The following is a 920632-nucleotide window of genomic DNA, read 5'->3' as shown; positions in this document are numbered from 1 at the left end:
ATCGAGCGCGGTGACAGCGGTTTCTCCTTGACGATCCCCCACCACGACCCGGCGGTCACCACAGCCGAGTTGGCCACAGCCGAGTTGGAGCGCTGGTACGCGCACATGACAGTGCACGCACTCGTCCTGGTCAACCTGGGCTTCGCGCTGGCCCTGATGGAAGCCGACATGTTCAGCTTCCTCAACAGCATCCTCGGCTTCTGCTCGAACTGCGCGATCGCCTGGGTCGTCACCGTCGCCACCGACATCGGCATCGGCATCGGCATCGGCATCGGCATCGGCATCGGCATCGGCATCGGCATCGGCATCAACAAGTACCTGCTGAAGCTCTCCCCGCTCCAGCCCGAGTTCCGCCGGGGCATGCTCCACGCCGTCAACCCGGTCGGAGTCGTGGCCTTCGTCGCCGCCTCCGGTCTGTCGATCGCCATGTACTTCCACGCACTGGGCGACACGCTCCAGCCTTACTCCCCCGTGGCCGCCGCCGTCATCGCGTTCGTCCTCACTCCGCTGATGGCCGTCGTCACCAAGGGCAGGTACTACCTGCGCCGCACCGACGACGGCATCGACGAGCCGCTGCTCGACTCGGCGGGCAACCCCAGCGCGACGACGTACGACTGCCATGTCTGCCACCAGCCCTACGAGCGCCCCGACCTGGCCGCCTGCCGGACCCACGACGCGATGGTCTGCTCGCTGTGCCTGAGCACGGACAAGGTCGGCGACCACGTGCTGCCCGCGCAGCCGTCGGCCGTCTGAGCCCCGGGGTCGGGCGGTGCGCAGAAGCCCCGCCGCCCGGCCCCACCTCTCCATGCCTCCTTGAGCACGGGAGCACGGCGGTCGGCCTACTCCTGTGCCGCGCGGGGCCGTTGGGGCGTGCGCCGGGGTTCGAGCCGTCCGGCGCCGTCCGCGCGCCCCTCGTTGCCGCTTGTCAGAGGCCTTGTGCGGGCACTACTGTCGCCACGCCTTGGTGAACGGGAAATCCGGTGTGATGCCGGTGCGGCCCTCGCCACTGTGATCGGGAAGTCCGGCTCCAGTCCTCACGGACAGCCACTGGGTCCTCGGACCCGGGAAGGCGGAGCATGGGCGGTGGTACCCGTCAGCCAGGAGACCGGCCAAGGCACGTCAACCATCCACGAGGTGCTGGAGAGGGTCTGCTGAGCCATGCACATAGCCGAGGGGTTTCTGCCGCCGGCGCACGCGATCGCCTGGAGTGTCGCATCCGCGCCGTTCGTCGTCCACGGAGTCCGTTCACTCACCCGTGAGGTCAGGGAGCACCCCGAGAGCACCCTGCTCCTCGGCGCGTCCGGTGCCTTCACGTTCGTCCTGTCCGCGCTGAAACTGCCGTCCGTGACCGGGAGCTGCTCGCACCCCACCGGCACGGGGCTCGGCGCCATCCTGTTCCGGCCACCCATCATGGCGGTCCTCGGCACCATCACCCTGCTCTTCCAGGCGCTGCTCCTCGCGCACGGCGGTCTGACCACGCTCGGCGCCAACGTCTTCTCGATGGCGATCGTCGGCCCCTGGGCCGGTTACGCGATCTACCGGCTGCTGCGGCGGTACGACGTGCCGCTGATGGTGGCGGTGTTCTTCGGCGCGTTCCTCGCCGACCTGGTCACCTACTGCGTCACCAGCGTGCAGTTGGCGCTCGCGTTCCCCGACCCGAGCAGCGGCTTCGTGGGCGCGCTCGGCAAGTTCGGCTCCATCTTCGCCGTCACCCAGCTCCCGCTCGCGGTGAGCGAGGGGCTCCTCACGGTGCTGGTGATGCGTCTGCTGGTGCAGTCGAGCAAGGGTGAACTGACCCGGCTCGGCGTGCTGCTGACCGGCAAGCAGAACCCGACAGGTAGCGAGGCGGTGGCCCGATGAGCCGGAACACGAAGATCAACGCCCTGCTGCTGCTCGTCGTGGCCGCGCTCGCCGTGCTGCCGCTGGCCCTCGGACTCGGCGACCACAAGAAGGAGCCGTTCACGGGCGCCGACGGCGAGGCCGAGACGGCGATCACCGAGATGGAGCCGGACTACAAGCCGTGGTTCTCGCCGTTGTACGAGCCGCCGTCGGGCGAGATCGAGTCGGCGCTGTTCTCCCTCCAGGCGGCACTGGGCGCGGGCGTCCTCGCCTACTACTTCGGTCTGCACCGGGGGCGGCGCCAGGGCGAGCAGCGGGCACTGGCACAGCGGGACGCCCAGGACCCGGCAGGCTCCGAGGCCGCCTCCGAGGAGTCCACGGCCGGGCGGGCCTGAGTCCTCGTGCTGCCGATCGACGCGGCGGCGCACAGCAGTCGCTGGCGCCGCCGCCATCCCGTGGACAAGGCCGTGCTCGGACTCGGCCTCACCCTGCTCGCGATCTCGCTCCCGCCCTGGCCCGGCGCGGCGCTCGTCCTGGCGACGGCGCTCGCCGTGCTCCTCGGCCCGGCGGGCGTACCCGGCCGTCGGCTGTGGCGCGCCTACCGGGTGCCGCTGGGCTTCTGTGTGACCGGAGCCCTGCCCCTGCTCGTCCAGGTCGGCGGGCCGGACGGGTTCGTCACCCTGGCGGAAGGCGGGCCGGTGCGCGCCGGGGAGCTGCTGCTGCGCACCTCGGCGGCCTCCCTCGGCGTGCTTCTCTTCGCCTTCACCACCCCCATGTCGGACCTGCTGCCGCGGCTGGTGAAGGCCGGGGTGCCCGCCCCGGTCGTGGACGTCGCCCTGGTGACGTACCGGATGAGCTTCCTGCTCCTGGACTCGGTGCGCCGTATCCGGGAGGCCCAGGCCGCCCGGCTCGGGCACACCACCCGGTCCGCCACCTGGCGTTCCCTGGCCGGGCTCGGGGCCATCGCGTTCGTACGGGCCTTCGACCGCGCCGCGCGGCTCCAGGACGGGCTCGCCGGGCGAGGCTACGACGGCACCCTGCGCGTTCTGGTGCCCGAGGCCCGGGTCTCCGTCCGCTTCACGGCGGCGAGCGTCGCGCTCCTCGCGACCGTGGCCGTCCTCACCTTCGTACTGGAAAGGCCGCTGACATGAGCGAGCCCGTGCTGGTCGCCCTGCGGGGCGCGTCCTTCGCCTACGAGGACGGCCCGGCCGTGCTCAGCGACCTCGACTTCGAGGTGCGCGAGGGGCGGGCGCTCGCCCTGCTGGGCCGCAACGGCAGCGGCAAGACCACGCTGATGCGGCTGCTCAGCGGTGGACTGCGGCCGGGCAGCGGCGGGTTGGCGGTCGAGGGGCAGCCGGTCACGTACGACCGCAAGGGCCTGACCCGGCTGCGGACGACCGTCCAGCTGGTCGTGCAGGACCCGGACGACCAGTTGTTCGCCGCGTCCGTCGCCCAGGACGTGTCGTTCGGGCCACTGAACCTCGGTCTGCCCGACGGCGAGGTCCGGGCGCGGGTGGACGAGGCGCTCGCCGCGCTCGACATCACCGCGCTGGCCGACCGGCCCACCCATCTGCTCTCCTACGGCCAGCGCAAGCGGACCGCGATCGCCGGCGCGGTCGCGATGCGGCCCCGCGTGCTGATCCTCGACGAGCCGACCGCGGGTCTCGACCCCGACGGCCAGGAGCGGCTGCTCGACACCCTGGGCTCGCTCCGCCGCTCCGGCACGACCGTGGTGATGGCCACGCACGACGTGGACCTCGCCCTGCGCTGGGCCGACGACGCGGCCCTGCTGACCCCGTCCGGTCCCCGTACCGGTCCCGTCGCCGCGATGCTGTCCCGCACGGACCTCCTCAGGCAGGCCGGGCTGCGGCTTCCCTGGGGCATCGCGGCCACTCAACTCCTCCGCGCCCAGGGCCTGTTGGAGGACACCGCCCCCGGCCCGCGCAGCCCGGAGGACCTGGCGGCACTCATGGCGGCGCCCGCCACGCGCCCGATACCGGCGGACGGCTGACGGGCCGGAAGCACGTTCCGGTGGTGGTCGACGGGCAGCAACTGGTCGTCGTCTCCGGCGAGGACCTTATGGTTCGACACCAACTACCACTATCTGGTCCCGGGTTTGGGCCGCAGACCGTCTTCCCGCCGATTCCACCAAGCAGGTCGCGGAGCTGAAGGAGGCCCTGGCGCTCGGGCTTGAGGCCCGGCCCGTCCTCGTCGGCGCCTGGTCGCCGGGGTGGTCGACGGCCGCAACATCTGGATCAACGACCTGTCGAAGTCCCTCGCCGCACTCGGCACCCTGTTGGGGCTCGCCGCCCGCGTCGACGTGGCCGCCGCCTGCTCCCTCCTCCATGTCCCCCTCGACAGGACGGCCGATGCCGTCCCAGGGTTTGTGCAGACAGGCCCTAGTGCGGGGCGACTGCCGCCGTGCCCGCCGACGCCGGGGCGGGCTTCGGGTGCAGCAGTCGTTCGGCCAGTTCACCGAAGACGAGACCGAAGCCTCCCCACAGCGTGATCTGCGTGGCCAGGGCGGAGAGGCGGAACCGCCACAGCAGGGTGGCCGGGAAGTCTCCGGGGACCTCGTTGACGGCGGGCAGGAACGCGTAAGCCAGGCCGACCGCCGCGGCGAAGCCGAGCACGGCGGCGACGGTGGCGTACCAGGTGCCCAGCTTCGGTGCGAGGCGCTTGCCGACGATCACCGCGGCGACCGCGAGAAGCACGCCGAGCACCATCATCAGGAAGTACAGGGTGGTGCGCCTGCCGATGGTGTCGGGGTCGCCGACGGCGGGCGGGTTGGCCGGGTACTTCAGGAACGGCACGACGTAGACGGCGAGCAGCGCGGCCCCCGACAGCAGCAGTGCCGTGGCCCGGGGGGTGAAGCGGCCGACGCGGCCGAGCGCGAAGCAGAAGGCGAGGGCGGCGATGCCGCCGAACGCCACCCCGTAGATCAGGACGCCGGTGGCGAGGCCGGCGGTGGACTGCAGGCCGCGGGAGACGAGTTCGACCTCGTGCTCGTGAGCGGAGGCGTGGGACTCCTCGAAGCCGATGGCGCTGTCGACGTTCGGCTCACCGAGGAAGTAGGCGACGATCAGGGCGAGCACGCCGGCGCCGAGGCCGGCGAGCATGCCCCGCACGAGCAGGTTGCGCACTGTCGCGGAGTTCATGGGTGTGCGGCGCCCCTCGTCAGTGGCAGGGGAAGCCGAGCAAGTGGCGGGCGTCGTGCACCCACTCGTGGACGTCCTCGCCGGAGACGACGGAGGTGGCGCCCTGCTCGGCGCCGACGAAGTACAGCAGGACCAGCATCAGGACGCCGAAGAAGACCGCCCAGGGCGCGATGTCCTTCAGCGGCAGCTTGGCGGGTACGGCGGGCGTGGTGACGCTCGGCGGTGCGACGTGCTGGGCCATGGCATGGCCTCCTTGCGGGAGTTCGCGTCCCATCTCGGTGGTGCACAGGACGACGGCCCCGGGTCTGACTCACGAGGCGTGCTGATGCGGTGCCTCGTTCACAGTGGCGCGACCGTGCCGGGTTTCCACCGGCTTCCGGGCTGACGTCGTCGATATCGGAGCGAGAGTACCCCTTGTCCGGAACATGGCCAATATTGCGCGTGTCCGCTCTCACCGAACGCTTACCCGCGAACGGAACCCGGTCGGCCGACCCGGACGGCCGGCCCGGACGGTCGGCCCGGACGGTCGGCCCGGACGGTCGGCCGGGCTCAGAACGCCGTCCAGGTGAACGCCACCTTGTCACCGGCGTTCAGCTTGAACTGGCAGCCGCCGACGGGCGTGGACGCGCCGTTGACGGAGATGTTCCAGTAGGCGGCGCTTCCGCCACTGACGTTCTTGATGCGTTCGACCAGGAAGTCGTCGAACGACGCGTACCAGGTGCCGTCCCAGGTGAAGTGCCGCTTGCGGGCGGCGTCGTCGAGGGCGGCCGTCGGTGTGGGGACGGCGGTGGGGTGGGCACCGCCGTTGGTGCCGTCGCACTTGTGCGTGCCGCCGCCGGCGGTGGTGACCTCGTGGCCACGGGTCCTGATCTTCCCCTTGAAGAGGAGCCCGTCCGGGCCCTGGACGGTGAGGCTGACCTTGACGGGGGTGTTCGTGTTCTCGGTGCCGTGGGCCTGGGCGACGGCCGGGGCGGAGGCGAGGGCGAGGCCGAGGGCGGTCGCGGCGATGACGGTGCGTCGTGCGGGAGTGCGGTGCAAGGCTTGAGCCTTCCTGGTGCGGGTGGCCCACCGCACGTGAGCCGAAGGGCGACCCGAGGAGGGTGCTCGGCTTCGCGCTGCGGACCGTGACAGTGGGAAGCGGTTCTCCGCACGTGCCGGGTTGCCCGACTCGCGGCCGGAAGGGCCGCTAACGGTTGCAGGTCAGCGCCGGACTTCCACCGGCTTCCCCCGGTCACGCGCGTGATTGCGGTGTGGTGCGGTGCGCTGTGACGTCCTTCCGCACCCATGGCAGCCGCTGGCGGCCGCCCCCTGGGCGCCGAAGTCCTGCAGATCCTAAGGGCGTTGAGAAACGGCCACCAGGGCACCGCCGCGTGGTCCGCAGAGATCCGGCCGAAAGGTCGCCCTTACGGAGATGCCTCGTGGAACGGTCGGAGACGTGCTCCCGTAACTCCTCCGGCGCCGGTCGCGGACGCAGGCTCCTCCTCGCCCGACACGCTGCACGGATCGGCACGCCAACGACCGTGACTCCCGTCTCTGTTGGTGATCCGCCTCTCGCGCACGGGTCTCTCCGGCACCATGATGAGCCCGGGGAGAATTTCAGGGGGGAAGATCGCTATGGGTGAGAACCACAGACCCGACCCGGACCAGGGTCAAGGTCAGCGCAGTTCATCAACTCACCACGCCGACAGCCGGTTCGGCCCGCCGCCGACACAACTGCCCGGTATCCACCGGGAGTAGCGCGCGGCGTGTCCGACGTGCGGCTGGCGATGCCTCGCCATGCCGCCGTATCGGCCACGGCCGACTCGTCGACATCCCCGGCAGGTCCGCTCGCCGGACCCCGGGACGCGCCGGTCGTCGAGGCGGCCCGGCCATGTTCCGTCGCGCCCGTTCGGGAGTCGGGCGCCGGAACACGGCTGTCGGTCGCGCACCACGCGATCACCTGAATTCGCCCCGAGGGCACGAGGGCCCTACGACCAACCGACGCGGCGTGCCGACGATCCGCCGCGTCACTCACGGAGGCTGATATGTCACTCGGAGAACGTGGTTCCGTCAACAGACGCCAGTTCCTGTCCCGGTTCGGGGCCGGGACCGTCGCGCTCGTGGCGGGCTTCGACCTGATCACCCGACAGTGGGTGGCCGAGGCCGCGGACAGTACGTCGTTCGCGTCGGTGCCGTCTCTCGACGGCACGCTCGTGTTCGACGCGGATTCCCTCGCGGCGAACGCTCACGACCAGGGCAACATCGTGTTCAGGACACCCTGCGCGGTGCTCCGGCCGGGGTCGGTCAAGGACATCCGGAAGATGATCGACTACTGCAACCGGCACGGCATCAAGGTCGCACCGGTCGGCGCGCACCACACGATGTTCGGTCAACCACTGGTGAGCGGTGGTCTGAGCATCGAGATGCGGTCGCTGAACACGATCCACTCGATCGGCACGGCGGGCGCCGACGTCGACGCCGGTGTGCTGTGGAAGGACGTGATCGAGGCCGCGTACGCGCAGGGTCTGACGCCGGCGTCGATCACCAGCTACATCAAGACGACCGTCGGCGGGACCCTCTCCATGGGCGGCATCGGGATGATGTCGGCCTATCGGGTCGGCGCACAGGTCGACCACGCCCGGAAACTCGAGGTGGTCACGGGCGACGGCAGGCTGAAGTCGTGCTCCAGCTCGCAGAACAGCGACCTGTTCGAGGCGGCGCTCGCCGGACTCGGCCAGTGCGGTGTGATCACGCGAGCGACCATCGACCTGGTGCCGGCCAAGCAGCTGGCCCGGACGTACCGGATCGGCTACCCGGACATCACGACCTTCTTCCAGGACATCCGCGTCCTGGCGAACCGGGGCGAGTTCAACTCGCTCGGCAGCATTCCCCAGCCGGGCACGGCACAGCCCCTGACACTGTGGGCCACCGTCTTCTACAACCCGGGCGACGTGCCCGACGCGACCCACCTGCTGCGCGGGCTCAGCCCGGCCGCGGGCGCCGCGGCCTTCGAGGACTACGACTACCTCGACTACATCTCCCTGGTCACCAACCTGTACGACTCCTTCGCGGCGAACCTGGACTGGAACGCGAAGGTCAAGCCCTGGTCGGACCTGTTCCTGCCGGACGCCGCCGTCGAGGAGTACGTCGAGTCGGTGTTTCCGTCGCTGACCGCCGAGGACCTGGGCCCGACCGGCTTCGGCCTGATCTTCCCGATGCTGCGTTCGAGCTACGGCCGGCCCCTGCTGCGGCTCCCGAGCGGGGCGAGCGGGCCCTTGGTCTGGCTGGTCAGCGTACTCACCGATTCGGCCGAGTCCGGCCCCGATCCCGACTTCGCGTCACGGATGATGGACCGCAACTACCGCTTCTACCAGGATGCGGCCGCCGTCGGCGGTGTGCGCTACCCGCATGGCGCGTGCGCGTTCACGGACGCCGACTGGCAGGCGCACTACGGCTCGATGTGGACACAGTTCGTCGCGTGGAAGGACTCCTTCGACCCGAACGGCATCCTCACCCCCGGCCCGGGCATCTTCTGACCTTCGGGACGACTCAGGACACGGGGGGGGACAGCAACCGCAAGGCCCCCGTGTCCTCACTCCGACACCGTCATCGTCTTGTACGCCCCATGGCGCACGTCGGCGTGCGGATGGGCGCGCAGCCGGCGCAGCAGCGACCGCCACTCCTCGGGCCAGTCGAGGACGGCGCCCGTCCGCGCCACCAGCTCGGCCGCCACCAGGCCCGCGGCGAGACCGCCGTCACGAATCAGCTCGTCGGCGGCGGTCAGCAGGGCCCCGGCGTGTTCCGGCCGTGTGCGCAGCGCCCATGTCAAGTTCAGCCGACCGGCGGTGCGCGCCGCGATGATCGCTCCGGCATCCTCGAGCACGTCCGCCAGGCCGCGCAGCCGTCCGGGGAGCGCGGCCGGGTCACCTGTGGGGTCGATCAACCGGACCAGCAGCTCCGCGCGTTCGGCCACGAGGAGCGGTTCCGCTGCCAACTGCGCGGCGACCGCTTCGAGCACCTCGGGTCGCCGCCACTCCTCGAAGGAGAGTGACACCAGGGTTCTCAGTCGCTGGAACGCCGGCAGGTCCCGGTCGGCCAGGGCCGCGCGGTCGCCCTCCGGCCCGTGCAGGGCGGCCAGCAGTTCGTCGAGCGCACCCCTGAACGCACTGCCCGGTGCCGCACCGCCCACGGGATGCGGCAGTTCGGATTCGGCCAGGTCGCGCAGTACCCACGCCGCGTACTGCCAGTGCTTGCGGCTGCCGAGGTCGCAGACGGTACGGGAGAGCCGGGCCGCCAGTTCGGGGCCGTAGCCGGACCACACGCCCACGGCTCGCAGGAGGGCGTAGGCCGTGTAACCGTCGACCGAGGCCAGAGACGTGTCGTACGCGACGCCCACGACGGCGGCGTATGCGCGGCGGTGCTCTTCGGCCAGCTCCCAGGGGGTGACGGACACGAGGGCCTCGAACACGGCCGGGGTGGCGTCGCGTGCGGCGTCCGCGAGGAGTTGCCGGGCCTGCGGCTCGCCGAGCAACGGGGGCAGTGCGCGGACGACGGCGGAGCGTACGTCCGGGTGGTGGTCGGGCGCGTGGAAGGCGCGCGCCAGCAGGGCCGACGCCTGACGCTGCGGCAGGAAGCGGGCCGCGAGCCGTACGGCCTCCTTGCGGGAGGTCACCTTCGCGGGCCGCTCACCGGTCAGCAACGCGCCGAGCGCGAGGGCGAGTTCGGAGGGGGCGCTGAAGCGCGCGGAGCGTGCCGCCGCGTACACCGCGACCCTGGCCCGGTCGCTGCCCGCCTGCTCCAGCAGTACGTGCAGGGTGTCCTGGGGCCGGTCGGTCCAGGGCAGCGCGCCGAGCGCCGCCTCGGCGACGACGACCTCCGTGTCGTCCGTGTGTTTCAGCACCAGGGCCCGCCCGAGTCCGGGGACCGGGGCCGCGGCCCGGATCAGGGCGGCCCGCTCGTCGAGCGGAAGCGATTCGTCCGCGGCCGCCTTCGCGGCCAGCCGGACCGCCGCCCGATGCTGGCGGGGCAGCCAACGGTCGCCGTCGCCCAGGTCCGGCAGCGGGCGCCGCGCGCCGCGTACCAGGAAGCGACCGTACATCGGGGCCTCGTCGAGCAGTGTGTCCAGCAGATCCGTGCGCCGCCGGGTCAGCACGCGCCGTACGGCGGGGAGGACGACCGCCGAGGGTTCGAGCGCGACGATCCGGGCGACCCGTTCGTCGCGGGTGGCCGGTGCGGCCAGCCACAGTTCGGCCGCCGCCTCGAACGTCGCGTCGTCTCCGCGCTCCAGGGCCGTGGCCAGCAGGTCCTGCAACTCGGGAAGGTGCCGGGCGCGCGGGCCCAGGGCGGTGGCCAGGCCGAGGAGCAGCCGGAAGTCGGCCCGCCCGGCCCCGGCGTCGAGCCAGGGGCGCAGGGCCTCGAACACCTGGCGTTCCTGGCCCCGGCGCAGGACGCGGTGCAGCGGGCCGAAGTCGGGTACGCCGACCCGGCTGGTGATCCGCTCCAGCGTGCGCAGGGCCCAGGGCAGCAGGGCGCTTTCGTCGTCCGTGGCGTGTTCCACGAGCACGCGTACGGCGAGGGTGCGCAGCGCCGCCAGGGTCTCGGCCGAGGTGTCCCGTGCCTCCAGGGCGTCGGCGGCGATCCCGTCCAGCAGTGGAGCGTCGTCGGAGCCGAGCAGCCGCGGGTGTACGTCGGCGAGGGCGCCGAGGGCCGCGGCGCGTACCGGGTCCCGCTCGTTGCGCAGACGTCTCGCCGTGGTCAGCAGCTCAGTGATCGCCTCGCGGCCGCCGTCCCGGGCGGCACAGGCCACGAGCAACGGCCAGGCGTTGGCCCGGTCGTCGGCGTCGGGCCGTCCGATCGCGGCGAGCAGGTCGGAACGTGCCTCGCCGAACGGGCCATGGGCCAGGGTGTCCAGATCGTCCCACCAGTCACTGGCTTCGCCGGTGAACTCGGCTGCCGCCCGCCGCACTTCCGCCCAGCGGCGCTCGCGGGGCAGCAGATCGAGCACGGCCAGCGCCGGGCTTCCCCAGGCGCTGCTGCTGATGACCGCGTCGACGAAGGCGGGGCGCCGGCCGGGGGCCATGGCCTTCACCAGCGAGTCGAAGCGGCCGCCGCGGCGCAGCCAGTGAGTGCCCAGCGTGGGCAGCGACGCGGGCGACGCCTGCACCAGCCTGCGCAGCACTCCCGGTGGCGGTACCGGCTCGTTGCGCTGTTCCCGCCGGTCGGGAGAGATGATCCAGCGGACCAGGCGCTCGGCGTCGGCGGTGACCAGTGGGCCGAGTCCGTTGATCAGCGCGGGCGGCAGGCTGTCGGGGCCGTGCCGCTCCAGCAGGGTCAGCACCCGGTCGGGGCGCAGCGGGGCGAGCGCCGCGACCGTGGTGGCGTGCACGCGCCACCAGTCGTCCCGCTGTCTGCTGCCGGCCCGGTCGGCCAGGGTGTTCTCGGCGTGGTCCAGCACCGGGTCGGGGTGGCGGCAGGCGAGCTTCGTCCAGCCGTCGACGGCGTGCGCGAGCGTGGGCAACTCCCGTGCCACGAAGGGGCTGGAGCAGGCCGGCAGCAGCCGCGCGGCCTCGGCGTCACCCCACTCCGCGCGCAGCCGCGCCACCAGCCGCTCCGCGAGCGCCGTACGGCCTCCCGAGGCGAGCAGTCGCGCCAGCCGCTGCCGCAGCACGGCCGGTGCGTCGTCGTACGCCGCCTCCACGGCCCGGTCCGGCACGGGCAGGACGCGTACGGCGCGCGCGGCGTACCCGGCGACGACCGGGTCCGGGTCGGCCAGCCGCTCCGCGAGGAACCCCGTGTGCCGTCCGGCGAGGGCCGCCAGCGCCGCGATCCGCCGCTCGTACGGTTCGCGCGCGTCCAGGTCGAGGAGGAGCGGGGTGAGTTCGCCGTTGTCCGCCAGTTCGTGGGCGGTCTTCGCGGTCAGGGCGAGGCGTGCGGGGAACGGCAGTGGTTCAAGGGCGGAGAGCAGTTGCTCCGCGGGGGTCGGCATGCGGCGATTGTGCCCGGCGTGATCCGTCCACGCGATGGATTATCAATCCCTCGAACCGGTGACGCTTCATCGCCCGGGCGCTCGAACGCAACATCACGGGCATGTCACCCAGTCCCCCCAACGCCCCCATCGATCGTTTCGGACTTTCTGGCGAGGACTCGCCCGCCGCGACCCGTTACCGCTCCTTGATCAGCCCGGTTATGGAGACGCACACCCCGCCGGCCGACCACAGGAGGAAGCCATACCTACCGTCCCCACTCTCACCCCCGCACCTCTCCTCCTCGAACAACCCGACCCGCTCCCCTCCCCCACTCGGACGCACGCGATGCGCCGTGTTGACGCGGCCCGGTGGGGAGCATGACCGGAACCGCGACGCCCCGTCGACTGCCGCCTCCGCCGCCCGCCGAACTGCGCTACGGCGGCCGTTACGCCAAGAACCCGCTGGCGGAGGCCACGTTCTGGGCGATGTGCCGGCGGCTTCCCTCGGTGCTGCGGCAGACCGCGCGGATGGCGTGGGCCGTCGACCGCCGAGCCGTACTGCTGCTGCTCGTCTGCCAGTTGGCCATCGGGGGCGCCGCCGCCCTCCAGCTGACCTCCACCGCCGAAGCGATGCGGTCGATCCTGGCCGGCGGGGAAGTCGCCGACCGCGTCCGTGAGGCGCTGCCCGCGCTTGTCGTGATCGCGCTCGCGGCGGCGGCCGGACGGGTCGCGAGCGCGCTGTCCTCCTACGCGGACGGCCGGATCACACCGCCGCTGACGACCGAGGCGGACAGCGGCCTCGTGGAGGCGGTGTGCCGGATGGAGGCCGCCGCCCGCGACGAGGACGGCTGCGCGGACCGGGAAGAGGCCGCGGAGATGGGCGTGGTCCGCAGCCATCTGATGGTGCAGGACGCCACCCGCCTCACGGCCGCCGGGATCCGTATGGCCACCGCGAGTGGAGTCCTGACGGTGCTGCACCCGCTGATGCTGCCACTGCTGCTGCTCGCCGTCGTCCCCGCCGGGGTGGGCGCCCTCCTGCACGCGAAGGTCACGTACGAGACCCACTACGCCAACGTGGCCGACCGCAACGTACGGCAGAAGATGCGGAGTTGGGCGACCTCGCGGAAGTTCGCCGACGAGATCCGCGCCAACGGCATGACCGGCTACCTGGTGTTCTGGTACCGGACGGTCTCCGAGCGGATCGACGAACGCACCCTCGCCGCCGCGCCCAGGATGCTGCGGATCACGCTGGTCAGCGCGGCGATCGGTGGTGTCTTCCTCCTGCTGACCTGGACCGCGCTGGCGGGGCTGGCGATCACCGGCCGGATCGAGGCGGCGATCGCCGCGACCGCGGTCGTCGCCGTGCAGACCACGCTGGCCGCCCTCAACCAGCTCGTCGTCTACGGCGCCGCCATGTTCCACAGCGCCCTCTACCTCGCCGACATGGACGGTTTCCTCGCCCACGCCGCCGCGCGGGCCCCCGACCGGGGGACGTCGGGCCTCACCGGCCCGCTGGAGGAGGTCGTGCTGGAGGAGGCGGTCTACCACTATCCGGGCAAGGAGTTCCCGGCCGTGGCCGGGGTGTCGCTGACCGTGCGCCGGGGTGAGATCCTCGCCGTCGTCGGTGAGAACGGCTCCGGGAAGTCGACCCTCACCCGGCTGCTCACCGCGATCTTCCTCACCGAGAAGGGCAGGGTCAACTGGAACGGCCAGGACGTCGCCGGCCTCGATCCGCACAAGCTGTGGGACATGTCCGGGCTGGTGCCGCAGAACTTCGCGCAGTGGCCGCTGTCGGTCAGGGACAACGTCACTCTCGGGCAGCCCCGGGAGGAGACGGACGACCTGGTGTGGCGGGCCCTCGAAGCCGTCGGTCTGCGTGACGCCATCGACGAGCTGCCGGACGGCCTGGACACCCTGTTGGCCCGCGAGCACTGGGGCGGGACGGAACTGTCCGGCGGGCAGTGGCAGCGCCTGGCCTGCGCACGCGCCCTGTACCGGGGGGCGGGCCTGCTGATCCTGGACGAACCGACCAGCCAACTGGACGCGCGGGGCGAGCACATCATCCTCGAACGCATCAAGGAGATCGGCGGCGGCTGCATCACGGTCGTCGTCACCCACCGCCTGGAGAACACGAAGGTCGCCGACCGGATCGTCGTGATGGAACAGGGCCGAATCTCCGAGCACGGAACGTACGACGAACTCGCTGCGGGCGGCGGCCTGTTCGCCGAACTCCTGGCCCTGTCGCACGACCGCTGACAACCTCGGCCGCCGTGCCCCGGGTTCGAAGCCGGGGCACGGCGGTCCGCGCCCCTCACCCCGCAGGACGCGCTGCCGGAACCGACGGTCGCGTACTGCGGGGCCGGGCTCGACGCCCACCGCGCCGGCCCCTCGTTCGCGGTGCACTACTTTTTTGATCTCCTTTCGGCCTGCCGGCCCTCCCGACACAACCGACCTGGCAAGGAGCCCCGAACAGTGCCCTACACCACGCCCGAGCAGTGGGACGCGTACTACCGCAGCGGCCAGACCTTCCGACGCCTCGGTGACACCGAGCGCCGGCTGCTCGCCGAGCACGCCCCGGCTCCCGAGAGCGGGCTCGCCCTCGACGTCGGCTGCGGCCTGGGGGAACTCGCCCGGCATCTCGCCGGGAGCGGCTACCGGGTGGACGCCGTCGACTACGCGCCCGCCGCCGTCGACCTCGCCCAGAGGGCCGGCGACGGCGACGAGGACATCACCTACCGGGTGTTCGACATCGAGCAGGACAGTCTGGACGACCTGCCCCACCCCACCTACGACCTGATCACCTTCCGGCTCGGCTGGGCCTTCGTCAGGGATCGCACACGCGTGATGAACCGACTGCGGGAGCGGCTGCGCCCCGGCGCCGCTCTGTGCGTGATCACCCCCGTGGCCCCCGCTCCGCCGGAGAAGCCGGGGATCATCCTCGACGACGAGGAGATCGGCCTGCTGTGCGCGGGCTGGGCGGTCGCCGAGCGCCATGACGCGGACGGGCTCGCGTTCGTCGTCCTGCGCGGCCCGGTCCCCGCCTCGGTCGAGTGCGGCGGCAAGGGACGCCGCCCCTCGCCGCACGCCCTGACCGGAGCCGGGGTCGTGGTCACCGACCTCGCGGGGCGCATCCTGCTGGGCTGGTCGGCGCGGCGCGCGGTCTGGGAGCTGCCGGGCGGGAAGAACGACGCCGACGAGGACTTCGTCGACGCGGCCGTGCGGGAGCTTCAGGAGGAGACCGGGCTGAAGGCCGACCCCGCGGACGCGCGGCTGCTGGCCCTGCTGATGGACTCCGTCCACGGCATCCCGCGTATGACGGCCGCCGTCCGCGTCACCGGCCACACCGGCGAACCGAGCGTCACCGAACCGGAGTTGGTACGCCGCTGGGAGTGGCACGAGATCACCGACCTGCCGACCCTCGCCCAGCCGCTGTTCACACCGAGCGCCCACGTCATCAACACCGTCTGGCCCGGCCTGCTGCCCGGCCTGCCTCCCGTACACCGGTATCCGGTCGCGTCCGCACCGATGCGCGGTTAGGTCCTGTCGTTTGGATCACGCCTGGGCCGTGGGGCGTGCCACGCGCGGCGGCCCGGCCGTCGAACAGGATCGCTCTCAACTCCCAGGCCCGTTCAGCCGGATCAGGGTCTGCTGCCCGTTGGCGACGAGTTTCCTGCGGCCGTCCTGGACTCCGAACACCTCCAACTGGCACACCGTCAGGGTGCGTCCGGCCTTCAGGACGATTCCGACGGCCTCGATGTGGTCGCCGACGGCGGGCGCGAGGAGGTTGATCTTGTATTCGACGGTGAGTACGTCGGTGCCGTCGGGGAACAGCGTGAAGGCCGCGTAGCCGCCGGCGCTGTCCGCTATGGCGCTGGTGGCGCCCGCGTGGAAGTAGCCGTGCTGCTGGGTCACTTCGGGGCGGCTCGGCAGCACGATGTGCACGCGGCCGGGTGCGATGTGGGACAGCCGTGCCCCCAGATGACTCATCAGCCCCTGCCGCTCGAAACTGGCCCGGACGCGGGCCCGCACCTCGGGGCTCGCCTGTTCCTGCGGCGTCCGGTCTTCCACGTGCGCTCCTTCTCCGGACCTCATGGCCGGTGCTATGACCGGCTCCTTGGCCGGTTCCATGGCCGGTTCCATGGCCGGTTCCATGGCCGGTTCCATGGCCGGTTCCATGGCCGGTTCCATGGCCGGTGAACGGGATGGGGCGGTTCGTCAGCCGGCCAGGCGTTCCACGAGCGGGAATCCGCCGATGACGATCATCATGGCACCGGAGACGCGAGTGACCGCCCGGGCCGCCGAGGGCCGGGTCCGCAGTACGGTGCGGGCGAGCACGCCGACGGTGAGGTAGACCGCCGTGCAGGCCGCCATGTGGAGCGCGCCGAACAGTCCCGTCTGCGCGGCCACGGGCCAGCCGCCCGCGGGGTCGATGAACTGCGGGAACAGCGAGAAGTACAGCAGCAGCGCCTTGGGGTTCAGACCGCTGATCCCGGCGCCCTTGAGCATGATCCGCCCACGCGAGGAGGCCATGGGCTCCGCGGACGCGCCCAGAATCGCGGGCCGCGACAGCACGCCCCGGCCCAGCCACATCAGACAGGCGGCCCCGCAGCCCCGCCGCGACGGCGTAGGCCCAGTCCGCGCCCGGGGTGAACACCAGCAGCAGATCCACTGCCAGGAAGGCCGCCACTGTCGCCATGTCCATCGATCGATCCCTCTCATGTCGCTTCGCGAGGGAAGGTCAGGTCGGATATGCCCGAAAGTGTTTGCGTTTTTACCGCGAGAGGCCGTATCCAGGGGGAGAAATTTCTCCATTGGCGGCCCAGCTCTGAAGATTCTTGCGGGTCCGCGCCCGTCCCTGTCTGAGCCGTCGGGGTGGGGTCAGCTGGTCGGTTCGAAGGTCGGTCGAGGGCCTGCTGGAGGGCGGGCAGGCTCGCGGCGACGGTGGTCACCGGCAGATGGCGGTGACCACTGGACGGCGCCAGGACCGAGCCGTCGCAACCCGAATGCACCTCTCTCGTTGCGCCGCGCCTCCCGCTGCCTGCCTTCTGGAAGCAGGGGGCTCGACGGAACAGGACGGTGGGATCACCATGACGGTGACAGGCAGCGCCCGCTCGCAGCAGCTCTCGGAGCAGCGGGAGCAGGCCGATGCGGCGGCCGAGCGGTATCGCAGGACGACCGCCGAACGAGAGCGCGTGGAGCAGGAGCAGTCCGAGGGCGTACGGTTCCCCGACTCGCCGGAGGCGATCGCCGCCCGGGCGACCCGGCTGCTCGACCGGCAGGGCGTGCCCGCCGCGGCGGCCGTGGAGAGCATCCGCGAGGACCGCCTGGACCAGCCCGCCGCCTACGAACGCATCCTCGGCGTCTCCAAGGACCTCCAGGCCTGGAGCTTCCTGCCCCGGGGCACCCGAGCGGCCCGCACCGTGGGGCGGATCTCGACCCGGGAGAACGGCCGTGAGCTGCCGCTCGGCACCGGCTTCCTGGTCTCCCCCCGGCTGCTGATGACCAACCACCATGTGCTGCCCGACGCGGCGACCGCCGAGCAGTGCTTCGTCGAGTTCGACGCCCAGATGAGCGTCGACAACACCCCGGAGGCACCGACCCGGCTCGAACTCGACCCCGGCGCGCTCTTCCTCGCGGACAAGCGGCTCGACTTCGCCCTGGTGGCGGTCCGTCCCACCGCCGACGGCCGGGCGCCGGGCGACGTGTTCGGGTGGAACCGGCTCAGCGCGCAGTTCGGCAAGCTGGTCGTCGGCGAGCCCGTGAACGTCATCGGCCACCCCATGGGCCGCCTCAAGGAGATCGCCGTCCGCGACAACGCCCTCCAGGTCCGGCTGGACGACTTCCTGCACTACAAGACCGACACCGAGCCGGGAAACTCGGGCTCGCCCGTCTACAACGACCAGTGGGAAGTGGTGGCGCTGCACCACATGGGCGTGCCCGAGAAGGACGCGCAGGGCCGTACGCTGCGCAAGGACGGCAAGGTGTGGCGGCCCGGCGACGGGGACGACGCCATCAACTGGGTGTCGAACGAGGGCGTGCGCATCAGCTCCATCCTCAGGCACCTCGCCTCCCTGCCGCCCCACCCCGCCGTCCAGCCGCTGCTGAGCGAGATGGGCCCGGACGCCGGTCTCCAGACGACCACGGCGACGGCGACGGGGACGGCGACGGGGACGGCGACGGCGCCGCCGTCGAACGCCGCGATGCGACCGTCCGGTCCCGGCCTCTCCCGCCCCGGTCCCGAGTCCGCTCTCCCCCGCATGGGCCTCAACGCCAGGCCGACGGCCTTCGGCGGCACCCGCCACCTCGTCTTCCTGCACGGCAGGAACCAGCAGGAGAAGTCCGGGAGACTCCAAGAACTCCGCCGTGACTGGACCGCCGGGCTCAACCACGGGCTCACCCGCGCCGAGAGCACCCCGATCGACCCGGCCGACGTGTGGTTCCCGTACTACGGCGACGAACTCATCCGGGCCCTGAAGGAGCACGAGTCCGTGGCCCGCTCCTACAACTCGTACGAGGAGGCGGCCGGGCATGTGGCGGAAGCCCTCGCGCCCGCCGGTCCGGCCAGGAACACCTACGAGGAACTCATCGCCTCCGCCGCCGCGAAGGCCGGGATGCCGCGAGAGGACGGCCTGGCCACCGAGGGTGCCTTCGGCGGGGCGCTGGTCGGAGCACTGCAACGGCAGCTGAGCTGGCTGGCCGCCAAGACCGACGTGGACGAGTGGGTCATCGCCACGACCCTGCGCGACGTCGCCGCGTACCTCTCGAATCCGGGTGTGCGGGAGGCGGTCCTGGACACCGTGCTGAACACCATGCCGACCTCCGGCGAGCTGGTGCTGGTGACGCACAGCCTCGGCACCGTCGTCGGCATGGATCTCATCAGCCGCCTCACGCCCGACCTGGACATCACCCTGCTCGTCACCGCCGGCAGCCCGCTCGGGCTGGACACCGTCTACCAGCGGCTTCTCGTGGCCGGACCCAAGCGTCCCGAACGGGTCGCGCACTGGCTGAACGCCTGGTGCCCCACCGACGGCGTCGCCATCGGCTGCCCGCTCGGCGACGACTGGCAGGGCGAACTGACCGAGGTGGCCGTCGACAACGCCCGCGACCGGGCGCACAACATCGACGAGTACCTCGCCCATCCGGAGGTCGCCGCCGCGATCGGGCGCGGTGTCGGCATGGGGTGACGCGCTGCGCGGCACGAGCGGAAGGGCACCCGCCCGGAAACAGTCGGGTGCCCTCCTTTCGCCTACTTGCGCCTACACCGCGCAGGCCCGTACGAACGCGTCGGCCAGTTCGGCGGGGCGGGTGAAGAGGGCCTCGTGGCTGCCGGGGGTCTCGATCATCAGCGGGTTCTTCAGTCGCTGGGGGAAGCGCTCGGCCCAGTGCCACTCGCCCGGGAGGGAGAGGTCCTCCTCGGACAGGACGTACGCGGTGGGGATGTCCAGCGCGTAGAACGCGCTCGTGTCCGGCTTCTCCGTGAACGTGCCGAGCGGCTGAGGCACGAGAAGGGAGTGGACGATCCGCTGTGTCTCCTCGTCGGCGTCCTGCATGAACGCCTGCTGGAACACCTCGAACGGGAACGTCACCCCGTTGTTGCCGGAAGCGGCCGCCACGGCGTGGAACATCTCGCCGTAGTGCGGCGGGCACGCGTCGATCAGCGACTCGCCGTCGTTCGGCACGAACGCGCTCCAGAAGACCAGTCTGCGCAGCCGGGAGGCCAGCCGGGGCGCCGCGCCCACCAGCACGTAGCCGCCCCAGCTGTGGCCGAGCAGCGTGATGTCCGTCAGACCGACGCGTTCGACGTACTCCACGAGGCTGTTCACACAGTCCGTCAGGGTCACGTCGCGCGGGTCGTCGTCCTCGCCCAGTCCGGCGAGCGTGGGGGTGTGCACCTCGTGTCCGGCGGCCCGCAGCTCGTTCGCGACGGGACGCCAGGCCCATCCTCCGTGGCAGGCACCGGTCACCAGGACGAAGGTCTCGCTCATGCCGATCTCCTTTGATCGTCGACAACCATTCGGTCATATCCAGCGAGGGAGCTTCGGCAGCTCGCCGCGCAGTTCTTCGGTGCCGCCCCGGCCGGTGAGCCAGACGGCGAGGGCGTACGGAGGTCCGGAGACCTGGGCGCCGCTCGGGGAGGGCGTGCCGAGTACGACGGTGCCGTGGCCGACCGCCACCAACTCGGCACCGGCACCGGCGTCGATCCGTGGTGTCATCCAGTCCGACGCGCGCTGGTCGGGCGTGGTGTACATGGGTGTACGGACACCGGTCCGGGCCCAGGTCAGCAGGTTGACCAGGGCGTCCGCGTTGCGGGCGAGGTGGGTGAGGAGATGGCCGCGGGTCCAGCCGGGGAGGGCGGACGGTTCGGCGACGGCGTGCGGCGGCAGCGCGTCGACCGCCTCCTGCAACCGGGCCTGCCCGTCCCCCACCCACTCCAGGACCCTCACGGCTTGTCCTCGACGCCGGTGTTCACGCACTCCCCGATGCCCTCGACCACCGTCCGCACGACCTGGCCGGGCTTCAGGAACACCTTCGGGTCGCGGGCCGCGCCCACCCCGCCCGGCGTTCCGGTGAGGACGAGCAGCACGTCGGCGAACTTGCCGAAGAGCATGGTCATCGGCGGGTTCCTTCGGCGTCGAGGCGGCGCGCGATGTCGGCGCGCAGGGCCTTCTTGTCGATCTTTCCGACCTTGGTGGCGGCGAGCTCCGGGACGGCCACCAGCCGGTCGGGAAACTTGAAGCGGGCGATGCCCGCGCGCTCCATGACGTGGTGGATGTCGTCGAGGGTGACCGTGTGCCCGGGTGCCGTGACGACGTACAGGCAGACGCGCTCGCCGAGTTGCTCGTCGGGCATCGCGACGGCGGCGGCGCGGGCCACGCCCGGCGCCTGGTACGCGAAGTTCTCGATCTCCTCGGCGGAGATGTTCTCCCCGCCACGGATGATCATGTCCTTGTCGCGGCCCTCGACGACGAGGTTGCCGTCGGGCCGCAGCCGCACGATGTCACCGGTGCGGTACCAGCCGTCCTCGGTGAACGCGCGGGCGTTCTGCTCCTCGGCCCGGTAGTAGCCGCGCGGGGTGTACGGGCCCCGGGTGAGCAGCACGCCCGGGGTCCCGTCCGGCACCGGGTCGCCCAGCTCGTCCACGACGAGAAGCTCGTCGTCCGCGCACATGGGGCGCCCCTGTGTCGTACAGATGACGTCCTCGGGGTCGTCCGGGCGGGTGTAGTTGAGCAGCCCTTCCGCCATGCCGAACACCTGCTGGAGTGTGCAGCCCAGTTCGGGGCGTACGCGGCGGGCGACATGGTCGGCGAGGCGGGAGCCGCCGACCTGGAGGAGGCGCAGGGAGCCGAGGTCGCTCCCGGGGTGTTCCCGGTGGTGGTCCAGCCAGCGCTGGGCGATGGCCGGCACCAGGGCGGTCGCGGTGACGCCCTCGCGCTCGACGAGCGGGAACGCCTTCTCCGGGTTGGGGGAACCGAGCACCACCCGGCCGCCGTTCAGCAGGGTGCCCAGCAGGCCCGGGCAGGCGAGGGGGAAGTTGTGGCCGAGGGGCAGGGCGGCGAAGTAGACCGTGTCGGGGCCGAGTTCACAGACCTCGGCGCTGCGGACGGCGTTGTAGAGGTAGTCGTCGTGCGTCCGGGCGATGAGCTTGGGCAGTCCGGTCGTGCCGCCGGAGAGAAGGAAGACGGCGATCGAACGACTGTCGGGCCGGTACGCGTCCACGGCGGCCCGGTTGTCCCGCGCGGTGTCCGGAGCGGCGCACAACTCCCGCAGATTCACGGCGCCGTCGCCCACCTTGTCACCAAGGACCATGACATGACGGAGAGTTGACGAGCCGTCGGCGATCTCGAACGCCATCGCCTGATGATCGTGGTCCTTGAGGGTGTCCGGTACCGCTATGGCCGTCGCCTCGCTGTACTCCACGAGATGGGCGATCTCGTGTCTGCGATGGCCGGGCAGTGCCATCACCGGGATGACCCCGAGCCGCAGACACGCGTACGTGAGGATCACGAACTCGGCGGTGTTGGGCAGCTGCACCACGAGCCGGTCGTCCGGGCGCAGTCCGAGGGCGGCCAGGCGCAGGGCGGCGGTGTCGGCACGCTCGGCGAGTCGGCGGTACGTCAGCCGCAGGTCGCCGTCGACGACCGCGATCGCGTCGGGGTTCGCGTCGGCGACGGCGTGGAGCCGGTCGCCCAGGGCTACACCCTCCCAGTACCCCTTCGCGGTGTAGCGCTCGGCGTACTCCGCGGGCCAGGGCACGGCGCCTTCGCTGCTCGGCCTAGGCATGGTCGTTCTCCTCGGTCATGGGCACGATCACGGCGTCCAGTGCGGTCAGGCCGTCGGCGGTGAGCCGGAGCGGGTTTATCTCGATCTCGGCGGTGTGCGGGTTCGCGGCCAGGGCGGCGGCGAGCGCGGCGACGACGCGTCCGAACTCGGCGCGGTCGAGCACCGGTCCGCCGCGCCAGCCGTCGAGGAGGGCGCGGGCCGCCAGGTCGTCGGGCATCCCGGCGGCCTCGGCCACGGACAGCGGGGCGAGTCGGATCGCCACGTCGGCGAGCGCCTCGGCGGCCGTACCGCCCAGCCCCGCCAGCACGACCGGCCCGAACACGGGGTCCCGCCGTACGCCGAGGACGAGGTCGACACCGGCGGGGGCCATCGCCTCGACCAGGTAGCGGCGTCCGGTGCCTACGGCGTCCAGTGCCGCGTCGAGTTCCTCGGGCGTCCGCACGCCCAGATGGACCCCGCCGATCTCCGTCTTGTGCAGGATCGCGGCGTCGAGCACCTTCACGGCGACGGGTCCGCCCAACTGCCGGAGGGCGGCATGCGCGTCGGCGCGGGAATCGCAGGCGACGCGGGGTGGGGTGCGGATGCCGAGTTCGGTGAGGTACGCCTTGGCCGCGTCCTCGTCGAGAGGGCCGGGCGGCACGGGCACGGCAGGGGCCGAGGACTCCGGCGGGTGTCCGTCGGAGGCGGACACAGCTCCGCCGGTCGCGGAAGCCCACCCCGGGAAAGGCCCGTCCTCCGCTTCCCCCAAGGCCCGCTGCCGGGCATCCGTCACCAGGGCCCGTACGGCGTTGGCGGCGGAAGCCGGGCCGGTGAGCGCCGGGATCCCCGCCTTGTGCAGCCGGGCACGTTGGTCGGTGACGTCCTCGGGGAGGCCGCCGACGACCACCACCGCCGGGGAGTCGGCGCCGAGGCCGGCGTCCTGGGCGGCGGAGGCGAGGTCGACGCTGTCGGGCTCGGTCAGGGCGTAGACGGCGAGCAGGTCCACCTGCGGATCGGCGGCCGTGGTGCCGAGTACGCGGGCGAAGGTCTCGGCGGGCCGGCCGGTGTCGACCGGGTTGCTCTGGTAGGTGAGCGGGGGCAACAGCCCGGCGAGGGTCCCTCGCGTCGCGCCCGTCAGCTCCGGCATCCGGATGCCGTCCGTTCCCGCCCGGTCGGCGAGCAGGAGCCCCGGCCCGGCCTGGGCGGTGACGATGCCGAGCCCTGGGTCCGGCTGGGGGCGCAGCCGGACCCGGGAGAGCGCGGTGAGGGCGTCCACCAACTCCCGTTCGTCGTCGACGACCACCGCACCGGCCTGGCTCAGCGCGGCCCGTGTCGTACGCCAGGAGGTGGCGAGCGCGCCGGTGTGCGAGCGGGCGAAGTCCCCGACGTCGCTTCGGCCCACGACCAGTGCCACGACCGGCTTCGCCTCGGCCACCCTCCGCACGGCCGCCACCAGCCGCCGCCCGTCCGGAACCGTCTCCAGATGCAGGGCGACCGCTGTCGTACGGCCGTCGTGCGCGAGGTGTTCCAGGACGTCCGCGGCGCTGACGTCGAGGCCCGCGCCGATGCCGACGCCGATGCTGATGCCGTTGCCGGCGGCGACGAGGTCGAAGGAGAGGGCGTGGTTGACGCCGCCGCTGGCCGCGACGACGGCGATGTCGCCGGCCGGGAGCTGCCCGGCCGCGGGCACGAAGCTGGCCGTCAGGCCGAGGTGGGGCGCGAAGAAACCGGAGGTGTTGGGGCCGAGCAGCCGTACCCCGGTCTCCCGGGCGACCCGGCACAGCGCGTCCGCGTGTTCCTCGCCCTCGGGGCCCGCCTCGCCGAAGCCGCCGGCGCAGACCAGCGCGGCCCGGCACCCGGCGGCGGCCGCCTCGGCGAGGGCGTCGGCGCAGCCCGGCGCGGGCACGCACAGGACGGCCAGGTCGAGCCGCCCGTCGGTGTGCGCGGCGGCATCGGCGACGGTGGCGTACACGCCCTGCTCGGGGTCGGGGCGGCGCGCGTTGACGAGGGCGCGGGCGCCGGGGAAGGCCGCCAGTGAACGGGCCATGGCGGCACCGAGCTTCCCGGCCTGCCGCGAGGCGCCGATCACCACGACGCCCTCGGGCGCGAGAAGCGGAGTCAGATCCGGAGTCGGGTCCGTAGTCGGATTCGGAGTCGGGTCCGTAGTCAGGTCCCTGGTCATGCGCGCTCTCCTGCCACCAGGTCGGCGCGGCCGGACAGCAGCAGTGTCTCGGCGCGGTCGTCGTCCATCGCGTCCTCCACGATCAGTGCGGGCACGCCGTACACCAGCCGGGCCTGTTCGGCGAGGAGCGACCGGGTGAGCGGGGTGCCGTGCTGGACGGCGACCAGGTCCGGCGGCGTGTCCCCCCGCAGGGCTTCGGCCAACTGCTCGTACGACTCGGGTAGTTGCGTCTCGCCGTCCGGCGCGGTGAGCCACAGGCACCGGGATTGCTCGGCGCGCAGCGCCGCGAGGTCGGTCGTGGTGAGGCGCCGTCCGGCGAACTCCCGGAACGGTGTGTCCAGGGGGTCGCGCCCCTCATGGGCGAGCCGCCAGTCCCGTACGACCGTGTCGCCGAAGTCCGGATCGCGGCGGGCGATCCGCTCCTTGCCGATGCTGCGGGAGATGAAGTGGAAGGCGAACTGGGTGGGCCGGAACGCGTCGTGGTAGCGCCCGAACTGCTCCCACCAGGACAGACTCGGCCGGGCGGCGCCCTGGATCTTCTCCACCGAGGGGCGCCGGGCCGCCTCGTACGCCTCCAGGGCGCTCGGCAGGTCGTCGGGGTGGGCGAGAAGGCTCGCGGAGAGGGCGACGGCGTCCTCCATGGCCATCTTCGTGCCGGAGCCGACGGAGAAGTGCGCGGTGTGGGCGGCGTCGCCGAGGAGGACGACGTTGCCGCTGTGCCAGCGGCGGGCGCGGCGCGTTCGGAAGTTGCCCCAGCGGGAGTTGTTGACGAGGAGTTCGTGGCCGTCGATCTGCTCGGCGAAGAGCTTCTCCAGGTAGTGCCGGGTCTTCTCGTCGCTGGGGCCCGGCGGCTGCGCGGTGTCGAACTCGTCGAGGCCCGCCCGCCGCCAGGACTCCTCGTCGGTCTCCACGATGAACGTGCTGACGTCGTCGCTGATCGGGTAGCCGTGCACGGCGAAGGTGCCGTGCGGGCCGTGCTCGTGGACGAAGGTCAGTCCGTCGAAGAGGTAGTTGGTGCCGAACCAGATGAACTTGGCGGTCGCGACCTCCACCTCCGGTACGAGCACGTCGGCGAGGTGGTCACGGAGGCGGGAGTTCGCTCCGTCGGCGGCCACGATCAGGTCGTAGTCGGCGAGCCCGGACGGGTCGGCGGGGATCTCGTGGCTGAAGCGGAGGTCGACGCCGACCTCGACGGCCCGCTCGTGCAGCAGTTGGAGGAGGGTCCGGCGGGTGATGGCGGCCATGCCGTTGCCGCCGCACCTGATCCGCTGCCCCTTCAGCCGTACCTCGATGTCGTCCCAGTGCCGGCCGTGGTCCGCGAGCGCGGTGCGCAGCACGGGGTCCGCGTCATGGATGGCGGCCAGGGTCGCGTCGGAGAACACCACGCCGAAGCCGAAGGTGTCCTCCGGGCGGTTCCGCTCGAAGACCGTCACCTCGACCGACGGATCGGCCTGCTTGAGGAGCGTCGCGAAGAACAGCCCGCCGGGGCCGCCTCCCACGCACGCGATCCGAGAAACCATGGTTCCGCCTCCACTTCGAGTACAGCCCCAGACTCAGGCCCGCGAGCATCCTGTGTCAACAGATACACGGCCGTCAATAATTTGTTGCGCATCTTCGAGGTCGATCGAGCAGCGGAGAGAACGGCTTTCCCAACCGGATGGCTCATCCTCGCGACGGTCGTCCGTGTGACATAGTCCTTTCCGTGAAGCCTCGATCGATCGTCTTCGACCTGTTCGGCGACTACGTCCGCTACCGCGGGGGCGCCGCCAGACTGCGCACCCTCAGCACGCTGATGGGCTGCTTCGGTGTCGGTGAGAGCAGCGTGCGGGTGGTGCTCGCACGGCTGCGCAAGGAGGGCTGGTTCGACGTCCGGCGCGAGGGCAGGGAGACGCTCTACGCGCTCAACAAGCGCAGCCTCCAGCTGCTGGACGAGGGCCGCTCACGCATCTTCGACCGGGCACCGTCCGACTGGGACCGCCACTGGTACATGGTCATCTACTCGGTCCCCGAGACCGAGCGCGGCGTCCGCGACCGCATCCGCAAGGACCTGGCCTGGCTGGGCTTCGGCCCACTCGCCCCGTCCACGTACGTCTCCCCGCACGACCGGCTCCAGCAGGTCAGGGAGAAGTTCGCGGACGAGCCGGCCATCCGCCTGGACACCCTGCGCTGCCAGTCCGGCGGGCTGCCCGTGGACCGCGAGATGGCGGCGCGCGGCTGGGACCTGGCCACGCTGAACGACGACTACCGAGAGCTGCTGCGCACCTACCGCAGCCGGATGCCGTCGTACCGCGCCGGGCATCTCAGCCCCGAGGATGCGCTGGTGGAGCGGATGCGGCTCACGTACGACTACCGCAAGTTCCCCTTCCGCGACCCGGACCTGCCGACCGAGCTGCTCCCGGCGGGCTGGGTGGGCCACGAGGCGCACGCGATGTTCCTGGAGGCCCATGACGTCCTCGGCCCGTCGGCCGAGGCGTACTACGACGAGGTGGCCGGGCCCCGGTAGGGGCACCCACCCCGTGGCTACGACAGGTGCCCCAGCTCGTGCGACGCCGCCGTCACCGTGTCGCTCAGTTCGCGGGTGACCTCGGCGAGGTGGTCCGGGGTGCCGAGGCTCTCGGGCAGGACGACGGAGACGGCGAGCGGGAGCGGGTCACCGGCCGCGAAGACCGGGGCGGCGACGGAGATGATGCCCGGGATGACGCCGCCGTGCGTCACGACATGGCCCTGTTCTCGGACCTGGGCCCGCACGGCCGCGAGGCGCTCGCCCGGCCACTCCGTCTCCCTGCCGCGCAGCTCGTCGGCCAGTACGTCGTCGGTGAGGCTCTCGGGCAGATGGGCCAGGAAGACCTGGCCGACCGACGAGGTGAGCAGGGGCAGGGTGGCGCCGACGCGCACGGTCAGGGGCAGCGGGCGGGTGCCGTAGGCCCAGCTGACCACGATCGGGCCGCGGTCGCCCCAGACCGCGAGGTTCACCGAGTGGCCCGTGCGGTCACGCAGCCGCACGGCGTGGCCGCTCGCCACCGCCACCTCGTTGGTGCGGCGCAGCGACTCGGCGCCCAGCCGGCGCATGGCGGCCCCGAAGTCGTACAGGCCGGACGCGGGGTCCTGCGAGGTCAGGCCTATCCGGCCGAGGCTGACGAGGTAGCGGTGCACCTTGCTCGGCTGCATGCCGCTCGCCTGCGCGATCGCCGACAGGCTCAGCGCGCCGCCACCGCTCTCCAGGGCCAGCAGGACCCGCATGGCCGTCTCGACGGACTGGATCCCCTGACGGTCCCCGTTGTTCTCCTTGGGGTCCCTGGGGTCGGTCGTGGTCACGGTGCGGCTCTCTCCCCTGCCGGCGGATGAACGCGATCAGCCTATCGGCGCCTTCGGCACGACGGGCCGGCCGCCGTCGGCAAACCGATCTTACATTCACTATTGCGGAACGCGTTACGTTCTGGTGAACTGCGGTCCGGTGGCACTCACCGCCGCCACCCGGTTGCCCCGCCGCATCGGCGTCCCCCTCGCAGCCGACCGAGCCGCTCGTCGGACGGCGCGCACACCCGCCGCCTCCCCACCCGCTCCGGCCCCTCACGCCGAGCCGGTGCCCTCCCCAGAACCGCAGGTCGAGACCTCCTTCGCACCCGAGGCCTCGCCGGCGTCCGCGATCCCCGAGGAGAACTCCGCAATGAAGCTGATCGGCCTCGAAGAGCATTTCGTGACCCCGGAGTTGGTGGGCCACGGCGCGTCCACCGCCTCCATCGCCCAGCCCCAGGCGTGGGCCGAGGCCTCCCGCCGACTCCTCGACCTCACCGAGGAACGCCTCGCCGACATGGACGCGGCGGGCCTGGACATGCAGGTGCTGTCGCTCAACTCCCCCGGCCTCCAGGCGGAAGGAGACCCGGCCGCCGCCGTACGCCAGGCGATCACGGTCAACGACTTCCTGACCGGTGTCATCTCCGAGCACCCCGACCGCTTCTCCGGCTTCGCCGCCCTGCCGTTGCAGGACCCGAAGGCCGCCGCCGACGAGCTGGAGCGCGCGGTGACCCAGCTCGGTCTGCGCGGCGCCCTCGTCAACGCGCACACCCACGGCCGGTACCTCGACGACCCCGAACTGCGCGTGGTCTGGGAGCGCGCCGAGCACCTCGACGTACCGCTCTATCTGCACCCGGCCAACGGCGTCGACACCGCGCACGTGCTCTCCGGGCACCCCGAACTCGTCGGACCGATGTGGAGCTGGGGCATCGACACCGCCACCCACGTCCTGCGCCTCGTCTTCGGCGGCGTCTTCGACGACTTCCCGAACGCCAAGCTGCTGCTCGGCCACATGGGAGAGGGCCTGCCGTTCGTGATGTGGCGCATGGACTCCCGCTGGGACTTCCACGCCCACCACGGCATCGAGCTCAAGCGCGGCCGCCCCTCGGAGTACCTCCGGCACAACCTGTACATCACCACCAGCGGCGTCTGCTCCTCCGCCCCGCTGCTGACCGCCCTTCTCTCGATGGGCGCCGACCACATCCTGTTCGGCACCGACTACCCCTTCGAGGACATGGGGACGGCCACGGAGTTCCTGCGGAACGCGCCGATCAGCGACGCCGACCGGCTGAAGATCGGCCACCAGAACGCCGAGAGGCTGCTCGGCCTCGCCCCCGACGGCGGGTACGCCGGTGTCTGAGCGGAGAGGAACGCACGTGTACGACGTCGCCGTCATCGGGTACGGGCCCGTGGGCATGGTCACGGCGGCACTGCTCGGTCGGGCGGGCCACGACGTGATCGTGCTGGAGCGCTACCCCACCCTCTACAACCTGCCGCGCGCCGCCATCTTCGACGACGAGACGATGCGGACGTTCGACCGCCTGGGCATCTCCGAGGCCCTGCTGCCCACCCTGCACGTCCAGCGGACCTACGAGTGGCGCAACGGCGCGGGCGAGCTGCTCATCGAGCACGACTTCGCCGCCGTCGGCGGCCAGGGCTGGGCGGAGTGGTACATGATGTACCAGCCGTACCTGGAGGACGCCCTCGACGGCCTGGTCCGCGGCCTCGGGAACGTCGAGATCCGGATGGACTCCAAGGTCACGGGGCTGCACGGCACCGCACACGGTGTGGACATCCAGGTCGAGGGGGACGACTCGGTCGTCCATGCCCGGTACGTCGTCGCCTGCGACGGCGGCAACAGCTTCACCCGCTCGTGGCTGGGCATCGGGCAGGAGGACTACGGGTTCTCCGAGCCGTGGATGGTCTGCGACTTCCGGCTCACCGGTGAAGCGGACATCCCCAAGGCCCGCCAGGTGTGCGATCCGAAGCAGCCGGTCTCGATCATCTCGCTCGGCCCCGAGCACCACCGGTTCAGCTTCATGCTCGACTCGGCGGAGTCCTTCCCCGTGGAGCGGGAGCCCGACCGGGTGTGGGCGCGGGTCGCCGACCACGTCGACCGGAACCGGGCCCATCTGGTCCGCGTCGCCACGTACACGTTCCGCTCGCTCGTCGCGGAGCACTGGCGCGCTGGCCGGATCCTGCTGGCCGGGGACGCGGCCCATCAGATGCCGCCGTTCCTCGGGCAGGGCATGTGCTCGGGCATCCGGGACGCGCAGAACATCGCGTTCAAGCTCGACGCCGTGCTGCGCGGCGCCGACGACGCGCTGCTCGACACCTACCAGAGCGAACGCGAGCCGCATGTGCGGGCCATCATCGCCAAGGGCATCGAGCTGGGCCGCGTGCAGACGATGCGCGACCCGGTGGCCGCCGCCGAGCGCGACGCCCGGCTGATCGCCCAGCGCGAGGCGAACGGGCGCCCCGAGAAGATGCGCTTCCCCGGTCTCGGCCCGGGCCTGCACGACGCGTCGCCGCAGGCAGGGCATCTGATGCCGCAGGGCCGGGTCGAGTCGCACGGCGCCGAGGGGCTCTTCGACGCCGTGCTCGACCGCGGGTTCGTCCTCCTCGTCGACGGCCGCGAGGGCGCCTCGCTCGACCCCGCGACCGCCGAACTCGCCGCGCGGCTCGGCGTCGCCGTCCACCACCTCACCGACCGCCGCCTCACCACCGAGGGGTTCACCGACGTCGGCGGCGTCTACGGACGCTGGTTCGACGAGCACGACCGTGCCGCCGTCCTGTGGCGGCCCGACTTCTACATCCTCGGCACCACGGACGCGCTCTCCGGCGTCCCGGCGCTCCTGTCCACACTTGCCAAGGCAGTCGGGCCGGTACAGGCTCCTGCCACTGTCGGAGAAGGGATCCGGCCATGACCGCACCGTCCGCCGTACGCACGACCGTCCGCAGAGTGCCCGCGACCACGTTCATGCTGGTCGCCGCCTGGGTCGTCGCCTCGCTCGAAGGCTACGACCTCGCCGTGTACGGCGTCACCGTCCCCGCGATCCTGGGCGACCCCTCGCTCGGCATCGACAAGGCCGAGGCCGGCACGATCGGCTCGCTCGTCGGCATCGGCATGCTGATCGGCGCCGCCTTCGCGGGGGCCCTCGTCCACCGCACCGGCCCACGCAGGCTCCTGCTCGCCGGCACCACCGTGTTCTCCGTCGGCATGGCGATCTGCACGGTCGCGGGCGGTGTCCCGTCCTTCGGCGCCGGGCGCCTGGTCGTCGGCCTGGGCCTGGGTGTCGTACTGCCGACGATCAACGCGTTCGTCGCCGACCTCAGCGAGCCGAACCGCCGCAGCCGCAACGTCGCCCTGATCATGAGCGGTTACGCCGCCGGCGCCCTGCTCTCCCCGCTGCTGGGCACCGCCCTGCTCCCGGACGTGTCGTACCGCTGGCTGTACGTCTTCGGTGTGCTGCCGGTGTTCATCGCCCTGCCGCTGATCCTCCGACTGCCGGAGAGCCCGTTCCACCTCAGCCGTACGGGCCGCGTGACCGAGGCGCGCGAGGTGGAGGAGCGGCTCGGTCTCGCCCCGTCGGAAGCCTCGCCGACCGCGGACCCCGGTCGCTGGCTCGGCATCGGCTCGCTCCTCACCGGCGGCCTCGCGGTGTCGACCGTCCTCTTCTGGGCCATGTCCTTCTGCGGACTCCTGCTGGTCTTCGGCATCAGCACCTGGCTGCCCAGCATCATGCAGGCCGCGGGCTTCTCGCTCGGCTCGGCGCTGCTGCAGACGGCGGCGATGTGGCTGGGCGTCGGGGTCGGCGCGATCGTCGGCGGCCGGATCGCGGACGCGCTCGGCGCCAAGCGGGTCGTGGTCGCCGCGTTCCTGGTCGGCACACTGAGCCTGATCGCGATGAGCACGCGGCCCCCGACGCCGGTGATGTTCGTGCTGATGTTCGTCAGCGGCTTCGGATTCATCGGTTCGCAGATCCTCGGCAACGCGTTCATCGTGACGAGGTACCCGGACGCCGTACGCGGCAACGGCCTCGCGTGGGCCCTGTCGATCGGCCGGTTCGGCGCGATCGTCGGCCCGTCGCTGGGCGCGTACGTCCTCGGCTCGGGGGCGGCCGTCGAGTGGGCCTTCTACGCCTTCGCCGTCCCCGCGCTCGTCGGGGCGTTCGCCGCGGGTGCCGTGCCCCGGGTGCGGGCCGCGGTGACGGCGTGAGCCACCCCGGGTCCGCCATCGTCTACGAGTCCTGGGGCCAGCGGGTCGTCTTCGGCTCCGGCACCGCACGAAAGGACGTGGCGGCCGAGGTCACCGGACTCGGCGCACGCCGGGTCCTGGTGATCGCGGCCGACGGGGAACGGGCCCTGGCCGAGGACATCTGCGAGGACCTCCCCGTCGTCTCCGTCTTCGGCGGGGTCCGGCCCCACGTACCCGCCGAGGTCGCCGAGGCCGTACGCGCCGCCGCCCGCGAGCACGCGGCCGACCTGCTGCTGAGCGTCGGCGGCGGCTCGACCACCGGCACCGCCAAGGCGGCGGCGCTCACCACGGGCCTGCCCGTCCTCGCCGTCCCCACCACCTACGCCGGCTCCGAGGCGACCCCCGTCTGGGGCCTCACCGAGGGCGGCCACAAACGCACCGGCGTCGACGCGAAGGTGCTCCCCCGGGTCGTCGTCTACGACGCCACGCTGATGCTGTCGCTGCCGACCCGCCTCTCGGTGACCTCGGGACTCAACGCCCTCGCCCACTGCGTCGACGCGTGGTGGGCGCCCCGGCACAACCCGATCAGCTCGGCTCTCGCCGTCGAGGGCGTCCGCTCGCTGGCCTCGTCGCTGCCGCGCATCGTCGCCGACGGCCAGGACGTCGCGGCCCGCCGGGACGTCCTCTTCGGCACCTATCTCGGGGCGGTCGCCTTCGCCGGGGCCGGCTCCGGGCTGCATCACAAGGTGTGCCACGTCCTGGGCGGCGCGTACGACCTCGAACACGCGGCCCTGCACTCCGTGGTCCTCCCGCACGTCGTCGGCCTCAACCTGCCCGCGGCACCGGAGGCGGCACGGCAACTGGCCGCGGCACTCGGCGTCCCCGACGACCCGTTCGGCGCGCTGCTCGACCTCTACGAGAGCCTCCAACCCCCACACTCACTAAGCGAGTTGGGGCTCGCGGAGGCCGAACTCGACAGGGCCACGGACCTCGTCATGGCCCAGGTCCCCGACTCCAACCCGCGCCGGGTGACCCGCGACGAGATGCACGCCCTGCTGGGGCGGGCCTGCCGTGGGGACACCCCGACACCGGTACCCCTCCTTCCTGGGAAAGAGCACCCCGATGACTGAACAGGAGCTGACCGACAAAGTCGTCGCGAGCTTCGAGACCGCGCGGGACGACCGGTTCCGCGAGCTGACGCGGGCGCTCGTCCGGCACGCCCACGCGTTCGTGCGCGAGACGCGGCTCACCGAGGACGAATGGTCGGCGGCGATCGGCTTCCTGACGGCGGCGGGGCACATCACCACGGACACGCGCCAGGAGTTCGTCCTCCTCTCTGACGTCCTCGGCATCTCGATGCTCACGGTCGCGGTGAACGAGGCGGGCCCAGGGAGTGTTGCGGAAGCCCCGCAGGGCCCGCCCTCCGGGCGGACGACGGGACTTTCGCAACACTCCCTGGCCGAGGCGACGGAGTCCACGGTTCTCGGCCCGTTCTTCGTCCAGGACTCGCCGGAGATCGAACTCGGCGGGGACATCGCGGGCGGCGCGAGCGGCGAACCGTCGTGGATCACCGGCACGGTCACGGACACCTACGGCGACCCGGTCGCCGGGGCACGTGTCGAGGTGTGGGAGGCCGACGACGACGGAATGTACGACGTCCAGTACGACGGCGGCGGACTCGCCGGGCGCGCCCATCTGTTCACCGACGCCGAGGGACGTTACCGCTTCTGGGGGCTCACCCCGACGCCGTACCCGATCCCGGACGACGGGCCGGTCGGCCGGCTCCTGGAGCGGGCCGGGCGCTCCCCGATGCGGGCCCCGCACCTCCACTTCAAGGTGACGGCACCCGGCTTCCACCCGCTCATCACGCACATCTTCGTCGCGGGCGACCCCTACCTGGACAGTGACTCGGTGTTCGGCGTGAAGGAGTCGCTCGTCCGCCCCTTCGAGCGGCATGAGGCCGGCACGCCGACGCCGGACGGCCGCGGTCTCGACGGCCCGTGGACGTCGGCGGGCTTCGACATCGTCCTGAGGAAGGAGTAGCGGCGCACGGCGACCACACCCCCGGCTCGGTGGCCACCTCACGGCCCGGTGGCCACCGAGCGGCCACCGGGCCCGGGACGGATGTCGTCGCGAGGGGTTGACGGCGCCGCGTGTGGCGGTCACCTTCGATAGCGCATGCCATGTGGGAGCGCTCCCACATTTGCATTCGCTGTCGAAGGGATGGCCAACACATGCACACGCCTCCGTTACCCGGGATGTCCCGAAGGGCGTTGGTCACGGCCGCCGCCGCGGGCGCCGTCACCGCTGTCGCCTCCCCCGCGCGGGCGGCCGGCGGCGCACGGGCCCGCTTCCACACGGTGGGCCGGGTCAAGAGGGCCGCCGACGGGTTCGTCCAGTACACCTGGCCCGGCGTCTGCTTCGAGGGACGGTTCCGCGGGACCGGGGTCGGGATCGTCCTCGACGACGCCGACAACGACTACGACGTCCAGATCGACGGAACGACCGTCGCCACCCTGGTGACGCCGGGGCGGACCGTCTCGTGGGTCGACGGCCTCGCCGACACCGGGCACGGTGTGCGGGTCGTCAAACGGACGGAGAGCCCGTGGGCGGCGGGCCGCTTCGGTGGATTCGTCGCGGCTCCCGGCGGAGCGATTCTCCCGAGACCCCGGGCGCGGAGCCGGCAGATCGAGTTCATCGGCGACTCGTTCACCGCCGGATACGGCAATGTGTCCGACACCCGTGACTGTTCGGCCAATGGCGGGGTGAACCGGAACAGCAACGCCGATCTGACCTTCGGCGCCCTCACCGCCCGAAAGCTCGACGCCGACCTCCAGATCAACGCCTTTTCCGGCCGTGGAATGGTCCGCAATTACAACGGCGGCGATCCCGGCACCGACTTCCGCACGTACTACGACCGTGCCCTGCTGAATGTCGAGGGCGATGTCTGGCGGAGACCGGACAGCTGGCGGCCACAGGTCGTCGTGGTCGGGCTGGGCATCAACGACTTCTCGACGCCGCTCAATCCCGGCGAACGCTGGACCACGCCGGACGAGCTGGTCACCGCCTACGAGAGCGCGTACCACGGCTTCCTCGACAAGCTGCGCGCCCGCTACGGCCCCCGGCCGTTCGTCGTGGTCGGCGCCACCTATCTGTGGAACACCACCGCGTTCACGGACGCCACCCTGCGGATCGTCCAGGAGCGGCGGCGACGGGGCGACGACCGGGTCAGCCACTGGTACTACGACGACCCGGGCCTGGACCACCTGGGCTGCGACTGGCATCCCTCGCTCAACGATCACCGGATCGTCTCCGGGCTGCTCGACCGCCACCTCGCGGGCCTGCCGCTGCGCTGGTAGCGGTACTTTCGCGGTGCGCCGCGAGGCTCAGCCCGTCAGCGACTGCCCCGGCTCCAGCTCGGCGAGCAGGCCGGCGTGATGCACCTGCGCGACGGGGGCGAGAAGGTCGGGATGGCGCAGCAGCGCGGCCGCGCGCCGGTCGCGCTCGTCCGGTGCGAGGAGGCGCCGGAAGTCGACCGGCGAACCGGCCGTGTGGACGGAGTCGGTGAGTGCGGCCACGGCCGCGCGGGCCAGCGCGGGGTCGGTGAGCAGGCAGGCCGCCCAGCTGGCGACGACCTCGTCCACCCAGGTCCGCCACGCGTGGTCGTCCGGTGTCGGTGCCTCGTCGGAGCCGGTGATCCAGTCGAGCCGGTCGGATCCGCCCGGCCCCACCATGTCCACGAGGCCGGCGTCCAGCGGCGTCGGATAGCGCAGCCAGGCGGCCACGGTGACGGCTTGGCGGGCCTGCGCCTCGCAGAGCGCGCCGTCCAGCGCGCCGCCGCCCGCCGGATAGGCGCGCGTCAGCCACTGGGTGGTCGCCGCTATGAGCGGGGAGAGATCTGCGAGCACTGGGCCGTCCGTGGGTAGTGGGGGGTGCGGCCGATAAACGTAGCCGGGCGCCATCGGCCCGGAAATGACGCAGGCCACGGAATGGACGTGTCCTCGGCCACATCACCCTCTCGCTCTGTCGCGCTGACTCACCGGGACGTCAATACGACGTATTCGACTCCGAAAGGGTTTCACTGACCTCCGCAAGGTCCGGACCGGAACGCACGGCCGGGACACTCAGGAAAGGGGCGACCGAATGGGACACGGCGGAGACGTCATCGAGGAATTGAAGGCCGACCACCGGGAAGTGGAAGAACTCTTCGGCAAGATCGAGCAATTGCCGTCCGGCGACCCGCAGCGCAAGGAATACACCGACCTGGTCACCATCGAACTGGTACGGCATTCCGTCGCGGAGGAGGAATACCTCTATCCGGCGGTCCGCGAGCATGTGGACAACGGTGACGCGCTCACCGACCGGGAGCTGGAGGACCATGCCGAGGCCGAGCGCACCATGAAGGATCTGGAGCGGTGCGACGCCGACGACCCCGAGTTCGACCAGCTGATCGCCCAGCTCATGGCCGAGATCAGGCGCCACGTGCGGGACGAGGAGAGCAACCTCTTCCCGCGGTTGGACAAGTCCTGTTCCACCGAGATGCTGGACGACCTCGGCGAGAAGGTCCGCCGGGCCAAGAAGACGGCACCCACCCGCCCTCACCCGGCGGCCCCCGCCAAGCCCCCGGCCAACAGGATCCTGGCGCCCGGCCTCGGCCTCGTCGACCGTATGCGCGACGCGGTGAGCGGACGCGGCAAGGACTCCTGAGGCCGACACCGAACTGGGCGAAGTACCGAAGTGGGCCGGCATCCCCCTGTCCGGCTGCGAGGGCGGCAAGGGCTGCCGGGCGCTTCACGCGGGCGGAGATCGCGAGCGCCCCGGCCGTGCAGGTGACGGACCTGCGCCGCTGACCCGACGGCGCGAGCGGGCGCCCCGTACCGTGTCACGCCATGAAAATTCTGATCATCGGCGGAAGCGGGTTCCTGGGCACCGAGTTGGCGCGCCGGGCCACGGCGGCGGGACACGACACGGCGGCGACGTACGTCACCCGTCCGGGTACGGCCGCCGACGTGGCCTGGCATGCCCTCGACGTCCGGGACCCCGCCCGGGTGACCGGGGTACTGGCCGATGTGGCCCCCTCGGTCGTTGTCAACGCGTCGAGCGGCGGGGCCGACTGGGCGGTCACCGCCGAGGGCGCGGTGCGGGTGGCGATGGCCGTCGCGGAGCGGAGCTGCCGCCTGGTCCATGTGTCCAGCGACGCCGTGTTCTCGGGCGACCGGAGTCCCTACGACGAGACCTGCCTGCCCGATCCCGTCACGCCCTACGGCGCCGCGAAGGCCGCGGCCGAGACCGGCGTGCGGCTGCTGGCACCGCACGCGGTGGTGGCCCGTACCTCGCTGATCATCGGCGCCGGCCGAGACCTGTCCGTCCATGAACGCCACGTGCACGACCTCGCCGCCGGCACGCGCGCCGGAGTGCTGTTCACCGACGTCGTACGCTGCCCGGTGCACGTCTCCGACCTGGCCGCCGCGCTGCTGGAACTGGCCGTGTCCGAGGAGTCCGGGGTTCGGCACCTCGGGGGCGCGGACGCCCTGAGCCGCCATGAACTCGGCGTCCTCATCGCCCGTCGCGACGGACTCGACCCCTCCCTCCTGCCCACCGGACGTCTGACCGACAGCCCTCTCCGGTCGGCACTTGACGTCCGCATGGACAGCCGCACCACCCAGCGCCACCTGCGCACCGCGCTGCGCGGCGCCCGGGAGTTCCTCGCGGGCCGGGCCTGAGCGCATGGCGTCCGGCCGTCGCCGTGTCAGCCGTCGGATGTGTCCTGCCCCGGTGGCGGCAGGTTGCGGCGGTAGAAGCGGCGGTACGCGCGGACGGTGGAGCCGTCGGCCGCCGACCACAGGTCCTTGGCCACCGGGCGCATCCAGCGCAGGATGTCGAAGTCCGCACGGTGGTTGCGTCGTACCAGGCGCCACAGGAAGGCCGCCCAGAGCCGGTTGACCGGCCACAGCAGCCAGTCGGGGCCGAGCTTGCGGACGATCAGGCCCCACGTCGCGATCGTGACTCCGGGCCGTACGGGGCTCACGGCCGCGAGGAAGGCCATGGGAGGTGGTGTGGCGTCGGGTTCCGGGCCCCGTAGCGGGGTGACCAGGGCGGTGGTGGGGTTCACCATCGAAGCCAGGGCGTAAGGGCGGAAGTGGTTCACCCGGGTGCCGTCCGGGTCGGCGGGCTGGATCCGGAACGAGAAGTGCCGGCCCTCGTCGCGGAGGATGACGGAGGCCATCCGGCGCCCGGGACTGTGTGTGTACGGCCAGTGCGCGACGTCGGTGACGTGCTCGCTGACGGGGAGCAGATTGGTGTGGCAGACGAGCACATGGCCCGCCAGGTACAGGTGGCGGCTCCGGTCCTCGGCGAATTCCAGGCCGGTCAGGGGCTGTTCGGGGCCCGGCCCGTGCCAGAACCAGATGATCCCGGCCCGTTCGGTCACCGGAACGGTCCGCTGCGCGGCCCGCGATGGGATGCGGTCCGCTCCGGGAATCTTCCGGCAGACGCCTGCCGTGTCGAACTCCCAGGCGTGGAAGCCGCAGACGAGGTGCTCCCCGCCGACCTGCCCGCACCGGCTGAGGTCCGCTCCCATGTGGCAGCACTGGCTGTCGAGCATGCCGAGCCGCCCGTCGTCGGTCCGGAACAGCGCGTACTGCCTGCTCATGTACGTCACCGGGACCACTTCGCCGCGCTGCAGGTGGCTGCTGAAGCGGGCGAAGTACCAGCCGGCCGGCACGGGTTCCTGAGCGTCGCCGGCGGCGGGGCGGAGGCGGTCGTGAAGTTCGCGGTCGTAGGAGCGCGTGCGACCGCGCCGACGTCTCATGCGGTGATCTCCTCCTCGTTCACCGGGCGGACCGGCGCCGAGGCGGTCGGGGGTGGTGTCCAGTCGTAGGCGTTCGGGTCGAAGTTGTTCAGGCGGCGGACGAGGCGTCCCGTGGACCAGGGCCAGCAGAACGTGTTGCGTCCGCTGGGGCTGAGGTAATAGCTGGAGCAGCCACCGGAGTTGTAGACGGTGGTGTGCAGCGCGTCCTGGACGGCGGCGTTGAAGCGGGTCTGTACGGCGGGCCGTACGTCCAGGGCGGCACGGCCCGTGGTGCGCAGGTGGGACAGGGCCGCCGTGAGGTAGGCCAGTTGGCCCTCGACGACGGTGAGGGTGGAGGTGGAGCCGGTCAGCACGTTCGGGCCGAGGAGGAGGAAGAGGTTCGGGAAGCCGCTGACGCTGGTGCCGAGGTATGCCTGGGGGCCGTCGCCGTCCCAGGTCTGCTGGAGCGTACGGCCGTGCGGGCCGTGCACGCTTTCGGCCAGCGGCACTTCGCCGATGTGGAAGCCCGTCGCCAGGACGAGCACATCGGCCTCGGCCTCGCTGCCGTCGGCGCCGATGACCCGGTTTCCGTCCACCTCGGCCAGGGCGGTCGGGTGGAGCCGGACATGGGGACGGGACAGCGCGGGGTAGTACGTGCTGGAGGTCAGCAGCCGTTTGCAGCCCGGGCGGTAGTCCGGGGTGAGCGCCCGGCGCAGCCCCGGGTCCCGGACGGCCGTACGCAGATGGAGCCGGGCGGCGGCCTCCACCGGTCGTAGGAGCCGGGGATGGCGGAGGGCGTGGCCGAGGCCTTCCTGGACTCGGTACTGGGCGGCCCGCAGGCCCTGCTGCGCGCCCGGTGTCCGGAGCCACCCGGGGATGCCGTGATCCGGCTTGGGCAGCAGCCAGTGGGCGGTGCGCTGGAAGACGTGCACGTCGGCGGCCCGTTCCTGGATCGCGGGGACGAGCTGCACCGCGGAGGCCCCGCCGCCCACCACGGCGATCCGCCGTCCGGTCAGCCGGACCGAGGGATCCCATCGGGCGGTGTGCATCACCGGCCCGTCGAACTCCGTCAGCCCCGGCACCTCGGGGCGACGCGGCCGTCGCCAGGGGCCGGTCGCCAGCACGAGTACGGCCGCGCTGTACGGGCCGTCGTTCGTCTCCAGGTACCAGCGCCGCTCCCCCTCGTCCCACCGGGCCTGCCGCACCTCGACGCCGAAGCGCAGCGACGGGCCGACGCCGTGCCGCCGCGCGGTCGTGCGCAGATAGTCGTGGATCTCCCGCTGACCCGCGAAGAGCCGGCTCCATCCGGGGTTCGGGGCGAAGGAGAAGCTGTACAGCGAGGACGGGACGTCGCACGCGCACCCCGGGTAGGTGTTCTCCCGCCAGGTGCCGCCCAGGTCCGGTGCTCTCTCCAGCACCAGGACGTCCTCGAAGCCCTCCTGCCGCAGCCTGACGGCGGCACCGATCCCGGACATCCCCGCACCCACCACAATGACCTCTGTGTTCGCCACGACCTCAGTGTGAAAGGCGGCGGAACCTCGCCGTCAGGGCGTGAACCGGCACGCGCGGGGAGCGCGCGGAGCACACGGGGGCAGCCTGCGCCCTCGTGGCCAAGGCCCCTTCAGTGCTTGGCGAACTGGGCTCGCCCCGGCTGGTCGACATTCGGGGTGATCATGACGCCGGTGTCGATGAGGGCCTGGCCGTGGATGTCGGTGACGCGTATGTCGGAGCCACAGCCGGTACCGTCCGACGAGACGAAGTAGTTGTATTCCTGGCGCGGCAGCGGACGCCAGGTCGAGCCGATACGGACCTCCAGGCCGGCGACGGGATTGCGGTGGTTGCGGACCTGGATGCCGCACCACCACCGCGAGGAGCCCTCCTTGTAGCGGTAGGCGACGGGGCCGGCGATGTCCGGGCTCACCAGAGTCCAGGTGATCGGCACCCGGCCCGCCACGGGGTCGGCGATGCGCGCGAAGGCCTGTTCGCCGAGGTCGATGTCTCCGGGGCGGCACTCCGGGCAGCGGTCGACGATCTTCACCGTGATCTCGCCCCGGGGCCCTTTGACGCGCAGATGGGCCCCGCACATACGGGAGTTCTCGTAGTCGGTGTGGTTGAGGGCCGCGATGGCGATGACGCTCGTGGCGTCGTACAGACAGTTTCCGACGCCGGTCGCGCCGTAGAACGTGCCCTCGCCGGAGTAGGTGACACCGGGCTGGACGGTGGCGTGCGCCGGGGCGGCTGTCGCCCACAGGAGAGCGGAGACGCCGACGAGAAGCGCGAGGGGCCTGCTGCGCATGCGGATGCCTTTCGAGGACGGTGGGGCGTGCTCGGGCGACGCGCGTCCTGGCAGCGTCGAAAGGATCGACGCTCCGCGAAGACACCGGACGACCGGCGCGGGCAGCACCCCCGCGCCGGTCGTCCGGGACGTGCACCGGCAGATCAACTCGTCGCGCACGTACTTCCGTTGAGTGTGAACGCGGTCGGCGCCGCGTTCGTCGTGCCCTTGGCTCCCGTGAAGCCGACGGTCACCGAGCCGCTCGCGGGGATGTTGGCCGTGTACGACGCGGCGGCCACACTCACGTCAGCGCCGGTCTGGGTCGGCGTCCCGCCCCACATGTTGCTGACGGTCTGCCCGTTGGCGAAGGCGAACGCCAGCTTCCAGCCGTTGATGGCGCTGGTGCCGGTGTTGCGGATGACGATCTCGCCCTGGAAGCCGCCGGGCCACTCGTTGACGACGCGATAGCCGACCGAGCAGGTGCCGGCGGGGGTGTCGTCGGTGGTGACGTTCACCGTGGCCGAGCGGGTTGAACGGTTGCCGGCCGCGTCACGGGCGTAGACCGCGAAGGTGTACGCCGTGTCGGCGGTCAGGCCGGTCACCGACGTGGAGTTGGTGGTGGAGGCGGCCACCTTCGTCTCCGAGCCGCCGCTGATACGGACCACGTCGTAGCCCGCGACGCCGACGTTGTCCGTGGCGGCGGGCCATGTGAGCGTCGCGGTGGTGGCCGTCACGGCGGAGGCCGTCGGGGTGCCGGGCGCGGTCGGCGCCTGGGTGTCGCCGGGCGTGCCGCCGCCGAAGACCGTCGCTTCCTTGGACGTCTGGGCGATGCCGTTGACGCCGTTGAAGATGCGCTGGCCCCAGGCGCTCAGCCGGGTGGGGTCGAAGCCGATCGACAGATCGAGGACCGGGTCGGTGTTGCCGCTCCAGGACCAGGCCAGATAGCCGAGCTTGAGCTGCTGGGCCGTGGCCATCATGGTGTCCTCGTCGGGGTCGCCCCACTGGTCCGCGGGTCCGCCGAACTCGCCGATGAGAAGAGGCAGTTTCGCGTTGACGAAGGCGTTCAGATAGTCGGTGATCTCGGCTGCCGTGTCGAACACGCTGTACATGTGGATCGAGAAGATCAGGTTGCCGGTCGTGTCGGCGTCGTAGACGGACTGGGCGTTGGCGCGCATGACGCCCTGCCAGTCCTGGCCCCAGTTGGGCGCGTCCACCATGATCGTGTGCTCGAAGCCGGCGTTGCGCAGCTTCTTGATCGCCGCGATGGTCGGGGCGGTCCAGCCGGCCGGGTCGGTGTTGCCCCAGGGCTCGTTGCCGATGTTGACGATGACGTAGTTCTCCTGGCCGGCGAGTACGTCCTTCAGACCGATCCAGTAGTCGGCCGCGTGATCCAGGGTCCCGGCCGCGGCCTCCTCGCCGTAGCCGGTGGTGTCGTGCACCTCCAGGACGCAGATCAGGCGGTTGGCCTTGCACTGGGCGATCACGGCGGCGACGTCCGAGGCGCTGTTCTTCGTCCAGCGGTGGCCGTCGGCGAGGACGACGCGGACGGTGTTGGCACCCAGTGCCTTCACATCGGCCAGCGACTTCGTCTGGTTCGGATACCACGTGTGGGCGTGGTTGACGCCCCGCATCACGAAGTCGTTGCCGTTGCCCTCGAGCAGTCGGCCGTTGCTGATGTGGAGGCCGGTGGCGAGGGCGTCGCGCGACTCGGCCCGCGCGGCGGCCGGGGCCAGGGCACCGAGGAGAACCAGCCCGAGAAACGCGGCCAGCAGGGCCGGCAGACGGAGTTCCGGCAGGTGGAGTAAGGAGGTCTTGCTCGTCGTGCTTCTTATAGGTCTCACTGCGGCTCCAGGGAGTGAGCGCCAAGAAACTCAGGCGTCGGGGGTGGGGGCGTGGAACCCGTGGGGGGTGTGTGGAACCCGTGGGCATGGGAGCGCTCCCATCAAGCCATCGTGACTCGCACACGTCAAGACGTCTCGCACGCATCGCTCCGTCGAGGCCCTTGTCGAGGGTCCCTGGACCGCCGGTGGGGCTGTCCACGGCCGGCCCGACCCCGGGGCCCGATACCCGTGCACGCGGCCGGGGGCTCCAACGCGGCGGCCATGACCTGCCGACCGTGCCGGCGCCTCGGCGCCCGGAGGGTCGACGGACCCGCCGCCCCTCGGCGGTGAGCACGGCGGGCAGGGCCGCCCGGTACGACGAGGGCACCGCGACGGCGAAACGGCATTCCCGGCGCTGAGCGCGCCCAGCCGATCACAAGAACGTCACCACGCGTTCGGTGGCGATCCACCGCCACCCCACCGGTCGCCCTGCCGACCTCGGCACTGCGGCACTGCGGCACTGCGGCACTGCGGCGGCCGTCAGCGAAGGCCCGCTTCCCCTCGCGCAGTAAACGTTCGCTTAGCTCTTGGAACCTCCCTCACCTGCCCAGCAGAGCCATCGCCCTGCCACCTCAGGGCCCGCCCTTCCCGCCAACGCCCCGAACACCCCCGACCAGAAGCGAGAAAACGGTTACCCGACCAATTCCCTGCTCAGCCCTCTCAATCCGGCTCCCATGCAGTAACGTCGAGCTGTGACGGTCAAAGGAAGCGGTCGCCCCGCGAGTCCCGAACCCCAGCGGGCCAGGCGCAGGCGGAACAGCAGTGACGGCGGCGATCGGCCGAGCACGATCCGTGATGTCGCGGCGAAGGCCGGCGTCTCCGTAGCAACCGTTTCCCGAACTCTCGCCGGCAACTACCCGGTCTCCACGGAGACCAGAGCCAGGGTCATGGCGGCGGTCGAGTCGCTGCACTACGTGGTGAACGTACACGCCAAGGCGCTCTCCGGCCGGGTCGCCGGCCCCATCGCGCTGGTCATCAAGGACATCACCGGCCCCTCGCTCGCCCATGTCGCCGCCGGGGTCGAGCAGGAGGCCGCCGACCGGGGCCGACTGAGCCTGGTCTGCGCCACGCACGACGACTCGGCCCGCGAGGACGACCTGGTGCAGCTCATGCGCGAGCAGCACGCGGCCGCGGTCGTGCTGGTCGGCGGAGCGGTCGAGGACGAGGCGTACCAGCGGCGCATGGCGGAATACGCGACGGCGCTGGACGCGGCGGGCTCCCGCCTCGTGCTGGTGGGCCGACCGCCGCTGCCCGGCGACCTGCCGGTCACGGTGGTGGGGTACGACAACCGCGGCGGGGCCTTCCAGGCCGCCGACCATCTGCTGACCGCCGGGCACCGGCGCGTGCTGTTCCTGGGCGGCACCCCCGAGCTGAGCACGAGCGTCCAGCGCCGGGACGGCTTCCTGCACGCCCTGCGCGCCCATGGTGTGCCGTACGCGGATGAGTTGGAGCTCCGCGGTCCGTTCACCCGTGTCTCCGGTTACCAGCGCACCCGTGAGGCGCTGGAGTCCGGGCTGGAGTTCACTGCGATCTTCGCGGGCACGGACATGGTGGCCACGGGGGCGCTGGCCGCGCTGCGCGAGGCCGGGCTCGACGTCCCCGGTGACGTCTCCCTCGTCGGCTTCGACGACGTACCGTTCGCCGCCGACCTCTCCCCCGCACTCACGACGGTGCGGGTGCCGTACGAGGATCTGGGGCGTACCGCGGTCCGGTTGGCGCTGGAGCGCTCGGAGCGGCTCGCGGGCGACGACCATGTGGTCCTGAGCACCCAACTCGTGATCCGTCAGTCGGTACGCCGCATTCATTGAATCCTCCCCTTCCCTGAAGGGAAGGGGATTCCTGGCTCAGGCCGCCTCCTGGAGCAGCGCTCCAGGAGGTCTTCCGCCATGCGTGAACGCCGGGGCGTCCTCGCAAGAAACAGGTGAAGAGATTGATCACGGCCGATCAGCGCAGCCCCGGGGCGTGGCGTGAGGTTTCCCTGGAAGCCCGGTGGGCTCGGACGACGGGTGGCTGCCGTCCGCCGGGTGCCGGTGGAATTTCTGACAGATGAGCGGGCGGCGGCGTACGGACGGTTCGTTGAGGAGCCGACGCGACCGGAGCTGGAGCGGTTCTTCTTCCTGGACGACGTGGGCCGGGACTTGATCGCACTGCGCCGTACGACGGCGCACCAACTACACCCGGCAGCAGCACCCGGTGGCGCCGGCAGGTCCGGGCATACGACCCGCTGCGGATGTCCGGCCGCGAGGGATGCCCCACCCCGCTGGGCACCGCGTTCGCCGAATACGGGCGGATCGCCAAGAGCCTGCGCCTGCTGCGCGTGGTCGACCCGGTCGACGACACCTACCGGCGGCAGACGAACCGGCAGCTCACCGTGGCAGCTCACCGTGCAAGGACGTCGCCCGAGTCTCCCCGCTCAGGCACGCGGACCTCAACGTGCTCAGCGGATACGGCTTCCGCGCCTTCGCCCCGATCGATGGCGGCCCGCGCGCCTTGCGCGACCCGCGTGCGGGCGGTCCCGACGAGGACGAGACCGACGCCGAATGAGCCGAGACGACCGGCAAGAGCTGAGCGAGAACCCGGGATCGCCGCCATGACTCCAGGGGCGGTCCAGGACCATGTGATCCGGTACGTGAGGTGCGTGACCCGGGTGGGAGCACGTGTCGGCCGCCCGCCCGGACGGTGCGTCAGACCATGGCGAGCCGGTCCACCAGCAGCTCCACCCTCCGCTCGGTGTCTTCCGGTGGCAGCCGTCCTGCCCGGGTCAGGGTGGCCAGCCCATGCAGGGCGGCCCAGAACGTCTCGGTGAACAGTCCCGGGTGGACGCCGTCCCCGGCGACCTCGCCCAGGCTCTCCAGCAGGGCGGCGAAGGCGTCCTTCAGCGGCTCCGGGGTGTCCTCCTGCGCGAACGCCAGGCCGCCGTCGAGCTGGAACATGGCGTCGTAGACCGCCTGGTTGCGCTGGGCGAAGTCGAGGTAGGTGCGGGCGAGGGCGGCGACCCGCTCGCGGGGGCCGTCCGCGCCGGAGGCCGCGTCACGCACGGCCGCGGCCATCTCGGTGGCGCCTTGGAGGGCGACGGCTCCGATGATCTCGCGCTTGCCGCGGAAGTGGCTGTAGAGGACGGGCTGACTGTATTCGATGCGCTCGGCGAGCCGGCGGGTGGTGACCGCGTCCCAGCCCTGCTGCTCGGCGAGTTCGCGGGCTGTCGCCACGATGAGGCGCTCGCGTTCCGCCCGTTCGCGCTGCTTGCGTTCCTGTACCGACATGATTCGATCCTAGCATCGCTAGACAAGTGAGCGGCAGCAGCGCTAGCGTTGCCTCATCGGCTAGCAACACTAGATCCGGAAGAGGTCGTCATGCTCAACGCACTCGAGGTCTTCACCACCGTGGTCGTCGGCCTGATGGTGGGGGTGGAGTTCTCCGTCGCCTTCGTCATGAACCCGATCTTCAACGCACTCCCCGAGGACAGCGGCCAGCTCGGCCATGCCCACGGGGGCCGGATGCTCGGCGCCGTGATGCCGGTCTGGTACATCGGCTCGCTCGTCCTCGTCGCGGTCTGGGCCGTCGCCGGATGGCACCACCACGGCACCGGCCTCGTCATCGCCGCCGCCGCACTGCTGATCCTCAGCGTGATCATGTCGCTCCTGCTGCTCGTCCCGATCAACAACCAGGGCAAGACATGGACCCCCGAGAACCGGCCCGCCGACTGGAAGGACCAGATGAACCGCTGGACCCGCTTCCACTACGTCCGCGTCGCCGTCATCATCGCCGCCTTCGCCCTGCTGGTCGCCGCCCTCGCCTGAGCCCGCGGGCCGACACCGCGCACGTGGTGCCATTGCGCGTCGCCGCTCGACACTCACCGCCCCGGGGAAGTGCCCAGCACGACGCCAGCCGCGGGGCCATCCGTACGGCCGTCGCCGCTCTCCTGCCCGAGCACGTCGCAGCCGACGAAGGGACCGGGCTCGGGAGCTGCCGGTCGTCCTCCTGGGAGGGCTCCGGCCCATCCGCTCGGACCTCGGCCACCAGTCGTACGCCGCCCCCACCACCGCGAAGCCGGCCCGGTGACACCCGACCGCCAAGCGCCCCGGCGACAACCACTCCCCCAACTTGCCCGATTCGCCTGGTCTTTATGGCCATTTGAGGCCTTGGAGCACCCCCGTACAGACCATCAGGTCATCTGTCCCGGACTATTGACTCGTGTCCCCCGGAAAGCGATTCTCGTCACATTGCTTGTGCCAGCCATGACAACGGTCAACGGGTTGAGGCGTCGTGGTTGGTCGCGCCCCCCGAGGGTCTGGCCCATGCACCACGCCATCCCCCGACCGAGGACGTGAGTGATGACCAGGACTCGACGCGCGTCGCGCAGACGCAGACCACTGATGGTTCTGACGCTGTTCCTCACCGCGCTGGGCATGATGCTGACCCCGGCGTCGAGTTCGGCCGCCTCCACCGACTGGTGGAACCCGATCTCGCGGCCCTCCCCCGACTCGCAGATCAACGTCACGGGCGAGCCGTTCAAGGGCACCGACTCGGCGGGCGACGTGCGCGGGTTCGTCGACGCGCACAACCACCTGTTCTCCAACGAGGCCTTCGGCGGCCGGCTCATCTGCGGCAAGGTGTTCTCCACCTCGGGGATCGCCGACGCGCTGAAGGACTGTCCGGAGCACTACCCGGACGGCAGCCTCGCGCTGTTCGACTACATCACCCACGGCGGCGACGGCAAGCACGACCCGGTCGGCTACCCGACGTTCAAGGACTGGCCGGCGTACGACTCGATGACCCACCAGGCCAACTACTACGCCTGGATCGAGCGCGCCTGGCGCGGCGGTCAGCGTGTGCTGGTCAACGACCTGGTCACCAACGGCATGATCTGCTCGATCTACCCGTTCAAGGACCGCAGCTGCGACGAGATGACCTCGATCCGGCTGCAGGCGAAGCTGACGTACCAGCTCCAGGACTACATCGACGCGCAGTACGGCGGCACCGGCAAGGGCTGGTTCCGGATCGTCACCGACAGCGCGCAGGCCCGTGACGTCATCCAGCAGGGCAAGCTCGCCGTCGTCCTGGGGGTCGAGACCTCCGAGCCGTTCGGCTGCAAGCAGATCCTCGACATCGCGCAGTGCAGCAAGAGCGACATCGACAAGGGCCTCGACGAGCTGTACGACCTGGGTGTGCGCAGCATGTTCCTGTGCCACAAGTTCGACAACGCGCTGTGCGGCGTCCGCTTCGACGAGCACGGCCTCGGTACGGCGATCAACGTCGGCCAGTTCCTGTCGACGGGCACGTTCTGGCAGACGGAGAAGTGCAAGGGCCCGCAGAAGGACAACCCCATCGGTGAGGCGTCGTCCGAGGCCGAGGCGGACCTGCCGTCGGGCACCGAGGTCCCCGAGTACGACGACGACGCGCAGTGCAACGTCCGCGGGCTCACCGATCTCGGCGAGTACGCCGTGCAGGGCATGATGAAGCGCAAGATGATGCTCGAGATCGACCACATGAGCGTCAAGGCCACCGGCCAGGTCCTCGACATGTTCGAGGCCGCGTCGTACCCGGGCGTGCTGTCCTCGCACAGCTGGATGGACCTGAACTGGACCGAGCGGGTCTACTCCCTCGGCGGTTTCGTCGCCCAGTACATGCACGGCTCCGAGGAGTTCGGCAAGGAGGCCGCGCGCACGAACGCGCTGCGCGACAAGTACGACGTGGGCTACGGCTACGGCACCGACTTCAACGGCATCGGCGACCACCCCGCCCCGCGCGGCGCCAGCACCTCGAACCCGGTGACCTACCCCTTCAAGAGCGTGGACGGCGGCTCCACCATCAGCAAGCAGACGACCGGTCAGCGCACCTGGAACTACAACACCGACGGTGCCGCCCATGTCGGCATGATCCCGGACTGGATCGAGGACGTCCGACTCGTCAACGGCCAGGACGTGGTGAACGACCTGTTCAAGGGCGCCGAGTCCTACCTCGGCACCTGGGGTGCCTCCGAGGCCCACAAGGCGGGCGTGAACCTCGCCAAGGGCGTGACGGCGACGGCCAGTTCGTCCGAGTCGAACCCCTTCACCAGCTACCAGCCCGGCCGTGCCGTGGACGGCGACTCCGGCACCCGCTGGGCGAGCGACTGGAGCGACGACCAGTGGCTGAAGCTGGACCTCGGCTCCTCGCAGTTGGTCAAGAAGGTCACGCTGGACTGGGAGAAGGCGTACGGCAAGGCGTACCGGATCGACCTGTCCACCGACGGCACGACCTGGAAGACGGTGTGGTCCACGACGAGCGGTGACGGCGGCCTGGACACGGCCAAGTTCACCGGGACGACGGCCAGATACGTCCGCGTCCAGGGTGTGGACCGTGGCACCGATTGGGGGTACTCCCTCTACGAGGTCGGCGTGTACAGCGGCTGACCACTCGCAACGGGGAGGGGAACACAGATGCCACGGATGCCGTCGGCCGTGAGACGCCGGCAGCTGACCGAGGCGGCGATCCGCGCGATGACCCGGGACGGCGTCCCCAGGACGACGACCCGGTCCATCGCCGCGGAGGCGGGTGTGTCGCTGAGCGTCTTCCACTACTGCTTCGACTCGAAGCAGGAACTGATCGAGTCCGTGATCACGACGATCAACGAGGACTACGTCGCCCTGGTGCGGGAGGCGATCAGGCCGCGGGGGACGCTCAGGGAGACCGTCCGGGCCGGTTTCCAGGCGTACTGGGACCATGTGAACGCCCACCCGGGCGAGCACATGCTCACCTACGAGCTGACCCAGTACGCCCTGCGCGAGCCCGGGTTCGAGCACCTGGCGCGACGGCAGTACGAGATGTACTGCGACACCTACGCCGACCTGATCGAGCAGCTAGGGCGGACGATGGAGTTCGAACTACGGGTACCCGTCCCAGTGCTGGCGCGCTATCTGGCGGCCATGACGGACGGGCTCACCCTGAACTTCCTGGTCCTCGGCGACGACGCGGCCTGGGCGGACATCCTCGACACGATCACCGACCATGTGGCCGGGCTCGTGCGGGAGGAGATCCGTCGCTGAAGCGCACGCGACTTCGGCCCCGCAGGTGCCGTCAGCGGGCCGAGGTCGCGATCAGCTGGTCGATCAGCGCGATCAGCACATCCCGGCTGGAGGTGCGCTCCCGGGCGTCGAAAAGCAGCACGGGGGTGCCCTCGGGCAGGGTCAGGGAGTCGCGGATCTCGTCCGGGTCGTACGGGTGTTCGCCATAGAAGCCGTTGACGCCGATGACGAACGGGATGCCGCGGCGCTCGAAGAAGTCGATGGCGGCGAAGCTGGACTCGGGTCTGCGTACATCGATGAGGACGACCGCGCCGAGCGCGCCGATGGCCAGGTCGTTCCACATGAACCAGAACCGCTGCTGCCCGGGTGTGCCGAACAGGTACAGCACGAGGTCCTGGCCTATGGAGATCCTGCCGAAGTCGAGGGCCACTGTGGTGGCGTGCTTCTCGGGGATGCCGTCGAGGTCGTCGACGCCGAGTCCGGCCGTGGTCAGCGGTTCCTCGGTGCGCAGCGGGACGATCTCGCTGACCGACCCGACCATGGTCGTCTTGCCGACGCCGAATCCGCCGGCGATCAGGATCTTCACCGCGTCCGGGGCCGAGATCCCCCGGGCGGTGGGGTCAGAGCCGACCAAGGCCGTCCCTCACTTTCTGCAGCAGGTCCAGGTCCGGGGTGCGGGACATCAGCCGGGGCTGGCGGACGGTGATCCGGCCCACCTCCAGCAGATCGCAGAGCATGATGGCGACCACGCTCACCGGGAGGTCGAGCCCGCTGGCGAGTTCCGCCACCACGGTCGGCTCGGCGCACAGCCGCAGGATCCGCAGGTGCTCGGGCTGCGGGCGTGCGCCCCCGGCGGGCTGCGGATCCACCGCGGTCACCGTGGTGATCAGGGTGAAGTCGCTGCGGCTCGGCCGGGTGCGGCCGCCGGTCAGGGTGAACGGGCGAACCAGCCGGCCCGCCGCGTCGCCTCCGTTCACCTCACTCGCCGCTGTCGGCCGCGACGACACCCGCGCGTGGTGCCGCGCTGAGGTGCTCGCCGATCTTCTTCACGAGCATGTTCATCTGGTACGCGACCACGCCGACGTCGGCGCCCTGCCGGGTGAGCACGGCGAGGTTGGCGCCGGGTCCGGCGTTGGTGAGGATGAGGAAGGCGTTGCCCATCTCGATGAGCAGCTGGCGGACGGGGCCGCCGCGGAAGTCCATGCTGACCCCCTTGCTGAGGCTCATCAGGCCGGAGGCGGTCGCCGCGAGCCGCTCGGCGTCGTCGCGCAGGAACGCCGTGGACTTGCTGACGACCAGTCCGTCCTCGGAGAGCACGACGGCGTGGTCGACCTCGGCGACCCGGTCCACGAGTCCGGTGAGCAGCTGGTCGAGCTGGCTGTGCGTGGCGGGGATGGGGCGTGTCATCTGTGTGTCCTTCATGGAGCGGTCTGCGGGGAGGAGGTCTGTGGGACGTCAGGTGCCGGGGGCGGGGATCCGGTCTCCTGGGTCGACGGATGCGGATTCCTCCCCTAGTGCGTACTCGGGTTCCGCGTCGTCGTCACGTGCCTGGAGGGTTCCGCGCTGGAATCCGGCGAGTGAGGAGGCGGCCCGCTCGGCCGTGAAGTCGCCGCTGTCGTCGTCCGGGCAGGTCCCCTGGTCCTCCTCGCGCAGCTCGGCGGCCAGGCTGGTCTGCGGCACCCGGCGCGGCAGCGGGATGCGGCCCCCGCCCGGGGACTTGCGGACGGGCCGGGCCACGGGCTCGGCCGCGTCGGTGCTCCGCGTCTGCGCGGCGGCGGGCCGCTCCTCGGGCGTACGCTCCCGGGACGGCTGTACGGTGTCGTCCCGTTCGCCGTCGGCGCGGTCGGCGTCGGCGCGGTCGGCGTCGGTACGCCCCGCCTCGGCACGGCCGTTGTCCGCGACGGAGACCCTGGCGGCCACGAGCGAGGCCCGTACGGGGAGTTCCGGGGGCTCGGTGCCGCTGTCGTCCGGGGCGGGGGCCTCGCGGACGACGATGTCGTGCGGGACCAGCACGATGGCGGTGGTGCCGCCGTACGGCGAGGCGCGCAGGGTGACGGCGATGCCGTGCCGGGTGGCGAGGCGGGCGATCACGAACATGCCGAGCCGGAGGTCGTCGGCGAGGGCGACCACGTCGAACTGCGGGGGCACCGCCAGCTGGGCGTTGAACGAGGTGTAGTCCTCCTCGGACATGCCGAGACCGCGGTCCTCGATCTCGATCGCGAGGCCCTTGGCGACGATCGCCGCGCGCACGCTCACCGGGCTCGGGGCGGGCGAGTAGGAGGTCGCGTTGTCGATCAGCTCGGCGAGCAGGTGGATGACGTCGGCGACGGCGGGCGGCGCGATCCACACGTCCTCGTCGGTGTGCACCTCGACCCGCTGGTACTGGGCGACCTCGCCGACGGCGCTGCGCAGGATGTCGATCAGCGCGACCGGTTCGGTCCAGGTGCGGCCGGGCCGCTCGCCGCTGATGATGACGAGGTTCTCCTCGTAGCGGCGCAGCTGGCTGGCGGTGGAGTCCAGCTCGTACAGGCCCTTGAGGATCTCCGGGTCCTGGTGCTGGCGCTCCAGCTTGTCGAGCTTGGTGAGCTGGAGGTTGACCAGGTTCTGGCTCTGCCGGGCGATGCCGAGGATGACGCGCTGGAAGCCGCGCCGGGTGTCGGCGAGTTCGACGGCGATGTGCACGGCGGTGCGCTGGGCGGCGTTGAACGCCTTGGCGACCTGGCCGAGTTCGTCGGTGCCGTAGTCCAGGGTGACGGTGGCGGAGTCGACGTCGACCTTCTCACCGCGTTCGAGGCGGGCGACGACGTCGGGCAGCCGGTCCTCGGCGAGGCCGAGGGTGGCGTTCCTGAGGCCCCGCAGACGGCGGGAGAGAGAGCGGGTGATGCGCCAGGACATCACGATGCACACGGCCATCGCGACGAGTCCGCCGGCGCTCAGGGAGGCGGCCTTGATGAGCAGTCCGCGCGCCTCGTCACCACTGCGTTCGAGCAGGCCGCGGGTCTGTTCCCGGATCAGGTCCTCGTACTGGAGGGAGAGCCGGTCCAGTGAGGTGCTCCAGCGGGCCTGTGCGTTGGGCAGGTCGGTCTTGCGGGCGGCGCCGTTGCCCGTCGTCCGGGAGGCGAGGACCTGGTCCTCCACGGTGAGCAGGGCCTTCCAGTCCTTGCCCTGGACGATCCGCTCGACCTGGTTCTTCACATCGCCCTCCAGGGAGGGGACGAGTTGGTTGTCGACGAGCCAGCGCCGGGCGTTGACGACCTGGGCGAAGCGGTTGCGGGAGGCCTCGTCGAGCTTTCCCGAGGGCCAGTTCAGGGTGAGGAGTGCGTCCTCCTGGGAGACCAGCTCGGCGGCCTGTTCGAGGGTGACGAGCGGGCCGGCCTGCGAGGTGAGGTCGCCGTCGTCGACCTGGGACAGCTCCTGGAAGGCGTGGATCTGGCCGTCGATGATCTCGCTGTACTGGTCCAGGGCCTGCTCGGGCGTGATGTCGGTGGGGTTGTCCACCTGGTCGCGGTAGTACTCCAGGCTGCCGGAGGCGGCCATGACCGAGTAGAGGCGCTCGCCGATGCGGTCGGGGGCGTCCGCGATCTCGTCGGCGCGCTTGGAGAGTTTGGCGACCGCCACGTCCGTCTGGCGGCGCTGTTCCTCCAGGGCCTCCATGGAGCTGCCGGGGGCGGCCATGTAGGCGGCCGAGAGCGCGCGTTCGCGCTGGAGGGCGAGGGTCGCCTCGGTTCCCATGGCGCCGGTGGACCTGCTCAGCCCGGTCTGCGACCGCAGTCGCAGTCCCTCCGAGAACATCTGCGTCGTGGTCACACCCCAGCTCGCGGCCAGCGTGACGCTGGGGATCAGAGCCAGGAGGATCAGCGAGAGACGTATGGAGCCGAGACGGCGCCGGGCGCCTGTCCGTGAAGGCATCGTCGTCCTTGGGCGGTGAACGGGGAGCGGAAGGGGTCAGGGAGCGGGCGAGTACGGCGCACAGGGGGTGCGCAGGATGTTATCCGTACAAGTGACCGCACGTGTCGGGGGAGGTCGAAAGCTTGGTGTCGCCGTTACACGACCGCCCCGAATGGTTGGATTCCTTGGTGCGACCATGACCGAATGGAAGGTTCCGTTTGCCTGTTCGCACCGGTGGGCGAAGGACCGTTCAGCCATCGTGTCAACGAGTGCCGTTGGCCGCGAACTTCGCGATGCCGGCGACGTTCTTCCGGGTGACGAACGCGGGACCGGTGAGCACGGGCTCGACCCCGCCGCCGCTGATGTTGCCGTTGGTCCTGTAGAGCCACAGGCCGTCGACCGCGAGATAGCCCTGGAGGTAGGGCTGCTGGTCCACCGCGAACTGCACGGTCCCGCTCTTCACGGCCTTGACCAGGTCCTTGTTGAGGTCGAAGGTGGCGATCTGGGCCTTGCTGCCCGCCCCCTTGACCGACTTCACGGCGGCGAGGGCGTACTGCGCGCCCATCGTGACCACCTCGTCGATGGTCGGGTCCTGCCGCAGTTTGGCGGCGACGGCGTCGGTCACGGCGTCCATGTCGGTGCCGTCCACGTAGAGGTTCTCGGTCTGACCGCCGAAGGTCTTGCGCACTCCGGCGCAGCGGGCCTCCAGGGCGACGTTGCCGCGCTCGTGGATGACGCACAGGGCGTGCTTGGCACTGAAACCGTCGAGTTGGTTGCCGAGCGCCCGGCCCGCGACGCTCTCGTCCTGGCCGAAGTACTCGAGCAGCCCCTGGGCCTGCCAGGCGTCGATGCCGGAGTTGAGGGCGACCACGGGGATGCCGGCCGCGCGGGCCTCGGCGACCGCGTCCTTCATGGCCTGCGGCTTGGCGAGGGTGACGGCGATGCCGTCGACCTTGTCCTCGACGGCGTCCCGTACGAGGTCCGCCTGCCCGGTGGCGTCGGGGTCGCTGACGTACGTCAGGGATATGCCGTCTTTGGCCGCGGCTGCCTCCGCCCCCTTGCGCACCAGGTCCCAGAAGGCGTCACCCTTGGCGCCGTGGGTGATCAGAGCCACCTTCATCCGGCCATTTCCAGACGTGCCCGAAGTGCCATTGTCCGACTCGGAGTCCGACCCGCCGAACACGGAGCAGCCGACGAGGGTCAGGCAGAGGGCGGCAGCGAGGGCCACGGCACGGATCGCTCCACGGCGGGTGCCGGCGGGACCGGGGGACGCGGGGGGTGGGTTCATGAGGGTGAGGCACCTCGCTGTGCGACCGGGGCGGGACGGAGGGTGGGGCGAAGCCGTCGCGATCATGGGGATGACGTGCAGCGACTGGCCGACTTTCGCTCTGCGGAGCCAATCGCGTGTGACACCCGGTAGTCAAGTGAACAACGGAATCGATGTATTGCTGTGACAGCGTGGGGCCCTTCGCAGGACACGTGTCAACAGGGTGGACCGAATAGGTGGTCGATTCCCGGCCACTGATCCGCCGGGAATCGAAGTCCCTCTCGCGTGGCCGAAATTCACGCATGCCGACGGCAACCTCTTCACACCCGGCGGCGACTGAGCGACGGACACACCCCCCATCCCCACGGACGGAAACGGAAGCGACGCGTGAGTGAGAACCGCAACAAGGCCCGCCACCGCAAGAGGAAGACGGCGCTCGTCGTCGGCCTCCCCCTGGCCCTGACCGCCGCAGGGACCATGGCCTACGGCGCGGTCTTCGGGCTCTTCGGCGAGGACGCCCAGCCGAAGGCCTCCGCGGCGGTCCCCGCCTGGGCCACCCAGGCCGCCGACGGCTTCGCCTCGGTCGACGCGCTCGGCCAGAAGGGCACCTACGGCGGCCGGGACGGCAAGACGGTCACCGTGAAGACCCTCGCCGACCTGGAGAAGTACGCGACCGCCACCGAGCCGTACGTCATCGTCGTGGCCGCGACGATCAACATGGACCCGGTCGGCAAGGAGATCAAGGTCAAGTCCGACAAGACCATCGTCGGCTCCGGCACCTCCGGGCAGATCGTCGGCGGTGGTTTCTTCCTTGGCTCCGGCGTCCACAACGTCATCATCAGGAACCTGACGATCCGGGACTCCTACCAGGGCACCTGGAACGACAAGGAGCACGACTTCGACGCGATCCAGATGGACAACGCCCACCACGTCTGGATCGACCACAACGACCTGCGGCACATGGCCGACGGCCTCATCGACGTCCGCAAGGACTCCACGAACGTGACCGTCTCCTGGAACAAGCTCAGCCAGGACAACAAGGCCTTCGGCATCGGCTGGACCGAGAACGTCGTCACCGACATCACGATCCACCACAACTGGATCCGTGAGACCGAGCAGCGCAACCCGTCCACCGACAACGCCGCCCACGCGCACCTCTACAACAACTTCCTGGAGGACGTGGCGGGCACCGACATCAAGTCGTCGTACGGCAACTACTCGCGCGGCAGGACGAAGATGGTCCTGGAGAACTCCTACTTCCAGGGCGTCAACAACCCCGTCATGAAGGACAGCACGGCGACCGTCGTCCAGAAGGGCAACACCTTCGTCGGCACCACCGGGCGCAACGACAGCGGCGGCACCGCCTTCGACCCGAAGTCGTACTACAGCTACACGCTCGACAAGACGGCGGACGTGCCCGCGCTCCTGAAGTCCGGCACGGGACCGCGGAGTTCCATCGGCACGACATCCACCACCAAGGCCGCCGCGGCGACCACGCTGGTGGTCGCCAAGGACGGCTCCGGCCAGTACAAGACGGTGCAGGCGGCCGTGGACGCCGTCCCCGCGAACAACTCCTCGCGGATCGTGATCTCCGTGAAGCCCGGCACGTACCGCGAGGTCGTCAAGGTCCCCGCCAACAAGCCGCACGTCACCATCCAGGGCGCGGGCAGCAGCCGCAAGGACACCACGATCGTCTACGGCAACGCGGCCGGCATGCAGAAGCCGGACGGCTCGGGCACCTACGGCACCCCCGGCAGCGCCACGCTGTCCGTCCAGTCGGACGACTCCCAGGTCCGCAACCTGACCGTCACCAACGACTTCGACGAGGCCAAGCACCAGGACATCGCCAACCAGGCGGTGGCACTGCTGACCAGCGCCGACAAGATCGTCCTCGACGGTGTGATCGTCAACGGCGACCAGGACACCCTGGAGCTGGAGACCGCCGCCAAGGACAAGCCGGGCCGGGTCTACATCGCCAACTCGTACATCACGGGCAACGTCGACTTCATCTTCGGCCGGGCCACGGTCGTCGTCGACAAGTCGGTCATCACCCTGAAGAAGCGCTGGAACGGCACCTCCGCCGGGTACGTCACCGCACCCAGCACGCCGGCCAACCGCAAGGGCATCCTGATCAACAAGTCCGCGATCAACGGTGACGTGTCCGCCGGGAGCTTCTTCCTCGGCCGTAACTGGCACCCCGGCGGCGACACCACCGTCGACCCGCAGACCACGATCCGTGAGACGACCCTCAGCGCCGCGATCAAGTCCACGCCCTGGTCCGACATGGGCGGCTTCTCCTGGAAGGACGACCGCTTCGCCGAGTACAAGAACACCGGCGCGGGCTCGGGCGGCGCGAGCGGCAACCGCCCGCAGCTGACGGACGCGCAGGCCGCGGACCAGGAGGTCGCGGACTGGCTGGGCGGGTGGACGCCGGGCGCCTGACACCGCCGTACGGCTCCCCCCACGACACGAGACGCACCGCCCCACTTTTTGTTATCTCCCCCGGGGCCGGTGCGTCTCCTGTTCGCGGCGGTCGTACGCGACCCCACGCGCGCGAGCCGCGACCCGTACCCGAGACCCGAGGACCCCCACGTGACAGCACAGATCAGCCGCCGGAGCATGCTGAAGATCGCCGGAACCGCCGCGGGAGCGACAGGGATCGGCATCGGCGCGGGCGCGGCGGCGACGCCGGCCTCGGCGGCGGGCGGCGCCCTCGCGCACCCCGGTCTGCTCCACACCAAGGCGGACCTGGCCCGGATGGCGGCCAAGGTGAAGGCGGGCGCCCAGCCGTACACGGCGGGTTACGCGAAGCTGACCGCCAACCGGCACGCGCAGAGCGGCTGGCGGGCCAACCCGCAGGCCATCGTCTCGCGGGGATCGGGCGGCCCGCAGAACTACCGCATCCTCTACAACGACGTCCACGCCGCCTACCAGAACGCCCTGCGCCACCACGTCAGCGGCGAGGACGTGTACGCCGACACCGCCGTCGCGATCCTCAACGCCTGGTCCGCCGAGCTGACCGCGATCCACGGCAGCGCCGACCGGTTCCTCGCGGCGGGCCTGTACGGCTACCAGATCGCCAACGCCGCCGAACTAGTCCGGGACCACCCCGACTTCGAGCTCGACCGCTTCAAGGAGCTGCTGACCGGCGTCTTCGCCCCGCTCAGCGACGACTTCCTGGTCAAGCACAACAACGCGGTCGTCAGCAACTACTGGACCAACTGGGACCTCACCGCCATGGCCTGTGTCCTGGCCACCGGCATCTTCTGCGACGACAAGGCCCAGGTAGCCCGAGCCGTCGACTACTTCAAGCACGGCGAGGGCCTCGGCTCCGTCAAGAAGGCCATCCCGGTCGTGCACGACGACGGCCTCGCCGAGTGGCTGGAGGCGGGGCGCGACCAGGGCCACGCCCTCCTCGGCGTCGGCCTCATGGGCATCTTCTGCGAGATGGCCTGGAACCAGGGCGTCGACCTGTACGGCTATGACGACAGCCGCTTCCTCAAGGGCGCCCAGTACGTGGCCAAGTGGAGCCTCGGCGGCCCGGTGGCCTACACCGAGAACACCCGCGCGAAGGGCGCGATCAACGGCTGGTCCGGCAGGGAGACCGCGTCGCGGGCGGCCGGTGTCGACCCGAACATGACGCGCCCGATCTGGGCCATGATCGCCAACCACTACACCAAGCGCCGGGGCCTCGACGCCACCTACCTCACCCGGATCGCGGCGAAGTCGGCCCCCGAGGGCGGCGGCGGTGACTACGGCCCCAACAGCGGCGGCTACGACCAGCTGGGCTTCGGCACGCTGGCCTTCACCCGGGACAAGGCGACGAAGGCGGAGGCGAGCGCGTCGCCGTCGCCTGCCACGGACGCGGCGGACTCGGGTTCGGGCAACGGGTCGGCGTCGGGCCGCGGCTCGGGGTCGAAGAAGGCCGGCTCGTCCGCCTCCGCGAGCGCCCAGGGCGGCCGGGGCGAGGACCTGGCCGCGACCGGTACCTCCGACTTCCCGGCCTGGACCGCCGCCGGCGGCGTCGCGGCCCTCGCGGGCGGCCTGCTCCTGCTCCGCCGCCGCAACAACCGCTCGGGCGGCGGCACCCACGGCTGACCGGCAGGTGAAGGCGCGCAACGTCCTCGCAACCTGACGACGCGTTCACTGGGGCCATGGACGCACCCCCGCGTGTAGAGCTGACTCCCGCGGCCGCCGACCTCGTACGGCGGCTGCGGGAGGCCCACGGACCGCTGATGTTCCACCAGTCGGGCGGCTGCTGCGACGGCAGCGCCCCCATGTGCTACCCGGACGGCGAGTTCCGCACCGGCGCCTCGGACGTCCTGCTGGCCGAGCTGCGCGTCGACGGGGTCGACGAACCGGTGGGGTTCTGGATGTCCCGGAACCAGTACGAGGTGTGGAGTCACACCCGGCTGATCGTCGACGTCGTACCGGGCCGGGGCAGCGGTTTCTCCCTGGAGGCACCCGAAGGAGTGCGTTTTCTGATCCGATCCCGCGTCGTCGGCGCCGAGCCGCCCTCCGGCCGGTAGCGGTCTGGTCCACTTCCCCTGAGTCCTGGGACAGTCGACGAGACATCAGGGGGCGCCGTGACACGTCGTGTCGGTCGGTCCAGAACGGTACTGACGGTTCTCGCGGCATGGAGTGTGCTGGCCGGTGCCGGCCTCGTGGGGGCGGCACCGGCCAGTGGCGCGCCGGGGGCGGTCGAGATCGCGCCGGGCGTCGAGTACACCGAGTTCGACATCCGGGCGGCCAACGGCACGGCGCACGCGCATGTGCTGAGCGTCGATCTGAGCAGTGGACAGGTGGGCGTCGGGCTGCTGTACCCGGGGAAGGTGGCCGCGCGGGCGACCGTGTCCCGGCTGGCCGACTCCGCGGCTGCCGTGGCGGGCGTCAACGGCGACTTCTTCAACATCACCGAGACCCAGCATCCGGGGGTCGCGGCCACGGGAGCGCCGGTCGGCCCGGCCATCGCGAACGGGCAGGCGCTCAAGGCCGCCGTGCCGAACGGGCAGCGCTTCGGCCCGGCCCTGCCGCGCGGCACGAGCACCAGGGACGTCCTCGGTGTCACGGCCGACGGCACGGCCCGCCTCGACAGCATCGCCCTCGACGGTTCCGTCACCACCGCCGAGGGCGTCCTCGCGCTCGGGGGGCTCAACCAGTACGCGCTGCCGGTCGGTTCCGTCGGGGCGTTCACCTCGGACTGGGGCAGTGTCTCCCGGATGCGGGCCGTCTGCGGCACGGACACCGACCGGGCGGCGCCGTGCAGCACCGACGTCCACGAGGTGCTGGTCGCCGACGGCCAGGTGGTCGACACGGCGGACTCCCCCGGCAGCGGTGCCATCGAGTCAGGCGTCACCGTCCTCGTCGGCCGGGAGGCGGGCGCCCAGGAGCTGCGCGAGCTCTCCCCCGGCGACCCGGTCGATGTACGGCACCGCCTGGTGGCCGCAGCGACCGGGTCGCCGTACACCTTCGTGCTCGGCGGCCACCCGGTCCTGCGGGGCGGGCAGCCGCTGGCCGGCCTCGACGACACGACCGCGGCGGTCCGCACGGCGGCGGGCATCGCGGCGGACGGCCACCGGCTGCTGCTGCTCGCCCTCGACGGCGCCGCCGAGTACCGCACCGGGCTCACCATCGCCGAAGTGGCCGACACCATGCGGGAGTTGGGCTCCACGGACGCGTTCAACCTGGACGGCGGCGGCTCGACCACACTGGTCGCCCGCGCACCGGGCGCGAGCACCGTCACCGTACGGAACCATCCGAGCGGCGGCACGGAGCGCGCGGTGCCGAACGGCATCGGGGTGTTCGCGAAGCCATGAGACCTACGACAGGCCCTAGGGCTTGAGGCTGCCGACGATGTCCGCCGTCGCCGTGAGCCCGTTGTGGATGGTCGGCGCGAGGCTGGAGCTGGCCAGATAGAAGCCGAGCAGCACGCACACGGCGGCGTGCGGAAGCTTGAGCGCGCCGTTGCGCATGAAGACCACCATCAGGACCACCAGCAGCACCACCAAAGAGATGGAAATGGCCATCGTCAACCTCCTCCGCCACGCCCACTTCGCGGCATTCGGCCGTAAGTGTGGCGTAGCGGAGGGTTCGTCCGTGCGGCTGACGTGTCCGCCGAACGTGTGGTGTCGGTGGGTTCCCGCGTTGTCGTGGAAGCGATCGATCATGTCGCCGCGGGTGTTCACGAACAGCTCTGCGTACGACAGCCGGTCCGGCCAGGTCGGGCGATCCCGGAACCGCACCATCTGCCCGCGCCCCCGCGCCCCCGCGCCGTCGCGACGATCGTGCGCGGCTCGGCCCGCTCGGCGTCGGCGAGCCGGCCGTCGTGGAAGGCGCGCCGCACGGTCTGCGCCTCCATGGGGGCACGGGCGGCCCGGTGGTGGGCCCGCCACGGCGGCCCGTTCTCCTCGTCGACGGCCGGCGCGCTCGTCGCGGGGAGCGCGCGCCCGAGCCCGCGAAGGCGGCGCCGAGCGTGGTGAGGGCTGCGCGACGGGGGATGGCCCGCCCCAGGTGGGGCGGGCCATCCCGGCTTCCCTCCGCTTCCTTCGGGTCTACGTCAGGGGGCGCGCAGGTCGACCAGTTCGGCCAGGGCCTCCCGGTGTACGCCCGCCGTGCCGTATCCGATCGAGTCGGCCTTGGCGCGCTTGAGGTACAGATGGACCGGGTGCTCCCAGGTCATGCCGATCCCGCCGTGCAGTTGCAGCGCCTCCTCGGCGGTGTGGACGGCGACAGGCGCCGCGTACGCCTGTGCCACGGCGACCGCCAGGTCGGTGTCGTCGCTTCCGCCGGCCAGCGCGTCGGCGGCGTTCCGGGCGGCCGCCCGCAGGTTGACGACCTCCAGCCACAGCTGTGCGAGCCGGTGCTTGAGCGCCTGGAAGCCGCCGACGGGCCGGTTGAACTGCTTGCGCTCCTTGAGGTAGCGGACCGTCTCCGTCAACGTCCACTCGGCGAGCCCGAGTTGCTCGGAGGCGAGCAGTCCGGCCCCGGCGCGCAGGGCACGGCGTACGGCGGGTTCGGCGTCGCCGAGGAGGCGGCCGGGCGCCCCGTCGAGGACGACCTTCGCCAGCGGCCGGGTCAGGTCCAGGGACACCTGGGGGGTGATGGTCGCGGCGGAGGCGTCCACCGCGTACAGGCCTCCGTCGTCGGCGGGCACCAGCAGCACATCGGCGACGGCCGCGTCCGCGATGCCGGTCAGCTCCCCGTGCAGGGCGCCGTCCTCGAACCGTACGACCTTGTAGGCGCGCCCGGCGGCCAGGTTGAAGGCGACCGCGAGGGCGCCGATCCGTCGGCCGGAGGCCAGCTCGGCGAGCAGGTCGGCGGTCATGGGGGTCCCCCCGCTCGAGCGAAGCCGAGAGTGGGGGAAGGCGAGCAGGGCCTCGGTGGCGACGACGGCGCTCGTGAGGTACGGCACCGGGGCGACCGCGCGCCCCAGCTCCTCCAGGACGACGGCGGCTTCGCGGTGCGTGGCCCCCTGGCCGCCCTGCTCCTCGGGGACCAGCAGCCCGGCGAGGCCCATGCCGTCGGCGAGCAGCTTCCACAGTTCACGGTCGTGCGGGGCGTCGGACTCGGTGCGTGCGATCACGCCCGCCGCCTCGCAGTGGTCGCTCAGCAGGTCTCGGACGGCGGCGCGGAGGGCCTCTTCCTCCTCCGAGTACAGCAAATCGGGTGCGCTCATCGGGCGAGGTCCTTCCATGCGACGTCCTTGTCGGTGCGCGGCTCGGTGGGCAGGCCCAGGACGCGCTCGGCGACGATGTTCAGCAGGACCTCGGTGGTCCCGCCCTCGATGCTGTTGCCCTTGGAGCGGAGGTAGCGGTAGCCGGCCTCGCGGCCGGTGAAGTCGACCAGCTCCGGGCGCCGCATGGTCCAGTCGTCGTACAGCAGGCCCTCCTCGCCTAGGAGTTCGACCTCCAGGCCGCTGATCTCCTGGTTGAGGCGGGCGAAGGCGAGCTTCATGCCGGCGCCCTCGGGGCCGGGCTGTCCGGCGACGAGCTGCTGGCGCAGCCGCTCCGCCGTGAGCCGGGCGGCCTCGGCCTCGACCCACAGCTTGAGGAGCCGCTGGTGCAGGTCGTGGGTGCGCAGCTCGGGGCGTTCGCGCCAGGTCTTGGAGACCGGGCCGATCATGCCGCCCTCGCGGGGCAGTCGCATGCCGCCGATGGCGACGCGTTCGTTGTTCAGCGTGGTCTGCGCGACCTTCCAGCCGTCGCCGACCGCGCCGAGGCGACGCGAGTCCGGGATCCGTACGCCGGTGATGAACACCTCGTTGAACTCGGCCTCGCCGGTGACCTGGCGGAGCGGCCGGACCTCGACGCCCGGGTCGGTCATGTCGCAGATGAAGTACGTGATGCCCGCGTGCTTGGGTACGTCCGCGTCGGTACGGGCGATGAGGATGGCCCAGCGGGCGATGTGCGCGCTGGACGTCCACACCTTCTGCCCGTTCACCACCCAGTCGTCGCCCTCACGTACGGCCCGGGTGCCGAGCGCGGCCAGGTCGGACCCGGCGCCGGGCTCACTGAAGAGCTGGCACCAGACCTCTTCGCCGGTCCACAGCGGCCGCAGGTACTGCCGCTTCTGCTCCTCCGTGCCGTAGGCGAGGATCGTCGGCGCGGCCATGCCGAGGCCGATGCCGATGCGGCGCGGGTCGTTGTCGGGGGCGCCCGCGGCCTCCAGTTCCGCGTCCACGACGACCTGGAGGGAGCGGGGCGCGCCGAGGCCGCCGAGGCCCTCGGGGTAGTGCACCCAGGCGAGCCCGCCGTCGAAGCGGGCGCGCAGGAAGTCCAGGCGGTCGGTGGTGGCGGGCGGGTGTGCGGCCAGCAACTCGGCCGTACGGCGCTTGAGTTCGCTTGCGTCGGTCATGCGGCGGCTCCGTTCTCCAGCGACGGCACGATGGTGACCCGGCCCGTGGTCACGCCGTCGGCGACCCGCTGCACGGCGGCGGCGGCCCCGCCCAGTGGCACCCGTTCGCTCACCAGCGGCTTGACGACGCCCCGGGCCGCCAGTTCGGTGAGCTGCTCGTGGCAGTGCTGGACCAGCTTCGGGTTCTTGGTGTTGTACAGGCCCCAGTGGAGGCCGAGGATCGAGTAGTTCTTGACGAGGGCGTGGTTGAGGCCGGGGCTGGGGATGCTCCCGCTGGCGAAGCCGACGACCACGATCCGTCCCTCGAAGGCGACGACCTTGGTCGACTGCGTGTAGGCCTCGCCGCCCACGGGGTCGTAGATCACATCGGCGCCCCGGCCCCCGGTGGCCTCCTTCACAGCGGCGACGACGTCCTCGCTCCGCCGGTCGATCACGACGTCACACCCCAGCTCCCGGGCCACGGCGGCCTTGTCGGCGCCGCCGACGACCCCGATGACCGTCGCCCCGGCCGCCTTGCCGAGCTGCACGGCCGCGCTGCCGACGCCCCCGGCGGCGGCGTGGACGAGCAGCGTCTCCCCGGCCTCCAGGCGAGCCCGCCGGTGCAGACCGAACCAGCCCGTCTGGTACCCGATGTGCAGGGCGGCTGCCTCGGCGTCGTCGAGCGACTCGGGCGCGGGCAGCAGAGCGGCGGCGTCGGCGACCGCGTACTCGGCGAAACCGCCGTACGGCAGCGCCGGGTTGGCGATGACCCGGCGCCCGTCCTCGGTCTCGCCGCAGATCTCCACGCCGGGCGTGAACGGCAGCGGCGGCCTGACCTGGTAGTGGCCCCGGCACATCAGCACATCGGGGAAGTTGATGTTCGCGGCGCGCACCTTCAGCAGGACCTGGCCGTCGCCGGGCGTGGGCTGCTCCACGTCCTGGAGCCGCATCACCTCGCTCGGCTCGCCGTTCTCGTGCACTTGCCATGCCTGCATGCGGTGCCTCCACGGGACTGCTTCGTCTGGCCGGGGCCATGACCGGGGTCGTCCGCATACTAAGCGGTCGCTTGCCGATCGGGGAACAGTCCGCCGGAGAACAGTCACCCACTTCACGCCTTCGATGGGCGTGCTTTCACATGCATACGCTCCCCCTGCGGCCCGAACAGACTGAGGAACTCGACGGGCCCCTCCCCCGTCGACCCGAACCAGTGCGGCACCCTGGTGTCGAACTCGGCCGCCTCCCCCGACCCCAGCACCACGTCGTGCTGTCCGAGCACGAGCCGCAGCCTCCCCGACAGCACGTACAGCCACTCGTAGCCCTCGTGCGTCCGCAGGTCCGGCTCCTTGCTCCGCCGCGGTTCCAGCACCTTGAAGGCCTGGAGCCCACCGGGCTGCCGGGTGAGCGGCCAGAAGGTACGCCCGTCGCGCACGAGCGGCTTGGCGCGCACCCGGGGATCACCGACCGGAGGGGCCCCGACCAACTCGTCCAACGGCACCTGATGGGCCCGCGCGATGGGCAGCAGCAGCTCCAGGCTCGGCTTGCGCAGCCCGGACTCCAGCCGCGAGAGGGTACTCACGGAGATGCCGGTCGTCTCGGACAGAACGGCGAGCGTCGCGCCCCGCGCTTTCCGGATCCGCCGCAGCCGGGGGCCCACTTCCGCGAGGACGTCATCGGTAGTCATGGCAGGCATTGCAGATTCGGCAAACACATTTGTCAATCCGGCAGACTTTTCCGGGTTGTCCCACGGGTGCGGGTGCGAGTGCGGGTGCGTTGTGGTTGCTTGCGCAGGGCCTGTGCTCTTGAGGGGCGCGGGGAACTCCGCGACCAGCCACGACGCACCCGCGCCCGCCCAACCACCCGCACCCCCAACCCGATAGGCGCCCGGCCGAACTCCGTAGGACCATGGCTGCATGCTGTTCGCCCGGCTCGCCCGTGTGTCGCGGGAGGTCGCCGCCACCTCGGCGCGGTCCCGGAAGACGTCGCTGCTCGCCGAGCTGTTCCGGGACGCCGACGCGGACGACGTGCCGATCGTCATCCCGTATCTGGCGGGCCGGCTGCCGCAGGGACGGCTCGGCATCGGCTGGAAGGCGCTGAACCAGGACATCCCGCCCGCCGCCGAGCCCACCCTCACCGTGCGTGACGTGGACGCCCGGCTGACGGAGATCGGCGGGGTCACCGGCACCGGCTCGCAGGCCGGACGCCGCCGCCTGGTCGGCGAGTTGCTCGCGGCGGCCACCGAGGACGAGCAGCGGTATCTGTTCGGGCTGCTCACCGGCGAGGTGCGGCAGGGCGCCCTGGACGCGGTGGCCGTCGAGGGGCTGGCCGGGGCCACCGGGGCGCCCGCCGCCGACGTACGCCGTGCCGTGATGCTCGCCGGCTCGCTGCAGACCGTGGCGCAGGCCCTGCTGGCGGACGGGCCGCCGGCCCTGGAACGGTTCCGGCTCACCGTCGGCCGCCCGGTCCTGCCGATGCTGGCGCACACCGCCTCCTCGGTCGCGGAGGCCGTCGGGAAGCTGAGCACGTGCGCGGTGGAGGAGAAACTGGACGGCATCCGGGTCCAGGTCCACCGCGACGGCGACACCGTACGCGTCCACACCCGCACCCTGGACGACATCACCGACCGGCTGCCCGAACTGGCCGCCGCCGCACTGGAGCTGCGGGTCGAGCGGTTCGTCCTGGACGGCGAGGTGATCACGCTCGACGCGGACGGCCGGCCGCGCTCCTTCCAGGAGACCGCCGGGCGGGTCGGCTCACGCCTGGATGTGGCGACGGCGGCCGAGCAGCTGCCCGTCTCCCCGGTCTTCTTCGACGCCCTGTACGTCGACGGCCACGACCTCCTCGACCTCCCCCTCACCGAGCGCCACGCCGAGCTGGCCCGTCTCGTGCCCGAGCCGATGCGGGTCCGGCGCACCCTCGTCCACGGCCCCGACGACCTCCTCCAGGCCGAGCGGTTCCTCGCGGACACGCTCGCCCGCGGCCACGAAGGTGTCGTGGTCAAGGCCCTGGACGCCCCGTACAGCGCGGGCCGGCGCGGCGCCTCCTGGCTGAAGGTCAAGCCCGTGCACACCCTCGACCTGGTGGTCCTGGCCGCCGAGTGGGGCCACGGCCGCCGCACGGGCAAGCTCTCCAACCTCCACCTCGGCGCCCGCACGGCCGACGGCTCCTTCGCCATGCTCGGCAAGACCTTCAAGGGCATGACCGACGCCATGCTGACCTGGCAGACCGAGCGTTTGCGGGCGCTGGCGGTCGAGGACAACGGCTGGGGGGTGACCGTACGCCCCGAACTCGTCGTCGAGATCGCCTACGACGGCCTGCAGAAGTCCACCCGCTACCCGGCCGGCGTCACCCTGCGCTTCGCCCGCGTGGTCCGCTACCGGGAGGACAAGTCCCCGGCGGAAGCCGATACGGTCGAGACCCTGCTCGCCGCCCACCCGGAGGTCACCCGGTGACGACCGCCCCCAAGCGCAGCGCCGGTCTGCTGCTCCACCGCCGCACGTCCGACGGCGTCGAGGTCCTGCTCGGCCATATGGGCGGCCCGTTCTTCGCGCGCAAGGACGCGGGGGCGTGGACGGTGCCGAAGGGTGAGTACGAACCCGACGAGCCCGCCTGGGAGGCGGCCCGCCGGGAGTTCCAGGAGGAGCTGGGGCTGGCGCCGCCCGACGGCGAGGCCGTACCGCTGGGTGAGGTGACGCAGGCCAACGGCAAGATCGTCACCGTGTGGGCGATCGAGGCGGACCTCGACCCGGCGACCGTCGTGCCGGGCACGTTCCGGATGGAGTGGCCGCCGAAATCCGGGCAGATCCAGGAGTTCCCGGAGCTGGACCGGGTGGCGTGGATGGACGTGGACCGGGCTCGGGTCCTGATCGTCAAGGCGCAGGCGGAGTTTCTCGACCGGCTTGTGGAGCACTCGGGCGGCCGATAGCCGACTCCGCGTTGCGGCGGGCGCCGCCGCGCGGGAAGGTCGGAAGACAGTCCGCACGCAGGAGGCCGACCATGCCCATCGCGACGGTGAACCCGGCGAACGGCGAGACCCTCAAGACGTACGACGCGCTCGGCGCCGAGGAGATCGAGCACAGGCTCGCGACCGCCGACGCCACGTTCCGCACCTACCGGACCACCTCCTTCGCCGAGCGCGCCCGGCTGATGCGCCGGGCGGCCGAACTGCTCGACGAGGACGCGGACGACATCGCCCGGGTGATGACGACGGAGATGGGCAAGCCGGTCAAGCAGGCCCGCGCCGAGGCCGCCAAGTGCGCGAAGGCCATGCGCTGGTACGCCGACCACGCCGAGGTGCTGCTCACCGACGTGGAGCCCTCCGACGCGGATGTGAAGGACTCGGGCGCCTCACGCGTCCTGGTCCGCTGCCGGCCCCTCGGCCCGGTGCTCGCCGTGATGCCGTGGAACTTCCCGCTCTGGCAGGTGATCCGCTTCGCCGCGCCCGCGCTGATGGCGGGCAACGTGGGCCTGCTCAAGCACGCCTCGAACGTCCCCCGGACGGCCGTCTATCTGGAGGAGCTCTTCCGCCGGGCGGGCTTCCCCGAGGGCTGCTTCCAGACACTGCTCATCGGCTCCGGCGCGGTCGAGGGCCTCCTGCGCGACCCGCGCGTCAAGGCCGCCACCCTGACCGGCAGCGAGCCCGCAGGCCGGGCCGTCGCCTCGGTCGCCGGGGACGAGGTCAAGAAGACGGTGCTGGAGCTGGGCGGCAGCGACCCGTACGTCGTGATGCCGTCCGCCGACGTCGAGAGGGCGGCCGAGGTCGCCGTGACGGCGCGGGCGCAGAACAACGGGCAGTCGTGCATCGCCGCCAAGCGGTTCATCGTGCACGCGGACGTGTACGACGCCTTCGCCGAACGGTTCGTGGCGGGCATGCGGGCGCTGAAGGTCGGCGACCCGCTGGACGAGGAGACGGAGGTCGGCCCGCTCTCCAGCGAGCAGGGCCGCGCAGACCTGGAGGAGCTGGTCGACGAGGCCGTGGAGAGCGGCGCCACGGTCCTGTGCGGCGGCGAGCGGCCGGACGGACCCGGCTGGTACTACCCGCCGACCGTCCTCGCCGACATCACCCCCCAGATGCGCATCCACCACGAGGAGGCGTTCGGTCCGGTCGCCACGCTGTACCGCGTCGCCGACCTGGACGAGGCGATCGCAATCGCCAACGACTCGCCCTTCGGACTGAGTTCGAACGTGTGGACGCGGGAGACGGCCGAGGCCGACCGTTTCGTACGGGATCTGGAGGCCGGCGCGGTGTACGTCAATGGGATGACCGCCTCCCACCCGGCGTTTCCGTTCGGCGGGGCCAAGCGGTCCGGTTACGGGCGTGAGCTCTCCGGGCACGGAATCCGCGAGTTCTGCAACATCACCACCGTATGGCACGGGGCGTGAGCCTTCCGCGGTTACCATCCCCGTTGTGAACCGCGAAGTGACTCTCCCTCTGATCGTCGACGACCGCGGGACCTTGCAGGTGACCGCGGCCGATGTGAGCAAACTGCTGCGAACCGTGGGCGGGCGGTGGCTGCACCTGGTCGAGGCCGGGACGGACGGGCTGGACGAGGACACGGTGGCGGCGCTGACGATCGAACTGGCGAAGCTGGCCGACCGGATCGACGTGGCGTGCATCGCGCACAGCAGCGGAGGCGCGCCGTAAGGGCCGCGGTGCGGGTCGTGTGTGGTCGCGACGCCCACGCGGTGGAGCGGCTGTACGAGTCGCACAACCGCTCCCGCAAGGTGCTGGTGCCGCAACAGGCAACGTTCGTCCCGTCGCGACGCCCGGCACGCACTCTCGCCGCGGCACTAGGGCCTGTTCCAGGTTTCCCGCCTGCCCTGCGACGCCCGGCACGGCACCTCGCCGCACGGCCGGATCATCCAAGTACGTCCAGTACGAGGACGATCCGGCCGCACGCCGAGGCACCGCACCGGACGCCGCAGGGCCCGCCCTACGGGCGGACGACGGGAAACCTGGAACAGGCCCTAGCGAATCGGCATCCCCGACAGGGTGCGAGCGATCACCAGCCGCTGGATCTCGCTCGTTCCCTCGAAGATCGTGTAGATCGCGGCGTCCCGGTGCATCCGCTCCACCGGATACTCCCTCGTGTATCCGTTGCCGCCCAGGATCTGGATCGCCTGGGCGGTGACCTTCTTCGCCGTCTCGCTCGCGAACAGCTTCGACTGCGAGCCCTCGGCCGCGGTGAACGGCCTGCCGTTGATCGCCATCCAGGAGGCCCGCCACACCAGCAGCCGCGCCGCGTCGACGGACGTCCGCATGTCGGCCAGCTGGAAGGCTACGCCCTGGTTGTCGATGATCGGCCGCCCGAACTGTTCACGGGTCTTGGCGTAGTCGAGGGCGACCTCGTACGCGGCCCGGGCGGTGCCGACCGCCATGGCGCCCACGGCCGGGCGGGACGCCTCGAACGTGGCCATCGCCGCGTTCTTCACCCGCTCGCCCCCGGCCTTGGCCCGCTCACGGGCCCGGGCGAGGCGCTCGTCCAGCTTCTCCTTGCCGCCCAGCAGGCAGGAGCCGGGGATCCGCACGTTCTCCAGGACGACCTCGGCGGTGTGGGAGGCGCGGATGCCGTGCTTCTTGAACTTCTGGCCCTGGGAGAGGCCGGGCGTGTTCGGCGGGACGATGAAGGAGGCGTGGCCCTTGGAGCCCAGCTCGGCGTCGACGACGGCCACGACGACGTGGACGTTGGCGATGCCGCCGTTGGTGGCCCAGGTCTTCGTGCCGTTGAGGACCCACTCGTCCTTGGCCTCGTCGTACACGGCGCGGGTGCGCATGGAGGCGACGTCGGAACCGGCGTCGGGCTCGGAGGAGCAGAACGCGGCGACCTTGACGTCATTGGCGTCGCCGTACATCTGCGGGATCCAGGTGCCGATCTGCTCCTCGGTGCCGTTGGCGAGGACGCCCACCGCGGCGAGGCCGGTGCCGACGATGGACAGGGCTATGCCGGCGTCACCCCAGAACAGCTCCTCCATGGCCATGGGGATACCGAGGCCTGTGGGGTCGAAGTACTGCTGGGCGTAGAAGTCGAGGGAGTAGATGCCGACCTTCGCGGCCTCCTGGATGACCGGCCAGGGGGTCTCCTCGCGCTCGTCCCACTCGGCGGCGGCGGGGCGGATCACATCGGCGGCGAACCCGTGGAGCCAGTCGCGGACCTCCCTCTGCTCGTCGTTCAGCTCCATGGTGAACTCAGCCATGACCCCTCCAGCACTTCCTGCATTGCATTAAGATGTTACCTGCGGTAACTGGAGTCTGTTACCCGTCGGTAGGAAAAGTCAACTCCCGGATCGGGCTCGGTAGCCCGTTCGATCGCAACGTGCCAATCAGTGCTAGTTTGCGCAGGCGTCACCGAAATCAGTACGGGTGGGGAGAGGCTCATGGACACCACGCAGCGGACCGATCAGGAACGGTCCGCCGACCGCCGCCGGCGCGAGCTGCTGGAAGCCGCCGACAGAGTGGTGCTCCGCGACGGTCCCGGAGCGTCGATGAACGCCATCGCCGCGGAGGCCGGAATCACCAAGCCGATCCTCTACCGGCACTTCGGCGACAAGAGCGGTCTTTACGCGGCCCTCGCAAAACGTCACACGGATGCTCTCCTCGACGCCCTCCGGGCCGCCCTCGACGCCCCGGCCGAGCGCCGCGAGCGCGTCGAGGCCACGCTCGACACCTACTTGACGGCGATCGAGGCACGCCCGCAGGTGTACCGGTTCCTGATGCATCCGGCGGAGGGCGGCCAGCCGGGCGGCGACCAGGGCTTCGACGTCGGCAAGCACTCCGCCCCCCTGCTGCGCCGTATGGGCGAGGAACTCGGCAAGGTCGTCGAGGAGCGCCTGGACCTCGGCCCCGACGGCCACCGCCTCGCCCGTGTCTGGGGCCACGGCATCGTCGGCATGATGCACGCGGCGGGCGACTGGTGGCTGGGCGAACGTCCTTGCACACGACAGGAGTTGGTACGCAGCCTGGCCGACCTGTTGTGGGGCAGGCTGGCAGCGGCGGGCGACAAGGTGGGCGGCCCCGGGTTCTGAGGGTTTCGTACTCTCGGGGGCGCGGGGCTGTGTCGGTTTGCGGCTCCGCCGCGTGGGCGAGCAACTCACCACGAACCAGCCCCACACCCGCCGACGACTCATCGCCCCCACGGCGCCCTCGCGGCTTGCCGCAACACCCTCCGCCGACGCCACCCGGAGAGCCGGTCCGCATAAACCCGCCCCTCGAGGTGATCACACTCATGCTGAAGACACCGGGCGAAGAACCCCGTCCCCCGCACCTGGACCGGCTCACCCTCGACCGTGAACCCCTCGACCACCGCCTCGTCGTACCGCTCGGTCCCCGCCTCCAGCCCCGGCAACGACAGACACCCCTCCGGCCCCCGCAGCACAAGCCCGTCCGCCGAGACCAGCCGAGGGTTCACGACATGCCCGACATGACGCACATCCTCGTCGTCCGGGCAGTCGTATACGAAGACCTTCAGGCCCCGGCCCACCTGATTCGCGGCGAGACCCACCCCCCGCGCCTCGTACATCGTCGCGAACATGTCCTCCACAAGCCGCACCAGGTCGGGCCCGAACCCCGTCACCTCCTCACAAGGGGCGTGCAACACGGGGTCACCGAGCAGTGTCAGGGGAAGAACACGCCCTCGGGCGCCAGGAATAGAGCCGCTTCGCATGGCCGCAAGAGTACGTTCCACCCCGATATCGCCGCTCCAGCCGGTGTAACGCCGTGGTCGAGATTCGGGCGCGTGAGTGGATCTCGATAGGCTTTGGTCCACACGTTGCCGGGACTGGGCGCGGCGCTGTACGCAAGGAGGATCGAGAACTGATGGCAGGCAACTCGGACCCGCTGACGCCGCGGGCCAAGCTGGCCGTGACGGCGGGCAAGGCGGTCGCGGCGGCATCACGTGCCGCGGGACGCGGTAGCGGATCGGTGATCGGCGGCCGGGTGGCGCTCAAACTCGACCCCGACCTACTCGCCCGGCTCGCACAGAGCCTGGACGTCGTCCTGGTCTCCGCCACCAACGGCAAGACCACGACCACGCGACTGATCGCGGAGGCGCTGCGGGCCGCGGGCGAGGTCGTGTCGAACGCGCTCGGCGCCAACATGCCCGCGGGCATCACCTCGGCGCTGGCCGGGAACTCGGACGCCAAGTTCGGTGTGATCGAGGTCGACGAGAAGTACCTCGCGGGTGTGGCCCGCGACACGGACCCGAAGTGCATCGCGCTGCTCAACCTCTCGCGCGACCAGCTCGACCGCGCCGCCGAGACCCGCATGATGGCGGAGGCCTGGCGCGAGGGCCTGGCCGGCACGAAGGCCGTCATCGTGGCCAACTGCGACGACCCGCTGGTGGTGTGGGCCGCGTCGTCCTCGCCGAACGTGATCTGGGTCGCGGTCGGCCAGATGTGGAAGGACGACGCCTGGTCGTGCCCGTCCTGCGGCGGCGTCATGCAGCGCCCGGGCGACGACTGGTTCTGCGGCGACTGCGGTTTCCGCCGCCCCACCCCGAGCTGGGCACTGTCGGGCGACCACGTCCTCGACCCGCACGGCTCGGCCTGGCCGATCCACCTCCAGCTGCCGGGCCGCGCCAACAAGGCCAACGCCGCCTCCTCGGCCGCCGTCGCCGCCGTGTTCGGGGTGCCGCCGCAGGTCGCCCTGGAGCGGATGTACCAGGTGCAGGCGGTCGCCGGACGCTATGACGTGGTGCAGTTCATGCAGCGCGATCTGCGGCTGCTGCTCGCCAAGAACCCGGCGGGCTGGCTGGAGACGTTCTCGCTGATCGACCCGCCGCCGACCCCGGTGATCCTGTCGGTGAACGCGCGCGGCGCCGACGGCACCGACACCTCCTGGCTGTGGGACGTCGACTACACCCGCCTCACCGGCCACCCGATCTTCGTGCTCGGTGACCGCAAGCTGGACCTCGCGGTGCGGCTGGAGGTCGCGAACCAGCACTTCCAGGTCTGCGACACCCTCGACCAGGCGGTGCAGATGTGCCCGCCGGGCCGGATCGAGGTCATCGCGAACTACACCGCGTTCCAGGACCTGCGCCGCCGCGTGGGCAACTGAGCGCCGGCCGGACACGACTCCCACGGAAGACTCTGAGGGGCACTGACTTCATGAGCGACAACCAACTGCGGGTCGTCTGGGTCTACCCGGACCTGCTCAGCACCTACGGCGACCAGGGCAACGTCCTGGTCGTGGAACGCCGCGCCCGCCAGCGCGGCCTCGACGTGGCCCGGCTGGACGTGCGCAGCGACCAGCCGATCCCGACCTCCGGCGACATCTATCTGATCGGCGGCGGCGAGGACCGTCCCCAGCGGCTCGCCGCCGAGCGGCTGCGCCGCGACGCGCATCTGTACCAGGCGGTGAACAACGGCGCGATCGTCTTCGCGGTGTGCGCGGGCTATCAGATCCTCGGCCACGAGTTCGTCAACGACCTCGGGCAGCGCGAGCCGGGCCTCGGTCTGCTCGACGTGACGACCGTGCGTGGCGAGGGCGAGCGGTGCGTCGGCGACGTCCTCGCGGACATCGACCCGCGCCTCGGACTCCCCCAGCTGACCGGGTTCGAGAACCACCAGGGCGTCACCCACCTCGGCCCCACCGCCCGCCCCTTCGCGAACGTGCGGCTCGGCAAGGGCAACGGCACGGGCGACGGCACGGAGGGCGCGTACAACGACACGGTGTTCGGCACGTACATGCACGGTCCCGTGCTCGCGCGGAACCCGCAGATCGCCGACCTGCTGCTGAAGCTGGCGCTCGATGTGAACGCGCTGCCGCCGAGCGACGACCGCTGGTACGAGGCGCTGCGCAACGAGCGCATCGCGGCGGCCCAGCAGCAGCCCGCGTAAGGCGGTCCGCGAGGCAGGGCGAGGGGCCTGAGAAACGGTTCCTCAGCGTCCGTACGAAGGGCGGTGCGCACGCCCTTCTGAAGGCGCCTCCGCTCACGTGAAAGCCCGTCTGACCAGGCCTCCGCTCACGTGTGCGGGGGCGTCCAGCAGGCGGACAGCGGCTACGGCCCCGCCCCCTGCCGCCGGTAGGGTGGCGGGGATTCCTGCCGGACAGCGCGGTCCGGACCCGGCCCACGTCGAGAAGGTATTCGGGTTATGCGCATTGGTGTCCTCACGTCCGGCGGCGACTGCCCCGGCCTGAACGCCGTCATCCGGTCCGTCGTGCACCGCGCCGTCGTCGACCACGGCGACGAGGTCATCGGCTTCCGGGACGGCTGGAAGGGTCTCCTGGACTGCGACTACCTCAAGCTCGACCTGGACGCGGTGGCCGGCATCCTGGCCCGCGGCGGCACGATCCTCGGCTCCTCCCGGGTCCAGCCCTCGCATCTGCGGGACGGTGTGGAGCGGGCCAAGGGCCACGTCGAGGAGCTGGGCCTGGACGCGATCATCCCGATCGGCGGTGAGGGCACCCTCAAGGCGGCCCGGCTGATGTCGGACAGCGGCCTGCCCGTGGTGGGCGTGCCGAAGACCATCGACAACGACATCGCGGTCACGGACGTCACCTTCGGCTTCGACACGGCCGTGGGTGTGGCCACCGAGGCGCTCGACCGGCTGAAGACCACCGCCGAGTCCCATCAGCGGGTCCTGGTCGTGGAGGTCATGGGCCGCCACACCGGCTGGATCGCGCTGCACTCCGGCATGGCGGCCGGCGCCCACGCCATCGTCGTACCGGAACGGCCCTTCGACATCGAGGAGTTGGCGCGGCGGGTCGGTGAGCGTTTCGAGGCGGGGAAGCGCTTCGCGATCGTCGTCGCCGCGGAGGGGGCCAAGCCCGCGGCGGGGACCATGGAGTTCGACGAGGGCGGCAAGGACATCTACGGGCACGAGCGGTTCGCCGGGATCGCGCGCCAGCTGTCGATCGAGCTGGAGCAGCGGCTGGGCAAGGAGGCGCGGCCGGTGATCCTCGGGCATGTGCAGCGGGGCGGTACGCCGACGGCGTACGACCGGGTGCTGGCGACCCGGTTCGGGTGGCACGCGGTGGAGGCCGTGCACCGGGGTGAGTTCGGGAAGATGACGGCGCTCCGGGGGACGGACATCGTGATGGTGCCGTTGGCGGAGGCGGTGGAGACGCTGAAGACGGTGCCGGAGGAGCGGTACGACGAGGCGGAGTGCGTTCTCTAGAGCGCCGGTGAGAGCTCGGTCCGTGCCGGTTGTTCGCGGGCTGCCGGTCCGTCGTGGTTGTTCGCCCTGTTCCCCGCGCCCCTGAACGCTGAGGCTCGGCCCCGGTCACAGGTGCGGCCGGGGGCGGTTCTAGTCTTGGGGCGGACAGACGGCGCTCAACCCCCACGAAACAGGAGCCGGCGAGATGGATCACAGCGGGCACGGTACGGGTCTTCTGCCCTTCACCCTGGGGCGGGGACTCGGGTGGTCGGCGGATCCGTTCTTCCTCGTCGCCTGCCTGGTGGGACTGGCTCTGTACGGCTGGGGTGCGGTCCGGCTCGCGCGGCGGGGGGACAAGTGGCCGGTGGGGCGCACGGTCTCGTTCGCCGGCGGTGTGCTGCTCGTCCTGTTGGTGATGTGCACCAAGCTGAACGACTACGGCATGGTCATGTTCAGCGTGCACATGGTGCAGCACATGGTGATCAGCATGCTCGCGCCGATCCTGCTGCTGCTCGGGGCGCCGATCACATTGGCGCTGCGGGCGCTGCCGGTGGCGGGCAAGGGACGCAAGGGGCCGCGTGAGCTGCTGCTGATGCTGCTGCACAGCTGGTACATGAAGATCGTCACGCACCCGGCGTTCACGATCCCGATGTTCATCGCGAGCCTGTACGCGCTGTACTTCACCCCGATGTTCGACTTCCTGATGGGCTCCAAGCCGGGGCACATCGTGATGATGGTGCACTTCCTCGCGGTGGGTCTGTTCTTCTTCTGGCCGATCATGGGCGTGGACCCGGGCCCGCACCGGCCCGGCTATCTGATCCGGATGCTGGAGCTGTTCGCGGGCATGCCGTTCCACGCGTTCTTCGGCATCGCCCTGATGATGGCGTCCGAGCCGATGGTGAAGACGTACGAGAATCCGCCGGCCTCGCTCGGGATCGACGCGCTCGCCGACCAGAACGCGGCCGGCGGCATCGCCTGGGCGTTCAGTGAGATCCCCTCCGTGCTGGTGCTGATCGCGCTGCTCTTCCAGTGGTACGGCTCCGAGCAGCGGCAGGCCAAGCGCGCGGACCGGGCCGCCGACCGGGACGGCGACAAGGAACTCGAGGCGTACAACGCCTATCTCGCCTCACTCAACGCACGCGGTCGCTGAGCCTCATTCAATTCACCGCGCCCCTTTCTCTTTCTTTCACCACACTACGGGACTCTTCTTTTTTTCTTGACTGAAAGGCATTTCCATTCAGTAGCATGATGCGTGAGCCCCGCTACCGCTCTGCGGGGTGACGGGGGAAACCGCCGGGGGGGAGCGGTCATGACAATTCACGCATGCTTGCGGAAGGCCGGGAAATCGGCGGCCCGAAGGGTTGCCGTTCTGGTGGTGGGGGTGATTGTCCTCAGCGGGTGCGGCGACTCGAAGCCGCCGCTGCTCCTGGTGAAGGCCGTCGCCGCAGGGATGCCGTCCGTCGCGCCCTTCTTCGAGGAGGACGGCAGTCTGGGCGAGGACGTCGTCCTGGCCTCGGAGCCACCACGGAGCGGGTTGCAGCAGGGCAACGCGCCGGGACTGTACGGGGGCACGGCAAAGAAGCCGGGCAAGGACGGCGGCGGTGGCGGCTCCGGACAGCAGGCCGTCTGCGACATCGACCGTCTGAAGGAATACCTCACCGACGACAAGAACCAGAAAAAGACTCAAGTATGGGCGGGGATTGTCGGGATCGATCCCGTTACCGACAAGGAGATCGATAAGTACCTCGACACTCTCACACCTGTCCTGCTGCGCCACGACACCCTCGTCCTGAACCACGACTACAAGGACGGCAAGAAGGACTCCTATTACTCCTTGCTGGAGGCGGGAATCGCCGTTTTGGTCGACGACAAGGGAATGCCCGCGGTGAAGTGCTCCTGCGGAAATCCGCTGAAGCCCTTCAACAAGGATCCCCAGCGCATCGATGTCGACTTCAAGGACGACAAGGCGTGGGACGGCTACAAGAAGTCCGACGTGGTCGCCGTCGAGGCCGCGCCCGAGCCGCTCGAGGAGATCAAGCTCGTCGATGTGCGGAACCCCCACCGCGGCATCGAGCGTCCCGTCGGCACCGAGGGCGAGAGCGACACCCAGTTCGACGCGACCGAGGAGTACAAGGTGCCGAACGTCGTGGGGATGACGTTCGGAGCAGCCAGTCAGAAGCTGTCCGGGCTGGGTCTTGCGGCGACGTTCATCGGGGACGAGTGGCCGGCGGACGACGCCACGGTGGTCTCCTCCGACCCGGGGGCGGGAACCGTGTTGCGCTTCGGGGAGGCCGTGACGTTGAGCGTGGCGGGCGACACGGACTCCTCCTCCGGGGGAGACATGAGCACTTCCCCGCCGAGCACGACCGGTCCGCCGCCCCCCACCGAGCCGACCGACCCACCCACACCGACGGACTCCACCGATCCGCCGACACCCACAGAGCCGACCGACCCACCGACCCCGACGGACTCCACCGATCCACCGACACCAACACCCACACCCACACCCACACCCACACCCACACCCACAGAGCCAACCGACCGGCCGACCCCCACAGCCGCCACCGATCCGCCCACACTCACAGACCCACCGACTCCGACAGGGAACACCGACCCGCCCACGCCGTCACCCTCCACCGTGGACCCCGTGGATCCGCCCCCGAGCGAAACCACCTCCGAGAACCCCCTGCCCAGTGACCCGGACCCCGGCGACCCCGCCGAGAGTCCCGCTCAGGCGGCCGCGCACCCTGGAGAGTGACCGGATGGCATCAGGAGCACCCCAGTCGGAGCCGGGCCGGGTCGTCGCCGGCCGGTATCTGCTGCTGAACAAGCTGGGCAGTGGGGGCATGGGCCATGTGTGGCTCGCCCACGACCAGGAACTGTCCTGCGAAGTGGCACTCAAGGAGGTCGTGTTCCGGACCCCGGGCGAGGAGGCACGGGACCGCTCGGACCGGATCGCCCGGGCCTACAAGGAGGCCCGGTACGCGGCCTGGCTGCGCAGCCATCCGCATGTGGTGACCGTGCTCGACGTACTGGAGTACGACGGCCTGCCCTGGATCGTGATGGAGTACGTACCGGGCGCTGTCGACCTGCGTGCCCTGGTCGCCCGGCGCGGCGCCCTGGCCCCGGCCGAGTGCGCCCGGATCGGACTCGCCATGCTGGACGCGCTGAACGCCGGGCACGCGCGGGGCGTCATGCACCGGGACGTGAAACCGGCGAACATCCTGCTGGCGCCGGACCACACCGGTTCGCCGTACGCCCGTGTCATGCTCACCGACTACGGCATCTCCGTACAGCCCGACGGTGAGGAGACCCGGCTCACCGGGACCTCCATGCTGGTGGGCACCGCCGCCTATCTGGCGCCCGAGCGGGTGAAGGGCAAGGATCCCACGCCCGCGACCGATCTGTTCTCCCTGGGCTGCACGCTCTATCACGGCGTGGAGGGGTACGGTCCGTTCGACCGTCCCTCGGAGTACGAGGTGCTCACCGCGATCCTGGAGGACCCGCCTCGTCCGATGCTGCGCGCGGGTGCGCTGGAATCCGTGCTGAAAGGCATGCTAGAGAAGGACCCCGTGCGTCGGCTCTCCACCGTGGAGGCCCAGGCCGCGCTGTCCGCGGTCCTCACACCCCAGTCCTACCCCCGGACCCAGCTCGACCAGGGTTCGCAGCCGCAGTGGGCGAGCGGGCCCACGCAGACGGTGGCTCCCGAGAGTGGCGGCGGGCTGCGGTCGATCGTCCAGGAGCCGACCGCGCCGCCCTTCGGCCAGGACGTTCCGCTCGCTAGCCCGCTCCCGGTCCAGGAACCCCCGCTGTTCCGGCCGCCCGAGCGGGGGCCTGTCCCGCCCGCGACCGGGACCGGCGGCTTCGATGCCCCTTCGGTCGTCCAGAGGCCGGGCTCCGACAAGCGCTCCCGGGTCGGGCGGGTCGTCCTGGCCGGGCTGCTGGGGCTCCTCTTGGCGGGTGTCGGCGTGCTGTACGCCGTCGGGTATCTGCCGCTCACCGGGGGCATCGGAGGAGACAAGGACAGGCCGTACGGAGATCTGGTCGGCCTCAACCAACCGCTCCATGAAGGCGACTGTGTCAGCGCGACCTGGCCCGACACCCCGTTCACCGGCGTGCCCGCACTGCAGCGTGTCCAGTGCGTCGGCAGTCTCACCGAGGGCCAGGTCATGGCGGTGTACAAGCCCGGCTCCGCCGAGGAGGCGGCCTCGGACGGATTCACCCAGTGCGAGGAGCGCACCAAGGAGATCCGGGACCGGCTGGCGGACGTACGGAGCTACGCGATCCTGCCGACCGAAAAGGGGTTCGAAACGGCCGGAGAGCGGGTGGCCTGTCTTGTCATGGGTGCCCATCGTCCGCTGTACGGGCCGCTCGGGGAGTATCGCAAGCCGGGCCTGCGGTTCACCGAGACGGCCAACATGCAGAAGCAGGACTGTCTGCAGACGATCTCCGACAACACCGCCAAGCTGGTCTCCTGTGAGGGGCCCTACAACGAAAAGGTGCTCGGCTTCACCCGATTGGACCCTCAGCTGACCTACGGCAAGGCGGAGAAGAAGGCAGAGGACGCCTGTGTGAAGAATGTGCGGCCCGAGGACTACGGCTACGACCCCAGCCGGGTCACCACCGGCTACTGGATCAGTGGCAGTGCCTGGAAACGGTCGTCACATTTCGTCGTCTGCACTGTCGCGGCCCAGAACGGGGACACTATGGAGGGGGACGAAGTCTGAGGAGGGTGTTGCGATGCCCAGTTCGACGAAGGCCATGGGGGTGCTCACCGTAGGTGGGCTGGTCGTGGTGACCGCCTACACGGTGGCGCTCGGCAGCAGTGGGTGGCTGTGGTTCGGGTGGGTCGTTCTCGGCCTGATCACGCTGGGCATGGTGGCGGCTCGGACCTGATCCTCAGTTGCGGGGCATTACCCCGTCCGGGTGTACGCCCGGCTGGTACTTGGGCAGCCGGGCGGTGATCTTCATGCCCGCGCCCACGGCCGTCTCGATGACGAGGCCGTGGTCGTCGCCGTACACCTGGCGGAGCCGGTCGTCGACGTTGCTGAGGCCGATGCCGCCTGAGGGGCTCGCCTCGCCGGCCAGGATGCGGCGCAGGACGTCGGGGTCCATGCCGACGCCGTCGTCCTCGATGACGACGAGAGCCTCGGCGCCGGCGTCCTGTGCGGTGATGCTGATGTGGCTCTTGCCCCCGGCGGTCACAGTCCTGCCCTCCAGGCCGTGTTTCACCGCGTTCTCCACCAGGGGCTGGAGGCACAGGAAGGGCAGGGTGACCGGCAGGACCTCGGGGGCGATCTGGAGGGTGACCGAGAGACGGTCGCCGAAGCGGGCCCGCACCAGCGCCAAGTAGTGGTCGATGGCGTGGAGTTCGTCGGCGAGGGTGGTGAAGTCGCCGTGCCTGCGGAACGAGTAGCGGGTGAAGTCGGCGAATTCCAGGAGGAGTTCGCGGGCGCGCTCGGGGTCGGTGCGGACGAACGAGGCGATCACCGCGAGCGAGTTGAAGATGAAGTGGGGCGAGATCTGGGCACGTAGCGCTTTGATCTCCGCCTCTATCAGGCGGGTGCGGGACTGGTCCAGGTCGGCCAGTTCCAGTTGTACGGAGACCCAGCGGGCCACCTCTCCGGCGGCCCGGACCAGGACGGCCGACTCGCGGGGCGCGCAGGCGACGAGCGCGCCGTGGACGCGGTCGTCGACGGTGAGGGGGGCGACGACGGCCCAGCGCACGGGGCAGTCGAGTTCGTCGCAGGTGAGGCGGAAGGCCTCCCCCCGGCCGGTGTCCAGGGGGCCCGCGAGCCGTTCCATGATCTCGGCGCGGTGGTGCTCCCCCACCCCCTCCCAGGCGAGGACCGTGTGGTGGTCGGTGAGGCAGAGCGCGTCCGTGCCGAGCAGGGTGCGCAGCCGTTTCGCGGACTTGCGGGCCGTCTCCTCGGTGAGACCGGCGCGCAGCGGGGGCGCGGCGAGCGTCGCGGTGTGCAGGGTCTGGAAGGTGGCGTGTTCCACGGGCGTGCCGAGCCCGCCGAGGCTGCTGCGCGGGCGTGCGGTACGGCGGCCGAGCCAGAAGCCGGCCGCGAGCACGGGTAGTACGGCCACGCACAGCCCGGCGAGGAAGCCGACCGTCTCACCGCTCATCGCTCACCCACCACTTGTGTGTGCTCACCGCCGCCACACCTCGATCTCCTTCGTCGCGGCCGAGGTCTGGCCGCCGAGCAGTTCCTCCGGCAGATGGAAGCGGGCCAGGATCGCCGGGGTCTCGGCCGGCACCCTGCCGGGGGTGGCCAGCGACACCAGGACCATCGTGAGGAAGCCGAGCGGTACGGACCAGAGGGCGGGCCAGGCGAGCAGGGCGTGGAAGGTGCCGGTGCCGGGGTATCCGGCCATGGTCGCCGCGACCGCGAGGAGCGCCGAGCCGCCGCCGACGAGCATGCCCGCGGCGGCGCCCGGCGGGGTCAGGCGCCGCCACCAGATGCCGAGGACGAGCAGCGGGCAGAAGGAGGAGGCCGACACGGCGAAGGCGAGCCCGACCGCGTCGGCGACCGGCAGCCCGCCCACGAGGACGCTGGCCCCGAGCGGTACGGCGAGGGCGAGCAGCACGGCGATCCGGAAGTGGCGTACGCCGCGTGCGGGCAGGACGTCCTGGGTGAGGACGCCGGCCACCGCCATGGTCAGACCGGACGTGGTGGACAGGAACGCGGCGAAGGCGCCGCCCGCGACGAGCGCGCCGAGCAGGTCGCCGCCGAGGCCGCCGATCATGCGGTCGGGCAGGAGGAGTACGGCCGCGTCGGCGTCGCCGGTGAGGGTGAGGTCGGGGGCGTAGAGCCTGCCGAGTGCGCCGTAGAGGGGTGGGAGGAGGTAGAAGACGCCGATCAGGGCGAGGACGACGACGGTGGTGCGGCGGGCGGCGACGCCGTGCGGGCTGGTGTAGAAGCGGACGACGACGTGGGGCAGGCCCATGGTGCCGAGGAAGGTGGCGAGGATCAGTCCGTACGTGGCGTAGAGCGGGCGTTCCTCGCGGCCCGCGGCGAGCGAGGTGGACATGCCGCCGTTGGTGCCGCGGTCGGCGACGGGGACCGGGTCGCCCTTGGCGAAGGTCAGGCGGGTGCCCCGGTCGATGCGGTGGGTGCCGGTGGACAGGTCGACGCGGCGGCCGTCGTAGCTACGGCCGTCGATCGTGCCGGTGGCGGTGACGGTCAGGGGGCTCGCGAGCTTCAGGTCGAGGCTCGCGTCGACGCGGACCACGCGCTGTTCGCGGAAGGCCGCCGGTTCGTCGAAGGCGTGGCGTGGGGCGCCGTCGCCCTGCCAGGCGAGGACGAGGAAGAGAGCGGGCACGAGCAGGGCGGTGAGCTTGAGCCAGTACTGGAAGGCCTGGACGAAGGTGATGCTACGCATGCCGCCCGCGGCGACCGTGGCGGAGACGACGACGGAGACGATGACGCCGCCGAGCCACTGGGGCGCGTCGGTGAGGACCGCCAACGTCAGCCCGGCACCCTGGAGTTGGGGCAGCAGGTACAGCCAGCCGACGCCCACGACGAAGGCGCCCGCGAGGCGTCGTACGGCCTGGGAAGCGAGGCGGGCCTCGGCGAAGTCCGGCAGGGTGTACGCCCCCGAGCGGCGCAGCGGGGCGGCGACGAACAGGACGAGGACGAGATAGCCGGCGGTGTAGCCGACCGGGTACCAGAGCATGTCGGGGCCCTGGACCAGGACGAGCCCGGCGATGCCGAGGAAGGAGGCGGCGGAGAGGTACTCGCCGCTGATCGCGGCCGCGTTGAGGCGGGGGCCGACGGTGCGGGAAGCGACGTAGAAGTCGGAGGTGGTGCGGGAGATGCGCAGGCCGAAGGCGCCGACGAGAACGGTCGCGACGACGACGAGGGCCACGGCGGGCACCGCGTAGTTGTCGTTCACCAAGTCCACCAAGTCCACCAAGTCCACCCTGAGCGTCGCCTAGCGGTCCTCGACGAGCCGTACGAGGTCCTGTTCGTTGCGTTCGGCCCGCCGTACGTACCAGCGGGCGAGCAGGACCAGCGGCGGGTAGACGGCGAAGCCGAGGACGGCCCACTCCCAGCCCGCGCCGTCGGGCATCGCGGCGAAGACCAGCGGCAGTGGGCCGACGAGCAGGGCGAGGACCGCGAACACGGCGAGGGCGGCGCGGAGTTGGCTGCGCATGAGGGAGCGGACATAGGTGTGGCCCAGGGTGGTCTGTTCGTCGATCTCGGTGCGGGGGCGGTGGTGGCCGGGGGTGCGGCGGGTCCGGCGGGTGCGCCGGGGCACGCCGGTGACGACGACGCGGCGTTCGGTGGGGTCGTGGGGCATGGCCGTCTCCTCAGCTCGTGGTCCCGCTCAGCCCGTGGTCCGGCGCATGAACAGATCGCGTAGTTCGCGGGCGTGCCGACGGCTGACCTGGAGTTCGACCGTGCCGACGAGAACGCTGACCGTGCCCGCGTCGAGGCGGAGTTCGCCGACGTGGCGCAGGGCGACGAGATGACGGCGGTGGATGCGGACGAAGCCGCGTGCGCGCCAGCGTTCTTCGAGGGTGGAGAGGGGGATGCGGACGAGGTGGCTGCCCTGCGGGGTGTGCAGGCGGGCGTAGTCGCCCTGGGCCTCTACGTGGGTGATGTCGTCGACGGCGACGAAGCGGGTCACGCCGCCGAGTTCGACGGGTATGTGGTCGGGGTCGGGTTCGTGCACGGGTATCGGCGGGGCGGCGTCCCGGAGTTGGGCGGCCCGGCGTATCGCCTCGGCGAGACGTTCGCGGCGGACGGGTTTGAGGACGTAGTCGACGGCCTTGAGGTCGAAGGCCTGTACGGCGAAGCCCTCGTGGGCGGTGACGAAGACGACGAGCGGGGGCCGGGCGAAGCCGGTGAGGAGCCGGGCGAGGTCGAGGCCGTCGAGGCCGGGCATGTGGATGTCGAGGAAGACGACGTCGATCGCGTCGGGTCCGTCGGGGCCGGAGGCCAGGGCGCGGTTGATCCTGCGCAGTGCCTCGGTGGCGTCGCTCGCGCCCTCGGCGCTGCCGACGCGCGGATCCGCGTTCAGCAGGTAGAGCAGTTCCTCGAGGGAGGGTTTCTCGTCATCGACGGCGAGCGCGCGCAGCATGAACGTGGAGTGTAGGAGTAATTCGTACGCGTGCACACGCCCGCGCGCCGGACGCCGCCCCAGGAGGGTCTCCGCTGGATACAGTGCCCGCATGAACAGCAAGTCGGCCGCGTTCGACGAGCTCGATCGCAAGATCATCACGGCGTTGATGGCGAACGCGAGGACCAGCTTCGCAGAGATCGGCTCGGCCATCGGGCTGTCGGCCACCGCGGTCAAGCGGCGGGTGGACCGGCTGCGCGAGACCGAGGTGATCACCGGCTTCACGGCCACGGTGAAGCCCGCGGCGCTCGGCTGGCGCACGGAGGCGTACGTCGAGGTGTACTGCGAGGGCGCGGCCCCGCCCCGACGCCTCGCGGAGGTCGTGCGCAACCATCCGGAGATCACTGCCGCGATGACGGTGACCGGCGGCGCGGACGCGCTGCTGCATGTGCGGGCGGTCGATGTGGAGCACTTCGAGGAGATCCTGGAGCGGATCCGCACCGAGCCGTTCATCCGCAAGACGATCAGTTACATGGTGCTGTCCCATCTGCTGCCCGAGGCGCCGGAGGCCGGCGCGACCCAGGACGCGTCTTCCGTGCGCTGACCAGGACACATCGTCGATGCGCCGACGAGGGCGCATCAATCGTGCGCCGTGGGAGATCGATACGCAGCATTACTGCGCGAACACGCAACGTTCGTTTCTTGTCGTGCGCCGTCTCCGATTCCTACCGTTGTGTCATCCCCAGCCGACACCGCAGGAAGCGGAGAGACCCTCTGTGCCTGAGAACCGTGTGCCGCGCCTTCGGCGCTTTCTCGTCTGCGAACCCAGACACTTCGCCGTGCAGTACGCCATCAATCCCTGGATGCACCCGGACACCCCCGTGGACGTCGACCTCGCCCAGGATCAGTGGCAGGAGCTGATCCGCGCCTACCGGACCCACGGCCACAGCGTGGAGACCGTGGAACCGGTGGCCGAGCTGCCCGACATGGTGTTCGCCGCCAACTGCGCGCTCGTCCTCGGCGGCCGTGTCTTCGGCTCGCTGTTCCACGCGCCCGAGCGGCGCCCCGAGTCCACCGCGTACGAGAAGTGGTTCGCGACCGCCGGATACGACGTGTTCCGGTCCGAGTCGGTGTGCGAGGGGGAGGGCGACCTGGTGCCCACCAGGCGTTACGTCCTCGCCGGCACCGGCTTCCGCACCACCCGGGAGGCGCATCGCCAGGTGCAGGAGTTCTTCGGCGTCCCGGTCATCAGCCTCCAGCTGGTCGACCCGCTCTTCTACCACCTGGACACCGCGCTGTTCGTCCTCGACGACGGCCCCGAGGGCAATATCGCGTACTACCCGGAGGCCTTCTCGCCCGGCAGCCGTCAGGTCCTCGCCCGTCTCTACCCGGACGCGGTGATCGCGACCCGCGAGGACGCGATGACCTTCGGCCTGAACTCCGTCTCCGACGGCCGCCATGTCTTCATCGCACCGCGCGCCAAGGAGCTGGCCGACCAGCTCGCCCGGCAGGGCTACGAACCCGTTCCCGTCGACCTGTCGGAGTTCCAGAAGGCCGGTGGCGGCATCAAGTGCTGCACGCAGGAGATCCGGCCATGAGCACGGGACACTCGACCGTGACCGCCGGACACCCGACTGTGACCGCTGGAGACCCGACCGTGACCGCCGGAGATCCGGCCATGAGCACCGGGCCCTTGACCGTGACCGCAGGAGATCCGCCCGTGACCCAGGAGACCAGCCTCATGACCGCTCCCGTCCACACGCACTCCTCGGCCGACCTGACCGCGCACTCCTCGGCCGACCTGACCGCGCACTCCTCGGCCGACCTGATCCGCGCCGAGGAGCCCGTCCTCGCGCACAACTACCACCCGCTGCCCGTGGTCGTCGCCCGGGCCGAGGGCAGCTGGGTCGAGGACGTGGAGGGCAGCCGCTACCTGGACATGCTGGCCGGCTACTCCGCCCTCAACTTCGGCCACCGCCACCCGGCGCTGATCGAGGCCGCGCACCGCCAGCTCGACACGCTCACCCTGACCTCGCGGGCCTTCCACAACGACCGGCTGGCCGGGTTCGCCGCGTCCCTCGCCGAGCTGACCGGCCTGGACATGGTGCTGCCGATGAACACGGGCGCCGAAGCCGTGGAGAGCGCGGTCAAGGTGGCCCGCAAGTGGGCGTACGAGGTGAAGGGCGTGCCCGCCGACCGGGCGACGATCGTGGTGGCCGCCGACAACTTCCACGGCCGTACGACGACGATCGTCAGCTTCTCCACCGACCCGGTCGCCCGCGACGGCTTCGGTCCGTTCACGCCCGGGTTCCGGGTGGTCCCCTACAACGACCTCGCCGCGCTGGAGGCGGCGATCGACGAGACGACGGCCGCGGTGCTCATCGAGCCGATCCAGGGCGAGGCCGGGGTGATCATCCCGGACGACGGTTATCTGCGCGGGGTCCGGGAGCTGACCCGGCGCACGGGCTGTCTGTTCATCGCGGACGAGATCCAGTCGGGCCTCGGCCGCACGGGCCGTACGCTCGCCGTCGAGCACGAGGACGTCCTCCCCGACGCCGTACTGCTCGGCAAGGCCCTCGGCGGCGGCATCGTGCCGGTGTCGGCGGTGGTGGCCCGCCGGGAGGTGCTGTCGGTACTGCGGCCTGGTGAGCACGGGTCGACGTTCGGCGGGAATCCGCTCGCCGCGGCGGTCGGCTCGGCGGTGGTCGAGCTGCTGCGCACGGGTGAGTTCCAGCGCCGGGCGGCCGAGCTGGGCACGGTCCTGCGGGACGGGCTGACCGCGCTGGTCGGCAAGGGCGTGGTGGGCTTCCGGGCGCGCGGGCTGTGGGCCGGGGTCGACATCGACCCGGCTCTCGGCACCGGCCGCGAGATCAGCGAACGGCTCATGCGCGAGGGCGTCCTGGTCAAGGACACCCATGGCTCGACCATCCGGCTGGCCCCGCCGCTCACCATCACGGACGTCGAACTCCGGTCGGCGCTGGGGGTGTTGGAGGGAGTGCTGGCGCAGGACCGCTGAGTCCGCGACGCGTGCGGGGGCGCCGGGCCGTAGGCGCGGCGGCCCGGCACGGCCGTAGGCGCGGCGGCACCGTGCGGAAGGCGTGTCGCGAAAGCCCGAGTACGTCCAGTAGGTGGGCCTGCGCATCCAGGCTTGGGACACGACGGGCTCGGGGCTCCTGCCCGGTTACCGACCCGGGGCGCCGCCGACCAAGATTTCGGCTTGGTGCCGTACTGTTCCACGGACCGGAGTCGGCACATACACTGGCACCCCACCGCACACCCGTTGACCTGCTGGAACGCGGCGGTTGGGCCGATCCGACGGCGCCAGGAGCGACCCCATGTTCTATTACGTGCTCAAATACGTACTTCTAGGACCGCTGCTGAGAGTGGTCTTCCGCCCTCGAATCGAAGGCCTGGAACACGTACCGTCATCGGGTCCCGCCATTGTCGCCGGCAATCACCTGTCGTTCTCCGACCACTTCCTGATGCCCGCCGTACTGAAACGGCGCATCACCTTCCTCGCGAAGGCCGAGTACTTCACGGGCCCCGGCATCAAGGGCCGGCTGACGGCCCACTTCTTCCGCAGCGCCGGGCAGATCCCGGTCGACCGCTCCGGCAAGGAGGCCGGCCAGGCCGCGATCCGCGAGGGACTCGGGGTGCTCGGCAAGGACGAACTGCTCGGCATCTACCCGGAGGGCACACGCTCCCACGACGGCCGCCTCTACAAGGGCAAGGTCGGCGTGGCGGTCATGGCCCTCAAGGCCCGGGTGCCGGTCATCCCCTGCGCGATGATCGGCACGTTCGAGGCACAGCCGCCGGGCAAGGTCATCCCCAACATCCACCCCGTCGTCATCCGCTTCGGCGAGCCGCTGGACTTCTCCCGCTACGAGGGCATGGAGAACGAGAAGGCCGTCCTGCGCGCCGTCACCGACGAGATCATGTACGCGATCCTGTCGCTGTCGGAGCAGGAGTACGTCGACAAGTACGCGGCCGTGGCCAAGGCGGAGGAGACCGCGGCGAAGGCCGCCGAGAAGGCGGACAAGGCGGCGAAGGAGCGCAAGTTCCCCCGGATGCCGATGAGTTGAGCCCTGAATCGGTCATGGGCGATCACGGGGGTCGAGCCGCTCTGCCCTGAGCAGATCACCGCGCCGGGCCGGGTCCGGGGTCGTACGGTCGGGTCATGACACGACGTGCTGTGGTGATCGGAGCGACGGGACAGATCGGCCGGGTGGCCGTGGGCGCGCTGGCGCGTGACGGATGGGAGGTGACGGCCCTCTCGACGCGCGGCGGGCGGGACGAGAGCTGGCCGGAGGAGGTGCGGGTCGCGCGGGCCGACCGCGCCGACGACGCGGCGCTCGCGGAAGCGATCGGCGACGGCTGCGACGTACTGGTGGACATGGTCGCCTACGGGCCGGAGCACGCACGGCAGTTGACCGGGCTCGCCGACCGGGTCGGCTCGGCCGTGGTGATCTCCAGCGTGTCGGTCTACGAGGACGACAAGGGCCGCAACTTCGACACCCAGGCCGAACCGGGCGGCTTCCCCGAGTATCCGGTGCCGCTCGGCGAGGAGCAGCGGACGGTCCGGCCCGGTGAGTCGTCGTACAGCACCCGCAAAGCGGGCCTGGAGCGTGAACTCATCGCGGCCGGCGACCGGTTGCCCACGACGCTGCTGCGCGCGGGCGCCATCCACGGGCCGCACTGCCGTACGCCCCGCGAGCTGTACTTCGTCAAGCGCAACCTGGACGGGCGCCGGCGCAGGGTCCTCGCGTACGGCGGCGCGAGCCGCTTCCATCCGGCGGGTGTGCGCAACATCGCCGAGCTGATCAGGCTGGCCGCCGCGCGGCCGGGGGCGCGGGTGCTGAACGCCGTCGACCCCGACACTCCGACGGTGGCGGAGATCGCCGCCGCGATCGACGCGGTGATGGGCGTCGAGGCCGAGGACGTCCTGGTCGACGGGCCCGCCCCGGCGCCCACGGTGGGCGACACCCCGTGGTCCGTGCCGGTGCCCGTGATCTGTGACATGACGGCGGCGGAACGGGAGTTGGGCTACCGCCCGGTGGCCCGGTACGCGGAGACGCTGCCGGAGACGATCGCGTGGATCGAGCGGCGGTTGGCGGACGGCCGGGACTGGCGGGAGGCGTACCCGAAGATGTTCCAGGCGTACGGGGACCTCTTCGACTACGCGGCGGAGGACGCCTGGTTCGGGGCGTGAGCACGGGTGAGGGGCGGCCGGAAAACCGACCGCCCCTCACTGCCGTACCGACGACGGCTGGGACTACGACTACAACTACGAATACGACTACGGCTTCGGCGTGGCGTGCGGCTCGCACTTCACGTCGGCCTTGTCCACCTTGCCGGTGAGCAGGTAGGTGTCCACGCGCGTGTTGATGCACGAGTTGACCAGGCTGGTCACGCCGTGCGAGCCCGCGTTCTTCTCAGTGATGAGACGGGAGCCCTTGAAGCGCTTGTGCAGCTCGACGGCGCCCTCGTACGGGGTGGCCGCGTCGCGCTCCGACTGGACGATCAGGACGGGCGGCAGGCCCTTCTTGGTCTTCACGTCCAGCGGGGTGTGCTGCTTGGAATGCCAGGTGGCGCAGGGCAGGTTCATCCAGGCGTTGGCCCAGGTCATGAACGGGTAGTTCTTGTGCAGCCGCGTGTTGTCGCGGTCCCACTTCTTCCAGCTCGTGGGCCACTTGGCGTCGGCGCACTCGACCGCGGTGTAGACGGCGTTGCCGTTCTCCGAGGCCGCGTTGCCCGCGGTGTCGGTGAGGTCCGGGGCGGCCGCGTCGACCAGCGCCTGGGTGTCACCGGCGGCGTAGGCGCTCCACACCTGGGCGGTGGGCGCCCACGCGGAGTCGTAGTACGGGGCGCTCTGGAAGAAGGAGATCAGCTCGGCCGGGCCGACGAGCCCGCCGATCGGGTTCTTCTTCGCGGTGGCGCGCAGCTCCAGCCACTTCGCCTGGACCTTGGCCCGGGTGTCGCCGAGGTGGTACGTCGCGTCGTTCTGCGCGACCCACGACGTCCAGTCCTTCCAGCGACCCTCGAAGGCGACGTCCTGGTCCAGGTTGGCCTGGTACCAGATCTTCTCCCGCGAGGGGTTGACCACGCTGTCCACGATCATGCGGCGGACGTGGGTCGGGAAGAGCGTGCCGTAGACGCCGCCGATGTAGGTGCCGTACGAGACGCCGAGGAAGTTGAGCTTCTTCTCCCCCAGGGCGGCCCGGATGACGTCCAGGTCGCGCGCGGTGTTCGGCGTCGTCATGTGCGGCAGCATCGCGCCGCTGTTCTTCTTGCAGCCGGCCGCATAGTTGGCGGCCAGCTCGCGCTGGACGAGCTTGTCGTGCTTGGTGTCCGGGACCGGGTCCTTCTTGGGCGCCTTCACGAACTCCGTCGGGTCGACGCAGGAGATGGGCGCCGAGTGGCCGACACCGCGCGGGTCGAAGCCCACGAAGTCGTACGCCTTGGAGACGTTGGCCCACAGGGGGTTCTTGGTCGTGACCCGGCGCGGGAAACGCAGGCCCGAGCCGCCGGGGCCGCCCGGGTTGTAGACGAGGGCGCCCTGGCGCTCCTCCTTCGTACCGGTGTTGCCGATACGGTCGACGGCGAGCTTGATCTGCTTGCCGTTCGGCTTCGCGTAGTCGAGTGGCACGGTGACCCAGCCGCACTGGATCGGCTTCTCCAGCCCCCAGCCCTCGGGGCAGTCCGCCCAGCTGATGCCCTTCTTCGCCGCCTTGGCAGCCGCGACGGCGACGCCCTTGGCCTCGCGGTCCTTGGCGCCGCCGGTCTCCGTGGCGCTCGCCACCGGAGCGGTCACGGCACCGGCTATCAGCGTCGCCGTGACGAGCAGCCCGGCGGAGCCGAACGCTGCTGACCGTCTCGTCGGCCTCATACCTCTCAAGAGGGCACTCCCCGTACATAGTTGCGAATGGTCACGGGGGATCCTCGCGGCTGTGAGGCACCTGAGAACAGGGGGGAGCAGCGTTCTTTACTAATCCGATAACCGGTGCGGAAAGTTCCGTTCAGCGGAGGGGCGATGGGGCGGAGGGGTCAACCGGTGTGTGTCTGCCGAAGTCTCAGGCAGCGTCCTCGACCGCGGCGAGCGCCTCGTCGAGCACGCGTCGCAGCCGCAGCGCGTCGGGCGCGAGCGCGGTGACGAGTACGGCGGGCCCGGCGAGCGGGGTGAGCGCGGCGCACTCCCCCAGCACCTGCGGCTCTGGGGTCCGCTCCACGAACTCCGGCCGCACGACGACGAGTTGCCCCAGGGCGCGATGTCCCCCCAGCACCGCCGGGCCGTCCCAGCCGCCCGGCGCCCCCGGCCCGCAGGTCACCTCCTGGTCGAGCAGCGGACGTCCGCCCAGCCGTACGGTGAGCCGGCTGCGCAGCCGCCCCGGCTCCTCGCCGAACCGCCCGAGCACCTGCTCCTCCCGGAACACCAGCCGGGCGCCGGGGGCCAGGTCCACGGACGTCGACACGACGAGATCACTGCCCTTGGCGGAGATCAACTGCTCGGGCAGCCAGCGCAGTTCACCGCCGGCGGCGATGTCGAGGCGGACGTCGTAGCGTGCCTCGCTCCCCTTGGCCTGCCCCGGCAGGGCGATGGTCGCGGCGGCCGAGCCGAGGTGCAGCCGGGCACCCTCGCCCACCTGCGCCTCCACGGCGAAACGGTCCCCGCCGAGGGGTCCGCTCATGGCGCCGACGAGCATGACGCGCGCCTCGTCGCCGCTGGCCCGGGTGCGGCGCAGCGCGAGCGGGCCCGCGCTCTCCAGGGTCGGGAGGACGGTTCCGCCCCGCCCGTTCTCGCGTGCGGAGATCCGTGCCGTGGCCGTGACTCCGGTTCCGGTGCCGGTCGTCGTCATGCCGTCCACGCCGTGAGCTGCTGCCGTACCCAGGCGGCGACGTCCGTGACGCCGGCCTCGCTCCTCAGCGACTGGAACACCACCGGCAGTTCGGCGCGCTGCGCCTTCGCGTCCGCGGCCATACGGGCGAGGTCGGAGCCGACGTACGGGGCGAGGTCGGTCTTGTTGACCACGAGGAGGTCGGCGGTGGTGACGCCCGGGCCGCCCTTGCGGGGGATGTCGTCCCCGCCCGCCACGTCGATGACGAAGATCTGCGCGTCGACGAGTCCCCTGGAGAAGGTGGCGGTGAGGTTGTCGCCGCCGGACTCGACGAGGATGAGGTCGAGGGGGCCGACCTCGTCCTCCAGGTCCTCGACCGCCTCCAGGTTGGCGGAGATGTCGTCCCGGATCGCGGTGTGCGGGCAGGCTCCCGTCTCCACGGCGGTGATCCGCTCAGGCGGTAGCACGGCCTCCCTGAGCAGGAACTCCGCGTCCTCCCGGGTGTAGATGTCGTTCGTGACGACGGCCAGGGACAGTTCGTCGCGCAGGGCCTGGCAGAGGGCGGCGACCGTGGCGGTCTTGCCGGAGCCGACCGGGCCGCCGAGCCCGATCCGCAGGGCGCGGCGGGTGCCGTCCGGACGCTGCGCGTCCGCGCCGACGGCGGAGGGGCCGTCGTGGGAGTGGTCGTGGCCGAGGTGCATGTGGGGGCTCCTTCGGGGTGCCGGGTCGTGTTGATCAGGGGGTTGGTTGTGCGATCGAGTGCGTGTGCTTCTGCGGGCCGTGGGCTTTCTCGCCCCCGCCGCCCCTACCCGTCCCATCCCCCAGGGGCTCCGCCCCTTCAACCCCGACGGGCTTCCGGGGTGGGTGGGGGTTGGGTGGGGGATAAGTGATGGATGGGTGGGGGGGCGAGTGATGGACGGGTGGTGGACGGGTGGATGGGGGGCTGGCTGGGGGTGGACGGGGCTTGGGGTGGCTCGGGCCTGGGGTGGATGGGGCTTGGGGTGGCTCGGGCCTGGGGTGGATGGGGCTTGGGAGGCTCGGGCCTGGGGTGGATGGGGCTTGGGAGGCTCGGGCCTGGGGTGGATGGGGCTTGGGAGGCTCGGGCTTGGGGTGGATGGGGCGGTTTGTTTGGCTGCGGGACGGTGGGGGCTGGTCGCGCAGTTCCCCGCGCCCCTGAGAACAACGGCCCGTGCGGGCCTGGAAGCAGCAGCCCTACGGCCTGGAAGGCGGCCTTACGGGCCTGGAAACAACGGTCCTGCGGGCCTGGAAGCAACGGCCTTACGGCCTGGAAGCAATGGTCCTGCGGCCTGGAAGCAACAGCCTTACGGGCCTGGAAGCAACGGTCCTGCGGGCCTGGGAGCAATGGTGCTGCGGGCCCGGAAAGGCCAGGGCGCAGCCCGGTCTTTTCAGGGGCGCGGGGAACTGCGCGAGCAACCACGACGTTCCCGCACCCGCCACACAACCCCACCCACCCGAGCTCTGTCGCGCAGCAGCCGGGGTCGAAGGGGCAGCGCCCCTGGAGGATGGGACGGGTAGGGGCGGCGGGGGCGAAACCACTCACGACGCGAACAACCGCACAGGCCAAGCCGCATGCCCCTCCGCCCCGATCTCCAACAGCGGAGCGGAAGCCGCGGGCAACACCCCCACCCCGTCCACCACCACCCCCCGAGCCGCCGCAACCGCCCGCTCCACAACCCGGTCCAACTCCGGTGCCAACCCCGCCACCACCCGCGTCGCATCGAACGGATCCAGGCTCAGCAACCGCACCACCGCACTCGCCGGCCCACTCACACTCTCGTACGCGGAGCAGTACGCCGCGTCGTCCGGCCCGAGCCCGGCCCCCCGCGCCGCCACCCCCAGCACCACCGGCTGATGCGCCCCCTTGGGAAACTCGCGCGCCACGGCGTCCAGTTCCCCGGAGGGCCACGTCGCCCGCGCAGCCCGCATCAACTGCCGCCCCAGCTTCCGCGAGGCGACCCGCAGCGCGAGCGACGGCGTGCGGGCGTCAGCAGCCGTGTCCAGCTCGACCGGATCGACGCCCAGCGCGGCGGCGGCGGCGAGGGACGCCGACACCAGCCCGGAGGTGTGCAGTCGGCCCCGGCAGAACGCCTCCAGCCCCTCGGCCCCGGTGATCAGCCCGGCCTTGACGGCCGCTTCGGCGCCGCCGGAGTGCGCGTGCCCCCCGGCGGGAAAGCGGCCGTCGGCCAGAACGAGCAGAGCAGCCCGCGACATCAGAACCACACCAAGAGAGCCACCGAAGCCTTCGGAGTCATCGCGGTCGTCGCAGTCATCGCAGTCGTCGCGGTTGTCGCGGTTGTCACGGTCATCGGAGTCATCGGAGTCATCAGAAGAGGAAGTAGCGCTGGGCCATGGGCAGTTCGGCGGCCGGTGTGGCCTCCACCAGCTCCCCGTCGATGCGCACGGCGAAGCTGTCGGGGTCGACCTCGACCCGCGGCCGTGCGTCGTTCTCCCGCATGTCCGCCTTGGTGACCCCACGCGTCGAGTCGATGGCCACGAACTTCTTGCCCAGCGACAGCCGCTCCGGCAGCCCGTCCTCGATCGCCAGCGGCGCCACGAAGTTGAACGAGTTGGCCGCGGGCGCCCGCCCGATCGCCCCGTACATCGGGCGCGGCAGGATCGGCTGCGGTGTGGGGATGGACGCGTTGGCGTCGCCCATCTGCGCGTACGCGATCTGGCCGCCCTTGATGACGAGGTGCGGCTTGACCCCGAAGAACGCGGGCTCCCACAGCACCAGGTCGGCGAGCTTGCCGCTCTCGACGGAGCCGACCTCTCGGGCCAGGCCCTGGGCGAGCGCGGGGTTGATCGTGTACTTGGCGACATAGCGACGTACCCGGTGGTTGTCCGCGCGGCCGTCGCCCGGCAGCGCACCCCGCCGCCGCTTCATGACGTGCGCGGTCTGCCAGGTCCGCAGGACGACCTCGCCCACCCGGCCCATGGCCTGCGCGTCGGACGAGATGATCGAGATGGCGCCCAGGTCGTGCAGTATGTCCTCGGCCCCGATGGTCGACGGACGGATGCGGGACTCGGCGAACGCCAGGTCCTCCGGCACCGCCGCGTTGAGGTGGTGGCAGACCATCAGCATGTCGAGGTGTTCCTCGGCGGTGTTGACGGTGTACGGGCGGGTCGGATTCGTGGAACTCGGCAGCACATGCGGCTCGGAGACCACCGTCATGATGTCCGGCGCGTGCCCGCCGCCCGCGCCCTCGGTGTGGTACGCGTGGATGCCGCGTCCGGCGATCGCGGCGAGCGTGTCGCCGACGAACCCGGCTTCGTTCAGCGTGTCCGTGTGGATGGCGACCTGGATGCCGGTCCGCTCGGCGACCGTCAGGGACGCGTCGATGACGGCCGGGGTCGAGCCCCAGTCCTCGTGCAGCTTCAGGCCGAGGGCGCCGCCACGGATCTGGGACAGCATCGCCTCGTGCGAGACCGTGTTGCCCTTGCCGAGGAAGCCGATGTTGAGCGGGTACTGCTCCATCGCCTCCAGCATCCGGGCGAGATGCCAGGGGCCGGGCGTGACGGTGGTGGCCTTGGAGCCCTCCGCCGGGCCCGTGCCCCCACCGACCAGTGTCGTCACCCCCGCCGACAGCGCCTCGTCGGCGATCTGCGGGCAGATGAAGTGGACATGGGCGTCGATGGCGCCGGCGGTCACGATCCGCCCGTTGCCCGCGATGATCTCCGTCTCGGGGCCGATCACCAGGTCCGGGTGGACGCCGTCCATGGTGTCGGGGTTGCCCGCCTTGCCGATGCCGGTGATCCGGCCGTCGCGGATGCCGATGTCGGCCTTGACGATGCCCCAGTGGTCGATGATCACCGCGCCGGTGATGACCGTGTCCGGGGTGCCTTCTGCGCGCGTAGCACGCGCCTGGCCCATGGATTCGCGGATGACCTTGCCACCGCCGAACACGGCCTCGTCACCGGCGAGTCCGGGGCCGCCGGAGCGGTCCTCCTCGATCTCGACCAGCAGATCGGTGTCGGCGAGCCGGATACGGTCACCGGTGGTCGGGCCGAACAGGTCGGCGTACGCGGCACGCGAGATCTCAGGCATCGAGGGCACCTCCGGTCTCCCCGCGCAGACCGGGCACGACACGGGCACCGGTGAGCGGGACGAGTTCTACGTCGACGGGGATCCCGGGCTCGAAACGCACGGCGGTACCGGCGGCGACGTTCAGTCGCTTGCCGCGCGCGGCGGCGCGGTCGAACTCCAGGCCGGGGTTGGCCTCGGCGAAGTGGTAGTGGGAGCCGACCTGGACGGGCCGGTCGGCGGCGTTGAGGACGGTGAGCCGGGTGACCTCACGGCCCTCGTTGTAGACGATTGAGTCCTCGGCAAAGAGGATCTCTCCGGGAATCATCGAGGCCCCTCAGACGATCGGGTCGTGGACGGTGACGAGCTTGGTGCCGTCCGGGAAGGTCGCCTCGACCTGGACGTCGTGGATCATCTCGGGGATGCCCTCCATGACGTCGTCCCGGGTGAGCAGCTTCCGGCCGGACGCCATCAGTTCGGCCACCGTACGGCCGTCCCGCGCGCCTTCGAGGATGTGCGCGGTGATCAACGCGACGGCCTCGGGGTGGTTCAGCTTCAGCCCACGGGCACGGCGCTTCTCGGCGACGTCGGCCGCCACATGGATCAGCAGCCTCTCCTGCTCGTGCGGGGTCAGTTGCACGGCGTCCCACCTCATATCCTCGCTCCGGACCGTGCGGGGTCCGGTTGCCTCGCCACCGGGCAAATTCGCTGGTGACGTGGGCGCAGGCTAATTGGGCAGCGTTTCAGCGACGTTAACCGGGCCGCGACCGGGCTCGTGTCGATCCGCTGCGGACCGGCTCGCTCCGCTCACTTGCGGACGTCCGGGCCCTCCATGCTCATCAGCGCTTTCACTCCCAGCTCGACAACCTGCACCGGTACGTCGCCGAAGAGCGCGTACTGGGCCGCGAAGCCCTGGGCGAGCGCGACCATCGTCCGCGCGACACTGAGAGCGGGGATGTCCGCACGCATCATGCCCGCGTCCTGATACCCCTCGACGATCTTGATCCACGGCTTGCGGACCTTGGCGAACCCGTCGTCGAGGATGGCGTGCAGCTCGGGATTGCGCAGGGTCTCGGCCCACACCTGGACCATCAGCCGCGGATACAGCGACTCCCCGACCTCCCCGAGTGACGGCTCCCTGTGCAGGATCCGGCGCAGCACCGCCCCGATCAGGACGTCCGGCGGCGGAGGCGGGCTCTGCAGGGCGGCTTCCTCGAACGCCTCACGAACCTCGTCGAGCACCGCGCCGACGATCGCCGCGATCAGCTCCTCCTTGCCGCTGAAGTACCGGTAGACCGCACCGGCGGAAAGATCCGCCTCCTTCAGTACGTCCTGCATGGACGTGGCATGGAAGCCGTTGCGGGCGAAGCAGCGGGCGGCGGCGTCGAGGATCTGGCGGCGGCGGGCGTCGAGACGCTCCTGGGATACGCGGGGCATGGCCCCCAACGTAAAACGAACGTTCCTTCTTGACAAGGAGGCACGTCGGGAGCATGGTGAGGGCGCAAGTAAAACGAACCTTCATTCTTTTTGCGCTCGCTCAGGCCACCCCGACACCCGACACCCGACACCCGACACCCGACACCGAGGAAGCCATGTCCGCCTTGTCCGCCACCTCCGTCGAGCCCAACCGGGCCGGAGCCCCCTCGTCGCCGTCGTCGCCGTCATCCCCGCCACACGGCCGTCGCATGATCGCGGTCATCGTCCTGGTCCCCGTCCTCGCGGCGCTCGCGCTCTGGGCCTTCGCCTGGCCCGCCGCCCGCACCGCCCCCCGCGACCTGCCGCTCGGCGTGGCGGGACCCACGGCCGCCACCGCCCAGGTCGAGCAGCGGCTGGAGCAGCGGAAGGGCGCGTTCGAGCTCCACCACTACGCCGACGAGGCCGCCGCCCGGGACGCCATCGAGGACCGGACCGTATACGGCGCGGTGGTCGTCACCGAGACGGGACCGAAGCTGCTGACCGCCTCGGCCGCGAGCCCGCTCGTCGCCCAGTTGCTGCAGCAGGCGGTGGCGCACCAGGCCGCCGCGGAAGGCACCGAGGTGACGACCGTCGACGTCGTGGCCACCCCGGCGAACGACCCGCGCGGCTCGGGCTTCGGTTCGAGTGTGCTGCCGCTGGCGCTGGCCGGTACGGCCGCCGGCGCCACGGTCACCCTGCTCGGGCTGCGCGGGTCGCGCGCGCTCGGCGCACTGGTCGGGGCCGCCGCGCTTGTCGGCCTGGTCGCCACCGGGATCGCACACAGCTGGTTGGGCGTGCTCGACGGCCACTGGTGGGCCGAGGCCGGCGTACTGAGCCTGTCGACGCTGGCCGTGGGCGCCACCGTAGCCGGACTCGCCGCCCTGCTCGGGCAGCCCGGTATCGGACTGGGCGGGCTCCTCGTCGTACTGCTCGGCAACCCCTTCTCGGCCGCGTCCTCGGCACCGCAGATGCTGCCGGAGCCGGCGGGCACGCTCGGCCAGTGGCTGCCGCCGGGGGCGGGCGCGTCACTGCTGCGCTCGGTGTCCTTCTTCGACGGCGCCGCCGGGCTCGGCCCCGCGCTCACCCTGACCGGGTGGACCGCGCTCGGCCTGGGAGCGGTCCTGCTGGGCAACCTGCTCAAGCAGCGCGCCACCACGAGCGAACCGACAACAGAACCGGCCCCGCTCCCTGCCCCTGCCCCTGCCCCTGCCCCTGCCCCTGCGAGCTGAGCGCGCGCCCGACGCCGCCCCGGCAGCTGACGCGACGGCCGTGTGTCCCCGTACCGAAGTACGGGGACACACGGCCGTCGCGACGTCTTCGGCCCCCTTGCCGCGCCTACGAAGCGCCGCTCCCCCGATGCTCCGCCGTGATCCCGAACCGGTGCTGCTCGCGCGGGGCCGACGCGACCTCGCGGACGCCGGAGACCCGCGTGGACACCGCGCTGACGACCGGCTCCTCCGCGGGCTCCCCCAGCTCTTCGAGCCGCTCCAGGTCGGCGGCGGAGACCAGAGCGACCAAGGGCTTGCCGTGCCGCGTCACGACGACGCGCTCACCGCCGTAGACCACGCGGTTGATCAGGTCGGCGAGTTCAGCCCTGGCTTGCGTCACCGGAATCTCGTAGGCCATGGAGTCCAGCTTAGACCGGGCGCCCGCAGAGCCCCCTTTGCGCTGTCAGCCGAGCCGCATGCCCACCGGAGCGTACGTCCTGTACATTTTTTACAGAGACACAGAGGCCGATCAGAGGAGGCGCGCCCCCATGGGTGGAATGGACCGACCGTCAGCCCGTTACGTCCTGCCCGAGTTCACCGAGCGCACGAGTGCGGGGCACCGGACGCTGGATCCGTACTCGAAGCTGCTGGAGGAACGGATCGTGTTCCTCGGGACGCCGATCGACAACACCTCGGCCAACGACGTGATGGCGCAGTTCATGCACCTCGAGTACCAGTCACCGGACCGCGACATCTCGCTCTACATCAACTCCCCCGGCGGCTCGCTCCGCGCGATGACGGCGATCTACGACACCATCAGCTTCGTCACCTGCGATGTGGAGACGATCTGCCTGGGGCAGGCGGGGTCGTCCGCCGCGGTGCTGCTCGCGGCCGGCACACCGGGCAAGCGGTACGTCCTGCCCGGCGCGAGGGTGGTGATCCGCCAGCCGGCGCTCACCGAGCCGATCGAGGGGCAGACGAGCGACCTGGCCATACGCGCCGAGGAGTTGGCGCGCGACCGCCGGATGCTGGAGGAGCTGCTCGCGCGGCACACGGGACGCGACCCCGAGCAGGTCCGCGCCGACATCGAGCGGGACAAGTTCCTCGACGCGCAAGGAGCGGTGGAGTACGGGCTCGCCGACGGAATCGTCCCGAGCCGCAAGACCTCGCGCACCCTCCCGGGCGGCACGTCCCCCGGCGCGAGGTGAGCCGCCGATGGTCCCCGAACTGCCGCCGCTGCCCGCCCTCACCCGCGCCGAGGCGGAGCTGATCGACCGCTACCTCGACGTCGTCGACCTCCTCGGCCGGATCAATCCCGCACGCCCCGGCGACACCTATCGCGGGCTGCGGGCGGCGCAGGCTCTGGTCGCAAAGGCGCACGCGCTGCGCGACGCACTTGAGTTGATGCACAGCCGGGGCGAACATGAAGTGCATGCCGCAACCATGGCGCGGGCCCTGCGCGTCCTCGACGGAGAACGACGCGCGGCCCGGGTCACCCTGCCGCCCGATTCCGACAGTTGATCCGGCCGCCCCGAAGCCGCGTGAAAGCCACACCGAAGCGCTCCGTCCACACCCGCACGAAGCCGCGCCGACCAAGCCGAACTCACCCGAATTCGAACCGGTCTGAACCGATCCGGGGTCGCCGGCCGTACTGATGGGCCGAGGAGACGTCCGGACCAGTTGGCATACGGACCGGATGTCGTCACTCGAAAGGCCTAGCGGGGCATCCTCCCCGAAGGCCCTTCGCAGTTGCGCAACGCGCCTACGTCAGGGCCGGAATGATTTGTTCCGGTGCAGGTGCGGGGCTCCTCGACCGGGTGGACAACAGCACCGAAAACACCCTGTCCACCCGATCGGGCGAGTGGTGAGTAAGGCCACAAATCCCCGATTCCGTTGGGATTTTCCGGCTTCGGTGCGTCAAGATCCCTTCCTGACGACAAGCCCCCGCCACAGCGGCGGGGCGATCCGGGTGGACGCCGAGTCCTGCCGCCGCCCGGATGACCGGTCGACAGGAGTGCATCGGCAGGAGTGGAGGACCCAAGCACGACGGGTCGCCGGAACGGTCACGCCATGACCGGGCCGAGCAGCCCTTGGGGTGAAGCCGCGTCACGCGGCCGGGCAACTTCGCCAGCCCGAATCCGACAGGTCATCCTTCACAGGCGGCTGACGAAGGGTTGCGCATGACTGCGCTGAATCGTGTCCCGTCGCTGTTGACCCGGGCCGGCACGGCCTCGGCTCTCACCATCGCCGCCGTGGGCGGCAGCATCCTGGCCCCGGGCGTCGTATCCGACGCCGAGGCGGCCACACCGGCGTCGAAGGCACTACAGGTCGCGGCTTCGAAGAAGGGTTCCCCGTACAAGTACGGCGCCACGGGCCCGGGCAGGTTCGACTGCTCAGGGCTGACCCTCTACTCGTTCAAGAAGGCGGGCAAGAAGCTGCCCCGTACTGCTCAGCAGCAGTACAACAAGACGAAGCACATCTCATCGAGCAAACGCACGCTCGGAGATCTCGTCTTCTTCCACTCGGGCTCGAACGTCTACCACGTCGGTATCTACGCCGGGAAGGGAAAGATCTGGCACTCGCCGAAGACGGGTGACGTCGTGAAGCTCGAAAAGATATGGACGAAGAGCGTCTGGTACGGCCGGGTCGTCTGATCCGCCGCTGACGGGCGGTGGCGGCGCGTCCTGCCGCCGCCCGCTCCACACCGGACACCGGCCCTCGCGCGACAGCACCGAGGGCCGCTGTCGTCCCACGGCCCCTTCAGGGCTCCTGCTGTCCGCCGGCCCTGACCGGCTGTACCGGCGCCGCCCACGGCAGCTCGATCGCCACCGTCTTGCCGCCCTCCCGCGTGGGTCTGACGCTCAGCCTGCCGCCGCACTCGGCGGTCAGCCAGCGGATGATGACCATGCCCCGGCCGTTGTCCTGCTGGACGGCGGCGGGCAGACGTTTCGGAAAGCGCGGATGGCTGTCGGTGACACCGATGTGCAGCCGCTCGTCGCGGTCGAGCGCGAGGTCGACGGTGAAGGTGGGCGATTGACCGAACGTGTGCTGGACGGCGTTGGTGGCGAGTTCGGACACGATCAGGCGCACGGTGTCGGCGGTGTCCGTGTCGCTCGGCAGGCCCCATTCGGCCAGCACGTTGGCGACGTATCTACGGGCAGCGGACACCGAGGCGGGATCGCTCGGCAGAGTGACGGATGCTTCCTGGTGGTCTGCCATGGCGAGGTCGTCCCTTTCCCACGGGACCGGTGTCCGACACGGAGCGGTTGGTTCGAGTACGGTCCCGGAACTGGTGCTTCGCGCCAGAGTGCCATCACCTGGGCCACAACGAGTGGCGATCCACCAAGATATGCATATATCTGTCGCTCGAAGCGGTGAACTCTCCGACGGCCGACCGTATTCGGGTGGACTCTCGGTCCATCCTCTGCGTCACCCGACCAGCACGCGCCGGGCGGAAGGAGAAACCCATGCAATACGGTCCGGCGGTACGTCGCCGCAAGCTCGGCGCCGAGCTACGTGATCTGCGCACCGGGGCCGGCCTCACCAGCACCCAGGCCGCCCGGCTCGTGGACTGGCACCAGTCCAAGGTGAGCCGGATCGAGACCGGCGCCAGCGGGGTGAAGCCGGCGGACGTGCGGGTCCTGCTGGACGCATACGGGATCGACGACTCCGAGCTACGGGAGTTGCTCCTGGCGCTCGCCGGCTCGGAGGACGGCGGCGGGCGGCACAACTGGTGGCACGCGTACCGCGGGGTACTGCCGCCGACGTACCGCGATTTCATCAGTCTGGAGTCCCAGGCCAGCGGGATGCGGACACTGGAGACCTCGGTGGTGCCCGGGCTTCTGCAGATCCCGGAGTACGCCCGGGCGGTCACCCGGGCCGCGGTGGAGGGGCTGGAAGACGACAAACTCGACGCCCTCGTGGAGGTACGGCTCGCGCGGCAGGACGTCCTGCGGGCGGATCCGCCGATGGAGCTGAGCGCCGTGCTCGACGAGGCGGTTCTCCGGCGTGAGGTGGGCGGACCCGAGGTCATGGCCCGTCAGTTGCGCCGACTGGCCGAGGCCGCGGCGCTTCCCCAAGTGCGGCTGCAGGTGCTGCCGTTCACTGCCGGGGCGCATATCGGCATCACCGGGCCTTACGTAATCTTCTCATTTCGGAGCACATCCGATCTGGACGTCGTTGTTCTCGACCACTTGACGAGTAGCCTCTACCTCGAGCGGAAAGAAGACCTCAAGGCTTATGTGGAGGCCTTCGACACCCTTCAGATCCACGCCCTTTCGCCCGAGGAATCGTTGGATTACATCGCCGGACTGGCCGAGTCGGCCGACGGCGCGTAAGGAGGCACCAATGTCCGCACTGCCTCGGAACGTACCCACCAGTACCGCGCTGCGCGGTGTGCGATGGGTGCGCAGCAGCCGCAGCACCGGAATGAACAACTGCGTCGAGACCGCCCGGCCGTGCCCCGGCCCCTGGGCCGGACTGGTCGCCGTACGCGACTCCAAGAACACGGCGGGGCCCGCCCTGCTGTTCGCCCCCGGAGCCTGGGAGGGGTTCCTCACCGCGCTTCGGTAAGCGAGAGCGCCCAGCACCATCGCCCTTGGCGAGCACGGCCGGGACGCCGACTCACGGTCGCGTATCGCCGATGATCCCCACGGCTCGGTCGATCTGCCCCTCGGTGAGATCCGCGCGGGCGGTCAGCCGCAGCCTCGAGATGCCGTCGGGCACGGACGGTGGGCGGAAGCAGCCGACGGCGAGCCCCGCCGTACGGCAGTCCGCCGCCCATCGCACCGCCTGATCCGCAGACGGCGCGCGCACGGACACCACGGCGGCGTCGGGCCGCACCGCTTCATGGCCCGACGCCGTCAGCCGTGTGTGCAGTTCCCTCGCCACCTCACGGGCCCGCGCGGCCCGCTCCGGCTCACGGCGCAGCAGCCTGAGCGCGGCCAGGGCGGCGCCGGTGGCGGCCGGGGCGAGGCCCGTGTCGAAGATGAACGTACGGGCCGCGTTGACCAGGTGGTCGATGACGTGCGCCGGGCCGAGGACGGCGCCGCCCTGGCTGCCCAGGGACTTCGACAGCGTGACCGTCACGACGACGTCGGGGGCGCCCGCGAGCCCCGCCGCGTACGGGGCACCCCGGCCACCGTCGCCCAGTACGCCCAGGCCGTGGGCGTCGTCCACGACGAGCCCGGCGCCGTACTCACGGCACGCGGCAGCCAGTTCGGCCAGCGGGGCGGCGTCCCCGTCCACCGAGAAGACGGTGTCGGAGACCGCGACGGCGGGCCCGGCATGGGTGCCGAGCGCCTTGCGGACGGCCTCCGGGTCGGCGTGGGCCACGACCTGGGTGGTGCCCCGGGCCAGTCGGCAGCCGTCGATGAGCGAGGCGTGGTTGCCCGCGTCCGAGACGACGAGGGAGCCGTGGGGGGCGAGGGCGGTCACGGCGGCGAGGTTGGCCGCGTAGCCGGAGGAGAAGACCAGGGCCGCCTCGAAGCCGGTGAAGTCGGCCAGCTCCCGCTCCAACTCGCCGTGCAGTTCGGTGGTGCCGGTGACGAGCCGGGAGCCGGTGGCACCGCCGCCCCACCTGCGGGCGGCCTCGGCGGCGCCCTCGGTGATCTCGGGGTGCCGGGCCAGGCCCAGATAGTCGTTGCTCGCGAGGTCCAGCAGCGGCGACTCGGCCGGACGGGGCCGCAGCGTCCGTACGAGCCCGGCGCGGCGGCGCACGGCCGCCTGCTCGTCGATCCAGCCGAACGCCATGGGTCCCTCCGGGGTGGTGTGGGCCGCCCACGGAGCGGGTGCTTTTGTAGGCAGTTCACAGACCCTAGCCGCACGATCAACCACCCACGATGTGGCAATACCCACACGTCTTACGGACTCTCTTGTACGAACCATCCTTGGCCCGGGGCCACCGCGTAGGACAGGATCGGCTCTCATGGACCTGCTGAACACGCTGGTGGACAAGGGGCTTCGGCGCGAGTCGCCGAGCCGTGCCGAGGCGCTCGCCGTGCTTGCCACCTCCGACGACGACCTGCTCGACGTGGTGACCGCGGCCGGCAAGGTGCGCCGGCACTGGTTCGGACGCCGGGTGAAGCTGAACTACCTGGTCAACCTGAAGTCCGGCCTGTGCCCCGAGGACTGTTCCTACTGTTCTCAGCGGCTCGGCTCCACCACCGGCATCCTCAAGTACACCTGGCTCAAGCCGGACCAGGCCTCCGAGGCCGCCGCCGCCGGTTTGGCGGGTGGCGCCAAGCGAGTCTGTCTGGTGGCCAGTGGCCGGGGCCCGACCGACCGGGACGTGGACCGGGTCTCCGACACCATCAAGGCGATCAAGGAAGCGAACGAGGGCGTCGAGGTGTGCGCCTGCCTCGGTCTGCTCTCCGAGGGCCAGGCCGAGCGACTGCGCGAGGCCGGGGCGGATGCGTACAACCACAACCTCAACACGTCCGAGGCGACGTACGGCGACATCACGAGCACGCATACGTACGCCGACCGTGTCGACACCGTACAGAAGGCGCACTCGGCCGGTCTTTCGGCCTGTTCCGGGCTGATCGCGGGCATGGGCGAGAGCGACGAGGACCTGGTCGACGTGGTCTTCTCGCTGCGCGAACTGGACCCGGACTCGGTCCCGGTGAACTTCCTGATCCCGGTCGAGGGCACCCCGCTGGCCAAGGAGTGGAACCTCACCCCGCAGCGCTGTCTACGGATTCTGGCCATGGTGCGCTTCGTCTGCCCGGACGTCGAGGTGCGTATCGCGGGCGGCCGCGAGGTCCATCTCCGCACGATGCAGCCGCTCGCCCTGCACCTGGCCAACTCGATCTTCCTCGGCGACTACCTCACCACCGAGGGCCAGGCCGGCAAGGCCGACCTGGAGATGATCGCCGACGCCGGGTTCGAGGTGGAGGGCGCGGACCAGGTGACCCTGCCGGAACACCGGGCGAGTGCGGTGGTCAGCGGGTGCGGGTCGGCGGAAAACGCCGGATGCGGGTCGCACGAGGGCACGGGGGGCGGCTGCGGGTCCCACGAGGGCGGCGGAGTCTGCGGATCCGTTCCCGCCGCCGCGTCCGCTGCGAAGGCGAACGAGGCGCGTACGGACCTGGTCGCCGTACGCCGCCGGGGTGCCGGAACGGATCTCGCGCCCAATGCCTGATCTGCCGGTCTCCGAGCTGCTGGATCTCGACCGGCGGCACGTCTGGCATCCGTACGGGCCCATGCCCGGCCGGGTCGAACCGCTCGTCGTGGAGTCGGCGAGCGGGGTCCGGCTGCGGCTCGCGGACGGTTCGGGCGAGCTGGTCGACGGCATGTCGTCCTGGTGGTCGGCCATCCACGGCTACAACCACCCGGTGCTCAACGAGGCCGCGCACGGGCAGCTCGCCCGGATGAGCCATGTGATGTTCGGCGGGCTCACGCACGAGCCCGCCGTACGGCTCGCGAAGCGCCTGGTCGACATCTCCCCCGAGGGTCTGGAGCATGTCTTCCTGGCCGACTCGGGCTCGGTGTCGGTCGAGGTCGCGGTCAAGATGTGCCTCCAGTACTGGCGTTCGCTGGGCCGCCCCGGCAAGCAGCGCCTGCTGACCTGGCGCGGCGGCTACCACGGCGACACCTGGCAGCCGATGTCGGTGTGCGACCCCGAGGGCGGGATGCACGAGCTGTGGACCGGGGTGCTGCCCCGGCAGGTGTTCGTCGGCCCGCCACCGGTCGCGTACGAGGAGTCGTACGCCGATCAGTTGCGTGCGGCGATCGAGCGGCACGCGGACGAACTGGCGGCCGTGATCGTCGAGCCGGTCGTGCAGGGCGCGGGCGGGATGCGCTTCCACTCCCCCGCGTATCTGCGGGTGCTGCGCGAGGCGTGCGACGCGCACGGCGTGCTGCTGGTGTTCGACGAGATCGCGACCGGGTTCGGGCGCACGGGCGCGCTGTTCGCGGCGGAGCACGCGGCGGTCACGCCGGATGTGATGTGCGTGGGCAAGGCGCTCACCGGCGGTTATCTGACGCTGGCGGCGACCCTGTGCACGGCAGCAGTGGCCGACGGGATCTCGCGGGGCGAGGTGCCGGTACTGGCCCACGGGCCCACCTTCATGGGCAACCCGCTCGCGGCGGCCGTCGCCGGCGCGTCGATCGATCTGCTGCTGGGCCAGGACTGGCTTTCGGAGGTCAAGCGGATCGAGGCGGGCCTGCGGGAGGAGCTGGCACCGGCTTCGGACCTCCCTGGTGTGAAGGACGTACGGGTGCTCGGCGCGATCGGTGTCGTGCAGCTCGACCACGAGGTGGACATGAGGGCGGCCACGGCGGCCGCGGTGCGCGAGGGCGTGTGGCTGCGGCCGTTCCGGGATCTCGTCTACACGATGCCGCCGTACGTCACGGGCGACGAGGACGTGGCGCGGATCGCGCGCGCGGTGTGCGCGGCGGCGCGGGAGGGGTGACATGGCGGTCCTGGTGATCACGGGGACGGGCACGGAGGTCGGCAAGACGGTGACCACGGCGGCCGTCGCCGCGGTGGCCGCGGCGGCCGGCCGGTCCGTCGCCGTGCTCAAGCCGGCGCAGACGGGGGTACGGCCGGACGAGCGCGGTGACGCGGACGAGGTGGCCCGGCTCGCGGGTGCCGTCACGACCCGCGAACTCGGCCGCTATCCCGAGCCGTTGGCTCCCGCGACGGCAGCCCGGCGCGCCGGGCTGCCTCCGGTGCGGCCCGCGGACGTGGCCGAGGCGGCGGCCAAGCTGGCAGTCGAGCACGATCTGGTGCTGGTCGAGGGCGCGGGCGGGCTGCTCGTACGGTTCGACGAGGCGGGCGGGACGCTGGCGGATGCCGCCCGGTTGCTGGGCGCGCCCGTGCTGTTGGTCGCCTCCGCGGGGCTCGGCACACTGAACACGACCGAGCTGACCGCGCGCGAGCTGCGGGTGCGGGGGCTGGACTTGACGGGTGTCGTGATCGGCAGCTGGCCCGACGCGCCCGATCTGGCGTCTCGTTGCAACCTGGCGGATCTGCCGGTGGTGGCGGGGGCGCCGTTGGTGGGTGCGGTGCCCTCCGGGGCGGGGGCGTGGGAGCCGGCGCACTTCCGTGCGGGGGCGGGGGGCTGGCTGGCCCCGGTGTTGGGTGGGGTGTGGGACGCGGGGGTGTTTTCGGCGCGGGAGGCTTCGTAGCCGCGGGCAGTCGCGCCGCTGGACCTGCCGAGAAGGCACCCGGGGCTGTCGGCTGCCCACCCGTTCGCCCTGCGGATCGACAGCCCACGGTGGTAACTGCGTCAGCCGCCGTCCTCCCCAAGCAACCGCACCAGCTCGATCCGTGATCTGATCCCCAGCCTCGCGAACACCCCCCGCAGATGGTGGTCGATCGTGCGTGGGCTCAGCAGCAGCCTCGCGGCGATTTCGCGGTTCGTGGCGCCGTCGGCCGCCATGCGGGCGACCATCAGTTGTTGGGCCGTGAGGCGGGTGGCCAGGGCGTCGGCCGTGTGGGTGGGCTCGGCGCGTTCGCCGAGGGCGCGGAGTTCGGCGCGGGCCTGGGTCGCGCAGTGCGGGGAGCCGAAGTGTTCGAAGGCTTCCAGGGCGCTGTGCAGCCGGTCGCGGGCCTCGGTGCGCTTGCGGAGTCTGCGCAGCGCACTGCCGAACAGCAGTTCCGTACGGGCGCGTTCGAAGTCGCGGGTGCCGGACGCGTGCAGGTCCAGGGCCGTGCGGTAGTGGTCGAAGGCCTCCTCCCCGGTGGCCAGCAGGGCGTGGCAGCGGGCGCTGAGGGCGAGGTCGTCGGGGCTGCGGACGGTACGGGCCCAGCGGTCGTAGTCGGCGTGCGCGGCCCGGGCCACGCGGGTGTCGCCGGTGCGGACGGCGGCCTCGACGTAGTGCGGGGTGGCGATGTGCCGGATCGCCCGGTGTCCGTGTCCGGGGCCGAATCCGGCGAGCGCGCGGAGTCGGGCAGCCGACGCGCCGTACCGGCCGGTGCTGAGGTCGAGGAAGGCGAGGGCGAACATGGCGAGCGCGGCCGGGAGTCCGAGTCCGCGTTCGAGGGCGTGGGCGCGGACGCCCTCGGCACGTTCCCGGCACACCTGCTCGTCGCCGGTGATGGCCGCGAACATGGCGAGGGCGGCCTGGAGATGGCAGGCCCCGTTGTCCTGCCCGGTCGCGTACGCCTGGTGCAGGGCCTCCAGGGCGGAGGCCTCGGCGGCCTTCGGGCGTCCGGTCCAGAACTCGGCGTAGGCCCGGAACTCCATGGCCTGCGGCACGGTGACCCGTTCGCCCCGGGAGCGGGCGGAGGCGGCGGCCCGGGCGGTGGCGGTGGCGGCGCCGGTGTGGTCGCCGAGGAGGAGGGAGGCGATGCCGGCATGGATGAGCAGGGTGGGGTCGCCGCCGGGGCCGCAGCGGCCGGCGGCGGCTTGGAGGACGCCCCGGGCGTCGTCGTAGCGGCCTTCGAAGGCGGCGGTGAGCGCGCCCAGGGTGGCCGGGGGCAGGATGCCGAGCCGGTCGGCGACGGCGGCGGCCTCGCGACATCGGCGCAGGTCGCCGGTGTAGATGGCGGCTTCGGTGGCTCGTGCCAACAAATGGGTGGCCGTGTCGGCCGCGCCATTGTCGGCGCCGTGCCGGACGGCGGCCGTGAGCAGGGCGTCGAAGGCCTCGGAGGCGTTGCCCGCGCGCAGTGCGAGCAGTCCGCCGAGAGCGTCGTGGTCGGTGGCGGCGACCAGGCGGCGGGCGCGGTCGCCGTCGCCCGCGTGCCAGGCCTCGGCGGCGGCGAGGGCGAGCAGGGGGGTGCGTTCGGCCGGTTCGGGGGTGAGCGTTGCGGCGCGTTCGGCGAGGGCTGAGGCCAGCGCGGGTTCGCCGATGGCACGTGCCACCCGTGTCGCGAGCCGGAGTTCGGCGGCGAGGCGGCGGCTGGGGCCGAGGGCGGCCGCGGCCCGGTGCCAGGAGCGGCCGGGTCGCTCGCCCTCGCCGCTCAGCACGGCGGCGAGGAGGCGGTGGGCTTCGCGCCGGTCGGTCGTGGACGCGGACTCGTAGACGGCGACGCGTGTCCAGGGGTCGCGGAAGACGATGCCGTGCGCGGTGTCATGCGCGAGACCGGCCGCCTCCGCCACATCCAGCGGGCGGGTGTCGAGCCGGGCCGCGGTGACGGCCCGGGCGTAGGCGTGCGTCGGGACCGGGTACTGGTCGGCGGCGGCGAGGAGCAGCAGGAACCGGGTGTCGTCGGGCAGGGCCCGTACTTCCCGTCGATGGGTCCGCAGCAGTGCGGGGGCGAGGGCGACGGGCTCGGCGGGCAGCGGATCGAGGCCCGCCGCCTGGCGTTCGGTCAGGGCGGCGGCGAGTTCCAGCGCGGCGCGCGGATCGCCGTGCGCGGCGTGCAGCAGGCGTACGCGTACGCCTGCGGACAGCGCGGGCGGGGTGGCCGGCGCCGCGCTCGGGCTCGGGCTCGGCCACGCGTTCATGGGGGGCGGTGGCGAGCGATGCGGAAGTTGTGGGGGGTTCACCGGAGTCACCACACTCATCACGTTACTGGCGAGTTAACCGGACCGTAAAGACCGGCGATTTCACCGATGCGGCGCGCGTAGACCCCACCTGACACTCCAGGCAACCCCACCCGTTTCAGGAGGCCCCATGCAGCGCCGCATGCGACGTGTCGTCACGGCTCTCTCCGCCGTGGCCACGACGCTCCTTCTGTCTCTCTCCTTCTCCGCGTCCCCCGCTCAGGCCGCGACCCACAACCCCGTCGTCTTCGTGCACGGACTGAGCAGTTCGTCCAGCAGCTGGGACGAATGGGTCTCCTACTTCGAGGAGGACGGCTACTCGTCGTCGGAGCTGTATGCCTGGTCGTACGACTGGTCCCAGTCCAATGTGACGACGGCCGCGCAGCTCAAGACCAAGATCCAGAGCGTGCTCTCGGCGACCGGCGCCTCCAAGGTCGACCTGGTCGTCCACTCGATGGGCGCGCTCAACTCCCGCTACTACCTCAAGAACCTCGGCGGGACGGCGTACGTCGACGACTTCGTCTCCACGGCGGGCGTCAACCACGGCACGACCGTGGCCGGCTGGTGCCGGTGGCTGTACACATCCTGCTCGGAGATGTACACCGGCAGCTCGTTCCTGACCTCGCTCAACTCCGGGGACGAGACCCCGGGCAGCGTCTCGTACGCCAGCTACTGGTCGAACTGTGACGAAGCGCTCACCCCTGACACCACGGCGATCCTCAGCGGCGCCACGAACGTCGAGGTCGGCTGTGTCTCGCACACCGACATGAACAACGACCACGGCATCTACGAGAAGGTCCGCAATTTCATCGCCTGACCTCTTCCGGCCCTTGGACCCGTCGCGCGGCCCCTCCCCCGGGCCGCGCGACGGGTGAGTCGTGCTTTCCCGGGGGACAATCGCGGTATGGAGCCGTCCTTCTCGGGAGGTCCGCAATGAACCGTGCCACCAAGGACGCCGTTCACCACCCTCTGTTCGCCCGGTTCTACGCCAGACTGAGCGTGGCGGCCGAACCGAAGGTGGGCCCCCTCCGCGACGAACTCCTCGCCGGGCTCTCGGGCCGGGTCATCGAGATCGGCGCCGGCAACGGCATGAACTTCGCGCACTTCCCGAGCACCGTCTCGGAGGTTGTCGCGATCGAACCGGAGCGTTCCCTGCGGCAGTTGGCCCTGGAGAACGCCCTGCGCGCCGAGGTCCCCGTCGATGTCGTACCGGGTGCGGCGGAGGCGCTGCCGGTGAAGAGCGAGGCGTTCGACGCCGCGATCGTGTCGCTGGTGCTGTGCAGTGTGCGCGAGGTGCGCCGTTCGCTCGCGGAGATTCGGCGGGTGCTGCGCCCCGGCGGTGAGCTGCGGTTCTTCGAGCACGGCCGGGGCGGCGGGCGGGCGATGCGGGCGGCCCAGCGCGGGCTGGACCGCACGGTGTGGCCGCTGCTGTTCGGCGGCTGCCATGTGGCCCGTGACCCGGTCGGCGAGATCCGTGCCGCCGGGTTCGAGCTCGGTCCGTACCGGGAGCTGCTCGTGCCCGGGACGGGGCTGCGGGCGCCCAGTTCCTACTGCGTGGTGGGTACGGCTCGGCGGCCCGAGCGCGACGCTCCGGAAGGCTAGGGCCCTAGGGCGTGTTTCGAAAGTGGCGTCGTCCGCCCGGAGGGCGGGGCCCGCGGCGTCTGGTGCGGTGCATCGCAAGGCGGAGGGTCGTCCGCGTACTGGGCGTACGCGGACGATCCCGACAACGCGGCGAGGTGCCGTGCCAGGCGTCGCGGGGCAGACGGGACTTTCGAAACACGCCCTAGTCCGCACTTGACCGGTGGTTCACAGGCTCCACCGCCGCAGCTCCTGCGCGATGTCCTGGACCGAGGCCTCTCCGCTCTTGACGAGTCTGGCCAGTTCACGGACGTGTTCGGCGGTGGTGACGACCTTCACGCCGCTGGCGACGAGGTAGCCGTAGGCGACCGCGGAGGCGAACAGCGCGTTGGAGCGCTCCAGCGCCGGGACGTGCAGCAGGAGTTGGAGGAGGGAGGCGGCGCGGACGTGCGGGTTGTCGTAGACGGGGATGTCGAAGATCTGGGCCTCGTGCCGGGCGACGGCCGCGACAAGGGCGCCCCAGTCGGTGACCTGGGGGTCTCCGGGCGTCTTCTGTTCGGCGACCATCAAAAGCCAGGCGAGGTCGATGCGGAGCTGGCTCAAGGGTTCAGTGACGTCCCTCGCGGCGGCCTTCTCGGTCTGTACCGAATTCCTCGGCGAACACCGACTCGTACTGCTTCATGAAGTCGGCGGCGGACTCCACGAAGGTGTGCCCCGCCTCGCCGGCGTCCTGTTTGACCAGTTCTTCGATGTACCGGTTCACACTCATCCCGCGCTCCAGGGCTCGTTCCCGGGCGGCTCGGGCCGTGTCCTCGTCCACCCGTACGTTCAGCTGGGTCTTGGCCATGACTCGACGCTAGCGTCGGAGTGCTAGCGGGGGCAAGGGCGCGTTCGCGTGAGTGCGCCCCCGCGCAGGGATCGCGCGGAGCCAATAGGTGCCCCTTACATCGACATCGGCAGCCCGACCTGCGACGGAGGGCGTCTCGAACCTCGGGGGGATACCGATTGTGCGGTGGATCACATTAGGCTCGGTCGAGATGCCCGGAGTCCGACACAGTTCGACCCAGGAGGTCGTTTTGTCCACTGCTGCCGCTGAGCACGGCCTCGGCCGCGCGGAAGCCGACGGTGTCGCCGCCCGCGCCCGCGGTCTCACCAAGGCGTACGGCTCGGGCGAGACGACGGTGCTCGCCCTCGATTCGGTCGACGTGGACATCGCGCGCGGCCGTTTCACCGCGGTCATGGGGCCCTCGGGCTCGGGGAAGTCCACGTTGATGCACTGTCTGGCGGGGCTGGACTCCGTCTCGGCCGGTCAGGTGTGGCTCGGGAACACCGAGATCACCGGGCTCAAGGACCGTGAGCTGACGAGGCTGCGCCGGGACCGGATCGGCTTCATGTTCCAGTCGTTCAACCTGATCCCCACGCTGAACGCGGCGGAGAACATCACCCTGCCCATGGACATCGCGGGCAAGAAACCCGACGAGAAGTGGCTGGACCAGGTCATCGACACGCTCGGGCTGCGGAACCGGCTGAACCACCGGCCGGCCCAGCTGTCCGGCGGCCAGCAGCAGCGCGTCGCCTGTGCCCGGGCGCTCGCCTCCCGCCCCGAGCTGATCTTCGCCGACGAGCCGACCGGCAATCTCGACTCCCGGGCCGGGCTCGAAGTCCTGGGGTTCCTGCGCGAGGCGGTCGACGACCTGGGCCAGACCGTCGTCATGGTCACCCACGACCCGGGCGCCGCCGCCCACTCCGACCTGGTGCTCTTCCTCGCCGACGGGCGGATCGTGGACCGGATGGAACGGCCGACGTCCGAAGCCGTGCTGGAGCGGATGCGCCTCTTCACCGGGGGCGGCGCCGGCGGCACCGAACCCACCGACCTCGACAAGGACTGACACCGTGCTCAAGGCGACCCTCCGGAGTTTCCTGGCGCACAAGGGACGGCTGATGCTGTCCGCGCTGGCCGTCGTCCTGTCCGTGGCGTTCGTCGCCGGCAGCCTGATCTTCTCCGACACGGTCACCCGTACGTTCGACCGGTTGTTCGCCTCCACCTCGGCCGATGTGACTGTGGGCCCGAAGGACGACGACCTGGACGGGCAGATCCCCTCGGGCGCGGTCGAGACCGTGCCCGCGTCGCTCGCACAGCGGGTCGAGCGGATCGACGGGGTCGCGGACGCCCATGTCGACGCGGCCGTGGAGGGCATCACGGTCGTCGACCGGAAGAACGAGTCGGTGGGACCGACGACGGGCGCCCCCACCATCGCCACCAACTGGTACCTCACCGACCGCAGCCCCGTGAAGCTGACCAGCGGTCACGCGCCGGAAGGCCCGGACCAGGCACTTCTCGACGCGGACACCGCCAAGAAGAAGGACGTCGAGATCGGCGACACGCTCACCGTGCTCGCCCAGCCCGGCTCCTTCAAAGTGAAGATCGTCGGTATCGCCACCTTCACCACCACCAACCCCGGCGCCGCGCTGCTCTTCCTCGACACCCGGGCCGCACAGTCCGAGCTGCTCGGCGACCCCGAGGCGGCCACGAGCATCTCGGTGACGGCGGCGCCGGGCGTCAGCGACGACCAGCTCAAACAGCGGATCGCCGACGCGCTCGGACGTGGTGCGTACGAGTACCAGACCGCCGACGAAGAGGCCGAGTCGGCGGCGGCCTCGCTCGGCGGCTTCCTCGACGTCATCAAGTACGTGATGCTCGGCTTCGCCGGGATCGCGACCCTCGTCGGGGTCTTCCTCATCGTCAACACCTTCTCGATGCTGATCGCCCAGCGCACCCGCGAACTGGGCCTGCTGCGCGCGCTCGGCGCCGACCGGCGGCAGGTGCGCCGGTCCGTGCTCACCGAGGCGGCCCTGCTCGGCCTGGTCGGCTCGACACTCGGCCTCGCCGCCGGCATCGGGCTCGCCGCCGGGCTGATCGAACTCATGGGCGTCTTCGGGATGAACCTGAAGTCCACCGAGATGGTGATCGGCGTGGGCACCCCGATCGCGGCGTACGTCGTCGGCGTCGGTGTCACCTTCGTCGCGGCCTATCTCCCGGCGCGCCGCGCGGCGACCGTGTCCCCCATGGCCGCGCTCGCGGACGCCGAGATCGCCGGGGTGGGCAAGCCGCTGAAGGTGCGCGCGGTGGTCGGCGCTGTCGTCGGCGCGGCCGGGGCCGCCGCGCTCGTGGGCTGCGCGGCCTCGACGGACACCGGCTCGGCGGCCTCGCTGCTCGGCCTAGGCGTCGTACTGACGCTCATCGCGACCGTCATCGCGGGCCCGCTCCTCGTACGCCCCGTCATCCGGGTCCTGGGCGGCGCCTTCCCGGCCCTCTTCGGTTCCGTCGGCCGGATGAGCCAGCGCAACGCCCTGCGCAATCCGCGCCGCACGGGAGCCACCGCTGCCGCGCTGATGGTGGGGCTCGCGCTCGTCGGCGGGATGTCCGTGGCGAGCGCGTCGATGACCCAGTCCTTCGACGACGAGATCGACCGCTCGCTGGGCGCCGACTTCGTCGTCCAGAACCAGAACTTCCTGCCGTTCCCGCAGGAGATCACCGACAAGGTCCGCGCCACGGACGGCGCCGGCCTCGTCGTACGGCAGCGGTTCAGCCCCGTCGCCGTACGGCTGCCCGACGGCGACCGGGTCGAGACGACCGCGGCGGCCTACGATCCACAGCTCGACAAGATCGCGAACGTCGTCTACGCCGAGGGGAACAGCGCCGCCGCGCTGGCGGACGGGGCCATCGCGATGGACGTGGACTTCGCGCGCGAGCACGACGTGCGGATCGGCAGCACGATCCCCGTACGGTTCCCGGCCGGGCGGAGCACCGAGCTGAGGGTGGCCGCGCTCACCGACCAGGACACCGCCGACGGCTTCGGGACGCGGGGCGGGCTGTACTTCGGCATGGCGACGATGGAGAAGTACGTACCCGACGGCCAGGACTCCGCGCTGTATGTGAACGCGGCCTCCGGTGTCGGCGCCGACGAGCTGCGGGCGAACCTGGAGCGGACGCTGGAGCCGTATCCGCAGGTGCAGGTGCGCGACCAGGCCGACTACAAGGAACTGATCCGCAACCAGATCGCCGTGCTGCTCTACCTGGTCTACGCGCTGCTCGGGCTCGCCATCGTCATCGCCGTGCTCGGTGTGGTCAACACGCTCGCCCTGTCGGTGGTCGAGCGCACCCGCGAGATCGGGCTGCTGCGGGCCATCGGGCTCGCCCGGCGGCAGCTGCGGCGGATGATCCGGCTGGAGTCGGTGGTGATCGCCGTGTTCGGCGCGGTCCTCGGGCTGGCGCTGGGCCTGGTCTGGGGTGTGTGCGTGCAGCAGGTGCTGGCCCTGCAGGGCATGAAGGCGCTGGCGATCCCGTGGGGCACGGTCGTCGCGGTGGTGGTGGGTTCGGCGGTCGTCGGCATCGTGGCGGCGCTGCTGCCGGCGTTGCGTGCATCGCGCATGAATGTGCTGGCAGCCATCGCGCACGAGTGATGTACTCGCCGGAACGTCAGCTCGAGTCCCTTGTCGGTGAGGAGAGTTCATGCCGCGCCCGTTCCGCTTCGGGGTCAATCTGCTCAGTTCCGTGAACGCCGAGGAGTGGCGCGCGAAGTGCCGCCGCGCCGAGGAACTCGGATACGACGTGATCCTCGTCCCCGACCACCTCGGTATGCCGGCGCCGTTCCCGGCCCTGGTCGCGGCGGCGGAGGCGACCGAGCGGCCCCGGCTCGGCACCTTCGTACTCAACGCGGGCTTCTGGAACCCTGCGCTGCTGGCCCGCGAGGTGGCCACCACGGACGCGCTGACCGGCGGGCGCCTCGAACTGGGGCTCGGCACCGGGTATGTGCCGGCCGAGCACGAGACCGCCGGGCTGCCGTGGGGCTCGCCGCGCGAACGGGTCGACCATCTCCTGCGCACGATCGAGGAGTTGGGGAGGATCCTCGGCTCCGACGAGCACCAGCCGCGGCCCTTCCAGCAACCCCGGGTGCCGCTGCTCGTCGGTGCGAACGGCGACCGGATGCTGCGGATCACCGCCGAGCACGCGGACATCGCGGCGTTCACGGGCGCGCGGACGGAGGAGGGCGGCAAACTCGTCCCGATCTCGGCCGGGGAGCTGGACGAACGGGTCGCCCGCTACCGGGGGTTCGCGAACGGGCGCAAGGAGTCGGCCGAGCTGAACCTGCTGATCCAACTCGTCTCGGTCACCGAGGACCCGGCCGCCGCCGTCCGGCCGTGGCTGGACCGTGTCCCCCAGACCACCGAGGAGGAGATCCTGGACCTGCCGCTCGTCCTCGTCGGGCCCCTGAACGAGATCGTCGAGAAGGCGCTGGCGCAGCGGGAGCGGTACGGCTTCTCGTATCTGACGGTGCTGGAGCCCAACATGGAGGCGTTCGCCCCGGTTGTCGAGGCGCTGCGCGGCAGGTGACCACGAGCAACTGTGGGCCGCTGTCCGGATGGTGAAATCCCGCTCGCCCGCTCGCACCACCTGATGGGATCTCCCCATGACCGACCTGCGTATACGGGCCGCGACGCCCGACGATCTCGATGCCGTGCTCGCCTTCTGGAAGGTGTCCGCCGAGGGAACGAGCATCAGCGACGACCGGGACGGCGTGGAGCGGCTGGTGGGCCGGGACCCCGAGTCGCTGCTGCTGGCCGAACTCGACGGCGTACTGGTGGGCACGGTGATCGCGGGCTTCGACGGCTGGCGGTGCCATCTGTACCGGCTCGCGGTGCATCCGGAGCGACGGCGCCGCGGCATCGGCTCGGCGCTGCTCACGGCCGCCGAGGAACGGTTCGTACGGCTCGGGGGGCGGCGCGCCGACGCGATGGTGCTCGTACGGAACGAGACGGGCCGGCATGCGTGGCGGGCGGCCGGGTACGCGCCGGAGGAGAAGTGGCGGAGGTGGGTCAAGCCGCTCGGGGAGTGAGCCCACGGCCTCTCCGGAGCGGACGCCTCGGCTCCCGGAGGACCGAAACCCACATCACTTTGCCGATCCTTTACCATGGGTGGACCCTGACGACTTCTACGGAAAGGTTGTGAGCGTCCGCCCATGGGCGAGCCTCCCGGTGCCCGAAGCGGTACCCGCATCGCGCGTTCCTCCTCCCCCTGTTCGACGATGGGACGGAGGTGACCCGATGACCGAAGTGCTCCTACTGCTGGCCGCTGTACTGCTCTCGCTGATCTGTGGCGCCTTCGTCGCGGCCGAGTTCTCGCTGACCACGGTCGAGCGCGGCCAACTGGAGCGGGCCGCGGAGCGCGGCGAGCGGGGTGCCGCCGGCGCCCTCAAGGCCGTACGGAATCTGACCTTCCAGCTCTCCGGCGCCCAGCTCGGCATCACCGTCACCAACCTGGTGGTCGGCATGCTCGCCGAGCCGTCCATCGCCAAGCTGATCGCGGGCCCGCTGGAGGCGCTCGGCGTCCCCGAGTCCGCGTCCAGCTCGGTCGCCCTGGTCATCGGCACGGCCCTGTCCACGCTCGTCCTGATGGTCGTCGGCGAGCTGGTGCCCAAGAACTGGGCGATCTCCGCGCCGCTCGCCGTGGCGAAGAAGGTGGCCACTCCGCAGCGCTGGTTCAGCTCCGCGTTCCGGCCCTTCATCACCCACCTGAACAACACCGCCAACCGTCTCGTCCGCCTCTTCGGCGTCGAACCCGCCGAGGAGCTGGCCTCCGCGCGCGGCCCCCAGGAGCTGGCGGCCCTGGCCCGGCACTCCGCCAAGGAGGGCGCCCTGGAGGCGGACACGGCCGAGCTGTTCGTACGGACACTGAACCTCGCCGATCTGACCGCGGAGAACGTGATGACCCCGCGTGTCCAGGTCATCGCCCTGGAGACCATGGCGACCTGCGAGGACGTGGCGAACGCGACGCGGGCCACCGGCCTGTCCCGATTCCCCGTGTACCGCGACAGCCTCGACTCGGTGATCGGGACCGTCCACATCAAGGACGTCCTCGCGATCCCCGCCGAGCGCCGCACCCGCGTCGCCGTCTCGGAGCTGCTGCGCGAGCCGCTGCTCGTCCCGGCATCCCTGACCGTCGAGCGGGTCCTGGACCGGCTCTCGGGCAAACGCACGATGGCCGTCGTCATCGACGAGTACGGCGGTACGGCCGGTGTCGTGACGCTGGAGGACATCGTCGAGGAGGTCGTCGGCGAGGTGCGCGACGAGCACGACCCGCTGGAGACACCCGACCTGGCCCCGGCCGGCACGGACGAGGGCGGCCGCGCGCTGTACTCGGCCGACGGCGCGGCCCGCACCGACCAGCTCGCACGCGTGGGCCTGAGGGCTCCGGAGGGACCGTACGAGACGCTCGCGGGGCTCGTCGCCACCGAGCTGGGCCGGATACCGGAGGTCGGTGACACCGTCGAGGTGGCCGGCTGGCAGCTCGACGTGGTGGACGCCTCCGGACACCGGGCCGCGCGGGTGCTGCTGCACGAGCCGAACGACACGGAAGGGGACGAGGAGCGATGACCGCCGTCCAGCTGCTGATCGGTTTCGCGACGCTGGTCGTCAACGCCTTCTTCGTGGGCGCCGAGTTCGCGCTGATCTCCGTACGGCGCAGCCAGATCGAGCCGTACGCCGAACAGGGCGACCGGCGGGCGCGCAGCGTGCTGTGGGGTCTGCAGCACGTGTCGGCGCTGATGGCGGCCGCGCAGCTCGGCATCACACTGTGCACGCTGGTGCTCGGTGTGGTCGCGGAGCCCGCCATCGAGCATCTGCTGGAGCCGGTGTTCCATGCCGTCGGTGTGCCGGAGGGCGCGGGGCACGTGGTGTCGTTCGTGATCGCGCTGGCACTCGCCACGTATCTGCACATGCTGCTGGGCGAGATGGTGCCGAAGAACATCGCGCTCGCCGAGCCGGTGCGCAGCGCGCTGCTGCTCGGCCCGCCGCTGGTGACGCTGTCGCGGGCGCTGCGCCCGGTGATCTTCACGGTCAACGCCTTCGCCAACACCCTGCTGAAGCTGATGCGGATCGAGACGAAGGACGAGGTCACCGCGACCTTCTCGGACTCCGAGCTGGCCCGGCTCGTGCAGGACTCCGGCGAGGCGGGGCTGATCGACGACCGCGCCCAGGAGCGGCTGCACGACGCGCTGGAGCTGGGCCGCCGGCCCGTACGCGATGTCGTGCTCCCGCTGGAACGCGTCGTCTACGCGCGCGTGGGGGTCACCGCCGAGGAGCTGGAGGGGCTGTCGGCCGAGTCCGGGTTCTCGCGCTTCCCGGTCGTCGACGAGAGCCGCCGGATCGTGGCCTACCTGCATGTGAAGGACGCGCTGGACGCGGCGCCGCGCGACGTGCCGTTCCCGGTGCGGGACATGCGGGCGATCGCCCGGGTCCGGGAGACCACGCCGATGGACGACGTGCTCACCGCGATGCGCCGCGGCCGTACGCATCTGGCGGCCGTGCAGGGCGCGGACGGGCGGCTCGCGGGCATCGTGACCATGGAGGACGTGCTGCGGGAGCTGTTCGGGCAGCGGACCGTGTGAGGCGCCGGGCACAGGAGGCCGACCGACCGGCGGGTATGTGCACGGGATAACATCTCTGTCGCCATGCAGACGAATCCCACACACGACGACCCCACGCACGCCGACTCCACGTCCGCCGTTCCCTCGTACGGCAGCCTCGTCGCAGTCGGCGACTCCTTCACCGAGGGCATGTCGGACCGCCTACCGGACGGTTCATATCGAGGCTGGGCGGATCTCCTCGCCGGCCGGATGGCCGCGCGGACGCCCGGCTTCCGGTATGCCAATCTCGCCGTGCGCGGCAAGCTGATCGGACAGATCGTCGACGAGCAGGTGGACGTGGCGGCCGCGATGCGCCCGGACGTGATCACGCTGGTCGGCGGCCTGAACGACACCCTGCGCCCGAAGTGCGACATGGGCCGGGTCCGCGGACTCCTGGAGGAGGCCGTGGAGCGCCTCGCCCCCGCCTGCGAGCAGCTCGTCCTGATGCTCAGCCCGGGCCGCCAGGGTCCCGTCCTGGAGCGTTTCCGGCCGCGTATGGAGGAGCTGTTCGTCTGCGTCGAGGAGCTGGCGGCCAAGCACGGCGCCCTCGTCGTCGACCTGTACGGCGCGCCCTCGCTGGCCGACCCCCGGCTGTGGGACGTGGACCGGCTGCACCTCACCGACGAGGGGCACCGGCGGGTCGCGGAGGCCGTGTGGCAGACGCTCGGCCACGAGGCCGAGGACCCGCAGTGGCGTACGCCGATGCCCTCGACGCCCCCGCCCGCGTGGGCCGCCCGCCGGGTCGCCGACGCGCGCTTCGCCAAGCAGTACCTGCTGCCGTGGATCGTCCGCCGCCTCACCGGCCGCTCCTCCGGCGACGGGCTGCCGGCCAAGCGGCCGGAGTTGCTGCCGTACGAGGGTCCGGCAGTCTAGGGGGTGTTCTGGGGTGCTGTGCGGGACTTTCCAGACACCCCCTGGGAACCAGGAGTCGGAGGGAGTCACGTGGCCACCACCGTGATCAATCTCAAGGGCCATATCCGCGAGTTCGGGCCCCGTCTGGAGTACGCCCCGAGCGACCTGGTGTACATCGGCCGCCGCTGGACGATGGGCCACTGGGACCTGCCCCAGCACCCGCTCTACAACCCGTTCCAGTACGACACCGCCACGAAGAAACGCGACGGGACGCGAGCCGAGGTGATGGCCAAGTACCGGGAGTACCTGATGGCCGACCCCGAACTGCTGGCCCTCGTGCCGGAGCTGCGTGGCAGGACGCTTGCCTGCTGGTGTGCGCCCGAGCTGTGCCACGGGGACATCCTGGCGGAGCTCGCGGACGGGGCCGACGCGCCGTAGCGGGGTCTCCGGGGCAGAGCTGTGACCGGGATCTCGTAGGTTCCTCCGAAGAGCCCCGCTGCGCTTACCTGCACTAATCGCCAGTAGAATCCGTCTACGTGACTTCTGCGCCAGCCAAGCCCCGCATCCCGAACGTCCTCGCCGGACGGTACGCCTCCGCCGAGCTCGCCACGCTCTGGTCGCCCGAGCAGAAGGTGAGGCTCGAGCGCCAGCTCTGGCTGGCCGTGCTGCGGGCCCAGAAGGACCTCGGCATCGAGGTGCCGGACGAGGCGCTCGCCGACTACGAGCGGGTCCTCGACACGGTCGACCTGGCCTCCATCGCCGAGCGCGAGAAGGTCACGCGGCACGACGTGAAGGCGCGGATCGAGGAGTTCAACGACCTCGCCGGGCACGAGCACGTACACAAGGGCATGACGTCCCGCGACCTGACGGAGAACGTCGAGCAGTTGCAGATCCGGCTCTCGCTTGAGCTGGTCCGCGACCGTACGGTGGCCGTCCTCGCCCGCCTCGGCAAGCTGGCCGGTGAGTACGGCGAGCTGGTCATGGCCGGCCGCTCGCACAACGTGGCCGCGCAGGCCACCACCCTCGGCAAGCGGTTCGCGACCGCCGCCGACGAGCTGCTCGTGGCGTACGGCCGGGTCGAGGAACTCCTCGGCCGCTACCCGCTGCGCGGCATCAAGGGCCCGGTCGGCACGGCCCAGGACATGCTGGACCTGCTCGGCGGGGACGCGGGCAAGCTGGCGGAGCTGGAGCAGCGGATCGCCGGGCACCTCGGCTTCTCGCAGGCCTTCACCTCGGTCGGCCAGGTCTACCCGCGCTCGCTGGACTACGAGGTCGTCACGGCCCTCGTCCAGCTGGCGGCGGCGCCCTCGTCGATCGCGAAGACGATCCGGCTGATGGCCGGGCACGAGCTGGTCACCGAGGGCTTCAAGCCCGGCCAGGTCGGCTCCTCCGCCATGCCGCACAAGATGAACACCCGCTCCTGCGAGCGTGTGAACGGCCTCATGGTCATCCTGCGCGGCTACGCCTCGATGACCGGCGAGCTGGCCGGTGACCAGTGGAACGAGGGCGACGTCTCCTGCTCGGTGGTCCGCCGGGTGGCCCTCCCCGACGCGTTCTTCGCGCTCGACGGTCTGCTGGAGACCTTCCTCACCGTGCTCGACGAGTTCGGCGCGTTCCCGGCCGTCGTCGCGCGCGAGCTGGACCGCTACCTGCCGTTCCTCGCCACCACCAAGGTCCTGATGGGCGCGGTGCGCGCGGGCGTCGGCCGTGAGGTCGCGCACGAGGCGATCAAGGAGAACGCCGTCGCCTCCGCGCTCGCGATGCGCGAGCAGGGCGCCGAGCGCAACGAACTGCTCGACAAGCTGGCCGCCGACGAGCGCATCCCGCTCGACCGGGCCCAGCTGGACGCGCTGATGGCCGACAAGCTGTCCTTCACCGGTGCCGCGGCCGACCAGGTGGGTGTCGTCGTCGGCCGGATCGAGGAGATCCTGAAGCAGCGTCCGGAGGCCGCGGGCTACACCCCGGGAGCGATCCTCTGACGCGCTTCACCGCAGCGGAGTTGGAGGCCGCCCGCGACCGGCTCGTGCCGGATGTCGTCGCGGACGGCCTCCGCGTCCTTTTCTGTGGCATCAACCCGGGTCTGATGACAGCCGCGACGGGCCACCACTTCGCCCGCCCCGGCAACCGCTTCTGGCCCGTGCTCCACCTGTCCGGCTTCACGCCCCGGCTGTTCAAGCCCTCGGAACAGGGCGAGCTGCCCTCGTACGGCCTCGGCATCACCAATGTGGTGGCCCGGGCGACCGCGCGCGCCGACGAGCTGTCCGCCGAGGAGTACGTCGAGGGCGGGCGGCTGCTCACCGCCAAGGTGGAGCTACTGCGACCGGGCTGGCTCGCGGTGGTCGGTGTGACCGCGTACCGGGCTGCTTTCGGTGATCGCAAGGCCGTGATCGGCCCGCAGGAGCGGACGATCGGCGACACGCGCGTGTGGGTACTGCCCAACCCGAGCGGGCTGAACGCGCACTGGACGGCGGCGACGATGGCGGAGGAGTTCGGGCGGCTGCGGGTGGCGGCCGGGGCATAGCGCCTGTCGCGCTTGACCCTCGTCAGGGCCTGTATCGCCTCACCGTCACACGTTTGGGGCGCCCCAGCCCGGTGGGGCGTCGGGCGGGGTCACGCGTCCCGGCGCCGTACGCTCCACGCTCCCGCCGCCAGTGCGCCCGCCGCCCACAGCGCGGTCACCGCGAGGCCGCTCCAGGGGCCGAGGGCGCCGTCGGAGGTCTCGTGGAGGATCACCTGGCCCGCCTTGTCCGGCAGGAAGTCGGCGGCCGAACCCGAGACGCCGCCGACGACGAACGACACGATGAGCAGGAACGGGACCAGGATGCTCAGGGTGGCGACCCCGCTGCGCAGCAGGGCGGTGAGACCGGCGGCGAACAGGGCCATCAGGGCGAGGTAGACGCCGGTTCCGACGGCGCCGCGCAGGCCTTCGGCCAGGGAGACACCGCTCGCCCTGTCGCCGAGGACGGCCTTTCCGACGACCAGGCTCACCAGGCCGGTGACCAGGCCGACGGTCAGGGCCGGTACGCCGATCGCGACCGCCTTGGCGGTGAACCACCGGCCCCGGTGGGGGACGGCGGCCAGCGAGAGTCTCAGGGCACCGCCATGGAACTCGGTGGAGAAGGCCGTCGCACCGAAGGCGATCGCCGCGATCTGGCCGAAGTTGACGCCGAAGAACACCGAGAAGAGCGGGTCGAAGTCGTCGCCGTCGGAGTCGAGCCCGGCGAGTGCGGAGAAGGCCGCGGTGGCGAGGACTACGGCGCCGAGGGCCCACGTCATCGACCGCAGGGTACGGACCTTGAGCCACTCGGAGTGGAGTACGGGGGCGAACGCCATGGTCAGGCCTCCTGGGAGTGGGTGGGGGACGCGGGTGTGGGTGGAGTCTCGGTCGTGGTTGCGGTGAACTCGGCCTCCGAGGCCGTCAGGTCCAGATAGGCCTGTTCCAACGTGCCCTCCTCCGCTGTCAGTTCGAGGATCGGCAGGCCCGCACCGGAGACGAGGCGGCCGATGTCCTCCACGCGCGCGTGGTGCACGGTCCAGCGGCCGTCCTCGCTCTCGGCGGCCTCGTGGCCGTGGCGCTTCAGCAGACCGGCGAGCGCCTGGCCGTCCGTGGTGCGGATCCGTACGCGGGGCTGCACGCGCGCGTCGATGAAGTCCCGCATGGGGGTGTCGGCGAGGAGGCGGCCCCGGCCGAGGACGACCAGGTGGTCGGCGAAGGAGGCGGTCTCGTTCATGAGGTGGCTGGAGACCAGGACCGTGCGGCCCTCCCGGGCGAGGCCGCGCAGCAGCTCCCGTATCCAGATGATCCCTTCGGGATCCAGGCCGTTGGACGGCTCGTCGAGGAGGATGACGGGCGGGTCGCCGAGGAGCGCCGCCGCGATGCCGAGGCGCTGGCGCATACCGAGGGAGTAGGTCTTCACGCGGCGTCGTGCGACCGAGCCCAGGCCGGTCCGCTCCAGGACCTCGTCGACACGGCCGGACCCGATGCGGTTGCTCGCCGCGAGGGCGCGCAGATGGTCGCGGGCGGTCCGGGAGCCGTGCGCGGCCTGCGCGTCGAGCAGGGCGCCCACGTGACGCAGGGGTTCGTCGAGTGTGGCGTACGGGCGGCCGCCGACGGTGGCGGTGCCGGAGGTCGGCCGGTCCAGGCCGAGGACGAGCCGCATGGTGGTGGACTTTCCGGCGCCGTTGGGGCCGAGGAAGCCGGTGACGCGGCCGGGTTCCACGCGGAAGGTGAGGTGGTCCACGGCTCTGGTGCTGCCGTACTCCTTGGTGAGGTCCTTGACGTCGATGCTGGTCATGGCCTCAGCCTGGCCGTCGGCGAGGGTCGGTGGCTTCCCCCGAGGGTGGAGATGGTCTCCCTCGCCCGGGGGAGGCCCGTTGTCAGTGGCGGCTGGCACGATGACCGAATGGCCCGCTTCCTGCGCCCGTTGATCCGGGGGACGACGTACACACGGCTGGTGCACCTGTGGGTGCCGATGCTGATCGTGAGCGTGTGGATGTACATCATGCCCACGCGGCCTTGGGTGCCCGCGCTGTTCCTGGTCCCGATCGGCCTGATCCCCGCCGTGCGGCTGGGCGAGGGAGTGCAGGCCCGGCTGCTTCTGACGCCGGGTGAGGACGAGGGCTCGGGGATCTCCGTCGAGCCGTCGGCGACCTGGCGGGACCGGTTCCGTACGGTGCTGTGGCTGGAAGTGCGGATGCTGCTCGGGACGTTGGCCTCTGCCGCCACTGCCTGGATGCCGATCCTCACCTACGACCTGACCGCGACGGCGCTCGGGCACGAGCCGACGGGCAACATCGTGTGGAAAGGTGCGGAGCCGCATTGGGCGTACGGCCTCCTGGCTCCGGTCCCCCTCGTCGTGATGTGCGTCGGCGTCGTCGGCCTCGGCGAGCTGATCACCCTGTGCGCCCGTCGGCTGCTCGGCCCTTCGGCCGCCGAGCGGCTCGCCGCGCTGGAGGAGCGGACCGAGCAGCTGCTGGAACGCAACCGCATCGCCCGGGAGTTGCACGACTCCATAGGGCACGCGCTGACGGTGGCGGTGATACAGGCAGGGGCCGCCCGGGCGGCGGGGGACCCTGAGTTCACCGACCGCGCCCTGACGGCCATCGAGGACACAGGCCGGGCCGCGCTGGAGGACCTGGAGCGGGTGCTCGGTGTGCTGCGTGAGGCCGACCGCCCCGCGAGCAGCCGGCCGACACTCACCGAGGCCGACCGGCTGCTGGAGTCCGCCCGCTCGTCCGGCACCAGGGTCGACGCCGAGTTGTCCGGCCCGTTGGAGACGCTCCCGGGCCCGGTGTCCCGCGAGGGGTACCGCATTCTCCAGGAGTCCCTCACCAACGTGCTGCGCCACGCGGGCGGCGTCCCCGTCCGGGTCCGGATCGCGGTGGCGGAGGACACGCTGGGCCTGGAGGTCCGCAACCCCCTGACGGCCGAGATACCCGGGCCCGGCCGGGGCAGCGGCCTGCGGGGCATACGCGAGCGGGCGGCCCTTCTGGGCGGTCGCGCGCGAACCGGCCCGGACGGGGGCGACTGGCAGGTGCATGTGGAGCTGCCGCTCGGTTGAGGGGTCTGCGGCGGCTGCTGAGGGATACGCGGCGGCAGGTAGTGGGGAGCTACTTCGGACGGGGTGGATCGGCGAGGTCGGCAGGGATCTGTGGGCGCGTGCTGAAGGGGTTCGGGTGCGGCTGCTGATGTGCTCAGTCAGCCCGGGATCGGCTGAGACAGCGGGTGGCTCACTCAACGGGTGGCTCACTCAACGGGTGGCTCACTCAAGAGGCCCTGGGCCGGCGCGGGCCGGATGCCGGCCGGCGCAGTCGGCCCGAAGTCGGCCAAGGCCCGCCGGGGTCGGCCGGAACCGGCCTCCGGTCGGTCGAAGCAGCCGGGGGCCGCGAGCCGGGCCGTGCCCCGCTGAGCCGCCCTCCCTTCTCCCCTGATCTACGCTGACCGGATGCCCCCGATCACCGTTCTCCTCGTCGATGACGAACCCCTCGTGCGTGCCGGTCTGCGGGTCGTGTTGGAGGCTCAGGGCGACATCGAGGTCGTCGGGGAGGCGGCCGATGGGGCCGCGGTGATTCCGCTGGTGCGGCAGTTGCGGCCGGACGTCGTGGCCATGGACGTACGAATGCCGCTCATGGACGGGCTCGAGGCGACGCGCGCGGTGCTGCGGACCGTGCCCGAGCCGCCCAAGATCCTCGTTGTCACGACCTTCGAGAACGACGAGTACGTGTACGAGGCGCTGCGCGCGGGCGCCGACGGGTTTCTGCTGAAGCGGGCCCGGCCGGCCGAGATCGTGCACGCCGTGCGGCTCGTCGCGGAGGGCGAGTCGCTGCTGTTTCCGGCTTCGGTACGCCAGTTGGCTGCCGAGTACGGCGAGGGCGGCGGGAACCGGGCGGCGCGGGCCGCCATGGAGCGGGCCGCGCTGACCGAGCGCGAGGCGGAGGTGCTGCGCCTGATGGCCCGGGGGCTGTCGAACGCGGAGATCGCCGCGCGGCTGGTCGTCGGCACCGAGACGGTGAAGTCACACGTCAGCGCCGTACTGGCGAAGCTCGGGGCACGCGACCGTACACAGGCGGTGATCGCGGCGTACGAGTCGGGGTTCGTGGCGCCCGGCTGACGCCCCCTCCGGCGGCCGGGCTCGGCTGCGCAGCAGGTCGGCGGGGCCGGACACTCGCCCGGATCCGCCCTTACGAGTACGATCCGGCCCATACGCCAGCGAGCTGGGAGGACGGACGTTGGGGCAGCTGACCGGCGGGGACCCCTCTCTGCTGCGCAGGATCAACTCGGCGGTGGTGCTGCACGCCCTGCGGGCCACCGACTGCGCGACGCTCACCGAGATCACGACCGTGACCGGGCTGTCCCGGCCCACCGTCGAGGGTGTGGTCGAGGGGCTGATCGAGGCCGGGCTCGTGGTGGAGAAGGCCGCCGAGGAGGGTGCCGCCCGGAAGCAGGGGCGGCCCGCGCGGAGGTTCCGTTTCCGGGCCGAGGCGGGCCATCTGCTGGGCCTGGACGTCGGCTCGCACCGGGTGACCGCGCTGCTCGCGGACCTGGACGGGCGGGTGCTCGGCTCGCTGTCGAAGGACGTCTCCGAGAAGGCACCGGCGGACGAGCGGCTGGACCGGCTGCGCTCCACGGTCGCCGAGCTGCTGCGGCGGGCCGGGGTCGCCCGCGATTCGCTGCGCGCGGTCGGGGTGGGCAGCCCCGGCATCGTCGAGGCCGACGGCACCGTCCGGCTGGGCACGGCCCTGCCGGAGTGGACGGGCCTGAACCTGGGCGAGCGGCTGAGCCGCTCCTTCAAGTGTCCGGTCCTGGTCGAGAACGACGCCAACGCGGCCGCGGTCGCCGAACACTGGAAGGGCGCGGCCAGCGAGTCCGACGACATGGTGTTCGTGCTGGCCGGGTTGAGCCCGGGCGCCGGTGCGCTGATCGGCGGGCGGCTGCACCGGGGCTACGGCGGCGCGGCCGGGGAGATCGGCGCGCTGCATCTGCTGGGCCGGGAGGCCACCCCGGAGGCACTGCTGTCGACCACGGGCGAGCCCCTGCATCCGCTGGACGAGCAGGCGGTCGCCGAGGTCTTCCGGCATGCGCGCGACGGCGAGGGGCGGGCCCGGGAGGCCGTGGAGCGGTTCATCCAGCGCCTCGTGCACGACGTGGCGGCGCTCGTGCTGGCCCTCGACCCCGAGCTCGTGGTCGTGGGCGGCTGGGCCACCGGCATCGACGACGTCCTCGACCCGCTCCGGCACGAGCTGGCGCGCTACTGTCTGCGCCCGCCCCGGGTCGCCCTGTCCCAGCTGGGCGAGGCTGCCGTCGCGACCGGCGCGCTTCGGCTCGCGCTCGACCACGTCGAGGAGCAGCTGTTCGCGGTGGAAAGCACGGTCACGGCCCGCCGCTGAGGCTGCACGCGCCGACACCACGCTCGGCTCGGCGAAGAGGCCGACGCCGCACGCGTAGGAGGACGTGCAGTCGCGCCCGTACGAGCGAGGCACGCGGTTGCCGTACGAGAACGCGTCGCCGCGCCCGTGCGGACAGGCGTGGGTGCGCCCCGTACACGCATCACACTCGTACGACAGACGCCGCGCCCCGGCGGACCGGGACGCGGCGGGTGCGGCATACGACATGCCCGGCTCGGCTCAGGAGGCGGGTACGCCGGGCGGCGGCTCAGGACGCGCGGCGCTCCGGGCCGTGGTGGATCTCGACGCCGCCCGAGTCGCCGAACGTCAGGCGGCACGTGTCAGCGCGGTACGTGGCCGTCGAGACAGCGGCCGTGCGGCCCCCCGCGAAGAAGCGGGTGGTGACGACGAGGACGGGCGCGCCGGGCAGCCGGTCGAGTTCCCTGGCGTCCTCCGCGCGGGCCGAGCCCAGCTCCACCGAGCGGTCCTGGCCCTCCAGCTCCAGCCGCTGCAGCTCGCGGAGCACGGCACGCGCGCGTGCGGCACCGGAGGGCGCGTCTATGGCGGAGAGGGCGGGCACCGAGGCCGCCGGGACATAGAGCAGCTCGGCGGCGACGGGCTGGCCGTGGGACATGCGGGAGCGGCGCACCACGTGCACCTGCTCGCCGTGCACGCTCTCCAGGATGTCGGCGACCGCCACGGGCGGAGCCGCGAGGGCGGAGTCCACCGCCTGCCAGGCGTCGCCGACCGTGCCCGGCCAGGCGTGCTGTTCGGTGCCGACGGCGACGCCCACGCGCGGCGGGGCGACGGTCGTGCCGACGCCTCGGCGGCGCTGGAGCCGGCCTTCCAGTTCGAGCTGTTCCAGAGCCTGGCGGAGCGTGGCGCGGGCGACACCGAAACGGGCCGCCAGATCACGCTCGTTGGGCAGGATCTCCCCCACCGAGAACTCGGAGTCCAATGCCTCTGTGAGTACGGTCCTCAGGTGCCAGTACTTTGGTTCCGGCACCGTTTCGAGCTGCTGGGTCCCCACCCTGTCCTCCGCTGCTTCGCCGTGGCCCGGCGGCGTTTTTAGCGCCTTTGTTTATTAAAGGTTGTTGCACTTCTCTGCGACCATAGGGCGGCCCCCACCCTTGGTCAAGACCAATCCTGCATCCCTGAGGGAAGCGACGGGCGAGTGCGGGAAGGCGTTCACACGCTGTTCGCGGTGTGCTACGTCCCGGACAAGCTGGGCTACATATCGGACAAGGTGAGCAGCTTCTCCGGGTTGCGCTGGACGTAGACGCACCGGACGAGGCCGTCGGCGATGTCGAGCTGGAGCACGCTGTCGACCGTGTCGCCGGACAGGACAACCAGCGCCGGGGCGCCGTTGACCTCCAGGAAGCGGAACGACGCGGCCGTGATGCCCTTGCCCGCGACCCCGTGCAGGAACCGGCCCACCTTGTCGGCGGTCTCCAGGACGCGCGCCGGGGCTTTTGCCAGCCCGCCGCTGTCGCCGACGAGGCGGACGTCGGGGGCCAGCAGCGACATGAGTTCTTCGAGGTCGCCGCCGGCCGCCGCGGCGAGGAACCGCTCGGTCAGGTCGCGTCGTCGGGCCGGGTCGACGTCGTAGCGGGGCCGTCGCTCCTCCACGTGCTTGCGGGCCCGGCCGGCGAGTTGGCGGACCGCGGGCTCGGTGCGGTCGAGCATGGCCGCGATGTCGGCGTGCGCGTAACCGAAGGCCTCCCGGAGCACGAACACCGCGCGTTCCAGGGGCGAGAGGGACTCCAGGACGACGAGGACGGCGAGCGAGACGCTGTCGGCGAGCACGGCACGCTCGGCGGTGTCCGGGACGGTGGCCGTGTAGTCGGTGACGTACGGCTCGGGCAGCCACGGGCCGACGTACGCCTCCTTGCGGGACTGGACGTGACGCAGCCGGTCGATGGCGAGGCGGGTGGTGACCCGGACCAGATAGGCGCGCGGTTCGCGCACGGCTTCGCGGTCGGCGCCGGTCCAGCGCAGCCAGGCGTCCTGGACCACGTCCTCCGCGTCCGCGACCCGGCCGAGCATGCGGTAGGCCACTCCCATGAGGACGGAGCGGTGCTCTTCGAAGACGTCGGTCGCGGTGTCGGTGGTCACCACGTCATCCCATCCCGGCGGGTCCGGCCGTGTCCAGCCGCCTTTTCCGAAAGACTGCCTGCCCGTCTTTCCCGGAGGGCCGCCCGTCTTCCCCGAAAGGGCTACCCGCCGGTAGCAGTTGCTGACAAACTGTCTACGAAGCTCGCGTACCTCTGCACACCCCACCCGCACAGACGAGGAGCAGCACCATGCCCGCCACGGTCTCCTTCGAGGTCCCCTCCCCGCTCGGCCCGCAGACCGTGACGGTCTCCTACGAGCGCACGGGCGTCGGCGAACCGCTGCTCCTGCTGCACGGCATCGGCCACCACCGGCAGGCCTGGGACCCGGTCGTGCACATCCTGGCCGCCGAGCGCGACGTCGTCGCCGTGGACCTCCCCGGCTTCGGGGCGTCCCCGGCGCTGCCGGGCGGGCTCACCTACGACCTGTCGACGACGTCCGCGGTGTTCGCCGCGTTCTGCGAGACCATCGGGCTCGATCGGCCGCATGTCGCGGGCAACTCCCTCGGCGGTCTGCTCGCCCTGGAGCTGGGCCGCGAGAAACTCGTACGGTCCGTCACGGCCCTGTCCCCGGCCGGGTTCTGGAACGAGACCGAGCGGCGCTACGCCTTCGGCATCCTGCACACCATGCGGGGCATCTCGAAGCGGATGCCGCTGCCGCTGGTGGAGGGGCTGTCCCGGTCGGCGGCCGGCCGTGCGGCCCTGACGAGCACCATCTACGCCCGCCCGGGCCGCCGTTCACCGGAGGCGGTCGTCGCGGAGACGCTCGCGCTGGCGGGGGCCACGGGCTTCGACGACACCCTCCGGGCCGGGGGCGACGTCCTGTTCACCGACGACATCCCGGAGATCCCGGTCACCGTGGCCTGGGGCACCCGTGACTGGCTGCTGGTGCGCCGCCAGGGCATCCGCGCCAAGCGGGTCATCCCCGGGGCCCGGCTGATCCGCCTGCCCGGCTGCGGCCACTGCCCGATGAACGACGACCCGGCGCTCGTCTCCCGGGTCATCCTCGACGGCAGCCGCTGAGCGCCGCCTGGCCAGGGCCCCCGAGCCCAGGGCGACTCCGGCGCCGACCAGGGCGCTGCCGACGGCCTGGGCGGGGCCGTATTCGCCGGTGCCGACGAGGGGCGCGGTGCAGGCGGCGGCCACCGGGATGAGGCCGGAGAAGAGGGTGGCGCGCTCGGCTCCGATGCGCTGCATGCCCATGTACCAGCAGACGAAGCCGACGACCGTGACGACCGCCGCCTGCCACAGCAGCGCGGCGGTCTCGGTGGCGTCGGGGCGGCGCAACCAGGCGCCCCCGTCGACGGCGAGGCCGACGGCGGCCGACTCGACGGCCGCGAGACCGCACACGGTCGCCGAGAGCAGCCGCGGGCCCAGCGGCCGCAGTACGGGCACGGCCAGCACCGCGAAGCCGACCTCGCCCGCCAGCGCGCACACCGAGAAGGCGATACCGACGCCGTCCGTACGGCCCCATCCCTGTACGGCGAACGCGCCCACCGCGACGAGTGACGCCCCGTGGAGCACGGTCCGTTGGGGGTGCCTGCCGTCCAGCAGCGGTACGAGGACGGCGACGACCACCGGGGCGCAGCCCACGAACACGCCCGGCACCGCCGGTTCCGCGGTGCGTTCGGCGGCGAGGACGGCGAGGTTGAAGCCGACCATGCCGACGGCCGCGACGAGGGCGAGCCGGGTCCACTGCCGTGCGGTCAGACGCCGCAGCGGTGCCGTGCCGCCGCGGCCGACGAGCGGGAGCAGCAGGACGCAGGCCAGGGCGTAGCGGAGGAACTGGCCGCCCGCGTACGGGTAGTCGCCGAGGACGCTGTTGGCGGTGAAGGAGGCGCCGACGAGGACGCAGGCGAGCGCGGCGAGGAGGGAGCCGCGGGCGGTGGTGGCGTTCATGACGGTGACGCTAGGAAGGCGGGCGGTCCGGTTTAAGGTCCACTTCCATGACGTTTTCGGGGACCAGTTCCGCCGCCGGGCCGGAGGACGGCCGGGGCTCCGTTCCCTGGGCCGCCGCCTGGGAGTTGCTGTTGCCGGTCGGCTCGGCGCCGGCACGCGCGCGTGGGCGGACGTTGCAGGCCGCGCTGCGGGAGGCGATCCGTACAGGGCGGCTGGCGGCCGAAACCCGGCTGCCGTCGAGCCGGGAACTGGCGGCCGATCTCGGGGTGTCGCGCGGGCTGGTGACGGAGGCGTACGAGCAGCTGACGGCCGAGGGCTATCTGCGCAGCGGTCGCGGTGCCGGGACCTGGGTGGGGGCCGCCGTGCGGAGCGCAGCCCCCCGGGCGCGTGATCTCGCGCCGCGTCCCCCCGGCACCGTCCGTGCCGACTTCGTGCCCGGGACGCCGGACCTGTCGCTGTTCCCGCGTGCCGCGTGGGCGGCGGCGCAGCGCTCGGTGCTCGCGGAACTCCCGCACCACGCGCTCGGCTACCCCGATCCGCGCGGGCTGCCCCGGCTGCGTACCGCCCTCGCGGAGCTGCTCGCGCGCCGCCGGGGTGTGGTCGCCGACCCCGAGCGGGTCGTGATCGTCTCCGGGGTGGCCCAGGCGACGACACTCCTCGGGCAGGTGCTGCACGCGCGCGGGGTGCGCGAGATCGGGGTCGAGGACCCGGGCAGCCCCGAGCACGGCACCCTGTACAGGGCGGCCGGGCTCTCCGTCGTGCCGCTGCCGCTGGACGAGGAGGGGCTGGCGATACGGCCGCTAGGGGATTCGGGGGTACGGGCGGTGGTGGCCACGCCGGCCCACCAGTTCCCGTCCGGGATCGCGTACTCGGCGCGGCGGCGGGCCTCGCTGCTCGACTGGGCGCGGGCGGTGGACGGGCTTGTCGTGGAGGACGACTACGACGGGGACTTCCGCTACGACCGTGCCCCCGTGGGCGCGCTGCAGGGGCTCGACCCCGAGCGGGTCGCGTACACCGGGTCGGTGAGCAAGTCGCTCGCGCCGGGGCTGCGGCTGGGGTGGCTGTTGGTGCCGGGGGCGTTGGCGGAGGAGGTCGTGGAGCGCAAGCGGGCGATGGATCTCGGGTATCCGGTCCTCGATCAGGCGGTGTTCGCGCGGTTCGTGGAGCGGGGGGACTACGACCGGCAGTTGCGGCGGTGCGGGCGGGTGTATCGCGAGCGGCGGGATGCGCTGGTGGCGGTGTTGGGGGACCGCTTTCCCGGCGTCGAGGTGACCGGGATCGCGGCGGGGCTGCATGTCATCGCCTCGTTGCCGGAGCGGTACGGACCGGCGGGGCGGTTCGTGGAGCGGGTGGGGGTGGGCGGGGTGGTGGTGCGGGTGCTTGAGCGGTATGGGCGGGTTTCGGGTGAGGACGGGCGGGTGCGGCTGGTTCTGGGGTATGCCCATCTTTCGCCGGCGCGGATTCGGGAGGGGGTGGGGGTGATGGCGGAGGCGATCGGGTGAGCCCGAGGGGTTTTCGCCCCCGCCGCCCCTGCCCGGCCCATCCCTGAGGGCTGCGCCCCCGGCTCCCCGGGGCCGGTTTGTCGGCTGCGGGTCGGGGGGGCTTGTCGCGCAGTTTTCCCCGCGCCCCTTAGGAGCACAGGCCCTGCGGACCTGAAAAGCGCGGGCGCGGGCCCGGCTTTTCAGGGGCACGGGGAACTGCGCGAGCAACCACACACGACCCGCACCCGCCAACGCGCCCCGCCACCCGAGCTCTCAGGCGCGGCGGGGGCGGAAAACAGCCGTTCCCCTCCCCCATCGGGCAGTTGTTCACTTGGGGTTTCCGTGTGCGCTTCTGCGCACCAGTAGTTGTGGCACTGCACACTGGCCGGACCCGTCCCTGGAGGCGCCTTCATGTCACACCGTCCGCCGAGTCCCCTCCCCGGCCGTCGCAGCGTGCTGCGTGGCTCCCTCGCCGCGTCGGCGGCCCTCGCCCTGCCCGGCGCGCTCGGCGCGGCCCCGGCGCTCGCCCTGTCGGGGCGGCCCACGGCCGGGTGGGGTGTGCAGAGCGGGGATGTGACCGCCGACTCCGGCCTGGTGTGGGTGCGTTCGGACCGGCCGGCCCGGATGATCGTCGAGACCTCCGCCACCGAGTCGTTCCGGGGCGCCCGCAGATGGCACGGGCCGCTGCTCGGCCCCGGCACGGACTTCACCGGTACGACACGGCTGCGCGGCCTGCCGCCGGGGCAGCAGATCCACTACCGGGTGACCCTCGCCGACCCGGACGACCCGCGCCGCACGGGCGAACCCGTCACCGGCACGTTCCGTACGACGTCGGTTTCGCGCCACCGCGGCGTCCGCTTCGTCTGGTCGGGTGACCTGGCCGGTCAGGGCTGGGGCATCAACCCCGACTTCGGCGGCTACCGCATCTTCGACGCGATGGGCGCCCTCGACCCGGACTTCTTCCTCTTCAGCGGCGACACCATCTACGCCGACGGCCCCGTAGCCGCGACGGCCACCCTGCCCGACGGCAGCACCTGGCGGAACATCACCACCGAGGAGAAGGCCAAGGTCGCCGAGACCCTCGCCGAGTTCCGCGGCAACTTCCGCTACAACCTGCTCGACCAGAACCTCAAGGACTTCAACGCCCGCGTACCGGCGATCGTCCAGTGGGACGACCACGAGGTGCGCAACAACTGGTACCCGGGGCAGGTGATCGCCGCCACGGACACCCGCTACACGGAGAAGAGCGTCGACGTGCTCGCCGGGCGGGCCAAGCAGGCGTTCGGCGAGTACCTCCCGATCTCCACGCTGCGGACGGGCGCCCACGAGGGCCGGGTGTACCGGGTGCTGCGGCAGGGGCCGCTCCTCGACGTCTTCGTGCTGGACATGCGTACGTACCGCAACGCCAACTCGCCCGGCACCGACACCGTCGACCCGCAGGGCATCCTCGGCGCCGAGCAGCTGGAGTGGCTGAAGCGGGAGCTGGCCCGGTCGCGGGCGGTGTGGAAGGTGATCGCCGCCGACATGCCGCTCGGCCTGGTGGTCCCGGACAACACCGAGGGCAGGAAGAACATCGAGGCCGTGGCACAGGGCGACCCGGGCGCGCCGCTCGGGCGCGAGCTGCAGATCGCCGAGCTGCTGCGGTTCATCAAGCACCGCAAGGTCACCGGCACGGTGTGGCTGACGGCGGACGTGCACCACACCTCGGCGCAGCACTACCAGCCGTCGCGGGCCGCGTTCACCGACTTCGAGCCGTTCTGGGAGTTCGTGTCCGGGCCGCTCAACGCGGGCGCGTTCCCGGCGGGCGCGCTGGACAAGACCTTCGGCCCCGAGCGGGTCTTCGTGAAGGCGCCGACCGTCGCGAACGTGTCGCCCGCCGGCGGCTACCAGTTCTTCGGCGAGGTCGACATCGACGGCCACAGCGGCGAGCTGACCGTCCGGCTGCGCGAGCAGGACGGGACCGTACTGTTCACCCAGGTGTTGCAGCCTGGGCGCGTGGGACAGTGACCGAACCGTTAAAAGCTCAATAAACCCGGACAGAACAATGCTTTACCCGTCGGTCACAGGACGTTCGTGATCACGCAACACCGTTCCTCCACAGTGGCTGCATGACACACGAGAACAATGAGAACAACGAGAACACGGAAGTGACCCGAGCGGGGAACGGACAGCCGGTACGCGGCCGGCGGCGCCTCACACTGTGGAGCCTCACACGGTGGACACGCCGCCACGGTCACGCGCCCCCGTCCGGCGATACCGGCGCCCGGTCTCCCGCCGAGGGGCGGCAGGCCGGGGCCGAGCCGCTCACGGGTGCGACCACGCTGTGGCGGATGCGTACGACCGTGCAGGACACCCCGGGCTCGCTGGCCGCGCTGTGCACGGCGCTCGCGGGGCACCGGGTCGACATCCTGAGCCTGCAGACGCATCCGCTGGCCGAGGGCACGGTCGACGAGTTCCTGCTGCGCGCGCCCGCGGCCCTGACCGCCGCCGAGATCACCGCCGCGGTGACCCTGGCGGGCGGTGCCAGTACCTGGATCGAGCGCGGTGACACCCACGACCTGGTGGACGCGCCGACCCGCGTCCTCGGCCTGGCCACGCGCACGGCGCTGGACGCGGCCGAACTCCCGCTCGCCCTGCGCCAGTTGCTGGGCCGCTGCACCATCCGCTCGCTGCCCGCCACCGATCCCGGCTCCGGCCGCGCCCGGGAGGGCGCCCCGGTGGAAGGCGCCCTGGAGGACACGGTGATGCGGCTGCGGGCGCCGGAGGGCGGGGTGATCACGGTGGAGCGGCCGTATCTGCCGTTCACGCCGACGGAGTTCGCGCGGGCGCGGGCCCTGGTGGAACTGGACGCGCGGCTCGGCCCCCGCGTCCCGCGCGGCCAGGACGTGCTGACGCTGCCCGAGGGCGACGACATCACCGTGCGCCGCGCCCACAACGGCGACCTCCGCGCCGCGAAGGAGATGCACGACCGCTGCTCGCCGCGCACGCTGAGCCTGCGCTACCACGGGCCCGTCGGCGACGCCGACCGCTACCTCAAGCATCTGCTGAGCCCCCGCTTCGGCCGCACCCTCGCCGCGCAGACCGCCTCCGGGCGCCTCGTCGGGCTCGGTCACCTCCTCTGGGACGGCGACGAGACGGAGATCGCGCTGCTCGTCGAGGACGAGTGGCAGCGGCGGGGGGTCGGTGGGGAGTTGCTCCGCAGGTTGGTGGGGATGGCTGTCGAGGCCGGCTGCCAGAACGTGTACGTCGTGACGCAGTCGGCGAACACGGGGATGGTCGCGGCGATGCGGGGGCTCGGGTTGCCGCTTGATTATCAGATCGAGGAGGGGACTCTGGTGATCACAGCTCGGCTGGAAGGGGTTCCTGTTCGGTCGGTCGAGGCTGCGGAGGGGCGTCGCAGGGGCTGATGGCTGTTTGCCGACCGGGGGTGCGTGGGGGCTGGTGGCGCAGTTCCCCGCGCTCCTGGAAGCCTGCTGCACTCACCGGCGCCGATGATCGCTGACCGGTGATGCCCACCCCCAACGCCCCGTCCAGGTCCGCCCAGAGGTCCTCCACGTCCTCCAGGCCCACCGACAGCCTCAGCAACCGGTCGCTCACCCCTGCCCCCCGCCGATCCGACTCCTCCACGATCCGGTGGCTGATCGACGCCGGGTGCTGGATGAGGGTGTCCACACTGCCGAGGCTGACCGCCGGGGTGATCAGGCGGACCCCGGCGATCACCTCGTGGGGGTCTCCCCGGACCTCGAAGGCGATCATGGCGCCGCCTATGCGCGGGTAGTGGACGCGGGTCACGCGCGGGTCGGCGGTGAGGCGGCGGGCGAGTTCGGCGGCGGTCTCGGAGGCCGCCCGGACGCGTACGGGGAGGGTCGCGAGGCCTCGTAGCAGGAGGTATCCGGCGAGGGGGTGGAGCACGCCGCCGGTGGCGAAGCGGATCTGGCGCAGGCGCCCGGCGAAATCCTCGTCGCAGGCCACGACCCCGGCCATCACGTCCCCGTGGCCGCCGAGGTACTTGGTGGCGCTGTGCAGGACGAGCCGCGCGCCCTGTTCGACCGGGCGTTGCAGAACGGGGGTGGCGAAGGTGTTGTCCGCGAGCAGCGGGACCGAGCCGCAGTCGTGGGCGAGGGCCCGCAGGTCGAGTTCGGCGAGGGTCGGGTTGGCCGGGGTCTCCACCAGCACCAGGCCGGTGTCGGGGCGCAGCGCCTCCATGACGCCGGCCGGGTCGACCCAGGTGACCTCGGAGCCGAGCAGCCCGGCGGTGAGGAGATGGTCGCTGCAGCCGTACAGGGGGCGTACGGCGACGACGTGGCGCAGGCCCATGGAGGCACGGGCGAGGAGTACGGCGCTCAGCGCGGCCATGCCGCTGGCGAAGGCGACCGCGCTCTCGGTGCCTTCGAGGCGGGCGAGGGCGGTCTCGAAGCGGGCGACGGTCGGGTTGCCGAGCCGCCCGTAGATCGGCAGGCCCTCCGGCTGGGCGCCGTCGGTGGCGAAGGCGTCGATACGGGCGGCCTCGCCCCGGCTGTCGTACGAGGGGTAGGTGGTCGACAGGTCGATCGGCGGGGCGTGCAGGCCCTGGCGCGCGAGGTCGTCGCGGCCGGCGTGCACGGCCTCGGTGGCCAGTGCTCTCGGCGTGGTGCGTGCGTGGTCGTACGCGTGCGTGCTCGCTGAGTTCATGGACGCAAGGGTGAACATCGACCGGGCCGAGGCGTTCGAATCCCGTGCTACGTTCGAACGATGGCCGAATCTGTCGTACTCGATCCGGTGGATCTCCACCTTCTGCGGCTGTTGCAGAACGACGCCCGGACGACCTACCGCGATCTGGCGGCGCAGGTCGGGGTGGCGCCGTCGACCTGTCTGGACCGGGTGACGCGGCTGCGCCGCGCGGGCGTGATCCTCGGCCATCAACTGCGCCTCGATCCGGCCAAGCTGGGGCGCGGGCTGGAGGCGCTGCTGTCGGTGCAGGTCAGGCCGCATCGCCGGGAGCTGGTGGGGCCGTTCGTGGAGCGGATCCGGGCGCTGGCCGAGTCCCGGACCGTCTACCACCTCACCGGCCCGGACGACTATCTGGTGCATGTCGCCGTCGCGGACATGGCGGATCTGCAGCGGCTGGTCCTCGACGAGTTCACCTCACGGCGTGAGGTGGCGCGGGTGGAGACCCGGTTGATCTTCCAGCAGTGGGACTGCGGGCCGCTGCTGCCGCCGGACGCCGACCGGGCCCTGTCCTGATCACGCCCTCAGCGGAATCAGGCCACCGTAAGGCTCAAGACGCCGTTAAGCAGCTGACTCGACCCTTGTGGCCGTACCAAGATTGGCCGCATGTCTGACATCAAGAGCCCCCTGCCCCGCGAGGTCGCCGACGCCTACGTCGACGATCTCATCGCCCTCGACCCGGTGACCGGTACGTACCTCGGTGTGAAGGAGAGTTCGAGCAGGCTGCCGGACACCTCGCCGGCGGGCCAGGAGGCCCGTGCGGAGCTGATCCGGACGACCCTCGCCCGGCTCGACGAGGCGGAGCGGCAGCCCGGCGCGGACAGTGACGCCGAGCGCCGGTGCGCGCGCCTGCTGCGCGAGCGGCTGACGGCGGAACTGGCCGTGCACGAGGCCGAGGAGGGCCTGCGCGCGGTCGGCAACATGGTCACGCCGCCGCACGAGGTGCGCGAGGTGTTCACCATCACCCCGGCCGAGACGGACGAGGACTGGGCGGCGATCGCGGAACGGCTGCGCGCGGTGCCGACGGCGTACGCCGGTTATCGCGAGTCCCTCGCGCTCGGCCTGGAGCGCAAGCTGTACGCGGGCCCCCGCCCGACCGCGACCTTCATCGACCAGCTCACCGAGTGGGCGGACACGGACGGTTCGGGCCGCGGCTGGTTCGAGGACTTCGCCTCGGCGGGCCCCGAGTCGCTGCGCGCGGAGCTGGACGAGGCCGCCCGTGGGGCGACGCGGGCCGTGGTCGAGCTGCGCGACTGGATGCGTGACGTGTACGCCCCGGCGGTCCAGGGCGCGCCGGACACGGTCGGCCGGGAGCGCTACGGCAAGCTGGTCCGCTACTTCACGGGTTCGGACCTGGACCTCGACGAGGCGTACGCGTACGGCTGGGCCGAGTTCCACCGGCTGCTCGGCGAGATGAAGAAGGAGGCCGCGAAGATCCTGCCCGGCGCCGAGACGCCGTGGGTGGCGCTCGCGCACCTGGACGAGCACGGGCGGCACATCGAGGGTGTCGACGAGGTCCGCGAGTGGCTGCAGTCCTTGATGGACGAGGCGATCGAGGCCCTGGACGGCACGCACTTCGACCTCGCCGAGCCGGTGCGCAGGGTCGAGTCGTGCATCGCCCCGCCCGGCGGTGCGGCGGCCCCGTACTACTCGGCCCCGACCGAGGACTTCTCCCGCCCGGGCCGCACCTGGCTGCCGACGATGGGGGCGACCCGCTTCCCGGTGTACGACCTGGTCTCCACCTGGTACCACGAGGGCGTCCCCGGCCACCACCTCCAGCTCGCGCAGTGGGTGTACGTCAAGGACGACCTCTCCCGCTACCAGGCCACGATCGGCGGGGTGAGCGCCAACGCCGAGGGCTGGGCGCTGTACGCGGAGCGGCTCATGGACGAGCTGGGCTTCCTCAAGGACGCGGAGGAGCGGCTCGGCTACCTGGACGCGCAGATGATGCGAGCGGCCCGGGTCATCGTCGACATCGGCATGCACCTGGAGCTGGAGATCCCCGCGGACTCCCCCTTCCACCCGGGCGAGCGCTGGACCGTCGATCTGGCGCAGGAGTTCTTCGGCGCCCACAGCAGCCGCCCGGCGGACTTCGTGGAGAGCGAGCTGACCCGCTATCTGACCATGCCGGGCCAGGCCATCGGCTACAAGCTCGGTGAGCGCGCCTGGCTGCTCGGCCGGGAGAACGCGCGCAAGCGCCACGGCGACGCCTTCGACGCCAAGGCCTGGCACATGGCCGCGCTGTCCCAGGGCTCGCTGGGCCTCGACGACCTGGTGGACGAGCTGTCACAGCTGTGAGACCGGTGGCCGGGCCCGCCACCGTCCGAGGACGGGCCCGGCCACCGCACGCCACCCGGCCTCCGCTGTCCACCCGGGCCCTGCCCCCGCACACCACCCCGGCGGTGGCGGCCCGGCCACCGCACGGCACCTCCGGCCCGGCCCGGCCACGGACGACATCCCTGCCCAGACCGGCTCGACCCAGCCACCGCACGCCACCACCGGACGCCCGACGGCTCAGTCCGTACGCGCCCGCACCTGCACCAGCCCCAGCCACGTCTCCGGCCCAGCGGACACATACGCCGCCCGGACACCGTACCGCCCCGGCTCCAGGTCGACGCGTACGTGCTCGGTGCGCGGGGACGCCTCCCCGGGCCAGGCCGCGTCGAAGAGGACGACCGGGCCCGGCACCCGCCACTCGACCTCCGGTTCCCACGCGGCGGAGTCGAGCGCGGCGGGGACCCCGTCGAGGAGTTCGGTCTCGGAGTCGGCCGCGTACCAGCGGACGAACGTGCGGTGTTCGGGGAGATAGGCGGTCGAGGCGGGCTCGTCGCCGAGGACCAGGGCCAGGGTGTCCCCGACCGGGAGGAGACCGGCGTAGCCGTCGACGGCACAGGCCCGGTCGTAGTCGGACGATATCTCGTCGCCGTCGGCGCCCGCCCAGAACGGCAGCACCGCTTCCGGTACGGCGATGAGCGGTCCGCCGCCCGACTCCACCCACTGGGCCACACCTGGAACCGCCGGATCCGCATATCGAGCCATGCCCAGAAGCTACACGCTCGCGTCTCGACCCAACTCGGCGGCCCCAGACATTTCTTGACTGTACGTCAGCAGCCGCAGTCCTCGGTGTCCACGGGCACGGTCAGCGGGTCCGCCTCGCGCCGCGCCTCGCCCTCCCACGTCTCGTACGCGAAGCCCTCGCGTGCCCAGTACTCGAAGCCGCCGAGCATCTCCTTGACCTGGTAGCCGAGTTCGGCGAGGGCGAGGGCGGCACGGGTCGCGCCGTTGCAGCCGGGGCCCCAGCAGTACGTGACGACCGGCACCGACTTGTCGAGGAGCTGCTCGGCCTGCTCGGGGATGAGCGCGGTGGGCAGGTGGAGCGCGCCCGGGATGTGGCCCTGGTCCCAGGAATCGGTGGAGCGTGAGTCGAGGACGACGAAGCCGGGGTCGCCGTCGGCGGCGAGGGCGGCGGCCACATCGGAGACGTCGGCGTGGAAGACCAGGCTGGCCCGGAAGTACGCGGCGGCCTCGGCCGGGGCGGCCGGGGCGACGCGCAGGACGGGGTTCACGCTGGTCACGGTGGTCGTGGCGGTCATCTCAGGGCCTCTCTGTGCTGATTCCCGATGACCAGAAATCTACGGCCGGTGATCGACTTCTTGAAGGGGCGTTCCACGGCCTGGGCCTTGCTGTGCCGGGGATTCCCCTGCAATCTCTCCGGTATGACCGTGAATTCCCCGCCCACCGCCGCCACGCCCGCCCATACGCCCTCTCATACTCCCGATGCCACCGACTGGCGCATCCTCGAGGTCCTCCAGCGCGAGGGCCGAGCCAGCTTCGCCGAGTTGGCCCGGGCCGTGTCGATGTCGGCGAGCGCCGTGACCGAGCGGGTGCGGCGGCTGGAGGAGGCCGGCGTCATCCAGGGGTACGCGGCCGTCGTGGACCCCGAGCGGCTGGGGCTGCCGATCCTGGCGTTCGTGCGGCTGAGGTACCCGAACGGCAACTACAGACCGTTCCACGACCTGGTGGCGGTCACGCCCGAGATCCTGGAGGCGCACCATGTGACGGGCGACGACTGTTTCGTGATCAAGGTCGCCGCCCGTTCGATGCGGCATCTGGAGGAGGTGTCGGGCAAGATCGGCGCGCTCGGGTCGGTCACCACGAGCGTCGTCTACTCCTCGCCGCTCCCCCGGCGACCGCTCGGCAGATAGGCCCCCTGCCGTACGGTCGACCCCGACCTCCCCTTCACCACCTCCAGCTGCGCGTGGATGCGCCGCCGCAGGTCGCCGACGTGGCTGACGATGCCGACACTGCGGTCGCGTTCACGGAGCGCGTCGAGGACGTCGAGGACCTCGTCGAGGGTCTGGTCGTCGAGGCTGCCGAAGCCCTCGTCGATGAACAGGGTGTCCAGCCGGACCCCGCCCGCCTCGTCGGTGACGACGTCGGCGAGGCCGAGGGCGAGCGCGAGGGAGGCGAAGAACGTCTCGCCGCCGGAGAGCGTCGCCGTGTCCCGCTCCCGGCCCGTCCACGCGTCGACGACATGCAGCCCGAGCCCGCTGCGACCGCGCCCGGCCCGGTCGTCGGAGTGGACGAGGGTGTAGCGGCCGGAGGACATGCGCTGGAGCCGTACGGTGGCGGCGGCGGCGACCTGTTCCAGGCGGGCTGCGAGGACGTACGCCTCCAGGCGCATCCTGCGTTCGTTGTCCGCGGAGGTGCCGGCCGCGAGTCCGGCCATGCGGGCCACCCGGTCGTACTCCTCGCGCAGCGGCGCCAGCCGTCGCACGGAGGCGGTCGCGCGCACGGAGTGCCGGTCGAGCGCGGCGCTGCGCCGCTCGGCCGCGTCCCACGCGGAGACGGCGTCCTGGAGCCGCCGGGCGGCGGCCGAGGCGGCCCGCTCGGCGGCCGTGAGGTCGGCGGGCGGCTGTTCCGCGGCGGCTGCGGTCTCGGCCTCGGCGAGTACGGCCCGCACCTGGGCGTCCTCCGTCTGCCAGGCGTCGAGGCGGCGTTGGAGTTCGCGGTGGGCCGTGTCGTCGAGGAGCGCGGCCGACGCGGCCTGCGGGGTGTCGAACCCGGCGCGGAAAGCCGCGTCGGCGAGACGCGCGTCGGCGTCCTTGAGCCGCTGCGCGCTGTCGTCCCCGGCCCGCGCCGCGTCAGCCGCCCCGGACAGCCGCTCCGCGTGCCGCTCCAGCTGCGCGGCCCGCGCGGCCACGCTCTCGGCGGCGCCCCGCGCCTGCGCCAACTCGGCCTCCAGCTCGGCCCGTTCCCGCTCCAGCGCGTCCCGCCGGGTGTTGCGGGACGCGGCCCGGACCGCCGCCTCCTGCTGGGCGGCGATCCGTCGCTCCCGCTCCTGCTCGGCGCCGCGCAGCTGCTCCTGGGCGAGGTGCAGACCGGAGGCGCCCCGCCGCGCCTGCGCGTACGCGCTCTCCAACTCGGCCACCTGCTGGGCAAGCCGATCGGCCGGCGTGTCGCCGGCTTCGGCGCTCGCGGCGGCCAGCGCCTGGCGTACGTCACCGAGCCGCCGCTCGGCCTCGGCGCGCTCCTCGTCGGCCCGCTGGTACACGGCGAGGGCCTGCTCCTCCGCCTCGCGGTCGACGTGCCCGGCGATCTTGCGGGCGGGCTCGGGGTGCTCCACGGCGCCGCAGACCGCGCAGGGCTCACCGTCGAGGAGTCCGGCGGCCAGCTCCGCCGCGATGCTCTTGAGGCGCTGTTCCCTGAGGTCGAGCCAGTGGGCGCGCGCGTCGTTCGCCCGCTCGCCCGCCCGGAGAGCCTGCGCCTGGGCGTCATCCGTGTCACGGCCGAGCCGGTCACGTTCGTGAGCGGCCCTGAGCCGCTTATCGGCGGGCTCGCGCTGCACGGCGAGCTGTTCGGCGCGGGTGGCGTCCGCCTGGGCGGACTCGATGCGGGTGTGCAGCTCGGCGCGGGTCGCCTCCCACCGGGCGAGCCAGCCCTCGGCGTCCTGGAACGCCTCCTCGTCGGCCCGCTCCTGGCGGTCCAGGTCCGCGCGTTCGGTGTCGAGCTCGGCCAGCCTCGGTTCCGCGCGCCGGGCCGAGTCCAGGCCGCCCAGCTCCTCGGCGGCCCTGCGCGCGGCGGTCGCGAGCCCGGCGGCCCCGGCGTCGGCGTACGACTCGGGCAGCAGGGCACGCGCGCGTGCCTCTTCCTCGGCGGCCTTTCGGTGCTCGGCCTCGGCCGCGTCCCGCAGGTCCAGCGCGGGCGCCACGGCCTCCGCCTTGCGGGCCCGCTCCATCCGGACCCGCGCCTCCCGGTAAGCGTCGGCCCGCTCCTCCAGCCGCACGGCCCGCTCCCGCGCCTCCGCGAACCGCCGCTGCAGCCGCGCCACTTCGCGTACGTCGTCCAGGACGCGCTCGGCGGCGGACCGCGCCGACTCGGCGGCCGTACGCGCGCAGTGGGCGATGGTGAGCCGCTCACGGGCGGTGCTGCGGGCGACGGCGGCCCAGCTCAGCACGGCCTCGGCGAGCCCCGGGTCGCCCGGGGCCAGTTCGGGCAGGTCCAGTGCGTCCCCGGCCGCCTCCTGCATACGGTGGGCGACGGCGAGCAGTTCCGTGTCGCCCTCGCGGACCCGGGCCTCGGTCGTCCGCCGCCGCTCGGCGAGGCGCTTCTCGACCTCGGCGAAGCGGTGGGTGTCGAAGAGCCGGCCGAGCAGCCTGCCGCGCGCCTCGGCGTCGGCGCGCAGAAAACGGGCGAAGTCGCCCTGGGGCAACAGCACGACCTGGCAGAACTGCTCGCGGCTCATCCCGAGAAGCTGGGTGACCTCCTCGCCGATCTCCTGGTGGGAGCGGCTGAGGTCCTTCCAGGCGCCGGTGACCGCGTCGTACTCGCGCAGCCAGCTCTGCGCCTTGTCGAGGGTGGTTCCCGCTCCGCGCTTCTTGGGGCGTTCCCACGGCGGCTGCCGGGTGATCTCCAACCGGCGCCCGGCGACGGTGAGTTCGAGTCGCACCTCGGTGCGCGTCGCGGGCACCGCGTGGTCGCTGCGCAGGCCCAGCCCCTGACCGCTCTGCCGGGCGCCCGGCACCGAGCCGTAGAGCGCGTAGCAGACGGCGTCCAGGACGGATGTCTTGCCCGCGCCGGTCGGGCCGTGCAGCAGGAAGAGCCCGGCGGCGGACAACTCGTCGAAGTCGACGCTCTGGGCCGCGCCGAAGGGCCCGAAGGCCGTGATGTCGAGCCGGTGCAGCCTCATCGGGCGCCCCCCGTGCGGAAGTGACGTGACCTCACCGGGCGACCTCGCGCACGGCCTCGTCGGCTCGTAGGGCGTCGAAGGCGTCCCTCAGCACGGTCTGTTCGTGCTCGTCGGGTCCGGTGCCGCGCACATGGGCCACGAAGTCCTCCGCGATCTGCTGGTCGTCGCGCCCGGCGAGGCGTGTGGCGTAGGAGACGTCCGGGTCGTCCGGGGCGCGCTCGGGGTCGAAGACCAGACTGAGCGTGTGCGGGAAGCGCGCGCAGAGCCGGGCCATGGGTTCGGCGGGGCGCACCGGGTCGGTGAGCGTGGCCTCCAGCCACGCCTCCTCGTGGCGGGCCAGCTCCGGGTCGGCCAGCAGATCCTCCAACCGCCCCCGGACACGGGCGAGTCGACGTGGCACCGGGCAGTCGATCCGCTCGGCGTCGATCGCCCCGTCGGCTCCGAGGTCCACCAGCCACATGCTCTTGTGGTGGTCCGTCTCCGAGAAGGAGTACGGCAGCGGGGAGCCCGAGTAGCGGACGCGTTCGGTGAGGGTCTGGCTGCCGTGCAGATGGCCGAGGGCCACGTAGTCGACGCCGTCGAAGACCCCGGCCGGCACGGAGGAGACCCCGCCGACGGAGATGTCCCGCTCGCTGTCGCTGGGGGCGCCGCCGGTGACGAAGGCATGGGCGAGGACGACGGAACGGGTGCCGGGTTCTCGGGTGGCGAGGTCGGCGCGGACCCGGTCCATGGCGGCGGCCAGCACGGTCTCGTGGCCGGGTTTCTCCACCGCGAACTCGTCCTTGACCAGGGCGGGCTCCAGATACGGCAGGCCGTAGAAGGCGACGTCGCCGTGGGTGTCGGTGAGCACGACGGGGGTTCCGCACGCGGCGGCGGCCGTGCGCAGATGGATGCCCGCCCGTTCGATGAGGCCCGCGCCGACGCCCAGCCGGCGCGCCGAGTCGTGGTTCCCGGAGATCATCACCGTGGGCACACCCAGCTCGGCCAGGCGGTGCAGGGCGTCGTCGAAGAGCTCGACCGCCGCGAGCGGCGGCACCGCGCGGTCGTACACGTCTCCCGAGACGACCACCGCGTCGACGTCGCGCTCCCGCACGGTCAGCACGAGATGGCGGATGAAGTCGGCCTGGGCCCCGAGCATGCTCACCCGGTGGAAGGACCGCCCCAGATGCCAGTCGGAGGTGTGCAGCACTCTCAAGAAAAAGCTCCGACCTGCATGTTTCCCCCACCTACGCCCTTGGACGAGCCTCGACCGACACGGCCTCGCCGCCATCGCCACGGACCACGCTAACGCCTGCGGGCCCGTGGCGGGTCACGCCCCACAGTCTGCCACCGTGGGGCCGGACGGGTCCTGGGGCCTGTCGTCCTGGGCCCCTAGGGCGTGTTTCGAAAGGACGGGACTTTCGAACACGCCCTAGCTCCAGTCGATGTCCGACTGAAGCTCCAGCGGGGTCCGGGCTTCCAGGGCCTCCAGCGCCCCCCGAGCAGACATGGTGTCCGCTTCGTTCATCTCGGTCGGGAAACCGAGGTGGGTGCGTTCCTGGAGTTCGCCCAGTGTGACCTGGAATACCCGGAATTCATCGAGATCGAGCGCTTCGGGCAGTACCAGGCTCTGGGTCAGCAGGAACGCCTTGCACTTGAGTGTGCCGCCCTCGGTGAAGACGAGCACCTTCCAGAACTCGCGCGGTATTCCGACGCCCCGGAAGACACGATCGTCCTCGTTGAAGACCGGTCCGCCGAACACACTGACCCTGAGGTCGTCGACTTCGACGTCCTCGTAGACCGCGTCTTCCAGCCGCCCCCAGAGGCCGTGGCGCGCGCTCTGGTTGAAGTCGTCCATCTGCGGGGTGATGTTGGTGTAGAAGAACGAGTCCTTGTTGGCCCTCTTCGCCTCGTCCAGCGGGCCCCAGAGCAGATCGGCGCGGCGGGCGACATGGCCTCGGTCGAGCCGGTTCGTCTTGTTGCCCACGTCCTTGTACAGCTCGTTGCCGACCTGGGCGGTGGCCGGCAGACGCGGATCCTTGATGAAGCCGATCCCCTTCCGGGCGGGTTTCTTGATCGTGCCGCCGTCTATGTTCCAGGCCACCCAGCGGGCGAATCGCCGCGACGTGCTCAGGGCCAGCGAGAAGTGCGTGTAGGGGATCACCTCGGACCCGTCGAGGCGGACGGCGTCCTCCTCGATCGACGGATCGAGACGCGGGACGCCGACGGTTTCCGCGAGGAAGTCCGGGTCGTAGCCGGTGACCGCCGCCGACGCTTCGGCGTCCGTTGCCGCGAGCTCGAGGCACTCGATCTCGCGCACTCCGCCCGGGGGGCCGTAGTCGATGGCGGCCTTGACGAACGGCCGCAGCACCTCGCCGTGCGCGTCGCCGGGTTCGCCCTCGCCGCCCTCCTCCTCGTCCACCACGAGGAAGTACGGCCGGTAACTGCGCTGGACGACATCGGTCGGCACCCTGACCCCGTCGCCGATGTCGATCGTCTCAGGGATCTCGACGGTCCTCAGACTCTCCAGCCCCTCCGGCCGGACCTTTCTGTCCACCGTGAACTGAAGGGCCAGTTCCGTGCCGCGCTTCCCGTCCTTCTCCTTGTACCCGATCCCTATCGAGGAGACATTCGGGTCCTGGAGATAGCCGGACCCCCGGGTGCGAATGAACTGCTTGAGTTCGCCGACCAGTTCGTCCGACGCACGCTTCGTGACAGCCATTGAGGACTCCCTTCACGCGTGGAGTTCAGGCGTGGGAAGTCGTGCCGAAGTGAAGTGAAGTGAACCGAACGGTGGTTGAAACCGAATTGAACGACCCGGCTTTCCCGCTCCTTCGTGCATTTCCAGCGTACGGCGGTATTCCCGCACCGGCATCGGAGAGCACTGTCGGCCCTGGGGCGTCAGGCGTCCCCGTACGCCTCCCCGCCCAGCTCGAAGCCCGCCGTACCGGCCGTCACATCCGCGAGCCAGGCCCGGAAGCTGGCCACGTCGGTGTCGGGCAGACCGATCTCGATGGTGACCGCCTCCGCGTAGCGCACGTCCCGCACCTCGCGCCCGGTGGCCCGCAGGTCGTTCTGAACCTTGCCGGCGCGCTGGTGGTCGACGGTCACCGTGGCCAGGCGGAAGCGTCGGCGCGTGATGCTGCCGAGCTCGTCCAGGGCCTCGCCCACGGCACCCCCGTACGCCCTGATGAGTCCGCCCGCGCCCAGCTTGACGCCGCCGTAGTAGCGGGTGACGACGGCGACGACGTACCGCATGTCCCGGCGCATCAGCATCTGTAGCATGGGGACGCCGGCGGTGCCGCCGGGCTCCCCGTCGTCGCTCGCCTTCTGGATCGCGGCGTCGGCGCCGATGACGTACGCGTAGCAGTTGTGCGTGGCGTCGGCGTGCTCCTTGCGGATCGCCGCGACGAAGTCCTGGGCCTCCTGCTCGGTGGCGGCCGGTGCGAGCGCGCACAGGAACCGGGATCGGTTGACCTCGGTCTCGTGCACACCCGCGCGGGCGACGGTGCGGTACTCGTCCTGCATCCGGCCAGCCTATGCGCAGCCGACGGCACCACCGGCCGGGTGTCTCAGTCCTGTCTCCCGCCCCTCGGCACGAACATGCCCGTGAGCAGTGCCGTGCCGGGTGCGAGGGACGCCCAGGTGCTGCCGTGCCAGGCGAGGATCGCGATAGCCGAGGTGGGGAACTTGGTGCGTACGGCCTCCAGCGCATCGTCGAGGCCGTCCCCGGCCACGTCGAGCACCAGCTCCTCCAGGCCGGGGTTGTGCCCGACCAGCAGCAGCGTCCGCGCCTGATCGGGGGCCTCCCGCACCACGTCGAGCAGCTCCGGTACGTCGGCCCCGTACAGCCGTGCGTCATACCGTACGGGCGGTGGGGTCCCCCACTGCGCGGAGGCCAGCTCCCAGGTCTCGCGGGCCCGCACGGCGGTGGAGCACAGGGCCAGGTCCGGCAGGCAGTCCAGCTCGGCGAGGGCGCGCCCGGCGGCGGGGGCGTCGCGGCGGCCGCGCGGCCCGAGGGGCCGCTCGTGGTCGGGGACACCCGCCGGCCAGGCGGACTTGGCATGCCGCAGCACGACGAGCCTGCGCAGCGGGCCCGCGCCCGCTCCCGCCGTCATACCGGCGCTCCGATGTCCCGCGTCAGTTCGAGCCCGAGCAGCCGGTCCGCATAGGCGTACGTCTCGAAGCGGGCTCCGTCCGGCAGGTCGTCCGCCACTTCCACCTCCCGTAGGACGTCCAGCACGGCGGGCACGTCCAGATCGTTCTCCCAGGCCGCACGCAGGGCCTGCCGTACGTGCTCGGGGACGGGCCTGGAGGGTCGGGTCGCCCAGGCGGCGACGGTCCCGCGCCACCGGTCGAGCGTCCGCCCGGCCCCGGCCAGGTCGGTGTCGTCCAGGTCGGCGGGTGTGTGCCGGGCGCGGGAGAGGAGGGCGAGGCGGAGGGCCGAGGCGCTGGATGCAGAGGATGCGCCGGGGCTGCCCGGCCCGCCCGGCTCCGCCTCCACCTCCGTGGGGCCGCTCGCGCGGGCCACCTCGACCCGGATGCCGTCGGCCGTCGCGCCCTCCGCGCCGGGCGGTGGCTCGTCCGGGCCGACCACGTGCAGCACCTGCCCTCCGCCCGCCACGGCGGCCTCGGTCGGCCGGATGCCGAGGGCGTTCGCGCGGTCGCGGAGCCCGGCGGGCGGGTCGGCGACCGGGAGGACGGGGATGCCGCCCAGTTCCAGGACGCGGGCGAGCACGTCGGCGACCAGCAGCACACGCAGGGCGGAGGTGTCGCTCCGCCGCACGTGCGCGTGGACTCGGGTCAGGGCCCTGCGGAGCTCGGCGGGTTCGCCCGTCCGGGCGTCGGTGATACGCAGCACGGGCCGAGCGTAGGCGGGCGGACGCCCGAGCGCAGTACGGAGAGCGGTATTCCGGACCTGCGGCGCGTCGTCGGCACCCAGAGCGGCATTCCGGACCTGCGGCGCGTCGTCGGCACCCAGAGCGGCATTCCGGACCTGCGGCGCGTCGTCGGCACCCAGAGCGGCATTCCGGACCTGCGGCACGTGGTCGGTGCCGAGAACGCCGTTCCGGACCCGGGCGCATCGTTCGTACGCGAACCGGGCGCATCGTCCGTAAGCGAACCGGTCCCGGGAATGGCAGGCCGCTCGTCACTGTTGCCGCAGGCAGCCTCGTCACGCGAGTCGGCGCGGCGGCGCGACCACTCGGCTCACCCGGCGGCCCCACAGAGGAGACGGCACATGTACGGCGACCAGGCCACGGTCCGGAAGATCCTGACGGAGCTCGGCGACACCTGGGCCGTCGTCGGGCTGTCCACCAACCGACAGCGCGCGGCGTACGGCGTCGCGGAGGTCCTCCAGCGCTACGGCAAGCGTGTCGTCCCGGTGCACCCCAAGGCCGAGACCGTCCACGGCGAACAGGGCTACGCCTCTCTGTCCGACATTCCTTTCCCGGTGGACGTGGTCGACGTCTTCGTCAACAGCGACCTCGCGGGCCGGGTCGCCGACGAGGCCGCCCGGATCGGCGCCGAGGCGGTCTGGTTCCAGCTGGGAGTGATCGACGAGGAGGCGTACGAGCGGACCCGCGCGGCCGGCCTCGACATGGTCATGGACCGCTGCCCGGCGATCGAGATACCGCGCCTGGGCTGACCGGTCCGCCCTGTCCACAGCCTCGTCGGGAGAGCTGTGAGCGGGCTACGATCGACAGCGGAAGCATGCGTGGCACGGGGTGCACGGGGGGAACGCGATGCCCAAGAAGCTGAAAGTTTTCGTGAGTTGGTCCGGTGAGCCGTCCCGGCGATGCGCACTGCTCCTGCGGGAGAAACTGCCGATCTTCAACCACCTCATCGAGCCGTTCGTCTCGTCCGAGGACATCGCCAAGGGCGTCCGGGGGCTCGACACGATCGCCGCCCATCTCGCGGGTTCGCAGTTCGGCATCGTGTGCGTCACCCCGGCCAACCGGCACGCGCCGTGGATCAACTACGAGTCCGGTGCCCTGTCCCGCGAGGTCGGCAAGGACCGGCTCGCCCCGTTCCTGCTGCTCGGCGCGACGGTCGGGGACCTGGTGGGGACACCGCTCATGCAGTTCCAGGCCACCCGGGCGGACCATCGGGACGATGTCCTGAAGATGGTCAAGTCCATCAACGAACTGTGCGACCCGCCGGCCGACGGCAGTCGCCTGGCCAGCCTGTTCGACATGTTCTGGCCCGAGTTGGAGGAGGGCCTGAAACAGATCCCCCTCGATGTGCAGGAGGAGGAGCGGAGTTCGGCGCCGCCCCGGCCGTCCGCCGAGGAGATCCAGAGCCGGATGCTGTCGCAGCTGCAACAGCAGGGGGACCGCCTCGACACCCTGGTGGAGGCCGTGTCCGCGCTGCGCTCCGAGCGGGCGAGCGATCTCCGCAAGGGCCGGGTCCTGTTCGACGGGATGTTCGCCGACCTCGCGGACCCCGGGCACACCGGCCCGGCCCCCGACCCGGCGCCACCGCCGCCGGGGTATCGACGTACCCGGCTCGACGCGGAAGCGGAGACGCCCGAGGAAGGGAGCTGACCCAGGTGGCCGGCCCCGTCCGCCGCCTACGGATGCTGATCGGCACCAGGCACGGCCTCGCCCTGCTGGGGCGCAACTGCGCCGTGCAGTTCGGTCTGCTGGCCGGCGCGGCCCAGCTGTTCCTCACGTTCTTCCCGGACACCGACATCCCCCGCTGGCCCGCCTTCGTCGGCATCGCCGGGTCGGCCGTGCTCATCGCGACGCTGGTCTCGCTGCCCCGCAACCGGATCAGTCGCGACTTCACCCACCCCGACGTCACGGTCACCGTCGAGGTGGGCGACCTGTTCACCTACCCGTGCCACCTCGTCGTCGGGTTCAGCGACACGTTCGACACGGACACCCGCCACGAGGCCCTCGTCAACCGCCGTAGCGTCCAAGGGCAGTTCCTGCGTCACATGTACGCCGGTGACGTCGCCGTCCTCGACGCCCGGCTGAGCGAGGCGCTCGCGGACGTGTCCCCGGTCGGCACGGAGACACGTACGGCGAAACGGGTCGGGAAGCTGGACCGGTACCCGATCGGCACGGTCGCCGTCATCGACGACTCGGGGCGGAAGTACTTCTGCACGGCCTACGGGCGCATGAACAACGACCTCGTGGTCAGCTGTGGCACGGAACAGCTCTGGAACAGCCTCGCCGACCTCTGGGACGCGATCCGCCGTCACGGCCACCGGGACGAGGTCGCCATGCCCATCACCGGCTCGGATCTGGCCCGCATCAACAACATGGACCACGCGAGTCTGCTGAAGATGATCCTGCTGTCGTTCGTGGCGCACTCCCGTGCGCAGGGGGTATGCGGATCGTTGACCGTAGTGGTGCATCCTCGGGATTACCACCGTATCGACATGGTCGAACTCGGGGTCTTCTTGCGGTCGTTGTGAGCGGAGGAAGCGAAAGCGGATGGAAAAGACACGATCGGGCCGTCCGGGTCCGTACTTCTTTCTGAGCTATGCGCACACCCCGAAGAACAGCGCGCAGGACCTCGACCCCAATCTGTGGGTGAAGAAGCTGTACGACGGCCTGTGCGAGCACATCATGCAGCTGACCGATCTGCCGCCGGGGGTCAAGGCGGGATTTCTGGACCAGGGCATGACGGTCGGTGCCAGCTGGACCGCCGAGCTGTCGGAGAACCTCGCCCGCTGCCGGGTGTTCGTGCCGCTGTACTCGCCGCGCTACTTCATCAGCCAGCAGTGCGGCCGGGAGTGGTGGGTCTTCTCCCAGCGGCAGGCCGACAGCCGGACGCGGGCCGGCTCCTCGTGGGAGACCTCGATCGTGCCCGCCCTGTGGGTGCCCGTGGAACCGGCCCAGATGCCACCGGTGGCGAGGGACCTGCAGTTCAACCACGCCACGTTCGGCCAGAACTACGCGGACGAGGGCTTCTACGGGCTGACCAAGCTGCGTTATCTACGGGACGAGTACGAGCGTGCCGTGTACCGGCTGGCCAAGCAGATCGTGAAGGTGGCCAAGGAGACCGAGCTGGCGGACGGGGACTTCTACGAGGAGTACGAGTCACTGCCCAGCGCGTTCGGCTCATGGGACGACGCACCGACCCTCAAGATCGTCACGGTGGCACCCCGGCTCGAACAACTGCAACAGGGGCAACGTCGTTCCGCCCCCTACGGGCCGCTGGCGGTCGACTGGAACCCCTACCACCCCGACATCACCCGTCCCTTGACCGCGATCGCCGCCGACCTCGCCCGGCTGCAGGGCTTCAAGGCCGACGTGGGCGACTTCGACGACGCGGCGGAGGCCATGCTCGAAGTGGGCCACTACGGCGACGGCCCGGTGCTGCTGCTCATCGACCCCTGGGCGCTGCGCGACCCGCAACGCCGCGAGCGGCTCTCGCAGGTGGACGCGGTGGCGCCGCCCTGGACCACCGTGATGGTGCCCTGGAACCGCCACGACCCCGACAACGGCAAGGAAGGGGCACCCGACCCCGCCGACCTGGAGGAGGTCACGCCACGGCTCCTCCGGCTCGGCCGGTCCGCGTCCCGGATGTCGGTGAGCGGCGTCGGCACACCGGAGGCCTTCCGTGAGGTCTTCTCACTGGTGGTGCACCAGGCCTCCGCCGAGTTCGCCCGGCTCGGCTCCGGCCCCCCGCCGTCAAGGCCCCGGCTGTACGGCCCGTTCAGCTCCCCGGAGGCGCATGGTGACCGGTCGGCGTGAGGGGAGGATCATCACCTTCTACTCGTACAAGGGCGGCGTCGGCCGGACCATGGCCCTGGCCAACGTCGCCTGGATCCTGGCCGCGAACGGCTACCGGGTACTCGCCTCGGACTGGGACCTGGAGACCCCGGGCGGACTGCCCCGCTACTACAAGCCGTTTCTGCAGCAGAGCGCCCTCGGTTCCACGGCGGGGCTGATCGACCACTTCGCGGACTTCGCGGACGCGGCCCGCAGGCGCGGCCGGCCCGACGAGGAGGTCTACCGGCGGCACGCCGGCATCGAGTACGCCATGTCCGTCGAATGGGCGTTCCCGAGCCCCGGCCGGCTGAACTGTCTCACCGCCGGACGGCAGGACCGCGACTACCACACCACTCTGAAGTCGTTCCGCTGGGACGACCTCGACGCGCGGTTCCTCGGCGCCCTGCGGGAGCGCTGGCGGCGCGAGTACGACTACGTACTGATCGACAGCCGTTCCGGCATGGGGGACGCGGTCGACATCTGCATTCTCGAACTGCCGGACGTCCTGGTGAGCTGCTTCACCCTGAACGACCAGAGCATCGACGGCGCCGCCCGGACGGCCCAGTACGTGGCGGGCAACGCGCCCGCCCGGGGCATCCGCATCCTGCCCGTGCCGATGCGGGTCAACGCGCAGGAGGTCACGGCGTTCGCGGCGGGCAACGCGCTCGCCAGGGCCCGGTTCGCGGACATACCGCACGACATGTCGGCCGAAGCCGTTCACGCGTACTGGGAGGCCAACCGCATCCCGCACCGCACGGGGTACGAGCACGAGGAGGTGCTGGCCACCTTCAAGGACGCGCCCGGGGATCCGGACAGCCTGCTGGCGGCGTACGAACGGCTGACCTCCGCGATCACCGAGGGCCGGGTGACGCGCCTTCCCGCGCTGGACGAGAGCCTGCGCGAGTACCACCTGGGGGCGTTCGTGCGCCCGCTGTCCTCGCAGGCGACACCGATCGCGCTGTCCTCGATCCCGCAGGACCGGATGTGGGCCGACTGGGTGCGCTGGGTGCTGACGGGGGCCGGTTTCCAGGTCGTGCCGTCGCTGTCCGGGCCGGCTCAGCACGGCGGCGCTCCGGCTCGTACGGTGATGCTGCTGTCGTCGGGGTATCTGCGGTCGCCGAGGGCCCGCGCGGACTGGCCGTCGGGGGACACCGAGCAGCCGCCGGTGCTGCTGCGGATCGACGACGAGGCCGTGCTGACCCCGCCGTTCGCCGACCACACCCCGGTCGACCTGGCCGCGCTCGACGCGGAGCGGGCGCGGCAGGCCGTGCTGGACGCGGTCGGCGGACGCGGCCCGGTCCGTCCGGCCGGTCAGGGGCCGAGCTTCCCGAACGGCTTCCCGGCCGTGTTCCAGGCTCCGCCGCGCAACCCCGGGTTCGTCGGCCGTGACCGCCAGCTCGACGCGGTGCACGACGCCCTGGGGGTCAGTCGCTGGGTGGCGGTGCGGTCGACGCGGATGGGCATGGGCCGAAGGCAGCTGGCCGTGGAGTATGTGCACCGGTTCCGCGCCGACTACGACCTGGTGTGGTGGGTGCCGGCCGCGACGCGGTATCTGGCCGCCCGCTCGCTGGCCCTGCTCGGGCGTTGCCTCGGCCTTCCCCCGGAGGACTCCCTGGAGGGGACGGCCCATCAGGCGCTCGCCGCCCTGGACGCGGGCTCGCCGTACAGCAGGTGGCTTCTGGTGTACGACGACGCCACCGAGGCGGACCGACTCGCCGGGCTTCTGCCGTCCGGGGCGGGCCGGGTGCTGATCACCACGCGCGACCCGGCCTGGGAGGAGCACGCGCACGCGCTGCTGCTCAAGGAGCTGGGTGAGCTGGAGAGCGCGGATCTCCTGCTCAGACGGGTACCGAAGCTGGGCCCGGTCGCGGCGGGCGACCTCGCCACCGCGCTCGGCGAACTGCCCCCGCTCGCTCTCGACCAGGCCGGCGCCTGGCTCGCCGAGACGGACCGGGCGACGGACGCGTTGCCGGCGGAGCTGGGGCTGAACGGCCAGGGCGCGGACGTCGGCGGCCCCGGCACCGGCGCGGCCGAGACGCTGACGCGGCTGGTGGAGGCGGCCCTGCGGAAGAGATCACCGGCCGCGCACCGCCTCCTCAGGCTGTGCTGCTGCTTCTGGCCCTCGCGGCTGTCGCTGAACGTCCTGCGCAGCGACGTGCTGCTGACGGCCCTGCGCGCCTACGACCCGACGCTTCGGGACCGGTCGCAGCTGGACGCGCTCGTCGCGGACCTGGAGCGCTTCCGCCTGGCGGAGACCGACCGGCTGGAGAACACCCTCCGCGTCCACCACCTGGTCCAGCGCACGGTCCTGGGCGACCTCGCCCCGGACGAGCGCCAGTCCGCGCTCCGGGATCTGCACGGCATCCTCGACGCGGCGGCCGCCTGGTGACCCGGGCACGGCGCGGGTCGTGACGTGTCGTCATTCGTGGGCGACGACGGCGACGGGCGCGGCGGCGTGGTGCAGTACGGCGTGGGTGACGGGGCCGATGTGGGTGCCGAGCCGGGAACGGCGGACCCGGCGGCCGACGACGACCAGGGAGGCCTCGTGGGAGGCGTCCACGAGGTGGTCGGCGGCCTTGCCTGGCCGGGAGTCCTGGACGATCTCGACGGACGGCGACCGCTGTCTCCAGGGGCGCAGCGCGTGGGTCAGCGCGGCGCCGTCCTGGTGGGCGACTTCGGTGGCGAGGTCGGGGTCGTCCGGAAGGTCGTACGCGAAGTAGGGCGGCGGGGCCCAGTCGTGCACGACCCGCAGGGATGTCGCGCGCAGGGCGGCGGCCTCGAAGGCGAACCCGATCAGTGTGTCGTCGGGGTGCTCGATGTCGAGGCCGAGGACGACGGGTCGGAACGCGCTCGCGCCGGGCGAGGTCCCGGACGGGTCGGCCACATGCTCCTCGGCGGTCCGTTCCCCGGCCCGTACGAGGACGACGGGCCGCTCGGCGTGTGCGACGACGGCCTGGCCGACGGAACCGACGAGGAAACCGGCGATCCCGCTCAGGCCGCGTGAGCCCAGGGCCAGCAGTTCGGCGTCCCGGGCCAGCTTCGCGAGTTCCTCGCTCGCCCGGCCCGTCAGCTGCTGCATGGTCACGTCGAGGCCCGGGTGGCGCAGCCGAATGCCGTCGGCCGCCTCCCGCAGCGTCTTCCCGGGGGCCGTCCCGCCGGGTTCCGGCCCGTCCGGCGGGGTCTCGGTGGCCGGCGTCGGGGCCCCTCCCATGGGCTCGGGGACCGGTTCCCAGACGTTGACCAGACGCAGGGGCAGTCGGCGCAGCCGCGCCTCCCGGGCGGCCCACTCGGCGGCGGCCAGGCTCTCGCGCGACGCGTCGACGCCCACGGTGACGGTGCGGGGCATGGGGCGCACCTCCTGAGGTCGGGGTACGGTCACGCCCTCACGGGTCACCCGGATCGGCGCGGCCACGCATGGGCGGGCATGGTGAGGAGGGTCGGCGGCGCCGACCAGCTTGTCGGCGGGCAGCGCGTCGGGCCTCCCACCGGAGGGTGGCCCAGTCGGTGCCGAGGCCCGTGCGGCGCGGGTCGGCGGCGCGGCAGCGGATGGCGGGCGGCGGGCGGCGGGCCGGTACGGGGTCCCCACCAGCGGTGCGGGGTCTCCACCAGCAGTGCGGGGTCTCCACCAGCAGTGCGGGGCCGGAACCGGCTCTCCCGGCTCCGATCGGCGGTCACACCGGCAGCAGCCTGGTCACCAGCTCGCCGAGGCGCCGGGCGTTGCGGCAGGCGTGCATGTCGACGACCTCGGCATAGACCTGGGCCGCGGAGTCGCCCGTGCCCCATTGGGCGGGCGCCTCGGGGTTGAGCCAGTGGACGCGGCGGGCGCGGGCCGCGATGCGCCGCAGGGCAGGCACGTTGGGGTCGAAGCCGTTGGTGCGGGCGTCCCCGAGGACGATGACGGAGGTACGGGGGCCCACCGCGTCGAGGTGGCGCTCGGCGAACTCGCCCAGCGCGGTGCCGTAGTCGCTGCTGCCGTGCCAGCCGCTGAGCCTGGCCTCCTCGGCGATCCGGCGCCCGAGTCCGGCGGGGTCGGCCTCGCCGGTGGTGACGAGGTGGGTGACCTCGTCCACGCGGTTGACGAAGGCGTAGACCCGCACCTTGCTGAACTGGTCGCGCAGCGCCTGCACCAGCAGCATCGTGAAGTTCGCGAACCCGGCGACCGACCCGGACACGTCGCACAGCAGCACGAGCTCCGGCCGGGCCGGGCGGTGACGCCGATAGGCGGGGCGCAGCGGCACGCCTCCGGTGGACAGCGAGCGCCGCAGGGTGCGCCGGATGTCGATCTGCCCGCGCGCGGCCTTGCGGCGCCGGGTGCCCAGGCGGGTGGCGAGCTTGCGGGCCAACGGCTGGACGGTACGGCGTAGTTCGACGAGCTGCTCACGGTTCGCGACGAGGAAGTCGACCTGGTCGGCGCTCGGGGCGACACCTCTCCGGGCGATGAAGTCCGCGCCACGGCGCTCGGCGACGCGCCGCCGGGCCTCCGTACGCACCCTGTCGCGGAAGTCCTCGATACGGCGCCGGATCTCATCGGCGTCGAGACGGTCGGTGAAGCCTCCGGAGCCCGAGTCCGAGCCCGAGCCGAAGCCGGAGCCGTACGACGGCCCCGAGCGGAACACCGAGGCCGAGCCGGGCCCCATACCCGCCCCCGCCCCAGCCCCCGCCCCCTGACCTGCGCCGAAAGCACCCCCGGCCCGCTGCTCGGCCAGGATCCGGGCCAGCAGGGTCTGGGGGCGGAGCCGGTCCAGGGTCTGGTGGGCGGACCAGCCGTCCGAGCCGGGCGAGCCGTAGCCGCCCAGCAGGTCCACGGCCTCGCCGGCGAGCCGGGTGAGGGCGGCCAGGTCGTTGGCGGCCAGCGCCTCGGCGAGACGGTCGCGCAGCTCGTCCCGGTCGCGGGCCCGGCCGGCGCGCGTGCCCGCCAACTCGCCCACGCCGAGCGGGAAGTACAGCTCGAAGGTCGCGTCGAACACCGCGCGCTGGCCGTCGGCACGCAGCAGCGCCGCGGCCAGACCCTCACGGATCCGCTCGCGGTCGGTGAGGCCGAGTACTTCCAGGACGGCCGCCGCGTCCACGGTCTCGCCGGGGCCGATCCGGATCCCGTGACCGCGCAGCGCCCGTACGAGCCCGGTGAGCCGCTCGGCCAACGGCGAACCCGACGCGGTGCTCGCGCCCGCGCCCGCACCGGTGTCCGCACCCCCGCTCATACCAGCGTCAGCTTCTGCGCGGCCTTCGCTATGTCGTCCTGGTGCTTGAGGACGACGCCCAGGCTGTCGCGGACGACGGTCTCGTCCAGCGTGTCGGCACCGAGGGCCAGCAGGGTGCGGGCCCAGTCGATGGTCTCGGCCACCGAGGGCGCCTTGCGCAGCTCCATCGCACGCAGCGCGCCGACCACGCGGACCAGGGAGTCGGCGAGCACGGTGTCCAGACCGGGCACCTTCAGCCGGACGATCCGCTGCTCCAACTCGGCGTCGGGGAAGTCGAGATGGAGGAAGAGGCAGCGGCGGCGCAGGGCCTCGGACAGCTCCCGGGTGGCGTTGGAGGTGAGGAGGGTGAAGGGGCGCTGCGTGGCGGTGATCGTGCCGAGTTCGGGAACCGTGACCTGGAAGTCGCTCAGTACCTCCAGAAGGAGCCCCTCGACCTCGACGTCCGCCTTGTCGGTCTCGTCGATGAGGAGCACGGTCGGTTCGTCGCCCCGGATCGCGGTGAGCAGCGGCCGGGTGAGCAGGAACTCCTCGCCGAAGATGTCATTGCGCGTCTCGTCCCAGGCCTCGTCCCGGCCGGCGGTGATGCGCAGCAACTGCTTGGCGTGGTTCCACTCGTAGAGGGCGCGGGACTCGTCGATGCCCTCGTAGCACTGGAGTCTGACGAGGCGTGCGGCGCCGACCCGGGCGACGGCCTTGGCCAGCTCGGTCTTGCCGACGCCCGCCGGGCCCTCCACCAGCAGGGGCTTGCCGAGCCGGTCGGCGAGGAAGACGGTGGTGGCCACGGCCGTCGACGCCAGGTAGCCCACCTCGGCGAGCCGCGCCGAGACGTCGTCCACTGAGGCGAAGAAACCGCTTCGGGCGCCTCCCGCCCGACCGCCGTCCGGCCGGTCACTGCCCTGCCCACGTTTGTCGGCCATGCGATCGCCTCTCGCCCGGTACGGTGAATTTCACCCAAGTTACCAAGCGGTCGCTTTCCCTGCCTCTCCCTTTGGCGCGCGCTTCCTCACACGCCCCCCTCTCCCGTCGGCGCGAGCCGCGCCACGAGCTCGCACCAACCCGCCTCCAGCCGCTCGACCGGCATACCGCGCCGGGTCCGCAGATGATGCACGAGGTTGGTGTCGAGGTAGCCCAGGAGGGTCTGGGCCACGAGCTCGATGTCACCGGGGGCCTTCGCTCGACGCAGGAGCATGCAGACATGACTCAGGCGCAGCAGAGTCGCCCCGGAAGTGAGGCGGCGATCGGTGTCGGCGTGCGCGGCCAGGTAGAGGTCGCCGTTGGCCATCTCGTGGCGGATGACGGCCGGCCCGAAGGCACGCAGCCGCTCCACCGCGGACACGTCCGGGCCTAGCGGGGGCGGCCCCGACAGGAACGCGGCCTGGAGCTGCTGCTCGCGGTGGTCGAGCAGCGCCATCAGCAGGCCGGTGCGGTCGCCGAAGCGCCGGAACACCGTACCCTTGCCGACGCCCGCGGCCGCCGCGACCTCCTCCATCGTGACGTTCGCCGCCCCGCGCTCGTCGGCCAGGCGGGCGGTGACCTCCAGCAGACGTATGCGGTTGCGGGCCGCGTCCGCGCGCAGCCTGGGCTGCTCCACGGCCACGGTCAGCGCGATGTCGGTCGGCCCGACCAGGGGATCGCGAGGCGGCTCATTCATGAAAAGAGCGTAACGCCACGGAGAGGCAAGTGGACCACGGTCCGGATAAGTGCTACAAATTTCAACGGACCTCGGTCCGCTTAGCTACTTGCTCGACCAGCCGCTACGGCTGCCGTCTTTTGGCTACTCGCTTCCGCTCGTACATTCGCTAGGAGTCAGCTCATGTCCGTACGCATCCTCGCGCTCGTCGGCAGCCTTCGCGCCGGTTCGCACAACCGTCAGCTCGCCGAGGCGGCCGTGAAGCACGCCCCCGAGGGCGTCGAGATCGAGCTGTACGAGGGCCTCGCCGATGTCCCGTTCTACAACGAGGACCTCGACAACGAGGCCGCCCTGCCGGCCACCGCCGCGCGCCTGCGTGAGGCCGCCGGTCAGGCCGACGGCTTCCTGCTCTTCTCCCCCGAGTACAACGGCACCATCCCGGCCGTCCTGAAGAACGCCATCGACTGGCTGTCCCGCCCGTACGGCGCCGGCTCCTTCACCGGCAAGCCGACCGCCGTGGTCGGCACCGCGTTCGGCCAGTTCGGCGGTGTGTGGGCGCAGGACGAGACCCGCAAGGCCGTCGGCATCGCCGGTGGCACGGTCCTGGAGGACGCCAAGCTCTCCATCCCGGGCTCCGTCGTCCGCTTCGCCGAGACCCACCCGGCCGACGACGCCGAGGTCGTCACCGGTCTGACCCAGGTCCTCGAGCAGCTGACCGCCCAGGCGGGCACCGCGGCCGCGTAAGGCGCGCATCGACGCCGCCGGGCCTCGGGTGATTCCACTCACCCCGGGGCCCGGCGGTTCTTTCTGTCCACTCAGCCGTCCCGGCGGCCCTTTCGCGTGCTCAGTCGTGCGGCGGCCGGTCCGTGAGCCGGTGGTCCGCCAGGCTCAGCGCCTCGTCGACGACCCGGCGCAGATGGCCGTCACCCAGGGAGTAGATCACCCGGCGCCCGTCCTTGCGCGTGTTCACCAGTCCCGCGAGCCGCAGCCGAGCGAGGTGCTGGCTGACCGCGGGACGCGCCGCGCCGCACACCTCCGTGAGCGTGGTGACATCCGCGTCCCCGCCGGCCAGCGCGTGCAGCAGGACCAGCCGGGTGCGGTCGCCGAGCACCGCCAGCAGCTCGGCGGCGAGCTCGAACTGCTCCTCGTCAGGGGTGCGCGGATGGGGGTCGACCTCGGTTCGCGCCTGCGCATCATGCGCAGGTGATAGGTGCATGCGTGCGCTCATACGCACATAATGGCGTCGTGGACTCCCGTACGTCCACTCCCGCGCACCGGAAGGGGACCGCCGTGAGCGACCGGCACCACGGGCACGAGCACGCACACTCCGACGGCCACGGCCACGACCACGGCCACCACCCCGAGCACCACCACGGCGGTGGCCATGGCCACGGTCACCCGCACGGCCACGACCACCCTCGTCCCCGCACTCTCCTCGCCCGTCTCCGCCACCTCCTCACCCCGCACTCCCATGAGACCGCCGACAAGCTGGACTCCGCTCTGGAGTCCTCGGCGCGCGGTTTGCGGGCGCTGTGGGTCTCTCTGGCCGTGCTCGGGGTGACGGCCGTGGCGCAGGCGATGGTCGTCGTGCTCTCGGGGTCGGTCGCCCTGCTCGGCGACACCGTCCACAACGCGGCCGACGCGCTCACGGCCGTACCGCTGGGCATCGCCTTCGTACTGGGGCGCCGGGCGGCGACGCGCACCTTCACCTACGGCTACGGGCGGGCGGAGGATCTGGCCGGGATCGCGATCGTGCTGACCATCGCCGCGTCGGCGGCCTTCGCGGGCTGGACGGCGGTCGACCGGCTGATCGACCCCCGCCCCATGGACCACGTCCCCGTCGTCGCCGTAGCCGCCGTCGTCGGTTTCGTCGGCAACGAGTGGGTCGCCCGCTACCGCATCCGCGTGGGCCGCGCGATCGGCTCCGCCGCGCTGGTGGCGGACGGGCTCCACGCGCGTACGGACGGGTACACCTCACTCGCCGTGCTGGTGAGCGCGGGTGGCGCGGCCCTCGGCTGGCAGCTCGCCGACCCGCTGGTCGGGCTTGCGATCACGGCGGCCATCGCGCTGGTGCTGCGCGACGCCGCGCGCGAGGTGTTCCGGCGGGTGATGGACGCGGTGGACCCGGCGCTCGTGGACGGGGCGGAGCGGGCGTTGCGCGAGGTGCCGGGCGTACGGGACGTGGGCGAGCTGCGGCTGCGCTGGATCGGGCACCGGCTGCGGGCCGAGGTGGCGGTGGTCGTCGACGGCGAGGCGAGCGTGCGCGAGGCCCACGCCGTCGCCGTCGCCGCCGAACACGCCCTGCTGCACGCCGTCCCGAGGCTCACCGCGGCCCTGGTCCACGCGGACCCGGCCCCGCTCCCCGGCGAGAGCGACCCGCATCTGGCCCTCGCCCATCACACGGCGGTCTGAGTGGTCGCCCGGTTCGGTAACCGCTCAAAGCGGTTACCGAACCGGGCGACCGGCGGCGTCTGAGGCCACCCCGAGCCCTTCAAGGACCACGGCCCCCGGCAGCTCCGCGAACGCCTTGCCGGGCACCAGAAGCTTGCCGCGCCGACGGCCACTGCCGACCAGGACGTACGGCAGGTCGACGACGGCGGAGTCCACCAGCACCGGCCACCGCCCCGGCAGCCCGATCGGGGTGATGCCGCCGTACTCCATACCGGTCTCCCCGGTGGCGACGTCCATCGGGGCGAACGAGGCCTTGCGGGCGCCGAGTTGACGGCGGACCGCGCCGTTCACGTCGACCCGGGTCGTGGACAGCACGACACACGCGGCCAGGGTCGTCTCGCCGCCGCGCTTGCCCGCGACGACCACGCAGTTCGCGGACCGATCGAGCAACTCCTGCCCGTAATGCTGCACGAAGACGGCAGTGTCGGCCCACTCCGGGTCCGTGTCGACATACACGATCCGGTCGGCCGGGACGCTGCCGCTCCAGTTCCGTACGGCGGCGGCGACCGGGGCGGTGAGGTCGCCCAGGCTGTCGGGGGCGGGGGCGGCATGGTCGAAGTGTCCGATGGGTGCGCGCATGGCGGCACGCTAACAGGGCCCCGAACAGGCCCGCGCCGACGTCCGGTTCACGCGCGGGCGGCCCGGTTCACTGCACGGCCGGAACCGAGACGGCCATCACCATCTCCACCGGTACGTCGCCGTCATTGCCGTAGACATGCGGGGTGTTGGCCTCGAAGGTGACGCTCGAACCCGCCGGGACGCGGTGTTCCACGCCGTCGACGGTGAGCGTCAGCTCGCCCGCCGTGACGTGCACGATCTCGACCGTGCCGGCCGGGTGCGGGTCTGCGGGGCTGTTGTCGCCCGGCATGAGCCGCCAGTCCCACATCTCCAGCGGACCGGGGGCCTCGGCACCCGCGAGCAGCCGGTTGTAGCTGCCGGCGGCCGTGTGCCACAGCCGTACCGCCTGCTCGGCGGAGACGATGCGGACCTTCGGGCCCTGCTCGTAGTCGAGCAGGGTGGTGATGCTGATGCCGAGCGCGTCACCGATCTTGACGACCGTGCCGAGACTGGGGTTGGTGCGGGCCTGCTCGATCTGGATGAGCATGCCGCGACTGACTCCGGCGCGGGCCGCGAGCGCGTCCAGGGTGAAGCCGCGCTCGGTGCGCCAACGCTTGACGTTACGCGCCAGGGACTGGGTCAGCAGGTCGAGGTCCGACACATTCCGTCCAATATTCTGAATGACATAGTGCAATGCAATGAACTACGGTGTGGTGCACCCTTCGTTCACCGAACTGTACTGCGAGGCCCCGCGATGACCGCACTGTTCGCCCTGGCCACCAGCCTGCTGTGGGGCCTGGCCGACTTCGGCGGCGGGCTGCTGACGCGGCGGACGCCCGCGCTCACGGTGGTGGCCGTCTCGCAGTCCGTCGCGGCCGTCGTCCTCGGCGCGATCGTCGTCGCGACCGGCGGCTGGAACGAGGCAGGGCCGCAGCTGTGGTTCGCCGTGGCCGCCGGCCTGGTCGGCCCGGTCGCGATGCTCGCCTTCTACAAGGCCCTCGCCCTGGGCCCGATGGGCGTCGTCTCACCGCTCGGCTCACTCGGAGTGGCGGTCCCCGTCGGGGTGGGGCTGATGCTCGGCGAGCGTCCCGGACTGCTGCAGCTCGTCGGTGTCCTGGTGGCCGTCGTCGGCGTCGTACTGGCCGGCGGCCCGCAGTTCGGGGGCGCACCGGTGCAGCGCCAGGCGGTGCTGCTCACGCTGCTCGCCGCATTCGGCTTCGGTGCGGTGATGGCGCTGATCGCGGAGGCATCGACCACGCTGACCGGCCTGTTCCTCGCCCTGTTCGTACAGCGCGTGACGAACGTCGTCGCAGGCGGCACCGCCCTGTACGTGTCCGTGCGGCGCGGCGCCCCGGCGCTCCCGGCGGACGGCTTCCCGTACCGCTCCCTCCCCGCCTTCGCCTTCGTCGGCCTCGCGGACGTGGCGGCCAACGGCACCTACTCGCTGGCCGCCCAGCACGGCCCGGTCACCGTAGCCGCCGTCCTCGCCTCGCTCTACCCGGTGATCACGGCACTCGCCGCGCGCGGCATGCTCGGCGAACGCCTCCGCACGGTCCAGGCGGCGGGAGCAGGCCTGGCCCTGGCGGGAACCCTGCTGCTGGCAACGGGCTGAGGGGACGATTTCGGTCCCGGCACCCAAGGCCGCGCCCCAAGGGGGCGCGGGGAACTGCGCTAGCAAACCACGACGAACCCGCAGCCGCCGACGCATCACATCCACCCGAGCTCTCAGGCGGACTCCCCCGACGACTCCGCATCCCACTCGGCCAACGCCAGCAACTGCTCCGGCGTCACCCCGGAGGGAATCGGCACCGGCGCAGGTGTCCGGATCGGCGGCTGCCACCCCTCGACCGGATCCCACTGCCGCACGACCCGCGCGGGTGCCCCGGCCACCACGGAGTGGTCGGGCACAGCCCCCCGTACGACCGCTCCGGCCGCCACCACCACGTTCCGCCCGACCCGCGCCCCCGGCAGGATCACCGCACCCGTGCCGATCCAGCAGCCGGGTCCGATCGACACCGGCTCCATCCGCGGCCACTGCTTGCCGATGGGCTCGTGGGGGTCGTCGTACGAGTGGTTGGTGGACGTCACATACACATACGGCCCGAAGTAGCAGTCGCTGCCGATGGTGACCGTCGTGTCGGCGATGACATGGCTGCCGCGACCGAGGACGACACCGTCGCCTATCCGCAGGATCGGCTCGGGGCCGAGGTCGAGGTCGGGCATCAGCCCGGCGGTGAGAGTGACCTGTTCGCCGATGATGCAGTGGGAGCCCAGATGGATCCAGGGCTCCCCGAAGACCGTGCCGAGAGGAAAGGCAAGTCTGGTACCTGTTCCCATCGCGCCGAAGCGGAAGCGTCCGGGGCTCTCGGCGGTCACCGATCCCGTGCGCTGCACCCAGGCCCAGCTCGTATGAACGGCCCGCTGCACTAGGCGACGCCGCCAGGACGAGAACGTGTTCTTGCTCTTGGGCACCCGCTCACCGTACTCACCGGGCGGCACCCGCACCCCGTCGTACGACTGTGATCTTCACCCCACGCAAGGTCGTGCCCATGGCTTACGGTGCGGGTGAGAACTGATCCGGCACGGTCACCACCAGGAGGCGGCAATGAGGCGGCGGCAGACGGGGCGGCAGGCCCTGATCACGGCGTTCGGCGACAAGGAGCCGGACGTGGAGGAGGCGGCCTTCGTCTCCCCCACATCCACGGTGATCGGCGACGTGACGCTGCACGCCGGGGCGAGCGTCTGGTACGGGGCGGTACTGCGGGCCGAGTTCGAGCCGATCGTCGTGGGGGCCGGGAGCAATGTGCAGGACAACTGCACGCTCCACGTCGACCCCGGCTTCCCGATCTCCATCGGAGAGCGGGTCTCGATCGGCCACAACGCGGTCGTGCACGGGGCGACCGTCGAGGACGACTGTCTGATCGGGATGGGGGCGACGGTGCTGAACGGGGCGGTGATCGGAGCGGGTTCTCTTGTGGCGGCGCAGGCCTTGGTGCCGCAGGGGATGCGCGTGCCGCCCGGTTCGCTTGTCGCCGGGGTGCCGGCGAAGGTGAAGAGGCCCTTGACCGACGAGGAGCGCGCGGGGGTCACCTTGAACGGGACGCACTACACCGAGTTGGCCAAGGCTCATCAGGAGGAGCACGGCTTCTAGGACGACTACGGACCGGAGGCGGCCGGTCGCGCCCACGCCGCGGAGCCGCACATCGACACAGCCCCGCGCCCCTTCAGGGGGCGCGCTCCTACTCGGCCGCCGTGACCAGTTCCCCCTCGGCTTCCTCCGCCTTCTCCGCCGCCTTCTTCGCCTTGCGCTTGATCACCAGCATCGACGTGAGGCCGATGAGCACCGCGAGCACCAGGCCCAGCCACGAGAACCGCTTCAGCCAGGCCTCGGCGACCACTCCGACGTAGTAGATGACGGCGGTGGTGCCGCCCGCCCAGAGGATGCCGCCGAGGACGTTGGCGACGAGGAAGCGCCAGTACGGCATCTGCAGGACGCCTGCGAGGGGGCCCGCGAAGATGCGCAGCAGGGCGATGAAGCGGCCGAAGAACACGGCCCACATGCCCCAGCGGTCGAAGGAGCGCTCGGCGACCGCGATATTGCTCTCACCGAAGTGCTTGGGGAATCTGCGGCCGAGTTTGGCCAGCAGCGGGCGTCCGCCCTTGCGGCCGATGGCGTAGCCGATCGAGTCGCCGATGATCGCGCCGGCGGTGGCGCAGGCGCCGAGGATGAACGGGTTGATCTCACCGTGCTGGGAGGCGAGCAGAGCTGAGGAGACCAGAATGATCTCGCCCGGCAGCGGGATGCCCAGGCTCTCCAGGCCGATGACCAAGCCCACCAGCAGATAGACGCTGAGCGGGGGCACTGTTTCGAGCCACTCCTGGACGTGCAACGCCGATTCCTCCCTTGTCGCCGAACCGTGAGCCCCCGGCGTGCGCTCGCGCGGCGCATGTGCGGCGCCCGCCGGGGAAGCCTACCCGTTCAGTTCGACGGCGGCGGAGTCCCAGAGGTTGCATCGGTGCTCATCGCGAACGGTCGTGCTCAGGCTGTTGCCGCCCTCCGAGATCGTCCGCAGAGAGAGCACTTTCGCCGCCCCGGCCGGGATCGCGGGCTGTCCCGCGGCCCGCGGTACGCCGTCGCGGACGAAGGAGCCCCAGTAGTCGATCATCTGCCGGGACAGCGCCCGCTGCTCGGCGTCGAGCGGGGCCTCCAGCCCGAAGTGCTTGAAGAGGTACTGCACCTCGTTGACGTGGGTCGCGCCGAAGTCGAAGTCGGTGTTCAGGTTCCGGAGGGAGGCGAAGGGCGGCGCGGTGCGGTCGGCGAACTCGTACGCGTAGACCTGACCGCGCCGCGCGAGGACCTGGTCCAGGCGCAGCGCGGGGCACGCGAAGAGCTGGTCGCCCTGGGCGGTGCCGTACGCGATGGTCGGGGACGAGTGGGTCGACAGGGGGTACTGCGCCAGCGCGCGCTCGCCGAAGTCCGTCCGTACGACCTCCGGGTACTGCTCGGCGGTGAGCGGGGTCCCGCTCGCGTCGAAGCGGGCGAACGCGAAGAGCCGTCCCTCGTCCTGGTTGGCGCCGTTGAGGACGGGGACGCGGGCCGCAGCGCCCTTCGCGAACGCCTCGAAGGGCTGTACGGGCAGGTAGGCGCCGCCGGTCACGGGTCCCCAGCTCAGGCCGGCCTGGGCGGCGAGGATCTCGGCGGCGGGCTTGGCGCGCAGGCACGCCGTGTCCGCGCAGCCGAGCTTCTCCATGAAGGCCCTGCCCTGCGCCACGGCCGTCCCGTGGGTACGGGCCGCGCAGTCGCCGTACGCCCCGCTCTGCACGATCCCGGCGCGGAACAGGCCCTTCGACGTCGGTGAGGCCAGCTGTGTACAGACCGAGCGGCCGCCCGCGGACTCGCCGGCGATGGTGACCCGGGCCGGGTCGCCGCCGAAGCGGCCGATGTTGGCCCGTACCCAGCGCAGCGCGGCCTGCTGGTCGAGCATCCCGAAGTTACCGGAGACGCCGTCGCGGAGCTCGTCGTCGAGTCCGGCCGTGGCGAGGAAGCCCATGGCGCCCAAGCGGTAGTTGACGGTCACGACGACCGCCCCGATGCGGCGGGCGAAGGTGTCCGGCACCACGTCCTCGCCGGCGCCCGCGGTGAGCCCGCCGCCGTGCAGCCAGACCATGACCGGGCGGCGGCCCGCCCCGTCGGGAACGTACACATTGAGGTCGAGGCAGTCCTCGGTGAGGCTCGGCTGCTCGTATCCGGGGTCCCAACTCGCCGTCTGCACACAGCGGTTGCCGAAGTCGCCTGCCTCACGGACGCCCTGCCAGGGGCGGACGGGCCGGGGCTCGGTCCAGCGGAGGTCTCCGACGGGCGGCTGGGCATAGGGGACGCCGAGGAACTGGCGTCCCTCGGTGGTGGTTTGGCCGCGGATCCAGCCCGCGTCCGTGCGGACGAGGGCCGCGTCCCGGGTCGCCGCAAGGGCCGGCAGGGGCGCGGCCAGAACGGCCGCGAGGGCGGTGAGTGTGGTGAGTGTGGTGAGTCCGGTGATGAGCCGATTGGCGGAACGCCGTAACACGGTTTCTGACATGAGCCGTCACTCCTTCGTGCGGGCACGTCGCAACACGGGTACGGCGCGAAACTATGAGCAGTGTTGACTCGTGTCAATGAAGTGAACAGGACAGGTCGGCGTTGCCGGCGGAAACCGAAGGGGCGGGGGTGGCGCACGGCACGGTCGCCGCGGAGGCCCGGCGTCACTCCGCCCGACCGCTCACTCGCCCTGGTCGACCGGCCTGAGGGTCCAGCGGATCGTCATCTCGCCCGTCACCGCACCGTCGGCCCGCCGGATGGCGACGGAGACGGGGAACTCGGGGCGTCGGCCGGCGTCGAGTTCGGCGACGACCTCGGCTGCGGGGCGGCCGAGGGTGGCGGTGGCCGTGACGGCGCCCATCGCGAGCTTCTTGTACGCGATCTCGGCGCCGACCGCGAGCGGCACGGCACGGGAGAACTGGTCGCCGAAGGCGGCCAGCACGATGGCCCCGCTCGCCGACTCGCCCAGCGTGAACATCGCTCCGGCGTGCGGCCCGCCCACGTGGTTGTGGTACTGGGCCTGGTCCGGCAGCGACACCACGGCACGCTCGGCCGAGGTCTCCAGGAACTCCAGCTTCAGGGTCCTGGCCATCGGCACCGTGGCGGCGAGCATCTCGCCGATCGACATCCGGTCTGCGCTCATGACCGGGATGTTACCCGCGAGTAGACATCCCTGACCAGGGGCGCACGTGTGATCGTCGCATTGCTGCGGCCCATGCGGTCCGCCAGCAGCCGGCGCAGCCGTGGAACGCGCCGACCGTCACCACGGGCGACCCGACGCCGGAGCCGGGACCGAGTCCGGTTCGCCGCAGACGAAAGGTGGCCGGGAACCCCCTACATCGGCGTCGCGTTCGACACACCGGTCAACTCGGGTCAATGGTCGCCACCTTGGGGCCATTTGGTGATGTTCGTCCCGAGTGCCACAAACCTTCACGGACTCCCGTGGCACCCGGGCCCCCGGCGCATCTATGGTTACGAGCCATGTGGCCAGGACAGCAGCAGCCGCCCGGGGGCGAGCACAATCCGCAGCAGAACGCGCAGCAGAACCCGTACCAGCAACCGGGGTACGACACGTCGGGGTACCAGCAGGCAGGGCAACAGCAGGCCGGGCAGCAGCCCGGTCACCAGCAGCCGAACCCCTATCAGCAGCCGGGGTACCAGTCGACGGGCTTCCCGGCCCCGTACGCGCAGCAGCAGCCACAGTGGGGCGCGCCCGCTCCCGTAGGTACGCCGGAGCCGCCGGTCAAGGGTGGCGGCAACCGGACGAAGGTGGTCGCGATCGTGGCGGCCCTGGCCGTCGTCGTGACCGCCGGTGTGACCGGTTTCCTGGTGCTCGGCGGGGGTGACGACGAGAAGAAGAACGTGAGCAACAAGCCCGCGCCTTCGGTGTCCGAGTCGCCGTCCGAGTCCGCGACCGAGGAGAGCCGCAGCGACGAGGACGAGGGCGCGAAGCCGACCGTCGAGGGCTGGAAGGTCGTCATCAACCCCAAGTGGGGCACCGCGTTCGACGTCCCGGCCGACTGGGAGGTCCTGTCCGCCGACACCTTCGTCGGTTTCGAGGACGCCTCGAAGGACGACGCCTCGGCCATCATCGGCATGTCGGCGCCCGCCATCCTCAAGGAGAAGTGGTGCTCCGTCGACAGCGACAAGGACGGTCGCGACGAGACGAAGGCCCTCGCGCGGGTCGGCACCAAGGGTCAGCAGGGCGCCAAGGACACCGATCTCATCGCCCGTAACGACTCGGCGTGGTGGGTCTTCGGCGGCTACACCGACCAGAAGGAAGCCTCGAAGAAGCTGATGACCGTCGGCAAGCCCAAGCCGTACACGACCGCGTCGGGCATCGAGGGCAGCGTCGCGACCAGCTACACGAGCGGGGTCAAGAAGAAGGACAAGTGCGACTCCGACGGCAAGGCCACCACGTTCGCCTTCAAGAACTCCAAGGACGACTACGTCTCGTGGACCCTCCACAGCGCCAAGGGCGTCGAGGAGGAGGTCCCGGACGAGACGGTGGACAAGATCCTCAGCACGGTACGGCTCTACGGCACCCCGACGGGCGGCTGAGCGACGCCCGTCGCGGCCGGGGGGCGACGGCGCCCTGACCGTGCCGCAGCGGGCGTCCTGATCTGGCCGTATATCGAAGAGGTAAGCGAACAAACGATTTGGCAGGAGGTCACGGGGCGGCGATAGTCGGCCCGTGACCTCACCCGCCGCCTCCCGACGCCGCCCTGCCTGGGCGGGCCGCAACTACACCCTGCTGACGGCGGCCGCGGTCGTCACCGGCATGGGCAGCCACGGCGCCCTGATCGCCTCGGCGTTCGCGGTCCTGGAGGCGGGCGGCGACGGCGGTGACGTCGGTCTGGTGGCGGCGGCCCGGACGCTGCCGCTGGTGCTGTTCCTGCTGATCGGCGGCGCCCTCGCGGACCGGCTCCCCCGGCACCGTGTGATGGTCGCGGCGAACACGCTGAACCGCGCGTCCCAGGCGGTCTTCGCGGTACTCGTCCTCGCCGGTGAGGCGCAGCTGTGGCAGATGATGCTGTTGTCCGCGCTCGGCGGCACCGGACAGGCGTTCTTCAACCCGGCGGCCGAGGGCATGCTGTTGTCCTCGGTCACCGCCGAACAGGCGGGCCGCGCCTTCGCCCTGTTCCGCTTCGCCTCGCAGGGCGCGACCCTGAGCGGCGCGGCCCTCGGCGGTGTGCTGGTCGCGGCGGTCGGTCCCGGCTGGGTGCTGGCGGTGGACGCGGCGGCCTTCGCGGTCGCGGGCTCGCTGCGCGCCTTCCTCGACGTCAGCCATGTCCCCGAGCGCGAGCCGGGCGGCGGGATACTCGCCGATCTCCGCGACGGCTGGCGGGAGTTCACCGGCCGTACCTGGCTGTGGGCGATCGTCGTCCAGTTCTCCCTGGTCAACGGCGTCATCGTCGCAGCCGACGCGGTCTACGGCCCCCAGGTCGCCCGGGACAGCCTCGGCGGGGCGGGCCCATGGGGCCTGGCGCTGGGCCTCTACGGGGCCGGCAACGCCGTGGGCGCGCTGCTGATGACCCGTTGGAAGCCGCGCCGCCTGCTGCTCGCGGGCAGCTTGTGCATCTTCCCGCTGGCCCTGCCGTCCGCGGCGCTGGCGGTACCGGTGCCGGTCGCCGTGCTGTGTGCGGCGATGTTCGTGTGCGGGGTGTCGGTCGAGGTGTTCGGCGTCTCCTGGATGACCGCGCTGCACCAGGAGATCCCGGAGGAGAAACTGTCCCGGGTCTCGGCGTACGACTGGTTCGGCTCGGTGTCGCTGGTGCCGCTGTGCACCGCGCTGGCGGGCCCGGCGGAGAGCGCGTTCGGGCGCACGGAGGCCCTGTGGGGCTGTGCGGCGCTGGTCGCGCTGGCCACGGCGGCGGTGCTGTGCGTACGTGACGTACGCACCCTGAGGCGGCGGACCGCGCCGGTGGCCAAAGGCACCCCGGACACCTCGGCCGGCCGCGACTCAGCCGATACCGAAGGCCCCGTCGGGCGGCTCGGGTGAGGGCACCGCGTCCGCCTCGCGCACGGGGGCCGCGCCCGCGATGAAGTCCCGCAGCGCCGGGCCGTGCTCGACCCGTGCCGGGAAGGCGTCGGCGGCGGTGCGCCGGGCGAGGGTCGCGATGTCGAACGGTTGGTGCGCTGCGACGAGCACGGCGTTGCCGAAACGGCGGCCGCGCACGACCCCCGGTTCGGCGATCAGCAGCAGCTCCTCGAACACCGTGGCGAAGGTGGCGAGTTGGGAGCGCAGGAACGCGAAGGGCGCGGCGTCGGCGAGGTTCGCGAGATAGACCCCGTCCGCGCGCAGCACCCGCCGGGCGGCGCGGGCGTAGGCCACGGTCGTCAGATGCGCCGGGACGCGCGAGCCGCCGAAGACGTCCGCGACGAGTACGTCGGCCGAGTCGGCGGGGGCGGCTTCGAGCCATTCCCGGGCGTCGGCGCCGTGCAGCGCGACCCCGGCGTCGGCGGGCAGCGGCAACTGCTCGACGACCAGTTCCAGCAGCCCCCGGTCGAACTCGACGACGTCCTGCCGTGACCCGGGTCGGGTGGCGGCCACATACCGGGGCAGGGTGAGCGCGCCCCCGCCCAGATGCAGCACGTCCAGGGCCCGTCCCGGCTCCGCGACGGTGTCCAGCACATGTCCGAGCCGTCGCGCGTACTCGAACTCCAGGTGCGTCGGCTCGTCGAGGTCCACATACGACTGCGGCGCCCCGTCGACGGTCAGCAGCCAGGCCCGCTCCCGGTCGACGTCGGGCATGAGCTTGGCGGTTCCGTGGTCGGTGGTACGCAGGACGGGTATGGGCTCGTCGTTCACAGACTCATTCTCCCGTGCCACGAAGGGGCGCGGGGAACCGCGCGACCGGCCGCACCGGCCCCGCAGTCCCCCACACACCTCGGCCCACCTACTGAACGGCCGTCACGGTGCCGGCACCGACAGTCCGACCACCCTCACGGATGGCGAAGCCGAGCCCTGGCTCCAGCGGAACCTCACGCCCCAGCTCGACGTTCATCGTGACCCGGTCCCCCGGCCGAGCGACGGCGATCTCGCCGAGGTCGACATCCCCGACGACATCCGCCGTACGGATGTAGAACTGCGGCCGGTACCCGGTGGACACCGGAGTCGTACGCCCGCCCTCGCGCGCCGACAGCACGTACACCTGCGCGGTGAAGTGCCGCCTGGGCACGACGCTGCCGGGCGCCGTCACGACGTGGCCGCGCCGGACGGAGTCCCTGGGCACCCCGCGCAGCAGCAGGGCCACGTTGTCCCCCGCCTGCGCCTCCGACATGGGCTTGCCGAAGGTCTCCAGGCCGGTGACCACGGTCTCGACCTCCGCGCCGAGCACGTCGACACGGTCGCCCACGTGGATCGTGCCGCGCTCCACGGCGCCCGTGACGACGGTCCCCCGCCCGGTGATCGTGAGCACGTTCTCGACGGACAACAGGAACGGCGCGTCGATATACCGCTCGGGCATCGGGACGTACGTGTCCACCGCGTCCAGCAGCGCGTCGATCGCCGCCGTCCAGCGCGGGTCCCCTTCGAGGGCCTTCAGCCCGGAGACCCGTACGACGGGTACGGAGTCGCCCCCGTAGCCGTGCGCGGTGAGCAGTTCGCGGACCTCCAGCTCGACGAGGTCCGTCAACTCCTCGTCGCCCGCGTCGGCCTTGTTGAGGGCGACGACGATGTGGTCGACGCCCACCTGCCGGGCGAGCAGCACGTGCTCGGCGGTCTGCGGCATGATCCCGTCCAGCGCGGAGACGACGAGGATCGCCCCGTCGAGCTGCGCGGCGCCGGTGACCATGTTCTTGACGTAGTCGGCGTGGCCGGGCATGTCGACGTGCGCGTAGTGCCGGGTGTCGGTCTCGTACTCGACGTGCGCGATGTTGATGGTGATGCCGCGCGCGGCCTCCTCCGGGGCGCGGTCGATGCGGTCGAACGGGACGAACGTGCCGGTCCCGCGCTCGGCGAGGACCTTGGTGATGGCGGCGGTCAGGGTGGTCTTGCCGTGGTCGACATGGCCCATCGTGCCGATGTTGAGATGCGGTTTCGTGCGGATGTAAGCCGTCTTGGACATGGCGATACCTCGAAGCCTCTTCGTTGGTTGGCGGGGACCCCAAGGACTCGCCGACCCTCCCCCTGCGGGGTCCGCCGGACAATCCGGAGAGGGTCAGCTTCGGGCGCCGTCGACAGCGGCCAGGAAGATCTCAACGGCAGCCTTCGGGGCATCCGCGGTCAGCGCGGATGCTGCGAGAGGGAAGGCGTGCCGGAACATGAGGTCGATCATCGTCGACGGATTCGTCCGCGTCGAATAGTTTTCGGTACGGGCGAGTGCCGCGGTGGAGCCGAAGAGAGATGGTTCACAAGAGGGCGCGAGGGATGAACGCCGACGTGTCGGCGCCCGTGCTTCGGAAGGCGCAGGCGGCACCGGGTGGGGTTTGCGGCCGGGCCCGGTGGCGTCGAGATCCACGACCCGCAGTTCCGCATGCTGTGACGCCGGTGAGACGTTCCCGTAGGGCGTACACACACATCGGTCGGTTACTGTCGCCGAATGCTCGATGCCACCACCCGCTCTGGAGGCACCGCCACGGTCCTTCCCCGGGTCACCGCCACGGAGCTCGCCGTCGCCACACCCGTCGTCGTCCCAGCTGTCCCGCTGGGGCGTACCGCCCGCCTGGGCAGAGCGCTGCTCTCCCCGTGGGCCCGGTTCTCGATGCTCGTGGCGGTGCTCACGGGCGCCGTGACGACCGTTCTGCTGTTCGAGCCGCAGCGGCTGCTGGCCGACGGCTGGCCGCCCCAGCTGAACGGCGCGACCGCGGCCGTGGTGTTCGCGGTGGCGTACGGACTGTGCACGGTCGCGTTCGTCCCTCGGCCGCTCCTCAACCTCGCCGCGGGCGCGCTCTTCGGCTCGGAGCTGGGTCTGACCTCGGCTCTCGCGGGCACGGTCCTCGGGGCCGGGGTCGCGTTCGGGCTCGGCCGGATCCTAGGCCAGGACGCGCTGCGGCCGCTGCTGCGCCACCGCTGGCTGAAGGCGGCGGACGGACAGCTCAGCAGCCACGGCTTCCGCTCGATGCTTGCGGCCCGGCTCTTCCCCGGGGTGCCGTTCTGGGCCGCGAACTACTGCGCGTCCGTCTCCCGAATGGGCTGGCTGCCGTTCCTCCTCGCGACCGCGCTCGGCTCCATCCCGAACACGGCCGCGTACGCCGTCGCCGGCGCCCGCGCCTCGACACCCACCTCGCCCGCGTTCCTGATCGCCATGGCGTGCATCGCGCTCCCGGCGCTGATCGGCGCGGTGCTGGCCTGGCGGAAGCGGCATCAGCTGCGCGGGCGCTGACCCGCTCCAGGGCCCTTCCTGATGGATCTCCGTCGCGCTGCCGGGCCCTACGCACTCGCCCCAGCTCCGCGAGTCGGAAAAGCAAACCCTCGCCCTAGACTGTGGGCATGCCCGCCTCCGGAGATCCGCGCCCCTGTTCCATCGCCGACGCCCTGGCGATCGTCGGCGAGAAGTACTCCCTGCTCGTCCTGCGCGAGGCGTGCCTCGGCAACGGACGGTTCGACCAACTGGTCCGCAACATCGGTGCCCCGCGCGACGTGCTGGCGACCCGCCTCCGGCGACTGGTCGACGCGGGGATTCTGAACAAGCACGTCTACAGCGAGCGCCCGCAGCGCTTCGAGTACCGGCCCACACAGGCGGGTCTCGAACTGGAGCCGGTCCTGATGACGCTGATGGCCTGGGGCGACCGCCATCTCCGCAAGGACGACCGCCCCATGGTGGTCGAGCACATCTGCGGCAACGAACTGGTCCCGACGGTCACCTGCGCGGCCTGCGGCGGCGAGGTGCGCCACGGGGACCTCAAGGCACACCCGCAGTCCCCCGGATGGTCGGTGACGGGCCCGACGGCCGCCGCAACCGCCTGAAGCGGTTACACGGTCCCCTTGTAGACGTCCAGCCGCCCGCACATCCCGAACTTCCCGTACGCGGCCGGCTGCTCGGCCCGCACGACGGCGTCGGAGAGGTGGGACAGGTCCCCCCGCTCCAGCCGGTCGAGCTGGTCCCCGGTGGAAGCGGCGGCGGCCCGCGCACCCCGCTGCCACCGCTCGCGCCACTCGGCGAGCCGGGGTCGTACGAGCGCCGCGGCGGCCCGGTGGAAGGCGGCGAGCGGCTCCGGTCCGTCGGCGTCACGCAGCGCGCGGTAACCCGCCACGGCCAGGTCGCGCCGGGCCCGGGCCACCCGCTCCTGCTCCTCCTGCGGCGCGTCCGGCGGGATCCGGGTCGCGGCGGAGTACGTCTCCGGGTCGGTCAGATACTCGGGCGGCAGCGTCAGTACCGCGTCGCCCGCCTCCGGCAGTCCGCTGTTCTGCATCAGCACGGTGATCCGCAGGTCGTCCTCGTCGACCAGCCGATGGATGGTGCCCGGCGTGAACCACGCCACCGTGCCCGGCGCCAGCGGCGTCACCTCGTACCCGGAGGCCGTCAGCGTCTGCACCGCGCCCCGCCCGCCGGTGACGACGTACGCCTCCGAACAGGTCAGATGCATATGGGGGGTTCCGCCGCAGACCCCGTCCGCCGCGGGCCAGTCGTAGACGGACAGATGCGAGAGCGCGACCCCGCCGGGCAGCCCCGCGAAGCCGCTCACCACGGATGCGCCTCCAGGTACTTGGCGATCTCCTCCCGCTCCCAGGCCCCGTCCGCGACGACGACCCGGTAACGGCGGGTGAGCGTGTCGCCGGGGGCCAGTTCCAGCTCATCGAAGAAGGCCCAGGAGGGGGCGACGGCGGCGAAGGGCTCGTTGCGGACGAACCAGTGGGCCGGGTGGGCGCCCCCGGCCCCCGTGTGGTCGTTCTCGGGCGCGTGGGCGAAGACGAGCGTGGCGTGCCCGTCGGTGCCGTCGTGCTCGCCGGAGTACGCGAGCCAGGGCGCCTGCTCGCCCATCAGCTCCGGGCCCTCGGCGTCGGGCCCGATGATCCGCCCGTCCCGGAAGGCCCGAGGCCCGCGCCAGAACAGGCCCGTGTAGCCGGCCATCTCGCGCCCGGCGGTGGTCGGACTGCCGAACAGCAGCGGCTCGTCACGGCGGTTGGTGATCGCGCTCGTCCAGGTCAGCGCCCAGGAACCCGCCTCCGGGTCGACGTCGTGCACCTCGATCCGACGCTCCTCGTCCGCCCACAGCTCCCCGGTGTGCGGGTGCCAGGTCAGCCGCTCGGCGATCACGACCCGGCCGCCGTCCGAGACGACCTCGTCGAAGCCGACGTGCGCCATCGAGCCGACGCGCTCCGCGATCGGCAGATAGCCCTCGCCGTGGATGTACGAGTTGCCGCCCCACAGGTTCTGCCCCGACAGATGCGAGGCGGTCAGCTGCAGGCCCTTGTGCCAGCGGTGGTCGTTGGGCCGGAAGTCCGTGACGACGTCCCCGGCCAGCGTCCGGACCGGGTGCAGATACGGCTTGGGGGCCTCCCAGTCCGCCTCCGGCCGGTAGACGTACGAGAACAGCTCGACGCCGGTGGTGGGTTCGGTGACCGTGATCCGGTCGCCGTGGGCGTGGACGACGCGCAGCCCGTCGTGGAACGTCTCGCGGGTCATGCGGGGATCTCCTCACTGGCCGCGGCGGACGCCTGGGCGGGTACGGGCGCCCAGCCGGGGGCGCCCCCGTGCAGAGCGGTGTAGTACGGGTCGCCGGGCCCGATCTCCCCGGCGCGTACGGTCGTGTCCGTGAACGCCGACTTGTACAGCGCGGTGATCAGCTCCAGGCTCGTCCGCCCATCGGGGCCGCTGCTGCGCGGACGCTCGCCCGCGCGCATGCTGGCCACCAGTTCGCGCAGCTGGGCGAGGTGCGAGCTGGGCACGTCCGCGCCGAAGTCCCGCCAGGCCGCGAGGTCCGCGTCCGGGGTGCCCGGGGCCGGGGTGATCGTCCAGTTGTCGTTGCTGTGGCCGTACAGATGGGTCAGCTCGACGGTGGCGCGCTCGCAGTCGATGCGGATGCGGCTGACCTCGTCGGGGCTGAGGACGCTGTTGACGATCGTCGCCATCGCGCCGCTCTCGAAGCGGACGAGGGCGGTCGAGACGTCCTCGGTCTCCACGTCGTGGACCAGGCGCCCGGCCATGGCCCGCACCTCGCTCCACGGACCGAGCAGATCGAGCAGCAGGTCCATCTGATGGATGCCGTGGCCCATGGCGGGCCCGCCGCCCTCGGTCTGCCAGCGGCCGCGCCAGGGCACGGCGTAGTAGGCGGTGTCGCGGTACCAGGTGGTCTGGCAGTGCGCCACGAGCGGGCGGCCGAGGGCCTGCTCGGCGATCAGCCGCCGCACATGGTTGGAGCCCGAGCCGAAGCGGTGCTGGAAGACGATCGAGGCGTACGGCCCCCCGGTCTCCGCGCCCTCCTCCGCCTCGACCGCGTCGAAGTCGGCGAGCGTCGGCACCGGCGGCTTCTCGCACCACACCCATGCGCCGGCCCGCAGCGCGGCGACCGTCTGGTCGCGGTGCAGGGTCGGCGGAGTGCAGATGCTGACCAGGTCGGGGCGCTGTTCCGCCAGCATCCGGTCCAGGTCCGTGTAGGCGTGCGGGATGCCGTTCTCAGCGCAGAAGGCCTTCACCGCGTCGCCGTCGAGGTCGACCGCCGCGACGACCTCGGTCTCGCCCTCCTCGGCGAGCCGCGCGAGCGCGGGCAGATGGGAGCCGGCGCCGATGGCACCGATGCCGATGATCGCGGCGCGGACACGGCGACCGGCCAGGGGGGCGTTCCCGCTTGCGTTGCTGGGTGTGGGCATGAACGTGATCAGCACTCCATCGGACGGACGTCGGACGTTGGCCAACGCCTGGTGGCTCGGGGTTTCCGGCGAAACGGCGACCCTCGCAACGGCAAGCGCTTTCCCTCACCCTGCAAAGTATGTGCGGACATAGTGGCCGGTCAACACCACGAATTCCGCTGTTCGACCCCTCGGCGCGCCGCCCCTCATGTCCCCCACACAGCCCTACCAAACCCCTGTGGCAGGCCTGTCATCAAGGGACGCTAGGCTGCCCCCAGCACCTGTGATCACCCGCCCCGCACGGCCGCCCGGCGGCCGGTCCGCGGCGCGGTCCGTCATCCGCCGGCCTTCCACGATCAGCGCTTGGACCACGTAACTTCATGTCTTGGTTTGAATCCCTCATCCTCGGACTCGTCCAGGGGCTGACCGAATTCCTCCCCATCTCCTCCAGCGCGCATCTGCGTCTGACGGCGGCCTTCTCCGGCTGGGAGGACCCGGGCGCGGCCTTCACCGCGATCACGCAGATCGGCACCGAGGCCGCGGTGCTGATCTACTTCCGCAAGGACATCGCCAACATCATCTCGGCGTGGTCCCGCTCCCTGTTCAACAAGGAGCTGCGCGGCGACCACGACGCGCAGATGGGCTGGCTGGTGATCGTCGGCTCGATCCCGATCGGTGTGCTCGGCGTGACGCTGAAGGACCAGATCGAGGGCCCGTTCCGCGACCTGCGCATCACGGCCACCATGCTGATCGTCATGGGCATCGTGCTCGGCGTCGCGGACCGTCTGGCCGCCCGTGACGAGACGGGCGGCAAGCACCGCGCGATCAAGGAGCGCAAGACGCTGGAGGAGCTCAGCGTCAAGGACGGCCTGATCTTCGGCCTCTGCCAGGCGATGGCCCTGATCCCCGGTGTGTCCCGCTCCGGCGCGACCATCAGCGGCGGCCTCCTCATGGGCTACAAGCGCGAGTCCGCGGCCCGCTACTCCTTCCTCCTCGCCATCCCGGCCGTGCTCGCCTCCGGCGGCTACGAACTGAAGGACGCGCTGGAGGGCGACCACGTCACCTGGGGCCCGACGATCTTCGCCACGATCATCGCCTTCGTCGTCGGCTACGTGGTCATCGCCTGGTTCATGAAGTTCATCTCCACCAAGAGCTTCATGCCGTTCGTCTGGTACCGCATCGCCCTCGGGATCCTCCTCATCATCCTGGTGTCGATGGGCGTCCTGAGCCCGCACGCAGGCGAGTCGGCGGGCTGAGGTTCCTCGTGGCCGCTTCGCGCCCCTGACAGAGGCGCGGAGTTGTGTCGACCGGCGGCTCCGCCGCGTGGGCGCGACCAGCCCCCGCCAGCCCCCAACTCCCTTCAGTGACCAACCACATACGGCATCCGTAGCCGACCCGTAGCGCACTGTCAGTTCTTGCGCCTACGCTAATCGGCATGTCCCCCGATTCCCTTATCCCTGGTTCCGTGCGGACTGCCGCGGACGTCAACGAGCAGATCCGGTCGCTGTGGCGGCGCGCGGGCGGGTCGCTGTCGGCCCAGGAGCGGACAGAGTACGAGCTGCTGGTGGTGGAGTGGGCCGCGGCGATACGCGTCGAGGTCATCGAGGCGGCGTGAACGACGACGGACCCGGCGCGAAGCTCTGACCCGCGCCCCCGGCAGTCGACGCGGCCCTTGGCTCAGCGTCCGCCGGACACCCGCAGCACCGCGCCCGTCGTGTACGAGGCCTCCGGGGAGATGAGCCAGGCCACGGCCGCCGCGATCTCCTCCGCCCGGCCGGGGCGGCGCAGTGGAATCGAGGGCGCCAGCCGCTCGGGGCGTTCCGGATCGCCCATCGTCGCGTGGATCTCGGTCTCGATGACACCGGGCGCGACCGCGTTGACACGGATGCCGTCCGGGCCCAGTTCCTTCGCGAGCCCCACGGTCAGCGTGTCGACCGCGGCCTTGGTCGCCGCGTAGTGGACGTACTCCCCTGGGCTGCCCAGCGTGGCCGCCGCCGAGGACACGTTGACGATCGTCCCGCTCCCCCAGGCCGCCATCACCTTGGCCGCCCGGCGCGAACACAGCAGTACGCCCAGGAGGTTGACCTCCACCACCCGGCGCAGATCCTCGGTGCCGATGTCGGCCAGCCTGCCGAACGGCCCCGTCGTTCCTGCGTTGTTGACCAGCCCCGTCACGGGCCCCAGCCGATCGGCCGCCGTCTCGAAGAGCCGGTCCACGTCCGCCTCGACCGAGGTGTCCATCTGGACGGTGACGCACCGGCCCCCGGCCGCCCGCACCCCCGTCGCGACCTGCTCGGCGGCCGCCCCGTCGCCGAGGTACCCCACCGCCACGTCGTGCCCGTCGGCCGCGAGCCGTAGGCAGATCGCGGCGCCGATGCCCCGGCCACCGCCCGTGACCACCGTGACCGGACGTGTCATCCCGACCTCCCAGCAATAGCGTGCCCCACCATGGGCGATCGTCCTACGCTCTCAGATGTGCCAGCACCTCGTCGTCCACGGGATACGGCCGCTCCTCGGGCAACAGCTTCTCGGCTCGCTCCGTGTCACCCTCCCGTACGAGTCCGTGGATCTGCCCGGCGAGCGGGGTCACGTCCTCGATCCCGACGATCCACTCGTCCGCGTACCGTGCCGCCGCCTCCCCCGCGAGCCCCATCTGCAGCGAGCGGTACGGCAGCGGGTTCAGTCGCAGATCGCGCTCGGGGTCCCACTGCACCCGTGCCGGGGACCGCCTCAGCTCCCGCTTCCAGGCGGCCTGGCTCTCGTGCAGCCCCGGGACGTGGTGCGAGAGGCAGGAGTGGCGCAGTGCCCACTCGAAGCCCTCGCGGCCGATCTCCACGGCCAGCACCGTCTCCTGGCCTTCCTTCAGACCCCAGCCGCAGCGGTACATCATCCACAGGAAGGAGGGCTTGATCCAGGTCAAGCCTCGCTCGCAGACCTGTTGCGCTGCTGCTGTCCTGGGCCTCGAGAAGTTCGTCACCGTGCTCGATCGCCCAGCGGCCGAGCGCTTCCATCGGGCCCTCCACCAGGCTCTGCCCCAAGCCGGTCAGGTCGTAGTCGACCCGCGGCGGCGCCTCGGCATGCGTGTGGCGCTCGATCAGTCCGCATGCCAGCAGACGGCGCAAGGAGTCGGTCAGAACCTTGTCGCTGATGCCACCGATCGCGGCGCGCAGCTCGCGACGTCGGCGCGGTCCCACACGAAGGGCCGCCAGCACTACGGGATCCCAGGTATGGGCGAAGAGATCGGTGGCCGCGCGTAACCGGCAATCGGCGACGAATTCGAGGCGGCGGGAGTCGTGATCAGTCATCTCGTCGCCCATCATCGCGGGTCGGTCATGCACTGATCGGTGCGTAACGCCTTCCCTACCGTAGCCACCCGACCGACCACTGTGGGAGAGGAACGGACAGATGCGTATCGGGATTCTGGGCACGGGAGCGCTGGCGGCGGCCCTGGGCGAGAGCTGGGCAGGGGCAGGGCACGATGTGGCGATCGGCGGGCGGTCGCGGGGCAGGACGGAGAAGCTCGCTGAGCGGCTGGGCGACAACGTGCTCGCCGTCGCGCCGCGTGAGGCGGTCATTGGGCGCGACGCGGTGCTTCTCGCCGTGTCCTGGGACGGTGTCGAGGACATGCTGGGATCAGTGGGCGCGTCCGAGGGTGTGCTCGAAGGGATGCCGTTGATCGATCCCACGAACGCCGTGACTCATGGCATCGGCACTCTGCTCACCGAACCCGGGGAGTCGATGGCAGGGCGGATCGCCGGGCTTGCTCCGGGAGCTCGGGTCGTCAAGGCGTTCCACCTCTTTCCCGCCGGCCAGTGGGCGAGCCCGCCCGGTGGTGGTCGGTCCCGTGTGGCGGTGGCGATGTGCGGCGACGATGCGAGGGCACTGCGCATCGTCGGCGAACTGGTCCGTGACGTCGGCGGGATCCCGGCGACTCTGGGGACGCTGGATCGCGTCCGCCAACTGGAGGAGGTGGCGGGTTTCGTCATCGGCCTGGCATTCGCAGGTTTCGACCCCAGTTCCGCCGTCCCTCACATCCCCTCGACCGACAGACCTGCCGACTCACAGAGGCAGTAGTACCTTTGGCCCGCCCGGTGGCATGCCACGGTCAGAGCTTGTGAGCGGGGTTTGATGACGTGACCACGAGAACCGGCAGACTGACACTATGACGCCCGATGAACTGCCTGATCATCAGTCGTTGTTGGACGGCACGGCTTGGGCCTCACTCGGCACCGCGAGAGGGAACGGTGGATTTCTGTCGGCCACGCCGGCTCGCCTCCTCGACGCCGACCCGACGATTCAGATCAGGGCCATCGGCGAACTGGAGCCGGTATGCCATCAGAACAGCTTCTACGAAGCCACGCTCCCCGTAGCGCTGTATGTGGCTGCGATCCTCGCCCACCCCGCAACGGCGACCGTCGGGCCTGGCCGTCGGGCTGACTCGGAACGAGGCTGTCCGGTGAGGGCGGCTCTGCTGGACTGGCTTGGATCACTCGCCTACGACGCCGACGACGAGCGCATTGCCGTCGCCCAGCGTCACTTCAACAGTGCCAACCTCGACGGTGGTCCAGAAACACGCGTCTTCCTGGACCACCGCCCCGCGTTCTACCGTGCCGTTTCAGCTTTCCTGTGCCACGAGAACACTGCTGTTCGTGAGGCCGCGGTCGTCGCCGCCATCCCCTTGACCGAGCATCCCGCCCTCATTTGTCACAGAGACGAACTCGGACGCCACGTCCACCGCCTCCTGGCCACCAGTACCCATCGCTACAACCGCAACCGCTGTCTGGACGCACTCAAGAACTGGGGCTACGACATCGCTGCCCTGGAGAGCCCCGCCGACATTGCAGCACGCCCTCGATACATCCGTGATGTCTGGACCGGCGGCTGCACGGAGGAACCTCCGTTCTGACTCCGGACGCCACTTGGCCCGCACGGCCGACTGTCTGCCGCCCGCGGCCGACGTGCTCCCTCGCGTCGCGCGACGGTCGAAAAATCGGTGGTCACCTCAGCTGACCGAGCCCACGCTGTACGCCATGGAAGAACCGCACCGCAGGATCCGCGCGCTTCACACGGCATCGACGATCACCGTCTACCAGGCGTACTCCCCTGAAATCGGACTGCCCGCCATCCGCGACGGCCGCTTTCCCGCCGCGTGGAAGCCTGACCGCATGACGTGGATCAAACCCAGTTTCATGTGGATGATGTACCGCTCCGGCTGGGGCATGAAGGAGGGTCAGGAGACCGTCCTGGCCTTCGAGATCACTCGCGAGGGCTTCGACTGGGCGCTGCGCCATGCCTGCCTGTCACATTACGTCCGCGGACTGCATCCCGATCGCGACACCTGGCAGCGTGACCTCAAGCGCGCACCGGCCCGTGTCCAGTGGGATCCCGAACGCGATCTGCACCTGCATCCCCTGCCGTACCGCTCGCTGCAACTGGGGCTCTCGGGTGAGGCGTCGTCGCGTTACGCGGACGAGTGGATCGTGTCCATCGGCGACGTCACCCCGCTCGCCCACGAGATCCACGCACTCGTCAGGGACGGCGAACTGGACTCAGCTGCCCGACTGCTCCCCCAGGAACAGGAGTACCCCGCCAGTGCAGAACTCCTGGCCCACCTGTGTCCCTGACCGGCACTCCGGGCACAGCCGCCGGCATCACCCACGGGTCACATGGCGGCAAGGGTCTGTGAACGCTGCTTGATGATCCAGGTCAAGCCGTGTCCACAGACCTTGTCACCTGCACGGAGGCATCGGTCGCCTCACTTGCGCGGACCGGAGACCCGCACTGAGCGCCGGCACCGGTCTCAGAGGCGACTGTACTTCTCGATGTCCTCGGTGAACTCCTTGATCGCCAGTGCGGTGAGCGTCGGCCGGGTGTCGGCGATGGCGGTCATGAAGTCATCGGTGGTGGCCGGTCGGCCCTTTCGCTGTGCGACCTCGCGCTCGAACGCCGCCTGCGCGCCCTTGCGGGCTGCGAATTCGATGTCGGCCGGGGTGAACAACTCGCTGGCCTCGACCAGTTGCATGAGGTCCACCGAGTCACCGGCGGCCCTGAGATAGCGGGCCCAGATCGCCGCGCGGGCGGTCGGGTCGGGTGGGCCGATGGGAATGACGTAGTCGAACCGGCCCGGCCGCAAGAAGGCCGGGTCCAGAGAGCGCACGGAGTTGGTGGCACAGGCCAGCAGCCGTGCGTCGTGTTCACGGAAGACAGGGATCAGTTTGAGCAACTCGTTGGTCACCCCATGTCCCGGATCGACCGCTTTCCCGGACCGCACGCCGGCGATCTCTTCGACCTCGTCGATGAAGAGCAGCACCGAGTCGAGTTCCGCCAGGTCCGCGAAGGCCTCCCGCAGCGCCGTGGCCAGCCCCTCGCTCGTGTCGGCCGCGAGCCGGGAGGGGAAGAGCTCCACGAACGGCCAGCCGAGCCGGGAGGCGACCGCCTTGGCGAAGCTGGTCTTCCCGGTGCCGGGAGGGCCGAACAGGATGATTGCCTTCGGAGGGACGACCCCGTAACGGTCGGCCAGCCCAGGCTCCGTCAGTGGGAGCACGACCCGGCGCTCGACGACCTGTTTCTCCCGCTCCATGCCGGCCATGGCGTCCCACAGTTCCCCGAGCAGCATCCGGCCGCCCAGTGACGCGAGGACATCAGCGTTGGGGGCTCCGGGTGGTTCGAGCTTCTCGTAGTAGGTCAGGCCGTCGCGGGACTGGTAGCCGGAGTGCTCCAGAGCCTTCGTGCCGGCGGCGTGGGCGGGCAGCAGCGCGCTGATGTGGCGCACGCCCAAGGCCCGCAGGCGCCGTTCGAGCTCGGCGAGGAGAGCACTGCCGATCCCGCGCTCACGCCAGCGGGAGGCGAGTGCCACCAGGAGGATCCACCCCCGCTGGCCGTAGGCCTGCGCCACGGCCATGCCCACCAGTTCATCGCCGACCACCGCGACCACCGCCGTCTGTCCTGCCTTGGCCGCGGCCATCACCTCGGAGACTGGAAACACCCGGTCCTCGTCGGCCTGACGGCTCTGGTCCCAGATCTCGATGGCCTGGTCAAGATCGTCATCGTGATAGTCGCGCAGATGCCATGGAGGCACCGCCATCACCTCACCTACCGCGGCGAACCCTCATTATCTCCTGCGGGGGTGGTGAGTGCCGAGCGCGGCAAACTCCTCGCACCTCATCACCCAAGTGTCCCAGTGAGGTGAATGCCTCCCGTCTGCCATGTCCGCCGAGCCGTCGGCCACGGGCCGGGGCGACCGTGATCGGGCCTGACGGCCGTCGGCGGCATCAGCGGCACGGCCGAGCACACCTGCTTCCCGGGGGTGGGACGGCGATGGTTCGTTCTTCGACGCTGGACCGCGCTCGAACGGGTCACTCGGCTTGCCCCGTCCCGGCGCGCCCCTGCAGGCTGTGAACGCGGCTTGATGACCCAGGTCATCCGGTCCCGCTTCCAGGCCGCCGGGAACCGGCCCTCCCGCGCGGCCGGGCCGCCGATCTCGGGGCGGTACGCCTGATACACGGTGACCGTGGACTCCGTATACCGGGCGCGGACACGGAACTTGGGCTCCGCCACCGGTTCGTTGTCGTCGGCCATCCCGCTGTCGTGCTTGTTGTCGTTGTCGACTTCTCTTTCACTCACGGGGGACAGATTCGATCACCGGAGCGCTCGCGAGCCACCCAATATCCCTGATCCCCCTGCACACCCCTTGGCGTGGCCCCTCCCCTGCCCCAACACTGAGCCGATGACGCAGCGTGTGGAGCTCGCGACCGTGATGGACCGGCTCGCCGTCGACGGCCTGATCACCGAGTACGCCGTGGCCGTGGACGACGGCGACTGGCAGGCGTACCGAGGACTGTTCGCCCCGGAGGGGCGTGCGGACTACCGCTCGGCCGGCGGTATCGAGGGGGAGGCCAGCCAGGTCGCCGGATGGCTGGCCCGGAGCATGGAGATGTTCCCGATGCGGCAGCATCTGATCGTCAACCGACGGGTGCGGTTCGGGCTCCTGGAGCAGGACACCGGCGACACCGCCCAGGTCCAGGCGGACTACATCAACCCCATGCGGTTCACGGAGAACGACGACGGTCCCATGGGCCCCGACCTCGTGTCCGGCGGCCGTTACGCCTTCGCCCTCGTCCGGACCCACGACGGCTGGCGGCTGCGCGAGGTCGTGGTCGAGGAGAAATGGCGTCGCTCCCCGAAGCGTCGCGTTCCTCGAACGCCACAACCCTGACCAGCGGCCTGACACCGGCCCGGGTTCCACCCCTAGGTCCCGACGACCACCCCGCTCGACACCCCGCCTGACGCCCCCTGTCGGAGATCGTCCCCGGCGCGCACACTGGAGGCACGCACCACCGGGGAGGGAGGCGCTGTATGGAAACGCCGGACTGGCTCGCCTCCCCATGGCGGCGCCGTGTCGCCGCCGCCGTGGCCGGTGCGCTGCCCGTGCTCGCGTTCCCGGCGCCGTCGCTGTGGTGGTTCGCGTACGTGGCCCTGGTGCCCTGGATCCTGCTGATCCGCACGGCCCCGACCGGCCGCCGGGCGGCCTACGACGGCTGGCTCGGCGGCTTCGGGTTCATGCTGGCCATGCACCACTGGCTGCTGCCGAACCTGCATGTCTTCATCTTCGTCATCGCCGGCCTGCTCGGCGCGCTCTGGGCGCCCTGGGCCTGCCTGGTGCGCCGGTTCCTGGCCGGTTCGCCCTCGCTCCGGCGGGTCGCCGCCGCGCTGCTGGTCCTTCCGTCGGGCTGGCTCGCGATCGAGCTGATCCGCTCCTGGCAGGGGCTCGGCGGCCCCTGGGGGCTGCTGGGGTCGAGCCAGTGGGAGGTGGAGCCCGCGCTGCGGCTGGCCTCGGTCGGCGGGGTCTGGCTGGTCAGCCTCCTGGTCGTCGCCGTCAATGTCGCGGTCGCCGTGCTCGTCGCCGTACGGCGGGCCCGGGTCCCCGCGATCGCCGGACTGGTCGCGACGGCGACCGCGACCTCGGCCGCCTGGGTGTGGTCGCCGCGCCCGGAGGTGGACGGCGAGGCCCGGATCGCCGTCGTTCAGCCCGGTGTCACCCAGGGCCCCGACAACCGGTTCGCCCGCGAGGAGGCGCTCACCCACGGGCTCGTCGGAAAGAACCTGGACTTGATCGTGTGGGGCGAGAGCAGCGTCGGCTACGACCTGGCCGACCGCCCCGATCTCGCCGACCGCATCGCCGCGCTGTCCCGCGAGACGGGCGCGAACATCCTCGTCAACGTCGACGCCCGCCGCTCCGACCGCCCCGGCATCTACAAGAGTTCGGTGCTCGTCGGCCCCGACGGCCCGACCGGCGACCGGTACGACAAGATGCGGCTGGTTCCCTTCGGCGAGTACATCCCGGCGCGGTCGCTGCTCGGCTGGGCGACCTCGGTCGGCAAGGCGGCCGGCGAGGACCGCAGGCGGGGCACCGAGCAGGTGGTCATGGACGGCGGCGGCGGACTGCGCGTCGGCCCCATGGTCTGCTTCGAGACCGCGTTCCCCGACATGAGCCGCCATCTCGTCCGGGACGGCGCCGAGTTGCTGCTCGCCCAGTCGTCGACCTCGACGTTCCAGCAGAGCTGGGCGCCGGAGCAGCACGCCTCGCTGGCCGCGCTGCGGGCCGCCGAGACCGGCCGCCCGATGGTCCACGCCACGCTCACCGGCGTCTCCGCGGTCTACGGCCCGAGCGGCGAGCGCGTCGGCTCCTGGCTGGGCACGGACGCGAGCACGACAGCGGTGTACGAGGTACCGCTGGCGAGCGGGACGACGCCGTACGTCCGCTTCGGCGACTGGCCGGTGCACGCGGCGCTGCTGGTGCTGCTCGCGCTGGGCGCCGTAGAGGGCGGACGGGCCGTCCGCGTCAGGCGCGACCTGCCCGGCCCTCCACCGCGTGTACCACCCGCTCGCACAACTCGTGAGTCGCCAGCGCGTCCCGTGCGCTGAGCGTCCTGCCCGCGCGGACGGCGTCGAGGAAGACGAGCACCGCCTGCTCGATGCCGCGCTGCCGGGCCACCGGCACCCAGTCGCCGCGCCGCCTCGTGGAGGGCTGGCCCTTGTGGTCGATGACCTCGGCGAGGTTGACGACCTGCCGTTTGGTGTCCTGCCCGGAGACCTCCAGGATCTCCTCCGCCGAGCCGCTCAGCCGGTTCATGATGCCGAGCGCGGTGAAACCGGCCCCGGACAGCTGAAGGACGACGTGGTGCAGCAGCCCGCTCTCGACGCGGGCCCGCACGGTCACGTCGTCGACCGGCCCCGGCACCAGGAACCGCAGGGTGTCCACGACATGGATGAAGTCGTCGAGGATCATCGTGCGCGGTCGCTCGGGCAGGCCGATGCGGTTCTTCTGCATCACGATCAGCTCGCGCGGATGGTCCGCGCACTGCGCGTACCCGGGCGCGTACCGTCGGTTGAAGCCCACGGCCAGCCCGACACCGCGCTGCTCGGCGAGCCGCACGAGCCGTTCCGAGTCGGCGAGTTCGTACGCGAGCGGCTTGTCGACGTACGTCGCCACGCCCGCCGCCAACAGCCGCTCGACGATCTCCGGATGGGCGTTGGTGGAGGCGTGCACGAAGGCCGCGTCGAGGTCCTGGGCGACCAGCGCGTCGAGATCGGCGTGCCGCTGCCCTTCCGGGAGGTGGAGGCTGTCGGCGACCCGGGTGAGCGTCGCGGGCGTCCGCGTCTGCACATGCAGTTCGACCCCCGGCTGGGTACCGAGCACCGGCAGATACGCCTTCGTCGCGATGTCTCCGAGCCCGATGCAGCCGACCTTCACAGGGGTTCTCCCGTCTACGACGTGCTGACGTGTACCTCGTCGGCAGCATACGGCCGCGCCGCAAAATGACATGACGCCGCCATCGGAGTACGTGAGACTGCACTCCATGACGATCAAGCGCACCGAGCCCTCCACCACCGCCGACGAACGCGCCACTCTGGAGGGGTTCCTCGACTACCACCGCCAGACCCTGCACATGAAGTGCGAGGGCCTGACCGACGCCCAGCTCCGGACCGCCGCGGTGCCGCCCTCCGGGCTCACCCTGCTCGGCCTCGTACGGCACATGGCGGAGGTGGAGCGATGGTGGTTCCGCCACATGCTGGTGGACAACAGCCCCGGCAACCTGTTCTGGACCGACGAGGACCCGGACGGGGACTTCCACCCGACCGAGCAGGACACCTGGGAGAGCACCTACACGGCCTGGCAGGCCGAGATCGACGCCGCCCGGAGCAACGCGGCGCCCCTCGCCCTGGACGACCTCAGCGCGAACAAGAGGAAGTCCAGCGGCGAATCCTTCACCCTGCGCTGGATCTACACCCACATGATCGAGGAGTACGCCCGCCACAACGGCCACGCCGATCTGCTGCGGGAACTCATAGACGGCACGACCGGCGAATGAGCCCCGGCCCGGCTCCGCGCCGACCGGAGCCGCGGAACTGAGCGGCCGGACGTCGCAGGCGAAGCCGTGCGTCACCCGTGTGGGCGCATCCTTCGCCTGCCCCCTCCCCAAAGCGGCCCGGACACAGCAGAGTTGAGCGGGTGCATCGAACGACCACCACCGCAACGCTCCTGGTCACCGTGGCCGTATCGGCCCTCACCGGCTGTGTGACCACGGAGCACCCGACCACTCCGGGCCCGCCGCCCGCTCCGTCCGTGCCGTCCGCACCCGAACCCCACCCGGACGGCAGCTCCGAGACGCAGATCGTGCAGGCCCCGGCGCGCGAGGCTCTGGAGCTGATCGGGCCTCCGCGTCGGCCCACCCCGTCCGTGTCCGCGGCCGCCACGCCCGCCGCGTCGACTCCCGCCGTCTCCCCCACGCCGGCCGTGCCCCGCCGGCGCACCGAGCGCCCCGGCCCTCCTGGCAGCCCGGACCGCCCCGATCGCCCCCGGCCGCACCACCCACCCGTGTCCCCGCCCGAGGTGGAGGTCCCGCCCGTCTCCGAGGCACTGCCGCAGAACCCGCCGCAGGCCCCCGCGAAGAAGGGGAACGTGTGCGCCCTCGGCCACAAGTACGGGGGCTGGGGCAAGGACACCCCGCAGGCGGTCATCTGCAAGGACGTCTACGGCCACTGACCCGCGAAGGGCGCGCCCCGGCGAAAGACCACCGCGAAGGCCTCCAGGACCACCGCTAGGGCCGCTGCCTCGGCGGCCCCGGCATCTCCCCTCCGGAGGGACCCGGCTCAGCCCGGTCCTCGAAGCCGCCAAAACCCTCGGATCTCTCGAATCCCTCAAGACCGTCGGCGTCGTCGAGCCCGTCCAGCTGGAGCTCCAGGCGGCCGAGGGCCGAGCGGATGCCGTCGCCGTAGGTGTCCTCGCCCAGGGCGTCGAGCGCGCCTCGGGCCAGGTCCAGGTGGCTGCGTGCGGCGCCGCGGCGGTCGAGCTTCACATAGTCGGCGGCGAGGTTCAGATGCAGCGACGGGTAGAAGGCACGGACCGCGAGCCCCTGATGGTGGTCCGCCACCCGCCCGTCGGTCAGCTCCTCCGCCGCCGACAAGGCCCTGAGGTCCCAGGCGAGTTCGTCACCGGCGTCGTCCTGCGTGTCCGCCATGTAGTGCGCCAATGTGCAGCGGTGGAGCGCGTCGCCGTCCTCGCCGATCTCCGCCCACAGTCTCAGGAAGCGGTCCCGGGCCTCCTCGCGGTCACCGCCGTGGTGCAGCATGACCGCCTGTCCGATCCGGGTCATCATGGCGTCCGGCGCCGCCTGTACCTGTCGCTCCGTCACCGCGTCCTCCGCTCTCGTCACCCCTGTCCCCCATGACGCTAAGGGCAGGCGCTGACAATCGCGGTCAGGCGGCTCCGTACGGCTGTGGGGGCGCCCCCACAGCCGTACGGCAAGGACCGGCTCAGCCCAGGTTCGGGATGGCCCAGTCGATCGGGGCGTGGCCCTGGCCGGCCACCGCCTCGTTGATCTGCGTGAAGGGGCTGGAGCCGAAGAACTTCTTCGCGGACAGCGGTGAGGGGTGGGCGCCCTTCACCACCACATGGCGCTCCTCGTCGATCAGCGGGAGCTTCTTCTGCGCGTAGTTGCCCCACAGGACGAACACCGCCGGGTCGGGGCGGTCCGCCACCGCGCGGATCACCGCGTCCGTGAATTTCTCCCAGCCCTTGCCCTTGTGCGAGTTGGCTTCGCCGGAGCGGACGGTCAGGACCGCGTTGAGCAGCAGCACGCCCTGCTCGGCCCAAGGCAGCAGATAGCCGTTGTCCGGGATCGGTGTGCCCAGCTCGGCCTGCATCTCCTTGTAGATGTTCCGCAGCGAGGGCGGGGTCTTCACACCTGGCTGAACGGAGAAGCACAGACCGTGCCCCTGGCCCTCGCCGTGGTAGGGGTCCTGCCCGAGGATCAGCACCTTCACCCGGTCGTACGGCGTGGCCTCCAGGGCGGCGAAGACCTGCTCACGCGGAGGGTAGACGGGACCTTTGGCTCGCTCCTCCTCGACGAACTCGGTGAGTTCCTTGAAGTAGGGCTGCTGAAGCTCGTCCCCCAGGACCCCGCGCCAGGACTCGGGCAGCATGGCGATGTCGGTCACGTCAACTTCCTCCGGTGTGCGCTCACTTCACGGCCGCGCAGCGTGCGGCCATGGGCGGCCGCGCGAGGCGCGGCCGCCGTCAGAGCACAGAACCTACAGGCGCCCACTGACAATCGGGGCCGGTACCCCGATCCACCAGCGGGATCGGCCGTCCGGTGGGTCGTCGGACGGCCGGTCCGGGGCTACCAGCTGGTCTTCCGGGACAGCTCCCACATCACCATCATCGTCGCCGGGTCGATGACCTTCTCGAGGCCGGCGATCTCCTCGCTGGCCGCCACGTACTGCTTGCCCTGCCACAGCGGGATCAGCCGCGCGTCGTCCAGCAGGATCTGCTGGGCCTTCTCGAACTCCTTGGCCACGGCTCCGCGGTCGCTCTGCTCGCGCGACTCCGGGATCAGCTCGTCGGTGATCTCGGGGGTGTCGTACGGGGTGCCGAGCGCGTTCTGCTGGCCCACGAAGGGCGCGATGAAGTTGTCGGCGTCGTTGAAGTCGGGGAACCAGCCGCGCCCGAACACGGGGTACTCGCCCTTCTGGTAGCCCTCCACGTAGTCCTTCCAGGGGCGGCTCTTCAGGGTGACCTTGAACAGGCCGGACTTCTCCAGCTGCCGCTTCAGCTCCTCGAAGGCGGGCTTGGTCTGGGAGCCGTAGCGGTCCGAGGTGTACCAGAGCGTGAGGGGAACCGTTTCGGCGATGCCCGCGTCGGTGAGGAGCTTCTTGGCCTTGGAGACGCTGGGGGCGCCGTAGTCGTCGAAGAAGCCCGTGGTGTGGCCCACCAGACCCCGGGGGATCATGGAGTACAGCGGCTCGACGGTGTCCTTGTAGATGTTGTGGGCGAGGGCCGGGCGGTCGACGATCTGGGCGATCGCCTTGCGGACCGCGGGCTTACGCGCCCACTCGTCGCTGGGGTTGAACACCAGGTAGCTGATCTCGGTGGTGGCGTTCTCGACGAGCTGGAGCTCCTCCTCGCTGCTGTTGGCCTGGAGGTCCACGATGTCCGAGGCGGAGAGACCGCGGTAGATCACGTCGATCTGCTTGTTCCTGAGGGCGTCGGCCATCTCGGACGACTGGCCGAAGTAGCGGATCGTGATGCCGCCGTTCTTGCGGTCCGCGATGCCCTTGTAGTTGCCGTTGGGGACGAGCTCGGCTTCCTTGCCCTCGTCGTAGGAGGCGAGGTTGTACGGGCCCGAGCCGTCGGTTCCCCCGTCCTTGCGGAGCGCGTCCGCGGGGTACTCCTCGGGGTCCACGATCGACATGGCGGGCGTGGTGAGCACGAGCGGGAAGGTGGCGTCGGGCTGGCTGAGGTGGAAGACCACCTCGCGGTCGCCCTTGGTCTGCACCCGGGCGAGGGTGCCCAGCAGACCCGCGGGGCCGCCGTTGACGTTGATCTTCTTGATCCGGTCGAAGGAGTGCTTGACGGCCTTGGCGTCCAGCGCGTGCCCGTCGGAGAACTTCAGGCCCTCACGCAGCGTGCAGCTGTACACCGTGCTCGTGCTGTCGGTGAACTCGCAGCTCTCGGCGGCGTCGGGCTCGGGCTCGGTCGCGCCCGGCGCGTAGTTCAGGAGGGTTTGGTACACATTGCGGAACAGCTCCCAGGAGCTGTCCCAGGACGCCGCCGGATCCAGTGTGCTGGGCGTGCTGGTGGTGCCCACGACGATGGGGTCCTCGTCCTCGGCGGCATCGGAGGAGAACACACCGCACCCGGCCACCATGCATATGGATGCGAGCACCGCCAGCTGCGGCAGGTATCGGTTCCGCTTGAACACTCGCTTGCTCCTCGAAATGCCGTACCAAGAGTGGCCGAACGATACCGCAGGCCCCGCGGGGTCGCTCAGGCCTGTCCGGCAACCAATTCGCACACGCCCTTGTGGCGGCCTTGTCAAGCCTCCGTGAGGGTCGCGGGCGGACGCCGGTGCGATGTCGTGAAACGGGCACCGGCGACCGCCGCGCCATGTATCAGCCGACCCCGGCGTTCAGGAAGATACCGCCGTCCACGACGAGCGTCTGGCCGGTGACCCAGGCGGACTGCTCGGAGGTGAGGAACGCTGCGGCGCCGCCGATGTCGGAGGGGACGCCGAGCCGGCCGAGCGGGTAGGCCGCAGCCGCCTCCGCCTCCCGGCCCTCGTACAGCGCCTGGGCGAACTTGGTCTTGACCACGGCGGGCGCGATCGTGTTGACCCGGACCCCGGGCGAGAACTCGTGCGCCAGCTGCAGGGTCAGGTTGATCATGGCGGCCTTGCTGATGCCGTACGCGCCGATGAACGGCGAGGCGGAGACACCGGCCACGGAGGCGATGTTGACGATCGTGCCGCCGTTGTCCTTCTGCCAGGCGTGCCAGGTCCTCTGCGCGAAGCCCAGGGCGGAGATCACGTTGGTCTCGAAGACCTTGCGGGCGATGTTCAGGTCGAGGTCGGCGATCGGGCCGAACACCGGGTTCGTGCCGGCGTTGTTGACCAGGTGGTCGACGCGGCCGAAGGCCTCCATGGTGCGTTCGACGGCGATGGCCTGGTGGGCCTCGTCGTGGGCCTTGCCCGCGACGCCGATGACCCGGTCGGCGCCGAGCCGCTCGACGGCCTCCTTCAGGGCGTCCTCGTTGCGCCCGGTGATGCACACGCGGTCGCCGCGCGCGACGAGGGCCTCGGCGATGCCGTAGCCGATGCCGCGGCTGGCGCCCGTGATGAGGGCGACCTTGCCGGAGAGTTCCACCGAAGTCATGTTCACGTTCCTCTAGTTGAGCGGTCCGCCGGCGACGTACAGCACCTGGCCGGAGACGAATCCGGCGGCCTCGCCGGTGAAGAAGGCGATCGCGTTGGCGATGTCGTCGGGCTCGCCGACGCGCTGCACGGGGATCTGGGTGGCGGCCGCGGCCTTGAACTCCTCGAAGCCCATGCCGACCCGGGCGGCGGTCGCGGCGGTCATGTCCGTGGCGATGAAGCCGGGGGCGACGGCGTTGGCGGTGATGCCGAACTTGCCGAGCTCGATGGCAAGGGTCTTGGTGAAGCCCTGCAACCCGGCCTTGGCGGCGGAGTAGTTGGCCTGGCCGCGGTTGCCGAGGGCGGAGGACGAGGAGAGGTTGACGACGCGTCCGAAGTTCGCCTCCACCATGTGCTTCTGGACGGCCTTGGTCATCAGGAACGAGCCGCGCAGATGTACGTTCAGGACCGTGTCCCAGTCGGAGACGCTCATCTTGAACAGCAGGTTGTCGCGGAGCACGCCCGCGTTGTTGACCAGGATGGTCGGCGCGCCGAGCTCCTCGACGACACGGGCGACGGCCGCCTCGACCTGGGCCTCGTCCGAGACGTCGGCGCCGACCGCGATGGCCCGGCCGCCCGCCGCGGTGATCTTCTCCACGGTGTCCTTGCACGCGGCCTCGTCGAGGTCGATCACCGCGACGGCACGGCCCTCGGCGGCCAGGCGTACGGCGGTGGCGGCACCGATGCCGCGCGCGGCGCCCGTGACCACGGCGACGCGCTGCTCTGTGGTGGACATGGCTGGTTCTCCTCGCCCTTGGGGTGCGGCTCCCACGGTGCGCCCATCGGGTGAGCGACCGCTTAGTACCTTCAGCACACGTGACGCTAGAAGTCCTGGCACCCGGTGTCAACGCCATGCCTCATGTGATCCCTCACCCCCGGCCCACAGATCACCCCGGCGGCAGATCACAGCACCGGCCGTCGGCTCTCTTCACCACCGGTTCTCGGCTCACTTCACCGACAGTTCTCGGCTCATTTCACCAACAGCTCGAGGAGCCGCTCGGCCTCCCCCACCGGGTCGGTGGTGAGCCCGGTGTGTACGGGCCCCGGCTGGACGACCGTCGAACGGGGCGCGACCAGCCAGCGGAAGCGCCGCCCGGCGTCGTCGCGCGCCGCCTGGCCCGCCGCCTCGCCCCCGGCGCACACACCCTCGACGGCGCGCAGCGCGGCGCGTACGCCCGCCACGTCCGCCCCCGGGTCGAGGGCGAGCAGCTTGGCCTCGTCGAGATGGGTGCGGGCGGCCACGAGGGCCCGGGAGCGGCTGTAGACCAGCACGCCCGCGTTGAAGCACTCCCCGCGCTCGATACGAGGCACGACCCGCAGCAGCGCGTACTCGTAGACGTCCTGTCCGGTGGCCCCGGTGCCCAGGAATCGGCCGTTCACTTGATCCCCTCGATGCGCTTGTGAATGGTGACGGCCCGTTCCAGCAGCGGCCGCGCGTACGCCTGTCGCAGCGCGTCCGGCGTCTCGAAGCCGGGCTCGTCCGCCAGCCAGACGTCCGGGACCTCGGCGGTCACCTCGGCGAGCAGTTCCTCGGTGACCAGCGGCGCCAGCTCGGCGGCGGCCGCGGCGACATCGGGGGCGAAGGACGCGAGGACGTGGTCGGAGGCGTCGTACGGCTTGGCGGCGGAGGTGTGGGCGCCGGGCCAGTTGTGGTGCCAGATCATGGTGGCGCCGTGGTCGATGAGCCACAGCTCGCCGTGCCACATCAGCAGGTTGGGATTGCGCCAGGAACGGTCGACGTTGTTGATCAGCGCGTCGAACCAGACGACCCGCCCGGCCTCCTCGGCGCTCACCTCGAAGGCGAGCGGGTCGAAGCCGATGGCCCTGGTCAGGAAGTCCATGCCGAGGTTGGTGCCGCCGCTGGACTTCAGCAGTTCCTGCACCTGCTCCTCGGGTTCGCCGAGTCCGAGCACGGGGTCGAGGCCGACGGTGACGAGACCGGGGACACGCAGCCCGAGCCGCCGGGCCAGCTCCCCGCAGACGACCTCCGCGACCAGCGTCTTACGACCCTGTCCGGCGCCGGTGAACTTGATGACATACGTTCCGCGGTCGTCGGCCTCGACGAGCCCCGGGAGCGAGCCGCCCTCACGCAGGGGCGCGATGTACCGGGTCGCGGTGACCTCTTTCAGCATTTTCCCAGGCCACCCGTTTCTTCAACCTTGCAATCCACGACTACCATCGGAGGGGCGCAACAACGGGAATCGCCCGGCAACGGCCCTGGGGAGAATCTGGGGAGTTCGACTGGCGTGCAGTCATCCCTGGTCCCGAGCAGTCCGTCGACGGCGGTTCGGCGCTTGCTTCCAGCCTCCGGCATGAAGTGAGCATAGTAACCGAGGGTGATCGCGGGCGAGGAGTGCCCGAGCCACCGCGCCAAGGTCACAACGGACTCCCCGGCCTCCAGCATGATCGAGGCATAGGTGTGTCGTGTGGCACGTGGAAGCCGTCTTTCGGGTGGGAACCGTTGTTGAGGTGCTGCCGCGGTCGGCCACCGGCCGGCGTCCGGCGAAGTCCCGTACGGGAGCCTTGCCGTCCCGTTTGCGCGGGCCGAAGGCGTACTCGGGGACGCCGTCGACGGCGGTGTGCCACTTCCGCTCCGAGCCGGGTCCAGCGGATGAGGTCCGCGCGGGCCCCGGGGTCCATGGCGTCGCGGCTCTCCGCATCGCGGACCAGGTCGAGCACGGTCTCGGCGTGCCAGGGGCCGGGGAAGAGCAGGACGGCCGACTCGCGCGCCGCCGCATCCCGCAAGGCGGCTTGGACGTCCTCGGGGATGTCCTTCTCGGCGAAGGGACGGCGGCTGGTGTGCCGCTGCCGGATCGCCTCGTGCAGCCGCGCCAGGTCGTCCTGCCGCAAGCGTCGCTCGCCCGGGTCGGCCAGGTGGACGGCCGCGAGCAGCAGTTCATCCTGTGGGTCGGGCAGCACTCGGATGTCTGGGGCGAGGTCCGGGTGCGCGGCGGCGACGCGCAGGTTGCACAGCGCCGCCCCGCAGCCGATGTGCAGCGCCCGGTTGCCGGGATCGGACCGGGGCATGGCCCGCGCGAGGTCGGCTCGCAGCATCAGGAGACGCTCGTCGGCGACGTAGTGGAGGCTCAGCGTCCCTCGTGCCGCAGCCGGTCCTGGGCCTGCGTGGCGATGACCGCGGCCTGGATGCGGCGTTCCACGCCGAGCTTGGCGAGCAGGCGGGAGATGTGGTTCTTGACGGTCTTCTCGGCGAGGTAGAGCCGCTGGCCGATCTGGCGGTTGGTCAGGCCCTCCCCGATCAGGGCCAGGATCTCCCGCTCCCGGGCGGTGAGCCCCGGCAGGGCGTCCGGCTCCTCCTCCGGCTGCTGGTCCTGGCGCAACCGGGCCATCACCTTGGCGGTGGCGCTCGGGTCGAGGAGGGACTGGCCGGCGGCCACCGTGCGTACGGCCGAGACCAGGTCGGAGCCCTGGATCTGCTTCAGCACGTATCCGGAAGCGCCGGCCATGATCGAGTCGAGCAGGGCCTCCTCGTCGTCGAAGGAGGTGAGCATCAGGCAGGCCAGCTCCGGCATCTGCGAGCGCAGCTCACGGCAGACGGTCACGCCGTCGCCGTCGGGCAGGCGCACGTCGAGCACGGCCACCTGCGGGCGCAGCGCCGGAACCCGCACGAGGGCCTGCTCCACCGTGCCCGCCTCGCCGACCACGGTGATGTCCGGCTCGTCGTCCAGCAGGTCGCGCACCCCGCGCCGTACCACCTCGTGGTCGTCCAGCAGGAAGACCCGGATCGGGTTATCGGGTCCGGGGCGCTCGCTGTCCGCCATCGACGGCTCCTGTCCTGTGTCGTCTTCCTCCGGAACCGAACACCGCAGGATGGGCGGGACCGGTTCTCCCCTGTCGCAGATCTTGCGCGATTCCGGGCCCAACGGCCAGGGCCGACCGGCCCTTCTCGCTCTGACATTTCCGCATTCCCACGCTATCGGTCTTGGTCGCCCATCAGGATCGGTCTCGGTCGCCCATCCGGCGTCGGCCGGTGCCGAACGCCGAGGAGACGGGGCGGGCCTCCACCGTGAGGACCATGTCGTCCGAGTGGGGACCATCGGCCCTGGAACCCCGGCCGCCCGGTCGTGAGGCTCGGGACGAGTGCCGGCGCAAGCGTCCGCGGCCCTCTGGTCCCGTATCCGGAGGTCTCTTCCCATGAATCGCCCCATCACCGTCGGCCTGGACGGCTCCCCCGAGAGCCTGCCGCCGCCGACTGGGCCGCCCATGAGGCACAGCGCGGTGGCGCGCCGCTGCATCTGGTGCATGCCTGGATCCGGCAGCCATGACGTCGGGGAGGTCGTGGTCGGGATCGAGGATCTGGGCGTCCCGGCCGCGCCGCTGCTGGAATTCGCCTTCGCCGCGGCCGCCACTCGCAGGTCCGCACCGCGCGCCGTGCACGCGCCGAACCTGCCGCCGCTGTACGGATACGGCCCGGTTGTGGGGCAGCCGGCCAGCCCGAAAAGCGGAATCACGGGTCAGTCGGAGAAGGCACTGTCCGACACTCTCACGCCGTGGCGCAAGGAGTACCCCGGGAGCACGAGCAACCGGGGCACCTCCGCCGACGAGCGGAGGTGCCCCGGTCCGAGGAGCATCCGGCCCTCAGAGGAGCCACCGGTTACGGCTGACGAAGGGCAGCCGGGCCCATGCCTTGCCCAGACCCCAGGTGGCACCGGCACCCACGGCCGCCAGTGCGATGAGGACGACGGCGTAGACGAGGTGGTAGTCGGCGAACGGGTTGGGGGACATGCTCGCCGAGCCGTCGGAGAGGTGCTGGGCGGGCGGCCACTCCGCGATCCACATCAGTGCCATCATCGCCGTCCCGGCGACGGCGGCGAGCCGCAGGCCGATGCCCGCGATCAGGGCGAGGCCGACGCCGAGCAGGCCGAGCATGAACAGCCAGTCGGCCCAGGTGGCGCCCGCCCACCCGTGGAAGGTGGACTCCATCGGTCCGACGGCCACACCGCTGAGGAAGCCCCTGGTGGGCGAGCCGCCGTCGATCCAGCCCTTGCCCGACTGGGTCGCGTAGCCGAAGCCGAAAGTCTTGTCCAGGAACGCCCACAGGAAGACGAACCCCGTCAGGAGACGGAGCCCGGCGAACACGTACGCACGGGTCCCCGTCGCGGCGGCGGTCGTCGCCTCGGCGGAGGCGGGAGCCGTCCCGGCCTTGCGCCGGGACGGGAAGCGGAATCCGTGGTACCGGTGGGGGTGACCGTGCACTGCCATGATGCTCATCCCTTTCGAGGGCTGTGACGCGCAGAATGTGGTGGACGACTCTCGTTGCGCCTTCAATGTCCCGCGTCGACAACGCCCGTCGGAGGGGCCGCAGGGCCCGGACAGCGGGCCGAACGGCCCCCGATCCGGGCCCCGTTGGCGTCGGTCAGCCGTCCCAGGACCAGTCGGCGACCTCCGGCAGGTCGGTTCCGTGAATGCGGATCCAGTCGTGGTGACGCAGTCGCGCGTCCTCCATCCGCTGGCGTACGGCCGCGCCGGGCACCGCCAGGCCCGGGACGCGGTCGATGACGTCCATGACCAGGCGGTAGCGGTCGAGGTCGTTGCGGACCACCATGTCGAACGGCGTCGTCGTGGTCCCGATCTCCTTGTAGCCGCGCACATGCAGGTTCTTGTGGCCGGTGCGCCGGTAGGCGAGGCGGTGGATCAGCCACGGGTAGCCGTGGTAGGCGAAAATCACGGGCTTGTCCTGGGTGAACAGGCCGTCGTACTCGAAGTCGGTCATGCCGTGCGGGTGTTCCTCGCCCGGCATCAGGCGGGCGATGTCGACGACGTTGACGACCCGGACCGCGAGTCGCGGCAGGTGGAGGCGGAGCAACTGGGCGGCGGCCAGCACCTCCTGGGTAGGGACGTCACCCGCGCAGGCGAGGACCACGTCCGGTTCGCGCGTGCCGTTCCCGGTGCCGGCCCAGTCCCAGATGCCGGCGCCGCGCGCACAGTGGGCCTTGGCCTGGTCCATGGACAGCCAGTCGAAGCAGGGCTGTTTGCCGGCGACGACGACGTTGACGTAGTCGCGGCTGCGCAGCGCGTGGTCGGCCACGGAGAGAAGGGTGTTGGCGTCCGGCGGCAGGTAGACCCGTACCGCCTCGGGGCTCTTGTTGAGGATGTGGTCGATGAAGCCGGGGTCCTGGTGGGAGAAGCCGTTGTGGTCCTGCCGCCACACATGCGAGGTCAGCAGGTAGTTGAGGGAGGCGATGGGCGCGCGCCAAGGCAGGCGGCGCGTGGTGCGCAGCCATTTGATGTGCTGGTTGACCATGGAGTCGACGATGTGCACGAACGCCTCGTAGCAGGAGAACAGGCCGTGCCGACCGGTGAGGAGGTAGCCCTCCAGCCAGCCCTGACAGGTGTGTTCAGAGAGGATCTCCATCACCCGGCCGTGCCGGTCGAGGTGTTCGTCCACATCGAGGGTGCCGGCCTGCCACGCCTTGCCGCTGGCCGCATAGACGGCCTGCAGGCGGTTGGAGGCGGTCTCGTCGGGACCGACGAGGCGGAAGTCGCGCCGGTCGGCGGTGTTCCGCATGACGTCTTCCAGCAAGTCGCCGAGGACGCGGGTGGGTTCGTGCAAGGTGGCGCCGGGTTTGTCTACGGGGACGGCGTACTTCTCCAACGGCGGCAGGGGCAGTTCGCGCAGCAGCAGTCCCCCGTTGGCGTGCGGGGTGGCGCCGAGCCGACGGGCACCGTCCGGGATGCAGTCCAGCACCTGAGAGCGGGGGCGGCCGTGCTCGTCGAACAGCTCTTCGGGACGGTAGGAGCGCAGCCACGCCTCCAGCTGCCGCAGGTGATCGGGGTTGTCGCGGACAGCGGCCAGCGGCACCTGGTGGGCGCGCCAGGTGCCCTCCACTGGCAGGCCGTCGACCTCCGCCGGGCCGGTCCAGCCCTTCGGGGTGCGCAGCACGATCACCGGCCAGCGGGGGCGCTCGGTCGCGCCGTCCTCGCGTGCGGCGCGCTGGAGGGCGGCGACGCGGTCCAGCGCGGTGTCCATGGCCTCGGCCATCGCCCGGTGGACGGCCGCCGGGTCGTCGCCTGTGACATGGAGCGGGTCGTGGCCGTAGCCCCGGAGCAGTTCGTCGAGTTCGGGCTCGGGGAGCCGGGCGAGCAGCGCCGGGTTGGCAATCTTGTAGCCGTTGAGGTGGAGGATGGGGAGCACCGCGCCGTCGTGGACGGGGTCGAGGAACTTGTTGGAGTGCCAGGACGCGGCCAGCGGACCGGTCTCCGCCTCGCCGTCGCCGATCACGCAGGCGACGACCAGGCTGGGGTTGTCGAGGGCGGCGCCGTAGGCGTGCGAGAGCGCGTAGCCGAGTTCACCGCCCTCGTGGATGGAGCCCGGTGTCTCCGGGGCGACGTGGCTGGGCACGCCGCCGGGGAAGGAGAACTGCTTGAACAGCCGGGCCATGCCGTCGGCGTCGCGGGTGATGTCCCGGTAGGTCTCGGTGTACGAGCCCTCCAACCAGGAATTGGCGAGGACGGCAGGCCCGCCGTGGCCGGGGCCCCAGATGCACAGGGCGTCAAGGCTGCGGGCCTTGATGACGCGGTTGAGGTGGGTGTGGACCAGGTTCAGGCCAGGGGAGGTGCCCCAGTGGCCGAGGATGCGCGGCTTGACGTGCTCGGGGCGCAGCGGTTCGGTCAGCAGGGGGTTGGCCATGAGGTAGATCTGGCCGACGGCCAGATAGTTCGCGGCGCGCCAGTGGGCGTCCAGGGCGTTGAGCTCCTCGTCCGTGAGTACGCCGGGCGCCTGCTGCGTGTCGGCGGGCATGTGGGATTCCCTTCCGGGTCGGTGCGTCGGTCAAAAGGTGCGCAACGGTCAGCGCCTCCCCACTCTCCGCCCACCGAAGCGGGGCCCGACAGGGCCGACCGGGCCATCCTCCGACACCGTGCTCGCCATCAGGTCGCCGTCGGCACCAGCACCACCGGGCAGTGGGAGTGGTGCAACAGGACGTGCGCGACCGGACCGAGCTGCGGACCTACCCGGCCCGTGCGGCGGTGCGCGCCGATGATCACGACGCCGGCCTCGCGGGTTGCCGCCAGCAGGGCGTGGGCCGGGCCGGTGCGGACTGTGCGGCTGTCGACGTCGACCTCGGGGTACTCCTCCTTCAGTCGGGCGATGCTGAACCGCGCAACGGCTTCCTCCGCCCGGTCGTTGCGCGCCTGGCGCTGCCGGCCGGGGCTCGTCGCGGCTACCAGCGAGGGCAGTTCGCGTGTGGTGTGCCGGTGCGTGGAGGAGTCCAGGACACGCAGCCGGGTCCTGCGCCGCTCCGCCTCCTGGAAGGCGTAGGCGGCTGCGTCCGCGTCGGCGTCGCTCTTCAGGCCGAGCAACACCTCGCGCCCGTTGTCGCAGGGGTGGTCCCCGCGGACGACGAGCAGCGGACCGTGCGTGTGCGCGGCCAGGCGCCGGCTCACCGAGCCCGCCAGCAGACCGGTGACCTCGCCGAACGCCCTGGTGCCCACGACGGTGAGGACTGCGCTCTCGCTCTCCCGCGCCAGCGCCCGCACGGCGCCGTCCTCCACGGCCCGAGTCTCCACCGGCAGACCCGGATGACGCTCGTGGACCCGTGCGGTGGCCGACGCCAGAACCGGCCCCGCCTCGTCGCGGTCGGCCACGGCGTACACGATGCGCAACGCGGTGCCGAGGCGCACCGCTTCCTCGGTGGCCCGGTCCAGTGCCCGTACGGCGACCAGTGAACCGTCCACACCGACGGCCACATGACGGAGAGTCATCGTCTTGTTCCCTTCTCTTCTCGTGCGGGGTATGCGGCCTGCGGCCTGCGGCCCTCGTGGGACCGAGGAGCGTGGGCAAGCTCGCCGTCGGCCGACCGGGCGTCGATCCCGCGGCGGCTCCATGGCGATGGTCGTCGTCCGCGGCCCCTCCGTGGCAGGGGCCGACAGGGCCCGTCGATACGCCGTACGGCCCATGTGTTGTCGGGCCGAGCGGTCCCGGACCCGGACGGAGGAGAAGGAACGGGAAGGAGGAACAGGGACGTTCAAGCGGTGAGGGTTCACCCCGACGTTCAAGCGGTGAGGTTCACCCCATGGAGGGTGCGTCCGCCGACGAGCTCACGCCCGGTGATCAGTTCGGGCTCGATGCGGACGAAGACCTCTCGCGGTGAGGGCACCCAGGAGACCGGGCCGGTGCGGACCAGGCGTTCGTGCTCGGTGGGGTCGGTCACCACCGTGGCCGCGCCGGTGACGACGACGCTCCAGCCGGAGGGCCGGACCGCGTCGACCTCGTCCGCCTCGAAGGCGACCACCGCGCCGTCGATCGCGCGGACCAGTTCCGAGGCCGCGGAAGTGCGCAGCACAACCGCGCCGTCGCCGTCCACGCTGAAGTTCACCGGCAGCACGGCGGGCAGGGCCTGGCGCGTGTAGACGATGCGGCCGACGGGCACCTTGGCCAGCCGCCGCAGGCACTCCTGCCGTCCGAGTTCGTGGAAACCGTCGTTGGGGTACATCAGCCGGCCCGCCCTTCGCCGAGTACAGCGGTTCTGCGTCTTTCCATCCTGAGCCGGATGAGGCCCGGGATGAGGGGCCGTCGGTCCCGGCCATGCCGGAGAACGACCCGTGTCACACCGTGATCGATGGGCCCGCCCGGCCGCTCCGGGGCGTGTGGGTGCCACTCGGGTCGGTCGACCGATCACACTGCCAGACGGACCGGCAAATACAACAAAACCGGACAGTAGGGTCTATCCGCCCTACCCGCGCCTCGCCCTTCCCTGTTGTCTCGAACCATGTCCGACATCGACCCCAGATCCGCGCCTCACCACACGGAACGCACCGTCGGTGACACAACCGTCGTGGAGCTGCGCGGCGAGTTCGACATCTTCACCGCGCCGCCCCTCGCGGCCCGGCTGGACGCCCTGACCGCCGGCCCGCACCCCGATCTGGTGCTGAACCTGCGCTCGATGACCTTCGTCGACTGCACCGGTCTGGGTGTGCTGTGCCGGGCTCGGAACCGAGCCCTGGCCCGGCACGGCCGGTTGCGGCTGGTCACCGACAGTCGCGGCTTCCGGCTCGTCCTTCGCGTCGTGGGCCTTGCGGGCGTCTTCGAGCTGCACCCCAGTCTGAGTACGGCCCTGGCCCGTACACCGGAGGCCGTCGCCGCGCCTGCCGCCACAGACGGCAAGGACGCCCAAACGACCGTTCCCGCCGTACTGCTGCGTTCGGACGGCGAGGTGGACGCGGAGACCCTGGCGTACGCCCGCACGAAGATCGACACCGTCGTCGGCCGGCCGGGACTTCCTGACGTCACCGGCGAGGTGCGCATCACGCGAGCGGCCACCCACCACGCGGACCGTCCTTGGTCGGCCAGGGCAGCCCTGCACGTCGGCAGGTGCGAGGTGGTCGTCCTCGCCGAGGAAGCCACCGGCAGAGAGCTCGTCGACCAGCTCCAGGACCGGCTGCGCCGCCAGACCGACAAGGCCGCCCACCCCGGGCATCACGGCCACCGCAAACCGGCACCGCCATGGCGCGGCGGCAGCCCGATCCCACGTCCTGCCGACGGCAGCGGCAGGACGGCGGACTCCCACCCGGCCTGAGCCCGCGGCAGGCCCGGTCGGTGACGGTCCACCGACCGGGCCCCTGCCCTGCGCCTGGCGCGGTGTACCGGGTCGCGGTGACTTCCTTGAGCATCGCCCCAGACGACCGACAGCGGAACGACAGCTGCTTTTGACGCCGACGTGATCTCGTACAGGTCAAGATGTGCACCCTGTCTGAACGTTCAAGCACAGCCCTGTCGTATTCATGGGCGAAAGTGCAAAGCAAAGATCGGAAGGAATCGTCGGCATGACCAGCGAAACGATCAAACCCGCGTTGGACCCGGCCCGTCGTACCGTGATGGCGGCGGCCGGGGTGGCGGGACTCGCCGCCGCACTGACCGCGTGCGGGTCGGACGACGAGGCGTCGAGCACCTCCGACTCTTCGAGCTCCGCCGCCCAGGACGCGGGCAGCGGCAGCGCGGGCGGCGACGACAGTGCCGACTCGGGCGACGACAGCTCCGGCTCGGGTGGTACGGCGATCGCCAAGACGTCCGACATCCCCGAGGGCGGCGGCAAGATCTTCGAGAGCGAGGGTGTGGTGATCACCCAGCCGACGGCGGGCAAGTACAAGGCGTTCTCCTCCACCTGTACCCACCGTGGCTGTGCCGTGAAGAGCATCGCGGACGGTCTGATCAACTGCCCGTGTCACAACACCAACTTCTCGATCGAGGACGGCAGCGTGAAGAGCGGTCCGGCGACCACCGCGCTGCCCGAGAAGAAGGTCAACGTCAGCGGCACGTCGATCACGCTGGCCTGACGGCCCGTATGAGTGCTCCGGTCGGCCCGGCAGGTCGGCAAGCGCTCAAGAAGTCCGCCGTCCGGGCCGCTTGAAGCAGGCCAGCACCTCGTCCGTGGTCGCGACCGTGGCGACCAACGCGAGGGTGTTGCTGATCATCGCGGGGGTGTACTCGGCAGGCACCCCCGCGATGGCGTCCCGGGGCACGACGGCGGTGTAGCCGAGGTTCACCGCGTCGAACACCGCGTTGGGAACGGCCACGTTGGCAGAGACACCGGTGACGATCAGGGTGCGACAGCCGAGGTTGCGCAGCAGAGCGTCGACGTCGGTGCCCGCCAGCGGGGAGAGCCCGTGCAGCCGCCGCACGATCAGGTCCTGCTCGGCGACGTCGATGGGCGGTGCGACGCGTACGGCCGCGGTGCCCGTCAACTGCCGTACGGGCAGCCGTTCGACCGCGCGGAACACACGGGCGTTGCGGCTCGCGCCCCGGCCGTCCGGGCGCCGCTCGGCGACGGCGTGCACAACCTGGACCCCGGCCTCGTGGGCCGCGCCGACCAGCCGGGCCACATTGGTGAGCGCCCCCGACGAGCGGGCCTCCTCGGCGAGTTCGGGCAGCGCGCTCTCCGGCCCCACCACGCCCTGCTGGCACTCGACGGTGAGCAGCACACTGGTCGCCGGATCGAGAAGTTCACTCAGACGTTCGTACGACGCCATGGCTTCCCCTTGTCGCCGACGGCCGGGGCGGGCGAGCGTAACGTCCCTTGCGTATGGACGGAAGACAACGGATGCTCTTCTGACGTCACGTCAGCGGAGGGGATTCCATGACCGTCACGCAGCGCCGCGGCCGGAAGATCATGATGACGTCCGAGGAACTGGACGAGTTTCTGACCGCCCAGCGAACGTGCCGGGTCGCGACCGTCTCGTCGGACGGCGCACCGCACGTCAGCCCCTTGTGGTTCGTCTGGGACGGCACCTCGCTCTGGCTGTACTCGATCACCCGCAGCAGGCGCTGGGCCGCGCTGCGCAAGGATCCGCGCGTCGCCGTCGTGGTCGACGCGGGCGAGGAGTACGGCGAGCTGCGCGGTGTCGAGCTGTCGGGCACCGTGGAGGCCGTCGGGGAGGCTCCGCGCACGGGCGAGCCGCACCCCGAACTGGCCGAGGTGGAGCGGCTGTTCGCCCGGAAGAACTTCGGCCTGGACGAGATGCCGCACGACGGCAGGCACGCCTGGCTGCGCCTGACCCCGGAGGCGGTGGCCTCCTGGGACTTCCGCAAACTGGGGTCGCCGTGACCTCCCCGGTCGCTCTCTACGCCCCGCACGCGCTCCCGGCCGCGCCGAGCGCCTCCACGGCCGCCCTGATCGAGGGCCGCCGGTCGGCGTCGGCGCGCCACACCGCGTAGACGGTCCGCTGGACCCGGTGCCGCACCGGTACGGTCCGCACCCCGGCCGGCATCGGGTCGCGCCCGAGCCTGGGCGCGATGCAGACGCCCAACCCGGCGGCGACCAGCGCGAGTTGGGTGTGGTGCTCGCCGGCGCGGTGGGCGATGTGCGGTTCGATGCCCTTGGCGCGCAGGGTGTAGATCAGCCACTCGTGACAGAACTCGCCCTCGGGCCAGGCGACCCATGGCTCGTCCGCCAGCTCCTCCAGGTCGATCTCGTCCCGGCCGACGAGCGGATGGTCCTCGGGCAGTGCCACGTCCACCGGGTCGTCGAGGATGACGGCCCGGGCGAGCCCTTCGGGTACGGGCAGCGGCTTGTTGTACCAGTCGAGGACGACGGCCAGGTCCATATCGCCGCGGATCACCGCGTTGATCCCGAACTCGGGCTCCAGTTCGCGTGTGCGTACCCGGAGCGCCGGATGCTCGGCCCGCAGCGCCCTGAGCACCACGGGGAACAGCCCGCGCACGGCCGTCGGGAACGCGGCGAGCCGCAGTTCGCCCACCACCTGGCCGCGCTGGGCCTCCAGATCCGCCTGGGCCAGCTCGACCTGGGACAGGATGCGGGCCGCGTGGTCGGCGAGGAGCAGTCCCGCGTCGGTGAGGCGCACACCCCGCCCGTTCTTGGCGAGGAGCTGCTGTCCGACCTCCCGCTCCAGCTTGGCCATCTGCTGCGAGACGGCCGACGTGGTCACATGCAGCCCCTCGGCCGCTCCGCTGACCGAGCCGTGCCGGGAGAGGGCGTCGAGCGTGCGCAGGCGTTCCAGGTTCAACATATAAGCGATACTACGAGATTAACCTCAATAAATCTCGCTTGTCCTACGAGGTGGACGGCGGCATCGTTGCGGACATGACCACCGCCACCGTCTCCCGCACCTCCACCCCCGCCCCCGAAGCCCGCCGCAGGACCGTCGGCTGGCGACCGCGCTTCGCCTTCCTCTCGCTGATCTGGGGCTTCAGCTTCCTCCTCATCAAGGTCGGCACGGAGGCGTACGCGCCCTTCCAGGTCACCTTCGGCCGGCTGCTGTTCGGCACGCTGGTCCTCGCGGCGGCGATAGCGGTCAAGCGGGAGCGGCTGCCGCGCGGCGCCCGCACCTGGGGACACCTCACGGTGGCGGCCCTCCTCCTCAACGCCCTGCCGTTCTCGCTGTTCGCGTACGCGGAGCTGACGATCCCGTCCACCCTGGCCGGCATCTGCAACGCGACCTCGCCCCTGTGGGGCATGGCCCTCTCGCTGGTGGCGCTCTCCGAGGACCGCCCGACCCGGGTCCGTGTCGCCGGCCTCGGCCTCGGCTTCCTCGGCGTCCTGACCGTGCTCGGCGCCTGGCAGGGCTTCGCCGGCCTGGACGCCAAGGGGACCGCGATGGCTCTGCTGGCCTCGCTCAGCTACCCGATCGGCTGGATCTACGTCCGCCGCACCCTGGCCGGCACCAGCGACTCGAACCTCTCCCTCACCGGCGCCCAGCTCCTCCTGGCCACGGCCCAACTCGCCTTCGTGACACCACTGTTCACCACCCTGCCGACCAGCTTCCCGGTCCTGCCGCTGCTGGCCGTCGTCGCCTTGGGCGCCCTCGGCACGGGCGTGGCCATGCTCGTCCAGTACGGGATCGTCGCCGAGGTGGGCCCGACCACCGCCCAGATGGTCACCTACTTCATCCCGGTGATCGCCACGGCGGCAGGCGTCGCTCTTCTCGGCGAGTCGCTGGCCTGGTCGACCCCGGTCGGCGCGGCGATCGTGCTGGCGGGCGCGGCGCTGTCCCAGGTCAAGCCCCGCACCTGACCTCGCGTCACACGTAACCGCCTTCGGACACCGGGACGATGGCGGAGGCCACGGCGTCCGCCAGCCGCCCGATCTCCTCGTCGGTGAGTGTGGAGACGGTGATCCGGATGCCCTGCGGTGCGTTCATCCGGAAGCGGGCCCCGGGCGCCACGGCCCACCCGGCGTGCAACAGCCGCGCGACGGCGCCGGTCTCGTCCGGCACCGGGATCCAGACGTTCATCCCGCTGGGCCCGTGCGCCTCGATCCCCCGCTCTGCGAGCGCGCCGATCAGCGCGTCCCGCCGCCGCCCGTACGCCGCCGCCACGGCCGCCACGTCCACCGCGCCGCCCGACCACAGCCGTACGACGGCCCGCTGCACCAGCCGGCTCACCCACCCGGGCCCGAGCCGCTGCCGTCCCCGTACCCGGTCGACGGTGTCGGCGTCCCCGGTGAGCACGGCGAGCCGCAGATCGGGGCCGTACGCCTTGGCGCCCGACCGTACGAACGCCCAGCTGTGGGTGACTCCGGCCAGCGGATGCAGCGGCTGGTCGACGATCCGGCAGCCGTGGTCGTCCTCGATGAGCAGCGTCCGCGGATGCTTCCTCAGGACCGGCCGCAGGGCACGCGCGCGCGTGGCGCTCACCACGGCCCCGGTCGGGTTCTGCGCCCGGTCGGTGACGATCAGGGCGCGCGCCCCGCCTTCCAGGGCCCGTCGTACGTCGTCGGGGAGCGGCCCCTCGTCGTCGACGCCGACCGGGACGATGCGCAGCCCGAGCGCCGGGACGAGGTCGAGCACACTGCCCCAGCCCGGGTCCTCGACGGCGACGGCGTCCCCCGGCTTGAGGTGGACGGCGAGCACGCGCTCGATGGCGTCGAGCGACCCGGAGGTGACGGCGACGGGCCCGTCCGGCACACCGTCGGCGTCCAGGTCGGCCCGAGCGATCCGCGCCAGCTCCGGCTCCAACGAGCCGGATCCGTACAGCACGGGCGCCCGGTCGCCCTCCTCGGCGGCGGCCGCGAAGACCCCCGCGAGCGGCGGCAGCAGCGCCGGGTCCGGATTGCCGTCGGCGAGGTCGCGCACCCCCTCCGGCACCGACACCCTGATGTCCTCGCGCCCGGTCGTCGCCGGCCGCGCCCGCACCCGGCTCCCCCGGCGCCCGGCGGTCTCGATGACCCCGCGCTCACGCAACGTGCGATAGGCGGCGGCGACCGTATTGGGATTCACCCCGAGCCGAACCGCCAACTCCCGCATGGGAGGGAGCAGTTGCCCCGGCTCCAGCTCACCCGCGGCCACCGAGCGCTCGACGCTGGCGGAAATGTCCGCCGCGCCCCGCCCTTGGATCGGATATTCTCCTAGCACAAAGCAGATTATGCACTAGTGCAATGGAGAACGCAATGCCGGGGACCCAGCAGTCGACGACACCGACACCCGCCGCCGCCTACACCCCCACCGACCGCACGGTCCCCACCCGAGCCGCGCACAAGGCCTCGTACGACAAGGAACTGGTGCACTCGATACTCGACGAGGGGTACGTCTGCCATCTGGGCTTCGTCCGCGACGGCGCCCCCGTGGTGCTGCCCACGCTCTACGGACGGGTCGGCGAGACGCTCTATGTGCACGGCTCCACGGGCTCGCGGCCACTGCGGATGGCGGACCAGGCCGACCCGGGCCTCCCGGTCTGCCTGACGGTCACGCACGTGGACGCGCTGATCCTGGCCCGCTCGGGCTTCCACCACTCGATCAACTACCGCTCGGTGGTGGTGCACGGCACGGCGTACCAGGTCACCGACCCGGAGGAGAAGCGCCTGGCCCTGGACGCCCTCGTGGACCATGTCGTCCCGGGCCGCTCACAGGACTCCCGGCCCGCCAACAACAAGGAGTTCGCCGCCACCGCCGTACTCCGCCTCGACCTGACCGAGGTCTCCGCCAAGACCCGCACCGGCGGCGTCAACGACGAACCCGAGGACCTCACTCTGCCTCACTGGGCGGGGGTCCTGCCGCTGCGGAAGGGCTACGAGGCGCCGATCCCGGACGGGGACTTGGCGGAGGGGGTGGAGGTGCCGGCGTACATCAGGGCGATGTGAGCGCCGAGCGGTGCCGCGCCCCGAAAGGGGCGCGGGTCTGTATCGATATGCGGCTCCGCCGCGTGGGTCCGAGCAACCGCACCCCACCCGCGGTCAGCCGACGACCGAGGTCCCCCGGACACCCCCGTCGCCGACCGCAACCGGACCGTCGGACCCCTTGACCGGTGTCGAGGACTGAGCGATGAACGCCCCGGCCAACACGACCACGCCCCCGATGATCTGCGGCAGCGACAGATGCTCCCCCAGCAACACCCAGGCCAACACCGTCGCGATCACCGCCTCCAGACAAGCCACAACCCCGGCCACCTGCGGCGACAACCTCCGCACGGCCACCACCCCCGTGACGTACGCCAGCACCGTCGCGACCAGCACGAGCCACCCGAGCAGCAGCCACGCGGCCACGACCGTGCCGTCCATCCGCGCCGTACCCGAGAGCACCGCCCAGTCCATGCTCCAGGGCCGGGCCACCACCGTGAGCGCTGCCGCACCGACAAGCAGCCCGTACGCGATGACGCCTAGCGGGTTCGGCGCCTCGGCACCGGCGTCGCCGCCCTGGTCGGAGAGGACGAAGTAGCCGACCTGACAGCAGGCGGCAGCCAGGGCGAACACGAGGCCCAGCGGGTCGACACTCAACCCCGACCAGACCTCCACGACACAGGCGAGTCCGCCGACCGCGAGAACGACCCCGACACCGGCGGCCCGGGTGACCTGTCGCCGCTGCACGAACCGCACCCAGCCGAGGACCAACGCGGGCGCGAGGTACTCGAGGAGCAGCGCGACCCCGACGGGCATCCGGGAGATCGAGGCGAAGTAGAAGGCCTGCACCCCGGCCACGGCCAGCAGACCGAACCCGGCGAGCAACGCGGGCCGCCGGCGCACCAGATCCTGGTGGCGCACGGCCAGCGGGAGCATCACCAACGCGGCCCCGGCGACGCGCAGCCACACCACGTGGAGCGGGTCCAGCCCCGCCTCGATCAGCGGTTTGGCCGTGACCCCCGATCCGCCGAACGCGACCGCCGACCCGAGGGCGAGCCCGAGGCCGACGCCCTTGCCACCGTTGCCATGACTGCGCTGAGACGTGTGCACCGGCACATGATGCCAGCCACCGACAGGAGCGTCACTCTCTTTGACACCTGTCTCACCGTCCGGACGCAGGACCGACCCCGGCCGCCCGCCACTCCCCCAGCCCCTCTCAGTGCCTCACCTCACGCCCCACCACGTACTCCTCGGCCGCGGCCCCGAACCCGCCACGACCTTCCACAGCCCCCAGCCCGCCACCCTCCTCCGTCACCCCGAACCCGACTCCCGCCCCGGCCCCGGCCTCGATCCGCCGCGCCAGCGCCTTCGCGTCGATCCCCGCGCTCCCCAGCACCTCCACGGCCCGCGACGCGGGGGACGACACGATCGAGGCGAGCAGATCGACACCATGCACCCGCTCCTCGCCCCGCCACCGGGCGCGCTCGTACGCCTGCTCCAGGGCGCGGGCTGCCGCGGGCGACCAGCCCGCCACACCGGCCACCGTCACCGGCAGCGCACCCGAGTCCTCGACGTTGCCCTGCCAGCGCAGCCCGTAGCCGATGCTGCGCTGTACGAGATAGCCGAGCAGCCGGGCGATCCGCGGGTCGTCCCCGAAGGCCGCCCGCACGGCGGGGTCGGACTCCAGGAGGGTGTGCAACAGATGGGCGGTGTCGATCTGCCGGTCCTCGTCCCTGAGCGCCCGTCTGCGCGCAGCGGTCAGCACAGAGGCCAGTTCGTCGGTGAGCCTGGGCTCGACTTCCGCGTGGTTCGGTCCATGGTCCACGGTGTGACGCACGGCCGACTGCCGGGGAATACGGGGTCGCACCCCCTTACCCCATCAGCCCCACCGTGCCGAGTCATCCACGAAAGGAAGCATTTCCGCGTCCGACACAGGTTGTGGACGGACGCTCCCCTTCTCCTCCCTACGGATGACTTACCGCCGTTCGGCGCGGCACTGACACGCCAGGCCGGCTGACCGCCCCCGCGTCCCTCCGATCCATGCCCTCCACACTTTCTGACGGTTCATCAGTATTGAACCTTGGCGGTCCTGCGGCTACGTTCCGCTGCACCGAAGCCCGAGACGAAGGGGTGGTCGCATGGCCGAAGTCAGCGCGGAGGCACGCATCGAGGCACCCGCCGAGAAGGTCTGGGCCCGGCTCGTCGACTGGTCCGCGTACGGCCAGTGGAACACGACCCACACCGGCTTCCCCAAGGGCGGCCCGGAGACGCTCGAAGTGGGCGGCACCTTCCAGGAGAACATGAAGCTCATGGGCTTCCCGGCGGAGGTCGAGTGGACTGTCGCGGAGCTCGAACCCGCCCGGGTCCTGGCCATCCGCGGCAAGGGCCCGATGGCCGTGGACCTCGCCACGCGCTACACCCTCACCCCCGACGGCGCGGCCACCACGGTCCGTATCGACGGCCAGTTCAACGGCGCCGCCGTCTCCCTGATGGCAGGCAAGCTCAGGGACTCGGCCACCGCCGCGCTCAACGAGTCGCTGCGCAAACTGGGCGGCCTGGTGACGTGACCCGCCCGCACGCCTGACCCGGCGACGCGAAAGCGCCCCGCGGATCCACTCCGCGGGGCGCTTTCGCGTCGCTACGAGCCCTCCGGGGCCACCAGCCTTTCGGGGCCCTCGGCCCCAACTTGTCGACCCTCGACCGTCAGCCCTCGGCTTTCGGCCCTCGGCCCTCGGCCCTCGCCTCAGTCCTCGTCGGCAAGAATCAGATACAGCTTCTTGCGCGCTTCGTTGATGACCGCCAGCGCCTTGTCGCGCTGGTCCTTGCTCCCGGTCTTCCAGACCTGGCCGAACGCCTCCATCAGGCCGAAGCCGGCCGTCCGGATCTCGCTCAGCGCCTCCCAGTCGACGCCTCGCGAGGCCTCTTCCCAGGGGGCTTCGGGCCCCTCCTCGGCCGCGGTGCGGCCCGCCTCGGTGAGCGAGAACAGCTTCTTGCCACCCTCGGTCTCACTGGTGATCAGGCCCTCGTCCTCCAGCAACTGAAGGGTGGGGTACACCGAGCCGGGGCTGGGCTTCCACGCCCCGCCGCTGCGCTCGGCGATCTCCTGGATCATCTCGTAGCCGTGCATGGGCCGGTCCTTGAGAAGGGCCAGGATCGACGCGCGTACGTCACCTCGCCGCGCCCTTCCCCTGGGCCCTCCCCTGCCTCGACCACCCCATGGGCCCGGCCCGAAAGGCCCGAAGGGGCCCGGTCCGCCATGCCCCGGCCCGAAGGGACCGAAGGCGCCACGCAGCGTCTCGCCGTCACCTCGGCCGTGCGGGCGACCCCCGCCGTGGCCGCCATGGCCACGCTCGAATCCGAAGTCCTGTCCGTTGCCCTGTCCACGGAAACGCATCGCAATCACTCCATTCCATCGTTGATCTGTCGCGATGCTTCAACGATATATCGGAACCTGTCGTACGACAAGGCCCCGACGAAAGTCCCCACCCCCGAAACCGGTCCAGCGCCCCGCAATTGGCCTTGGCCTGCGACTTTGCGGGTGGCCTACCGTCGTCGTCCATGCGGATCCGAATCGTCGACGCCTTCACCGACCGCCCGTTCGCCGGCAACCCGGCAGGGGTCCTCCTCCTCGACGCCTTCCCTGACGACGCCTGGATGCAGGACGTGGCCCGGGAGGTCAATCACGCCGAGACGGCGTTCACCCATCGCCTCCCCGAGGGCGGCGAGGCCGACTGGGCGCTGCGCTGGTTCACCCCGGTCACCGAGGTCACGATGTGCGGCCACGCCACCCTGGCCACCGCGCATGTGCTGGCCACCACGGGCGCCCACGAGGGCCCGGTCCGGTTCGACACGCTCAGCGGCGTCCTCACCGCCACGCCCCAGCCCGACGGCTCCCTCACCCTGGACTTCCCGACCGCGCCCCTCCTCCCGGTCGAGGTCCCGGAGGGGGTCGCCGAGGCCCTGGGCGCCGAACCGCTCGGCGCCTTCGACACCGGCCCGAACATCGGCGACCTGCTGATCGAACTGGCCGACGAGAAGACGGTCCGCGGCCTCACCCCGGACCATCGGGCGCTCGGCCGCTACTCCGCGCGCGGCATCATCGCCACCGCGCGCGCCGCCGACCCCGTCGCCGAGTACGACTACATCTCGCGCTGCTTCTTCCCGAACGTCGGCATCGACGAGGACCCGGTGACGGGCAGCGCCCACACCGCCCTCGCCCCGTTCTGGTCCGACCGCCTCGGCAGCCCCGCCCTCACCGGCCTCCAGGCCTCCGCCCGCTCGGGCCTGGTGCGCACCACCCTCCAGGGCGACCGCACCCTCCTGTCCGGCCGCGCGGTCACGGTCATCGACGGCGAACTGCTCGCGTGAGCGCACGACAGGGGCGTACGACCTCGCCGTACGCCCCTGTCAGCACCCGCCGCGCTCACGGCAACGGCAGCCAGTCCACCTTCCCCTTGAGCAGGGCGTAGCCCACGAACGCGCCGATGTCGAGCAGCGAGTGCGCCACGACCAGCGGGCCGACACGGCCCCAGCGGCGGTAGAGGTGGACGAACACCACGCCCATCACCATGTTGCCGACGAACCCGCCGATGCCCTGGTAGAGGTGGTACGACCCGCGCAGCAGCGCGCTACCGGCCATAGCCTTCCCCGGTGACCAGCCCAGCTGGTCGAGCCGGCGCAGCAGATACCCGACCACGATCACCTCTTCGAGGACCGCGTTCTGGATCGCGGAGAGGATCAGTACGGGGTACTTCCACCACACGCCGGGCAGCGCCTCCGGCACCACGGTGAGGTTGAAGCCGAGCGCGACAGCCGCCAGGTAGAAGGCGATGCCCGTACTGCCGATCACCGCTGCGATCGCCGCCCCGCGCCCGAGGTCGGGCCAAGGCTTCGTACGGTCGAAGCCGAGCGTGCGCAGACTCCCGCCTTCCCTCAGCAGGAAGTGCGCGACCAGGGCGACGGGCACCAGCGCGGTCGTGATCCCGAAGAGCTGCCACGCGAGGTCGAGCCAGGGCCGGTCCGGCGCGGCCGAGGCGTTCATGGTGGCCGCCTGGTCCTTCAGCCCGCCCGGCTTGGTCACCGAGCCCATGAAGCTGATCAGCGCGGCCACCCCGCTCGCACCGAGCGAGAGGCCCAGTACGAGCAGTGTCTCGTCCCGCAGAATCCGTCGAGTCGGCCGTTCCTCCGGCCTCGAACCGGCCCCCGACCCCGCCTCCAGCTGCACCCACGCCTCCAGTCGTCCTGTCCCACCGCAGGACCATCATGACCCGCGGACCCACAGAACCGACCGGCGGCCCGCCCCCAGGGCCGAGGCACGGGGCGCGGCCACGGCTTTCACGGGCGCGGGGAACTGCGCGAGCAACCACGGCGTACCCGCACCCGCTGAGGACTCAACGCCCCCGCACCCCACTCTCGACCGCCTCCCCGAAGCCCCACGGCCCCACGGCCCGACGGCCCCACCCCCGTCACCCCAACAACGGCACCGGCTCCGGCAGCCCCACCGGCCAGGTGTGCACCGGATCCCCGGAATGCATCAGCTCGCAGTAGCGGCGGGTGGTGGCCGCAAGCGCCGCCTCCCGTCCGATCCCCTTCCGCAGCGCCCGATGGAACGTTTCGACCTGCCACGACGCCCCGTTGACCCGACGCCGGCAACGCTCCTCGATCACCCCGAGGTACAGGTCCCGGTCGGCCGGCTCCACACCCCACGCGTCCAGTCCCGCCTCGGCGAGCGGCAGGAGCTCGTCCCGGACGAGGTTCACCGCGTCCACCGGCCCCACGCCGCCGTACCGGCCGCGCCTCGGCCACTGGAACTGTGCGTCGATGCCGTACCGGCAGGCCGCGTCGAAGTTGGCGGCGGCGGCCTCGAAGGGCAGCCGCGTCCACACCGGCCGCGACTCCTCGGCGAGCGCCCGGACGAGCCCGTAGTAGAACGCCGCGTTGGCGATCACGTCCGTCACGGTCGGCCCGGCGGGCAGCACCCGGTTCTCGACCCTGAGGTGCGGGACTCCGTCGGCGATGCCGTACACGGGCCGGTTCCAGCGGTACACCGTGCCGTTGTGCAGGCTCAGCTCGGCGAGCTTGGGGATGCCGCCCTCGTCGAGGACCCGCAGCGGATCCTCGTCGTCGCAGATGGGCAGCAGCGCCGGGAAGTAGCGCAGGTTCTCCTCGAACAGTTCGTACGCCGAGGAGATCCACCGCTCCCCGAACCAGGTACGCGGCCGTACCCCCTGCGCCTGGAGCTCGGGCGGCCGGGTGTCCGTGGACTGCAGGAACAGCGGCGGCCTGGACTCCCGCCACAGCTCGCGTCCGAACAGGAACGGAGAGTTGGCGCCCACGGCGATCTGCGCGGCGGTGACCGCCTGCGCCGCGTTCCACACATCGGCGAAGCGACCCGGGGTGACCTGAAGGTGCAGCTGCACGGAGGTGCAGGCGGCCTCGGGCACGATCGACTTCGAGGTGCACAGAAGCCGCTCGACGCCCTCGATGTCGAGCGTGAAATCCTCGCCTCGGGCGGCGACGATCTGATCGTTGAGCAAGGCGTAGCGGTCGCCGTCGGAGAGGTTGGAGGAGACAAGGTCGTCGCGGTCCAGCGTGGGCAGAATGCCGATCATCGCGATTCCCGCGTCCAGCTCGCCCGCCTTCCGGTTGGCGTAGTTGAGCGAGGTGCGCAGCTCCTCGGAAAGCCGGTCGAATACCCGGCCACCCAGCCGATGTGGAGCTATGTTGACTTCCAGATTGAACATGGCGAGTTCTGTTTGGAAATCTCGGCTCGCTATCCGTTCCAGCACTTGCGAATTCAACATTCTGGGCAGACCGTCGGCTCCCACGAGGTTCAGCTCGATCTCCACACCCATCATGTTCTTGGGGCGGTCGAACCGCTTCTCCTCCAGCAGCCGCGCCAGTCCCGCCAGACACTGCCGCAGCTTGTCGCGGTAGTGCTGGCGGTCGGACAGGCCGAACGGCCCCGCCACGACCTTCTCCCCCATCGAAGCGTCCCTCCTCGGATGGGCAGGCCGACGATCCGGCCGCTGCTGTCCCGGGTCACGGTTGATGATGCCCAGGCACAGCCGCCGATAACGTCCCTCGCGGGACATACGCACGCTAGGCTGAGCCCGGCTTCCTCCAGCCGCATTCTTCCGGCATGCTTTTGGCACATTCACTGGGCAACCAGAGTACGCGCTTTCGGTCCGCCAGGGCGGCGTCAGGCTTTCGTAAAAAGTGCCGACGAGAACCGGCCGTCCGCCGCGCGACGGCAATCCGAGGTCGTCACCGCGGGCCGCACGGGAAACCGGGAGGAATCCCGCGTTTCAACGACCGGTTTCTGCCTTGCTGTTCATATCCGGTGCGGATAGACGAAACATCGTCTGAACACGTGTCGTATAAACTCGGTTATCGAGGCGGAGAGTTGGTACTCGCGGTCCTCGGTCCCGCCGTCCTGGTCACGCACGGCGGGCCTCACCCACGCACCGGACCCAGGGCACCCGTCTCTCCGAGCCCGAGAGCTGACAGCGTCGTCCGCCCCCGCCCTCGCGCCGTCGTGCCTGTCGAATGAGAGGCGACCCACCATGCCGCTGCATGTCCCCCCGGCTCCCGCACCCGCACTGCGCACCGTCCTCACCGCGCTCGCTTCCCCGACCGCCGTCCGCGAGGCGCGAACTCCCTCCTTGCAGACCGCCCAAGGACCGGTCACCCCCGAACTCCCGCTGCCCGTACACGTACTGGACCGGATCACCCCGGAGGGCACGGGCAGCACACGACTGGCCGGCTGGCGTTTCCTGATCCACTGCGCCGACCGCGCGGTGGCCGCCGCCGAGACCCGACTGACACCCGACGGCTGGGTGTTCTCGCACTTCTTCGAAGGCCCGTACATCGCCTCCACCGAGCGCGCCCTGCGCCAGGCCGAGACCTTGCAACAGCCTTACCAGCCCCGCCTGCTGTCGGTGCCCGAGCTGTACATGCTCACGCTCTGGCTGCACGGGGACACCGCCGCCGACGGCGCCACCGGCCACCCGGCCGCGACCGACCTGCTGGTCCCGCTGGCACCTGCTCCACCGGGCATCGCCGCCCATCGCCCGCACCGGGTCGCCGAACTGCTCGCGGTCCTGACCCATCGCCTCACCCCGGCCACCGCGCCACCGCTGCTCGGCTCGCCCGCCTGACCCTCACCACCCGTCTCCTCTCGCGCACTCCGCGTACCCCGCCGCCGAATTACCGGTGACGGGGTACGCGTTATGCGTCACCGGTGACGGGGTAGAGGATTCTCATCGCCGCGATTTCCCGCTCTTTCGCGCGCCATTACGCTCGTACGAGCAATTCACAATGCCTCTCCCCTGGGACTAGCCCTTTCTGACCATGGCGAACCACCCGAAGGGACAGTGCGGTTGAGGTGAACCGTCCGCCAGAGTGATGCGTCATCAACCTGTGAAGAAGCGGTGATGCGAAATCCCTGCGGATTGGCGTCCGTGGGGCAACACTGGGACAGGACGACTAATCACAACGGGGGCGGCCATGAACGAGGCTTCAAGCCGCGGGTCAGACACCAAAGCCATCTCACACCACACGACAGAGCGAAAGATCCCACCAACCATGTGCCAGCACCAGCCACTGTGCCCGACCGCCGAATCCGCCGACCGGGAAGGCGCCCGTCTCATGGCGCACCACCCGGAGCAGGGATGGAGCCTGCTCTGCAACGGCGTTCTGCACTTCGAGGACACCGGTGAGCTCCTGCCGGACGGCCAGATCATCGCCCCGCACCGCCCGTCGGGCACCGACCACGTGATGACGGCCGCCTGAGCCGCGCCACACGGTCGGGCACGAAGGGCGACCGCCCCCGCGCGGGGCGTGCGCCCGGACAGAACGAGGGGCCGGTTCGAAGAGCACACTCTCCGAACCGGCCCCGACGCGTATCCGCGGTCGATCACTCTTCGTAGGCGTCCAGCGGCGGGCAGGAGCAGACCAGGTTCCGGTCGCCGAAGGCCTGGTCGATCCGGCGCACCGGCGGCCAGTACTTGTCGGCGGGCGTCACACCGGCCGGGAAGACGGCCTCCTCACGCGTGTACGCGTGCTCCCACTCCCCGCCGAGCGCGGCCGCCGTGTGCGGCGCGTTCCGCAGGGGGTTGTCGTCCGCCGGCCACTCACCCGCGGCGACCTTCTCGATCTCCGCGCGGATGGCGATCATCGCGTCGCAGAACCGGTCCAGCTCGACGAGGTCCTCCGACTCGGTCGGCTCGATCATCAGCGTCCCCGCCACCGGGAACGACATCGTCGGCGCGTGGAAGCCGTAGTCGATCAGCCGCTTGGCGATGTCGTCGACGCTGACACCGGTCGACTTGGCCAGCGGCCGCAGATCGACGATGCACTCGTGCGCGACGAGCCCGCCCGGGCCGGTGTAGAGCACCGGGTAGTGCGGCTCCAGCCGCTTGGCGATGTAGTTCGCGCTCAGCACCGCCACCTGCGTGGCCCGCTTGAGCCCCTCGCCGCCCATCAGCCGGACGTACGCCCACGAGATGGGCAGGATGCCCGCAGAGCCCCAGGGAGCCGCCGAGATCGGCCCCACGCCCGTCTCGGGGCCGGCCTCGGGCTGCAGCGGGTGGTTCGGCAGGTAGGGCGCCAGATGCGATCGCACGGCCACCGGCCCGACGCCCGGACCGCCGCCGCCGTGCGGGATGCAGAACGTCTTGTGCAGATTCAGATGCGAGACGTCACCGCCGAAGTGCCCCGGCTTGGCGAGCCCCACGAGAGCGTTGAGGTTGGCACCGTCCACGTACACCTGACCGCCCGCCTCGTGCACCTGGGCGCAGATGTCGGCGACGTGCTCCTCGAACACACCGTGCGTCGAGGGGTACGTGATCATGAGTACGGCCAGCTCGTCGCGGTACTGCTCGATCTTGGCCCGCAGATCCTCGACGTCGATCTCACCGTCGTCGGCGGTCTTCACGACGACGACCTTCATGCCCGCCATCACGGCGCTCGCGGCGTTGGTCCCGTGCGCGGAGGACGGAATCAGACACACCGTCCGCTGCTCGTCGCCGTTGCCCCGGTGGTACCCCCGTACGGCGAGCAGCCCGGCCAGCTCACCCTGCGAACCGGCGTTGGGCTGGAGCGACACCTTGTCGTACCCGGTGGCCTCCGCGAGTCGCTCCTCCAGCTCACGGATGAGCGTGAGATAGCCCTGCGCCTGCTCGATGGGCGCGAAGGGGTGCAACTGCCCGAACTCGGGCCAGGTCACCGGCTCCATCTCGGTGGTCGCGTTGAGCTTCATCGTGCAGGAGCCCAGCGGGATCATGCCCCGGTCCAGCGCGTAGTCCCGGTCGGCGAGCTTGCGCAGATAGCGCAGCATCGCGGTCTCGGAGCGGTACTGGTGGAAGACGGGGTGCGTGAGGTACTCGTCGGAGCGCAGCAGCGAGCCCGGCAGCGCCTCCTCGGCGGCGACATCGAGGGCCTCGACATCGCCCTCGACCCCGAACGCGCCCCATACGGCCGTGAGCTGGGCCCGCGTGGTGGTCTCGTCGCAGGAGACGGAGACCCGGTCGGCGTCGACGAGGCGCAGGTTCACGCCGTTCTCCCGCGCGGCGGCGACGACCTCGGCCGCCCGGCCCGGCACCCGCACGGTGAGCGTGTCGAAGTAGGCGCCGTGCACGACCTCGACTCCGCCGGTGGCGAGCCCCGCAGCGAGGATCGTGGCGTACCGGTGCGTACGCCGAGCGATGCTTCGCAGCCCCTCCGGCCCGTGGTAGACGGCGTACATGCCGGCCATCACGGCGAGCAGCACCTGAGCCGTACAGATGTTGCTGGTGGCCTTCTCCCGGCGGATGTGCTGTTCACGCGTCTGCAGGGCGAGCCGGTACGCCTTGTGCCCGTCGGCGTCCACGGACACACCCACGAGCCGCCCGGGCAGGCTGCGCGCGAACTTCTCGTGCACGGCCATGTAACCGGCGTGCGGCCCGCCGAAGCCCATCGGCACCCCGAACCGCTGGGTCGTGCCCACCGCGATGTCGGCGCCCAGCTCACCGGGGGAGGTGAGCAGCGTGAGCGCGAGCAGATCGGCGGCGACCGTGACGAGCGCGCCGAGTTCGTGGGCCTGGTCGACGACGGGCTTGAGGTCGCGTACGGCACCGGAGGCGCCCGGGTACTGCAGCAGCACACCGTTGATCTCACGAGCGGCGATGTCGGCCGGGATGCCCTCGCTCAGATCGGCGACGACGACCTCGACCCCGGTCGGCTCGGCACGGGTCTCGATCACGGCGATGGTCTGCGGCAGCGCGTCGGCGTCGACGAGGAAGAGCCCCTTCTTGTTCTTCCCCATGCGCCGGGACAGCGCCATGGCCTCGGCTGCGGCGGTGCCCTCGTCGAGCAGGGAGGCCCCGGAGGTGGGCAGTCCGGTGAGATCGGCGACCACGGTCTGGAAATTGAGCAGCGCTTCGAGCCGCCCCTGGGAGATCTCGGGCTGATAAGGCGTGTAAGCGGTGTACCAGGCCGGATTCTCCATCACATTCCGCAGAATCACCGGCGGTGTGAACGTCCCGTAGTACCCGAGCCCGATCATCGAGCCGAGCACCTGGTTACGGTCCGCGAGCGTACGCAGCTCCGCGAGAACCTCGGCCTCCGTACGCGCGCCCGGCAACCGCAACGCTTCGGCGTTCTTGATCACATCCGGGACGGCGGCGGCCGTCAGCTCGTCGAGCGAGCCGTAGCCGACGTTGGCGAGCATCTTGGCCCGGGCCTCTTGATCGGGGCCGATGTGCCGCCGCTCGAAGGGGATTCCCTGTTCGAGCTCGGCAAGCGGAATGCGATGGGCGGTCATTGCGGAGGCCTCCTGGTCTGACGCGACCTTCGAGGGACACCACGGCACGGGTGCCCCGACGGCCTCCCCCTCTGTCATCTCGACCTGAGAGCTTCACCGGTCCATGAACGAACCGGCTTTCACCGTCGGTGAGAGCGGAAGCCGTCGACACCCGCTCTGCTTTCCAGAGTGACCTCGTCCGTGCGGTACGTGGGCCTGAGAGATTCCGGGGAGGATTTGCTCCTTCGGCGCCTCCGATGATGTCTGGAGGACTCTCCCGCACAGGGTCAGCAGCCGCCGTCAGCCTATCAGCGCGGTCGACGCACAGGTCTTCGAGTGGCCGCCTCCCCTGATGTGCCTTTTCGTAGGGTAAGAGACGATTCGTGGCGACAGCCCCTTTGCGACCACTTGGAGGGACCGTGCAGACCGATATCGATCCGCGCAACCTGATCGGCCGCAAGGCGTTCGACCGCAAGGGCACCAAGATCGGCACGGTGGACGAGGTCTACCTCGACGACGCCACCGGGACCCCGGAGTGGGCGGCGATACGCATGGGCCTCTTCGGCCGCGACGCCTTCATCCCCCTGGAGCCCAGCGAACTGATGGAGGGCACCCTCCGCGTCCCCTTCGACCGCGCCCTGATCAAGGACGCTCCCGACTTCGGCGTAGGCCGCCACCTCTCCCCCGAACAGGAACTCCAGCTCTACCACCACTACGGCCTGGACGTGGCACCCCCGCCCCCACTGGACCGAGACTTCGGCCAGATAGCGGGCCAGGAAGACGTCTGACCTACAGCCCAACCCCCAACCGCCCTCACCCACACCAGCCCGAACCCCTCGCCCCTCCCGGCTCCCGGCTCCCGGCTCCCGGCTCCCGGCTCCCGGCTCCCGGCTCCCGGCTCCCGGCTCCCGGCTCCCGGCTCCCGGCTCCCGGCTCCCGGCTCCCGGCTCCCGGCTCCCGGCTCCCGGCTCCCGGCTCCCGGCCAGTCTCGCCCGCCACCGTCCTTGGTCCTGGTCCCACCTGGCCTCAGCAAGCTTCCGTCCCTGCCTGGCGCGCGGCTTCCGCCCCGCCTCGCCTGCCGGGTCGGTCGACTTCAGCACGTGGGCCTCAACCAGGCAGCTGCCTCGCCCCCGCCGCCGACGCCTCCTCAACCACACCCACCGCGCACATTCCGGCCGGTTTCGCCTCTTCGTCCCCCGGCTCAATGTCTTCCCACTCGCCACCCCTGCAGATCCTCCAGCCCCCTGATCCCCGCCCTACCCCTCCAGCTCCAACCCCAGGCCGCGCTCCGCTTTCGCCCCCGACGCCTGCTCCGACTCACGCCCCGGCCTCGTCGGCCCCCCAGAAACCAACGGCAACGGATCCACCGGCTCCAAATCCGGATCGCCCGTCCGAAACGTCCGCACCCGCCCCGGCCCCGAGTCAGGCGTCTCGAACCGCACGGTCACGCGCCCGAGCCCACTGCCCTGCACCCACCCGTGCCCGTACTCGGCATGCCGCACATCGTGCCCCGGACGCCACTGCCGCTCGGCACCCCTGCCCTCCTCCACCACAGGCGCCTCGGCCACCGCCTCCTCCTCCGCCGCCTCCGGCTCGCCCGCGGCCTGGGCGAACAGATCCTCCTGCGTGTAGTCGGCAAGCCCGCTCACCCCGACCCCGAGCAGCCGCACACCCCCTGTCGTGTCCACGGCCTCCAACAACCGCGCTGCGGCCTCCCGCACCACGGCCACGTCGTCCGTCGGCCCCCGCAACGTCTCCGACCTGGTCAGCGTCGAGAAGTCGTACCGCCGCACCTTCAGCACGATGGTCCGCCCCGACAGCCCGGCCTCCCGCAGCCTCCGCACACACCGATCGGCCAGCCGCTGCACCTCGAGCCGCACCCTCACCCGGTCATGGATGTCCACGTCGTACGTGTCCTCCACCGAGACGGACTTCGTGTCCCGCTCGGCGACCACCGGCCGCTCGTCACGCGCCAGCGCCATCGCGTACAGCCCGTGCCCATGGGCCTTCCCCAGCAGCCGTACGACCTCGTCCTCACCCGCCTCCACGATCTCCTCGACCGTGGTGATCCCGGCCCGCCGCAGATGGTCCCCGGTCGCCGGCCCCACACCCGGCAGGATCCGCACCGACATCGGCCCGAGCAGCGCCCGCTCGGTCCCGGGCTCGATCAGCACCAGCCCGTCGGGTTTCGCCTGCTCGGAGGCGATCTTCGCGAGCATCTTGGTGGCCGCGAGCCCCACGGACCCCGTCAGCCCTGTCACGGCCCGTATGTCGGCCCGCAGCTTCGCCCCCGCCAACCGCGCCGACTCCTCGTCCCAGGCCGCTCCCCCGGCCTCCAGATCCACGAACGCCTCGTCCAGACTCAACGGCTCAACCAACGGCGACAAGGCGCGCAGCAGCCCCATGACCTGTTCGCTGATCGCCCGATAGAACATGAAGCGTGGCGTGAGATACGCGGCGTTCGGCGCGAGACGGCGTGCCTGCCCCATGGGCATCGCCGAGTGCACCCCGAAGACCCGTGCCTCGTACGAGGCGGTCGCGACCACTCCACGCGGTCCGAGCCCACCCACGACAACCGCTTTCCCTCGCAGGCTCGGCTTCGACGCCTGCTCCGCGGAGGCGAAGAAGGCATCCATGTCGAGATGCAGGATCGTAGGCGCGGTTCTCACATCTCCGATGCTGCCCTACGCCACTGACAATGCTGCGGCCAACCGGCACGGCCAGGCTCCGGCGGCAGTCCGCCCACACGACGAACGGCTTCGGCGTCAGCCTCAGACCGCCCGGTTGCGCCTCCGCGCCAACTCGTCCGCCGGGTTGTGCCCGACGAGGGTGTCCCCCGTGTCGACGCGCTCTCCGTGCAGCTGCGAGAGAGCGCTTTCTACGTCACGCCAGACGACCCCCACAGCGATCCCGAAGACCCCCTGGCCGCCCTGGAGCAGGGCGTGGACCTCGTCGGGGGACGTGCACTCGTAGACCGTCGCACCATCGCTCATCAGAGTCATCCGCTCCAGATCACTGAAGCCCCGGTCCCTGAGATGCTGCACGGCGGTGCGAATGTTCTGCAGCGACACGCCCGTGTCGAGGAACCGCTTGACGATCTTCAGGACGACGACGTCCCGGAAGCTGTAGAGCCGCTGCGTCCCCGACCCGTGCGCCGACCGCACACTCGGCTCGACGAGGCCGGTACGGGCCCAGTAGTCGAGCTGCCGATAAGTGATGCCCGCGGCAGCGCACGCCGTGGGACCGCGGAACCCGACCGTCTCCTGCCCCTCGGCCTCCACCTCGCCCCCCGGCACAGCCGTCGGCCGCTGCGGGACGTGACCGGCCGCGCTGCTGTAAAGCGGGTACGGACCGTTCTCCCCCAGGCTGCGTCCGGGGGCACCCCCAGCCGTACCGTCGCCGCTGCTTCTCACGCCGACCTCCGTCCTTGACCTGCCTTCTCGACGGTAGGCAGCCACCAGGGGCGCGTCAACGACCGCCACACTCGGCACGCCGAGTGATAATCACCCTGAGAGTGGTTTCCCGTGCCCTTCCGCGGGGAAAGGCTAGCCGAATGCCTTGAGATCAACTCCTTCGACACCAACACTGGCCACTGGCATGTGCCAGAGGCGCGAGAGTGACGACCCCCATCACATTCGAGTTCCGGGCCGATCAGCAGCGAGACAGCAAGGCCACCCACGCCCCTGCGCACGCCTCACCGAAGCCAGGCATCCTCGCAGGCCACGGCGCCACACCAGCACTCAATCCGGCAGCCGCAACCCCGGGGCTCACTGACTGTTGGTGCCGAAGTCCTCTGGCGAGATCTGGTCGAGGAACTCGCGGAACTTCTCCACCTCGTCCTCCTGCTCGTCCGGGATCGCGATGCCCGCGTCGTCGAGCACCCCATCGCTGCCGAAGATCGGCGTCCCGGTGCGCAGCGCCAGCGCTATGGCGTCGGACGGCCGGGCGCTCACCTCTACCCCGCTGGCGAACACCAGCTCCGCGTAGAAGACGCCTTCACGCAGATCCGTGATGCGTACTTCCGTGAGCTCCTGGCCGACGGCTTCCAGCACGTCCTTGAACAGGTCGTGGGTCAGCGGTCGCGCGGGGGCCATGCCCTGCTGGGCGAAGGCGATGGCCGTGGCCTCCCCCGGCCCGATCCAGATGGGGAGGTAGCGGTCGCCTCCCACTTCACGCAGGAGCACGATCGGTTGGTTGGAGGGCATCTCGACCCGGACACCTACGACATCGAGCTCGTTCACACAGCAACCCTAGGCCGTGCCGTGGATGTTTGGGTAGTCGGGAACAGATCGGCCGACCGATCCGCCTTGGGCGAACACCCCGCCTCAGCGGAGCCGTACACCCAGCTCCATCTGCACGAGCGCCGCGTGCAGCTTGACCGTGAGCCCCGCCAGCTCACGCGTACGATCCTCCGCGTGCGCCCTGGTCTGCGGATTGCGATGCCGGCGCAGCGGGGCGACGACCTGGTCGACCAACCCCGCCTCCCGGTCGGCAGCGGCCTTCATCGCCCTCAGATGCCTCGGCTCGATCCCGAACCGCCCCAGTTCCACCATCAGCGCGGCCACGGTGACGGCCTCGGCGTCGTACGTCCCGTCCTGCAACGCCGCGAGAAGCCCGTACGACTCCCACTCGGCGAGCTGGTCCTCCTCGACGGCGGCGGCCGCGAGCAGCTCGGTACGGCCGATCCGGGCGGCGGTGGTCTCCTCGGGCTCCCCGAAGAGCTCGCTCAGGCGTTCCCCATCACCGACGTCACGCTGGCGGCCCAGAGACGGCAGACGTACGTCCTCGCCGCGCTCCAGGGCCTCCAGGTGCTCCCGGATCACCTTGAGCGGCAGATAGTGGTCCCGCTGCATCCTCAGGACGTGACCGAGGCGCTCGACGTCCTCGGCGCTGAACTTGCGATACCCCGATGGGGTCCGCTGCGGTTCGATGAGCCCCTCCGTCTCCAGGAAGCGGATCTTGGAGATGGTGACTTCGGGGAACTCCTCGCGCAGCACGTTCAGCACCGCGCCGATGCTCATCAGGCCACTGTCCGCGGCGGTGGTGCCGTTCCCGGCACCACCGCTCGGTGTTCGAAGCATGGACCTTCCCTGACGGGTCAGTAGCCTCGCTGGCTCGCGTAGAAGACCAGCCGGTACTTGCCGATCTGCACCTCGTCACCGTTCGACAGCGCGACCTCGTCGATCCGCTCCCGGTTGACGTACGTACCGTTCAGGCTGCCGACGTCGGCGACCTTGAACGAGCCGTCCTGACCCCGGCGGAACTCCACGTGCCGGCGCGAGACGGTCACGTCGTCGAGGAAGATGTCGCTCTGCGGGTGGCGACCCGCCGTAGTCAGATCGCTGTCCAGGAGGAAGCGGCTGCCGGAGTTCGGCCCACGGCGGACGACCAGGAGCGCCGAGCCGAGCGGCAGCGCCTCGACGGCCGCCTGCGCCTCGGGCGAGAGCGACGGAAGCTGCGTCTGCCCCGTGGTCTCGGCGTCGTAGGCCTCGAGGCCGGAGATCGAGATCGTCGAGGTCGTCTCGGACGCGCGCTCGGCGGCGACTCCCGGCCGCAGCGGTGCACCGCAGTTGGAGCAGAAGCGGCTGTTCTCCGCGTTGCGGTTACCGCACCTCGTACACACCAGCGCCGACATCGACGGATCCTCCTGCCGCGGCTGCCCCGACGGGGCATTGGACGCGTACGGGTCAAACCCTCCACCCGTACTTGAGGTTGACGGTTCCCCGAAACCTATGCGGCCGGACTGGGCAGGGTCAACAGACGGCGCGCCCTGACCTCCGGAAATGTCACCACCCGGACCAGCGACCTGGTCCCGGAACAGCGGCCGCTCGCCGCCCTGGCCCTCCACGTCCGAAGGCTGCACGCGATGGCGGGAGGTCGCATTGTCGCTGCCCTCTCGCGCGCTCTTGCCGAACAACTTCGCAAACAACTTCACGGGCGATTCCCCTTGACCGAAACAGACCCGCCCGTGGGGCAGGACGAACCCTGACTGAACACACCGGCCGAGCCGGACAACCTCACAACGTCCGTATCCACCAGACAGTTTCCACCACGCACCACCCATTCGGTGCGCCGACCCCCCGCAACCTCATGCCCCTGCCGGAAGGCCCCCATGCACCTGCGGTTCACTGGGAGGACGACCGAGCGTAGTCAGGCCGCTCCGCAGCTCGCAAGGCATCCACGACGATCTTGTCCGCCCGCTCGACGGTCACGGTGGCCCGCTCCTTCTCCAGTGTCTGCACGACGCCTCCGGGGATGTTCAGTGCGGGCTCGAGGTCCTGCGGGTTGCCGATGACCTTGAAACGAAAGGGCTGGGTGATCTTGTTCCCATCGACGCTGACTCCGTTCCCGGAATCGGTCAGATAGGTACTGGCGACGACCCTCACGCCGTTCACCTGGATCGCCTCGGCGCCTGCCGCGCGCAGCTCCTGGATGGCGTCGAGCAGCATGTCGGCCTCGACCGTCCCCTTCGTGTCGTCGATCGTCAGTGTGATGCCGGGTCCCTGAGCCGCCACCGTGCCCGCCAGAATGCCGAGTTGCCTTTCCTTCTCGACCGTCTGCTTGCGGGCTTCCTCGGCCTGGTCCGAGCTGTTCTCCAGCTCGGTGCGCTGGCCTTCGAGACCCTGCTTCTCCTCCTCCAGACGCTGAGTACGGTCATCCAGTTCATCGAGAATGCGAACGAGATCTTCTTGGCGTGCTCCGCGCAGCGCGCTGTCGTCGTTGTTGGAGGCCACCTGGATGGCCAGACCGAAGCCGAGCCCGAACAGCAGGAGGGCGACGATGAGTTGGGCACGCGTGAAGCGCGGCGGCCACAGCCCCTTGGCGAGCCTGTCGCGCCCGGTCAGCGTCGGCTGCCGCTCCTGCGCGACCTCACTCGGCTCCTCGGCGGGCGCGGAGGGCACCTCTTGGGGCAGCTCCCGGCGCAGCCGGGTCGTGGGCGAGTCGTCCTCGTGACCGTCGCCCCGGTTCGGGGTCGGCCTTCCGTCCTGATCGCGCATCGGCCTCACGCCCGGAAGACGTGCCGACGGATCGCCGCGGCGTTGGAGAAGATGCGAATGCCGAGCACGACCACGACGCCCGTGGACAGCTGGGCGCCGACGCCCAGCTTGTCACCCAGGAAAACGATCAGGGCGGCCACGACGACGTTGGACAGGAACGACACGACGAAGACCTTGTCGTCGAAGATGCCGTCCAGCATCGCGCGCAAACCACCGAACACGGCGTCGAGCGCCGCGACGACGGCGATGGGGAGATACGGCTCGACCACCGCCGGCACCTCGGGCCGGACCAACAGTCCGGCCACCACTCCCAGGACGAGGCCCAGTACGGCGATCACGATGTGCCCTTCTCTGTGCTCGGTTCAGCTGTACGTACGATCACACTCGGCGCGGCCGGCACCTTGACGTCGTCCTCGACGGAGATGCCCGTCCGGATGTCGAAGTTCTCATGCAACGCGTGCAGGTACAGCCCGTCGGGGCTGTTCTGGAACCTGGTGCTCAGCCGCTTCCCGTCCCCCACCGCAAGCACCGTGTACGGCGGCGCCAGCGGCTTGTTGTCGACCAGTATCGCGTCACCGGCGGCCCTGATCGCGGACAGTGCGGTCAGCCGCTGCCCGTTGATCGAGATGGCCTCGGCACCCGACTCCCACAGTCCGTTGACGACCCGCTGCATGTCCCGGTCACGCACGCGCCCGGTGTCGGAGAACCCGGAGGTCTCGCGCGGATCACCGTCACCGCCCTGGCTGGCTTCCTTGGCGTCGTTGACGACGAGTTTGATTCCCGGACCGTGCACCTCGACAGCGCCCGAAAGGATGCCGACCAGGTCTCCCTGATCGTCCCCGCCGCCCGTCTTGAGCGCCTCGCGCTGCCGATCTCCCACCTCGTCACGGAGGGAGTCGACGGTGTCCTCGAGCTCGTCCGCGACCGCGGTCTCCTGCTCGATGCGGTCGATGAGTTCCTCACGCTCCTTGGCCACCACCGGAGCGCTGATACGCGCCTCGGCGGCGCCCACGGTCACCACCAGGGCCGCGAGCACCAGACCGGCCGCGAGCCCCAGCTTGGCCCGTACGGTCTTGGGCATGCCGCTGGTGCCCTCGGCCTGCTTCCGAGCGGCCGCCTCGGCGTACCCGTCGTCGAGGCTGTGGTCCATGACGTTGTTGAGCAGCGACATGGAGGCGTCCGGACGCGTGGGGCGCGTGGCTGTGCTCCGAACGGGGGGCTGCTGCGGCATGCCGCACATCGTCGCACGTCGCGACCACTACCTCCGAATGGCCCTACCGGCGTGCCGGACAGGCCCCGTTGGGGGCACTTGTCCGGCACGCGCGCGTACTGGCTGTTTCAGCGCCCGGCGCTGTCCACAATCGTCGACCACTCGTCGAGCAGGGCCTGCGCGGAAGCGTCGTCCGGTCCCTCCGCCCACAGATGGGTGACGGCCTCGGCGGGGTCGGGCAGCACCATCACCCACCGCCCGTCGGTCTCCACGACCCGCACCCCGTCGGTGGTGTCGACGAAGCGATCTCCGGCCGCCTCGACGACGCGGCGCATCACCAGGCCCTTGACGGCCCACGGCGTCGCGAGATCCCTCTTCAGGACATGCGCCCGGGGAATCCGCGCGTCGATCTGGCTGAGCGTGAGCTGCGTGCGCGCCACCAGTCCGATGAGCCGTACGAAGGCCGCCGTCCCGTCGAAGACGCTGCTGAACTCCGGCACGATGAACGCGCCGCGCCCGTCGCCGCCGAAGATGGTCGTCTCGTCGCCGCCGACCCGTGTCAGATCGTCCGGCGAGGTCGTCGTCCACTCCACCTGCGTGCCGTGGTACGCCGCGACCTGCTCGGCGATTCTGGTCGTGGTCACGGGCAGCGCCACCCGCCCGCTGCGCCGCTCGGCGGCGACCAGGTCGAGCATGACCAGCAGAGCCCGGTCGTCCTCGACGATCCGCCCCTTCTCGTCGACGAGCGACAGCCGCTCACCGACCGGGTCGAACCGCACACCGAACGCGGCCCTCGACGACGCCACTATCTCGCCCAGCCGCACCAGCCCCGACCGCCGCATGTCGGCCGTCTCCGTGGGCCTGGACTCGTCGAGACCGGGGTTGATCGTCAACGAGTCGACACCGAGCTTGCCGAGCAGACTCGGCAGTACGAGGCCGGCACTTCCGTTGGACGCGTCCACGACGACCTTCAGCCCGGACTCGGCGATCCCGGTCGTGTCGACATTCCGCAACAACGACCCGGTGTACGAGTCGAACACGCTGGCCGGGAAGTGCAGATCCCCGATCTCACCCGGGAACGCCCGCCGGTACTCCTGCCGCGCGAACACCCTGTCCAGCTTCCGCTGACTCCCCTGCGAGAGGTCGGCCCCCTGCCCGTCGAAGAACATGATGTCGACGGAGTCGGGCACCCCGGGCGTGGTCCGGATCATGATCCCGCCGGCACTGCCCCGCGCGGTCTGCTGCCGGGCCACGGGCAGCGGTACGTTCTCCAGATCCCGTACGTCGATGGCGCTGGCCTGGAGCGCCGAGATGACCGCCCGTTTCAGCGCGCGAGCACCTCGGGAGTGGTCGCGGGCCGTGGTGACGGTGGAGCCCTTCTTGAGCGTCGTGGCGTACGCCCCTGCCAGCCGCACGGCCAGCTCCGGGGTGATCTCCACATTCAGGATCCCGGACACACCCCGGGCGCCGAACAGATGAGCCTGTCCTCTCGACTCCCAGATCACCGAGGTGTTGACGAACGCACCGGCTTCGATCGTCTTGAAGGGGTAGACCCGTACGTTCCCCTGCACGATCGATTCTTCACCGACGAGGCACTCGTCACCGATCACGGCGCCGTCCTCGATGCGTGCGGCCCGCATGATGTCGGTGTTCTTCCCGACCACGCAGCCACGCAGATTGCTGTGCTGCCCGATGTACACGTTGTCGTGGACAACGGCCTTGTGCAGAAAGGCTCCGCTCTTCACGACGACGTTCGAGCCGACGACGGTGTGCTCACGGATTTCCACGCCGGCTTCGACCTTGGCGTAGTCCCCGATATACAGGGGCCCTCGCAGAACAGCGTCAGGATGCACTTCGGCACCTTCGGCGATCCACACTCCGGGGGAGAGCTCGAACCCGTCGATCTCGACGTCGACCTTGCCCTCCAGGACATCGGCCTGCGCCTTCACATAGCTCTCGTGGGTCCCCACGTCCTCCCAGTAGCCCTCGGCGACATAGCCGTAGACGGGCTTGCCTTCCTTCATCAGTTGCGGGAAGACATCGCCGGACCAGTCGACGGGAACATCCGCCTCGACGTAGTCGAAGACTTCGGGTTCCATCACATAGATGCCCGTGTTCACCGTGTCGGAGAAGACCTGGCCCCAGGTCGGCTTCTCGAGGAAGCGCTCGACCTTTCCCTCCTCATCCACGATGGTGATGCCGAATTCCAATGGGTTCGGTACGCGCGTCAGACAGACAGTGACCAGCGCGCCCTTTTCCTTGTGGAAATTGATGAGTTCGGTGAGGTCGAAGTCTGTCAAGGCATCACCGGAGATGACGAGGAAAGCGTCGTCCTTCAGCGCTTCCTCGGCGTTCTTGACGCTCCCGGCGGTACCGAGTGGCTTCTCCTCATTGGCATAGGTGAGCTCCATCCCAAGCTCTTCGCCGTCACCGAAGTAGTTCTTGACGAGCGACGCCAGGAACTGGACGGTGACGACAGTCTCGTTGAGCCCATGCCTTTTGAGCAGCCGTAGCACATGCTCCATGATCGGGCGGTTGACCACAGGCAGGAGCGGCTTGGGCATGCTCGAGGTCATGGGGCGAAGGCGTGTGCCTTCGCCTCCAGCCATCACGACGGCCTTCATGTCGGAAGCGTCCTCCTTGAAGAGACGGTCTAGCCGACTTCACCCGTCCAGATTGTCCCGCACTTTTCCGACGCGGGCCATCGAGCCACTACGGCCGCACAATCAGGCGAGCTCAATCGGCCATGGCGTCCGCCCTGACAAGTCGGCGGACTTGTACTACGTAGAGGATCCCTGCCCACCAGTACAGCGTCGTACCCCATCCGGCGAACGCCCATCCGAAAATAGCAGCGAGTGACGAGATCCAACCACTTCCGTCACTGAGCAGCAGCAACGGGAAGGCGTACATCAAGTTGAAGGTAGCTGCCTTCCCGAGGAAGTTCACCTGGGGCGGCGGATAGCCGTGGCGCCTGAGGATGCCCACCATCACCAGCAGAACCAGCTCTCGCAGGAGCAGTGCAGCGGTCAACCAAAATGGCAGAATCTCGCGCCAGGTGAGACCAACCAAAGTCGACAGAATGTAGAGCCGGTCGGCCGCGGGATCGAGGAGCCGGCCGAGGCTGCTGATCTGGTTCCAGCGGCGGGCGAGCTTGCCGTCCAGATAGTCGCTGATGCCGCTCAGGGCCAGTACCAGAAGCGCCCAGCCGTCGCTCTTGGGTCCCCCGAACTCCGGCCAGAGGATCAACCACAGGAAGACGGGCACGCCGACGAGGCGGGCCATGCTGAGGATGTTCGGGATGGTGAGGACCCGATCCGTCTGGACTCGGGTCTCCTGAACCTCCACCCGGGGGCCTCCTGTGCAAAACGAGCCGATGATGCCCCCTGACCTTACCTCAACGCAAAAAAGCTCTGGCTCCGGGGCGGTATGCCCAAGAGCCAGAGCTGTAAAAGGAGTTCGGCGGCGTCCTACTCTCCCACAGGGTCCCCCCTGCAGTACCATCGGCGCTGTAAGGCTTAGCTTCCGGGTTCGGAATGTAACCGGGCGTTTCCCTCACGCTATGACCACCGAAACACTATGAAACACTCAACCGCACCACACCGTGACCATGGCATGGGGTTGTTCGTGGTTTCAGAACCAACACAGTGGACGCGAGCAACTGAGGACAAGCCCTCGGCCTATTAGTACCAGTCAACTCCACCCATTACTGGGCTTCCATATCTGGCCTATCAACCCAGTCGTCTACTGGGAGCCTTACCCCATCAAGTGGGTGGGAATACTCATCTCGAAGCAGGCTTCCCGCTTAGATGCTTTCAGCGGTTATCCCTCCCGAACGTAGCCAACCAGCCATGCCCTTGGCAGAACAACTGGCACACCAGAGGTTCGTCCGTCCCGGTCCTCTCGTACTAGGGACAGCCCTTCTCAATATTCCTGCGCGCGCAGCGGATAGGGACCGAACTGTCTCACGACGTTCTAAACCCAGCTCGCGTACCGCTTTAATGGGCGAACAGCCCAACCCTTGGGACCGACTCCAGCCCCAGGATGCGACGAGCCGACATCGAGGTGCCAAACCATCCCGTCGATATGGACTCTTGGGGAAGATCAGCCTGTTATCCCCGGGGTACCTTTTATCCGTTGAGCGACGGCGCTTCCACAAGCCACCGCCGGATCACTAGTCCCGACTTTCGTCCCTGCTCGACCCGTCGGTCTCACAGTCAAGCTCCCTTGTGCACTTACACTCACCACCTGATTGCCAACCAGGCTGAGGGAACCTTTGGGCGCCTCCGTTACCCTTTGGGAGGCAACCGCCCCAGTTAAACTACCCATCAGACACTGTCCCCGATCCGGATCACGGACCCGGGTTAGACATCCAGCACGACCAGACTGGTATTTCAACGACGACTCCACCTGAACTGGCGTCCAAGCTTCACAGTCTCCCAGCTATCCTACACAAGCCGAACCGAACACCAATATCAAACTGTAGTAAAGGTCCCGGGGTCTTTCCGTCCTGCTGCGCGAAACGAGCATCTTTACTCGTAGTGCAATTTCACCGGGCCTATGGTTGAGACAGTCGAGAAGTCGTTACGCCATTCGTGCAGGTCGGAACTTACCCGACAAGGAATTTCGCTACCTTAGGATGGTTATAGTTACCACCGCCGTTTACTGGCGCTTAAGTTCTCAGCTTCGCCACACCGAAATGTGACTAACCGGTCCCCTTAACGTTCCAGCACCGGGCAGGCGTCAGTCCGTATACATCGCCTTACGGCTTCGCACGGACCTGTGTTTTTAGTAAACAGTCGCTTCTCGCTGGTCTCTGCGGCCACCCCCAGCTCGAGGAGCAAGTCCTCTCACCAGTGATGGCCCCCCTTCTCCCGAAGTTACGGGGGCATTTTGCCGAGTTCCTTAACCATAGTTCACCCGAACGCCTCGGTATTCTCTACCAGACCACCTGAGTCGGTTTAGGGTACGGGCCGCCATGAAACTCGCTAGAGGCTTTTCTCGACAGCATAGGATCATCCACTTCACCACAATCGGCTCGGCATCAGGTCTCAGCCTTGATGAGCGGCGGATTTGCCTACCACTCGGCCTACACCCTTACCCCGGGACAACCACCGCCCGGGATGGACTACCTTCCTGCGTCACCCCATCACTCACCTACTGCAAGTCTGGTCCGTCGGCTCCACCACTCCCCTTTGCCCGAAGGCTCCAGGGCGGCTTCACGGACTTAGCATCGCCTGGTTCAATGTTTGACGCTTCACAGCGGGTACCGGAATATCAACCGGTTATCCATCGACTACGCCTGTCGGCCTCGCCTTAGGTCCCGACTTACCCTGGGCAGATCAGCTTGACCCAGGAACCCTTGGTCAATCGGCGCAAACGTTTCTCACGTTTGTATCGCTACTCATGCCTGCATTCTCACTCGTGAACCGTCCACAACTCGCTTCCGCGGCTGCTTCACCCGGCACACGACGCTCCCCTACCCATCCCAGCGGGCGTTGGCCCTCATGCTGGAATGACACGACTTCGGCGGTACGCTTGAGCCCCGCTACATTGTCGGCGCGGAATCACTAGACCAGTGAGCTATTACGCACTCTTTCAAGGGTGGCTGCTTCTAAGCCAACCTCCTGGTTGTCTCTGCGACTCCACATCCTTTCCCACTTAGCGTACGCTTAGGGGCCTTAGTCGATGCTCTGGGCTGTTTCCCTCTCGACCATGGAGCTTATCCCCCACAGTCTCACTGCCGTGCTCTCACTTACCGGCATTCGGAGTTTGGCTAAGGTCAGTAACCCGGTAGGGCCCATCGCCTATCCAGTGCTCTACCTCCGGCAAGAAACACACGACGCTGCACCTAAATGCATTTCGGGGAGAACCAGCTATCACGGAGTTTGATTGGCCTTTCACCCCTAACCACAGGTCATCCCCCAGGTTTTCAACCCTGGTGGGTTCGGTCCTCCACGAAGTCTTACCTCCGCTTCAACCTGCCCATGGCTAGATCACTCCGCTTCGGGTCTTGAGCGTGCTACTGAAACGCCCTGTTCGGACTCGCTTTCGCTACGGCTACCCCACCCGGGTTAACCTCGCAACACACCGCAAACTCGCAGGCTCATTCTTCAAAAGGCACGCAGTCACGAGAATGAAGACAAGTCTTCATTCCGACGCTCCCACGGCTTGTAGGCACACGGTTTCAGGTACTATTTCACTCCGCTCCCGCGGTACTTTTCACCATTCCCTCACGGTACTATCCGCTATCGGTCACCAGGGAATATTTAGGCTTAGCGGGTGGTCCCGCCAGATTCACACGGGATTTCTCGGGCCCCGTGCTACTTGGGTGTTTCTCAAACGAGCCGCTGATGTTTCGACTACGGGGGTCTTACCCTCTACGCCGGACCTTTCGCATGTCCTTCGCCTACATCAACGGTTTCTGACTCGTCTCACAGCCGGCAGACTGTGACAGAGAAATCCCACAACCCCGCATACGCAACCCCTGCCGGGTCTCACACGTATACGGTTTGGCCTCATCCAGTTTCGCTCGCCACTACTCCCGGAATCACGGTTGTTTTCTCTTCCTGCGGGTACTGAGATGTTTCACTTCCCCGCGTTCCCTCCACTTGCCCTATGTGTTCAGGCAAGGGTGACAGCCCATGACGACTGCCGGGTTTCCCCATTCGGACACCCCCGGATCAAAGCCTGGTTGACGACTCCCCGGGGCCTATCGTGGCCTCCCACGTCCTTCATCGGTTCCTGGTGCCAAGGCATCCACCGTGCGCCCTTAAAAACTTGGCCACAGATGCTCGCGTCCACTGTGCAGTTCTCAAACAACGACCAACCACCCGCCACCCCACTGGAGATCCAGTGAGTTCACCGGGGTCGGCACTGAAGGCAGCCGTAACCGGCCGTGCCCTCAGACACCCAACAGCGTGCCCGACCGGACCCCGTCCGAAGATCATGCTTTCCACGCTCTGACGAGCAGTACTCACAGCCTCCGACCCGGAAACCCAGCCGAATAATCAACGTTCCACCCATGAGCAACCAGCACCGGACGTTCGCCGATGTACTGGCCTCTGACCGTGTCCCGAAGAACCCGGTAAGAAATGCTCCTTAGAAAGGAGGTGATCCAGCCGCACCTTCCGGTACGGCTACCTTGTTACGACTTCGTCCCAATCGCCAGTCCCACCTTCGACAGCTCCCTCCCACAAGGGGTTGGGCCACCGGCTTCGGGTGTTACCGACTTTCGTGACGTGACGGGCGGTGTGTACAAGGCCCGGGAACGTATTCACCGCAGCAATGCTGATCTGCGATTACTAGCAACTCCGACTTCATGGGGTCGAGTTGCAGACCCCAATCCGAACTGAGACAGGCTTTTTGAGATTCGCTCAGCCTCACGGCATCGCAGCTCATTGTACCTGCCATTGTAGCACGTGTGCAGCCCAAGACATAAGGGGCATGATGACTTGACGTCGTCCCCACCTTCCTCCGAGTTGACCCCGGCAGTCTCCTGTGAGTCCCCATCACCCCGAAAGGCATGCTGGCAACACAGAACAAGGGTTGCGCTCGTTGCGGGACTTAACCCAACATCTCACGACACGAGCTGACGACAGCCATGCACCACCTGTACACCGACCACAAGGGGGCGACCATCTCTGGCCGTTTCCGGTGTATGTCAAGCCTTGGTAAGGTTCTTCGCGTTGCGTCGAATTAAGCCACATGCTCCGCTGCTTGTGCGGGCCCCCGTCAATTCCTTTGAGTTTTAGCCTTGCGGCCGTACTCCCCAGGCGGGGAACTTAATGCGTTAGCTGCGGCACCGACGACGTGGAATGTCGCCAACACCTAGTTCCCACCGTTTACGGCGTGGACTACCAGGGTATCTAATCCTGTTCGCTCCCCACGCTTTCGCTCCTCAGCGTCAGTAATGGCCCAGAGATCCGCCTTCGCCACCGGTGTTCCTCCTGATATCTGCGCATTTCACCGCTACACCAGGAATTCCGATCTCCCCTACCACACTCTAGTCTGCCCGTATCGAATGCAGACCCGGGGTTAAGCCCCGGGCTTTCACATCCGACGCGACAGACCGCCTACGAGCTCTTTACGCCCAATAATTCCGGACAACGCTCGCGCCCTACGTATTACCGCGGCTGCTGGCACGTAGTTAGCCGGCGCTTCTTCTGCAGGTACCGTCACTCTCGCTTCTTCCCTGCTGAAAGAGGTTTACAACCCGAAGGCCGTCATCCCTCACGCGGCGTCGCTGCATCAGGCTTTCGCCCATTGTGCAATATTCCCCACTGCTGCCTCCCGTAGGAGTCTGGGCCGTGTCTCAGTCCCAGTGTGGCCGGTCGCCCTCTCAGGCCGGCTACCCGTCGTCGCCTTGGTGAGCCACTACCTCACCAACAAGCTGATAGGCCGCGGGCTCATCCTTCACCGCCGGAGCTTTCCACCACCAGACCATGCGGCCGGTGGTTGTATCCGGTATTAGACCCCGTTTCCAGGGCTTGTCCCAGAGTGAAGGGCAGATTGCCCACGTGTTACTCACCCGTTCGCCACTAATCCACCCCGAAGGGCTTCATCGTTCGACTTGCATGTGTTAAGCACGCCGCCAGCGTTCGTCCTGAGCCAGGATCAAACTCTCCGTGAATGTGTACCCGTAATCGGGTCGACACCACGAGAGCGGTGCAAGAGGAGGAATGATCCTCTCGCACACAGCGTCCTCGCTGTGTTTACTTCAAAGGAACCTCGCCCCAACCAGACGAACTGGCCGGAGACGGGGTATCAACATATCTGGCGTTGATTTTTGGCACGCTGTTGAGTTCTCAAGGAACGGACGCTTCCTTTGTACTCACCCGAATTATCTTCTCGGGCTTTCCTCCGGGCGCTTCCCTTCGGTGTTTCCAACACTATCAGTGTTTCTCCGTCTCTCTGACCACCGTCCCGCAGACATGCGGAAGCTGACCCCGAGATAGGATCTGACAAGTTGAATGCTGCTCGACCAGGACACTTGACTGTGCCGCTCGGCCCCGAGCAGGAGTACGACTGTACAGGCGGGCTCGGAGCAGGCGCAAATCGATTACGTCGTGCACGGCGGTCGCCAACCCGTACGTCTCATGCGGAACCGTCAGTTCATATGACATACGCTGCTGCCCAGTGCGCCGTCCGGGACAGGCACTGACGGCCCATCTGAATCTCCACTCCTGGGAGGCTTCCCATGACCACAGTGACGTCCCCTCTTGCAGGACGCGCCATCGGACTGGCCGCCGTGCCGGACCCCGTCTTCTCGGGAGCCATGGTGGGCCCCGGCACAGCGATCGATCCCGTGCGCGAGGCCTCGGAGGCCGTCGCCCCTGTGGACGGAGTCATCGTGTCGCTGCATCCACACGCGTTCGTCGTGGTCGACAGTGACGGCCACGGTGTGCTGACGCACCTCGGAATCGACACAGTGCAGCTGAACGGCGAGGGCTTCGAACTGCTCGTCAACAAGGGCGACACCGTGACGCGTGGTCAGGCCGTCGTGCGCTGGGACCCCGCTGCCGTCGAGGCCGCAGGCAGGTCCCCGATCTGCCCCGTCGTGGCCCTCGAAGCCACGGCCGGGTCCCTCTCCGAACTCCGCGAGGACGGCGATGTGAAGGCCGGCGACACTCTCTTCGGCTGGGCGTGACGTCAAAGCCGTACTCGACGGCACATACGAAGAACCATCACGGCGGCGGGACCCGCCGCACTATCGGAGACGGGTGAGATGGAGACAACGCTGCGAGGCGTCGGCGTGAGCCACGGTGTGGCCATCGGCGAGGTTCGGCACATGGGAACGGCGGTGCTGGAGCCGCCTGCCAAGCAGATCCCGGCGGAGGACGCGGAGCGCGAACAGGGGCGTGCCCGCAAGGCCGTGGATGCTGTGGCGGCCGATCTGATGGCGCGCGGCAACCTGGCCGGTGGTGAGGCCCAGGCCGTGCTGGAGGCACAGGCCATGATGGCCCAGGACCCCGAGCTGATGGCTGATGTGGAGCGACGTATCGCCGTGGGGAGCACGGCGGAGCGTGCGGTCTACGACGCGCTCGCCGCGTACCGCGCTCTTCTGGCGGGGGCCGGTGAGTACCTCGCGGGTCGTGTCGCCGACCTCGACGACGTGCGGAACCGTATCGTCGCCCGACTGCTCGGGGTACCCATGCCGGGCGTCCCGGACAGCGACGAGCCGTATGTCCTCATCGCTCGTGATCTGGCGCCTGCGGACACGGCTCTGCTCGACCCCACGCTGGTTCTCGGATTCGTGACCGAGGAAGGTGGCCCGACCAGCCACAGCGCGATCCTGGCGCGGGCACTCGGTGTGCCGGCCGTGGTGGCGCTGCCGGGCGCCGGGGAACTGGCCGAGGGCACGGTCATCGCTGTCGACGGCAGCACCGGCGAGATCTTCGTGAACCCGAGCGCGGAGAAGAAGGCGGAGCTGGAGGCTGCCGCGGCCGAGCGGAAGGCGGCGCTCGCTTCGTCGACCGGACCGGGTGTCACGTCGGACGGCCACAAGGTGCCGCTGCTGGCCAACATCGGTGGCCCCTCTGACGTACCGGCGGCCCTGGAGGCCGGGGCCGAGGGTGTCGGGCTGTTCCGTACCGAGTTCCTCTTCTTGGACGACAGCAAGGCGGCGCCGTCGGAGGAGAAGCAGGTCGAGGCTTACCGCCAGGTCCTGGAAGCCTTCCCCGAGGGACGCGTGGTCGTGCGGGTGCTGGACGCCGGCGCGGACAAGCCTCTGGACTTCCTGACCCCGGTCGATGAGCCCAACCCGGCACTGGGTGTGCGCGGGCTGCGGACCCTCCTCGACCATCCCGAGGTGATGCGTACGCAGCTGACGGCGCTCGCCAAGGCCGCGGAAGGGCTGCCCGTCTACCTCGAGGTCATGGCGCCCATGGTCGCGGACCGTACGGACGCCAAGGCGTTCGCGGACGCCTGCCGCGAAGCCGGGCTTCAGGCGAAGTTCGGCGCGATGGTGGAGATCCCCTCGGCAGCACTGCGGGCGCGGTCGATTCTTCAGGAGGTCGAGTTCCTTTCGCTGGGGACCAATGACCTCGCGCAGTACACGTTCGCCGCTGACCGGCAGGTGGGCGCGGTGTCCCGGTTGCAGGATCCGTGGCAGCCCGCGCTGCTCGACCTGGTCGCGCTGTCCGCCGAGGCGGCGAAGGCCGAGGGCAAGAGCTGTGGTGTCTGCGGTGAGGCAGCGTCTGACCCGCTGCTCGCGTGTGTGCTGACCGGTCTGGGTGTCACCTCTCTTTCCATGGGTTCGGCTTCGATTCCTTACGTCCGGGCGACGCTGGCGAAGTACACGCTGGCGCAGTGTGAGCGGGCCGCGGCTGCCGCGCGTGCGACGGACACCGCGGAGGAGGCGCGCAGCGCGGCTCAGGCCGTGTTGTCCGGCGAGTGACGTCGAAGCCCGATCGGCTGTCGTAGAGGGGCGCTCCACCTGAGGGTGGGGCGCCCCTCGCCCATTCAGTGGGTGTGCCCGCCCGGAGCAGTGCCTCCCTCCCCGAGGTCGGGTGGGGCGCAGTAGTCGACGCCGGATTCCGGTGAGACGAGGTCTCCGGATTCCACGTCCGTGCAGTAGGCGTCGAAAACCTCTCCTGCGGTGAGCGGTTCCAGGCCTTCTCCGCGCAGGCGCCAGCCGTAGACCCGGTCGGTGGCGTCCGAGGCGCTGGTGCGCATGACCAGTCCGCCGGGGCTCCTGGTGGCGATGCCGACGGCCAGGACCGTCACGAACTCCAGGGCTTCGGCCTCGTCCAGATGCGTACTGCCGTCGACGTCCTCATCCACGTGGAGCGCGGACATGAGCGGTTGGGGTGAGGACGAGACGCTGCACACGAGGTGGCGTCGGCCCGGACTCGCGGTGTCGAGGATGCGGGTGAGCAGTTCGGAGGCGTGGGCGAAGGCCGAGCGTCCGATGTCGTGGCCGCAGGAGGCGCAGTCGCCGATTCGGGACAGGAGATTGGTGGCGTACTCCCAGGTGGCCTGGCGGACGGCTTCGTCGATCAGGTCGGTGACGAGTTCGGACAGGGGCTGGCCGTCGTACGGGATGCTCGGGCCCGTCGTGGCCAGCTCTCCGGTGAAGCGGGTGCGGCTGGACGGGGCGTCCGGTTCCAGGCCTGCGTCGGCGCAGAACTCCGCGTACTCCTCCGGGTCGAAGAGGGCGACCGTGGTGTGGTTGCCCTGCGCGGCGAGTGTCCTGAGCAGGGCTTCCACTTGTCGGAGGTAGGTGGCGTGGTCGTCGAAGGTGAAGGTGCGGTAGCGCCGCATCGCGGTGAAGTCGTGCTCGTCGGCCAGCAGGCCGATGGTGCCTGCGATTTCGCGGCGCAGCACCCGTCGCATGCTCTGGTGTCCGGTGTGCGTCATGTTTCCCCCCGTGTGCGAGCAGTCGATCAATGCTCACTCACAGTAACTGTCACCACTGACAACGGGCTGCGGGCTGCGGGCTGCGGGCTGCGGGCTGCGGGCTGCGGGCCGAGCGCATCAGCCGCGCTTGCGGGCCAGGTCCTCATAGAAGCGGAGGAGGTCGAGGTTGTCGATCGAGCCGGGGTTGACCGCTCTTTCCATCGGGGTGCCCTGGAGGAGGCGTTTGACGGGGACCTCGATGCGTTTGCCTGTGAGGGTGTGCGGGACACCGGGTACTTCGATGACCTCGTCGGGGACGTGGCGCGGGGAGAGTTGCTCGCGAATGGTCTTTTTGATGCGGTTCAGGAGGGTTTCATCGAGGACCGCTCCCGGGGCGAGGTGCACGAAGAGGGGCATCCAGTAACCGCCGTCGGGCTGTTCGACGCCGATGACGAGAGACTCCTTGATCTCCGGGAGTCGCTCGACCGCTTCGTAGATGTCGGCGGAGCCCATGCGGACGCCCTGGCGGTTGAGCGTGGAGTCGGAGCGGCCGTGGATGACGACGGAGCCTCGGGAGGTGAGGGTCGTCCAGTCTCCGTGGCGCCAGACTCCGGGGTAGGTGTCGAAGTAGCTGTCGTGGTAACGGGTGCCGTCGGGGTCGTTCCAGAAGTGGATCGGCATGGAGGGCATGGGGTTCGTGACCACGAGTTCGCCGACCTCGTCGACGAGGGGTTTGCCACTGGGGTCCCAGGACTGCAGATCGGTGCCGAGGCTGGGGGCCTGGAGTTCGCCGATGTACACGGGAAGGGTCGGGACGGCTCCTGCGAAGCAGGAGCACACGTCGGTGCCGCCGCTGACGGAGGCGATCCACAGATCGTCGCGGACCTCGTCGTGCAGCCAGCGGAAGCCGTCGGGCGGGAGTGGTGAGCCCGTGGTGCCGACGCACTGGACGCGTGAGAGGTCGTAGTCGCGGCCGGGGTGGACGTCTGCCTTGCGGCAGGCCATGACGTAGGCGGCGGAGGTGCCGAAGAGGGTCGCGCCGGTGCGTTCGGCCACGTGCCACTGGGCGCCTGTGTCGGGGTAGCCGGGGCTGCCGTCGTAGAGGACGACCGTGGTGCCCGCGAGGAGGCCGGAGACGAGGAAGTTCCACATCATCCAGCCGGTGGAGGTGTACCAGAAGAAGCGGTCCTCGGGGCCCAGGTCGCAGTGGAGGCCGAGCTGTTTGAGGTGTTCGACGAGGATGCCGCCCTGGGACTGGACGATGGCCTTCGGGAGTCCGGTCGTGCCGGAGGAGTAGAGCACCCACAGAGGGTGGTCGAACGGCACCTGTTCGAAGACGGGTTCCACGTCGGCGGAGGTCAGGGTGGACCACTCGAGGGCGCCTTCCGGTGCCTCGGTGCCCAGCAGCGGGATGTGGACGACAGCGCGGAGGGTGGGCAGTTCGCGGCGGAGTTCGGCGACGGTGTCGCGGCGGTCGTGTTCCTTGCCGCCGTAGCGGTAGCCGTCGACGGCGAACAGCACGACCGGTTCGACCTGTTGGAAGCGGTCGAGGACGCTGCGGGCGCCGAAGTCGGGGGCGCAGGACGTCCATACGGCGCCCACCGCCGCCGTGGCGAGGAGGGCGACGACGGCCTCGGGAACGTTCGGGAGGTAGCCGCTGACTCGGTCCCCCGGACGTACGCCGAGGGCGCGCAGTTCGGCGGCGAGGGAGCCGACCTGGCGGCGCAGTTCGGTCCAGCTGACGGGGCGTGGCTCGTGGGTCTCGTCGACGTGCAGGAGGGCCGGTTCGTCGGCGCGGGTCGCGGTCGCGCGCAGGGCATGTTCGGCGTAGTTGAGGGTGGCTCCGGGGAACCACTCGGCGCCGGGCATGGAGCGATCGCCGAGCACGCGCGCGTAGGGCGTGGAAAACCGTACGCCGAACCATTCGGTGACGGCTTTCCAGAACGTCTCCAGTTCGTCGACGGACCAGCGGTGGAGGGCCGCGTAGCCACCCTTGGCCGGGGCTCCGTGGTGCTCAGCCGCCCAGGCCTGGAACTTTGTGATCTGTGCCTGGGCGATGCGTTCTGGATCGGGCTGCCAGAGCGGCGAGGTGTTCGCTGAGGTCATGGGGCGGCTCCCGGACTGTGCGCGTCGTGTGCGTCGGGCGCGCACGGGCAGGGGTGTGCGCGTGACGCGGCTGACACGGACGATGCCATGTGATCGACTCCGACACCAGGGCGCGCCGCAGATGGTCGGCCAGGTGAAGATGTGCTCCCACCATGGGTGAACGGAAGTTGAACGACTCACACATCCGGGCCGGTCGATGGCAGGGTGAGCGGCATGGACGGTCGTGACCTGGTGCGTTCGGTGAAGGCGATCGGTTCGGCGGGGGTGGCTCAGGGGCTGCGGACCGTGCGGGCCGCGTGGCGCAGAAGTCGTGTGGACGCCGCCGGGTTGCCTCAGCGGGGCGCCGAGCGCGCGCGGGTGCCCGGACCGGTGCTGGACGTGGAGCCGGGGCCCGGCGGCGGCACGGTCCGGTTCAGCCGATCCGATCTACGGATCACCGTCGATGTGAACGGAGCCGTCTTCTGGGGCTGGGACGGGGCTGAGCCGGAGCCGTCGTACGCGTTGGCGGTCGGGTACCCGGAGCCGGATCCGCGGGCCGTTCTGGAGCCGGACAAGGACGGCGGTTGGCGGGTCGTGGCCGAGCGGGTCACGGTCGTCGTGTCGCGGCACGGTGCTGTAGAGGTGCGTACGCCCGGTGGAGTGACCCTGCGGCGGGATCTGCCGCCCCGGTGGTGGGAGCCGGTGGGTGGGGGCCCGGGGCGGTGGATGCAGCGTTCCGAAGTGGCCGCCGACGCGCGGTTCTTCGGTCTGGGCGGGCGTACGGCCGGGCCCCGGCTGCGCGACGGAACGTATCGACTGTGGAACACCGATCCCGGTCATACGTTCGCGCCCGGCGATGATCCGCTGTACATCACCATGCCGGTGCAGACGGTGGTGGCCGACGCGGCCACCCATCTCGTCTTCCACGACACCACGTGGGACGGCACGGTGACGCTGCGCGAGGGCGAGGAGGGCGCGGGGTCGGGGCACGACCGGGCCGGGACGTCCGAGCTGCGGATGGACGGCGGTCCCCTGCGCTGCTGGGTGATCGTGGGCACCCCGGCGCGCGTGCTGCACGCCTGGGCGGCGCTCACGGGGGCTCCCGCGCTGCCGCCGGCGTGGGCTCTGGGGCACCATCACGCGCGGTGGGGCTTCGGAAGCGAGCAGGAGGTGCGGCGGATCGTCGCCGGTTATCGGGAGCACGAGCTGCCGCTCGACGCGCTTCACCTGGACATCGACCACTACGACGACCATCAGGTGTTCACGGTCGACCCCGAGCAGTTCCCGAAGGTGCCGGGCCTCGCCGAGGAGCTGGGCCGTGACGGGATTCGGCTGGTGTCGATCGTCGACGCCGCGGTCAAGGCACAGCCGGGGAACGCGGTGTACGACAGTGGGATGGCCGAGGACGCGTTCGTGCGGGACACGGGCGGGCGTCTCGTGAAGGGCCTCGTCTGGCCCGGGGAGTCGGTTTTCCCGGACTTCACGCGCGCGCGTACGCGCGCGTGGTGGGGCGGTCTCTACGAGGAGCGGCGCGCGCAGGGGTTCGCCGGGTTCTGGCACGACATGAACGAGCCGACGTCGTTCACCGCCTTCGGGGAGAACACGTTGCCCAGGTCGGCGCGGCACGATCTGGAGGGCCGCGGTGGTGATCACCGTGAGGCGCACAACGTGTACGCCCTGTGCATGGCCCGGGCCGGCTTCGAGGGGCTGCGTGACCTGGCGCCGCAGGAGCGGCCGTTCGTCTTCTCACGGTCCGGGTGGGCCGGTATGCAGCGCTACGGGGGCACGTGGTCCGGGGACGTGGCGACGGGCTGGCCGGGGCTTCGCGCGTCGTTGTCCCTGGTGATGGGGCTCGGGCTGTGCGGGGTGCCGTACTCGGGTCCCGATGTGGGCGGATTCGACGGGAGTCCCTCTCCGGAGCTGTATCTGCGGTGGTTCCAGCTCGGTGCGTATCTGCCGCTGTTCCGTACCCATGCGAGTCTGCGGGCGGGCCGCAGGGAGCCGTGGGAGTTCGGGCAGGAAATCGTCGACCACGCGCGCGTTCTGCTCGAGGAGCGGCGGAGGCTTTTGCCGTATTTCATGACGCTGGCCCACTTGGCGCGGCGTACGGGGGCGCCCTATGTGCGGCCGTTGTGGTGGAACGCGCCCGAGGACCGTGCGCTGCGTGACTGCGAGGACGCCTTCCTGCTCGGTGACTGTCTGCTGGTGGCTCCGGTGCTGAAGCCGGGGGCGGAGCGGCGTGCGGTGCAGCTGCCGCAGGGGCGTTGGTACGACACGGTGACCGAGCAGCAGTACGAGGGGCCGGGGCAGGTGCTGATAGAGGCTCCTCTGTCGCGGATCCCCGTTCTCGCGCGCGCGGGTGCCGTTCTCCCGGTCCGGGGCGCCGACGGCGGCCTGGCGCTGGAGGTGTGGGCACCCGCGCGGGGGCGGACCGGGGGCGGGCTCGTGGTGCCGGACGCGGGCGACGGCTGGGACGAGCCGGAGGTCGAGCGGTACACGGCGCGCTGGGAGGGGCGCCGTGTGGTGGTGGAGCGGGACGGGGACGAGGGTCCGGGCGAGCCCCCGTATCCCGTGCGGGTACGCGGGCTCGCCCAGGAATGAGCCTGGCGGCGGCTCAGATGTAGCGGCCGTCGAAGAACGCCTGGACGGCGAGGGTGTGCAGGGGGAAGGCGAGTTCGGTGGGCCTGCGCAGCAGGTGCCAGCCCTCCGTCTCGTCCGTCGCGGTGGGCGGCGGCAGGTTGGCGGCTGGACGCTCAGGGAGCAGCCCGAACAGGAGCAGGTGGCCGTCGGGCGAGCTCATGGCGTCGGCGAGGCGGACGTCGCGGTCTGCCGCGGCGATGCCCGTCTCCTCCTTGAGTTCACGGGCGACGGCGTGGCGCCAGTCCTCTCGGTGGTCGATGAATCCTCCGGGCAGGGCGACGCCGCCGCGCGCAGGGGCGATGGTCCGTGTGATGACGACGAGGGCCGTGCCCTTGGTGTCGTACACGGGCTGGAGGGCCACCGCTACGGGGAGCGGATTGCGGTAGGCCACGGTGTTGCAGGCCTCGCAGGTGCGGGGCCAGCCGGAAACGCCCTCTCCGTAGGGCGATCCGCAGCGCGAACAGTGGGAGTCCGGCGCTGAGTTGGCGGTTGGGTGTTGGGTTGCGGACACGCGGCGGACTGTATCCGATCATCTGCTGGTCGTCTTGCCGGGGCGGCTCAATGCGCCAACGGCCTTTGTGACGGGTGTGCGGCAAGAGGCGGCCGGAACCACCCCCGTGGACCCCGGCCGCCCCTCCCGATACTCCGACGCCGGGAGGGCCCTGTTGGTTCTCCCCGGAGGCTCTGCCCAATTGTCGCGCCTCGTGGCACACTCCTGACGTCCCGTCAGACTCTGGTGCCGGGGAGGGTTCTTGTCTCGTACGCGCACACCTGTGGTCACCGGTTGGTTCGACGGGGAGGGTGACGACTTCCGTCTGCTCGGCACACGCTGTTCGGCGTGTGCCTCGGTGTTCTTTCCCCGCGAGGACGTCTTCTGCCGCAATCCGGCCTGTGCGGGCGGCGTCCTGGAGGAGCTGCGGCTGTCCCGGCGCGGCCGCGTGTGGTCGTACACGGACAGCCGTTACAGGCCTCCGTCACCCTATGTGACCGATCGGGAACTTCCGTGGCAGCCGTACGCGTTGATCGCTGTGGAACTGGCCGCAGAGCGGATTGTGGTACTCGGGCAGGCGGTGCCCGGGGTCGCCGTCGCCGATCTGGCGGTGGGCATGGAGGTGGAGGTCGTCCCCGGCGTGCTGAACGAGGACGCGGAGACGACCTGGACGACGTGGCACTGGCGGCCTACGGGGGTGACGGCATGACGCGGGACGTGGCGGTGCTCGGCGCGGGCATGCACCCGTGGGGCAAGTGGGGAAGAAGTTTCGTCGAGTACGGGACGGCGGCCGCGCGGGCTGCGCTGGCCGACGCGCGGGTCGACTGGCGGGACGTCAGCTCGATCGTCGGCGCGGACACGGTCCGTGGCGGTTATCCGGGGTATGTGGCGGGGGCGACCTTCGCGAAGGCTCTGGGTTGGCAGGGGGCCCGGGTCACGAGTGTGTACGCGGCCTGTGCGTCCGGGGCGCAGGCGGTGGGCGCGGCGCGGGCCCAGATCCTGGCGGGTCTCGCGGATGTCGTGCTCGTCGTGGGCGCGGACGCGGCGCCCAAGGGGTTCTTCCGGCCCGCCGGCGGGAACCGGGCCGACGATCCGGACTGGCTGCGGTTCAGAGTCCTCGGGGCGACCAATCCGACGTACTTCGGGCTTTACGCTCGCAGGCGGATCGCCGTGCACGGGGACACCCTGGAGGACTTCGCCCAGGTCAAGGTGAAGAACGCGGCCTCCGGCGCGCTGAATCCTTACGCGCGCTACCGCAAGCGGGTCACCGCCGAAGAGGTCGCCGCGTCGGCGGTCGTCGCCGATCCGTTGCGGCTGCTGGACATCTGTGCGACCTCGGACGGCGGTGCTGCCCTGGTGCTGTCGAGCATGGACTTCGCCCGTCGGCACGGAGTCGCCGAGCCTGTGCGGATACGGGCGGTGTCCACGGTGACGCCGCGCTACCCCACCACCGTGCTGGATCTGCCGGACATCGCGACGGACTCCGCGGTCGCGGTGGAGCCCGCGGCGGAGGCGTTCCGAGCGTCGATCGCGCGGGCCGCGTACGAGGAGGCCGGCATCGGGCCCGAGGACCTGTCGCTCGCCGAGGTCTACGACCTGTCCACGGCGCTGGAGTTGCAGTGGTACGAGGATCTCGGGCTGTGCGCCGAGGGAGAGGCGGCGAAGTTGCTGCGGGAGGGCGTGACGGCACCGGGCGGGCGAATACCGGTCAACGCCAGCGGGGGGCTGGCCTCTTTCGGGGAAGCGGTTCCGGCGCAGGCGATCGCCCAGGTGTGCGAGCTGACGTGGCAGTTGCGAGGCGAAGCGGGTGACCGGCAGGTCGCCGGGGCACGCGTGGGAATCAGTGCCAACCAGGGGCTGTTCGGCCATGGGTCGGCGGTGGTCGCGGTGCGCTGACCGGCCGGAGCGAACGTGGGCGCGGCGGAGGTCCATGACCGCGAGCTGGTGGTGTTCTGGAGGTGGTGTTCGGACTGACGACTCGCCCGCCCGGGGCCGGTGACGTGCGGCCGAGGCCCGTCGGGATCCTGAGCGCGACGGCAGGCCGACCGCTTCGGCGATCCGGGCGGCCGCCCGCAGAGACGTTGCTGCCGCTGCACGTGAACGCCTCGCCGCACCCCTGGCAGGCCTCGGCGGCCTGGCCGCGCTGCGCGACGCCGTACAAGCGGCGCGGCGGCTGCGGTGGGGGGAGGCGACAGTCGACGCCGCCGTACACGCACGTGCCGCCGCACTGCCCCGCTTCGCATGCCGTCTCCGGTCCGCCGGTACTGCAGTTCCTTCGGCCTGCCGCGCTGCTGTCCGCCTCGGCGTCCGCCGGTGAGGTGCGGGAATTGCTCACTGGGGCTCCGGAGGTGTCCAGGGTGCTGTCGTTTGGCGACGGTGGTGTGTCGGCCCTGGACCCTCACGGACCACCGGCAGGCCGGGGCATGTCTCGCACCCCTTAGGTGCCGGGGCTGCCGGGAAGCCGAACCGGTGCGGACGGGGCGCGAGGTGGAGGGGCCCGGAGACCGCTGAGGACGGTCGCTGCCCGGTGCGCTCGGCCGGACCGGCATCGGCACGCGTCGCCGGTGGGGAGCCTCGGTCGAGCCGCGCACACCGCCCCGCACGGCCGCCCGCCCGGTACGCGCCCCCGTAGCCGCTCCCAACCATTGCCGTCCGCGTCCTTGACGCCCCCTGAGCGCCGGTGAACACTTCCGGATGTCAGTCGGCATCGCCGCATTCGAGCGTCTTTGTGCACTGCGCCGCTCGGGTTCCCTGCCTGCGTAACGGGCCGTTTCCCACAGGCGATTCGGCTGCGACGGCACGCTCGTCACGGACGCCGGGCGGGGCGCGGGATCCTTCCTGCCTTCGGCTGACGTAGCCATGGGAACGCACCCTGCACGCAAGGTCCGGGGTCGATCACCCCGGCCGGGGCCTAGGAGCCGCCATGAGCAACGGAGACATTTTCGTCGGCGAAGTCATCGGCACGGCCATCCTGATTCTCTTCGGCGCCGGTGTGTGCGCCGCCGTCACTCTCAGGTTCTCGAAGTCGAGGGCGTCGGGCTGGATCGTCATCGCGTTCGGCTGGGGCTTCGCCGTGCTGGCGGGGGCCTACACCGCCGCGCCCCTGTCGGGCGGGCACCTCAACCCGGCCGTGACCATCGGGATCGCGGTCGACTCGGGGACGTGGGACAAGGTCTGGGTGTATCTGCTGGGCCAGATGGTCGGTGCGATGCTCGGTGCGGGACTCGCCTATCTGACCTACTTCGCACAGTTCCAGGCAAACGTCCGCAAGGAGGGCACCACCGAGGGCACGGCGGACGAGCCGACGCCGACCCTGGGCATCTTCTCCACCATCCCGGAGATCCGGAACCCGGTCGCCAACCTGATCACCGAGGTCATCGCGACGATCGCCCTGGTCCTGCCGATCCTCGCCTTCGGGCGGAACACGGGCATCGGCATCGGGCAGATCCCGGGCGAGGAGGCCGGAATCTACGGCTCCGGCATCTCGGTCCTGCTGGTGTCCTTCCTGGTCGTCGGCATCGGTCTCTCCCTCGGCGGGCCCACCGGCTACGCGATCAACCCGGCGCGCGACCTCGGCCCGCGCATCGTGCACACCTTCCTGCCGATCCCGAACAAGGGCACCTCGGACTGGGGTTACGCCTGGATCCCGGTCGTCGGCCCCCTGATCGGGGGAGCCCTCGCGGGCATCGTCTACAACCTGGCCTTCTGACGCCCTCGAAAGCCCGATCCAGGCGAACGCCCGATCCACGCGGACTGCCGACCCACGCAGCCTTTCGACGCACGAAGTTTTCTGACGTAAGGGGACGTCATGCCGGACACCACCCAGAAGTACGTCGCCGCCATCGACCAGGGCACGACCTCGAGCCGCTGCATCATCTTCGACCGGAACGGCGCGATCGTCGCCGTCGACCAGCGCGAACACCGCCAGATCTTCCCCAAGCCGGGCTGGGTGGAGCACGACGCCACCGAGATCTGGTCGAAGGTGCAGGCGGTCGTCGCGGGAGCGATCGCCAAGGCGGGCCTGCGCGCCGACCAGCTCAGCGCGCTCGGTATCACCAACCAGCGCGAGACGACGGTCCTGTGGGACCGGGCGACGGGAAAGCCGGTGCACAACGCGATCGTCTGGCAGGACACGCGTACCTCCGCGCTCTGCAACGAACTCGGCGGCCCGGACGGGCAGGACCGTTTCCGCGAACAGACCGGACTGCCGCTGGCCAGCTACTTCTCCGGTCCGAAGGCCGCCTGGCTGCTCGACAACGTGCCGGGGCTCAGGGCCCGCGCCGAGCGCGGCGAGATCGCCTTCGGCACGATCGACTCCTGGCTGATCTGGAACCTGACGGGCGGCACGGACGGCGGACGGCACGTCACCGACGTCACCAACGCCGGACGCACCATGCTGATGAACCTGGAGACCCTGCAGTGGGACTCCTCGATCCTCTCGGCGATGGACGTCCCGGAGGCGGTCCTGCCGGAGATCAGGTCCTCCGCCGAGGTGTACGGCACCGCCGTGGGTCAACTCGCGGGCGTGCCCGTCGCGTCGGCGCTCGGAGACCAGCAGGCGGCGGTGTTCGGGCAGGCCTGCTACGACGTGGGCACGGCGAAGAACACGTACGGCACCGGCAGTTTCCTGCTGCTCAACACCGGGCACCGGCCCGTGCCGTCGAAGAGCGGGCTGCTGACCACCATGGGGTACAAGATCGGCGGCGAGGCGCCCGTGTACTGCCTGGAGGGGTCGATCGCGATCACGGGCGCCCTGGTGCAGTGGTTCCGCGACCAGCTCGGCATCATCCGTACCGCCGACGAGATCGAGCCCCTGGCGGCGAGTGTGAGCGACAACGGCGGGGCGTACATCGTGCCGGCCTTCTCGGGTCTGTTCGCGCCGTACTGGCGGTCCGACGCACGCGGTGTCATCACCGGGTTGACGCGGTACGTCACCAAGGCGCATCTCGCGCGTGCGGTGCTGGAAGCGACGAGCTGGCAGACGCGTGAGGTCGTGGACGCCATGTTCCAGGACTCCGGGGTACGGATCACGACCCTGAAGGTCGACGGCGGCATGACGAAGAACAACCTTCTGATGCAGCACCAGGCGGACGTCCTGGACGTGCCGGTGATCCGGCCGAAGGTCTCCGAGACGACCTGTCTGGGCGCCGCGTACGCGGCCGGCCTCGCCACCGGGGTGTGGAACGACCTCGACGAACTGAAGTCGCACTGGCAGAAGGACGTCGAGTGGACGCCGGCCATGGAGGCGTCCGTCCGTGACCGCGAATATCACAACTGGCGCAAGGCGGTGGAGAAGAGCTTCGGCTGGCACGAAGACGGCGTGGGCTGAAATCGAGCTCCACGCACGCGTGCCGATCGTTTTCCGAGAAGGGGCTCCACGTGCGCGCACGCGGGGCCACGGCTCGTACCCCTGTCGGTGGGGGTACGAGCCGAACCTCAGGTGGCCACGGGGTCGCGGTGCCCTGCCGCGTACGCCATGGCGTGCCGGACGACGGAGACGAGGACGTCCTTGACCGACTCCCGGTTGCGCGCGTCGCACAGTACGACCGGCACCGCGGAGTCGAGGTCGAGGGCCTGGCGGACGGTGTCGGCCGGGTAGTGGGCGGCCGCGTCGAAGCAGTTGACGCCGATCACGAACGGGATGGAGCGCCGTTCGAAGTAGTCGACGGCGGCGAAGCAGTCCTCCAGACGGCGGGTGTCGGCGAGCACCACCGCGCCGAGGGCACCGGAGGCGAGCTCGTCCCACAGGAACCAGAAGCGGTCCTGTCCGGGGGTCCCGAACAGGTACAGCACGAGGTCCTCGCGGAGGGTGATGCGCCCGAAGTCCATGGCGACGGTGGTGGTGTGCTTGCCCTCCACACCGGTGATGTCGTCGACGGGACGGCCCGCCTCGGTGAGCACCTCCTCGGTGCGCAACGGCTTGATCTCGCTGACCGCGCCGACGAGGGTCGTCTTGCCCACGCCGAAACCGCCGGCCACGAGGATCTTGAGCGTGACGGGCTCGACCGGAGGTATGCCGCGCTCAGTGCGCCCGAGGATCATCGGTCTCTTCTCCTGCTGGATGGTTGTCGCGCGGCGGTGGCCCGTAGCCTCCGCCGCCGGGGGTTTCGATGACTAGTACGTCGCCGGGCGCGACTTCTGTCGAATCACTTCCGCGGAGATGTACGACGCTGCCGTCGGCGCGCTCCACGCGGTTGGCGCCGAGTGTTCCCGGGCCGCCGCCGGCCATCCCGTAGGGCGGGACCCTGCGGTGCTGCGACAGTGTGGACACGGTCATGGTCTCGTGGAACCGGATCCGGCGGACGGAGCCGTCGCCGCCCCTCCAGTGTCCCCTACCGCCGCTGCCCCTCCGAACCCGGAACTCCTCGAGACGGACGGGCAGTCGCCACTCCAGCACCTCGGGATCGGTGAGCCGTGAGTTCGTCATATGGGTCTGCACCACGGGTGCGCCGTGGAAGCCGTCACCCGCGCCGGAGCCGGAGGCCACGGTCTCGTAGTACTGGTGGCGTTCGTTGCCGAAGGTGACGTTGTTCATGGTGCCGGAGCCCTCGGCCTGGACGCCCAGGGCCGCGTACAGGGCGCCGGTGATGGCCTGTGAGGTCTCGACGTTGCCTGCGACGACGGCGGCAGGTGGTTCGGGAGCGAGCATGGAGCCGGGCGGGACGACGATGTCGAGGGGGCGCAGGCAGCCGTCGTTGAGCGGGATGTCGTCGGCGACCAGGGTACGGAAGACGTACAGGACGGCCGCGTTGACGACGGCGAAGGGGGCGTTGAAGTTGCTGGTGAGCTGCGGGGACGTACCGGTGAAGTCGACGGTCGCGCGGCGGTTATCACGGTCCACGCGCACGCGCACGCGTACGCGGATGACGGCGCCGGAGTCGGTCTCGTAGGCGTACTCGCCGTCGTCCAGGGCGTCGATGACACGACGGACGGCTTCCTCCGCGTTGTCCTGGACGTGCCTCATGTAGGCCTGGACGACGTCGAGCCCGAAGTCGTCGATCATTCGGGCGACTTCGTCGGCGCCCTTCTGGTTGGCGGCGATCTGGGCCCGTAGGTCGGCGAGGTTGGTCCTCGGGTTGCGGGAGGGGTACCGGGCCTCGGTGAGCAGGCGGAGGGTCTCCTGTTCGCGGAAGCGGCCGTTCTCGGCGAGGAGCCAGTTGTCGAAGAGGATGCCCTCCTCCTCGATGGTGCGGCTGTTCGCCGGCATGGAGCCCGGCTGGATGCCGCCGATCTCGGCGTGGTGGCCGCGGGAGGCCACGTAGAAGAGGATCCGGTCGCTCTCCGTGTCGAAGACCGGGGTGATCACGGTGACGTCGGGCAGGTGGGTGCCGCCGTGGTACGGGTCGTTGACGGCGTAGGTGTCGCCCGGGCGCATCGAGGTGCCGCGGCGCCGGATGACCTCCTTGACGCTGGTGCCCATGGAGCCCAGGTGCACGGGGATGTGCGGGGCGTTGGCGACGAGGTTGCCCTCGGGGTCGAAGAGGGCGCAGGAGAAGTCGAGGCGTTCCTTGATGTTGACCGACTGGGCCGTGGACTCCAGGCGGGCGCCCATCTGTTCGGCGATCGACATGAAGAGGTTGTTGAAGACCTCCAGGAGCACGGGATCACTTTTCGTGCCGAGACCGGAACTCTCCGTGATCGCGGCGCGTTCCATGACCAGATGCCCGTCGTCGGTCGTCGCGGCCTGCCAGCCCTCGTCGACGACGGTCGTCGCACTGGCCTCGGTGACGACGGCCGGACCGGTGACGGTTTCGCCGGGGGGCAGTTCCTCGCGGCGGTGCAGGGGGACGTCGCGCCAGGCACCGCCCGTGTGGAGGCTGACCGTCTCCGGGGTGGCGGTGTGGCCTTCGTAAGGGGCGAGGGCAAGGAGATCGGGGGGTGTGGTGAGTCCGGTGGCTTCCACGGAGAGGGCTTCGACGACGATCGGTCGGTCGAGCGTGAAGGAGTACGTGGCGCGATGACGTTCTTCGAAGACGTGCCGCATGGTGCCGGGCTCGGTGAGCTCGACGGTGAGGGTCGTGTCCGTGCCGTCGTAGCGGAGCTGGGCACGGCGGGTGATCCGGATGTGTTCCTCGGGGACGTCCTCGGCGAGGAGTTCGGCGCGGGCGGTGTTCTCCAGGTCGTCGGCGGTGCTGCGGACCTGGGGCATCGAGGCGGACTCCAGGGGTACCTCGACGGACTGTTCACGCATGGCCGTGGTGTGGGCGAGGCCGATGCCGAGGGCGGAGAGCACACCGGCCATGGGTGGCACGAGGACGGTCCGGATGCCGAGCGAGTCCGCGACCCTGCACGCGTGCTGGCCGCCCGCGCCACCGAAGGTGGTGAGTGCGTAGCGGGTGACGTCGTGGCCCTTCTGGACGGAGATCCGCTTGACGGCGTTGGCGATGTTGGCGACGGCGATCTGCAGGTATCCCTCGGCGACCTGCTCCGGGGTGCGGTCGTCGCCGGTGCTGTCACGGATCTCGCCCGCGAGGGCGGCGAAGCGGTCGCGGACCAGGGCGTCGTCGAGCGGCTCGTCGCCGTCGGGGCCGAACACCCGGGGGAAGTGGGTGGGTTGGATGCGGCCCAGCATGACGTTGGCGTCGGTGACGGTGAGCGGGCCGCCGCCCCGGTAGCAGGCGGGCCCCGGGTCCGCGCCCGCCGAGTCCGGCCCTACGCGGTAGCGGGAGCCGTCGAAGCGGAGGACCGAGCCGCCGCCCGCGGCCACGGTGTGGATGTCCAGCATGGGGGCGCGCAGCCGGACGCCGGCGATCTGTGTGGTGAAGACCCGCTCGTACTCGCCCGCGAAGTGCGAGACGTCGGTCGAGGTGCCGCCCATGTCGAAGCCGATGACCCGGTCGAAGCCGGCGAGCTGCGACATACGGGCCATGCCGACGATGCCGCCGGCGGGCCCGGAGAGGATGGCGTCCTTCCCGCGGAACTGCCCGGCCTCGGTGAGCCCGCCGTTGGACTGCATGAACATCAGTCGTACGCCCTGGAACTCGTCGGCGACGTGCTGGACGTAGCGGCGCAGCACGGGCGACAGGTAGGCGTCGACGACGGCCGTGTCGCCGCGCGGGACGAGCTTCATCAGGGGGCTGACCTCGCTGGAGAGCGAGATCTGCGGGAAGCCGATCTGGGCGGCCAACTCTCCGATGGCCTGTTCGTGGGCCGGGTGGAGATGGCTGTGCATGCAGACCACCGCGACGGCACGGATCCCGTCGTCGTGGGCCTTGCGGAGCGGCTCGGTGAGTGCGTCCAGGTCGGGGGCGCGCAGCACGGTGCCGTCGGCGGCGATGCGTTCGTCGGCCTCGATCACTCGTTCGTACAGCAGCTCGGGGAGTTCGATTCGGCGGGCGAAGATGCGGGGGCGGTTCTGGTAGCCGATGCGCAGGGCGTCGCGGAAGCCGCGGGTGATGACGAGGAGGGTGCGTTCACCTTTGCGTTCCAGCAGGGCGTTGGTGGCGACGGTGGTGCCCATGCGGACGGCCTCGACGGGGGCGTCGGAGCCGTCCAGAAGCTCTCGGACGCCTGCGACGGCCGCGTCCGCGTACTGGGCGGGGCTGTCGGAGAGAAGCTTGTGCGTGAGCAGACGGCCGTCCGGGCGTCGCGCGACAATGTCGGTGAACGTACCGCCCCGGTCGACCCAGAACTGCCAGCCTGTCACGTCTCCACTCCGCTTCCGCGCTGCTCAGAGCGCCCGGAGGCCGTTGATCACGTCGCGCAGAATACTCTCGTCGACCAGTTCGGCAGGCGGTACGGGGCGTGTCACATGGACCATTTCCTCGTCCACGAGGTCCCCGACGAGGACGCGCACCACCCCGACGGGAACATCGAGTTCGGCGCCGAGCTCCGCCACCGACTGCGGGGTGTCACGGCAGAGCTCGACGATGCGTACGTGTTCCGGGGAGAGCGAGTGGTCCTCTTCCGGGTCGTCGACGTGCGGTTCCGTGACGACCACGGCGATCAGATCGAGGCGGTGCTGGACCGCGTGGCTGGTCCGGCCCCGCGTCATGGCGTAAGGACGGACCACTGGTCCGGCGTCGTCGTCGAACCAGTGGCTGCTTCCCTGACCGTCTCGGCTCATGCCATCCCACTACCCGCCCTGGGGCATGTCGTTGCGCGGAGCGGAACCCAGATGTACGCCGACCCGCTTGACCAGGAGCGTCATCTCGTACGCGACCTGCCCGATGTCGGTGTCGGCGTCGGCGAGGACGGCGAGGCAGCTGCCGTCGCCGGCGGCCGTGACGAACAGGAAGGCCTCGTCGAGTTCGACGACGGTCTGCCGGACGTTGCCCGCCTCGAAGTGGCGGCCGACGCCCTTGGCGAGGCTGTGGAAGCCGGAGGAGACGGCGGCCAGGTGTTCGCTGTCCTCGCGGGTGAGGTCCTTGGAGAGCCCTGTGGGCAGTCCGTCGCTGGAGAGCACAAGCGCCTTGCGGATGCTGGCGACGCGCTCCACCAGTTCGTCCAGGAGCCAGTTCAGCTCGCCGGACGTGCCGGTCGCGGTGGACCCTTCGGCCTTCGGTGCGGTCATCGACCGTCCCCCTTAGTCGTTCCTCGTGGTGCTGAGACGTCCCGGGCCCCGTCGCCCTCGGCGTTCTCCTCGCGGCCGCGCTGCCATCCTCGTTGCAGCGAGGCCATACGGCTGCGAACTTCGTCGGCGTCGCGATCCGCGAGCTCCGGCCGCGTCGCGGTGCGGGAGCTGTCGCGCTCGGCCCTGCGTGCGGGCCCGTCCTTCAACTGCGGGGCCAGATTGGCCTGGCGGACGCGGCGGGGCAGCGGGCCCGGGGCTGGTTCTGCCTGGTCGGCCACGGCGTCCGTGCGTCGGGTGGGCTCGCCGGTGCCGCCGTGCGAAGCCGTCCCGCCCGGGCCGCCGGACGGGGTCGTGCGACGGCGTTGCGGCAGGACGGGGGGCTCGTGGCCACCGGGAAGCAGGACTCCGGCCCGGCCCGCGCCGGGGCCGATGGCGAGTCCGGTGTGGTCGGTGCCGAGGTGGGGCGGCTCCGGGTGGCTCCCGGGCAGGGCGGTGATGGGCCTGGAGTCGGGGAGGCCGGGCGTCTGCGGTGCACGGCTCTGCGGGCGCTCCTCGTCCGCGCGGCGGGGCCTCGCACCTGTCACCGGGCGGCCGTGCGAGCTGACGAGATGCGGTGTCCGGCGCTGGGGCAGTGCCATGGGGCCCACGGTGGGGTCGGGATCGGCGAAGGGTGCCTGTTGTCCTTCGGCGTCGTGCGGGGCCTGGTGCTGGTCACCGGAGGCTCCGGCGAGAGGGCCGCGCGAGCGGAACAGTCCACGTTCGCTGTCCTCGTCGCCGAGGGCGCCAGGGAAGCCGCCGAGGGAGTCCAGGTCGACCGGCGCCTCCAGCTCGACCGGGCCGTCCAGCAGGGAGGCGGACAGCCCGGGAAGACGGATCGGCACCTGGGCGAGCGCGGCCTGGCGCTCCTCCTCGAGCTCGGCCTCCCGGCTGGGGTGGACGCGGTCGAGACGGAAGCCGATGCCGTTGGTGTCCGGGACCTCGTCCGTGAGCAGGGCGTCGGGGATGAAGACCACGGCCGTGGTTCCGCCGTACGGCGACGGCTGGAGCGAGACGCGGACCTTCTGCCGCTGGGCGAGACGGCTGACCACGAACAGGCCGAGCCGGTCGGTGTCGGAGAGTTCGAAGTCGGGGGTCTCGGCGAGCTTCAGGTTGGCGTCGAGCAGCGCCTCGGCGGCCATACCGAGGCCCCGGTCGTGGATCTCAAGGGTGAAGCCGTTGGCGACGCGCTCGCCCAGCACCTGTACGGCGGTGTGCGGGGGCGAGAACACCGTGGCGTTCTCCAGGAGTTCGGCCACCAGATGGGTGAGGTCGGCGACGGCCGGGCCGGTGACGGCCACGCGGGGCAGTCGGCGGACCTCGACGCGCTCGTAGTCCTCGACCTCCGCGACGGCCGCGCGCACGACGTCCATGAGCTGGATGGGCTTGCGCCACTGCCGGGACGGGGCGGCGCCGGAGAGGATGACCAGGCCCTCGGCGTGTCGGCGCATACGGGTCGTCAGGTGGTCGAGGCGGAACAGGTCGGCGAGTTCGTCGGTGTCGTCGGTCCGGCGCTCCATGGTGTCGAGCAGGGTGAGCTGCTTGTGGAGCAGGACCTGGCTGCGCCGGGCGAGGTTGACGAAGACCTCGGAGATGCCGCTGCGGAGTTCGGACTGCTTGACGGCGGCCTCGACGGCGGCGCGCTGCAGGGTGTTGAGGGCCTGGCTGACCTCACCGATCTCATTCTTGTCGTACTGCAGGCGTGGTACCTCGGTCTCCACGTCGACCTGCTCGCCCGCCGCGAGTCGGCGCATCACGCTGGGCAGCCGTACGCCGGCGGTCTCGTTGGCCTCGTGGCGGAGGCTGCGCAGGTCCTTGATGAGGGCCCGGCCGATGCGTACGGACATGAAGAGCGAGAAGAGGAGGGCGGCGAGGCCGAGGACGCCGGCGATGACGACCTTGAGGATGACGTTGGTGGCCAGGGGCCGGACGCGGTCCTGATAACGCTCACCCGCCTCGATGTTGAGGTCAGCGAGGTCCTTGAGGACGGGCGCCGCCACGCTGTCCCAGCTCTTGGCGGTGACACCGTGGGGCTCACCCGGATCGGCGCCGATGACGGCCTGCTCGACCGACCGCAGGGGTGCGGTGCTCGCGTTGTTCCAGTAGTCCGCGAAGCGTTCGCGCTCCGTGGAAGGCAGCATCGGCAGGCTGATCTCGTACATCAGGGTGCGCTGCGCCACGAGGTCGGAGACATCGCGGATCTCGTCCTGGGTGATCCGGTCCCCGACGAGCACGGAGCTGAGCAGGGCGTCCTCGCGTGAGAGGAGTTCGCGGGCACGGGCGGCGTTGATCAGCGCCCGGCCCTCCTTGTCCATCTCCACGCTGTCGAGGGCGGGGAGGTTGGACAGCAGGGTGAAGCAGGGGTCCACCAACTGGTTGTAGGAGGTGAGGGCCTGGGTGACGTCGACCGTGCCCTGCTCGACGGTCTCCCGCAGCGGCGGCAGAGTGTCGAGGGCGTCCAGGATGGCCGTGAGGCGCGTCGCGGTGCCCTCTCCCATGTCGTCCCGCAGTTCCGAGTCCCTGGTGTGCTCGCGGAACCTCTCGACAGCCTCGTCCGTGGCGGCCTGGCTGCGCTCGAGTGCCTTGAGCGCGCCGGAGGCGCCCGGGTCGGCCAGATAGACGAGGGTCTGGCGGCGTTCCTGCTGGAGGACCCGGATGGCGTCCTCGGTCGGGAAGCCGATCTCCTCGACGATGTCGGCCACCCTGAAGAGATCGCTTGCCTCCCGGCCGGTGATGACCGTGGCGAACGTCCAGATACCGGTCAGCGCCACAAGGGGCACGAGCAGCAGCGCCACGATCTTCCGGCGGATCGATTTCCCGCGAAAGCGCATGGCCTCCCCCAGCTCGCCCCCGTCGGCCCGGGGGTACACACGTGCGTCAACAAACGGCGTGAGCCTACTACCGACACACACGTATCTCGAAGGCCCACCCACCCGCACTCTGCTCGGGAGGGGAACAGGACATGGGGAGTTGTCAGTTCATTACGGGAGATTGCCTCCCTCTGTCCGGCACTTGAACCCATCGCAACCCGTCGGGGAAGTTGGCCGGTTGGCCGGATTTCTTCGCTCGTTGGGAATCTTCGGCGTTCGTCGATCGTCTTTCTGTACGGGAATTGGGGGCGGAATGGGCTTCAGGCGCCGCAGGCTGCACCCAGGTGGCGTGAGTCGACGCAAGCCGGGCACCAGAGAAGAGCCGGGATCTCGTGATCCCGGCGCCATCGGTCCACCGGCGGTGGGGAGTGACAAGTTGATGGGCACGGCGGAGCGGCGCGTAGCGCACGAGAACGGTGTGGCGACGCGCGAGGCGGTGCTGCGGGGCGCTCAGGCACCGGATCGTGGCCTCGCGGCGAGCGGGGGTGAGGCGGGGAGCGGACGGCGGTCCTCAGGCGACAGCGGCGGCCGGGAGCGGGCGCATTACCGGCCGTTGTGGATCGAGGAGCCCGCGCGGAAACGGCGGTTGCCCGACCCGGTGCGAACGTCGGCCGTGCGCGCCGTCCTCATCATCGCGGTGACGCTGATTCAGGCGATGGTGGCCTTCCTGAGCACGCTGGCCGGTTCCTGGCTGGCGTTCCCCATGGTGCTCAGCACCGTGGCCAGCACGGTCATGTCGACCTGGGGCGTGCTGGACGTCTGGGTGACCCGCCAGATGTGGAACCAGCGCAACGGAGTGGTCTCGGCCCCGAGCAGCACCGCCCGCACCCTGCGGCGCGAGCGTCGCCGGGCCCGCCGCGAGGCGCGGGCCGCGGAGCGCGCCCAGGAGCGGATACGTCGGCGGGGTGGCGCCGGGCAGCTGTCGCACCCGTAGGGCAACTGGGCCTCCGGCTTGGGGCGAGCGGCCTTCGTATCGCCTCGCCCCGGGTCGGTCCCCTGCTTCAGCCCGCCGTTTCGGCGCCACCCCGCTTGTCATGTGGACCAGTTGACGCCGAGTCTGTTTGCGCGGGCGTTCATGGCGAGCGAGCACGGGCGGTCGTCATGTCGCAGCGGTCCAGGACGCGAGGAATCGGTCTTGGCCGGAGCGCAGTCCGCGGTCCCGCCCTCGGGGACGCGGACGGGGGCACCGCCGCTGTGCCGTCCGGCGCACTGGATGCGGGCGTCGTACCAGTGCGGCGCCGACGCTGATGCCAGCCGCGACGACACGACCGTCGAAGTGCCGTCTCTGGTGACGGGTTCGTGGGGCCTGGGCCAGTGCGCCCCTGAAGGCCCGGGCATGGTCGAGGGTGGTTTGCGAGGTATGCGCTCCGGCAAGCCGGTCGCCCTGGAGACGTCGGCCGAGGCACCGGTGGCGATGACGACGCCGTCCGAGGAGACCGTGCGGCCGTGGTCGAGGGGTACCGTGCGGCCCCGGGCTCCGAGACCCCGGCCCGCACGCCCAGCAGCCGCGCGGCGTTGAGTTCAGTGGCCTCGTTCAGTGGCCTCCTCAGCGTCGATGAGGGCGAGGCGGGCCTCGGTAGCCGGCCCGCGACCGAAGCCACCTGGCCAGGGTCGGGCGGTCGTACGGCTGGTGGACACGTCACGACATTGACGAGTCGGCCGTCGAAACCCTGGGTCCACAGCGCGCGGGCCGCGTAGGTCCCGGTGCGCGAGGCCCCAAGGCGGGATCCGCCGCAGCAGTCTCCGCAATCTCCAGCACGGCCTGAAAAGGGTCCCGTCGCGCGAGTTGCTCGGCTACGCCTGGGCGGCCTGGCCGACGAGCCGGCCTCCACCACGGCACCGCCGCCCCGTGAATGTGGGCCACGGCGCCGAGTGCGGCAAGGATGTCCGGCTTCGCGCTCGAGGGCAGCCAGGGCTTGGCTGATCTTCATCAACCTCGTACCGGGCCATGTGATGCTGCACCGCATGTCGCATGTCCCCGCCTGCCGAGAACCGCCCGATCACGGGGCGCGACTGGCTCTACGCGTCGAAGGTCGTGGAGTCCGGAGCGGATGCGCAGAAGTCCGTGGAGCCGTTCCACCTGGATGAACGACCAGGGCTTCGAGGCCTCTGGACAGACGCGGCCCGCGACGGCATCCCGCGCGCAGCCGGAAGGGTGGTGTGCTGGTGCCGACCAAGCACCGCCCAGGAACCGCATAGGGATCTTCCATGAGTGGCTGATCCAGAAGCCGGCGGTCGCCCCCTCGGCAGGCACCGGTCAGCCCCGGCAGACAGCCGAGCCGACCAGGCGTGTCGGCCGTCACATTCGGCATGAACCACGGGTGTCCGGTTAGACGCCCAGCCGCGAGAGCGCCCGCCGTAGGGCGCTGACCAGGAGGAACGAGAACATGCCTGAACTCTTCATCGGCGGAGCGTGGCGATCCGCGCTCGACGGGCGGACCCGCGAGATCCGCTGCCCCGCCGACGGCAGCCTGGTCGCGGTCGTCGACGAGGGTGGCGGCAAGGACACCGTGGAGGCGATCGCGGCCGCCCGCCGCGCCTTCGACGAGGGCCCGTGGCCGTCCACCCCGGCCGTCGAACGCGGTGACCTGCTGCTCCGGGTCGCCGATCTGCTCGTACGCGACAAGGACGCGCTGGCCCGCGCCGAGTCCCTCGACACCGGCAAGCGGCTGGTGGAGAGCGAGTACGACATCGACGACATCGTGAACTGCTTCCGCTACTTCGCGCGCGCGGCCGCGGCCGAGACGGGCCGGGTCGTCGACACCGGCCAGGCAGGCGTCGACAGCCGCGTCGTGTACGAGCCGGTCGGGGTGTGCGCACTGATCACTCCGTGGAACTACCCCCTGCTCCAGACGGCCTGGAAGGTCGCCCCGGCACTGGCCGCCGGAAACACCTTCGTGCTCAAGCCGAGCGAGCTGACCCCGCACACCGCGATCCATCTGATGCGGCTGCTGGAGGAAGCCGGGCTGCCGGCCGGAGTCGCCAACCTGGTCCTGGGCGCCGGCCCCGAAGCGGGCGCCCCGCTCGCCGACCACCCGGACGTGGACCTGGTCTCCTTCACTGGCGGTCTGCAGACCGGGCGCCGGCTGATGGCCACGGCCGCCGGGACGGTGAAGAAGGTCGCGCTCGAACTCGGCGGCAAGAACCCGAACATCGTCTTCGCCGACGCCGACTTCGAGGCGGCCGTCGACATGGCGATGACCGCCGTTTTCCTGCACTCGGGGCAGGTGTGCTCGGCGGGGGCGCGCCTGCTGGTGGAGGACTCGCTGCACGACCGGTTCGTCGACGAGGTCGTACGCCGGGCGCGTGAGATCCGACTCGGCGGACCGTTCGACGAGCGGGCGCAGACCGGGCCGCTGATCTCGGCGGCGCATCGCGCGAAGGTCGAGGAGTACGTCGCGAATGGCCTCGCGGAGGGCGCGGTACTGCGTTGCGGGGGCGAGCGGCCGTCCGGGGACGCGTACGAGCAGGGCTTCTACTATGTGCCGACCGTGCTGGACGAGTGCACGAGCAGCATGTCCGTGGTCCGGGACGAGTCGTTCGGGCCGGTGCTGACCGTGGAGCGGTTCAGCGATGGCGGTGAGGACGAGGCCGTACGGCTGGCCAACGACACGATCTACGGTCTGGCCGGTGCCGTGTGGACGACCGATGAGGCCAAGGCGCAGCGGGTCGCGGCCCGGCTGCGGATCGGCACGGTGTGGATCAACGACTACCACCCGTATGTGCCGCAGGCCGAGTGGGGAGGTTTCAAGCAGTCGGGCTTCGGCCGCGAACTCGGGCCCTCGGGGCTCGCCGAGTACCGCGAGGCGAAGCACATCTGGCGCAACACCGATCCGAAACCACAGGGTTGGTTCGCCTGACTCCCTTGTAACCAGGGGTAGTTGACGCGTAGGTAGTAACTTCCCTCTCACTCGAACGCACCACCGACCACTCCCCCCTCACTGTTTTCGGCACCCGCACGAGCCACCCTCCTCCCTGCTCCCCGAAGCCCATCAGGAGTCCCGCTCATGGCAACAACCGAGCAACCACCGTCCGGCGCCCAGCACCCGAGAGACGACGCCGAACTCGCCGAGTTCGGCTACAAACCCGAGCTGAAGCGCACCCTCGGCAACTTCCACACCTTCGCCGCGGGCATCAGCTACATCTCGATCCTGACCGGCACGTTCCAGCTGTTCTACTTCGGCTACGGCAGCGGCGGCCCCGCCTACTGGTGGTCGTGGCCGATGGTGTTCGTCGGCCAGTTCATGGTCGCGCTCTGTTTCGCCGAGCTGGCCGCCCGCTATCCGGTCGCGGGCTCCGTCTACAACTGGTCGAAGAAGATAGGCAATCCGCATCTGGGCTGGCTGGCCGGCTGGATGATGCTGATCGCCTCGATCGTGTCGATCGCGGCGGTGGCCCTCGCCTATCAGCTGACGCTGCCGCAGATCTCCGACGTGTTCCAGATCGTGGGGGACGGCACCGGCACGTACGACGTGGCGACGAACGCGGTGATCCTGGCCGCGGTGCTCATCCTCTTCACCACCCTGGTGAACGCTTTCGGCGTGAAGCTGATGGCCACCATCAACACCGCGGGCGTCTTCATCGAACTCGTCGCCACCGTCGTGCTGATCGTGCTGTTCGCCGTGCACATCACTCGCGGCCCGCAGGTGGTCATGGAGACGAACGGCACCGGGGAGGGCTACGGCGGTGCCGGCTACCTGGGCGCGTTCCTCGTGGCCTCTCTGGCGTCGGCGTACGTCATGTACGGCTTCGACACGGCGGCCTCGCTCGGTGAGGAGTCCCTGGACCCGACGCGGAACGCGCCGCGCGCGATCATCCGGGCGATCATCGCCTCCTTCGTCCTCGGTGGCCTGATCCTGCTGTTGGCGCTGATGAGCGTCTCCAGCCTGAAGGGCGAGAAGCTGTCCACGGACGGTCTGCAGTACGTGGTGCTCGACGTGCTCGGGCCGACGGCCGGCAAGGCGATGCTGTGGTGCGTGCTGATCGCGGTCACGGTCTGCGCGCTGGCCGTGCACACGGCGGCGATCCGCCTGGCCTTCGCGATGGCCCGCGACAACAACCTGCCCGCGTCCACGCTGCTGGCCAAGGTCAGCCCGCGCTTCCAGACCCCGGTTCTCCCGGCCGTGATCATCGGCATCCTGGCGCTCGCGATCCTGGTGGTGAACATCCGCCAGCCGCAGATCTTCACCGTGGTGACCAGCATCGGCATCATCATGATCTACCTCGCCTACCTGGGCGTCACCGGGCCGATGCTGTGGGCGCGGCTGCGCGGCACGTGGCAGCCCGCCGGGGACGGCAGGTTCTCGCTGGGCCGCTGGGGCCTCCTCGTCAACATCGTGGCCGTGGTGTGGGGCGCGGGCATGACCCTCAACCTGATCTGGCCGCGTGCCTCGGTGTACAACGCGGCCGAGCCGTTCCACTGGTACCTGAGGTGGGGCGCCGTCCTCTTCGTGGGGGTCATCGCCGGCGGCGGCTTCGCCTACTACTGGTTCGTCCAGCGGCACCGCACGGGCGTTCTCGCCGAGCACCGGCTGGAGGTCGCCGAGACCGAGTCCGAGACCGGAACCACACCGCCCGCGCCACCGACGCCGCCCGCCCCGCCCGTCGCCTCCCCGGCGGCCGACTGAGAGCCGACCCCGCAACACCCGGCGCCCCAGCAATACAGGAGGTCAACTCCCCATGAACGTCTCCGTGAACACCCCGATGAACACCCCGATGGAAGCCTCGACGAACGCCCCGACGAACGCAGAAGAGTTCGACTACGTCGTGGTCGGCGGCGGCACCGCCGGCAATGTGGTCGCGGCCCGTCTCTCCGAGGATCCATCGGTCACGGTCTGCGTACTGGAGGCGGGACCCAGCGACGTCGGTGACGACGACGTGCTGAAACTGGAGCGCTGGATGGGTCTGCTGGAGTCCGGCTACGACTGGGACTACCCGGTCGAGCCGCAGTCCGGCGGCAACAGCTTCATGCGGCACGCGAGGGCGAAGGTCCTGGGCGGCTGTTCGTCCCACAACTCCTGCATCGCCTTCTGGGCACCGGCGGAGGACCTGGACGACTGGGCGGCGGCCGGCTGCGCGGGCTGGAGCGCGGCCGACCTGTTCCCGCTGTACCGGAGGCTGGAGAACAACGACGCCCCGGGCGACCACCACGGCCGTTCCGGCCCGGTGAGGCTGCGCACGCTGAAGGGCGAGGACCCGTGCGGGACCGCGCTGCTGGAGGCGTGCGCGCAGGCGGGTATTCCGACCGCCGACTTCAACACCGGTACGACCGTGGTCCGGGGTGCGAACTGGTTCCAGATCAACTCCGACGAGAACAACATCCGGCAGTCGTCCTCGGTGGCGTACCTCCACCCGGTCATGGACAAGCGGCCGAACCTGGTCGTACGCACGGGCGTACGGGCGAAGAAGCTGGTGCTGGAGGGGCGGCGGTGCGTCGGCGCCGAGTATCTGGACCCGGACCTCATCCACACCCGTACGGTCCGGGCGCGGCGCGAGGTCGTCGTGTCCTGCGGCGCGATCGACTCACCGAAACTGCTGATGCTGTCGGGCATCGGGCCGGGCGAACACCTGCGCGAGGTCGGGGTCGAGGTCGTCGTCGACTCGGCGGGCGTCGGCGAGAACCTCCAGGACCACCCCGAGGGCGTCGTCATGTGGGAGGCCGCGCAGCCGATGACCACCACGTCCAGCCAGTGGTGGGAGGCGGGCATCTTCTACGACACCGAGCCGGGTCTGGACCGGCCCGACCTGATGTTCCACTACGGGTCGGTGCCGTTCGACATGAACACGGCCCGGCACGGTTATCCCACGTCCGAGAACGCGTTCTGCCTCACGCCGAACGTGACGCGGGCGAAGTCGCGGGGGACGGTGCGGTTGCGTACCCGCGACTACCGGGACAAGCCTAGGGTCGACCCGCGCTACTTCACGCACGAGCACGATGTGCGGGTGATGACGTACGGCTTGAAGCTGGCCCGTCGTATTGCCGCGCAGCCCGCGCTGAGCGGCTGGGCGGGCGCCGAGCTGGCCCCCGGGCCGGACGTCCGGTCGGACGACGAACTGCTCGACTACATCCGCAAGACGCACAACACCGTCTACCACCCGGCCTGCACCGTGAAGATGGGCGCGGACGACGACCCCTCGGCCCCGCTCGACGCACGGCTGCGGGTCAAGGGGGTCGAGGGTCTGAGGGTCGCGGACGGGTCGGTCATGCCGGACCTCGTCACCGTCAATCCGTGCATCACGACGATGATGATCGGCGAGAAGTGCGCGGACCTGTTGAAGGACGGCAGCTGATCAACTGCTCGCCGAAGCGGGCCGTTTGAACATCCGTGTCGCCGTGATCTCGCTGTGCACCGCCTCCCCCGCCTGGGGCTGCTGCGGCAGTCCCGGGCGGAGGTGTTCCTCCACGCTGATGTACTTCAGGCCCGCTCTGAGGTCGGCGTCGTTGCGCAGGCGGATGACCAGCGGGAACTCCGCCAGCGCCGTCGTGTCGAACAGGCCGGTGGTGTAGAGGAGCTGGACGCCCAGCGCGTCCGACACGGCCCGCTGGAGCTCCAGCAGGTAGGTCGCGTTGGCGCGGCCGATGGGGTTGTCGAGGAACAGTGTGCCGGCGTGCCTGTGCTTGTCCCGGCCCCGGTCGTTGCTGCGCAGCGCGGCCATCGTGCAGTAGAGGGCGATGGCGGCGGTGAGCAGCTGGCCGCCCGAGAAGACGTCGCCCATCTGGCCGACGGGCACGCGCTCGGCGCGCAGTACGGCGTCGGGCTTGAGGATCTCGACGGCCACGCCCTTCGGCTCGAGCGCCGCGCTCACGCCCCTCAGCAGCAGGGACATGCCGTCGCGGCGCATGTCGGAGTTCTTCTTCACGGCCGCGCGGGTCGCCTCGTCGACCACCTCGCCGAGCCGTTCGCCGAGTGTGGCCTGGTCGGGCTCCTCGAAGCGGATGCGCAGGAACTCCTGCCCGGACCACTCGCCGAGCCCTTCGGGCAGCCGGGACAGCCGCTGGGCGGACCGCAGGGTGGCGAGGGACGACTCCACGAGGCCCCGCAGCCGGTCCACGATCGAGTCGCGGTTGCGCTCCAGCTGAGCCAGCTCGTCGGTCAGGACCCGGAGCCTGGGCGCGAAGGCCTCCGCCCACTTCTGCGCGTGCTCGGGCAGCGAGGACGCGGGCAGCTCCCGGATCTGCTGCCGGGCGGGCGTGCGCACCTGCTCGTAGCGCGTGGAGTTGGCGTGCCGTACGAGGACGTCACTGGCCTCGCGTACGGCGCCGTCGGCGGCGGACAGGTCGGCGGCGCAGCCGCGCAGGGAGCGGCGGGCCTCGGCTGCGGCCTTGCGGGCCTCTTCGAGGCCGCCGGGGTAGGGCTCGGGCTCTTCCTGCTCGTCGTCCGCGGTGTGGTCGCGGAGGAGGTCCCGGAGCAGGGCGGCGGTCTCGTCGAAGCCGCCGGCCGCGTCCTCGGCGGCGCGGTGGGCGTCCAGCAGTTCGGCGTGGGCCTCGCGGGCCTGGGTCAACGCCTCGGTGCGGGAGGCCAGTTCGGCGGTGGCGGTGCGCAGCAGTGCCTGGGCGTGCTCGGCGTCGCGCGGGAGCAGTTCCTCGGGCAGCTCGGTGTGTGCCTCGCCGTCCTCGGGGGCGTGCCGCTCGGCCTCGCCGCGCAGCCGCCCGAGCTGCTCGCTCGCGGTGGACACCCGGGTTTCGAGGAGCTGGACCAGCTCCTCGGCACGGGCGGCCGCGGCCTGCCGGGACGGCCCGTCGGAGCCGTCGGGTGACTGCAGCAGCTGCTCGGCGCGGTTGCGGACCTTGTTGGTCAGCCGGTCCAGCTCGGCGATGGCGGCGCTCTCGTCGCTCTCGGCCCGGGCCTGCTCGGCGCGCAGGTCGGCGTCGACGCCGACCTTCTCGTACACCTGGGAAGCGGCCCGGTAGGCCTCGCGGAGTGCGGCGAGGGGGTGCCTGGGCGTGTCGGCGGCGTCCTCCGGTACGTCGTCGGGGGCACCCGCGATCTCCGCGCGCTCGGCGCGCAGCGCACGCGCCGTGCGGCGGGCGTCGTCGGCGCCGCGCTGGGCGGCCCGCCGGTCCTCGTCGGCGGCGCGGGCGCGCTCCAGACAGGCCTGGGCGCGGGCCTCGGACTCCGTGGCCTCGTCGGCGAGTTCACGGACCTTGACCTGCCAGCCGGCCCGCTCGCGCAGCCGGAAGGCGAGTCCGGCGAGCGCGTCGGCGGCGCGGCGGGCCTTCTGCGCGGCCTCCTGCCGCTCGTCGCGCACCTGGGCCGCCTCGGCCGACGTCTCCTCGGTTTCGGTGCGCACGGTCCGTGCCTCCGCCAGCTCCGCCTCGGCCTCCTCGGCGAAGGCGCGCGCCTCCTGGGCTGCGGTCGCCAGCTCGATGAGCCGCCCCGCCGGACAGCCCGTGCGCCACGCGGCGAGCCGGGCCGCCAGCTCCCGGTCCTTGCCGAGCCGGGCGGCGAGCGCCCGGATCTCCTCGTCCCGCTCGGTGGCCCGCGCGCGCAGCGCCTGCCGCTCCTCGTCGGCGGCGTGTTCGTCGTGCATGGCCGGGTTCGGCGGTACGAGGAAGACGTCACTGTTGCTCGCGTCGGCCGCCGGAGGCGGGGCGAGCAGCGCGGCGGCCGTGCCGACAGCCACGGCGGACCGCGGGAGCAGGGCAGCGTCGCCGAGCGCCTCGCGGGCCCGGAGGTACGAGTCCGGGTCGGTGATGATCACGCCGTCGACCAGCTCGGGGCGGGCGGCCAGTACACGCGCGTGGTCGGCGGGATCCACGGCCTGGGCGAGATACCGCCAGCCGGGCAGGGCCGGGATGCCGTGCTCGCCGAGGTACTCGACGGTGGCCAGCACATCGGGGCCGGGCGGCAGCAGCCCGCCGTCGCCGAGGGCGCCGAGGATGCGGGAGTCGTCGGCCGCGGCGGTGCGCAGCTCGAAGAGATGCCGCTCGGCGGAGGCCACGTTCTCGTCGAGCAGCTCGCGCAACTCGTCGGCGAAACGGTCCAGCTCCTCGGGAGTGAGCGGGCCTCCTTCGTCGCCCTGTGCACCGCTCTCCGCCGTGGCGCCGCCGTCACGCCGAGGCTGCGGAACCACCTTGTGTGCTCCGCCCTTGGCGCCGAGGCCCAGCAGCTCGACGAGCCGCTCCTCCCCGGCCAGGGCCTCGGCCGTGCGCCGCTCCCCGTCGTACGCTCGCTCGGCGGCGATGGCCGCGTCCGCCGCGCGGGCGGCCGTCAGTTCCGCGCGGGACTCGGCGGAGGCCGCCTCCCGGGCGTGTTCGGAGGCCCGGCGGGAGGCCTCGCGCGCGGTGTCCCACGCGGCGACAGCGGTCTTCTCGGCGTCGCTGGCGGCGAGGGCGGCCCGCGCCGGGTCGGCGTCGGGCGCGCTGTCGTCGAGCCAGCCCGCGCGCACGGCTTCCGCGGTCTCCTGCTCGACCTCGCTGAGTCGCTGCCGCAGATGCCCGACCTCACTACGGGCCCGCTGCGCCTGCGTGGCGGCGGCCGTCGCGTCCCGGTGTGCGGCCTCACCGACCGCCTGCAGCTCGGCGGAGCGCTCTTCCCCTTCGTTCGCCAGGTCCTCGGCGCTCTGGGCCGCGCTCTGCAGCGCCCGTACGAGGTCGACGGCGGCCTTGGCGCGGGCGGCGAGCGCCGGGGCCGCGTCCCGCTCGGCCTCCTGGATCGCGGCGGCCACGCGGGCGACCCGGTCGGCGGCGGCCCGGTGCCTGAGCACGGCCTCGGCGGCCTGCCAGGCGGAGTGCAGCGTGCGCGCGTCGGCCAGCTCCCGCTTCTGCGCGGCGGCCGACTTCTCGGCGGCGGCCAGCGCCAACGAGGCGTGCCGGTAGGCGAGTTCGGCCGCGATCAGCGAGCCGCGGTCGCGGGCGGACTCGGTGTGCGTGACCGCGTACGCGGCGGCGGTGACCCGTTGGGCGAGGTCGGTGCCCCGCAGCCGCTCCCGCGCGGCCCGCGCCGACAGCCGCCGCGCCAGCGTGCGGGTCCGCCGCTCGGCGCTCGCGTGCACGTCCCGTGCGCGAGAGCGCCCCTCGGCGGCCTCGACGATCCGCCCGAGCAGATCCACGGACCCGGCGGTGAAGTCCCGTTCGGCGATCAGCTCGGCCCGTCGCCCCAGCTTGTTGCCGAAGCCGCCGACCAGGTCGGCGAGCCCGTCGGTGTCGCGTGTATCGGTCACGGCGCGCAGCAACAGGTCGGTGAAGTCGGAGTCCTTCTTCACCGCGAAGAGACCGGCCGCCTCACCCTCGTCGGCGTTCATCTCCCGCTGGTAGCGGAAGAGTTCCGGGTCGAGGCCGAGATCCGTCAGATGTTCGTTCCAGCGGTCGTGGCCCTCCTCCCAGTGCACGTCGAGGTGCGGATACGCCTTGCCTGCCTCGGTGATGGCGTCCCGGAAGCCCTTCATGGTCCGCCGCCGCCCCTGCGCGCCGGAGGCGCCCTCGACGGGCGGCCGTACGGCGGTGGACTCGGCGACGGGGAGGTTGTCGAGACTCAGGCCCGGCCCGGGCCGGAACGAGTACCAGGCCTCGGCGAACTTCCTGGGGTCGTTGGAGACCTGCCTCCCCCGCCACTCGCTCGCCTTGCCCACGACCACGCACTCGCCGGTGAGCGTGTGCTGCCACTCAAGCGCCACATGCCCGCAGTCGTCGGCGAGCAGGAACTTCCGCAGCACACCGGAGCTGGCACCGCCCAGCGTGTTCCGGTGGCCGGGGAGCATCACCGAGAAGATCAGCTTGAGCAGGACCGACTTGCCGCCGCCGTTCTCCAGGAAGAGCACACCGGCGGGCGCCGGCCGGCGCGGCGGCCCGGTGGGCTCCTCCTCGAAGAACTCCGCCTGCTGGGGCGCGGGGTCGGGCACGATGTCGCCCACACCCCGCAGGTCCAGCACGGTGTCGGCGTAGCGCGCACCGGCCGGCCCGATGGAGTAGAGGCGGACCCGGGACAGCTCGTACATGGCGGCGGACTTTCGCGGTCGTGACGGTGGTGCGGTCGGTGGTCGGGGTGGTCGGGTTCGGGGATCCGGGAGGGGCGATCAGGAGTGGAACGGCAGCCCGGCGTCGGACACCAGCTCCAGATCGTCGGTGTCCTCTGCGGGCAGCAGTGTGGCGGTGCCGTCGGTCACCGGGACGATCCCCAGCTCCAGCAGCTCGGCCATCGCGGCACTGCCCGCCATGTCACGCACCTGGAGCTGATAGCGGGCGGTCGTGCGATACGTACCGCCGTTGTCGTCACCCGTGCGCTGCAGGAAACCCGAGTCGGTGAGGAAGGCCACCGCCTTGCCGACGATGCCGGTGGTGGACCCGGCCAGCCGGCGCGCGTCCTTGGTGGCCCCGGTCGAACTGCGTCTCGCCCAGATCCGCCAGGCAGCCTCCAGTCCGGGCGCGTCGCTCGCCGGGTCGGTGTTCTCTCCCTGTTCCTCGGCCCGCTCCTCCAGCCGTCGGCAGGCCTGCCGTACGAAGGCGTCGACGCCGTTGACCGAGACCCGCCCGATGTACCCGTCGTCCGCGAGGTCCTCGGGCCGGGGGAACGCCATGGCGGCGACCGCGAGATGGGCGAGCCCGTGCAGGAACCGGTCGACCGAATCGGCCGAGGTCCGCCGCGCGTAGTCCCCCATGCGTACGGCGAACACCGAGTCCTCGGCGGCCGTCACCGCCATGCCGGCGCGCGGGGACACCTCCATCACGACCAGCCCGAGACCGGCGGCCACGGCATCGGCGAGCCGGGCGAACGCCGAGTCCTCCCGGTACCGTCGCAGCAACTCGCCGTACTCCTGATCACGGGCGGGCTGCAACTTGGGCTGAAGCCCGAACGCGACGAGCCGAGCGGCATCGGCGGCGTCGGCGGGCGTGAGGGGGGCGGCAGCCGCCGGCGCGGCGACGGCCTCCGGCTCACTCCACTCGACGTGCTCGCTCACGGCGAAAACTCCTTGATCTCGTGACAGGGGTCAAGTGCAGCCGCCCCTTCAGGGGCGCGGGGCCATGGCATGTGCGGCTCCGCCGCGTGTGCGCGATCAGCCACAGACGGTCCGCACACGAACGACGGCCTAAGGTCGACCGGCGCTCTCATGCCGCTTCCCTGTCCGCAGCCATTCCCACCGCGTCCAGCAGAGCCGTCCCCACGATCAAATCGGCGCCACCGAACTCCGGATCGTCCAACACCGTCCCGTCGTCCACGGAGAACAACAGCTTCTCCTCCCCCTGCCGATAAGCCGTACCGACCGGCGGACTGGCCGCATGAACAGCCAACAGGGCGACCAGATAAGGCAATTCGGGATCCGAGCGGCGCGCCTCCGCCAACAACCCCGACAACCGCCGCGGCGCGTCCGCGGGCAGATCGAGCAGTTCCTTCGCGGCGGCCAACTGCTCCTCGCTGAACCGGCTGTCGTCCGGCGTGGCGATCAGGTCCGGCTCCGGCATCTCCGCCCCCAGGTGCTCCCGCTCCACCGGCGGCGTGAACAGCAGGTCGACAAGGTCCCCCACCCGCACGGACACCGGCGTACGCAGCCCGGTCCCCCGGGCGAAGAACGCGTCGGTCACCCGCCTCGCCTGCTCCATGGGCAGCGGCAGCAGCGGCGCGACCAGGTGTCCGTAGAGGTCGATCCCCGAGGTCGTCATGGGGGTGGCGAAGGCCTGCCGGTCCTGCTCGGCGCGGAACAGCGGTCCGGCCTCGAGCAGTCGGGACTGGAGCTGGGTGTGTCGCCGGATGCAGTCCTTGACGATGTCGACCAGCTCCGCGGCGCGCCGCTTCTGCTCGGGGTCCTCGGACTCGTCGCGGGCCTTGCGGATGTTGGTGAGGATCGCGTTCTCGTGGCGGTACCGGTCGGCTACGTGGTCGAGGGCCTCGGCGATCATGTCGGGCACGGCCTGGAGCCAGTCGACCGCGCGGACATTGCGCCGCGTGGCGTCCAGGGCCTTCCTGAGCGTCTCCGAGTACTGCACCGTGCGGTATCGCGCCTGCTCGGCGGCGAGCTGGGCGTCGGCGAGGCGGCCTCGGTTGATCAGCACCTCCAGCTTGACCTCGGCGGCGATCTGGGCGCTGGTGACATCGGTGTCGAGGGCGCCCACGAGGACGTTGACGGCCTCGTCGGTCGTACGGAGGTAGACCCCGCCGCCGTACCCGGGGACCTCTTCGAGCAGCTTGAAGTCGTAGTCACGGCGCACATACGTGCCGTCGGGTGCGAACGTGCCGTACACGGCCCGGAAGCCACGGTCGACGCTGCCGACGTTGATCAGGTTCTCCAGGACCCAGCGGGCCACCCGCTCGTGCTCGGCGACGGGCCGCTGCGGGGCCTGGGCGGCGATGCGCGGGATGAGCCGGGCGACGATCTGGTCGTGGTCCGCGCCCGTGTCGAAGTCCATGTTCAGTGTGACCAGGTCGATGGCGGCGAGAGCGACCTCGGCCATGCCGTAGACCGTGTACTCACCCGCGAGGTTCGCCTTGCGCGCGTCCAGGTCGTGCAGCGGCGCGGTGCAGGCGAGCGCGCGCAGCCGCCGCGCCAGTCCCTCGTCGGCGGCCGGGCCCGGAGCGGGGCGCGGCCCCGCGCTGAGCTGGGGCGGAACACTGTCCGTCGATGCGGGTGAAGTCACGGTGCACAGACTAGGTCCTGGGTCTGACAACGACCCAAATCGTTCCACCGGCAAAGGCCCGGCGGGCCACCCGGCCGAGGCCGGGAACGACCGCTCGCACCGTGAACCACGCGCGAGCACCGTGAACGGCCTGCTCGCACCATGAACGCCCACTCTCAGCAGGAGCGACCGGTCACGTCACAGCGCCTCGGCCACCCTTCGCCCGTACACCTCGACCAACCCCCGCAGCGAGTCGTCGAGGTACGCCGCCAGCATCCGCTCGGCCTCCTCGTGCTCACCCGCCCGAAGGGTCTCGAGGATCAGTACGTTTCGCGCCAGATACGGCTCGTACAGCTTGCGCGGATTGTCCACGACGTGGAACGCGAGCCGCAGCTCGGCGAAGACGCTGCGCATCAGTTCGTCGGTGCGGGCGCTGCCGGCGAGGGCGACCAGTTCGCGGTGGAAGTGGATGTTGGCGGTGGACACCCCTTTCCAGTCACCCTGCCGCGCCGCCCGCTGCCCTTCGGCGACGGCGTCGGCGAGCCCGTCGACGTCGTAGGGCGGCGCGCCGAGCCCGCGTACGACGGCGCACTCGACGAGCCGGCGGGTGCGGTAGATGTCCTCGACGTCCTCGACGGTCAGCACCCGGACGAAGACCCCGCGGTTCAGCTCGTGCACGAGCAGCCGTTCGTGGGTGAGCAGGCGGAACGCCTCGCGGAGGGTGTTGCGGGAGACACCGAGGGCGCCGCCGATGCTGTCCTCGGACAGCCGTGTCCCCGGTGGGAAGAAGCCCTCGGCGATCCGGCTCCGGAGGATGTCCGAAACCCGTTCGGCGGTGCTGGTGCGCCCCAGGAGGGCCCGGTCGTCTGCAAGTCCCGTCAGTTCGGCGGCCATGCCCGGAATTCAACCGCAGAGACAAGAACGAAACAACACGGGTATTGAGGGATCGTTCAACGATCCTCTACCTTGCTGGGCAGGCGCCGCGCGTTCGACCCCTTCTCCGGCGCCCGTACTTCCGCACGGCTCAGCACGGATCAGTCCCTCACGCACCCTCCGTCCCTCATTGCGAGGTGCCCATGAGCACGACCCCTTCGTCCCAGGTGCCGACGACCACCCCTCTCCCCGGCCCCGACGAACCGACCGCAGACGGCGGCGCGTTCGGCTGGCTGCGCGCGCTCGGCCCGCGGGGCCGCCGCGCCTTCGCCGGCGCGTTCGGCGGCTACGCCCTCGACTCCTACGACTACTTCACGCTGCCGCTGAGCATGGTCGCGCTCACGGCCTACTTCGGCCTGGACAACGGCCAGACCGGCCTGTTCACCACGGTCACCCTGGTCGTCTCCGCGATCGGCGGCGCTGTCGCGGGCGTGCTCGCGGACCGGATCGGGCGCGTGAAGGCGCTGATGATCACCGTGATCACATACGCGGTCTTCACCGTGGCCTGCGGCTTCGCGCCCAACTACGAGACCCTGCTGGTCTTCCGGGCCCTCCAGGGGCTGGGCTTCGGCGGTGAGTGGGCGGTCGGCGCGATCCTGGTCGCCGAGTACGCGAGCGCCAAGCACCGGGGGCGTACGCTCGGCGCGATCCAGAGCTCCTGGGCCGTCGGCTGGGGACTGGCCGTGATCGTCTACACCACGGTCTTCTCCCTGCTGGACGACGACCTCGCCTGGCGCGTGATGTTCTGGACCGGCGCGCTGCCCGCGCTGCTCGTCATCTGGGTGCGCCGCTCGGTCGAGGACGCACCCGAGGCCGCGGCCGCGCGGGAGAAGAGTGCCGAGAAGGGCTCGTTCGCCGCGATCTTCCGGCGGGGCACGCCCACCGCTCCCGGTCTGCTGCGCACGACACTGTTCGCGGTGCTGCTCTCGACCGGCGTCCAGGGCGGCTACTACACACTGGCCACCTGGGTGCCCACCTACCTCAAGACCGAACGCGGACTGTCGGTCGTCGGCACCGGCGGCTACCTCACGTTCCTGATCTCCGGCGCCTTCGGCGGCTACCTCACCGGCGGCTATCTCACCGACCGGCTGGGCCGCAGGCGGAACATCTGGCTCTTCGCGGTCCTTTCGGCGGTGTGCATCCTGGCGTACGCGAACATCCCGAGCGGCGCCGACACCCTCCTCCTCGTGCTCGGCTTCCCGCTCGGTTTCTGTATGTCGGCGATCTTCAGCGGCTTCGGTTCCTATCTGAGCGAGTTGTACCCCTCGGCCGTGCGCGGCACCGGGCAGGGCTTCACGTACAACACCGGGCGTGCCGTGGGCGCCGCCTTCCCCACCACGGTCGGTTTCCTGGCCGACAGCTGGGGCGTGGGCGGCGCGCTGGTCTTCGGCGCGATCGGCTACGCCCTGGCGGCGGTGGCGCTGCTCGGACTCCCCGAGACCCGTGGAAAGGAACTGGTGTGAACCGGAGCACCGCTGAGGACCGCGCACTGACCCTCGTCGAGCCGCACGCGCACGCGTGGACCCCCGAAAAGGCCCGCGCCGAGTTCCGTTCGGGCGTCTCGGGCCCCACCGCCGGGGTCGCCGCCGGGCACACCCAGGCGAACCTGATCGCGGTCCCGGCCGACTGGGCGTACGACATGCTGCTGTTCTGCCAGCGCAATCCGAAGCCCTGCCCGGTGCTGGACGTCACGGACGCCGGCTCCTGGACGACCCCGCTCGCGGGGGGCGCGGACCTGCGCACCGATCTGCCGCGCTACCGGGTGTGGGAGCACGGTGAGCTGGTGGCCGAGCCCACGGACGTGGTCGACGTCTGGCGCGAGGACCTGGTGTCGTTCCTCATCGGGTGCAGCTTCACCTTCGAGTCTGCGCTCACCCGGGCGGGCGTCCCGATGCGTCACATCGAGCAGGGCCGCAACGTCTCCATGTACGTCACCAACCGGCAGTGCCGCCCCGCCGGGCGGGTGCGCGGGCCGATGGTGGTGTCGATGCGGCCGGTGCCACCCGAGCATCTGGAGGCCGCGATCCGGGAGAGCAGTCTGCTCCCGGCGGTGCACGGCGGCCCGGTGCACTGCGGCGAGGGGACGGGCCTCGGCATCGCGGACCTGTCCCGCCCGGACTTCGGCGACCCCGTGGCCGCCGAGCCGGACGACATCCCGGTGTTCTGGGCCTGCGGGGTCACGCCCCAGGCCGCGGTGATGGCCTCGCGCCCGCCGTTCGCGATCACCCACGCACCGGGCCAGATGTTCCTCACCGACGTCCGCGACGACCAGTACCGCGTGCTCTGAGCGGCGAGACCAGCAGGAACCGACCAGGAGAATGGGAGCCATGATCTCCATCGATCTCAACGCCGACCTCGGCGAGGGTTTCGGCCGCTGGCGGCTGACCGACGACGAGCGGCTGCTGTCCGTCGTCACCAGCGCCAACGTGGCCTGCGGCTTCCACGCCGGGGACGCGGTCACCATGCGGCGGGTGTGCGAGCTGGCGGCCGAGCGCGGCGTGCGGATCGGTGCCCAGGTCTCGTACCGGGATCTGGCGGGGTTCGGGCGGCGCGCGATGGACGTGCCGCCCGCCGAACTGGCGGCCGAGGTGGCGTACCAGATCGGTGCCCTGGAGGTCTTCGCGCGTGCGGCCGGCACGCGCGTGTCGTACGTGAAGCCGCACGGCGCGCTCTACAACCGTGTCGTGCACGACGAGGAGCAGGCGGCGGCCGTGGTGGACGGCGTCGTCCTCGCCGACGCCACGCTGCCCGTGCTCGGCCTGCCCGGCTCGCGCTTGCTGAAGGTGGCCGAACGGGCCGGGCTGCCGGCCGTCACGGAGGCGTTCGCGGACCGTGCGTACACCGAGCAGGGCACGCTGGTGCCGCGCGGTCAGGACGGTGCCGTGATCACCGACGCGGACGCCGTGGTCGAGCGGTCGGTGGACCTCGCCCGCTCCGGCACGGTCGCCTCCCACTCCGGGGAGCGCATTCCCGTCCGCGCCCGCTCCCTGTGCCTGCACGGCGACACACCGGGCGCCGTGGAACTGGCCAGGCGGGTGCGCGGCGGGCTGGAGTCCTCGGGGGTGCGCGTGGAGGCCTTCGTATGAGGGCGCTGCCGGTCGGGGACCGCGCGCTGCTGATCGAGGTCGGATCGGGCGAGGAGGCCGAGGCCCTGCACGCCGAGCTGCTGCGCCGCCGCGCGGCGGGTGACCTCGTCGTGGCCGAGATCGTCCCCGCGGCCCGTACGGTCCTCCTGGACGGCCTCGACGCCCCGTCCCGCCTCGCCGCCCGGCTCGCCTCCTGGGAGGTTCCGCCGGTTCCCGCGCGCGCGAAAGCGGTCGTCGAGATCCCCGTACGGTACGACGGCCCGGATCTGGCGGACGTCGCCGCGCACTGGGGTGTCGACGCGGCGGAGGTGGCCGCCATCCACGCGGCGGCCGAGTTCCGGGTGGCCTTCTGCGGCTTCGCGCCGGGCTTCGGTTACCTCACCGGCCTGCCGCGCGAGGTGCCGCGCCGCTCGACGCCACGCACGGCCGTCCCGGCGGGTTCGGTCGCCCTGGCGGGGCCGTACACGGGTGTGTACCCGCGTTCGTCGCCGGGCGGCTGGCAGCTGATCGGTACGACGGACACGGTGCTGTGGGACCACGCGCGCGTGCCCGCGGCTCTGCTGGCGCCGGGCACCAGAGTCCGCTTCACCCCGGTGGGCGCGGCATGACCGACCGTGCCCTCGTCGTCGTCCGCGCCGGCGCCCTGACCACCGTGCAGGATCTCGGCCGCCCCGGATACGCCCATCTCGGCGTGCCGCGCTCGGGCGCGCTGGACGCACCGACCGCCGCGCTGGTCAACCGCCTGGTGGGCAACCCGCCGGACGCGGCCGTCCTGGAGACCACCCTCAACGGCTGCTCCGTACGGCCCCGTTCGACGGTCGTCGTGGCCGTCGGCGGCGCCCCCTGCCCGGTCACCGTGGACGGCCGCCCGGCCCCCTGGGGAGCACCCGTACGCGTCCCCGAAGGGGCTCTGCTGGACATCGGGGCCGCCCGCGCGGGAGTACGCGGCTATCTGGCCGTCTCGGGCGGGGTGGCCGTCGAGCCGGTGCTGGGCAGCCGCTCCACCGACCTGCTGTCGGGGCTCGGTCCGCCCCCGCTGACGAACGGCACCGTGCTGCCCCTGGGACGGCCTGCGCGGGCACACGCGCGCGTGGACGTCGTTCCGCACCCGGCGCCACCCTCTGAGCTGGTTCTGCGCATGACATTCGGCCCCCGTGACGACTGGTTCACGGCGGCGGCCCGCCGCACGCTCGTCACGCACCCGTACGCGGTCTCCTCCGCGAGCAACCGCATCGGCCTGCGCACGGACGGCCCCGCTCTGGAGCGCGCCCGGCCCGGCGAGCTCCCCAGCGAGGGCATGGTGCTGGGTGCCGTCCAGGTGCCGCCGGACGGCCGGCCGGTCGTCTTCCTGGCCGACCATCCGACCACCGGGGGCTATCCGGTGATCGCCGTCGTCCACCCGGCGGACCTGGCGGGCGCGGCCCAGGCCGCGCCTGGGACTCCGGTGCGGTTCGTGGCGGTACGGCGCCGCTGAACCGCCGTAGGCAACCGGCCCCATCCGCGTCGGCCACTCTCTGCTCCCCCGGTTCACGCCACCTCCGGCCGCTGCTCCGGTCCGGACAGCGCGGCCAGCGCCGCCGCCACCGCGTGGGAGGCCGACAGGTCCAGCCGGGCACTGGAGCCGCGCGCCTTGTGGCGCACCTCGGCGGCGGCGAGGGTCAGGAGCTGCGGAAGGAGGTCGGTGCAGCGGCGGGCGACCCAGCCGGTACCTGCGGTGGCCAGCCACCACAGGCCGGCAGAGCGGGTGGGTGCGGGGAACTCGGGCTCGGGGCAAGGACCGGCCCCCGTCGCGAGCCCCGCCTCCGCGAGCAGGGTGTGGAAGCGGACGGCGAGCTGCCGGTGCCCGCGTTCGCCGGGGTGCAGCCGATCGGCGCTCCACATCGCGCGGTCCGTCAGCCAAGCCCCCTCGGACGCGTGCAGATGAACCGCCTCGTACCGTTCGGACAGGGCGTGGACGACGGTGTTGACGGCCCGTTGGCGCCGGGCGAGGGGGCCGGCGAGCGCGCCGGGCAGCCCGAGCATCGCGCCCGGGTCGGGCAGGCACGCGGTGAGCAGGGCCACGTCCCGGGCGCGCAGGGCCGCGTAGACCTCGTCGAGGCGGGCGGCGACGGCGTGGATGTCGAAGGTGCGGCGCAGGGTGTCGTTGACGCCGATGACGACGGACACGAGGTCCGGGCGGAGCGCGAGCGCGGCCGGGAGCTGTCGTTCGAGGACGTCACGCGTCTGGGAGCCGCTGACGGCGAGGTTGGTGAACTCCACATCCGGGCCGAGCCCGTCGGCGAGCAGGGCGGCCCAGCCACGCCAGTTCTCGCCCACGGGGTCGCCCACGCCCTCGGTGAGGGAGTCACCGAGGGCCACGAAACGCAGGGGTCTCATCCGACACCCTCCCGAACCGAAGGCGCGGAGGGCCCGGAGTGCGCCGAGGGCACCGAGGGCACCGACCGCCCGACACTCGTGTCGTGCGCGGCGAGGAACGCGTCCACCGCGGCCTGCCAGCCGAAACGCTCGGCACGCGCGCGTGCGGCCTCCCGGCGCTCGCCCTCGGGGCGGGCCAGCAGCAGTTCGACCGCGTCCGCGAAGGAGTCCCCGTCGTCGGCCGCGGTGGCTCCGGCCGACCCGACGACCTCCGGCAGCGCGGACGAGGAGCTGGCCACCACGGGCGTCCCGCAGGCCATCGCCTCCAGCGCGGCGAGCCCAAACGTCTCGGCGGGCCCGGGCGCCAGGCACACATCGGCGGAGGCCTGCAGCGCGCCCAGCATCCCGCGGTCGGCCACATGCCCCAGGAAGGTCACCGGAAGCCCCCGCGCCCGCTGTACGAGGCGGGCCCGCAGCGGCCCGTCCCCGGCGACCACCAGCACCGCCCGCCGTCCGCGCCGCAGCAGCGCCTCCAGGGCGTCCAGCGCCGTACCGGGCCGCTTCTCGACCGATAGCCGGGAGCACATCACCAGCAGAACGTCGTCCACGCGCGCGTGCCGCTCCCGCAGCCCCGGGTCGCGCAGTGCGGGGTGCCGGGCCACGAGGTCGACGCCCAGCGGTGCCCGTACGACGTTCCGGGCGCCGATCCGTACGAACTCGCGCTCCGCGAACTCGGTCGTGCACACCACCCGTGAGTAGGTGTGGGCCGTCCGGACGTTGAGGGCGTCGGAGGCCCGCCGGGCCATGCCCTCCGACAGGCCCCAGGTCCGCAGCACCCCGTCCGCGGTCTCGTGCGAGACCATCACCGCCGGCACCCTGGCCCGCCGGGCCCAGGCCCCGGTCCAGCGCAGGGTGGTCCGGTCGGAGACCTCCAGCCGGTCGGGCCGGAGCGACGCCAGGAGGGCGGCCACCCGGCGCTTGTCGGTGAGGACCCGGTAGCCGCCGGTGCCGGGCAGCAGCGGCCCGGGGAGCGTGATGACCCGCCCCTGCTCGGTCTCCCTGTCGGTGTGCCGCTCACCGGGCACGACGAGGACGCTCTCGTGCCCGGCCGCCTCGTAGCCCTTGCCCAGCTCGCGGAGCGCGGTGCGCAGCCCACCGGAGGTGGGCGCCACGAAGTTGGCGAGCCGCACGATCCGCAGGCTTCCGGTGGTCTCGTTCATGCCGCCGCCACCGTCCGCGCCGCCAGCACACCGGCGTAGTGCCCGATGAGTTGATCGCCGACGGCCGCCCAGGTGCGCCCCTCGACCGTGGCCCGCCCGGCGGCCCCGTACGCGGCCCGCAGCGCGGGGTCTGCGGCCAGCGCCCGTACGGCGTCCCCTACGGCAGCCGCGTCGCGCGGCGGCACCAGGAGCCCCGTACGGCCATGGGCCACGAGGTCCAGCGGGCCCCCGGCGGCGGGCGCCACGACCGGCACCCCGCTCGCCATGGCCTCCTGCACGGTCTGGCAGAAGGTCTCGAACGGGCCGGTGTGGGCGAAGACGTCCAGCGAGGCGAAGATCCGGGCGAGGTCGTCGCCGGTGCGGCGGCCCAGGAAGACGGCGCCGGGCAGTGCTTCGCGCAGCCCCGGCTCGCTCGGGCCGTCGCCCACGACGACGACGCGTACGCCGTCCAGGCCGCACACCCCGGCCAGCAGCTCCACCTGCTTCTCGGGGGCGAGCCGGCCGACGTAGCCGACGATCAGTTCGCCGTTCGGGGCCAGCTCCCGTCGTAGCGCCTCGTCGCGCAGGTCGGGGCGGAAGCGGACGGTGTCCACACCGCGCGCCCACAGCCGTACCCGGGGCACACCGTGTGCCTCCAGGTCGTGCAGGGCGGCGCTGGACGGGGCGAGGGTGAGGTCGGCGGCGGCGTGGACGGAGCGGATCCGGCGCCAGGCGGCCGCCTCACCGGCGTGCATGTAGGTGCGGGCGTATCCGGCGAGGTCGGTCTGGTAGATGGCGACGGCCGGTATGCCGAGGCGGGCGGCGGCGGCCATGCCGCGCACGCCGAGGACGAAGGGGCTGGCCAGATGGACGATGTCGGCCCGGTGTTCGACGATCGCCGCGGCGACTCTGCGGCTGGGCAGGGCGACCCGGACCTGTGGGTAGCCCGGGAGCGGAAGGGACGGGACGCGGACGACGGGACAGGGCGCCTGGAGGTCGGCGCCCGTTCCGGTGCCGGGGGCGTTGGCCGGGGCCACGACGAGCGGGAAGTGGCCGCGCGCGGCGAGGTGCCGCGCGGTCTGCAGGGCGCAGTGGGCCACGCCGTTCACATCGGGGGGAAAGGACTCGGTCACGATGACGACGCGCATAACGGTGTTGTCGTCGCACTGGACGTGGCCGCGTCAACGTGGATCTTTCCGGGCGGGGAACGTCCCATGAGCGTTGCGCTGCGCACTTTTCCAGCCGGGCCGTGTCCATGCCCACCTGATGTCCGGGTCACCCCGCGTTCACATGGCGGGCCTTTCGGGGCCGATCCGGCTGCGTACGGCTGTCTGGACCTCGGCCTCCTCGGCCGGGTCGGCGGCGAGGCGGCGGAGCTGGTCGACGACGCGCGCGTCTCCGGTCTCGGCGTGTCTGGCGGCGATCTCGCGGGTGGTCTCCTCGCAGTCCCAGAGGCATTCGACGGCGAAGCCGGCGGCGAAGGAGGGGTCGGTGGCGGCGAGCGCGTGGGCGGCCCTGCCACGTAGGTGGGACGAGGCGGTCTCGCGGTAGACATGGCGCAGCACAGGTGCGGCGCAGGCGATGCCGAGGCGTCCGGCGCCGTCGACGAGCGTCCACAGGGTCGGCGCGTCGGGTCCTTCGCCCCGTACGGCCTCGCGCAGCGCACCGAGCACCAGGTCGCTGTCCTGGGCGCCGCCCCTGCAGGCGAGCATGCGCCCGGCGGCCGCGCCCAGCGCGTCGGGCCGGTGGACCCAGCCGCGGGCCCGGTCCACGGCGGCCATGCTGCGCATCCGTTCGAACGCGTCCACGGCGGCGTCCACGGCCAGAGTCGATCCGTCGGCCACCGCGCCCTCGATGAGATCGAGGGCGTCGGGATCATTGCCGTCGGCGAGGTAGCGCAGGGCGGTGCAACGGGCGCCGTCGTCGCCCGTGCGGGCGGCCTGGAGGATCTCCGGCCGGTCCTCGGGGCCGGCGACGGCCATGAGGCAGCGGGCGGCGGGGACATGGAGGGCCGCGCCGCGTTCGATGCCCTGCTGGGCCCACTCGAAGACGGCCCGAACGCTCCAGCCAGGGCGGGGTCCGGAGCTGCTCATCTGCCGCTGCCAGCGGTCGAAGCAGCCCGTTTCCTGGGCGGCACGCACGCGCGTGGCGATCGATTCGCGGGAGTCGTCGGCCCACAATCGCCAGGGCCGGGGCTCGAAGGAGTCACGGACGGCGGCGGCGAGTTCGGCCTCGCCCTCGGCGTCGGTGGTGAAGCGGGCCAGCACGGGCTCGGCGAGGGCACGCAGGCCTTCGTCGTCGTCCCTGAGGGCCAGCTCGTCCAGGGCCCAGGCCCAGTTGGAGCCGGAGGCCGCGTACCTGCGCAGGAGGGCGAGGGCGTCGCGCCTGCCGTAGGAGGCGAGGTGCCCGAGGACCGCGAGGGCGAGCCCGGTGCGTGACTCGCAGCTGTCGAGGAGGTCCTCGGCGTCGAAGAGGTGCCGCTCGATCTCGTCGAGCTCTCCGCTCAGGTCGAGGTAGAGACGGGCGTAGTACAGGGAGCGGTTCTCCACCTGCCAGTCGTGGCGGGGGTCGCTCAGCACACAGTGGTTCAGCGCCGCGAGCGCTTCGGCCCGCGGTGCGGTGAGCGCGTGCAGCGTACCGTCGCCGCGGCCCCGCTGAAGCAGGCCGAGCAGCGTACCGCTGGGCGCTATGACCGGTTCGAACATGGGAAACAGCCTCACATCAAGCGTCGACGCAACCGGGAATCCGCATTACCTGGCCGCGTGACAACACGTCGGGGCGCCCGCCGTCTCTTGCTTGCTGTAGACCATCTTCCTCTGCCTCTCGTCGGTGGCCCATGCGGACCGCATCACGGCCCACGCGGTGCGGCAACACCTGCCCAGCCATCATGTCCGTGAATCACGACGTCATGATGACCCGGTGGTTCTTCCTGCCGCGACCGAAATATCCGGCGGCCCCGTACCGCCTCCCCCGTTTATCTTGTTTTGCCTGGTCAGGACATGTTGATCAGTGTGCTGCGAACAGTTCGAGCAGGCCCGTCCTGCCGAACATCCGGGCCGTGTCCACCGCGTTCGGCGTCCCCAGGAGCGGGTCGGCGCCGCCCTCCAGAAGTGCCCGGATGACCGCCTCCTCGCCCTTGAAAACCGCCCCTGCGAGGGGAGTCTGGCCCCGGTCGTTGACACGGTCGGCCTCACCGCCGCGCACGAGCAGCGCCCGTACGGCTTCGGCGTGGCCGTGATAAGCGGCGAGCATCACGAGGGAGTCGCCTCGGTCATTGGTGAGGTTGGCCGGAACACCCGCGTCGACATACGCCACGAGTTCCTCGGTCTCGCCCCGCCGGGCCAGATCGAAGATCTTGGTCGCCAGCTCCACGACCGCGGGGTCGGGGGCTTCGCTCATCGCGGGACCGCCTCTCGTTCACTACGAAACATCAGCAGCGTACGTCGGCGAGGTGCGCCGCCGTACGAGTGAATCGCCAGGGTACTGGCTCCTCACGCACATGAGCGGACACAAGCGAGGCAAAGATCACATCAGGCCTCACCGGGCGCAACAGCCGCAACAGCCCAGCTCGGACGGTCCAACAACACGTCCACCATCCAGGTGAAATGATGAGAATTTTCCTCATTTGCACCTTTAATCGTATGGATACATGCTGTGACCCTGGAAGAACTCATGGTGACTGTCCCCTTCAACCAGGAGAACCCAAATGATCCTGTCCATCTCCGGCGTGGTCCTGCTCGGCATCATCGTCTTCCTCTTCTTCCGGAAGGACGGCCTCAAGGCCTCGCACGCCATCGTCGTCACGCTGTTCGGCTTCTACCTCGCGAGCACCGCCATCGCCCCGAGCATCAAGGCGGGCGGCGAAAGCCTCGCGGGCCTCCTGGGCGGGATCAAGTTCTGACCCGCCCCCCTTCCGTACGCACCCCCAGGAGACCGCAGTGACCCGGCTCCCTCTCCCCCGCATTCTGAGCACCGGCGGCGCGCATCTCGCGAGGAGCCGGGAGCTGGCCCGCACGGCGGCAGACAATGCCACCGATGTCCTCCATCCGCTGATCACCATCAGCCGTGGACTGCGCCACCTGGCGACGACCGGGCGGCGCAGGTGGGCCGACACCCCGAAGGACCGCCGCGGGTCGCTGTTCTTCCTGGTCGCCTCGGTCGTCCTGGTCGTGGCTCTGGTGCCGTACGGACCGCTGCTCGCCGTCATCGCGGTGATGGCGGCGGCAGCCTGGGCGGGCCGCGAACGCGCCGGCTCGCAGCCCCCGGGCCCCACCGAGCCCCAGAGCCAGCGCCTGCAGTCCCTCTACGAGGCGCTGGTCCCGTACTTCTCCACGTCCGACGACCCGGAACCCCTGTACGCCCACGGCGGCGCCTGGGACAAGGCGTTCCCCTCCTTCGACTTCGACCAGACGGGCCGCGTGCGCCGTCTCCTGATCCGCTACCCGGCGTACTTCACGGACGGCGAGGCGGCCTCGCGGGCCCGTATCGAGCAGCTGCTGCACGCCAAGGCGGGCCGCGGCCGCGAATACCGCTTCGACTGGGACGAGGAGGGCAACGAACTGACGGTCACGGTCCTCGCGCCCCTCCCCACCGACATCACGGCCCAGCGCTTCGTGACAGCCCCCGGCGAGCTGGTCCTCGGCTTCACCGACCCGGCCCACGTCCAGCGCACCCTGCCGCTCGCCCACGGCGACGAACAGCGCGACGTCCCCCCGGTCGTCTGGCGCACGGGCGTCCGCTCCACCGAGCCGCACCTCCTGGTCGTCGGCGAACCGGGCAGCGGCACCACGACACTGCTGCGCTCGCTGGCGATCCAGGCCCTCCAGTACGGCGATGTCGTCATCGTCGAGGGCGGCGGCAGCGGCGAGTACGCCTGTCTGACGGGCCGCGCCGGCGTCCTGGCCGTCGAGTGCGGTCTGACCGGGTCCCTGGCGAGCCTGGAGTGGGCGGCCCAGGAGACGGAACGCCGCCTGATCGCGACGAACCACGCCCGCCAGGCCAACCGTCCCACCCCGGACGACATCAGGCGCCCCCTCTGGCTGCTCCTCGACCGCCCGAGCGCGCTGACCCACCTGGCCTCGGCCGACGGCCGCGCGGACCCCCAGTCCCTGCTCGAGGTCCCCCTCCGGCACGGCCGCGCAGCGAACGTCACAGTGGTCGTGGCCGAGAACTTCGACCATCTGGACACCCTCACGGACGCCGTGAAACAGCACACACGCGCGCGCGTGGTGCTGGGCCCCGCGTCGGAGGAGCAGCTGACCTCGATCCTGGGCACCCCGCCGCCCACGACCCCCACCCCGGACACCCCACCGGGCCGCGGGTACGCCCGTCTCGGCGCACCCCCCGTCCTCCGCCTCCAGGTCCCGGCCACCCCGGACCCGTACGACGAGGAATCACCGGCCCCCCACCGCGAGGCGGTCCTGAAGCTGCTACCGATCCGCACGACGCCGGCGGACGAGACAGCGGCGGAGGTGACCGCCCCGTCCTAGCCGCGGGCAATCGTGCCGCCAGGGGCGGCACGGGTGGGCGCAGCGGCACCCCGCAAGCGCCGGTGAGCGAAGCCGCCCCCGCCCAGCCACAGCACCGGGCGCCCTACGACCAGTGCCCCAGCCGAGGCGCCGGGCGCCTGAACGCCAAGCCCCCGGAGAACGGGGTCACGCCACGAACGTCCGCGGCGCGTCGTTCCCCCCGGTCGCCCCCGTCCGAACCAACTCCGCCGCCGCGCCCAACCGCACGGCCGCCTCCTCCGCCACCGCACCGCCCACGGTGAACGGCAGTCGCACATACCCCTCGAACGCCCCGTCCACCCCGAACCGAGGCCCCGACGGCACCCGCACCCCCACCCGCTCCCCCGCCTCCGCGAGCCGCGACCCGGACAGCCCACCCGTACGGACCCACAGCGTCAGCCCACCCGCCGGCACCGAGAACTCCCAGTCCGGCAGCTCTCTGCGCACGGCGGCCACCAGCGCGTCGCGGTTCTCCCGGGCCTGGGCCCGCCGCACATCCACGGCCCGCTCCCAACCACCGGTGCTCATCAGCCAGTTCACGGCCAACTGCTCCAGCACCGGCGTCCCCAGATCGGCGTACGCCCGCGCCGCGACCAGGCTGCGGATCACCTCGGGCGCGGCCCGCACCCACCCGATCCGCATCCCCGCCCAGAACGCCTTGCTGGCCGACCCGACCGTGATGACGGTGGACCCCGCCGGGTCGAAGCCGCACACGGGCCGGGGCATCTCCACGCCCTCGTCCAGAGATAGCTCGCTCATGGTCTCGTCGACGACGAGCACCGTCCCGGCGGCCCGGGCCGCGTCGACCAGCCGCCGCCGCTGGTCCTCGTCGGCGAGCGCGCCGGTCGGATTGTGGAAGTCGGCGACGACGTACGCGAGCCTGGGCGCCGCGTCCCGCAACACCTGCCGCCACCGGTCCAGGTCCCACCCCGAGAGCCCGTCGGCCATCGCGATCGGCACCAGCCGTGCCCCCGCCTCCCGCATCAGCTGCAGGATATTGGCGTACGACGGCGACTCCACGGCGATCCGCTCACCACGCCCGGCGAAAAGGTGGCAGATGGCGTCGATCGCCCCCATCGCTCCTGTCGTCACCATGATCTGCTCGGGCATGGTCGGAATCCCGCGCGCGGTGTAGCGCTCGGCGAGCGTGGAGCGCAGCGCGGGCAGTCCGGCCGGGTAGTCACCGTGCGTGTGGGCGTACGGCGGCAGTTCCTCCAGGGCGCCCTGCACAGCCCGGGTGAGCCACGGCTCGGGCGCGGGCAGGGCCGCGCAGCCCAGGTCGATGATGGAGCCGAGCGCCTCGGGCGGCAGGGGCTCGAGGCCGCGCGCGGGGAGCGGCTTCCCGGCCGGTACGGCGGTCCAGCTGCCCGCTCCCCGCCGGGACTCCAGGAACCCCTCGGCGCGCAGGGCCTCGTAGGCCGCCGCGACGGTCGTACGGCTGACGGAGAGGGACAGGGCCAGCTCGCGCTCGGCGGGCAGCCGGGCCGCGACCGGCACCCGGCCCTCCAGCACCAGCAGCCGGATGCCGTCGGCGAGCGCCCGGTAGGCGGGCGGGCGGCGTGTGCCGGGCCCCGCCGGGCGTTCCTGCTGGGAGGTGAGCAGTCGGGCGAGCTGTGCGGCACCGATTGCCGAGGTCCACTGTGCCATGATTCCAGTCCACCTTCCCAGAATTGGCCATGGATGGCTTCTTCTTCCAAGCCACAGAGTGTCATGCGTAAGGCCACCAGCACCAACAGGGGGGTACGTTTTGTCCGCCAAGCGCCATCTGGGCCGCCGGTTGCTCCAGCTCTACACCGGTCTCGCGCTGTACGGCGCCAGCTCCGCGCTCCTCGTGGAGGCGGGCCTCGGCCTGGAACCCTGGAACGTGCTGCACCAAGGCCTCGCGGAACTCACCGGCCTGACGATCGGCGTGGTGTCGATCATCGTCGGCGCCGCGGTGCTCCTCCTCTGGATCCCGCTCCGCCAGCGCCCCGGCCTCGGCACGGTGTCCAACGTCTTCGTCGTCGGCATCGCGATGGACGCCACGCTCGCACTGGTGCCCGAGGCGCACTCCATGGCCGTACGGATTCCGCTCCTCGCCGCGGGGATCGTCCTCAACGGCGTGGCCACCGGTCTCTACATCGCCGCCCGCTTCGGCCCGGGCCCGCGCGACGGCCTCATGACGGGGCTGCACCGGCGCACCGGCCGCTCGATCCGGCTGATGCGGACGGCCGTCGAGGTGGCCGTGGTCGCCACCGGCTTCGCGCTCGGCGGCACCATCGGCATCGGCACGGTCCTGTACGCCGTCTCCATCGGACCGCTCGCCCAACTGTTCCTGCGCGCGTTCGCCGTCCCCACGGCATCGGGCGGCAGCACGGTCGTTGCCGCCGGGCCGTCGGAGCGGGCCATACTGCCCGGGTGACGACCTCCATTCGCCATCCGTACCTGGACCATCCGGGCCCGATCGCCGTCGCCCACCGGGGCGGGGCCGCAGACGGTCTGGAGAACACCGTGGCCCAGTTCCGGCGCGCGGTGGAGTCGGGCTACCGCTATATCGAGACCGATGTACACGCCACGCGCGACGGAAAGCTCGTCGCCTTCCACGACTCGACCCTGGACCGCCTGACCGACGGCGCGGGCCGGATAGCGGACCTGCCATGGCAGGACGTCCGGCACGCGCGCGTGGCGGGCGCCGAACCGGTCCCCCTCTTCGGGGAACTCCTCGAGACCTTCCCCGAGGTGCGCTGGAACGTCGACGTCAAGGCGGAACCGGCCCTCCACCCCCTGCTCAACCTGATCGCCCGCACCAACGCCTGGGACCGGGTCTGCGTCGGCTCCTTCTCCGAGTCCCGGGTCGCCCGCGCCCAGCGCCTGGCCGGTCCCCGTCTGGCCACCTCGTACGGCAGGAGCGGCATCCTGGGGCTGCGGCTGCGCTCGTGGGGTGTGCCGGCCAGGCTGCGCGGCTCGGCGGTCGCCGCGCAGGTGCCCGAGGCGCAGTCGGGTGTGCCCGTGCTCGACCGCCGGCTGGTCCGCGCAGCCCACGCGCGCGGGCTGCAGGTCCACGCCTGGACCGTGAACGAACCGCAACGTATGCACCGGCTCCTCGACCTGGGAGTCGATGGCATCATGACCGATCACATCGACACGCTGCGCAAGGTGCTTGAGGACCGGGGGACCTGGGTCTGACGCGCTCTCGCGCGGCCCGCTCCACGGGGAAGCGAGGGCACGGGTGGGCACCGACACCGTGCGGACGGACTCAGCCGACGAGGCCGCCGGGCGCCGGCGCGAACAGCGCGGCTGGTACTTCTACGACTGGGCCTGCTCGGTCTACTCGACGAGCGTCCTGACCGTCTTCCTCGGCCCCTATCTCACCTCGGTCGCCAAGTCCGCGGCGGACGCCGACGGCTATGTGCATCCGCTGGGCATCCCTGTCCGCGCGGGCTCCTTCTTCGCGTACTCGGTGTCCCTGTCGGTGATCCTCGCCGTCGTGATCATGCCCTTGGTGGGCGCGGCCGCCGACCGCACGGGCCGCAAGAAGCCCCTCCTGGGCGCGGCAGCGTACGTCGGCGCCGGGGCGACGGCGGGCATGTTCTTCCTCGCCGGAGACCGCTACTTCCTCGGCGGCGTCCTCCTGATCATCGCCAACGCCTCCCAGTCCGTGGCGATGATGCTCTACAACTCCTATCTGCCGCAGATCGCCCCGCCCGAGGAACGCGACGCGGTCTCCTCCCGGGGCTGGGCCTTCGGCTACGCGGCGGGCGCCCTGGTCCTGGTCGTGAACCTGATCCTGTACACGGCCCACGACTCCTTCGGCCTCTCGGAGGGCATGGCCGTCCGCGTCTGCCTGGCCTCGGCGGGCCTGTGGTGGGGCGCCTTCACCCTCATCCCGCTCCGCCGACTGCGCGACCGCGGAAACCCGACGGGCGAGGCAGGTGAGGCGAAGGAGGCGACGTCCCCGGGCCTGCGCCAGCTGGCGGCAACGGTCCGCGACATGCGCCGCCATCCCCTGACCCTCGCCTTCCTCCTGGCGTACCTCATCTACAACGACGGCATCCAGACGGTGATCTCCCAGGCCTCGGTGTACGGCTCCGAGGAACTGGACCTCGACCAGTCCACGCTCATCGCGGCGGTACTCCTGGTCCAGATCCTGGCGGTGTGCGGCGCCCTCGGCATGGGGCGGCTGGCACGGCGGTACGGGGCGAAGCGCACGATCCTCGGCTCACTGGTCGCCTGGACGCTGGTCCTGGGCGCCGGCTACTTCCTGCCCGCGGGAGCCCCCGTCTGGTTCTTCGTCCTGGCCTCCGGAATCGGCCTGGTACTGGGCGGCAGCCAGGCCCTCTCCCGCTCCCTCTTCTCCCACCTGGTGCCGCCCGGCAAGGAGGCCGAGTACTTCTCGGCGTACGAGATGAGCGACCGGGGCATGAGCTGGCTCGGCCCTCTTCTCTTCGGTCTGACCTACCAGCTCACCGGAAGTTATCGGGACGCGATCATCTCCCTGGTGGCCTTCTTCGTCCTGGGATTCGCCCTGCTCGCACGGGTCCCCGTACGGCGGGCGATCGGCGACGCGGGCAATCCCGTACCCGACAGGATTTAGCACCGGGAGCGAAAGGGCTGTAGTGTACGCGTTTGGCCTGCCAGGCGTACCGTTACTGCGCGTCAAAGATGCCGAAACGCTGGGTGACATCTACTGTCAGATGTGACAAACCGGGCGCGGGTGGGTACAACAAGGGCGGCTACGACGGCGACGCATGACCCGGAACGGGACACGGAACGGGAATCTTTACCGCCGACCGGACGTTGACCGGATGACGACGACAGCGACACCTGTCCTGTGGGCGACAAGCCCGGGAGGCACGATTCATGAGTGAGCGAGCTCTTCGCGGCACGCGCCTCGTGGTGACCAGCTACGAGACGGACCGCGGCATCGACTTGGCTCCGCGCCAGGCCGTGGAGTACGCATGCGAGAAAGGGCACCGCTTCGAGATGCCCTTCTCGGTCGAGGCGGAGATTCCGCCGGAGTGGGAGTGCAAGGTCTGCGGGGCCCAGGCACTCCTCGTGGACGGCGACGGCCCTGAGGAAAAGAAGGCCAAGCCCGCGCGTACACATTGGGACATGCTGATGGAGCGGCGCACCCGCGAGGAACTCGAAGAGGTCCTCGAGGAGCGCCTGGCGGTTCTCCGCTCCGGCGCGATGAACATCGCGGTACATCCGCGAGACAGCCGCAAGTCCGCGTAGCCCCTCCGGGGGTTGAGCGGCATACAGCGCGACAAAGACCGCAGGCGCCGTACGTTTTCGTACGGCGCCTGCGGTCGTGTTTTCGCTGCGGCCCGGTGAGGCTTGGTGCTGCGGCTGAGGCTTTGTGCTGCGGCCCGGTGAGGCTTGGTGCTGCGGCTGAGGCTTTGTGCTGCGGCCCGGTGAGGCTTTGTCGCGCAGTCCCCCGTGCCCCGTGCCCCTTCAGCGGCGCGGGTGCCTTCAGCGGCGCGGGTGCCTTCAGCGGCGCGGGAAACTGCGCGCGCAACCACCACGAACCCCACCCACCCGAACTCCGAGGCGCAGCGGGGTCGCTCTCAGCGGGCCAACGGCGGACGAGGATCCTGCCCACCCGCACCGGCCCCCGGCTCATCCCGGATGACCTCGCCCTGCACGACCTTCCCGTCCGGCCGATGAATCCGCGCCTGCTGAAACGCGTCCCCCAAACCCCCGGCCCCAGCCGCCCGCAGCTTCCGCTCGAAGGCCCGCTCCGCATACCCCCCGAGCGCCTTCTGCACCGGCGGTATCAGCAGAACCAGACCCACCACGTCCGAGACCAGCCCGGGCAGCATCAGCAGCAGACCACCGAGCATCAGGAAGCCGTTGCCCTCGCTCTTGCCGGGGCCGGACGCCGTACCCGCCTGCTGCTGTTGCAGCGTCTCGGAAAGCGCTCGGAAGGCCCGCCGCCCGGCTCGCTTGACCACCGCGGAACCGATCAGGAAACCGGCGACCAGCAGCAGAAAGACCGAGAACCCACCGGCCGCGCCCGCGACCACGGTGAGCAGCCAGATCTCCAGCACCAGCCAAGCGGCGACACCCAGCGGCAGAAACGTGCGCAGCCGGGAACGCGGGGGCCGGACGGGATACGTGGGGGTCGAAGCGCCAGTCGTCATGGTCCCAGTGTGCCTGGGCCCTGCTCAGTGCGGGATAAGGGAACGGTCAGCCGTTCCTGTGGGAACACAGGCCCGCGTCTGTGAGGCGCACCCGTTTGCGCCCCCGCCAGGCCCGCGGCCGGCTCCCTACTCGCCGGGCTGCTTGTCCCGCCCCACGACCTTCCCGACGCGTTCCCCCACACCCCACGCCGTGACCCGCCACAGCGCCTCGACGAGGATGTCCCGGCTCATCTTGGAGTCACCGTGCTCCCGCTCGACGAAGGTGATGGGCACCTCGACGACGTGGTAGCCCGCCTTGATCGCACGGCGGGCGAGGTCGACCTGGAAGCAGTAGCCCTGGGAGGCGACCTCGTCGAGGCCGAGCCCTTGCAGGGTCTCGGTGCGGAAGGCACGGTATCCGCCGGTGACGTCACGGATCGGGACGTCGAGCAGGACGCGCGAGTACAGGCTGCCGCCGCGGGAGATGAACTCGCGGGACTTGGGCCAGTTCACGACCCGGCCGCCGGGCACCCAGCGGGAGCCGAGGACCAGGTCGGCGCTCTTCAGCGCGGTCAGCAGACGGGGCAGTTCCTCGGGCTGGTGGGAGCCGTCGGCGTCCATCTCGATCAGTACGCCGTAGCCGTGCTCCATGCCCCAGCGGAAGCCCGCGAGATAGGCGGCGCCGAGCCCTTCCTTGCCCTTGCGGTGCAGCACCTGGACATGGTCGTCCTCGGCGGCCAGCTCGTCGGCGAGCTTGCCGGTGCCGTCGGGGCTGTTGTCGTCGGCCACCAGGACGTGCGCCTCGGGGACAGCCGCCCGCACCCGGCCGACGATCGACTTGACGTTCTCCGCCTCGTTGTAGGTCGGAATGATCACCAAGGCCGTGCCGAGCGGGCCGAACCGCCTCTCCTGGCCGGCTGCCGCGGGGGTCCCGTCGCCGTCGTTCACTACTGCCCCTTCAAGTCCGTACGCAGGGGTCCACCATAGTGGGCGCTGCCTGCTATGAAGCGTCGGCGCCTGTCCAGTGGGGTGTCGATTCGACAAGGGTTGCGTGGGAGCACGCTCTCAGCCGCCTGTGCGCCGTCACAGAACGGGGCGGAGCAAGTGCGGAACCGGGCGGAGGGTGCCGTCCCTGGGCCCTGTCGGAGCTGGTTGCGGGTCGGGGCCCGGCGCCCTTCGGGCCGGCCTGGGCCCCGCTGGCTGCGGGTCGACCTCAAGCCGTTGTCTACTGGACGTCCGGGCCCCTCCCGGAGTCGCACCATCCGACCGAGCCGCGACGTTCCCTCGCCGCAGCGCGGACACTGGGCCTGGCTCCCAGTGGTGGTGCGCCGGTGCGGCACACCACCCCTGACCCAGCGGCGCTTCGGCGACCGCGCGGAAGTTCCCCGGTCGGACGTCCGGTGGTGGACCCGGCCGAACCTACCTGCCCCCTGCCGTCGGCTGTCAACTGCCCCTCGACCTGCGGAATTTCCCTTACATCCCTGGTCGGCGGGGGAGGATACGCAGGTCGTGCGGCGGGGCGGCGGCCCCTTGTGGGAGACCTCGGCGCCGGGAGATCACTCGCCCGGCCGTACGAAGACCGTTCGCCCGCCAACCACCGTGCGCAGGCAGACGGGCAGGTCGGTGCCGGGGCTCAGGTCGGGCAGGCCGGGGGTGCCGGAGCGGGGGTCGGTGGACCAGCGGGCGACCCGGTCGTCGGGGGCCTGGACGACGAGTTCGCCGGTGCGCCACACGGCGTAGTCGGCGGGCGCGCCCGGCACCAGGATGCCCGCGTCGTCCCGTCCGATCGCCCGCCAGCCGCCCCGCGTGTGCGCCGTGAACGCGGCGCGTACGGAGACCCGGTGCTCCGGCGTGCGATGGAAGGCGGCAGCGCGGACCGTGCCCCACGGGTCGAGGGGGGTGACGGGGCTGTCCGAGCCGAAGGCGAGGGGCACCCCGGCGCGCAGCAGGGCCGCGAACGGGTTGAGGGCGCGGGCCCGCTCGGCGCCCAGCCGTCCGGCGTACATGCCGTCCTCGCCGCCCCACAGCGCGTCGAAGGCGGGCTGGACCGAGGCGGTGAGCCCGAGTTCGGCGAAGGCGGCGACCGCCTCGGGGGTGAGCATCTCGGCGTGCTCGACGCGGTGCCGGGCGGCCCTGACACGGGCGAGGCCGACCTTCTCGGCCGCCGCCCGCACCCCCTCGACCACGGCGGTCACGGCGGCGTCGCCGATGGCGTGGAAGCCCGCCTGGAGTCCCGCCTCCGTGCAGGCGGTCACATGAGCGGCGACGGCGGCCGCGTCCAGGTAGGCGGTGCCGGTGTGCTCGGCGTCGGCGTACGGCTCGTGCAGGCACGCCGTGTGCGAGCCGAGGGCGCCGTCGACGAAGAGGTCGCCCGCAGCGCCGACGGCACCCAGGGCGCGCGCCTTCTCCACATCGCGCTCGGCCCAGTAGCCCACGACCCGCGGTCCAGGCTCTTCGGCGGCGAGCCGCAGCAGCCCCGTGAAGTCCTCCTCGGAGGAGATCTCGGGGCCTCCGCACTCATGGACCGAGCCGATCCCGAGCGAGGCCGCGTGCGCGAGGGCGGCGCGCTGCGCCTCGGTGCGCTGGGCGGGGGTGACCACGCCGAGCGCGGTGGCCCGTACGGCATGGTGGGCGTCGCGGGTGAGCGGGCCGTCCGCGAAGCCGTCGGCGCCCGGGACGAGGTCGAGCAGTGCCGTGGTGACGACCGCCGAGTGGACGTCGATCCGGCTCAGGTAGAGCGGGCGGCCGCCGGTGGCCTCGTCGAGTTCGGCGCGGGTCGGCGGGCGGTGGCCGGGCCAGCGGGCGGCGTCCCAGCCATGGCCGAGGAGGACACGGTCGGCCGGGCGAGCCACCGCGAATTCCCGTACGAGAACGAGGGCCGCCTCCAGTGAGGGGGCGGTGGAGAGGTCGAGGCCGGTGAGCGCGAGGCCGGTGGCCGTGGTGTGCACGTGGGCGTCGGTGAACGCCGGGGTGACCAGCGCACCTTCGAGGTCGATCACCTCGTCGACGCCGTCCGCGAACGCGTCCGCCGCGCCCTCGGAGCCGACCCAGGCGATCTGCCCGTGCTCCACGACCATCGCGGTGGCGAACGGGTCGGCGGGGCTGTGGACTTCCCCACCGCGCAGCAACACGGTGCGATGGTCTTTTCGACTGGCGGTGCTCTCACTCATGGGGACAGTTTCGCGCCTGCCGCCCGCCCCGCTGCACCTGGGCCACGCTTTCAAGGCACCCGGCGCAGCCGACCGTGCAGCGGTCAGATCCTCGGCGGCCTGGCCTCGTACGGCGTCGACAGCACCACCGTGGTTCGCGTCGAGACCCCCGCGAGGGACCGCAGCCGCGCCAGTAGCTCCTCCAGCTCGTGCGGTGTCGCCACGCGGACCTTGAGGATGTAGTTCTCGTCGCCGGCGACGCTGTGGCAGGCCTCGATCTCCGGGACGCCGGCGAGGCGTTCGGCGATGTCGTCGGGGGCGCTGGGGTCGAAGGGTTTCACCGAGATGAACGCCGTCATCGGCAGCCCGACGGCCTCCGGGTCGACGACCGCCGCATAGCCCCGGATGACGCCGCGCTGCTCCAGTCGGCGCACACGCTGATGCACTGCCGATGTGGACAGGCCCGTGGCCTTGCCCAGGTCGGTGTAACTCATCCGCCCGTCCGCGACGAGCAGCTGCACGATCTGTCGGTCCAGCTCCTCCATGACGCAAGAACCTACAGGCAGCGTGATCTCCACGGATACTCAGTGGCGCAGGTCATGGCCGGTTCGTGATGTGGCTGAGAGGCCGCTGTGCGCCGCCCGGGTGGTATGCCCCCCGCAGCGGGCATCTGCGAGCGGCATGTGACGAAGACCACATCACCCGAACAGGCTTCGTGATGCCCTCGTGATTACCGCCGAGACCGGGCGGGAAGTGCTTGCTGTGGTCGAGGCCGCAGTGCCTTCACGGCCCAGCCCGAGGGGGAGAATCCCATGCAGAGTCTTAAGCGCCCTGGTCGTACCGCGCCCAAGCGCCTCCAGCCGGTCATCGAGCCCGAGCCGGAGAGTGTCGAACCGGACGACGAGTTCGACGCGTACGACACCTTCGAGTTGTTCCGGGTCATCTGCCCGGACTGCGCGCAGCCAATCGCCCTGCTGTCCGACGAGGACGACCTGCCCGAGCACGCGCAGGTGGTGTCGCCGTGGAACCCGTTCGGGCTCACGGTCTGTGCCGGTACGGGCCGTCCGGCCTCCGAGGCCCGGTCCGCGGACGAGGACGTCGAGCCTGAGGAGCAGGACACCGCCGTCGTGTTGACGCTTCCGCAGGGCCTCGACTGGCGGACACAGCCGTTCTCGCACGTCGGCGGCCCGGGCTCGCGCCCGATGCGCGTACCGGTGATGCGGCGTCAGGCCGCCTGACTCCAGGGCCTGCACCAGGGCCGCGGCTTCCGCGGCCGATCGGCTCCGGAACATCCGCTCCACACGCTTCGCGTACTCCACGCAGCAGTCACTCCCGCGCCCTGGCGTGCAGACCGCCACGGCGCGGGATCAGTGCGTCCCGATCCGGCGTAGGCTCCCGCACGGCCGACACGCCTGCGGCCCCCGTTGCCCCGTTCGGGACCGGCGCGAACTCAGGCGCGATTCACGCAAGCGGTGACCGCCGTGACCGTGGCGCGTTTGCCCGGTATGACCCCTACTTACTCGGTAACCGGGCGTCGACGCCACCTCATCGTCTCCGGCCCGGCAGAATCGGTTCCGCAGGGGCCGGTCCAGTCGCAGGACCCGCCGATCTACCGTGCCCTGATGCGGACTTGGGCCGACCGGGGCCGCACCCTGCCGGGGCGCCACGACCCGGAGTGGGTCCGGCTGGTGGCGCCCCCGGGCGGTCTCGACCAGTTCGGCACCGCCTTCGTTCCGTTCGCGGCGCGCGGCCCCTTCGGTACGAGTGACCGATACACCACGAACGGCACCTACGGCAGCTCCTTCAGCGGCTGGTTCCGCGTGACTCGGGACCAGCGAGGTGACGGGCGATGACCATCCGCTGAATCTGGTTGGTGCCCTCGACGATCTGCAGCACCTTGGCCTCACGCATGTACCGCTCGGCGGGGAAGTCCGCGGTGTAGCCGTATCCGCCGAGGACCTGGACGGCGTCCGTGGTGACCTTCATCGCGGCATCGGTGCACAGCAGCTTCGCCATGGCCGCCTGCTTGGAGAAGGGCCGGCCCGCGTCGCGCAGCCGGGCGGCGGCCAGATACAGCGCCCGGCCCGCCTCGATCTGCGTCGCCATGTCCGCGAGCATGAAGCGCAGCCCCTGGAAGTCGGAGATGGGCCGCCCGAACTGCTGCCGTCCGGTGGCGTACGCGACCGCCTCGTCCAGGGCCGCCTGGGCCACGCCGATCGCACAGGCCGCGATGCCGAGCCGCCCGGAGTCGAGCGCGGAGAGGGCGATCGCGAAGCCCTGGCCCTCGTCTCCTATGCGCCGGGCGTCCGAGACGCGCACCCCGTCGAAATGGAGCTGCGCGGTGGGCGAGCCCTTCATGCCCATCTTCTTCTCGGGCGCCGCGGCGCTCAGCCCCTCGGCGTCACCGGGAACCAGGAAGGCCGTGATGCCCCGGGAGCCCTCGCCGCCCGTACGGGCCATGACCGTGTAGAAGTCGGCGATGCCGCCGTGGGTGATCCAGGCCTTGGTGCCGGTGATCACCCAGTCGTCGCCCTCCCGCACCGCCTTCGTACGCAGCGACGCGGCGTCCGAACCGGACGAGGGCTCGGAGAGGCAGTACGCGCCGAGCAGGCCGCCGCCGAGCATCGCGGGCAGACGCTCGGCCTGCTGTTCCTTGGTGCCGTAGTTGGCGAGCGCGTGGCAGGCGAGGGTGTGGACGCTGACACCCAGGCCGACGGTCAGCCGGGCGGTCGCCAGCTCCTCCAGGACCTGGAGATAGACCTCGTACGGCTGGTCGCCGCCGCCATGCTCCGAGTCGTACGGCAGGGCGAGCAGCCCCGACTCCGAGAGCAGGCCGAAGAGTTCGCGCGGGAAGCGGCCGGCGTCCTCCTCCTCGGCCGCCCGGGGAGCGACCTCCCGCTGGGCGATCTCACGGACGAGCGAGATCAGATCCCGGGCCTCCTCCGTGGGCAGTTGACGGTCCACCGGCTGCGCTGCGCGGTCGGCCATGGCGACGCTCTCCTCCCTGTCGGGCACTGCGGCGGACGCGCACAGGGGTTGGAGCGGCGCCACCGAGACTTACGTGCCACAGACGAGAATGCGCCTCCCGGGTCACGGAAGCCGCTGATCAGAGGCTGTGGCGCTTGGAGTATGCCCGATCCGGAGCAGCGAGTCACCAGTTAACGACCGTTCATTACGACACATTCGGCGGCGCGCGCCGACCCACCCGAATTGGTCCGAACCATTGACCCGAATGGTCTAGTCCACTACGGTCTCCCCCAACGCGCTACCGCGTTCATGCCAATCGGCACAGCAGGTCCAGGCACCACCCCTCTCGCCACGCTCCCCTCCCCCGGAGTCACGATGCTCAGACCACGCCCTTCCCGTGTCCGCGTCCGGACACTGATCTCCGCCGCGTCCTGCGCCGCCCTCGGCGCCGGGCTCCTCGCCGGAGCGGGCACCGCGACGGCCTCGCCCGCACAGCCCGGCACCACGACCCACGCGCCCGGCGCGCCCGGCTCCAAGGTTGTCGGCTACTTCATCGACTGGGGCATCTACGGCCGCCAGTACTACGTGAAGAACATCGAGACGTCCGGCTCGGCGGACCGCCTCACCCACATCAACTACGCCTTCGGCAACGTCGTCGACGGCAAGTGCGCGCTCGGCGACTCCTGGGCGGACACCGACAAGCCGTTCAGCGCCGAGGAGTCCGTCGACGGCGTCGCCGACACCGCGGACCAGCCACTGAGCGGCAGCTTCAACCAGCTGCGCAAGCTGAAGAAACTGCACCCGAACCTCAAGATCATCTGGTCGTTCGGCGGCTGGAGCTGGTCCGGTGGATTCGGTGAGGCCGCGAAGGACCCGGAGGCCTTCGCGAAGTCCTGCCACGACCTCGTCGAGAACCCCAAGTGGGCGGACGTCTTCGACGGCATCGACATCGACTGGGAGTACCCGAACGCCTGCGGGCTCACCTGCGACACCAGCGGCAGGGACGCATTCAAGGACGTGATGGCGGCGCTGCGCGGCCAGTTCGGCAGAAAGTCGCTGGTCACCGCGGCCATCACGGCCGACGCGTCGAGCGGCGGCAAGATCGACGCGGCGAACTACGCGGGCGCCGCCAAGTTCGTCGACTGGTACAACCCGATGACGTACGACTACTTCGGCGCCTGGGACTCGACCACGGCCCCGCACTCGCCGCTGACCCCGTACCCCGGCATCGCCAACCCGGCGTTCAACACCGCCGCCACCATCGCGAAGCTGCGGAGCCTCGGCATACCGTCCTCGAAACTGCTGCTCGGCCTCGGCTTCTACGGCCGCGGCTGGACCGGTGTCACGCAGTCGGCGCCCGGCGGCACGGCGACCGGCCCGGCGGCGGGGACGTACGAGGCGGGCTACGAGGACTACAAGGTGCTCAAGACCACGTGCCCGGCCAACGGGACGGTCGGCGGCACCGCGTACGCCAAGTGCGGTGACGACTGGTGGAGTTACGACACCCCGCGGACCATCAAGGGGAAGATGGCCTACAAGAACGCGATGGGCCTGGGCGGCACCTTCTTCTGGGAGCTGAGCGGCGACACCGCGAACGGTGAGCTGATCAAGGCGATCAAGTAGCCACGGGGGAAAGACACTTGGGGTGGGGGTCGGTCGGCGGACCCTCACCCCGGGTCCACCTCGGGCGCTCAGCCGTCCCGGCGAGCGGGCTCAGGCGCGAAGTAGGCCGGTTCGATCTCCTCGATGGCCCGCATCGTGCCGCCCAGCGTCTTCACCAGCAGCTCGCGCATGGTCTCGCGCGACAGCTCCGGGCGGTCGATCCAGTCGAGGGTGGCACCCTCGACGCTGCACACCCAGCCGAACAGGCCCATGCGGACCACCGGCGCTATGTCGCTGCGGCCGTAAGCGCCTTCGGCGATGGTGGCGACGATCGCCGCGCGCACCCCGTCCCGGATGGCGTGCACCTGGGTGTCGAAGCCGACCCCGCCGCTCACGATGGTGCGGTACGCCGCCTGGTTGTCCTCGGCGTAGCGCAGATAGCAGTCGATGGTGCGGTGCACCCGCTGCATCGGCGGCAGTTGCAGGCCGCTCGCGGCGAACGTGATCAGGTCGGCGACCGAGTCCTCGACGATCGCGAGGTAGTAGCCACGCTTGGACTTGAAGTAGTAGTAGATCAGGCCCTTGGCCACATGCGCCTGGCGCGCGATGTCGTCCATGGACAGCGCGTCGTACGACGTGTCGGCGAACAACTTCCGCCCGATGGAGATGAGTTCGGCGCGGCGTGCCAGCGACCGGTCGGTACCACGCGCCCGCGGCGGCTCGACCGCACGCTGTTGACTACTATTCAATTTCGGTCCTGGTCTCCGACTGCCCAGCGGGACAACCGCAGTATGGCAGACCTGCACCACCAGCTTGTTCGACTCCAGATCGACAGAATCGGACAGCTTCGGACACGTTCGGATCAGAGCAGACCGAGTTGGGTGACCAACATCGCGAGAACCACGACCAGGATCCAGCCCATGAGGTGCTCGACGGTCTTCGGGCCGTCGTCCTCGGGGCCCCCGGTGCGGGGACGGACGCGGGCGGCGGTGGCTGAGGTGGCGGTCATGGCATCTCGCTGAGTGGTGTGGTCGTGCTGCGGACTCCCCCCGCGATTCCGTCCACCTTGCCACCGGATGGACCGTTTCCGATCGAGAGCTTGGTCACACACGCACGCCGGACGCCGTCCCGGGGACGGGCTCACGCAGCCCCACCGCCGCCAGCGCCGCGCGCTGCCTGACCGTCGGCCGTGCCGGGAAGTAGAGGTAGCAGACGCCGCCCGCGCCGGAGACGACCTTGGCGGAGGCGTTGTACCGCTTGGTGCGCAGCCAGATGTTCTCCCACTCGCGCCGGTCGTAGACCCGCCGCACGGCCTCGTTGCTCGGCGAGTTCGGGTCGTTCGCGATCACGTCGCCGTCGGCGGTGAAACCGATCACGGTCATCAGATGGCCCGCCGTGCCGTACCCCGCCCCCGTCAACTCGGTGGCGAGGAAGGACTGGGAGGTGATGACCGGGATGCCGGCCTCGATCAGCGTCTCCAGGTCGATGAGCGAACCCAGCCGGGTCACCACACCCTGGAGGTCGCGATAGGTGGCGGCGTACGCGGCGTTGAAGGGCCAGTTGCCGCAGCCGGCGTACTGGTGGTCGTAGGTGAACCGGGCCGCGTGGCACACCTGTGGGTCCGCGTACTCGGGGTTCACCCAGGCCAGGTCCTTGGCGATGGGCCGCCGCCCCCAGTACTCGATGATCATCTGAGAGGAGGTGGGGCTGCACCAGGCCTCGCCTCCGTTGTCGTACTCCGGGTACTGGCCCTTGTGGATCTCCTGCGAGTAGCGCGGAACGTCGAGTTCGCCGGCGTACCCGGGCGTCGAGGCCGGGACGGTGAAGCGGTCGGGGACGTCGGAGCCCATCGCGCCGAGCCGCCACACCGTGGGCGTGAGCCGCGTGCCCGGCGTGCGGTAGAGGGTCAGGCGGAGCCGGTACGAGGTGAGCCGCAGGCCGGAGGCCGGGGCGTCGACGGCGAGGGTGTCGGTGCCCACGCTGCTCCTGCCGTCGCTCTGGCCGTCGACCGAGGTCCGCCGGATGTCCCGGTCACCGGCGGCCCACCGGCCCAGGACGTACCACGGGGTGTCCGTGCCGTCGGAGTACGTGCCCTTCACCTCGACCTGGAGCCAGGTACCGGCCGGGGTGCGCGCGTTCCAGGAGGCGATGACCTCGGTGGCGGGCACGGCGAGCCGGTGCACGGGGGAGGTCCAGGTCGCGTACTCCCAGGTCGCGGTCCGCCCGGTGTGCGGATCGGTGTACGCGCTGGTCCCGGCCGGGGCGTCGATCACGACCCCCGGCCGCTCCCCCGCCACCACGTGGGTGCCCTGCCCATCGCCGCCACGCCAGTCGGCGTAAGAGGTCCAGGCGCGGTTGTCCACGAAGTCCTGAGCCGCCTTCGCGGGGGCCTCCGGGGCTGCGGCAGCCGCCGGGCCCGTGGCCGCAGACCCGGTGGCCACGAAGCCCACGGTCGCCACGGCGGCTGCCAGGAGTGTTCTGCGGGACGGCTCCGGCTCTGTCCTGGGGGACGACTCCGGCACGGTTCCGGGCGACGGCTCCGATGCTCTCGCCTCTGACGCGCTCGTCATGTGCGGATGACCCCCAAGATCCGGAAGGCTCGGTTCGAAACGCGGCTGTTCGCCCACTATGGACGGCCTGGGCGGCCTTCTGCCAGCACCTCGCCCCGCGCCACGCCAGCCAAGTGTTCAATCCCCGTATGCACGCCACTCCCACCGCCCCGGAACCGTCCGTCCACGACCTCGCCGCCCGGTTGCGCACCCTGCCGCCCTCCTGCGGGCCGGTCCGGCTGATCGGCGTCGACGGCCACGCGGGCTCCGGAAAGTCCACCTTCGCCGGGCTGCTGGCCACGGCTCTGGGGGACTCCCCGGTGCTGCACCTCGACGACATCGCCACGCACGAGGAGCTGTTCGCCTGGACGGACCGGCTGCTGAGCCAGGTGATCGAACCGCTGAGCCGCGGGGAGACGGCCCACTACCCGCCCTACGACTGGCGTGCGCGCGCCTTCGGCCCGGCCCGTGCCCTGCCACCCGCGCCCGTGGTGCTCGTCGAGGGGGTCGGCGTGGGCCGTCGCGCGCTGCGGCCGTATCTGGCGCGGCTGCTGTGGATGGAGTTGCCGCACGAGGAGGCCTGGGCGCGCGGGCAGTCACGGGACGGGGCGGAACAGAGTGACTTCTGGGTCGGCTGGGTCCGGGAAGAGCGCAAACACTTCGCCGAAGACCCTTCCCGACCGTTCGCCGATCTTCTGGTACGCCGGGGACGCGAGGGATACGAGGTGCTCCCGGGACCTGCTGAAACCGACGAATAAGGGCCACCCGTCACGCACGGTGACGAACCATCGGCAATGTGCTGAACACGTGAAGAGCGCCGGGAGGGAACTTCCTGGACTGCTTCAACTCGGCTTGACCGACCGGCCGTACAGGACTTACGTTCTCAATGTGCGGCTATTCGAGCCGCCCCCTGTACGCGAAGCCCCCGGTTGTTCCCCCGTGATCGGGGGCTTCGTTCTGCCCCCTCCCCGTTTTTCGGACGCCCTGGGACACGATTCCTTCACCCTCGGTCACCGTGCGCAGTGCGCCCCATCTGCCCCCACCTCGCAAGACGAGCCCTGCGGCACCCTTCGAAGGGCGAGCGACCCGCAGGTACGATGCCGAAGGTGCGACTTCGGACGGCTTCAGCAACGCACCGGCGCAACTCCCGTCCGCGGCACAGCGGTTCGACGAAGGCTGCCGACGGGCACCGGCCCGTACGGTTACCAACGGGGGCACGGTTTGTGGGGGACGTGATGGACTTCGGCTCGCGGGGCCCCGAGGCCCCGGCCGACCTCGCCTGGCTGCGAGGCGTGGACGCCTACACGATGGGCGCCTATCCGCAGGCGGAGGAAGAGTTCCGCGCGGCGGTGCGCATGGATCCCGGGATGGCCGACGGCTGGCTCGGGCTGCACGCGCTGCGGGCGGACACGACAACCGCGCTGCTACGGATGTTCCGGCACCGGGAGCGCTTCGGGGAGCAGCGCACCCGCCACGGGCGCACCCTCAACTCCTGGTACTGGCTGGGCTGGTGGGTGCAGCCGGTCCTGGAGAGCCCGCGCGATCTGCTCCTCGCGCACGCCTCGCACTGGCTGGACGGACGCCATGTACCTGAGCTGGACCGGGCGCTCGCGGGGCTGCCGCCGGTCGACACGGATCATCAGGTGCGCTTTCTGCACGCCTGCCGTGCCTACCTCGTCAAGGACTGGGAGCAGCTGGTCCGGCACACCGATCCGCTGATCGACGATCCGATGCTGGGCATCGAGGCGGGCCTGTTCGGCGGTATGGCCCGGGTCCGCCTGGAGACGTTCGGCCAGGCCGGGCCCCTGCTCTCCGCCGCGCTGATGCGCTGTCGCAGCGAACAGCCGCAGCGCAAGGAACTGCGGTACTGGCTGGCCCGGGCCCACGAGGGCACGGGACGCAGCGCCGCGGCCCTTCCTCTCTACCGGGCCGTGCACCGGGTGGACCCCGCCTTCATGGACACCTCGGCGCGGCTCGCCGCGATCGCCGAGGGAGACGGGTACGACGACGCGGTCGACCTCGCGGCTATCGCGCTCGGCGGGGCCGGGCAGGACATGTTCGACGGGCCCGACGGCCTTGACCCGCTCTTCGGCACGGAGGGGCGGGACGTGAAGCTCTCCGGCCCCGATCCCGACCTCCCGCCACCGGGCGGTCTGCCGCCCGAGGTCGGCGACACGGTCGTACGGGAGAAGTCCGTGGTGCCCGTGCAGCCGCTGCCGGCCGGGCCGACCGATCCGGATCTGCTGGAGGAGGCGCTCGCGGAGCTGGAGCGGATGGTCGGGCTGGAGCCGGTGAAACGGCAGGTCAAGGCGCTTTCGGCACAGCTGAACATGGCTCGGCTGCGGGCGGGCCAGGGACTTCCGGTCCAACCTCCCAAGCGGCACTTCGTCTTCTCCGGGCCCTCGGGGACGGGCAAGACGACCGTGGCGCGCATCCTCGGGCGGGTCTTCTACGCGCTGGGGCTGCTGGGCGGCGACCACCTGGTGGAGGCCCAGCGGGCCGACCTCGTGGGCGAGTACCTCGGCCAGACCGCCGTGAAGGCCAACGAGTTGATCGACTCGGCGATCGGCGGCGTGCTGTTCGTGGACGAGGCGTACTCGCTGTCGAACTCCGGATACGGCAAGGGGGACGCGTACGGTGACGAGGCCCTGCAGGTGCTGCTGAAGCGGGCCGAGGACAACCGGGACCATCTGGTGGTGATACTCGCCGGGTATCCGGAGGGGATGGACCGCCTGCTGGCCGCGAATCCCGGGCTTTCGTCGCGCTTCACGACGCGGGTGGACTTTCCGTCGTACCGGCCTCTTGAACTCACCTCCATCGGCGAGGTGCTCGCCGCGGAGAACGGGGACGTGTGGGACGAGGAGTCGTTGGACGAGCTGCGCTCGATCGCCGGGCATGTCGTCGATCAGGGGTGGATCGACGAGCTCGGGAACGGGCGGTTTCTGCGGACGCTGTACGAGAAGAGCTGTGCGTACCGGGATCTGCGGCTGTCGGGGTATCCGAGCATTCCCACTCGGGACGACCTGTCGACGCTCCGCCTGCCGGATCTGATGCAGGCGTATGGGGAGGTGCTGTCCGGGCGGGGGCCGCAGGATCCTTCGGGGATGTGAGGGGCAGGGTGGGCGTGGGGGTTTCTCGCCCCCGCTGCCCCTGCCCGCCCCATCACCAGGGGCAGTCCCATCCCCAGGACCGGCACCGCCCCTTCGACCCCGCTCACGCCGGAGACTCGGGGCTCCGCCCCGGACCCCGTTCGCACGGTTTCCCGCGCCCCTTCCAGATTTCAGGGGCGCGGGGAACGTCAGCCCGTCAGGACCCCCTCCGGTGTCCCGCTCGCCCTCGGTTCCGTCACCCGGGCCGGAGGCCGCGGGTCGCGGTGTGCCGGGTCGCGGACCTCGCCGACCAGGAGTTCGAGGACGTCCTCCAGGGCGACCAGGCCGAGGACCTTGCCGGAGGCGTCGGCCACCTGGGCGAGGTGCGTGGCGGCACGGCGCATGACCGTGAGCGCGTCGTCCAGGGGAAGCTCGGAGCGGAGGGTCGTCATGGGGCGCCAGACCTGCTGGGGGACGGCCCGTTCCGAATCCTCCAGGTCCAGGACGTCCTTGACGTGGAGGTAGCGGCCCATGAAGGCGCCGGTCTCCGCGACCACGGGGAAACGGGAGTAACCCGTGCGGGCCGTCAGCGCCACGACCTGGGCCGCGGTCACCGAGGGCCCCACGGTCACCAGGGAGTCGCGCTTCAGCAGGACGTCCGTGACCGGGCGGGAGCCCAGCTCGAGAGCGTCCTCCAGACGTTCCTGCTCCTCGGGGTCGAGCAGCCCGGCCTGACCGGAGTCCTCGACCAGCCGGCCCAGCTGGACGCTGGTGAAGACGGCCTCCACCTCGTCCTTGGGCTCGACCCGGAAGAGCTTCAGCACCACCCGGGCGCAGGAACCGAGACCGACCGTCACCGGCCTGCAGAGCCGCGCGAAGGCCACCAGCGCCGGGCTCAGCCACAGCGCCGTCTTCTCCGGCGCCGCCATCGCCAGGTTCTTCGGCAGCATCTCGCCGATCACCAGGTGCAGGAAGACGACCACGGCCAGCGCGATCACATACCCGAGCGGGTGGATCATGCCGTGCGGCATATGGATCGCCTCGAACACCGGTTCCAGCAGCTTCGCCACCGTCGGCTCCGCGACCGCGCCGAGCGTCAGCGAGCAGACCGTGATGCCGAACTGGGCCGCCGCCATCATCTGCGGCAGGTTCTCCAGGCCGTAGAGGACCTGGCGGGCCCGTGCGGTGCCCAGTGGCTCGATCTGGCTGCGGCGGACCGAGACCAGCGCGAACTCGGCCCCGACGAAGAAGCCGTTGGCGAGCACCAGAAGCAGGGCGAACAGAAGTTGCAGCAGGCTCATCGGGCCGCCTCCAACGCGGCTGCGGTCTCCGCGACGGGGACGCGGACGAGTCGTACCCGTTCGGCCCGGTAGTGGCCGACCTGTCGTACCGCCAGGCGCCAGCCGGGCAGTTCCGCCTTGTCGCCGGGCGCCGGGATACGGCCGAGCAGATCGGCGACGAGGCCCGCGACCGTCTCGTACGGGCCCTCGGGGACGTCGAGGCCTATGCGCTGGAGCACGTCGACGCGGCAGCTGCCGTCGACGTCCCAGGCGGGGCGGCCGTCCTCGGGCGGGGCCGCGGCGAGTTCGGGCAGGTCGTGCCCGTCGTGCTCGTCACGGACCTCGCCGACCAGTTCCTCGACGATGTCCTCCAGGGTCACGACCCCGGCCGTGCCGCCGTACTCGTCGACGACGACGGCGATGGGCTGCTCGCTGCGCAGCCGGGCCAGCAGCGGCTGCACGGGCAGCGACTCGGGGACGAGCAGCGGGGCCTTGGCGATCCGGCCGACCGGCGTGTGCAGCCGCTCGTGAACCGGGATCGCGAGGGCGTCCTTGAGGTGGGCCATGCCGACGATCTCGTCGATCCGCTCCCGGTAGACGGGGAAGCGGGACAGACCGGTGGCCCGGGTCAGGTTGACCACGTCCTCGGCGGTGGCCGAGGACTGCAGGGCGCTGACCTTCACCCGGGGCGTCATCACGTTCTCCGCCGTGAGGTCGCCGAGGGACAGCGTCCGGACGAAGAGGTCGGCCGTGTCCTGCTCCAGCGCGCCGGCCTGGGCCGAGTGCCGGGCCAGGGAAACCAGCTCGCCGGGGGTGCGGGCGGAGGCCAGCTCGTCGGTGGGCTCGACGCCGAAGGCGCGGACCAGCCGGTTGGCGACCGCGTTGAGCCCGGCGATCACCGGGCGGAAGAGACGGGAGAAGACGTGCTGGGGTCCCGCGACGAAGCGCGCGACCTGCATCGGCTTGGACACCGCCCAGTTCTTGGGGACCAGTTCGCCGATCACCATCTGCACGGCGGACACCAGCAGCATGCCGACGACCACGGCGACACCGGAGACCGCGCCTTCGGGTATGCCGATGGCCGTGAACGGGCCGTGCAGCAGTTCCGCGAGGGCCGGTTCGGCGAGCATGCCGACGACGAGGGAGGTGATGGTGATGCCGAGCTGGGTGCCGGAGAGCTGGAACGACAGCTCCCTGAGCGCGCCCACGACCTTGTGGGCCCGTCGGTCGCCCTCGGCGGCGGCCTTCTCCGCCTCGGGTCGCTCGACCGTCACGAGGCCGAACTCGGCCGCCACGAAGAAGCCGTTGGCGAGAATCAGGAGGAACGCCGCCGCGAGGAGCAGCAGGGGGATGGTCATGCCGCCGCCTCGGTATGTCGGGAGGGGGCGGCGCAGGTACTACAGGACGATCCGTCCATCGCTGGAGGGAATCACTCCTCGGGTAGCAGGGGGCCACTGGAGCACCGGGTGGTACAGCAGCGGCGGAGGCGCAACGAAAACGCCTCCGCCAACAGATTAATCAAGACATGGGCTCGTGCGGCAGGGGCGACTTCCCCGAGTCAGCCCTGATCTTGCTCACGTTTCGCCCCTGATCATGTTCGGGGGGCGCCCCTTGTGCCGCTGGGGGTCAGCTCTGACGCTGCTCCGGCTCGGTGATCGAGCGGGCCTGGACCAGGGCCCGCAGGGCACGTGCGTCCTCGATCGCGCGCTGCTTGGCGATGCCCGGCTGGATGCCGAGCGCGGGCAGGCTGGTCCCGTCGGTGAGGTTCAGGAAGACCCACGGGTCGCCGACGCGCAGGTTCACCTCGACGATCTCCGCCCAGGCCAGCTGGCGCTTCCCGGCGATGTTGACGACGGTGACCCCGGACTCCTCGGCGACCACCTTGGGCCTGGACAGCAGGGCCAGCACCCCGGCGAGCATGGCCGCGGTGAAGACGAAGCTGAGCCGCTCCCCCGGGCCGAGCCTCGGCAGCAGGAGCGCGATCGCCGTGATCACCACGAAGATCGCGGCCCCCGCGGACAGCAGCACGGCCCGGGTACGGCCCGGCCGGAAGGTGATGGGCAGGGCGGGAAGGTCGGACATGGTGTACGGCTCCCTGGGCCTCAGAGGCGGCAGGCGTGGATGGCCGTGGTCAGGATGGCCCGGGCACCGATGTCGTACAGGTCGTCCATGATCCGCTGGGCCTCCTTGGCGGGGACCATGGCGCGGACGGCGACCCAGCCCTCGTTGTGCAGGGGGGAGACGGTGGGGGACTCCAGACCCGGCGTGAGCGCGACGGCCTTCTCCAGCTGCTCGACGCGGCAGTCGTAGTCCATCATCACGTACGTACGGGCCACCAGGACGCCCTGGAGGCGGCGCAGGAACTGCTGGATCTTGGGCTCGGCCTCGTCGGAGGTGTCGGCGCCGGTGCGGCGGATGACGACGGCCTCGGACTTCATGATCGGGTCGCCGAAGACCTCCAGGCCCGCGTTGCGCAGCGAGGTGCCGGTCTCGACCACGTCCGCGATGACCTCGGCGACGCCCAGCTCGATGGCGGTCTCGACGGCGCCGTCGAGGTGGACGACGGAGGCGTCGATGCCGTTGTCGGCGAGGTGCTTCTCCACGATGCCCTCGTAGGACGTGGCGACCGTCATGCCGCCGAGGTCCTCGATGCCCTTGGCCGTGCCCGGCTTGGCGGCGAAGCGGAACGTGGAGCGGGCGAAGCCGAGGGGCAGGATCTCCTCGGCGTTGGCGCCCGAGTCGATCAGCAGGTCGCGGCCGGTGATGCCGATGTCGAGGCGGCCGGAGGAGACGTAGATCGCGATGTCGCGGGGGCGGAGGTAGAAGAACTCGACCTCGTTCTCCGGGTCGACGATCCGCAGCTCCTTGGACTCCCGGCGCTGTTGGTAGCCGGCCTCATGCAGCATCTCCGCCGCAGGGCCTGACAGGGAACCCTTGTTGGGGACGGCGATGCGCAGCATGAGGCGAGCTTCCTTCTCTTCGTTCGGGTCGGGTGTGCGGGTGGGGCTCAGAGGTGGGCGTACACGTCGTCCAGGGAGATGCCGCGGGCGACCATCATCACCTGGACGTGGTAGAGCAGCTGCGAGATCTCCTCGGCGGCCGCTTCCTTGCCCTCGTACTCGGCGGCCATCCAGACCTCGGCGGCCTCTTCGACGACCTTCTTGCCGATGGCATGGACGCCCTTCCCGACGAGTTCGGCGGTGCGGGAAGTGGCGGGATCGCCGTTGGCAGCCTTGTGTTGGAGCTCGGTGAAGAGCTCCTCGAACGTCTTCTTGGACATGGTGACGCCCACCCTACGCGTTATCCGCCCGGCCTCAGCGCCAGGGTTCGGATACTGAGCGGAGGGTGGCCGCCGTCGCCACGGCCGCCGTCACCGCCTCGTGTCCCTTGTCCTCGTTGGAGCCCTCGATGCCCGCGCGGTCCAGGGCCTGTTCCTCGGTGTCGCAGGTCAGTACGCCGAAGCCGATGGGGACTCCGGTGTCGACGGAGACCTGGGTGAGGCCCTGGGTGACGCCTTGGCACACGTACTCGAAGTGGGGTGTGCCGCCGCGGATGACGACACCGAGGGCGATGATCGCATCGTAGCCACGGCCGGCGAGGACCTTGGCGACGACCGGGAGTTCCCAGCTGCCGGGAACCCTGAGCAGGGTCGGCTCGTCGATGCCGAGGTCGTGCAGGGCGCGCAGGGCGCCGTCGACGAGGCCGTCCATCACCTTCTCGTGCCACTGGGCCGCGATGACCGCGACGCGCAGGTCGCCGCAGTTGCGTACGGACAGTTCGGGTGCGCCCTTGCCGCTCAACGTTGCTCCTTGTTTCCTGAATCTCGTACGAGCTGGTCTTGCCGTCTGTCTTATTGGTTGCCGCAGGTGGACGCGGTGGTCGTGTCCAGCCAGGGCAGGTCGTGGCCCATCCGGTCCCGCTTGGTGCGCAGGTAGCGGAGGTTGTGCTCGCCCGCGGTGACGGGCATCGACTCGCGGTCGTTGACCTTCAGGCCGTGGCGGACGAGCGCGTCGGTCTTCTCGGGGTTGTTCGTCATCAGGCGCAGGCTGCGGACGCCGAGGTCCTCGAGGATCTGCGCGCCCGCGCCGTAGTCCCGTGCGTCGGCGGGCAGGCCCAGCTCCAGGTTGGCGTCGAGGGTGTCCCGGCCGCGCTCCTGGAGTTCGTACGCGCGCAGCTTGGACAGCAGGCCGATGCCGCGTCCTTCATGGCCGCGGAGGTAGACGACCACGCCGCGGCCCTCGGCCTGGATGCGTTCCATGGAGGTCTGGAGCTGGGGGCCGCAGTCGCAGCGCAGGGAGTGGAAGATGTCGCCGGTGAGGCATTCGGAGTGGACACGGACGAGGACGTCCTCGCCGTCGCCGAGCTCGCCGTGGACGAGGGCGATGTGCTCCACGCCGTCGACGGTGGAGCGGTAGCCGTACGCCGTGAAGTCGCCGAAGGCGGTGGGCAGCCGGGTCTGGGCCTCGCGCCTGACGGTGGGTTCGGCGGAGCGGCGGTAGGCGATCAGGTCCTCGATGGAGATGATCGTCAGGCCGTGCTTGCGGGCGAACGGGATCAGTTCGGGCAGGCGCAGCATGCGGCCGTCCTCACCGGCGATCTCGACGATCGCCCCGGCGGGGCGCAGGCCCGCGAGGCGGGCGAGGTCGACGGCGGCCTCGGTGTGGCCGTTGCGGGTGAGGACACCGCCGGGCTTGGCCCGCAGGGGGAAGATGTGGCCCGGGCGGACGAAGTCCGTGGCGTCCGCGTCTCCGCTCGCCAGCAGCTGGAGCGTGGTGGCGCGGTCGGCGGCGGAGATGCCGGTGGTGACGCCGTGGGCGGCGGAGGCGTCGACGGAGACCGTGAAAGCGGTCTCCATCGACTCGGTGTTGTCCTCGACCATCTGCGGGAGCTTCAGCCGCTCCAGTTCGTCGCCCTCCATGGGCGCGCAGATCAGGCCCCGGCACTCGCTCATCATGAAGGCGATGATCTCGGGGGTGGCCTTCTCGGCGGCGATGACGAGGTCGCCCTCGTTCTCGCGGTCCTCGTCGTCGACGACCACGATGGGACGCCCGGCGGCGATGTCGGCGATGGCCTGTTCGACGGGGTCGAGCGCGAAGTTCTCGATGTCGTCGTTGGTGTAGAGGATCGGCGCCGTGGTCATGCCGGGGCTCCTTCCAGGGCGGGCTTGCGGGTGCGCAGCCACCAGTCGCGCATGCCCCACAGGACGAGCGCGCCGTAGATGACGTAGACGAAACCGGAGAAGGCGTAGCCGTTGGCGAAGTTGAGCGGGACGCCCACGAGGTCGACCAGCAGCCAGGCGAACCAGAACTCGACCATGCCGCGCGCCTGGGCGTACATGGCGACGATCGTGCCGGTGAAGATGTACGCGTCCGGCCAGGGGTCCCAGGACAGGGTGGGGTACGCGGTGAAGAGGCCGCCCACGGCGAGGGTGCCGAGCGCGGCGCCGCCGATGAGGAAGGCCCGCTCGCGCCAGGTGGCGAACCGGACCTTGATGTGGCCGTCTCCGGTCTGGCCCTTGTTGCGGTTCCACTGCCACCAGCCGTACGCGGCGACGGCCATGACGATGACCTGCTTGCCGGCGCTGCCGGTCAGATGGCCGACGAAGGCGCCGAAGAGGACGAGGCCGGAGAGGAACTGGACGGGCCAGTTCCAGATGGAGCGCAGGGCACCCAGGGCGAGGGCGATCAGGCCGAGAATGTTTCCGATCATGTCCGACCAGAGGATCTGCTGGCCGAAGGCGGTGAACGCGACGGAGTTGAGGGAGTTCACTTCGCCGCTCCCTGTGGTCCCAGCAGCCGCTCGACGTACTTGGCGATGACGTCGACCTCGAGGTTGACCGGGTCGCCGGGCTGCTTGCGGCCGAGCGTGGTCAGGTCGAGGGTGGTCGGGATGAGGCTGACGGTGAAGTAGTCGGGGCCGGCCTCGACGACGGTGAGGCTGATGCCGTCGACGGTGATGGAGCCCTTCTCGACCACGTACCGGGTGAGGTCGGCCGGGAGCGAGATCTTGACGATCTCCCAGTTCTCGGACGGCTTGCGCTCGATGACCTCGCCCGTGCCGTCGACGTGGCCCTGCACGATGTGCCCGCCGAGGCGCTCGCCCACGGCCATGGGGCGCTCGAGGTTGACGCGGGAGCCGACGGTCAGGGCGCCGAGGCTGGAACGGTCGAGGGTCTCCGCCATGACGTCGGCGGTGAACCAGTCGTCCTCGTGCTCCACGACCGTGAGACAGACGCCGTTGACGGCGATGGAGTCGCCGTGCCGCGCACCCTGCGTGACGACCGCGCCACGCAGACGGAAGCGTGAGGAGTCGCCGAGCTTCTCGACGGCGGTGACCTCACCCAGCTCTTCGACGATTCCGGTGAACACTTCCCGGGTCCTCCTGCCTCGTAGGGCACGGACTCCGGGGCTGTCGAAGACGACAGACATGAGCGGACAGCGGCACAGGGAGCGACGCCGTGTGAAGACCCACCCCTGCCTGAGGTAGGCCAAAAACAGACGGCGGCGCGCACGAATGCCCGCCCGCCGCGCACTGCCTCCCATCCGGACTTTAACCGTCGGTCCAGGAATTTCACCTGGTCAACCGATCACTGGAAGCGATCGGGTCGCGGACTATAACCGCCGGTTCGGACTTTCACCGACCCCGGAGTGCGCTGCTTCTGGTACAGGGCCAGTGTGCCACGCCTGATCGGCACCCATGCGGGTGAAGTCTGTGGGGTGGCTCACAGGCGGCACCTCTGGACTTCGCTCGAGACTTCCCTCGCCCGATGGACCACTCACAGTCCGCGACCCCTTGACCACTTTGGTCTAGTCCTTTTAGATTCTGCCGTCGCGGGGTACCCGGACCTGGAACCGGACTTACCCGGACCTGGAACCGGACTGGTGACACCACGGGTACGCCCGCCCGATGACGGCCCGGCGGCGGTGATGACGGCCCTTGCCCCGCCGCCGGGTCCCCTTACGCCGGTGGCAGGGTGGGAGGGTGACGACGACCGCCGACGAATTCGAGACACACCGGCCGCGCCTGTTCGGCCTGGCCTATCGCCTGCTGGGCTCCGCCGCGGATGCCGAGGACGCCGTGCAGGACGCGTATCTGCGCTTCAGCGGCGCCGACCGTACGGTCATCGATCAGCCCGCCGCCTGGCTCGCCAAGGTCGTCACCAACCTCTGCCTCAACCGGCTGACCTCCGCGCGGGCGCGCCGCGAGCGGTACACCGGGTCCTGGCTGCCGGAGCCGGTGCTGACCTCCGACGGCACGCTCGGCCCCCTGGAGTCGGCCGAGCGGCGCGACGAGGTGTCGCTCGCGCTGCTGGTCCTGCTGGAGCGGCTCACGCCGACCGAACGTGCCGTGTACGTGCTGCGGGAGGCCTTCGCGTACGGGTACCGCGAGATCTCGGGCGTACTGGATCTGACCGAGACCCACTGCCGTCAGCTGCATCGGCGGGCGGCCCGGCGGGTGGCCGTGTCCGAGGCCCGGTTCGAGTCGGCGCCGGAGCAGCGGGCGGGGCTCGTGGAGTCCTTTCTCGCGGCGGCCCGGGACGGCGATCTGGCCGGGCTGGAGAAACTCTTCGCCGCGGACGTGACCTGGTGGTCCGACGGCGGCGGCAAGGTCAGCGCGGCCCTGCGGCCGATCGAGGGGCGCGAGAAGGTGCTGCGGCTGGTGCTGCGCGGCTGGCCACGCTTCGCCGAGGGCCTGGACTTCGCCCCGGCCGAGGTCAACGGCTCGCCCGCGCTGCTCGCGCTGAGCGGGGAGACCCTGGTCGGCACGGTCTCCTTCGACTTCCGGGGCGAGGCCGTGACGGGCGTGCGGGTCGTGATGAATCCGGAGAAGCTGGAGTTCGCGGGGCGGCAACTGGTCGACCGGTGAGATCGGCCGAAGATTTTCCGCCCGGCTGTCACATTTCGCGGGGCTGTCCGGTCGTACCTGCCGGAGGACGTTCCAGCAGGGAGCGTCCGCTGTCCGAAAGGGCTGAAAAGCATGACGACGATCCTGGTGACAGGCGGCACCGGAACCCTCGGCCGGCCCGTCGCCGACCGGCTGCGGGCGGACGGGCACGAGGTGCGGGTGCTCAGCCGGCACGCACAGCCGTACGCCGTCGACCTGATCGCGGGTGGTGGCGGGCTGGACGCGGCGCTTGCGGGCGTGGACACGGTCGTGCACTGCGCGAGTACGCCCCGCGGAGGTGACGAGAAGGCGGCGGCGAACCTGATCGGGGCGGCGCGCCGGGCCGGTGTGGGCCATCTGGTCTACATCTCGATCGTCGGGGTGGACCGGGTGCCGTTCGGCTATTACAAGGCCAAGCTGGCCGTGGAGCGGTTGGTCGAGGAGTCGGGGCTGGGCTGGACGACGCTCCGGGCGACCCAGTTCCACGACCTGGTGGTCCAGCTCTTCCAGGCGCTGTCGAAGCCGCCGGTCATGCTGCTGCCGGCCGGTCTGAGTGACCAGCCCGTGGCCGTCGCCGAGGTCGCAGACCGCCTCGCCGAGCTGGCCGCGGGCGCCCCCGCCGGGCGCGTCGACGACATGGGCGGCCCCGAGATCCGCACGTTCCCGGACCTGGCCCGCGCCTACCTCGCGGCCACGGGGCGCCGCCGCCCGATCCTGAGCGTCCCCCTGTTCGGGGCGGCGTACCGGGCTTTCCGGTCAGGGGATCATCTGACGCCGGACAAGGCGGTGGGGAAGGGGACGTTCGAGGAGTACCTGGCGGGGCGGTTCAGGGGTGGGCGGAAGTGAAGTAGGGGGTGAGTGGGGCGAGCGGCCAAGGAGGGGAGGCCTTGGTTGCGCGGCGGGAGCAGCCGGGGAGCGCTGTGCGCCATCGGGCCGGCAGGGTTTCGGCCGGCGTCGGGCGTCATCGGGTCGGTGGGGCGAAGAGTTCGTCCTGCGCCGCGTCCCGGGCCATGAGCAGCGCACCGCGCAGTACGCCGGCACCACCGAGCGCGCTCGGCCGGACCTCGGTCGGCAGCGGAGACATGGCGGACAGCCGGGCCTCGACACGGGCGGCGAGGACGGCCCCGCCGGCCTCACCCACCTCGCCGCCGAGCAGTACGCGACCGGGGTCCAGGACGGCGACGACAGAGGCCGCGCCGAGGGCCAGCCGGCCGGCGAGGGCGTCGAGGAAGCGGGCGCCGGGCTCCGCCGAGGGGTGGGGGTCGTCTGGCGGAGCCGTATCCGTCGCGTAACTCGCGCCCTTGGCCGACTGCACCGGAGGGCCGGGCGCGTCCAGCCGAGCCGTGCCTGTCGCATGCCCCGCGCCCTCCACCCGATGGCCGGGCGCGCCTGGCGAAACACCACCCGCCGCACCACCCGCACCCTCCGCCGAAAGGCCGGGCACGCCTGGCGAAACACCACCCGCCCTCTCCGCCGAAGGGCCAGGCGCGTCTGCCGGAACCGTCCCCGTCGCCGTACCCGCCCTCCGCACCGAAAGGCCGGGCGCGCCTGCCGAAACACCACCCGCCGCACCACCCGCACCCTCCGCCGAAGGGCCGGGCACGTGAGTCGAACCAGGCTCGGCGTCCGCCGACAAGCCCGCGACCTCGGCCACAGCCGCGCGGACCACCCCCGCCGCCGCGTGCAGCCCCTGTCCGGCCGTCGCCTCGGCCACGACCCCGTACTCCCTCGCCAGTTCCGCGATCGCCGCGGCCCCGGCCAGCGAGTGGAACCCGCCCGCGCAGTCGGTCGCCGAGGGGAGTCCGGACGTGCCCGGGACCGGGAGGAAGCCGATCTCGCCCGTGCCGCCGGAGGCGCCGCGGCGGAGGGCGCCGTCGAGGACGACCGCGGCGCCGGTGCCGAGGCCGAGCCAGAGGAGCACGAAGGTGTCGCGGTCTCGGGCGGCGCCCTCGCGCTGTTCGGCGAGGGCGGCGAGGTTGGTCTCGTTCTCGACCAGGACCCGGGCCTCAGGGAGCCGTTCCTGCAGGGCGGCGACGAGGCGGCGATGCCATTCCGGGAGGCCGGAGGAGTCGCGGAGTTCACCCGTCGCGGGGTCGATCAGGCCGGGGGCGCCGATGCCCACCGTGTGCAGCCGGTCGGCGCCCGCCTCCTTCACCGCCCGCTCGACCAGCCCGACCGCCTGCTCCACCGCGGGCCCGGTGCCGGTGTCGTCGCCGATCGGCACGGACGCCTCGGCGAGGACCGACCCGAGCAGGTCGCAGACCACGACCGAGACGCCCTCCGTACGGACGTCCAGCGCCGCCAGGTGGGCCCGGTCGGCGACGATGCCGTAGAGCTTGGCGTTCGGGCCGCGTCGCTGCTCGCCCGACTCCCCGACCACCTCTATCAGACCGGACACGGACAGACGTTCGACGAGGTCGGCGACGGTCGGCCGGGACAGGCCGGTGAGCTGCTTCAGCTGTCCGGCCGTCAATGGGCCTTCCTGCTGCAGCAGTCGCAGGGCGAGCCGGTCGTTGATGGCCCGAGCGGTGCTCGGTGATGCGGGCATGCCGGGATCCTTCCAGATCGACGGGCCCTCCACCCAGCCTGTCGCGCTCTATCCATCAGGAAGGGTCCCTGATAGTTTACGGCGGCGCGAGCGGGCATCCGAGCGCGGTCCGACACCGGCGCCAGGAGGGCCGAGAATGAGTGAAGTGGTCCAGCAGCAGCGCGACGTGAGGCGCGCCCGGTACGCCGTGGCGGCCGTGTTCGCCGTGCACGGCGGCGTCACCGGCTCGTTCGCGACCCGCGTCCCCTGGATCCAGGACCACGCCTCCGTCAGCGCGGGCCAGCTCGGCCTCGCGCTCGCCTTCCCGGCGATCGGCGCGTCCCTGGCGATGCCGCTCGCGAGCCGGATCACCCACACCTTCGGCGCCCGTACCGCGATGCGCGGGCTGATCTCGCTGTGGACACTCGCCCTGGCCCTGCCGTCGCTGGCGCCGAACCTGTACACGCTGTGCCTCGCCCTCTTCGTGTACGGCGCGACGGCCGGCATGGCGGACGTGGCGATGAACGCGCTCGGCGTCGAGGTCGAGAACCGCCTCGGCAAGTCGATCATGTCGGGCCTGCACGGCATGTGGAGCGCGGGCGCCCTCGTCGGCTCGGCGGCCGGCACGCTCGCCGCGCATCTGGGCTCGGACGCCCGGCTGCACCACGCGCTGGCGGCGGCCGTCCTCACCGCGCTCGGGCTCATCGCCTGTCAGTGGGTGCTGGACCTCAGGCCCACCGAGGACGAGGAGCCGCCGCCCCGCTTCGCGCTGCCGCCGAGGTCGGCACTGCTCATCGGCGCGGTCGGGTTCTGCGCGGTGTTCGCGGAGGGGGCCGCGCTGGACTGGTCGGCGGTCTATCTCCGCGACCGGCTCGACAGCTCAGCTGGGCTCGCGGCGGCGTCCACCACCGGTTTCATGCTCACCATGGCCATCGCCCGGATCGCGGGCGACGCCGTCGTGAACCGCTTCGGCTCCGTGCGTACCGTACGGGCGGGCGGAGTGCTCGCCGCGCTCGGCGGTCTGCTCGTCGTCGTCGCGAACCACCCGGTGGTGGCGATGACCGGCTTCGCGCTGATGGGCCTCGGTATCGCCGTGGTCGTCCCGCTCTGCTTCGCCGCGGCGGGCCGCAGCGGCCCGAACCCCAGCCAGGCCATCGCGGGCGTCGCCACCATCACCTACACCTCGGGACTGGTCGCGCCGAGTGCGATCGGCGGGCTCGCTCAAGCCACCAGTCTCGTCGTGTCGTTCGGTCTGGTGACGGTGCTGGCATGCGGGCTCGCGGTGTTCGCCGGCGTGCTGCGCACCGGCGACCGGGACCGCCCGAAGGTCAGTCGGCCGGACGCAGCAGTTCCCGGCCCACGGTCCTGAACCGCTCGCTCCACGGCGCCGGCCGCAGGGTGCCCGCGTCCAGCCGGACCAGGACGCGGGTGCCGTGGGCGTACGTCACCGAGCCGTCGGCCGAGCAGAAGCGGAAGCCGTACGTCAGGCCGGTGGTGCCGAGCCGTTCCAGCCACAGGTGCGTGGCGTACGCGCCCGGGCTGGTCACCGGCGCCTCGTAGCTGATCCGCAGTTCCTTGACCGCGTTGCAGAAGTCGCCGGCCGCCGTCCAGTCACCGTCGAAGCCCCAGCCCCGCTCCCGCCAGTGCTGGGTCCAGGCGCGCTCGACCATCAGCGGATAGCGGGCGTTGTGCAGCATGCCCAGCGCGTCCAGGTCGTCGAAGTGCACGGCGACGGGAACGAGCCGGCCGTAGGCGACGGCAGGGGCTGCGGGGGCTTCGGCGGTCACGGGTGGTGCTCCTGAGGGCGGCTGGAAAGCGACTGTCGGACGCGATCATCCTAAGCAAACGCTCACCTGCGATGGATGTGCCGTTGGACACTGACGCGACCTGCCCGAGCCGACCGACCACCGGCACCGGCACCGGCACCGGCACCGGGCTCAGCGCAGCGCCAGCTCGTACGCGTACTGCGGCGAGAACGCCCCCGCGTCCCCCCGGCAGCCGTCCGACTCCCCCGGGAGCTTCACCCACAGATACGCGTCGACCCGATCCTCCCCGGTGTTCAGTGTCGGCGCCCGGCCGAGTGCGCGGCCGACGGGGTCGCACCACTCGCCGTCGACGGGGGCGCCGTTGCCGTTGCGGCTGGTGTCGATGACGGCGCCGAGATCGGCGGGGCCGCCCAGGTCGTCCAGGACCCGGCGGACATAGGCGACCTCGGCGTCGGTCCGGTTGAAGTTCGACACATTGCTGAAGACGCCGTCGGAGGAGGCCGCCGAGGCGGCGCCCGCCTCGCGGAGCAGCGCGGCCTGCTTGTCCGCGGTGTTCCACCCGGAGTGCCCGGCGTCGTGGTAGACGCGGGCCTCGGGGTTCGCCGACTTCAGGACGCGGCCCGCGCGGGCCAGCGAGGCGAAGCGGTCGGCCCGGGCGCCGGCGGAGAGACAGTCGGACTGGGCGATCGCGTCGGGCTCCAGGATGACGATGACCTCGTCCGAGCCCAGCCCGGCGGCGAACGCGTCGATCCAGTCGTCGTACGCGTCCAGGCTCGCCGCCCCGCCCTGCGAGGCCCCGCCGCAGTCGCGGTCCGGGATCGCGTACGCCACGACGACCGGCACCCGGCCCTGCTCGGCGCCGCCGGAGGCGACGGCCCGGACCTGCGCGGTGACGGTGGCCGGGGTGGGGTCGGTGAACCAGACGGCCGCCGGGTGGTCGGCGATCCGGGACTCGATGACGGCGCTGCGCGGGTCGTCCGGGTTGGCCCGGACCCAGTCGAGGACCTGTGAGCCGGAGTGGCGGTAGAGCCGCGTCGCCGGGTCGTCCACGGGCCCCTCTCCGTCCTCGGGTTCGTCCGGGGTCGGTGGCGCACTGGGCTCCTGCGAAGACTCCGTCGGCGTCGGCGATGCCGATGTCCGGGACGGGGACGGAAGCACCGGGGTCGGCGGGACCGGGTGGAGCCGGAGCGTGGGCGAGCGGGTCGCCTGGGGCCGCGCCTCGTCGGATCCTCTGTCACCGTCCAGGGCGGTCACCATGCCGGTGACCGTTCCGACTGCGGCGACCACCGACGCGGCGGCGACCATGGCGTGACGCCGGGCGGCGCGCCTGCGCTCGGCCCTGCGTGCGGCCAGGCGCTGGGCCCGTAAGCCTGACACGTGGAACTCCCCCCACTCCCCCGACACTTCCCGACGTCCCCGGGCGACTCCCTGACGCTCCCCCTCGGACGCCCCGAACACTCCCCCGGACACCGCTCCCTCGAAGCCTTGGCCCGAATACCGCCCGTGCATGGCCCGTACGCGGCCGGTCCGCGCCTCCCGCCACAGCTGTTCCCCCGTTCTGGGGAAGCGCCGGGCCCGGCGGCACCCGGATCAGCCTAGGCCTGGGACCCTGCCCCTATGGCGCAGTTGGAACATTTCACCAATTCCATCGACTCCGTGGACGCAGTCGTCTCCCGTATGCGCGCCCTCGACGCGACCCTGCCCGAGAGGGACGGGCTCGCGGTCTTCAACCGCGTCTACCTCTCCGTCACGGAGTCGATCGGCCGATGCGTCGACGCCGGTGTGTTCCCGGACGCCGAGGCCGCGATCGCACTGGACACGCGGTTCGCCGAGCGGTATCTGACGGTGGCCGAGGGAGGCCCCGCGCCCGCGTGCTGGCGGCCGGTGCTGCAGTTGCGTCGCCATCCCGGCGTACGGCCGCTGCAGTTCGCGTTGGCGGGCATCAACGCGCACATCGGGCACGATCTGGCGCTCGCCGTGGTGGACGCGAGTCGTACGCTCGGCTGCGAACCCGTCGATCTGGAGGACGAGTTCGACCACGTGGGCGATCTCCTCGTCTCGTTGGAGGAGCGCATCCGCGAAGAGCTGATGCCGGGTCCCGATCTGCTCCAGATCGCCGATCCGCTCACGCATCTGCTCGGTTCATGGAGTCTGGAGCGGGCCCGGGAGGCCACCTGGTCGGCCGCGCGCGCCCTGTGGGCGTTGCGCGAACTGCCCGATCTCGCCGATGAGTTCACGCTCCGGCTGGACGCGGCGGTGGGACTGGCAGGACGAATGTTGCTCACACCACTACCGCGGTGAGCACGCACACCCCGGCTCCACTGCGAACTACCGTGTGAATATCCCACGTTCGACTTGAGTAGATCTCTCGAGCGATCACGCGAGCAGATCCGCAGAATCTTCGCAGAGGAGCACATGGCATGGCGTTACGGCTCGGGCTCGGCCTTCCGCAGATGCGGCAGTACGACATCGGAAGGGACGTGCCCGACGTGGCGCACACGGCCGAGCGCATCGGCTACGACAGTCTGTGGGCCTTCGAACGGGCCCTGTTCCCCGAGCCGCCGTCGCAGGGCCTGTACGGCCTGGAGGGTCTGCCCTGGCCGGACCAGTACCGGCATGTGGCCGAGCCGCTGGTCACCCTCACCCTCGCCGCCGCGGCCACCGAGCGGATCCGGCTGGGCACCAGCCTGATCGCACCGCTGCACGTGCCGTTCCAGCTGGCCAAGTCCCTCGCCTCGCTGGACGCGGCGAGCGGCGGCCGGGTCGTGGCGGGCCTCGGCACCGGCTGGTCTCTCGACGAGTACGCGGCGGCCGCCGTCCGGCCCTTCGTGGAGCGCGGCCAGGTGCTGGACGAGCTGATCGAGGTGTGCCGGGCCGTGTGGGGCCCGGACCCGGTGTCGTACGACGGCCGGCTCACGAAGATCGAGTCGGCCTCGGTCGGTCCCAAGCCCGCCCGGCCGATCCCCATCCTGCTCTCCGCGAACACCGGCCGGGCCCGGCGCCGACTCGTCGACCACGCCGACGGCTGGCTTCCGGTGGGCCTCGGCGCCGAGGAACTGACCGCACAGTGGCGCCAGTTGCAGGACCTGGCCGCCCTGCGCCGCCGCATCAGACCGCTGCGGTCGGTGCTGCGGGTGAACGCCGAGTACCAGGCGAAGGTGTACGACGGTGCCGACCGCCATCCCTTCCAGGGCAACGCCGACCAGCTCGCCGAGGACCTCGCCGCGCACGCCGAGATCGGCCTCGACGAGATCTTCCTCGACCTCCAGGGCGGCCTGCGGGACGCCGAGGAGCTCAAGGACGCGGCCGCCGAGGTGTACGAGACCGCACGCGCGGCCGGCCTCTGAGCCCGCTCAGTCCTCCGGGAGTTCCACGGGCGAGATCTCGTCGTAGACGTCTCCCGGCCCGGGGTTGGTCGGGTCGGTCGCCCCGCCGAAGTGGTGCATGACTCCCCAGACCGCGTTGAGCGCCGTCTGGATCGCGCCCTCGGCCCAGCCCGCCGTCCAGGAGATGTCGTCCCCGGCGAGGAAGATGCCCCGCTTGTCCTCGGCCAGCCGGTCCTGCATGAAGTGCGTGAACAGGCGCCGCTGGTAGCGGTAGTGACCGGGCAGGTTGGCCTTGAACGCGCCCATGAAGTACGGCTCGTTCTCCCAGGAGACGGTCACCGGGTTGCCGATGACGTGCTTTCTGATGTCGACCTTGGGATAGATCTCGCCGAGCGACTTCAGCATGACGTCCATCCGCTCGTTCGCCGACAGCGGCAGCCACTTCAGGCTGTCGTCGCACCAGGTGTAGGAGAGGCAGATGACGGCGGGCCTGTCCGGACCGTCGTCCAGCAGATAGGTCCCGCGGGTCATACGGTCGGTGAGGGTCATCGACATGACGTCCCGCCCGGTGTCCTCGTCCTTGTCCAGCCAGAACGGCCGGTCGACGGGCACGAAGAGCTTGCTGGACTCCATGTAGTGAGTCCGCTCGATCGCGGTCCAGTGGTCGATCGGGAAGAGCGAGTCGTCGCAGGCGATCTTCGACAGCAGCATCCAGGACTGGGCGGTGAAGATCGCCGCCTGGTAGGTGCGGATGTCGCCGTTCGCGTCGGTGACCGTGATCCGGTTGCCGGCGGTGCGGTGCAGCCGGGTCACGGCCGGGCGGGGTTCGCCGCCCTCGTGCAGGCTCGCCAGCGAGGTGCCGTACGCCCAGTGGACGATCTTCTCCGGCTCGCGCTCCCACAGGCGCTGCGGCAGCTGCTGCGAGCCGCCGACGATGCCGCGGTGGTGGTCGTCGGCCTCGGTGTAGACGACGCGGAGGATTTCGAGGATGGAGTTGGGGAAGTCGGTGTCCCAGCCGCCGGTGCCGAAGCCGACCTGCCCGAAGATCTCGCGGTGCCGGAAGGACTTGAACGCCTCGGAATCGCAGAGGAAGCCGTAGAAGGTCTGGTTGTCGAGTTTCTCGACGAGCTTCGCCCAGATCTCCCGGATGCGCGGGACATCGCGCTCGCGCATGGCCTGGTTCATGTCGGAGAAGTCGGCGCCCTCTTCGAGGCACTTGTTCCAGGCCGCCGCCACGTCCCGGTAGACCTGCGGCAGGTCGTCGATCGTCTCGGCGTAGTGCGACTCGCCCTTGAGATCGACGACGGTCGACGGGGTCGCCTCGGCCAGGGGGTTGGGGAACGGCCGGGTCTCCAGGCCCACGAGGTCGATGTAGTGCTGGAGGGCCGTGGAGGAGGGCGGGAAGCGCATCGCGCCCATCTCCGCGGTGAGTCCCTCGGTGTTGGGGCCGTCGAAGCCGACGGTCCGCAGTCGCCCGCCGATCCGGTCGGCCTCGTACACGACCGGCTTGAGCCCCATCTTCATCAGCTCGTACGCGGCCACGATGCCGGACAGCCCGCCGCCGATGACCGCGACCTCGGTGCCGTGCCCGGTCGCCGGTATCTGGCCCAGCCCCGCCGGGTGCGCGAGGAAGTCGTCGTACGCGTACGGAAAGTCCGGCCCGAACATGGTGATCGGCGGCTGCTGCTCGTCTGCGTGCTCGATGGCGTTGGGCACGGTGGACGTCATGGGGTACGGGCTCCTTGCACAGGTGGAACGGGGTGGGGAGGTCAGACGAGGGACCCGTAGAGGCCGGGGCGGCGGTCGTTCAGATACGGGTTCGCCTCGCGGGAGGCGGCGAGGAGGGCCGGGTCGGCCTCGGCGAGGACGAGCTCCTCACCGCGTCCGGCGCGGGCCCGGGCGACCCCGTCAGGGCCGGCGAGGGTGGACAGTCCGACGAACTCGAACTCGTCCTCCGCGCCGACCCGGTTGACGTAAGCGACGTACAGCTGGTTCTCGAAGGCCCGCACCGGGATCATCGATTCGGCGACGAACTGGAACGGGTGCATCTGGGCCGTGGGCACGAGGAGCAGGTCGGTGCCGGCGAGGGCGTGGGCGCGGACGTTCTCCGGGAACTCCACGTCGTAGCAGATCATGAGGCCGACGGTCAGTCCGCCCAGCTCGGCCTGGACGACGGCCTGTTGGCCCGGTGTGAAGTGGTCGCGCTCGAAGCAGCCGAAGAGGTGGGTCTTGCGGTAGTTCGCGAGACGGGTGCCGTCGGCGGAGATCAGCTGGGCCGAGTTGTACACCGCCTCCGCGTCGCGCTCGGGGTAGCCGTACGCGACGGCGAGACCATGCCTTGAAGAGATCTCCGCAACCGCGTCCGCACTGTCCCCGTCGGCGGGCTCGGCGAGACGGGCGATGCCGTCGCCGATCGCGTACCCGGTCAGGAACATCTCCGGCGCCACCAGCAGCCCCGCCCCGGCAGCGGCGGCCCGGCCCGCGGCCTCGTCGAGGACCTTCAGGTTCTCGACAGTCGAGCCGGGGCGGCCGGAGCTCTGGAGCAGGGCGGTGCGCATGCGTGATCCTCACCGGGCGGAAGGGGTTGGGGGGCAACTAGACGGTACGGGCGGCCGACCAGCAGGGACAAGAAGGAGCCGTTGCGCGCCGGTGAGCGGTTCGTTGCGTCCTCGGGCGGGGTGACGGCGATTCGTTGCGCACCTTTCGGCGTACGTCGGCGCCCCGGTCGGGACCAGGGCCTGTCGTCAAATTCCCGTCTGCTCGCGACGGCAGGCCCTAGGGCCCTTCAGCCGGAAGCCGTGGAGATGCGTCAGAAGGGCGCGAGGTATCCGAACTCCAGTCCCTCGCCACGAGCACCAGCGCCGTCACCAGATAGGGAACCGAGAACACGGCGAAGGCGGTGCTGTGGGCGTGGGAGGCGGCGATCAGGGCGTATGTGCCGAAGACGGCGACCGTGGCGAGTTCGGTGCCCAGGCTCGCGACCGAGGTCAGGGTGGCGCGGCGGGGGCCCTCGATGCGGTCCTGGAGTCGGGCGTCGGCCAGGACGTTCACGAACTGGAAGCCGCCGAAGGCGACGCCGACGAGAGTGGTGCCCACCGCGTTCCCGGCCAGCGCGCCGGCGGCCATGGCCAGCGCCGATCCGGCGAGCACCACTCCGAGCCCGCCCGTACCGAGGCGTTCGCCCGCGCCGGTCAGCAGGCTCCCGATCGTGGGTCCCACGTAGATCAGCAGAAGCAGCAGCGGAACCGTCCGATCGGCCACGCCGATGTCCCGGACCAGCAGGGGCGCGTACTCGTCGAGGGCGCCCCACACCGCGCCGACGGCCGGGACGAGCAGCAGGGCCCCGCGTACGGAACGGTCACGGCGGATCTCGACGAGTCCGGTCCGCAGAGTGGTGAGCGTGGTGGCTGCCCGGCCGCCGTCCTCGTCCCGGACGGGCTTCTCCCGGTGCTCCGGAAACCGGGTGGCCAGGGCCGCGGTCAGCACGCAGACCAGCACGCTCGCCGCGCCGACGGCCGGGTAACCGCCGACCGCGAGCACCGGTCCGGCCAGACCCATCGCCGCCATCACGGCGATCATCCCGGCCGCCTGGGCCCGGCCGATCACCCGGGCGTACCGGTCGGCCGCGCCGAGCCGGGCCAACTCGTCGTAGACCAGCGCCTCCAGCGCGCCGGAGCTGAGCGCCCCGCGTACGCCCCAGAGCACGAAGCCGAGCGCGAAGGCCCAGTACGACGGGACGAGCACCCACAGGGCGAAGCCCACGGCGGTGAGCAGCGGCCCCAGCCACAGCAGCAGCCGGCGGGAGACGGCGTCCGCCCAGGCGCCGGAGGGGACCTCCAGCACGATCCCGGTGACCGACCACAGGGCGAACAGGGAGGACACCTGCCAGATCGACAGGCCGGTGTCGCTGAACAGCAGCGCGTACACCGGGTAGAGCAGCACGAAGTCGTCGAGGAACGCGTAGCCGTACAGCGTGGCCGTCAGCCGCCGGACACCATCGGTTTCGTCGGCGCGGGGCACACGCGCAGGTGAGAGAGTCATGAGGCCTTCCCGTGGGGGCGATTCGGACGTCGTGGACACGACGTCCGAGGCGGCCCTCGGGAGGCACGGCTGGTGGATCAATGTCGCCAGGTCATGGAACCGATGGTAGGCGGGCGGGGGCGTTCGGCCCAGTGGATTCCGATTCCGAGATTCCGAGCTACTTGGCCCCGGGGGTCCCCGAAGAGAACCTCCGCAGCAGCGGCGACAACACAAGCACGGACTTCGTCCGCTCCACGAACGGCTCCCCCGCGATCCGCTCGAGCACCCGCTCGAAGTGCCGCATGTCGGAGGCGAAGACCTGCACCACCGCGTCGGCCTCCCCGGTGACGGTCGACGCGGCGACGACCTCCTGGTAGCGCTCCAGCCCTCGCTGAATCGTCTCCGGCGAGGTGTTGCGCCGGCAGTAGATCTCGACGAACCCCTCGGTCTCCCAGCCGAGCGCGGCGGGGTCCACCCGCACGGTGAAACCCGTGATGGCCCCGGTCGCCCGCAGCCGGTCCACCCGCCGTTTGACGGCAGGCGCCGACAGGCCGACGAGTTGGCCGATGTCGGAGTAGGAACGGCGGGCGTCCTCGGCGAGGGCGTGCACGATGCGTTCGTCGAGATCGTTCAGCACTGCGGGTGGATCACTTCTCTGGAGTCGATGGAGACGATGGAGACGTCGGAGTCGATGGGGTCGACGGAGTCGCGAGACGGGAGCGGCGATAGCCGTAACTGAAGTAGAACACGAGCCCGACGGCCATCCAGACCCCGAAGACGACCCAGGTGACGCTGTCGAGGCTGCCCATCATCCAGACGCAGAACGCGAGGCCGAGCGCGGGCAGCACCGGCGACAGCGGCACCCGGAAGGTGCGCGGCATCTCCGGCCGGGTCCGCCGCAGCACCACGACCGCGACGTTGACCAGCGCGAACGCGAACAACGTACCGATGCTCGTGGCGTCGGCGAGCTGCCCGAGCGGAATCGCGGCGGCGAGCACGCCGCAGAACAGCGACACGATGACGGTGTTGACGCGAGGCGTCCCCGTCCTCGGGTGGACGCGCGAGAACGCCTTGGGCACGAGCCCGTCCCGGGACATCGCGAAGAGGATCCGCGTCTGGCCGTACAGCACGGTCAGCACGACACTCGCGATGGCGATGACGGCCCCCGCCGCGAGCAGCGTCCCCCAGAACGCGTCGCCGGTGACGTCCTTCATGATCCCGGCGAGCGCGGCCTCGGACTCGCCGAACCCCTTCCAGGGGCGCGCCCCGACGGCGACGGCGGCGACCAGGACGTACAGCGCGGTCACGATGACCAGCGAGAGCATGATCGCCCGTGGCAGGTCGCGCTGCGCGTTCTTCGCCTCCTCACCGGCGGTGGAGGCCGCGTCGAAGCCGATGTACGAGAAGAACAGCGTGGCCCCGGCGGCGCTGACGCCCGCCATGCCGAGCGGCATGAAGTTCTCGTAGTTGCCGGAGCGGAAGCCCTGGACGCCGATCAGACAGAACAGCAGCAGGGCGGCGATCTTCACCACGACCATGATGGTGTTGGCGCGCGCGGATTCACGGGCCCCGCCCAGCAGAAACGCCATCGCGAGCAACACCACGATGAGCGCTGGCAGGTTGAAGACGCCCCCGTCACCGGGCGGCGCCGACAGCGCGTCCGGGATGGTCACACCGACCGTCCCGTCCAGCAGCTCGTTCAGGTACTCGCCCCAGCCGACCGCGACCGCGGCCACCGACACGCCGTACTCCAGGACCAGACACCAGCCGCAGACCCACGCGACCAGCTCGCCCATCGTTGCGTACGCGTACGAGTACGAGGAACCCGAGACCGGGATGGTGCCTGCCAACTCGGCGTAGGAGAGGGCCGAGAACAGCGCGGTGAGACCGGCGATCACAAAGGAGAGGGTGACGGCGGGGCCGGCCTTGGGGACGGCTTCGCCGAGGACGACGAAGATGCCGGTGCCGAGGGTGGCGCCGATGCTGATCATGGTCAGCTGCCACAGCCCGAGGGAGCGCCGCAGCGAACCGCCCTCGCCCTGGCCGCCCTCCGCGACCAGGCGTTCCACGGGCTTGCGGCGCATCAGCCGCGCGCCGACGCCTCCCGGCGGCGGGGCCGACTGACTTGGGTGGTGCGGGGGTGCGCCTTGGTCGAGCACGCGCCGGCTCCTTCGTCGCTGAGGATCAGGGCGGGTGGGGACCGACGGCGCCGAGAAGCAGGGGCCACCGAGCAGGAGGTCCCCGCCACGCCACGTACAGCGCTTGACCCTATGAGCCAGAGCTTTACGAGCGTAATGCGGCAGCCTTGCGCAGCGACGCAAGATCGTTGCGTTCCTCGCAGACGAGCGTAGGTTCGTTGCGCGGCGCCCTGTGGCCGTGGTGCGTGGCAGCGCTCTGGAAAGGGGCACGGGGAACTGCGCGACCAGCCACGACCAACCCGCAGCCGCCGAACCGCAGTTCCCCCGAGCTCCGAGGCGCCCTCAGCTCCAGCTGGCGTGCAGCGGCTTGCCCTCCGCATACCCCGCCGCGCTCTGAATCCCCACAACGGCCTTCTCCGCGAACTCCTCCAAGGACCCGGCACCCGCATATGTGCAGGACGACCGGACCCCCGCGATCACCGAGTCGATCAGGTCCTCGACGCCCGGCCGGGCCGGATCCAGGAACATCCGCGACGTGGAGATGCCCTCCTCGAACAGCGCCTTGCGAGCACGGTCGTACGCCGACTCCTCGCTCGTACGGTTGCGGACGGCCCGCGCGGAGGCCATGCCGAACGACTCCTTGTAGAGCCGCCCGCCGGCGTCCTGCTGAAGGTCGCCCGGCGACTCGTACGTCCCCGCGAACCACGATCCGACCATCACGTTGGACGCACCGGCCGCCAGCGCCATGGCGACGTCACGCGGGTGCCGGACGCCCCCGTCGGCCCACACGTGCTTGCCGTACTTCTTCGCCTCGGCCGCGCACTCCAGGACGGCCGAGAACTGCGGCCGTCCGACACCGGTCATCATGCGGGTCGTGCACATCGCGCCGGGGCCGACGCCGACCTTGATGATGTCGGCGCCCGCCTCGATCAGATCCCGGACGCCGTCGGCGGCGACGATGTTGCCGGCCACGATCGGCACCTGGGGATCGAGGTCGCGCACCAGCTTGATGGCGCTGATCATCGACTCCTGATGGCCGTGCGCGGTGTCGATGACGAGCGTGTCGACGCCCGCGCCGAGCAGTTCCTCGGCCTTGCCCGCGACATCGCCGTTGATCCCGACGGCGGCGGCGATGCGCAGCCTGCCGTTGGCGTCGACGGCCGGGGTGTAGAGCGTGGCGCGCAGGGCGCCCTTGCGGGTGAGGATGCCCGCGAGCCTGCCGTCCTTGTCGACGGCGGGGGCGTACCGGCGGTTGGCCGCGTCGAGGCGGTTGAAGGCCTCGCGCGGGTCGATGTCGGCGTCCAGGAGCAGCAGGTCGCGGGACATGACGACCTCGAGCTGCGTGAAGCGGTCGACTCCGGTCAGGTCCTGGTCGGTGACGACACCGACGGGGCGGTGGTTCTCGTCGACGACGACGCCCGCGTTGTGCGCCCGCTTGGGCAGCAGGGCCAGCGCGTCGGCGACGGTCTGGTGGGGGGTCAGCACGATCGGGGTGTCGAGGACGAGGTGACGGCCCTTCACCCAGGAGACGACCTCGGTGACGACCTCGTTCGGGATGTCCTGCGGGATGACGACGAGGCCGCCCCGGCGGGCGACCGTCTCGGCCATGCGGCGGCCCGCGATGGCGGTCATGTTGGCGACGACCAGCGGGATCGTGGTCCCCGTGCCGTCCGGGGAGGCCAGGTCGACGGCCTGCCGGGAGCCCACGGCGCTACGGCTCGGGACCATGAAGACGTCGTCGTACGTCAGGTCGTACGCGGGCTGGATGTCATTGAGGAAACGCACGTGCCGCACATCCCGGTCGTTCAGAGGTGACCCCCTGACCGGACCGCCAGGGGGAAGAGCACGTACTTCATTCTCCCATGTCGGCGGGTACGAGCGGCCCCGACGAAACATCCAGAGGGGCCGCCGCGGCTCTAGGAGGATCCTCCGAGAGCCAGCACGATCCGCAGCTCGGTCCCGGTGCCGCTCCAGTGGTCGGCGGCTTCGGTGAAGACCTCCTGCGCGATGCTCCAGTCGTTCGGCGTGGCCCCGGCGAACTCCTGCCAGTCGGTGACCACGACCAGCCGTCCCCGTGCGGGCGGGGCCCACGACAGATCGGTGAGGCAGTCGGCCAGGGCGTCCCAGTTGCGGCCGAAATAGTCCGGAAGGGCGAGGGCCCGGGCGCAGCGGTCCATGAAGGCCGGTTTGTCGGTGACACCGCCGAGGTCCAGCTCGAGGTGGACCCAGCCGCCGGCGCCCAGCACCTCGGCGAGTGTGCCGTCGCTCATCTCAACACCGCCCTGCGCGATTCGTAGTGATCACCGGTGTAGTACATCCCGCCGCACGCGCCCGCGCCAACGCGAGAGGCGGACCGTGGCGGCACCTTGTTCGATGCCATCACGATCCGCCCGCACACCGCACACCCGCACAGGGCTCGCCGTCAGCGCCCTTCAGAACACGTCGGGCCCCGCAGCGCCCGCCCGGGACTCATCAAGGACGTCGTGGTCGCCCAGGATCCGCCGGGACGTCGGTGTCCGTCCAGGACCCGCCAGGACGTCAGTGCCCGTCCGGGTCCGCCCGGTTGAGCGCCTGCCGTGGCGTCCGCCCCGCCGTCAGCAGAGAGTCCGCCGCCGCGGTGTCGGTGACGAGGCTGGTCACCAGCCCGGAGCGCAGCACCGCGTCGATCGCGGCGGCCTTGCGCTGCCCACCCGCGATGGCGACGACCTCGGGGATACGGCGGAGCTGGTCGGCCTTGACGGTGATGCACCGCTCACCGAGGTCCCGGCCGACCCGGCGCCCCTCGGCGTCGAAGAGGTGCGCGGACATCTCGGCGGCGACCCCGAGGGAGGCGTAGTGCGCGCGCTCCTCGTCGCTGAGCATGTCGTGCACCGTGGAGATGCCCGCCTCCCACGAGCCGATGGAGACACAGGCGACCGTGACCTTGTCGAAGTACTCGAAGGCCCGGGCGATCCCGGTCTGATGGCGCAGCGCGGCCGCGGTGGCCGCGTCCGGCAGCAGCATGGGCGCGTAGATGGGGTGGGCGTCGCCGCCCGACACCTGCGCCGCCCGGCGTACCGCCTCGACGGAGCCGCGCTCGGCGGTCCCGGCGTCGTACACCCCCGTCAACTGCACCACCGTGCAGGGCGGCAGCCGGTCGAGGGCGGCCGCCATGTGGATGGTGGAGCGTCCCCAGGCCAGGCCGAGGACATCGCCCTCGGTGACCAGCTCGCCGAGGAGGTCCGCGGCGACCTCGCCGAGGTTCTCCGGGTCGGGCGACTCCTCGGCCTCGGCCGGGGACTCGACGACCACGGCGTGCCTGAGGCCGTAGCGGGCGCGCAGAGCGTCGGAGCGCTCGGCGTCCAGCTCGGCGGGAACTCGGATCTCGATGCGTACGAGATCTCTCTCAAGGGCGGTCTCCAGGACACGGGCCACCTTGAAGCGGCTCACGCCGAACTCCTCGGCGATCTGGATCTTGGACTTGCCCTCGAGGTAGAAGCGGCGCGCCATGGCTGCCGCCTGAACCAGCTCAGCGGGTCCCATCCGCATGGCTGACCGGCCCGCCGACATACCCGACACGGCCTTCTCCTCACTGCTCTTCACACATGGATACGCCGTTCATCCTTGCAGATCCGGCGTATTCGATCAGCCCGGAGGAACGCCGTTCACGTTCCCTTGGCCCGGTGGTCGCATGTCCGCCCCACCCCTAGCTCTACGGTCGCACGACCCGACGCGCTCACGAGGGCGCTCGGCCGGACAGCGACCGGATACCTTTCGGTCCCGCGGCTCGGCGGCGGGTCAGTGGGAGCAGGCCCAGGCCGCCCCCGCCGTCACCGTCTCCGCCTGGGCGCGCAGCGCGCGGACCGCTTCCGCCGGGTTCTCGGCCCCGTACACCGCGGATCCGGCGACGAAGACGTCGGCGCCCGCCTCGGCACAGCGCTCGATGGTGGCGGCCGAGACCCCGCCGTCGACCTGCAGCCACATCTGGAGGCCGTGCTTGCTGATCAACTCGCGGGTCCGGCGGATCTTGGGGAGCATGATGTCGAGAAAGGCCTGGCCTCCGAAGCCCGGTTCGACCGTCATGATCAGCACCATGTCGAGCTCGGGCAGCAGGTCCTCGTACGGCTCGATGGGAGTCGCGGGCTTGAGCGCCATGGAGGCCCGGGCACCCTTGGCCCGGATCTCGCGGGCGAGCCGCACCGGCGCGGCGGCCGCCTCGGCATGGAAGGTGACGGAACCGGCGCCTGCCTCGACGTACTGGGGCGCCCACCGATCGGCGTCCTCGATCATCAGATGCAGGTCCAGCGGCGTGTCCGTAGCACGGGCCAGGGACTCCACGACCGGCACACCGAGCGTGAGGTTCGGGACGAAATGGTTGTCCATCACGTCTACATGGAGCCAGTCGGCCCCTTCGACCGCCTTCGCCTCTTCGGCGAGACGAGCGAAGTCGGCGGACAGGATACTGGGGTTGATCTGCACGGCCATGGCCCAAGCCTCCCATGTCCGCGGCCGATCACTCGCCCCGGTCCTCGCGTACGGCAGCGGGGGCGATCATGACAGAGGTTCGGAAACGGCCTGAACGAGGCGTCGGGCACCTGGTCTGCGGACGGCGTGCCAAGTGGGTCGTGCTGGGGCTGTGGCTGGTGCTGCTCCTCCTGACGGCGCCGTTCGCGGCGAAGCTGACCGACGCCCAGGACAACGACGCGGCGTCCTGGCTGCCCGGCTCCGCAGAGTCCACCCAGGTCCTGGAGATCTCCGAGGACTTCAGGCCCGAGCAGATCCCCGCGGTGGTCGTCTACGCCCGCGAGAGCGGCCTCACGGCTGCGGACAGGACGCAGATCGAGCAGGACGTACGCGAACTCAGACAGCTGCGCGACCACGGCATCATCGGCGACCAGACCCGGGGCCCCGTCTACGACCGCGCGAGCGACCCCAGGGCCGCCCAGATCTATGTACCGATCACGATGGACGAGAAGGGCTGGGAGCGGATCGCACCCGCGGTCGACTCGATCCGTGACGACGTCGGCGAGGGCGGCGCCGGGCTCTCCGTGCACATCACCGGCCCGGGCGGTACGTCCGCCGACTTCTCCGAGGCCTTCGAGGGCATCGACTCCACGCTGCTGCTCTCGGCGATGGGCGTCGTCATCGTGATGCTGCTGTTGACGTATCGCAGCCCGACCCTGCTCGTGGTGCCACTGCTGGCGGTGATCGCCGCGCTGTTCACCGCGCAGGCCCTGATCTACTTCCTGGCGGAGCACGCGGGTCTGACGGTCAACGGCCAGAGCGCGGGCATCCTGACGGTCCTGGTCTTCGGCGCGGGCACGGACTACGCCCTCCTGCTGGTCGCCCGCTACCGCGAGGAACTGCACCGCCACGAGGACCGCCACGAGGCGATGGCCCTGGCCCTACACAGGGCCGGCCCCGCCGTGCTGGCCTCCGGCGCCACGGTCGTGGTGAGCATGCTGGTGCTGCTGGCCGCCGAGATGAACTCGACCCGCGGCCTCGGCCCGGTCGCCGCCATCGGCGTCGCGGTGGCCCTGCTGGCGATGATGACCCTTTTCCCCGCCCTGCTGGTGATCTGCGGCCGCTGGATCTTCTGGCCGGTGATCCCCCGCTTCGGCACGGACGACCCCACCGAGCACGGCCTGTGGGCCCGTATGGGCCGACGGATCGTGCCCCGCCCCCGGATGATCTGGATCGCCACGGCGGCCGCCCTCGCCATCTGCTCGCTCGGCCTGATCCAGATGCGGGCCGAGGGCATCACCAACGCGGACGCCTTCACCGGCGAACCGGACTCGATCGTCGGCCAGAAGGTCTCCGCGCGCTACTTCCCGGCGGGCAGCGGCGACCCCCTCGTGATCATCAGCAACCAGCCGCAGGCCCAGGATGTGGGCCACGCGGTCGCCGAGACACGCGGAGTGGTCCCCACCTCTCTCGGCCTCCCGCCCGGCACGAAACCCGCGCACGACGGCAAGGTCCTCTTCGAGGCCACGATGACCGCCCCCGCCGACAGCGAGGCCGCGAAACAGACCGTGGAGCGGGTCCGGGACGCCGTGCACGCGGTGCCGGACGCGGACGCCCAGGTGGGCGGGGGCACGGCGGCCCTGCTGGACATGGACGAGGCGACCACGCACGACAACATCCTGATCATCCCGCTGGTCCTGGTCGTGGTGACGCTGATCCTGTGCGCGCTGCTGCGCGCCCTGGTCGCCCCACTGCTGCTGGTCGGCACGGTGATTCTGTCGTTCGCCGCCGCACTGGGCCTGAGCGCGCTCGCGTTCCGCCACCTTTTCGACTACGCGGGCGAGACGACGGACTTCCCGCTCTTCGTCTTCGTGTTCCTGGTCGCCCTCGGCATCGACTACAACATCTTCCTGACCACCCGCATCCGCGAGGAGGCCGCCCGCCAGGGCACCCGCCCCGGCGTGGTCACGGGTCTGGCGACCACGGGCGCCGTCATCACTTCGGCGGGCCTGGTCCTCGCGGGCACGTTCGCCGCACTCGGCACCCTCCCCATGGTCGCCTTCGCCGAGATCGGCTTCGCGGTGGCCCTGGGCGTCCTCCTTGACACCTTCATCGTGCGGTCCGTCCTGGTCCCGGCCCTGTTCCTGGACATAGGCCCCAGGATCTGGTGGCCGCACCGCCTGTCCCACGAGGACGGTGGGGGCACCCCACCGAAACCCACCGAGAGCGTCACCCCGTCCGGCGGATGAGCGCCAGATACATGGCGTCGGTCCCGTGCACATGCGGCCACAGCTGTACGTCCGGCCCCTCACCCAGCGCCGATACGCCCTCCAGCAGCGGCCGGGCGTCGATGAGGTCGGCCGTGTCGCCGTACTGCTTGAGCACGTCCTCGACGACCGCGCGGGTCTCGGCGAGGTGCGGCGAGCAGGTCGCGTAGCCGACGACACCGCCGACCCGCACCGACTCGAGCGCCGTCCGCAGCAGCGCCCGCTGCAGCGGAGCGAAGCCGTCCAGGTCCTCGGGCCTGCGCCGCCAACGGGCCTCGGGCCGCCGCCGCAGCGCCCCCAGCCCCGTACAGGGCACATCCATCAGCACCCGGTCGAAGGAGCCGGGCCGCCAGGGCGGACGCGTCCCGTCCGCCGCGATCACCTGATACGGCCCCGGATTGCCGTTCAGCGCCTTCGCGACCAGCCCTGCCCGGTGCGGCTGCTTCTCGGAGGCGAGCAGCACCGCCCCGCGCTCGGCGGCGAGGGCGGCGAGCAGGGCGGCCTTGCCACCGGGCCCGGCACACCCGTCGAGCCACGCCTTGTCGGGCCCGTCGAGCGGAGCGTTGGCGAGGGCGAGCGCCACCAGCTGGCTGCCCTCGTCCTGTACGCCCGCACGGCCCTCCCGTACGGCGTCGACGGCACCGGGCTCCCCGCCCTCGGCGAGCCGCACGGCGTACGGCGACCAGCGCCCCGGCACCGCGGACTCCTCCCGGAGCAACTCCTCGGTGGTGGCCCGCCCCGGCCGGGCGACCAGGGTCACCTCGGGCCGCTCGTTGTCGGCCTCCAGCAGATCCTCGATCCCGGCGCGCCCGCCGCCGAGCGAGTCCCACAGTGCGGAGACGACCCAGCGGGGGTGCGAGTGCACGACGGCGAGGTGGTCCTCCGGATCGTCGTCGTAGGGCGGGGCGACCCGCTCCAGCCACCCGTCCAGATCATGCTGCGCGATCTTGCGCAGCACGGCGTTGACGAACTTGGCGCGGCCGTCGCCGAGCACGACCCGCGCGAGATCGACGGAGGCGGACACGGCCGCGTGCGTCGGGATCCGCGTCCCCAGCAGCTGATGCGCACCGAGGCTGAGCACATCTAGCACCGGCGGATCGACCTCACGCAACGGCCGGTCGACACACTCCGCGATGACGGCGTCGTACGTCCCCTGCCACCGCAGCGTCCCGTACACCAGCTCGGTCGCGAGCGCCGCGTCCCGCCCGTCGAACTTGTCGGGTCCCTCTTTCTCCCGCGCTTTGCGCAACAGCGGCGGCAGGACGAGGTTCGCGTACGCGTCCCGCTCGTCCACGGCCCTGAGCGCCTCGAAGGCGAGCATGCGGACGGGGTCCTTCGTAGGACGACGGTAGGGCTTGCCCGGCTTACGGGGACCGCGGGACTGCTCGCTCACGAAAAAGGTGCTCCGGATACGGGATGAGATGGCACGACCAGCGTACGCCGCAGGGCAGACGGGGCCGGGGGCCGGATGACGGACGTGGACGGGGACCGGCGGCGACGACTGAGGCTTCCAGCCGCCGAGGGGCTGACGGCCCTAGGGCGTGTTTCGAAAGTAGCGTCGTCCGCCCGGAGGGCGGGGCCCGCGGCGTCTGGTGCGGTGCATCGCAAGGCGGAGGGTCGTCCGCGTACTGGGTGTACGCGGACGACCCCGACAACGCGGCGAGGTGCCGTGCCAGACGCCGCGGGGCAGACGGGACTTTCGAAACACGCCCTAGCCGCCAAGGGACTCCCCGTCCGTGATGCGCACGCCGCGTGCCCAGTCGGCGGCCCGCATGGGCTTCTTGCCCTGCGCCTGCACCCAGAGCAGCTCGACGGCGTACGAGCCGGTCCCGACGTACACGTTGTTCTTGCCGACGTCGAGCGCGCCGGGGGCGAGGTCGGTGCGTTCGGGTACGGGCGCGGCCTGGACGAGCTTGAGCCGCTCGCCGCGGAACGTCGTCCACGCGCCGGGCGCGGGTGTGCAGCCGCGTACCACGCGATCGACGCGCAGGGCGGGCGTGGTCCAGTCGACGTGCGCGTCCTCGACAGTGATCTTCGGCGCGAGGGTGATCCCGTCTGCGGGCTGCGCGACCGCCTTGAGCGTCCCGTCCTCGATCCCGTCCATGGTGGCGGCGAGCAGCCCGGCGCCCGCGAAGGCGAGCCGGGTCAGCAGATCACCGCTGGTGTCGGCGGGCCGGACCGCCTCGGTGACGGTCCCGTACACGGGCCCGGAGTCGAGCCCCTCCTCGATGAGGAAGGTGGACGCCCCGGTGATCTCGTCCCCCGCCATGATCGAGTGCTGCACGGGGGCGGCGCCGCGCCAGGCCGGCAGCAGCGAGAAGTGCAGGTTGACCCACCCGTGGGCGGGGACGTCGAGGGCGACGCGCGGCAGCAGGGCCCCGTACGCGACGACGGGACAGCAGTCCGGCGCGATCTCCCGCAGCCGCGCGAGGAAGTCCTCGTCCCGCGGCCTGCCCGGCTTCAGCACCTCGATACCCGCTTCCTCGGCCCGCTGGGCGACAGGGCTCGAGACCAGCCGCCGCCCGCGCCCCGCCGGCGCGTCCGGCCGCGTGACGACTGCGGCCACCTCATGCCGCTCCGACGTGATCAGAGCGTCCAGTGCGGGGACGGCGACCTCGGGGGTACCAGCGAAGACAAGCTTCATGGGTGAGTGTGGGCCTCTCGGGCGGGAGTTCGGACACGCCCGCGCGTGCGGGGCGGGGCAGCGCACCAGTCTATGGGGGCACCGGTCCGCTCGCTCCACGCCCTGGCCCGCAGGCGCCGACGGCGGGCAACCCACACGGCGGACCGCGAACCTGTCAGCCGACTCGCACGGCGGTGCCCGGGTGGTCGCCCCCCTCAAACCCCAGTACCCCGGGGGCGCACCCCACGCCGCGCGCCTCCCGAATATGCCCCCACGCCCCCACACCGTGACCAGCGGAGCGAATTCGCGTTGGTCAAGAAAGAGTTGACCACTACGGGCCGCAAACGCGGCACATCCTTATTCCAACGCCGGTTCGAGAGGCTTGTTCATGGCCGACCACGCAACCCACGACGCCCAGGCTCGGGCCAGCCTGCACTTGCTGGTGCGGGACATCGAGCGGGTCCGCCGGCAGGTGGACGCACTACGCACACTGACCGCCCAACTGGGCAACGTCTACCGCCCGCGCCGCTCCGGCCCCTCCACGGGCTTCGTCGTCTACGGACGCGCCCCCGCCCCGACCGTCCGCCTCGCCCAGGAGCTGCGGGACAGTGTCGAGACCCTTGTCACGGCCGCCGTGGACTTCGACCGCTCACTCGGTTTCTCGTGGGACGCGGTGGGCTCGGCGCTCGGGGTGACCAAGCAGGCCGTGCACCGCCGCTACGGCGCCCGCCGCGCCGCCGCCCAGGCCGCCGCGGAGGCCGAGCGCACCGCGGAACCACAGGGCACCCGCACAGTGAACGTCGGCGCGGGCCTGCCCACGGTCCCGGCGGCCCGCTCGATGCCGGGCCAGATGCCGACGCAAATGCCGGCCCAGCTGCCGGCCCAGCTGCCGGCCCAGCTGCCGGCCCAGCTGCCGGCTCAAATGCCCACGCAGATGCCGACCCAGCCGACAGCGGGCAGCCCCACGCTCCGCGACGAGGCAAGACCCACGGCCTTCCCCGGACCGCGCAACGGCTGATCCGCCCCCTGTCTGCCTCCCGGTAGCCAACCGGGAGGCAGTCGCGTACTCCGACATATCACCGCCGGGCCGACCCCCTCGTTGCCCCACCTCAGAGCGCGGGCAGATCACCACCGCGGGCACCGTCGGCCATCCGTACCCTCACCCGATATCCAACGGGTCCACCCGAATCCGCACCTCGTCACTCCCCCCACGCGCCATCCGCGCCGCCTGCGCGCTCTTGAGCGCAGCGGCCAACGCCGCCCCACTCCCCGGCGGCACCCGGACAAGCGCACGCTCCCACCGCTCCCCCGCCGGTGGCGCCCCCACCCTCCGCTGCCGCCCCGCATCGATGACGGCCAGGGGCACCGGCCCCAACACTTCCGCGTCCGGCGGCAGTTCGACGCCGGCCAGGAAGTCGGCCACGCCCCCGACCACCGCGGACACGGCGGCCATCCGCGACACCGGCGGAAAGCCCAACTCGGCCCGCTCGGCCAGCTCCCGCACGGCGTGCCCCACCGGGTCCCACCGCACCAGCGCCTGCACGGGCCGCAGCGTCGGCTCGGCGACCACGACGACCGTGCCGCCCGCCTCCTGGTCCCGGACGAGCGCGGCGGCCCCGATCCACCGCCGCAGCGCCTCCTCACCGGCCCGCAGATCGGGCCGCCCGAGCATGGCCCACCCGTCCAGCAGCAGCGCGGCGGCATACCCGCCCTCGGCGACCGGCTCGGCGCCCGGCGTGCTCACGACCAGCGCGGGCGTCCCCGGCACGGTGTCCAGCACATGCTCCCGCCCGGAGGTCCGCACCGGTACGGCGGGAAAGGCCCGCCCCAGCTCCTCGGCGGTCCGCCGGGCCCCCACGACCCGCGCCCGCAGCCGGAAGCCCCCGCACTCCGGGCAGTGCCAGCTGTCCTCCTCGCGCCCGCACCACCCGCACAGCAGAGCGGAAGTCCCCTCCCGCGCCTCGAACGGCCCGGCACAGTGCCGACACCGCGCGGGCTCCCGGCACCGAGCACAGGCCAATCGCGGCACATACCCCCGCCGAGGCACTTGCACCAGCACAGGCCCGCTGCGCAGCCCGTCCCTGGCGACCTGCCAGGCCAGACTCGGCAGCCGAGCCGCCCGCGCGGCCTCGTCCCGAGCGAGCTCCCCGTCCCCCACGGTCCGTACGAGCGGCGCGGTGGCCCGTACCTGCTCCCGCCCGGCGACGATCGGCGCGGCCCACCCGCTCTCGACCAGTTGCGCGGCCTCGACCGTGCAGCTCCAACTGCCCAGCAGGAAACCGCACTTGTCCCGGGCGGCCCGCAGCTCCAGCACCTCCCGCACATGCGGAAAGGGAGCGTTGTCATCACTGTGGCCCGCATCGCCGTCGTCCCACACGACCACCAGCCCGAGATTTTGCACCGGCGCGAACATCGCGGCCCGTGTCCCCACCACGGCCCGCACGGCTCCCCGCCGCACGGCCAGCCACTCCCGATACCGCCGCTCCGGACCGGCCTCAGCGGTCAGCAGGGCATGCTGCCCCTCCCCCAACAACCTCCGCAGCGCCTCGTCGACCCGCGCGGCGGGCCGCCCGGCCGGTACGACGACGAGCGCCCCCCGCCCCGACGACAGCGTCGCCTGCACCGCCCGCCCGATCTCCTCGGCCCAGTCCGGCCCGGGCAACGCGGTCCACACGGCCCGGGGCGCACCGCCACCGGCCAGCGCCCGCAGGAACCCCTCCCCGCGCGCATACCTCCGCCAGGACCCCGGCTCGGGCGCGTCCGGCGCCGGAAGCGGCTCGGCCATCTCCACCGCCTCGGCCCGCGCATGCCGCGGCGGCACGGCCAGCTGCAGCACATCCGCGAGGCTCCCGGCATAACGATCCGCCACCGCCCGCGCGAGCCCCAGCAGTTCGGGATCCAGCACCGGCTCGGGCGAGACCACCTGCGCCAGCGCGGCCAGCGGCCCGGCATAGTCGGACTCGGCCAGCCTCTCGACGATGAACCCGTCCCTCAGGCCACCGCCCTCGCGACGCCCCTCCCGGACATTGTGGGCGCCCGCCCCGAACCGCACCCGGACCCGGACCCCGGGCTGGGCATCGGCGTCCAGCTCCTCCGGCACCGCGTAGTCGAAGTACCGATCGAGATGCAGCACACCCTTGTCGACCAGCACCCGGGCAACCGGCAGCTCCTTGGCCAGCGCGGCCCCCCGCCACGTCCGCGGCTTGGCCTTCGGCACCTTGGCCTTCCGCACGGCCTCCCGGATGAACGCGAGCTGCTCGGGCACCGCGTCCCCCGCGCCGCCGCCCCTCTTCCCGTCCTCGCTGCTCACGCCTGCATTCCTACCAAACCCCACTGACAACCGACGCCCTCGAACTCCCCGCCCGCCCGGCCTCGGGCCCACCCGTCGCCCCGCACACGGCAACGAGGCCCGGTGCCCCCAGGGGACAACGGGCCTCGCGAAGAACCGAAGACCTACGAACGCGTGGGGCCTACAGCCCCGCCGCCTTGCGCAGCGCCTCCACACGGTCCGTGCGCTCCCACGTGAAGTCGGGCAGCTCGCGGCCGAAGTGACCGTACGCGGCGGTCTTGCCGTAGATCGGGCGGAGCAGGTCGAGGTCGCGGATGATCGCGGCCGGGCGGAGGTCGAAGACCTCGTCGATGGCCTTCTCGATCTTGTCGACGTCGATCTTGGCGGTGCCGAAGGTCTCGACGAAGAGGCCCACGGGCTCGGCCTTGCCGATCGCGTACGCCACCTGGACCTCGCAGCGCGCGGCCAGACCGGCCGCGACGACGTTCTTGGCGACCCAGCGCATCGCGTATGCGGCGGAGCGGTCGACCTTGGACGGGTCCTTGCCGGAGAAGGCGCCGCCGCCGTGGCGGGCCATGCCGCCATAGGTGTCGATGATGATCTTGCGGCCGGTGAGGCCGGCGTCGCCCATCGGGCCGCCGATCTCGAAGCGGCCGGTCGGGTTCACCAGCAGGCGGTAGCCGTCGGTGTCCAGCTTGATGCCCTCGTCGAGGAGCGCCTTCAGCTCCGGCTCCACCACGAACTCGCGGATGTCGGGGGCCAGCAACGACTCCAGGTCGATGTCGCTCGCGTGCTGCGAGGAGACCACGACCGTGTCCAGCCGGACCGCCTTGTCGCCGTCGTACTCGATGGTGACCTGGGTCTTGCCGTCGGGACGCAGGTAGGGGATCGTGCCGTTCTTGCGGACCTCGGACAGGCGCTTCGACAGGCGGTGGGCCAGGAAGATCGGCAGCGGCATCAGCGTCGGCGTCTCGTCCGTCGCGTAGCCGAACATCAGGCCCTGGTCACCGGCACCCTGACGGTCCAGCTCGTCGTCATCACCCTCGACCCGGGTCTCGTACGCCGTGTCGACGCCCTGTGCGATGTCAGGGGACTGCGAGCCGATCGACACCGACACACCACAGGACGCGCCGTCGAAGCCCTTCTTCGACGAGTCGTAGCCGATCTCCAGGATCGTGTCGCGGACCAGCTGGGCGATCGGCGCGTAGGCCTTGGTCGTGACCTCACCGGCCACGTGCACCAGGCCGGTGGTGATGAGCGTCTCCACGGCGACGCGGGACGAGGGGTCCTCGCGCAGGAGCGCATCGAGAATGGCATCGCTGATCTGGTCAGCGATCTTGTCGGGGTGACCCTCGGTCACGGACTCCGAGGTGAACAGACGACGGGACACAACGCTCCCTGTGGTTGCAGCGGCTGCTGGCTGATCATTGGCGGACGAGCTGGGGGCTGCGCCCGGCGTCGTCCGAGAACAGTTTATCGGTCGGGCTCGGCCACCGGCCCACCTGTCTCGCCTCTCGGGAGCTCTGTGACCTGCGGCACCTGCATTCTGCCCCGTGGCCGACGGTGTCCGCCAGGGTCGCCACACCCCTAATGTGAGGGGTTCGAGTGAGCCCTGGCGCGAATAGAACGGTCAGCGCAACCGATGCGCCACCAGGTCCCACACCGTTTCGGCCAAGGCTTCCTTCGGGCCGTACGGCACCGGGGTCTCACTGCCGTCGGCGCCCAGCACCACGGCCTCGTTCTCCTCGGAGCCGAAGGTCTTGCGCTCCCCCACCTCGTTCACCACGAGGAGGTCGCACCCCTTCCGCGCCAGCTTCGTACGGCCGTTGGCGAGGACGTCGTCGGTCTCGGCGGCGAAGCCGACGACCACCTGTTCGGGGCGCGGCCGGTCGGCCGATATCTCCGCGAGGATGTCCGGATTACGGACCAGGACGATGGGCTCCGGCTCCTGCCCGTCCTTCTTCTTGATCTTGCCGGCGGCGTACGTCTCCGGGCGGAAGTCCGCCACCGCCGCCGCCATCACGACCACATCGGCGTCCGAGGCCGCCTTGAGCACCGCCTCGCGCAACTGGACCGCCGTACCGACCCTTACGACGTCCACGCCCGCGGGGTCGGGCAGTCCGGTGTTCGCCTCGATCAGGGTGACCCGGGCGCCCCGGGCGGCAGCCGTGCGGGCCAGGGCGTACCCCTGCTTGCCGGAGGAGCGGTTGCCGAGGAAGCGGACGGGGTCGAGGGGTTCGCGGGTGCCGCCGGCGCTCACGACGACATGACGGCCGGCGAGGTCCGGTTCGGTGACGCCCCTGGCGAGCACCCGGCGGCAGACCTCGAAGATCTCGGCGGGGTCGGGCAGCCGCCCCTTGCCCGTGTCGACGCCGGTCAGCCGGCCCACTGCGGGCTCGATGACCACGGCGCCGCGGCGGCGCAGCGTCGCCACGTTCTCCTGGGTGGCCGGGTGTTCCCACATCTCGGTGTGCATGGCGGGGGCGAAGACGACCGGACAGCGGGCGGTGAGCAGGGTGTTGGTGAGGAGGTCGTCGGCCAGGCCGTGGGCGGCCTTGGCCAGCGTGTCGGCCGTGGCGGGGGCTACGACGACCAGGTCGGCCTGCTGGCCGATGCGGACGTGCGGCACCTCGTGGACGTCGTCCCACACCTCGGTCGAGACGGGGTTGCCGGAGAGCGCGGACCAGGTGGCGGCACCGACGAAATGCAGGGCGGAGGCCGTGGGCACCACCCGTACGTCATGCCCGGACTCGCTCAGCCTGCGCAGCAACTCGCACGCCTTGTACGCGGCGATGCCACCGCTGACCCCAAGAACGACCTTCGGCTTGCCCACCGGGCCTCCCGCATTCGACACCAGCACGCCGCGGCTCGTCGGCGTACGAGTCCATCACACACCACAGGCCCGGCAGTCGCGCTGCCGGGCCTGTGGAAAAACCAACTGCAAGCGGAAAATACTACTGACGCCTACGCGGGGCCCTCGACGGCCTCGGACGTCAGCAGACCCGCGTTGATCTCGCGGAGGGCGATCGAGAGCGGCTTCTCGTGGACGTGGGTGTCCACGAGGGGACCGACGTACTCGAGGAGGCCCTCGCCGAGCTGCGAGTAGTACGCGTTGATCTGGCGGGCACGCTTGGCCGCGTAGATCACGAGGCTGTACTTCGAGTCGGTGGCCTCGAGGAGCTCGTCGATCGGCGGGTTGATGATGCCCTCGGGCGCGGAGATGGAAGAGGACACGCTCTACCTTCCGATGGATGGGAAAAGATCGGTCGTGATCACAGAAACCGGACAGAACCCGTGATCACACAACATCCATCAAGGCTAGCAGCTCGCGAGCCACGTCCTCGACGGAGGTGTTGACCAAGGTCACGTCGAACTCCGGCTCGGCCGCCAGCTCGATCTTGGCGGCCTGCAGGCGGCGCTCGATCACCTCGGGCGGTTCGGTGCCCCGCCCGGTGAGCCGGCGCACCAGCTCGTCCCAGGAGGGAGGAGCCAGGAACACCAGCTGAGCGTCGGGCATGGTCTCGCGGACCTGCCGGGCGCCCTGGAGGTCGATCTCCAGCAGGACGGGCTCGCCCCGCTCCAGGCGTTCCAGCACGGCGGCCCGTGGAGTGCCGTAGCGGTTGCCGGCGAACTCGGCCCACTCCAGCAGCTCGCTGTTGGCGATCAGCTTGTCCATCTCCTCGTCGGTGACGAAGAAGTAGTGGACTCCGTGCTTCTCGCCGGGGCGCGGCTTTCGGGTCGTCGCCGACACCGAGAGCCAGACCTCGGGGTGGGCCTTGCGCATATGAGCGACGACCGTGCTCTTGCCGACCCCTGAGGGGCCGGAGAGCACGGTCAGTCGCGGACGTACGTCCGGGGGCTCGGGGGTCGCGCCCCGGGATGTTGCAGCCATGCAGCGATTATTCCAGCAATCCCGGAGTGCCCGGGACTCCCTCCCGACAGGGCCCGGGATCAGGAACCGGTACTGCCGAACTCACGCTCCAGGGAAGCGATCTGGTTGGAGCCGAGGCCGCGGACACGACGGCTCTCGGAGATGCCGAGTCGCTCCATGATCTGCTTGGCGCGGACCTTGCCCACGCCCGGCAGGGACTCGAGCAGGGCGGAGACCTTCATCTTGCCGATGACGTCGTTCTCCTGGCCCTGCTTGATGACCTCATGCAGGGAGGCGCCGGAGTGCTTGAGTCGATTCTTGACCTCGGCCCGCTCCCGGCGAGCCGCGGCGGCCTTTTCGAGCGCGGCTGCGCGCTGTTCAGGGGTAAGGGGCGGAAGAGCCACGCCTACGTCACCTCGGATGTCGAACTGTCGGATACGGACCGGTGAGGAACCTAGTCGCCCCACACCTAGGGAGCCACGAGCAACACGCTCGCCCGTTGACTCTGCTCGGAGACTAGCGGCCATCTCCGCTGGAGTCAGCGAGAACAGCGGAAAAGTCCTGGTCAGCCTCCCTGGAGTCGGACATAACCGGCATACTGCCCTGGATTTGAGGATGTATTCAGACTCAGGCCGTCCATGAAGCGCCCCTCGGGCACTCATCGGAGGTCTCAGGCCGCCGCCACCGCGGTGCGGATCTCCTCCGCGAAACGAGCCGAGGCGTCACGCAGCGCGACGACGTCGGGACCGTGACGGAGGACGCCACGGCTGACGTTCGGCACCACATTGCGCACGGCCGCCCCGAAGACCGCCGGGAGATCGGCCGGAGTGGCCCCTTGTGCGCCGATCCCGGGCGCGAGGAGAGGTCCGTTGATGTCCAGGTCGTACGAGGAGAGGTCGCCCAGCGTGGCGCCCACGACGGCGCCGAAGGAGCCCATGGGCTTTTCTCCCGCGTTCTCGGCCGCCAGGTGCGCCAGCATCGTCGCTCCGACGTTCCGCCCGTCACCACGCACCGCGTGCTGCACCTCGCCGCCCTCCGGGTTGGAGGTCAGCGCCAGTACGAACAGCCCGGCGCCGCTCTCGCGCGCCAGTTCCACGGCCGGCTTCAGCGAGCCGTAGCCGAGGTACGGCGAGACCGTCAGCGCGTCGGAGAACAGCGGGGCGTCCTTGCGCAGGAAGGTCTCGGCGTACGCGGCCATGGTGGAGCCGATGTCACCGCGCTTGGCGTCCATGACGACCAGCGCCCCGGCCGCCCGCGCTTCCTCGACCGTCTTCTCCAGTACGGCGATGCCGCGCGACCCGAAGCGCTCGAAGAAGGCGCTCTGCGGCTTGAAGACGGCCACCTGGTCGGCCAGCGCCTCGACGACCGTGCGGCTGAACCGCTCCAGGCCCGCGATGTCGTCGTCCAGGCCCCAGTCGGCGAGCAGGGAGGCGTGCGGGTCGATGCCGACGCACAGGGGGCCGCGCTCGTCCATGGCGCGGCGCAGCCGCGTACCGAAGGTCTCGGTCATGCCGTCCTCTTCCTCACGTCGGCGCCGACCGCTTCGGCGAGCGTGGCGTACGGGCTCGTGCGCAGGCGTGCCGCGAGGCCCTTGTGGATGGCGCGCGCCCAGAAGGGGCCCTCGTAGACGAAGGCGCTGTAGCCCTGGACCAGCGTGGCTCCGGCCAGGATGCGCTGCCAGGCGTCCTCGGCGTTCTCGATGCCGCCGACGCCCACCAGGGTGATCCGGTCGCCCACGCGCGCGTAGAGGCGGCGCAGGACCTCCAGGGAGCGTGCCTTGAGCGGGGCGCCGGAGAGGCCACCCGTCTCCTTGAAGAGAGTGGGTTGGGACTTCAGACCGAGTCCCTCGCGCGCGATGGTGGTGTTCGTGGCGATGATCCCGTCCAGGCCCAGTTCCACGGCGAGGTCGGCGACGGCGTCGATGTCCTCGTCGGCGAGGTCCGGCGCGATCTTGACGAGCAGCGGCACCCGGCGCGTACGGACCGTGCGGTCGGCGGCCTCGCGCACGGCGGTGAGCAGGGGCCGCAGTGCCTCCGTGGCCTGGAGGTTGCGCAGGCCGGGCGTGTTGGGCGAGGAGACGTTGACGACCAGGTAGTCGGCGTGGGGCGCGAGACGCTCGGTGGACTTCACGTAGTCCCCGGCGGCCTCGTCCTCCGGGACGACCTTCGTCTTGCCGATGTTGACGCCCACGACGGTCCTGAAAACCGGGGTGCGCGAGGCCAGGCGGGCGGCCACGGCGAGCGAGCCCTCGTTGTTGAAGCCCATGCGGTTGATCAGCGCCCGGTCGGCGACCAGGCGGAACAGCCGCTTCTTGGGGTTCCCGGGCTGCGCCTCCCCCGTCACCGTGCCGATCTCGACGTGGTCGAAGCCCAGCATCGACATCCCGTCGATCGCGACGGCGTTCTTGTCGAAGCCGGCGGCCAGCCCGAACGGACCGTGCATGCGCAGCCCGAAGGCCTCGGTGCGCAGCTCTTCGTAGCGGGGCGCGAGGGCGGCCGCGACGAAGGTGCGCAGAACGGGGATGCGGACGGCGAGGCGGATCCAGCGGAAGGCCAGGTAATGGGCCTCCTCGGGGTCCATCCGTGTGAAAACCAGACGGAAGAAAAGCTTGTACATCGAGAGTCCTCAGGGGTCCTCATGAAGAGGGGGACACCGTTTCCGGTGTCCCCCTCAGGGCTGCTAGTCGCGGGCCGCGGTCAGGTGTTCGGCGTGTTCCTGGAGTGAGCGCACCCCGATGCCGCCGTGATTGAGCGCGTCGATGCCCTGGACGGCCGCGGCGAGCGCCTGGACCGTCGTCAGGCACGGCACGGACCGGGCCACGGCCGCCGTACGGATGTCGTAGCCGTCGAGGCGGCCGCCGGTGCCGAACGGGGTGTTGACGATGAGGTCGACCTCGCCGTCGTGGATGAGCTGGACGATGGTCCGCTCGCCGTTCGGGCCGGTGCCCTCGCTCTGCTTGCGTACGACGGTGGCGTTGATGCCGTTGCGCTTGAGCACCTCGGCCGTACCGGACGTGGCGAGCAGTTCGAAGCCGTGGGCGACCAGCTCACGCGCCGGGAAGATCATCGAACGCTTGTCGCGGTTGGCGACCGAGATGAACGCGCGCCCCTTGGTGGGCAGCGGACCGTAGGCGCCGGCCTGCGACTTGGCGTACGCGGTGCCGAAGACCGAGTCGATGCCCATGACCTCGCCGGTGGAACGCATCTCCGGGCCGAGGATCGTGTCGACGCCGCGCCCGTGGATGTCGCGGAAGCGGGACCACGGCATGACGGCCTCCTTGACGGAGATCGGCGCGTCGAGCGGCAGCTCACCGCCGTCGCCGTTGGCCGGAAGCAGCCCCTCCGCGCGCAGCTCGGCGATGGTCGCGCCCAGCGAGATCCGGGCGGCGGCCTTGGCCAGCGGCACCGCGGTCGCCTTCGACGTGAAGGGGACGGTGCGGGAGGCGCGCGGGTTGGCTTCGAGGACGTAGAGGATGTCGCCGGCCATCGCGAACTGGATGTTGATCAGGCCGCGGACCCCGACACCGCGAGCGATGGCCTCCGTGGAGGAACGCAGGCGCTTGATGTCGAAGCCGCCGAGGGTGATCGGGGGCAGGGCGCACGCCGAGTCGCCGGAGTGGATGCCGGCCTCCTCGATGTGCTCCATCACTCCGCCGAGGTAGAGCTCGTGACCGTCGTACAGGGCGTCGACGTCGATCTCGATCGCGTCGTCGAGGAAGCGGTCGACGAGGACCGGCCGGGAGGGGCTGATCTCGGTCGACTCGGCGATGTACGACTCCAGACGGGCCTCGTCGTACACGATCTCCATGCCGCGCCCGCCGAGCACGTACGACGGGCGGACGAGGACCGGGTAGCCGATCTCGTCGGCGATGGCCTTGGCGCCGGCGAAGGTGGTCGCCGTGCCGTGCTTCGGCGCCGGAAGCCCGGCCTCCGCCAGTACGCGTCCGAAGGCACCGCGGTCCTCGGCGGCGTGGATGGCCTCCGGGGAGGTGCCCACGACCGGTACGCCGTTGTCCTTGAGCGCCTGCGACAGGCCCAGCGGGGTCTGGCCGCCGAGCTGGACGACGACGCCCGCGATCGGGCCGGCCAGCGACTCGGCGTGGACGATCTCCAGCACGTCTTCCAGCGTGAGCGGCTCGAAGTACAGGCGGTCGGAGGTGTCGTAGTCCGTGGAGACGGTCTCCGGGTTGCAGTTGACCATCACGGTCTCGTAGCCCGCGTCGCTCAGCGCGAAGGAGGCGTGAACGCAGGAGTAGTCGAACTCGATGCCCTGGCCGATGCGGTTCGGGCCGGAGCCGAGGATGATGACGGCCGGCTTCTCGCGCGGGGCGACCTCGGTCTCCTCATCGTACGAGGAGTAGAAGTACGGCGTCTTCGCCGCGAACTCGGCGGCGCAGGTGTCGACCGTCTTGTACACCGGGCGCACGCCCAGCGCGTGGCGCACCTCGCGCACGACGTCCTCGCGCAGCCCCCGGATCTCGGCGATCTGCTGGTCGGAGAAGCCGTGCCGCTTGGCCTCGGCCAGGAGTTCGGGGTCCAACCGCTCCGCCGCGGCCAGCTCGTCCGCGATCTCCTTGATCAGGAAGAGCTGGTCGACGAACCACGGGTCGATCTTCGTGGACTCGAAGACCTCCTCGGGCGTGGCACCCGCGCGGATGGCCTGCATGACGGTGTTGATCCGGCCGTCGGTGGGCCGTACGGCCTCCGACAGAAGGAGATCCTTTTCACCGGGCTCGCCGACGAACGTGAACTGGCTGCCCTTCTTCTCCAGCGACCGCAGAGCCTTCTGCAGGGCCTCGGTGAAGTTGCGGCCGATGGCCATGGCCTCGCCGACCGACTTCATGGTGGTGGTCAGTGTCGAGTCGGCCGACGGGAACTTCTCGAAGGCGAAGCGCGGCGCCTTCACCACCACATAGTCGAGCGTCGGTTCGAACGACGCCGGGGTCTGCTCGGTGATGTCGTTCGGGATCTCGTCCAGCGTGTAGCCGACGGCCAGCTTGGCGGCGATCTTGGCGATCGGGAAGCCGGTCGCCTTGGAGGCGAGGGCGGACGAGCGCGACACGCGCGGGTTCATCTCGATGACGATCACACGACCGTCCTCGGGGTTCACCGCGAACTGGATGTTGCAGCCGCCCGTGTCGACGCCGACCTCGCGGATCACGGCGATGCCGATGTCCCGGAGGATCTGGTACTCGCGGTCGGTGAGGGTCATCGCGGGCGCGACCGTGATCGAGTCACCGGTGTGCACGCCCATGGGGTCGAAGTTCTCGATGGAGCAGACGACCACGACGTTGTCGTGCTTGTCGCGCATCAGCTCCAGCTCGTACTCCTTCCAGCCGAGGATGGACTCCTCCAGGAGCACCTCGGTGGTGGGCGAGAGGGTGAGGCCCTGGCCGGCGATGCGGCGCAGCTCCTCCTCGTCGTGGGCGAAGCCGGAACCGGCGCCGCCCATGGTGAAGGAGGGGCGGACGACGACGGGGTAGCCGCCGAGCGTCTCCACACCCTGGATCACGTCGTCCATGGAGTGACAGATCACGGACCGGGCGGACTCGCCGTGGCCGATCTTGGCGCGAACGGCCTCGACGACGTCCTTGAAGAGGTCGCGATCCTCGCCCTTGTTGATGGCCTCGACGTTGGCGCCGATCAGCTCGACGCCGTACTTCTCCAGCGTCCCGGCTTCGTGCAGCGAGATGGCCGTGTTGAGGGCCGTCTGACCGCCGAGGGTGGGCAGGAGGGCGTCCGGGCGCTCCTTGGCGATGATCTTCTCGACGAACTCCGGGGTGATCGGCTCGACGTACGTGGCGTCGGCGATCTCCGGGTCGGTCATGATCGTCGCCGGGTTGGAGTTGACGAGGACGACCCGGAGGCCCTCGGCGCGAAGGATGCGGCACGCCTGGGTGCCGGAGTAGTCGAACTCGGCGGCCTGGCCGATGACGATCGGGCCGGAGCCGATGACCAGGACGGACTGGATATCGGTGCGCTTAGGCACGCTGGCCCTCCATCAGGGATACGAAGCGGTCGAACAGGTAGGCGGCGTCGTGCGGGCCCGCTGCCGCTTCGGGGTGGTACTGGACGCTGAAGGCCGGCCGGTCGAGGAGCTGGAGCCCCTCCACCACGTTGTCGTTGAGGCACACGTGGGAGACCTCGGCGCGGCCGTAGGGGGTCTCGGAGACCTTGTCGAGCGGGGCGTCGACGGCGAAGCCGTGGTTGTGCGCGGTGACCTCGACCTTGCCGGTCGTACGGTCCTGCACCGGCTGGTTGATGCCGCGGTGGCCGTACTTCAGCTTGTAGGTGCCGAAGCCGAGGGCGCGCCCCAGGATCTGGTTGCCGAAGCAGATGCCGAACAGCGGGGTGCCGCGCTCCAGGACCGACCGCATCACGGAGACCGGGTGGTCGGCGGTGGCCGGGTCGCCGGGGCCGTTGGAGAAGAACACACCGTCGGGGTTCACGGCGTACACGTCGTCGACGCTCGCCGTGGCCGGCAGCACGTGCACCTCGATGCCGCGCTCGGCCATGCGGTGCGGGGTCATGCCCTTGATGCCGAGGTCGACGGCGGCGACGGTGAACTTCTTCTCGCCGATCGCCGGGACGACGTACGTCTCCTTGGTGGCGACCTCGGCGGAGAGGTCGGCGCCCTTCATCTCGGGGGCCTGTCGGACCTCGGTGAGCATGGTGCCCTCGTCGGGCAGCGCGTTGCCGGAGAAGATGCCGACGCGCATGGCGCCGCGCTCGCGCAGATGGCGGGTGAGGGCCCGGGTGTCGATGCCGGAGATCCCGACGACACCCTGCTTGCGCAGCTCGTCGTCCAGCGAGCGACGGGAGCGCCAGTTCGAGGGGACGCGCGCGGGGTCCCGTACGACATAGCCCGCGACCCAGATCCGCTGGGACTCGGGGTCCTCGTCGTTGACGCCGGTGTTGCCGACGTGCGGGGCGGTCATCACGACGACCTGGCGGTGGTACGACGGGTCGGTCAGGGTCTCCTGGTAGCCGGTCATCCCGGTGGAGAACACGGCCTCGCCGAAGGTCACCCCCACGGCCCCGTAGGCGCGGCCGCGGAAGATCCGGCCGTCCTCCAGGACGAGTACGGCGGGAACCCTGGTGGCTCCCCGGGTGGAGGTCGTCATCGTGCGCCTTCCGTTTCCGTCTTGTTGATCATGTTGTTCAGTGCCTCGACCCACTCGTTGTGCTCGGCCGCGCGGTCGGAGCGGAACCCGGAGTCGATCAGCCTGTCGCCGTGCTCCCAGGTGACGACCAGCAGCCCGCCCTCGGTGAGGACCTTGCCGGCGATGCCCTTGTCGAGCCGGGCCTCGCGCAGGGCCGCGACCGGGACGAAGAAGTCCGTCGCTCCCGGGCGTACGACGTCCAGACCCGCGTCCGTCAGCGTGAGCTCGACGCGGCTGCGGGTGCCCAGGCCGTGCGCCACGATGCGGTCGAGCCACTGCCCGGCGGTGGTGGAGCCGTGGTAGCGGCCGCTCATGCTCAGTCTCGCCTCACCGGGCTCGTCCGGCGCGGTGGAGAGGGCGGGCAGGTCGCTCTGGAGCGTGCCGCGCCACTTCCAGCCCTCGCGCATCAGCCAGTAGACGAGCGCGATGAACAGGGCGAGTCCGACGAGCCAGCCGATACGGGCGGCCCAGTCGGTGACCTCGGCCGATTCCTTCCCGGCTGCCAGCAGAAGTACAGGTGTCACGTGAGCTTCCCGTCGACGAGCGTGGCCTTGCCCCGCAGCCACGTGTGCGTGACACGGCCCGGCAGCTCGCGGCCCTCGTACGGGGTGTTGCGGCTGCGCGAGGCGAAGCCCGCGGGATCCACCGACCCACGGTATGCCGTGTCGACGAGCGTGAGGTTGGCGGGCTCACCTGCCGAGACGGGACGTCCGTGACCGGCCGCCTGCCCGATCTTGGCGGGCTTGACCGACATCCGGTCCGCGACGCCCGCCCAGTCGAGCAGTCCGGTCTCGACCATCGTCTCCTGGACCACCGACAGGGCCGTCTCCAGGCCGACCATGCCCATGGCGGCGGCGGCCCACTCGCAGTCCTTGTCCTCGTGCGGGTGCGGGGCGTGGTCGGTGGCGACGATGTCGATCGTGCCGTCGGCGAGCGCCTCGCGCAGGGCGAGCACATCACGCTCGGTGCGCAGCGGCGGGTTCACCTTGTAGACCGGGTTGTACGAGCGGACCAGCTCGTCGGTGAGGAGGAGGTGGTGCGGGGTGACCTCGGCGGTGACGTCGATACCGCGGGACTTGGCCCAGCGGACGATCTCGACCGAGCCGGCGGTCGACAGGTGGCAGATGTGGACGCGGGAGCCCACGTGCTCGGCGAGCAGGACATCCCGGGCGATGATCGATTCTTCGGCCACCGCGGGCCATCCCCCGAGCCCCAGCTCGGCGGAGACGACGCCCTCGTTCATCTGGGCGCCCTCAGTCAGCCGCGGCTCCTGCGCGTGCTGGGCGACGACACCGCCGAAGGCCTTCACGTACTCCAGCGCCCGGCGCATGATCACGGCGTCGTCGACGCACTTGCCGTCGTCGGAGAAGACGGTGACCCCGGCGGCCGACTCGTGCATGGCGCCCAGCTCTGCGAGCTTCCTGCCCTCCAGGCCGACGGTGACGGCGCCGATCGGCTGCACGTCGCAGTAGCCGTGCTCCTGGCCGAGTCGGTAGACCTGCTCGACCACACCGGCGGTGTCGGCGACCGGGAAGGTGTTGGCCATGGCGAAGACGGCCGTGTAGCCGCCGGAGGCCGCCGCGCGCGTGCCGGTCAGCACGGTCTCGGAGTCCTCGCGGCCGGGCTCCCGCAGATGCGTGTGCAGGTCGACGAGGCCCGGCAGGAGCACCTTGCCGTCGGCCTCGACGACCTCGGCGCCGTCGGCCGGGAGACCGACTCCCACCTCAGCGATGACCGACCCGTCGATCAGCACGTCCTGCGGCTCGCCGCCGAGCACCTTCGCACCACGAATAAGGATCTTGCTCATCGGTCTTACTTCTCCTCGATGGTGCGGGTGTGGGTGACGGCTGGTTCGTTTCCGCCGAGCAGCAGGTACAGCACGGCCATCCGGATGGAGACGCCGTTCGCGACCTGCTCGACGACGGTGCAGCGGTCGGAGTCGGCGACCTCGGCGGTGATCTCCATGCCGCGGACCATCGGGCCGGGGTGCATCACTATGGCGTGCTCGGGCATCCGCGCCATGCGGTCGCCGTCGAGGCCGTAGCGCCGCGAGTACTCGCGCTCGGTCGGGAAGAACGCGGCGTTCATCCGCTCCCGCTGCACGCGCAGCATCATCACCGCGTCGGACTTGGCGAGCGTGCTGTCGAGGTCGTACGAGATCCCGCACGGCCAGGCGTCGACGCCGACCGGGACCAGGGTGGGCGGGGCGACGAGGGTGACCTCCGCGCCGAGGGTGTGCAACAGGTCGACGTTGGAGCGGGCGACCCGGCTGTGCAGGACGTCGCCGACGATCGTGATGCGCTTGCCGGACAGGTCCTGGCCGAGCCCGGCGTCCCGGCCGACGAGGCGGCGGCGCATGGTGAAGGCGTCGAGCAGGGCCTGGGTGGGGTGCTGGTGGGTGCCGTCGCCGGCGTTGATCACGGCGGCGTCGATCCAGCCGGAGGTCGCCAGGCGGTACGGGGCCCCGGAGGCGCCGTGCCGGATGACGACGGCGTCGACGCCCATGGCTTCGAGGGTCTGGGCGGTGTCCTTGAGGGACTCGCCCTTCGACACGCTCGACCCCTTGGCGGTGAAGTTGATGACGTCCGCGGACAGTCGCTTCTCGGCGGCTTCGAAGGAGATACGCGTGCGCGTGGAGTCCTCGAAGAAGAGGTTGACGATCGTGCGGCCGCGCAGGGTCGGCAGTTTCTTGATCGGCCGGTCGGCGACCCGGGCCATCTCCTCGGCGGTGTCGAGGATCAGGACGGCGTCGTCGCGGGTGAGGTCGGCGGCCGAGATGAGATGACGCTGCATCTTTCAGGCTCCGTAAGACAGTTCAGTTTCGGGAGAATCCGGGCAGGCAGAGGCGCCGGGAGGGGGGCGTACGTCATCGCCGTACGCCTTCGTCCTAGTGCTTCGCGCCCGTGGCGGTCCCCTTCGCACCGAGCAGGACGGTGTCCCGGCCGTCCTCCTCGGCGAGCTGGACCTTGACCGTCTCCCGCAGCGACGTGGGGAGGTTCTTGCCGACGTAGTCGGCGCGGATGGGCAGTTCGCGGTGACCCCGGTCGACGAGGACGGCGAGCTGTACGGCGCGCGGACGACCGATGTCGTTCAGCGCGTCCAGCGCGGCGCGGATCGTGCGGCCGGAGAAGAGCACGTCGTCGACGAGGACGACGAGGCGGCCGTCGATGCCGTCACCGGGGATCTCGGTGCGGGCCAGCGCACGCGGCGGGTGCATGCGCAGGTCGTCGCGGTACATGGTGATGTCGAGCGAACCGACCGGGATCCTGCGGTCGGTGATCTCCTCCAGCTTGGCGGCGAGCCGCCGGGCGAGGAAGACGCCTCGGGTCGGGATACCGAGCAGCACCACGTCGTCGGCGCCCTTGGCGCGCTCGACGATCTCGTGGGCGATGCGGGTCAGTACGCGTGCGATGTCGGGACCCTCGAGAACGGGCCTCGCATCGGACGACTGCGGATCCTGTTGCGGATTCTGCTGCGTGTCCATACGAAACGGACCTCCTTCTCCGCCTCACGGGACGGACCTTAAAGGACGTCGAAATTGCGCCATCAACATTAGCAGGCCCGGGCAACGTCCCTGATCACCCCCCTGGCGCAATAGAGATCGGTTACCACGGAAGAGTCGGTCCGGACCATTCGGCTTGACGGGAAAGAGTCACGCTGCGTAACCTCACAGTGAGTCACCAGCCTTCGTCCGGGGAGCTATATGTCCAGCGAATACGCCAAACAGCTCGGGGCCAAGCTCCGGGCCATCCGCACCCAGCAGGGCCTTTCCCTCCACGGTGTCGAGGAGAAGTCCCAGGGACGCTGGAAGGCGGTCGTGGTCGGGTCGTACGAGCGCGGCGACCGCGCCGTCACCGTGCAGCGCCTTGCCGAACTGGCGGATTTCTATGGGGTTCCTGTGCAGGAGCTCCTGCCTGGCACCACGCCGGGCGGCGCCGCCGAGCCCCCGCCGAAGCTGGTCCTCGACCTTGAGCGTCTGGCCCATGTCCCAGCCGAGAAGGCGGGCCCGCTGCAGCGTTACGCGGCGACGATCCAGTCCCAGCGAGGTGACTACAACGGCAAGGTGCTGTCGATCCGCCAGGACGACCTGCGCACACTCGCCGTCATCTACGACCAGTCCCCGTCGGTCCTCACCGAGCAGCTGATCAGCTGGGGTGTCCTGGACGCCGACGCCCGCCGCGCGGTCTCCCACGAGGAGAACTGAGGGCCGCCAGGGCCTCAGCAGAAACGTGCCGCCGGGGTGACCTGAACCATTCGGTTCGGGCCACCCCGGCGGTTTCTTGCTTTGAAGGGGCGCGGGGAACTGCGCGAACGACCACGGACTACCCGCGGTCGGCAACACACAGCACCCCCAGCGGCGCTTCCTTACTCGCCTTCCCGGCGAAGCGAAGGCTTCAGGTCCTTCAGACGGCCGAGCAGACCGTTCACGAACGACGGCGAGTCATCCGTGGAGAACTCCTTCGCCAGCTGCACCATCTCGTCCAGCACAACGGCGTCCGGAGTCTCGTCGACCCAGATCAGCTCGTACGCACCGAGGCGCAGGATGTTCCGGTCGACCACCGGCATCCGGTCGAGCGTCCAGCCCACCGAGTACTGCGCGATCAATTCGTCGATCCGCTTCTCGTAGGCCGCGTACCCCTCGACCAGCTGCATCGTGTACTCGCTCACCGGCGGCTGCCGGGTGTCGGACCGGGAGTGCCGGATCCAGTCGGCGAGCACGGTCAGGACGTCGACTCCGCGCTGGTCGCCCTCGAAGAGGATCTGGAAGGCACGCTTGCGGGCCGTGTTACGGGCAGCCACGGTTAGCTGTTCACCCGGCCGAGGTAGTCACTCGTGCGGGTGTCGACCTTGATCTTCTCGCCGGTGGTGATGAAGAGCGGCACCTGGATCTGGTGGCCGGTCTGGAGGGTGGCGGGCTTGGTGCCGCCGGTGGAGCGGTCGCCCTGGACGCCCGGCTCGGTCTCCTCGATCACGAGCTCGACGGCGGCGGGCAGCTCGACGAAGAGCACCTCGCCCTCGTGCTGCGCGACGGTGGCGGTGAAGCCCTCGATGAGGAAGTTGGCGGCGTCGCCGACGGCCTTGCGGTCGACCATGAGCTGGTCGTAGGTCTCCATGTCCATGAAGACGAAGTACTCGCCGTCCATGTAGGAGAACTGCATGTCGCGCTTGTCGACAGTGGCCGTCTCGACCTTGACGCCGGCGTTGAACGTCTTGTCGACGACCTTGCCGGACAGCACGTTCTTGAGCTTGGTGCGCACGAAGGCAGGGCCCTTACCGGGCTTGACGTGCTGGAACTCGACGACGGACCAGAGCTGGCCGCCTTCGAGCTTGAGCACCAGGCCGTTCTTGAGGTCGTTCGTGGAAGCCACGGTTGCTTCAATCTCCTGGACTGACGTGGACGACCCCGGGGCACGCACCTGTCTAGAGGGCGAGCAGCTCCTTGGTCGTGATGGTGAGTAGCTCGGGTCCGCCGTCCGCCTCGGGGCGGACGACGAGCGTGTCATCGATCCGGACGCCGCCCCGGCCCGGGAGGTGGACCCCGGGTTCGACGGTGACCGGCACGCAAGCGTCCAGTTTACCCATGGCCGCGGGGGCCAACTGCGGGTCCTCGTCGATTTCGAGTCCGACACCATGTCCCATCAGGGCGGGGAGGCCGTCCGTGTACCCCGCGGAGTCCAGTACCTGGCGGGCCGCGCGGTCGACGTCGCGGTACTCGGCGCCCGGTGCCAGGCTCTCGCGTCCGGCGCGCTGGGCTGCGAAGACCAGGTCGTACAGCTCGATCTGCCAGTCGGCGGGCGAGGTGCCGATGACGAACGTACGGCCGATCTCACAGCGGTAGCCGCGGTAGATCGCGCCGAGGCACACGGAGAGGAAGTCGCCCTCCTCGACCCGACGGTCGGTGGGGCGGTGGGCTCGGCGGCCGGAGTGGGGGCCGGTGGCGACGGAGGTCGCGAAGGCCGGGCCGTCGGCGCCGTGGTCGACGAGCCGCCGCTCCAGTTCGAGGGCGAGGTGGCGTTCGGTTCGGCCGACGAGGATCGACTCGAGGAGTTCACCGAGGGCCTGGTCGGCGATCTCCGCGCCGATCCTCAGACAGGAGATCTCCTCCTCGTCCTTGACTACCCTCAGCTGTTCGACCGCGCCACCGAGGTCGGTGAGCCGCAGCCGGGGCGCCACCGAGCGGATCGCCCGGTGCCGGGCGACGGTGAGGTGGTGTTCCTCGACGGCGAGGGACTCCGTGCCCTCGGCCGTGGCGAGATCGGCGGCGGCGACCGCCGGGTCTCCGCCCGGGGCCGGCAGCACCTGGACGCGTACCGCCTCGTCGAGCCGCCCCTCGGCGGCGTCGCCGGTCGGGGGCTCCGCACAGAGGAGCAGGCCCTCTCCTCCTCTGCCCAGCAGCAGCGCGGCACCGCGCGGGGCCGCGCCCGCGAGGTAGCGCACATTCGAAGCACGGGTCACGAGCGCCGTCGCGCTGCCGCCCGCGTGGCAGCGTTCCCGTAGCCGGTCCCTGCGGGCCGCGTAGACCTCTGACATGACCCGAGCGTATGAGCTCCGCTCGTTCCCCGCCGGTTCAGTGCGGCCGAGTGGGGGTGCCGTGCGGGTCAGGGGCGGGGTGGAGCGGTTGTGGGCCGTCCGCGGGCCGTGGGGGTTGATCGCGCCCACGCGGCGGAGCCGCACATTGATACAGCCCCACGCCCCTTCAGAGGCTCCCCATGGTCACCACTTCGGGGGGCTGGCGATCGACCTCGCCAACACCTCGTCCAGGACCCTCGCGGTACCCGGCACATCCAACTGTGAGTTGTCGATGATCGGGAGGCCCGAGCCGTACCAGCCCGCCATGCGGCCGTGGATGCGGGCGACTTCCTCGTCCGTGAGACGGCGGTTGCCGGAGCGTTCGGCGTTGCGCTCCAGGACGATCTCCAGGCCGGGGAGGAGGACGACGGGCAGCAGGCCTGGGCCCACGTGGCGCTTCCAGCCGCCGAGGCCGACGACCGGACGGTCCGGGAAGACCGCGTCGTCGAGGATGCAGGAGATGCCGTTGGCCAGGAAGTTCCGCGCCGCGAAGCCACAGGTGCGGCGGGCGAGACGATACTGCGCCTCCGAGTGGTCGTTCCACCCCGTCTGGGGGTCGGCGAAGCCCGAGCGCACCCATTCGCGTACGTCGTCCAGGCTGATGTGCGCGGTGGGCACCCGGCGGTGGTCCGCCCAGAACTTGGCGACGCTGGTCTTGCCGGCACCGGCGGGCCCGATGAGCAGCACCGCGAGCGTGGTGGTCGTCGGGTCGGGCGCGCCCGGCGCGGGCGGCGGGCTCGGCATGCTGACGGGACCGCCCGGCGGCAGCTGCACATGCCCGGTCGTGTCCCTCGGCACCGAGGCGTGGTGCGGGACCTGCGCGGGTGGGTGCGCGGGGGCACCGGTGAAGCCCGGCGCGGGCGGCGGCACATGAGCGGGCGGGGCCACAGGCACGGGACGGGGGTGGCTCGCGGCCGGGGGGCCTTGGGGCGGCGGCCCAGGGTGCCCCTGCGGGTTCGCGGGCGGAGGAGCCTGGGGTGGGCCGGGGTGTCCGTGCGGGCTTGTGGCCGGAGGACCTTGCGGCGGGCCAGGGTGGCCCTGCGGATTCACGGCCGGAGGAGCCTGAGGCGGGCCAGGGTGTCCGGAGTGGCTCGTGGGCGGAGGCCCCTGAGGCGGACCCGGCTGTCCCTGCGGATTCGTGGCGGGCGGGTCCGGGTGTCCGGGACGGCCCGCGGCCGGCGAGCCCTGGACAGCAGCCGAAGGGGTCGTAGCCAACGGACCCTGGGCCGCAGCCGGAGGGTTCACAGCGAACGGGCCTTGCTGCAAACCAGACTGCCCCTGCGGGTTCACAGCCGGAGGCCCTTGAGGCGGACCCGCCTGTCCCTGCAGATTCGTGGCGGGCGGGTCCGGGTGTCCGGGACGGCCCGCGGCCGGCGAGCCCTGGACAGCAGCCGAAGGGGTCGTAGCCAACGGACCCTGGGCCGCAGCCGGAGGGTTCACAGCGAACGGGCCTTGCGGCGAACCAGACTGCTCCTGCGGGTTCACAGCCAACGGGCCCTGCTGCAAACCAGACTGCCCCTGCGGGTTCGCAGCCGGAGGCCCCTGAGGCGGACCCGGCTGTCCGGGATGGCTCTCGGCCGGCGGGCCCTGAGGGGCGGCCGGGGCGTTCGTGGCCGGAGGAGCCTGATGATCCGCCGGGTGGTTCGCGGGCGGCGTCCACGCGGTCGTCGGTCCCTGCCCCGGCCGGTGGGGCGGCGGCAGCGGAGCTCCCACTGCGTGCTGCATCCGGTGCCACTCCGTCTCGTACGTCACATCGACACTGGCAGGCGGGGCTCTGAGGCCCCGCCTTCACCGAACGGTACCGCCCCCGGCCACCGTTTGGTGAACGGCCGGGGGCGGCCCGAAGTGCCAAGTGGCCATCGACACAAGGCGAATCGGGCAAGCGCTGCCCGAGCGGGCGTTACCGCCCCACTTCGCCGGAGGCTCCGGAGGCTACTGACCCACCTCGCCGTACGCCGCGAGAAGCACGGCCGGGTCGGGGCCCTCCAGGACGGTCGGCTTGGCCAGGCCGTCGAGGACGATGAAGCGGAGCAGGTCGCCGCGGGACTTCTTGTCGACCTTCATCGCCTCCAGCAGCTTGGGCCACTGGTCGTAGCGGTAGTGCAGCGGCAGTCCGACGGACTCCAGGACCGTGCGATGCCGGTCGGCGGTCGCGTCGTCGAGGCGGCCCGCCAGCCGGCCCAGCTCCGCGGCGAAGTGCATGCCCACCGACACCGCCGCGCCGTGGCGCCACTTGTAGCGCTCGTTCTTCTCGATGGCGTGGGCGAGGGTGTGGCCGTAGTTGAGGATCTCCCGGCGGCCGGATTCCTTGAGGTCCCCGGAGACGACCTCGGCCTTGACCCGGATGGAGCGCTCGATCAGCTCGGCCGTGTGCGGTCCCTCGGGCGTCCGCGCGGCCTGCGGGTCGGCCTCGACCAGGTCGAGGATCACCGGGTCGGCGATGAACCCGGCCTTGATGATCTCGGCGAGCCCGGACACGTAGTCGTTGACCGGGAGGGAGTCCAGCGCCGCCAGGTCGCACAGCACACCGGCCGGAGGGTGGAAGGCACCCACCAGGTTCTTGCCCTCAGCCGTGTTGATGCCGGTCTTCCCGCCGACCGCCGCGTCGACCATGGCGAGCACAGTCGTCGGGATGGCGATCCAGCGCACCCCGCGCAGCCAGCTCGCGGCGACGAAGCCGGCGAGGTCGGTGGTGGCGCCGCCGCCCACGCCGACGATGACATCGGTGCGGGTGAAGCCGGTCTGGCCGAGGGCCTTCCAGCAGTAGGCGGCGACCTCGGCGGTCTTGGCCTCCTCCGCGTTCGGCACCTGGATCGCGACGGCCTCGTAACCCTGCTCGGCAAGGTCGGCGCGCAGTGCTTCGGCGGTGCCTTCCAGCGCCTCGGGGTGGATCACCGCCACCCGCTTGGCCCTGGGGCCGATCAGTCCGCCGAGTTCGCCGAGGAGCTGACGTCCGACCAGGACCTCGTAGGGCTCGGTGCCCGCCGTGCCGCCGACCTGGATACGGGTCACTGTCTCGCTCATGCTTCCTTCAACTCCAGTGCGTCCAGGGCGGCTTGGGCAACCTCTTCCGGCGTGCGGCCATCCGTCGCCACGACGGCCGAGGCGACCGACTCGTACAGATGCCGGCGCGCCTCCATCAGCTCCCGCCACTGCTTGCGCGGGTTGACGGCGAGCAGCGGCCGGGCGGCGTTCAGGCCGGTGCGCTTGACGGCCTCCTCGACGTCCATCGAGAGGTAGACGACACGCAGACCGGCCAGCAGTCCGCGCGTGTCCTCGTCGAGGATCGCGCCCCCGCCGAGCGCGAGGACGCCCTCGTGGCCTGCGAGCGCGCTGCGCACCGCCTGCTTCTCGATGGCGCGGAAGGCGGGCTCGCCCTCGTCGACGAAGATCTCCGCGATCTCGCGGCCCTGCTCGGCCACGATGTCGTCGTCGGTGTCGCGGTAGCCGACGCCGAGCCGCTCGGCGAGCATCCGTCCGACGGTGGACTTGCCGACGCCCATGGGGCCGACGAGCACGACCAGAGGCACCGGGCTCATCGGATCGCGAGGTGGTCGAGGTAGGACCGGACGTTGCGACGGGTCTCGGTGACGCTGTCGCCGCCGAACTTCTCCGCCACCGCGTCCGCCAGGACGAGCGCGACCATGGCCTCGGCGACGATACCGGCGGCGGGCACCGCGGAGACGTCGGAACGCTGGTGGTGGGCCTGCGCGGCCTCGCCGGTGGTCACGTCCACGGTCTGCAGCGCGCGCGGCACGGTCGCGATCGGCTTCATCGCCGCACGGACCCGCAGCAGCTCACCCGTCGTCAGACCGCCCTCGGTGCCACCGGAGCGGCCGGAGACACGCCTGATGCCTTCGGGGGTGTTGACGATCTCGTCATGGGCCTTGGAGCCCGGGACCCGCGCCAGCTCGAAGCCGTCACCGATCTCCACACCCTTGATCGCCTGGATGCCCATCAGGGCACCGGCGAGGCGGGCGTCGAGCTTGCGGTCCCAGTGCACATGCGAGCCGAGGCCCACCGGCACGCCGTACGCCAGGATCTCGACGACTCCGCCGAGGGTGTCGCCGTCCTTGTGGGCCTGGTCGATCTCGGCGACCATCGCCTTCGACGCGTCGGCGTCCAGGCAGCGCACCGGGTCGGCGTCCAGCTTGTCCACGTCGGCGGGCGTCGGGTACACGCCCTGCGGGGCCTTCGCGGTCGCCAGCTCCACCACGTGCGAGACGATCTCGATCCCGGCCGTCTCCTTCAAGTACGACCGGGCGACGGCGCCGAGGGCGACACGGGCCGCGGTCTCCCGGGCGGAGGCGCGCTCCAGGATCGGCCGGGCCTCGTCGAAGCCGTACTTCTGCATGCCCGCCAGGTCGGCGTGACCGGGGCGCGGGCGGGTCAGCGGGGCGTTACGGGCGAGCCCGGCGAGGATCTCCTGATCCACCGGGTCGGCCGACATGACCTGGTCCCACTTCGGCCACTCGGTGTTCCCGACCATGATCGCCACCGGTGAGCCCATGGTCAGACCGTGCCGCACACCGCCGAGGAAGGTGACCTCGTCGCGCTCGAACTTCATCCGCGCACCGCGGCCATAGCCCAGGCGCCGCCGGGCCAGGTGGTCCGCCACCATCTCCGTGGTGATCGGCACGCCGGCGGGAAGGCCCTCCAGCGTCGCGACAAGTGCGGGACCGTGGGACTCCCCCGCGGTCAGCCAGCGCAACCTGCTCAACGGTGCTCCTCAGTGCTCGCGCCCTGGTACTGCGTCCTGCCTTGGTGTACGCGCGTCCTCGCGTACGGCGACGGCTACCGGGTGCGCGGCCCCGGCCCGCCACCTCTGATCCTCCCACGTCCGGGGCCGGGATCCGGTCACAGGTCCATCAGGCGGACGGGCCGTACACGGAGCACCGCGGCGCGTCACCCCATCTTCGCCGCCGCGCTCTTGATCGCCTCGCGGATACGGAAGTACGTGCCGCAACGGCAGACGTTCGCGATCTCGTCGATGTCGGCGTCGGTGGGGTTCCTGGTGCGCTTGAGCAGGGCGACGGCGGCCATGATCTGGCCGGGCTGGCAGTAGCCGCACTGGGCGACGTCCTGTTCCAGCCAGGCCTCCTGTACGGGGTGCAGCTCGTCGCCGTCGGCGAGCCCCTCGATGGTGGTGACCTCGCGGCCCGCGGCCTCGGCGACCGGGACCACACAGGGCCGGACGGCCTCGCCGTCGAGGTGGCTGGTGCAGGCCTTGCAGACGTCGATGCCGCAGCCGTACTTGGGGCCGCGGATGCCGAGCAGGTCGCGTAGCGCCCACAGCAGGGGCAGGTCGTCGGGGGCGTCGACGGTGACGGTCTCGCCGTTGACGGTGAAGGTGTGGGAGGGCATGGATGTGCTCCTGGAACCTGGCGTGGATCAGTGGCTCAACGGGGGAAGGGCGTGAAGTCCACGTCGAAGTTGACGGGGAAGCTGCGGGGGTTGGTGCCGGTGGCCCGCGCGTAGGCGTTGGCGACGGCTCCGACGGCCGCCGGGACGCCGAGTTCGCCCGCGCCACCCGGCTCGTCCGCGCCCTCGATGACGTAGATCTTCACGTCCTTCGGGGAGTCCTTCTGGCGGGCGTAGTGGAACTGCGAGTAACTGCCCTCCAGCGGGAGCCCCTTGTCGATGTGGAGCCCGGCCCGCAGGGTGGTGGAGATGGCGTCGGTGAGTCCGCCGAGCAGTTGTGCCTCCAGGCCGCGTGGGTTGATCACCCGGCCCACGTCGGCCGCGATGACCGCCTTCGTCACCCGGGGCTTCTTCGGATCGGTGGCGTCGATCTCGACCAGGCAGGCCGTGCAGGACTTGTACTCGTCGTGGAAGCCGACGCCCTGGGCCCATCCGTCGGGCAGATCCCTTCCCCAGTCCCCTTCTTCCGCGACCTTGGCGAGAACGGCCCGCTGCCGGGCCGTCTTGAGGAACTCGCGCCGGAACGCCACCGGGTCCTTGCCGAGCTTCGCCGCCAGTTCGTCGACGATGATCTCCTCGGCCCCGCGGGTGTTGGCCGAGTACACCGAACGCCACGACCCGGTGTGCATCTTGATCGGCACCTCGGTGAGCGTCTGCGTGGTGATACCGAAGTTGTACGGGGACTTCACCGTGGTCAGGAACAGGGTCTGGGCGAAGGTCGCGTTGCCGATGCCGGACGGCAGGCTCGCCGCGGCGGCGGTGAGCGCGTCGCCGAGCCCGTGCCGGAAGTCGGTCTCCACGGCCGCCACCTGGTGGGTGAAGGTGAGCACCTGCCCGGCCGCGTAGGTGGCCCGTACACGGTGGTGGGTCGCGGGCCGCATCCGCCCGTGCCGCATGTCGTCGATCCGGGACCACATCAGCCGGACGGGACGGCCGCTCTTCTTGGAGACGACGGCGGCCTCCAGCGCCGCGTCGTGGAACAGCCGCCGTCCGAAGGACCCGCCCGACTGCACGACATGCACCTTCACCTTGGACACCGGCAACCCGACGGCCTTGGCGATGGCGGCCTGGGCGACGATCGGGGACTTCAGCCCGGACCAGACCTCGGCACGGTCCTCCCGCACGTCGGCCACGGCGGAGTTGGTCTCCAGCGGGGCATGGCTGGCGAACGCGAAGTCGAACTCGCCCTCGACCTTCTTCACCAGCAACCCGAGCACGTCCAGCGAGGGCGTCGCCGCCTTCAGCCTCGACTTGATCCCGTCGTCCGACAGCGTGTCGATGGTCCCGCCGCCCCAGGTGACCTCCAGGGCCTCCTTGCCGTCGCGGGCCTGCCCGAACGTCTCGGCGACCACGGCGACACCGCTGTCGATGGTGACCACGTCCAGCACACCCGGCATGGCCCGTACGGCGGCCTCGTTGGCCACCGACTTCACGGTTCCGTTGATGGTCGGCGGCCGACGCACCATGCACGGCTTGGCGCCGGGCACATCGAGGTCGAGGGTGTAGGTCTGCTTGCCGGTGACCAGGGCACGGGCGTCGATGCGTGAAGTGGGGGTGCCGACCAGGGTGTGCTCCGACTCGTTCTTCGGCGAGACCGTCAGCGAGCCGAGATCCAGGGAGGCGGCGGCCGCCGAGAGCGAGCCGTAGGAGGCGGTACGGCCGTCGGGCGCGACCACGACCCCCTTGCGCACGGTCAGGTCCTTCGCGCTCAGCCCCCACTGCTTCGCCGCGGCCCGCACCAGCCGGGCACGCGCGGCGGCCGCCGTGTGACGTACGGGGTCGTAGAGCGAACGGACGGAGTTGGAGCTGCCGGTCAGCTGGTTGAAGAGCAACTCGGGCCGGGCGTCGTCCAGTTGGACACGGACGCGGTCGAGCGGAGTGTCCAGCTCCTCCGCGACCAGCATGGCCACCGCCGTGGTGAGCCCCTGGCCGACCTCCTCCCGGGGCAGCCGGAAGTGGGCGATGCCCTCCTCGTCGACGCTCAGCACGAGCATGTTCGCGGTGGGTGTCCCGGCCAGGATCAGCAGGTCACCGAGGTCGACCAGATCGGCAGGCGCCGGCAGTGTGGGGATCGCTCCCTCGGCGCTGCCGGGGGCGTAGGCGTCCAGACCGATCTTGGTCGCGACGGCGAGGGAGGGCGCGGCCACCAGATAGGTGAGAAACCTGCGCCGCGAGTGACGTGACATGGGAGCTCCGTTCGACGACCCGCCTGCGTCGCCGGGCCGCCCCGTGATGATCGCCGCTGGTTACTCCCAGGTACAGGCGGCTTCACATAATCATCACAGTCCGGTGCACGCCACTTCGCTCCCCGGCGTACGCCCCGTTCAGCGGGCGGCCAGTGCCTGCTCCCCGGCCTTCCGCATGGCCGCCACCGGCGCCGGCTTCCGCCCCGTCATCAGCTCCACCTGCAACACCGCCTGGTGGACCAGCAGATCGAGCCCGCTGACCACGGCACCGCCGTACGCGGACCAGCGCGCCGCCAGCTCCGTCGGCCACGGGTCGTAGAGCACGTCGAACAGCGTCGCGGGCTTCTCAGGTACGGCACCCGACAGCGCGTCCGTCGCCCCGGCCGGGGTCGTGGCGACGACCAGCGGGGCCCGCAGCGCCTGCCCGGCGTCCGCCCAGTCCGCCGTACGCACCTCGATGTCCAGCCGCTCGCCCCACTGCCGCATCTCGGCGGCCCGCGCCTCACCGCGTACGTACGTCACGACCTCGCCGGTGCAGATCCGTGCGAGCGCGGCCAGCGCGGACGAGGCCGTCGCCCCCGCGCCGAGGATCGCGGCGGACTCCACCTGCTCGATGCCCCGCTCGCGCAGCGCGGCGACCATCCCGGGGATGTCGGTGTTGTCGCCGACGCGCCGTCCGTCCTCCGTGAACAGCAGCGTGTTGACGGTCTCCACCGAGGTCGCCGTCTCGCTGATCTCGTCCAGCAGCGGAATGACAGCCCTCTTGAGCGGCATCGTCAGCGACAGCCCCGCCCATTCCGGCCCGAGCTTCTCGACGAACCCGGGCAGCGCCTCCTCGTCGACCTCGAACCGGTCGTACGACCAGTCGACGAGTCCCAGCGCCTCGTACGCGGCCCGGTGCAGTACCGGGGAGAGCGAGTGGGCGATGGGGGAACCGAGCACTGCGGCCCGGCGGTTGCTGTCGGTGCGGCTCATTGTCCGTTCTGTTCCTTCAGGTACAGCTCGCGATTGCGGTTGTGCTCGGCGTTGGTCTCGGCGAACAGCGTCTTACCGCTCTTGAGCGAGACGAAGTAGTACCAGTCACCCTTGGCCGGCTTCAGAGCAGCCTTGATCGCCAGCTCACCCGGGTTGCCGATCGGCCCGGGCGGCAGACCCTTTTCCTTGTACGTGTTGTACGGGTCGTCGATCTGCCGCAACGAGTTGACCGATCCCGTGGCCAGCTCAGACTTACCGCGCAGGTAGTTCACGGTCGAGTCGAAGTCGAGCAGACCGTACGTCTCGGTGTTGTTCTCCTTGAGCCGGTTGTAGACGACCCGGGCGACCTTCTCGAAGTCCTTCTTGTTGTCTCCCTCGGCCTGGACGAGGCTCGCCACGGTCAGTATCTGCAGCGGATTGTCGAGGTTCAGATCCTCGGCCTTGTCCTCCAGGTCGAGTTCCTCGTACTTCGCCTTGGCGAGGGAGACCATTTCCTTCAGGACCTCCTTGGGCTTCATGCCCTTGGAGACCGGATACGTCGACGGATAGAGGAACCCTTCCAGCGGATCCTTGATGTCCTCGTTGTCGTTCGCCCAGTCAGGAAGGCCGAGCGTCGGCCATTCCTTCTTGGCCACGTCCTTGGTCGTGCCCTTCTTGAGACCGAGTTCCTTGTCGATCTTGGCGTAGACCTGAGCGTTTCGATCACCTTCGATGACGGTGAAGTTGTTCTGGCTCTTCGGGTCGAGCATCAGGGCGACGGCGCTCGCCGCAGACATCTCCTTCTTCATCAGGTAGACGCCCGCTTGAATTTTCGCCCCGTCGGGATTATTCGCCTGCGCGGTCACAAACGCGTCGACGCTTTTCACGACACCCGCCGCTTTCAGCTTCTGCCCGATCACCGAACCGAAAGTGTCCTTAGGGATGACGACGGTCACCGTCTCGCTCGTACCGTCCCCCACGTAATCGGGGTCCGCGCCGAAACGATCCCGATAGAACTGGTAGCCGAAATAGCCGACTCCGCCGATACCGCCACCGAGAACAAGAACAACCACCAGGCAAGCCAAGCCACTGCGCCGCTTCTTGCCGGTCTTCCCCGACTTCCCGGACTTGCCACCCCGGCTCTTGCGGCCACCGCGACCGGCGCGCTCCTCGGCTTCGTCCTCGTCGTCGTCATCGCCGCTACGCGCGAAGAACGCGTGCTCGCCCTGGTCCGGCCCCGGATCCCAGTCCTGCCGCTCCTCGGCCTGCTGCTGCTCCGGGACGGGTGCGGGCTCCGGCTCGGCACGACGGCGTGATGGCGGCTCCGGCGGCGGATACGCGTCGGGTGTGCTGTAGAGGTCGGGCTGCTCCGCGCCGCCGTAAGCCATGCCCTGGCCCCCGTAGGGGTCGACCGGGTCGGCTGCATATGCGGCCTGCGGGTGCATATGTGGCCCCGACTGCGCCCCGTTGTCCCAGCCGCCGTTGCCGTACTGCTGCTGATGATGCGGGTGTTGCTGCTGATACTGGCCCGGGTACTGCTGCTGACCGGGGTCGCCGTATTCCTGCTGGTACTGCTGCTGCGCGTAGGCGTCCTGGGTGCCGTTGCCCCAGCCGCCGTTGACCTGGTCGTACTGCTGCTGGTGCTGCTGCTCCGGGTAGTGCTGCTGTGGCTGGCCGCCGTAGGAGGACTGCTGGCCCAGGTGGGCCTGCTGTCCGTCCCATCCGCCGTCCCCGTACAACGGGTCGTCCGGATGCCACGGTTCGGAGCCTGGGCCCCGGCCATACTCAGTCATCGATCCCCTAGAGCCGCGAGGCGGCAATCACGCGGGGGTTGTGGCTCGGCTTCCGTCCCCGCCTCTTTTTGTGCGGTGGCTGTTCGAACACCACCGCATCGCGCGGAACGTTACCGTATCGCGATCAGATGACCACTTCGACGCCCTCGCCCGGAGCTTTACCTGACACCCTTTCGGATTCCAGGGCCTGTTGAAGAATGATCACGGCTGCTGCCTGGTCAATCACCGATCGGCCCTTCTTGGATTTCACGCCCGAGGCGCGCAATCCCTGGCCGGCCGTCACTGTGGTCATCCTCTCGTCGAGAAGTCTCACTGGAACGGGGGCGATCATGCGGGCCAGTTGCTGAGCAAAGCCTCGGACCTTCACCGCCGCCGGGCCCTCGCCCCCCTTGAGGGAGCGAGGGAGTCCGACGACGACCTCGATCGGTTCGTACTCCTCGACGAGTTGTCCCAATCGCCGCTGGGCTGCGGGGACGTCACGTCCGGGGACCGTCTCGACCGGGGTGGCGAGGATCCCGTCGGGGTCGCACGAGGCGACCCCGATCCGGGCGTCCCCGACGTCGATCGCGAGCCGACGGCCGCGGCGCATGACCGGGCCGTCTTCGCTGTTGTGATGTGTTGTGCTCACTTGGCCGTCTCGGCGACCAGGCGCTCGACCGCGTCCACGGCCTCGCCGATGGCGGCCGGGTTCTGGCCACCGCCCTGGGCGACGTCGGGCTTGCCGCCACCGCCGCCGCCGAGGGTCTTGGCGGCCACGCGGACCAGGTCGCCGGCCTTGAGACCGCGCTCGCGGGCGGCCTCGTTGGTGGCGATGACCGTCAGCGGCTTGCCATTGGCCGTGGTGAACAGGGCGACCACGGCGGCCCGCCCGCCCTGGATGCGGCCACGCACGTCGAGGACGAGCTTGCGCAGGTCGTCGGCGTTCGTGCCGTCCGGGACCTGGCCGGTCACCAGAGCGATACCGCGTACGTCCTTGGCGGACTCGGCGAGACCGCCGGCGGCCTGCAGCACCTTCTCCGCGCGGAACTTCTCGATCTCCTTCTCGGCGTCCTTCAGCTTGCCGAGCATGGCGGAGACCTTCTCCGGAAGCTCCTCCGGGCGGCCCTTGATCAGCTCCTGGAGCTGGGCGACGACCGTGTGCTCACGGGCGAGGAAGTTGTAGGCGTCGACGCCGACCAAGGCCTCGATACGGCGTACCCCGGAGCCGATGGACGACTCACCGAGCAGCTTGACCAGGCCGAGCTGCGAGGTGTTGTGCACGTGCGTGCCGCCGCACAGCTCCTTGGAGAAGTCGCCGATGGTGACGACGCGGACGCGCTCGCCGTACTTCTCGCCGAACTCGGCGATGGCGCCCTGCTTCTTGGCCTCGTCGAGGCTCAGGATCTCCGCGTGCACGTCCAGGTCGCGGGCGAGCACCTCGTTGATCTTCTGCTCGACATCGGTCATCACGGCCGTCGGAACGGCGGACGGGGAACCGAAGTCGAAGCGGAAACGGCCGGGCTGGTTCTCGGAACCGGCCTGGGCGGCCGTCGGGCCGAGGGCGTCACGCAGGGCCTGGTGGGTGAGGTGCGTGGCGGAGTGGGCGCGGGCGATGGCCGTGCGGCGACGGCCGTCGATCGAGGCCTGGGCCTTGGCGCCGACGGTCACCTCGCCGACCTGGACGACGCCCTTGTGGACGTACACGCCCGGGACCGGCTTCTGGCAGTCACGGATCTCGATGACGGCACCGGAGTCGACCTTGATCCGGCCGGTGTCACCGATCTGACCGCCGCCCTCAGCGTAGAAGGGGGTGCGGTCGAGGACGATCTCGACCTCGTCGCCCTCGGTGGCGGCGGGCGAGGACAGCCCGTCTACGAGGATGCCGACGACCGTCGACTCGCCCTCGGTGTCCGAGTAGCCGATGAACTCGGTCTCCCCGGCGGCGTCGGCGATCTCGCGGTAGGCGCCGAGGTCGGCGTGGCCGGTCTTCTTGGCGCGGGCGTCGGCCTTGGCGCGGTCCCGCTGCTCCTTCATCAGGCGGCGGAAGCCGTCCTCGTCCACGGAGAGGCCCTGCTCGGCGGCCATCTCCAGGGTGAGGTCGATCGGGAAACCCCAGGTGTCGTGGAGCAGAAACGCCTTGTCGCCGGCGAGGACCTGGCCACCGGAGGCCTTGGTCTCCGTCACAGCGGTGTCGAGGATGTTGGTGCCGGCCTTCAGAGTCTTGAGGAAGGCGTTCTCCTCGGCGAGGGCGACCTTCTCGATGCGCTCGCGGTCGGTGATCAGCTCGGGGTACTGCTGGCCCATCATGGCGATGACGACGTCGATGAGGTCCTGGACGACCGGGCCCGTGGCACCGAGCAGCCGCATGTTGCGGATGGCGCGGCGCATGATGCGGCGCAGGACATAGCCCCGGCCCTCGTTGCCGGGGGTGACGCCGTCACCGATGAGCATCACGGCGGTGCGGATGTGGTCGGTGACCACGCGCAGGGAGACGTCCGACTCGTGGGCGTCGCCGTATCGGACACCGGTGAGTTCGGTGGCCTTGTCGATGACGGCCATGGAGGTGTCGATCTCGTACATGTTCTGCACGCCCTGCAGAATCATGGCGAGGCGCTCCAGGCCGAGGCCGGTGTCGATGTTCTTGCTGGGCAGCTCGCCGAGGATCTCGAAGTCCTCCTTCGAGGTGCCCTCGCCGCGCTCGTACTGCATGAAGACCAGGTTCCAGATCTCCACGTACCGCTCGTCGTTGACGGCCGGGCCGCCCTCGACGCCGAACTCCGGACCGCGGTCGTAGTTGATCTCGGAACACGGGCCGCACGGGCCGGGGACGCCCATGGACCAGTAGTTGTCCTTCTTGCCGAGGCGCTGGATGCGCTCCTTGGGCACGCCGATCTGCTCGTGCCAGATGCGCTCGGCCTCGTCGTCGTCCTTGTAGACGGTGATCCAGAGCTTCTCCGGCTCCAGGCCGTAACCACCCTTGTCCTGGGGGCTGGTGAGCAGCTCCCAGGCGTGCTTGATGGCGCCTTCCTTGAAGTAGTCGCCGAAGGAGAAGTTGCCGCACATCTGGAAGAACGTGCCGTGCCGGGTGGTCTTGCCGACCTCTTCGATGTCCGGCGTACGGACGCACTTCTGCACGCTGGTGGCGCGGGCGAAGGAGGGCTTGACCTCACCGAGGAAGTACGGCTTGAAGGGGACCATGCCCGCGTTGACCAGGAGCAGAGTCGGGTCGTCCGCGATGAGCGACGCCGAAGGGACGACGGTGTGACCGCGCTCCTCGAAGAAGCTCAACCAGCGGCGGCGGATTTCAGCCGACTCCATCAGTGGTCCTCATTCCGGTTGTACGGGTACGGCGTGCTGTCGACGTACCTCGGATTCCTGCTGTACTTCGGGGTGTTGCTGTTCTCGATGGCGGCGATGCGCCGGGGGACGGGAAGCTCGGGGAGCTGATCGGGGTCGGCGTCGATCCCGAGCGCCTCGCCCAGTTCGGCTTCCCGCTGGGCCATGTTGTCGCGGACGTCGTGTGCGAACCCGACCGCCCGGTCCTTGAGCCTGTTCCCCGCCTCGATCGCCTTGTTGGTGGCCTGGGCGGCGAGGTGTTCGGGGGTGAGCTGCTTGAGCTTGCGGTTGACCTTGGTGGTCGCCCACACTCCGGCGGCCACCCCAGTGGTGAACCAGAACGTACGGCGGAACATCGCTCGCTCAGCCCTTCTTCCGCTTGTCGCGTCGCGCGCCCGCGACGGTGCGGCCCACAATGACGGTACGCCGGGGTTCCTTGGCGGGTGCGCCTTCCTTGCGGCCGCCGATGGCCCGGCGGACGCCGTAGCCGAAGGCCGCGACCTTGACCAGGGGGCCGCCGAACGTGGACGCGACGGTCGTGGAGAGCGCCGAGGCGTTCGACGTGACTTCCTGGACGTCGGAGGCGATGGCGTCGACCCGCTCGATCTGGGTCTGCGCGGAGCGGACGGCCGTGGAGGCGTCGGCGAGGAGGGGGACTGCCTGGTCGGTCACGTCCGCGACGAGCTTGGTGGTCGCCTTGAGCGTCTGGGCCAGCCTCGCCAGCGCGACGGCGAGGAAGGACACCAGGATCGCCCAGAAGACGGCCACCAGGATCCCGGCCACCTCTCCACCGGACACTGTGTGCACCCGCTCCCTGGAACATGCCTGAACATCGAAAAGTCGTGTCCCGAGCCTATCGCGCCGGGGGTACCGGTCCGTACCGCATTAATACGTACCGCGTGAACGGCGGAAGCCCGCCGTCCCGCTCGCCGCGAAGGGCTGAGGGACGACGGGCCGACGCTCGGTACGTACGTACTACGTCCGTCGAAGGATCAACGGGCGTAGTACTCGACGACCAGCTGCTCGTCGCAGATGACCGGAACTTCCTTGCGGTTCGGCTCGCGGTCCAGGCGGAACGCCAGGGCCTTGAGGTTCACCTGGAGGTAACGGGGGGTCTCGCCGTCGGCGGCGAAGCCACCCTCGCGGGCGACCTGGAAGAGCGACTTCTCACGGCTGCGCTCGCGGACCATGACGACGTCGTCCGGCTTGACGCGGAAGGACGGCTTGTCGACCTTGTGGCCGTTGACCTCGATGTGGCCGTGGACGACCATCTGGCGGGCCTGGTAGATCGTGCGGGCGATGCCCGAACGCAGGACCAGAGCGTCGAGACGGCGCTCGAGCTCGATGATCAGGGCCTCACCGGTCTTGCCCTGAACCTTGGAGGCACGCTCGTAGGCGCGGACGAGCTGGCGCTCGGACACGTCGTACTGGGCGCGGAGGCGCTGCTTCTCGAGCAGACGGACCTTGTAGTCCGAGTTCTGCTTGCGGCCGCGGCCGTGCTCGCCCGGCGGGTAGGGGCGGGCCTCGAAGTACTTGACGGCCTTCGGGGTCAGCGCGATGCCGAGGGCACGCGACTTCTTGACCTTGGGGCGGGACTGGTTCGCCACTTCTTTTCCTTTTCCTCTGTTCGGCTGCCTCAGGGTTACGGGAGGTCGCATCCGCAGCCGGGGAATCCCGCCAGGTCCACAAGGGACTTGTCGGGTAGCCGCTCCCCTGGTCTGGGCACATACATGCAGCACACGAACGGCCCACCGACCGGTCCCGGAACTCCGAGTGGTGGTGGGCTGCCCGCGACACCTACGACGGTGCGCGACGCTCCTGGATCCGAGGATCCGGCTGGATGTCCCGCCTGAGGCGCCGACCGGAGCCGGACACGGGACACAGCACTGAGCAGAAGTCTACAGGGGGTTCAGGACTGCTTTCGCCCGAGGCGCTTCCGGGTCCATTCGACCGCGTCGGCATAGCGGGCCTCGGCTCCGTGCCTGGTCGGCGTGTAGTACTCCCGGTCCTTGAGGGCGTCCGGGGCGTACTGCTGGGTGGCGATGCCCTCGGGCAGGTCGTGCGGGTACACATACCCCTGGGCGTGGCCGAGCTTGGCGGCGCCCTTGTAGTGCCCGTCCCTCAGGTGCGGCGGCACTGATCCGGCCAGCCCTTTTCGTACGTCCTCCATGGCGGCGCCGATGGCCGACGTCGCGGCGTTGGACTTGGGGGCGAGGGCCAGGGCGATGGTGGCGTGGCTGAGGGTGAGGGCGGCCTCGGGGAAGCCGATCATGGCGACGGCCTGGGCGGCGGCGACGGCTATCGGCAGTGCGTTGGGGTCGGCGAGGCCGATGTCCTCGCTGGCGGAGATCATCAGACGGCGGGCGATGAAGCGCGGGTCCTCGCCGGCCTCGATCATGCGGGCCAGGTAGTGCAGGGCCGCGTCGACGTCGGAACCGCGGATGGACTTGATGAGGGCGCTGGCCACGTCGTAGTGCTGGTCGCCGTCGCGGTCGTACTTCACTGCGGCGCGGTCGACGGTCTCCTCGAGGGTCTGGAGCCCGATCTCCTGCTCCCCCTTGTCGAGGGCGGCGCCGGCCGCGGCCTCCAGGGCGGTCAGGGCGCGGCGGGCGTCGCCGCCGGCGATCCGCAGGAGGTGGTCCTCGGTGTCCTCGGGGAGGGTGACGGCGCTCTTGAGGCCGCGCTCGTCGTGCAGCGCGCGCCGCAGGAGACCGCGCAGGTCGTCGTCGGTGAGGGGTTCGAGGGTGAGGAGGAGGGAGCGGGACAGGAGGGGGGAGATCACCGAGAAGTACGGGTTCTCCGTCGTCGCCGCGATCAGGGTCACCCAGCGGTTCTCGACGGCCGGGAGCAGGGAGTCCTGCTGGGCCTTGCTGAAGCGGTGGATCTCGTCGAGGAAGAGGACGGTCTCCTTGCCGTAGCCCCCGGTGGCGCGGCGGGCGCCTTCGATGACCGCGCGGACCTCCTTGACGCCGGCGGTGATCGCGGAGAGCTCGACGAACCGCTTGTTCGTCGCCTTCGACACGACGTACGCCAGGGTGGTCTTGCCGGTGCCGGGCGGCCCCCAGAGGATCACGGACGACGGACCGGCCGGGCCGCCGCCGGACTCGCCGACCAGTCTGCGCAGGGGCGACCCGGGCTTGAGCAGATGCTGCTGGCCCACGACCTCGTCGAGGGTGCGCGGGCGCATCCGCACCGCCAGGGGACTGCTGGACGGGTCCTTCTCCTGGCGTTCTTCGGCGGCGGCGGTGAACAGATCGGGCTCCACACTCCGGAGCCTACGTCAGGGGTCTGACAGTCCCGTTCACGGCCGGGGTCAGGCCCAGAGGTCGGCGCCCCAGCGGGTCAGGATCAGCATGGCGATGATGCCGACGTGCGTGACCGGCAGGACCCAGGTGAACTCGCCGAGGAACCGCTTCAGCCAGCCCGGGGCGGGCAGGAAGTCGTTGCGGATGTTGAACGAGGTCACGTACCAGAACATGGTGATCGTCGCGACCCAGGCCAGTGAGCACCACAGGCACAGCGCGTTGATCCGGTACAGGGACTGGAACTGCAGCCAGGTGCAGAAGGCCACGCCGAAGAGCGTGCCGGCGTTGAAGGTCAGCCAGTACCAGCGGGGGAAGCGGGCGCGGGCGAGCAGGCTCATGCCGACGCAGATGACGATGCCGTAGGCGACGAGGCCGAGCATCGGGTTGGGGAACCCGAAGACGGCGGCCTGCTTGCTCTCCATGATGCTGCCGCAGGAGATGACCGGGTTGAGGCTGCAGCCGGGGGTGAAGGTCTTGCCCTCGACCTTGGCCTCGAGGATCTTGAACTTGTCGATCGTGATGACCCAGGCGGCGAGCAGTCCGGCCGCGCCCGTGATCAACAGCATGATCGCGAAGGCGCGGCCGCCGCCCACCGTGCGTGGCGCTTCGGCCTGTTCCCGGTCGGTGGAGACGTCCCTGTCCTTGACTGTCGTCTTGCTCATCACGTCGTATCCGTAGCTTCCGTAGCTTCGAGGGGCCTTCAGGGCACGGTCATTCTGCCGTACACCCTCGCTCGTCCACGGTTCGACGGGCATAAGGAAATAGGACGCTTACGACTGAGTAGGAAGGATCAGGACGTCCTCAGCCGAGCCGGGACTCCAGTTCCGCCACGAGTTCGTTCACGCCGACGGCCGTCTGCTCGCCCGACTCCATGTCCTTCAGCTGGACGACGCCTTCGGCGAGGTCCCGCTCTCCGGCCACGATCGCGTAGCGGGCCCCGCTGCGGTTGGCGTTCTTCATCGCGCCCTTGAGGCCCTTGGCGCCGTACGAGAAGTCGGCCGCGATCCCGACCTTGCGCAGTTCGGTGACCTTGGCGAACAGGACCCGACGGGCCTCTTCCCCGAGCGGCACCGCGAACACGCTGGTGGACGCGGGGAGTTCGAGTTCGACGCCCTCCGCCTCCAGGGCGAGGACCGTGCGGTCGACGCCGAGGGCCCAGCCCACCGAAGGCAGCGCGGGGCCGCCGATCATCTCGGAGAGGCCGTCGTACCGGCCGCCGCCGCCCACCGCGGACTGGGAGCCCAGGCCGTCGTGGACGAACTCGAAGGTCGTACGGGTGTAGTAGTCGAGGCCGCGCACCAGCTTCGGGTCGTCCTCGAAGGCGACGCCCGCGGCCGTGATCAGCTCGCGCACCTCTTCGTGGTACGCCTTGCACGCGTCGCACAGGTAGTCCCGCAGGAGGGGCGCACCCGACAGCTGCTTCTGGACCGACTCGCGCTTGTCGTCGAGGACCCGAAGGGGGTTGATCTCGGCGCGGCGCAGCGTGTCCTCGTCGAGGTCCAGGCCCCGCAGGAAGTCCTGCAGCGCGGCCCGGTACACCGGACGGCACTCCTGGTCGCCCAGGCTGTTGAGGAGGATGCGGAAGTTCCGCAGGCCCAGCGAGCGGTACGCCTGGTCGGCCAGGATGATCAGCTCGGCGTCCAGCGCGGGGTCCTCGGCGCCGATCGCCTCGGCGCCGACCTGGGAGAAGTGGCGGTAACGGCCCTTCTGGGGGCGCTCGTAGCGGTAGTACGAGCCCGAGTACCAGAGCTTGACCGGGAGGTTGCCGACCTTGTGCAGGTTGGCTTCCAGGGCCGCGCGCAGCACGGAGGCGGTGCCCTCGGGGCGCAGGGCGAGCTTGGTGCCGCCCTTGGTCTCGAAGGCGTACATCTCCTTGGTCACGATGTCGGTGGACTCACCGACACCGCGCGCGAACAGTTCGACAGTCTCGAAGCCGGGCGTCTCGATGTAGCCGTAGCCGGAGTTGCGCAGCGGCGTCGCGATCGCCTCGCGGACGGCGAGGTACTTGGCGGAGTCGGGCGGCAGCAGGTCGTACGTGCCCTTGGGGGCCTGAAAGGTGCTCACGGAAGGTCTCTCGTCACAATCCTCGTCGGGGAGGGGTCGTCGGACCCGCTCCGCGTTCTTGGCGGCCTGTGGCCACCAACTGCCGCAGATACGGGTTGGTAGCGCGCTCCTGGCCGATGGTCGTCTGGGGGCCGTGGCCGGACAGCACCACGGTCGAGTCGTCGAGCGGCAGGCACACGCGGGCCAGCGAGTCGAGCATCTCGGCCATGTCGCCGCCGGGCAGGTCGGTGCGTCCGATGGAGCCGGCGAACAGCAGGTCGCCCGAGAAGAAGATCGGCGGGATGTCCGCCGTCTCGGGCAGGCCGAAGGTCACCGACCCCTTCGTATGGCCCGGCGCGTGCGCGACCGTCAGCTCGACTCCCGCCAGCTGCAACTTCGCGCCGTCGGTCAGCTCCTTGACGTCGTCCGGCTCCCCCACGGTCAGCTCGCCCATGAGCGGCATGCCGATGGAACGGCCGAGCGCCTTCTCGGGGTCGGCCATCATGTACCGGTCCTCGGGGTGGATCCAGGCCGGTACGTCGTGCGCGCCGCACACCGGGACGACCGAGGCCACGTGGTCGATGTGGCCGTGGGTGAGGACGACGGCGACGGGCTTGAGCCGATGCTTCTTCAGCGTCTCCTCGACTCCCTGGGTGGCCTGGTGGCCCGGGTCGATGATCACGCACTCCTCACCGGCGGCGGGGGCGACCAGATAACAGTTGGTCCCCCAGGCCCCGGCGGGGAACCCGGCAATGAGCACGATCGTCCTTCTTGTGTCGTACGAGGGTGGGTTGCTGCGGATCAGAGCCTACCGGCGCTGCCGTTTCCTCAGCGAACCCATATACGGTACGGGTCACACGCAAGCAGTCCGCTCACGAGACGTTGCGTACCCGTCGACGTACGAGACGCATGAGGAGAAACCCCCGTGGTCAGCCAGGAGCAGCGGCGGCGTCAGCTCGCCCGGGAGAAGTTCTTGCGGCAGCAGCAGCGGCGCACGTCCGCGCGACGCCAGGCACGAGTCCGCAACGCCGTGATCGCCTCGGTTCTCGGTGTGATCCTGGTGGGCAGCGTGGCGCTGTACACGACCGACGTCCTCAAGGGCGACGACAAGAAGGACAACGCGAGCGCGGAGGTCACGCCCAGCGCCTCGCCGAGCAAGGCGCCGGACCCGTGCAAGAAGGCGGCCAAGGGCAAGGTGAAGGAACTCACCTTCAAGAAGGAACCCGCCCTCACGATCGACAAGAGCGCCCAGTACACGATGGATCTGCAGACGACCTGCGGTGTCATCGACATAGCGCTGGACGCGGCGAAGGCCCCGCACACCGTGAACTCGTTCGACTTCCTGCTCAACAAGGGGTACTTGGACCACACCAAGTGCCACCGCCTCACCACGCAGGGCATCTACGTCCTCCAGTGCGGCGACCCGCAGGGCACCGGCATGGGTGGTCCGGGCTACACGATCCCGGACGAGAACCTGAAGGACTCGCGTCTGAAGGGCGACACGTACCCGGCGGGCACGGTGGCCATGGCCAACCAGTACAACGCCCAGACGAAGGAGGGCCGCGACTCCGGCGGCAGCCAGTTCTTCCTCGTCTTCCAGGACAGTCCGCTTCCGGCCAACTACACACCGTTCGGAACAGTTTCCGAATCGGGCATGAAGGTCCTGAAGAAGATCGCCGACGCGGGTGAGAACACGGGCATGGGCGACGGAGCGCCCAACGCGACCGTCGTGATCGACAAGGCGACTGTCAAGAAGTCCTGAACACGGGCAGTGAAATTTCGGTCGCGCGGGATGCGGACAGGCAACCCGCCGGTCGCCTATGTTGGCCGTGACGAAACTGTGGACGATGCCCAGGGGCGCTGAAGCCCCTCGGAGGCATCATGTGGAGGAGGCGCTGTGAGCAGCGACCCGTGGGGCCGCGTCGACGAGACGGGGACCGTGTACGTGCGTACGGCCGAGGGCGAGCAGGTCGTCGGCTCCTGGCAGGCCGGCACCCCTGAAGAGGCGCTGGCCTATTTCGAGCGCAAGTACGAGGGCCTGGTTGTCGAGATCGGCCTCCTCGAGAAGCGGGTACAGACCACCGATCTGTCGGCGAAGGACGCGCAGGTCGCGATCGACCACATCCGTGAGCAGGTCGACGCACACCACGCGGTCGGTGACCTGGACGCGCTCAAGAAGCGGCTGGACAAGCTCGTCGAGACGGTCGAGGCGCGCCGTGAGGAGCGCAAGCAGCAGCGCGCCAAGCAGTCCGACGAGGCCCGCCACTCCAAGGAGGCCCTGGTCACCGAGGCGGAGGAGCTGGCTCAGTCCGACCAGTGGCGGGCCGCCGGTGAGCGGCTGCGCGCCCTGGTGGACACCTGGAAGGGTCTGCCGCGGCTCGACCGCAAGTCCGACGACGAGTTGTGGCACCGCTTCTCGCACGCCCGCTCGGCGTTCTCCAAGCGTCGCAAGGCCCACTTCGCGCAGCTCGACGCGCAGCGCGAGGACGCCCGCAAGGTCAAGGAGAAGCTGGTCGCGGAGGCCGAGTCGCTGTCGAACTCGACGGACTGGGGTCCCACGGCCGCGCGCTACCGCGAGCTGATGGCCGACTGGAAGGCCGCGGGCCGCGCCCAGCGCGAGCACGAGGACGACCTGTGGAACCGTTTCCGCGGTGCCCAGGACGTGTTCTTCGCCGCCCGTAGCTCGGTGTTCGCCGAGCGCGACGCGGAGCAGTCGGAGAACCTCAAGCTCAAGGAGGAGCTGGCCGAGGAGGCGGAGAAGATCCTGCCGGTCTCGGACCTCAAGGCGGCCCGTGCGGCCTTCCGCTCGGTCAACGAGCGCTGGGAGGGCATCGGCCATGTGCCGCGTGACGCCCGGCCGAAGGTCGAGGGCCGGATGCACGCGGTCGAGCGGGCCATCCAGGAGGCCGAGGAGGCCGAGTGGCGCCGGACGAACCCGGAGGCCCGTGCCCGCGCGGCCGGTCTCACGGGCCAGCTCCAGGCGGCCGTGGACAAGCTCGAGGGCCAGATCGAGACGGCGCGCGCCCAGGGCAACAACGCCAGGGCCGACAAGCTCCAGAGGGAGCTCGAGGGCCGTCAGGCCCTGCTGGACCAGGCGCTGAAGGGTCTGCAGGAGTTCGGCGGCTGACGGCTTCCTGAGCATGTGAGAGGGGCTCCCGTACGAACCGTACGGGAGCCCCTCTCACATGTGCGGGCACCTGCGCCCGCAGGGCCTTACGACCCTGCGAGCCTTACGGCCAGTGGCCCTTACGGCCTGCGGGCCGAGGTCACGCGGTACACGTCGTAGACGCCCTCCACGCCCCGTACGGCCTTCAGGACGTGGCCCAGGTGCTTCGGGTCGCCCATCTCGAAGGTGAAGCGGGAGGTGGCGACGCGGTCGCGGGAGGTCTGGACGGCGGCCGACAGGATGTTGACGTGCTGGTCGGACAGGACGCGGGTGACGTCCGACAGCAGGCGGGAGCGGTCCAGGGCCTCGACCTGTATGGCGACCAGGAAGACCGAGGACTGCGTGGGTGCCCACTCGACCTCGAGGATGCGCTCGGGCTCGCGGGACAGCGACTCCACGTTGACGCAGTCGTTGCGGTGAACCGATACGCCACTGCCGCGGGTGACGAAGCCGATGATGGGGTCGCCGGGGACGGGTGTACAGCAGCGGGCGAGCTTGACCCAGACGTCGTCGACGCCCTTGACCACGACACCGGGGTCGTTGCTGCCGCGCCGCTTGCGGCTGCGGGTGGGCGGTACGACCTCGTCGATCTCCTCGGTGGCCGCCTCCTCGCCGCCCAGAGCCTGGACGAGCTTCTGCACCACGCTCTGCGCGGAGACATGCCCCTCGCCGATGGCCGCGTAGAGCGCGGAGATGTCGGGGTAGCGCATCTCGTGCGCGAGCGTGACGAGCGAGTCGCCGGTGAGGATGCGCTGGATCGGCAGGTTCTGCTTGCGCATCGCGCGGACGATGGCGTCCTTGCCGTGTTCGATCGCCTCGTCGCGCCGCTCCTTGGAGAACCAGGCGCGGATCTTGTTACGCGCGCGTGGCGACTTCACGAAGCCGAGCCAGTCGCGGGAGGGGCCCGCGCCGACCGCCTTGGAGGTGAAGACCTCCACCAGGTCGCCGTTGTCCAGGGTGGATTCGAGGGGGACCAGACGGCCGTTGACCCGGGCGCCTATGGTGCGGTGGCCGACCTCGGTGTGGACCGCGTACGCGAAGTCGACGGGGGTCGCGCTGGCCGGCAGCGCTATCACGTCGCCCTTCGGTGTGAAGACGAAGACCTCGTTGCGGGACAGGTCGAAGCGCAGCGACTCCAGGAACTCGCCGGGGTCCTCGGTCTCCTTCTGCCAGTCAAGGAGCTGCCGCAGCCAGGCCATGTCGTTGAGGTGGTCGTCCTTGCCGGTGGTCCTCGGCTGGTCCGAGCGCACCTTGGAGGCGCCGGCGACGGCCTCCTGCTTGTACTTCCAGTGCGCGGCGATGCCGTACTCGGCTCGGCGGTGCATGTCGAACGTACGGATCTGGAGTTCGACCGGCTTGCCGTTGGGTCCGATGACCGTCGTGTGCAGCGACTGGTACATGTTGAACTTGGGCATCGCGATGTAGTCCTTGAACCGGCCGGGGACCGGGTTCCATCGCGCGTGCACGGTGCCGAGGGCGGCGTAGCAGTCGCGGACCGTGTCGACGAGGACGCGGATGCCGACCAGGTCGTAGATCTCCGCGAAGTCACGACCGCGGACGATCATCTTCTGGTAGACGCTGTAGTAGTGCTTCGGACGTCCGGTGACGGTCGCCTTGATGCGGGCGGCCCGCAGGTCCTGCTGGACCTCGTCGGTCACTATGGCCAGGTACTCGTCACGCTTCGGAGCCCGCTCGGCCACCAGCCGGACGATCTCGTCGTACATCTTGGGGTAGAGGATCGCGAAGGCGAGGTCCTCCAGCTCCCACTTGATGGTGTTCATGCCCAGGCGGTGGGCGAGCGGCGCGTAGATCTCGAGGGTCTCGCGCGCCTTCTTCTCCTGCTTCTCGCGCTTGAGGTAGCGCATCGTGCGCATGTTGTGCAGGCGGTCGGCGAGCTTGATGACCAGGACGCGGGGGTCCTTGGCCATGGCGACGACCATCTTGCGCACGGTCTCGGCCTGGGCGGCCTCGCCGAACTTGACCTTGTCGAGCTTGGTGACACCGTCGACGAGGAGGGCGACCGAATCGCCGAAGTCGCGGCGGAGCTGGTCGAGGCCGTACTCGGTGTCCTCGACCGTGTCGTGCAGCAGGCCGGCCATCAGCGTCGCCGGGTCCATGCCCAGCTCGGCGAGGATGGTGGTGACGGCGAGGGGGTGCGTGATGTACGGGTCGCCGCTCTTGCGCTTCTGGCCGCGGTGCCAGCGCTCGGCGACCTGGTAGGCCTTCTCGATCTGGCGGAGCGTCGACGTCTCGATCTTCGCGTCATTGCTGCGCACGATCCGCAGCAGCGGCTCGAGAACCGGGTTGTACGGGTTGGACCGCTGGACTCCGAGCCGGGCGAGGCGGGCGCGGACGCGGTTGGAGGAGCCGGAGCGGGCCGGGGGCGCGGGGGTGGGGGTGGGGGCCGGTGCCGGGCTCTCGGGCGGGGTCGGCTTGGGGCGCGACGGCTCGGTGGCACGGTCGGCGGGCGCGGACTGGGCGTGCTCGACCGAGCCCTTCGCGGAGGTCGCGGCGCTCGTGGGGTTCGTCGCGTTCTGCGCGGGCTCCACCGCGGGGCCCGAGGCGGAATCGGGCTTGGCGGCGGTCAGGTGCTGGGCCTCGTCTGCCAAGAGGGCTCCTCGTGCGACATCCGGGTCCCCCGGTCAGGCTCCGGAGACCCCATGGTAGCGATCCCGCGCCCGGGGATCGCCTTCAGGCCAGTGTGAGGGCCGTCTACCTGTGAAACGCGAGAGGCGGGCGCCGGATTCCTCCGGGCCCGCCTCGGGGTGCGCGATGGGGGTGCGTGCGGTGGTCGGCTACCGCACGGGAAGCCTTAGCGCCACTTGAGCAGCGAGGCACCCTTGATCTGGATCTCGCGGTCGGCCGCGACGTTGCCCCACGGAACGTTCTTGATGAAGCCGGTCTTGCCGCATCCGGCGTTGTACCACTTGGTCTTGAAGCCCTTCGGGCCGCCCTTGACGAAGCCCTTCACCTTGATGCAGGGCGCTCCGCGCTCGGCGGCCCAGCGGTAGGTGACCTTCAGGCCCGGCTTGCCGAAGATGGCACAGCCGTACTTCGACTTGCTCCACTTGCCGGGGATGCCGACGGCGTTCTTCCAGCTGTTGCAGGCGCCCTTGGCCGTCACGCCCTCCGACTTCACAGACACCGTCGTCGTGCCCTTGGCGTCATGGGACGCGGCGCTCACCGGGGTGGCGGCGGTGTACAGGGCTGCGACCGAGGCGACGGCCACGGCTCCGGTGACGAGCTTGTGCTTGGTGGTCATGCTCTTGATTCCTCCCGTTTTTCCCCTTGCGGGGTGCTTCGGGATAGATCTTGGCAGTGGTGATCAAGCAAAGCGAGCTCGTTGAGCTAGATCTGAGCTGGATAGAGCACGAGTGGCATAGTTAGAACACGCAAGACATATTGCGATGGCCAACTTTCTTCGGAGGGGCCTCCGTTCGGGCGCCGAGACGGCCCGTACGACGGGAACGGGCGCCCCGGGAAGAATCCCGGAGCGCCCGTCACAGGGTCGTGCGAGTCGTCTCAGACGGTGATCAGCGCCTCCAACGGCGCCCCGCCGAGCACGGCCTCCAACCGCTGCCGCCCCGGCAGGAACGACAGCTCCATCAGCACCGCGACACCCGCCACCTCGGCGCCCGCACGGCGGATCAGCTGCAGCGACGCCTCGGCCGTACCGCCGGTCGCGAGGACGTCGTCGATGACCATGACACGGTCGCCCGCGGCCAGGTCCTCGGCGTGCACCTCGATCTCGGCGGAGCCGTACTCCAGGTCGTACGCCTGGCTGAGCGTGGCACCGGGGAGCTTGCCCGCCTTGCGGACGGGGATGAAGCCGACGCCGGCCCGGACGGCGGCCGGCGCCCCCAGTATGAAGCCGCGGGCCTCCAGGCCGACGATCTTCGTGGCGCCGTTCCGCACGGCCAGCTCCGCGAGCGCGTCCGTCAGCGCGGTGAACGCCGCCGGGTCGGCCAGCAGCGGGGTGATGTCCTTGAACATCACGCCCGGCTGCGGATAGTCCGCGACATCACGGATACGGCTGAGCAGCAGCTCCTTGACGTCGGTCATCGGCGCCTTCCGCTCCGGCCACGGCTGCGGGGCCCGGCCTGGGCACGCGGGCCCACGACGGCCGGGGTGGCTTCCTCGGAGTCGTCGTCGTACGAGCCGTCGGCGGCGTGGTCCTGGTCTTGGTCGGCCTGGGCCCGCTTGGCGAGTACGCGCTTCTTGAGGGCCTTCAGCTGCGGCTCGCGCTCCTTGAGGTCGGCGACGAGCGGCGTGGCGATGAAGATCGAGGAGTACGCACCGGCCGCGAGACCGACGAACAGCGACAGCGAGATGTCGTTCAGCATGCCGGCGCCGAGGACACCGCCACCGATGAACAGCAGACCGGCGACCGGCAGCAGCGCGACCACCGTGGTGTTGATGGAACGCACCAGCGTGCTGTTGATCGAGCGGTTGGCGACATCGCTGTACGTCCAGCGGGTCTGCTTGGTGATGTCCTTCGTCTGCTCCTTGAGGCTGTCGAAGACGACGACCGTGTCGTAGAGCGAGTAACCGAGGATCGTCAGCAGACCGATCACCGTGCCCGGCGTCACCTCGAAGCCGACGAGGGCGTAGATGCCGATCGTGATCGTGATGTCGTGGATCAGGGCGATGAACGCGGCGACCGCCATGCGCCACTCGAACGCGATCGCCAGATAGATCACGACGAGGACCAGGAAGATGACCAGGCCCTGCCATGCCTTGTTGGCGACCTGGTCACCCCAGTTGGGGCCGACCAGCTCACCGGCGACGTCCGACTGCTTCATGTCCATGTCTTCGGCCAGCTTCGCCGAGACCTTGTCGGCCGCGGGAGTGTCGATGCCCGCGATCTGGATGCGCAGGCTGGCCTCGTCGCCGCTGCCGAGCTTCTGGACGATCGCGTCGTGGCCGGAGGCCTCTTCCGCGTACTCCTCGGCCTGGGCGACCGAGATGCTCGTCTTCGGGGTGGTGAAGACGGCACCGCCCTGGAATTCGATGCCCATGGTCAGGCCGCGCACCGCCAGGCCGAGGATGGCCGTGATGGTGATCAGGATGGAGACGCCGTACCAGATCTTGCGGTTGCCGACGAAGTCGTAACCGACCTCGCCGCGGTGGAGTCGGGCTCCGAGGTCGCCGAGCTTCGACATCTCAGGCCTCCTTCGGGTCGGCGGGGACGGCGGGACGGCGCGTGCGGCGCAGCGGCGGCCGGGCGCCCAGTCGCTTCGGGTCGAGACCGGACCACTTGTGGCCGTTCCCGAAGAACTTCGTACGGGCGAGCAGCGTCAGCAGCGGCTTGGTGAAGAAGAACACCACCACGACGTCGAGCACGGTGGTCAGACCGAGCGTGAACGCGAAGCCCTGGACCTTGCCGACGGTGACGATGAAGAGCACCGCGGCGGAGAGGAACGACACGAAGTCGGAGACCAGGATCGTGCGCCGGGCACGCGGCCAGGCCCGCTCGACGGCGGGGCGCAGCGTGCGGCCCTCGCGGATCTCGTCACGCACGCGTTCGAAGTACACGATGAACGAGTCCGCCGTGATACCGATCGCGACGATCGCACCACACACGGCCGGCAGGTTCAGCGCGAAGTTGATGGCCGGACCGAGCAGGGTCATGATCACGTAGGTCATGATCGCGGAGACCAGCAGCGACGCGATGGCGATCAGCGACAGGCCGCGGTAGTAGACGACCAGGTAGATCACGACGAGGGCCAGACCGATCGCACCGGCGATCAGACCGGCGTGCAGCTGCTCACCGCCGAGTGCGGGGCTGACGGTGGTGACGCTCGCCGTCTTGAAGGTGAGCGGGAGGGCGCCGTACGACAGCATGTTGGAGAGGCTCTGAGCCTCTTCCTGAGTGAAGCTGCCGGAGATCTCGGCCTTGCCGCCGGTGATCGCGCTGGTCACCTGGGGGTGCGAGACGACCTCGTCGTCGAGGACGATCGCGAACTGGTTCATCGGGGGCGTCTGGGCCGCCAGCGTCTTGGTGACCTCGGTGAACTTGTCGCCGCCGGCATCGGTGAAGTCCATGACGACCTTCCACCCGGCCGCGGTCTGAGTGTCGAGGATCGCCTGGGCCTTCTTGACCTCCGTGCCGTCGACGCCGACCGGGCCGAGCACGAACTTGCTCCAGCCGCCGTTCTCCTGACCACAGGCGATGATCGTGTCCGTGGTCTTGCCCTTGCCGAGCTTGGCGCGCTGCTTGGGGTCGGCACAGTTGAGGGCGTTGTAATCGTCCAGGAGAGCCTGGGTCTCCTTGTCGACCGTGGGCGTCGCGGACGGCGATGCGCTGTCGGTCGTCTTGGGGGACTCCGAGGCCTTGGTGGACTCCGAGGCGCTGGAGGACGGCGTGGAGTCGGCCTTCAGCGCGTCGGTCACCGCGCGGCCCTGCGAGGTGGCGGTCGCCGTCGGGGAGGAGGACTCGGGGGAGGTCACCTTGTCGGCGCCCTTGTCCGCGTCCTTGTCGCCGCTCGACTTGCTGGGCGAGGCGCTGCCGCTTGAGGTCTCGCTCGGCGTGGTGCTCGGCGTCGTCGTGCCGCTGTCGGTCTGCAGCAGCGGACGGAAGTACAGCTTGGCGGTGGTGCCGACCTGTTCCCGGGCCTCCTCGGAGTTCGTGCCCTTGGGAATGTTGACGATGATGTTGCGATCGCCCTGGGTCTGGACCTCGGCCTCGGAGACGCCCAGACCGTTGACACGGCGGTTCATGATCTCGACCGCGGTGTCCATGTTGGTCTTGTTGATCGCCGATTCCTGGCCGCTCCGCGCCTCGAGCGTGATGCTCGTACCACCGGCGAGGTCGATGCCGAGACGCGGAGTGGTTTCTCCGGAGGCAAACATTCCCCCGGTGAGCGCCACGATGGCGATCAGGATGAGGGCCAGCGTGCGCCCGGGCCTGCTCTGGGCGTTCGCGCTCCGGCCCTTCTTAGGTGCTGCCACCTTCTCGTACTCCCTCTCGGGCCGCCGCGCGCGGGGTCAGCGCGGTGACGGCCATGACATGGTCAGGAATCCGTGCGAGAAACGCACGTGCCCGGGACGCGGACAGGTTTCGCCGCGCTCCCGGGACATGACTACTTCGCGTCGGACTCGCCGTCGGTCTTCTTCGGCTCCGCTTCGCCCTCGTCGGCCTTCGCCTCGGCGGGCTCGTCGGTCGCGTCGTCCGCCGCGTCCTTCTTGCCGAGGTCGATGGGCTTGTCGTCGGAAGCGGAAGAAGCGTCGTCGGAGGGCTCGTCGGTCTCGGTGAGGGAGGAGGCGTCGTCCGGGACGACGTCGGACTTCAGGTCGTGCTCGATGCCGTGGACGATGCGGTTGTACTCGTCGTCGGTCAGGACGGCACCGATGGCGTTCTTGGCGAAGAGCAGATCGACGCCCGGCCCGGCGTCGAGGAGGACCGTGTCCTCGTTGACCTCCTTCACCGTGGCGTACATGCCCCCGATGGTGCGGACGCCGGAACCGGGCTGCAACTGGTTCCGCATGTCTACGGCCTGCTGTTGCTTCTTCTTGGCCGATCGGGTCATCAGGACCATGGCCCCGATGAGCACGACGAACGGGAGGAGGGTCATGAGACTCACGGGTCGGAACTTCCTTCACATGACCGCGATGACGAGCGGCCTGATGGATGATGGGGGAATGTGTGTTGCCGACAGGAGCGGCATCGGCGGAGTCTAAGCGAGTCCACCGTGATGGAACAACGCACAGCATCGCACCGTGGTTCCTGGTCAGGCGAGTACCGCACTGTCACGAGAGGGTCACGCCCCGAACAGGTCCTGTTGTCCGTTTCCGCCGGTCGTGCCGCGTGGCGGGGTGAGGCCGAGGTGCGCCCAGGCGGCGGGGGTCCCCACCCGGCCGCGAGGAGTACGCGCCAGTAGGCCCTCACGGACGAGGAAGGGCTCGGCGACCTCCTCGACGGTCTCACGCTCCTCCCCCACCGCGACGGCGAGCGTCGACAGACCGACAGGACCGCCGCCGAACAGCTTGAGCAGGGCCTCCAGGACCGCGCGGTCGAGGCGGTCGAGGCCGCGGGCGTCGACCTCGTAGACCTTCAGCGCGGCCCCCGCGATCTCGCGCGTGATGACTCCGTCGGCCTTGACCTGCGCATAGTCCCGCACCCGGCGCAGCAGGCGGTTGGCGATTCGGGGGGTTCCCCGGGAGCGGCCGGCGATCTCGGCGGCGCCGTCCGTGTCGATCTCGACGTCGAGGAGGTTCGCGGAGCGGTGGATCACGCGCTGCAGTTCGGCGGGTTCGTAGAACTCCATGTGCGCGGTGAAGCCGAAGCGGTCGCGTAGCGGGGGCGGCAGCAGCCCCGCGCGTGTGGTGGCGCCGACCAGGGTGAACGGAGGCAGTTCGAGCGGGATGGCGGTGGCGCCCGGGCCCTTGCCGACGATGACGTCGACCCGGAAGTCCTCCATGGCCATGTAGAGCATCTCCTCGGCGGGCCGGGACATGCGGTGGATCTCGTCGAGGAAGAGGACCTCGCCCTCCTGGAGGGAGGAGAGGATCGCGGCGAGATCGCCGGCATGCTGGATGGCGGGGCCGCTGGTGATGCGGATCGGGGCGCCCATCTCGGCGGCGATGATCATCGAGAGGGTGGTCTTGCCGAGGCCCGGGGCGCCGGAGAGGAGCACGTGGTCGGCGGTGGCGCCACGCGCGCGTGCGGCCCGCAGGACGAGGTCGAGCTGCTCGCGGACCTTCTCCTGGCCGATGAACTCGTCCAGGTCCTTGGGGCGCAGGGCCGCCTCGACTGCCTGGTCCTCACGGTCGGCGGACGTGCCGACGAGCCGCTCGGGGGCGGCGGAGGTGTCGGTCGTGTCGTCCCAGTTCATGTGACGTGCCTCGGGGTGTAGTGGTCGGGCCGGTGGTTCAGCGGGCGCGGTTCAGGGTCTGCAGGGCCGCCCTGAGCAGGTGGCCCACCTGGGGCGTGCCCTCGGCCGCCTCGGCCTGCGGTGTCACGGCGGTCACGGCCTCGTCGGCTTCGCGGGTGGCGTACCCGAGGCCGATCAGGGCGGCGTGCAGCTGGTCGCGCCAGCCGGTGGTGATCGGCGTACCGATCGCGGGGGTGCCGACCGGCTCGCCCAGACGGTCCTTCAGCTCGAGCAGCAGCTTCTGTGCGCCCTTCTTGCCGATGCCGGGGACGGCGATCAGCGCTTTCTCGTCACCGGTGGCGACCGCTCGGCGCAGGGCGTCCGGGCTGTGCACCGCCAACATCGCCTGGGCCAGGCGCGGGCCGACGCCGCTCGCGGTCTGGAGCAGCTCGAAGACCTGGCGCTCGTCGTCGTCCACGAAGCCGTAGAGCGTCAGGGAGTCCTCGCGGACGACGAGGGAGGTGGCGAGCTTGGCCGGCTGGCCGAGCCGCAGCGTGGACAGCGTGTTCGGTGCGCACTGCACGGCCATACCGACCCCGCCCACCTCGACCACCGCTGTGTTGGGAGCGAGTGCGGCGACCGTGCCGCTGACGAAGGCGATCATGCCGTACGGCCTTTCGTTGCGTTGGCTGTGTGCAGGGCGACGGCCTGCTGGAGGCGGTTCTGCGCGGGGGCGCGCCAGATGTGGCAGATGGCGAGGGCGAGGGCGTCGGCGGCGTCGGCCGGCTTCGGGGGCGCGTCGAGCCGCAGCAGACGGGTGACCATGGCACCGACCTGGGCCTTGTCGGCGCGGCCGCTGCCCGTGACTGCGGCCTTGACCTCGCTCGGGGTGTGCAGGGCGACGGGGATGCCGCGGCGGGCGGCGCAGAGCATGGCGACGGCGCTGGCCTGGGCGGTGCCCATGACCGTCCGCACGTTGTGCTGGCTGAACACCCGCTCCACGGCGACGCATTCTGGGCGGTACTCGTCGAGCCACTGCTCGATGCCCCGCTCGATCGCGACGAGGCGGTGGCCCAACTCGGCGTCCGCGGGCGTACGGACGACTCCGACGCCGAGCATCGTGAGCGGTCGTCCGGCGACGCCCTCCACGACACCGACACCGCAACGGGTCAGCCCCGGGTCCACCCCCAGTACGCGCACGCGCCCCTCCCATCGATCACCTGTTTGTGCAGGCTATCGGGTGCCACTGACAACGGCCGACAACGCGACGGGCCGACGGGGGTGTCCCGTCGGCCCGTTGAAGCCCATCGGCCAAGGAGCCCGCTCGGCTCCCGGCGGTGCTACGCGTCGACCTTCTCCATGACCTCGTCGCTCACGTCGAAGTTGGCGAAGACGTTCTGCACGTCGTCGCTGTCCTCGAGAGCGTCGATCAGCTTGAAGATCTTCTTGGCGCCCTCCTCGTCCAGCTCGACCTGCATGGTCGGGACGAAGTTGGCCTCGGCGGAGTCGTAGTCGATGCCGGCCTCCTGGAGGGAGGTACGGACCGCGACCATGTCGGTGGCCTCGCTGAGCACCTCGAAGGACTCGCCCAGGTCGTTGACCTCCTCGGCGCCCGCGTCCAGCACGACCTCGAGGACGTCGTCCTCGGACAGCTCACCCTTGGGGACGATGACGACGCCCTTGCGGTTGAAGAGGTACGACACGGAACCCGGGTCGGCCATCGAACCGCCGTTGCGGGTCATGGCGACGCGGACGTCGGAGGCGGCGCGGTTGCGGTTGTCGGTGAGGCACTCGATGAGCACCGCGACACCGTTGGGACCGTAGCCCTCGTACATGATCGTCTCGTAGTCGGCGCCACCGGCCTCGAGACCGCCACCGCGCTTGACCGCGGAGTCGATGTTCTTGTTCGGGACCGACTGCTTCTTAGCCTTCTGGATGGCGTCGTACAGAGTCGGGTTGCCCTCGATGTCGACGCCGCCCATCCGGGCCGCGACCTCGATGTTCTTGATCAGCTTCGCGAAGAGCTTGCCGCGCTTGGCGTCGATCACGGCCTTCTTGTGCTTCGTCGTAGCCCATTTAGAGTGGCCGGACATCTGCCTGTCTCCTTCGCGTAAACCCATCTCTGCAACGAACCCCAGAGATCCTACAAGGACTCCGCCGCCCGGTTCGCGCGCACCATGTCGACGAAGAGCGCGTGCAGCCGGTGGTCGCCGGTCAGCTCCGGGTGGAACGACGTGGCGAGGGCGTTGCCCTGGCGTACGGCGACGATGTGACCGCCGTGCTCGGCGAGCACCTCGGTACGCGCGCCCACCGACTCCACCCAGGGGGCACGGATGAAGACGCCTTCTACAGGATCGCCCTCGACGCCCTTGACGTCGACCGCCGCCTCGAAGGACTCGTTCTGGCGGCCGAAGGCGTTGCGGCGCACGATCATGTCGATGCCGCCGATGGTCTCCTGGCCCGAGCGAGGGTCGAGGATCTTGTCGGCGAGCATGATCAGGCCGGCGCAGGTGCCGTACACGGGCATGGCGTCGCGCACGCGCGCGCGTAGCGGTTCCATGACGCCGAAGAGGACGGCCAGCTTGGAGATGGTGGTGGACTCGCCGCCGGGGATGACCAGGCCGTCCACCTCGGCGAGTTCCTCGGGGCGCCGCACCGGCCTGGCCACGGCATCAGCCGCGGCCAGGGCGATGAGGTGCTCCCGTACGTCGCCCTGGAGGGCCAGGACGCCTATGACGGGGGTGTTGCTCATGGGTGCTTACCAGCCCCGGTTCGCGTAGCGCTCGGCCTCGGGGAGGGTGTCGCAGTTGATGCCGACCATGGCCTCGCCCAGGTTGCGGGAGGCGTCCGCGATGATCTTCGGGTCGTCGTAGAAGGTGGTGGCCTTCACGATGGCGGCGGCGCGCTTGGCCGGGTCGCCGGACTTGAAGATGCCGGAGCCGACGAAGACGCCCTCGGCGCCGAGCTGGCGCATCAGCGCGGCGTCGGCCGGGGTGGCCACGCCACCGGCGGAGAAGAGGACCACGGGGAGCTTGCCCAGCTCGGCAACCTCCTTGACCAGCTCGTACGGGGCGCGCAGGTCCTTGGCGGCGGCGTACAGCTCGTTGTTGTCGAAGCCGCGGAGCTTGGCGATCTCGTTCTTGATCTGGCGCAGGTGGCGGACGGCCTCGACGACGTTGCCGGTGCCGGCCTCGCCCTTGGAGCGGATCATGGCGGCGCCCTCGGCGATGCGGCGCAGGGCCTCGCCGAGGTTGGTGGCGCCGCAGACGAAGGGGGTCGTGAAGGCCCACTTGTCGGAGTGGTTGACCTCGTCGGCCGGGGTCAGGACCTCGGACTCGTCGATGTAGTCGACGCCGAGGGACTGCAGGACCTGGGCCTCGACGAAGTGGCCGATGCGGGACTTGGCCATGACGGGGATCGAGACGGCCTCGATGATGCCCTCGATCATGTCCGGGTCGGACATACGGGCCACTCCGCCGTCCTTGCGGATGTCGGCCGGGACCCGCTCCAGGGCCATGACGGCGACGGCGCCCGCGTCTTCGGCGATCTTCGCCTGCTCCGGCGTGACAACGTCCATGATCACGCCGCCCTTGAGCTGCTCGGCCATGCCGCGCTTCACGCGGGCGGTGCCGGTCTCGGGGGTCTGGGGGGCGGCGTTGGAGAGCGTGCTGGACACGGGTTCGACCTCACTCGGGGAAAGAGGGTTTCTGCAGCCTTGAGGAAACGTGAGGGGAGCAGGCCACTGCAAGGGCCAATGGGGAGGCGGTGGCTCGTTTTCGGAGTGGGTGGAGGGTGCGCTGGGTCTCTGCGTTGTTCGTGTGCGGGGCGGTGGGGGATGGTCGCGCAGTTCCCCGCGCCCCTCGCGGGAGCGCCTCGGCTCTCTTGCCCCGGGCTCACGCGCCGCCGCGGTCCGCCAATGCGGTCGGTGGCTCGTCGTCCATTTCGAAGGCCAAGGGGAACGGGGCATGGCCGGCCAGACGGAACCAGCGGACCTTGCGGTGGCGGCGGAGGGCACGCGCCGCGCGTACGGCGTCGTTGTGGAAGCGCCGCGCCATCGGCACCCGGCGCACGGCCTCGGCCAGTTCGTTGGCGGCGTCGTCACCGCCCGGCGCCTCCCGCACCGCCTCCACCTGCTGGGCCTCCTCGAACACCGCCCGCAGCGCCTGGCTCAGCTCGCTCTCGGCGACCTCGCGCTGCTCCTCCTCGGCCTGCCGCGCCGCGTGCGCCGCCTCGTACAGCACGATCGAGGCGGCCGGGTCCAACACCCCCGACGTGGCCAGCTCCTGGGCCACCGAGGCGCGGCGCAGCAACTGGGCGTCGAGCGCGGCCCGGGCGGCGTCGAGGCGCGAGTGCAGCCGGTCGAGGCGCCCCGCGGTCCAGCTCAGGTAGAGGCCGATCACGAGGAGGGCGACCGCGATCCAGATGAGTGTGGAAGTCACGGGCCGCAAGGCTACCCGTGCAGTTCCCCGACACACGTCGGCGAGGGGGACAGGTCATGGCCGGACGTACAACTCCCGCCCCCGGGGCGCCGACCGGCATCGCGGCTACAACTCGAAGCCCCCCTTCCCCGAGTCAGTCCCGCGCGAACCCCAACCGCGCCCGCAACCCGGCCCGTTCGTCCGCCGCCACGGAGGCCGCGCCCTCCGTGACCGTCTCGTAGACCCCGAGAATGTCCGCACCGACCGTCGACCAGTCGAAACGACGGACGTGCTTGCTCCCGCGTTCGCGCAGTTCGGCACGGCGCTCGGGATCACCCAGGAGACGCAGGGCGGCCTCCGCCAGCGCGTCGGCGTCCTCATTGGCGAACAACTCCCCCGCCGTGCCCTGGTCGAGAACCTGGGCGAAGGCGTCGAGGTCGGAGGCGAGGACCGGGGCGCCCGCCGACATGGCCTCGACGAGGATGATGCCGAAGCTCTCGCCGCCGGTGTTGGGGGCGACGTACACATCGACGCTGCGCAGGAAGCGGGCCTTGTCCTCGTCGCTGACCATGCCGAGGAACTCCACGCGCGAGCGCAGCTCCTTGGGCAGCGACTCGACTGCCTCCACCTCGTCACCGCGCCCGGCGACCAACAGCCGGGTCCGCGGGCGCTCGGCGAGGATCTTCGGGAGGGCCCGCATCAGGACGGGCAGGCCCTTGCGGGGCTCGTCGATCCGGCCGATGAAGCCGAGGGTGTCGCCCTGCCAGTCGGGGTTGGGCTTGGCGCGGGCGAAGAAGTCCACGTCGACACCGTTCGGGATGACGACCGCGTCGCCGCCCAGGTGTTCGACGAGCGTGCGGCGCGCGTACTCGCTCACGGCGATGCGCGCGCTGATCTTCTCCAGCGCGGGCTGGAGGATCGGGTACGCGGCGATCATCGCCCGGGAGCGCGGGTTCGACGTGTGGAACGTGGCGACGATCGGGCCCTGTGCGGCCCAGCAGGCCAGCAGGCCCAGCGAGGGCGAGGCCGGCTCGTGGATGTGGATCACGTCGAACGTGCCGTCGTGCAGCCAGCGCCGTACGCGCGCGGCCGACAGGAAACCGAAGTTCAGCCGGGCCACCGAGCCGTTGTACGGCACCGGGACCGCGCGGCCCGCGGAGACGACGAAGGGCGGCAGAGGCGTGTCGTCGTCGGCGGGGGCGAGCACGGACACCTCGTGGCCGAGGCGGATCAGATGGTCGGCCAGGTCGCGGATGTGGAACTGGACTCCCCCGGGCACGTCCCAGGAGTACGGGCAGACGATGCCGATCCTCACGGGCGGGCCTTCCCGGGATCCTGTTCGGAAGAACCCGCGGAAGACTTCTCGGTCGCGTTCCCCGAGGCCTTCTCGGGATCTTTCGCGGGATCGAGATCCACGAGCCACAAGCGCTGGAGCATGTGCCAGTCCTCCGGGTGGTCGGCGATGCCGGTGGCGAAGGCGTCTGCCAGCGCCTGTGTCATGACAGACGTCTTCTCGGCGCGGGTACCTGTCCCGGGTACCTCGATCGGGGGATGCACACGTCCTTGCATGACGGGCGAGTCGTCGTACCAGAGCGTCACCGGCAGCAGCAGCGCGCCGGTCTGCTGGGCGAGGAGGGCGGGGCCCGCGGGCATGCGGGTCTTCTCGCCGAAGAAGTCGACCTCGACGCCGGACGCGGACAGATCGCGGTCGGCGACCAGGCAGACCAGGCCGCCGTCGCGCAGCCGCCGGGCGAGCGTGCCGAAGGCGGTGCCGCCGTTGTGCGGCAGGACCTCCATGCCGAGGCCCTCGCGGTAGGCGACGAAACGGTCGTAGAGCGTCTCGGGCTTGAGGCGTTCGGCGACCGTCGTGAACGAGGTCTCCAGCTTGGTGGTGACCCAGGCGCCGGCGAGGTCCCAGTTGGCCAGATGCGGCAGCGCGAGGATGACGCCCTGGTCGGAGGCGAGGCCGCCGGTGAGGTAGTGCACGTCCTGCACGTCGAAGCCGTGCCTGATGCGCTCCTTGCTCCAGGCGGGGAGCCGGAAGGATTCCATCCAGTAGCGCAGGTACGAACGCATGCCCGCGCGTGAGAGCTCGGCGAGGCGCTCGGGGGACGCCTCGGGCACCACGCGCGCGTAGTTGGCCTCCAGCCGGCGTACGAGGGGGCCGCGGCGCTTCCAGGTGGCATCCGCGATCGTCTGCCCGAGGCGTACGGCGACGGGCTCCGGGAGCTTCTTCACCGTGCTCCAGCCGAGGCCGTAGAGCCCGTCGGTCAGGCGTTCCTGGAGTCCGCTCACGAGGTGGCCTCGGTGGGGCGCTGCGGAGCGTCGTCCGCGGCCGCCTTCGCCGCCTCTGCCTCGGCCTCCGCGGACTCGCGGCGCACGGTGACGACCCGCTGGATCAGGGTGACGAGGCTGCCGACGGCGACGATCCACAGGGCGACGGGCAGGAGCACCTCGATACCGGGCACGCCGAACTTGTGCAGTCCCGAGAGGCCGGCCGCGACCAGCGAGATCACCAGCCGCTCGGCACGCTCCACCAGGCCGTTGACCGCCACCGGCAGGCCGATCGATTCTCCACGTGCCTTGGTGTACGACACGACCTGGCCGCTCGCCAGGCAGAAGATCGAGACGGCGCACAGGACGTTGTCGTTGCCGCCGCCCGCGTACCACAGGGCGAAGCCGCCGAAGATCGCGCCGTCGGCGACCCGGTCGAGTGTGGAGTCCAGGAAGGCGCCCCACGGGCTGGAGCGGCCCATCTGGCGGGCCATGTTGCCGTCGACGAGGTCGGAGAACACGAACAGGGTGATGACGATCGTGCCCCAGAAGAACTCACCGCGGGGGTAGAAGACCAACGCGCCCGCGATCACTCCGGCGGTGCCGAGGAGCGTGACCGTGTCGGGGCTGACCCCACGACGGATGAGAAACGCGGCGAACGGTGTGAGGACACGCGTGAAAAATGCACGCGCGTACTTGTTCAGCATGGCCTTCCCGAGGGTCGGTGTCGCCGCGCGGCCCTGCTGGCCACCGGCTGGCCCATCGTAGCCACGCGCCCACGCGGGCGACCGTCGGGCACCAGCACGCCGTGTCACGTCCTGGTGGCGACCGGATCACGGCGAGATCGCGGGGCCGCCGCACCGGCGCTCACCTGGGCCGACGGGAGGGATCACGTCCGCCGTATGGACGCGCCGTGACGGGAGTGGAAAGCTCGAAGGACCGCGGGCGTCGCCGGAGCCGCCACCGCACGCGGACTCCGCGTGTCCGCGCCCACAGTGACCTCACCGTGCACGGGAGGCAGGACCATGGGCGACAAGGCGAACGCACACCCCGGAGCCGCCGGCAGGGCTACGGCGGCCGACCACCCCGCGTCCGTACGGAATGTGGTGCTGGTCGGCCACTCCGGTTCGGGCAAGACGACATTGGTGGAGGCTCTCGCGCTGACGGCGGGAGCCGTGAACCGGGCGGGCCGTGTGGAGGACGGCGGCACCGTCTCCGACTACGACGAGATCGAGCACCGGCAGCAACGCTCGGTGCAGCTCTCCCTGGTGCCCGTCGAATGGGGCGGGTACAAGATCAACCTTCTGGACACTCCCGGATACGCCGACTTCGTCGGGGAACTCAGGGCCGGTCTGCGAGCGGCGGACGCGGCCCTTTTCGTCGTCTCGGCGTCCGACGGGGTCGACGGCTCGACCCGCATGGTGTGGGACGAGTGCGCGGCGGTCGGCATGCCCCGGGCCATCGTGGTCACGCATCTGGAGGCCGCGCGGGCGGACTTCGAGGAGATGACCCGGGTCTGCGCGCAGACGTTCGGCGGGGACGACCCCGACGCCGTGCTGCCGCTGTATCTGCCGCTGCGAGGCCCGCAGGGCCCGGACGGGCACGCGCCGGTGACCGGGCTGACCGGGCTGCTGACCCAGAAACTGTTCGACTACTCCTCCGGCGAACGCAAGGAGTCCGAGCCGGGCTCCGACCAGCTGCCGGCGATCGAGGAGGCCCGCAACCGGCTGATCGAGGGGATCATCGCCGAGAGCGAGGACGAGACCCTCATGGACCGCTATCTCGGCGGCGAGGACATCGACGTCAAGACGCTCGTCGACGACCTTGAGCGGGCCGTCGCGCGCGGCGCCTTCCACCCCGTGCTGGCCGCCGCCCCGGCGGCCGAGGGTTCGAAGCAGGGCCTCGGCACCGTCGAACTGCTGGAGCTGGTCACCGGCGGCTTCCCGACCCCACTGGAGCGCGAGGCGCCCTCGGTCACCACCCCGGACGGCCGGCCGCGCGAGATCGAGGCGTCCTGCGACCCGGACGGCCCGCTGGTCGCCGAGGTGGTGAAGACGGCCAGCGACCCCTACGTGGGCCGTATCTCGCTCGTACGGGTGTTCTCCGGGACCCTGCGGCCCGACGAGACGGTGCATGTCTCCGGGCACGGCCTCGCCGATCGCGGTCACGAGGACCACGACGTGGACGAGCGGATCGGCGCCCTGTCCGCGCCGTTCGGCAAGCAGCAGCGGGTGCTCAGCCACTGCATCGCGGGCGACCTGGCCTGTGTGGCGAAGCTGAACCGAGCCGAGACCGGGGACACGCTTTCGGCCAAGGACGATCCGCTGCTCATGGAGCCCTGGGAGATGCCCGACCCACTGCTGCCGCTCGCCATCCAGGCACACAGCAAGGCCGACGAGGACAAGCTCTCCCAAGGGCTCGCCCGGCTCGTCGCGGAGGACCCGACCATGCGCCTGGAGCAGAACCAGGACACCCACCAAGTGGTCCTGTGGTGCCTCGGAGAAGCCCACGCGGACGTGGCCCTGGAGCGGCTGCGCAGCCGCTACGGCGTCCAGGTCGACGTCGTACCGCACAAGGTCTCCCTACGGGAGACGTTCGCCGACAGGTCGGCCGGGCGCGGCCGTCATGTGAAGCAGTCCGGCGGGCACGGGCAGTACGCGATCTGCGAGATCGAGGTGGAGCCGTTGCCCGGCGGTTCGGGCATCGAGTTCGTGGACAAGGTCGTCGGCGGTGCCGTGCCGCGGCAGTTCATCCCGTCCGTGGAGAAGGGCGTACGGGCGCAGGCAGCCAAGGGAGTCGCGGCCGGTTATCCGCTCATCGACGTCCGGATCACGCTGTTGGACGGCAAGGCGCACTCCGTGGACTCCTCCGACGCCGCGTTCCAGACGGCGGGCGCGCTGGCGCTGCGCGAGGCGGCGGCCGACGCGAAGATCCACCTGCTGGAGCCGGTCGCCGAGGTGTCGGTCCTGGTGGGGGACGCGTATGTGGGCCCGGTGATGAGCGACCTGTCCGGCCGGCGCGGCCGGGTCGTCGGCACCGAGCAGGCCGGCGGCGGGCGCACGCTCGTACGGGCCGAGGTCCCCGAGATCGAGATCGGTCGGTACGCCGTCGATCTGCGGTCTCTGTCCCACGGCACCGCGCGCTTCGGCCGCAGTTACGCGCGGCACGAGCCGATGCCGGCCCAGGTGGCGGAGAGGGTCCGCGAACAGGCCGGGGAGAACTGAGAGTTCGGCTGCGCAGGCCCTGCGCCGGGCGGTTTCGGCCGTCCGCCGCAGGGCCTGCGGTGCGGGTCGACGGCTCGGTATCGGCGGCTTCCGTGAATGTCCGATCTTTCCGGCGCCGGATGTCCGTGGCTGCGGATACGCTGATCACCTGATCGACAAGTCTGGCTTGATCAGGGCCGGATCGGGTTATGACCTGATCAACAGGTGTGCGGAGCACGGAAGTCGGGAAGGCCGCAGGAGCGGAAAATGCGGCGATGGGGGCGGCGGTGGCGGACGAATTCGATTTCACTCCCGGGGCACAGGTGCCGCTGACGGGCACCGCGGGACAGACCGCGGCGACGTACGCCCTGGCGTCGGCGGCCTACCGGGACAACGACGTCGAGGAGATCCTCAAGGCCGACAACGAGTGGCACAAGTCCACGGTCAAGGCCGGTCGCAAGTGGGCGACGATCTTCAAGCCGAACCTCGGCGAGGCGTTCTCCCTGGCGGTGCGCGACCGCATGGTGGGCGCCGGGCGCAAGCCGCTCATCCAGTCCTTCGGCATGGAGCCGCAGGTCGTGGTCGAGCACGCCCTGGCGTCGATCAACATCCGCAGGGAGCGCGACAACTGGCTCTCGGCGATCATGGTGGTGTGCGGGCTGCTCTTCCTGCCCGGGCTGCTGATGTGGCTGTTGATCTTCCAGCTTCGGACGCAGGTCGCGAAGCGCGACGACAAACGCGCCGGAGCCCTCGCCACCACACTCCTGCTCGCCGCGGGCGCCTTCGCGGTGATCTTCCTGCTGAAGATGCCGTTCACCGGCTTCTGGGCCTGGTACGCGCGTGCGTGCGTGGTGATGCCCGTCGTGGGCTGGTTCTGGGCCAAGCACATCTGCGAGCGCACCGCCAAGGACCTGCGTGAGCGCTGGACCAGTCTGCTGTCCGGCGGCGGCATCGGCGCCAAGATCCCCGAGGCCGTGCCCGGCAACCCCGGCGACAAGGCCGAGCAGCTGCGCAAGGAGCTGGCCCGCCTCAGCGCGGAGCAGCGGTCCAACCTGGTCTTCTACGCCGGCCCCAAGGGCATCCTCGGCATGGGCACGCGCTGGGGCAGCTGGCAGCTCGCCGAGGACCTCGTGCAGGCCGACCCCGGCAAGGAGATCCACCCGTTCCGCAGCTGGGACGTGATACGTGCCATCCACGACCAGCTGCGCATGCTGGAGCGCGGCCCGCTCAACACAGGCGGCTTCCCGGCCCCGTCGATCAAGCACTGGATCGTCAGCCCGATCGCCGAGGGCGCCGGCGAGGTCTCGCGGCCCGAGGGCACTGACGTCGAGGCGTTCCAGTTCAAGAACCACGCCATACAGGACATCTGCAACAAGCAGCAGTTCGGCAGCGGGAACCGGCACTACCTGGGCGTCCAGTGGACGCTCTGGGACGGCCAGTTGATCATCACGATGATGATCACCGTGACGGTGCTCCACCAGACCCTGCGCATCGAGGTGACCGGGCACGCGCTGGGCCCGGTGCACGGCCTGTTCAACAACAAGCCCGCCGCGAAGGAGAAGTCGGTCCAGAAGCCGATCCGCTTCTGGGAGACCCGGAAGGTGAAGCTCCCGCTGGTCGAAACCGACGAGGTCGTCCGGCTGGCCGCGCGGGCCCCACTGACCTGGTATCCGCCGCTGCTGAACTGGCTGGGCGGGTCGATGGCGCTGCCCGAGCCGTTCGGCATGCGGCACGCCTGGGCGGACCAGCCGTGGCGACACCGCTTCATGGCGGACGACGCGCTGCGCGCCGCCACGCCCGTACTGCGCGTGGTCCACACCGCCGCCCTCAAGGTGCTGGCGGAGAACGGCGTGGACACCGAGAAGTTCGGCGCGCGGGCGGGGTTCCTCAGCGGGGCGGTGCAGGACCCGACACCGCGAAAGGCGGACCTCTACGACGCGTGAGCGCGCGTCGGCTTGGGCGAGGGGGTGCTTGGGGCTGCGTGTCGGGCGCAGCCCCGGGACGGGACCGCCCGGCGATCAGGCCGTCGGCCAGGCCTCTGCCAGCATCTTTCGCGTGTCGGCGAGCAGCTGCGGCAGCACCTTCGTGTGGCCGACCACCGGCATGAAGTTGGTGTCGCCGCCCCAGCGGGGCACGATGTGCTGATGGAGGTGCGCGGCGATACCCGCCCCGGCCACCGTCCCCTGGTTCATGCCGATGTTGAAGCCGTGCGCGCCGGAGGCGGTTCGCAGCGCCGTCATCGACTGCTTGGTCAGCTCTGCCAGCTCCGCCGTCTCCGGCCCGGTCAGGTCCGTGTAGTCGGCGACGTGGCGGTAGGGCACGACCATCAGATGACCGCCGTTGTACGGGTAGAGGTTGAGCACCGCGTACACATGCTCGCCACGCCTGATGATCAGGCCGTCCTCGTCCGACTTGGCCGGGATCGAGCAGAACGGGCAGCCGTCGTCGGCTCCGGGGCCGGTCGGTTTGTTCTCGCCCTGGATGTACGCCATCCGGTGGGGCGTCCACAGGCGCTGAAACGCGTCCTGCGTTCCCACTCCGATCTGCTGCTCCGGCTCACTCGTCATGAAGTGCAGCATATGGCTTCGTCCGTTCGCGGCGTGTCGCCGGGTGCCGGGGAGAACCGGACGCGGCCAAGCTATCCCGATGGACCACGGCAGCCGCGTACACCGCTGGGGAACGGCGGATCCACGGCTCGGTCACGGGGTCGTTCTCGTCCTGACTGCTGCATGTGTTCGCCCGCGACGACGAGCGAAGGCCCCCGGGGAGCTGAACTCCCCGGGGGCCCTCACCTGTCCATGCGTACGCGCGCCTCAGATCTGGACGCGGTCCTCCACGACCTTCGCGATCTTCGCGATGGCCTCGTCGACCGGGATGCCGTTCTCCTGGGATCCGTCGCGGTAGCGGAAGGAGACGGCGCCGGCCGCCATGTCCTCGTCGCCCGCGATGACCATGAAGGGCACCTTCGCCTTCTGGGCGTTGCGGATCTTCTTCTGCATGCGGTCGGAGGAGGCGTCGACGTCGACACGCAGCCCCTTCTTCTTCGCCTCGGCGGCGAACTTCTGCAGATACTCCACATGCGCGTCGCCGATCGGGATGCCGACCGCCTGGACAGGCGCCAGCCAGGCCGGGAAGGCGCCCGCGTAGTGCTCGAGGAGTACCGCGAAGAAGCGCTCGATAGAGCCGAACAGAGCGCGGTGGATCATGACCGGGCGCTGCTTGGAGCCGTCCGGGCCGGTGTACTCGAGGTCGAAGCGCTCCGGCAGGTTGAAGTCGAGCTGCACGGTCGACATCTGCCAGGTGCGGCCGATGGCGTCCTTGCACTGCACGGAGATCTTCGGCCCGTAGAACGCGGCGCCGCCCGGGTCCGGGACCAGCGGGAGGCCCTGCTTCTCGGCCACCTGCTGCAGCGTCTCGGTGGCCTCCTCCCAGGCTTCGTCCGAGCCGACGAACTTCTCCGGGTCCTTGGTGGACAGCTCCAGGTAGAAGTCCGTGAGGCCGTAGTCGCGCAGCAGGTTCAGGACGAAGGTGAGCGTCTTGTCGAGCTCGTCCGCCATCTGCTCACGGGTGCAGTAGATGTGCGCGTCGTCCTGCGTGAAGCCGCGTGAACGGGTCAGACCGTGCACGACGCCGGACTTCTCGTACCGGTACACGGTCCCGAACTCGAAGAGACGCAGCGGGAGTTCACGGTACGAACGACCACGCGCGTCGAAGATCAGGTTGTGCATCGGGCAGTTCATGGGCTTGAGGTAGTAGTCCACGCCCTCGTCGAGCTGCATGGGCGGGTACATGCCGTCGGCGTACCAGTCCAGGTGGCCCGAGGTCTCGAAGAGCTTGCCCTTGGTCGCGTGCGGCGAGTAGACGAACTCGTAGCCCTCCTCCTCGTGCCGCTTGCGCGAGTAGTCCTCCATGACCCGGCGGATGATGCCGCCCCTGGGGTGGAAGACGGCAAGACCGGGGCCGACCTCCTCCGGGAAGGAGAACAGGTCCAGCTCGTTGCCGAGCTTGCGGTGGTCGCGCTTCTCGGCCTCGGCGAGGAAGTCGAGGTGGGCCTTCAGCTCGTCCCTGGACGGCCAGGCGGTGCCGTAGATGCGCTGGAGCATCGGGTTCTTCTCGCTGCCGCGCCAGTACGCGGCGGCGTTGCGCATCAGCTTGAACGCCGGGATGTTGCGGGTGGTGGGCAGGTGGGGACCGCGGCAGAGGTCCTTCCAGCACAGGTCACCGGTCTTGGCGTCCAGGTTGTCGTAGATCGTCAGCTCGCCGGCGCCGACTTCGACGTCCGCGCCGTCGTCGGCGGAGGCCGAGCCCTTGATGCCGATCAGCTCCAGCTTGTACGGCTCGTCCGCCAGCTCTTCGCGGGCGGCCTCGTCGGTGACGACGCGCCGCGAGAAGCGCTGGCCGCGCTTCTGGATCTCCTGCATCTTCTTCTCGATGGCCTTGAGGTCCTCGGGCGTGAACGGCTTCTCGACATCGAAGTCGTAGTAGAAACCGTCCCGGACCGGCGGGCCGATGCCCAGCTTGGCCTCCGGGAAGAGCTCCTGCACGGCCTGGGCCATCACATGCGCGGTGGAGTGGCGCAGGATGTTCAGACCGTCCTCGGAGGAGATCTCCACACCCTCGACGGTCTCGCCGTCCTTCAGCTCGTACGCGAGGTCCTTGAGCTCACCACCCACGCGGGCCGCGACGATGCTGCGGTCCTCGAACAGGTCGGCGGCCGTAGTGCCCGTCGTCACCACGCGTTCTTCCCGCTCGGAATCGCGTTGGATGATCACACGGACGTCGGACACCGGTCTCTCCTGACTGAAGGTGAATGCGTGCGCCACTGCGTACGCAGACAGGAATCGTACCGAGCCGGGGGTGCGCTCCGCGAAACGGTTAAGTCCAGGGGCCGTCAGTCCCCGCCGCACGCCTCCTCGAAGAAGGCCGTGATCTCCGCGGTCTCCTGGAGGGACTTCATCAACCGGTCCCGCTCCGCCTCGTCGACCTGCACCGGCGCGACCCCGCCGGCGTCCGTGAGCCGCCGGAACCCGCCCCGGCTCTCCAGCCGTCCGTGCACCCGCACCGGCAGCCCGACGAGATGGGCGTGCCCCGCGATCCGGTACGACTCCTCGTCCAGCGTCATCCGGACGTGCGACACCTCGGCGCCGGCGAGCACGCGCAGCCGTACCGTCCCCTCCCCGCGCGGCCCCGACCTTCGCATCCGTACGACGGCTCCGGTGATCCGCACCGGCATCGAGGGTTCCTCGCGCAGATAGCGGGCCCCCGCCTCGCGCAGCACGGGCAGGTCGCCGGGCGAGAACTCGACGGGTTCGGCGGGGGTGGCGCAGCCCTCGGGGACCCCGGCGGCGGGCGCCCAGTCGACGGCGATCCGGGCGCCCTCGGTGCCGCGGACCAGGGCGACGAGGGCCTCGGTCAGCTCATGGCTCACCCCGGCCTCGACGGCACCGTCGAAGGCGTCCATGCCACCGGTGGCCCGCCGGTAGTCGATGGCCTCACGGGCGGCGTACAGGGCCTGGTGCAGGCGTACGACGAGGGGGCGGCCGGTGGCGACGGGGACGAAGGCGGTGAGCCGGCGGCCTCCGGAGGCAGCTCCGACGAGGACGCCGTCGAGGGAGGCCGCGGCGGGGCGGCGGTGCCGGGCGCCGTAGTAACCGGCACGCGCGCGTGTGGCCAGCGCCGCGGCGAGGAGTGTCTGGCGGGCGGCCGAGCGCAGTTGGTCCTCCACGACCCAGGCGGCGGTGCCCACGACGCCGGTCGGGACGTCCCGGGACCAGTGGATCTCGTCGCTGGGCACGGCGAGGCCGACCAGCACGTCACGGGCGGCGGGCGAGCCGCTGCGGGAGAGGGCGATCAGGGCCTCGCCGAGCAGGTCGTCGCTGTCGGGGAAGGCACGGTTCTCCGGCACCAGCAGGCTCGTGCCGGTGCCGCCAGGCCCGGGCGGGGTCCAGCGGCCGTACCTCCCGGCGGCTCCGCCGCGCCGCTGCCAGCCGTGCCTGCGCAGCAGCGCGCCGAGGACGGCGGGGTCGACCTGGTCGGGGGCGGGCGGCGGGGTCCAGTGGGGCTCGACGGGATGGGGCCGGGCGAAGCGCAGGGGTTCGTCTATGGGCCGTCGTACGGACAGGTCCCCGTCGCTTCGGCCGACGGGCCGTCGTGCGGGCAGGCCATCGTCGGTGGGTCGGTATGTCAAGGTGTGCCTCCCGTTCCGACCCGCGTCATGATCTCGCAGAGCGCTCGGTCGTCGAAGATGCGCGAGGTCGGTATGCGCACGGTGGTGCGGCGGCGGCCGGTGATCGGCTGTCCGGCGAGGTTGATCCAGTAGCAGCAGTGCCGCAGGTCGAGGCGGTCGTGGCCGGCCCGCAGCCACTGGTCCTGCGACCTCGGCACGATCATCACGACCAGGATCTTGTGCACCGAGACGGGGGTGCGGGCGAGCTTCGCCAGGTGGTCGTTGTCGAGTGTGAAGGAGAAGAAGCGGCCCGGGGGGTTCGGCGCGACCTGGTAGGTGGCCTTGAGCTGCACCTTGATGGTGACCTCGTCATCGACGGTGTGGCCGGGGGCGCTGTGGCTGACGTGCCAGTCGATGCCGTTGTCCGGAAAGGGCTGGGACAGGGAGCAGCCGGCGGCGGCGGCCACGGCGTGCAGATAGCCCACCTGCAGGGTCTCCATGCAGGCGGTGGTGGCGAGGGTGCCGCGATGAGGTGCCGCGCTCTCGGGCAGCAGCCCGCCCCTCTCGGGCTGCGCTATGGCCATGACGAACTGCCCCTCCCCAGCGGATGAATCCTCGTGTCGAGCCCCTGAACTGCGCAGACCCGTACTTCTGTTGTCTCCGTCCGGCGTACGGCGCAAACAGCCCGGGTATCACCAAAAGGGCAGAAGACGGTGCGTCAGCTGCCGTGGGTGAATGAGGAGTTGTGTAGGTATGACGTGCTGGTACGAGGGCCCTTTGGCCGCGTTCGACACGGAGACCACCGGTGTGGACGTCGAGACCGACCGCATAGTGTCGGCCGCCGTCGTCGTCCAGGACGCGCCCGGTGCCCGTCCCCGGGTGACGCGGTGGCTGGTGAATCCGGGTGTGCCGATGCCCGCCGCGGCGACGGCGGTGCACGGGCTGACGGACGAGCGGTTGCAGCGCGACGGCCGCTGGCCGGCGCCGGTGATGGAGGAGATGGTCAGGGAGCTGGCGGAGCAGGCCGCGCACGGCCGTCCGCTGGTGGTGATGAACGCGCCGTTCGATCTGACGTTGCTGGACCGCGAGTTGCGCCGCCATCGCGCTTCCTCGCTGGACCGCTGGTTCGAGACGACACCGCTGCAGGTCCTCGACCCGCGGGTCCTGGACAAGCATCTGGACCGCTACCGCAAGGGCCGCCGCACGCTCACCGACCTCTGCGCGCACTACGAGGTCACTCTGGAGGGCGCGCACGACGCGGGGGCGGACGCACTGGCCGCGCTGGAGGTCGTACGGGCGGTGGGGCGTCGTTTCGCGGCCCGGCTCGCCCGTCTCTCCCCCGCCGAGCTGCACACACTGCAGGCGGTGTGGCACGCGGCGCAGGCGCGCGGTCTGCAGGCGTGGTTCGCACGCAGCGGTTCGGAGGAGGCGGTGGACCCGGCGTGGCCGCTGCGTCCGGACCTGCCGGCGGCGGCGTGACCGAACCGAGAGCCGACATGTACGGACAACAGAAAACCGGTCCGTCATCGACGGACCGGTTTCTTCCGGGTGGGCGATACTGGGTTCGAACCAGTGACCTCTTCGGTGTGAACGAAGCGCTCTCCCACTGAGCTAATCGCCCGGGAACGCACTGAACAATACAGGTCCCGACGGCTCGGGTTCAAACCGCTTGCCCGTACGCCGCCAGGTGGGCGACGAACCCCCGCCGCCCCGCCCGCATCATCAGCGCGTGATTGGCGCGGAACAGCGGCCGCCCGGGTACGGCGAGCAGTCTCATCAGGGGTTTGCCGACGGTGACCTCCTGGTCGTAGCGGGCGAGGGTGCCGGGCCCGTCGGCGGTGAGTGTCCAGCGCGCCCAGCCGTCCAGGTCGCCGGTCATCTCGATCTCGAGGACACCGGCCGCCGGGTCGCGGCGCGTCTCGCGCGCGGTGAAGGAGAGGCCGTACGGCAGGAACGAGCGGATCCGCAGGACGCCGGTGGTGTCGTCGATCCGGACCACCTCACGCACCTGTGGCCACCAGCGCGGATAGTCCTCCGGCCGCTGGAGCACGTCGTACACGGCGGCGGGTGGCGCGGGCAGGGTCCAGAGCGTGCGGAAGCGGTAGTGACACCAGTCCATGGTCGGATTGTGCCTTTACACAGCCGGTTCGCCCGGGATCTGAGTACGTCCTGAGTACGCGCACTCATGCCCTGCGAAGTGACGCGGACCACACTCCGAAGCATGCCGCATTTTCCGCCACCGGCCGAGGAGTTGCGGCTCCTCGACTTCGAGCTACGGCAACTCGACGCCCGCCGCTCCGTGTTGCTGACCCGGCGCGCCTGGCTGGTCAACGCGCTGCACACGCCTGTCCCGGCGCCCGCCGCGCCGCCGGTGCGACGGGCGGAGGCGACGGCGCCCAGTGTCCAGAACGTGCTGCTGATCCTCGGCGGCGTCCTGCTGACGATCGCGGCGATCGCGTTCACGCTGGTCAGCTGGGGGGACTTGGGGATCGCCGGGCGGGCACTGGTTCTCGGCGCGGTCACCCTGGCCGCGCTCGGCGTGCCCGTCCCGCTGCTGCGGCACGGGCTGCGTTCGACGGCGGAGGCGGTGGCGGGCCTCGGCCTGGCACTGACGGTCCTGGACGCGTACGCCCTGCACGAGGTGACGTTCGCCGGGGCGGACGGCGAGGGGTACACGGCGGCCGCGTCCGCGGTGCTGGCGACGGTGTGGACGGCGTACGGCCTGGCCGTGGGCAGGTCGGTGCCCCCGTCCCCCGACGGCGCCCACCGGCGCACTCCTCTGCGTCTGCCGCTCCCCCTCGCGACGGGAGCCGCCCAACTCCCGCTCCTGCTCTGGGCGTTCGCGGCCGACGCCGGTCCGCACACGGTCACGGCCGTGCTGCTGGTGACCGCGGCGGCCGACACCGCGATCGCGCTCCGGGTGCCGCTGAAGCCGGTACGGATCGTCGCCGCCGTCGGCGCGTTCGGCTGGGGTGCCTGGGGTGTACTGGCGGCCGGGTGGCTCTCGTGGGCCGCCTCCGGCACGGGCGCCGCCGCCCGTGCGGCGGCGCTCCTCGCCCTCGCCGCCGCGATCGCCCTGTCGGCGGCATGGCTCGCTCCGAGGCCGGGCCCGGCCCTGGGTATCGCCCTGACCGGCGGCTTCCTCACGGTCGCGGCCCTCGGCGGAGTCCCCCGCACGGCACTGCCCGACGCGTGGACGGTTCCGGTCCATCTGCTGTTCGGGATCGCGCTGTTGGCAGTCGTCCGCGTGCGGGTGCCCGAGCCCGTACGCCAGGGTCTCGTCCACGCTTCCGTCACCGTGCAGGCCCTCGCGCTGCTCTCCGCCCTGCCCACCGTCCTCCTCGCGCTGGCAGGTCCCCTCGGCTGGGCCGAGCGCGTCTGGTCGGGCGCGCCCGCCGACGCCCGCGCGGCCTTGACACCGGACGCGCCCTGGCCCCCGAACGCCCAGAGCGTGCCTGTCGTGCTCGCCGTCGTCGCCGGTGTGCTGCTCCTTGCCGGGCGGACCGCGTCATGGCGGACCCGGGGCGTGGTGGGCGCGTTGACGCTCGGGTGGGCGACAGCGCTCGTGCTCCCGGCGGTGCTGGAACTGCCGTACGTGGCGGGGTTGGTGGTGCAGGGAGCCGCGGTAGTGGCCTCGCTGGGCTTCGCGGGGTACGTACGACCGGCTGCGCAGCCCGAGGACGCACGGGCGTCCTACGCACCGCTCCCCCTGACCGCCGTCCTCCTGGCCCTGGCCGGGTCCCTGAATCTCGTGCTCGTCTCGCTGGCCTCCGAGCCCGCGACGCCGGCCGTGCTCGGCGCGTCGACCGTGGTGTTCGCGGTGGCAGCCTGGCGCACGGTTGCGGCCCCCTTCACCGCTCCCGCCTCCCTCGTGCATGCCACCGCACTGACCTGCGCCATCGGCGCGTCCGTCGGCTGGGAGCGGCAGCACACGGCCCTGCTCGTCCTGGCCGTTCCGGTCGTCGCCGCGCTGCTCGCGGCGCGCCTCGGGGGCTCCCCCACGACGATCCCGGTCGAGGCGACCGGCGCCGTCGCGGGAGTCCTGGCCATCGGCCTCAGCGCGTTCGACCCGCCCATGCTGGCCCTGACGCTCGCGCTCTGCGGAGTCGTCGCCGCGGGCACGGCCGTCCGGGCCGACCGGCGGAACGTCGGCTACGCGGCAGCCGCGCTCTTCGTGCTGGCCTCCTGGGTGCGCCTGGCGGCGTGGGAGGTCGGGTCCCCGGAGGCGTACACCCTGCCGGTGACCGTCCCCGCCCTGGTCGTCGGTTTCGTACGGCGCCGACGCGACCCGCAGGCCTCGTCCTGGACGGTGTACGGCCCCGGCCTGGCCGCCACGCTGGTGCCGAGCCTCGTCGCGGCCTGGGGTGACGAGCACTGGCTCCGCCCGCTGCTGCTGGGCCTCGCGGCGCTGGCCGTCACCCTCGTGGGTGCCCGGCACCGGCTCCAGGCCCCGCTCCTGCTCGGCGGCGCCGCGCTCGCGCTGGTCACGCTGCACGAACTCGCCCCGTACATCGCCCAGGCCGTGGGCGCGCTCCCCCGCTGGACGCCTCCCGCGCTCGCCGGTCTGGTGCTGCTCGCGGTGGGGGCCACGTACGAGCAGAGGTTGCGTGACGCACGGCGAGTGCGGGACGTGTTCGGCAAGATGACGTGACAGCGCATCTGCAACGCCCTGGCGAGGAGCGCCCGTAAGGGGCGTGGGGCACTGCGACCCGCCACAACGAACCCGCAGTTCCCCACGACGCTCCCCCGCTCCCTCAGCGGAGCGTCACGGCATCTTGTCGCCCACAAGAGCCAGGTTCTGGATGGCCGCGAGGCCGTACAAAGCCGTCGCGTTGGTCGACACCCAGGCCGCCTCGCTGCCCGGTACCAAGCCGGTCGGCCCCTCCACCTTCTTCGTGGACCAGTCCGTGGACTCCTTGTAGTCCCAGGTGTCGGCGCTGTTGTAGAACTGCCGCCACGCCCGAGCCGCCAGCTTGTCGTCGCCCAGTTGGACGGCCGCGTACGCGTCCTGCCGCGAGTGGCCCTGGAAGAGCAGCAGCGAGCCGAAGTTGGAGCCGTAGCGCGCGGCCTGCTCGGCCTTGGTCGCGTTGAAGTAGCGGCAGTAGTCGAGCCACGCCTCCTTGAACTTCGGCATGTCGATCTGGTCGATCAGCTCGGCGCACAGCTCGACCAGGCCGAACATCGCCGACAGGTGCGAGACCCCGACCTTGGCCTCGGTCGCGACGGCGAACTTGCCCGTGTCGAGGTCGTACAGCGCGTTGCCCTGGACGAAGCCGTTGGGCTGGGCGGCGATGGTCTCCATGGTCGACAGGACGCGTGCCTTGGCCTTCTCCCACTTGGGGCCGCGCCGCTCCCACTCGGTGAGCCACGCCGAGACCAGGCCGGACCAGTCGGTGCCGAAGCCGATCGACAGGGCGTTGCGGTCCGGCTCGTACGGCTCGGTGCGGATCTTGCGGATGGGGTCCAGGACGAGGAACGTCTCGTCGGAGTCGACGTTGGCGTGCATGAGGTCGCCGACGCGTTCGTCGGCGGTGAGGAAGTAGTAGTAACGGCGGTACGTGGTGTTGGCGATGCGCTGCTGCTTGGCGCTGTCGGCGTAGTGCTGGACGCCGTGGCGGGTGCCGAGGCCCGCCCATTTGCCGAGGTGATAGACGTCGACCTCACCGGTGTGGCGGGTCATGGCCTCGGCGAAGCGGAAGATGTCGGCGCGGCCCGAGCGCATGTACGCGAACCACAGCCACAGGTCGGGCGAGAGCTCGGAGTTGTCCCAGGCGTAGCCGCCGACGTCGTAGCACCACTGGTGGCGGCTGGGGTCGTAGCTGTGCATGATGTCGCCGTAGTCCCAGAAGCCGTACCAACGGCGCATCTCCACCTGGTCCTTGTAGTAGGTGAAGAGGAAGTCGAGGTGGTCCTCGATCTTCGCCTTGGCGGCGGTGGAACGGTCCGGCTCGGAGAACAGCTTGCCGAAGACGCCGGCCTTGATGAGGTGCTTGGGCGGGGCGGCGAGCTGCGCGGGCGTGCGGACGGCCTCGACCTGCTTGGCCATGTCCTCGGCACTGGGGGTGGACTCGTGGGCCCAGAAGAGGAGTTCGCTGGTGCGGGCGATCCCGTAGGGGGTGCCGAACTCGGGCTCGTAGTCCTCATAGGTGATGTTGAGGCCTTCGAGCTGCTCGGGGTAGGTGTCCTGGCCCATTCCGTCGTGGTAGAAACGCAGGTCCATGGGCTGCGCCTCGGGCGACCAGAGCCAGAGGGTGACCTCTGCGTTGTCGGTGTGGGCGTCGCGGATGTCGAGCTGGGCGGGGAACTTCTCCCAGAAGTCGCGCAGGCCGAAGGCGAAGCCGCCGCTCGCGCCGCCGACGTATCCGAAGCCGCTGGCGCGTCGGCCGCCGCCGGCCGGGATCCAGCCGTGGCCCTTCTTGGTGCGCTTGCGGACGCCGAAGCCGTCTGCGGAGAGCTGGGAGAGCGTGTAGTCGCCCCACTCGGGGATGTACTGGAGGCGGGTCGTCACCCGCTGGTCCCACGTCGACGGGTCGGGCAGCTTCTTGCCCTCGAACTGGGCCGTGCGGACCGCCGTGCCCGGGTCGCGGCGCAGCCCCGTGATGCCCTTGACGGCCTCACGCAGCAGACCGGTGCCCTCGCCGCCGATGCGGATGTGGCGGTCGTACGCGGCGTCGCGCATCGGGACCTTGAAGCGGACGCCGATGCCCCGGATGAAGTCGCCGCCGGCCTTTCCGGGCTCCTGGGTGCCGTCGAAGGTGATGGTGTGCACCATGCGGAACGATTCGGCGCCCGCGTAGAAGTAGAGGCGGATCGAGAAGGGCAGCCAGCTGCGGTCGCCCTTGCGGTGCTTGCCGTCGATGCGGACCACGGCACGCACCGGGCCCTCCTGTTCGACCTCGACCTCGCCGATCACGCTCTCGAAGCGCTCGTACTTGACCGAGCCCTGGTCGCCGTCCTCGATCTCCGGCTGCCGCAGCAGGACGAGGCGGCCGGTGTGGGCGACCTCGGTGGAGCCGCGCAGAACCGACTTCACGAGGGTCGAGCCGCTCTTGCCGATCTTGGCGGTGATGACTCCGGTCGACACGGTGATGGTGCCGCCGCTCTTGTCGACGGTGACCTTCTTCGCGGGCGCGGCGGGGCTGCCCGCGGCGAGGGTGAGCTTGCCGGAGCCGACGCCCGCGCCGACCGCGTGCGCGGTCCACTTCAGGGAGCCGTCGGGCCAGTAGGCGACGGGCCAGGACTGGACGGGGATGTCCTTGCCGCCGGCGTCCGTCAAAGAGAACGACTGTTCCTTCTCATAAGCGCCCTTCGGCCACGGCACGCCCACGGTGGACCCCGGAGCGGCGCCGAGTCCGCCGTCCTCCAGCCAGTCCAGGGTCACCGGGTCCGCGTCCGCCGCCTCGGATCTGGGCGCGGCCTGAGCGGTCGAACTCCCTAGCGCCCAACTGAACTGCGCGGCGGCTCCGGCGACGGCGGCCGCCTTGAGAAGGGACCTGCGGTCGATGGGGGACATGGCCTTTCCTTTCCGTACGGGAAGTCTTGCGTGCGGGATGGTCAGGGGCATGACAGAGAGCTGTGACGCCCGGGAGGCCGGCCTTGCGCGAGGCGTGGCCATAGGTCAGGGGCGGCGCCGGTACCGCTCTTCCACCGCGACGGCGGCCGCCGCGACGGCCCCGAGGACCGGGACCGCCAGCGGCGCGACGAACCAGGCGGAGCAGGCCACGACGACCAGCCCGCCGACGACGAGGAAGGACCCGGCGGGGTCGAGCACGGTCCGCCGCCCGGCCCCGCCGAGCAGCGCCGGCCAGCCGACGCCGGGCTCCCAGACCGCAGCCGCGCGCAGTGCGGCCACGGCGGCGCCGATCAGCGCCAGGATCCCGACGACGCCGACCAACGGACCGCCCGGAACGCCGGCGCGCACTGCTTGGACGTCCACCCATACCGCCGCGAACGCCGCCCAGCCGGCGAGCCCGACGAGCCACCCGCCGCGCACCGCCGCCCGGAAGTCGGCCACGAACTCCCGCCAGCCGCCGCCCTGATGGGTCGCGCGACGGCGCAGATGCCGGGAGCCGGCGGCGAACGCGGCGGGGTACGTCACCAGCGGCAGCGAGGCCACCGCGATCCACACGCCGGTGAGCAGACACTCGGCAAACAGCGCGAACCGCTCGGCGAGCAGTGACTCCCCACGGGGTTCGGCGGCCTTCACCTGGGCCCGGGCCATGATCAGCTCACCTCAGCCCTTCAGGCCCGACGTGGCCATACCGTCGATCAGGTACCGCTGGAAGGCCAGGAAGAAGGCCAGCACCGGCAGCAGGGCGACCAGCGACATGGCGATCATTCCGCCGTAGTTGGCCACGGCGTCCTGGTCCACGAACATCTTCAGGCCGAGCGAGACCGTGTACTTGTCGGGCGTATTCACATAGATCAGCGGGCCCATGAAGTCGTTCCAGGCGTTGATGAAGGTGAAGATCGCGCTGGTGATGAGCGCGGGCCGGCACAGCGGCAGCACGATCGACCAGTAGATCCGGAAGTGGCCGCAGCCGTCGAGCCGGGCCGCCTCGTCGAGTTCCTTGGGCAGGTTCCGCATGAACTGCACCATCAGGAAGACGAAGAACGCCTCCGTGGCCAGGTATTTCGGGAGCAGGAGTGGGGTGTAGGTGTCGATCGCGCCCATGTTGCGGAACAGCACGTACTGCGGGATGAGAAGCACGTGGTACGGCAGCAGGAGCGTGCCGATCATCAGCGTGAACAGCAGGTTCCGGCCCGCGAACCTGATCTTCGCGAAGGCGTACGCCGTCAGTGAGCAGGAGACCAGGATGCCGATCACGGAGCCGACGGCGAGTGTCAGCGAGTTGACGAAGAACGTGGAGATCGGGATGTCGGCGATGCCGTCGCTGAGCCGGGTGTAGTTCGCGACGATCGGGTCGGTCGGGAACAGGTCCAGACTGCCGACGATGTCCTCGCTCTTCTTGAACGAGCCGCCGACGACCCAGATCACCGGATAGAGGATCACCGCCAGGACCGCGAGGGACCCGAGGTGCCAGGCGACGGCACCGGGCAGTCCGCGCCGGAGGGCACCGGCCTTCGTGGACGGGGCCGGGCTGATCTCGGTGGCCTGTGCGCTCATCAGGCACCCTCCTCGTAGTGCACCCAGCGCTTCTGGGACCAGAACAGCACCGCCGTCACCAGGGCGACCGCGACGAGCAGCATCCAGGCCATCGCGGAGGCCAGACCCATCCGGCTGTTCTCGAAGCCCTGAACGTAGAGATAACAGGTGTAGACCATCGAACCGTCGGCAGGACCACAGGAGTTGCCTCCGGCACCGCCGCCGACGATGTACGCCGAGCTGAAGATCTGGAAGGAGTGGATGGTCTCAAGCAGGACGTTGAAGAAGAGGACCGGCGAGATCATCGGCAGGGTGATGTTCCAGAACCGCCGCAGCTTGCCCGCCCCGTCGACCTCGGCCGCCTCGTACAGCTCGCGCGGCACCTGCTTCAGCCCGGCCAGGAAGATGACCATGGGTGCGCCGAACTGCCAGACGGTGAGCGCCACCAGGCTGTAGATGATCAGGTCCGGGTCGCCGGACCAGCCGCCGACATCCACCCCGAACAGTTTCTGCGTACGGTCGACGACCGCGTCGTCCGAGAAGATCGCCTTCCATACGATCGCGATGGAGACGCTCGCCCCGATCAGCGACGGCGCGTAGAAGGCGGCCCGGTAGAAGGCCTGGCCGCGCCGCTTCTGGGCCAGCAGCAGCGCCACACCGAGCGCCGCGAGCAGCTTCAGCGGCGTACCGACGACGACGTACCAGAGCGTGACCTGCACCGAATGGCGCCAGCGCGGGTCGGCGAACATCTCGGAGAAGTTGTCGAGCCCGATCCACTTGGGTGGGTCGAACAGGTTGTAGTCGGTGAAGGCGAAGTAGAGCGAGGCGATCATCGGGCCCGCTGTCAGCAGCAGGAAACCGGCGATCCACGGAGACATGAAGAGATAACCGGCCAGGGTCTCCCGCCGGCCCCGCCGCTTGAGGGCGGCGGGGCGCGGGGAGTCGACCGGACCGTGCCGCGGCTCGGAGCGCTCGTCCTTGGACAGGCTCTCCGTCGCAGGGGCGTGTGTCACGGTGGTTCCCATCAGCTGCCGAGAGCCGTCTTCGACTCGGTGAAGAACTGCTTGACGGCGTCGTCCACCGAGCGCTTGCCCATGGCCAGTTCCTCACCGATGCGCAGGAACGCGGCCTCGCAGATGTCGGCGCCGTTCGGGTGCGGGGTGATGGGCTCCAGCACGCCCGCCTCGACGAGGGACTCCTCGTACGCGGCGATCGCCTTGTTGACCTCGTCGGTCGGCGTGAACGCGTCGTACTGGGCCTGGGTCGCGGGTACGCCGCGGTCGTAGCCCATGATCTTGGCGACCTCGGGCTCGTGCACCATGAAGTCGATGAACTGCGCGACCTCCTTGGGGTGCTGGGTCCGCTTGGAGGCGCTCAGCATGAGCGAGCCGAGGTACTGGCCGGTCTTCTTCCCGTCCGTGGTCGGGATGGGCGCCAGGCGGTACTCGCTCTTGCCCTCGGAGGAGTAGCGGAGGGTGAAGTTGTCCCAGGTGAACTCACCACCGGCGAGCTCAGCGGAGACCGCCGACTTGGGCTTGATCTGGGCGACCTTCTTGGGGTCGGCGTAGAGACCCTCCTCCAGGCCCTTCTCCGCCTTCGACCACCACTGCTTCAGATCCGCCTCGGTGAAGCCGAGCGAGTCCTCGGTGAAGAACGCCTTGCCGTTCTGGCGGAGGTAGAGGTCGTAGAGGTACATGACCCCGTACATGCCGCTGTCGCCGGCCCGGCCCGTCTTGTCGCGGATCTTCTTCATCGCCGCGTCGAAGTCGTCCCAGGTCCAGCCCTGTTCCGGCTTGACGCCGGCCTTGGTGTAGACGGGCTGGTCGATCACCAGGGACATGGAGTTGGAACCGACCGGAACCCCGAGGAGCTTGCCGTCGATCTCACCGAACTTGTCGAGTCCGGCCCGGAATCCCTCCATCGAGAGATTGCCCGCCTTCACCTGCTCACTGAGATCGAGCAGAACATTCTTCGCGTCGTATTTCCGAAGGAATCCAATGGCATTCTGGAAGACGTCCGGCGGATTGCCGCCCGAGGCCTGGGTGTTGAACTTCTTCCAGAAGTCGGTGTACGGCTGGAAGTCGGTCTTCACCTTGATCTTCGGGTACTTCTTCTCGAAAAGGGCGATGGTCTTCTTGATTTTCTCCGCACGGTCCTCGGCACCCCACCACGCGTAACGGATCGTCACCGTGCCGTCCGCGGAATCACTCCCGCCGCCGCAGGCCGTGGCCGTGGCCCCCAGACCCGCGACGGCCAGGGACGCCCCGGCCGCCTTGAGGATCGTTCGCCTCTCAACGTTCCTGTTTTGCTGCATGGTTGAGCCTCCCCGCGACGCTGCGTCCCGCGCCATGAATCGTTTCAAGTAAGCGCTTGCTGGCACAAGCTACGGAGCCCCGCAGGAGACGTCAATGATTCGGACAGGATTTACTCGCACGCGAAGAGGCAGCCGGGCGGGCCGCGAGGGCCGTGTCGTGACGGATGGTCAAGTAAACGCCCAGGTAGAAGAGTTGCCGCCGACGGAACGGCCGCGACGACGACCTGGAGACTCGGTCGGGGCGGGGCCGAAAGCGCCACGGGGCGGACAGGCCCCCGCCATGCGCCGCGATCAGGTCGCGGACGGCGCCAACCGTGGCGGGTGAGGTGCGCGCTCCGACCTGGCGCTCGTCCACCTTCGCGCCGACCTCACGCGAGGCGTGGACGGCGGTTCGGGAGGACGCCGGGACGAAGACGACGCCCTCGCCACCGTCGAAGCGTGGAGAACTCCATGATCCACGGAGGCCGTGTCCGTCCGGTTCCGGGAGAACGCCACCAGCGACCGACTCAGGATCAGGTGATCGGCCGATACCCCAAAGGGCACTGCCCTTTGGGCCACTATCCGCCTGATCCGACCTCTGAAACGATCCGGCTCGGGCTCGACTCGACGAGCTTCGCATCGCTTCGATTCCCGAATGGGCCGAAAGGAAACCTCATGCGTAGGACATTAGGCCTGACCCTGGCCACCGTCGCTGCCGTCGGCAGCCTTGCCGTCACCACTCCCGCGTCCGCCGCGCCCGTCGCGCCGGTCACCGCCGTGACGGCGCCGGTTGCGCCCGCCGCTCCCGCCACCGACGTCTCGGCGGCGGGGTCTCGTCTGCTCTACAAGTACAACTTCCAGATCGTGAAGCGAAAGACGAAGGCAGGCGCCGAGAAGAAGGCGTACAACGCCCTGAAGAACTGCTTCGGCGGCTGCACCTTCCCGGTCAAGGGCGCCGCGAAGAAGCTGCCCACACGCGACGGCACGACCATGAACCTGACGGCGTGCTTCGCGGATCCCTTTGGCTGCAAGAAGGCCCCGGTCAAGGTCTACCGCGGCGGCGTCAAGTACGGCTGGCACTTCATCGCGAAGAAGGGCCACTTCGACGGCACGGGCTCCCGGATCTACTTCACCATCTACCGCAAGCACGGGTATCTGTACCTCGGTGTCCGCGCCTACGTCACCAAGCCGACCATACCGGACGGGCTGAACAAGAACACCGCCAACAGGACGTGGGGGACGTTCGCCGCCAACATCGGCCACAAGATGGGCAGCAGCTGAGAGGCCTTGCCTGATGTGTGCCCATGCACCCGGGCACACTCCTGATGAACTTCGTAGCTGGGTCCTGCAGTAAGCAGTCCCATCACTTCAAGCAGTTCAAGCAGTTCGAGCAGTTCGAGCTGTGAATGGCCAGCGCGACATGAGCAGGCGGCAGACGGCCGGGTTCAAGCGGGGGGTGCGCCCGGAAAGCGACCCACCATGACGAAAACGACCCGGCCCACGGTTTCCGTGGGCCGGGTCACCATCGGGTGGTGGGCGATACTGGGTTCGAACCAGTGACCTCTTCGGTGTGAACGAAGCGCTCTCCCACTGAGCTAATCGCCCGGATGCAGGAAGAACATTACCCCATGTCAGAGGGTGCCTCCGACCACGCCCCGGATGCCCCGTGCGACCCGGCGGGATTCACTGGTCCTTGATGTTCCAGGGCATCTCGAAGCCGAACTTCCAGACGTAGAAACCGACGAGGGCGGCCACGATCACCAGGCCGATCGTCGTCAGAATGATGTTGCGACGCCGGACTCTGGGGTCGAGCGCGCGCTGCGTGGCCTCGGTGACCTTCCGCTTGGTCCAGCGCAGCACCAGCTGCGCCCAGACGAATTCCGTCGCCCAGATCGCCATACCGCCGAAGATCACGACCCAGCCGGGGCCGGGCAGCGGCAGCATGATCACGCCCGCCACGACCACCGCGAGCCCGACGATGAAGATGACCACCTGCCAGCTCAGGTGCAGCATCCGCCGCGCCTTGATGAATTCCGGCGCACGGGATCCGAGCGGTGCTTCGTCTTTGGCCACATCGGCCTCGCTGTTCGCTACGTTTGTCTCACACTTCGTTCCATCGGCCGCCAAGGCGACCTCCCCCGTTCCGTTACTCCCCGTATCCATACGGCCAAACCCTACCGGAGAGAAACCGGTCACCGGAATGGTCGTACCCGGCGAAGGCGGTCTCGGCCGGATGAGCTACCAAAAGCGACGCAAAACACTCAGAGGGGTTTACAACGGCACCGTAGGTGGCATGTCGATTTCGCCGACGTGCGAATCCCCGAGCGCACACTGAGCGAAAGGCCTTGGCGCTTATGAACACCACGGTCAGCTGCGAGCTGCACCTGCGCCTCGTTGTGTCGAGCGAGTCCTCACTGCCTGTTCCCGCAGGACTGCGGTATGACACGGCCGATCCCTACGCCGTGCACGCAACCTTCCACACCGGAGCCGAGGAAACCGTCGAGTGGGTGTTCGCCCGCGACCTCCTCGCCGAGGGCCTGCATCGGCCCACCGGCACCGGCGACGTCCGCGTCTGGCCGTCGCGCAGTCACGGTCAGGGCGTCGTCTGCATCGCCCTGAGCTCACCGGAAGGCGAAGCCCTGCTGGAGGCCCCGGCGCGGGCCCTGGAGTCGTTCCTGAAGCGGACGGACGCAGCCGTGCCGCCCGGCACGGAACACCGGCACTTCGATCTCGATCAGGAACTCTCACACATCCTGGCGGAGAGCTAGGGACACCCCACAGAGCCGCCCGGCGCCGTCCACTCGGGGAGACGGCTCGGGCCAAGACAACTGCATACGGCATACACCGGCGCCGTCGCCGCGGACTCCCGCGCGACGGCGCCGGTGCGTCATGCCCGAGTTACGGGCGTGGTCGCGCGTCGGGCCGAAGAGCGCGCACATCGGTGTCGGTACGTCGCGCCGGTGCGCGCTGCCAAGCCACTCTCCCCTGCGGCCCGGCAGCGCGGCACAGCCAAGGGTCCCTGGCCCCCACCCCACCCTCCCCCCTCCGCTCCCCGCTCCCCGCTCCCCGCCTCATCCCGCACTCCCGCCCGGCACCCCCGCCCCTTCGCCCCCCTTCGCCCCTCCCCGCCGCACCCGGTGGCGAATTCCGACCTTGACAGCCCTCCGGGCACGTCTCCCACCGGTCCGCGACGGCCGGTCACCCCGCCGAACCACTACCATCGGCCAGCATCGGCGGGCGCCCGCCCGACCCCCGCAGGCCAGGGAGCGAAACGTGCTGATCACCCACGACACCCGGTGTGCTCTCGACACCGTGGTGGATCTGGTGAACACCGCGCCGGAGAACGACACGGTGGCGGACGGGCTCGCGGATGTCGCGGCGCTCGCCGAATTCGTAGGAAAGAACAAGGTCAGTGACGTCGGTGCGCTGTCCGAACTCGATCTCGCGGCCGTCCGCAGGGTTCGCGGCCGGTTCGCCGAGGTCTTCACCGCACCCGACCCGGCCTCGGCCGCCATGGTCATCAACGACCTGATCGCCGCGGCCGGCACCACGCCCCGGCTCACCAACCACGACGGCTACGACTGGCATGTGCACTACTTCGCCCCCGGCGCGTCCGTCGCCGACCATCTCGCGGCCGACTGCGGCATGGCCCTCTCCTTCTTCGTGGTCGCCGGGGAGCAGGAACGACTGCGCCGCTGCGAGGCCCCCGACTGCCGCCGCGCCTTCGTCGACCTCTCCCGCAACCGCTCCCGCCGCTACTGCGACAGCCGCACCTGCGGCAACCGCTTGCATGTCGCCGCCTACCGGGCGCGCCGCAAGGAAGCAGCAGGCTGACCCCGAGGGACCGAGATCCCGCACTCGGACGCCAGCGGCAACAGTGCGCGCACGCCGGGACTGACGGAGCCCTCGGCGGGTGGCGCCAGGGGCTCCGTCTACGGCTCAGAGCATCAGCAGATCGTGCAGTGACGCCATGAGCAGCAGGCAGCCGATTACCGCAAGGAAGATCATCAGCGGTGGCTGGGAGAGCGCGAAGAGACAACCTCGTCGCTCCTCGGGCGGGGCGACGGGGTCGCTCTGTGTTGTTTCCAGCATCTCGCGGCGATGATGACGCAGGAGGCACCCTCGGCGCGATCAACAGACCCGGAATGACGGGGTGTTCGCCAATATCCATAACGTCCGGAGCGAACGTGATCACTTCCGCGTCGTCGCCCGACCCACTGTGTCGTTTCAGTCGGACGGGGCAGCCGGTCGCGTCCGTCGCTCGGGTCAGCCTGTCGCACGCCCGGAGGTCATTTCCCGGGCGGTCATATCCCGTGCTTCTTCAGGATCGCCTCGATGTCGCTGAAGTCGTCCGCGGCCGAGGCACCGGAGGCCTTGCCCGCACCGGTCGCTCCGGGCGCGGCCGAGGAGCGAGGCGCCGGGCGGGACGCCTGGCCCCGGGAGGGCGCCGAGGCCGCGGGGGCTATCGCCTCGGGCAGGCCGGACTTGGCCGCCTTGCGGTCCTTGCCGGTCCCCACACTGCGCCGCTCCACCGCTCGCGTGGTCATGAACAGGAACCAGGCGGCGCCGAGCACACCGAAGCCGGCCCAGGCCACCGGGCTGAAGGCGGTCTCCGCCACCCATTCGACGATCCCGGTCATGACCAGACCGAGGGGCACGAGCGCATAGGCGGCGATGCGCGTCGCCTTGAGGAAGCGCTTGCGGTAGGCCGTGATCGCGGCGATGCCGAGGCCGGCCGCGGCGACGGCGGAACAGACGGTCTCGGCAATCATCCGGTCCTCCAGGAATTGCTCAGAGCTGGCTCGGTCGGTGCGATCGGTACGATCGGTGTGGTCGGCACGGTCGTTCGTCACTTCCATCCTGCACCGCCGCCCGTCCGATATGCCATGGTCGAGGGAGACCTCAGGGAGATCTCCGGGGCGTCTCGGGGTCGTGGCCCGGGTTGGGCCGTCGCGGACCCCGGCTGGAAGACTGATCCCCATGAGCGACTCCTCCCCCGCACAGCCCTCCGCGACTCTGCCCGCCACCGTCGTCCTGGACGTCTGGTGCGAACTCCAGTGCCCCGACTGCCGCAGCGCCCTCGTCGACATCCGCGCATTGCGCGAGCGCTACGGCGACCGGCTCGACGTACGACTTCGGCACTTCCCGCTGGAGAAGCACAAGCACGCGTTCGCCGCAGCGCAGGCCGCCGAGGAGGCCGCGGAGCAGGGCAGGTCGTGGCCCTATGTCGATGCCGTGCTGGGCCGGGTCGAGGAGCTGGACCGCAAGGGGGAGGCGTTTCTGGTGGAGGTGGCCGGTGAACTCGGGCTGGACGCAGAGGAGTTCGACACCGCGCTGATCGACGGCCGGCACATCCTGATCGTCGACGCCGACCAGGCCGAGGGCAAGGCGATCGGCGTGACCGGCACCCCCACGTACGTCATCGGCGGCGAGCGCCTCGACGGCGGCAAAAGCCAGGCGGGGCTGCGCGAGCGCATCGAGGAGATCGCCGACCGGCTGCTCGCCGAGACGGCGTGACACCCGAGGGCCACCAGCCGTTCCGGGCACCTCGTCGGCCCTCGGACCGGCTCCCACGGACCGGCTCCCACGGACCGGCTCCCACGGAGCGGCTCCCTCCGACCGGCTCCCTCCGACCGAGCATCGACCTTCTTCGCCCTCGAATCGGGGCCCCGCCATCCTTCAGATCAACTGCTTGTACAGGTGATGGTTGACCGTCTCGTACCCGAGTGACTCGTAGAGCCGCTCGGCCGGGGTGTTCCCCGCGAAGACGTTGAGGACGATGTCGGGTTTTCCGGCGGCCAGCGCCTGGGCTTCGGCCAGCAGCATGAGTGTGCGGCCGTGGCCGCGGCCCCGGTGTGCGGCCTCCGTCTCCACGTCGCACACGAAGGCGCTCTCGCCGGCCAGCCCGAGCCACAGGGCGCCGACTCGCGTTCCCTCGTGTTCCAGCACGCTGAGCACCATGTGCTCGGTGGCCGGGCCGTCGGGCAGCTGCCCCTCGTAGTCGCGCAGGGCCTTCGCGCGCGCATCCGCCTCGGGCACCCCGCGGGTGACCCAGTCCTGCACGTAGCCCTCACGGCCGTTCTCGGCCCACGGACCGAACTCGGCCTGCGTAAGGGGCCGGGCCCTGCTGCCCTCGGGCAGCGCGGGCGGGGTGGGGCCGAGGGACTTGCGCATGCCCCGGTTGCGCAGGACGTAGCCGAGCGTGTGGGTCAGCCTCAGGGCGGCCTCGGCGTCGCGCGGGACGCTGGTCTCGATCCGCCGGCAGCCCCAGCCTCGGGCGACCTCCTCCGCGGCGAGCGCGGCGATCGTGGCCCGGCCTCGCCGCCGGTCCGGTTCCTCGATGCGCAGGTCCAGGATCCGGGCCACCGACTCCCCGAAGGCCGGATAGGTACCGAGCCTTATCGAGCCCACAGGGCGGCTGTTCACGCACACCTGGTAGCGGCGCGAACGCGCCCCGTCCTCGTCCTGCTGAAGCGGCTCGCTGGGCCGCAGGGTCGTGGTCATCAGGGGTGTTGTACCCGCCTGAGCCGCGCCAGTCAGCCGAATATCGGCAACAGTTGCGGACAGCGGCCCTCGCGGGCGAGGCTCGTCACGGGTCCAGGTCGTCCCCGGCCCGCTCGTCGAAGGCCCGCATCGCCTTCGCCGTCACCGGGCCCGGCGTGCCGGACAGTTCGCGGGTGTCGACGCGGTGGACGGCCTGTACGTCGCGCAGGGTGGAGGTCAGAAAGAGCTCGTCGGCGCTCTCCAGGACGTCGAGCGGCAGGTCGGTCTCCCGGGCGCCCGTCCACTCGACGACGAGCGCGCGCGTGATGCCCGCGAGGCAGCCGGAGGCGACCGGCGGGGTGTGGATCTCCCCGTCGAGGACGACGAAGACGTTGGAGCCCGTCCCCTCGCACAACTGCCCCACGGTGTTGGCGAACAGCGCCTCGCTCGCGCCCTGTTCGTGGGCCCGGGCGAGGGCGACGACGTTCTCGGCGTACGAGGTGGTCTTCAGACCGGTGAGGGCGCCGCGCTCGTTGCGGGTCCACGGGACGGTGATCACGGCGGTGGAGTCGGCGCGCCGGGTGGTCTCACCGAGGGCGACGACGAGGGTCGGGCCGTGATCGCCACGGTCGGAGCCGAGCGGGGAGACTCCGCCGGTGTAGGTGATGCGCAGGCGCCCGAGGGCCATCGGGTTGGCGTCCAGGACTGCGGCGCAGGCGTGGCGCACCTCGTCGAGGTCCGGCTCGGGCAGACCGAGGCCGCGGGCCGAGCGGGCCAGCCGGTCGAGGTGGCGGGTCAGCGCGAACAGCCGCCCGTGGACGGCCTTGACGGTCTCGAAGATGCCGTCGCCCACGGTCAGCCCGTGGTCCAGGACGGAGACACGGGCAAATTCGATGTCCTGCAGGCCGCCGTCGAGCCAGATCTTCACGGAAGGGTCCTCCCATTCGCCTCGTACGTTCCCGACGCTACCGCGAGCAGTCGCGCGGCCTTCAGCTCGGTCTCCCGCCACTCCGCCTCGGGGTCCGATCCCCAGGTGATGCCCGCTCCCGTGCCGAAGCGGAGCTCGCCCGCCGGCCGGTCGATCCAGAAGGTACGGATACCGACGGCCAGCTCTCCGGTGCCTCGGTCGGCGTCGACCCAGCCGATGCCTCCGCAGTACGGGCCGCGCGGTGCCGTCTCCAGGGCGTCGATGATCCGCATCGCGCTGGACTTCGGGGCGCCGGTGACGGAGCCGGGTGGGAAACCGGCGGCGAGCAGCTCCGGCCAGCCGGCGTCCTCGCGCAGTTCGCCACGCACGGTGGAGACCAGGTGGACAAGGCCCGGGTGCTTCTCGACGACGCACAGATCGGGCACGGTCACGGTGCCGGTGGCGCAGACCCGCCCGATGTCGTTGCGGACCAGGTCCACGATCATCACGTTCTCGGCGTAGTCCTTCTCCAGGAGGTCCGCCTCGGTGCGCCCGGTGCCCTTGATCGGTCCGGACTCGACGACACGGCCGTTGAGCCGCAGGAAGAGCTCGGGGGACGCGGTGGCGATCTCCACCCCGTGCCCCGGCAGGCGAATCGTTCCGGCAAACGGTGCCGGGTTGCCCCGGGCGAGCAGCGCGGTCAGCGCGTCCACGTCGGCGTCGGGCGCCACGGGCGCGGACAGCACCCGGCAGAGGTTGGCCTGGTAGACCTCGCCCGCGGCGATGAGCTCGCGGATACGGCGTACGCCCTCGGTGTACGCGGCACGGTCGAGGGAAGACGTCCAGTCGTCGGCGGCCGGGCCGTGCCACCTCCCCGGCACCGGCGCGGGCACCCGTTCCTGACGTACGTCGCTGAAGCGCGCGCAGACCACGCCGCCCTCGAAGTCGGCGCGGACGGCCCAGAAACCGGACGAGTCCAGGGCGGCGGGATCGCTGGTCACGTCGGTGAGACCGGTGGCCACGAGGCTGCCGAAGCGGGCGAGCGGAGAGAGGTCGAGCACGTCGTCGAGTCTAGGACGGGCACCCCGCACTCGGCTCTGACCAGGTCCTGGAGCGGACGCACCGCAGCACGCTGCGCAAACGCGTTTTTGTGCTGGCCCCGGAATCCGCTAGAGTTCAACACGTCGCCGGGACGCGGAAGCGAAACCGAAACGACAAGCGGACGTAGCTCAGTTGGTAGAGCGCAACCTTGCCAAGGTTGAGGTCGCGAGTTCGAGCCTCGTCGTCCGCTCGAAGAAGCAAGGGGATCTTCCCGAACCCCTACACTCCTGGTGGAGTGGCCGAGAGGCGAGGCAACGGCCTGCAAAGCCGTCTACACGGGTTCAAATCCCGTCTCCACCTCCAAGGACGATTAGCTCAGCGGGAGAGCGCTTCCCTGACACGGAAGAGGTCACTGGTTCAATCCCAGTATCGTCCACTGAGGCCTTCGGGCCTCTGGAGCCGCAAGGTTTCGACTCGCGCGATTAGCTCAGCGGGAGAGCGCTTCCCTGACACGGAAGAGGTCACTGGTTCAATCCCAGTATCGCGCACGCAAGATCCACAGCCCGCAGGTTGTGATCCCGAGGACGATTAGCTCAGCGGGAGAGCGCTTCCCTGACACGGAAGAGGTCACTGGTTCAATCCCAGTATCGTCCACACACACCGGAGCCCCCGGCCGTCTCGTACGGCCGGGGGCTTCCGCTTGGGTCAGCTGGAGAACAGCATGTGGCCGAAGCTCCGGTTGTGGTGGCCTCCGTGGTGGCCGTGTCCCCCGTGGTGACCGCCGTGCGGGGCACCCCAGGCGGGAGCGGCGTGGCCTCCGCCCGACGGGTACTGCGGAGCGGCCGGCGGCGGCGGAACGGCCGGGCCGCCACCCCACTGGGACTCCAGACGCGTCAGCGCCTCCAGCTCGCCGTAGTCGAGGAAGATCCCGCGGCAGCCACTGCACTGCTCGATCTGGACGCCATTGCGGTTGTAGGTGTGCATCGGCGCATGGCACTTCGGACACTGCATGTGCATGGTTCGGCTCAACTCCTCGCCGTTCGGTACTGCTTCGCGTTACGCCAGGACAGACACTGTCCGGGAGCGGTCGGTTGCACCCTACTTCGGGAAAACGTTCACCAACTCCGGCGGGATGCCTCCCATTCGGTCACATGCGTCGATAACGGCCTGCTGCACGTCGTCGAGGGGGCGCCCGGCCGCCGTGGACTTGGCGATCGCCAACGCCGCCGTCTGCACGGTGAGTGCGCGGGCGGGTACGTCCAGTACCGGCCAGGGGTCGTCGTGTGCGGGAACGGCCGGGCCGTTGGCCTGTCGGTAGGCGGTCAGGAAGCGGATCCACTGGTCGGGCGGAAGGAGGCCGCAGGCGTACCAGGCGGCCGGGCGGGCCAGGTCCCACGCCGGGACACCCACGCCGAGGTCGTCGACGTCTATGAGCCGCCAGGGGCCGGTGGTCGCGGGGTGGCGCACGAGTTGGCCGAGGTGCAGGTCGCCGTGGCAGAGGGTGGCCGTGTCGGGCATCGGGGCCTCGGCCCGGGCCCAGGCGGGGAGGGTGTGCCAGGCGCGGAGGACGGGTGCCGTGGCGGCATGGGTGGGCGCGGCCGTGAGGAGGCGGGCGATCGCCTGGGCCGCCTTGGCCGGGCCGCGCATGGCGGGGAGGCCCGGGGGCGGGGGTGCGTTGTGCAGGTGCGCGAGGAGGGTGGCCGCGGCTTCCCAAGGCGCGTTCTCGGGGGTTTCGGGATCTACGGGGGTGCCGTACGGCCAGAACGTGACCAGTCGGCCGTGGAGGGGGGCCGGGGTGGGGTGGAGCGGGGCCAGGAGGGTGTCGGGGTTGGTGGTGGCGACGGCGAGGCGGAGGGCCAGGGCGGTGGCGTCGGTGTCGGGGGCGTGCGCCTTGGCCACGGTGTCGGCGTGGCGGACGACGGTGCCGTCTGCGCGTTCGGCGAGGACTGTGTCGGGGTGGGTGCAGGGGGTGGCTTCGGAGTGGGCCGCGGTCCGGAGTTTGGCGGTGAGGGCGGGTAGGACGTCGGCGGCTGTCATGGGTCCCCCTGGAGGTGTACGGCGCTGGCTGTGAGCCTACGCACGGGGGTGGCGTCGGCTCGGGCTGGGCCGTGGAGAGATTGCGCGGCTCGGCGGTTACGAGGTGCCGCTGCGCCCACCCGTGCCGCCCCGGCGGCACGAATGCCCGCAGCCAGGTGGAGGGCTGCACGCATGCCCGCTGGCCGAGTAAGTCCGGCGCTGCGCCTGCGCCATGGCTGCCCGTGGTTACGGCAGAGGCGGTTTCAGCACCGCCGGCGGGTGGGCGGCGCTCTGCGGGCAGCTCTGGAGGGCAGCCACGCCGGCATCCGGTTCGCCTGCCGCAACACAGAGCAACGCCCGCGCAGCTCCCCAGCTGCGCGGGCGTCTATTGCCGTCCGCCGCACCCCCGTCCCCACGGGGTTTCATGGGTGGATGTCCCCGCCCGGACCGCTCTTCCGGGCCTGGGGTCGCCGCTCAGCGCCCCAGCATCACACCCACGGACGACGCTTGTGTGACCACTGCTTCCCAGCCGCCGAAGGCGTACACGAGCAGGGCCGCCAGGGGGAGGACCATCGCGGTCGCCACCAAGGGGTGGCGACGGCCCGCGCGGCGGTCGGCGGTGAACACCCTGCGCTCTCGCGTGCGGATCGCCGTCCGCGGTGCCGTGTGGGCCATGGTCCCTCCTCCGACCGTTCTCGTCAGTTCTTGTCCGTCTTGCTTGTTCGTTGGCAGCGGCGGGTGTCTGACCTCGGGGGACGAGTGCTGCACCCGCCGCTTGACCTCAAATCTAGGCGTGCGGCGGGTAGGGGTCGTCATGCCCTCGTACCGATTGGCGGGCCTCCCGGAGGATGAGCGATGACCTGCGGCGTACTCCCCTGGGTGGAGATGAGGTCCTAGGTCTCGGGGTCTTCCCGGAGGGGACGCCCGGAGTGTTCTTTTTGCGCGGGAGGGTGACTTCGCTCACTTCCACGCCGCCTCGTCGTACCACCGCCTCCACCCGGCGGCCCGCCCCGCTCGCGATCACCTCGTAGGTACGGGTCGTGTCCCCCGTGCCCACCACCTTCTCCGCACGGTCGCCCTTCGCGGGTTCAATCCCCCTTCTGTGGCGCGTGGTTGGGATCACACGCAGCCCAACACAGTCCCGAACTCCTGTTCCCTGACAACCTTTCAAGTTTGCGATCCACCCCTGACAATCGATCGGATCGTGAGGGCGCGGCCTCTGCGCACGCCCGGCCGTGGAAACGTAAGCTGTGGCTCGTCAGACGGAACGGGCAGCGGGGATGAACATGGCGATGATGCGCCTGAGGCGCGAGGACCCGCGCGTCGTCGGCTCGTTCAGGATCCACAGACGGCTCGGCGCGGGCGGGATGGGCGTTGTCTATCTGGGCTCCGACCGGCGCGGGCAACGGGTCGCGCTGAAGGTGATCCGGCCCGATCTGGCCGAGGATCAGGAGTTCCGTTCGCGGTTCGCGCGCGAGGTCTCGGCCGCGCGGCGGATCAGGGGCGGGTGCACGGCTCGGCTGGTCGCCGCCGATCTGGAAGCGGATCGCCCGTGGTTCGCCACCCAGTACGTGCCCGGGCCCTCCCTGCACGACAAGGTCGCCGAGGAAGGGCCACTGTCCGCCGCCGAGGTGGCGTCCGTCGGTGCCGCCCTCTCCGAGGGGCTGGTCGCGGTGCACGAGGCGGGGGTGGTCCACCGTGATCTGAAGCCGTCGAACATCCTGCTTTCCCCGAAGGGGCCGCGGATCATCGACTTCGGTATCGCCTGGGCCACGGGCGCCTCGACCCTGACACATGTGGGTACGGCCGTCGGGTCGCCCGGGTTCCTCGCGCCCGAGCAGGTGCGTGGGGCCGCCGTCACGCCGGCCACGGACGTCTTCTCCCTCGGGGCCACGCTCGCCTACGCGGCTACCTCCGACTCGCCCTTCGGGCAGGGCAGTTCCGAAGTGATGCTGTATCGGGTGGTGCACGAGGAGCCGCAGTTGCGGGGTGTGCCGGACGCGTTGGCTCCGCTCGTCCGGGCGTGCCTGGCGAAGGATCCGGAGGAGCGGCCCACCACGTTGCAGTTGTCGCTGCGGCTGAAGGAGATCGCGGCCCGTGAGGCGCAGGGGTTGTCGGACGTCCGCCCGCCCGCGCCGCGCACCGACCCGGACCGGCCGTCGGGCCGGCTCGCGGAGCAGTACGTCGAGCAGCGCACGCTGCGGCAGCCGCCGGACACCCGGCCTTCGCAGTCAGGTGTGAAGGGGGCGCCCGGTACGCCGCCGCCCCGGACCGGCGGTGGTTCACGGACCGGCGGTGGTTCCCGGTCCGGGGCGCGACCTCCGCAGCCCCGGAACAACACACGCTCCGGCAGCCGCCCCGCACCCCGCAGCGGTACGGGGCGTCCGGCGCCCCGCACCAACGGGAGTGCGCGGCGGCCCGCCAACCCCCGGCTGCTGCGTCAGCGGCTGTTCGTGTTCGTCGTCGTGACACTGTTCGTGGCGCTCGGTATCGCGGCGGCGCAGGGATGTCAGGGGCCGCCGCGGGGGCTCGACGACGGGGGCGTGCGGAAGGGTGTGCAGGAGCAGGCCGACGTACGGCAGCAGGGTGATGCGCCGCTGGGGCAGCAGCGTCGGTCGGTGAAGGACGCCGGGACCTCGGAGTGACACACCGGCCGTCCCGGCTCCGGTCGGGTCAGGCCTGCGGGCGGCCCGTCGCCACCGCGTAGAACGCGACGGCGGCCGCCGCGCCCACGTTGAGCGAGTCGACGCCGTGGGCCATCGGGATGCGGACCCACTCGTCGGCCGCCATCAGGGCCTTCGTGGAGAGGCCGTCGCCCTCCGCGCCCAGCATCAGGGCGACGCGGTCCATCTTGTGCGGGGCCGCCTCGTCGAGGGACCTCGCCTTCTCGTCCGGGGTGAGGGCGAGCAGCGTGAAGCCCGCGTCGCGAACGGCGTCCAGGCCCTTGGGCCAGGTGTCGAGGCGGGCGTAGGGGACCGAGAAGACCGCGCCCATGGAGACCTTGACGCTACGTCGGTAGAGGGGGTCCGCGCAGTCGGGTGAGAGCAGGACGGCGTCCATGCCGAGGGCCGCGGCCGAGCGAAATATTGCACCGATGTTCGTATGGTCGTTCACCGATTCCATGATCACGACGCGGCGGGCGGTCCGAAGCAGCTCGTCCGCCGTCGGCAGCGGCTTGCGCTGCATGGAGGCGAGGGCGCCGCGGTGGACGTGGTAACCGGTGACCTGCTCGGCGAGTTCCGGGCTGACCGCGTACACCGGGGCCGGGAGCTCGTCGATGACATCGCGCATGACGTCGACCCACTTGGCGGAGAGCAGCATCGAGCGCATCTCGTAGCCGGCGCTCTTGGCCCGTCTGATCACCTTCTCGCCCTCCGCGATGAACAGGCCCTCGGCCGGTTCGCGCTTGCGGCGCAGTTCGACGTCGGTCAGGCCCGTGTAGTCGCGCAGACGGGGATCGTCAGGGTTCTCAACAGTGATGAGATCGGCCACAGGGTGATACTGCCTTGTCCTGGGTGTGGTGCCAACGGCTTGGTACGAGTTGGGTTACCCGCGGTTACTCGATGGGGGGCGCGCCCACGTTCACGACCTCGCCGATGACGATGACCGCCGGGGGCTTGACCTCCTGCGTACGTACCGTCTCGGCGACCGTGGCGAGCGTCGCGTCGACCCGGCGCTGGGCCGCGGTCGTGCCCTCCTGGATCAGGGCGACCGGGGTGTCCGGGGACTTGCCGTTCGCCACGAGGGTCTCCGCGATCCTGCCGATCTTGTCGACGCCCATCAGGATCACGAGTGTGCCGGTGAGCTTGGCGAGGGAGGCCCAGTCGACCAGGGAACGCTCGTCGTCGGGGGCCACATGGCCGCTGACCACCGTGAACTCGTGGGCGACGCCCCGGTGGGTGACCGGGATGCCGGCCGCGCCCGGGACCGAGATCGAGCTGGAGATGCCGGGGACGACGGTGCAGGTGATGCCCGCCTCGGCGAGCGCGTGGAGTTCCTCCATGCCCCGGCCGAAGACGTACGGGTCGCCGCCCTTGAGACGCACGACCGACTTGCCCTGCTTCGCGTGCTCGATCAGCGCGTTGTTGATGGCCTCCTGGGCCATGAAACGGCCGTACGGGATCTTCGCCGCGTCGATCACCTCGACGTGCGGCGGGAGTTCGGCGAGGAGGTCGCGCGGGCCGAGGCGGTCGGCGATGACGACGTCGGCCTCGGCGAGGAGGCGACGGCCGCGGACCGTGATGAGGTCCGGGTCGCCGGGGCCGCCGCCGACCAGGGCGACGCCGGGGGTGCGGGTGCGGTGGTGCGGGGCGACGAGCGTGCCGTCGCGGAGGCCCTCGACGACCGCGTCGCGGATGGCGGCGGTGTGGCGGGGGTCCCGGCCGCGCGCCTCCGTCGTGAGGACCGCGACAGTGACACCCTCGCTGGTCCCTGTGGCCGGGGTCCACGCCGTTGCCGCGTCGGCGTCGTCCGAGCGGACGCACCACACCCGGTGTGCCTCCGCCTCGGCGGAGGCCCGGGTGTTCGCCTCGGTGTCTCCGGTGGCGATGAGGGCGTACCAGGCGTCGGTGAGGTCGCCTTCGGCGTACGGGCGCTTCTGCCACGTGATTTCGCCCGCGTCCGCCATCGCCTCGACGGAGGGCGTCGCCTCGGGGGATACGAGGAGGATGTCGGCGCCCGCTGCGATGAGGGCGGGGAGGCGGCGCTGGGCCACCTGGCCGCCGCCGAGGACGACGACTTTCCGGCCGGTGAGGCGGAGGCCTACGGGGTAGGCGGGGCTTTCGGCCATGGAGGTGCGGCTCCCTCGGGCTGGCGGGTGGTGCGAGTTGGGGCACTGCAGCTTTGGAGTGGCCCTGACGTGCGGATTCTAAGGGGCGGTTGGGGTCGGCGGCTCAGCAGGTCCCGTGGCTGAGCGTGGTGGCCGGGTGCGCGCCGGTGGGTGGTTGTGCCCACCCGTTCCGTCCCAACGGAACGACTGCCCACAACCGCAGCCCGGCTTACAAGGGCACCCGGCGCCCACTCCCCTACTTCTCGGTCACCCCCGCCGAGTCGAACGTCGCCACCTCGTGCATCGCTCTGGCCGCGCTCTGGACCACCGGGAGGGCCAGTAGGGCTCCGGTGCCCTCGCCGAGGCGAAGGTCGAGGTCGACCAGGGGGCGGAGGCCGAGCTTCTGGAGGGCGGCCACGTGGCCGGGTTCGGCGCTGCGGTGGCCGGCGATGCAGGCGGCGAGGACCTCGGGGGCGATGGCCCGGGCCACCAGGGCGGCGGCGCCGGCGCTGACGCCGTCCAGGATCACCGGCGTACGCAGGGAGGCGCCGCCCAGAAGGAGGCCGACCATGGCCGCGTGTTCGAAGCCGCCGATCGCGGCGAGGACGCCGATGGGGTCGGCCGGGTCCGGCTCGTGGAGATCGATGGCGCGGCGGACGACCTCGGTCTTGCGGGCCAGGGTCTCGTCGTTGATGCCCGTGCCGCGACCGGTGACCTCGGCGGGGTCCGAGTCGGTGAAGACGGAGATCAGGGCCGCCGACGCCGTGGTGTTGGCGATGCCCATCTCGCCCGTGAGCAGGGCCTTGTTGCCGGCCGCCACGAGGTCGCGGGCCGTCTCGATGCCCACCTCGATGGCCTTCTTGGCCTCCTCGCGGGTCATCGCGGGCCCGGTGGTCATGTCCGACGTACCGGCGCGGATCTTGCGCGGCAGCAGGCCCGGCGTGGCCGGGAGGTCGCTCGCCACGCCCACGTCCACGACGCAGACCTCGGCGCCCACCTGGGTGGCGAAGGCGTTGCAGACCGCTCCTCCGCCGAGGAAGTTGGCGACCATCTGGGCCGTCACCTCCTGGGGCCACGGGGTGACGCCCTGGGCGTGGACGCCGTGGTCGCCCGCGAAGATCGCGACGGCGGCGGGCTCCGGGATCGGCGGCGGGCACTGGCGGGACAGGCCGGACAGCTGCGCGGAGATGATCTCCAGCATGCCGAGGGCTCCGGCCGGCTTGGTCATGCGCTTCTGCCGCTCCCATGCCTCACCGAGCGCCTTGGCGTCCAGCGGGCGGATGTTGGCGACGGTCTCGGCGAGCAGGTCGTGCGGGTCCTCTCCGGGCAGGGCACGACGGCCGTACGTCTCCTCGTGGACGACCCAGGACAGCGGGCGGCGCTTGGCCCAGCCGGCCTGCATCAGCTCGGGCTCGTCCGGGAACTCGTCGACGTATCCGACGCAGAGGTAGGCGACGACCTCCAGGTGCTCGGGGAGGCCGAGGGCGCGGACCATCTCGCGCTCGTCGAAGAAGCTGACCCAGCCGACGCCGAGGCCCTCGGCGCGGGCGGCGAGCCAGAGGTTCTCGACCGCGAGCGCGGAGGAGTACGGGGCCATCTGCGGCTGCGTGTGGCGGCCCAGGGTGTGGCGGCCGCCGCGCGTCGGGTCTGCGGTGACGACGATGTTCACCGGGGTGTCGAGGATGGCCTCGATCTTCAGTTCCTTGAACTGCTTGGCACGGCCCTTGGGCAGCGACTTGGCGTACGCCTCGCGCTGACGCTGGGCCAGCTCGTGCATCGTGCGGCGTGTCTCGGCGGAGCGGATGACGACGAAGTCCCAGGGCTGGGAGTGGCCGACGGAGGGGGCCGTGTGGGCGGCCTCCAGGACGCGGAGCAGCACGTCGTGCGGGATCGGGTCGCCGCGGAAGCCGTTGCGGATGTCACGGCGCTCACGCATGACCTTGAGGACGGCCTCGCGCTCGGCGTCGTCGTAGGGGGGCGCGGCCGGGCCCGTGGACTGGCGTACCTCTTCCCGCGCGTCCTCCCCCGTCTCCGCCTGGGCTTCTTCGGGTGTCTCGTCCACTGCGGCCGTGCTCTCTTCGTTCTCCGCGCCGGCTTCGCCGTCTTCCTGGTCGGCCGCCCTGGTCTCCAGGTCGTCCGCGTGCTGGACGAGGCCGGGCTCCGCGTCGGCGGCGAGCGGCTCGGGCTGTGCCTCGGCCTCCGCCTCACGGGGGGCCGGAACGGTGGCCTCGGCGGGAGGCACGGATTCCTCGGCCGACTCCTCCTGCGTGGGTACCGACGGGACCGGCACGCCACGGGGCGGCGTCGGGGCCAGGTGCGGGGTCGTGGGCACCGAGCCCTCCACGGGCACGAACTGGCCCAGCGGCTGGTCCACCGGGGCCTGCGCTGCCTCCAGCGGTGCCGCCGCGGCGAGCGGGGCGCCGACGGGCTCGGGCTCGCCGGGGGGCTGGACGACCGCGCCTTGGGGGGCCGGCGGCTGAGGGGCCGCCTCCGTCAGGACAGGCTGCGGGGCCTCGGCGACGGCGGGCGCGATGGGCTCCGCCACGGCCACGTCGACCGGCTGCTCGGCGGGCACGGCCTCCTGGACCGGAATCTCCTGCGGCTCCTCCGACGCGGGCACGGCCTCGGCCGCGAGGGGCTGAGATACCGAGGAGTCCGTGGTGTCGGCGCTCTGGTCGCTCTGAGCGGCCTGGTCGGCGGTGTCCGGGGTCTGGGCCGCCACGTCCACGATGTGGGCAGCGGGGTCCGTGGCCTGCGGGCCTTGCACGGGGGCCTGCGGCTGGGGGATCTCCGCTGCCTGCGCCTCGTCCGCGGCGGGCTGCGGGGGCACCTCCTCCACGAACTCCGGCACCTCCACGGCTTCCACCGCTTCCACCGGCTGAGGCTCGTGGACCGGGGGCTCCTGGGCCACCGGCGCTTCGGGCGCCTGCTGCGGGTCCTGCGTGAGGACGGGCTCCTGCGCGGGCTGCTGGTCCTCCACGACGACGGCCGCGACCGGCGTCGGTTCGGCCTCCTCCGCCGCAGAGACCTGGACGACCTCCACGGGCTCGTCGCCGACGCCGTCGGCCGCCTCGTGCGGGGGCTGCGGGACGTCCGGGGACGGAGGCTGGGGCTCGCTCAGGACCTGAGCGGGCGTCTCTCTCCGCTCCTCGGCCGCCGCCGGGAACGGTGTGGTCTCCGGCAGACCGGGCTCGACCGGGCTCTGCTCGATGGGGCTCTGCTCGACGGGGCTCTGCTCGACGGGAGAGCCGTCCGGGACCGGGAGAGCCTCGGGGGCCTGTGCGGCCTCAGGGGTCGGTGCGGCTTCAGGGGTCTGTACGACATCCAGGGTCTGTGCGGCATCCGCGGCCTGCTGAGCCTCGGGGGCCTGCGGCTCGGCGACGGCCTCGACCGGGGCGGGAGCCTGTGCCACGTCGGCGACGGGCTCGGCCTGCGGGGTCTCGGCAGCGGCCTCGACCTGGGCCTCGGCCTGGATCTGGGCCGCCTCGGCCTGGGCCTGGGCGACCTCGTCGACCGGTGGTGCCGCCACGACCGCCTCCGGGGGCGAAACAGTGGCCTCCGGCACCTGAACGGCGACCTCCGCCTCCACCGGCGCCTCGGCAACCGCCACGAGAGACGGCACAGGCTCCGGCACGACCGTTTCTGCAGCCGCGCCCTCGGTCGGCACGGCCTGCGCGGGCGTCGCCTCGGAGGCGACCGGCGCCGGCGCCGGGGCCGCCGCCCAGGGCGACACGCTCTGCGGGGGCACGTCCAGATACTCGGGGCCACTGGTGGGCGGCCCGGACTGACGTACGGCGGGCGGGACGGGGGCGCCCGCCGGGCCGCGGTCGGCGAGGGAGCGGACCGGGCTGGCGGAGGCGTCCGGAGTGAGCGGGCCGAGGTGGAGCGGGCGGCGGGCCACCGGCGGCTGCGGAACGGGCGTGGCGACGGTCATACGGACGGCACCGAGGTCGAGCGAGCCGCTGTCCCGGCCCGACGTCTCGTGCGGGCCGGGCTCATGGACGACGGGCTCGTGGACGACCTGGACGACCGGCTCGGGGGCGGGTGGCGGCACCTCGTTGCCCCAGGCGCTCTGGGCGCCCGGCAGCAGGAGGTCTTCGTCCTCGGCGGCGGTCTCGGAGAGGTAGGCGTACGCACCCGGCGCGGAGACGCCCGGCTGCTCCACCATGCCTGCGCTCTCCGGCAGTCCCTCGCCCGGGATCTGGCCGGTGTCGGTCATGCGTACCCCTCGCCCATCGGTTAGTGCCTGTGCCAGCTGGCCCGGAACGGCGCACCGACCGCCCCACTGTGGAGAACGAGCGTGCGCGTCCAGCGGCACGAGCCGACCCGCCTGCAAGTCGACAAAGCCATTGAGTGGCCATTGTCGCGGTCGCTCAGCCGTCGCAACAGGTCGATCTGCGTCGGTCCGCTGTGGACTGCGCCACGTTGCGCGCCCTCCGGTTCCGCCGTACCACACACGCCCTCAAAACGGGCGCGCTTTCCGGACATTGACCGACGAAGTGTCGGGTGCTGGAGTGCGGTACAACGGCCTGCCAGCCTACCGCGCCGGTACGACAACCGGATCACGGGCAAGGCTCGGCGAGGGCCGCTCAGCGATGAGTCTCGCGGCGCGCGAGTTCGCCCGTGAGCAGGAACGCAACGCTCCGCTCCTTCTCGGTCCAGACCCTGGTGTCGAGTTCGACGGACTGGACGAGGGCGCACTGGACCGCGTAGCCGTGTTCGGTGAGGTTGCGGCCGATGAGTTCGGCGGCGTCGCGGGTGGCGGCGTGAGTGACGATGCGCTGCGGACGGCGGTCGGCGACGGCCGAGATCACCGCCGCTCCCCCGCCGCCGACGCGTACGACGTCGGGTTCGGGGAGGTTCTCCAGGACGTGCGGGGCGGTGCCGTGCACGACCTGGAGCTGCACGCCGAAGCGGCGTGCCGCCATCGTCGTACGGCCGCAGGCCTCGGGTGAGTGGTCGACGGCGATGACGGCGGCGCCGCAGCGCGCCGCCTCGGTGGCGAAGGCGCCGCTGCCGGAGCCGATGTCCCACACCAGGTCGCCCATCCGCGGGCCCAGGCGGGCGAGTTGGGCCGCGCGGAGCATGTCCGACTCGCCCTCGCCGACGGCGCCGCCGTAGACGAGGGAGGGCAGGGCCCAGCCGCGCGATCCGGTGGCGGGGTCGCGGCCGGCGATCCAGCCGCCTTCCTCGCCGACGGCCATGTGGCCGCCGATGACGATGACGACGTTGGGGTCGCGCCACGCGCGGTCGACGGCCTTGTCGGAGGTGAGGACGGTGACGCGTTCGCGTGCGGTGCCGAGTTCCTCGCAGATGACGAAGGTGCGGTGGACCCCGTCGAGGAGCAGACCGAGTTCGGCGGGTCCGGCACCGGGTGAGGTGAGGACGGCCACCTTGGTGTGGGCACGGCAGACGTTGACCGCGCGGCGCAGCGTACGACGGTGTGCGACGACCACCTCGGCGTCGTCCCAGGGCATGGCCGCGCGGGCGAAGGCGGCGGCCACGGCGGAGACGGCGGGGACGACCTCGACCTCCAGGCCGTACTCGGGGGCCCTGAGGGTGCGGACGACTCCGAAGAAGCCGGGGTCCCCGTCGGCGAGGACGACAGCGGTGCCGCGGTGGCCGGCGATGCGGCGGGCCGCGAGGGCGACACTGCCGAGCCTGATGCGTTCGGCGCCCCGGGGTACCTCGGGCAGCGTCAGGTGGTGGGCCGCGCCGGCGACCAGGGTGGCTGCGCCGAGGGCGGAGCGCGCCGCCGAGGTCAGGGGGGAGCCGTCCCAGCCGATCACCGTGACGCGGTCGGCCATCGTCGTCAGTCTCCAGAGGGTTTTCGCACGTCGTCAGGGGCAGTCCGCACGGGCACGGGGCTCCGTGAGCGTACCCGGTGGCGCGGGAGAGCTCGGCAGGGGCCGAACAGTCGGAGGAGGCGGTGGGGCGTGCCCCTGGGGTTCAGTTCCAGTCGGAGTAGGAGCTGAAACCGCCGGCGTCGGCCAGTTGTTCGTCGGCGCCGGTGAGGTCCTCCGGCAGCAGGCTCCAGACGATGACGTCGGTGCGGACCTCGATCCAGTGGCCGCTGTCCGTTCTGCTGCGCGCTATCCAGGCGTTGCGCAGCACGCCCTCGCTGATGCAGCCGATCTTCTGGGCGACCTGCTGGGAGGCCGCGTTGTCGGCGGCGGTGCGCAGCTCCAGCCGTTCGAACTTCTGGTCGTGGAAGAGCCAGCGGGCGGTGACGAAGGCCGCCTCGGACGCGTAGCCCTCGCCGCGGGCCCAGGGGGCGACGATGTACGCGATCTCGCTGGAGCGGACCCGCCAGTCCGTGTTCCGCAGGTGCACGATGCCGACGAGGCGCTGGGTGAGGAACTCGGTGACGGCGAAGACGATGCCGCGGCCCTCGGTGCGTTCGGCGGGGGCCTGCTCGGTGATCCAGCGCCGGGCGTCATCCCGGGTGTAGGGGTGGGGGACGGAGGTCCAGGCGGTGACCATCTCGTCGTTCATCATCTCGGCGAACGCCTCGATGTCCAGCTCCTCGAACGGGCGCAGAACCAACCGCTCCGTGCTGATGGAGATGTCGGGAAAGGTGCTCATCATGCGCCGCTCCGTAACCTTCGAAACCTTCAGGGCCTGCTGAACTGCCCAGCATGCAGCATGAAAGCACTGAACCGCACCACGGGGTCCACCCGCGGTGAGCGAGTGGACCCCGTGCGTGGCGATACGCCGTATACGCCCCGTCAGCCGGAAGTGATCCGCAGGACGGACCCCTTGTACGTGGCCTGTACGTGCGCGATCAGAACGACGGGATGACGGAGCCGTTGCTCCACTTGTCCTCGATGAACTTCTTGACCTCGTCGGAGGTGAGGAGCTTGACGAGCTTCTTCACGCGTGGGTCGTCCTCGTTGCCCTCCTTGACCGCGAGGAAGTTGCCGTTCGGGTTGTCCTTGGCGGGCTCCACGGCCAGGGCGTCCTCGGCGGGCGAGAGGTCGGCCTCCAGGGCGTAGTTGCCGTTGATCACCGCGGCGTCGACGTCCTCCAGGGAGCGCGGGGTCTGGGCCGCCTCCAGTTCCTTGAACGTGAGCTTCTTGGGGTTCTCGGCGATGTCCGCGGGGGTCGCCTCGTTGCCGACGCCGTCCTTGAGCGTGATGATGCCGGCGGAGTCGAGGAGCTTGAGGGCGCGTGCCTCGTTGACCGTGTCGTTCGGGATGGCGACGGTCGCGCCGCTCTTCAGGTCGTCCTTGCTCTTGACCTTGTTGGAGTAGAGGCCGAGCGGCTCAAGGTGCACGGTGACGACGGGCACGATGTGGGTGCCCTGCTTCTTGTTGAAGTCGTCGAGGTAGGGCTGGTTCTGGAAGTAGTTGGCGTCCACGGAGCCGTCCTCGGTGGCCGTGTTCGGCAGGACGTAGTCGGTGAACTCCTTGACCTCCAGCTCCAGGCCGGCCTTCTTCGCCAGGTTGTCCTTCACGTAGTCGAGGATCTCGGCGTGCGGGGTCGGGCTGGCGGCGACGACCAGAGGACCGCTCGTGTCGGACGTGCCGGACGCGGTGTCGGCCTTGTCCGAGCCGCATGCGGTGAGCCCGAGGGTGAGGGCTCCGGCGGCGAGCACGGCGGTGGTGAGCTTGGCGGTGTTACGCACGAAAAGTGCCTTTCCTTTTGGGTGGAGCATCCCCGGCTTGGGTGTGCGGGGAGATCAAGGGGAGATCAGGGGTGTGTCAGACGGTCTTGCTCGTCGCCGTGGACGCCTTGAGCAGCCGCAGCTTCGGGGCCGGGCCCGCCTTACCGCCACGGCGGTGCAGGGAGCGGGCCGCGTAGTCGCCGGCGAACTGGATGACCGAGATGACGACGGCGAGGATCGCGACGGTGATCCACATGAGGTCGGTCTCGAAGCGCTGGTACCCGTAGCGGATGGCGATGTCGCCGAGGCCGCCGGCGCCGACCGTGCCCGCCATGGCCGAGTAGCCGATGAGCGCGACGACCGTGGTCGTGGTGCTGGCGATCAGCGAGGGCAGGGCCTCGGGGACGAGGACCTTGCGGACGATCGTCCAGGTGTTGCCGCCCATCGACTGCACGGCCTCGACGAGTCCGCCGTCCACTTCGCGGACAGCCGTCTCGACCAGGCGTGCGAAGAAGGGGATCGCGCCGATGGCTAGCGGCACGATCGCGGCCTCGCGGCCGATGGTCGTCCCGGTGATCGTGCGCGTGAAGTCCATCAGCGCGACCATCAGGATGATGAACGGCATCGAGCGGGCGATGTTCACGATCTGCCCGATGACCTTGTTGGCGCCGAGGCTCTGCAGCAGGCCGCCCTTGTCGGTGAGGACGAGGAGGATGCCGAGCGGGAGTCCGCCGACGACCGCGATGAGTGTGGACCAGCCGACCATGTGGAGGGTGTCCCAACACGCCTGCTCCAGCAGGGGCCGCATCTCGGACCAGGTCACTTGGCACCGTCCTTCACCAGCTGAGACTCACCGACGACGTCGATCCGCAGGCCCTTTTCACGCAGGAAGCCGATCGGTACGACGTTGTCCTCGTAGCGGCCGGGCAGTTCGATGCGCATCCGGCCCACCTGGAGGCCGCCGACGGTGTCGATGGCGGCGCCGAGGATGGAGATGTCGACGTTGTAGGTGCGCGACAGCTGGGAGATGACGGGCTGGGTGGCGGCCTCTCCGTGGAAGGTGACGTCGACGACCGTGCGGTCCTCGCCGATGGCCTCGCCGCCGACCGGGAAGAGAGCGGCGGCCAGTTCGGAGCCGGGGGTCCCGAGCAACTCGCCGACCGTGCCGGACTCGACGACGCGCCCCTGCTCCATGAGGGCGGCCGAGTCGCAGATGTACTTGACGACGTCCATCTCGTGCGTGATGAGCAGGACGGTCAGGCCCAGCTGCCGGTTGAGATCGCGCAGCAGCGTCAGGATCGAGCGGGTGGTCTCCGGGTCGAGGGCGCTGGTGGCCTCGTCGGAGAGCAGCACCTTCGGGTCGCCGGCGAGGGCGCGGGCGATGCCGACGCGCTGCTTCTGGCCGCCGGAGAGCTGGGCCGGGTAGGCCTTGGCCTTGTCGGCGAGGCCTACGAGGTCGAGCAGTTCCAGAGCCTTGCGGGAGCGCTCGGCGCCCGACTTGCCGAGGATCTCCAGCGGCAGTTCGACGTTGTCCTGGACGGTTCGCGTGGACAGCAGGTTGAAGTGCTGGAAGACCATGCCGATACGGCTGCGGGCCCGGCGGAGTTCCTTGCCCGCACGGGGGCCCCGTCCGGCGAGCGCGGTGAGGTCCTGTCCGTCGACGGTGACCGTGCCGGCGGTGGGTCGCTCGAGCAGATTGACGCAGCGGATGAGGGAGGACTTGCCGGCGCCGGACTGGCCGATGACGCCGTACACCTCGCCTTCGCGGACGTGCAGGTCGACGCCGTCGAGGGCGGTGACCTCACGGCCGCGTGAGCGGTAGACCTTGGTGAGGCCCGTGGTGGTGATCACGTGAGTTTCCGTCACTGTCGAGTGCGCGGGCGTGGGTGTGCCCGGGCGCACGGGTGCGAGTGGTCAGGGACGCGACACGGTTCTCGCGGTGGCGATGGAACCGGGGGAGAACTTGTGCGCGGGGCGGCTCGGTCCGCGTCGCGCGATGGCGTACGGACATGCCGGGGCGTCTCGCTTCGGGGCGCGAGGCTCAGGGGGTGGTGCGGGGGCCCTCTAGAAGGCGCACATTCGACACATACAACGAGCACCGGGCGTCAGGGTCGCCTCGGTCGCAAGGGTGCGGCAGCTCGTCGTGGTCATGAGATCAGTAAAGCAGAGGTATGGCCGGGGCCCAGAAGGCCTGTCCGCATGACGGACAGCTCGGCGAGACAAACACGCAGGTGGGATGGGCTGCTGTCCACTATCTGGGCATCCGGTTGTGTGGCCAAGGCCACGCTTCGCGGCCTGGGGGTTTGATGGCCCGGGGCCGGGCGCGGCGGAGTTTTGGGCCGTAATAGGGTCGCGGCATGCTTGTTGCCCTGACGGCGGCGACCGCCGTCGCCGCCCTCCTGCTCGCCGCGTGGTGCGGCTGGGCCGCGTACCGCGATCAGCCGACCAAGGACTGGCACTTCATCGGCATGGCCGTGGTGTCGGTGCTGGCCCTCGTCCAGTTGGTGGTCGGGATCGTGCAGCTGGCGCGCGGGGAGGAAGCCGAGCAGGGCACGACGATCTTCGTGTCGTATCTGCTCGGGGCGCTCGTGTGCATCCCGGTGGCGGGGTTCATGTCGCTGGCGGAACGTACGCGCTGGGGCAGTGTGACCGTCGCGGCCGGCGGTGTGGTGCTGGCCGTGCTCCAGGTACGGCTCTACGACATCTGGGGAGGCTGACATGGCCGTTGCCGAGGAGAAGCCGACGCGACTGATCAGCGGGCCGGGGATGCTGCTGGTGTGGCTGTACGGCGTGATGGTCGTGGGGGCCGTGTCACGGTCGATCGTGCAGATCTCGACCGAGTTCGACCACGCGCCGCTCGCCTACTCGCTCTCCGCGCTGGCCGGCCTCGTGTACGGGTTCATCACGTACTCACTGGTGCGGGGCGGGGAGACGGCCCGCAGGGCGGCGCGGCTCTGCTGCGCAGCAGAGCTGGCGGGTGTACTGGTCGTCGGGACCTGGACGCTGGTCGAGCCGTCCGCCTTCCCGGACGCGACGGTCTGGTCCGACTACGGGATGGGATACCTGTTCATTCCCGTACTGCTGCCGATCACCGCGATGTACTGGCTGCGGAAGGGTGTGCGGCAAGGGGATGCCGCCTGAGTTCGTCAGGCGGCCGCGGGTTCGTCGTGGCTGGTCGCGCCCACGCGGCGGAGCCGAACATCGACACAGCCCCGCACATCGGAAGGGGCGCTCCCCTGACCCCCGTTACGCAGTTGCCGCGTACGCCTCCGCCGGCTTCTCCAGGACGATCATCGGTACGCCGTCCTCGCCCTGGCTGGTGCCCACCGCCTCGTACCCCACTCGGCGGTACAACCGGAGGTTGCCCTCGCTGCGGTGACCGGCGCTGAGGCGGAACTTCGTGGCGCCGCGCTCCTCCGCCAGGGCCGACTCGGCCGCGCGGAGCAGCCTCGCGCCGATGCCGTGGCCCTGGAGGCGCGGGTGGACGCAGAGTTTGCCGATGGCGGCGGTGCCGTCGTCGGCAAGGGCGCCGCGGACCGAGCCGACCACTTCGTCGCCCAGCCGGGCCACGAACACACAGTCCGCGGCGACCTCCGCGCGGACGGAGTCGAGGCTCTGGACGAGCGGATCGATGCGGTAGTTGCCGTACAGTGCCGCCTCGCTCTGGAAACACAGGTACTGCAGCCTGAAAATCTGCTCGGCGTCCTGCTCGGTCGCCACCGAGATGGTCACGCTCATGCCCATGTGTGCACGCCTCCCGCTCACCTGCTCACCTGCTGGTCCTTCACTCCTATCCCCGCGGTTCGCGTGCCGCAACCTCCGTGCCCAGCAATCGCCGCAGACATCCCAGGCATCTGGAACGTTCCGGACCCAGGCTTCCCTGTGAGATACCCAACTCGCCTGCGATCTCGCGGTAGGTGAGGTCCTGGGGCGAGAGCAGCGCCGCGAGCAGGCGCGGGCATCGGCCGGGCAGTCTGCGGACGGCGGTGTGCAGGGCACGGCGGTGGGCCGCGGTGAGCGCCTGCTGTTCGGGACCGGAGGCGGGGTCGGTGGCGGGCTCGGCGCCATACGGCTGTTCGACCCTGGCCTTGCGGCGGCTGAGGCGGGCCTCGAAGCGGACGGCACTGCGCAGCCAGCCCTCGGGGTCGACGGGTGGACCGTCCGTGTCGAGCCGCTCCAGCAGACGCAGCCAGACCGCCTGTTCCAGGTCGCCCGCCTCCGCGCCGGCCGCGTACGCCTCCGCCGAGACCTCCGCGACGAGCAGCGGGCGGAGGGTGGCGAGCATCTCGTGTGTCATATGCCCCGTGACGCCGCCGCCCCGGCAGGGGTTGCCGGGGCGGACGGGAGACACCCCGAACGGGGTGCGGAGGACTCAGGTGTTGACGTGGCTCAGCGGTTCACGAAGTCCGCGTGGGCGAGCAGGCCCGTGTCCGCGTTGTCGGTGAAGATGCCGTCGATGCCGGTCTCGAAGTACACCTTGAACGCGCCGAAGGCGTCGCCGTAGGCATTGGCGTCGGTGCCCTTGCGGAAGTTCGCGGGCAGGAAGCTGTTCTCGTTGCGCATCGTGTAGGGGTGCAGGATCAGGTCCTCGGCGTGCGCGTCGGCGACGAGCGTGGTCGGCGTGGTGAGGTTGCCGCTCGCGTCGCGCGGAATGATCAGGTCCAGCGTGGGGCCGATGCCCTGTGCGAACGAGGCGATCCAGGCCAGGCCCTCGGGCTTGATCAGGTCGGCGACCGTGCGCGGGTCGCCCGCCTCCACGAAGTCGTAGGGGCGGGTGGCGGCCCCGGAGAGCAGGACGACGCCGGGGCTGTCCACCAGGCGGTCCAGGCGCTGGATGCTGCTCGGCTCGAAGGACTGCAGGAAGACGGGCGAGTTCTTCTTGTGTCGGCCGTACTTGCGCAGCAGCTTGGCGAGCGGCTCCTCAAGGCCCAGGCCGAGCTTGCGGAAGTAGGTAGGGTGCTTGGTCTCGATGTGCAGCCAGACCTGCTTGCCGCGCTTCCTGCCCTCCTTGTCGGCCCAGCGGAGCACCTCCTCGAAGGTGGGGATCTCCCAGCGGCCGTCGTAGAGGGTGTTCCTCTGACGGGTGCCGGGGATGCGCTCCTTGGCGCGCAGGGTCTTCAGCTCGGCGAGCGTGAAGTCCTCGGTGAACCAGCCGGTGATCGACACGCCGTCGACGACCTTCGTGACCTTGCGGTCGGCGAACTCCGCGTGCGCGGAGACATCGGTCGTGCCGCCGATCTCGTTCTCGTGACGGCAGACGAGGTGGCCGTCCTTGGTGGGCACGAGGTCCTGCTCTATGACGTGCGCGCCCAGGTCCAGGGCGAGCTGGTACGAGCCGAGCGTGTGCTCCGGGCGGTAGCCGCTGGCCCCGCGGTGGCCGATGATCGTCGGCACCGGCAGGCTCCGGTAGCCGCCGCCCGAGTGGCGCGCGGCCGTCCGCTCGTCCGCTCTCGCCGCGCCCGGCAGCCCGAGGACCGCTCCGCCCGCCCCGAGCACCGCGGCCCCGAGCAGCGCCCGGCGGCCCGCCCCGCGCCCCTGCTCGTCGTCGTACGCCTCCTGCGCCTCCCGCGTTCCCTGCATGTCCCGCGCCTCCTGCGTCCCCATGACGGCTCCTCACCAGCGGGCACCGACCGTGCCCTGCACCTGTCAAGCGGGACGATCGTAGGTGGCGCGAGATGACCTACGGGAGACCTGCGACCGAACACGCGGATGACGCTGGATGTCGCACCGGAGGCGTGAATTGACGGAGTGTCGGGAGAACGACGTGCGCGTGCCGGGTGAGATCGGATATGAAGGACGCGATCTACATCACATTGTTCCGTTTGTTCCGGGCGGATGACGGGCGGCCATCCCGGCGCCACCGCAGGTAAACGCGGGTCAACAACGCGTATCGAGTCCGTGAACCCGATGTGCGCGACCCACTTTGCCGGGAGTATCGTCCTCACCTGCACAGACTCAATACCGGAACCCTTGACATGGGAGGGCCCGTTGTCCCGCTTCGCGCTCATCAAGGCAGTGCTCGGACCGATCATGCGCCTGATGTTCCGCCCCCGGGTGGAGGGTGCGGAGCACATCCCGGGGGACGGACCGGTGATCCTCGCCGGCAACCACCTGACCTTCATCGACTCGATGGTCCTGCCGCTGGTCTGCGACCGTCAGGTCCTCTTCATCGGCAAGGACGAGTACGTCACCGGCAAGGGGTTGAAGGGCCGTCTGATGGCCTGGTTCTTCACCGGCGTCGGCATGATCCCCGTCGACCGCGACGGCGGGCGGGGCGGAGTCGCCGCGCTGATGACCGGGCGGCGCATCCTCGACGAGGGCAAGGTGTTCGGCATCTACCCGGAGGGGACACGGTCGCCCGACGGCCGTCTGTACCGGGGGCGTACGGGTATCGCCCGGCTGACGCTGATGACCGGGGCGCCCGTCGTGCCGTTCGCGATGATCGGCACGGACAAGCTTCAGCCGGGAGGCGCGGGGTTGCCCCGGCCCGGGCGGGTCACGGTGCGGTTCGGTGAGGCGATGGAGTTCTCCCGGTACGAGGGGATGGACCGGGACCGGTATGTGCTGCGGGCGGTGACCGACTCGGTGATGGCCGAGGTGATGCGGTTGTCGGGGCAGGAGTATGTGGACATGTACGCGTCGAAGGCCAAGGAAGCGGCCTAGCTCCGCTGGTTTTGCCGGGTGCCTGCGGGTGGTTTGCCGGGGGCGGGCCTCCGTCCTCCTACATCCACTGGAAGTAGCGGTCGGCCCACGCCAGAGGTAGTCGGCGCTCGTCCGTCTCGTCCTCCTCGCTGACGTCCACGAACTGTGCCACCAGTGCGGCGAAGGCCTCGTCGTCCTCCAGGGCTGACGGGCCGTCGTACGGTTCCAGGAGCAGCTCGAGGGGGACGAACGTGCATCCTGCCGCTGTGCAGACGCCGTCGAGCCAGGTCACGAACTCCTCCGTCAGGCCCGCCGTGGGGTCCGGCCCCGCCCAGTCGGCTGTTCCTGCCGTGACGAAGCCGCCGAAGTTGCTCAGGTCGATCCACAAGGGGTGGCCGAGGCCCGTGGCGGCCGCGGGGATCGTGATCTCGCCGTAGTCGCTGGCGTCCTGGCGCAGGCCGCTTGTGCAGGTCGGGCCGAAGCGGTCCCGTGATGCCCGGGTGAGGTGGGCGAAGCGGTGGGCCGCGATGTGCAGGTCGAAGTTCTGGGGGCGTTCCAGGTGGTGGGGGTCGTCGGACTCTCTCAGAAGAGTCCGGATGCGGTCTGCGGGGAGCACGAGGTGCCCTTCTCTGGATGTGTCTAGGTACCCTCGATGATCTCCCGTGCCGCGGTCACCGCGTCCTTCACGGGGATCGCGAAGCCTATGCCGATCGAGCCGCCCCGCTCCTGGTCCATCGTGGCTATGGCCGTGTTGATGCCGATGACTCGGCCCTCCGCGTCCACCAGCGGGCCGCCGGAGTTGCCCGGGTTGATCGAGGCATCCGTCTGCAGGGCGCGTTTGTCGGTGCCGTCGTCGCCGAGGGTGACCGAGCGGTCGAGTGCGCTGACGATGCCCGCGGTGACCGTGCCCGTCAGGCCCAGCGGCGAGCCGATCGCGAGGACCGTGTCCCCGACCTCGGGGGCGGCGCCGGTGGCCAGTTCGGCCGGTTCGAGGCCGCGGCCCGTCTGGGGTTCGAGTACGGCGACGTCGTGGGCCGGGTCCGCGCCCAGCACCTCCGCGCGCATCTCACGGCCGTCCTGCAGCTCTATCGTGACCCGTGAACTGCCCGACACCACGTGGGCGTTGGTGAGGATGCGGCCCTGCTCGTCGAAGACGAACCCCGAGCCCTGACCGGTCGCCGTCTCCACGGACACCACGCTGGGCAGCACGCGTGCGGCGACTTCCTCCAGGCCCGTGACATTCGGCCCGGCGGCCGTGGCGGGTGTGGATGCCGTGGCGTCGCCCAGTCGTCCGGCCGCGAAGCCCGCCCCGCCGCCCGCGAGCACTGCGGCCAGTACGGCGGCGACGATCGGGCTCGGTCGGCGGGCCGGCGGGCGGGGCGGCTGGGGCTGCGGGTTGGGCTGGGGCTGGAAAAACGGCTGCGGTTGTGGCTGGGAGGGGGTGGCGTACGGATGGCCGTAGCCGTACGGCTGGGGCGGGCCGAAGGACGGTGGGGGCGGGGCGCCCGTGACGAACGTCCGGTCCTGGGGTTCGACGGGGCCGGGGTGGACCCGGTGGGGGTCCGGGCCGCCGTATCCGGAGTAGTGGCCGTCGGACATGGTGGCCTCCTTCGTGCTGCCGATGTCCTCCGTGCTGCCGTTGTCCTTCTAGACCTCCTGGAGTTCTTCCCCGGTTGCGGAGCCGAGTCCCTCAGACGCGGCTCTCCAGGCGTTGGCCTCGCAACATGAACCACGCCGCCACCGCCGTGGCCAACAGCACCACGGCTCCCGCGCCCGCCGCGACGGTGATGCCGTCGACGAAGGACTCCCGGGCCGACGACAGCAGTTGCTCCGCCTCGGCGGTCGGCAGGCCTGCCGCCGCCTCCACCGCGCCGCCCAGCGACTCGTGCGCCCCCTCGGGGGTCCCCGCCGGGGCCGCGAAGCCCCGGTAGACACCGGTCACGATGGAGCCGAGGATCGCGATGCCGAGGGCCGCGCCCAGTTCGTACGCCGTCTCGGACACGGCCGAGGCCGCGCCCGCCTGGTCCCTGGGCACGCTGGAGAGGATCACATCGGCGGTGACGGTGAACGAGAAGCCCGCGCCGACGCCGACGACCAGCAGGGCGGCGCCGATCAGCGGATAGGCCGTGGATCCGTCGAGCAGGGTGAGCGCGCCGAGCGCCAGGCCGATGGCTGCCAGGCCGCCCGCGACGACCGACCGTACGGAGAACCGGCGGGCGGCGGCTCCGGCGACCAGACCGGCGACCACCGCGCCGATGGCGGCGGGCAGTTCGGCGAGACCCGCCTCCAACGGCTGCCTGCCCTGTACGAGCTGCAGAAACTGCGAGAGGAAGAAGATCAGGCCGGCCAGTCCGAGGATGGTCAGCAGGTCGGCGAGCACCGCCCCCGAGAAGCCGCGGTTGCGGAACAGCCGCATGTCCAACAGCGGGTGGGGCAGGGAGAGCTGGCGGCGGACGAAGCAGACGAGTGCCGCGACACCGAGCAGGCCCGCGGCGAGCGCGTTGCCGTCCAGGCCGTGGGAGGCCGTCTCCTTCACCGCGTAGACCACGCCGATCATGCCGACGAGGGACAGGCCGACGCTGGGCACGTCCCAGGGGCCGGGGGCCGGGTGGCGCGACTCGGGCAGCAGCCTGATGCCGACGACGACGAGGACGATCATCACCGGCAGGTTGATCAGGAAGACCGACCCCCACCAGAAGTGCTCCAGAAGGAAGCCACCGACGACCGGGCCGACCGCCGTACCGGCGGAGGCCGTGGCGCCCCAGATGCCGATGGCGAGGCTGCGCTCGCGCGGGTCGAGGAAGAGGTTGCGGATCAGTGCGAGCGTGGCGGGCATCAGGGTCGCGCCCGCGACACCGAGCAGCGCCCGGGCGACGATCAACAGCTCCGGTGTCGTCGCGTAGGCGTTGAGCACGGATATCGCGCCGAACGCGGTGGCGCCGATCAGCAGCAGCTTCTTTCGGCCGACGCGGTCGCCGAGGCTGCCGGCCGAGACGAGCAGGCCCGCGATGACGAACGAGTACACGTCGCCGATCCACAGGAGCTGGGTGCCCGAGGGGTTCAGGTCCTCGCTGATGTAGGGCGTCGCGAGACCGAGGACGGTCGCGTCGACGGCCACCAGCAGCACGGCGAGCACGAGGACGGAGAGCGCGAGCCAACGGCCCGGGCGCTTGGTCACCGCCTCGGTCGTGGTCTCCGGCTGCAGGGTGCTGGTCATGCTTCCTCTCTCCGTAGTGCGCCGCCGAGCAACAGCTCGACGATCATGAACTGGAAGTCCTTGGCCGCCACCCGGCCGTCGAGCACGGCCCAGGCGGCGGAGGCGATGAGGCCGTACACCGCCTCGGTGAGCCAGGCGGGGGTGAGGTCGATGCGGAACTCGCCGCTCTCCTGGCCGCGTCGGAACAGCGCCGCGATGCGCGCGTCGATGCGGGACCAGCCCTCGTTCTGGCTCTCGCCCTCGAAGAGCTGGTACTCGCCGTAGAGGAACGCGAGCAGTCCGGCCGCGGGTTCGAGCTCCCGGACGAGCCGCCGTACGGCGTCGCTCGCCGGTCCCTCCTCCAGACGCGCCGCGTCGAGGGCGGACTCGCACTCCTCGATACCGAGCGCCTCCAGCGCCCGGACGAGCGCGTCACGCCCGGCGAAGTGGCGGTGCAGCGTGGCCCGGCTGATCCCGGCCGCCTTGGCGACCTCGTCCATGGTGGACGTGGATTTGCGGGTCAGGAGGGCTGCGGCGCTGCGCAGTACGTGGTCACGGTCGACGGCCATGAGACAACCATAGACCATCTGAGACACTGATGTCTCATCACGGGCATGAACGTCTCATGCGGGGACTTCCTCAGGGTTCTGCTCAGTGCCAGGGGAGCTGACCGCGCTTCTCCCAGTACGTCCGCGGTTCCTCGACGAGCCCCGAGAGCCTTGTCAGCTGGTCCTCGTCGAGGTCGACGACCGCCGCGTGCAGGTTGGAGGCGAGGTGGTTGGTGGTGGCGGCGCCGGAGAGGACGACACCGGCCCACGGCTGGCGCAGCACGAGCGCGAGGGCGACCGCGTCGCAACCGAGGCCCGTCTCCGCGGCGACCGTCTTCAGCGCGGCCGGGGCGTACGGGTCCGCGAGGCGGCCGTTCGCCATGCCCTCCTTGACGATCACCGTGAGCCCGGCGTCGTGCGCCTCGGCGAGGGCGGGCGCGGCGGAGGTCTCCAGCGCGTTGTACGTCGACTGGACGGTACGGAAGAGGGGCTCGCCGTCGACGGTCACGGCGAGGGCGGCGCGGACGGCCTCCGCCTGGGCCGGGCCGCTGGTCGAGAAGCCGATGGTGGTGCCCTGGGCGGCGGCCTCCGCCAGCTTGGCGTGGAGTTCCTTGTCGGTGAGGGCCGGGCTGTCCGGGGTCACCGAGTGGATCTGGTAGAGGTCGAGGCGGGCGCCGAGCAATTCGGTGCTTTCGGCGCGCTGCCGTTCGTACGTCTGGACGCTGTGGTCCTTGACCTCGTGCTTCTCGGCGTCGGTGGTCCAGTCGGCGGTGTAGATGTAGCCCCATTTGCTGCCGACGACGATGTCGTCGATGTCGGGGCGGGCCTTCAGCCAATCGGCCAGGAACTCCTCCGAGCGGCCGTATGAGCGGGCCGCGTCGAAGTAGCGGACGCCTTGGGCGTAGGCGGCGTCAAGGAGTTCGTGGGTGCGGGTGTGCAGCGCCTCGACACTGCGGTCCTCTCCGAGGTCGTGGTCTCGGCCGAGGTTGATGTAGCCGGGGCGGCCGACTGCGGCGAGGCCCAGTCCGATGTGGCAGGTGGGGGTTGTCGCTGTGGCCAGTCGGGTGAAGGGCATCGCGGGCTCCGTTTGGTCGGGTCCGGTACGGCTTCGACCAAACCTAACCCGCGATGACCTTTGGGGGGTGGCTTGCTGCGTGGGTGGGCTCGGGGTGTTTTTCGCCCCCGCCGCCCCTACCCGTCCCATCCTCCAGGGGCTGTGCCCCCTTCGACCCCCCTTCGCCCCCTGCGCCTCCGAGCTCGGGGGGCGGCTGGGGTGGCGGGTGCGGTTGGGGTGGCGGGTGCGCGTGCGATGTGGCTTGTCGCGCAGTTCCCCGCGCCCCTTAGGGCGCGCAGCCCCCTTGCCTACTTCTGCTTCGCCGTCGCCCACTCGTGCTGGGCCGCCACGTTCGTCTTGATCTCCGCCAGTTGGATCGCCACCGCGCTGGGGGCCGTGCCTCCGCGGCCGTTGCGGGAGGCAAGGGCGCCCGGGACGTTGAGGACCGTGCGGACCTCGGGGGTGAGGTGGGTGGAGATCTTGGCGAACTGGTCGTCCGTCAGGTCGTTCAGTTCCTTGTTCTCGGCCTCGGCGGCCTTGACGCACTCGCCGGCGACCTCGTGCGCCACGCGGAACGGGACGCCCTGCTTGACCAGCCACTCGGCGATGTCGGTGGCGAGGGAGAAGCCGGCGGGGGCCAGTTCCTCCATGCGCTCGCGGTGGACCGTGAGGGTCGCCATCATGCCGGTGAAGGCGGGGAGCAGGATCTCCAACTGGTCGATGGAGTCGAAGACCGGCTCCTTGTCCTCCTGGAGGTCACGGTTGTAGGCGAGGGGCAGGGCCTTCAGCGTGGCCATCAGGCCCGTCAGGTTGCCGATCAGACGGCCGGACTTTCCACGCGCCAGCTCCGCGATGTCCGGGTTCTTCTTCTGCGGCATGATCGACGAGCCCGTGGAGAACGCGTCGTGCAGGGTCACGAAGGAGAACTCCTTCGTGTTCCAGATGATGACCTCCTCGGCGATCCGGGAGAGGTTCACGCCGATCATCGCGGTGATGAAGGCGAACTCCGCCACGAAGTCACGGGAGGCCGTGCCGTCGATGGAGTTCGCCGAGCTGCCGTGTTCGAAGCCGAGGTCCTTGGCCACCGACTCCGGGTCCAGGCCGAGGCTGCTGCCCGCCAGGGCACCCGAGCCGTACGGCGAGACCGCCGTGCGCTCGTCCCACTGGCGCAGGCGCTCCGCGTCCCGGGACAGGGACTGCACATGCGCGAGGACGTGGTGGGCGAAGAGGACCGGCTGGGCGTGCTGGAGGTGGGTGCGGCCGGGCATCGCCACGTCCGGGTGGGCCTCCGCCAGGCCGATCAGCGCGTCCTGGAGCTCGGCGATCAGACCGCCGACCGTCCGGGCGTGGTCGCGCAGGTACATGCGGAAGAGCGTCGCCACCTGGTCGTTGCGGGAGCGGCCGGCCCGCAGCTTGCCGCCGAGGTCCGGGCCGAGGCGCTCCAGGAGGCCGCGCTCGAGGGCGGTGTGCACGTCCTCGTCGGCGATGGTGCCCGCGAAGGAGCCGTCGGCGACGTCCGCCTCGAGCTGGTCGAGGCCGGCGATCATCCGCGTCAGCTCGTCGTCCGTGAGCAGGCCCGCCTTGTGCAGCACGCGCGCGTGGGCGCGGGAGCCCGCGATGTCGTAGGGCGCCAGCCGCCAGTCGAAGTGGACGGACGCGGACAGCTTCGCCAGGGCCTCGGCGGGACCGTCGGCGAAACGGGCGCCCCAGAGCCGTACGTCACCGCTGTTGCTGCTCACTTGCGTTGCTCCTAGAGAGATACGGATGTGCCGCCGCCTCCCCACCCCGAGAGCGAGGAGGCGGTACTCACGCTACTGCTTACGCGAGGTCCCGCTTGGCCGCGATCTTCGACGACAGGCTGTAGATGTCGATGAAGCCCTTGGCCGCGGTCTGGTCGAACGTGTCGCCCGTGTCGTACGTGGCGAGGTCGAAGTCGTACAGCGACGACTGCGAGCGGCGGCCGGTGACGACCGCGCGGCCGCCGTGCAGCGTCATGCGGATGTCGCCGGAGACGTGTTCGTTGGCCTCGTCGATGAAGCCGTCGAGGGCGCGCTTGAGCGGGGAGAACCACTGGCCGTCGTAGACCAGTTCGCCCCAGCGCTGTTCGACCTGGCGCTTGTAGCGGGCGAGTTCACGCTCGACCGTGACGTTCTCCAGCTCCTGGTGGGCCGTGATCAGCGCGATCGCGCCCGGGGCCTCGTACACCTCGCGGGACTTGATGCCGACGAGGCGGTCCTCGACCATGTCGATCCGGCCGACGCCCTGGGCGCCGGCGCGCTCGTTCAGCTCCTGGATCGCCTGGAGGACGGTGACGGGCCTGCCGTCGATCGCGACCGGGACGCCCCGCGCGAAGGTGATGATCACCTCGTCGGGGTCACGCTGAACGGCCGGGTTCCGGGTGTACTCGTAGACGTCCTCGATCGGGCCGTTCCAGATGTCCTCCAGGAAGCCCGTCTCGACGGCGCGTCCGAAGACGTTCTGGTCGATGGAGTACGGGGACTTCCTGGTGGTCGCGATCGGGAGGCGCTTCGCCTCGCAGAAGGCGATGGCCCTGTCGCGGGTCATCGCGTAGTCGCGGACCGGGGCGATGCAGGTGAGGCCGGGGGCGAGGGCGGCGATGCCGGCCTCGAAGCGGACCTGGTCATTGCCCTTGCCCGTGCAGCCGTGGGCGACCGTCGTGGCGCCGTGCTTCCGGGCGGCGGCGACGAGGTGCTTGACGATCGTCGGGCGGGAGAGCGCGGAGACCAGCGGGTAGCGGTCCATGTAGAGGGCGTTGGCCTTGATCGCCGGGAGGCAGTACTCGTCGGCGAACTCGTCCCTGGCGTCGGCGACCTCGGCCTCGACCGCGCCGCACGCGAGGGCACGCTTGCGGATGACGTCCAGATCCTCGCCGCCCTGGCCGACGTCGACCGCCACGGCGATGACCTCGGCGCCGGTTTCCTCGGCGATCCAGCCGATGGCCACGGAGGTGTCCAGACCGCCCGAGTAGGCGAGTACCACGCGCTCAGCCACGGGTTCCTCCTCGACGCCGCCCCTTCACTGTCATGCATGAGTATGCAGCACTCTGCATGAATCGTCAATTTGAGAGAGCGCGAGAAAGCTTTGGAAGAGGCTTGAACAAACGAAACCGCTTGCTCGTACCTCTCCCCGAACGCAGGCGCCGCGTTTTGTAAACGACGAACTCCCCGACCCGAGTGAGGCATCCGCATGTCCAGGGCTCTTCCGAAGTACAACAAGCGTCGCGTAGGCATCATCGGCGGCGCCGCCGCGGTCGTGCTGTCCGGAGCGGTCATCGCTGGTTCCGCCCTCGCCGGAGAGAGCAACAACAACAACGGTCAGAACGCCGGTGCCGCGGCCTCTCCCGGCACGATCACCTGCCCCGCCGTCGAGGGCAGCCTCCCGGAGATCCCCGCCTCCGCCCAGGCCGAGGTCACCCGCAACCTGCAGCTGCTCGACACGCAGATCCAGGAAGCCAACCAGCGCCTGATCGACACCGTCGGCCAGGGCGGCCCCAACTTCGTCCAGAACGCCATCCTCGGCCCGCTGGAGGACAAGCGCATCGCGGTGCTGAACCGCATCGAGACCGCGATCGGCCGTACCGCCGCCAAGCCCGAGGGCCTGGAGCAGCTCGCCCCCTGCCAGCTGAACCAGAACGGTGACGCGGGCGCGGGCGAAGAGGCCGGTGCCGGTCAGGAAGCGGGCGCGGGCGAGGAGGCGGGCGCCGGTCAGGAAGCGGGCGCCGGTGAAGAGGCGGGCGCGGGCGAGGAAGCCGGTGCCGGCGAGGAGGCCGGGAACGCGGGCGAGGGCGCCGAGGACGCCGACAACGCCGGGGCCGCGGGCACCATCACCTGCCCCGAGGTCGAGGGCAGCCTGCCGGAGATCCCCGCCTCCGCCCAGGCCGAGGTCACCCGCAACCTGCAGCTGCTCGACACGCAGATCCAGGAAGCCAACCAGCGCCTGATCGACACCGTCGGCCAGGGCGGCCCCAACTTCGTCCAGAACGCCATCCTCGGCCCGCTGGAGGACAAGCGCATCGCGACGCTGAACCGCATCGAGACCGCGATCGGTCGCGCCGCCGCCAAGCCCGAGGGCCTGGAGCAGCTCGCCCCCTGCCAGCTGAACCAGTAATCACCGGCCAGGCGTGACCTCCTGCGCTCCTCCTGAGCGACAGGGGTCCCGGCCGCCCCGCGCGCCGGCCGGGGCGGCCATGGAAGACCTGATTCCGGGTGGATCCCAGCGATGGTGATCCACCCGGAATTCCCCATTGGTGAACACGGACCTGACAATTCCTTAGACAGGCAAAGCACTTCCGTCGATAATCGTTAGACATGGGAAAGACTTACGAGCGCATCGACGGTCGCCTGCGTACGTTCATCGAGGCGCAGCCGATCTTCTTCACCGCCTCCGCGCCCCTCGCCGCCGACGGCACGGTCAACCTCTCCCCCAAGGGCCTCAAGGGCTCCTTCGCGATTCTCGACGAACGGACCGTCGCCTACCTGGACTTCGCCGGTTCCACCGCGGAGACCGTCGCGCATCTGCGGGAGAACGGCAGGATCACCCTCATGTGGTGTGCCTTCCAGGGACCGCCCAACATCGTGCGTGTGCACGGCCGGGGCGAGGCGATATTCCGCGACGACACGCGCTTCGGCGAACTCCTCACCCGCTTCCCGGACATCGACCCGTCCCTGCACGGCCTGCGCGCGATCATCGTCGTCCACGCCGACACCGTCCGGGACAGCTGCGGCTACTCGGTGCCGTACATGACGTACGACGAGGACCGGGACCTGCACGCCCGGCGCTTCGCGCGGGAGGACGACGAGTCGCTCGGCGCGTACTTCGCCAAGAAGGAACACATCGCGACGAGCCTGGACGGACTCCCCGGGCTGCCGCTGCCGTTGCCGCCCTCCGCTGTCTGACATCCTCCGCCGGAAGTCGTCCCGCATCCTCCGCCGGAAGCGGAACAGCACTTTCGCGAAACGGTTCTTTACCCCCGTTGAACATACGGCACTCGCTGCACGTACGTGTGGGCCAAGGGTCCAGCCCACCACGGAGGAACCGTGTCCACGATCGCCGGAGGTCGCGCCGCGCGGCGCCAGACGATGCGCCGCATCCGACCTCGCCGCTCCCCCGCCGTCCCGCTGCTGCTCGCCTTCTGGGCGGGCGCGGCCGGTGTGGTGTGGCTGTGGTGGGACAGCACTCCGTCCATCGCGGACACCAACAGCAAGATCCTCAACGCCGGACGGATCACCGGCCTGCTCGGCGGGTACCTGATGGCGCTGGTGGTGCTCCAGATGGCCCGGGTGCCCGCTCTGGAGCGCCGCGTCGGCTCCGACCGGGTGGCCCGCTGGCACGCGATGACCGGCCGCTACACGATCTGCCTGGTCGTCGCGCACGTCGTCCTCACGATGTACGGCTACGCCCTCCAGGCCGGCAAGACCTTCGGCGACATCGTCCAGCAGACCATCGACTCCATCAACCAGCTGCCGGACATGGGCAAGGCCGCCATCGGCACCGGCTTCCTCGTACTCATCGGGCTCATCTCGATCGGCCCCGTGCGCAAGCGGATCCCGTACGACCTCTGGTACCACACGCACCTGCTGACGTACGCGGCGACGTTCCTGACCTTCTGGCACCAGCTCTCCACCGGCAACGAGTTCGCGGTCACCCCGGTCGCGAAGACCGTCTGGTACGCGCTGTACGGGTCGGTGACGGCGCTGGTGGTCTGGTACCGGATCCTCACCCCGATCCGGCTCAACATGCGGCACCGGCTGCGTGTCGAGGCGGTCATCGAGGAGTCGCCCGGCATCGTCTCGGTGCTGATGAGCGGGCGGAAGCTGCACCGGATGGGCGCGGAGGCCGGACAGTTCTTCCGCTGGCGGTTCCTCGCCCCCGGTATGCGGTTCAGCTCGCACCCGTACTCGCTGTCGGCGGCGCCCCGCCCCAACATGCTGCGCATCACGGTCAAGGCGATCGGCGACCACAGTTCGGCGCTGCGCGACCTGGAGCCCGGCACCCGGGTGTGGGCCGAGGGCCCGTACGGGGCGCTGACGGCCGACAAGCGCAGCCGGGGCAAGGTGCTGCTGGTGGCCGGCGGCGTGGGCATCACCCCGATGCGGGCCCTGTTCGAGACGCTGCCCGGCGCGGCCGGTGACCTGACCCTGCTCTACCGGGCCAACAGCACCCAGGACCTGGCCCTGTGGGACGAGCTGGCGCAGATCGCCGAGGAGCGCGGGGCGCGGCTGATGTACGCGGTCAACAGCCCCGAGGGCGAACGCCCGGACATCTCCCCGGACTCGCTGCGCCGCAAGATCCCGGACATCGAGCGCCACGACGTCTTCCTGTGCGGGCCGCCCGGCTTCGCCCAGGGCGTGTACGAGGCGCTGCGCGGCGCGGGCGTCCCGACCCGCCGTATCCACCACGAGTCGTTCGAGATGTGAGCGACACCCCGCCTTCCCCCACGGGATCCCCCCTCCCCGAGGGTCCACCGGGTCCGCTCCCCGGGACCCTCGGGGACCCCCTTCTCCGGGCCGTCACGCCCGACGGGGCTCACACGCCCCACCACTGCCACCCCACGAACTTCAACCTTCAGGAGCTGAAGGAGCGATGAAGAAGAGCCATCCCATCCGGCGTACCCTGCTCGCCACCGCCGCCACGGTGTCCGGCATCGTGCTGCTGCTGTCGCTGAAGCCGGCCTCGGACCCGGCCGGTTCGGTACAGGCGGCCCCCCAGCAGACGGCGGGAGTTCCTTCGGCTCAGGGCGGGCAGGGGGCGGCAGCCGGCGCGCAGACCCTCACCGGCAAGGCCGTGCAGACCCAGTACGGCCCGGTCCAGGTCAAGATCACCGTCACCGGCGGCAAGGTCACGCAGGCCGAGGCCGTGCAGGCACCGAGCGGCGGCCGCAGCACCGAGATCTCCGGCAACGCCGTGCCCAAGCTCAACCAGGCGGCCGTGACCGCGGGGACCGCCGACATCGACGCGGTCTCGGGTGCCACGTACACCAGCGCCGGTTACAAGGAGTCCCTCCAGTCGGCCCTGGACCAGGCGGGCAGCGCGCAGGGGTCGGGGTCGGGTGAGGCTCAGGCGGGCGGCGACACCCAGGAGTCGGGCGGCGGCGGCGCGGACACCGGGGGCGGGGCCGCGACGGGCACACAGGTGCTCACCGGGTCGGTGGCCCAGACCCAGTACGGGCCCGTCCAGGTCCGGGTCACCGTCGTCGGCGGCAAGATCACCCAGGCCGAGGCGCTGCAGTCCCCGAGCGGCGGCCGCAGCACCCAGATCAGCGGCACGGCCATCCCCCAGCTCAACAAGAACGCCGTCGCGGCAGGAAGCGCGGACATCGATGCTGTCTCAGGCGCCACGTACACAACCGGCGGATACAAGGAGTCCCTCCAGTCCGCGCTCGACCAGGCGGGCTGACCCGGTGGCCGATCCCGCCGGGGCGGCCACGCCCTCCCAGCTGCGGCACGCGGAGGAGGTCATGGGCACCGTCTTCTCCTTCGACGTGCGAGGAGGCGAGCCCGTCGCGGTCAAGACCGCGCTCGAAGAGGCGGTGACCGGCCTGCACGCCGTGGACGAGGTGTTCAGCACCTACCGCGAGCACAGCCAGATCTCCCGGCTGGCCCGGGGCGAGCTGACCATCGAGGAGTGCGACCCGGAGGTCGCCGAGGTGCTCGAACTGTGTGCGGAGGCCGAGCGGTTGAGCGACGGCTGGTTCAGCGCCACGTACGAGGGCCGCTTCGACCCGACCGGCCTGGTGAAGGGCTGGGCCACCGAGCGGGCGGCGCTGCACCTGGTCGAGGCCGGGGTCACCGGAGTGAGCGTCAACGGCGGCGGCGATGTGCAGCTGTGCGGTGTGCCGGGCCCACAGCGCCCCTGGCGGGTCGGCGTCTCGGACCCGCTGCGCCCTGGCGTACTGGCCGCCGTGGTGACCGCCGCCGGCACGGACCGCCTGGCGGTCGCCACCTCGGGCACCGCGGAGCGCGGCGCCCACATCGTCGACCCCCGCACGGGCAGGTCCGCGGTCACCGACCTGGTCTCCGTGACGGTGGTCGGCCCCCGGCTGACCTGGGCGGACTGCTGGGCGACGGCGGCGTTCGCGATGGGGTCGCGGCAGGCTCTGGCGTGGCTGGAGTCGCTGCCGGACACGGAGGCGTTGCTGATCACGGCGGGAGACGAGGTGCGGTGCACCGGGGGGCTGGCTGCCCGCTTGGGCTGAGCAGATCTTTTGTCTTCCAGGACCACGGCACCGCATCGATGTGCGGCTCCGCCGCGTGGGCGCGGGCGACCGCACACAGCCCGCGCCCCAAGACACGACATCAGTGGTTGTTCTGAGCCAACCGCAGCAGATGATCCGCGAGGGCCTGTCCTCCGACCGGATCCCGGCTGATCAGCAGCAAGGTGTCATCACCGGCGATGGTCCCCAGAATGTCGTGCAGCTCGGCCTGATCGATGGCCGAGGCCAAGAACTGAGCAGCCCCCGGCGGCGTACGGAGCACCACCAGGTTCGCCGAAGCCTCCGCGGAGATCAGCAGCTCCTGCGAAAGCCTCCGCATCCGCTCTTCCTTCGCCGACTCGCCCAGCGGAGCCCGAGGGGTCCGGAAACCGCCCTCGCTCGGCACCGCGTAGATCAGATCGCCGTCGTTGTTGCGGATCTTCACCGCGTTCAGCTCGTCCAGGTCCCGGGAGAGCGTCGCCTGGGTGACGCTCAGCCCGTCGTCGGAGAGGAGCTTGGCCAACTGGCTCTGCGACCGCACCGGTTGCCGGTTGAGAATGTCCACGATCCGCCGGTGGCGTGCGGTGCGGGTCTGCGGCACGGCCGGGCCCGCCTGGTCGTGCTCCTGCGCCTGGCTCATCGTCGTCTCATTCTCCGGATCGTCCGCCCTCACTGGCCGCGTGCGCTGCCCGCGCCGCGTCGAGGATGCCGGGAAAGGCCTGGAGGAAGGCGTCCACCGCAGCGTCGCCGATGTTCAGGGCCGGCATCAGCCGTACGACATCGGGGGCGGGCGCGTTCACCAGGAAACCGGCGTCCTGAGCCGCCTGTTGCGCCAGGGGCGCGAGCGGCTCGGTGAGCACGATACCCAGCAGCAGGCCCGCGCCACGGACATAGTCGATCATCGGGTGGGCCAGGGACTCGATTCCGTCCCGCAGCTTCTCGCTCTGCCGCTTGACGTTGTCCAGCAGGCCCTCGGCCTGGATGGTCTCCAGAACGGCGAGTCCGGCGGCGCAGGCGACCGGGTTGCCGCCGAAGGTCGTGCCGTGGTGGCCGGGCTGGAGCAGTTCGGCGGCCCGGCCGAAGGCGACGGTCGCGCCGAGCGGCAGTCCGCCGCCGAGGCCCTTGGCGAGGGTGACGACGTCCGGCAGGACACCCTCGTGGGCCTGGTACTCGAACCAGTGTCCGGTCCGGCCGATCCCCGTCTGCACCTCGTCGAGGACCAGCAGCGAGCCGGTGGCGGCGGTGATGGCCCGCGCGGCCTTCAGATAGCCCGCCGGCGGGACGACGACGCCGTTCTCGCCCTGGATGGGTTCGATGACGACGAGGGCCGTCTCCTCGGTGACCGCGGCGGCGAGGGCCTGCGCGTCGCCGTACGGGACGTGCGTCACGTCACCCGGCAGCGGCAGGAACGGACCCTGCTTGCCGGGCTGGCCGGTGAGCGCGAGGGCGCCCATCGTGCGGCCGTGGAAGCCGCCCTGGGTGGCGACCATGTGGGTGCGCCCGGTGAGCCGGCCGATCTTGAAGGCGCCCTCGTTGGCCTCGGCGCCGGAGTTGCAGAAGTAGACCTTGCCGTCCCGGCCGAAGTGCTGGAGCAGCCGTTCGGCGAGGGCGACGGGGGGCTCGGCGATGAAGAGGTTGGAGACATGGCCGAGGGAGGCGATCTGTGTGCTGACGGCCTCGACGACGGCGGGGTGGGCGTGGCCGAGGGCGTTGACCGCGATGCCGCCGACGAAGTCGACGTACTCCTTGCCGTCGGCGTCCCAGAGCGTGCTGCCCGCACCGCGGACGAGGGGCAGCTTCGGGGTGCCGTAGTTGTTCATGAGCGAGCCCTGCCACCGCTCGGTGAGCTCTGCGTTCTTCGCGGTCTCGGTCATCCGGCATCCCCCTCTTGCTCCGCATCCGGCACGACCATCGTGCCGATGCCCTCATCGGTGAAGATCTCCAGCAGGATCGAGTGCTGGACCCGGCCATCGATGACGCGGGCGGTATGGACGCCGTTGCGTACGGCGTGCAGGCAGCCCTCCATTTTCGGCACCATGCCGGAGGACAGCTCCGGCAGCAGCTTCTCCAGCTGGGAAGCGGTGAGGCGGCTGATCACCTCGTCGCTGTTGGGCCAGTCCTCGTAGAGGCCCTCGACGTCCGTGAGGACCATGAGGGTTTCGGCGTCCAGAGCAGCAGCGAGTGCCGCAGCCGCCGTATCAGCATTGACGTTGTAGACATGTCCGTCGTCCTGGCTACGGGCGATCGACGAGACGACCGGGACACGGCCGTCGGCGAGGAGTGCCTCGATCGCGCCCGTGTCGATCGCGGTGATCTCGCCCACCCGGCCGATGTCGACCAGTTCGCCGTCGATCTCGGGCTGGTGCTTGGTGGCGGTGATGGTGTGCGCGTCCTCGCCGGTGATGCCGACGGCGAGCGGTCCGTGCTGGTTGAGCAGCCCCACCAGTTCGCGCTGCACCTGTCCGGCGAGCACCATGCGTACGACGTCCATGGCGTCCTCGGTGGTGACCCGCAGGCCCGCCTTGAACTCGCTGACGATGCCGTGCTTGTCGAGGGCGGCACTGATCTGCGGGCCGCCGCCGTGCACGACGACGACGTTGAGGCCGGCGTGGCGCAGGAAGACGACGTCCTGGGCGAAGGCGGCCTTGAGGGCCTCGTCGACCATGGCGTTGCCGCCGAACTTGATGACGACCGTCTTGCCGTGGTGGCGGGTGAGCCAGGGCAGCGCTTCGATGAGGATCTTGGCCTTGGGGAGCGCGGTGTGCTTCCGCGTGGGTGTGTCGCTCATGACGAGTAGGCGCTGTTCTCGTGGACGTAGTCGGCGGTGAGGTCGTTGGTCCAGATCGTGGCGGTCTCGGCGCCCGCGGCGAGGTCGGCGACGATGTGCACCTCGCGGTAGCGCATGTCGACCTTGTCGCGGTCCTCGCCGACGCCGCCGTTCTTGCAGACCCAGACGCCGTTGATGGCGACGTTGAGCCGGTCGGGCTCGAAGGCGGCGGACGTGGTGCCGATCGCGGAGAGCACGCGGCCCCAGTTGGGGTCCTCGCCGTGGATGGCGCACTTGAGGAGGTTGTTGCGGGCGATGGAGCGGCCCACCTCGACGGCGTCGTCCTCGGTCGCCGCGTTCACGACCTCGATCCTGATGTCCTTGGCGGCGCCCTCGGCGTCCCGGACGAGCTGCTGACCGAGGTCGTCGCAGACCTTGCGGACGGCCTCGGCGAACGCCTCGTACTCCGGGGTGACTTCGGCGGCGCCGGAGGCCAGCAGCAGCACGGTGTCGTTGGTGGACATGCAGCCGTCGGAGTCGACGCGGTCGAAGGTGACCCTGGTCGCGGCGCGCAGGGCCTTGTCCAGGGTCTCGCCGTCGACGTCGGCGTCGGTGGTGAGGACGACGAGCATGGTGGCGAGGCCCGGGGCGAGCATGCCCGCGCCCTTGGCCATACCGCCGACGGTCCAGCCGTCGCCCTGCACCACGGACGTCTTGTGCACGGTGTCGGTGGTCTTGATGGCGATGGCGGCCTTCTCACCGCCGTGCTCGGACAGCTGCGCGGCGGCCGTGTCGACGCCCGGGAGCAGCTTGTCCATCGGCAGCAGTACGCCGATCAGGCCCGTGGACGCGACGGCGACCTCGGCGGCGTTGAGACCGAGGGTGTCCGCGACCTTCTCGGCGGTGGCGTGCGTGTCCTGGAAGCCCTTGGGTCCCGTACAGGCGTTGGCGCCACCGGAGTTGAGGACGACGGCCGACACCCGGCCGCCCTTCAGCACCTGCTCGGACCACAGCACCGGCGCGGCCTTCACACGGTTGGAGGTGAAGACGCCCGCAGCGGCGACGCGGGGCCCGTTGTTGACCACGAGGGCCAGGTCCGGGTTGCCGCTCTCCTTGATCCCGGCGGCGATGCCCGCCGCCGTGAATCCCTTTGCTGCCGTCACGCTCACGGCGCAACTCCGATCGTCGTCAAGCCGGTGGTCTCGTCGAGACCGAGGGCGATGTTCATGCTCTGCAGGGCGCCGCCCGCGGTGCCCTTGGTGAGGTTGTCGATGGCGCTGATCGCGATGATCCGGCCCGCCGCCTCGTCGTACGCGACCTGCACCTGAACGGCGTTGGAACCGTAGACGGACGCCGTGGCGGGCCACTGTCCCTCGGGGAGCAGATGGACGAAGGGCTCGTCGGCGAAGGCCTTCTCGTAGGCGGCGCGCACGGACTCGGCGGTCACCCCGTCACGAGCCTTGGCGCTGCAGGTGGCGAGGATGCCGCGGGGCATCGGCGCGAGGGTGGGCGTGAAGGAGACGGAGACCGGCTCGCCCGCGACCCCGCCGAGGTTCTGCGTGATCTCGGGGGTGTGCCGGTGGCCGCCGCCGACGCCGTAGGGGGTCATGGATCCCATGACCTCGGAGCCCAGCAGGTGTGCCTTGGGCGCCTTGCCCGCGCCGGAGGTGCCGGAGGCGGCGACGATCACGGCCTCGTTCTCGGCGATCCCCGCCGCGTACGCCGGGAAGAGGGCCAGAGAGACGGCCGTGGGGTAGCAACCGGGTACCGCGATGCGCTTGGACCCCTCCAGCGCGGCGCGGGCACCCGGTAGTTCGGGGAGGCCGTAGGGCCAGGTCCCGGCGTGCGGCGAGCCGTAGAAGCGCTCCCAGTCCGCCTGGTTCTCGAGGCGGAAGTCGGCGCCCATGTCGACGACGAGCACGTCCGGGCCGAGCTGCTCGGCGACGGCGGCGGACTGCCCGTGCGGCAGCGCGAGGAACACGACGTCATGCCCGGCGAGGACCTCGGCGGTAGTCTCCTGGAGCACCCGGTCGGCCAGCGGCAGCAGGTGCGGCTGCAGGGCGCCGAGCCGCTGACCCGCGTTGGAGTTGCCGGTCAGGGCGCCGATCTCGACCTCGGAGTGCGCGAGCAGCAGGCGCAGCACTTCGCCGCCCGCATACCCACTCGCTCCCGCAACCGCTGCGCGTACCGCCATGGAATCCTCCTCTTAGATGGCATGACTATACGTTTCGTTGCACGTTTATGCAATCAGGGTGCGGATGCGCTGAAGTTCGCCGCGGCCGCCGGGACGGCTTTCGCCAGCGGGTGACGATATGCGGTGGTGAGCGGCCGGCCGTGCGGCAGGCGAGGATCACGCCTTGTTCGTCGGCGTCCACGACGGGCGCCGGCCGCCGACTCGGCCGCGACCCGGTCGTAATTCGCTTGTCTCCGGCCACGGGGCAACGTTGCACTGTGGCCGGACACCACGATTCGTGGCGCCCGGTATTTCGAGGAGGCAGCGGCGGCAATGGAGATTCGTTCCACAACCGATGAGGACCTTGACGTCTTCGTCGACACGGTCCATGCCGCGTTCGGGCGCTTCCCGGAAACCCCGATCGAGGGCGGTGGGCTCTGGTGGTCGGCGCTCGAAACGGACCGCTGCCTGCTCGCCCTGGCGGCGGACGGGCGGCCCGTCGGGACCACCGCCGCGCATTCCTTCGAGCTCACCCTGCCCGGTGAGACCGTCGTCCCGGCCTCCGGGGTGACCGCCGTCGGCGTCCTGCCCTCGCACCGGCGCCAGGGCGTGCTCAGCGCGATGATGCGGCATCAGCTCGCCGAGCTGCGGGCCCGCGGGGAATTCCTCTCCGTGCTGCTGGCCTCCGAGGCCCCGATCTACGGCAGGTTCGGCTACGGACCGGCGACCTACACGGCGCAGCTGACGGTGCCGCGCCACAAGGCCGCCCTCGCCGTTCCCCGGGCGCGCGGAGTGGCCGACGCGCCGGCGACCGGCTCGGACAACGGCTCGGTCGAGGTGCTGCGTCGTGCCGAGTGCGCAGAGATCCTGGAAGAGGTCTACGACCGGTACCGCCGCGCCCAGCCCGGCGCGCTGTCCCGGCCGCACCGCTGGTGGGCCTTGCGCGCGGGGCAGCCCCCGATCTCGCCGGCGCCGCGCTACGTGGCCGTTCACCGTGACGCCGACGGCGTCCCGGACGGGTACGCCAGCTACTCGATCGGCGAGCCCAACACCTTGACGGTCGACGAGACCATCGCCACCGACGACGCCGTCTTCACGGCCCTGGCCCGGTTCGTACTCGGACACGACCTGGTCTCTCAGGTCGTGTTCAAGCACGTCCCGCCCGAGCACCCGCTGCGCTGGCAGCTTGCGGACTTCCGCGCCGGCGAGGTGAGCGGCGACACGGACTGGCTCTGGGTGCGGCTGCTGGACGTCCCGCGTGCGCTGACCGCGCGCGGCTGGTTCATGGACGGCGAGCTCGTCCTCGACGTCGAGGACCCGTTCCTCGGCGAGCACGGCCGCTACCTGCTGACCGTCCGGGACGGCAAGGCCGACTGCGTCCCGACAGACCGGGAGCCCGACCTGTCCCTCGACGTGAGCGACCTGGGCTCGGTCTACCTCGGCGGCACGGCCCCGAGCACGCTCGTGCGTGCCGGACACATCCGGGCCCACCGCCCGGGCGCGGCCACCCTCGCTGACGCCCTCTTCCGCGCCGAGCGCTCCCCGCACTGCCTGCACTGGTTCTGACCGCGCGCTCACCGCCCCAAGCCCGGAAGCTCCTTCGCACCGTGGGTCAGAAACAGGGGTCCGGGGCCACCACAGCAGTGCAAACGCCCCACCCAATGCGCGTCGGGGCCACCTATCGGTCCTTGTCACAGATCGCGCCGGTGAACCATCGATCGGCCGCCGGCCCATCGGGCAGACTGCGGGCATGCAGCTCCCCGCCGAAGCCGTCGCCGCCACCGCGCTGATCGAGGTCGTGAGGATCTCCGCCCTTCCGGCGAAGAAGGGTGCCGCCTACCCCGGCAGGACGGTCGCCCACTGGGCGGGGAGTGAGATCGCCGACGCCCTGGCCCTGGTCGAGAACCTGCCCGGCAGCGCACAGCACCGCTGCGGCTTCTCACCGGGCTGGGGCGTCCGGGCGTACGAGGACTCGCTCGACCTGGCGCTGTTCGAGGCGGCGTTCTGCTTCACCTGCCACGAGGTCCGCATGCACGGAACGGCCGTGCCGCCGGCGCTGGCCACGCAGTTCTTCGACGCGGAGGCAGCGCAGGCGCAGGCACTGCTGGCCCTCTTTCGGGCGGCGGGAGCCTCGGGCCGGCAGTGACTCCTGGTGGGCGGGGCTCAGGAGTCCTGGGCCTCCCGCTCCGCGTTGCGCTTCTTGATGCGGGCCGCTTCCTTGCGGACCTCGGCCTGGGTGGCGCGCTCGCGCTGGAGCCAGTCGGGGTTGTCGTTCTTCAGCGATTCGATCTGCTCGGTGGTGAGCGCCTCGGTGACCCCGCCGCGGGCGAGCCCCGCGATGGAGACGCCCAGCTTCGCCGCGACCACCGGACGCGGGTGCGGGCCGTTGCGGCGCAGCTCCTCCAGCCACGCGGGCGGCTCGGTCTGCAGCGCGTTCAGCTCGGCGCGCGAGACGACGCCCTCCCTGAAATCGGCGGGGGTGGCCTCGAGGTACACACCCAGTTTCTTCGCCGCGGTGGCGGGCTTCATGGTCTGGGCGGTCTGGTGCGACGTCATGCTCTCCAGGGTAACGAGCGTGCGCGCCGCCTCTGACCACGGCCGACAGCGGCCTCGACGACCGCGACCGATAGCCTGGTCAGGTGACTGGCTCGGAGACTTCCCCCTCGTTCCGGCTCGCCTACGTCCCCGGAGTGACGCCCACCAAGTGGGTGCGGATCTGGAACGAGCGGCTGCCCGACATCCCCCTGACCTTGGCACAGGTACCCGCCGACGAGGCGTTCGCCCTGCTGCGGGGCGGCGACGCCGACGCCGGTTTCGTACGGCTGCCGGTCGACGGCGGCGACCTCAGCGCGATCCCCCTCTACGCCGAGACCACCGTGGTCGTGGTCCCGAAGGACCATGTCGTGGCGGCCGTCGACGAGGTGACCACCGAGGATCTGGCCGACGAGATCGTGCTGCACCCCCTGGACGACACCCTCGGCTGGGAGCAGCCGCCCGGGCAGCCCGCGTTCGAGCGCCCCGCCACCACGGCCGACGCGATCGAGCTGGTGGCGGCCGGTATCGGTCTCCTCGTCGTGCCCCAGTCGCTCGCCCGGCTCCACCACCGCAAGGACCTCACCTACCGCACGGTCACGGACGCCCCCGAGTCCCGCGTCGCCCTGTCGTGGCCGGAGGACAGGACCACCGACATGGTCGAGGACTTCATCGGGATCGTGCGCGGCCGGACGGTCAACAGTTCGCGGGGACGGACCCAGCCGGCCACCCAGAAGCAACAGGAACAGCAGCGACAGGAACAGCAGAAGCAGCGGAAACAGAAGCAGCAGCCGAAGGCCAAACCGCAGCGCGGCACCACCGCGGGCGGCACCCGGCGCGGCGGCAAGGGCACAAAGCCCCGCCGCCGCTCCTAGGGCCTGACGAACGGCCTCAGTCGGCGATCATCCGGTTCCCCATCCACCCCGTCCGCTCGGTGTTCCGCTCCCGTTGACGTCGTACGACGTAGCGGCCGGGCGCGATGCCGGTGCCGCCGTGCTCGGGGTGGATGAGGTAGGCGACGGCGGACGTCTCGAACATGCCGAGGGCCAGCCGCATGGGGTCGCGCACGCCCGTGGTCCAGCGGCAGGTGCCGGGCTCGGCGACCAGGGAGTGCGGGTTGCCTCCCGCGGCGCTGCGCAGCAGTTCGATCCCGGCGGCGGGCACCTCCTGCCACCGTGCCCCCGGGTGCGGACGGACATGGGGCGCCAGGAACGCGTAGGGGATGACGATCAGGTCGCCCTGGGCCTGGAGGCCGTCGACGACGGGGATGGTGACCTGGCGTTCGAGATGGTCGAGGACGTCGAGGCCGGTACGGGTGGTGAGGTCGGCGAGGGTCATGGGCGTGGTCATGTGCATCACCTGTGGGTGTGAAGGGGCTGAAGAACCGGAGGTCACGTACGGCGGACCAACCGCCCGTACTGCTCTCCCGACAGGCCGTACGTCCAGCCGGCCGCCGCCACCGGGTCGTCGAAGTGGGCGGGCACGCTCAGGCCGTAGCGGCGGTGGGTGCCGTCCGGTTCCATGGAGCCGTTGACGGCGAGGAGGAGTCGGGCGGGGCGGCCCCACAGCTCGCGGGGCACGTCGTAGAGGTGGAGTTCGGAGCCGGGGTTGCCGGGGTCTGCCGCCGTGCCGACGAGGCGGAGCCGGGCCTGTTCGATGTACGCGCCCCAGCCGATGCGCTCGATGGCGCTGCGCCGTACCTCGACATTGCGCTCGGCGTGGATGCGTTCGACGGTCGGAGCCGTGACCACCCAGGTCGGGACATGGGTGCCGTGCAGGACATGGACCTGGGTGTCGTCGGCGAACCGTACGGCGGGACCCTCCTCACGGTGGAGGCGGCGTTCGCCGTACAGGCCGTTCGGCAGGGGCTCGGTGTGGATCTCCACCGGGCGCTCGGCCATGACGCACCGGCCCTGCCCCGGCCACCACCAGCCGGTGGAGCGGGCGAGTTCCGCGAACAGGCCGAGCCGGTCGCTGTCCCGGCCGGGGTAGGTGACCAGGCCCAGGCGTGCCTGGACGTCGTAGCGGGCGACCCAGTACGCGTCGTGCTGGCCGTACCAGGTCGTGCCGTCCACGCCGCCGGTCACCGGCATCAGCTCGGCGCGCATCGGGGCCCGTACACAGCCGTGCAGGGTCGTGCGGAGCGCGTAGTGGACCACGGCGTCGGTGACGGCGTGCACAGGCATGCCCGCGGCGAGGAGTTCCTCGGCGGTCCGGGTGGTCGGCCCCTGCCATGAGCCGGTGGCCACGCGGTGGCCGATCCGCTCGCTCAACCGGTCCCGCAGGTTCTCGGCCAGGGTGGCGAGGCGGGCGGACACCGGCCATGCGTGCGGATCGTGGGGCAGTGAGCCGTCCCTCAACCGCAGGGGCGGGAAGGTGGGTGGATCGTCCCGCACGAGCGACAGAGCCGCCGTCGGCGACGGCACCCACACGAACTCCGGGGCGGGTTCACCGATCAGGCGATACAGCTCGGTGACGGCTGCTTCGGCCCGGGGACGGTCGGCCGGTCGTGCGGCCAGTCCGTGTCCGAGCCATTCGGCGCTCAGCTCGCGCGCCAGGTCGAGGGGGTCGGCTCCCGCACGGGGAGCGGTCACGGGGGTCACCGGAGGACTTCGAGGTCCGCCTTTCGCGTCATCATGCGGAGGATCGTGACAGCAACGCCCGGGACCCACAAGTCATTTACGCCAGGAGCCCGAGCGCGCTTCACAGCACACCCGGGCCCCTACTCACGTCACTTCTTCTTGATCCTCAGGAACGTCACCGAGTTCGCCGGGAAGGTGTAGCTGAACTTCTTCGCCACCCCGCTGAACGTCGACTTCACGGGCGCGACCGGCGTGGCCGTCTCCGTGTTCACCGCGTTCGGCTCGGCGGCGAGCGTGGTCACGCGGGCCTTCGAGCGGACCTTGGCGCCGCCGAGGTCGATGGCCGTGCGGGCGGCCACGGACTGGGCGTTGACGACCTTGACGATCAGGTCACCGGTCTTGGCGTCCTTGGTCACCACCTGGCGGAACGGCTCGGCCGGCTTGTCGTCGGTGAAGCTGCCCCACTCCTTGCCGTCGAGGAGGAGGGTCACCTGGCGGCCCTCGACCTTGACCTCGACGTCGTACGTACGGCCCGTCTCGATGGTCCCGGCCTTGGAGATCAGCGTCGACTTGCCGCCGTCCACGGCCTGCTCGACCGCGCTGGTGGTGTTGTTCCAGCCGCCGAGGTTCCACCAGTAGTAGTTGCCGGTGTCCTTGACGCCGAAGGCGATCAGGAAGCCCTCCTTGCCGGACTTCTTGGTGGCCTTGGCCTTCAGGGTGTAGTCGTGCCAGGCGGGGTCGCCGGCCGAGACCATGGTGTTCTCGGCGGCCACGTCGGTCTGCACGTACTGCCCGTCCTGTACGGACCAGCTGCCGCCGCCGGTGTGCTTCCACTGCGAGGCGTCACCGCTGAAGTCGTCGCTGAACAGCGTCGTGCCGTCCTCGGCGGTGACCTTCACATCGTCGTACGCGGCGGTCGTGGCCCAGGTGGAGAGGCCGACGGCGCCCGAGATCGGGCCGGTGAGCGACGGCGTGCCGGTGGCCGTCGAGGGTACGACGCGGTCGCCGACGTTGGTCATGAAGAGCTTCTGCATCGCGTAGTTGGCCGAGCCCCAGGACGCGTGGTTGTTGAACCAGATCATGTCGGGGCTCCACTGCACATAGTCCTCGTTGGCGAGGAGCGGTGCGTAGGAGGCGAGTTTCACGACGTCGGCGTTGCGCTCCAGGCCCGTCATGAACGCGGCCTCGGCGAGGGCGTTCTTGAAGGCGTTGCCCCAGGAGGCGTACTCACCGAGGAAGACCTTCGGGCCGTTCCTGTCGTACGAGTCGTAGCGGTCGTTGTTCTGGAGGAACCACTGGGGGCTGTTGTAGTAGTGCTCGTCGACCATGTCGACCTTCGCGTCGCGGTTCAGCTTCCACGCGGTGTCGAAGGTGCTGCCCGCGTCGTCGGGGCCGGAGTTCGAGATCACCTTGATCTTCGGGTACTTCGCCGCGATGGCCGTCCGGAACTGCTGGAAGCGGGCGAAGAACTCGTTCGGCAGGTTCTCCTCGTTGCCGACCTCGAGGGTGGTGAGGTGGAACGACTTCGGGTGGCCCATCTTCGCGCGGACCTTGCCCCACTTGCTGGTCACGGGCCCGTTGGCGAACTCGATGAGGTCGAGCGTGTCCTGGATGTGGCGCTTGAGGAGGGCGTCGTCGTCGGTGGCCTTGTCCTGGCCGCATCCGGTGACCAGGGCGGGCACCACGGGCAGCGGCATCGCGCCGATGTCCTCGGAGAACTGGAAGTACTCGTAGTAGCCGAGGCCGTAGGACTGGTTGTAGCCCCAGAAGTTGGCGTTGGTGGCGCGCTGCTCGACCGGGCCGACGGTGTCCTTCCACTGGAAGGAGCGCTTGCGCTCCCAGTTCGAGGACTCGCTGTAGTCCTGCATGGAGCCGGTGTTGACCAGGCAGCCGCCGGGGAAGCGGACGAAGCCCGGCTTCAGGGCCGCGATCTTCTGGGCGAGGTCCTTGCGCAGACCGTTCTTGTGGCCCTTGTAGGTGTCGCGCGGGAAGAGGGACACCTCGTCCAGGGCGGCGGCGCCGGAGGACGCGACGGCGAGACGGCCGTTGCTGCTGGTGCGGGTCGCGGTGAACCGGGCCTTGTACTTGGCCCAGCCGCCCTTGACGGCCACCTTCCGGGCCTCGGCGAGCGTGCCGCCGGCGTCCTTCAGGGTGACGGTCAGGGTGGTGCGGCTCTCGGCGCGCGCCCACACCGAGAAGTCGTACGTCTTGCCCTTCTCGACGCGGACGCCGGTGTTGTATCCGGCGTTCGTCACGGCCGAACCGGCGCCCAGGGAGAGGTAGTTGCGGTTGCGGGCGTTGAGGCGGCCGTCGTCGTTCACGACCTGCGCGGTGCCGTCGACGGCCCAGGAGGTGAGCGGGGTGTAGGTGCGGTTGTCGGCGGTGCTGTATTCGAAGGAGCGATTCTGGACGAGTTCGGCGTAGAGGCCGCCGTCCGCCGCGCGGTTGATGTCCTCGAAGAAGACGCCGTACATCGTGTCGTCGATCTTGGCGCCCTTGGCCTTCGGGCTCACCTTGATCGCGTAGTCGGTGACGTCGTCGGCGTTCGCGGGACCGGCCGGAAGGGCGCTGGAGGCCAGCAGGAGGGCGGTGGCGGTGAGACCGATTCTCCAGCGCGCTCGGGTGCGGGTGCGTGACATGAATACTCCGCGGCTCTAGGGGAGTTGGGGGGGAGTTGTTCGAAATATCAGACCTTGATCAGCACATCGAACGGCAAGATAGGTAGGTGACCGGAGTGCGTCAATGGGGCGTGCGGTGACAGAGGTGAGGGAGGGCGGTACGGGATGGGCGACTTCCGGCCACTTCCTGACGCGCTCGCCTCTCTGGCCGGGCCGTGGCGCGTGGCACGTTCGGTGCGGGCTCTGGTGAGCGCAGTGGTGGGCCCTTCACGGGAACGGCTGTTTTCGGACCGGAGGGAGCGAGGACGGCGACGCCCTCCGCCACCACGAATTTGGAACCTTCACCAAGGCGGGAGTCTCCCGGCCGGCCGAGCGGGTCGGAACTACTGCATGGGCCCTTCACGGGAACGGCTGTTTTCGGACCGGAGGGAGCGAGGACGGCGACGCCCTCCGCCACCACGAATTTGGAACCTTCACCAAGGCGGGAGTCTCCCGGCCGGCCGAGCGGGTCGGAACTACTGCCGCGTACCGTCCAGGCGCAGATGCCAGCGGCCCGTGTGGCCCGAGACGGTGACCGTCGACAGCGGCCGGACGTCGATGCTCCAGTACGTCGACGGCGGGGCTTTCAGCGCGTAGACGAGGGCGGCGCGCAGCACCGAGGGCTCGGCCACGGCGACGATACGGCCGCCGTCGCTGGCGGGGCGGGTGTCGAGCCAGCCGCCGACCCGGGAGATGAAGGCCATGAGCGACTCGCCGCCGTGCGGGGTGGAGCGCGGGTCGGCGAGCCAGGTGTCGACCAGTTCGGGCTCCCGGGCCATCGCCTCGCCCAGGGTGAAGCCGCGCCAGCGGCCCATGTCGCAGTCCCGCAGCGCGGGCTGGGCCAGCGGCGCGTAGCCGAGGGCGTCACCGGTGGCCCGGCTGCGTGGCGTGGGTGAGCAGTAACGCAGCTCGGCCGCCGCCAGCGGCACCAGCTCATGGGCGGCGCGCTGCACTTCGTCCCAACCCGCCTGGTCCAGCGGGCGGTCGTCCTCGAACCGCTCGGCGAGCAGCGAGGAGCAGCGCGCGGCGGCGACGAATGTGACCCGAAGATGCATGCGGCGATGGTGGAGCGAGAGAGTCCGCAGGTCAAGAGGCGTTACCCAGGAGTTACCCAGGGTTCCTCCACGCTCACGGAGCCGGTCCCCGAGGCTGTCCGCCGGTCACGTCGCCGCCTCGCTCAGGCCACTCCCGGCCACGTCGCCGCCTCGCTCGGCCCACTTCCCGACCGCCGCCGCGCCTCACTCGAAGACGAGCGCCATCCACTGGTCCGGCTTGGCGAGCGGCTCGAAGCCGAGCTTGGCGTAGACGCCGTGCGCGTCGTGCGTGGCGAGCAGGATACGTCGCAGCCCGAGCGGTTCCAGGTGCGCGCGTACGGCCGCGACGAGCGCGGTGCCGAGCCCCGCGCCCCGCGCGCCCGGGTCGACGTACACATCGCAGAGCCAGGCGAACGTCGCCCCGTCGGTCACCACTCGCGCATAAGCGACCTGCTCGCCCGAAGCCCGGTCGTACGCACCGAAGTTGAGCGAGCCTGCGACTGCCCGCTCGTGCTTCTCGCGCGGCCGGCCGAGGGCCCAGTACGCGTCGTCGGACAGCCAGCGGTGGACCCGGTCGATGTCGATACGGGCGGGGTCCGCGGAGATCTCGTAGCCCTCGGGGAGGTCGAGGGCGGCCCCGTCGAGGGGGCGTGATTCGTCGGTCATGGCTGGACGTTCGCAGGTCAGGAGCCGGCTGTCGAACCGTTTAGCGCTGCCCTCAGCCGCCGTACCCCCTCCGTGATCTCGCCCGTTCCCGTCACCCCGACGAAGCTCAACCTCAGGTGTCCGGCCGGGGCTTCGGCGCTGAAGTAGGGGCGGCCGGGGGTGACCGCGACGCCCGCGCGGAGGGCGGCGGCGACCAGGGCGGGTTCGTCCGTGCCGTCGGGCAGGCGCAGCCAGAGGTGGTAGCCGCCGGAGGGGATGTGGGGCAGGGCGAGTTCGGGCAGGTCCAGGCGCAGCGCGGTCGTCATCGTGTCCCGGCGGTCCTTCAACTCCCTTGACACCGCCCGCAGATGGCGCGGCCAGGCGGGCGAGCCGACGAGTTCGAGGGCGGCCTCCTGGAGGGGGCGCGGTACGAAGAAGGTGTCGACGACCTGGATGGCGCGCAGCCGCCCCAGCACGGGGCCGCGGGCCGCGAGGGCGCCCACCCGGAAGCTGGGCGAGGTCGCCTTGGTGAGCGAGGAGACATGGACGACCACGCCGTCCGGGTCGTCGGCCGCGAGGGGGCGCGGCAGCGGCCCCGAGTCCTCGTGCGCGAGCCGGCGCACGAAGTCGTCCTCGATGACGAAGGCCCCCGCCTCGCGTGCGATCCGCAGGACTTCGCCCCGGCGCTCGGGCGCGAGCGTGGCGCCCGTGGGGTTCTGGAACAGCGGTTGGCAGACGAAGACCCGGGCGCCCGTCGCCCGGAACGCGTCGGCGAGGAGGGCCGGTCGTACGCCGTCCGGGTCCACCGGCACCGGGACGGGCCGCAGCCCGGCGGCGCGCGCGATGGCCAACATGCCCGGGTACGTGGGCGATTCGACCAGCACCGGGGCGCCCGGCGGGGCGAGGGCGCGCAGGGCCGTGGTCAGCGCGGACTGGCCGCCGGAGGTGACGAGCACCTCGGCCGCGGTGATCGCGCCGCCGATGCTCCGCGCGAACCATTCGCGCAGCTCGGGGACCCCCTCGACCGGAGGCCGGGCCCAGACGCCGGGCCGGCGCCCGGCGCGGGACAGGGCCGCGCCCATCGCCTGCTCCGGCTGGAGCGAGGGGTGCAGATAGCCGCTGTTGAACTCGATCACGCCGGGCGGCGGGGAGGCCAGCGTGGCCAGCACCCCGGATGCGTCCACCGTGCGCGGCACCAGCTCGGCGGCGCCGTCCGCGCTCAGCGCGACCTCCTGCCAGGAGGTGTCCCCCAGGGCCGCCGACCCGCTCTCGCGGGGCACGGCCCGGAACGCCCCGGCGCCCGGCCGGGTCACCACCAGCCCCTCGGCGGCCAGTTGCGCCAGGGCCCGGGAGACGGTCACCGGGCTCACCCGGTAACGGTCCACCAGCACCCGGCTCGATGGGAGCTTTCCGCCTGCCGAGTAGCGGTCCAGCTCTTTCCGCAGTTGCTCCGCCAGTTCGCCCACACTGCTACGCTCTTGCATGAGAGCACAGAGTAGCGCTATCGCGGAAAGTCCAGTAGCGGTCGACGGCAGCCGGGGAGACAGCGCCTCGCGTACGGCCCCCGTCGTCCCCCGGCTCGGCGGCACCCTCCAGGCCGCCCTCGGAGTGACCGTCTTCTCCCTCACGTTCCCGGCCACCGCCTGGGGCCTGGAGGGCTTCGGCCCCTGGTCCCTGGTCGCCGTGCGCAGCGTGCTCGCGGCCGTCGTCGCGGGCGGCTGTCTGCTGGCCGTGGGGGTCGCCCCGCGCGAGCGAGGCCGAGCGTGGGGGAGGGTGGCGCTGCCCGGTCGCCGCCACTGGGCGGGGCTCGCGGTCGTGGCCGCCGGTGTCGTGCTGGGCTTCCCGATGCTGACCACCCTCGCGCTGCGGACCTCGACCACCGCGCACGCCGCCGTCGTGGTCGGGCTGCTGCCGCTGACGACCGCCCTGCTCTCGGCACTGCGCATGGGCACCCGCCCCTCGCGCACCTTCTGGACCGCCGCCCTCGCGGGAGCCGCCGCTGTGCTCGCGTTCACCGTGGCGCAGAGCGGTGGTGCCCTGAGCACGGCCGACCTGTATCTGTTCGCCGCGCTGCTGGTGTGCGCGGCCGGCTACACCGAGGGCGGACGGCTGGCCCGGGTGATGCCCGGCTGGCAGGTCATCGGCTGGGCCCTGGTGCTGTGCCTGCCGATCAGTGTGCCGGGCGCGCTGCTGGCCCTGTCGTACGAGCCGGTCGAGCTGACCGCGCACAGCGTCGTCGGGCTGCTGTGGGTGGCCGCCGGGTCCCAGTTCCTCGGGCTGGTCGTCTGGTACCGGGGCATGGCGGCGATCGGCATACCGAAGGCCAGCCAGTTGCAGCTGGCCCAGCCCCTGCTCACACTGGTGTGGTCAGTGCTGCTGCTCGGCGAGCAGCTCACCCCGGCCGCGCCCCTGACGGCCGCCGCCGTACTGGTCTGCATCGCGGTCACCCAGCGGACATCCGCCTGACCGAGACGCACACCGGTCCGAACGGCACCGCCAGCCGTAGACTGCGGGCACGGACCGCCACTCCCGTGCAAGACGAGGAGGCCCCCAGATGCACGCAGACGTAGGCGACACTCTGCTGGTACACGGCAGGACCGTCGGGCACCACGACCGGACCGCGGAGGTCCTGGAAGTGCTCGGCCAGAACGGCAATCCGCCCTACCGGGTGCGCTTCACCGACGACGGCCACGAGGCACTGATGGCCCCCGGCCCGGACACGGTCGTCCGCCACCACGGGGAGCCTCTGAAGTAGGCGGCCCCCCGAAGTTCAGCGCGGTGGTTCCGCCGGCCGCTCGTAGTGGTCGGCGACCACCCGCGCCATCGCGCCGATCCGGTCGGCGGCGACTTCCCGGGCCGAGAAGAACACATGCCCGCGCACCTCTGCATGGTCGTGGGCGAGGGTCAGGTGCCGGGACAGCTCGGTCGGCTTCTGCCAGGCCGCGGGCTGCGCCGGGTCCCCCGCCTTGTACAGGGCCTCGCCGATGTACAGCCTCGTCCGCGAGCCCTTCGCCACTTCCGCCCACCAGGGCAGCAGCTTGGCGTAGTCGGCGGCGGCGAAGCCGATGTTCCAGTAGAGCTGCGGGACGAGGTAGTCGATCCAGCCCTTCCGCACCCACGTCCGGGTGTCCGCGTACAGATCGTCGTACGTCTGCACGCCCGCCCGGGTGTCCGAGCCGAGCGGATCGGTGGCCGCGTTGCGCCACACGCCGAAGGGGCTGATCCCGAACTGCGTACCGGGCCTGATCTGCTTGATCTGCGCCGCCGTCTCCCGCACCAGCTTGTCGATGTTGTCGCGCCGCCAGGCGGCCCGGCTGGAGAAGCTCCCGCCGTACGCGTCGTACGCCGCGTCGTCGTCGAAGACCTGGCTCGCTACCGGGTACGGGTAGAAGTAGTCGTCGAAGTGCACGGCGTCGACCGGGTACTTCCGTACGGCGTCCAGCATGGCCTTTTGCACAAAGGCCCGGACGGCCGGGATACCCGGGTTGTAGTAGAGCTTGCCCCCGTAGGGGACGACCCAGCTCGGGTGCTCGCGGGCGGGGTGCGAGGCGACGAGCCGGCTCGGGTCGGTGTGATTGGCGATCCGGTACGGGTTGAACCAGGCATGCAGCTCCAGGCCCCGGGCATGGGCCTCCTCGACGGCCGTGCCCAGCGGGTCCCAGCCGGGGTCCTTGCCCTGGGTGCCGGTGAGGTAATGCGACCAGGGCTCGTACGGGGAGGGCCAGAGCGCGTCGGCGGACGGCCGGACCTGGAAGATCACCGCGTTGAGGCGGCGCTCCACGGCGGTGTCGAGATGGGCGAGCAGCTCGGCGCGCTGCCGCTCGGCGGTGAGCCCCACTTTGGACGGCCAGTCCCGGCCCGAGACGGTGGCCAGCCACATCCCCCGCAGCTCACCGGCCGCCCACCGTCGCTTGTGCTCGCCACCGGCCATCGCGGTTCCGGCGGCGACCCCACCCGCCGCCAGGAGCGTCGTCGCCGCGGTCGCCCAGAACGCCCGCCGCGACATCCATGGCTTCCGATGCACCCTCTTACCTCCGTGCGTACCACTGTGCGCTCGCTCGATCGCGGACCGTTCCCAGACTTGCATGGGGCACCCGCGATACTGATCAGTAGCCACCGGAGGTAACGTGCAGGTTTGGCACAGTCCCACACCCGGGGTATCTGCCGAGGCACGTAGACCAGCGAAAGAGGACGATGTGACCGACATCGAACGCGTCGGAGTGGTGGGCTGCGGCCAGATGGGAGCGGGCATCGCCGAGGTGTGCGCCCGCGCCGGTCTGGACGTGAAGGTCGCCGAGACCACCGGCGAGGCCCTGGAGTTCGGCCGTACCCGGCTGTTCAACTCCCTGTCCAAGGCGGCCGAGCGCGGCAAGATCACTGAGGAGGAGCGGGACGCCACGCTGGCGCGGCTGAGCTTCACCACCGACCTCGGCGAGTTCGCCGACCGTGACCTCGTGATCGAGGCGGTCGTGGAGAACGAGCAGGTGAAGACCGAGATCTTCCAGGTGCTCGACCAGGTGATCACCCGCCCCGACGCGATACTCGCGTCCAACACCTCCTCCATCCCCCTGGTCAAGCTGGCGGTCGCCACCTCGCGGCCCGACCACGTCATCGGCATCCACTTCTTCAATCCGGCCCCGGTGCAGAAGCTCGTCGAGCTGATCCCGGCGCTCACCACCTCCGAGGGCACGCTCAGCCGGGCGCAGCTCTTCGCCGAGAAGGTGCTCGGCAAGCACGCCGTCCGCGCCCAGGACCGCTCGGGCTTCGTGGTCAACGCGCTGCTCGTGCCGTATCTGCTCTCCGCGATCCGGATGTTCGAGTCGGGCATCGCGGGCCGCGAGGACATCGACAACGGCATGGAGCTGGGCTGCGCCCACCCGATGGGCCCGCTGAAGCTGTCCGACCTGATCGGCCTGGACACCATCGTCTCCATCGCCAACAGCATGTATGACGAATACAAGGAACCCCTGTACGCCGCTCCCCCGCTGCTCCAGCGCATGGTGGACGCGGGCCGGCTGGGCCGCAAGACGGGGTCGGGCTTCTACACGTACCCCTGATCACGTCCTACGCCTGATCACGTCGTACGCCTGATTACGGACCGTAGACGCACGATATGTGCGCGGGCCCGGCACCGGAAACGGTGCCGGGCCCGCGGCATTCACACACCGTGTGCGCGGCGGACACGCATATGCCGGTCGCACACGCTCCCCACGCGCCCACCAGGCGAGTTGACTTCACGTGCGCATGCCAGGGATGTAGACGACTACAGAAAGGAGCGGGCTCGTGGCCATCGACCCCGAGCATCCCGTCCTCCACGGTGAACTCGCAGAGTTACGCCGTCGCCTCGACGTGTCACACGCACGCGTCGAAGGAGGGCTGACCCTGCTCAGTCACCGTGCGGAGCAGAACGCCAAGGAACTGGACGACCTGAGCACCCGGCTCGTCACGCTGGAGCACTCCCGCTGGCCGCTGCCCGCGGTCGCGGCCCTCGCGGCCGTGGGCGCGCTCGCGGTCGCGATCTGGCAGGCCGTCGGACACTAGCCGAGCGGACGCGAGGGGGAACCGATCAGGGCAAGGCGTCCTGCCCGAGTTTCAGATGATGCAGGAGGAGCAGCGCGGCCGCCATGTTCGCGGCCGGGACCTCGCCGCGGGCGACCATGTCGGGAACGAGCTTGAGGGGTACCCATTCCCGGCGGTCCGACTCGAAGTCGTCCACGGGGTGACCGACATACGCGCCCTCGTCGGACCAGTAGATGTGGTGCCGGGCGTCGGTGAGCCCGTTGGAGGGCTCGACGCTCAGCAGATGGCGCAGAGGTCCCGGCCGCCAGCCGGTCTCCTCCTCCAGTTCGCGGGCCGCCGCCTCGGCGATTCCCTCGCCGTCCTCGACGACGCCCGCGGCCAGTTCCCACCCCCAACTGTCAGTGATGAATCGGTGCCGCCACAGCAGCAGCACTTCGTTGGCCTCGTTGACCACTGTGGCCACGGCCACCGGCCGCAGCCGTATCAGGAAGTGATCGAGGTGCCGACCGTCCGGCAATGCGACATCTGCGAGATTGACGCTGAACCAGCGGTTTGAGTACACAGTTTGCTCGTTGTGTTTCGTCCACTGCACGGTTCTGCCACCTTCCGCCGAGTAAGTGGCAATATCGCAGCAGGAGCGACCTGACAGCAGGCACACAGTCGGCGCACGGCGGCCCCGGGGCGGAGGGTTCAGAGCGGTACGCGCAGTGCCCCGTCGATCAGTTCGGCGGCCTCGGCGGTACCGGCACAGCCGCTGCGCACCAGGTGTTCGCGTACCACGCGGAGTCTGTCACGCAGGCGCATGGACTCCATTCCGCGCGCCTGCTCGGCCATTTCCACAGCGGTCGCCACCGCCTTGTCGGCATTGCCCTGCCGCAACTCGACCTGACTGAGCATCGCGAGCCGGTGCACCCGCCCCCGGTCGTGCGCCGGCGTGTCCACGGCCGCCGCCGCGTGCTCCTCCGCCGCCGCGAGGTCGCCGAGGCTGAGCAGCGCCTCCGCCACCTGTACGTTGACCAGGCCGGGCTGGACGTAGCCGGTCTCGTCGGGTTCGCGACCGCGCCGGATGCGGTCGGCGGCCTGCTCGGCACGCCGGATGCAGGACAGCGCGCTCGTCCCGTCGCCGAGGTGCGCGTACGCCTTGGCCTGCATCGCATAGAGGTCGGAGGCGAGAGCCGGCGTGATGTGCTTCCCGGCGGCACGCAGCGCGGCTTCGGCGAAGGCCACGGCCTGCCGGTACTCCCTCATGAACAGCGCCTGGTTGACGAGGAGCGCGATGACATACGCCCCGAGCCCCCGGTCCCCGCTGGCCTTGGCGAGCCGGAGCGCCTGGTGGAAGTACCGCTGGGCGAGCCCGTGCGCGTCGGAGTCGTAGGCGCAGATCCCGGCGATGGCGACCAACCCGCCCGTGGCCCGGTGCAGTTGGCGGCCTGTGGCATCCGTGTAGCTGCCGCGCAGCAGGGGCGCGGCCTCCGAGTTGAGGAACCCGACTATCCGCGTACGGGTCGCCACCCCTCCCGCCTTCCGGTACATCTGCTCGTAGTGCGCGCGGGCGGCCCGCAGCATCTCGATGTCGGCCATGCTGACCTGGTGCCGTCCGCCGCGCGAGACGTCGACGTCCTCCGGCGGGTTCTCCCACTCCCACACGGGCATCACGGCGGGCGTGCCGGTGACGGCCTGCGCGCCGAGGACGTGCGGGCGCTGCTGCTCGTCGGAGCGCCACAGGGCGGTGGCCCGCTCCACGAACCCGGAGAGGGACGAGCCGTTCGGTGTGGCCGGCTCACCGGGGACACCGAGGCCGATGTCGTCCAGGGTGACGGTCCGGTGCAGCCGCCCGGCGAGCACCTCGCAGATCAGGTCCGGCACCTGGCCGCGTGGCCGCTGGCCCTTCAACCACCGCGCCACAGCGGTGTGTTCGTACCGAAGCGCGAGGCCTCGGGCCCGTCCCGCCTGGTTGACGTGGGCGGCGAGTCCCGCGTGGGAGATCCCGGCCTCGTCGAGAATCGCGTCGAGCAGAGTGTTGGGCTGCATGGATGCCCCTCCGGTGGCTCGGTGCCGACCCGCACAGCAGCGCTGAGCAGCGTATCGCCACCCCCTTCACACGGGGTGTGAAGCGAATGCCCGAACTCGTAGCGTGCGCGCTCTGTCGCGGAGAGTGGTCATGCCGGTTGACTGAAATGCCTCGCAAGAGGCCGGCCGGGCCGTCGGCTCCCCCTCGTACAGTGCGGCGGCCCTGGCCGGCGGGCGGGGGCGGCTAAGGGGCGGGGGCTACAGGTGGTGTGTCGACCGCGGGTATGTGAGGACTGATCGCGCAGGTCCCCGCGCCCCTGAAAACAGGGGCGTTCCTGATCACTCGGTCGTTGCGGAGTACCAGTACCGCTGTGTCGTCCTTTGGCCTTCCTCCTGTGTGGATCAGGAGTTGGGAGAAGACGGCACGCAGCACAGCGCCTGGTGTGATCGGGTGGGTGCGTACGATCCCGGCGAGGACGGCAGGCAGCGGGAAGAACCCTCCTCCGGCGTCTCGCGCGTCCTCGACACCGTCCGTGTGCAGGAACAGCGCCTCGCCGGGCAGCAGTTGACCGCACGGCGTGGGTGGGAGTTCGGCAGGCAGGGGGAACGGCCCCAGGGGAGGCATCGGCTCGGCCTCGACAAGTAGCTGCGCCCGGCCAGCACTCAGCAGATACGGCCACGGGTGGCCGCAGTTGAGGGCATGGATCACACCGTCGGGGGCGATCTCCAGCAGCAGTACGGTCACGAACTCCTCGGTGTCCTCGGTTCTTGCCCTCTCCCGCAGGTGGCGGGCGAGGGCGCGGTCGAGGCGGGCGAGGACTCCGGCGAGTTCGGCCTCGTCGTGGACGGCCTCGCGGAAGCCGCCGAGTACGGCGGCGACGGTGCCGATGGCGGACAGGCCGTGCCCGCGTACGTCGCCCATGACCACGCGTACGCCGTGCTCGGTGGCGATCACCTCGTAGAGGTCGCCGCCGACGAGCGCGCCGCGGTCGGCGGAGAGCTGGGCGGCGGCGGTGGCGAGCCCGTCGATCCGGGTGGGCAGCGGGCGCAGCAGCACACACTGTGCGGCACCCGCGACCTCGCGGGCCCGTCTCACCTCACGGAGCAGCATACGAATCATGCCGATGGCCCCCCAATAGGCCCTGACAGCGCGCACAACGGCCCCGGAAGGCCGTCCCGATTCTGTCGCCGCATGCCCCGTAAGGACCAGATCATCCGAAACAGCCACCCGAACGAGTGAGGTGACGGATGGGGCGGGACTGATGGGGGGTGTGGGGGCCGACCCCCAGAAGAGGCGCGGGGAACTGCGCGACCAGCCACGGACTACCCGCGGCCGCCAACAACACGCAGCTCCCCGCCCCCCTCAGGAGCCAGGCACGACTAGCTCCGCAGAACGGCTCCCACCCGCTCACCCGCGAGGGCAACCGCCGCATCCCGAGCCGCCGACGCCTCATCGACCGTCAGCGTCCGATCCGCGGCCCGGAAGCGGAGCGCATACGCCAGGGACTTCCGCCCGTCACCCAGCTGCTCCGCGTTCTCGTACACGTCGAACAGCCGGATGCTCTCCAGCAGTTCACCCGCTCCCTCGCGCAGCGCGGCCTCGACCTCGGTGTGCGGCACGAACGTGTCGACGACCAGCGCGACATCCTGCGTGGCCACCGGGAACGTGGAGATCTTCGGACCCTTCGGGACGCCCGCGCTGGCCGCCTGAAGGGTGTCCAGGTTCAGCTCCATCGCGCAGGTGCGCGCGGGCAGACCCAGGGTCTTCAGCACGCCGGGGTGCAGCTCACCGGCGTACCCGATGACCTCCTCCGCACCGTCCACGACGACCGCGAGCTCGGCGCAGCGGCCCGGGTGCCACGGCCCGTACTGGCCCTTGCGGACGATCAGCTCGGTGCCGGCCTCTTCCGCGAGGATGCGGGCGGACTCGATGGCGTCGGCCCAGTCGGCCGGGCGCCCCTTGCCCCACCAGCCGGCCTGCTCGCGGGCGCCCGCGAGGACGACGGCGGCGTGCCGGGGCTGGACGGGGAGCGCGGCCGTCAGCGACGCGAGCTCCTCGTCGGTGGGACGGCGGTCGACGGGCAGGCGTGCGGCCACGCCCAGCTCGTCCTGGGGGTGGAAGACAAGCCCGGTCTCGAAGAGGGCCAGGTCGTGGCTGCCCCGGCCGTCGTTGCGGCGCAGCGCGGCGAGCAGGCCCGGCAGCAGCGTCGTACGGAGGGCGGGCTCCTCGTCGGAGAGGGGGTTGACCAGCTTGACGACCTTGCGGTGGCTGTCGTCGGCGGCCAGCGCGAGCTGGTCGAAGACGTGCTCGCCGATGAACGGGTAGTTCGGCGCCTCGACGTATCCGGCACCTGCCAGCGCGCGGCCGACGCGGCGGTGCAGCCGCTGCCGGTCGGTCAGCCCGAGGCCCGCCGGAGGCCTGGGCAGCGTGGAGGGCAGGTTCTCGTAGCCCTCAAGACGGATGACCTCCTCCGCCAAGTCGTTCGGGTCGGTGAGGTCGGGCCGCCAGGACGGGACGGTGACGATCAGCTCGTCCTGCCCGTAGACGTCGCAGCCGACCTCCTGGAGACGGCGTACGACGGTCTCGCGGCCGTACTCCACGCCCGCGACCTTGTCCGGGTGATCGGCCGGGATGGTGATCGTGTGCGGCGCGGAGGGCGCGATGACCTCGGTGACGCCCGCGTCGGCGGTGCCGCCGGCGAGGAGCACCAGCAGGTCCACCGTGCGCTGGGCGGCGGCGGCCGCGGCCAGCGGGTCGACACCGCGCTCGAAGCGCTTGGACGCCTCGGAGGCCAGCTTGTGCCGACGGGCCGTACGCGCGATGGCGATCGGGTCGAAGTGCGCGGCCTCGATGACGACCTCGGTGGTGGTGCCGTCGGTCTCGTCGATCTCGGTGTTGGCACCGCCCATGACACCGGCGAGGCCGATGGGCCCGCGGTCGTCGGTGATGACCAGGTCCTCGGCGTCGAGCGTGCGCACGGTGCCGTCGAGGGTGGTGAGCTTCTCGCCCGCCTCGGCGCGGCGGACCCCGATGGTGCCCTGGACCCGGGAGCGGTCGTACGCGTGCAGGGGCTGGCCCAGCTCCAGCATCACGTAGTTGGTGATGTCGACGGCCAGCGAGATCGGGCGCATGCCGGCCTTCTGCAGGCGGCGCTTGAGCCAGATCGGGGACTGGGCGTCGGGGTCGAGCCCGGTGACCGTGCGGGCGGTGAAGCGGTCGCAGCCGAGCGGGTCGGAGACCTGTACCGGGTAGCCGAACGCGTTCGGGCCGGGCACGTCGAGGAGCGCCGGGTCGCGCAGCGGCAGCCCGTACGCGGTGGCCGTCTCGCGGGCGATGCCGCGCAGCGAGAGGCAGTAGCCGCGGTCGGGGGTGACGGCGATGTCGAGGACCTCGTCGACCAGTTCGAGCAGCTCGACGGCGTCGGTGCCGACCTCGTGCTCGGGCGGGAGGACGATGATGCCCTTGGTGCCGTCGTCGCCCATGCCCAGCTCGTCGCTGGAGCAGATCATGCCGTGCGAGTTGCGGCCGTAGGTCTTGCGCGCGGAGATCGCGAAGCCGCCGGGCAGTTCGGCGCCGGGGAGGACGACCACGACCTTGTCGCCGACGGCGAAGTTGCGGGCGCCGCAGACGATCTCCTGCGGCTCGCCGGTGCCGTTGGCGGTGCCGACGTCGACGGTGCAGAAGCGGATCGGCTTCTTGAACTCGGTCAGCTCCTCGATGGTCAGTACCTGACCGACGACGAGGGGGCCCTTGAGGCCGTCACCGAGCTGCTCGACGGTCTCGACCTCGAGGCCTGCCGCGATGAGCTTCGCCTGCACGTCACGGCCGGTCTCGGTGGCCGGCAGGTCGACGTACTCCCGCAGCCAGGAAAGCGGGACCCGCATCAGATCTCCATCCCGAACGGCCGGGTGAACCGGACGTCACCCTCGACCATGTCTCGCATGTCTTCGACGTTGTGGCGGAACATCAGCATCCGCTCGATGCCGAACCCGAAGGCGAATCCGCTGTACTTCTCGGGGTCGACGCCGCAGGCGGTCAGCACCCGCGGGTTGACCATGCCGCAGCCGCCCAGCTCGATCCAGCCCTCGCTGGAGCAGGTGCGGCAGGGGCGGTCGGGGTTCCCGACGGACTCGCCCTTGCAGACGTAGCAGAGCATGTCCATCTCGGCGGACGGCTCGGTGAAGGGGAAGAAGTTCGGCCGCAGCCGGGTCTTCATGTCCTCGCCGAACAGCGACTGGACCATGTGGTCCATGGTGCCCTTGAGGTCGGCCATGGTCAGGCCCTCGTCCACCGCGATCAGCTCGATCTGGTGGAAGACCGGGGTGTGTGTGGCGTCCAGCTCGTCGGTGCGGAAGACCCGGCCGGGGCAGACGACGTAGACGGGCAGCTCACGGCTGAGCAGGGAGCGGGCCTGCACGGGCGAGGTGTGCGTGCGCAGTACGACACCGGACTCGCCGTCGCTGTCAGCACCCTTCGGGCCTTCGACGAAGAAGGTGTCCTGCATCTGGCGGGCCGGGTGGTCCGGGCCGAAGTTCAGGGCGTCGAAGTTGAACCACTCGGCCTCGACCTCGGGGCCCTCGGCGATCTCGTAGCCCATGGAGACGAAGACGTCGGCCACGCGCTCCATCATCGTGGTCAGCGGGTGCCGGGCGCCGGCGGGGACGCGGTCGTGCGGCAGCGTGACGTCCACTGCCTCCTCGACCAGCACCCGCGCGTCACGCTCGGCCTCCAGCTCGGCCTGGCGGCCGGTGAGCGCCTTGTTCACCGCGCCACGGGCCTGGCCGACCAGCTTTCCGGCGGCGGCCTTGGCCTGCGGGGGCAGGGCGCCGATCTCGCGGTTGGCGAGGGCCAGCGGGGAGGTGCCGCCGGTGTGGGCGACCTTGGCCTCCTGGAGCGCGTCGAGGGAGTCCGCGGCGGCGAAGGCGGCGAGCGCCTCGTCCCGCATGCGCTCGATCTCTTCCGGTTTCAAGGCCTCGACCTCTACAGGGTCGTACGACTTATTCGGTGCCGACATCTCTTCCCGTGCTTCCGATTGGCTGGCTGAAGGTCCCCGTACCGACTCGTGGACAGATCGTCACGGTTTTTGGGACACAAAGGTGCCAAAGGCCGAGTCTAACGGGGTTGAGGTGTTCGAACGCGCCCGCGGGCCGCTCAGGCGATCTCAGGTGAGATAGGCCGGAACGCTCACGGGCAACGTAAATCGGAACTCGGCGCCGCCGCCGCGGGCGCGTCCGACCGTGATGGTGCCGCCGTGGGCTTCGACGATGCCCTTGACGATGTACAGCCCGAGGCCGGTGCCGCCGCGCTTGCTGCCCCGCCAGAAGCGGGTGAAGACGCGGTTCATGGACTCCTCCGGGATGCCGGGCCCCTCGTCGCTCACCGTGACCGACGTACCGGTGTCCTCCCCCTCGCGGGGGGAGGCCGTGGGCCTGATGTCGATGGTGACGGTTCCCTCGCCGTGCCGCACCGCATTTTCGAGGAGGTTGCTGAGCACCTGGTCGATCTTGTCGGGGTCGGCCCAGAGGCCGGGCAGGGGCTGCTCGATGCGGAGCAGGAACCTGTCGGCGGGCTGGCCGGCGGCGACGTACGCCTGGATGTGCCGTCCGACGGCCGCGCCTATGTCGACGGGCTGGCGGCGCACTTCGAGCCGTCCGGAGTCGATCCGGGAGATGTCGAGCAGCTCGGCGATGAGCCGGGTGACGCGATTCGCGTCGGCGTCGACGGTCTCCAGCATCAGCTTCTTCTGGTCGTCCGTGAACCGTTCCCACTTGGCGAGCAGAGTGGCGGTGAAGCCCTTGACGGACGTCAGCGGCGAGCGCAGCTCATGGGCGACGGTGGCGATCAGCTCGGCGTGGCTGCGCTCGGTGCGGCGGCGGGCCTCGGTGTCGCGGAGGGAGACGACGACGCGGCGGACGGGCCCGGTGGGATGGATACGCACGTACCGAGCCGATACGAGTACCTCACGCCCCCCGGGGAGGAGCAGATTCCGCTCGGGCTGCCCGACGCGGATCGCGAGTCCCCCGTACGGGTCGGTCAGCTGCCACCAGCGGCGGCCTTCGAGGTCCTCTAAAGGCAGGGCCTTGTCCAGTCGGCGGCCGAGGGCGTCGGCGGAAGGGGTGGCGGTGATGCGGGCCGCGGCGGCGTTGAAACAGATGACCTGGCCGTGTTCGTCGGCGACGACCAGTCCGTCGGGGAGTTCGTCGGGATCGATGCCGAGGTCGGCGAGGTCACCGTGGCGGGGCGCGGGTGTGGCACGCACATCCCGTGCTCCGAGTGTGCTGCTGGTGCCGACCCTCATCCCCGTTCCCCACCTCTCGTCCGGCATGGGGGTACCTCCCTGCTCGAGCACGGTCGAGAAGCTTGGGGGAGGGCCCCCGAGCCCGTCACCCTACTAGCTGGGAGTGACGGAGCGGCACCCTCCGAAGGCGCGCTGTGCACGTGCTGACGCGTAGAGACATACGGCGGCGGCGGTCGCGAGGTTCAGGCTCTCCGCCTTTCCGTGGATCGGGACGCGCACTACGGCGTCGGCCAGCGCGCGGGTCTCCTCCGGAAGCCCCCATGCCTCGTTGCCGAACACCCAGGCGGTGGGTCCGCCCATCGTGCCCTTGTCCAGCTCGTCGTCGAGGTCGTCCGTCCCGGCGCCGTCGGCGGCGAGGATGCGGACGCCCGCGGCTTTCAGCCCGGCCACGGCCTCCTCGACCGCCACGCCCACGGCGACGGGCAGATGGAACAGCGACCCGACGGAGGCCCGTACGGCCTTGGGGTTGTAGAGGTCGACGGAGGCGTCGGTCAGGACGACCGCCTCCGCCCCGGCGGCGTCGGCGCACCGCAGGACGGTGCCGGCGTTCCCGGGGTCGCGCACGTTCGCGAGTACGGCGACGAGCTTGGGGCGGGCGGCGAGGACGTCCTCGAAGGGGGTGTCGAGGAACCGGCACACGCCGACGAGGCCCTGGGGCGTGACGGTGGTCGAGATGTCTGCGATGACCTGCTCGGCGGCGAGGTGGATACGGGCGCCGGCGGTGCGGGCCTCCCCCACGATGTCGGCGTACCGCTCCGCGGCCTCGACCGTGGCGAACAGCTCGACCAGTGTGTCCGCGTGCCCGGCGGCCTCCCGCACGGCCTGCGGCCCCTCCGCGAGAAACAGCCGCTCCTTGCCCCGGAAGTTCCGCTTGGCGAGGCGGCGCGCGGCGGAGACACGCGGGGAGCGAGGGGAGATCAGCTCGGGGGTGGGCATGAGTCACCTTCGGGGTGGTTGGGGTGGTGTTTCGGGCGCGGGTGGGTGGGGTTGCTCGCACCCGACGACGAACCCCGACGGACCCGGGCTCTCCCGCGCACAGGACCAAGCCGAGGAAAGTCACCCCGGACACACTCGGACCCGCAAGCCAAGGTGGCCTACGGGTCCGGGGTTCACATCACGTCCGGCTCAAGCCAGCGCGGCGATCACGCAGCCTTGGGCGCGTTCACGTCCGCGGGCAGCGCCTTCTGGGCGACCTCGACCAGCGCGGCGAACGCGGTGGCGTCGTTGACGGCCAGCTCGGCCAGGATCTTGCGGTCGACCTCGATGTTCGCGGCCTTCAGACCCTGGATGAAGCGGTTGTACGTGATGCCGTTGGCGCGGGCAGCGGCGTTGATGCGCTGGATCCACAGCTGACGGAAGTCGCCCTTGCGCTTCTTGCGGTCGTTGTAGTTGTAGACCAGTGAGTGGGTGACCTGCTCCTTGGCCTTGCGGTACAGGCGCGAACGCTGACCGCGGTAGCCGGAGGCCTGCTCGAGGATCGCCCGGCGCTTCTTGTGGGCGTTGACTGCCCGCTTGACGCGTGCCACTTTTTAACTCCTTGTAGCGGGGCCGTGGTTGTCCTCACACGGCCCGAAATCGATTGGGTCCCGGTCCAGACGTACGGCGCGAGGTGATCGACGGACGATCAGGCGCCGCTTCGTCACTTGCCGAGAAGCTTCTTGATCTTCGCGGCGTCGCCCGGGGCCATCTCGGCGTTGCCGGTGAGGCGACGCGTCACGCGGGACGACTTGTGCTCGAGCAGGTGGCGCTTGCCGGCGCGCTCGCGGAGCACCTTGCCGGAGCCGGTGATCTTGAAGCGCTTGCTGGCACCGCTGTGCGACTTGTTCTTCGGCATAGCGCCGTTCTCTCCTCGTCAGTGGCGCTCCGGTGCCCGGTCGCTAAACCGGGCACGACGGAACGTCATATCTATCGGTTGGCACCCTGGACTCGCGCCCAGGGTTTCCCTGGACTCGCGTCCGGGGGTCTTACGCCTCGGCAGGCTCCTCGGCCGGCGCCTCGGCTTCGACGTGCTCCACGTCGGTGTGCTCGGCGTCGGCGTGCTCGGCGGCGTTCTGCGACTTGCCGGGGTTGGCCTTCGCTTCCGCCTTCCGGGCTTCCTGCGCCTGGCGGGCCTCGGCCATCGCCTCGGTCTTCTTCTTGTGCGGACCGAGGACCATGATCATGTTTCGGCCGTCCTGCTTCGGGTTCGACTCGACGAACCCGAGGTCCTCGACGTCCGAAGCGAGCCGCTGCAGCAGTCGGTAGCCCAGCTCGGGCCGGGACTGCTCGCGACCACGGAACATGATCGTGATCTTGACCTTGTCGCCCTGCTTGAGGAACCGGACGACGTGACCCTTCTTGGTGTCATAGTCGTGCGGGTCGATCTTCGGCCGGAGCTTCATCTCCTTGATGACCGTGTGCGCCTGGTTCTTGCGCGCCTCACGGGCCTTCATGGCCGACTCGTACTTGAACTTCCCGTAGTCCATGAGCTTGCAGACCGGCGGACGCGCGTTCGCGGCCACCTCGACCAGGTCGAGGTCGTACTCCTGCGCAAGCTCCAGGGCCTTGGCAAGCGGGACAATCCCGACCTGCTCGCCGCTGGGACCGACAAGTCGCACCTCGGGAACGCGAATCCGGTCGTTGATGCGGGGCTCGGCGCTGATGGATCCTCCTCGGTAGCACCTCACACGACGGTCTGGCGGACCGCCATGTATGTCTGTATGACATAGGAACCAACCATCGCGGCGCATGAAAAATGCCCCGGACGGAACACAGGCGGGGCTCCAAGGGTTGCCGGAGCACCGCCGCGGGTGTGCCGCGGGGCGCGCATCGGACGACTCCACCGTCCGTACGGAACGGTGGGGGCCGTCTGACCGGAGACCTGCCGTCCCGGAGGGCGGTCAGGTGGGAGTTCGGAGCCTCCACTTGCGGGTCGGACACTCAGGTGTCCAACCGGTCGTTCACCCACATTACAGTGTCAAGACCCTGGCCGCCAATCGGCGCGCATGGACTCCCGCGGAACGGGGAAAGGAAGCCGGGGCCTATCGTGTGGGCATGAGTGAGACCCCTCCTGAGTCCCCCGACTTCGACTCGATGACCCGTGACATCGCCGAGGTCCCCGCGGTCGAGGTGATCGTGACGGTCGCCGTCAACCTGATGAGCGCCGCAGCGGTGAAGCTCGGTCTGACCGAGGAGGGCGACAAGTACAAGGACCTGGACGAGGCCCGCAAGCTGGTCACCGCCCTCGCCGGTCTGCTCGACGCGTCCACGACCGAGATCAGCTCCTTCCACGCGGCCCCGCTGCGCGACGGCCTGAAGTCGCTGCAGCTGGCGTTCCGCGAGGCGTCCCTCGTCCCGGACGAGCCGGGCCAGGGCCCGGGCGAGAAGTACACCGGGCCGGTCTACGGCTAGGGCCGAGTGCCAGGGCTCTGGCCTCAGGGCGCAGGGCGCAGGGCGCAGGCTTTCAGCTTCGTACGTACAAGGGCTCGCCGGGTGGCGTGGCTCCGGCCGGCAGCAGTGCCAGGTCGAGGCCGCGGACCAGGCGGGCCCTCAGTGTCTCGTCGGCCGCGAGGCGCTCGGCGACCGCGCGCGCGGCCTCGGCCGGGGCCGCCGAGGGCTCCAGGACGAGGGCGAGGGTGCCGTCCGCCTGTCCCGGGCCGAGGTGGGCCCGGAGCACGGCGGGCTCGGCCGCCACGGCACCCCGTACCGCCTCGACGACGGCCGGGTCGGCCAGCGGATCGGTGGTGGTGCGTCCCTCGGCGAGGGCGAGCAGCGCGGGGCCGGTCAGCTCGAACGGCACCGGTCCGGCGAGGTCGAGCACGATCGTGTCGGCCTTCTCGTGCGCGGCGGCCTGCAGCGCCTGGTGCAGGGGTACGGCGACGGGTCGGGCGGCGGGGTCCCAGCGGGCGAGTGAGTCGGTGGACGTGAAGGCGGGCAGTGCGGTGCGGCCACCGGCCTTCAGGGTGGGGACGGCCATGTCGCTGGTCTTCTCGCGGCGCAGCCCGTTCTCGTCCTCCTCGACCTCGCCGAGCACGGCCACGACGGGGACGAGCAGCCGGGCGCCCTTGAGCGCCTCCAGGACGGGTCCCACGGCGGTGCGGTCCTCGGCCCAGGCGGCGAGGGCCGCGCTCAGGCCGGGGTCGGCGGAGCCGTCGTCGTCGGAGAAGCCGGGGTCGGGAATGTTCTTGTTCGCCACGGTCGCGACCCTATCGGGGGAAGTCAGCTGCGCTTGTGCGGGGCCGGAAACGTGAGGGTCACGTCACTCACGGTTTTCTCAGCTTCCCCTGACAAGCATCTAACAAAGGCCTAACCCATCGCACAGCGCCGGGCTGAAGCATCGCCGCATGCCTCCTCACAGAGCCCGCCGAGACCGTCGAGCCCGTCGCGGCGCCCGTTCGTCCGCGCGTCGCCCTCTGCTGTACGTCGCGCTCGCCTGCCTCGCCGTCGTGGGTGCGACGGCCGGCGGCACCGCGTACGTGAAGGCCCGGGCCCACGGCGGCGGTACCGCCGTATCGTCGTCGGCGTCATCGTCGGTATCGGCCTCGCCGGGTGCGGACGGGGGCGCTGAGGAGGCTTCGGTGGAATCTGTGACGGCGCCCGCTGTGGATCACGACGAGTTGCTCGCGGCGGCCATGGCGGAGGTGACGGTCGAGGACGGGGCCGCGGTGTCGGTGGCCGTGCTGGACGTGGAGTCCGGGGACTCGGCGGGGTACGGGGACGGGCAGTTCGACACCGCGAGCATCGTGAAGGCGGACATCCTGGCGGCCCTGCTGCTCCAGGCGCAGGACGAGGGCCGCCAGTTGACGGCGCAGGAGAAGGCGTACGCGTCGACGATGATCCGGGACAGCGACAACGACTCCGCGACCGCGCTGTGGAAGAGCATCGGGCAGGCGGCGGGTCTGGACGCCGCGAACGAGCGGCTCGGGCTGACCGGCACCGAGGGCGGCGACGGCCTGTACTGGGGGCTGACGCAGACCACGGCGGCCGACCAACTCACCCTGCTCCAGCAGGTGTTCGGGGACGACGAGGGCTCGGAGCTGAGCGCGGCCTCGCGGGCGTATCTGCAGGAGCTGATGGGGCGGATCGCGGAGGGCCAGGACTGGGGTGTCTCGGCGGCCGCCTCGGGCGGGTCCTCGGGGTCCGGATTCGCGCTCAAGAACGGGTGGTTGCCGCGTACGGCCACCGGGCTGTGGGACATCAACAGCATCGGGCGGGTCACGGTGGACGGGCACGACTACCTGGTGGCGGTCGTGTCGAACGGCAACACGACCAAGGCGAAGGGGGTTTCGCTGGTGGAGGCGGCAGCGCGGGCGGCGGTGTCGGCGTTCGGGGAGCGGGACGCCGAGGACTCGGCCGTCGCCTCCCGGGTGACAGTGCCGACGACGTCGTAGTAGTCGCGGCGGTTGTCGTCAGACGGCGTATTCGTCGTCGGGTTCGCCGAACTCCTCCGGGCGGCTCCGGCCGCGCCACAGCACCACCGCGGTGACGAGGAGGACCACGCCGAGGCCGCCCGCGGCGGGGGCGGCCCAGCCGGAGGTCTCCTCGTCGTCCTTGACCGGGTCGGGCCCTGAGCCGAAGTACTTCCGGCCGTACGCCGCCGCCCTGAGGTCCTCCGGCTTGAGTTTGCCGGCCGCCGTGATGGCGGCGGCCGGGTCGACGAAGCCGAAGCCGCGGGAGTCGTCGTGGCCGCTGTTCGGGGCGTTGCGGGCGGTGTCCTCAAGGAGCCGTTTGACCTGGGCGGGGGTCAGGTTCGGGTGGGCCGCCTTGATGAGGGCGACGGCGCCGGAGACGAAGGCCGCGGCGGCGCTGGTGCCCCAGCCCTCGTAGTACTTGCGGTCCGGGTCGGCGATGACGACGTCGTCGCCGGGGGCGCTGACCGTGGCGTACCAGCGGCGGGTGGAGAACGAGGCGCGGATGCCGTCCTCGTCGACGGCGGTCACGGCGATCACGCCCGGGTAGGCCGCCGGGTAGGAGATGTGGTCGCCCTTCTCGCCGCCGTTGCCGGCGGAGGCGACGACGACCGAGCCCTTCTTGAGGGCGTACTGGACGGCGGAGTCCTCCGAGGGTTCGGGGTGGGCTGACTTGGAGTCGTCGCCGAGGGAGAGGTTGATGACGTCGGCGCCCTGGTCGGCGGCCCAGCGGATGCCTTCGGCGAGCGCGTTGCCGCGGGTGCTGCGGGCCTTGGCGCGAGCGGGGTCTCGGTCTTCGAGGATGACGCGGACGGGGAGGATCCTCGCCTCGGGGGCGATGCCGAGGACCCCTGCGTCGTTGCCGGCGCCGTGACCGTGTCCGGCGATGATGCCGGCCATGGCGGTGCCGTGCCGGGCCCAGGCGCGGTCGCCGCGCGAGGCACCGAAGCCAACCATGTCCTTGGTGGGCAGGACGTTGCCGGTCAGGTCGGGGTGTTCGTCGTCGACGCCCGTGTCGAGGACGGCGACGGTGATGCCGTCGCCCTTGGTGGTGCGCCAGGCATCCTGGGTGTGCATGGCGTCCAGCGCCCACTGCTGTTCCCGGATGCTGTCGGCGTGGGCGGCGGTGGCGGGCAGGAGCGCGAGGGAGCCGGCGAGGGAGACGCTCAGCAGCCCGGCTCTGAGGCCGGTCCCGCGATGGGGCCTGGAGCCCTTGCTCTCGGGGTTCGTGGGGGGCGTCATGAGGGCTGCTCCGTGGCGGATGCGGCGGTCTTGCGCAGGCCTCGTTCGACGCGGTCGGCGAGGCCCTTGGCCTCGTGGCCGAGGCCGGACTGGGCGGGGGCCGTGGTGGCGTCGGAGCGCATGGCCTCCTCGGCGGGCTGCGGTTCGCCGACGGTGCGGCCGTCGGCGAACCCGGAGACGGCGTAGACGACGACCGGGACGTCCGTGAGCACGGAAATCGTCCAGGAGGCCCGCTGGCCGTCGCCGAAGTCCCCGGCGACGGTGTTCTCGGCGGCGTACGGGCGGGGCATCAGGTCGGTGCGCCGGTCCAGGCCCTCCTTCTCGAAACGGGTCCGGAGGGAGTCCATGCCCGTCGCGTCGGCGTCGGTGAACATCAGGCCGACGGTGACGACACTGCTGCGGGTCGCGTCGGTGTAGGTGGCGCGGAGCAGGCGGGCGCAGCCGACGGGGGCGAGTGCCTTGCGCAGCAGCGGGTCGAAGGCGTCGGCGCAGCCGCTGTCGGGGGCGACGGCGATACGAGTCCAGGTCCGTTCGGTGCCGCCGGGGCCGGCGCCTTCGCCCTCCACGGTGGGCGGGAACAGTTGGTCGACGGGCACGCTGTGCCACAGTCCGCCGGCGGTCGCGAAGGCGCTGCGGGTGTCCTCCGGCCCCGAGTCCCCGGTGAGCCAACTGCCCGCCGCGGCACCGCCGATGAGCCCCAGACCCAGCACCACGCACGCGGCGGCGGCCACGGCACGGGCGCCGAAGGGCCGGGAACGGCCGCCATGGTCCTCGGGTGCCGCCCAGGGCGAGGCGGGCGCCGACGTGTCGGGCTGCGCGAAGGTCACGAAGGGCCGCCCCGACGCCCCACCGAGCACCGCGTCGATCGCCTCGGCGGAACGCCGCGATGCCCCTGTCGGCGGCTGCCAGCCACCGGGCCGGTCGTCCGGGCGGGAATGCATCCGCGCCCCCGGGACCGACTCACCACGCCGGGCGCCATCGGCTACGCGGGGTGCCTCCGGCGGAAGGGGTGGCGTGCCGGTGGGTGCGTCACCGGGGCGGGGGGCCGCCGACGGGCGGGGTGGGGTGCCGGGGGGTACGTCGGGGCGGGGTGCGCTAGGGAAGGAGGGCGTGTCGGCGTCCGTACGGGGAGCGGGCGGACCGGGGGGACGGGGCGGAGTGGACTGCGAGGCGTCGGTGCGGGGGCCGGTCGGGAAGCGCGGGGAGCCCGAGGGTGCGGCTGTGCGGGGCGCCGACGGGAAGGGGGTGGCACCCGGGGGCACGTCCGCACGACGACCCGTCGGGCGGGACGGCGTGGACTGGGACGCGTCGGTGCGGGGGCCCGTCGGAAAGCTCTGGGCACCCGAGGGTGCGTCCGTACGCGGACCTGACGAGCGGGGCGGCGTGGCCGAGGACGCGTCATCCCGGGAGCCCGTCGAAAAGCGCGGAGCCCCCGAGGGTGTGGCTGTGCGGGACGCAGTCGGGAAGGACGTGGCACCCGGGGGCACGTCCGCACGACGACCCGTCGGGCGGGACGGCGTGGACTGGGACGCGTCGGTGCGGGGGCCCGTCGGAAAGCTCTGGGCACCCGAGGGTGCGTCCGTACGCGGACCTGACGAGCGGGGCGGCGGGGCCGAGGACGCGTCATCCCGGGAGCCCGTCGAAAAGCGCGGAGCCCCCGAGGGTGTGGCTGTGCGGGACGCAGTCGGGAAGGACGTGGCACCCGGGGGCACGTCCGCACGACGGCCCGTCGGGCGGGGCGGGCTGGACTGGGGCGCGTCACCGCTGGGGCCCGTCCCGAAGAGCGGAGCGCCCGTGGGTACGTCGGGGCGCGGCGTATCCGCCCTGGGGGGCCCTGCGGGGCGGGGCGGGACACGACCGGGTGCGTCGGAACCCTCGGATCCGGGTGCCGTCGCGCCGACAGGGCCCGTGGGCCGGTGCGGGGCGCCGACGGGTGCCGTCGGGGTCGGTCCGGCGGGGTGGGCGGGGTTGCCGCCCGGGCGCTGCGGAGGGGTCTTGCGGGTCGACGGCGGGGCGTCCGGGAAGCGCGCCGAGGCGGGGGGCGGCGGGGCCGTCGACCCGCCGCTGCGGCGGAAGTCGGAGAACCGGGGGTGCTCGGCCCGCCGCTGCGCGGCACCACCCTCGCCGGCGTCCGTGGAGCCATGCCCTGGCCGCTGAGCGTCCGACCGGGCGGCGCCCCATGAGGGGGCCGACCCGGGGCGTGTCGCATCGGAGGAGGGCGTTGCCCGGCCAGGGTGTGCGGGGCCGGACGAAGCCGCGGGACGTGCGGAACCGGGCGCGGGCGCGGGCGCGGAACCGTCCGAGCCGCCGCGTCCGGGCTGCTGAGGCGGCCTGCCAGCGGGCACGGAGTCGGGCGAGGCCGTGGGGCCGCCCGGGTTGTCGGGGCCACCCGGTGACATCGGTCCGCTGCGCCTTCCCGCACCGGGCGTGCGCACCGCGCCGCCGGGCCCTACTGAGTCCGGCACAGCCGTCGTTCTGCCCCGGCCACCGGAACCGGGCGCGGGCATGGACCCGCCACGGCGAGCGTCGGAGTCCGGCGACGCCGCCGATCCGCCGAGGCCTTGGGCGCCCCGCGCACGCGCCGAGTTTCCGGGCTCCGCGGAGCTCCTCGAAGTCGTCGGCCTGCCCGGCTCCCCCGAGTCGCGAAAAGCCGCCGGTCCCTTGGGGCCGTCGGAGCCACCACGGCCTTCTGGCCCACTGGACGCAGTGAAGTCGTACGAGGGCTCAGGGCCGGTGGCCGCTCCGGGACGCCGCGGGTTCCGCGCATCGCCCTTGGCTGCCGCAGGACCCGAGGTGGGCCGGCGGTCCGAGGATCCGCCCGATGTGGGCGTACCACCCACCACCGGCGGGCGCTCCGGGCGCCGTGGCACGGTGGGGGTGCTGTCGGGTGACGGTGCGCGGACCGGCCGGGGCGGCGGTGCAGCGGACGTGCCGCCCGGCGACGGATCACCGAGCGGGCGGGCCGGTGGCACAGCGGACGTGCCCCCCGGCGCAGGCGCGCGAACGGGCCGCGGCGGCGGCGTGACAGACGCACCGCCCGACGACGGCACACGAACCGACCCGGGCGGCGACCCAGCAGCGGACCCCCCTGGCGAGGGCGCGCCAACCGGCCGGGGCATCGACGCCGACGTCGAGCTCCTCCCGGGCGGGACCTGGTTCGATGAACCCCCAGCCGGTCTGGAGTCGTATGCCAGGGACCGAGCGGAAGCGGAATCCGTCGGCGGCACGTCGTCGTACCGCGAGGGCGGAGCGGAAGCAAAATCCCCCAGCGGCTCGGCGTCGTACCGCAGAGGCACGGTTGAGGTGGCATCCCTCGGCTGCGAGGGCTCTCCGCCCCGCTCCGGTGCGGGCTCGCTCGGGCGGGGTGTCCGGCGTTGCAAAGGCGTGCCCGCGGCTCCTCGGGCCGAGGTGGCGTCCCATGCCTCCGCGCTGTCGAGCGAGTGGCGCGGGGCGATGTCGTCCTGGGCCGGCGGTATCGGTGGGCGCGGGGGGATGGAGGCGCGGCGCGCTTCCGTGCTCATGCACCCCCCGTTTCCTCGTACCCGGGACGCCCGGCGGGTCGACCGGGCGTTCGACCGCCTGTGGAGAGCGGTCGTTGCGTGTGGTGGGGCCCCGGCGCGGGCGGGCCGTGGCCGGACCACAGGCGAGGCCGCGCCTGTGGCGACAGCCCAGGCAAGCCCTACCCGTGGCAGCGGATCGGCATCCCCGTCGAGGTCGTCCCTGCGTGCGCGTCACTCTACGGGTTGACGCCGGTGCAGCGGGAACCAGTCCGCACCTGCCGCGGCATCTGCCCGGAACGTCCCCCTACCCTGCGGTAATCATGTCTGGCAGGCTTCGTTCATGACTGCCCGCGCCGCCGACCGCGCCCGCTACGACCGGGCCACCGCTCATCTCGACGCGCCTCTCGCGATCGTCGACCTCGACGCCTTCGACGCGAACGCCGACGATCTCGTGCGCAGGGCCGGCGGCAAGCCGATCCGCGTCGCGAGCAAGTCCGTTCGCTGCCGGACGCTGCTGGAGAGGGTCCTGGCCCGTGAGGGCTTCCAGGGGATCATGTCGTTCACCCTCGACGAGTCGTTGTGGCTGGCGCGTTCCGGGTTCGACGACATCCTGCTCGCCTATCCGTCGGCCGACCGCGAGGCCTTCGCCGAGCTGGCCGGTGATCCGAAGCTGGCCGCCGCCGTCACCGTCATGGTCGACGACCCCTCGCAGCTCCAGCTGATCGACGACTCCCGGCGCGGTGGTGCCGAAGTGGTGCGCGTGTGCCTGGAGTTGGACACCTCGCTGAAGCTGTTCGGGGGGCGGGTGCGGGTCGGTGCCCTGCGGTCGCCGCTGCACTCGCCCGCCGAGGTGGCCCGGATGGCCCGCGCCGTCGCCGGGCGCCCGGGGTTCAAGCTGGTCGGGATCATGGCGTACGAGGGGCACATCGCCGGTGTGGGCGACTCGGTGGCCGGGCGGCCGTTCCGGTCGCGTGCGGTGCGGCTGATGCAGGCCACCGCGAAGAAAGAGCTGGCCGCGCGGCGGGCCGAAGTGGTGCGTGCCGTACGGGCGGTGGCGCCGGACCTGGAGTTCGTCAACGGCGGCGGCACGGGCAGTGTGCAGCACACGGCGGCGGAGGACTCGGTCACCGAGATCGGCGCCGGGTCGGGGCTCTATGTGCCTCGGCTCTTCGACAACTACACCTCGTTCAGCGGGCGCCCGGCCGCGCTGTTCGCCATGCCCGTCGTACGGCGTCCGGGGGTCGGGGTCGTCACGGTCCTGGGCGGTGGTTACCCCGCCTCCGGGGCGCCCGGCCGGGACCGGCTGCCGGTGCCGTATCTGCCCGAGGGGCTGAAGTACGACCCGCAGGAGGGCCCGGGCGAGGTGCAGACGCCGCTGCTGGGCGCGCCCGCGGACGATCTGCTGCTCGGCGACAAGGTGTGGTTCCGGCACGCCAAGGCCGGGGAGCTGTGCGAGCGGTTCGACGTGCTGCACCTGGTGGAGGGCGACGAGGTGACGGCGACCGTGCCGACGTATCGCGGCGAGGGCCACACGTTCCTCTAGGGCGTGTTTCGAAAGTGGCGTCGTCCGCCCGGAGGGCGGGGCCCGCGGCGTCCGGTGCGGTGCATCGCAAGGCGGAGGGTCGTCCGCGTACTGGGCGTACGCGGACGATCCCGACAACGCGGCGAGGCGCCGTGCCAGGCGTCGCGGGGCAGACGGGACTTTCGAAACACGCCCTAGGGCTCCGGGCACCGAGCCTGTCAGAGTTCGCCGAGCGAGTGGCGTTCGGCGAACTCCGGGGCCGTCATGCCGAAGCGCACCACGTCGTGATGGCGTCCGGCGAAGAACTCGTGGTCACGCAGCCTGCCTTCCTCGACGAAGCCGAGGGAGCGGTGCAGCGCGAGCGACGCGTCGTTGAAGGCGTACACGCTCGCCTCGCACTTGTGATAGCGCCGTTCGCCGAACATGAAACGCAACAGGAGCACGACCGCCTCGGAGGCGTACCCGCGTCGCTGGTGATCCGCGCCGACGCCGATGCCGTAGGCGAATCGTCCGGCGCGCGGGTCGGCTTCGTGCGTCGAGATGCCGCCGACCGGCTCGCCGCCGTCCAGGGCCTCGATCGCCAGGCGGAAGCAGTCCCCGACAGGATTGGCGACGGCCTGCTCGGCCGCCCGGACGCGGTAGCTCTCCGCGGAACGTGGCGGATGGAGCACGTCGCCCGACCGCTGGTGTTGTGCATGGCCGTCGAACCGCATGGACGCCTGCCAGTCCTCCGGCTCGATACCCCGCAGCCGTACGCGCTTGCCCGTCCAGTAGGTGCTCATTCCACCTATGTCAGCAGGGGCTTCAAGGGTCCGTCCAACGATTTCGGGCTCGCCCCGGCTTCCGCGCGGCCGTTCACGAGGGGCCGATGCTGCTGCCCACTCCGCCGTCCGTGCCACCGTCGTCCACCGGCCGGATGCCCTTGACGATCTCGTCGATGTCGTCGACGGGCGGGGCCTCGTCGCGCGCGTCGAGGGCGAACCGGACCAGGACCGGCGCACCGGAGCCGCTGCTGGACGGGAAGACGAGGGACTGGACGTAGCCGCCGGGGCCCTCGTCGGTCGTGACCCGCCAGCGGACGAAGTACCCGGCGCGGCCCGCGACCGCGACCGCGCCGGAGCCGACCACCTTGTGCCCGGTGATGTCGCCGTACGGGCGCTGGTCGTCCCACTTGCCGGGGCCGTACGCGGCGTTCGCGGCGTCCTCGATGTCGGCCTCGGCGAGGACCTTCGGGGAGGTCTCGTCGCTGCCCGTGATCGTGCGCGAGACGACGCGGCCGTCCCGGCACACACTGCCTTCGCCGGGGCAGTGGTAGGTGTCCGGGGTGATCAGGACCGCGTCGTCCTCGAGGGCGTCCTCGGCGGTGGTCCAGCCGTCGAGGATCGGGAAGCTGATGCCGTTGAGGTCGTCCACGGCGGTGGTCGGGGTGCCCGAGGGGGACGGGGAGGCGGGCTCCGAGGTGCTCTCGTCGTCGGGCTCGGAGGACTTGGCCGTCGGCGCGGTGCTCGTCCGTCGCTGTGCTTCGTCGTCCTTGCCGAGGAGTACGACGGCGCCGGTGACCGCCGAGGCGACGAGCACCGCCCCGGCCGCGGCCAGCGCGACGACCTTGGTGCGCCCGGGGCCTTTGGCGGCCACCGCCTGCGGCTGGGCCGAGGGCTGCTCGGACACGTCGGGCTGGCGGCGGTGGTCGGTCCACGCGTTTCCGTCCCACCAGCGTTCGGTGAGCGGGTAGGACGGATCGCGGTACCAGCCGGGCGGAGGCGAACTGCTCATCCCGGCACTCTAATCACATCGACTGTGTGGGATCCCCGCGGTCGGGGACCCCACGACGGCGAGGCCTACAGCGGTGTGACGTACGCGCCCGAGATGCCACCGTCGACCAGGAAGTCGGTGGCGTTGACGAAGGACGAGTCGTCGCTGGCGAGGAAGGCGACCGCGGCCGCGATCTCCGTGGCCTCGGCGAACCGGCCGACCGGGATGTGCACGAGCCGGCGCGCGGCCCGCTCCGGGTCCTTGGCGAACAGCTCCTGGAGGAGGGGGGTGTTGACCGGTCCGGGGCACAGGGCGTTGACGCGGATGCCCTCCCGCGCGAACTGCACGCCCAGCTCGCGGGACATGGCCAGCACACCGCCCTTGGATGCCGTGTACGAGATCTGGGACGTGGCGGCGCCCATCCTCGCCACGAAGGACGCCGTGTTGATGATGGAGCCCTTGCCCTGGCGCCGCATGTAGGGAATGGCCGCCTTGCAGCACAGGTACACGGAGGTGAGGTTGACCTCCTGGACGCGCTTCCAGGCCTCCAGGCCGGTCTCCAGGATGGAGTCGTCGTCGGGCGGCGAGATGCCCGCGTTGTTGAAGGCGATGTCGACGCTGCCGTAGGTGTCGTACGCGGTCTTGAAGAGCGCCTCGACCTGCTCGGGGTCGGTGACGTCGACCTTCACGAAGATCCCGTCGACCTCCTCGGCGACCGCCTTGCCGCGCTGCTCGTCGACGTCGCCGCAGACGATGTGCGCGCCCTCGGAGGCGAGCCGGCGGGCGGTGGCGAGGCCGATGCCGCTGCCGGCGCCGGTGATGACGGCGGTACGGCCGACCAGTCTGCGGCAGATGTTTTCTGAGGTCACTGTGCGGGGCCCTCCGTGCTGATGAAGACGTTCTTGGTTTCGGTGAAGGCGGTGAGCGCGTCCGGGCCGAGTTCACGGCCGATCCCCGACTGCTTGAAGCCGCCGAAGGGGGTCCAGTAGCGGACGCTGGAGTGGGAGTTGACGGACAGGTTGCCCGCGCGCACGGCCTGGGAGACCCGCAGCGCGCGGCCGACGTCCCTGGTCCAGATGGAGCCGGAGAGGCCGTACGGCGTGTCGTTGGCGAGCCGGATCGCGTCGGCCTCGTCCTCGAAGGGGAGGACCACGGCGACCGGGCCGAAGACCTCCTCGGCGGCCACGCGCGCGTGGGGCTCGACTCCGGTGAGGACGGTCGGCGGGAACCAGAAGCCGGGGCCCTCCGGGGCCTTGCCGCGGATGCCGGGAGCGTCCGGGTCGACGTACGAGCGGACGCGGTCCAGTTGGAGCCTGGAGATCAGCGGGCCCATCTGGGTGGCCTCGTCGGCCGGGTCACCGACGCGGACGGACTCGATGCCGGGGGCGAGGAGGTCGAGGAAGCGGTCGTAGGCGGAACGCTGTACGAGGATGCGGGTACGGGCGCAGCAGTCCTGGCCGGAGTTGTCGAGGAACGACATGGGGGCGGCCGCGGCGGCTGCCTCCAGGTCGGAGTCGGCGAAGACGATGTTGGGGCTCTTGCCGCCGAGTTCGAGGGTGACGCGCTTGAGGAGCGCCGAGCCCTTGGCGAGGACCTGCTTGCCCACGGCGGTCGAGCCGGTGAACACGATCTTCGCCACGCCGGGGTGCTCGACGAGGGCGTTGCCCGCGACGGGCCCGTGGCCGGGCAGCACCTGGAACAGGCCCTGGGGCAGCCCGGCCTCCGCCGCCAGCTCCGCGAGGCGGAGGGCGGTGAGCGGGGTCGTCTCGGCAGGCTTGAGGAGCACCGCGTTGCCGGCCGCGAGCGCGGGGGCGACTCCCCAGGCCGCGATGGGCATCGGGAAGTTCCAGGGGGCGATGACGCCGACGACGCCGAGGGGTTCGAGGAACGTGACGTCGAGGCCGCCGGCGACCGGGATCTGGCGGCCGGTGAGTCGCTCGACGCCGCCCGCCGCGTAGTCGAGCAGGTCGCGGACGTTGCCCGCCTCCCAGCGGGCGTTGCCGATGGTGTGACCGGCCTCGCGGACCTCAAGGCGGGCGAGCTCTTCGAGGTGCTCGTCCACGGTCGCGGCGAAGCGGCGCAGCAGCCGGGCGCGGTCGGCGGGGGCCAGGGCGGCCCACACCCGCTGGACCTTCGTCGCCAGCGCGACGGCAGCGTCCACGTCGGCCGGGGTGGCGGCCGGGACGGTGGCGACGACCTCCTCGGTCGCGGGGTTGAGCACCTGGAGCTGCTGCTCGTGCTGCCGGGACTGCTCGGACTGTCGGGACAAGAGAGGGCCTCTCACAGGGGGGTGGTCACAGACGTTCGAAGGAGCGGCGCAGCTCCCAGTCGGTCACGGCGGCGTCGAAGGCGGCCAGTTCGACACGCGCCATGTTGAGGTAGTGCGCGACGACCTCGTCGCCGAAGGCGGCCTTGGCGATCGGGCTGTTCTCCCACAGCTCGGCGGCCTCGCGCAGGGTGGTCGGCACATGCGCGTAGTCGGCGGCGTACGCGTTGCCCTCGCACACGTCCGGCAGCTCAAGCTTCTGCTCGACGCCGTAGAGCCCCGCCGCGACGAGGCCGGCGACGGCGAGGTGCGGGTTGACGTCACCGCCGGGGAGCCGGTTCTCGAACCGCATGGAGCGGCCGTGGCCGACGACCCGCAGGGCGCAGGTCCGGTTGTCGTAGCCCCAGGCGACGGCGGTCGGTGCGAAGGAGCCGGGCTGGAACCGCTTGTACGAGTTGATGTTGGGCGCGTAGAGCAGCGAGAAGTCGCGGAGCGCGGCGAGCTGCCCGGCGAGGAAGTGCCGCATGACCTGGGACATCCCCGGACCGTCGGCCATGACGTTGGTGCCGTCGGCGTCCGCGAGCGAGAGGTGGATGTGACAGGAGTTGCCCTCGCGCTCGTTGAACTTCGCCATGAAGGTGAGCGACACGCCCTCCTGGGAGGCGATCTCCTTGGCGCCGGTCTTGTAGATCGCGTGCTGGTCGCAGGTGACCAGGGCGTCGTCGTACTTGAAGGCGATCTCGTGCTGGCCGGGGTTGCACTCGCCCTTGGCGGACTCGACGGTCAGCCCGGCGGCCGCCATCTCGTTGCGGATCCGGCGCAGCAGGGGCTCGATTCGGCCGGTCCCGAGGACCGAGTAGTCGATGTTGTACTGGTTCGCCGGGGTGAGGTTTTTGTAGCCGGCGTCCCAGGCCTGCTCGTAGGTGTCCTTGAAGACGATGAATTCCAGCTCGGTGCCGACCTTGGCCGTGTAGCCCAGTTCGGCGAGGCGCTCCAGCTGGCGGCGGAGGATCTGCCGGGGGGCGGCGACGACGGGCGAGCCGTCGTTCCAGGCGAGGTCGGCGATCAGCATCGCCGTACCCTCGTTCCAGGGCACCCGGCGCAGTGTGCTCAGGTCGGGGTGCATGGCGAAGTCGCCGTAGCCGCGGTCCCAGGAGGACATGGCGTAGCCGTCGACGGTGTTCATCTCGGTGTCGACGGCGAGCAGGTAGTTGCAGCCCTCGGTGCCGTGGGCGAGGACGTCGTCGAGGAAGAAGCGGGCGGCGAACCGCTTGCCCTGGAGGCGCCCTTGCATATCGGGGAAGGCCAGGACGACAGTGTCGATCTCGCCGCCCGCGACGAGGGCGTGCAGTTCCTCGACGGTGAGCGGTGCTGTGCGGTCTGCCACGGGGAGGCCTCCTTGGGCTTGCTACGGCTGTGGCGCGTTCTGCACGTTCTTTCCCGTGCTGTGCGCTCTACGCGCTCCTCGCGCTTCAAACACCGGACCGGGAGTCATAAGGTATTGCCGAGAACCATTGCTTGGGAAGGGGGCACGGCCAGATGTCGGTGGACGCTGACGGCGGCCCGGAGGACCGGCTCACTCCGGTCCTGCGGCCGGTACGGGCCGGCAACGGCTTCGAGGAGGCCCTGGAGCAGATCCTCCAGGTGGTACGGCTGGGCCTGGTGCCCGGCGGGGAGCGGTTGCCCGCCGAGCGGGAGCTGGCGGAGCGGCTCGGCATCAGCCGGGTGACGCTGCGCGAGGTGCTGAAGGTGCTCCAGGACCAGGGGCTGGTGGAGTCCCGGCGGGGTCGCTACGGCGGCACGTTCGTCCTGCCGCGCACCGACGCGGGCGGCGAGGACGAGCTGCGGCGCCGCATCGCCGAGGTCGACATCGAGGATGTCCTGCGCTTCCGCGAGGTGCTGGAGGTGGGCGCGGCGGGGCTGTGCGCGGCGCACGGGCTGACCGACGAGCAGGCGGACCGGCTCCGCGACGCGCTGACCCGCACCCGGGACGCGCCCCTCGCGGAGTACCGCCGCCTGGACACCCTGCTCCACCTCACCCTCGCGGAACTGTGCGGCTCACCGTCGCTGACCGCCCAGTACGCGGCGGTACGGGCGTCCGTGAACGACCTGCTCGACTGCATCCCCCTGCTGGTACGGAACCTGGAGCACTCGCAGCGCCAGCATGTGGCGCTGGTCGAGGCGGTGCTGGACGGGGACGCCGACGGGGCCCGCGAGATCATGCGGGAGCACTGCTCGGGGACGGCGGCGCTGCTTCGCGGCTTCCTGACGTGAGGAGAGACGATGGGGTGGGGCTTGCGGGCAGCCGCCCCACAAAGGTATGACCGTGCTCCATTGAGTAGGGGAAGAGCAGGGAGAACCTCGTGGCCAGGCCGCTGATCGGTGTGAGTACGTATCTGGAGTCCGGTGCGCGCTGGGGGGTCTGGGAGCTGGAGGCCGCTCTGCTGCCCGCCGGTTATCCCCGTCTCGTCCAGGCGGCGGGCGGGCTCGCCGCGATGCTGCCGCCGGACGATCCGTCGTACGCCGCCGAGGCCGTCGCCCGGCTCGACGGCCTGGTCATCGCGGGCGGCCCGGACGTCGACCCGTCCCGGTACGGTGCCGAGCGCTCCCCGCGCACCGGTCCGCCGGCGCCGGAGCGGGACGCCTGGGAGCTGGCGCTGATCCGGGCGGCGCTGGACGCGGATCTGCCCCTGCTGGGCATCTGCCGGGGCATGCAGCTGCTGAACGTCGCTCTCGGCGGCACGCTGATCCAGCACATCGACGACCACGTCACGCAGGTCGGCGTCTTCGGCCGGCACCCGGTGAAGCCGGTGCCCGGCACCCGGTACGCGGAGATCGCCGCCGAGGAGACCGCCGTGCCGACCTATCACCACCAGGCGGTGGACCGGCTCGGGGAGGGGCTGCTGGCGTCGGCGTACGCGGAGGACGGCACGGTGGAGGCGATCGAGCTCAATGGACGGCGTTGGGTGCTGGGGGTGCAGTGGCACCCGGAGATGGGCGAGGACCGGCGGGTGATGCGGGCCCTCACCGAAGCCGCGTCCCGGGGTGCGCGCCAGGTGGCGTCCCGAGGCGTCTCCTGAGCCACTCCAGGGCCGCCTCGCCCTGGGCCCGCTGGAAGGGGCGCAGGGTCGGCAGGCCCGGGGGTGGGGGCTCCAGGGCGCTCGCGACGAAGTAACCGGCGAGGGCCGCGAGGGTGGCGGTCACCCCGGCCGGGTCGGCGGACCGCCCCAGCGGGTGGGCCGTGAACACCTCCTCCGGGTCGGGCCCGCCCTGGGCCCTCACGCTGGGCAACATCAGCAGCAGGTCGAACCAGGGCGCCGCCGCGCTGCGGACGTGCGGCCAGTCGACGAAGACGGCCCCGCCGGCCGGTGTCAGCAGGATGTTGTCGGCGCGCAGGTCGCAGTGGGCGAGGCTGTCGCCGCCGGCCGCGTCGCGCCAGGTGGCGGAGAGTTCGACGAGCAGGCGGAGGTTGCGCGCGGCCCAGGGGTCGAGTTCGGCGAGCCGGTCCAGGCGGTGGCGGTGGGCGTTGTGGTCGTCGTGCTCGCTGCTGTCGGTTTTGTCGGTGCCGTGGAGCAGCCGGTGCCAGCCGCTGAAGGTGTCCGTGAGGGACTCGGTGAGGGGTGGGGCGTCGAAGGCGGCCGGGGCGGCGGCGAGTGCGCGGCCGAGTGCGGCCACGGCGTCGAGCACGAGCGTCAACTCGTCGTCTTTCCATGGGACTTGGGGTTGTCGTCCCGGTACGTCCTCCAGGACCAGGGCGACCCAGGTGCCGTCGTCGTGCGTGCCGAGGAGGCGGGGTGCCGGGACCCCCGGCGGCAGTGCGGCGGTGTTGCGTGCCTCGGCGCGGTGGATGTTCGGGCTGTCCGGGTTGACGTCGGCGCTCACGGCTTTCACGAAGGCGCGGTGGCCTCCGGCCGCGGTGACCCTGGCGGCGACGCCGGGTGAGAATCCGCCGGGCTGTGTCACCGCCGTGACGACGGGCGCGCGGAGGACCTCCGCGACGGCCTCGCGGACCGTGGCGGGGAGGGCTTCCCAAGGGGCGCGGACGCCTGCGGCGGGCGGGGCGGGGGGAGGGGGCGACATGTCGGAATGGTGGGGTGTGGGGGTGGGGAGACGCGAGCGCTTTTTACCGGCCGAGTCTTCTTCGTCGTTACCGGCCGAGTCTTCTTCGTCGTTACCGGCCGAGTCTTCTTCGTCGTCCCCGCCGCTGCGTCTGAGAGCTCGGGGGGGGCGTGGGTGGTTTGGCGGGTGCGGGTGCGTCGTGGTTGCTCGCGCGGTCCCCCCGCGCCCCTAAAGATCACGGCCCTCCGAACCCCCGCCACCCGCCCCGACTCCCCCTCAACCGCCGGACGCCCCCTTCGTCAACCCCAACAAATCCCGCGCGGGCCCCGCCGGTCGATGCCCCGTAGGCCACACCGCCCGCAACGCCCGCCGAAACCGCACACCCTCCACCGGAATCGACACGAGCCGCCGAGCGGACAGCTCCTCCCCCAGCGCCAGTTCGCTCAGCACCGCCGGCCCCGCACCACTCAGCGCCGAGGACTTCACCGCCGTCGTGGAGGACAGCTCGATCAGCGGCCGGGCCAGACCTCCCAGCGCCGTCTCCAGCACCTGCCGCGTCCCGGACCCCTTCTCCCGGAGGATCAGCGGCGTGGACGCCAACTCCCGCGCGTCCAGCGGCTTGCGGCGACGTGCCCAGGGGTGTCCGGGTGCCGTCACCACGATCAGGTGGTCGTGGGCGATGACGGCAGCGTCCAGCCCGGCCGGGACGTTCAGCCCCTCCACGAACCCCAGATCCGCCTCGTCCGCGAGCAACCGCTCCGCCACCGCCGCCGAGTTCCCGGCGAGCAGCGACACCGCCGTGTCGGGCCGCGCGGCGCGCAGCGCGATCAGCCAGCCGGGCAGCAGATACTCGGCGATGGTCATGCTCGCGGCGACCCGCAGGCGCGAGTCCCGCCGGTCCCGCAGCGCCTGCGCCCCGGCGTCGAACGCCTCCGCCGCCTCCACGATCCGCCGCGCCCAGTCCGTGACGAGCGCCCCCGCGTCCGTGAGCCGCGACCCGCGCGGCGACCGGTCGACCAGGGCCACGCCCAGCTGCCGCTCCATCGAGCGGATCCGGCTGCTCGCCGCCGGCTGGGTGATGCCCAGCTCCCGCGCGGCCCGCCCGAGCGAACCCAGCCGGGCGACGGCCAGCAGCAGTTCGAGGGCCCCCAGCTCCGGCACCCGATGGGCCAGCCCGCCCCGCTCCTCATGCTCACTCATAACCCCAGCTTATGCCCCCATACGAACAAGGTCCCTGGTGGGCCGGGCCCAGCGGCGGGACGCTCGACGCATGGTCACCGCAGTCCGCCCGCTCCCCGTCCACCGAGTGCGACCGGCTCCCCGTACGGCCGCCCTCCGCCACCTCGGCCCCAACTGGTACGCCCCGGTGATGGGCACCGCGATCGTGGCCACCGCCGGAGCCGGACTGCCAGGGCCCACCGCTGCCCTTCGGCCGGCCCTCACCGCCCTCTGGGCACTCGCCCTGCTCGCCCTCCTCGCTGTCCTCCTCGCCCGCGCCCTCCACTGGCTCCACCACCGCGACCAGGCCCGCGCCCACCTGCTCGACCCGGCCGTGGCGCCCTTCCACGGCTGCCTCGCCATGGCCCTGCTCGCCGTGGGCGGTGGCGCACTGACCCTCGGCGCGGACTGGATCGGCATCGGGGCCGCGGTCGCTCTCGACGCCGTGCTGTTCACCGCCGGTACGGCCGTCGGGATCACCGCCGCCGTAGCCGTCCCGTACCTGATGGTCGTCCGGCACCGCATCGAGCCGAGCGGGATCACCCCGGTGCTGCTCCTGCCGCTCGTCGCCCCGATGGTCTCCGCGGCCCTCGGCCCGCTGCTCCTCCCCCACCTGCCGCCCGGCCAGGCCCGGCCGACCCTCCTCTTCGGGTGCCTCGCGCTGTTCGGGCTCAGCCTGCTGGGGACGCTGCTGGTGCTGCCGCTGGTCTTCGGGCGACTGGTCACCGTGGGGCCACTGCCGCTCGCCCTGACCCCGGCCCTGTTCCTGGTTCTCGGCCCGCTCGGCCAGTCGACGACCGCGGTCGGCAACTTCGCCGACGCGGCGCCCAGCGCCCTCAACACACGACTCGCCGTCCTCTACGGCGTACCCGTCATCGGTTTCGCCCTGCTCTGGCTGGCCCTCGCCACGGCGATGGCGGTGCGGGCCCGGCGCCGGGGCATGGGGTTCTCGATGACGTGGTGGGCGCTCACGTTCCCGGTGGGCACCTGCGTCACCGGCGCCGAGGGGCTGGCCCGGCACACGGGACTCGTCGCCTTCGACGCCCTCGCCGTCGCGCTCTACGCCCTGCTCGTCGTGGCCTGGGCGACCGCCGCCGCCCACACCGTCCGCGGCCTCGTCAGCGGAGAGCTGCTCGCAGGGCCGCGCCGAGCACCCGCGGCGCCTCGGCCAACGACGGCCCGTACCAGGTGAGATGACGTCCGCCGACCATCGCGCACGGCACGTCCGGAAACTCCTCGGGGCCGTCGTCGGCGGTGAACCGGTACGGCTCGTCCGGCAGCACCACGACCTCGGGCCCGGCTGCCCTCAACTCCCCCACGGGCACCCGCGGATAGCGCTCCGCGTGCCCGGCGTACAGGTTGTCGACGCCGAGCCGCGCCAGCACGTCCCCGGCGAAGGTGTCCCGCCCGAGCACCATCCAGGGCCGCCGCCAGACGGGCACCACGGCGGTCGTACGACGCTCGGGGACCGGCAGCCGGGACCAGGTCTCCTCCGCTTCCTCCAGCCACTCGGGCCGGGTCCGCGCCCCGCACGCCCGCAGCACCCGGTCCAGCTCGGTGAAGGCCTGCGGCACGTCCCGCACCTCGGTCACGAGGACCTCGACGCCCGCCTCGCGCAGCGCGGTCAGGTCGGGCTCGCGGTTCTCCTCCTCATTGGCGATCACGAGGTCGGGAGCCAGCCGTACGATCGCGTCGACCTGGGGGTTCTTGGTCCCGCCGATACGGACGACGTCAAGAACACCCGGGTGGCTGCACCACTCGGTGGCACCGACAAGCGCACCGGGCAACGAGACGGCGACGGCCTCGGTCAGCGAGGGAACCAGCGACACCACCCGTGGCACGACCTCACGCCCCCTGCCGGTGACGGTCCTCCAGGGCCTCGATGTGGTCGGCGACAGCCACGACGATCACTCGGGTGTCGGGCTCGGTGGCCCGCCACCGGTGTCGTACGCCGCCACTCATGTACAGCGTGTCACCGCGGCCCAGGCGGTGGGCACGGCCCTCGGCCTCGACCTCCACCGCACCGTCGGCGACATACATCAGCTCGTCGTTGCGGTGCTGGACCTCGCGGCCCTCGTCGTGGTCGCCGGTGAACTCCATGGCGTGCAACTGGTGGTGACCACGCACCAGGGAGCGCGAGTGGGACTCGGGGGGCGCGTGACCGTCGTCCTCGGCGCGCACGACATCGACGCTGCACGCCGGGTCGGCCGCGGCGAGCAGTTCGACGGCGGTGGTGCCGAGGGCGTCGGCGATGCGCTCCAGGGAGGGCCTGCTGGGGCGGGCCCGCTCGTTCTCGACCTGGCTGAGGAAGGGAACCGACAGGCCACAGCGCTGGGCCACGACGGCGAGCGTGAGCTCCTGTGCCCGGCGCCGCCGCCGGACGGCCGCACCCACCCGGAGGGGCTGTTCTTTATGGTCGCCCATCGCTCCGGCTCCCTCCTTCGCTCGTCGGTCCGTTACAGATACACCACTGTCCCGCCACCCATCGCACGCACGATCCCTGATGAGTTCTCTGCACCCTACGCATGTTCGGCAAACCGTTTCATGCGCCCGTCACATCCCCGTAAACCCGAAGAGGTCCGAGGCTCACAGTTCACGCCAGCACCCCAGGGGCCCACCACCCTCTCCACCACCCCGTAGCCCCCGGTGGGTCCGCCGCCGCCACCTCCCACGGCACCCACGCCCCACGCCGCGGTTGTCCGGATCTCTCCCGTACACCAGTACGAAACCACTGCACATGTACGACAGCCCCCTGCAAGGGGCGCGAGGACCTGTGCGAGGCAGCCACAAAGATCCCGCACCCGCAAGGCAGGCCCACGACGACACAGATCCGGCCCGGACGACGCAGATCCGGCCCGGTTCCACAGTGATGGACGCGGTCGGTCACGGCGGCCGTGGTGCCGTCCGCGCGCGGTTGCGTACGGAGGGCACCGGCTCGGAGCCGCTTGACCGCCTCGTCGGGGCGTCTGCAGGTGCTCCCGGTCTGCGCACGGTTGAAACGCGACCGGCGCCGCTCCGGGGCCACTCCCGCCCGGGACCCGAGCAGGCAAACGCGACAGCGGCCCGGTCCACAGAGCGTTCGCGAGAGCGTTCAGACCCGCCACGTACGGTCGCCGGGGCCGTGTGTCAGTGGTGTACGGCATGATGCGGGGCGTGACCCGACGCCTGATGCTTCTCGACACCGCCTCGCTGTACTTCCGCGCCTATTTCGGAGTGCCGGACTCCGTGAAGGCCCCGGACGGCACCCCGGTGAACGCCGTGCGCGGGCTGCTCGACTTCATCGACCGCCTGGTCAAGGACCACCGGCCGACCGACCTGGTGGCCTGCATGGACGCGGACTGGCGGCCGCAGTGGCGGGTCGACCTGATCCCGTCCTACAAGGCGCACCGTGTGGCCGAGGAGCACGAGGTGGGCCCGGACGAGGAGGAGGTGCCGGACACGCTGTCACCGCAGGTGCCGATCATCGAGGCCGTGCTGGACGCGCTGGGCATCGCGCGCGTGGGCGTCGAGGGGTACGAGGCGGACGACGTGATCGGCACGTTCACGGCCCGTGCGAAGGACCCGGTCGACATCGTCACCGGCGACCGCGATCTGTACCAGCTGGTCGACGACGGGCGCGGGGTGCGCGTGCTGTATCCACTCAAGGGCGTGGGCACACTGCAGCTCACCGACGAGGCGTGGCTGCGCGAGAAGTACGGTGTGGACGGCGCGGGTTACGCGGATCTCGCGCTGCTGCGCGGCGATCCGAGCGACGGCCTGCCCGGGGTGCCCGGCATCGGCGAGAAGACGGCCGCGAAGCTGCTGGACCAGTTCGGCGACCTGGCGGGGATCATGGCCGCGGTCGACGACCCGTCGGCGAAGCTCACCCCGGCCCAGCGCAAGCGGCTCGACGAGGCGCGGCCCTATGTCTCGGTCGCGAGGGGGGTCGTACGGGTCGCGGGAGACGTACCCTTGCCGGACGTCGACACGGCGCTTCCGCGCGACCCGCGGGATCCAGCCGTGCTGGAGGCACTCGCGGCCCGTTGGGGCCTCGGGGGATCACTGCAGCGGCTACTCACGACGCTTCAGGTGACGACGCCGTAGACAGCCGTTAGATGTAGATGGCTATAGAGGGCTGTAGAGGGCTGTAGATATGGGGGCGTGCGCCCCATGGGCGGGGCGTACGCCGGGGGTGGGCGACACTTCGGTTGTGAGTCCAATGAGGCGCGTCTCACACCACGAAGTTCTCGTTGAGTCCTCAAGCATGAGGTGTGAACCAGGGGGAGATGCTAACTTAGGTAAGCCTTAGCAAGATATTTGGGAGGCCGTCATGGCAGAGCGCCCGGGACGCAGGACACCGAAGCCCCACTCCGCTCGAGTCGTCCGCACCGAACGGCTGACGCCGCACATGCAGCGCGTCGTGATCGGTGGCGACGGTCTCGCCGAGTTCGCCACGCGGGGCAGCACCGACCACTATGTGAAGCTGCTCTTCGGCGCCGAGGGTGTCACGTACCCGGAGCCCTTCGACATGGAGCGGATCCGCGCCGAGTTCCCCCGGGACCAATGGCCGGTGACCCGGACGTACACCGTGCGTGCCTGGGACACCGAACTGCGCGAGCTGACCATCGACTTCGTCCTGCACGGCGACGAGGGCCTCGCCGGCCCGTGGGCAACACGGGTCCAGCCGGGCGACCTCGTCCGCTTCGTGGGCCCCGGCGGCGCCTACGCCCCCGATCCGACCGCCGACTGGCATCTGCTCGTCGGCGACGAGAGCGCCCTGCCCGCGATCGGCGCGTCCCTGGAGGCGTTGCCCGACGGCGCCCGGGCCGTCGCGATCGTCGAGGTCTCCGGCCCCGAGGAGGAGCAGAAGATCAACTCCGATGCGGAGGTGATCTGGCTGCACCGCGGCGACCGGCCGATCGGCGCGGCACTGGTCGAGGCCGTACGCGCGATGGAGTTCCCGGCGGGCCGGCTGCACGCGTTCGTGCACGGCGAAGCAGGCTTCGTGAAGGAACTGCGCCAGCTGCTGCGCGTCGAGCGTGCCGTTCCGCGCGAGGACATCTCGATCTCCGGCTACTGGCGCCTCGGGCACAACGAGGACGGCTGGCAGGCGACCAAGCAGGCGTGGAACGCACGCGTGGAGGCCGAGCAGGAGGGCACGCCGACGACGGCATAGACCCCCAGGGCCTGGCGGGGGCATCCGGCGGACGCGCGGGTGATCCCGGCGGACGCGCGGGGACACCCGGCGGTCCGCACCGGGCCCCACGACCGCCCCGCAGGACAAAGCCCACCCCACCGGCTTCAATGGTGTACATGGGTGTTCGGCGCACAAGGACACACCGCGGAAGCAGGACACGGGTCGCCACGGGCCTGGCCTCGCTCCTCTTCCTTGGCAGTGCCTCCGTCGGCGCGGGCGCGGCGCCCGCCGCCGATCCCCCACCCCAGCCGCCTCCCCAGCTCACGCGGGACGACGTCGACAAGGCCGCCGAGTCGCTCGACTCCATCGTGGAGCGCGGGATGGAGCGCACCGGAGTCCCGGGGGTCGCGGTCGCCGTGGTCCACAAGGACAAGGTCGTGCGCATCGACGGCTTCGGCAAGCGGCAGGTCGGCAAGGACGCCCAGGTCGGACCGGACACGGTCTTCCAACTCGCCTCCCTGTCCAAGCCGTTGGCCTCGACGGTCGTCGCCGGGGCCGTCGGCGACAAGGTCGTCGCCTGGAACGACGAAGTCGCCGAGCTCCTCCCGGACTTCGCCCTCAAGGACCGCTGGGTCACCGAACACGCCACCGTGGCCGACCTGTTCGCGCACCGCAGCGGGCTGCCGGACCACGCCGGTGACCTCCTGGAGGACCTGGGCTACGACCAGGAGTACATCTTCCGGCACCTGCGCCTGGAGCCCCTGTCGCCGTTCCGGGCGAGCTACGCGTACACCAACTTCGGTGTCACGGCGGCGGGCGAGGCCGTCGCCGACGCGGCCGGGACGAGCTGGGAGAAGCTGTCCGAGGACCTCCTCTACAAGCCGGCCGGCATGGACGCCACCAGCTCCCGCTTCAGCGACTACGAGAACGCCGAGAACAAGGCCGTCACCCACGTCCGCGCCGCCGACGGCACCTGGGAGGCCAAGTACGTCCGCGACCCCGACGCCCAGTCCCCGGCGGGCGGCGCCAGCTCCACGGTCCGCGACATGTCGCTCTGGCTGCGCCTGCAGCTCGCCGACGGCAAGCTCGGCGGTGACCGGATCATCGCCGCCGACCCGCTGGAGCGCACCCACCTCCCCGAGGTCGTCTCCCAGCCGCCGCCCGCCCCGGCTGGCCGCGCGGGCTTCTACGGCCTGGGCTGGAACGTGAGCTACGACGACCTCGGCCGCCTGCGCCTCAGCCACTCCGGCGCCTTCGCGCTCGGCGCGCACACCAACGTCACGATGCTGCCCGGCGAACAGCTCGGCATCGTCGTCCTCACCAACGGCGAGCCGATCGGACTCGCGGACGCCATCGCGGCCGACTTCATCGACACGGCCCAGCACGGCATGCCGACCACGGACTGGCTGGCCCTGATCGGCAAGGTCTACGCGCAGACCGACGCGGCGGAGCGCTCCCCCACCGACTACACCGAGCCCCCGGGCGACGCCGCCGACCCGCGCGCCGACTCCGCCTACACGGGCACGTACCGCAACTCCTACTACGGCCCCCTCACCGTCACCGAGTCCGACGGCGAACTGACCATGGCCCTGGGCCCGAAGCCCACGCGGTTCCGCCTGACCCACTACGACGGCGACACCTTCTTCTTCGAGACGGTCGGCGAGAACGCCACCGGCCCGTCGGGCGTCACCTTCCGCGGCGACGGAAACGGCAAGGCCACCCAGGTGACGATCGAGGCATTCGACAAGAACGGGCTTGGGACGTTCAGGCGGGGCTGAGCGCAAGGTTCTTCGTGGTGTCAGACGGCAGTCCAGACGGGGCTGAGCGCACGCACGGTTCTTCGTGGCGTCAGACGGCGGTGACCTCATCGACCAGCTCGGCCAGCGCCTTGGCGAGTGTGCCGACACCGGGGCCCGCCGGGCCGCCCGGCTCGGTCATATAGACGTCCCGGCGGATCTCGATCATCAGGGCGCTCACGCGAGCGTCATTCCCGTAGTACCTCATCGGGACGTACGCGCCCGCGAAAGGGCTGTTGACGCCGGTGCCGCCGAAGCCGGCGAACGCCTTCTCGGCGCGGGCCAGCAGCTCGGCCGGGGTGTGGAAGGGGTCGTGGCCGAGGCAGACGGGCGGGCGGGGGCCCTTGCCGTGGAGTTCGTAGGGCAGTCGCTCGGTGGGGTACGAGTGCACATCGACGACCACGGCCCGCCCCACGGCCGCCAGCCGCTCCGCCACCGCGTCGGTCATGGCCGCCGCGTACGGGTGGAAGTAGCGCCGGACAAGCGGTCGGCCGTCGTGGTCGGCGGGACGGAGGTCCTCCCGGTGCGTGGTCCGGGTGTAGACCGCCCCCATGCCGACGGCCAGCATCTCCTCGCGTTCGTCAGGGAACCTCTCCGGGTCGACGACCAGACGTGACAGCTGGTTGACGAATCTCCAGGGCCGCGTGGCCGACCGCTCGGCGGCCTCCTCGGCGATCCGGTCCGTGTACGCGTCGGTGATGTGGTCCAACTCCCGTTCCAGCGCGGGGTCATCGAGGAGAATCCCGGCGCGTACGTCCGCCGGGATCACCCGCGAACCGTGCGGGACGTGCAGGATCACAGGGGAGTCCGGCGCTCCCGGGACCAAACGGTAGGACGCCGATGCGTCATTCATCAAAGGTTCCCCGTCCCTCATCCATCAAAAGTTCCTCGTTCCGTGCGGTGTTGTTCGCGGCCGAGCACCCCTGTACTGGTCCACAGCCGTAGTACACCCCGGCAGCGGGTGCGTGAGGACTTCGGCCCGCCCCGGACACGGCTGTGTGACGCCGACGAAACAGGGCGTCCCTAATTTCTGTCGCTCGACAGGAATTCTCGTGCCGCAGTGCGAAAGCAGGTTGCCGCCATGACGAGCACCGCCCGCGCCGATGTCCGCCCCGACCCACCTCACTCCCCCGACGACCACTCCCTCGATGAGTTCGGCTACCGCCAGGAGCTGCACCGCAGCCTGGGCCGGTACGCGTCGTTCGCCGCCGGGTTCTCCTTCATCTCGGTACTCACGACCGTCTTCCAGTTCTTCGCCTTCGGGTACGCGTTCGGCGGCCCGGTCTTCTTCTGGGCCTGGCCGGCGGTGCTGGTCGGCCAGTTGCTGGTGGCCGCGTGCTTCGCGGAGCTGGCCGCGCGCTATCCGATCTCGGGCGCGATCTACCAGTGGTCCTCCCGGCTGTCGAACCCGACCTTCGGCTGGTTCGCCGGCTGGATCATGGTGATCGGACAGATCGTGGTGGTCGCGGCGGCGGCACTGGCGCTGCAGATGGTGTTGCCGGCGATCTGGTCGGGCTTCCAGCTCGTCGGGGGTGATCCGACGCCCACCTCCGCCAGCGGGGCGGCGAACGCGGCCGTCCTCGGCGTGATCCTCCTGGCGCTCACCACGCTCGTCAACGTCCTCGACAACCGGGTGCTGTCCCTCGTCAACCGTGTCGGGGTGACCGCAGAGATCATCGGCGCCGTCCTGATCATCGTGCTTCTGCTGACCCACTCCGAACGCTCCCCCGGCATCACCTTCCACACCGCCGAGGGAGGCGGCAACGGCCTCTTCGCCGCCCTGCTCGTGGGCTCCTTCACGGCGGCGTACGTGATGATCGGCTTCGACAGCGCGGGTGAGATGAGCGAGGAGACCCACCATCCACGCCGTACCGCGCCCCGCACGATCCTCACGGCGCTCGGCTCGGCCGGTCTCCTCGGCGGTCTCATCGTCCTCGGCGGCCTGCTCGCCGCGCCCAGCCTCACCGACGGGAAACTCGGCGTGGACGGCCTGAGCTACGTCCTGACAAGCAGCCTCGGCGAAGGCGTGGGCCGGGTCCTGCTGGCCGACGTGGTGGTGGCGATCACGGTGGCGACGCTCGCCATCCAGACGGCGGCCTGCCGCATGCTCTTCTCCATGGCCCGCGACGGCCAACTCCCCTTCGCCGCACGCCTCGCCAAGGTCAGCCCACGCACGGGCATGCCGAACGCCCCGGCTGTGGTCGTCGGCCTCCTCTCCGCCGCCCTCCTGCTCCTCAACTTCGCCTCCCCGGAGGCCTTCCTGGCCATCGGCACCACCTGCATCGTCATGCTGTACCTGGCCTACGCGATGGTGACCGGCCCCCTGCTCGTACGACGCCTGAAGGGCACCCTCACCTCCACCACCACCGACGAGACGGGCAAGCCCCTGTTCTCCCTCGGCCGCTGGGGCATCCCCGTCAACATCCTCGCCCTGCTCTACGGCCTCTTCATGACGGTCAACCTGGCCTGGCCGCGCGCGGAGGTGTACGACCCGGCGGGCGGGCATTGGTACTTCCAGTGGTTCACGGTGTTGTTCTTGTTGGTCACGGTGGGGGGCGGGGCGTCGTATCGACTGATGCGTGGACAGCGCGTGCGCTCTGCTGCGGAGCATGCTCCGGCTCTTCCGGAATCGACTCCATAGCCGCGGCCGTGTCCTGGTGCGTCGGCCAGTGGCCGATGTATTTGTCCAAGGTGATGCTGGGCTTCAAACAACCAAACGGGCCTGAACCGTCTCAGCGCAAAAACCGCCCTGAGCATCGTCCCGGCCCTACTGCCGGGAGACGATGTTTGCGATGTGTGAGCCGAATGTCAGGGTGATGTGGGGGTGAGCAGCGGTTGAGTACATGTAGATGTCGAGGGTGAGTTCTTCTGGCCGGTCGAAGGCGGGCAGGACGTGCCACCATGCCGTACGGGCCAGGTTGGTGAGGGTGTCGAGGTCGTCTTCGGGGCATTCGGCGGCCAGCGCGTAGATGCCTTGGGTCAGTGCCGCAACCGCGGTGGTACCGGGGTCGATCTGTTTCCGGTCGGCGTGCCAGCCGAGGGCAGTGGGCGAGTACTTTGCCAGGCGGGTCACCGCCCGCGCCGCCACATCCGGAGCGATCACATCGACGGCCCCGGTGAGTGTCAGTGCAGTGTTCACGATCTCCTTGGCGTCGGCTTCTGTGCCGGTCAGGGTGGTGCGGGGCACGTGCGGGCAGTCCTCGGCGTCGCGGTAGAAGCAGGGGCCGCAGCGGGGTGCTGCCTGGCACGCCCGGCATTCACGCTCTCGCAGGGAGCCCCACCCGTGGCCGTGCTGGGCCATGCGGCTCACAGTGGCCCACAGGTCGCTGCGGTGGCCCCAGAAGGTGTAGGAGACGCCGGCGCATCCGGCCAGGAGGGTGCGGTCGTCCCTGGTCAACGTGTGGTCGGCGACTTTCGTGGCCACGGTCGGCAGGAGGTGCTGCAGACCCACTAGCCAGGTGACAAGGGTGTCGGCGCCGTGTCGGCCGTCGCCGTAGAGTCGGGCACCGTTGCCCACGTCGCCGGTGTACGTGTCGATGGCCAGGTCATGAATGTCGTTGACCATCTTGGAAATGCTGAAGTAGGCCCGGCCGGCTTGCGATACGCAGGCCCGGTCGGCCAGCGTGGGCAGCCCCATATCCAGGGCGTACCACTCGCAGATCACGGCGTTCACGGACGCGTAAAACGGGGTTTCTGCCCGCAGGACGGGGACGCCGAGTTCGGGATAGCCGGTGATGCACCTACCACGGTGCCTGGCCATGACGCTGGATTTCTGGGCCATCAGAATGTGCCGTACCGCAGCGGTGAGGGACAGTTGTCGCTGGGCCGCGCGTATTTCGGCGATGGCAATGGCATGCCAGTCTTCGAGCTCGCCGCGGACGTACCTGCCCCAATCGGTCGTCGAGGCGAGATCGCAGTACATGCCCTGCCGAGCCGCTTCACGATCCGGTTCGAACACCCGCCAGGCCAGCAACCAGCCGAACAAGGTCTGAGGCACGAACAGTTGCGCTGGTATTCGAACTTGGGCCGCCAGTCGTTCGATCATCGCCCGTGGGACGGATTCCTCCAGGTCGAGCGGGCAGCCCTTCTTCTTCCACCGCTCCCCGCACTGGTCGGCCAGCTGGAGCCACCCTAACTGGGACCCGCCCCGGGAGGGCTGGTCGTGGATGCCATGACGGGGTGCGTAGACCTGCATCGCCCGCTGCCACAACCGAAGTGTCCGCCGCACGTCGGGGTGGTCCGGTGTGACAAACGCCAGATCGGGGGCAAGGTCTGCGGGAAGATCCCAGTCGGACGCAGGCGCGCGGTTCCGTTCCACTGCCGAGAGCTTGGACCAGTACGCCTTGCGCACTCCCTGCATGATGATGCCGTCAGGCTCACGAGGGGCCGAACCTGGCTGGTTTGGAACCCATTTCTCAGGGGCCAGCGTGTCGCCGGGTGGCTCAATCACGTGGATCACTCCTTCAATCGGGACTCCGTTGCACCGGCACAATGCGTGTCAGCGAATAGTGCGAAGACAAGACCGCAGTGGTTGAGGAGGTGTGGACGGGGCGCATACGTGACCTGGTGAAGTGACAGGTGGCGCCGTCCGGCACCGCAGCCTTGCCCAATTTCCTTGAGCAAACTGGCGCCGAATTCCGGATGTCGTTCGCGGCATGGGCGAGGGCCGCTGTCCAAGTGAGCGCCAATGACCGCCGTACCGAGGTCCCCGAAGGCAATGGCACATGCCTCACCGATCCCGCTGGCTCCGCCCGTGACGAGCACTACCTTGTCCTCAAACAACAGATCGAGCAAGACAGGCCTCCCCTTTCGTCCCTCACAAGGGTCGTGGCCTCGGCGGTTCCACCTCGCGTGGCAGGGACAAGGGCTGATGTTCTTCGGCAGCCTTGAGCAGTTCGACGGCCACGAAGCCGCACAGTGCCAGCCGCTCCAGGAACCTTTCGGCGACGGCCTCCGGGACACAGGCGCCAGAAGTCAGGCCACCCGTGGTGACGCCGTCCAGCCGAATCTTGTCGATCTCGTCAGCGAGGTCGGCTAGAGAAGGCATGGGGCGCGCTAACCAGATCCGACAGACCACAGAACGCTGTCGCGACGCCTGGCAATCATGTCCTCGACGTGGACGCGGGTGACCGTGAGGATGGCGTCGCGGATGCGGCCGGCGTCGGCCTCGGTCGGGTCCGGGCGGTTGATTGGATGATGCAGCGGGTCCACGCGGGGCGGTGGCGCGCCCCGAAGGGCGAGAGCGAGCCGGGCCGTGTGCTTGCTCTTACGTAGATCGTGAGTCGGTCTCTGGCCCACAGACATCCCCCCACGCACCCGGCCCACAGGAAGAGCACGCCGCTCCAAGGCCGCCTGTGCGACTGGGACGAGCTCTACAACTGTGCCAGCCACAAGCCCATGGGGCTAGGCGCACTCAATACCGCTGCCGGGTGCACGACCTACAAAACGCGCCCCTGAAGAAGATCCCCCTGCGCGTACTCAAGCCGTACGCGCGCTTCTCAACACTTGCTTTGAGGCAACGCGGAGCGTCTGGGTCGCGAGACGAAACGCCGGCTTTTCCGGGAGTACCGCCTCGTCTCCTCGCTGTCAGTGCCCTCTCGTAGGCTTGACGTGATGAGACGCCGTACGCCGCCCCCGCCCTCTCCCCTGCCGCAACACGACGGGGTGGATCCGGTGCGGCTGCGGTTGCCGGCCGACGACACGTGGGCGACCGTGCGGGACCATCTCGTGGCGCGGCTCGCGGCTGGGGCCGGAGTGATCGACAGGATGCTCGACACGGGACTGATCGTGGACGCCGCCGGGTGCCCGGTGTCCAGGGACATGGCGTACGCGCCGGGGATGTTCTTGTGGTTCCACCGGGAACTGCCCGATGAGGAGCAGGTGCCGTTCTCGGTCGACGTCCTCTACCGGGACGAGCACCTGGTGGTGGCCGACAAGCCGCACTTCCTGGCCACCACCCCGCGTGGCAGCCATGTCGCCGAGACGACCCTGGCGCGGCTGCGGCGGGAACTGGGCATCCCGACGCTGAGCGCGGCGCACCGGCTGGACCGGCTGACGGCTGGGCTGGTGCTGCTCACCGTGCGCCCCGAAGAGCGCGGCGCGTACCAGTCGCTGTTCCGCGACAGGCAGGTGGCGAAGGAGTACGAGGCTGTGGCCCCGTACGACCCCGCACTGGCCCTGCCCTGCACCGTACGCAGCCGGATCGTCAAGGAGCGCGGAGTCATGGCGGCCCGCGAGGTCGAGGGCGAGCCGCCCAACGCCGTTAGCCGGGTCGAGCTGCTGGAGCACCGGAATGGGCTTGGCCAGTACCGGCTGATGCCAATGACCGGGCAGACGCACCAGCTGAGGGTGCACATGAGCTCCTTGGGTGTGCCGATCCTCGGCGATCCCCTCTACCCGGTGGTGACCGGCCCCGTGGCGGCCGGTGACTTCCGACGTCCGCTCCAACTGCTGGCGCGGATGCTGGAGTTCACCGATCCGATCACGGGGCGCGAGCACCGGTTCGTCAGCCCGCGGGTGCTACGGGCCTGGTCGTCGTACGACGAGTGGGCCGCGTAGCCCCGGTGCTCGGTCGGCTCACTTGCCGCCCCACCAACGCAGGAGGCGCCGGAACAGACCTGGCCGACGGGCCGGTTCGGGCATCGGCGTGGGCTCTGCGACCGCAGTGGCGGGTTCCGAAGCAGTGGCTGACGGCTCCTGTGTGCCGACGCGCCAGTTGTTTGGACTCTGCCGCGGTGCAGGGTTGATGCTGGGCTGCTGAGTGACGTCCTGCTGGGGCCTCGGGGCGAACTTCACCGGCAGTTCCACCAGATGCCGGTTCGAGATGGACGCTTGCCAGCGCAGCTCGTGCTCTTCGCAGTCGAGTTGGATGTCGGGAAGACGGGTCAGCAGCGCGTCGACGCCGACGTCGGCGATGGCGCGACCGATGTCCTGGCCCGGGCACTCGTGAGGACCACCGCTGAAGGCGAGGTGGGAACGGTTGCCCTGCATGTTTGCCTTGAGGTCGGGGCGGACGCGCGGGTCGACGTTGCCCGGCGCGATGCCCAGGAGGAGTCCGTCGCCCTTGCGGATGCGCTGGCCGCCCAGCTCGGTGTCCTGCTTGGCGAAGTAGCCCAGGATGGTGCTGAACGGCGGCTCGTCCCACAGGGACTGCTCGACCGCCTCGGGCACCGTCATCTGGCCGCCGTTGAGCTGGGCTCGGAACCGCGGGTCGGTGAGCACCACCCGCAGTACGTTGGCGAGGAGGTTGGCGGTGTTCTCGTACGCGGCGATCAGGACAAGGCGTAGGTGCTGGCCGATCTCCTCATCGTTGAGCCGCGCCGGGTGGTTGATCAGGTGGCTGGTGAAGTCCTCCTTGGGTGCGGCCCGGCGGAGGGCAGTGAGCCGCATCAGGGCGTCCATGATGTACGCGTTGCTTGCGATGGAGGTCTCGGTGCCCTTGAGGAGGTCGCGGGCGGCCTGCACGATCCGGTCGTTGTACTCGTTGGGCATGCCGAGGATTTCGCACATCACCGCCATCGGCAGGTGCTCGCAGAACTGGCTGACCAGGTCGGCCCTGCCCTCCTCGCAGAACTTGTTGACGAGGTACTGGGTCGCGCGGTTGATGTGGCGACGGATGCCGCGGTAGTCGATGGTCGACATGGCAGCGGTGACCGCGCCGCGCAGCCGCAGGTGCTCGTCGCCCTCGGCGTGGCTGCACATGGGCTGCCAGGCGATGATCGGCATGAGCGGGTGGTCGGGCTTGACCGTGCCGTCCTGTACGGCGGTCCACAACCTGGAGTCACGGCAGAACTGCGAGGGGGTGCGCGCCATGTGCATGTTCTCGGCGTGGCCGAGCACCACCCAGATCGGCACATCGTCGTGAAGCAGTACGGGAGCCACGGGGCCGTGTTCGGCACGGAGTTTCTCGTACACAGCCCCCAGATCCTCCGCCTCCGGGCCATAGAGGCGGCGGACTCCGCCGGGCCCCAGGCCATGGGCGGGGCAACCGGGCGGCGGGCCGAGCGAGGGGTCGTCCGTACCGGTCAGGGAGTGGGATTCAGGCGTCACGGTTGATCGCTCCGAGTGGGAGTGGTTCCGGTGTCTGGGTGTTGATGAAGGACCGGGAGGGGACTTCCGTGCGGGACGACACGGCTCCCGGTCGTGGGACTGAGTGGGTGATGCGTGGGTGATGCAGGTGATGCGTGGGTGATGCATGGCCTCGTACGGCGTGCGGGACCGATCAGGCGGCGGGCGCGCGGCTCATGCCGACGCCCCCGTCATCGCCAGCGAGTGCAGGAAGTGGACCAGCGTCATCAGGACGTCCCGGCTGGAGGCCCGGCGGCGTGCGTCGCAGCGCACGATCGGGATCTCCTTGGGCAGGTCGAGCGCCTGGCGGAGCTCGTCCAGGGGGTAGCGGGGCGCGTCCGGGAAGTCGTTGATCGCTACGACGAAGGGCACACCGCGCTCCTCCAGGCGGCCCATGACGTCGAAGCTGACCTCCAGTCGGCGGGTGTCGACCAGGACGACCGCGCCGAGGGCCCCCTCGAACAGGCCGTTCCACAGGAACCAGAAGCGCTCCTGGCCGGGGGTGCCGAAGAGATAGAGCACCAGCTGATCCGTGATGCTGATGCGGCCGAAGTCCATGGCCACGGTGGTGGCGGTCTTGGACTTGGAGCCGAAGTTGTCGTCGACTCCGATGCCGGCCTGCGTCATGGTCTCTTCGGTGGTCAGCGGTCTGATCTCGCTGACGGAACCCACCATGGTGGTCTTGCCGACCCCGAAACCGCCGACGATCACGATCTTCGCGGCGGCCTGCGCGGTGTGCGGCAGGTGGTCCTCGGTCCGTGGACCTGTGATGGTGTCAGAGCTTTTGAAGTCCATGCATCACCGCTTCGAGGAGGGAACGGTCGGCCCGCGCCTGCCGTACGACCGGTGCGCGTGCCTGTACCAATTCGGCCGTCAGCAGCTCGGTGAGCAGGACGGTCACCACGCTGATCGGCAGGTTGAGATAGGCCGAGATCTCGGCCACGGACAGGGGGGCCTGGCAGATCCGGAGCAGTGCCGACTGCTCCGGAGCGGCGGAGGGCGGCGGATCGGCACGCGCCACGATCAACGTCACGAGGTCGATCGCGGCCCGTTCGCCGTCCTCTCCGGTGAGGATGTACAGCCGCTCGGGGGGTTTGTCCTCGGTGCCGTGCTGCCCGTCCCCCTCCTGGGGCTCCATGGGCGGCTCGGGCCGAGGCGCTGCCTGTTTGGGGAAGCGCCGCTGGCGTTGCGGAGGCGTCATACGGTCTGCCCGTTCCGCCGCGGCGGACTTGTCAGGTGGGAGCCGATTCTGTCGACGAGGTCGCGCATGCGGTTGCTCATCAGGCCGGGCTCTGCGATCTCGTTGGCGAGGACCGCGAGGTAGGCGTTGGAGCCGGCGGCCATCAGGTAGAAGTAGCCGCCGTTGATCTGGATGATGACCATCCGCATCTCGCCGTCGCTGTTCGGGATCTCGCTGGCGACGGCCCCGGCCAGGCTCTGCAGGCCCGCGCAGGCCGCGGCGACCCGGTCGGCGGCGTCCACATCACCGCCGTAGCGGGCGATGCGCAGGCCGTCGGCGGAGAGCACGACGATCTGCTGGATGCCTGGTACGCCGTCTGCCAGATCCTTGAGCATCCAGTCGAAGTTGGCTCGCTGCTGGATCACTTGAGGTCCCCCTCGTCGTCGGCCTCGGTGCGGGCCGACTCGTTGTTCACGGTGAAGGCGGTGGACGCCGTGGGGTCGTCCGGGTCGGTGGTGAAGGCATTGGGGTCCGGATCACGCTTGAGCCCCTCCATGAACGCCTCGACCCACATACCGGGCGGCGGCAGTTCCTTCTTCGGCTCGGGCTCGGGCTGCCAGACGGGGGCGGCGGCCATCGCGGCTTCGGCGGCGGCCTCCGCGGCAGCGGCCTCGGCGTACCGCTGGCTGAGCGGGATCGTCATCCGGCTGCGGCGCTGCGGCAGGCCGTTGGCGGTCCACTCGGTGACGACGGGAACGTCGTCGTCCATGCTGCCCTGGCCCGTGTCCTCCGCGGAGCTCGGGATCCGCGGACCGGTGGTCGGGCGGCGGCGCTTGGGCTTGCGGTTGGGGCCCTCTACGCCACCGGTGTCCATGGTCGGCACGGCGGTGGCGCCGATGCCGTGGGCGAGGCCGGGGGCGGCCTCCTCGGTGAGCATGTCGCGCGGTACGACGACCACCGCGCGGACGCCGCCGTAGGCGGACGGCCGGAGCGAGATCTGCATCTTGTACATCGTCGACAGCCGGCCCACGACGGCGAGGCCGAGGCGCGGGCTGTCGCCCATGTCCTGCATGTCCTCGCCCGCCTGCGCCTTGGCGAGCATGTCCTCGACCTTGGCGCGGGACTCCTCGCTGAGGCTGATGCCGCCGTCCTCGATCTCGATGGCGATGCCGGTCTGCACCTCCACGGCGGTGATGTGCACCTTGGTGTGGGGCGGCGAGTAGCGCGTGGCGTTGTCGAGGAGTTCGGCGCAGGCGTGGATGACCGGTTCGACGGAGACGCCGTTGACGTTGACCTTGGCGATCGAGTGGAGCTCGATGCGGCGGTACTCCAGGATGCGGGACATCGCGCCGCGCAGGCAGCTGTACAGCGGGACGGGGCGGGGCCACACACGGCCCGGGCGGCTGCCGCCGAGGACGGCGATGGAGTCGGCGAGCCGGCCGATCAGCGCGGTGCCGTGGTCGATGCGCAGCAGGTCGTCGAAGACCTCGGGGTTGCGCCCGTGGTCCTCCTCCATCTCCCGGAGTTCCTTGTTCTGCTGGTGGACGATCGCCTGGACCCGGCGGGCGATGTTGACGAAGGACCGCTGGGCGGAGTCGCGCAGCGCCTCCTCGCGGTCGACGATGTCGAGCACGCTGCGCACCAAGTCGCGCTGGGGCTCAGGAAGTTCGTGCCACTCCGCGTCACCGTCGATGACGACGCGAATCACCTCTGAGGGGGATTCTCCACCGGCGCGCAGCCGGTGCAGGGCGGTGGGCAAGATCTCCTTGTTGAGCCGGGTGAACTCCTGCTCGTGGGCGGCGATGCGCTGTTCGAGGTGGGCGTTCCGCCGGGTCTGCTCGTCACGCAGGTCACGGATCACGCGCCCACGGCGCACCGCGACGGCCGCGACAGCGATCACCAGGAGTGTCGCGACGGCTCCGCACAAGCCGACGGCGAGCCGGGCCGACCCCGTCACCAGGGCGACGGCGGTCCCGGTCACCGCGGCCATCAGTATCGCCGGCAGTAGCAGTACGCGCGCGTAGGGAAGTTCACGGCCACCGGGAGGCGATTGAACACTCACCATGTATGCCCTCTAAAGACGGATTCGACGGTAGGTCAGGGGAGTTGAAGGGTGTTGCGGGGTGTTGTGGCGACTTGCCGGGGGTTTATTCGGGATTCAAACTGGATCTTCGGTATTTTTTTGAACAAGCGCACGAATACACCTCAACTCGGTGCGCTGCGGGCGAGCTTAGTCCGACCGGATCATCGCTGTGTCATATTCAGCAAGCACCTGAAATCGCCCTCGCGACAGGAGTACGCTCTGGTCATTTACACGCTCGGTCGCCATTCGCACACGGTGCGTCATTGCGTACGGGCGTACGAAAAGGCGCGTCCTGACACGGTGAAGCGCCGTGAAGAGGTGGTGAAACGCCGCCAGGAGGGCCGACTTCGAGCCCCTGGAGAGGCCCGTACGGCGCAGACAGCCCGTACGGCCCGTACGGCCCAGACAGCCCGGGCGACCCCGACCGCCCGGGGTCAGACTCCGGCGATACGCAATGCGGCGTCGGCCGTGGCCTCGGCGAACACGGAGACGGGCCGCTCGGGGTCGGAGCGACGCACGAGGATGACACCTTCGATCAGCCCGAAGACAAGATCGGTCCGCAGATCCAGCTCACTCTTGGCGAGCGCCCCGCCCGCGGCCGTTCCGGCGAGCAACTGCCGGTACGCGTCCTTCAGTTCGGTCCGTACGGCGTGGAAACCCGCGAAGCGTTCGGTGCGCACCTCGGGCAGGAGGTAGAGCCCGCCGAGGTTGTGCGGCCCGCCGCAGAGCAGCTCCACATCGGCTCGGCACAGCTCCCACAGCCGCCGCTCGGCAGGGACGGTGTCCTGGGCGAGCAGCTCCCGGGCGTACGCGAGCGACGGCGTGACCGTCGACTCCAGCAGCTCGGCGAGCAGCTCCTCCTTGCCGGACACGTAGTGGTACATGGACGCCTGCCGCATACCGGCCCGCTCGGCGACGGTCCGGGTGGTGGTGGCCGCGTACCCCCGTGTGGTGAACAACTCCGCCGCGACGGCCAGCAGTTCCTCACGCGGAGTCAGCCCGCTCTCGGCCCGGTGCGCGGCCCGGGGCCGCCCGACGCGCCGCCCACCAGTACTTCCCATGCGTTCGATCCTCGCACACAGGGGGTGCGCGGCTCGGGCAGTGGGCCGGGCTAGGCCTCGCGCCCCGCGGGGTCTGGAGGTGCAGTTCCCAGGGACGGGAATGGGTAAGGGCGGTGGGGGCGAACACCCCTGGCGGCACCCCTGGGGCCTGTCGTCGAATTCCCGTCCGCCGCGCGACGACAGACCCCAGGGAGCCCCCAGTGAGCCCCCGGTAACCCCTCAGCAACCCCCGAGACACACTCCGGACTCGCCCCACCCCTAATTTCTGTCGCACGACAGAAATAAGCGCCGCACCCGGAGGTCCCGCGATGGCGACAGAGACCACATACGGAGCACGCAACCACGCCCGCGCCCAGGAGGGCACCCACGCCGAGACCATGCCCGTGGTCCCGGCGGCCGACTGGCCGGACCCACCCCCCGAGGCGACCCACCTGACCTGGGCGGAAACCGTCGCGGGCGGCAACTACACGCACCGGACGCTGGCCCGCGGCACAGACCTGCGCCTCACCGACCCGTACGGCGACGCCTGCGCCCATGTCCTCCTCCACGTCACCGACCGCCCCTGGGAACGTCTGAACGTCGCGGACACGGTCAAGGTCCAGTGGAACGCCTACCTCGGCGAGGGCGTCCTGCTCCTGTCCGACCAAGGCCGCGTCCTCGCCTCGGTGGTCGCCGACACCTCGGGCCACCACGACGCGCTGTGCGGCACCTCGACTCTCGTACGCAACACCGACCGCTACGGAGACGGCGCCCCGCAGTCGAAGTCACCGGCCGGCCGGGAGCTGTTCAAGCTCGCGGCGGCCAAGAACGGCCTCGAACCCCGCGACCTCCCGCCCTCGCTCTCGTTCTTCCAGGGCGTACGAGTGGGCGACGACGGCACCCTCGACTTCACCGGCTCCGCCGGCCCCGGCGCGAGCGTGACCCTGCGCACCGAGCAGGCGGTGACCGTACTGATCGCCAACGTGCCCCACCCGGCCGACCCGCGCCCGGAGTACATCAGCACCGCCCTGGAGGTGCTCGCCTGGCGCTCGGCCCCGACAGCCCCCGGGGACCCGCTGTGGGACGCGACACCCGAGGGCCGCAGGGCCTTCCTCAACACCGCCGAGTTCCTCACCGCGAGGGGGTCCGCATGAGCACGAACACAGGCACGAACACCGGCACGGACACCGGCAACACGGACACCGGCAACACGGACACCGACACCGCGTCCGGCACACCCGAACGCACAACCGTCGTCCCCGCCCGAGCCCCCTGGTCCGCCGTCGTGCACACCGGCGAGACACTCACCATCACCGACCTGCACGGCAACCAGGCCGTGGACTTCCTCCTCTACGACGCCCACGACACCTCCGTCCGCTACAGCGCGCCCGACACGATCCACGCCCAGGGCGGCATCTTCCTCACCACGGGCAGCGTGCTGATGTCCAACGAACACACACCGCTGATGACGGTGACCGCCGACGACGTCGGCCGCCACGACACGGTCGGCGGCGCCTGCTCCAAGGAGTCGAACTCACTCCGCTACGGCCACCACACCTGGTCGCAGCACGCCTGCGTCGACAACTTCCTCGCGGAGGGCGCCAAACACGGCCTCGGCAAGCGTGACCTCGTCTCGAACATCAACTGGTACATGAACGTGCCGGTCGAGAAGGACGGCACCCTCGGCATCGTCGACGGCATCTCCGCCCCGGGCCTCTCCCTGACCCTGCGCGCCGAACGCGACGTACTCGTCCTGGTCTCCAACTGCCCCCAGATCAACAACCCCTGCAACGGCTTCGACCCGACGGCGGTGCGAATGACGATCACCGAGGCGGCCGGCACATGACCTTCGACACCGTGCTGGTGGCCAACAGGGGCGAGATAGCGGCCCGCATCATCCGCACCGCCCGCGAACTGGGCCTGCGGACGGTCGCGGTGTACTCCGACCCCGACCGCTCGGCGCCCCACGTCCGGCTCGCCGACACGGCCGTACGGCTCGGTCCGGCGCCCGCGAAGGAGTCGTACCTCGACGCGGACCTGGTCCTGAAGGCGGCGAAGGACACCGGCGCGGGCGCCATCCACCCCGGTTACGGCTTCCTCTCCGAGGACGCGGGCTTCGCCCGTCGCTGCGCCGACGCCGACATCGTGTTCGTCGGCCCGACCCCCGACCAGCTGGAGCTGTTCGGCGCCAAGCACACCGCACGCGCGGCGGCGGAAGCAGCGGGCGTCCCCCTCCTCCCCGGCACGGGCCTCCTGTCCTCCCTCGACGAGGCGCTCGACCGGGCCTCCGCCCTCGGCTATCCGATGATGCTCAAGGCCACCGGCGGCGGAGGCGGTATCGGGATGTCGGCATGTCGCTCCGCCGATGAACTGACGGACGCCTGGGAGCGCGTACAGCGCGTCGCCACCGCGTCCTTCGCCTCCGCCGGGGTCTTCCTGGAACGCCTGGTCGAACGCGCCCGCCACGTCGAGGTACAGGTCTTCGGCGACGGCAAGGGCAACGTGATCACCTTCGGCGACCGTGACTGCTCCCTCCAACGCCGCAACCAGAAGGTGGTGGAGGAGGCCCCCGCCCCCGGCCTCCCCACCCACGTACGCGAGCAGATCACCGCCGCTGCCCGTGACCTGTGCGCGAGCGTCGCCTACCGCTCCGCCGGAACCGTCGAGTTCGTGTACGACGCCGCCCGCGAGGAGGCGTACTTCCTGGAGGTCAACACCCGCCTCCAGGTGGAGCATCCGGTCACCGAGGAGATCTACGGCGTCGACCTCGTCGCCTGGATGCTGCGCCTCGCCCGCGGCGACGCCGATGTCGTACGCGACCCCGGCCCGCCCCGCGGCCACGCGGTGGAGGCCCGGGTCTACGCCGAGGACCCCTCACGCGAACACCGCCCGAGCGCGGGCCTGTTGACCCGGGTCGAGTTCCCACGGGGCGTCCGCGTGGACGGCTGGGTGGAGGCGGGCACCGAGGTGACGACCTCGTACGACCCACTGTTGGCGAAGGTGATCGCGTACGGCTCCGACCGTGCGCACGCGCTGCGCCGGCTCGACGAGGCGCTGGCCAGGACCCGGATCGACGGGATCGAGACCAACCTGGGCCTGGTCCGGGCGGCCCTCGACGACCCCGGCTTCCACCGGGCCGGGCACTCCACCGCGACCCTCGCGACCCTCACCGACCCCACGCCCCGTATCGAGGTCGTCTCCGGCGGCATCCTCACCACCGTGCAGGACTGGCCCGGCCGCACCGGCCACTGGCAGGTGGGCGTCCCGCCCTGCGGCCCGATGGACGACCTCTCCTTCCGCCTCGGCAACCGAGCCCTGGGCAACGCCGAAGGCGCCCCGGGCCTCGAATGCACCCTGCAGGGCCCCTCCCTGCGCTTCACCCACGCCACGACGGTCTGCGTCACGGGCGCCCCGGCCCCCGTGACGGTCGACGGCTCCCCGATCCCGCAGTGGGAGCCGACGACAGTCCCCGCCGGAGCCGTACTCGCCGTCGGCGCCCCCACGGAACACGGCCTGCGCACGTACGTCCTCTTCGCGGGCGGCGGCCTGGACGTCCCGCCCTTCCTCGGCAGCGCGGCCACCTTCACCCTGGGCCGCTTCGGCGGACACGGCGGCCGGGCCCTGCGCACCGGAGACGTCCTGCACGGCGGATCAGCGGTGCAAGGCGCCCCGGTACCACCGTCCGACCGCCCTTCCTTCACCTCCTCCTGGCAGGTGGCCGCCCTCGAAGGCCCGCACGCGGCACCGGAGTTCTTCACCGAGGAGGACATCCACGAGTTCTACGCGGCCGACTGGAAGGTCCACTTCAACTCGGCCCGTACGGGGGTACGCCTGGTCGGGCCGAAGCCCCGCTGGGCCCGCTCCGACGGCGGCGAGGCGGGCCTGCACCCGTCCAACATCCACGACACCCCGTACTCGGTGGGTGCCGTCGACTACACGGGCGACATGCCGGTACTGCTCGGCCCCGACGGCCCCTCCCTGGGCGGCTTCGTCTGCCCGGCGACGGTCCCGACGGGCGAACGCTGGAAGCTGGGCCAGCTCCGCCCCGGCGACACGGTCCGCTTCGCCCCGGTGGCGGACGACGGCTCACCCCGCCCCCCGATCGTCGACGGCGGCATACTGGCCCGCGACGGCGACATCACCTACCGCCGCAGCGGCGACGACAACCTACTGATCGAATTCGGCCCGATGCAGCTGGACCTGGCGCTGCGCATGCGGGTCCACGCCCTGATGGAGGCGGTGGCGGAAGCGGGCCTGGACGGCATCACCGACCTGACCCCCGGCATCCGCTCACTACAGATCCAGACGAACCCGACGGCACTGCCCCAGCCCGAACTCCTCACGGTGGTACGGCAGATCGCGACGACCCTCCCCCCGACGGGCGAACTGACCGTCCCCTCCCGCACGATCCACCTCCCCCTCTCCTGGGACGACCCGGCGACCCGCGAGGCCATCGCCCGCTACATGGCGGGCGTACGCGACGACGCGCCCTGGTGTCCGTGGAACATCGAGTTCATCCGCCGCGTCAACGGCCTCGACTCGGTGGCCGACGTCTACGACACGGTCTTCGCCGCGGAGTACCTGGTCCTGGGCCTCGGCGACGTATACCTGGGCGCCCCGGTGGCCACCCCGCTGGACCCCCGGCACCGCCTGGTGACGACGAAGTACAACCCGGCGCGGACCTGGACGGCCGAGAACTCGGTCGGCATCGGCGGCGCGTACCTCTGCGTCTACGGCATGGAAGGCCCCGGCGGCTACCAGTTCGTCGGCCGTACGACCCAGGTCTGGTCCGGCTGGCAGCAGCGCGGCGCGTTCGAGCCGGGCTCGCCGTGGCTGCTCCGATTCTTCGACCGGATCAAGTGGTATCCGGTGGAAGCGGACGAGTTGCCGGCCCTGCGGGCGGACATCATCTCGGGCCGCTTCGTACCGCGCGTGGAGGAGGGGGTCTTCTCCCTGGCCGAGTACGAGACGTTCCTCGCCGAACACGCCGACTCCATAGCCCGGTTCAGGACCCGCCAACAGACCGCCTTCGCGGCGGAACGGGCCGCCTGGGAGACCTCGGGCGAGTTCACCCGCGCGCAGGAGACGACCACGCCCCCGGCTCCGCCGGCGGAGCTGGACGTCCCGCCCGGCGGTCATCTGATCGAGGCCGAGTTCGCCGCCTCGGTATGGCAACTGAACGTCACCCCCGGCGAGGAGGTCACCACGGGCCAGCCCCTCCTCACCCTGGAGGCCATGAAGATGGAGTCACGGGTCCATTCCCCCACGAACGGAGTGATCCACAAGATCCTCACCAGGCCGGGCGCCCAGGTGGAAGCGGGAACGGCACTGATCATCATCGGTCCCACCGGATCAGAGGCACCCTCGCAACCCGCCGGTGGCCGGCAGCCGACGCGTCCGCCGGGCGCCCTGTAAACCTGGCGACGGTCCCCAGCCAGCCGTCCCTCCGGCGCCCCGACACCTCACCGATGCCTCACCGATGCCTTGCGGGCCGACCGTCCCACCGGGCACGGGTGGGCACAGCACCCCCGGCCGGCAGCCGACACAGCACCACCCCAGCCAAGGAGCACAGATGTCGACCCTGACCCGAGTCCAGCTCGCCTACGCCCGCATCCGAGCCGTGGACCGCCCCGAGATCTGGATCGACCTGCGCAATCGACCAGAGGTCGAGGCCGAGGCCAGAGCCATCGACGCCCGCCTCGCCGCAGGCACCCACCTCCCCCTCGCCGGCCGCCTTCTCGCCGTCAAGGGCAACATCGACGTCCACGGCCTCCCCACCACCGCCGGCTGCCCGGCGTACGCGTACCACCCGGAGACCGACGCCCCGGCAGTCGCCCGCCTCAGAGCCGCCGGCGCGATCGTCCTCGGTACCACCAACCTCGACCAGTTCGCCACCGGCCTGGTCGGCACCCGCTCCCCCCACGGCGCCGTCCGCAACGCCCACGACCCGACCCGCATCAGCGGCGGCTCCAGCTCCGGCTCGGCCGTGGCGGTGGCGCTCGGCATCGTCGACCTCGCCCTCGGCACCGACACGGCCGGCTCGGGCCGCGTGCCCGCCGCCTTCAACGGCATCGTCGGCCTGAAACCCACCCGAGGCCTCGTCCCCACGACCGGCGTGGTCCCGGCGTGCGCCTCCCTCGACTGCGTGACGGTGTTCGCCCGCACGCTCCCGGAGGCCGAACAGGCCCTCGCTCACATGGCGGCCCCACCCGACCGCGCTCTCCCACCACTCCCCCAGCGCACCCCGGGCCCCTGGCGCATCGCGGTCCCGGAACGCGCCCAACTCGGCGAACTGGACGAAGGCTGGGCGGAGGCGTACGAGAGGGCAGTCACGCAGATGGCCGCAGCCGGAGCCGAGATCCGCACCCTCGACCTCACCCCGTTCACCGAAGCCGCCGCGATGCTGTACCAGGGCGCGTTCGTGGCCGAGCGCTACACAGCCGTGGGGAGCTTTATCGACAAGGCGATCGCCGACGGCGTCACGTCCCTCGACCCCACCGTCGTCGACATCATCACCCGCGCCCGCGACATCCCGGCCCACCGACTCTTCGCCGACCAGGACCGCCTGGCAGCCCTAGCCACCCACGCCCGCACCGAACTGGCCGACGCGGACGCCCTGTTGCTGCCGACCACCCCGGGCCACCCCACCCTCGCGGAAGTGGCCGCCGACCCTCTGGGCGCCAACGCCCGTCTGGGCCGCTTCACCAACTCGACCAATCTGTTCGACCTGGCGGCGGTGGCAGCCCCGGCGGGCGAGGTGAACGGCCTCCCCTTCGGCGTCATGCTGATCGGCCCGGCCTTCACTGACGACCGCCTGGCGACCATCACGCGCCTCCTCCAGCCGGAGACCCGACTGGCAGTAGTCGGCGCCCACCTCTCGGACCAGCCCCTCAACCCGCAACTGCGCTCGCTGGGAGCCCGCCTCGACCGCACCACCACCACGGCCCCCGTCTACCGCCTCCACGCCCTCGACACGACCCCACCGAAGCCGGGCCTGGTCCACGTCGGCGAGGGAGGCGCAGCGATCGAGACCGAGATCTGGCAACTCCCCCCAGAGGGCCTCGGTCGCCTCCTGACCGCTCTTCCCCGCCCGATGACCCTGGGCACCGTCGAACTCGCCGACGGCACCCGGGCCCCGGGCTTCCTCTGCGAGCCGACGGCCGTCACCGACACCCCGGACATCACGGAGTACGGCGGCTGGAGAGGCTATCTGGCCCGCTGAGCAAAGCCCGCGCTCCCCTCGAGGACGCGGGCAGGCCTTTGCTCTCAGGGGCGCGGAAGCTGCGCGACAAGCCACACACAACCCGCACCCGCCAACGAACCGCCCCATTTCCACGTCGGGCGAACCCTCACCCCACCGAGGAGTAGGCCACAACCCCCCGCAACAACCCCTCCACAGCCTTACGCGCGTTCTTCCCCACACTGGACCCCACAGGCGCCGCCGCCGAGATCTGCCCCAGCACATCGATCACCTGCTTGCACCACCGCACAAAGTCCCCGGCCGGCATCTCCACCTCCCGCAGCACCTCGTCGAGGCCCTTCCCGGAGGCCCACATGTACGCGGCCCAGGCGAAGCCGAGGTCCGGCTCGCGCTGCCCGACCCCCTCGCTCTGGGTGATCCGGAACTCCTCCTCCAGCGCGTCGAGCCGCCCCCAGATCCGCACCATCTCGCCCAGCGCGGCCTTGGCCTGCCCCGACGGCAGCTTCGGCGCCATCGCGTCGTCACTGACCCGCGCCTCGTACACCAGTGCGGAAACACACGCGGCAAGCTCCGCGGGTCCCAGCCCTTCCCAGACCCCGGCCCGCAGGCACTCACTCGCCAGCAGATCCAACTCGCCGTACAGCCGCGCGAGCCGCTTCCCGTGCTCGGTGACCTCGTCACCCCGCAGGTAGTCCAGCTCGGTCAACAGCGCGACGATCCGATCGAAGGTCCGCGCGATCGTGTTCGTGCGCCCCTCGATCCGCCGCTCCAACTGCGCGGTGTCCCGCTTGAGCCGGTAGTAGCGCTCGGCCCAACGCGCGTGGTCCTCACGCTCGTCGCACCCATGGCACGGATGAGCCCGCAGCTCGGCCCGCAGCCGGGCGATCTCACGGTCGTCGGCCGCCGCGGCCCGCCGCTTGCGGTGCCGGTCGGGCACGAGATGCCCGGCCTTGGTACGCAGAGCGGACGCCAGATCCCGCCGCGACTGCGGCGACCGCGGATTGAAGGACTTCGGGATCCGCATCCGGTCCAGCGCCTCGACCGGCACCGGAAAGTCCATGGACGCCAGCCGCTTGACCTGCCGCTCGGCGGTCAGCACCAGCGGCCGCGGCCCGTCGTGCTGCTCGAATCCCCGGTGGCCGTTGGACCGCCCGGCGGGCAGCCCGGGGTCCAACACCAGAGCCAGACCGGCGTACTTGCCGGTCGGCACATGGATGACATCCCCCGGCTTCAGCTTCTCCAGCGCCACGGCCGCCTCGGCCCGGCGCTGGGCCGCGCCCTGCTTGGCCAGATCGGTCTCGCGGTCCTTCAGCTCACGCCGCAGGCGCGCGTACTCCTCGAAGTCGCCGAGGTGGCAGGTCATTGACTCCTTGTAGCCGTCGAGCCCCTCCTCGTTGCGCTGCACCTGCCGGGAGATCCCTACGACCGACTTGTCCGCCTGGAACTGCGCGAACGACGTCTCCAGCAGCTCACGCGAACGGTGCCGGCCGAACTGCTCGACCAGGTTCACCGCCATGTTGTACGAGGGCTTGAAGCTGGAGCGCAGTGGATACGTCCGCGTGCCCGCGAGTCCGGCGAGGTGGTCGGGGTTCATACCGCGCTGCCACAGCACCACCGCATGGCCCTCGACATCGATGCCGCGCCGTCCCGCACGCCCCGTCAGCTGGGTGTACTCGCCCGGTGTGATGTCGGCGTGCTGCTCGCCGTTCCACTTGACGAGCTTCTCCAACACCACCGAGCGGGCGGGCATGTTGATGCCCAGGGCAAGCGTCTCCGTCGCGAACACGGCCTTCACCAGCCCGCGCACGAACAGCTCCTCGACGACCTCCTTGAACGTCGGCAGCATGCCCGCGTGGTGGGCCGCGATACCGCGCTCCAGGCCTTCCAGCCACTCGTAGTAGCCGAGGACATGGAGGTCCTCGTTCGGGATCGAGGCCGTGCGCTCCTCGACCAGGGCGCGCACTCTGAGCCGGGCGTCGTCGTCGTTCAGCCGAAGCCCCGCGTACAGGCACTGCTGGACGGCGGCCTCGCAGGCGGCGCGGCTGAAGATGAAGGTGATGGCGGGCAACAGGCCCTCGGAGTCGAGCCGTTCGATGACCTCGGGGCGGCTCGGGATCCAGATGCGGGAGCGCTGTCTGCGCTCGCGCTCCCGGTCGGCCTCGCGCATGGAGCGGCCGCGTCTGCGGTCCTGGAACGAGGGGCGGCTGGCCTCCATGCGCGCCATACGCGTGAGGTCGGGATTGACGGCCTTCTTGTTGCCCTCGCCCTCCTCGAAGAGGTCGTACATCCGGCGCCCGGCGAGCACGTGCTGGAACAGCGGCACGGGCCGGTGCTCGGAGACGATCACCTGGGTGTCGCCGCGGACGGTGTCGAGCCAGTCACCGAACTCCTCGGCGTTGGACACGGTCGCGGACAGCGAGACGAGCGTGACCGACTCGGGGAGATGGATGATCACCTCTTCCCACACCGCGCCCCGGAAGCGGTCGGAGAGGTAGTGCACCTCGTCCATGACCACATGGCCGAGACCCAGCAGGGTCTGCGAGCCCGCGTACAGCATGTTCCGCAGGACCTCGGTGGTCATGATGACCACCGGGGCGTCGGAGTTGACGCTGTTGTCGCCGGTGAGCAGGCCGACCTTGTCCGCGCCGTAACGGCGGCACAGGTCGGCGTACTTCTGGTTGGACAGCGCCTTGATGGGTGTCGTGTAGAAGCACTTCTTGCCCTGCTGGAGGGCGAGGTGGACGGCGAACTCGCCGACGATCGTCTTGCCGGAGCCGGTGGGAGCGGCGACCAGCACGCCCTTGCCCGCCTCCAGCGCCTTGCAGGCCTCGATCTGGAAGGGGTCCAGACCGAAGTCGTACATCTCGCGGAAGGAGGCGAGCGCGGTGGCCTGCTCGGCGGCGCGCCTGCGGGCAGCCGCATACCGCTCGGCCGGTGAGAGGTCCTCTGTCATCGTGCTTTCGAGACTACCGGCCCCCACTGACAACAGGACGATCATTATCCGGATCGGTACTCGCGCACCTGAGGATCACCGCAGCTCAGGGACCTGGATCTCTACCCGGCCGTGGCCGGTGGCACACATTTCACGCCACAGTCGTCGCCCCGTGACGCACGAACGGCCGGGCACGCCTTGTGGGCGCCCCGGCCGCGTACCGACCCGGCGGTGGTGTGCGTCAGGTGACGTCGTCGTAGCCGTTGACCCGGTCCCGCTCGCTCTCCGGCTGCGTCGCCTGGGAGGGCAGTGCCCGGCTCGCCGCGACGGTCTCGACCTCGCCGATGTCCTCGGGGGTGAGATCCAGCTCGGAGGCCTCGTCGTCGCCCGGCCCCATGGCCGCGCGCAGGGCCCGGCGCCTGTCGTTCATCAGGGCGATGCCCGTGGCGACGAAGTAGAGGATCCAGATGGGGCCCGCGAGCGCCAGCATCGAGATCGGGTCGGTGCTGGGGGTGGCGATCGCGGCGAAGACCGTGATGCCCATGATCATGCCCCGCCACCAGCCGGCCATCTTCTTACCGGAGAGGATTCCGCCGAAGTTCAGCATCACCAGCAACAACGGCAACTCGAAGGAAAGTCCGAAGACGACGATCATCCGCATGATCAGGTTGAGGAGATCGTCGAGGGGGAGCTGGTTGTCGCTTCCGATGATGGAGAACTCCAGCATCACCGAAGCCATCTTGGGCAGCGACCAGTAGGCGAAGTACGAGCCCATGAGGAACAGCGGGAAACCCGCCGCCACGAAGCCGAGGCTGTACTTCTTCTCGTGCCGGTGCAGGCCCGGTGCGACGAACCCCCAGAGCTGGTAGAGCCAGATGGGGCTGGCCAGCACGACGCCCGACGACAGGGACACCGTGAGGGCGAGAGTGAACGGGCTGAGCAGACCGTTCTGCACGATGCGCGCGCACTGTGTCGTCGTGCTGTTCTTGGCGAGTTCGGCGAAGCTGTACTCGCATCCCACCGCCTGCAGGATGGGATCGGTGAAGAACTGGATGATGTCCTTGTAGAAGAGGGCGGCGATGACCGTCGTGACGACGATCGCCAGCATGCTCTTCACGAGGCGGTTTCGCAGCTCGCGCAGGTGCTCCGCGAGGGGCATCCGCCCCTCGGGATCCTTCTCCGTCTTGCGGGCAGACTTGAGCAACCCACGTCCTCATCTCATGCGGCAGGCCGGACTGTCCGTCCGACCTTGCGTTCAGCGCTTGGTCGTGTCCGTCGGCTCGGCCACCGGGCGCGAGCTGGTCACGTCGCCGGGAGCGGCCTGGATGGTGCGCTGGGCGGGGGCGGGAGTCTCGTCGTGCGGAGGCGCGGCCGCGGCGCCGGCGTTGTCCTGGCCCTCCGACTTCATCGCCTTGGCCTCGCTCTTCAGGATGCGCGCGGACTTGCCGAGCGAGCGCGCCATGTCGGGAAGCTTCTTCGCGCCGAACAGCAGGATGATGACGACGAGGATGAGAATGATCTCGGGGGTGCCGAGCTTTCCGAACATAAGTCTTTACCTTCTCACCGAGGCGGCGGGTGGGATCCTGTCCGACCAGTCGGACAGGTGTCCGATCAATCGTGTTGGCAGCGATCGTAACGCTCAGGGGTAAACGCGGGGCAATGCCTGTGCGCACTCCCGATCTGCGGCTCGGGCCTCATTCTCCGGGCCGCGACCTGCAGCGTACCTGCCGATGACCAGAGGCCGACAGGCTGAAATGGTGCAATACACACCACTCGCCGAACTCACAGTCGACTCGGCCGGTACTCAAACGGAGTCCACAGAGCGGGCGGCGCTCATGGCCGCCCGCTCCAGATCCTCCGCCGCCCGGTTGATCCGCCGCGCCGAGTCCGCGACCTGCCGGCCCAGCCGCTGCGCCTCCAGGAAGACCCGTACGGCGAGCACACCGAGCACGGCGAGACCCAGAAAACCCACAGCGACAGCGAACATCGGCCAGAACATGACGGCGAGACTAACCGGCCGAGTGCAGCCGCAGGGTCCGCACCCCGCCGCCGGTGAGCAGTTCGACGATGCGCTCACCGGCCGGCTTACGGACGGAGGAGCCGCACTCGGGGCAGGTGAAGGAGTAGAACGTGGTCTTGCTGGAGCCGCCGATGGCCAGCAGGAGGGCGCTCGCGCGCAGCTCGAAATGGGCCCGGCAGTCGGGGCAGCCGGCCCGGAACATCACCTCGACGGCTCTCTTCATGCCCGCGAAGGCGACCGCCACGGACATCTCCTGCATCTCCTGCACACCGGACATCGCCGACCCGCTCACAGCCCTCGCTCCTCGTTTCCGGTCGTTCGCCCCCGGGGCCCCACAGCCGCCGGTCCTGAACTCCATGGGTCGCGCCGAGCAGGCCCTACGGCCCGTCGTACGCCGTGGTCGCGGCCTCGTCGTAGGCCGCCAGCGCCTCCCGGGCCGCCCGCCGGGCACTGTCCGCGAGGTCCTGCGGCGAGACGATCCGGCCGTCGCGCCCGAGCCGCAGCGCGAGCCGCCGCAGCGAGGCGGGGTCGGGGGTGCGCAGGGTGATGCTCAGCCCGCCGTCCGGCAGTTCCTCGGCGCTGTCGTGCGGGTAGTACTCGGCGACCCAGCGGCCGCCGGGGCCGACCTCGACGACGACCTCCGGGTCCTCGGCGGCGGGCTGCACCAGCGCCTCCGACAGGTCCCGCAGCTCGATCTCGGGCGGCGCGGACGGCTCGTCGAGGATCTTGATCTCGGCGACCCGGTCGAGCCGGAACGTGCGGCGCGCCTCGGAGCGGCGGCACCAGGCCTCGACATAGGTGTGACCGACGCTGACCAGGCGGATCGGGTCGATCTCGCGTTCGGTGACCTCGTCGCGGGCGGGCGAGTAGTAGCGGATCCACAGACGCCGGCGCTCCGAGATGGCCCGGTCGACGTCGGCGAAGACCCCGCCCTCGGACTCGAAGGTCACCGACAGGCGCGCGCTGGCGCCCGCCGCCTCGCCGGCGGCCGTCTCGACCTTGGCGGTGGCCCGTAGCAGTGCCTGGCGGTCGCTCTCGCGCAGCCCGGGCAGCGTGGCCACGGCGCGGGCCGCCACCAGCAGGGCGGTGGCCTCGTCGGCGGCCAGCCGCAGCGGCTCGGCGGCCTCCGCGCCGAGGGCGGCCGGGTTGTGCCACCAGATCCGCTCGCCGTCGGTGTCGATGTCGAGCAGATCGCCGCCGCGGAAGCTGGTCCCGCACATGGGCAGCAGATCGAGGTCGGAGACCAGTTCGTCCTCGGTGATCCCGAAGGCCCGGGCGACGTCCTCGATGCGCGCGCCGGGGCGCTCGCGCAGATACGTCACCAGGGAGAGCATCCGCCGGGTCTGGTCGATGGCGTTGACGGGCCTGGCCGGCTTTCCCACCACTTTCTTACGTCCCCCTCAGCCCTTGGCCACGGCGCGCAGCCGGTCCACGACATCGGCCTTCAGCTCGGCGGGCCCGAGGACCACCACGTCGGGCCCGAACTCGACCAACCAGGCGTCCAGACCGTGCCCGTACGGAATCTCCAACTCGTCCCAGCCGTCGCCCAGTTCCCGTACGGCGGTGGCGCGGGCCCGCAGCGGGTAGCCGGCGTCCGCGCGCAGCCGGATCAGCGCGGAGCGGTCGGCGGTCTCGCCCGCCCAGCTCGCGACGGTCTCGCGCACGGTGACGACGTCCGGGATCTCGGCGGTGAAGGCGGCGCCCCGGCTGCGGACCTTGCCGGTGATCCGCGAGAGCCGGAAGACGCGCTCGGCGCCCCGGTCGCGGTCCCAGCCCGCGAGGTACCAGTGGCCGCGCCAGCATTCGAGGGCCCACGGCTCGACATGGCGGGGCTCGGGGCGGGCGGCGGTGGCCTTGCGGTACTCGAACACGACGGGGCGGCGGTCGCGGCAGGCCAGCATCAGCGGTTCGAAGGCGGCCTCGTGCACCGGGATGCGCGGCTCCAGGGCGCCATGGGCCTCGTACGGGTCGACGTCCTCGGGGAGGCCGGCCGCGCGCAGCTTCTGCAGGGCGCCGCTCGCGGCTCCGGCGAGGCGGGCCTGCTGCCAGACCTTGGCGGCCAGGCCGAGGGCCGCCGCCTCCTCGGCGTCGAGCGTGATGGGCGGGAGGCTGTTGCTGTCGCGGCGGGCCAGATAGCCGACTTCGCCGTCGAGGTTCTCAACAGTCGCGATCACGAGCCCGAGTTCGCGCAGATCGTCCTTGTCGCGCTCGAACATGCGGTTGAAGGAGTCGTCGCTACCGGCTTCGAGATAGGCCTCGATGGACTCTCGCAGCTCGCGCTTGCTGAGCGGCCGGCGCGTTCCCAGCAGACACAGCGCCAGGTTCATCAACCGCTCGGCCTTGGCAATGGCCATCGACGCCCTTCCCTATGGTGCTTCTGCCGGATGACCGTACCGCTACGAAGCGTCGCGGCAAAAGCCGAGGGCCCATGCCCTGACAGGCATGGACCCCAGACAGCACAGGCATGGCCCCGGACGGTCGCGACCGGTCAGGGCACGATCGGCCCGGACATGTCCTGTATGACGATCAGACCCCGAGCAGGTCCACCACGAAGATCAGCGTCTCGCCGGGCTTGATCGCCGGGGTCGGGCTCTGGTTGCCGTAGGCGAGGTGGGCCGGGATGGTCAGCTGGCGGCGGCCGCCGACCTTCATGCCCTGCACGCCCTGGTCCCAGCCCTTGATGACACGACCGCCGCCGAGCGGGAAGCGGAACGGCGTACCGCGGTTCCAGCTGGCGTCGAACTCCTCGCCGGTGCTGAAGGCGACACCCACGTAGTGCACGGTGACGTTCTGGCCGGCCTCGGCCACCGCGCCGTCGCCCTCCCAGATGTCCTTGATCTCGAGGTCCTTGGGGGGCTCGCCGCCCGGGAAGTCGATCTCGGGCTTGTCGATGCTCACTGCACTGCTCCTATGTCGTACGTACGTCATGCGCATGGTGACGCATGGGCAACCTGCCCAGTCTTACACCACGGCCAGGATGTCGACGGCGAACACCAGCGTGGAGTTCTTCGGAATACCCTGCTGCTCCTGGTCGCCGAAGGCCTGGTCGGGCGGCACGACGAGCAGCACCCGGCTGCCGACCTTCTTGCCGACGAGGCCGTCCTTGAGGCCCTTGAGCGTGAGCTGGTCGAGGGCGAGCGTCGCCGGGGCGCCGGCGTCGTAGGTGCTGTCGACCTGCTTGCCGCCGTCCCAGAGGTAGGCCACGTAGTTCACGGCCACGCTGTCCGTCTTCTTCACGACGGCGCCGTCGCTCTCCAGGACGTAGTTGGAGACCAGCTTCTTCGGCGGGTCGGTGTCCTTGGGGACGGTCACCTTGGGCGCCTTGCCGTCGGTGTTCGTGCCGACCTTCGGCAGGGCGACGTTGTCCTGCGCGACCTCGGTGCCCTTCGCCGTGGAGGGGATCGTCGTGCCCTTGACGATGTCCATGACGAAGACCAGCGTGGCGTTGGCCTTGATGTCGCCCTGCCCCTGTTCGCCGTAGCCCAGGTCCGGCGGGATGACCAGTTCGATCCTGCTGCCGATCTTCTGACCCTGCAGGCCCTGCTCCCAGCCCTGGATGACACCGCCCGCGCCCAGCGTCACATCGAACGGCTGGCCGCGGTCGAAGCTGTTGTCGAACGGCTTCGACTCGTCGTACTCCTGGCCGAGGTAGTCCACCTGGGCGGCGTCGCCCTTCTTGAGCTTCGCGCCGTCGCCCTCGCTGATGACCTTGATCTTCAGCTTCTTGGGCGGGTCGCCCTCCCCCTTGGCAAGGGTCGGCTTCTCCCCGAACTCGGCGCCCTTGGTGATCGCGGGCACTCCGTTCTTCGTGGTGGCGGAGTCGGAGCCCTTGTCGTCGTCACTGCCGCAGGCCGCGGTGGAAAGCAGCAGCAGCGGCACGACGAGCAGGCCGGCAATTCGGCGCACGTGTTCCTCAGATCTCAGACGGCACTTCAGTACTTCGGTCGCCCGCCACTCTAGGGTGTGCGACGGGCCCCGTACGAGAACGTACGGGGCCCGCGGCTGGTTTCCCTCAATCCGAGGTTTCGTCGGTCACATCCCGGCGATCAGCTTCTCCACGCGGTCGTCGACGGAACGGAACGGGTCCTTGCACAGGACGGTGCGCTGGGCCTGGTCGTTGAGCTTGAGATGCACCCAGTCGACCGTGAAATCACGGCGCTGTTCCTGGGCGCGCCGGATGAAGTCGCCGCGCAGCCGGGCCCGAGTGGTCTGCGGCGGAACGGACTTGCCCTCGAAGATCTTCAAATCATTGCAGATTCGGGTGGCTTGGCCTTTCCTCTCCAGGAGGTAGTACAACCCGCGACGGCGGTGAATGTCGTGATACGCGAGGTCTATCTGCGCGACCCTCGGGTGCGACATCGTCATGTTGTGCTTGGCCCGGTACCGCTCGATGAGCTTGTACTTCATGACCCAGTCGATTTCGGTGCCGATCCGGTCGAGGTCCTCGGCCTCGATCGCGTCGAGCGTGCGGCCCCACAGCTCCAGGACCTGCTCGACGGTTCCCGTACGGATGCCGCGGCGCTCGACGAAGTCCACGGCCTTCTCGTAGTACTCGCGCTGCACCTCCAGCGCGGAGGCCTCGCGGCCGCTGGCCAACCGCACCTTGCGGCGGCCGGTGATGTCGTGGCTGACCTCGCGGATCGCCCTGATCGGGTTCTCCAGGGTGAGGTCGCGCATGACCGTGCCCGCCTCGATCATGCGCAGCACCAGGTCGGTGGCGCCGACCTTGAGGAGCATGGTCGTCTCGGACATGTTCGAGTCGCCCACGATGACGTGGAGGCGGCGATAGCGCTCGGCGTCCGCGTGCGGTTCGTCCCGGGTGTTGATGATGGGTCGGGAGCGGGTGGTCGCGGAGCTGACGCCCTCCCAGATGTGCTCCGCGCGCTGGCTGACGCAGTAGACGGCGCCGCGCGGGGTCTGGAGCACCTTGCCCGCGCCGCACAGCAGCTGCCGTGTGACGAGGAACGGAATGAGGATGTCCGCGAGCCGGGAGAACTCCCCGTGCCGGGCCACGAGATAGTTCTCGTGGCAGCCGTAGGAGTTTCCCGCGGAGTCGGTGTTGTTCTTGAAGAGGTAGACGTCGCCCGCGATTCCCTCCTCGTGCAGGCGGCGTTCGGCGTCGACCAGCAGTCCTTCGAGAATGCGCTCGCCGGCCTTGTCGTGGGTGACCAGTTCGGTCACGTTGTCACATTCGGGTGTCGCGTATTCCGGATGTGAGCCCACGTCGAGATAGAGGCGGGCCCCGTTCCGCAGAAAGACATTGCTGCTGCGGCCCCATGACACGACACGGCGGAAGAGGTACCGCGCCACCTCGTCAGGAGACAGGCGGCGCTGTCCCCTGAACGTGCACGTGACGCCGTACTCGTTCTCCAGCCCGAAAATGCGGCGGTCCATGACTGAACATTACGCCCGATCCACCGAGCTGAAACGGGGTTCGACAGCACGGTTTGGATCATTTTCCGATGAGGCCGCGACCAGCGCACCCCCGGAAGGAACTGCGAGAACCCGTCCCGTGGCCAGGAGAACCAGCAGGGACACGGCTCCTGCGGCACCCGGCACGGCGAAGCCCCAGAGGGTTCCGCCCCACTCGACGACGGGGCCGGCGACAGCCGTTCCCGCCGACTGGCCGACGGTGAACGTGGTCACGATCCAGGAGAACGCCTCGGTGACCGTACCGCGCGGCGCGTGCCGGTCGACGAGGACGAAGGCGCAGGCTATGGCGGGCGCCAGGAACACACCGGCGAGCGTCGTGAGCCCCGTCATGCCGACGGGACCGGGCATCAGCGTCAGCGGCACGTAAGAGACCGCCAGCAGCGCCACCAGCACCTGAAGTCGGCGCTCCGGCGCCCCCTGCCACTGCCGCGCCCCGTACACCGTGCCGCCGAGGAGCGCGCCGAGCCCGACGCCCGCCATCAACCAGCCGTAGACGGCGTCGCCGCCCTTGTCGTCCGCGTAGGAGACGGCGGCGACGGTGATGGAGCCGAGCGCGATGCCGACGAACAGGAAGGCGCCGAGGAGCGCGAGCATCCCGGGCGAGCGCAGCGCGCCGAGCCAGTGCGCCTCGCGCGGGGCGGAGCGCCAGGCACGCGAGGGCGGCGAGAGGACCACCCAGAGGGCGCCGAGCACCCCGATGACGCTCAGCACGACGAGCGCGGCCGTCGCGGACCACAGCGCGACACACAGGGTCACCAACAGCGGCCCGACGGTGAACATGATCTCCTGGGCCACGGCGTCCATCGCGTACGCCGTGTGGACCTGCTCCTCCTTGCGGAGCACGGAGGACCACAGGGCCCGCAGACCGCCCTCCAGGGGAGGCGTGAAGAGGCCGGCGACGGCCATGGCGAGATACGCCAGGGGCAGCGGGTCCAGGCCCGAGAAGGCGAAGACGGTCATGCCGAGGGCGGAGACGACGGCTGCGGGGAGCTGGACGCGCGGCTGTCCGTGGACGTCCACGAGCCGCCCCAGCAGCGGCTGTCCGACCGCGTTGGCGGCCCCGTACACGGCCGCCAGCGCGCCCGCGAGGCTGTAGGTGCCGCCCTCCGCGCGGACGAAGAGCACGATCGCGATCGCGGCGGTGGCGTTCGGCAACCGGCCCACCAGCGTGCCGGCGAGCAGCCGCGCGGCGTGCCGCGCCCTGAGGATCTCCAGGTAACCAGCGGCCATGTCCTGCCTCTCGACGGCTCAAGGCGAGCGAAGTGTTACGTATAACGTGCTCTGCCATACGTACCATGTGCGCTGTCCGCGAGTCCAGACGAAGGAGCAGGCCGACGGTGGCACGAGGTAGTACGCGGCCCACGAGCCGTGACGTCGCCCAGGCCGCCGGGGTGTCGCAGGCGGCGGTCTCCCTGGTCCTGGGCGACAAGTGGCGCGGCCGGGTCTCCCAGGCCACGGCGGAGCGGGTACGGGAGGCCGCGCGGGAGCTGGGGTACCGGCCGAACCTGGCCGCGCGGAACCTGCGCCTCGGCCGGACGCGGACGGTGCTGCTGGTCGTCCCCGCCCTCACGACCGAGTTCTTCGCCGGCGTCTACACCGGCGCGGCCAGGGTCGCCGCCGACCACGGTTTCGGCCTCGTCCTCTACCCCTCACCGGAGGGCGTCGGTCCCGCCCGCGACCCCTTCGCCTCGGCCCAGGCCGCCCTCGACGGCGTCATCGCCTCCTCCATGGCCGCCGACGCCCTCAGCGCCATCCGCGGCGACCAGTTGCCGCTGGTGATGCTGGACAGCGACCCGTCGGGAAGCCTGGGCGCGGCCACCGTCAACCTGGACATCGCCGACGGCGTACGCCAGATCTGCGACCATCTGCTCGGCCTCGGCCACCGCCACTTCCTGCACCTCGCGGCCGACGTGCCCTCCTGGACGTTCGCGGTACGCGCGCGCGAGCTGGCGACGCGGGTCGGGGCGGTGCAGGGCACGTCCGTACGGACAGTGTCGGCACCCATCTCCATCGACGGCGCCCTGACGGCCACGGCGGCCGCCCTCGGCTCCTCCGGCCCCCGCCCCACGGCGGTGATCTGCGACGACGACAAGCTGGCGGCCGGCGCCTACAAGGCCCTCCGCCGCCTCGGCCTGCGCGTACCCGACGACATGTCCGTCACCGGCCTCGACGACCTCGCCCTCGCCACCGCCCTCGATCCCGAACTGACGACCGTGCGGCTGGACGCGGAGCTGTTCGGCGAGCGGGGCATGGCGGCCCTGCTGGCCGTTCTGGAGGGGCGTGCCCCGGAGGAGGGGGATATTCCGGTGGAGCTGGTGGTTCGGGGCTCCACGGCGCCTCCAGGGCCTTGAGAGCGCCGCTGAGCTTCGGTGGTCTTGCGGCTGTCCACCGTCTGTGGCGGGTCGCGCCCAGGCGGCGGAGCCCCGGATTGTCACAGCCCCGCGCCCCTTCGGGGCGTCGCAGTGCCCCTCCCGGACACCCGTGCGCCCCGGCCGCTCTCGGCCGGGGCGCACTACGGGCGGGGTCGGAGGGGGGTCACTCCTCCTCTTCGGCGCTCTCGGCCTCCGTGGTGGCACCATCGGCCTCCAGCAGTCTGGCCAGCTGGCGGCCCACGATGCGCTTGAACTTGCGCTGCTGGGGGCGGGTGCGGTCCAGGACCGCGACTTCCAGGCGCTCGGCGGGGATCTCCCGCTGGGTGCCGTTGGTCTCGCGGGACAGGGCCTGGACCGCGAGGCTCAGCGCCTCCGCCAGGCTCATGCCGTCCTGGTGGCGCTGGTCGAGGAAGTTGCTGATCAGCTCGGCGTTGCCGCCGACGGCCACCGAGCCGTGCTCGTCGACGATCGAGCCGTCGTGCGGCAGACGGTAGATCTGGTCGCCCTCGGGGGTCTCCCCCACCTCGGCGACGACCAGCTCCACCTCGTACGGCTTCTCGGCCGCCGAGGAGAAGATCGTGCCCAGCGTCTGCGCGTAGACGTTGGCCAGGCCCCGGGCCGTGACGTCGTCGCGGTCGTAGGTGTAACCCCGCAGGTCGGCGTAGCGCACGCCGCCGATGCGGAGGTTCTCGTACTCGTTGTACTTGCCGGCGGCCGCGAAGCCGATCCGGTCGTAGATCTCGCTGAACTTGTGCAGCGCGCGGGACGGGTTCTCGCCGACGAAGACGATGCCGTCGGCGTACTGCAGCACGACCAGGCTGCGGCCGCGGGCGATGCCCTTGCGGGCGTATTCCGCCCGGTCGGCCATGGCCTGCTGGGGTGAGACATAGAACGGCGTCGACACCGGTTATCCGTCCCTTTCTGTCGAAGTCACTGGATCACCTGGATAAGAGAGCCGGTCGGCTAGAGCAGCGCGGCGCGCGGGCCGTCGGGCTGCTCCAGTCGGCGCTCCAGGATCGAGCGGGCGATCTCGGAGGACTCCTCGTCGGTGAGCCGGCGGAAGCCGTCCTCGGTGATCACGGTGACGATCGGGTAGATCCGGCGGGCGACGTCGGGGCCGCCTGTCGCCGAGTCGTCGTCGGCCGCGTCGTACAGGGCCTGGACGACGAGTGTCGTGGCTTCCTCTTCGGTGAGGTCGGCGCGGTAGAGCTTCTTCATGGCGCCGCGCGCGAAGATCGAGCCGGAGCCCGTGGCCGCGTAACCCTGCTCCTCGGAGCGGCCGCCCGTCACGTCGTAGGAGAAGATGCGGCCCTTGTCGCGGTCGACGTCGAAACCGGCGAAGAGCGGGACCACGGCCAGGCCCTGCATGGCCATGCCGAGGTTGGAACGGATCATGGTGGAGAGCCGGTTGGCCTTGCCCTCCAGGGAGAGCTGTGCGCCCTCCACCTTCTCGAAGTGCTCCAGCTCCAGCTGGAAGAGCTTGACCATCTCGACGGCCAGTCCGGCCGTGCCGGCGATGCCCACCGCCGAGTACTCGTCGGCCGGGAAGACCTTCTCGATGTCGCGCTGGGCGATCATGTTGCCCATCGTGGCCCGCCGGTCACCGGCGAGGACCACACCGCCGGGGAACGAGGCGGCGACGATGGTGGTGCCGTGCGGGGCCTCGATGACGCCCTTGACGGCCGGCAGCTGTCGCTTGCCCGGGAGCAGCTCGGGCTGGTGCTCGGACAGGAAGTCCATGAACGAGGACGAGCCCGGCGTCAGGAAGGCAGCCGGCAGACGCCCGGTGCTGCGAGGGTTGGGTTCCACGCGATTCCTTCCACGTATGACTGTGGCCCGCCGAGGTGGGCCGGGCCGATCATCAAATCTGTGCACGGACCATACCCGCGCGGAGGCCGGTCATCCGTCCCGGCGCCGACCCGCTGGACCGGGCCGGCTCCGGGACGGACAACTGGCGCTACTCGCCGCCCTTTTGGACGAAGGAACGCACGAAGTCCTCGGCGTTCTCCTCGAGGACGTCGTCGATCTCGTCCAGTACGGAGTCCACGTCGTCCGACAGCTTCTCGTGGCGCTCCTTGAGGTCCTCGCTCGCCTGCGCCTCGGGCGCCTGCTCCTCGACCTCCTCGGTGGAACGCGTGGCCTTCTGCTGCCCACCGCCGGTGTCCTTGGTCGCCATCACCCTCACCCCGCTCAGTTCGCCCGACATGGTCGGCATTGCTGCCGATCGGTCATGATCAGACCCTACAAGCCGGGTCTGACATTGGCCCCGCAGTTTCCACAACGTCCGGGCACCACCTCGATGATTCCCGGACGCCGCTGTTTCCACCCTGCCCCGCTGATCGGCCGTGAACCCCCGTTCAGCCGCCGGAAAGCACCCTGACCAGGTCTTCCGCCGTGCGGCAGCGGTCCAGGAGCTCCTTGACGTGATTTCGCGTTCCGCGAAGGGGTTCGAGGGTTGGGACGCGCTGGAGCGAGTCCCGGCCCGGCAGATCGAAGATCACCGAGTCCCAGGAGGCGGCGGCCACGTCGTCCGCGTACTGCTCCAGACAGCGACCGCGGAAGTACGCACGGGTGTCCTCCGGCGGCTTCGTACGGGCGCGGTCGACCTCCGCCTCGTCCAGGAGCCGCTTCATCCTGCCGCGGGCCACCAGACGGTTGTAGAGGCCCTTCTCGGCGCGTACGTCGGCGTACTGGAGGTCTACCAGGTGCAGCCGCGCCGCGTCCCAGTCGAGGCCGTCACGGCGGCGGTAGCCCTCCATCAGCTCCCGCTTGGCGACCCAGTCCAGCTCGCCGGCCAGGCTCATCGGGTCGTTCTCCAGGCGGTTCAGGGTGTCCTCCCAACGGGTCAGGACATCCTTGGTCTGCTCGTCGGCATCGGCCCCGAACCGCTCCTCCACGTACTTGCGCGACAGCTCGTAGTACTCCATCTGAAGCTGTACGGCGGTCAGCGTGCGCCCGCTGCGGAGCGTGACGAGCCGCTGCAGCGTGGGGTCGTGCGAGACCTGGTGGAGGGTGCGTACGGGCTGGTCGACGGCCAGGTCCACGGCGATGAAGCCGTCCTCGATCATGGACAGGACCAGGGCCGTGGTGCCCAGCTTGAGGTAGGTGGAGATCTCCGAGAGGTTGGCGTCGCCGATGATCACGTGCAGGCGGCGGTACTTCTCGGCGTCCGCGTGCGGCTCGTCGCGGGTGTTGATGATCGGGCGTTTGAGGGTCGTCTCGAGGCCCACCTCGACCTCGAAGTAGTCCGCCCGCTGGCTGAGCTGGAAGCCGTGCTCGTGGCCGTCCTGGCCGATGCCGACGCGGCCGGCTCCGGCGAAGACCTGGCGGGAGACGAAGAACGGTGTCAGGTGGCGCACGATGTCCGAGAAGGGGGTCTCCCGCTTCATCAGGTAGTTCTCGTGCGTGCCGTAGGAGGCGCCCTTGTTGTCGGTGTTGTTCTTGTAGAGGTGGATCGGCTGGGCGCCTGGGAGCTGGGCGGCCCGTTCCGCCGCCTCGGCCATGATGCGCTCGCCCGCCTTGTCCCACAGGACGGCGTCCCGGGGGTTGGTCACCTCGGGGGCGCTGTACTCCGGATGTGCGTGGTCGACGTAGAGACGCGCGCCGTTGGTGAGGATGACATTGGCGAGGCCGATGTCCTCGTCGGTGAGCTGGCTGGAGTCGGCGGCCTCGCGGGCGAGGTCGAAGCCTCGCGCGTCCCGCAGCGGGTTCTCCTCCTCGAAGTCCCACCTGGCCCGGCGGGCCCGGTGCATCGCCGCGGCGTAGGCGTTGACGATCTGGGACGAGGTGAGCATGGCATTGGCATTGGGGTGGCCGGGGACGGAGATGCCGTACTCCGTCTCGATGCCCATTACTCGCCGTACGGTCATGCGGCCCTCCTTGCCCGGCGGCGCCCTCGGTCGGGGGCGCTGCTCAAGTACCGCTGGTGCTCCGGTGCGTGTGCGGTGCCCGTCCCCGCACTGCGCGACTCGGCGGTACGAAAGAGCCTAGAACGCCACCGCGCCGGTGGGGAGATCATTTGCGTCATTCCCTGCTCCAGCCGTGCCCCGAAAAACAGTCGGCTGCGGGTACCCACCGAGGGCACCCGCAGCCGCCCTGTCTTTTACAGGTACTGTCCGGTGTTCGCCACCGTGTCGATGGAGCGACCGGTGTCGGCACCCTGCTTTCCGGTGATCAGCGTACGGATGTAAACGATCCGTTCGCCCTTCTTTCCGGAGATTCGGGCCCAGTCGTCCGGGTTGGTGGTGTTGGGCAGGTCCTCGTTCTCCTTGAACTCGTCCACACAGGCCTGGAGGAGGTGGGAGACGCGAAGGCCCTTCTGGTTCTTCTCGAGGAAGTCCTTGATCGCCATCTTCTTGGCGCGGCCGACGATGTTCTCGATCATGGCGCCGGAGTTGAAGTCCTTGAAGTAGAGGACTTCCTTGTCGCCGTTGGCGTAGGTGACCTCCAGGAAGCGGTTCTCGTCGGACTCCGCGTACATGTGCTCCACGGCCGTCTGGATCATGCTCTGGACCGTGGTGCTCTTGGAGCCGCCGTGCTCGCCGACGTCGTCCGCGTGCAGCGGGAGACGCTCGGTGAGGTACTTCTGGAAGATGTCCTTCGCCGCCTCGGCGTCCGGGCGCTCGATCTTGATCTTCACGTCGAGCCGGCCGGGGCGCAGGATCGCGGGGTCGATCATGTCCTCGCGGTTCGAGGCGCCGATCACCACCACGTTCTGCAGGCCCTCCACACCGTCGATCTCGGCGAGCAGCTGCGGGACGATGGTGTTCTCCACGTCCGAGCTGACACCGGAGCCACGGGTACGGAAGAGGGACTCCATCTCGTCGAAGAAGACGATGACGGGCGTGCCCTCGCTGGCCTTCTCCCTCGCACGCTGGAAGACGAGGCGGATCTGCCGCTCGGTCTCACCGACGTACTTGTTGAGAAGCTCGGGACCCTTGATGTTGAGGAAGAAGCTCTTGCCCTGGGCCTGGCCGGTCACCTCGGCGACCTTCTTGGCCAGCGAGTTCGCCACGGCCTTGGCGATGAGCGTCTTGCCGCATCCGGGAGGCCCGTAGAGCAGGACGCCCTTCGGCGGCCGCAGCTCGTGCTCCTTGAACAGGTCGGGGTAGAGGTAGGGGAGCTCGACCGCGTCTCGGATCATCTCGATCTGGTTGCCGAGGCCACCGATCTGTTCGTAGCCGATGTCCGGGACCTCTTCGAGGACGAGTTCCTCGACCTCGCTCTTCGGAACGACCTCGTAGACATAGCCGGAGCGGGGTTCGAGCAGGAGGGCGTCACCGGGACGGATGGTGATGTCCAGCAGCGGCTCGGCGAGCCGCACCACCCGCTCCTCGTCGGTGTGCCCCTGCACCAGTGCGCGCTCGCCGTCCTCGAGGATCTCCTTGAGGGTGACGATGTCACCGACGCTCTCGTACTCCATGGCCTCGACCACGTTGAGCGCTTCGTTGAGCATCACTTCCTGGCCGCGCCTGAGCTCCTCGAGCTCGACGCTGGGGCTGACGTTCACCCGCAGCTTACGGCCGCCGGTGAAGATGTCGGCCGTGCCGTCCTCGTTCGCCGCGAGGAAGACACCGAAGCCGGCCGGCGGCTGTGCCAGGCGGTCGACCTCTTCCTTGAGGGCCACGATCTGATCGCGGGCCTCACGGAGCGTGTTCGCGAGCCGTTCGTTCTGCGCGGACACGCCGGCCAGATTGGTCTGCAGCTCGACGATCCGCTCTTCGAGAATCCTCGTGTGTCGCGGAGAGTCGGCGAGCTTGCGTCGCAGGACGGCGATCTCCTGCTCAAGGTAGGCAATCTGCCCGGCCGGGTCGTCGGACCCTCGTCCCGGGCGGATGCCGCGGTTCATGTCGTCGTCGTGGGCTGCCACGGTCCTCACCTCCTCCAAGGGGAGCTGGACGCTTCCAGACCCTACCTGGGTGGGTGTCGATTGAAACCCCTAGATCACAAAGACGGTCGGGGTGTGTCCGATCTTCACCCTTGCGCTCTCCCTCACGCCAGGGGAATACCCACCGAACATGATTGGGAAGCCGCCCCAGGTAGGGTCGAAGTGTTCAACACCCGTCAGAGCCTGCATCGTTCCCGACCGGCTCGACGAGAGAAACGGCAGGAGAGATGACCGTGCAGCACGAGGCCGGAGTCCAGGGCGAGGCGCTCGAGGTCTGGATCGACCAGGACCTGTGCACCGGCGACGGCATCTGCGCCCAGTACGCCCCCGAGGTGTTCGAGCTGGACATCGACGGGCTGGCCTACGTCAAGAGCCCCGAGGACGAGTTGTTGCAGGCCCCCGGGGCCACAACGCCCGTGCCACTGACGCTTCTCACCGATGTCGTGGACTCCGTGAAGGAGTGTCCCGGCGAGTGCATCCATGTACGTCGCGTTTCGGACAGCGTCGAGGTCTACGGACCCGGCGCGGAGTGATCTCGGAGTGACCTCCCCAGCACTCCACGTCACCCCGTGTCTGCTTTCTCACACCGTGTTTACCGTGTGATCATGTCCTGTTCGGCGGCTTGTCAGACGTTTTGCTCCCCGGCCTGCTTGGAGCGCAGGAACTTCCCGCTCTTCCACTGCCACTTGACGGGATCCGTCACGTCCGGGCAGCAATTCGGTACGTCGGCCGAGGAGTAGCCGTGGACGGTCGCGGTGACCTCGGCGTCACGGACGGCGAGGTCCGAGACCGTCTCGCGGTCCTTGGGGTTCACGAGGGTGGCGACCACGCGCGGTTTCGCGTCGGCCGTGCCCAGGGTGAGGACGTACACGCCGTCGGGCGGGGTGCCCATGCTGGCGTCACAGTGCACGGCGGCCACCGTCTCCGGGCTGCCGTCGCCGTCGAGGTCTCCCGAGACCTTCTTCTTGACGACGATGCCGACGGGTCCGCAGTCGAGGGGGAACTTCACGTCCGCGGGGTCGGGGGCCGTCACCGTCACCGGGGCGGGCTTGGCCTCCGGGCCCGGCTGGGCGGCTCTCGCCGCGTCCGGTTGCAGGGCCGACGACAGGGCCACGACACCGGCTAGGGCGGTGGCCGTGGCGACCCAGTGGATCGGGTGGGGGTGCGCGTGTGCCAGTTCCGGGACGGCGGATTGCTGCACTAGGAGCGTCTCCTGAGAGGGCTGTGCCGGTTGAGGTGACCCGCATGCTGCCACACGTCACGGTGAGTGCGGAACGGCGGGGTACGGGGTTCGCACGGCGTTCCGGTGGCGCGCCAACGGATAAGCGCCGTGGCCGAGTTCCCGGGCGCTGCGGGGAACTCGGCCACGTCAAGGGCACGTTGTACGCGGCACAGGGCCGCCCACTGGAAGAGGTGCCGGGGAGGTGCGGGGTGGGGTGCGGCTCAGCGCCCGGCGCCGCCGTCGGCGTTGGGGCCCTCGTAGTCCTCGCCGTACGCGCCCTTCGCGGGGCGGCGGCGGCGCATGGGCGGCTCGACGCCGTCCGCGAGGCGGCGGGCGGTGAGCAGGAAGCCGGTGTGGCCGATCATCCGGTGGTCCGGGCGGACGGCCAGGCCCTCGATGTGCCAGTTGCGGATCATCGACTCCCAGGCGCTCGGCTCGTTGAAGCAGCCGATCTCGCGGATGGACTCGACGGTCCGGGCGAGCTGGGTGGTGGTCGCCACGTAGCAGCAGACGATGCCGCCGGGGACGAGGGCCTTGGAGACGGCCTCCAGGCACTCCCAGGGGGCGAGCATGTCGAGGATGACCCGGTCGACCTCGGTGTCGCTCAGGTTGTCCTGGAGGTCACCGACGGTGAGCTGCCAGGCGGGGTGCGGGCCACCGAAGTAGCGCTCCACGTTGGCCTGTGCGATCTCGGCGAAGTCGGCGCGGCGCTCGTAGCTGTGCAGCATGCCCTGGTCGCCGATGGCGCGCAGCAGGAAGCTGCTGAGCGAGCCGGAGCCGACGCCGGCCTCGACGACGCGGGCGCCGGGGAAGATGTCGGCGAAGGCGAGGATCTGCCCCGCGTCCTTGGGGTAGACCACGGCGGCGCCGCGGGGCATGGACAGGACGTAGTCGGGGAGCAGGGGGCGCAGCGCCAGGTAGGCGACGTTCCCCGTGGTGCGGACAACACTGCCCTCGGGCGCACCGATCAGCTCGTCGTGAGGAAAGGAACCCTTGTGGGTGTGGAAGTTCTTTCCCTCTTCGAGCGTGAACGTGTAGTGGCGTCCCTTGGGGTCGGTGAGCTGGACCTGGTCCCCGACCTTGAAGGGCCCGCGACGGCGGGCGGCACCGGTCGGTTCGGACATGTGAACAGCCTACCGGTCCCCGGAGGGAGCGCCGACCACGGGAAAGCGCCGAGCACCGCGGGTGTTTCAGCTGGGGCGGGCCATGGCCTTCACGAACGCGCGCTCCACGTCTGCCGCCGAGAGGACGCCGTAGATCTCGCCGGAGTCCTCCACCACCAGGTACTCGGTGGCCGGGGTGGCGCGGAGGGCGTCGAGGAGCTCTTCGCCGGCCAGTTCGACGGAGACGCGCATGCCGTCGGTGAGGTCCTGGGCGAGGCCGCTGACGGCGACCCAGGGGCGGCGGTGCTCGGGTACGCCGACGATGGCGGCCTCGCGGACCAGCGACAGGGGCTCGCCCTCGGGGTCGACGACGACCAGGGCGCGGGCGCCGGCGTCGTTGGCGCGGCGCAGGGCCTCGGAGAGCGGGGTGTCGGTCTCCACGGGGACCGCGCGGCGGGTGAGGGTGCGGGCGCGCAGTTCGGGCAGGTGTTCGCGCAGCCGGGCCATGCGGAGGCTGTTGCCGGCGCCGGTCCAGATGATCGCGGCGAGGATCGCGGCCAGCAGGGCGTCCATGACGGTGTCCATGCCGACGCTGTCCTCGGCGGCGGCGCCGAGCAGTCCCGACTGGGTGAGCAGCGGCAGCCCGATAAGGACGGAGACGGCGAGGGCGCGGCCGACCCAGGCGGCGGCGATCGTGCCGCTCATCGGCTTGCCGGTGATCTTCCAGACGACGGCGCGAAGCATCCGGCCGCCGTCGAGGGGCAGTCCGGGCAGCAGGTTGAACGCGGCCACGATCAGGTTGGAGATCATCAGGCCGGCCAGCAGGACGCCGGGGACGGTGGCCGGCTCGACGCCCTGGAGGGCGAGGTAGAAGACGCCGGCGAGGATCAGTGAGAGCAGGGGGCCGACGAAGGCCAGCACGAACTCTCGGCCCGGGGTCTCCGACTCCTTCTCGATCTCCGAGACCCCGCCGAAGAACTGCAGCTGGATCCGGCGCACCGGCAGCTTGAAGCGCAGGGCGGCGACCGTGTGCGCGAGTTCGTGGACGAGGACCGAGGCGTAGAAGGCGACCGCGAAGAAGAGGGAGACCAGGTAGCGGGCGGCGCCGAGCTCCGGCAGGACGCGGTCCAGCTGGCCGCCGAAGACCCAGGTGATCAGGGCGGCGACGAGGAACCAGCTGGGGGCCACGTACACGGGTACGCCGAAGGGGCGGCCCATGAGGATGCCACCGCCGGGCTCCTTCGGGCGCTTCGGCGGCTTGGGGGCGCCGGAGTGGGCGTGGGGGCGCGCGGAGGTGTCCGTGTGCTCCGACTTGTCCGTCGGCTCCGGCTTCCTGAGGTTCGTCGTGATCTCGGACTTCGGGTTGGTGGGGGTGGGGTTCGTCGTGGGCGCCGGGCCCGTCGAGGACGCGGGGCCCGCGGGAGGCTCGGTGCTCGGCGACGGCTTGGCCTTCGTCGGCAGCTCCAGGTTCATGGTGGCTTCGGGGCTCGCCGCGGGCTCGGGCTTCGCCGAGGACTCGGAGTCCGGCGACGGCTCGGCACTCGCGGACGGGTTCGGCTTCGCCGGCAACCTGAACTTCATCGTGGTCTCGGGGCTCACCGCGGTGGGCGCGGGCTGCGTCCGGGATTCGGGGCCGGCCGAGGGCTCGGGGGTCGCGGGAGCCTTCGGGGGCGTCGAGGGCCCGGCACTCTCAGGCGACTCGGAGCTTGTCGGCGGACCGAAGGGGGCCGGCGGCCTCGAGCTTGCCGACGGCTCGGAGTTGGTCGGCGGCTCGGAGTGCCCCGGGTTCCCGGAGCCCGTGTCGGGGTTCGAGTTCGTGGGTTCCCGCGCGTCCTCGGAGCTGTTGCTCTGCGCCTCCTCGGCGCCCTGCGCGGTCCCAGGGCGCCGCGTCGCCCCGTGAGAGTCGCCGTCGGATACGGGAGCGGGCTCCTCGCGGTGGGGTGCGGCAGGGGTGGAGGCGGGGTCGGCGGCGCCAGCCTCCGTCGGTGTCCCGGTCACGTCGCGGTGCGCGCGCTCGGGCGCCTCGTCGCTGTCGGACCGCGGCTGCCCGCTCCCGCCGCTCTCGTCCACGATGTCCCCTCGTTCGAAGCGTCTTCCGCGCCCGGTGGGGGCGGGCGGAAGGGTCTGTGGTCGATGCTATGCGGTCGTCCTGTCACGTTCCGCCCCGGCACCCCCTCTGATCTCCCTCGCGTCACAGGCGTACCACCGTCGAACGGACCCGTGGCTGTCACTGTCAGTGGCGGGCCGTATGGTCTGTCGTCATGGAAACCAGCACCGACGGCGGCGACGGCACCGGAGCCGCTCCTCCCGTGGAGACGGCCGTCGTGGCCGCCGTGCCCCCGGCGTCGCTGTCGCCCTCGCGCGCCGGCGACTTCATGCAGTGCCCGTTGCTCTACCGGTTCCGGGTGATCGACAAGCTGCCCGAGAAGCCGAGCGAGGCGGCGACGCGTGGCACGCTGGTGCACGCGGTGCTGGAGCGGCTCTTCGACGCGCCGGCGGCGGAGCGCACGGCACCGCGGGCCAAGTCCCTCGTGCCGGGGCAGTGGGACCGGCTGCGGGAGAGCAGACCGGAGGTCGTGGAGCTGTTCTCGGACGACCCGGACGGCGAGCGGCTGACCCGCTGGCTGGGGGAGGCCGAGCGGCTCGTGGAGCGCTGGTTCACGCTGGAGGACCCGACGCGTCTGGAGCCCGCCGAGCGCGAGCTGTTCGTGGAGGCCCAGCTGGACTCGGGCCTCAAGCTGCGCGGGATCATCGACCGGGTGGACGTGGCGCCCACGGGCGAGGTGCGCATCGTCGACTACAAGACGGGCAAGGCGCCGAGACCCGAGTACGCCGAAGGCGCGCTGTTCCAGATGAAGTTCTACGCGCTGGTGGTGTGGCGGCTCAAGCAGGTGGTGCCGCGCCGCCTCCAGCTCGTCTATCTGGGCAGCGGTGACGTCCTGACCTACGACCCGGTGGTCGCGGACCTGGAGCGGGTGGAGCGCAAGCTGCTCGCGCTGTGGGAGGCGATCAGGGAGGCCACGGAGACGGGTGATTGGCGGCCCCGGCCGACCAAGCTGTGCGGCTGGTGCGACCACCAGGCGGTGTGCCCGGAATTCGGCGGCACTCCCCCGCCGTATCCGCTGCCGGTGAGGTCGCCCGGCTCCGCGGCCGGTGCGCAGGGCAGAATGGGCCCGGACTAGGCGACGCCGCGGAGGTCCAGAAGGGCCCCAGGGCCTTTCCGGATCGGGCCCGGGTCGTGGGGGCGGGCACGCGTATCCGGGGCGTCGGCGTCGGTTGCCGACGCCCCGCGTCGACGACCTCCTCCGCTCGCGGCCGCACGCGCCGAACCCCCGCTCACCGGCACCGGACAGGCGCCGCCACCCGAAGCCGGCCTGATCCTCGGGACAGGCCCTAGCGAAGGAGACTTTCGTGGCCATCCGCGTCCTACTGGTCGACGATCAGCCGCTGCTGCGTACCGGCTTCCGGATGATTCTGGAGGCGGAGCAGGACATCGCGGTCGTCGGTGAGGCCGGCGACGGCCTCCAGGCAATCGACCAGGTGCGGGTGCTGCAGCCCGATGTGGTGTTGATGGACATCCGTATGCCGCGCATGGACGGCGTGGAGGCGACCCGGCAGATCACGGGGCCCGGGCGGGACGGTCCGGCCAAGGTGCTGGTGCTGACCACCTTCGACCTGGACGAGTACGTGGTGGAGGCGCTGCGGGCCGGGGCCAGCGGGTTCCTCCTCAAGGACGCGCCGGCGGCCGAGCTGGTGCAGGCGATCCGGGTGGTCGCCGCGGGCGAGGCGTTGCTCGCGCCCAGCATCACGCGGCGGCTCCTCGACAAGTACGCGTCCCACCTGCCCTCGGGCGACGAGCCCGTGCCGGACGCGCTGAACACGCTCACCGACCGCGAGGTCGAGGTCCTGAAGCTGGTGGCGCGGGGGTTGTCCAACGCGGAGATCGCCGCCGATCTGTTCGTGAGCGAGACCACCGTGAAGACGCATGTGGGGCATGTGCTCACCAAGCTCCAGCTGCGCGACCGGGTGCAGGCCGCCGTGTACGCGTACGAGAGCGGGCTGGTGCGGCCCGGCGCGCAGTAGCCGCACAGAGTGCTTCAGCCGGGCAGAGTACCTCGAAGCCCGAGGGCGCCCTCTTTCGTCGAAGAGGGCGCCCTCGGGCTTCGTACGTGCCGGGTCGGTCAGTCCTTGCTGATCTCCCAGAAGCGGAAGACCGTCGAGGCGTCCAGGCAGTACTCCAGGCCGTAGACGTCGTTGCGGACCACGGCGTACTGCTTGGCCTGCCAGACCGGGAGGACGGGGACCTCGTCGGCGACGATGTTCTGCAGCTCGGCGTACTCCTGCTCGGTGGAGGAGCGCTCGCTCTCGGCGGCCGTCTTGGGCAGGAGTTCACCGGTGATGGTGCTGTTGCCGTAGTTGTTGTCCAGGACGTTGCCCTTGCCGAAGAAGGGGCTGGTGAAGTTGTCGGGGTCCGGGTAGTCCGGCACCCAACCCTTCACATAGACGCCGTACTTGCCGGCGGCGATGTCCTTCTCGTACTGCTCGAAAGGCACGGACTTCACGGTCGCGGCGAACAGGCCGCTCGCGTTGAGCTGCTTGGCGATCGCCTCGAACTCCTGGTCCGTGGAGGGGCCGTAGCGCTCCGGCGTGGACCAGAGCGTCAGCTTCACCTTGTCGGTGATGCCGTCGGCGCGCAGCGCGGCCTCGGCCTTCGACGTGGAGGGGCGGGCGCCGTAGGTGTCGAAGAAGGCCGTGTTGTGGCCCGTGATGCCGGCCGGGATGATCGAGTACAGCGGGGTCGCGGTGCCCTGGTAGACCTCGTCGATGAGGGCCTCGCGGTCCAGCAGGTGGGCGATGGCCCTGCGGACGCCGAGCTTGCCGGCGACGGGGTCGTCCATGTTGAAGACCAGGTGCTGGACCTCGGCGCCGCTGCCGTCGACGATCTCGACGCCGCTGGCGGTGGAGGTCTCGGTCTCGATGTCGGAGATGTCCCCGGCGCTCAGGCCCCGGTAGGCGAGGTCGACGTCGTCTTCCAACAGGGCCTGCTTCAGGGCGTCCTGGTCGCCGTGGAAGAACCTGAGGGTGACGCCCTCGTTCTCGACGTCGGCGCTGCCCGCGTAGTTCTCGTTGATCGAGAAGACGGCCTCGTCCTCGCCGAAGGAGTCCAGCTTGTACGGGCCGGAGCCGACCGCCTCGCCGTCCTTCCTCAGGCCGTCGGCGTCGTACGAGCGGTGGTCGACGATCGAGCCGGCGCCGGAGGCTATTTTGCTCGGGAAGGTGGCGTCGGCGTACTTGAGCTTGAAGACGACCGTCTTGGCGTCCGGGGTCTCGACCTCGTCGAGCATGGGGAACATGATCGCGGGACCGGCGTCGTCGTTGATCTTCAGCATGCGGTCGAAGGAGAACTTGACGTCCTTCGAGGTGAGCGAGTCACCGTTGCTGAACTTCAGGCCGCCTTTGAGCTCGCACTCGAAGACCTTGGTGCCGGTGCCCGTGAAGGAGCACCTTCTGGCGAGGTCGGGCTCGGGTTCGGTGGCACCGTTGGGGAAGCTCAGCAGCGACTGGAAGACGTTGTTGAAGAGCAGCCAGGATCCGGGGTCGTAGCCGGAGGCGGGGTCGGTCGCCAGGACGTCGTCGGACATCCCCATCACCACGTTGGAGCCGGAGTCCCCGGAGCCGCCCGTTTCCGAGCCGCAGCCGGTGAGCAGGCCGGCGGCCAGCCCTGTCGCGATGGTCAGGACCGGCCACTGGGTGCGCATGTTCACGTATGAGTGCCTTGTGTCGTCGGTGGTCGTACGGACGCGCCGGGCTCCCCCGGGGCCTGTGACAAGGCCCTGGCCCGGGCGGTGGTGCAGTGAGGTGCTGTTAGTCGCTGATGCCCCGGCCCAGCTCCCACAACTGGAGCGTCGAGGAGGAGTTGACGGCGTACTCGGCGCCCGTGACGCCGTCACGCACGGCGACGTACTGGTTGCCCTGCCACAGCGGCAGGATCGGGACGTCGTCGGCGACGATGTCCTGGATGCCGGTGAGGGACTCCGACGCGGTGAGGCGGTCGGCCTCGCGGCGCGACTCCGGGATCAGCGTGCCGCGGATCTTGCTGTTGGCGTAGGGCAGCTTGAGGAAGTTGTCCTTGTCGAGGAAGGGCGCGAGGTAGTTGTCGGCGTCCGGGAAGTCCGGGAACCAGCCCATGCCCCAGACGTCGTACTCGCCCTTGCGCTCGGCGGGGACGAAGGCGTTCCAGGGCTCGCCCTTGATGGTGACGTCGAACAGGCCGCTGTCGTCGAGCTGCTTCTTCAGCTGCTCGAACTCCTTCTCGGTGGCCGGGCCGTAGTGGTCGGTCGTGTAGTGCAGGGTGAGCTTGACCGGGGTGGTGATGCCGGCGGTCTGGAGGGTCGTCCGCGCCTTGGCCGCGCTCGGCTCGCCGTACTTGTTGTAGAACGAGTTGGAGTGGCCGGTGATGCCCGCCGGGACCAGCGAGTAGAGGGGTTCGGCCTGGGAGCCGTACACCTTGGCGACCAGTTCGGCGCGGTCGATGACCTCGGCCATGGCCTGGCGGACGGCGGTGCTCACCTCGGAGGCCTTGGTGTTGAAGGCGAGGTAGCGGATCTCCAGGCCGGATGACTGGACGACGTCGATGTCACTGTCATGGGACTCGGAGAACTTGGTGATCTGCTTCGGCGACATCGTACGGGTCATCAGGTCGATGTCACCCTTTTCGAGCGCGTCACCCATGGCGTCGGCGCTCGCGAAGGAGCGCAGCACGACCTCGTCGTTCTTCGGCTCCAGATTGCCCTTGTAGTGGGGGTTCTTGGTGAAGACGGCCTTGACCATCTCGTCGTTCTCGACCTGGGCGTCGAGGGTGTACGGGCCGGAGCCGTCCACCTTGAAACCGTCGCGCAGCTTGTTCTTCTCGTAGTCGTCCGGATTGACGATGCCCGCGACCGGCGTGGAGAGCTTGTAAGGGAAGGTGGCGTCGGAGGTGTTGAGGTGGAAGATGACCTCGCGGTCACCCTCGGTCTCGATCGTGTCGATCGTGGACAGCAGGGCGAAGACACCGCTGTCGGCCTTGATGGCCCGGGCCCGGTCGATGGAGAACTTGACGTCCTCGGCGGTGATCGCGTCGCCGTTCGCGAACTTCAGGTCCTTGCGCAGCTTGCAGACGTAGCGCTCGTTGCCGTTGTCGGTGAAGCCGCAGCTCTCGGCGGCCTCCGGCTCGGGCTCACCCTCGCCGCGCGGCTGGACGAGCAGCGTCTGGACGGTCTGGCGGAGGATGTTCCAGGTGCCGACGTCGTACGCGTAGGCCGGGTCGATGGGCGCCGGTGTGTCCTGCGAGACGGTGAACCGGTCGGTGGTGCCGACGACGATCGCGTCGCCGCTGTCGCCCCCGCCGCCGGTCGTGCCGCAGGCGGCGATCACCGGCGTGAGCAGACCGATGACGGCCGGCAGCACCAAGGTCTTGCGGTTCATGCTCGAGTTTCTCCAGAGCTGGGGCTCCGTGACGGGCGCCGGCGGGGGTGGGCGCGAGCGGGTCACGGGACGGTACGGCGATGTTCTCGCAACGACATTAGCCCGCACCGTGCAAAGCCCTCGCGCGCACCGGAGTTGAGTTCCCATCACGCTGCGGAACCGCGTGTGGACGCACCGAAAGGCCGCCGACGGAATGATTAGGTGCACCCTTCACCAATCGGGACACATGGACGCGCCCAACACCCCCGAAATGGGGGATTGGACGCGCGTAGACCCTGCCGGCGGAACGGGTGCAAGTGGCAAAGGTCACATACTGAAAGGGGTTGGCAGACTCGGGAATTCAGTCGGTTCGAGGCGTCGAAAATGCCGTGCGAGGAAATCCATGACGATCTTCGATTTCCTCGCACTTTCAATTGTTCACAGTGGGTGAACAGGTTGTGCATTTCCGTCGTCAGAGGACCAGGAGGCCGCGGAGAAACGGCAGGTCCACCTCTTCCAGGGAGGCCACGACGGTGCGCCGGACGGCGGGGGCGATGGGGGCCACGGAGGGGACGGCGACCACATGGCAGCCCGCGGCCTCGGCGGCCGCGACGCCGGTCGCGGTGTCCTCGATGACCGCGCACCTGGTCGGATCCGCGCCGAGCCCGGCGGCCGCGAGGAGGTACGGGTCGGGGTGCGGCTTGGTGCGCTCCACCTCGTCACCCGCGATCGTCAGCGCGAAGTGCTGGGGGCCGAGCCCGGTCAGGACGCGGTCGATGATCCGGCGGTGCGAGGCGGAGACCAGGGCGGTGGGCACGCCGTGCGTGGCGAGTTCGGCGAGGAGTCTGGCGGCGCCGGGCATCAGCGGCAACGCGCGCCCGATGCGCTCCTCGAACCCGTCGTTGAGCAGCACGGTGAGCTCGGCGAGGGTGATGTCGGCGCCGGTGGCCTCGATCAGGAAGCCCGCGCTGCGGCTCATGGGGCCGCCGACCACGACATGGCGCCAGGTCTCGTCGAGGGTGTGGCCGAGAGCTCCGAAGACCTCGACCTCCACGTCCCACCAGAAGCCCTCGGTGTCCACCAGAGTGCCGTCCATGTCGAGGAGTACGGCCTGAAGCGCGGAACCTTCGGCCGTACGGGTTCCGAGCGCGGGGATCGTCGTCGTCATCCGGCGCACCTCCTTGTGGGACGAGCAGGCCGGTTCCCTGATGGGGAACCGGCCTGCGGTGGACCGACCAGTCTACGACGCTGCCGACAGAAACGCCTTTGTTTGTCCTGTGGGCGCGCGGGAACCCGGCGATCGGGTGACGCACCGGCCTGCAAGCGGAGCGCTACCGCGCGTTGAAGTACTTCGCCTCGGGATGGTGGATCACGATCGCGTCCGTGGACTGCTCGGGGTGGAGCTGGAACTCCTCCGAGAGCTGGACGCCGATGCGCTCGGGCTCCAGGAGCTCGGCGATCTTGGCGCGGTCCTCCAGATTCGGGCAGGCGCCGTAGCCGAGGGAGAAGCGGGCGCCGCGGTACTTGAGGTCGAACATGTCCTCGATGGCGGCCGGGTCCTCTCCCCCGAAGCCCAGTTCGGCGCGGACCCGGGCGTGCCAGTACTCGGCGAGAGCCTCGGCCAACTGCACGGACAGGCCGTGGAGTTCGAGGTAGTCGCGGTAGGCGTTGGACTCGAAGAGCCGTGCAGTGCGCTCACCGATCCGAGAGCCGACGGTGACGACCTGGAGGCCGACCACGTCGGTCTCGCCGGACTCCTCCGGGCGGAAGAAGTCGGCCAGGCAGAGCCGGCGGCCACGGCGCTGGCGCGGGAAGGAGAAGCGCGTGCGTTCGTTGCCGCGCTCGTCCAGGATGATCAGATCGTCGTCCTTGGAGACGCACGGGAAGTAGCCGTGGACGACGGCCGCTTCGAGCAGGTTCTCCGTCTGGAGGGTGTCCAGGAGGCCGCGCAGGCGCGGGCGGCCCTCGGTCTCGACGAGTTCCTCGTACGTCGGGCCGTCGCCGGTGCGGGCCTGCTTCAGGCCCCACTGGCCCTTGAACAGCGCGCCCTCGTCGAGCCAGGTCGCGTACTCCTTGAGCTGGATGCCCTTGATGACGCGGGTGCCCCAGAAGGGCGGCTCGGGGATCCGGTTGTCGGTGGCGACGTCGGAGCGGACGTGGCCCTCCTCCGGGCGCTCCTCGACCGCTGTGGCCGCGGCCGTCGCCCGTACCCGGCGCTGCTTGAGCTCGGGCAGCTTGGCGCCGGGCACGCCGCGCTTGACGCCGATGAGGGCGTCCATGAGGCGCAGGCCCTCGAAGGCGTCGCGGGCGTAGCGGACCTCGCCCTCGTAGATCTCGTGCAGGTCCTGCTCGACGTACGCCCGGGTCAGGGCGGCGCCGCCGAGGATGACCGGGTAGTCGGCGGCCATGCCGCGCTGGTTCAGCTCCTCCAGGTTCTCCTTCATGATCACCGTGGACTTGACCAGGAGCCCGGACATGCCGATGACGTCGGCCCGGTGTTCCTGGGCGGCGTCGAGGATCGCGGAGACCGGCTGCTTGATGCCGAGGTTGACGACGTTGTAGCCGTTGTTGGACAGGATGATGTCGACGAGGTTCTTGCCGATGTCGTGGACGTCGCCGCGGACGGTCGCGAGGACGATCGTGCCCTTGCCCTCGGCGTCCGACTTCTCCATGTGCGGTTCGAGATAGGCCACCGCGGACTTCATGACCTCGGCGGACTGGAGCACGAACGGCAGCTGCATCTGGCCGGAGCCGAAGAGCTCGCCGACGACCTTCATGCCGTCCAGCAGGATCTCGTTGACGATGTCCAGGGCGGGGCGGTCCTGGAGCGCGTCCTCGAGGTCCGCTTCCAGGCCGTTCTTCTCGCCGTCGATGATGCGGCGCTTGAGGCGCTCCTCCAGCGGGAGGGCGGCCAGTTCCTCGGCCTTGCCCGCCTTCAGCGACTTGGCGGTGGCGCCCTCGAACAGCGCCATGAGCTTCTGGAGCGGGTCGTAGCCCTCGCGGCGGCGGTCGTAGACGAGGTCGAGGGCGGTGGTGACCTGCTCCTCGTCGAAGCGGGCGATCGGCAGGATCTTGGAGGCGTGGACGATCGCCGAGTCGAGGCCCGCCTTCACGCACTCGTCCAGGAAGACGGAGTTGAGCAGGATGCGGGCGGCCGGGTTGAGGCCGAAGGAGATGTTCGACAGGCCGAGGGTGGTCTGGACGTCCGGGTGACGGCGCTTCAGCTCGCGGATCGCCTCGATCGTCGCGATGCCGTCCCCCCGGGACTCCTCCTGGCCGGTGCAGATGGTGAAGGTCAGGGTGTCGATGAGGATGTCCGACTCGTGGATGCCCCAGTTGCCGGTGAGGTCGTCGATCAGCCGTTCGGCGATCTCGACCTTCTTCTCCGGGGTGCGGGCCTGGCCCTCCTCGTCGATGGTCAGCGCGATCAGCGCGGCGCCGTGCTCCTGCGCCAGCCTGGTGACCTTGGCGAAGCGGGACTCGGGGCCGTCGCCGTCCTCGTAGTTGACGGAGTTGATGACGGCCCGGCCGCCGAGCTTCTCCAACCCGGCCTGGATGACTTCGACTTCGGTGGAGTCGAGGACGATGGGGAGGGTGGAGGCGGTGGCGAAGCGGCCGGCGAGTTCGTCCATGTCGGCGACGCCGTCGCGGCCCACGTAGTCGACGCACAGGTCGAGCATGTGGGCGCCCTCGCGGATCTGGTCGCGGGCCATCTCCACACAGTCGTCCCAGCGGCCCTCCAGCATGGCCTCGCGGAACTTCTTCGAGCCGTTGGCGTTCGTGCGCTCGCCGATGGCCATGTACGCGGTGTCCTGGCGGAACGGAACCGTCTGGTAGAGGGAGGCGGCGCCGGGCTCGGGGCGCGGGCTGCGCTCGCGCGGGGTGAGGTCCCGGACGCGGTCGACGACCTGACGCAGGTGCTCGGGGGTGGTGCCGCAACAGCCGCCGATGAGGGAGAGGCCGTAGTCCTGGACGAAGTTCTCCTGCGCGTCGGCCAGTCCCTCGGGGCCGAGCGGGAAGTGGGCGCCGTCCCGGGTGAGGATGGGCAGGCCGGCGTTCGGCATGCACAGCAGGGGGGTGCGGGAGTGGCGGGCCAGATAGCGGAGGTGCTCGCTCATCTCGGCGGGGCCCGTCGAACAGTTCAGGCCGATCATGTCGATCCCGAGCGGTTCGAGGGCGGTGAGCGCGGCGCCGATCTCGGAGCCCAGGAGCATCGTGCCGGTCGTCTCGAACGCCATCGAGACCAACAGGGGGACCTCGATGCCGATGGCCTCCATGGCGCGCCGGGCACCGAGGACGGAGGACTTCGTCTGGAGGAGGTCCTGGGTGGTCTCCACGATGAGGGCGTCGGCACCGCCGGCGAGCAGGCCCTCGGCGTTCGCCTGGAAGCCGTCGCGGAGCGTGGTGTAGCCGATGTGGCCGAGGGTCGGCAGCTTCGTACCGGGGCCGATCGAGCCCAGCACCCAGCGCTGGCGGCCGTCGCGGGCGCCGAACTCGTCGGCCGTCTCGCGGGCGAGGCGGGCGCCGGCCTCGGACAGCTCGTACACGCGGTCGGCGATGTCGTACTCGGCCATCGCCGAGTGGTTGGCGCCGAAGGTGTTGGTCTCGACGCAGTCGACGCCGACCTCGAAGTACGCCTCGTGGACGGAGCGCACGATGTCGGGGCGGGTGAGATTCAGGATCTCGTTGCAGCCCTCGAGGTTCTCGAAGTCCTCCAGGGTGGGGTCCTGGGCCTGGAGCATGGTGCCCATCGCGCCGTCGGCGACCACCACACGGGTGGCTAGCGCGTGACGCAGTGCGTCCGATCGGGTCCGGGCCTCGGCGGCTGCGGACGTAGGGGACGGGTTCGGCGACGAGGCCATGAAGGTGCTCCCTGGAGTGCGACGGCTGTCGGCTTTGCGCTTCCCTCGGAAGGCGCACGCGGCCAGCGTAGCCCGGAGCACGGCCGAAGGTCAGGGGCGTCCACGGGACGGACTGGCGTCGCGCCGACGGCGACGTGCGGTTTACTCCGACGACGCGCGTACGACGAAGGCACGGCGCGCGGGCCGCACGAACACGGTGTGCGTACGGCGGACGGGTGGCCTACCTGCGGCATTCGGGCGCGGGAGGCCGCTGTACGAACGTCGTGCGTGTGCCGCGCGTAGGTCACAGGGACCGGCGCGCGAGGCCGCGTGGCCGAAAAGGTGCTGACCGCTATTGGCGGCGGGTCGACAACGACCGGTAGTGTTCGACATTGCCGAACGCTGTCACTCCATTCGCGTACGGCGGTCGAGGGGACGGAGGCAGGACGGCGATGGCACGGAACATCCAGTCGCTCGAACGGGCGGCCGCGATGCTGCGGCTGCTCGCGGGCGGCGAGCGACGGCTCGGCCTCTCGGACATCGCCTCGTCGTTGGGCCTCGCCAAGGGCACGGCCCACGGCATACTGCGCACGCTCCAGCAGGAGGGCTTCGTCGAACAGGACGACGCCTCCGGGCGCTATCAGCTGGGCGCCGAGCTGTTGCGGCTCGGCACCACCTATCTCGATGTGCACGAGCTGCGCGCGCGGGCGCTGGTGTGGACGGACGACCTGGCCCGGGCCAGCGGCGAGAGCGTCTATCTGGGTGTGCTACACCAGCAGGGCGTACTGATCGTGCACCACGTCTTCCGGCCCGACGACAGCCGCCAGGTCCTGGAGATAGGGGCCATGCAGCCGCTGCACTCCACCGCCCTGGGCAAGGTCCTGTCGGCGTACGACCCGGTGGCGCACAGCGAGGTGCTGGAGGGCGAGCGCAAGGCGTTCACCGAGCGGACCATCTGCGAACAGGACGACTTCGAGGGTGTCCTCGACCTCACCCGGGCGCGCGGCTACGCGGCCGACGTCGAGGAGACCTGGGAGGGCGTCGCGTCGATCGCCGCACCCATCCACGACCGGCGGCGCATGCCCGTCGGCGCGGTCGGCATCGCCGGCGCCGTGGAGCGGCTCTGTCGCGACGGCGAGATCCGCGCCGAGCTGATCGCCTCCGTGCGGGACTGCGCCCGCGCCGTCTCGCGCGACCTGGGGGCCGGGCGGTTCTGACCCCACCCTGTGACGTCGGCGAAGGCCGGGATGCCCTGGGCGTCCCGGCCTTCGCCGTATGCCCACGCGGACACACCTGCCAGCCGCCTCAAGATCGATAGCTCACAGCAATCAATAACGATCGCGTTTTCGATAACCGAACCCTTGACGAGCCACTCGCGCCACAGCGAGACTCGCGTCCATCGGTCGGCATTGTCGAACACCTACCGGCAATACGCGCTAGAGTGTGACGACGCCAAGGGCCGACCCAGCTCTCACCCGAGGGCGCGGACCCCCGGACAGGGACCCGGGATCCGCAATCCCCTGGACGAAGGACAAAGGAGTCGCGGGTGTCCAGCTCCGACATCTTCATCGGCGAGACCATCGGTACCGCCATACTCATCCTGCTCGGCGGTGGCGTGTGCGCCGCCGTCACGCTGAAGGCCTCCAAGGCTCGTAACGCCGGTTGGCTCGCCATCACCTTCGGGTGGGGTTTTGCCGTTCTCACGGCCGTCTACACCTCCGCGCCGCTCTCCGGCGCGCATCTGAACCCGGCCGTCACCCTCGCCCTCGCGCTGAAGAAGAACGGCATCGAGTGGAGCCAGGTCCCCGTCTACTGGGGCGGGCAGATGCTCGGCGCGATGATCGGTGCCGCTCTGGTCTGGGTCGCCTACTACGGCCAGTTCCACGCGCACCTCACCGACAAGGAGATCGTCGGCGATCCGGCCGCGAAGGGCGCCAAGGCCAAGTCCGTCGAGGCCCGGGAGGCCGGCGCCGGCCCCGTGCTCGGCATCTTCTCGACCGGCCCCGAGATCCGGAACGCGGTGCAGAACATCGCCACGGAGGTCCTCGGCACCGTCGTGCTCGTCCTGGCGGTCCTGACCCAGGGTCTGAACGGCGAGGGCAAGGGCCTCGGCACCCTCGGCGCCCTGATCACCGCGTTCGTGGTGGTCTCGATCGGTCTGTCCCTCGGTGGCCCGACCGGTTACGCGATCAACCCGGCCCGTGACCTCGGTCCGCGTATCGTCCACGCCCTTCTGCCACTGCCCAACAAGGGCGGCTCCGACTGGGGCTACGCGTGGATCCCGGTGGTCGCGCCGCTGATCGGCGCCGCCGCCGCCGCAGGCATCTACAACGTCGCATTCGTCTGAGAGCACATCGAGCCGCTGTTTCGCGAAACGCTCGGCACGCGCCGTACGTACAGCCCGTTGACCAGTTGACCTTTCAGGAGCACACCGTGACCGACGCCCACACCGCCGGCCCGTTCATCGCCGCCATCGACCAGGGCACCACCTCCAGCCGCTGCATCGTCTTCGACCGCGACGGGCGCATCGTCTCCGTCGACCAGAAGGAGCACGAGCAGATCTTCCCGAAGCCGGGCTGGGTCGAGCACAACGCGAACGAGATCTGGACCAACGTCCAGGAAGTCGTCGCCGGAGCCATCCAGAAGGCCGGCATCACCCGTGACGACATCAAGGCCATCGGCATCACCAACCAGCGCGAGACCACGCTGCTCTGGGACAAGAACACCGGTGAGCCCGTCCACAACGCCATCGTCTGGCAGGACACCCGCACCGACGCGCTCTGCAAGGAGCTCGGCCGCAACGTCGGGCAGGACCGTTTCCGTCGCGAGACCGGTCTGCCGCTGGCGAGCTACTTCGCCGGTCCGAAGGCCCGCTGGCTGCTGGACAACGTCGAGGGCCTGCGCGAGCGCGCCGAGGCCGGCGACATCCTCTTCGGCACCATGGACTCCTGGGTCATCTGGAACCTGACGGGCGGTGTCAACGGCGGCCACCACGTCACCGACGTCACCAACGCCTCCCGCACCCTCCTGATGAACCTGCACACCCTCCAGTGGGACGAGAAGATCGCCGAGTCCATCGGCGTCCCGCTGTCGATGCTCCCGGAGATCCGTTCCTCCGCCGAGGTGTACGGCGAGATCACCGGCGGCAAGCTCGGTGACCTGCTCGGCGGCATCCCGGTCGCGTCCGCGCTCGGCGACCAGCAGGCGGCCCTGTTCGGCCAGACCTGTTTCGCCGAGGGCGAGGCCAAGTCGACGTACGGCACCGGCACGTTCATGCTGATGAACACGGGCGAGAAGATCATCAACTCGTACTCCGGCCTGCTGACGACCGTCGGCTACCGCATCGGTGACCAGGCGCCGGTGTACGCGCTGGAGGGCTCGATCGCCGTCACCGGTTCGCTGGTGCAGTGGATGCGCGACCAGATGGGGCTCATCTCCACGGCCGCCGAGATCGAGACGCTCGCGCTCTCGGTCGAGGACAACGGCGGCGCGTACTTCGTGCCGGCCTTCTCCGGTCTGTTCGCCCCGTACTGGCGCTCCGACGCCCGCGGTGTGATCGCCGGTCTGACCCGGTACGTCACCAAGGCGCACCTCGCCCGTGCCGTCCTGGAGGCCACCGCCTGGCAGACCCGTGAGATCACCGACGCCATGACCAAGGACTCGGGCGTCGAGCTCGCGGCCCTCAAGGTCGACGGCGGCATGACCTCCAACAACCTGCTGATGCAGACCCTCTCGGACTTCCTCGACGCCCCCGTGGTGCGCCCGATGGTCGCCGAGACGACCTGCCTCGGCGCCGCCTACGCCGCCGGTCTCGCCGTCGGCTTCTGGACCAACACCGACGACCTGCGCGCCAACTGGCGTCGGGCCGCCGAGTGGACCCCCCGTATGGACGCGGACACCCGCGACCGTGAGTACAAGAGCTGGCTCAAGGCCGTCGAGCGGACCATGGGCTGGATCGAGGACGAGAGCTGAGCAGGAGCGCGCGATGGCTCCGACCCCGGCTCTGATGAGGAGTAAGAACCCGACATGACCAGTCAGTCCACCCTGCAGACCCTGCCTGCCCTGGGGACGCGCCCGGCGTCCGGCTCGAACCCGAGCCGTGCCGAGACCCGGGAACAGCTCTCCAAGGCGTCGTACGACCTTCTCGTGATCGGCGGCGGCATCCTGGGCATCTCCACCGCCTGGCACGCCGCGCAGTCCGGGCTCAGGGTGGCGCTGGTCGACGCCGGTGACTTCGCCGGCGCCACCTCCTCCGCCTCATCCAAGCTGCTCCACGGCGGTCTGCGCTATCTGCAGACCGGCGCGGTGAGGCTGGTGGCGGAGAACCACTTCGAGCGCCGTGCGGTCTCCCGCCAGGTGGCCCCCCACCTGGCGAATCCGCTCACGTTCTACCTCCCCGTGTACAAGGGCGGGCCGCACGGCGCGGCGAAGCTCGGGGCGGGCGTCTTCGCCTACTCCGCGCTGTCGGCGTTCGGTGACGGCGTGGGCCACCTGCTCTCCCCGGCGAAGGCCGCGCAGGACGTGCCCGAGCTGCGCACCCACAATCTCAAGGCCGTGGCCGTGTACGGCGACGACCAGATGAACGACTCCCGGATGGCCCTGATGACGGTCCGCGCGGCCGTCGAGTCGGGTGCCGTCGTCCTGAACCACGCCGAGGTCACGGGGCTGCGGTTCACCAAGGGCCGGGTGACGGGCGCCGAGCTGCGCGACCGGCTCTCCGGCGACGAGTTCGGGGTCAGCGCCCGGCTGGTGCTGAACGCGACCGGTCCGTGGGTCGACCACCTCCGCAAGATGGAGAACCCGAACGCGGCTCCCTCCATCCGCCTCTCCAAGGGCGCGCACCTGGTGCTGAAGCGGACGGCTCCGTGGAAGGCCGCGCTCGCCACCCCCATCGACAAGTACCGCATCACCTTCGCCCTCCCCTGGGAGGACATGCTGCTGCTCGGTACGACGGACGAGGTCTACGAGGGCGACCCGGCGGACGTCGCGGTCAACGACAAGGACATAGCCCAGATCCTGGACGAGGCCGCGTTCTCCATCCGGGACCAGCAGCTCGACCGTGACCTGATCACGTACGCCTTCGCGGGTCTGCGGGTGCTGCCGGGTGGTCCCGGTGACACCGCCAAGGCCAAGCGGGAGACGGTCGTCACCGAGGGCCGGGGCGGCATGCTGTCCGTCGCGGGCGGCAAGTGGACGACCTTCCGGCACATCGGCCGCACGGTCATGAAGAAGCTGGAGGCGCTGCCCGGCCACCCGCTGGGCGAGGACTTCGAGCCGGTCTCCACGCTGCCGAAGAGGCTGCCGCTGCCGGGTGTCGCCAACCCGCGCGCTGTCGCCCACCGATTGCTGGTGGACCGTCCGGCGCCGGGCCCCCGTATGGGTGCCGACACCGCGCGGCACCTGGCCACGCACTACGGTTCGCTGGCCTTCGACATCGCCCGTCTCGCCAACGAGAACCCCGAGCTGGGCGAGCGCGTCCACCCGGACGCCCCGGAGATATGGGCGCAGGTCGTCTACGCCCGTGACACCGAGTGGGCCGAGACGGTCGACGACGTGCTGCGGCGCCGGACGACGCTGACGATACGGGGGCTGGCGACGGACGAGATCCGGGCGAAGACGCAGGATCTGCTCGACAAGAAGTAACCGGGTTTCGGTGCCGGCCCCTCCCCCCTGACCGGTCGGCACCGCGCGGAAGGGGCGGCTCCATCGCCGAGTTCGGTGAGGAGCCGCCCTTTCTGTATACCGTCAGATCATCTTCCGGCATCGCGTGCTCTCTGGGACGATCAACGGTTATGAACGGGGCAGAACTTCACAGGTTGTTCGAGAAATGGGCACGGGAGACTCCGCACCGTCCCGCGGTGGTCACCCGAGGGGACCGGGTCACCTACGGGACACTGGACGTTCGGGCCAACCGGCTGGCCCGCCATCTGCTGCACCGGGGGCTCGGCCCCGGTGACACCGTGGCCGTGTGCCTCTCCCGGCTGCCGGATCTGCTCATCGCCGTGGTCGGCGTGCTCAAGGCGGGCGGGGCCTTCGCCATGGTCGACCCGCACCAGCCGACCGGGGAGATCGGGCGGTGGCTGGAGCGGGCGGAGGCCGGCACCGTACTGACGTACGAGCAGTTCAGGCCGGGCGTCGACGACGGCACCGGCCGGCGCGTCGTCTGTCTGGACGCCGACGCCGACCTCATCGACGCCCACTCCCCCGAGCCTCCTTCCGCACCCTGCGGGCCCACGGCCGCGGTGCTGTTCACGGCCGGCACGACGGGTCGGGCGCGGCCCGTCGACACGGCACACCGGCGGCTGCGTGCCGCCTACGGGTCCTGGGCCGAGGTGTTCGGTCTGCGGCCCTCCGACGTCCATCTGGTGACCGCGCCGACCGACACCGCCGCCTTCGCCTACGGCTGGATACGGGCGCTGTGCTCCGGTGGCACCCTGGTGCTGCCGGAGGGCGAGATCGGGCCGACGCTGTGGGGTCAGTCCTTCGCCGAGGGCGTCACGGTGCTCGACACCGACCCGCTCACGGCCCGTCTGCTGCTCGACGGATCCGCGCCGCCCGCGGGGCTGCGTCTGGTGACGGTCGGCGGGGAACGGCTCTTCCTCGACGAACAGTCACGGCTCCAGGAGCGGATGGCACCGGGGGGACGGCTGCTCAATGTGTACGGGCCCGTGGAGGTCGCGGGCTGCGGCACCTGGTCGGAGACGGACCGGCTGTCCGGCGCGGTGGCGGGGGCCGGACGGGTGAGTCTGCTGGGCCGCCCGTTCCCCGGGTGCCGGGTCGAGGTCCGCAAGGGCCAGATCTGGCTGACGCCCCCCGGCGGCGTCGCCGGCGGTGACGCGCTGCCCACCGGTGACGCCGGCACGCTGGGGGAGGACGGGCTGCTGCGGTTCGCCGGCCGGCTGGCGCACCGGGTCACCCTCCGCGGCCGTACGGTCGATCCGTACCCGGCCGAGGCCGCGCTGGCCACCCATCCCGGGATACGGGAGGCCGCGATCAGCGTCGTGGACGACGACCAGCTGGTCGCCTACGTCGTGCCCGGGACCGCCACCGCCGCTCCGGGCGCCGAGACGGTGCGTACCCATCTGACGGGTGTGGTGCCGGACTCCGAGATCCCGGTGTCCGTGGTGAACATGGGCGCCCTGCCGCGCAACCGGGCCGGGAAGGTCGACCGGCGTCTGCTGCCGCTGCCCGCGCGGCGCGGGGCGTACGGCGGGAAGGGCGGCAAGGGCAGGGGAGAGCCGGGCCACCCGGAGGCCGCTCTCAGGGTGACGGGGTGCGCGATGCTGGTCATGGGCCTGCCGTTGGCCGCGTTGTTCACCGATGTGTTCTGGCCGGGCTCCACGGACCTCACCCTCGTTCCCACGCCGTGGTCGTGGCTCTTCCGCGGTCTGTACCTCGCGGAGCTCCTGGCCTTCTGTCTGGGCCTCGCCTTCCTGTTCACCGGGCGCTCGCTGATGCGCCGTCAGGGCCGCTCGGCCGGACTGACGACGGCGGCGCATCTGGCCGTCGTCTGGCTGCTGGTGTCCTGGTGGCCGCAGGACAACTTCTACCGGCTCGCCGCGAAGAACGACTGGGAGCGGCAGGCGGCGCTGGTGTACACCTTCAACGTGCCGTTGATGATCGCGGCGGCGGTGGTGGCGGTGTTCGTGACGCGGAGCCCCGCGCCCGCGGACACGGAGTGAACCCCGGCCCCGCGGCCGAGACATGATCGGTCACGAGGGCCTACGAGAGGAACATCCGCCCGGTGTCCTGGGCCGCGGCGCGCACCAACGCCTCGGCGGCGTCCAGGCGTTCACGGGCGTGCGCGGCCAGGACTACGCCGACACGGGGGGCCGGTTCGAAGGCGGCGGTGGGGATCGAGGGCACCAGGACGGCGTCGATCCCGGCGCACCGCCTCGCCGTCTCCCGCAGGAAGGCGGACAGTTCGGGGCCGGGCAGGCGGGCGCCGAGCGGGACGTGGTCGACGGTGCGGACGAGGTGGTCGCCCCCTCGGATCCCGTCGAGCCGGGCCTTGACCATGAAGGCGACGGACGGGCCGGTCATCCGGAGGTTGATCTCGGTGGGTGCCGGGCGGCCGTCGGAGCCGGTCACGAAGTCGACGTCGAACCACCCCCGGTAACCGCTCGCGGCGACCTGTTCCCCCACGGCCCTGCCGAAGCGCGCCATGGTCTCGGCGAGCGGTGGCGGCACGACACCGGGGCCGACGGTGGCGCCCTGGTAGGCGGTGCCCTCGACGTCCATGACGGCGACACCCACCTCGTGCACCCGGCCTTCCGCGTCCACCAGTCCGTCGTAGGTCAGGTCCCGGGGGTCGGTCGTCCCGGAGACGAACTCCTCCAGGAGCAGGGGCCCGCGCGGCAGCGGCGACGCCCTGAAGCCGTGGTTCCGGATCACCCAGGTACCGGATCCCCCGGCGCCGTGTTCGGTCTTCACGACGGTGGCCCGCCCCGCGCGGCCGCGCTTCCTGAGCAGTCGCGCCGCCGCGCGCCGGGTGTCCGCCCGCCACTGCTCGGGCACTCTGATCCCCGGGTGGTCCGGTGCGAGCCGGGTGAACAGCTCGTGCGCGGCCCGCTTGGACTCGTACCGCAGAGCGTCGGGGCCCGGTGACTCGCCGGCGAGTTCGGCGAAGGCTCCGGTGCGGCCCCACGGCAGGAGGGGCAGGCCGAGGGAGTTCAACCGCTCGGCGAGCGCGGGGCGCGACAGGACGGCCCGGCTGAGATCACCGCCCGCCCGCTCCCTCGACAGGCCGTCGTACACCTCCACGGGTCCCCAGCCCAGGACGCCGCCGACCAGGTCGATCCAGTCGGGCGGCACCTCCCGGGGCAGGATCAGCGCGGCCGGGTGGGGCGAGATGAAGGCCGCCAGGCAGGAGTAGTGCGCGGCCTCGGTGGAGGCGGGGCCGAACTGGGACTGGAATTCGGCGACGTTGCCGAGGTGGATCGCGCGACGGCCCTGCGTCCAGGCGTGCGTCCAGCCGTCGCCCGGGGTCGTGAAGAGCACTTCGAGGAGCGGCAGTTCACGTCCCTCGATCGAACCCGAGACGGTGTCTTCCCCGGGTCGGGCGCCCATCCGGCGGTAGAACGGCTCCGCGTTCGGGTCCGACTCGATGGTGACCCGAGTGAACCCGAGCTCGCGGGCGGCTGCCATCACATGGGAGTACAGTGCGCGGCCCACCCCGCGGCCGATGGCGTGGGGCTCGACGAAGCAGAGGCCCAGTCGGCCGTGCGGAGCCGTGCCCTCCAGGGAGGCGGCGCCGAGCATCCCGAGATCCTCGTCCTCGGCGACCACGATCCGGCGGCCGTCGATCTCGTCCGCCCGGATGGTGAGTTCCTCCCGGCATGCCTCCAGGAACGTCGCGTCGTACCCCCAGTACGCCTTCGAGCGCACGACCAGTTCGGTCAACGCCGTCGCCTCTGCGGCACGCGCGGGTCTGATCCGCACCTCCACGCTGTCCCCCTGTCGCCGGATCGTGTGATCAGACTAGGACGTGGGCGCGGAGGCCTAGGCAAGCGATGCCTTCCGACACATCTCAGGCGAGCGGGGCCACAACCGCCCGTACGTCGTCCACCGTCGTCAACTCCTCACGACGGACGATGAGTTCGCGACCCAGGAGCAGTGCGCGGCGGGACGCCGGGACCGGGTCCTGGAGGGTCGTCAGGTCCGTCAGGTGGGCGAAGCCGATGATGCGGCGGACGAGTTCCGTGCCGGCGAAGCCCAGGGACTCGGTCCAGACGCGGCGAAGGAAGCGGTCGAGGTAGGCGTCGTCGAAGAAGGTGTCGACGCGGGTGGGCCACAGGCGGCGGAACTCGCTCTCGAAGGCCTCCCAGGAGAGGCGGAGTTGGTCGCCGTGGTCGGTGAGGGTCCCCAGGGCGCGGGCCCGCTCCTCCGAGACCAGCGCGTTGGCCCAGTACAGGCCGAGGTCGAAGCCGATGGGTCCGACGAAGGAGAACTCGGGGTCGAAGACGCGTACGACGTGGGCGCCTTGACGTTCGCCGACCATGACGCTGCCGGAGTGCAGGTCGCCGTGGAGGAGGGCCTGCGCGCTGGTCATGAAGACATGGCGGAGGTCGGCGACCTCGGTGCGCAGCCGGGCGTCGGCGCGGAACTCCGCCGCCAGGTCGTCCAGGCCCGGGTGCCAGTGGTTGTGTTCGTGCTCGATGTACGGCTCGGAGAGGACGACGTCCTCGGTGATCTTGCACAGCTCCGGGTTGACCGAGGCGGCGAGCAGTGCCTTGCGGTCTGCGGACGCCATGCCGAAGTCGCTGGTGGCGAAGGAGAGGCGGGCGACGAGGCGGCCGATCTGGGCTGAGGTGTGCGGGCCGTAGGCGGCGCCCTCGTTGAGGAGGGTGCGCAGGACCTCCAGGTCGGAGAGGTCCTCCATGACGAGGGCGTAGTTCTCGGGGTCGTAGCCGTGGATGCCGGGGATCTCGTCGGGGGCGACCTTGGCGAGTTGCTCGTACGCGCGGGCCTCGGCGTCGGCGCGCTCGGGGCTCAGCGGCCAGGACGGGCCGGCGACACGGACCCAGGGCAGGGCCTGCTTGAGGGCGAGGCTGCGGGTGCCGGCGGCGTTCGTGGCGAGGAAGACGCGGTTGACGTTGCCGTCCGACACCTCGCGGACGGTGATGTCGTCCAGGTCCTCCCAGTGGCCCCGCTCGCGCAGGTACGCGGGGATGTCGTCGGTCTCCAGGATGCGGTAGCCCATGGTCGGTGAACTCCCTTATGCGGTGCGGCGCTTGGACAACGTGAAGCTGAAGACCAGGGCGAGGATGAGGACCGCGCCCTCGACGACGTCCTGGGTGTAGTACGGCAGGCCCTTGATGGTGAGGCCCGTGGTGATGATGCCGATGAGGACGGCGCCGAGGGCCGTGCCCCAGACGTTCGGGCGGCCCCGGCCTAGGACCGAGGTGCCGACCAGGGCCACCGCGACCGCCTCCAGCAGCTGGGAGGTTCCGGCGCTCACATCTCCCTGGCCGATGCGGGACGCCAGGATCAGGCCGCCGATGGAGGCGAGGACGCCGGAGAGGACGTACGCCAGGGCCCGGTACGCGCCGACGCGGATGCCGGCGAGGCGGGAGGCCTCGGGGTTGGCGCCGATCGCGTAGAAGACGCGGCCCCAGCGGGTGCGGGCCAGGAAGACCCAGGCGGCGACCGTGAGCGCGCCGAAGACGAGTACCGAGATCGGGATGCCGAGGACCGTGCCCCGGTCGATCTTCAGGAAGCCGGCGGTGAACCTGCCGGGGGCCGTGGTGCCGTCCTCCAGGGTCATGCCGGGGGTGATCGACTGGCCGTCCACGAGGATCAGCTTGGTGCCCTGGATGACGAACATGGTGCCGAGGGTGGCCAGCATGTCCGGGATCTTCATCACCACGATCAGCAGGGCGTTGAGGAGGCCCGCGAGGGCGCCCGCCACGAGGACCGCGACGATGGCGACCGTGCCGATCTGGTTGTGGACGACCATCGTCTGGGCGGCGACCGAGACGCCGAGCCCGGCGACCGCGCCGACGGACATGTCCATTCCGCCGACGGCCATGGTGAGGGTGACGCCGAGGCCGAGGATCGCGGCGACGGAGACGTACCGGAGGGTGTCGAGGAGGGTCGCCGACTCGCGGAAGGAGCCCTCGCTCAGCGCGAAGTACGCGAAGAGCGCGACCGTGACGAAGATGAAGCCGTACTTGATGACGGCGTTCTGGACGCGCACGGCCGTGGTGGCGCTCGCGGTCGCGGCGGCGGCCGGGGCCGATGCCCTTCCGGGGACCTCGGTGCTCTTGCTGGTGGTCATGGGTGCTTCCTCGGACTTCCTGGTCCTGGTCCTGGGGTTTCCTCGGGGGCGGGCCGGGGTCACACGGACGCCGAGATGGTCTGGATGACGCGGTCGCGCTCCGCGTCCTCGCCGTAGGCGTCGAGGTGGATCTCACCGGCGGCGAGTACGACGACCCGGTCGGCGACCTCCAGGACCTCGTCGACGTCGGCGGACAGGACGAGCACGGCGGCGCCCTCGGCGGCGAGCGCGCGGGCGCGGCGGCCGATGTCGCGCCGGGCACCGATGTCCACGCCTCGGAACGGCTCGTCCAGGATGAGGACACGGGGGGTCTCGGCGAGCCAGCGGCCGACGACGACCTTCTGCTGGTTGCCGCCGGACAGCTCCTCGACGGTGCTGTGCTCGTCGCGGGTGACGACCCCGAGGGCGTCGATGGTGTCCCGGCCGAGGGTGTTCTCCCTGGCGGTGGTCACCAGGCCCAGCCGGGAGAGGGACTTCAGGAACGGCAAAGAGATGTTCCGGGCCACCGACCAGCCGGGCACGAGGGCGTCGGCGTGCCGGTCCTCGGGGACGAGGTGGACGCCGCCCCGGATGGCGTCGGCGGGGCGGCGGGGCGTGTACGGCCTGCCGTCCAGCTCGACCGCGCCGGTGGTGAAGGGCTCGGCGCCGAAGAGGCCTCGGGCCAGCTCGGTCTTGCCGGCGCCCAACAGGCCCACGACGCCGGTGACTTCACCGGTGTGGATGTCCAGGTCGAGCGGGGTGCGGCCCTCGAAGAGGCGTACGCCTTTCAAGGACAGTACGACGTCTCCCTGGTCGCCCTCCCGGACCGGGCGGGCGGTGGTCGCCTCCTGGGCCTGGGCGAGCATCGCGCGCAGGGCCGCGTCCCAGTCGAAGGGGCGGGCCTGGTCCTCGGTGAGACGGCCGTCTCGCAAAACGACCAGACGGTCGGCCAGGGCGTCGATCTCGCCGAGGCGGTGGGAGACGTAGAGGACGGCGATGCCGTCGTCCCGCATCCTCTCGACGAGCGCGAACAGGCGCTCGGCCTCGGCGGCGGAGAGCGCGGAGGTCGGCTCGTCGAGGATCAGCAGCCGGGGGCGGGTGGCGAGGGCCCGGGCCAGGATCAGCAACTGGCGGTCGGAGATGCCGAGTTCGGTGACGTCCTGCTTGAGGACGGCGTCGCTCCAGTCGAGGCCGAGGCCGGCCTGGATCTCGCGGGCGCGGGCCAGCAGCCTGCTCCCGTTGAGGAAGGGGTTGCCGCGGCTCTGCGCCAGTTCCTCGAAGACGAGGTTCTCGGCGACGGTGAGCCCGGGGACGACGCCCTCGCTGATGCGCTGATGGACCGTCTGGATGCCCAACTGCCGGGCGGCGAGGGGGGATTGGAGGGACGCTGGGGAGCCGTCCACCAGGACCTCGCCGCCGTGGTCGGCATGCACTCCGGACAGGATCTTGATCAGCGTGGACTTGCCGGCCCCGTTGGCGCCGAGCAGCGCGACCACGCTGCCCGGCGCGATGTCCAGCGAGACGGAGGCGAGCACCGTCTTGCCGCCGAAGGCCTTGCTGACGTCCCGGAGGCTGACAGCCGCCTTCGAGGGAGCGATGTCAGTGGGCGACATTCGAGATCCAGTCGGCGGTCGAGACCTGCGACAGGTTCAGCGCGGGCAGCGCCGTCCGCAGCTGGTCCATGTTCTCGATCTTCTTCTCGCGCAGGAAGTCCTGGGTGATGGCGACGGCCGGGAACTCGACGGAGTCCTTGTTCAGCTGACCGGCCAGCTCCAGTGCGGTCGTACGGACCACGGCGGCGCCCACCGCCGACGGGTCGGTGCCCGCCGTGGCGACCCACGGGCTGCCCTTGGCGGTGATGGCCTGGATGTCGGCGTTGGAGACGTCGGCGCCGAAGACCTTCACCTTGTCCTGGAGCTTCTTGTTCTGCACCGCGAGGACCGTGCCCTTGGCCAGCTCGTCGTAGGGGGCGAAGACGCCCGCCACGTCGGAGTGCTGGGTCAGCGCGGCGGAGACCAGGGGAACGTTGTCAGTGGCTGTGGAGTCGGTGACCTTGCCGACCTTGAACTCCTGCTTCCAGCCCTGCGCGTCGACCGTCGACTTCCAGACAGTGTCGCGCTTGTCGAGGGCCGCGTAGCCGGCGACGTTGACGTAACCGACCTTGGCGTCCTTGCCGACCTCCTTCGCCATCACGTCGAGGACGGCCTGGGCCATGCTCGCGTCGTCCTGCTTGGTGGAGACGACGCCCTTGGTGTCGGTCTCGACGTCGTAGACGACGACCTTGATGCCCTTCTTCACGGCCTTGTCGATCTCCGGCTGGATGGTCGCCGGGAAGCCGTGGTCGATGATGATCGCCTGCGCGCCGGAGTTGATGGCCGAGGACAGGTCGGTGGCCTGCTTGGCGTTGTCCGCCTGGGCGTCGTACACGGTCAGGTCGATGCCGAGGGCCTTGGCCTGGGCCTTCGCCCCGTTGCCCCACTGCTCGAAGTAGTCGCCGGCGCCGCTCTGTCGCACCAGGGCGACCTTGACCGTGCCCTTGCTGAAGGGGGCGGGCTTCTTGCCGGTGGCGGCGGAGGCCTTGGCGGAGGTGTCGCCGGAGTCCTTGGACGCGTCGGTCGACTGGGAGCAGGCCGACAGCAGCAGGGCCGAGGCGGAGGCCAGGGAGAGCGCGGCGAGGGGGAAGCGGGTACGAAGGGACGAGCGGGACATTGCGGCTCCAGGTGGCGCGATGGTGCAGAAAAGGAAAGGGGAAGCAGGGCGCGTGAACCCGGAGCAGGGGACGGAAATGAGCCACCGAGGGGCGGCGGGCAACGCCCGCTGAACGGGGGCGCGTCGGAGCTCCGGGAGGGGTCAGCGACAGCTGGCTGTGGTCGACCGGAGCAAGTCCACGTACAGCCGCCGCACGAGCAGCAGCGTCTTCATACGCAGATCATGAGAACGATTTCAGCCATCCGTCAAAGAAATGGACATCGAATCTCAGAATGCGAGACGACGATTACGTCACATGCGCTGGACACCTGGCGAATACACCGGCTGGAGTTACCATCACGGGACCGGCACCCGACCCGGCACAGTGAGGCCCCGATGACGACACCACGCGCGACAGCGCCGCGCATGCCCCGCATGCGTCGCTGTACCGGCGCCCTGTGTCGTGGCTGACCCGCTGTCAGCCGCTCCGCCCGCAGCCTCCCCCTTGCTCGAATTCCTCGAAGCTCACCCCCTCCGCCCGCCCGGTGCTGGTCTCAGCAACCGGACATCCCTTCCAGACTCATGGAGTTGTTCTCATGACCCTGCTGACCACCTGGCCCGAGTCCGGACCGGAGACCCTGGTGCGTCGTACCTCCGACCCGGTCGAGATCGCGGCCGCCCTGGCGCCGCTCGGGGTGCGCTACGAGCAGTGGCCGGTCCGTGAGGACGTGCCGTTCGACGCGGACAGCGAGACCGTGTTCGCCGCGTACGGCCCGGAGATCGAGCGGCTCAACGCCGAGGAGGGCTTCACGACGGTCGACGTCCTCGGGCTGCACCCGAGCGACGACCCGGAGTTCCCGGTGAAGGCGAAGGCGGCCCGCGAGAAGTTCCTGCAGGAGCACACGCACGACGACGATGACGAGGTCCGCTTCTTCGTCTCCGGCTCCGGCATCTTCTATCTGCACGTCAACGGCGAGGTGCACGCCGTCTACTGCGAGAAGGGCGACCTGCTGGGCGTGCCGCGCGGCACCACGCACTGGTTCGACATGGGCACCAACCCGTCGTTCACCGCGATCCGCTTCTTCCACGAGGAGGACGGCTGGATCGGCAACTTCACCGGCTCGACGATCGCCTCCCGCTTCCCGGACTACGACACGATCGACGCCGGCTACCAGCAGGACGAGGCAGCGGTGTGAGCCAGGCCTTCGACATCGACTCCGTGGTGCTCGACATCGAGGGCACCACGAGCGCCACGGGGTTCGTCGTGGACGTGCTCTACCCGTACTCCCGCTCCCGTTTCGGAGCACTGCTCTCGGAGCGGAGCGGTGATCCGGAGGTGGCGCGGGCGGTCGCGCAGGTACGCCAGGAGATCGGCGAACCGGACGCCGACAACGTTCGCATCGAGAAGGCCCTCAACGCCTGGCTCGACGAGGACCGCAAGGCGACCCCGCTGAAGACCCTGCAGGGCGTCATCTGGTCCGAGGGCTTCGCCCGCGGCGACCTCGTCTCCCATTTCTACGACGACGTCCTCCCGGCCCTGCGCGCCTGGCACGCGGCGGGTGTACGCCTCCACGTGTACTCCTCCGGTTCCGTGGCCGCCCAGCGCGCCTGGTTCCGGTCGAGCCCCGAAGGCGACCTGCTGCCACTGGTCGAGGGCCTGTACGACACCGAGAACGCGGGGCCCAAGCAGGAGGCCGCGTCGTACCGCACGATCGCGGAGGCGCTCGACCTCGCCGCGACCCCCGACCGGATCCTCTTCCTCTCCGACCGCCCCGGCGAGCTGGACGCGGCGCGCGAGGCAGGCTGGCACGCCGTCGGCATCCGGCGGCCCGGGGAGCCGTACTACGAGCAAGGCGTCGGCGACCACGCGCAGGCGGGGACGTTCGACGGGATCACCATCACGAGGAGCACCGCATGACCACCGAGATCTCGACGCTGGACCTGGAGGAGGCGGGCGCCGTACTGGCAGCCGAGTCGGCCCGTTTCGCCTCCTTCGGCTGGATGCGCGGCACCTCGGGGAACCTGTCGGTGGTGCTGTCCAGGGACCCGCTGCGGCTGGCGGTCACCGCGAGCGGCCACGACAAGGGCGAACTGACGCCCGCGGACGTCGTGCTGGTGGACGGGAACGGGGCGGCCGTGCGGGGCGGCAAGCCGTCCGCGGAGGCGGAGCTGCACGCGCGGGTCGCCGCGCTGACCGGCGCCGGAGCCGTGGTCCATGTCCACACGGTGGCTTCGGTCGCGATGGGCCGCCGCGAGCCCGGCGGCATCGTCTTCAAGGACCTGGAGATGCTCAAGGGCGTCGGCCAGCCCGCCCACGACGTCGAGGTCACGCTGCCCGTCATCGCCAACAGCCAGGACATGAAGGTGCTGGGCGACCGTCTGGAGGCGGCCCGGAACCCGCGGATGCCCGCGGTGGTCGTGGCCGGACACGGGCTGTACGTATGGGGCGCCGACCCCCGCCAGGCCCGGCACCACACCGAAGTGGTGGAGTGGCTGCTGGAGTTGGAACTCAGCCAGCGCTGACGGAACGTCAAACAGCAGTGGCCCGGCGGGAAACCGCCGGGCCACTGCGCTGTGCTCCTCTACTTCAGGCGCTCCCCCGGCAGTTCTCCCGCCGACACCTCCAGCACGCCCCGCTCGGTCACCAGCCCCGTCACCAACCGCCCGGGCGTGACGTCGAACGCCGGGTTGTGTCCGCGCGACCCGGCCGGAGCGGTCCGTACGCCGCCCCACTCCAACACCTCGTCCTCGCCCCGGAGTTCGATGTGGATGTCCGTGCCCGAAGCCGTCGCGAGGTCCACCGTGGTCGTGGGGGCGGCGACGACGAAGGGGATTCCGGCGTCGGCGCAGGCCAGCGCGACGCCCACCGTGCCGACCTTGTTCGCCGTGTCGCCGTTCGCCGCGATGCGGTCCGCGCCCACGATCGCCGCGTCGACCTCGCCGCGCAGAATGGTCCCGGCCGCGGCCCCGTCCGCCTGGACGTAGTGCGGGATGCCCTCCTGCAGCAACTCCCAGGCGGTCAGGCGTGATCCCTGGAGCAGCGGGCGGGTCTCGTCGGCGTAGACGACCTCGATCCGGCCCCTCGCGTGCAGTTCGCGGATGACGCCGAGTGCCGTGCCCCATCCGGCGGTTGCCAGGGCTCCCGTGTTGCAGTGGGTCAGCACGCGCAGCGGCCGGTCCACGCCCACCCGCTTCAGCAGCCAGTCCGCGCCGAACGCGCCCATCGCCCGGTTCGCCTCGACGTCCTCGCGCTGTACGGCGGCGGCCTCGGCCAGCACGGCTTCCAGGCCCTCCCCGAAGCGGGTCATCACGCGGTCCACGCACACCATCAGGTTCACCGCCGTCGGCCGGGCTTCGCGGATCCGGGCCACCGCCGCGCGCACCTCGTCCACCGACCAGCCCTCGCGCTCGCCCTGGAGCAGCGCGAGCGCCACGCCGTACGCCCCGGCCGCGCCGATCGCCGGCGCGCCGCGCACCACGAGGCGCTGGATGGCGTCGACCAGGGCGTCCACATCGTGGATCCCGATCGTCTCGGTGCGATGCGGAAGCACCGTCTGGTCGATGAGCGCGAGGCTGTTCCCGGTCCAGTCCACGGCGCGCAGTTCCTGGGGCATTGCGGGGCACTCCTGGTGTTCCGAAGGTGCCCGACACCGTACATGACCTCGGGGAATCGAGCTGAACCACAGTTCGAGACGATCGGACGTACGCCCTGAGAGCGGTGTTACAGTCCAGCACCATCCGCAGCCCCAGGCCGATGTGAAGGAGGATCCGTGCTGCTCACCATGCGCCGTTTCCTCGACCACGGCCGCTGCGCGAGCGACGGCTGTCGCCGCTGATCGGCGGGTCACCGCCGAATCAGCCATCAGCGCCCCATCGCTGCGAACTCCCCCACGCCGCTTCACCTCCCTCCCCAGGGCTCGCCGACGATGTCGGGCCCGGCCCCGCCGCACCCTGACGGAAGGTCGTCCCCCGATGTCCAGCGCCCGTACGCGTATCCGCAGATCCCGCCGCACGCTCCAGCTCGCCGCCCTCGCCACCGGTACCGCCCTGCTGGCCACGGCCTGCAACGCCGCCGCGAAGAAGGACGACAACGCGTCGGACGGCGCGAGCGGTGCCGGCGGCAAGAGCTTCACTCTCGTCACCCCGGACGCCGTCGGCCAGAACGAGTTCCTGAAGGCCGCGGTCACCGGTGTGCAGGCGGCGGCGAAGGCGCACGACGGGTCGCAGAAGGTCTACGAGTCCACGGACACCGCCTCGCAGCAGCAGAACGTGCAGGCCGCGGTGGACGCGAAGCCGGATGTGATCGTGCTGGTGGGCTTCGAGTTCGCGGATCTGGTCGCGCAGCAGGCCGAGGCCCACCCGAAGCAGCAGTTCCTGATCGTGGACGCGTGCACGGAGAAGACGTATCAGAACGTCTCATGCGCGGTGTTCCGTGAGCACGAGGGCGTGTTCCTCGCGGGCGCGGAGGCGGGCCTGCTGAGCGAGAGCGGCAAGGTGGGGGCGGTGGACGTGCTCGACACGCCCCAGTTCCGCCGCTTCAGCGACCCGTTCGCGGCCGGTGCCAAGCATGTCGCCGCCAAGACCGAGACGTCGACCCGGTTCGTCGGCGGGCAGTCCCCGTTCGACGACTCGGCGCGCGCCAAGGAGCAGGCGAACTCCCTGCTCGCCAAGGGCTACGACCAGATCATGGCGGCCGCCGCGGCGGGCAACTACGGCGTGTTCGAGGCGGCGAAGGCCAAGGGCGCGTTCGCGTACGGCGTCGACGTCAACCAGTGCCCGGCGGCGCCGGGCACGGTCGTCGACAACGTCGTCAAGCGCACGGACGTGGCCGTGGAGAAGGGCATCGAGCAGGTCCTCGACGGCAAGGCGGGCACGGTGTCGTACGGCCTGAAGGAGGGTGGCATCAGCCTCACGGGCCTGGAGGACGGCGTGGCGTCGTCGAAGTGCGTCATCGCCGAGCACGAGGACGTCCTGAAGAAGGTCGAGGCGCTGCGCGACCAGATCGTGTCCGGAGAGCTGAAGGTCGATGACCCCGCGGCCGCGTGACGAGGTGACGGGGGCCGAAGCGGCCCCCGCCGTCGAACTGCTCGGCATCACCAAGCGTTTCCCCGGCACCCTCGCCAACGACTCCGTCGACCTGACCGTCCGCCCCGGCGAGATCCACGCCCTGATGGGCGAGAACGGCGCCGGCAAGTCCACGCTCATGTCGGTCCTGTACGGCATGGAGCGCCCGGACGCCGGCACGATCCGCGTCGACGGACGTGAGGTCTCCTTCGCCGGGCCCGCCGACGCGATGGCCGCCGGGCTCGGCATGGTCCACCAGAGCTTCAAGCTGTTCGACTCGCTCACGGTCGCCGAGAACGTGGTGTACGCCGCCGAGCCGCGCCGCTTCGGCCTGCTGGACCGGGCCGCGGCCCGCCGCCGGGTGCGCGAACTCGGCGCGGAGCACGGCCTGGTCGTCGATCCGGACGCCCGCGTCGGCGACCTGCCGGTCGGCCTGCGCCAGCGCGTGGAGATCCTCAAGCTCCTCCACCGCGGCGCCCGCACGCTCATCCTCGACGAGCCGACCGCCGTGCTGACGCCCGCCGAGGCCGACGCGCTGTTCGCGGTCCTCAAGTCGCTTGCCGCCGAGGGCCGTACGGTGATCCTTGTCACGCACAAGCTGCGCGAGGTGCTGGAGGGCAGCGACAACGTGACCGTCCTGCGGGACGGCCGGGTCGTGGCCCGGCTGCGCACGGCCGACACGACCGCCGACAGGATCGCCGCGGCGATGACCGGCCGCGCGGTGGAGTTGGACCGGATCCACCCGCCCGGCGCTCCGGGCGAGGCGGTCCTGGAGGTGGCGGGCCTCACCTCCGACGGCGTCCACGGCGTCGGCCTCACCGTCCGCGCGGGCGAGATCGTCGGCATCGCGGGCGTCGCCGGGAACGGACAGAGCGAGCTGGTCGAAGCGTTGGCCGGGCTGCGCCCGGTGGCCTCGGGCCGGGTCCGGCTGCGCGGTTCGGACGTCACCCACGCCTCGGCGGCCGAACGGCGCGCCCGGGGCCTCGCGTATGTGCCGGAGGACCGGCACGCGGTGGGTACGGCACCAGCGGCGTCCGTGGCGGAGAACCTCGCGATGGGCCACCACCGCACCGCGCTGTCGTCCCGGTCGCGGCTCGGGCTGCTCCCGCCCACCGCCGTACGGGAGCACGCGCGGCGGCTGATCGAGCGCTTCGGCATCAAGGCCGCCGGTCCGGACGTGCCCGCGTCGGCGCTCTCCGGCGGCAATCTGCAGAAGCTGCTCATCGGCCGCGAACTCGCCCACGAGGCACCGCTGTTGCTCGTCGAGCAGCCCACGCGCGGTGTCGACATCGGCGCCATCCAGAACATCCACGACCAGCTGATCGCCCACCGCGACGCCGGCCACGCCGTTTTGCTCGTCTCCGCCGAACTGAGCGAGATCCGGGGCCTCGCGGACCGGGTGCTCGTCATGTACGAGGGCCGGGTGACGGCGTCGTACGACAAGGCCGAGGCCGACGAGAGCGTGCTGGGGCTGGCGATGGCGGGCGGCGGCACGACGTCGGCAGAGGCCCAGGACTGACATGAACCACATGACCAGAGACCGGTTGACCGGAGCCCTCCGCTCCCCCGTCGCCTTCTCCGTCCTCGCCGGTGTCGTGATCGGCGCGCTGTTCCTGGCCGGCACGGGCGCCGACCCGGTCACCGCGTACGGCGCCGTCCTGACCGGTTCGCTCGGCGCCGACGGCATCGGCTCCACGCTGAGCACCGGCACGAGCGTGCTCGGCATGGCCCTCGCGCTCGCGATCCCGCTGCGCGCCGGACTGATCAATCTCGGCGGCGACGGCCAGATGGTGCTGGGCGGCATCACGGCCGCCGTCACCGGCCTGTACTCACCGCTCCCGGCGCCCCTCACCGTCGTCCTCGCCCTGCTCGCGGGTATGGCGGCAGGCGCCGGATACGCCGCCCTGGCCGCACTCTGCGAGAACCGCCTGGGCGTCCCGCTGCTGGTCAGCAGCCTCCTGCTCAGCTACCCGGCGGTGTCGCTCGCCTCCTACCTGGCCCGCTATCCCCTGAAGGAACCCGGCTCCAGCCTCCCGCAGACCCGGCGGCTCCCGGAGGGCGTGGCGCTGCCCGCCTTCGGCGAGTCGACGGTGACCGTCGGCCTGCTGCTGGTGGTCCTGGCGGCGGCCCTGTACTGGTTCGCCGACCGGCGCACGGCCCTCGGCTACGAGATCCGCATGACCGGCCTGAACCCGCGCTTCACCGCGTACGCCGGTGTGGAGCGCGCGGGGCTGACGCTGCGGCTGATGGCGGTGTCGGGCGCGCTGGCCGGGCTGGTCGGCGCGATCGGCGTCCTGAGCTTCCCGTACCGCTTCCTCGACGGCTCACTCACCGCGCCCGGCTACACCTGGACGGGGCTGACGGCGGCGCTCCTCGCGGCGGCGGCCCCGCTCGGCACGGTCCTCGCGTCGTTCTTCTTCGCGGTCCTCCAGGTCGGCGGGCTGGCGATGGAGCGGACGACGGAGGTGCCACGCGAGCTGACCCAGGTCCTCCAGGCCATCGTCATCGTGTTCCTGGCGGCCCGGCTGCGCTTCCCGCGACGGTGGTTCGGCAGGCGGAACAGACAGCAGGAGGCCGTCTGATGTTCTTCGACACCGATCTCCCGATGTCCGCGCTGCGCGCTCTCACCCCCATCCTGCTGGCCGCGCTCGGCGGCGCCCTGTGCGAACGCGCGGGCGTCTTCAACATCGGCCTCGAGGGCATGATGCTGCTGGGCTGCTTCACGGCCGTGACGACCAGCTGGTTCACCGGCAGCCCCTGGCTCGGCGTCCTGGCCGCCGCCCTCGCCGCCGCCGCGTACTCGCTCGTCCTGGCCGTCGGCGCGGTGACCCTGCGCGGGGACGCGGTGGTGCTCGGAATCGCCATGAACCTCCTGGCGGTGGGCCTGACCAGCTTCCTCCTCCGTACGATCTTCGGTGTGCAGGGCACTTTTGACGATCCGTCACTCGCCGGGCTGCCCCTGATCGGCGGCCTCTCCCCGCTCGCGTATCTGGCGTGGGCGGCGGTCGGGGTCGCCGCGCTGGCGCTGTCCCGCCATGTGTGGGGGCTCAGGCTGCGCGGGGTCGGCGAGGCGCCGGACGCGGCGGCCACGCTCGGGGTGAGCCCGGCGAAGTACAAGTACGCGGCGGTGCTCGTGTCGGGTGTGCTGTGCGGGCTCGCGGGGGCCCAACTCGCGCTCGGCAACGTCACGTTGTTCTCCGAGAACATGACCGCGGGCCGGGGCTGGATCGCCGTGGTCGCGGTGATGCTCGGCCGCGCGCTGCCGCTCGGTGTCCTGCTCGCCGCGCTGCTCTTCGGCATCGCCGAGGCCGCGGGCTTCCGCCTGCAGGGGCTCGGCCTGCCGCAGCAGGCGACGGACGCCGCGCCGTACGTCGTCACGCTCGGCGCCCTCTTCCTGACGACGGCCCGCCGCCGTCGCCGTACGAGTCGTACGGACCGCACCGACAGCACTGGAGTCACCGCATGACGAAAGACCTGTTGCCGATCACCCGAATACCCCGCACCGGGCTGCCCCCGCGAGCCGTGGTCGTCGGTGACCCGGCGCGCGCCGCGGCCGTCGCCGCGCTGCTGGACGGGGCCGAGGAGGTGTCGTACCACCGCGAATACCGTGTGTTCAGCGGGAGTTGGAAGGGTGTGCCGGTGGTCGTCGCCTCGCACGGGGTGGGCGGGCCCGGCGCGATCCTGCTGTTCCAGGAGCTGGCGGACGCGGGGGTGCGCACCTTCCTGCGGTTCGGCACGGCGGGTGCGATGAAGCCCGGGATCGGCGACGGCGACCTCGTCATCGCGGAGGCGGCCGTACGCGACGACGGCGTGACCCAGCAACTGCTGCCGCCCGAGTACCCGGCGGTCGCCGCCCCCGAGACGGTCTTCGCGCTCCAGCGCGCGGCCCGTGAGGCGGGCGCCCCGCACCACCGGGGCATCGTATGGACACGGGCGGCCTTCCAGCCCGGGCTGATCCCGCTCGACGCGTACGACCGTGCCGGGCTCGCGGCCATCGAGATGGAGCTGTCCGCACTGTACGTGACGGCGTCGCTGCGCGGTCTGGTCGCGGGCGGGGTGCTGGTCGTGGACGGCGCGAACGCCGACGAACTCGTCGACGAGGAGGCCACCGGCGGCTACGACCCGCACCGCGAGGTCGTCGCGCTGGGCGTGGAGCGCGGGGCGGTCGTGTCGCTGGAGGCGCTGCGGCTGCTGGCGGAGGAGTTCGAGGGGGACCTGGCGTGAGCGAGTACGTCGATCTGCTGGTCCACGGCGGTGACGTCCTGACGGTCGACGAGGCCGGAACCGTCGTACGGGACGGGGCAGTTGCCGTGCACGACGGCGAGATCATCGCGGTCGGCCCCTCGGAGAACCTCCGTACGACCTACACGGCGGCGGAGACCATCGACGCCGAGGGCTGTCTCGTCCTCCCCGGGCTCGTCAACACCCACACCCATCTGGCGATGACGCTGCTGCGCGGTCGCGCGGACGACGTCACCCTCCAGGGCTTCCTGGAGCGGGTGCTCAGGTGGGAGGCCGAGCTGCTGTCGCCGAAGAACGTGGCGGCGGGCGTGCGGGCCGCGATCGCCGAGAGCCTGCGGGCCGGGGTGACGTCCGCGCTCGACATGTACTGGTACCACGAGGCGGCCGAGCGGGTCGCACGAGAGACTGGCTGGCGGCTGCACACGGGCCCGACCTTCATGGACGTACCGGACTCGCCCGACGGACGGGAGTACGAGGAGCGGCTGGAGTGGGCGCGACGCGACCTCGCCGACCGCTCCCACAAGCCGGGCACCCGCCCGGTCCTCTTCGCGCACTCCGCGTACACGCTCAATCCGGACCAGCTGGTCGACATAGCCGCGCTCGCCCGCGAGTTCGGGGCGCTGCTGCACATCCACGCGGCGGAGAACGCCACCGAGGTGGCCACGGTGGAGGTCCGCCACGGCAAGCGCCCCGTGGAGCTGCTCGACTCCCTCGGCCTGCTGGGGCCCGATCTGCTGCTCGCCCATGCCGTGGACCTGACCGGCCCGGAGATCGCGGCGCTGGCCCGTACCGGTACCTCGGTCGCGCACTGCCCGGTGTCCAACCTGAAGCTGGGCTGCGGGATCGCTCCTGTGCCCCGGCTGCTGAGCGCGGGCGTGACGGTCGGGCTCGGCACGGACGGGGCGGTCAGCTCCAACAGCCTGGACGTACTGGGTGCCGTACGGCAGGCCGCGCTGGTCCACAAGGCGGCCGGTGACCCCACGGCGGTCGGCGCCGAGCAGGCCGTACGCATGGCGACGATCGAGGGCGCCCGCGCGCTGGGCCTCGCCGATCACCTGGGCTCCCTGGAGCCGGGCAAGCGGGCCGACCTGATCGTGCTCGACCTGGGCGGCCCCCATGTCAGGCCCCTGCACGACCCGTGGTCGACGCTCGCGTACGCGGCGCACTCGGCGGACGTGAGGGACACGGTGGTCGAGGGGCGAGTTCTGATGCGAAACCGCACACTGACCACGCTGGACGAGGCGGCTGTCCTGGCCGACCTGGAAACTTTTGCCTGATCCTGCCCCCATAATGACATGAGACATCGGATGTCTGAGCCGTTCCGAAGCTACAGGGAGGCCCCGCCATGGCAGTGACCGACGAGGCGATCGAGAAGATCAAGGACATGATCGTCTCCGGCGCGCTGCGCCCCGGCGACCGTCTCCCCAAGGAGAGCGAACTGGCCGCCGACCTCGGGCTGTCCCGCAACTCCCTGCGGGAGGCGGTCCGCGCCCTGTCGTTGATCCGCATCCTGGACGTACGACAGGGCGACGGCACCTATGTGACCAGCCTGGACCCCCAACTCCTCCTGGAGGCGATGAGCTTCGTCGTCGACTTCCACCGCGACGACACGGTCCTGGAGTTCCTCGCCGTGCGCCGCATCCTGGAACCGGCGGCCACGGCGATGGCCGCCCTGAAGATCAGCGAGCAGCAGCTGGACGCGTTGAGCGCCCAGTTGGACAAGCTGGGTGCCGAGCCGTCGGTGGAGGAGCTGGTCGCCTGCGATCTGGAGTTCCACAGGGGCATCGTGCAGAGCTCCGGCAACTCGGTGCTCTGCTCCCTCCTCGACGGCCTCTCCGGCCCCACGACCCGGGCGCGAATCTGGCGCGGCCTGACCCAGGAGGACGCGGTCAGCCGCACGCTGCACGAGCACCGGGCCATTCTCGCCGCGCTGCGCGACCGCGACGCGGAGGCGGCGCGGTCGTGGGCGACGGTGCATATCGCGAGCGTGGAGCAGTGGCTGCGGTCATCGCTGTGACACCGGGCGGTGACGGCCCCCGCGCCCTGAAAGGACCGGGGCGCAGGGGCCGTCCCCTCAGGGGCGCGGGGAACTGCGCGAGCAACCACAGACAACCCCGTACCCCACCCACCCCGCCCACCCATCCGCTGCCCCGCGTCGCGGGAGACGATCACCGCGCCACGCCCCTCGTCCGTGATCCGGCGCACAACGCCGAGTTCAGCATCTCGGCGATCGCGCCGGTGTCCCGGGGAGCCACGATCACGGCACGTGGCCCACTCGATGCCGGACTCGTCCACGCGTGCCCCTTCTCTCGCCGAACCGCGTGCCGCCGGGTCACGTTGAACATCGGACCTTTGGCGGTCATCCGCTGCCCAGCGTGAGTGGCGGACAATGTCCAGGCCACCCGAGGAAGTTGATCACGCGCAGCTCGGATGACCGACGGGTGTTTGAGGGGGCCTTACGGGGCAGTGATCCGTTCACTCCCCCGTGCAAGGGGGCTGCGGATGCCCCCTTGGCACGCCGTAAGGTTGAGGCGTACTGGAGGGCACGTCGGAAGGAGGCACTGGGTGATCGAGCTCGAGGGGGTTCCCGAGCTGATCGACCCGGTCATGGTGGCCGCGTTCGAGGGCTGGAACGACGCCGGCGACGCCGCCTCCACCGCGGTCGCGCATCTGGACAGGGAATGGAAGGGCGAGGTCTTCGCGGCGCTGGACGCCGAGGACTACTACGACTTCCAGGTGAACCGCCCCACCGTGTGGCTGGACGGCGGCGTACGGAAGATCACCTGGCCGACGACAAGGTTGTCGGTGGTCAGGGTCGGCGGCGACAAGCCCCGCGATCTCGTACTCGTCCGGGGCATCGAACCGTCGATGCGATGGCGCTCGTTCTGCAACGAGCTGCTGGGCTTCGCCCATGAGCTGGGCGTGGAGCTGGTGGTCATCCTGGGTGCCCTGCTCGGGGACACCCCGCACACGCGTCCGGTCCCGGTCAGCGGAGTCACGTCGGACCCGGACCTGGCCCAGCGGATGGATCTGGAGGAGACCAAGTACGAGGGCCCCACGGGCATCGTCGGCATCCTCCAGGAGGCGTGCACGCACGCGGGCGTCCCTGCGGTGTCGCTGTGGGCCGCCGTGCCGCACTACGTCTCGCAGCCGCCCAATCCGAAGGCCACACTGGCCCTCCTGAACCGCCTGGAGGACCTGATCGACGTCCGCATCCCGCTGGGCGAGCTGCCCGAGGACGCGCGCGCCTGGCAGGTCGGAGTGGATCAGCTGGCGGCGGAGGACAGCGAGGTCGCCGAGTACGTCCAGACGCTGGAGGAGGCCCGGGACACGGCCGAGCTGCCGGAGGCGTCGGGCGAGGCGATCGCCCGCGAGTTCGAGCGGTACCTGCGGCGGCGGGACGGAGGCCCCGCCGGTCAGGCCGGGGGGCACGCCACGGCCGACGGGGGTGACACGGCGTCCGGCATGTGGAATCCGAAGGACAACCCCAGTGGCCGTGCCCGACCTCCCAAGCCGCCCAAGCCTGAGGTTGATGAAGAAGATTCATCGGAGGACTGAGGGTCACCGCAGGTTCGATGCGGTTGATCGCGCCCACGCGCCGGAGCCGCATGTCGGGCACAGCCCCGCGCCCCTGAAACAGGGCGCGGGGATTGGACCGGCGTCTACAGGGCGTCTCCGAGCAGCCCCCTAGCGTCAGCGCTCCACAGCCACAACCGCGTACGTCGCGTCAGCGCTCCACAGCCACAACCGCGTACGTCGTGTCAGGCGTCGGGGTGGTCGTGAACCTCGCGTTGGGCAGGTACAGGCGGTTCCCGTACGCGGCCACGGTCGTCGGGACGTCGAAGTCGGAGTCCGTGAGGCGGCCCTCGAAAACGCCGCTGCTGCCGTTCTCGGCGAGCTTGAACACGTCGATCGCGTTCTGGCGGTTCTGCACGACGTACAGGCGCCGTCCGAGGAGCAGCAGACCGTCGCCGTTGGTGAGGGGTCCCGCGTCGCCGAGGTCGACGAGCCGGGTCACCCCCGTCCTCGGGTCGACTCGGTGGAGGCCGCCGACGCCCGACTGCACGACGAGGAGCGCCTTGCCGTCCGGGGTGCGTGTGATGCCGTTGGCGTTGACGACCTCGCCGGGCGTCTGGGTCCAGTCACCGCTCAGCGTGAGCGTCACGACCTCGTCGGCGTCCGGCAGTTGACCGCGCCGGCCCAGCGGCAGGGCGTAGAGCGCCGGCTGGAACGAGTCGGTGAACCAGGCGGCGCGCGGGGTGAGGAAGACGTCGTTGGCGAAGGTCGGCGTCCTGGCCGTGAGCACGTACGAGGCGAGTATCCGACCGGTGCGGGCGTCCACCACGCGGGCGCCCGTGCGTCCGGCGACGAACAACCGCCCCCGTCCGTCGAGTTTGAGCCCGACGGAGGGCGTACCGGGGCCCGCTGAGATGATGCCGCCCTCGCCCGTGCGCAGGTCGGCGCGGTAGATCGAGCCGTCGCCGAGAGAGCCCAGGTAGGCGTACGGGCCGCCGCCGATGGTTATGCCCTCGGGGCGGAAGCCGCCCGGGAGCGGGATCAGGTCGGGCCAGGTCTTCTCGGCCACCGAGGCGGCTGCCGAAGTCGCGGTGGAGGCCTCGGCGGACGACCCCACGAGCAGCGCGCCCACGGCGGCGGCTCCTGTCGTGAGCAGTCTTCTCCGATTGGGGTGAGGTAAGGAGAGCGAGTCGTGACGTGCGGAGGAGGACTCCGGATGCGGGGGTGCCACTGTTCGTCCTTCCGATGGGAGGAGACCGGCAGACGCAGACGACCCCGGCCGGCCCAGGATGCAACTGACTCTGACACCCCATCACACGCCGACCGCCTCCGCAGCCCCACGACAGTCGATGAACAGGGCTTTGACAGTACCGCGACAGCTCCTGGCCGGATTGTGACGTGACATGGGCTTCAGGGTGGATCGCACCCTTGGGTCGTGCCCCGATGTGCGGAACAGGATTCACCTACCGAGGAGCCGAGCAGGAGCTGATCGTCGTAGCCCACGCCACGGCCCGGCTGCGTGCCGGGTCCGACGGCGTCCACTCGGCGGCGGGCGCGGACCTGTCGGCGCTGAACTGTTCCTCGGCGGCGAACAACTCACCCTGGAGCCGCTGTTCGGCAGCGAGGAACGAGTCCGGGCGGCCTCGCTAGCGGCGACGACGACGTCCACGACCTCACGCTCTTGCACCCAGTGCGCGGCGCCACCGACCGCACCCAGGACCTCCACCTCCGGCTCACCCCCCCGTGGACTCCCGCAGCGGCTCCGCCTGTTCGTGGCCGGCGGCTGGCGCGACCTCGACAACCCGTCCCCCGGGCTCCGCCACGCGGTCCACACCGCCTTCGCCGCAGCGGGAGGGCGCCCCGAGGTCCGCGCGTGGTTCTCCGACGACGCGACCGTGGCCCTGGTGATCACGGGCTGACGAACCGTCGCGCGTCACACACCCGGCCGGTGACGCCCGCAAGACGAAGGGGCGCCTCCTCCGTCAGGAGAAGGCGCCCCATCTGTCACCTCGTGTGCCCCTTGGGGCTCCTGTGCAGAGTCGTTACTGCACCGGGTCGGAGCCGCGGCTGTTAGAGCGCCACACCGAGGAGGGCGTCCACGGCACGTGAGACGACACCGGGCGCGCCCTCGTCCGTACCGCCCCGCTCCTGCTGGAGCGCGGCCCAGCGGTCGACGGCGGCGAGTGCGGTGGGGGCGTCCAGGTCGTCGGAGAGCGCCTCACGGATCTCCTCGACCAGTGCCTCGGCGGGCGGGCCGTCCGGCCGGGAGACGGCGGCACGCCACCGGTCGAGCCGGGCGACGGCGTCGGCCAGCACCTGGTCGGTCCACTCCCAGTCGGCGCGGTAGTGGTGGGAGAGCAGTGCGAGCCGTATGGCGGCCGGGTCGACCCCGTCGCGGCGCAACTGCGAGACGAAGACCAGGTTGCCCTTGGACTTCGACATCTTCTCGCCGTCGAGCGCGACCATGCCGGCGTGGACGTACGCCTTGGCCATGGGGAACTCGCCGGTCAGCACCTGGGCGTGCGAGGCGCCCATCTCGTGGTGCGGGAAGGCGAGGTCGGAGCCACCGCCCTGCACGTCGAAGCCCATCCCCAGGTGGTCCAGGGCGATGGCGACACACTCGATGTGCCATCCGGGCCGACCACGCCCGAGCGAGCCGCCGTCCCAACTGGGCTCACCCTCGCGGGCGGCCATCCACAGCATCGGATCGAGCGGGTTCTTCTTGCCGACCCGGTCCGGATCCCCGCCGCGCTCGGCGGAGAGCAAACGCATCGCGGCGGCATCCAGGTTGGACACCTTGCCGAAGTGGGGATCGGCCTCGACGGAGAAGTAGATGTCCCCGTCGAGCTCGTACGCGGCACCGGCGTCGCGCAGCCGTTCGACGAGCGGGACGATGCCGGGGATGGCCTCGACCGCGCCGATGTAGTGCTTCGGGGGCAGCATCCGCAGGGCGGTCATGTCCTCGCGGAAGAGGGTGGTCTCCTTCTCGGCGAGGGCCACCCAGTCGACGCCGTCGCGCTCCGCCCGCTCCAGCAGCGGATCGTCGACGTCCGTCACGTTCTGGACGTAGTGAACCTGCCGCTTGGTGTCGAGCCACACGCGCTGCACGAGGTCGAACGCGTTGTAGGTCGCCGCGTGACCCATGTGGGTCGCGTCGTACGGGGTTATGCCGCAGACGTAGAGACGGGCGACGGGACCGGGGTCGAGGGTGACCGGACCGCCGGTCGCGGTGTCGTGGATCCTCAGGTCGCGGCCCTGACCAGGCAGGGCGGGGACCTCGGAAGCGGGCCAGGCATGCATGTCATGAGCCTAACCGGACACAAGTTCCGTATACGAACCGGACCGCCCCAATGGCCGAGAAGGCGGTCTTGCGATGCGCCTCCGACGGTGCATGGGGCGCCTGACAGCTCGGGAGTACGGGTGGGGGGCCGACCGCGGTTCAGCTGCGGCTGGTCGCGCGGTTCCCCGCGCCCCTTACGGGGTGCAGCCCCGCCCGGCCCCAGCCCCGCGGGGCCCCAGCCCGGGGTGCCCTCACACCGGCGGCCAGGGAATCGCCGGCCACTCCCCGCTCGGCTCCGGATGCGTGCCCGCCTTCAGCAACCCGGTCACCCTGGCCCGCGTGGCGTCCACCTCGGCCGGAGTGATCAGCTCGGCCAGCCGTACCGCCAACGCCCCGCCCGCCTCCAGCGAATCCCGCAGAGAGCCGAGCACCCGGACGGACTCCTCCGTGAGCGGCTCCCCCGCCCACCCCCACAACAACGTCCGCAGCTTGTTGTCGACGTTGAAGGTGACCCCGTGGTCGATGCCGTACAACCGCCCCTCGACGGCCGGCAGCAGATGCCCGCCCTTCCGATCGGCGTTGTTGATCACCGCGTCGAGCACGGCCAGCCGCCGCAACCGCTCGTCGTCGGCGTGCACGAGCAGCGCGGTCTTCCCTTCGCCCACCTCGGCGAACCCGACCGCCTTCCAGCCCTCCCCCGGCTCGTCGCCGTCGACGAGAGCCAGCAGCTCGGACCCCGGCTGCCCCTCGATCCACAGCTGGCACATACCCTCCCCGTACGGCCCGTCCCGCAGCACGGTCGGCGGCACCAGCCCCCACCCCGTCGCCTCGGACACCTCGTACGCGGCGACCTCCCGCTGCGCGAGCGTCCCGTCGGGGAAGTCCCACAGAGGGCGCTCCCCGGCGACGGGCTTGTAGACACAGGCGGCCTCCCGCCCCTCGTACGAGACCGTGCAGTACAGCACCGCGTTGGACGCCTCCCGCACCTGTCCGCGCACGGTCAGCTCACCCTCGACGAGCAGTTCGGCGAGCAACAGCGACTCCGTCACCGTCACGCCCCCCGGCGGTATCCGTTCTGACGCGGACATACGTGTCCCTCCGGATCGAGCGGCAGGCTGCACAGGGGGCACGGCGGCCGCCCCGCGTTGACGACGTCGAGGGCGCGCTTGGCGAAGGCACGGGCCTGCGTGCCGGTGAGCCGGACGCGGAGCATCGGCGGGCCGTTCTCCTCGTCCTGGAGCATCCGTTCCTCCGCCTCGGCGAGGTCCTCCTCCGAGTCGGCGTCCAGCTCGACCAGCGCCTGTGCCTCGACGATCATGCGCTGTTCGTCGCCGTCCCAGGCCAGCGCCATCGTGCCGACCCGGAACTCCTCCTCGATGGGTGTGTCGAGGGGCGCGGTGTCGGAGATCTCCGTGGGCGCGACGGCCGGCACGGCGGCACTCCCGCCGCTGCGCCGTACGACCTCGTCCAGCAGTTCGTCCATGCGCTCGGCGAGCGCGGCGACCTGGGTCTTCTCCAGGGACACACTGGTGACGCGCTGGCCCGAGGTGGCCTGCAGGAAGAAGGTCCGGCGCCCGGGCAGCCCGACCGTACCGGCCACGAAGCGGTCCGGAGGGTCGTAGAGGAACACCTGACGGGACACGTCCTGTCTCCATTGGAATCGACGTTGGGTATCGACGGTGGGCACCGATGTTCGGTATCGACGCCGGGTCCGGCGCTCGGCTGCTGACTCGTTCAGCGCCGTTGCGACCGCTTCACCCTACTGCGGTTGACGATCACGGTGCTCCCGTACCGCCGCCCACGGTCGCGTCGCCGTCCGAGGGTTGTTCGCGCGGGACAAGGGAGGAGAAATCCCCGGTGTCGCCGAGACGAACGAGAAAAGGCCTGAGACGGGTGTAACGGATCGCGGTGATGGAACACGGTTCTACGGCGATCCGCTGGAAGAGGTCGAGATGAAGTCCGAGAGCGTCCGCGACGAGCGACTTGATGATGTCGCCGTGCGAGCACATCACATACACCGCGTCGGCCCCGTGATCGGCCTCCACGCGCGCGTTCCACTCCCGTACGGCCTCGGCGGCCCGCGTCTGCATGGCGCGCATGGACTCCCCGCCGGGGAACCGCGCGGCCGACGGATGCGCCTGTACGACCTCCATCAGCGGCTCGTCCTTCAGCTCGGCGAGCTTGCGGCCGGACCAGTCGCCGTAGTCGCACTCGCCTATGCGCTCGTCGGTGTGCGGGCTCAGTTCGGGGCGGGCGTCGAGGAGCGGGCGGATCGTCTCCTGGCAGCGCTGCAACGGGCTGGTGACGACCTCGGAGATCGGCAGCCCGGCGAGGCGCCCGGGAAGCGCGGCGGCCTGTGCGGCCCCATGGTCGTCGAGGGCGACGCCGGGGGTCCACCCGGCGAGCACTCCATCGGTGTTGGCGGTGGAACGTCCGTGCCGGACGAGGATCAGCGTGGGCATGGCGCCCAGCGTAGGGGCTGCGCGGTGTGCGCCCGGGGCCGGGCGGCGGGGGGACACGCTCCGTGATCGTCGACTGCGCCATCTACCGGGACGGGCGCCGGACGGAGGGGCCCGAGGACTTGTCCGACGCGCTGACGCTGTGCCGTCCGGAACGCGACGCGTTCGTCTGGATCGGGCTGTACGAGCCCACGGAGAGCGAGTTCGACCTGGTCACGCAGGAGTTCGGGCTGCACCCCCTGGCCGTCGAGGACGCCCTGAACGCGCATCAGCGCCCCAAACTGGAGGTCTACGACGACTCACTGTTCGTGGTCCTCAAGCCCGTGGGCTACGAGGCGAAGAGCGACGCCGTCCACTCCGGTGAGGTCATGGTCTTCATCGGCGACTCGTTCGTGGTGACCGTCCGGCACGGCGAGGAGGCACCCCTGAGCGCCGTACGACGCCGTCTGGAGCACGAGCCGGAGATGCTCCGGCACGGGCCCACGGCCGTGCTGTACGCGATCGCCGACGCCGTCGTCGACCACTACGTGGACGTGGCCGGCGAGCTGGGCACCGATCTGGAGGAACTGGAGGCCCAGGTCTTCTCGCCGACCGGTGGCGGCTCACGGCCGACGGCGTCCCGCATCTACGACTTCAAGCGGCAGATCCTGGAGTTCCGCCGGGCCACGGGCCCGCTGGCACAACCACTGTCCCGACTCGCCGGCACGGGAACGGGCACGGCCGGCGCGCGTGTCCCCTTCGTCCACGACGAGGCACAGCCCTTCTTCCGTGACGTGAGCGACCACCTCACGCGCGTGAACGAGTCCGTGGACGGTCTGGACCGGCTGGTCTCCGATGTCCTCTCGGCCCATCTCGCTCAGATGAGCGTCCGCCAGAACGACGACATGCGGAAGATCTCCGCGTGGGCGGCCATGGCGGCCCTGCCCACGATGGTCGCCGGCGTCTACGGCATGAACTTCGACCACATCCCGGAACTGCACTGGTGGTGGTCGTACCCGGCGCTGATCGTCCTGCTGGCCGCGTCCGAGGTGCTGCTGTACCGGCTCTTCAAGCGGCGGGGCTGGATGTAGGGACGCCGGTACGCGCGCGTGGGCGACGATTTCGGTCTTCGTGCTCCACACGCGCGTGCCGTAGCGCTTCGACGGTGCTTCGGGGCCTCAGGCGAACTCGGGTGCCGCGGTCGCCGGGCCGCCGAGCGCGTCGCGGCGTTCCGGCATCCTCAGCGAGACCATGCGCCGCCAGCCGAGGGCCCGCTCGTAGGCGTACACGGCGTGGATTCCCGCGGCGAGCACCGCCGCCTTGGCCCTCGGCCAGCCGAGGATGCGCCCCATGTGGTCCATCACGGCGAGGCTGACGTCGCGGTGGACGCGGATCTCGGCCAGCGCGCACTCCCGCAGGGTCCGCTGGATGAGGCGGCCGTGCCCGGCGGCCGCGAAGCGCAGCAGTTCCTCGTGGGTGTACGCGAGGTGGTTGTCCTCGTCGTCGGAGATCATCCGTACGGCCTTGCCGATCTCCGGGTGGCCCGCGAAGTAGGTGCGGAGCATCACCATCTGGTCGGCGGCACGCTGTTCCGTGACCCGGCTGTGGGACAGGTAGACGATGATGTCCCGCTCCGTGAGCGCCTGGTCGGCCTTGAGCTGCTCGTGCGCGAGGCCGATGCCCCGGCGCTCCAGGAGCATCGTGTAGTCGGTCTCGGACGGGACCTCGACGGGCTGGAGTCCGCGCTTCTTCATCAGGGCGTTGAAGATCCGCCCGTGTTTGTCCTCGTCGGCGCCGTGGCGGGTGATCTTGGGTGCGAGTTCGCGTTCGCTCGCCGGGACCAGCGCGGCGATGCGCGCGTTCTCCCAGCCACCCTGCGACTCGCCGCTGGCGGCGATGGAACAGAACAGCCGGAACGACTCGTCGTTGTCGATGATTTCCTGGAACAGACTCTTGGCCGAAAGCATCTGAGGCACCTCTCTGCAGGGTTCCCGCAGAAAACGAGTCAAATGGGGTACCAGGAGCCAGGCAACAGCTGTGTCGGACAAATCCGCCAAACGGCGTACGGCGGGGCGTAGAACGCACGTATGCGAGCAGGCGTAACCGACCGGGGCGGTGCCGCGTTGTCCCCCGTGACGGCCGTGGCGGGGAAGACCCCCGAGCCCCCACCACGGCCGTAGAACTTTCCCGGATCGCCTTCCGGGTCACTTTCCGGATCGCTTGGCGTGCCGGACTTCCGTTACGCGAGCCCGGCCAGCTCCAGAGCCTCCGAACCCGCCCGCAGCGAGGCGACCCGCTCCTCCAGGGTGAAGCCCGCGGGGGCCAGCGTGAGCGTGGTGACCCCGGCCGCGGCATAGGCCTTCATGCGGTCGGCGATGCGCTCCACGGAGCCGAGCAGGGTGGTCTGGTCGATCAGGTCGTGCGGGATGGCGGCCGCGGCGCCGGCCTTGTCGCCCGCCAGGTACTTGTCCTGGATCTCGGCGGCCTCCTTCTCGTAGCCCATGCGCTGCGCGAGCTGGTTGTAGAAGTTCTGCTTGCGGCTGCCCATGCCGCCGACGTACAGCGCTGTGTACGGGCGGAAGGTGTCGGCGAGGGTCGCCACGTCCTTGTCGTCGCCGACGGCGAGCGGCAGCGTCGGGCAGATGTCGAACCCGTCGAGCGTCTTCCCGGCCTTCTCGCGGCCCGCGCGCAGGTACTGGACGGCGGTGTCCTCGAGATGGGCGGCCGAGGGGAAGATCAGGAGCGCGCCGTCGGCGATCTCACCGGTCTGCTCGAGGTTCTTCGGGCCGATGGCGGCGATGTAGAGCGGGATGTGCTCGCGCTCCGGGTGCACGGTGAGCTTGAGCGGCTTGCCCGGGCCGTCGGGCAGCGGCAGGGTCCAGTGCTCGCCCTCGTACGACAGGCGCTCGCGGGTCATCGCCTTGCGGATGATCTCGACGTACTCGCGGGTGCGGGCGAGGGGCTTGTCGAACTTGACGCCGTACCAGCCCTCGGAGACCTGCGGGCCGGAGACGCCGAGGCCGAGGCGGAAGCGGCCGCCGGAGAGCGAGTCCAGGGTCGCGGCGGTCATCGCGGTCATCGCCGGCTGGCGGGCCGGGATCTGGAAGATCGCCGAGCCGACGTCGATGCGTTCGGTCTGTGCGGCGACCCAGGTGAGTACGGTGGCCGCGTCCGAGCCGTAGGCCTCGGCGGCCCAGCAGACCGCGTATCCGAGCCGGTCGGCCTCCTGGGCGACGGCGAGATTGTCCGCGTCCATTCCGGCACCCCAGTAGCCGAGGTTGATCCCGAGCTGCATGGCCTTCCCCTTACCCATCAGTAACGTCCCTTGTGCGGTCGACATTACCGGTGAGTCCCTCGCCCCCGCTGCGCCTATGGGCTCGGGGCGTGGGCTTCCTTGGCGGGTGCGGGTTCGTCGTGGTTGCTCGCGCAGAGAAATCGGTTGTCCACAGGCGCCCACGTGGTGAACTGCGGCAAGTAATCTCGGCGTCCATGGAGCAGAGGCATCTCGGCCGTACCGGCCTGCGTGTGTCCCGGATCGGGCTCGGCACCCTGACGTGGGGCCGCGACACGGACCAGCATGACGCCGCGGACATGTTGAAGCTGTTCTGGGAGGTCGGCGGCACCCTCGTGGACACGGCGGACGTGTACGGGGACGGCGAGGCCGAATATCTGCTGGGGCAGTTGATGGACGGGCTCGTGCCCCGCCGCGACCTGATCATCTCCACCAAGGCGGGCAGCGTCCCCGACCCCGACCGTCGCGTCGACGGCTCGCGGGGCCATCTGCTCGCCGCGCTCGACGCCTCCCTCGCCCGCCTCGGCACGGACTACGTCGACCTGTGGCAGATCCACGCCTTCGACCCCGAGACCCCGCTCGACGAGACGCTCCAGGCGCTCGACATGGCCGTCAGCAGCGGCCGGGCCCGGTACGCGGGCGTCTCCAACTTCTGCGGCTGGCAGCTAGCGAAGGCCGCCACCTGGCAGCTCGCGGCACCGGGCGTACGCACCCGGCTGGCCAGTACGCAGATGGAGTACTCCTTGCTCCAGCGCGGCATCGAACGCGAGGTGCTGCCCGCCGCCCTGGACCTCGGGATCGGTCTGCTGCCCTCCTCGCCGCTGGGCCGCGGAGTGCTGACGGGCAAGTACCGGCACGCCACTCCCCCGGACTCCCGCGGCGGCTCCGAGCACATGGCGCTGTTCGTCGCGCCGTACCTGGACGACACGGCGACGAGCATCGTGGACGCCGTGCAGATAGCGGCGGACGGTCTTGCCGTGACGCCGCTCCAGGTGGCCCTCGCGTGGGTGCGGGACCGGCCGGGCGTCGCCGCGCCCATCGTCGGCGCGCGCAACGCACTGCAGCTCACGGCGGCATTGTCAGTGGAGACCCTTAGTCTTCCTGACGAGATCTGCCGGGCTCTCGACGACGTGTCGGAGCCCGTGCACCGCTATCCCGATCACGACTGGAGCACGCTGTGAGCACGGAGCCCGTGACCACGGAGACGACCGAGGACGAGGCCCTCGTGAGCGATGGTGAGACCGCCGGCCCGCCGAGCGCGGACGGCGAGGACGGGACCGTCGAGGTCGGCGTGGAGGGCGCTTCCGAGGCCGGTGCCACCGGTGACGAGTCGGCGGCTGAGGACGAACCGACCGGGACGGCCGAGGCCGGTGGCGAGGCCGCCGCCGGAGTGTCCGAGGCCGCCGCCGAGTTGGCCGCGCAGAAGGTGGAGCGGGAGCGGATCGAGCGGCGGAAGGCCGAGAGGACGGCGCCGATCACGAGCGGCGCCAAGCTCAGCGGGACGGCCGCCGACCTGCTGGCCGCCGTACGGGCGGTGGAGGGCGGGCAGAAGCCCGTGGCCACCGCCTTCGGCGAGCCGGAGCCCGCGCCGCGCAGACTCGCACCGGAGGCGGAGCCAGTGCGACGACCGCAGCCCGTCGCACCCCCGGCCGCGGCGGCCGTCTCGGGCGGGACCGTCGAGGCCGTGCGCGCGGCGCTGGTCGAGGGCGGTGCTCCCGAGGCTCTCGCGCCGCAGGTCGCCGCCGTGCTCGGCGAGGGCGCGGGCGAGCTGCTGCGGGAGGATCCCTGGCAGTTGCTGCGGGTCGCCGGTGTGCGGCCGGAGCAGGCCGACGGGTTCGCCCGGGCGCTGCTCGGCGCGGAGCGCGGGCCGGACGACGAGCGGCGGGGCCGGGCGGTCACCGTATGGCTGCTGGAGCAGGCGGCCGTCGCCGGGCACACGGCCCTGGAGGCCCCGCCTCTGGCCGCCGCGCTCGCCCAGCGGTCGGTGCCCGATCCCGACGAGGCCGTCCGGAGCACGGTCGCCGAGGGCGAGGCCCTGATCTTCCAGGACGCGCTCGACGACGCCCCGCCCGTCAACACGGCCCCCGAGGGCGAGCAAGCGGAAGTGGAGCGGCCGGTCCGTGTCCTCATCGGCCTGGAGCGGTACGCCCTCGCCGAGGAGAGCCTCGCCGACGCCCTGGCGCGCGTCCTGAACTCCCTGTCCAAAGATGACCCGGCCGACTGGGCGTCGGCGGCGCAGGCGGCACCGCGTTCCGCCGCCGAGCTGATCCGCGCGGTCGCCGGGCACGGGCTCGTATTGCACACCGGCGGCGAGGCGGCCCGCGCGGAACCCGCGGCGCTGGTCGCCGCCGCGCGGGGGCTCGGGCTGCGGGCGTACGCGGCGACGCACAGCGCGGACGGCGCGCGGCGGGTCGCGTCCCTGCTCGGCGCGGCCCGGGCCGACGACTCCGCCGTGGTCACCGTCGCCGGGCTGCTGTCCGGTACCGAGGGGCCCGGGCGGGACGCGGACGGCTCGCTCGACCTCGACCTGCTCGTGGTCCTGGACGCGCCCCAGCTCGACGTCGAGACCGCCGCCGTGCTGGCGGAGTCGCTGCCCGACGGCGCCCGGCTCGTGCTGAGCGGCGATCCCGGGATGCTGTGGTCCGCCGGGCCCGGCCGGGTCTTCGCCGATCTGCTCGCGGCGCGGGTCTGTCCACAGGTCGCCTCGCGTACGCCCGATCCCGGGCCGATCGGGGAGCTGGTCTCCGGCATCGGGATCGGGGAGCTGAACCAGGTCGAGGCACCGGGCAAGGAGGTCGTGATCGTGCCGGTGCGGGACGCCGGGGAGGCGGTGCACCGGACCGTGCAGCTCGTGGTCGACTCGGTGCCGCGGGCGTTCGGGATTCCCGCCGAGCAGACGCAGGTGATCACGCCGGGGCACGGCGGTGCGGCCGGTACGCGCGCGCTCAACGCCGCGCTCAAGGAGCGGCTGAACCCCGGGCCCGGACGGTTCGGCGGGTTCGACCCCGGGGACCGGATCGTGTACACGCCCGTGCCGGGGCGTACGGCGCCGGGGCGGGTGGTGACGGCCGACGCCGAGGGGTTGCACCTGGAGTGCGCGGGCGGGCCGGTGGTCGTACCGAAGGAGCGGGTGGAGCAGGCCGTGCGGCACGGGTGGGCGTTGACCGCGCACCAGGCGGTGGGGCATCGCTGGCCTGCCGCGGTGGTGGTGCTGCCGGGTGACGCGGCGCAGGTCCTGACCCGGCCCTGGGTCTACACGGCGTTCGGTCGCGCCGAGCGGCATCTGTCCGTCGTCCATGGCGTGGAGCAGGCGCTGCCGCGCGCGGTCGCCGAGCTCCCGGCCAAGGCGCGCACCACACGCCTGCCTGCGCTGCTCAAGGCCCAGGCGCCGCCGACGGATTGACGGGCGCGGGTTGCCTGGGGCGGGCGGCCTGGGGGCCGGGTTGCCTGGGGCGGGGAGGTCGCGCGGCCCGGCGCTGACGGAGTTCCGCTGCGCCCACCCGTGCCGCCGCTGCCGGCACGACTGCCCGCAGCCATGCATGGCCACAGCGCGACCCCACGACCCCGCGACCGGGCACGACGACGGCGGCCACCGGTTCCCCGGTGGCCGCCGTCTTGGCTGTCTCGCCTGTCCCTCGCCGCCCCGCGCCAGGTGCCGTGCCAGGCGTCGCGGGGCAGACGGGACTTTCGAAACACGCCCTAGCGGTCCGCGTCCAGGGGTTCCAGGTCGTCCTCGTCGTCCAGGTCCGGGGTGAGGGGGAGGTCGTCGTCCAGGTCGTCCTCGTCGGGCTCGTCGTCGAAGACCGCGCTGACGTCGAAGCGGCAGACGATGCGTTCGGAGTCCGCCTGGTCGAAGGGGGACTCCAGCCATTCGCCGGGCTCGGCGGACTCGTCCACAGCGGTCACCCAGAGCGTGGAGTCGCCCTCCTCCAGGCCGAACTCCTTGTGCCGCGAGGCGATCTCGTCCGGCTCGAACTCGCCGAACAGCACCCCCAACGCGCCATGCACGGTGGCCGACGCCTCGTCCGAGGCCACGGGGCCCTCCACGGACTCCACCCGCTGGGCCTGCGCCATCAGCCGCTGCGGTTCGACCACCGCGTAGTCCCGGCGGATCAGCACGCTCAGCGCGTTCGGTTCCTCCGGGCCGATGTACGGCGGCATGTCCTCGGTGCCGGGGATCTCGAAGGGGGTGACCTCGTCGTAACGGTCGTAGAGCAGCTCGTCGTACTCCTCGGCGGCCGCCGCCAGCTCGTTGAACGCCTCGTAGACGGCCGGGTCGTCCTCTCCCGTCCTCCGCTCGACCGCCGCGAGATGGCGATCGAGCGCGGTCTTGACCGCCTCGGCGGCGGCTCGTACCTCGACAGCGGTGGGCTGCGCAGCATCAGACATAGTGCAGACGCTATCCGTACGGGGCCCCAGCCCGCACAATAGATACCGATGCCGGAATACGAATTTGTCGACGTGTACGTACCGCGCGGGGTTTCCCGCAAGGACGCCACACGCCTGCTGACGGACCATGCCGAGTACGGACACTGGGAGTTGGACCGACTGAGCCTGCTGCGCGACGGCAGCCGCAGGGTGCGGCTGCGCCGACGGATCATCCGCCAGGTGCGCGCCACGTGGTGAGCAGGACGACCGAAACGGAGCGGGCCCGGCAGTCGCGGGGCCCGCTCCGTTCGTCACGCGTCGGGTACGGCTACAGAGCGGCTGCCTTCGCCTTGCGGTAGAGCAGGGCGCCGCCGATCAGCGCGCCCGCGCCCATCGGGAGCGCGAGCCCGAGAGGCAGGTCGCCACCTGTGTGGGCGAGTTCCCCCGCCACGTCGGGCTGGGTGACCGTCTGCTCACCCGGAGTGTTCGGCTTCTCCCCACCGGGCTTGCCAGGCTCCCCCGGCTTGCCCGGCTGACCGGGCTCCCCCGGCTTACCAGGTTCCCCGGGCTCACTCGGCTGACCGGGCTCCCCGGGCTTGCCCGGTTCCCCCGGCTCGCCCGGCTGCTCCGGGTTGCCCGGCTGCTCGCCGCCGGGGTTCTCGTGCGCCCCTCCGCCGCCCGAGTTCTCGCAGTCGTTGCCCGCGACCCCGTTGCCGATACCGACGACGCTGACGCTGTTGCCGCACGCGTTGACCGGCACGTCCACCGGAGCCTGCACGCTGTTCCCGGAAGCCACACCCGGAGAGTCACTGGCATGACCACCGGCGTGAGCACCCCCACCGCCACCACCCGAGTTGCCCGAGTTCTCGCAGTCGTTGCCCATGACCCCGTTACCGAGACCCACCACGTTGACACTGTTGCCACACGCGTTGACCGGCACATGCACCGGAGCCTGCACCGTGTTCCCGGAAGCCACACCCGGAGAGTCACTGGCATGACCACCGGCGTGAGCACCCCCACCGCCACCACCCGAGTTGCCCGAGTTCTCGCAGTCGTTGCCCATGACCCCGTTGCCGAGACCCACCACGTTGACACTGTTGCCACACGCGTTGACCGGCACATGCACCGGAGCCTGCACCGTGTTCCCGGAAGCCACACCCGGAGAGTCGCTGGTGCGGCCGGCGGCGTGGGCACCCCCACCGCCACCGCGCGAGGAACCAGAGCCTTCCCCGTAGGCCGGAGCTCCGCGGTGCTTGCCTCCCCCACCGCCGTTGGAACACTTGTTGCCCGCCGCCGGATTGAGCAGCCCGACCACGTTCAGGGTGTTGCCGCAGACGTTGACCTCGGCCTCCACCGGCGCCTGCACCGTGTTGCCGGAGAGCACGCCGGGTGAGTTGGCGGCGGAGCCCTGTGCGGCGGAGTCGGCCTGCGCGTAGCCTCCGGCCGCGGCGAGGACGCCGGACGCGGCCGCCACCGTCATGAGACTTTTGCGGGTGACCTGTCGCATTGCTGAATTACCTGCCTTAGCCCTATGTTCTGATCTCTTACACCTTGCCGAGAGACCAGTCGGCCCCGGAGTGCATGGCGCGCACTCCGGGGCCGACGGATTTCAGACCCTCAGTCGGGTCAGGCCCTCACCGGGTGAGGCACAACGTCACTTGTTGATGCAGGTGTTGCCGAAGGCGGGGTTCAGCAGACCGATCACCGAGATCGTGTTGCCGCACACGTTCACGGGGACGTGAACCGGCACCTGGACGACGTTGCCGGAAAGGACACCCGGGGAGTGCACGGCGGCACCCTGGGCGCCGGCGTCGGCGACGGCCAGACCCGCACTCGCGAGAACCAGACCACCGGTGGCAGCCGCAGCGGCGACGACCTTCTTGAGCATTATTCCTCCTTGTTGGCAAAGCGACTCCAAGTAGCGAGTCGCATCACCTGTAACGAGGAGGGAGTAATGGAGCTACGAGCTTATGGTCCGATTCACTCAACCCGGTCGCTCTTCGCACGCGCTGCCGAATAATGGAGTCTCGTTTCAGCGCGCAATTCAGGACAGAACAAAGCCGGTTAAGGATCCGTCACCACACTGTCAGCGGCCGTCACAGAAGCTCAGGACGCGTCGATGAAACGGTCGAGCACCCGCACGCCGAACTTCAGACCGTCCACCGGCACCCTTTCGTCGACACCGTGGAACATGCCCGCGAAGTCCAGCTCCGGCGGCAGCTTCAGCGGCGCGAAGCCGAAGCCGCGGATGCCGAGGTCGTCGAAGGACTTGGCGTCCGTACCGCCGGAGAGCATGTACGGGATCGCCTTCGCGGCCGGGTCCTCGGCGATCAGCGCGGACTGCATGGCCGCGACCAGCGCCCCGTCGAAGGAGGTCTCCAAAGCCTTGTCGGAGTGGGTGTCCTCGCGCCGCACCTTCGGGCCGAGCAACCGGTCGAGGTCGGCGAGGAACTCCTCCTCGAAGCCGGGCAGGAAGCGCCCGTCGACGTGCGCGGTTGCCTCGCCCGGGATGACGTTGACCTTGTAGCCGGCGCCGAGCTGGGTGGGGTTGGCGGTGTTGCTGAGGGTCGCGCCGATGAGCTTGGCGATGCCGCCGAGCTTGGCGAGGGTGCCCTCCATGTTCTCCGGGTCGAGCTCGGTGCCGAGCGCGTCGCCGAGTTCGTCGAGGAAGGCCCGGGTGGTCTTGGTGACCCGCACCGGGAACTTGTGGCGGCCGACGCGCGCGACGGCCTCCGACAGCTCGGTGATGGCGTTGTCCCGGTGGATCATCGACCCGTGCCCGGCGGTACCGGCCACGGTGAGCTTCATCCAGTGCATGCCCTTCTCGGCCGTCTGGATCAGATAGAGCCGCCGCTCCTCGCTCACGGTGAACGAGAAACCGCCGACCTCACTGATCGCCTCGGTGACGCCCTCGAAGAGATCGGGATGGTTCTTCACCAGGTGCTTGGCGCCGTACGTGCCGCCGGCCTCCTCGTCGGCGAGGAACGCGAGCACGATGTCGCGCGGAGGCTTGCGGCCGCTGCGCAGCCGGTCGCGTACGACCGCCAGCGTCATCGCGTCCATGTCCTTCATGTCGACCGCGCCCCGGCCCCACACGCACCCGTCCGCGACCTCGCCCGAGAAGGGGTGGTGGGTCCAATCGTCCGCGTTGGCCGGTACGACGTCGGTGTGGCCGTGGATGAGCAGGGCGGGCCGGGACGGGTCCTCGCCCTCGATACGGGCCACCGTGGAGGCGCGGCCCGGGTGCGACTCGAAGATCTTCGGTTCGAGACCCACCTCGGCGAGCTTCTCGGCGACCCACTCGGCCGCCTTGCGCTCGCCCGGGCCCGAGTGGTCACCGAAGTTGCTGGTGTCGATCTGGATCAGCTCCCGGCAGAGGTCGACGACCTCGTCCTCACCGGTCACGCGCCTGGCCGTGTCCGTCTCGCTCACGCTGCTTCCTCCCGCTGTCGCTGCTGGTGGTTCCCCCCTCATCCTCCTCCCGACCCACCGCGCTTCCCAAGACCGGGACCGGCCCGTCACACGCCGTTCACGTCCGCGCGCCCCCGGGACAGGGGGTGATCGGAGGGCCTCGAAAGCCTGGTAATGTTTCCTTCGTCGCCGCGAGGGAAACCCCGCGCGACAGACACCTTGTCCGGGTGGCGGAATGGCAGACGCGCTAGCTTGAGGTGCTAGTGCCCTTTATCGGGCGTGGGGGTTCAAGTCCCCCCTCGGACACAGACGAAGCCCCTGATCATTCAGGGGCTTCTTGCTTTTCCGGGGCCGCCCTGCGGCCGTCGGCGGCCAGCAGCGCGATCACCGCCAGTACGGCGAGCAGGACGACCACCAGCAGCAGGACCGTCGCGGCCGTGGGGTCGTTCCACAGGGCGAACAGCAGGGCGAGCAGCAGCACGACGCCGAGCGTGAGCCACTTCCGGTTGGCCTCCGTCCACGTGCCCGCCCGGCCCGTACGGACTCCGTGGGTGTCCGCCCAGCGGGCCACCGAGTCGGCGCTCCGGTCGGCGCCGCCGCGCACGGCTCGCGGCACCCGGCCGGGGCCGACGAAGTAGGCGCCGAGGGCGACGACCACACCGAGCACGATCACGGTGCGCAGCCCGACCTTCAGGAAGTGCAGAAGCCGGTCGAAGACCGCGGCGGCGGCCGCCTCCGACAGCAGCTGCGGCGGGAGGCGGTCCAGGTAGAAGCGGCGGGCGACGACAAGGCCGATGGAGACGATCAGACAGCCGAGGGCGGCGCCCAGCGCGGTCTTGGCCAGCGCTCGTCTGCGGTGACGGGCGAGGAGGACGCCGGCCGCGGCGATCAACACCGTGAGGACGGGCAGCCAGTTGCCCGCCACGTCGAGGGCGTGGGCCGCGCCCTGCAGCTGGTCGAGCTTGTCGGACCGGAACAGGACCATCTGTTTCTCGACGTCCGGGATGTTCTCGGCCGGCTTCACTCCGGCGTCCACCAGTTGTTTTCTGACCTGGTCCACGGCCGCGCCGACGTCGAGGGTCACGGTGCCTTCCGAGACGCCGACCGCTCCGCGCCCCTTGCCGGTCAGCGCGTGTACGACGGTCGAGTGGGCGGTCCGGTTGGCGGTGGTCCACAGCTTCTCGAACCGGTCGCTCTCGACGAAGCGGGTCGCCACCCTGTCCACGGCCGCGTGCGCGGCCGCGTCCAGCTGAGGGGCGAGTCCCCTGACCGCCGCCGCCGCGCGCGGCGGCAGGCCCTGCGACTGCAGCCAGGCCGCAATCTCGGAGGTGGCCCGCTTGCCGTCCACGCGTACGTCGACCGCGTCGACGATGCGGTGGTGCACGGCCTTCTCGATCGCCGGGTCGGAGGCCAGCGGTTTCATCGTCGCGACATAGCGGTCGGTGTCGAGGGCGATGCCGTGTACCCAGACCGTGAGCACGGTGACGGGGACGAGGACACAGGCCAGGACGATCAGGACGGCCGACGCGATGCTCCTGAGGACTCGGCCCGCGCGGCTGCCGCCCGGCCGGCTGGAGGAGGGCGAGTAAGGTGGACCAGGCACCTGAGACGGTTCCAGCGGGCTCGTCATAGGTCCTCCAGCGTCGGTCACCGGCCGCTCGCGGGCAGCGGTCCGTGTCCATTCCCGCCCACCTGTGTGTGGAGGGCACGCCGGGGTGGGCCATCCGAATGGCCCGGCCGCCCCCTCTTCCCCCTGGCCACGGCGGGATCACTGGTGTGGGACATCTCTCGTCCGGGTGAAGATCACCAGGTCAGCGCCGGTCGTGTGCGCCCCCGTGCTCCCACGAACGGCCCTCCCAGATGGCGAACCCACAGTTCGGAACCTAGCTTCGTACTAAAATTTCCGGCTTGTTACGGAGCTGGACCCGGACAACCCCAGGCGAACCTGCGGGCCCGCCAGCGCCCCGGAGGTTTCCGGGATCGAGACGCGAGGACCGATGGCAGCCATAGAAGAGAGCAGCGCTCTCGGCCTGCTCGACGAAGAGATCCGCGAGCGATTCGGCGACACAGCACGTTTCTCCGGGGGCCAGGCGGCCTCTCCGCGCACCCTCGTCGACATCCTCGACGCGTCCGTGCGGTCGTATCCGGACGAGCCGGCCCTGGACGACGGCACGACCCGGCTCACCTACCGCGCCCTGGCCGTCGAGGTCGAGCGGCTGCGGCGGCGGCTGGGCAGGGCCGGGGTCGGGCTCGGCGACCGGGTCGGGGTGCGGGTCCCGTCCGGCACCAATGACCTCTACGTGGCGATCCTCGCCGTGCTCGCGGCGGGAGCCGCCTACGTCCCCGTGGACGCCGAGGACCCGGACGAGCGGGCCGAGCTGGTGTTCGGGGAGGCGGAGGTGCGGGCGGTCGTCGGCGCCGGGCACCACCTCACCGTCCACGGCACCTCGAACTCCCCCGCCGGCCGCCCCGGTGTCGAGCACGACGCGTGGATCATCTTCACCTCCGGGTCGACCGGGAAGCCCAAGGGCGTCGCCGTGAGCCATCGCAGCGCGGCCGCGTTCGTGGACGCCGAGGCCGAGCTGTTCCTCACCGAGGAGCCGATCGGCCCCGGCGACCGGGTGATGGCCGGGCTGTCGGTGGCCTTCGACGCCTCCTGCGAGGAGATGTGGCTGGCCTGGCGGTACGGGGCCTGTCTGGTGCCCGTACCGCGTGCCCAGGTCAGGAGCGGTGCCGATCTCGGACCCTGGCTGGTCGAGCAGGAGATCACCGTCGTCTCCACCGTGCCGACGCTGGCCGCGCTGTGGGAGCCGGAGACCCTCAACGACGTACGGCTGCTGATCTTCGGCGGTGAGGCCTGTCCGCCCGAGCTGGCGCAGCGGCTGGTGACGGAGGGGCGGGAGGTCTGGAACACGTACGGGCCGACCGAGGCGACCGTGGTCGCCTGTGCCTCGCTCATGTCCGGGGCGGAGCCGATCCGGATCGGGCTGCCGCTCGACGGGTGGGAGCTGGCCGTCGTCGACGAGGCCGGGGAGCCCGTGCCGATGGGCGGCAGCGGGCAGCTGGTGATCGGTGGCGTGGGGCTCGCGCGGTATCTCGACGCCGAGAAGGACGCGGAGAAGTACGCGCCGCTGGAGTCCCTCGGCTGGGAGCGCGCCTATCGCAGTGGTGACCTGGTCAAGGCCGAACCGGAGGGGCTGGTCTTCCTCGGGCGGGCCGACGAGCAGATCAAGCTCGGCGGTCGGCGCATCGAGCTGGGCGAGGTCGACGCCGCCCTGCAGGCGCTGCCCGGGGTCGCGGGTGCCGCTGCCGCCGTGCGCACCGCCCGCAGCGGCAATCAGCTGCTCGTCGGCTATGTCGTCCTCCAGGACGGCCAGAGCGGCCAGGACGGCCAGGGCGGCTGGGACCAGGCGGCTGCCGTCGACAAGCTGCGCGCCGAGCTGCCCGCCGCGCTGGTGCCGCTGCTCGCGCCCGTGGCCGAACTGCCGACCCGGACGTCCGGGAAGGTGGACCGGAACGCGCTGCCGTGGCCACTGGCGGACCTGGAGACCGGCGGGAACGCCGAGCGGCTCTACGGTACCGAGGCGTGGCTCGCCGAGCAGTGGACCGAGGTGCTGGGCATCCCGGTGAGCGGCGCCGACGACGACTTCTTCGCGATCGGCGGGGGCAGCCTCGCCGCCGCGCAGCTGACGACCAGGCTGCGCACCCGGTACCCGAGCGTCGCCGTGCTGGACCTCTACCAACGGCCGACGCTGCGCAAGCTGGCCCGGTATCTGGAGGAGTCCGGCCAGGAGGACGGCGCCGAGCGTGTGGTCGTCCCCGTGCCGCTGCGGGCCCGCCTCGTGCAGCTCCTGCTGCTCGTCCCGCTGTTCACGCTGCTGGGGCTGCGCTGGATGGTCCCGCTCGCGGCCCTGGGCAATCTGCTCGGGCCGTACGCCTGGCTGCCGACCGCGTCCTGGTGGGCCGTCGGGGCGGGTGCCGTGCTGTTCTTCAGCCCGCCGGGGCGGCTCGCGGTCGCGGCGGGCGGGGCGCGGCTGCTGCTGCGCGGGGTCGAGCCGGGCCGGTACGCCCGGGGCGGGAGCGTGCATCTGCGGCTCTGGGCGGCCGAGCGGCTGACCGAGTTCAGCGGGGCGACCTCGCTGACCGGGGTCTGGCTGGAGCGGTACGCCCGGGCGCTCGGCGCCAGGGTCGGGGCCGATGTGGATCTGCACGCGCTGCCGCCGGTGACCGGGCTGCTCAAGCTCGGGCGGGGTGCGGCCGTGGAGTCCGAGGTGGACCTCTCCGGTTACTGGCTCGACGGGGACCGGCTGGAGATCGGGGCCGTCAAGGTGGGCGCCGGGGCCGTGGTCGGGACGCGGAGCATGCTGCTGCCGGGGGCCAGGGTCGGCAAGCGGGCCGAGGTGGCGCCGGGCTCGGCGGTCGCCGGGCAGATCCCGACCGGGCAGCGCTGGGCCGGGGCACCGGCCGGGAAGCTGGGCAAGGCCAAGCGGAACTGGCCCAAGGAGCGGCCGCAGCGTGGCCTGTTCTGGCGGGTGTCGTACGGCCTGACCGGGGTCGGGCTGACCGCGCTGCCGCTGGTCTGCGGGGTCGTGGCGCTGGCCGTGCTGAGCCTGTTCGTGGGCCCGGACGCCGGGCTCGGCGCGGCGCTGCGGGGCGCGCTGCTCGGGCTGGTGCCGGCGACGCTCGCGTTCGGGGCGGCGTACGCGCTGCTGCTGCTCGTCGCCGTACGGCTGCTGAGTCTGGGGCTGCGGGAGGGTACGCACCCCACGCACAGCCGGGTCGGGTGGCAGGCGTGGACGGTCACGCAGTTGATGGACCGGTCACGGGAGACGCTGTTCCCGCTGTACGCCGGGCTGGTGACGCCGGTGTGGCTGCGGTTGCTCGGTATGCGGATCGGGCGGGGCGCGGAGGTGTCCACCGTGCTCGCGCTGCCGAGTCTGACGACGGTCGGCGACGGGGCGTTCCTCGCGGACGACACGTTGACCGCGCCGTACGAGCTGGGCGGTGGCTGGATGCGGATCGGGCGGGCCGAGATCGGCCGGCGGGCGTTCCTCGGGAACTCGGGGATGACCGCGCCGGGGCGTTCCGTGCCGGACGGCGGCCTGGTGGGTGTGCTGTCGGCGACGCCGAAGAAGGCCAAGAAGGGCAGTTCGTATCTGGGGCTGCCGCCGGTGAAGCTGCCGAGGTCGGCGGCGAGTGGTGACCAGAGTCTGACGTACGAGCCGCCCGCGCGGCTGCTGTGGGCGCGGGCCCTGGTGGAGCTGTGCCGGATCGTGCCGGTGTTCTGCTCGGCCGGGCTGGCGCTGCTGACCGTGGCGGCGCTGAGCGCGCTGGGCGGCTGGGCGTGGCTGCTGTGCGGGCTCGTGCTGCTCGGCACGGGGGTGACGGCCGGCCTGCTGTCGATCGTCGCGAAGTGGCTGCTCGTGGGGCGGCACCGCAGTGGTGAGCATCCGCTGTGGAGCGGTTTCGTGTGGCGCAACGAGCTGGCGGACACCTTCGTGGAGGTGCTGGCCGTGCCGTGGCTGGCCGGGTCCGTGCCCGGTACGTCGCTGCTGAACCTGTGGCTGCGCGGGCTCGGTGCGCGGATCGGCAGGGGTGTGTGGGTGGAGAGCTACTGGCTGCCGGAGACCGACCTCGTCACGCTCGGCGACGGGGCCACGGTCAACCGGGGCTGTGTGCTCCAGACCCACCTCTTCCACGACCGGATCTTGCGGACGGATACTGTGGAACTCCGTGAGGGCGCCACCTTGGGCCCGGGCGGAATCGTCCTGCCCGGCAGCGTGGTCGGGGCCCGCACGACTCTGGGGCCCGCGTCGCTGGTCATGGCCGCGGAGTCCGTTCCGGACGACACCCGGTGGCTGGGCAACCCGATCGAAGCATGGCGCCGCTGAGTGCGCCTCGTGCGGCGTCGGGAGACGATGGATGTCGTACGAGAGCAGAGCGGGGAGCAGAAGCGGCAGTGGCGGTTCAGCAGTCAGTGGGTCCGGACCCGTATTTCCCGGCGAACGGTGATGCCCGTTACCGGGTGCACCGGTACGAGCTGGCGCTGGACTACCGGCCGGGGCCAAACCGGCTGTCCGGGAGCGCGCGGCTGAACGCCATAGCGGGCCGGGCCGCGCTCGCCGAGTTCCAGCTGAATCTGGCCGACTTCAAGATCGGGCGGATCAAGGTCGACGGGCGGGCGCCGCACTACACGCACCGGGGCGGCAGGCTTCGCGTGCGCCCCGTCAAGCCGATCCGGGCCGGGGCGGCCTTCACGGTGGAGATCCACTGGTCGGGCAATCCGAAGCCGGTGAACAGCCCCTGGGGCGGGCTCGGTTGGGAGGAGCTGACCGACGGGGCGCTGGTGGCGAGCCAGCCGATCGGGGCGCCGTCGTGGTACCCGTGCAACGACCGGCCCTCGGACAAGGCCGCGTACCAGATCTCGGTCACGACGCCGTCCGCGTACCAGGTGGTGGCGGGCGGTCGGCTGCTGACCCGGACGACGAAGGCGTCCACGACGACGTGGGTGTACGAGCAGCCGGCGCCGACGTCGAGCTATCTGGTCGGGCTGTCGATAGGGAAGTACCAGACGGTGCTGCTGGGCGACCCGGGCCCGGGCGGGGTGCCGCAGACGGGGCACATCCCCGCCCATCTCCTGCCCGAGTTCTCCCGGGACTTCGCGCGGCAGCCGGCCATGATGGAGCTGTTCCAGGAGCTCTTCGGGCCGTACCCGTTCGGTGAGTACGCGGTGCTGGTGACCGAGGAGGAGCTCGATGTCCCGGTCGAGGCGCAGGGGTTGTCGCTGTTCGGCGCCAACCACGTGGACGGGGTGCGGGGTTCGGAGCGGCTCGTTGCGCACGAGCTGGCGCACCAGTGGTTCGGCAACAGTGTGTCCATCGCCGACTGGCGGCACATCTGGCTGAACGAGGGACTCGCGAAGTACGCCGAGTGGCTGTGGTCGGAGCGCTCGGGCGGGCGTACGGCACAGCAACTGGCCGCCGCCGCGCACCGGTTGCTCAGCTCCCTCCCCCAGGATCTGCGCCTCGCCGACCCGGGCCGGAAGCTGATGTTCGACGACCGTCTCTACGAACGCGGTGGTCTGACCGTGCACGCGCTGCGCTGTGCGCTCGGCGACGAGGCGTTCTTCCGCATGCTGCGCGGCTGGACGAGCCTGCACCGGGGCGGTGCGGTCACGACGGCGGTGTTCACCACGCACGCCGCCCGGTACGCGGACGGGTCGCTGGACGACCTGTTCACGGCGTGGCTGCTCCAGCCGGCGCTGCCGCCGCTGCCGACCCCCCGAGGTGCGGCGGTACCGGCACGGCCGCCGTATCCGCCGACGAACGCGGGCTCGGCGTAGGTCTGGTCGGCCCCCGGCAGTGGTTGCGGGCAGAATGGCGGGCATGTCGTCGCGTCGCAGTTCCAAGGCCCCGGCCAAAGCGTCCCGGGTGAAGGCCCCTCGCCTGTGCCCGTGCGGGCTCGGGCAGGTGTACGAGGAGTGCTGCGGCCGCTTCCACACCGGTATCGGTACCGGCACCGCCGCCGCGCCGACCGCCGAGGCGCTGATGCGGTCGCGGTACAGCGCGTTCGTGGTCCGGGACGAGGCGTATCTGCTGCGCACCTGGCACCCTCGGACGCGGCCCGCGGAGGTCGGCCTCGACCCCGCGATGCGCTGGACCGGCCTGGAGATCCTCGGCACGACCGAGGGTTCGGCGTTCCACACCACCGGGACCGTGACCTTCCGGGCCTCGTTCCGGGGCGGTTCGCTGCACGAGCGGAGCCGGTTCGAGCGGGTGGACGGGGCGTGGGTGTACGTCGACGGGGACCTCTTCGACGTGTAGGGCGCGGTACGCGGGGTGTCGGGCTAGGGCCTGTTCCAGGTTTCCCGTCGTCCGCCCGTAGGGCGGGCCCTGCGGCGTCCGGTGCGGTGCCTCGGCGTGCGGCCGGATCGTCCTCGTACTGGACGTACTTGGATGATCCGGCCGTGCGGCGAGGTGCCGTGCCGGGCGTCGCAGGGCAGGCGGGAAACCTGGAACAGGCCCTAGGGCGCCAGTATGTCCAGTTCGTGCAGGGCGCCCGCCGTGATCTCGCGGGTCAGTTCTTCCGCTCGGGTCGCGTCGCCCTCGCGGATGGCCTCGGCCAGGTGGACGTGGAGGGTCACGGCGGCCGGGTCGGGGTCCTCGAACATGACCTCGTGGTGGGTGCGGCCCGCGAGGACCCCTTCCACGACGTCCCCGAGGCGGGCGAACATCTCGTTGCCCGAGGCGGTGAGGATCAGTCGGTGGAAGGCCACGTCGTGGTGGAGGTAGCCCTCCAGTTTGTGGCCGCGTGAGTGGGCGACCATACCGAGCGCGCACTCGGTGAGCGCGGCGCACTGCTCGGCCGTGGCGTTGCGCGCGGCGAGGCCCGCGGCCACCGGTTCGACCGCCGAGCGGAGCACGGTGAGCGAACGCAGCTGGCGGGGGCGGTCGGTGCCCGCGAGACGCCAGCGGATGACCTGGGGGTCGTAGACGTTCCACTCGGTGGGCGGGCGGACCGTCACGCCGACCCGGCGGCGGGACTCCACGAGGTGCATGGACTCAAGGACCCGGACGGCCTCGCGCATCACCGAGCGCGACACATCGAAGGTCTGGGCGAGTTCGTCGGTGCGCAGCACGCTTCCCGGCGGGTAGTCCCCCGCGGTGATCGCCGGCCCGAGGGTGTCCAGAACTCGGCCGTGCAGCCCCCGGCCCGGTGTGCTCATGGGGATCAGGGTACGAGGCGGACCTCGCGAAGAAAAAGTCAGACTTAATGAAGCAGGAATCTTGAAATCATCTGACCTAATGAGGTTCAGTGTCGTCGGCGCCGGATTCTCGGCGGGCTCGGACGGGCTCGGTCGGGCGGTGTCACCGATGTCGACGAGGACAGCGAGGTAGCGATGGGCACCCCTCCCGTCGTCGTGGTGATGGGCGTGGCAGGCACCGGGAAGACCACGGTCGGCCCCCTGCTCGCGGCCCGGCTCGGCGTTCCGTACGCCGAGGGCGACGACTTCCACCCCGAGGCCAACATCGCCAAGATGTCGGCCGGGACCCCGCTGGACGACGCGGACCGGTGGCCGTGGCTGGACGCCATCGGCGCCTGGGCGCACGACCGGGCCGGGCTCGGCGGGGTGGCCGGCTGCTCGGCCCTGAAGCGCGCCTACCGGGACCGGCTGCGGACGGCGGCGCCGGGCCTCGTCTTCGTGCATCTCGCCGGTGACCGCGCGCTTGTCGAGGAGCGCATGTCGCACCGCCGGGGGCACTTCATGCCGACCGCGCTGCTCGACTCGCAGTTCGCCACGCTCCAGCCGCTCGCGGCGGACGAGGCGGGTGTCACCGTCGATGTCTCCAGCGGCCCGGAGGAGATCACCGAGCGGGCCGTGCGGGCGCTGGCCGCGCTGCGGGGGATCGACCCGGCGTCGACGTAAACGCTCCGACTCCCCCTCCCCACCAGGCAATTCACCATACAAGGACTCACCGTGACCAGACTCAGCGTCGAGATGCTGGCAGCGGACCCCGTCGAGCCGATCACCTCGGCGGGGCACGCGCAGCTGGGCATCGCCGTACTGGCGGGCATCGCCGTCATCGTCCTGCTCATCACCCGGTTCAAGGTCCATGCCTTTCTGGCGCTGACCATCGGCTCGCTCGCGCTGGGCGCGTTCGCCGGGGCTCCGCTGGACAAGGCGATCGCGAGCTTCACCACCGGGCTCGGGGCGACCGTGGCCGGGGTGGGCGTGCTCATCGCGCTGGGCGCGATCCTCGGCAAGCTGCTCGCGGACTCCGGGGGCGCCGACCAGGTCGTCGACACCATTCTCGCGAAGGCGGGCGGGCGTGCGATGCCGTGGGCGATGGTGCTGATCGCCTCCGTGATCGGGCTGCCGCTGTTCTTCGAGGTGGGGATCGTGCTGCTGATCCCGGTGGTGCTGATGGTCGCCCAGCGCGGCGGCTACTCGCTGATGCGTATCGGCGTTCCGGCCCTCGCCGGTCTGTCCGTCATGCACGGGCTGATCCCGCCGCATCCGGGCCCGCTGGTCGCGATCGACGCGGTGCAGGCCAACCTGGGGGTGACGTTGGCCCTCGGTCTGCTCGTCGCGATACCCACCGTGGTCATCGCCGGTCCGCTGTTCTCGAAGTACGCGGCCCGCTGGGTGGACGTGCCCGTCCCCGAGCGCATGGTTCCGGTGCGGGCCTCGGAGGAGCTTCGGAAGCGTCCCGGGTTCGGCGCGACCATCGCCACCGTGCTGCTGCCGGTCGTGCTGATGCTGGCCAAGGCACTGGTGGACATCGTCGTCGACGATCCGGAGAACATGGTCCAGCGGGTCTTCGACGTCGCCGGCTCGCCGCTGATCGCCCTGCTCTCGGCCGTGATCGTGGGGATGTTCACCCTCGGCCGGGCGGCCGGGTTCAGCAAGGGGCGGCTGTCGACGACCGTCGAGACCTCCCTCGCGCCGATCGCGGGCATCCTGCTGATCGTCGGCGCCGGCGGCGGCTTCAAGCAGACCCTGATCGACTCCGGTGTCGGCCGGATGATCCTCGACATCTCCGAGGACTGGTCGATACCGGCCCTCGTACTGGCCTGGCTGATCGCGGTCGCGATCCGTCTGGCGACGGGCTCGGCGACGGTCGCCACGATCTCGGCCGCCGGTCTCGTGGCACCCCTGGCCGCCGACATGTCGACCACCCACACCGCGCTGCTGGTGCTGGCGATCGGCGCGGGCTCGCTCTTCTTCAGCCATGTCAACGACGCCGGCTTCTGGATGGTCAAGGAGTACTTCGGCATGAGCGTCGGCCAGACCATCAAGAGCTGGTCGGTCATGGAGACGATCATCTCGGTGGTCGCCGGGGCGATCGTGCTGCTGCTGTCCTTGGTGATCTAGAGGGTGTTTTGAAAATCCCGCACAGCACCCACGGCGCCCGGCACGCACCCTCGCCGCACCGGACATCCAAAACACCCCTAGCCACCGCGACACGACGGAAGTCGGGAGTACGACGATGAAGTTCGGGACTGCGACGACGAAGTCGGGAGTGCGACGATGACGGCTCATCCCCTGTTCGACATCAGCGGCCGGATCGCCCTGGTCACCGGCTCCAGCCGGGGCATCGGCCTCGCCCTCGCCCGGGCCCTGTCGGAGGCGGGCTGCACGGTCGTCCTCAACGGCCGCGACGGCGAGCGGCTCACCAAGGCCGCCGCCGAACTGCCCGGTGACGTCCACACGGCCGCGTTCGACGTGACCGACGGGCCCTCGGTCGCCGCCGGGATCGCGGACGTAGAGGAGCGGGTCGGCCCGCTGGACATCCTGGTCAACAACGCGGGCATGCAACTGCGGTCGCCGCTGCTGGAGTTCACCGACGCCGACTGGCACCTCATCCTGAACACCAATCTCACCAGCGCGTTCCTGGTCGGCCGCGAGACCGCCCGGCACATGACCGAACGCGGCCACGGAAAGATCATCAACATCTGCTCGCTGCAGAGCGAGATCGTACGGCCCGGTATCGCGCCCTACGCCGCCACCAAGGGCGCGCTGAAGATGCTCACCAAGGGCATGTGCGCGGACTGGGGACCGTACGGCGTGCAGGTCAACGGGCTCGGGCCGGGCTACATCGAGACCGAGCTGACCAAGCCCCTGGTGGACAACGCCGAGTTCAGCGCGTGGGTGCGGCGGCGCACTCCGGCCGGGCGCTGGGGCCGCACCGAGGATCTGGTCGGCGGGGTGCTGTTCCTCGCCTCGCCCGCCGCGGACTTCGTCAGCGGGCAGGTGCTGTACGTCGACGGCGGCATGACGAGTGTGCTGTGAACCCCTGGAAGGAAGCAGATCCCATGCTGGGTTGTGTGATCCACGGTCAGGACGACCTGCGGGTCGAGCAGTTGCCGGTGCCGACGGCCGGTCCCGGGCAGGCGCTGGTGGCCGTACGGTACGGCGGTGTGTGCGGCTCGGATCTGCACTACTGGCGGCACGGCGGGGTCGGTGACTTCCGGCTGAGGGAGCCGATGGTCCTGGGGCACGAGATCGTGGGCGAGGTGCTCGCCTACGGCGAGGGGGCGTCGGGCCCGGCGGTGGGTACGGCGGTCGCCGTGCACCCGGCGACGCCGTGCGGGGTCTGCCCGGAGTGCGTGGACGGCCGGCGCAATGTCTGCCGGGACACGCGCTACCTCGGCAGCGCGGCCCGCCACCCGCATGTACAGGGCGGCTTCGCGGCTCAAGTGGCCGTACCCGCCGAGCAGTTGAGGGCTCTTCCGCCGGGACTGCACCCCCGCCGGGCCGTGCTCGCCGAGCCGCTGTCCGTCGCGCTGCACGCGGTGCGGCGGGCCGGGGAGGTGGCCGGACGACACATCCTCGTCACCGGCGCGGGCCCGATCGGCTGCCTGGTCGTCGCGGCGGCCCGGGCGGCGGGCGCGGCGCGCATCACCGTCACCGACCTTCTGCCGCAGGCCCTGCGGTACGCCGAGGCCGCGGGCGCCGACACGGTCGTACGGGCCGACGATCCGGGCGACGCCGGGTGGCCGGCCGAGGTCGACGTGGCCGTCGAGGCGTCCGGGGTGGCCGCCGGGCTCGACACCTGTCTGCGGCTCGTACGGCGTGGCGGGGTCGTGGTGCAGCTGGGCATGCTGCCGCCCGGCCAGAGCCCCTTCGCGGGCAACCTCGTGGTCGCCCGCGAGATCGAGCTGCGCGGGGCGTTCCGCTTCGACACCGAGTTCGACGAGGCCTTGGCCCTGCTGGCCGCCGAGTCCCGCTTCGACGGGCTGGTGAGCGCGGTGGTGCCGGTGCGGGAGGCGGAGTCGGCGTTCGCGCTGGCGGCTGACCGGAGCCTGGCGTGCAAGGTGCTGCTGGACTTCGGATCCTGGTGAGGGCTCGTCTCGGGTGTTGTGGGCTCTACGGCCGCCACAGCGGGTGCTCGCGGTCCGCCCACTCCCGGCTGACCAGGCCCGTCCGCAGTCCCCGTCTCGCCTCCGGGTCGCCCAGGGCCATGCCGATGTGGCCGGCCAGGACGACGCCGATGGTCAGGGCCAGCCAGTCGTGGACGAAGGTCGCGCTGGTGCGCCACATCAGCGGGGTGAGGTGGGTGAACCACATCATCAGGCCCGTGGCGAGCATGACGAGGGTCGCGCCGCTGATCCAGGCGGCGTAGATCTTCTGCCCCGCGTTGAACTTGGCCGCCGGGCGACGGCCTGGCACGCGACGCCGGGCCGCGCGGAGCCAGAGGCGGTCGTGCGGGCCCCAGCGGTTCAGCCGGCCGACGTCGGCGCGGAACGCGCGGGAGGCGAGGCCCGCGAGGACCGGGAGCGGCAGCAGCAGGCCCGTCCACTCGTGGACCGTGACCACCAGGGCCCGGCGACCGACCAGCTCGGCGAGGGCGGGGATGTAGAGGCAGGCCGCCGTCAGCACGCAGACGCCCATCAGGGCCGCCGTGGTCCGGTGGATCCAGCGCTCGGCGGCCGTGAAGCGCCGGACGCGGGTGTCGGCGGCCATCGGCGGAGCCTCGTCAAGTCGTGGGTTCATCGTCCCGCCCGTTCGATCGGCCGACCCAAGCGTCGATGTCGTAGCCCCGCTCCTCCCAGTAGCCGGGCTCGACCTTCTCCGTGACGGTGATGCCGGAGAGCCACTTGGCCGACTTGTAGAAGTACATGGGGGCCACGTACAGGCGTACCGGGCCGCCGTGGTTGTGGCCGATGTCCTTGTCCTGCATGCGCAGCGCCACCAGGACGTCGGAGCGGCGGGCCTGCTCCAGCGTGAGGCTCTCGGTGTACGCCCCGTCGAAGCAGGTGAAGCGGACCGCGCCGGCCGAGGAGCGCACCCCGGCGGCGTCCAGCAGCGCGGAGAGCCGTACGCCCTCGAACGGTGTGTCCGGCACCCGCCAGCCCGTGACGCACTGGACGTCCTTGACCATCCGGGTCTGCGGCAGGGCACGCAGGTCGGCGAGGGTGTACGAGGTGGGCTTGTCGACCAGGCCGTCGACGGTGAGGCGGTAGTTCTTGGCGGTCTTGCGGGGGACGGAGGCCGTCACCGAGTAGTAGCGGAAGCCGCCGCCGTTGGGGAGCAGTCCGGTCAGGCCGGTGGGGTCCTTCTGGGCGGCCTCGCCGAGGAAGCCCTCCAGGCCACGCTGGAGGACTGGCGCGGAGACCACACCCAGGGCGCCGAGGCCGAGGGTGCCGAGGAAGATGCGGCGGCCGATGGGCTTGCCCCGCTCCGGTTCGCGTTCTCCGGAGGCGTCGGGTACTTCAGGGTTCACCCCTTGATTCGAACATCCGCCGCCCCGGTTCGGCCAGGGACGGCGGAAATTCATCGGAACTACTCACCCGTGCGACACGGGTCAGGCCGTCGCCTTCGCCGCCGCCCGACCCGCCGTACGCCCCGAGAACAGGCAGCCGCCGAGGAAGGTGCCCTCCAGGGAGCGGTAGCCGTGGACACCGCCGCCGCCGAAGCCGGCCGCCTCGCCCGCCGCGTACACGCCCTCCAGCGGGTCGCCGCCCTCGGTGAGGACGCGGGAGGAGAGGTCGGTCTCCAGGCCGCCGAGGGTCTTGCGGGTGAGGATGTTGAGGCGGACGGCGATGAGGGGGCCGGCCTTGGGGTCGAGGATGCGGTGCGGGCTCGCGGTGCGGATCAGCTTGTCGCCGAGGTAGTTGCGGGCGCCCCGGATGGCCATGACCTGGAGGTCCTTGGTGAAGGGGTTGGCGACCTCGCGGTCCCGGGAGACGATCTCGCGGCGCAGTTCGGCCTCGTCGATCAGCGGTTCCTTCGTGAGCGCGTTCATGCCGCGCACCAGGGAGCCGAGGTCCTTCTCCACGACGAAGTCGACCCCGTGGTCCATGAAGGCCTTCACCGGGCCGGGGACGTCCGCACGGGCCCGGATGAAGACGTCCTTGATGGACTTGCCGGTGAGGTCGGGGTTCTGCTCGGAGCCGGAGAGCGCGAACTCCTTGCCGATGATCTTCTGGTCGAGCACGAACCACGTGTAGTCGTAGCCGGTCTTCATGATGTGCTCGAGCGTGCCGAGGGTGTCGAAGCCCGGGAAGAGCGGGACGGGGAGCCGCTTGCCGCGCGCGTCCAGCCAGAGCGAGGACGGGCCGGGCAGGACGCGGATGCCGTGGTTCTCCCAGATGGGGTTCCAGTTCTGGATGCCCTCGGTGTAGTGCCACATGCGGTCGCGGTTGATGAGGTGCGCGCCCGCCTCCTCGGCGATGGCGAGCATCTTGCCGTCGACGTGCGCGGGCACGCCGGAGATCATCTTCTCCGGGGGGTTGCCGAGGCGCTCGGGCCAGTTGGCGCGGACGAGGTCGTGGTTGCCACCGATGCCGCCGGAGGTGACGATCACGGCCTGGGCCTTCAGTTCGAAGGCGCCGGTGACCTCGCGGCTGCTGGCCTGGCCGCGCTCGATGCCCGACGGCTCCAGGATCTCGCCGGTGACGGTGTCGACGGCGCCCGCGCTGCGCGAAAGGCCGGTCACGCGGTGCCGGAACTTCAGCTGGACCAGGCCCCGGGCCACGCCCTCCCGTACCCGGCGCTCGAAGGGCGCGACGAGCCCCGGGCCGGTGCCCCAGGTGATGTGGAAGCGGGGGACGGAGTTGCCGTGGCCGTTGGCGTCGTAGCCGCCGCGCTCGGCCCAGCCGACCACCGGGAAGAACCGGACGCCCTGCTGGTACAGCCAGGACCGCTTCTCACCGGCCGCGAAGTTCACGTACGCCTCGGCCCACTTGCGCGGCCAGTGGTCCTCCTCGCGGTCGAAGGCGGCCGTGCCCATCCAGTCCTGGAGGGCGAGGGCGTGGCTGTCCTTGATCCGCAGGCGGCGCTGCTCGGGCGAGTCGACGAAGAAGAGTCCGCCGAAGGACCAGTGCGCCTGACCGCCGATCGACTGCTCCGGCTCCTGGTCGAGGAGGATCACCTTGCGGCCCGCGTCGACGAGCTCCGCGGTCGCCGCGAGCCCGGCGAGGCCCGCCCCGATCACGATCACATCTGCGTCGTACGACATGGAGGACGTCCTCTCGGGAACGGGGCAACGTGGATGCGGCGGACCAGGCATGCGAGGGCCTGCCGGGACGCTTTGTTACTGGCCGGTCAGCAGCTTTGGGGACTGATCCTTCGGCAGAAGGAGTGAGCTAGTCAACTGCGCGGATGTGTTCCCTCTTACGGACAGCCCACGGCCGGGTCGTTAGAGTCCCTTGATACGCGACTTGCCCGTTATGCCCCCTGTCGATCATCCGAGGTAATCCAGCGTGTCGGTTCTCGTCCTGATCCTCGCCGTGAGTGCTGCCTGCTGTCTGGGCTCCGGTTTCGTCCTCCAGCAGCAGGCCGCCGCCCACGCGCCCCTCAGCGACTTCCTCTCACCCCGGCTGCTTCTCGACCTGATCCGGGTACCGCGCTGGCTAGGCGGCATCGGACTGATGGTGTGCGGCATGGCGCTCGGCGCGGTCGCGCTCAGCGAGGGCGAGGTCACGCTCGTGGAACCGCTCCTCGCGACGAACCTCCTCTTCGCCCTCGCCCTCTCCCGCCGCCGGACCAAACAGCCGCTGGGCCGCCAGGGCTGGGCGGGCCTCCTGCTGCTCGCGGGCGGGGTGACGGCGTTCATCGTGGCCGGGCGGCCCGAGGGCGGCGAGGCGGTCGGCGACCCCTTCCGCCACTGGCTGATCATCGGCGCGATGCTCGGCCTGGCCCTGCTCCTCACCGCCTACGCGAAGCGCTCGCGGCTGAGTGCCGGGCCGGTGCTGCTGGCGGTGGCGGCCGGGCTGCTGTACGGCGTCCAGGACGCGCTCACCCGGGTCAGCGGACAGAACTTCGCCGCCGGCGGCTGGACCGCGCTGATCACCTCCTGGCAGCCGTACGGTGTGCTGCTGCTGGGTGTGACGGGGCTCGTGCTGGTGCAGAGCGCCTTCGAGACGGCCCCGCTGCGGATGTCGCTGCCCGCGCTCACCGCGGCGCAGCCGCTGGCCGGGATCCTGTGCGGGGTCGGCTTCCTCGGCGACCGGCTGCGCACCGACGCGGGTGCGCTGACCTGGGAGGCGCTGGGGCTCGTCGGGATCGTGGCCGGGGTGGTGCTGCTCGGGATGCATCCGGCCATGCCGTGCAACGTCACCGGGGCGGCGCGGGTGGGAGAACTGCAGCGACGGTGAGGTGCGCGGTCGCCTCGGCTCCGGAGCCTCGGAGGTCGAGAGCGCGTGTCGCGCGGCGGGTGCGGGTGGGTCGTGGTTGCTCGCGCCCACGCGGCGGAGCCGCACAGGTCACAGCCCCGCACCCTTGAAGAGCGGGGGATTACACCCCGCTCGGGATGTACGGCGTCACGCACCTCGTCCTCCACTGCCCGGCAGCGCGCTGTCGCATCGCACCGGCGGCGTCGGCAGAGCGGCCTCGGTAAGCCGAGCGCGTCGATCGTCGGCGCACGTTCGCGACCTCGAACAGGTCGGGCGGGACACAACTGATGCTGTCGGTTCTCTTGACGCACGCCCCTCCGGATACATAAATGTGACCGCGCGGTCATGGATACATGAACATGACCGCGCGGTCATACAGGTGACCTGGATCGATACATGCCCACCGCAGCAGCACGACACGGTGCCGGGAGAACCGCCGACCGGACGCGAAGCGCGACCGGACACACCTTCCCGGTCGTCGGCGTAACGCCGCAGCACGTCCCCCTTCTCCTCGACCTTTGCGGAAGTGAGTTCTCGAATGACGGGTTCCCCTACTCGCCGACAGGTGCTGAGCGGTACGGCTGGAGGACTGCTGGCCTCGCTGGCGGGGCTCGCGCAGGCCGATGCCGCCTCCGCGGCTGCGACGTACACAGCGCCGAATCCGCGTGTGCGCATCGATCTCAACAAGGGGTGGAGATTCGTCAGGACAGACGTCACAGGCGCTGAAACGCCTGGGTTCGACGACTCCGGATGGACGTCGGTGAATACGCCCCACACATGGAACGCCGGCGACGGTGCCGATGGCGGCGACAACTACTACCGCGGCGTGGGCTGGTACCGCCGCCATTACACCGTGCCGTCCGACCTGGCCGGCAAGAGGTTGTACCTGCAGTTCGCCGGGGTCGACCAGGTCGCCGACGTCTGGATCAACGGTACGCATCTCGGGCAGCACCGAGGTGGATACTCCCGGTTCAGGTTCGCCGCCGACACCGTGCTCGTCCCGGGCAAGGACAATGTGATCGCGGTAAGGGTGACCAACGCCCGTGATACCGGCATCGCACCGGTGAGCGCGGACTACACCTTCGAGGGCGGCATCTACCGCAATGTGAGCCTGTGGGCCACCGACCCGCTCCATGTCCGGATGGAGGACTACGCAGGTCCCGGCGTCTACCTGCGTCAGAGCGATGTGACCGCGGAGTCGGCCACCGTGACCGTGACAACGAAGCTGTGGAACGACAGCGGTACCACCAGATCGGTGGTTGTCCGTACCGTCATCGCCGACAGGAACGGGAACGTCGTCGCGGAGGCCGGCAGTACCGCGCAGGCTGTCCCCGCGGCCGCCGGCGCCGAGATCAGGCTGACCGTCGTCATCGACCGCCCACGCCTGTGGAACGGCCTGGCGGACCCGTACCTCTACAACGCCAGCTCCGAGATCCACGACGTCACCGCGGGCGCGGACCGGATCACGGACGTGGTGACCGAACGACTGGGCCTGCGCGCCTTCGCCGTCGACGCCGACACCGGCTTCCACCTCAACGGCGAACCCATTGGTCTGCACGGCGTGAACCTGCACCAGGACCAAGGCGTCAGAGGCTGGGCGGCAACCGACGCCGACCATGTACGGGACTTCGATCTCATCCGGGAACTCGGAGCCAGCGCCATCCGGATGGCGCACTACCAGCACGACCAGAAGGACTACGAACTGGCCGACGAACGCGGGCTGATCGTGTGGGCGGAGATCCCGCTGGTCAACTCCGTCACCGACTCGACCGCCTTCACCGCCAACGCCCAGAACCAACTGCGTGAGCTGATCCGGCAGAACTACAACCACCCGTCGATCGCTTTCTGGGGCATCGGCAACGAACTGACCGATTACAACGGCGGCGCCACGAACAGGCTGCTCGACTCACTGGCCGGCATCGTCGACGCCGAGGACCCGGACCGGCTCTCCACCTACGCGGTGCGCAGCGAAGACCCCGACGGCGCGCAGGCAGGGCTGCACACGCGAACCACGGGCTTCAACAAGTACCTCGGCTGGTACTACGGCTCGAAGGACAGCGAACTCGGCGCATGGGCCGACAACCTGCACAAGAACTCCCCGTCCCGCAGGATCGGCATCTCGGAGTACGGAGCCGGCGCCAACACCACCCAGCACGCCCTCAACCCACCCAGGCCCACACCGGGGGGTTCCTGGCACCCGGAGGAGTACCAGGCGCTCTTCCACGAAGCGGCCTGGCAGCAGCTCGCAGGCCGTCCCTACATCTGGGGCACGTACGTCTGGGCCATGTTCGACTTCCCCTCCGACGGCCGCAACGAAGGAGGACAGCCCGGTATCAACGACAAGGGCCTGGTCACCCGCGACCGGCAGATCCGCAAGGACGCCTTCTACTGGTACAAGGCCAACTGGGCGAGCACTCCGACCCTCTACATCACCAGCCGCCGCTGGACCCAGCGAACCGACGCCACCACCGAACTGAAGGTCTATTCCAACGCGGACAGGGTCACCGCCACCCTCAACGGCACCTCCCTGGGCACCGTGAGCAGCAGCAACCGCGTCTTCAGGTGGGCCACCATCACACTGAGGCCGGGGCGGAACACCGTCGTGGTGACCGCGACCGTCAACGGCTCCACGTACACCGACACCGTCGACTGGACTCTCGGCTGAGAACCTCAGCGCCGAGGGGCCTGCGCCGAGGCAAGGCCGCGACGGACCGGCAGCCCACGCAGCGCGAGATGGGCGGGTCGTGCGGCCACAAGCCTTCCACCACCCACCCCTGCTTGGATGAGGGCATGAGTGCCGCCGACGAGATCCTCGACATCGTGGACGAGAACGATCAGGTCATCGGGCAGGCCCCGCGCGGGGAGGCGTACGCGCGTGGGCTGTGCCATCGGATCGTGCTCGTCCTGGCCAGGGACGTCGAGGGGCGGCTCTTCATCCATCGCCGTACACCGGCGAAGCTGGTCTTCCCCTCCCTCTACGACATGTTCGTCGGCGGGGTGGTCGGCGCGGGCGAGTCCTACGACGAGGCGGCCCTGCGCGAGGCGGAGGAGGAACTCGGCGTCTCCGGACTGCCACGCCCCGTCCCGCTCTTCAAGTTCCTGTACGCCGACGGGGCCGGACCGAGCTGGTGGTCGGCCGTGTACGAGGTCCGCTGCGAGCTGCCGGTCAGGCCGCAGGTGGAGGAGGTGGCCTGGCACGCCTTCCTCACCGAGGACGAGGTGGAGCGGCGGCTGGGCGAGTGGGAGTGGGTCCCGGACGGGCTGGCGGCCTACGAGCGGCTGAGAGCGCTTCGCGGAACGGACGGGCGGCAAAGCGGTAGGGGCTGACGCCCGACTCTGAGGACTTGCCACCCGAAGCCGACCGGTAGTGTCCTACATGTGATCGAATTTGCACGGAACGTCCGACTCTGGTTCGAACCCGAGGAGGTCCGGGAGGAGGGCCGCACCCCCGACTACCGCTTCTCCCTGGCGAACGAACGAACCTTCCTGGCTTGGCTGCGCACCTCGCTCGCCCTCATCGGCGGCGGCTTCGCGGTGGACCAGTTCCTGCCGGACCTCCGCTGGGGCTGGCGCGTCGGGCTCGCGCTGGCGCTGCTCGCGGCAGGTGTGCTGTGCGCGCTCCGTGCGGTGAACCACTGGGTGCGGTGCGAGCGGGCGATGCGGAAGGGCGAGGATCTGCCGGTGTCACGCTTCCCGGCCGCGCTCAGCCTCGTGGTCGCCGTCGTCGCCGTGGCCATGGTCGCCGTCGTACTGCTCGGCTGGGAGGGGTGACACCCGGCGTGCCTCCCACACGGCGGACGGCCCCGCGCGATCCGGGGCTCCAGCCGGAGCGGACCCGGCTCGCCTGGCGGCGTACGACCCTCACCGGCGCCGTGGTCGCCGTACTCGCCACGAAGTCCGCGCTGCACGGCGGCCCGACGGCACCCGCCGTACTGGCGGCAGCCGTCTGCGCGGCACTGTGGCTGGCCTTCCTGGGCCTCGCCCACCGCCGTATCCGCGCCCTGACCACACCCCCTCCGCCCGCGCTCGCGCCCCGGATCGCCACGACGGCGGCGCTGTGCACGGTCGCGCTCGCCGTGTGCGGGGCGGCGCTGGTGTCCCAGACCAGTTCTTGATCGTGCGGATGAAGGCTTGGCCTCGGCATGGGTTTCAAAAAGGGATAAGCGTGCGTTCTGTGACTAGCCTGGGCAAGTCACCCCGCACCACCTGAAGGCGAGCACCATGACCACGCTCCACCAGGAACACCCCGTCCACGAGCACAGCCACGGCCCGGCCTGCGGACACACCGCCGTATCGCACGGCGACCACACCGACTACGCGCACGACGGGCATCTGCACCGCGAGCACTCCGGACACTGGGACGAGTGCGAGCCGAGCGGGCACACCGCGCACGACGGGCACGCGCATGACCACGGCGAGGACTGCGGGCACCAGGCGGTGGCGCACGGGGACCACGTCGACTACGTCCACGACGGGCATCGGCACGCGGCGCACGACGGCCACTGGGACGATCACTAACGCAACGATCGAGCGGCGGCCCGGCCGCTCTCGTCGTTTCCGCGGACCCCGGTTCCTCTCGGATCGTCGTCGACTGGCAGGCTCTGACCACCAGTTGGCGATGATTCGGGGGAAGAGGGGGTCACTATGACCGCAGAAGAGCCGTACACCGTCGAGCTGGCCGACGACGTGTACGCATACGTACAGCCGGACGGCGGCTGGTGTCTGAACAACTCCGGCTTCGTGAGCGACGGGACGACCACCCTGCTCGTCGACACCGCGGCCACCGAGCGCCGGACCCGGGCCCTGGGCGCCGCGCTGGACGCGACCGGCGTCCCGGCGCCGCGTCTCCTGGTGAACACCCACCACCACGGGGACCACACCTACGGCAACGGCTTCTTCACGCCGGCCGCCACGCTCGTCTCGCACTCGGCCTGCCGCCGCGAGGCCCTGGCCAGCGGACAGCATCTGCATCTGCTGTGGCCGCAGACCGACTACGGGGACGTCAGCATCAAGGGCGCGGACCTCACGTACGACGACCGGATGACCGTGCACGTCGGTGACATCGAGGCGCAGATCATCCACCCGGGGATCTCGCACACGGTCGGCGACTCGGTGGTCTGGCTGCCGCACCGGCGGGTGCTGTTCGCGGGGGACCTGGTCTTCGAGGGCGGGACCCCCTTCTTCCTCATGGGGTCGCTGAGCGGTTCACTGCGGGCGCTGGCGCTGCTGCGCGAGCTGGGCGCGGAGACCGTCGTGCCGGGGCACGGGCCGGTCACCGACCCGTCGGCGTTCGACAAGGCCGAGCGGTACATCCGGTTCGTGGCCGAGGTCGCCGAGAAGTCGCACGCGTCGGGGCTGACGCCACTGGAGGCGGCCCGGAGCACCGACCTCGGGGAGTTCGCCGCGCTGCCGGAGAGCGAGCGGCTGGTGGCCAACCTGCACCGGGCGTACGCCGAGCTGGACGGGGCACCCGAAGGGGAGGGTGTGGACCCGTTCGCGGGATTCATGGACATGGCGACCATCAACGGCGGAGAGATGATGACCTGCCACGCGTGACACCCCTCAGAGACCGGTAGCGTCATCGGGATCCGGCCCGTACGGCCGGATCCCGTCGAGATGCCGATCACTTTGTTCACGCCCACTGGACTACATACCGACCGGTCGGCATCATGAGTCGGGTCCCGGTAACCCGCGTGTAGGAGCCATGATGCGCCCAGACCATCCACCAGGTCTCGATCCCGACCGGCTCCGCGCCCTGCTCGACACCGAGCGGCCCGGACTGGTGGCGGGCCCGCTCACCGGCCGGCTGATCGAGGGCGGACGGTCGAACCTGACGTACGAGGTCACGGACGGCGTCGCGAAGTGGGTGGTCCGGCGGCCGCCGCTCGGCCATGTACTGGCGACCGCGCACGACATGAGGCGCGAGCACCGGGTGATCAGCGCCCTGCACCCGACGAGCGTGCCGGTGCCGCGGCCCGTGCTGCTGTGCGAGGACGAGGACGTGCTCGGGGCGCCCTTCTACGTCATGGACTTCGTGGACGGCACCCCGTACCGCACCGCCGAGCAGCTCGCCCCGATCGGCGCCGAGCGCACCCGGGCGGCGGTGCTCGGGCTGGTGGACACCCTGGTCGAGCTGCACGCGGTGGACCCCGCCGAGGTGGGCCTCGCCGACTTCGGGCGCCCCGAGGGCTTCCTCGACCGGCAGCTGCGCCGCTGGGGCAAGCAGCTGGACGCGTCCCGCAACCGCGAGCTGGCCGGGATCGACGAGCTGCACGCGGCGCTGGGCCGGGAGCTGCCGCACTCCCCCGCGCCCGCCGTGGTGCACGGCGACTACCGCCTCGACAACGTGCTGCTCGGCCCGGACGACCGGATCAGGGCGATCCTCGACTGGGAGATGTCCACGCTCGGCGATCCGCTGACCGACCTGGGCCTGCTGGTGATGTACAGCGTGCCGCTCGGGCTGCCCGACTCCCCCGTCTCCACGACCGCGGCGGCCCCCGGCCACCCGGACCCGGCGGAGATCGTCGCGCGGTACGCGGAGCGCTCGGGCCGCGACGTCTCCGCCGTCGCCTGGTACACGGCGTTCGCGTGGTTCAAGCTCGCCGTGATCCTGGAGGGCATCCACTACCGCTACACACTCGGCCAGACGGTCGGCCGGGGCTTCGACCGCATAGGCGAACTGGTCCCCGTCTTCATCGAACACGGCCTGACGACTCTTCGTACCGGCCTCCAGGAGGGCTGATCCGCCATGGACTTCGCATTCGACGCCCGCACGGAGGAGCTGCGCGCCAAGCTCCTCGCCTTCATGGACGAGTACGTCTACCCGGCCGAGGCCGTGGCCGAGGAGCAGCGGGCGGAGCTGGCCTCGCCGTGGGACACGCCGGCCGTGGTGGAGGAGCTGAAGGCCGAGGCCCGCAGGCAGGGCCTGTGGAACCTGTTCCTTCCCGACTCCGAGTACGGGGCCGGGCTGACCAACCTCCAGTACGCGCCGCTCGCCGAGATCACCGGGCGTTCGCCGCAGCTGGCGCCGACGGCGCTGAACTGCGCGGCGCCCGACACCGGCAACATGGAGGTGCTCAGCCAGTTCGGCGACGAGGCGCAGCGGAAGCAGTGGCTGGAGCCGCTGCTGGCCGGTGAGATCCGCTCGGCGTTCGCGATGACCGAGCCGGAGGTGGCCTCCTCGGACGCCACGAACATCACCACGCTCATCGAGCGGGACGGCGACGACTACGTCATCACGGGCCGCAAGTGGTACATCTCCGGGGCGATGAACCCCGACTGCAAGATCTTCATCGTGATGGGCAAGACGGACCCGGACGGGGCCGACATCCGCCGCCAGCAGTCGATGATCCTGGTCCCGCGTGACACGCCCGGTGTCACGGTGAAGCGGGCGATGCGGGTCTTCGGCTACGAGGACCACTACCACGGCGGCCACGCCGAGGTGGTCTTCGAGGGCGCTCGGGTGCCGGCGTCGAACCTGATCGGCGAGGAGGGCGGCGGTTTCGCGATCGCCCAGGCGCGGCTCGGTCCCGGCCGTATCCACCACTGCATGCGGCTCATCGGGATGGCCGAGCGGGCGATCGAGCTGATGTGCCGGCGGGCGGTGGCGCGGGAGGCGTTCGGCAAGGCGCTGGCCCAGCAGGGGGTGGTGCACAACTGGATCGCGGACGCGCGGGTGGCGGTGGAGCAGCTGCGGCTGCTGGTGCTGAAGACGGCCTGGATGATGGACACGGTCGGGAACAAGGGTGCTCACGCCGAGATCCAGGCGATCAAGATCGCGACGCCGCGGACGGTTGTCGACATCATCGACCGGGCGATCCAGTTGCATGGTGCGGGTGGGGTGAGTCAGGACTTCCCGTTGGCGGAGCTGTACGCGGGGGCGCGGACGCTGATGATCGCGGACGGGCCGGACGAGGTGCATCAGCGCTCGTTGGCTCGGCGGGAGCTGAAGCGGTACGTGTGACCGCCGGCGGGGGTGCGCGGAGGGGCCTTTTCGCCCCCGCCGCCCCTGCCCGTCCCATCCCTGGGGGCTGTGCCCCCAGCCCCCCCGAGGGTTGGTTGTTCGTCCGCGGGTCGGTGGGGGCTTGTCGCGCAGTTCCCCGCGCACCTTTCAGGGGCGCAGGGCTCGCAACAGCAGGTCTGCCAAGTGGTCGGCGACCTCCTGGGGAGGCATCGGGCCGTCCGGGCGGTACCACGTCGAGAGGTGGTGGACGGAGCCGAAGTGGTAGTCCACGACCAGGTCCGCGGGGGTCGCCTTCGAGAAGACCCCCGACTCCTGACCCTCCTCGATCAGCGCACGGAAGCGCTCGTGGTAGCGGCGTCGCTCGGCACGCACCTGCTTGTTCTTCTCGGGGCTCAGATGGTGCATCGAGCGGAAGAAGATCATCGCGTCGTCGAGGTTGTCGATGGTCGTGACGACGACATCGGCGGCAGCACGCCGCAGCCGCTCCTCCACCGGCGCGTCGGCCCCCGCGAACGAGTCCAGCCGCTCCTGCTGGATGCGCAGCACGCGCGCGTACACCTCGTGCAGCAGGTCGTCCTTGGAACCGAAGTAGTGGTACAGCGCCCCCTTGGTGACGCCCGCCGCCTCGACGATCTCCTGCACCGAGGTGCGGTCGTAGCCCTGCTCGGCGAAGAGCCGGGTGGCGGCGGCCAGCAGCCGCTGCGGGACGGGCGTGCCGTCCGCGTCCGTCGTCCTGGGCACTGCCGCCACCTGCCTTCCATGGTTTTCGCTGTTCGCCTACTGGTCGTCCGCCGGCCGGTCCTTGGTTCCCCGCCGATACGGAAACGCGCTTTCGCCGGAGGATCATCCCACTCGTCGGCCCCGGCCCGCCGAGCAGGGCTGATCAGCGGGCCTCTTCCCACCTCTGCTGGATGTGGTTCATGTTCGTCAGCCAGCGGTCCGGCTCGGCGGCCCGCGCCTGGTAGTAACCGGCCACCTCGGGGTGCGGAAGGATCAGGAAGCGGTCCTCCTCGATCCCCTTGAACAACGCGTCGGCGACATCCGACGGCTCGATCGCGGTCGGCGCCAGCACCAGCTCGCCCGCGCTGCCCGACGCCGTCAGCATGTCGGTGCGTACGCCCTGGGGGCAGATCGCGTGGACCTTCAGACCGCGGTGGCGGTAGGTGAGGGAGAGCCACTCGGCGAAGGCGTAGGCGCCGTGCTTGGTGACGCTGTAGGGGGCGGCGCCGATCATCGTGAGCAGCCCCGCCGCCGACACCGTGGACACGAAACGGCCGCTGCCGCGCTCCAACCAGGCCGGGAGCAACTGGTGGGCCGCCCGTACATGCGCCATCACGTTCACGTCCCAGGCAGCCGCCCAGACCTGCTCGTCGGCCGCCTCCGTGCCGGCGGAGCCGAGGCCCGCGTTGGCGCAGTAGACGTCCACCGTTCCGCCGAGTGCGTCCCGGGCCGGGCCGACGATCTCGGACGCGTCCCCGGGCACCGCGATCCCACCGATCTCGTCGGCGACGGCCTGAGCCCGCTCGGCATCGAGATCGTTCACGACGACCCGGGCCCCTTCGTCGGCGAACCGCCGGGCCAGCGCGGCCCCGATCCCACCGCCGGCTCCGGTGACGACCACTCCGGCATCCTGCACGGCTCCCACCATCGGTCTCCTTCGACGCGGCACAACAAGAACGGCTCGACTTTCAAGGACCAGACTAACCAGTCGGTATGTAGGAAGAAAGGGGTGACGGCGGCCGCGCCCAAGGGCGCGGGGCCATATCCATGTGCGGCTCCGCCGCGTGGGCGCGACCGGCCACATACAGCCCGCACCCTACGAACCACCCGCGGAAGCGCTTAGCTGGCAGTGACGCCGTACCCCACCATCACGGAGGTCCCCCACATGAGCCTCTCCCGCAGAACCCTCCTCACCGCTGCCCCCGCAGCGGCCACCCTGACCGCCTCGAACCCCGCTCAGGCCGCCCGCCCAGGGCTCCGCACCGGCTTCGAGCGCCTCGCCGCCAACGGCTACCGGACCCTCGGCGGCCAAAAGGTCGGCGTCGTCACCAACCCCACCGGCGTCACCAGGGACGTACGCCACATCGTCGACGTGATGCACGCCGACGACCGCGTGGACCTGCGGGCCGTCTTCGGCCCCGAGCACGGATTTCGGGGCACCGCCCAGGCCGGTGGCTCCGAGGGCCGCTACGACGACCCGGCGACCGGCCTCCCGGTCTACGACACGTACCTCAAGAGCGGCCGTCCGCTCGCGGACGTCTTCACCGCCTCCGGTGTCGACACGATCGTCTTCGACATCCAGGACGTCGGCGCCCGCTTCTACACCTACATCTGGACGCTGTACGACTGCATGGAGGCGGCGGCCCTCGCCGGCAGGCGCTTCGTGGTGCTGGACCGGCCGAACCCGGTGACCGGCCGGGCGGCCCACGGGCCCGTCCTCCACAAGGAGTTCGCGACCTTCGTCGGGCGGCAGCCCATCGCGCAGGCGCACGGGATGACGGCGGCGGAGCTGGCGCGGCTGTTCAACGGGGAGTTCCTGACCACGCCCGTCCCCCTGGAGACGGTACAGATGTCCGGGTGGAAGCGGTCGCTGTTCTACGACGCGTACGGCCTGCCCTGGGTGCCGCCGAGCCCGAACATGCCGACCCCGGACACCGCGCTGGTGTACGCCGGGACGTGTCTGTTCGAGGGGACCAATGTGTCGGAGGGGCGCGGCACCACCCGGCCGTTCGAGCTGCTCGGCGCGGAGGGCGTCGACCGGCGGTGGGCGGCCGCCGTCGAGGAACTCGGCTTGCCGGGGGTGCACTTCAGGGAGGCGTACTTCGCCCCGACGTTCTCCAAGTTCCAGGGGAAGACGGTCGGGGGTGTACAGCTCCACGTCCACGACCGGGCCGCGTTCGACCCCGTGCGCACCGGGATCGCGCTCCTCGTGACCGCCAAGAAGGTGTGGAGCGGTTTCGCCTGGCGCTCGGACAACTGGATCGACAAGCTGACCGGCTCCGCCCGGGTGCGCACACTCATCGACGCCGGCGCGAGCACCGAGGACGTCGTGGCCGACTGGCAGGCGGAGCTGGCGGCGTTCCGGCGGGTGCGCGCGGAGTACCTCCTGTACCGGTGACCCCTTTCCCCGGTCGGCCCGATACGGCATCAATTCGGATTCGACCGGCCCTTACCCGATGTATGGCCATTCTTCGCCGTCGGCGGGACCATGCGCCTTGAGCGCACCACCTACGGGGGCCGAAGGGGGCTCGTCATGGCGGATCCGGAAATGAGCGTGACTCCCTACTGGGAACTGACCTTCGACGCGGACGGGGACGTGGACGCCGGGCAGCGGGACCGGCTGGCCGAGGGGGTCGGCAAGCGCGAGGTGCGGGATCTGGTCGTCTTCGCGCACGGGTGGAACAGCGACCGGTCCGGCGCGACCCGGCTCTACAGCCGCTTCTTCGCCCCGTTCCCGGCGCTCGCGCCCCAGGCGAGGCTGGGGTACGTCGGCGTGCTGTGGCCCTCGATGCGCTTCTCCGACGAGCCGATCCCGGACTTCAAGCCCGCGCCCCCGGCCGTGGCCCCGGCGCGTGGCGGCCCGGCCCTCGACAAGAACACCCGGCACGCGCTGCTGGAGGTGTTCCCGGGGCGGGCCACGGTCGTGGAGCAGATCGCGCGGCTGCTGGACCAACGGCCCGACGAGGGAGCTTCGTTGGAGGAGTTCGGGCGGCTGGTGCGGCTGCTGGTGGAGGTGCCGCCGCAGGGGCCGCAGGGCGCGTTCGTGGCGGACACCCTGGCGGCGGGGGTGCCTGCGGGCGACCCCGAGATGCTGTTCGGGGACACGGCGGTGGTGTGCCAGGAGTTCGCGGCGGCGCTGGCCGAGATCGAGGGCGGGGGCGCCACGGCCGATCCGGCCGCCGCCGACGGGCTCCTTCCCGAGGTGTGGGACGGCGCCCATGAACTCCTGCGTCAGGCCACGTACTTCGCGATGAAGCGCCGCGCGGGCACCGTCGGCGAACGCGGGCTCGGCCGGTTCCTCGGGCAGCTCGCTCGGACGGCGCCGGAGGTACGGGTGCATCTCGTGGGGCACAGCTTCGGCGGACGTCTGGTGTCGTTCGCGCTGCGCGGGCTGCCGGAGGGTGTGCGCACGGTGAAGTCGGTGACACTGCTCCAGGCGGCCTTCTCGCACTACGCGTTCGCGGCGCGGCTGCCGCACGACAACCGGGCGAGCGGGGTGCTGCACGGCCAGCAGAAGCGGGTGTCCGGCCCGTTGGTGTGCTGCCACTCCCGGCACGACTCGGCGCTCGGCACGATCTACCCGCTCGCCTCCCGGATGGCGGGCGACTCGCGCGCGGTGGTGGGCCTCAGCGTCAACGGCCTCCTCGGCCGCAAGTGGGGCGCGCTCGGCTACGACGGGGTCCAGGCGGTGAAGGGCACGGACACGCGCAAGCTCGCCGACGCCTTCCGGACCCCGCTGCCCACCTCCGGCTGCGTGAACATCGATGTGACGGCGGTCGTCAAGCGCGGCGGCCCGCCGTCCGGGGCGCACAGCGACATCTGCCACCGGGAACTGGCCCAGGTGGTGCTGGCGGCGGGCCGTATCGCCTGAGTCCGGCCCGCCACCAGCCCGAGGTCACCTGTGCGAGGTGAACTCCACCACCTGCTGGAAGGTCGGCCTGTTCTGCCAGCTGATCTTGTCGTGCTTGATGCCGCCCAGGGGCTGCTGGATGATCGTGTCGGCGCACCACTGGTCGCCGGCCGAGCAGAAGCTGTCACCCGGGTAGACCTGGGCGGCCGTCTTGCCCGCGGCCTCCTTCAGCGTGTTGATCAGGATGGTCCGGCACGCGCTGAGGCTGCCGTCGCCGCAGTACGTCCGGGCGAGGCCGCCCTGCACCGACTCCCCCAGCACCGTACGGATGTCCTTGTCGACGTAGGACCACCAGCCGTACTGGAAGGAGCTTCCGGCGTGGGCGCCGGTGGGGCCGTGCGCGGCCGACGGGGCTTCGTCGATGGGGAGGTTGGCGGTCATCGCGGTGTACAGGCCGCTGCCGAGGCCGGGTTCGAACTCGGCCTTCACCAGCAGGGGCCACCAGGCGTCCAGGATGCGGATCGCCTCGGCGTTGGCGTACGCCTTGGAGCCCGCGGAGGTCTCCGTGCGTCTGGCGCCTGCCGTCACCCAGGCCTGGAGCTTGCTGACCGCCGCGGCCGCCGTGGAGTCGGTGACCGTACTGCTGTTGACGACCTTGAGCAGGTCCGGGAGGACGTCCTCGGCCCGCAGGTCGGTGAGCGCGGCCTCGGCCATGGCCTTGACCAGCGCGGCGCGGGTGACACCGCCCGTCGCGACCAGTTTCTGCACGCGGTCGTCGAGCAGGTTGCCGCGATGGACCGAGCCGTTGCCCCAGGGGGCGGTGGTGTAGTCCTTGGCCTGCTTGTTGTTCCAGGAGATGTAGTAGTCCTGGTCGACGGAGTTGGGGTGCTCGGAGGCCGGGGTGTAGTCGGCGACGTTGGTGGTCGGGTTCCAGTTCTTCCACTCGTACGCGGCCCGTCCCCAGGCCGGGAACTCGGCGTCGACGCCCGTCGCGCGCACGGGGTTGTCGCCGCTGTTGTAGTACGCGGTGCGGCTGGAGTCGGCGTAGAACCAGTTGAAGGTGTAGTTGATGTGCTCCGCGGCCTTCTGGAAGTCCGCCGGGCCCTTGACGTAGTCGGGGTCGTTCAGCAGCTGGAAGCCGATGATCGACTCGGCCTCGTTGAAGTACGACGAGCGCAGCGTGGTGTAGGCGACCTTCTTGCCGCCGACCGTCGCGCGGTGGGTGACCGGGCCGTACTTGGTGCGCCAGACCTGCATGCGGTACGAGCCGGCCGCGGTGGAGTCGGCGGTGGTCGGCTTCCAGGAGTTGGTCTGCTCGACCTTCTCCATGGCCGTGCAGGTGCCGTGGTACAGGTAGTGCGTGTCGTCCTGGCACAGCTCGACGGCGTAGGCGTCGATGATGTCCTGGCCGGAGGTGGTGGCGCTCCAGGCGTAGTCCTGGCCTCGGCCGAGTTCGACGTACATGCTCAGGCCCGCGAAGGAGGCGCCGCGGGCGCTGATGCCCGGGCCCTGGATCTCCTGGAGCATGAGCAGCTGCGGGGCGAAGTAGCCGGTCTGCGGGCCGAAGACGGCGACGGGGTGGCCGCTGGCGGTGTGCTTGCCGCTGACGACGAGGGCGTTGGACATACCCCGCCGGGCCGAGCTGAGGGCGCTGTCGGTCGTCTTCGCCGAGACGCTCGTCGACGCCGCCGTGGCCGCGCTGCCGGTGCGGTCGTAGACGAGCGGTTCCTCGGCGACCGAGCCGGAGTCCGGCAGGGCCATGCCCTGCGGGTCGGCGGGCTTGGTGGCGTACGGGAAGCTGCCGTCGTGGACGGTCACGGCCGCCTCGGGGTCGTTGCGCTCGCGGAAGGACTCCCAGACCTTGGTGCCCTCGGTGACACCGTACTTGGACTGGGCGGCCAGCAGCGAGAGGGCGTTGTTGACCTCGCCGCCGCCCCCGGAGCCGAAGAGGGCGCCGATGACGGAGGCCAGTGCGACCAGGTCGGTGGGCTTGAAGTGGTCGATGGTGCCGGCGTTGGTGACGGAGTCCTTGTGGCCGGTGAGGACGTACTCGCCGGGGAAGTAGCGGCCGCTGTCGGAGGCGTCGATGTAGGCGTTGATGCCGGCGACGTAGGCGTTGACGTCGGAGAGGGCCAGCTGACCGCGGTCGCCGTTGGCGGCGACGGCCTTGTCGATCTGGGCCTGGAGGTCGGCCTCGGTGTAGGGCGCGTGCCGCCAGAACTCCTGCTCCAGGCCCTGGTTGGAGGCCGCGCCGCCGGCGAACGGGGTGAGCTGCCCGCGTCCCACGTGCCGGAAGACGTCCATCAGCCACAGCCGGTCCTGGGCGGCCGCGTAACCCGCGCCGAACTCGGTGCCGTAGCGGGTGGTACCCGTGATGTGCGGCACACCGGTCTTCTTGTCGCGGACGATCGTGACGTCGGTGCGGCCGGCCGGCTTCAGGGTCGAGGCGACCTGGTCGGAGGCGACGCCGAAGGACGCGTCGTTGAAGAAGTTGTTGATCGTGGCGTTGGTGAGCCCGGTGTAGCCCTTGGCGAGGTTGTTGTAGGGGCCGAGCTGGTTGCTGGCGTTCTCGGGCATGCTGCCGAAGGCCTGGTTGAGCAGGATCTGGGCGAGGGTGGCGTTGCCGTTCTGGCCGGGCGGCAGGATGTCGGAACACTGGCCGCCGCAGTAGTCGGTGACGGCCGCCGCCTGCGCGGCTTCGGTGTCGGCTGCCATCGCCTGGGAAAGCGGTGACAAAAGTCCGGCAATGAGCACGCATACGGATGCGGCCTTGAGGAACTCCGTGAACCTGCGGGGAGTTCTCCGTCTGTCGAGCGTGGTGCGTGAGGTGCGTGGGGTGCGCCGTGACATGGCTGCTCCTCCCGACGGGGGCGGGGTCGGATGTTACCGCCGGTATCCCCGGGTTTGAAGATGAACATGCGTCACGTCTTTGGCATCAAGAGGCCGTTGGGGAGCGACGGCCACGAGATCGCATGAATGCCCGAGTGAGCGGACAGGCGACTGACAGCGTGAAGAGATAGGCAGGAACAGACAGGGAAGGTCAGACATGAGCAGAGACAGATCATGAACCGTTCGACAGACGACTTACGCACGGCCTGCAGACGGCCGAAGGAGCAGGTACCGAAAGACCGGGTACCGAGGGCCCACGGACGGCGTACGGACGCTTATGGAGGTCGTCGGAAATCGGATGGAGCCGAATCGCGTGTCGATACGTCTATTCGGCGACGTCCGTACGACGACGCCGCAGTGACCGAAGTACAGGTGCAGGTGTGACGGAGGTGCAGGGCGATGGCCGGTTTCCGGAGTCTGGCAAGACAGGTGCGAGATCCGAGGTGCGATCTGGCGCTGCGACGCTATTCGCTGCGCAAGTGCCTCGAACGGTTTGCCCCCTACGGGCATCGGGCGACCTGGGACCACTTGTGCTCCCGGGCCGGGTTCGGTCCTGAGGACCGCAACCCCGACCCAGCGCGGCTCGTGGCCGCACTGGAGGAGTTGGAGGAGGCCCGCTCCGTCTGGCTCGACTACGAGGTGCAGTTCGCGCAGCGCCGCAAGAAGGAGAAGCACGACGGGCTGCGCAGGCCGGGCAGTGTCGACGACTGGCACCGGCTGACCTGGGGCGGGTTCGGCGTCGCCTGGTGCGACGACCCGGGCGTCCATCCCGATGAACCACTGGCGGAGGTACTGCGCCGCCTGATCGCCGCGCTGGAGCGCGAGCCGGGCGCGGTCTGCCCGGTGTGCGAGGGAGAGCACCTCGTCTGGAAGTACGACCTGGCCCATGAACCCTCGTCGGGCCCGGTCTGCACGGAGTGCGGAATCGTGGTGCCACGACCGGTGCTGACGCCCGAGGCCCTGGCGGAGTCCAGGCGCGGACGGCTGCTGGTGTCGGCGTAGCACGGCGGGGGTGCGCCGGGGATGCCGCACCCCCGTGCGTGTACGGCGTGCTACGCCGGAGCTGCCGCTAGGGCTCCTCGACGTCCGTGTGGATGGCGAGCTTGAACTCGGCAAGGGTGAGCGCCGGGGTCCGTCTGGTGTCCCCCAGACCGCGCGCGGTCACCTTCAGGCCGAGCGGCATGCCCTTCTTCACGAAGAACTGCCACAGGTAGGTGCGGTACTGGCCACCCGGGGTGAGCGCGCTGTCGGTGGTGCCCGTCGAGTCGTACTTCTTGGCCGTCATGTTCAGCGGGTCGCGCACGAAGCGTGCGCGGTACTCCAGGGTCTGGAGGTCCGACTCCCAGAACACCATCGCCGACAGCACGCCCCAGCCGTCGTGGCTGGGCCAGATCAGTCCGGAGCGGGCGTCGGGGTACTTGGACTTGGCGGTGCCGCCGTTCGCCGGGTCGTGCATCTTCCAGGGGTCGTACGACTCGCCGTTCGCGTCGTACGGGAAGCGGACCAGGTGGTAGCCGTCCGAGTCATAGGCGATCTTCTGCGCGCCCGCCTCCGCGCGGTCCCACTTCAGCGAACATACGACGACGCTCATCGACGCCCCTCCCTCTTGGGGGGCCTGCTCAGGGTGCCCCCGTGTTCATGACACAGTTTCCGCGCAAGCGGTTGCGGCACAGTTTCAGGTTCACCTGTGAGGTCGTGAGGATTCAGTGCAGGCGGCCTCCGCGCTCCCCCTCCGGAAGGCCGAGCAACCCCGCGTGTACGGCGAGGCCGTAGTCGTGGGGCTCGATACGGGCGGGGGCCTGCCGGGCGGGCCACGCCTGGAGTTCGGGCACGACGACGAGCCCGAGTTCGTCGTCGCTGTGGAAGAACGGCAGGCTGTCGCGGAGCAGATCGTCGATCCATCCGTCGGCGCAGCTGACCAGATGCGCGTCGGTGACGGGCCCCGGCGGCCACCGCTCCAGCAGCGGTGCGGCCGTCCCGAGGATCGATGCGCAGGCCTCGAAGACCTCATCGACCGACCGCCCTGGCTCCGGCGTCGCGACGACGTCCGCCCACCAGGCGCACACGAAGGCCTCGACGGCGGCGGTCTGTCGGGCCGGCCAGGAGCGCCAGTCCAGCTCGCGCAGCCCGTGCGCCTTCCAGCCCAGCGGCTCCAGCCGACCGCCCGCCACCGCCCGCGCCCACGTCGGCAGCAGGCGGCGGATCACGGCGGCGTGGTCGGCATGGGGGTCCCCCCGGTTCGAGCGAAGTCGAGAACTGGGGGAGGTCGGACACCTCGTAGACGTACATCTCCACGACGTCGAGCGGCACGGGCGTGGAGGGCGTGCGCAGGTACGCGGTCTCCTCGGGCAGATGGCAGCGGCCGCAGCCGGTCTCGTCGGGGCTCGCGAAGCCGTCGAAGGCCGTGTCGATGTCGGTGAGGGCGGCCTCAAGGGCGGGTGACAGCAAGGGAGTTCGTCCCGCCAGGACTCCGTGCCGGGCGGCGAGGTCGCCGTCCGCCGGCCGAAGGTCGCGACCTTACCAGCGCCAAATCCGTTCGCTCCACCCCTTTCCCGTACGGACAGTTGGGGACGATGAAACCGAGCTGAGCACCCGAGGGAGAGCCCTATGTCGACGCTGCGTGTCACCGCCGAAGTGCTGACCGTCCACGACCATCCGAACGCCGACGCACTCGAACTGGCCCAGGTGGGCCTGTATCGGGCCGTCGTCGCCAAGGGCGCCTATCGCACCGGTGACACCGCCGTCTACATCCCCGAGCAGTCCGTGCTCCCGGCCGAGCTGATCGAGGAGCTGGGGCTGACCGGACGGCTGGCGGGGAGCAGGTCGGACCGGGTCAGGGCGGTACGGCTGCGGGGCGAGCTGTCACAGGGCATCGTGTGCCGGCCGAAGGCGCTGGCCGACGTGGACCTGGCGGCGGCCGCCACGGACGGCACCGACTTCGCCGAACGGCTCGGCATCACGAAATGGGTGCCGCCGATCCCGCCGACGATGAACGGAGAGGTCGAGTCCGCGCCCGACCTCCTGCCCTGGGTCGACATCGAGAACATCCAGCGCTACCCGGAGATCTTCACCCTGGGCGAGCCGGTCGTCCTGACGGAGAAGCTGCACGGCTCGGCCTGCCTGGTGACGTACTTCGCCGAGGACGGCCGCGTCCAGGTGTCGTCGAAGGGCTTCGGTTCGAAGTCCCTCGCCCTCAAGGAGGACCCGCGCAATCTGTACTGGCGCGCCGTCCACGGCCACGGCGTCACCGAGGCCGCGTCCCGGCTCGCCGAACGCCTCGGGGCGCGCCGGGTCGGGATCTTCGGAGAGGTGTACGGCGCCGGGGTGCAGGACCTGACGTACGGCGCCGACGGCCGACGCGAGACGCTCGGGTTCGCGGTGTTCGACGTGTCCGCGGAGATCGACGGCCACGTCCGCTGGCTGGACACGGCCGAGCTGCACGATCTGCTCGCCGGTGAACTGCCCCTGGTACCGAGGCTGTACGAGGGCCCGTACGCCGTCGAGCGTGTGCTTGAGGTGGCCTCGGGCCGGGAGACGCTCTCCGGGCGGGAGCTGCATCTGCGCGAGGGCGTCGTGATCCGTCCGGCCACCGAGCGGTACAGCCCGGTGACGGGCGGGCGGGCGATCGCGAAGGCCGTCAGCCCGGCGTATCTGACCCGGAAGGGCGGGACCGAGTACGAGTGAGAGCCGGTGTCCGGCGGGGGCGGACACCGGCTACGGGACAGGGCACCACGGGATCTTCGGGGGACTCGTGAAGCCCTAGGGCCTGCCGCCCGGGGACTGCTCAGCAGCAGTCCCCGGGCTCCTCCGTTTCCGGCTGTGGCCGCTGCCGTAGTGCCGTACGACCCCGGTGCTCCACCATGAGGCGCGAGCCGGTCTGCCGTTCGCCGGCTACGTCGTCGGGGTTGGACAGCACGCAGGTGGCCAGGGACAGACAGCCGCAGCCGATGCAGTCGGTGAGGTGGTCGCGCAGCCGGTTGAGCTGCTTGATCCGCTCGTCCAGCTCGGAGCGCCAGGCCTCGGAGAGCCTGGCCCAGTCCTCGCGGGTGGGGGTGCGCTCCTCTGGCAGTTCGGCGAGGGCCTCGCGGATCGTGGCGAGCGGGATGCCGACGCGCTGAGCGGCCCGGACGAAGGCGACGCGGCGCAGGGCGTCACGGCTGTAGCGGCGTTGGTTGCCCGAGGTGCGGCGGCTGCTGATCAGCCCCTTGGCCTCGTAGAAGTGCAGGGCGGAGACGGCGGCACCGCTGCGGGCCGACAGCTGGCCGACGGTCAACTCGTGGATCTTCTCAGGGATCTGGGGCACCCCTCCGACCTTACCCACACCCGGTGGCGCGTTGATCCGTTGACAGGTGGGGCACACCCGAGCATGCTAAGCAGTTGCTTAGGCATAGCGGGAACTGTGGACAACGGTGCGGATACGCACGGGATGCGGGAGGCCGGGACATGGCAGAGCCGAGGATCTTCACGTCCGCCGAGGAGCTCAAGGCGGCGGTGGGCGAGCAGCTGGGGTACAGCGACTGGCTGGAGGTGGACCAGAAGCGGATCGACCTGTTCGCGGAGGCCACCGGCGACCACCAGTGGATCCATGTCGACCCGGAGAAGGCGGCGGCCGGCCCCTTCGGCACGACCATCGCCCACGGCTATCTCACCTTGTCGCTGCTGCCGCTGCTGGTGCCGCAGGTCCTCAAGGTCGACAACGTCAAGATGGGCGTCAACTACGGCACGAACAAGGTGCGTTTCCCGGCGCCGGTGCCGGTGGGGTCGCGTCTGCGGGCCACGGCGACGCTTCAGGAGGTCACGGAGGCGGGCGGCGGGGTGCAGGTGACGGCCGCGGTGGTCGTGGAGCGGGAGGGTGGGGACAAGCCGGTCTGTGTGGCCGAGTCGGTGTCCCGGTACTACTTCTGAGCCCTGAGAGAACCGCCCTTGCCGGACACAGCCGACAGCTGCCCGGCCGGTGATGTGGCGCGGCGGCCGCGGCCGCCGCGCCACGGGGTGGAGCGCTCCGCTCACGCCGGGGCCACGGCCCGGCCGGTGCGCGGCGAGATCATTCCGGCGCACAGGTTGCGACCGGCCAGCCCCTGCGCGATGCGCGGGATCGCGGCGAGCGTGTTCGCCGACCAGTCGTGCATGAGGATGATCTGACCGTTGGTGAGCCGGGCGGCGGCCTGCACGATCGCGTCCGTACGGGCGCCGTTCCAGTCCTGCGAGTCGACATCCCAGATGATCTCGGTCAGGCCGTACTTGGCCGCGACCGACTTCACCGTCGCGTTGGTCTCGCCGTACGGCGGCCGGAAGAGCTTCGGCGTGCCGCCGCCCGCGTTCGCGACGGCCTGCTGGGTCCGGGAGATCTCCGAGTCGATCACCGACTGGCTCTGCTGGGTCAGATGCGGGTGGGTGTAACTGTGGTTGCCGACCCACATGCCGGCGTCGACCTGGGCCCGGACCCGGGACGGGTTGGCGGCCGCGTACTGGCCCTGGTTGAACATCGTGGCCCGCAGCCCGTTCTGCCTCAGTGCGTTGAGCAGGGCCGGCGTGCTGCCGGACGGTCCGTCGTCGAAGGTGAGGCCGACGTAGCCGTTGCAGGCGGCGGCCCGCGCGGAGGCGGCGGAGTTCGTCGCGAGGGTGCCGGCGGCGGCCAGCGCGAGGACGGCCAACCCTGTGACCAGGGGGCGTAACGGCAGTCGCGGGGAAGAGGAGTTCATCGTCACCCCACCGTGATGTTGGAGCTGCCGCTGCTTCGGTAGCCCTCGGTCGCCATGATCATGTAGTAGCGGAAGCTGCCCAGGGTCATTCCGGCGCGGGCCCAGGCGTCGAAGTGGTTGCCGGAGGTGATGGTGCCGCCGGTCCGCTTCGACTGCCGCACGCTCCAGTACTGGTTGAAGGTCCTGGTGCCTTCGACGGACGGGGCGTTGTAGCGCGTCGTCTGGTAGATGTCGTACGTGCCGCCGTCACTGGTGACGGTGCCCTTGTACGTGCCCGTGGGCCGGTAGGTGCCCCAGTTGTCGACGATGTAGTACTCGACGAGCGGGTTCGAGGTCCAGCCGTAGAGCGTCAGGTAGGCGTTGCCGGAGGGGTTGAAGGTGCCCGAGTAGCTCACGGTCCGGCGGCTGCCGTTGCTCCAGCCCTTGCCTGCGACGAAGTTGCCGGTGTTGCTCCATGAGGTGCGGTAGTTGCCGCCGGAGCCGAGGGTCATGGAGACGGTCCCCGGCGCGTCGGTCCAGAACGAGTAGTAGTACCCGTTGTTGGTGCCGGTCTGGTTCGTGGTGACGACCGTGTCGGCGTGAGCGGTGCCGGGCAGGGCCAGCGTGGCCGCGGCGGCCAGCGCCGTGGCGCCTACACCGCTGACGAACGTCCTGCGGCTCATGGGCTGTGCGGGTGTGTGGTTCATGTACGTGCTTCCTCCTCGTCCTTGTGAGGCCGGTGGGGTATGGCGAAGCACTATCGACGGCGTCAGTGTTGGTCTGCCCCTGCCAACTGTCAATGGTTTCGGCATCAATTCCGAAACATTCGATCGCCCAAGAGACCTGTCGGAGCACATACATACTGGTCAGCGCCGGATAGCCACCATGCCGGATCAGCGCCGATCGAACAGGCCGGAAATAGCACATCGGCACCCCGGACGAATTCTTCGAATGTTTCGAAGAAGGCTCCGATCAAGTCGTCGAGGCTGCCGTCAGGAACCGGTATTCGACGTAGTAATCCTCGACGGTGGCCTTCACCAGCATCTCCGAGCGGCTCGATGGCGGTCGTGGTCAGCGGTGACGAGCGCTTGGTCACGACCGGCGTGACATCGACGACCTTGATGGCGGACTTCGTCCTGGAGCCCGCCCGTGACGTACTCCTTGGCCGTCGAGCCGATGTCGGTGATCGCGTTCGTGACGACGGTGGACAACCCCGCCGGCACGGCCGCGATCACCCACCCGAGAGCTACCAAGGCCGGCCGACTGCCCACCACGGAGATACGCGCGGCTGAACTCCCTTGCGCCCAGGGTTACTTGTTGGCCCCCACCATCCGCAGCACGAGGTCGGCGTACAGGGACCCGACCTCCTCGGGAGTGCGGGGACCGTCGACGTTGAACCAGCGGGCGACATCGATGCACAGGGACAGGACGGCCAGCGTGGTGCCCTTCACGTCGAGGACGTCGAAGTCGCCGGCCGCGACGCCGTCCTCGATGATGCCGCGTACGGCCGCGTCGTTCTGGCGGCGCAGGGCCACGATCTCGGCGCGCGCCTCGGGGCCGAGGGCGTCCAGTTCGTACTGCACGACACGGGCGACCATGTGCTGTCCGGCGTGCCAGCGGACGAAGGAGCGCACGGCCTCGGCGAGCCGCTCGGCGGGGCCGCCCTCGGCGCGGGCGGCCGAGCGCAGCACCTCGAGCGCCTTCTCGTGACCGATGCGGCTGATCCGGTGGAGCAGCTCTTCCTTGGTCTTGAAGTGGATGTAGAGCGCGGCCGGGCTCATGCCTGCGCGGCCCGCGATGTCACGGGTCGTCGTCGCGTGGTAGCCACGCTCGGCGAAGGCCTCCACGGCGGCCACGAGCAGCCGCCGGGCCGCGTCCGGGGTGACCTCGCTCCACGGCTGCGGCTCGCCGCCGGCCGTCTCCTCCGCCGTACTCATCGCTCGTTCGCCCCTTCCCATGGCTGACACCACCATACCGTCGAAGGTGAGCGACCGCTTAGCGTGCCCGCTCAGCACGGTGCCGTACGGGATCGGGGTGCTCAGAGCTTCTCGAAGGGGTCGTGCTCGGCCAGCAGCTTCTCCAGCCGTGCCTGGTCCACCCGGCTGACGATCTGCCCGGCCTCCTGCCGGTCGCGGATCACCTTGGCGAGGGTGAACGACGAGGTCACCAGGTAGAGGACCGCGATGGCCAGGAAGGAGCGGACCCAGGCGTTGGCGTCCAGGTTGTAGATGCCGATGGCGGTGGCCGCGATGGCGACGGCGAAGGAGGCGACGGCCTGGCCGTAGAAGGCCGTCGTGCTCTGCTGCTTGACGGGTGTCTCACTCATGGGGACAAGCGTCGGCGGCTGTGGCCCCGGCCACATCCGCCGGGATACTCAGGTGGGGGCTCCGATGTACTCAGAAGGCCGACACACCTGTCAGCGCCCGCCCGATGAGCAGCTTCTGGATCTGGCTGGTGCCCTCGTACAGGGTCATCACGCGGGCGTCGCGCAGCAGTTTGCCGACGGGGTACTCGTCGATGTAGCCGTAGCCGCCGAAGACCTGGAGGGCGTTGTTCGCGGCGCGTACGGCGGCCTCGGAGGCGAAGAGCTTGGCCTTGCTCGCCTCGGTGGCGAAGGGCAGGCCCCGGTCGACGAGGTCGGCGACGCGCCAGGTGAGCAGCCGGGCCGCGTCGACGTCGACGGCGATGTCGCTGAGGAGTTCCTGGACGAGCTGGTGGTGGGCGATCGACTTGCCGAACTGGTCGCGTTCGCCCGCGTACCGCACCGCCGCGTCGAGCGCGGCCTGCGCGATGCCGACACAGCCCGCGGCGACCGACATCCGCCCCTTGGCAAGCGCGGACATGGCGACGGTGAAGCCCTTGCCCTCCGGGCCGAGCATCGCGGAGGCCGGGACCCGGACGTCCTGGAGCACCAGCTCGGCGGTGGCCTGGCCGCGCAGGCCGAGCTTGCCGTGGATGGGGCGGCGGGTCAGGCCGGGGGTGTCCGTGGGCACGAGGAAGGCGGTGACGCCCTTGTGGCCGGGGGCGTCGGTCGAACGGGCGAAGAGCACGACGACGTCGGCCCAGGTGCCGTTCGTGATGAACATCTTGGTGCCGCTGATGACGTAGTCGTCGCCGTCACGGACCGCGCGGGTGGCGAGGTTGCCCGCGTCCGAGCCGGTGCCCGGTTCGGTGAGGCCGAAGCAGCCGACGTACTCCCCCGCCGTCAGCCCCGGCAGCCAACGGCGCTTCTGGTCCTCGTCGCCCCAGGCCGCGATCGTCTTCGCGACGAGGCCGAGGGAGACGGAGACGATGCCGCGCACGGAGGAGTCGCCGCGGCCGAGCTCCTCGGTGACCAGGCAGTACGCGAGGTGGTCACCGCCCGAGCCGCCGTACTCCTCGTCGATCGTGAGCCCGAGGAAGCCGACCTCGCCGAGTTTCTTGACGATGGCGCGGTCGACGTTCTCCGCGCGGTCCCAGGCGATGACGTTCGGGGTGATCTCGCGTTCGACGAAGTCCCTGGCGAGCGCGCGGACGGCGGTCTGCTCCTCGCTGAGCCCCAGGTTCATGGCACCCCGCCCTTCGACCTTTTAATTACCACCGCTAGTTTTAACGGCGCAGCCCTACTATGTGCGCCATGGCCCGACCGCGCAAGCCCTTGCTGAGCACCGACCGGATCGTCGACACGGCGCGGGCGCTGGTGGACGCGGAGGGGCTGGCGGCCGTCTCGACGCGCCGGCTCGCCGCCGAGCTGGGGGTGAGCGGGCCCTCCCTCTACAACCACTTCCGCACCAAGGACCAGATCCTGGAAGCGGTGGCGGACTCGGTGAGCGCGCAGATCGACCTGTCGATGTTCGAGGACGGACGGGACTGGCGGAGCGCGCTGCACGACTGGGCGATGTCGTACCGCGCCGCCCTGCGCGACCACCCGAACATCGTGCCGGTGCTCGCACGCGGACCCGGGCGGCGACCGGCCGGACTGCGGGTCGCGGACGCGGTGTTCGGGGCGATGGTCGCGGCGGGGTGGCCGCCGTCGCAGGCCACGTCCATCGGGGCGTTGATGCGGTACTTCATCATGGGGGCGGCGCTGGGGTCGTTCGCCGGGGGGTTCGTGGACGACGAGAGTGCGTACGACCCCGCCGACTATCCGCATCTCGGGCAGGCCCATCTGCTGGCCGAGCAGCAGGAGAAGGTGGACGAGCGGGCGTTCGAGGTGGGGTTGAGCGCGCTGCTGGACGGGCTGGCCCTGCAGTACGAGCAGGTGGGGCGGCGGATTTCCTAGGGCGTGTTTCGAAATTCGAAACACGCCCTGGGCGCCGCCCCGGCTGCCGACGGTTACGACTGTGAACTCGCCCTTCCCGCAAGGACCTTGATCGATACGAGGGCGATCACCGCGAGGCCGATGATGTACGCGGAGACCGCCATGGACGTGCCCGTCGCCTCCAGGAGCAGGACCATCAGGAAGGGGGCCAGGCCGCCGCCGAGGACCGCGGCGATCTGGTAGCCGAGGGAGGCTCCCGTGTACCGCATCTCGGGGGTGAACAGCTCCGCGAACAGGGCGGCTTGCGGGCCGTACATGATGCTGAGGAAGCAGCTGGCGACGAATGTGCCGACGGCCAGCCACAGCAGTGAGCCGGTGTCGATGAGGAGGAACAGGGGCACGGCCCAGAGGGCGATACCGACCGCGCCGAACGCGTAGATCCTGATGCGGCCGACGCGGTCGGAGAGGGCCGCGGCGGCGGGGATCAGCACCAGCTGGGTGAGGCTGACGCAGAGGGAGACGGTGAGGACGGCGCCGCGGTTCATGTCCAGTTCGCGGGTGGTGTAGTCGAGGACGCCGGTGATGAGGATGTAGAAGGTCGCGGTGTTCACGGCGAAGGAGCCGCCGGCGAGGAAGACCGTGCCGAGGTGGCCGCGGAGGATCGTGCGCAGCGGGGAGCCCTTCTCGCTCTTCTCCTTCTCCGCCAGCGCCCGCTCCGCCGCCCGGAACTCGGGGGTCTCCTCGACGTGGCGGTGGATGTACCAGGCGAGCCCGAGGACGAACAGGCCGATCAGGAACGGCACGCGCCAGCCCCAGGCCGCGAACCCGCTCTCGCTGGTGGTCGCGCCCATGACCAGGAACACCGAGTTGGCGCTCACCACACCGATGGGAACGCCGAGTTGGACGAAGCTGCCGTAGACGCCGCGCTTGCCCTCGGGGGCGTACTCGGTGGCCAGCAGCATCGCGCCGCCCCACTGGGCGCCGACGGCGACGCCCTGGACGACCCGGAGGAGGACGAGCAGGACCGGAGCGGCGATCCCGATCGTCTCGTACGTGGGGAGGAGGCCGATGCCGGTCGTGGCCAGGCCCATCAGGGTGAGGGCGAGGACCAGCATGGGCTTGCGGCCGCGCTTGTCGCCGAGGTGACCGGCGATGATCCCGCCGAGGGGGCGGGCCAGGAAGCCGACGGCGAAGGTGGCGAACGCGGCGAGGACGCCGGCGGAGGCGCTGCCGGCGGGGAAGTAGAGGTCGCCGAGGACGAGGGCCGCGGCTATGCCGAAGACGAAGTAGTCGTACCACTCCACGGCCGAGGCGAGTGCCGCCGCCGTGGCCACCTTGCGGCGGTGTCGGGCTCCGGGAGCGGTGGTGGACTGCTGGGGGCTTGGGGAGGGAGCGGTGTCCATACGTGCACACTCCGATGGGTGCGGGGACGTTCCGGGGAACATACTGACCGGACGGTATGTCGGTCAACGGTCGTGCGCGTATGGGTTCGCACAGCTGATTTTCGTTCGCACGCCGGGTGCGCCGCCGACGGGCAGGAGTGGCGGCTCCGAGCCGCGGCTCGGAGCCGGTGGCTCAGAAGACGACCAGTGCTCGTCCGCCCTTGCCCGCCAGCATGTTCTCGAAGGCCGCCGGGATGCCCTCCAGGGAGATGCGTTCCGTGACCAGGGCGCCCAGGTCCAGTTGACCGCTCCTGACGTGTTCGGCGAGGACGGGCAGGTCGCGGGCCGGGTCGCAGTTGCCGTAGACACAGCCGGAGAGGGTGCGGCCCCAGTGGAAGATCTCCAGGGCGTTGAAGGTGACCTGCTGGTCCTTGCCGCCGATGCCGACGACGACGGTCCGGCCGCCGCGCCTGGTGCCGTCCCAGGCCGCGCGGATGGTCTCCGCCCGGCCCACGCACTCGACGGCCACGTCCACGCCCTGCTTGGCCGTGAGCGCGCGCAGTTCGCGGGATGTGTTCTCCGAGGCGATCACGTACTGCGTGGCACCCGCCGCGCGCGCCAGCTCCTCCTTCGCCGGGGAGACGTCCACGGCGATGATCTCGGACGCCCCCGCGATACGCGCCGACTGCAGCGTGGCCAGGCCGACTCCGCCGACGCCGAACACCGCGACGGTCTCGCCCGGCCGGACCCGCGCCGCGTGGTGGATCGCGCCGTAGCCGGTGAGGACGGCACAGCCGAGGAGTGCCGCGTCGGTGAGCGGGACGCCCTCGGGCGCCGGGAGCACGCACCCGGCGGCCACGACCGTCTCCTCCGCGAAGGCGGCCACGTTCAGACCGGGGTGGAGGTCGGTGCCGTCGGAGGCGCGCCGGGCGTACACGTCGGCCGACCCGCTCAGCGCGTTGGCGCACAGCCACACCTCCCCCAGCGAGCAGGCATGGCAACTGCCGCACGCCGGGGCCCAGTTGAGGACGACTCCGTCGCCGGGCGCGACATGGGTGACGCCCTCGCCGACCGATACGACCGTGCCCGCGCCCTCGTGGCCGAGGACCGCCGGGACCGGCACCCGCATGGTGCCGTTGGACAGGGACAGGTCGGAGTGGCAGACCCCGGCGGCGGCGAGGCGGACACGCACCTGGCCCGCGCCGGGTTCGGGGAGGTCGATGTCCGTGACCTCCAGGGGGGCGCCCACGGCGGGAAGGACGGCTGCGCGAACCACGTGAGGGCTCCTACTCGGGAAGGATCGGCACTGCTCGGGACTGGCCAGGACTGGTCGGGACTGGTCGGGACTGCTCAGAACTGCAGGGACTTGGTCTGGAGGTACTCGGCGAAGCCGTGCGTGCCGAGTTCGCGGCCGACGCCCGACTGCTTGTAGCCGCCGAAGGGGGCGAGCGGGTTGAAGCGGCCGCCGTTGATGTCGACCTGGCCGGTCTCCAGACGGCGGGCGAAGGCGACGGCCTCCGTCTCGTCGCCGGCCCAGACGGCGCCCGCGAGGCCGTAGACCGTGCCGTTGGCGATCCGCAGGGCGTCCTCCTCGTCCTCGTAGCGGAGGATCGACAGGACCGGGCCGAAGATCTCCTCCTGCGCGATCGTCATGTCGGGGGTGACGTCCGCGAAGACGGTCGGGGAGATGAAGTAGCCCTGCTCGCGCGGGGATTCCGGGCCGCCCGCGACGAGGCGCGCGCCCTCCGCGACACCCTTCTCGATGTACCCCCGCACCCGCTCCCGCTGCTTGCCGTTGACCACCGGGCCGATGCGGTCGCCGTACTTCGCGGCGGCCGTCGCGGCCAGCTCGACCGCCTCGTCGTACTGATCGCGGTGGACCAGCATCCGCGTCCACGCGCTGCACGTCTGGCCGGAGTTGGACATGACGTTGGCGACGCCGACGTTCACGGCCTTGGCGAGGTCGGCGCTCGGCAGGATGACGTTGGCGGACTTGCCGCCCAGCTCCAGGGCCACCTTCTTGATGGCGGCCCCGGCGGTCGCGGCGATGTGCCGGCCCACCGCCGTGGAACCCGTGAACGACACCAGGTCCACGCCCTCGTGCTCGGCGAGCGCCTGGCCCGCGACCGGGCCGAGCCCGGTGACCAGGTTGAACACCCCGGCGGGCAGTCCCGCCTCGTGGACGGCCTCCGCGAAGAGCTGGGCCACGAGCGGGGTGTCCTCGGCGGGCTTCAGAACGACCGTGCAGCCGGCCGCCAGCGCCGGGGCGACCTTGGCGACGATCTGGTGCAGCGGGTAGTTCCAGGGGGTGATCGCGCCGACGACCCCGATCGGCTCGTGGTGGACGACCGAGTTGCCGACCTTCTCCTCGAAGGCGTACGTCGCCGCCAGTTCCGCGTACGAGCCCGCGACCGCGACGGGTACGGCGGCGTGGACGTTCTCGGAGAACTTCAGGGGCGAGCCGAGCTCGACGGTGACCGTCTCCGCGATCTCGTCCTTGCGGGCCACGAGGACGTCGCGCAGGGCGCCGATGAGCGCGCCGCGCTCGGCGGGCGGGGTCGCGGCCCAGCCGGGGAGGGCGGCACGGGCGGCGCGTACGGCGGCGTCGACGTCCTCGGCGGTGCCCGCCGGGACCCGGCCGATCACCTGCTCGTCGGCCGGGTTCACGACCTCGATCGCGTCGGCACCGGCGGCGGGCCGCCAAGCGCCGTCGATGTACATGCCGTCGTGTGCCTTCATCCTGCTGCCTCCCGAGCGGGGCGTGCCGTCGCATCGCACGCCGTACGCACCAAAAACTAGCCCTGATAGTTTTCCGGCACCAGAGTGGAAGGCCGGCGGCACGGGGCCCTCAGGACTCGGGGCCTCTCAGAAGTCCACCCGCGTCCGGTCGTCGACACGCGCCACGGCCTCCTGTGCGAACGCTTTCCGGTAGTCGCTGCGGATCTCCTCGATCTTCGGGTCGTTCGTCCGCGCGGCCGCGACCGGATACAGCAGGATCAGCTCGTACGACCGCTCCTTCTCGATGGCCCCGCTCGCGTCCCGCCACTGCCCGCGCCCCTGCCGCACGGTGAGCCCGTCCGGGAAGCTCGGCGTGACCTCCCTGTCGACGAAGGCCATGAACTGCTCGTCGGTGACGGCCGGTCCGCCGTCGGGCCGTTCGGTGCCGAAGAACAGACTGGTCTCGACGTACGGCGCCCCGCGCGTCGGCGCGACCACGGTTTTGGTGGTTCCGGTGGAGGAGTCGTCGGCGAGCGTGGCGTACGCGGTCGGGGCACCGGCGGCGAGGAGGAGTGCGGCGCTCGCCACGGCGACCCGGGTACGGGTGAAACGCAAGGTCAAGGTCATGGTCATACGTCCAGCTCTAGCGGTGCCCCGCCTCCGGATCATGCTGACGCGCCGGGCGGGCCGCGCGTGCGTCCGTGCGCCCCTGGATCACGCCCGGGCACGACTGCCGTACCCGGCGCCCCGGCTCACGGCTCGCGCGCCGGGCCGGGCGTCGGGTGGTGGACACCGTGGACACCACGCCATGCTTCTCGTCCTTCGCGCCGGGCACGCCGCCCGATCTCGCACGCCACCCGATCTCCCACGCCGCACGGGGAGGGGCGGCGCGTCGGGCCGCGCTTCAGTTCTGGCGCTCCGGGCCGCGCGTCTCAGTTCCGGCGCTTCGGGCCGCGCGTCGCGGTCAGGTGGGCGAAGACCACGACGTTGCCCGCGTAGCCGGTTCTCCGGTGGTAGGTCCCGCCGCAGGTGATCAGGCGCAGTTCGGGGCGGCTGCGGGGGCCGTACACCTCCTTGTCGGGGAAGCGGGCCTTCTCGTACGTCTCCACGCGGTAGACGGTGTACACGGCGGTGCGGCCGTCGGCGCGGGCGACCTCCACGAGGCGGCCTGGGCGGATCGCCTCCAGGCCGGCGAAGACGGCGGGGCCGGTCCTGGTGTCCCGGTGGCCGACGACGACGGCGGTGCCGGGCCCACCCGGGGAGGGGCCGTCCGCGTACCAGCCGACCAGCTCGGGGGAGTCCGCCGGGGGCGCGGGAAGGCGCCGCTCGCGGTCGAGGCGCAGCCCGGTCACCGGGGCCGCCTTGATGCCGAGGTAGCGGATGGTGAGCGTTCTCGCCGGGGAGGGCGGGAGCGTACGGGGGCCGGCGGGGTCGGGGCGGGGTGGCTGGGCGGGGTCAGCGGGGCGGCGTGGTTCGGCGGACGGGGCAAGTGGTGCGGGCGGGGCGGGCCTGCCCGGAGTCGGCTTGTCGGCGCGGTCGGGCCCGGCAGGCCCCCGCTCCCCCGGCCGCACGGACTCGACAGGGCCGGACCTCCCCGGCGGGACCGCTCCCGGCTTCGTGGGCTCGGGACGCTGCGGCTGCCCGGGCCGCGCGGCCCCCGGCTTCGCCGACTCGGCAGGGTGTCCCTGCCCGGGCCGAGCCGCACCCGGCTTCCCGGCACCCGGCGGCTGCGCGGACGGCCCGGCGGCACCACCGGCACCACCGGCACCACCAGCCATGGCACCCCCCGCACCCCCGACAGGCGCCGACTCCACAGCCCTCCCCGGCGCACCCTCCGGCAGCCCTCGCCCCGCCCCCGCCCGACCGGACGCCACGGCGCTCGGGGTCGGGCCGGGCGCCGGTGTCGTGCGCGGGGGCGCCGAGGCGCGCGGTGTCCCCGCGCCGCGCGCCCGCGTGGCCCCGGCGAGGGAGTCGGCGGGCTCGTCGTCCTGAGCCCACGAGACGCCGCCCACCACCAGCGAGACGGTGACCGCGACCGTGCGCGTCAGACGGTAGGCGCGCGTCCGGTACCAGGGCCTCGGGGCACGTCTACGCGGCGCCATCGGGGCGGCGACGGCGCAGCCGGAGATAGACCGCTCCGCCGACGGCGACGAGGCCCACGGCGGCCGCACCCGCGACCGGCGAGAAGTCCTGGCCCGCGAGACCGCCGCCGCCCGCCGGAGGACCGCCGTGGGGTCCGCCCGTGGCACCGGGGCCGCCGTTGGTGCCGCCCGGGCAGTCGACCTTGAAGACCTTCTGCTTGCCCGTGCCCCGGACGGTGCCGTCGTCCTGGACGATCTGCCAGGTCAGCTTGTACTGCCCGTTGGGCAACGCCGTCCCGTTCCTGAGCCGCACGGGCTCGGTGACCCCGGTACCGGTCGCGAGGACGAGGTCACCGCCGACGGTGGGCCCTCCCACGACCAGCGGCTGGGTCACGATCTCCCACTTGATCCGCTGGATCGTGTCGAAGTTGAAGGCGGCGAGGTAGAAGTCGCAGACCTTCGGATCGTTGCTCGGGTCGTCGAATTCCCTGGTCATCGCGTGGATCTTGACGTCTCCGTTGTCGCCCGGCGCCGCGACGGCGGCCGGTGCGGCGACGAGGGCGGCTCCCGTGGCGGTGAGTGCCGCGAGAGCGGCGGCGCTCGCGCGCGCTCCTGCGCGCCGTGGACGGGACGAGGTGAGCATCAGAACCTCCGAGTCAGATGATTTTCACACAAATCGCGCGTTCATCTGACTCTTTGTCACATCCGTGCGTCATCTGTGGGAGCCGCGCCTCACCCCCCGTCAGATGTCCCCCTTCCGGCCCATCCCCGCCCCGGACCGCGGGGCCGGGCCCGGCGCCCCCTCCCCCTCGTCCCCGTCCTCCCCTTGCTCCGGCTCGGCGGGCGACCGCAGCGCCATCCCCGACGACAGCAGCAACAGCCCGCCGAGCATCACGAACGGCGCGGCCACGCCCGCGACCCCGGCCACCAGACCCGCCCCGGCGGGCGCCGCGACCTGTCCGAGCCGGTTGCCGGTGAGCCGTAGCGCGAGGGCGGTGGAGCGGGCCTCGCTCGGCGCCGCCTGCACGACCGTGGTCATGGACAGCGGCTGCCCGACCCCCAGACAGAACCCGAGCACGGCGAGTATCACCGCCAGCGCCCACACGGGCACGGGCAGCGCGATCCCGGCACACAGGACGGCCCCGGCCACACAGGTCACGGTGAGCAACGCGGTACGGCCGAGCAGCCGCAGCATGGGCGTCATGACGAGGCGGCAGGCGATGGTCGCCGCCGCGCGCAGGCTCAGCAGCAGCCCGATCACGGACGGCGCGATACCCCGCTGTTCGCCGACCACCGGAAGGTACGCGGTGAGGATGTCGGTCGCGGACAGCACGGCGAGGCTGATGAAGATGCCCCCGGCCACGCCCCGGGTACGCAGGATGCGGTGGACCGGAACGCGATCACCCTGCCCCGTACGGGACCTGACCGCCGTACGGTCCTCTATCCGCCACAGCGAGGTGAACGCGACCGCGGCGCCCGCGCCCGCCACGACCAGGGCCAGTGCGCTCGTGCCCGCCATGTCCGGGCCGCCGATCAGGGCGCCCGCGGCGATCGGGCCGATCAACTGGCCGAGGGAGGCGCCGATGGTGAAGTGGCCGAAGTTGCGGTCGTGTTCGTGCGGTGCGGACTGCCGGGCCACGAGGGACTGGGCGCCGATGACGAACGACAGATGCCCGAGGCCCATCACCCCGCTCCACACCGCCATCGCGATCAGCGAGTCGGCGAGGCCGCTCATGGCGCAGCCGCCCGCGATGAGGACGACGCCGACGGGCAGCAGGGGCGCGCACCGGCCCTGGTCGGTTCTGCGGCCGAGGGGTACGGCGACGAACAGCGGGAGCAGGGCGTAGACCCCCGCGATCACGCCGACCGCCCGCTCGTCGGCGCCCAGCGCGAGGGCCCGGTAGGAGACGGCGGGCCTGGCCATCGACACCGCCCCCTGCGCGAAGCTGAAGGCGATGACGAGACGGAGCAGCCAGCCGCGGTTCCTACCGGGCCTCACGATGCGGTCCTCCTTGAAGGAAGTTCACGCCGGTTCGAAGGAAGTGCACTCCGGACAGTGGGAGTCGGGCTTCGCGGATCAGATGATGCCGAACAGGATGCCCGAGCCGAGGATGATCAGCGAGGTGACCGCCGCCCACTTCACCACGAAGCGGGTGTGGTCGCCGAACTCGACCTTCGCCATACCGACCAGCACGTACACGGCCGGGACGAGCGGGCTGGACATGTGCAGCGGCTGGCCGACGAGCGAGGCGCGGGCGATCTCCAGCGACGAGACACCGTGGGCGGCGCCGGCCTCGGCGAGCACCGGCAGGACACCGAAGTAGAAGCCGTCGTTCGACATGAAGTACGTGAGCGGAAGGCTCAGGAAGCCGGTGACGAGGGCCATGTGCGGGCCCATGCCGGAGGGGATGCCGTCGACGATCCACTTGGCCATCGAGTCGACCATGCCGGTGCCCTGGAGGACGCCGGTGAAAACAGCGGCGGCGAAGACCATGCCGGAGACGTTGAGGACGTTGTCGGCGTGGGCCGCGAGGCGGGCCTTCTGGTCGGGGATGTGGGGGAAGTTGACCGTCAGGGCGAGTGCGGCGCCGAGCAGGAACAGCACCGGGATGGGCAGCCACTCCATGATCATGGCGGTGAGCAGCGAGACCGTGAGCAGCGCGTTGAACCAGTACAGCTTGGGGCGCAGTGTCGGGCGGTTGGGGTCCAGACCCTGGAGGCGGACGTCCTCGATGTCGTCGTCCTCGGAGGCGTCGGTGCCGGAGCCGCCGACGCTCTTCGCCGTACGGACCTTGTCGTCACCGGAGCCGGAGGCGGCGGAGGCGCCCGCGCCGACGAGGACGGTCTCGTCGGACTCGGACTTCTCCTCGTCCTTGACGATCTTCTCCTGCTGCAGGACCTCTTCCAGGCTCAGCACACCGAGGCGCTTGCGCTCCCGCAGGCCGAGGCCGTAGGCGAGGATGAAGACGAAGAGGAGGCCGACGAGGAGCGCCGGGATCATCGGGACGAAGATGTCGGCCGCGTCGAGCTTGAGCGCGGTGGCGGCGCGCGCCGTCGGGCCGCCCCAGGGCAGGGTGTTCATCACGCCGTTGGCGGTGGCGGCGACACCGGTCATCACGACCAGGCTCATCTTCAGTCGCTTGTACAGCGGGTACATCGCCGAGACGGTGATCATGAAGGTGGTGGAGCCGTCGCCGTCCAGCGAGACGATCGCGGCGAGCAGGGCCGTGCCGACGACGATGCGCAGCGGGTCGGCCTTGCAGAACTTCAGGATCCCTCGAACGATCGGGTCGAAGAGGCCGACGTCGATCATGACGCCGAAGTAGACGATGGCGAACATCAGCATCGCGGCGGTGGGCGCGAGGTTGCCCACCCCCTCGATGACGTAGTCGCCGAGATGGGCACCCTTTCCGACGAACACGCAGAAAAGTGCCGGGATCAGCACGAGCGCCGCGATCGGCGACATCTTCTTCAGCATGATCAGGACCAGGAAGGTCGCGATCATGGCGAAGCCGAGGATGGTCAACATGTGTGGATACCTAACGTTCGCCCTTGAACTCCCACCAGGGCACCGGCGGTGCGACGACGTTAGGGCGGCTCCACAAGTCTTAACAAGACGTTGACATGCGAGCAATAAGCGCAGAACTCCAGGTCACAGCGTTGCGCCTGCTCGGGCGAGCTCGACGGGGATGCCATTCAGGACCGCGTTGCCCGACAGCGGATCGAGCTGGGAGCCGTCGAGGAGCTGGTTGACGTTCACCCCGGGGTCGAGCGCCGCGTGGCTCATGCGGGTGCCGGGCCGGTCGTGTCCCCAGCCGTGCGGGAGGCTCACGACACCCCGGCGGACAACGTCGGTGAGCTCGGCGGGAGCCGTCACCTCTCCCCCGGCGCCCTTGATCCGTACGGCGTCCCCGTCGGCGAGTCCGAGCCGTTCGGCGTCCTCGGGGTGGATGTGCAGGGTGCAGCGGTTCGTGCCGCCGGTGAGTGCGGGGATGTTGTGCAGCCAGCTGTTGTTGGACCGCAGATGCCGGCGTCCGATGAGGACGAGTCCGTCCGGGCGCTCGCGCAGGGCCTGCCGGAGCCTCGGCAGATCGTCGACGATCGGCCGCGGCAGCAGCTCGACCTTGCCGCTCACCGTCTTCAGCGGCTGCGGCAGCCGCGGCTTCAGCGGCCCGAGGTCGATGCCGTGCGGGTGGGCGCGCAGCTTCTCCAGCGTCAGCCCGTCCGGCCGTACGCCGAAGCCGTCGCCGTACGGGCCGAGGCGCAGCATCATGTCGAGCCGGCGCTCGGGGCCGCTGTCGCCGGTCAGCTGAGCCGCCAGCTCCTGGGGATTCCGGCCGTGGACGGGTGAGTGGGCCTCCTTCACCGACTTGCCGAGGGTCTGGCCGATGACCATGTCGTCCACGGCGGACGGGTCGGCGCCGTGCATGCCGGTGGCGGCGAGCGTGAGCCGGGCGAGGATCTCCGTCTCGGGCATCCGGCCGTCCTCCAGGGGGACGGAGGCGGGGCTGTAGCGGGCCTGGTTGCGCACGGCGAAGGCGTTGAACGAGAAGTCGTAGTGCGGGGCCTGAGAGGGCGGGGGCGGGGGCAGGACGACGTCGGCGTGGCGCGCGGTCTCGTTCAGGTACGGGTCGACGCTGACCATGAAGTCCAGTGAGCCGAGCGCCTTGTCGAGGCGGTCGCCGTCGGGTGCGGAGAGCACGGGGTTGGCGGCGACGGCCACGAGGGCGCGGATCGGGGTGCCCTCGGGAGTGGCGGTGTCGATCTCCTCGGCGAGCGCGGACAGCGGCAGTTCGCTCTTCGCCTCGGGGTGGCCGCTGACCCGGCTGCGCCACCGCCCGAGGTCGAAGCCGCGGCCGGGCCCGGCGGGCCGGGGCGCCCTGTCGGTGGCGGACAGCGGGAAGAGCGCGCCGCCGGGCCGGTCCAGGTTGCCGGTGAGGATGTTGAGCACATCGACGAGCCAGCTGGCGAGGGTGCCGTGCGGGACGGTGCAGCTGCCGATGCGGCCGTAGACGGCGGCCGTGGGCGCGGCGGCGAGCTCGCGGGCCATCAGGCGGATCGTCTCCGCGTCGACGTCGCAGGCCCCGGCGGCGGCCTCGGGTGTGAACTCCCGTACAGCGGCGGCGAGTTCCTCCGTCCCCAGCACATGCGGGGCGAGGTCCCCGAGGTCGACGAGGCCTTCCTCGAACAGCACGTGGGCCATCGCCGCGAGCAGCAGCGCGTCCGTTCCGGGCCGGATCGCCACATGGCGGTCGGCGAGCTTGGCCGTGCGGGTCAGCCGGGGGTCGACGACGGTCAGGGTGCCGCCGCGCGCCTTGAGGGCCTTGAGCTTGCCGGGGAAGTCGGGCGCGGTGCACAGACTGCCGTTCGACTCCAGCGGGTTGGCGCCGAGGAGCAGCAGGTGGTCGGTGTGGTCGAGGTCGGGCACGGCGATGGCGTTCGCGTCGCCGAAGAGCAGTCCGCTGGAGACGTGCTTGGGCATCTGGTCGACCGTGGAGGCGCTGAACAGGCTGCGGGTGCCGAGGCCGCCGATGAGGACCGGCGGATAGAGACCGCCGGCCATGGTGTGCACGTTCGGGTTGCCGAAGACGAGGCCGACGGCGTCCGGCCCGTGGGCCTCGACGACGGGCCGGAGCCCGGCGGCGACGGCGTCGAAGGCCTCCTCCCAGGTGGCCTCGCGCAGCTCCCCGTCCTTGCGGACCAGCGGGGTGCGCAGCCGGTCCGGGTCGCCGTCGGCCGCCCCGAAGGAGGCGCCCTTGGGGCAGATGAACCCCTTGCTGAACACATCGTCCCGGTCTCCGCGCGCCTTGGTCACCCGGGTGCCCTCGATGGTGAGGGTCAGCCCACAGGTGGCCTCGCAGAGCGGGCAGATCCGCAGGGCGGTGCGGGAGTCGGCAGTGGTGGACACGGGTCCTCCCGAAGGGGCGGCGGCGCTCGGACGACCCCGAGCATACCGACCGGTATGCATGAGCGGGAGGGGGTACGTCCGAGGCGCCGATGATCCGAAGCGCCCCGAAGGGGCGCGGGGAACCGGGCGACCGGCCACGACGAACCCGCTGCCGGCCACCCACCGCACACCCACCGCACCCTCGACGGCGAGAGCCGGGCCCCTTCCGATGGATCGCCGCGGAGACCCATCGGAAGGGCCCTAGGGCGTGTTTCGAAAGTCCCGTCTGCCCCGCGACGCCTGGCACGGCACCTCGCCGCGTTGTCGGGATCGTCCGCGTACGCCCAACGCGGACGACCCTCCGCCTTGCGACGCACCGCACCAGACGCCGCGGGCCCCGCCCTCCGGGCGGACGACGCCACTTTCGAAACACGCCCTAGTCCAGCACCCGGGCCAGATACGCCCGAAGCAACTGCCGCGTCTCCTCTATGACCTTCGCGTCCCCCTCCGGAGCGACCCGGAACGCAAGATGCACAAGCGTGTCGGCGGCCTCCACGGCGATGAGGAAGGCCCGCCGCAGATCCTCGTCCGGCGCCCGGTCGATGTACGCGGAGAGCAGCGCGGTCAACCGATCAGCCACGCGGTGATTCGGCTCGGCCCGACGCCCGCCCACCGGAATCTGGTTCCCGAAGTCGACGAGGGCGAAGCCGGGGGCATTGCGCTTCATGTCGAGGTACTCGTCGAGGACGGCGTCCATGGCCATGCGCCAGCCACCCCCGCCCGCGTCCTGGAGGCGGCGGGTGACGCGCTCGGTGAAGCGGTCGAGGTTGCGCTCGGCGAGCGCGTCGGCCATCGCGCGCTTGTTGCCGAAGAACCGGTAGACGGAGCCGATGGGCACACCGGCGCGCAGGGCCACGGCCCGGGTGCTCAGCGCGTCGTAGCCCACCTCGTCGAGGAGGTCGGCACAGGCGTCGAGGATCCTGGTCAGTCGTTCGGCACTGCGTCGCTGCACGGGGGCGCGGCGCAAGGAGGTCGCCTGGGGCACGGGCTTCATGATGCCTTTCCGCCGAGGTCCGGTGAGCCTTCCGTATTCGGTACGGCCGGTGCCGCCGCTCCCCCTCAGCGGGCGCGTACGGCGGACCGTCGCACGTCCACGGCCTGTCGGCGAGAGTAGAGCACCCCGCCGACAGACGAATCCCCTCCGGATCGGGTTCTCGTCCCCGCCCTCCCCCACCCCTCACCCCCACCCCAGTCGTCCAGTTCTCAACCACTGCTCTTGCGGGCCGGCCCACCTGAATCCTACGGTGAAGCATAGGAATCGGCTGGGACGAGGGAGCAATCATGAGCGGGGACGCGAGGAAGACCGCCGAAGGGCTGGAGTACCTCTCCGGTTTCGGCAACGAGCACGCCTCGGAGGCGCTCCCGGGCGCTCTGCCGCACGGCCGCAACTCGCCCCAGCGCGCCCCGCTCGGCCTGTACGCGGAGCAGCTCAGCGGCTCGGCGTTCACCGAGCCGAGGTCGCACAACCTCCGCTCGTGGCTGTACCGGATCCGCCCCTCGGCCGCCCACCCCGCCTTCGTGCGCGCGGACAACGGCAGCCTGCGCACGGCCCCCTTCACGGAGACGGTCCCCGACCCCAACCGCCTGCGCTGGAACCCGCTCCCGGCGCCCCCCGAGGGCACGGACTTCGTGGGCGGCCTGTGGACCCTCGGCGGCAACGGCGACGCGGCCCAGCGCAGCGGCATGGCCGTGCACCTCTACCACGCCAACACCTCCATGGACCGCGTCTTCAGCGACGCGGACGGCGAACTGCTGATCGTTCCGGAACGCGGCGGCCTCCTCCTGCGCACGGAGTTCGGCCTGCTGCACGCGCGGCCCGGCGAGATCGCCCTGATCCCCCGTGGCGTCCGCTTCCGCGTCGACCTCCTGGACTCCTCGGCCCGCGGCTACGTCTGCGAGAACTACGGCGCCCCCTTCCGCCTCCCCGACCTCGGCCCGATCGGCGCCAACGGCCTCGCGAACGCCCGCGACTTCCGGGCACCGGTCGCCGCGTACGAGGACGTCGAGGGCCCGGTGGAGGTGGTGAACAAGTTCTGCGGCAACCTCTGGACGGCCACGTACGACCACTCACCGCTCGACGTGGTCGCCTGGCACGGCAACCACCCGCCGTACGTCTACGACCTGCGCCGTTTCAACGTCATCGGCACGATCTCCTACGACCACCCGGACCCGTCGATCTTCACGGTGCTGACCTCGCCGAGCGACACCCCGGGGCTCGCCGGCGTGGACTTCGTGCTCTTCGCGCCGCGCTGGCTGGTGGGCGAGGACACGTTCCGGCCGCCGTACTTCCACCGGAACGTGATGAGCGAGTACATGGGCCTGATCGAGGGCGCGTACGACGCGAAGACGGCCGGAAAAGGGGGCTTCGTGCCGGGCGGCGGCTCGCTGCACAACATGATGTCGGCGCACGGCCCGGACCGGGAGACCTTCGACAAGGCGAGCGCGGCCGAGCTGAAGCCCCAGAAGGTGGACGACGGCCTCGCGTTCATGTTCGAGACACGCTGGCCGCTCCTCACCACCGGACAGGCGGCCCGGGCGGAACACCGGCAGCAGGGGTACGACGACGTGTGGTCGGGCCTCAGCCGTCACTTCGGCCACCCGTTGCACTGAGAGCGTCCCGCCGGGTACGGATACCGTCGTGACCTCCTTCGCTCCGGACTCGATCGTCCTGAACCGCAAACTGCCGCTCTGGTATCAGGTCTCGCAGTCCCTGCGCGCCTCGATACTGGGCCGCTCGCCCCAGGACCCGCTGCGGCTGCCCACCGAGGAGCAGCTCGCCGGGCACTACGGGGTGAGTGTGCTGACCATGCGGCAGGCGCTGAAGGAGTTGGAGGACGAGGGGCTGATCACCCGGCACCGCCGCCGCGGCACGTTCATCGAGCCGAGCGCGCGGCGGGGCGCGCCGGTGCGGCTGCTGGGCTCGGTCGACGCGATCGTGGCCCAGCAGTCCGGTATGACGACCGAGCTGCTGGACCAGGGCAGGGCCCCCCTGTCGAGTGAACTCTCCGACTACTTCCCGGACTTGACGGAGGTGGCGACGTACCACCGGCTGCGCGGCGACGAGAAGACCGGCGAGCCCACCAACCACGCCCGCAACTACGTCCGCCCCGAACTGGCCGAACGCATCGACCGCGAGGACCTGGTCCGCTGGCCGATGACGAAGGTGCTGCGCGATGTGGTGGGCGTGCGCATCAGCCGGATCACCGACACCGTGGAGGCCCGCCTCGCGGACCCGGAGACGGCCCGGCTGCTGCGGGTGCCCCTGCTCAGCCCGATCCTGCACTACACGGGCGTGACGTACGACGACAGCGGCCGTGTCCTGGACGTGGCGGTCATCCACTACCGCGGCGACCGCTTCTCCTTCACGGTCACCCTCGAGGCCGACTGACTACGATGCCCAGCGTGACGCACGACGACGCTCCGCCGCTCGCGGACCTCATGCCGTGGTCCGTCGCACCGCCCCGGCTGGGCCGGGGGTGGCCGACGGCACCCGACGCGGCCTCCCTGAAGGCCCGCTGGGACACCTTGCTGAAGGCCGAGGGCCCGGACCGGGAGGCCCTGTTCGAGCCGACGCGCTCCCGCACCCTGCGCTCGGCGGTCGGACAGCTGCCGGGCCGGACGGGCGGCACGGAGAAGCTCGCCCGCGCCGGCGGCCCCTGCCCCGACCCCGTACGGGTCCTCGCCGCCCCCTATGACGAACAGTGGCTCATCCCCGACCACCGTCTGATCGACGCGGCCCGGCCCGAGCTGTGGCGGGTGGCGGACGGGCAGCAGGTCTTCGTGACCGAGACGGGCGGCGGCCCCGGCCCGCTGCTGATCGCCACCTCCCTGCTCCCGCTGGTCCGCCCCGGCCGCATCCGCCCGCTGTACCGGCGTCCGGGCGGCGAGGAACCGAACCTGGCACCGGGCCTGCTGGAACACCTGGGCTCCCGGCTCGGCCACCCCGTGTCGCCCCTGGACGTACTGGCCTGGACGCTCACGGCCGTCCGCCCCGACCTCACCGTCCCCCTCACCGAGGACCCCGAACTCTGGTCCCGGGGCACCGGGTCGGGGCACCGCCTCCTGTGGCTGATGCGCCGCAACGGCGACCGCCCCAAGCTCCCGGGAGGCCGCCGCCCCTACGTCCGGGCCCCCCTCCCGCCACGCCCCCACACCCTCCACTACGACCGCGACGAGGAGACCCTCCACCTCGACGAGGGCCGTGTCTCCCCGGTGCCGCCGCAGGCCTGGGACTTCGAGGTGAACGGGGTCCGCGTCCTGGAGGAGTGGTTCACGAGGCGCGCGGCGGAACCCGAGCCGGGCACACTGTCGGCGATCCGCCCGGCGACCTGGCCGCAGTCGTGGACGTCGGAGCTGCTGGAGCTGATCACGATCCTGGCGTTGATCGCCGAAGCCGGCCGGCAGCAGGACGAGTTGACGGTGACATCACCGATCACGGCGGCGGAGCTGCGGGAGGCGGGAGTGCTCCCGGTACCGGATGGAGCAAGGAAGCCGGCCTCGGTCCTGGACCACCACGAGGAAGGTCCAGAAGGCCAGTTGGGCTTGATCTAGCCCTGGGGCTCGAAGGAGTCCAGCAACCTCGTCAGCATCCGATCGAACGCCGCCTCCGGATCGTCCGGCGGAGCCACCCCCTGCGCGAACAGCGCCGCCAGGTGCGGATACTCCCCCGTCATGACCCTGCTCATCATGTAGGCGCCGCGCACCGCCTCCTCCCGCTCCGCCGACCACGGCACCGACCGCGTCCGCTCGGCGATCGCCTGCTCGTTGGCGACGTACGTCATGACCGACCCGTTGATCATCCCGAACAGCTCCAGCTTCGTGCCGGGCGGCACGTCGAGGCCCTCCAGAGAGCCCAGGACCCGATCGAGAACGCGCAGGGCGTTCGGGCTGACGCTGTAGACGGTCGACATCACCCGGACCACCCAGGGGTGGCGGCGCATGATGCCGAGGGCCTGGCGGGCCAGGTCCGTCATGTCCGCGCGCCAGTCACCGCTGGGCTCACCGGACAGGTCGTACTCGCCGCTGATCAGGTCGACCATCAGCTCGTACAGGTCCTCCTTGCGCGGCACGTAGTTGTAGAGCGACATCGTGCCGCAGCCGATCTCGGCCGCCACCCGCCGCATCGACACCGCGTCCAGCCCGTCCGCGTCGGCGATGCGCACCGCCGCCGCCGCGATGTCCGCACGGCTGTACGCGGGTTTCGGGCCACGGCCCGTGCGCTCGGGGCGCGCCCAGATCACCTCGGGTTCGGCCGCTCGGCCCGCCATTGATCATCACCTCCCCACCATCGTAGTTACGTACACCGTACGTAGTGGGGTACCGTGGCCGTATGACTTCTACGTACGCTGTACTTAGTAAGGGGCTGGAGCGGCGCTTTCGCGAGGTGCGGGCACTGCGCGGGCTGGACCTCGCGGTCGAGGAGGGCACGGTCTGCGGGCTGCTCGGGCCGAACGGCGCGGGGAAGACGACCGCCGTCCGGGTGCTGACCACGCTGCTGCGGCCGGACGCGGGGACGGCCCGGGTCGCCGGGTACGACGTGGTGCGCGAGGCGGCGAAGGTCCGCCGCCGGATCGCGGTGACCGGGCAGTACGCCTCGGTGGACGGCGACCTCACCGGCGCCGAGAACCTGCGTCTGTTCGCACGGCTGCTGCGGGCGCCCCGGGCCCGCGCCGACGAACTGTTGGAACGATTCGGCCTGGCCGACGCCGCCGACCGGCCCGCGCGCACCTACTCCGGCGGGATGCGCCGCCGGCTGGACCTCGCCGCGAGCCTGGTCACCCGGCCCGCGGTGCTCTTCCTGGACGAGCCGACGACCGGGCTCGACCCGCACAGCAGGAACGAGATCTGGAACGCCGTACGGGAGTTGGTGGGCGAGGGCACGACCGTGCTGCTGACCACGCAGTATCTGGAGGAGGCCGACCGGCTGGCCGACCGTGTCGTGCTGATCGACGAGGGCCGGGCCGCGCACCAGGGCACGCCGGCCGAGCTCAAGGCGCAGATCGGGCGGTACGCCGAGGTGGTCGTCGCCGAGGACGGCGGCACACCGGCGCTGCACGCGGCCGCCGTGGTCCTCGACCAGCTGACCGGCGCACAGCCGGTGCTCGACCACGAACGACGCACCGCGGGGGCCGTCGTCCTCGACCCGGACCTCACGCTCCCCCACGTCGTCCGCGAACTCGACGCGGGCCGGGTGCCGGTCGTCGACGTCGGCCTGCGCCCACCCACCCTCGACGAGGTGTTCCTGCGCCTCATCCCACGAGAGGAGGTCGCCGCATGAGCGCGGTGATCCACGACGGCACGGCGGTCCTGGGCCGCCACCTGCGGAAGGTCCGGCACGCGCCCGCGATCACGGTCATGACGCAGACGATGCCGATCGTGTTCCTGCTGTTCTTCGGGTACGTCTTCGGCAGCGCCCTCGCCATGCCGGGCGAGGAGTACCGCGCGTTCCTGGTGCCCGGGATGCTGGTGGCGACCGTCGCGAACGGCGTCATGACCGGGATGTTCACCGCCGCCCAGGACTCCCACCGCGGGGTGATGGACCGCTTCCGCACCCTGCCCATGAGCCGGTCCGCGGTCCCGGTCGGCCAGGCGGCGGCCGACCTGCTGGTGACGGCGGTCGGGCTGGTCCCGCTGCTGCTGGTGGGGCTCGCGATGGGCTGGCGGGCGGAGGGCGGGTGGCTCGCGGCGGTGGCTGCCTTCGGCCTGCTGCTGCTCTTCCGTCTCGCCGCCACCTGGGTCGGCATCCTGCTGGGCCTCGCCTCGCGGAGCGAGGAGGCGGCCGGTCAGCTGGGCGGCGCGACGTTCATGCTGCCGCTGCTGTCCAACGCGTACATCCCGGTCGACGGCATGCCCGGCTGGCTGCGCACGGTCGCCGAGTGGAACCCGATCAGCGCGGTCACCACGGCCGTACGGGACCTCTTCGGCAACGCGCCCGTCCCGGAGGGGGCCGCCTGGCCGGTGGCGCACCCGGTCGCCGGGTCGCTCGCGTGGTGCGCGGTGCTGATCGGCGTGTGCGGCACGCTCGCCGTCCGCAGGTACGCGCGCACCGACCGGTGACGCGGGCCTGCTGACAGTTCCGGCACCCACGGGACATGATCCACCCCATGGACCGTCTCCCGCTGCCCCTGGAGGGCATCACCGTCGTGGCCGTCGAGCAGGCCGTCGCCGCGCCCTTCGCCACCCGGCAGCTCGCCGACCTCGGTGCCCGCGTCGTCAAGGTCGAGCGGGTGGACGGCGGTGACTTCGCCCGCGGCTACGACACGGCCGCCCAGGGCCTGGCCTCGCACTTCGTGTGGTGCAACCGGGGCAAGGAGTCCCTGGCGGTGGACCTCAAGGACCCGCGGGGCCTTGAGGTCGTACGGCGGCTGGTGGCGGACGCGGACGTGTTCGTGCAGAACCTCGCGCACGGCGCGGCGGCCCGGCTCGGCCTGGACGCCGCCACGCTGTGCGCCGCGCACCCCCGGCTGGTCGCGGTGGACATCTCGGGGTACGGGGCGTCGGGGCCGTACGCGGGCAAGCGGGCGTACGACATGCTCGTGCAGTGCGAGGCGGGGCTGGTGTCGGTGACGGGGACGCCGGAGCAGCCGGTGAAGGCCGGGATCCCGGCGGCGGACATCGCCGCCGGGATGTACGCGTTCTCAGGGGTGCTCGCGGCGCTCGTACGCCGGGGCACGACCGGGCGGGGCGGGCCGGTGGAGGTGTCGATGCTGGACGCGCTGGCGGAGTGGATGGGACATCCGCTGCACCACGCGATGCACGACGGGACGCCTCCGGTGCGGACCGGGCTCGCGCACGCCGTGATCGCGCCGTACGACGCCTATCCGACGGCGGACGGCGGGCGGGTGCTGTTGTCGGTGCAGAACGACCGGGAGTGGCGACGGCTCGCCCAACAGGTACTGGGACGGCCGGAGTTGGCGGACGATCCGGCGTTCGCGACGAATCCGGCCCGGGTCGAGCACCGGGAACGTACGGACGAGCTGGTCGCGCGGGCGCTGGGCCTGCTGGACGCCGACGAGGCGGTGGCGCGGCTGGAGGCGGCCGGGATCGCCTGCGCACGCCTCAGGGACGTACGGGAGGTGGCGGAGCATCCGCAGCTGGCAGCCCGGGACCGATGGCGGGAAGTGGGGTCACCGGTGGGGCCGCTCAGGGCGTTGCTGCCGCCGATCACGCTGCCGGGCGGGGACGAGGCGCGGATGGGGGCCGTGCCCGCGCTCGGGGAGCACACCGGATCGCTGCTGCGTGCCGTGGGGATGACGGACGACGAGATCGCAGCGTTGCGCCGGGAAGGCGTGGTCGCCTGAGCGCGGGCCTCCTACAAAAGGACCTTGGTGCTAGCGGCTGCCGAACAGCGAGCGGCGCAGCCGCTTCAGGGGCGCGAACAGCGAGACCCGGCCGACGCGCGTGTCCTTGCTGTCGCGACGCTCCTGCGGGGAACGTGACGTTATCTCGCGCATCAGGGAGGTCGCCTCGGCCGTCTCACGCTGTGGCACGGCGGGGCCGCTCAGCACCGAGAGATGGCGGTCGAGGCGCGAACTGGTCGCGCTGCTCCCGCAGGTGATCGCAGGGACTCGCGCCCTGCGCACTGTTATCTGTTCCATGTCACTCCCCACCCGTACGAGTCCACCCGGCCCGGGCAGCGTAACCATATCGCCCCGCCCGAGCACTCGTGTATCCCGCCGTTGGTATTCCCCTTCCCTGTAACGAGGTTGTTGACTACTCTCCGAATCCAACCGATTCCAGGGCGAGTTGGACAACTGGCTGGCTGGTGGGTTGTTGTGATCCTCCGTCGGGCTCGACGGTCACGGCGAGTGACGTCGCGTCGGCTTTCATCCCGCTGGTGACCAAGGGCGTGTCGCCGTCGAAGAGACCGAGGGAGCGCGGTTGCACGTTGGGGCGCATGAGCCAGAGCTGATGCACCTGGTCGCCCGGGAGGTCCTCGAATCCGCTGAGGGTCACGATCGCACTCCCCTCCTTTGCGGAAGCGATCACTCCGATTCCATTGCCCCGAGCGTCCCGTTCACTGGTGGTGCGGGCGTCCGGCGCGGTGAGAACGTGGGCGATCTCACGTGCCTGGGCACGCTCGGCGTCCAGCTGGTCCTGGGTTCGGTCGGCCTGCACGGCGAAGAGCGAGGCGACGACGAGCGCGGCCGCGGCCGTCGCGGTGGCCAGCGGCGCGAACAAAGGACGCAACCGGGGCGCACGGGCGCGCGCCTTCGGCGGCGGCTCGGTGCCCCACACATGCCGCGGCAGATGCTGCGGCCGCGCCTGCCGCGCACCCCAGGACTGGCTCTCCTGGGGTGTGTTGCGTACGGCGGCGAAGACCCGGTCGCGCATCGCGGCCGGCGCGGGGGCCGCCGTCGACCAGGCGAGGCGGACGGCGTCCTCGGACAGGGCGCGCACCTCGGCGGGACAGCGGTCGCAGCGCTCCAGGTGCTTCTCGAAGCGGCGCCGCTCGTCGGGCTCCAGGGCGTCGAGGGCGTAGGGGGCGGCGAGGGAGTGGAGGTCCTCGCGACGGAACAGACTCATGCGGCACCACCGCCCTGACGCGCCTCATGTGTCACGAGGCCGATCGCGGCCCTGCGTTCCGTGGGGCCGAACTGCGCGCTCATGCGACTCCTCCCAGGCATTCGCGCAGCCGTGTGAGTCCGTCGCGCATGCGGGTCTTGACCGTGCCGAGCGGCAGCGAGAGCCGCTCGGCCACTTCTCGGTAGGTGTAGCCGTCGTAGTAGGCGAGGGTGACGGACTCGCGCTGGAGGTTGGTGAGCTTCTCCAGGCAGTGGCGCACCCACTGGCGTTCGAGGCCGGCCTCGACCTCCTCGGCGACCTGGTCGAAGGCGGGGTGGTGGGCCTTGTAGCCCTCGCGCTGCTCGCGCTCGGTGGCGGCGCGGGCGCTGCGCACCCGGTCGACCGCGCGGCGGTGGGCGAGGGTGAGGATCCAGGACAGGGCGCTGCCGCGGCCGGGGTCGAACCGGCCCGCGGAACGCCAGAGTTCGAGCAGCACCTCCTGAGCCACCTCCTCCGACTGCGCGGGATCCCGTACGACCCGGCGCACCAGCCCGAACACCGGGCCGGACACCAGTCCGTACAGCTCCTCGAACGCCCTCTGGTCACCTCCGGCCACCTGGACCAGAAGCTTGTCCGCCTCCACTCGCTCCCCCTCGCCTCCGGCCGAGCACGGCCATCCCCGCGCGTAAGGCATTCGCAACCAACCCACCTCCGGATGGGGTTACGGATGAGCCTGCCCAAAACGCGGGCCGTCCGTCGTCGGATCAGAACTCGATCAACGAATCCCGCTCTCCACTGAGACAACCATTCAAACGCTCCGTAAGAACGTTTGGGATTCGACCAATCCACCCTGCCGACCGCTCCGAATGGCGTTCGTCAGGCAAGTTGGGACAGAGGACGGACGGCATGACACCTACTTCCAGGAGCGGCGCGGGGCGCAGGAGCATCGCGGCCCTCATCTGTGGTTCGCTGGCCGCCGGAGGGCTCGCAGCCGCCGGCGTGACCGTGCTGGAACCGGGGGCGGCCTCCGCCTCCAGCCACCGGGAGGCCCCGCTGATCTCGGGGACCCCCCAGTACGACAACACCGACGTGTACGCGTTCGTCAGCCCGGACAAGCCGGACACCACGACCATCGTGGCGAACTGGATCCCGTTCGAGGAGCCCGCGGGCGGACCGAACTTCTTCCCGTTCGCCGAGGACGCGCAGTACGACATCCACATCGACAACAACGGTGACGCACAGGGTGAGTTGGTCTTCCGCTACACCTTCGACACGGACACCAAGAACAAGAAGACGTTCCTCTACAACACGGGCGTGGTCGAGAGTCTCGACGACCAGGACCTGAACATCACGCAGACGTACGACCTCGAGGTCCTCAAGCTGCGGAACCAGCGGATCGTCTCGAAGACGAAGCTCGCGGACGACGTGCCGGTGGCGCCGTCGAACGTCGGCAAGGCGTCGATGCCGAACTACAAGAAGCTGCGGGACCAGGCCATCTACAAGACGGCGGGCGGCGCGGAGACGTTCGCCGGCCAGGCCGACGACCCGTTCTTCCTGGACCTGCGCGTCTTCGATCTGCTGTACGGCGGTGACCTCTCCGAGGTCGGGCGGGACACGCTGAAGGGCTACAACGTCAACTCGATCGCCCTGCAGCTGCCGAGCGACATGATCACCGAGTCGAAGGACCAGCCGATCGTCGGCATCTGGTCCACGACGCAGCGCCGGGGCGCCAACGGGCAGTTCCACCAGGTCTCACGGCTCGGTATGCCGCTGGTCAACGAGGTGGTCAACCCGATCGAGGACAAGGACACGTTCAACGCGTCGCAGCCCTGGAACGACGGACAGTTCCTGGACAACGTCACCGAGCCGGAGCTGCCGAAGCTCATCGAGGCGATCTACAAGATCAAGGCGCCCGCCGAGCCGCGCAACGACCTCGTCGACGTGTTCCTGAAGGGCGTCAAGGGCCTCAACCAGCCGCCGAAGGTGCGGGCGTCGGAGGAGCTGCGCCTCAACACCTCGATCAAGCCGTCCGCCAAGCCGAAGCGGCTCGGTGTGCTCGACGGTGACAACGCGGGCTTCCCGAACGGGCGCCGGCTCACCGACGACGTGATCGACATCTCGCTGCAGGTCGTCGAGGGCGAGCTGCTCGGCACGAAGAACGACCTGGGTGACGCGGTCAACAAGAACGACAAGAAGTTCGGCCACTCCTTCCCGTACGTCGGTCTGCCGACGGCCGGTTCCCGGGGCAAGACCGTCAAGGGCAACACCACGAACAGCGTCCGTAGCGCGCTCGGCAGCGGCGTGGAGACGGGCAGCGGCTCCGACGACACCACGCTGATCGCGGCCTCGGCGGGCGCGGGCGCGGGCGGCGTGCTGCTCATCGGCGCCGGTCTGCTGTGGTGGCGTCGCCGGAACGACCGGGCGTACTACTAGTCCACCCCGGCCGGGCCCGCTCCCCAGGGGCCCGGTCCACAGACCGGCGCGGCCCGCTCGTACCCATCCCCCACGGCGCGGGCCGCGCCCCACCGATCCACCGACTTACCGCAACGACTGTGCTCGGCAAGGATGTTGAGGAGTGGGCATGTCCCCGCGTACGAACGAGAGCGCGCCGGAGAAGGACACGGACCCGGACACGCCCGCTCCGGCCCAGGAACCGAGTGAGTCGGCTGTCGCCGAGGGAGCCGAGGTCATCGAGGTGACCGAGGCGGCCGACGACGGCCGACCGGGGAAGGCCACCGCCGAAGACCGGCCGGGCGACGCCCTGGCGGGCGGGGACACCAGCGCGGACCAGCCGGGGACCACCCCGACGGCAGAGGCGGTCGGCGCGGGTGAGCCGGGTGGCTCCGCGTCGTCGGCGGCGGCCACCAGCCGAGACAGGACGTCGACGGCGGCTCGTGTTCCCGGCCCCCGGGGCACCGGCGCCACCCGCCCCGAACCCGCCCGGCGCCGGGTGCTGAGCTTCGTCGCCTGTGCGGCCGCGCTGGCCGTCGCGTTCACCGGGGGCGCCATCGCTCTCGGGGGGCGGGACGACGGTCCGGGGGTGAGTCTCTCCTCCTCGGGCGGGATCTCGGCGGCGCAGCTCGCGCGTGGTGATCTCGACTCGACGGTGCGCGCGCTGCAGGCCCATCTCAAGCAGCAGCCGCGGGACTTCGGCTCCTGGTCCACGCTCGGGCTCGCCTATGTCGAGCAGGCCCGCACCAAGGGCGACCCCTCCCGCTACCCCCAGGCCGAGAAGGCCGTCGAACGCTCGCTGGAGCTGCGCCCGGACAACGACCAGGCGCTCGCCGCGCGGGCCGCGCTCGCCGCCGCCCGGCACCAGTTCGAGAAGGCGCTCAAGGACGCGGACCGGGCGCTGAAGGTGAACCCGTACAGCGAGCGCGCGCTGTCCACCCGTATCGACGCCCTGGTCGAACTCGGCCGCTACGACGAGGCGTTGAAGGCCGCGAAGCTCGCCGACTCACGGCAGCCCGGCGTCCCCGTCTTCACCCGGTACGCGTACGTCCACGAGCTGCGCGGCGATGTGAAGACCGCCCGGCGGGTGCTCAAGCAGGCCCTCGCCACCTCCACGGCGCCCGGTGACATGGCGTACGTCGCCACCCAGCTCGGCCAGCTCGCCTGGAAGCAGGGCGACTACAAGACCTCCCTCGACTACTACGCGCGCGCCCTCGCCGCCGACGACACCTACCTCCCCGCCCTGGAGGGCCGGGCCCGCGCCCAGGCCGCGAGCGGGGACACCGAGGACGCGGTCACCGGGCTCGAACAGGTCGTGTCCGGCTATCCGCTGCCGGGACCGCTCGTCGTGCTCGGCGAGCTGTACGAGGCCGAGGGCCGGACGACCGAGGCGCGCGATCAGTACGCCCTCGTGAACGCGTGGACCTCGATCGCCCGCGCCAACGGCGTCAACGCCGACCTCGACACCGCGCTCGCCGCCGCCGACCACGGCGACAAGAAGGCCGCCCTGCGCGCGGCCCGCGCCGAGTGGCAGCGCCGGGAGACGGTCCACACGGCCGACGCCCTCGCCTGGGCACTGCACGTCAACGGCAAGGACGAGGAGGCCCTGCCGTACGCCCGCCGGGCCACGGCCACCGGCTACCAGGACGCGACCTTCCTCTACCACCGCGGCATGATCGAGTACGCGGCCGGCGACAAGAAGGAGGCGCGCGCCCGGCTGACGGCCGCCCTCGACCTCAACCCCGGCTTCTCGCCGCTCGGCGCCAAGGAAGCCCGCAGGACCCTGAAGGCTCTCAAGGCTGCGGAGGCCGACAAGTGATGTCCCGCCGACGCGTTCTCGCCTCCGCCACGACGGTCCTGCTGGCCGTCCTCGCCCTGCTGCTCCTCCCCGCCGGGGCCGCGAGCGCGCACCCTCTCGGCAACTTCACCGTCAACCGGTACGACGGGCTGGTGGCCGCCCCTGGGAAGCTGAAGGTCTTCCATGTGGAGGACCTCGCGGAGATTCCGGCGACCCAGGCCAAGCCCGCGATCAAGCGGCAGGGCATGGAGAGCTGGGCCGAGGAGCGGTGCGCGACGGCCGCCGAGCGCAGTGAGGTCACCGTCGACGGGAACGCCGTCGCGCTGAAGGTCGGGTCGAGCTCGGCCGAGCAGCGGCCGGGGCAGGCGGGGCTGAAGACCCTGCGCGTGGAGTGCCGGCTGACGGCTCCGCTGCCGGACCGGGCCTCTGACGTACGCTTCCACGCGGCCGTGGACTCCGGCCCCGGCTGGCGCGAGGTCACCGCCCGGGGCGACCGGATGACGCTGACCGGGTCGGACGTGCCCGAGGAGTCGGTGTCCAGGCAACTCACCGTCTACCCCGCCGATCTGTTGCAGTCGCCGAAGGACACGGCGGCGGCGTCCCTCCAGGTGCGGCCCGGCGGGCCCGCGCTGGCCTCCGACGACGAGCGGGACGCGCCCGCCTCCTCCATCCTCCCGCGCGGCGCGGACCGCTGGACCCAGGCCCTCGACGACCTGGTCTCCAGCCACGACCTCACGCTCGGCTTCGGCGCCCTGGCCTTCGTGATCGCCATGTTCCTCGGCGCGATGCACGCCCTCGGCCCGGGCCACGGCAAGACCCTGATGGCCGCCACGGCCGCCGCCCGCGACCGGGCCCGGATGCGCGACGTACTGCCCATGGCCGCCTCCGTGACGGTCACGCACACCCTGGGCGTCGTCGCACTCGGCCTGCTCGTCCTCGCCGGTTCGGCCGCCGCGCCGTCCGTGATCACCTGGCTGGGCATCGCGAGCGGACTCTTCGTACTGGCGGCGGGCGTGACGCTCACCCGACGCGCCTGGCAGAACCGCAAGCTCGCGCTGATGCAGAGTCAGGGGCAGGGACACGGGCACGGACACGAGCACGGGCGCGACCACGCACATGGTCACAGTCACGATCACGACCACGACCACAGTCACGGGCACAGTCACGGGCACGGGCACGGGCACTCCCACAGCCACGACCACGACCACGGTCATGAGGGCGCGCACTCCCACACGCACGACCACAGGCCTGAGCCCGCCAAGGAACTCGTCCTCGCCCACACCCAGACGCACACGCACACGTCGGCCGAGGCTCACACTCACGAGCACGCCCCCACCAAGGCCCACACACACGATCACGATCACGATCACGGCCATGACCATGACCACGTGCACGACCAGGGCCACAGCCACAGCCACACCGAGAAGCGCTCTCTCTTCGGTGGCGGTGTCACCCACACCCACGGCGGCTTCACCCACACCCACCCCACCGCGCCCACCCTGCGGGGCACGATCCTGCTCGGGTTCGCGGGCGGCATGGTGCCGAGCCCCTCGGCGGTGGTCGTGCTGGTCGGCGCGGCGGCGCTCGGCAAGGCGTGGTTCGGGCTGCTGCTCGTGTTGGCGTACGGCATCGGGCTGGCGCTCACCCTGACGGCGGCCGGGTACGCCGTGGTGAAGGCGGGCGGCTGGGCCACGCGGATGATGGACAAGGGCGAGGGCCGGCTCGGCGGGCCGACCGCGGCGCTGGTGCGCAGGACCATGCCGCTGGCCTCGGCGCTGGTGGTCGTCGCCCTGGGGGCTGGTTTGGTGCTCAGGGGTGCGGTATCCGCACTCGGCTGAGCTACTTTTGTGGAGAAATCGCTCGGAGTGGAGATTTCACGCGGATGCGAATGATGGGGGACCCCCGTGTCCGAAGAACCGGGCCGTGAACGTCTGATCGCGGACCGCTACCGGCTGCTCACCCCGCTCGGCGAGGGCGGGATGGGCACGGTGTGGCGGGCCCGCGACGAGGTCCTGCACCGCGAGGTCGCCGTCAAGGAGGTGCGCGCCCCTGCCGGGCTGCCGGCGTCCGAGATCGAGCGGCTGTACGCGCGCCTGGAGCGGGAGGCCTGGGCGGCGGCCCGGGTCACCAACCGCAACGTCGTCACGGTGTACGACGTGGCGATGGAGGAGGGCCGCCCCTGGGTCGTGATGGAGCTGGTCCGCGGGCTGTCGCTGGCCGATCTGCTGGACTCCGAGGGCCCGCTGTCCCCGCAGCACGCGGCACACATCGGCGCCGAGGTGCTGGCCGCGCTGCGCGCCGCGCACGAGGCCGGGGTCCTGCACCGCGATGTGAAGCCGGCCAACGTGCTCATCTCCAACGACGGCCGTGTGGTCCTCACCGACTTCGGTATCGCCACGGTGGAGGGCAGCTCGGCGCTGACCATGACCGGCGAGGTCATCGGCTCGCCCGAGTTCCTCGCCCCGGAGCGGGCGCTGGGGCGTACGCCGGGCCCGGAGTCGGACCTGTGGTCGCTCGGCGTGCTGCTGTACGCGGCGGTCGAGGGCAACTCCCCGTTCCGGCAGAACACGCCGCTGAGCACCCTGCGGGCGGTCGTCGACGAGGAGTTGCCGCCGCCGCGCCGGGCGGGCCCGCTGGCCCCGGTGATCGAGGGGCTGCTGCGCAAGGATCCGGCCGAACGCGTCGGCGCCGCGCAGGCGGAGCAGGACCTGCGGATCATCGGCGCGGGTGGCACCCCGCGCGCCGACACGGTTGCCTCCGCTCCGTACACCCCCACGGTGTCCACCGTTCCCAGCCCGGACCTGGGGCCCGGCACAGGCGGGTTCGGGCCACCGCCCACGCCCCCTCCGGGACCGTCCGCCACCGCCCCTCCCCCGGACCGCAACCGCCGCGCCCTGGTCTTCCTGATCGCGGGCGTGGCCGCCATCGCGTTCGCCGTCGCCGGGCTGACGTACGCGCTGGTGAACCGTGACGACGGCGGGGACGGCGGTTCGGGGAACGACACCACCAACGGCCAGAGCACGGTGGGTGGCCGGACGGGTGACGAGGAGACGGAGGGCGGCGGCAACGACGCGACCGGCGACGGCGGTGACACCCCGCCCGGCACGCCCGACGACGGCGGGACGACCAGCAAGCCGCCCGCCCAGTCCGTGAAGGTCTCGGTCGCGGGTGAGAACACCGACTACTCCGGCGCCTGTCCCCTGCCCGAGAGCGGCGCGCCCCGTTTCACGGCGACGTTCACCGTGGGCCAGGTGCCCGTGGAGGTCGACTACCGCTGGGTGACCAAGAGCAAGGACGCCCCGGACACCGACTGGAGGACGCTGTCGTTCCCGTCGGACGGGGAGAAGAGCAAGCAGAACCAGATCGTCGTCACGACGTACGCCTCGGCCGGTACGTACAAGGACGAGATCAGCGTCGAGGTGCGCGGCCCGGTCGAGACGACGTCCAACTCCGTGCCGTTCTCGGTGACCTGTGAGGGGGACGCCCCGACCACGGGCGGGACCTCCCCCTCGGACTCGGATGACTCGGACGGCGGCTCCGGCGGCTCCGGCGGTTCCGACGACGGGGCCGGGGCCGGGGCCGGGTCCTACGACGGGGCGGTCAGGCCACGTTCCTGAGCACCGGCAGATAGCCACCCGACTGGCCGGCGGCCGTCGGGTGGTACGACTCGCCGATGTTCAGCAGGTTGAGGCTGTGCAGCCAGGCGCTGCCCGAGCACAGTTCGTGCCCGGTGAAGGTGGGGCGGACGTCGCCGAAGGTGAAGCCGTGGTCGGCGGCGCGCTTGGCGAGGGCGGTGTTGAGGTAGTCGGCCGCGCTGTTGATGGCGGACCGCTTGGTCTGGGACAGGCCGGCGCAGGTGCCGCCGAGTTTGTAGAAGCGGGGGTAGCCGAGGACCACCACATGGGCGGCCGGTGCCTTCGCGCTGATCGCCGAGTAGACCTTGTCGAGCTGTCCGGGCAGGGTCGAGTCGACGTACGCCTTGGCCGTGTCGATGCGGGCGAGGCAGGCGCTGTCGCCCTGGAGCACGCAGGTGGTCATGACGTCGGCGAAGCCCGCGTCGTTGCCGCCGACGCTGATCGAGACCAGGCCCGTCGAACTGCTGAGCGGGCCCAGCTGGTTGGCCAGAACATCACCCGTTCGGGCGCCCGAGCAAGCCGTGAAGTCGAAGGTCGAGGGTGAGTTGGCGGCCGCCCAGAGGTACGGGTAGGCCTTGGTGCTGCGCTTGCAGTCGCCGCTGGAGGAGATGTAACTGCCCGCGCCCACACCGGAGGAGTAGGAGTCGCCGAGGGCCGCGTAGCCGGTGGGTGCGGCCTGCGGGGACGCCTGGGCGGTCGTGGCACCGGTGAGGCCGGCGCCGGCGGCGAGGAGGAGCGAGGTCACGTATACCGCAAGTCGGGAACGTCTCATGGAACCTCCCTTTAGCAGGATCTCTGCCTCAACCGTCGTACCAACTACACGTGTTGATCGGAAGTGTCCATGTCAATACTTTCTCGTCCCTAACGGAACGTACCCATCGCGTACAACTCTGGTTCGATTTCGCGCGCATGACAGACACATGACAAGGCCTCAACTCCCTTGAGCTACGCCCGTAGATCAACCAACCTTTAACCACCCGAGAGCGGAACGCACGCTCCTGGTTGTGAGTGCGATTCCGCACGCACCCCCCCACAGACGCGTGCCCGAACCCGGGTTCGCGCCGCCTATGAGGAGGACTCCCTCGTAATGGCACAGCTGCGTAGCAAGAAGATCCGTGTCGCCGCCGTCACCACCATGGCGACGGCCGCCCTGTTGGGTGGCCTCACCGCAACTCCCGCCCAGGCCGCCCCGGCCGAGGGCAAGGTGCTCGCCGCCGGCTCCCCCACCGCGATCAAGGGCAGCTACATCGTCACGCTCAAGAAGGCCGCCGGCTTCAAGGCCGCCTCGAGCGAGGGCAAGGACCTGATCAACGAGTACGGCGGCACGGTCAAGAAGACCTTCAAGTCGGCGCTCAACGGGTACGCGGCCAACCTCTCGGCCGCCGAGGCGAAGAGACTGGCCGCCGACCCCGCGGTCGCCTCCGTCGAGCAGAACCAGGTGTTCAAGGCGGACGCCACGCAGACCAGCGCCCCCTGGGGCCTGGACCGCACCGACCAGGCGTCGCTGCCGCTCTCCGGCACCTACACCTACCCGGACACCGCGGGCAGCGGCGTGACCGCGTACGTCATCGACACCGGCGTCCGCATCACGCACTCCCAGATCAGCGGGCGCGCCTCCTACGGTTACGACGCGGTCGACGGCGACACCACCGCCTCCGACGGCAACGGCCACGGCACCCATGTGGCCACGACCATCGCGGGCTCGACCTACGGCATCGCCAAGAAGGCGAAGATCGTGGCGGTCCGGGTGCTCGACAACGCGGGCTCCGGCACCACCGCCGGCGTCATCGCGGGCATCGACTGGGTCACCAACAACCACTCCGGCCCGTCGGTCGCCAACCTCTCGCTCGGCGGCAGCGCCTCCAGCACCCTGGACACGGCGGTCCGCAACTCCATAGCCAGCGGTGTGACCTACGCGGTCGCGGCCGGCAACAGCAGCGCCAACGCCTCCTCGTACTCCCCGGCGCGCGTCACCGAGGCGATCACGGTCGGCGCCACCACCAGCACCGACGCCAAGGCCAGCTACTCGAACTACGGCTCGGTCCTGGACATCTTCGCCCCGGGGTCCTCGATCACGGCCGGCTGGTACACCAGCGACACCGCGACGAACACGATCTCGGGCACCTCGATGGCCACGCCGCACGTCGCGGGCGCGGCCGCCGTCTACCTCGCCGGCCACACCTCGGCCACCCCGGCCCAGGTCGCCACGGCACTGGTGAACGGCTCCGTCTCGGGCAAGGTCACCAGCCCGGGCTCGGGTTCCCCGAACCGCCTGCTGCAGATCGTCCAGTAACAGCGGTCACGCATTAATACCGAGGCCAACGCATCAATACAGAGGCCACGCATTGATGCATCGGCAACTCGCGTGATCTGAACGGAAGTTCCCCGGAGGTTTTCTTTACCTCCGGGGAACTTTTGTCTACCGCGAAACTCTCCTTTGCCCACGCATTACAGATACGCGTGCGAGGCCGGTCCGCATCTTGACTCCCCCTCCCCCGCTGGGCGACATTGAAGCCCGGCATCCGGCGCTTCAGGGGGCAAAGTCGCCAATGCGGACCTTAGGTGTAAAGCCAGCTCTGTCGAACAGCGGCGGGCCACTGCTGGCGGGCGTGGCCGTGGCCGTCGCGGGGGTCGGCGCGGTGCTCGCGTTCGCCGACTCGGAGTCCATTCTGCGTGGCCCGTTCACCCTGTTCTTCCTCCTCGCCGCGCCAGGAGCCGCCATCGGGGCCGCACTGCGCGGGCTGGAGCCGTTCGGCCGCGCCGTGGTGTCCGTCGCGGGCGCCGTCGCGGTGAACCTCCTCGTCGCGCAGGGCATGGTGGCCACGCACACGTGGTCGGTGCCCGGCGGGATCGCGGCCGTGACCGTGATCAGCTCGCTCGTCCTCCTGCTGGTTCTGGTACGGCGCCCGCGCGGCCGTACGGAGAGAAGACGGACCTGAAGACGTGGACATCACCGTGTACCGCCCCGGCGAACTGAACGCCGCCGACCGGGCGGCCTGGACCGCCCTGCAGTCGAAGGCCCATCTCAACGGCTCGCCCGAACTGGCGAACCCCTTCCTGTCGCCCGAGTTCGCCCTCGCGGTGGGCCGCTGCCGACGCGGGGTGCGGATCGCGGTCGTACGGGAGGACGGCGAGCCGGCCGCGTTCTTCCCGTACCAGAGAACCACCGCCGGCGTCGGCCGGGCCGTGGGCCTCGGCGTCTCGGACTGCCAGGGCGTGGTGCACCGGCCCGGCTTCACCTGGGACGCGAGGGAACTGCTGCGGGCCTGCGGGCTCGCGGTGTGGGAGTTCGACCACCTGACGGAGGGCCAGACCCCGTTCGAGCCGCACGCCGCCGGCACGTACCCGTCGCCGGTCATGGACGTGGACCAGGGTTACGAGGTGTATCTGACGCAGCTGCGGGCGCGGTCGCCCAAGTTCACCAGGACCACGCTCGCCAAGGAGCGCAGACTCGGCCGGGACGCCGCCGACGTGCGCTATGTGCACGACGAGCGCGACCCGCAGGCGCTGCGCGCCCTCATGGCGTGGAAATCCGCGCAGTACCGCAGGACCGGCCGCAGCGACCGCTTCGCGCACCCGTGGATCAACCGCCTCGCCCGGCAGTTGTTCCACACCCGCTCCGAGCCGTTCGCCGGGATCCTGTCGGTGCTGTACGCCGACGGCAAGCCGGTCGCGGCCCACTTCGGGCTGCGCACCGAGCGGGTGCTGGCGTGCTGGTTCCCCGCGTACGACACGGCGTACGCGAAGTACTCCCCGGGCCTGATCCTGCACCTGCGCATGGCCGAGGCGGCCGCCGCCGACGGCATCGCGTATCTGGACCTCGGCCGGGGCCAGAAGGAGTACAAGGACTCCCTCAAGACACGCGAGCTCGCCGTGTCGGAGGGGTGGGTCGGCCGGCGCCATCCGGTGGCGCTCGGTCACCGGGCTCGACGGGCCCCGGTGCGAGCGCTGCGCAACGCGGTGGTGGGCCGACCGGAACTGTTCGAACCGGCGGACAAACTCCTTAAGCGGATGGGCAAAATCCGCTCGGGACGGCGAATAACGGACACAACAACAAAAACGTGAGGTCTAGTAGTAGGTCTTGCCATACGGGCTCAATCATCAATACCGTCGTACATCCACCCGCATCGGACCACCATCACGCGGCACCAAGGGAGGGGCTCGAGGACCGCGATGGTTCCGGCGCGGGGCGCGGCAGGGGGGTGCCGTGCTCGGTGACCGTGTTCCGTTCACCGAGTCGTGCCGCGCAACCGACTACCGACTTCTGATAGTCGGCCAGCTTTACCAGCTCACCCGGCATGCGCGAAAGATCGGGAATCGACCTCGGAACGGAGATCGCATTCGCATGCCGTGAGTGAGAAACCCCCCTTTCGAACCGGACGAAGAGCCGGACCGCCCGGGGGCGGGCGGTCCACCGGACGAGAGGGACCAGACTCATGAGCTCAGCTCTGCGCCCGGCCAAACCGGATGATCAGCAGTCCGCGGCCGGCAGGTACCGACCGATCACCACCCATCTGGCGATCGCGCCGCCCGTGAGCGTCGTGATCCCCGCCATGAACGAGGCGGAGAATCTTCCGTACGTCTTCAGGACACTGCCCGGCTGGATCCACGAGGTGGTGCTGGTCGACGGCAACTCCACGGACGACACCGTCGAGGTGGCCCGTGGGCTGTGGCCGAACGTCAAGGTCGTGCCGCAGCGGGGGAAGGGCAAGGGGGACGCCCTGATCACCGGGTTCGAGGCGTGCACCGGCGACATCATCGTGATGGTCGACGCGGACGGCTCGGCCAACGGCCACGAGATCGTGTCGTACGTCTCCGCCCTGGTCTCGGGCGCCGACTTCGCCAAGGGCTCCCGCTTCGCCAACGGCGGCGGCACCGACGACATGACCCTGATCCGCAAACTCGGCAACTGGGCGCTGTGCACCACCGTGAACCGCAAGTTCGGCGCCCGCTACACCGATCTCTGCTACGGCTACAACGCGTTCTGGCGGCACTGCCTGGACAAGATCGACCTCGACTGCACCGGTTTCGAGGTGGAGACCCTGATGAACATCCGGGTCGTCAAGGCGGGCCTGAAGGTCCAGGAGATCCCGAGCCACGAGTATCTGCGCATCCACGGCGCGAGCAATCTGCGGGCCGTGCGCGACGGGCTCCGGGTACTGAAGGTGATCCTCAAGGAGCGCTCCAACCGGCGCGAGCTGCGGGGCCGTTCACGCGCGACGATGCTCACCGCCGGTGAGGGAGAGTCGTCTTGAACGAGCCGGCCGTCTCGGTCGTCGTCTGCGCGTACACCGAGGACCGCTGGGAGGACATCCTCGCGGCGGTCGCCTCGGTGCGCGCACAGTCCCGGCCGGCCCTGGAGACGCTCCTGGTGGTGGACCACAACCAGGCCCTGCTGGAGCGTTTGACCGGGGAGTACAAGGAGGTCGATGAGGTACGGGTGCTCGCCAACGCGGGCCCCCGCGGTCTGTCCGCGGGCCGCAACACGGGCATCGCCGCCTCGTACGGCGAGATCATCGCCTTCCTCGACGACGACGCCGTGGCCGAGCGCGACTGGCTGCGCTTCTTCGTCGAGGGGTACACCGACCCCCGGGTCATGGCCGTCGGCGGCCGTACGGTGCCCGTCTGGGCGTCGGGCCGCCGCCCGGTCTGGTTCCCGGAGGAGTTCGACTGGGTGGTGGGTTGCGCGTACAAGGGCCTGCCGACCGGGCGCGCCGAGGTCCGCAACGTCCTCGGCGGCAACGCCTCGTTCCGCCGTACGGCGTTCGACGCGGCCGGCGGCTTCGCCACGGGCATCGGCCGCGACGGCGACAAACGCCCACTGGGCTGCGAGGAGACGGAGCTGTGCATCCGCCTCAGCCGCGCCAGACCGGACGCGATCCTGCTGCTGGACGACCGCGCGGTGATCCACCACCGGGTGCCCGACCTGCGGACGCGCTTCGGGTACTTTCACACGCGCGCATACGCCGAGGGGCTGTCGAAGGCCCTCGTCGCCCGGAGCGTCGGCGCCGCCAAGGCGCTGGAGTCGGAGCGCCGGTACACCACCCGGGTACTGCCCGCCGGGGTGGCGCGCGGGCTGCGGGACGCGCTGCTCGGCCGCTCGGGGGGCGCGGGCCGGGCCGGTGCCATCGTCGCGGGGGTGGCCGCGGCGGCCGGGGGGTACGTTGTCGGGCGCGTCCGGGCCCGTAGGTGCGACGTCTCGTTCCCGGTGGCCGTGATCCCGGGCGGCGAGGGCGGCTCGCGATGACGGACACTGCCGTACCGATCCTGATGTACCACTCGGTCGCCACCGCGCCCAACGACGCGACGAGGGCCCTTTCGGTGACCCCGGAGGCGTTCGCGGAACAGATGGCGCTGCTCGGCGACCGGGGCTTCACCCCCGTCAACACCGCTGATCTGGGGGCGAGTTGGCGATCGGGCCGGAGTCTGCCCGCCCGGCCCGTACTGATCACCTTCGACGACGGCTACGAGGGTGTGCACCGCCACGCCCTGCCGGTCCTCGCCAAGCACGGCTTCGCGTCCACCCTGTTCGTCTCCACGGGCTGGCTCCGGGGCCCGTACGACAACGGCGGCGGCCTCGACACCATGCTCGGCTGGGACCAGGTGCGCGAGCTCGCCGCCGCGGGGTTCGAGATCGGCGGCCACAGCCACACCCATCCCCAGCTCGACCAGCTCGACGACGGCTCGCTCCGCTTCGAACTGACCCACTGCCACCGGCTCATCGCCGAGGAACTGGGCACCCGGCCCGTCTCCTTCGCCTACCCGTACGGCTACTCCAGCCGCCGGGTGCGGGTCGCGGTGCGCGCGGCCGGGTTCGCCCAGTCGCTCGCCGTGGGAAACGGGCTCGCCCGGCGCCGCCAGGGCCCGTACGCGCTCCAGCGGGTCACCGTGCGGCGCGCCACCGGGGTCGAGGAGTTCGAGCGGCTGGTGGAAGGCCGTGCGGTCGCCCGCACCTTCGCCCGGGACCGGGCCCTCACCAGGGGCTACACCATGGTCCGAAGAGCACGACAGGTCCGGAAGGCCATCCGTTCCCGTGTCTGACACGACGACCACCACGACACCCGAGGACGAGACCACGAAGTCCGAGGCCGGGCAGGCGCAGCCGCGCTCCGGCCGCCGGCTGCGGCTGCCCGGCCTCGGCTCGGGGGCGGGGGGCGACCAGCTGTTCCGCAACGCCTACGCCCTGATGCTCAACACCGGTATCTCGGCCGTCCTTGGCCTCGGCTTCTGGCTGGCCGCCGCCCGCTACTACTCCGAGGCCGCCGTAGGGCAGGGCTCCGCCGCGATCGCCGCGATGAAGCTCCTCGCCGGGCTCACCGCGGTGACGCTGACGGGCGCCCTGGCCCGCTTCGTCCCCGTCGCGGGGCGGGCCACGGGGCGGCTCGTCTTCCGTACGTACGCGGGTAGTTCGGTGGTCGTGGCGTGCGCGGCCGTGGTGTTCCTGCTCACGCTGAACGTGTGGGGGCCCTCGTACCGCTTCCTGCACGGTCCGCTCAATGGACTCGGCTTCGTTCTCGCCGTCGTGGCCTGGTCGCTGCTGACCCTTCAGGACGGGGTGCTGACCGGGCTGCGCAGCGCGGTCTGGGTGCCCGTCGGCAACACCGTGTTCTCGGCGGTCAAGCTCGTGCTGCTGGTCGCCTTCGCCGCCGCGATCCCCACCACGGGCGTGTTCGTGTCATGGGTCGCGGCGATCGGGATGTCCGTGCTGCCGCTGGGCCTGCTGGTCTTCCGCCGTCTGGTCCCGAAGCACGTGAAGGCGACGGAGGACCATGCGAAGCCGCTCTCGACAAGGGAGATCGGCCGCTTCCTGGCGGGCGACTACACCGGCTCGCTGTTCTCGCTGGCGGTCGTCTATCTGGTCCCGGTGATCGTCGCCGCGCAGGTCGGCTCGGCGGACAACGCGTACTTCTACATCACCACCACCATCGGCGGCACGGTCAATCTGCTCGCCATCAACATGGGCGCCTCGCTGACCGTGGAGGGCTCGCACGCCCCGGCACGGCTGGCCGCCAACACACGGGCGGCGCTGAAGCGGATGGCCCGGCTGATGCTGCCGGTGTGCGCGGTGCTGTTCTTCGGGGCGCCCTGGATCCTGGCCGTCTTCGGGCAGGGGTACGCGGACGCGGCGACCCCGCTGCTGCGCTGGTTCGCGGTCGGTGCGGCGCTGCGGGTCGTGATGGAGACGTACTTCGCGGTACTGCGCGCCCAGAGCCGTACGGCGGGACTCGCCTGGCTGCAGGGCCTGCTCTGTGTGCTGGTGCTCGGCCTGACCGTGCTCCTGCTCCCCCGTATGGGGCTGACCGGCGCGGGCGTCGCCGAGATCTCCAGCCTCGCGGTGATCGTGCTGATCGCCGCGCCCAAGCTGTACAGGATCGTGCGGACCGCGCCGCCCGCCGAGGTCCCCGAGGACGCGGCCCCGGACGGCGACCTCGCCGATCTGGGCCGGGTGGCGTCGGCGGCGAAGCGGCAGAGCCGCGCCTGGGCCCGGCGGCTCGACCCGGACACCCTCGCGCTCGGCGTCCACGTCGACTTCGACCATGTGGAGCGCCGCCCGGAGGTACGCCCCGGCCCCGGTACCCCGCCCACCGGTACCCCGGCCGTGCGCGAGGAGCACCGGCGCGTGCCCCTCCGTGACCGCCTGCCGCACCCCACCAGCACCGGTGTGGTCCTCGGCGTTCTGCTGCTCTCCGCGCTGCTGCTGTACTGGGTGCCCGCGCTCGCGCTGGACGACGCCGACCTGGACCGGATGGACGGGCTCGGCCTGATCTCCGTACTGCCGACGCCGACCCTCGTCGGGGCCGCGCTGCTGGCCACGGTCTTCGCGTCGCTGCTGTGGCTGGGCCGCGAGCACAAGGGGCTGCTCCTCGTCACGCTGCTGGCGACGGTCCTCTCCCTGCACGCGCTCCCGGCGGTGATCGAGACCGAGCCGCGCTTCGCCACGGCCTGGCAGCACCTGGGCTTCATCGACCACATCGACCGCACCGGCGCGGCCGTCCCCGACCTGGACGCCCGCTGGAGCTGGCCGGGCTTCTTCGCGGCGGCCGCGTTCGTCGCCGAGGCCTGCGGGGTCGAGGACTTCACGGAGGTCATCCGCTGGTGGCCCACGGCCATGCAGCTCCTGTACCTGGCCCCGCTGTTCCTGCTCACCCGCTCGATGCGGGCGGGCTGGCGGGCGAAGTGGACAGGCGTCTGGATCTTCGTGCTGAGCGGCTGGGTGGGCCAGGACTACTTCTCCCCCCAGGGCTTCACCTACCTCCTCTACCTGGCGTTCGTGGCGATCCTCCTCGTCCGGTTCCGCGCCCCGCGCATGCTGTGGGGCGGGGTGCGCCCCGGCGAGGCGGAGGTGGAGCCGACCGACCGCCGTCAGCAGGCCGTCCTGCTGACGGTCCTGATCGCGCTGTTCGCGGCGACGGTCCCGGCCCACCAGCTCACCCCGTTCGTGATGCTGGGCGTCCTGGCGGTCCTGGTCCTGATCGGCCGCAGCGAACTGCGCGGCCTGCCGATCCTCTTCGCGGTCCTGGTCGCGCTGTGGGTGGGTTTCCTGGCGGAGCCGTACTGGTCGGGCCACTTCGACGAACTCTTCGGCGGGGTGGGCGGAGTCGGCGGCAACGTCACCTCGTCCGTCTCCGGCCGTATCGGAGAAGGCAGCTCGGTCCACAAACTGGTCCTGTACACGCGCGTGGCACTGGCAGGCAGCGTCATGGCGGCGGCCTGTTGCGGCTTCTGGCGCCGCCGCGGGAACAAGTACCGCGAACGCTCGCTCCTCGTCCTCACCTTCGTCCCGTTCCTGGGCTTCGGCATGCAGTCGTACGGCGGCGAGATGGCCCTGCGCGTCTTCATGTTCGCGCTCCCGGGCGCGGCCCTGCTCGCCGGCCTCGCCCTGTTCCCGCGCACCGGTGTCACCGCGAAGGAACGCGACAAGGACCGGGGGAGCCTCGCCCCGCCGGCCGCGCTGCTGGCCGGGCTCGTCCTCATGGGCGGCTTCCTGGTGGCCCGCTGGGGCAACGAGCCCTTCGAGCGCGTCCGCACGGGCGAGGTCGCGGCCATGGAGTACGTGTACGCGCACGACGACCCGACGGTACGGCTGCTGTGGCTCAGCGACGACCCCGTCGACGACGTGACACCCGCGATGCCGTGGGGGGCGCGGGACATGGAGAAGGTCCAGTACGAGCCGACGCTCGCGCCGAGCGACCCCGTCCTGGTGTCGGGCCTGGTCAAGTCGCTCAAGAACGCGGGCCCGAACTCGTATCTGATGATCAACCGCAGCCAGGTCACCTATCTGCGGCTGGACATCGGATACTCCCGGAACTGGGAGTCCCGGCTGATCCAGAACCTGGACCGCCGCGAGGAACTGACGAAGGTCTTCGCCAACGACGACGTGACCATGTACGCGATGGGCAAGCAGCCGGAGGGCAAGGTCGCGAAGGCCGATCCCGGTCCGATCGGCCCTCAGGTGACCTGGACACCGTGGTCGGTGGTGGGCGGCCTCGCGGCGATCGCCCTGATCGTGCTGCTGACGGCCCGGGAGATCGTACGGGTGGCGGTCCGGCCGAGCGTGCGGCAGCTGAGGTGGCTGCAGGGCAGCTTCTGGTTCAGCCTGCCGTTGCTGGCGGTGTTGCTGGCGTCGCTGATCCAGAGGTTCCTGACGATGGGTGGCAGCGGTGGCTGAGGGGTGAAGCGGCTCAGGAGCGAGATGGCTCGGGAGTGAGATTGCCTCAGGAGTGAGATGGCTCAGGGTGAGATGGCTCAGGGGTGAAGTGGCTCATCCGGCTTGTCGTTCGAGCCACTTCACCTCGTACGCCCCCATCCCGAACCGCTGCCCGTCCACCTTCGCGCTGATCGACCGGTCCAGCGTGTTCACCACCAGCACGGCCTTGTCGTCGGCGAGCACGCGGACGTTGGGCTTGTCGTCGGCGGCGACGGACACCGACTCGTACTCCGTGCCCGGCGGGAACTCCTTGCCGAACCGGGAGAGCAGGTCGTACATGGGGAGCGCCTTGCCGCCGTCCTCCGTGTCGGTCGGCGTCCACAGGCACCCGGGGCAGTCGGCGCCGCTCTCCTCCTCCGGATTCCAGTAGAACCCCGAGGTGGCGCCGCCCCTGGCCATGGCGATCAGCCCGGACGCCTGTACGGCCACCCGGCGGGTCTCGGACCACCCGGCCCGGTCGTCGTTCGCGTCGGCCGGCTCGACGTAGTACTCGGCCCACCACAGCGGCAGTCCGTCGGATCGCTCCCGCACCCACCGGCTGACGGCCGTGAACTTCTCGGTGGCCGCGAACTCGTCGGGCAGGAGGTCGTCGTCCTTGGTGTAGCTGGAGCCGTCCACGACGACGAAGTCCGCGCCGGCCTTGTTCTTGTTCCAGTAGTCGAAGGCGTCGAGGACCCGCTGGTCCATGGCCCCCCAGGAGCCCTTGAGGGACGTGGACGCGCCGTCCTGGCGTGGGTCGACGCTGTCCATGACCAGATAGGGGCCGCCGACCATGATGGCCTTGTCGACCTTCTTCAGCGCCTTGTGGACGAGGTTGTAGAGCTTGGTGTAGCCCTCGTAGTCCCAGCGGGCCTCTGCGTTGTTCCAGAAGCCCTTGAACTCGTTCCAGACGATGAAGTGGCGGACGTCGGGGTAGCGCTTGGCGACGGTCGCGGCGAGGGCGGCGTAGTCCGCGTAGTGCTCGGGCTCCGGGGCGGTCTCCAGGGCGTCCTGGCTCCAGTCGGTGCTGTTCGCGCCGGACCTGCCGCCCTTCATCCAGTCGGGGGCGCAGCACAGGGTGACCACCGGGATGCCGCCGGAGGCGCGCACGAAGTCGATACGCCGGTCCATCTCCTCGAAGTCGTAACGGCCCTCGACCGGTTCTGGGTTGTCGGCGCCCCAGCCCATGATGTGCTGGATCTGGGGGAACGGCTGTGCGCCGAGGCGTTTCTCCACGCGCTCGGTGGCGGCGGAGTCGCCCTCGTCGGCGCTGAACTGCGTGTGGGTGAAGCCCCAGCCGACAAAGGGGCCGGTGTCGTCGGGCGGGACGGCGGGGGTGCCGTGCACCTTGTCGCCGTCGCGGGAGGTGCCGGCGGTGCTTCCGCCGTCCCCGGGCAGTGTGTTGATCAGGGCCACGATCAGGACGAGAGCGACCACGCCCACGCCGAGCAGGGCGGTGAGCCGCCGGCGTCCCGCCCCCGAGTACCACCCATGGCGTGCCATCACGGGCCACAGTAACGGCGTGGGGCGGCGGTAGGGGAGGTTCCGTCGGGAAAGCCTGCATAACAGGACGGAGTGGAAGGAACGGGGGCGCGGGGTCATCGGTCGACACCACCGGCGCACCACGGCAGCCGACACGACGGGCACACTACGGAAAGCGGATGCACACGAAGCCCTCCGTGACGGATCATGGCTGGCATGTCTGCGAACCCACACGACGCTCTGCCGATCCGGCTCAACGTCGACGACAGCGACTCCCCGTCCGATGTCGTCGACGCGCTGTTCCTCGGCCGCTTCGCGACGGGCGAGCAGCCGTACGCGCACGCCGCGAACATCGACCGGGTGCGGTCCGGGGCCACGCTGCTGCCGCCGGGCGCCCGGGTGCTGCGCTCGGCGCGGGACGACGACCGCAGCGCGACGCTCGCGGAGGGCGACGGCTGGACGCTGCTGATCTCCCGCTGGAACCGCGGCGCGGACGTCACGGTCACGGCGACCACCGCCGAGCTGGCGGAGAAGGTGCTCGGCCAGGCCACCGACGGCGCGGCCGACGAGCCCGAGCCGCAGCCGGAGAACGTGACGATGGGCTTCTGGTATGTCTCACCGCGCCGGGGCCCGCACCGCACGACCCGGCAGATCTCCGCGGGCACCTGGGAAGAGGTACGGCCGAACTACACGGCGCCGGTGGCGGACGCCATGGACCGCCTGATGAAGACGACCCCGGAGGACATCGCGGGCCGTCTGTTGCTGCTGCACGGCCCGCCCGGCACGGGCAAGACCTCGGCGCTGCGGACGCTGGCCCGCTCGTGGCGGGACTGGTGCCAGGTCGACTGCGTACTGGACCCGGAGCGGCTCTTCTCCGACGTCGGCTATCTGATGGACATCGCGATCGGCGAGGAGGACTCGGCGGGCAAGGGCCGTTGGCGGCTGCTGCTCCTGGAGGACTGCGACGAGCTGATCCGCGGCGAGGCCAAGCACACGGCGGGCCAGGCCCTGTCCCGGCTGCTGAACCTGACGGACGGCCTGCTCGGCCAGGGCCGCAACGTCCTGGTGGGCGTGACGACGAACGAGGACCTGGAGCGCCTGCACCCGGCCGTGGTCCGCCCGGGCCGGTGCCTCGCCCGCATCGAGGTGGGCCCCCTGACCCGCCCGGAGGCGGTGACCTGGCTCGGCAAGGAGGAGGGCGTCGGCCGCGAGGGCGCGACCCTGGCGGAGCTGTACGCGCTGCGGCGCGGCATGTCACCGACGTCGGTGCCGGAGCCGAGGGGCGGGGCGGACGCGGGTCTGTATCTGTAGACCAGGGGCTTGAGGTGTTTTGATGGCTGTATGCCCCTTTTCATCGGCACGTCGGGGTGGCAGTACAAGGACTGGCGGGGCGTCTTGTACCCGGCCGATCTGCCCGTACGGCTGTGGCTGGAGGAGTACGCGGCGCGTTTCGCCACGGTCGAGGTCAACAACGCCTTCTACCGGCTGCCGACGCGGGAGAACTTCGAGGCGTGGCGGGACCGGGTGCCGTCGGACTTCGTGGTCGCGGTCAAGGCCAGCCGCTATCTGACCCACGTCAAGCGGCTGCGGGACCCCGGGGAACCGGTGGACCGCCTGATGACCCACGCGGCCGGTCTGGGCGCCCGCCTGGGCCCGGTACTGCTGCAACTGCCTCCGACGCTGCGAGCCGACCCCGCCCTGCTGGACGCCTGCCTGGCATGTTTCCCGCCGTCGGCCCGGATCGCGGTGGAGCCACGCCACGACTCCTGGTGGATCCCGGAGGTGCGCGAGGTCCTTCGGTCACGCGGCGCGGCCCTGTGCTGGGCCGACGTACGGGCCCGCCCGGTGACACCCCTGTGGCGGACCGCCGACTGGGGATACGTCCGCTTCCACGAGGGACGCGCACAGCCGTGGCCGCGCTACGGCCGACAGTCCCTGGAGACATGGGCCGAGCGGATCGCGCACACCTGGCCGGAGGGCGCGGATGTGTACGCGTACTTCAACAACGACCCCGGCGGGGCGGCGGTGGAGGACGCGATGACGTTCGGGCGGGCGGCCCGGAGGGAGGGGCGGCGGGTGACTCGGCTGCCGGAGCGGGTGGAGCAGACGTAGGAGAAGGGGGTTCTCGCGCGCGTAGGGGCGAGGGCCTCTCGCCGCGGATCGGCCACAGACGCCGGGTCCGACGAGCGGATCAGCTGCAGCCACCAGGCCTGCGTGGTGGATCTGGCACAGCCACCGGGCCTGCGCAGCGGATCTGGCACAGCCACCAGACCGGCGCAGCGGATCTGGCACAGACGCCGGCCCGCACGGCGGATCAGCCGCTGACGCGGAGCCCGGCAGCCGCAGCTGCGGGTGATTCCCACCGTGCCGCCTTCACCCGGCTCACCGCTTCCCCGCCGCGACCGCGCTCAGCCGCAGCGGGGTGCCGAAACGGGCGCCGACCGGTCCCCGTCATCTACTCCGCGTACGCGGCCCGCAGGGCGTCCCGGGCCGCGGCCAAGGCCTCCGCCTCGCTCAGGCCGAGTCGGCGTACCCGCTCCGCGTACGCCGCCGCCGCTGTCGCGGCCTCGCGTTCCGCGGCCGAGCCGGCGGCAGCCACGAACGTTCCGTTGCGTCCCCGGGTCTCGATCACCCCGTCGGTCTCCAGCGCGCGATACGCCTTGGCGACCGTGTTGGCGGCCAGCCCGAGCTGCTCGGCGAGGCCCCGCACGGTCGGCAACCGGTACCCGACGGGCAGCGCTCCCGAGCGGGCCTGTTCCGAGATCTGGGCGCGCACCTGCTCGTAGGGCGCGGTCCCCTCAGCGATGTGAATCTTCAAGGTCACGCCGCGATTGTCCCGTACCACCGGGGGCCGACGGTCCCGTACCCACCGGAAACCCACCGGCCGACCTGCCCGCTCTTCCCCCCGGCCGCCGGAAATTCGGAGGCGAGTCCCCGCCCGCGCACGTAGCGTGCGCTTCCATGACAGTCAGCGTGCGCGATCTCCGCGCGACCGATCCGGTGGACGTCGAAGCCTTCGCCGCCGTACGGCGAGTGGCCGTGCCCTTCATGATCGCGACGGCCGAGTCCGTCGTCCACAGCGTCACCCAGGCGCACCCGGACGCCCACTTCCGGCCCTTGGTGGCCGAGACGGACGGCGAGGTGATCGGCACGGTCCAGACGGGCATCGCCCACGACAGCCCGACGCCGGGGCTCGGCTACCTCAACGTGTACGTCCACCCGGAGCACCAGCGCCGGGGCGCGGGCGGTCTGCTCGTGCGTACGGCCGAGGAGCGGCTGCGCGCGCTGGGCGCGACGACCGTGTACTCGTGGGTCTACGACACCCCGGACAACCGCGGCTTCGCCGAGCGACGCGGCTATACGACCAGCCGTTCCTCCCACTTCCAGCGGCTGGACCTGACCCAGGGCACCCTCCCGCCCCTCCAGGCGCCGCCGCCGGGGGTCGAGCTGCGTACGGCCGCGGACTTCGCCGACGACCCGCGGCCCGTGTTCGAGCTGGACGCGGAGACGACCGCGGACGAACCGAGCGACGTCGGCGCGGAGTTCGACGACTACGAGCAGTGGCTCCGGGACACCTTCCGCCACCCGCTGCTGGACCACGAGCTGACCACGGTCGTCGTCGTCGACGGCACACCCGCCGCGTTCACCGCCGCGCACACGGACGGCCGGGAGCGCTACTTCACGGGCATGACCGGCACGGCCCGCGCCTTCCGCGGCCGAGGCCTGGCGAAGCTCGCCAAGAACGACTCCCTGCACCGCGCCCGCGCCGCGGGCTACACGGAGGCGTTCACCGGCAACGACACCGACAACGGGCCCATGCTGGCGATCAACAAGTGGTTCGGCTACGAGGTGTGCGCGACGGAGATCCGCTACGCGCGCGGACTCGGCTGAGCCGGTGGAAGAGACGAAACAGGTGGGAGACGTGGAACAACTGGACGTCGTCCTGGTCAAGGCCGGCCGTACGAAGATCCGTTACCCGGCGGAGCCGCTGAGCGACGACGGCACCCGGATCACCGTACGCGCCGCCTGGGCGAGCGAGGGCGTGCGGGACTTCGGCTTCGTGCGGTTCGAACCCGGCGACGTCTTCACCGAGCACTACTGGCGCGACCGTTGGTACGCGGTGAAGGAGGTCCGGGACTCCCGGGGCGCGCTGAAGGGCTGGTACTGCGACATCACCCGCCCCGCCGAGGTCTCCGCCGGGGAGATCGTCGTCGAGGATCTCGACCTGGACCTGTGGCGCTCCGCGGACGGCACGGATGTACTGCGGCTGGACGAGGACGAGTTCGAGGCGAGCGGTCTCGCGGCGACGGACCCGGCGGCCGCGGCCGCCGCCCTGGCGGCGCTGGACGAGCTGGAACTCCGCGCGCGGGAGGGCGGCTTCACGGCCCTGCTCACGTAGCTCGTATAGCTCGCGCAGGTCGCGTAGATCGCGCGGATTGCGCGGATTGCGCGGATTGCCAGGACGGCTCAAAGGCGGGCCACCACCGCGTACCGCTCGTCCGTCACCTGCTTCCCCCACAGCCGCGCGTCCTGCGACAGCCGCTCCACGCGTATGTCGGCCGCGAGCGGCGTGAGCAGTCCGGTCAGCCGCTCGGCGGGGATGCCGACCGGGGCGAGCGTCCCCCACACGCCCTCGACCAGCACGAGCCGCCCCCCGGGCCGCAGCAGTCCGCGCCAGTGGCGCAGGGCGCGGCCCGGGTCGGGCAGGGCCCACAGGAGATGGCGGACGAGGACGACGTCGAACCGCTCCTCCCCCACCGGCGGTGCCGCCGCGTCCCCGACGAGGAACACGGCGGGCCGCCCGGCGAGCTTGGCGCGGGCGAGGTCGACCATGGCCGGGGCGGCGTCCACTCCGGTCACCCGGTGCCCCTGTTCGGTCGCGAGGAGTGACAGGCTCCCGGTGCCGCAGCCGAGATCCAGGACGTCACATGCGTGCCTCGGCAGCCAGTCGCGCAGCCGGTCCGCCCATGCCTCCTTGACCGCCGGGTCGCGCAGACCGTGGTCCGGCTCGTCGTCGAAAGTGGCCGCCTCGGCGTCCCAGTCGACGGCCAAATGGGTACTGACCGGTGAAAAGCCGTCGGCCGCCGGGGAGTTGCTCGATGTTTCGGGTGGCCGGGAGGTTTCGTGGTCGTCGATGTTGGTCATGCCGCCAACAGTGACACCTGCCACTGACAGTCGAATGGTGACAGCCGCCACTGACAGAGCACGAACGATGAGGAACGCTCCCGGAACGGGTCTACCTCCGCGAAAGCGCGGAACCCGGTAGGCACAAGGAGGCAGCCATGCGCCGCGTGACCGTGCAGAAGCCCCTGAGGAAGTCGTCGTCCCGCCGGGTGCGGGACGAGGTCGAAGAGCGCCCCGCAGAGCGCCCGGAAGTGCGAAAGGACATCGCGCGCACGTGGTGGCCGGACGGCTGAGCCGACCGAGCCCGAACACAGCGGACCCGAGCCCGAACACAGTGGCCCGGCTGCGATCCGGTGGCTACCTGATCGCAGCCTGAGGGCTCCCTTAAGCGGACCATAAGGATCTCCCGTACCCGCCTCCAGCAGGCGATTCCGCGGTTTCGTGGGGCTAGCTTCTGATCGCCCCGCCCTTCAGGACCGCTGCGAGGAGTTCCCTCATGCCCGCTGCCCACCGCAAGGCCGCCGCCGTCGCCGCCGTCACCGCGCTCGGCATGGCTCCGATCGCCCTGACGGCGTTCGCCGCCGCGCCGGCCGCCGCGCACGGCTCCCTGGGCGACCCGGTGAGCCGGGTGGCGCAGTGCTACGCGGAGGGCCCCGAGAGGCCGAGCTCGGCCGCCTGCCGGGCGGCGGTCACGGCCGGCGGCACCCAGGCGCTGTACGACTGGAACGGCGTACGCATAGGTGACGCGAACGGCCGCCACCAGCAACTGATCCCCGACGGCAGGCTGTGCGGCGCGAACAGCGAGGCTTTCAAGGGGCTCGACCTGGCCCGCGCCGACTGGCCGGCCACGAGCGTGCGCGCCGGCTCGTACACCTTCAGGTACCGGGTGACGGCCCCGCACAAGGGCACCTTCAAGGTGTATGTGACGAAGGCCGGCTACGACCCGTCGCAGCCGCTCGCCTGGGACGACCTGGACCTCGCCCGGCCGGTCGCGACGTCCACCGACCCCGTCGCCTCGGACGGCTTCTACACCTTCGGCGGCACCCTGCCCGAGCGTTCCGGGAGACATCTGCTGTACGCGGTGTGGCAGCGCTCGGACAGCCCGGAGGCGTTCTACTCCTGCTCGGACGTGACCTTCGGGAGCGCCGGCGGCTCCTCCGCCACCCCGTCCGCCTCCGCGTCCTCCGCCTCCGCGCCGGCCGCCTCCGCACCCTCCGACCAGCAGATCGAGGACGGCGCCGACAAGTCGACGGTCGGGCACGGCGGCCACGACGACGCCTCCCCCACTGCGGCCCCCAGACCGAAGGCCACCTCCCGTGAACCGGTCGCCGACGGGGGAGACGCGGGGACCGACGTCGAGCCCGAGGGCGCGAAGGAGAACCTCGCCGAGACCGGCGGCGACGGCATGACGCCGTACGTCGCGATCGGCGGCGCGGGGGTCCTGGCGGTCGGCTCCTCGACGCTGTTCGCGGTGGCCCGCCGCCGTACGGCACGCGGCCGTCACTGAGGCGGGGCAAGGCTCCGGGGCCTGTCCGGCGGCTCAGGCCGGACAGGCCCCGGCGACACATGCACGTGTCAGCCGACCACCGAGAGACAGGTGGTCGGCGTGGCGTGCGCCGGGTCGAGGGCGTTGGCCACCTCGTGGAACGCGATGCGGTCGATGAGGCCGATCGCAGCGTGCTCGGAGAGATCGACCGGGCAGAGGTCCTGGAGAAGGATGTTGCGTACGTTCGGCCCGTTCAGGAACTGCGTCCGATACGGCGTGACCACCTCGTCGTACTTGGTGGCGATGACCGTGTACTTGACGCCCGGGACGGTGTCGCCGCCCGCGTTGAGTTTCGTCATGAAGGCGGATCCGGCCACCTGCTCGGCGAGGGCCGGGGTCGCGGTGGACAACAGGTCGGCGGCGCCCGGGAAGAGGTCGAGGAGTTGGGCGAGACCGCCCAGGGTGGTGCCGTGGCTGGAGGGCGCGATGCCGACCAGGGCGTTCACCTCAGCCGCGCCGCCGAGGAACTTGAGGTAGTAGCGGGGCATCATGCCGCCCTGCGAGTGACCGACCAGGTCGGCCTCGGCGGCGCCGGTCGCGGCGAGCACCTTGTCGACGAAGTCGTCGAGCTGTTCCGCCGACTTGTCGATCGGGCCGAGTCCGTTGAAGAGGGGGACGCCGGGCAGTTGCCCGTAGTCGAGGGCGAAGACGCAGTACCCGCGGTTGACGAGGTACGGCCCGAGGCCGAGCCAGTTGTCGACGGAGTTCGCCAGGGTTCCGTGGACGAGGACGACGGGACGGGGGTGGGCGGTGGAGGGTTTGCACGAGTAGTCGTTCCAACCGCCCCTGCTGGGATCGGCTGCCGCCTCGGCGGTGGCGGCTGGTACGACGGTCGCCGCGGCGGCCAGACAGAGGGCGGCCAGCGGTCTGAGCGCTCGTTTCCAGGGCAGCATCGTGTGATCTCCTTGCGGCTCAAGGGATGTGCGACGGTGTTCGCCCTGTGATCCGGATCACGAGGATGCTGTACTTACCCGCCAAGTTACGGGCGAGTAGGTGAAGTGTGAAGTTACGCGTCAGTAAAAACTTCCAGTGATAGTCAATGACGGAGTGACCACGGACGCTCCGTCACCAGGCGGCCCCGAGGGGACCGTTCGAGTCACCGGGATGCGGCCGACTCTCGACGTACCCCTTGCGCACGAGCTCGTCGACGAGCTCCTCGACCGCGCCACCCCAGCGGAGTCGCGTGGCAGCAGCCGACGCTTCCCGCGATCAGGGCGCCTCCCTGATTTTTCAGTGCCCGCGACGGGCTACTGACCAATTCCCCCAGGTCCAAGACTCGGTCCCGGCCTACGGCATCCCCCGCCGGACGGTCACAGGCGGCCCCGGCTGACACGCCCCCCGTGCAGCCCGGGGCCGCCCCGTGCGCCCGCGCAGGCGGGCCCGGCTCGGACCATCCACCGACCTATGGGGAAGCGAGACAGCACCTTGCGGAACAAGCACGACCGGAGCGGGAAGAGACTGACGGCGCGGGGCGCCGCGTACGGGATACCGGCCCTGCTGGCGGTGGTCGGGCTCACCGCCACCGCCGTCGCCCCGGCGGCAGCGGGCCCGTCGGCGGACCTGTCGGCCGGAGCGGCGAGCGGGTCGGTCCGGGCCGCAGCACGCGTGACACTGGTGACCGGTGACACCGTGAGCGTGGACGGCACGGGCCGGGTGACGGACGTGCGGCGCGGCGAGGGCCGCGGACACATCGGCTTCTCCGTACGGCGGTTCGCCGGCCACACCTATGTCGTCCCGCTGGACGCGACCCGGCTGCTGGGCGGCGGACGGCTGGACCGCCGCCTGTTCGACGTCACCCAGCTCGTCGAGGACGGCTACGACGACGCCCACCGGGGGCAGTTGGCGCTGATCGTCTCCTACCGCGGCGGCAGCGGCGCCCAGGCCGGTGCCAAGCGGGCGCTGTCCGCCGCCGACGCCGAGGTCGAGCGGGCGCTTCCCGCCGTCCGCGGCGAGGCGCTGACCGCCGAGAAGCCGGACGTCGGCGAGGTGTGGCGGGCGCTGACCGACCCGGTCGCCGACGACACCGCCGTGGCCACCGCGCCCGGAATCGACCGGGTGTGGCTCGACGGGCGGGTCGAGGCCGCCGCGCGGGACGAGGACGGCGCCCCCGATCCCGAGGGCGGCGTCGCGCAGATCGGCGCCCCCGCGGCCTGGAAGCAGGGCTACGACGGCAAGGGCGTGAAGGTCGCCGTCCTGGACACCGGCGTCGACGCCACCCACCCGGACCTGAAGGGCAGCATCCTCAAGGCCAAGGACTTCTCCGGCTCCGACTCCGGCACCAGCTCCACCGACGACAGGCAGGGACACGGCACACACGTCGCCTCCACCGTCGTCGGCTCCGGCGCGAAGAGCCACGGCAAGTACATGGGTGTGGCGCCCGGCGCGAAGCTCCTGGTCGGCAAGGTCCTCGACGACACCGGGTTCGGATCCGACTCGTCGATCATCGCCGGTATGCAGTGGGCCGTGGCGCAGGGCGCCAAGGTCGTCAGCATGAGCCTGGGCTCCATCGACACCCCGGGGGTGGACCCGATGGAGAAGGCCGTGAACGACCTGTCGGCCTCCTCCCACGCCCTCTTCGTGATCGCCGCGGGCAACGAGGGTCCGTCCGACACGACCGTCGGCTCTCCGGGCTCGGCCGCGGCCGCGCTGACCGTCGCCGCGGTGGACCGCCACGACGAGGTCGCCGACTTCTCCAGCCGCGGCCCGGCCGCGGACGGGGCCCTGAAGCCGGACATCGCCGCGCCCGGTGTCGACATCGTCGCCGCGCGGGCCGCCCACGGCAGCGAGGGCGAGGAGGTGGCACCCGGATACGTGTCGATGTCGGGCACCTCCATGGCCACCCCGCACACCGCGGGCGCCGCCGCGATCCTCGCCCAGGAGCACCCCGACTGGACCGGCGAGCGGATCAAGGCCGCGCTGACGGCCTCGGCGAAGCCGCTGACCGGCACCACCGCGTACGAGGCCGGGGCGGGCCGGGTCGACCTGACCCGGGCGACCGGCGCCGACGTCACCACCGAGCCGTCCTCCGTCGACTTCGGTATCGCCGCCTGGCCGCACGCCGACGACAAGTCGGCGGCCCGGACGCTGACCTACCGCAACCCGGGCACGAAGCCCGTCACCCTGGACCTGACCGCCGACGCCACCGGCCCCGACGGCGGCAGCGCGCCCACCGGCATGTTCACTCTCTCCCCGGCCCGGCTCACCGTCCCGGCCGGCGGCACCGCGCAGGCCACGGTCACCGCCGACACCCGGCTCGGCGGCGCCGACGGCGCCTTCTCCGGCGCCGTGACCGCGACCGGCGGCGGGCAGAGCGTGCGCACCGCCCTGGCCGTCACCCGTGAGGTGGAGTCGTACGAGCTGACCCTGACCGTCACCCGCCGCGACGGCAAGCGCGACGACGGGCCCGGCGTCACCGTGGCGGGCCTGGACACCGGCAAGCAGTACACGCCCTTCGACGACGGCAAGGACCACCCCGACGGCAAGGTCAGCCTGCGGCTGCCCAAGGGCCGCTATCTGATCGACGTCCAGAGCGTCGATCCCCGGGGACGGACCGCCCTGATGGTGGCGCCCCACCTGGTGCTCGACCACGACACCACCCTCGCCTTCGACGGGCGCGAGGCCAAGCCGGTGAAGGTCACCTCCCCCGACCGCCGGGCCACCCTGCGCGACGCGCAGGTCCTCTTCGCCGCGCACGGCACCAAGTCGGCCTACGACTACGGCGGCGGAAACACCGTCGACGCCGACACCTTCCTCGGCCAGGTCGGTCCCAGCCCCTCGGCCGGCTCCTTCGTAGCCCAGCTCGGCGGGATCTGGCAGCGCACCGCCACCTCGCCGACGTACAACCTGGTCACCACGCGCACCGGTTCCTTCTTCACCGGCCTGAGCCGCGCCTTCTCCTCCACCCGGGGCATGGCCCGGGTGAACACCTCCGTCGCCACCACCCTGACCCACGCCGACACCGCCCCCCAGGTGAACTGGTCCACCCCCGGGTGGCCGCAGCTCGGCCGGGCGTCCTTCGGTTCGGAGGGCGCCCTGCGTCCGGCGCCGACCGCGTCGCTCGTGCAGTACCTGAGCACCGACCACGGCGTGCGCTGGAACCTGGGAGCCCGGGTCGCCAACGGCCTGCACAACGAGGACGCGGTCTCCTTCATGACCGACCGCCGTTTCGAGCCGGGCCGTACCTACCGGGTCAGGTTGAACGGCGGCGTCCACGGCCCGGCCGTCGCACCGGAGGCCGGCGTCGGCGCCACACGGTTCGGCGGGTACTACTACGTGTGCCTGCCGATGTTCGCCGACGCCCCGGGCAATTTCGCCTACGTCCCCCAGGCCCGGGTCACCACCCGGCTCAGCTCCGGCTCCCGGATCTTCACTTCCACCACCGACGACACCTGCCTCAGCGCCTACGGCGGCCTGCCCGCCGGGCCGACGCGTTACCGGTTGTCCATCGGCGCCGACCGCACCAAGGACTACAAGGTCGGTGACCGCGTCCGGGCGGTGTGGACCTTCACCTCCCGCGACAACGGCGAGACCAAGGGGGTCCCCTTCCCCCTCTCCGTCGTCCGCTTCCACCCGAACCTGAGCCTGACCGACACCGCCGAGGCGGGCGCCCGCGTCACCGTGCCGCTGTCGTTGCAGGGCCCGGCCGCGGCCAAGGGGCACCTCAAGTCGCTGGCCGTGCGCGTGTCGTACGACGGCGGCCGCACCTGGAAGCCGGTCACCGTCCGCACGGACCACGCCGGCAAGCGCTACCTGACCCTCACCCACCCGAAGAAGCCAGGCACCGTCTCCTTCCGTTCGGCCCTGGCCGATACCGAGGGCAACACCTACACCGGCACGATCCGCAACGCCTACCGCACCGTGCGCTGACCCCTCGGGGAGACATCGCCGCACCGTGTGCTGATCCCTCGGGGAGACATCGCCGCCTCGGACGCGGCGCCGCTCCCGACGTGCCTCCGCCGACACCGGCCGGAGGCACGTCCGCGTCGATGCCGCGTCCGAGGAACGGGCGTGGTTTGCCTGGAATCGACGGCAAACGTAGGTTGAGCGGCCGATTCCAGATGTACGTGAAGGTCGAAGGGTGCCGCCCGGTGGGACGACGCGAGAAGCCGGTGGACCCGGAGGCCGGGCCCGTGCAGCGGCTCGCCCACGAGCTGCGTCTCCTGCGGGAGAAGGCGGGCAAGCCGCCGTACCGGGAGATGGCCGCGCGGTCGGGCTACTCGACGACCGCCCTGTCCCAGGCGGCGGCCGGCGACCAGCTGCCGTCGCCTGCGCTGGTGCGGGCGTACGTACAGGCGCTGGACGCCGATCCGGACGAGTGGGAGCGGCGCTGGCGGGAGGCGGACGCGCAGGTCCGGGCGCCCTCGGCGGAGGAGCGGGCGCCGTACCGGGGGCTGGCCCGCTTCGAACCGGGTGACAGCGACCTGTTCTTCGGCCGGGACAAGCAGATCGGCGAGCTGCTGGGCCTGGTGCGCGCGCACCGGTTCGCGGCGGTGTTCGGACCCTCCGGCAGCGGCAAGTCGTCGCTGCTGCGGGCCGGGCTGATACCCGCGCTACGACAGGCTCAGGGCGCCGACCGCCCGGCGGTGATCCGCGTCCTCACTCCGGGGGAGTGGCCCGCGCGCACGCACGGGCAGGCGCTCGTCCCGAAGGACTGCGAAGACAGCGAGGACGGCAAGGACGGCGAGGACAGCAAGGACAGCAAGGACGGCGAGGACGGCGAGGACGGCGGCCTGGACACCTGGGTGATCGTCGACCAGTTCGAGGAGCTGTTCACCCTCTGCCACGACCACGCGGAACGCGATCGCTTCCTCGACCTGCTGCTGTCCGCCCGCGACCCCGCGAGCCGGCTGCGCGTGGCGATCGCCGTACGCGGCGACTTCTACGGCCACTGCGCCGCCCACCCCGGACTGGCCGAGGCGGTCAGCCGCACGAACCTGCTGGTCGGGCCGATGAGCCGGGAGGAGCTGCGGGAGGTGATCACCGGCCCCGCGACCGCCGAGGGCCTGAACGTGGAGCGTGCGCTGACCGCCCACGTCATCGACGAGGCCACCGATCGGCCCGGCGCCCTGCCGATGCTCTCGCACGCCCTGCTGGAGACCTGGCGCCGGCGCCGCGGCCGCACGCTCACCCTGGCCGCGTACGAGGAGGCGGGCGGCGTGCGCGGGGCGATCGCCGCCACCGCCGAGCAGGTCCACGGCGAGCTCACGTCGGAGCAGGCCCGCCTCGCCCGCCGGGTCCTGCTGCGGCTGATCGCACCCGGGGACGGGACCGCCGACACGCGCCGTCCGGCGAACCGGGCGGAGCTGGGACCCGACGCGCAGGACGTGCTGGAACGCCTCGCCGCTGCCCGGCTGGTCACCCTGGACGGCGACACCGTCGAACTGGCCCACGAGGTGCTGATCACCGGCTGGCCGCGGCTGGCCGGCTGGATCGAGGAGGGCCGGGAGCGGCTGCGCGCGCAGCGGCTGCTCGGGGAGTCGGCACGCGCCTGGGAGCAGTTGGACCGTGACGCGGGCGCGCTGTATCGGGGGGCGCGGCTGACCCAGGCCGAGGAGTTGTTCACCGGGCGGGGCCACGACGATCTCGCCGCGCTGGAGCAATCCTTCCTGGACGCCTCCCTCGCCGGGCGTGACGCCGAACGGGAGGCCGGGACACGGGCCGTCCGCCGTACCCGCCTGCTCACCGTCGGGCTGTCCGCGTTCCTCGTGCTCGCTCTGGCCGCGGGCCTGCTGGCCTGGCAGCGCGACCGGGTGAGCGAGCAGGAGGCGGCGAAGGCAGCCTCCCGCCGCCTGGTCGGCGTGGCCGACAGTCTGCGCTCCGCCGACCCCCGCACGGCCGCCCTGCTCTCCGTCGCCGCCTGGCGGCTCGCCCCGCTGACCGAGTCCCGCTCGGCCCTGCTCGACGCCCTGGCCCGGCCGGAGCGGGACGCCTTCACCGACCCGCGGACGGGCACGAACGTCCGGCGCTTCCTCACCGGTCAGGGCCGCACCCTCGTCACCGTCACGGGCTCCGAGGTGACTCTTCGGGACGTGGCCGACCACCGCGTCACCGCCACCCACCGGCTGCCCGCCGGCACCGAGGTCTCCGACGCCGGCCCCGATACCGGTTCCCTCGTCCTCATGGGCCAGGACGGCGACGAGCTGTGGAACCTCGCCGCCCGCAGACCCACCGCCGAGCTGGGCGACGCGGACTACTGGGCGGCACCCGACGGCAGCGCATTCGCCACCAGCCCCTGGGACGGTCCCGGTCCGGTCAAGGTGCTCCGGAGCGGCGACGGCAAGGTGCTGTTCACCACGAACACGCCGCGCGCCCTCACCGCCGCCGCGGTCGGCCCGGGCGGCCGCCTCCTCGGCCTGTGCCCGGCCGACGGCGCACCCCAGGTCTGGGACGCCGTCCACGGCAGGCGGCTGCCGGGAGCCTGGGAGAAGGCGGGCGGCACCGTGTGCGGCACCGGCTCGGGGGCGGACGGGGGCTCCCGTCTGCTGCGGTTCAGCGGGGACGGCCGACGTATGACCGTGGTCTCCGGAAACACGGCCAGGGTCTGGGACGTCTCCGGCGGACGGGACGTCGCCGACTTCCAGAGCGGCGGCACCAGCGGCTTCACCGAGGCCGTCCTCTCCCCGGACGGGCGGTTCCTGGCCACGGCCGACGGCCAGGAGATCGCGGTGTGGCAGCTGGACCTGGGCGGCGGGCAGGTCTTCCACACACCGCTGGCCGGAGCCGAGGTCAGGGGGCTGACCTGGGCGCCGGGCAGCAGCCGGACGCTGCACTACCTCGACGGCGCCACGGTGCGCACATACGACCTGAGCGACCGCCTGGACGCCCGGTGGCAGAGCACTACGGCCGACGCGACCGCGCTCAGCCCGGACGGCACCGTCCTGGCCACCGCCACCCGCTCCGGCTCCGCCACCGCCACTCACTCCGGCCCTGGCTCCGGCTCCGGCTACCGCTTCGAACTCCGCTCCACCGGCACCGGCACGGTCCTCGCCCGCACCATGCTCGGTTCCCTGCCGACCGACGGCGACGAAGGGCCGCCGCAGCTTGCCTTCAGTCCGGACGGCCGGGCGCTCGCCGTCGCCGACACCGTCTCCTCGCACGGCGCCATGCGGCAGCGCTTCAGCGTCTGGGACGTCCCCGCGCACCGGGTCCGTACGTCGTTCGAGACATCCGGCGCGGCGGACCGCGTCGTCTCCGCGCTCGCCCTCGGTTCCGGCGGCAGAACTCTGCTTGCCGCGCGCTCCACCAGCGGCGACGGCACAGCCGAGGTCTGGGACACCGCTGCCCACCGCCGCACGGCGACCCTGGGCGGCCTCGATGCGGGCAGGCTCGCCCTGCGGCCCGACGGCCGGCTGGTCGTCGGCTCCGCCGACCGGTACGCCGAGCTGTCCTCCGGTCGCGTGAGCGGGCGCGCCCTGGCCGACGGCCAGCCGGTCACGACGGTGGCCTTCAGCCCCGACGGCACCCGGCTCGCCGTCGGCGACGACATGGGGCACGTGACCCTGTGGGACGGCGACCTGCGCCACCGCCTGGGCATCCTGACCGGCACCTCCGACACCATCTCCGAGGGCGAGCCCGAGGCCGTGGGCGCGCTCGCCTTCTCTCCCGACGGTGCCACCCTGGCCGTGGGCGGGCAGCGCGGCACCCTGCGCCTGTGGGACACCGCCGGGCAGCGGCTCCTCGGCAGCGACCTGCCCACGCCCGGCGACGAGATCGACACCCTCGCCTTCACCCGCGACGGCGCCACCCTCTACGCCGGCGGCCCGAACGTGCTGCTCCATCGCCACCCGGTGGCCCCGGACGACGTCGTCCCCATCCTGTGCGGGCGGGCCGGCGGAGGACTCACCGAGGAGCAGTGGCGGACGTACGTCCCCGACGCGCCGTACCGACAGGTGTGCCCCACGAAACGCTGAGCGGCAAAAGGCGTGCGCGAAGGGCGGGACCTTTTTGTTCACAGTGACTCCGACGGTCGCTGAAAAACGCCCCTGACCAGGACGATCGGAGCCCGGTAAGCCCCCTAGCCCAGGTTCTGGTCCCATGCGCACGCACCTCCTGCTCCCCTCCCTCCTACTGCTCGGCTCGCTCTCCCTGACGGCCTGCTCATCCGGCTCCTCCCGGGCATCGGACTCCGCGACAGCCGGAGCGCGGCCCGGACCGTCCTCCGGTGCCTCGCCGGTGCGGGCAGTGAACCCCTCGAAGATCAAGGGTCTGCGGATCGTCAACGACAGCAGCGAGAACAGGTCCTGCCCCTTCGCGACCAGCTATCCGGACGTGCCCGGCGCGACCGCGATGACGGACGCGATGAAGAAGGACGTGGAGCGGCGCCTGGCGACCTTCCGCTCGATGTGCGACGACTCCCCGACGGGCGCCGACGGCCGCGAACTCAACATCAGCCACCAGTTCCTGATCGCCTCCGGGGACGTCGTCGGCGTTCGGCTCACCACACAGGACCGCGCCACGGCAGGGGACGGACTGCGCACGCGCACCTACTGGTACGACGGGAAGGCGGGCGCGTACCGCACCGCGCTCGCACTCGTCGGTGACGGCTCCCGGGGCGCCTTCGTCGCCGCCTTGAAGAAGCAGCTCAAGGGGCGGGACGGCACAGACGCGGACACGGTGGACGAGGCGTTCGCCGACCGGTCGAACGTCGTCGCCATCCTGGACGACATGACCTTCACCGCCGACGGCGGACTGCGGGTGACCTTCGACCGGGACGAGGTCGGCGCGGCCCCCGCCGGCCGCTACGTCGTGACCTTCTCCAAGGCGACGGTCACCCCGTGGCTGTCCGCCTTCGGCAAGCGCGCCCGGCAGCAGAGCGAACAGCCGTCCCGCTCACTCGACCTCGGGGCGACCGCGACGCCCGCGCCCGCCGTGCCGACGCACACGGCATCCGATGACGACGACACGGACTGCGAGAAGGTCCACTGCATCGCCCTGACCTTCGACGACGGCCCCGCCGCCCCGGAGACCGCGACGCTGCTGACCTACCTCGCGCAGTACGACGCCCGGGCCACCTTCTTCACGGTCGGCCAGAACGTCGCCGCCCACCCGGACCTGGTGCGCGCCGAGGCCCGCGCCGGCCACGAGGTGGGCAACCACTCCTGGAACCACCCCGACCTCACCAAGCTCAGCCCCGCGCAGGTCACCTACCAGCTCAACCGCACCAGCGCCGCGATCAAGGCCGCGACCGGCAAGGCCCCCACCATCTTCCGCCCGCCGTACGGCGCGATCAACAGCACCGTCCGCGGCGCCACCTCGCTCTCCCCCGTGCTGTGGACACTGGACACCGAGGACTGGAAGTACCCCGACGCCGCGAAGATCGCCGAGGCGGTCATCGACAAGGTGAAGCGCAACGACGTCGTCCTCATGCACGACATCCACGCCACGTCGGTCGCCGCCGTCCCGCAGATCCTGCGCGCCCTCACCGCCCGCGGCTACCACTTCGTCACCGTCAGCCACCTGCGCGCCACCATGTGAGCGCGCAGGGCAACTTGCGCACGGGAGGCCCGCCCCTCAGCGGTCCCCGCGTCCTGACGCACGGACGCGCCCCGAGGGGCCCCCGCCGGGACACGACCCCTGTCCCGGCGGGGGCGGCGGCGGCGAGCGGCACAAGACCGATTTTCCGAACTTTGTTCGAAATCCCGGCTATTCCGGACCTCTCCGCACGTCACATCGGAGCACAAGATGAGCGCAAACCCCCATCTGTCCCGTCGGGCCCTCCTGGGCATGTCCGCCGCCGTCCCCCTCGCCCTGACCCTCGGCTCGGGCACCGCCCACGCGGCCGACTCGGCGTACGCGATGGTCTACTTCACCGAGACGAACAACCGCGGCAGCGGCACCGACTACAACCTGCACCTGGCCGTCAGCACCGACGGGCTCGAGTGGACGCCGCTCAACCAGAACAACGCCGTGGCCTCCCCCACCGAGGGCGCCCTCGGCCTGCGCGACCCGTTCGTCCTGCGCAAGCAGGACGGCACGTTCGTCGTCCTCGCCACCGACCTCAAGGGCACCAACTGGAGCTACAACAGCCAGTACATCCACGTCTGGGACTCCGCCGACCTGCGCACCTTCACCGGCTACCGGCGTATGAAGCTGCACGACATGGAGACCCACAGCTGGGCGCCCGAGTCGTTCTGGGACGCCGGCCGCGGCCAGTACGCGGTCATCTACTCCTCGGTGAACTCCAGCGGCCACAACGTGATCATGGTGAACTACACCAGCGACTTCGTCACCGCCTCCGCACCGCAGGTGTTCTTCGACCCCGGATACGAAGTCATCGACGGCGACATGGCCCTGGGCGTCAATGGCTACAACTACCTCTTCTTCAAGAAGGTCGACAAGCTGGTGGCGGCCAGATCCACCTCCCTGGACCCGGGCAGCTTCACCGAGTTCAGCAGCAACGAAGGCGCCTCGCACAACGGCAACACCGAGGCCCCGACGATCGTGAAGTCCCTGACGTCCAACACCTGGTACCTGTGGGGCGACAACTACAGGCCCAACGGCGTCTTCTACGCCTGGCAGTCCACCGACCTCGCCTCGGCCACCTGGACGCCCCTCGACCAGAAGACCTACACCCAGCCGGTCAACTCCAAGCACTGCGGCATCACGACGATCACCACGACCGAGTACAACAACCTGATCGCGAAGTGGGGCACCCCGACCTGGAACCGGCTCAAGTCGTACAACTACCCGGCCCGCTACGTCCGCCACGCCAGCTTCGTGGGCCGGATCGACGAGTACCCGATCACTCCGTACACGGACTCGCAGTGGACCCTGGTCCCCGGGCTCGCCGACAGCTCCGGGGTCTCCTTCCGGTCGGTCAACTACCCGACCCGTTACCTGCGGCACATCAACTACGGGCTCCAGCTGGACGTGAACGACGGCACCTCGCAGTTCGCCGCCGACGCGACCTTCTACCGCGAAGCGGGCCTGGCGGAGTCGAGCTGGGCGTCGTTCCGGTCGTACAACTTCCCGACCCGCTACATCCGCCACTCGAACTTCATGCTGCGCATCGATCCGATCTCCACGACCGCGGGCCGGCAGGACGCGACCTTCCGGGTCGGGTACTGACCTCGGCAGGCACCCCCGTCCCGTAGTACACCTCCGCGCGGAACCGGACCGGACGCATCACCGTGCGTCCCCTCGCGCTCGGCTCGGCCGGCCTGACACCCCAGGCCGGCCACGGGCCGTCGGCAGCACTGTCCGCCGAGCCGACCGCCGTCGGCACCAGCCGGATCGGGGCCCCCTCCCCCGGTAGAGCGACGCGGTCAGAGTTGCGCAATACAACCTTGACAGTTGCTTCATACAACTCCAAGATGGCGTGAATGGCGGCACGTGACGAATCCCTCGATCTGATCCATGAGTCGATCATCCTGTTCTCCCGCAACGCCAGGGTGCGGGCCAACAACATGTATGACGAACTCTCCTTCGTCGCGTACACGATGCTGTCCTACGTGGGCACCTTCCCCCAGCCGACCGCCTCCGACCTGGCGGAGCGGTACGGCCTGGAGAAGTCCACCGTCAGCCGTCAGCTGTCCCAGCTGGAAGAAGACGGCATGCTGCGCCGGGTGTCACATCCGTCGCGGCCCAGGACCAAGTTGCTGGAACTCACCGACACCGGTCGCGACCGCCTGGCCCGCGTCAGGCAGCACCAGCGCAAGGGGCTGCGGGAACGCCTCGGCCGTTGGCCGGACGAAGACGTCGAGACGTTCGGCCGCCTGCTCCGGCGGTTCGTCACGGAACTCGACTGACCGCCATGACAGGACGAACGGAGACCCGTATGCGCCCCGGCGTGCACTTCCACCGGCTCATCCCCTTCCAGGGCCTGGCAGGGCTCGTGCGGACAACGGGCCGGCGGTGAGGATTGTGCTGTACGCCGAGAACCTCCAGCCCGGGGCCGTGTTGGACCTCGGCAGCGCCAAGGTCTCCAAGGAGGAGATCCTCGACTTCGGCCGCCGCTTCGACCCGCTGCCCCTGCACACCGACGAGGACGCGGCGGCCGGCAGCCGCTTCGGGGGCCTCATCGCCAGCGGCTTCCACACCGCGGCGATCCTGCAACGTCTCGTGGTGGACGCGGTCTTCTCGCGCGCCGCCATCATCGCCGGCCGGGAGATCAGCTCCCTGCGCATGCGGGCGCCGGTCCGGCCCGGAGACGTGCTGCACGGCGCGATGGAGATAGTGGAGGTCCGCCCCCGCGACGACGGCACCGCCGTAGTCCGCAGCCGGGGCACGCTCATCAACGCCACCGGAACGGTCGTCATGGAGCTCCAGGGGGAGACTCTCTGGGAACACCGGCCGACGGACGGGAGCGCGGGAGGAGCGACGTGATGGACCGCTGTGCCGCGGCGAGCGGGAGGGGGCTGCCCTATCCGCCCATTCCCCGTCTCCGTCGACCCGCCGCCGCTGAGGGGGGCGGCGTTGGTCACGGCCACTCGCTCACCACCGGGACCAGGGCCGACCGGGTCCACCGCCGGGGGGCGGATGGTGGGGCCCCAGCCGTGAAGGGCCTGTGAGCCGCCGCTGCGCGAGCACCGGCCGATCGGTGAAGACCCGTACATGCACTGAACGGAGACGGACATGCGCGTAGGCGTGCACATCAACCGGTTCGACCACCCCCGGGGCGGCGGCGCACTGCACGCCGAACTGGCCGCCGCGGGGGCCGCGGCGGAGGCGGCAGGCGTGAGCCGGCTGTCGGTCATGGACCACTACTTCCAGATGGAGTTCAACGGCGGAGCCGAGGCACCCATGCTGGAGGCCTACACGACCCTGGCCTACCTGGCCGCCCACACCTCCACGGTGCGGCTGGGCGCCCTGGTCACGGGGGTGACGTACCGTCACCCCGGACTGCTCGCCAAGGTCGCCACCACACTCGACGTCCTGTCCGGCGGCCGGGCCACCCTCGGCATCGGCGCCGCCTGGTACGACCGCGAGCACCACGGCCTGGGCGTGCCCTACCCGCCGCTCGCAGAACGGTTCGAGCGGCTGGAGGAGACCCTGCGGCTCGTCGCACGGTACGCCGACGCCTGCAACCTGTTCGCCACCTCGCCGGAGGAGGTCGCACACAAGCTGGACGTGCTGCGCGGGCACTGCGACGAGGCGGATCGCGACTACGACGACATCCGCCGGACGGTCACCTATTCGGGCGCCGCCGCCACGGAAGGGGACCTGGACGCCTTCATCCGTGACATCGAGCCGTACACCAGGCTCGGCATCGACACGGTGATCATCTCGCCGCATCTGGGCCCCACGTCACAGTGGATGGAGACCTTCGCCGCCCAGGCCGTGCGACGACTGTCCGAACTGGGCTGAACGGCTCGGGAAGAGCCATTCCCTCAGCGCTCACCGGTCGGCGCGGCCGCCGCGCCGCGGCGGCCGCGCGCTCCGGACGGCGTCAGCGCAGAGTGAAGAAGATCATGGGGTTGTCCCTGCTGTCCCGGAGGGGGTGGCCAAGGGCGAGGTTTCGTTTGACGTCGTTCAGGCGGTCGTGGATTTCGGATGCGTGGGCCCGGGAGGCGGTGAAGCAGACGTTCTCCCGGTCGGCGAGCCAGCGCAGGACGACCGCGCCCTCGGTGAACGGCAGCGGCCTGCGGCCGTGGAAGACGTCGTGGACGCACACCGGTACGCCGGGCCGCATGCGCGGGAACAGCTCGCGGATGTACCAGCGGGCGAAACTCGCCGAGTGCGCCGCGTCGATGAAGAGGAAGTCCGCGGTGTCCGGGATCTTCTCCAGGTTCTCCCGCGCGTCCCCCTGCGTGAACGTCCAGCGCCCGGTGGAGAGTTCCTCGGGGACGTTGCGCACGACGTGGTCCACGATGTCGTACGAGTACAGGTGGCCGGTGCCGTTGTCCTGAAGGGCCTGGAGGATCCAGGTGGTGGACCAGCCGTGGAAGGTGCCGATCTCCACCACCGTCTCCGGTCGGGTCTCGCGCAGCAGGAGATAGGTGATCTCCGCCTCGATGTCGTCGAGTTGGGCCTTCAGTGAGGTCGGCGGGGCGAGCAGCTTCCGCTGCTTCTCGCGGACCCGGTCGAGGTCGTGGGCGTAGGTGCGGTAGAGGCGGATGATGTGGTCGATGTCGATGGTCTGGTGCATGCGCGCTCCGTGCGAAACCGGTTCTGGTTGGTCAGTGCGCGGTGACGGTAGGGCGCGGGGACGGGACTGCACGTCACGCCCAGGTGCCAACTCCGGTGTCACACCCGGGTGTGAGGCGCCGGGTGCGGGGGGGGGCGTGCCGGTGCTGGGCGAGGGCGGTGCCGGGCCGTTCCCGTCCGTGGCCGGTCGTCGCACCGGGGCGCGGGTCAGGCGGACATGCCCGGGGTGATCAGCCCGGACTCGTAGGCCATGACGACGAGTTGGGCCCGGTCGCGGGCACCGAGCTTGGCGAGCGTCCGGGTCATGTGGGTCTTGACGGTCTGTTCGGCCACCACCAGCGTCGTGGCGATCTCCGCGTTCGACAGGCCCCGCGCGACCAGCTGCAGAACCTCCGTCTCCCGTGGTGTGAGACCGTTCAGCCGCAGGCGTTTCCTGTGGCTGACGGCGGGGCGACGCCGGGCGACGTCCTCGATGAGGCGACGGGTGATGGACGGGGCGAGCAGCGCGTCACCGGCGGCGATCACCTGTACCGCCTGGATCAGTTCGGCGACCGGCGCGTCCTTGAGGAGGAAGCCACTGACCCCGGCCTGCAGGGCCTCGTAGACGTAGTCGTCGAGGTCGAAGGTGGTCAGCATGAGCACCTTGGGCCGGTGCACCACACCGGGCGGCGGATCGAGCAGCCGCCGAGCGGCCTCCAGCCCGTCCATCTCCGGCATCCGTACGTCCATCAGCACCACGTCGGGATGGGTGCTACGACTGACCTCGATGCCGAGCCTGCCGTTGGCGGCCTCCCCCACGACGTCGATGTCGCTCTGCATCGACAGCACCGCGGCGAACCCCGAACGCACCATGTCCTGGTCGTCCACGACGACCACCCGGATCACCATGCCCATCTCCCCTGTCCCGGTCTCCGACGAACCCGTGCGGCCCGGCCGGACCGGCTCCACTCTCCCTGCACGGCAGGGGACGCCGCCTCGGCCGAACGGCCATGAGCGACCGGCCCGGACAGGTGGAGCCTGGGCCGAACGGCGGATGTCCGACGGTCAGGGCGACGCCCGCACCGTCGGCAGCATCGCCGTGACCTCCCAGCCCCGATGGTCGGAGCGAGGTCCCGTACGCAGCTCGCCGCCGAGCGCGGTGACCCGTTCGGTCAGCCCGACCAGGCCGAAGCCGCCGCCGCGCGCGGCCTTGGGCAACCGGGTACCGCCACGGCCGTCGTCGCGCACCGTCACCTCCAGCACGCGACCGTCGTAGGACAGGCCGACCGTCACCTCGGTGGCGTCCGCGGCGTGCCGCCGCACGTTCGTGAGGGCCTCCTGGACGACCCGGTAGGCAGCGGCCTGCACCTCGTGGGGCAGGTCCTCGGGCACCGAGGCATCACGACCCAGTTCGACCGGGGGGCCGACGGGCCCGCCGAAGCCCTCCACCAGCTCGGGGAGCGCGGCCAGATCGCCCCCCGGGCGGCGGTCGCCGCTCCCCGCCTCGCCGGGCTCCGGGACCTCACGCAGAAGACCGACGGTACGGCGCATGGAGGCGAGGGCCTCCACGGCGGAGCGCTCGACGTCCTTCAGGATTCCGCCCAGACGCTCGGGCTCCGTGGTGGCGAGGAGTTGGGCCAGCTGCGTCTGCACCAGGATCCCGGTGACATGGTGGGCCACGAAGTCGTGCAGGTCGGCCGCCATGGCGAGGCGTTCGGCCCGCTGTGTCTCGGTGACCGTGGCGCGGCGTCGGTGGTCCAGGGTGCGCAGGTACCCGCCGAGTCCGGCCGCCGCGCCGACCAGGAACAGCATCCCGAACGGGTTGACCGAGGAGATGTCGGAGTCCCCGGCCACCTCTCTGTAGGACAGGGCGACAACCGCCGCACCGTCCAGAACGCCGCACACCGCCGCCCACCGCGCAGGGCAGTCGCGCACCGCGACCACGAGCAGACACAGCAGGATCGCCAGTTCGCCCGGTCCGTACACCGACTCCCGGCCGGACAGGAACAGGGCCGCCGTCACGCCGCCGGAGACAACCGCGGGCACGGCGGCGCGCACGGGCGCGGTGAGCCACGCCGGCCTCCCGGCCGCGGGCCGGAGGAGCGCCACCAGACCGATCGGCAGCACGACCAGCTGAGGCCACAGGGGCCTGCCGTCGCCGACCGCCAACAGCAGGTCCACACCTGCGACGGGCAACAGCAGGGCCATGCCGAACGCCCGCAGAACGACTTGCCGGCGGGAATACGGTCCGGGAGGCGTCTCAAGGGCACGCACGGATTTCGCGAGATCCACGGCGCGACCCTAATCTCCCGCCGACATGGCCGGATCAGCCGAAAGGCCACTGCCGCGACGCGGCAGGCCCGCACAATCGGCCGAACGGCCGAGGATCGCTGAAGATCCTTGAACATCCCTGCGGATCCCCGAGCACGGGTCATCACCCCGAGCGTCACCCGCATCACCTCCCCGACGAGAGCCGTCGGCAGGGACCGGCGCGACATGAGTGGATTCGTGCCGTGAATCCCCGACGGCGCACATCCGAATCATCCGTGTACGGCCGGCGTTTCCTTTGAATGAGCGTCCAACCTCTCGACAAGTCCGGGGTAACCAGCGGTAACTTCTGCGACGCCCCCCACAACCGCTTTCCCTCCCCAGGAGACGCTCCCCATGCGCAGACCCCTCGCCTACCTGGCGGCGGCAGCCGCCGCCCTCGGCGGGCTCACCGCGGCCGCCCCCTCCGCGGCGGCCGCCGACTCGGGCACCTTCAACGTCCTCAGCTACAACGTCGCGGGCCTGCCCGAAGCCATCTCCAGCGCACCGACGCCCCGCGAGTCCAGCACCACGACGATCGGGCAGCGGATAGCGCCGTACGACATCGTCCACGTCCAGGAGGACTTCAACTACCACGCCTACCTCTACGCCGCCGACACCGCGCACGCCTACCGCACCCCCACCAGCGGCGGCGCCGGCATCGGCAGTGGGCTCAACACCCTGTCGAAGATCTCCTACGACGAGGACGACTTCGAACGGGTGGGCTGGAACACCTGCACCTACGGCTCGGGCGACTGCCTGACCCCCAAGGGCTTCACCTTCATGCGGGAACGCCTCGCCGAGGGCGTCTACGTCGACTTCTACAACCTGCACACCAACGCCGGGACCAACGACGACGACCTCGCCGCCCGCGCCGACAACCTCAGCCAGCTCACCGAGTTCATCAGCACCCACTCCGCGGGCAACGCCGTCGTCGTCATGGGCGACACCAACACCCGCTACACCCGCGCCGGCGACACCATCGCCGAGTTCGCCGCCGCCAACGGCCTCACCGACCCCTGGGTCCAGCTGATCCGCGGCGGTGTGGCCCCCACCAAGGGGAGCGACGCCCTGGTCTGCGACCAGACGGGGACCACCGTCCCCAACGACTGCGAGGTCGTCGACAAGATCCTCTACCGCGGCAGCAAGCTCGTCTCGCTGAACGCCACGTCCTACGACAACGAGCACTCCAAATTCCTCACCGACGGCGGGCTCATGCTCTCCGACCACGACCCGCTCACCGTGAACTTCTCCTGGTCGCGCAACGCCGCCTTCCAGCTCAGCGACCAGTTCGGCGGCCCGCACGGCAACTACTACAACGACATCGGCGGCGTGCCCGCCGGGGCCCGCGCCACCACCGTCGCACTGCGGGCCGGTTCCCGGATCGACCAGCTGAGCCTGACCCTGTCGAACGGCACCACGCTCACCCACGGCGGCACCGGCGGCACCGCGTCCTCGCTGACGCTCGGCAGCGGCGAGTACGTCACGACGGCGCGCCTGTGCCAGGGCCAGAAGGACGGCCATACGCGGATCTTCTACGCCAAGTTCACCACCAACCTCGGCAACAACCTGACCGGCGGCACCACCACCTCCGACTGCGTGACACGCACCGCGCCGTCCGGCTGGCAGATCGCCGGGTTCCACGGGCGCTCCGACGCCGAGGTCGACAAGGTCGGCTTCATCTACACCCAGCGCTGACCCACCACCGGGCCGACAACACATCGCTCTCCCGGCTCTCGACGCGGCGATCGCCAAGCGAGTCGGCGTCACGCAGCCGTATCTCTTCCGGCTCTTCCCGGACAAGAAGGCGATCTTCGTCGCCGCTCTGGTGCGGAGCATGGAGGACACCCGCCCGGCTTTCGAGAGGGCTGCCGACGGGGTGGAGGGCGGCGAGCGGGCTCTTCAGGCCATGACGAACGCTGACGCGCAGCTGATCTCGACGCGCCCCGAAACGCTCCTGATGCAGCTGCAGGGATATGCCGCCGTGGCGGCCGCCGAGGCGGAGGGCGATGACCTGATCGGTGAGGTCGTCCGGGTCGGCTGGATGAGGATCCGGGCAACCGTGCACCTGTCGCTGGGCGCCGATGCCGACGAGACCGCAAGCTTCTTCGCGTGCGGCATGCTCGGCAACACGCCTACGGCCATCGGGCTTCCCGCGAGCACCGGGAGGTGAGGGAGTTTTCTGGACGGGCGATGCGTCAGCGTACGCCTGCCGCGTCGAGCAAGGTGGTCACCGTGGGTGCGATGAGCCCGGTCAGGTTGTCGGCCTGGATTCCCGCGCGGGCGCTGGCGCCGTCGAAGACCAGGCTGAGCTGTCGGGCCAGCAGATCGGGATCGCCCGCCCCGCCCTGCTCGGCCTCGGCACGGAAGAAGACGGTCAGATTCGCCTTGACCTGATGGGCGACCCGGCTCGCGGGATGACTCTGATCCTTGAGTTCGATCTGCACGGCCAGGTACCGGCAGCCCCGGAACTCGGGCGCCCCTGCCTGCGATTCCACCTGCTCGAAGACGTGCAGGATCCGCTCGCGGGGCGACCGGCCATCGTCGGCCGCGGGCAGGAGAGCCGCCACGTGGGCGGAGGCGCGCTCCTTCAGGCTTACTGCCAGGAGTTCGTCCTTGCTCTCGAACAGCTGGTACATGGAGCGTTTCGACACGCCAGCCGCCTTGCACAGCGCCTCGACGCCGATGCTGACGCCGTCTCGGTAGGTGAGCGTGGCCGCCGCCTCCAGCAACCGCTCCCTGGGGCTCAGCTTCACTTCGGTGGTCATACCACGAGGTTAACCCGAAGCGGGCGAAAAGAAAACCGATCGGTTTTCAGGGGCTCCGGGCAGAGGCTCGGCGCCGGCCTGGGGGAAAGACCGTCGCCGAGCCATGATGGTGCGCTCGCCTGTCGCCCCCGGCAGGGCGACACACACCGGGGCCATTCCGAGTAATGGCCCGTCTCGGGTGACCTGCCGTCACGCCGGGACGGCGGTCTTCTCGGGCTTCGTCTCCGCCGGGATGCGGTGCAGTCCCTTGCGGTCGTACCACCCCAGCACGCCGAAGCCGAACAGTGCGGCCGCCACGAGTCCGGCCGCCATCATGACCCAACCCCGCGTCAGACCCGCGTCACCCTGGGCGTCGTAGTAGAGGATCGAGCGGATGCCGCCGGTGATCTGTCGCAGCGGCTCGAACTCCGCGAGGAAGCGGTAGAAGCCGGGCAGCGCCTCGATGGGGGTGGTGGCACCGGCCGTGGGAACCGCCATCCCGATGAAGACCAGCGTGACCACCAGCATGCCGGGCGTGCCGAACACGGCGAGGAGGGTGAGCGCGCCGATCCCGGTGACGGCGATGGCGCACACCGAGTACAGCCACAGCAGCGGCAGACGGGAGGCGTCCATGCCCATGATGCCGACCGCGCCGGCCATGACCAGGGTGCCCATCAGCAGGGACAGGCCGGTCATGAGGGTGCTGCTGACGGCGAGGGTCTGGACCCGGGTCGCCCGGATCAGCGGGCGGTGCAGGCGCAGCGGGCCCATGTCGTTGTGGGTGTAGCCGAGGGCGTGGTCCACCTGGCCGCTGATGACGTTGGCGGAGAGCATGCCGACGACCACGAGGGTGAGTGCGTAGTAGAACGCCGTCAGGCCCAGGCCGCTGTGTGAGTCGAGGGGGTGGCCGTCCTCGACCGTGACGGCGGCCGGGTCGGCCAGCAGGACGCGTGCCGCTGCGGGCAGCTTCGCCTGCGCGGTCCCGATCTGGCCGGTCAGCTCCTTGCCCACCTGGAGCGAGGCGTTCTCGGCCGCTTGGGTAGTCGCCGTCCGGGCCAGACCAGAACCCAGGCTGCCGGCGGACTGGTTGGTCAGCACCGTCAGTGTCGGGCGCACCGGGGTCCCGGTGGTCGCGGTGCCGGTCAGTGCGGTGGCGGAGGAGGTGAAGTCGGCGGGGACGACGAGCGCGCCGAACAGCTTGCCCTTGCCGAGCTCCTCCTTCATCTCCTTCTCGTCCATCACCTTCCAGTCGATCTTGTCTCCGCTCGCGGTCGAGTTCCTGATCGACTCGGTGATCTGCGCCCCAAGGTTGACCTGCTTGCCGCCGACGACGGCCCCCTTGTCGGCGTTGACCAGCCCGACGGGCAGGTTCTTCATATGCCCGGCCGGATCGATGTTGGCACCGACATAGAGGACGGCGAACAGCAGCGCGAGTACGCCCGTGATGACGCCGTTCGCGATCCACAGAGGCTTGGCACGCAGGACGCGGAAGGGGTGAATGCCACTCATGACGTACGTGTCTCTCGGTCGGTGGACGCGGAGCGTTTCGCCGGGGGCTGCCAGCCGCCGGTCACTTCCTTGACGGGCTTGTGGGGGAAGCGGCGCCGGGCGTACTCCTGCGCATGGGAGCCCGGCAGGACGTACAGGGTTTCCTTCTTGTCCTGGAGCGGTCGCAGCACGGTGTCCATGAACGTTTTGCGGTCGTCCAGGTACGGGCCCAGGACGTCCTCGCCGGCGGGGCAGACGGCAAGGCAGTAGCCGGACTTGTAGCCGGGCGGAGAGCTCAGGCTCTGCCACATGGAGGCGCTCTCGGAATCGGTGACGCGGGAGCGGTAGTCGGCCGCGTCCTCGCTGTCGGCCACCGTCTGCGCCCAGTCGGTGAACCCGCTCATGAACTCTCGGTAGTTGTGCGTGGTGCAGGCCAGCGCGTCGAAGGCGCCGTCCTTGGCGATGGCGCCGACCGGGCAGGCGGCGACGCACAACTTGCAGTCGATGCAGGGGTTGTAGTCCAGCGCCTGCCCATACTCGCTCACCTCCGCGTCCACCAGGACGGTCACGAGCAGGACGAAGCTGCCGAACTTCGGATGGATGACATTGCGGTGCAGGCCCATCACGCCGAGCCCGGCGGCCACCGCGACCGTCTTGTGCGCCACCACCCAGATCCGCTCACTGGGGAAGCGGTCCATCTCCTGGGGGAAGCCGACCGACGGGTTGAGGGCGCGGTAGCCGGCGTCCTGGAGCGCCTGGGTGACGCTGCGGGCGGCGTGGTTGGCCTGCTCGTCGGTCTGATGGAACTCCTGGTTGGCCACGCTGCGGGCCGGAGAGCGGCAGTTGTCGCGGTTCATCCGGACCGCCATCGCGATCAGGGTGCGGGTGCCGGGCAGCGCGGACTGCGCGTGCTCACGCTCGCCGGCCAGGTCCGGGTGGTCCAGGCTGACCGCGGCGACGTCGTCCGCCCCGGCCGCCAGGCACAGCTCGCGCAGCCAGGCCGCGTCGATCACCGCCGGCGGGCTCGTGACATCTCCGGCCCTGCGCCGGGCGAGCACGGCCTGCACCGACGGGTGGGCCGCCAGCTTCGCCGGAACCCTGGGATGAGTCGATTGCCCCTCGGCGTCGCGCGCGGCAGCCATCCGATGCTCCTGGAGATGCGGGGACGAGGCTCGCCACCACGGCGAGAAACCGAACAGTTTCACCACCGTAAACTGATCGGTTTTCGCATGCAAGTCCGAGCTATGGGCACCTGCCTGGCGGAGGGCGTGCGCGCGCTCGTCGTCCCGTCGCACGAACGCGCGCACTGGGTGGCCCTGCGCAAGCAGCATCTGGACCATCACTCTGCTCACGGACCCGACATCGCGTACGACGATGCGTTCGAAGCCGTTCTTGAAGACGGCGTCCATACCGTCGCTCAACTCCCCGGGCCCACGGACATGCAGTTGTCGTCGGCCCCATACAGATAGAGCGACGGGACGGTGATGGCGCCGCTTGCCCGCTCTTCCAGCTCTTGGGTCGCCTTGTCCGCGGGAGGCGAGAACAACTGGCGGTAGTAGCCCAGGGTTTCGGTCACGACTCCTGGAGCGCGGAGGGTTTCCTTGAGCGCGGCACGCTCCGCGTCCGGCAGCTCGTAGCCGGGTGACCATTCCCGCCAGAGCCGGTCGATGAGCGGGGCGCTGAGCCTCGACGCAGGGACAGGAGTCGAGGAGCGCCGTCGGCCTCGGCGGGAGACTCCTGCAACCAGCTGTCCACAGGGACCTCCTCGGAATCCCCGGGCCCGTGCTACTTCTTCAGCTGCGCGTACAGGGCTTCCAGGTCGGCGGACAGCTGCGACTTGACCCAGCGCGTGGTGTCGTCGGCCAGCACCTCGTGCGCCCCCGCCTCGATGCCGTCGAGCGCGGCCACGGCGATGTCACGGGGCTTGGCCTTGGGTGCGTCGAGGCCCGCCGTCATGTCCGTGTCCACGTACGCCATGTGGAGCCCGGTCACCGTGATGCCACGCGGCTGCAGCTGCAGACGCAGGGAGTTGGTCTGCGACCAGAAGGCGGCTTTGGAGGCGCTGTAGGGCGTACCGTCGGCCAGCCAGGACAGGGCGGAGTGCGCGTTGAGGATGTGGCCCCCGCCGTTGCGCTCGATGATCGGGGCGAAAGCCCGGGTGACCAGCAGCGGCCCGTAGAAGTTGGTCTCGAGGTCCCTGCGCACGTCGTCCATCGGGGAATCAAGGTACGAAGCGCCGACCGAGGCGCCGGCGTTGTTGATCAGGATGGTGACGTCCTGGGCCTGCTCGGCGGCGGCTGCCACGGATGCCGGGTCGGTGACCTCGAGCGCCAGCGGAACGGCATCGGAGTGCGCCACCGCGCGCGGGTCACGGGCCGTGGCGTACACCTTGGCGGCGCCGCGCGCGTACAGCTCCTCGACCATCGCCTTGCCGATGCCCCGGCCGCCTCCGGTGACGAAGACGTTGGCGCCGCTGATTGCTGTCATGACTTCCTCCAACAACGAAACCGATCAGTTTCCCAGACTGTAAACCGATCGGTTTTCTCGTGCAAGTCCCCGGCGTCGGGCAAGTCCGGCTGCCACATGCGGCAGCTCTCCGAAGAGCGAGGTCAGCGGAGAGGGTCTTGAGGAGTCCCGCGTGGTAGGGCTCGGCGTCCCCGGGGCGTCCGGCCAGCGCCTTGCGGGCCCACTCGGGGTCGAACGAGTGGACGCGTGGAAGACATCGACACCGGCGTCGGCCAGCGGCGCAAGGATCGCCTCCAGCTCTGCCGGGGTGTCGGCGAGGCGGGCCTCGCACTGCCCCGACTTCCACTGCGACAGCCGGAAGAAAGAAAGACAGGGAAGTCGGGCGCGACGGCTGCCCGGACGGCCTCGACGACCTCGGAGGCGAAGCGGACCCGGGACGGGAGGTCACCACCGCACGAATCGGTCCGCCGGTTGGTCCGCTCCCACTGTAAACCGATCGGTTTTATCGATACGAGCCCCCGAGGCCTGGCGCTCCACGCGAGTCCCGACAGACCCACCGGAGTCCCCCTTGCCCGCACGCACGGCCAACTCGCATAGCGGGTTGGTAAATCGACCCCACGAGGAAGGTGACGGGATGAGCGAGCGACCCGTCAGGCGGCGATCAAGTCAGCCGAGGTTGCCGGCCAAACTCGGCGGGCAACCGTCGGTACGTGCCGTGCCGACGCGAAGGGCGGCGGACGTGGCCGCGAGCCCGCCACCGACGATCGATGCCGCCTGGCTGCGCGAGTTGTGCCTCGCTTCAGGAGCGGACGACGCGACGGCCGCGAGCCTGGACCACCTCGACCTGGCCGGCGAACGAGGGCACGCGCTGGCCGCGCTGCCGGGCGCGCGCAGCCTGATCTCGCTCGCGGTGCGGATGAACCGCGACAACACCCGTTCACGGATTCGACCCCGATGGTTTGTTTAGTCGGTAAACATGGCTTCCGAACTGCGGAAATAGAGAGCGGCAGACGAGTCAGGCTGTACGCCGGGTTCAGTCCGAGGCACAACGACTTCGAACGCCTGGCGGAGCACGGAGCAGTTAGTTGGCCAGAGTCGCTGGACGAATGGCCTCGGACCCAAAGCGTCGGCGGGCTCGGTCGGCGGCGGCTTCGGCTGCGCGGGCGCGATCGTCACCGGGATCCAGGGAGAGCTGGCGGTAGGCGCTATCAGCCGGCAGCAGGGCGTCGGCGCGGATCACGAAGGCGCGTACTCTCGCCCGCTGCAGCCCGAGGGCGTTCAGCAGACCCAAGGCAGCTGTCACGAGCGCGGATGAGTGGTCAGTGGGCTCCGACAAGGCACGCGTGCGCGTAGTCGAGCTGCCGTCGGCGTACCGCACGGTGAGGGTGAGCCGACCGGTGATCTGGCGTTCACCGCGCAGGCGTTGGCCGATCTGGTCGGCAAGTCCCAGGACTGCTCGGTGCTGCTGCGCCGGGTCGAGGCAGTCCCGCTCCAGCACCAGGTCGGCGACCAGATGCGCCGCCGGTTCCGACGGGGTGACCGGACGGAGGTCGTGCCCTCGGGCGCGCTCGGCCAGCAGCCGGGCGGGACCTGCGCCGAGCAGTCGCTGGAGGGTTCCGGCGGGCAGGTCGACGATCTGGCCGATGGTGTGTAGCCCATACCTGCTGAGCGTCTCCGCTGTGGTGCGGCCGATCCCGGGCAGTGCGGTGACCGGCCGCGGATACAGCCAGTCGGCCGCCTGCCCGGCGGGGACCCAGGTGGTGTCTCCTGGTGGGGACGCGTCGGCCGCCATGGCCGCCAGCATGCGGTTGCCGGCGAGCCCGGCGCTGCTGTCGATGCCGTACAGCGCCTTCAGACGGATCTTCGCCAACTGAACGACGTCATAGGGGGACAGATCGAAGTACCGGAGCGCCGACGTCAGATCGAGCTGGACGGCATTGGGCGGGATGGCCTGGACATGGGGCGTGACACCGGACATCAGTTCGATGACGTCGGTGTACTGATCCTCGGTCAGTGCTGCGTGCAGGTGGAGGTGGGCGATGTGCCGCTGGCGTGTGGTCATCCTGCGCTCCCCGGGCTGCGGTGGCCGAACTTCTTCAGGTCGGCGGAGCGGGTGCCGGCGGGCTGGAGGTCTGCATAGGGGTGCAGGCGCGCGCCGGTAGTGCCGTTGATCAGGGTGCGGTGCGGCTGGGCGGGGGTCGGGTGCGGGCGGGTCTCGCCGAGGAGGGCGAGAGCGGCCTCCGGACCGTGGTCGCGGCGGGCGGCGGCGATCTCGTCGAGGTCCCAGGCCATGGTGCCGACGACGGTACGGCGGGTGCCGCGCACCTGGACCGTGCCGCGCACCAGCAGCAGCCCGCTGTGGAAGACGGTGTGCGCGCAGGCCGGGTGGGAGTCCTCGAAGAAGGCCAGGTCGACCAGGCCGGACCCGTCCTCCAGGGTGACGAAGATGATGCGCTTGCCGCTGGCGATCGGCGGGGTCTGGGTGGAGGCCCGTACACCCGCCACGAGAACCTGCTGGCCCGCGCGCATCTCGGACAGATGCGCCGCGTCGGTCGCGCCGATCTCACGCAGCAGCCGGTGGTGGTGTTCCATCAGGTGCTTGGAGACGTCGATGCCGAGGGTGCTCAACTCGGCGCTCAGGGCCTCGCGTCCGGTCATCTCCGGCAGCCCGCTGGGCTCCGTGCCGCCAACTACGCCTGCTTCGATGGGTAGTTGACCCTCGTGCGCGGACCGGGTGCGGGACTGCCGATGCAACTCTGCGATCTGGAGCAGCAGATCACGTCGGGTGAGCCGGCTGTCGTGCAGACAGTCCAGGGCGCCGATCTCGGCGAGGCGTTCGGCGACAGGGCGGCTGGGGTGGGCCCGCTGCCAGAAGTCCGACAGCGATCCGTACGGCTGCCCCTCCTCGGTCCGCGCGCACTCCTCCTCGCTGATGCCGTGCACCGCGGACAGCGCGAGCCGCACCCCCCACTGCTCCCCGTCGGCCTTCTCGACCGTGTGCTTCGCCTTGGAGCGATTGACGTCGACGGACAGGAACGGCACGCCACGCCGACGGGCGTCGGAGACCAGCACGCGCTTGGGCCACATACCGGGGTCGTGTTCGAGCAGGCCGGCCAGCAGGAACGCCGGGTAGTGCGCCTTGAGCCAGGCGCTCTGCAGGGCCGGTACGGCGAAGGCGACCGCGTGGGCGCGGCAGAAGCCGTAGGCGCCGAAGGCCTCGACGGTCTTCCAGACCTCGTCCCGCACGGCCGCGCTGTAGCCACGGGCCTGTGCTTGGCGGTGGAACCAGTCCTTGATCCTCGGCAGTCGGCTCTTGTCGCCGAGTTCCCTTCGGGCGATCTCCGCCAGTGCGCGGTCGCAGCCGGTCATCACGGCGAAGGTCTCGATGATCTGCTCGTGCCAGATGGTCACGCCGTAGGTGTCGGCGAGTACCGGCTCAAGGTCTGGATGGGCGTACGACGGAGTGCCGCCATGACGTGCGGCGATGTACCGCTCGGGCATGCCCCCGGCGACCGGACCGGGGCGGAAGAGACTGATGTCGGCGATGACGTCCTGAGGATCGCGTGGCTGCAACCGGGACAACAGGTCCTGCTGACCGGGCGACTCCAGCTGGAAGAGACCCAGGGTCTGGCTCTCCTGGATGAGCTTGAAGGCGAAGACGTCGTCGAGCGGCACCTGCTCGGGGTCGTCCAGGTCGATGCGGCTGCCGGTGGTCCGTTCGATCTCGGCGACTGCGTGGGCCATCGCGGACTGCATCCGTACGCCCAGGACGTCGAGTTTGATGTTGCCCAGCGCCTCGATCTCCTCCTTCGCCGCCATGGCCATGGGGTAGTCGCCCTGCGGGGTGGGCTGTACCGGCAGCCGGTCCAGGAGGGTCGCGTCGCTGATGACCACTCCGCAGGGGTGCATGGCCATGCCGTGGACCAGCGAGTCGAGGCCCTCGGCGAGCTCCCACAGCGGTCCGTACCGGTGCGCCTCGGCGGCCAGCTGCCGCAGTTCGGGCAGCTCGGCGAGCGCCCCCCTGATGTCGGAAGCCCTCAGGTGCGGGAAGCTCTTGGCGATCCGGTCGACGTCGGCGGGCGCGATGCCGAGGGCGAGACCGGTGTCCCGTAGGGCCCGGCGGGCCCGGTAGGTCTCGGGCATGGCGGTGACCGCCACGCGTTCCTTGCCGAACCGTTCGAAGATCGTGTCGTAGCACTCCAGGCGTCGGGCGGACTCCACGTCGATGTCGATGTCGGGCAGCGAGGCCCGGCGCACGCTGAGGAAGCGTTCGAACAGCAGGCGGTGGTCGAGCGGGTTGGCGGTGGCGATGCCCAGCGCGTGGCAGACCATCGAGCCGGCGCCCGAGCCGCGGGCCGCGACCCGGATGCCCTTGGCCCGGATGTCGGCCACGACCTGGCCGACGGCGAGGAAGTACGAGTCGTAGTCCAGCGCGGAAATCACCTTGAGCTCTTCGGCCAACCGTTCGAGCGCCGTTCGGTCGCGGTCGAGGCCGCGTCGGACCATGCCCGCCTCGCACTGCCGGCGCAGCAGCTGTGCGGCTCCGCCCGCTCGGGGCTCGGCACCGAAGAGCGATGGTTCCGGGAAGTGCCGGGCGCCGAGCCCGAGGTCCACCACCGGGTCGACGGTGCAGGCGGCCGCCGTGGCGGCGGTGTCCGCCATCAGACGGCGGGTCCGACGGATGTCTCCTCCGGCGCATTCGGCGATCATTCGCGCGACGGTCTCCATTCCTCGCTCGTCCTTGAGCCAGCGGCGTCCGCTGTCCAGGTGACGTCGGTCGATCGGCCTGAGCAGCCGTGCGGCGTCCAGGACGTCGGCGAGGCGGTGCTGGTCGGGGTCGGCGTAGCGGACGGCGTTGGAGAGCACGGCGGTGGTGCGGGTGCGGTCGGCCAGCGCGAGGGTGCGGGCAGCCAGGCGCAGGGATCCCGGACCAACGCCGAAACGTTTCTGCGCAACGGCTTCCAGTCGGACCTCCCTACCGAAGATCTCCCTCCAGGGCGCCAGCAGCTTCATCGCGACGTCCTCCCGGCCCACCGACAGCGCCCGCGCCGGCTCCGAGAGCGGTCCGAGCAGCACCATCAGGCCGGGGCCGCCGTACTCGCGCAGCGCCTCCCACGGCACCACCACCGGCGCCGCGCCGGACGCCGTACCGACATGCGCGGCCGAGGTGATCCGGCACAGCCGAGCCCATCCGGCCCGGTCCTGTGCGAGCAGCGTGAACCGCAGCGGCGGCTCGACCACGTGGGCGCCGCCGCGCGCCGGGGTGCGGCGGCGTTGGGCGGGCGGCGGAGGCGCGAGGGCCTCGACCGCCAGATCAACACCGAAGAGCGGCCGGATCCCGTCCTTCGCACATGCCTGCGCGAACCGCACGGCCCCGGTGACCGTGTCCCGGTCGGTGAGCGCGAGCGCCGTCATACCCCGCTCGGCCGCCCGCCGGACGAGCTGCTCGGGATGAGACGCGCCGTAGCGGACGGAGTAACCGGACGCGACGTGCAGATGGGCGAAGCCCGCCATGCCGCACCTCCATCACTCCACCCCTTTTCGACCATAAGCCCGATATCTCCATCGTACGCTCGTTCGATTACTCTAGCCTCCATCGTCGCCGGTCAGCGACTATATTCGAACACATCAGCGATTCTTGGGAAGGTGGGCAGTGCCTGAAACAGCCACCACCCCGTCAGTCCTCCAGCGGGGCGGAGCAGTTGGAAGAAAACCGCCTTCACGGCGCCACCCCGCACCGCGGTGATTCAGCGACTCGAGACGGGCGGACGAGTAACGGCCCGCAGATCGGCGTCGGCGTTGATGACCCGCGCCCGGCGCTCCCGGTCGGCCTCCGCCTGCCGGGCCATGGACCGCTTCATCGCCTCCGGCAGCGAGACGTCCTTGATCTCGACCCGGTCGATGGTGACGCCCCACTCCACGGCGGGACTGTCGATCATCAGCTCCAGCCCCTGGTTGAGCTTCTCCCGGTCGGAGAGCAGGTCGTCCAGCTCGCTCTTGCCGATGATCGAGCGGAGCGAGGTCTGCGCCATCTACGAGACGGCGAACCGGTAGCCCTCGACCCGCACGATGGCCTCCGCCGCCGCGGTCACCCTGAAGTAGACGACGGCGTCCACGCGTACCGTCACGTCGTCCCGGTGATGCCCTCCTGCGTGGGCACCGGCATCGTGACGATCTGCATGTTGACCTCTGGAGCCGGTCGACGAACGGCACGATCATCGTGAACCCGGGCCCCCGCACCTCCGGCCGCAGCCTGCCGAGCCGGAAAACCACCCCCCGCTCGTACTGCTTCACCACCCGCGCCGCCGACATCACGTACACCGCGCCGACCGACGCGAGGGACACCCCCGCGAGGGACACCCCCGCGATCACCAGCTCCTCGACCATCACGGCCCCAGGGTCCGAAGTGGGCGTACGAGAAGGAGTCGGCCGTACGCGGCGCACGGATCCGGGCGCGCGAGGGCACGCATCTCGGCTTCCGCCGGTAACCCCGCCGCCCGAACGAGAGCGAGCCCCCGCACGCCGATACGTGCGGGGGCTCACCTGTCGCGGCCGGAGACGGGTGCCGGGGGGAGAGCGCCGGCTCCGGTCAGGTCACCGTCCGGTCTAGAAGACGCTGACGCCGTACGCGCTCAGGGCCTCGGTGACCGGCTGGAAGAAGGTCGTGCCGCCGGAGGTGCAGTTGCCGCTGCCGCCGGAGGTGAGACCGTACGCGACACCGTTGCTGCCGTACAGCGGACCGCCGGAGTCGCCGGGCTCGGCGCAGACCGTGGTCTGGATCATGCCGTAGACGATGTCGCCGCCACCGTAGTTGACGGTCGCGTTGAGCGCGGTCACCCGGCCGGTGTGGGTACCGGTGGTGGAGCCGGTGCGGATGACGTTGGTGCCGACGCTCGGGGTGGCCGCGCTCGTGATGTCCACGCTGCCCGCCGTACCGGACTTGGTGACCGACGAGTTGGTGTACGTCACGAGGCCGTAGTCGTTGGTCGGGAAGCTCGACCCGGAGGTCGAACCGAGGACCGTGGTGCGGCCGGAGTTGGAGTACCAGGTGCCCGCGCCGTCGGTGCAGTGACCGGCGGTCACGAAGTAGTACGTGTTGCCACTGCGCACATTGAATCCGAGGGAGCAGCGCCAGCTACTCGCATAGATCGCGTCGCCGCCCTTGATCAACTTATTGAACTTGCCCGGCGTCCGCTTGATCGTCAGGGCGCCGGCATTGCTGCCCGCCGCCTGCTTGATCTCGGCGAGCTCCGCCCTGGAGACGGTGCTGTCGATCGTGACGACGAGCTTGTCGGTCTTCGGGTCGATCGCCCAGGCGGTGCCGGGGACGTCGGCCTTGAGCACCGAGGCGCTGGCGCTCTTGAGCTGGGCCGTGCTGAAGGTCTGTACATCGGCCGCGTTCGCGGTGGGGACAGTGACGGCGGCCGCGGCCGCGAGGCCGGCGGTGACGGCGATCAGCCGGGTCCGTCTCGCTATGCCACTGCGGGGGGTGGTGCGCTTGATCCTCACTGTTCGTTCCCTCCTAAAGGGAAGTCGGGGGCCCGCGTGGGGGTCGGGGCCCGTGAGGCGCGAGTCGGGGGCAAACGGGCATCGGTCCGCATTCCGGACACGCCGTGCCCCTGACAAGGCACTGCCCGGAAGTATTCGGTCGCACGGCGGACCCACGCAAGAGGGCCTTTCGGCCGCACGGAACCCCAACGGGCGCACCTTCCTCGCCAGTTGCTTCCACCAAGGGATATGTGGAGGTTCTGTGCGGATGCCGAACGCCCCTCGAAGGAGTTGGCCCACTGCTCCGAATGAGCCGCCCGAACGCCACCCGGCAGGTCGCGCTCCCCCGCCGCGACACCCGGCCGGTCGAGGTCCACCGCCGCGGGCCGCTCGGCGGCGCCCCTCACCGTCACCTCGGGGGGCGTCCCGGCCCACCGCCCGGGCCTGTCCGGAAGTCGCCCCGCAGGCCCGGCGGCGCCCCCGCACTCATCCCTGCCACCGGGGCGTCGGCAACCCGAGATGCGAGCGCAGCGTGGTGCCCTCGTACTCCGTGCGGAAGTCACCCCGCTCCTGGAGCAGCGGCACCACCCGGTCCACGAACTCGTCGAGCCCGCCGGGCGTCGGATGGGGTACGAGGATGAAGCCGTCGGCGGCGTCGGCCCGCACGAACTCCGCCAACTCGGCGGCGACCGCCGCCGGGGTGCCGATGAAGGACTGTCGGGCGCTCGCCTCGATCACGGTCTGCCTGATCGACAGCCCCTTCTCCTTCGACAGGCCCCGCCTCCCCCGCTCTCGGCTTCGCTCGAGCGGGGGGACCCCCATCTCCGCGAGCGCGACGGTGTCACCGCGCCGGGTCCGCCCCTGGGCGATCGCGGAGTCCGCCACCAGGTCGATGTCGGGTAGGGGCCCGTCGGGGTCGTAGGAGGACGGATCGGTCCCCCAGCTCTGCTCCAGGGCGAGGATCGCGTTCTGCGGCGAGACCTGCTGCCGCCGGATCTCGGTGGCCTTCTCCTGCGCCTCGGCCGCGGTGTCGCCGAGTACGACGGTGACCCCGTGCATGATCTTCAGCTCCCCGGGCTCACGGCCGTACCTGGCGAGCCGCCCCTTGACGTCGGCGTAGAAGGCCCGGCCCGCCTCCAGGGTGCCGTGCCGGGTGAACACCACGTCGGCGGTGGAGGCGGCGAACTCCCGCCCCTCGGCCGAGTCCCCGGCCTGGATGACGACCGGGTGCCCCTGCGGGGAGCGCGGCACGGTGAACTCGCCCGCGATGTCGAAGTGCCGCCCCCGGTGCGCGAAGGGCCGCGACACCCCGTCCGGCCGCCAGGAGTCCCACAGCTCCCTGGCCGTACGCACGAACTCGTCGGCCCGCGTGTACCGGTCGGCCCGGTCGAGGAAGCCGCCGCGCCGGAAGTTCTGCCCGGTGAAGGCGTCCGATGAGGTCACGACGTTCCACGCCGCCCGGCCCCGGCTCAGATGGTCCAGCGAGGCGAGCCTGCGGGCGAGTTCGTACGGCTCGTTGAAGGTGGCGTCGACGGTGGCGGCGAGCCCGATCCGCTCGGTGACGGCGGCGAGCGCGTTCAGCACGGTGATCGACTCGGGCCGCCCCACCACGTCCAGGTCATGGATCCGGGCCCTGTGCCCGCGCGGCCGCAGCCCCTCGGTGAGGAAGAAGAAGTCGAACAGTCCGCGTTCGGCGGTGCGGGCGAGATGCTCGAAGGAGGCGAACTCGATCTGGGACCGCGACCGGGGGTCGGCCCGGACGGTGGTGCTGTCGACCCCGGGGAAGTGCGCGGCGAGGTGAATGCGTTTCCGGCGCGCGGTCATGACGCTCCCCCTGTCACGGCGTACCGGTTGGCGGGCCGCGCGAGTCCCAGGTGCTCCCTGAGCGTGCTGCCCGGGTAGAAGGTGCGGAACAGACCGCGGTGCTGGAGCAGCGCGACCGTGCCGTTGACGAGCCGTTCCAGGTCACGGCGCGGCTCGACGGGGGTGAGGTGGAAGCCGTCGACGGCACCGGCCTGGTGCCAGGCGGCGATCAGCTCGGCGAGGTCGACGGGGCCGCCCCGGTACAGCGGGCCCTGCGCGGTCTGCCGGGGGCCGCCTCCGCCGTGCCCCGGCTCGGCCGCGTGCTCGCCGCCGCCGAGGTCGACGACGAGGCCCGCGAGCACCTTCAGCCCGTCGGGATCCCGCCCGAACCCGGCCGCCGCAGCCCGGAGCTCCTCGCGTACGGCACCCGTCTGCTCGCGCCCGACCGCCCGTACGACCGCCACGTCGGCGAACCGGGCCGCGGTCCGCCGGGCGGGCCCCTCGGTGGCGTCGACGATCCGCGCGGGGTGTCCCTGCGGGGGTCTGGGCACGATCGAGGGCCCCTTGACGGAGAAGGTGGCGCCCTCGAAGTCGACGGAGTGCAGCTTGTCCCGGTCGATGAACCACCCGGTCTCCGCGTCCCGTATCTCGGCGCCGTCCTCCCGGCTGTCCCACAGCCGGGCGGCCGCGTCGGCGACCTCGCCGGCCTCCTGCCACAGCTCCTCGGCGGGCGCTGCGTGCCGGCGCCCGAAGAGCCGGGCCTCGCCCTCGGTCCGCGACACGTCGATCCACCAGCCGGCCCGGCCCCGGCTGACCCAGTCGAGGGTCGCCACGGCGGCCTGGACGTGGAACGGCTCGGTGTGGGTGGTGGTGACGGTCGGCACCAGCCCGATCCGCCCGGTGGCGGGCGCGGCCCGGGCCAGTACGGCGAGCGCGTCGAGCCCCGGCCGCGCGAACGAGTCCCCGAGCGTCACGAAGTCCAGCGCGCCCCGCTCCGCGAGCCCCACCAGTTCCACGAACGCCCCGGCGTCGTACTCCGCGTGCAGATCGACGGCGGCGGCCAGGTGCAGCAGCCCCCGACCGTGCGATGAGGTCATCGAACGGCCCCTTTCTGTCATCGAGTGCGGAAAAGGCCATCAGCCGACGCTGTCGCCGGCCAGGTCCCGGAGAAACACCAGCAGGGCCCGGGCCGTCGCGTCGTTCTGGCGGAACGCCGGTCCGCCGGTGCGCGGCCGGGTGAAGGCCCCCGGCGTACGGCTGTCCGTGTGCGGTCCGAGGGCGAAGCGGCGGGGATGCGGCACCCCGGCCCCGTCCAGTACCCGCCCGTCGAAGGGGTGCACGGCGAGCAGTCCCTCCGGGGTCTCGACGACGGCCCCCTCGGCGTGCAGCGCGCGCAGCAGCTCGTCGCGGGCCCGCGCGACCGTCGGCTGCGGCAGCCGGGCCTCCACCAGCGCCCTCGCCTCGACCGAGGCACCGGGCACGGTCGCGCTCGACGCCCGGAACACCCCGTCCTCGGCCGCGACGGCCATGTCCGCGCCGACGAAGTGCAGGACACCCGCCCGGGACAGCGCGAGCATCTGCCGCAGCCGGGGCCCTGGCGGCCCGGAGGCCAGATAGCTGAAGAACCCGTGCCACCAGGACCCGACGTCACCGAGCCGGATCAGTTGCCCGTAGACCGACAGCAGCCCGAAGAACACCGCCAGGTCGGGACTGCGGGAGGGATCATGACGTTCGCTCAGATCCGTCCGGATGTACTCCCGCAGCCCCTCCTGGAACTCCTCGTACGACGCGTACCGAGTCCCCTCCAGCGGACGGTCGAGCGCGGCGAGGTCGAGCCGGTCGGCGGGATCGGGCACCGCGGACGCCACCAGCGTCGCCCGCTCGGCCGCGTCGGCGGCCGCGTACTTCTCCTCGAAGTCGGTCCATGCCATGGCCGTACGCCCGGGATGGGCGGCGAAGAGCCGGTGGTAGTGCGCGAACCCCAGCTCCTTCTCCACCAGCGGCCACACGTCCCGCCGGAAGTCGAACCCCTCCGGGCGGGCCGGCAGCGCCTCGACCTCGGCGGGTCCGAAGAACCTCGGCAGCGGCGGCCGTTCCCCTGCCAGGTCGTAGCCGATCTTCGAGTGGTACGGCACCCCACGCCGCGACCCGACGTGCAGCACGGGCTCCCGCCCGGACGGGTGGTACGTCAGCTCGCCTTCGGGATCGCCCTCGTAGCGTCCGCCGCGCCCCTCCGTGAGGAGCACCATGAGGTCGACGAAGGCCAGCCCGAAGCCGCGCACGAGCACCGGTTCACCGGGCCGGAGCGAGGAAAGATCGCTGTCGGCGGTGAAGTCCGGCGGCAGATGGACGAGGTCGTGGTCGCGGGCGTAAGCAGCCAACTCCCGCTGTTCTTCGTCGAGTTCGGCGTCCAGATGACCGAGCGCGAGGACGACGAGATCGGCGTCGAGGGGCCGCTCGTGCCCCTCCAGCCACACCTGTTGGCGCCCCTCGCGCGCACCGGTGACGCGCAGCGCCCGGTGCGGGTGGTGGCGCACGGTGACGTCCGGCGGCAGGGCGGCCACGGCGCTGTCGTACACCCAGCGCAGATACGCGCCCTGGATCCGCCGGTCCGCGAAGAGCCGGCCGTCGAGGTCCGCCCACTCGTGCAGGGTGGGCCCCTCGCTCACGGGTCCGTCCATCCGCACCGTCGCGTCGGTGAACATCGTGACGTCCTCGGCCTGCGAGTTCATCCACAGCAGCGGCGACTGGTCCGCACGCCAGATCCGCCCGGCACCCGGCGGATGGGGGTCCACGAGATGGATGTCGAACCCGGTGCCGCCCAGGCCCGAACCCTCGTACAGCTCGGGCACGTTGGCGGCGATCCGCTCGACGAGACCGGCCCCCCGCGGCCCGGCGCCGACGATCACCAGCGACGGCCGTGCGGCACTGCTCACGGCGGTCATCGGGCACCTGCCCGCTGATCGGCAGGAACGGCGAAAAAGTTGGGGAAGGGCATGCGAAGGCTCCGTGATGCGTCGAATCGAACGCGGGTGATGCCTTCACACGGGGCGCCGCGAGGCGCGTACGGCCGAGCCCCTCAGCAGGGCCGTCCGTCGAGAGTACGGGGCCGTTTCCCCTCACTGTCAAGGTTGTCCATACCGTGAGCACTACGTCTCAGCACAGTTGACGCAGAAACGGATGCCTGTTCCACTAACCCTCATGCATCCACAGCAGTGGCTGGTCAAGCGCTCCCACATCGACCTCGGTCGCGTGTGGTCCTCCTCCTGTTGAGCTGACCCACTGCGCGCCCTTCTGCCGGGCGCCTTCATGCATTCGCCCCGCCTTCACACGCACAGCCAGCCCCTCTGGCGCCCCCTCCCCTCATGTTTCGCCGTCAGCAGTCGCAGCAGTCGCACGCGTCACAACAGTCGTCGCAGTCCCGGCAGCAGCCCTCGCGCTTCTTCCGGGACCAGGGCCCTTCGTACTCCTTGGCACAGCACAACCGGCAGGTGCAGCACAGCAGCCAGAACATCCCGCACCCGGCCCAGAACCCACGCCGCCTCGGCGGCTGCGGCGCCGGCACACCACCGAAGCCGCCGGGGCCGCCGGCACCACCACCGCCGGCGAACGGGTTCCCGCCGTTCCCGGCGTACGGATTGCCGCCCTGCGGAGGCTGTCCGTACGGGCCGGGCATGGGGGTCCCCCCGCTCGAGCGAAGTCGAGAGTGGGGGAGCGTCGCGCACACCGGCACCGTCCCGAACGCCCGGTCCACCGACCGCCGCAGCTCATGCACGAGCAGCAGATGCGCCAGCCTGCCGTCCACGAAGTCGACCTCGCTGAGCGCCAGCCGTACACCGTGCAGCGCGTCGTCGGCGAGCCGCCGGGCCTCGGCCAGTGACGTCCCCGTGGCGGTCAGCGGGTTCCACGCGCCGGAGGCGGCGTCGGCGACCTGGTCCTCCACCGCGTCCAGCAGATGGGCGAGCCGCCCGAACAGCCGTCCGGCCTCGGCGAGCGGCGCGGCGTTGGCCGGGCGTCCGGCGAGTACGGCCGTGTGCGCGAAGGCCGCCGCGGTCGCCGTCTCGGTCGGCTCGGTGACCGCCGGCAGAGGTGTGCCGGGCTCGGCGAGCGCCTCGATGCCCGGCTGTCGGTCCACGGCGTCGACCAGCACGGACGTGTCGAACCCGACGTCCGACCCCGTACGGGCCCCGGCGCGCCCCCAGCTCGTGGCGACGCGGCGCGCGGCGAGCGCCACGGGCCTGCGGGCCAGCAGCCCGTCCCCGTCGGCGACGTGGTCGCGGACCTTGGCCGAGGCGAGCACCAACGACACGGCGGCGGCGAGACGCGCGCCCTCGCCCTGCGCGACCGAGGCGGTGCGCATCCCGCGCAGCGGACAGGGTCCGGCGGTCCGCCGCCACTCGGTGGCCCGCTCGGCCTGAGCCTCCGTCAACACCGAGACCAGCAGCCCGTCGTAGTTGGTGACCACCCGGGCGAACTGCCCGTGGTCACCGCGCAACGCGAGACAGAGCCCGCACAGATGCGCCATCCACTGCGTCCGCAGCCCCTCGCCCAGCCGATGACTGCAGGGCCGCACGATTCCGAACAACGGCACTCCCCACGTTCACTCGTACGCCCCGACACTCACCCATACGCCGTGAACAATATTATTTCACTCACAGTCAGCATCCGTATACGACAGAGCCCTTGGGGCACACGGGCTCTCGACGAATTCGTTCTGCACCAGTACCGTCACGAAACCCCCGTGCGGCGTCTATCCACTTGGCGAGACATCCGCATCATGGACGACGATAGGGATGCGGAACGCAGAACAGACCGCTGTGAGAGGAGGCGTCCATGGGATCGGTGCGCAAGGCGAGTGCCTGGCTTGGCCTCGTCGACGACAACGATGACGAGCGTTACTACGACGACGACTACGCCGATGAGCGGGAGTCCGGAAACGGCGATGCCTGGGTCACCGACCCTCGGGTGAAGGTCGCGTCCGAGTCCGCGCACGAGCAGGGCCGCCGGATCGGCACGGTCACTCCGGACAGCTTCCGTGACGCCCGGCACATCGGCGAGCTTTTCCGGGACGGTGTCCCGGTCATCATGAACCTCACGAACATGGAGCCCGCCGACGCCAAGCGGGTCGTCGACTTCGCCGCCGGTCTGATCTTCGGTCTGCGCGGCTCGATCGAGCGGGTGTCGACCCGGGTGTTCCTGCTGACCCCGTCCGACACGGAGATCGTCAGCGGCGAGGCCGCGAGCCGTCAGACGGACGGTTTCTTCAACCAGAGCTGAGGCAGGGCCGCTCGCCGGCCGCCTTCCGGTGCACGGGTCGTCCGTGGCTCACCGGAAGGCATCGAGACCGGTGAGCGCCTTGCCCAGCACGAGTTGGTGCATTTCGACGGTGCCCTCGTAGGTGAGCACGGACTCCAGGTTCGTCGCGTGCCGCATCACGGGGTACTCGAGGGAGATCCCGTTCGCGCCGAGGATCGTGCGGGCGGTACGGCAGATCTCGATCGCCTCGCGTACGTTGTTCAGCTTGCCGAAGCTGATCTGCTCGGGACGAAGGCGTCCCGCGTCCATCCGCCGCCCCAGATGGTGGGCGAGCAGAATCCCCTTGTGCAGCTCGACCGCCATGTCGGCGAGCTTGGCCTGGGTGAGCTGGAAGCCGCCGATCGGCCTCCCGAACTGCTCCCGCGTCTTCGCGTACTCGACGGCCGTCTCGAAACAGGCCCTGGCCGCGCCCATCGCCCCCCACACGATCCCGTACCGGGCGTGGGAGAGACAGCCGAGCGGGCCCTTGAGGCCGGTGACCTCCGGGAGTACGGCGTCGGCGGGCAACCGCACGTCGTCGAGGACGAGTTCGCTGGTGACGGAGGCGCGCAGGGACCACTTGTGCTTGATCTCGGGGGCGGCGAAACCGGGGCTGTCGGTGGGCACGACGAAGCCCCTGATGCCGTCGTCGGTCTGAGCCCACACGACCGCGACTCCGGCGACGGAGCCGTTGGTGATCCACATCTTGCGGCCGCTGAGCACCCAGTCGCCGCCGTCGCGCTTTGCGTACGTCCGCATGGAGGCGGGGTCGGAGCCGTGGTCGGGCTCGGTGAGCCCGAAGCACCCGATGACCTCGCCGGAGGCCATCCGCGGCAGCCAGGTCTGCTTCTGCTCCTCGGAGCCGAAGCGGTGGATGGCGTACATGGCGAGGGAGCCCTGTACGGACACGAGCGACCGGATGCCCGAGTCGGCGGCCTCCAGCTCCAGACAGGCGAGCCCGTACTGCACGGCGCTGGCCCCCGCGCACCCGTACCCGCTGAGCGACATCCCGAGGGCGCCGATGCCGCCCAACTCCCGTGCCAGCTCCCGGATCTCGGGCAGCTCGCCCTTCTCGTACCAGTCGGCGACATACGGCAGCACGCGGTCGGCCGCCCATCTGCGCACGGTGTCTCGGACGGCGAGGTCCTCGCTGTCCAGCAGGTCGTCGATGCCGAGGGGGTCGGCGGGGTCGAAGCGCATGGGACAGCCTCCGGCTCACGAAAACTAGCGACGCTAGTCACGTTACCCCTTCACCCACCCCGCCCGCCCGTACGAGTCGCGATCCTGGTGGGACTCGTCTGCGGGGGTGCACCACCGTCGGCGACTCGCGCGGGCGCCTCTTGGCCGTCGCCGACCGCGGGCAGCCCGAGAGGCCGGTCGCGCAGCGGCGCCCCGTGGGCGCCGGGCCCGGCCTGCCCCCGACCGGCCCCAGCACCGGGTGCCGCTAACCGCTGACCGACTCCGGTACGTGCGCCGTCGCCTCCCGGGGTGACGGAACATCCGCCTGGGCCCCCGCCGCGCAGTCCATCATCCGCGGCAGCCGCAGGGCCATCACCGCGCCGAGTATCAGCAGGCCCGCGCTGACCAGCAACGTCACATGCAGCCCGTGGACGAACGATTCACGGGCCGCCCTCCGCAGCGCCTCGCCGGAGGGTCCGCCCAAGCGGCCGGCCACCTCGTACGCCTCGCCCAGTGAATGCCCGGCGGCAGCCGAGGCCGATGCAGGCACGCCGGGCACCGACGACAGCCCGGGCGCGTAAGCCGCGTTCATCACGCTGCCGAGGAGGGCGATGCCGATGCCGGCCCCCAGCTGGTACGAGGTCTCGCCGATCGCCGCCGCCCCGCCAGCCGAGGACGCCGGCGCCTCGCTCAGCATCGACTCGTACGCGCCGAAGAGGGTCGTCTCCAGGCCGAAGCCCAGCAACACGAAACCCGCCAGCAGCAGGCCCGCGTTGTCGTGCCGCCCCATCGCCGTGAGCAGTACGACCGCGAACGCGGTGAGGCAGAAGCCGAGGGACACCATCCGGCGCGGGCCGAAGCGGCGCAGCAGGTTCGCGCCGACCAGGCCCGCCGCCATCGCCGCGATCGTCAGGGGGAGGAGGCGCAGGCCCGTCTCCAGGGGGGACAGGCCGAGGACCAGTTGCAGATACTGCGCCGCGATCAGCTCCAGCCCCACCAGCGCGAGCATCGCCAGCACGATGCACCCCACTGACGTACTGAACGCGGGGCGCCCGAACATCCGCAGGTCCACCAGCGGATGCGTACGCCGCCGCTGTCGCCGTACGAACGCCGTGAGCAGTCCGCCGCCGACCAGCAGAGCCAGCGCCGTCCACGGGTCGAAGGGCAGCTCGCCGGTGCCCAGCCGCTTCACCGCGAGGACGACACCGAACAGACCGACGGCCGCCATGAGCGCGCCCACCACGTCCCAGGGGCCGTCGCGGTCTCCCGTGGACTCCGGCAGCAGCAGCCGTCCGACGGGCAGGCTGACGAGCATCAGAGGGATGTTGATGAGGAAGACCGAACCCCACCAGAAGTGCTCCAGCAGGAAACCGCCGAGCAGCGGCCCGACCGCCGCGCCCACGGCGGCGACCGCGCTCCAGATGCCGATGGCGAGCGCCCGCTCGCGCCGGTCGGGGAAGATCTGGCGGAGGATGGAGAGCGTCGCAGGCATGATCATGGCGCCGCCGACGCCGAGCAGGGCACGTGCGGCGATGAGGACCTGGGGGTTGTCGGCGAGGGCCGCGAGTCCGGAGGCGACGCCGAAGAGGCCGTATCCGAGGAGCAGGACGCGCCTGCGCCCGACCCGGTCTCCGAGCGTGCCGAAGAGGATCAGCAGCGAGGCGCAGACCAGCGGATAGGCGTCGACGATCCAGAGCAGTTCTATCGCGCTGGGCTTGAGGTCCTCGGTGACGGCGGGCACGGCCACATGCAGCACGGTGGCGTCGACGGCCACGAGCAGCAGGCTGACACAGAGGACGACGAGGACGACCCAGCGGTTTGCACCGGCCCCGGCCTCCCGACGGCATCGCGTGGCGGCCGTGGGCGTCCCGGACATGTACTACCTCCCAGATGCTCTCGCGTTCGGCGGGACCGGCGGGGTGGGGACTCCCCGGCGGCTACGGCCCGGGAGGAGCGGCGTCCCGGACCCACGCAACGAAAGGCGAGTGAGCCGTCAGCGTACGCGAGTCCCGGCCGGTGCAGCGTGGCGGGTGTCTCATGGAGCCTCGTGCGGAGTGTGGCGTACACCACGACACACCGCGCGCACGCCCTGCCCACCGGTCGTCCATCAGCCGGCCGGCAGGCGGCCCTCACCCGTCCGTGGCGCCTTCGTCACGTTCGATCACCGTCCGGCCCGTCGCCGCACCGTCCGTCATCGCCCATCACGGACCATCACGTACGAACACGTCACCGAGGTTCCCCGTGCCGCCGATAATCGAGCGCGTGACCGATCTTGAAACGCGCCCGGCGCCTCCCCTGCTGCGCCGGGCCGCCCCCGCACTCCTCGGGTACGCCGCCGTGCGCGCCCTGGGGCTGGTCGTGCTCGCCCTGTGGAGCGCGGCGCGCGACAAGAGCGCGCTCACGCTGCTGTCGGCCCGCTGGGACTCGCTCTGGTACAGCCGGATCGCCGACCTCGGCTACGGCTACGAGGTCCGCCTCCCGAACGGTGACGTCCACTCGAACCTGGCCTTCTTCCCGCTGCTGCCCTGGCTGGAGCGGGCGGTGTCGGCGGTGACCCCGCTGTCGCCCGCGCACGCCGGCCTGCTCGTCTCCACCGTGGCCTCGCTCGCCGCCGCCTGGGGGATCTTCGCGGTCGCCGACCACGTCCACGGCCGCCGGGTCGGGGTGTGCGCGGTCCTGCTGTGGGCGGTGCTGCCGGTCGGGATCGTGCAGTCGATGGCGTACAGCGAGTCACTGTTCACCGCGCTGGCCGCCTGGTCGCTGTACGCGGTCCTGACCGGCCGCTGGGTGACCGCGGGGCTACTGGCCTCGCTCGCGGGGCTGACCCGGCCGGTGGGACTCGCGGTGGTCGCGGCGCTCTGGGCGACGGCGATCGCCTCGTTCGGGCGGATCGGTCGCTCGACCGCATCGCACGGCGCCCCCGCCTGGCCACGCGCCCTCGGCATGCTGCTGGCGCCCCTCGGTGCGGCCGGCTATGTGCTGTGGGTCGGCCATCGCACGGGCAAGGGCCCCCTCGGCTATCTGGACATCCAGGCGGGCTGGCGCAACGGCTTCGACGGGGGCTACGCCTTCGCCCGCTTCGTCGTCGGCAAGTTCACGTCGTTCCCGTCGGCTCTCGCGGGCGTCGGGCTGCTCGTCGGGGTCGGACTGATCGCCTGGCTGTACGTCGTCTGCGTACGGCAGGGGCAGCCGCTGCCGCTGCTGGTGTACGCGGGGGTGGTCACCGCGCTCGCCCTGTGCGCGTCGAGCTACTTCGGCTCGAAGCCTCGCCTGCTGATGCCGGCCTTCCCGCTGCTGCTGCCCCTGGCCCGGGCGCTGGCCGGGGCGCGGGTGCCCAGGTCGGCGTGGATCCTCGGCGGGGTCGCGGTGGCCTCGGCGGTCTACGGGGCGTTCTGGCTGAATGGCACCGGCCCCCCGTAATTCCGCGCATCCTTTCGGTGAACTAATTCAAAAGGCGCGTAAAACCGTGGTCGGCTTTGGTCCATGGAAATGAAGGTGAAGTGTCCTCACGATTGACCATTCAGCAGAAATAAACAGCAATCTGAGAGCAATCCCACATCACATCGTCATCACAAACCCAGTGATTCGAGCCGCCCGGGAGCTCACTCGCTGTAACGTCGATTGTGTGCGTACCGAACGAAAGCTGACCCGTCTGGACCGGGTCTTCTCGAGGCTGGACCGTGAGCCGGAACGACCGGTCCACATCGATGTGCCGGTGATGACCCGGCACCGGGTGGTGCTCTTCGGCTCCACCCTGGCCTTCTACGTGGCCATCGTGTGGGCCGTGGTGATCACGTCGTGGCTGGTGCGGCTCGACTGGCAGATCATGTTCTTCCGGCCGTATCAGCAGTGGCCGGAGATCCACGCGTTCCTCGACTACTACGTCGTCCTGGGCCAGCGCGGCCCCACCGCCGTGATGGTCGCCGCCTGGCTGGGCTGGCGCTCGTGGCGGCAGCACACCCTGCGCCCGATGCTGGCGCTCGGCGTCTCGCTGCTGCTGCTCAACCTCACGGTCGGCGCCGCCAAGCTGGGCATGGGCCGGCTCGGGCCACACTACGCGACCAACATCGGCTCCAACGAGATGTGGCTGGGCGGCGACATATTTCCGTCGGGCCACACCGCCAACGCCGTGGTGACCTGGGGCATCCTCGCCTATCTGGCGTCGACGCCGAGAGCCAGACGCTGGCTCTCCGCGCTCTCCGCGGTGACCTCGCTGGGCGTCGGCCTGACGACGGTCTACCTCGGTACGCACTGGCTGAGCGATGTCCTGCTGGGCTGGGCCGCCGGTCTGCTGATCATGCTGGCGCTGCCCTGGTTCGAGCCGCTGATCGCCCGCGCCGAGGCCGGGATCTTCTCCCTGCGGGACAGCTGGCGCGACCGTCGTACGGCACCTGTGCCCGCCCAGGCACCGGCGCCGACCGCCGTGGGCGCGTCCCCGCTGCGGGGGCCCGGTGAGGAGCCCGCGACCGCCCGTGACACGGGTATCGCGGCCCGTACCGCCCACTCCCCGCTCGGGCCGCTGCACCTGGCCCCGGGGCCGCATCTCATCCGCTCGGAACGGACGCCGGTGACCCCGATCGGCCCGCGCAGGCCACCGCACTCCGACCGCGTGGCACGCGGCGCGACCTCGGCCCGGCCGCTCACCGGAGGCTGACACGAGACAGCGGGGAACAGGTACGCACAACCACCCCCGCAGAGCGAAGGCCCGGCTCGTGAGAGCCGGGCCTTCGCCTCGTACCGGGCCGGCTCAGCCCTTCCAGCAGCGCGTCACCCGGCCGTCCCGCACCTCGAAGTTCAGTCGGCCGAACCGGTACTCCATGGTGATGATCGCCCCCGGCGGCAGCGATCTGACAGTGGACCAGCCGCGCTCCCGGGCGCGTTGCTCGGCGTTCGGCGCCGCCAGTCCGACGTAGGTGTCGGGGTCGTCCTGGGGCTCCGCGGGCGGGGTGGGAATGGGTGCCATGAGCGCAACGTTAGGTGGCGGCCGGGCCGATGTCCCCCCGTAGTCACGCTTCTGTCACAGAACCACGACACGCGTTTCGACCCTCCCGAGATCGGCCGGCGGCGCAGTGGGACGTCACACGTACGGGCGGTTCCGTACGCCTTCCGCGTGCTGTCGAACGTAATTCTGGGGCGGTTCGGCACCATCTCGAATAGCCCACGGGAAAGCACGCCAGAGGTCGTGTAGCCGGTGTGTACGCGGTCGTTTCCCAGCCGATTTCCGGATGGGTGCCGGAAGCTGCCGACACATGGGAAATACACGGTTCCCGCACACTTCCCCCGCACGCCTCCTGTCGGCGCGCGGGGGGGCGCATCATGGCGAGCACCACGGGCCCAGGACGCGGCGGCGAAGGGGCGAGCGATGGGGACCGAGACCGTACAGGTGACGGCGCGACCCGTGCGGACCAAGGAGTGGTGGGGCCAGTGGGCGGTCGGCTGGCTGACCACCACCGACCACAAGAAGATCGGCCATCTCTACCTGGTCACGTCGTTCCTGTTCTTCCTGGCCGCCGGGCTGATGGCGCTGGTGATGCGGGCCGAGCTGGCCCGGCCGGGCACGCAGATCGTGGACAACCAGCAGTTCAACCAGTTGTTCACGTTGCACGGCACGATCATGCTGCTGCTCTTCGCGACGCCGACCTTCGCCGGGTTCGCCAACGAGATCATGCCGCTGCAGATCGGCTCGCCCGATGTCGCCTTCCCCCGGCTGAACATGTTCTCGTACTGGCTGTTCCTCTTCGGCGGTCTGATCGTGCTGGGCTCGCTGCTGGTGCCCTCGGGGCCGGCCGCCTTCGGCTGGTTCGCCTACGCGCCGCTCAACAGTCTGGAGCGGTCGCCCGGCATCGGCGCCGACATGTGGATCATGGGGCTCGCGCTGGCCGGGTTCGGCACGATCCTCGGCGCGGTCAACTTCATCGTCACCATCATCGCGATGCGCGCGCCCGGTATGACGATGTTCCGGATGCCGATCTTCACCTGGAACGTCCTGTTCACATCGATCCTGGTGCTGATGGCGTTCCCGGTGCTGGCGGCCGCGCTGCTCTGTCTGGAGGCGGACCGGCGGTTCGGCGCGCAGATCTTCGACGCGGCCAACGGTGGGGCGCTGCTGTGGCAGCACCTGTTCTGGTTCTTCGGGCATCCCGAGGTCTACATCATCGCGCTGCCCTTCTTCGGGATCATCACGGAGATCATCCCGGTCTTCAGCCGGAAGCCGATCTTCGGCTATCTGACGCTGGTGGGCGCGACGATGGCGATCACCGGGCTGTCGGTGGTGGTGTGGGCGCACCACATGTTCGCGACGGGCGCGGTGCTGCTGCCGTTCTTCTCGTTCATGAGCTTCCTGATCGCCGTGCCGACGGGCGTGAAGTTCTTCAACTGGACCGGGACGATGCTGAAGGGCTCGCTGTCCTTCGAGACCCCGATGCTGTGGGCGACCGGCTTCCTGGTGTCGTTCCTGTTCGGCGGGCTGACCGGAGTGATCCTGGCCTCGCCGCCGATGGACTTCCACGTCACCGACTCGTACTTCGTGGTCGCGCACTTCCACTACGTCGTCTTCGGCACGGTCGTCTTCGCGACCTTCGCGGGGTTCTTCTTCTGGTGGCCCAAGTTCACCGGGAAGATGCTCGACGAACGGCTCGGCAAGATCCAGTTCTGGACGCTGTTCGTCGGCTTCCACACCACGTTCCTGGTGCAGCACTGGCTGGGCGCCGAGGGCATGCCCCGCCGCTACGCGGACTATCTGGCCGCCGACGGCTTCACCGCACTCAACACGGTCTCGACGATCGGCGCGTTCCTGCTGGGCCTGTCGACGCTGCCGTTCGTCTACAACGTCTGGAAGACCTCCCGGTACGGCGTGCGGGTCGAGGTCGACGACCCGTGGGGCTACGGCCGGTCGCTGGAGTGGGCGACCTCGTGTCCGCCGCCCCGGCACAACTTCGTCACGCTGCCCCGGATCCGCTCCGAGGCGCCGGCGTTCGACCTGCACCATCCGGAGTTCGCGGCGATCACGCCGCCCCAGACCCGGAAGGGCCAGGAGAAGACCCCGCATCCCCGGTTCGGTCAAGAGCGGCCGACAGACGGTCCCGAAGAGTCCTGATCGTCTCGGTCAGCCCATCCGGTTCGACCACCTCGAACTCGACGCCGGTCATCAGCACGTGAATGGCCATCACATCGAGGCTGGGGGCGCCGGTGCGCAGCAGACAGCTGTGCTCGTCGTAGGCCTCCAGTGTGCCCGCCGAGGGCGAGATCCGCTCGGCGGCCTCATGGAGGGGCGCCAGCAGCCGTACGACGGCGTGCGAGGCGTACACGCGCGTGGAGACGCCCCGCGAGACGTACGCGGCGAGGTCCTCGGCCGGTGCCTCGCGGGGTGTGAAGCGCGGGCCGTGGGGCGGCGTCGGCGTGACCCGGTCCACGCGGAAGGTGCGCCAGTCGGCGCGGTCGACGTCCCAGGCGACCAGGTACCAGCGGCGCTCGGTGCACACCAGGCGGTGCGGTTCGACGGTACGGCGGGTGGCGGCGCCGGAGTGGTCGCGGTACTCGAAGCGCAGCCGCTCGGCGTCACGGCAGGCGTTCGCCAGTTCGGTGAGGACGGCCGGGTCCACGGCGGAGGGCTGCGGGCCGCGCATCATCGGCACGGTGAAGGCGTTCAGGGCGCCCACGCGGCGGCGCAGCCGGCCCGGCAGCACCTGCTCCAACTTGGCGAGGGCCCGCACCGAGGTCTCGCCGATGCCCTCGATGCCCTGCCCGGCGGCCGTGCGCAGCCCCACGGCCACGGCGACCGCCTCGTCGTCGTCCAGCAGCAGCGGTGGCAGCTCGGCACCGGCGCCGAGCTGGTAGCCGCCGCCGGTGCCGGGGCTGGCGTTGACCGGGTAGCCCAGTTCGCGCAGCCGGTCCACGTCACGGCGGACCGTGCGCGGGGTGACGCCGAGACGGTCGGCGAGCTGGGCGCCGGACCATTCGCGGTGGGCCTGCAGCAGCGAGAGCAGTCTGAGCAGTCGTGCCGATGTCTCCAACATGGCGCCGAGTATGCCAGCGGTCGAGGACAGCCACGGTCCTCAACCGTGCGTTGCTCCCCGCTCGGCGTCCGCGAGCCGGGCGCACACGTCCCAGCGGCTCCGGAACGAGTCAGGGTTCGTACGGCAACTGCGGAACGTCGAAACAGTTGTCGTTCATCTCTCCCTGGCTCACCCAGCCCTTCGTGTCCTGCCAGCGCGCCGCCGACACACATGTCCTGCGGGTCTTCGGCGGCTCGTCGAGGTGTTCGAAGCGAACGGGGACGAGCAGTCCGTCGGCCGTGTAGGGCTCGTCCCGGTTCATGAACCGGTCGACACACGCCCGCGTGACGCCCTCCCCGCTCGCGGCGCACGAGCGCGCCGCGTCCGTGAACCACATCGCGGCGGCCCACCCCTCCAGCTGCCACTGGGAGTGCGTCTTCAGCCCCTTCGTGCCGTCGCGGAACTCCCGCACGGCCGCCTGCCCGGTGTCCTCGTGGTTCCGACTGGAACCGGTGGCCCACAGGGCGTTGCGGCAGCGCGGGGCGTCCTTGTAGTCCTCGGCGACCGTGGACGTCCAGTTCTGCACATTGGTGACCTTGGCGGTCACGTCGGCGCCGACCTCGTCCATGGCCCGGCAGAGGCGGGCGTTGCCGTGCGTGTCCATGGCGTCGAAGACCAGGTCGGCGCCCCGCTCCTTCAGATCGGCCGCCGCCGCGCGGAAGTTGGGCAGCGCGAAGTCGACCTGCTCGGTGACCACCTCGTACCCCTCTGCCTTCAGCCCCTGGACGACCAGCCGGGCGTAGGCGGCCGACGCGGACTGGTTGTACGAGACGACGGCGGCGGTGCGGGCCCCGTGCTCGCGCTTGAAGTAGCGGTAGACCTCGGTGCCGCCGTACTGCTTCCCGTCCCAGCCGGTGGTGCCGTTCCGGGGCGCGAGGCTGCCGTAGATGCTGTAGAGGTGCGGGTAGGTGTCGTACGCCGGGCCGATGGGCTGGCCCCCGATGTCGGGCACGCGCGCGCGTGAGACCCGTTCGGCGCCCGCGTAGTCGAGGGCGGTGGTGGCCACCAGGGCGACCACTTTGTCCTCCTCGATCAGCCGGTGCACGCACTCGTTGTTGCCGACGCCGCTGCCCCCGTCGTCGCACTCACGCACCTCGACCTTCCGGCCGTCGATGCCGCCGCGCGCGTTGAGCCGGTCGAAGTAGGCCTTGGCGCCGTCACGCGGGCCGGTGAAGGCGCCGTCGCCGACCGGGCTGGTCGCGCCGGCGATGATGCCCACGCGCAGCGGCTCGGCGGTCCGCGGCACGGGCGTGGTGGCCCGGTGCTCGAAGTCGCTCTCCGGGAGCCGGCTGCCGCAGGCCGTGGCCGCCAGGAGAAGCAGGACCGCGACGGCGGTCTCAGCAACCCGGGGCCGTGGACGCATTGCCGCTCAGGTGGACCAGCCCGCACAGCGTCTTGACGGAGACCTTCCAGGTGCCGTCCTGCTCGACGGCCGCCCCCTGCGCGTCGGGCAGGGCCGTGGCGCCCTCCAGGAGCAGCGTGTACGTCACCGTCGCGTCCTTCGCCGAGGTGAACTCGACCTTCTGGACCTCGGCCTCCACCTGCCCGCCCCGCTCGTCACCGCCGAACGCCTTCAGGACCGGGCCCATCGCCGCGCCGTTCTCCAGGACGGCCAGCTTCTCCTCGGTGGAGGTGGCCGGGTCGAAGAACGTCTTCCAGTTCTCCTTGATCTCCTTCTCGGCCGCGGCGGGATCATCCGGGCCGCTCGCCGTGGGACTTGCCGGTTCGCCGGTCGTCCGCTCGGCGGAAGGAGTGGGCGGCGTCGACTCGCTGCCGCCGTCGTCGTCACTGCACGCCGCGAGGGCGGGGGCGAGGAAGAGAAGGAGAGCGGCGGTCAGAGCCGTACCCCGTCCCCTCGCCCGAGGGCCGCGGCCCCGCCGTACGTTCGCCCGCCTGAGGTCGCTCCCGAGAACCATCTGGGTCACCACCGGGTGTCGGTCCGGGCGGTCGGCGCCCGGTTCTTTCAGGGTCGGCTTCCACAAGGCATAGTGCAAGCCAACCGCCGGCATGGACAGACACACGACGTGTGGGAGCCCGGATGCGGACAGCCCGACCGGCCCGACTGCGGGCCGCTCACCCCGTTCTCTGGGCCGGCTGGGCCGCGCTCGCCGGCGGCGCGGTGCTGTGCGTCATCGGCTGGTACGGCGTCTCGGGCGAACGCTTCGCCGAACGCCAGCTCCCCTACCTCGCCTCCTGCACGATCCCCGGCGCCGCGCTGCTCGTCGCCGGCGCCGTACTCCTCGCCCACGGCAGGAACGCCCTGGCGGCGGCGCGGGTGGAGGAGTTGTACGGCCTGCTGGTCACCGCCGAGCCGACGGCCGAGGACGAGCCCGGCGACGCGGCCGTCGCGCCCCTCGCCGTCAGCGGAAGGCTGCTGATGGTGCCGGGCGGCACCCTCTGGCACCGTGCGGACTGCCCGCTGGTGGCGGACAAGGCCGAAGCCGTGCCGGTCGACTCCCGGGTGCTGGCGAGCGGCGAACTGCGACCGTGCCCGATCTGCGAGGCGACGTCCGAAGACGGGCCCACGGACGGCTGATGGCGTCTTTGACGTACGACCTCACGCTGGCAGGGCTCTCGGTCGGCAGCGCGGCGGCCCTCACGGGAGTCGGTCTGATCGTGACGTACCGCGCGACCGGGGTGCTCAACTTCGCGCACGGGGCGATCGCGATGGTGTGCGCGTATCTGCTGCGCGAGTTCACCGTGGACTGGGGCTGGCCGCTCACGCTCGGCGCCGCCGTGACCCTGCTGGTGGTGGCGCCCGGCATCGGTCTGGCCCTGGAACGCCTGGTGTTCCGCCCTCTCTCGATCCTCGGCGGCGACCCCGCGCAGACCCTCGTGGCGTCCATCGGCGTCTTCGTCCTCCTCGTGGGCGGGGCCGCGCTGCTGTGGGGCCAGGGGGCGCGGGCGGACGCGCCGACGCTGGTGCCGGCGGACCCGTGGGGCCAGTTGGCGGTGGCCGTCGCCATGGCGGCGGCGGTGGGCGCGACCACGCGCTGGACCCGCTTCGGCCGTGAACTGCGGGCCGTGGTGGACGACCGGCAGCTCGCCGTCCTCAGCGGTGTCGACGCGGACCGGGTGGCCGCCGCGGGCTGGGCGTTCGGCTCGTTCACGGCCGGCCTGACGGGCGTACTCCTGGCCCCGTACGTCCGTCTGGACCCGTACGGCATGCCGCTGCTGGTGATGGAAGTGGTCGCCGTGGCGGTGGCCGCCCGGATGCGCAGCCTCCCGGTGGCCGTGCTGGTGGCTCTGGGCATCGGGGTCGCCCAGAGCCAGCTGACCCGGCTGCACCCGTCGGGCTGGGCGCAGCCGCTGCTCCAGGCGGTGGGAGCCAATCTGTTCGTGGTGGCGTTGCTGGTCGCGGCCCTGGTCCTGCCCGGCGTGGGGACGGGGGACGCGCTCCCGCGCACGGCGACCGCGCGGGTGCCGACACCACCGGGGGCGTGGATCGTGGCGGCGCTCCTCTTCCTCCTGCCCCTGGGCTTCGCCGGCCAGGACCTGCACACCTCGGTCCAGGTACCGGCGCTGGGCGTGGTGCTGCTCTCGTTGGTCGTGGTGACGGGCAGAGGCGGCCAGATCTCGCTGGGCCAGGCGGCGTACGCGGGCCTGGGCGCGCTGTTCACGGCACTGCTGGCGGCGGGGCGCTTCCCGTTCCTGCCCGCCGTGCCGGAGCTGACGGCCCTGCTGCTGGCGGTCCTCCTGGTCGCCCCCCTGGGCTTGCTGACCGGCTGGCCGGCGATCGGCCGCCACGGCCTGGCACTCGCCCTCGCGACCTTCGCGGTGGGCGTCGGAGTGAGCCGTTTCGTCTTCGCCCAGCCGTACGCGACCTCGGGCCTCACCGTGTCCCGCCCGGCGGGCTTCGAGGGTGACCGCGCGTACTACGTCCTGGAGCTGGGGCTGCTGTGCTGCGCGCTGCTGGCCACGCGTGCCCTGCGCCGGGGCCGCACGGGCCGGGCCCTCGCGGCGATGCGGGACCACCAGTCGGGGGCGTCGGCGGCGGGCGTCCGCGTGCCCTCGCTCAAGCTGACGGCGTTCGTGGCGGGCGCCGCACTGGCCGCCCTCGGCGGCGGCATGCTCACCATGGGGGTACGCGCGTTCGACCCCGGCGCGTACGACCCCGTCCGGGGCCTCCTCTGGTTCGCCGCGATCGTCGTACTCGGCGCCGACAGCACGCTGGGCGCGCTCGCGGCCGCCGCCCTGCTGGTCGGCCTGGACGCGGGCACGAGGGGCGGGGTGGCGGCCGCGGTGATCGGGGTGTCGGCGGTGCTGGTCGGCCGCTTTCCCGGCGGACCGTACGAGGCGCTGCGCGCGGCGGTCGTAGGGCGGCGTTCGCGGCGGCGGACTGGTGCGCTGACGGCGGCGGGAGTGCGGGCTCGGGAGCGGATGCGGAGGGCCACTGTTCCGGGCGGTGCCACGGCGTCGGCGGCCTCTGCGGTGGAGGGCGCGGCACGGGCCGGGGGCGTTGCGAGGACGCGAAGGGGCATCGGCCACAGCGAAGCCGTGCGCTCCGGCGGAGCGGGACGGCCGCCGGCTGCGGGCGAGGGGGCGCCCGGCCGGGTGCGCGCCGAGGGGATGTCCGGCGCTGCGGGGCAGCGTCCCCCGCCGCGGCCCGGCTCCCCGGCCGAGCCGCGGCCACCGGGAACCCGCGCGGACAGCCGCCTCCCCTCTCTCCGAGCCCGCCGCCTCCACCTCCGCTACGGCGAGTTCACCGCCCTGGACGGCGTCGATCTGGACGTATCCCCCGGCCGGGTCACCGCTGTCGTGGGTCCCAACGGCGCCGGGAAGACCACCCTCTTCCACTGTCTCGCCGGGACGCTGCGGCCGGACGGCGGACACGTCCGGCTCGGCGGACGGGACATCACCCGGCTGCCGGCCCACGCCCGCACCCGGCTCGGGATCGCCCGGACCTTCCAGCAGCTGGCCGTGTTCCCGTCGTTGACCGTGGCCGAGAACGTCCGGGTGGGCGCCGAGCAGGGCCGGATCGCCGACCCCGCGGCCGTGGAACGGGCCCTGCGGCTCTTCGAGCTCGACGGACCGGTGCGGGACCTGCCCGCCGCCGGGCTGCCGACCGGGACACTGCGCCGCGTCGAACTCGCACGGGCGTTCGCCGGAGGCCCCCGGGTGCTGCTGCTCGACGAGCCCGCCGCCGGGCTCGACACCGCCGAAGTGGAAGTTCTCGCCCGAGTGTTGCGCGCCCTCGCCGCCGACGGCACGGCCCTGCTGGTCGTCGAGCACGACCTCGACCTGGTCGCGGACCTCGCCGACGTCGTGCACGTCATGACCGCGGGCCGGATCGTCACCTCCGGCCCCGCCGGACACGTGCTCGGCACTCTCCGGGGAACGGCCGGACCATGACCGTCATCGCGCTACGGCACGCGCGCGTGCGCTACGGCCCCCTGGAGGCCCTCCACGGCGTCACCCTCGCCGCGCCCGGCCCCGGCCTGACCGTGCTGCTCGGCCGCAACGGCTCCGGCCGTACGACCGTCCTGCGGGCCCTCGCCGGTACGGTCCCGCTCACCGGCGGGGCCGTGGTGTGGGACGGGACGGAGATCACCCGGATGCCCGCGTTCGAGCGTGCCCGGCGCGGACTCGTGCTCGTGCCGGAGCTGCGGGCCGTCTTCGGCTCGCTCACCGTCCGCGAGAACCTCGAACTCGCGGCACCGGACCCCGCGTACGCCCTGGAGGCCTACCCGCAGCTCGGCCCACTCCTCTCCCACCGGGCGGGCACCCTCTCCGGCGGCGAGCGGCGCATGCTGGCCCTCTCCCGCGCGCTGCTGGCACGCGCACGCGTGCTGCTCGTCGACGAACCCGTCCAGGGCATGTCCCCGACGGTCGCGGCCCGCACGTACGAGCTGCTGGGCGCCCTCGACGCCTGCGTGGTCGTCGCCGAGCAGCGGCTGCCGCCCGGCCTGCGCGAGGCGCCGGCCTTCGTGTACGAACTCCGACGCGGAACGGTCGCGTTCGCCGGTGAGGCGGCCGAACTGTCCTGACCCCGGGCGCCCGGGGTCAGGGCGTGCGCACGCTCAGAGGTCGAGCCGCTGGCCGGGCACGATCATGTTGGGGTCACCACCGATGGAGGTCTTGTTGGCGGCGAAGATCCGCTGCCAGGTGGTCCCGTGCCGGGCGGCGATCCCGCTCAGCGTGTCACCCGAACGGACGGTGTAGTCGCCGCGGGCGGAACTGCGGTCCGTGTGCCCCGAGGAACGCGGCGGCGTCTTCGACGGCGCGGCGGACCTGGTCGACTTCTTGGTGGACGTACCCGTGTTCGACGAAGGCGCGCTGCCGTACGCCCCGGCGCGCGCGGAGCACGTGGGCCACGCGCCCCAGCCCTGGGCGCGCTGCACCTTCGTGGCGATCGCGATCTGCTGGGCCTTGGAGGCCTTGTCGGCGGTGGACGCGTAGGCCGTTCCGCCGTACGCGCGCCAGGTACTGGCGGCGAACTGGAGTCCGCCGTAGTAGCCGTTGCCGGTGTTGATGTGCCAGTTGCCGCCGCTCTCGCACTTGGCGATGCGGTCCCACACTCCGCTGTCGGCGGCCACGGCGTTGCCGGTGGCGGTCAGCAGTCCCAGCGGGGCGAGGAGTATGGCCCCGGCGAGCACTGCCGTCGCTCGCGTCTTGCGAGCGGTCTGCGTCCTACGAGTGTTGTCGGCACATGCGGACATGTATTTCCCTCTCCAAACACCCGGGGTCCCCCAAGGCCGGGCGCGCCTCGCGTCACACGGGACGCGGTGTCGCGATCGGCCCCGTCCGCCGACGGTGGTGCTGCGAACCTCTGTGCGGTCGGCGGACGTACCCGAGCGGTGCTCGTTGCACACGGCCCGGGAATCTATGGAGGTTGACAAGCCGTCAGCAACCAATTCCCCGTCATGCGAGGCCAGTTTGCCGTTACCGCAAGTAACAACTCTTTTCGGTCACCCACTTCATTCGCTGATTTCCGGATTTGTCGACCAGGCACCCTGGTGGCCTGTGACCCACTTCACCGGGTCAAGTTCCTCGCAAATCAGAGAAGTTGGCCTGGAGTAACTGATTCCGCACGGCCGTTCACCCTGTGCGTCGGATGGTTCGATTCCGTTCGTCGTCGGGCGTGACCCTGGCCACAGATCGCCCGTTGTCTTCTTCATGAGCCGGAACCTCCGTGCTCATGGGCCGGGCGGCGACCCGGCACCGACACGCACCGCATCCCGAGGAGCCACCCGTGCCGCGCATGCTCGAGGTCAGCGACGAGGTACGCGCCGAGATCGGCCACGAAGAAGCCGACCGGCTGCTCGCCGGAGAGAACGCCCCCGGCGGCTACGACTGCACGTCCTGCCGCACTCCGGGCGACTCCGAGCAGGAGCGCACCAGCACCGTCCTGTTCGTCGGCGACGAGACAGCCGTCCTCGCCTTCGCCCACGCCACCTGCCTGCCCTCCCAGGTCGTCCAGGTCACGGAGGAACAGTTGCAGGGCGCCGCCCGCTCCATCGTCGGCGAGAGCCCGGCCGAGGCCGTGCCCGAGCAGGCCGTGCTCGGAGTCACCAGCGGACTCATCCTGCTCAGCGGCGAGCTGCACCCCGCGCTGGTCGTCGAGCCGACCGCCCCCATCGCGCGCCCGGGCACCACCGGCGCGGGTGACGACTTCCTGCCGCTGCTCATCGAGCAGGGCTTCATGCCGCTGCCCCAGATCGACTCGGTGCCGCCCGTGCTGCACGGCTGGTCCGTGCTGCTCGCCATGGGCCAGTTGCACGCCATCCTCCAGCCGGGTGTGACCGGCGGTTCGCCGGTGGCGTGGTGGCAGGCGCACCAGCCGCTGCAGGTCGCCGAGAGCTGGAGGGCCGCAGCGAACAAGCACCAGCAGGTGCTGATGTTCGCGGCGCCGGTGGGGTCGATCGGGCGTCAGCCCCGGGAGGATCTGCTGCGGGACGCGCTCGACAAGGCGGCGGGGAATGGGCAACTGGTGGCCGCCACGCTGCCGCTCGCGGGCACGTGAGCGCCGTCGTGGCATCGGCGATCGGGTGAATGTGGGCCGTTCGTGGTTGCTCACGCCCACGCGGCGGAGCCGCATGTGTCACAGCCCCGCGCCCCTTGACGGTGCTCCCCATACCTGGAGCTGAATGGTTGAGCTACCGCATCCCTTGCGCGGCGGGGTCGTTGGCACAGACGTGCACGCATACGACGTTCCCCGCCGCCCGTCCTTCCAGTCGATCCCTTCCATGCGGCCGGCTCAGGAACCCTCGGGCGGTCCATCGGCGACGCCGATCTACGACGCGCTCTACGCGGAGTGGGTCAGGTCCTATCGGACGCTGCCGGGCGACCGGCACGGCGAGGAGGAGTTGGGGTTCACCGGCTTCGGGAGCCTCCCGCACAGTCCCGGCCACCGCGGCACGGGCTCGCACCACACCGGTTCGTTCAGCACCGGTTCGTTCAGCACGGGTACGTTCAGCACAGGCACGTTCAGCACCGGTACGTACGGCGCCCGGCACACGGTGGGGCACCTCTCCATCCAGCACGATCCCCAGCCCGCCCACGCGACCACGACAAACGTCTCCTGGCAGCCCGTCGCGCGGATCCCCACCGGGCACACGGGAATGCACCACATCCCGTCCCCGCTGCCGCCGGGGCCCCGCCGGGGCCTCTGAAGCGGCGGCACGGGGCACATACACGAAGAGGGCGGCTCCCCCAGTACGGGGAAGCCGCCCTCTTCGTATGTGTGCCGGACCGGCGTGTGTGCCCGGACCCGCGCGTGTGCCCGGACCGGCGCGGCTACTTCTTCTTGCCGCGCTTCTCGCGCACCCGCACCGAGATGTGGATCGGCGTGCCCTCGAAGCCGAACTCCTCGCGCAGACGGCGCTCGATGAAGCGGCGGTAGCCCGCCTCGATGAAGCCGGAGGCGAAGAGGACGAAGCGCGGGGGCTTGGTGCCGGCCTGGGTGCCGAAGAGGATGCGGGGCTGCTTGCCGCCCCGGATCGGGTGCGGGTGGGCGGCGACCAGCTCGCCGAGGAAGGCGTTCAGGCGGCCCGTCGGGACGCGGGTCTCCCAGCCGGCGAGGGCCGTCTCGATCGCGGGGACCAGCTTCTCCATGTGGCGGCCGGTACGCGCCGAGACATTCACCCGGGGCGCCCAGGCGACCTGGCCGAACTCGGTCTCGATCTCCCGCTCCAGGTAGTAGCGGCGCTCCTCGTCGAGGGTGTCCCACTTGTTGTACGCGATAACCATCGCGCGCCCGGCCTCGACGGCCATCGTCACGATGCGCTGGTCCTGCACCGAGATGGACTCGGAGGCGTCGATCAGGATGACCGCCACCTCGGCCTTCTCGACGGCGGCGGCCGTGCGCAGCGAGGCGTAGTAGTCGGCGCCCTGCTGGAGGTGGACGCGCTTGCGGATGCCCGCCGTGTCGACGAACTTCCAGGTGACGCCGCCGAGTTCGATCAGCTCGTCGACCGGGTCACGGGTCGTGCCCGCGATCTCGTTGACGACGACGCGCTCCTCGTTCGCCACCTTGTTCAGGAGCGAGGACTTGCCGACGTTCGGGCGGCCGATCAGGGCGATACGGCGTGGGCCGCCGACCGCCGTACCGAAGGACTGCTCGGGCGCCTCCGGGAGGGCCTCCAGAACGGCGTCCAGCATGTCGCCGGTGCCACGGCCGTGCAGGGCGGAGACCGGGTGGGGCTCGCCGAGACCCAGGGACCACAGATACGACGCGTCGGCCTCGCCGCTCGGGCCGTCGACCTTGTTGGCGCACAGCACCACGGGCTTGCCGGCCTTGCGCAGCAGTCGTACGACGGCCTCGTCGGTGTCGGTGGCGCCGACCTTGGCGTCGACGACGAAGACGACCGCGTCGGCCGCCTCGATCGCGTACTCGGCCTGGGCGGCGACGGAGGCGTCGATGCCGAGGACGTCCTGCTCCCAGCCGCCCGTGTCGACGACCTTGAAGCGGCGGCCCGCCCACTCGGCCTCGTAGGTGACGCGGTCGCGGGTGACGCCCGGCTTGTCCTCGACGACCGCCTCACGGCGGCCGATGATGCGGTTCACGAGCGTCGACTTACCGACGTTCGGGCGGCCGACGACGGCGAGCACGGGCAGCGGGCCGTGGCCCGCCTCCTCGATCGCGCCCTCGACGTCCTCGATGTCGAAGCCCTCTACCGCGGCGAGCTCCATGAACTCCGCGTACTCGGCGTCGCCAAGCTCTCCGTGCTCGTGCTCGGAGGGAAACTGGTCGTTCATGAAGTCCGTACCTCGTAGTTCATCGTGGTGATCGGTGGAGCCTCCGGCGTGTCCGCCGGCTGATCCACTACTCAGTTTCGCCCAGCGCCCGATCGGACGCCCGGCGTTTTACCGGCGGCCGGTGAGCCGCCTGGCGTGGTCCAGGTGTGCGCCGAGCTGCTTCTGGATGCGCTCGGTCGCCTCGTCGAGTGCCTTGCGCGTCCGCCGTCCGCTGCCGTCGCCCGCCTCGAACGGATCGCCGAAGACGACGTCGACACGGGAGCGCAGCGGGGGCAGCCCCTTCATCAACCGCCCGCTCTTCTCGGAACTTCCCAGGACGGCGACCGGCACGATCGGCGCCCCACTGCGCACCGCGAAGTACGCGAGCCCGGCGCGCAGCGACGCGAAGTCGCCCTCGCCTCGGGTGCCCTCGGGGAAGATACCGAGGACTCCGCCGTTCTCCAGGATGCCCAGTGCCTGGGTGATGGCCGTGCGGTCGGCGGTCGAGCGGTCCACCTTCACCTGGCCGATGCCGAGCAGGAAGGGGTCGAGCGGACCGATGAACGCCTCCTTCTTGATGAGGAAGTGCGTCGGCCGGGGCGCCACGCCCATGACCATCGGCCCGTCGATGTTGTGGGAGTGGTTGACGGCGAAAATCACCGGACCTGCTGCGGGCACCTTCCAGGAACCCAGCACCCGCGGCTTCCACAACCCGTACATCAGGCCGACGCCGATGCGCCGCCCGACCTCGGCGCCCCGCTCCGAAGGAGCCGCCTGGACGCTCACTTCCCCGCCCGCTTCTCCTCGACGAGGGTGACCACACACTCGATGACCTGCTGGAGGGTCAGCTCCGAGGTGTCCACCTCGACCGCGTCGTCCGCCTTGGCCAGCGGCGAGGTCTTCCGGCTGGAGTCAGCCGCGTCCCGCTTGAGGAGGGCCTCGCGGGTCGACTGGACGTCGGCGCCCTTCAGCTCACCGCTGCGGCGGGCGGCACGCGCCTCCGGGGAGGCGGTGAGGAAGATCTTCAGGTCGGCGTCGGGCAGCACGGTCGTACCGATGTCACGGCCCTCGACGACGATGCCGTTCTCGGCGTCGGAGGCGATCGACCGCTGCAGCTCGGTGATCCGGGCCCGCACCTCCGGTACGGCGCTCACCGCGCTGACCTGGGAGGTGACCTCCTGGGTGCGGATCGGCCCGGCGACGTCCGTGCCGTCGACGGTGATGGTCGGGCCCGTCGGGTCGGTCCCGGAGACGATCTCCGGCTTCCCGGCCACGGCCGCGATCGCCGAGGGGTCCTCTATGTCGATGCCGTTGTTGACCATCCACCACGTGATCGCCCGGTACTGGGCGCCCGTGTCCAGATAGCTCAGCCCGAGCTGCGCGGCCACGGCCTTCGAGGTGCTCGACTTGCCCGTGCCGGAGGGGCCGTCGATGGCAACGATCACTGTGGCGCGTTCCACTGGGGAGCACCTTTCCTGGTCCGAGGGGGCGGGGCGAGACGGAGGAGGCCCCGGACAAGGGTACTGGGTGCTTGTAGCCCATCCGGCCGCACGTATCAGGAAAGCAGCCCCCGGTCAGCCGCATCCAGCCCGTCCGGCACCACCCGGCCCGTCCGGCGCTTGGGGACGAGGCCGTTCAGGCCGACAGCGGCGGTCCGGGGGCGCCGCCCCCGGGGATGGGACGGGCAGGTGCGGCGGGGGCGGGAAACCGCACCGGCACCCGGCACTACTGCCGGATCGCCCAACCCCGCTCCCGCAACGCCGCCGTCAGCACCGGCGCCGCCTTCGGCTCCACCATCAGCTGCACCAGACCGGCCTGCTGGCCGGTCGCGTGTTCGATGCGTACGTCCTCGATGTTGACGCCGGCCATGCCCGCGTCGGCGAAGATGCGGGCGAGCTGGCCCGGCTGGTCGTCGATGAGTACGGCCACGACCTCGTAGACCCGCGGAGCGGACCCGTGCTTGCCGGGTACGCGGACCTGGCCGGCGTTGCCGCGTCGGAGCACGGTCTCGACGCCGGTGGCGCCCTCGCGGCGCTTGGCCTCGTCGGAGGACTGCAGGGCGCGCAGGGCCCGTACCGTCTCGTCCAGGTCGGTGGAGACGTCGGCGAGCAGGTCGGCGACCGGGCCGGGGTTGGCGGAGAGGATGTCGATCCACATGCGCGGGTCGGACGCCGCGATCCGGGTCACGTCCCGGATGCCCTGCCCGCACAGCCGTACGGCAGCCTCCTCGGCATGCTCCAGGCGCGCGGCGACCAGGCTGGAGACCAGGTGCGGCATGTGCGAGACGAGGGCCACGGCGCGGTCGTGGGCGTCCGCGTCCATGACCACGGGGACGGCCCGGCAGTGCGAGACCAGCTCCAGGGCGAGGTTCAGGACCTCGGTGTCGGTGTCCCGGGTCGGCGTCAGCACCCAGGGGCGGCCCTCGAAGAGGTCACCGGTGGCGGCCAGGGGGCCGGACTTCTCGCGGCCCGACATGGGGTGCGTGCCGATGTAGGGGGAGAGGTCGAGGCCCAGCTCCTCCAGCTCCCGGCGCGGGCCGCCCTTGACGGAGGCGACGTCCAGGTAGCCGCGCGCCACGCCGCGGCGCATGGCGTCGGCCAGGGTCGCGGCCACGTGCGCGGGCGGGGCGGCGACGATCGCGAGGTCGACCGGACCCTCGGGGGCCTCGTCCGTGCCGGCGCCGAGCGCGGCCGCCGTACGGGCCTGCTCGGGGTCGTAGTCGCTGAGGTGGACGGTGACGCCGCGCTGGGCGAGGGCCAGGGCGGCCGAGGTGCCGATGAGGCCGGTGCCGATGACGAGTGCGGTTCTCACTGGGCGATGTCCTTGCGGAGTGCGGCCGCGGCGCCCAGGTAGACGTGCGCGATCTCGGAGCGGGGCCGGTCGGACTCGATGTGCGCGAGGAGCCGCACGACCCGGGGCAGGGCGCCCTCGATGTCCAGCTCCTGCGCGCAGATCAGCGGTACGTCGGCGAAGCCGGTGCCGAGCTTGCGTGCGGCGGCCGCCGGGAAGTCGCTGTGCAGGTCGGGCGTGGCCGTGAACCAGATGCTGATCAGGTCGTCCGGGGTGAGCCCGTTGCGCTCCAGGACGGCGGTCAGCAACTCGCCGACCTGCTCGTCCATGTGCCCCGCCTCGTCCCGCTCGAGCTGGACGGCGCCCCGGACCGCTCGTACCGCCACGGCTGTGCTCCTCGCTGATGTACATCCCGGCTCTCTGTACGTCCAGCCTAATCAGCCGTGGTGGGGCGAGTGCGCGACGCCCGACTGCCGAGACGCCCGGCCCTGCGCGGGCCGCTGCGGTTGCGGCCCTCGCCCGCAGACTCTGACAATGTCACGCGAACGTCACTGTCCCGTCACTTGGGGTGAAAAGCCCCCGTGCGCCTCTGGACGCGGTACCGCGTGTCCGCTTGCATGGGGAAGGCCGTCCGCGCCACGCCTCGGGGGAGGCTCGTATGAAGCGCTCCGGACCACTTCTCACACTGCTCGGCGGGCTGTTGCTGGCCGTGTTCATGCTGTCGCTCAACGCGACGACAGGGACGCGCTCCACGTCGTCCTCGACGAGGACCGATTCGCCCGCCGCCTCCGCGACCCCCTCGCCGACGAGGACGGCTCCGTCTCCGTCGCCGAGCCCCACGAACAGCCCACCCGCCGACGCCGACTACGCGGGCCGTACCGACGACGACTCCTCCGCGATCGCCGTCACGCTGCGCGACGGCAAGGCGGTCGCGTACTTCTGCGACGGCCGCGACAAGGAGTCCTGGCTCAAGGGCGACGTCGAGGGCGACGGCGGCATGAAGCTGACGAGCAAGGACGGCGCCGAACTGAACGGCACGCTCAAGGGCAGCAGCATCCGCGGCACGGTCGACATCGGCGGACAGCGGTACGGCTTCACCGCGGACAAGGCGGTCAAGCCGTCGGGGCTGTACCGCGCGACGGCCACCGTACGCGGCGCCAAGATCGACGGCGGCTGGATCGTCCTCCAGGACGGCCGCCAGGTCGGCATCCTCAACCGCGACGGCGAGCCCTCGGCGGCACCGGAGATCGACCCCGGGTCGGGCACGGTGACGGTCGACGGGGAGGAACTGAAGGCGCTGCCCGTCACGCCATAGGCGCGACGGGGCACCTCCGACCGCACGCGCCCCTCAAGAACGGGGCACCCCCGCAGAACACGCCTTCCTCCACGCATGACACCCCCTTCCCGCAGGGAGCAGCTCATGACCGTCGATCCGAACGCCGCCACCCAGGGCTTCCCGTCCCCGCAACCCGCCCCCGCCCGCCCGGGCGCCGCCCGCTATCTGGTCCCGGCGCTGGTGGCGTGCGCGGTCGCGGTCGGCCTCGGCGTGTACGGCAAGGTCCACGACCCGGCGGGCACGGCCTTCAACCTCGCGGGCTTCAGCAGCACGGGCGCGGTGAAGTCATGGCTGGCGACCGTGTCGTTCGGTTTCGCGATCGTGCAGCTCGTGTCGGCGCTCATGCTGTACGGCAGGCTGCCGGGCCCGAGCTGGTCGGGGGTGCTGCACCGCTGGTCCGGGCGGGTGGCGTTCCTGGTCGCGGTGCCGGTGGCGGTGCACTGCCTGTACGCGCTCGGCTACCAGACATACGAGACGCGCGTCATGTGGCATTCCGTCCTGGGTTGTTTCTTCTTCGGTGTTTTCAGTGCAAAGATGCTGTTGCTCCGCTCGGAGCGACTGCCCGGCTGGCTCCTGCCGATCGTCGGCGGCCTGGTCTTCGCCGCTCTCACGGTCGTCTGGCTGACCTCGGCCCTCTGGTTCTTCCGCACGTTCGGGGTGACGACATGACGATGGACGCGACACGGCGCACGGTTCTGGCGGCGGGGGCGGCGGGCGCGGCGGCGCTGCTGGCGGGGTGCGGCGAGTACGGGGACGACGGGGGCGACGGGGGTTCGGACGAGCAGTCGTCACCGAAGGCGTCGGGGACGGGTGACAGCGGCGCCGGGGGCGAGGAACTGGCCAAGGCGGACGAGATCCCGGTCGGCGGCGGCACGATCTTCAAGGACCAGAAGGTCGTGGTGACACAGCCCGAGAAGGGCGACTTCAAGGCGTTCTCCGCGATCTGCACCCACCGGGCCTGCACGGTCGGCAGCGTCGAGGACGGGACGATCAACTGTCCGTGCCACGGCAGCAAGTTCAAGATCGCGGACGGAGCGGTGGCGCACGGCCCGGCCACCGAGCCGCTGCCGGCCGAGCAGATCAAGGTCTCGGGAAATTCGATTCTCCTGGCCTGACCGACGCCATACGCTCCCGGGCATGCAGCTCCCGCACCCGCACGCCCTGGTACGCGACCACACGATCTACTCCTGTGTGATGGGTTCACGCGCCTTCGGCCTGGCGACGGACGGCAGCGACACCGACCGCCGGGGTGTCTTCCTGGCTCCCACTCCCCTGTTCTGGCGCTTCGAGAAGCCGCCGACGCATGTGGAGGGCCCGGCGGAGGAACAGTTCGCCTGGGAACTGGAGCGGTTCTGCGAACTGGCACTGCGCGCCAACCCGAACATCCTGGAGTGCCTGCACTCACCGCTGGTGGAACACCTCGACGGGACGGGCCGCGAACTCCTCTCCCTCCGCGAGGCCTTCCTCTCCCGCCGGGTCCACGAGACGTTCGCCCGCTACGCCCTGGGGCAGCGCAAGAAGCTGGACGCGGACCTCCGGGTGCACGGCGCCCCTCGCTGGAAGCACGCCATGCATCTGCTCCGCCTCCTCACCAGCTGCCGCGACCTGCTCCGCACGGGCGAGCTGACACTCGACGTGGGCGACCGGCGCGAGCCCCTGCTGGCGGTGAAGCGCGGCGAGGTCCCCTGGCCGGAGGTGGAGTCCCGGATGACCCGGCTGTTCGAGGAGGCGGAATCGGCGGCGTCCCGGACCCCGCTGCCGGCGGAGCCGGACCGGGCGAGGATCGAGGACTTCCTCATCCGCACCCGACGCGAGTCAGCCCTCCGCCCCGCCGAGCCGAACCCGCACGACGAACTCGTGCAGAGCGCCGTACGCCCCGACGGACTCCTCCGGCAGCCCTGACAGCCCCTGCGCCTCGTCCAGCACGACATGCAGCCGCTCCACGTCGCCCGCCACGCGCAGGGCGTCCACACCGGCACTCCCGTGCTCCTGCCCGGCCTTCGCGGCAACGAGATCCGGCAGGTACGCGGGTGCCTCGACCTCCTCCAGCAGCGTGGGCAGATGGGCCTGCACCTCGCCGCTCCGCATCAGATGGATGCCGGTGAGCAGGACCCGGAAGGTGTAGAGCAGCGGCTTGAGTTCGCCGTTCTTCTCGAAGAGCCGCCACTGTGTGGTGGCGAACCCCTCAAGCGTCCCAGAGCGCCCCCAGTGACACGAGGTCGCTCTGGTACTCGATGCGGTCCGCCCATTCCGAGGGCCAGACGCCGGGGCCGTGGTGGGCGCCCGCGAAGGCTCCGGTCAGGCAGGCGATGGAGTCGGAGTCGCCGGAGGTGCAGGCGGCTCGGCGGACGGCGGTCACCGGTTCACCGAGGAAGAGGAGGAAGCAGAGGAGGCCGGTCGCGAAGGCCTCCTCGGCGATCCAGCCCTCGCCGGTGGCCAGGCAGGGGTCGGTCTCGGGCGACGGGTCCCGCAGCGCCCCCTGGACCCGGTCCAGGGCGTCCAGGCACTCGTCCCAGCCCCGGGAGATGAAGTGCTCGGCCGAGGGGTCCTGGCTGTACGTCCACAGGTCGCCGAGCCAGCGCGTGTGATAGCGGCTGCGGTTCTCGTAGGCGTAGGAACGCAGCCGCCCGACCAGGCTCAGCGGTTCGACGCCCTGCGCGAGCAGCCGTATCGCGTGTGCCGTGAGGTCGGACGCGGCGAGCGCGGTGGGGTGGCCGTGGGTGAGACCGGCCTGCAACTGGGCGGCGCCCGCGCGCTGTTCGTCGCTGAGCGGGCCGATGAGGCCGAGCGGCGCGACCCGCATGTTGGCCCCGCAGCCCTTGGAGTCGATCTGGCTGGCGAACTGCCAGGGGTTGCGCTCGACCGCGAGGTAGTCGCAGGCGACCAGGCAGGTACGGCCGGGGGCGCGGTTGTTCTCCGGCGAGCGCGACCAGGCGACGAACTCCTTGCGGACGGCCCGCTCCAGGGTCTCGGGGGCGAGCGGCCCGCGGTCCATGGCGGAGCGCAGGCCGTGCCCGAGCGCCAGCGTCATCTGTGTGTCGTCCGTGACGAACGCGGGCTTGGGCAGCTCCATCGCGCGCCAGGGCCCGGTCTTGGCGAGGATCGCCGGGACGTCGTCGAACTCCGTCGGGAAGCCGAGGGCGTCCCCGATGGCGAGTCCGAGCAGGGATCCGGTGGCGGCGCGCTTCGCGAGCAGCGTCATGGTCATCAGGACCGTCCTTCCGAGGTGGGTCGCAGCAGGGGCGGGTGCAGGGCGGTGGCCCCACCCGCGCGGTACAGCGCGGCAGGCTTGCCGCGGCCGCCGGTCAGGCGCGCGGCGCCGGGGATCGGCTCGACGAAGCCCGGCGTGGCCAGCACCTTGCGCCGGAAGTTGGGCCGGTCGAGAGCGGTACCCCACACGGTCTCGTAGACCTGCTGCAGCTCACCGAGGGTGAATTCGGGCGGGCAGAAGGAGGTGGCGAGACAGGTGTACTCGAGCTTGGCGCCGACGCGTTCGTGGGCGTCGGCGAGGATGCGGTCGTGGTCGAAGGCGAGCGGGCCGATGGAGTCGAAGCGCAGCCACTGGGCCTGGGCGGCGTCACCGCCGCCGTGCGGCACGGGCGGGTCCGGGAGCAGCGCCGCGAACGCGACGGTGACGACCCGCATCCGGGGGTCCCTCCCCGGCTCGCTGTAGGTCCGCAGCTGCTCCAGGTGGAGTCCGGAGACGTCCGTGACGCCCGTCTCCTCCGCGAGTTCACGCCAGGCGGCCTCCTCCGCCGACTCGTCCGGCAGCACGAACCCGCCGGGCAGGGCCCAGCGACCCGCGTACGGCTCCTGCCCGCGCTCGACGAGCAGCACCTGGAGGCTGCCCGCGCGGACGGTGAAGACGGCCAGGTCCGCGGTGACGGCGAAGGGTTCGTAGGCGTACTTGTCGTAGCCCTCTGGTGAGGTCATGTCCATCGCCCGCTTTTATAGTCACCGTGACTAATAGTCATAACGACTATAAAAGGGCGGGCGCCGGGGCACAACCCTTTTACGGAGAAGGGAAGGCCAAGAGCGACACCGGGCACGGCAAAGGGCCGGTCCCGAAGGCAAACCCGGGACCGGCCCCCTGCTCGAACGCGGCGAAGACCCTAGAGGTCGACCTCCTGCATCAGCATCCCGACCTCGGTGTTCGACAGACGGCGCAGCCAGCCCGACTTCTGGTCGCCGAGGGTGATCGGCCCGAAGGCGACGCGCACCAGCTTGTCGACGGGGAAGCCGGCCTCGGCCAGCATCCGGCGCACGATGTGCTTGCGCCCTTCGTGGAGGGTGACCTCGACGAGGTAGTTCTTGCCGGTCTGCTCGACGACCCGGAAGTGGTCCGCCTTCGCGTACCCGTCCTCCAGCTGGATGCCGTCCTTGAGCTGCTTGCCCAGGTCACGCGGGATCGGGCCCACGATGTGCGCGAGGTAGACCTTCTTCACGCCGTACTTGGGGTGGGTCAGCCGGTGCGCCAGCTCACCGTGGTTGGTGAGCAGGATGACGCCCTCGGTCTCGGTGTCGAGCCGCCCGACGTGGAAGAGCCGCGTCTCGCGGTTGGTCACATAGTCGCCGAGGCACTGACGGCCCTCGTTGTCCTCCATCGTCGACACGACGCCGGCGGGCTTGTTCAGGGAGAAGAACTGGTACGACTGGGTCGCGACGGTCAGGCCGTCGACCTTCACCTCGTCCTTCTCCGGGTCGACGCGCTTGCCCTGCTCGAGCACGATCTCGCCGTTGACCTCGACCCGCGCCTGCTCGATCAGCTCCTCGCAGGCACGCCGGGAGCCGTAGCCCGCGCGCGCGAGCACCTTCTGCAGCCGCTCGCCCTCCTGCTCGGCGCCGGGGAAGGTCTTGGGCAGCTTGACGTCCTTCTTGCCCGCGTACCGCTCGCGGTTGCGCTCCTCGGCCCGCGCCTCGTACTCGCGGGAGGTCGCCGGGACCGAACGGCCGCGCCCGGTGCCCTGGCCCTGCTTGGGTCCGCCCTTGGCACCGCCGCGCGCGGAGGCGCCGCGCCCGGACTTCGGGCCGTCATGGGTCCCGCCCGGCCCTACGTCGTAGCGGCGCTCCTCGGGACGGGGCTTGCCCGCGCGCTTCGGCCTGTCGTCGCGCCCTCCCCCGCCCTTCGGCTGGGAGCCGCCCCCACCGGTTCCCCGGGGCTTGCCGCGCCCACTGTTCCTGCCACTGCCACTGCCACTGCTTCGCATCAAAGTTCCGTCGTCGTCGTGTCGTCTGCATCTGCATCCGGTGCGTCCGGATCGAACGACGGGACCCCTTCCAGCGTCTCGGCCTCGATCGCCTCCGCCTCGGGGAGAAAGGGCGCGAGCTCCGGGAGCTCGTCCAGGCCTCGCAGGCCCATCCGCTCCAGAAAGTAGTTCGTCGTCGTGTACAGGATCGCACCTGTTTCGGGTTCCGCGCCCGCCTCCGCGACCAGACCGCGCTGGAGGAGGGTGCGCATGACCCCGTCGCAGTTGACTCCTCGTACGGCCGAGACCCGGCTTCGGCTCACCGGCTGGCGGTACGCGACCACGGCCAGTGTCTCCAGCGCGGCCTGGGTGAGCCGGGCCTGCTGCCCGTCGAGGACGAAGCGCTCGACGGCCGCCGCGTACTCGGGCCGGGTGTAGAACCGCCAGCCGCCCGCGATGAGGCGCAGCTCGAAGCCGCGTCGCTGCACGGCGTACTCGTCGGCCAGTTCCCGCAGGGCGCTCGCGACCTGTCGCTTGGGCCGCTCCAGGATCTTCGCGAGGTGCTCCTCGGTCGCCGGCTCGTCCACGACCATGAGCACGGCCTCCAGGGCGGGCTTGAGCTCGAGATCGGCGACGGTGGGTGCCCCCGCCGTCGCCTCGGTGGTCTCCTCGCTCACGCCTTCTCCTTCCCGGGGGGCTCGGGCGGCCGGTCGAACTCGTCCGTCACCGTCGGTGTCTCGTCCCCGTCACCGCCGGTCCAGCGCACGAGCAGGTCCCCGAGCGCGGTCTCCTGGTCGAGGGCCACGGCCTTCTCCCGGTACAGCTCCAGCAGCGCGAGGAAGCGGGCGACGACGGTCAGGGTGTCGTCGGTGTCCTCGACGAGCACCCGGAAGGACGCCTCGCCCAGCTCACGCAGCCGCGCGACGACGATCCCGGCCTGCTCCTGCACGCTGACGAGGGGCGCGTGGATGTGATCGACGTACACCTGCGGCTTGGGCTTCGGCTGCATGGCCTTCACGGCCAGCTTGGCGAATCCTTCCGCTCCGATGCTGATGACCACCTCGGGCAGCAGCTCGGCGTGGTGCGGCTCCAGCCCGACGGTACGGGGATACCGCCGCGCCTCCTCGCCCAGCCTCCGGTTGAAGATGTCGGCGATCTGCTTGTACGCGCGGTACTGCAACAGCCGCGCGAACAGCAGATCCCGCGCTTCGAGCAACGCCAGGTCGGCCTCGTCCTCGACCTCGGCGGCGGGCAGCAGGCGGGCCGCCTTCAGATCGAGCAGCGTCGCGGCGACGACGAGGAACTCGGTCGTCTCATCCAGGTCCCAGTCCGGCCCCATGGCCTTGATGTGCGACATGAACTCGTCGGTGACCTGGGAGAGGGCGACCTCGGTGACGTCGAGCTTGTGCTTGGAGATCAGCTGGAGGAGGAGATCGAAAGGACCCTCGAAGTTGGCGAGCCGAACTTTGAAGACACCGTCGTCGGACGACTCGGGTTCCTGGGGTTCCGGGGTGCCGGGTACGTCCTCGGTCCGGACGGCGTTGTGCTCACCGGCCTCGTCCGAAGAACGCTCCTCGACCGACGGCTCGCTCTCGGCGGCCGGGGGCGCGGCCCCAGGACCCCGCCCCAGCGCACGCCGACGACCGGCTGAACCGCCGGAGGCCGTGGCCGAGGTGTCGCGCGAGGTCATAGCCCTCGCAGGCTACCTCTACCGTCCGCGAAGGCGTCGTACGAGGATGCTCGCGTCCCCACGTGACTCCAGATCCGCCAGCACCACGGCGACGGCCTCCCGGACGATCCGCCCGCGGTCGACGGCCAGCCCGTGCTCCCCGCGCAGCACCAGCCGGGCGTGCTCCAGGTCCATCAGCTCCTCGGCGGACACATACACGGTGATCTTCTCGTCGTGCCGCTCCCGCCCACTGGGCCGGCGCCCGGAGGCCCGCCCCCGCTTGCGGGAGTCCCCGGCGGCAGAACCTTCCTGCGCCTTCTGCGGCCGCCCGGCGCCAGGCCGCTCGCCCCCCGCGGCGGCGAACCGGCTGCGGGCCTGCTCCCCGGCGTCGGACTCGGCGTCCGCGGCCACATGCTCGGACCCCTCGCCGTCACCGCCCTGTACGGGCACCGAAGGCGGCGCGTCGTCCCCGGCGGCGGCTCCGTCGCTCTCCCCGGCGGGGGCGGGCACACGGGCCTCGCCGTTGGGCCCCCTCCGGGGAGTGGACGGCTGAAGCGCCATTCCCCCTGTCGTACGGAAGAGTTCGTCGGCCCCCGGCAGACTCACTCGGCGTGACACCGGGCGAGCACCTCCCTGGCGAGCTGGCGGTAGGCGGCGGCGCCGACGGAGTTGGAGGCGTACGTGGTGATCGGCTCGCCGGCGACCGTGGTCTCCGGGAAGCGGACCGTGCGCCCGATGACCGTGTGGTAGACGTGGTCGTCGAACGCCTCGACGACACGCGCGAGCACCTCGCGGCTGTGCACCGTGCGCGAGTCGTACATCGTGGCGAGGATCCCGTCGAGCTCCAGCTCGGGGTTGAGCCGCTCCTGGACCTTCTCGATGGTCTCCGTCAGCAGCGCGACACCTCGAAGGGCGAAGAACTCGCACTCCAGGGGCACTATCACCTTGTGCGCGGCGGTCAGCGCGTTCACCGTCAGCAGGCCCAGCGACGGCTGACAGTCGATCACGATGTAGTCGTAGTCGGCCAGCAGCGGCTTCAGGGCCCGCTGGAGCGTCGACTCGCGCGCGACCTCGGAGACCAGCTGGACCTCGGCCGCCGACAGGTCGATGTTGCTCGGCAGCAGGTCCATGTTCGGGACCGCGGTCTTGAGCAGGACCTCGTCCGCGGACATCCCCCGCTCCATGAGCAGGTTGTAGACCGTGAGGTCGAGCTCCATCGGGTTCACGCCGAGACCGACCGACAGGGCGCCCTGCGGGTCGAAGTCGACGAGCAGCACACGACGGCCGTACTCCGCGAGCGCGGCGCCCAGGTTGATGGTCGACGTCGTCTTGCCGACGCCGCCCTTCTGGTTGCACATCGCGATGATCGTCGCCGGGCCGTGACTGGTCAGCGGTCCCGGGATCGGGAAGTACGGCAGCGGGCGGCCGGTCGGACCGATGCGCTCGCGGCGCTGGCGGGCCGCGTCGGGCGCGAGCGTGGCCGCGTACTCCGGATCGGGCTCGTACTCGGCGTCGGGGTCGTAGAAGTGCCCGTCGGGCAGCTCGTCGTAGTCGGCGAAGTGGTTGTGGACCCCGCCACTTCCCTCGCCGGCCATGGCGTTCACGTGATGGCCATCCATGCTCTGGTCTGCTGGCTGGGTCAGCCCTGGACTGTGGGGACTCTGGTGGGCTGCGAAGGTACGGACAGCGACGGAGCCGACAGCCTCGAATCCCGTGGGGGCCGAGCCCCGCGCAGGCATTCCTGGTTGACCACCCCCGGGAGTAAATGTCGACTCATTCACAAGTCGTCTTACCTCCTTGGTGACCAGGAAACTTCTCGATAGGTCAGCGTGGCACCATGCCGACGGTTGGCGACTCTATGGCGTGTCGGCGGTCCGCAGCAACACAATCCGCCGGACCCGGCCCGATGTGTCGGCAATGAAACATGCGGCTGTCAAGGGCGTAGGGCCGTCGCACAGCAGGTTTCACCGGTCCGTGAAACATCTGAAGGGTTACGTTCGAGGCGAGTTGCGCGAGTGTCGCAAAGTGACCATACACACATCCGGCCGGACCTTGTCGGGCAAGGTCCGGCCGGGTCAGTGCTGTTGACGACCTGTGTTGACGTATCGCTTTTCCTGGTGGGGAAGTCCAAAGTCGGCCGGAACTCGACGTGTCGACACCCCAGGTCAGAGGCCTGACCGACCGCCTCGGCCGCCTCCCGGCCCACTCAGCCGAGCAGGGACTCCAGGTCGATGTGCTCCAGTCCGTGCGCCTGCGCGACCTCTCGGTAAACGACCTTGCCGTCATGGGTGTTGAGGCCCTTGGCGAGCGCGGGGTCGCGCCGCAGTGCCTCGACCCAGCCATGGTCGGCGAGTTCGACGATGTACGGCAGCGTGGCGTTGGTCAGCGCGCGGGTGGAGGTGTTGGGGACCGCGCCGGGCATGTTGGCGACGCAGTAGAAGACCGAGTCGTGGACCGGGAAGGTCGGCTCGGCGTGGGTGGTCGGACGGGAGTCCTCGAAGCAGCCGCCCTGATCGATCGCGATGTCGACAAGGACACTTCCAGGCTTCATGCGCGACACCAGCTCGTTGGTGACCAGCTTCGGGGCCTTGGCTCCGGGGACGAGAACGGCGCCGATGACGAGGTCGGCCTCCAGGCACGCCTTCTCCAGTTCGAAGGCGTTGGAGACGACGGTCTGGATCCTCGTGCCGAAGATCTTGTCGGCTTCCTTGAGCTTGTTGATGTCCTTGTCGAGCAGGGTCACGTGGAAGCCCATGCCGATGGCGATCTGCGCGGCGTTCCAGCCGGACACACCGCCGCCGATGACGACGGCCCTGCCCGCCGCGACCCCGGGGACACCGCCGGGCAGTACACCGCGGCCGCCGCTGGCACGCATCAGGTGGTAGGCGCCGACCTGCGGGGCGAGCCGGCCGGCGACCTCGGACATCGGCGCGAGCAGCGGGAGCGCGCGGTTGGGCAGCTCGACGGTCTCGTACGCGATCGCGGTCGTGCCCGACTCGACGAGGGCGTCCGTGCACTCCTTGGACGCGGCCAGATGCAGGTAGGTGAAGAGCGTCTGGTCCTTGCGGAGGCGGTGGTACTCCTCGGCGACGGGCTCCTTGACCTTGAGCAGCAGGTCGGCGGTGGCCCACACCTCGTCGGCGGTCGGGAGGATCCCGGCGCCCGCGGCGACGTACTCGGCGTCCGTGATCGACGAGCCGAGTCCGGCACCCCGCTCGATGACGACCTGATGGCCGTGGCGCACCAGTTCGTGCACGCCGGCCGGGGTGATGGCCACCCGGAACTCGTTGTTCTTGACCTCGCGGGGGATACCGACCTTCACGTCGATCACGGTCCTTGGCTCGCAGGGGTGTGGGGGCTCGCACCACACAGGCGTTACATGCCCGTGCAATGCAGGACATACCCGTACGCATCGGAGCGCACCGGGAGACACCGCAGGAGAATCGGCGGCTCAGCCAGTCTAATGAAGGTGTCCCCGCTGTCTAGCCTTTCAATGCATCAATCTTTCGTTGATGCACTACGGATTTCGTAGGCGTTAGCGTCGTGTTCCGTCGTGATCTCGGGCTCGGGCGGCTCATCACCCAGCAATCGCTCGGCGGCGCCCCGGTGCAGCCGGGCCGCCGCCGGGTCGCCGAGCCGCTCCAGCGTGTCGGCCAGCCTGAGCTGGAGCGCGGCCTGCAACCGGACGTCGTCGGCCTGCCGCGCCCACTCCACGGCCTCCTGACAGGTACGCAACGCCTCCTCGGGCCGTCCCGCGTACTCCTGGACCCGCGCCATCTCGCTCAACGCCCGTGCCTGGCCGCCCACATCGCCGAGCCGCCGGTGGCCGGTGAGCGCCGAGCGCCAGTTGCGCAGCGCCTCGCCGTAGCGGCCCGCGTAGGTGTGCGCGGCGGCGATACGGCCGTAGAGCCGGGCGGCGTCCTCACGCTCGTCCCGGGCGAGCCGCTGGGCGAGCGCCCTGCCGTACCAGTCGGCGGCCCGCTCGTAGTCCTCCAGCTCCTGGTGGGCGCCGCCTACGGATTCCATCGCGCGGCCGGTCGCGTACGGATCGTTCGCGGCCCGTCCGGCGTCGAGCGCGGCCCGGTAGCGGGCGAGCGCGGCGGTCGTACGGCCGGTGCGGGCGTCCAGGTCGCCGAGGTTCAGCAGCGCGGCGGCCTGCTCGCGGGGCAGGTTCCGGCGCTCGGCGACGTCGAGGACGAGCCGGTGGATGCCATACAGGTCGGGAGCCGCGGCCTGCGTACCGAAATGCGCCACCATGGCGCGAACCAGCTGGGACATCAGGCGCCGGGCCAGTGTGTCCAGCTCCCCGTCGGCCACCGCGAGCCGGGCGGAGGCCAGCAGCGCGGGGCGCCGGATGCGCAGCCACTCCTCGGCGGCGCGGGGGCTCGGGAACCGCAGCGCCTTCGGCATGCCGAGCAGCTTCTCGCGGGCGAGCGGGCTGTCGGTCTCGGTGATGGCCCGGCAGGACTGCAGCAGCCGTACGGTCCGCTCCAGCATCCGGGCGCGGGCCAGCTGCAGATCGGCCGGGCGCTCCCGGGCCTCGACGACGGAGAGCAGCAGCGGCTGGAGGCAGCCGGGGACCTCGTACTGCGGCAGCGGCGAGTCGACGGCGCGCAGGAACCCGAGTGCCACGAAGTCGTCCAGCGCGCCCAGGGCCGCGTTCACCGAGCAGCCGGCCAGGGCGGAGGCGGTCTGCGGGTCGACGAGGCCGGCCGGGGCGAGGGCGAGCAGTCGCAGTATCCGGGCGGGGGTGCTCGGCAGGGCGTCGTACGCGAACCGGAAGACACGGGTGAGCGGCGGGCTGTCGTCGTCCTCGGCGCGCAGCTGTTTGGCCAGGTCGGAGACTGCCGCCGTGGGCCGGGCGGCGAGCCAGCCGCCGGCGAGCCGCAGCGCGGCGGGCTGGGCGGCGCAGACCTCGGCGAGCGCCTCGGCGGAGCGCGGGTCGACGGTGATGCGCACCGAGCCGGTGAAGCGTTCCAGCAGCTTGACGGCGGACTTGGTGTCCAACTGGCCCAGGGTGCACGGGCGGACGTCGGAGATGCCCGTCAGCGGCCCCTCGGAGACCGCGACGACCAGCGACTCGGGGGTGTCCGGCAGCAGTGCGTCGACCTGCTCGGCGTCGGCCGCGTCGTCGAGCAGGAGCAGCACCCGGCGGTCGGCGAGGGCCTCGCGCAGAGCCTCGCTGAGGTCGTCCTCGTCGGCGCCGGGCGCGGTCGGCAGCCCGAGCACGCCGAGCAGCTCGCGCGCCGTGCGCTCGGTGGGTACGCGGGTGCCGCCGGGCTCGGTGAGCCGGGCGCGGAGCACCCCATCGGGGTAACCGTCGGTAACCTGCCGGACCAGTTCCTCGGCGAGCGCGGTACGGCCGAAACCGGGCCTGCCCGCGATGAGCAGCACGCGCGCGTGGGGGGCTTTCCGACCGGCGAGGGTGTTGAGCCCCGCGCGGTCGATGTCGGCGCGGAGTTCCTTCAACTCTCTTGTCCGGCCGAGGAACTGACTGTCCGTGGGGGCGGCCTCGACAGCCGGGGGCCGCCCTGTTCCGGACACCCGGACGCTCCCGGTGTCCACCGCCTGATCCGCCACGGGCCACACTCCCGTCCCACCTGCACGAGCAAGCCCGCCGGGACTCCGGTTCGGGCGTTTCCCGAGCCTAGTTCACGCTCTGCGACGATCCGGGCGGAGCACGGCTGACAGGTCGCCTGATCGGATCAGCCGATCGTAGGACCGGTGATGTCAGGTGCGTGTGAAGCCGTGCTCAGGACTCGAACGGCCGCGCGGGCCAAGGCGAGTCGGCGGGGCGCAGCGCGTCGACACCGTCCCCGGCGCGCGCGGCGACCAGCGAAAGCACCCCCACCACAAGGCAGTTGTTGTGCAGCTCACCGGCGAGCACGCCCCGCACCAGCTCATCCAGCGGAACCCGGGCCAACTCCATGTCGGCCTCCTCGTCCTCGACCTCGAACCGCCGGCCCTCGGCCGCCGAGAGGTCCCGGGCGAGAAAGATCCGCACGGCCTCGTCACAGCCGCCGGGGGTCGTGTACACATCGGTCAGCACATGCCAGTCCTCCGCCTTGACGTGCGCCTCCTCGTACAGCTCGCGCTGGGCGGCGTGCAGCGGGTTCTCGCCGGGGACGTCGAGCAGCCCGGCCGGGATCTCCCACAGTTTCTGGCGCACGGGGTGGCGGTACTGCCGGATGACGAGGACCCGGTCCTGCTCGTCGAGCGCGAGAACGGCGACCGAGCCGGGGTGGACCTGGTAGTCGCGGCGGACGACCGTACCGTCGGGCATGACCACGTCGTCGGTGCGCACGGAGGTCTTGTTGCCGACGAACGGTGTGTCGCTCGCCCGGACCTCCCACTGCTCGGCGGTGTCCTTGATCGTCATGTCGACCTGCCCTCCCACACATGCCAGAAACCGGGGCACACATCCCGAAAGACGTGCACCCCGGTCACCGTACAGCCCTTGCGTCACCTGCCGTTACTTACCGGTCTTGCGCTCCACGGCGGCCTTGACCAGCCCCGCGAACAGCGGGTGCGGGCGGGTCGGGCGCGAGCGCAGCTCGGGGTGCGCCTGGGTCGCGACCAGGTACGGGTGGACCTCGCGGGGGTACTCGACGTACTCGACGAGCTTGCCGTCGGGGGAGGTTCCGGTGAACTGCAGACCGGCCTTCTTCTCCAGCTCCGCGCGGTAGGCGTTGTTCACCTCGTAGCGGTGGCGGTGGCGCTCCTCGACATACTCCTTGCCGTCGTACACCTCACGCACGATGGAGCCCTCGGCGAGCTTGGCCGGGTACATGCCCAGTCGCATCGTGCCGCCCATGTCGCCCTCACCGGCGACGATGTCGAGCTGCTCGGCCATCGTGGAGATCACCGGGTGCGCGGTGGCGGAGTCGAACTCGGTGGAGTTGGCGTCCGGGATGTCCGCCAGGTTCCGCGCGGCCTCGATCACGATGCACTGCAGGCCTAGGCAGAGGCCCAGCAGCGGGATCTTGTGCTCGCGGGCGTACTGGATGGCGCCGACCTTGCCGGAGACACCGCGGTCGCCGAAGCCGCCCGGGATGCAGATCGCGTCCACGTCGCCCAGCTGCTTGGCCGCGCCCGCGGGGGTCTTGCAGTCGTCCGACGTGACCCACTTGATCTTGACGCGGGCCTTGTTGGCGAAGCCGCCCGCGCGCAGGGCCTCGGTGACCGAGAGGTAGGCGTCGGGCAGGTCGATGTACTTGCCGACCAGCGCCATGGTGATCTCGTGCTGCGGGTTGTGGACACGGTCGAGCAGGTCGTCCCAGGTCGTCCAGTCCACGTCGCGGAACGGCAGGTCCAGCTTGCGGACGACGTAGGCGTCCAGGCCCTCGCCGTGCACGGTCTTCGGGATGTCATAGATCGAACGCGCGTCCGGGCAGGCGACCACGGCGGCCTCGTCGACGTCGCACATCAGGGAGATTTTGCGCTTGATCGCGGCAGGAACTTCACGGTCGCAGCGCAGGACGATCGCATCTGGCTGAATACCGATGTTGCGCAACGCCGCAACCGAGTGCTGCGTCGGCTTCGTCTTCAGCTCCCCCGAGGGTCCGATGTACGGCAGGAGCGAGATGTGGACGACGAAGACGTTGTCACGGCCGACCTCGTGACGGACCTGGCGGACGGTCTCCAGGAACGGCAGCGACTCGATGTCGCCGACCGTGCCGCCGACCTCCGTGATCACGACGTCGACCTCGTCGGAGGCCATGCGGCGGATGCGGTGCTTGATCTCGTTGGTGATGTGCGGGATGACCTGGACCGTGTCGCCCAGGTACTCGCCGCGCCGTTCCTTGGCGATCACCGTCGAGTACACCTGACCCGTGGTGACATTGGCGGAGCCGTCCAGGTCACGGTCGAGGAAGCGCTCGTAGTGGCCGATGTCCAGGTCGGTCTCGGCGCCGTCATTGGTGACGAACACCTCACCGTGCTGGAAGGGGTTCATCGTGCCCGGGTCGACGTTCAGGTACGGGTCGAGTTTCTGCATCACGACGCGCAGACCGCGGGCCTTGAGCAGCATGCCGAGGCTGGAGGCGGTCAGGCCCTTGCCGAGCGAGGAGGCGACACCCCCGGTGACGAAAATGTGCTTGGTCATCGTGGCTGTGCTGTTTCGAAATGCAGCGTTCGGCATGGCCAAGAGGGGGCTCCCGTGGTCGCGATTCGGTGTGCGGGTCGGCCGCCGCCCGAAGTCGATCTCGGGGGTGCCGTCGCTGCGGTTCGGGGGTCCCTGTTCGAGTCCGGGGCACCCACCGGTCCACGGGCTACCAGGGTATCAGCGACAGAACACGATCGCTTCCGGCCACGCTCCGCGCATACCCCGACACGGACTCGTACGGGCCGTCGTCGATTCTCGGCCATGGCTCACTCGTGGGTCACTCGTTCGGTCGACCCACGTTGCCGGGAGCGGCACGCGGACCGCCCTGCTGCGTCGTATCCTCTTCGGACTAGTCGCTGCCGAGCCCGGCCCGGCGAAACGGCACCACCCCCGCCGGACTCCGGAAAACACGAGAGCTCGTCAGTTCGTTGAGCAACGATCGCCTCGAATGCGTTGAGGATCGTTGAGCGACATCGCATGACACCGTCCCTTGGATCACCCTGGATATCAGTTCCCTTGTTGATCCCTCGGGTCCCTTGACCGCACACCGCACAGCGACCGCCCCTCGGGGGGCGACGTGGCCGTTCGACTGGAGTTGCACGTGGCCGGGCGCATCGAAGACTACGCACTCATCGGAGACATGCAGACCGCTGCCCTGGTCTGCCGGGACGGCACGGTCGACTGGCTGTGCCTGCCCCGCTTCGACTCCCATGCCGTCTTCGCGGGGCTGCTCGGCACGGAGGAACACGGCTTCTGGCGCCTCGGCCCCGCGCACGCCTCGGACGCGGAGCCACCGGCCGCATCCCGGCGCAGGTACCGCGGCGACTCGCTGGTCCTGGAGTCCGAGTGGGACACCCCGCGCGGGACCGTCCGTGTCACCGACTTCATGCCCCCGCGTGACGGCGCCCCTCAGCTGATCCGCATCGTGGAGGGCGTCAGCGGCCGCGTCCCGATGCGCTCGGCGCTGCGGATGCGTTTCTCGTACGGCCGTGTCGTGCCCTGGGTGCACAAGCACGAGGGGCGTACGGTCGCCGTCGCCGGGCCCGACTCCGTGTGGTTCGACACCGAGGCCGAGACCTACGGCAAGTCGCTGACCACCTACGCCGACTTCACCGTGGCCCCGGGCGACCGCATCGCCTTCACCATCTCCTGGGAGCCCTCGCACAAGGAGCCGCCCGCGCTGCCGGAGCCGGAGCAGTCGCTCCAGGCCACCGAGGACTTCTGGCGCGACTGGGTGGAGCACTGTACGTACCACGGTCCGTACCGCGAGGCGGTGATCCGCTCGCTCATCACCCTCAAGGCCCTGACGTACGCCCCGACCGGCGGTATCGTCGCCGCGCCCACGACCTCCCTCCCGGAGCACATCGGCGGCGTCCGCAACTGGGACTACCGCTACACCTGGCTGCGCGACGCTGCCATCACCCTCTCCTCGCTGCTGCGCACCGGCTACCGCGACGAGGCCCGCGCCTGGCGCGAGTGGCTCCTGCGGGCCGTCGCCGGCGACCCGGAGAACCTGCAGATCATGTACGGCATCGCCGGTGAACGCGAGCTGGGCGAGGCCGAGTTGGAGTGGCTGCCCGGCTACGAGAACTCCGCGCCGGTCCGGGTCGGCAACGGCGCCGCGCACCAGCTCCAGCTGGATGTGTACGGCGAGGTCACCGAGGCCCTGCACCTGGCCCACATGACGGGCCTGGCCCGCAACGACTACGCCTCCCTCCTCCAGCTGAAGCTGATCCGCTACCTGGAGGACCACTGGGACGAGCCCGACGAGGGCATCTGGGAGGTGCGCGGGCCGCGCCGCCACTTCGTGCACTCCAAGGTCATGGCCTGGGTCGCCGTCGACCGCACGATCAAGCTCATCGAGTCCGGCGACGCGGACGGTCCGCTGGAGAAGTGGCGCGAGCTGCGCGACGACATCCACCGGGACGTCTGCGAGAAGGGCTACGACAAGGAACGCAACACGTTCACACAGTCGTACGGCTCGAAGGAACTGGACGCGTCGCTGCTGCTCATCCCCCAGATGGGCTTCCTGCCGCCGGACGACAAGCGGGTCATCGGCACGATCGAGGCGATCCAGCGCGAGCTGTCCACGCCGGACGGCTTCATCCTGCGCTACCCGACCTCCGGCGCGGAGGAGGGCGTGGACGGGCTGCCGGGCGACGAGGGCGCGTTCCTGGCGTGCTCGTTCTGGATGGCGGACGACCTGGCGATGATCGGCCGCGTGGACGAGGCCCGCAAGCTCTTCGAGAAGCTGCTCTCCCTGCGCAACGACCTGGGCCTCCTCGCCGAGGAGTGGGACCCGGTCCTGAAGCGCCAGGTCGGCAACTTCCCCCAGGCCTTCAGCCACGTCCCCCTCATCGACACGGCCCTCCGCCTGACGGCTTCGGGGGCATACGGAGGCTGAGCTCGCGGTCACAGCCGTCCCAGCTGCGGGCATTCGTGCCGCTTGGGGCGGCTCCCGTCCCGAAGAGAGCGGCACCCCGTGAGCGCCGGGCGCGCGACCCACCCCCGCCCAGCAGCGGCACCGGGGGCCCACGTACCGCCTCGCCAGGCCCCACCCGCCGCACCCGCCTAGCCTGGGAGTGACCCTGTCCCCCGAATGAGAGGGGGCGGCTTCCATGGCTCCCCTTTCGAAGGCGGGCGCGGCACTGACCGCGCTGCGCGAGGAGCTGAGCGGTGCGGTCCTGGCCCCCGGGGATCCCGGCTACGACGAGGCCCGGACCGTGTTCAACGCGATGATCGACCGCCACCCCGCAGTGATCGCACAGTGCGAGACCCAGGCCGACGTGGTCCGCTCGATCCGCTTCGCCCGCGACCTGGACCTGAAGGTCGCGGTACGCGGTGGCGGCCACAGCGTCGCCGGCATGGCACTCAACGACAACGGCCTCGTCATCGACCTGCGCCGGATGCACAAGGTCACGGTCCACCCGGCTTCCCTGAGCGCACGGGTCGAGGGCGGCGCCCTCATGAGCCACCTCGACCGCGCCACCGAGCCGTACGCCCTCGCCACCACCGGCGGCCGGGCCTCCACGACCGGCGTCGGCGGCTTCGTCCTCGGCGGCGGCAGCGGCTGGCTGGAGCGCGCCTTCGGGCTCGCCATCGACAACCTGCTCGGTGTGGAGCTGGCGACCGCCGACGGCCGTACGGTCCGGGCGACCGCCGAGGAGAACCCGGAGCTGTTCTGGGCCCTGCACGGCGGTGGCGGCAACTTCGGCGTGGCCACCGCCCTCACCCTCCGGCTGCACGAACTGCCCGCCTTCGCCATCGCCCTGCTGCTCCACCTGCCCGAACACGGCCCCGAGGTGATGCGCGCCTACCGCGAGATCATCGAGACCGGCCCGGACGAGGCGGGCGGCGGCGTGATCTACATGACCGGGCCGCCGGAGGAGTTCGTACCGGAACACCTGGTGGGCAAGCCGGCCTGCGCCGCCCTCCTGACGTACGCGGGCACCGAGGACGACATGCGCAAGATCGCCCAGCCGCTGCTGGCGCTGCCGCACGAGACCGAGATCGTCGGCGCGATGCCGTACGCGGACGTCCAGTGCATGATCGACGACCCGCCGGGGATGCGGAACTACTGGTCGGCCGAGTACCTGACGGGTCTGCCGGACGAGCTGGTGGACGTGTTCTGCGCCCGCGCCGAGTCGATGCCCGTGCCGACCGGCACCCAGCACGTCCTCTTCCCGGAGGGCGGCGCGGTCGCGGCGGGCCCCGCCGACTACCCGGTGCCGTACCGGGACGCGCCCTGGGCCGTGCACCCCTTCGGCGTCTGGGAGGACCCGGCCGACGACGAGCGGTGTGTCCAGTGGGTACGGGACGTACGCGCCGACGTCCGCCCGTGGAGCACGGGAGCGGTGTACCTGAACTTCATCGGCGAAGAGGGCTCGAAGCGGGTCGCGGCCGGCCTCGGCCCGGAGAACACCCGGCGGCTGGCCGCGGTGAAGGCGGAGTACGACCCGGACAACGTGTTCCGGTTCAACCACAACATCGCACCCCTGTGAAAGGCGTCGCCGCAGCTGAGGTGCTCCGGGCCCCCGCACGCGGGTAGCGTCCGCCCCATGGACACCTGGGACGGCCATGCCACGCGCGACGGCCACGAGAGCCGCGACTTCCCCGCCGGCCACGAGGCCCAGGGCGGTATCACCGTGCGGCGGGCGCTGGAGCTGCCGGGGCTGCGCGGCGGGCTGCCGGAGGTCCTGGCGGGCAGCGACCGGCTGAACCGGACCGTGCGCTGGGTGCACGCGGGCGAGGTCCCGCACATCGCCTCGCTGCTCAAGGGCGGCGAGCTGCTGCTGACGACGGGCTACGGGCTCGGCACGCGCCCCGCCGACCAGCGGGCGTTCGTACGGACGCTCGCCGAGCGCGGTATCGCGGCGCTCGTCATCGAGCTGGGCCCGCGCTTCGCCCGGCTGCCCTCCGCCCTCGTCGACACGGCGCGCTCGGCCGGGCTGCCGCTGGTCCAGCTGCACCGCGAGGTGCCGTTCGTGACGGTCACGGAGGAGGTCCACACCGAGATCGTCAACGGCCACTACGCGCTGCTCCAGCGGGCGGAGGAGGTCCACCGCCGCTGTACGGAGGCCCTCCTCGGCGGGGGCGGCGTGCCGCAGGTCCTGGGCATCCTGGCCGACTTCAGCGGCAACCCGGTGTTCCTGGAGACCGCCGACGGCCGGCTCCTTTACGCGGCCGGGGCCGGGCCCGCCGCGGCCGACCCGTTGCAGGTGTGGGAAGGGCTGCGAGGCCAGCACAAGGACGAACCGCCGGCCGGTACGACCATCGTCGACGTACCGGGCGGGGGTCCGGGCACGGGTTCCGTACGGGCCCGGCTGATCCTGCTGCCGGTCAACACCCCGGTGGCCCCGGTGCACCGGATCGCCGCCGAGCGGGCGGCAAGCATCCTCGCCGTCGTCCTGATGCAGGCCCGGCAGGAGGAGGAGCTGGCGGCGCGCGGGCGCGGCGACTTCCTGACCGACCTCGCAGACGGCCGTATCGCGGCGGAGGACGCGCCCGCGCAGGCCCGCGTCCTGGGCTTCAAGCCGGGTGACGGCCCGCTGCTCCCGGTGGTGATGCGCCTGGCGGACGGCCTCTCGCCCGGCGGCGGCTGGGCGGTCCTGGCCCGCGCGGTGGCGGAGGAACTGGCCTCGGTGGGCGTGCCCGTCCTGCTCGGCGTACGGCCGGTCGAGGGCCGGGTGCCGCTGCTGCTCGGCCTGCGCACGGAGTCGGAGCGCGCGGCGGTGGCGGACCGGGTCGCGGTGGCGCTGCGGGCGGGTGTGGAGCGCGCCGGGATGCTGCGGCCCGGTGGCCGGCCGCCCGTGGTGGTGATCGGGGCGGCTGGCGGCTGGGCGGCCGTGTCGGCGGGGCTCAGACACGCGGCGGAGACCGCGACGGCAGCGCAGGGCCTGGCCGACCGCCCCTGGTACGACGCCCGGCGCCTCGACATCGATCTGTTGCTGTGGCGGCTGCGCGACCACCCCGACCTGGCCGCCTTCGTGGACCGCGCGATCGGCCCGCTCCGCGACCACGACAACCGCGCCAAGCCCCCGCTGCTGCCCACCCTGGAGACGTATCTGGCGCACGCGGGCCGCAAGGCGGAGACGGCCCGCGAGCTGCACCTCAACCGCCAGACGCTCTACAACCGGCTGGCCCGCATCGGCGAGCTGCTGGGCATGGACCTCGACGACCCGCAGACGGTCCTGGCCCTGAGCCTGGCGCTACGGGCCCGCAGACACGTGCCGTAACGACTCCCCGGTCAGCCGAGCGGCCGCAGCTGCGTCAACTCGTCGTACACACTGAGCACTTGGGCGACCGTCTCGTCCTCGGTGGGCCAGGTGGCGGTCTGCCGCGTGCCGTTCTCCCTCAGCGCCTCGCACCGGTCGGGGTCGCCGAGGAGGCGTACGACAGTGGCGGCGAGGGCGACCGGGTCCCCGTACGGGACGAGTTCGGCGGCGTCGCCGACCAGGTCGGACACGGATCCCACGTCGGCCGCGACGAGCGGCACGCGCGCGTGCAGGGCTTCCTGGGCGAGGAGGGAGCGGGATTCGCCGCCGTCCGGCAGCAGCGCGAGGTCGGCGGCGGCGAGCAGTTCGCTGACGTCGTCGCGCCGCCCGAGGAGCCGTACGGGCAGCTCCTCGTCCTCGATGCGCCGCTGGAGGTTGCTCCGCAGGGGGCCCTCCCCCGCGATGACGAGCAGTGGCGCGGGGTCGAGTCCCCGCCATTCCCGCGCGGCGTCCAGCAGTGTGTCGTACCCCCGGTGGCGGTCGAGGGTGCCGACGGCCACCAGCAGCGGCCGACCCGTGGCGCCCACTTCGGCCCGCGCCTTGCACCGCGGCCGTTCGGCGTCGTCGTGGGAGTCGGTCCGGCGCGGCGCGGGCAGTGCGACGGCGGCGAGCCGGGCGTCCCGGGCGCCCCGGCTGCGGGCCCGGTCGACGAGATCCGAGGACGCCCCGAGCACGACGGCCGCGGCCTTGGCGACCCGCCGCTCCAGCATCCGCAGCAGATGCGCCCGCGCCCCCTCGGCGTACGAACGCGTGTGCCAGGTGACGACGAGCGGTGTACGGCGCCTGCCGAGCGCCAGGGTGGCCCGGAACCCGGCGTGCAGCCCGTGCGCGTGCACCAGGTCGGCGTCCGCGCAGACGCTGCGCAGCGCGGCCACGGAGGCCGGGTCGCTGCTGCGGGGGATGTGCACATGCTGGGCTCCGACGCCACCGAAGTCGTACACGCGATCGGTCTCGCCGGGGGCGCACACCGTGACCCGTACACCCCGGGCGACCAGACCGGAGGCCAGCGACCGCACATGCGCACTGCTTCCCGCGCTGCCGCCGCCGAGCACCTGCACGGTGCGCAGCGGCGACTGGCCGTGCGGTGACGGGCTGCTCACGTGGCTCACGTGGCCGGGGCTCCTGGATTCGGGGTCGGACGGTCACGAAGAACGTACGAAGGAACCCGCGCCGGGGGTGGACCACCCGAAGCGCTTCCGCGTACTACGTCGCAATACGTCTTACTAAGTCAAGGATGCCAGGCCGCAAGGGTGTTCAGAACCGCCCAGCCCGCCACAACCCGGAGCTTAGGGCAACCTGCCGCACACTCCCACTCACACGAGTGAACATCCGTACAAGCGTTCCCCATACGTCTCAACGCCTCACGCCGCGAAGCCCCACCTTCTCCGGCGGCATGGTCACCGCGGCTCCGACGACGGCCACGGTTGACGAAGCGTGCCGCGCCCGAGAGAGGGGCCCGGGACCTCGCCTCCTACCCGTCCCCCCGAGCCGCCGCCAACAGCTCCTCCGCGTGCGCCCGGGCCGTCTCCGAGTCCTCCTGGCCGGCCAGCATGCGCGACAGTTCACGCACGCGCTCCTCGCCCTCCAGGACCTTGACCCCGGACCGGGTGACCGACCCGTCGTTCGTCTTCTCCACCAGCAGCTGCCGGTCGGCGAAGGCGGCCACCTGGGGCAGATGGGTGACGACCACGACCTGCGCGGACTTGGCGAGCTTGGCCAGGCGTCGGCCGATCTCGACGGCCGCCTTGCCACCGACACCGGCGTCGACCTCGTCGAAGAGATACGTCGGCACGGGATCCGTCCCCGCGAACACCACCTCGACGGCCAGCATCACGCGCGACAGCTCACCACCCGAGGCGCCCTTGGCGATGGGCCGCGGCGGCGCCCCCGGATGCGGGGCGAGCAGCAGTTCGACCTCGTCGGCACCGGACGGGCCGTACGCGACCGTACGCCCGCCCACCTCGACGCCCTCGGCGTCGTCGGTCTGCCGGATCTCGAACGACACGCGCGCGTGCGGCATCGCGAGCGAGGCCAGCTCGGCGGTGACGGCGGCGGCGAACCGCTCGGCGGCCTCCGTCCGGGCGTCCGTCAACGCCTGGGCCAGCCCGCCCAGTTCGTCCCGCAACGCGTCCCGCTCGGCGGTCAGCTCCCCGATCCGCTCGTCGTCGCCGTCGAGCTCGGTGAGCCGCTGGGCCCCCTGCTCGGCCCAGGCCAGCACGGCACCGATGTCCTGCCCGTACTTCCGGGTGAGCGCGGTGAGCGCGGCCCGCCGCTCCTCCACGGCCGCCAGCCGCAGCGGATCGGCGTCCAGATCGTCGGCGTACCCCGCCAACTCGCCCGCCACATCGCCCAGCAGGATCCCGATCTCCCCGATCCGGTCGGCGAGCGCGGCCAGCGCCGGGTCGTGCGACCGCACGGCCTCCAGGGCCCGGTGGGCGCCCGCGACGAGCGTCGAAGCGTCGACGCCCTCAGGGTCCTCGGGGTTGCCGGCGAGCGCCGCGTGCGCGGCCGTCGCGGCGGACGCCAGCGCCTCCGCGTGCCCGAGCCGCTCGGCCTCCTCGGCCAGCTCCACGTCCTCGCCGTCCCGCGGCTCGACGCCCGCGATCTCGTCGAGCCCGTAGCGCAGCATGTCGGCCTCCTGGGCCCGCTCACGCGCGCGCGTGACGATCTCGTCCAGCTCGGTGGCCACGGCCCGCAGCCGCCGGTAGGCCTCCCCGTACTTGGCGAGCGGCACAGCCACCGCGTCGCCCGCGTACCGGTCGAGCGCCGCCCGCTGCCGGGACAGCTTCAGCAGCCCCTGCTGGTCGGTCTGCCCGTGCACGGCGACAAGCTCGTCGGCCAGCTCGGCGAGCACACCCACCGGGACGGAACGCCCGCCGAGATGCGCCCGCGACCGTCCCTCGGCGGAAACGGTACGGCTGATCAGCAGCGCCCCGTCGTCGAGTTCGGCCCCGGCCTCCTCGGCCCGGACGAACGCCGCCGCGCCCTCGGGCATGGCGATCCGGCCCTCGACGACCGCGTTCTTCGCCCCGATCCGCACGAGCGCCGGGTCCGCACGCCCGCCGAGCAACAGCCCGAGACTGGTGACGACCATGGTCTTGCCCGCGCCCGTCTCACCCGTCACGGCGGTGAAGCCGGGCGACAACTCGACGACCGCGTCGTCGATGACTCCGAGCGACCGTATCCGCATCTCCTCCAACACGGAGAAGACCTTACGAGGTCGAGGGGCGGAAGTGCGACGCCCCCCGTCCCCTATGTCACCCCGGCGAGGTACAGCGCTCCGAAAGGGGGCGCGGGGCCGTATCGATTTGCGGCTCCGCCGCGCGGGCGCGAGCGACCGCATCGAGCCCGCAGCCGCTGACGCGTCCCCGCCCCCCACATCGCGCTAGTGCCGAGCCCCCCGCCACCCGGAAACCGGCAGCGCGAACTTCGCCACCAGCCGGTCCGTGAACGACGCATGATGCAACCGAGCCAGCCGCACGGGCACAGCCCCTCGGCGCACCTCGACCCGGGCCCCGGGCGGCAACTCGACAGTCCGCCGCCCGTCACACCAGAGAACCCCAGGCGGGACATGAGGCAGAACCTCCACCGCCAGCACAGAATTCGGCGACGTCACCAACGGCTTGGCGAACAGCGCATGCGCGCTGATCGGCACCATCAACAACGCCTCGACCTCGGGCCACACCACGGGCCCACCCGCCGAGAACGCATACGCCGTGGACCCGGTCGGAGTCGACAGAACGATCCCGTCGCACCCGAAGCCGGTCACCGGCCGCCCGTCGATCTCGAGGACGACTTCGAGCAGTTTCTCGGCGCCCGCCTTCTGCACGGCCGCCTCGTTCAGCGCCCAGTCCGTGTGGACGATGTCCCCGTTCTGATGAACGACGACATCGACGGTCATCCGCTCCTCGACCTCGTACGACTTGGTCACCACCCGGTCGACGACCTTGTCGAGGTCGTCCCGCTCGGCCTCCGCGAGGAAGCCGACACTGCCGAGGTTGACGCCCAGCATCGGCACGCCGGACGCACGGGCGAACTCGGCGCCGCGCAGCAGCGTGCCGTCACCGCCGAGGACGATGAGCAGCTCACACCCGTCGAGGCACTGCGGGGTGGCCTCCTTGACGAGCTCCACCTCCTCCGGCAGCGGGATGTCCTCGGCCTCGTACTCCAGGACGCGCACGACGATGCCGTGGTGCAGCAGCCCCTTGACGACGAGTTCGGCACTGCGGATCGCCGCCGGCCGCCCGGTGTGGGTGAGCAGGAATACAGTTCGAGATCGGTCCTGGGTCAACGCGGCCCCTCCGCCACTGCTCGGTCGACGTCGGCCGGGTCCAGCGCGGGAGCTCCGGCACGCAGCCACAGAAAGTACTCGACATTGCCCGAGGGCCCGGGCAGCGGACTGGCCGTCACACCCTTCACCCCGAGCCCCAGCTCCCCGGCCCGCCGGGCCACCCCGCGCACCGCTTCGGCCCGCAGCTGCGGACTCCGTACGACTCCCCCGCTGCCCAGCCGCTCCTTCCCCACCTCGAACTGCGGCTTGACCATCATCACCAGATCGGCATCCGGCTTCACGCACCGCACCAGGGCGGGCAGTACCAGGCCGAGCGGGATGAAGGACAGATCCCCCACGACAAGATCCACAGGCTCCCCATCGATCGCTTCGAGCGTCAACTCGCGTACGTTCGTACGGTCCTTGACGGTGACGCGTTCATCGCTCCGGAGAGTCCATGCGAGTTGTCCGTATCCGACGTCGACGGCGACGACGTGCGCGGCCCCGGCCCGCAGCAGTACGTCGGTGAACCCGCCGGTGGAGGCGCCGGCGTCCAGCGCCCGCCGCCCCTCGACACCGAGCCCCTGCGGGACGAAGACCTCGAGGGCGCCGGCCAGCTTGTGGCCGCCCCGCGACACGTACTCGGGGTCGCCGTCGTCGGTCTGGACCACGATCGCGGCCGCGGTCTCCACCTGGGTGGCGGGCTTGGTCGCGACGGTCTTGCCGACGGTGACCCGCCCGGCGGCGATCAGCTGGCTCGCGTGCTCACGCGAACGCGCGAGCTTCCGCCGGACCAGCTCGGCGTCGAGACGGCGTCGTGCCACACCTGCCACGTTCGGTTCAGCTCCTGGATTCGTACGGCCGTGGGGGCGCCGGAGGTCCCGGGCGGGCGTCGAGCGCGGTGAGCGCGTCGCGCAGCCCCCGGTGCACATCCTCGTACACCTCCAGGTGCCCGTCGGTGGCGAGGTGGTCGGCGTCGGCCAGCCGCCCGAGGTACGCGTCGACCTCGGCGTTGCCCGTGGGGGTGCGGGGCACGTTCAGCGGGGCCGGGGCGGCGGGGTCGTACCCGGCGTCGACGACCGCTTCAACCGTTTCCTCCCCCACCGTGGCCTCTGACACAGAGTCGCTCATGCCCCGACGCTACCTCGAAGCCCTGGGGTACCGTCGGTCGCGATGGCCACGATTGAGGAGTGCCGCAGCGCACTCGACAAGCTCTCGGACAATTTGGCGGGCGCGAACGGGGACGTACGCACGGCGGCGGCCCTGGACCGCTCGCTGAGCTGCCGTATCACCGATCTGGACGTCACCTTCGTCGGCCGCCTCAAGGGCGGCCGCATCGAGGTGACGGACACACTCCAGGGCCCGCCGCGGGAGAAGGCCGAGATCCGGCTGACGATGACGGGCGACGATCTGGTCGCGATGGTCGACGGCGAACTGAACTTCGCGAAGGCCTGGGGCGCGGGCCGGGTGAAGCTGGAGGCGGGCTTCCGGGACCTGCTCCGGCTCAGGAAGCTTCTGTAACGGCCACCTTGCCGACCGCGGCCCGTGCCTTGCGGGCGGCCGGCACCACCAGCGGCGTCCCCGTCTCCGGGTCGTCGATGACCTGGCAGCGCAGCCCGAAGACCTCCTCGACCAGCTCGGCCGTGACGATCTCCGAGGGGGCGCCCTCGGCGATCACCGAGCCGCCGCGCAGGGCGATGAGGTGGGTGGCGTAGCGGGCCGCGTGGTTGAGGTCGTGCAGTACGGCGACCAGGGTGCGGCCCTGCTCCTCGTGCAGCTCGGCGCAGAGGTCCAGGACGTCGATCTGGTGCTGGATGTCGAGGTAGGTGGTCGGCTCGTCGAGCAGCAGCAGCGGGGTCTGCTGGGCGAGCGCCATGGCCATCCACACGCGCTGGCGCTGGCCGCCGGACAGCTCGTCGACGTAACGGTCCGCCAGCTCGGCGACACCGGTCGACTCCATCGACTCCCGTACGATCCGCTCGTCCTCCGTCGACCACTGGCGCAGCAGCCCCTGGTGCGGGTAGCGGCCGCGGCCGACGAGGTCGCCGACCGTGATCCCGTCGGGCGCGATCGACGACTGCGGCAGCAGGCCCAGCGTCCGCGCGACCTTCTTCGCGGGCATCGACTGGATGATCTGCCCGTCGAGCAGCACCCGCCCCCGGGACGGCTTCAGCATCCGGGAAAGGGCGCGCAGCAGCGTGGACTTGCCGCAGGCGTTGGGGCCGACGATCACGGTGAACGAGTTGTCGGGGATCTCCACCGACAGCTGCTCGGCGATGACCCGCTGGTCGTAGGCGAGGGTGACGTTCTCGGCGGACAGGCGGTTCACGGTGCTCCTCGGGTTGTTCTCGTTCGCCGACGCGCTCGTGCCCGGCCTTTGCGACTTCGGCCCGTTCGGTTCGGGGCGGCTCATATCCGCCCGGCCTTCCGCTCGGTGACCAGCAGCCACAGCAGATAGACACCGCCGAGTACGCCGGTGACGACACCGACCGGCAGCTGGTCGGCCCCGAAGGCCCGCTGCGAGGCCCAGTCGGCGACGATCAGCAGGGTCGCGCCCATGCACATGGAGGGCACCAGGTTCGGGCCCGGCGAGCGGGTCAGCCGCCGGGCGAGCTGCGGCGCGGTGAGGGCGACGAAACCGACCGGCCCGGCGGCCGCGGTGGCCCCCGCGGTGAGCAGCACGGCCGACACCATCAGCAGCAGCCGTACGCGCTCGACGCGCACCCCGAGGGCGTACGACACGTCGTCGCCCATCTCCGTCATCCGCAGGCCGCGCGCGTTGCCCAGCACCAGCGGCACGAGGATCACGCACATCCACAGCAGCGGCCAGACCTGCACCCAGTCACGCCCGTTGAGGGAACCGGTCATCCACACGACCGCTCGGGCCGCGTCGACGAGGTCGGCCTTGGTGATCAGATAGCCGTTGACCGCCGTGACGATCGCGGAGACACCGATGCCGACCAGCACGAGCCGGTAGCCGTGCACGCCCCGCTTCCAGGCCAGCAGATAGATCGCGAACCCGGTGACCAGGCCGCCCACGAGCGCCCCGAGGGCGACCTGGGTCGCGCTCCCGGAGAACAGCACGATCATGACGAGCGCCCCGGCGGTGGAGCCCTGCGAGAGGCCGAGCACGTCCGGACTGCCCAGCGGATTGCGGGAGATGGACTGGAACAGCGCCCCGCCGAGCCCCAGCGAGGCCCCGACCAGCAGTCCGACCAGGACCCGCGGCAGCCGCAGCTCGTTGACGATGAACTCCTGGCCCGCGTCCCCGTTCCCCATCAGCGTCCGGAGGACGTCGCCGGCCGGGATCGGGAAGTCCCCGGTGCCGATCAGCACGACACTCGCGGTGAGGGCGGCCACCAGCAACAGCACGACGACGGTGAACGCCCGCACGTCGAGGCGGAACGACAGCCCACCGGGGGTGCGGACCACACGGCTGCGCACGGCGGGCTTGCTCATGACCTGCGTCTTCACAGCTGGGCCGTCCTCCGCCGTCGAACGAGAAAGATGAAGACCGGCCCACCGATGATCGCGGTGACGATACCGACCTGAAGCTCCGCCGGCCGTACCACGACCCGCCCGACGACATCGGCACCGAGCAGCAGCACGGGCGACAGAACGGTCGCGTACGGCAGGATCCAGCGCAGGTCGGGCCCGGTGAAGGACCGTACGACGTGCGGGACCATCAGCCCGACGAACACGATCGGCCCGCAGGCGGCGGTCGCGGCACCGCACAGCACGGTGGCGGCGGCCATGGACAGCGCCCGGGTGCGGTTGAGGTTGGCGCCGAGCGCGCGGGCGGTGTCGTCGCCCATGGCCACGGCGTTCAGCGGCCGGGCGAGCAGCAGCGCCACGACCGTACCGACCGCGAGGAACGGCAGGACCTGGGTGATGGTCTCGTCCGTGGCCGAGGCCAGCGAACCGACCGTCCAGAAGCGCATCTTGGACAGCGCCGCGTTGTCCATGATCATCACGGCCTGCAGATACCCGTAGAGGGCGGCGCTGATGGCCGTCCCCGCGAGCGCGAGCCGCACGGGCGTCGCGCCCCTGCTCCCGCCGAGGAACCACACGAGCGCCCCCACGGCGGCGGCCCCGAAGAACGCGAACCACACATAGCCGGTCAGCGAGGTGACCCCGAAGTAGGTGATGGCGGTGACCACGGCCGCGGACGCGCCCGCGTTGATGCCGAGCAGCCCCGGGTCGGCCAGCGGGTTCCGGGTGAGCGCCTGGAGCACGGCACCGGCCAGCCCGAGCGCGGCCCCGGCGAGCAGCCCCAGCAGGGTGCGCGAGATCCGCTCCCCGACGACGACATCGCCGTACGTCCCCGTGTCGTGGAAGAGGCCGTGCCAGACCTGCTCCACCGAGAGCCCTTTCGCGCCGATCGCGATGCTCGCCAGAGCGACCAGTGCGAGCAGCACGAGGGACACCAGGAGACCGACGGCACGCATCGCCCGGCGGTTCGGGGGCACAGGAGCGATCTCCGCGCTCGGTTCGGGAGGACTGTCGACCAACACCTGGTTAGGTTAGCCTATCCTCCCTTTTCGGCTCGATCCCGTCCACGAACATCACACACGCGTACGACCGCAGGTGCGGAGCCGTCCCGTCGGCACCGGGACGCCTCGGTATCCGGTGTCGGAACACCCCGCCGACGTCAGGTTCCCCTCGCCGACGCCGGGACACCCCGTCGATGCCGAAGCACCCGTCTCACAACCCGAGCCGTGCCAGCGCCTTCCCCCCGTCCAGCTCGCACGAGCCCTCCCCGGCCGCCGTCCAGGCCGCCGCGCACAGGGCCCGCAGCCCGTCCATCTCCTCGCCCTCGCCGTCCAGTTCCAGCCTCCCCCACGCTCGGCTTCGCTCGCGCGGGGGGACCCCCGTGCTTCCCGCGGTCGCCGTCCAGCCGCCACAGCGGAAGCCACCGCCCGCCGCGACGACCTCCGGCTGGCCGGTGAGCATCCCCCGCAGATCGGCGTCGACGTACGTCGGCCGGTGCTGGGGCGGCGCGGCCAGCAGCTGCGCCGCGTCGGTCACACCGGTGAGGACGAGCAGCGAGTCGACCTCTCCGTTGAACGCGCCCTCGATGTCCGTGTCCAGCCGGTCCCCGACGACCAGCGGCCGCTCGGCGCCCGTACGCAGGATCGTCTCCCGGTGCATCGGCGGCAGCGGCTTGCCCGCCACCTGCGGCTCGGCCCCTGTGGCTATGCGCACGACCTGCACCGCCGCCCCGTTGCCCGGCGCGATACCCCGCCCGCTCGGAATCGTCAGGTCGGTGTTGGACGCGAACCACGGCACCCCGCGCGCGATCGCGTAACAAGCCTCCGCGAACCGCCCCCAGGGCAGCTCGGGGCCGCCGTAGCCCTGCACCACGGCCACCGGATCGTCGTCGGCCGACTCGACGGGCACCAGCCCCCGCTCGCGCAGCGCGACCCGCAGCCCCTCGCCACCGATCACCAACACCCGCCCGCCGACGGGCACCTGCTCGCTGATCAACCGGGCCACGGCCTGCGCGGAGTTGATGACGTCATCTGCCCCGGTCGGTATGCCCAGCTCCGTGAGATGCGCGGCCACGGTGTCCGGCGTCCGCAGCGCGTTGTTCGTGACGTACGCCAGACGCATGCCCCCCGCGCGGGCCGTGGCGAGAGACTCGACGGCGTACGCGATCGCGCTCCCACCCGCGTACACCACCCCGTCCAGATCGAGCAGCGCCGTGTCGTACGCCTCGCTCAGGGCCTGCCCACTGCCGTCGGGCCGTGTCCTGACTGCCTGGCTCATTGCACACCGCTCCTCGCTCGCCGGTACCGCCTCGTCGGCCGAAGACGTCGTCACCACAGACCTCGACCACCCATGGCTTCGACCACCCATGGCTTCGACCGCTCTCCCCAGATCATCGCGCATGCCACTGACAGCCACGCACATGCCACTGACGCACTTACGATGCCCTAATGAACTACGCAGGTCCCGCGGAGGAGATCCCGGCGCGCAGCGGCCTCGAACTGACCCCGTTCCGAGGCCTTCGCTACGACCCGGACCGGGTCGGCAGTCTGGCCGCCGTGACATCCCCGCCGTACGACGTGGTCGTACGGCCGGACGGTCTGCTCCATCTCGAGTCCGCCGACCCGTACAACATCGTCCGTTTGATTCTTCCCCAGGCCGGCACGCCCGCCGCCCGCAACGAACAGGCGGCCGACACCCTGCGCCGCTGGCTCTCCGAGGGCGTCCTGGCCCCCGACACCCAACCCGGCCTGTACGTCTACGAACAGGCCGACGGCACGATCCTGCAGCGCGGCCTCATAGGCGCCCTGCGCCTGTCGGAGCCCGCCGACGGTGTGGTGCTCCCCCACGAGGACGTCATACCCCACGTCATCGCGGACCGCGCGGCCCTGATGCGCGCCACCTCCGCCAACCTCGAACCCCTGCTCCTCACCTACCGGGGCGACGACTCCACGAGGGGCGCGACCGCGGTCGTCGAGCGCACCACGGCGCACGCCCCGCTCCTGTCCACGACCACCGAGGACGGCTTCAGCCACCGCCTGTGGGCGGTCACCGATCCCGCCGACCTCGCCGAGATCCGGTCGGACCTCGCCGACCAGCAGGCCCTCATAGCCGACGGCCACCACCGCTGGGCCACCTACCTGCGTCTACGCGCGGAGCACCCCTCTCCCAGCCCCTGGGACTACGGCCTGGTCCTCCTCGTGGACACCGCCCGCTACCCCCTGCGCGTCCGCGCGATCCACCGCCTGCTGCACCGGCTACCGGTCTCCGAAGCACTCGCCGCCCTGGACGGCCATTTCCGCGTACGGCACCTCGAAGCCCAGCTTCCCGAGGCTCTGGAGGCCCTCGCCGACGCGGCCGTCACCGGCAACGCCTTCCTCCTGGCCGGCGACGGCGCCTTCCACCTCATCGACCACCCTGACCCGGACCTCCTCGCCCGTACGGTCCCGGCGGACCGCCCTGCGGCCTGGCGGACCCTCGACGCGACGGTCCTGCACGCCACGCTCCTCCGCCACCTCTGGCAGACCCCCGAGGACTCCCCGGCTCACATCGCGTACATCCACGACCCGGCGGCCACCGTCGAGAAGGCGGAACGCGACGGCGGCACGGCGGTCCTGATGCACCCGGTCCGCGAGGAAGTCGTACGCGACCTGGCCCGCCAGGGCGTCACGATGCCGCGCAAGTCGACGTCGTTCGGCCCGAAACCGGCCTCGGGCCTGGTGCTGCGCGCCCTGGAACCCTGACCCCGGAACACACGAAGGGGCGGATCCCGAACCCGGGACCCGCCCCTTCCTCACCTCTGGACCAGGTCAGCCCTTGTCGCCGGCGACATCCCGACCATCCTGGTCGTCCTGGTCGTCCTCCTCATCCACGTCGTCGGAGTCGTCCGAGTCGTCCGAGTCGTCCACGAGGTCCGCGTCGTCCTCACGGTCCCCGACGACCTTGTCATCCGCGGCGGGCACAACCTGCGCCTCGTCGCTGTGACCCTCGTGCTCCTGCTCCTGCTCGTCGTCGCTCTCGTCCTCGACGAGAGCGTCGACGAAGTCGACGCCGTCCATCTCCGCGAGCCGGTCCGAGGCGTCCGTGCTGCCGTCCTTGTCGGCCTCGACGGCCTTGGCGAACCACTCCCGTGCCTCGCCCTCACGCCCGGCCGCGAGCAGCGCGTCCGCGTAGGCGTACCGCAGCCGAGCGGTCCACGGCTGTACGGAGTTGGAGGCCAGCTCGGGGCTCTGCAGGGTCACGATGGCCGCGTCGAGCTGCTCCATGTCCCGCCGGGCTCCGGCGGCCACGAGCCGCATCTCGACCTGACCGGCCTTGTCCAGCTTGTGCACCTCGGGTGCCCCGGCCATGTCCAGCGCCTTCTCGGGCCGCCCGAGACCACGCTCGCAGTCGGCCATGACGGGCCAGAGGTCCACGTTGCCGGTCATCCGCCGGGCCGCACGGAACTCGGCGAGCGCCTCGCTGTACTTCTGGTTCGCGTACGCGGCGAAGCCGGCCGCCTCACGCACGGCGGCGACACGCGACGCGAGCCGCAGGGCGATCCTGGCGTAGCCGTAAGCGCCTTCGGGGTCCTCGTCGATCAGCCGGGCGACCATCACCAGGTTCCTGGCGACGTCGTCGGCGAGCGTCTTGGGCAGGCTCTGCAGCTCCTGCCGTACGTCCTTGTCGATCTCCTCGCCGGTGACGTCCTCAGGGATCGGCAGCCGCTTGATCGGCTCGCGGTCCCTGTCCCGGTCGCGCTCGTCACGGAAGCGCCCGCCACCACGCCGGTCGTCTCCCCGTCGGTCGTCACGCCGGTCGTCACGCCCACGGAACCCACCGGGACGGCCACCGCGGTCGTCCCGACGGGGACCACGGTCACGGTCGTCACGTCCCCGGAAGCCACCGCGGTCGTCGTCGCGACGGAACGGCGGACGGTCGCGGTCCCCATCACGCCGGAAGCCACCACGCGCACCGCGGTCGCCACTGTCCCGCCGATCGTCCCGCCGGTCATCCCGGCGCTCGCCCCGGTCATCGCGGCGGAAGGGAGCGCGGTCACCATCACGGCGGTCGTCCCGCCGGAAGTCGTTGCCGCGGTCGTCGCGCCGGAACGGGGGACGCCCACCACGGTCGTCCCCACGCCGGTCGTCGCGCCGGTCATCCCGCCTGTCATCGCGTCGTTCGTCACGTCCACGGAAGCCACCGCGGTCGTCGTCACGACGGAACGAGGGACGGTCCCGGTCGCCGTCACGCCGGAAGCCACCGCGGTCGCCACGGTCGCGGTCGCGATCCCGGTCGTCACGACGGAAGCCGCCACGGTCACCACTGTCCCGACGGTCGTCGCGCCGATCGTCACGGCGGAAGTCGTCCCTGCGGTCGTCACGACGGTCGTCACGACGGAAAGCCGGACGGTCATCGCGACGACCGAAGCCCCCACGAGCGTCGTCACGGCGGTCGTCACGACGGAAAGCCGGACGGTCACCGTCCCTGCGGAAGCCACCACGCTCACCGCGGTCGCCGCTGTGCGGCCGGTCGTCGCGACGCGGCCCGACCGGACGGTCGTCCCGACGCGGCCCAGCCGGACGGTCATCGCGACGCGGCCCAGCCGGACGGTCATCGCGACGCGGCCCAGCCGGACGGTCATCGCGCCGGAACGCGGGACGCGGCCCACGATCGCCCTCGCGGCGGTCGTCACGCCCACGGAACCCACCGCGGTCACCGCCACGACTGTCCCCACGGCCTTCCCCACGACTGTCGTCGCGATGGAAGCCACCCCGATTGTCATCACGGCGGTTGTCGTCACGGCGGAAACCACCGCGGTCGTCCCCACGGCGGTCGTCACGTCCACGGAACCCGCCACGGTCACCGCGATCGCCGTCACGGCGGTCGTTGTCACGACGATCGTTGTCACGACGATCGTTGTCCCGGCGCGGGCCCCCACGGTAGCCACCACGGTCACCACTGTCCCGTCGCCGCTGGTCGCGCTCCGGTCGATCGTCGGGAGAGTTGGTGGACATGGGTGACTCCTGTCTTCGGTACCGCAAGTCATTCTCGCGCAGCCGGGTACCCAGCGCGCTCCGGAAAATAAAAAAGGACCCCTGGTCCCAGCTGAACGCTGGTGACCAGGGGTCCTTCAAAGATTGTTCGGCGGCGTCCTACTCTCCCACAGGGTCCCCCCTGCAGTACCATCGGCGCTGTAAGGCTTAGCTTCCGGGTTCGAAATGTAACCGGGCGTTTCCCTCACGCTATGACCACCGAAACCCTATTGGTTTCGAGCGAACAAGCACACTTTTCAGTTGATGTTCTGCTCTGAGCCGGCAACGGTCGTTGCCTCAGAACTAACACAGTGGACGCGAGCAACTGAGGACAAGCCCTCGGCCTATTAGTACCAGTCAACTCCACCCATTACTGGGCTTCCATATCTGGCCTATCAACCCAGTCGTCTACTGGGAGCCTTACCCCATCAAGTGGGTGGGAATACTCATCTCGAAGCAGGCTTCCCGCTTAGATGCTTTCAGCGGTTATCCCTCCCGAACGTAGCCAACCAGCCATGCCCTTGGCAGAACAACTGGCACACCAGAGGTTCGTCCGTCCCGGTCCTCTCGTACTAGGGACAGCCCTTCTCAATATTCCTGCGCGCGCAGCGGATAGGGACCGAACTGTCTCACGACGTTCTAAACCCAGCTCGCGTACCGCTTTAATGGGCGAACAGCCCAACCCTTGGGACCGACTCCAGCCCCAGGATGCGACGAGCCGACATCGAGGTGCCAAACCATCCCGTCGATATGGACTCTTGGGGAAGATCAGCCTGTTATCCCCGGGGTACCTTTTATCCGTTGAGCGACGGCGCTTCCACAAGCCACCGCCGGATCACTAGTCCCGACTTTCGTCCCTGCTCGACCCGTCGGTCTCACAGTCAAGCTCCCTTGTGCACTTACACTCACCACCTGATTGCCAACCAGGCTGAGGGAACCTTTGGGCGCCTCCGTTACCCTTTGGGAGGCAACCGCCCCAGTTAAACTACCCATCAGACACTGTCCCCGATCCGGATCACGGACCCGGGTTAGACATCCAGCACGACCAGACTGGTATTTCAACGACGACTCCACCTGAACTGGCGTCCAAGCTTCACAGTCTCCCAGCTATCCTACACAAGCCGAACCGAACACCAATATCAAACTGTAGTAAAGGTCCCGGGGTCTTTCCGTCCTGCTGCGCGAAACGAGCATCTTTACTCGTAGTGCAATTTCACCGGGCCTATGGTTGAGACAGTCGAGAAGTCGTTACGCCATTCGTGCAGGTCGGAACTTACCCGACAAGGAATTTCGCTACCTTAGGATGGTTATAGTTACCACCGCCGTTTACTGGCGCTTAAGTTCTCAGCTTCGCCACACCGAAATGTGACTAACCGGTCCCCTTAACGTTCCAGCACCGGGCAGGCGTCAGTCCGTATACATCGCCTTACGGCTTCGCACGGACCTGTGTTTTTAGTAAACAGTCGCTTCTCGCTGGTCTCTGCGGCCACCCCCAGCTCGAGGAGCAAGTCCTCTCACCAGTGATGGCCCCCCTTCTCCCGAAGTTACGGGGGCATTTTGCCGAGTTCCTTAACCATAGTTCACCCGAACGCCTCGGTATTCTCTACCAGACCACCTGAGTCGGTTTAGGGTACGGGCCGCCATGAAACTCGCTAGAGGCTTTTCTCGACAGCATAGGATCATCCACTTCACCACAATCGGCTCGGCATCAGGTCTCAGCCTTGATGAGCGGCGGATTTGCCTACCACTCGGCCTACACCCTTACCCCGGGACAACCACCGCCCGGGATGGACTACCTTCCTGCGTCACCCCATCACTCACCTACTGCAAGTCTGGTCCGTCGGCTCCACCACTCCCCTTTGCCCGAAGGCTCCAGGGCGGCTTCACGGACTTAGCATCGCCTGGTTCAATGTTTGACGCTTCACAGCGGGTACCGGAATATCAACCGGTTATCCATCGACTACGCCTGTCGGCCTCGCCTTAGGTCCCGACTTACCCTGGGCAGATCAGCTTGACCCAGGAACCCTTGGTCAATCGGCGCAAACGTTTCTCACGTTTGTATCGCTACTCATGCCTGCATTCTCACTCGTGAACCGTCCACAACTCGCTTCCGCGGCTGCTTCACCCGGCACACGACGCTCCCCTACCCATCACGATCCCCGTTGGGGGTATATATCGCAATGACACGACTTCGGCGGTACGCTTGAGCCCCGCTACATTGTCGGCGCGGAATCACTAGACCAGTGAGCTATTACGCACTCTTTCAAGGGTGGCTGCTTCTAAGCCAACCTCCTGGTTGTCTCTGCGACTCCACATCCTTTCCCACTTAGCGTACGCTTAGGGGCCTTAGTCGATGCTCTGGGCTGTTTCCCTCTCGACCATGGAGCTTATCCCCCACAGTCTCACTGCCGTGCTCTCACTTACCGGCATTCGGAGTTTGGCTAAGGTCAGTAACCCGGTAGGGCCCATCGCCTATCCAGTGCTCTACCTCCGGCAAGAAACACACGACGCTGCACCTAAATGCATTTCGGGGAGAACCAGCTATCACGGAGTTTGATTGGCCTTTCACCCCTAACCACAGGTCATCCCCCAGGTTTTCAACCCTGGTGGGTTCGGTCCTCCACGAAGTCTTACCTCCGCTTCAACCTGCCCATGGCTAGATCACTCCGCTTCGGGTCTTGAGCGTGCTACTGAAACGCCCTGTTCGGACTCGCTTTCGCTACGGCTACCCCACCCGGGTTAACCTCGCAACACACCGCAAACTCGCAGGCTCATTCTTCAAAAGGCACGCAGTCACGACGCACCGAGTAAACTCGATGCGCGACGCTCCCACGGCTTGTAGGCACACGGTTTCAGGTACTATTTCACTCCGCTCCCGCGGTACTTTTCACCATTCCCTCACGGTACTATCCGCTATCGGTCACCAGGGAATATTTAGGCTTAGCGGGTGGTCCCGCCAGATTCACACGGGATTTCTCGGGCCCCGTGCTACTTGGGTGTTTCTCAAACGAGCCGCTGATGTTTCGACTACGGGGGTCTTACCCTCTACGCCGGACCTTTCGCATGTCCTTCGCCTACATCAACGGTTTCTGACTCGTCTCACAGCCGGCAGACTGTGACAGAGAAATCCCACAACCCCGCATACGCAACCCCTGCCGGGTCTCACACGTATACGGTTTGGCCTCATCCAGTTTCGCTCGCCACTACTCCCGGAATCACGGTTGTTTTCTCTTCCTGCGGGTACTGAGATGTTTCACTTCCCCGCGTTCCCTCCACTTGCCCTATGTGTTCAGGCAAGGGTGACAGCCCATGACGACTGCCGGGTTTCCCCATTCGGACACCCCCGGATCAAAGCCTGGTTGACGACTCCCCGGGGCCTATCGTGGCCTCCCACGTCCTTCATCGGTTCCTGGTGCCAAGGCATCCACCGTGCGCCCTTAAAAACTTGGCCACAGATGCTCGCGTCCACTGTGCAGTTCTCAAACAACGACCAACCACCCATCACCCCGGACCAGCAGATCCGAGTGCACTGGGGTCGGCACTGAAGGCAGCCGTAACCGGCCGTGCCCTCAGACACCCAACAGCGTGCCCGACCGGACTCCGCCCGAAGATCATGCTTTCCACGCTCTGACGAGCAGTACTCACAGCCTCCGACCCGGAAACCCAGCCGAATAATCAACGTTCCACCCATGAGCAACCAGCACCGGACGTTCGCCGATGTACTGGCCTCTGACCGTGTCCCGAAGAACCCGGTAAGAAATGCTCCTTAGAAAGGAGGTGATCCAGCCGCACCTTCCGGTACGGCTACCTTGTTACGACTTCGTCCCAATCGCCAGTCCCACCTTCGACAGCTCCCTCCCACAAGGGGTTGGGCCACCGGCTTCGGGTGTTACCGACTTTCGTGACGTGACGGGCGGTGTGTACAAGGCCCGGGAACGTATTCACCGCAGCAATGCTGATCTGCGATTACTAGCAACTCCGACTTCATGGGGTCGAGTTGCAGACCCCAATCCGAACTGAGACAGGCTTTTTGAGATTCGCTCAGCCTCACGGCATCGCAGCTCATTGTACCTGCCATTGTAGCACGTGTGCAGCCCAAGACATAAGGGGCATGATGACTTGACGTCGTCCCCACCTTCCTCCGAGTTGACCCCGGCAGTCTCCTGTGAGTCCCCATCACCCCGAAGGGCATGCTGGCAACACAGAACAAGGGTTGCGCTCGTTGCGGGACTTAACCCAACATCTCACGACACGAGCTGACGACAGCCATGCACCACCTGTACACCGACCACAAGGGGGCGACCATCTCTGGCCGTTTCCGGTGTATGTCAAGCCTTGGTAAGGTTCTTCGCGTTGCGTCGAATTAAGCCACATGCTCCGCTGCTTGTGCGGGCCCCCGTCAATTCCTTTGAGTTTTAGCCTTGCGGCCGTACTCCCCAGGCGGGGAACTTAATGCGTTAGCTGCGGCACCGACGACGTGGAATGTCGCCAACACCTAGTTCCCACCGTTTACGGCGTGGACTACCAGGGTATCTAATCCTGTTCGCTCCCCACGCTTTCGCTCCTCAGCGTCAGTAATGGCCCAGAGATCCGCCTTCGCCACCGGTGTTCCTCCTGATATCTGCGCATTTCACCGCTACACCAGGAATTCCGATCTCCCCTACCACACTCTAGTCTGCCCGTATCGAATGCAGACCCGGGGTTAAGCCCCGGGCTTTCACATCCGACGCGACAGACCGCCTACGAGCTCTTTACGCCCAATAATTCCGGACAACGCTCGCGCCCTACGTATTACCGCGGCTGCTGGCACGTAGTTAGCCGGCGCTTCTTCTGCAGGTACCGTCACTCTCGCTTCTTCCCTGCTGAAAGAGGTTTACAACCCGAAGGCCGTCATCCCTCACGCGGCGTCGCTGCATCAGGCTTTCGCCCATTGTGCAATATTCCCCACTGCTGCCTCCCGTAGGAGTCTGGGCCGTGTCTCAGTCCCAGTGTGGCCGGTCGCCCTCTCAGGCCGGCTACCCGTCGTCGCCTTGGTGAGCCACTACCTCACCAACAAGCTGATAGGCCGCGGGCTCATCCTTCACCGCCGGAGCTTTCCACCACCAGACCATGCGGCCGGTGGTTGTATCCGGTATTAGACCCCGTTTCCAGGGCTTGTCCCAGAGTGAAGGGCAGATTGCCCACGTGTTACTCACCCGTTCGCCACTAATCCACCCCGAAGGGCTTCATCGTTCGACTTGCATGTGTTAAGCACGCCGCCAGCGTTCGTCCTGAGCCAGGATCAAACTCTCCGTGAATGTGTACCCGTAATCGGGTCGACACCACGAGAGCGGTGCAAGAGGAGGAATGATCCTCTCGCACACAGCGTCCTCGCTGTATTTACTTCAAAGGAACCTCGCCCCAACCAGACGAACTGGCCGGAGACGGGGTATCAACATATCTGGCGTTGATTTTTGGCACGCTGTTGAGTTCTCAAGGAACGGACGCTTCCTTTGTACTCACCCGAGTATCTTCTCGGGCTTTCCTCCGGGCAGTTTCCCTTCGGTCTTGCGTTTCCGACTCTATCAGATCCTTTTCCGATCCGATTCCCTGTCGGCGGGATTTGCCTTTCGGCTGTCTTAAGGACTTGAGATTTCCCTCGCGGCCTTTCGACATTCACTACGTTAGCCGATTCCCTCGGCAAACTCATAATCGAGTCTCGCGGACTTGAATCACGGCACGCCGAATTCGCCCCCGCTGAGGGGATGTCGTAAGTAGTGGTTTGGCCGCTTCCGGTTGTCGGCGGATCGCCGTACCGGATCAAGCGGCTCGGGCTACATTACGGATCCCCCGGGGACGCGTCAAGTTGAGCGGCTGCGGGCGACGTGGGCCCGATAAGGACTCACGGTCGGGTCGTCGGTGATCCAGAAGCGCCAAGGGTGGATGCCGCCGTCACCCGCAACCCCGGTGCGTGGGCCGCTGCTGACCTGGGCGAGGTCGACGGGAGTGCCGGTCAGCATCCTGAAGGGGGCGGGCTCGGAGGCGCAGGCATCCGTGCCGTCCAGGGCTCGGTCGACCTCCAGGGCTGTGGCCAGGCGGGCGGGCCCTTTGGCCAGTTCCTTGTCGTTTCGGGCCGAGATTCGACGTTTGCGGGCGAGCTCGACGCCCTCGGTGATCTCGCCGGCGCGCAGCAGGACCGCGCTCGCCCGGCCCTCCGGACCGCACACCAGGTTCATGCAGTGCCACATGCCGTAGGTGAAGTAGACGTACACATGGCCGGGCGGACCGAACATCACGCCGTTGCGGGCCGTGCGACCGCGATAGGCATGGGACCCGGGGTCGTTCGCGCCGTCGTAGGCCTCCACCTCTGTGAGACGGAGTTCGATCGGACCGTCCGGAGTGGTGCGGACCAGGACGCGACCCAGAAGGTCCGGTGCGACCTCGAGGACGGGGCGGTCGAAGAACTCCCGGGTGAGGGGCGTACGGTCGGGGGTCGCGATCATGGCGTACGAGCGTAGTCCAGACAGGTGCGGCCGACGGGTGGCCAGGGGGCGTTCTCCTTGTAAGGGTGAGGACGCGGAACCGGTTGCCGTCGGTCTGCGTTTGTAGGGATCAAGGATCCACGCCACACAGAGCGATCCACACCACACAGATACACAGGCGTTGCCTGAGGAGGAATGGACATGGGGTTCAAGCGGCTGCTCGCGAGCCTGGGGGCCGGTGGCGCTTCGGTCGAGACCGTACTGACCGAGGTCAATGTCGTCCCGGGCGGTGTCGTCCAGGGTGAGGTGCGGATCCAGGGCGGTTCCGTGGACCAGCAGATCGAGGCGCTGTCGGTCGGGCTGCAGGCCAAGGTCGAGGTCGAGGGCCAGGACGCGGAGTACAAGCAGGACATCGAGTTCGCGAAGCTGCGGCTCGGCGGTGCCTTCGAGCTGAAGGCCGAGGCGGTGCACGTGGTGCCGTTCGGTCTCGAGATCCCGTGGGAGACGCCGGTCACCACGATCCAGGGGCAGACGCTGCCGGGGATGCACATCGGTGTGACCACCGAGCTGGAGATCGCGCGTGCGGTCGACTCGGGTGACCTGGACCCGATCAATGTGCACCCGCTGCCGGCGCAGCAGGCGATCCTCGACGCCTTCGTGCAGCTGGGCTTCCGCTTCAAGAACGCGGACATGGAGCGCGGTCACATCCGGGGGACGCGGCAGAAGCTGCCGTTCTACCAGGAGATCGAGTTCTTCCCGCCGCAGCAGTACCACGGCCTCAACCAGGTCGAGTTGAGCTTCGTCGCCGACGATCACGAGATGGACGTGGTGCTGGAGATGGACAAGAAGCCGGGTCTGTTCAGCGAGGGCAGCGACTCGTTCCGCGCGTTCAAGGTGGGGCTGCACGACTACCCGAGCACCGACTGGGCGGCGTACCTGAACCAGTGGCTGTCGGAAGTCGGCAGCAAGCGCAGCTGGTTCTAGGGTTACAGGGGTTCCAGTTCGACCAGACTGACCAGGAGGTACCAAAGTGACCGAGCTGAAGAGGCCGCCGCTTCCCCATGATTTCCATCCGGTCGTACCGTCGTTCACGGTGACGAGCGAGGACGTCGAGGAGGGTGCGACGCTCAAGGACGCTCAGGTCCACGCGGCCGGGAACACCTCGCCGCAGCTGCGCTGGGAGGGCTTCCCGCCCGAGACCAAGAGCTTCGCCGTGACGTGCTACGACCCGGACGCCCCCACGGGGAGCGGGTTCTGGCACTGGGTCCTGTTCGACATCCCCGCGACCGTGACCGAGCTGCCGGCCGGCGCCGGTTCGGGCAAGTTCGAGGGGTTGCCGGAGGGCGCGGTCCAGGCACGCAACGACTACGGGTCCAAGGACTTCGGCGGTGCCGCGCCGCCGCCCGGGGACCCGGCGCACCGCTATGTGTTCACGGTGTACGCCGTGGACCAGGAGAAGCTCGGTCCGGACTCGGACGCCTCGCCCGCTGTCGTCGGCTTCAACCTGCGGTTCCACACGCTGGCGCGCACCCAGATCATCGGTGAGTACGCGGCTGTAGCGGAAAAGTAACGAAGCCGGACGTTCATTGAACGTTTGCCCGCCTCTGGTCATGGAAGTGATCAGAGACGGGCATTTTTATTGCGTTGTCCATCTCGGCGTGCCCGGCCAGAGTTGATCCAAGCCCGCCAGGGGGTGGGCCGATTGCACGGAGGTGGGCTGGAATGCGGGACACGCTGGTACTCAACGCGAGCTTCGAGCCGCTGTCGACGGTGACTCTGAACAGAGCCGTCGTTCTGGTACTGCAGGACAAGGCCGTCGTCGAGCAGTCCCACCCCGAACTGCGCATGCGCGGAGCCGCGGTCGACATACCGGCGCCCCGGGTGATCAGGCTCTGCAGGTATGTACGCGTGCCCTTCCGAAGACAAGCCCCGTGGTCCAGGCGGGGCGTTCTTGTGCGGGACAGGCACAGGTGCGCGTACTGCGGCAGGCGGGCGACGACCGTGGACCATGTGCTGCCGCGGTCGCAGGGTGGTGCGGACAGCTGGCTGAACACGGTTGCGTCGTGCGCGGAGGACAATCACCGCAAGGCGAACCGGACTCCGGACGAGGCGGGGATGCCGCTGCTGCGACAGCCGTTCGAGCCGACGCCGGCGGACGCGATGCTGCTGGCGCTGGGCCGGGACGACTTCGACGCGCTCCCGGACTGGCTGGCACAGCCTGCGGCGTAGCAGTATGCGTGCACACGTGCCTGGGGGCCACCTTCTCGACGAAGGTGGCCCCCAGGCACGTAACGGGCATCGGGCTGTCAGTCGGTGATCGACGGCTTCTCTCGGCGGTCGCTGTCGCTCTTGCCTCCCGAACCGCCGCCCAGGGAACCGAAGTTGCCCATGGCACCGGAGAGGCCCTTGAGGGCGTCGCCGATCTCGCTGGGGACGATCCAGAGCTTGTTGGCGTCGCCCTCGGCGATCTTCGGGAGCATCTGGAGGTACTGGTAGGAGAGGAGCTTCTGGTCGGGGTCGCCGGCGTGGATGGCCTCGAACACCGTGCGGACGGCCTGGGCCTCGCCCTCGGCGCGCAGGGCGGCGGCCTTGGCCTCACCTTCTGCGCGCAGGATCTGGGACTGCTTCTCACCCTCGGCCGTCAGGATCGCCGCCTGGCGCGTACCTTCGGCGGTGAGGATCGCGGCGCGCTTGTCACGGTCGGCGCGCATCTGCTTCTCCATCGAGTCCTGGATGGAGGTGGGCGGCTCGATCGCCTTCAGCTCGACGCGGTTGACCCGGATGCCCCATTTGCCGGTGGCCTCGTCGAGGACGCCGCGCAGGGCCGCGTTGATCTCCTCGCGGGAGGTCAGGGTCCGCTCCAGGTCCATGCCACCGATGATGTTGCGGAGCGTGGTGACGGTGAGCTGCTCGATCGCCTGGATGTAGCTGGCGACCTCGTACGTGGCCGCGCGGGCGTCGGTGACCTGGTAGTAGATGACCGTGTCGATGTTCACGACCAGGTTGTCCTGGGTGATCACCGGCTGGGGCGGGAAAGGCACGACCTGTTCACGCAGGTCGATGCGGTTGCGGATGGAGTCGATGAACGGGACGACGATGTTGAGGCCCGCGTTGAGCGTGCGGGTGTAGCGGCCGAAGCGCTCGACGATCGCCGCGCTTGCCTGTGGGATGACCTGGATGGTCTTGATCAGGGCGATGAAGACCAACACCACCAGAATGATCAGGACGATGATGATCGGTTCCATCGTTGCTCCCCGTGCCCTTCTCCGCGTTGACGCTTCCAGAAGATCTTATGTCTGTCGGACCTGTTGAAGATCTTGTTCGTCGAGTCTGGCAGAACAGTGCCTGCCAGGTGGGCCGTTCGTCGCATTGCGTCATCACGACGTGACCACGTCGTCCGAGGTCACATGACGATCGCCGTGGCTCCCTCGATGTCCACGACGTCCACTTCCTGCCCCACCTCGTAGGCCTGTCCGCCGTCGAGGGCGCGGGCCGACCAGACCTCTCCGTTGAGTTTGATCCGGCCGCCCGAACCGTCGACCCGTTCCAGTACGACGGCGTGTTTGCCCTTCAACGCGTCGATGCCGGTGGCCAGTTGAGGTCGTTGCGTTCTGTGCCGGGCCGCGATGGGCCGTACGACGGCGATGAGCGCCACCGATACGACGGCGAAGACGACGACTTGGAGTACGACCCCACCGCCCAGCCCCGCGGTCACGGCGCCGGCGACGGCGCCCAGGGCGAGCATGCCCAGTTCCGGCATCGCGGTCACGACGAGGGCGATCCCGAGCCCGGCCGCGCCGATCAGCCACCACACCCATGCGTCGATGTCGTCCACCTGGTCATGGTAGGACCGCGATCGTCCCCCCGAACAGAGCGCACGGTCAGAAGATCACGTGAAGGAAGCCCTCGGGGCCGCCTCAAGTCGGTTGCACGCGTGCCGGGTTGGAGGCCAGGAGCGCAACCGACTGTCGGGAGGGCGGGCGGCGTCGGAGGATTCGGGTCAGGAGAGGGGCAGGCCGTGGGCGGTCCAGCGCTCGCCGAGCTGGTCGACGACGAGCGGGAGGCCGAAGCAGAGGGAGAGGTTGCGGGAGGTGAGCTCAAGCTCCAGCGGGCCCGCGGCGAGGACCTTGCCCTGGCGGATCATCAGGACGTGGGTGAAGCCCGGAGGGATCTCCTCGACGTGGTGCGTGACCATGATCATGGAGGGGGCGATGGGGTCGCGGGCGAGGCGGCCGAGACGGCGTACGAGGTCCTCGCGGCCGCCGAGGTCGAGGCCGGCGGCGGGCTCGTCGAGGAGGAGCAGCTCGGGGTCGACCATCAGGGCGCGGGCGATGAGGGTGCGCTTGCGCTCGCCCTCGGAGAGCGTGCCGAACCTGCGGTCCACGTAGTCGGTCATGCCTAGGCGGTCGAGGAACGCGCGGGCGCGCCGCTCGTCGATGTCGTCGTAGTCCTCGTTCCAGGTGGCCGTCATGCCGTACGCGGCGGTCAGTACGGTCTGCAGGACGGTCTGGCGCCTGGGGAGCTTCTCGGCCATGGCGATGCCCGCCATGCCGATGCGGGGGCGCAGTTCGAAGACGTCGACCTTGCCGAGGGTGTCGCCGAGGATGGTGGCGGTGCCCTTGCTGGGGTAGACGTAGCTGGACGCGACGTTCAGGAGGGTGGTCTTGCCCGCGCCGTTCGGGCCGAGGATGACCCAGCGCTCGCCCTCCTTGACCGACCAGGAGACCTGGTCCACCAGAGCCCGGCCCTCGCGGACCACGGATACGTCCTCCAGCTCCAGAACATCGCTCATGAGCGCGCTGTCTCCCCTTGCAGTGTCGGCCTGTCTCGGCTGTCGCGTTCGCCCGTGGGCGGAGCCGCCGCCGGGTGGGCGCAGCCCTCAGGGAAATCTACGCCACCGGTTGGGCGGTCCATCCCATCGGTCGGTCCTTAGGGTGGGGGCATGCTCTCGGAACCACGCTCAGGACGCCTTGCCGCATGGGGAAATGCCCTTCTTGCCGGACTTGTCTCACCGGATGACGCGGTGGCCGCCGTCGTCGGGGATGACGCGGTGCACAGGGTGGAGGGGTTGCCCGGCGAGTCGGGGCCGGTCGGATTGACGCTCGCGTTGGGGCGGCTGCGGGCACTCGGGGTGACCGGGTTGCGGGTGGCGCTGCCCGCGGCAGGACATCCGCTGGGGCTCAGCGGACCGCCGGAGTTCAACAAGCGGGCGCTGGAGGCGGAGGAGGCGGTGATCTGCCACGGCGGGGCGCTGGGGCTGGTGCCGGAGGTGTACTCGGCCGGGCCGTCCGGTGACGTCCATGTGGAGGTCGTCTGGCACTGCCTGGAGGTGCGGGAGGCTCCGCCCGCCGACGTGCCCTCGCTCGGGGAGGCCGAGCGGGAGCTGGCGGAGGCCTTGCGGGAGGCCACGGCCGTGTTGTCGCAGTTGGATGTGGCCGCCTCGGGGCCGGTGGCGGAGGCGGCGATCGATGCGTATCGGGCGCGGGCGGAGCGGGGGCGTGAGCTGTTGGCGCCGGGGTATCCGCCGCGGGCGGTGCGGGTGCTGGAGTTGGCGCAGCGGGTGGGGTTGCTGATCTCCGTGGCGTACGAGAACGGGGACGGGGGTGCGGTGAGCGCTTCCGAGATGGTGGCGCGGGGGGCTGCGTTGCGGCCGGTGGAGCGGACGGCTCGGCGGGCGATGGTCGCGGCGTACAACTCCTTTGTGGAGGAGCGGGAGCGGGGGGTGCGGTGAGCCTTGGTGGTTTGTCGCCCGGCGCTGATGCGGGGCGGGGGTGGGTTTCGCTCACCGGCGCTGCCGGGTGCCGCTGCGCCCACCCGTGCCGCGCCTGGTGGCACGACCGCCCGCAGCTGGGCGGCTGGGCCGCAGATACGGCAGCAGGGCCGCCGCGCCGTCGGCCCCCGCGTCGGCGACAGCCGCGTCGGCCGACGCACATCCGCGGCGAGGCCTGCGACGGTGACGGCCACGGCGGCCTTCTCGGCGATGTTCATGGAAGCGTTCGCCCTGGTGGTACAGGTTCGACCGGGACGCGGGTCGTGCGCTGGTCAACGGCGCAGGAGGGCGTGACGGTGTGCAGGGGGGCGAGGAAAGCGCATGGTCGGTGCAGTGGGGCGATGAGGTGATCAGCCCAGGAAACGCCTGACCGGCCTTCCAGAGATGTCTGGAAGGCCGGTGGTCACTGGCGGTGCGAGGCGCAGACGTCAGTGGTTGACGCCGAGGTTGCCGAAGGCGGGGTTCAGGACGCCGATCACGTTCACGGAGTTGCCGACCACGTTGACCGGGATGTCGATCGGGGCCTGGATGACGTTGCCCGAGATGACGCCGGGCGAGGCCACGGCCTTGCCGCCCGCGTGCGCCCCGCCGTCGGTGGCGGAGGCCATGCCGGCACCGGCGGCGACCAGGCCACCGGCCACCATCGTGACAGCAGCGGCCTTCTTCAGGTTCTTCACTTCTGAGCCCTTCTTCGCGATCACTGCGGCGGTCGCTCGCAGTACGCACTGAAGAACGCCCGGGGCACATCGAGGATGCGCCATCCGGGGGACATACACCCGACAGTATGAATCTCAGCTTGGAACGTAACCTTCCGAATTGCCGTTCATCACACCAGTCCCACGGTCATCCCGTCACACCGTGCCGGACCGCCCAGAGCGCGGCCTGGGTGCGGTCCGCCAGGTCGAGTTTCATAAGGATGTTCGAGACGTGGGTCTTCACCGTCTTCTCCGAGAGGACGAGGGCCCGGGCGATCTCCCTGTTCGAACGGCCGTCGGCGATCAGGCTGAGCACCTCGCGTTCCCGCTCCGTGAGCGAACCGCCCCTCCCCTGGCCGGAGTTGCTCTCCTCCTGGGAGAGGAGTACCTCCGCGACCTCCGGCTGGAGGAGGATGTGGCCGGCGTGCACCGAGCGGATGGCTCCGGCGAGGGCGTCGGGGTCCACGTCCTTGTAGACGTACCCGGCGGCGCCGGCGCGCAGGGCCGGGACGACCGTGCGCTGCTCGGTGAAGCTGGTGACGATCAGGACGCGGGCGCGGTTGTCCAGTTCGCGGAGCTTGCGCAGTGCGTCGACGCCGCCCATGCCCGGCATCTTGACGTCCATGAGGACGACGTCGGGGCGTAGCTCCTCTGCCCGGGCGACTCCTTCGGCGCCGTCGGCGGCCTCTCCCACGACCTCTATGTCGTCCTGCACCTCCAGGAAGGTGCGCAGGCCGCGGCGGACCACTTGGTGGTCGTCGACGAGCAGGACCTTGATTGCGTCAGCCACCGGGGACCTCCATCTCGATCGTGGTGCCCTTTCCGGGCGCCGATTCCACGGTCAGGGTGCCGCCGACCCCGCTCGCCCGGTCCCGCATGGAGACCAGGCCGAGGTGGCGGCCCGCGCGGCGTATCGCCTGCGGGTCGAAGCCCACGCCGTCGTCCGTGACCCGTAGGACGGCTCCCCCACCGTGGCGGTCCAGGGTGACGTCGACCTGCTCGGCTTCCGCGTGCCGCAGCGCGTTGTGCAGGGCCTCCTGGGCGACGCGCAGCATGGCCTCCTCCTGTGCGGCGGGCAGTGCGCGGACGCCGCGTCCGGCGAAGGTGACGCGGGCGCTGTGGGCGCGGTCCAGGACGTGGACCTGGGTGCGCAGGGTGGCGACCAGGCCGTCCTCGTCGAGGCCCGCGGGGCGCAGCTCGACCACGGCGGCGCGCAGTTCGTCCGCGGCCTCGGCGGCGAGGGCGGCCACCTGTTGCAGTTCGTCCTTGGCGCGCGAGGGGTCGCGGTCGACGAGGGCGGCGGCGGCTTGGGCGGTCAGGCGCAGGGAGAAGAGCTTCTGGCTGACCGCGTCGTGCAGTTCGTGGGCGAGGCGGGAGCGCTCCTCGACGATGGTCAGCTCGCGGCTGCGTTCGTAGAGGCGGGCGTTGGTCAGGGCGATCGCGGCGTGCTGGGCGAGGATCGACAGCAGTGCCTCGTCCTCCTCGGTGAAGCCGCAGCTGCCCTCGGGCTTGGGGCATCGCTTGTTGGCGAGGAAGAGGGCGCCGATGACCTCGTCGCCGTCGCGGATGGGCAGGCCGAGGAAGTCGATCAGGTCGGGGTGTGCGCTGGGCCAGCCCTCGAAGCGAGGGTCCTTGCGCACGTCGACAAGGCGCTCGGGGGTGGCCTCGTGGAGCATCGCGGCGAGGATGCCGTGCTGGCGCGGGAGCGGGCCGATGGCCTTCCACTGGGCGTCGCTGACGCCGTCGACCACGAACTGGGCGAAGCCGCCGTGGTCGTCGGGGACGCCGAGCGCCGCGTACTCCGCGTCGAGCAGTTCGCGCGCGGAGGCGACGATCGTCTTGAGGACGTCGCGCACCTCCAGGTGCCTGCTCATGGCCAGCAACGCGGAGCTCACCGCGGCGAGGCCGGACCGTGGACCTTGACTCATGCCCTCAAAGTACCGGCGACCACCGACAACGGGGATCGGACCCGGGGCGGCCCCCACCTCGGGCGACAGGCCTAGGGCCGAGGACTAGGTCTCGGGTCCCGGCCCCGCGGCCTAGGGCAAAGGGCCCCGGGGCATTGGGGCCCGCGCAGGAGGCGACCGGTGCGGTGTCGTTCCTACGTTGGCATCACCGCCGAGCGAGTCCAGGGCGGCCGGAGTCGAGGGGACGGTTGTCATGCCGGTAGCGATCATCACGGGGGCGTCGAAGGGGCTGGGGCGGGCGCTGGCCGGGGCTCTGGCCGCGCGTGGCTGGGATCTGGTGCTCGACGCCAGAACCGCCGGGGTCCTCAAGGAGACGGCGGAGGCGCTGTCCGTGTACGGGACGCGGGTGGAGGCCCTGCCGGGGGACGTCACGGACGCCGGGCACCGGGCGGAGCTGGTGGCCGCGGCGCGCGGGCTGGGCGGGCTCGATCTGCTGGTCAACAACGCGAGCGCGCTGGGCGCCGAGCCGCTCGTACGGCTGGAGGGGCTGGCTCTGGACGGGCTGCGGCGGGCGCTGGAGGTGAACGTGGTGGCGGCGCTGGGGCTCGTCCAGGAGGCGCTGCCCCTGTTGCGGGCCTCGCGGGCGGGCGCGGTGGTCGACGTCAGCTCGGACGCGGCGGTCGAGGCGTACGAGACGTGGGGCGGGTACGGGGCGTCGAAGGCGGCGCTCGACCATCTGTCGGCGGTGCTGGCCGTGGAGGAGCCGGACCTGAGGGTGTGGGCGGTCGATCCCGGTGACATGGGCACGGACCTGTACACGGCGGCCGTGCCGGACGACGACGATGCGCGGCCCGCGCCGGACAGTGTGGTGCCGGGCTTTCTGCGGCTGCTGGACGAGCGGCCGGCGAGCGGCCGGTACACGGCCCCGGCGCTGGTGGAGGCCCGGTGACCCTCGCCGCGCTCCGCATCGCGGAGGAGCGGCTCGCGCGGGTGCCCGCCGAGCAGCGCGGGCCCGGACTGGGCCGGGACGCCGTACGGCTGCTGGTGTCGTGCGGGGCGGAGGTGTCGCATCACGAGTTCGTGGCGCTGCCCCGGCTGTTGCGGGCGGGGGATCTGCTCGTGGTCAACACGTCGCCCACGTTGGCGGCGGCTGTGGACGGGGCGATCGGGCACGCGGGCGTGGTGGTGCATTTCTCGACGCGGGGTGATGACGGGCGGTGGGCCGTCGAGCTGCGGGATCCGGACGGAAGGGGCACCACGCGCGCGCGTGCGGGTGGGCCCGCGGGCACGGAGGTGCGGTTGCCCGGGGATGTGCGGCTGCTGCTGGAGGAGCCGCTGAGCGAGCGCGGGGAGCGGCTGTGGTGGGCCCGGGTGCCGGCGTCGGACGTGCTCGCGGTGCTGCGGGAGCACGGGCGGCCCATTCGGTACTCCTACACGGAGCGGGACCAGCCGCTGTCGGCGTACCAGACCGTGTTCGCGCTGCCGTCCGAGGACGGCGTGGGCAGTGCGGAGATGCCGAGTGCCGCTCGGCCCTTCACGGCCCGGCTGGTGGCGGAGCTGGTGAGCCGAGGGGTGCAGTTCGCGCCGGTCACGCTGCACACCGGGGTGGCGTCGGCGGAGGCGCACGAGCCGCCGTATCCGGAGCGGTTCGCGGTGCCGGAGGCGTCGGCTCGGCTGATCAACGCGGCGAAGGCGGGTGACGGGCGGGTCGTGGCCGTCGGGACGACCGCCGTGCGGGCCGTGGAGTCGGCGGCGGGGCCGGACGGGGCCGTACGCGCGCGGGCGGGGTGGACCGATCTCGTGGTCACCCCGGAGCGCGGTGTCCGGGTGGTCGACGGGCTGCTGACCGGGCTGCACGAGCCGGAGGCCTCACATCTGCTGATGCTGGAGGCGGTCGCGGGGCGGGCGGCGATCGAGCGGGCGTACGACGCGGCGATCGGCGGGCCCTATCTGTGGCACGAGTTCGGGGACGTCCATCTCATTCTGCCGCCGGAGGCGCCTCACACAGAGCATTGCGGCAGCAACTATCGGTGAGAGGTGGGTGGGCGCGATGTGAGCCCGCGCATAGGGTGCACATCACGTACGAAGTTCCTTAGGAGATAGATAAGGGCGTTATGAGCGGGACAGACGCGTTGGTCTGTCCCGTTTTGCCCTTTACCGTCCAACTACCCGGGATCGTACGTCACACCTTTGCCACCGGATTTTGCGGCCGCTAAGAATTGCACCAGTCGCTCGACGCCGTGGGTTCCGCTCGCGGCGTTCGTGCTGGAAAGAGCAGTGTCCCGCCGGCCGAGAGCGACCTCCGTGCTAGTCGAAGAGGTCTCCCTTTCATGTTCAAGAACGCCAACACTTCCGGTCCCGGTCTCGCGCTGACGAAGGCCCACAAGCTGTCGTTCGCCGGTGCCGCCGCCGTCGGTACCGTGGCTCTGGCGTTCTCGCTGGTGCCGGCCCAGGCGCAGACGTCGCCCCCGACCGGGACCGTCTCCGCCGCGCCGGTGGCGTTCAGCCAGGACTCCGCGAAGAACGTGAAGGCGAGCGTCGCCGACCAGGTGACCGACGCCAAGAAGAAGGCCGCCGACGCCGCGGCGAAGAAGAGGGTTGCCGACGCCGCCAAGAAGGTCGCGGACGAGCGCGCGAAGAAGGCGGCCGCGAGCCGGGCCGCGCAGCGCGCCAAGCTCAAGGCCGCCGCCGTGAAGTCGTACTCGAACAACCTCGACGGCTGGATCCGCGAGGCGCTCGACATCATGAAGAAGCACAAGATCCCTGGCACCTACCACGGCCTGCACAAGAACATCATGCGGGAGTCCTCGGGCAACCCGAGGGCCATCAACAACTGGGACATCAACGCCCAGAACGGCGTCCCCTCGATCGGTCTGCTGCAGGTCATCAAGCCGACGTTCGACGCCTACCACGTGGCGGGCACGGCCTGGAGCCAGTACGACCCGGTCGCCAACCTGACGGCCGCCGCGAACTACGCGGCCGACCGGTACGGCTCGATCGACAACGTCAACAGCGCGTACTGAGCTGCCGAAGGGCGGCACCCCTGCCGGGGTGCCGCCCTTCGCGTGTGCCGTGTGCCCGTCGAAGGGCTACTTGCGCATGACCTCGGGCTCGTGGCGGCGCAGGAAGCGGGCCACGAGGACACCGCAGATCACGCCGAGCACGATGAGCGCGATCATGTCGAGGCTGTAGGCGCCGACCGTGTGGTCCCACAGCGGGTCGGTGTCGCCCGCCTCCTTGGGCGGGCTGATGTTGTTGAAGTCCAGCGTGGCGCCCGCGGCGGCGACCGCCCAGCGTGACGGCATCAGGTAGGAGAACTCGTTGACGCCGGGGCTGCCGTGCAGGGCGAAGAGGCAGCCGGTGAAGACGACCTGGACGATCGCGAACATCACCAGCAGCGGCATCGTCTTCTCGGCGGTCTTCACCAGCGAGGAGATGACCAGGCCGAACATCATGGACGTGAAGCCGAGCCCCATGATCGGGATGGAGAGTTCGAGCATGACGGCGAACTTGCCGGTGCCGAAGATCAACGACTCGTCCGGGATGGTCCGGCTGGAGAAGCCGATCGCGCCGACCATGGCGCCCTGGAACACGGTGACCGCACCGAGGACGATCACCTTGGACATCAGGTACGCCGAGCGCGACAGGCCGGTCGCCCGCTCCCGCTCGTAGATGACCCGTTCCTTGATCAGCTCACGGACGGAGTTGGCGGCGCCGGCGAAGCAGGCGCCGACCGCGAGGATCAGCAGCACCGTGGTGGCCGTGCCGTTCGGGATGGGCAGGTTGGTCGCCTTGTTCACCCCCCGGACCAACAGGTCCTTGTCCGGGTCGATGAGCAGGCTGACCGCGCCGAGCACGGCCGGCAGGATCACCGTCAGGGCGAGGAAGCCCTTGTCGGAGGCGATCACCGAGACATAGCGGCGGATCAGGGTCATCAGCTGCGAGCCCCAGCCCTGCGGCTTCGGCGGGCGCATCGACTGGGCCGGCGGCATGTGCACCGACTGCGGGGCGACGGCGTCGATGTCCGCGGCGTACATCTGGTAGTGCTGCGAGCCCTTCCAGCGGCCCGCCCAGTCGTAGTCGCGGTAGTTCTCGAAGGCGGAGAAGACGTCGGCCCAGGTCTCGTAGCCGAAGAAGTTCAGGGCCTCCTCGGGCGGACCGAAGTACGCCACCGAGCCGCCCGGCGCCATCACCAGCAGCTTGTCGCAGATGGCCAGCTCGGCCACGGAGTGCGTGACGACGAGGACCGTACGGCCGTCGTCGGCGAGGCCGCGCAGGAGCTGCATGACATCGCGGTCCATGCCCGGGTCGAGACCGGAGGTCGGCTCGTCCAGGAAGATCAGCGAGGGCTTGGTGAGCAGCTCCAGGGCGACCGAGACGCGCTTGCGCTGGCCGCCGGACAGGGACGTGACCTTCTTGTCCTTGTGGATGTCGAGCTTGAGCTCGCGCAGCACCTCGTCGATGCGGGCGTCGCGCTCCTGGGCCGTGGTGTCGGCGGGGAAGCGCAGCTTGGCCGCGTACTTGAGGGCCTTCTTGACGGTCAGCTCCTTGTGCAGGATGTCGTCCTGCGGGACCAGACCGATGCGCTGGCGCAGCTCGGCGAACTGCTTGTACAGGTTCCGGTTGTCGTAGAGGACGTCACCCTGGTTGGCCGGGCGGTAGCCCGTGAGCGCCTTCAGCAGGGTGGACTTGCCGGAGCCGGATGGGCCGATGACCGCGATGAGCGACTTCTCGGGGACACCGAAGGAGACGTCCTTCAGGATCTGCTTGCCGCCGTCGACGGTGACCGTCAGATGGCGTGCGGAGAAGGAGACGTCACCGGTGTCGACGAACTCCTCGAGGCGGTCGCCGATGATGCGGAACGTCGAGTGGCCGACGCCCACGATGTCGTTCGGGCCGAGGAGTGCCGTGCCGCCCTTGGCGATCGGCATACCGTTGACGAACGTGCCGTTGTGCGAGCCGAGGTCGCGGATCTCGAATCGCCCGTCGGGCGTCGCGTGGAACTCGGCGTGATTGCGCGAGACCTGCAGGTCGGAGACGACCAGTTCGTTCTCCAGCGCACGGCCGATGCGCATGACACGGCCGAGGGCCAGCTGGTGGAACGTGGTCGGGCTGCGGTCGCCGTAGACCGGCGGCGCCCCCGCGCCACCACCGGGGCCTTGCTGGGCCCAGCCCTGCTGCTGCGGTACCTGCGGCTGATCCGGCTGCTGCCAGCCGGCCTGCGGTGCCTGCTGCTGCGGTGCCTGTTGGGCGGCCCAGCCCGCGCTCGCGCCCTGCGCCGCGTACGGCTGCTGCTGGGGCTGGGCGACCGAGGCCGCCGTGCCGGACAGGTTGACCCGCGGACCGTCGGTCGCGTTGCCGAGGTGTACGGCCGAGCCGGGACCGATCTCCAGCTGGTGGATCCGCTGGCCCTGCACGAATGTGCCGTTGGTGCTGCCGTGGTCCTCGATCACCCAACCACGGCCGGCGAAGCTGATCGTGGCGTGTCGCCAGGAGACCCTGGCGTCCTCGAACACGATGTCCCCCTGCGGATCACGTCCGAGGGTATATGCCCTGGACGGATCGAGCGTCCAGGTTTGTCCGTTCAATTCCAGTACGAGTTCCGGCACTCCATGCCCCACTGAGTTGTCCCCCGAAGTTACCCCCATCAGAGGGAGTCTAGGGATGTCGAACATCGGGGGGAACTATTTCAGGCTCGGCCCCCTGACCGAAAGTCGGGCCTTGTGAAGAGAGCGTACGAGCGTATCGACCGGTCCCGTTGACGGGGTTGAAACCGGACAGGAGAGTGGTAATCCCACGCGAGGGGGACATCAGCGGCGCAAGGCCGCGATGCGGATCGGGGGGTCCGACCATGAGCAACCAGGCTGTTCGCCATGACAGGAGTGTGCCGTGGGGGGAGGTCCTGTTCTCCGCGATCGCGGCCGTGAGCTGGGCGTTGATCGGGATGGCGGGCACGGCCGCGCTCGGTCTGCATCTGCTCGAAGCGGACTCGGCGGGCGAACTGGGGCCCATGACCGCTGCGGTTGTGGCGCTCGGGGCAGGTGGGTCGGTCACCCCGTCCGGCGATGTGTCCGTCTTTGGCCTGGAAGGAGCGCAGGCGACGACGGCCATCGAGATCACGCCACTGGGGGTGAGCCTGGTCGGAGCGGTCCTGCTCTCCTGGTTCTTCCTACGGTCCCTGCGGGGCGCGGGCGTTGTGATCGCGCCCTCCGAACTGCTTCTGCGCGCCGGCACGGTGGTCGTGCTCTTCGTGGCGCTGATGGGCGGGCTGGCCTGGGCCGGGCACGCGGTCATCACGCTGGACGGCGGCGATCTGGGGCTCGACGAACTGCCGGGCGGCGAGGGCCTGGACGGCGTCGAGATCCCCGGGCTCGGTGATGTCGGGGACATCGGCGGCGGCCTGCTCCCGGACCGCCTGGGCGACCTTGCCGACGCGAACGCCCAGGTGGGCTTCACGGTCGACACCGCGCCCACCCTGCTCGGCGCCCTGGCCTGGTGCCTCGGGGTGCTGCTGCTCGCCCTGCTGGCCTCGCGCCGCGCTCCCCTGCCGCACGGCCTCAAGGCCCTGCACCGGATCGTACGGCCGGCCGTGTCGGCGGTGGTGACGGTACTGCTGGTGGCGGTCCTGGCCGGGTTCGCGGCGGCGGCGTACGCGGCGATCAGCGACCCGAACCCCAGGCGGATCGCGGGCGCGGCTCTGCTCGGGGCGCCCAACGGGGTCTGGCTGGGCATCCCGGTCGGCCTGTTCGTGCCCTGGGACGGCAAGGCCACCGGCGAGCTCGCCAAGCTGCTCCCCGACCCCCTCGACGAACTGCTGCGCGTGCACGCCGCCGAGCCCGTGACCCTCGGCCGCCTCGCCGAACTCGACGACCGCGTCTGGCTGTTGGGCATCGCGGCGGCCGTGACGCTGTTGTACGCCGGGGTGCTGACCGCCGTACGTACGCCATTTGTACGTCAATCGGCTGCCACCGCTGCGGGGGATGCGGGCGGTGCGGATGTACGGGACGGAAGCGCGCTCGCCTTCGCGGGGCGCTGCGCTCTTCGGCTCGGCATCGTGACCGCGCTGGCACTGCCCCTGCTGGTATGGCTGACGCAGGTATCGGTGGACGCCTCGCTGTCCGTCCTCGGCTTCGACGCGTTCGGCGCGGGGATCGACCTGCACGGGCGGGCGGGGGCGGCCTTGCTGCTGGGCGCGGTGTGGGGTGCGGGGGCGGGGGGCGCGGGGGCGCTGCTCGCGTATGCGACGGGGGCGGCGGGGCTGCGTGCGGCTCCGTCGGCGCGGGGGGACTCGGGGGCCGCGGGGGTGGCGTGGAGCGGCGGGGCCGATGCGGCCGGGGTGGCGTCCTCGTCGGGTTCCCCGTCGGGGCCGTACACGCCGGGTACGCCGTATCGGCCGCCGAACCCGGACACGAACCCGTATCTGCGGGTGCCGGATGAGTTGCTCGGGCCTCGGGGGCCGGGGGCTGCCGGTCGTGGGCGGGGGGCGGATGGGTCCGGGGCCGGATCTGGGGCAGGGGCCGGGGCGGCAGGAGAGTCGGGGAGTGCTCCGGACATGTATGGGGCGCCCACGGTGGCCCGGCGGTTCACTCCGCCGCCGCGGCGGCCGGGGCGGCGGAGTGAGCCGCCGGGGGCGGGGGCCGGGTCGGGAGCGGGGAGGAGTTCCGGGGCCGGGTCCGGGTCGAGGTCGAGGCCGGGTTCAGGGACCGGGACGGGGACGGGGAGGGGCTCGGGGCCGGGGGCAGGAGGCGGATCCGGATCCGGCGGACCCGGAAACGGCTCGGCGTCGGGGTCGGGGCGCTGGCCCGCACCGCCACCGCCACCGCCACCGCCACCGAGCGAGGGGCCGCCTCCGCCTCCTCCCCCGCCACCGGGACCGCGCGGGCCACGTGGGCGGTAGCAGCGGCCGGGACGCCGAACAGCGGGCTCGGTGGTGTGTGAGCGGCGCCGGAGTGAGGCATCGGGCGGGTGCGGCGCGGAGCCGTCGTACACGATCCAGGTGGGTGTCATCCGCTCGTCACCCACTGTTCGCTGTCCGCTGGGCGGACCTCGGGGGAAAAAGGCACGGGGTGCCCGATACGGTGGGTACATCATGAGCGCTTCGCAGACCTCCTCTGACGTCCCCACTCTCCTCGTCAAGATCTTCGGCAAGGACCGGCCGGGGATCACGGCCGGACTGTTCGACACCCTCGCCGCGTACTCCGTCGACGTGGTCGACATCGAGCAGGTCGTCACCCGTGGCCGGATCGTGCTGTGCGCGCTGGTGAGCGAGCCGCCGGCCGGGCAGGAGGGCGACCTGCGGGCGACCGTCCACAGCTGGGCGGAGTCCATGAAGATGCAGGCGGAGATCATCTCCGGCCTGGGCGACAACCGTCCGCGTGGCCTCGGGCGCTCGCATGTCACCGTGCTCGGCCACCCGCTGACCGCCGAGTCCACGGCCCGGATCGCCGCGCGGATCACGGCGACCGGCGGCAACATCGACCGTATCTTCCGGCTCGCCAAGTATCCGGTGACGGCGGTGGAGTTCGCCGTGTCGGGTACGGAGCCGGAGACGCTGCGGACCGCACTGGTGACCGAGTCGGTGGCGCTGGGCGTGGACGTGGCCGTGGTCGCGGCGGGGCTGCACCGCCGGGCGCAGCGGCTGGTGGTCATGGACGTGGACTCGACGCTCATCCAGGACGAGGTGATCGAGCTCTTCGCCGCGCACGCCGGGTGCGAGAAGGAGGTCGCCGAGGTGACGGCGGCCGCGATGCGCGGTGAGCTGGACTTCGAGCAGTCGCTGCACGCGCGCGTGGCGCTGCTGAAGGGCCTCGACGCCTCGGTGGTGGACAAGGTGCGCAGCGAGGTGCGGCTCACACCGGGGGCGCGCACGCTGATCCGTACGCTGAAGCGGCTCGGCTTCCAAGTCGGCGTCGTCTCGGGCGGGTTCACCCAGGTCACGGATGATCTGAAGGAGCGGCTGGCGCTGGACTTCGCCCAGGCCAACACGTTGGAGATCGTCGACGGGAAGCTCACAGGCAAGGTCGTCGGCGAGATCGTGGACCGTGCCGGCAAGGCCCGGCTGCTGCGCCGCTTCGCCGCCGAGGCGGGGGTGCCGCTGGCCCAGACCGTGGCGATCGGCGACGGCGCCAACGACCTCGACATGCTCAACGCGGCCGGTCTGGGCGTCGCCTTCAACGCCAAGCCGGTCGTCCGGGAGGCCGCGCACACCGCGGTGAACTTCCCCTTCCTCGACACCGTCCTCTATCTGCTCGGGGTCACCCGGGAAGAGGTCGAGGCGGCGGACACGCACGACGACCGGTAGTGGCGACGCACAGCGGTCGGCAGGCGCCCGGAAGGCCCGGCACCTAGGGCGTGTTTCGAAAGTCTCGTCTGCCCCGCGACGCCTGGCACGGCACCTCGCCGCGTTGTCGGGATCATCCGCGTACACCCAGTACGCGGACGCCCCCCCGCCTTGCGACGCACCGCACCAGACGCCGCGGGCCCCGCCCTCCGGGCCGACGACGCCACTTTCGAAACACGCCCTAGGGGTGCCGGGCCTTCGTCGTGTCGTCGTCGGGGCCGGTGGCCGGCCGGGTCAGTCCTCCGGTGCCCAGTAGTCGAGCAGGGCGGCCACGCCCGGCTCCAGGGTCTTCCAGGAGCCCTCGAAGGAGAGGACGGCGAAGGCGGCCGGGGGGAAGCCGCGGCCGTTCATGCGCTCGCGGGCGTCGGCCTCGGCGCGGCCGGCCAGGATCTCGGCGAGGCCGTGCACCGCGGGGTTGTGGCCGATCAGAACGATGTCCCGCACATCGTCCGGTGTTTCGTTCAGCACCGCGATCAGTTCGCCCGGCGAGGCCTCGTAGAGCCGCTCCTCGTAGACGGTTTTCGGCCGGTGGGGAAGCTCGTGGACTGCGATCTTCCAGGTTTCGCGGGTCCGGGTCGCGGTGGAGCAGAGGGCAAGGTCGAAGGGGATGCCGGAGTCGGCCAGCTTGCGCCCGGCGACGGCGGCGTCCTTGCGGCCCCGGTCGGCGAGTGGCCGCTCGTGGTCGGAGACTTCCGACCACTCGGCTTTCGCATGCCGGAAGAGGACAATCTTGCGGGGTTCTGCGACGCTCATGCGTCCCAGCTTCGCATGAAACAGGCCAGGGGGCGCAGGTAGTTGAAGTGCGGATGCCCGGCGCTGGGGCGCACGGCCGGGGCGGCTCGCCCACCGGTCACGATGCGTGGTGCAGCAGTGTCTGCCGTATGTGCTCGACGAGGCCGCTGATGGCGGGGTCGCCGCTCGCCGCCTGGGCGTCGGCGGGGTTGAGGATCAGCAGCAGGAGGATGAACCCGAGAGTGGGAAGGGCGAGTGCCCACCAGGGCAGCCGGGTGTCCACGCCGCCCGTGCTCGCCGGGTGGGGTCGGGTGTGCGTGCGGGACGACATGCCGCCTCCGTGTCTCCGAGTGCCCGGGTGGGGGCTCCGCGTGGTCGCCTCGTCGCGGCCACACTTCGAATTTACGGAATCGGAGACCTTCAACCCATCCGGTGATCCACCCACTTCACCCTGAGACTCGCCCCCTAGGGGATGGGGGGCTAACCCCACCACGGCGGTCGCGGGTGGGGCCGGGGAGTCAGGGCGAGGCGATCTGCGCGATGATCCCGATGATGACGAAGATGGCGAAGAACGAGCCGAAGACGATCAGCATCTTCTTCTGGCCGTTCTTGGGGTTCGGGTCGAGCACTGGCATGGGAGCAGTCTCGCACCCCTGACCCGAGGCGGACCCGCCGGGGTGTGCCCGGGGCCCCCGCCGGGCGCGCGTCAGCGGGTCGCCTCGTCCTCCACCACGCGGTCACGGCCCGCCAGCACGCCCGCCGCGATCTGCGGGATCATCAGGCCGGCCATCAGGGCCAGAGGCAGGCCCCAGCCGCCGCTGTGCTGGTAGAGGACGCCGACGAGGAGCGGGCCCGGGATCGAGATCAGATAGCCGGTGCTCTGGGCGAACGCCGACAGCTCGGCGACGCCCGCGCCGGTACGCGCCCGCATGCCGACCATGGTGAGGGCCAACGGGAAGGCGCAGTTGGCGACGCCGAGCAGCAGCGCCCAAGCCCAGGCACCGCCGGCCGGGGCGACGTACAGGCCGGCGTACCCGAGGAGTCCGCAGACGCTCAGCGCGACCACGATCGGGCCCTGATGGGGCAGGCGGCTGGCGAGCCGGGGGATGACGAAGGCCAGGGGTACGCCCATCACCATCGTGACGGCGAGCAGCAGCCCGGCTCGGCCCGCGGGGACCCCGGCGTCGCGGAAGATCTGCGCCATCCACCCCATCGTGATGTACGCGGCGGTGGCCTGGAGCCCGAAGAAGACGGCGAGCGCCCAGGCGGTACGGCTGCGGGCGACGCGCAGGCCGTCGGAGGCCCGGGCTGTGGCCGCGGGCGCCGGGGCGAGGGTTCCACGCGCGCGTAGGAACGGGATCCACGGCACGACGGCCGTCGCCGCGAGCCCCGCCCAGACGGCCAGCCCGGCCTGCCAGTGGCCGCCCAGTGCCTTCGTCATGGGGACCGTGACGGCCGCGGCGGAGGCGGTGCCGAGGGCGAGGGCCATGGAGTACAGGCCCGTCATGGAGCCCACCCGGTCCGGGAACCAGCGCTTGACGACGACCGGCATCAGGACGTTGCTGACGGCGATGCCCATGAGGGCGAGGGCGCTCCCGGCGAGGAAGCCCGCCGTGCCGCCGGCGTACGGCCGGATCGCGAGGCCCACGGCGATCGCGACCATGCCGGCGCAGACCACGGCGGCCGGACCGAAGCGGCGGGCGAGCCGTGGGGCCATGACACCGAAGGCGGCGAAGCAGAGCGGCGGTACGGAGGTGAGCAGTCCGGCGGCGCTGCCGCTCATGCCGAGCCCGTCGCGCACCTCTTCGAGGAGGGCGCCGAGGCTGGTGATGGCGGGCCGGAGGTTGAGGGCCGTCAGGACGATGCCCGCGACGAGCAGCGGCAGGGGCCACGCGCGCGTGGAGGGCGTTTTCGCGGGCTCGGGCGCCGCCGAGTCGCGCCTGCGCACGGGTGCGGCTGTGGATGTCGTCGCCCGGGTTTCCTCGCTCGCCATGCCACCCATCATAGAATCATAGGATGATTGACTGTCCATCTCCCGGCGGCTCCCTGTCGTCCGGCCCGTGGGAAGGTGTGCCATGCCGTTGAGCCACCCCCGTCGATCCGCGCTGTCCGAGCAGGTCATCGCCGCGCTGCGAAACCAGATCACCTCGGGCGAGTGGCCGGTCGGCTCCCGTATCCCCACCGAGCCGGAGCTGGTGGAACAGCTGGGGGTCGCCCGCAACACGGTCCGGGAGGCCGTCCGCGCGCTCGCGCACAACGGGCTGCTGGACATCCGCCAGGGCTCGGGCACCTATGTCGTCGCGACCAGTGAGCTGGCGGGCGTGATGCACCGCCGATTCGCGGACGCCGACCCCGGGCACGTGGCCGAGCTGCGGTCCGCCCTGGAGTCCAGCGCGGCGAAGCTGGCCGCCGAGCGGCGCACGGAGAAGGATCTGAAGCAGCTCGACGCGCTCCTGGTGCGGCGTGAGGAGGCGTGGGCGTCAGGCGACGCGGAGGCCTTCGTGACGGCCGACGCGACGTTCCACCTGGCGGTGGTGGCCGCGTCCCACAACGACGTCGTCACGGCCGTCTACGCGGATCTGGGCGAGGTGCTGCGCGACTGGCTCCGGGGCGACGTGGGCGAGGAGCTGACCCCCGAGACGTACATGGACCACGCCCCGTTGCTGGACGCGATCCGCGCGGGTGACGCGGAGACCGCGGCGGCGGAGGCGGCAGGTTATCCCTTCCACTGCCGCCCCGGCCCGTTCACGCCTCCATCCGCTGGTGGCTGACCCACGCCGAGCGGACTTCCTTCCAGCAGCGCCCGGTGAGCCGTACGGTCCGCGCGGGACCCGCCTCGACCGGGGCGCCGTCGCTGTCGATGTCCCACCACCGGTCGCACTCGATGTGCAGCCGTACGTGGTCGGTGTCGGCGTAGGGGTTGTAGCAGGTCGCGGTCACCTCGGAGCCTGTGACGAGGGTGCGGCAGGCGGCGCCGAAGGGATCGGGTTTTCCGGCCTCCACACGCGCGTGCAGCTTTTCGGCCTCCACGCGCGCGTGTGGTGTCGCCTCGGACGGGAGGGATACAGCGAGAGCGACGGCGACGGCCACGAGGGCGAAGCTGTGGGACAGGCGCACAAGGGAGACCTCCTCGGCCGAGCGGCTACGGGGCGGTACAGGTCCAGCGTGCGCGGCGCACGGTCCCCGGTGCCCGGACTGATGGGCCGAACGGGGGACAGGCCGAGGGCCCGCGTCCTTGGTGGACACGGGCCCTCGGCCTGTGGTCAGAGCACAGCGGCAGCGCTCACGCGCCGATCGCGTGCAGCCCGCCGTCCACGTGGATGATCTCGCCGGTGGTCTTCGGGAACCAGTCGCTCAGCAGGGCGACGACACCGCGGCCGGCCGGCTCGGGGTCCTTGAGGTCCCACTCCAGCGGGGAACGGTCGTCCCACACGGCGGCCAGCTCGCCGAAGCCCGGGATGGACTTGGCGGCCATGGAGGCGAGGGGGCCGGCGGAGACGAGGTTGCAGCGGATGTTCTGCTTGCCCAGGTCACGGGCGACGTAACGGCTGGTGGCCTCCAGGGCGGCCTTGGCCGGGCCCATCCAGTCGTACTGCGGCCAGGCGAACTTCGCGTCGAAGGTGAGGCCGACGACCGAGCCGCCGTTCTGCATCAGCGGCAGACAGGCCATGGTCAGCGACTTCAGGGAATACGCCGAGACGTGCATCGCGGTGGCGACGGACTCGAACGGCGTGTTCAGGAAGTTGCCGCCGAGGGCGTCCTGCGGCGCGAAGCCGATGGAGTGCACGACGCCGTCGAGGCCGCCCAGCTCCTCGCCGACGATGTCCGCGAGCCGCCCGAGGTGCTCGTCGTTGGTGACGTCGAGCTCGATGACCTTGGTGGGCTTGGGGAGCTTCTTGGCGATGCGCTCGGTCAGCGTGGGCCGGGGGAAGGCCGTGAGGATGATCTCGGCGCCCTGCTCCTGGGCCAGCTTGGCGGTGTGGAAGGCGATGGAGGACTCCATCAGCACACCGGTGATCAGGACGCGCTTGCCCTCGAGGATTCCGCTCATGGTGATCAGTGACCCATTCCCAGTCCGCCGTCTACGGGGATGACGGCTCCAGTGATGTACGAGGCGTCGTCCGAGGCGAGGAACCGCACCGTCGCGGCGACCTCCTCGGGCTGCGCGTACCGGCCGAGGGGCACCTGTTTGACGATGCCCTCGCGCTGCTCGTCGGTGAGCACCCTGGTCATGTCGGTGTCCACGAAGCCGGGCGCGACGACGTTGAAGGTGATGTTGCGGGAGCCGAGCTCACGGGCGAGCGAGCGGGCGAAGCCGACGAGACCGGCCTTGGAGGCGGCGTAGTTCGCCTGGCCCGGGCCGCCGTAGAGGCCCACGACCGACGAGATCAGGACGACGCGGCCCTTCTTGGCACGCAGCATGCCGCGGTTGGCGCGCTTGACCACACGGAAGGTGCCGGTGAGGTTGGTGTCGACGACCGAGGTGAAGTCCTCCTCGGACATACGCATCAGGAGCTGGTCCTTGGTGACGCCGGCGTTGGCGATCAGGACCTCGACCGGGCCGTGCTCGGCCTCGATCTCCTTGTAGGCCTGCTCCACCTGCTCGGAGTCGGTGATGTCGCACTTGACGGCCAGGAAGCCGGACGGCGGCTCACCCGAGCGGTAAGTGATCGCGACCTTGTCGCCGTTGTCGGCGAACGCGCGGGCGATGGCGAGGCCGATGCCCCGGTTGCCTCCGGTGACGAGAACCGAGCGGCTCAACGGATCACCCTTTCATTAGCGGTCTGCACACCTGCCCGCCCACCTGGGCGGCAGGGGGCTCCCTCGAAAACCTATCGGTCCGGTCCGTCCTGTGGGCATTCGGTCAGTGACAGTGGCGCACGCCGCCTGCTGTCGGATCCCTACAGTCGAGGCGCCCGCGTCAGTCCGCCATACCGGGGGCGTGGGCGGCCAGGCCCTCGGCGCGCGCCGTCTCGAGCATCCTGCGGTCGTACGTCACCAGCGCGGTCAGATCGTCCCGCAGCGACACGGCGCTGGCCACATGGATCGCATCCAGCGTCCTCAGGCGCCCGACCAGGAGAGCCGCCCCGTCACGCACCTCTCGGGTGACGAGGATTTCGGTGATCCGGGCGTCCAGATCCTCCATCGCCTTGGGAAAGTGCCCCATGAGGTCCAGGGTCCGCACGGTCTCCGCGAAGCCGAGCGTGCTGGTGGCGAGCGGCTCCGTCACTCGCCGCTGGAGGAAGACGTCCAACTCGGCCCAGTGGTTACGGCGGGTCATCCAGGTGACCAGCGCCGAGGTGTCCCTGTAGATCAACGGTCGTCCTCCTCGAGCTCGGCGAGGAGCAGCGCCAAGGGGTCGACATCCTCCGATACCGCGTAGTGCGGCATGCTGTGCCGGTCTGCAGCGGTGACCGGCTTCAGCTTGATCTTTCCTTGCGCCATCAGGTGCGCGTACCGCTCCATGGGACCGCCGGCCGGCGACAGTATCGCGATCACGTTGCCGTGCCGAGTGACCTGGATCGCCTCCCCCTTCTCGACTCACGCGAAGACAGCGCTCGGGTTGTACGAGAACTCGCGCACGGAGATGGTGGCTCATCCCGGACTCCCTCACTGCCACAGAGGTTGTGCCTACATTTCCGCAATAGCACCTACGTCGCCCTGGCCGCGCCCCACTGCGGCGTTCACCCGTCCACGGGGTTTCCGCAGCACTTCTTGTACTTGCGCTCCGAGCCGCACCAGCAGGAACCGTTCCTGGGCGGGGGCCATTCGACCACCTGGCCCCTGCGGGCGAGTTCGGCGGCGTACGCGGACCGGGTGCCCGGCGTATCGGGGGATCCGCCGGCTGCCTTCGCATGGGCCTCCAGCCCACTCACCGTCGCGCGGCCGACAGTGAGACGCGTGGCTCCCTCTTCGGACAGCTTCCTCAGTGTGCGCTCAACCTGCCGCCGGTGGTCGGCGTGATCGCTGCCGTAGTCGTCCGCAGCCCTCGGCCACCGGGCCAGAAATCTGGTGAACTCCTCCGGCGGCCAGTACAGGACGCCTGTGCTCGTCAAAGGCATCCGTGGCGGCCGGTTCCCGCCTCGGAGTTCGTCCGGCAGCGCTTCGATCGCCGCCTCCAGCCCCTCCGGAACACCCTCCGCCATCCGCATGAGCCGGAGCGGATCATGCATCTCGTCAAGGGGCGTCACACGGCCGAGGAAGGGTGCGGCTCGGCGCTCGTGCAGCGCATCGGCCACCTCGTCCCAGTCGTCGTGCGGCTCACCGAGCAGCCGTCGCACCCGGTGGCGTCCGATGACGAGCATCTCGACGTCGTAATGGTGCGGGTCGGCCTCCACCGAGCCCACGGTCACCGCCGTACCCGCGCCGAGGGCGTGTGTGATGCCCGCCGTGAACCATTCGGCCGCCGCGGCTGTCTCGTTCCCCGCTTCGAAGGTCTCCGCGACGAAGTTCCAGGCGCCGGCGTGCCCGGGATGCCGCCGGCGAAACGTGGTCGCCGCCGCGCGGGCGGCCTCGTCCTGTCCTGCGTCCCACAGCACGCCGATGCGGTAGGCGTCCACCAGGTCCGGCTCCTCGCAGCCTCCGCCCGCCGGATCCAGCAGCCGCTCGTACACGGCGACGGCACGGTCGTACTCACCCACGTCGCTCCACGCGTCGGCGGCTTCCAGCAGCAGCTCTTCGCGGTCCTCGGGGTGCCGCTCCGCCTGTTTCTCGCACTCCCGTGCGGCATGGGCGTGGTCGAGCGGGGACGGAGGCGAGCTGGGGCGCAACGCGGGTGTGTGCCTGCTCCCGGGCGCCCTCTTGCTCCTGCTGTTCTTACCGCCCGTACGGCGCTTGCTGGACATGGTTTCACCGTAGTGCGGTCAGAGTCGGTGTTTCCGGGAGAACCCCGACGGATCACTGACGTGGGCGACCCACCCGAATCGGGGCGGCGGCGTTTGCGAGGCTTATCCGTTTCCCGCCGATACTTCATGGCCCCGCCCGGCGCGCTGCCCCTCGCCGTCGCACACCCCGGTCCCCGCCGGATATTCCGCATCTGAAGCGCGCACAGGCCATGCTTCACTTCGGTCTTGCGATTCGATGGCTTGAGCAGGACAGACCCAGCCGTCTGAGCGAAGGGAACCCCACCCGTGCCCCACGAAGTCGATCAGTCATTCCTGGCACTACCGCTAAGGGCCCTGGCCGACGCCGCCCTCGCACGCGCGCGTGCCCTGGGCGCCGACCACGCGGACTTCCGGTTCGAGCGGGTGCGCAGTGCGTCCTGGCGGCTTCGGGACGCCAAGCCGTCCGGGTCGTCGGACACGACCGACCTGGGGTACGCGGTGCGGGTGGTGCACGGCGGGACCTGGGGATTCGCGTCCGGGGTCGATCTGACGATGGACGCCGCCGCGAAGGTCGCCTCCCAGGCCGTGGCGATGGCCAAGCTGTCCGCGAAGGTGATCAAGGCCGCCGGGTCGGACGAGCGTGTGGAGCTGGCGGACGAGCCGGTGCACGCGGAGAAGACCTGGATCTCCTCGTACGAGATCGATCCGTTCACCGTTCCCGACGAGGAGAAGGCGGGGCTGCTCGCGGAGTGGAGCACGCGGCTACTGGCGGCCGACGGGGTCAATCATGTGGACGCCTCACTGCTCACGGTGCACGAGAACAAGTTCTACGCCGACACGGCCGGGACCGTGACGACGCAGCAGCGGGTGCGGCTGCACCCGTCGCTGACCGCGGTGTCCGTCGACGAGTCGAGCGGCGAGTTCGACTCCATGCGGACGCTGGCGCCGCCGGTCGGGCGCGGCTGGGAGTACCTGACGGGCACCGGCTGGGACTGGGACGAGGAGCTGGCCGAGCTCCCGGAGCTGCTCGCCGAGAAGATGCGGGCGCCGAGCGTCCAGTCGGGCGTCTACGACCTGGTCGTCGACCCGTCCAACCTGTGGCTGACCATCCACGAGTCCATCGGCCACGCCACCGAACTGGACCGCGCGCTCGGCTACGAGGCCGCGTACGCCGGCACGTCCTTCGCCACCTTCGACAAGCTCGGCAAGCTGCGCTACGGCTCCGAGCTGATGAACGTCACCGGTGACCGCACCGCCGAACACGGCCTCGCGACCGTCGGCTACGACGACGAGGGCGTGGAGGGGCAGTCCTGGGACCTCGTCAAGGACGGGACCCTCGTCGGCTATCAACTGGATCGCAGGATCGCCAAGCTGACCGACCTCGGGCGCTCCAACGGCTGCGCGTACGCCGACTCCCCCGGGCATGTCCCGGTGCAACGCATGGCGAACGTGTCGCTGCGGCCGGACCCCGCCGGGATGTCCACCGAGGATCTGATCGGCGGGGTGGAGCGCGGGATCTATGTGGTCGGGGACCGGTCGTGGTCCATCGACATGCAGAGGTACAACTTCCAGTTCACCGGGCAGCGCTTCTTCCGGATCGAGAACGGGCGGATCACGGGACAGCTGCGGGACGTCGCGTACCAGGCGACGACGACCGACTTCTGGGGGTCCATGGCGGCCGTGGGCGGCCCGCAGACGTACGTCCTGGGCGGTGCCTTCAACTGCGGCAAGGCCCAGCCGGGGCAGGTCGCCGCAGTCTCGCACGGCTGCCCGTCGGCCCTGTTCAAGGGCGTCAACATTTTGAACACCACGCTGGAGGCAGGTCGATGAGCGCCCGTACCAACAAGCCGCACGAGATCGTCGAGCGGGCCCTCGAACTGTCCCGGGCCGACGGCTGTGTGGTGATCGCCGACGAGTACTCGACGGCCAACCTGCGCTGGGCGGGCAACGCGCTGACCACGAACGGGGTCACCCGCGGGCGGTCGGTGACCGTCGTCGCCACGGTCGACGGCAAGGAGGGCACCGCCTCGGGGGTGGTGTCGCGGTCCGCCGTGACCGCCGACGAGCTGGAGCCGCTGGTGCGGGCCGCCGAGGCCGCCGCGCGCGGCGCCGCGCCCGCCGAGGACGCCCAGCCGCTGGTCACGGGAGTGGCACACTCCCCCGACTTCACGGACGCCCCCGCCGAGACCTCCTCCGTCGTGTTCGCCGACTTCGCGCCGGCGCTCGGCGAATCGTTCGCACGCGCGCGTGCGGGCGGCCGCGAGCTGTACGGCTTCGCCAACCACGAACTGGTGTCGAGCTATCTGGGGACGTCCACGGGGCTGCGGCTGCGACACGACCAGCCGAACGGGACGCTGGAGCTGAACGCCAAGTCCCCGGACCGTACGCGCTCGGCCTGGGCGGGGCGGTCGACTCGGGACTTCAAGGACGTCGACCCGGCGGCCATGGACGCGGAGCTCGCCGTACGCCTCGGCTGGGCCGAGCGGCGTGTCGCGCTGCCCGCCGGGCGGTACGAGACGCTGCTGCCGCCGACGGCCGTGGCGGATCTGCTGATCTACCAGATGTGGTCGGCGTCGGCGCGGGACGCGGCCGAGGGCCGGACGGTGTTCAGCAAGCCCGGCGGCGGTACGCGCATCGGTGAGAAGCTGACCGAGCTGCCGCTGACCCTGCGCAGCGACCCGAACGAGCCGGGCCTGGAGTCCGCGCCCTTCGTACTGGCCCACTCCTCCGGCGGGGACACCTCGGTGTTCGACAACGGGCTGCCGCTGACGGCCACCGAGTGGATCGCCGGGGGCGAGCTGAAGCACCTCATGACCAGCCGGCACAGCGCGGGTCTGACCGCGCTGCCGGTCGCGCCCTCGATCGACAACCTGATCCTGGACGGCGGCGGCGACGGCTCGCTGGAGGAGATGGTCGCGAACACCGGGCGCGGGCTGCTGCTGACGTGCCTGTGGTACATCCGCGAGGTCGACCCGGCGACGCTGCTGCTGACCGGGCTGACCCGGGACGGCGTCTACCTGGTGGAGAACGGCGAGGTCACGGGCGAGGTCAACAACTTCCGGTTCAACGAGTCACCGGTGGACCTCCTCGGCCGGGCCACCGAGGCCGGGCGTACCGAGAAGACCCTGCCGCGCGAGTGGAGCGACTACTTCACCAGGGCCGCGATGCCCGCGCTGCGGGTGCCTGATTTCAATATGAGTTCTGTCAGTCAGGGCGTATAACCTCGTAGGCGGCTGTCATCCGACTGCCCGAAGATCATCAAGGAGACATGAGAACCGTGACGGACATCGTCGACGAGCTGAAGTGGCGGGGGCTGTTCTCCCTGTCCACCGACGAGGACGCTTTGCGCAAGGCGCTCGCGGACGGTCCCGTCACGTTCTATTGCGGTTTCGACCCGACCGCGCCGTCCCTGCACGTCGGGCATCTGGTGCAGGTGCTCACGGTGCGTCGGCTCCAGCAGGCCGGGCACCGGCCGCTGGCGCTGGTCGGCGGCGCGACGGGCCTGATCGGCGACCCGCGCCCGACGGCGGAGCGCACGCTGAACGACCCGGAGACGGTCGCCGGCTGGGTCGGTCGGCTGCGCGCCCAGATCGAGCCGTTCCTCTCCTTCGAGGGCGACAACGCGGCCGTCATGGTCAACAACCTCGACTGGACCGAGGGCCTCTCCGCCATCGAGTTCCTGCGGGACATCGGCAAGCACTTCCGCGTCAACAAGATGCTGACGAAGGACTCCGTGGCCCGCCGGCTGGAGTCCGACCAGGGCATCAGCTACACCGAGTTCAGCTACCAGATCCTCCAGGGCATGGACTTCCTCCAGCTCTACCGCAGGTACGGCTGCACGCTCCAGCAGGGCGGCAGCGACCAGTGGGGCAACCTCACGGCCGGCCTGGACCTGATCCACCGGCTGGAGCCCGGCGTGGAGGCGCACGCGCTGGCCACGCCGCTGATGACCAAGGCGGACGGCACCAAGTTCGGCAAGACCGAGGGCGGTGCCGTCTGGCTCGACCCGGAGATGACGACGCCGTACGCGTTCTACCAGTTCTGGCTGAACGTGGACGACCGGGACATCTCGCGGTACATGCGCATCCTGTCCTTCCTCTCCCCTGCGGAGCTGGAGGAGCTGGAGCGGCAGACGGAGGAGCGGCCGCAGGCCCGGGCCGCGCAGCGCGCGCTGGCCGAGGAGCTGACGACGCTGGTGCACGGCGCGGACCAGACCGCCGCCGTGATCGCCGCGTCCAAGGCACTCTTCGGGCAGGGTGAGCTGGCGGAGCTGGACGAGCGGACGCTGGCGGCGGCGCTGTCCGAGGTTCCGCACGCCCAGGTCGCGGAGCTGGCGCCTGTCGTGGACCTCTTCACCGAGGTCGGCCTGGTCCCGAGCAAGTCGGCGGGGCGGCGCACGGTGAAGGAGGGCGGGGCCTACGTGAACAACGTCAAGGTCACCGCCGAGGACGCGGTGCCCTCCCCGGAAGAGCTGATTCACGGGCGGTGGCTGGTGCTGCGGCGGGGCAAGAAGAACCTGGCGGCGGTCGAGGTGACCGGGGCCTGAGCGCCTTGGGGGCGTGGAGAATCTGGCGACTGCGGCTTTCGTCGTGGCCGGTCGCGCTTTCCCCGCGCCCCTCTCGGGGCTCAGGCCCTCTCTCGGCGCTGCTCCTTGTCGCCCCGCACCGCCATGTACGCCATGTCGCCCAGGAACACGATCACGACCGCGGCGGCCAGTTGGAGCGCGTGGCGGCCCCAGTCGATGCCCGAGGTCTCGTCGATGCCGAACGCCCGGGCGAGCGCGTTGCCGACGATGGCACCGAGAATCCCGAAGATCGTCGTCAGCCAGAGCGGGCTGTGCTGCTTGCCCGGGATGATCAGCTTGGCCAGCAGACCGAGCACGAATCCCACGATGATCGCCCACAACCAGCCCATTGCTGCCTCCTCGTACGGCTCGACGTGAGCACTACGCCCAGTGTCGGCCCGCTCCGCCTACGTCGCATGCCGGATGTGGCGTACGCGGTACGACGGACCAGGGCCGCTTCTGATGGCAGCCGACCCGGTCTCGTAGGCGGCGCAGACGCGGCGTAACGTGGAGCTTGTCCGGGTCCCGTTCCCCGAGCGGGCCGGACCCGATGTGCGGGCCGGAAGTGTCCGATGCGACTGGGTGGTGGAACGTGATGCGGAAGCGGAGCAACGGCCAGGTCTTCCGGATCACCGGGGCCCGGCAGGGGCTCGCCGACGACGTACGGGGCAGGCAGCGGCGCTACGTCATCTCGATGTCCGTCCGCACCCTCTCCGTGATCGCCGCGGCGGCCCTGTGGAACGTCGAACGGCACGTCGCGGTCGTCGCACTGGTGCTCGGAGCGGTGCTGCCGTACATCTCGGTGGTGATCGCCAACGCGGGCCGGGAGAACGCGCCTTCGCTGCCGTCGACGTTCGTGCGCGCCCCCGGCCGTCCGATGATCGCGCCGCCGCGCACGGACGGGTTCACGGAATCCGGTCCGGAAGGCGCCGCGGGCGGAGCGGCGGCGAGCGACCGGAGCGGGCCGCGCGAGCGGGCCTGAGGGTCGGAAGAGCGTCGAGGGCCGGGCCGAAGCGGAATCCGGTCCCCCGCGAAGCTCAAGAAAACCTCAGATCAATCATGTTGTTCCAGTGCCGTGACGAGGCTTACCCGTGACATACTTCGTACGCGCTCCGCATCCCCCGTCGGAGCGACAGACCGACGCCGGGCAGCTCCCCCCGTGGCTGCTCGGCGTCGCCTTTTCAGCGATTAGGGTCGGACCGTGATTCTGAACCCTGCCGCCTCTTCCTCCCCCATCTGCTCCGCCAAGGGCTGCCGTGCCGACGCGGTGTGGGTGCTCGCCTGGAACAACCCGAAACTGCACACGCCGGAGCGGCGCAAGACATGGCTCGCGTGCGAGGAGCACCGGGAGCATCTGTCGCAGTTCCTGGGTGTGCGGGGGTTCCTGAAGGACGTCGTCAAGTTCGAGGACTGGCAGGAACCCCAGGCACAGAACGGGGAAGCCGGGAACTAGCCCCCGATCGCGGACATCGGCCGGTCCGGCTGGACGAACGACGGGTCGTCCAGGCCCGCTCCCGCCTTCTTGCCCCACATCGCCAGGCGCCAGATGCGGGCGATCTCCTCGTCGGGGGCGTCGGAGCGCAGCGCGGATCTGAGGTCCGTCTCCTCGCGGGCGAACAGGCAGGTGCGGATCTGGCCGTCGGCCGTGAGCCGGGTGCGGTCGCAGGCCGCGCAGAACGGGCGGGTGACCGAGGCGATGACGCCGACGCGGTGGGGGCCGCCGTCCACCAGCCAGCGCTCCGCCGGGGCCGAGCCACGTTCGTCCGAGCCCTCCGGGGTGAGGTCGAAGCGGGTGCGCAGCGACTGCAGGATGTCGCCCGCCGTGACCATGCCGTCGCGCTTCCAGCCGTGCTGCGCGTCCAACGGCATCTGCTCGATGAAGCGCAGCTCGTAGTCGTGCTCCACGGCCCAGGCCAGCAGGTCCGGGGCCTCGTTCTCGTTCAGGCCCGGCATCAGGACCGAGTTGACCTTGACGGGGGTCAGGCCCGCGGCGCGGGCGGCCTCCAGGCCCTCGAGGACGTCCTTGTGGCGGTCCCGTCTGGTGAGGGTCTTGAAGACGTCGGGGCGCAGGGTGTCCAGCGAGACGTTCACCCGGTCCAGGCCCGCCGCCTTCAGGGCCGTCGCCGTGCGCTTGAGACCGATGCCGTTGGTGGTGAGGGACATCTGGGGGCGGGGGGCGAGAGCCGCCACGCGCTCCACTATGCCGACCAGGCCGGGGCGCAGCAGCGGCTCGCCGCCGGTGAAGCGGACCTCCGTGATGCCCAGTATGCGGACGGCTATGTCGATCAGGCGGACGAACTCGTCGTCCGTGAGCAGGTCCGGCTTGGCCAGCCACTGCAGGCCCTCCTCGGGCATGCAGTACGTACAGCGCAGGTTGCAGCGGTCGGTCAGCGAGACCCTCAGGTCGGTGGCCGCTCGGCCGTAGGTGTCGATGAGCACGTGGGCCCCCTCCCTCGTTGTACGGATCATCATTTCGTCGATACCTGCGAGCCTACGTGACGCCTCCGACAAGAACACCGGTCCTGTCGCACAAGACGCGGCGCGGGGCCGCCGTAGAGATCTACGACGGCCCCGGGCGGTGAGTGATCAGTGGGCGCCGGTGCCTGTGAGGGACCGGACCTCCAGCTCGGCGTACTTGCCGGCGTCGGGCTCCTCCTTGGACAGGACGGTGCCGAGCCAGCCCATGAGGAAGCCGAACGGGATGGAGATGATGCCCGGGTTCTTCAGCGGGAACCAGTGGAAGTCGACGTCCGGGAACATCGCCTTCGGGTCGCCGGAGACGACGGGCGAGAACAGCACCAGGCCGACGGCGACGATCAGACCGCCGTAGATCGACCACAGCGCGCCCTGGGTGGTGAACTTCTTCCAGAAGAGGCTGTAGAGGATCGTCGGCAGGTTGGCGGAGGCCGCGACCGCGAAGGCGAGGGCGACCAGGCCGGCCACGTTCAGGTCGCGGGCGAGGGCGCCGAGGCCGATGGAGACGATGCCGATGAAGACGGTCGCCCAGCGGGCCGCGCGGACCTCCTCGGCGCCGGAGGCCTTCCCCTTGCGGATGACGTTGGCGTAGATGTCGTGCGCGAAGGAGGACGAGGAGGCGAGGGTGAGGCCCGCGACCACCGCGAGGATCGTCGCGAAGGCCACCGCCGAGATCGTGGCGAGCAGGACCGCGCCCCACGTCGAGTCCACGCCGCCCAGGTGCAGTGCGAGCAGCGGGGCCGCCGTGTTGCCGGATGGGTTGGAGTCGGTGATCTCTTTCTGGTCGATCAGCGCGGCGGCGCCGAAGCCGAGCGCGATCGTCATCAGGTAGAAGCCGCCGATGATGCCGATGGCCCAGTTCACCGACTTACGGGCGGCCTTGGCGTCGGGCACCGTGTAGAAGCGGATCAGGATGTGCGGCAGGCCGGCGGTGCCGAGCACCAGGGCGATGCCGAGGGAGATGAAGTCCAGCTTGGAGGTGCCGGTCGCGCCGTACTGGAGGCCGGGCTCCAGGAAGGCGTCGCCCTTGCCGCTGCGCTCGGCGGCCGTGCCCAGCAGATCGGAGATGTTGAAGTTGAACTTCAGCAGCACCAGGAACGTAATCAGGATCGTGCCCCCGATGAGCAGCACGGCCTTGACCATCTGGACCCAGGTGGTGCCCTTCATGCCGCCGATGGAGACGTACACGATCATCAGGACGCCGACGAGGGCGACGATGGCGATCTTGCCCGCGTCGGAGGTGATGCCCAGCAGCAGCGACACGAGGACGCCCGCGCCCGCCATCTGGGCCAGCAGATAGAAGATGGAGACGACGATCGTGGAGGTACCCGCCGCCGTACGGACCGGGCGCTGGCGCATGCGGTACGCGAGCACGTCGCCCATGGTGTAGCGGCCGGAGTTCCGCAGCGGCTCGGCGACCAGGAGCAGTGCGACCAGCCAGGCGACGAGGAAGCCGATGGAGTAGAGGAAGCCGTCGTAGCCGAAGAGGGCGATCGCGCCGGCGATGCCGAGGAACGAGGCGGCAGACATGTAGTCGCCGGAGACGGCGAGGCCGTTCTGGAAGGCGCTGAACTGTCGTCCGCCGGCGTAGAAGTCGGCGGCGTCCTTGGTCTGGCGGCCCGCCCAGATGGTGATGACGAGGGTCGCGACGACGAACACCGCGAAGAGGCTGATGATCAGCGGCCGGTGTTCACTGGCCTCGCCGGCCGCGAGAACAGTCTGCTGTACGGAGCTCATGCGCCGCCCTCCATCCGGGACTTGATGGCCTCGGCCTTGGGGTCGAGCTTCGCGGCGGCGTGCCGCGAGTACCACCAGGCGATGAGGAACGTGGTGACGAACTGGGCGATGCCGAGGAGAAGGGCGATGTTGATGTTGCCGAACAGCTTGGTGCCCATGAAGTCGCCCGCGAAGTTGGAGAGCAGGACGTACAGCAGGTACCAGGTGATGAACGCCGCGGTCAGCGGGAAGGCGAAGGAGCGGTAGGAGCGGCGCAGTTCACCGAACTCAGCGCTCTCCTGGACCTCGACGAACTCCTCGGTGGAGGGGAGGTGATGCTCTGTCTTCGAGGGGGGCGGTGCGTCGGTTGCCACGGAGTCTCCTCGCGTTGTGGCCGCGGTCAGGGCGGTGGACGGGGACGGTGGTGCGGTCGGGTCGGGCGTCGGGCCGGGTACGGACATGGGTCGGCTCTGTTCCTCACGGTGAGCGGGGGCACGATCGTGCTCGGGCTCCCTGCTCAACGTCACGGCGGAGGCTGAGGACCGGTTCAACCGTGCGCGTTTCTTTCGCAAGTCGTCCGGTGAGCGCTTGCCGACAAGCGCTCGCGTACGCCCTACGGCGAGGGTTACCCCTCTACTTCCGTGACTCCGCCCCGAAGTCATTGCTGGCCAGCGAGGACGCGGGATAGCTTCGGGGCGCACCACTTAAGTCATGTACCTGCCCGAACACCATCTGTGTCCCGGGCGGTTTTCTCGTTTCCGGATGATGTGGAGACCCCATGGCTCATCTGCGTTCCAGACGCCGTCTCGCTCTCGCGGTGCCGGTCGTCCTGTCGCTGACCGCCTCGCTCGGCTTCCTGCCGGGTGTCGCCTCGGCGACCCCGCTCGCCGCGTCCGCCTCGGCGACCGCGGAGGGCCCGAACCTGTCGTACGTCGTGAACACCAGGACCGACAAGCGCACGATCGCCGCCGTGCAGAAGGCGATAGCCGCGGCCGGCGGCAAGGTCGTCGTCACGTACGGCAAGATCGGCGTGATCGTGGTCCACTCGACCAACCCGGAGTTCGGGCCGACGATCCGTGCCGTGCGCGGTGTGCAGTCCGCCGGTGCCACGCGCACCACGCCGCTGGTGCCCGCGGGTACGACGGACGAGGGTGCCGTCGACATCCTGACGGCCGCCGAGGCCGCGAAGGTGAAGGCCGCCTCGGCGGACATCCCCGACGCCGAGCCGCTCGAGGCCGACCAGTGGGACCTGCGCTCGATCGGCGCCGACAAGGCCGCGAAGATCAACCCGGGCAGCAAGAGGGTCACGGTCGCCGTCATCGACACCGGCGTCGACGACACCCACCCGGACATCGCCCCGAACTTCTCCGCCGCCCAGTCCGCGAACTGCGACGGCGGTGTCGCGGACACCACCGAGGGCGCCTGGCGGCCGTACACCGCGGACGACTACCACGGCACGCATGTGGCCGGTGAGATCGCCGCGGCCCGCAACGGTGTCGGTGTGGCCGGTGTCGCGCCCGGTGTGAAGGTCTCGGCCATCAATGTGACGGACCGCAAGAACGGCCTGTTCTACCCGGAGAGCGTCGTCTGCGCCTTCGTGTTCGCCGCCGACCACGGCGTGGAGATCACGAACAACAGCTACTACGTGGACCCGTGGCTCTACAACTGCGAGGACGACCCGGACCAGAAGGCGATCGTCGACGCGGTCAACCGGGCCCAGCTGTACGCCACGAACAAGGGCACGCTGAACCTGGCCTCGGCGGGCAACTCCAACCACGACCTGGACTCCGACGCGATCCTCGACGAGTCGAGCCCCGACGACTCCACGCCGGTCTCGCGCACGATCGACCCGCACGAGTGCTTCGATGTGCCGACCCAGCTGCCGGGTGTCGTCACGGTGAGCGCGACGGGCGTGAAGAACGAGAAGTCGTACTACTCGACGTACGGCAACGGCGTCATCGACATCGCGGCGCCGGGTGGCGACCGCAAGTTCCAGATACCCGACACGCCGTCGCAGAACGGCCGCATCCTGTCGACGCTGCCGAACGGCGCGTACGGCTTCCTGCAGGGCACCTCGATGGCGTCGCCGCACGCCGCCGGTGTCGCCGCGCTGCTGAAGTCGACGCACCCGTGGGCGAGCCCGCAGCAGCTGCAGTGGCTGCTGAAGGCGCAGGCGGACGAGACGGCCTGCCCCGAGACGTACGACCAGGACGGTGACGGCACGCCCGAGGCGGTCTGCAAGGGCGGCAAGCAGCGGAACGGCTTCTACGGCTTCGGCATCGTGAACGCCCTGAAGGCTGTCAAGTAACTCCTCCCCCGTGCCCGGGACATTCGAATTGGAGAAAGCATGACCGTGCGTCACAAGCGCTCCCGTCGCCTGGTGGCAGTTCCGCTGGGGATGGCCCTGGCGACGGCTCTCGCCGTCGTACCGAACGCCACGGCTCTGGCGTCGGAAGGTTCGCAGGCGGCCGCGGCCGACGCGACCTCGCTCAGCTATGTCGTCAACGTCCGCCCCGGGCACGGTCCTTCCGCTCATGTGAAGAGGGCCATCACCGAGGCGGGCGGCACGATCGTGACGTCGTACGACAAGATCGGCGTCATCGTCGTCCACTCCTCGGACGCCGGGTTCGCGGCGGCGATCCGCAAGGTGCGGGGCGTGCAGTCGGCCGGTGCCACCCGTACGGCGCCGCTGCCCGCGCAGTCGACGGACGACTTCGGCACCCCGAAGGCGCTCACCGCCGAGGAGGTGGCGAACGTCGACGCTGCCGACGGGCAGGACCCGTTGGAGCCGTTGCAGTGGGATCTGCCGGCCATCAAGGCGGACAAGGCGCACAAGGTGTCGCTCGGCAGCCGCAAGGTGACGGTCGCCGTCATCGACACGGGCGTCGACGACACGCACCCCGACATCGCGCCGAACTTCGACCGCGACGCGTCGGTCAACTGTGTGACGGGCAAGCCCGACACGACCGACGGGGCCTGGCGGCCGAGCGCCGAGGAGAGCCCGCACGGCACGCATGTCGCCGGTGAGATCGCGGCCGCCAAGAACGGCGTCGGCGTCACCGGTGTCGCGCCGGGCGTCAAGGTCTCCGGCATCAAGGTGTCGACCACGGCCGGGTTCTTCTACACGGAGGCCGTCGTCTGCGGCTTCATGTGGGCCGCCGAGCACGGCGTGGACGTGACGAACAACAGCTATTACACCGACCCCTGGTACTTCAACTGCAAGAACGACCCGGACCAGAAGGCGCTCGTCGACGCCATCACCCGGGCGTCGCGGTACGCGGAGAAGAAGGGCACGGTGAACGTCGCTGCGGCCGGCAACGAGAACTACGACCTCGCGGCCGACGAGATCACCGACCCGGTGTCGCCGAACGACTCGACGCCGTCGGACCGGGTGATCGACCCGTCCGAGTGCCTCGACATACCGACGCAGCTGCCGGGTGTCGTCACGGTCGCGGCGACCGGGGCGAAGGGCCTCAAGTCGTCGTTCTCCAACCACGGCCTGGGTGTCATCGACATCGCCGCGCCCGGCGGCGACTCGACGCGCTACCAGACCCCGGCCCCGCCCGCCACCAGCGGTCTGATCCTGGGCCCGCTGCCCGGCGGCAAGTGGGGTTACATGGCCGGTACGTCGATGGCGTCGCCGCATGTCGCGGGCGTGGCCGCGCTCATCAAGTCGAAGCACCCGCACGCCCCGGCGGCGCTGGTCAAGGCCCTGCTGTACGCGGAGGCCGACGCCACGCCGTGCACGGACCCGTACGACATCGACGGGGACGGCAAGGTCGACGCGGTGTGCGAGGGGCCGAAGAACTACAACGGCTTCTACGGCTTCGGCACGGCGGACGCGCTGGACGCGGTGACCAGGTAGGCACGTAGGCAGGTAGTAGGTCCGAGTAGGGCTTTCCCCCCGCGGGAATCGGGGCCGGGCGGTTTCGTACCGCCCGGCCCTTTCCGTTCCCGTTCCCGTTTGCCGTACTGGCGGCCATGTCGCTTCCGTCCACACGGCATAGTTCCGATCATGACAAACACAGACACAGCCATGGAGTTCGCATGGGAGGCGCTGGGCGGCGATCCCGCACTGGTCTCCCGGGTGTCCCCGGTCGTACGCGGTGGTGTGCTGCGGGCCCGGCTGCCGGTACGGGAGTTGGCGCGGGCCTGTGTGGGTGCGTGTGCGCTGGCCGCGGCCGAGCTGGGGGCGCGACGGGCGGGGCTCGGCGAGGTGCCCCGGGTGCGGGTGGACGACGGGGCGGTCGGCACGGCCTTCGTGAGCGAGCGGCATCTGCTGGTCGACGGACGGGCGCCGGTGACGTTCGCACCGCTGTCGCGGTTCTGGCGGACTGCGGACGGGTGGGTGCGTACACACGCGAACTACCCGCATCACCGGGAGCGGTTGCTGACGGCGCTGGACCTGCCGGACGGAGAGGTTGCCGATCTCGAGGCGGTGCTCGCCGAGCGCCGCGCCCTGGAGGTCGAGGAGGCGGTGTACGCGGCCGGAGGGCTCGCGGTCGCGCTCCGGACGCCCGAGGAGTGGGCGGCGCACGAGCAGGCGGTGGCGGTGAGAAGGCGGCCGCTGGTGGAGTGGGAGCGGTCGGATCAGCCGGATCGGTCGGGGAGTGCTCCACGCGCGCGCGTGCCCGGGCTTTCCGATGAGCCGCCCCTGCTGCCCGCCACCGGTGTACGGGTACTGGACCTGACCCGGGTCATCGCCGGGCCGGTCGCCACCCGGACGCTCGCGCTGCTGGGCGCGGATGTGCTCCGCGTGGACCCGCCCGGGATGCCCGAGATCCTCGACCAGCACGCCGACACGGGCTTCGGCAAACGATCGGCGACGCTCGACCTGGCCTCCGACCGCGGCGCGTTCGAGGAACTGCTCGCCGGGGCCGACGTCGTCGTCACCGGGTACCGGCCGGGCGCCCTGGACCGGTTCGGGCTGTCGCCCGAGGCTCTGGTCGAGCGGCGGCCGGGGCTGATCGTGGCGCAGTTGTCGGCGTGGGGCGCGTACGGGCCCTGGTCCGGGCGGCAGGGGTTCGACAGCCTGGTGCAGGTGGCCACGGGGATCGCGGCGGTCGAGGGATCCGTGGAACAGCCGGGTACGCTGCCCGCGCAGGCGCTCGACCACGGCACGGGCTATCTGCTGGCGGCGGCCGTACTACGGGCGCTGACCGAGCGCCGGGAGGGCGGCGGCAGCCGGGTCGCACGCCTGTCGCTCGCGCGTACGGCGGCCTGGTTGACGGACGGGATCGCCTACGGCCCGGAGGGAGCCGAGTCCTACGACGGCCCGGAGACATGGCTCGCCGAGCGGGACAGCCGGCTGGGGCGGCTGCGGTACGCGCTGTCGCCGGTGGACTTCGCGGACGGGCCCGGCGACTGGGGGCGGGGGCCGGGGCCCTGGGGCGGGGATGACCCCCGATGGGTCGGGGCGCTGGGCGACTGAGCCTTGAAGCAGCCCAGCCGTAGGGCTGCTGAACGGTCCGGCGGCCTGGTCGCCGGAGAGGAATCGCGCGTGGGGTTTGAGTCGCCGGTCGGTTCGAGTCACAGGTATGGGCGGATGTCGAACTATCGTTCACTTTCCCGTACTTGCCCGACTCCGGCGCGGCTGGTGAACTTTTCGGGGTGAGCCTGACGAGACGGACGACGGAGGAGTCGGGGGCGGCGGACGAGCCGGATCGGCGGCCCGGCGGCGGGACCGGGCGGGCCCTCGTCGTGATCGTTCTGGTGATGGTCGGCGCGATGGTCCCGTTGTTCGGGCCGCGGGCCGCGCTGGACGGCACCGGCGAGGCCGCCGTCCCCGGGGGCGGCGGGATCGGTCTGCTGCGGGCGGTGCTGCTGGCCGCGCTGTGCGTGCCGGCGGGCGAGCTGTTCGCGGCGTGGTTGGGGCGGCGGGTGCCGGGGGCGCCCTCGGAGGCGCCGCGGAGCTGGGCTCCTTGGGCGGCGGCCGCCGGATTCGGTGCCGCGCTCGGGCTGGCCTCGGTCGTGGCGACCGGCAATCTGGTGCCGGACTCCCCCGCCGACATGGACATCGGCGGCCTGTACGAGACCCGGGACGGCAGGCTCGCCCTCCTGGAGGTCAACGCCTTCGCGGCGGCGGGGCTGCTCGCGCTGTCCCGCCGCCCGGCCGCCCAGGCACTGCCCCTGGGTGCCGTCGCGATCGCGGAGGCGCTGCGTGCCCATCCCACGACCGAGTACGGCCCGCTCGTCGGCAGCGGGCTGACACTCGTGCATCTGACGTGCGGGGCGCTGTGGGCGGGCGGGCTGCTGCATGTCCTGCGGACGCTGGGCACGCGCGCGTGGCGCACGGAAACGGCCGGTGCCGCGTTGTTGGGCCTCTACGCGCGCGTGGCTGCCATTCTGCTGGCCGCCGTCACCGCCACCGGGATGTGGAGCACACTGCGCCGGATGCCGCCGGGGACCGCGCCGGCCCAGCTGACGGAGACGGCGTACGGGCGTGTCCTGCTCGCCAAGGTGCTCCTCGTGGCCGCCGTCGCCGTGCTCGCGCTGTGGGCCCGGCGGCGGCTGCGTCGCGCCGGTGACCCGCTCGGTGCCTGTGCTGTCGCGCGGGCGGAGGTGGTGGTGCTTGGCATGGTCGTCGCGGTGTCTGCGCTGCTGACGGCGCTTCCGGTGCCGATCCGCTGGTGAACCTCAGGTGGACGACCAGGACCTTCACTCGGGGATGTACGCGCGGACGGGTGCGACGCCGCCGCGCGGGGCGAGTTGCCGGTTGCTCGGGAGGTGCCCCAGGAGATGCCCTCAGGGGGTGTCGGTGGATGTCTCACCGTACGCCGGGGCGGGCGCGGATCGCGTGCCGAGGGCCTTGAGTACGCCGCTGACCAGCAGGAACTGGGCGGCGACATAGGTGAGCATGATCCACAGGTCGGGTCGTGCCAACTGTGGCCACCCGGCGACACCGGTCGCGATGAGCATGTCCGACAGCACGAAGAGCGCGCCACCGATGCCCGCGGCGAGGCCCATACGGGTGGCCGCGGCCGCCATCGCCACCAGCAGGGCGCTGTACCCGGCGACGGGCACGCGCAGGTCGGCGGGAAGGTCGGGCCACAGGCCGGAGACAGTGGCTAGAAGAGCGAAGACGTACGCGGGAGGCACCCAGGCCGGAGCCCGCAGCGCGGGCCTGCCGAAGAGCACGAGGTAGCAGACGTGCCCCGCCGCGAAGCAGCCCATCCCGGCGAGGAAGGCGGGCTCGGCGTCGAAGAGGAGCAGCACGTCACCGCCCCAGCCGCACAGGAGCGCCGCGACCAGCAGCCGGGGGCCGCCGCACACGCGCGCGTACACGGCGAGCAACGGCATGAGCAGCGGCTTGGCGACGACGTGCCCCGGGGTGAACCCGACGGCCAGGGAGCCGAGGTCCACAACGGCGACCAGGCAGAACGCGGCGAGCGGGATCCCCCTTCCGCCCACTCTCACGCGACGCCCTCCCGCTCCTCGACGGCGGCGGCGGACCGCACCGCCGCCGGCTGCCATCCCGGCCCCCGGAAGACGCGCCCGGCCCGCTCGCCCCAACTCCCCGCCGCCCGCACGTCCTTGGCGATGGAGACGTACTCATGGGTGGCGACCCGCAGCGGGTTGTAGGTGTCGATGTTCTTGGTCAACCCGAACACGGGCCGCTCGGTCTCCGCGACGAACGACCCGAAGAGCCGGTCCCAGACGATGAGGATCCCGCCGAAGTCGCGGTCCAGATAGCCGCCCTGGGAGGCGTGGTGGACGCGGTGGTGCGAGGGCGTGTTGAACACGAACTCGAACCACCGGGGCAGCTTGCCGATGCGCTCGGTGTGGATCCAGAACTGGTAGACGAGGTTCGCGGACGAGCAGAACGCGAGCGCCGCCGGGTGCACACCGAGGGCGATGAGCGGGACGTAGAAGGGCCACACCGTCCAGGTCGTCCACGGCTGGCGCAGCGCGGTGGTCAGGTTGAACTTCCGGCTGGAGTGGTGCACGACATGGCAGGCCCACAGGACGCGGATCACGTGGTGCCCGCGATGCGACCAGTAGTAGAAGAAGTCCTGCGCGAGCAGCATCAGCGGGACCGTCCACCACAGCACGGGCACGCGCAGCGGCGTCAGTTCGTGGATCGCCGTGTAGAGCGCGACGATCGGGATCTTCCACAGGAAGTCGAAGACGAGACTCCCGAGCCCCATGCCGACGCTCGTCGCGGCGTCCTTCGCCTCGTACCCCGCCGCCTCCTCATCCGGATGCACCCGGACACTGATCACCTCGACCACGGTGAGCAGCACGAAGGCGGGTATCGACCACAGCGCGACATCGGGCAGGTTCGGCATGCTGAGACCGTAGATCCGCAGGTGGGCGGCGACTAGACGTTGTTACCCACAAGTATTTTCTGGGGTACGCGCTTGCTTCTTGGTGGTCTCCGCCAAGAAGCGAGCGCGGCGCGTCACCACACCCGCACGGACCCTCCCTTCGCGAACACCGGGCTCGTCGCGTCCTTCGGCACCTCCTCCAGCGGCTCCGCCACCTCCTCCACCGTCGGGCCGACCTTCGCCGCGATCGGGTCCAGGAGGTCGAGGTCGAAGCCGTAGACGCGGGCCGCGTTGCCGCCGACCATCGCGGCGACCTCGTCCCTCGGGAGGCCGGCGTAGGCGATGCGCAGGCCCTCGCGGGTGTACGGGTAGGTGCCCTCGTCGTGGGGGTAGTCGCTGCCCCACATGATCTTGTCGAGGCCGATCCGGTCGCGCAGCGGCACCTCGTGGGGACGCATGAAGCTGGCGCCGACGAAGCAGTTGTCGTGCCAGACCTCGCTCGGGCCCTTGCCCATGGAGGCCGCGAGTCCGGCGCCGAACTTGGACTCCGCCGTGGACGCCTGGGTGGCGGCGGCGAGCAGACGGCCGTGGTAGTAGTCCAGCATGTCGAGCACGCCCGGGATCCAGCCGGAGCCCTGCTCGGTGAGGACCAGCCTGAGGCCCGGGTGCCTGCGGAAGGCGCCGCCGAAGACCAGGTGCCACAGGGCGCGGTGGGAGAACCAGGTCGTCTCGACCATGAAGACCGCACGGGCGGCCGGTTCGGAGCCGAGCGGCGGCGAGGCCGAGCCCGCGTGGTGGTTCACGACGACGCCCAGTTCCTCGCAGACCGCCCAGATCGGGTCGTACGCCGACGAGTACAGCTCGGGCAGGCCGGAGCCCGGTGGGGTGCCGGGGAGCAGCAGGCCGCCCTTCAGGCCGGGCTGTCCGGCCGCCCACCTGATCTCCTTCACCGCCGCCGCCACGTCGTTGAGGAGGATCTGGAAGACGCCCGCGCGGCGGCCGGGCGCGGACGCGCAGAAGTCCGCCAGCCAGCGGTTGTGGGCGCGCAGCCCGGCCCAGCGGTGCTCGAAGTCCTCGGCGCCCGGCGCGGGCGCCATCAGCGAACCGGAGGGGAAGAACGGCGGGATGGTGTTGGGGAACACCACCTCCGCGACGATCCCGTCCTGCTCCAGCTCCGCGAGCCGCCGCTCGGAGTTCCAGTTCTGGTCGGCCGCGTCGGCGACCAGGTCCTCGTACGGGTTGACGTACGTCGCCGCCCACACGTCGAACGCGTCGTGGTACCGGGACTCCAGGTAGGGCCGGTAGTCGAGGAGGTCGGCTCCGGCGTGGCAGTCGGCGGAGATCACCGTGTACCGGTCACCGCCCACGGGACTCGTGGCGCTCATGGGTTCACCCCCAGGGTCGGGAAGTCGTGGTCCGTCAGCCAGTGGCGGCCCACCTCGCGCGAGCGCGCCCAGGACGCCTCGACCGCCTTCTGGTCGTCGGGCTGGCCGAGTTCGGCCGGGGTCGGGCCGATGCGCCGGGCGAGCGGGGTCAGCTTCGCCGTGTCGAAGCCGAAGACCTCGGCCGCCGCGAGGCCCAGCATGCGGCGGGTCTCCGCCACCGGGATGTCGTGGAAGGTGCGGGCCAGCCACGCGCGCGTGTCGGGCCAGGTGCCCTCGGGGTGCGGGAAGTCGCTGCCCCAGAGGATGTTGTCGACGCCGATCTCGTACCGGTGGGCGAGTTCGCGTCGCTTGGTGTTGGTCGCGCAGACGAAGACCTGGCGGTCCAGATACACGTGCGGCGGGCTCTTCAGCTCCTTGAAGGGGGAGAGTTTCTTGCCGCCGTGCGCGCCCAGGTAGAGGCGGTCCATGAACCACAGGAGGTTCGGGAGCCACCAGCAGCCGGACTCCGCGACGCCGAACCGCAGGCCGGGGTGCCGCTCGAAGACGCCCGACCAGAGCAGGAACCACAGCGGACGGGCGGGCCACCAGGTGACCTCGGAGACGAAGATGCCCAGATGGTCGCCGTACTCACCGCGCGGCGCCGACCCCGAGTGGGTGACGACCGGCATCCCGCACTCGGCTGCCGCCGCCCAGACGGGGTCGTAGCGGCGGTCGTGGTACGGCTCCCTGGTGCCCCACATGGCCGGGATCATCAGGGCCCCGAGCCCCGACTCCCTGGCCCGATGGATCTCCGCGACCACGCTCTCGACGGGCCCGGTGATCGGCAACAGGGCCACCCCGCAGTGCCGTTCGGGGTGCTCGGACACGAACTCCGCCAGCCAGCGGTTGTGCGCCCGCGCGCCCGCCATGCCCAGCTCCGGATCATGGTCGCCGGACAGGCCGAGGCCGACCCCGAAGGGCGCGGCCGTACGGCTGTCCACGGCGTCCGCGTCCGGGAAGACGACCTCGGCGGCCACCCCGTCGCCGTCGAGCTCCTTCAGCCGTTGGGCGGTGTCCCAACCACCCCTCAGCCCCTCCTCGTTGTCCTCGAACCACTTGTTCGCGAACGCCTCGTTGCGGATGCCCAGCCGCGTCATCTCCTCCCGGCGCGCGTCCCGGCCCGCGAGGAACTCGTCGAACGCCCGGTGGAAACGGGAGTCCAGATAGGGCCTGTACTCCTCGGTGGGCAGCCCGGCGTGGCAGTCGGAGGAGATGATCAGGTACGGGTCCCGGTCGGTCACGACAGTCCCCTCTCAGTCCAGGATGAAGCTTTCGAGGTACGACGGGTTCGCGCGGTCCAGCATCGACCGCGCCCGTGCCCTGATCTGCGTGTCGCTGTGCTCGCTCGGCGGCAGCAGCCAGAAGCGGTCCGCGCGGATACCGGCCACGACAAACTCCGCGACCTCCTCCACCGGCGTGAACCGGACCTCCCGGCCCGCCGCTCGCATCGCCGCCTCCCACTGGTCGAGGCTGCGGTACGGCGTCCGGCGCGGCCGTTCCTTGGCGTACCGCTCCGGCCGGTTGCGGTGCGACTCCCACAGGCCCGTACGCAGCATGTGCGGGCCGGGGAAGAGCACGGAGGCGCCCACGCGCGCGTGCTCCGCCCGCAGATGCGCGTACAGGGACTCGGTCATCGTCACGACGGCCGCCTTGGTGACCGCGTACACGGAGGCGGTGGGAAGCGGGGCGATACCGCCGTCGCCGGAGGACGTATTGACCACATGACCGGGCTGACCCGACTTGATCATGTGCGGGACGAACGCCTGGACGCCGTGGAAAACACCCCAAACATTGACCTCGAAGGCCCACTTCCAGTCGTTCGGCTCGTGCTCCCACATCCGGCCCTCGGCACCCGAGCCGACCCCGGCGTTGTTGCACAGGACATGGACGGCGCCGTACGTGTCGTACGCGAACCCGGCGAGGTCCAGGACCTGTTCGCGGACGCCGACGTCGACCACGCGCGCGTGCGCCTCGGCCCCGTCCGCGCGCAGCGCCGACGCCGCCTTCTCCAGTGCGCCCTTTTCGACGTCCGCGAGGATCACCTTCAGTCCCTCGGCCGCGAACCGCCGGGCCATCGCCAGCCCGAGCCCGCTCGCCGCGCCGGTGACGACGGCGACCTGGCCGTCTCTCAACTCCATCGGGCGCTCCCCTGTGAAGGCTCCGGTGGCGCGTCGAGGATCTGGCGCGGGTCGTCGTACCGCTGGTGGATGTACGGCAACAGGGCCCGCCCGTCGACCCGTTCGGCGACCCGGCCGCGCTGGTCGCCGGTCTTCTCGCCGAGGGTGATGCCGAGGAGACGACGGACGGGCAGGTCGGCGACCGGGGCGTAGGGGGACTCGCGCAGCACGACCTCGCCGGTGACCCGCTCCAGCCCGCGCAGCCGCTCATTGCGCTCGCAGTGCACGAGGACGGGGTCGGCGTCGAAGCCGGAACCATCCACCGCCGGGAGGAACTTGAAGTAGAAGTCGGTCTTCCGGGCGGGCTCCGGCAGCGGGAGCACGCCGTCGACCGTGCCGCGCACCTCCACGAAGCGGATGCCGTGGCGGGCGAAGTACGCGCGGACGTCCGGCCCGTCGCGCTCGACGACGACCTCGCCGAGCTTCTTGGGCTCGCCGAACACCTCACGGCCGCCGATCAGCGCCCGCTCGTGGGTCATCGGCATGACGAGCGGATACCAGCCCTCGACGCCGTCGTGCGCGGCGGCGACCGCGAACGAGCCCGCGCCCAGCGGATATCCGGGCAGTTCGACCTTGCTGATGTTGACGCGGACCAGCGGCCGGGACGTGGGTTTCAGCGGCGGCGGCAGCACCGCCGCGACCACGTCGGGGTCGCTCTCCCAGACGGCCACCACACCGGTGGACCAGATGTCCGGGAGCCTCGTGCTCGCGGCGCGCGCGGCGGCGGTCTCCGCCTCGGTGCGCGCCCCGTACCGTACGCGTGCCATTGCCGTACCGCCCTTCGTAGACGACGAGTCCGCCGGGCGCGGAGCACGCTTGCACCGGGGGGTCGAAAGGTCCATAGCCGTGCGTACGCGGGTTCGCCGGGCCGGCGTACGGAGGTTCGTCCCACGCGTCCCGTCCGAACAGGCGGACGTGGCGGGGAACCTGAGGGAAAGCACGGTCGGGGGCTCTCGGCCGGAGTCCGGGACAGGGCTGTCGGTCCCGGCCCGTATCCTCATTGACCATGCTCGAAGACCGTACGACCGCAGCGTCCCAGGCACCTTGGCCGGCCGCGTATCCGAAGGGGTACGCGGTCGTCGACGTGGAGACCACCGGGCTGGCCCGGGACGACCGGATAATCTCCGCGGCCGTGTACAGACTGGACGCGCGGGGCGAGGTCGAGGACCACTGGTACACGCTGGTCAATCCGGAGCGGGACCCGGGTCCGGTGTGGATCCACGGTCTGACGAGCGACGTGCTGGAAGGGGCGCCCCTGTTCCGGGACATCGCCGAGGAGTTCGCCTCCCGGCTCGCGGACCGGGTGCTCGTCGCGCACAACGCGGTCTTCGACTGGTCGATGATCGCCCGGGAGTACGCGCGCGCGGAGATCGAGGCGCCGGTACGGCAGCGGCTGTGCACGATCGCGCTGTCGAAGGAGCTGGGGCTGCCGCTCGCCAACCACAAGCTGGAGTCGCTCGCCGCGCACTTCGGGGTCGTGCAGCAGCGGGCGCACCACGCGCTGGACGACGCGCGGGTGCTGGCGGAGGCGTTCCGGCCGAGTCTGCACGCGGCGGCGCGGGACGGCGTTCGGCTGCCGTTGCTGGAGTGCCGACCGCTCACGGAGTGGGCCGCGTCACCCTCGATCGGCCGCCAGGCGACCGGCCCCGGCGGCTATCGGTCCTCGGGGGGCTACGGCGCGGGCAGTTGGCGCCCCTCCCGCAAGCGGCCGCCGTGCCCGCACCCCAACCCCGGCCGTTACGAAGAGGGCAAACCGCTCAAGCAGGGCATGCGGGTCGCCTTCTCCGGGGACACCTCCGTCGACCGGGAGCTGCTGGAGGACCGGGCGGTGGAGGCGGGCCTGCATGTGGCGACGAGCCTGTCCCGGGTGACCAGCCTCCTCGTCACCAACGACCCGGACTCGGGCACGTCGAAGGTGGTCAAAGCCCGGCAGTACGGCACCCCCGTGATCGACGAGGCCGCCTTCGGACAGCTGCTGCGCGATGTGGAGCCCGCCGACGGATGATCCGTACGTCGGGCGGCCCGCACGACGGACGACCCGCACGACGGACGACCCGTACGGACGGATGACCCGCACGGACGGATGACCCGCACGGACGGACGACCCGCACGGACGGATGACCCGTACGGACGGGTGATTGCCGCGCGACTCGCCCACCGCCCGCTCGCCCGCGCGGCGGTGACGGCCCACCCTGTGGCGCATGGCGAGATGCGAAGTATGTGGCAATGACTACGGCATGACGTTCGAGGTGCACGCGCAGGGCGCGGTGCATGTCTTCGACTGCTTCTCCTGCGCGATCCACCGCATGGCCCCCATCTGCGAGCACTGTCGCGTCCAGATCATCGGCCAGGGCGTCGAGGTCGAGGGCCACTGGTACTGCGGTGCCCACTGCGCGCGGGCGGAGGGGAAGGCGGAGATCGTCGACAGCGTCTGAGGAGGTCGGCAGCGTCCGAGGAGCCCGACCCGGTACCCGCCGCGAAGCACCCCACAGGCCGGAGGTACGGTCGTGGGGTGTACCGCTTCCTGGTGTCCCGGCAGTGGGTGATCCTCACGCTGCTCTCGCTCATCCTGATCCCGACGATGGTCAGGCTGGGCATCTGGCAGATGCATCGCTACGAGGAGCGCAGTGCGCGCAACCAGCTCGTCGCCGACGCGCTGGCCGCGAAGCCGGTGCCCGTGGAGCGGCTGACCTCCCCCGGGCACACCGTCACCAGCGCCGAGCGCTATCGCACGGTGACCGCGAAGGGCCGCTTCGACACCGACGACGAGGTCGTCGTCCGGCGCCGCACCAACGCCGACGACGAGGTGGGCTTCCACGTCCTGACCCCGTTCGTGCTCGACGACGGCAAGGTCCTGCTCGTCAACCGGGGCTGGATCCCGTCGGGTGGTCTGGGCGAGACCTCGTTCCCCAGGATCCCCGCGCCGCCGCGCGGCGAGGTCACCGTCACCGGGCGGCTGATGCCCGACGAGACGACCGAGGCGAGCGGCATCAAGGACCTCCAGGGGCTGCCGGACCGGCAGATCATGCTGATCGACAGCGCGCAGGAGGCGAAGCGCCTCGGCCTCCGGGTGCTCGGCGGCTACCTCGCGCAGACGGCGCCCGAGCCTAAGGGCGACACCCCGGAACAGCTCGGCAGCCCCGGCGACGAGAACGCCGCGCTGAACTACGCGTACGCCCTTCAGTGGTGGCTCTTCGCCCTGGGCGTCCCCGTCGGCTGGGTGTTCCTCGTCCGCCGCGAGGCCCGCGACCGTGCGGAGGCGGCCGCCGCGGAGGACGCGGCGGAGGAGAAGGAGGCCGCGCCCACTCCGGCGTAGCCCGCCTCATGTCCCGCGGCGGCCGTTCGATCTGTCCCGCCAGTAGGCGAACGTGCGTTCAGGGTCGGGCAGCAGGTCCCACGGGTGGCGGGTCATATGGCGGCCGAGTCGCTGGAAGACGGGGGCGGCCTCGTCCGGGCGGTGGGCGCGGGTCAGGGCGAAGGCGAGGACGTTGAGGTCGGTGACGGCTTCGGCGTGAGGAACGGCGCGGGCGTCGAACCAGTTCTCGAGGGCCAGGTCGAGCTCTTGGACCGCTCGGGGCTCGTTCCAGTTGCCGCCCGAACCGAGGGTTTCGAAGGGCGTCTCCGCCCCGCGATGCGCCATGAGTTCGACGCGGGCCGCCACGGGGAGCAGGGCGAGCGGTGAGCCGTGCGGGGCGCGGGCGGCGGCCTGCCAGGCGAAGTCCATCATGTCGGGGACCGTGCCGTGCCCGCGCGGCGACAGGTACCGCAGCAGCCGGTGGTACGACGCCCGGAGCCAGGGTGCCCGGTTGACGGCCTCCGTCCACACGGGCACGGCGTCCTTGACGGGTACGGCGCAGGTGTACATCAGGGACAGCAGCGCCAGCCAGGGGGTGGGGTCCTCGGGGCAGCCCTCGGCAGCGCGGAGGCAGGTGTGTTCGGCGCGGCGGACGGCGGCGTGGTCGCCGGCCGGCGCACGGTCCGTCTCGACGCAGGCCCGGAGCACGAGGGCGTCGCCGTCGGCCGGGCGTTCGGTGACCCATCGCTGGGAGACCGCGGCGGGGAGGGTGTGGGCCAGGACGGTGATCCGGTGCGCCCTGCGGTCCCAGTCGCGGCCCGTCGCCCGCAGCAGGTCGGCCACCGGTTCCCAGAGGGGGCGGGTGCGGCCCGCGCCGAGGCCGTGGAGCTGCTGGGCGGGGCGGAGGTCGGTCAGGGTCGTGTGCAGGCGGTCGTCGTCGAGTTCGGGGCGGATCAGGAGGGAGGGTCTACGTCTCAGCATCTCTGGATCCGGTCGGGTCGGGGGTGGTGAGGGGTGGGCGCCGGGGCCTTGGAAGGCGCCCGGCGCCGGGGCTGGGCTGGGCTGGGCTGGTTTCGCTCACCGGCGCTTGCCGGGTACCGCTCTCTGCGGGACGGGTGCCGCCCCAGCGGCACGAACGCCCGCAGCTACGACGGGCAGCCGGGCCGGCGGCCCGGCTGCCCCACCTCCGGGTGCGTCAGCAGCAGCGGCCCTCCGGGTGGGCCTCCCTGTATGAGGTCCGCATCGCGTCGTACTCCCGTCGTGTCGGCACCGGTGCCTGTGGGTGCCGGCGGCGGTGCCGCTCGCAGTAGCGGTCGTACTCCGCCTCCCCGGTCAGCTCCCGCAGGTACCAGCGCACGGTCCGCACCCAGTGCCGGGCGGTCCTGGCCGTCATCGGCGGGCTCCCACCAGCTCCTCGCCCGACCGCTCCGGAACGTCGATGCGGGACTCGACGTAGGCCGCCTCGGTCGTCGGCAGCGGGACCGGGGAGCGTACGGCGCGGACGCAGACCACGGCGCAGTTGGCCAGGACCGTGAGGACCAGCAGCAGGAAGATCGCCATGATCACGCCGTCGACCGTGTTGTTGAGCACGATCGTGTGCATGTCGTCCATGTTCGTGGCGCCCGGCAGGAGCCGGCCCTTGTCGATGGCCTCGGCGTACTTGTCCCGCAGGGCGAAGAAGCCGATCCTCGGGTCGTCGGAGAAGAGCTTCTGCCAGCCGGCGGTGAAGGTGACGGCCACGTCCCAGGCCAGCGGGACGCCGGTGACCCAGGCCCAGCGCAGCTTGCCGGACTTGATCAGCACGGTGGTGGTGACGGCGAGGGCGACCGCGGCGAGCAGCTGGTTGGCGATGCCGAAGAGCGGGAACAGCTGCTTGATGCCGCCCAGCGGGTCGGTGACACCGGCGTAGAGGAAGTAGCCCCAGGCGCCGACGACGATGGCGCTGGTGATCCAGATGCCCGGCTTCCAGGTGACGCGGCCGATGGGCTTCCAGACGTTGCCCAGCATGTCCTGGAGCATGAAGCGGCCGACGCGGGTGCCGGCGTCCACCGTGGTGAGGATGAACAGGGCCTCGAACATGATCGCGAAGTGGTACCAGAAGGCCTTCATCCCGGCGCCGCCGAACACCCCGGAGAAGATCTCCGACATGCCCACGGCCAGGGTGGGAGCGCCACCGGAACGGCCGACGAGCGACTGCTCCTCGACGGCCTTGGCCGCGGCGGTGAGCTGGTCCGGGGTGATGGTGAAGCCGAGGTTCCTGACCGCCTCCGACGCGCTCTCCACGGTCGGGCCGAGCAGGGCTACGGGTGAGTTCATCGCGTAGTACAGGCCGGGTTCGAGGACACAGGCGGCGATCAGTGCCATGACGGCGACGAAGGACTCCGTGAGCATGGAGCCGTAGCCGATCAGCCGGACCTGGGACTCCTTCTGGATCAGCTTCGGGGTGGTGCCGGAGGAGACCAGGGCGTGGAAGCCGGACAGGGCGCCGCAGGCGATGGTGATGAACAGGAAGGGGAAGAGGGACCCGGCGAAGACCGGTCCGGCGCCGTTGGTGGCGAAGTCGGTGACCGACTCGGCCTTGAGGTGGGGGGCGGCGATGGCGACGCCGACGGCCATGAGGGCGATGGTGCCGACCTTCATGAAGGTCGACAGGTAGTCGCGGGGGGCCAGCAGCATCCACACGGGGAGCACGGAGGCGACGAAGCCGTAGCCGACCAGGCAGAAGACCAGGGTCTCGGGGCTCCAGACGAAGTACTCGGCGAGCGAGGAGTTCTGGATCCAGCCGCCGCCGAGGATGGCGAGCAGCAGCAGGGCCACACCGATGAAGCTGGTCTCGACGACCCGGCCGGGTCGCCGGTAGCGCAGGTAGAAGCCCATGAAGAGGGCGATCGGGATGGTCATGGTGACCGAGAAGGTGCCCCACGCGGACTCGGCGAGCGCGTTGACGACGACCATCGCGAGCACCGCGAGCAGGATGATCATGATGGCGAAGACGCCGATCAGCGCGGCGGCACCGCCCACCTTGCCGATCTCGTCCCTGGCCATCTGGCCGAGGCTCTTGCCGTCCCTGCGCATGGAGAGGAACAGGACGACCATGTCCTGCACCGCGCCGCCGAAGATCACGCCCGCGATGATCCAGATCGTGCCCGGCAGATAGCCCATCTGCGCGGCGAGGACCGGGCCGACCAGCGGTCCGGCACCAGCGATGGCCGCGAAGTGGTGGCCGAGAAGCACCCGCTTGTCGGTGGGGTGGTAGTCGACCCCGTCCTCCAGGCGTTCGGCCGGGGTGGCCCGGGTGTCGTCGACCCGGAGGACCCGGCGGGCGATGAACCGCGAGTAGAAGCGGTAGGCGATCGCGTACGAGCCGAGGGCCGCAACGACCAGCCAGACGGCCGAGATCTCCTCGCCCCGGGACAGGGCGAGCACGGCCCAGCCGATCGTGGCGACGATTGCGACGGCGATCCAGATCGCGATCGATTTAGCTGATATTCGCGACTTTTCCGGCGCCTCGCGACCGGATTCGGGCATGGCTGATGTGGGCATGGCGGCTCCTGACCTCAACGGATGTGCAAAGCAGGGTGCTGCAGGGGTGCTGCGGAGAAGGGAGGTACGGCTCAGCGACGGTGATGTCGGTCGCGGTGACGGTGCCGGTCCGTCAGCGCGTACGCGGCGAGCAGGCAGAGGCCGCATCCCGGGACCCAGGCGAGCTGGTACCAGTAGAAGAACGGCGTGCCCGCGAGCCGTGGCTCGGCACCGGCGTACCAGGGGACCCAGAGCAGTCCCGCGGCGGGCGCGAGGAGCAGTACGGCGATCGCGACGCGCCGTAGCCGCTGGTGACCGTTGCGTGCCATGGGCTGTGCTCCTCTCCCGATCGCTGTGGGTCTGTGCAAGAGTTGCCCACCCGCCGGATCCGGTTGACAGCGAATTTCCAGAAGATTTCCCGCCGATTCGTGTCCTCCGAACAGGCCACCCGCGCAACCAACACGCGAGGGCCCAGGCACACCAAGGACGGTGACCCATGGCGGACGCTGCCATGACCGCGACGTTTCTCGCCGTGATCGGCGGAGCGTCGCTGCTGGCCGTCACCGCGCGCCGGCTGCGTCCCAGCGACCGACTGCCTTCCCTGGAGAGCTGGGCGCTGGCCGACCGCAGCCTCGGCCCGGTATGGACCTGGCTGCTGCTCGGCGGCACGATCTTCACCGCGTACACCTTCACCGCCGTGCCCGGACTGGCGTACGGCAGCGGGGCGCCCGCCTTCTTCGCGGTGCCGTACGCGGTGCTCGTCTGCCCGCTGGCCTTCGTACTGCTGACCCGGCTGTGGGAGGTCGCCCAGCGGCACGGGTACGTGACGGCCGGGGACTTCGTGCGCGGCCGGTACGGTTCGGCGCCGCTCGCCCTGGTGGTGGCGCTGACCGGGATCCTCGCGACGATGCCGTATCTGGCGTTGCAGCTGCTCGGGATAAGGGCGGTGCTGACGGCCGGGGGCGTGTACCCGCAGGGCGCGGCCGGTGATCTGGTGATGGTCGCGCTGTTCGCGGGGCTCGCGGTGGCGACGTACCGGCACGGGCTGCGGGCGCCCGCCGTGATCTCGGCGCTGAAGGCGGTGGCCGTGTTCGTGTCGCTGACCGCCGTGTGCTGGCTGGTCCTCGAACGGTTCGGCGGCCCGGGCGCGGTCTTCGAAGGAGCGGCCCGTCGGCTCGGCGGAACCGGAGTCGAACAGTCCGCACTGCTGCTGGCCCCCGAGCAGCAGCCCGCCTACGCCACCCTCGCGCTCGGTTCGGCGCTGGCCCTGATGATGTACCCGCATGTGCTCACCGCCGGGTTCGCCGCCGACGGGCCGCGCACGGTCCGCAAGGTCGCCGTGGCGCTGCCCGCCTGGACGGGACTCCTGGCCCTCTTCGGTTTCCTCGGCGTCGCGGCACTCGCGGCCGGGGTACGGGCGCCCGAGGGAGGCGCGGAGGCGGCCGTACCGATGCTGGTGGACCGGCTGATGCCGGGGCCGCTGGCCGGACTGGTGTTCGGCGCGATCACCGTGGGCGCGCTGATCCCGGCGGCGGTGATGTCGATCGCGGCAGCCACCGGCTTCGTCCGCAATGTGTACGTCGAGTACTTCCAGCCCACGGCCACACCGAAGCGGCAGGTGCGTATCGCCAAGGCGGTGTCGCTGACCGCGAAGGTGGGGGCGGTGGCGTTCGTGTTCGGGCTGCGCGACCAGGACGCCATCAACCTCCAGCTCCTCGGCGGGGTGTGGATCCTGCAGATCTTCCCGGCCGTCGCGGTCGGCCTGTACACCGGGCGGCTCCATCCACGGGCGCTGCTCGCCGGATGGGGTGTGGGCATGGCGGCGGGCACGTTCCTGGTGGTGCGCGAGGGCTTCTCGTCCATCGTGCTCCTGGGCGGCGGTTCGCTGGAGGTCTACGCCGGGCTGGTGGCCCTCCTGCTGAATCTGACCGTGGCCGTGATCGGCACCACGGTCCTCGAACGGCTCGGCGTCCCGCGCGGCGCCGACGTGACCGACCTACCGTCCCGCCTGACCGTCAGGCGGCGCCCCGAGACGGGAGCGAGCAAACCGTGAGACGCAGACAGCACATGCGTATGCCGGTGCCCCCGGCGGCTTCGGCACCCGTGACCGCCGCCGAGTCACTGGGCCGGATACCGGCTCCGACCGCCGCCGAGCCACTGATCCCCGGCCCCGCGCTGGTTTCGAACCCCGCACTGCCGCCGGGCGCCCTCGGCGATCCCGCCGACGTGGAGCGCGAGGCCGGTGTCGCCCGTCTGTTCGAGCTGCACTACTCCTCGATGCTGCGACTCGCGGTGCTGCTGGGCGCCGACGACCCCGAGAACGTGGTGGCCGAGGCGTACTACCAGATCTACCGCAAGTGGCGGCGGCTGCGGGACGCCGAGGCCGCGGAGGCGTACCTGCGCTCCACGGTCTGCAACCTCACCCGGATGCGGATACGGCACCTCCAGGTCGCCCGCAGGCATGTGGAGACCCCGCCGGAGGAGCTGGTCGCCTCCGCCGAGAGCACCGCCCTGCTCCACGACGACCAGCGGGTGCTGATCACCGCGCTCCAGCAGTTGCCCGCCCGGCAGCGGGAGGCGCTCGTACTGCGCCACTGGCTCGGGCTGAAGGAGGTCGAGATCGCGGCCGCGATGGGCATCTCCTGCGGCTCGGTCAAGACCCACACCGCACGCGGCCTCGCCGCCCTGACCCAGGCGATGGAGGCCCGGCGATGAACGACACGACCGGCAACGACACCGGCCAGGACCGCACCGAGCGCGAGCTGGCCGAGGCACTCGCCGCGCTGGCCGGCGGCGTCCACGCGGCCCCCGACGCCTACCGCACGGCCCGCGGCGACTGGCTCCGCCGGGAACGCCGCCGCCGCCTCGTCCTCGCCGTCCTCATCCTGACCGTCTTCGCCCTGGCCACCCTGATCGGCCTCTGGGTCCTCAACCAGGCCCCGTCCGACCCGGGAGTCATCTTCTCGGGAACGGGCGGCACGACGGCGGGGACGGGACCGGGCTGAGCAGCTGCCCCACCCGCGGGCAATCGTGCCGCTGGGGCGGCACGGGTGGGCGCGGTGGGGCCATCCCGCCATCCCACCTGACTGATCAGCCCCCGCCCAGGGAACCCGTCCCCCGTGCATCCCCACATCGAGGACTACGCCCTGATCGGCGACCACCAGACCGCCGCCCTGGTGAGCCGGCACGGATCCATCGACTGGCTCTGCCTCCCCCGCTTCGACTCACCCGCCTGCTTCGCGGCCCTACTCGGCGACAAGGACAACGGCAACTGGCGCATCGCCCCCAAGGACGCCGACACCTGCGCCCACCGCGCGTACCGCCACGACTCCCTCGTCCTCGACACCGAGTGGGAGACGGCCGAGGGCACGATCCGCGTCACCGACCTGATGCCCCAACGCGACCGCGCCCCCGACGTCGTACGCGTCGTCGAGGGCCTGACCGGCCGGGTCACCGTCCGCAGCACTCTCCGCCTCCGCTTCGACCACGGCTCGGTCGTCCCCTGGATGCGCAAGGCCGACGACCACCGCGTGGCCGTCGCGGGCCCGGACTCGGCCTGGCTGCGCAGCGAACCCCTCGTACGCACCTGGGGCAAGGACCGCGCCACGCACTCCGAGTTCACCGTGGCGCCGGGCGAGAAGGTCGCGTTCGTCCTCACCTGGCACCCCTCCCACGAGCCCCGCCCCCGCCTCATCGACCCGCACGAGGCGCTGGCCGCGAGCCTCGCCGACTGGCGGGCGTGGGCGGCCCGCTGCCGGTACGACGGCCCGCACCGGGACGCGGTCGTCCGCTCCCTGATCACCCTCAAGGCCCTCACCTACGCCCCCACCGGCGGCATCGTCGCCGCCCCCACCACCTCGCTCCCCGAGGAGATCGGCGGCGTCCGCAACTGGGACTACCGCCACTGCTGGCTGCGCGACTCCACCCTCACCCTCAACGCCCTGCTCTCCTGCGGCTACCACGAGGAGGCCGAGGCCTGGCGCGACTGGCTGCTGCGCGCGGTCGCGGGCGACCCTGCCGACCTCCAGATCATGTACGGCCTCTCCGGCGAGCGCCGCATCCCCGAGTTCGAACTGCCGTGGCTGTCCGGCTACGAGGGCTCCCGCCCGGTCCGGATCGGCAACGCCGCCGTACATCAGCGGCAGCTCGACGTGTACGGCGAGGTCGCCGACTCCCTCTTCCTGTCCCGGCGTGCGGGCCTGCCCCACAAGCCGCACATGTGGCGGATGCAGCGCGCCCTGCTGGACTTCCTGCGGTCGGCCTGGCGGCAGCCGGACGAGGGCCTGTGGGAGGTGCGCGGCCCGCGCCGCCACTTCACCCACTCCAAGGTGATGTCCTGGGTCGCCGCCGACCGCGCCGTGCGCACCCTGGAACACACCCCGCTGCTCCACGGCGACCTCGACGGCTGGCGCGCCCTGCGCGAGGAGATCCACCAGGAGGTGTGCGCCCGCGCCTACGACCCCGTCCGCAACACCTTCACCCAGTCGTACGGCTCCCCCGAACTCGACGCCGCGCTGCTGCTCATCCCCCAAGTGGGCTTCCTGCCACCGGACGACCACCGCGTCATCGGCACGGTCGACGCGATCCGGGAGGAGCTGAGCCACGAAGGGTTCGTGCGGCGGTACAGCTCCGCCCCCGTGACCGTCGCCGCCGTCGACGGCCTCCCGGGCAGCGAAGGGACGTTCCTCGTCTGCTCGTTCTGGCTGGCGGACGCGTTGCACATGACCGGCCGCACGGAGGAGGCGCGGGAGTTGTTCGAGCGGCTGGTCGGGCTGACCAACGACGTGGGGCTGCTCGCCGAGGAGTACGACCCGGTCGCGGGCCGGCAGCTCGGGAACTTCCCGCAGGCGTTCAGCCATGTGGGGCTGGTGGGGACCGCCCTCGCCCTGTTCGGTACGGAGGAGGCAGGATAGGAGCCATGGATCTTGGGCTGAAGGACCGTGTCTACATCGTCACCGGCGCGACCCGCGGACTGGGCAACGCGGCCGCGCGGCAACTCGTCGACGACGGCGCGAAGGTGATCGTCACGGGCCGCGGGGAGGAGAGCGCCACCGCGGAGGCCGCCGCGCTCGGGCCGAACGCGGTGGGTGTGGCCGCCGACAACGCCGACCCGGAGGCCGCCGCCCGGCTGATCGCCGCCGCCCGCGAGCACTTCGGGGGCTTCGACGGCATCCTGGTCAGCGTGGGCGGGCCGGCGCCGGGGTTCGTCGCCGACAACACGGACGAGCAGTGGACCACCGCGTTCGAGTCGGTGTTCCTGGGTGCGGTGCGCCTGGCGCGGGCCGCTGCCGCGGAGCTCTCCGAGGGGGGCGTGATCGGGTTCGTCCTGTCCGGGTCGGTGCACGAGCCGATTCCGGGGCTGACGATCTCTAACGGGCTGCGCCCGGGGCTGGCGGGCTTCGCCAAGTCGCTGTCCGACGAGTTGGGTCCGCGTGGCATCCGGGTGGTCGGGCTGCTCCCCGCCCGCATCGACACGGATCGGGTGCGTGAACTGGACGGGATGTCCGCCGACCCTGAGGCGACCAGGGCGGCTCATGAGTCGCGGATTCCGTTGCGGCGGTACGGGGCGCCGGAGGAGTTCGGGCGGGTGGCGGCGTTCTTGCTGTCTCCGGCCGCGTCGTATCTGACGGGGTTGATGGTGCCGGTGGACGGGGGCATGCGGCACGGGTTCTGAGAGGCGTCGTTCCGCTGCGGGTTGTGGTGGATTGCTCGCGCCCACGCGGCGGAGCCGCAAACGGACGCAGGCAGCCCCGCGCCCCTCAACTCACCCTCTCCGCACGGTGCTTGGCCTCCCGGAGCCGTACCTCCGTCGGAAGCGACGCCAACCCCGCCGAATCCCTCGCATGCGCCACCGCCTCCGTCGTCAGCCGACGCAGTGCCTCCCCGGGGTCGACATGCGGCTGCAGCAACAGCCGTACCCTCGCCTCGGGGGCGCTGCGGCGGCCGGTCAGACGGGTCCGGGAGCGTTCGACGCCGTCCAGTTGTGTCGTCTCCGTGGCCAGTACGGCCTCCAGTGCCCGGCCCCGCAGCAGCGCGCCCTCGCCGTCGCCGGTGTCGACGAGCACCTCGGCGAGACGGTGGCGGCGCACCACCGCGACCAGCCACCACAGGGCGAGGAGGAGCAGGGCCGCGAGTAGGGCGATGACGGTCGGCCACCACCAGCCGTCGTCCCGCCACCGGGCCCGTTCCGCCTGGCTGAGCAGCACGTCGTGCCGTCCGTCGTGCAGCCACCACGAGGGCGGTCGAAGCCCCAGTCCAACGGCGAGCACGGCCCCGCCCAGCGCCACCAGCACGAGCCCGACGAACCCGAGCAGCACCCGGTTGACGATCCTCAGCACGTTCGCCTCACCCCTTCCGGCCGGGACGCCGCACATGCACCGACAGGGAGGGCGGCCTGGCGAGGCCGAGCCCCCGGATGCCGTCGGCGAGCGCGACGTCCAGGTCCGCCCGTACATCGTCGAGTTCACGGAAGTGCGCGACCGCGCGGACGTCGACCCGCTTGCGGCCCGCCCGGACCCGTACGGACCGCACGCCCGCGACCTCCATGGCCCGGTCGCGCAGGGCCAGCGCTGCGGCGCCCCGGTGCAGCCCGGCCCGTACGTCGGTGTGGACGCGCCGCATGGGCAGGACGTCGCGGAGCCCCGGCGTCAGGGCGAGGACCAGCAGCCAGAGGCCGAGGGCGACGGCGACCCCGGCGCCGACGAGCACCCAAGTGTCGTCGAGGGGCCGCTCGGCGAGCTGCCGGGCCAGCGACCTGCGCCAGGCCATGGCGGACCGACCGGCGCGGACGGCGACGATGTCGTAGAGGAAGAAGCCGGTGCCGAGGAGGAGCAGCACGGCGAGGATTCCGGCGGGGACACGGCGCGCGGACCAGAAGCGCCGCTCGTCGCCGTCGCCGCCTTCCAGGGTGGGCGGCGGGTGGTAGGCGGCGGCCGAGGCGGACTGGTCGAGCCCGGCGCCGGCCGCCTTCTCACCGATGCCGGTGGTGTCGTCCGCCTCGTCGGTCTTCTCGATGACGGGCATGCGTCGCGTGGTGCTCTCGGGGTCGTGGGGTTCGCTCATCGCGTCCTCCCCTGTGCCGCGTCGTGTGCGTGCACCAGGTGCAGCCGCTCCACCTGGACGGCCACCTCCGATACGTCCATTCCCGCCAACGTCCCTACCCGCTGGGCGACACGGCGACGCACGGCAGCGCATTGGCCACCGATGTCGGAGGGGTAGGGGAGTTCGAGGCTGACGCGGACGCGCGCCGTCTCGAAATGGACGAGGACGGTGGCGTGCGGGGGCGCGGAGTCGGGCGCGGGTGCTTCCAGTGCCTCGCGCGCCGCCTGTGCGGCGATCTTGGTGACGACCCGGTCGGTGATCCGGGTGCTCCCGCGCTCGCCGGGCGCCACGACGACCTGTTTCACGAGCGAGACCCGGGTCACCGGCGGAACCCGGTTCATCGGCGCCGGTCGTCACGCGGGCGGAAGAAGTCGCCCAGCTCCAGGTCCCCTTCCAGGAACCGGCCGGCGACGAAGCCGACGGCACCGAGTGCGGCGACCAGCAGAAAGGCACCGAATCCGCCGAAGTACCCGGCGAAGGCCAGCGCCATGCCGGCGATCAAGCCGACCACGGCCAAGCTCATGCAGTGCTCCTAGGTTCAGACTATGGGCGTTCCGATCTACTGGAGGCGGGACTCCGACTCCTCGTCCTCCTCGTCCGGCAGCTTCACATCGCTGACGGCGATGTTGACCTCGACGACCTCCAGCCCCGTCATGCGCTCGACGGCCGCGATGACGTTCTCGCGGACGGATTGGGCGACATCGGAGATGGACACCCCGTAGTCGACGACGATCTCCAGGTCCAGCGCGGTCTGCACCTCGCCGACCTCGGCCTTCACACCCCGCGTGACGGATTTCGATCCGCCGGGGACCCTGTCGCGCACGGCCCCGAAGGTCCGTGAGAGTCCGCTGCCCATGGCGTGCACGCCCACCACGTCCCGTGCGGCGAGCCCGGCGATCTTCTCGACGACACCGTCGGCGATGGTGGTACGCCCCCGGGTGGCCGGGTCGCCGCCACCACGCCTGGTGGCCTTGCGCCCGCTCTGCGACGACTCCTTCATCAGATCGGAGCTGTCCGTCCGGCCCTGCTCCGTCGTCTCGGTCATGTCGCTCGTCCCTTCCGGTCGTCCCTTCCGGCCATCCTTCTTTGCCCAGACTAGGCGGGTTTGTCCCCATATGCTCCAGAGATGCGGCAGGCTGGAGCAATGACCGCGGACGCGTGGACGAAGGCCGTACGACAGCAGCTCGGGCTGGGCAGGGTGCTCCCGCTGGGCGGCGCACGCGACGGCGCGTGGATCACGGAGGAGGCGGCCGACGCGGTACTGCGCCGGGCGGCCCGTTCGGTGCGGGGGGTTCGCCTGGGCGGACTGCGCATCGCTCTCATCGACGCGCACCAGTCGTACGAGGCCGCCGTGCCGCCCCCGCCGAGCGCGCTCCCACCGGGCCCGCTCCGTGTCACCGCCGATTTGCTCGCCTCGGTGGCCCCGGACGCGGAGTCCCTGCCCGCGACGGCCGCCCGGCTGCGCGCGGCGCTGGCCACGACCGCGCGGCTACGCCTCGGACTGAGGGTGACGGACGTGGACCTCCGGGTGACGGGCCTGCTGGAGGCGGACGACGCCCCCGGGCAGCCCACCTCCGAGGAAGCCCGTACGGCCGGGCCACCCCCGCCCGGCGACGACGAGGAGTCGCGCGTGGCCGCCGCCGCGCTGTCGGTCCCCGGTGTCACCCGGCTGACCGGTGCTCTGGGCGACCCGGGCCGCGCGGTCCACCTCGTTACGGGGCCCGCGCTGCCCAGACGTCATGTGCGGGTGGAGCTCGCGGTGACGGCGACGGAGGGCATGCCGGCTCTGGAAGTGGCACGCCGAGTCCGCCACGCGGTGGGGAACGCCCTGCCGGACCACCCTTCGGTGGCCGTGCTCGTCACCGCCGTCGACTGACCGCCCCGCCCGTACAGGGGCCGCTCGACCCTGCCTACTCCCCCACGCCCGCGAGGTCTCGCAGCCGCCGGGCCTGCGCGGCACGCTCGGCCGCCCGCTGCTCGTCGTACCCACGGCTCTGGGCACCGCGCAGCAGCGCCTTGGTCTCGATGACCGCGTCCCGTGGCGCGGCCACGAGCGCCGACGCCAAGTCCTTCACAGCGGCGTCGAGTTGGTCCCCGGGCACGGCGAGGTTCGCGAGCCCGATGCGCTCGGCCTCCGCGGCCTGGACGAAGCGTCCGGTCGCGCAGATCTCCAGCGCGCGGGCGTACCCGACGAGGCTCACCAGCGGATGTGTGCCGGTGAGGTCGGGAACGAGTCCGAGGCTGGTCTCGAGCATGGCGAACTGCACGTCGTCCGCGACGACCCGCAGGTCACAGGCGAGCGCGAGCTGGAAGCCCGCACCGACGGCGTGGCCCTGCACGGCGGCGATGGACACGAGGTCGTTACGGCGCCACCAGGTGAACGCCTCCTGGTACGCGGCGATGGTCATGTCGAGTTCGGCGTCGTCCTGGCGCGCGAGGTCGATCAAGGACGGCTCGCCCTCGATCCCCTCGGGCGTGAACATCTGCCGGTCGAGCCCGGCGGAGAACGACTTGCCCTCGGCACGCAGCACGACCACACGGACGGAGCCCGGCAGTGCCCGCCCGGCCTCGGTGAGCGCGCGCCACAGAGCGGGGCTCTGCGCGTTGCGCTTGGCCGGGTTGGTCAGCGTCACCGTGCCGAGCGCATCGTCGACGGTGAGCCGAACGCCGTCCTGGTCGAGCAGCGGTTCGAGCGAAGCCATGGGGCGCCTCCGGTGAGTGCGGTCAGCAGAGCGATGGAACGATGCTAAGTGACTGCACAGTAACCACCCGGCCGATCAGACGACCGACCGGGTGGCCACCATCGAAGCCGATGGGCCGCCCGGAGTCAGGACGAGGCGGCCTTCTTGCCCCGCGTCGCTCCGCCACGCCCTCGAAGCGTGACGCCCGACTCGCTGAGCATCCGGTGTACGAAGCCATACGAGCGGCCGGTTTCCTCGGCCAGCGCCCGAATGCTCGCACCGGAGTCGTACTTCTTCTTCAGGTCTGCCGCGAGCTTGTCGCGCGCGGCGCCGGTCACCCGGCTGCCCTTCTTCAGAGTCTCGGCCACCCGTGCCTCCTCATGGGAAGTGCGCTCTGGTCTCCTCATGATCACCCCTCCGGGGCGGGTTGGCCACCCATTCGGCAAGGTCCGTGAGACAAGGTTTTGACGACAGGAGTGCGTCCCCACGAGTGGAACCTGTCATTCCGCCCGGAGTCGTCCGTACGGCCGAACGAGTGGATCCATGAAGTGGCAGGTCAGGGACGCACGACGGCCGAGCCCTCAGTACAGAAGGGCTCGGCCGTGAAATCGATGTAGGACACACCTCGGTACGAGGAGATCTCACACAGATGATGGATCACCGATGGGCCGAATGATCCAGCCGCAGTTGATCAACCCCTGCCAGGCAGTTGATCGACGGTTCGATCAGGCGAGTGCGACGAGATCCGCGTAGTCCGCGCCCCACAGGTCCTCGACGCCGTCCGGCAGCAGGATGATCCGCTCCGGCTGGAGCGCCTCGACCGCGCCCTCGTCGTGGGTGACGAGGACGACCGCGCCCTTGTAGGTGCGCAGCGCGCCGAGGATCTCCTCGCGGCTGGCCGGGTCGAGGTTGTTCGTCGGCTCGTCGAGGAGGAGGACGTTCGCGGAGGACACCACGAGGGTCGCGAGCGCGAGACGGGTCTTCTCGCCGCCGGAGAGGACCCCGGCCGGCTTGTCGACGTCGTCGCCGGAGAACAGGAACGAGCCGAGCGTCTTGCGGATCTCGACCAGGTCCAGGTCGGGGGAGGCGGAGCGCATGTTCTCCAGGACCGTGCGCTCCGGGTCGAGGGTCTCGTGCTCCTGTGCGTAGTAGCCGAGCTTGAGGCCGTGGCCCTCGATCACCTCGCCGGTGTCGGGCTTCTCGACGCCGCCGAGGAGGCGCAGGAGGGTGGTCTTGCCGGCGCCGTTGAGGCCGAGGATGACGACGCGGGAGCCCTTGTCGATGGCCAGGTCGACGTCGGTGAAGATCTCCAGCGAGCCGTACGACTTCGACAGGCCTTCGGCGGTGAGCGGGGTCTTGCCGCAGGGCGCGGGATCGGGGAAGCGCAGCTTGGCGACCTTGTCGGAGACCCGTACCGCGTCGAGGCCGGCGAGGAGCCGGTCGGCGCGCTTGGCCATGTTCTGCGCGGCGACGGTCTTGGTGGCCTTGGCGCGCATCTTGTCGGCCTGCGAGTGCAGCGCGGCGGCCTTCTTCTCGGCGTTCTGCCGCTCGCGCTTGCGGCGCTTCTCGTCGGCCTCGCGCTGCTGCTGGTAGAGCTTCCAGCCCATGTTGTAGACGTCGATCTGGGCGCGGTTGGCGTCCAGGTAGAACACCTTGTTGACGACCGTCTCGACCAGGTCGACATCGTGGGAGATCACGATGAAGCCGCCGCGGTAGGTCTTGAGGTAGTCGCGCAGCCAGACGATCGAGTCGGCGTCGAGGTGGTTCGTCGGCTCGTCGAGCAGCAGGGTGTCGGCGTCGGAGAACAGGATCCGGGCCAGCTCGATACGGCGGCGCTGACCGCCGGAGAGCGTGTGCAGCGGCTGTCCGAGCACCCGGTCGGGGAGGTTCAGCGCGGCGGCGATGGTGGCGGCCTCGGCCTCGGCGGCGTATCCGCCCTTGGTGAGGAACTCCGTCTCCTGCCGCTCGTACTGGCGCATGGCCTTCTCGCGGGTGGAGCCCTGGCCGTTGGCGATGCGCTGTTCGTTCTCGCGCATCTTGCGGATCAGTACGTCGAGGCCGCGGGCGGAGAGAACACGGTCGCGGGCGAGGACGTCGAGGTCGCCGGTGCGGGGGTCCTGCGGGAGGTAGCCGACCTCGCCGGAGCGGGTGATGGTGCCGCCGGCCGGGAGGCCCTCACCGGCCAGGCACTTGGTGAGGGTGGTCTTGCCGGCGCCGTTGCGACCGACCAGGCCGATGCGGTCGCCCTTGGCGACGCGGAAGGTGGCGGACTCGATGAGGACACGGGCACCGGCGCGCAGCTCGATACCGGAGGCGGAGATCACGGACAGACTCCAGGGCGGACTTGGGTGGCGGGCGGGCGGCTGAGGACGTTCCCGCCGTCTAATGCGCGAGGAGAATGGCCATGGGCCAATTCTAACTGGGGGCAGCAAGCGGTTATCCGCCGTGGCCGCAAGGCCTCACGTGGTATCGGTCACCGCCGCGCCGGACACCGGTCTGTGTCGGTTCCGTCGGGTCTCGCGGTCGGGATGGCGTTGTCGGTGGCCGGTGCGAGACTGGGCGACAGGTGGGATTCCGGGCCGGGGAGAGGGCGTGATCGGCATGGCGGGAAAGGGCGAGGGCCGTCCGAGTATCTATCCGACGGTGTTGTACGCGGACGCCAAGGCGGCCATCAAGCTGCTCACGGAGGGGCTGGGCTTCAGTGAACTGTCCGTGTACGAGGACGAGGACGGCGCGGTGCTGCACGCGGAGCTGGTGCAGGGCAACGGCGCGGTGATGCTCGGCTCCAAGGGCCGCGGCGGTGTGTTCGACACCGCGATGAAGGGCGCCGGGCCCGCGGGCGTCTACATCGTCGTGGACGACGTGGACGCCCATCACCGGCGGGCCGTGGAGCACGGCGTGGAGATCCTGATGCCCCCGACGGACCAGGACTACGGCTCGCGGGACTACATGGCCCGGGACGTCGAGGGCAATGTGTGGAGCTTCGGTACGTACGCCCCGGACATAGCGGTCTGACGCCGGGCCGGGGCGCCGCGTCGGCCGCCGTCGCCTCCGGCTCTTCCCCCGCGTTCCCCGGTCAGCTGCCTCCGGTGTGCACCTGGAAGGCGGCCCTGCGGACGGCCTTGGCGAGCGCCGGGTCGGGGTGGGCGGCGGCGAGGGCGACCAGGACCTGCACGGTGCGGGGGTGCCCGACCGCGCGGACCTCGTCGAGCAGCGCGGGGACCGTGGCCTGCACGGCGGACTCCAGATGCCGTACGAGGAGCGGGGCCTCGCCGTGGTCGGCGACGGCCGCGGCGGTGTCCACCCAGAGCCAGGTGGCCTCCTCGCGGGTGAGCACCTCGTGCGCGTCCTCGGGGTCGGCGCCGTCGTGCTCGGCGAGCCACAGCAGCGCGTAGGGGCGCAGCGGGGTCTCGTCGACGACGGCACGGACGTCCGGCTCGGCGGGGGCGCCGACGACGCGCAGCGCCTCGAAGGCGAGGCCGCGGATGAGGGCGTCCTCGCCGCGGGCGGCGGCGATGAGCTCGGTGACGGCGCCGCCGACGGGACGGGCGGCGAGCCAGGCGCGGTACTCGGCGCGGGCCGCGTTCGGGCGGAGCTGGGCGCAGCCGCGGAGCATGTCCTCGGCGGACACCTCGATGTTCCCGGCGGGGCTCTGCGCGGCGACGCAGATCTGCTCCAGCTTCACCCACACCGCCCAGCTGCCGAGCGGGGTGAGGGTGGCCTGGCCGTCGCCGCAGGTGAGGGCTCCGACGGAGGCGAGGGCGTCGAGGGCCCAGTCGAGGAGCGGGGCGAGCGGGGTGTCGTCGGGGCCGGGCTCGGCTGTTCGCTCGGGCTGCGGCACGTAGGGGATCTCGCAGCGCTCGGTGCGCAGTTCGGTGACCCGCTGTTCGAGGAGGTCGAGGAGCTGCTCCACGGGGACGGGGCCGGCGGAGAGCTGGAGGAAGGAGAGCACCTGGGGCATCGCCGAGACGACCTCGGCGACGGCGGCGGGCTCACGGTCCGCGGGCTCGGGGTGGGCGATGGACCAGGCGTCGAAGAAGGCGACCCAGCCGCGCAGTACGGCGCTGTCGTCGCGGTTCCAGGCGCGCAGTCGCCAGCCGGGACGGGCGCTGTCGCCGTGCACCTCGACGAGGCCGGCCAGTCGGGCCGTGTCCCAGTCGTGGCGGACCTGATCCGGGGTCAGCCCCAGTTCGGCGGCGGCCCGGCCGGCGGTCGCCTCGGAGAGGGTGCCCTTGCCGTCGGGGCTCGCGCTGTCGCGGCCGGGGCGCAGGGCCGCGTCGGCCCAGCGGGCGACACGGGCCGCGGCCGCCAGGCCGGCGCGGGCCATGCGGGCGAGTTCCGCGGGTGGCGGGGTGCCCTCCGGCGGCCGGGGGGCCGGTCTGCGGCGCTGGGTCACTGCTGCTCGGGGAGCGGCGGCCAGGGTTCGCGGGCTGACGAGTCGGAGCCTGGAGTCGCGCGGGTTACGGGACGTCACGGGGGCAGTCTTCCGGTTGACGGTCCGAAAACCCAAACGGAATGTCACAGCGGGCGACAGGGGTGGCCAACGCACGGGGTTCCCCGGAGGCTCGGCGGGGGCCGGAGGAGGGCGGGAGGAAGGCCGAACAGGGGCCGCCACAGGGGCAGTACGAGGGTGGTTGGGAGGGGTGTGCGAGGGTTCGTCCGGGGTGCGGATCGCCGTGGTGGGGCCGGAAGCGGAATGGAACGTACCTATCCGTCGACGGGGTGAGCACCACAGCGCCGCCGACCGTGCGCGGAGGTGACCTCCGGACTCACATGAGCGGGGTGAGGAAGCGGCGGAGGGCCTCTTCGTAGGCGGCGGGGTCGGCGTTCCACATGGCGCCGTGCGGGGCGTTCCGGACGGTCCGCAGGGAGATCTGCTGGGGGCGGAGCGCGGCGAGGCGGCGGGAGGCGTCCCAGGGGGCGACGACGTCGTCCGGGCCGTGGAAGATCAGGGTCGGCGCCTTGAGCCGCGGCGGGACGGCCGTCTGGTCGTCGGAGTCGCCGCGCAGACCCTCGACGCGGCCCTGGGCGGCGCGGACCGCGAGGGGCAGCAGGGCGCCGGGGGTGCGGCGGGCCGTGGCGAGGGCGCGCAGGGTGGCCGGCCAGTCGAGGACGGGCGAGTCCAGGACGAGGCCGGTGACGCGGTCGCGCAGCGCGGAGTGCTCGGCGGCGCGCAGGGCCATGGTGGCGCCGGTGGACCAGCCGTGCAGGACGATCCGCCGGGCGCCGTGGCTCAGCGCGTGGCGGACGGCCGCGTCGACGTCGCGCCACTCGGTCTCGCCGAGGTGGTTCAGGCCGTCCGGGGAGCGTGGTGCGCCGAGGTCGCCCCGGTAGGCGAGGGCGAGCACCGGGAAGCGGTGGCGGTGCAGGAACTCCATGATGTTCATGGGGTGTTCGCGGGTGGTGCCGAGGCCGTGCACGGCGATGACCCAGGTGTCGCGGGGCGCGGGCACGAACCAGGCGGGCAGGATGCCGAGTTCGCCGGGGATCTCGACCTCGGTGTGGTCGAGGCCGAGGGCGCCGCCCGGGTCGCCGCGGTGCAGGGCCGGGGTGAGCCACACCCGGTCGCCCGCTTCCAGGGTGCCGTGGGTGACGCGCTCCAGGCGGCGTACGACGGTGTCGGCGGAGTGGGCGGGGCCGTTCAGTACGTCGCCGACGACCGCGTGGGAGTCGTCGCCGGTGAGGCCGTAGGTGCCGGGGCGCTGCGAGGCGAAGGCGCGGGTCAGCGCGATCCGGCCCGCGGCGGTGGCGTGCACGGTCAGCCGGGGTTCCGTGGGCAGCGGGCGGCCCGGTGGCGCCTTGAGCGCGGCGTCACTGGCCAGCCGGCCGGCGGCGACACCGGCCGCCCCGGCCGCGAACGCGACACCGGCAGCCGCGACTGCCGCTCTGACTGCACGCACGGCTCCAGTGTCCCGGCGGAGCCGGTCGTGGGCCAGTGGGCGTGCGTTTCGGGTGATGTGCGCACGTCTCCGGTCGGGAACCGGATACAGCCCTCACTCGGCTGCCGCGCTCCCCCAGCGTCCCGCTCGAACCCGCTCAAAGCCGCCGCTGTCCGTACTCCCGGAGCTTCTCCCCCGCCTCCGCGACCTGGTCCCGGGTGAGCAGTGTCGGCGACAGGCCGGGGACCGAGGACGCCGTCAGCCAGACGCGGGACATCCATTCCAGTTGGGCCGTGCGGTCGTAGGCCTCGGAGAGGGTGTTTCCGTATGTGATCGTGCCGTGGTTCTGGAGGAGACAAGCCGTGCGGTCCGTCAGGGCGCGGAGCATGTTCTCGGCCAACTCTTCGGTGCCGTAGGTCGCGTAGGGGGCGACGCGGACGGGTCCGCCGAGGGCGCCGGACATGTAGTGGATCAGCGGCAGCTCGCGGACGAGGGTGGAGACGGCCGTCGCGTGGACGGCGTGGGTGTGGACCACGGCGCGGGCGTCGGTGGTGTTGTGGATCGCCAGGTGCATGGGGAGTTCGCTCGTCGGGCGGAGCGTGCCGAGGACCTGTCGGCCGGAGAGGTCCACGCCCGTCGCGTCGGCCGGCGTCAGACGGTCGTACGGCACGCCCGTCGGTGTGACCAGGACGGTGTCGCCGACGCGTACGGAGACGTTGCCGGAGGTGCCGACGACCAGACCCTCGGCGACCGTCCGGCGGGCGGTCGCGACGAGTTCGCCCCACGCGCCCGCCACGTCGTCCGGCAGGCCCGGGTTCCGTGCGCCCTGTGCGCGCCCGCCCGTGTCCCGCTCGCCCCGTCCGTCGTCCCGCTGCTCAGCCATGCCGCGATCCTGCCAGGCGGTGGTCCGGACGGCCCGCGGGCGGGGGCACTGTAGGGCGGACGGCAGGGGCCCCGGTAGGGCGCATATGCATATACATCCACCTCTGATGGTGATTGGCCGGAGATCGACCGGCATCCGCGGATCTTCCAATAGCCTCCGGATGTTTTTGCCGTACATGTCGCCATTCCGGGGGGAAACATGGCCTGTGATCGCAAACCGTCCCGTCTCCGCAACCGCGCTCTCGCGGCGGCGGTCACCACGCTCGCCCTAGGGGGGACCGCCCTCGCCGAGATCGACGTCTCGGCCGCCGGCAAGCCCAAGGGGCATGACGTGTCCTCGCACCAGAAGAACGTCGACTGGGCGAGCGCGAAGTCGAAGGGCGCCAGGTTCGTCTACGTCAAGGCGACCGAGTCCACCACCTACCGCAACCCCTACTTCGACCAGCAGTACGAAGGGTCGCGCGACGCGGGCCTGATCCGCGGCGCGTACCACTTCGCGGTGCCGAACGAGTCGTCCGGGAAGACGCAGGCCGCGTACTTCGTGAACAACGGCGGCGGCTGGCGCGCGGACGGCTGGACGCTGCCGCCGACGCTCGACATCGAATACAACCCGTACGACAGGAAGAAGAAGTGCTACGGCCTGAGCGACGGCAGGATGGTCGACTGGATCAAGTCCTTCAGCGACGAGGTGAAACGGCTGACCGGCCGCCGTCCGGTGATCTACACGACCACCCACTGGTGGAAGACGTGCACCGGCAACAGCGCGGCCTTCGGCGCGAACCATCCGCTGTGGCTCGCCCGCTACGACTCGGCGGGGGCGGGCGAACTGCCCGCCGGATGGACGTTCTGGACGATCTGGCAGCACGACAACGCCAGTGGCAGCCTGCCCGGTGACCAGAACCTCTTCAACGGCTCCATGGCCCGGCTCAAGAAGTTCGCCAAGGGCTGAGCCCTCACACCGGGACCTCATGAGAGGCTTCCGGAGTCTGGGATTCCACCTCAGTTCGAGGTTCGGGCCCGTCGTTCCGCCGGGATTCGGCACATCGCCGTCCGCAAGCGGAACGACGGCACCCCGATCACTACACCCTCCGGTCCGCCTCAGTTCATCTTCCGTTCACCCAGGCTGCCTACGGTCCACATGTCACTGACGTCCGAAAGAAGCCCGGGTAAATGGAAAACTTCTCGCTGATCCTCGCGATCGTGGTGATCACCGCGCTCGCGTTCGATTTTACGAACGGTTTCCACGACACCGCCAACGCGATGGCCACCACCATCTCGACCGGCGCAATGAAGCCCAAGGTCGCGGTCGCCATGTCCGCCGCGCTCAACCTTGTCGGCGCGTTCCTGTCCATCGAGGTCGCCAACACAATCTCCAAGGGACTCGTCGACGAGTCCGGCATCCAGCCAGAGGTGATCTTCGCGGCGCTCGTCGGCGCCATCCTCTGGAACCTGGTGACCTGGCTGGTCGGTCTCCCCTCCAGTTCCTCGCATGCGCTGATGGGCGGCCTGGTCGGCGCCACCATCGCCTCGGTCGGCCTGAACGGCGTCCACGGCGACGTCCTTGTCACCAAGGTGCTGATCCCGGCCATCGCGGCCCCGCTGGTCGCGGGCATCGCGGCGTCGTTCGCCACCCGGCTGACGTACAAGCTGGGCGCGCACACCAGTGAGAAGGCCTCCCGCAAGGGCTACCGCGCCGGTCAGATCGCCTCCGCCGGTCTGGTCTCGCTGGCGCACGGCACGAACGACGCGCAGAAGACGATGGGCATCATCACCCTCGCCCTGGTCACCGGTGGCGCCCTCGCGCCCGACTCGGACCCGCCGCTGTGGGTCATCCTGTCCGCCGGTCTCGCCATCGCGCTCGGCACCTACCTGGGCGGCTGGCGCATCATCCGCACGATGGGCAAGGGCCTGACCGACCTCCAGCCGCAGCAGGGCTTCGCCGCCCAGACCAGCGCGGCCACGGTCATCCTGGCCTCCTCGCACCTGGGCTTCTCGCTCTCCACCACGCACTCGGTCTCCGGTGCCGTGATGGGCGCGGGCCTCGGCCGCAAGGGCGGTGTCGTCCGCTGGTCCACCGCGACCCGGATGTTCGTCGCCTGGGGTCTGACGCTCCCGGCCGCCGCGCTCGTCGCCGCGCTCGCCGAGTGGGTGACCTCGTTCGGCGGCTGGGGCACCGGTCTGGTCGCCGTCTTCCTCATCGCCTCCAGCGCCGCGATCTGGATGATCTCGCGCCGCGAGGTGGTCGATCACACGAACGTGAACGACTCCGAGGAACCCCCCGGTGTGGTTACCGCGGCGATCGCCGCCGTCACCCCGCCGCCGGTCGGCACGGTCGCCGAGGACCTCACGGCCACGATCCCGGCCCCGGCGACCGCCGCGGCCGCCACCGCCGCCGAGACCCCGGCGAACCCGTCGGCGCCGACACCGGCCGTCTGAGCCCCGCGACTCCCGCGACCCCCTGAGGAAGAATCACCATGCACATCGACTGGGCAGCCCTCGGCTCCGTCTTCGGAGTCAGCCTCGTGGTGACCGTGGCCCTCGTCGGCCTGTTCACCCTCGGCATCGTCGGCCTCTCCAAGCGTGAGACCGCCACGGCCGCCGGCAACTCGGCGGCACTCCCCACGACAGCGGCGTACGCCTGCTTCGCGGCGTGCGCGGCGGCGGTGGCCTACGGGATCTATCTGATCATGGCCTGACGCCACGCCGCTCCTGCGGCACCTGGCACAAAGCCCTCACGGTGAATTCGATCACCGTGAGGGCTTTTGTCTGCGTCGGCATCGCGGTTACGACCACCAGCCGGAGCACCTCGAGCCCCTCTCGTCGACGACCCAGTGGGTCCTGCCGGCCGCGGCCGGCAGGACGAGCACGGGGCCTTCGCCCCCGTTTCGAGTCACGCGCCAGAACGTGTCCCTCCGCCGCGCGGGCGCGGTGGAGGGCCGGCCACACCCGGCGCGTCTCCCCGCGTTGAACGACCCGATGCCGCTCGTCGGCGCTCGGCTTTCGTACTGCCGTTCCCGCAGATTCGGGCGCCTGACGATATTTCAGCGATGTGGGGCTCAGCACACCACTACGCCGCAGGTCAACGGCGAGTTGACGGGTCTTCCGGGGGCGTGGTGGACTGCCGGGGCCATGTACGACGGCAGGAGAGGAAGCCGGTGCGAGTCCGGCGCGGTCCCGCCACTGTCACCGGGGAAGAACCTTCCCGGGAGCCAGGAACTCTCGCCGTCGGTCTCGTCGAACCAGGGCGTGGACACCCTGAGTGAGGACATATCGCCATGCGCGGCTGCCGTTCGAGCTTCAGTACCTGGCCCTTTCCCGACCTCCCGATCGGCTGACCGCATGCGTGCCGATCGCGTCTTCGCGTACGGCGCCGCCGCCGGCCTCCTCGGCGACCTGCTGCTCGGCGATCCTCGCCGGGGGCATCCGGTCGCCGCGTTCGGGCGGGCCGCGGGTGCCGTGGAGCGGGTGTTGTGGCGGGACCACCGGGGGTGGGGGGCGCTGCACACCGCCGTGTGCGCGGGGGGCGCCGTGGCGTTGGGCGCCTTGGCCGCGTCTGCGGCACGGCCGTCCCGTACCGCTTCCGTCGCGTTGACCGCCGCCACCACCTGGGCCGTCGTCGGGGGGACTTCCCTCGGGCGGGAGGCCCGGGCCATCGGGCATGCCCTGGAGACGGGGGATGTCGAGGCCGCCCGGGCGCGGTTGCCCCATCTGTGCGGGCGGGATCCGCAGGCGCTCGACGCCGACGGGATCGCCCGGGCCGTCGTCGAGTCCGTTGCCGAGAACACCTCCGACGCGGTGGTGGGGGCGTTGGTGTGGGGGGCCGTGGGGGGTGTGCCTGGGCTCGTCGGGTTTCGGGCCGTCAACACGCTCGATGCGATGGTCGGGCACAAGTCGCCTCGCCATCGGCGGTACGGGTGGGCTTCGGCTCGGCTGGACGACGTCGCCGGGTGGCCGGGGGCCCGGCTCACCGCTGTGCTCGCCGGCGTCGCCGGGGGTGACCGCCGTGGGGCCGTACGGGCCTGGCGTGCCGATGCCCGGAAGCATCCGAGTCCCAACGCCGGGCCTGTGGAGGCGTCGTTCGCGGGGGCGCTGGGGGTGCGGCTGGGTGGGACGTTGTCGTACGGGGGGCGGGTCGAGCACCGGCCTGTGCTGAATGGGGAGGGGCGGGCTGTGGTGGTCGGGGACATCGAGCGGGCCGTTCGGTTGTCCCGGCGGGTGAGTTGGCTGGCGTTGGGGGTCAGTGCGGGTGGCGCGTTGCTGCGGAACCGGGTCATGAGGCGCCCGGCACAGCGGATGCGGTCGGGGGGTGCCTCATGACCGGTGGGGGTCTGCTCGTCGCCGGGACCACCTCTGACGCCGGGAAGAGTGTGGTCACCGCGGGGATCTGTCGGTGGCTGGTGCGGCAGGGGGTGCGGGTCGCGCCGTTCAAGGCGCAGAACATGTCCCTCAATTCGTTCGTGACGCGGGAGGGCGCCGAGATCGGGCGGGCGCAGGCCATGCAGGCGCAGGCCTGTCGGGTCGAGCCGACCGCGTTGATGAATCCGGTGCTGCTGAAGCCGGGCGGTGAGCGCAGCAGTCAGGTCGTGCTCATGGGGAAGCCCGTGGGCGAGATGAGTGCGCGCGGGTACCACGGCGGGCGGCAGCAGGCTCTGCTCGGGACCGTGTTGGAGTGTCTCGCCGAGTTGCGGGGCACGTATGACGCGGTGATCTGTGAGGGGGCCGGCAGCCCCGCCGAGATCAATCTTCGGCGGACCGACATCGTCAACATGGGGATCGCCCGGAACGCCGGGCTGCCCGTGCTCGTCGTCGGCGACATCGATCGTGGTGGGGTCTTCGCGTCGTTCTTCGGGACCGTCGCGCTCCTCTCCCCCGAGGACCAGGCGCTCGTCGCCGGGTTCCTCGTCAACAAGTTCCGGGGGGACGTGTCCCTGTTGGAGCCGGGGCTCGACATGCTGCTCGGGCTCACCGGGCGGCGTACGTACGGTGTGCTGCCCTTCCGGCACGGGCTCGGGATCGACGAGGAGGACGGGCTGCGGGTGTCCCTGAGGGGCACCGTGCGGGAGTCGAACGTCTCCCCGCCCGTGGGGGAGGACGTGCTGCGGGTCGCCGTGTGTGCGATCCCTCTGATGTCCAACTTCACCGATGTCGACGCGCTGGCCGCCGAACCGGGCGTCGTCGTGCGTTTCGTGGACCGGCCCGAGGAGCTCGCGGACGCCGATCTCGTCGTCGTCCCGGGGACCCGGGGGACCGTACGGGCGCTGGAGTGGCTGCGGGAACGCGGGCTGGCCGACGCCCTGAGGCGGCGGGCCGCCGAGCAGCGGCCCGTGCTCGGCATCTGCGGTGGCTTCCAGATCCTCGGCGAGCACATCGAGGACGACGTCGAGAGCCGGCAGGGGCGGGTCGAGGGGCTCGGGGTCCTGCCCGTGCGGGTGCGGTTCGCCCGCGAGAAGACCCTCACCCGGCCGGTGGGGGAAGCCCTCGGCGAGCGGGTCGAGGGGTACGAGATCCATCACGGGGTCGCCGACGTCCACGGAGGGGTCCCCTTCCTGGACGGGTGCCGGGTCGGACAGACCTGGGGTACGCACTGGCACGGGTCGTTGGAGTCCGACGGGTTCCGGCGGGCCTTTCTGCGTGAGGTGGCCGCCGCCGCGGGGCGCCGCTTCGTACCGGCCCCCGACACCTCGTTCGCCGCGCTGCGCGAGGAGCAGCTCGACCGGCTCGGCGACCTGATCGAACAGCACGCGGACACGGACGCGCTCCGACGGCTCATCGAGTCGGGCGCTCCGCAAGGACTGCCTTTCATTCCACCGGGAGCGCCCGCATGAACACAGTGTTGTTGTTGTCGACCGCAGACACGGATCTGCTGGCGGCCCGGGCCGCGTCCGACGCCTCGTACCGGATCGGCAATCCGACCCGGGTGCAGGTCGCGGAGGAACTGCCCGGTCTTCTCGACGGTGCCGACATCGCCGTCGTACGGCTGCTCGGGGGCAAGCGGGCCTGGGAGGACGGGCTGGCCGCGCTCAAGGCCTCCGGCATCCCGACCGTCCTGCTGGGCGGCGAGGCCGTCCCGGACGCCGAGTTGATGGCCGAGTCGTCCGTCCCGGCCGGAGTCGTGGCCGAGGCGCTGCGCTACCTCGTCGAGGGCGGGCCCGCCAACCTCACCGAGCTGGCGCGCTTCCTGTCCGACACCGTGCTGCTGACGGGTGAGGGGTTCGACGAGCCGCGGAAGATGCCCGAGTACGGGGTGCACGGGGAGCGGGAGTTCGTCGACGGTCGGCCCACCGTCGGTGTGCTCTTCTACCGGGCGCACGAACTCAGCGGCAACACCGCCTTCGTGGACACGCTCTGCGACGCCGTCGAGGCGAAGGGCGCCAACGCGCTCCCCGTGTACTGCGGGTCGCTGCGCGGGGCGGACTCCGGGCTCTACGAGATCCTCGGCCGGGCCGACACGCTCGTCGCCACCGTCCTCGCCGCCGGCGGCGCCCACGCCTCGCAGGCCTCCGCCGGTGGTGACGAGGAGGCCTGGGACATCGGGGCGCTCGCCGACCTCGACGTGCCGGTGCTGCAAGGGCTCTGCCTCACCTCGTCGAAGCGGGCGTGGGACGAGTCCGACGCCGCCCTCTCCCCCATGGACGCGGCGATGCAGGTCGCGATCCCGGAGTTCGACGGGCGGCTGATCACGGTCCCCTTCTCCTTCAAGGAGCAGGGCCCCGACGAGGTCCCGGTGTACGTCGCCGACCCCGAGCGGGCCGCCCGGGTCGCCGGGATCGCCGTACGGCACGCGCTGTTGAAGTACAAGCCGAACGCCGAGAAGAAGCTGGCGCTGGTGTTCACCGCCTACCCGACCAAGCACTCGCGGGTCGGCAACGCGGTCGGGCTCGACACGCCCGCTTCGGCGGTGCGCGTCCTGGACGCCCTGAAGGAAGCCGGGTACGGGGTCACCGAATACCCCTCCGGCGGCGACGAGTTGATCCATCGGCTCATCAACGCCGGTGGGCACGACGTCGAGTGGCTGACCGAGGAGCAGCTGGCCGCCGCGCCCGCGCGGGTGCCGCTCGCCGACTACCGGGCGTGGTTCGACAAGCTCGACCCGGAGCTGCGCGCGGGGATGCTGGAGGCGTGGGGCGAGCCGCCGGGCTCCCTCTACGTCGACGGGGACGAGATCGTGCTCGCCTCCCTCCAGTTCGGGAACGTCGTCGTGATGATCCAGCCGCCGCGCGGCTTCGGCGAGAACCCGATCGCGATCTACCACGACCCGGACATGCCGCCGTCGCACCACTACATGGCGGCGTACCGCTGGCTGGAGAACAGTTTCGGCGCCGACGCGATCGTGCACATGGGCAAGCACGGCACGATGGAGTGGCTGCCGGGCAAGGGGCTGGGGCTGAGCGGGGGCTGCGCGCCGGACGCCGTCCTCGGCGATCTGCCGCTCATCTACCCGTTCATCGTCAACGACCCCGGTGAGGGCACCCAGGCCAAGCGGCGCGGGCACGCCACGGTCGTCGACCACCTCGTGCCGCCGATGGCGCGTGCGGACACGTACGGCGATCTGGCGAAGCTGGAGCAGCTGCTCGACGAGTACGCGCTCGTCTCCGATCTGGACCCGGCGAAGGCGCCGGCCGTGCGGGCGCAGATCTGGACGCTGGTGAAGGCGGCCGAGCTGCACCACGATCTGCATGTCGAGGACCAGCCGGGCGAGGACGACTTCGACGAGTTCGTCATGCACATCGACGGCTATCTGTGCGAGATCAAGGATGTGCAGATCCGGGACGGGCTGCACATCCTCGGCGGCGGCCCCGTCGGTGAGCCGCGCGTCAACCTCGTGCTCGCCGTGCTGCGTGCCTCGCAGGTGTGGGGTGGGCAGGCGAACGCGCTGCCGGGGCTGCGGGCTTGCCTCGCGGTCCATTTCGGGCTCATCGAGAAGGAGTTGCTCGCCGAGCCCGGCGCTCCCGTCAAGGTGCCGGTCGAGCTGACCGAGCTCGTGGACGGCCCGTCCCGGACGGCGGCGGACGCCATCGACCTCCTCGAACAGCTGTGCAGGCGGGTCGCCGAGGGCATGGAGGCGCGGGACTGGGACGTCACGCTCGTCCGGGCCGTCGTGCGCGGGGTGCTCGGTGTCGAACTCCCCGACGGCGTCGCCGTGTTGGAGTTCGCGTGCAACGAGGTCGTGCCCCGACTGGCGAGGACGACCGACGAGATCGGGCACATCCTGAAGGCCCTGGACGGCGGTTACGTCCCGGCGGGTCCGTCCGGGTCGCCGACGCGCGGGCTGGTGAACGTCCTCCCGACCGGGCGCAACTTCTACTCCGTCGACCCCAAGGCCATCCCCTCCCGGCTGAGCTGGGAGGTCGGGCAGTCGCTCGCCGACTCGCTCGTGCAGCGGTACCTCCAGGACACGGGTGAGTACCCGAAGTCCGTCGGCCTGACGGTCTGGGGCACGTCCGCGATGCGCACCCAGGGCGACGACATCGCGGAGATCCTGGCGCTGCTGGGCTGCCGGCCTGTGTGGGACGACGCCTCGCGCCGGGTGACCGGGTTCGAGGTCATCGCGCCGGAGGAGCTGGGGCGGCCGCGCATCGATGTGACGGTCCGGATCTCCGGGTTCTTCCGGGACGCGTTCCCGCACGTGGTCGGGCTGATCGACGACGCCGTACGGGCCGTGGCCGAGCTGGACGAGCCCGCCTCGCAGAACTACGTGAAGGCGCACGCCGACGCGGACACCGCCGAGCACGGGGACCGGCGGCGGGCGACGGCCCGGATCTTCGGGTCCAAGCCGGGCGCGTACGGGGCCGGTCTCCTGCCCCTGATCGACGCCCGCAACTGGCGCTCCGACGCCGATCTGGCCGAGGTGTACGCCGTCTGGGGCGGTTACGCGTACGGGCGGGGGCTCGACGGGCGGGCGGCGCGCGGGGACATGGAGACGGCGTTCCGGCGGATCGCCGTCGCCGCGAAGAACGTCGACACGCGTGAGCACGACCTCGTCGACGCGGACGACTACTTCCAGTACCACGGCGGCATGGTCGCCATGGTGCGCCATCTGACGGGGGCGAGCCCCGAGGCGTACGTCGGTGACTCCGCCGTGCCCGACCAGGTGAGGACGCGGACCCTCGGCGAGGAGACCCACCGCGTCTTCCGCGCCCGCGTCGTCAACCCCCGCTGGATGGCGGCCATGCGGCGCCACGGCTACAAGGGCGCCTTCGAGATGGCGGCGACCGTCGACTACCTGTTCGGGTACGACGCGACGGCCGGGGTCGTGGACGACTGGATGTACGAGAAGCTCAGCGCCGAGTACGTCTTCGACGCGGAGAACCAGGACTTCATGAAGAAGTCCAACCCGTGGGCGCTGCGGGGGATCACGGAGAGGCTCCTGGAGGCCGCCGACCGCGGTCTGTGGGCCGAGCCGGACGCCGACACGATCGAGCGGCTGCGGGCCACCTACCTGGAGCTCGAAGGCGACTTGGAGGGCAACCAGTGACGACTCCTTTCCCGTTCACGGCCGTCGTCGGCCAGGACGACCTGCGGCTCGCGCTGCTGCTGAACGCCGTGTCGCCGGCGGTCGGCGGTGTGCTCGTTCGAGGTGAGAAGGGGACGGCGAAGAGCACCGCCGTGCGTGCCCTCTCGGCGTTGCTGCCGGAGGTGGACGTCGTCGCCGGGTGCCGTTTCTCGTGCGACCCCGCGAAGCCGGACTCCGCATGCCCGGACGGCCCGCACGAGCCGGGGGCTTTCGCGTCCCGTCCGTCCCGCATGGTCGAGCTGCCCGTCGGCGCCTCCGAGGACCGGCTGGTGGGCGCGCTGGACATCGAGCGGGCGCTCTCGGAGGGCGTGAAGGCGTTCGAGCCGGGGCTGCTCGCGGACGCGCACCGCGGGATTCTGTACGTCGACGAGGTCAACCTCCTCCACGACCACCTCGTCGACCTGCTGCTCGACGCGGCCGCGATGGGCGCGTCGTACGTCGAGCGCGAGGGTGTGTCCGTGCGGCACGCGGCCCGCTTCCTGCTCGTCGGAACCATGAACCCCGAGGAGGGCGAGCTGCGGCCGCAGCTCCTCGACCGGTTCGGGCTGACCGTGGAGGTGGCCGCCTCCCGGGAGCCCGACCAGCGGGTGGAGGTCGTACGGCGGCGGCTCGCCTACGACGACGATCCGGCCGGCTTCGCGGACCGCTGGGCGGACGAGGAGGCCGCCGTACGGGCGCGGATCGTGGCGGCGCGGGAGTTGTTGCCGTCCGTGCGGCTGGGCGACGGGGCGCTGCGGCAGATCGCGGCGACCTGTGCGGCCTTCGAGGTGGACGGGATGCGGGCCGACATCGTGATGGCGCGGACCGCTACCGCCCTGGCCGCCTGGGCCGGGCGGGACCAGGTGCTCGCGGAGGATGTGCGGCAGGCCGCGCTGCTCGCGCTGCCGCACCGCCGACGCCGGAACCCGTTCGACGCGCCGGGACTCGACGAGGACAAGCTCGACGAGACGCTGGAGGAGTTCTCCGGCGAGGACGACGAGGATCCCGATCCGGGGCCCGACGGGCCCGGTGGGGGCGGGCAGCCGCCGTCCTCCGAGCCCGAGGGGCCGCAGGCCGACGGTGGTTCCGGTGCGCAGCCGGAGGCCGGGGAGGGCGGGGAGCCGCAGCCCTCCGGCGCCGGTTCGGGCGAGCAGTCCGCCGTACGGGCCGCCGAGCCCTTTCGTACCAAGGTGCTGAGCGTGCCGGGGCTCGGCGAGGGCGCCTCCGGGCGGCGTTCGCGGGCGCGGACCGAGCACGGGCGGACGACCGGGGCCCGGCGGCCCCGGGGGACGCTGACCAAGCTGCATCTGGCGGCGACCGTGCAGGCGGCGGCGCCGCATCAGCGGGCGCGGGGGCGGTCGGGTCCGGGGCTGGTCGTGCGCCGGGACGATCTGCGGCAGGCGACCCGGGAGGGGCGTGAGGGCAACCTCGTGCTGTTCGTGGTCGACGCCTCGGGGTCGATGGCGGCCCGGCAGCGGATGAGTGCCGTGAAGGGGGCCGTGCTGTCGCTGCTCCTCGACGCGTATCAGCGGCGGGACAAGGTGGGGCTGGTGACGTTCCGGGGGTCGGCCGCCGAGGTGGCGTTGCCGCCGACCTCGTCGGTGGACGCGGCGGCCGTCCGGCTGGAGTCGCTGCCGACGGGCGGGCGTACGCCGCTCGCGGCGGGGCTGCTCCGCGCCCATGAGGTGCTGCGGGTGGAACGGCTGCGGGATCCGGCGCGGCGCCCGCTGGTCGTCGTGGTCACGGACGGTCGGGCGACGGGCGGGCCCGAGCCGGTCGCGCTGGCTTCGCGTGCGGCTCGGCTGTTCGCCGCCGAGCAGGTCGCCTCCGTGGTCGTCGACTGCGAGTCCGGGCCCGTGCGGCTGGGGCTCGCGGGGCAGCTCGCGGGTGAGCTGGGCGGTACGGCGGTGACGCTCGACGAGCTTCGTGCGGACTCGATCGCCGGGCTGGTCAAGGGAATTCAGGGGACTTCGAGGAGGGCCGCGTAATGCCTCAGGGGCAGCCGAGTGTGGTGCCGGACGACGGGTTGACGACTCGTCAGCGTCGTAATCGCCATCTTGTCGTCGTGCACACGGGGATCGGGAAGGGCAAGTCGACCGCCGCCTTCGGGCTGGCGCTGCGGGCCTGGAACCAGGGGTGGCCGATCGGGGTGTTCCAGTTCGTCAAGTCGGCGAAGTGGAAGGTCGGCGAGGAGAACGCGCTGCGTGTGCTCGGGGCGTCCGGTGAGGGCGGGTCCGTCGACTGGCACAAGATGGGCGAGGGCTGGTCGTGGGTGCAGCGCGATCTTCAAGGGGACAACTCCAGCAACGAGGAGAAGGCCCGGGAGGGCTGGGAGCAGGTCAAGCGGGACCTCGCGGCCGAGACGTACAAGCTGTATGTGCTGGATGAGTTCGCGTATCCCCTGCACTGGGGGTGGATCGACACCGATGAGGTCGTCGACGTGCTGCGGAATCGGCCGGGGACCCAGCATGTCGTCATCACCGGGCGGAACGCGCCCGAGAAGCTCGTCGAATTCGCCGACCTCGTGACGGACATGTCCAAGGTCAAGCATCCGATGGACGCGGGCCAGAAGGGCCAGAGAGGCATCGAGTGGTGAGTACGTCCGTCCCACGGCTGGTCGTCGCCGCGCCCTCCTCGGGCAGCGGCAAGACCACCGTCGCCACGGGGTTGATGGCCGCGTTCACCGCGCGGGGGCTCGCCGTGTCCCCGCACAAGGTGGGGCCGGACTACATCGACCCCGGGTATCACGCGCTCGCGACCGGGCGGGTGGGGCGGAACCTCGACGCGTATCTGTGCGGGCCGGAGCTGGTCGCTCCACTGTTTCTGCACGGGGCGGCCGGGTGTGACCTCGCCGTCGTCGAGGGTGTGATGGGGATGTACGACGGGGCCGCCGGGGAGGGTGAGCTGGCGTCCACCGCGCATGTGGCGAAGTTGCTGCGGGCGCCGGTGGTGCTGGTCGTGGACGCGTCGTCGCAGTCGCGGTCGGTGGCCGCGCTGGTGCATGGCTTCGTGTCGTGGGACCCGGAGGTGCGGGTCGGGGGCGTGATCCTGAACAAGGTCGCCTCGGACCGGCACGAGGAGCTGCTGCGGGAGGCGCTGGAGTCGGCAGGGGTTCCGGTGCTGGGAGTCCTGCGGCGAGTCGCCCAGGTGGACACTCCTTCGCGGCATCTGGGGCTGGTGCCGGTCGCCGAGCGGCGGGCGGCGGCCGTGGAGGCTGTTGCCGCGATGGCTGCGCAGGTTTCGGCGGGGTGCGATCTTGAGGCGCTGGTAGGGCTGGCGCGGAGTGCGGGGGCGTTGTCGTGTGCGGCTTGGGACGCGGCCGGGGCGCTTGCCTCTTCGCCCCCGCCGCCCCTTCCCGTCCCGTCCCCGGGGGCTGCGCCCCCAGACCCCCGCCTTCGGCCCGAAGAGCCTCGTCCTCGGACGCCGGACGGGCTGAGGGTTGCTGTCGCCGGTGGATCGGCGTTCACGTTCTCCTATGCCGAGCACGCCGAACTGCTCACCGCCGCCGGTGCCGAAGTCGTCCCCTTCGACCCCCTCCGTGATGAGCGACTGCCCGACGGAACACGCGGGTTGGTGATCGGCGGCGGCTTTCCGGAGGTGTACGCCTCCGAGCTGTCCGCCAACGAGCCCCTGCGCAAGGCCGTTGCGGCGCTCGCGGAGAGCGGCGCTCCCGTCGCCGCCGAGTGTGCCGGGCTGCTGTATCTGTGCCGGGAGCTGGACGGGCGGCCCATGTGCGGCGTGCTCGACGCCGACGCCCGGATGAGCGAGCGGCTCACCCTCGGGTACCGGGACGCCGTCGCCGTGAGCGACAGCGTGCTCGCCGTCGCCGGGACCCGGATGCGGGGGCACGAGTTTCACCGGACGGTCGTCGAGCCGGGCGCGGGGGCCGCTCCCGCCTGGGGTGTGCGTACGCCCGTACGACGGGTCGAGGGTTTTGTACAGCGAGGTGTGCACGCGAGTTATCTGCACACGCACTGGGCGTCCGAGCCCGGTGTCGCCCGTCGGTTCGTGGAGAGGTGCCGGACGTCATGAGCAGCAGCAGGTTGATCGGAGTCGGGGTGGGTCCCGGCGATCCCGAGCTGGTGACCGTCAAGGGTGTCAACGCTCTGCGGGACGCCGATGTCGTCGTCGTGCCCGTGATGGACACGGGAGAGCGAGGGCGCGCCGAGGCGACCGTGCTGCACTACGTGGGCGTCGAGAAGGTCGTACGGGTCGTGTTCGCGCTCAACGAGCGGACCGACCGGGCGCGGCGCGAGGCCGCCTGGGACGCCGCCGGGGAGCGCGTCGCCCAGCTCCTCCGGGAGCACGGGACCGTCGCCTTCGCCACCATCGGTGATCCGAACGTGTACTCCACTTTCACCTATCTCGCGCAGACCATCGGCGAGGTCGTGCCCGGGACCGTCGTCGAGACCGTGCCGGGCATCACCGCCATGCAGGACCTCGCCGCGCGTTCCGGTGCCGTGCTGACGGAGGGGACCGAGCCGCTCACGCTCGTGCCGGTCACGGCGGGCTCGGCCGTACTGAAGGACGCTCTTCAGGGGCCCGGCACCGTCGTCGCGTACAAGTTCGGGCGGCAGGCGGCCGAGGTCGCCGAGGCGCTGCGGGAGACCGGGCGGATCGAGGACGCCGTGTGGGGGTCCGCGCTCGGGCTGGCGGAGGAGTCCATCCGTTCCGCCGCCCATCTGGACGGCAGCCCCCTCCCCTACCTCTCCACCCTCATCGCGCCCGCCCGGCGCGAGGGCGGGCGCGGCGGCAAGCTGTGAGCACACGCATCACACCGGGCCGCTCACTCCGCCACGCCCACCACCAGCCAGATGAACGCCGCCCCGGCGACCGTGCACAGCAGCGTGGAGCGGGCCGGGTGTTCGTGGTGGGCCTCGGGGAGGATCTCGGCGGCGGCGAGGTAGAGCAGCGCGCCGCCGAAGAAGCCGAGGTAGCAGCCGAGGGGGCCCTCCGGGATCGTGAAGAGGAGCGTGGAGGCGGCGCCCAGCACCGGGGCCGCCGCGTCGGCGAACAGCATCGCGAGCGCGCGGCGGCGGGCGTTGCCGTACACGCTCGTGAGGGTGTACGTGTTGAAGCCGTCCGCGAAGTCGTGGGCGATCACCGCGAGCGCGACCGCCACGCCCATGCCCCCGCCGACCTGGAAGGCCGCGCCGATCGCGACGCCGTCCATGGCGCTGTGGCCGACCATGGCCGCGGCGGCCGTCAGGCCCACCTCGGGCGTACGGCCGCCTGGCTCCTCCGCCCCGTGCGCCGCCTGACGGGCGGCCAGCAACCGCTCCACCAGATGCGCCAGCAGGAACCCGGCGACGAACAGCAGCAGCGCGGCCGGTACGCCGAAGACCTCGTCGCCGGCGGCCCGCAGCGCCTCCGGCAGCAGGTCCAGGCCGACCACGCCCAGCATCAGGCCGCCGGCCAGGCCCAGCACCAGGTGACGGCGGTCCGTCACGCGTTGTGCCGTCCAGCCGCCGAGCAGCGTCATGAGGAACGCGCCGAGCGCGACGAACACAGCCATGGGTCTTTGCTACCGGAAGAGCTGGGCCTCTTGCCTGCGGCACCCCGTAGCTGTGGCTCGCTTGTGGGGCCCGTTGCCGACCGCGGGTTCGTCGTGGCTGGTCGCGCCCACGCGGCGGAGCCGCACATCGACACTGCCCGCGCCCCTCGGGGGCGCGCCACCACCCAGAGAGGATCGATCCCCCATGGCTGCTGACACCGGCAAGGTGACTTTCGTCGGTGCCGGGCCCGGTGCCGCCGATCTGTTGACGTTTCGGGCCGCGCGGGCGATCGCGGAGGCCGATGTCGTGATCTGGGCGGCCAGCCTGGTCCAGGCGGAGGTCCTCGACCACGCGCGTGAGGGCGCCGAGATCCTCGACTCGGCGGCCATGTCCCTGGAGGACGTCGTCGCCGTGTACGAGCGGGCCGTCACCGAGGGGCTGAAGGTCGCCCGTATCCACTCCGGCGACCCGGCCCTGTGGGGCGGCACGCAGGAGCAGGTCGACCGGTGCCGGGCGCTGGGGATCGCGACCGAGATCGTCCCCGGTGTCTCCTCCTTCTCGGCCGTCGCCGCGCTCGCGCAGCGCGAGCTGACGATCCCGGAGGTCGCGCAGTCCGTGATCCTCACCCGGCTCGGCGGCGGCAAGACGCCCATGCCGCCCGGCGAGGAGGTGCGGGAGTTCGCGCGGCACGGCACGACCATGGCCGTGTTCCTGTCGGCCGCGCGCAGCGGCCAGCTGGTACGGGAGCTGCTGGAGGGCGGCTACCCGACGTCCACACCGGTCGTCGTCGCGTACCAGGCGACCTGGCCCGAGGAACTCGTCGTGCGCTGCACGATCGAGACGCTGGAGGAGACCGTCAAGGAGCACAAGCTCTGGAAGCACACGCTGTTCCTGGTCGGCCCGGCCCTCGACGCCCACGGCACGCGCTCGCACCTGTACCACCCCGGCCACTTCCACGGGTACCGCAAGGCGGACCCGACGGCACGCAAGGCCCTGCGTGAGGCGCGTCGCGAGGCACGGGAACAGGGCGGCACTCCGTGAGCCGGCCGACGACCACGCATCCCGTACTTCCGCCCGTATTTCCGCTGTGGGGCATGCGGCCTCCGGCGCACAGTGAAGGAGTTGACCGGTGATCGGCCTGATCTCCGCGACCGCCGCGGGGGCCGTTGCCGCCCAGCGGCTCGCCTCGGCCTGGCCCGAGCGGACACGTGTCTACGCAGGGCCCGTACGGGACGCCGTGGTGCGCGCGTTCGGGGAGTGCGACCAGCTGGTGTGCTTCCTCGCCACGGGCGCGACCGTACGGCTGCTCGCGCCGCTGCTGGGGGACAAGGCGTCCGACCCGGGTGTGGTGTGTGTCGACGAGGGTGGGCGGTTCGCTGTCTCGCTGGTCGGCGGGCACGGGGGTGGCGCCAATGAACTCGCCCGTGAGGTGGGCGAGTTGTTGGGTGCGGAGCCGGTGGTGACGACCGCCACGGATGCGGTGGGGGTACCCGGTCTGGACACGCTCGGGTTCCCGGTGGAGGGGGATGTCGCCGGGGTGTCTCGGGCTGTGCTCGACGGGGAGGCCGTCGAGCTGGACCTGGAGTTCGGCTGGCCCCTGCCCGCGCTGCCGTCGAACGTCAGGCGCCCGGCGCCGGACGCTGTGCGCACTCCGAGCCGCCGCTCGCAGGAAAGCGCACCGGTGATCCGCGTGACGGACCGCGCGGTCGAACCCGCCGAAGGTGAAGTCCTCCTCCGTCCCCCGTCCCTGGTGGTCGGCGTGGGCGCCTCCAAGGGCGCCCCTCTCGACGAAGTGCTCGGGCTGATCGAGGAGACCCTGCGCGACGCGGGCCTCTCCCCCGAGTCCCTCGCCGAGATCGCCACCGTCGACGCCAAGGCCGGCGAACCCGGCATCGTCGAGGCCGCCGAACGCCTGGGCGTACCGCTGGTCACCCACTCCGCCGAGGAGCTGGCGGAGGTCGACGTCCCGAACCCCTCCGACGCGCCCCTCGCCGCCGTGGGCACCCCGTCCGTCGCCGAGGCCGCCGCCCTCGTACGCGGGGGTGAACTCCTCGTCCCCAAGCGGAAGTCGGAGCGTACGGACGGACAGCCGGCGATGGCGACCTGTGCCGTCGTACGGCGGCCGGCGCGCGGGCGGCTCGCGGTGGTCGGGCTCGGGCCCGGCGCCCGTGACCTGCTGACGCCACGCGCCAAGGCCGAACTCGCCCGCGCCTCCGTACTCGTGGGGCTCGACCAGTACGTCGACCAGATCCGCGATCTGCTCCGGCCCGGCACCCGGATCCTGGAGTCCGGGCTCGGCGCCGAGGAGGAACGGGCGCGCACGGCCGTGGCGGAGGCCCGGAAGGGGCAGGCCGTCGCGCTGATCGGCAGCGGGGACGCGGGCGTGTACGCCATGGCCTCCCCCGCGCTCGCGGAGGCGTCCGACGACATCGACGTGATCGGCGTACCGGGCGTCACCGCGGCGCTCGCCGCCGCCGCGATCCTCGGCGCGCCGCTCGGCCACGACCATGTGTCGATCAGCCTGTCCGACCTGCACACGCCGTGGGAGGTCATCGAGCGGCGGGTGCGGGCGGCGGCCGAGGCGGACATCGTGGTGACGTTCTACAACCCGCGCAGCCGGGGCCGGGACTGGCAACTGCCGAAGGCCCTCGGCATCCTGGCCGAGCACCGGGAGCCGTCGACGCCGGTCGGTGTCGTACGGCAGGCCTCACGGCCGGACGAGTCCGCGCGGGTGACGACCCTGGGCTCGCTCGATCCGGCGACGGTCGACATGATGACCGTGGTGACCGTGGGCAACACGGCGACCCGTCAGATCGCGGGGCGTATGGTCACACCGCGTGGCTACCGCTGGCAGGAGGACCCGAGGTGAAGGTCCGGCCGCCGGTGCCCGCCGCCGTCCACGACGCCCCGCCGTACTCGCTGTACCGGCTGTACCCGTTCGTTCCACACTCCGAGGAGAAATCGTGACCACCCCGCCGCCCGCCCTGCTCATCGCCGGTCATGGCACCCGGGACGATGCCGGAGCCGAGGCGTTCCGCGACTTCGTACGGGAGTTGGGGCGCCGACACCCCGAACTGCCCGTCGCGGGCGGCTTCATCGAGCTGTCCCCGCCGCCGCTGGGCGAGGCCGTGGCCGAGCTGGTGGAGCGGGGGGTGCGGCGATTCGCCGCGGTGCCGCTGATGCTGGTGTCCGCCGGGCACGCCAAGGGGGACATCCCGGCGGCGCTGGCCCGGGAGAAGGAGCGGCACCCGGGGATCTCGTACACCTACGGCCGTCCGCTGGGCCCGCATCCGGCGCTGCTGCGCGTGTTGGAGCGGCGGCTCGACGAGGCGCTCGGCGGCGACGGCCGTACCCCGGGCGACCGGGCGGAGGTGACCGTGCTGCTCGTCGGGCGCGGTTCCACCGACCCGGACGCCAACGCCGAGGTGTACAAGGCGGCGCGGCTGCTGTGGGAGGGGCGGGGCTACGCGGGCGTGGAGACGGCGTTCGTGTCGCTGGCCGCGCCGGACGTGCCGAGCGGGCTCGACCGGTGCGTGAAGCTGGGCGCGAAGCGGATCGTCGTCCTGCCGTACTTCCTCTTCACCGGCATCCTGCCGGAGCGGGTGCTGCAGCAGGCCGAGGGGTGGGCGGCGGCGCACCCGGAGGTCGAGGTACGGTCTGCCGATGTCATCGGACCGGAACCGGAGTTGCTGGACCTGGTCATGGAGCGGTACCGGGAAGCGCTGGAGGGGGATCTGCGCATGAACTGCGACTCGTGCGTGTACCGGATCGCGCTGCCCGGCTTCGAGGACAAGGTGGGCATGCCGCAGCAGCCGCACTTCCACCCCGACGACGACGGCCACCACGGGCACGGCGACGGTCACGGGCATCACCATCGCCACGGAGGGCATGCGCACTCCCATGCACACTGAAACGGATCCGGAGGGCGCCCGGCACGATCTGCGGCACCACGGGGACGCCGAGGTCCGTGACGACGGGGCGGCACTCGTCGACCTCGCCGTGAACGTGCGCGCCGGTACGCCGCCCGACTGGCTGCGGTCGCGGATCGCGGACTCGCTGACCGGGCTCGCCGCCTACCCCGACGGGCGTCGGGCGCGGGCGGCGGTCGCGGCCCGGCACGGGCTGCCGGTGGACCGGGTGCTGCTCACCGCGGGCGCCGCCGAGGCCTTCGTGCTGCTCGCCCGCGCCCTGAAGGTCCGTCGGCCCGCGGTCGTGCACCCGCAGTTCACCGAACCGGAGGCCGCGCTGCGGGACGCCGGGCACACCGTGGACCGGGTCCTGCTGCGGGCCGAGGACGGCTTCCGCCTGGACCCGGCGGCCGTACCGGAGGACGCGGACCTCGTCGTCGTCGGCAACCCGACGAACCCCACGTCGGTACTGCACCCGGCCGCGTCGATCGCCCGACTCGCCCGTCCCGGGCGGATGTTGGTGGTCGACGAGGCGTTCATGGACGCGGTGCCGGGCGAGCGCGAGGCGCTGGCCGGTCGTACGGATGTGCCCGGTCTGGTGGTGCTGCGCAGCCTGACGAAGACATGGGGGCTGGCCGGGCTGCGGATCGGGTACGTCCTCGCCGCCCCCGAGACGATCGCGGATCTGGAGCGGGCCCAGCCCCTGTGGCCGGTGTCCACGCCCGCGCTCGCGGCGGCCGAGGCGTGTGTGTCGCCCCTGGCCCTGGCGGAGGCGGCCGACGCGGCGGACCGGGTCGCCGCCGACCGCGCCCATCTGGTCGCCGGGCTCAAGGAGTTCGCCCCCGACGGCCTCACGGTGGCCGAGCCCGCCGAGGGCCCGTTCGTCCTCGTCCGCGTGCCCCGCGCGACGGCCGTACGCCGCCATCTGCGCACCCTGGGCTTCGCCGTGCGCCGCGGCGACACCTTCCCGGGCCTGGGCGAGGAGTGGCTGCGGCTCGCGGTGCGCGACCGGACGACGGTGAACCACTTCCTCCAGGCCCTGGACCGCGCGCTGACCCTGGCGGACCGCTGACTCCAGCCAGGGCCCCAGGGCTTGTCCGACCATGTCAGACAAGCCCTGGGGCCACGCGCTCCCCGCTGCCGTCCGGGAAGCGGAGTTCCACGGTTCCGTCGGCGGTGACCGTCGCGCTCGCTCCCGTGTGGGGCGTGTGCGGGTCGGCGGTGAGCAGGACGAGCGTGACCAGCAGGGGGGCGCCTCCTTGCAGTACGGGGGTCGCCGAGTGGTGGCCGTAGGCGTTCGTGTCCACACCACGCGTCACGGTTCCCGGCCCGTCGCCCCAGCCGTACAGGCCCACGATCGCGCTGGTCAGGCCGTCCGTGCGACGGGCCAGCGCCCAGCCGGGGCCGGACTCCCCCACCGGCGGTCCGGCGTCGTCGGCCACGGCCCAGCCCCCTTCCCGTACGGGCGTGCCGGGCGGGGCGTCGACGCGGTGGACCCGGATCTCCCAGGGGCCGTGCACCACGCTGACCGTCTCGACACCGACACCGACACCGACACCGACGCCGTCGCCGTACCGGGACGCGGCGCGCCGGCCCTCGGCGCCCAGTGGGTGGATACGGCCGCGCGGGCCGGGTGTGCCGTCGGGGGAGAGCAGGGCGAGGTGGTTGTCGGGGCCCGGCGTCTCGGGCGCCGTGGCGCTGGAGTAGGCGAGGCGGGCGTAGTGCGGGCTGTCCTCGGCGGTCGCGGGCGGGGGTGGCAGCCGGTCGCTGCCGTGGTTGACCAGCCGTACGATCCCGTCGGCCGCCGTGGAGTGCAGCAGCCAGCCGGGGGCGGGCAGGGCCAGGGTGGTGTCGACGGACTCCACCGGGCCGGGCTCCTCCTTCGCCGTCCACACCGGGTGGCTCTCGGGCAGCAGCAGCCCCAGGAAGGCCTTGCTCGCCCAGTACGGGGAGGCGGGGCCCGAGTAGCGCTGGGTGACGGGCAGGAAGGGCCGGTACCAGCCGAGGCGCAACAGCCCCCGCTCGTCCGGGACTCCACGCTCGACGAAGTGCTTCAGACCGCCCGAGGCGAGTCGGCGGGTGCGGCCCGGCGGCAGGGGTGTGGCATCGGCTAGGGCGCCCGCCCAGAGCGGGGCGGTGGTGGCGAAACGGTAGGTGAGCGAACGGCCCTGGTGGACGGGGGCACCGTCGGAGCCGAAGAAGTGCTGGTGGACGGCGAGGAATTCACGCAGCCGGAAGCGATGCCGGGCCACCGTGTCCGGGTCCGCGCGTGGGCCCGCGATACGCGCCCACAGGACCGGGTACAGGTGCAGCGCCCAGGCGTTGTAGTAGTCGAACTTCCGCCCGTCGCCGTCGGTGTACCAGCCGCCGCCCCGGTACCAGTCGTCCAGCCGGGCGAGCCCCGCGTCGATCTCGGCCCGGCTGTGCGGGGCGCCGACGGAGGCCAGGAACTCCTCCGTGATCACCTGGAACAGCCGCCAGTTGGAGTCGTTGACGTCCGCGCCGACGAACCCGCCCAGCCAGTCGGCGAGCCGTCCACGCACGGTGTCGTCGAGGTGGTCCCACAGCCAGGGCCGCGACTCGTGCAGGGCGATCGCGATCGAGGCGGCCTCCACCATGGGCTGGGCGCGGTCCGTGATGGGCGGCCAGTGTTCGGGATGGTGGGGGTCCGTGCCGGCGGCGAGCCCGGCGGCGTACCGCTCGACGAGGTCGGGGCCGACGCGGCCACCCGAGCCCCCGATCCGGAAGGCAGCGAGCAGGAAGGAGCGCGCGAACCCCTCCAGCCCGTCGGACCACGCCCCGGAGTGGCTGGGACGGCCGGGTAACCGGTACTGGGCGAGGCCCGGGGAGGCGTACGGCACCAGCCCGTCGAGGAGCCGGTCGGCGACGGCCTCCCAGTGGCGGCGGGTCCAGCCGGTGAGGGGGGAGAGGGAGGGATCGGGCGGGGGCAGGTCGGTCATACGGGGCTGAGTCCTCCGTGTCGGTGTAGCGGGGGCCGTACGGCGCGGCCCCAAGGAGGCGCGGGGCTGCGTCGATTTGCGGCTCCGCCGCGTGGGCGCGACCAGCCGCGAACCACCAGCAGCTTCACGACGGCCCTTCCGGCGGAGCGCCCGGCGGAGCCACACTGCGGCGTACGACGATGTGCGTGCCCAGCAGATGATGCGTCCCGGCCGCGTTCTCGGGATCGCGCAACGCGATCCGGACGGCGGCACGGCCCAACTCCTCGGCCGGCGTACGAACCGTGGTGAGCGGCGGACTGAAGTCCTCGGCCAGCGGGATGTCGTTGTACCCGACCACCGACACGTCCTGCGGAACACGCAACCCCGCATCGGCGATCGCGCGGAGCACCCCTGCGGCGACCATGTCGTCACCGGCGACGACGGCGGTGAACTCCCGTGTCTCTTTGAGGAGTTCGGTCATCGCGCGCAACCCCGCCGCACGTCCGAGCCCGCAATCGACGACGTGCCCGGCCGCCGGAGGCAACCCGTGCTCGGCGAGCGCCGCCCGGTACCCGGCGACACGCGCGTCCAACGCGGTGTTCCCCGGCAGCCCGCCGAGGAAGACGATCCGCCGATGACCGGCCGACAGCAGATGCCCCGTGATCGCCCGAGCCCCCGCCTCGTTGTCGAACTCCACGACCAACGCCGGGAGTTCGGGCCCCGGGGCCGGTCGCCCGCACAGCACCAGCCGAGCGCCCGACGCGTCGAGGGCCTGCGCGTAGTGCGCCACGCGCGAGCGATACGCGTCGTCCTCGACGACCCCGCCCACCAGAATCACCAGCCGCGCCCCCTCCTCCCGCATCAGCTGCACGAACTCCATCTCGCGCTGCGGATCCCCGCCGGTCGCGCCGACCACGCACAGCCAGCCCCGGTCGGCGGCCTCCGCCTCCACGCCCTCGGCCACCTGGGCGTAGAAGGGGCTGGTGACCTGGCGTACGACGACGGCGGCCATCTTGCGGCCGCCGCCGACCAGCGCCCGGGCATGCGCGTTGGCCACGTAGTCGAGATCACGCGCGGCCCGCAGCACGCGCGCCCGCGTCGCGGCGGGCACGGGATGGTTGCCGCTGAGCGCCCTCGACGCCGTGGCCACCGACACACCGGCCCGCTCGGCCACCTCACGGATCGTGACCCGTCCCTTGCCCGTCATGCCGTTCCCCATCCCCCGCGTCTCCTGCTCCACCAGCGGAGCGTCACGTATTGGCCGCGTAGTCCTTCGCGAACTCCTCGGCCATTCTGTCGCCGCCCCGGTCCCGCCACTTCCTCACCGTCGCGTCCCACTCGGACAGCGGGAGGCGCCCGGCGACGATGCCGGTCGCCGTGTCGTCCATGAGGGCCTTGAGCGTGGTGCCCTGGGCGTTCTTGGTACGGGACTGCAGGCCGAAGGAGGCGTTGCGGACGGCGTGCGGCACCACCTTGCGCTGCCAGGTGTGCAGCGCCCTTACGGCGTCCGGCATGCCCGGCACGAACAGCACCTGGGGGCCTTCGGCGAGGTACTTCAGCGGCAGGTTGGTGTTGTTCTCGACCTCGCCGAGCTTCGTGGGCTGCGGGGAGCCGTCCTTGCCCCGGGTGAAGTGGGTGCCCTCGACGCCGTAGTGGACGAGTTCCCACTCCTCGCTGCCGAAGGGGGCGGCGAGGTGGTCGAGGATGCGCAGCAGCAGCTCGATCCGTTCCTTCTTCGCCTTCTTCAGCACGGTGTAGCCGAAGGAGCGGCGGGCGGCGACGATGCCGCCCGGTTCGCCGCCGACGCTGTACGGGAGGGCGGCCGCCGGGGTCAGCTTGCCCTTGCTCTCGCGGTACTTGGGCAGGTACGCGCCGAAGCCGTCCTGCATGGAGCCGACCGTGCCGTTGTAGTAGAGGGTGGTCAGGTCGATCTGGGAGATGGAGGTGGCGTCGGGGTGGTACGAGCCGTCCTTGCGCAGCCTCGCCTGGAAGGCGAGGGACGCCTTGTAGCGTTCGTCGGCCCAGCCGGGCTCGAAGTCGCCGTCCTTGGTGACGGCCCACTCCAGGGGCGCGTTGTGGGCGGCGGCGTGCACGGCGTTGCCGAAGAGTGAGCCCTGGGCGGCACCCAGGGCGTACGTACGTCCGCCGGTCGCCCGCCTGGCGACGGCGGCGAAGTCCTCGGACGTCCAGCCCTCCTTCATGCCCGCGTCGGTGAACATGCCCTGGTTGAGCCAGAGCGTGGAGCCGGGCAGCGGGCGCTCCAGCGGAATGCCGTAGAGGAGCCCGCCGATGCGGCCCATGTCGCGCCAGGCGTGGGTGGGGATGTTCGCGAGGTTGGGGTAGTCGGCGATCGCGTCGCCGGAGAGGTACGGGGTGAGGTCCTCGGCCCGGCGCTGGACGAACTCGGCCTCGCGGGGCAGGACGAACCCGGAGAAGATGTTGATGATGTCGGGCAGGGTGTCGGCGTCGCCCGCCATCACCGTCGCCATCTTCTTCTGGTAGTCGGCCTGGGAGACGATCGTGTACTCGATCTTCACGCCGAGTGCCTTCTCCACGGCGGCCCAGAACCGGTTGGCGGAGGCGGGTTTCGGTGGCGTGCCGAAGGACACCGACATGACCTTGACGGTGGAGCCGTCGCCGGGGGTGCGGGAGACGGACTTGACCAGGTCGGAGGGGTAGGCGGTGTAGCCGGCCTGCACCCCGGCCCCGGTCGGGGCGAGGTCCGGCTTCGGGCCGCCCGCGGGCCTGTACGTCGGCCAGGGCGCGAGCTTCTTGCCCGCGTTGGAGACGTCGCCGCCGCCGGATCCGGTGGAGCAGGCGGTCAGCAGGGAGGGGGCGGCGACTGCGGCGCCTCCGACGGCCAGGGAGCGAAGCAGGGTGCGGCGGGACATGCGGGGCATGAGCGGATCACCTCTCTGAGCACGGCTCTTGATGGTTCGTCAGCTCTTGATGGCGCCGGTGAGCACGCCCTTCGTGAAGTACTTCTGCAGGAACGGGTAGACGAGCAGGATCGGCACGGTGGCGATCACCAGCACCGCCATCTGCACGGTCTGCGGCGCCGTGACGGTCCCCTCGCCGGTCGTCGCGTCGGTGAGTCCGGACCCGGCGACCACATACGTCCGCAGGACCTGTTGGAGGGGCCAGTGGTCGCTCTCCAGGTACAGCGAGGCGTAGAACCAGGAGTTCCAGTACGCCACCGCGTAGAAGAGTCCGACGACGGCGAGCGCGGCCTTCGACAGCGGCAGGACGACCGACCACAGCACCCGCCAGTCCCCGGCCCCGTCGAGCCGGGCCGCCTCGTACAGCTCCTCGGGGATGCCCTGGAAGAAGCCGCGCAGGACGACGAGGTTGAAGACGTTCACGAGGACGGGCAGGACGAGCGAGGCGTAGTTGTCGAGCAGGCCCAGCTCCTTGACCAGCAGGAAGCTCGGGATCATGCCGGGCGGGAAGAGGAACGTGAACAAGATCAGCAGGAGCACCGGCCTGCCGCCGAGGACGCCGGGGCGGGAGAGCGCGTAGGCGAGGGTCACCGTGCAGGCGAGGCTGAGCAGGGTGCCGACGAGTGTGACGCCCGCGCTGACGCCGAGGGCGTGGGTGACGATGCCGCCGTCGAGGATGTCCCGGTAGGCGTCCAGACTCGGCTCGGTCGGCCAGAGCACCCAGCCACCGCCCGCCACGACCTCGTCCGTGGAGGCCAGTGAGGTCGAGACGATCACGAGGAACGGCACGCAGACCAGGAGGACGACGGCGACGAGGGCGACGGCCTTGGCGGCCTGGGTGACGGGCTTCGGCTTCTCCAGCCAGCCGGGCCTTGTCGATGCGCTCACCTGTAGACCCCCTGTTCGCCGAGCCGATGGGCGACCTTGTTGGCGGCGTAGACGAGGAGCGCGCCGATGACGCCCTTGAAGAGGCCCGCGGCGGCGGCGAATCCGTAGTCGCCGCCGACGATGCCCTGGTAGTAGACGAAGGTGTCGATGATCTCGGCTGTCTCCGGGCCGACCGCGTCACGCTGGAGCAGCATCTGTTCGAAGCCGACGGAGAGGATGTCGCCGAGCCGCATGATGAGCAGCAGCACGATCACCGGGCGGATGGCGGGGAGCGTGATGTGCCAGAAGCGGCGCCAGGGCCCGGCACCGTCGATCGCGGCGGCCTCGTACTGCTGCTCGTCGACCTGCGAGAGCGCGGCGAGGAAGATGATCGTGCCCCAGCCGGCGTCCTTCCAGACGACCTGGGCGACGACGAGCGGTCGGAAGGCGTCGGGGTCGCCGATGATGTCGACGGTGTGCAGGCCGAGGCCGCTCAGCGAGGAGTTGAGCAGTCCGGTGTCGCCGAGGATCTGCTGGAACAGGGCGACGACGATCACCCACGAGATGAAGTGCGGCAGATACGCCACCGACTGCACGAAGCGGCGGACGGTGCTCCAGGTGAGGCTGTGCAGCAGCAGGGCGAGGGCGAGCGGCACCGGGAAGTAGAAGACGATCTGGAGGACCGCGATCCAGAGGGTGTTGAGGACCGCGGCCCAGAACGCCCCGTCCTCGAACATCCGCCGGAAGTTGCCCAGGCCCACCCAGGGGCTGCCCCAGAGGCCGTCGAAGGGGACGTACTCCTTGAAGGCGATGAGGTTGCCGGCCAGGGCGCCGTAGTGGAACAGCAGGAAGTAGGCGAGGCCGGGCAGCATCAGCAGAACGAGCGGGAGCGAGCGCCGGGTCTGTAAACCTTTTCGCAATACGGTTCCCCCTCACACCTCTTCATCGGCGTGAGGGGAAGTTAAAACGTTTTCACTGGGTGGTCAACAGCCCTGACACAGAAAGGGTGTTGACCCGGGGGAACGGGAATTTGACGACAGGCCCTAGCTGACGACCCGCCCGTTCAGCACGACCCTGCGGGGTGCCGCCAGCACGCGTACGTCGGTCCGGGGGTCCGTCTCGTACACGATCAGGTCGGCGGGCGCTCCCTCGTCGAGGCCGGGGCGGCCGAGCCAGCGGCGGGCGCCCCAGGTGGTCGCCGAGAGGGCCTCGACCGGGGGGATACCGGCGGTGACCAGTTCCGCGACCTCACCGGCGACCAGGCCGTGGGCGAGGGAGCCGCCGGCGTCGGTGCCGACGTAGACCGGGATGCCGGCGTCGTAGGCGGAGCGCACGGTGTCGTAGCGCCGCTCGTGCAGTCGGCGCATGTGCGCGGACCAGCGCGGGAACCTGGCCTCGCCGCCGTCCGCCATGCCCGGGAAGGTGGCGATGTTGATGAGGGTGGGGACGATCGCGACGCCCCGTGAGGCGAAGAGCGGGATGAGGTCCTCGGTCAGTCCCGTCGCGTGCTCGATGCAGTCGATGCCCGCCTCGACGAGGTCCCGCAGCGAGTCCTCGGCGAAGCAGTGCGCGGTGACGCGGGCGCCGAGCCGGTGCGCCTCGGCGATCGCCGCCTCCGTCGCGTCCCGGGGCCAGCAGGCGGCCAGGTCGCCCACCTCGCGGTCGATCCAGTCCCCCACCAGCTTGACCCAGCCGTCGCCGCGCCGGGCCTCCCGGGCGACGTACGCGACGAGGTCGTCCGGCTCGATCTCGTGTGCGTAGCCCCGAATGTAGCGGCGGGTGCGGGCGATGTGGCGGCCGGCGCGGATGATGTTCGGGAGGTCGTCGCGGTCGTCGATCCAGCGGGTGTCGGAGGGCGAGCCCGCGTCCCGGATGAGGAGGGTGCCGGCGTCGCGGTCGGTGAGGGCCTGCTTCTCGGCGACGTCCTCCGGAACGGGTCCGTGCGCGCCGAGGCCGACGTGACAGTGGGCGTCGACGAGGCCGGGGAGGGCCCAGCCGTCGACGGTACGGACGTCTTGCGCGCCGAGGGGGCGGTCGTACGTCACCCGTCCGTCGATGACCCACAGCTCGTCGCGGACCTCGTCCGGTCCCACGAGGACCCGGCCCTTCACATGCAGCACCGTGTGATCGCTCATGCATGGCACCTTAGTGACCGGCTAGTCGTTCTCGCCCACCTGGTCGGACGTCTCCTCCTCCACCTCCGCCATCGCCGGATCGATCAACCGCGACAGGAAATGACGCGTCCGCTCATGCGCCGGGTCGCCGATGACCTGGGCCGGTGTGCCGTCCTCGACCACCACCCCGCCGTCCATGAAGACGACCCGGTCGGCGACCTCGCGCGCGAACGTCATCTCATGGGTGACGACCATCATCGTCATGCCCTCGTTCGCCAGCATGCGCATGACCCCCAGTACGTCACCCACCAGCTCGGGGTCGAGGGCCGACGTCGGCTCGTCGAAGAGCATCACCTCGGGGCCCATCGACAGCGAACGGGCGATCGCGACGCGCTGCTGCTGACCGCCGGAGAGGGAGGCCGGGTAGGCGTTCGCCTTCTCCGACAGGCCCACCCGCTCCAGGTTCTCGGCGGCCACCTTCGCCGCGGTCGCCTTGTCCCGCTTGAGGACCCGCCGCTGCGGCAGCGTGAGGTTCTCGGTCACCGTGAGGTGCGGGAAGAGGTTGAACTGCTGGAAGACCATGCCGATACGGCGGCGTACGGCGTCGATGTCGACGTCGGGGTCGGTGAGTTCGGTGCCGCCGACGAAGACCTGGCCCTTGGTCGGCTCCTCCAGGAGGTTCACGCACCGCAGCAGCGTCGACTTGCCCGAACCGGACGGGCCGATGACGCACACGACCTCGCCCTGTTCGATCTCCAGGTCGATGCCGCGCAGCACCTCGTTGTCGCCGAACGACTTGTGCAGGCCACGTACTTCGATCTCCGGCCGCGCCGTAAGAGGCTTCTCGCTCATTTCACGGCCTCCTGGGCCTTCGCCTCCATGCGGCGCACGACGAAGCCGAGCGGGATCGTGACCAGCAGGTAGCACAGGCCGGCGACGAGGATGGGCGTGGAGTTGGCGGTCGTACTGGCCAGGTCGCGGCCGTACTTGGACAGTTCGCGCTCCTCCAGGGTGACGCCGAGGAACAGCACGAGGGAGGAGTCCTTGAAGAGGAGCACCAGCTCGTTGGTCAGCGGCGGGAGGATGATCCGGAACGCCTGCGGCATGATGATCGAGACCATCGCGCGGGCCGGTGAGAAGCCCAGCGACCGGGCCGCCTCCAGCTGCCCCTTGGGCACCGCCTGGATGCCCGCGCGGATCGTCTCGGCCATGTACGCGGCAGCCACCAGGCCGAGCGCGAGCGCGACCTTGCCGTAGGTGCCGCCGGGGATCTCCGTGCCCGGGAAGGCCAGGGGTACGGCCACGCCGATGAAGATGAAGATCAGCAGGGCGGGCAGGCCGCGGAAGATCTCGATGTAGACACCGGCGAACCAGCGGTACGGCCCCACCGACGACAGCCGCATCAGCGCGATCACCATGCCGAGGACGAGTCCGAACGCGAAGCCGGACACCGTGTACAGCACGGTGTTCTTCAGCGCCAGCGTGATGACGTCCGGGAACATTTGTTCGGCGATGTCCCACTGGGCGAACTGGTTCTTGAGCCGGTCCCAGTCCGCCGAGACCGCGAACGCGACCACGGCCGCGACGAACACGGCGTACTGGGCGCCGCGCGACAGGCTGCGCTTCTGCCGCCGGGTCAGGCCCTTCTTCCTCGGCTGGAGTGGTACGTCCGCGGAGGTCATGAGGCGGACGGGGACGCGGAGGCGGCGCTCTCGTCGTACGGGCCGATCCACTTCTCGTACAGCTTCTTGTACGTACCGTCGGCCTTCGCGTCGGCGAGCGCCTTGTTGACGGCGTCGACGAGCTCGGTGTTGCCCTTCTTCACCGTGAAGCCGTACTGCTCGCCGGTGTTGATGTTGTCGGCGACCTCGAAGGCCTCGGCGTTGGCCTTGTCCTTGAGCCAGCCCTGGACGACGGGGTAGTCGATGACCACGGCCTGGACCTGGCCGGTGCGCAGGCCGTTGAGGACGGCGTCGGAGGACTCGAAGGAGACCGGGTCGAGGCCCTTGCTCTTGGCGTAGTCCTCGCCGGTGGTCTGGGCCTGGGCACCGACCTTCTTGCCCTTGAGGTCGCCGAAGGACGTGATGCCGCTGTCCTTGGTGGCGAGGACGGCCTGGGTGGCGTCGAAGTAGGGGTCGGAGAAGTCGACGTTCTTCTTGCGCTCCTCGGTGATCGTCATACCGGCCGCGGCGAGGTCGCACTGGCCGGAGTTGAGGGACCCGCCGGTCTTGAAGTTCTCGAAGGGCTGGTCGACGATCTCCTGCTGCACGCCCAGGTCCTTGGCGACGAGGTCGATCAGCGCCACGTCGAAGCCCTGCACCTTGCCGTCGATCTCCGACTGGAACGGCGGGTACGGCAGATGCGTACAGGTGGTGAGCTGTCCGGCCTTGACGAGAGTGACCCCGCCCGGGGCCGTCTTGGTGGCGCCCTCACCTCCGTCGTCGTCCGAGGAGCAGCCGGCGACGAACAGCAGGCCCGCCGTGGCGGTGATGGCGGCCAGGGTGCGGGTGCGGCGTCCGAGGAACGAGTTCACCGGGTACCTCCTGTGAGAAAACTGAGGCTTCCGATTATAAGGAGATGTTTGGCTCACTCAAATCAATCCGATGGTTGCTGGACTGTCTGGCCTCCGATCTTCAGCCCGGAAACGCGATCGGCCCGGCCCACAGCAGGTGGGACCGGGCCGACGGCGGGGTTTGGAGCTGCTGCCGCTGGAGTGCGTTCAAGAGTGTTTTGGTGAGCGGGGGTGAGTGTTGCTGGTCTGTGTCGTGCCACGCGCCTCGGTGATGGTGTCGGTGTCAGCGAGGAACTGACGTTCTTTCATCGAATGCGTGACCTTCCTGGAGGGTGCTCGTTTGCCATGGTGACGGGGTCTTCGGGTGGCATCGGGCGGGGGTGACGGGGTGGGTGAGCTGAGGGGCATCGCCGCGCCGTTCGTCGCCCCCGGCCCCAGTGGTGTGGCCGTGCGGACCCGTCTCAGGCAGCTGACGCCGGGAGATGAGAAGGTGCTGCGTCTGGTGGGGGCGCATCTGGGGTCGCTGGCCTCGAAGGATCTCAAGGCGCGCTGCCGGGACGGCCTGGAGCATTGCGGTCAGGCGTGGGCGGTGCGTAAGCGGGAGCTGACGGCGCTGTCGTCGTCGCGGTGGGCGGGCAGTATCACCAAGGCCTCGCACGATCAGTGGGCGCTGGCCCGCCGTGGCCAGCTCGCGCACATCCACAATCTGGAAGCCGGTATCCGTACCATCGAGGACCGTCTGTCGCTGCCGGTCGGGCGGAAGGGGACGGGGAAGGCGCCCGGGGGTTACCGGTCCCGGCGGGAGTGGCATGCGAAGTCGAGGCGGCTGCGGGTGCTGCAGGACCGGCTGGCTGCCGCGCGGGCCGACCGCGAGGCCGGCATCGTCCACGTCGTGCGCGGCGGCAGACGGCTGGCCCGCACCCGCCACCACCTGGACGCCGCTCAGCTCACGGAGTCCGCGTGGCGCGGGCGGTGGGAGGCGGAGCGCTGGTTCTGCCAGGCGGACGGGGAGTCCGGCAAACGGCACGGCAACGAGACCATCCGCGTCAGCCCCGAGGGTGAGGTGAGTATCAAGCTGCCCGTGCCGCTCGCGCATCTGGCGAACGCCCCGCAGGGACGGTACGTCCTCGCGAGCAGGGTCGTGTTCGCGCACCGGGGCACCGAATGGGCGGACCGCGTCGCGGCCCACCGGGCGATCGCCTACCGCATCCATCTGGATACTGGCCGGGACCGCTGGTATCTGACCGCGTCCTGGCAGCTCCCGCCCACCCCCACCCTCCCCAGCGAGGCAGCGCTCGCCCACGGGGTGATCGGCGTCGACATGAACGCCGGCCACCTCGCCGCCTGGCACCTCGACCCCCACGGCAACCCCACCGGCAGCCCGCGCCGCTTCTTCTACGACCTCACCGGCACCGCCCAGCACCGCGACGCCCAGATCCGCCACGCCCTCACCCGCCTCATGCACTGGGCCCACACCTGTGATGTGCGCGCGATCGCGGTGGAGGACCTGGACCTCGCCGCCGAGAAGACCCGCGAGAAACACGGCCGCCGCACACGCTTCCGCCAGCTGATCTCCGGCATGCCCACCGGCAAACTCCGCGCCCGCCTGGCCTCGATGGCCGATGCCACGGGGATCGCGGTCATCGCCGTCGACCCGGCGTACACCAGCCGCTGGGGAGCCCAGCACTGGCAGAAACCCCTCACCACCACGACACGTAAGACCATTCGCCACGATGCCGCCGCCGTGGCGATCGGAAGGCGCGCCCAGCAACACCCGATCCGGCGACGGACGACACCGCCCCCTGCTCACCGGAGTGATGCGGTGGGGCATCGGACCGTCCAGGCCGGACCGAGTGTTCCTGGGCGTGAGGAACCCCGCCCCCGCATCCCCGGACCACGGACACGATCCGTAGGCGCTGGGCGCGGAGCGAACGCGGGTAACCAGAACGCCCAACACCGTCCGGGGCGTTCGGCCGAGCACGAGACCTGGCAACAGGACTCACTCCCGCTCAGTCTTTAGGAACCGTGTGGGCGTAGGGAGCGCGTTCTCTGCGGGGGTGGTCGCCGTTGTTCGGGCGGTGGGGGTGGTTGGCGTTGCTCGGGCGGGTGCGGGTTCGTTGTGGTTGCTCGCGCAGTTCCCCGCGCCCCTGCAAGGGCGACCCCTGAGCTGAAGTGCGTGGGCCTGTACGACGCACAGGTGCGGCTCGCGGCGGCCGAGCCGTCCGAGCCGTCCGAGCCGTCCGAGCCGTCCGAGCTCACGCTGCTGGGTCTGGTGCGGCATGTCACCGAGGTCGAACGGAACTGGTTCGAGCGGGCGTTGGGCGGCGTGGAGGTCGGCCTCCGCTGGATCCGCCTGCACATGATCGAGGAGTACGCCCGCCACAACGGCCACGCCGACATCGTGCGCGAACGCATCGACGGAGTCACCGGCGCCTGAATTCCCGACCTCCTTCCACTCCTTTCCCGACCCTTCCCCCAATCAATCTCCCGAATCATTTCCCGCAACAATTCACCGGAATTCATCAGGGCAGGACCCCACATTCTCCTGCCCGCTCCTCCCCCTTCCAAACGCAAAGATTTCGCGAACACCGAGGGGGGCGATCCGAGAAGATCCCGTGAGGGTCGCACACGTGTGATCGACTCCACACCCGACCCTTTTATGGCTACTTACCCTGCCAAAGCACCCACTATTGACGCCGAGCCGCGCACCCACCCGCGCCCGCGCGATAACACACAAGGGGCCCGTTCATAACCCCGAGCGGGAATGCAATTAAGAATTCCGCTCGGTAAATTCAAGCCACATGACTGCCGTGCAAGCCGTACAAGCAGACCTGCGCATCGACCGCCCGTCGGTAGCGGACGGGGCCGCACTATGGCGTATCGCCAAGGAATCCCGGACGCTCGATCTGAACTCCTCCTACAGCTATCTGCTGTGGTGCCGTGACTTCGCCGGCACCTCGGCGGTGGCGCGCGGGAGGGACGGGGAGCCCGTCGGGTTCGTCACCGGCTATGTGCGGCCGGAACGCCCGCGCACCCTGCTCGTCTGGCAGGTCGCGGTCGACGAGCGTCACCGGGGACGGGGGCTCGCCGCCGCGCTGCTCGACGCGCTGACCGCGCGGCTCGGCGCCGAGCGCGGGCTGACCACCGTCGAGACGACGATCACCCCGGGCAACACCGCCTCCGAGCGGCTGTTCACCTCGTTCGCCGAGCGGCACTCGGCCGCCGTCGAGCGGGAGGTGCTGTTCGACACGGAGCTGTTCCCGGACGGCCCGCACGACCCCGAAGTCCTTTACCGCATAGGCCCGTTGACCAATTCGTCCTCCTGAGGAGCGATTCACCGTGACCATCACCCAGCCCGACCTCAGCGTCTTCGAGACCCTGGAGTCGGAGGTGCGCAGCTACTGCCGCGGCTGGCCCACGGTCTTCGACCGCGCGCAGGGCAGCCGGATGTACGACGAGGACGGCCACGCGTATCTCGACTTCTTCGCGGGCGCCGGATCACTCAACTACGGCCACAACAACCCCGTACTCAAACGCGCCCTCATCGACTATCTGGAGCGCGACGGCGTCACCCACGGCCTCGACATGTCGACGAGCGCCAAGCGCGCGTTCCTGGAGTCCTTCCAGAACCTGGTGCTGCGCCCGCGCGACCTGCCCTACAAGGTCATGTTCCCGGGGCCGACCGGCACCAACGCCGTGGAGTCCGCGCTGAAGCTGGCGCGGAAGGTGAAGGGGCGCGAGGCCATCGTGTCGTTCACCAACGCCTTCCACGGGATGTCGCTGGGGTCGTTGGCCGTCACCGGCAACGCCTTCAAGCGGGCCGGCGCAGGGATTCCGCTCGTCCACGGCACGCCCATGCCGTTCGACAACTACTTCGACGGCAGGGTCCCGGACTTCCTGTGGTTCGAGCGGCTCCTGGAGGACCAGGGCTCCGGGCTCAACAAGCCGGCCGCCGTGATCGTGGAGACCGTACAGGGCGAGGGCGGCATCAATGTCGCGCGTCCCGAGTGGCTGCGCGCGCTCGCCGAGCTCTGCGCGCGCCAGGACATGCTGCTCATCGTCGACGACATCCAGATGGGCTGCGGACGGACCGGCGCCTTCTTCTCCTTCGAGGAGGCCGGCATCACCCCCGACATCGTCACCGTCTCGAAGTCGATCAGCGGCTACGGACTGCCCATGTCCCTCTGCCTGTTCAAGCCCGAGCTGGACATCTGGGAGCCCGGCGAGCACAACGGCACCTTCCGCGGCAACAACCCCGCGTTCGTCACGGCCACCGCGGCCCTGGAGACGTACTGGGCCGACGGCTCGGCGATGGAGAAGCAGACCCGGGCGCGCGGGGAGCAGGTCGAGCAGGGGCTCATCGCGATCTGCGAGGAGAACCCGGCCGACGTCAGGGAGTACCGGGGGCGCGGGCTCGTGTGGGGCATGGAGTTCCACGACAAGGGGCGTGCCGGGCGGGTCGCACGGCGCGCGTTCGACCTCGGGCTGCTCGTCGAGACGTCCGGCCCGGAAGGCGAGGTGTTGAAGCTGCTGCCCGCGCTGACCGTCACCCCCGAGGAACTGGACGAGGGAATGAGCGTCCTCGCCCGCGCCGTACGCGAAACCGTCTAGCAAGGAGGCATCGCACCACCGTGATCGTCCGTTCGTTCAAAGACATCGAAGGAACCGACCGGCATGTGAAGTCGGCGTCCGGCACCTGGGAGAGCAAACGCATCGTGCTGGCGAAGGAGCGGGTCGGGTTCTCGCTCCACGAGACCGTCCTGTACGCGGGCACGGAGACGGCCATGTGGTACGCCAACCACATAGAGGCCGTGGTCTGCGTCGAGGGCGAGGCCGAACTCACCGACCACGAGACCGGGCTGGCCCACACGATCACGCCCGGGACCATGTACCTCCTCGACGGGCACGAGCGGCACACGCTCCGCGTGAAGGAGGACTTCCGCTGCATCTGCGTCTTCAACCCGCCCGTGACCGGACGGGAGGACCACGACGAGAACGGCGTCTATCCCCTGCTGACGGAGGAGGGCTGACCATGACCACGATCACCGACCTTTACCCGAGCCGCGGCACCACAGAGGTGACCGTCCCACGCCAGGATCCGGTCGTCTGGGGTGCCCCCGGCACCCCCGGCCCGATCTCCCTCACCGACCTCCACACCTACGAGCGCGACGGCTTCCTCGCCGTCGAGGAGCTGATCGGCGAGGAGGAAGTCGCCGTCTACCGGCAGGAGTTGGAGCGCCTCGTCACCGACCCGGCGATCCGTGCCGACGAGCGGTCGATCATCGAGCCGAAGTCGAAGGAGATCCGGTCCGTCTTCGAGGTGCACCGGATCAGCGAGGTGTTCGCGCGGCTCGTGCGGGACGAGCGGGTCGTCGGGCGCGCCCGGCAGCTCCTCGGCTCGGACGTGTACGTCCACCAGTCGCGCATCAACGTCAAGCCCGGCTTCGGCGCCTCCGGCTTCTACTGGCACTCGGACTTCGAGACCTGGCACGCCGAGGACGGTCTGCCGAACATGCGGACGGTGTCCGTCTCGATCGCGCTGACCGAGAACCACGACACCAACGGCGGGCTGATGATCATGCCCGGCTCGCACCGCACGTTCCTGGGCTGCGCCGGGGCGACGCCCGAGGACAACTACAAGAAGTCGCTCCAGATGCAGGACGCGGGCACGCCGTCCGACGAGGCGCTGACCGCCATGGCCGGTGAGCACGGCATCAAGCTGTTCACCGGGAAGGCCGGTTCGGCGACCTGGTTCGACTGCAACTGCATGCACGGCTCCGGCGACAACATCACGCCGTTCCCGCGCAGCAACGTCTTCATCGTGTTCAACAGCGTGGAGAACGAGGCGGTCGAGCCGTTCGCGGCGCCGGTACGGCGTCCGGAGTTCATCGGGGCGAGGGACTTCACGCCGGTGAGGTGAGCATCCGGCGGGTCGGGTGGGTCGGGGGCCGCTCGCGCACCTCGTGCGCGAGCGGCCCCCGACTGCCTTACAGCGCGGGGTAGTCCGTGTATCCCTTCGCGTCCCCGCCGTAGAAGGTCGTGCCGTCGGGCTCGTTGTACGGGCCGCCCGCCCTCAGCCTGGCCGGGAGGTCCGGGTTGGCGAGGAAGAGCTGGCCGAAGGAGACGAGGTCTGCGGTGCCGTCCTCGATCAGCGCCAGCTCGTCGGGGCCGGTGGGGCCCTCGGTCGCCGGGTTGAGGATGAGTGTGCCGGAGAACAGCTTGCGCAGCCGCTGGGTCAGCTCGCGCCGCCCGGGGACCTCGCCGATGTGCAGATAGGCGAGGCCGAGCGGCTGCAGGGCCTGGACGAGCGCGGTGTACGTGGACTCCGGGTCGGGCTCGCTGATGTCGTTGAACGGGTTGCCGGGCGACAGGCGCAGACCCGTGCGGTGGGCACCGATCGCCTCCGCCACGGCCTTCACGCTCTCGACGGCGAAGCGGATGCGGTTCTCCTCGGAGCCGCCCCACTCGTCGGTGCGCAGGTTGGAGCCGGGCGCGAGGAACTGGTGGATCAGATAGCCGTTGGCACCGTGCAGTTCGACGCCGTCGAAGCCGGCCTCGATCGCGCCTCGGGCGGCTGCCGCGAAGTCCTGGATCGTCTCCAGCACCTCGTCGTGGGTCAGCTCGCGCGGGGTCACGAAGTCCTTCGGGCCCTCATGGGTGAAGACCTGCCCCTGCGCCGCCACCGCCGACACGCCCACGGGGTGCAAGCCCTCGGGGAGCAGCACGGGGTGGCCGATACGGCCGGTGTGCATCAGCTGGGCGAAGATCCGGCCGCCCGCCGCGTGCACGGCGTCGGTGACCTCGCGCCAGGCGGCCACCTGCTCCTCGTGATGCAGCCCGGGGGTGTTCGGATAGCCCTGGCCGACGTACGACGGCTGGATGCCCTCGGTGACTATCAGGCCGGCGGTGGCGCGCTGCGCGTAGTAATCGGCGGTGAGACCGGTCGGACGGCCGCCCTCGTCGGCGCGGCTGCGGGTCATCGGCGCCATGGCGATGCGGTTGGCGAGCGGTGTGCCGGAGAGGTCGATGGGGTCGAACGCGGTGGTCACGGTAACTCCCGATGAATGGATTACGTGGTCGGCCAACTAATGCAACCGAGGAGTACCGTAGCCCATTCCTTGGTCGGCCAACCTTTTTTCCGGGGCGGGTAGGCTGGGGCACAGAGGCCCTGCTGACCGGGGAGTTCTGATGGAGGCCACCGAGGACTGTTCGTCCGCACTGCCGTCCGCCGCGCGCGGGGGGCCGGTCAGCCACGCCGTGTCCCGCGTGGCCCGGCTGCACCGCTACGCCGCCGGGCGGCTGCTGCGGGGGCTGGGGCTGCACCCCGGGCAGGAGCTGGTGATGATGCGTCTGTGGGAGGACGGGCCGGCCCGTCAGTCCGACCTGATCAAGCTGCTGGGCCTCGATCCGTCGACGGTCACGAAGATGCTGCAGCGGCTGGAGGGGGCCGGGCACGTTCGGCGGCGGGCGGATCCCGCGGATCGGCGGGCGGTGCTGGTCGAGGCGACGGAGAGCTGCGCGCTGCAGGAGCAGGTGGAGCGGGCGTGGGCGGAGTTGGAGGAGCAGACCTTGGCGGGGCTTGACGTCGCCGAGCGGCAGCAGCTTCTGGGGCTCCTGGCCCGTGTCGAGACGAACCTCTGCACGGAGTCCGACGACCGATAGGCGCTTTTACGGAAGCGCGCCGTCGGGGCTGTAAGTGTCTGCCGGCCGCGGGTCCGTCGCGGCCGGTCGGGCCCACGCGGCGGAGCCGTAAATCGAAACAGTCCCAGGCCCTTCAGGGGAACGGCGGCCG

801 protein-coding genes, 8 tRNA genes, 6 rRNA genes, 13 pseudogenes and 6 riboswitches are annotated in these 920632 nt (G+C 70.8%); of the genes and pseudogenes, 340 read left to right on the top strand and 488 right to left on the bottom strand.

Features of this window, described 5'->3' with window-relative positions:
• Positions 1-123: 123 nt before the first annotated feature.
• The 6 genes and pseudogenes from SGFS_RS47240 to SGFS_RS47210 all read left to right on the top strand — a co-directional run.
• Positions 124-753, top strand: a pseudogene (locus SGFS_RS47240) (allantoin permease); the annotation flags it as partial.
• 192 nt (positions 754-945) lie between these two features.
• A riboswitch (cobalamin riboswitch) is annotated at positions 946-1128 on the top strand.
• 30 nt (positions 1129-1158) lie between these two features.
• Positions 1159-1860 (top strand): energy-coupling factor ABC transporter permease, encoded by a 702-nt coding sequence (locus SGFS_RS47235; RefSeq protein ID WP_286258826.1) that lies wholly within the window; start codon positions 1159-1161, stop codon positions 1858-1860.
• Positions 1857-2234, top strand: a complete 378-nt coding sequence (locus tag SGFS_RS47230; protein ID WP_286258825.1) for an energy-coupling factor ABC transporter substrate-binding protein — start codon at positions 1857-1859, stop codon at positions 2232-2234. Before SGFS_RS47235 ends, SGFS_RS47230 begins: the two co-directional genes overlap by 4 nt.
• 6 nt (positions 2235-2240) lie before the next feature.
• Entirely contained in the window at positions 2241-2990 is a 750-nt protein-coding gene (gene cbiQ / locus SGFS_RS47225) for a cobalt ECF transporter T component CbiQ (protein ID WP_286258824.1), read from the top strand.
• Positions 2987-3850, top strand: a complete 864-nt coding sequence (locus tag SGFS_RS47220) for an energy-coupling factor ABC transporter ATP-binding protein (RefSeq protein ID WP_286258823.1) — start codon at positions 2987-2989, stop codon at positions 3848-3850. Before cbiQ ends, SGFS_RS47220 begins: the two co-directional genes overlap by 4 nt.
• A 195-nt stretch (positions 3851-4045) precedes the next feature.
• A pseudogene (locus SGFS_RS47210) lies at positions 4046-4210 on the top strand (hypothetical protein); the annotation flags it as partial.
• Positions 4211-4238: 28 nt separating this feature from the next.
• Here SGFS_RS47210 and SGFS_RS47205 read toward each other — a convergent pair.
• The 3 genes from SGFS_RS47205 to SGFS_RS47195 form a co-directional block, all read right to left on the bottom strand.
• Entirely contained in the window at positions 4239-4997 is a 759-nt protein-coding gene (locus SGFS_RS47205; protein WP_286258822.1) for a CbtA family protein, read from the bottom strand.
• Between the two features lie 19 nt (positions 4998-5016).
• On the bottom strand, positions 5017-5238 hold the full coding sequence (locus SGFS_RS47200; RefSeq protein ID WP_286258821.1) for a CbtB domain-containing protein: 222 nt from the start codon (positions 5236-5238) through the stop codon (positions 5017-5019).
• Positions 5239-5546: 308 nt separating this feature from the next.
• Entirely contained in the window at positions 5547-6035 is a 489-nt protein-coding gene (locus tag SGFS_RS47195) for a DUF4430 domain-containing protein (RefSeq protein ID WP_286258820.1), read from the bottom strand.
• A 98-nt stretch (positions 6036-6133) separates the two neighbouring features.
• Positions 6134-6248, bottom strand: a riboswitch (cobalamin riboswitch).
• A gap of 773 nt (positions 6249-7021) precedes the next feature.
• On the opposite strand from SGFS_RS47195, the gene SGFS_RS47190 reads away from it, so the two are divergent.
• Positions 7022-8512 carry an FAD-binding protein gene (locus SGFS_RS47190; protein ID WP_286258818.1) on the top strand — a complete coding sequence of 497 codons (1491 nt, stop codon included), beginning with the start codon at positions 7022-7024 and terminating at the stop codon, positions 8510-8512.
• Positions 8513-8568: 56 nt separating this feature from the next.
• On the opposite strand, the gene SGFS_RS47185 is transcribed toward SGFS_RS47190, so the two are convergent.
• Positions 8569-11961 (bottom strand): hypothetical protein, encoded by a 3393-nt coding sequence (locus SGFS_RS47185; protein ID WP_286258817.1) that lies wholly within the window; start codon positions 11959-11961, stop codon positions 8569-8571.
• A 357-nt stretch (positions 11962-12318) separates the two neighbouring features.
• Here SGFS_RS47185 and SGFS_RS47180 point away from each other — a divergent pair, with 357 nt between their 5' ends.
• Together SGFS_RS47180 and SGFS_RS47175 are read left to right on the top strand one after the other, a co-directional pair.
• Positions 12319-14196, top strand: coding sequence for an ATP-binding cassette domain-containing protein (locus SGFS_RS47180; RefSeq protein ID WP_286258815.1), 1878 nt, complete (start codon positions 12319-12321; stop codon positions 14194-14196).
• Positions 14197-14412: 216 nt separating this feature from the next.
• Positions 14413-15477, top strand: coding sequence for a bifunctional class I SAM-dependent methyltransferase/NUDIX hydrolase (locus SGFS_RS47175; RefSeq protein WP_286258814.1), 1065 nt, complete (start codon positions 14413-14415; stop codon positions 15475-15477).
• A 75-nt stretch (positions 15478-15552) separates the two neighbouring features.
• Here SGFS_RS47175 and SGFS_RS47170 read toward each other — a convergent pair whose 3' ends face one another.
• Positions 15553-16008 (bottom strand): PaaI family thioesterase, encoded by a 456-nt coding sequence (locus SGFS_RS47170; RefSeq protein ID WP_286258813.1) that lies wholly within the window; start codon positions 16006-16008, stop codon positions 15553-15555.
• 147 nt (positions 16009-16155) lie between these two features.
• Positions 16156-16642, bottom strand: a pseudogene (locus SGFS_RS47165) (LysE family translocator).
• 385 nt (positions 16643-17027) lie between these two features.
• On the opposite strand from SGFS_RS47165, the gene SGFS_RS47160 reads away from it, so the two are divergent.
• Complete coding sequence (locus SGFS_RS47160; RefSeq protein WP_286258811.1) at positions 17028-19124, top strand: trypsin-like serine peptidase; 2097 nt, start codon at positions 17028-17030, stop codon at positions 19122-19124.
• 72 nt (positions 19125-19196) lie between these two features.
• Here SGFS_RS47160 and SGFS_RS47155 read toward each other — a convergent pair whose 3' ends face one another.
• The 6 genes from SGFS_RS47155 to SGFS_RS47130 are packed head-to-tail and all read right to left on the bottom strand — an operon-like array spanning position 19197 to position 25902.
• Positions 19197-19925, bottom strand: a complete 729-nt coding sequence (locus SGFS_RS47155; protein WP_286258809.1) for an alpha/beta fold hydrolase — start codon at positions 19923-19925, stop codon at positions 19197-19199.
• Positions 19926-19958: 33 nt separating this feature from the next.
• Positions 19959-20384: a maleylpyruvate isomerase N-terminal domain-containing protein gene (locus tag SGFS_RS51930; protein ID WP_434028159.1), complete on the bottom strand. Its 426-nt coding sequence runs from the start codon at positions 20382-20384 to the stop codon at positions 19959-19961.
• Positions 20381-20554 (bottom strand): fumarylacetoacetate hydrolase family protein, encoded by a 174-nt coding sequence (locus SGFS_RS47145; RefSeq protein WP_350284059.1) that lies wholly within the window; start codon positions 20552-20554, stop codon positions 20381-20383. Before SGFS_RS47145 ends, SGFS_RS51930 begins: the two co-directional genes overlap by 4 nt.
• Entirely contained in the window at positions 20551-22221 is a 1671-nt protein-coding gene (locus SGFS_RS47140; protein WP_286258807.1) for a (2,3-dihydroxybenzoyl)adenylate synthase, read from the bottom strand. The genes SGFS_RS47145 and SGFS_RS47140 overlap by 4 nt, the downstream gene beginning before the upstream one ends.
• Positions 22214-24382, bottom strand: coding sequence for an acetate--CoA ligase family protein (locus SGFS_RS47135; RefSeq protein WP_286258806.1), 2169 nt, complete (start codon positions 24380-24382; stop codon positions 22214-22216). Before SGFS_RS47135 ends, SGFS_RS47140 begins: the two co-directional genes overlap by 8 nt.
• A complete protein-coding gene (locus tag SGFS_RS47130; protein ID WP_286258804.1) occupies positions 24379-25902 on the bottom strand; it encodes an FAD-dependent monooxygenase in 1524 nt (507 codons plus the stop codon). Before SGFS_RS47130 ends, SGFS_RS47135 begins: the two co-directional genes overlap by 4 nt.
• A 182-nt stretch (positions 25903-26084) precedes the next feature.
• Here SGFS_RS47130 and SGFS_RS47125 point away from each other — a divergent pair, with 182 nt between their 5' ends.
• Positions 26085-26885, top strand: a complete 801-nt coding sequence (locus SGFS_RS47125; RefSeq protein WP_286258803.1) for a PaaX family transcriptional regulator — start codon at positions 26085-26087, stop codon at positions 26883-26885.
• Positions 26886-26902: 17 nt separating this feature from the next.
• Here SGFS_RS47125 and SGFS_RS47120 read toward each other — a convergent pair whose 3' ends face one another.
• Complete coding sequence (locus tag SGFS_RS47120) at positions 26903-27697, bottom strand: IclR family transcriptional regulator (protein ID WP_286258802.1); 795 nt, start codon at positions 27695-27697, stop codon at positions 26903-26905.
• A 268-nt stretch (positions 27698-27965) separates the two neighbouring features.
• Here SGFS_RS47120 and SGFS_RS47115 point away from each other — a divergent pair, with 268 nt between their 5' ends.
• The 6 genes from SGFS_RS47115 (at position 27966) to SGFS_RS47090 (ending at position 35233) form a co-directional block, all read left to right on the top strand.
• Entirely contained in the window at positions 27966-29036 is a 1071-nt protein-coding gene (locus SGFS_RS47115) for an amidohydrolase family protein (RefSeq protein WP_286258801.1), read from the top strand.
• A 16-nt stretch (positions 29037-29052) separates the two neighbouring features.
• Entirely contained in the window at positions 29053-30603 is a 1551-nt protein-coding gene (locus tag SGFS_RS47110; protein ID WP_286258799.1) for a bifunctional 3-(3-hydroxy-phenyl)propionate/3-hydroxycinnamic acid hydroxylase, read from the top strand.
• Positions 30600-31895 (top strand): MFS transporter, encoded by a 1296-nt coding sequence (locus tag SGFS_RS47105; RefSeq protein WP_286258798.1) that lies wholly within the window; start codon positions 30600-30602, stop codon positions 31893-31895. The genes SGFS_RS47110 and SGFS_RS47105 overlap by 4 nt, the downstream gene beginning before the upstream one ends.
• On the top strand, positions 31892-33004 hold the full coding sequence (locus tag SGFS_RS47100; protein ID WP_286258797.1) for a maleylacetate reductase: 1113 nt from the start codon (positions 31892-31894) through the stop codon (positions 33002-33004). Before SGFS_RS47105 ends, SGFS_RS47100 begins: the two co-directional genes overlap by 4 nt.
• Positions 32997-33917 (top strand): dioxygenase family protein, encoded by a 921-nt coding sequence (locus tag SGFS_RS47095; RefSeq protein WP_286258796.1) that lies wholly within the window; start codon positions 32997-32999, stop codon positions 33915-33917. The genes SGFS_RS47100 and SGFS_RS47095 overlap by 8 nt, the downstream gene beginning before the upstream one ends.
• Before the next feature lie 215 nt (positions 33918-34132).
• A complete protein-coding gene (locus SGFS_RS47090) occupies positions 34133-35233 on the top strand; it encodes an SGNH/GDSL hydrolase family protein (RefSeq protein ID WP_286258795.1) in 1101 nt (366 codons plus the stop codon).
• A 27-nt stretch (positions 35234-35260) separates the two neighbouring features.
• On the opposite strand, the gene SGFS_RS47085 is transcribed toward SGFS_RS47090, so the two are convergent.
• Positions 35261-35782: a hypothetical protein gene (locus SGFS_RS47085; protein ID WP_286258793.1), complete on the bottom strand. Its 522-nt coding sequence runs from the start codon at positions 35780-35782 to the stop codon at positions 35261-35263.
• Positions 35783-36017: 235 nt separating this feature from the next.
• Between SGFS_RS47085 and SGFS_RS47080 the strand changes: the two genes are divergently transcribed.
• Both SGFS_RS47080 and SGFS_RS47075 read left to right on the top strand, forming a co-directional pair.
• Complete coding sequence (locus tag SGFS_RS47080; RefSeq protein ID WP_286258792.1) at positions 36018-36581, top strand: hemerythrin domain-containing protein; 564 nt, start codon at positions 36018-36020, stop codon at positions 36579-36581.
• 182 nt (positions 36582-36763) lie between these two features.
• Positions 36764-37597, top strand: coding sequence for an SDR family oxidoreductase (locus SGFS_RS47075; protein WP_286258791.1), 834 nt, complete (start codon positions 36764-36766; stop codon positions 37595-37597).
• A gap of 26 nt (positions 37598-37623) precedes the next feature.
• On the opposite strand, the gene SGFS_RS47070 is transcribed toward SGFS_RS47075, so the two are convergent.
• From SGFS_RS47070 to SGFS_RS47055, 4 genes are all read right to left on the bottom strand, one after another.
• On the bottom strand, positions 37624-38685 hold the full coding sequence (locus SGFS_RS47070; RefSeq protein ID WP_286258790.1) for a Rieske 2Fe-2S domain-containing protein: 1062 nt from the start codon (positions 38683-38685) through the stop codon (positions 37624-37626).
• Complete coding sequence (locus SGFS_RS47065; RefSeq protein ID WP_286258789.1) at positions 38682-40175, bottom strand: flavin-containing monooxygenase; 1494 nt, start codon at positions 40173-40175, stop codon at positions 38682-38684. Before SGFS_RS47065 ends, SGFS_RS47070 begins: the two co-directional genes overlap by 4 nt.
• A gap of 110 nt (positions 40176-40285) precedes the next feature.
• Positions 40286-40960: an expansin EXLX1 family cellulose-binding protein gene (locus tag SGFS_RS47060; RefSeq protein WP_286258788.1), complete on the bottom strand. Its 675-nt coding sequence runs from the start codon at positions 40958-40960 to the stop codon at positions 40286-40288.
• Between the two features lie 143 nt (positions 40961-41103).
• Positions 41104-42780 (bottom strand): cellulase family glycosylhydrolase, encoded by a 1677-nt coding sequence (locus SGFS_RS47055; RefSeq protein ID WP_434028158.1) that lies wholly within the window; start codon positions 42778-42780, stop codon positions 41104-41106.
• A 731-nt stretch (positions 42781-43511) separates the two neighbouring features.
• Between SGFS_RS47055 and SGFS_RS47050 the strand changes: the two genes are divergently transcribed.
• Positions 43512-44627, top strand: a complete 1116-nt coding sequence (locus tag SGFS_RS47050) for a LacI family DNA-binding transcriptional regulator (protein ID WP_286258787.1) — start codon at positions 43512-43514, stop codon at positions 44625-44627.
• A gap of 395 nt (positions 44628-45022) precedes the next feature.
• Positions 45023-45363, top strand: a pseudogene (locus SGFS_RS51925) (Tn3 family transposase); the annotation flags it as partial.
• 140 nt (positions 45364-45503) lie between these two features.
• Here SGFS_RS51925 and SGFS_RS47035 read toward each other — a convergent pair.
• The gene (locus SGFS_RS47035) at positions 45504-46082 is read right to left on the bottom strand and encodes a TetR/AcrR family transcriptional regulator (RefSeq protein ID WP_286258786.1); all 579 of its coding nucleotides are present in this window, start codon (positions 46080-46082) and stop codon (positions 45504-45506) included.
• Between the two features lie 90 nt (positions 46083-46172).
• Between SGFS_RS47035 and SGFS_RS47030 the strand changes: the two genes are divergently transcribed.
• From SGFS_RS47030 to SGFS_RS47020, 3 genes are all read left to right on the top strand, one after another.
• On the top strand, positions 46173-46619 hold the full coding sequence (locus SGFS_RS47030) for a DUF1772 domain-containing protein (protein ID WP_286258785.1): 447 nt from the start codon (positions 46173-46175) through the stop codon (positions 46617-46619).
• Between the two features lie 576 nt (positions 46620-47195).
• A complete protein-coding gene (locus SGFS_RS47025; RefSeq protein WP_286258784.1) occupies positions 47196-49214 on the top strand; it encodes a galactose-binding domain-containing protein in 2019 nt (672 codons plus the stop codon).
• A 27-nt stretch (positions 49215-49241) separates the two neighbouring features.
• Complete coding sequence (locus tag SGFS_RS47020) at positions 49242-49847, top strand: TetR/AcrR family transcriptional regulator (protein WP_286258783.1); 606 nt, start codon at positions 49242-49244, stop codon at positions 49845-49847.
• 31 nt (positions 49848-49878) lie between these two features.
• Here SGFS_RS47020 and SGFS_RS47015 read toward each other — a convergent pair whose 3' ends face one another.
• The 5 genes from SGFS_RS47015 to SGFS_RS46995 all read right to left on the bottom strand — a co-directional run bounded on the left by SGFS_RS47015 (position 49879) and on the right by SGFS_RS46995 (position 55002).
• Positions 49879-50460 (bottom strand): GTP-binding protein, encoded by a 582-nt coding sequence (locus SGFS_RS47015; RefSeq protein WP_286258781.1) that lies wholly within the window; start codon positions 50458-50460, stop codon positions 49879-49881.
• Positions 50447-50803, bottom strand: coding sequence for a DUF742 domain-containing protein (locus tag SGFS_RS47010; RefSeq protein WP_286258780.1), 357 nt, complete (start codon positions 50801-50803; stop codon positions 50447-50449). Before SGFS_RS47010 ends, SGFS_RS47015 begins: the two co-directional genes overlap by 14 nt.
• Position 50804: 1 nt before the next feature.
• Positions 50805-51233 (bottom strand): roadblock/LC7 domain-containing protein, encoded by a 429-nt coding sequence (locus SGFS_RS47005; RefSeq protein WP_020114533.1) that lies wholly within the window; start codon positions 51231-51233, stop codon positions 50805-50807.
• A gap of 48 nt (positions 51234-51281) precedes the next feature.
• On the bottom strand, positions 51282-53735 hold the full coding sequence (locus tag SGFS_RS47000; RefSeq protein ID WP_286258779.1) for a sensor histidine kinase: 2454 nt from the start codon (positions 53733-53735) through the stop codon (positions 51282-51284).
• A gap of 241 nt (positions 53736-53976) precedes the next feature.
• Complete coding sequence (locus SGFS_RS46995) at positions 53977-55002, bottom strand: substrate-binding domain-containing protein (protein ID WP_286258777.1); 1026 nt, start codon at positions 55000-55002, stop codon at positions 53977-53979.
• Positions 55003-55368: 366 nt separating this feature from the next.
• Between SGFS_RS46995 and SGFS_RS46990 the strand changes: the two genes are divergently transcribed.
• The 4 genes from SGFS_RS46990 to SGFS_RS46975 all read left to right on the top strand — a co-directional run bounded on the left by SGFS_RS46990 (position 55369) and on the right by SGFS_RS46975 (position 60797).
• Positions 55369-57423: a pectinesterase family protein gene (locus SGFS_RS46990; RefSeq protein ID WP_286258775.1), complete on the top strand. Its 2055-nt coding sequence runs from the start codon at positions 55369-55371 to the stop codon at positions 57421-57423.
• A 177-nt stretch (positions 57424-57600) separates the two neighbouring features.
• Entirely contained in the window at positions 57601-59079 is a 1479-nt protein-coding gene (locus tag SGFS_RS46985) for an alginate lyase family protein (protein ID WP_286260396.1), read from the top strand.
• Positions 59080-59135: 56 nt separating this feature from the next.
• Positions 59136-59510, top strand: a complete 375-nt coding sequence (locus tag SGFS_RS46980; RefSeq protein WP_286258773.1) for a DUF779 domain-containing protein — start codon at positions 59136-59138, stop codon at positions 59508-59510.
• A gap of 114 nt (positions 59511-59624) precedes the next feature.
• On the top strand, positions 59625-60797 hold the full coding sequence (locus SGFS_RS46975; protein WP_286260395.1) for a phosphodiester glycosidase family protein: 1173 nt from the start codon (positions 59625-59627) through the stop codon (positions 60795-60797).
• Positions 60798-60812: 15 nt separating this feature from the next.
• Here the strand turns inward: SGFS_RS46975 and SGFS_RS46970 are convergent, their stop codons facing one another.
• The 6 genes from SGFS_RS46970 to SGFS_RS46945 all read right to left on the bottom strand — a co-directional run bounded on the left by SGFS_RS46970 (position 60813) and on the right by SGFS_RS46945 (position 65494).
• The gene (locus SGFS_RS46970) at positions 60813-61007 is read right to left on the bottom strand and encodes a hypothetical protein (RefSeq protein WP_286258771.1); all 195 of its coding nucleotides are present in this window, start codon (positions 61005-61007) and stop codon (positions 60813-60815) included.
• A gap of 155 nt (positions 61008-61162) precedes the next feature.
• The gene (locus tag SGFS_RS46965; RefSeq protein WP_286258770.1) at positions 61163-61339 is read right to left on the bottom strand and encodes a hypothetical protein; all 177 of its coding nucleotides are present in this window, start codon (positions 61337-61339) and stop codon (positions 61163-61165) included.
• Positions 61340-61537: 198 nt separating this feature from the next.
• Positions 61538-62656 carry an acyl-CoA dehydrogenase family protein gene (locus SGFS_RS46960; RefSeq protein WP_286258769.1) on the bottom strand — a complete coding sequence of 373 codons (1119 nt, stop codon included), beginning with the start codon at positions 62654-62656 and terminating at the stop codon, positions 61538-61540.
• Positions 62653-63834: an acyl-CoA dehydrogenase family protein gene (locus SGFS_RS46955; RefSeq protein WP_286258768.1), complete on the bottom strand. Its 1182-nt coding sequence runs from the start codon at positions 63832-63834 to the stop codon at positions 62653-62655. Before SGFS_RS46955 ends, SGFS_RS46960 begins: the two co-directional genes overlap by 4 nt.
• Positions 63831-64808, bottom strand: coding sequence for an NADPH:quinone oxidoreductase family protein (locus tag SGFS_RS46950; RefSeq protein WP_286258765.1), 978 nt, complete (start codon positions 64806-64808; stop codon positions 63831-63833). The genes SGFS_RS46955 and SGFS_RS46950 overlap by 4 nt, the downstream gene beginning before the upstream one ends.
• A 113-nt stretch (positions 64809-64921) precedes the next feature.
• On the bottom strand, positions 64922-65494 hold the full coding sequence (locus SGFS_RS46945; RefSeq protein WP_286258764.1) for a helix-turn-helix domain-containing protein: 573 nt from the start codon (positions 65492-65494) through the stop codon (positions 64922-64924).
• Positions 65495-65723: 229 nt separating this feature from the next.
• Here SGFS_RS46945 and SGFS_RS46940 point away from each other — a divergent pair, with 229 nt between their 5' ends.
• The 4 genes from SGFS_RS46940 (at position 65724) to SGFS_RS46925 (ending at position 69454) form a co-directional block, all read left to right on the top strand.
• Positions 65724-67262: an ATP-dependent DNA ligase gene (locus SGFS_RS46940; protein ID WP_286258763.1), complete on the top strand. Its 1539-nt coding sequence runs from the start codon at positions 65724-65726 to the stop codon at positions 67260-67262.
• Positions 67259-67735 carry an NUDIX domain-containing protein gene (locus SGFS_RS46935; protein WP_286258762.1) on the top strand — a complete coding sequence of 159 codons (477 nt, stop codon included), beginning with the start codon at positions 67259-67261 and terminating at the stop codon, positions 67733-67735. The genes SGFS_RS46940 and SGFS_RS46935 overlap by 4 nt, the downstream gene beginning before the upstream one ends.
• 71 nt (positions 67736-67806) lie before the next feature.
• A complete protein-coding gene (locus SGFS_RS46930; protein WP_286258761.1) occupies positions 67807-69192 on the top strand; it encodes an NADP-dependent succinic semialdehyde dehydrogenase in 1386 nt (461 codons plus the stop codon).
• A gap of 25 nt (positions 69193-69217) precedes the next feature.
• Entirely contained in the window at positions 69218-69454 is a 237-nt protein-coding gene (locus tag SGFS_RS46925) for a DUF6213 family protein (RefSeq protein ID WP_286258759.1), read from the top strand.
• 323 nt (positions 69455-69777) lie between these two features.
• Here the strand turns inward: SGFS_RS46925 and SGFS_RS46920 are convergent, their stop codons facing one another.
• Positions 69778-71004 carry an acyl-CoA dehydrogenase family protein gene (locus SGFS_RS46920; protein WP_286258758.1) on the bottom strand — a complete coding sequence of 409 codons (1227 nt, stop codon included), beginning with the start codon at positions 71002-71004 and terminating at the stop codon, positions 69778-69780.
• 180 nt (positions 71005-71184) lie between these two features.
• Between SGFS_RS46920 and SGFS_RS46915 the strand changes: the two genes are divergently transcribed.
• Positions 71185-71832 (top strand): TetR family transcriptional regulator, encoded by a 648-nt coding sequence (locus SGFS_RS46915; RefSeq protein ID WP_286258757.1) that lies wholly within the window; start codon positions 71185-71187, stop codon positions 71830-71832.
• 98 nt (positions 71833-71930) lie between these two features.
• On the opposite strand, the gene def is transcribed toward SGFS_RS46915, so the two are convergent.
• Positions 71931-72470, bottom strand: coding sequence for a peptide deformylase (gene def / locus SGFS_RS46910; RefSeq protein ID WP_286258756.1), 540 nt, complete (start codon positions 72468-72470; stop codon positions 71931-71933).
• Positions 72471-72622: 152 nt separating this feature from the next.
• Here def and SGFS_RS46905 point away from each other — a divergent pair, with 152 nt between their 5' ends.
• From SGFS_RS46905 to SGFS_RS46875, 7 genes are all read left to right on the top strand, one after another.
• Positions 72623-73861 (top strand): MurT ligase domain-containing protein, encoded by a 1239-nt coding sequence (locus tag SGFS_RS46905; RefSeq protein ID WP_286258755.1) that lies wholly within the window; start codon positions 72623-72625, stop codon positions 73859-73861.
• A gap of 50 nt (positions 73862-73911) precedes the next feature.
• Entirely contained in the window at positions 73912-74643 is a 732-nt protein-coding gene (locus SGFS_RS46900; protein ID WP_286258754.1) for a type 1 glutamine amidotransferase, read from the top strand.
• A 255-nt stretch (positions 74644-74898) separates the two neighbouring features.
• On the top strand, positions 74899-75924 hold the full coding sequence (locus tag SGFS_RS46895) for a 6-phosphofructokinase (RefSeq protein ID WP_286258753.1): 1026 nt from the start codon (positions 74899-74901) through the stop codon (positions 75922-75924).
• Positions 75925-76108: 184 nt separating this feature from the next.
• Positions 76109-77053: a cytochrome c oxidase assembly protein gene (locus tag SGFS_RS46890; protein WP_286258752.1), complete on the top strand. Its 945-nt coding sequence runs from the start codon at positions 76109-76111 to the stop codon at positions 77051-77053.
• Positions 77054-77278: 225 nt separating this feature from the next.
• Positions 77279-78661, top strand: a complete 1383-nt coding sequence (locus SGFS_RS46885) for a PASTA domain-containing protein (RefSeq protein WP_286258751.1) — start codon at positions 77279-77281, stop codon at positions 78659-78661.
• Positions 78662-78665: 4 nt separating this feature from the next.
• Positions 78666-80630 carry a serine/threonine-protein kinase gene (locus SGFS_RS46880; RefSeq protein ID WP_286258750.1) on the top strand — a complete coding sequence of 655 codons (1965 nt, stop codon included), beginning with the start codon at positions 78666-78668 and terminating at the stop codon, positions 80628-80630.
• Between the two features lie 13 nt (positions 80631-80643).
• Entirely contained in the window at positions 80644-80799 is a 156-nt protein-coding gene (locus SGFS_RS46875; protein WP_286258749.1) for a hypothetical protein, read from the top strand.
• Between the two features lie 3 nt (positions 80800-80802).
• Here SGFS_RS46875 and SGFS_RS46870 read toward each other — a convergent pair whose 3' ends face one another.
• From SGFS_RS46870 to SGFS_RS46855, 4 genes are read right to left on the bottom strand one after another with little or no spacing between them, the layout of a single operon-like run.
• Positions 80803-82035, bottom strand: a complete 1233-nt coding sequence (locus tag SGFS_RS46870; protein WP_286258748.1) for a sensor histidine kinase — start codon at positions 82033-82035, stop codon at positions 80803-80805.
• A gap of 24 nt (positions 82036-82059) precedes the next feature.
• The gene (locus SGFS_RS46865) at positions 82060-83805 is read right to left on the bottom strand and encodes a sodium/solute symporter (protein WP_286260394.1); all 1746 of its coding nucleotides are present in this window, start codon (positions 83803-83805) and stop codon (positions 82060-82062) included.
• 39 nt (positions 83806-83844) lie between these two features.
• Positions 83845-84213, bottom strand: coding sequence for a hypothetical protein (locus tag SGFS_RS46860; protein WP_286258747.1), 369 nt, complete (start codon positions 84211-84213; stop codon positions 83845-83847).
• A gap of 27 nt (positions 84214-84240) precedes the next feature.
• A complete protein-coding gene (locus tag SGFS_RS46855) occupies positions 84241-84996 on the bottom strand; it encodes a LytR/AlgR family response regulator transcription factor (protein ID WP_286258746.1) in 756 nt (251 codons plus the stop codon).
• A 91-nt stretch (positions 84997-85087) separates the two neighbouring features.
• Between SGFS_RS46855 and SGFS_RS46850 the strand changes: the two genes are divergently transcribed.
• From SGFS_RS46850 to SGFS_RS46830, 5 genes are all read left to right on the top strand, one after another.
• Positions 85088-85579, top strand: a complete 492-nt coding sequence (locus SGFS_RS46850; protein ID WP_286258745.1) for an Lrp/AsnC family transcriptional regulator — start codon at positions 85088-85090, stop codon at positions 85577-85579.
• Between the two features lie 172 nt (positions 85580-85751).
• Complete coding sequence (gene ddaH / locus SGFS_RS46845) at positions 85752-86573, top strand: dimethylargininase (protein ID WP_286258744.1); 822 nt, start codon at positions 85752-85754, stop codon at positions 86571-86573.
• Between the two features lie 143 nt (positions 86574-86716).
• Entirely contained in the window at positions 86717-87991 is a 1275-nt protein-coding gene (gene rocD / locus SGFS_RS46840) for an ornithine--oxo-acid transaminase (RefSeq protein WP_286260393.1), read from the top strand.
• 319 nt (positions 87992-88310) lie between these two features.
• Positions 88311-89057, top strand: a complete 747-nt coding sequence (locus SGFS_RS46835; RefSeq protein ID WP_286258742.1) for a lysophospholipid acyltransferase family protein — start codon at positions 88311-88313, stop codon at positions 89055-89057.
• A 110-nt stretch (positions 89058-89167) separates the two neighbouring features.
• Positions 89168-90184, top strand: coding sequence for an NAD-dependent epimerase/dehydratase family protein (locus SGFS_RS46830; RefSeq protein WP_434028245.1), 1017 nt, complete (start codon positions 89168-89170; stop codon positions 90182-90184).
• Between the two features lie 87 nt (positions 90185-90271).
• Here SGFS_RS46830 and SGFS_RS46825 read toward each other — a convergent pair whose 3' ends face one another.
• From SGFS_RS46825 to SGFS_RS46790, 8 genes are all read right to left on the bottom strand, one after another.
• A complete protein-coding gene (locus SGFS_RS46825) occupies positions 90272-91861 on the bottom strand; it encodes an alpha/beta hydrolase (RefSeq protein ID WP_286258739.1) in 1590 nt (529 codons plus the stop codon).
• 184 nt (positions 91862-92045) lie between these two features.
• Positions 92046-92828, bottom strand: coding sequence for an urease accessory protein UreD (locus tag SGFS_RS46820; protein ID WP_286258738.1), 783 nt, complete (start codon positions 92826-92828; stop codon positions 92046-92048).
• Positions 92825-93508, bottom strand: coding sequence for an urease accessory protein UreG (gene ureG / locus SGFS_RS46815; RefSeq protein ID WP_286258737.1), 684 nt, complete (start codon positions 93506-93508; stop codon positions 92825-92827). Before ureG ends, SGFS_RS46820 begins: the two co-directional genes overlap by 4 nt.
• Before the next feature lie 856 nt (positions 93509-94364).
• Positions 94365-95039 carry an urease accessory protein UreF gene (locus SGFS_RS46810; RefSeq protein ID WP_286258736.1) on the bottom strand — a complete coding sequence of 225 codons (675 nt, stop codon included), beginning with the start codon at positions 95037-95039 and terminating at the stop codon, positions 94365-94367.
• A 112-nt stretch (positions 95040-95151) separates the two neighbouring features.
• The gene (locus SGFS_RS46805; RefSeq protein ID WP_286258735.1) at positions 95152-96873 is read right to left on the bottom strand and encodes an urease subunit alpha; all 1722 of its coding nucleotides are present in this window, start codon (positions 96871-96873) and stop codon (positions 95152-95154) included.
• The gene (locus SGFS_RS46800) at positions 96866-97177 is read right to left on the bottom strand and encodes an urease subunit beta (RefSeq protein ID WP_149824025.1); all 312 of its coding nucleotides are present in this window, start codon (positions 97175-97177) and stop codon (positions 96866-96868) included. The genes SGFS_RS46805 and SGFS_RS46800 overlap by 8 nt, the downstream gene beginning before the upstream one ends.
• A gap of 9 nt (positions 97178-97186) precedes the next feature.
• Positions 97187-97489 carry an urease subunit gamma gene (locus tag SGFS_RS46795; protein ID WP_048819736.1) on the bottom strand — a complete coding sequence of 101 codons (303 nt, stop codon included), beginning with the start codon at positions 97487-97489 and terminating at the stop codon, positions 97187-97189.
• Positions 97490-97656: 167 nt separating this feature from the next.
• Positions 97657-98286 carry a TetR/AcrR family transcriptional regulator gene (locus SGFS_RS46790; protein WP_286258733.1) on the bottom strand — a complete coding sequence of 210 codons (630 nt, stop codon included), beginning with the start codon at positions 98284-98286 and terminating at the stop codon, positions 97657-97659.
• 155 nt (positions 98287-98441) lie between these two features.
• Between SGFS_RS46790 and SGFS_RS46785 the strand changes: the two genes are divergently transcribed.
• A complete protein-coding gene (locus SGFS_RS46785; protein WP_286258732.1) occupies positions 98442-99533 on the top strand; it encodes an ABC transporter permease in 1092 nt (363 codons plus the stop codon).
• 106 nt (positions 99534-99639) lie between these two features.
• Here SGFS_RS46785 and SGFS_RS46780 read toward each other — a convergent pair whose 3' ends face one another.
• Positions 99640-99930: a type II toxin-antitoxin system Phd/YefM family antitoxin gene (locus SGFS_RS46780; protein WP_286258731.1), complete on the bottom strand. Its 291-nt coding sequence runs from the start codon at positions 99928-99930 to the stop codon at positions 99640-99642.
• Between the two features lie 139 nt (positions 99931-100069).
• On the opposite strand from SGFS_RS46780, the gene SGFS_RS46775 reads away from it, so the two are divergent.
• The 3 genes from SGFS_RS46775 to SGFS_RS46765 all read left to right on the top strand — a co-directional run bounded on the left by SGFS_RS46775 (position 100070) and on the right by SGFS_RS46765 (position 102166).
• Positions 100070-100720 (top strand): ATP-dependent Clp protease proteolytic subunit, encoded by a 651-nt coding sequence (locus SGFS_RS46775; protein ID WP_286258730.1) that lies wholly within the window; start codon positions 100070-100072, stop codon positions 100718-100720.
• Positions 100721-100727: 7 nt separating this feature from the next.
• Positions 100728-101033: a hypothetical protein gene (locus SGFS_RS46770; protein WP_286258729.1), complete on the top strand. Its 306-nt coding sequence runs from the start codon at positions 100728-100730 to the stop codon at positions 101031-101033.
• Between the two features lie 484 nt (positions 101034-101517).
• Positions 101518-101689: riboswitch (cyclic di-AMP (ydaO/yuaA leader) on the top strand.
• Positions 101690-101692: 3 nt separating this feature from the next.
• Positions 101693-102166: a C40 family peptidase gene (locus tag SGFS_RS46765; RefSeq protein ID WP_286258727.1), complete on the top strand. Its 474-nt coding sequence runs from the start codon at positions 101693-101695 to the stop codon at positions 102164-102166.
• 106 nt (positions 102167-102272) lie between these two features.
• On the opposite strand, the gene SGFS_RS46760 is transcribed toward SGFS_RS46765, so the two are convergent.
• Positions 102273-102731 (bottom strand): ATP-binding protein, encoded by a 459-nt coding sequence (locus SGFS_RS46760; RefSeq protein ID WP_286258726.1) that lies wholly within the window; start codon positions 102729-102731, stop codon positions 102273-102275.
• A 248-nt stretch (positions 102732-102979) separates the two neighbouring features.
• Here SGFS_RS46760 and SGFS_RS46755 point away from each other — a divergent pair, with 248 nt between their 5' ends.
• Positions 102980-103849: a helix-turn-helix domain-containing protein gene (locus SGFS_RS46755; protein ID WP_286258725.1), complete on the top strand. Its 870-nt coding sequence runs from the start codon at positions 102980-102982 to the stop codon at positions 103847-103849.
• A 10-nt stretch (positions 103850-103859) separates the two neighbouring features.
• On the top strand, positions 103860-104084 hold the full coding sequence (locus tag SGFS_RS46750; RefSeq protein ID WP_286258724.1) for a DUF397 domain-containing protein: 225 nt from the start codon (positions 103860-103862) through the stop codon (positions 104082-104084).
• Between the two features lie 51 nt (positions 104085-104135).
• Here the strand turns inward: SGFS_RS46750 and SGFS_RS46745 are convergent, their stop codons facing one another.
• Positions 104136-105263, bottom strand: a complete 1128-nt coding sequence (locus tag SGFS_RS46745) for an 8-amino-7-oxononanoate synthase (RefSeq protein ID WP_286258723.1) — start codon at positions 105261-105263, stop codon at positions 104136-104138.
• Positions 105264-105438: 175 nt separating this feature from the next.
• On the opposite strand from SGFS_RS46745, the gene bioB reads away from it, so the two are divergent.
• From bioB to bioD, 3 genes are read left to right on the top strand one after another with little or no spacing between them, the layout of a single operon-like run.
• Positions 105439-106653, top strand: coding sequence for a biotin synthase BioB (bioB, locus tag SGFS_RS46740; protein WP_286258722.1), 1215 nt, complete (start codon positions 105439-105441; stop codon positions 106651-106653).
• Positions 106646-107926, top strand: coding sequence for an adenosylmethionine--8-amino-7-oxononanoate transaminase (locus SGFS_RS46735; RefSeq protein ID WP_286258721.1), 1281 nt, complete (start codon positions 106646-106648; stop codon positions 107924-107926). Before bioB ends, SGFS_RS46735 begins: the two co-directional genes overlap by 8 nt.
• Before the next feature lies 1 nt (position 107927).
• Positions 107928-108644, top strand: a complete 717-nt coding sequence (bioD, locus tag SGFS_RS46730; protein WP_286258720.1) for a dethiobiotin synthase — start codon at positions 107928-107930, stop codon at positions 108642-108644.
• A 101-nt stretch (positions 108645-108745) separates the two neighbouring features.
• On the opposite strand, the gene SGFS_RS46725 is transcribed toward bioD, so the two are convergent.
• Entirely contained in the window at positions 108746-110908 is a 2163-nt protein-coding gene (locus SGFS_RS46725; RefSeq protein ID WP_286258719.1) for a helix-turn-helix transcriptional regulator, read from the bottom strand.
• Positions 110909-111077: 169 nt separating this feature from the next.
• Here SGFS_RS46725 and SGFS_RS46720 point away from each other — a divergent pair, with 169 nt between their 5' ends.
• Together SGFS_RS46720 and SGFS_RS46715 are read left to right on the top strand one after the other, a co-directional pair.
• Positions 111078-111764 (top strand): esterase/lipase family protein, encoded by a 687-nt coding sequence (locus tag SGFS_RS46720; RefSeq protein WP_286258718.1) that lies wholly within the window; start codon positions 111078-111080, stop codon positions 111762-111764.
• A 116-nt stretch (positions 111765-111880) separates the two neighbouring features.
• Positions 111881-112549 carry a class I SAM-dependent methyltransferase gene (locus SGFS_RS46715; RefSeq protein ID WP_286258717.1) on the top strand — a complete coding sequence of 223 codons (669 nt, stop codon included), beginning with the start codon at positions 111881-111883 and terminating at the stop codon, positions 112547-112549.
• 204 nt (positions 112550-112753) lie between these two features.
• Here the strand turns inward: SGFS_RS46715 and SGFS_RS46710 are convergent, their stop codons facing one another.
• Together SGFS_RS46710 and SGFS_RS46705 are read right to left on the bottom strand one after the other, a co-directional pair.
• Positions 112754-113128: a fic family toxin-antitoxin system, toxin component gene (locus tag SGFS_RS46710; RefSeq protein WP_286258716.1), complete on the bottom strand. Its 375-nt coding sequence runs from the start codon at positions 113126-113128 to the stop codon at positions 112754-112756.
• A 4-nt stretch (positions 113129-113132) separates the two neighbouring features.
• Positions 113133-113372, bottom strand: coding sequence for a toxin-antitoxin system HicB family antitoxin (locus SGFS_RS46705; RefSeq protein WP_286258715.1), 240 nt, complete (start codon positions 113370-113372; stop codon positions 113133-113135).
• A 229-nt stretch (positions 113373-113601) separates the two neighbouring features.
• On the opposite strand from SGFS_RS46705, the gene SGFS_RS46700 reads away from it, so the two are divergent.
• The 10 genes from SGFS_RS46700 (at position 113602) to mug (ending at position 124363) form a co-directional block, all read left to right on the top strand.
• Complete coding sequence (locus SGFS_RS46700) at positions 113602-114414, top strand: ABC transporter ATP-binding protein (protein WP_286258714.1); 813 nt, start codon at positions 113602-113604, stop codon at positions 114412-114414.
• A 4-nt stretch (positions 114415-114418) separates the two neighbouring features.
• Complete coding sequence (locus SGFS_RS46695) at positions 114419-116989, top strand: ABC transporter permease (RefSeq protein WP_286258713.1); 2571 nt, start codon at positions 114419-114421, stop codon at positions 116987-116989.
• A 49-nt stretch (positions 116990-117038) separates the two neighbouring features.
• Positions 117039-117920 (top strand): LLM class F420-dependent oxidoreductase, encoded by an 882-nt coding sequence (locus SGFS_RS46690; RefSeq protein ID WP_286258712.1) that lies wholly within the window; start codon positions 117039-117041, stop codon positions 117918-117920.
• A gap of 76 nt (positions 117921-117996) precedes the next feature.
• Positions 117997-118422, top strand: a complete 426-nt coding sequence (locus tag SGFS_RS46685; protein ID WP_286258711.1) for a GNAT family N-acetyltransferase — start codon at positions 117997-117999, stop codon at positions 118420-118422.
• Positions 118423-118630: 208 nt separating this feature from the next.
• On the top strand, positions 118631-119959 hold the full coding sequence (locus SGFS_RS46680; RefSeq protein ID WP_286258710.1) for a hemolysin family protein: 1329 nt from the start codon (positions 118631-118633) through the stop codon (positions 119957-119959).
• Positions 119956-120972, top strand: coding sequence for a hemolysin family protein (locus tag SGFS_RS46675; protein ID WP_286258705.1), 1017 nt, complete (start codon positions 119956-119958; stop codon positions 120970-120972). Before SGFS_RS46680 ends, SGFS_RS46675 begins: the two co-directional genes overlap by 4 nt.
• Before the next feature lie 63 nt (positions 120973-121035).
• A complete protein-coding gene (locus SGFS_RS46670; protein WP_286258703.1) occupies positions 121036-121863 on the top strand; it encodes an SGNH/GDSL hydrolase family protein in 828 nt (275 codons plus the stop codon).
• Positions 121864-121932: 69 nt separating this feature from the next.
• Positions 121933-122280 carry a DUF4326 domain-containing protein gene (locus SGFS_RS46665; protein ID WP_286258702.1) on the top strand — a complete coding sequence of 116 codons (348 nt, stop codon included), beginning with the start codon at positions 121933-121935 and terminating at the stop codon, positions 122278-122280.
• A 98-nt stretch (positions 122281-122378) separates the two neighbouring features.
• Entirely contained in the window at positions 122379-123821 is a 1443-nt protein-coding gene (purB, locus tag SGFS_RS46660) for an adenylosuccinate lyase (RefSeq protein ID WP_286258700.1), read from the top strand.
• The gene (mug, locus tag SGFS_RS46655; RefSeq protein WP_286260392.1) at positions 123818-124363 is read left to right on the top strand and encodes a G/U mismatch-specific DNA glycosylase; all 546 of its coding nucleotides are present in this window, start codon (positions 123818-123820) and stop codon (positions 124361-124363) included. Before purB ends, mug begins: the two co-directional genes overlap by 4 nt.
• A gap of 89 nt (positions 124364-124452) precedes the next feature.
• On the opposite strand, the gene SGFS_RS46650 is transcribed toward mug, so the two are convergent.
• A complete protein-coding gene (locus SGFS_RS46650; protein WP_286258699.1) occupies positions 124453-125175 on the bottom strand; it encodes an ABC transporter permease in 723 nt (240 codons plus the stop codon).
• A gap of 2 nt (positions 125176-125177) precedes the next feature.
• Positions 125178-126137, bottom strand: coding sequence for an ABC transporter ATP-binding protein (locus SGFS_RS46645; protein ID WP_286258697.1), 960 nt, complete (start codon positions 126135-126137; stop codon positions 125178-125180).
• 108 nt (positions 126138-126245) lie between these two features.
• Between SGFS_RS46645 and SGFS_RS46640 the strand changes: the two genes are divergently transcribed.
• From SGFS_RS46640 to SGFS_RS46630, 3 genes are all read left to right on the top strand, one after another.
• On the top strand, positions 126246-127403 hold the full coding sequence (locus SGFS_RS46640) for a sensor histidine kinase (RefSeq protein ID WP_286258696.1): 1158 nt from the start codon (positions 126246-126248) through the stop codon (positions 127401-127403).
• Between the two features lie 384 nt (positions 127404-127787).
• Entirely contained in the window at positions 127788-128453 is a 666-nt protein-coding gene (locus SGFS_RS46635) for a response regulator transcription factor (protein WP_286258695.1), read from the top strand.
• A 118-nt stretch (positions 128454-128571) separates the two neighbouring features.
• Positions 128572-129729, top strand: coding sequence for an ROK family transcriptional regulator (locus SGFS_RS46630; protein WP_286258694.1), 1158 nt, complete (start codon positions 128572-128574; stop codon positions 129727-129729).
• A 265-nt stretch (positions 129730-129994) separates the two neighbouring features.
• Here the strand turns inward: SGFS_RS46630 and SGFS_RS46625 are convergent, their stop codons facing one another.
• Complete coding sequence (locus SGFS_RS46625) at positions 129995-130756, bottom strand: GntR family transcriptional regulator (RefSeq protein ID WP_286258692.1); 762 nt, start codon at positions 130754-130756, stop codon at positions 129995-129997.
• A 200-nt stretch (positions 130757-130956) separates the two neighbouring features.
• Positions 130957-131841 carry an RNA polymerase sigma-70 factor gene (locus SGFS_RS46620; protein ID WP_286258690.1) on the bottom strand — a complete coding sequence of 295 codons (885 nt, stop codon included), beginning with the start codon at positions 131839-131841 and terminating at the stop codon, positions 130957-130959.
• A gap of 188 nt (positions 131842-132029) precedes the next feature.
• Between SGFS_RS46620 and SGFS_RS46615 the strand changes: the two genes are divergently transcribed.
• Positions 132030-132860, top strand: a complete 831-nt coding sequence (locus SGFS_RS46615; RefSeq protein ID WP_286258688.1) for an alpha/beta fold hydrolase — start codon at positions 132030-132032, stop codon at positions 132858-132860.
• An 87-nt stretch (positions 132861-132947) separates the two neighbouring features.
• Here the strand turns inward: SGFS_RS46615 and SGFS_RS46610 are convergent.
• Positions 132948-133736: pseudogene (locus SGFS_RS46610) on the bottom strand (DMT family transporter); the annotation flags it as partial.
• 47 nt (positions 133737-133783) lie between these two features.
• Between SGFS_RS46610 and pdxR the strand changes: the two are divergent.
• From pdxR to SGFS_RS46595, 3 genes are all read left to right on the top strand, one after another.
• On the top strand, positions 133784-135238 hold the full coding sequence (gene pdxR / locus SGFS_RS46605) for a MocR-like pyridoxine biosynthesis transcription factor PdxR (RefSeq protein ID WP_286258686.1): 1455 nt from the start codon (positions 133784-133786) through the stop codon (positions 135236-135238).
• Positions 135239-135628: 390 nt separating this feature from the next.
• The gene (locus tag SGFS_RS46600; RefSeq protein WP_286258684.1) at positions 135629-137224 is read left to right on the top strand and encodes an alkaline phosphatase D family protein; all 1596 of its coding nucleotides are present in this window, start codon (positions 135629-135631) and stop codon (positions 137222-137224) included.
• A gap of 101 nt (positions 137225-137325) precedes the next feature.
• Positions 137326-138624: a GNAT family N-acetyltransferase gene (locus tag SGFS_RS46595; protein ID WP_286258683.1), complete on the top strand. Its 1299-nt coding sequence runs from the start codon at positions 137326-137328 to the stop codon at positions 138622-138624.
• Here SGFS_RS46595 and SGFS_RS46590 read toward each other — a convergent pair.
• Positions 138557-139888 carry a trans-sulfuration enzyme family protein gene (locus SGFS_RS46590; RefSeq protein ID WP_286258681.1) on the bottom strand — a complete coding sequence of 444 codons (1332 nt, stop codon included), beginning with the start codon at positions 139886-139888 and terminating at the stop codon, positions 138557-138559. The two genes, SGFS_RS46595 and SGFS_RS46590, sit on opposite strands and share 68 nt — an antisense overlap.
• A gap of 60 nt (positions 139889-139948) precedes the next feature.
• Here SGFS_RS46590 and SGFS_RS46585 point away from each other — a divergent pair, with 60 nt between their 5' ends.
• The gene (locus SGFS_RS46585) at positions 139949-140440 is read left to right on the top strand and encodes an Lrp/AsnC family transcriptional regulator (RefSeq protein ID WP_286258680.1); all 492 of its coding nucleotides are present in this window, start codon (positions 139949-139951) and stop codon (positions 140438-140440) included.
• A 90-nt stretch (positions 140441-140530) separates the two neighbouring features.
• Complete coding sequence (locus SGFS_RS46580) at positions 140531-142222, top strand: DUF885 domain-containing protein (protein WP_286258679.1); 1692 nt, start codon at positions 140531-140533, stop codon at positions 142220-142222.
• A 216-nt stretch (positions 142223-142438) separates the two neighbouring features.
• Here SGFS_RS46580 and SGFS_RS46575 read toward each other — a convergent pair whose 3' ends face one another.
• On the bottom strand, positions 142439-142963 hold the full coding sequence (locus tag SGFS_RS46575) for an immunity 21 family protein (RefSeq protein ID WP_286258678.1): 525 nt from the start codon (positions 142961-142963) through the stop codon (positions 142439-142441).
• 65 nt (positions 142964-143028) lie between these two features.
• Positions 143029-143517 carry a rhodanese-like domain-containing protein gene (locus tag SGFS_RS46570; RefSeq protein ID WP_286258677.1) on the bottom strand — a complete coding sequence of 163 codons (489 nt, stop codon included), beginning with the start codon at positions 143515-143517 and terminating at the stop codon, positions 143029-143031.
• 123 nt (positions 143518-143640) lie between these two features.
• On the opposite strand from SGFS_RS46570, the gene SGFS_RS46565 reads away from it, so the two are divergent.
• A complete protein-coding gene (locus SGFS_RS46565) occupies positions 143641-144129 on the top strand; it encodes an Lrp/AsnC family transcriptional regulator (RefSeq protein WP_286258676.1) in 489 nt (162 codons plus the stop codon).
• Here SGFS_RS46565 and SGFS_RS46560 read toward each other — a convergent pair.
• The 6 genes from SGFS_RS46560 to SGFS_RS46535 all read right to left on the bottom strand — a co-directional run bounded on the left by SGFS_RS46560 (position 144090) and on the right by SGFS_RS46535 (position 151953).
• Positions 144090-147113 carry an AAA family ATPase gene (locus SGFS_RS46560; RefSeq protein ID WP_286258675.1) on the bottom strand — a complete coding sequence of 1008 codons (3024 nt, stop codon included), beginning with the start codon at positions 147111-147113 and terminating at the stop codon, positions 144090-144092. The two genes, SGFS_RS46565 and SGFS_RS46560, sit on opposite strands and share 40 nt — an antisense overlap.
• Before the next feature lie 31 nt (positions 147114-147144).
• Complete coding sequence (locus SGFS_RS46555; protein WP_286258674.1) at positions 147145-148308, bottom strand: exonuclease SbcCD subunit D; 1164 nt, start codon at positions 148306-148308, stop codon at positions 147145-147147.
• Between the two features lie 216 nt (positions 148309-148524).
• Positions 148525-149814, bottom strand: coding sequence for a DNA/RNA non-specific endonuclease (locus SGFS_RS46550; protein WP_286258673.1), 1290 nt, complete (start codon positions 149812-149814; stop codon positions 148525-148527).
• Between the two features lie 179 nt (positions 149815-149993).
• Complete coding sequence (locus tag SGFS_RS46545; protein ID WP_286258672.1) at positions 149994-150620, bottom strand: YigZ family protein; 627 nt, start codon at positions 150618-150620, stop codon at positions 149994-149996.
• Between the two features lie 44 nt (positions 150621-150664).
• Positions 150665-151210: a SixA phosphatase family protein gene (locus SGFS_RS46540; RefSeq protein WP_286258671.1), complete on the bottom strand. Its 546-nt coding sequence runs from the start codon at positions 151208-151210 to the stop codon at positions 150665-150667.
• Complete coding sequence (locus tag SGFS_RS46535) at positions 151207-151953, bottom strand: hypothetical protein (protein WP_286258670.1); 747 nt, start codon at positions 151951-151953, stop codon at positions 151207-151209. The genes SGFS_RS46540 and SGFS_RS46535 overlap by 4 nt, the downstream gene beginning before the upstream one ends.
• Positions 151954-152331: 378 nt before the next feature.
• Between SGFS_RS46535 and SGFS_RS46530 the strand changes: the two genes are divergently transcribed.
• The 5 genes from SGFS_RS46530 to SGFS_RS46510 all read left to right on the top strand — a co-directional run bounded on the left by SGFS_RS46530 (position 152332) and on the right by SGFS_RS46510 (position 158207).
• On the top strand, positions 152332-152739 hold the full coding sequence (locus SGFS_RS46530) for a CoA-binding protein (protein WP_286258669.1): 408 nt from the start codon (positions 152332-152334) through the stop codon (positions 152737-152739).
• A gap of 97 nt (positions 152740-152836) precedes the next feature.
• Positions 152837-153637, top strand: coding sequence for a TIR domain-containing protein (locus SGFS_RS46525; RefSeq protein WP_286258667.1), 801 nt, complete (start codon positions 152837-152839; stop codon positions 153635-153637).
• Positions 153638-153642: 5 nt separating this feature from the next.
• Positions 153643-154515, top strand: coding sequence for a macro domain-containing protein (locus SGFS_RS46520; RefSeq protein WP_286258665.1), 873 nt, complete (start codon positions 153643-153645; stop codon positions 154513-154515).
• A 19-nt stretch (positions 154516-154534) separates the two neighbouring features.
• Positions 154535-155800, top strand: a complete 1266-nt coding sequence (locus tag SGFS_RS46515; protein WP_286258663.1) for a TIR-like protein FxsC — start codon at positions 154535-154537, stop codon at positions 155798-155800.
• The gene (locus SGFS_RS46510; protein WP_286258662.1) at positions 155781-158207 is read left to right on the top strand and encodes a KGGVGR-motif variant AAA ATPase; all 2427 of its coding nucleotides are present in this window, start codon (positions 155781-155783) and stop codon (positions 158205-158207) included. The genes SGFS_RS46515 and SGFS_RS46510 overlap by 20 nt, the downstream gene beginning before the upstream one ends.
• 30 nt (positions 158208-158237) lie before the next feature.
• On the opposite strand, the gene SGFS_RS46505 is transcribed toward SGFS_RS46510, so the two are convergent.
• From SGFS_RS46505 to SGFS_RS46490, 4 genes are all read right to left on the bottom strand, one after another.
• Positions 158238-159164: a universal stress protein gene (locus SGFS_RS46505; protein WP_286258660.1), complete on the bottom strand. Its 927-nt coding sequence runs from the start codon at positions 159162-159164 to the stop codon at positions 158238-158240.
• 325 nt (positions 159165-159489) lie between these two features.
• Positions 159490-161019: a VWA domain-containing protein gene (locus SGFS_RS46500; protein WP_286258659.1), complete on the bottom strand. Its 1530-nt coding sequence runs from the start codon at positions 161017-161019 to the stop codon at positions 159490-159492.
• Positions 161016-161936 (bottom strand): AAA family ATPase, encoded by a 921-nt coding sequence (locus tag SGFS_RS46495; RefSeq protein WP_286258657.1) that lies wholly within the window; start codon positions 161934-161936, stop codon positions 161016-161018. Before SGFS_RS46495 ends, SGFS_RS46500 begins: the two co-directional genes overlap by 4 nt.
• Before the next feature lie 86 nt (positions 161937-162022).
• The gene (locus tag SGFS_RS46490; protein WP_286258655.1) at positions 162023-162670 is read right to left on the bottom strand and encodes a TetR/AcrR family transcriptional regulator; all 648 of its coding nucleotides are present in this window, start codon (positions 162668-162670) and stop codon (positions 162023-162025) included.
• Positions 162671-162832: 162 nt separating this feature from the next.
• Here SGFS_RS46490 and SGFS_RS46485 point away from each other — a divergent pair, with 162 nt between their 5' ends.
• Complete coding sequence (locus SGFS_RS46485; protein ID WP_286258654.1) at positions 162833-163393, top strand: NAD(P)H-dependent oxidoreductase; 561 nt, start codon at positions 162833-162835, stop codon at positions 163391-163393.
• Positions 163394-163493: 100 nt separating this feature from the next.
• Here the strand turns inward: SGFS_RS46485 and SGFS_RS46480 are convergent, their stop codons facing one another.
• Complete coding sequence (locus SGFS_RS46480; RefSeq protein ID WP_286258653.1) at positions 163494-163877, bottom strand: ArsR/SmtB family transcription factor; 384 nt, start codon at positions 163875-163877, stop codon at positions 163494-163496.
• Positions 163878-163939: 62 nt separating this feature from the next.
• Here SGFS_RS46480 and SGFS_RS46475 point away from each other — a divergent pair, with 62 nt between their 5' ends.
• Positions 163940-165061: a cation diffusion facilitator family transporter gene (locus SGFS_RS46475; RefSeq protein WP_286260391.1), complete on the top strand. Its 1122-nt coding sequence runs from the start codon at positions 163940-163942 to the stop codon at positions 165059-165061.
• Positions 165062-165094: 33 nt separating this feature from the next.
• Here the strand turns inward: SGFS_RS46475 and SGFS_RS46470 are convergent, their stop codons facing one another.
• A complete protein-coding gene (locus tag SGFS_RS46470) occupies positions 165095-165679 on the bottom strand; it encodes a YbaK/EbsC family protein (RefSeq protein ID WP_286258652.1) in 585 nt (194 codons plus the stop codon).
• A 67-nt stretch (positions 165680-165746) separates the two neighbouring features.
• Positions 165747-166319 (bottom strand): helix-turn-helix domain-containing protein, encoded by a 573-nt coding sequence (locus SGFS_RS46465; protein WP_286258651.1) that lies wholly within the window; start codon positions 166317-166319, stop codon positions 165747-165749.
• A gap of 93 nt (positions 166320-166412) precedes the next feature.
• On the opposite strand from SGFS_RS46465, the gene SGFS_RS46460 reads away from it, so the two are divergent.
• Entirely contained in the window at positions 166413-167270 is an 858-nt protein-coding gene (locus tag SGFS_RS46460) for an EamA family transporter (RefSeq protein WP_286258649.1), read from the top strand.
• A 113-nt stretch (positions 167271-167383) separates the two neighbouring features.
• Here the strand turns inward: SGFS_RS46460 and SGFS_RS46455 are convergent, their stop codons facing one another.
• The gene (locus SGFS_RS46455; RefSeq protein ID WP_286258648.1) at positions 167384-168130 is read right to left on the bottom strand and encodes an acyltransferase; all 747 of its coding nucleotides are present in this window, start codon (positions 168128-168130) and stop codon (positions 167384-167386) included.
• Between the two features lie 133 nt (positions 168131-168263).
• Between SGFS_RS46455 and SGFS_RS46450 the strand changes: the two genes are divergently transcribed.
• Positions 168264-168809 (top strand): gamma carbonic anhydrase family protein, encoded by a 546-nt coding sequence (locus tag SGFS_RS46450; protein WP_286258647.1) that lies wholly within the window; start codon positions 168264-168266, stop codon positions 168807-168809.
• Between the two features lie 88 nt (positions 168810-168897).
• Here the strand turns inward: SGFS_RS46450 and SGFS_RS46445 are convergent, their stop codons facing one another.
• From SGFS_RS46445 to SGFS_RS46435, 3 genes are all read right to left on the bottom strand, one after another.
• Entirely contained in the window at positions 168898-169548 is a 651-nt protein-coding gene (locus SGFS_RS46445) for a DedA family protein (protein ID WP_286258646.1), read from the bottom strand.
• A gap of 81 nt (positions 169549-169629) precedes the next feature.
• Positions 169630-171234 (bottom strand): carboxylesterase/lipase family protein, encoded by a 1605-nt coding sequence (locus tag SGFS_RS46440; RefSeq protein ID WP_286258645.1) that lies wholly within the window; start codon positions 171232-171234, stop codon positions 169630-169632.
• A gap of 180 nt (positions 171235-171414) precedes the next feature.
• Positions 171415-171861 carry a DUF4442 domain-containing protein gene (locus SGFS_RS46435; RefSeq protein ID WP_286260389.1) on the bottom strand — a complete coding sequence of 149 codons (447 nt, stop codon included), beginning with the start codon at positions 171859-171861 and terminating at the stop codon, positions 171415-171417.
• 353 nt (positions 171862-172214) lie between these two features.
• Between SGFS_RS46435 and SGFS_RS46430 the strand changes: the two genes are divergently transcribed.
• A complete protein-coding gene (locus SGFS_RS46430; protein ID WP_286258643.1) occupies positions 172215-173294 on the top strand; it encodes a hypothetical protein in 1080 nt (359 codons plus the stop codon).
• Between the two features lie 133 nt (positions 173295-173427).
• Positions 173428-174735 (top strand): MFS transporter, encoded by a 1308-nt coding sequence (locus SGFS_RS46425; protein ID WP_286258640.1) that lies wholly within the window; start codon positions 173428-173430, stop codon positions 174733-174735.
• On the opposite strand, the gene SGFS_RS46420 is transcribed toward SGFS_RS46425, so the two are convergent.
• The 3 genes from SGFS_RS46420 to SGFS_RS46410 all read right to left on the bottom strand — a co-directional run bounded on the left by SGFS_RS46420 (position 174697) and on the right by SGFS_RS46410 (position 177196).
• Complete coding sequence (locus SGFS_RS46420) at positions 174697-175488, bottom strand: spermidine synthase (RefSeq protein ID WP_286260388.1); 792 nt, start codon at positions 175486-175488, stop codon at positions 174697-174699. The genes SGFS_RS46425 and SGFS_RS46420 overlap by 39 nt on opposite strands.
• Positions 175489-175633: 145 nt before the next feature.
• Positions 175634-176803 carry an elongation factor Tu gene (tuf, locus tag SGFS_RS46415; protein ID WP_286258639.1) on the bottom strand — a complete coding sequence of 390 codons (1170 nt, stop codon included), beginning with the start codon at positions 176801-176803 and terminating at the stop codon, positions 175634-175636.
• 93 nt (positions 176804-176896) lie between these two features.
• A complete protein-coding gene (locus SGFS_RS46410) occupies positions 176897-177196 on the bottom strand; it encodes a hypothetical protein (protein WP_286260479.1) in 300 nt (99 codons plus the stop codon).
• 81 nt (positions 177197-177277) lie between these two features.
• Between SGFS_RS46410 and SGFS_RS46405 the strand changes: the two genes are divergently transcribed.
• Both SGFS_RS46405 and SGFS_RS46400 read left to right on the top strand, forming a co-directional pair.
• Positions 177278-178060, top strand: coding sequence for a TVP38/TMEM64 family protein (locus SGFS_RS46405; protein WP_286258638.1), 783 nt, complete (start codon positions 177278-177280; stop codon positions 178058-178060).
• A gap of 107 nt (positions 178061-178167) precedes the next feature.
• A complete protein-coding gene (locus SGFS_RS46400) occupies positions 178168-178644 on the top strand; it encodes a winged helix-turn-helix transcriptional regulator (protein WP_286258636.1) in 477 nt (158 codons plus the stop codon).
• A 5-nt stretch (positions 178645-178649) separates the two neighbouring features.
• On the opposite strand, the gene SGFS_RS46395 is transcribed toward SGFS_RS46400, so the two are convergent.
• From SGFS_RS46395 to SGFS_RS46385, 3 genes are read right to left on the bottom strand one after another with little or no spacing between them, the layout of a single operon-like run.
• Positions 178650-179366 (bottom strand): cupin domain-containing protein, encoded by a 717-nt coding sequence (locus SGFS_RS46395; RefSeq protein ID WP_286258635.1) that lies wholly within the window; start codon positions 179364-179366, stop codon positions 178650-178652.
• On the bottom strand, positions 179360-180304 hold the full coding sequence (locus SGFS_RS46390; protein WP_286258634.1) for a DUF6807 domain-containing protein: 945 nt from the start codon (positions 180302-180304) through the stop codon (positions 179360-179362). The genes SGFS_RS46395 and SGFS_RS46390 overlap by 7 nt, the downstream gene beginning before the upstream one ends.
• A complete protein-coding gene (locus SGFS_RS46385) occupies positions 180301-181488 on the bottom strand; it encodes a Gfo/Idh/MocA family protein (RefSeq protein WP_286258632.1) in 1188 nt (395 codons plus the stop codon). Before SGFS_RS46385 ends, SGFS_RS46390 begins: the two co-directional genes overlap by 4 nt.
• A 359-nt stretch (positions 181489-181847) precedes the next feature.
• Between SGFS_RS46385 and SGFS_RS46380 the strand changes: the two genes are divergently transcribed.
• Both SGFS_RS46380 and SGFS_RS46375 read left to right on the top strand, forming a co-directional pair.
• The gene (locus tag SGFS_RS46380) at positions 181848-182723 is read left to right on the top strand and encodes an undecaprenyl-diphosphate phosphatase (RefSeq protein ID WP_286258631.1); all 876 of its coding nucleotides are present in this window, start codon (positions 181848-181850) and stop codon (positions 182721-182723) included.
• A 179-nt stretch (positions 182724-182902) separates the two neighbouring features.
• On the top strand, positions 182903-183082 hold the full coding sequence (locus SGFS_RS46375) for a hypothetical protein (protein WP_286258629.1): 180 nt from the start codon (positions 182903-182905) through the stop codon (positions 183080-183082).
• A gap of 62 nt (positions 183083-183144) precedes the next feature.
• On the opposite strand, the gene SGFS_RS46370 is transcribed toward SGFS_RS46375, so the two are convergent.
• The 3 genes and pseudogenes from SGFS_RS46370 to SGFS_RS46360 form a co-directional block, all read right to left on the bottom strand.
• Positions 183145-183885: a glucose 1-dehydrogenase gene (locus tag SGFS_RS46370; RefSeq protein ID WP_286258627.1), complete on the bottom strand. Its 741-nt coding sequence runs from the start codon at positions 183883-183885 to the stop codon at positions 183145-183147.
• 43 nt (positions 183886-183928) lie between these two features.
• Positions 183929-184444, bottom strand: a complete 516-nt coding sequence (locus tag SGFS_RS46365) for a DUF4291 domain-containing protein (protein ID WP_286258626.1) — start codon at positions 184442-184444, stop codon at positions 183929-183931.
• Positions 184410-184772, bottom strand: a pseudogene (locus tag SGFS_RS46360) (winged helix-turn-helix transcriptional regulator); the annotation flags it as partial. The pseudogene SGFS_RS46360 and the gene SGFS_RS46365, both read right to left, overlap by 35 nt.
• 100 nt (positions 184773-184872) lie before the next feature.
• Here SGFS_RS46360 and SGFS_RS46355 point away from each other — a divergent pair.
• From SGFS_RS46355 to SGFS_RS46345, 3 genes are all read left to right on the top strand, one after another.
• Positions 184873-185541 carry an NADPH-dependent F420 reductase gene (locus SGFS_RS46355; RefSeq protein ID WP_286258624.1) on the top strand — a complete coding sequence of 223 codons (669 nt, stop codon included), beginning with the start codon at positions 184873-184875 and terminating at the stop codon, positions 185539-185541.
• Between the two features lie 88 nt (positions 185542-185629).
• Positions 185630-186373: a hypothetical protein gene (locus SGFS_RS46350; RefSeq protein ID WP_286258623.1), complete on the top strand. Its 744-nt coding sequence runs from the start codon at positions 185630-185632 to the stop codon at positions 186371-186373.
• A gap of 124 nt (positions 186374-186497) precedes the next feature.
• Positions 186498-187091: a DUF4291 domain-containing protein gene (locus SGFS_RS46345; protein WP_286258622.1), complete on the top strand. Its 594-nt coding sequence runs from the start codon at positions 186498-186500 to the stop codon at positions 187089-187091.
• A 176-nt stretch (positions 187092-187267) separates the two neighbouring features.
• On the opposite strand, the gene SGFS_RS46340 is transcribed toward SGFS_RS46345, so the two are convergent.
• Positions 187268-188551, bottom strand: coding sequence for an ATP-binding protein (locus SGFS_RS46340; RefSeq protein WP_020114504.1), 1284 nt, complete (start codon positions 188549-188551; stop codon positions 187268-187270).
• A 317-nt stretch (positions 188552-188868) separates the two neighbouring features.
• Positions 188869-189045: pseudogene (locus SGFS_RS46335) on the bottom strand (DUF4291 family protein); the annotation flags it as partial.
• 148 nt (positions 189046-189193) lie between these two features.
• On the opposite strand from SGFS_RS46335, the gene SGFS_RS46330 reads away from it, so the two are divergent.
• Complete coding sequence (locus SGFS_RS46330) at positions 189194-189682, top strand: nuclear transport factor 2 family protein (protein ID WP_286258617.1); 489 nt, start codon at positions 189194-189196, stop codon at positions 189680-189682.
• A 140-nt stretch (positions 189683-189822) separates the two neighbouring features.
• Positions 189823-191391 (top strand): apolipoprotein N-acyltransferase, encoded by a 1569-nt coding sequence (gene lnt / locus SGFS_RS46325; protein ID WP_286258616.1) that lies wholly within the window; start codon positions 189823-189825, stop codon positions 191389-191391.
• On the opposite strand, the gene SGFS_RS46320 is transcribed toward lnt, so the two are convergent.
• A complete protein-coding gene (locus SGFS_RS46320) occupies positions 191309-192220 on the bottom strand; it encodes a Gfo/Idh/MocA family protein (RefSeq protein WP_286258615.1) in 912 nt (303 codons plus the stop codon). The two genes, lnt and SGFS_RS46320, sit on opposite strands and share 83 nt — an antisense overlap.
• A gap of 106 nt (positions 192221-192326) precedes the next feature.
• Between SGFS_RS46320 and SGFS_RS46315 the strand changes: the two genes are divergently transcribed.
• Both SGFS_RS46315 and SGFS_RS46310 read left to right on the top strand, forming a co-directional pair.
• Positions 192327-192839 carry a DinB family protein gene (locus tag SGFS_RS46315; protein WP_286258613.1) on the top strand — a complete coding sequence of 171 codons (513 nt, stop codon included), beginning with the start codon at positions 192327-192329 and terminating at the stop codon, positions 192837-192839.
• A 140-nt stretch (positions 192840-192979) separates the two neighbouring features.
• On the top strand, positions 192980-193513 hold the full coding sequence (locus tag SGFS_RS46310; protein ID WP_286258611.1) for a hypothetical protein: 534 nt from the start codon (positions 192980-192982) through the stop codon (positions 193511-193513).
• 55 nt (positions 193514-193568) lie between these two features.
• Here SGFS_RS46310 and SGFS_RS46305 read toward each other — a convergent pair whose 3' ends face one another.
• The 13 genes and pseudogenes from SGFS_RS46305 to SGFS_RS46240 all read right to left on the bottom strand — a co-directional run bounded on the left by SGFS_RS46305 (position 193569) and on the right by SGFS_RS46240 (position 207169).
• Positions 193569-194162, bottom strand: coding sequence for a hypothetical protein (locus SGFS_RS46305; RefSeq protein WP_286258610.1), 594 nt, complete (start codon positions 194160-194162; stop codon positions 193569-193571).
• A gap of 121 nt (positions 194163-194283) precedes the next feature.
• Positions 194284-194967: a uracil-DNA glycosylase gene (locus SGFS_RS46300; RefSeq protein ID WP_286258608.1), complete on the bottom strand. Its 684-nt coding sequence runs from the start codon at positions 194965-194967 to the stop codon at positions 194284-194286.
• A 182-nt stretch (positions 194968-195149) separates the two neighbouring features.
• Complete coding sequence (locus tag SGFS_RS46295; protein WP_286258606.1) at positions 195150-196730, bottom strand: ABC transporter substrate-binding protein; 1581 nt, start codon at positions 196728-196730, stop codon at positions 195150-195152.
• A gap of 190 nt (positions 196731-196920) precedes the next feature.
• A complete protein-coding gene (locus SGFS_RS46290) occupies positions 196921-197679 on the bottom strand; it encodes an SDR family oxidoreductase (RefSeq protein ID WP_286258604.1) in 759 nt (252 codons plus the stop codon).
• A gap of 12 nt (positions 197680-197691) precedes the next feature.
• Positions 197692-198453 (bottom strand): 3-oxoacyl-ACP reductase FabG, encoded by a 762-nt coding sequence (gene fabG, locus SGFS_RS46285; protein WP_286258602.1) that lies wholly within the window; start codon positions 198451-198453, stop codon positions 197692-197694.
• 233 nt (positions 198454-198686) lie between these two features.
• Complete coding sequence (locus SGFS_RS46280; RefSeq protein ID WP_286258600.1) at positions 198687-199097, bottom strand: DUF3037 domain-containing protein; 411 nt, start codon at positions 199095-199097, stop codon at positions 198687-198689.
• Positions 199094-199849: a HipA family kinase gene (locus SGFS_RS46275; protein WP_286258599.1), complete on the bottom strand. Its 756-nt coding sequence runs from the start codon at positions 199847-199849 to the stop codon at positions 199094-199096. The genes SGFS_RS46280 and SGFS_RS46275 overlap by 4 nt, the downstream gene beginning before the upstream one ends.
• A gap of 40 nt (positions 199850-199889) precedes the next feature.
• Positions 199890-200168, bottom strand: a pseudogene (locus SGFS_RS46270) (tyrosine-type recombinase/integrase); the annotation flags it as partial.
• Positions 200169-200803: 635 nt separating this feature from the next.
• Positions 200804-201496, bottom strand: a complete 693-nt coding sequence (locus SGFS_RS46260; RefSeq protein ID WP_286258598.1) for a response regulator — start codon at positions 201494-201496, stop codon at positions 200804-200806.
• Positions 201497-202313: 817 nt separating this feature from the next.
• Positions 202314-202937 carry a DoxX family membrane protein gene (locus SGFS_RS46255; protein WP_286258597.1) on the bottom strand — a complete coding sequence of 208 codons (624 nt, stop codon included), beginning with the start codon at positions 202935-202937 and terminating at the stop codon, positions 202314-202316.
• A gap of 154 nt (positions 202938-203091) precedes the next feature.
• Positions 203092-205476, bottom strand: coding sequence for a phosphoketolase family protein (locus tag SGFS_RS46250; protein WP_286258595.1), 2385 nt, complete (start codon positions 205474-205476; stop codon positions 203092-203094).
• A 128-nt stretch (positions 205477-205604) separates the two neighbouring features.
• Positions 205605-206438, bottom strand: coding sequence for a universal stress protein (locus SGFS_RS46245; protein ID WP_286258594.1), 834 nt, complete (start codon positions 206436-206438; stop codon positions 205605-205607).
• Between the two features lie 290 nt (positions 206439-206728).
• Positions 206729-207169 (bottom strand): pyridoxamine 5'-phosphate oxidase family protein, encoded by a 441-nt coding sequence (locus SGFS_RS46240; protein WP_286258593.1) that lies wholly within the window; start codon positions 207167-207169, stop codon positions 206729-206731.
• A gap of 276 nt (positions 207170-207445) precedes the next feature.
• Here SGFS_RS46240 and SGFS_RS51920 point away from each other — a divergent pair, with 276 nt between their 5' ends.
• Entirely contained in the window at positions 207446-208252 is an 807-nt protein-coding gene (locus tag SGFS_RS51920; protein WP_434028157.1) for an STAS domain-containing protein, read from the top strand.
• 247 nt (positions 208253-208499) lie between these two features.
• Positions 208500-209009 (top strand): Rieske (2Fe-2S) protein, encoded by a 510-nt coding sequence (locus tag SGFS_RS46230; protein WP_286258592.1) that lies wholly within the window; start codon positions 208500-208502, stop codon positions 209007-209009.
• 45 nt (positions 209010-209054) lie between these two features.
• Here the strand turns inward: SGFS_RS46230 and SGFS_RS46225 are convergent, their stop codons facing one another.
• Entirely contained in the window at positions 209055-209702 is a 648-nt protein-coding gene (locus tag SGFS_RS46225; protein ID WP_286258591.1) for a cysteine hydrolase family protein, read from the bottom strand.
• 107 nt (positions 209703-209809) lie between these two features.
• Between SGFS_RS46225 and SGFS_RS46220 the strand changes: the two genes are divergently transcribed.
• On the top strand, positions 209810-210277 hold the full coding sequence (locus SGFS_RS46220) for a pyridoxamine 5'-phosphate oxidase family protein (RefSeq protein ID WP_286258590.1): 468 nt from the start codon (positions 209810-209812) through the stop codon (positions 210275-210277).
• A 16-nt stretch (positions 210278-210293) separates the two neighbouring features.
• Here the strand turns inward: SGFS_RS46220 and SGFS_RS46215 are convergent, their stop codons facing one another.
• Positions 210294-211199 (bottom strand): LysR family transcriptional regulator, encoded by a 906-nt coding sequence (locus SGFS_RS46215; RefSeq protein WP_286258588.1) that lies wholly within the window; start codon positions 211197-211199, stop codon positions 210294-210296.
• 74 nt (positions 211200-211273) lie between these two features.
• Here SGFS_RS46215 and SGFS_RS46210 point away from each other — a divergent pair, with 74 nt between their 5' ends.
• On the top strand, positions 211274-212203 hold the full coding sequence (locus tag SGFS_RS46210; protein WP_286258587.1) for a DMT family transporter: 930 nt from the start codon (positions 211274-211276) through the stop codon (positions 212201-212203).
• A 7-nt stretch (positions 212204-212210) separates the two neighbouring features.
• Here the strand turns inward: SGFS_RS46210 and SGFS_RS46205 are convergent, their stop codons facing one another.
• Positions 212211-213542 carry an aminotransferase class I/II-fold pyridoxal phosphate-dependent enzyme gene (locus SGFS_RS46205; protein ID WP_286258586.1) on the bottom strand — a complete coding sequence of 444 codons (1332 nt, stop codon included), beginning with the start codon at positions 213540-213542 and terminating at the stop codon, positions 212211-212213.
• Between the two features lie 35 nt (positions 213543-213577).
• Here SGFS_RS46205 and SGFS_RS46200 point away from each other — a divergent pair, with 35 nt between their 5' ends.
• Entirely contained in the window at positions 213578-214267 is a 690-nt protein-coding gene (locus tag SGFS_RS46200; RefSeq protein ID WP_286260387.1) for a pyridoxamine 5'-phosphate oxidase family protein, read from the top strand.
• Positions 214268-214360: 93 nt separating this feature from the next.
• Here SGFS_RS46200 and SGFS_RS46195 read toward each other — a convergent pair whose 3' ends face one another.
• Together SGFS_RS46195 and SGFS_RS46190 are read right to left on the bottom strand one after the other, a co-directional pair.
• Positions 214361-215359: an EamA family transporter gene (locus SGFS_RS46195; RefSeq protein ID WP_286258585.1), complete on the bottom strand. Its 999-nt coding sequence runs from the start codon at positions 215357-215359 to the stop codon at positions 214361-214363.
• 100 nt (positions 215360-215459) lie between these two features.
• On the bottom strand, positions 215460-216110 hold the full coding sequence (locus tag SGFS_RS46190; RefSeq protein WP_286258584.1) for a Clp protease N-terminal domain-containing protein: 651 nt from the start codon (positions 216108-216110) through the stop codon (positions 215460-215462).
• 271 nt (positions 216111-216381) lie between these two features.
• Between SGFS_RS46190 and SGFS_RS46185 the strand changes: the two genes are divergently transcribed.
• On the top strand, positions 216382-216810 hold the full coding sequence (locus SGFS_RS46185) for a type II toxin-antitoxin system Rv0910 family toxin (protein ID WP_286258583.1): 429 nt from the start codon (positions 216382-216384) through the stop codon (positions 216808-216810).
• Between the two features lie 176 nt (positions 216811-216986).
• Here SGFS_RS46185 and SGFS_RS46180 read toward each other — a convergent pair whose 3' ends face one another.
• Complete coding sequence (locus SGFS_RS46180) at positions 216987-217637, bottom strand: PadR family transcriptional regulator (protein WP_286258582.1); 651 nt, start codon at positions 217635-217637, stop codon at positions 216987-216989.
• Between the two features lie 164 nt (positions 217638-217801).
• Between SGFS_RS46180 and SGFS_RS46175 the strand changes: the two genes are divergently transcribed.
• Positions 217802-218611, top strand: a complete 810-nt coding sequence (locus SGFS_RS46175) for a PhzF family phenazine biosynthesis protein (protein WP_286258580.1) — start codon at positions 217802-217804, stop codon at positions 218609-218611.
• 55 nt (positions 218612-218666) lie between these two features.
• Here SGFS_RS46175 and SGFS_RS46170 read toward each other — a convergent pair whose 3' ends face one another.
• Positions 218667-219467: a CPBP family intramembrane glutamic endopeptidase gene (locus SGFS_RS46170; RefSeq protein WP_286258578.1), complete on the bottom strand. Its 801-nt coding sequence runs from the start codon at positions 219465-219467 to the stop codon at positions 218667-218669.
• Between the two features lie 241 nt (positions 219468-219708).
• On the bottom strand, positions 219709-221229 hold the full coding sequence (locus SGFS_RS46165; protein ID WP_286258575.1) for a glutamate--cysteine ligase: 1521 nt from the start codon (positions 221227-221229) through the stop codon (positions 219709-219711).
• Positions 221230-221808: 579 nt separating this feature from the next.
• On the opposite strand from SGFS_RS46165, the gene SGFS_RS46160 reads away from it, so the two are divergent.
• Positions 221809-222402, top strand: a complete 594-nt coding sequence (locus SGFS_RS46160; protein ID WP_286258574.1) for a hypothetical protein — start codon at positions 221809-221811, stop codon at positions 222400-222402.
• 427 nt (positions 222403-222829) lie between these two features.
• Positions 222830-223036 (top strand): DUF5999 family protein, encoded by a 207-nt coding sequence (locus SGFS_RS46155; RefSeq protein ID WP_286258573.1) that lies wholly within the window; start codon positions 222830-222832, stop codon positions 223034-223036.
• A gap of 124 nt (positions 223037-223160) precedes the next feature.
• Here SGFS_RS46155 and gcvP read toward each other — a convergent pair whose 3' ends face one another.
• A complete protein-coding gene (gene gcvP / locus SGFS_RS46150) occupies positions 223161-226046 on the bottom strand; it encodes an aminomethyl-transferring glycine dehydrogenase (protein WP_286258572.1) in 2886 nt (961 codons plus the stop codon).
• Between the two features lie 173 nt (positions 226047-226219).
• Positions 226220-226315: riboswitch (glycine riboswitch) on the bottom strand.
• 129 nt (positions 226316-226444) lie between these two features.
• Between gcvP and SGFS_RS46145 the strand changes: the two genes are divergently transcribed.
• Positions 226445-226813 carry a PRC-barrel domain-containing protein gene (locus tag SGFS_RS46145; RefSeq protein ID WP_286258571.1) on the top strand — a complete coding sequence of 123 codons (369 nt, stop codon included), beginning with the start codon at positions 226445-226447 and terminating at the stop codon, positions 226811-226813.
• 468 nt (positions 226814-227281) lie between these two features.
• Here SGFS_RS46145 and SGFS_RS46140 read toward each other — a convergent pair whose 3' ends face one another.
• The 13 genes from SGFS_RS46140 to SGFS_RS46080 all read right to left on the bottom strand — a co-directional run bounded on the left by SGFS_RS46140 (position 227282) and on the right by SGFS_RS46080 (position 242862).
• Positions 227282-228694: a DNA polymerase IV gene (locus tag SGFS_RS46140; RefSeq protein WP_286258569.1), complete on the bottom strand. Its 1413-nt coding sequence runs from the start codon at positions 228692-228694 to the stop codon at positions 227282-227284.
• Between the two features lie 102 nt (positions 228695-228796).
• Positions 228797-229438, bottom strand: coding sequence for a MerR family transcriptional regulator (locus SGFS_RS46135; protein WP_286258568.1), 642 nt, complete (start codon positions 229436-229438; stop codon positions 228797-228799).
• Between the two features lie 354 nt (positions 229439-229792).
• Positions 229793-230266 carry a bifunctional nuclease family protein gene (locus SGFS_RS46130; RefSeq protein ID WP_005475662.1) on the bottom strand — a complete coding sequence of 158 codons (474 nt, stop codon included), beginning with the start codon at positions 230264-230266 and terminating at the stop codon, positions 229793-229795.
• 84 nt (positions 230267-230350) lie between these two features.
• Positions 230351-231106: a transcriptional regulator FtsR gene (gene ftsR / locus SGFS_RS46125; protein WP_286258564.1), complete on the bottom strand. Its 756-nt coding sequence runs from the start codon at positions 231104-231106 to the stop codon at positions 230351-230353.
• Between the two features lie 17 nt (positions 231107-231123).
• Positions 231124-232089 carry an FHA domain-containing protein gene (locus tag SGFS_RS46120; protein WP_286258563.1) on the bottom strand — a complete coding sequence of 322 codons (966 nt, stop codon included), beginning with the start codon at positions 232087-232089 and terminating at the stop codon, positions 231124-231126.
• A gap of 61 nt (positions 232090-232150) precedes the next feature.
• Entirely contained in the window at positions 232151-233023 is an 873-nt protein-coding gene (locus tag SGFS_RS46115; protein ID WP_286258561.1) for a DUF881 domain-containing protein, read from the bottom strand.
• Positions 233024-233028: 5 nt separating this feature from the next.
• The gene (locus SGFS_RS46110; protein ID WP_009343209.1) at positions 233029-233361 is read right to left on the bottom strand and encodes a small basic family protein; all 333 of its coding nucleotides are present in this window, start codon (positions 233359-233361) and stop codon (positions 233029-233031) included.
• A complete protein-coding gene (locus tag SGFS_RS46105; RefSeq protein ID WP_286258558.1) occupies positions 233358-234263 on the bottom strand; it encodes a DUF881 domain-containing protein in 906 nt (301 codons plus the stop codon). Before SGFS_RS46105 ends, SGFS_RS46110 begins: the two co-directional genes overlap by 4 nt.
• Positions 234264-234361: 98 nt before the next feature.
• Complete coding sequence (locus SGFS_RS46100) at positions 234362-236857, bottom strand: mannose-1-phosphate guanyltransferase (RefSeq protein ID WP_286258557.1); 2496 nt, start codon at positions 236855-236857, stop codon at positions 234362-234364.
• A gap of 112 nt (positions 236858-236969) precedes the next feature.
• Positions 236970-237578, bottom strand: coding sequence for a CDP-alcohol phosphatidyltransferase family protein (locus tag SGFS_RS46095; protein ID WP_286258556.1), 609 nt, complete (start codon positions 237576-237578; stop codon positions 236970-236972).
• Positions 237579-237687: 109 nt separating this feature from the next.
• A 5S ribosomal RNA gene (gene rrf, locus SGFS_RS46090) occupies positions 237688-237804 on the bottom strand.
• A gap of 89 nt (positions 237805-237893) precedes the next feature.
• Positions 237894-241016: ribosomal RNA gene (locus SGFS_RS46085) — 23S ribosomal RNA — on the bottom strand.
• A 319-nt stretch (positions 241017-241335) separates the two neighbouring features.
• Positions 241336-242862, bottom strand: a 16S ribosomal RNA gene (locus SGFS_RS46080).
• Together the 16S, 23S and 5S rRNA genes form the textbook arrangement of a ribosomal RNA operon.
• A gap of 567 nt (positions 242863-243429) precedes the next feature.
• Between SGFS_RS46080 and SGFS_RS46075 the strand changes: the two genes are divergently transcribed.
• Positions 243430-243879 carry a PTS sugar transporter subunit IIA gene (locus tag SGFS_RS46075; RefSeq protein ID WP_286258555.1) on the top strand — a complete coding sequence of 150 codons (450 nt, stop codon included), beginning with the start codon at positions 243430-243432 and terminating at the stop codon, positions 243877-243879.
• 78 nt (positions 243880-243957) lie between these two features.
• Positions 243958-245628, top strand: coding sequence for a phosphoenolpyruvate--protein phosphotransferase (gene ptsP / locus SGFS_RS46070; RefSeq protein WP_286258554.1), 1671 nt, complete (start codon positions 243958-243960; stop codon positions 245626-245628).
• A 65-nt stretch (positions 245629-245693) separates the two neighbouring features.
• Here ptsP and SGFS_RS46065 read toward each other — a convergent pair whose 3' ends face one another.
• Positions 245694-246590, bottom strand: coding sequence for a hypothetical protein (locus tag SGFS_RS46065; protein ID WP_286258553.1), 897 nt, complete (start codon positions 246588-246590; stop codon positions 245694-245696).
• A gap of 117 nt (positions 246591-246707) precedes the next feature.
• A complete protein-coding gene (locus tag SGFS_RS46060) occupies positions 246708-248675 on the bottom strand; it encodes an acetoacetate--CoA ligase (RefSeq protein ID WP_286258552.1) in 1968 nt (655 codons plus the stop codon).
• A 213-nt stretch (positions 248676-248888) separates the two neighbouring features.
• Between SGFS_RS46060 and SGFS_RS46055 the strand changes: the two genes are divergently transcribed.
• Positions 248889-251255: a glycoside hydrolase family 31 protein gene (locus SGFS_RS46055; protein WP_286258550.1), complete on the top strand. Its 2367-nt coding sequence runs from the start codon at positions 248889-248891 to the stop codon at positions 251253-251255.
• Between the two features lie 13 nt (positions 251256-251268).
• On the opposite strand, the gene SGFS_RS46050 is transcribed toward SGFS_RS46055, so the two are convergent.
• Positions 251269-251805, bottom strand: coding sequence for an NUDIX domain-containing protein (locus SGFS_RS46050; RefSeq protein WP_286258549.1), 537 nt, complete (start codon positions 251803-251805; stop codon positions 251269-251271).
• A 262-nt stretch (positions 251806-252067) separates the two neighbouring features.
• On the opposite strand from SGFS_RS46050, the gene SGFS_RS46045 reads away from it, so the two are divergent.
• The 4 genes from SGFS_RS46045 to glpK (SGFS_RS46030) all read left to right on the top strand — a co-directional run bounded on the left by SGFS_RS46045 (position 252068) and on the right by glpK (SGFS_RS46030) (position 257113).
• Positions 252068-252493 carry a Zn-ribbon domain-containing OB-fold protein gene (locus SGFS_RS46045; protein ID WP_286260386.1) on the top strand — a complete coding sequence of 142 codons (426 nt, stop codon included), beginning with the start codon at positions 252068-252070 and terminating at the stop codon, positions 252491-252493.
• Complete coding sequence (locus tag SGFS_RS46040; protein ID WP_286258548.1) at positions 252490-253680, top strand: lipid-transfer protein; 1191 nt, start codon at positions 252490-252492, stop codon at positions 253678-253680. Before SGFS_RS46045 ends, SGFS_RS46040 begins: the two co-directional genes overlap by 4 nt.
• A gap of 1027 nt (positions 253681-254707) precedes the next feature.
• Positions 254708-255493: an MIP/aquaporin family protein gene (locus tag SGFS_RS46035; RefSeq protein WP_286258547.1), complete on the top strand. Its 786-nt coding sequence runs from the start codon at positions 254708-254710 to the stop codon at positions 255491-255493.
• Between the two features lie 99 nt (positions 255494-255592).
• Entirely contained in the window at positions 255593-257113 is a 1521-nt protein-coding gene (gene glpK / locus SGFS_RS46030) for a glycerol kinase GlpK (protein ID WP_286258546.1), read from the top strand.
• Positions 257114-257220: 107 nt separating this feature from the next.
• Here the strand turns inward: glpK (SGFS_RS46030) and SGFS_RS46025 are convergent, their stop codons facing one another.
• The 5 genes from SGFS_RS46025 to SGFS_RS46005 are packed head-to-tail and all read right to left on the bottom strand — an operon-like array spanning position 257221 to position 265164.
• Positions 257221-257826 carry a GTP-binding protein gene (locus SGFS_RS46025; RefSeq protein ID WP_286258545.1) on the bottom strand — a complete coding sequence of 202 codons (606 nt, stop codon included), beginning with the start codon at positions 257824-257826 and terminating at the stop codon, positions 257221-257223.
• A complete protein-coding gene (locus tag SGFS_RS46020; RefSeq protein ID WP_286258544.1) occupies positions 257807-261430 on the bottom strand; it encodes a hydantoinase B/oxoprolinase family protein in 3624 nt (1207 codons plus the stop codon). The genes SGFS_RS46025 and SGFS_RS46020 overlap by 20 nt, the downstream gene beginning before the upstream one ends.
• Positions 261431-261454: 24 nt before the next feature.
• A complete protein-coding gene (locus SGFS_RS46015; protein ID WP_286258543.1) occupies positions 261455-261850 on the bottom strand; it encodes a DUF742 domain-containing protein in 396 nt (131 codons plus the stop codon).
• 9 nt (positions 261851-261859) lie between these two features.
• Positions 261860-262297 carry a roadblock/LC7 domain-containing protein gene (locus SGFS_RS46010; protein WP_286258542.1) on the bottom strand — a complete coding sequence of 146 codons (438 nt, stop codon included), beginning with the start codon at positions 262295-262297 and terminating at the stop codon, positions 261860-261862.
• Positions 262294-265164 (bottom strand): nitrate- and nitrite sensing domain-containing protein, encoded by a 2871-nt coding sequence (locus SGFS_RS46005; RefSeq protein ID WP_286258541.1) that lies wholly within the window; start codon positions 265162-265164, stop codon positions 262294-262296. The genes SGFS_RS46010 and SGFS_RS46005 overlap by 4 nt, the downstream gene beginning before the upstream one ends.
• Positions 265165-265582: 418 nt before the next feature.
• Here SGFS_RS46005 and SGFS_RS46000 point away from each other — a divergent pair, with 418 nt between their 5' ends.
• From SGFS_RS46000 to SGFS_RS45985, 4 genes are all read left to right on the top strand, one after another.
• Positions 265583-266137 carry a hypothetical protein gene (locus SGFS_RS46000; RefSeq protein ID WP_286258540.1) on the top strand — a complete coding sequence of 185 codons (555 nt, stop codon included), beginning with the start codon at positions 265583-265585 and terminating at the stop codon, positions 266135-266137.
• Between the two features lie 1453 nt (positions 266138-267590).
• Positions 267591-269063 (top strand): aldehyde dehydrogenase family protein, encoded by a 1473-nt coding sequence (locus tag SGFS_RS45995; RefSeq protein ID WP_286258538.1) that lies wholly within the window; start codon positions 267591-267593, stop codon positions 269061-269063.
• Positions 269064-269210: 147 nt separating this feature from the next.
• Positions 269211-270830: an APC family permease gene (locus SGFS_RS45990; RefSeq protein ID WP_286258536.1), complete on the top strand. Its 1620-nt coding sequence runs from the start codon at positions 269211-269213 to the stop codon at positions 270828-270830.
• Between the two features lie 88 nt (positions 270831-270918).
• Positions 270919-272493, top strand: a complete 1575-nt coding sequence (locus SGFS_RS45985; RefSeq protein WP_286260385.1) for a GMC family oxidoreductase — start codon at positions 270919-270921, stop codon at positions 272491-272493.
• Here SGFS_RS45985 and SGFS_RS45980 read toward each other — a convergent pair whose 3' ends face one another.
• The 4 genes from SGFS_RS45980 to SGFS_RS45965 form a co-directional block, all read right to left on the bottom strand.
• Complete coding sequence (locus tag SGFS_RS45980) at positions 272494-277140, bottom strand: hypothetical protein (RefSeq protein ID WP_286258535.1); 4647 nt, start codon at positions 277138-277140, stop codon at positions 272494-272496.
• A 78-nt stretch (positions 277141-277218) separates the two neighbouring features.
• The gene (locus SGFS_RS45975; protein WP_286258533.1) at positions 277219-278100 is read right to left on the bottom strand and encodes a hypothetical protein; all 882 of its coding nucleotides are present in this window, start codon (positions 278098-278100) and stop codon (positions 277219-277221) included.
• Positions 278101-278248: 148 nt separating this feature from the next.
• Positions 278249-279772, bottom strand: coding sequence for a hypothetical protein (locus SGFS_RS45970; RefSeq protein WP_286258532.1), 1524 nt, complete (start codon positions 279770-279772; stop codon positions 278249-278251).
• Positions 279773-279949: 177 nt separating this feature from the next.
• Positions 279950-280645: a GntR family transcriptional regulator gene (locus tag SGFS_RS45965; protein ID WP_286258530.1), complete on the bottom strand. Its 696-nt coding sequence runs from the start codon at positions 280643-280645 to the stop codon at positions 279950-279952.
• Positions 280646-280827: 182 nt separating this feature from the next.
• On the opposite strand from SGFS_RS45965, the gene SGFS_RS45960 reads away from it, so the two are divergent.
• The 5 genes from SGFS_RS45960 to SGFS_RS45940 are packed head-to-tail and all read left to right on the top strand — an operon-like array spanning position 280828 to position 285244.
• Entirely contained in the window at positions 280828-282147 is a 1320-nt protein-coding gene (locus tag SGFS_RS45960; RefSeq protein ID WP_286258529.1) for an MFS transporter, read from the top strand.
• Positions 282144-282971: a putative hydro-lyase gene (locus tag SGFS_RS45955; protein WP_286258528.1), complete on the top strand. Its 828-nt coding sequence runs from the start codon at positions 282144-282146 to the stop codon at positions 282969-282971. The genes SGFS_RS45960 and SGFS_RS45955 overlap by 4 nt, the downstream gene beginning before the upstream one ends.
• A gap of 40 nt (positions 282972-283011) precedes the next feature.
• Positions 283012-283770 (top strand): LamB/YcsF family protein, encoded by a 759-nt coding sequence (locus SGFS_RS45950; protein ID WP_286258527.1) that lies wholly within the window; start codon positions 283012-283014, stop codon positions 283768-283770.
• On the top strand, positions 283767-284378 hold the full coding sequence (locus tag SGFS_RS45945) for a 5-oxoprolinase subunit B family protein (protein ID WP_286258526.1): 612 nt from the start codon (positions 283767-283769) through the stop codon (positions 284376-284378). The genes SGFS_RS45950 and SGFS_RS45945 overlap by 4 nt, the downstream gene beginning before the upstream one ends.
• Positions 284375-285244, top strand: coding sequence for a 5-oxoprolinase subunit C family protein (locus tag SGFS_RS45940; RefSeq protein WP_286258525.1), 870 nt, complete (start codon positions 284375-284377; stop codon positions 285242-285244). Before SGFS_RS45945 ends, SGFS_RS45940 begins: the two co-directional genes overlap by 4 nt.
• A gap of 53 nt (positions 285245-285297) precedes the next feature.
• On the opposite strand, the gene SGFS_RS45935 is transcribed toward SGFS_RS45940, so the two are convergent.
• The 5 genes from SGFS_RS45935 to SGFS_RS45915 all read right to left on the bottom strand — a co-directional run bounded on the left by SGFS_RS45935 (position 285298) and on the right by SGFS_RS45915 (position 290723).
• On the bottom strand, positions 285298-286146 hold the full coding sequence (locus SGFS_RS45935) for an SGNH/GDSL hydrolase family protein (protein WP_286258524.1): 849 nt from the start codon (positions 286144-286146) through the stop codon (positions 285298-285300).
• Entirely contained in the window at positions 286143-287345 is a 1203-nt protein-coding gene (locus tag SGFS_RS45930; protein ID WP_286258523.1) for a glycosyltransferase, read from the bottom strand. The genes SGFS_RS45935 and SGFS_RS45930 overlap by 4 nt, the downstream gene beginning before the upstream one ends.
• Positions 287342-288472 (bottom strand): glycosyltransferase family 4 protein, encoded by a 1131-nt coding sequence (locus SGFS_RS45925; RefSeq protein ID WP_286258522.1) that lies wholly within the window; start codon positions 288470-288472, stop codon positions 287342-287344. Before SGFS_RS45925 ends, SGFS_RS45930 begins: the two co-directional genes overlap by 4 nt.
• Before the next feature lie 138 nt (positions 288473-288610).
• Complete coding sequence (locus SGFS_RS45920) at positions 288611-290029, bottom strand: HEAT repeat domain-containing protein (protein ID WP_286258521.1); 1419 nt, start codon at positions 290027-290029, stop codon at positions 288611-288613.
• Between the two features lie 301 nt (positions 290030-290330).
• A complete protein-coding gene (locus SGFS_RS45915; RefSeq protein WP_286258520.1) occupies positions 290331-290723 on the bottom strand; it encodes an ankyrin repeat domain-containing protein in 393 nt (130 codons plus the stop codon).
• A gap of 307 nt (positions 290724-291030) precedes the next feature.
• Here SGFS_RS45915 and SGFS_RS45910 point away from each other — a divergent pair, with 307 nt between their 5' ends.
• Complete coding sequence (locus tag SGFS_RS45910) at positions 291031-291225, top strand: hypothetical protein (RefSeq protein WP_286258518.1); 195 nt, start codon at positions 291031-291033, stop codon at positions 291223-291225.
• A 37-nt stretch (positions 291226-291262) separates the two neighbouring features.
• On the top strand, positions 291263-292813 hold the full coding sequence (locus tag SGFS_RS45905; RefSeq protein WP_286258517.1) for a hypothetical protein: 1551 nt from the start codon (positions 291263-291265) through the stop codon (positions 292811-292813).
• A 165-nt stretch (positions 292814-292978) separates the two neighbouring features.
• On the opposite strand, the gene SGFS_RS45900 is transcribed toward SGFS_RS45905, so the two are convergent.
• Positions 292979-294478, bottom strand: a complete 1500-nt coding sequence (locus SGFS_RS45900) for an SCO1417 family PLP biosynthesis transcription factor (RefSeq protein ID WP_286258516.1) — start codon at positions 294476-294478, stop codon at positions 292979-292981.
• Positions 294479-294578: 100 nt separating this feature from the next.
• Between SGFS_RS45900 and yczE the strand changes: the two genes are divergently transcribed.
• The 4 genes from yczE to SGFS_RS45880 all read left to right on the top strand — a co-directional run bounded on the left by yczE (position 294579) and on the right by SGFS_RS45880 (position 298045).
• Entirely contained in the window at positions 294579-295232 is a 654-nt protein-coding gene (gene yczE, locus SGFS_RS45895; protein WP_286258515.1) for a membrane protein YczE, read from the top strand.
• Entirely contained in the window at positions 295229-295996 is a 768-nt protein-coding gene (locus SGFS_RS45890; protein WP_286258513.1) for a glycerophosphodiester phosphodiesterase, read from the top strand. The genes yczE and SGFS_RS45890 overlap by 4 nt, the downstream gene beginning before the upstream one ends.
• A 43-nt stretch (positions 295997-296039) precedes the next feature.
• Positions 296040-297404: an MFS transporter gene (locus tag SGFS_RS45885; protein ID WP_286258511.1), complete on the top strand. Its 1365-nt coding sequence runs from the start codon at positions 296040-296042 to the stop codon at positions 297402-297404.
• A 266-nt stretch (positions 297405-297670) separates the two neighbouring features.
• Entirely contained in the window at positions 297671-298045 is a 375-nt protein-coding gene (locus SGFS_RS45880; protein ID WP_003977404.1) for an RNA polymerase-binding protein RbpA, read from the top strand.
• Positions 298046-298377: 332 nt separating this feature from the next.
• On the opposite strand, the gene fxsA is transcribed toward SGFS_RS45880, so the two are convergent.
• The 4 genes from fxsA to SGFS_RS45860 all read right to left on the bottom strand — a co-directional run bounded on the left by fxsA (position 298378) and on the right by SGFS_RS45860 (position 302626).
• Complete coding sequence (fxsA, locus tag SGFS_RS45875; protein WP_286258509.1) at positions 298378-298953, bottom strand: FxsA family membrane protein; 576 nt, start codon at positions 298951-298953, stop codon at positions 298378-298380.
• A gap of 126 nt (positions 298954-299079) precedes the next feature.
• On the bottom strand, positions 299080-299880 hold the full coding sequence (locus SGFS_RS45870) for a polyprenol monophosphomannose synthase (protein ID WP_286258508.1): 801 nt from the start codon (positions 299878-299880) through the stop codon (positions 299080-299082).
• A gap of 608 nt (positions 299881-300488) precedes the next feature.
• Positions 300489-302102, bottom strand: a complete 1614-nt coding sequence (locus SGFS_RS45865; RefSeq protein WP_286258507.1) for an amidohydrolase — start codon at positions 302100-302102, stop codon at positions 300489-300491.
• Positions 302103-302185: 83 nt separating this feature from the next.
• Positions 302186-302626, bottom strand: coding sequence for an Lrp/AsnC family transcriptional regulator (locus SGFS_RS45860; protein WP_033532524.1), 441 nt, complete (start codon positions 302624-302626; stop codon positions 302186-302188).
• Between the two features lie 267 nt (positions 302627-302893).
• On the opposite strand from SGFS_RS45860, the gene SGFS_RS45855 reads away from it, so the two are divergent.
• Entirely contained in the window at positions 302894-303319 is a 426-nt protein-coding gene (locus SGFS_RS45855) for a hypothetical protein (RefSeq protein WP_286258503.1), read from the top strand.
• Between the two features lie 384 nt (positions 303320-303703).
• Positions 303704-303934, top strand: a complete 231-nt coding sequence (locus SGFS_RS45850; RefSeq protein WP_286258502.1) for a hypothetical protein — start codon at positions 303704-303706, stop codon at positions 303932-303934.
• Here SGFS_RS45850 and SGFS_RS45845 read toward each other — a convergent pair.
• Entirely contained in the window at positions 303885-305069 is a 1185-nt protein-coding gene (locus SGFS_RS45845; RefSeq protein ID WP_286258501.1) for an acyl-CoA dehydrogenase family protein, read from the bottom strand. The genes SGFS_RS45850 and SGFS_RS45845 overlap by 50 nt on opposite strands.
• A gap of 354 nt (positions 305070-305423) precedes the next feature.
• Here SGFS_RS45845 and SGFS_RS45840 point away from each other — a divergent pair, with 354 nt between their 5' ends.
• Complete coding sequence (locus SGFS_RS45840) at positions 305424-306671, top strand: glycoside hydrolase family 18 protein (RefSeq protein WP_286258500.1); 1248 nt, start codon at positions 305424-305426, stop codon at positions 306669-306671.
• 68 nt (positions 306672-306739) lie between these two features.
• Here the strand turns inward: SGFS_RS45840 and SGFS_RS45835 are convergent, their stop codons facing one another.
• From SGFS_RS45835 to SGFS_RS45825, 3 genes are all read right to left on the bottom strand, one after another.
• Positions 306740-307399 carry a TetR/AcrR family transcriptional regulator gene (locus tag SGFS_RS45835; protein ID WP_286258499.1) on the bottom strand — a complete coding sequence of 220 codons (660 nt, stop codon included), beginning with the start codon at positions 307397-307399 and terminating at the stop codon, positions 306740-306742.
• Between the two features lie 113 nt (positions 307400-307512).
• A complete protein-coding gene (locus SGFS_RS45830) occupies positions 307513-307659 on the bottom strand; it encodes an SCO1431 family membrane protein (protein ID WP_286258498.1) in 147 nt (48 codons plus the stop codon).
• A 94-nt stretch (positions 307660-307753) separates the two neighbouring features.
• A complete protein-coding gene (locus tag SGFS_RS45825) occupies positions 307754-309172 on the bottom strand; it encodes a peptidase C39 family protein (protein ID WP_286260384.1) in 1419 nt (472 codons plus the stop codon).
• Positions 309173-309348: 176 nt separating this feature from the next.
• Here SGFS_RS45825 and SGFS_RS45820 point away from each other — a divergent pair, with 176 nt between their 5' ends.
• Positions 309349-309957 (top strand): uridine kinase family protein, encoded by a 609-nt coding sequence (locus SGFS_RS45820; protein ID WP_286258497.1) that lies wholly within the window; start codon positions 309349-309351, stop codon positions 309955-309957.
• 477 nt (positions 309958-310434) lie between these two features.
• Positions 310435-312309, top strand: a complete 1875-nt coding sequence (locus SGFS_RS45815; protein WP_286258495.1) for an AAA family ATPase — start codon at positions 310435-310437, stop codon at positions 312307-312309.
• 188 nt (positions 312310-312497) lie between these two features.
• Here the strand turns inward: SGFS_RS45815 and SGFS_RS45810 are convergent, their stop codons facing one another.
• From SGFS_RS45810 to SGFS_RS45770, 9 genes are all read right to left on the bottom strand, one after another.
• Positions 312498-313589 (bottom strand): hemolysin family protein, encoded by a 1092-nt coding sequence (locus tag SGFS_RS45810; protein ID WP_286258493.1) that lies wholly within the window; start codon positions 313587-313589, stop codon positions 312498-312500.
• Positions 313586-314926: a hemolysin family protein gene (locus SGFS_RS45805; RefSeq protein ID WP_286258491.1), complete on the bottom strand. Its 1341-nt coding sequence runs from the start codon at positions 314924-314926 to the stop codon at positions 313586-313588. The genes SGFS_RS45810 and SGFS_RS45805 overlap by 4 nt, the downstream gene beginning before the upstream one ends.
• 268 nt (positions 314927-315194) lie before the next feature.
• Entirely contained in the window at positions 315195-315650 is a 456-nt protein-coding gene (locus tag SGFS_RS45800) for a PH domain-containing protein (RefSeq protein WP_286258489.1), read from the bottom strand.
• 20 nt (positions 315651-315670) lie between these two features.
• On the bottom strand, positions 315671-316528 hold the full coding sequence (hisG, locus tag SGFS_RS45795; protein ID WP_286258487.1) for an ATP phosphoribosyltransferase: 858 nt from the start codon (positions 316526-316528) through the stop codon (positions 315671-315673).
• A 47-nt stretch (positions 316529-316575) separates the two neighbouring features.
• A complete protein-coding gene (locus SGFS_RS45790; RefSeq protein ID WP_031486114.1) occupies positions 316576-316848 on the bottom strand; it encodes a phosphoribosyl-ATP diphosphatase in 273 nt (90 codons plus the stop codon).
• Between the two features lie 34 nt (positions 316849-316882).
• Positions 316883-317368: a 6,7-dimethyl-8-ribityllumazine synthase gene (ribH, locus tag SGFS_RS45785; protein ID WP_286258486.1), complete on the bottom strand. Its 486-nt coding sequence runs from the start codon at positions 317366-317368 to the stop codon at positions 316883-316885.
• 50 nt (positions 317369-317418) lie between these two features.
• Positions 317419-318708: a bifunctional 3,4-dihydroxy-2-butanone-4-phosphate synthase/GTP cyclohydrolase II gene (locus SGFS_RS45780; protein WP_286258484.1), complete on the bottom strand. Its 1290-nt coding sequence runs from the start codon at positions 318706-318708 to the stop codon at positions 317419-317421.
• Positions 318705-319337 carry a nicotinamide mononucleotide transporter family protein gene (locus SGFS_RS45775; protein ID WP_286258483.1) on the bottom strand — a complete coding sequence of 211 codons (633 nt, stop codon included), beginning with the start codon at positions 319335-319337 and terminating at the stop codon, positions 318705-318707. Before SGFS_RS45775 ends, SGFS_RS45780 begins: the two co-directional genes overlap by 4 nt.
• On the bottom strand, positions 319334-319936 hold the full coding sequence (locus tag SGFS_RS45770; protein WP_286258482.1) for a riboflavin synthase: 603 nt from the start codon (positions 319934-319936) through the stop codon (positions 319334-319336). Before SGFS_RS45770 ends, SGFS_RS45775 begins: the two co-directional genes overlap by 4 nt.
• A gap of 156 nt (positions 319937-320092) precedes the next feature.
• Positions 320093-320223, bottom strand: a riboswitch (FMN riboswitch).
• A 326-nt stretch (positions 320224-320549) separates the two neighbouring features.
• Here SGFS_RS45770 and SGFS_RS45765 point away from each other — a divergent pair.
• The gene (locus SGFS_RS45765; RefSeq protein ID WP_286258481.1) at positions 320550-321434 is read left to right on the top strand and encodes an RNA polymerase sigma-70 factor; all 885 of its coding nucleotides are present in this window, start codon (positions 320550-320552) and stop codon (positions 321432-321434) included.
• Positions 321435-321545: 111 nt separating this feature from the next.
• Positions 321546-322298: an SDR family oxidoreductase gene (locus tag SGFS_RS45760; RefSeq protein ID WP_286258479.1), complete on the top strand. Its 753-nt coding sequence runs from the start codon at positions 321546-321548 to the stop codon at positions 322296-322298.
• A gap of 115 nt (positions 322299-322413) precedes the next feature.
• On the opposite strand, the gene SGFS_RS45755 is transcribed toward SGFS_RS45760, so the two are convergent.
• The gene (locus SGFS_RS45755) at positions 322414-324000 is read right to left on the bottom strand and encodes an ROK family transcriptional regulator (RefSeq protein WP_286258478.1); all 1587 of its coding nucleotides are present in this window, start codon (positions 323998-324000) and stop codon (positions 322414-322416) included.
• Between the two features lie 136 nt (positions 324001-324136).
• On the opposite strand from SGFS_RS45755, the gene SGFS_RS45750 reads away from it, so the two are divergent.
• Entirely contained in the window at positions 324137-325348 is a 1212-nt protein-coding gene (locus SGFS_RS45750) for an MFS transporter (protein WP_286258477.1), read from the top strand.
• On the opposite strand, the gene SGFS_RS45745 is transcribed toward SGFS_RS45750, so the two are convergent.
• Complete coding sequence (locus tag SGFS_RS45745; RefSeq protein ID WP_286258476.1) at positions 325308-325766, bottom strand: acyl-CoA thioesterase; 459 nt, start codon at positions 325764-325766, stop codon at positions 325308-325310. The genes SGFS_RS45750 and SGFS_RS45745 overlap by 41 nt on opposite strands.
• 150 nt (positions 325767-325916) lie before the next feature.
• Positions 325917-327122, bottom strand: a complete 1206-nt coding sequence (locus tag SGFS_RS45740) for a glycoside hydrolase family 6 protein (protein WP_434028155.1) — start codon at positions 327120-327122, stop codon at positions 325917-325919.
• A gap of 240 nt (positions 327123-327362) precedes the next feature.
• On the opposite strand from SGFS_RS45740, the gene SGFS_RS45735 reads away from it, so the two are divergent.
• Together SGFS_RS45735 and SGFS_RS45730 are read left to right on the top strand one after the other, a co-directional pair.
• Positions 327363-328046, top strand: a complete 684-nt coding sequence (locus SGFS_RS45735) for a DUF5995 family protein (RefSeq protein WP_286258473.1) — start codon at positions 327363-327365, stop codon at positions 328044-328046.
• A 119-nt stretch (positions 328047-328165) separates the two neighbouring features.
• The gene (locus tag SGFS_RS45730) at positions 328166-329092 is read left to right on the top strand and encodes an LLM class F420-dependent oxidoreductase (protein WP_286258472.1); all 927 of its coding nucleotides are present in this window, start codon (positions 328166-328168) and stop codon (positions 329090-329092) included.
• Positions 329093-329098: 6 nt separating this feature from the next.
• On the opposite strand, the gene SGFS_RS45725 is transcribed toward SGFS_RS45730, so the two are convergent.
• From SGFS_RS45725 to rpe, 9 genes are all read right to left on the bottom strand, one after another.
• A complete protein-coding gene (locus SGFS_RS45725) occupies positions 329099-330799 on the bottom strand; it encodes a flavin monoamine oxidase family protein (RefSeq protein ID WP_286258469.1) in 1701 nt (566 codons plus the stop codon).
• Between the two features lie 41 nt (positions 330800-330840).
• Positions 330841-331629: a carbon-nitrogen hydrolase family protein gene (locus SGFS_RS45720; protein ID WP_286258467.1), complete on the bottom strand. Its 789-nt coding sequence runs from the start codon at positions 331627-331629 to the stop codon at positions 330841-330843.
• A 217-nt stretch (positions 331630-331846) separates the two neighbouring features.
• Positions 331847-333112: an MFS transporter gene (locus tag SGFS_RS45715; RefSeq protein WP_286258464.1), complete on the bottom strand. Its 1266-nt coding sequence runs from the start codon at positions 333110-333112 to the stop codon at positions 331847-331849.
• Between the two features lie 157 nt (positions 333113-333269).
• Positions 333270-333728: an Lrp/AsnC family transcriptional regulator gene (locus tag SGFS_RS45710; protein ID WP_286258463.1), complete on the bottom strand. Its 459-nt coding sequence runs from the start codon at positions 333726-333728 to the stop codon at positions 333270-333272.
• Between the two features lie 10 nt (positions 333729-333738).
• Entirely contained in the window at positions 333739-335250 is a 1512-nt protein-coding gene (locus tag SGFS_RS45705; RefSeq protein ID WP_286258461.1) for an amino acid permease, read from the bottom strand.
• Between the two features lie 321 nt (positions 335251-335571).
• Entirely contained in the window at positions 335572-337014 is a 1443-nt protein-coding gene (locus SGFS_RS45700) for a GuaB1 family IMP dehydrogenase-related protein (RefSeq protein WP_286258460.1), read from the bottom strand.
• A gap of 131 nt (positions 337015-337145) precedes the next feature.
• Positions 337146-337499 (bottom strand): barstar family protein, encoded by a 354-nt coding sequence (locus SGFS_RS45695; protein WP_286258458.1) that lies wholly within the window; start codon positions 337497-337499, stop codon positions 337146-337148.
• A gap of 268 nt (positions 337500-337767) precedes the next feature.
• On the bottom strand, positions 337768-338811 hold the full coding sequence (locus SGFS_RS45690; RefSeq protein ID WP_286258456.1) for a sugar-binding transcriptional regulator: 1044 nt from the start codon (positions 338809-338811) through the stop codon (positions 337768-337770).
• 195 nt (positions 338812-339006) lie between these two features.
• Positions 339007-339693 (bottom strand): ribulose-phosphate 3-epimerase, encoded by a 687-nt coding sequence (gene rpe, locus SGFS_RS45685; protein ID WP_286258455.1) that lies wholly within the window; start codon positions 339691-339693, stop codon positions 339007-339009.
• 68 nt (positions 339694-339761) lie between these two features.
• On the opposite strand from rpe, the gene SGFS_RS45680 reads away from it, so the two are divergent.
• Positions 339762-341921 (top strand): MMPL family transporter, encoded by a 2160-nt coding sequence (locus tag SGFS_RS45680; protein ID WP_286258454.1) that lies wholly within the window; start codon positions 339762-339764, stop codon positions 341919-341921.
• Here the strand turns inward: SGFS_RS45680 and SGFS_RS45675 are convergent.
• Together SGFS_RS45675 and fmt are read right to left on the bottom strand one after the other, a co-directional pair.
• Complete coding sequence (locus SGFS_RS45675) at positions 341902-343332, bottom strand: RsmB/NOP family class I SAM-dependent RNA methyltransferase (protein ID WP_286258452.1); 1431 nt, start codon at positions 343330-343332, stop codon at positions 341902-341904. The two genes, SGFS_RS45680 and SGFS_RS45675, sit on opposite strands and share 20 nt — an antisense overlap.
• Positions 343333-343650: 318 nt before the next feature.
• Entirely contained in the window at positions 343651-344583 is a 933-nt protein-coding gene (gene fmt / locus SGFS_RS45670; protein ID WP_286258450.1) for a methionyl-tRNA formyltransferase, read from the bottom strand.
• A gap of 367 nt (positions 344584-344950) precedes the next feature.
• Between fmt and SGFS_RS45665 the strand changes: the two genes are divergently transcribed.
• Positions 344951-345580, top strand: a complete 630-nt coding sequence (locus SGFS_RS45665) for a hypothetical protein (protein WP_286258449.1) — start codon at positions 344951-344953, stop codon at positions 345578-345580.
• 141 nt (positions 345581-345721) lie between these two features.
• On the opposite strand, the gene SGFS_RS45660 is transcribed toward SGFS_RS45665, so the two are convergent.
• The 14 genes from SGFS_RS45660 to pyrR all read right to left on the bottom strand — a co-directional run bounded on the left by SGFS_RS45660 (position 345722) and on the right by pyrR (position 362368).
• Positions 345722-347872 (bottom strand): primosomal protein N', encoded by a 2151-nt coding sequence (locus SGFS_RS45660; RefSeq protein WP_286258447.1) that lies wholly within the window; start codon positions 347870-347872, stop codon positions 345722-345724.
• A gap of 160 nt (positions 347873-348032) precedes the next feature.
• The gene (metK, locus tag SGFS_RS45655; RefSeq protein ID WP_286258446.1) at positions 348033-349241 is read right to left on the bottom strand and encodes a methionine adenosyltransferase; all 1209 of its coding nucleotides are present in this window, start codon (positions 349239-349241) and stop codon (positions 348033-348035) included.
• Positions 349242-349481: 240 nt separating this feature from the next.
• Positions 349482-350684 carry a bifunctional phosphopantothenoylcysteine decarboxylase/phosphopantothenate--cysteine ligase CoaBC gene (coaBC, locus tag SGFS_RS45650; RefSeq protein ID WP_286258445.1) on the bottom strand — a complete coding sequence of 401 codons (1203 nt, stop codon included), beginning with the start codon at positions 350682-350684 and terminating at the stop codon, positions 349482-349484.
• A 131-nt stretch (positions 350685-350815) separates the two neighbouring features.
• Positions 350816-351085 (bottom strand): DNA-directed RNA polymerase subunit omega, encoded by a 270-nt coding sequence (rpoZ, locus tag SGFS_RS45645; protein WP_005485492.1) that lies wholly within the window; start codon positions 351083-351085, stop codon positions 350816-350818.
• 64 nt (positions 351086-351149) lie between these two features.
• Complete coding sequence (gene gmk, locus SGFS_RS45640) at positions 351150-351743, bottom strand: guanylate kinase (RefSeq protein ID WP_286258444.1); 594 nt, start codon at positions 351741-351743, stop codon at positions 351150-351152.
• Between the two features lie 59 nt (positions 351744-351802).
• Complete coding sequence (locus SGFS_RS45635) at positions 351803-352126, bottom strand: integration host factor (protein ID WP_003977346.1); 324 nt, start codon at positions 352124-352126, stop codon at positions 351803-351805.
• A 266-nt stretch (positions 352127-352392) separates the two neighbouring features.
• A complete protein-coding gene (gene pyrF / locus SGFS_RS45630) occupies positions 352393-353232 on the bottom strand; it encodes an orotidine-5'-phosphate decarboxylase (protein WP_286258440.1) in 840 nt (279 codons plus the stop codon).
• Entirely contained in the window at positions 353229-354338 is a 1110-nt protein-coding gene (locus SGFS_RS45625; protein ID WP_286258439.1) for a quinone-dependent dihydroorotate dehydrogenase, read from the bottom strand. Before SGFS_RS45625 ends, pyrF begins: the two co-directional genes overlap by 4 nt.
• Before the next feature lie 63 nt (positions 354339-354401).
• Positions 354402-357710: a carbamoyl-phosphate synthase large subunit gene (gene carB / locus SGFS_RS45620; RefSeq protein WP_286258437.1), complete on the bottom strand. Its 3309-nt coding sequence runs from the start codon at positions 357708-357710 to the stop codon at positions 354402-354404.
• The gene (carA, locus tag SGFS_RS45615; RefSeq protein ID WP_286258436.1) at positions 357703-358845 is read right to left on the bottom strand and encodes a glutamine-hydrolyzing carbamoyl-phosphate synthase small subunit; all 1143 of its coding nucleotides are present in this window, start codon (positions 358843-358845) and stop codon (positions 357703-357705) included. The genes carB and carA overlap by 8 nt, the downstream gene beginning before the upstream one ends.
• Positions 358842-359408: a PH-like domain-containing protein gene (locus SGFS_RS45610; protein ID WP_286258435.1), complete on the bottom strand. Its 567-nt coding sequence runs from the start codon at positions 359406-359408 to the stop codon at positions 358842-358844. Before SGFS_RS45610 ends, carA begins: the two co-directional genes overlap by 4 nt.
• On the bottom strand, positions 359405-360691 hold the full coding sequence (locus SGFS_RS45605; RefSeq protein ID WP_286258434.1) for a dihydroorotase: 1287 nt from the start codon (positions 360689-360691) through the stop codon (positions 359405-359407). Before SGFS_RS45605 ends, SGFS_RS45610 begins: the two co-directional genes overlap by 4 nt.
• A gap of 5 nt (positions 360692-360696) precedes the next feature.
• Positions 360697-361677: an aspartate carbamoyltransferase catalytic subunit gene (locus SGFS_RS45600; protein ID WP_286258433.1), complete on the bottom strand. Its 981-nt coding sequence runs from the start codon at positions 361675-361677 to the stop codon at positions 360697-360699.
• A 94-nt stretch (positions 361678-361771) separates the two neighbouring features.
• On the bottom strand, positions 361772-362368 hold the full coding sequence (gene pyrR / locus SGFS_RS45595) for a bifunctional pyr operon transcriptional regulator/uracil phosphoribosyltransferase PyrR (protein ID WP_286258432.1): 597 nt from the start codon (positions 362366-362368) through the stop codon (positions 361772-361774).
• A gap of 219 nt (positions 362369-362587) precedes the next feature.
• Between pyrR and bldD the strand changes: the two genes are divergently transcribed.
• Entirely contained in the window at positions 362588-363088 is a 501-nt protein-coding gene (gene bldD / locus SGFS_RS45590; RefSeq protein ID WP_019059743.1) for a transcriptional regulator BldD, read from the top strand.
• A 161-nt stretch (positions 363089-363249) separates the two neighbouring features.
• On the opposite strand, the gene nusB is transcribed toward bldD, so the two are convergent.
• The 20 genes from nusB to SGFS_RS45490 form a co-directional block, all read right to left on the bottom strand.
• On the bottom strand, positions 363250-363684 hold the full coding sequence (gene nusB, locus SGFS_RS45585; RefSeq protein WP_286258430.1) for a transcription antitermination factor NusB: 435 nt from the start codon (positions 363682-363684) through the stop codon (positions 363250-363252).
• Positions 363685-363686: 2 nt separating this feature from the next.
• Complete coding sequence (efp, locus tag SGFS_RS45580) at positions 363687-364253, bottom strand: elongation factor P (protein WP_286258429.1); 567 nt, start codon at positions 364251-364253, stop codon at positions 363687-363689.
• A gap of 52 nt (positions 364254-364305) precedes the next feature.
• The gene (locus tag SGFS_RS45575; RefSeq protein WP_286258427.1) at positions 364306-365415 is read right to left on the bottom strand and encodes a M24 family metallopeptidase; all 1110 of its coding nucleotides are present in this window, start codon (positions 365413-365415) and stop codon (positions 364306-364308) included.
• 183 nt (positions 365416-365598) lie between these two features.
• Positions 365599-366504: an AAA family ATPase gene (locus tag SGFS_RS45570; RefSeq protein ID WP_286258426.1), complete on the bottom strand. Its 906-nt coding sequence runs from the start codon at positions 366502-366504 to the stop codon at positions 365599-365601.
• An 882-nt stretch (positions 366505-367386) separates the two neighbouring features.
• Positions 367387-368478 (bottom strand): 3-dehydroquinate synthase, encoded by a 1092-nt coding sequence (gene aroB, locus SGFS_RS45565; protein ID WP_286258425.1) that lies wholly within the window; start codon positions 368476-368478, stop codon positions 367387-367389.
• Entirely contained in the window at positions 368475-368993 is a 519-nt protein-coding gene (locus SGFS_RS45560; RefSeq protein WP_286258424.1) for a shikimate kinase, read from the bottom strand. Before SGFS_RS45560 ends, aroB begins: the two co-directional genes overlap by 4 nt.
• The gene (gene aroC, locus SGFS_RS45555; RefSeq protein WP_286258423.1) at positions 368990-370174 is read right to left on the bottom strand and encodes a chorismate synthase; all 1185 of its coding nucleotides are present in this window, start codon (positions 370172-370174) and stop codon (positions 368990-368992) included. The genes SGFS_RS45560 and aroC overlap by 4 nt, the downstream gene beginning before the upstream one ends.
• Positions 370175-370359: 185 nt before the next feature.
• On the bottom strand, positions 370360-370818 hold the full coding sequence (locus SGFS_RS45550) for a (2Fe-2S)-binding protein (protein ID WP_286258422.1): 459 nt from the start codon (positions 370816-370818) through the stop codon (positions 370360-370362).
• A gap of 35 nt (positions 370819-370853) precedes the next feature.
• Positions 370854-373061: a xanthine dehydrogenase family protein molybdopterin-binding subunit gene (locus tag SGFS_RS45545; protein ID WP_286258421.1), complete on the bottom strand. Its 2208-nt coding sequence runs from the start codon at positions 373059-373061 to the stop codon at positions 370854-370856.
• 138 nt (positions 373062-373199) lie between these two features.
• Entirely contained in the window at positions 373200-374036 is an 837-nt protein-coding gene (locus SGFS_RS45540; protein ID WP_286258419.1) for a shikimate dehydrogenase, read from the bottom strand.
• Complete coding sequence (mltG, locus tag SGFS_RS45535) at positions 374033-375808, bottom strand: endolytic transglycosylase MltG (RefSeq protein WP_286258418.1); 1776 nt, start codon at positions 375806-375808, stop codon at positions 374033-374035. Before mltG ends, SGFS_RS45540 begins: the two co-directional genes overlap by 4 nt.
• Before the next feature lie 124 nt (positions 375809-375932).
• Positions 375933-376397 (bottom strand): Holliday junction resolvase RuvX, encoded by a 465-nt coding sequence (gene ruvX / locus SGFS_RS45530; protein ID WP_286258417.1) that lies wholly within the window; start codon positions 376395-376397, stop codon positions 375933-375935.
• A gap of 35 nt (positions 376398-376432) precedes the next feature.
• Entirely contained in the window at positions 376433-379105 is a 2673-nt protein-coding gene (alaS, locus tag SGFS_RS45525) for an alanine--tRNA ligase (protein ID WP_286258416.1), read from the bottom strand.
• A complete protein-coding gene (locus tag SGFS_RS45520) occupies positions 379105-379479 on the bottom strand; it encodes a hypothetical protein (protein ID WP_286258415.1) in 375 nt (124 codons plus the stop codon). The genes alaS and SGFS_RS45520 overlap by 1 nt, the downstream gene beginning before the upstream one ends.
• A 7-nt stretch (positions 379480-379486) precedes the next feature.
• Positions 379487-379930 carry a DUF948 domain-containing protein gene (locus tag SGFS_RS45515; RefSeq protein WP_286258413.1) on the bottom strand — a complete coding sequence of 148 codons (444 nt, stop codon included), beginning with the start codon at positions 379928-379930 and terminating at the stop codon, positions 379487-379489.
• Positions 379931-380115: 185 nt separating this feature from the next.
• Positions 380116-380730 carry a 30S ribosomal protein S4 gene (rpsD, locus tag SGFS_RS45510; protein ID WP_286258410.1) on the bottom strand — a complete coding sequence of 205 codons (615 nt, stop codon included), beginning with the start codon at positions 380728-380730 and terminating at the stop codon, positions 380116-380118.
• Positions 380731-381032: 302 nt separating this feature from the next.
• The gene (locus SGFS_RS45505; protein ID WP_286258408.1) at positions 381033-382388 is read right to left on the bottom strand and encodes a replication-associated recombination protein A; all 1356 of its coding nucleotides are present in this window, start codon (positions 382386-382388) and stop codon (positions 381033-381035) included.
• Between the two features lie 48 nt (positions 382389-382436).
• A complete protein-coding gene (locus SGFS_RS45500; protein ID WP_286258406.1) occupies positions 382437-383090 on the bottom strand; it encodes a vitamin K epoxide reductase family protein in 654 nt (217 codons plus the stop codon).
• Positions 383091-383229: 139 nt separating this feature from the next.
• Positions 383230-384492 carry a histidine--tRNA ligase gene (hisS, locus tag SGFS_RS45495; protein ID WP_286258404.1) on the bottom strand — a complete coding sequence of 421 codons (1263 nt, stop codon included), beginning with the start codon at positions 384490-384492 and terminating at the stop codon, positions 383230-383232.
• Positions 384493-384505: 13 nt separating this feature from the next.
• On the bottom strand, positions 384506-385231 hold the full coding sequence (locus tag SGFS_RS45490) for an MBL fold metallo-hydrolase (RefSeq protein WP_286258402.1): 726 nt from the start codon (positions 385229-385231) through the stop codon (positions 384506-384508).
• A 165-nt stretch (positions 385232-385396) separates the two neighbouring features.
• Between SGFS_RS45490 and SGFS_RS45485 the strand changes: the two genes are divergently transcribed.
• Complete coding sequence (locus SGFS_RS45485) at positions 385397-386233, top strand: peptidylprolyl isomerase (protein ID WP_286258400.1); 837 nt, start codon at positions 385397-385399, stop codon at positions 386231-386233.
• Between the two features lie 135 nt (positions 386234-386368).
• On the top strand, positions 386369-387598 hold the full coding sequence (locus SGFS_RS45480) for a DUF349 domain-containing protein (protein ID WP_286258398.1): 1230 nt from the start codon (positions 386369-386371) through the stop codon (positions 387596-387598).
• Positions 387599-387717: 119 nt separating this feature from the next.
• On the opposite strand, the gene SGFS_RS45475 is transcribed toward SGFS_RS45480, so the two are convergent.
• From SGFS_RS45475 to pgsA, 16 genes are all read right to left on the bottom strand, one after another.
• Positions 387718-390246 carry a RelA/SpoT family protein gene (locus SGFS_RS45475; RefSeq protein WP_286258397.1) on the bottom strand — a complete coding sequence of 843 codons (2529 nt, stop codon included), beginning with the start codon at positions 390244-390246 and terminating at the stop codon, positions 387718-387720.
• Between the two features lie 203 nt (positions 390247-390449).
• Positions 390450-390899 carry a hypothetical protein gene (locus SGFS_RS45470; RefSeq protein ID WP_286258396.1) on the bottom strand — a complete coding sequence of 150 codons (450 nt, stop codon included), beginning with the start codon at positions 390897-390899 and terminating at the stop codon, positions 390450-390452.
• 260 nt (positions 390900-391159) lie between these two features.
• The gene (locus tag SGFS_RS45465) at positions 391160-391699 is read right to left on the bottom strand and encodes an adenine phosphoribosyltransferase (protein WP_286258394.1); all 540 of its coding nucleotides are present in this window, start codon (positions 391697-391699) and stop codon (positions 391160-391162) included.
• Complete coding sequence (gene secF / locus SGFS_RS45460) at positions 391696-392799, bottom strand: protein translocase subunit SecF (RefSeq protein WP_286258392.1); 1104 nt, start codon at positions 392797-392799, stop codon at positions 391696-391698. The genes SGFS_RS45465 and secF overlap by 4 nt, the downstream gene beginning before the upstream one ends.
• Position 392800: 1 nt before the next feature.
• The gene (secD, locus tag SGFS_RS45455; protein WP_286258391.1) at positions 392801-394588 is read right to left on the bottom strand and encodes a protein translocase subunit SecD; all 1788 of its coding nucleotides are present in this window, start codon (positions 394586-394588) and stop codon (positions 392801-392803) included.
• A gap of 131 nt (positions 394589-394719) precedes the next feature.
• The gene (yajC, locus tag SGFS_RS45450) at positions 394720-395220 is read right to left on the bottom strand and encodes a preprotein translocase subunit YajC (protein WP_286258389.1); all 501 of its coding nucleotides are present in this window, start codon (positions 395218-395220) and stop codon (positions 394720-394722) included.
• Between the two features lie 177 nt (positions 395221-395397).
• Positions 395398-396471 (bottom strand): Holliday junction branch migration DNA helicase RuvB, encoded by a 1074-nt coding sequence (ruvB, locus tag SGFS_RS45445; protein ID WP_286258388.1) that lies wholly within the window; start codon positions 396469-396471, stop codon positions 395398-395400.
• A gap of 37 nt (positions 396472-396508) precedes the next feature.
• Entirely contained in the window at positions 396509-397114 is a 606-nt protein-coding gene (gene ruvA / locus SGFS_RS45440) for a Holliday junction branch migration protein RuvA (protein WP_286258387.1), read from the bottom strand.
• On the bottom strand, positions 397111-397650 hold the full coding sequence (ruvC, locus tag SGFS_RS45435; RefSeq protein WP_286258386.1) for a crossover junction endodeoxyribonuclease RuvC: 540 nt from the start codon (positions 397648-397650) through the stop codon (positions 397111-397113). The genes ruvA and ruvC overlap by 4 nt, the downstream gene beginning before the upstream one ends.
• Positions 397651-397790: 140 nt before the next feature.
• Entirely contained in the window at positions 397791-398543 is a 753-nt protein-coding gene (locus SGFS_RS45430) for a YebC/PmpR family DNA-binding transcriptional regulator (RefSeq protein ID WP_286258385.1), read from the bottom strand.
• A gap of 50 nt (positions 398544-398593) precedes the next feature.
• Complete coding sequence (pdxT, locus tag SGFS_RS45425; protein ID WP_286258384.1) at positions 398594-399202, bottom strand: pyridoxal 5'-phosphate synthase glutaminase subunit PdxT; 609 nt, start codon at positions 399200-399202, stop codon at positions 398594-398596.
• Between the two features lie 6 nt (positions 399203-399208).
• The gene (gene pdxS, locus SGFS_RS45420) at positions 399209-400126 is read right to left on the bottom strand and encodes a pyridoxal 5'-phosphate synthase lyase subunit PdxS (protein ID WP_286258382.1); all 918 of its coding nucleotides are present in this window, start codon (positions 400124-400126) and stop codon (positions 399209-399211) included.
• Between the two features lie 217 nt (positions 400127-400343).
• Positions 400344-400889, bottom strand: coding sequence for a hypothetical protein (locus SGFS_RS45415; RefSeq protein ID WP_286258380.1), 546 nt, complete (start codon positions 400887-400889; stop codon positions 400344-400346).
• A 133-nt stretch (positions 400890-401022) separates the two neighbouring features.
• Entirely contained in the window at positions 401023-402183 is a 1161-nt protein-coding gene (locus tag SGFS_RS45410) for a glycosyltransferase family 4 protein (RefSeq protein WP_286258378.1), read from the bottom strand.
• Complete coding sequence (locus tag SGFS_RS45405; RefSeq protein ID WP_286258376.1) at positions 402180-403163, bottom strand: phosphatidylinositol mannoside acyltransferase; 984 nt, start codon at positions 403161-403163, stop codon at positions 402180-402182. The genes SGFS_RS45410 and SGFS_RS45405 overlap by 4 nt, the downstream gene beginning before the upstream one ends.
• Positions 403160-403849, bottom strand: a complete 690-nt coding sequence (pgsA, locus tag SGFS_RS45400; protein ID WP_286258375.1) for a phosphatidylinositol phosphate synthase — start codon at positions 403847-403849, stop codon at positions 403160-403162. Before pgsA ends, SGFS_RS45405 begins: the two co-directional genes overlap by 4 nt.
• Positions 403850-404167: 318 nt before the next feature.
• Between pgsA and SGFS_RS45395 the strand changes: the two genes are divergently transcribed.
• Positions 404168-406366 carry an elongation factor G-like protein EF-G2 gene (locus SGFS_RS45395; RefSeq protein ID WP_286258374.1) on the top strand — a complete coding sequence of 733 codons (2199 nt, stop codon included), beginning with the start codon at positions 404168-404170 and terminating at the stop codon, positions 406364-406366.
• A gap of 254 nt (positions 406367-406620) precedes the next feature.
• Positions 406621-408288 carry a hypothetical protein gene (locus tag SGFS_RS45390; protein ID WP_286258371.1) on the top strand — a complete coding sequence of 556 codons (1668 nt, stop codon included), beginning with the start codon at positions 406621-406623 and terminating at the stop codon, positions 408286-408288.
• A gap of 75 nt (positions 408289-408363) precedes the next feature.
• On the opposite strand, the gene SGFS_RS45385 is transcribed toward SGFS_RS45390, so the two are convergent.
• From SGFS_RS45385 to SGFS_RS45370, 4 genes are all read right to left on the bottom strand, one after another.
• Positions 408364-408924, bottom strand: a complete 561-nt coding sequence (locus SGFS_RS45385) for an HIT family protein (RefSeq protein ID WP_286258368.1) — start codon at positions 408922-408924, stop codon at positions 408364-408366.
• A 234-nt stretch (positions 408925-409158) separates the two neighbouring features.
• The gene (thrS, locus tag SGFS_RS45380) at positions 409159-411132 is read right to left on the bottom strand and encodes a threonine--tRNA ligase (RefSeq protein WP_286258366.1); all 1974 of its coding nucleotides are present in this window, start codon (positions 411130-411132) and stop codon (positions 409159-409161) included.
• A gap of 104 nt (positions 411133-411236) precedes the next feature.
• Positions 411237-412532, bottom strand: a complete 1296-nt coding sequence (locus SGFS_RS45375; protein ID WP_434028154.1) for a hypothetical protein — start codon at positions 412530-412532, stop codon at positions 411237-411239.
• Positions 412529-413095 (bottom strand): DUF4365 domain-containing protein, encoded by a 567-nt coding sequence (locus tag SGFS_RS45370; protein ID WP_286258364.1) that lies wholly within the window; start codon positions 413093-413095, stop codon positions 412529-412531. Before SGFS_RS45370 ends, SGFS_RS45375 begins: the two co-directional genes overlap by 4 nt.
• A gap of 169 nt (positions 413096-413264) precedes the next feature.
• On the opposite strand from SGFS_RS45370, the gene SGFS_RS45365 reads away from it, so the two are divergent.
• Complete coding sequence (locus tag SGFS_RS45365) at positions 413265-413990, top strand: 3'-5' exonuclease (RefSeq protein ID WP_286258363.1); 726 nt, start codon at positions 413265-413267, stop codon at positions 413988-413990.
• 70 nt (positions 413991-414060) lie between these two features.
• Here the strand turns inward: SGFS_RS45365 and SGFS_RS45360 are convergent.
• Both SGFS_RS45360 and SGFS_RS45355 read right to left on the bottom strand, forming a co-directional pair.
• Positions 414061-414132 (bottom strand) — tRNA-Val (locus tag SGFS_RS45360).
• A 39-nt stretch (positions 414133-414171) separates the two neighbouring features.
• The gene (locus tag SGFS_RS45355; protein ID WP_286258362.1) at positions 414172-414630 is read right to left on the bottom strand and encodes an SRPBCC family protein; all 459 of its coding nucleotides are present in this window, start codon (positions 414628-414630) and stop codon (positions 414172-414174) included.
• 102 nt (positions 414631-414732) lie between these two features.
• On the opposite strand from SGFS_RS45355, the gene SGFS_RS45350 reads away from it, so the two are divergent.
• Positions 414733-417162 (top strand): SCO7613 C-terminal domain-containing membrane protein, encoded by a 2430-nt coding sequence (locus SGFS_RS45350; RefSeq protein ID WP_286258361.1) that lies wholly within the window; start codon positions 414733-414735, stop codon positions 417160-417162.
• Between the two features lie 114 nt (positions 417163-417276).
• Here SGFS_RS45350 and SGFS_RS45345 read toward each other — a convergent pair whose 3' ends face one another.
• From SGFS_RS45345 to SGFS_RS45325, 5 genes are all read right to left on the bottom strand, one after another.
• Entirely contained in the window at positions 417277-420024 is a 2748-nt protein-coding gene (locus SGFS_RS45345) for an exo-rhamnogalacturonan lyase family protein (RefSeq protein WP_286258360.1), read from the bottom strand.
• Positions 420025-420129: 105 nt separating this feature from the next.
• Complete coding sequence (locus SGFS_RS45340; RefSeq protein WP_286258359.1) at positions 420130-420732, bottom strand: hypothetical protein; 603 nt, start codon at positions 420730-420732, stop codon at positions 420130-420132.
• 12 nt (positions 420733-420744) lie between these two features.
• On the bottom strand, positions 420745-421638 hold the full coding sequence (locus SGFS_RS45335) for a carbohydrate ABC transporter permease (RefSeq protein ID WP_286258357.1): 894 nt from the start codon (positions 421636-421638) through the stop codon (positions 420745-420747).
• Complete coding sequence (locus SGFS_RS45330) at positions 421638-422642, bottom strand: carbohydrate ABC transporter permease (RefSeq protein WP_286258356.1); 1005 nt, start codon at positions 422640-422642, stop codon at positions 421638-421640. Before SGFS_RS45330 ends, SGFS_RS45335 begins: the two co-directional genes overlap by 1 nt.
• Complete coding sequence (locus SGFS_RS45325) at positions 422642-423931, bottom strand: ABC transporter substrate-binding protein (RefSeq protein WP_286258355.1); 1290 nt, start codon at positions 423929-423931, stop codon at positions 422642-422644. Before SGFS_RS45325 ends, SGFS_RS45330 begins: the two co-directional genes overlap by 1 nt.
• 654 nt (positions 423932-424585) lie before the next feature.
• Between SGFS_RS45325 and SGFS_RS45320 the strand changes: the two genes are divergently transcribed.
• Positions 424586-425191, top strand: coding sequence for a hypothetical protein (locus SGFS_RS45320; RefSeq protein WP_286258354.1), 606 nt, complete (start codon positions 424586-424588; stop codon positions 425189-425191).
• 249 nt (positions 425192-425440) lie between these two features.
• On the opposite strand, the gene SGFS_RS45315 is transcribed toward SGFS_RS45320, so the two are convergent.
• Together SGFS_RS45315 and SGFS_RS45310 are read right to left on the bottom strand one after the other, a co-directional pair.
• Positions 425441-425515 (bottom strand) — tRNA-Val (locus SGFS_RS45315).
• Between the two features lie 78 nt (positions 425516-425593).
• A complete protein-coding gene (locus SGFS_RS45310) occupies positions 425594-426073 on the bottom strand; it encodes a TIGR02611 family protein (RefSeq protein WP_286260380.1) in 480 nt (159 codons plus the stop codon).
• 191 nt (positions 426074-426264) lie between these two features.
• Between SGFS_RS45310 and SGFS_RS45305 the strand changes: the two genes are divergently transcribed.
• A complete protein-coding gene (locus tag SGFS_RS45305; RefSeq protein WP_004002642.1) occupies positions 426265-426678 on the top strand; it encodes an SsgA family sporulation/cell division regulator in 414 nt (137 codons plus the stop codon).
• Between the two features lie 505 nt (positions 426679-427183).
• Complete coding sequence (locus tag SGFS_RS45300) at positions 427184-427744, top strand: CGNR zinc finger domain-containing protein (RefSeq protein ID WP_286258351.1); 561 nt, start codon at positions 427184-427186, stop codon at positions 427742-427744.
• A gap of 105 nt (positions 427745-427849) precedes the next feature.
• Here the strand turns inward: SGFS_RS45300 and SGFS_RS45295 are convergent, their stop codons facing one another.
• Positions 427850-428002, bottom strand: a complete 153-nt coding sequence (locus tag SGFS_RS45295; protein WP_286258349.1) for a hypothetical protein — start codon at positions 428000-428002, stop codon at positions 427850-427852.
• Between the two features lie 212 nt (positions 428003-428214).
• Positions 428215-428682, bottom strand: a complete 468-nt coding sequence (locus SGFS_RS45290; RefSeq protein WP_286258347.1) for a hypothetical protein — start codon at positions 428680-428682, stop codon at positions 428215-428217.
• 208 nt (positions 428683-428890) lie between these two features.
• Between SGFS_RS45290 and SGFS_RS45285 the strand changes: the two genes are divergently transcribed.
• The gene (locus SGFS_RS45285; protein ID WP_286258346.1) at positions 428891-429427 is read left to right on the top strand and encodes a DsbA family protein; all 537 of its coding nucleotides are present in this window, start codon (positions 428891-428893) and stop codon (positions 429425-429427) included.
• Between the two features lie 162 nt (positions 429428-429589).
• On the opposite strand, the gene SGFS_RS45280 is transcribed toward SGFS_RS45285, so the two are convergent.
• The 3 genes from SGFS_RS45280 to SGFS_RS45270 all read right to left on the bottom strand — a co-directional run bounded on the left by SGFS_RS45280 (position 429590) and on the right by SGFS_RS45270 (position 432361).
• Positions 429590-430414, bottom strand: coding sequence for a GNAT family N-acetyltransferase (locus tag SGFS_RS45280; protein ID WP_286258344.1), 825 nt, complete (start codon positions 430412-430414; stop codon positions 429590-429592).
• An 85-nt stretch (positions 430415-430499) separates the two neighbouring features.
• Entirely contained in the window at positions 430500-431321 is an 822-nt protein-coding gene (locus SGFS_RS45275) for an aminotransferase class IV (protein ID WP_286258343.1), read from the bottom strand.
• Positions 431318-432361, bottom strand: coding sequence for a chorismate-binding protein (locus SGFS_RS45270; protein WP_286258342.1), 1044 nt, complete (start codon positions 432359-432361; stop codon positions 431318-431320). Before SGFS_RS45270 ends, SGFS_RS45275 begins: the two co-directional genes overlap by 4 nt.
• 157 nt (positions 432362-432518) lie before the next feature.
• On the opposite strand from SGFS_RS45270, the gene SGFS_RS45265 reads away from it, so the two are divergent.
• From SGFS_RS45265 to SGFS_RS45245, 5 genes are all read left to right on the top strand, one after another.
• A tRNA-Gly gene (locus SGFS_RS45265) sits at positions 432519-432591 on the top strand.
• Between the two features lie 39 nt (positions 432592-432630).
• A tRNA-Cys gene (locus SGFS_RS45260) sits at positions 432631-432704 on the top strand.
• Between the two features lies 1 nt (position 432705).
• Positions 432706-432777: transfer RNA gene (locus SGFS_RS45255), tRNA-Val, on the top strand.
• Positions 432778-432817: 40 nt separating this feature from the next.
• A tRNA-Val gene (locus SGFS_RS45250) sits at positions 432818-432889 on the top strand.
• A gap of 34 nt (positions 432890-432923) precedes the next feature.
• Positions 432924-432995, top strand: a tRNA-Val gene (locus SGFS_RS45245).
• Between the two features lie 51 nt (positions 432996-433046).
• Here the strand turns inward: SGFS_RS45245 and SGFS_RS45240 are convergent.
• From SGFS_RS45240 to SGFS_RS45230, 3 genes are all read right to left on the bottom strand, one after another.
• Entirely contained in the window at positions 433047-433352 is a 306-nt protein-coding gene (locus SGFS_RS45240) for a TFIIB-type zinc ribbon-containing protein (protein WP_286260378.1), read from the bottom strand.
• An 87-nt stretch (positions 433353-433439) separates the two neighbouring features.
• On the bottom strand, positions 433440-434378 hold the full coding sequence (locus SGFS_RS45235) for a phosphotransferase family protein (RefSeq protein WP_286258341.1): 939 nt from the start codon (positions 434376-434378) through the stop codon (positions 433440-433442).
• A 453-nt stretch (positions 434379-434831) separates the two neighbouring features.
• A complete protein-coding gene (locus tag SGFS_RS45230) occupies positions 434832-435032 on the bottom strand; it encodes a hypothetical protein (RefSeq protein WP_215450932.1) in 201 nt (66 codons plus the stop codon).
• 605 nt (positions 435033-435637) lie between these two features.
• Here SGFS_RS45230 and SGFS_RS45220 point away from each other — a divergent pair.
• Positions 435638-437002: a serine/threonine-protein kinase gene (locus SGFS_RS45220; RefSeq protein ID WP_286260376.1), complete on the top strand. Its 1365-nt coding sequence runs from the start codon at positions 435638-435640 to the stop codon at positions 437000-437002.
• Between the two features lie 28 nt (positions 437003-437030).
• Here SGFS_RS45220 and SGFS_RS45215 read toward each other — a convergent pair whose 3' ends face one another.
• From SGFS_RS45215 to SGFS_RS45180, 8 genes are all read right to left on the bottom strand, one after another.
• Entirely contained in the window at positions 437031-437849 is an 819-nt protein-coding gene (locus tag SGFS_RS45215; protein ID WP_286258335.1) for a TrmH family RNA methyltransferase, read from the bottom strand.
• Between the two features lie 64 nt (positions 437850-437913).
• The gene (cobA, locus tag SGFS_RS45210) at positions 437914-439146 is read right to left on the bottom strand and encodes a uroporphyrinogen-III C-methyltransferase (RefSeq protein ID WP_286258333.1); all 1233 of its coding nucleotides are present in this window, start codon (positions 439144-439146) and stop codon (positions 437914-437916) included.
• Between the two features lie 235 nt (positions 439147-439381).
• Positions 439382-443344 carry a nicotinate-nucleotide--dimethylbenzimidazole phosphoribosyltransferase gene (cobT, locus tag SGFS_RS45205; RefSeq protein ID WP_286258331.1) on the bottom strand — a complete coding sequence of 1321 codons (3963 nt, stop codon included), beginning with the start codon at positions 443342-443344 and terminating at the stop codon, positions 439382-439384.
• 370 nt (positions 443345-443714) lie between these two features.
• The gene (gene cbiE, locus SGFS_RS45200; protein WP_286258329.1) at positions 443715-444932 is read right to left on the bottom strand and encodes a precorrin-6y C5,15-methyltransferase (decarboxylating) subunit CbiE; all 1218 of its coding nucleotides are present in this window, start codon (positions 444930-444932) and stop codon (positions 443715-443717) included.
• Between the two features lie 142 nt (positions 444933-445074).
• Positions 445075-445713 (bottom strand): GNAT family N-acetyltransferase, encoded by a 639-nt coding sequence (locus SGFS_RS45195; RefSeq protein WP_286258327.1) that lies wholly within the window; start codon positions 445711-445713, stop codon positions 445075-445077.
• 196 nt (positions 445714-445909) lie between these two features.
• Complete coding sequence (locus tag SGFS_RS45190) at positions 445910-446752, bottom strand: MetQ/NlpA family ABC transporter substrate-binding protein (RefSeq protein WP_286258326.1); 843 nt, start codon at positions 446750-446752, stop codon at positions 445910-445912.
• Between the two features lie 76 nt (positions 446753-446828).
• Positions 446829-447554, bottom strand: coding sequence for a methionine ABC transporter permease (locus SGFS_RS45185; RefSeq protein WP_286258325.1), 726 nt, complete (start codon positions 447552-447554; stop codon positions 446829-446831).
• A complete protein-coding gene (locus SGFS_RS45180) occupies positions 447551-448582 on the bottom strand; it encodes a methionine ABC transporter ATP-binding protein (protein ID WP_286258324.1) in 1032 nt (343 codons plus the stop codon). Before SGFS_RS45180 ends, SGFS_RS45185 begins: the two co-directional genes overlap by 4 nt.
• Before the next feature lie 506 nt (positions 448583-449088).
• Between SGFS_RS45180 and SGFS_RS45175 the strand changes: the two genes are divergently transcribed.
• Entirely contained in the window at positions 449089-449448 is a 360-nt protein-coding gene (locus SGFS_RS45175; RefSeq protein WP_286258322.1) for a hypothetical protein, read from the top strand.
• A 1-nt stretch (position 449449) separates the two neighbouring features.
• The gene (locus tag SGFS_RS45170) at positions 449450-449872 is read left to right on the top strand and encodes a hypothetical protein (protein WP_286258321.1); all 423 of its coding nucleotides are present in this window, start codon (positions 449450-449452) and stop codon (positions 449870-449872) included.
• A 105-nt stretch (positions 449873-449977) separates the two neighbouring features.
• On the opposite strand, the gene SGFS_RS45165 is transcribed toward SGFS_RS45170, so the two are convergent.
• From SGFS_RS45165 to SGFS_RS45155, 3 genes are all read right to left on the bottom strand, one after another.
• Positions 449978-450475, bottom strand: coding sequence for a GNAT family N-acetyltransferase (locus SGFS_RS45165; RefSeq protein WP_286258320.1), 498 nt, complete (start codon positions 450473-450475; stop codon positions 449978-449980).
• 46 nt (positions 450476-450521) lie between these two features.
• Positions 450522-451028 carry an RNA polymerase sigma factor gene (locus SGFS_RS45160; RefSeq protein ID WP_286258319.1) on the bottom strand — a complete coding sequence of 169 codons (507 nt, stop codon included), beginning with the start codon at positions 451026-451028 and terminating at the stop codon, positions 450522-450524.
• A 92-nt stretch (positions 451029-451120) separates the two neighbouring features.
• Positions 451121-452311, bottom strand: a complete 1191-nt coding sequence (locus tag SGFS_RS45155; RefSeq protein ID WP_286260375.1) for a glycerophosphodiester phosphodiesterase — start codon at positions 452309-452311, stop codon at positions 451121-451123.
• A gap of 408 nt (positions 452312-452719) precedes the next feature.
• On the opposite strand from SGFS_RS45155, the gene SGFS_RS45150 reads away from it, so the two are divergent.
• Entirely contained in the window at positions 452720-453394 is a 675-nt protein-coding gene (locus SGFS_RS45150) for a lysophospholipid acyltransferase family protein (protein ID WP_350284057.1), read from the top strand.
• Between the two features lie 58 nt (positions 453395-453452).
• Here SGFS_RS45150 and SGFS_RS45145 read toward each other — a convergent pair whose 3' ends face one another.
• The 7 genes from SGFS_RS45145 to SGFS_RS45115 form a co-directional block, all read right to left on the bottom strand.
• Complete coding sequence (locus tag SGFS_RS45145; protein ID WP_286258318.1) at positions 453453-453989, bottom strand: hypothetical protein; 537 nt, start codon at positions 453987-453989, stop codon at positions 453453-453455.
• A 23-nt stretch (positions 453990-454012) separates the two neighbouring features.
• Positions 454013-454972: a S1C family serine protease gene (locus SGFS_RS45140; RefSeq protein ID WP_286258317.1), complete on the bottom strand. Its 960-nt coding sequence runs from the start codon at positions 454970-454972 to the stop codon at positions 454013-454015.
• A 91-nt stretch (positions 454973-455063) separates the two neighbouring features.
• Positions 455064-456590, bottom strand: coding sequence for an MFS transporter (locus tag SGFS_RS45135; RefSeq protein ID WP_286258315.1), 1527 nt, complete (start codon positions 456588-456590; stop codon positions 455064-455066).
• Positions 456587-457138: a TetR/AcrR family transcriptional regulator gene (locus SGFS_RS45130; RefSeq protein WP_286258313.1), complete on the bottom strand. Its 552-nt coding sequence runs from the start codon at positions 457136-457138 to the stop codon at positions 456587-456589. Before SGFS_RS45130 ends, SGFS_RS45135 begins: the two co-directional genes overlap by 4 nt.
• Before the next feature lie 82 nt (positions 457139-457220).
• The gene (locus SGFS_RS45125; protein ID WP_286258311.1) at positions 457221-458192 is read right to left on the bottom strand and encodes an aldo/keto reductase; all 972 of its coding nucleotides are present in this window, start codon (positions 458190-458192) and stop codon (positions 457221-457223) included.
• 287 nt (positions 458193-458479) lie between these two features.
• Positions 458480-459910, bottom strand: a complete 1431-nt coding sequence (argH, locus tag SGFS_RS45120) for an argininosuccinate lyase (protein ID WP_286258310.1) — start codon at positions 459908-459910, stop codon at positions 458480-458482.
• A gap of 79 nt (positions 459911-459989) precedes the next feature.
• Positions 459990-461183 carry an argininosuccinate synthase gene (locus SGFS_RS45115; RefSeq protein WP_286258309.1) on the bottom strand — a complete coding sequence of 398 codons (1194 nt, stop codon included), beginning with the start codon at positions 461181-461183 and terminating at the stop codon, positions 459990-459992.
• A 195-nt stretch (positions 461184-461378) separates the two neighbouring features.
• Between SGFS_RS45115 and SGFS_RS45110 the strand changes: the two genes are divergently transcribed.
• The 5 genes from SGFS_RS45110 to SGFS_RS45090 all read left to right on the top strand — a co-directional run bounded on the left by SGFS_RS45110 (position 461379) and on the right by SGFS_RS45090 (position 466386).
• Positions 461379-462299 (top strand): hypothetical protein, encoded by a 921-nt coding sequence (locus SGFS_RS45110; protein ID WP_286258308.1) that lies wholly within the window; start codon positions 461379-461381, stop codon positions 462297-462299.
• Positions 462300-462499: 200 nt separating this feature from the next.
• The gene (locus tag SGFS_RS45105; protein WP_286258307.1) at positions 462500-463087 is read left to right on the top strand and encodes a pyridoxamine 5'-phosphate oxidase family protein; all 588 of its coding nucleotides are present in this window, start codon (positions 462500-462502) and stop codon (positions 463085-463087) included.
• 183 nt (positions 463088-463270) lie between these two features.
• On the top strand, positions 463271-464608 hold the full coding sequence (locus tag SGFS_RS45100; RefSeq protein WP_286260373.1) for a ferredoxin reductase family protein: 1338 nt from the start codon (positions 463271-463273) through the stop codon (positions 464606-464608).
• Between the two features lie 166 nt (positions 464609-464774).
• Positions 464775-465587, top strand: coding sequence for an FMN-binding protein (locus SGFS_RS45095; RefSeq protein ID WP_286258306.1), 813 nt, complete (start codon positions 464775-464777; stop codon positions 465585-465587).
• A 4-nt stretch (positions 465588-465591) separates the two neighbouring features.
• Entirely contained in the window at positions 465592-466386 is a 795-nt protein-coding gene (locus tag SGFS_RS45090; RefSeq protein WP_286258304.1) for an FAD:protein FMN transferase, read from the top strand.
• A gap of 100 nt (positions 466387-466486) precedes the next feature.
• Here the strand turns inward: SGFS_RS45090 and SGFS_RS45085 are convergent, their stop codons facing one another.
• Genes SGFS_RS45085 through argC form a run of 5 tightly spaced genes read right to left on the bottom strand, consistent with a single transcriptional unit; the run spans position 466487 to position 471344 of the window.
• Complete coding sequence (locus SGFS_RS45085; RefSeq protein ID WP_286258302.1) at positions 466487-467023, bottom strand: arginine repressor; 537 nt, start codon at positions 467021-467023, stop codon at positions 466487-466489.
• A gap of 7 nt (positions 467024-467030) precedes the next feature.
• Entirely contained in the window at positions 467031-468257 is a 1227-nt protein-coding gene (locus SGFS_RS45080) for an acetylornithine transaminase (protein WP_286258301.1), read from the bottom strand.
• The gene (argB, locus tag SGFS_RS45075) at positions 468254-469171 is read right to left on the bottom strand and encodes an acetylglutamate kinase (protein ID WP_286258299.1); all 918 of its coding nucleotides are present in this window, start codon (positions 469169-469171) and stop codon (positions 468254-468256) included. The genes SGFS_RS45080 and argB overlap by 4 nt, the downstream gene beginning before the upstream one ends.
• Positions 469168-470319, bottom strand: coding sequence for a bifunctional glutamate N-acetyltransferase/amino-acid acetyltransferase ArgJ (gene argJ, locus SGFS_RS45070; RefSeq protein ID WP_286258298.1), 1152 nt, complete (start codon positions 470317-470319; stop codon positions 469168-469170). Before argJ ends, argB begins: the two co-directional genes overlap by 4 nt.
• Positions 470316-471344, bottom strand: coding sequence for an N-acetyl-gamma-glutamyl-phosphate reductase (argC, locus tag SGFS_RS45065; RefSeq protein ID WP_286258296.1), 1029 nt, complete (start codon positions 471342-471344; stop codon positions 470316-470318). Before argC ends, argJ begins: the two co-directional genes overlap by 4 nt.
• 312 nt (positions 471345-471656) lie before the next feature.
• Between argC and SGFS_RS45060 the strand changes: the two genes are divergently transcribed.
• Together SGFS_RS45060 and SGFS_RS45055 are read left to right on the top strand one after the other, a co-directional pair.
• A complete protein-coding gene (locus SGFS_RS45060; RefSeq protein ID WP_286258293.1) occupies positions 471657-472889 on the top strand; it encodes a GNAT family N-acetyltransferase in 1233 nt (410 codons plus the stop codon).
• A gap of 184 nt (positions 472890-473073) precedes the next feature.
• Complete coding sequence (locus SGFS_RS45055; RefSeq protein ID WP_286258292.1) at positions 473074-473469, top strand: hypothetical protein; 396 nt, start codon at positions 473074-473076, stop codon at positions 473467-473469.
• Positions 473470-473486: 17 nt separating this feature from the next.
• Here the strand turns inward: SGFS_RS45055 and SGFS_RS45050 are convergent, their stop codons facing one another.
• Positions 473487-473879, bottom strand: a complete 393-nt coding sequence (locus SGFS_RS45050) for a DUF5997 family protein (RefSeq protein WP_286258291.1) — start codon at positions 473877-473879, stop codon at positions 473487-473489.
• A gap of 83 nt (positions 473880-473962) precedes the next feature.
• Here SGFS_RS45050 and SGFS_RS45045 point away from each other — a divergent pair, with 83 nt between their 5' ends.
• Positions 473963-474730, top strand: coding sequence for a LysR substrate-binding domain-containing protein (locus SGFS_RS45045; RefSeq protein WP_286258289.1), 768 nt, complete (start codon positions 473963-473965; stop codon positions 474728-474730).
• Between the two features lie 16 nt (positions 474731-474746).
• On the opposite strand, the gene SGFS_RS45040 is transcribed toward SGFS_RS45045, so the two are convergent.
• From SGFS_RS45040 to SGFS_RS45015, 6 genes are all read right to left on the bottom strand, one after another.
• Positions 474747-475205, bottom strand: a complete 459-nt coding sequence (locus SGFS_RS45040; protein WP_286258287.1) for a hypothetical protein — start codon at positions 475203-475205, stop codon at positions 474747-474749.
• Between the two features lie 41 nt (positions 475206-475246).
• Positions 475247-476449, bottom strand: a complete 1203-nt coding sequence (locus SGFS_RS45035; protein WP_286258286.1) for a DUF6745 domain-containing protein — start codon at positions 476447-476449, stop codon at positions 475247-475249.
• Positions 476450-476586: 137 nt separating this feature from the next.
• A complete protein-coding gene (locus SGFS_RS45030; protein ID WP_286258285.1) occupies positions 476587-479076 on the bottom strand; it encodes an alpha-L-arabinofuranosidase C-terminal domain-containing protein in 2490 nt (829 codons plus the stop codon).
• Positions 479077-479570: 494 nt separating this feature from the next.
• Complete coding sequence (locus SGFS_RS45025) at positions 479571-480149, bottom strand: histidine phosphatase family protein (protein WP_286258284.1); 579 nt, start codon at positions 480147-480149, stop codon at positions 479571-479573.
• 183 nt (positions 480150-480332) lie between these two features.
• The gene (locus SGFS_RS45020) at positions 480333-480794 is read right to left on the bottom strand and encodes a GNAT family N-acetyltransferase (RefSeq protein ID WP_286258283.1); all 462 of its coding nucleotides are present in this window, start codon (positions 480792-480794) and stop codon (positions 480333-480335) included.
• Positions 480795-480811: 17 nt separating this feature from the next.
• On the bottom strand, positions 480812-482257 hold the full coding sequence (locus tag SGFS_RS45015) for an aminotransferase-like domain-containing protein (protein ID WP_286258282.1): 1446 nt from the start codon (positions 482255-482257) through the stop codon (positions 480812-480814).
• On the opposite strand from SGFS_RS45015, the gene SGFS_RS45010 reads away from it, so the two are divergent.
• Both SGFS_RS45010 and SGFS_RS45005 read left to right on the top strand, forming a co-directional pair.
• Positions 482256-483239, top strand: coding sequence for a DMT family transporter (locus tag SGFS_RS45010; RefSeq protein WP_286258281.1), 984 nt, complete (start codon positions 482256-482258; stop codon positions 483237-483239). The genes SGFS_RS45015 and SGFS_RS45010 overlap by 2 nt on opposite strands.
• 88 nt (positions 483240-483327) lie before the next feature.
• A complete protein-coding gene (locus SGFS_RS45005; protein ID WP_286258279.1) occupies positions 483328-483528 on the top strand; it encodes a DUF1918 domain-containing protein in 201 nt (66 codons plus the stop codon).
• A gap of 15 nt (positions 483529-483543) precedes the next feature.
• Here SGFS_RS45005 and SGFS_RS45000 read toward each other — a convergent pair whose 3' ends face one another.
• Positions 483544-484779: a glycoside hydrolase family 10 protein gene (locus tag SGFS_RS45000; protein WP_286260372.1), complete on the bottom strand. Its 1236-nt coding sequence runs from the start codon at positions 484777-484779 to the stop codon at positions 483544-483546.
• 190 nt (positions 484780-484969) lie between these two features.
• Here SGFS_RS45000 and SGFS_RS44995 point away from each other — a divergent pair, with 190 nt between their 5' ends.
• Together SGFS_RS44995 and SGFS_RS44990 are read left to right on the top strand one after the other, a co-directional pair.
• Positions 484970-485830 carry a 3-hydroxybutyryl-CoA dehydrogenase gene (locus tag SGFS_RS44995; protein WP_286258278.1) on the top strand — a complete coding sequence of 287 codons (861 nt, stop codon included), beginning with the start codon at positions 484970-484972 and terminating at the stop codon, positions 485828-485830.
• A 226-nt stretch (positions 485831-486056) separates the two neighbouring features.
• Positions 486057-486314 (top strand): hypothetical protein, encoded by a 258-nt coding sequence (locus SGFS_RS44990; RefSeq protein WP_286258277.1) that lies wholly within the window; start codon positions 486057-486059, stop codon positions 486312-486314.
• A gap of 25 nt (positions 486315-486339) precedes the next feature.
• Here SGFS_RS44990 and SGFS_RS44985 read toward each other — a convergent pair whose 3' ends face one another.
• The 10 genes from SGFS_RS44985 to infC form a co-directional block, all read right to left on the bottom strand.
• Positions 486340-486885, bottom strand: a complete 546-nt coding sequence (locus SGFS_RS44985) for an NUDIX domain-containing protein (protein WP_286258275.1) — start codon at positions 486883-486885, stop codon at positions 486340-486342.
• A gap of 98 nt (positions 486886-486983) precedes the next feature.
• Positions 486984-488324, bottom strand: a complete 1341-nt coding sequence (locus SGFS_RS44980) for a transcriptional regulator (RefSeq protein ID WP_286258274.1) — start codon at positions 488322-488324, stop codon at positions 486984-486986.
• A gap of 223 nt (positions 488325-488547) precedes the next feature.
• Positions 488548-489423, bottom strand: coding sequence for a PP2C family protein-serine/threonine phosphatase (locus SGFS_RS44975; RefSeq protein ID WP_286258272.1), 876 nt, complete (start codon positions 489421-489423; stop codon positions 488548-488550).
• Between the two features lie 260 nt (positions 489424-489683).
• A complete protein-coding gene (pheT, locus tag SGFS_RS44970) occupies positions 489684-492188 on the bottom strand; it encodes a phenylalanine--tRNA ligase subunit beta (protein ID WP_286258271.1) in 2505 nt (834 codons plus the stop codon).
• Positions 492188-493318 carry a phenylalanine--tRNA ligase subunit alpha gene (gene pheS, locus SGFS_RS44965; RefSeq protein ID WP_286258270.1) on the bottom strand — a complete coding sequence of 377 codons (1131 nt, stop codon included), beginning with the start codon at positions 493316-493318 and terminating at the stop codon, positions 492188-492190. Before pheS ends, pheT begins: the two co-directional genes overlap by 1 nt.
• A 147-nt stretch (positions 493319-493465) precedes the next feature.
• Positions 493466-494602: a sensor histidine kinase gene (locus SGFS_RS44960; protein WP_286260371.1), complete on the bottom strand. Its 1137-nt coding sequence runs from the start codon at positions 494600-494602 to the stop codon at positions 493466-493468.
• A gap of 93 nt (positions 494603-494695) precedes the next feature.
• Entirely contained in the window at positions 494696-495538 is an 843-nt protein-coding gene (locus SGFS_RS44955) for a TrmH family RNA methyltransferase (protein ID WP_286258269.1), read from the bottom strand.
• Positions 495539-495744: 206 nt separating this feature from the next.
• A complete protein-coding gene (rplT, locus tag SGFS_RS44950; RefSeq protein ID WP_033531708.1) occupies positions 495745-496128 on the bottom strand; it encodes a 50S ribosomal protein L20 in 384 nt (127 codons plus the stop codon).
• A gap of 113 nt (positions 496129-496241) precedes the next feature.
• Positions 496242-496436: a 50S ribosomal protein L35 gene (rpmI, locus tag SGFS_RS44945; RefSeq protein WP_003977225.1), complete on the bottom strand. Its 195-nt coding sequence runs from the start codon at positions 496434-496436 to the stop codon at positions 496242-496244.
• A 130-nt stretch (positions 496437-496566) separates the two neighbouring features.
• Entirely contained in the window at positions 496567-497268 is a 702-nt protein-coding gene (gene infC / locus SGFS_RS44940; protein WP_286258267.1) for a translation initiation factor IF-3, read from the bottom strand.
• Positions 497269-497635: 367 nt separating this feature from the next.
• Between infC and SGFS_RS44935 the strand changes: the two genes are divergently transcribed.
• Positions 497636-497992, top strand: a complete 357-nt coding sequence (locus tag SGFS_RS44935; RefSeq protein ID WP_286258266.1) for a DUF1844 domain-containing protein — start codon at positions 497636-497638, stop codon at positions 497990-497992.
• Between the two features lie 52 nt (positions 497993-498044).
• Here the strand turns inward: SGFS_RS44935 and SGFS_RS44930 are convergent, their stop codons facing one another.
• Positions 498045-498776: an SseB family protein gene (locus SGFS_RS44930; RefSeq protein WP_286258265.1), complete on the bottom strand. Its 732-nt coding sequence runs from the start codon at positions 498774-498776 to the stop codon at positions 498045-498047.
• Positions 498777-498924: 148 nt separating this feature from the next.
• On the opposite strand from SGFS_RS44930, the gene SGFS_RS44925 reads away from it, so the two are divergent.
• Complete coding sequence (locus SGFS_RS44925; RefSeq protein ID WP_286258264.1) at positions 498925-499971, top strand: serine hydrolase; 1047 nt, start codon at positions 498925-498927, stop codon at positions 499969-499971.
• Between the two features lie 18 nt (positions 499972-499989).
• Here the strand turns inward: SGFS_RS44925 and mycP are convergent, their stop codons facing one another.
• Together mycP and SGFS_RS44915 are read right to left on the bottom strand one after the other, a co-directional pair.
• Entirely contained in the window at positions 499990-501231 is a 1242-nt protein-coding gene (mycP, locus tag SGFS_RS44920) for a type VII secretion-associated serine protease mycosin (protein ID WP_286258263.1), read from the bottom strand.
• Positions 501228-502172 carry a hypothetical protein gene (locus SGFS_RS44915; protein WP_286258262.1) on the bottom strand — a complete coding sequence of 315 codons (945 nt, stop codon included), beginning with the start codon at positions 502170-502172 and terminating at the stop codon, positions 501228-501230. The genes mycP and SGFS_RS44915 overlap by 4 nt, the downstream gene beginning before the upstream one ends.
• 2899 nt (positions 502173-505071) lie before the next feature.
• Here SGFS_RS44915 and SGFS_RS44910 point away from each other — a divergent pair.
• Entirely contained in the window at positions 505072-506274 is a 1203-nt protein-coding gene (locus SGFS_RS44910) for an amino acid deaminase/aldolase (protein WP_286258260.1), read from the top strand.
• A 197-nt stretch (positions 506275-506471) separates the two neighbouring features.
• On the opposite strand, the gene SGFS_RS44905 is transcribed toward SGFS_RS44910, so the two are convergent.
• From SGFS_RS44905 to SGFS_RS44885, 5 genes are all read right to left on the bottom strand, one after another.
• Complete coding sequence (locus tag SGFS_RS44905; RefSeq protein ID WP_286258258.1) at positions 506472-507035, bottom strand: GNAT family N-acetyltransferase; 564 nt, start codon at positions 507033-507035, stop codon at positions 506472-506474.
• Between the two features lie 73 nt (positions 507036-507108).
• The gene (locus SGFS_RS44900) at positions 507109-508026 is read right to left on the bottom strand and encodes a DUF2510 domain-containing protein (protein WP_286258257.1); all 918 of its coding nucleotides are present in this window, start codon (positions 508024-508026) and stop codon (positions 507109-507111) included.
• 65 nt (positions 508027-508091) lie between these two features.
• Positions 508092-508874 carry a 3-oxoacyl-ACP reductase gene (locus tag SGFS_RS44895; RefSeq protein WP_286258256.1) on the bottom strand — a complete coding sequence of 261 codons (783 nt, stop codon included), beginning with the start codon at positions 508872-508874 and terminating at the stop codon, positions 508092-508094.
• Positions 508871-510274 (bottom strand): aldehyde dehydrogenase family protein, encoded by a 1404-nt coding sequence (locus SGFS_RS44890; protein ID WP_286258254.1) that lies wholly within the window; start codon positions 510272-510274, stop codon positions 508871-508873. Before SGFS_RS44890 ends, SGFS_RS44895 begins: the two co-directional genes overlap by 4 nt.
• 25 nt (positions 510275-510299) lie before the next feature.
• Entirely contained in the window at positions 510300-511658 is a 1359-nt protein-coding gene (locus SGFS_RS44885) for a glutamine synthetase family protein (protein WP_286258252.1), read from the bottom strand.
• A 152-nt stretch (positions 511659-511810) separates the two neighbouring features.
• Here SGFS_RS44885 and SGFS_RS44880 point away from each other — a divergent pair, with 152 nt between their 5' ends.
• On the top strand, positions 511811-512545 hold the full coding sequence (locus tag SGFS_RS44880) for a FadR/GntR family transcriptional regulator (protein ID WP_286258251.1): 735 nt from the start codon (positions 511811-511813) through the stop codon (positions 512543-512545).
• 89 nt (positions 512546-512634) lie between these two features.
• Complete coding sequence (locus SGFS_RS44875) at positions 512635-513351, top strand: gamma-glutamyl-gamma-aminobutyrate hydrolase family protein (RefSeq protein ID WP_286258250.1); 717 nt, start codon at positions 512635-512637, stop codon at positions 513349-513351.
• Here SGFS_RS44875 and SGFS_RS44870 read toward each other — a convergent pair.
• The gene (locus SGFS_RS44870) at positions 513296-514351 is read right to left on the bottom strand and encodes a phosphotransferase family protein (RefSeq protein WP_286258249.1); all 1056 of its coding nucleotides are present in this window, start codon (positions 514349-514351) and stop codon (positions 513296-513298) included. The genes SGFS_RS44875 and SGFS_RS44870 overlap by 56 nt on opposite strands.
• Positions 514352-514606: 255 nt before the next feature.
• Positions 514607-515530, bottom strand: coding sequence for a LysR family transcriptional regulator (locus SGFS_RS44865; RefSeq protein ID WP_286258248.1), 924 nt, complete (start codon positions 515528-515530; stop codon positions 514607-514609).
• A 70-nt stretch (positions 515531-515600) separates the two neighbouring features.
• Between SGFS_RS44865 and SGFS_RS44860 the strand changes: the two genes are divergently transcribed.
• Positions 515601-516740 (top strand): SLAC1 family transporter, encoded by a 1140-nt coding sequence (locus SGFS_RS44860; protein ID WP_286258247.1) that lies wholly within the window; start codon positions 515601-515603, stop codon positions 516738-516740.
• On the opposite strand, the gene SGFS_RS44855 is transcribed toward SGFS_RS44860, so the two are convergent.
• Positions 516667-517389: a helical backbone metal receptor gene (locus SGFS_RS44855; RefSeq protein WP_286258246.1), complete on the bottom strand. Its 723-nt coding sequence runs from the start codon at positions 517387-517389 to the stop codon at positions 516667-516669. The genes SGFS_RS44860 and SGFS_RS44855 overlap by 74 nt on opposite strands.
• Before the next feature lie 4 nt (positions 517390-517393).
• Positions 517394-517972: a helix-turn-helix domain-containing protein gene (locus tag SGFS_RS44850; protein WP_286258245.1), complete on the bottom strand. Its 579-nt coding sequence runs from the start codon at positions 517970-517972 to the stop codon at positions 517394-517396.
• 720 nt (positions 517973-518692) lie between these two features.
• Between SGFS_RS44850 and SGFS_RS44840 the strand changes: the two genes are divergently transcribed.
• From SGFS_RS44840 to SGFS_RS44830, 3 genes are all read left to right on the top strand, one after another.
• Complete coding sequence (locus SGFS_RS44840) at positions 518693-519631, top strand: 5'-3' exonuclease (protein ID WP_286260370.1); 939 nt, start codon at positions 518693-518695, stop codon at positions 519629-519631.
• Between the two features lie 226 nt (positions 519632-519857).
• Complete coding sequence (locus tag SGFS_RS44835; RefSeq protein WP_286258243.1) at positions 519858-520703, top strand: siderophore-interacting protein; 846 nt, start codon at positions 519858-519860, stop codon at positions 520701-520703.
• A 137-nt stretch (positions 520704-520840) separates the two neighbouring features.
• Entirely contained in the window at positions 520841-522442 is a 1602-nt protein-coding gene (locus SGFS_RS44830) for a serine hydrolase (RefSeq protein WP_286258242.1), read from the top strand.
• A 70-nt stretch (positions 522443-522512) separates the two neighbouring features.
• Here SGFS_RS44830 and SGFS_RS44825 read toward each other — a convergent pair whose 3' ends face one another.
• Complete coding sequence (locus SGFS_RS44825) at positions 522513-523313, bottom strand: N-formylglutamate amidohydrolase (RefSeq protein WP_286258241.1); 801 nt, start codon at positions 523311-523313, stop codon at positions 522513-522515.
• Positions 523314-523541: 228 nt separating this feature from the next.
• Between SGFS_RS44825 and SGFS_RS44820 the strand changes: the two genes are divergently transcribed.
• Positions 523542-525101 carry an amino acid permease gene (locus SGFS_RS44820; RefSeq protein WP_286258240.1) on the top strand — a complete coding sequence of 520 codons (1560 nt, stop codon included), beginning with the start codon at positions 523542-523544 and terminating at the stop codon, positions 525099-525101.
• Between the two features lie 126 nt (positions 525102-525227).
• Here SGFS_RS44820 and SGFS_RS44815 read toward each other — a convergent pair whose 3' ends face one another.
• The gene (locus SGFS_RS44815) at positions 525228-526910 is read right to left on the bottom strand and encodes a hypothetical protein (RefSeq protein WP_286258239.1); all 1683 of its coding nucleotides are present in this window, start codon (positions 526908-526910) and stop codon (positions 525228-525230) included.
• Positions 526911-527276: 366 nt separating this feature from the next.
• Entirely contained in the window at positions 527277-527507 is a 231-nt protein-coding gene (locus tag SGFS_RS44810) for a hypothetical protein (protein ID WP_286258238.1), read from the bottom strand.
• Between the two features lie 566 nt (positions 527508-528073).
• On the opposite strand from SGFS_RS44810, the gene SGFS_RS44805 reads away from it, so the two are divergent.
• The gene (locus tag SGFS_RS44805; RefSeq protein WP_286258236.1) at positions 528074-529018 is read left to right on the top strand and encodes an RluA family pseudouridine synthase; all 945 of its coding nucleotides are present in this window, start codon (positions 528074-528076) and stop codon (positions 529016-529018) included.
• 18 nt (positions 529019-529036) lie between these two features.
• On the opposite strand, the gene SGFS_RS44800 is transcribed toward SGFS_RS44805, so the two are convergent.
• The 6 genes from SGFS_RS44800 to SGFS_RS44775 form a co-directional block, all read right to left on the bottom strand.
• The gene (locus tag SGFS_RS44800) at positions 529037-530509 is read right to left on the bottom strand and encodes a cytochrome P450 (RefSeq protein ID WP_286258235.1); all 1473 of its coding nucleotides are present in this window, start codon (positions 530507-530509) and stop codon (positions 529037-529039) included.
• Positions 530510-530701: 192 nt separating this feature from the next.
• Positions 530702-531322: a GTP-binding protein gene (locus SGFS_RS44795; protein ID WP_286258233.1), complete on the bottom strand. Its 621-nt coding sequence runs from the start codon at positions 531320-531322 to the stop codon at positions 530702-530704.
• The gene (locus SGFS_RS44790; protein ID WP_286258231.1) at positions 531303-531728 is read right to left on the bottom strand and encodes a DUF742 domain-containing protein; all 426 of its coding nucleotides are present in this window, start codon (positions 531726-531728) and stop codon (positions 531303-531305) included. Before SGFS_RS44790 ends, SGFS_RS44795 begins: the two co-directional genes overlap by 20 nt.
• A complete protein-coding gene (locus SGFS_RS44785; RefSeq protein ID WP_286258230.1) occupies positions 531725-532132 on the bottom strand; it encodes a roadblock/LC7 domain-containing protein in 408 nt (135 codons plus the stop codon). The genes SGFS_RS44790 and SGFS_RS44785 overlap by 4 nt, the downstream gene beginning before the upstream one ends.
• Entirely contained in the window at positions 532129-533772 is a 1644-nt protein-coding gene (locus SGFS_RS44780; RefSeq protein WP_286258228.1) for a sensor histidine kinase, read from the bottom strand. Before SGFS_RS44780 ends, SGFS_RS44785 begins: the two co-directional genes overlap by 4 nt.
• Positions 533773-534224: 452 nt before the next feature.
• Positions 534225-534851 carry a TetR/AcrR family transcriptional regulator gene (locus tag SGFS_RS44775; RefSeq protein WP_286258225.1) on the bottom strand — a complete coding sequence of 209 codons (627 nt, stop codon included), beginning with the start codon at positions 534849-534851 and terminating at the stop codon, positions 534225-534227.
• 308 nt (positions 534852-535159) lie between these two features.
• Between SGFS_RS44775 and SGFS_RS44770 the strand changes: the two genes are divergently transcribed.
• The 4 genes and pseudogenes from SGFS_RS44770 to atzF all read left to right on the top strand — a co-directional run.
• Complete coding sequence (locus SGFS_RS44770; RefSeq protein ID WP_286258223.1) at positions 535160-535984, top strand: urea amidolyase associated protein UAAP1; 825 nt, start codon at positions 535160-535162, stop codon at positions 535982-535984.
• Entirely contained in the window at positions 535981-536676 is a 696-nt protein-coding gene (locus tag SGFS_RS44765; protein WP_286258221.1) for an urea amidolyase associated protein UAAP2, read from the top strand. Before SGFS_RS44770 ends, SGFS_RS44765 begins: the two co-directional genes overlap by 4 nt.
• A complete protein-coding gene (locus SGFS_RS44760) occupies positions 536673-540245 on the top strand; it encodes a 5-oxoprolinase/urea amidolyase family protein (protein WP_286258219.1) in 3573 nt (1190 codons plus the stop codon). The genes SGFS_RS44765 and SGFS_RS44760 overlap by 4 nt, the downstream gene beginning before the upstream one ends.
• Positions 540246-540396: 151 nt before the next feature.
• Positions 540397-542052: pseudogene (atzF, locus tag SGFS_RS44755) on the top strand (allophanate hydrolase); the annotation flags it as partial.
• Positions 542053-542179: 127 nt separating this feature from the next.
• Here the strand turns inward: atzF and SGFS_RS44750 are convergent.
• The 11 genes from SGFS_RS44750 to SGFS_RS44700 all read right to left on the bottom strand — a co-directional run bounded on the left by SGFS_RS44750 (position 542180) and on the right by SGFS_RS44700 (position 553646).
• Positions 542180-545029, bottom strand: a complete 2850-nt coding sequence (locus tag SGFS_RS44750; protein ID WP_286258217.1) for a DEAD/DEAH box helicase — start codon at positions 545027-545029, stop codon at positions 542180-542182.
• 175 nt (positions 545030-545204) lie between these two features.
• On the bottom strand, positions 545205-546167 hold the full coding sequence (gene tatC, locus SGFS_RS44745; protein ID WP_286258216.1) for a twin-arginine translocase subunit TatC: 963 nt from the start codon (positions 546165-546167) through the stop codon (positions 545205-545207).
• A 51-nt stretch (positions 546168-546218) separates the two neighbouring features.
• On the bottom strand, positions 546219-546509 hold the full coding sequence (tatA, locus tag SGFS_RS44740; protein WP_286258215.1) for a Sec-independent protein translocase subunit TatA: 291 nt from the start codon (positions 546507-546509) through the stop codon (positions 546219-546221).
• A gap of 258 nt (positions 546510-546767) precedes the next feature.
• Positions 546768-546962 carry a hypothetical protein gene (locus SGFS_RS44735; protein WP_286258212.1) on the bottom strand — a complete coding sequence of 65 codons (195 nt, stop codon included), beginning with the start codon at positions 546960-546962 and terminating at the stop codon, positions 546768-546770.
• Between the two features lie 10 nt (positions 546963-546972).
• A complete protein-coding gene (locus tag SGFS_RS44730) occupies positions 546973-547260 on the bottom strand; it encodes a hypothetical protein (protein WP_286260369.1) in 288 nt (95 codons plus the stop codon).
• Between the two features lie 100 nt (positions 547261-547360).
• Positions 547361-548368 carry a helix-turn-helix transcriptional regulator gene (locus tag SGFS_RS44725; protein WP_286258211.1) on the bottom strand — a complete coding sequence of 336 codons (1008 nt, stop codon included), beginning with the start codon at positions 548366-548368 and terminating at the stop codon, positions 547361-547363.
• A 15-nt stretch (positions 548369-548383) separates the two neighbouring features.
• Entirely contained in the window at positions 548384-549337 is a 954-nt protein-coding gene (locus tag SGFS_RS44720) for a helix-turn-helix transcriptional regulator (protein ID WP_286258210.1), read from the bottom strand.
• A 172-nt stretch (positions 549338-549509) separates the two neighbouring features.
• Positions 549510-549881 (bottom strand): FKBP-type peptidyl-prolyl cis-trans isomerase, encoded by a 372-nt coding sequence (locus tag SGFS_RS44715; RefSeq protein ID WP_286258209.1) that lies wholly within the window; start codon positions 549879-549881, stop codon positions 549510-549512.
• Positions 549882-549944: 63 nt separating this feature from the next.
• A complete protein-coding gene (locus tag SGFS_RS44710; protein WP_286258208.1) occupies positions 549945-550889 on the bottom strand; it encodes an FKBP-type peptidyl-prolyl cis-trans isomerase in 945 nt (314 codons plus the stop codon).
• A 126-nt stretch (positions 550890-551015) separates the two neighbouring features.
• Entirely contained in the window at positions 551016-552377 is a 1362-nt protein-coding gene (gene pafA, locus SGFS_RS44705) for a Pup--protein ligase (protein WP_013004876.1), read from the bottom strand.
• A gap of 9 nt (positions 552378-552386) precedes the next feature.
• Positions 552387-553646 (bottom strand): MFS transporter, encoded by a 1260-nt coding sequence (locus tag SGFS_RS44700; protein ID WP_286258207.1) that lies wholly within the window; start codon positions 553644-553646, stop codon positions 552387-552389.
• A gap of 107 nt (positions 553647-553753) precedes the next feature.
• On the opposite strand from SGFS_RS44700, the gene SGFS_RS44695 reads away from it, so the two are divergent.
• On the top strand, positions 553754-554767 hold the full coding sequence (locus tag SGFS_RS44695; RefSeq protein WP_286258206.1) for a LacI family DNA-binding transcriptional regulator: 1014 nt from the start codon (positions 553754-553756) through the stop codon (positions 554765-554767).
• 184 nt (positions 554768-554951) lie between these two features.
• Here SGFS_RS44695 and prcA read toward each other — a convergent pair whose 3' ends face one another.
• The 5 genes from prcA to arc form a co-directional block, all read right to left on the bottom strand.
• A complete protein-coding gene (gene prcA / locus SGFS_RS44690) occupies positions 554952-555692 on the bottom strand; it encodes a proteasome subunit alpha (protein ID WP_286258205.1) in 741 nt (246 codons plus the stop codon).
• A 59-nt stretch (positions 555693-555751) separates the two neighbouring features.
• Positions 555752-556597, bottom strand: coding sequence for a proteasome subunit beta (prcB, locus tag SGFS_RS44685; protein ID WP_286258204.1), 846 nt, complete (start codon positions 556595-556597; stop codon positions 555752-555754).
• A 148-nt stretch (positions 556598-556745) separates the two neighbouring features.
• Entirely contained in the window at positions 556746-556964 is a 219-nt protein-coding gene (locus SGFS_RS44680) for a ubiquitin-like protein Pup (protein ID WP_236239206.1), read from the bottom strand.
• 181 nt (positions 556965-557145) lie between these two features.
• Positions 557146-558657: a depupylase/deamidase Dop gene (gene dop / locus SGFS_RS44675; RefSeq protein WP_350284056.1), complete on the bottom strand. Its 1512-nt coding sequence runs from the start codon at positions 558655-558657 to the stop codon at positions 557146-557148.
• Between the two features lie 233 nt (positions 558658-558890).
• Positions 558891-560657, bottom strand: coding sequence for a proteasome ATPase (gene arc / locus SGFS_RS44670; protein WP_286258203.1), 1767 nt, complete (start codon positions 560655-560657; stop codon positions 558891-558893).
• 245 nt (positions 560658-560902) lie between these two features.
• Here arc and SGFS_RS44665 point away from each other — a divergent pair, with 245 nt between their 5' ends.
• Complete coding sequence (locus tag SGFS_RS44665) at positions 560903-561208, top strand: ferredoxin (RefSeq protein ID WP_286258201.1); 306 nt, start codon at positions 560903-560905, stop codon at positions 561206-561208.
• A gap of 92 nt (positions 561209-561300) precedes the next feature.
• On the opposite strand, the gene SGFS_RS44660 is transcribed toward SGFS_RS44665, so the two are convergent.
• The 3 genes from SGFS_RS44660 to SGFS_RS44650 form a co-directional block, all read right to left on the bottom strand.
• The gene (locus tag SGFS_RS44660) at positions 561301-561876 is read right to left on the bottom strand and encodes a hypothetical protein (protein WP_286258200.1); all 576 of its coding nucleotides are present in this window, start codon (positions 561874-561876) and stop codon (positions 561301-561303) included.
• Positions 561877-562118: 242 nt separating this feature from the next.
• Positions 562119-563021 (bottom strand): tRNA (adenine-N1)-methyltransferase, encoded by a 903-nt coding sequence (locus SGFS_RS44655; protein WP_286258199.1) that lies wholly within the window; start codon positions 563019-563021, stop codon positions 562119-562121.
• A gap of 66 nt (positions 563022-563087) precedes the next feature.
• A complete protein-coding gene (locus SGFS_RS44650) occupies positions 563088-564581 on the bottom strand; it encodes a site-2 protease family protein (RefSeq protein ID WP_434028244.1) in 1494 nt (497 codons plus the stop codon).
• Positions 564582-565261: 680 nt separating this feature from the next.
• Between SGFS_RS44650 and SGFS_RS44645 the strand changes: the two genes are divergently transcribed.
• Entirely contained in the window at positions 565262-566182 is a 921-nt protein-coding gene (locus SGFS_RS44645) for a RecB family exonuclease (RefSeq protein ID WP_286258196.1), read from the top strand.
• A gap of 229 nt (positions 566183-566411) precedes the next feature.
• Positions 566412-567083, top strand: a complete 672-nt coding sequence (locus tag SGFS_RS44640; protein WP_286258195.1) for a response regulator — start codon at positions 566412-566414, stop codon at positions 567081-567083.
• A gap of 98 nt (positions 567084-567181) precedes the next feature.
• Here SGFS_RS44640 and SGFS_RS44635 read toward each other — a convergent pair whose 3' ends face one another.
• The 4 genes from SGFS_RS44635 to metH form a co-directional block, all read right to left on the bottom strand.
• Positions 567182-568765 carry an ABC transporter substrate-binding protein gene (locus SGFS_RS44635; RefSeq protein ID WP_286258193.1) on the bottom strand — a complete coding sequence of 528 codons (1584 nt, stop codon included), beginning with the start codon at positions 568763-568765 and terminating at the stop codon, positions 567182-567184.
• 100 nt (positions 568766-568865) lie between these two features.
• A complete protein-coding gene (locus SGFS_RS44630; RefSeq protein WP_286258191.1) occupies positions 568866-570467 on the bottom strand; it encodes an ABC transporter substrate-binding protein in 1602 nt (533 codons plus the stop codon).
• 451 nt (positions 570468-570918) lie between these two features.
• Complete coding sequence (locus SGFS_RS44625) at positions 570919-571614, bottom strand: HAD family hydrolase (RefSeq protein WP_286258189.1); 696 nt, start codon at positions 571612-571614, stop codon at positions 570919-570921.
• 163 nt (positions 571615-571777) lie between these two features.
• A complete protein-coding gene (metH, locus tag SGFS_RS44620) occupies positions 571778-575308 on the bottom strand; it encodes a methionine synthase (protein WP_286258188.1) in 3531 nt (1176 codons plus the stop codon).
• A gap of 431 nt (positions 575309-575739) precedes the next feature.
• Between metH and SGFS_RS44615 the strand changes: the two genes are divergently transcribed.
• The 5 genes from SGFS_RS44615 (at position 575740) to SGFS_RS44595 (ending at position 582969) form a co-directional block, all read left to right on the top strand.
• Entirely contained in the window at positions 575740-576504 is a 765-nt protein-coding gene (locus tag SGFS_RS44615; protein WP_286258187.1) for an IclR family transcriptional regulator, read from the top strand.
• Between the two features lie 329 nt (positions 576505-576833).
• The gene (locus SGFS_RS44610) at positions 576834-577634 is read left to right on the top strand and encodes an MIP/aquaporin family protein (RefSeq protein WP_286258186.1); all 801 of its coding nucleotides are present in this window, start codon (positions 576834-576836) and stop codon (positions 577632-577634) included.
• 86 nt (positions 577635-577720) lie between these two features.
• A complete protein-coding gene (gene glpK / locus SGFS_RS44605; protein WP_286258185.1) occupies positions 577721-579259 on the top strand; it encodes a glycerol kinase GlpK in 1539 nt (512 codons plus the stop codon).
• A gap of 54 nt (positions 579260-579313) precedes the next feature.
• Positions 579314-580930: a glycerol-3-phosphate dehydrogenase/oxidase gene (locus SGFS_RS44600; RefSeq protein WP_286258184.1), complete on the top strand. Its 1617-nt coding sequence runs from the start codon at positions 579314-579316 to the stop codon at positions 580928-580930.
• A 149-nt stretch (positions 580931-581079) separates the two neighbouring features.
• A complete protein-coding gene (locus SGFS_RS44595) occupies positions 581080-582969 on the top strand; it encodes an AMP-binding protein (RefSeq protein ID WP_286258183.1) in 1890 nt (629 codons plus the stop codon).
• A 40-nt stretch (positions 582970-583009) separates the two neighbouring features.
• Here the strand turns inward: SGFS_RS44595 and SGFS_RS51570 are convergent, their stop codons facing one another.
• From SGFS_RS51570 to SGFS_RS44570, 5 genes are all read right to left on the bottom strand, one after another.
• Entirely contained in the window at positions 583010-584728 is a 1719-nt protein-coding gene (locus tag SGFS_RS51570) for a GNAT family N-acetyltransferase (RefSeq protein WP_350284055.1), read from the bottom strand.
• Positions 584729-584816: 88 nt separating this feature from the next.
• Positions 584817-585989, bottom strand: coding sequence for an S-methyl-5-thioribose kinase (gene mtnK / locus SGFS_RS44585; RefSeq protein ID WP_286258182.1), 1173 nt, complete (start codon positions 585987-585989; stop codon positions 584817-584819).
• 15 nt (positions 585990-586004) lie between these two features.
• Positions 586005-587066 carry an ABC transporter permease gene (locus SGFS_RS44580; protein ID WP_286258181.1) on the bottom strand — a complete coding sequence of 354 codons (1062 nt, stop codon included), beginning with the start codon at positions 587064-587066 and terminating at the stop codon, positions 586005-586007.
• Between the two features lie 59 nt (positions 587067-587125).
• Entirely contained in the window at positions 587126-588658 is a 1533-nt protein-coding gene (locus SGFS_RS44575; RefSeq protein WP_286258180.1) for a sugar ABC transporter ATP-binding protein, read from the bottom strand.
• Positions 588645-589754, bottom strand: a complete 1110-nt coding sequence (locus SGFS_RS44570) for a substrate-binding domain-containing protein (protein ID WP_286258179.1) — start codon at positions 589752-589754, stop codon at positions 588645-588647. The genes SGFS_RS44575 and SGFS_RS44570 overlap by 14 nt, the downstream gene beginning before the upstream one ends.
• Positions 589755-590329: 575 nt before the next feature.
• Here SGFS_RS44570 and SGFS_RS44565 point away from each other — a divergent pair.
• The 3 genes from SGFS_RS44565 to mtnB are packed head-to-tail and all read left to right on the top strand — an operon-like array spanning position 590330 to position 592256.
• A complete protein-coding gene (locus tag SGFS_RS44565) occupies positions 590330-590929 on the top strand; it encodes a 1,2-dihydroxy-3-keto-5-methylthiopentene dioxygenase (RefSeq protein ID WP_286258178.1) in 600 nt (199 codons plus the stop codon).
• Positions 590926-591651, top strand: a complete 726-nt coding sequence (mtnC, locus tag SGFS_RS44560; RefSeq protein WP_286258177.1) for an acireductone synthase — start codon at positions 590926-590928, stop codon at positions 591649-591651. Before SGFS_RS44565 ends, mtnC begins: the two co-directional genes overlap by 4 nt.
• Complete coding sequence (gene mtnB, locus SGFS_RS44555; RefSeq protein ID WP_286258176.1) at positions 591648-592256, top strand: methylthioribulose 1-phosphate dehydratase; 609 nt, start codon at positions 591648-591650, stop codon at positions 592254-592256. Before mtnC ends, mtnB begins: the two co-directional genes overlap by 4 nt.
• A gap of 59 nt (positions 592257-592315) precedes the next feature.
• On the opposite strand, the gene mtnA is transcribed toward mtnB, so the two are convergent.
• On the bottom strand, positions 592316-593347 hold the full coding sequence (mtnA, locus tag SGFS_RS44550) for an S-methyl-5-thioribose-1-phosphate isomerase (protein WP_286258174.1): 1032 nt from the start codon (positions 593345-593347) through the stop codon (positions 592316-592318).
• 358 nt (positions 593348-593705) lie between these two features.
• Between mtnA and SGFS_RS44545 the strand changes: the two genes are divergently transcribed.
• The 8 genes from SGFS_RS44545 (at position 593706) to SGFS_RS44510 (ending at position 602597) form a co-directional block, all read left to right on the top strand.
• A complete protein-coding gene (locus SGFS_RS44545; protein WP_286258173.1) occupies positions 593706-594779 on the top strand; it encodes a BMP family ABC transporter substrate-binding protein in 1074 nt (357 codons plus the stop codon).
• The gene (locus SGFS_RS44540; RefSeq protein WP_286258171.1) at positions 594760-596316 is read left to right on the top strand and encodes an ABC transporter ATP-binding protein; all 1557 of its coding nucleotides are present in this window, start codon (positions 594760-594762) and stop codon (positions 596314-596316) included. Before SGFS_RS44545 ends, SGFS_RS44540 begins: the two co-directional genes overlap by 20 nt.
• Before the next feature lie 10 nt (positions 596317-596326).
• Complete coding sequence (locus SGFS_RS44535; protein ID WP_286258170.1) at positions 596327-597379, top strand: ABC transporter permease; 1053 nt, start codon at positions 596327-596329, stop codon at positions 597377-597379.
• The gene (locus tag SGFS_RS44530; protein WP_286258169.1) at positions 597379-598263 is read left to right on the top strand and encodes an ABC transporter permease; all 885 of its coding nucleotides are present in this window, start codon (positions 597379-597381) and stop codon (positions 598261-598263) included. Before SGFS_RS44535 ends, SGFS_RS44530 begins: the two co-directional genes overlap by 1 nt.
• Positions 598260-599021: a nucleoside phosphorylase gene (locus SGFS_RS44525; protein WP_286258168.1), complete on the top strand. Its 762-nt coding sequence runs from the start codon at positions 598260-598262 to the stop codon at positions 599019-599021. Before SGFS_RS44530 ends, SGFS_RS44525 begins: the two co-directional genes overlap by 4 nt.
• Positions 599018-600316 (top strand): amidohydrolase, encoded by a 1299-nt coding sequence (locus SGFS_RS44520; protein WP_286258167.1) that lies wholly within the window; start codon positions 599018-599020, stop codon positions 600314-600316. Before SGFS_RS44525 ends, SGFS_RS44520 begins: the two co-directional genes overlap by 4 nt.
• Positions 600317-600384: 68 nt before the next feature.
• Positions 600385-601056 carry a FadR/GntR family transcriptional regulator gene (locus tag SGFS_RS44515; protein ID WP_286258166.1) on the top strand — a complete coding sequence of 224 codons (672 nt, stop codon included), beginning with the start codon at positions 600385-600387 and terminating at the stop codon, positions 601054-601056.
• A 548-nt stretch (positions 601057-601604) separates the two neighbouring features.
• A complete protein-coding gene (locus SGFS_RS44510) occupies positions 601605-602597 on the top strand; it encodes a PAC2 family protein (protein WP_286258165.1) in 993 nt (330 codons plus the stop codon).
• Positions 602598-602766: 169 nt separating this feature from the next.
• On the opposite strand, the gene SGFS_RS44505 is transcribed toward SGFS_RS44510, so the two are convergent.
• The gene (locus SGFS_RS44505; protein WP_286258164.1) at positions 602767-603786 is read right to left on the bottom strand and encodes an SMP-30/gluconolactonase/LRE family protein; all 1020 of its coding nucleotides are present in this window, start codon (positions 603784-603786) and stop codon (positions 602767-602769) included.
• A gap of 212 nt (positions 603787-603998) precedes the next feature.
• Between SGFS_RS44505 and SGFS_RS44500 the strand changes: the two genes are divergently transcribed.
• Both SGFS_RS44500 and SGFS_RS44495 read left to right on the top strand, forming a co-directional pair.
• Positions 603999-604205, top strand: a complete 207-nt coding sequence (locus SGFS_RS44500; RefSeq protein WP_286258161.1) for a hypothetical protein — start codon at positions 603999-604001, stop codon at positions 604203-604205.
• Between the two features lie 122 nt (positions 604206-604327).
• Entirely contained in the window at positions 604328-604474 is a 147-nt protein-coding gene (locus tag SGFS_RS44495; protein WP_286258160.1) for a hypothetical protein, read from the top strand.
• 151 nt (positions 604475-604625) lie between these two features.
• On the opposite strand, the gene mshC is transcribed toward SGFS_RS44495, so the two are convergent.
• From mshC to SGFS_RS44475, 4 genes are all read right to left on the bottom strand, one after another.
• Complete coding sequence (gene mshC, locus SGFS_RS44490) at positions 604626-605855, bottom strand: cysteine--1-D-myo-inosityl 2-amino-2-deoxy-alpha-D-glucopyranoside ligase (protein WP_286258159.1); 1230 nt, start codon at positions 605853-605855, stop codon at positions 604626-604628.
• A gap of 231 nt (positions 605856-606086) precedes the next feature.
• Positions 606087-606923 (bottom strand): SCO1664 family protein, encoded by an 837-nt coding sequence (locus SGFS_RS44485; protein WP_286258158.1) that lies wholly within the window; start codon positions 606921-606923, stop codon positions 606087-606089.
• Positions 606887-607477 (bottom strand): DUF3090 domain-containing protein, encoded by a 591-nt coding sequence (locus SGFS_RS44480; protein WP_286258157.1) that lies wholly within the window; start codon positions 607475-607477, stop codon positions 606887-606889. Before SGFS_RS44480 ends, SGFS_RS44485 begins: the two co-directional genes overlap by 37 nt.
• A gap of 133 nt (positions 607478-607610) precedes the next feature.
• On the bottom strand, positions 607611-608297 hold the full coding sequence (locus SGFS_RS44475; protein WP_286258156.1) for a histidine phosphatase family protein: 687 nt from the start codon (positions 608295-608297) through the stop codon (positions 607611-607613).
• A gap of 62 nt (positions 608298-608359) precedes the next feature.
• Here SGFS_RS44475 and SGFS_RS44470 point away from each other — a divergent pair, with 62 nt between their 5' ends.
• Positions 608360-609364, top strand: a complete 1005-nt coding sequence (locus SGFS_RS44470) for a magnesium and cobalt transport protein CorA (RefSeq protein WP_286258155.1) — start codon at positions 608360-608362, stop codon at positions 609362-609364.
• An 87-nt stretch (positions 609365-609451) separates the two neighbouring features.
• Here SGFS_RS44470 and SGFS_RS44465 read toward each other — a convergent pair whose 3' ends face one another.
• Both SGFS_RS44465 and SGFS_RS44460 read right to left on the bottom strand, forming a co-directional pair.
• A complete protein-coding gene (locus SGFS_RS44465) occupies positions 609452-610240 on the bottom strand; it encodes a VOC family protein (protein ID WP_286258154.1) in 789 nt (262 codons plus the stop codon).
• A gap of 272 nt (positions 610241-610512) precedes the next feature.
• The gene (locus SGFS_RS44460) at positions 610513-611568 is read right to left on the bottom strand and encodes an LLM class F420-dependent oxidoreductase (RefSeq protein WP_286260366.1); all 1056 of its coding nucleotides are present in this window, start codon (positions 611566-611568) and stop codon (positions 610513-610515) included.
• A gap of 194 nt (positions 611569-611762) precedes the next feature.
• Between SGFS_RS44460 and SGFS_RS44455 the strand changes: the two genes are divergently transcribed.
• The gene (locus tag SGFS_RS44455) at positions 611763-612746 is read left to right on the top strand and encodes an aldo/keto reductase (RefSeq protein ID WP_286258153.1); all 984 of its coding nucleotides are present in this window, start codon (positions 611763-611765) and stop codon (positions 612744-612746) included.
• Complete coding sequence (locus SGFS_RS44450) at positions 612743-614968, top strand: helix-hairpin-helix domain-containing protein (protein WP_286258152.1); 2226 nt, start codon at positions 612743-612745, stop codon at positions 614966-614968. The genes SGFS_RS44455 and SGFS_RS44450 overlap by 4 nt, the downstream gene beginning before the upstream one ends.
• A 296-nt stretch (positions 614969-615264) precedes the next feature.
• On the opposite strand, the gene SGFS_RS44445 is transcribed toward SGFS_RS44450, so the two are convergent.
• Positions 615265-615954, bottom strand: coding sequence for a hypothetical protein (locus SGFS_RS44445; RefSeq protein ID WP_286258150.1), 690 nt, complete (start codon positions 615952-615954; stop codon positions 615265-615267).
• Between the two features lie 48 nt (positions 615955-616002).
• Between SGFS_RS44445 and SGFS_RS44440 the strand changes: the two genes are divergently transcribed.
• Positions 616003-616191, top strand: a complete 189-nt coding sequence (locus SGFS_RS44440) for a DUF5703 family protein (RefSeq protein WP_005485166.1) — start codon at positions 616003-616005, stop codon at positions 616189-616191.
• 70 nt (positions 616192-616261) lie between these two features.
• Here the strand turns inward: SGFS_RS44440 and SGFS_RS44435 are convergent, their stop codons facing one another.
• From SGFS_RS44435 to SGFS_RS44425, 3 genes are all read right to left on the bottom strand, one after another.
• Positions 616262-617440 (bottom strand): chaplin family protein, encoded by a 1179-nt coding sequence (locus SGFS_RS44435; RefSeq protein WP_286258148.1) that lies wholly within the window; start codon positions 617438-617440, stop codon positions 616262-616264.
• 147 nt (positions 617441-617587) lie between these two features.
• On the bottom strand, positions 617588-617821 hold the full coding sequence (gene chpH, locus SGFS_RS44430) for a chaplin ChpH (RefSeq protein WP_286258147.1): 234 nt from the start codon (positions 617819-617821) through the stop codon (positions 617588-617590).
• A gap of 218 nt (positions 617822-618039) precedes the next feature.
• A complete protein-coding gene (locus SGFS_RS44425; protein WP_286258146.1) occupies positions 618040-619365 on the bottom strand; it encodes a M20/M25/M40 family metallo-hydrolase in 1326 nt (441 codons plus the stop codon).
• 200 nt (positions 619366-619565) lie between these two features.
• Here SGFS_RS44425 and SGFS_RS44420 point away from each other — a divergent pair.
• Positions 619566-619650, top strand: a tRNA-Leu gene (locus tag SGFS_RS44420).
• 16 nt (positions 619651-619666) lie between these two features.
• Here SGFS_RS44420 and SGFS_RS44415 read toward each other — a convergent pair.
• Entirely contained in the window at positions 619667-620947 is a 1281-nt protein-coding gene (locus SGFS_RS44415) for a hypothetical protein (protein ID WP_350284054.1), read from the bottom strand.
• 394 nt (positions 620948-621341) lie between these two features.
• Here SGFS_RS44415 and SGFS_RS44410 point away from each other — a divergent pair, with 394 nt between their 5' ends.
• The 3 genes from SGFS_RS44410 (at position 621342) to SGFS_RS44400 (ending at position 627167) form a co-directional block, all read left to right on the top strand.
• A complete protein-coding gene (locus tag SGFS_RS44410) occupies positions 621342-625235 on the top strand; it encodes a Pls/PosA family non-ribosomal peptide synthetase (RefSeq protein ID WP_286258143.1) in 3894 nt (1297 codons plus the stop codon).
• 68 nt (positions 625236-625303) lie between these two features.
• A complete protein-coding gene (locus tag SGFS_RS44405; protein ID WP_286258141.1) occupies positions 625304-626686 on the top strand; it encodes a M1 family metallopeptidase in 1383 nt (460 codons plus the stop codon).
• Positions 626687-626720: 34 nt separating this feature from the next.
• Positions 626721-627167 carry a YchJ family protein gene (locus SGFS_RS44400; RefSeq protein ID WP_434028153.1) on the top strand — a complete coding sequence of 149 codons (447 nt, stop codon included), beginning with the start codon at positions 626721-626723 and terminating at the stop codon, positions 627165-627167.
• 200 nt (positions 627168-627367) lie between these two features.
• On the opposite strand, the gene SGFS_RS44395 is transcribed toward SGFS_RS44400, so the two are convergent.
• The gene (locus SGFS_RS44395; protein WP_286258139.1) at positions 627368-628069 is read right to left on the bottom strand and encodes a FadR/GntR family transcriptional regulator; all 702 of its coding nucleotides are present in this window, start codon (positions 628067-628069) and stop codon (positions 627368-627370) included.
• Between the two features lie 174 nt (positions 628070-628243).
• Between SGFS_RS44395 and SGFS_RS44390 the strand changes: the two genes are divergently transcribed.
• The 4 genes from SGFS_RS44390 to SGFS_RS44375 all read left to right on the top strand — a co-directional run bounded on the left by SGFS_RS44390 (position 628244) and on the right by SGFS_RS44375 (position 632190).
• A complete protein-coding gene (locus SGFS_RS44390) occupies positions 628244-628771 on the top strand; it encodes a gluconokinase (protein WP_286258137.1) in 528 nt (175 codons plus the stop codon).
• Between the two features lie 51 nt (positions 628772-628822).
• Positions 628823-630220 (top strand): GntT/GntP/DsdX family permease, encoded by a 1398-nt coding sequence (locus tag SGFS_RS44385; protein ID WP_286258136.1) that lies wholly within the window; start codon positions 628823-628825, stop codon positions 630218-630220.
• Positions 630221-630376: 156 nt separating this feature from the next.
• The gene (locus SGFS_RS44380; RefSeq protein ID WP_286258135.1) at positions 630377-631138 is read left to right on the top strand and encodes an SDR family oxidoreductase; all 762 of its coding nucleotides are present in this window, start codon (positions 630377-630379) and stop codon (positions 631136-631138) included.
• Between the two features lie 23 nt (positions 631139-631161).
• Positions 631162-632190, top strand: a complete 1029-nt coding sequence (locus SGFS_RS44375; RefSeq protein WP_286258133.1) for an L-idonate 5-dehydrogenase — start codon at positions 631162-631164, stop codon at positions 632188-632190.
• Between the two features lie 25 nt (positions 632191-632215).
• Here the strand turns inward: SGFS_RS44375 and SGFS_RS44370 are convergent, their stop codons facing one another.
• The 3 genes from SGFS_RS44370 to SGFS_RS44360 are packed head-to-tail and all read right to left on the bottom strand — an operon-like array spanning position 632216 to position 635309.
• The gene (locus tag SGFS_RS44370) at positions 632216-632842 is read right to left on the bottom strand and encodes a cytochrome b/b6 domain-containing protein (protein ID WP_286258132.1); all 627 of its coding nucleotides are present in this window, start codon (positions 632840-632842) and stop codon (positions 632216-632218) included.
• Entirely contained in the window at positions 632826-633626 is an 801-nt protein-coding gene (locus tag SGFS_RS44365) for a molybdopterin-dependent oxidoreductase (protein WP_434028152.1), read from the bottom strand. The genes SGFS_RS44370 and SGFS_RS44365 overlap by 17 nt, the downstream gene beginning before the upstream one ends.
• A 27-nt stretch (positions 633627-633653) precedes the next feature.
• A complete protein-coding gene (locus tag SGFS_RS44360; protein ID WP_286258129.1) occupies positions 633654-635309 on the bottom strand; it encodes an FAD-binding dehydrogenase in 1656 nt (551 codons plus the stop codon).
• A gap of 244 nt (positions 635310-635553) precedes the next feature.
• Here SGFS_RS44360 and SGFS_RS44355 point away from each other — a divergent pair, with 244 nt between their 5' ends.
• The 9 genes from SGFS_RS44355 to SGFS_RS44315 all read left to right on the top strand — a co-directional run bounded on the left by SGFS_RS44355 (position 635554) and on the right by SGFS_RS44315 (position 644428).
• Positions 635554-636447, top strand: coding sequence for a DMT family transporter (locus SGFS_RS44355; RefSeq protein WP_286258126.1), 894 nt, complete (start codon positions 635554-635556; stop codon positions 636445-636447).
• A gap of 778 nt (positions 636448-637225) precedes the next feature.
• Positions 637226-639130, top strand: a complete 1905-nt coding sequence (locus SGFS_RS44350; RefSeq protein WP_434028151.1) for a glycoside hydrolase family 2 protein — start codon at positions 637226-637228, stop codon at positions 639128-639130.
• 125 nt (positions 639131-639255) lie between these two features.
• The gene (locus SGFS_RS44345; RefSeq protein ID WP_286258122.1) at positions 639256-639792 is read left to right on the top strand and encodes an NUDIX domain-containing protein; all 537 of its coding nucleotides are present in this window, start codon (positions 639256-639258) and stop codon (positions 639790-639792) included.
• Positions 639793-639843: 51 nt separating this feature from the next.
• Positions 639844-640236, top strand: coding sequence for a YidH family protein (locus tag SGFS_RS44340; protein ID WP_286258120.1), 393 nt, complete (start codon positions 639844-639846; stop codon positions 640234-640236).
• A gap of 8 nt (positions 640237-640244) precedes the next feature.
• On the top strand, positions 640245-640580 hold the full coding sequence (locus tag SGFS_RS44335; protein ID WP_286258117.1) for a DUF202 domain-containing protein: 336 nt from the start codon (positions 640245-640247) through the stop codon (positions 640578-640580).
• Between the two features lie 106 nt (positions 640581-640686).
• Positions 640687-640983 carry a hypothetical protein gene (locus SGFS_RS44330; RefSeq protein ID WP_286258115.1) on the top strand — a complete coding sequence of 99 codons (297 nt, stop codon included), beginning with the start codon at positions 640687-640689 and terminating at the stop codon, positions 640981-640983.
• 126 nt (positions 640984-641109) lie between these two features.
• Complete coding sequence (locus SGFS_RS44325; protein ID WP_286258113.1) at positions 641110-642021, top strand: MBL fold metallo-hydrolase; 912 nt, start codon at positions 641110-641112, stop codon at positions 642019-642021.
• 151 nt (positions 642022-642172) lie between these two features.
• Positions 642173-643207 (top strand): phosphotransferase family protein, encoded by a 1035-nt coding sequence (locus SGFS_RS44320; protein ID WP_286260365.1) that lies wholly within the window; start codon positions 642173-642175, stop codon positions 643205-643207.
• 6 nt (positions 643208-643213) lie between these two features.
• The gene (locus tag SGFS_RS44315) at positions 643214-644428 is read left to right on the top strand and encodes an acyl-CoA dehydrogenase family protein (RefSeq protein ID WP_286258112.1); all 1215 of its coding nucleotides are present in this window, start codon (positions 643214-643216) and stop codon (positions 644426-644428) included.
• Positions 644429-644575: 147 nt separating this feature from the next.
• Here the strand turns inward: SGFS_RS44315 and SGFS_RS44310 are convergent, their stop codons facing one another.
• Together SGFS_RS44310 and SGFS_RS44305 are read right to left on the bottom strand one after the other, a co-directional pair.
• Complete coding sequence (locus tag SGFS_RS44310) at positions 644576-645169, bottom strand: TetR/AcrR family transcriptional regulator (RefSeq protein WP_286258110.1); 594 nt, start codon at positions 645167-645169, stop codon at positions 644576-644578.
• 142 nt (positions 645170-645311) lie between these two features.
• Positions 645312-646076, bottom strand: a complete 765-nt coding sequence (locus SGFS_RS44305) for an SDR family oxidoreductase (protein WP_286258109.1) — start codon at positions 646074-646076, stop codon at positions 645312-645314.
• Positions 646077-646313: 237 nt separating this feature from the next.
• Between SGFS_RS44305 and SGFS_RS44300 the strand changes: the two genes are divergently transcribed.
• Positions 646314-647546 (top strand): exo-beta-N-acetylmuramidase NamZ family protein, encoded by a 1233-nt coding sequence (locus SGFS_RS44300; RefSeq protein WP_286258108.1) that lies wholly within the window; start codon positions 646314-646316, stop codon positions 647544-647546.
• A gap of 135 nt (positions 647547-647681) precedes the next feature.
• Entirely contained in the window at positions 647682-649019 is a 1338-nt protein-coding gene (locus SGFS_RS44295; protein ID WP_286258107.1) for a serine-threonine protein kinase, read from the top strand.
• 24 nt (positions 649020-649043) lie between these two features.
• On the opposite strand, the gene SGFS_RS44290 is transcribed toward SGFS_RS44295, so the two are convergent.
• On the bottom strand, positions 649044-651848 hold the full coding sequence (locus SGFS_RS44290; protein WP_286258106.1) for a penicillin acylase family protein: 2805 nt from the start codon (positions 651846-651848) through the stop codon (positions 649044-649046).
• Positions 651849-652286: 438 nt separating this feature from the next.
• On the opposite strand from SGFS_RS44290, the gene SGFS_RS44285 reads away from it, so the two are divergent.
• The gene (locus tag SGFS_RS44285) at positions 652287-652889 is read left to right on the top strand and encodes a hypothetical protein (protein ID WP_286258105.1); all 603 of its coding nucleotides are present in this window, start codon (positions 652287-652289) and stop codon (positions 652887-652889) included.
• Between the two features lie 67 nt (positions 652890-652956).
• On the opposite strand, the gene SGFS_RS44280 is transcribed toward SGFS_RS44285, so the two are convergent.
• Together SGFS_RS44280 and SGFS_RS44275 are read right to left on the bottom strand one after the other, a co-directional pair.
• Complete coding sequence (locus tag SGFS_RS44280) at positions 652957-653478, bottom strand: hypothetical protein (protein WP_286258104.1); 522 nt, start codon at positions 653476-653478, stop codon at positions 652957-652959.
• A 112-nt stretch (positions 653479-653590) separates the two neighbouring features.
• Positions 653591-654094: a hypothetical protein gene (locus SGFS_RS44275; RefSeq protein WP_286258103.1), complete on the bottom strand. Its 504-nt coding sequence runs from the start codon at positions 654092-654094 to the stop codon at positions 653591-653593.
• Positions 654095-654494: 400 nt separating this feature from the next.
• Between SGFS_RS44275 and SGFS_RS44270 the strand changes: the two genes are divergently transcribed.
• Positions 654495-655571 carry an RNA ligase (ATP) gene (locus SGFS_RS44270; protein WP_286258101.1) on the top strand — a complete coding sequence of 359 codons (1077 nt, stop codon included), beginning with the start codon at positions 654495-654497 and terminating at the stop codon, positions 655569-655571.
• A 100-nt stretch (positions 655572-655671) separates the two neighbouring features.
• Here SGFS_RS44270 and soxR read toward each other — a convergent pair whose 3' ends face one another.
• A complete protein-coding gene (gene soxR, locus SGFS_RS44265; RefSeq protein WP_286258100.1) occupies positions 655672-656190 on the bottom strand; it encodes a redox-sensitive transcriptional activator SoxR in 519 nt (172 codons plus the stop codon).
• Between the two features lie 140 nt (positions 656191-656330).
• On the opposite strand from soxR, the gene SGFS_RS44260 reads away from it, so the two are divergent.
• Positions 656331-656792 carry a MaoC family dehydratase gene (locus SGFS_RS44260; RefSeq protein ID WP_286258098.1) on the top strand — a complete coding sequence of 154 codons (462 nt, stop codon included), beginning with the start codon at positions 656331-656333 and terminating at the stop codon, positions 656790-656792.
• A gap of 101 nt (positions 656793-656893) precedes the next feature.
• On the opposite strand, the gene SGFS_RS44255 is transcribed toward SGFS_RS44260, so the two are convergent.
• The 5 genes from SGFS_RS44255 to SGFS_RS44235 all read right to left on the bottom strand — a co-directional run bounded on the left by SGFS_RS44255 (position 656894) and on the right by SGFS_RS44235 (position 661116).
• Positions 656894-657589 carry a polysaccharide deacetylase family protein gene (locus SGFS_RS44255; protein WP_286258096.1) on the bottom strand — a complete coding sequence of 232 codons (696 nt, stop codon included), beginning with the start codon at positions 657587-657589 and terminating at the stop codon, positions 656894-656896.
• Between the two features lie 2 nt (positions 657590-657591).
• Positions 657592-658275: a glycoside hydrolase family 11 protein gene (locus SGFS_RS44250; protein ID WP_286258094.1), complete on the bottom strand. Its 684-nt coding sequence runs from the start codon at positions 658273-658275 to the stop codon at positions 657592-657594.
• 603 nt (positions 658276-658878) lie between these two features.
• The gene (locus tag SGFS_RS44245; protein ID WP_286258092.1) at positions 658879-659505 is read right to left on the bottom strand and encodes a TetR/AcrR family transcriptional regulator; all 627 of its coding nucleotides are present in this window, start codon (positions 659503-659505) and stop codon (positions 658879-658881) included.
• A 101-nt stretch (positions 659506-659606) separates the two neighbouring features.
• Positions 659607-659894, bottom strand: a complete 288-nt coding sequence (locus SGFS_RS44240) for a YiaA/YiaB family inner membrane protein (RefSeq protein ID WP_286258091.1) — start codon at positions 659892-659894, stop codon at positions 659607-659609.
• Positions 659895-659964: 70 nt separating this feature from the next.
• The gene (locus tag SGFS_RS44235; RefSeq protein WP_286258090.1) at positions 659965-661116 is read right to left on the bottom strand and encodes an acyl-CoA dehydrogenase family protein; all 1152 of its coding nucleotides are present in this window, start codon (positions 661114-661116) and stop codon (positions 659965-659967) included.
• Positions 661117-661184: 68 nt separating this feature from the next.
• Between SGFS_RS44235 and SGFS_RS44230 the strand changes: the two genes are divergently transcribed.
• A complete protein-coding gene (locus SGFS_RS44230) occupies positions 661185-661829 on the top strand; it encodes a TetR/AcrR family transcriptional regulator (protein ID WP_286258089.1) in 645 nt (214 codons plus the stop codon).
• 53 nt (positions 661830-661882) lie between these two features.
• Here SGFS_RS44230 and SGFS_RS44225 read toward each other — a convergent pair whose 3' ends face one another.
• The 10 genes from SGFS_RS44225 to SGFS_RS44180 form a co-directional block, all read right to left on the bottom strand.
• A complete protein-coding gene (locus SGFS_RS44225) occupies positions 661883-663211 on the bottom strand; it encodes an MFS transporter (RefSeq protein ID WP_286258088.1) in 1329 nt (442 codons plus the stop codon).
• A 172-nt stretch (positions 663212-663383) separates the two neighbouring features.
• A complete protein-coding gene (locus tag SGFS_RS44220) occupies positions 663384-664466 on the bottom strand; it encodes a Zn-dependent alcohol dehydrogenase (protein ID WP_286258087.1) in 1083 nt (360 codons plus the stop codon).
• A 74-nt stretch (positions 664467-664540) separates the two neighbouring features.
• Positions 664541-665929, bottom strand: a complete 1389-nt coding sequence (locus SGFS_RS44215; protein ID WP_286258086.1) for an aldehyde dehydrogenase family protein — start codon at positions 665927-665929, stop codon at positions 664541-664543.
• A 126-nt stretch (positions 665930-666055) separates the two neighbouring features.
• Complete coding sequence (locus SGFS_RS44210) at positions 666056-666541, bottom strand: DUF3574 domain-containing protein (protein ID WP_286258084.1); 486 nt, start codon at positions 666539-666541, stop codon at positions 666056-666058.
• 299 nt (positions 666542-666840) lie between these two features.
• Positions 666841-668010 (bottom strand): class F sortase, encoded by a 1170-nt coding sequence (locus tag SGFS_RS51915; RefSeq protein ID WP_434028150.1) that lies wholly within the window; start codon positions 668008-668010, stop codon positions 666841-666843.
• Positions 667997-668632 carry a hypothetical protein gene (locus tag SGFS_RS44200; protein ID WP_286258083.1) on the bottom strand — a complete coding sequence of 212 codons (636 nt, stop codon included), beginning with the start codon at positions 668630-668632 and terminating at the stop codon, positions 667997-667999. The genes SGFS_RS51915 and SGFS_RS44200 overlap by 14 nt, the downstream gene beginning before the upstream one ends.
• A gap of 99 nt (positions 668633-668731) precedes the next feature.
• Positions 668732-669988 carry an MFS transporter gene (locus SGFS_RS44195; RefSeq protein WP_286258082.1) on the bottom strand — a complete coding sequence of 419 codons (1257 nt, stop codon included), beginning with the start codon at positions 669986-669988 and terminating at the stop codon, positions 668732-668734.
• 78 nt (positions 669989-670066) lie between these two features.
• Entirely contained in the window at positions 670067-671518 is a 1452-nt protein-coding gene (locus SGFS_RS44190; protein ID WP_286258081.1) for a CitMHS family transporter, read from the bottom strand.
• Positions 671519-671641: 123 nt separating this feature from the next.
• Positions 671642-673897: a molybdopterin oxidoreductase family protein gene (locus tag SGFS_RS44185; RefSeq protein WP_286258080.1), complete on the bottom strand. Its 2256-nt coding sequence runs from the start codon at positions 673895-673897 to the stop codon at positions 671642-671644.
• A gap of 415 nt (positions 673898-674312) precedes the next feature.
• A complete protein-coding gene (locus tag SGFS_RS44180) occupies positions 674313-674930 on the bottom strand; it encodes a TetR/AcrR family transcriptional regulator (protein WP_286258079.1) in 618 nt (205 codons plus the stop codon).
• 287 nt (positions 674931-675217) lie between these two features.
• On the opposite strand from SGFS_RS44180, the gene hmgA reads away from it, so the two are divergent.
• Genes hmgA through SGFS_RS44165 form a run of 3 tightly spaced genes read left to right on the top strand, consistent with a single transcriptional unit; the run spans position 675218 to position 678487 of the window.
• Positions 675218-676546: a homogentisate 1,2-dioxygenase gene (gene hmgA / locus SGFS_RS44175; protein WP_286258078.1), complete on the top strand. Its 1329-nt coding sequence runs from the start codon at positions 675218-675220 to the stop codon at positions 676544-676546.
• A 28-nt stretch (positions 676547-676574) separates the two neighbouring features.
• The gene (locus tag SGFS_RS44170) at positions 676575-677324 is read left to right on the top strand and encodes a GntR family transcriptional regulator (RefSeq protein ID WP_286258076.1); all 750 of its coding nucleotides are present in this window, start codon (positions 676575-676577) and stop codon (positions 677322-677324) included.
• Between the two features lie 5 nt (positions 677325-677329).
• Positions 677330-678487 carry a type ISP restriction/modification enzyme gene (locus SGFS_RS44165; protein ID WP_286258075.1) on the top strand — a complete coding sequence of 386 codons (1158 nt, stop codon included), beginning with the start codon at positions 677330-677332 and terminating at the stop codon, positions 678485-678487.
• Here SGFS_RS44165 and SGFS_RS44160 read toward each other — a convergent pair.
• Positions 678484-679203, bottom strand: coding sequence for a TetR/AcrR family transcriptional regulator (locus SGFS_RS44160; RefSeq protein WP_286258073.1), 720 nt, complete (start codon positions 679201-679203; stop codon positions 678484-678486). The two genes, SGFS_RS44165 and SGFS_RS44160, sit on opposite strands and share 4 nt — an antisense overlap.
• Before the next feature lie 62 nt (positions 679204-679265).
• Between SGFS_RS44160 and SGFS_RS44155 the strand changes: the two genes are divergently transcribed.
• From SGFS_RS44155 to SGFS_RS44145, 3 genes are read left to right on the top strand one after another with little or no spacing between them, the layout of a single operon-like run.
• Complete coding sequence (locus SGFS_RS44155) at positions 679266-680213, top strand: ATP-binding cassette domain-containing protein (protein WP_286258072.1); 948 nt, start codon at positions 679266-679268, stop codon at positions 680211-680213.
• A complete protein-coding gene (locus SGFS_RS44150) occupies positions 680210-680992 on the top strand; it encodes an ABC transporter permease (protein ID WP_286258071.1) in 783 nt (260 codons plus the stop codon). The genes SGFS_RS44155 and SGFS_RS44150 overlap by 4 nt, the downstream gene beginning before the upstream one ends.
• Positions 680993-681039: 47 nt before the next feature.
• Positions 681040-682236: a CaiB/BaiF CoA transferase family protein gene (locus SGFS_RS44145; RefSeq protein ID WP_434028149.1), complete on the top strand. Its 1197-nt coding sequence runs from the start codon at positions 681040-681042 to the stop codon at positions 682234-682236.
• 30 nt (positions 682237-682266) lie between these two features.
• Here the strand turns inward: SGFS_RS44145 and SGFS_RS44140 are convergent, their stop codons facing one another.
• The 3 genes from SGFS_RS44140 to SGFS_RS44130 form a co-directional block, all read right to left on the bottom strand.
• Positions 682267-682533, bottom strand: coding sequence for a hypothetical protein (locus tag SGFS_RS44140; protein ID WP_286258069.1), 267 nt, complete (start codon positions 682531-682533; stop codon positions 682267-682269).
• Between the two features lie 115 nt (positions 682534-682648).
• Positions 682649-683461 carry an anti-sigma factor gene (locus SGFS_RS44135; RefSeq protein ID WP_286258067.1) on the bottom strand — a complete coding sequence of 271 codons (813 nt, stop codon included), beginning with the start codon at positions 683459-683461 and terminating at the stop codon, positions 682649-682651.
• A gap of 79 nt (positions 683462-683540) precedes the next feature.
• Complete coding sequence (locus SGFS_RS44130) at positions 683541-684083, bottom strand: sigma-70 family RNA polymerase sigma factor (protein WP_286258066.1); 543 nt, start codon at positions 684081-684083, stop codon at positions 683541-683543.
• Between the two features lie 263 nt (positions 684084-684346).
• Here SGFS_RS44130 and SGFS_RS44125 point away from each other — a divergent pair, with 263 nt between their 5' ends.
• From SGFS_RS44125 to SGFS_RS44110, 4 genes are all read left to right on the top strand, one after another.
• Positions 684347-685873, top strand: coding sequence for a DUF4331 domain-containing protein (locus SGFS_RS44125; RefSeq protein ID WP_286258065.1), 1527 nt, complete (start codon positions 684347-684349; stop codon positions 685871-685873).
• 148 nt (positions 685874-686021) lie between these two features.
• Entirely contained in the window at positions 686022-687710 is a 1689-nt protein-coding gene (locus SGFS_RS44120; protein ID WP_286258063.1) for a tetratricopeptide repeat protein, read from the top strand.
• Positions 687710-689527 carry a HoxN/HupN/NixA family nickel/cobalt transporter gene (locus tag SGFS_RS44115; RefSeq protein ID WP_286258061.1) on the top strand — a complete coding sequence of 606 codons (1818 nt, stop codon included), beginning with the start codon at positions 687710-687712 and terminating at the stop codon, positions 689525-689527. The genes SGFS_RS44120 and SGFS_RS44115 overlap by 1 nt, the downstream gene beginning before the upstream one ends.
• Positions 689528-689593: 66 nt before the next feature.
• Positions 689594-691306: a serine/threonine-protein kinase gene (locus tag SGFS_RS44110; RefSeq protein WP_286258060.1), complete on the top strand. Its 1713-nt coding sequence runs from the start codon at positions 689594-689596 to the stop codon at positions 691304-691306.
• Here SGFS_RS44110 and SGFS_RS44105 read toward each other — a convergent pair.
• On the bottom strand, positions 691290-692096 hold the full coding sequence (locus SGFS_RS44105; RefSeq protein ID WP_286258059.1) for an SGNH/GDSL hydrolase family protein: 807 nt from the start codon (positions 692094-692096) through the stop codon (positions 691290-691292). The two genes, SGFS_RS44110 and SGFS_RS44105, sit on opposite strands and share 17 nt — an antisense overlap.
• Before the next feature lie 315 nt (positions 692097-692411).
• Between SGFS_RS44105 and SGFS_RS44100 the strand changes: the two genes are divergently transcribed.
• The 7 genes from SGFS_RS44100 to SGFS_RS44070 all read left to right on the top strand — a co-directional run bounded on the left by SGFS_RS44100 (position 692412) and on the right by SGFS_RS44070 (position 701993).
• A complete protein-coding gene (locus SGFS_RS44100; protein ID WP_286258058.1) occupies positions 692412-693617 on the top strand; it encodes a S8 family peptidase in 1206 nt (401 codons plus the stop codon).
• A 256-nt stretch (positions 693618-693873) separates the two neighbouring features.
• Entirely contained in the window at positions 693874-694263 is a 390-nt protein-coding gene (locus tag SGFS_RS44095) for a hypothetical protein (protein ID WP_286258057.1), read from the top strand.
• Positions 694264-694267: 4 nt separating this feature from the next.
• Positions 694268-695389, top strand: coding sequence for a GNAT family N-acetyltransferase (locus SGFS_RS44090; protein ID WP_286258053.1), 1122 nt, complete (start codon positions 694268-694270; stop codon positions 695387-695389).
• Between the two features lie 371 nt (positions 695390-695760).
• Positions 695761-696579, top strand: a complete 819-nt coding sequence (locus SGFS_RS44085) for a glycosyltransferase family 2 protein (protein ID WP_286258052.1) — start codon at positions 695761-695763, stop codon at positions 696577-696579.
• Positions 696576-697571, top strand: coding sequence for a glycosyltransferase family 2 protein (locus SGFS_RS44080; protein ID WP_286258051.1), 996 nt, complete (start codon positions 696576-696578; stop codon positions 697569-697571). Before SGFS_RS44085 ends, SGFS_RS44080 begins: the two co-directional genes overlap by 4 nt.
• Positions 697568-698365: a polysaccharide deacetylase family protein gene (locus SGFS_RS44075; RefSeq protein ID WP_286258049.1), complete on the top strand. Its 798-nt coding sequence runs from the start codon at positions 697568-697570 to the stop codon at positions 698363-698365. The genes SGFS_RS44080 and SGFS_RS44075 overlap by 4 nt, the downstream gene beginning before the upstream one ends.
• Entirely contained in the window at positions 698358-701993 is a 3636-nt protein-coding gene (locus SGFS_RS44070) for a lipopolysaccharide biosynthesis protein (RefSeq protein ID WP_286258047.1), read from the top strand. Before SGFS_RS44075 ends, SGFS_RS44070 begins: the two co-directional genes overlap by 8 nt.
• Before the next feature lie 93 nt (positions 701994-702086).
• Here SGFS_RS44070 and SGFS_RS44065 read toward each other — a convergent pair whose 3' ends face one another.
• Positions 702087-703514, bottom strand: a complete 1428-nt coding sequence (locus tag SGFS_RS44065) for a GH39 family glycosyl hydrolase (protein WP_286258045.1) — start codon at positions 703512-703514, stop codon at positions 702087-702089.
• Positions 703515-703709: 195 nt separating this feature from the next.
• Between SGFS_RS44065 and SGFS_RS44060 the strand changes: the two genes are divergently transcribed.
• Positions 703710-704804 (top strand): DUF5925 domain-containing protein, encoded by a 1095-nt coding sequence (locus SGFS_RS44060; protein WP_286258044.1) that lies wholly within the window; start codon positions 703710-703712, stop codon positions 704802-704804.
• 30 nt (positions 704805-704834) lie between these two features.
• Positions 704835-705605, top strand: coding sequence for a DUF72 domain-containing protein (locus SGFS_RS44055; RefSeq protein ID WP_286258042.1), 771 nt, complete (start codon positions 704835-704837; stop codon positions 705603-705605).
• Between the two features lie 343 nt (positions 705606-705948).
• On the opposite strand, the gene SGFS_RS44050 is transcribed toward SGFS_RS44055, so the two are convergent.
• On the bottom strand, positions 705949-706317 hold the full coding sequence (locus SGFS_RS44050) for a GntR family transcriptional regulator (RefSeq protein WP_286258040.1): 369 nt from the start codon (positions 706315-706317) through the stop codon (positions 705949-705951).
• 137 nt (positions 706318-706454) lie between these two features.
• Between SGFS_RS44050 and SGFS_RS44045 the strand changes: the two genes are divergently transcribed.
• Together SGFS_RS44045 and SGFS_RS44040 are read left to right on the top strand one after the other, a co-directional pair.
• Positions 706455-707384 carry a GNAT family N-acetyltransferase gene (locus tag SGFS_RS44045; RefSeq protein ID WP_286258038.1) on the top strand — a complete coding sequence of 310 codons (930 nt, stop codon included), beginning with the start codon at positions 706455-706457 and terminating at the stop codon, positions 707382-707384.
• 40 nt (positions 707385-707424) lie between these two features.
• Positions 707425-707892 (top strand): ribonuclease FAU-1 family protein, encoded by a 468-nt coding sequence (locus SGFS_RS44040; protein WP_286260363.1) that lies wholly within the window; start codon positions 707425-707427, stop codon positions 707890-707892.
• A 68-nt stretch (positions 707893-707960) separates the two neighbouring features.
• Here SGFS_RS44040 and SGFS_RS44035 read toward each other — a convergent pair whose 3' ends face one another.
• Complete coding sequence (locus SGFS_RS44035) at positions 707961-708638, bottom strand: class I SAM-dependent methyltransferase (RefSeq protein ID WP_286258037.1); 678 nt, start codon at positions 708636-708638, stop codon at positions 707961-707963.
• 137 nt (positions 708639-708775) lie between these two features.
• Here SGFS_RS44035 and SGFS_RS44030 point away from each other — a divergent pair, with 137 nt between their 5' ends.
• Positions 708776-708910, top strand: coding sequence for a hypothetical protein (locus SGFS_RS44030; RefSeq protein ID WP_286258036.1), 135 nt, complete (start codon positions 708776-708778; stop codon positions 708908-708910).
• A 203-nt stretch (positions 708911-709113) separates the two neighbouring features.
• Positions 709114-710124, top strand: coding sequence for a lytic polysaccharide monooxygenase (locus SGFS_RS44025; protein WP_286258034.1), 1011 nt, complete (start codon positions 709114-709116; stop codon positions 710122-710124).
• Between the two features lie 68 nt (positions 710125-710192).
• Here the strand turns inward: SGFS_RS44025 and SGFS_RS44020 are convergent, their stop codons facing one another.
• On the bottom strand, positions 710193-711056 hold the full coding sequence (locus SGFS_RS44020) for an esterase/lipase family protein (protein WP_286258033.1): 864 nt from the start codon (positions 711054-711056) through the stop codon (positions 710193-710195).
• A 511-nt stretch (positions 711057-711567) separates the two neighbouring features.
• Between SGFS_RS44020 and SGFS_RS44015 the strand changes: the two genes are divergently transcribed.
• From SGFS_RS44015 to SGFS_RS43985, 7 genes are all read left to right on the top strand, one after another.
• On the top strand, positions 711568-715029 hold the full coding sequence (locus tag SGFS_RS44015) for a S8 family serine peptidase (protein ID WP_286258031.1): 3462 nt from the start codon (positions 711568-711570) through the stop codon (positions 715027-715029).
• A 221-nt stretch (positions 715030-715250) separates the two neighbouring features.
• On the top strand, positions 715251-719072 hold the full coding sequence (locus tag SGFS_RS44010) for an nSTAND1 domain-containing NTPase (protein ID WP_286258030.1): 3822 nt from the start codon (positions 715251-715253) through the stop codon (positions 719070-719072).
• Between the two features lie 124 nt (positions 719073-719196).
• Positions 719197-720636 carry a polysaccharide deacetylase family protein gene (locus SGFS_RS44005; RefSeq protein ID WP_286258029.1) on the top strand — a complete coding sequence of 480 codons (1440 nt, stop codon included), beginning with the start codon at positions 719197-719199 and terminating at the stop codon, positions 720634-720636.
• A gap of 207 nt (positions 720637-720843) precedes the next feature.
• Complete coding sequence (locus tag SGFS_RS44000) at positions 720844-722229, top strand: glycoside hydrolase family 43 protein (RefSeq protein ID WP_286258028.1); 1386 nt, start codon at positions 720844-720846, stop codon at positions 722227-722229.
• Positions 722230-722483: 254 nt separating this feature from the next.
• Entirely contained in the window at positions 722484-722909 is a 426-nt protein-coding gene (locus tag SGFS_RS43995) for a MarR family winged helix-turn-helix transcriptional regulator (protein WP_286258027.1), read from the top strand.
• A 106-nt stretch (positions 722910-723015) separates the two neighbouring features.
• On the top strand, positions 723016-723486 hold the full coding sequence (locus SGFS_RS43990; protein ID WP_286258026.1) for a MaoC/PaaZ C-terminal domain-containing protein: 471 nt from the start codon (positions 723016-723018) through the stop codon (positions 723484-723486).
• 249 nt (positions 723487-723735) lie between these two features.
• A complete protein-coding gene (locus SGFS_RS43985; protein WP_286258025.1) occupies positions 723736-724467 on the top strand; it encodes an LLM class flavin-dependent oxidoreductase in 732 nt (243 codons plus the stop codon).
• 82 nt (positions 724468-724549) lie between these two features.
• Here the strand turns inward: SGFS_RS43985 and SGFS_RS43980 are convergent, their stop codons facing one another.
• The 3 genes from SGFS_RS43980 to SGFS_RS43970 all read right to left on the bottom strand — a co-directional run bounded on the left by SGFS_RS43980 (position 724550) and on the right by SGFS_RS43970 (position 727434).
• Positions 724550-725248 (bottom strand): class I SAM-dependent methyltransferase, encoded by a 699-nt coding sequence (locus SGFS_RS43980; protein WP_286258024.1) that lies wholly within the window; start codon positions 725246-725248, stop codon positions 724550-724552.
• 206 nt (positions 725249-725454) lie between these two features.
• A complete protein-coding gene (locus tag SGFS_RS43975) occupies positions 725455-726135 on the bottom strand; it encodes a response regulator (RefSeq protein ID WP_286258022.1) in 681 nt (226 codons plus the stop codon).
• Positions 726136-726291: 156 nt separating this feature from the next.
• Positions 726292-727434 carry a sensor histidine kinase gene (locus SGFS_RS43970; RefSeq protein ID WP_286258021.1) on the bottom strand — a complete coding sequence of 381 codons (1143 nt, stop codon included), beginning with the start codon at positions 727432-727434 and terminating at the stop codon, positions 726292-726294.
• A 456-nt stretch (positions 727435-727890) separates the two neighbouring features.
• On the opposite strand from SGFS_RS43970, the gene SGFS_RS43965 reads away from it, so the two are divergent.
• Both SGFS_RS43965 and SGFS_RS43960 read left to right on the top strand, forming a co-directional pair.
• Positions 727891-729231, top strand: coding sequence for a jacalin-like lectin (locus tag SGFS_RS43965; RefSeq protein WP_286258019.1), 1341 nt, complete (start codon positions 727891-727893; stop codon positions 729229-729231).
• A 139-nt stretch (positions 729232-729370) separates the two neighbouring features.
• On the top strand, positions 729371-729706 hold the full coding sequence (locus tag SGFS_RS43960; RefSeq protein ID WP_350284053.1) for a hypothetical protein: 336 nt from the start codon (positions 729371-729373) through the stop codon (positions 729704-729706).
• Positions 729707-729731: 25 nt separating this feature from the next.
• On the opposite strand, the gene SGFS_RS43955 is transcribed toward SGFS_RS43960, so the two are convergent.
• The 6 genes and pseudogenes from SGFS_RS43955 to SGFS_RS43930 form a co-directional block, all read right to left on the bottom strand.
• Positions 729732-730301 (bottom strand): TetR/AcrR family transcriptional regulator, encoded by a 570-nt coding sequence (locus tag SGFS_RS43955; RefSeq protein ID WP_286258017.1) that lies wholly within the window; start codon positions 730299-730301, stop codon positions 729732-729734.
• A 189-nt stretch (positions 730302-730490) separates the two neighbouring features.
• On the bottom strand, positions 730491-731789 hold the full coding sequence (locus SGFS_RS43950) for an SNG1 family protein (RefSeq protein ID WP_286258016.1): 1299 nt from the start codon (positions 731787-731789) through the stop codon (positions 730491-730493).
• Entirely contained in the window at positions 731786-732910 is a 1125-nt protein-coding gene (locus SGFS_RS43945) for a 4Fe-4S binding protein (protein ID WP_286258014.1), read from the bottom strand. Before SGFS_RS43945 ends, SGFS_RS43950 begins: the two co-directional genes overlap by 4 nt.
• Before the next feature lie 275 nt (positions 732911-733185).
• Positions 733186-733344, bottom strand: a complete 159-nt coding sequence (locus SGFS_RS43940) for a hypothetical protein (RefSeq protein ID WP_286258013.1) — start codon at positions 733342-733344, stop codon at positions 733186-733188.
• Between the two features lie 209 nt (positions 733345-733553).
• Positions 733554-734255: an SDR family oxidoreductase gene (locus SGFS_RS43935; protein WP_286258011.1), complete on the bottom strand. Its 702-nt coding sequence runs from the start codon at positions 734253-734255 to the stop codon at positions 733554-733556.
• Between the two features lie 213 nt (positions 734256-734468).
• Positions 734469-734719 (bottom strand): annotated as a pseudogene (locus tag SGFS_RS43930) (oxidoreductase); the annotation flags it as partial.
• Positions 734720-734868: 149 nt separating this feature from the next.
• On the opposite strand from SGFS_RS43930, the gene SGFS_RS43925 reads away from it, so the two are divergent.
• Positions 734869-735201, top strand: a complete 333-nt coding sequence (locus tag SGFS_RS43925) for a hypothetical protein (RefSeq protein WP_286258010.1) — start codon at positions 734869-734871, stop codon at positions 735199-735201.
• A 114-nt stretch (positions 735202-735315) separates the two neighbouring features.
• Here SGFS_RS43925 and SGFS_RS43920 read toward each other — a convergent pair whose 3' ends face one another.
• From SGFS_RS43920 to SGFS_RS43885, 8 genes and pseudogenes are all read right to left on the bottom strand, one after another.
• Positions 735316-736296: a DNA polymerase Y family protein gene (locus SGFS_RS43920; RefSeq protein ID WP_286258009.1), complete on the bottom strand. Its 981-nt coding sequence runs from the start codon at positions 736294-736296 to the stop codon at positions 735316-735318.
• The gene (locus tag SGFS_RS43915; protein WP_286258008.1) at positions 736293-739748 is read right to left on the bottom strand and encodes a DNA polymerase III subunit alpha; all 3456 of its coding nucleotides are present in this window, start codon (positions 739746-739748) and stop codon (positions 736293-736295) included. The genes SGFS_RS43920 and SGFS_RS43915 overlap by 4 nt, the downstream gene beginning before the upstream one ends.
• 263 nt (positions 739749-740011) lie before the next feature.
• Positions 740012-740621 (bottom strand): annotated as a pseudogene (locus tag SGFS_RS43910) (SPFH domain-containing protein); the annotation flags it as partial.
• A gap of 219 nt (positions 740622-740840) precedes the next feature.
• A complete protein-coding gene (locus SGFS_RS43905) occupies positions 740841-741743 on the bottom strand; it encodes a S1 family peptidase (RefSeq protein ID WP_286258006.1) in 903 nt (300 codons plus the stop codon).
• A gap of 465 nt (positions 741744-742208) precedes the next feature.
• Complete coding sequence (locus tag SGFS_RS43900) at positions 742209-743546, bottom strand: NtaA/DmoA family FMN-dependent monooxygenase (RefSeq protein ID WP_286258004.1); 1338 nt, start codon at positions 743544-743546, stop codon at positions 742209-742211.
• Positions 743543-744622 carry an LLM class flavin-dependent oxidoreductase gene (locus tag SGFS_RS43895; RefSeq protein WP_286258002.1) on the bottom strand — a complete coding sequence of 360 codons (1080 nt, stop codon included), beginning with the start codon at positions 744620-744622 and terminating at the stop codon, positions 743543-743545. Before SGFS_RS43895 ends, SGFS_RS43900 begins: the two co-directional genes overlap by 4 nt.
• A 39-nt stretch (positions 744623-744661) precedes the next feature.
• Entirely contained in the window at positions 744662-746470 is a 1809-nt protein-coding gene (locus tag SGFS_RS43890; RefSeq protein ID WP_286258001.1) for an FAD/NAD(P)-binding protein, read from the bottom strand.
• Between the two features lie 431 nt (positions 746471-746901).
• The gene (locus SGFS_RS43885; protein WP_286258000.1) at positions 746902-748110 is read right to left on the bottom strand and encodes a DUF5685 family protein; all 1209 of its coding nucleotides are present in this window, start codon (positions 748108-748110) and stop codon (positions 746902-746904) included.
• A gap of 248 nt (positions 748111-748358) precedes the next feature.
• Between SGFS_RS43885 and SGFS_RS43880 the strand changes: the two genes are divergently transcribed.
• Complete coding sequence (locus SGFS_RS43880; protein WP_286257999.1) at positions 748359-748802, top strand: cell division protein SepF; 444 nt, start codon at positions 748359-748361, stop codon at positions 748800-748802.
• A gap of 48 nt (positions 748803-748850) precedes the next feature.
• Here the strand turns inward: SGFS_RS43880 and SGFS_RS43875 are convergent, their stop codons facing one another.
• Both SGFS_RS43875 and SGFS_RS43870 read right to left on the bottom strand, forming a co-directional pair.
• Entirely contained in the window at positions 748851-750020 is a 1170-nt protein-coding gene (locus SGFS_RS43875; protein ID WP_286257998.1) for an acyl-CoA dehydrogenase family protein, read from the bottom strand.
• A gap of 244 nt (positions 750021-750264) precedes the next feature.
• Entirely contained in the window at positions 750265-751875 is a 1611-nt protein-coding gene (locus tag SGFS_RS43870; protein WP_286257996.1) for an MFS transporter, read from the bottom strand.
• Positions 751876-752261: 386 nt separating this feature from the next.
• Here SGFS_RS43870 and SGFS_RS43865 point away from each other — a divergent pair, with 386 nt between their 5' ends.
• Both SGFS_RS43865 and SGFS_RS43860 read left to right on the top strand, forming a co-directional pair.
• The gene (locus tag SGFS_RS43865) at positions 752262-753419 is read left to right on the top strand and encodes a mannosyltransferase family protein (RefSeq protein ID WP_286257995.1); all 1158 of its coding nucleotides are present in this window, start codon (positions 752262-752264) and stop codon (positions 753417-753419) included.
• A gap of 205 nt (positions 753420-753624) precedes the next feature.
• A complete protein-coding gene (locus tag SGFS_RS43860) occupies positions 753625-754653 on the top strand; it encodes a phosphatase PAP2 family protein (protein ID WP_286257994.1) in 1029 nt (342 codons plus the stop codon).
• 93 nt (positions 754654-754746) lie between these two features.
• Here SGFS_RS43860 and SGFS_RS43855 read toward each other — a convergent pair whose 3' ends face one another.
• Positions 754747-754962: an I78 family peptidase inhibitor gene (locus tag SGFS_RS43855; RefSeq protein WP_286257993.1), complete on the bottom strand. Its 216-nt coding sequence runs from the start codon at positions 754960-754962 to the stop codon at positions 754747-754749.
• 399 nt (positions 754963-755361) lie between these two features.
• On the opposite strand from SGFS_RS43855, the gene ctaD reads away from it, so the two are divergent.
• The gene (ctaD, locus tag SGFS_RS43850) at positions 755362-757095 is read left to right on the top strand and encodes an aa3-type cytochrome oxidase subunit I (protein ID WP_286257992.1); all 1734 of its coding nucleotides are present in this window, start codon (positions 755362-755364) and stop codon (positions 757093-757095) included.
• On the opposite strand, the gene SGFS_RS43845 is transcribed toward ctaD, so the two are convergent.
• The 3 genes from SGFS_RS43845 to SGFS_RS43835 all read right to left on the bottom strand — a co-directional run bounded on the left by SGFS_RS43845 (position 757004) and on the right by SGFS_RS43835 (position 759969).
• Positions 757004-758014, bottom strand: coding sequence for a helix-turn-helix transcriptional regulator (locus SGFS_RS43845; RefSeq protein ID WP_286257991.1), 1011 nt, complete (start codon positions 758012-758014; stop codon positions 757004-757006). The genes ctaD and SGFS_RS43845 overlap by 92 nt on opposite strands.
• A 109-nt stretch (positions 758015-758123) precedes the next feature.
• Positions 758124-759416 carry an ABC transporter substrate-binding protein gene (locus SGFS_RS43840; RefSeq protein WP_286257990.1) on the bottom strand — a complete coding sequence of 431 codons (1293 nt, stop codon included), beginning with the start codon at positions 759414-759416 and terminating at the stop codon, positions 758124-758126.
• Positions 759391-759969: a hypothetical protein gene (locus SGFS_RS43835; RefSeq protein WP_286257989.1), complete on the bottom strand. Its 579-nt coding sequence runs from the start codon at positions 759967-759969 to the stop codon at positions 759391-759393. Before SGFS_RS43835 ends, SGFS_RS43840 begins: the two co-directional genes overlap by 26 nt.
• Before the next feature lie 122 nt (positions 759970-760091).
• Here SGFS_RS43835 and SGFS_RS43830 point away from each other — a divergent pair, with 122 nt between their 5' ends.
• From SGFS_RS43830 to SGFS_RS43820, 3 genes are read left to right on the top strand one after another with little or no spacing between them, the layout of a single operon-like run.
• Entirely contained in the window at positions 760092-760589 is a 498-nt protein-coding gene (locus SGFS_RS43830; protein ID WP_286257988.1) for a hypothetical protein, read from the top strand.
• A complete protein-coding gene (locus SGFS_RS43825) occupies positions 760589-763405 on the top strand; it encodes a branched-chain amino acid ABC transporter permease/ATP-binding protein (RefSeq protein ID WP_286257987.1) in 2817 nt (938 codons plus the stop codon). The genes SGFS_RS43830 and SGFS_RS43825 overlap by 1 nt, the downstream gene beginning before the upstream one ends.
• Positions 763402-764040, top strand: a complete 639-nt coding sequence (locus tag SGFS_RS43820; RefSeq protein ID WP_286257983.1) for an ABC transporter ATP-binding protein — start codon at positions 763402-763404, stop codon at positions 764038-764040. Before SGFS_RS43825 ends, SGFS_RS43820 begins: the two co-directional genes overlap by 4 nt.
• A gap of 33 nt (positions 764041-764073) precedes the next feature.
• Here the strand turns inward: SGFS_RS43820 and SGFS_RS43815 are convergent, their stop codons facing one another.
• Positions 764074-764712 (bottom strand): LysM peptidoglycan-binding domain-containing protein, encoded by a 639-nt coding sequence (locus SGFS_RS43815; RefSeq protein ID WP_286257982.1) that lies wholly within the window; start codon positions 764710-764712, stop codon positions 764074-764076.
• A 533-nt stretch (positions 764713-765245) separates the two neighbouring features.
• Between SGFS_RS43815 and SGFS_RS43810 the strand changes: the two genes are divergently transcribed.
• Positions 765246-766016 (top strand): hypothetical protein, encoded by a 771-nt coding sequence (locus tag SGFS_RS43810; protein WP_286257981.1) that lies wholly within the window; start codon positions 765246-765248, stop codon positions 766014-766016.
• Positions 766017-766188: 172 nt separating this feature from the next.
• Entirely contained in the window at positions 766189-766665 is a 477-nt protein-coding gene (locus SGFS_RS43805; protein ID WP_286257980.1) for a hypothetical protein, read from the top strand.
• Between the two features lie 124 nt (positions 766666-766789).
• Here the strand turns inward: SGFS_RS43805 and der are convergent, their stop codons facing one another.
• The 5 genes from der to aroH all read right to left on the bottom strand — a co-directional run bounded on the left by der (position 766790) and on the right by aroH (position 771405).
• Positions 766790-768250, bottom strand: coding sequence for a ribosome biogenesis GTPase Der (der, locus tag SGFS_RS43800; RefSeq protein ID WP_286257979.1), 1461 nt, complete (start codon positions 768248-768250; stop codon positions 766790-766792).
• A 108-nt stretch (positions 768251-768358) separates the two neighbouring features.
• The gene (locus SGFS_RS43795; protein WP_434028243.1) at positions 768359-768949 is read right to left on the bottom strand and encodes a lysophospholipid acyltransferase family protein; all 591 of its coding nucleotides are present in this window, start codon (positions 768947-768949) and stop codon (positions 768359-768361) included.
• Between the two features lie 62 nt (positions 768950-769011).
• Positions 769012-769689, bottom strand: a complete 678-nt coding sequence (gene cmk / locus SGFS_RS43790) for a (d)CMP kinase (RefSeq protein WP_286257977.1) — start codon at positions 769687-769689, stop codon at positions 769012-769014.
• Between the two features lie 265 nt (positions 769690-769954).
• Positions 769955-771040, bottom strand: coding sequence for a prephenate dehydrogenase (locus SGFS_RS43785; RefSeq protein WP_286257976.1), 1086 nt, complete (start codon positions 771038-771040; stop codon positions 769955-769957).
• Positions 771037-771405 (bottom strand): chorismate mutase, encoded by a 369-nt coding sequence (aroH, locus tag SGFS_RS43780; protein ID WP_286257975.1) that lies wholly within the window; start codon positions 771403-771405, stop codon positions 771037-771039. The genes SGFS_RS43785 and aroH overlap by 4 nt, the downstream gene beginning before the upstream one ends.
• Positions 771406-771677: 272 nt before the next feature.
• On the opposite strand from aroH, the gene SGFS_RS43775 reads away from it, so the two are divergent.
• From SGFS_RS43775 to SGFS_RS43760, 4 genes are all read left to right on the top strand, one after another.
• Positions 771678-772334, top strand: coding sequence for a hypothetical protein (locus SGFS_RS43775; RefSeq protein WP_286257973.1), 657 nt, complete (start codon positions 771678-771680; stop codon positions 772332-772334).
• Between the two features lie 105 nt (positions 772335-772439).
• Positions 772440-773024, top strand: coding sequence for a DUF6529 family protein (locus tag SGFS_RS43770; protein WP_286257972.1), 585 nt, complete (start codon positions 772440-772442; stop codon positions 773022-773024).
• A complete protein-coding gene (locus SGFS_RS43765; protein WP_286257971.1) occupies positions 773021-773470 on the top strand; it encodes a Rieske (2Fe-2S) protein in 450 nt (149 codons plus the stop codon). Before SGFS_RS43770 ends, SGFS_RS43765 begins: the two co-directional genes overlap by 4 nt.
• A 22-nt stretch (positions 773471-773492) precedes the next feature.
• Positions 773493-774257 (top strand): nucleotidyltransferase domain-containing protein, encoded by a 765-nt coding sequence (locus SGFS_RS43760; RefSeq protein ID WP_286257970.1) that lies wholly within the window; start codon positions 773493-773495, stop codon positions 774255-774257.
• Here the strand turns inward: SGFS_RS43760 and SGFS_RS43755 are convergent.
• The 12 genes and pseudogenes from SGFS_RS43755 to SGFS_RS43700 all read right to left on the bottom strand — a co-directional run.
• Positions 774171-774539: pseudogene (locus SGFS_RS43755) on the bottom strand (DNA polymerase beta superfamily protein); the annotation flags it as partial. The gene SGFS_RS43760 and the pseudogene SGFS_RS43755 sit on opposite strands and share 87 nt — an antisense overlap.
• A 1-nt stretch (position 774540) precedes the next feature.
• Positions 774541-775563: an ADP-ribosylglycohydrolase family protein gene (locus tag SGFS_RS43750; protein ID WP_286257969.1), complete on the bottom strand. Its 1023-nt coding sequence runs from the start codon at positions 775561-775563 to the stop codon at positions 774541-774543.
• Entirely contained in the window at positions 775563-776288 is a 726-nt protein-coding gene (locus SGFS_RS43745) for an NUDIX hydrolase (protein ID WP_286257967.1), read from the bottom strand. The genes SGFS_RS43750 and SGFS_RS43745 overlap by 1 nt, the downstream gene beginning before the upstream one ends.
• A 179-nt stretch (positions 776289-776467) precedes the next feature.
• Complete coding sequence (locus SGFS_RS43740; RefSeq protein ID WP_286257966.1) at positions 776468-777562, bottom strand: pseudouridine synthase; 1095 nt, start codon at positions 777560-777562, stop codon at positions 776468-776470.
• Positions 777562-778218, bottom strand: a complete 657-nt coding sequence (scpB, locus tag SGFS_RS43735; RefSeq protein WP_286257965.1) for an SMC-Scp complex subunit ScpB — start codon at positions 778216-778218, stop codon at positions 777562-777564. Before scpB ends, SGFS_RS43740 begins: the two co-directional genes overlap by 1 nt.
• Positions 778215-779231 (bottom strand): segregation and condensation protein A, encoded by a 1017-nt coding sequence (locus SGFS_RS43730; RefSeq protein WP_286257964.1) that lies wholly within the window; start codon positions 779229-779231, stop codon positions 778215-778217. Before SGFS_RS43730 ends, scpB begins: the two co-directional genes overlap by 4 nt.
• 18 nt (positions 779232-779249) lie before the next feature.
• Positions 779250-779828, bottom strand: coding sequence for a hypothetical protein (locus SGFS_RS43725; protein ID WP_286257963.1), 579 nt, complete (start codon positions 779826-779828; stop codon positions 779250-779252).
• A complete protein-coding gene (locus SGFS_RS43720; RefSeq protein WP_286257962.1) occupies positions 779813-780949 on the bottom strand; it encodes a ParA family protein in 1137 nt (378 codons plus the stop codon). The genes SGFS_RS43725 and SGFS_RS43720 overlap by 16 nt, the downstream gene beginning before the upstream one ends.
• Before the next feature lie 467 nt (positions 780950-781416).
• Positions 781417-782541: an alanine dehydrogenase gene (gene ald, locus SGFS_RS43715; RefSeq protein ID WP_286257961.1), complete on the bottom strand. Its 1125-nt coding sequence runs from the start codon at positions 782539-782541 to the stop codon at positions 781417-781419.
• 167 nt (positions 782542-782708) lie between these two features.
• Positions 782709-784790, bottom strand: coding sequence for a tetratricopeptide repeat protein (locus tag SGFS_RS43710; RefSeq protein ID WP_286257960.1), 2082 nt, complete (start codon positions 784788-784790; stop codon positions 782709-782711).
• A gap of 172 nt (positions 784791-784962) precedes the next feature.
• Positions 784963-785589, bottom strand: coding sequence for an NUDIX domain-containing protein (locus SGFS_RS43705; RefSeq protein WP_286257959.1), 627 nt, complete (start codon positions 785587-785589; stop codon positions 784963-784965).
• A 93-nt stretch (positions 785590-785682) separates the two neighbouring features.
• Positions 785683-787350: a CTP synthase gene (locus SGFS_RS43700; RefSeq protein WP_286257958.1), complete on the bottom strand. Its 1668-nt coding sequence runs from the start codon at positions 787348-787350 to the stop codon at positions 785683-785685.
• 565 nt (positions 787351-787915) lie between these two features.
• Between SGFS_RS43700 and SGFS_RS43695 the strand changes: the two genes are divergently transcribed.
• The 3 genes from SGFS_RS43695 to SGFS_RS43685 all read left to right on the top strand — a co-directional run bounded on the left by SGFS_RS43695 (position 787916) and on the right by SGFS_RS43685 (position 793049).
• Entirely contained in the window at positions 787916-789718 is a 1803-nt protein-coding gene (locus SGFS_RS43695) for a glycoside hydrolase family 15 protein (protein ID WP_286260361.1), read from the top strand.
• Between the two features lie 214 nt (positions 789719-789932).
• On the top strand, positions 789933-791315 hold the full coding sequence (locus SGFS_RS43690) for an FAD-binding oxidoreductase (RefSeq protein ID WP_286257957.1): 1383 nt from the start codon (positions 789933-789935) through the stop codon (positions 791313-791315).
• A gap of 57 nt (positions 791316-791372) precedes the next feature.
• Positions 791373-793049, top strand: coding sequence for a PucR family transcriptional regulator (locus tag SGFS_RS43685; RefSeq protein ID WP_286257956.1), 1677 nt, complete (start codon positions 791373-791375; stop codon positions 793047-793049).
• Positions 793050-793060: 11 nt separating this feature from the next.
• On the opposite strand, the gene SGFS_RS43680 is transcribed toward SGFS_RS43685, so the two are convergent.
• The 5 genes from SGFS_RS43680 to SGFS_RS43660 all read right to left on the bottom strand — a co-directional run bounded on the left by SGFS_RS43680 (position 793061) and on the right by SGFS_RS43660 (position 798489).
• Positions 793061-794197, bottom strand: coding sequence for a glycosyltransferase family 4 protein (locus tag SGFS_RS43680; protein ID WP_286257955.1), 1137 nt, complete (start codon positions 794195-794197; stop codon positions 793061-793063).
• A 362-nt stretch (positions 794198-794559) separates the two neighbouring features.
• Positions 794560-796278: a DNA repair protein RecN gene (gene recN / locus SGFS_RS43675; protein WP_286260360.1), complete on the bottom strand. Its 1719-nt coding sequence runs from the start codon at positions 796276-796278 to the stop codon at positions 794560-794562.
• Between the two features lie 195 nt (positions 796279-796473).
• Positions 796474-797379 carry an NAD kinase gene (locus SGFS_RS43670; RefSeq protein WP_286257954.1) on the bottom strand — a complete coding sequence of 302 codons (906 nt, stop codon included), beginning with the start codon at positions 797377-797379 and terminating at the stop codon, positions 796474-796476.
• Complete coding sequence (locus tag SGFS_RS43665; RefSeq protein ID WP_286257953.1) at positions 797376-798191, bottom strand: TlyA family RNA methyltransferase; 816 nt, start codon at positions 798189-798191, stop codon at positions 797376-797378. Before SGFS_RS43665 ends, SGFS_RS43670 begins: the two co-directional genes overlap by 4 nt.
• Before the next feature lie 7 nt (positions 798192-798198).
• Positions 798199-798489: a hypothetical protein gene (locus SGFS_RS43660; RefSeq protein ID WP_286257952.1), complete on the bottom strand. Its 291-nt coding sequence runs from the start codon at positions 798487-798489 to the stop codon at positions 798199-798201.
• Between the two features lie 42 nt (positions 798490-798531).
• On the opposite strand from SGFS_RS43660, the gene SGFS_RS43655 reads away from it, so the two are divergent.
• Positions 798532-798879 carry an SCP2 sterol-binding domain-containing protein gene (locus SGFS_RS43655; RefSeq protein ID WP_286257951.1) on the top strand — a complete coding sequence of 116 codons (348 nt, stop codon included), beginning with the start codon at positions 798532-798534 and terminating at the stop codon, positions 798877-798879.
• Here the strand turns inward: SGFS_RS43655 and SGFS_RS43650 are convergent.
• The 4 genes from SGFS_RS43650 to SGFS_RS43635 form a co-directional block, all read right to left on the bottom strand.
• A complete protein-coding gene (locus SGFS_RS43650; protein ID WP_286257950.1) occupies positions 798863-799771 on the bottom strand; it encodes an ABC transporter ATP-binding protein in 909 nt (302 codons plus the stop codon). The two genes, SGFS_RS43655 and SGFS_RS43650, sit on opposite strands and share 17 nt — an antisense overlap.
• Positions 799768-800817 carry a FecCD family ABC transporter permease gene (locus tag SGFS_RS43645; protein WP_286257949.1) on the bottom strand — a complete coding sequence of 350 codons (1050 nt, stop codon included), beginning with the start codon at positions 800815-800817 and terminating at the stop codon, positions 799768-799770. Before SGFS_RS43645 ends, SGFS_RS43650 begins: the two co-directional genes overlap by 4 nt.
• A gap of 11 nt (positions 800818-800828) precedes the next feature.
• Positions 800829-801872 carry a FecCD family ABC transporter permease gene (locus SGFS_RS43640; RefSeq protein ID WP_286257948.1) on the bottom strand — a complete coding sequence of 348 codons (1044 nt, stop codon included), beginning with the start codon at positions 801870-801872 and terminating at the stop codon, positions 800829-800831.
• A gap of 190 nt (positions 801873-802062) precedes the next feature.
• Positions 802063-803127, bottom strand: coding sequence for an HAD hydrolase-like protein (locus SGFS_RS43635; protein ID WP_286257947.1), 1065 nt, complete (start codon positions 803125-803127; stop codon positions 802063-802065).
• 170 nt (positions 803128-803297) lie between these two features.
• On the opposite strand from SGFS_RS43635, the gene SGFS_RS43630 reads away from it, so the two are divergent.
• Entirely contained in the window at positions 803298-804590 is a 1293-nt protein-coding gene (locus SGFS_RS43630) for a DUF1015 domain-containing protein (protein ID WP_286257946.1), read from the top strand.
• Between the two features lie 66 nt (positions 804591-804656).
• Here SGFS_RS43630 and SGFS_RS43625 read toward each other — a convergent pair whose 3' ends face one another.
• Both SGFS_RS43625 and SGFS_RS43620 read right to left on the bottom strand, forming a co-directional pair.
• Positions 804657-805550 (bottom strand): tetratricopeptide repeat protein, encoded by an 894-nt coding sequence (locus tag SGFS_RS43625; RefSeq protein WP_434028242.1) that lies wholly within the window; start codon positions 805548-805550, stop codon positions 804657-804659.
• Entirely contained in the window at positions 805442-806545 is a 1104-nt protein-coding gene (locus SGFS_RS43620; RefSeq protein ID WP_286260478.1) for a hypothetical protein, read from the bottom strand. The genes SGFS_RS43625 and SGFS_RS43620 overlap by 109 nt, the downstream gene beginning before the upstream one ends.
• Positions 806546-806588: 43 nt before the next feature.
• On the opposite strand from SGFS_RS43620, the gene SGFS_RS43615 reads away from it, so the two are divergent.
• Positions 806589-806849 carry a hypothetical protein gene (locus SGFS_RS43615; protein WP_286260477.1) on the top strand — a complete coding sequence of 87 codons (261 nt, stop codon included), beginning with the start codon at positions 806589-806591 and terminating at the stop codon, positions 806847-806849.
• 119 nt (positions 806850-806968) lie between these two features.
• On the opposite strand, the gene rrf (SGFS_RS43610) is transcribed toward SGFS_RS43615, so the two are convergent.
• The 4 genes from rrf (SGFS_RS43610) to SGFS_RS43595 all read right to left on the bottom strand — a co-directional run bounded on the left by rrf (SGFS_RS43610) (position 806969) and on the right by SGFS_RS43595 (position 813343).
• Positions 806969-807085 (bottom strand): 5S ribosomal RNA (gene rrf, locus SGFS_RS43610).
• 103 nt (positions 807086-807188) lie between these two features.
• Positions 807189-810312: ribosomal RNA gene (locus SGFS_RS43605) — 23S ribosomal RNA — on the bottom strand.
• 319 nt (positions 810313-810631) lie between these two features.
• Positions 810632-812158, bottom strand: a 16S ribosomal RNA gene (locus tag SGFS_RS43600).
• A 543-nt stretch (positions 812159-812701) separates the two neighbouring features.
• Positions 812702-813343, bottom strand: coding sequence for a DNA-3-methyladenine glycosylase (locus SGFS_RS43595; RefSeq protein WP_286257945.1), 642 nt, complete (start codon positions 813341-813343; stop codon positions 812702-812704).
• Between the two features lie 180 nt (positions 813344-813523).
• On the opposite strand from SGFS_RS43595, the gene SGFS_RS43590 reads away from it, so the two are divergent.
• The 3 genes from SGFS_RS43590 to SGFS_RS43580 all read left to right on the top strand — a co-directional run bounded on the left by SGFS_RS43590 (position 813524) and on the right by SGFS_RS43580 (position 815551).
• On the top strand, positions 813524-814306 hold the full coding sequence (locus tag SGFS_RS43590; protein WP_286257944.1) for a sporulation protein: 783 nt from the start codon (positions 813524-813526) through the stop codon (positions 814304-814306).
• A 46-nt stretch (positions 814307-814352) separates the two neighbouring features.
• Entirely contained in the window at positions 814353-814892 is a 540-nt protein-coding gene (locus SGFS_RS43585; RefSeq protein WP_286257943.1) for a YbhB/YbcL family Raf kinase inhibitor-like protein, read from the top strand.
• Positions 814893-815044: 152 nt separating this feature from the next.
• Positions 815045-815551: an HNH endonuclease gene (locus SGFS_RS43580; RefSeq protein ID WP_286257942.1), complete on the top strand. Its 507-nt coding sequence runs from the start codon at positions 815045-815047 to the stop codon at positions 815549-815551.
• A 77-nt stretch (positions 815552-815628) separates the two neighbouring features.
• On the opposite strand, the gene SGFS_RS43575 is transcribed toward SGFS_RS43580, so the two are convergent.
• The 3 genes from SGFS_RS43575 to SGFS_RS43565 all read right to left on the bottom strand — a co-directional run bounded on the left by SGFS_RS43575 (position 815629) and on the right by SGFS_RS43565 (position 818114).
• Positions 815629-816567 carry an SPFH domain-containing protein gene (locus SGFS_RS43575; RefSeq protein ID WP_286257941.1) on the bottom strand — a complete coding sequence of 313 codons (939 nt, stop codon included), beginning with the start codon at positions 816565-816567 and terminating at the stop codon, positions 815629-815631.
• Positions 816568-816725: 158 nt separating this feature from the next.
• On the bottom strand, positions 816726-817157 hold the full coding sequence (locus SGFS_RS43570) for an NfeD family protein (protein ID WP_286257940.1): 432 nt from the start codon (positions 817155-817157) through the stop codon (positions 816726-816728).
• Between the two features lie 165 nt (positions 817158-817322).
• Positions 817323-818114 (bottom strand): ABC transporter ATP-binding protein, encoded by a 792-nt coding sequence (locus SGFS_RS43565; RefSeq protein ID WP_286257939.1) that lies wholly within the window; start codon positions 818112-818114, stop codon positions 817323-817325.
• A gap of 150 nt (positions 818115-818264) precedes the next feature.
• Between SGFS_RS43565 and SGFS_RS43560 the strand changes: the two genes are divergently transcribed.
• The gene (locus tag SGFS_RS43560; protein ID WP_286257938.1) at positions 818265-819053 is read left to right on the top strand and encodes a hypothetical protein; all 789 of its coding nucleotides are present in this window, start codon (positions 818265-818267) and stop codon (positions 819051-819053) included.
• A 467-nt stretch (positions 819054-819520) separates the two neighbouring features.
• Here SGFS_RS43560 and chpE read toward each other — a convergent pair whose 3' ends face one another.
• The 3 genes from chpE to SGFS_RS43545 all read right to left on the bottom strand — a co-directional run bounded on the left by chpE (position 819521) and on the right by SGFS_RS43545 (position 821715).
• Complete coding sequence (chpE, locus tag SGFS_RS43555) at positions 819521-819769, bottom strand: chaplin ChpE (protein WP_286257936.1); 249 nt, start codon at positions 819767-819769, stop codon at positions 819521-819523.
• A 166-nt stretch (positions 819770-819935) separates the two neighbouring features.
• Positions 819936-820577: a response regulator gene (locus tag SGFS_RS43550; RefSeq protein ID WP_286257935.1), complete on the bottom strand. Its 642-nt coding sequence runs from the start codon at positions 820575-820577 to the stop codon at positions 819936-819938.
• Positions 820570-821715, bottom strand: a complete 1146-nt coding sequence (locus tag SGFS_RS43545; RefSeq protein WP_286257934.1) for a GAF domain-containing sensor histidine kinase — start codon at positions 821713-821715, stop codon at positions 820570-820572. The genes SGFS_RS43550 and SGFS_RS43545 overlap by 8 nt, the downstream gene beginning before the upstream one ends.
• Before the next feature lie 232 nt (positions 821716-821947).
• Between SGFS_RS43545 and SGFS_RS43540 the strand changes: the two genes are divergently transcribed.
• From SGFS_RS43540 to SGFS_RS43530, 3 genes are all read left to right on the top strand, one after another.
• The gene (locus SGFS_RS43540; protein WP_286257933.1) at positions 821948-822643 is read left to right on the top strand and encodes an SDR family NAD(P)-dependent oxidoreductase; all 696 of its coding nucleotides are present in this window, start codon (positions 821948-821950) and stop codon (positions 822641-822643) included.
• Positions 822640-823728, top strand: a complete 1089-nt coding sequence (locus SGFS_RS43535) for an S-adenosylmethionine:tRNA ribosyltransferase-isomerase (protein ID WP_286257932.1) — start codon at positions 822640-822642, stop codon at positions 823726-823728. Before SGFS_RS43540 ends, SGFS_RS43535 begins: the two co-directional genes overlap by 4 nt.
• A 296-nt stretch (positions 823729-824024) precedes the next feature.
• Positions 824025-824717 (top strand): transglycosylase SLT domain-containing protein, encoded by a 693-nt coding sequence (locus SGFS_RS43530; protein ID WP_286257931.1) that lies wholly within the window; start codon positions 824025-824027, stop codon positions 824715-824717.
• Positions 824718-824783: 66 nt separating this feature from the next.
• On the opposite strand, the gene SGFS_RS43525 is transcribed toward SGFS_RS43530, so the two are convergent.
• A complete protein-coding gene (locus SGFS_RS43525) occupies positions 824784-827303 on the bottom strand; it encodes an FHA domain-containing protein (RefSeq protein WP_286260357.1) in 2520 nt (839 codons plus the stop codon).
• 242 nt (positions 827304-827545) lie between these two features.
• Between SGFS_RS43525 and SGFS_RS43520 the strand changes: the two genes are divergently transcribed.
• Positions 827546-829591 (top strand): streptophobe family protein, encoded by a 2046-nt coding sequence (locus SGFS_RS43520; protein WP_286257930.1) that lies wholly within the window; start codon positions 827546-827548, stop codon positions 829589-829591.
• Between the two features lie 192 nt (positions 829592-829783).
• Entirely contained in the window at positions 829784-830995 is a 1212-nt protein-coding gene (gene serB / locus SGFS_RS43515) for a phosphoserine phosphatase SerB (protein WP_286257929.1), read from the top strand.
• Between the two features lie 273 nt (positions 830996-831268).
• Here the strand turns inward: serB and SGFS_RS43510 are convergent, their stop codons facing one another.
• The 4 genes from SGFS_RS43510 to SGFS_RS43495 all read right to left on the bottom strand — a co-directional run bounded on the left by SGFS_RS43510 (position 831269) and on the right by SGFS_RS43495 (position 833771).
• Entirely contained in the window at positions 831269-831787 is a 519-nt protein-coding gene (locus SGFS_RS43510) for a SixA phosphatase family protein (protein ID WP_286257928.1), read from the bottom strand.
• A 97-nt stretch (positions 831788-831884) separates the two neighbouring features.
• Positions 831885-832097, bottom strand: coding sequence for a hypothetical protein (locus SGFS_RS43505; RefSeq protein WP_286257926.1), 213 nt, complete (start codon positions 832095-832097; stop codon positions 831885-831887).
• Between the two features lie 187 nt (positions 832098-832284).
• Complete coding sequence (locus SGFS_RS43500; protein ID WP_286257925.1) at positions 832285-832401, bottom strand: SGM_5486 family transporter-associated protein; 117 nt, start codon at positions 832399-832401, stop codon at positions 832285-832287.
• A gap of 71 nt (positions 832402-832472) precedes the next feature.
• A complete protein-coding gene (locus SGFS_RS43495; RefSeq protein WP_286257924.1) occupies positions 832473-833771 on the bottom strand; it encodes a CynX/NimT family MFS transporter in 1299 nt (432 codons plus the stop codon).
• A 70-nt stretch (positions 833772-833841) separates the two neighbouring features.
• Between SGFS_RS43495 and SGFS_RS43490 the strand changes: the two genes are divergently transcribed.
• A complete protein-coding gene (locus tag SGFS_RS43490) occupies positions 833842-834537 on the top strand; it encodes a FadR/GntR family transcriptional regulator (RefSeq protein WP_286257923.1) in 696 nt (231 codons plus the stop codon).
• Here the strand turns inward: SGFS_RS43490 and SGFS_RS43485 are convergent.
• The 6 genes from SGFS_RS43485 to SGFS_RS43460 all read right to left on the bottom strand — a co-directional run bounded on the left by SGFS_RS43485 (position 834512) and on the right by SGFS_RS43460 (position 838611).
• The gene (locus SGFS_RS43485; protein ID WP_286257922.1) at positions 834512-834883 is read right to left on the bottom strand and encodes a hypothetical protein; all 372 of its coding nucleotides are present in this window, start codon (positions 834881-834883) and stop codon (positions 834512-834514) included. The genes SGFS_RS43490 and SGFS_RS43485 overlap by 26 nt on opposite strands.
• A gap of 166 nt (positions 834884-835049) precedes the next feature.
• Positions 835050-835817 carry an enoyl-ACP reductase FabI gene (gene fabI / locus SGFS_RS43480; RefSeq protein ID WP_045560796.1) on the bottom strand — a complete coding sequence of 256 codons (768 nt, stop codon included), beginning with the start codon at positions 835815-835817 and terminating at the stop codon, positions 835050-835052.
• A gap of 5 nt (positions 835818-835822) precedes the next feature.
• On the bottom strand, positions 835823-836527 hold the full coding sequence (gene fabG / locus SGFS_RS43475) for a 3-oxoacyl-[acyl-carrier-protein] reductase (RefSeq protein WP_286257920.1): 705 nt from the start codon (positions 836525-836527) through the stop codon (positions 835823-835825).
• A gap of 160 nt (positions 836528-836687) precedes the next feature.
• A complete protein-coding gene (locus tag SGFS_RS43470) occupies positions 836688-837083 on the bottom strand; it encodes a type II toxin-antitoxin system VapC family toxin (RefSeq protein ID WP_286257919.1) in 396 nt (131 codons plus the stop codon).
• Entirely contained in the window at positions 837080-837265 is a 186-nt protein-coding gene (locus SGFS_RS43465; RefSeq protein WP_286257918.1) for a hypothetical protein, read from the bottom strand. The genes SGFS_RS43470 and SGFS_RS43465 overlap by 4 nt, the downstream gene beginning before the upstream one ends.
• A 185-nt stretch (positions 837266-837450) precedes the next feature.
• Positions 837451-838611: an SEC-C metal-binding domain-containing protein gene (locus SGFS_RS43460; protein ID WP_286257917.1), complete on the bottom strand. Its 1161-nt coding sequence runs from the start codon at positions 838609-838611 to the stop codon at positions 837451-837453.
• A 285-nt stretch (positions 838612-838896) separates the two neighbouring features.
• On the opposite strand from SGFS_RS43460, the gene SGFS_RS43455 reads away from it, so the two are divergent.
• Genes SGFS_RS43455 through tyrS form a run of 3 tightly spaced genes read left to right on the top strand, consistent with a single transcriptional unit; the run spans position 838897 to position 843136 of the window.
• Complete coding sequence (locus SGFS_RS43455) at positions 838897-840420, top strand: TldD/PmbA family protein (RefSeq protein WP_286257916.1); 1524 nt, start codon at positions 838897-838899, stop codon at positions 840418-840420.
• Positions 840417-841811 carry a metallopeptidase TldD-related protein gene (locus SGFS_RS43450; RefSeq protein ID WP_286257915.1) on the top strand — a complete coding sequence of 465 codons (1395 nt, stop codon included), beginning with the start codon at positions 840417-840419 and terminating at the stop codon, positions 841809-841811. The genes SGFS_RS43455 and SGFS_RS43450 overlap by 4 nt, the downstream gene beginning before the upstream one ends.
• Before the next feature lie 56 nt (positions 841812-841867).
• On the top strand, positions 841868-843136 hold the full coding sequence (tyrS, locus tag SGFS_RS43445) for a tyrosine--tRNA ligase (RefSeq protein ID WP_286260356.1): 1269 nt from the start codon (positions 841868-841870) through the stop codon (positions 843134-843136).
• 80 nt (positions 843137-843216) lie between these two features.
• Here tyrS and SGFS_RS43440 read toward each other — a convergent pair whose 3' ends face one another.
• Positions 843217-843504, bottom strand: coding sequence for a GlsB/YeaQ/YmgE family stress response membrane protein (locus SGFS_RS43440; protein WP_286257914.1), 288 nt, complete (start codon positions 843502-843504; stop codon positions 843217-843219).
• A 245-nt stretch (positions 843505-843749) separates the two neighbouring features.
• Between SGFS_RS43440 and SGFS_RS43435 the strand changes: the two genes are divergently transcribed.
• Both SGFS_RS43435 and SGFS_RS43430 read left to right on the top strand, forming a co-directional pair.
• Positions 843750-844136: a DUF3099 domain-containing protein gene (locus SGFS_RS43435; RefSeq protein ID WP_286257913.1), complete on the top strand. Its 387-nt coding sequence runs from the start codon at positions 843750-843752 to the stop codon at positions 844134-844136.
• 219 nt (positions 844137-844355) lie between these two features.
• Positions 844356-844607, top strand: coding sequence for a hypothetical protein (locus tag SGFS_RS43430; protein WP_286257912.1), 252 nt, complete (start codon positions 844356-844358; stop codon positions 844605-844607).
• Here SGFS_RS43430 and moaA read toward each other — a convergent pair.
• The 3 genes from moaA to SGFS_RS43415 form a co-directional block, all read right to left on the bottom strand.
• Positions 844604-845593, bottom strand: a complete 990-nt coding sequence (gene moaA / locus SGFS_RS43425) for a GTP 3',8-cyclase MoaA (RefSeq protein ID WP_286257911.1) — start codon at positions 845591-845593, stop codon at positions 844604-844606. The genes SGFS_RS43430 and moaA overlap by 4 nt on opposite strands.
• A 147-nt stretch (positions 845594-845740) precedes the next feature.
• Positions 845741-847366, bottom strand: coding sequence for a solute symporter family protein (locus SGFS_RS43420; protein ID WP_286257910.1), 1626 nt, complete (start codon positions 847364-847366; stop codon positions 845741-845743).
• Complete coding sequence (locus tag SGFS_RS43415) at positions 847363-847719, bottom strand: DUF485 domain-containing protein (RefSeq protein ID WP_286257908.1); 357 nt, start codon at positions 847717-847719, stop codon at positions 847363-847365. Before SGFS_RS43415 ends, SGFS_RS43420 begins: the two co-directional genes overlap by 4 nt.
• A 404-nt stretch (positions 847720-848123) precedes the next feature.
• On the opposite strand from SGFS_RS43415, the gene SGFS_RS43410 reads away from it, so the two are divergent.
• The 4 genes from SGFS_RS43410 to SGFS_RS43395 all read left to right on the top strand — a co-directional run bounded on the left by SGFS_RS43410 (position 848124) and on the right by SGFS_RS43395 (position 853978).
• Positions 848124-849653 carry a S8 family peptidase gene (locus SGFS_RS43410; protein ID WP_286257906.1) on the top strand — a complete coding sequence of 510 codons (1530 nt, stop codon included), beginning with the start codon at positions 848124-848126 and terminating at the stop codon, positions 849651-849653.
• 39 nt (positions 849654-849692) lie between these two features.
• Positions 849693-851210, top strand: coding sequence for a S8 family peptidase (locus SGFS_RS43405; protein WP_286257905.1), 1518 nt, complete (start codon positions 849693-849695; stop codon positions 851208-851210).
• A 150-nt stretch (positions 851211-851360) separates the two neighbouring features.
• Positions 851361-852776, top strand: a complete 1416-nt coding sequence (locus SGFS_RS43400) for a CoA transferase (RefSeq protein ID WP_286257904.1) — start codon at positions 851361-851363, stop codon at positions 852774-852776.
• A gap of 179 nt (positions 852777-852955) precedes the next feature.
• Entirely contained in the window at positions 852956-853978 is a 1023-nt protein-coding gene (locus SGFS_RS43395) for a CopD family protein (protein WP_286257903.1), read from the top strand.
• 111 nt (positions 853979-854089) lie between these two features.
• Here the strand turns inward: SGFS_RS43395 and SGFS_RS43390 are convergent, their stop codons facing one another.
• The 6 genes from SGFS_RS43390 to SGFS_RS43365 all read right to left on the bottom strand — a co-directional run bounded on the left by SGFS_RS43390 (position 854090) and on the right by SGFS_RS43365 (position 859980).
• Positions 854090-854761, bottom strand: coding sequence for a lysoplasmalogenase (locus SGFS_RS43390; protein WP_434028147.1), 672 nt, complete (start codon positions 854759-854761; stop codon positions 854090-854092).
• Positions 854758-855633 carry a sterol desaturase family protein gene (locus SGFS_RS43385; protein WP_286257901.1) on the bottom strand — a complete coding sequence of 292 codons (876 nt, stop codon included), beginning with the start codon at positions 855631-855633 and terminating at the stop codon, positions 854758-854760. Before SGFS_RS43385 ends, SGFS_RS43390 begins: the two co-directional genes overlap by 4 nt.
• A 113-nt stretch (positions 855634-855746) precedes the next feature.
• A complete protein-coding gene (locus SGFS_RS43380; RefSeq protein WP_286257899.1) occupies positions 855747-856997 on the bottom strand; it encodes an amidohydrolase family protein in 1251 nt (416 codons plus the stop codon).
• Entirely contained in the window at positions 856994-858277 is a 1284-nt protein-coding gene (locus tag SGFS_RS43375) for an amidohydrolase family protein (RefSeq protein WP_286257898.1), read from the bottom strand. Before SGFS_RS43375 ends, SGFS_RS43380 begins: the two co-directional genes overlap by 4 nt.
• A gap of 12 nt (positions 858278-858289) precedes the next feature.
• Positions 858290-859174, bottom strand: coding sequence for an SDR family NAD(P)-dependent oxidoreductase (locus tag SGFS_RS43370; protein ID WP_286257897.1), 885 nt, complete (start codon positions 859172-859174; stop codon positions 858290-858292).
• Complete coding sequence (locus SGFS_RS43365; RefSeq protein ID WP_286257891.1) at positions 859165-859980, bottom strand: acetoacetate decarboxylase family protein; 816 nt, start codon at positions 859978-859980, stop codon at positions 859165-859167. The genes SGFS_RS43370 and SGFS_RS43365 overlap by 10 nt, the downstream gene beginning before the upstream one ends.
• 239 nt (positions 859981-860219) lie before the next feature.
• Here SGFS_RS43365 and SGFS_RS43360 point away from each other — a divergent pair, with 239 nt between their 5' ends.
• The 3 genes from SGFS_RS43360 (at position 860220) to SGFS_RS43350 (ending at position 862529) form a co-directional block, all read left to right on the top strand.
• Complete coding sequence (locus SGFS_RS43360; protein ID WP_286257889.1) at positions 860220-861218, top strand: DEDDh family exonuclease; 999 nt, start codon at positions 860220-860222, stop codon at positions 861216-861218.
• 196 nt (positions 861219-861414) lie between these two features.
• A complete protein-coding gene (locus SGFS_RS43355) occupies positions 861415-861648 on the top strand; it encodes a hypothetical protein (protein WP_286257886.1) in 234 nt (77 codons plus the stop codon).
• 77 nt (positions 861649-861725) lie between these two features.
• Positions 861726-862529 carry an SURF1 family cytochrome oxidase biogenesis protein gene (locus SGFS_RS43350; protein WP_286257885.1) on the top strand — a complete coding sequence of 268 codons (804 nt, stop codon included), beginning with the start codon at positions 861726-861728 and terminating at the stop codon, positions 862527-862529.
• Between the two features lie 6 nt (positions 862530-862535).
• Here the strand turns inward: SGFS_RS43350 and SGFS_RS43345 are convergent, their stop codons facing one another.
• From SGFS_RS43345 to SGFS_RS43330, 4 genes are all read right to left on the bottom strand, one after another.
• Positions 862536-863489 carry a hypothetical protein gene (locus tag SGFS_RS43345; protein ID WP_286257883.1) on the bottom strand — a complete coding sequence of 318 codons (954 nt, stop codon included), beginning with the start codon at positions 863487-863489 and terminating at the stop codon, positions 862536-862538.
• A 214-nt stretch (positions 863490-863703) separates the two neighbouring features.
• Complete coding sequence (locus tag SGFS_RS43340) at positions 863704-863901, bottom strand: YbdD/YjiX family protein (RefSeq protein WP_286257882.1); 198 nt, start codon at positions 863899-863901, stop codon at positions 863704-863706.
• Entirely contained in the window at positions 863898-866051 is a 2154-nt protein-coding gene (locus SGFS_RS43335; RefSeq protein ID WP_286257881.1) for a carbon starvation CstA family protein, read from the bottom strand. Before SGFS_RS43335 ends, SGFS_RS43340 begins: the two co-directional genes overlap by 4 nt.
• A 71-nt stretch (positions 866052-866122) precedes the next feature.
• Entirely contained in the window at positions 866123-866359 is a 237-nt protein-coding gene (locus SGFS_RS43330) for a DUF3311 domain-containing protein (RefSeq protein WP_286257880.1), read from the bottom strand.
• A gap of 167 nt (positions 866360-866526) precedes the next feature.
• On the opposite strand from SGFS_RS43330, the gene SGFS_RS43325 reads away from it, so the two are divergent.
• The 5 genes from SGFS_RS43325 (at position 866527) to SGFS_RS43305 (ending at position 871704) form a co-directional block, all read left to right on the top strand.
• A complete protein-coding gene (locus SGFS_RS43325; protein WP_286257879.1) occupies positions 866527-868083 on the top strand; it encodes a sodium:solute symporter family protein in 1557 nt (518 codons plus the stop codon).
• A complete protein-coding gene (locus SGFS_RS43320) occupies positions 868080-868745 on the top strand; it encodes a sigma-70 family RNA polymerase sigma factor (RefSeq protein ID WP_286257877.1) in 666 nt (221 codons plus the stop codon). The genes SGFS_RS43325 and SGFS_RS43320 overlap by 4 nt, the downstream gene beginning before the upstream one ends.
• A complete protein-coding gene (locus SGFS_RS43315) occupies positions 868742-869035 on the top strand; it encodes a hypothetical protein (RefSeq protein WP_286257875.1) in 294 nt (97 codons plus the stop codon). Before SGFS_RS43320 ends, SGFS_RS43315 begins: the two co-directional genes overlap by 4 nt.
• 114 nt (positions 869036-869149) lie before the next feature.
• Positions 869150-870943, top strand: coding sequence for a glycoside hydrolase family 15 protein (locus SGFS_RS43310; protein ID WP_286257874.1), 1794 nt, complete (start codon positions 869150-869152; stop codon positions 870941-870943).
• A 5-nt stretch (positions 870944-870948) separates the two neighbouring features.
• Positions 870949-871704, top strand: coding sequence for an SDR family oxidoreductase (locus tag SGFS_RS43305; RefSeq protein WP_286257872.1), 756 nt, complete (start codon positions 870949-870951; stop codon positions 871702-871704).
• Between the two features lie 85 nt (positions 871705-871789).
• On the opposite strand, the gene amaP is transcribed toward SGFS_RS43305, so the two are convergent.
• Genes amaP through SGFS_RS43280 form a run of 5 tightly spaced genes read right to left on the bottom strand, consistent with a single transcriptional unit; the run spans position 871790 to position 874176 of the window.
• Positions 871790-872368: an alkaline shock response membrane anchor protein AmaP gene (gene amaP / locus SGFS_RS43300; RefSeq protein WP_286257870.1), complete on the bottom strand. Its 579-nt coding sequence runs from the start codon at positions 872366-872368 to the stop codon at positions 871790-871792.
• Positions 872369-872375: 7 nt separating this feature from the next.
• Entirely contained in the window at positions 872376-873092 is a 717-nt protein-coding gene (locus tag SGFS_RS43295; protein WP_286257869.1) for a DUF6286 domain-containing protein, read from the bottom strand.
• Positions 873089-873472: an Asp23/Gls24 family envelope stress response protein gene (locus tag SGFS_RS43290; RefSeq protein ID WP_286257868.1), complete on the bottom strand. Its 384-nt coding sequence runs from the start codon at positions 873470-873472 to the stop codon at positions 873089-873091. The genes SGFS_RS43295 and SGFS_RS43290 overlap by 4 nt, the downstream gene beginning before the upstream one ends.
• On the bottom strand, positions 873469-873654 hold the full coding sequence (locus SGFS_RS43285) for a hypothetical protein (RefSeq protein WP_286257867.1): 186 nt from the start codon (positions 873652-873654) through the stop codon (positions 873469-873471). Before SGFS_RS43285 ends, SGFS_RS43290 begins: the two co-directional genes overlap by 4 nt.
• Before the next feature lie 36 nt (positions 873655-873690).
• The gene (locus tag SGFS_RS43280; RefSeq protein ID WP_286257865.1) at positions 873691-874176 is read right to left on the bottom strand and encodes an Asp23/Gls24 family envelope stress response protein; all 486 of its coding nucleotides are present in this window, start codon (positions 874174-874176) and stop codon (positions 873691-873693) included.
• A 99-nt stretch (positions 874177-874275) separates the two neighbouring features.
• On the opposite strand from SGFS_RS43280, the gene SGFS_RS43275 reads away from it, so the two are divergent.
• The gene (locus SGFS_RS43275) at positions 874276-875007 is read left to right on the top strand and encodes a nucleopolyhedrovirus P10 family protein (protein WP_286257863.1); all 732 of its coding nucleotides are present in this window, start codon (positions 874276-874278) and stop codon (positions 875005-875007) included.
• Positions 875008-875041: 34 nt separating this feature from the next.
• Here SGFS_RS43275 and SGFS_RS43270 read toward each other — a convergent pair whose 3' ends face one another.
• The 3 genes from SGFS_RS43270 to SGFS_RS43260 all read right to left on the bottom strand — a co-directional run bounded on the left by SGFS_RS43270 (position 875042) and on the right by SGFS_RS43260 (position 878136).
• Positions 875042-875833, bottom strand: coding sequence for an enoyl-CoA hydratase/isomerase family protein (locus SGFS_RS43270; RefSeq protein ID WP_286257862.1), 792 nt, complete (start codon positions 875831-875833; stop codon positions 875042-875044).
• A gap of 125 nt (positions 875834-875958) precedes the next feature.
• Positions 875959-876180: a helix-turn-helix domain-containing protein gene (locus SGFS_RS43265; protein WP_004002281.1), complete on the bottom strand. Its 222-nt coding sequence runs from the start codon at positions 876178-876180 to the stop codon at positions 875959-875961.
• A 357-nt stretch (positions 876181-876537) separates the two neighbouring features.
• A complete protein-coding gene (locus tag SGFS_RS43260; protein WP_286257859.1) occupies positions 876538-878136 on the bottom strand; it encodes an ABC-F family ATP-binding cassette domain-containing protein in 1599 nt (532 codons plus the stop codon).
• Between the two features lie 277 nt (positions 878137-878413).
• On the opposite strand from SGFS_RS43260, the gene SGFS_RS43255 reads away from it, so the two are divergent.
• Positions 878414-878827 (top strand): VOC family protein, encoded by a 414-nt coding sequence (locus SGFS_RS43255; RefSeq protein WP_286260354.1) that lies wholly within the window; start codon positions 878414-878416, stop codon positions 878825-878827.
• Positions 878828-878888: 61 nt separating this feature from the next.
• Here SGFS_RS43255 and SGFS_RS43250 read toward each other — a convergent pair whose 3' ends face one another.
• The 3 genes from SGFS_RS43250 to SGFS_RS43240 form a co-directional block, all read right to left on the bottom strand.
• A complete protein-coding gene (locus tag SGFS_RS43250) occupies positions 878889-880286 on the bottom strand; it encodes a hypothetical protein (RefSeq protein WP_286257857.1) in 1398 nt (465 codons plus the stop codon).
• Between the two features lie 295 nt (positions 880287-880581).
• A complete protein-coding gene (locus SGFS_RS43245; protein WP_286257854.1) occupies positions 880582-881712 on the bottom strand; it encodes an alpha/beta hydrolase in 1131 nt (376 codons plus the stop codon).
• Positions 881713-881848: 136 nt separating this feature from the next.
• On the bottom strand, positions 881849-882574 hold the full coding sequence (locus SGFS_RS43240; protein WP_286257853.1) for a class II aldolase/adducin family protein: 726 nt from the start codon (positions 882572-882574) through the stop codon (positions 881849-881851).
• A gap of 198 nt (positions 882575-882772) precedes the next feature.
• Between SGFS_RS43240 and SGFS_RS43235 the strand changes: the two genes are divergently transcribed.
• The 10 genes from SGFS_RS43235 to cobI all read left to right on the top strand — a co-directional run bounded on the left by SGFS_RS43235 (position 882773) and on the right by cobI (position 896829).
• Positions 882773-883522, top strand: coding sequence for a lysozyme (locus SGFS_RS43235; protein ID WP_286257852.1), 750 nt, complete (start codon positions 882773-882775; stop codon positions 883520-883522).
• Between the two features lie 221 nt (positions 883523-883743).
• Positions 883744-885009: an inorganic phosphate transporter gene (locus SGFS_RS43230; protein WP_286257851.1), complete on the top strand. Its 1266-nt coding sequence runs from the start codon at positions 883744-883746 to the stop codon at positions 885007-885009.
• 38 nt (positions 885010-885047) lie between these two features.
• A complete protein-coding gene (locus tag SGFS_RS43225; RefSeq protein WP_286257849.1) occupies positions 885048-885269 on the top strand; it encodes a hypothetical protein in 222 nt (73 codons plus the stop codon).
• Between the two features lie 424 nt (positions 885270-885693).
• Positions 885694-885814, top strand: a riboswitch (cobalamin riboswitch).
• 98 nt (positions 885815-885912) lie between these two features.
• Entirely contained in the window at positions 885913-886890 is a 978-nt protein-coding gene (locus SGFS_RS43220; RefSeq protein ID WP_286257848.1) for a cobalamin biosynthesis protein, read from the top strand.
• Entirely contained in the window at positions 886887-888398 is a 1512-nt protein-coding gene (locus SGFS_RS43215) for a cobyric acid synthase (RefSeq protein WP_286257847.1), read from the top strand. Before SGFS_RS43220 ends, SGFS_RS43215 begins: the two co-directional genes overlap by 4 nt.
• A complete protein-coding gene (cobN, locus tag SGFS_RS43210; protein ID WP_286257846.1) occupies positions 888395-892048 on the top strand; it encodes a cobaltochelatase subunit CobN in 3654 nt (1217 codons plus the stop codon). Before SGFS_RS43215 ends, cobN begins: the two co-directional genes overlap by 4 nt.
• The gene (locus tag SGFS_RS43205; RefSeq protein ID WP_286257845.1) at positions 892045-894054 is read left to right on the top strand and encodes a putative cobaltochelatase; all 2010 of its coding nucleotides are present in this window, start codon (positions 892045-892047) and stop codon (positions 894052-894054) included. The genes cobN and SGFS_RS43205 overlap by 4 nt, the downstream gene beginning before the upstream one ends.
• Positions 894054-894662, top strand: coding sequence for a cob(I)yrinic acid a,c-diamide adenosyltransferase (cobO, locus tag SGFS_RS43200; RefSeq protein ID WP_286257844.1), 609 nt, complete (start codon positions 894054-894056; stop codon positions 894660-894662). Before SGFS_RS43205 ends, cobO begins: the two co-directional genes overlap by 1 nt.
• Entirely contained in the window at positions 894659-896098 is a 1440-nt protein-coding gene (locus SGFS_RS43195; protein ID WP_286257843.1) for a cobyrinate a,c-diamide synthase, read from the top strand. The genes cobO and SGFS_RS43195 overlap by 4 nt, the downstream gene beginning before the upstream one ends.
• Positions 896083-896829 (top strand): precorrin-2 C(20)-methyltransferase, encoded by a 747-nt coding sequence (gene cobI / locus SGFS_RS43190; RefSeq protein ID WP_286257841.1) that lies wholly within the window; start codon positions 896083-896085, stop codon positions 896827-896829. Before SGFS_RS43195 ends, cobI begins: the two co-directional genes overlap by 16 nt.
• Before the next feature lie 23 nt (positions 896830-896852).
• On the opposite strand, the gene SGFS_RS43185 is transcribed toward cobI, so the two are convergent.
• The gene (locus SGFS_RS43185) at positions 896853-897581 is read right to left on the bottom strand and encodes a ZIP family metal transporter (protein ID WP_286257839.1); all 729 of its coding nucleotides are present in this window, start codon (positions 897579-897581) and stop codon (positions 896853-896855) included.
• 184 nt (positions 897582-897765) lie between these two features.
• Between SGFS_RS43185 and cobM the strand changes: the two genes are divergently transcribed.
• From cobM to cobC, 4 genes are all read left to right on the top strand, one after another.
• Positions 897766-898602, top strand: coding sequence for a precorrin-4 C(11)-methyltransferase (cobM, locus tag SGFS_RS43180; RefSeq protein ID WP_286257838.1), 837 nt, complete (start codon positions 897766-897768; stop codon positions 898600-898602).
• An 88-nt stretch (positions 898603-898690) separates the two neighbouring features.
• Positions 898691-900430 carry a precorrin-3B C(17)-methyltransferase gene (gene cobJ, locus SGFS_RS43175; protein WP_286257837.1) on the top strand — a complete coding sequence of 580 codons (1740 nt, stop codon included), beginning with the start codon at positions 898691-898693 and terminating at the stop codon, positions 900428-900430.
• 94 nt (positions 900431-900524) lie between these two features.
• Positions 900525-901472: a sirohydrochlorin chelatase gene (locus SGFS_RS43170; RefSeq protein ID WP_286257836.1), complete on the top strand. Its 948-nt coding sequence runs from the start codon at positions 900525-900527 to the stop codon at positions 901470-901472.
• Positions 901462-902541, top strand: a complete 1080-nt coding sequence (cobC, locus tag SGFS_RS43165) for an Rv2231c family pyridoxal phosphate-dependent protein CobC (RefSeq protein ID WP_286257835.1) — start codon at positions 901462-901464, stop codon at positions 902539-902541. The genes SGFS_RS43170 and cobC overlap by 11 nt, the downstream gene beginning before the upstream one ends.
• A gap of 34 nt (positions 902542-902575) precedes the next feature.
• On the opposite strand, the gene SGFS_RS43160 is transcribed toward cobC, so the two are convergent.
• From SGFS_RS43160 to SGFS_RS43120, 9 genes are all read right to left on the bottom strand, one after another.
• Complete coding sequence (locus tag SGFS_RS43160; RefSeq protein WP_286257834.1) at positions 902576-904429, bottom strand: DUF2264 domain-containing protein; 1854 nt, start codon at positions 904427-904429, stop codon at positions 902576-902578.
• A 124-nt stretch (positions 904430-904553) separates the two neighbouring features.
• Entirely contained in the window at positions 904554-905615 is a 1062-nt protein-coding gene (locus SGFS_RS43155) for a LacI family DNA-binding transcriptional regulator (protein ID WP_286260353.1), read from the bottom strand.
• Between the two features lie 43 nt (positions 905616-905658).
• Entirely contained in the window at positions 905659-907308 is a 1650-nt protein-coding gene (locus SGFS_RS43150) for an extracellular solute-binding protein (protein ID WP_286257833.1), read from the bottom strand.
• A gap of 39 nt (positions 907309-907347) precedes the next feature.
• On the bottom strand, positions 907348-908235 hold the full coding sequence (locus tag SGFS_RS43145) for a carbohydrate ABC transporter permease (protein WP_286257832.1): 888 nt from the start codon (positions 908233-908235) through the stop codon (positions 907348-907350).
• Entirely contained in the window at positions 908232-909086 is an 855-nt protein-coding gene (locus SGFS_RS43140; protein WP_286260352.1) for an ABC transporter permease, read from the bottom strand. The genes SGFS_RS43145 and SGFS_RS43140 overlap by 4 nt, the downstream gene beginning before the upstream one ends.
• 171 nt (positions 909087-909257) lie before the next feature.
• Positions 909258-910349, bottom strand: a complete 1092-nt coding sequence (locus tag SGFS_RS43135) for an amidohydrolase family protein (RefSeq protein ID WP_286257831.1) — start codon at positions 910347-910349, stop codon at positions 909258-909260.
• A 21-nt stretch (positions 910350-910370) separates the two neighbouring features.
• Positions 910371-911180, bottom strand: a complete 810-nt coding sequence (locus SGFS_RS43130) for an amino acid ABC transporter ATP-binding protein (RefSeq protein WP_286257830.1) — start codon at positions 911178-911180, stop codon at positions 910371-910373.
• Positions 911177-912010, bottom strand: a complete 834-nt coding sequence (locus tag SGFS_RS43125) for an amino acid ABC transporter permease (protein ID WP_286257829.1) — start codon at positions 912008-912010, stop codon at positions 911177-911179. The genes SGFS_RS43130 and SGFS_RS43125 overlap by 4 nt, the downstream gene beginning before the upstream one ends.
• Entirely contained in the window at positions 912007-912861 is an 855-nt protein-coding gene (locus SGFS_RS43120; protein WP_286257828.1) for a basic amino acid ABC transporter substrate-binding protein, read from the bottom strand. Before SGFS_RS43120 ends, SGFS_RS43125 begins: the two co-directional genes overlap by 4 nt.
• A 367-nt stretch (positions 912862-913228) precedes the next feature.
• On the opposite strand from SGFS_RS43120, the gene SGFS_RS43115 reads away from it, so the two are divergent.
• The 6 genes and pseudogenes from SGFS_RS43115 (at position 913229) to thpD (ending at position 918760) form a co-directional block, all read left to right on the top strand.
• A complete protein-coding gene (locus SGFS_RS43115; RefSeq protein WP_286257826.1) occupies positions 913229-914860 on the top strand; it encodes a transposase in 1632 nt (543 codons plus the stop codon).
• 132 nt (positions 914861-914992) lie between these two features.
• Positions 914993-915277: pseudogene (locus tag SGFS_RS43110) on the top strand (mycothiol transferase); the annotation flags it as partial.
• 373 nt (positions 915278-915650) lie between these two features.
• Entirely contained in the window at positions 915651-916166 is a 516-nt protein-coding gene (gene ectA / locus SGFS_RS43105; RefSeq protein WP_286260350.1) for a diaminobutyrate acetyltransferase, read from the top strand.
• A gap of 13 nt (positions 916167-916179) precedes the next feature.
• Positions 916180-917451, top strand: coding sequence for a diaminobutyrate--2-oxoglutarate transaminase (gene ectB, locus SGFS_RS43100; protein WP_286257824.1), 1272 nt, complete (start codon positions 916180-916182; stop codon positions 917449-917451).
• Between the two features lie 20 nt (positions 917452-917471).
• Complete coding sequence (locus tag SGFS_RS43095) at positions 917472-917870, top strand: ectoine synthase (RefSeq protein ID WP_286257823.1); 399 nt, start codon at positions 917472-917474, stop codon at positions 917868-917870.
• 2 nt (positions 917871-917872) lie between these two features.
• Complete coding sequence (thpD, locus tag SGFS_RS43090) at positions 917873-918760, top strand: ectoine hydroxylase (RefSeq protein ID WP_286257822.1); 888 nt, start codon at positions 917873-917875, stop codon at positions 918758-918760.
• 67 nt (positions 918761-918827) lie between these two features.
• Here the strand turns inward: thpD and SGFS_RS43085 are convergent, their stop codons facing one another.
• Positions 918828-919889 (bottom strand): alkene reductase, encoded by a 1062-nt coding sequence (locus SGFS_RS43085; protein WP_286257821.1) that lies wholly within the window; start codon positions 919887-919889, stop codon positions 918828-918830.
• 139 nt (positions 919890-920028) lie between these two features.
• Between SGFS_RS43085 and SGFS_RS43080 the strand changes: the two genes are divergently transcribed.
• Positions 920029-920502 carry a MarR family winged helix-turn-helix transcriptional regulator gene (locus SGFS_RS43080; RefSeq protein ID WP_286257820.1) on the top strand — a complete coding sequence of 158 codons (474 nt, stop codon included), beginning with the start codon at positions 920029-920031 and terminating at the stop codon, positions 920500-920502.
• Positions 920503-920632 lie beyond the last annotated feature (130 nt).

Origin of the sequence: Streptomyces graminofaciens, from assembly GCF_030294945.1 — a bacterium.
Classification (GTDB): Bacteria; Actinomycetota; Actinomycetes; order Streptomycetales; family Streptomycetaceae; genus Streptomyces; species Streptomyces graminofaciens.
The sequence above is the reverse complement of the archived record's forward strand: the minus strand, read 5'-3'. Positions and strand labels throughout refer to the sequence as shown.

Bases quoted from the DNA above. Each gene is read 5' to 3' on its own strand.
- SGFS_RS47235 (WP_286258826.1), top strand. From the start codon at position 1,159: ATGCACATAGCCGAGGGGTTTCTGCCGCCGGCGCACGCGATCGCCTGG.
- SGFS_RS47230 (WP_286258825.1), top strand. From the start codon at position 1,857: ATGAGCCGGAACACGAAGATCAACGCCCTGCTGCTGCTCGTCGTGGCC.
- SGFS_RS47220 (WP_286258823.1), top strand. From the start codon at position 2,987: ATGAGCGAGCCCGTGCTGGTCGCCCTGCGGGGCGCGTCCTTCGCCTAC.
- SGFS_RS47205 (WP_286258822.1), bottom strand. From the start codon at position 4,997: ATGAACTCCGCGACAGTGCGCAACCTGCTCGTGCGGGGCATGCTCGCC.
- SGFS_RS47200 (WP_286258821.1), bottom strand. From the start codon at position 5,238: ATGGCCCAGCACGTCGCACCGCCGAGCGTCACCACGCCCGCCGTACCC.
- SGFS_RS47190 (WP_286258818.1), top strand. From the start codon at position 7,022: ATGTCACTCGGAGAACGTGGTTCCGTCAACAGACGCCAGTTCCTGTCC.
- SGFS_RS47185 (WP_286258817.1), bottom strand. From the start codon at position 11,961: ATGCCGACCCCCGCGGAGCAACTGCTCTCCGCCCTTGAACCACTGCCG.
- SGFS_RS47180 (WP_286258815.1), top strand. From the start codon at position 12,319: ATGACCGGAACCGCGACGCCCCGTCGACTGCCGCCTCCGCCGCCCGCC.
- SGFS_RS47160 (WP_286258811.1), top strand. From the start codon at position 17,028: ATGACGGTGACAGGCAGCGCCCGCTCGCAGCAGCTCTCGGAGCAGCGG.
- SGFS_RS47155 (WP_286258809.1), bottom strand. From the start codon at position 19,925: ATGAGCGAGACCTTCGTCCTGGTGACCGGTGCCTGCCACGGAGGATGG.
- SGFS_RS47145 (WP_350284059.1), bottom strand. From the start codon at position 20,554: ATGACCATGCTCTTCGGCAAGTTCGCCGACGTGCTGCTCGTCCTCACC.
- SGFS_RS47140 (WP_286258807.1), bottom strand. From the start codon at position 22,221: ATGCCTAGGCCGAGCAGCGAAGGCGCCGTGCCCTGGCCCGCGGAGTAC.
- SGFS_RS47135 (WP_286258806.1), bottom strand. From the start codon at position 24,382: ATGACCAGGGACCTGACTACGGACCCGACTCCGAATCCGACTACGGAC.
- SGFS_RS47130 (WP_286258804.1), bottom strand. From the start codon at position 25,902: ATGGTTTCTCGGATCGCGTGCGTGGGAGGCGGCCCCGGCGGGCTGTTC.
- SGFS_RS47105 (WP_286258798.1), top strand. From the start codon at position 30,600: ATGACCGCACCGTCCGCCGTACGCACGACCGTCCGCAGAGTGCCCGCG.
- SGFS_RS47095 (WP_286258796.1), top strand. From the start codon at position 32,997: ATGACTGAACAGGAGCTGACCGACAAAGTCGTCGCGAGCTTCGAGACC.
- SGFS_RS47090 (WP_286258795.1), top strand. From the start codon at position 34,133: ATGTCCCGAAGGGCGTTGGTCACGGCCGCCGCCGCGGGCGCCGTCACC.
- SGFS_RS47080 (WP_286258792.1), top strand. From the start codon at position 36,018: ATGGGACACGGCGGAGACGTCATCGAGGAATTGAAGGCCGACCACCGG.
- SGFS_RS47075 (WP_286258791.1), top strand. From the start codon at position 36,764: ATGAAAATTCTGATCATCGGCGGAAGCGGGTTCCTGGGCACCGAGTTG.
- SGFS_RS47070 (WP_286258790.1), bottom strand. From the start codon at position 38,685: ATGAGACGTCGGCGCGGTCGCACGCGCTCCTACGACCGCGAACTTCAC.
- SGFS_RS47060 (WP_286258788.1), bottom strand. From the start codon at position 40,960: ATGCGCAGCAGGCCCCTCGCGCTTCTCGTCGGCGTCTCCGCTCTCCTG.
- SGFS_RS47035 (WP_286258786.1), bottom strand. From the start codon at position 46,082: ATGTCGGTACAGGAACGCAAGCAGCGCGAACGGGCGGAACGCGAGCGC.
- SGFS_RS47030 (WP_286258785.1), top strand. From the start codon at position 46,173: ATGCTCAACGCACTCGAGGTCTTCACCACCGTGGTCGTCGGCCTGATG.
- SGFS_RS47025 (WP_286258784.1), top strand. From the start codon at position 47,196: ATGGTTCTGACGCTGTTCCTCACCGCGCTGGGCATGATGCTGACCCCG.
- SGFS_RS47020 (WP_286258783.1), top strand. From the start codon at position 49,242: ATGCCACGGATGCCGTCGGCCGTGAGACGCCGGCAGCTGACCGAGGCG.
- SGFS_RS47005 (WP_020114533.1), bottom strand. From the start codon at position 51,233: ATGACACGCCCCATCCCCGCCACGCACAGCCAGCTCGACCAGCTGCTC.
- SGFS_RS47000 (WP_286258779.1), bottom strand. From the start codon at position 53,735: ATGCCTTCACGGACAGGCGCCCGGCGCCGTCTCGGCTCCATACGTCTC.
- SGFS_RS46995 (WP_286258777.1), bottom strand. From the start codon at position 55,002: ATGAACCCACCCCCCGCGTCCCCCGGTCCCGCCGGCACCCGCCGTGGA.
- SGFS_RS46985 (WP_286260396.1), top strand. From the start codon at position 57,601: ATGCTGAAGATCGCCGGAACCGCCGCGGGAGCGACAGGGATCGGCATC.
- SGFS_RS46980 (WP_286258773.1), top strand. From the start codon at position 59,136: ATGGACGCACCCCCGCGTGTAGAGCTGACTCCCGCGGCCGCCGACCTC.
- SGFS_RS46970 (WP_286258771.1), bottom strand. From the start codon at position 61,007: ATGGCCATTTCCATCTCTTTGGTGGTGCTGCTGGTGGTCCTGATGGTG.
- SGFS_RS46965 (WP_286258770.1), bottom strand. From the start codon at position 61,339: ATGGAGGCGCAGACCGTGCGGCGCGCCTTCCACGACGGCCGGCTCGCC.
- SGFS_RS46960 (WP_286258769.1), bottom strand. From the start codon at position 62,656: ATGAGCGCACCCGATTTGCTGTACTCGGAGGAGGAAGAGGCCCTCCGC.
- SGFS_RS46955 (WP_286258768.1), bottom strand. From the start codon at position 63,834: ATGACCGACGCAAGCGAACTCAAGCGCCGTACGGCCGAGTTGCTGGCC.
- SGFS_RS46950 (WP_286258765.1), bottom strand. From the start codon at position 64,808: ATGCAGGCATGGCAAGTGCACGAGAACGGCGAGCCGAGCGAGGTGATG.
- SGFS_RS46945 (WP_286258764.1), bottom strand. From the start codon at position 65,494: ATGACTACCGATGACGTCCTCGCGGAAGTGGGCCCCCGGCTGCGGCGG.
- SGFS_RS46940 (WP_286258763.1), top strand. From the start codon at position 65,724: ATGCTGTTCGCCCGGCTCGCCCGTGTGTCGCGGGAGGTCGCCGCCACC.
- SGFS_RS46930 (WP_286258761.1), top strand. From the start codon at position 67,807: ATGCCCATCGCGACGGTGAACCCGGCGAACGGCGAGACCCTCAAGACG.
- SGFS_RS46920 (WP_286258758.1), bottom strand. From the start codon at position 71,004: ATGGCTGAGTTCACCATGGAGCTGAACGACGAGCAGAGGGAGGTCCGC.
- SGFS_RS46915 (WP_286258757.1), top strand. From the start codon at position 71,185: ATGGACACCACGCAGCGGACCGATCAGGAACGGTCCGCCGACCGCCGC.
- def (WP_286258756.1), bottom strand. From the start codon at position 72,470: ATGCGAAGCGGCTCTATTCCTGGCGCCCGAGGGCGTGTTCTTCCCCTG.
- SGFS_RS46905 (WP_286258755.1), top strand. From the start codon at position 72,623: ATGGCAGGCAACTCGGACCCGCTGACGCCGCGGGCCAAGCTGGCCGTG.
- SGFS_RS46900 (WP_286258754.1), top strand. From the start codon at position 73,912: ATGAGCGACAACCAACTGCGGGTCGTCTGGGTCTACCCGGACCTGCTC.
- SGFS_RS46895 (WP_286258753.1), top strand. From the start codon at position 74,899: ATGCGCATTGGTGTCCTCACGTCCGGCGGCGACTGCCCCGGCCTGAAC.
- SGFS_RS46890 (WP_286258752.1), top strand. From the start codon at position 76,109: ATGGATCACAGCGGGCACGGTACGGGTCTTCTGCCCTTCACCCTGGGG.
- SGFS_RS46880 (WP_286258750.1), top strand. From the start codon at position 78,666: ATGGCATCAGGAGCACCCCAGTCGGAGCCGGGCCGGGTCGTCGCCGGC.
- SGFS_RS46875 (WP_286258749.1), top strand. From the start codon at position 80,644: ATGCCCAGTTCGACGAAGGCCATGGGGGTGCTCACCGTAGGTGGGCTG.
- SGFS_RS46870 (WP_286258748.1), bottom strand. From the start codon at position 82,035: ATGAGCGGTGAGACGGTCGGCTTCCTCGCCGGGCTGTGCGTGGCCGTA.
- SGFS_RS46860 (WP_286258747.1), bottom strand. From the start codon at position 84,213: ATGCCCCACGACCCCACCGAACGCCGCGTCGTCGTCACCGGCGTGCCC.
- SGFS_RS46855 (WP_286258746.1), bottom strand. From the start codon at position 84,996: ATGCTGCGCGCGCTCGCCGTCGATGACGAGAAACCCTCCCTCGAGGAA.
- SGFS_RS46850 (WP_286258745.1), top strand. From the start codon at position 85,088: ATGAACAGCAAGTCGGCCGCGTTCGACGAGCTCGATCGCAAGATCATC.
- rocD (WP_286260393.1), top strand. From the start codon at position 86,717: ATGACCGCTCCCGTCCACACGCACTCCTCGGCCGACCTGACCGCGCAC.
- SGFS_RS46835 (WP_286258742.1), top strand. From the start codon at position 88,311: ATGTTCTATTACGTGCTCAAATACGTACTTCTAGGACCGCTGCTGAGA.
- SGFS_RS46825 (WP_286258739.1), bottom strand. From the start codon at position 91,861: ATGAGGCCGACGAGACGGTCAGCAGCGTTCGGCTCCGCCGGGCTGCTC.
- SGFS_RS46820 (WP_286258738.1), bottom strand. From the start codon at position 92,828: ATGACGACGACCGGCACCGGAACCGGAGTCACGGCCACGGCACGGATC.
- ureG (WP_286258737.1), bottom strand. From the start codon at position 93,508: ATGCACCTCGGCCACGACCACTCCCACGACGGCCCCTCCGCCGTCGGC.
- SGFS_RS46810 (WP_286258736.1), bottom strand. From the start codon at position 95,039: ATGTCGCGGGCTGCTCTGCTCGTTCTGGCCGACGGCCGCTTTCCCGCC.
- SGFS_RS46805 (WP_286258735.1), bottom strand. From the start codon at position 96,873: ATGCCTGAGATCTCGCGTGCCGCGTACGCCGACCTGTTCGGCCCGACC.
- SGFS_RS46800 (WP_149824025.1), bottom strand. From the start codon at position 97,177: ATGATTCCCGGAGAGATCCTCTTTGCCGAGGACTCAATCGTCTACAAC.
- SGFS_RS46790 (WP_286258733.1), bottom strand. From the start codon at position 98,286: ATGCCCCGCGTATCCCAGGAGCGTCTCGACGCCCGCCGCCGCCAGATC.
- SGFS_RS46785 (WP_286258732.1), top strand. From the start codon at position 98,442: ATGTCCGCCTTGTCCGCCACCTCCGTCGAGCCCAACCGGGCCGGAGCC.
- SGFS_RS46780 (WP_286258731.1), bottom strand. From the start codon at position 99,930: ATGGCCTACGAGATTCCGGTGACGCAAGCCAGGGCTGAACTCGCCGAC.
- SGFS_RS46775 (WP_286258730.1), top strand. From the start codon at position 100,070: ATGGACCGACCGTCAGCCCGTTACGTCCTGCCCGAGTTCACCGAGCGC.
- SGFS_RS46770 (WP_286258729.1), top strand. From the start codon at position 100,728: ATGGTCCCCGAACTGCCGCCGCTGCCCGCCCTCACCCGCGCCGAGGCG.
- SGFS_RS46765 (WP_286258727.1), top strand. From the start codon at position 101,693: ATGACTGCGCTGAATCGTGTCCCGTCGCTGTTGACCCGGGCCGGCACG.
- SGFS_RS46760 (WP_286258726.1), bottom strand. From the start codon at position 102,731: ATGGCAGACCACCAGGAAGCATCCGTCACTCTGCCGAGCGATCCCGCC.
- SGFS_RS46755 (WP_286258725.1), top strand. From the start codon at position 102,980: ATGCAATACGGTCCGGCGGTACGTCGCCGCAAGCTCGGCGCCGAGCTA.
- SGFS_RS46750 (WP_286258724.1), top strand. From the start codon at position 103,860: ATGTCCGCACTGCCTCGGAACGTACCCACCAGTACCGCGCTGCGCGGT.
- SGFS_RS46745 (WP_286258723.1), bottom strand. From the start codon at position 105,263: ATGGCGTTCGGCTGGATCGACGAGCAGGCGGCCGTGCGCCGCCGCGCC.
- bioB (WP_286258722.1), top strand. From the start codon at position 105,439: ATGGACCTGCTGAACACGCTGGTGGACAAGGGGCTTCGGCGCGAGTCG.
- SGFS_RS46735 (WP_286258721.1), top strand. From the start codon at position 106,646: ATGCCTGATCTGCCGGTCTCCGAGCTGCTGGATCTCGACCGGCGGCAC.
- bioD (WP_286258720.1), top strand. From the start codon at position 107,928: ATGGCGGTCCTGGTGATCACGGGGACGGGCACGGAGGTCGGCAAGACG.
- SGFS_RS46725 (WP_286258719.1), bottom strand. From the start codon at position 110,908: ATGAACGCGTGGCCGAGCCCGAGCCCGAGCGCGGCGCCGGCCACCCCG.
- SGFS_RS46720 (WP_286258718.1), top strand. From the start codon at position 111,078: ATGCAGCGCCGCATGCGACGTGTCGTCACGGCTCTCTCCGCCGTGGCC.
- SGFS_RS46715 (WP_286258717.1), top strand. From the start codon at position 111,881: ATGAACCGTGCCACCAAGGACGCCGTTCACCACCCTCTGTTCGCCCGG.
- SGFS_RS46705 (WP_286258715.1), bottom strand. From the start codon at position 113,372: ATGGCCAAGACCCAGCTGAACGTACGGGTGGACGAGGACACGGCCCGA.
- SGFS_RS46690 (WP_286258712.1), top strand. From the start codon at position 117,039: ATGCCGCGCCCGTTCCGCTTCGGGGTCAATCTGCTCAGTTCCGTGAAC.
- SGFS_RS46685 (WP_286258711.1), top strand. From the start codon at position 117,997: ATGACCGACCTGCGTATACGGGCCGCGACGCCCGACGATCTCGATGCC.
- SGFS_RS46680 (WP_286258710.1), top strand. From the start codon at position 118,631: ATGACCGAAGTGCTCCTACTGCTGGCCGCTGTACTGCTCTCGCTGATC.
- SGFS_RS46675 (WP_286258705.1), top strand. From the start codon at position 119,956: ATGACCGCCGTCCAGCTGCTGATCGGTTTCGCGACGCTGGTCGTCAAC.
- SGFS_RS46670 (WP_286258703.1), top strand. From the start codon at position 121,036: ATGCAGACGAATCCCACACACGACGACCCCACGCACGCCGACTCCACG.
- SGFS_RS46650 (WP_286258699.1), bottom strand. From the start codon at position 125,175: ATGGCGTTCGCCCCCGTACTCCACTCCGAGTGGCTCAAGGTCCGTACC.
- SGFS_RS46645 (WP_286258697.1), bottom strand. From the start codon at position 126,137: ATGACCAGCATCGACGTCAAGGACCTCACCAAGGAGTACGGCAGCACC.
- SGFS_RS46640 (WP_286258696.1), top strand. From the start codon at position 126,246: ATGGCCCGCTTCCTGCGCCCGTTGATCCGGGGGACGACGTACACACGG.
- SGFS_RS46635 (WP_286258695.1), top strand. From the start codon at position 127,788: ATGCCCCCGATCACCGTTCTCCTCGTCGATGACGAACCCCTCGTGCGT.
- SGFS_RS46615 (WP_286258688.1), top strand. From the start codon at position 132,030: ATGCCCGCCACGGTCTCCTTCGAGGTCCCCTCCCCGCTCGGCCCGCAG.
- pdxR (WP_286258686.1), top strand. From the start codon at position 133,784: ATGACGTTTTCGGGGACCAGTTCCGCCGCCGGGCCGGAGGACGGCCGG.
- SGFS_RS46600 (WP_286258684.1), top strand. From the start codon at position 135,629: ATGTCACACCGTCCGCCGAGTCCCCTCCCCGGCCGTCGCAGCGTGCTG.
- SGFS_RS46595 (WP_286258683.1), top strand. From the start codon at position 137,326: ATGACACACGAGAACAATGAGAACAACGAGAACACGGAAGTGACCCGA.
- SGFS_RS46590 (WP_286258681.1), bottom strand. From the start codon at position 139,888: ATGAACTCAGCGAGCACGCACGCGTACGACCACGCACGCACCACGCCG.
- SGFS_RS46585 (WP_286258680.1), top strand. From the start codon at position 139,949: ATGGCCGAATCTGTCGTACTCGATCCGGTGGATCTCCACCTTCTGCGG.
- SGFS_RS46580 (WP_286258679.1), top strand. From the start codon at position 140,531: ATGTCTGACATCAAGAGCCCCCTGCCCCGCGAGGTCGCCGACGCCTAC.
- SGFS_RS46575 (WP_286258678.1), bottom strand. From the start codon at position 142,963: ATGGCTCGATATGCGGATCCGGCGGTTCCAGGTGTGGCCCAGTGGGTG.
- SGFS_RS46570 (WP_286258677.1), bottom strand. From the start codon at position 143,517: ATGACCGCCACGACCACCGTGACCAGCGTGAACCCCGTCCTGCGCGTC.
- SGFS_RS46565 (WP_286258676.1), top strand. From the start codon at position 143,641: ATGACCGTGAATTCCCCGCCCACCGCCGCCACGCCCGCCCATACGCCC.
- SGFS_RS46560 (WP_286258675.1), bottom strand. From the start codon at position 147,113: ATGAGGCTGCACCGGCTCGACATCACGGCCTTCGGGCCCTTCGGCGCG.
- SGFS_RS46550 (WP_286258673.1), bottom strand. From the start codon at position 149,814: ATGGCTGTCACGAAGCGTGCGTCGGACGAACTGGTCGGCGAACTCAAG.
- SGFS_RS46545 (WP_286258672.1), bottom strand. From the start codon at position 150,620: ATGCAGGACGAGTACCGCACCGTCGCCCGCGCGGGTGTGCACGAGACC.
- SGFS_RS46540 (WP_286258671.1), bottom strand. From the start codon at position 151,210: ATGACGGCGGGAGCGGGCGCGGGCCCGCTGCGCAGGCTCGTCGTGCTG.
- SGFS_RS46530 (WP_286258669.1), top strand. From the start codon at position 152,332: ATGTACGGCGACCAGGCCACGGTCCGGAAGATCCTGACGGAGCTCGGC.
- SGFS_RS46525 (WP_286258667.1), top strand. From the start codon at position 152,837: ATGCCCAAGAAGCTGAAAGTTTTCGTGAGTTGGTCCGGTGAGCCGTCC.
- SGFS_RS46515 (WP_286258663.1), top strand. From the start codon at position 154,535: ATGGAAAAGACACGATCGGGCCGTCCGGGTCCGTACTTCTTTCTGAGC.
- SGFS_RS46510 (WP_286258662.1), top strand. From the start codon at position 155,781: ATGGTGACCGGTCGGCGTGAGGGGAGGATCATCACCTTCTACTCGTAC.
- SGFS_RS46505 (WP_286258660.1), bottom strand. From the start codon at position 159,164: ATGCCCCGCACCGTCACCGTGGGCGTCGACGCGTCGCGCGAGAGCCTG.
- SGFS_RS46500 (WP_286258659.1), bottom strand. From the start codon at position 161,019: ATGAGCGGGGGTGCGGACACCGGTGCGGGCGCGGGCGCGAGCACCGCG.
- SGFS_RS46495 (WP_286258657.1), bottom strand. From the start codon at position 161,936: ATGGCCGACAAACGTGGGCAGGGCAGTGACCGGCCGGACGGCGGTCGG.
- SGFS_RS46490 (WP_286258655.1), bottom strand. From the start codon at position 162,670: ATGAATGAGCCGCCTCGCGATCCCCTGGTCGGGCCGACCGACATCGCG.
- SGFS_RS46485 (WP_286258654.1), top strand. From the start codon at position 162,833: ATGTCCGTACGCATCCTCGCGCTCGTCGGCAGCCTTCGCGCCGGTTCG.
- SGFS_RS46480 (WP_286258653.1), bottom strand. From the start codon at position 163,877: ATGAGCGCACGCATGCACCTATCACCTGCGCATGATGCGCAGGCGCGA.
- SGFS_RS46470 (WP_286258652.1), bottom strand. From the start codon at position 165,679: ATGCGCGCACCCATCGGACACTTCGACCATGCCGCCCCCGCCCCCGAC.
- SGFS_RS46460 (WP_286258649.1), top strand. From the start codon at position 166,413: ATGACCGCACTGTTCGCCCTGGCCACCAGCCTGCTGTGGGGCCTGGCC.
- SGFS_RS46450 (WP_286258647.1), top strand. From the start codon at position 168,264: ATGAGGCGGCGGCAGACGGGGCGGCAGGCCCTGATCACGGCGTTCGGC.
- SGFS_RS46440 (WP_286258645.1), bottom strand. From the start codon at position 171,234: ATGTCAGAAACCGTGTTACGGCGTTCCGCCAATCGGCTCATCACCGGA.
- SGFS_RS46435 (WP_286260389.1), bottom strand. From the start codon at position 171,861: ATGTCGATCGGCGAGATGCTCGCCGCCACGGTGCCGATGGCCAGGACC.
- SGFS_RS46430 (WP_286258643.1), top strand. From the start codon at position 172,215: ATGTGGCCAGGACAGCAGCAGCCGCCCGGGGGCGAGCACAATCCGCAG.
- SGFS_RS46420 (WP_286260388.1), bottom strand. From the start codon at position 175,488: ATGCCCGACGTCGACCGGGAGCGGGCCTGGCTGCTGACCGTCGACGGG.
- tuf (WP_286258639.1), bottom strand. From the start codon at position 176,803: ATGTCCAAGACGGCTTACATCCGCACGAAACCGCATCTCAACATCGGC.
- SGFS_RS46405 (WP_286258638.1), top strand. From the start codon at position 177,278: ATGCTCGATGCCACCACCCGCTCTGGAGGCACCGCCACGGTCCTTCCC.
- SGFS_RS46400 (WP_286258636.1), top strand. From the start codon at position 178,168: ATGCCCGCCTCCGGAGATCCGCGCCCCTGTTCCATCGCCGACGCCCTG.
- SGFS_RS46390 (WP_286258634.1), bottom strand. From the start codon at position 180,304: ATGACCCGCGAGACGTTCCACGACGGGCTGCGCGTCGTCCACGCCCAC.
- SGFS_RS46385 (WP_286258632.1), bottom strand. From the start codon at position 181,488: ATGCCCACACCCAGCAACGCAAGCGGGAACGCCCCCCTGGCCGGTCGC.
- SGFS_RS46380 (WP_286258631.1), top strand. From the start codon at position 181,848: ATGTCTTGGTTTGAATCCCTCATCCTCGGACTCGTCCAGGGGCTGACC.
- SGFS_RS46375 (WP_286258629.1), top strand. From the start codon at position 182,903: ATGTCCCCCGATTCCCTTATCCCTGGTTCCGTGCGGACTGCCGCGGAC.
- SGFS_RS46370 (WP_286258627.1), bottom strand. From the start codon at position 183,885: ATGACACGTCCGGTCACGGTGGTCACGGGCGGTGGCCGGGGCATCGGC.
- SGFS_RS46355 (WP_286258624.1), top strand. From the start codon at position 184,873: ATGCGTATCGGGATTCTGGGCACGGGAGCGCTGGCGGCGGCCCTGGGC.
- SGFS_RS46350 (WP_286258623.1), top strand. From the start codon at position 185,630: ATGACGCCCGATGAACTGCCTGATCATCAGTCGTTGTTGGACGGCACG.
- SGFS_RS46345 (WP_286258622.1), top strand. From the start codon at position 186,498: ATGGAAGAACCGCACCGCAGGATCCGCGCGCTTCACACGGCATCGACG.
- SGFS_RS46340 (WP_020114504.1), bottom strand. From the start codon at position 188,551: ATGGCGGTGCCTCCATGGCATCTGCGCGACTATCACGATGACGATCTT.
- SGFS_RS46330 (WP_286258617.1), top strand. From the start codon at position 189,194: ATGACGCAGCGTGTGGAGCTCGCGACCGTGATGGACCGGCTCGCCGTC.
- lnt (WP_286258616.1), top strand. From the start codon at position 189,823: ATGGAAACGCCGGACTGGCTCGCCTCCCCATGGCGGCGCCGTGTCGCC.
- SGFS_RS46315 (WP_286258613.1), top strand. From the start codon at position 192,327: ATGACGATCAAGCGCACCGAGCCCTCCACCACCGCCGACGAACGCGCC.
- SGFS_RS46290 (WP_286258604.1), bottom strand. From the start codon at position 197,679: ATGACTTCGGTGGAACTCTCCGGCAAGGTCGCCCTCATCACGGGCGCC.
- fabG (WP_286258602.1), bottom strand. From the start codon at position 198,453: ATGTCCACCACAGAGCAGCGCGTCGCCGTGGTCACGGGCGCCGCGCGC.
- SGFS_RS46275 (WP_286258599.1), bottom strand. From the start codon at position 199,849: ATGCTGAAAGAGGTCACCGCGACCCGGTACATCGCGCCCCTGCGTGAG.
- SGFS_RS46260 (WP_286258598.1), bottom strand. From the start codon at position 201,496: ATGGCGGACAGCGAGCGCCCCGGACCCGATAACCCGATCCGGGTCTTC.
- SGFS_RS46255 (WP_286258597.1), bottom strand. From the start codon at position 202,937: ATGGCAGTGCACGGTCACCCCCACCGGTACCACGGATTCCGCTTCCCG.
- SGFS_RS46250 (WP_286258595.1), bottom strand. From the start codon at position 205,476: ATGCCCGCCGACACGCAGCAGGCGCCCGGCGTACTCACGGACGAGGAG.
- SGFS_RS46245 (WP_286258594.1), bottom strand. From the start codon at position 206,438: ATGACTCTCCGTCATGTGGCCGTCGGTGTGGACGGTTCACTGGTCGCC.
- SGFS_RS46240 (WP_286258593.1), bottom strand. From the start codon at position 207,169: ATGTACCCCAACGACGGTTTCCACGAACTCGGACGGCAGGAGTGCCTG.
- SGFS_RS51920 (WP_434028157.1), top strand. From the start codon at position 207,446: ATGTCCGACATCGACCCCAGATCCGCGCCTCACCACACGGAACGCACC.
- SGFS_RS46230 (WP_286258592.1), top strand. From the start codon at position 208,500: ATGACCAGCGAAACGATCAAACCCGCGTTGGACCCGGCCCGTCGTACC.
- SGFS_RS46225 (WP_286258591.1), bottom strand. From the start codon at position 209,702: ATGGCGTCGTACGAACGTCTGAGTGAACTTCTCGATCCGGCGACCAGT.
- SGFS_RS46220 (WP_286258590.1), top strand. From the start codon at position 209,810: ATGACCGTCACGCAGCGCCGCGGCCGGAAGATCATGATGACGTCCGAG.
- SGFS_RS46215 (WP_286258588.1), bottom strand. From the start codon at position 211,199: ATGTTGAACCTGGAACGCCTGCGCACGCTCGACGCCCTCTCCCGGCAC.
- SGFS_RS46210 (WP_286258587.1), top strand. From the start codon at position 211,274: ATGACCACCGCCACCGTCTCCCGCACCTCCACCCCCGCCCCCGAAGCC.
- SGFS_RS46200 (WP_286260387.1), top strand. From the start codon at position 213,578: ATGCCGGGGACCCAGCAGTCGACGACACCGACACCCGCCGCCGCCTAC.
- SGFS_RS46185 (WP_286258583.1), top strand. From the start codon at position 216,382: ATGGCCGAAGTCAGCGCGGAGGCACGCATCGAGGCACCCGCCGAGAAG.
- SGFS_RS46180 (WP_286258582.1), bottom strand. From the start codon at position 217,637: ATGCGTTTCCGTGGACAGGGCAACGGACAGGACTTCGGATTCGAGCGT.
- SGFS_RS46175 (WP_286258580.1), top strand. From the start codon at position 217,802: ATGCGGATCCGAATCGTCGACGCCTTCACCGACCGCCCGTTCGCCGGC.
- SGFS_RS46165 (WP_286258575.1), bottom strand. From the start codon at position 221,229: ATGGGGGAGAAGGTCGTGGCGGGGCCGTTCGGCCTGTCCGACCGCCAG.
- SGFS_RS46160 (WP_286258574.1), top strand. From the start codon at position 221,809: ATGCCGCTGCATGTCCCCCCGGCTCCCGCACCCGCACTGCGCACCGTC.
- SGFS_RS46155 (WP_286258573.1), top strand. From the start codon at position 222,830: ATGTGCCAGCACCAGCCACTGTGCCCGACCGCCGAATCCGCCGACCGG.
- gcvP (WP_286258572.1), bottom strand. From the start codon at position 226,046: ATGACCGCCCATCGCATTCCGCTTGCCGAGCTCGAACAGGGAATCCCC.
- ftsR (WP_286258564.1), bottom strand. From the start codon at position 231,106: ATGCTTCGAACACCGAGCGGTGGTGCCGGGAACGGCACCACCGCCGCG.
- SGFS_RS46120 (WP_286258563.1), bottom strand. From the start codon at position 232,089: ATGGGTGGTGCGTGGTGGAAACTGTCTGGTGGATACGGACGTTGTGAG.
- SGFS_RS46115 (WP_286258561.1), bottom strand. From the start codon at position 233,023: ATGCGCGATCAGGACGGAAGGCCGACCCCGAACCGGGGCGACGGTCAC.
- SGFS_RS46105 (WP_286258558.1), bottom strand. From the start codon at position 234,263: ATGTGCGGCATGCCGCAGCAGCCCCCCGTTCGGAGCACAGCCACGCGC.
- SGFS_RS46100 (WP_286258557.1), bottom strand. From the start codon at position 236,857: ATGAAGGCCGTCGTGATGGCTGGAGGCGAAGGCACACGCCTTCGCCCC.
- SGFS_RS46075 (WP_286258555.1), top strand. From the start codon at position 243,430: ATGACCACAGTGACGTCCCCTCTTGCAGGACGCGCCATCGGACTGGCC.
- ptsP (WP_286258554.1), top strand. From the start codon at position 243,958: ATGGAGACAACGCTGCGAGGCGTCGGCGTGAGCCACGGTGTGGCCATC.
- SGFS_RS46065 (WP_286258553.1), bottom strand. From the start codon at position 246,590: ATGACGCACACCGGACACCAGAGCATGCGACGGGTGCTGCGCCGCGAA.
- SGFS_RS46060 (WP_286258552.1), bottom strand. From the start codon at position 248,675: ATGACCTCAGCGAACACCTCGCCGCTCTGGCAGCCCGATCCAGAACGC.
- SGFS_RS46055 (WP_286258550.1), top strand. From the start codon at position 248,889: ATGGACGGTCGTGACCTGGTGCGTTCGGTGAAGGCGATCGGTTCGGCG.
- SGFS_RS46040 (WP_286258548.1), top strand. From the start codon at position 252,490: ATGACGCGGGACGTGGCGGTGCTCGGCGCGGGCATGCACCCGTGGGGC.
- SGFS_RS46035 (WP_286258547.1), top strand. From the start codon at position 254,708: ATGAGCAACGGAGACATTTTCGTCGGCGAAGTCATCGGCACGGCCATC.
- glpK (WP_286258546.1), top strand. From the start codon at position 255,593: ATGCCGGACACCACCCAGAAGTACGTCGCCGCCATCGACCAGGGCACG.
- SGFS_RS46025 (WP_286258545.1), bottom strand. From the start codon at position 257,826: ATGATCCTCGGGCGCACTGAGCGCGGCATACCTCCGGTCGAGCCCGTC.
- SGFS_RS46015 (WP_286258543.1), bottom strand. From the start codon at position 261,850: ATGAGCCGAGACGGTCAGGGAAGCAGCCACTGGTTCGACGACGACGCC.
- SGFS_RS46010 (WP_286258542.1), bottom strand. From the start codon at position 262,297: ATGACCGCACCGAAGGCCGAAGGGTCCACCGCGACCGGCACGTCCGGC.
- SGFS_RS46005 (WP_286258541.1), bottom strand. From the start codon at position 265,164: ATGCGCTTTCGCGGGAAATCGATCCGCCGGAAGATCGTGGCGCTGCTG.
- SGFS_RS46000 (WP_286258540.1), top strand. From the start codon at position 265,583: ATGGGCACGGCGGAGCGGCGCGTAGCGCACGAGAACGGTGTGGCGACG.
- SGFS_RS45995 (WP_286258538.1), top strand. From the start codon at position 267,591: ATGCCTGAACTCTTCATCGGCGGAGCGTGGCGATCCGCGCTCGACGGG.
- SGFS_RS45990 (WP_286258536.1), top strand. From the start codon at position 269,211: ATGGCAACAACCGAGCAACCACCGTCCGGCGCCCAGCACCCGAGAGAC.
- SGFS_RS45985 (WP_286260385.1), top strand. From the start codon at position 270,919: ATGGAAGCCTCGACGAACGCCCCGACGAACGCAGAAGAGTTCGACTAC.
- SGFS_RS45980 (WP_286258535.1), bottom strand. From the start codon at position 277,140: ATGTACGAGCTGTCCCGGGTCCGCCTCTACTCCATCGGGCCGGCCGGT.
- SGFS_RS45965 (WP_286258530.1), bottom strand. From the start codon at position 280,645: ATGGCCGCCGAACTGACGGGACTTGCAGACGACCGGGCCCTCCTGGGG.
- SGFS_RS45960 (WP_286258529.1), top strand. From the start codon at position 280,828: ATGAGCACGACCCCTTCGTCCCAGGTGCCGACGACCACCCCTCTCCCC.
- SGFS_RS45950 (WP_286258527.1), top strand. From the start codon at position 283,012: ATGATCTCCATCGATCTCAACGCCGACCTCGGCGAGGGTTTCGGCCGC.
- SGFS_RS45945 (WP_286258526.1), top strand. From the start codon at position 283,767: ATGAGGGCGCTGCCGGTCGGGGACCGCGCGCTGCTGATCGAGGTCGGA.
- SGFS_RS45940 (WP_286258525.1), top strand. From the start codon at position 284,375: ATGACCGACCGTGCCCTCGTCGTCGTCCGCGCCGGCGCCCTGACCACC.
- SGFS_RS45935 (WP_286258524.1), bottom strand. From the start codon at position 286,146: ATGAGACCCCTGCGTTTCGTGGCCCTCGGTGACTCCCTCACCGAGGGC.
- SGFS_RS45930 (WP_286258523.1), bottom strand. From the start codon at position 287,345: ATGAACGAGACCACCGGAAGCCTGCGGATCGTGCGGCTCGCCAACTTC.
- SGFS_RS45925 (WP_286258522.1), bottom strand. From the start codon at position 288,472: ATGCGCGTCGTCATCGTGACCGAGTCCTTTCCCCCCGATGTGAACGGC.
- SGFS_RS45920 (WP_286258521.1), bottom strand. From the start codon at position 290,029: ATGTTCGAACCGGTCATAGCGCCCAGCGGTACGCTGCTCGGCCTGCTT.
- SGFS_RS45915 (WP_286258520.1), bottom strand. From the start codon at position 290,723: ATGAGCGAAGCCCCCGACCCCGCGGTCGTGGAGCTGGCGACCAAGATC.
- SGFS_RS45910 (WP_286258518.1), top strand. From the start codon at position 291,031: ATGATCCTGTCCATCTCCGGCGTGGTCCTGCTCGGCATCATCGTCTTC.
- SGFS_RS45900 (WP_286258516.1), bottom strand. From the start codon at position 294,478: ATGGCACAGTGGACCTCGGCAATCGGTGCCGCACAGCTCGCCCGACTG.
- SGFS_RS45880 (WP_003977404.1), top strand. From the start codon at position 297,671: ATGAGTGAGCGAGCTCTTCGCGGCACGCGCCTCGTGGTGACCAGCTAC.
- fxsA (WP_286258509.1), bottom strand. From the start codon at position 298,953: ATGACGACTGGCGCTTCGACCCCCACGTATCCCGTCCGGCCCCCGCGT.
- SGFS_RS45865 (WP_286258507.1), bottom strand. From the start codon at position 302,102: ATGAGTGAGAGCACCGCCAGTCGAAAAGACCATCGCACCGTGTTGCTG.
- SGFS_RS45860 (WP_033532524.1), bottom strand. From the start codon at position 302,626: ATGGAGGAGCTGGACCGACAGATCGTGCAGCTGCTCGTCGCGGACGGG.
- SGFS_RS45855 (WP_286258503.1), top strand. From the start codon at position 302,894: ATGCAGAGTCTTAAGCGCCCTGGTCGTACCGCGCCCAAGCGCCTCCAG.
- SGFS_RS45850 (WP_286258502.1), top strand. From the start codon at position 303,704: ATGCGGACTTGGGCCGACCGGGGCCGCACCCTGCCGGGGCGCCACGAC.
- SGFS_RS45845 (WP_286258501.1), bottom strand. From the start codon at position 305,069: ATGGCCGACCGCGCAGCGCAGCCGGTGGACCGTCAACTGCCCACGGAG.
- SGFS_RS45840 (WP_286258500.1), top strand. From the start codon at position 305,424: ATGCTCAGACCACGCCCTTCCCGTGTCCGCGTCCGGACACTGATCTCC.
- SGFS_RS45830 (WP_286258498.1), bottom strand. From the start codon at position 307,659: ATGACCGCCACCTCAGCCACCGCCGCCCGCGTCCGTCCCCGCACCGGG.
- SGFS_RS45820 (WP_286258497.1), top strand. From the start codon at position 309,349: ATGCACGCCACTCCCACCGCCCCGGAACCGTCCGTCCACGACCTCGCC.
- SGFS_RS45815 (WP_286258495.1), top strand. From the start codon at position 310,435: ATGGACTTCGGCTCGCGGGGCCCCGAGGCCCCGGCCGACCTCGCCTGG.
- SGFS_RS45810 (WP_286258493.1), bottom strand. From the start codon at position 313,589: ATGAGCCTGCTGCAACTTCTGTTCGCCCTGCTTCTGGTGCTCGCCAAC.
- SGFS_RS45805 (WP_286258491.1), bottom strand. From the start codon at position 314,926: ATGACCATCCCCCTGCTGCTCCTCGCGGCGGCGTTCCTCCTGATTCTC.
- SGFS_RS45800 (WP_286258489.1), bottom strand. From the start codon at position 315,650: ATGTCCGACCTTCCCGCCCTGCCCATCACCTTCCGGCCGGGCCGTACC.
- hisG (WP_286258487.1), bottom strand. From the start codon at position 316,528: ATGCTGCGCATCGCCGTCCCCAACAAGGGTTCCCTGTCAGGCCCTGCG.
- SGFS_RS45790 (WP_031486114.1), bottom strand. From the start codon at position 316,848: ATGTCCAAGAAGACGTTCGAGGAGCTCTTCACCGAGCTCCAACACAAG.
- SGFS_RS45780 (WP_286258484.1), bottom strand. From the start codon at position 318,708: ATGACCACGGCGCCGATCCTCTACACCAACGACGACATCGAGAACTTC.
- SGFS_RS45760 (WP_286258479.1), top strand. From the start codon at position 321,546: ATGACGACGATCCTGGTGACAGGCGGCACCGGAACCCTCGGCCGGCCC.
- SGFS_RS45755 (WP_286258478.1), bottom strand. From the start codon at position 324,000: ATGCCCGCATCACCGAGCACCGCTCGGGCCATCAACGACCGGCTCGCC.
- SGFS_RS45750 (WP_286258477.1), top strand. From the start codon at position 324,137: ATGAGTGAAGTGGTCCAGCAGCAGCGCGACGTGAGGCGCGCCCGGTAC.
- SGFS_RS45735 (WP_286258473.1), top strand. From the start codon at position 327,363: ATGGCGCAGTTGGAACATTTCACCAATTCCATCGACTCCGTGGACGCA.
- SGFS_RS45730 (WP_286258472.1), top strand. From the start codon at position 328,166: ATGGCGTTACGGCTCGGGCTCGGCCTTCCGCAGATGCGGCAGTACGAC.
- SGFS_RS45725 (WP_286258469.1), bottom strand. From the start codon at position 330,799: ATGACGTCCACCGTGCCCAACGCCATCGAGCACGCAGACGAGCAGCAG.
- SGFS_RS45720 (WP_286258467.1), bottom strand. From the start codon at position 331,629: ATGCGCACCGCCCTGCTCCAGAGCTCCGGCCGCCCCGGCTCGACTGTC.
- SGFS_RS45715 (WP_286258464.1), bottom strand. From the start codon at position 333,112: ATGACTCTCTCACCTGCGCGTGTGCCCCGCGCCGACGAAACCGATGGT.
- SGFS_RS45695 (WP_286258458.1), bottom strand. From the start codon at position 337,499: ATGAGCGACGGCACACTCGCCGAGGTGCTGGGCGCCGGCGGCTGGGTC.
- rpe (WP_286258455.1), bottom strand. From the start codon at position 339,693: ATGGCCGTGCAGATCAACCCCAGTATCCTGTCCGCCGACTTCGCTCGT.
- SGFS_RS45680 (WP_286258454.1), top strand. From the start codon at position 339,762: ATGACAGAGGTTCGGAAACGGCCTGAACGAGGCGTCGGGCACCTGGTC.
- fmt (WP_286258450.1), bottom strand. From the start codon at position 344,583: ATGAAGCTTGTCTTCGCTGGTACCCCCGAGGTCGCCGTCCCCGCACTG.
- SGFS_RS45665 (WP_286258449.1), top strand. From the start codon at position 344,951: ATGGCCGACCACGCAACCCACGACGCCCAGGCTCGGGCCAGCCTGCAC.
- gmk (WP_286258444.1), bottom strand. From the start codon at position 351,743: ATGGCTGCAACATCCCGGGGCGCGACCCCCGAGCCCCCGGACGTACGT.
- pyrF (WP_286258440.1), bottom strand. From the start codon at position 353,232: ATGACCGAGACCTTCGGTACGCGGCTGCGCCGCGCCATGGACGAGCGC.
- SGFS_RS45625 (WP_286258439.1), bottom strand. From the start codon at position 354,338: ATGTACAAGCTTTTCTTCCGTCTGGTTTTCACACGGATGGACCCCGAG.
- carA (WP_286258436.1), bottom strand. From the start codon at position 358,845: ATGACGACCTCCACCCGGGGAGCCACCAGGGTTCCCGCCGTACTCGTC.
- SGFS_RS45605 (WP_286258434.1), bottom strand. From the start codon at position 360,691: ATGAGCAAGATCCTTATTCGTGGTGCGAAGGTGCTCGGCGGCGAGCCG.
- SGFS_RS45600 (WP_286258433.1), bottom strand. From the start codon at position 361,677: ATGCAGCGTCATCTCATCTCGGCCGCCGACCTCACCCGCGACGACGCC.
- pyrR (WP_286258432.1), bottom strand. From the start codon at position 362,368: ATGGACACGCAGCAGAATCCGCAACAGGATCCGCAGTCGTCCGATGCG.
- bldD (WP_019059743.1), top strand. From the start codon at position 362,588: ATGTCCAGCGAATACGCCAAACAGCTCGGGGCCAAGCTCCGGGCCATC.
- SGFS_RS45575 (WP_286258427.1), bottom strand. From the start codon at position 365,415: ATGTCAGAGGTCTACGCGGCCCGCAGGGACCGGCTACGGGAACGCTGC.
- aroB (WP_286258425.1), bottom strand. From the start codon at position 368,478: ATGAGCGAGACAGTGACCCGTATCCAGGTCGGCGGCACGGCGGGCACC.
- SGFS_RS45560 (WP_286258424.1), bottom strand. From the start codon at position 368,993: ATGAGCCCGGTGCCTCTGGTCGTGCTCGTCGGCCCCATGGGCGTCGGC.
- SGFS_RS45550 (WP_286258422.1), bottom strand. From the start codon at position 370,818: ATGCCCTCCCACACCTTCACCGTCAACGGCGAGACCGTCACCGTCGAC.
- SGFS_RS45545 (WP_286258421.1), bottom strand. From the start codon at position 373,061: ATGTCACGTCACTCGCGGCGCAGGTTTCTCACCTATCTGGTGGCCGCG.
- SGFS_RS45540 (WP_286258419.1), bottom strand. From the start codon at position 374,036: ATGAGCCGCACCGACAGCAACCGCCGGGCCGCAGTGCTCGGTTCCCCC.
- mltG (WP_286258418.1), bottom strand. From the start codon at position 375,808: ATGACTGAGTATGGCCGGGGCCCAGGCTCCGAACCGTGGCATCCGGAC.
- ruvX (WP_286258417.1), bottom strand. From the start codon at position 376,397: ATGCGCCGCGGCCGTCGGCTCGCGATCGACGTCGGGGACGCCCGGATC.
- alaS (WP_286258416.1), bottom strand. From the start codon at position 379,105: ATGGAGTCGGCTGAAATCCGCCGCCGCTGGTTGAGCTTCTTCGAGGAG.
- SGFS_RS45520 (WP_286258415.1), bottom strand. From the start codon at position 379,479: ATGTTCCGCCGTACGTTCTGGTTCACCACTGGGGTGGCCGCCGGAGTG.
- SGFS_RS45500 (WP_286258406.1), bottom strand. From the start codon at position 383,090: ATGAGCAAGACGACAGTCAAGGACAGGGACGTCTCCACCGACCGGGAA.
- SGFS_RS45470 (WP_286258396.1), bottom strand. From the start codon at position 390,899: ATGACCACCAAGCACAAGCTCGTCACCGGAGCCGTGGCCGTCGCCTCG.
- SGFS_RS45465 (WP_286258394.1), bottom strand. From the start codon at position 391,699: ATGACCGACGTCAAGGAGCTGCTGCTCAGCCGTATCCGTGATGTCGCG.
- secF (WP_286258392.1), bottom strand. From the start codon at position 392,799: ATGTCGAAGCTCGGCGACCTCGGAGCCCGACTCCACCGCGGCGAGGTC.
- ruvB (WP_286258388.1), bottom strand. From the start codon at position 396,471: ATGAACTGGGACGACACGACCGACACCTCCGCCGCCCCCGAGCGGCTC.
- ruvA (WP_286258387.1), bottom strand. From the start codon at position 397,114: ATGATCGCCTTCGTCAGCGGCACGGTCGCCGCACTCGCTCCCAACACA.
- SGFS_RS45430 (WP_286258385.1), bottom strand. From the start codon at position 398,543: ATGTCCGGCCACTCTAAATGGGCTACGACGAAGCACAAGAAGGCCGTG.
- pdxT (WP_286258384.1), bottom strand. From the start codon at position 399,202: ATGAGCAACACCCCCGTCATAGGCGTCCTGGCCCTCCAGGGCGACGTA.
- pgsA (WP_286258375.1), bottom strand. From the start codon at position 403,849: ATGCTGAACAAGTACGCGCGTGCATTTTTCACGCGTGTCCTCACACCG.
- SGFS_RS45395 (WP_286258374.1), top strand. From the start codon at position 404,168: ATGGGCGACAAGGCGAACGCACACCCCGGAGCCGCCGGCAGGGCTACG.
- SGFS_RS45390 (WP_286258371.1), top strand. From the start codon at position 406,621: ATGGGGGCGGCGGTGGCGGACGAATTCGATTTCACTCCCGGGGCACAG.
- SGFS_RS45385 (WP_286258368.1), bottom strand. From the start codon at position 408,924: ATGCTGCACTTCATGACGAGTGAGCCGGAGCAGCAGATCGGAGTGGGA.
- SGFS_RS45370 (WP_286258364.1), bottom strand. From the start codon at position 413,095: ATGGCCATAGCGCAGCCCGAGAGGGGCGGGCTGCTGCCCGAGAGCGCG.
- SGFS_RS45365 (WP_286258363.1), top strand. From the start codon at position 413,265: ATGACGTGCTGGTACGAGGGCCCTTTGGCCGCGTTCGACACGGAGACC.
- SGFS_RS45355 (WP_286258362.1), bottom strand. From the start codon at position 414,630: ATGGACTGGTGTCACTACCGCTTCCGCACGCTCTGGACCCTGCCCGCG.
- SGFS_RS45350 (WP_286258361.1), top strand. From the start codon at position 414,733: ATGCCGCATTTTCCGCCACCGGCCGAGGAGTTGCGGCTCCTCGACTTC.
- SGFS_RS45345 (WP_286258360.1), bottom strand. From the start codon at position 420,024: ATGTCCCCCATCGACCGCAGGTCCCTTCTCAAGGCGGCCGCCGTCGCC.
- SGFS_RS45340 (WP_286258359.1), bottom strand. From the start codon at position 420,732: ATGGCCCGGGCCCAGGTGAAGGCCGCCGAACCCCGTGGGGAGTCACTG.
- SGFS_RS45335 (WP_286258357.1), bottom strand. From the start codon at position 421,638: ATGAGCGCACAGGCCACCGAGATCAGCCCGGCCCCGTCCACGAAGGCC.
- SGFS_RS45330 (WP_286258356.1), bottom strand. From the start codon at position 422,642: ATGGGAACCACCGTGACACACGCCCCTGCGACGGAGAGCCTGTCCAAG.
- SGFS_RS45325 (WP_286258355.1), bottom strand. From the start codon at position 423,931: ATGCAGCAAAACAGGAACGTTGAGAGGCGAACGATCCTCAAGGCGGCC.
- SGFS_RS45320 (WP_286258354.1), top strand. From the start codon at position 424,586: ATGCGTAGGACATTAGGCCTGACCCTGGCCACCGTCGCTGCCGTCGGC.
- SGFS_RS45310 (WP_286260380.1), bottom strand. From the start codon at position 426,073: ATGGATACGGGGAGTAACGGAACGGGGGAGGTCGCCTTGGCGGCCGAT.
- SGFS_RS45305 (WP_004002642.1), top strand. From the start codon at position 426,265: ATGAACACCACGGTCAGCTGCGAGCTGCACCTGCGCCTCGTTGTGTCG.
- SGFS_RS45295 (WP_286258349.1), bottom strand. From the start codon at position 428,002: ATGCTGGAAACAACACAGAGCGACCCCGTCGCCCCGCCCGAGGAGCGA.
- SGFS_RS45290 (WP_286258347.1), bottom strand. From the start codon at position 428,682: ATGATTGCCGAGACCGTCTGTTCCGCCGTCGCCGCGGCCGGCCTCGGC.
- SGFS_RS45285 (WP_286258346.1), top strand. From the start codon at position 428,891: ATGAGCGACTCCTCCCCCGCACAGCCCTCCGCGACTCTGCCCGCCACC.
- SGFS_RS45280 (WP_286258344.1), bottom strand. From the start codon at position 430,414: ATGACCACGACCCTGCGGCCCAGCGAGCCGCTTCAGCAGGACGAGGAC.
- SGFS_RS45240 (WP_286260378.1), bottom strand. From the start codon at position 433,352: ATGCAGTGTCCGAAGTGCCATGCGCCGATGCACACCTACAACCGCAAT.
- SGFS_RS45235 (WP_286258341.1), bottom strand. From the start codon at position 434,378: ATGACAGCCGCCGACGTCCTACCCGCCCTCACCGCCAAACTCCGGACC.
- SGFS_RS45230 (WP_215450932.1), bottom strand. From the start codon at position 435,032: ATGGCCCACACGGCACCGCGGACGGCGATCCGCACGCGAGAGCGCAGG.
- SGFS_RS45220 (WP_286260376.1), top strand. From the start codon at position 435,638: ATGAACATGGCGATGATGCGCCTGAGGCGCGAGGACCCGCGCGTCGTC.
- cobA (WP_286258333.1), bottom strand. From the start codon at position 439,146: ATGGCCGAAAGCCCCGCCTACCCCGTAGGCCTCCGCCTCACCGGCCGG.
- cobT (WP_286258331.1), bottom strand. From the start codon at position 443,344: ATGACCGACACCGGCCAGATCCCGGGCGAGGGACTGCCGGAGAGCGCA.
- cbiE (WP_286258329.1), bottom strand. From the start codon at position 444,932: ATGGCCGACCGCGTCACGGTGATCGGCTGGGACGGCTCCCCCCTGACC.
- SGFS_RS45195 (WP_286258327.1), bottom strand. From the start codon at position 445,713: ATGATGAGCACCTTTCCCGACATCTCCATCAGCACGGAGCGGTTGGTT.
- SGFS_RS45175 (WP_286258322.1), top strand. From the start codon at position 449,089: ATGCTTGTTGCCCTGACGGCGGCGACCGCCGTCGCCGCCCTCCTGCTC.
- SGFS_RS45170 (WP_286258321.1), top strand. From the start codon at position 449,450: ATGGCCGTTGCCGAGGAGAAGCCGACGCGACTGATCAGCGGGCCGGGG.
- SGFS_RS45165 (WP_286258320.1), bottom strand. From the start codon at position 450,475: ATGGGCATGAGCGTGACCATCTCGGTGGCGACCGAGCAGGACGCCGAG.
- SGFS_RS45160 (WP_286258319.1), bottom strand. From the start codon at position 451,028: ATGACACACGAGATGCTCGCCACCCTCCGCCCGCTGCTCGTCGCGGAG.
- SGFS_RS45155 (WP_286260375.1), bottom strand. From the start codon at position 452,311: ATGCAGGGAACGCGGGAGGCGCAGGAGGCGTACGACGACGAGCAGGGG.
- SGFS_RS45140 (WP_286258317.1), bottom strand. From the start codon at position 454,972: ATGTCCGACGGCCACTACTCCGGATACGGCGGCCCGGACCCCCACCGG.
- SGFS_RS45135 (WP_286258315.1), bottom strand. From the start codon at position 456,590: ATGACCAGCACCCTGCAGCCGGAGACCACGACCGAGGCGGTGACCAAG.
- SGFS_RS45130 (WP_286258313.1), bottom strand. From the start codon at position 457,138: ATGGCCGTCGACCGTGACCACGTACTGCGCAGCGCCGCAGCCCTCCTG.
- SGFS_RS45125 (WP_286258311.1), bottom strand. From the start codon at position 458,192: ATGCCCTTCACCCGACTGGCCACAGCGACAACCCCCACCTGCCACATC.
- SGFS_RS45110 (WP_286258308.1), top strand. From the start codon at position 461,379: ATGTCCAGGGCTCTTCCGAAGTACAACAAGCGTCGCGTAGGCATCATC.
- SGFS_RS45105 (WP_286258307.1), top strand. From the start codon at position 462,500: ATGGGAAAGACTTACGAGCGCATCGACGGTCGCCTGCGTACGTTCATC.
- SGFS_RS45100 (WP_286260373.1), top strand. From the start codon at position 463,271: ATGCGCCGCATCCGACCTCGCCGCTCCCCCGCCGTCCCGCTGCTGCTC.
- SGFS_RS45095 (WP_286258306.1), top strand. From the start codon at position 464,775: ATGAAGAAGAGCCATCCCATCCGGCGTACCCTGCTCGCCACCGCCGCC.
- SGFS_RS45085 (WP_286258302.1), bottom strand. From the start codon at position 467,023: ATGAGCCAGGCGCAGGAGCACGACCAGGCGGGCCCGGCCGTGCCGCAG.
- SGFS_RS45080 (WP_286258301.1), bottom strand. From the start codon at position 468,257: ATGACCGAGACCGCGAAGAACGCAGAGCTCACCGAGCGGTGGCAGGGC.
- argB (WP_286258299.1), bottom strand. From the start codon at position 469,171: ATGAGCGACACACCCACGCGGAAGCACACCGCGCTCCCCAAGGCCAAG.
- argC (WP_286258296.1), bottom strand. From the start codon at position 471,344: ATGGCGGTACGCGCAGCGGTTGCGGGAGCGAGTGGGTATGCGGGCGGC.
- SGFS_RS45060 (WP_286258293.1), top strand. From the start codon at position 471,657: ATGGAGATTCGTTCCACAACCGATGAGGACCTTGACGTCTTCGTCGAC.
- SGFS_RS45055 (WP_286258292.1), top strand. From the start codon at position 473,074: ATGCAGCTCCCCGCCGAAGCCGTCGCCGCCACCGCGCTGATCGAGGTC.
- SGFS_RS45050 (WP_286258291.1), bottom strand. From the start codon at position 473,879: ATGACGTCGCACCAGACCGCCCAGACCATGAAGCCCGCCACCGCGGCG.
- SGFS_RS45040 (WP_286258287.1), bottom strand. From the start codon at position 475,205: ATGACCACGCCCATGACCCTCGCCGACCTCACCACCCGTACCGGCCTC.
- SGFS_RS45030 (WP_286258285.1), bottom strand. From the start codon at position 479,076: ATGTCACGCACCCGCACCCGAGCGCGCTGGAGAATCGGTCTCACCGCC.
- SGFS_RS45025 (WP_286258284.1), bottom strand. From the start codon at position 480,149: ATGCATCTTCGGGTCACATTCGTCGCCGCCGCGCGCTGCTCCTCGCTG.
- SGFS_RS45020 (WP_286258283.1), bottom strand. From the start codon at position 480,794: ATGACCGACGAATCACGCCCCCTCGACGGGGCCGCCCTCGACCTCCCC.
- SGFS_RS45010 (WP_286258281.1), top strand. From the start codon at position 482,256: ATGAGAGCACAGAGTAGCGCTATCGCGGAAAGTCCAGTAGCGGTCGAC.
- SGFS_RS45015 (WP_286258282.1), bottom strand. From the start codon at position 482,257: ATGCAAGAGCGTAGCAGTGTGGGCGAACTGGCGGAGCAACTGCGGAAA.
- SGFS_RS45005 (WP_286258279.1), top strand. From the start codon at position 483,328: ATGCACGCAGACGTAGGCGACACTCTGCTGGTACACGGCAGGACCGTC.
- SGFS_RS45000 (WP_286260372.1), bottom strand. From the start codon at position 484,779: ATGTCGCGGCGGGCGTTCTGGGCGACCGCGGCGACGACGCTCCTGGCG.
- SGFS_RS44980 (WP_286258274.1), bottom strand. From the start codon at position 488,324: ATGCAGCCCAACACTCTGCTCGACGCGATTCTCGACGAGGCCGGGATC.
- SGFS_RS44975 (WP_286258272.1), bottom strand. From the start codon at position 489,423: ATGATTCGTATGCTGCTCCGTGAGGTGAGACGGGCCCGCGAGGTCGCG.
- pheT (WP_286258271.1), bottom strand. From the start codon at position 492,188: ATGCGGGTCCCGCTTTCCTGGCTGCGGGAGTACGTCGACCTGCCGGCC.
- pheS (WP_286258270.1), bottom strand. From the start codon at position 493,318: ATGTCGGCACCGAATAAGTCGTACGACCCTGTAGAGGTCGAGGCCTTG.
- SGFS_RS44960 (WP_286260371.1), bottom strand. From the start codon at position 494,602: ATGAGGGTCGGCACCAGCAGCACACTCGGAGCACGGGATGTGCGTGCC.
- SGFS_RS44955 (WP_286258269.1), bottom strand. From the start codon at position 495,538: ATGCCCACCCCCGAGCTGATCTCCCCTCGCTCCCCGCGTGTCTCCGCC.
- rpmI (WP_003977225.1), bottom strand. From the start codon at position 496,436: ATGCCGAAGAACAAGTCGCACAGCGGTGCCAGCAAGCGCTTCAAGATC.
- SGFS_RS44935 (WP_286258266.1), top strand. From the start codon at position 497,636: ATGAGTGAGACCCCTCCTGAGTCCCCCGACTTCGACTCGATGACCCGT.
- SGFS_RS44925 (WP_286258264.1), top strand. From the start codon at position 498,925: ATGCCTCCTCACAGAGCCCGCCGAGACCGTCGAGCCCGTCGCGGCGCC.
- mycP (WP_286258263.1), bottom strand. From the start codon at position 501,231: ATGACGCCCCCCACGAACCCCGAGAGCAAGGGCTCCAGGCCCCATCGC.
- SGFS_RS44915 (WP_286258262.1), bottom strand. From the start codon at position 502,172: ATGCATTCCCGCCCGGACGACCGGCCCGGTGGCTGGCAGCCGCCGACA.
- SGFS_RS44910 (WP_286258260.1), top strand. From the start codon at position 505,072: ATGACTGCCCGCGCCGCCGACCGCGCCCGCTACGACCGGGCCACCGCT.
- SGFS_RS44905 (WP_286258258.1), bottom strand. From the start codon at position 507,035: ATGAGCACCTACTGGACGGGCAAGCGCGTACGGCTGCGGGGTATCGAG.
- SGFS_RS44900 (WP_286258257.1), bottom strand. From the start codon at position 508,026: ATGAGCAGTTCGCCTCCGCCCGGCTGGTACCGCGATCCGTCCTACCCG.
- SGFS_RS44880 (WP_286258251.1), top strand. From the start codon at position 511,811: ATGTCGGTGGACGCTGACGGCGGCCCGGAGGACCGGCTCACTCCGGTC.
- SGFS_RS44870 (WP_286258249.1), bottom strand. From the start codon at position 514,351: ATGTCGCCCCCTCCCCCCGCCCCGCCCGCCGCAGGCGTCCGCGCCCCT.
- SGFS_RS44865 (WP_286258248.1), bottom strand. From the start codon at position 515,530: ATGAGTGAGCATGAGGAGCGGGGCGGGCTGGCCCATCGGGTGCCGGAG.
- SGFS_RS44860 (WP_286258247.1), top strand. From the start codon at position 515,601: ATGGTCACCGCAGTCCGCCCGCTCCCCGTCCACCGAGTGCGACCGGCT.
- SGFS_RS44850 (WP_286258245.1), bottom strand. From the start codon at position 517,972: ATGGGCGACCATAAAGAACAGCCCCTCCGGGTGGGTGCGGCCGTCCGG.
- SGFS_RS44840 (WP_286260370.1), top strand. From the start codon at position 518,693: ATGCGGGGCGTGACCCGACGCCTGATGCTTCTCGACACCGCCTCGCTG.
- SGFS_RS44835 (WP_286258243.1), top strand. From the start codon at position 519,858: ATGGCAGAGCGCCCGGGACGCAGGACACCGAAGCCCCACTCCGCTCGA.
- SGFS_RS44830 (WP_286258242.1), top strand. From the start codon at position 520,841: ATGGGTGTTCGGCGCACAAGGACACACCGCGGAAGCAGGACACGGGTC.
- SGFS_RS44825 (WP_286258241.1), bottom strand. From the start codon at position 523,313: ATGAATGACGCATCGGCGTCCTACCGTTTGGTCCCGGGAGCGCCGGAC.
- SGFS_RS44820 (WP_286258240.1), top strand. From the start codon at position 523,542: ATGACGAGCACCGCCCGCGCCGATGTCCGCCCCGACCCACCTCACTCC.
- SGFS_RS44810 (WP_286258238.1), bottom strand. From the start codon at position 527,507: ATGCCTTCTCTAGCCGACCTCGCTGACGAGATCGACAAGATTCGGCTG.
- SGFS_RS44805 (WP_286258236.1), top strand. From the start codon at position 528,074: ATGAGACGCCGTACGCCGCCCCCGCCCTCTCCCCTGCCGCAACACGAC.
- SGFS_RS44795 (WP_286258233.1), bottom strand. From the start codon at position 531,322: ATGGACTTCAAAAGCTCTGACACCATCACAGGTCCACGGACCGAGGAC.
- SGFS_RS44790 (WP_286258231.1), bottom strand. From the start codon at position 531,728: ATGACGCCTCCGCAACGCCAGCGGCGCTTCCCCAAACAGGCAGCGCCT.
- SGFS_RS44780 (WP_286258228.1), bottom strand. From the start codon at position 533,772: ATGGTGAGTGTTCAATCGCCTCCCGGTGGCCGTGAACTTCCCTACGCG.
- SGFS_RS44775 (WP_286258225.1), bottom strand. From the start codon at position 534,851: ATGGGAAGTACTGGTGGGCGGCGCGTCGGGCGGCCCCGGGCCGCGCAC.
- SGFS_RS44770 (WP_286258223.1), top strand. From the start codon at position 535,160: ATGGCGACAGAGACCACATACGGAGCACGCAACCACGCCCGCGCCCAG.
- SGFS_RS44765 (WP_286258221.1), top strand. From the start codon at position 535,981: ATGAGCACGAACACAGGCACGAACACCGGCACGGACACCGGCAACACG.
- SGFS_RS44760 (WP_286258219.1), top strand. From the start codon at position 536,673: ATGACCTTCGACACCGTGCTGGTGGCCAACAGGGGCGAGATAGCGGCC.
- SGFS_RS44750 (WP_286258217.1), bottom strand. From the start codon at position 545,029: ATGATCGTCCTGTTGTCAGTGGGGGCCGGTAGTCTCGAAAGCACGATG.
- tatA (WP_286258215.1), bottom strand. From the start codon at position 546,509: ATGTTCGGAAAGCTCGGCACCCCCGAGATCATTCTCATCCTCGTCGTC.
- SGFS_RS44735 (WP_286258212.1), bottom strand. From the start codon at position 546,962: ATGTTCTGGCCGATGTTCGCTGTCGCTGTGGGTTTTCTGGGTCTCGCC.
- SGFS_RS44730 (WP_286260369.1), bottom strand. From the start codon at position 547,260: ATGTCCGGTGTGCAGGAGATGCAGGAGATGTCCGTGGCGGTCGCCTTC.
- SGFS_RS44720 (WP_286258210.1), bottom strand. From the start codon at position 549,337: ATGGCCATTGCCAAGGCCGAGCGGTTGATGAACCTGGCGCTGTGTCTG.
- pafA (WP_013004876.1), bottom strand. From the start codon at position 552,377: ATGGACCGCCGCATTTTCGGGCTGGAGAACGAGTACGGCGTCACGTGC.
- SGFS_RS44700 (WP_286258207.1), bottom strand. From the start codon at position 553,646: ATGGCCGCTGGTTACCTGGAGATCCTCAGGGCGCGGCACGCCGCGCGG.
- SGFS_RS44680 (WP_236239206.1), bottom strand. From the start codon at position 556,964: ATGGCGACCAAGGACACCGGCGGTGGGCAGCAGAAGGCCACGCGTTCC.
- dop (WP_350284056.1), bottom strand. From the start codon at position 558,657: ATGACCGTACGGCGAGTAATGGGCATCGAGACGGAGTACGGCATCTCC.
- SGFS_RS44665 (WP_286258201.1), top strand. From the start codon at position 560,903: ATGACCGTGCAGCACGAGGCCGGAGTCCAGGGCGAGGCGCTCGAGGTC.
- SGFS_RS44655 (WP_286258199.1), bottom strand. From the start codon at position 563,021: ATGTCCGAACCGACCGGTGCCGCCCGCCGTCGCGGGCCCTTCAAGGTC.
- SGFS_RS44650 (WP_434028244.1), bottom strand. From the start codon at position 564,581: ATGAAGTTCAGGTTGCCGGCGAAGCCGAACCCGTCCGCGAGTGCCGAG.
- SGFS_RS44645 (WP_286258196.1), top strand. From the start codon at position 565,262: ATGGAAACCAGCACCGACGGCGGCGACGGCACCGGAGCCGCTCCTCCC.
- SGFS_RS44630 (WP_286258191.1), bottom strand. From the start codon at position 570,467: ATGAACCGCAAGACCTTGGTGCTGCCGGCCGTCATCGGTCTGCTCACG.
- SGFS_RS44625 (WP_286258189.1), bottom strand. From the start codon at position 571,614: ATGACGACGACGATCCCCGCGCTCGGAACCCGTACGGCCGAAGGTTCC.
- metH (WP_286258188.1), bottom strand. From the start codon at position 575,308: ATGGCCTCGTCGCCGAACCCGTCCCCTACGTCCGCAGCCGCCGAGGCC.
- SGFS_RS44615 (WP_286258187.1), top strand. From the start codon at position 575,740: ATGGCACGGAACATCCAGTCGCTCGAACGGGCGGCCGCGATGCTGCGG.
- SGFS_RS44600 (WP_286258184.1), top strand. From the start codon at position 579,314: ATGACCAGTCAGTCCACCCTGCAGACCCTGCCTGCCCTGGGGACGCGC.
- SGFS_RS44595 (WP_286258183.1), top strand. From the start codon at position 581,080: ATGAACGGGGCAGAACTTCACAGGTTGTTCGAGAAATGGGCACGGGAG.
- mtnK (WP_286258182.1), bottom strand. From the start codon at position 585,989: ATGGGCTACCGCATCCTGGAGACCGACGACATCCCCGCGTACCTGCGC.
- SGFS_RS44580 (WP_286258181.1), bottom strand. From the start codon at position 587,066: ATGACCACCAGCAAGAGCACCGAGGTCCCCGGAAGGGCATCGGCCCCG.
- SGFS_RS44575 (WP_286258180.1), bottom strand. From the start codon at position 588,658: ATGTCGCCCACTGACATCGCTCCCTCGAAGGCGGCTGTCAGCCTCCGG.
- SGFS_RS44570 (WP_286258179.1), bottom strand. From the start codon at position 589,754: ATGTCCCGCTCGTCCCTTCGTACCCGCTTCCCCCTCGCCGCGCTCTCC.
- SGFS_RS44565 (WP_286258178.1), top strand. From the start codon at position 590,330: ATGACCCTGCTGACCACCTGGCCCGAGTCCGGACCGGAGACCCTGGTG.
- mtnB (WP_286258176.1), top strand. From the start codon at position 591,648: ATGACCACCGAGATCTCGACGCTGGACCTGGAGGAGGCGGGCGCCGTA.
- mtnA (WP_286258174.1), bottom strand. From the start codon at position 593,347: ATGCCCCAGGAACTGCGCGCCGTGGACTGGACCGGGAACAGCCTCGCG.
- SGFS_RS44545 (WP_286258173.1), top strand. From the start codon at position 593,706: ATGTCCAGCGCCCGTACGCGTATCCGCAGATCCCGCCGCACGCTCCAG.
- SGFS_RS44540 (WP_286258171.1), top strand. From the start codon at position 594,760: ATGACCCCGCGGCCGCGTGACGAGGTGACGGGGGCCGAAGCGGCCCCC.
- SGFS_RS44535 (WP_286258170.1), top strand. From the start codon at position 596,327: ATGACCAGAGACCGGTTGACCGGAGCCCTCCGCTCCCCCGTCGCCTTC.
- SGFS_RS44530 (WP_286258169.1), top strand. From the start codon at position 597,379: ATGTTCTTCGACACCGATCTCCCGATGTCCGCGCTGCGCGCTCTCACC.
- SGFS_RS44525 (WP_286258168.1), top strand. From the start codon at position 598,260: ATGACGAAAGACCTGTTGCCGATCACCCGAATACCCCGCACCGGGCTG.
- SGFS_RS44515 (WP_286258166.1), top strand. From the start codon at position 600,385: ATGGCAGTGACCGACGAGGCGATCGAGAAGATCAAGGACATGATCGTC.
- SGFS_RS44500 (WP_286258161.1), top strand. From the start codon at position 603,999: ATGTGCGGAACAGGATTCACCTACCGAGGAGCCGAGCAGGAGCTGATC.
- mshC (WP_286258159.1), bottom strand. From the start codon at position 605,855: ATGCATGCCTGGCCCGCTTCCGAGGTCCCCGCCCTGCCTGGTCAGGGC.
- SGFS_RS44485 (WP_286258158.1), bottom strand. From the start codon at position 606,923: ATGTCCGCGTCAGAACGGATACCGCCGGGGGGCGTGACGGTGACGGAG.
- SGFS_RS44475 (WP_286258156.1), bottom strand. From the start codon at position 608,297: ATGCCCACGCTGATCCTCGTCCGGCACGGACGTTCCACCGCCAACACC.
- SGFS_RS44465 (WP_286258154.1), bottom strand. From the start codon at position 610,240: ATGCTTTCGGCCAAGAGTCTGTTCCAGGAAATCATCGACAACGACGAG.
- SGFS_RS44460 (WP_286260366.1), bottom strand. From the start codon at position 611,568: ATGCAGCTCGGGATCAACCTCGGCTACTGGGGTGCCGGAATGGACGCG.
- SGFS_RS44455 (WP_286258153.1), top strand. From the start codon at position 611,763: ATGGAGCAGAGGCATCTCGGCCGTACCGGCCTGCGTGTGTCCCGGATC.
- SGFS_RS44445 (WP_286258150.1), bottom strand. From the start codon at position 615,954: ATGTCTGATGCTGCGCAGCCCACCGCTGTCGAGGTACGAGCCGCCGCC.
- SGFS_RS44440 (WP_005485166.1), top strand. From the start codon at position 616,003: ATGCCGGAATACGAATTTGTCGACGTGTACGTACCGCGCGGGGTTTCC.
- SGFS_RS44435 (WP_286258148.1), bottom strand. From the start codon at position 617,440: ATGCGACAGGTCACCCGCAAAAGTCTCATGACGGTGGCGGCCGCGTCC.
- chpH (WP_286258147.1), bottom strand. From the start codon at position 617,821: ATGCTCAAGAAGGTCGTCGCCGCTGCGGCTGCCACCGGTGGTCTGGTT.
- SGFS_RS44410 (WP_286258143.1), top strand. From the start codon at position 621,342: ATGGCAGCCATAGAAGAGAGCAGCGCTCTCGGCCTGCTCGACGAAGAG.
- SGFS_RS44400 (WP_434028153.1), top strand. From the start codon at position 626,721: ATGGCGGGCATGTCGTCGCGTCGCAGTTCCAAGGCCCCGGCCAAAGCG.
- SGFS_RS44395 (WP_286258139.1), bottom strand. From the start codon at position 628,069: ATGAGCACACCGGGCCGGGGGCTGCACGGCCGAGTTCTGGACACCCTC.
- SGFS_RS44390 (WP_286258137.1), top strand. From the start codon at position 628,244: ATGGGCACCCCTCCCGTCGTCGTGGTGATGGGCGTGGCAGGCACCGGG.
- SGFS_RS44380 (WP_286258135.1), top strand. From the start codon at position 630,377: ATGACGGCTCATCCCCTGTTCGACATCAGCGGCCGGATCGCCCTGGTC.
- SGFS_RS44375 (WP_286258133.1), top strand. From the start codon at position 631,162: ATGCTGGGTTGTGTGATCCACGGTCAGGACGACCTGCGGGTCGAGCAG.
- SGFS_RS44370 (WP_286258132.1), bottom strand. From the start codon at position 632,842: ATGAACCCACGACTTGACGAGGCTCCGCCGATGGCCGCCGACACCCGC.
- SGFS_RS44365 (WP_434028152.1), bottom strand. From the start codon at position 633,626: ATGAATTTCCGCCGTCCCTGGCCGAACCGGGGCGGCGGATGTTCGAAT.
- SGFS_RS44360 (WP_286258129.1), bottom strand. From the start codon at position 635,309: ATGTCGTACGACGCAGATGTGATCGTGATCGGGGCGGGCCTCGCCGGG.
- SGFS_RS44345 (WP_286258122.1), top strand. From the start codon at position 639,256: ATGAGTGCCGCCGACGAGATCCTCGACATCGTGGACGAGAACGATCAG.
- SGFS_RS44330 (WP_286258115.1), top strand. From the start codon at position 640,687: ATGACCACGCTCCACCAGGAACACCCCGTCCACGAGCACAGCCACGGC.
- SGFS_RS44325 (WP_286258113.1), top strand. From the start codon at position 641,110: ATGACCGCAGAAGAGCCGTACACCGTCGAGCTGGCCGACGACGTGTAC.
- SGFS_RS44320 (WP_286260365.1), top strand. From the start codon at position 642,173: ATGCGCCCAGACCATCCACCAGGTCTCGATCCCGACCGGCTCCGCGCC.
- SGFS_RS44315 (WP_286258112.1), top strand. From the start codon at position 643,214: ATGGACTTCGCATTCGACGCCCGCACGGAGGAGCTGCGCGCCAAGCTC.
- SGFS_RS44305 (WP_286258109.1), bottom strand. From the start codon at position 646,076: ATGGTGGGAGCCGTGCAGGATGCCGGAGTGGTCGTCACCGGAGCCGGC.
- SGFS_RS44300 (WP_286258108.1), top strand. From the start codon at position 646,314: ATGAGCCTCTCCCGCAGAACCCTCCTCACCGCTGCCCCCGCAGCGGCC.
- SGFS_RS44295 (WP_286258107.1), top strand. From the start codon at position 647,682: ATGGCGGATCCGGAAATGAGCGTGACTCCCTACTGGGAACTGACCTTC.
- SGFS_RS44290 (WP_286258106.1), bottom strand. From the start codon at position 651,848: ATGTCACGGCGCACCCCACGCACCTCACGCACCACGCTCGACAGACGG.
- SGFS_RS44285 (WP_286258105.1), top strand. From the start codon at position 652,287: ATGGCCGGTTTCCGGAGTCTGGCAAGACAGGTGCGAGATCCGAGGTGC.
- SGFS_RS44280 (WP_286258104.1), bottom strand. From the start codon at position 653,478: ATGAGCGTCGTCGTATGTTCGCTGAAGTGGGACCGCGCGGAGGCGGGC.
- SGFS_RS44270 (WP_286258101.1), top strand. From the start codon at position 654,495: ATGTCGACGCTGCGTGTCACCGCCGAAGTGCTGACCGTCCACGACCAT.
- SGFS_RS44260 (WP_286258098.1), top strand. From the start codon at position 656,331: ATGGCAGAGCCGAGGATCTTCACGTCCGCCGAGGAGCTCAAGGCGGCG.
- SGFS_RS44255 (WP_286258096.1), bottom strand. From the start codon at position 657,589: ATGAACTCCTCTTCCCCGCGACTGCCGTTACGCCCCCTGGTCACAGGG.
- SGFS_RS44250 (WP_286258094.1), bottom strand. From the start codon at position 658,275: ATGAACCACACACCCGCACAGCCCATGAGCCGCAGGACGTTCGTCAGC.
- SGFS_RS44245 (WP_286258092.1), bottom strand. From the start codon at position 659,505: ATGAGTACGGCGGAGGAGACGGCCGGCGGCGAGCCGCAGCCGTGGAGC.
- SGFS_RS44240 (WP_286258091.1), bottom strand. From the start codon at position 659,894: ATGAGTGAGACACCCGTCAAGCAGCAGAGCACGACGGCCTTCTACGGC.
- SGFS_RS44235 (WP_286258090.1), bottom strand. From the start codon at position 661,116: ATGAACCTGGGGCTCAGCGAGGAGCAGACCGCCGTCCGCGCGCTCGCC.
- SGFS_RS44230 (WP_286258089.1), top strand. From the start codon at position 661,185: ATGGCCCGACCGCGCAAGCCCTTGCTGAGCACCGACCGGATCGTCGAC.
- SGFS_RS44225 (WP_286258088.1), bottom strand. From the start codon at position 663,211: ATGGACACCGCTCCCTCCCCAAGCCCCCAGCAGTCCACCACCGCTCCC.
- SGFS_RS44215 (WP_286258086.1), bottom strand. From the start codon at position 665,929: ATGAAGGCACACGACGGCATGTACATCGACGGCGCTTGGCGGCCCGCC.
- SGFS_RS44210 (WP_286258084.1), bottom strand. From the start codon at position 666,541: ATGACCATGACCTTGACCTTGCGTTTCACCCGTACCCGGGTCGCCGTG.
- SGFS_RS51915 (WP_434028150.1), bottom strand. From the start codon at position 668,010: ATGGCGCCGCGTAGACGTGCCCCGAGGCCCTGGTACCGGACGCGCGCC.
- SGFS_RS44200 (WP_286258083.1), bottom strand. From the start codon at position 668,632: ATGCTCACCTCGTCCCGTCCACGGCGCGCAGGAGCGCGCGCGAGCGCC.
- SGFS_RS44190 (WP_286258081.1), bottom strand. From the start codon at position 671,518: ATGTTGACCATCCTCGGCTTCGCCATGATCGCGACCTTCCTGGTCCTG.
- SGFS_RS44180 (WP_286258079.1), bottom strand. From the start codon at position 674,930: ATGAAGCCCGTGCCCCAGGCGACCTCCTTGCGCCGCGCCCCCGTGCAG.
- hmgA (WP_286258078.1), top strand. From the start codon at position 675,218: ATGAGCGGGGACGCGAGGAAGACCGCCGAAGGGCTGGAGTACCTCTCC.
- SGFS_RS44165 (WP_286258075.1), top strand. From the start codon at position 677,330: ATGCCCAGCGTGACGCACGACGACGCTCCGCCGCTCGCGGACCTCATG.
- SGFS_RS44160 (WP_286258073.1), bottom strand. From the start codon at position 679,203: ATGGCGGGCCGAGCGGCCGAACCCGAGGTGATCTGGGCGCGCCCCGAG.
- SGFS_RS44155 (WP_286258072.1), top strand. From the start codon at position 679,266: ATGACTTCTACGTACGCTGTACTTAGTAAGGGGCTGGAGCGGCGCTTT.
- SGFS_RS44150 (WP_286258071.1), top strand. From the start codon at position 680,210: ATGAGCGCGGTGATCCACGACGGCACGGCGGTCCTGGGCCGCCACCTG.
- SGFS_RS44145 (WP_434028149.1), top strand. From the start codon at position 681,040: ATGGACCGTCTCCCGCTGCCCCTGGAGGGCATCACCGTCGTGGCCGTC.
- SGFS_RS44140 (WP_286258069.1), bottom strand. From the start codon at position 682,533: ATGGAACAGATAACAGTGCGCAGGGCGCGAGTCCCTGCGATCACCTGC.
- SGFS_RS44135 (WP_286258067.1), bottom strand. From the start codon at position 683,461: ATGAGTCTGTTCCGTCGCGAGGACCTCCACTCCCTCGCCGCCCCCTAC.
- SGFS_RS44125 (WP_286258065.1), top strand. From the start codon at position 684,347: ATGACACCTACTTCCAGGAGCGGCGCGGGGCGCAGGAGCATCGCGGCC.
- SGFS_RS44120 (WP_286258063.1), top strand. From the start codon at position 686,022: ATGTCCCCGCGTACGAACGAGAGCGCGCCGGAGAAGGACACGGACCCG.
- SGFS_RS44115 (WP_286258061.1), top strand. From the start codon at position 687,710: ATGTCCCGCCGACGCGTTCTCGCCTCCGCCACGACGGTCCTGCTGGCC.
- SGFS_RS44105 (WP_286258059.1), bottom strand. From the start codon at position 692,096: ATGAGACGTTCCCGACTTGCGGTATACGTGACCTCGCTCCTCCTCGCC.
- SGFS_RS44100 (WP_286258058.1), top strand. From the start codon at position 692,412: ATGGCACAGCTGCGTAGCAAGAAGATCCGTGTCGCCGCCGTCACCACC.
- SGFS_RS44095 (WP_286258057.1), top strand. From the start codon at position 693,874: ATGCGGACCTTAGGTGTAAAGCCAGCTCTGTCGAACAGCGGCGGGCCA.
- SGFS_RS44085 (WP_286258052.1), top strand. From the start codon at position 695,761: ATGAGCTCAGCTCTGCGCCCGGCCAAACCGGATGATCAGCAGTCCGCG.
- SGFS_RS44075 (WP_286258049.1), top strand. From the start codon at position 697,568: ATGACGGACACTGCCGTACCGATCCTGATGTACCACTCGGTCGCCACC.
- SGFS_RS44065 (WP_286258045.1), bottom strand. From the start codon at position 703,514: ATGGCACGCCATGGGTGGTACTCGGGGGCGGGACGCCGGCGGCTCACC.
- SGFS_RS44060 (WP_286258044.1), top strand. From the start codon at position 703,710: ATGTCTGCGAACCCACACGACGCTCTGCCGATCCGGCTCAACGTCGAC.
- SGFS_RS44055 (WP_286258042.1), top strand. From the start codon at position 704,835: ATGCCCCTTTTCATCGGCACGTCGGGGTGGCAGTACAAGGACTGGCGG.
- SGFS_RS44045 (WP_286258038.1), top strand. From the start codon at position 706,455: ATGACAGTCAGCGTGCGCGATCTCCGCGCGACCGATCCGGTGGACGTC.
- SGFS_RS44035 (WP_286258037.1), bottom strand. From the start codon at position 708,638: ATGACCAACATCGACGACCACGAAACCTCCCGGCCACCCGAAACATCG.
- SGFS_RS44030 (WP_286258036.1), top strand. From the start codon at position 708,776: ATGCGCCGCGTGACCGTGCAGAAGCCCCTGAGGAAGTCGTCGTCCCGC.
- SGFS_RS44025 (WP_286258034.1), top strand. From the start codon at position 709,114: ATGCCCGCTGCCCACCGCAAGGCCGCCGCCGTCGCCGCCGTCACCGCG.
- SGFS_RS44020 (WP_286258033.1), bottom strand. From the start codon at position 711,056: ATGCTGCCCTGGAAACGAGCGCTCAGACCGCTGGCCGCCCTCTGTCTG.
- SGFS_RS44015 (WP_286258031.1), top strand. From the start codon at position 711,568: ATGGGGAAGCGAGACAGCACCTTGCGGAACAAGCACGACCGGAGCGGG.
- SGFS_RS44005 (WP_286258029.1), top strand. From the start codon at position 719,197: ATGCGCACGCACCTCCTGCTCCCCTCCCTCCTACTGCTCGGCTCGCTC.
- SGFS_RS44000 (WP_286258028.1), top strand. From the start codon at position 720,844: ATGAGCGCAAACCCCCATCTGTCCCGTCGGGCCCTCCTGGGCATGTCC.
- SGFS_RS43995 (WP_286258027.1), top strand. From the start codon at position 722,484: ATGGCGGCACGTGACGAATCCCTCGATCTGATCCATGAGTCGATCATC.
- SGFS_RS43985 (WP_286258025.1), top strand. From the start codon at position 723,736: ATGCGCGTAGGCGTGCACATCAACCGGTTCGACCACCCCCGGGGCGGC.
- SGFS_RS43980 (WP_286258024.1), bottom strand. From the start codon at position 725,248: ATGCACCAGACCATCGACATCGACCACATCATCCGCCTCTACCGCACC.
- SGFS_RS43975 (WP_286258022.1), bottom strand. From the start codon at position 726,135: ATGGTGATCCGGGTGGTCGTCGTGGACGACCAGGACATGGTGCGTTCG.
- SGFS_RS43970 (WP_286258021.1), bottom strand. From the start codon at position 727,434: ATGGCCCTGCTGTTGCCCGTCGCAGGTGTGGACCTGCTGTTGGCGGTC.
- SGFS_RS43965 (WP_286258019.1), top strand. From the start codon at position 727,891: ATGCGCAGACCCCTCGCCTACCTGGCGGCGGCAGCCGCCGCCCTCGGC.
- SGFS_RS43960 (WP_350284053.1), top strand. From the start codon at position 729,371: ATGGAGGACACCCGCCCGGCTTTCGAGAGGGCTGCCGACGGGGTGGAG.
- SGFS_RS43955 (WP_286258017.1), bottom strand. From the start codon at position 730,301: ATGACCACCGAAGTGAAGCTGAGCCCCAGGGAGCGGTTGCTGGAGGCG.
- SGFS_RS43950 (WP_286258016.1), bottom strand. From the start codon at position 731,789: ATGAGTGGCATTCACCCCTTCCGCGTCCTGCGTGCCAAGCCTCTGTGG.
- SGFS_RS43945 (WP_286258014.1), bottom strand. From the start codon at position 732,910: ATGGCTGCCGCGCGCGACGCCGAGGGGCAATCGACTCATCCCAGGGTT.
- SGFS_RS43935 (WP_286258011.1), bottom strand. From the start codon at position 734,255: ATGACAGCAATCAGCGGCGCCAACGTCTTCGTCACCGGAGGCGGCCGG.
- SGFS_RS43925 (WP_286258010.1), top strand. From the start codon at position 734,869: ATGAGCGAGCGACCCGTCAGGCGGCGATCAAGTCAGCCGAGGTTGCCG.
- SGFS_RS43920 (WP_286258009.1), bottom strand. From the start codon at position 736,296: ATGACCACACGCCAGCGGCACATCGCCCACCTCCACCTGCACGCAGCA.
- SGFS_RS43915 (WP_286258008.1), bottom strand. From the start codon at position 739,748: ATGGCGGGCTTCGCCCATCTGCACGTCGCGTCCGGTTACTCCGTCCGC.
- SGFS_RS43900 (WP_286258004.1), bottom strand. From the start codon at position 743,546: ATGACCGCGCGCCGGAAACGCATTCACCTCGCCGCGCACTTCCCCGGG.
- SGFS_RS43895 (WP_286258002.1), bottom strand. From the start codon at position 744,622: ATGACCTCATCGCACGGTCGGGGGCTGCTGCACCTGGCCGCCGCCGTC.
- SGFS_RS43890 (WP_286258001.1), bottom strand. From the start codon at position 746,470: ATGACCGCCGTGAGCAGTGCCGCACGGCCGTCGCTGGTGATCGTCGGC.
- SGFS_RS43880 (WP_286257999.1), top strand. From the start codon at position 748,359: ATGGGATCGGTGCGCAAGGCGAGTGCCTGGCTTGGCCTCGTCGACGAC.
- SGFS_RS43875 (WP_286257998.1), bottom strand. From the start codon at position 750,020: ATGCGCTTCGACCCCGCCGACCCCCTCGGCATCGACGACCTGCTGGAC.
- SGFS_RS43870 (WP_286257996.1), bottom strand. From the start codon at position 751,875: ATGTCCGGGACGCCCACGGCCGCCACGCGATGCCGTCGGGAGGCCGGG.
- SGFS_RS43855 (WP_286257993.1), bottom strand. From the start codon at position 754,962: ATGGCACCCATTCCCACCCCGCCCGCGGAGCCCCAGGACGACCCCGAC.
- ctaD (WP_286257992.1), top strand. From the start codon at position 755,362: ATGGGGACCGAGACCGTACAGGTGACGGCGCGACCCGTGCGGACCAAG.
- SGFS_RS43845 (WP_286257991.1), bottom strand. From the start codon at position 758,014: ATGTTGGAGACATCGGCACGACTGCTCAGACTGCTCTCGCTGCTGCAG.
- SGFS_RS43840 (WP_286257990.1), bottom strand. From the start codon at position 759,416: ATGCGTCCACGGCCCCGGGTTGCTGAGACCGCCGTCGCGGTCCTGCTT.
- SGFS_RS43835 (WP_286257989.1), bottom strand. From the start codon at position 759,969: ATGGTTCTCGGGAGCGACCTCAGGCGGGCGAACGTACGGCGGGGCCGC.
- SGFS_RS43830 (WP_286257988.1), top strand. From the start codon at position 760,092: ATGCGGACAGCCCGACCGGCCCGACTGCGGGCCGCTCACCCCGTTCTC.
- SGFS_RS43825 (WP_286257987.1), top strand. From the start codon at position 760,589: ATGGCGTCTTTGACGTACGACCTCACGCTGGCAGGGCTCTCGGTCGGC.
- SGFS_RS43820 (WP_286257983.1), top strand. From the start codon at position 763,402: ATGACCGTCATCGCGCTACGGCACGCGCGCGTGCGCTACGGCCCCCTG.
- SGFS_RS43815 (WP_286257982.1), bottom strand. From the start codon at position 764,712: ATGTCCGCATGTGCCGACAACACTCGTAGGACGCAGACCGCTCGCAAG.
- der (WP_286257979.1), bottom strand. From the start codon at position 768,250: ATGAACGACCAGTTTCCCTCCGAGCACGAGCACGGAGAGCTTGGCGAC.
- SGFS_RS43795 (WP_434028243.1), bottom strand. From the start codon at position 768,949: ATGTACGGGTTGTGGAAGCCGCGGGTGCTGGGTTCCTGGAAGGTGCCC.
- SGFS_RS43775 (WP_286257973.1), top strand. From the start codon at position 771,678: ATGAAGCGCTCCGGACCACTTCTCACACTGCTCGGCGGGCTGTTGCTG.
- SGFS_RS43770 (WP_286257972.1), top strand. From the start codon at position 772,440: ATGACCGTCGATCCGAACGCCGCCACCCAGGGCTTCCCGTCCCCGCAA.
- SGFS_RS43765 (WP_286257971.1), top strand. From the start codon at position 773,021: ATGACGATGGACGCGACACGGCGCACGGTTCTGGCGGCGGGGGCGGCG.
- SGFS_RS43760 (WP_286257970.1), top strand. From the start codon at position 773,493: ATGCAGCTCCCGCACCCGCACGCCCTGGTACGCGACCACACGATCTAC.
- SGFS_RS43750 (WP_286257969.1), bottom strand. From the start codon at position 775,563: ATGACCATGACGCTGCTCGCGAAGCGCGCCGCCACCGGATCCCTGCTC.
- SGFS_RS43745 (WP_286257967.1), bottom strand. From the start codon at position 776,288: ATGACCTCACCAGAGGGCTACGACAAGTACGCCTACGAACCCTTCGCC.
- SGFS_RS43740 (WP_286257966.1), bottom strand. From the start codon at position 777,562: ATGCGAAGCAGTGGCAGTGGCAGTGGCAGGAACAGTGGGCGCGGCAAG.
- SGFS_RS43730 (WP_286257964.1), bottom strand. From the start codon at position 779,231: ATGACCTCGCGCGACACCTCGGCCACGGCCTCCGGCGGTTCAGCCGGT.
- SGFS_RS43720 (WP_286257962.1), bottom strand. From the start codon at position 780,949: ATGCCTGCGCGGGGCTCGGCCCCCACGGGATTCGAGGCTGTCGGCTCC.
- SGFS_RS43705 (WP_286257959.1), bottom strand. From the start codon at position 785,589: ATGACGATCAAGGACACCGCCGAGCAGTGGGAGGTCCGGGCGAGCGAC.
- SGFS_RS43700 (WP_286257958.1), bottom strand. From the start codon at position 787,350: ATGCCGAACGCTGCATTTCGAAACAGCACAGCCACGATGACCAAGCAC.
- SGFS_RS43690 (WP_286257957.1), top strand. From the start codon at position 789,933: ATGGCTCCCCTTTCGAAGGCGGGCGCGGCACTGACCGCGCTGCGCGAG.
- SGFS_RS43685 (WP_286257956.1), top strand. From the start codon at position 791,373: ATGGACACCTGGGACGGCCATGCCACGCGCGACGGCCACGAGAGCCGC.
- recN (WP_286260360.1), bottom strand. From the start codon at position 796,278: ATGCGGATACGGTCGCTCGGAGTCATCGACGACGCGGTCGTCGAGTTG.
- SGFS_RS43660 (WP_286257952.1), bottom strand. From the start codon at position 798,489: ATGAGCGACTCTGTGTCAGAGGCCACGGTGGGGGAGGAAACGGTTGAA.
- SGFS_RS43655 (WP_286257951.1), top strand. From the start codon at position 798,532: ATGGCCACGATTGAGGAGTGCCGCAGCGCACTCGACAAGCTCTCGGAC.
- SGFS_RS43650 (WP_286257950.1), bottom strand. From the start codon at position 799,771: ATGAGCCGCCCCGAACCGAACGGGCCGAAGTCGCAAAGGCCGGGCACG.
- SGFS_RS43645 (WP_286257949.1), bottom strand. From the start codon at position 800,817: ATGAGCAAGCCCGCCGTGCGCAGCCGTGTGGTCCGCACCCCCGGTGGG.
- SGFS_RS43635 (WP_286257947.1), bottom strand. From the start codon at position 803,127: ATGAGCCAGGCAGTCAGGACACGGCCCGACGGCAGTGGGCAGGCCCTG.
- SGFS_RS43630 (WP_286257946.1), top strand. From the start codon at position 803,298: ATGAACTACGCAGGTCCCGCGGAGGAGATCCCGGCGCGCAGCGGCCTC.
- SGFS_RS43615 (WP_286260477.1), top strand. From the start codon at position 806,589: ATGGAAGCCACCCCGATTGTCATCACGGCGGTTGTCGTCACGGCGGAA.
- SGFS_RS43595 (WP_286257945.1), bottom strand. From the start codon at position 813,343: ATGATCGCGACCCCCGACCGTACGCCCCTCACCCGGGAGTTCTTCGAC.
- SGFS_RS43590 (WP_286257944.1), top strand. From the start codon at position 813,524: ATGGGGTTCAAGCGGCTGCTCGCGAGCCTGGGGGCCGGTGGCGCTTCG.
- SGFS_RS43580 (WP_286257942.1), top strand. From the start codon at position 815,045: ATGCGGGACACGCTGGTACTCAACGCGAGCTTCGAGCCGCTGTCGACG.
- SGFS_RS43575 (WP_286257941.1), bottom strand. From the start codon at position 816,567: ATGGAACCGATCATCATCGTCCTGATCATTCTGGTGGTGTTGGTCTTC.
- SGFS_RS43565 (WP_286257939.1), bottom strand. From the start codon at position 818,114: ATGAGCGATGTTCTGGAGCTGGAGGACGTATCCGTGGTCCGCGAGGGC.
- SGFS_RS43560 (WP_286257938.1), top strand. From the start codon at position 818,265: ATGCTCTCGGAACCACGCTCAGGACGCCTTGCCGCATGGGGAAATGCC.
- SGFS_RS43545 (WP_286257934.1), bottom strand. From the start codon at position 821,715: ATGAGTCAAGGTCCACGGTCCGGCCTCGCCGCGGTGAGCTCCGCGTTG.
- SGFS_RS43540 (WP_286257933.1), top strand. From the start codon at position 821,948: ATGCCGGTAGCGATCATCACGGGGGCGTCGAAGGGGCTGGGGCGGGCG.
- SGFS_RS43530 (WP_286257931.1), top strand. From the start codon at position 824,025: ATGTTCAAGAACGCCAACACTTCCGGTCCCGGTCTCGCGCTGACGAAG.
- SGFS_RS43520 (WP_286257930.1), top strand. From the start codon at position 827,546: ATGAGCAACCAGGCTGTTCGCCATGACAGGAGTGTGCCGTGGGGGGAG.
- serB (WP_286257929.1), top strand. From the start codon at position 829,784: ATGAGCGCTTCGCAGACCTCCTCTGACGTCCCCACTCTCCTCGTCAAG.
- SGFS_RS43510 (WP_286257928.1), bottom strand. From the start codon at position 831,787: ATGAGCGTCGCAGAACCCCGCAAGATTGTCCTCTTCCGGCATGCGAAA.
- SGFS_RS43505 (WP_286257926.1), bottom strand. From the start codon at position 832,097: ATGTCGTCCCGCACGCACACCCGACCCCACCCGGCGAGCACGGGCGGC.
- SGFS_RS43500 (WP_286257925.1), bottom strand. From the start codon at position 832,401: ATGCCAGTGCTCGACCCGAACCCCAAGAACGGCCAGAAGAAGATGCTG.
- SGFS_RS43495 (WP_286257924.1), bottom strand. From the start codon at position 833,771: ATGATGGGTGGCATGGCGAGCGAGGAAACCCGGGCGACGACATCCACA.
- SGFS_RS43490 (WP_286257923.1), top strand. From the start codon at position 833,842: ATGCCGTTGAGCCACCCCCGTCGATCCGCGCTGTCCGAGCAGGTCATC.
- fabI (WP_045560796.1), bottom strand. From the start codon at position 835,817: ATGAGCGGAATCCTCGAGGGCAAGCGCGTCCTGATCACCGGTGTGCTG.
- SGFS_RS43460 (WP_286257917.1), bottom strand. From the start codon at position 838,611: ATGTCCAGCAAGCGCCGTACGGGCGGTAAGAACAGCAGGAGCAAGAGG.
- SGFS_RS43450 (WP_286257915.1), top strand. From the start codon at position 840,417: ATGAGCGCCCGTACCAACAAGCCGCACGAGATCGTCGAGCGGGCCCTC.
- SGFS_RS43440 (WP_286257914.1), bottom strand. From the start codon at position 843,504: ATGGGCTGGTTGTGGGCGATCATCGTGGGATTCGTGCTCGGTCTGCTG.
- SGFS_RS43435 (WP_286257913.1), top strand. From the start codon at position 843,750: ATGCGGAAGCGGAGCAACGGCCAGGTCTTCCGGATCACCGGGGCCCGG.
- SGFS_RS43420 (WP_286257910.1), bottom strand. From the start codon at position 847,366: ATGAGCTCCGTACAGCAGACTGTTCTCGCGGCCGGCGAGGCCAGTGAA.
- SGFS_RS43410 (WP_286257906.1), top strand. From the start codon at position 848,124: ATGGCTCATCTGCGTTCCAGACGCCGTCTCGCTCTCGCGGTGCCGGTC.
- SGFS_RS43405 (WP_286257905.1), top strand. From the start codon at position 849,693: ATGACCGTGCGTCACAAGCGCTCCCGTCGCCTGGTGGCAGTTCCGCTG.
- SGFS_RS43400 (WP_286257904.1), top strand. From the start codon at position 851,361: ATGACAAACACAGACACAGCCATGGAGTTCGCATGGGAGGCGCTGGGC.
- SGFS_RS43385 (WP_286257901.1), bottom strand. From the start codon at position 855,633: ATGCCGAACCTGCCCGATGTCGCGCTGTGGTCGATACCCGCCTTCGTG.
- SGFS_RS43380 (WP_286257899.1), bottom strand. From the start codon at position 856,997: ATGAGCGCCACGAGTCCCGTGGGCGGTGACCGGTACACGGTGATCTCC.
- SGFS_RS43370 (WP_286257897.1), bottom strand. From the start codon at position 859,174: ATGGAGTTGAGAGACGGCCAGGTCGCCGTCGTCACCGGCGCGGCGAGC.
- SGFS_RS43365 (WP_286257891.1), bottom strand. From the start codon at position 859,980: ATGGCACGCGTACGGTACGGGGCGCGCACCGAGGCGGAGACCGCCGCC.
- SGFS_RS43360 (WP_286257889.1), top strand. From the start codon at position 860,220: ATGCTCGAAGACCGTACGACCGCAGCGTCCCAGGCACCTTGGCCGGCC.
- SGFS_RS43355 (WP_286257886.1), top strand. From the start codon at position 861,415: ATGGCGAGATGCGAAGTATGTGGCAATGACTACGGCATGACGTTCGAG.
- SGFS_RS43345 (WP_286257883.1), bottom strand. From the start codon at position 863,489: ATGCTGAGACGTAGACCCTCCCTCCTGATCCGCCCCGAACTCGACGAC.
- SGFS_RS43340 (WP_286257882.1), bottom strand. From the start codon at position 863,901: ATGACGGCCAGGACCGCCCGGCACTGGGTGCGGACCGTGCGCTGGTAC.
- SGFS_RS43335 (WP_286257881.1), bottom strand. From the start codon at position 866,051: ATGCCCACATCAGCCATGCCCGAATCCGGTCGCGAGGCGCCGGAAAAG.
- SGFS_RS43330 (WP_286257880.1), bottom strand. From the start codon at position 866,359: ATGGCACGCAACGGTCACCAGCGGCTACGGCGCGTCGCGATCGCCGTA.
- SGFS_RS43325 (WP_286257879.1), top strand. From the start codon at position 866,527: ATGGCGGACGCTGCCATGACCGCGACGTTTCTCGCCGTGATCGGCGGA.
- SGFS_RS43315 (WP_286257875.1), top strand. From the start codon at position 868,742: ATGAACGACACGACCGGCAACGACACCGGCCAGGACCGCACCGAGCGC.
- SGFS_RS43305 (WP_286257872.1), top strand. From the start codon at position 870,949: ATGGATCTTGGGCTGAAGGACCGTGTCTACATCGTCACCGGCGCGACC.
- SGFS_RS43295 (WP_286257869.1), bottom strand. From the start codon at position 873,092: ATGAGCGAACCCCACGACCCCGAGAGCACCACGCGACGCATGCCCGTC.
- SGFS_RS43290 (WP_286257868.1), bottom strand. From the start codon at position 873,472: ATGAACCGGGTTCCGCCGGTGACCCGGGTCTCGCTCGTGAAACAGGTC.
- SGFS_RS43285 (WP_286257867.1), bottom strand. From the start codon at position 873,654: ATGAGCTTGGCCGTGGTCGGCTTGATCGCCGGCATGGCGCTGGCCTTC.
- SGFS_RS43280 (WP_286257865.1), bottom strand. From the start codon at position 874,176: ATGACCGAGACGACGGAGCAGGGCCGGACGGACAGCTCCGATCTGATG.
- SGFS_RS43275 (WP_286257863.1), top strand. From the start codon at position 874,276: ATGACCGCGGACGCGTGGACGAAGGCCGTACGACAGCAGCTCGGGCTG.
- SGFS_RS43270 (WP_286257862.1), bottom strand. From the start codon at position 875,833: ATGGCTTCGCTCGAACCGCTGCTCGACCAGGACGGCGTTCGGCTCACC.
- SGFS_RS43255 (WP_286260354.1), top strand. From the start codon at position 878,414: ATGGCGGGAAAGGGCGAGGGCCGTCCGAGTATCTATCCGACGGTGTTG.
- SGFS_RS43240 (WP_286257853.1), bottom strand. From the start codon at position 882,574: ATGGCTGAGCAGCGGGACGACGGACGGGGCGAGCGGGACACGGGCGGG.
- SGFS_RS43235 (WP_286257852.1), top strand. From the start codon at position 882,773: ATGGCCTGTGATCGCAAACCGTCCCGTCTCCGCAACCGCGCTCTCGCG.
- SGFS_RS43230 (WP_286257851.1), top strand. From the start codon at position 883,744: ATGGAAAACTTCTCGCTGATCCTCGCGATCGTGGTGATCACCGCGCTC.
- SGFS_RS43225 (WP_286257849.1), top strand. From the start codon at position 885,048: ATGCACATCGACTGGGCAGCCCTCGGCTCCGTCTTCGGAGTCAGCCTC.
- SGFS_RS43220 (WP_286257848.1), top strand. From the start codon at position 885,913: ATGCGTGCCGATCGCGTCTTCGCGTACGGCGCCGCCGCCGGCCTCCTC.
- SGFS_RS43215 (WP_286257847.1), top strand. From the start codon at position 886,887: ATGACCGGTGGGGGTCTGCTCGTCGCCGGGACCACCTCTGACGCCGGG.
- cobN (WP_286257846.1), top strand. From the start codon at position 888,395: ATGAACACAGTGTTGTTGTTGTCGACCGCAGACACGGATCTGCTGGCG.
- cobO (WP_286257844.1), top strand. From the start codon at position 894,054: ATGCCTCAGGGGCAGCCGAGTGTGGTGCCGGACGACGGGTTGACGACT.
- SGFS_RS43185 (WP_286257839.1), bottom strand. From the start codon at position 897,581: ATGGCTGTGTTCGTCGCGCTCGGCGCGTTCCTCATGACGCTGCTCGGC.
- cobM (WP_286257838.1), top strand. From the start codon at position 897,766: ATGGCTGCTGACACCGGCAAGGTGACTTTCGTCGGTGCCGGGCCCGGT.
- cobC (WP_286257835.1), top strand. From the start codon at position 901,462: ATGCACACTGAAACGGATCCGGAGGGCGCCCGGCACGATCTGCGGCAC.
- SGFS_RS43160 (WP_286257834.1), bottom strand. From the start codon at position 904,429: ATGACCGACCTGCCCCCGCCCGATCCCTCCCTCTCCCCCCTCACCGGC.
- SGFS_RS43155 (WP_286260353.1), bottom strand. From the start codon at position 905,615: ATGACGGGCAAGGGACGGGTCACGATCCGTGAGGTGGCCGAGCGGGCC.
- SGFS_RS43150 (WP_286257833.1), bottom strand. From the start codon at position 907,308: ATGCCCCGCATGTCCCGCCGCACCCTGCTTCGCTCCCTGGCCGTCGGA.
- SGFS_RS43140 (WP_286260352.1), bottom strand. From the start codon at position 909,086: ATGCTGCCCGGCCTCGCCTACTTCCTGCTGTTCCACTACGGCGCCCTG.
- SGFS_RS43135 (WP_286257831.1), bottom strand. From the start codon at position 910,349: ATGAGCGATCACACGGTGCTGCATGTGAAGGGCCGGGTCCTCGTGGGA.
- SGFS_RS43130 (WP_286257830.1), bottom strand. From the start codon at position 911,180: ATGAGCGAGAAGCCTCTTACGGCGCGGCCGGAGATCGAAGTACGTGGC.
- SGFS_RS43125 (WP_286257829.1), bottom strand. From the start codon at position 912,010: ATGACCTCCGCGGACGTACCACTCCAGCCGAGGAAGAAGGGCCTGACC.
- thpD (WP_286257822.1), top strand. From the start codon at position 917,873: ATGACCACGATCACCGACCTTTACCCGAGCCGCGGCACCACAGAGGTG.
- SGFS_RS43080 (WP_286257820.1), top strand. From the start codon at position 920,029: ATGGAGGCCACCGAGGACTGTTCGTCCGCACTGCCGTCCGCCGCGCGC.